Origin of the sequence: Phaeovulum vinaykumarii, from assembly GCF_900156695.1 — a bacterium.
Classification (GTDB): domain Bacteria; phylum Pseudomonadota; class Alphaproteobacteria; order Rhodobacterales; family Rhodobacteraceae; genus Bieblia_A; species Bieblia_A vinaykumarii.
Map to the genome: position 1 here is coordinate 1 of NZ_FTOM01000001.1, position 902,172 is coordinate 902,172.

Here is a 902,172-nt window from a genome sequence, read left to right on the forward strand (position 1 = left end):
CGCCCACAGAACGCCCAAGCCCCGACAAAACCCCCAAAACATCCCCAAAACCAACGCAAATCCCCCTCAGGCGTCGGAATGATACTCTAACGCGCCCTGGCCCGAACCTTGGCCCCTGTTACGCGAGCGCGCCCGCGACGACGAGACCGACGGCAGCGCCCGAGGGCCGCTTTTCCACCATATGTTGCAGCCGCGCCCCACGAGAACCGCCATAAGGGACCACGGGCGGGACATCGGGCGCGCGCCGGCGGAAACCGCAGCCCCTGGGCCGGCGGGGGGGCGTCAGGAGGTGGGCCCATAGGCCTCGTAGGCGCCGTAGGTGCCATATCCGCCATAGCGGCGCTGCGCCGACATGTCGATCTGCGACAGCACCAGCCCCGTCAGCGGAAGGTTGACCGCCCGAAAGAGCGCAAGCGCCTCGTCAAGCTGATGCCGCGTGGTCTTTTCCCAGCGCACCACCAACAGCACCGCATCCGCCACGCGCGCAATGATGCGCGCATCGGGCGCCATCAGCACCGGCGGCGCATCAATGATCACGAAATCATAGCGCTCGCGCATCGCGGCGACGAAACCGGCAAAGGCCTCCGAGGCGAAGAAATCGGCCGGGTTGATATCGGGCTGTTCGCCCACCAGGACATCGGCCCCCAACTGCGGGTCGCGCGCCACAGCCGCGTCGAAATCCATCTCGCGCGCGAGCACCTTGACGAGCGTGCCGGGCGCCTGCGTGGCAAGATATTGGGACAGCACACAACGGCGGATATCGCCTTCGATCAGCAGCACCTTCTTGCCCAGCCGCGCCAGGTTATGCGTCATGGCAACCGAATTCGTCGTCTTGCCCTCGCCCATCAGCGCCGAGGTGTACAAGATGACCTTGGGCGGATTGTCGAGATTGGACAGCAGGATGGAGGTGCGCAGATTGTTCACCGACTCGGCCATCGGCGGGGCGGGCCGCGCGGTCAGATAGCCCGGCAGATCACCGCGCGCATTGACCGGCAACAGCGGGATCTGGCCCAGAACGGTTGCGCCGGCATGCGCCTCGAGCGCGGCCGCGGTGCGAAAGCCCGTGAAGAGCGCCTCGCGCACCAGCACGATCGCGGCGCCGCCCATCAGGCCCAGGACCGTCATCAGCGCCAGAACCAGCCCCTTGCGCGGTTCCGACGCCACCTCGGGCACGACCGCATGCGACAGGATACGGCTGTCGGCCTGCTGGAAGCCCTTCTGCGCCGTCGTCTCCTTGAGCCGCGAGAGGAAATATTCATAGAGCAGCCGGTTGGCCTCGGCCTCGCGTTCAAGCTGTTCCAGCGCGATCAGGTCATTGCCGTCGCGCGCGGTCTCGGCCTGCAATTCGTCGGCGCGCGTCTCGAGGGCGGCGACCTGGGCGCTCTGGCGTTCGGCATCGGTGCGCGCCCGCGCCAGAAGCTGGTCATACCGGCGCGCAAAGGCTGACCCGGCATCGGTCCCGTCCACGGCCAGCGCGGCCAGGCGGGGATCATCGGCCGCGGCGATCTTCTGGGCCAGGCTCTGCGCCGCCGCCAGCCGGTCGGCCTTGGCCCGCAGGACCGCCGCCAAGTCGCGGGCCGCGTCGATCCGGTCGCGGATTTCCTTGAGCTGGACCTCGCGCGCGGCCAGGGTCTCGGCCGAGATCAGCTGCGTGCGCGCGTTGAAGGCCTTGACCTTGGCTTCCGCCGCCTCAAGCTCGGACTTGAGCTCGCTGACCCGCGTCGTCAGCCAGCTGGTGGCCTGTTCGGTGGCCTCGAATTTCACCTCGATCTGGCTTTGCACGTAAAGTTCGATGATCGTGTCGGCGATCCGCGCCGCCTTGAGCGGATCCTCGGATTCGAAGGTCACCTGGAAGACATAGCTCGACGGGACCGAGCCCACCTGCGCATTCTGCAAGACCGCGGTGATCACGTTATCCCGCGTCCGGTCGATGCCTTCGGGCGGCGCGCGCCCCAGAAGGCGCTTGAGCGCGCCGATCGTCGCCCCCTTGAACGTGTCGATCATCGAGACCGGGCGCAATTCGGCGTTGAATTCCGGGTCGGCGGTCAGATCCAGCTCATCCACCACCCGCCCCATAAGCCCGCGCGAACGCAGCACCTCCAGCTCGGTGTTGATCTCGCTGGAATCGCCGCTCAAACCACTGATGACGCTCTCGAAATCGACGACATTCTCCTGGCGCGTCTCCAGCATCCCGACCGCGGTCGCGCGATAGACCGGCGTGGCAAGCGCGTAGATATAGATCAGACCGCCCAGCACCGCGACGGCAAGGGTCAGCGCGATGATGCGCCAGCCTGCGCGAAGCGACGACAGCATGGCCAGAACGTCGATGGTATCTTCCGAAGGGACCGAGGGCCCGGAAAGAAGCGGAGAGGCGTTCTGCGTCATGTGAGAAAGGACCGTGCCTGTAAAAATGCGTGGTGATCAAGGCGCATGGCGAAAGCCCGCCGCAGGGGAAGGCTAAGCCGAGATCACAAGGCATAGCAAGCGCGGCGGGATGTCCTCGTGCCGAATTGATGCCCGCGCAGGCCCACCGGCGCCCCCACCGCAATCAGCGCCGCAATCAGCGCCGCATCCGCAGGCAGGAACAAAACGCTTCCCCCCCCCGGAACGCAGCCCGGAACGCCCCCTGCCCCGCCGCGATCGACACGGCCGGCAACGGGCACACGCAGGCCGCACGGGAACCTTGCACGAATGGGGGGGATCTGGCGCACCCGACAGGTTGTTCATCGCCCGTCACATGCGTCGCCTCATCGTGGCTGGGGAGGGCGACGATCCCCATGCCGTGAAGGGAAGAAGAACCTCGGCCGCGGAAAGGCAACACATCTATCTTCCAAGCCATTGACAGGCCGGGGAATCGAACGGAGCGGGAATGGTCGGGGCAGACATCGGGAAACGGCTTTGGGCGGCGGCGGATCAGACCTGGGCGAACACGGGGTTGAAGCCAAGCCAGTTCTCCACTCCCGTGCCGGGTCTGATCTTCCTGCGCCATGCAGAGAAGCGGTTCGCGGAGGCCGAAACCCGCATCGGCCCGGTGGGATCGGGCAACCGCCGCACGATCAGCAAGGCCGACTACGACGTCGAAGGGGTCATCTTCCTGCGACCTGAGGCTCGGTTCAGCCACCTGCAGCGCCTGACCGAGAGCGACGACATCGGCAAGGCGATCAACGAGGCCATGAAGGCCATCGAGGAGGACAACCCCGACCTCTCCGGCGCTCTGCCGCAGACCTACACCGACCTCGGCAACGAGGTGGCGGTGGAGCTGCTGCGCCTCCTCGCCCCCATCGACCTGTCGGGGGACGCCTTCGGCAAGGTCTACGAGTATTTCTGCACCAGCAGGCGTAGCCACCGCCCGAAGGCGTGCAGCCGGTCGGCAGGCAGGCACAAATAGATCGTGACCTTGCTCGTTTTCAGCTCCTCGAAGCTGAAACCCGAGGCCGAGAGGTTTTCGCGCAGGCGGGCGCTGTCGAGGAAATGCGTTTCCGCCTGAGCCGAGGCCATGACGTTGGAAAGCAGCTTTTCACCCCGTTGCAGGAAGCGCGCGCCCGTGCTGGCCACGACATGGTGCGGGCTTTCCAGCAGGCGCTCGAAGAGCATTTTCAGGTTATCGCCGTCGAGCAGCAACAGATCGCGAACGCGCGGCAGATGCCGTTGACCGGCTTCCCGTTCGTCCGTCGCGACATAGAGGATGACGTCCTGCAACAGCCCCTTGGCTTCTTCCGCCCAGAACCGGTCACCGTGGCTGCCGCATGATCAGCGCATCGGCCAGCAGCATGGCGTTTTCGGTGATGTCCGCATCCTCCGTTGCGGGCCTGTCCGTTCTGACGCTGGTTGCGGTGGTTCGGTTGCGGCTGGGCATGGTCGCAGTGCTGGGCGGCGCGGCGCTTCTGGGCGTTGCGCAGCGTCTGGCGGGGCGTGCCTAAGCGGCGAGGTCGAGTGCAACCGCCACCAGCACGAGATAGCGCCCGGCCTTGGCCAATGTCACGATGACAAGGAAGCGCCAGAGCGGCTCGCGCAGGACACCGGCCACCAAGGTCAGCGGGTCGCCGATGATTGGCACCCAGGACGCCAGCAGGCTCCAATGGCCCCAACGGTGATACCAAAGCGTGGCGCGTTCCAGCTGCCGGGGGGAGGCCGGGAACCAGCGCCGACCCTCGAAGCGCACGATGCCCCGGCCGAGCGTCCAGTTCACCAGCGATCCCAGCACGTTGCCGGTGGTGGCGACGGTCAGCAGCAGCCAGACAGGATGGCCACCGGCCAACACCATGGCGACCAGAACCGCCTCGGATTGCGCGGGCAGCAGCGTGGCCGCCAGCAGCGCGGCGGAGAACAGGCCTAACAGGGCAAGCATGGATCAGGGGCGCAGCGGCCAGTGACGGTGCAGGTCGTCGATCACCAGCGTGTGGCTGTGCTCGGGCCCATGCTCGCGCAGATGCGGGTGATCGGGCGGCAGGTTGTCATGGCGATGCGGCAAGGCCTCGGGCTCCTGCGCCGGCCAGAGGCGCCAGCCCAGCAACAGCCCCAGCGCCGCGAGGGCCGCCATGATGAGGAAGGTCGCCGTCAGCCCGAACCCCGCGCCGAAGCGGCCCGCCAGCGGATAGGCGATCAGCCAGCACGCATGGCTCAACGCGAATTGCGCGGCGAAGAGGGCGGGACGATCCTCGGGCCGGGCCGAGCGGCGCAGAAGGCGACCGGAGGGCGTCAGCACCAGCGAATAGCCGAAGCCGATCACCAGCCAAAGCGCCATCAGTGCCCAGAGGTTCCCCAGCAGCGCGCCAGCCAGCGTGCCCAGCGTCAGGATCGCGGCGCCCAGCATCATCGGCGGGCGGTCCGGCATCCGCTCCAGCACCCGTGGCAGGATCAGCGCCGCCACCATCGAGCCGCCGCCAAAGGCCGCCAGCGCCAGCGCCACCTCGGTCTCGCCCAGTCCGAAGCGGGCCTTCACCAGCACCACGGTGTTGACGATCACCATCGCCCCCGCCGCCGCGACCGAGAGGTTCAGCGCCAGAAGCCCGCGCAGCCGGGGTGTTGCAAGGTAGATCCGCATCCCGCGCGTCGTCCGGTCCCAGATCCCGCGCGGGGCCGAGGGTTGCGGCGAAGGCAGGCTCACGCTGACCACCAGCGCCGCCGAGGCGACAAAGCCGATCACCGTGCCTGAGAACAGCACCGGGAAGCTGACCACGGTCAGCAGCGCCGCCGCCAGCATCGGCGAGAGCAGGCTTTCGAGGTCATAGGCGAGGCGCGAGAGGGACAGGGCGCGGGTATACTCGGCCTCGTCGGGCAGGACATCCGGGATCGTCGCCTGGAACGTGGGCGTGAACCCGGCCGAGGCCGCCTGCAGCAGAAAGATCAGAATGTAGACCTGCCAGACCTCGGTGACGAAGGGCAGCGCCAGCGCCACGACGGCCCGGATCAGGTCGAGCGACACCAGCATCGCCCGGCGCGGGACCCGATCGGCAAAGGCCGAAGCGACAGGCGCCAGCGCGACATAGGCCACCATCTTGATCGCCAGCGCCGTGCCAAGCACCAGCCCGGCATCCTCACCGGCGATCCGCCAGGCGAGCAGCCCCAGTGCCACGGTGGCAAGCCCGGTCCCCACCAGCGCGATCACCTGCGCGGCGAAGAGGTGGCGATAGGTGCGGTTGCGCAGGATGCCCGGCATGATGCCTCAGAGGTAGCGGGTGATGGCCTTCAGTTCGTCGCGGTCGTAGTCAGCATGACCCGACAGGCAATGGTCGACATGATCGTGGATCAGCGCCTGCTTGGCATTGCGGATCGCACTCTCGACCGCCTGCAATTGCTGCGCGACCTCGGGGCAAGGACGCCCGGCCTCGATCATCTCGATCACCGTGCGCAGATGGCCGTCGGCGCGCTTCAGCCGAGCGATAACCTGGGGGTGACTTGCATGCACATGGGGTTTCGTCATAGGGGAGAGCTAACCTCCCCGGGGGGATAGTGCAAGCCACCCTGAGTGAGGACGGAACCGAGGCAATATGAGCGGTATGAGCACAGCGAACAGGATTATGCACGGCGCCCGCCAGAGCGCCACCGTGCTCGCCTGTCTGCGCCTGATCCTCTGGAGCCTCGTTCCTGCCGCAAGCCATGTGCCCGATGTCTCGCTGGTTCTGGCCGAACATGCGGAGATGGTCGAGAAACACGGTCATTCCCACGGCTTGGAAGACGACCTCGCCTGGGCGCTGCGCGGCCACCATAGTCATGACGCCGCCGACCATGACCACAGCCAGGCGGTGCTGCTGCCTATGCCAAATGCCACGCCCTGGACGCAGCATTCCACGCGGGCCCCGGTCGTCCGCCACACGCGCTGGACACCACCGGTTCATCTGTTGGAGCGGCCTCCACGGGTGTGAGGGCTTCCGCTCACACCCTTTGCAGAGACCTATCCAATGGACATCAATCATGAAAACCGCATTCGCGGCGGCAGGCGTCTATCGCACCCCCCTCGCCGTCGCAGCCCTGTGCCTGATGGCCGGTGCCGCCGCCGCTCGCAATGTGACGGAAGGTGACGCAGGCTATATTCAGGAAATCTGGGGCGTTCACATCATCCCCTTCCTCTACCTCGGCGCCAAGCACATGGTGACGGGCCATGACCACATCCTGTTCCTCCTGGGTGTGGTGTTCTTTCTCTACAAGATGAAAGACGTGGGGGCTTTACGTCAGCCTCTTCGCCATCGGCCATTCGACCACGATGCTTCTGGGCGTCTGGTATGGCTGGGGGATCAACGCCTATGTCATCGACGCGATCATCGGCCTGTCGGTGGTCTCTACAAGGCGCTCGACAACCGTCCCGCCACCGCGACCAGTTCGGCCGCGACGGCGCTGTCGAGATCGGAACCCCGAAACTTCGCCGTCCTCTGGAACGAGCCGTCCTTGTTGAGGACCACACCCTCCCCGACCAGCGCCACCCAGGGCAGGTAGTCCGCGAGGCGCGAGGCGCGAGGCGGTGCGGCGGTATTCTGCGAGATTCATCATGGGGGTTCACACCGAGAGATGACCGGGAATGCGCAGATGGCGGCGGGCGACCTCGACGAAGTGCGGATCGCGCCTGGCCGCCCAGACGGCAGCGATGTGGCCAACGGCCCAGATCAGGATCCCGACCAGCCAGAGCTGAAGTCCGAGGCCGACCGCCCCCGCGAGTGTGCCATTCAGAATGACGACCGCGCGTGGGGCTCCACCGAGGAGGATCGGCTCGGTCAGCGCGCGGTGACGGATCATTCGGGATCTCCTTGTTCGTGAGGGATGGCGGGGTCTGAAACGACAGGTGAAATCCGGTAGTCGCCGTCCGGCCCGAGGCCCTCAACGCAGGCAAGTTCGGCCAGACGACGCGCGGACCCTCGACCGGCCAGGACGGCCACGAGATCGATGGTCTCCGCGATCATGGCCGGGGCACGGTAACGACGGCTTCCTGGATGAGCCGTTCGAGACGACGCAGTGCGCCGCTCCCGGAACCGGCATGGATGGTGCCGATGCCGCCGGGATGGCCTGTGCCCCAGGCTTTGAGCAGGTCCAGCGCCTCGGCGCCACGCACCTCACCGATGGGAATACGATCGGGGCGCAGACGCAGCGAGGATCGCACCAGATCGGACAGGCTTGCCACTCCGTCCTTGGTGCGCATCGCCACGAGGTTCGGCGCGGCGCATTGCAGCTCTCGGGTGCGCCGTCGTCGTCCCCCAGGGCTGAACCCAGGGCAGCCCGCCGTCCTCCAGCTCGGCGATGATCTTGTCGGTGATGTCGTCATAAAGGTTCGTGCGCGGACCGCTCTTGCCGGCTGCGCGATGCTCTCTGGTCATCGGGATGATCTCCGCGACGGGCGCCGGAGGCCCCTCCTCCAGCCCTCAACCCGTCACGGAAAACCCGCCCGCACTCTCACTCTCAGGGGGCGTTGCGGGGCCTCCCCGCAGAAGGGGTGTGTCGGCAACGCCAGTGCCGACCAGAGGGAAGGCTTCCCCCATATCTGGCCTCGTTACGTGCGCGGAGCCTCACAAGGGTAGCCTATGGCTGACGTCTTCCTGCAGCTTTCAGTCGAAGATCACACGATGCGCTGGAGGCGTGCAGCCCGGCATCGCGAACGCGCTGGTGGCCAAGGGATTCATCGGAGGTCGAGACGAAGCAGGATCAGACCCAAGATATTGTTATAGCAAGATAAATGAGCCTCTTTGCTGACGTGGATTCGCCGCGCAAGCAACATCTCTCAAAAAGAGAGAATTTATAATATTTTTATTTTCATGAGAAAATGGCGCACCCGACAGGATTCGAACCTGTGGCCTCCGCCTTCGGAGGGCGGCGCTCTATCCAGCTGAGCTACGGGTGCCTGCGACGTTCTATAACCGCCCCCGCGGCGGGCCGCAATGGGGGCAAGGGCCGGTGTGGCGGCCTCAGCCGAAAAATTCGTGGCAGAGTTCCAGCGCCGAAACCAGCGCGTCGACCTCCTCGCGGGTGTTGTACATCGCAAAAGACGCCCGCGCGGTGGCGCTGAGGCCAAGGCTCTGCATCAGCGGCATGGCGCAATGGCTGCCCGCGCGCACCGCGACGCCGCGCTTGTCGAGCACGGTCGAGATGTCATGCGGATGCGCGCCGCCGGCCATGGTGAACGAGAAGATCGCGCCCTTGTCCGGCGCCTGCCCCTGCACGTTCAGCCAGTTGAGCCCGGCCAGCCGCTGGCTGGCGTAGTCGCGCAGCATCGCCTCGTGGGCGGCCACGTTCTCCATGCCCAGCCCCATCAGGTATTCCAGCGCGACCCCCAGCCCGATCTGCTGCACGATGCCGGGCGTGCCGGCCTCGAAACGCAGGGGCGGCGCGGCATAGGTGACGCCCTCGCAGGTCACTTCGCGGATCATGTCGCCGCCGCCCAGGAAGGGGCGCATCTCGGCCTGACGCTCGGGACGGATGTAGATCGCCCCCGACCCCGAGGGGCCATAGAGCTTGTGCCCGGTGATGGCGTAGAAATCGCAGCCGATCTCCTCGACGTTGACGGGGCCATGAACCGCGCCCTGCGAGCCATCGACCAGAACCGGCACGCCGCGGGCGCGGGCGGCGGCGCAGATGCTCTGGACATCGACGCGGGTGCCCAGCACGTTCGACATCTGGGTGATGGCGATCAGCTTCGTGCGCGGGCCGATCGCGTCGATCACGCGTTGCGGGTCAAGGCTGCCGTCGGCCTCGAGCCCGACCCATTTCAGCACCACCCCCTGACGTTCGCGCAGGAAATGCCAGGGCACGATATTGGCGTGATGCTCCATGATCGACAGGATGATCTCGTCGCCGGCCTCGAGCCGCGGTGCCGCCCAGGAATAGGAGACGAGGTTGATCGCCTCGGTCGAGCCGCTGGCAAAGACGATGCTGTCTTCCTGCGCCGCGCCCAGAAAGCGCGCAACCGTGCCGCGCACGGCCTCGTATTTCTCGGTGGCCAGGTTCGACAGATAATGCAGGCCCCGGTGAACATTGGCATATTCCAGGCTGTAGGCCTTGGTCACCGCGTCGATCACGCAGCGCGGCTTCTGCGCCGAGGCCCCGTTGTCGAGATAGACCAGCGGCTTTCCATGCACCTCGCGCGCGAGGATCGGGAAATCGGAACGGACGGCGGCGACATCGAGCATGGCGGACCCTTTCGCGGGAACGGCGTCAGTGCGAGGCAAACCCCAACAGCGCCAGAAGGAAGCTGAGCACCACGGCGACCGCCATCAGCGTGCCGAGGGTGCCCACGAAGACAAGCGCCACGCTGGGAAAGTCGTGCAGTTCGGCGGTGAAATGCGACAGGAGCCAGAAGAACAGCACGAAACCCGCAAGCCCCAGCATCTCGGCAAAGAGCGGAAAGAGCGGCATCAGCGCGACCTGAAGCACCTGAAGGCCCAGAAGCACCGTCTCGAGCCAGACCGTCAGCACCAGCGCGCCGAAAAAGCCGCCCGTCCCCCCGAAGAGACGCCCGACATGGGTCATGCCCAGTGCGGTGACAAGAACCCCCAGCGCCTGCACGATGACCATCAGCAGCGGCGAGCCGGTCAGCACCGACCAGGGCGTCTGCACCGGCGCGGGGAACATCACATTGGCCAGATAGCCCAGGATGGCCGAACAGGCGATGACCGCGCCCATCGCGGTCAGCACCGCATCGTAGCTCAGATCCAGGCGCAGCACGCGCGCGGCGGCCGCGCGCGGCCGCATCACGCTCTCGCGCCCCAGATCCAGAAGCTCGGACAGCTTCAGCTCCATGCTTTCTCCTCGAAGCCCGCAACCCTCAGACAGGCGATCCACAGCGCGACAAAACCCAGCCCCAGCGCCACATCGACCCCGGTCAGAACCCCACCCGGCCCGATCATGCCCGCCACGAGACCGCGCAGCAGCATGAACGGGCTGATGGCCAGAAGGCTCCAGAACAGCGCCATGCGGCAGGCCCAGCCCGGCCCGCGACCGCCAAGGATCCGCACCACCAGCCGCGAGACCCCCGCCACCACATAGGCAAGAAGAGGCAAGATGAAAAGCGACGCCATCAGCGCGCCGGTCAGACGCGCATCCAGCGGCACGCTGGGGTCAAGGTGGGCCGCGCGCGCATGCATCGGCCATTGCCCGACAAAGAGAATGGTGCAGGCCGCGATCAGCGTGGCGATCGCGCGATCCTCGCGCTGGCCCTCGGCCAGGACCGCGCGCATGACCACGCGCGGCCGGCGCCAGCTGGCCACGATCTTGGGCACGATGCCGCGCATCTGCCGCCCGCGCGGGGCGTTTTCCACCTCAGCCATGGTGGCGCGCCAGCCAGCCTTCCAGCCGGTCGGTCACCTCGATGCGCAGCGCCTCATCCTCGATCTCCTCGACCGCATCGGCCATGAAGGACAGCACCAGCATCGAGATCGCGCGATCCTTCGGCACCCCGCGCGAGCGCAGGTAGAACAGCGCGGTCTCGTCGATGGCGCCCGTGGTCGAGCCATGCGAGCATTTCACGTCATCGGCATAGATTTCCAGCTCGGGCTTGGCCAGGAACTGGCTGGCGTCGTCAAGCAAAAGCGCCTGGCTGATCTGATAGCCGTCGGTCTTCTGCGCGCCGGGTTTGACCAGGATCTTGCCCTGAAAGACGCCGGAGGCGCCGTGCTTGAGCACCTTCTTGAACACCTGACGGCTTTCGCAGCGCTCGGCGCCATGGGTGATGAACACGGTGTCGTCATGCAGGAAGTCGCCGTCGTTGCCGTCGCCCAGCGCCGCCCCCGCGACATGCACCACGGCCTCGTCGCCGACGATATCCAGCACGCATTCGTTGCGCGTGAAGGCGCCATTGGCCGAGAGGGTGAAGCTCTTGAACGCCGCCTTCTCGCCCACGCGGGCAAAGCAATGCGTCACGCCGCGCACCGAATGATCGCGCCCCTGAAGGCGGACGTGGTGGAAGGCGCCCTCGACGGCCACGTCCACCTCCATCACGGTGTTGAAGCGCGCGCCTGCGGGACCGGATTCCAGAACCGTCACCTCGGCCCCGGCATCGACCTTGACGCAGTGATGCAAGAACACGTCCGAGGTTTCCGAGCGGTGGCGATAGACCAGGTGGATGGGCTTCTCGGCCTTGTCGGTGACATGGATCAGCAGGCCGTCGCCGGCCACGGCGGTATTCAGCGCCGCCAGCGGGCGCGGCACCGGGCTCTGGCCCGCGGCCTCGCGCTGGCCATAAAGCCCCTGCGCCCAGTGCAGATCGGCCTGATCGGCCTCGGCCAGCCGCGCCACGGTGACACCCGCGGCTTCGGGGCGGTCCGAGGCCTCGGCATCGAAGACACCATCGGTAAAGACCAGCGTCACCCGATCCATGCCGTCAAACGCCAACGTCTCGTCGCGCGTGTCATAAAGCAGCGCGGGCGGGGGCTCGGGGGCGATCAGGCTGGCGGGGTCGGAAAAGCGCCAGTATTCGTCACGCCGCTGCGGCAGCCCCATTTCCTGGAGCCGTTCGAGCGCGGCAGCGCGGGCGGGGCGGGAGAAGCCGCCTTCGGGCCGGGCCGGCAGACGCGCCAGCCGTGCCGAAAGCGCCTCGGCGGCTTTCGGGGTCGCGGCCATCACTCGACCTCCGCCAGCAGATCGGCATAGCCGTTCTTCTCGACCTCGAGCGCCAGCTCGGGCCCGCCCGTCTGGATGATGCGGCCCTTGGCCATGATATGCACCACATCGGGTTTGATATGGTCCAGAAGCCGCTGGTAGTGGGTGATGACCAGGAACGACCGCTTGCCGTCGCGCAGCGCGTTGACGCCATCCGAGACCAGCTTCATCGCGTCCACGTCAAGCCCCGAATCGGTCTCGTCGAGGATGCACATCTTGGGCTCCAGCATCGCCATCTGAAGGATCTCGTTGCGCTTCTTCTCGCCGCCCGAGAAGCCCACGTTGACCGGCCGCTTGAGCATCTCGGCGTCGATCTTGAGGGTCTTGGCCTTCTCGCGCACGACCTTGAGGAAGTCGCCGGCGGACAGTTCCTCCTCGCCGCGGGCCTTGCGCTGGGCGTTCACCGCGGTGCGCAGGAAGGTCATGTTGCCCACGCCGGGGATCTCGACCGGATACTGGAACGCCAGGAACAGGCCCGCCGCGGCGCGCTCCTCGGGGTCCATCGTCAGCAGATCCTGCCCCTCGAGCAGCGCCTCGCCCGCCGTCACCTCATAGCCGTCGCGGCCCGCCAGCACATAGGAGGTGGTGGATTTCCCCGACCCGTTGGGCCCCATGATCGCATGGACCTCGCCCGGGCCAACGGTCAGGTTGACACCCTTCAGGATGACCTTCTCGTCTTCTTCCAGCTTGACGTGCAGGTTCTTGATCTCAAGCATGTTTCTCAATCCTCGGAAAGGGTGACGGCGGTGCCCGAGGCGGACACCATCAGCATGTTGTTGATGACTTCGTAATCCAGATCGACGCCAACGACGGCGCTGCCGCCCAGGGCCAGCGCGCGCGTCTCCATCTCGTCGAGCGCGATCTGGCGCGCGCGGGCCAGCTCGGCCTCATAGGCGCCGGCGCGCCCGCCCACGACGTCGCGGATGGCGCCAAACAGATCCTTGAAGATGTTGGCGCCCAGGATGGCCTCGCCGGTGACGATGCCGTGATAGGCGGTGATCCGGCGCCCCTCGACGCCGGGGGTGGTGGTCACGATCATGACCGATCCTCCGGGTTCGGGCCCGGACGGGTCGCGCCGCGGGCGATCAGAAGGAGAGGCTGCGCCCCAGCAGGACCGCCGTGCGCGGCGCGGTGGTGGCGCGGGCCTGCGCCACCCAGTCGGGCGACAAAAGCTGCGCCATGGGCGCGGGCCACAGATGCGCGGCATTGTGCGAAAGCGCCTGTGCGCCCAGCGCCGCCACGACCGCCAGCACCAGTTGCAAGCGGTGCGACACGCCCGAGACCAGCGCCAGCGCCAGCGCGACCAGCACGCCCGCCAGCGGATCGACGATCGCCGGATCCGCCGTGATCTCGACGGGCAGGCGCAGCTTCACCGCCAGCGCCAGGACCAGCCCCGCAACGCCCAGAACGGGCGCCACCAGCGTGCGCAAAATGCCCGGCCAGGCCCGCGGCCGCTGCGCGGCCTTGATCGCGGCGATGCGCCGGTCGACCTGCGCCTGCGTCATCTTCATCTCGGCCTCGCCCACATGCAGCCGGAACTGGCCGCGCGGCGGACGCGCCGCTTCGATACGCCGGAGGCGCTCGGAAAAATCCGTCTGAGAATTCATCCCCAACCCACACGCAAGCGTGAACCCGGCCCCCACAGACCAGCGCAATGCGGCCGGAACGGGGCCGGATCGGGGCGCCGGCGGGGCAGATCATCCGACCGACCCCTCGAGGCTGATCGCCACCAGGCTCTGGGCCTCGAGCGCGAATTCCATCGGCAGCGCCTGAAGCACCTCGCGGCAGAAGCCGTTGACCACCAGCGCGACCGCCTCTTCCTCGCCCACGCCGCGGGCGCGGCAATAGAACAGCTGGTCGTCATCGACCTTCGAGGTGGTGGCCTCGTGCTCGACCCGGCTCGAGGTGTTCTTGACCTCGATGTAGGGCACGGTATGCGCGCCGCATTTGTCGCCGATCAGCAGGCTGTCGCATTGCGTGTAATTGCGCGAATTTTCCGCCCGCGGGTGCATGGAAACCAGCCCGCGATAGGTGTTCTGCGCCTTGCCCGCCGAGATCCCCTTGGACACGATGCGCGAGCGCGTGTTCTTGCCCAGATGCACCATCTTGGTGCCGGTGTCGGCCTGCTGGGCGTTGTTGGCGATGGCGATCGAATAGAATTCGCCCTGCGAATGATCGCCGCGCAGGATGCACGAGGGGTATTTCCAGGTGATCGCCGAGCCGGTCTCGACCTGCGTCCACATCACCTTGGCGCGGTCGCCGCGGCAATCGGCGCGCTTGGTGACGAAGTTGTAGATGCCGCCGCGGCCTTCCTCGTCGCCCGGATACCAGTTCTGGACGGTGGAATATTTCACCTCGGCATCTTCCAGCACGACGATTTCCACCACCGCGGCATGCAGCTGGTGGGTGTCGCGCTTGGGCGCGGTGCAGCCCTCCAGGTAGCTGACATAGGCGCCCTTGTCGGCAATGATCAGCGTGCGCTCGAACTGGCCGGTGTTCTCGGCGTTGATGCGGAAATAGGTCGACAGCTCCATCGGGCAGCGCGTGCCCGGCGGGATGTAGACGAAGGAGCCATCCGAGAAGACCGCCGAATTCAGCGTGGCAAAGTAATTGTCGGTCTGGGGCACGACGCTGCCCAGATATTTCCGCACCAATTCGGGGTGTTCGCGCACCGCTTCCGAGATCGAGCAGAAGATGACCCCGGCCTTCTTCAGCTCTTCCTTGAAGGTGGTGCCCACCGAAACCGAATCGAAGACCGCATCGACGGCGACGCGGCGGGCATCGGCGGCCACGCCTTCCTCGACCCCGGCCAGGATCATCTGTTCCTTGAGCGGGATGCCCAGCTTTTCATAGGTGGCCAGCAGCTTGGGGTCGACCTCGTCCAGGCTCTTGGGCTTTTCCAGCATGCTCTTGGGCTGGGCGTAGTAATACTGGTCCTGATAGTCGATCTCGGGATAATCCAGCATCGCCCAGCGCGGTTCGGTCATCTCGACCCAGCGGCGATAGGCGGCCAGGCGCCATTCGAGCATCCATTCGGGCTCGTCGTTCTTGCGCGAGATCAGGCGAACGATATCCTCGTTGATCCCCTTGGGCGCATATTCGGTCTCGATCTCGGTATCCCAGCCGTATTTGTAGGATCCCATGTTCTGGACGGTCTCGACCGTTTCGCGGTCCACGCCCTCGCGGATTTCCAGATCGCTCATCTTCCGTCCTTCATCTGCTTGCGGGGCCCCCGCCCCGGCGTTCATTTCCCCGAAAGCTCAAGCACATAACGTGCCATCACCCTCCAATACGTTCCCGGTGGCGCCGGCAGGCGGCGATCCAGGTCTCGGCGAACCGCTCCACCGTCTCGCGCCCGATCCCCGGCCCGAGCGAGATCCGCAGCGCGCAATCGGGCGCCTCGATCCCCATCGCATCCAGAACCCGGCTGGCCCGCAGCTTGCCCGAGGAGCAGGCCGAGCCCGCCGAAACGGCAAACCCCGCCAGATCCATGCGCATCACCTGCGTCTCGCCCTTCCAGCCGGGGGCCACGATGCAGGTGGTGTTGGGAAGCCGCTTCGCGCCTCTTCCCGCATACATAACAGTTTCGGTCGAGAATTCCAGAGCATTTTCTAGAATGCCTCTAAGTTCCGCCACCTCGTCCCAGACACCCGCGTCCAGGTCGGCCTGCGCGGCCCGTGCCGCTGCCGCCATCCCCGCGATGCCGATCAGGTTTTCGGTGCCCGCGCGGCGCCCCATCTCCTGTCCGCCGCCCTTGAGCAGCGCCGCCACCTCGAGCCCCTCGCGCAGGACCAGCGCGCCCACCCCCTTGGGGCCGCCGAACTTGTGTGCCGACAGGATGCCCGCATCCACCCCCAGCCAGTCAAAGCCGAATCCGATCTTGCCGAAAGCCTGCGTCAGGTCGGTGACCGCAAGGCCCCGCGGCAGATCCTGAAGCACGCCGGTCTCGGAATTGGCCATCTGCAACGCGGCGCGGGTCGGATCAGGCACCGTGACCCGGCCCAGATCGTCGCAGGCCAGATAGGGCGTGCACCAGGCCAGAACCGCGTCATGCTCGACGGGCGAGCAGACAAGCCCCCGCCCCCCGCAGGCCAGCGCCGCGGCCTCCGTCGCGCCCGAGGTGAAGACGATCTGCGCCGGGCTCGTGCCCAGCGTCTGCGCCAGATCGGCGCGGGCGCGCTCGATCAGCCCCCTGGCCGCGCGCCCCTCGGCATGGACCGAGGACGGGTTGCCCACCACATCCATCGCCGCGATCATCGCCGCGCGCGCTTCCGCCCGCAGGGGCGTCGTTGCGTTCCAGTCCAGATAGACCCGCTCTGCCGTCACGCATCCACCACCGAAAACAGCGACGGCACCGCCGGACAGGGCTTGAGCGCATTGCCCACCACATCCTGAAGCGTCGTCTGATGCAGGAAGACATAGACCTGTGCCGACAGGCTTTGCCACAGCCGGTTGGTCAGCGATTGCGCGCGCGAGCCCGAGACGCCCCCCGTCGCACCGGCGCCCACATGCAGCGCGCTCACGGTCTCGTCCACGGCCTCGAAGATCTCCGAGACGCGGATGTCGGCGGGATCGCGCGCCAGCTTGTAGCCGCCCCCCGGACCGCGGACCGACGTCACCAGCCCGGCCCGGCGCATGCGCACGAACAGCTGTTCCAGATAGGGCAGCGAGATGTCCTGACGGCGCGAGATCTCGGCCAGCGAGGTCAACGTTCCCGCCGGCACCGTCGCCAGGTCCACCAAGGCCACCATCGCGTATCGACCCCGCGTCGAAAGTTTCATCACCTACTCCTCGCGGGGGCTGCGCCCCGCCTCTTTGGCGTTACTGAGCATTGACGTTACACGGAAGGCCGCTTAACTCAACTGCACCCGAAGACGCGGCAAATGCCGCCTTTTCGACCAGTTTCGAGAGCCAAGAACCCGATCCCGTAGCGCCGAACAGATGAATCGGGCCATGGGGAGGGACGATCAACAGGCGAGGCCCATGCCCGAAGTCATCTTCCCCGGCCCCGAAGGACGCCTCGAGGGGCGTTATCACCCCCAGTCCCAGCCCGACGCACCGATCGCGATCATCCTGCATCCCGACCCTCAATATGGCGGCACGATGAACAATCGCGTCGTCTATAACCTGCATTATGCCTTCCACAACATGGGATTCACCGTGCTGCGGTTCAATTTCCGCGGCGTGGGGCGCAGCCAGGGCGAATACGATCAGGGCGTGGGCGAGCTGAGCGACGCGGCCTCGGCGCTGGATTACCTTCAGGCGATGAACCCCAATTCCAAGCATTGCTGGGTGGCGGGTTTCAGCTTTGGCGCCTGGATCGGCATGCAATTGCTGATGCGCCGCCCCGAGATCACCGGCTTCGTGTCGGTGGCCCCACCCGCCAACATGTATGATTTCTCGTTCCTGGCGCCCTGCCCGTCCTCGGGGTTGATCATCAACGGCACCGCCGACCGCGTGGCCCCGCCCAAGGACACCCAGGCGCTGGTCTCCAAGCTGCGCGACCAGAAGGGGATCACCATCACCCACCACGAGGTCGAGGGCGCGGACCATTTCTTCCGCGACGACGAACAGCACATGAAGCCGATGATCGAGACCGTTCAGGGCTATGTTCGCCGGCGGCTGACCGAAGGCTCGCGCTGATGGCGCTGATCGAGGATCTGGCCGACCAGCTTGCCGCCGACACGATGACGGCGATGCGCGAGATGGGCGACGACCAGCTCTACATGCAGGTGTCCAAGGTGCTGGGGGCGTCCTCGCAGACGTTGCAGGAGGCCTTCCTGACCTCGATCCGCATCCGCCAGGCCGAGGTGCGCGCGCGCCAGTTCCTCGAACAGACCATCGCCGCCGCACGATCCGGCGCAGCGCCCCCCGAGGCGCCCCGCCCCGCCGAGGACGGACATTGAGCGGCCCCGACCCGGAGCCGACCCCGACTGCGACGACGACGGGCGGGGCGGCGGCGCTGGCCCAGGCCACGCCCGGCTTTCCCGCCCCCGATCCGCACACCCCCCAGGATGCGCTTTCGGCGCGCATGGCCTTTCTGGCCGAGGCCGACCGGCTCAAGACCGTCCTGCGCGCCTCGCTGCTCAGCGACGGGTCGCGGCGCGAGAATTCGGGCGAACATTCCTGGCATGTCGCGCTCTATGCGCTGGTGCTGGCCGATCATGCCGGCCCCGAGGTGGACATCGACCGGGTGATCCGCATGTTGCTGATCCACGATCTGGTCGAGATCGACGCGGGCGACCATCCGATCCACGGCCACAACCATGACGCCGCCGCGCAGGAATTGGCCGAACGCGCTGCGGCGACGCGCCTTTTCGGGATGCTGCCGCCGGCGCAAGGCGCGGCGCTGCGCGCGCTCTGGGATGAATTCGAGGCCGCCGAGACCCCTTCGGCGCAATTTGCCAAATCGCTCGACCGGGTGCAGCCGGTGGTCCAGAACCTGGTCGTCGACGGCGGCCCGTGGGAGCGGTTCGGGGTGACCTGGGACAAGCTCGCGCAGCGCGTGGGCCGGCCCATCGCGCGCGGCGCGCCCGCGCTCTGGGATTGGGTCGCGCCGCGGGTGCGGGCCTGGTTCGACCGCAACGGCTGATCCGCCGGCCCCTGCCCCGACGCGCGCCCCAAGAGCCGCGCCCCGAAAGCACCACCCCAAATCCCCCCGGCCCGGACGCGCCCCCAACCGGGGGCACCCGGTCACAGCGGCGGGATATCCCCTGGCGCGCGCATCGCGTGGAAATCGGCCACGAAACTGTCCAGCGTCCCGGCCGCGATCGCGCCCCGCAGCCCCGCCATCAGCTCCTGATAATAATGCAGGTTGTGCCAGGTCAGCAGCATCGACGAGATGATCTCGCCGGCGCGGAAGACATGGTGCAGATAGGCCCGGCTGTAGCCGCGGCAGGCCGGGCAGGTGCAGGCCTCGTCCAGCGGACGCGGATCCTCGGCGTGGCGCGCGTTCTTGATGTTGACGACGCCGTGGCGGGTGAAGGCCTGCCCCGTCCGCCCCGAGCGCGAGGGCAGCACGCAATCCATCATGTCGACGCCGCGCTGGACCGCGCCCACGATGTCGTCGGGCTTGCCCACCCCCATCAGATAGCGCGGCCGGTCCGCGGGCAGAAGCCCCGGCGCATAGTCCAGCACCTCGAACATGGCCGCCTGCCCCTCGCCCACGGCCAGCCCTCCGATGGCATAGCCGTCAAAGCCGATCTCGCGCAGCGTCTCGGCGCTTTGCGCGCGCAGATCGGGGAAGGTGGACCCTTGCATGATCCCGAACAGCGCATGCCCCGGACGGTCGCCGAAGGCGTCGCGCGACCGCCGCGCCCAGCGCATCGACAATTCCATCGAAGCCTGCGCCTGCTCGCGGGTCGCGGGATAGGGCGTGCATTCGTCGAAGGCCATCACGATATCCGAACCCAGAAGCCGCTGGATCTCCATCGAGCGTTCGGGGCTGAGCATGTGGCGGCTGCCGTCGATATGCGAGGCAAAGCGCACGCCCTCCTCGGTCATCTTGCGCAGGCCGGTCAGGCTCATCACCTGAAAGCCCCCCGAATCGGTCAGGATCGGGCCGGACCAGTTCATGAAGCGGTGCAGCCCGCCCAGCGCGGCGACACGTTCGGCGGTGGGGCGCAGCATCAGGTGATAGGTGTTGCCCAGCAAGATGTCGGCGCCCGTGGCCGCCACGCTTTCGGGCAGCATCGCCTTGACGGTGGCGGCGGTGCCCACGGGCATGAAGGCCGGCGTGCGGATCGGCCCGCGGGGGGTGTGGATCGTGCCGGTGCGGGCCGCGCCGCAGGTGGCGGCCAGGTCGAAACGGAAGGCGGGGTCGGACATCGGGGGCTCCTGAAACTGTCCTTCCGATAGGGCCAATGGCGCCGAAAGCCAAGCCTTGCGGGCCATCCCGTGACGGGCGCGCGCGCCCATGCCGACCTGCCCCCCGCCCCGGCACGGGGCCGCCGACGCGCCCCGCAAGGGCGGCGCGCACGGACCTTCGGCAAACCGGCCCTTCTTGCGCGCCCCCCCAAGGGACGGCTAGAAAGGTCGCAAACCGCCCGACAAGGCCCCCGAGGGAGAGCAGGACAATGCGCGCGACCCCCCGCCCGTCAACGCCCGGAGCCATGGCATGAAGGTCATCATCTGCGGGGCGGGCCAGGTCGGCTGGCAGATCGCCCGCCATCTTTCGGGTGAACGCAACGACGTGACGGTCGTCGATTCCAACGCCGAGCTGGTGCGCCGGGCCACCGACACGCTGGATGTGCAGGGGGTGGCGGGCTTTGCCTCGTATCCGGCGGTGCTGGACCGCGCCGGGGCGCGCGATTGCGACCTGATCATCGCCGCGACCCATTCCGACGAGGTCAACATGGTCACCTGCCAGGTGGCCCATTCGATCTTCGGCATCACCCGCAAGATTGCCCGCCTGCGCGCGCAGGAATACATGGAGCCGGTCTATACCGACCTCTATCGCCGCGACCACCTGCCCATCGACGTCGTGATCAGCCCCGAACGCGAGGTGGCCGAGGCCGCGCTCCAGCGTCTGGCCGCCCCCGCCGCCTTCGACACCGAGAGCTTCCTGGGCGGGCAGGCCCAGCTTCTGGGGATCGCGCTGTCGGACGAATGCCCGGTGCTGAACACGCCGCTGCGCCAGCTGACCGACCTGTTCTCGACGCTGCGCGCCATCGTCGTGGGCGTGCGCCGCGAGGGGCGGCTCTTTGCGCCCGAGCCGGGCGATCAGCTTTTCGGCGGCGACCAGATCTATGTCTTCGCCCATCTTCAGGACGTGGGCCGCACCCTCGAGATCTTCGGCAAGACCGCGCTCAAGCAGGAACGCGTGGTGATCGTGGGCGGCGGCAATGTCGGGCTGGCGGTGGCCCGCGCGCTCGAGGCGCGCACCGAGCGCGTGCGCACCAAGATCATCGAGAAATCCCGCGAACAGGCCGAACGTGCCGCCGATGCGCTGGAACGGACCATCGTGCTCAACGGCGACGGGCTGTCGGCCGAACTGCTGGAAGAAGCCGATATCGAACGCGCCGATGCGGTGCTGGCGGTCACCGACGACGACAAGACCAACATCCTGGTCGGCGTGCGCGCCAAGCAGGCGGGCTGCCCGATGGCGGTGGTTCTGGTCAACGACAATTCCATGGTGCAGATGCTGGGGGCGCTGGACATCGACGCCTATATCAACCCGCGCGCCACCACCGTCAGCTCGATCCTGCGCCACATCCGCCACGGCCGCGTGCGCGCGATCTATTCGATCGGTGACGCCGAGGCCGAGGTGATCGAAGCCCAGGTCATGTCCACCTCGCCCATCACCGGGCGGGCCATCCGCGACATCGCCTTCCCCGAGGGCGTGCTGGTCGGCGCGATCATGAAGGGCGGGCAGGTCATCACCCCCTCGGGCGACACCCGCATCGAGGAAGGCGACGTGATCGCGCTGTTTGCGCTGTCGGCCGATATCCCCGAGGTCGAGCGCCTGTTGCAGGTGTCGATCGACTTCTTCTGATGCGCGGGGCCGTCGCCATAGCCCGTCGCCGGACGCGCGTCACCAGGCCGACCCGCAGCGCGGCCCCTGCGCGCGGCGCCGCGTTCCTTTGCACGGCCCGGCCGGGCCAGAGCTGGGCGGGTCCGTCACGCGTCGATGGGACGCCTCCCCGCCCGACGCCTCCCCACCCACTGTATCCCGGAGCGCTTCACCCAGCTCTGGCGCATCCGGTTCCGGCGCATCCGGCTCTGGCGCATCCGGTTCTGGCGCATCCGGTTCCGGCGCATCCGGTTCCGGCGCCGTATCATCCCGCCCAACCCGGCGCGCCCTGCGGGGCGCAGGCCCTGCCCCAGCCCCGCGGAGAGACGTCATGGAGGCCCTGAGCCGCATCCCGCTCTTCGTGATCCTGATGGGGCTGGGCACGGCCGCCATGTTCGTGCCCGCCGCCCATGCCCTGACCCAGGACGCGCATGCGATCGCCCGGCCGTTCTTCTATGCCGGTATCCTGTTTTCGGTGCTGACCACGCTGATCGGGCTGGCCACGGCCTCGGGGCGGATCGGGCATTCGGCGCGCGGACAGCTGATGACGCTTCTGGCCACCTTCACCGCGCTGCCGCTGATGCTGGCCGTGCCCTTCAGCGAGGCGCTGCCCGACACCGGCCTCTACAACGCCTGGTGGGAGATGGTCTCGGCGCTGACCACCACCGGCGCCACGCTCTATCCGCCCGAACGGCTGGCGCCGACGCTGCATCTGTGGCGCGCGCTGGTGGGCTGGATGGGGGGGTTCTTCGTGCTGGTCACGGCGCTGGCGGTGCTGGCACCGATGCGGCTGGGCGGCTTCGAGGTCTTCGTGTCCGGGGGGGCGACGGGCGCCGCGCTCGAGGTGACACGCCCGCGCGCGCCGCGCCATGCGCCACCCTCCGAACGCATCCTGCGCTATGGCATGACGCTGTTTCCCGCCTATGCGGGGCTGACCTTCGCGCTGTGGGTGGCGCTGCTGATCGCGGGCGATCCATCGCTGGTGGCGCTGTGTCATGCGATGGCGACGCTCTCGACCTCGGGGATCTCGCCCATCGCCGGGCCCGCCGAGGCGCCTTCGGGCGTGATCGGCGAGGGGCTGATCTTCGTCATGCTGCTGCCCGCCTTCTCGCGCCGGTTCTGGCCCGGCGGGATCGAGTTCCGGGCCTCGGACCGGCTGGTCAAGGATCCCGAGATCCAGCTGGCGCTGGGGCTGATCCTGATCGTGCCGCTGGTGTTCTTCTTCCGTCACTGGCTGGGCGCGCTCGAGGTCGCACAGGGCGTCGATCTGCACATGGCGGTGACCTCGCTCTGGGGGGGGATGTTCACGGTGGCCTCGTTCCTGGCCTCGGCGGGGTTCGAAAGCTCGGGCTGGATCGAGGCGCGCGACTGGTCGGGGCTGGCCGCACCGGGGCTGATCCTGGCGGGGCTGGCGATCACGGGGGGCGGCATCGCCACCACCGCGGGCGGGGTGAAGCTGCTGCGGGTCTACACGCTGGTGCGCCACGGCGAGCGCGAGCTGGAACGGCTGGTCCACCCCTCCTCGGTGGCCGGCGGCGGCCCCATCGCCCGGCGGCTGCGCCGGCAGGGCGCCTATATCTCGTGGATCTTCTTCATGCTCTTTGCCATGTCGATCGCGGTGGCGACGATGGGGGTGTCGTTCTCGGGGCTGGGGTTCGAACATTCGGTGCTGCTGTCGATCGCGGCGCTGTCGAACACCGGGCCGCTGGCCGGCATCTCGGGGCTGGCGCCACTGCCCTGGTGGGAACTGGGCGGCGACGCCAAGGCGATCCTGGCGGGCGCGATGGTGCTGGGCCGGCTCGAGACGCTGGCGATCATCGCGCTGTTCAACCCCGAACTCTGGCGCCCCTGAGCACAGGCGCCCCCCCTCGCGCGGGAAATCCCGCGCTATGGCCACAAGGCAACGCCCCGCAACCGCACGAAATCAGGGCTGGAAAACCCCGCGACTTCGGGCATACTCGGGCCAAGCGGGGCGATAACCCGCCCACAAGGACGCAACGCGCCGAACTCGCCAAGCGCCGACGGCAAGAATAACAAAGGCAATGGAAATGGCCGCCGACAAACAGAACCTTCAGGATGCCTTCCTCAACCATATCCGCAAGACCAAGGTGCCCGTCACGATCTTCCTGATCAACGGCGTCAAGCTGCAAGGCGTGATCACCTGGTTTGACAATTTCTGCGTGCTCTTGCGCCGCGACGGCCAGAGCCAGCTGGTCTACAAGCACGCCATCTCGACCATCATGCCCGGTCAGCCGATCTCCCTTTATGAAGGTGACGCCTGAGCACGCCGACACCGACCGCCGCGCGTCCCACCCGCGCCTATGTGTTGCATCCCGCGCTGCGCGAGGGGCCGCAGGCACGCGCTGAGGGGGCGGCCGCGCGCAGCCCCGGACATCGTCTCGAGGAGGCCGTCGCGCTGGCCCGCGCGCTGCCCCGCCTGTCGGTCGAAGGGTCCGAGATCGTGCGCCTGGCCCGGCCCCATCCCGGTCATCTCTTCGGCACCGGCAAGCTTGACGAGCTGAAGACGCGCCTTTCGGAGGCCGAGATCGACCTGGTGCTGGTCGATGGCCCGGTGACGCCGGTCCAGCAGCGCAACCTGGAACGGGCATGGGGGGTCAAGCTTCTCGACCGCACCGGGCTGATCCTCGAGATCTTTGCCGACCGCGCCCGCACGCGCGAGGGCGTGCTTCAGGTCGAGCTGGCCGCGCTCAGCTATCAGCGCACGCGGCTGGTGCGGGCCTGGACCCACCTCGAACGCCAGCGCGGCGGGCTTGGCTTCGTGGGCGGCCCCGGCGAGACCCAGATCGAAGCCGACCGCCGCGCCATCGACGAACAGATGGTGCGCCTGCGCCGGCAATTGGCCCGCGTCGTGCGCACCCGCGAATTGCACCGCGCCGCGCGCGCCCGCGTGCCGTTTCCGGTGGTCGCCCTCGTCGGCTATACCAACGCCGGGAAATCCACGCTTTTCAACCGCGTGACCGGCGCCGAGGTGATGGCCAAGGACATGCTCTTTGCCACGCTCGACCCGACGATGCGCGCGCTGGCGCTGCCCGGCGGCGGGCGGGTGATCCTGTCGGATACGGTGGGGTTCATCTCGGATCTGCCGACCGAGCTGGTCGCGGCCTTCCGCGCCACCCTCGAGGAGGTGCTCGAGGCCGATCTGATCGTGCATGTGCGCGACATCGCCCACCCCGAGACCGACGCCCAGGCCGCCGATGTCGAGGCCGTGCTCGAGGCCCTGGGCGTGGACGCCGCGGTGCCACGGCTCGAGGTCTGGAACAAGATCGACGCGCTGGACCCCGAGATGCGCGCGGGCCTTGCCGCGCAGGCCGCGCGCCGCGACGAGGTCTTTGCGCTTTCCGCGCTGACCGGCGAGGGGCTGGCCCCGCTGATGGCCGCGATCGAGGCCGCGACCGGCGCAGACCGCCACCCCGCGCGGCTGACCCTGCCCTTTGAGGCCGGCGACCGGCGCGCAGCCCTGCACCGGATGGGCGTGGTGCGCCACGAGCGCGAGGCCGAGGACGGTTGGGAGATCGACGTTATGTGGTCCGAGGCCGAGAAGGGCCGCTTCAGCGGCGCGTGAGCCCCGCGCGCGCCGGGCATCGCCCAAGCCCGGCCCGCCGAAAAGACGGGCGCATTCCCGATCCCCACCAGCGCACCGGCGCCGACGCGCTCCCGAAGGGATCCAGTCATGGCCATTCCGCCGCGCGCGTCCTCCCGCGCCCGCACGATCCCGAAGGGGCCCGTCATGGCGCCGCGCGGCGCCCCCTCTCCCGAGCCCGGCCGCCGCATGCGAACCACGGGATCGGCGGGCCGGGCATGGCGCGCCGGGGACGGCGCACGGGGAAAACCCCCGGCCTTCGGGACCGGGGGTTTCCTGCCTGCCCGCAGGGGGACGTTGCGGAACAGGGTCTTCAGAGCGCCCCACCGAGCGGGGCCCTCTTTTCAGGCGGCCCGGTTGCCTCGGGCCGCCCGCGTCTGGCTCAGGTCGTCGGGCTCAGGTCATCCGGGCTCAGGTCGTCTGGCCTCAGGCCGCCTTGTTGATGTCCAGCCGGACCAGCGTCTGGTTGAGCAGGATATAGGCGATCTCGCCGAAGGTGACCGGGCCGGTGAAGCTGCCGGTGCGCTTGCCCTCGAGATCGCCGTAAAGATAGTTCAGGATGCAGTTGCACGAATACTGCCCCTCGCCCTTGCCCTCGGCGCCTTCGGCAAAAGCTTCGGCGTAATTGCCCAGCGCACCGGCCAGACGATATTCCACCCCCGCCACGACCGGGGCATAGAACGACACCTCGCCGGTGTCGGGGTTCACGTCGCGGATCGACACATTGACCAGCGCGCCGGCGTAATTGGCCACCAGCGGCAGACGGGTGTCGATGCCGTTCTGCGCGACATAGGCGGCGAAATCGACCTCGGCGCCGTTGACGGTAGCCTTGCGGGTCGAGAAGCCGCTTTCGGGGAAGGTGAAGCTCAGATCGGCATTGTCGCCCTGCGCGAAGATGTTGAGGATGTCGAGATCGACCATCCGCCCTTCGGGCAGCGCCACATGCAGCAGCACCACGCCTTCGTCATGCGCCATGCCGGTCGCGCCGTCAAAGACCTTGGGGGCGCGCGTGCCGATCTCGTCGAGATGGACACCCGTCACCCAGCCGGCCAGCGGCTGATCGAAGAGACCGGGGTATTCCTGGCCCGCGACGGCGAATTCCGAATGCGCCAGCGAGAAGGCCGGGATCATGATCATGGTGAAGCCGCCCGTCACATAGCCATCGGCGATATGCGACAGCGACCCGTGGGGCAGATAGCGCGGCGTGGCGCCCGAGGCTTCGGCGAAAGTGGTCACGAACAGCCGGTCGCGCACCACGGCGCCGCCGGTGTCGGTGACGAAATAGACGGTGGTGCCGCCGATCCAGGCGCCGCGCGGCAGTTGCGCCAGAAGCGTCTCGTCGCCGGCGATGACCATCACCGCGCCTTCGCGGATGCGGGCCGAGACCTCGGGCACGCTGAGCATTTCGTTTTTCATGGCATCATCCTTTCAGACCCGCAGGCCGGGCAAGCGTTCAGAAGCGGGCCATATCGGCCACGGCAAAGGGGTTCTTCATCACGAAATCGCGCAGCTCGGTGATCTTGGCGGCCAGCGTGGCGGGGGCGGCCTTCACGTCGCGGCGCAGGCGCGTCACCAGAATGCGCGTGGCCAGCGCCGCGGAAGACAGATCGCTTTCAGTCGTCAGAACCCGCTTCCAACGGGGATCGCTACCATCCGGAATCATTCCAAACCTCCTTCATATTCGGGTGCGACGATGCGCCCCATGTCTTAATGAAGGGTGGAGAGAATCGATCGAAGGCCCTGCTTTTCGTCACATGGTTGACAAGCTGTAGCGCCCACCGCTGCCCCCGACGGCGCGCGCCGGGGCACCCCCTTGGAAGTGGCGCCCGAAGCTGGCATCGTGGCCGCGATGCTGCGCCGCAGCGCGCCGAAGACAGGCCCCACCCCGAAAGGCCCCCCCCCGAAAGGCCCCCTTGATGCTGCCCATCCTGACCGTCACGCTGAACCCCACGGTGGACCTGTCCACCTCGGCCGAGAATGTCGCCCCCGACCGCAAGCTGCGCTGCACCCGCGCCACCGCCGATCCGGGCGGCGGCGGGCTCAATGTCAGCCGCGCGATCTCGGCGCTGGGGGGGCATTCGACGGCCTTCGTGGCGGTGGGCGGACCCAACGGCGACAAGCTGGTGCATCTGCTGGCCGAGGCCGGGATCGGCCTGTCGCCCTTTCCCGCCCCCGGCGAGACACGCCAGAGCTTCACCGTCAACGACCAGACCAGCGGCGCGCAATACCGCTTCGTGATGCCCGGCCCGCGCTGGCCGGCGGCCTCGGTGACCGAGGCCCTGCGCCGCATCGCCCGCGCCGCCCCCCAGGGCGGTCTGGTGGTGCTGTCGGGCAGCCAGCCCCCCGGCGTGCCCGAGGATTTCCCCGCGCGCCTGGCCTCGCGCATCGCGCGCACGCAGGCGCGGCTGATCCTCGACACCTCGGGGCCGGCGCTGCATGCGCTGCTCGATGCGGGCGCGCGGCCGGCGCATGTGCTGCGCATGGATGACATCGAGGCCGAGGGGCTGGCCGGCGGCCCCCTGCCCGACCGCCGCGACAGCGCCGAATTCGCGCAATCGCTGGTGGCGCGCGGGATCGCCGAGATCGTGATCGTGGCGCGCGGGGCCGAAGGTTCGGTGCTGGCCACCGCGACCGAACGCTTCCACGCCGCGGCGGCCGAGGTGCCCGTGGTCTCGAAGGTGGGGGCGGGCGACAGTTTCGTGGGCGCCTTCACCCTGGCCCTGGCGCAGGAGGCAGACCTTGCGCGCGCGCTGCAACTGGGGGTGGCGGCGGCCAGTGCCGCGGTGATGACCGAGGCGACCGAGCTGTGCCGGCCCGCCGATGTGCGCCGCCTGACCCCGCATTGCAAGGTGACGCGGATCTGAGGCAGCGGCGCTGCGGCGGTGGCGCTGCGGCGGCGGTGGGCGCCTTTCGGCTAGCCGCGCTCGAACCGGCCCAGAAGCTGCGCCAGCCCCAGGGCCGCGCCCGCCACGATCGCGGCCAGCGTCACCGGCCCCGACCAGGCCAGCGTGGCAAAGCCGGTCAGCCCCTGGCCCAGTGAACAGCCCATGGCGATGGTGCCGCCCACGCCCATCAGCGCCGCGCCGCCGACCTGCCGGCCCAGCTCGGAGGCGTCGTCGCAGGCCTCCCAGCGGAAGAGGCCGCGCAGCATCGAGCCGGTGAAGGCCCCGATCAGCACCCCCGCGACCGAGCCCACCGAGAACGACAGCCCCCCGCCGGTCGAGGTCATCAGATAGAGCAGCGTGCGCCCCACCGGCGCGGTGTAGGACGGCCCCTCGACACCCACGGCGCCGAAGCTGGCCTGCGCGGCCCAGCTGGTGCCGGCCAGACACCAGGCGACCGCGAGCCCCGCCGCGACGCCCCAGCCGACATGCCCATGCGCGACCCGGAACGGCGCATGCGCCAGCGCGAAAAGGACAAGCCCCGCCCCCAGCGCCAGCGCCACCAGCCCCGGCGCAAGGCCCAGCGCCGCGCCCAGATCATGGGCCATGTCATGGGGCACCAGCGCGGCCTCCTGCGGGAAAAGCTGCACCCGCAAGGGCGCCAGCGGCCCCGACAGCGCCATGAACCCCACGATCCCCATCACCCCCACGATGACAAGCGAGCGCAGATCCCCCCCGCCAAAGCGCACCAGCGCGCCAAAGCCGCAATTGCCCGCCAGCGCCATGCCATAGCCGAACATCGCCCCGCCCAGGATGCTGGCCATCGGCTGCCAGCGGATCGCGTGATATTGCGTGGCGGCCAGGTCGATCAGCCCGGCCGCGGCCAGCGCCTGCGTGGACAGGATCGCCACGCCCAAGACCAGCGCCCACATGCGCAGCCGCCGCTGGTCATGCGCATAAAGCGCCGTCTCGATCGCGCCCAGCGTGCAGAAATTGCCCAGACGGCCGGCCAGCCCCAGCACGGCGCCCCCGACCAGCCCGACAAGCGCGGCAACCGCGCCCCAGGCCATGTCCTCCATGATGTTCCTCCCTCCGGGCGGGGGCCTCCACTCCCCCGCGCCTGCGGCCCCCCGTGACGGGCGCCGCGCGCAGCTTTCCAAGGATTGCGCCTTCTGGCAAGGGGCTGGCCGCGCCCTTCGTCGTATCGGGGGCGCCGCATCGGGGACGGTGCATCAGGGGCGGTGCGTCACGGAGAGCTTCGGGGGCCGCAGCCCAGGCGCCTCGATCCCGCGGCGGAAGGGAGGGCGCCGGAACGGGAGGGGGCGATCAGTCCTGCGCGCAGAAGAGACGGTTCATCAGCGCGACGGTCTCGGCCACCTTGGGATCGAGGATCGAATAATAGATCACCTGCCCCTCGCGGCGGGTCTGCACCAGCCCCTCGTGGCGCAGCCGGGCCAATTGCTGGCTGACCGCCGACTGGCGCTGATCGAGCAGCGTCTCCAGCTCGGTCACGCTTTTCGGCCCGGTGCTGAGAAAACACAGGATCTGGAGCCGCCCCTCATGGCCCAGCGCCTTGAGGAAATTGGCCACCGTCTCGGCCTGGGCGACCAGCCCGCACATCGGCCCCGCGGCCTGCGCCTGCGCCTTCGGGTCCAGGCCCGCGTCACGCGGCGCCGGCCCTTGCGCCGCGCGCATGCCGAAACGGGAATAGGCGGCTTCAGCCATCGTCGTCCTTTCCTGCGGTCTCAAGGATCTGGTCCAGAAATCCCCAGAAGAAATCCTGGCCCGCATAGCCCTCGATTCTGCCCATCTCGCGGCCGTCTTCAAGCACGACAAACGTCGGTGTGAACACGACCTTGCGTTCCAGTTCCCACTCCGGCGCCAGCGCGGCGGAGATGTCGTGACGCAGGAGGGCAGCCCGCCGCCCCGCGTCCGTCAGCGGATATATGGGCGCGATCTCGTCGTTCCAACGGGCACACCAGCGACAACCGGGCCGTTCGAACATCACCAGCGCCAGATCGGCCCGAGCCGGAAGGGCGGGAATTGCCAGAAGGAGCGCCGCCAGAACCGCCCGCAACACCGGCCCCAACACAGCCCGCAGCGCAGTGCCGCAGCCAAGGCCCGCACCCCCGGCACACTCGCCAGAAGTGTTCCGGCCTGCGACACCCCGCCTCCTGCGCGCAAAAGTCATTGACGCCACCCTCGCCATATCCGCATATTCTAATGTATTCACATCCCGCCGACAACCGCCGGCCAACAGGACCGACGGGGGGGGGGGGGGGGGACGCGATCAGTCCGGCACGCCCGCGGAGGAGGCGGCGCGCCGGCCAGCCGGACAGAAGCCCCTGACCCAAGATGGGGACCGAAGATGGGGACCGCGCGCGCCGTCCGGCCCGACGACCCGTCCCGCAAGGGGCGGCATCATGGAGTTTGCGGGAAGGGAGGCCCGGATGCTCGAGATCAGCTACGGCGGCGCAGCGCTGGCGGGACTTCTGTCCTTCCTGTCGCCCTGCATCCTGCCGATGGTGCCCTTCTACCTCAGCTACATGGCCGGCCTGTCCATGGCCGAATTGCGCGGCGGCGAACGCATCCCGCCCGGCGCCCAGGCCCGCCTGATCGGCGCGGCGCTGGCCTTTGCGCTGGGGGTCACCACCATCTTCGTGTTGCTGGGGCTGGGCGCCACCGCCGCCGGACAGGCCTTTGCCGCGTGGAAGGGCGTGCTGAGCTATGTCGCGGCCGGCGTCCTTTTCGTCTTCGGGCTGCATTTCCTGGGCGTGCTGCGCATCCCGCTTCTTTACCGCGAGGCCCGGATCGAGACCCGGACCGAGCCCACCTCGCTTCTGGGCGCCTATGTCATGGGGCTGGCCTTCGGCTTTGGCTGGACGCCCTGCGTCGGCCCGGCGCTGGCGGCGATCCTGATGGTGGCCTCGGGGATGGGCGATCTGACCCGCGGCGGGCTGCTCTTGCTGACCTATGGCCTGGGAATGACGCTGCCCTTCGTGCTGGCGGCCTTCTTCGCGCGGCCCTTCCTGGCCTTTCTGGCGCGCCACCGCCGCCACCTCGGGCTTGTCGAAAAGGCCATGGGCGTCATGCTCATCGCCTTTGCCCTCTTGATCGCCACCGATTCCGTCAACCGCATCGCCGAGATGATGCTCAACGCCTTTGACTGGACGTCCACGCTCAAATGACACCGGAGGATGCCATGAGCCGACCGAGACCCACCCTTGCCACTGCCCTTGCCACTGCCCTTGCCAAAGGCCTTGCCAAAGGCCTTGCCACGGGCCTGACCGTGCTGGCGCTGTCCCTGCCCGCTGTCGCCGCAGCCCCCCTGGGCGACGATGGCCTGCACAAGCCCGACTGGCTGCGCGCGACCTTCAAGGATCTGCCCGAGGATCTGGCCGAAGCCAATGCCGAGGGCAAGCGCCTGCTGATCCTGTTCGAACAGCGCGGCTGCATCTATTGCGCCAGGATGCACGAGGAGGTGCTCTCGGATCCCAGGATCGAGGCGCTGATCCGCGAGGGCTATTTCGTCGTGCAGATGAACCTGGCCGGCAGCACCGAGGTGACCGATTTCGACGCCACCAGCGCCACCGAAAAGGAAATGGCCCGGCGCTGGGGGATCATGTTCACGCCGACGCTGATCTTCCTGCCCGAGGACGTGCCCGCCGATCAGACGGCCGCGCAGGCGGCGGTGGCCACGATGCCCGGCGCCTTCGGCAAGGTGACCACGCAGGCGCTGCTGACCTGGGTGCGCGCGCATGGATATGCCGAGGGCGAGATGTTCCAGGACTATCTGGCGGCGCAGATCCGGTCCGGCGCGATCCCGATGGAATGAAGCAATTCCAATGCCTTGCGCGCCAATGCGAATGTCGCAGGCGCAGCAATCCCCGGATGCTGCCGCAGAAACATTCGTTTATGAAAATATATCGTTGCACGCGAAGCCAACCACTTGCTAACCTCGTGACAGGGAGAACAGGGAGGAGAGCATGAGACGCATAGCGACGCTTTGCGCCCCGGCTGCGGTGAGCGCGGCAGCCATCACCACGGCGCTGACGATCCTGGCGCCACCGGTCCTGGCCGAGACCGCGCCCGCCGCGATCGCATGGCAGGATGGCGCCATCGCCGCCCCGCTGACCGACAGCCCCGGCGATGCCGGCCGCGGCGCCGAACTGATGGCCACGCGCCCCTTGGGCAATTGCGTGGCCTGCCACGAGATCGCGGCGCTGCCCGCGGCCTCCTTCCAGGGCAATATCGGGCCCGCGCTCGAAGGGGCGGCCACGCGCTATTCCGAAGCCCAGCTGCGCGGGATCATCGTCAACGCCAAGAACACCTTCGACGGCTCGATGATGCCGGCCTTCTACAAGACCGACGGCTTCATCCGCCCTGGCGACGCCTATACCGGCAAGGCCGCGCCTGCCGATCTGCCGCCGATCCTCGATGCCCAGCAGGTCGAGGACGTGCTGGCCTTCCTGATGACGATGAAATAGGCGCGCAGCCGCTGCGCCCTGATGCACGGACCCAGAGGACACCCAGATGCATTTCACCAGACGAGAGGCCCTGGCGCTCGGGCTCGGCGGGATCACCGCCGCCGCGCTGCCGCTGCCGGCCCTGGCCAGCAAGGTCGATGACGCCATCGCCGCCTTTACCGGCGGCGCCACCCCCGCCGAGGGCGGCGTGACCCTGACCGCCCCCGAGATCGCCGAGAACGGCAACACCGTGCCGATCGCGGTCGACGCCCCCGGCGCGGTGGCGGTCGCGGTCTTTGCCACCGGCAACCCAGAAACCGGCGTTGTCACCTTCCGCTTCGGACCCGCCGCGGGCTCGCGCATGGCCTCGACCCGTGTCCGCCTGGCCAAGACCCAGGACGTGATCGCCGTGGCGCAGATGGAAGACGGCAGCTTCGCGCGCACCAGCGCCACCGTGAAGGTGACCATCGGCGGCTGCGGCGGCTGAGCGACAGAGAGGAACAGACCCAATGGCAAGCAACGTCAAACCCCGCGTCAAGGTTCCCAAATCCGCCTCGGCCGGCGAGGTGGTGACCATCAAGACGCTGATCTCGCATCCGATGGAATCGGGCCAACGCAAGGATTCGGCCGGCCAGCCGATCCCGCGCCAGATCATCAACCGCTTCACCTGCGACTTCAACGGCCAGAACGCGCTCGACGTGACGCTGGAACCGGCCGTGTCCACCAACCCCTATTTCGAATTCGATGTCCGCGTCGATGCCGCCGGCGAATTCCACTTCACCTGGTATGACGACGACGGCTCGATCTACGAGGAACGCAAGTCGATCACGCTGGCCTGACTGACGCCGGCGCGTGCCCCCGTCTCACCGGGCGGGGCGCGCGACAGACAAGGCGAACCGATCCGCCGGGGAGGGGCGGCCCGGTTCCGCCCGAATGACGACGGGATCCAGGGAGGAAACAGATCCATGCAAAAGGCCCCCCGAATGGCCCGCGCCCTTGCCGGCGCCCTTGCTGCCGCCGCATTGGCCGGCAGCGCGATCCAGGCCAGCGCCGACCCGGTCGAAGGCGTCGATCTGGTCGTCAACAACGAGATCACGCTGACCACCCGCGCCCCCGCGCCCGCCCATCTGGACGGCGCCCTGCCCGAAGTGATGTCGGGCTGGCTGTTCCGCGAGGACGCGACCCGCGCCATGCAGATGGACGACTTCGACAACCCGGCGATGGTCTTTGCCGACATGGGCCGCGATCTGTGGGGAACCACCGACGGCGCCGAGGGCAAGTCCTGCGCCTCGTGCCATGGCAACATCGAGGAGATGCGCGGCGTGCGCGCCCACATGCCCAGGATCAGCCCCGCCGGCGACGATCTGTGGTCGATGGAGAATTTCGTCAACAATTGCCGCACCACGCGGATGGGCGCCGAGGCCTGGGGCTGGGATTCGAACGAGATGATGAACATGACCGCCGCGCTCTCGCTGCAATCGCGCGGGCTGCCGGTCGATGTGGCCATCGACGGCCCCGCCGCGCCCTGGTGGGAGAAGGGCCGCGAGATCTATTACACCCGTTTCGGGCAGCTGGAACTGGCCTGCTCGAACTGCCATCAGGACCATTTCGGCGACATGATCCGCGCCGACCACCTGAGCCAGGGCCAGATCAACGGCTTCCCCGTCTACCGGCTCAAGACCGCGGGTCTGGTCTCGATCCACAACCGCTTCAAGGGCTGCGTGCGCGACACCCGCGCCGAGACCTTCAAGCCCGGCTCGGCCGAATTCCGCGCGCTCGAACTCTATGTCGCCTCGCGCGGGCAGGGGCTGTCGGTCGAAGGGGTCTCGGTCCGCCCCTGAGCCCGCCGGCCCTGGGCCCCGCACGCGCCCCGCACGCGCCCATCCGCGCCTTTCCCGGTGATCCTTCCGCCCTCTGGATGCGCCCGGCCCCACAGCCGGACGCATCTCCCCCCCGCATGCCGCCGCCACAAGAGGCGCGCGGCCCCCTCAGGACAGGAGTGCACGCCCATGATCTCGCGCCGCGAATTCATTCAGGCAGGTCTGGCCACCTCGGCGATCCTCGGCGCCTCGGGGCTGGGGATGATGCCGCGCATGGCCGCAGCCCAGGGCCTGACCCAGGACCAGCTTCTGCAATTCGACGATTTCGGCAACGTGACGCTGGTCCATGTGACCGACATCCACGCCCAGCTAAAACCGATCTGGTTCCGCGAACCCTCGGTCAACCTGGGCGTGGGCCCCGCGCATGGCCTGCCCCCGCATCTGACCGGGCGCGCCTTCCTCGAGGCCTTCGGCATCGCGCCGGGCGGCCCCGAGGCCTATGCGCTGACCTCCGACGACTTCGTGGCGCTGGCGCGCGCCTATGGCCGGATGGGCGGCATGGACCGCGTGGCCACCGTCATCAAGGCGATCCGCGCCGCCCGCCCCGAGGCCATCATTCTGGACGGCGGCGACACCTGGCACGGCTCGATGACGGCGCTGCGCACCCGCGGGCAGGACATGGTCGAGGTGATGAACGCGCTGGGTGTCGAGGCGATGACCTCGCATTGGGAATGGACCTATGGCGCCGAGCGCGTGAACGAGATCGTCGCCGGCCTGCCCTTCCCCTTCCTGGGCGCCAACATCTTCGACGCCGAATGGGACGAGCCCGCCTTCGACCCCTATGTGATCTTCGAGCGCGGCGGCACCTCGGTCGCGGTGATCGGCCAGGCCTTCCCCTACATGCCCATTGCCAACCCGCGCTGGATGTTCCCCGACTATTCCTTCGGCATCCGCCAGGAACGCATGCAGGACATGGTGGACGAGGTGCGCGCCAAGGGGGCGCAGCTGGTCGTGTGCCTGTCGCACAACGGCTTCGACGTCGACCGCAAGATGGCCGCGCAGGTGCAGGGCATCGACGTGATCCTGACCGGCCACACCCATGACGCCATTCCCGAACCCGTGCTGGTCGGCCAGACGATCCTGATCGCCAGCGGCTCGAACGGCAAATTCGTCTCGCGCGTGGATCTCGACGTGCGCGACGGCCAGATGATGGGCTTTCGCCACAAGCTGATCCCGGTCTTTGCCGATGTCATCGCCCCCGACCCCGACATGGCCGCGCTGATCGACGATCTGCGCGCGCCCTTCGCGGCCGAGCTGGGCGAGACCATCGCCACCACGGAAAGCCTGCTCTACCGCCGGGGCAATTTCAACGGCACCTGGGATGACGTGATCTGCGACGCCATCCGCGCCGAGCGCGACGCCCAGATCGCGCTGTCGCCCGGCGTGCGCTGGGGCACGACGCTGCTGCCCGGCGACCCGATCACCCGCGAGGACATCTTCAACGCCACCGCCATGACCTATGGCCAGTGCTACCGCACCCAGATGACCGGCGCCACGCTGCGCACCATCCTCGAGGATGTGGCCGACAACATCTTCAACACCGACCCCTATTACCAGCAGGGCGGCGACATGGTGCGGCTGGGCGGGCTGGCCTACACGATCGACGTCTCGGCGCCGATGGGCAAGCGCATCTCGGACCTGCGGCTGAGCGACGACGACACCGCCATCGAGCCGGGCGCCAGCTATGTCGTGGCCGGCTGGGCCAGCGTCAACGAAGACACCGAAGGCCCCCAGATCTGGGACGTGATCGAAAGCTATCTGCGCAAGACCGGCACGGTCACGCGCGGCCCGTCGCAAACCGTCACGATCAAGGGCGCCTGAGACGCACGAGGAAGACCATGACCGACAAGAGCGCAAGCCCCCCAAGCCCCGAGCCCAGCTTCCATCCCGATCCCGCCACCGGCCCCGCGCCGGCGGGGGCGCAGACCGGGCCCAGCCGCCGCCGCGTCCTGGGCGCGCTGGCCGCGGGCGCGGCAGGGGCTGCCACCGGGGCCGCCACCGGGACCGCCTCGGGGGCATCCGCGGCGGGCACGCCCGACCCGCTCATCACCGAGAACCAGCCCTGGTCCACCACGCTGGGCGAGGGCGTCGATGTCACCCCCTATGGCCTGCCCATCCATTTCGAATCCGACGTGGTGCGGCGCAACGTGCCCTGGCTGACCGCCGAGACCATCTCGTCGATCAACTTCACCCCGATCCACGCCCTCGAGGGCACGATCACCCCCCAGGGCTGCGCCTTCGAACGCCACCACGCCGGCGCGATCGAGCTGTCCAAGGCCGATTACCGGCTGATGATCAACGGCCTTGTCGACCGGCCGCTGATCTTCACCTTCGAGGATCTGCTCCGCTTCCCGCGCGAGACGCGCGTTTTGTTCATGGAATGCGCCGCCAATTCGGGCATGGAATGGGCCGGCGCCCAGCTCAACGGCTGCCAGTTCACGCAAGGCATGATCCACAACATGGAATATACCGGCGTGCCGCTGCGCCTTCTGCTGGCCGAAGCCGGGGTGCAGCCCGCGGGCAAATGGGTGCTGGTCGAGGGCGCCGATGCCTCGGGGATGTCGCGCTCGCTGCCGCTCGAGAAGGCGCTCGACGATTGCCTCGTGGCCTTCCAGGCCAATGGCGAGGCGCTGCGCAAGGAACATGGCTATCCCGTGCGGCTGTGCGTGCCGGGCTGGGAAGGCAACATGTGGGTGAAATGGCTGCGCCGCATCGAGGTGGGCGACCAGCCCTGGGAACACCGCGAGGAAACCTCGAAATACACCGACACGATGGCCGACGGGCGCTCGCGCAAATGGACCTGGGTGATGGACGCCAAATCGGTCATCACCGCGCCCTCGCCGCAGATGCCCATCGCCCACGGCCCCGGCCCGCTGGTCATCACCGGGCTGGCCTGGTCGGGCCGCGGCAAGATCACCCGCGTCGATGTCTCGAAGGATGGCGGCCGCAGCTGGGAGACCGCGCGCCTTTCAGGGCCCGCCCATGACAAGGCGCTCCAGCGGTTCTATCTCGACACCGTCTGGGACGGCTCGGAGATGCTGCTGCAATCGCGCGCCATCGACGAGACCGGCTATGTCCAGCCCACCAAGGACGCGCTGCGCGCCATCCGGGGCGAAAATTCCATCTACCACATGAACGGCATCCAGACCTGGTTCGTGGCCGCCGACGGGAGGGTCGAGAATGTCGAAGTCTCGTCGTGACAACGCCGGGGGGAACAGGAACAGGCAGGCCCACCCCCGTTTCGCCCGCGCGCGCGCCCTGGCCGCGGGGCTTGCCCTGCCCGCCCTTCTGGCCCTGCCCGCCCTCCTGCCTCTGCCCGCCGCCGCCGAAGGCTTCGGCCTGGGCCGCACCGCCCTGCCCCAGGAGCTGGCCGCCTGGGATATCGACATCCGCCCCGACGGGCTGGGCCTGCCCGAGGGATCGGGCGATGTCCAGACGGGCGAGGCGCTCTTTTCGGAACGCTGCGCCGTCTGCCACGGCGATTTCGGCGAGGGCGTGGACCGCTGGCCGGTGCTGGCCGGTGGTCAGGGCACGCTGGCCGACCGCGACCCGGTCAAGACCGTGGGCTCGTACTGGCCCTATCTCTCGACCCTGTGGGATTACGTCCACCGCGCCATGCCCTTCACCGAGGCCCACAGCCTGAACGTCAACGACACCTATGCGATCGTGGCCTATATCCTTTATTCCAACGACATCGTGGACGACGACTTCACCCTGACGCGCGAGAATTTCGCCACGGTCGAGATGCCCAATGCCGACGGCTTCTTCGTCGATGACCGCGATCAGGTCGAGGTGCCGGCGTTCTCGGCCGCGCCCTGCATGCACGATTGCAAGACCGACGTGCACATCACCCGCCGCGCCACCGTGCTGGACGTGACCCCCGAAACCGAAACCGACACCGAAACCGGGGACGAAACCGCCAGTGCCGAGGCCCCCGCGGCACCGCCCGAGCCCACGGGCCTCGACCCGGTCCTGGTTGCCGCCGGCGAGCAGGTCTTTCGCAAATGCGCCGCCTGCCACCGGATCGGGACAGACGCGCGCAACGCCGTGGGGCCGGTCCTCAATGGCGTGGTGGGCCGGCACGCGGGCGCCATCGACGATTTCCGGTATTCGCCCGCGATGAAGGCCGCAGCCGAGGACGGGCTGGTCTGGACGCCCGAGCTGCTGGACGCCTATCTGACCGACCCCAAGACCATCGTGCCCCGCGGCCGGATGTCCTTTGCCGGTCTGCGCCGCGCCGAGGACCGCGCCGCGGTGATCGCCTATCTCCAGGCGCAGGAGGGCTGAGATGAGGGGGCGAAGATGAGGGGGGGCGGAGATAACGGGGGGCTGCGATGACGGGCGCGGGCCGGCGCCTCGGGCGGCGCGCCGTTCTGCGCGGCGCCGCCGCGGCGCTGCTCGGCCCCTCGCTGCCTGCCCCCTCTCTGGCTGCCCCCTCTCTGGCGCGCGGCGCCCGCCCGCGCGTCGTCATCGTCGGCGGCGGGGCGGGCGGGGCGACGCTGGCCCGCCTGCTGCCCGCGCAGCTGGACGTGACCCTGATCGAAGCCAGCCCGATCTATCAGTCCTGCTTCTTCTCGAACCTCGCGCTGGGCGGCTTTCTGCCCTTCGAGGCGCTGGCCCATGATTACGGCGCCCTCACGGCGCAGGACGTGCGGCTGATCCTGGGCCGCGCCACCGCCATCGACCCCGCCACGCGCGCGGTCCATATCGGCCCCGAGCACATCAGCTATGACCGGCTGGTGCTGGCGCCGGGCATCGACTACCGCCCCGACGCCCTGCCCGGCTGGTCGGAAGATGATCCCCGCCTGCTGCCGCCGATGTGGAAATCGGGCGAACGCCCCGAGCGCCTGCGTCAGGCGCTTCTGGACATGCGCCCCGGCGGCACCTTCTGCCTGATCGCGCCGCCCGCCCCCTATCGCTGCCCCCCCGCCCCCTACGAGCGCGTCTCGATGGCGGCATCCCTGCTCAAGCAGCACAACCCCACGGCGCGCATCCTGATCCTCGATGCCAAACCCAGTTTCGCCAAGCAGGCGCTTTTCGAGGAGGGCTGGCAGACACATTACCCCGGCATGATCGAACGGCTGGGCCCGGACATGGGCGCCGACATCCTGGAGCTGTCGGTGGGCGCCCATCAGGTGATCGTGGACGGCATGGAAGAGGGCTATGACCTTCTGAACGTGATCCCGCCGCAGCAGGCCGGCGCCATCGCCCAGGCCGCGGGGGTGGTCGATGCCTCGGGCTGGGCGCCGGTCGACCCGGCCAGCCTGCGCGCGCGCCTCAACCCCGAGATCTTCGTTCTGGGCGACGCGGGCCAGCCCGGCGCGATCCCCAAATCGGCCTCGGCGGCGGTGTCGGGGGCGGCGATCGCGGCCGCGGCGCTGGCGGGCGACCTTCTGGGCCAGACGGGCCCCGCGGCAGGCCCCCGGCCCGGCTATGACAGCACCTGTTATTCGGCGCTGGCCGAGGCGGATTCGGTCTTCGAGATCAGCGCCTATGCCCCGCGCGACGGCACCCTGACGCGCACCCGCCACGCGCTGAGCCAGATGCACGAGAGCCGCGAGACCCGCGCGCGCAACTGGGCCGAGGCCTTTGCCTGGCACGCCGGGATCGCCGCGCGCATCTTCGGCTGAACCCCTGCCGAAAGCGGCCCCTCAAGGCCCCGCCGCCTCAGGCGCAGGCCACCGCGCCGCGGCGGTCCACCAGCGCATCGGTGATCATCGCGCCCAGCCACATGCACAGAAGCGCCAGCCACGCGGTCGCGGCCAGCACGGCCGTTCCGGTGACGCCCGCCCCGATCGCGCAGCCCCCCGCCAGCATGCCGCCAAAGCCCATCAAGGCCGCCCCCAGCATCGACCGGCGCATCTGGCTTTCGCCGTCGAAGCCCTGGAAATGCAGCTCGCCCGCCAGCCCCGCGGCGACAAAGGCCCCCAGGAACACCCCCGGCACGAGGCCGATATCAAAGCCCCATTCCGGCGCCGGGATCAGAAAGAACATCAACGTGTTGGCCGAAGGCCCGGTGAAGGTGACCGAGGTCACGGGCAAGGGCTCGAAGGCCGATTGCGCCAGGCTCCAGCTCAGCACCCAGCCCAGCGCCACCGAAAATCCCACGCCCGAGGCAAAGACCAGAACCCGCGGCCCGATGGCGTTGCGCCAGGCCGCGACCAGCGCCCCCCCCGCCGCCAGAAGTCCCACCACCAGCCCCGCCGCCTCGGGCAGCCCCGCCAGCACGGCCAGATCCACGTTGCGCCCCTCGGGCGTCACCCAGATCTCGGCGATGCGGTTGCGCACGGGCGCCAGCCAGCCATGCAGGCTCATCTGCGCAACCACCGCAAAGATCAGCCCCGAAACCACCGAGCGCAGGTTGCCCGTGGCCGCCAGCACCAGCAGCCGCCCCGAGCACCCGCGCGCCAGCACCATGCCGATGCCGAACATCAGCCCGCCGACGATCGCCCCCGACCACGAACCCGGCACCGCCATCATCCGCGCATCCTCGGGACGGAAGAGGCCCAGCAGACGCGCGCTCTGCACCCAGACCAGCGCGGTCGAGAAGGTCAGCAGCCACACCGCTACCCGCGGCCCGATCCGTCCGCGGGCGAATTCCACCGTGGCCGCGCGCAGGCAGAACGACGCCCGCTGGGCCGCGACGCCGAAGACGACCCCGGTCAACAGACCAAAGAGCGCCGCCACCGGCCCTTCGCCCAGCGCATCGAGCAGTGAAATCAGATCCAAGGCGCATCTCCTCCCGTGCCGCGGCTGTCCCTGCCGCCACGGCTCCTGCCCGCGCGCTTGCGCGGCCCGTCCTCTCGCGCGCAGGGCAATTCTGACATGAAACCGTTTCACAAGCATTGATTCCCGTCATCGCGCGTGCAACCGGCGGGCGAAAACGGCGCCGGCGTCGCCCCGGCGCGACGCCCGCCCCCAAGGACGCCCCCCCGACGGATGGACGCCGCCCTGCCCGCCCGCTATCGTCGGCCGCATGTGCCCCACGCCCCCCTCCCGCCCCGCGTCCCTCCATGACAAGCCCCCCCACCATGAGCCGCTGCGCAATCGCGCCGACTGGGCGCAGGTGCGCGACTGGGTGTTCGATCTGGACAACACGCTCTATCCGCCGCGGCTGCGGCTCTTCGATCAGATCGAGGCGCGGATGACGGCCTATGTGGCGCGCGAACTCAAGCTGGCGCCGCCCGAGGCCGACCGGCTGCGCCACGAATATTACCGGCTCTACGGCACCACGCTGGCCGGGCTGATGCACGAGCATGACCTGGATCCGCTGCCCTATCTGCACGAGGTCCACGAGATCGACCTGGGCCATGTGCCCCCCGCCCCCGATCTGGCCGCGGCCATCGGCGCGCTGTCGGGGCGGCGCTGGGTCTATACCAACGGCTCGGCGCCCTATGCCCGGCGCGTGCTGACGGCGCGCGGGCTCGACCGGCTGTTCGACGGGGTGTTCGGGGTCGAGGATGCGGGCTTTCACCCCAAGCCCCGCCGCGCCGCCTTCGAGACCGTCTTTGCCCGCGCCGGCATCGCCCCCGCCACGGGGGCCATGTTCGAGGACGACCCGCGCAACCTGAGCGTCCCGCACGAAATGGGGATGCGCACCGTTCTGGTCACGCCCGACCCCTCCGAGCCTGATGCGGCAGGCCCTCATGCGGCAAGCCCTCATGCGGCGGACCCGCACGCAACGGACCCCGATGCGCCCCACATCCACCACCGCACCCACGATCTGGCGGGCTTCCTGCGCCACCTCATCTGATGGCCCCGTCTGGTCGCCCCCGTCTAATGAAATCCGTCCGATGGAAACCGCGCCGCGATGGCACCACCGGGCCCAAGGTAACGAACAGGTGATTGCGCGCTTGACACAAAGCCCCTGCTTTGCGCATATCACTCCTGCGGCAGCTTGACGCAGACCGACCATGAGCCCGCCGCCTCAGTCAGCTTCTTCCGGCCCCTGCCCCGCGCAGGGCCCCGGCGCGAAAGGATCCTTCATGAGCACGGCGACCGACACCGGCCATTCCAAAGACACCCCGCTTTCCGTCACCCTGATGCTCTTTGCCGCGGTCATCGTGCTGGTGGCCGGCGTGACCTTCGCCGTCATGACCTGGGGCCTGGTGGCGCTGATCCTGACCGGCGTCGTGGCCACCTTCGTCATGCTGGGGATCATCGTGCTGATCACCGCGGGCGGCTGAGGCACACGGCCCGGCACGTGCCACGTCAGGCGGGCCCCGGCCCGCCTTTTTCATGCGCGCCCGCAGGCCGCCGCCGCAGACATCCTCACGCAGGCGCCCACACACAGACCCACACACAGGCCCACGCACGGCCCCACGCACGGGCCCGCACTGGACAGGCCCCGCGCCCGTCCTATCTGACAACCAGACCTATCTGAAATGCAGAAACGACCCCGTCTCGCACGGACAGGAGGGGAGAGATGAGCGAACATTCGACCGACATCCTGATTGCGGGCGGCGGCCCCGCCGGCCTGATCGCGGCCGCGGCCTTCGGCGCCGAGGGCTATCGCGTGACCTGCGTCGACCCCGCCCCGCCCGTCACCGACGAAACCGCCAGCGGCGCCGACATGCGCACCAGCGCGCTTTTGCAACCCTCGGTCCGGCTGCTGGAACGCGCCGGCATCTGGGACAGCCTCGCCCCCCATGGCGCCGCGCTCTCGACGATGCGCATTCTCGACGCCGGCAAGGGCTGCGCGCGCGAACGCCCGCACCCGTTGATGCACGATTTCAAGGCCGAGGATATCTCGGACCAGCCCTTCGGCTGGAACTTCCCCAACTGGGCCATCCGCCGCGAGGCCCTGGCCCGGATCGAGCGCCTTCCCAACGTGCGCTTCCTGCCCGGCCGCGCGGTCGAGGGCGTGGTCGCGCGCGACGATACCGCGCTGGCGCGGCTCGACGATGGCACCCGGCTCAGCGCGCAGCTGGTCGTGGGGGCGGACGGGCGCAATTCCCCCCTGCGCGAGGGGCTGGGGATCCGCACGCGCCGCATCTCCTACGGCCAGAAAGCGCTGGCCTTCGCCGTCACCCACCCCAGCCCGCATGAAAACATCTCGACCGAGATCCACGCCTCGGGCGGGCCGTTCACCCTGGTGCCGCTGCCCGACCGGGCGGGGTCGCCCTCCTCGGCGGTGGTGTGGATGGAAAAGGGCCCCGAGGCCGAGCGTCTGGCCGCCCTGCCCCTGCCCGACTTCGAGGCCGCGCTGAACGCCCGCGCCTTCGAGGCGCTGGGGCCGCTGCGCGTGGCCACCCGCATCGCCGTCTGGCCGATCATCAGCCAGATCGCGCTGGGCTTCACCGGCCCGCGCGTGGCGCTGATGGCCGAGGCCGCGCATGTGGTGCCGCCGATCGGGGCGCAGGGGCTGAACATGTCGCTGGCCGATCTGGCCTGCCTGATCGAGCTGGCCAACCGCAACCGCGCCGAGCTGGGCAACCCGGCGATGCTGACGGCCTATCAGCGCCGCCGCTGGCCCGAGGTGGCCGCCCGGATCGCCGCCGTCGATGCGCTCAACCGCACCTCGATGGCCGGCACGCCGCCGGTGCAGATTTTCCGTGCGGGCCTTCTGGACATGATCCATCGCATCCCCACATTGCGCAAAGGTCTGATGCGTGTGGGCCTTGGTGCGGGGGTCTGACCCCGGTTCCGCGCGGCGCCCGACGGGGCGCCGCGCCTGATTCACACCGCCCCGCCGGGCGGGTCCGGCGGCCCCAGGGGGCCGGGGCGGCGTTCCTCGCTCATCATCACGTTGGCCTCGACCTGGCCCACCCCCGGCAAGGTCAGGATGCGCCGGCGCAACACGCGTTCAAAGTCGCCGATGTCGCGCGCCACCACCCGCAGCCGGTAATCGAACAGCCCCAGCACGTGCTGGATCGTCTGCACCTCGGGGATGGCGGCGGCGGCGCGCTCGAAATCGTCCAGGCTGACGCGGCCGCGCGTGGCCAGCTTCACCCCCAGGAACACGGTCACGTCAAAGCCCAGCGCCGGCTGGTCCAGCACCGGGCGCCGCGCCGCAATCACGCCGGCTTCCTCGAGCCGGCGCAGCCGCCGCCAGGCCGCGGGCTGGCTGATCCCCAGCACCCGCCCCAGCGCGCCCGCATTCATCCCCCCATCCGCCGCCAGCAGCCGCAGCATCGCCCGGTCGGTCTCGTCGATCTCGATCCTCACAGCGGCAGCCCCCGCCCGTCCTTGATCGTCGAGACCAGCATCAGCGCCTCGATCTCGGCGATATGCGGCAAGGTCAGGATCGAGCTGCGGTAGATCTCGTGCCAATGGCCCATGTCGCGCGCGATCACGTTGAGCCGCAGATCGACCCGGCCCAGGAAGGTCTGGATCTCGATGACCTCGGGGACGGCGCGCGCGGCGGCGACGAATTCGTCGAAGGCGCGCGGGTTGGCCTTGTCGAGCGTGAAGCGCAGGCTCACCTCGACCTCCCAGCCCAGCGCGCGCCAGTCGATCACCGCCTCCTGCCCGCGCAGGATGCCGCGCGCGCGCAGCCGCTCGATCCGGCGCCAGCAGGTGGCCGCCGACAGCCCCGCGCGCCGCGCCAGCTCGGCCGTGGGCAGGTCGGGCGCGGCCAGCATCTGCCGCAGGATGCGCCGATCCATGTCGTCGATGGGAATGGATTTTTCATTCATTGCGGTTTGACGTATTAAACTCATTCACAAGGCGTGAAAACCGCAAAGATTGAACGCCAATTCCGGCTGCACGCCCCTATGGTCGCCCCATCGAACCGAAAGGAGTGCACCATGCGCGTCTATTATGATCGCGATTGCGACATCAACCTCATCAAGGACAAGAAGGTGGCGATCCTGGGCTATGGCTCCCAGGGCCATGCCCATGCGCTGAACCTGCGCGACTCGGGCGCCAAGAATGTGGTCGTGGCGCTGCGCGAAGGCTCGGCCTCGGCCAAGAAATGCGAAGCCGAGGGCCTGACCGTCATGGGCATCGCCGAAGCCGCCGCCTGGTGCGACCTGATCATGTTCACCATGCCCGACGAGCTTCAGGCCGAGACCTACAAGAAATACGTTCATGACAACCTGCGCGAAGGCGCCGCGATCGCCTTTGCCCACGGCCTGAACGTGCATTTCGGCCTGATCGAGCCCAAACCCGGCGTTGACGTCATCATGATGGCGCCCAAGGGTCCGGGCCACACCGTGCGCGGCGAATATGTCAAGGGCGGCGGCGTGCCCTGCCTGGTCGCGGTGCATAACGACGCCACCGGCAAGGCGATGGATGTCGCGCTGAGCTATTGCTCGGCCATCGGCGGCGGCCGCTCGGGCATCATCGAGACCAACTTCCGTCAGGAATGCGAAACCGACCTCTTCGGCGAACAGGCCGTTCTGTGCGGTGGTCTGGTCGAGCTGATCCGCATGGGCTTCGAAACCCTGGTCGAGGCGGGCTATGAACCCGAGATGGCCTATTTCGAATGCCTGCACGAGGTGAAGCTGATCGTGGACCTGATCTACGAAGGCGGCATCGCCAACATGAACTACTCGATCTCGAACACCGCCGAATACGGTGAATATGTCTCGGGCCCGCGCGTGCTGCCCTACGACGAGACCAAGGCCCGCATGAAAGCCGTGCTGACCGACATCCAGAACGGCAAGTTCGTGCGTGACTTCATGCAGGAAAACGCCGTCGGCCAGCCCTTCTTCAAGGCCACCCGCCGCATCAACGACGAGCACCAGATCGAACAGGTCGGCGCGAAGCTGCGCGCGATGATGCCCTGGATCGCCAAGGGCAAGATGGTGGACAAGGCCCGCAACTGAGCCCTGCCCCAATCAGATCAAGGAAAAGGGCGCCCCCCGCGGGCGCCCTTTTTCGTGGTGCCCTTTTCGTGACCCCCACGCGCCTAGAGACCGTGGCTGCGGTCATAGCCGTTCGGCGCGGGCGGCGCCCAGCCCGCAGGCGGGGCCTCGGGGCGCAGGATCTCGACCACCAGCGGGTGACAGCGCGCCGCGTCCGAGGAATGCTCGGCCCCGCAATCGCCCCCCGGACAGGCCGAAAGCGCACCCAGAAGGTCGATCTCGGCCATGAATTCCAGATAATCGCCCGGCCGCACGGGGCTGGCCTTCATGAAATACTGGCCCGTGTCGCGGGTGAAGCCCGTGCACATGAATACATTGAGAACGTCATGCACATGCGGCTCGGCCTCGGCCAGCGGCAGGCCGGTTGCGGCGGCCAGCGCGCGCGTCAGGTTGGAATGGCAGCAATGGTGATAGCTGCCCCCCGACAGCAGCCGATGCGTATAGGGGTCGCAGCGCGTGCCGATCACGTCATGGACCGCGCCGCCGTAACTGTCGCGGCCATACCAGCCCAGGCTGTCATGGGTAATCGTCGCCATCGGCCGCAGGAAGGGAAAGGCCGACCACAGACGCGCCCCGCGCGTGACATGGCTGCCGTGCAGCGCGCGGGTCTTGCCCGAATAGAAGCGCTCGGACAGATCGGCCGCGTTCCACAGGTTCAGATCGCCCACCTGCGGCCCTTCGGTGCAATGGATGCGGAAGAAATGCCCCGCCGGCACGCGGAACGCGGCCGCCTCGCGCGGCGGCACGGTGACCGTCTCGAGCCGCGTCAGCCGTGCCCGCGCCACGTCGATCGCCGCCATGTCGGGGGCGGGCAGCGTCTCGACCGGATAGCAGATCACGGGCGGGACGGCACGGCGGGCCGCGGCATCGGCGGGGTCGGACATGGGCGGGCTCCTTCTCGGTCAGGATGGGGGCAGCGCGGCGGGATCGGCGATCCAGCCCTCGAGAGGATCGACACCCGAAGGGCCCGCCGCCGTCAAGCCCGCACGCAGGGCCCAGGCCGCCTGCACCGCGCAGATCACCGCATCCAGCAGATCGGCGCGCGGATCGGCCGCCATCTCGGCCGCCAGATCCCCCGGCAGCACCAGATCAAGGCCAAAGCGCGCCCGCCCCGCCGCCCCGCTCAGCGCCGCGATCAGATCGGCGCGTGCGGCCGCGCGCGCGGGGTCGGCGCGCTGGTCGGACTTGTAGGGCCGCCGCCCGATCAGCGCCCGCGCCGCCACCCCCGGATAGGCCTCGAGCGCGACGCGCGCAGGGTCGCCCGCACAAAGCCCCGGCACATGCACCCCCGCCGCAAGGAGCCGCGGCGCGCCTTGCGCAAACATCCGTGCCACGGGCGTGTAATGCAGGGTCTGCGGGCTGGCCGCCCCGGTCGCGCGATCGGCGGCGCGGAAATGCTGCCGGTCACCGGGCGGGCGCGGCGCCTTGTAGGCCTCGAAGGTCTCGACCAGCGCGGGCAGGCCCATCGCCCCCACCTTCCCGACATAGCCCGCCCAATCGCGCGGCCAGCCCAGCCCGTCGATCAGGCGGCGGGACTGGCCGAAGGGAAAGTCGAAGCCCGCAACCCAAGGCCCCGGCTGGGCCAGGAAGCTCTCGAAGCCGGCAAGGGTCTCGATCCGCTCAAGCCGCCGCAGCCGCAGCCGCGCGCCCTCCAGATGACAGATCGCGGCGGTGATCGGCTTGCGCCGCGCGGGCGCGGCGGTAAAGTCGATGCCGCGGATCTCCATCCCCCGGCGGGGCCTCAGATTGCGGCCTCGACCTCGGCGACGATGCCGCCGACGATCTCGGCCAGAAGTGCTTCGTCCTCGCATTCGGCCATGACCCGGATCAGCGGCTCGGTGCCCGACTTGCGGATCAGGAGGCGGCCCTTCCCGACCAGGCGGGCCTCGGCCTCGGCAATCAGATTTCGAACATTCTGATGCTCGAGCGGGGTCTGGCCGGCCGCATATCTGACATTTTGCAACATTTGCGGCACGGGCGCGAATTGGCGGACCAGTTCGGACGCGCGCCGCCCGGTGCGGATCATCTCGGCCAGGAATTGCAGCCCCGCCAGAAGCCCGTCGCCCGTCGTGGCGAAATCGGTCATCACGATATGGCCCGATTGCTCGCCGCCCAGGTTGAAGCCGCCCGCGCGCATCCGCTCGACCACGTAACGGTCGCCCACGGCGGTGCGCTCAAGGCGAAGCCCCCGCCCCGACAGGAACCGTTCAAGCCCGAGGTTCGACATCACCGTCGCCACCAGCGCGCCGCCCCGCAGCCGCTGTTCCTCGGCCCAGCGCGCGGCCAGCAGCGCCATCAGCTGATCGCCATCGGCCACCTGGCCAGTCTCGTCGATCAAGATCACGCGGTCGGCGTCGCCATCAAGACAGATGCCGACATCGGCGCCATGCGCCACCACCGTCTCGGCGGCCACGCGCGGCCGGGTCGAGCCGCATTCAAGATTGATGTTGGTGCCATTCGGGGCCACGCCCACCGGGACCACCTCGGCGCCCAGCTCCCACAGCGCCTCGGGGGCGGCGCGATAGGCGGCCCCATTGGCGCAATCGACCACCACCTTCAGCCCGTCCAGCCGATGCGCGCCCGTGGGCAGCGTGGACTTCACCCGCTCGATATAGCGGAACCGCCCGTCATCGACCCGCCTTGCGCGGCCGATGTTCTGCGCCTGCGCGGGCTCGACCCCGGCTTCGACCAGCCGCTCGATCTCGGCCTCGGCCTCGTCGGACAGCTTGAACCCGTCAGGGCCAAAGAACTTGATCCCGTTATCCTCGGCCGGGTTGTGGCTGGCCGAGATCATCACCCCCAGATCGGCGCGCATCGAGGTGGTCAGCAGCCCCACCGCCGGCGTCGGCACCGGCCCCAGCAGCAGCACGTTCATCCCCGTCGAGGTCAGCCCCGCCGTCAGCGCGTTTTCCAGCATGTAGCCCGACAGCCGCGTGTCCTTGCCAATGACAACCCGGTGCCGGTTGCGCCCGTCGCGGCGGAAGAACCGCCCCGCGGCGGCGCCCAGCCGCATCGCCATTTCCGCGGTCATCGGGTGCTGATTGGCCCGGCCGCGCACCCCGTCGGTGCCGAAAAGCTTGCGTCCCATGGCCTTACCCCTTGTTGTCGGTCACCGCGTCCCAGAGCGCCAGCGCCTGGACATGCGCGGCCACATCATGCACGCGGTGGATCTGCGCGCCCTGCGCCACGCCCGCCAGCGTCACCGCAATGGTGCCCGGATCGCGCGCCGATGCCGTTTCCGCCCCGCCGATCCGGCCGATGAACCGCTTGCGCGAGACCCCCAGAAGGATCGCACAGCCCAGACCGTGAAACAGCGACAGCCCCCGCAGCAGCGCCAGGTTATGCGCCTCGGTCTTGCCGAAGCCGATACCCGGATCGACCGCGATGCGCGCGCGCGAAATGCCCGCGGCCTCGGCCCGCGCCACACGCGCCGCAAGCGCGTCATAGACATCGAGCAGCACATCGTCATAGCGCGGATCGTCCTGCATGGTCTCGGGCAGGCCTTGCGCATGCATCAGACAGAGCGCGGCGCCCCGATCCGCGACCAGCGGCGCCAGATCGGCGTCGAAATCCAGCCCCGAGACATCGTTGACGATCACCGCCCCGGCCTCGAGCGCGGCGGCAGCCACGGCGGCCTTGCGCGTGTCGATCGAGAGAGGCCGCCCCCCCGCCAGCGCCGCGATCACCGGGCGGGTGCGGGCGATCTCGGTCTCGACCGGAACCTCCTGCGCGCCGGGCCGGGTGGATTCGCCCCCAACATCCAGGATATCGGCCCCCGCCAGCGCCGCGGCCTGCGCCAATGCCGCATCCGGGTCGAGATAGCGCCCGCCGTCGGAAAAGCTGTCGGGCGTCACGTTCAGGATGCCCATGACGCGCGGGGCGGACAGGTCCACCCCACCCCAGGGCGCGCGCGGGGCGCACAGCGCCTCGAGGATGTCATCGGGGATATCCGAGGCCGGGGCACGGCGCGGGGCCTGCCCGCGGCGCAACAACTCGACTGCATCGAAGCGCGCCCAGCCGCCCGCAAGCGCGGGGCCGGTCGCATGGGGGGAAACCAAGGGACGGTAGTAGATCTTGCTCATCCGACGAGATGTTGCGCATCCCGCCGCCAAGGGCAAGACCTCAGAGCGGCACCGTCTTCACCGGCACGCGGCTTCCCGCCGGCCCTGTAACCTCTCCGTGAAGCTCGAGCCGCTGGGCGGCGAATTCCTCGGCCAGCCACAGCGCCAGCGCCACGCCATCGCCGGCATGGGCCTTGGGGCCGTCGACCGCATCCAGCACGATCTTCGAGGGCGCCCAGACGATCAGCTGCCCCTGCCGCATGGCCCAGTCGATCTCGGTGCGGGTGGCCACGACCATGCAGCGCGGATCGCGCGCGGCCAGAACCCAGGCGTTCTGCTCGATCGCCAGAAGGTCGATGCGCCGCTGGGTGGGCACATGCTCCGTCATCGGGCGCGGACCTTCGGGCAGGCCCACGCTCAGGATCACCGGCGCGCCGCCCGCGATCAGCGCATCGAGCCGCGCGCCCAGATCGGGCGCGGCGATGGCGGCATTGGTCAGATGCGCCACGACCGGGTGCAGCGCCTCGCCGGTGATTTCGGCGCAGACGGGCTGCGAGGCGCGCGCGCGCACGATCTCGACGCCCAGCGCACCGGGACCGCGGTCCAGCTTCTCGATGCGCACGAAGACCCGCATCGCCTGCGGCTGGGCCAGGATGCGTTCGGCCACGCGCTCGGCCAGCGTCTCGAGCAGGTTCAGCCGCTCGGCCGCCAGTTCGGCCGCGATGGCCTCGGTCAGCCGGTCATAGCTGAGAATGCGGTCCACATCGTCAAGCAGCGGCTCGGGATGCGGGCGCGTCTCGACCACGATGTTGAAGCGCAGACGCTGGCTCTGGCCGCGCTCGGGCTGGAAGGCGCCGATATCGGCGGTCACGACATGATCGCGCAGGGAAATCCGGTCACGCGGATCGGCGCTGGCCGAGGCCTCGGCGCGCGCTTCGGGATGGGCAAAGGCCAGTCCGATATCGGAAAGCGGCTCGGGATGGGTCATGGGGGAGAGATCGCCGGAAAAAGGTCAGGGCATGCGGTGGCACGCGGTTCTTGTCGTGCAACTGCACGCGGGTTCTTGCCGTGCAGCTGCACGCGGGTTCTTGCCGTGCAGCTGCACGCGGGTTCTGATGCGCGGGGAAGGCCGCGCAGTGGCGCAGCTTCACGCGGGGTTCCGGGGGATCATAGACGCGCGCCGCGGCCGGGGCGAGAGCACAAACGCCGCCCCAGGGTCCAAAAGCGGCCGCTCAGCGCATCGCGGTCACAAGGCCGTTGCGGTAGAAGATGTGCTGGCCGATCTTGGCCGTGCGCGTGAACCGGCGCGACCAGCTGGGCCGCACGGCAGGCGTATGGAAATAGGTGGCGCCGTCGGTCAGCGCGCGCGGCGCCCCGTCCAGAAGCGCCCGCGCCACCTTGGCCACGCGGCCATAGGCGGCGGTGTTGCGCACGCGGTCGGCGCGCCCGTCGCAGGTCCACGAGAACTGGCAGCCGCGCGCATTCGACTGATGCACCACGCCGCAGATCGTGTCCGGGAAACGCGGATCATCGACGCGGTTCAGCACGACCTCGCCCACCGCGGCCTGACCGGCCACGCTTTCGCCGCGCGCCTCGAAATACATTGCGCGGGCCAGGCACTGGAACTCGTCCCCGCCGGTTGCCGCCGGGCGGCTGTCGACCCAGGCGCGCGTATAGTCGATGTCCGACCCCGCGCGGGCCTTGCGCGCGCGCTTGGGCGTTCGGGTCAGCACGTCGAAGCGGGCTTCGTTCAGCGACCCCAGCGCCAGTCGTTCCTGCACCAGCAGCGTGGCCACCTCGGCGCCCAGAAGTGCGGCCGGGTCGTTCGACTGGCTCATGGTGACATCGGCCCGCAGGCCGCCGGTCAGTGCAAACAGCACCGCGGCGCTTCCGATCAGGCGTTTCAACATCGACATGGGGTCTTCCCGTGTGGTGGGTCCGAGAACGAAGGGTGCACCTTCGATCGACGTCCCTTAGCCGAGGCGACGGGCAGGGTAAACCAACTGTTGCATTTTTGCAACACAACTTAGGGTGGCACGGCGGGAATCGGCCCAAATCTCGGGAAAGTGACAGGCGGATTTTTGCCTATGAGGATTTCGGCACGCAGTTGCCCCCCGTCCGCGGCACCTGCCGGCAACACTCCGCTAAGAGGTCGGGCGGTCCAGAAGCGCGAAATGGGCCGCGGCGAGTCGCGCCACCGGCACCCGGAAGGGCGAACACGAGACATAATCGAATCCCGCCGCCCGACAGAAGGCAATCGATTCGGGGTTCCCTCCATGTTCCCCGCAGACCGAAAGCGTCACATCCGGGCGCCCCTCGCGGCCGCGCCCCGCCCCGATCAGGAGCAATTCGCCCACCCCCTCGACATCGAGAACGTGGAACGGATCCTCGGCATAGACCTGCTGCATGACATACGAGCCCATGAACCGCCCCGCATCATCGCGCGACAGCCCATAGGCCATCTGCGTCAGGTCGTTGGTGCCAAAGGACAGGAAGGCGGCATGCTGGGCGATCTCGCCGGCGCGCAGGGCGGCCCGCGGGGTCTCGACCATCACCCCCAGCCGATAGGCGAACTGCGCCTTCTGCTCGGTGCGCACGGCCCCGGCCACGGCGTCGATGCGGGTCTTGACCAGCTCGACCTCGCGCGAGGCCGAGACCAGCGGGATCATGATCTCGGGCACCACGGGCGCGCCGCGCCGGCCGGCCTCGACCGTGGCCTCGAAGATGGCGCGGGCCTGCATGTCGTAGATCTCGGGCATGGTGATGCCCAGCCGCACCCCGCGCATGCCCAGCATCGGGTTGAATTCCGACAGCGCCTCGACCCGGCGCGTCACCTCGGACAGCGGCCGGTCCAGCGCCTCGGCCAGCTCGCGCATACCCTCGCGGTCATGGGGCAGGAATTCGTGCAGCGGCGGGTCGAACAGGCGGATGCAGACCGGCTGGCCCGCCATGATGTCGAACAGCGCCAGGAAGTCGGCCCGCTGCATCGGCAACAGCCGTTCCAGCGCGATGCGCCGATCGCGCGAGGTATCGGCGAAGATCATCTCGCGCATGACCGTCAGCCGGTCCTCGTCAAAGAACATGTGCTCGGTGCGGCACAGCCCGATCCCCTCGGCCTCGAACAGCCGCGCGGTGCGCGCGTCGTCGGGGGTGTCGGCATTGGCGCGCACACCGATGTCGCGCACGTTGTCGGCCCAGCGCAGAAGCGTGCGGAACCCGTCGTCGAGCGCCGGCGCCAGCATCTCGGCCGCGCCCAGCAGCACCTCGCCGTTCGAGCCGTCGATGGTGATCGTGTCGCCCTCGCGCAGGAGGCGGCCGTCCTCGGCGCGCAAGGTGCGCTCGCGCTGGTCGAGCACGATCCCCGAGGCGCCGACGATGCAGGGCAGCCCCAGCCCGCGCGCGATCACCGCGGCATGGCTGGTGATGCCGCCGCGCTCGGTCAGCACGCCGTGCGCGGCATGCATGCCGCGGATGTCCTCGGGGCCGGTCTCGCGGCGGACCAGGATGCAGGGCTCGTCGCGCGCGGCGGCGGCCTGGGCGGCGGCGGCGGTGAAGACGATCCGCCCGGTGGCGGCGCCGGGGCTGGCGGCGATGCCGCGCCCGATGCGTTCGCGCGGCGCGCGCGGGTCCACCTGATAATGCAAAAGTTCGCTCAGCGCGCGGGGCTCGACGCGCAGGATCGCGTCTTCGCGGGAAATCACGCCATCCTGGGCCAGCGACACCGCGATGCGCACGCCGGCGCGGGCCGAGCGCGTGACCTTGAGCGCGTCGATCACCCGCAGCTTGCCGCTTTCCACGACGAATTCGATCTGCATTTCCTCGCGCAGGCGGGCCCGGCAGGCGGCACCATGCGCCACAAGTTCGGCAAAGATCTGCGGCGCGGCTTCCTCGAGCGAGGCCCCGCGCGGGTCACGCGTCAGATAGAGCGTCTCGACCGAGGCCGCGCGCCCCTGCGCCTGGCCGCGAAACCGCCCCGTGATGCGCGGGCTGCCGGTCACCCCGTCCACGAACTGGATCGTGCCCGAGCCCGACAGCCCCGGCCCGATGCCGAAGGCCATCTCCTGCACCAGAAGACCCAGCGCGGCGTCGGGCGGCGCGCCCTTGGCCTGACGCAGAAGCCGCGCCGAGGTTCCCTCCCAGGCGCGGGCCATCGAACGCAGCACCTCGGCCAGCTGCCGCGCCGGATCCTGCGGAAAGGGCTCGTCGGTTTCCTCTTGATAGAGGGTCAGCGCATGACCCAGCGCCCCCGGTTCGGGGTCGAGCGCAAAGGCATCCGGGTCGAGCCGCGCGACATGGGTCGCATAGGAATGCACGAACCGCAGATAGAGCGCATCGGCCGCCGCCGCGCCATGGGTCTTGCGGATCTCGGCGTGGCGGGCGGCATTCATGCCGACGTTCAGCACCGAGCCCGGCCCGCCCCATTCGGGATTGACCGGCGAGGGCCGGACCGACACCAGCGCGCCCGTCCGCGCCAGGATGCCGGCCGCGTCGACCGCCTGTCCCGCCGCCAGCGCGCGCACCGTCCCGGCCGGAAGCGCCACCGTGCGCGGCACCGGCAGATCCAGCCGCACCAGCCGTTGCAGGCATTTCGCCCGCCAGCCATGCTGGGCGACCGCCACCGCGGCGGCGGGGGCGATCTCCACGAAATCGGTGGAGACGGGGCGGGGAGGCACGGGCTTTTTCTGCAACGCGGCAATATCCTTCTCGGGGCAGGATATCCGCTTGCGCGCGCCGCGCAAGCGCCCTTCTAGCCTTCGATGCGTCCCAGATCGGCCACCGCAAGACAGGCCGCGCGGATCCGGTGCAACAGGTTCAGCCGGTTGCGCCGCACCACCGCATTGTCGGTGTTGATCTGCACTTCGGTGAAGAAGGCGTCGATCGGGCCGCGCAATTCGGCCATGGCGGCCATGGCGGCGGCGAAATCCTCGGCCGTCATTGCCGGCGCGATCGCGGCCTCGGCCCGGTCCAACGCGGCAAAGAGCGTGCGCTCGGCGTCGCTTTCGGCGAATTTGGGATCGGCACCATAGCTGTATTCCACCCCGTCGCGGGCCTCGGCCTGGGTCAGGATGTTGTTGGCGCGCTTGAAGCCCTGGATCAGGTTCTCGCCGTCGTCGGTCTTGAGGAAGGCCGCCAGCGCCTCGGCGCGCTTGACCACCAGCGTCAGATCGTCGGCGCCGGGCATCCCCAGCACCGCGTCGATCACGTCATGGCGGATGCCCTCGTCGCGCAGGAACACCTTGAGCCGGTCGTGGAAGAAGCTCAGCAGATCGCCCGCATCCGCCCCGGAATTGGCCTTTTCGAACATTTCCAGCAGCGGCAGCCGCAATTTGTTGACCAGAACCAGACGGATCACACCCAGCGCGGCGCGGCGCAGCGCGAAGGGATCCTTCGAGCCGGTGGGTTTCTCGTCGATCGCCCAGAAGCCGGTCAGCGTGTCGATCTTGTCGGCCAGGGCCACCGCCACCGTCACCGGCGCATCGGGCACCGCATCGCCCGGCCCCAGCGGCGAATAATGCCCCTTGCAGGCCTCGGCCACGGCCTCGGGCAGGCCGGCGGCACGGGCGTAATAGCCGCCCATGATGCCCTGAAGCTCGGGGAATTCGCCCACCATTTCCGATTGCAGGTCGGATTTGACCACACGCGCGGCCTCGGCGGCCAGATCGGGCTGCGCCCCGACCCGCGGCGCGATCTCGCGCGCCAGCGCCTCGATCCGGTCGATGCGGGCCTTCTGGCTGCCCAGCTTGTTGTGGAAGGTGACATTGGCCAGGCCCGCCCCCATCCCCTCGAGCCCCTCGGCCTTCACGCGGGCCAGGTCGTTTTCCCAGAAGAAGCGCGCATCCGACAGCCGCGCCGACAGCACCTTGCGGTTGCCCTTGAGGATGGTCTCGCCGCCGTCGGGCGCCTCGATATTGGCAACCGTCACGAAGCCCTCGATACGGGCCGTGCGCGGGTTGCGCAGCGAGAAGAACTTCTGGTGTTCGCGCATCGAGGTCTGGAGCACCTCGGGCGGCAGGCCCAGGAAATCCTCCTCGATCGGGCCGGCCAGCACCACGGGCCATTCGACCAGCCCCGAGACCTCGGCCAGAAGGCCCGCGTCCTCGACCAGTTCGAGATCGCGCGCAAAGGCCATGTTGGTGGCCTCGGCCGCGATGATGTTGGCGCGTTCCTCGGGGTCCAGCACCACCTTGGCGCGGGCCAGTTTCGCGCGGTAATCGTCAAAACCGGTCACGGTGAAGGGCGCGGGCGCCATGAAGCGGTGCCCGCGCGTGGTGTTGCCCGCGACCAGCCCGTCGATCTCGAGCGGCACGACCGCGGCGCCGTGCTCGTCGACCAGAAGGCACAGGATCGCATGCAGCGGGCGCACCCAGCGCAGCGTGCCATTGCCCCAGCGCATGGATTTGGGCCAGGGAAAGTCGCGGATCGTGGTTTCGAGCGCCGCGGCGACGATCTCGGCGGCCGGACGGCCGGGATGTTCGATTTGTGCAAAGAACACCACGCCCTTGGGGGTCTCGCGGCGCTCGAATGTATCACGGGTCATATTCGTGGCGCGCTCGAAACCGGCGATCGCGGCCTCGGGGGCGTCGGCGCGCGGGCCCTTGCGTTCCTCGCGCCGGGTGGGCGAAGCCGCCGACAGCCCCTCGACCGTCAGCACCAGCCGCCGCGGGGTCGAGAAGGCCCCGGCCGAAGCATAGGTCAGACCGGCCACGACCAGCGCATCGGTCATCCGCGTCTTGAGATCCTGCGCGGCGCGGCGCTGCATCCGGGCCGGGATCTCTTCGGAAAAGAGTTCGATCAGCAGATCGGGCATGGCTCACTCCGCCTTGCGAGAATGGGGATCGGGCTGCGCCCAGGCATAGGCGCGGCCATCGGGATAGACGGCAAGGATCCGGCGCAGACCGGGCGCGGGCGCATCGCCCAGAAACGCCACCGCGCGGCCCGCGGCCAGATCGGCAGCCAGACGCGCAGGGTCATAGCAGGGCAGCGCCGCCGGCACCGGGCGGGCCGCATCCTCGAGAACATAGCTTTCGGTCATCAGCGCCAGCGACAGCGGCGTGCGCAGGCATTCGGCCCCGCCCCCCGCGGCCAGCGTCTCGGCCAGGAAGGGCTCGACCTGGCCCGTGGCCACCGACACGAGCGAAACGGGCCCAAACGAGACCGGCCCAAGCGAAACCGGCCCGGCCGCGGCCAGCGCCAGAAGGGCGGCCGCCATGCTCATGCGTCAACCTTGGGCTGGGCGGCCTCGGTCTGCACGAAGGCATCGGCGCAGGCCTTGGCCAGCGCCCGCACCCGCCCGATATAGGATTGCCGCTCGGTCACCGAGATCACGCCGCGCGCATCGAGCAGGTTAAAGAGATGGCTGGCCTTGATGCATTGATCATAGGCGGGATGGGCCATGATGATCGCCCTGCCGGTGCGCGGGTCGATCTCGGGCGCGGCCAGGATGCGGGCGCATTCGGCCTCGGCATGTTCGAAATGTTCAAACAGCGTCGCCGTATCGGCCTGATCGAAGTTGAACCGCGAGTATTCACGTTCGGTTTGTGCAAAGATGTCGCCATAGCTCAGCGCGATGGGCGCCTCGGGGGCGTTGAAGGGCATGTCCATCACATGGTCGATGCCCAGCACATACATCGCCAGCCGTTCAAGCCCATAGGTCAGCTCGCCCGCGACGGGGCGGCAATCATGCCCGCCGACCTGCTGGAAATAGGTGAATTGGCTGACCTCCATGCCGTCGCACCAGACCTCCCAGCCCAGCCCCCAGGCGCCCAGCGTCGGGCTTTCCCAGTCGTCTTCGACAAAGCGGATGTCATGCATCGCCGGGTCGATCCCGATCGCGGCCAGGCTGCCCAGATAGAGATCCTGAAGATCGGGCGGCGAGGGTTTGATGATGACCTGATATTGATAATAATGCTGGAGGCGGTTGGGGTTCTCGCCGTAGCGGCCGTCGGTCGGCCGGCGCGAGGGCTGGACATAGGCCGCCGCCCAGGGCCGCGCGCCCAGGCTGCGCAGCGTGGTGGCCGGGTGGAAGGTGCCCGCCCCCACCTCCATGTCATAGGGTTGCAGCACCGCGCAGCCCTTGCCCGCCCAATAGGCCTGGAGCCTCAGGATCACCTCCTGGAACGAGCGCGGATGGGAAACGGTCTCGGTGTCGGCGGTCATGGCGGCCTCTGTCGGAGAGAAAGGGCATAGCGAGAGAGCGCCCTCTCCCTAATGAACGCCCGCCGGGGGGTCAACGGCTGCGTGTGGAGAAAGCGTCTCGGCCCGGCGCGGACCTGTCCGCGCAGGCCCGCGGGGCGGCGTTTTGGGGGTGACGCGGGCGCGAGGGATGCTAACCTTCGCCCCCGATGGAATGTCGGGAAAACCAGAGGTTCGTGGTAGGCATGGCGAGAATGAGCAGGAAATGGTCGGGGGTTTCGGCGCTGGCGATCTGGGTTGCGGCGGGGGCGGCAGGGGCAGACCCGGCCTGGGTTCAGGTGGAGGCGGTCCCGACCCTGCGCGAGGCCGAGGCGCGCGCGCAGGACTGGGCCGAGCGCCTGCCCGACGTGGGCGGCTTTGCCATGCGCAGCGGCTGGTATGCGATCGCGCTGGGGCCCTTTGCCGATGACGATGCCGCTGATGCGCGGGCCCGGTCGCTGCGCAGCGGCCGCATGATCCCCTCGGACAGCTATGTCACCGACGGCACCGAATATCGCCAGCAATTCTGGCCCGTGGGCGCCGGGCTGACCGGCCCGCGGATCAGCGCGCCGGCGCTGCCCGCCGACCCGATGGCCGCGCCCGCCACCGCGCCCGAACCCACCGCGCCCCGGCCCACAGCGGCGCCCCCCGACGCGGCCCCCGCTCTCGCGGCGCCCGCCATGCCCGTCGAGACCATGGCCGAGGCGCGCGCCTCCGAGGCCCGTCTGGACCGCGACGCGCGGATGGATCTGCAACGCGCGCTGGCCTGGGCGGGCTTCTATTCGGCCGGCATCGACGGCGCCTTCGGGCGCGGCACCCGCGCCTCGATGGCCGCCTGGCAGGAGGCCAACGGCCACGAACCCACGGGCGTTCTGAGCACCGCCCAGCGCGCCGAGGTTCTGGCGGCGATGGCGCGCGAGAAGGCGCAGCTGGGCCTGCGCCGGGTGACCGAGGACGAAGCCGGCATCGAGATCGACCTGCCGATGGGTCTGGTCGCCTTCGACCGCTATGACCCGCCCTTCGTGCATTACAAATCGGCCGACGGCACGGGGATCCGCGTCGTGCTGATCTCGCGGCCGGGCGACCAGGCGGCGCTGCGCGGGCTCTATGAGGCGATGCAGACCCTCGAGATCGTGCCGCTGGACGGCCCCCGCGATCTGGGGCGCACCCGCTTCGACATTTCCGGCCAGAACGCCGAGATCGCCTCGGTGGTTCATGCCGAATTGCGCGACGGCGCGATCAAGGGCTATGCGCTGGTCTGGCCCGTCACGGCGGATGACCGCATGGTCACCCGCGCCCGCGCGGCGATGAAGGACAGCTTCCGCGCCCTCGACGGGCGGGTGCTGGACGACAGCCTGGGCCAGCCGATGTCGGTGTCGCGCGCGGACCTGATGTCGGGGCTCGAGGTGCGCCGCCCGGTGCGCGCGCGCTCGGGCGTCTATGTCGATGAACGCGGCGCGGTGCTGACCACGGCCGAGGCCGTCGCGGACTGCGGCCGGGTGACGGTCGACGGGATCGACGCGCGTCTGGGCGCCACCGACCCGGACCTGGGCCTGGCGCTGCTCGAGCCCGAGGCGCGGCTGGCCCCGCGCGCGGTGGCCGATTGGCATGTGGGGCCGGTCGAGCTGAACGCCGAGGTCGCGGTGGCGGGCTATCCCTATGGCGATGCGGTCTCGGCGCCGGTGCTGACCTTCGGCACGATGGCGGGCCCCGGCGGCCTGACCGGCGAGACGGGGCAGGCACGGCTGGCGCTGGCCGCGCTAGAGGGGGACGCGGGCGGGCCGGTGCTCGATGCCACCGGCGCCGCGATCGGGCTTCTTCTTCCCCATCCCGAAGGCGACCGGCTGCTGCCGGCGGATCTGTCGCTGACGCTGCGGGCCGGGCCGATCACGCAGATGCTGTCGGCGGCCGGGATCACGCCCGCCACCGCCGCCCCCGGCCGCGCTATCATGGCCGCCGAGGATCTGTCGCGCCGCGCCGCGGGCATGACCGTTCTGGTCTCCTGCTGGAACTGAGCCCCGCCCGCAGACCCTCTGCACGCCCATCGCGCCCGCCCCCCGCACCGGGGCGGGCGTCTGCGTTCGGGGGCGAGGGCTAGAAGTGGGCAAAGGCCAGGGGGGACGCGCGCCCGCTACGGGAAGAGAGCCAAGCCGCGGGCGGGCGCTCAGCCGCGCCAGAACCGCGGCAGCACCAGCACCAGCACCGTCATCATCTCCAGCCGGCCGACGAACATGCCCGCGGTCATCATCCATTTGGCGCTGTCGGGAAACTGGTTGATCGCCCCCGAGGGCGCGACCTCGGGGCCCCAGGCCGGCCCGACATTGGCGATGGCCGTCCAGGCCCCGGTCAGCGCCGTCTGCGTGGACAGCCCCGCCAGCGACAGCCCCACGATCAGAAGTCCGAAGCCCAGGATGAAGAACGAGAAGAAGGCGATGACCGAATTGACCACCTCTTCATCGACCGGGCGGCCGCCCAGCTGCACCGAGATCACCCGGTGCGGCGCATAGAGACGGCGGATCTGGGTCTTCACCGCCTCGAACAGGATCAGGTAGCGGAACACCTTGATCGAACAGCCGGTCGAGCCGGTGCAGCCCCCGATCAGCCCGGTGATGATCAGGACGACGAAGCTGAAATGGCCCCATTTGGTCACGTCCTCGGAGGCATAGCCCGTGCCGGTGAAGGTCGAGACGACGTTGAAGGTGACCTCGCGCAGGGTGGGCAGGAAATCGGCCTCGTGGCGGAACATGCGATAGGCGACGATGGCCGCGATCGCATAGGCCAGCCAGCGCAGGAAGGCGCGCACCTGCACGTCGCGCCACAGCGGCGTGCCGTGCCCCTGGGTCAGCTGCACGAAGCGGATGAAGGGCAGCGCCGCCAGGATCATGAACACCGAGGCGACATATTCCGGCGCGCCCGAATAGATCGAGAAGCTCTCGTCGGTCGAGGAAAAGCCGCCCGTGCTCATCGTGGTCAGCGAATGCACGACGGCATCGAAGGGCACCATGCCCACCGCCAGATAGGCCAGCATGCAGGCGATGGTCAGCCCGACATAGATGCGGATCATCGCCATCGAGATGTCGAGCGCGCGCGGCAGCACCTTGCCCAGCGTGTCGAAGCCCTCGGACTTGAAGAATTGCATCCCGCCGACCTTCATCACCGGCAGGAACACCATCGCCACGATGACGATCCCCAGCCCGCCCAGCCATTGCAGGATGCCGCGCCACAGGTTCACCCCGCGCGGCAGGTCGTCCAGATCGGGAAAGGCGGTGGTGCCGGTGGTGGTCAGCCCCGACATGGCCTCGAAATAGGCATCCGTGAAACTGGCATGGGGGGCGCCGATGATGAAGGGCAGCGCCCCGAAGAAGGGCAGCGCCGCCCAGATCAGCGAGGTCAGAAGGAAGCTCTGGCGCAATGTCAGCGGACGCGGCGTGCCGCTCTGGCAGGCCAGCGCGGTCATCAGCCCGGCCGAGACGGTCAGGAAACCGGCCTCGAGAAAGGCGCCCCAATTGGCCGAGCCGTCGGAATAATCGAGCGCCAGCGGCACGGCCATGGCAAGGCCCAGGACCGCGACGAGAAGGCCGGTGACATAGCCGATGGGGCGCAGATCGATCATGCCTCTCTGCTTGCGGCGCGCGCCGGGGCCTGTCAAGCGGTGCAGGCGCCTGCCCGGCCGCCCGGCCTGCGCCCCGCGCTGCGGCGGGGTGCCGCAATAGCCCTTGCACCTGCCGCGCGGCCCCCTATCCTTCGGCGCGGAAATGACAGGGGGCAGGCATGTTCAAGAAGATCCTTGTGGCCAACCGCGGCGAGATCGCCATCCGCGTGATGCGTGCTGCCAACGAACTGGGCAAGAAGACCGTCGCGGTCTATGCCGAGGAAGACAAGCTGGGGCTGCACCGCTTCAAGGCCGACGAGGCCTATCGCATCGGCGAGGGGCTGGGCCCGGTCGCGGCCTATCTCTCGATCCCCGAGATCATCCGCGTGGCCAGGGAATCGGGCGCGGACGCCATCCACCCCGGCTATGGCCTGCTGTCCGAGAACCCCGAATTCGTCGAGGCCTGTACAAATGCCGGGCTGACCTTCATCGGCCCGCGTGCCGAGACCATGCGCGCCCTGGGCGACAAGGCCAGCGCGCGCAAGGTCGCCATCAAGGCCGGGGTGCCGGTCATCCCCGCCACCGAGGTGCTGGGCGATGATTTCGACGCCATCAAGCGCGAGGCCGCCGAGATCGGCTATCCGCTGATGCTCAAGGCCAGCTGGGGCGGCGGCGGGCGCGGCATGCGCCCCATCCTGGGCCCCGACGAGCTGGTCGAGAAGGTCCGCGAGGGCCGGCGCGAGGCCGAGGCCGCCTTCGGCAACGGCGAGGGCTATCTCGAGAAGATGATCACCCGCGCCCGCCATGTCGAGGTGCAGCTTCTGGGCGACAGCCACGGCGGGCTCTATCACCTCTTCGAGCGCGACTGCACCGTCCAGCGCCGCAACCAGAAGGTCGTCGAACGCGCCCCCGCCCCCTATCTGACGGACGACCAGCGCGCCGAGGTCTGCGATCTGGCGCTTCGGATCGGCCGCGCGGTCGGCTATCAGAACGCCGGCACGGTCGAGTTCCTGATGGACATGGACACGGGGCATTTCTACTTCATCGAGGTCAACCCGCGCGTTCAGGTCGAACATACCGTCACCGAGGAGGTGACCGGCATCGACATCGTGCAGGCCCAGATCCGCATCGCCGAGGGCGCCACCCTGGCCCAGGCGACCGGCGTCGCCGCGCAGGACGGCGTCACGCTGTCGGGGCATGCGCTGCAATGCCGGGTGACAACCGAGGATCCGCAGAACAACTTCATCCCCGATTACGGCCGCCTGACCGCCTATCGCAGCGCCACCGGCATGGGCATCCGGCTTGACGGCGGCACCGCCTATGCCGGCGGCGTCATCACCCGCTATTACGATTCGCTTCTGGTCAAGGTCACCGCCTGGGCCCAGACCCCCGATCAGGCCATCACCCGCATGGACCGCGCCCTGCGCGAATTCCGCATCCGCGGGGTGTCGACCAACATCGACTTCGTGATCAACCTGCTCAAGCATCCGACCTTCCTGGACATGAGCTACACGACGAAGTTCATCGACACGACGCCGGGGCTGTTCCACTTCAAGAAGCGGCGCGACCGGGCGACCAAGATCCTGACCTATATCGCCGACATCACCGTCAACGGCCACCCCGAGACCGCCGGCCGACCCCGTCCCCCGGCCGAGGCGCGCCCGCCCCGCCCGCCGCAGCCCGCCCGGCGCGACTTGCGGATGGGCACGCGCAACCTGCTGGATACGAAGGGCCCCGAGGCCGTCGCCGCCTGGATGAAGGCGCAGCAGAAACTGCTGATCACCGACACGACGATGCGCGACGGGCACCAGTCGCTTCTGGCCACGCGGATGCGCTCGATCGACATGATCCACGCCACCCCCGCCTATGCCGCCGACCTGCCCGACCTGTTCTCGGTGGAATGCTGGGGCGGGGCCACCTTCGACGTGGCCTATCGCTTCTTGCAGGAATGCCCCTGGCAGCGGCTGCGCGACATCCGCGCCCGCCTGCCCAACGTGATGACGCAGATGCTGCTGCGCGCCTCGAACGGGGTGGGCTATACCAATTACCCCGACAATGTGGTGCGCTTCTTCGTGCATCAGGCGGCCCGGACCGGGGTCGACGTGTTCCGCGTGTTCGACAGCCTCAACTGGGTCGAGAACATGCGCGTGGCCATGGATGCGGTGATCGAATCCGGCAAGCTCTGCGAGGGGACGATCTGCTACACCGGCGACATCCTCGACCCCGACCGCGCCAAGTATGACCTGAAATACTACATCGGCATGGCGCGCGACCTCGAGGCCGCGGGCGCCCATGTGCTGGGCCTCAAGGATATGGCGGGCCTGCTCAAGCCGGCCTCGGCGCGGGTGCTGATCTCGGCGCTCAAGGCGGAAGTGGGCCTGCCGATCCACTTCCACACCCATGACACTTCGGGGATCGCGGGCGCCACGGTGCTGGCGGCGGCCGATGCGGGGGTGGATGCGGTCGATGCGGCGATGGATGCGTTTTCGGGCGGCACCTCGCAGCCCTGCCTCGGCTCAATCGTCGAGGCGCTGCGCCACACCAGCCGCGACACCGGTCTCGACATCGACGCGATCCGGCGGATGTCGAACTATTGGGAGGCCGTGCGCAGCCAGTATCGCGCCTTCGAGAGCGGCCTCGAGGCGCCGGCCTCCGAGGTCTATCTCCACGAGATGCCCGGCGGCCAGTTCACCAACCTCAAGGCGCAGGCCCGCGCGCTGGGGCTCGAGGAGCGCTGGCACGAGGTCGCCCGCGCCTATGCCGATGCCAACCGCCTGTTCGGCGATATCGTCAAGGTGACGCCCTCGTCCAAGGTGGTGGGCGACATGGCGCTGATGATGGTGGCACAGGGGCTCAGCCCCGAACAGGTGCTCGACCCCGCGGTCGAGGTCGCCTTCCCGGAGTCGGTCGTGGACATGCTGCGCGGCAATCTGGGCCAGCCGCCGGGCGGGTGGCCCGAGCCGATCGTGCGCAAGGTGCTCAAGGACGAGGCCCCCGGGACCGAGCGTCCCGGCGCCAATCTGCCCGAGGTCGATCTCGAGGCGATGCGCGCCAAGCTCTCGGACGAGCTCGAGGGCTTCCGCGTCGACGACGAGGATCTGGCCGGTTATCTCATGTATCCCAAGGTGTTCCTTGATTACATGGGGCGCCACCGCAGCTATGGCCCGGTGCGCACCCTGCCCACGCGCACCTATCTCTACGGGATGGAACCGGGCGAGGAAATCGCCGCCGAGATCGACCCTGGCAAGACGCTCGAGATCCGTCTCCAGGCCGTCGGCGAGACCGGCGAGGACGGCGAGGCCAAGGTGTTCTTCGAGCTGAACGGCCAGCCGCGGGTGATCCGCGTGCCCGACCGCGCGGTCAAGGCCGCGACGGCCGCGCGGCCCAAGGCGGACGCCGGCAACCCCGATCACGTCGGCGCACCGATGCCGGGGGTGGTGGCCTCGGTCGCGGTGAGCGCGGGGGCCAAGGTCAATCCGGGCGATCTGCTGCTGACCATCGAAGCAATGAAGATGGAAACCGGCATCCACGCCGAACGCAAGGCCACCGTGCGCGCGCTCCATGTCCAGCCGGGCCAGCAGATCGACGCCAAGGATCTGCTGATCGAGCTCGAGGGCTGACCCCCCGCGGCGCGACGCCGATCAGGGACGCATCGGGACGCATCGAGGGGGGGGGGCATATCGGGGCGCCCCGCCTCCCGCACGACGCCCCGCCCTGTCCAAGGCGCCGGGGCCCGCACCCGCGGGCCCGCCGGGCGCGGGGTCTCGATGGCCCCGCGCCCGGCCGCCCCCTTCGGCGTCCCGGCCGCCACACGCCGACCCGCTCACGGGCTTTTTCCCTTTTCACATCCCCGCCGCGGGCCTAACTTGCGCCCCATGTTCGGACATCTTCTCGACCTCATTCTCGGCCCGACCGACACCACGGGCCTTGCCCGCCCCGACGCCGAGGTGGCGCTGGCCGCCCTTCTGGTGCGCGTCGCGCGCGCCGACGGCTTTTATGACGACAGCGAGAAGACCCGGATCGAGCGCCTTCTGGCCCGCCGCCAGGGCCTGTCGGCCGAGGATGCGCGGGCCTTGCGCGAAACCGCCGAGGGCGTCGAGGCCGAAGCGCCCGACACCGTGCGCTTCACCCGCGCGCTCAAGGACCGCATCGCCTACGAGGACCGCACGCAGGTGATCGAGGCGCTGTGGGAGATCGCGCTGGCCGATGGCGCGCGTTCGGCCGACGAGGATGCGCTGATCCGGCTGGCGGCCCCGCTTCTGGGGGTGTCGGACCGCGACTCCGGGCTGGCGCGCCAGCGCGTGGCCCGGCGCCTCGCGGAAGGATAGCCGCGCCTCCCCGCGCGCAACTGCACCGCGCATGCCGCCCCGCCACGGCTGCCTCTCGGGCAGGCATCTGCCCGGCCGGGCGCGCTTTTCCCCGCCGCGGCATCACGACCCCGTTGCATTCGCCCCGAAAATCGCGCCCAATGCCGACCGGTTTCCACGATCCGAGCCCACAATCCGAGCCCAGAATCCGAGCCTTGCCTTGACCCATACCGCCCCCCAGACGCGCGCCGACACCGGGACATTCCCCGAAGCCATGCAAACGGAACCGCCCGTCATCGAAATCACCGATCTCCACAAGAGCTTCGGGTCGCTCGAGGTGCTGCGGGGGGTGTCGATCCGGGCCTTGCGCGGGCAGGTGGTCAGCCTGATCGGCTCGTCGGGGTCGGGCAAATCCACCATCCTGCGCTGCGCCAACCTGCTTGAGGACAGCCAGTCGGGCGAGATCCTCTTCGAAGGCGAGCCCGTCGCCTGGCGCGGCCAGGGCATCGCGCGCCAGCCCGCCGACCGCGCGCAGGTCCGGCGGCTGCGCACCAACCTGTCGATGGTGTTCCAGCAATTCAACCTCTGGTCGCACATGACCATCTTGCAAAATGTCATGGAAGCCCCGGTCACCGTGCTGGGCCAGCCCGCCGCCGAGGTCGAGGCCCGCGCCCGCGCGCTGCTCGACAAGGTCGGCATCGGCGCCAAGGCCGAGGCCTGGCCGGCCGAGCTGTCGGGCGGCCAGCAGCAGCGCGCCGCCATCGCCCGCGCGCTGTGCATGGAGCCGCGCGCGCTCCTGCTCGACGAGCCGACCTCCGCGCTCGATCCCGAATTGCAACAGGAGGTGGTCAAGGTCATCAAGGATCTGGCCGCCGAGCACCGCACCATGATCCTTGTCACCCATGACATGCGCCTGGCGGCGGATGTCTCGGACCATGTCGTCTTCCTGCATCAGGGCCGGATCGAGGAACAAGGCCCGCCCGAGCAGGTCTTCGGCGATCCGCGCACCGAACGGCTGCGCGGCTTTTTGTCGGCCACCGTGGCCGCCTGAAACCAAGAAGCAAATCAACCGGGAGCAATCGAATGAAGAAGCTGATCCTGACCACGGCTCTGGCCCTGTCCGTCGCGGGCTGGGCGCAGGCAGGCGACGTGGTGCGTCTGGGCACCGAGGGCGCCTATCCTCCCTACAACTTCATCAACGACGCCGGCGAGGTCGACGGCTACGAGCGCGAGCTGGGCGACGAGATCTGCAAGCGCGCCGGGCTGACCTGTGAATGGGTCGTCAACGACTGGGATACGATCATCCCGAACCTGGTGTCGGGCAATTATGACGCGATCATCGCCGGGATGAGCATCACCGACGAGCGCAAGCAGACGATCGACTTCACCCAGAACTACATCCCGCCGGCGGCAAGCGCCTATATGTCTGTCACCGAAGACGCCGATCTGTCGGGCGTGGTCTCGGCGCAGACCGGCACCATCCAGGCCGAATACGTGGCCCAGTCGGGCGCGACCCTGGCCGAGTTTGCCACGCTCGACGACACCGTGGCCGCGGTCAAGAACGGCGAGGCCGACGCGGCCTTTGCCGACAAGGACGCGCTGGCCCCCTTCGTCGACGAATCGAACGGCGAATTCATGTGGGTCGGCGAGGATATCGCCCTGGGCGGCGGCGTCGGCATGGGCATGCGCAAATCCGACACCGAACTGCGCGCCAAGATCGACGCGGTCATCACCGAGATGAAGGCCGACGGCACGATCAACGCCATGCTGGTCAAGTGGTTCGGCGAAGGCACCGCCACCTACTGAGACCCGACCCGGCCGTTCCCGGCGCACCGCGCGGGGAACGGCAACCGGGCGGCCCCGTGCCGCCCCCGCCTGCCCCGCCGCCGCCCCGCCTGCCTCGCTGTCAGGCCCATGGGCCATGACGGGGCCGGCGCGCCCCGAGGAAGCGCAGATGACACGTCCCAGCCCCGCCCCATCCATCCCGATGGCGTCGCCCGCCCCGATGGCCCGGTTCCGCATGGCCCCCGCCCCCGGCATCACCGCCCCCGACGTCACCACCGAGGCGGGCCGATGACGGCTGGCACCTGCGCCGATCCCGCCACGCTCGAGGGGCTGGCCTGGCTGGGCTGCTACCTGAGCACCGGCAAGCACATGATGTTCTATGCCTCCTTCGGGACGGTGCTGGCGCTTCTGGCGATCACGGCGCCGCTGGCCCTGGCCTTGGGCTTTCTGGGGGCTTTGGCCAGCCGGGCGCGCCTGCTGCCGCTGCGCATCATCGGCAAGACCTACACGGCGATGGTGCGCGGCGTGCCCGACATCGTCTTCTTTCTCTTCGTGCCGATCGCGCTCGATCAGGGGCTTGAATATCTGCGCCACCGCATCAAATGCCCCGACTGGACCGAGCCCGTCCGCCGCGGCGCCGATTTCGTGGTCTGCCCCGCGGCCAAGCTGCCGCTGTCGAGCACGCCGCAGATCTGGCACGAGGCCTATGGCTTTGCGCTGGCGGTCGCGGCCTTTGCCGTGGTCTTCGGCGCCTTTGCCGCCAACGTGCTGGCCGGGGCCATGAACGCGGTCCCGCGCGCCCAGCTCGAGACCGCCGAGGCCTATGGCATGACCCAGCGCCAGATCACCCGGCGCATCCTGATCCCGCAGATGTGGACCTATGCGCTGCCCGGTCTGGGCAATCTGTGGATGATCCTGATCAAGGCCACGCCGCTTCTGTTCCTGCTCGGGGTCGAGGACATCGTCTACTGGGCGCGCGAACTGGGCTCGGCCAAGACCTCGGCCTATTCCTTCCCCCACCCCGACTGGCGGGTGTGGTATTTCCTGGCGCTGCTGCTGTTCTATCTGGGCATGACCAAGCTCTCCGAGGTGCTGATTTCGCGGATGACGGCCAGCCTTGCGCGCGGACAGGCGACGCTGGGCGGCGAGGCCCGCAGGAAGGCGGCGGGCGCATGAGCAGCTGTCTGGAGACCGTCCACGACTACGGCCTGCGCGCGCTGGGGATCGGCGAACGCATCCTGCCCAAGACCGACATCACCTTGTGCGAGCAGGTGACGCTGATCGGATCGGGCATGCTGTGGAACATCTATTTCGGGGTGCTGGCGCTGGCGGCGGGGTTCTTCTTTGCCAATGCGCTGGCCATGGCCAAGGCCGCGCGGTCGCCCTGGCTGCGCCGCCCGGCCGAGCTGTTCATCTTCGTCTTCCGCGGCTCGCCGCTCTTCATCCAGTTCTTCCTGGCCTACGAGGCGCTGGTGCTGCTGCCGCGCTCGGGCATCGAGTTCTGGGGGCTGACGCTCGAGACCTCGTGGCTGACGCGGGCCTGGGCGGGGGCGCTGATCGTTCTGTTTCTCAACACCTCGGCCTATTCGGCCGAGATCTTTCACGGCGCGCTGATGAGCGTGCCGCGCGGCGATATCGAGGCCGCCAAGGCCTATGGCATCACCGGCTGGTCGCGGTTCCGCCGCATCTTGTGGCCGACCATGCTGCGGCTGGCCTGGCCGGCCTATACCAACGAGGCCATCTTCCTGTTCCACGCCACGACGCTGGTGTTCTTTTCCGGCTTTCCGGCCTATCGCCAGAAGGGCGATGCGCTCTATTACGCCTCGTATTTCGCGGAAAAGACCTTCAACCCGTTCATTTCCTATCCGATCGTGGCGGGGTATTTCGTGGTGTTGACGCTGGCCGTCATCGCGCTGTTCGGATGGGTCAACCGGCGCCTGAACCGCCATCTGCCGGGGGCACGGCGTCCCCGGCTGCGGATCAGGCCGCAGATCATCAGGTGAGACATGGACTGGCTCAGAGAGCACCCCGAGGTGCGCACGATCCGCGTGGCGGCGGCCGACCTGAACGGCGTCGCCCGCGGCAAGCGCATCCCGGCGCGCTTTGCCGACAAGATCATCCGTGAGGGGACGCGCTTTCCCTATTCGGTGATGAACCTCGACATCTGGGGCGAGGATATCGAGAACAGCCCGCTGGTCTTCGAGACCGGCGACCCCGACGGCCTGTTGATCCCGACCGAGCGCGGCTTCATGCCGATGCCCTGGCTCGAGGCGCCGACCGCGCTTCTGCCGATCTGGATGTTCCACATGGACGGCCGGCCCTATCTGGGCGATCCGCGACAGGCGCTGGCGCGGGTGCTGATGCGCTTTGGCGAGGCCGGGCTGACGCCGGTGGTGGCGACCGAGCTCGAATTCTTCCTGATCGACGATTCCGGCAAGACGCTGCGGGTGCCGCCCTCGCCGCGCTCGGGCAAGCGGCGCACGGGCGGCGAGGTGCTGTCGCTGCGCGCGCTCGACGCCTTCGACCGCTTCTTCACCGCGCTCTATGACGCCTGCGAGGAAATGGACATCCCCGCCGACACCGCGATCTCGGAAGCCGGGCCGGGCCAGTTCGAGATCAACCTTCTGCACCAGTCCGACGCGCTCAAGGCCGCCGATGACACTTGGCTGTTCAAGATGCTGGTCAAGGGGCTGGCGCGGCGGCACGGCTTTGCCGCCTCGTTCATGGCCAAACCCTACGAGGCCTGGTCGGGCAACGGCATGCACACGCATTTCTCGATCCTGGATCGCGCCGGGCAGAACATCTTCGACGAGCGCCGGCCCGATGGCCGGGAACGGCTGGGCCATGCCGTGGCGGGGTGTCTGGCGGCGCTCAGGGGCTCGACGCTGGTCTTTGCGCCGCATCAGAACAGCTTTGACCGGCTGGTGCCTGATGCCCATGCGCCCACGGGCATCGGCTGGGCGCACGAGAACCGCACCGCCGCGATCCGCATCCCGGCCTCGGGGCCTGCGGCGCGGCGGATCGAGCACCGGGTCGCGGGGGGGGACGTGAACCCCTATCTGATGATCGCCGCGATCCTGGGGGCAGCGCTCCAGGGGCTCGAGGCGGCCGAGGATCCTCCCGCGCCCTTCACCGGCAATGCCTATTCGCAAAACCTCGAGCAATTGCCCGGCACCTGGGCCGAGGCGATCGAGACCTTTGCCAATTGCCCGCGGATGCCGGGGATCTTTCCGGCCGAACTGATCGAGAACTTCCTGATGACCAAACGTCAGGAGCTGCATTACATGGCCGAATTGTCCGAGGCCGAGCAGACCGAGCTTTATCTCGACACGGTCTGAGCGGGCGGCCTGCTCTGAGCGCGCGCGGGGGAGCGTCCCCGCCCCCCATCGAGGGGGGCGGGGACGCCGCGTTCGCGGGGGCTCGATGCCCCCGTGAACGCGCGCCCCCTCCTGCCGTCGTTCCGCCCCACCGAAGCAACCGCAGACAAAACCGCTGGCGGTGAAACGGTTGGCGGTGACACGGTTGACGGGGCCGCCCCTTCATAGGAACCTGCCCGCATCCCCGTTCCTGCCGCAGGTCACCCCATGGGCATTCTGGATTTCCTCACCGGCGAGTTCATCGACGTCATTCACTGGACCGATGACACCCGCGACACGATGGTCTGGCGCTTCGAGCGCGAAGGCCATGCCATCAAATACGGCGCCAAGCTTACCGTGCGCGAGGGCCAGACGGCGGTCTTCGTCCACGAGGGCCAGCTGGCCGACATCTTCCCGCCCGGCCTCTACGAACTCGAGACCAACAACATGCCGGTGCTGACCACGCTCCAGCATTGGGACCACGGCTTCCAGAGCCCCTTCAAATCCGAGATCTATTTCCTCTCGACGGTCCGCTTCAACGATCTGAAATGGGGCACCCGCAACCCGATCATGCTGCGCGACCCCGAATTCGGCCCGGTGCGCCTGCGCGCCTTCGGCACCTATTCCATGCGCATCACCGACCCCGGCCGCTTCATGACCGAAATCGTCGGCACCGACGGCGAATTCACCGCCGACGAGATCAGCTTCCAGATCCGCAACGTGATCGTGCAGGCCTTCGCGCAGGTGATCGCGGGATCGGGGATCGCGGTGCTCGACATGGCGGCCAATACCGCCGATCTCAGCCGCCACATCCTGCGCGCGATCGAGCCTGTCGTCGCCGCCTACGGGCTGAGCCTGCCGGAATTCTACATCGAGAACATCTCGCTGCCCCCCGCGGTCGAGGCCGCGATGGACAAGCGCAGCTCGATGGGGATCGTGGGCGATCTCAACCGCTACACCCAGTTCGCCGCCGCCGAAGCGCTGGCCCAGGGCGACGGTGGCGGGGCGATGGGAACGGCCCTTGGCGCCGGGCTCGGCATGGCGATGGGGGCACAGATGGGCGGGCAGATGATGCAGCCCGGCCCCTGGGGCATGGCCCCGCAGCCCGCAGCTGCCGCACATCCCGGCGCCCAGCCCGTGACGGCACCGCCGCCCCCGCCGCCGCCCGAACCGGCTTGGCATATCGCGCGCAACGGCGCCACGACCGGCCCCTTCCTGCGCACGGAACTGGCGCAGATGGTGGCGCATGGCGCGCTGGACCCCACCACGCTGGTCTGGAGCGCGGGCCTGCCCGGCTGGGCCGCGGCCGGCACGGTGCCGACGCTGGCCGGCCTCTTTGCCCCGCAGATGCCGCCCCCGCCCCCGCCGCCCCCCGGAGGCACGCAGGGCTAGACCATGACCACCCCCGCACCCGCCGCGCCCGAGCGGCATTTCCCCTGCGACGCCTGCGGGGCGGATCTGACCTTTGCACCGGGTCAGGACCATCTGGAATGCAGCTATTGCGGCCATGAACAGGAAATCCCGCCCGCGATCGGGCGCGGCACCGCCGATCTGCGGGAATTGCCGCTGGCCGAAGTTCTGGACCGCGCCCCCGCCGCCGAAATCACCGACGATCTGCGCCTGCTGTCCTGCCCCAATTGCGGCGCCCAGATCGAGATCACCGGCCCCGAGCACGCCAGCACCTGCCCCTTCTGCGCCACGCCCTTCGTCACCGGCACCGGCGCCCAGCGCCAGATCAAGCCGCAGGGCCTGGCGCCCTTCGTGCTGAGCGAGGCCGAGGCACGCGAGGCCGTCACCCGCTGGCTGGGGCGGCTGTGGTTCGCGCCCTCGGGGCTGGTCGATTATGCCCGCAAGGGGCGGCGGATGACCGGCGTCTACACCCCCTTCTGGACCTTCGACGCGCGCACCCGCTCGCGCTATTCGGGGATGCGGGGGGACGCCTATTACGTCACGCGCACGGTGATGACCACGGTCGGCGGCAAGCCCGCCCGCCGCCAGATCCGCGAACGCAAGATCCGCTGGAGCCCGGCCTCGGGGCAGGTCGCGCGGGACTTCGACGATGTGCTGGTGCTGGCCACCACCTCGCTGCCGCGCGCGCATACCGCCGCCCTCCAGCCCTGGGATCTGTCGGCGCTGGTGCCGTTCCAGCCCGAATATCTGGCCGGCTTCAGCGCCGAGGCCTATACGATCGGCCCGCAGGACGGACATGCCGAGGCGCGCGATCAGATGGCCCGCGTCATCCGCTCGGACGTGCGGCGCGCCATCGGCGGTGACGAGCAGCGCATCTCGGCCATCGACACGACCCACCGCGACGAGACCTGCAAGCATGTCCTGCTGCCGGTCTGGACCGCGGCCTATCGCTACCGCGGCAAATCCTACCGCTTCGTGGTCAATGCCCAGAACGGGCGCGTGCGCGGCGAACGGCCCTGGTCGGCGCTCAAGATCGCGCTGGCGGTGCTGGCGGGCGCGGCGCTGGCGGGCGGGGTCTACTGGTGGACGCAGATCCAGCAGCAGGGCGGGTTCTAGCCCATCGCCGCCGCGCCCCATTCCCCTGACGGTGCCGGCGCGCTATTCAGACCGAAAAGAGGGAAGCCCAGAGAATGCAGCACGACCCCCGGATGGAATATCGCGTGATCCCCGCGCCCCGGCAGGGCGAACGCGCGCGCGGCGTGCGCACCGGCGCCGGGCGCTTTGCCCATGCGCTGGAAAGCCTGATGAACGAGATGGCCGCCGAGGGCTGGCATTATCTGCGCGCCGACACGCTGCCCTGCGACGAACGCAGCGGCCTGACCCGGCGCACGACCGTCTTTCACGCGATGCTGGTCTTTGCCCGGCCCCGCAGCGCCGCCGCGGCCCAGCCCGAAGCCGCGGAAGCCCGTAGCGACACCCCCGCCCCGCTTGCGGAAACCGCCGCCGAAGCGCCGGCGCCCGCCGTTTCCAGCCCGGCACCTTCCGCGGTCAAGGCCACCACGCGTCTGCATCCCTTCTCGGCCCGCAGCGCCGGGGACGGCTCGCCGCGCCTCGGCCCGGCCCACCGCGACTGAACGCCCCGATCCGCCACGCACCGGCGCTGAACGCCCGTCCTCTCGCCTCACGCGCAAAAAGATACGCCGCGCGGCTCTCCCTCCGCGCGGCGCGCCGGCGCTCTCCTCGCCGGATGCCCGGAAAGGGCGGCCCCGCGGGACCGCCCCTGGCCCTTCGGCCTCAGTTCAGGGCCTTGTTCAGGTATTCGTCGACCTTCTCGAGGAAGCCCATCGTGGTCAGCCATTTCTGATCGGGGCCGACCAGCAGCGCCAGATCCTTGGTCATGAAGCCGTCTTCCACCGCCTGCACGGTCACCCGCTCCAGCGTCGTGGCAAAATCCATCAGCGCGGTGTTGCCATCCAGCGTGGCGCGATGCTTCAGACCGCCGGTCCAGGCGTAGATCGACGCGATCGAGTTGGTCGAGGTCTCCTTGCCGGCCTGATGCTGGCGATAGTGGCGGGTCACCGTGCCATGCGCGGCCTCGGCCTCGACGGTCTTGCCATCGGGCGTCATCAGCACCGAGGTCATCAGCCCCAGCGAGCCGAAGCCCTGCGCCACGGTATCCGACTGCACGTCGCCGTCATAGTTCTTGCAGGCCCAGACATAGCCGCCCGACCATTTCAGCGCCGAGGCCACCATGTCGTCGATCAGGCGGTGCTCGTAATGGATACCGGCCTTCTTGAACTTCTCCTCGAACTCTTCCTCGTAGACCTTCTGGAACAGATCCTTGAAGCGGCCGTCATAGGCCTTGAGGATGGTGTTCTTGGTCGACAGATAGACCGGCCAGCCCAGGCGAAGACCGTAATTCATCGAGGCGCGGGCGAAGTCGATGATCGACTGGTCGAGGTTATACATCCCCATGGCCACACCGGCGGCGGGCGCGTCGAAGATCTCGTGCTCGATCACGGTGCCGTCCTCGCCGACGAATTTCATCGTCAGCTTGCCCTTGCCGGGGAAGCGGAAGTCGGTCGCGCGATACTGGTCGCCGAAGGCATGACGGCCGACGACGATCGGCTGGGTCCAGCCCGGCACCAGGCGCGGCACGTTCTTGCAGATGATCGGCTGGCGGAAGATCACGCCGCCCAGGATGTTGCGGATCGTCCCGTTGGGCGAGCGCCACATCTTCTTGAGGCCGAATTCCTCGACTCGGGCCTCGTCGGGGGTGATCGTGGCGCATTTGACGCCCACGCCGTATTCCTTGATCGCCAGAGCGGCGTCGACGGTGATCTGGTCCTCGGTGCGGTCGCGCTCCTCGATCCCGAGATCGTAATATTTCAGGTCGATGTCGAGATAGGGCAGGATCAGCTTCTTCTTGATGAAGTCCCAGATGATCCGCGTCATCTCGTCGCCGTCGAGCTCGACGACGGGGTTCTCAACCTTGATCTTGGTCATGCTGCCCTCGTTGCTGGGGTGACTCGGCTGCCCTCTTCTAGCGGGTTTCCACGCCCAAGGGAAGCGTGGTATGCGAATGTATACATCTTGGAGCCGACGCCCGCGCCCCGCGCCCGACCCGGCCCGCGCCCGATCCCCCGGCAACCCCAGTAAAATCAATGTGATGTCAGGGGGGGGGCTTCGGCACGGATCCGGCGCGTAAAGATCGCCGACGCGGCACGAAACATCGCAGGAATGGCGACCCCGCCAGGACTTGAACCCGGAACCTAGCGCTTAGAAGGCGCTTGCTCTATCCAGTTGAGCTACGGGGCCACGGGTTTCTTTTGCGCCAGCCCTGCGCCACGTGCAAGCCCCCCTTGCCGGTGCTGAACTTTACGGTTTGTTCAGCCTCGCGCCGTAGTCTTGAATTGTTCGAGTGCCAGCCGCAGCGGCAGGACCGCGCGCCACGGATAATGATCAGACAAGGGGAAGCGGGCCGCGGGACGGCTCGGGCAAAAAAACATGCGTGCATTGATGAACCTCCTGTCGGCCAGTGCCGCGCTGACGCCCGACCCCGCCGAGACCGACGATCTGCTCGATCCGGACCCAGCCTGCACGCCCGCCTTCGGGATCGGCTACAATATCCCCCTGCTGACCCCGGACGGCCCGCGCCCGGCGGCCAGCATCGCGCCGGGCGATGCGATCCTGACCTTTGACAACGGGTTCCAGAAGGTCAGCTCGGTCGAACGCGTCGGCTATTGCAAGCCGCGCGCGCCGCTACCACCGACACTCTGGCCGCTTCTGGTGCCCGCCGGCACCGTCGGCGACAACGTAGAAACCCTGCTCGCACCCGAACAGGGGGTCATGGTGGAAAGCGACGTGGCCGAGGCCCTCTTCGGCGACCCCTTCGTCGTTGTCCCGGCCGCGGCCCTTGACGGCGAAGCCGGCATTCATCGCGTCCCCCCCTCGGCCCAGGCGCGGTTTATCGTGCTGCATTTCGACCGCGCCGAAGTGGTCGTCACCCAGCATGGCGGGTTGCTGATGTGCCCGCCTCGCAATCCCGGCATGATCTGGGAAACGCCCGAAGACGATGCCCGACCTCTGGAATATACCGTGCTGCCGCTTCTCGATGCGCTCGAGCTGATCGCGGCCGAACGCGGCTCGGAAACCGCGCTTCTGGCGCAATTCGAACGGCGCAGCGGGGACATCTCGGCGGCGTTGATCCACGCCAAGAAGCCCTGAACACCCGGCCACCGCCTTGCCAGCCGCCCCGCTCTGTCGTTAGCTGAACGATGGACCTGCGGCGGGGGGCCGGTTTGGTAACGGGGGGAAGGCGTGATGATCCTGTCATGTGGCGAGGCGCTGATCGACATGCTGGCGGTGGACACGCCCACGGGGCAGGCCTTCGCGCCACATGTGGGCGGGGCCGTCTTCAACACCGCCATCGCTCTGGGCCGGCTCGGGGTGCCGGCGGGGTTCGTATCGGGGATCTCGCGCGATCTCTTCGGCACCCGGATCGAGGCCGCGCTGCACGCCGCACAGGTCGATGCGGGGCTCGCGATCCGCTCGGACCGGCCCACCACATTGGCCTTCGTCACCCTGACGGACGGACAGGCGCGCTATGCCTTCTATGACGAGAACACCGCCGGGCGCATGCTGACACCGGCGGACATGCCCGCGCCACCCACCGACGTGCAGGCCCTCTTCTTCGGGGGGATCTCGCTTGCGGTCGAGCCCTGCGGCGCGGCCTATGAAAGCCTCTGCCACGCGGCGGCGGGCCGACACGTGATCATGCTCGACCCCAACATCCGGCCCGGTTTCATCCGCGACGCGGCGGCCTATCGCGCGCGGCTGGCACGCATGATCGCCGCCGCCGATATCGTGAAACTGTCGAACGAGGATCTCGACTGGCTGGAAGGCCCCGGCGAAATTGCCGCGCGCGCGCAGGCGATCCTGACGCGCGGCCCGGCGCTGGTCCTGGTGACCGAAGGGGCGCAGGGTGCGCAGGGGTTCACCGCACGGGGGCATGTCGTCATGCCCGCCCGGCCCGCGCGCCTGCACGACACGGTTGGCGCGGGCGACACGTTCAACGCCGGCGTCCTGGCGGCGCTCTGGCGCGCCGGGGCGCTGAGGCGGCCCGCGCTGCGCGACCTGCCCGCCCCGGTCCTGACCGCCGCCCTCGATCTGGGCACACGCGCCGCGGCCATCACCGTGTCGCGCGCCGGCGCCAATCCCCCCTGGGCCCACGAACTCTGAAAACGGAGACATGACATGAGAGCAGTGATCCAGCGCGTCACCGAGGCGCGCGTCGACGTCGGATCCCGCACGACCGGCGCCATCGGTCCGGGGCTCCTGATCCTGATCTGCGCCATGCAAGGCGACACCGAGACCGAAGCCGACCGCCTGGCCGGGCGCATCGCCAAGATGCGGATCTTCCGCGACGATCAGGACAAGATGAACCTTTCGGTGCGCGACATCGGCGGCGCGGCGCTGGTGGTCAGCCAGTTCACCCTGGCCGCCGACACCCGGCGCGGCAATCGCCCCGGCTTCTCAAGCGCCGCCGCCCCGGCCGACGGCGAACGGCTCTATGAACATTTCGCCGAGGCGCTGGCGGCGCAGGGCGTGCCGGTCGCGCGCGGCGAATTCGGCGCCGACATGGCGGTGCATCTGGTCAATGACGGCCCCATAACCATCTGGATGGACACCGCCGCCCCCTGAGGCCCCGCCCCCTGAGGCCCCCAAGCCCCCAGCCCTCCCAAGCCTCCAGCGCCCCCGGCATCCAGGTCACACGCGCGGGTCTGCGGCCCCCCTGCGCGCGATAAGACTTGACTTGTGCGGCATTCCCCCGCATTGCGCTTCCACCCCAAGACGCCGCGTCCGCGTGAGACGCAAGGCCCCCCAAGGGCCTGGCGCGGGGACCGCCTCCATCTTCACGCGGGGGGGCAGCGGGCCGCCGGGCCTGCACCCGCCCCGTCCGCCAGGCCCCGCCTGGCGCCCCGTTTCGCGCGCACCCCGCGCGCCATGAAAGACAAACCCTTGAAAGATTTTGAAAACCTCGGCCTCGCGCCGATCCTTCTGGAAAACCTTCGCCGTCTGGGCATGACCAGCCCGACCCCGATCCAGGCCCACGCCATTCCGTCCGTCGTGGCCGGCCGCGACCTTCTGGGGCTGGCGCAGACCGGCACCGGCAAGACCGCCGCCTTCGGCCTGCCGATGCTGACGCGCATCATCGCGCAGAACCGCCGCCCCGAAGCCCGCCAGATCCGCGCGCTGGTGCTGGCCCCCACGCGCGAACTGGCCAACCAGATCTCGGAGAGCCTCAACGCCTATGCCGAAGGCGCGCCCGTGCGGGTCTTCCGCGTCGTCGGCGGCGCCTCGATCAACGTGCAGGCGCAGCGCCTGCAACGCGGCGTCGATGTGCTGATCGCCACCCCCGGCCGGCTGATCGACCTGATGGACCGCCGCGCGATCGACCTGTCGCAGACCGGCTATCTGGTGCTCGACGAGGCCGACCAGATGCTCGACATCGGCTTCATTCACGCGCTCCGCCGCATTGCCCGCGCCCTGCCCCAGGAGGACCGGCAGACGCTGATGTTCTCGGCCACCATGCCCAAGCTGATGAACGACCTCTGCGCCGAATATCTGACCGATCCGGTCCGGGTCGAGGTCGCGCCCCCCGGCCGCGCCGCCGAGCGCATCGACCAGGGCGTCCATTTCGTCAGCCAGGGCGACAAGGCGGCGCTGCTGGCCGAATATCTCTCGGCCCATACCGACGAAAAGGCCGTGGTCTTCGGGCGCACCAAGCACGGTGCGGACAAGCTGGGCAAGCTGCTGGATCGCTGGGGCTTTTCGGTGGCCTCGATCCACGGGAACAAGTCGCAAGGCCAGCGCGAGCGCGCGCTTGCCGCCTTCCGCGACGGCGAGGTCAAGGTGCTCGTGGCGACCGACGTGGCCGCGCGCGGGCTCGACATTCCGCTGGTCGAACATGTCTACAACTACGACCTGCCGAACGTGCCCGAAAACTATGTCCACCGCATCGGCCGCACCGCGCGGGCGGGCCGGTCGGGCCGGGCCGTCGCCTTCTGCGCGCCCGCCGAGGTGGTCGATCTGCGCGCCATTGAAGCGGCGATGAAATCGCGCATTCCCGTCATCGGCGGCGAAGCGCCCTCGGCCGAGGTTGCCGCCGCCGCCACGGCCGCGCTGCGTCAGAGCCGGCGCAACGCGCAGCAGGCGCGCTCGGGCGGCGGGCCGCGCCCGGCCAAGGCCGCCACCCCGTCCGGCCAGAAACCCGCCAAACCCAAGGCGGCGAAACCCGCCCGCAGCGCGGCGAACGCGGGCAATGGCGGCGGCGAGGCCCGTCCCAGCCGCAAGCGTCGCGGCGGGGCCGCCCGCGGCTGACACCCATGAAAAAGGGCGGCCCGCTGCCGCCCTTCTTGCCCCCCGCCGGATCAGCGCCCGCGCGACGGGCTCACTTGTCCTCGTGCAGAAGCTGGTCCATCGCCACCGACGGGCAATCGCACCCCGCCGTGCCCACGATCCGCGCCGGAACCCCCGCCACGGTCTTGCAGCAGGGCACATCGGCCAGCACGACCGAGCCGGCGGCGATGCGCGAATTGGCGCCCACATGGATGTTGCCCAGCACCTTGGCCCCAGCCCCGATCAGCACGCCGTCGCCGATCTTGGGGTGGCGGTCTTCCTCGTCCTTGCCGGTCCCGCCCAGGGTGACCGAATGCAGCATCGACACGTTGTCCCCGACTACGGCGGTTTCCCCGATCACGATCGAATGGGCGTGGTCGATCATCACCCCGCGCCCGATGCGCGCGGCCGGATGGATGTCCACGCCGAACATCTCGGAGGTGCGCATCTGCACGAAATAGGCCATGTCACGCCGCCCCTGCCCCCAGAGCCAATGCGCAATGCGATAGCTCTGCAACGCCTGATAGCCCTTGAAGAACAGGATCGGCTGGATGAAGCGGTGGCAGGCCGGGTCGCGGTCGTGCACCGCCACCAGATCGGCCCGCGCCGCCCGGCCCAGATCGGCATCCGCACCATAGGCCTCGTCGGCGATCTCGCGCAGGATCTGCTCGCTCATCTCGCCCGAGGCCAGCTTGAGCGAGAAGCGATAGGCCAGCGCACGCTCGAAATTGGGATGGTGCAGCAGCCCCGCATGGATGAGCGAGCCCAGAAGCGGTTCGTCGCGCACGGCCGCTTCGGCCTCCTCGCAGATGCGCTGCCAGACCGGATCGACCTCGGCCAGTTTCCTGCGTGCTCCCGCCATGATGCGCCCCTTTCCGACCGTTCGTGTCAGGCTATCACATAGACCGTCACGCCGACAGGAAAAGGGGGCCGCCCTGCCCTGCCCGCGCGCGGCTGCCTCTGCGCGATGCCATGCCAATGCGGCAAGCACAAGGCGCAGGCAGTCCAGATACGCCGCGTCGGCCAGAAACGGCTCGGGCGGGGCGGGACCGGCCGCCGCCATCAGCGCGCCATTGCCCCAATGCGGATGCGCCCGCCCCAACCGTTTGCGATAGCGGTCCGCCGCCTCGGCGCGCGCGATCATGCCCGCCAGCGCGCGGGCCCGCGCGGGTGCCGGCAACCCCGTCAGCACCCGCGCCGCGGCCGAGGCATCACCCAGCGTGAGCGGGCGCATCTCAGACCGAAGGCAACGTGATCTCCACCACATGCACCGCGATGCGCACCGTGCCGGCCGCGAAATCGCCCCCCATCGCGGTCAGGACCAGCGTCTCGGGCGCCCAGAAGGTCATCGGCGCCGACAGCATGCCCCGCGCCCACGACCCCAGCCCCAGCCCCAGCCCCGACCCGAACCGGTCCGGCGCCCCGGCATTGCCCAGCTGCCAGCTCGACAAGGTGCCGGTGATCTCGGCCACCACCCGCGCGCTGACCCCGATCACCATGCCGCCGGCCGGGATCAGCGCCGCCGTGGTCGAGCTGGCCCCCGCGGCGATGACATGATCGGCCTCGATCACCCGCGCGATCAGCCCCGCCCCAAAGGGCGAGAGCGTCAGCGCGCCGGCCACCCAATCGGCGCCCGAATGCACCGCCCCCTGCCCCTCGTCAGCGATCCAGACGCGCCAGCCCGCCTGCGGGGCGGCAAAGACCCAGCCGCCGTTACTGGCGATGGCGATCTCGCCCTCATGCCCGGCCCAGGCGTTGACCGCCCCCAGGGGCACGCCGTAGCAGGCGCCTTCGGCCACCACCACCGGCGGCACGCCCAGGCTGCGCGAGACCAGGACCGGGTTCACCAGCCCGTCCAGACGCACCAGCGCCTCGTTCACGGTGACATGTTTCTGCGCCTGCGCGGCCTCAAGGAACGGCAGGGCAAGACGGGTCGTTTCAGCCATCAATCACAATCCTCGTGTCAGGGCCGGCGCCGAATGCGTCGGAGATTTGCGCCACATGGACCGCAAAGGCCCCGGCAATGCCGTCGGCGGCCCGCATCGCGGCGGAATAGGTGAAGGCGGAGGTGCCGGTCTGGACCTCGCGGCGCAGCGTGCTGCCCGTATAGATGCGCAACCGATAGAGCTCGCGCGCCTCGCCCAGCGGCACCTCGAGGCTTTCCCAGCTGTCGCCGTCGATCCGCGTGCGCCGCACCCAAGACAGATCCCAGTCACTGCCCGCGCGCCGCGCGCGCAGATGCGCCGGCGCATAGGGCCGCAGCCCCACCCCGGAAAAGGCAAGAATCTCGTGGGTATAGGACGGGTCGTCATAGCTGCGCCCGGCCGGCCCCACGCGGTAATGCCGCGCCAGACCACGCGCGGATTCGGCCAGCGGGATCTGTTCGGCCGCGCCATCGAGCAAAACCACCAGGCTGCCCACCGGCCAGACATCGGGCATGATGCCATCGGTGCCGGCCTGCCCGCGCAGCCGCGTCCCGATCTCCCAGACACCCGGCGCCAAGGCCTGGGCTTGCGCGAATTGCAGCACCTCCCAATCGCCATCCGCGCCCGCGCCGATCGCCAGCGCATTCGCCCCCGCAAACAGCGCCGCCGTGGTGACGCTTTCCAGCGCGCCGGTCTTCAGCCGGATTCGCAGCCCCGGCCCACGGTCCCAGACCCCCGGCCGGGCTCGCGGCAGCGGGTCGAGCGTGGCCCCGATCACCGCGCGCTGGCGCAAGGTCGCCCCCAGCGCATAGCCCGCGTCCTGCGGCGCCGACCAGACCGCCACCGCCCCCGGCCAGGGCAGGCCCGTCGCCGCCACATGCGGGGCGGCCGGGTCTTCGTCGCCGCGCAGAAGCGGCAGGTCCATGAACTGCGCCATGACGGGCAGCGGCGGCACGAAATCGGCGGTGCGGATTGCGCCGTCGGCCTCGTCGGCGGGAACATAAAGCCCCGGCTCCACCCGCACTGCCTCCAGCGTCACCGCTTCGGCCTGATCCTGTCGGTCGATCCGGTAAAGCCCCGAAACCCCGTCGCTTTCCAGCGCGATCACATCGCCCGCGCCCAGGTCTGCGCGCGACGGCGGCAGGCTCAGCGTCACCGCGTCCCGCGCCACCCGCGCCTCGGCCAGCCAGCGTTCGGCAATCGCCTGCGCCTCGGAACGCAAAAGCGCCAGCGGCAGCTCGGATCCCGCCGGCGCCGTGCCCGGCTCGTCGGGAAAGATCGCCTCGACCGCACGGGCCTCGAAATCGCCCTCGGCCTCGACATAGCTCAGCCGGATGCGTCCCGTCGTCTCGGCCGCCGGCGCCCGCGCCACGGCCAGCCGCGCGCCCCCCTCGCCCTCGGCCAGATCTTCGGCCCCGATCTGCGCCACCGCGCGGCCCGTGCGGCGCGCAAAGACCAGCTTGCCCGCGCGTTCGGCGGCGTCGAACCCCAGCGCCAGCATCAGCACCTGAAGTGCCGCGCGCCCGGTCTCGCCCTCGCTCAGGCTCATCCCGCGCACCAGCCCCGGCAGCGCGCTGACATCGACCCGCGTGATGCCCGCCGCCGCGCAGATCTCGCCCACGACCGAGCCCAGCGGCTGCGCACTGACCCGCCCGTTCAACCAATGGCCCCGGCGGTAATTCTCGGCGTCGCTCCACAGATCCGCCCGCGCCGGAAAGGCCGGGAAGGGCCGTGCGTCCCAGGCCCAGGCATGGATGCGCTCGGGCGGCACCATCGGGCCGCCATAGACCGGCGAGACCGGCGCATGGCGCGTCCAGTAATCGGTCACCGCGCGCAGATATTGCATCTGGATCAGCTCGTCGCGCCGCCCGTCCGAGAAATGCGGCAGCGCCGATTCCGCGCTTTTCGGGTCCAGGAAAACGTTGGGCTGGTTGGTGCCCTTGTCGACCGCAGGACAGCCGATCTCGGTGAACCAGATCGGCTTGGCGCCCGGCTCCCAGGCCGTGGGTGTCGCCGCGCGCAGCCCGCCCGGCCGGTCGTGATGGGGCTGCGACCACCAGTTGCGAATGTCCTTGTAACGCCAGATCCAGGGCTCGCCATAGGCGTCATCGGTGATCGGCGTGCGGATCTGCGCCGCGCGATGGGCGGCATTGGCGTAATACCAATCGAAGCCCTCGCCGCCCTCGATGTTCGATTGCAGATAGCCCAGATCGTGGATCGCGCCCCAGCCCGCATCCAGGTGGTCCGCCCCCTCGCGCCAATCCGACAGCGGCATGTAATTGTCGATGCCGATGAAGTCGATCTCGGCATCCGCCCAGAGCGGATCGAGATGGAAGAAGACCTCGCCCCCGCCCGGATGATAGCCGAAATATTCCGACCAGTCGGCGGCATAGCCCAGCTTGCACTCCGGGCCCAGGATGGTGCGCACATCGGCCGCCAGCGCGCGCAGTGCCGCCACCATCGGGAAGCTGTTGCCGGGCCCACGGATCTGGGTCAGGCTGCGGAACTCGGAGCCGATGCAAAAGGCGTCCACGCCGCCGGCCTGCGCGCACAATGTTGCATAATGTAAAACGAACCGGCGCAGCGACCAGTCATTCGGGCCGGTATAGACCAGCTCACCGTTCGAAATGGTAAAATCGGCCGGTGTCGCCGTGCCGACGAAAGCGGCCACTTCGGCCACCGCGGCGGCGGTGCCATCGGGGCTTCCGGGCAGACCCGGCGCAAGCGACGTGGTGATCCGCCCGCGCCAGGGCAGCGCCGGCTGACCCGTGGTGCCGGTCCAGGGATCGGGCAGGCTGTTGCCCGCGGTCTGCTCCATCAGCACGAAGGGATAGAACAGCACCGCCTTGCCGGCCGCCTTCAGCGCCGCGATCGCCTCGCGCACCGAAGCATCCGAGGGCGTGCCCCCATAGACCGGCGCCCCGTCCTGCGTGGCCACCAGCCCCGCCTCGGCCCGGCCGATGCCGCCTGCGCGCCAGACCTGGCCCACGCCCTCGAAGGTCTGCGTCTCGACCCGCGGGCGCAGCCGGCATTCCCCCGCGCGCAGGTCGTCGCCGAACCACGACACCACCAGCGACACCGCCTCGCACCGCGGCAATTCCTGCGACAGCGCGTCCAGCGACACGCGGAAATCGGTCTGCCCCCCCGGCGTGTGGAGATTGGCCGAGACCACCTCGCCCAGGCCATAGTCGAAATGCACCGGCGTCGTGGCCAGCGCATATTCGCCCGTGCCGGGGATCATGGCGACGGCGCGGATCGCCCGGCCCAGATCCGGCACGTCCTCGATGCCCGGCCCTTGCGCGGGGCGCACCACCTCGAAGGTCAGCTGCGGCACGCGGTTGCCGAAATCGGCCAGCGGCAGATCCTCGAAGACCACATAGGCAATGCCGCGATAGGCCGGCGCCTGGCCCGCGCCCTCGACCGCCTCGATCTTGGCGTCGGGGATCTGGTCCTCGGTGCCCGGATAGACGCGGAAATTATAGCTGTCGGGCGCAATCTCGACGCCATCGGCCCAGATCCGGCCGACCCTGTCGATCACCCCCTCGCAGAGCGCGACAGCCAGGCTGACCGTATAGCTGTAAGACGTCGAGACCGCCCGCGGCGCGCCCTTGCCCGCGCGCTGGACCTGCGCGGTCTCGATGAAACGGGTGGCCCAGATCACCTGGCCCGCCACCCGCATCCGCCCCCAGACGCGCCCGACCGCGGCCCCCTCCGAGGCGCCCATGATGCGAAACCGCTCGACCCGTCCGGTCTGGACCGCGCGCCCGCCGCCGCCCAGAAGCCGCTGGTCGATCGCTCGGCCCAGCGTCGCCCCCACAGCCCGGCCGATGACCGCGCCCGACAGCCCCAGGACCGATCCGCCCACCCCCGCCCCCAGGGCGGAACCGGCAGCCGAAAGCAGAAGTGTCGCCATCAGGTTTCTCCGTTCCGGATCACAAGCTGCGGGAAATCGAACCGCGCCACGATGCGGCGCGCCCAGGGCGGGGCCAACGGGCTTTCGATGACGCCGTGCCCGGTATAGGCGTGGATGAAGCGCGGCGCGGGCCCGGCCGCGCTCAGCACGCCCAGATGCTTGGCTACCGCGCCCGCGCGCATGCGAAACAGAAGCACCTGCGCGGGCCGCAAGGGCACGGCCTCGGGGATGGGGCGCAGATGCCGCCGCGCCGCCGCCCAGAGCGCCTCCTCATGCGCGGGCTCGGACCAGTCGGCGCTGTAGGCCGGCGGGGTCTCGGGTTCGGGGCCGCAGGTCTCGCGCCAGAGCCCACGGATCAGCCCCAGGCAATCGGCCCCCACGCCGCGGCGCGATTGCTGATGCAGATAGGGCGTGCCGATCCAGGCCCGCGCGGCCTGCACGATGTCGTCGCGGCTCATTTGAACAGGCTCCCGCCGTCGTTGCGCGCCCCTTGCGCGGGATAGGTGGTCAGCCAATCGTCGCCCGGCACATGCGGAAAGCCCCGGAAGTTGGCGAAATTGGCGAATTTGCTGCGGCAGGTCTCGGCGCGGCGGTCGCAACCCGCCTCAAGCCGCAGCCGGGTGCCCGGCGCCAGCTCGGCCCGCACCGCCTGCCACAGCTCGACCCGGCGGGTCTGCCCGTCTTCCCGATCTGTCTTGATCACACCGATCAGCCCCGCCGACGGGCCCTCGAGCACTGTCAATTTGCCCTTTTCGAACCATCCGGGCGAAAAACCGGGTTGGCTGGCGAACACGAAGATCCGCCCCTCGGACACCTCCTCCACCGCCCATTCGGCGCGGTAGCCCGCCCCCGAAAGATCGACCCCGCAGGCCGCATCGCCCAGCACCGCCGCGCAACGCGGATGGAAGATGCGGCCCTGCGTGTCGCCCAAGGGGGCCGCCTGCCCGCGCAATTCGGCGGTGAACCGGCCCTCGGTCCGGCGCACCTCGCCGATGGCGCCGCGAAAGATCTCGGCGCGCATCTCGGGCGCGCGCCAGTTGACCAGCCAGACCGTCACCTCGGCCCCGTCATAGCGCCCCGCGCTGATATCGGCCTCGGTGATCGCGGCGGAACTCAGCGCGCCCACGATCTCGGTATTGTCGACCGACAGCCCCGTCGATTGCTCGAGCGCCAGCGCCGTCATCCCGCTTTCGGGGCGAAAGGCGATCCCGGCAAAGTCAAGCGGGCCGTCATGGTCGGTGAAGCCCAGCACCACGCCATCGGTGCGCGCCACCGCCCAGGCCCGGCACAGCGTCGTGGCGCCCGTGCCAAGATGGTCCTTCAACGCATTGGAAAAGCTCATCTGATCCGCAGCTCCACCACCGGCACCTGGGGCAGATCGCCCGCCTGGAACGACGCCACCGAGACCTGGATCTCGTCGGTATCGAACCGCACCGGCACGTCGAATTCGAACCCCGCCGTCACCTGCGCCCCCCGCGGCGGAGGCGCGTCGAAGACCACCGTTCCGGTGGTGGCATCCACGGTGAAATCGGCGCCCTCGCTGGCGTGATGGCCCTGGAGGCCCACGCGCACGCTGCCCGCCACCGGCTTGGTGATCGGGCGCAGATAGGCATGCCCGCCCGAGGCATAGCGCTTCTGAAGCCGAAATGTCGTGGTCTGCCCGTCACCAATCCCCAACACCTGGTCGTCATAGGCGATCTGGCGCGAGGCGGGCGCGGACCGGTAATCGGCCCAATCCTTCCAGCGAAAGCCGTGCAACTGGCCCTGGCGCGCCTCGAAAAAGGCGATCAGCGCCTCGACATCGTCCAGCGCGCGCAGCCCCAGCCCGGCGTCATAGCGGCGGCGGGAATGCGCCCAGGGCGTGTTGCGCTCCTCAAAGCCCGAGGCCAGCGTGACGATATCGGTGCGCCGCTGCGGCCCGCCGACCGAGCCGAAGCTCAGGCTGGCCGGAAAGCGGATCTCGTGAAATGCCATGTGAGTTCCTCAGCGGTTGCGCTCGCCGCGCGCGATCAGGCGGGCCATCTGCGCCGCGATCTGCCCCTGCGAGCGGGCAAATCCCGCCGCATCCGGGGTCGAGACATTGACGGTGACATTGACCGGGCGCCCGCCCGCGCCCCCTTGCACGCCCAGCCGGCCATCGGCCCCGCGCGCCAGCGGCAAGATCGCCTCGGGGCCGGCCTCGCCCATCAGCCCGCGGCCGTTGCGCAAGGGAAAGCCGGTCGCCTGCGCCACCACGCCCCCCTTGGCGAAAGGCATCACCCGCCCCTGCGAGAAGGCGCCCCCGCGGGCAAAGGGCAAGAGCCCGCTCAGCAGGCTGTTCACCCCCGAAGCCAGCGCCCCGCCGAGGCTCTGCTGGACCGGCCGCATCGCCACGTCATAGGCGCTTTGCGCCATGCTGGCTGCCACCCCCCGCAGCGCGTCCGACAGCTTCATCCCGTCGAAGATCACGCCGTCGAAGGCGCGCCGCAGCCCGCGCCCGATCCCGTTCGACAGAACCCCGACCTCGCGCCCGGTATAGAGCAGGCTTTCCCGCATCCGCCCCAGCTCGTCGCCGAAGGCCGCAGTCATCGCCTCGGCATTGCCCAGGTTGCGCTCCAGCCGCGCGGCCTCCTCGGCCAGGCTGTCGATCCCCTCGATCTCGGTCATTTCTCGTCCTTTCCGGCGCCATCGGGAAAGCGCGCGATCAGATCCTCGAGACCTGCGCGCCCCAGCGCCCCGGGCCCCGCGCCCAGACCCAGCATCACCGCCAGTTCGACCGGCGTCAGCGCCCAGAACACCCGCGGCTCAAGGCCCAGCCCCTGAAGCCCCGCGCGCATCAGCCCCGCCCAATCCAGCGCGCCGGTCATGGCGTGGCCCCCTCGGGCAGCGCGAAGGCCCGCGCCAGAAGCGCGCCCGCCGCGCGCGCCGCCCCGATCGGGCCGCCCTCGATCCGCGCGCCGGCCAGATCGGCCGCCGTCCCCGGCCAGCCGGCCGCGCGCAGCCCCGCCAGCAGAACCGCCAGCACGTCGCGCGTGCTGAAACGCCCCTCCTCGAAGCGCTCGACCAGCGCCACGAGGCTGGGCGCGCCCAGGCTCTCCTCCAGCTCGGCCAGCGCCCCCAGCGTCAGCTTGGCCCGCCAGGCCCGGCCCTCCACCACGACCTCCACCTCACCCGTCCAGGGGTTCGCCATCGCACGGCCCTCCTCAGATCGCGGTGAAGTTCAGCGGCCCGGCCGAAACCATCGTCATCTCGAAGGTGGCCTCGCCGTCGTGGGTGCCCGCATATTCGATGCCCGAGATCATGAACGCCCCCTCGACGATGCCGAAATCGGGGATGATGACCTGGAAATCGGGGGCCTCGGCGTCAAAGAAGATCTGGCGCGCGCGCTCGTCGGTGGCGGCGTCGCGGAACACCCCCGAGCCCGAGATCGCCGCCGAGCGCATCCCCGCACCGGCCAGAAGTTCGCGCCAGCCGCCCTGGCTTTCCAGCGAGGTGACCTCGACCGTCTCGGCGTTGAAGCTCAGCCGCGTGGCCCGCAGCCCCGCCAGGGTCTCGAAGAGACCGGCCCCGTTCGTGTCCAGCTTGATCAGCAGATCCTTGCCGCTTTGCGCTGCCATGTGCTTTTCTCCGAAATTCGATGGAAATCTCCGGCCAGACAGCGGTCCGAGGCGCCGGAATGTTCGATTTGTGCAAGCGGGCTAGAGTTCGACCCGCGCCCGGAAGGTCAGGTCGATGCGCCGCGCGGTGGCGTTTTCCACCCGTCGGGCCCGGGCGCGCAGGAACCACAGCGCCACCAGACGGCCGCGCGTCAGCGGCAGATCCGCCCCCACCAGCAGGTCCGAGACCACCCCCGCCACCTCCTTGGCCAGATGGAAGCCGGCCGCATCCGACACCACGACAACGGTGAAATCGTGCCGCGCGCCGGGCCCGCTCTGGTCAGAGGCGTCGCGCACCTCCTCGGGGCCAAGGCTGACATAGGTGCCGCTGATCGGCCCCGGCGGGGCGGCATCGTGGATCGCCGTGCCGACCAGCGCCTGAAGCGCGGGCGACGCGGAAAGATGCTGATAGACCGCGGTCTGGAGCGCGGATGCACCGGCATAGCTCATGCGACCACCTCCTCCTCGGCATGGATGCGCAGCCAGCGCGCGCGGGTGTCGGCCTCGGCCACCGCCAGGATGTGGAAGATCCGGCTTCCCTCGCGCAGGCGCTGATGGGCGCGCGGGCGCGCGGGGCTGTCAGGCGGCGCGGCGCGGGTGGTGATGATCCAGGCCACCCGCGACAGCGCCAGCTCCTGTGCCGCGCGTTCGCGCCCCGTGCCCGGCCGCATCTCCGCCCAGAGCCGCCCGCGCTCGACCCAGGTCAGATCCGCCCCCCCCGCGCCGTCGTCCACGCGCTGCCCCTCCTCGAGGATCAGCAGATGGTTCAGGACCGGCGCGCTCATGCGCCGCCCCCCAGCACCCGCACCGTGCGCCAGCGTTCGATCAGCGCCAGCACGCCGAAGGGCATCGCCCCGGTCTCGTCCACGCCCTCGTGGCGCAGCTCGTAATATTGCGCCGCCAGCAGCATCACCGCCTGACGCAGATCGACCGGCACCGACGGCCAGTCGGGCCCGAAACCGGCGGTGAATTCGATCACCGCGCGCCCGTCGGCGGGGATCGCCGGCAGCCCCCCCGCCCCGCGCCCGATCAGCCGCGGCCGCGCCAGATCAGCGGCCAGGCGATAGGTCGCGGGATCGACGGTCTGCGTGGTCCCCGCCGCATCCTCAAGGCTGAACGCGCGCACCTCCGAGACCGGCGCAAGGGGCAGCGGCTGGCCCTCCGCCCCCCCGCGCCAGGCGTCCAGCGTCAGCCGAAAGTCCCGCGAAAGCAGCGCCTTGGCCGTGCGCCCCTCGATCGCGCCGATCGCGGCGCGCAAGCAGGCCTCAAGCATCGCATCAAGCGCGCCTATATCGGCAAAGCCCGTGCCCAGCCGCAGATGATCGCGCAACTCGGCCACCGGCAAGGCAGCCGTCGCCACGCTGCCCGTCTCGATCAGCAACATGTTCTGTCTCCGCAAAGGTTCGGCCCCAGGGGCCGGGGGAAAGGCGCGCCACCAGCACGGCGCGCCTTTCCGGACGGGGCTGCGCTCAGGAGGTGGCGAATTTCAGCAGCTTGATCGCCGCGAAGTCGCTCACATCCCCGCCCACGCGCTTGGAGGCATAGAACAGCACATGCGGCTTGGCCGAGAAGGGATCGCGCAGCACCCGCAGGTCGGGACGCTCGGCGATCGTGTAGCCATAGCCGAAATCACCGAACGCCAGCGCATAGGTGCCCGAGGCGATGTCGGGCATGTCCTCGGCCACCAGCACCGGATAGCCCATCAGCCGCGCGGGCTCCCCCGCCGCCAGCCCGTCCGACCACAGGAAGCGCCCGTCGGCGTCCTTCATCTTGCGCACGGCGCCGGCGGTCTTGGAATTCATCACGAAGCTGGCGTTGGCGCGGTATTCGGCCGACAGCGCATAGACCAGATCCACGATCGCATCCGAGGCATTGACGGCGGCGAAATCGCCATCGGCGCCGGTGGCCACATAACCCAGGCTCCCCCAGCTCCAGCTGGCCTCGGCCACCTTGGGATGGGTCAGGAAACCCGTGGGCTTGTCCACCCCGTCCCCCGACACGAAGGCCGCCGCCTCGGCGCGGGCAAAACGGTCGGCGATGCGCGCCGCCAGCCAGCCCTCGATATCAAAGGCGCTGTCGTCCAGCAGCCGCTGGCTGGCCTTGGGCATCGCCGAAAGCTCGTGCAGCGGGATCGAGATGCGGTCGATCTGCGGCGTCGTGGTCTCGGTCAGGGTCGCGGTCTCGGTCGCCCAGCCCGAGCCCATCTCGGTATGATCGACCAGCACGTCGAACGAGCTGGCCTCGACATTGACCACATTGGCGATCTGGCGGATCGAGGCGGTGGCCATCAGCACGCCGCGGATCGTCTCCGAGGTCTGCGGGTCGACCAGATAGCCGCCCTCGGCCGCGACCTGCGTGTTCAGCGCCTTGGCCTCGGGGACGATCCCGCGCAGCCCGTCGTCATCGCCCGAGCGCAGATAGGCGGCAAAGGCCTTGCGGTGGGGCGCCTCCTCGGCGGCGGCGGTGGCCAGCGCGGGGCGGCCGGGGATGTGGCTCTTGCGATCGAGAATGCTCATGCGGTCTTCCTGTTGTTGCAGCCGGGACCGGATATCGGCCTGAAAGCTCTTGACTTCACTGACGAATTCACCCAGCGCGGCCTTCAGCGCGACCGCCTGGTCCTGCGGCCCGCCCTCGTCGGTCCGCGCCTGCGTCTCCTCTTTCATCGTCGTCTCCATGTTGGGAATGAACACGCCTAGCGGCCGGCCAGCGCGCGGGCGGCCGCGCTCAGGGCCTGGGTCAGCCCGGCCAGATCGGGCGCCGCCGGCAGGGCCCCGGCCTTGCCCGCCACCCGCGCCTCGGGCAGCATCGGGAAGGTGACCAGCGACACCTCCCACAGCTCGATCTCGTCGAGACGGCGCCCCTTGGCGGTGCGTTCGGCCACCCGCGTGCGATAGCCGATCGACAGCCCGTCGATCGCGCCGGCCGCGATCAGGGCGGCGGCCTCGCGCGCGCGGGGGATTTCAGGCAGAAGCCGCCCCTTGACCCACAGCCCGCGGGCGTCCTCGCGGATCTCGTCCCAGACGCCGATGGGCTGGCCGGGGTCGTGCTGCCAGAGCATCTTGACCGTCCCGCCGCGTTCGGCCAGCCGCGCCAGCCCCGCCCCATAGGCGCCGGGGCTGACCACATCGCCGCCCTGATCGGCCTGCCCGAAAAGGCTGGCATAGCCCGAGATCACCTTGTCATCGGTCACCCGGACAGACCCCTCCGTCCGGCAGAACTTGCGTTCCAGCCCGTATTCACCCGTCATGCTTGATTTCCCTACCTAGGCGCGAATTCCAGAATGCCCTGCACGGCCTGCGTCAGGATCACCGCCACCACGCCATAGACGGCCATCCACAGCCGCCGCTCCAGCCCGGCGATCATCGCCTCGATCCGCTCGAGCCGCTTTTCCACCTGCGCGAATTGCAAGGCCATGATCCGCTCGGTGGCCTCGAAACGCTGCTCGTGCACCTCGAAGGGCGCCTTGAGAAAGCGCGAGCCGCCCGTCTGCATGCCTCAGCCTTCGTCAAGCGGCGGCAGGCCCAACAGGCTGCGCTTTTCCGCATCCGTCAGGAAGGCGGCCTCCGACACCCGCGCCCAGAGCTGGTCGCGCTCGGACGCCAGCGCCGGGATCTGGTCCAGATCGGGCCGCAGATCGACAATCTGGCCCAGATGCGTGGACAGCCACCACGCCAGCGCCGCCGCCACCCGCGTGGCCAGCGGCAGCACCGTCAGCCGATAGAAGGCGCGGTTGGCCTCCTGGTAATTGGCGTAGGTGGCGTCGCCCGGAATGCCCAGAAGCATCGGCGGCACCCCAAAGGCGGTGGCGATCTCGCGCGCGGCGGCCAGCTTGGTCTCGTGGAATTCCATGTCCGAAGGCGAGAACCCCATCGGTTTCCAGTCCAGCCCCCCCTCAAGCAGCATCGGCCGCCCGGCATTGCGCGCGCCCTGGTGATGCGTCTCCATCTCGAAGACCAGCCGGTCGTATTGCTCGGGGCTCAGCACGCCCTGCCCGTCGGCCCCGCGATAGACGATCGCCCCCGAGGGCCGCGCGGCATTGTCCAGAAGCGCCTTCGACCAGCCGCTGGCAGCATTGTGCACGTCGATCGCCACCGCCGCCGCCTGAAGGGGCGACAGGCCGTAATGGTCGTCCTGCGGGTGAAAGGCACGGATATGGCAGATCGGATCGGGATGCCCGGTCATGTCGAAGCGATGCGTGCGCCCGCCCACGGCATAGTCATAGGCCACCGGCCAGCCGTCCTGCCCCGGCACCACCCGCATCCGGTCCGAGCGCAGCACATGCAGCTCGCGCGGCAGCCCCGGCGCATCGGTCACCGCCTCCAGATAACCGTTCCCCGACAGCAGGATCTGGCCATAGAGCGCCTCGAGCAGCTCGGCCCGCCCCTGCCCCGCATTGGGCCGGCGCAGAAGGTCCAGCACCGGATGCACGTCATAGCGCCGCTCGGCATCGGCGCACAGCAGCGGCAGCGCCGCCGCCGCCTCCGCGATCAGCCGGACCGACCGGAACCCCACCGGATTGCCCGCAAAGCCGTTGCGCATCAGGCTGGCGGTGTCGCGCGGGCTCCAGACCGCGCGCCCCGCCCCCGCCGCCAGCGCCACCACCCGCCCCGTGGCCGAGGCCTTGACCTCGGCCGGGGCGTCCTTGGCCGGCCGCTCGGGGGCGCGCCGCCTTGCCGTGAAGAATTCCATCACCATTCGGATCTCCTTGCCGCGGACATGCCGGCCCGCCGGGCAAACGGCGTCCCCGCCGGCCCGTCCTGAAAATGGGGGCCGCGCGGCGGCCCCGTCGAAGCGAAAGGGAACGGGCGCTCAGAGCGTCCGCATCTGCGGGCGGCGGAACCGCGCCGCGGGCGTCAGGATCAGCTCGGTCAGCGCCCAGACCAGCGCGTCCAGCCGGTCGGGGCTGCCCGATCCGCGATAGCCCTGCGCCGTCATCCGGCACATCTGGTCCTCGAGCGCGCCCAGACCGCGCAGGTGATGCACCCGCCCCTGTTCATAGAGCGCGGCCACCGGCTCGGCGCGCAGCCCCTTGCCGCGCCCGGCCCGCAGCGCGGTAAAGGGCACCAGCGGATCGACCTGTCGCACCACCGCCTCGACCAGATCGCCGCCCTGGTTGACCTCGGCCACCAGCCGCTCGGCGCCATGACGCGCCATCGCCGCCATCGCCGCCTCGGCCCAGGCGGTGGGGCGGCCGCGCACCGAGGCATCCTCAAGCACATAGGCCCGCCAGTCGCGCGGATCGCCCCGCGTCACCGCCCCCGCCACCACGATCCCGCATTCGTCCGACCGCCGCCCGCCGCTGACCGCCGGGTCCAGCGCCACGACGATGCGGTCCAGTTCGGGCACATCGGCAACCCGCGCCGCCTCAAGACCCGCCGTGCTCCACAGCGCGCCCTCCATGTCCTCCAGAAGCACCCCCTCCAGCTCCTGCCGGCCCAGCCGCGTGCCGCCATAGCGCGCCTGCACCTCATCCAGGAAGGACTGCGCCAGATAGGCCCGGTTGGCCTCGGTCGGGGCATGGGTGACCACGGTCGAGGGGTTGTCCAGCATCGCCTTCAGAACCGCCACATTGCGCGGCGTCGTCGTCACCACCTGGCGCGGATGCGTCCCCAGCCGCAGCGCGAATTGCAGCATGTCCCAGGCCTCCTCGGCGCGGCGCCACTTGGCCAGCTCGTCGGCCCAGGCGGCGTCGAACTGAGGCCCGCGCAGGCTTTCGGGATCATGCGCGGAAAAGACCTGCGCCACCGCGCCATTGGGCCAGACCAGCCGGCGCCGCGTCGCCTCCCAGACCGGGCGGCGGTCGGGGGGCGTGCAGGCAATGATCCCGCTTTCGCCGAAGACCATCACCTCGCGCGCCTGGTCAAGCGTCTCGCCCACCAACGCCAGGTGCCGCGCCACCCCCCGATCGCGCGGCCCCGCCCCCTCGACCTGCCGGCGCACCCATTCCGCGCCGGCGCGGGTCTTGCCCGCCCCCCGCCCCCCCATGATGACCCAGGTCCGCCAGGCGCCCTCGGGCGGCAATTGATGCGGCAGCGCCCAGAAATCGAACATCCACGGCAGCGCCAACAGCGCATTGCCGCTCAGCCCCGACAGGAAGGCGTCAACCTCCTCCGGCCCGGCGGAGGCAAGCCAGGCGGCGCCCGATCTCATCGCGGGCGGCGTCAAGGTCAAGCGCCCCGCTTCCGGCGTCCCCGGCGATGTTCTTGCGAAGCTTTTCAACGCGGTTCCTTTCATCCATCACCATCTGCAACGCCGCGCGCAGGTCGCGGACGGCCTGCACCGCCGCCTTTGCATCGGTCGGCGGACCGGCGCGCAGATCGCGCAGCGCCGCCGCCAGTTCGAACGCGGTGTCACGAAAGATTGCCTCGGTCTCGGCGATCAGATCGCCCGAGCCCCCTTCCCCGCCGGAGAATGTCACAGTCATTCAGGTAAATGTCCGCCTTTCAGGCCCGTGACCGTCACGGGAGACATGGACCGGAGGACATGAAAAAAGCGGCTGCGGGGTGCACCCGCGCCGCTTGCCGACCTGTCCTAGCTTGGCATGACTTATACCCAAGGGCGTTCGCAAAGTCAACAGCTAAATTCAGGGTTGTTCGTCCGGGCCACGAAAAAGGCCGCCCGGTCCCCCGCGCGGCCTTCGGCATCGGATCTGTGCGACGGTTCAGCCCATGCGCTCGGAGGCATAGCTGCCCGGACTGGCCGGGAAGACCACCGTCTTGTTTCCATTGAGGAAAACGCGGTGGTGGATATGGGCATGGATGGCCCGCGCCAGAACCTGCGCCTCGACATCGCGGCCCAGGCTCACGTAATCCTCGGCGCTCTGGGCATGGGTGATGCGCACGGTGTCCTGCTCGATGATCGGACCCTCGTCCAGATCGGCGGTCACGTAATGCGCCGTTGCCCCGATCAGCTTCACGCCGCGCTCATAGGCCTGCTTGTAGGGGTTGGCGCCCTTGAAGGACGGCAGGAAGGAATGGTGGATGTTGATGATCCGCCCTTCCATCTTGCGGCAAACCTCGTCCGACAGCACCTGCATGTAGCGCGCCAGCACCACCAGTTCCGCCCCCGTCTCCTCGATCGCGGCCAGAAGGCGCGCCTCGGCCTCGGGCTTGGTGTCCTTGGTCACCTTGATGTGGAAGAAGGGCACGTCATGGTTCACCACGACCTTCTGATAGGTCATGTGGTTCGACACCACGCCCACCAGATCGATCGGCAGCGCGCCGATCAGGTAGCGATAGAGCAGGTCATTGAGACAATGGCCGAAATTCGACACCATCAGCAGGACTTTCATCCGCTTGTCGGCATCGTGGATGGCCCATTCCATGTCGAATTTCGCGGCGATGGGGGCAAAGGCCGTGCGCAGCGTCTCGCCGGCTGCGCCCGTTTCCGACACCACCGAAACGCGCATGAAGAACATGCCCGTGATCGGGTCGTCATATTGCGCACTGTCGGTGATATTGCATCCCTGCTCGCTCAGGAACACCGAAATGGCCGCCACGATCCCGCGGCCCGAGGGGCATTTCACCGTCAGAACGAATGCACTCATGCTGGGTCCTTTCCTGACCTGCGGCCGCCGAGAGGGGGAAGGGGGGATGCGCCGCTTGCAGCGACATTTGCCGCGCGCCCCCACTGCCGCCTGCCCGCGCGCGACCGCCCGCGGGCCAAAGGCGACCTTGCGTCGCAATCGGGGAATTTGCGGGATCAGATCTGCTTTTCGGGGATATGCACGACCAGCCCGTCAATGGCGTCGGTCACCTTGATCTGACAGGTCAGCCGCGAACGCTTGGGGTCGGGCTGATAGGCAAAGTCCAGCATGTCTTCCTCGACCGCCTGCTTCTTGGGAAGACGGTCGACCCAGGCCGGGTCCACATAGACATGGCAGGTCGAGCAGGCACAGGCGCCCCCGCAATCGGCGTCGATGCCGGGAATATTGTTGTCGCGCGCGCCTTCCATGACCGTCAAGCCCGGACGCACGTCCACGACATGTTCGGTTCCATTGTGCTCGATATAGGTGATACGGGCCATTTCCGCGTTCCTTTCCTCCTTGTGCGCAGCCGCCGGGCCGTTGAGGCGCCCCCCTGCGCGATCTCGGCCAAAGGCTTAGGCCAAAGGGGCGCGCTTGACCAGAGCTTCGCACGCGCCCGCCTGTCGCGTCCCCGTGATCGCGGCCCGCGGGCGTCCCTTTCGTCGCGGCCAAGGCCCCTTTCGCCGCCCCCCCTGTGCGGCTAGTCTCGGGCGCATCGCCCCCGGAACCCGCAGGCCCCTGTCCCCCGCATGTCCGCCAGATCTCCCCTTTCCGCCCTGATGACCGGCCTTGCGCTTGCATCGCTGGCCCTGCCCGTCGCGGCCCAGGGAACGCGGCCCGTGGCCCCCAATGCCGCCATCGCGCCCCTGACCAGCCTGGCCGATGTGGCCCGCCCCCGCGCCCCGGCCGAAGGCACGCCAGGATGCTGGGCCGAAGACACATTGCCCGCCCATATCGAGACCGTGACCGAACAGGTCCAGATCACCCCCGAGACGCGCGACCCAAAGACCGGCACCATCACCGCACCGGCCCGCTGGCGCACCGAAACCCATCAGCGCATCGTCTCCGAGCGCACGCGGATGTGGTTCGAGGTGCCCTGCGCCGAAGACATGACCCCCGAGACGCTCACGCTCCTGCAACGCGCGCTGGCGGTGCGCGGGCTGCTGGCGGGCGCGCCCACGGGCACGATGGACGCCGCGACCGCGCGGGCTGTGCGGCTCTATCAACGCCCGCGCGGTCTCGACAGCGCGGTCCTGTCGCTGCGCGCGGCGCGCGAACTGGGCGTTCTGCCCTGGGGCCCGGCGGACAGCGCCGACTGACGCGCGCACCTCCAACGCCCCCCACGAAACCACCCATGAAAAAGGGCGCCCGAAGGCGCCCTTTTCCGCGTTTCGAACGCGCGGACCGCGCGCGGGGGGCATCAGGACACCGACACCGCGACAAAGCGCGGCTCGCCACCGCGGCGGATCAGAAGCAGCATCGAGCGCCGCCCCGCCGCGCGGGTCTCCTCGATGCGCGCTTCCAGATCGCCCAGCGCCGCCACCGGCTGCTGACCGGCCTCGATGATCACATCGCCCGGCCGCAGGCCCTTGTCCCAGGCGTCGGTGCTCTGGTCCACGTCCTTGACCACCAGCCCCTCGGCACCCGCCGACAGCCCCAGCTCGGAGGCCAGCTCCGGCGTCATCGGCGCCAGGCGCATGCCCAGGATATCGGCCTCGGCCTTCTGCGGCGCGCGCACGGCGGCGGGAACCGCCTCGCCCTCGGCCAGCTCGCGCCGGCCCAGCGTCACCAGAAGCGTCTTCGACTTGCCCTCGCGCAGGACCGTCACCCGCACGGCCTCGCCCACCGGCGCATCGGCCACGCGGCGCACCAGATCGCGGGTATCCTTGACCTCGCCGCCATCGAAGGCGGTGATGACATCGCCCGCCTCGACGCCCGCATCGCGCGCCGGCCCCTCGGGCACCTCGGTCACCAGCGCCCCCGCGCCGGCGCTCAGGCCCATGGCCTCGGCCATGTCGGGGCCGATGTCCTGGATCTTGACGCCCAGCCAGCCGCGCCGCGTCTCGCCGTATTTCTTGAGCTGATCGACCACCTTCGAGACGACATTCGACGCCATCGAGAAGCCGATCCCGATCGAGCCGCCATTGGGCGACAGGATCGCGGTGTTCACCCCGATCACCTGCCCGTCCATGTTGAAGAGCGGCCCGCCCGAATTGCCGCGGTTGATGGCGGCATCGGTCTGAAGATAGTCGTCATAGGTGCCCGACAGCTCGCGGTTGCGCGCCGAGACGATCCCGGCGCTGACCGAGAAGCCCTGCCCCAGCGGGTTGCCGACCGCCATCACCCAGTCGCCGACGCGCGCCAGATCGCTGTCGCCGAAGCTGACATGCGACAGCGGCTTGTCGCTCTCGACCTTGAGCACGGCGATATCGGTCTTGGGATCGGTGCCCACCACCTTGGCAGGCAGCGTGTCGCCGCCGAAGAATTCGATCTGGATCTCGTCGGCGCCTTCGATCACGTGGTTATTGGTGACGATGAACCCATCTTCCGAGATCACGAAGCCCGAGCCCAGCGCGTTCGACCGCTGCGGCGTGCCGGGGCGCTGGCCGGGCATGCCGAAGTCGCGGAACAGATCCTCGAAGGGCGAACCGGGCGGGAACACCGGCCCGCGCAGCGTCGGCGCGGCGACCATGGTCGTGGTGGTGATGTTGACGACCGCCGGGCTGACCTGTTCGACCAGCGAGGCAAAGCTCTCGGGGGCGGCGCGGGCAAAGCTCGGCGCGGGCTGGACCAGGGCGACCGACAGCCCCAGGACGACCGCCGCCGCCAACCGCGAGGCGGCACGGGTTCCGGCCCGCGCAAGCCCCGGTCCCGCCCCCGCTGGCGCGCGCGCTTTCCCGATTTCGGCTTTCGTGGAGACCGTCCGGTCCGACTTCCTCATGGCTCAAACCTCCGTTTGCAGCATGCAGCCCAAGCGGCCGCGGGTGCGTCATAAATGACCCTGCCCGGATTTCTGCACAAGGCAACCATCCTTTCGCGGCGCGTCACATGCCCGTGACAGGCAAGTTGTGGCCGATCATGCGCAAATCTCTGCCGAAGCCGTTGAAAACACCGAAGGAATGAAACGCAAGAAGGCGCGCGGGACGCGCGCCTTTCGAAGCGGGGGGCACTCAGGCACCCCCGGTGAGCGGATCAGCCACAGAAGGCCGATGCCGATCGTCATTGCCACAAGGCCAAGATTGCGGCGCATCTCGGGCGACAGCTCGGCCAGCGCCGCCAGCACCCGCTCGATCTGGCGGGGGGCCAGCGCCAGCACCAGCCCCTCGACGATCAGCACCGCCGCCAGCGCGGCCACGATCAGCCCCGGCGACAGCGCGGGCAACCCCGCCCCGCTCATGGCGCGCGCCGGTTCATGCGCGCGCCCGCGCCGGTCCGATCAGCGGGCCGGCGCACCATGCCCCTCGGGCGTCTTCAGATAGTCGAAGAAGACGCTGTCGGGACGCATCACGATCGACGAATTCCCGGCCTGAAGCGCGCGCTCATAAGCGGTCAGCGAGCGGGTGAAGGCAAAGAATTCGGGATCGCGGCCAAAGGCTTCGGCATAGATGCTGTTCCGCGCGGCATCGGCTTCACCGCGGATCACCTCGGCCTGTTTCTTGGCCTCGGAGGTCAGCTCGACCACGGTCCGGTCGGCCGCCGCCCGCACCCGCTGCGCGGCCTCGCCACCCCGCGCCCGCTCGTCGGCGGCCTCGCGTTCGCGCTCGGCGCGCATCCGCGCGAAGGTGGCGGCAAGGTTCTGGTCAGGCAGATCGGTGCGCGTCAGCCGCACGTCGATCACATCGACGCCCAGCGCCGCGGCTTCCTTCTTGGCCAGATCGCGGATGCGGTTCATCAGCACGGTGCGGTCGTTCGACAGCACGTCGGTCGAAGGCACCGCCCCCATCACCTCGCGGATGGCATTGACGATCAGGTTCTGAAGCCGGTCCTGCGCCAGCCGCTCGCCCTGCGCGCCGACCGCCTGACGGAAGCGCACCACGTCGATGATGCGCCAGCGCGCGAAGGCGTCGACCACCAGCCGGCGGTCATCGAGCGGCGTCACCTCGAGCGGCGGGGTCGTCAGGCTCAGGATGCGGTCCTCGTAGCGGACGACCTCCTGCACCACCGGCAGCTTGAACGCCAGGCCGGGGCCTTCCTTGACGGCCTTGACCTCGCCGAACTGGAGGACCAGCGCCTTTTCGCGTTCGTCCACGGTGTAGATCGCGCTCAGCACCAGACCGCCCAGAACGACCACGGCGGGAACCAGGAATTGCGAACGTGCCATCTCAGTTGCCCCCCGCCTTCTGCGCCGTGCCCGTCGGGCGCAGCTGGTCAAGCGGCAGATAGGGCACCACGCCGCCCGTCTCGCCGGTCACATCGTCCAGGATGACCTTGTTCACGTCGCCCAGAACCTTCTCCATCGTTTCCAGATACATCCGTCGCCGCGTCACCTCGGGCGCCTTGACATATTCGTCATAGACCGCCTTGAAGCGGCTGGCCTCACCCTCGGCTTCGTTCACGACGCGCGCGCGATAGGCCTCGGCATTCTCGACCAGCTGCGCGGCGTCCCCGCGCGCCCCGGCCAGAACCCGGTTGGCATAGGCATCGGCTTCCTTCTCGAGCCGGTCACGCTCCTGCTGGGCGGCCTGCACTTCGCGGAAGCTGTCGATCACCTCGCGCGGAGGGTCGGCACGGTCGAAGTTGATCCGGATCACGCTGATCCCGGCATCATAGCTGTCGAGCGTGTTCTGGACGGCTTCCTTCAGCTCCTGACCGATCGTGCCGCGGTCGCGGTTGAGGATCGGCGCCAGCTCCGAACGCGCGATGATGTCGCGCATGGCGCTTTCGGCCACGGCGCGGATCGTGCCTTCGGGATCGGCCAGGTTGAACAGAAACTTGGCCGGGTCGGCCACGTTCCAGACCACCTGGAATTCGATATCCACGATGTTCTGGTCGCGGGTCAGCATCAGGCCGCTGTCCTGCGCGCCCATGCGCCCGGTGCCGATGTCGATGGTCCGTTCGGCCGACAGCTGCACCAGCTCGGCCCTGACCACCGGCCAGGGGGCAAAGTTCAGACCCGGCTCGCCCACACCGACGAAACGGCCGAACATCAGCTCGACCGAGCGTTCCTCGGTGCGCACGGTGTAAAGCGACAGATAGACCCAGCCGGCGACCAGCGCCAGAAGGCCCAGCGCCACCCCCCCGCGCGAGAAGCCGCCGCCCGCGGGCGCCGCCCCCTTGCCGCCGCGACGGCCGCCGCCGCCCGGCCCGGACGGGCCGCCGCGCCCGCCCATCAGGACGCGCAATTGCTCCGAGCCCTTCTTCATGATCTCCTCGATCTCGGGGATCGGCGGCGCCTCGCCCGGCCGCCGCGGGCCGTCGTTGCGGCGCCCGTCGCGCGGGTCCTCGTCGTTGCCTCCCCCCCAGGGGCCACCGTTGCTCATGCCGTCCTCTCGTCTAACTTCGTTCGGGCTCTCACCGGACTTGGGCGCATTGCCCCCGATTTCAAGCCGTTCGCACAGGATTTCTCATGGTGACAAGCTCTTCGGCCATGGTCGGATGGACCGCGCAGGTGCGGTCGAAATCCGCCTTGGTCGCGCCCATGCCAATCGCCACCGCAGCCAGCTGGATCATCTCGCCCGCCTCGGGGGCCACGATGTGACAGCCCAGCACCCGGTCAGTCTGCGCACAGACGACCAGCTTCATCATCACCCGCATCGACCGTCCGGCAAAGCTCTGCCGCATCGGCCGGAAGGCGGCCTGATAGACATGGATCGGCCCCTTCTCGCGCGCGGCTTCCTCGGTCAGGCCCACCGCGCCCAGCTCGCAGGGCTGGGTGAAGACCGCCGCCGCCACCAGCCCGTGATCGACCGTCCGCGGCATGTTGCCAAACAGCGTGTCGGCAAAGGCATGCCCCTCGCGGATCGCCACCGGCGTCAGCGCGATGCGGTCGGTCACGTCGCCCACCGCATGGATCGAAGGCACCACGGTCTGCGACCATTCATCGACCGGCACCTCGCCGCGCCGGCCCGGCGTGATCCCCGCCGCCTCAAGGCCCAGCCCGTCGGTGTTGGGCACCCGCCCCGTGGCATAGAGCACCGCACCGAAGACCCGTTCCGACCCGTCGCGGCCGCGCACCAGATAGCCGCCGTCGCGGGGCTCGATCGCCTCGACATCGCAGCCCACATGCAGCCGGATGCCCGCCTCCTGCATCAGCTCGGCGACATGGCCGCGCGCCTCGTCGTCGAACCCGCGCAGGATCTGCGCGCCGCGGTAATATTGCGTCACCTCGACGCCCAGGCCCTGAAGGATGCAGGCGAATTCGCAGGCGATGAAGCCACCGCCCACGATCAGCACGCTTTCGGGCAGCCGCTCGAGGTTGAAGATATCGTCCGACACCAGCACATGTTCGCGGCCCGGAAAGTCGGGCACGAAGGGCCGCCCGCCGGTGGCGATCAGGATATGGCGCGCGCGCAACTCCGTCCCGTCCGCCAGCCGCACGGTATGCGGGTCAACCAGCGTGGCGCGGCTGTCATGGACGGTGACGCCCGCATTGACCAGCCCCGCGCGATAGAGCCCCTCGAGCCGGTCAAGCTCTGCCCCCAGCCGGGCCCGGAACTGCCCCCAGTCGAAATCGCCGGCCGAAACCTGCCAGCCGTAATGCGCCGCATCCTCGAAGGCGGCGGGATAGCCCGAGGCAAAGACCATCAGCTTCTTGGGCACGCAGCCGCGGATGACGCAGGTGCCGCCCATCCGGCTTTCCTCGGCCAGCGCAACCTTGGCGCCATGGCCCGCAGCGATCCGCGCCGCGCGCACCCCGCCCGAGCCGCCGCCGATGACGAACAGATCCACGTCGAACATGTCTTCTCCTTCGCGTCCCCCCGCAGATCGGCCGGCCAGCGCGGGGCGGCCGGCGCGCGGGGTTCGCGTCAGTCGCCCAGGTCGGTGAACAGGTTCTCGGTCTCGAGAAAATCGATCCGGTCGTGCTGCACCGTGCCCTGGTTGATGTCGCGGATCTCGACGCGCCCGTCGCCCTGCCCCACGATCACCACATCGCAGATATCGATGAACAGCCCGTTTTCAACCACGCCGGGGATCTGGTTCAACACCAGCGCAAGCTGCCGGGCATTGCCGATGCGGTTCAGATGAAGGTCCACGATGTAATTGCCCTCGTCGGTGACGAAAGGCCGCTCGCCGTTCATGCGCAAGGTGGTCTCGCGCCCCAGAACGTCCAGCGACACCAGCGTTTCCTCGATCAGCGCGCGCGAGGTCTGCCAGCCGAAGGGGATCACCTCGACCGGCAGCGGAAAGGCGCCCAGCTGCGCCACTTCCTTGGCCGCATCGGCGATCACGATCATCTGATCCGAGGCCGTGGCCACGATCTTTTCCTGCAAGAGCGCGCCGCCGCCGCCCTTGATCAGGTTCAGCTGCGGGTCGAATTCATCGGCGCCGTCGATGGTCAGATCCAGCCATTTGGCCTCGTCCAGCCCGATGACGGTGATCCCCACCTCGCGCGCCAGATCCGCCGTCCGGGTCGAGGTCGGAACGCCGGTGATGCGCAACCCCTCCTCGCGCACCATCTCGCCCAGAAGCCGCACCATCCAGGCCGCCGTCGACCCGGTGCCCAGCCCCAGCCGCATGCCGTCCTCGACATATTCCACCGCACGGCGCGCGGCAGCGAACTTGGCCTTGTCAATCGGGGAAAGCTCTGCGGGCATGGGGGTGCTCCTGTCCTGGTCCGGGTCGGTTATAGGCAATCGCCTCGCGCAGGGCGAGAGGGGATTCGCACCCCACCCCGACAGGGGACTGCCCCGCCCCGTCCGCGGCGGGCCCGGCCGGCCGGACAAGAGGCGCCCCCACGCGCGGCCGCCGCGCAGCGCGCCTGCGTGCGCGCAGGCGAGCGGCCGGGGCAGCCGCGCGCAGCCCGCGCGCCTGGGCGGCGGTCAACATGTCTGCGGGGACCGCGGGACAGCCGCCGCCCCGCCCCATTCCCGCCGAATCGCAGCCTCGGGCAGGAGCGATCGGGCAGACCAGGGCCGCGGGGCTGACAGGCCCCGGCGGGCGGGCGCCCCTCGATGGGGCGCCCGCCCGCTCCCCCCCTCCCCGCGCCCGACCCGCGGAAGGCCCCGCAGCCGGCACGCTCTGGTGCAGCGCATTCCCCCCGACCGTCCGGCATGCTAAAGCCGCCCGCGAAAGGATCCCTCTGATGGCCACGATCGACGGTTTGCCCCCCCTGCGCGAGGTGATCGCCACCCACGATCTGCGCGCGCGCAAGGCGCTGGGGCAGAACTTCCTGCTCGACCTGAACCTGACGGCCCGCATCGCGCGCGCGGCGGGCGATCTCGGCGGCGCGGATGTGCTCGAGGTCGGCCCCGGCCCCGGCGGCCTCACCCGCGGCCTTCTGGCCGAGGGCGCCCGCCGCGTCCTGGCCATCGAAAAGGACGCCCGCTGCCTGCCCGCACTGGCCGAGATCGCCGCGCGCTATCCCGGCCGCCTCGAGGTGCTGAACGCCGACGCCCTCGAGATCGACCCGCGCGCCCATCTCGACGCCCCGATCCGCGTCGTGGCCAACCTGCCCTACAACGTCGGCACCGAACTGCTGATCCGCTGGCTGACCCCGCCCGACTGGCCGCCCTTCTGGGACAGCCTGACCCTGATGTTCCAGAAGGAGGTCGCCCAGCGCATCACCGCCCGCCCCGGCTCGGGCGCCTATGGCCGGCTGGCGATCCTCTCGCAATGGCGGACCGAGGCGCGCATGGTGATGACCCTGCCGCCCGAAGCCTTCGTGCCCGCCCCCAAGGTCCATTCGGCGGTGGTGCATCTCAAGGCGCTGCCCGCGCCCCGCTTCCCGGCCGACCCCAGGGCGCTCGAAACGGTGGTGGCCGCGGGCTTCAACCAGCGCCGCAAGATGCTGCGCGCGGCCCTCAAGGGCATTTCCCAGCATATCCCCGGCGGCGCCGAGGCGCTTCTGGACAGCGCAGGCCTTGCCCCCACCGCCCGCGCCGAGGAGATCGACCTCGAAGGCTTCTGCGCCCTTGCCCGCGCCTGGGCGGCCACGCGCAGCCCCTGCTGAGGCCCGAAAAGCCACAGGGCCCGCCCCACCAGACCCCCCCCCAAGAACCCGGCACACCGATGACCGGCGCCCAAGAGGCCGGCACCTCCAAGACCCTTCAAAGCACGCCCTAACCGGGCCGGGCGGCGATATCCCCATCCGCAAAACGCAAAACGCAAAACGCAAAAAAGGGGCCTCCGAAGAGACCCCTTTCAACCGGATTGCGATCCCCATCGACGGAGGCGGCCGCCATATCCGAACCCTGGCAGGATCGGACCTTGGCGGGATCTGCGTCCCGAGGGACGCGCCCCTTGCGCGCTCAACCCGCCGCGGCAGAGCCGTCGGACTTGGGCCCGGCCGGCGCGGTCTCGGACTTGGCCTCACCCTCGGCGGGCTTGGGGCTGCGCGGCTTGCGCGGCGCGCGCGGGCGTTTCGCCGGGGCTTCGTCCGCCCCTTCGTCCGCCCGCGGGCTGCGGGTCCGGCGGCTGCGCGTGCTCTCGCGGCGCGCGGGCGCGGTCCCGTCCTCGGCGGCCGCGCCCCCCCCTTCGGACGGGGCGCCCTCGGTCACCGACAGATCGGCCTCAAGCCGGGCTTCCGGCGTCTCGACCAGACCGGGGCCATCATCCTCGCCCGGTTCGACCGACAGGAAGGCGGGCATGAACCGCGCCTCGCCGAATCCCTCGCGGCGAGGGGCCTCCTCGGCCCCGCGGGCACCGGCCGGCCCCGAGGCCGCCCCACCGAATTGCGCCGGGGCGTTCTGAGCGGGGGCATTCTGGGCCTGCGGGTTGTGGGCCTGCGGGTTGTGGGCCTGCGGGTTCTGGGTGGCGGCGCCTGCCCCCTGATTTCCCGAATTCTGGTTCCCGGCATTCTGGCCCTGATTGTGGCCATTGCCGCCCTGGCGGTTTTCCTGCTCGCGGGCCAACTCGCGCTGCGCCTCGCCCAGCATCCGCGTGTAATGCTCGGCGTGCTGAAGGAAATTCTGTTCGGCCACGCGGTCGTTGGACAGCTGCGCATCCCGCGCCAGCGCAAGATACTTGTCGATGATCTGCTGGGGGGTGCCGCGCACCTTGCCCTCGGGCCCCGAGCTGTCAAAAACCCGGTTGACGATGTTACCGATCGAGCGTTGCCGGTTCGATTTCGACCGCGAGCGGGATTTGGATGATCTCATGAGCTTTCGTGTGTTGGATGCCCGAAGGGCTCTGGCGGTCATGGCTCTGGCCGTCACGGGACGCCTCTTGCGTCCACGAAGATCCGAACCTGCGGTGGAATGCTGCCTGTGAGGGGGGAATGCATCTTCGCCACTCACGCGCTTCTCTAAGCATGACACTGCCAGAGTGACAAGCACAAATCCTTAATTTCCGCGCGATCGGGGCCATTATCGGCGCTGTGTCGCACCCTGGGGCCGGCAACGCCCCCAAGGCCCGTGCCCCAACGCCGCCCCACGAAAGCCGATCCGCGAACGCCGATCCGCGAACGCCGCTCCACGAAAGCCTGAGGGGGGGGGAGGTCAGCCCGGCGCCTGCGCCGCCACCACCCGGTCGCGCCCGTCCAGATCGGGCAGGACGCGGACATCGCGCAGCCCCGCCGCCTGCGCCAGCGCCGCGACCGCCGCGCCCTGCTGCCAGCCGATCTCGAGCAAGAGCCGCCCCCCCGGCGCCAGATGCGGCCCCACCCCCGACAGGATCGCGCGATAGGCCGCCAGCCCGTCGCCGCCAGGGCTCAGCGCCAGATGCGGCTCCCAATCGCGCACCTCGGGCGCAAGCGCCGCCATCTCGTCGGCGGCGATATAGGGCGGGTTCGACACGATCAGATCAAAGCGCCCCTCGACCGCGGCGAACCAGTCCGAGCAGCGCAGATCCACCCGCGCCGTCAACCCCAGATCGGCGGCATTGGCGCGCGCCACCGCAAGCGCCTCGGGCGAGAGGTCAACCCCCACCCCCTGCGCCGCGCGCCGTTCGGCCAGACAGCTGAGCAAGATGCAGCCGGTGCCGGTGCCCAGATCGAGAACACGCGCAAAAGGTGCAGCAAGGGCCTGTTCGACAAGGGTTTCCGTCTCGGGGCGCGGGTCGAGCGTGGCGCGGGTGACGCGAAAGCTGCGCCCCCAGAATTCGCGCCGGCCGGTGATCTGGGCCACCGGCTCGTGCGCGGCGCGGCGGGCCAGCAGATCGGCAAATCCCGCGCGCGGCTCGGCGCCCAGCGGATCGGCCAGATGCAGCGTCATCCGATCGGGCGAAAGCCCCAGCACATGCGCCATCAGCCGGCGGGCATCGCGCGCCGCCCCTTCGATGCCCTGCGCCTCGAGAAAGGCCCGCCCCGCCCGCAGCGCGGCATCGACATGAGGCGCCTCGCCCAGCGCCGCGCGCGCGGCGGCCGTCACCCCACCCCCTCCATCTGCGCCAGCTTCGCCGCCTGGTCATGCGCCACCAGCGCGTCGATCACCGCGCCCAGATCGCCCTCCATGATCTGGCCCAGCGCATAGAGCGTCAGATTGATGCGGTGGTCGGTCATCCGGCCTTGCGGGAAATTATAGGTGCGGATGCGTTCCGAGCGATCGCCCGAACCCACCTGCGCGCGCCGGTCGGCGGCGCGTTCGGTCGCGGCGCGGTCGCGCTCGATCTCGTAGAGCCGCGCGCGCAGCACCGCCAGCGCATTGGCGCGGTTCTGGTGCTGGGACTTCTCGGAGCTGGTGACCACGATCCCCGTGGGAAGGTGGGTGATGCGCACCGCCGAATCGGTCGTGTTGACGTGCTGGCCGCCGGCGCCGCTGGCGCGCATCGTGTCGATGCGGATATCCGAGGCGGGGATGTCGATGTCGACCTCGTCGGCCTCGGGCAGGACCGCGACCGTCGCCGCCGAAGTATGGATGCGCCCGCCGGCCTCGGTTTCGGGGACGCGCTGGACGCGATGCACGCCGGATTCGTATTTGAGCCGGGCAAAGACCCCCTCGCCCACGATCCGCACCACCGCCTCGCGCACACCGCCCAATTCCGATTCGGTCAGCGCCATCACCTCGAAGCCCCAGCCCTGGGCCTCGGCATGGCGCTGATACATGCGCAACAGATCGCCCGCGAACAGCGCGGCCTCCTCGCCCCCGGTGCCGGGGCGGATCTCCAGGATCGCGGGGCGCGCATCGGCGGCGTCGCGCGGCAGCAGCGCCAGGCGCAACCCCTCCTCGAGCGCGGGCATCCCCGCCTTGAGCCGCGCGATCTCCTCGGCGGCCAGCGCGCGCATCTCGGGGTCGGCCAGCCAGCCCGCGGCCTCGGCCAGATCCGCCTGCCCCTGCCGCCAGGCCGCAATCTGCGCGACGACAGGCTTCAGCTCGGAATATTCGCGGCTGAAACGGACGATCTGCGCCGGGTCTGCGCCCTGCGCAAGCGCGGCCTCGAGGAATTCGAAGCGCTGAAGGATCTGGTCAAGGCGGTCTTCGGGAAGCATCTCCGCGATGTGGCGCGAGACGGCGCCCCGGTCAAGGGGCGGCCCGTCGCGTGGCGGCGTAAAGACAGGCGATTTCCACCGCGACATGTGCCCCGGCGATGGCGGTGGCGCCGGTGGTGTCATAGGGCGGGGACACCTCGACCACATCGCCGCCCAGAAGGTTGACGCCGCGCAGGTCCTTCAGGATCTGCGCCGCCTGCCACGAGGCGAGCCCCCCCCAGACCGGCGTGCCCGTGCCCGGCGCAAAGGCGGGGTCCAGACAGTCGATGTCAAAGCTCAGGTAGCACGGGCGCGCGCCCACCACCTCGATGATCTCCTGCGCGACGGTCTCGGGCGAGATCCGATGCACGGCCGGGGCATCGACGATGGTCACCCCCATCGTATCGGGATTGTCGGTGCGGATACCCACCGAAACCGTGGCGGCGGGGTCCACGACGCCTTCGCGAATGGCCTTGTAAAGGAAGGTGCCGTGGTCGATCCGGGCGGGGTTGTCGTCGGCCCAGGTGTCGGTGTGGGCGTCGAAATGGATCAGGGCCAGCGGCGCGCCCAGCGCTTCGGCATGCGCGCGCAGGATCGGCAGCGTCACGAAATGATCCCCGCCCAGCACCAGCGTCCCCGCGCCCGCGCGCAGGATCTCGGCCACGCGGGCCTGAAGCGTGCCCGGAAAGGCCCCCAGATCGGCGTAATCGAAGGCCAGATCGCCGGTGTCGACGATCTCCAGCACCTCGGTCGGGTCGAAGCCCCAGCCATAGGGCGCATCGGGCGCCTGAAGGGCGCTGGCCTCGCGGATGGCGCGCGGCCCGAAACGGGTGCCGGGCCGGTTGGTCACCGCCTGATCGAACGGCACACCCAGAACCGCCAGGTCCACCCCGGTCAGATCCTTGCTGTAGCGCCGGCGCAGGAACGAGGTCGCCCCTGCAAAGGTGTTCTCGAAGACCGGGCCGCGATTGCCGCCGGCCTCCGGTCGTGCAAAGGCCATGTCCACCTGATGTCGTGCATCCTCGAGCGCCATGCTCCGCCGTCCTTCCCAGATCCGTCCATTGCTGCGGGGCGTTCCCGCCTGTTGCGCCCCCGCACGCGGTAGACTGCGCGCCGCCGCGCCGGGGTCAAGCGGAACCGAGCGTCGCGGGCAATCATAAGCGAAAGATGAATCTTCGAGTCGCCCTGATCCAGATCAAATCGTCTCACGCAATTGTGAGTTAGAAAGATTCTACAATCTTGCCAACAGGAGCCTCCGATGTCCTCCGCGAAATTCTCCCTTGCCGCTGCCGCGCTGGTCGTGGCGGCGCCCGCGCTGGCCGATGACGCCGCCCTGCGCGAGCAGGCCCGCGAGCTGTTCGAAACCATCCCTCTGGCCGCGCCGACCCTGGAAAACAACGTGATCTCGCGCGATCGCGTCGATCTGGGCGCCATGCTCTTCTTCGATCCGCGCATGTCGCGTTCGGGTCTGTTCTCGTGCCAATCGTGCCACAACATCGGGCTGGGCGGCGTGGACGGTCTGGAAACCTCGATCGGGCACGGCTGGCAGAAGGGGCCGCGCAACGCCCCCACCATGCTGAACGCGGTCTTCAACATCGCCCAGTTCTGGGACGGCCGCGCCCCGGATCTGGCCGCGCAGGCCAAGGGCCCGGTCCAGGCCGGGGTCGAGATGAACAACACCCCCGACCGCGTGGTGGCCACGCTCGAATCCATGCCCGGCTATGTCGAGGCCTTTGACGCCGCCTTCCCCGGCGAGGAAAACCCGATCACCTTCGACAATTTCGCGCTGGCGGTCGAAGCCTTCGAGGCCACGCTGATCACCCCCAACGCCAAGTTCGACCAGTTCCTGATGGGCAATGACGGCGCCATGAGCGATCAGGAGAAACGCGGCCTGGCGCTGTTCATCGACACCGGCTGCGTGGCCTGCCACGCCGGCATCAACGTCGGCGGCCAGGGCTATTACCCCTTCGGCGTGGTCGAGAAACCCGGCGCCGACATCCTGCCCGAAGGCGACAAGGGCCGCTTTGCCGTCACCGAAACGGCCGATGACGATTACGTCTTCCGCGCCGCGCCGCTGCGCAACATCGCGCTGACCGCGCCCTATTTCCACTCGGGCAAGGTCTGGGATCTCAAGCAGGCGGTGGCGATCATGGCCAACTCGCAGCTGGGCGCGGAATTGTCCGAAGAGCAGATCGACGACATCGTGGCCTTCCTGGGCGCGCTGACGGGCGAACAGCCGCAGGTCGTGCATCCGACGCTGCCGCCGCGCACGATGACGACGCCGCTGCCCGAGGAAATGTAAGCCTTCCCTTCGTCTGCGACCGATGGGCCGTCCCCCTTGGGGGCGGCCTTTTTCATGGCCCGCAGTGCGCGCGCGGGGGGACAGGGTGGGCCTAGCGCGGCACCACGAAGACCTGGCCGGGGTAGATCAGGTCGGGGTCGCGGATCTGGGCGCGGTTGGCCTCGAAGATCCGGGTATAGAGAATGCCGCGCCCATAGGCCCGGCGCGAAATCGCCCAGAGCGTCGCCCCCGAGGCGATGGTGACGCGCTGCACCGACACGCCATCCGCCGCGCTGACCGCGATCGGCGCGGGCCGGGCGCCGGTCTGCCCCCCCTCGCCCGGCAGGGCGGACGCCACGGCCGTATCGTCGCCGGCCGGCGCGGGAGCGGAGGAGGCGGCGACGCCCCGCATGTCCCGTTCCGGCATGTCCCGTTCCGGCATGCGCAGATATTCGACCTCGATCCGCGCCAGCACGCGGGCCGCACCGTCTTCGGGGTCGCGCGACAGGCGCAGCCCCTGCGGCGCGCCCTCGAGCCCCTCAAGGCGCAAAAGCGCCCGCCCCGCGGTCACGTTCTCCAGCCGCACGCGGAACCGCCCCTCGCGGCCGGTCGGCACATGCGCGGCATAGGCGCCGTCCAGATAGACGACGACCTGCCCGATCCGCGGCCCCGCCCGGCCCGACAGGATCACGGACTGATCCGCCTGGGTCAGCGTATCCAGCACCAGCATCCCCGCAGGCACCGGCGCGGCGGGCTGCATCAGCCTTGGCCCTTCGGCGCCCAGCACCAGGACGCGCCGCGCCGGGTCCGACGCGAAGAACGCGCGCGGGCGGTCGGCCTCGGCCGCGGCGGGCGGCGTCGGAACGGGCGCGGGATCGGCTTCGGCGGCGCCGGCGGGCGCTGCCGCGATCTCCACCTCGGCCGACGGCGCAGCGGCGGTGTCGCCGTGCTCCGCCACCGCTTCGGGCGTGATCTGACCGGTCGCACCGGGGGACAGCTCTCGCTCGGGGCGGACCGACGGCAGCAGGACCAGCGTTTCACCGGCCGGGCGCAGCGCACCGGCGTCATCCGCAGCCCGCAGCCCGATCACGCGCGGCCGGTCGGCTTCGGGCAGATCCAGCACCAGCGCAAAGGCGCCATCCGCCCCGGCGCGGCTGCGCCCGACGGGCAGGCCGTCCACGACGATCTCGACCTCGGCGGCAGGCGGGGCATGACCGGCCACCACCACCGAAGGGCCTTCGGCGCGCAGAAGGTCAAACCCCGCCGAATCGTCGCCCCACGCATCGGGGGTCCGGCCATCGGCCATGCCGGTCACCGCCGCCGCGTCGGGACCATCCGCGCGTTCTGCAAGCGTGGCCGGGTCCGGCGCCACCGCTTGCGCCGGGGCCGGCGCGGTCTCGGCCGGGCGCGGCGCCTGCGGTGTGGAGGACTCGGAGCGCGCCTCGGGCGGGGTGACTTCAGCGCCCCCTCCCGCCCCCGGCGGCGCTTGCGGCGGGGTCTGCGCTTCGGGCGTGGGCGCGCTGTTCAGGCTCAGGAATGCGGCCAGCCCCGCCAGCAGCATCACCGCCGCCGACGCCCCCAGCGCCATGTTCCCCGCGCGCCGCGCCGCGCCCGGCCCTGCGGGATCTGCCGGCCCTGCGGCCGTGTCGTGATGCGGATCGTCCTGCATCGCCTTCGCGGTCCTCGACATCAATGTCCGCGCCCGTTCGGCGGCGCCCCGGCGATCGTTCCGAAACCGCGTCGGCCCGCATTCCGGGCAATTCCGGCATTGATGCCGCGGCAGACCGGCCTTCGGACCGGCGCCCTTGAGCGAACCTATCAAGCCCGCTATCACCGCTCAAGAGAGCCGCGCGCCCTGGCCCCCGCTCCGTCCGAAAAGGAGACCCCATGCCCCGCCCCACCCGTTCGGTCTGTGTCTACTGCGGCTCGCGCCACGGCGCCCGCCCGGCCTATGCCGAAGCCGCCCGCGCCACCGGCACGATGCTGGCCCGCAAGGGCTGGCGGCTGGTCTATGGCGCCGGCGACGTGGGCCTGATGGGCGAGGTCGCGCGCGCCGCCCAGGAGGCCGGGGCCGAGACCTTCGGCGTCATCCCCACCCATCTCTTCCGCCACGAGGTCGGCAAGCGCGACCTGACCACCTTCGTCGTCACCGAGAACATGCACGAGCGCAAGAAGGTCATGTTCATGAACTCGGACGCGATTGCGGTGCTGCCGGGGGGGGCGGGCTCGCTCGACGAATTGTTCGAGGTGCTGACCTGGCGCCAGCTGGGCCTGCACGAGAAACCGATCTTCCTGCTCGATACGGAAGATTACTGGAAGCCGCTGATGCTGATGATGCAGCAGATGATCGGCGAGGGTTTCGCCGATGCCAGCCTTCTGGATTACCTGATCCGCGTGCCCGATGTCGCGGCGCTGGAGGACGGGCTGGCCGCCGCGCTGGGCTGAGACGGCACAGCCGGCCTGGCGCGCGCACCATTCCCGCGCCAGGCCGCCAGCGTGTAAAGCGCCAGCGCCAGCCAGATCATCCCGAAGGCCAGCGCGTGCCAGGGCGTGAAGGGTTCGACAAAGACCAGCGTCGCCACCAGGAATTGCAGCGTGGGGTTGAGATATTGCACCAGCCCCACGGTGGCCATGCTGACCGCCTGCGTCGCCCGCGAGAAGAGCAGCAGCGGCACCCCCGTGATCGGCCCCGACGCCACGAGCAACAGGCTGAGCCAAAGGTCGTGCCCGAAGATCCCCACCGGCCGCGCCATCGCCCAGAACCCGCCGTGCAGGGCCACCAGCGCCGCCACCGCCAGCGGGGCCAGGATCACCACCTCGGCCAGGACCGACACCACCCCCGGCACCGGCAAGCGCTTCTTGAGAAGACCATAGAGACCAAAGCTCAGGCCCAGCGCCAGCGCGATCCAGGGCGCCGCCCCCAGCCCCCAGGACAGAAGGCCCACCGCCGCCGCCGCCAACCCCACGGCCACGGCCTGAAGCCGCCCCAGCTGCTCGCCCAGAAACAGCCGGCCCAGCGCCACCGCCACCAGCGGAAAGACGAAATACCCCAGCGACGCCTCGGTCGCGCGGTCCATCTGCACCGAAGAGATGAACACCAGCCAGTTGACCGAGATCGCCACCGCCGCCCCCGCGATCAGCCCGAAATGCGCGCGCAACGCCTGCGACAGAAGCCGCCCGCGCCCCGTGGCCAGCACCACCGCGCCCAGAAAGACCAGCGACCACAGCGTGCGATGCGCCAGGATCTCGACCGGGGCCACGGGCGCCAGCGCATGGTAGAACAGCGGCGACAGCCCCCAGATCGTGCAGGCCGCGATCAGGGACAGAAGGCCGGCCTTGGTCTGGGTCATGTTGGCCTCGGAAGCGGAATGGAACGGCGGCGAATGTGCCGCCTTGCGCGCGGCTTGGAAAGGGGCAGCTTCCTGGAAAGGGGCAACGGCGCGCCCGCCGCCCCAAAGGGAAAGGGCCGGACACCCGTCGGCATCCGGCCCTTTCGTTTTCAGGCCCTACAGTTCAGTCGAAAAAGTCAGATCACAGACGCGCGGCGACGGCCTCCCAGTTGACCAGCTTGTCCAGGAAGTTGGCCAGATAGGCCGGCCGCTTGTTGCGGAAGTCGATGTAATAGCTGTGCTCCCAGACGTCGCAGCCCAGAAGCGCGGTCTGCCCGAAGCACAGCGGGTTCACGCCGTTCTCGGTCTTGGTGACCTTGAGCGCGCCATCGGTGTCCTTCACCAGCCAGCACCAGCCCGAGCCGAATTGCGCGGCACCGGCGGCGGCGAAGTCCTCCTTGAATTTCTCGACCGAGCCGAAGCTCTCGATCAGCGCCTTTTCCAGCTCGCCCGGCATGGTCTTGCCGGCCGGACCCATCACCTCCCAGAACAGGTTGTGGTTCCAGTGCTGGCTGGCGTTGTTGAAGATGCCCGATTGGGCGACCGCGCCGGCCTGGTAGGTGCCGCGCACGATATCCTCGAGCGCCTTGCCCTCCCATTCGGTGCCGGCGATCAGCTTGTTGCCGTTGTCGACATAGGCCTTGTGGTGCAGGTCGTGGTGAAATTCCAGCGTCTCTGCGGACATGCCCAGGGGGGCCAGGGCATCGTGGGCATAAGGAAGATCGGGAAGAGTAAACGTCATCTTGCAAGTCCTTTCGCGTCTGTCGCGCGATTGCGCATCGCTTCTTCCCCACACATGGGGTCTTCCAACCGAAAAGGTCAAGAGGTCGCCGGGACATTTTGCCGCAATGCCGCCCGGGATGGCCTGCAAGACGCCAGCGCCCGCCGCCAGGGCCGGCCCCGCGCGCCCCCGCCCCCCATTGGCGCGCTTTCCGGCGCCCCGCACGACGCCCGCACGACGCCCGGCAGGGGCCAGACGGGGGCCGGACGGGGACAGCGGCGGCGGGATGCGGAAACCGGCACGGAACTGCACGCGCCCCCCTTGCAATCCCCGCGCGGCGACGTTAGACGAACGCGCAGTGCCGCCTTAGCTCAGTTGGTTAGAGCACCAGATTGTGGATCTGGGGGTCCCCCGTTCGAGCCGGGGAGGCGGTACCACTCCCCCCCCCGCAGATTTTCGTGGTGCCCTGCCCTTGGGCTGAGCAGAGGGGCCGCTCACAATGGCTTGAGCGCGGCCCTGATCGGCGGGCCCCGCACCGGCGGCGGCCCTCATCGGGACATTTCGGGCCGGGCGCGCGCGGACACGGGCGGTTTCGCCGACCGCAGTCCGCGAATCACACGCCCCCCCAAATGCGCCCTTTCACGGAAAACGGCCCCGCGTTCCAGAAGCCGCGGGGCCGTGCTGGAACGACCGGATCAGAGCAGGGCCGCGCCCGCTTACCAGCCCGAGGCGCGGGCCAGCGGTTCCTCGCGCGTCACGCGGAAGACCGAGCTCAGCTCGCGCAGCGTCTGCGCTTCGGTCAGCAGACCCTGGCTGGCGGCCGAGTTTTCCTCGAACATCGCGGCATTGCGCTGGGTCACCTGATCGAGCTGGTTGACCGCCGTCGTCACCTCGTTGATGCCGACGGATTGCTCCGAGGCCGAGGTCGAGATCGACTTGAGCAACTTGTCGAGATCGCCCACCAGCGCCTCGATCTCGCCCAGCGCGGTGTCGGACTTGCTGGCCAGTTGCACGCCCGCGCCGACCTGTTTCGACGAGGTCTCGATCAGCTCGGCAATCTCCTTGGCCGCCTCCGAGGAGCGCTGCGCCAGTGCGCGCACCTCCGAGGCCACGACCGCAAAGCCGCGCCCGGTCTCGCCGGCCCGCGCCGCCTCGACGCCCGCGTTCAGCGCCAACAGGTTGGTCTGGAAGGCAATGTCGTCGATCACGCTGGTGATCTTCGAGATCATCTCCGAGCTCTTGGCGATGTCGTGCATGGCCTGCACCGTGTCGCGCACCACGTTGCGCCCGGCGCCCGTGGTTGCCAGCGCCATCTCGACCGAACGCGCAGCGTCGCGCGTGCCTTCGACCGACGAGGTGACCGCTGCGGCCATCTGGTTCATGGCGGCGGCCGTTTCCTCAAGCGAAGCGGCCTGGGCTTCGGTGCGCCGGCCCAGCTCCTCGGAGGCATTGCTGAGCACCTGCGCCTCGCCCTCGATGGTGCGCGCGCTTTCCACGATCGAGGTCGCAAGCCCGGCGATCTTGGACACCGCCGCGTTGAAGTCATGGCGCAGCTTTTCATAGGCCGGCGGGAAATCTTCGTCGATCTGCACGGTCAGATCCCCTTCCGAGATCGCGGCCAGCCCCTGGGCCAGCGTGTTCACCAGATGCTCCTGTTCGCGCATCTGAGCCTCGCGCGCGGCCTCCTCGCGGCGGCGCTGGGCCTCTTTCTCGGCGCGCTCGGCCTCCTCGCGTTGCATCGCCGCGCGCTCGGCCTCCAGCTCGCGCGCGCGCAGCGCCGCGTCGCGTTCGCGGGCCTCTTCCTGGGCGCGCTGCAACTCGGCCTCCTTTTCGGCCCGCGCCGCCTCGAGCGCGGTCTTCTCGACCAGCGCCTGGCGGAACACCTCAAGCGCGCGCGCCATCGTGCCCACCTCGCTGCGCGCCGTCGCATGCGGCACGGGGGTTTCGGTGTCACCGTTGGTCATGTCCTCCATGCGCTTGCCGATGGCCGAGATGGGCCCGGTCACGCTGCGCGCAAGGATGGTGGACAGGACCAGCAGCGCCGTCGCCGCCACGCCCAGCAAGATCATGCTGACCTGACGCAGATGCGCCAGCGCCGCCTCGATGTCCGACACATAGGAGCCGGTGCCGATGACCCAGCCCCAGGCCGGGAAGGTCTTGACGAAGCCGATCTTCTCCTCGACCACGTTGGTGCCCGGATTGGCGAAGTAATAGCGCAGCGCGCCCGCCCCGTCGCGGCTGGCGATCTTGAGCATCTCCTGGAAGAAGGCGGTGCCGTAATGGTCCTTGTAGCTCATCTTGTTCTGGCCGACCCAGTCGGGCGACATCGGATGGGCCACCACCACGCCGTCGGAATTGAAGGCGTAGAAATACCCGTTGCCGTCGTAGCGCAGCCCGTCGAGCCGGCGCACCCCCTCGGCCTGGGCTTGCGCGCGCGTCATCTGACCCGCGGCGACCTCCTGCTCAAGCGCGGCCAGCACGCTGATCGCGGTGTCGGTGACATCGCTCAGGTGCCGTTCGCGCATGGCATAGGCATTGGTCATGGAGGTGGAAAGAAGGATCTCGGACAAGATCACGATGGAGAGGGTCGCAATGGCGACAATCCCGTAGATCCGGGCCGGAATACTGAAGAGAAAAACTTTCATGACGTGGTTCCCGAATTTCGCGACACAAATCGTCCACTTGCGATCTGCACGAACCGGTTTAGAAACATCCTCTGAAGAGCCGGTTAATTGCGGCAACGGCAGGGAAATCCGGATTGAATCATGCGCCCATGAAACGCCCAATTTTCCAGCAGTTTTCTTGGCACTCCACTCTGGAGAATTTCATAAAAAACGGCGCGCCACACAAAAACATCACCCCCGAAGAAACCGTATTAACCGCGAAATCAGCCGAAATACGAAATTACAAAATGATTATAATTATGATGCTTAAAGATATGCCCTTCGCAGATGCGCCCCATGTGTTATCAAAATAAGTCGCTCATCAATACATTTTGCACAGCCAATCCACACAGAATTGCGCCTTAAAATACCACCGCCCCGCCATTGCCTCGCTGCGACTGCACAATCATGGATTGAAAATCCTGGGGGCCATTTTCGCCGGACCGGCCTCGCCCGCCCTGCACGGGCGCCTTGGGAAAATCGTGCGAATTCGACAGACTTCCCGCCCGATCCGCAGGCCGCGGGCCGCAGGCCGCGGGCCGCCGCCGGATCAAACCGCCGCGGCGGTCTGGGGCAGCACGAAGACATGGCCGGGCGGCGGCGTCACGTTCACCCGCAGCGCGGTGCCATAGGCGCGCGACAGCGGGCGGTCGGCCAGAACGGCGCCGGGCGGGCCGGCGGCCTCGACCCGGCCGCGGTTCAGCAGCGTGATCTGCGCGGCAAACATTGCCGTCAGGTTCAGATCATGCATGACCGCGATCACGCCGCCGCCGCGGGCGGCATAATCGGCCATCAGCGCCATGACCTGCAACTGGTGGCCGATGTCGAGGCTGGCCACCGGCTCGTCCAGGAAAAGCCAGCGCGGCACCCCGGCCACGACCGGTTCCCAGACCTGCGCCAGCGCCCGTGCCAGATGCCCGCGCGCCTGCTCGCCCCCCGACAATTCCTGGAACAACCGGTCGGCATGGGCGGCCAGATCGACCGCGCGCAGCGCCTGGCCCACCACTTCGGGGCGGGCGGCCGACAGGCCCGCCGACAGGCCCATCTGCACCACCTCGCGCAGGGTGAAGGGAAAGGCCACCGCCCCCGCCTGCGGCAGCACCGCGCGCCGGGCCGCCATCTCGGCGGGGGGCAGGCGCGCGCAATCCTGCCCGTCGAGCGTGATCGCGCCGCGGGGGCGCAATTCGCCCGTCAGCGCGCGCAGAAGCGTGGTCTTGCCCGAGCCGTTCGGCCCGACGATGGCGGTGATCTGGCCCGGCCGGGCGGTGAAATCGACCCCGTTCAGGACCGGGCGCCCGCCCAGCGACAGGTGAATGTCCGTGGCCGTCAGCATGGCTCAGACCTCCAGAAGCGCGCGGCGGCGCAGCAGGATCCACAGGAAGACCGGCGCGCCCAGAACGGCGGTGACGATGCCGATGGGCAATTCCGCCGGCGCCACCAGGATGCGCGCCAGCGTGTCGGCCAGGATCAGCACCGCCGCCCCCAGAAGCGCCGCCGCCGGCAGAAGGCCGCGGTGATCGGGCCCCATCACCAGGCGCAGGAGATGCGGCACCACGATGCCGACAAAGCCGATCCCCCCCGAGACCGCCACCGCCGCCCCCGTAGCCGCCGCCACCAGCAAGATGGTGGCCGATTTCACCCGCTCGACCGGGATGCCCATGTGATGGGCCGCCGCCTCGCCCAGCGCCAGCCCGTTCAGCCCCCGCGCCAGAACCGGCGCCGCCAGCAGCACCGCCAGCATCAGCGGCGCCCCGGCCTGCACCTTGGCCCAGTTCGCCCCGGCCAGCGAGCCCAGGCCCCAGAAGGTCAGGTCGCGCAATTGCCGGTCGTCGGCCAGATAGATCATGACCCCCGTCAGCGCGCCGGCCAGCGCCGCGATGGCGATCCCGGCCAGAAGCATTGTCGCCATCGAGGTGCGCCCGCCCCGCGTGGCGACCCGATAGAGGACCAGCGTGGTGATCCAGCCCCCGGCAAAGGCCGCAAGCGGCACCGTCCAGACCCCGGCCACGGCCAGCACCGCAGGCGGCAAAAGCCCCCCCAGAACGATCGCCAGCACCGCGCCGAGGCCCGCGCCCGCGCCCACGCCCACCAGCCCCGGATCGGCCAGCGGGTTGCGAAAGAGCCCCTGCATCAGCGCCCCCGAAACCGCCAGCGCCGCGCCCACCAGCGCCCCCAGCACCAGCCGCGGCAGGCGGATGTCCCAGACGATCACGTGGTCGCGCAGGCTGGCGCCCTCGCCCCAGAGCGCCGCACGCACCGAGGTTTCGGCCGCGCCCTGAAACAGCCCCACCCCGGCGGCCACGGCCAGAAGAAGCGCCAGCCCCGCCATCACGAGGCCGGGCGCCGGGCGCCCCGGACGACGGGGGGGGGCCTCGCGGTGCGCGATCGCCACCATGGCCTAGCCCTCCGCCGGATAGAGCGCGGCGTTCAGATCGCGGATGGCCTGTCCGATCCGCGGCCCGAAGCCCAGAAGCGCCAGCCCGTCCATCACCACCAGCGCGCGGCTGGCGGCGGCGGGGCTGGCGGCCAGCGCCGGCATGGCAAACAGCGCCTCGGGGGTGGGGGTGCTGTCGCCTGCCATCATCACCACGACCTCGGGGGCGGCAGCGATCAATGCCTCGTCCGAGACCTGCTTGTAGCCCGAAAAGCCCGTCAGCGCGTTGCGCGCACCGGCCAGCTCCAGCATCCGCTCGGCCGAACTGTCCGACCCGGCCGCCATCAGCCGCCCCCCGGCGGTCGACAGCAGGAAGATGGCGCGGCGGGGCCCAATGCCCTCCGATTGCCCCCGCGATTGGCCCGCCGTGACGGCGGCACGCGCAGCGGCGATCTCGGCCTCGACCCGCGCGGACAGCGCAGCCCCCGCCTCCGGCATGTCCAGCGCCGCGGCCACGGCGTCGATCTTGCGCAGGACGCCCGCGGGGCTGGGGTCGTCGGGGATGATGACGAAGGGGGTCGAGGCCGCCTCGATCGCCTCGACCGCCTCGGCGGGGCCTGCACCCTCCTCGGCCAGGATCAGCTCGGGGCCCAGCGACAGCACTCCCTCGGGCGACAGACGCCGGATATAGCCCACATCGGGCAGCGCCGCGGCCTGGGGCGGAAAGACCGAAGTGGTGTCGCGCCCGACCAGCCGATCGCCCGCCCCCAGCGCATAGACGATCTCGGTCACCGCACCGCCGATCGACAGCACGCGCATGGCAGACTCAGAGGCAGGCCCCGAGGCGGGCTCCGAGGCCGCCGCCGTCGCCGTCACGGTCACCGACGCCAGCCCGACCGCCAAAGCCAGCCCGCGCAGAACCGCAGCCCCCCTCACCACAGGCCCCCTCATTCCGCGGCCTCCTTGCCGTCGGAACGGCGCGGGGCCGCGAGGCTGGGTTCGGCGGCGATCAGCGCATCCCAGGCGGAAATGGCGGCCTCGCCCGCGCGGCGCATCCCGAAGATCTGCGCGATCAGCGTGCCGTCGGCCTCGAACGCCTCGAGCGAGACCGCCGGCCCCGCCTTGGTGGGCTTGGTCGCGGCCCAGACCTCGGCCACGCGCGCGCAGTCAAGATCCAGCCACAGATCGGGCGCGCGCATCTTCAGAAGATCGCTCTCGAAATGCGGGGCCGGCAGCGGGCCGCCGTGGATCTCGATGCAGCCGCGATTGCCGACGAAGGCCATCATCGGCACCCCCCCGGCCGCCGCCGCCCCCAGCACGCGCGGCACCGCATCGGGCGAGAGCGCACGTGCCAGCGGCGCGCCCGCCAGACGATAGGCGCCCAGACGGTTCATCTTGAGCCGCGAGACCAGGCGCAGGAACTGATGCGTGTCGGTCAGCTCGGCCCAGCCCTGGCGCAGATCCGCAAGGCGGGCGGGATTGGCGCGCGCGCCTTCGGGGGCGGGCGCCGGCGCAAGCGGGGCGGGCTCTGCCGGACAGGCCAGCGCCGACACCAGCGCGTCCCAGGCCGCGGGATCGGTCGCCTCGGTCGCCAGGATCGCATGGAGCGGCGCGCCGGACGCATCGAAGACATGCAGCGACCGCCGCCCCGCCGCCGAGACCACCGCCCGCGCATGCGCCCAATGCGCCGCAAAGAGCCGCAGGTCGATCTGCGGATCGAGCACCATCGACGCATGCGGCCCCGACTGGAAATTGCGATAGAGGCCGGTCTTGGCGATGCGCGCCGCACCACCACCGCTGGCAGTGACCCCGGTCAGCGGCCCCAGATCCGCCAGCGCCGGGATCAGCCGGTCGGGATGGGCCACCACCGCGGCCCGGTCCAGATCCGCGCGCCCGTCAAGCGACGGCAGATCGGCCAGGGCAAGCGCCATGTCGGCGGAGAGCGGTCGATCGGTGTGGGGCGGTTGGTCGGTGGGGGGCGGGAATTGGGACATCGAGGCCTCCTTCTGGGTCGTCCGGGATCGGGTCGACGGGATCTGGAAACGCCTGTCTGGCCCGCCCCCGAAGATCCGGAAGCGTCTGGATCCGGCGGCGTCTGCTCGATATCGCGCGGGCGCGGCGCGCCCTATTCCGATTCTTTTAATCAAGAATAACTGCGCTGGCAAGTCGCATCCTGCCCCCTTGCCCGCCACCACAAACAAAAGTAAAAGAGTCGGGATTTTGTCCGTCAGGCCCCAGCTTTCGCCCGGCCCCCTGATCCCTTCAGACCGACCGGGGGCCTGCCTGATGACCCAATCCGCGCCGCGTCCCGCATATGCGGGGCCCACATCCACACATGCCACGGCTTCGGGACCACGCGACACACCTCCCGCCACCGCGGGACAGGGCCTTGCGTCGCCCGCGATGGCCGCACGCCGCCCTCCGCAGCCCGAGGCCGCCAACACGCCCCCCACCGCGGCGGGGCACGCGGCGCGCCGGCCCGCGTCGGATTTCTTCGCCCGCATCGGCGGCGACCCGCTGACCGACGCCTTTCCGCCCAAGCGCGGCGCGCATCCGCCCTCGGGCGCGGTGCCGGTGCCGGCCGACCAGATCCCCGACCTCTGGGCCGCGCTTCAGGACCGCCCGCGCCGCGACCCTTCGGTCGCCTATGTCCATATCCCCTTTTGCGAAACGCATTGCCTTTTCTGCGGCTTCTACCAGAACCGCTGGCACCCCGACCGCGGCCCGGCCTATGTCGATGCGGTGCTTGCGCAGGCCCGCCGGGGCGCCGATCACCCCGCGCAACAGGGCGTGCCGCTGCGCGCGCTCTATCTCGGCGGGGGCACGCCCACGGCGCTGGCCACGCCCGATCTGGTGCGCCTGATCGAGGGGCTTCGCGCCCTTCTGCCGCTGGCGCCCGATTGCGAGATCACCCTCGAGGGGCGGCTCCTGTCGCTGGACCGCGACAAGGCCCGCGCGGCCTTCGATGCGGGCGTCAACCGCGTCTCGCTGGGGGTGCAGAGCTTCGACGAACGCCTGCGCCGCCGCCTGGGCCGGCGCACCGGGCGCGCCGAAGCGATCGCGCTCCTGTCGGATCTGGCGGAAATGGACCGCGCCGCGCTGATGATCGACCTGATCTTCGGCCTGCCGGGTCAGGAGATCGACGCCTTTGCCGCGGATGTGACGCTGGCGGCGGGGCTGGGGCTGGACGGGATCGACCTCTATGCGCTGAACCTGATCCCCGGAACGCCGCTTCTGCGCGCGGCCGAAAACGGCAAGCTGACCCCCGCCCCGCGCGAGCGCCTGGGGCTCTATTACCGCGCGGGCGCCGAGGCGATGGCGCAGGCGGGCTGGGCGCCGCTGTCGTGTTCGCATTGGCGCGCCACCCCGCGCGAGCGCAGCCTCTATAATTTCGCGGTGAAATCGGGGGCGGAATGTCTGGCCTTCGGCGCCGGGGCGGGCGGCAATCTGGGCGGGGCGGGGTTCCGCCTGCGGCCCGACCTGGCCGCCTATCACGACGCGATCGCAACCGGCCAGCCGCCGGTGGCGATGATGACGCGCGCAGGCCCGCATGCCGCGGTGCTGGCCGCGATCCGCGCCGGGATGGAGCGCGGGCATCTCGACCCCGCCGCCATCGACCGCGCCCATGCCGAAACCCACCCCGCCACAACCCACTCCGCCGCGCCCCTGGCCTTTGCCGATCTGGCCGCGCCGCTTCTGTCGCAATGGCACGCGGCCGGGCTGATTGCGCCGCAGGCCTCGGGCCATGCGCTGACGCTGGCGGGGCGGTTCTGGTGCGTGACGCTGACCGGCCATCTGCTGGCCTGGACGCTTCAGGAGCTGGCCGCAGCCGGGGCCCCCGGGCCGGCGCAGGCCTGAAGCGCCCCCTCTCATTCATTCCCAACCAGAAGGAACGACCCATGGTCCTGACCCGTCCCGACACCGCCGACCGGATTCTGGCCGCGCTGGCCGCACGGCCCGGCGCCGCCCTCGAGGATCTGGCCGCCGAAACCGGCGCCACACCCCTTGGCGTGCTGGCCTGCCTGCCCGAAGCAGAGGTCCGCGCCCTGCCCGGCACCCGCTTCGTCGAGGTGATGGAGGAGATCACCGGCTGGGGTCCGATCACGCTGGTGGTCAATACCGGCGATGTCGTGCTCGAGGCGCGGGGCCCGCTGCCCCACGGCAAGATGGGGCAAGGCTATTACAACCTGCATGGCACTCCCATCGGCGGGCATCTGCGCGCCGAGGCCTGCGAGGCCATCGCCTTCGTGACGCGCGCGCTCTTCGGCACCCCGTCCCGTTCGGTGCAATTCTATTCGAAATCGGGGGCGTGCATGTTCAAGATCTATCTCGGGCGCGATGCGAACCGGCAGATGCTGCCCGATCAGGTGGCGGCCTTCGAGCGCGCGGCCGAGATCTTTGCCGCCCCGGCCGCCGCCTGAGGCCCCCCACCACGCGCGGCCCCCTTGCCGGGGGGCCGCCGCCCCGGCCTTTCCCCACCCCATCCCCCCGCGGCCCGGAACGCAATCCGGGCCGCGGGCATTTACGTTCGGGCTCAGAACCGGATCTGGCCACCAACCTGGATCGTGCGGCCGCGCCCGCCCAGACCGTCCTCGGCCTCGTTGAACGAGACATTGCCCACCTGATAATACCGGTCGGTCACGTTCTCGATGCTGGCATAGAGATCCATGCGGTCGGACACCTTCCAGGTGGCAAAGACATCGAGCACGGTCGAGGCCTTGACCGGGATCGGCGCGCCCATGCTGAAGGCGGGGGTGGTGTAGATCATCGGATAGGCGGTCGAGGGCCCGGTATAGCGCACCCGCAGACCCGTCCGCAGCGCCCCGTCCCGCCATTTCCGGCCCAGCTCCAGCGTGGCGTAATCATCGGGCAGTTCGGCAGTCGAGGCGGTCATCCCGCCATAGGCCCCGAGCGGCTTCGACGTATCCGCGATGGTCAGCGACAGCCCCCCGAACCATTCGGGCGCATCATAGCGGGCCTCGAGCTCGAGGCCCGACATGCGCGTCGTGCCGTCGGTATTGACCCAGGTGACGGCGGTGTAATTGCCGAAAGTGCCATAGGTGATGTAATTCTCGATATCCGAGCGGAAAAGCGTCGCCGCCAGCGACAGGCTGTCGCCCGAGGCCCAGAGATCGCGCCCCTCCCAGCTGCCGCCGATCTCGAAGGTGTCGGCGGTCTCGGCCTCAAGATCGAGATTGGGCGCCGCCACCCGCGCCCAGGTCGTGTGCGCGGTGCCGGGATAGAACATCTCCTGCGCGGTGGGGGCGCGCATGGTGCGGGCATAGCTGGCAAAGAGCGTGGCCTCGGGGCGGACATTCCAGGTCAGCTTCAGGCTGGGGTTCCATTCGCCGCCCTTGCGCGTGGCCTCGGAAATCACCTGATTGCCGGTTGCGTCATAGGCGGTGGCGCCCTTGACCGTGTAATGGTCATAGCGCAGCCCCGCGGTCAGATCGACATCGCCCAGCGCCAGCGCGGCCTCGGCAAAGGCGCCGGCCTTGCGCAGGGTTCCGTCCGCGTTCGACCCCGCCCCGGCCTTGCCCTCGTAGTCGTCCGAGGTCACCGCAACGCCATAGCTCAGCTGCACCGGCAGACCGCCCAAGCTCAGGTCCGAGCGGTTGGTGATGTCAAAGCCCAGCCCCGTGTTGACCCCGTCGCGCCCGACAAAGGCCGAACTGGTGCTGGCGCTGGCGGGAAAGGCGATCTCGGTCCGGGTCCAGTAGAGATGGGTGGACAGGTTGAGAAGCGCGCCGGTCGAGATCTCGTGCTCGGCCGAGACGGTGCGGCGCGACAGATCCCAGACATAGCCCGAAGATTCCTGCGCGGCAAAGCGGTTGTCATAGCTTTGCGCCGACAGCTTGAGCCGGTGATCGGGGGCAAAGGCGAATTCCCCCTTGAGCAGGAACGACCGCGGATCCTGCCCGCCGGTCGAGTCCGTGCCCTGCCCGTCGCTGTAGGTGCCCTCGCCAAAGCCCGAGATCGCCGCCAGCAGGCCGAAGCTGCGCCCCTGGCCCAGATCGTGCTGCATCGCGCCGGCCAGCGTCGCCGACCAATCCTTGCCGTTCGTGCCGCCGCCAAAGCGCAGAAGGCCGCCCCGGTTCCGGCCGTCCTCCAGCACATCGGCAATGTCGAGCGTGCGGAAATTCGCAGCCCCCCCCAGCGTGCCCATCCCCGCCGCACCCGAGACCGCGCCGCGGGTGATGTCCACCCCCGCCAGAAGGCCCGGATCGACATAGACCAGCGTGTCCAGCGTGCCCGCATGCCCCGAGATGTTGCGGAAGGTCTGCGGCACCCCGTCGATCATGGAATTCACCCGGCCAAAGCTCTGCTGGCCGCGGATGTTGACGGTGACGCCGGGGTTGTCCGAGGCCGCGCGGGTATAGGTGCCGGGCTGGCTGTTGAGCGCGGCCTCGAGGTTGCCGCCCGTGGTGGCGGTCAGCTCCGCGCCGCTGATCTGCGACCGGCCGGGGGTGGCGGGGCCCGTGCCCTCGGCGGCGTCGGGGCGTTCGATCAGGATCGGGTCGAGAACGATCTCCTCGGCCAGAACGGGAGGGGCCAGAACGGGAGAGGCCAGAAGCGCAAGCGCACTGACACCGGCGGCAAGCGGGCGCAGACGGGCGGAGGCGCTCGGGCGGGCGGGTGCGCGGGGGGCGATAGGGGCGCGCGATGGCAGGGGATCGGTGTGGGTCATGCTGCAAGCTCCGGAAGAAGGGGATCCGTTGCTGGCAGGGAGCTGGCGCGGAAGAGACTTCCCGTTGATATTTACATGATTTATTTTGTCAAGTATTGTCGCGCGCAGGGCCGCCCCACTCAATCTTTTGTTGACTTTTTTGGTTGGTTTTTGAAGCGTAAGGCCATGCCCCCGACACCAGGAGCCCGGCCATGCCCCCGATAGACCCCACCCAAGCCCTTGCGAAGATACAGGAATTCGTCCTGATGGGCGGCCCGGCCATGATCGCCATCGCCGCGCTGTCGATTCTGGCGCTGACCACGATCTTGTGGAAACTCTGGCGCCTGTCATGGCTGGGCGCCTGGTCGGGGGGGCGGCACACGGCCCGCGCGCTGGATCTGTGGGCCGCGGGACGGCGCCCCGAGGCCCGCGCCGCGCTTTCGGGGCGGCACCACCTGCGCCCGCGCCTGGTGGCGGCGGCAATGGCGGCGGCCGAGACGCCCGGCCTCACCGAAGCCGGCGCGCGCGAGGAAACGCTGCGCGTGGCGCGCGGCCTGCTGCTCGAGGCGCGCGCGGGGCTGCGGCTGATCGAGCTTTGCGCCACCATCGGCCCGCTTCTGGGGCTTTTCGGCACCGTCACCGGCATGATCGCGGCCTTTCAAGCCTTGCAGGAGGCGGGCGCACAGGCCGACCCCGCAACGCTGGCCGGTGGCATCTGGGAGGCGCTTCTGACCACCGCGGCGGGCATGGCGGTGGCGATCCCCGCGCAGATCGCGTTGACCGGCTTCGAAAGCGTGCTCGACCGGCTGCGCCACGACATGGAGGACGCCGCGACGCGCGTCTTCGTCATCCGCCCCGGCGCCCAGAACAGCCCCGCCGCCCCCGCGCCCACCCCCGGCGCGATCCTGCGCGTGGCCGAATAGGGGGCGCTCATGGCGATCGACACGCCCCCGCCGATGGATCTGGCACCGGACCGCCCGCGCCGGCGCCCCGACCTCACGCCGATGATCGACGTGGTGTTCCTGCTGCTGGTCTTCTTCATGCTGGCCACCCGCTTTGGCACCGAGACGGCGCTTCCGCTCGTGACCGGATCGGGCGGCAGCGGCGCGCAATGGGACGGGCCGCTGCGGCTGATCGACGTGGGGCCGGGGGGGACGGTCGCGCTCAATGGCTCGACCCTGCCGCGCGGGGATCTGGCCGATCAGCTGCGCATGCTGATGCAGGGCCCAGACGACCCCATCTTGCTGCGGGCCCGCGACGCCAGCACGCAAGATCTGGTGTCGGTGATGGAATATCTGCGGGCCGCCGGGCTGGCCCGCCTGGTTCTGGTGAACTGAATGCGCATCCCCGACCCCGCCCCGCCTCGCACGCGCAGCGGCAATCTTCTGCCCATGATCAACGTCGTCTTCCTGCTGCTGATCTTCTTCCTGATCTCGGCCGAGATGACCCCGCCCCAGCCGCTTGAGGTGGCCCCGCCCGAAACCGCCACGGACGCGCCGCGCCCCGAAGCCGCGGGTCTCTTGCGGCTGTTCGTCGATGCCGAGGGCCAGCTCGGCTTTCAGGCCGCGCGCGGCCCCGCGGCGCTTGATGCCCTTGCGCGCGCGCGTGCGGCGCAATGCGCGGAGACCGACTGCACCGAAGCCCCCCCGCAGCTGCGGCTTCACGCCGATGCCGCGCTGGCCGCGGCAACGCTGGCCGATCTGCTGGGAAAACTGGGCGCGATGGGCTTTGCCAAGGTCGATCTGATCACGCGCGAGGCCCGGCCATGAGCGCCCGCCGCACCGCCGAGATCGTGGCCTTCACCGCGCTGGCGCTGGCTTTGCATGGCGCGGCGTTCGGCGTCGTGCCGCGGCCTGACCCGGCGGGGGTGACGGCCGCCGGAAGCGGTGGGCAGGAGGTCATCTCGCTCGAGGCGGTGCCGGCGTCGGTCCAGGCGCGGATCGACTTTCTCGACCGCCCGCGGCTGCCCGCCCCCCAGATGACGCTGCCCGACAGCCCGCCGCGGATCGAGGTGCCGCTGCGCCTGCCCGCTCCGACGCTGACGCTGCCCGCAACCGCACCCGTGATCGACCTGCCCCGGATCGCCCCCCTGCCCGTGCCGCCCGCGGATCTTTCCCCCGCCCCCCCGCAGGAGACGCAGCCCGTGGCGGATCTGCCGCCCGAGGCCCGCATCGCGCCGCCCGAAAAGCCCGCGCGCCCGGACCGGCGCGCCGAGCGCCCCCGGCCCGCGCCCGCGCCCGCCACGGCCCCGCAACAGGCCCAGCGCGCCGCCGGCGCGGGCGGGGGCGCGGCCGCAGGCACCGCCGGTCCGGCCGCAAGCCGCGCCACGCTGTCGCCCGCGCAACAGGCCGAATTGCGCGCCAGCTGGGGGGCGGCGATCCGCGCCCGGATCGAACACCGCAAGAGCTATCCCGCCGCGGCGGGCCGGGCGGCCGGCGTGGTGACGCTGCGGCTGACGGTGGCGCGTTCGGGGGCGTTGGCGGGGGCGCATGTGGCGCGCTCCTCGGGACATGCCGCGCTCGATGCCGCCGCATTGGCCGCCGTGCGCCGCGCGGGCCACTTTCCGGCCGCGCCTCGGGGGCTGTCGGCGCCGCAATACACCTTTTCTCTGGGGGTCCGGTTTGCGCGATGATCGCGCGGGGCGAGGACCGCCCGCCCTGCGCCCGTTTTCAGCCCGTGCCGAAGGCCACATGCCAGCGCAGCACGCCCCGCGGCGCGGCATCCCCGAAGGGATGCGCCAGCACGTAAGGGTCGGGCACCCCCGGCGCATGCAACCCGGAAAAGGCGCGAAAGCCGATCCGGCCATAAAAGCCCGGATCGCCCACCAGCGCCACGCCCGACGCCCCCCGCGCCGCAAGATCGGCCAGGGCCTGACGCATCAAGGCGGTCCCGATCCCGCGGCGCTGATGGTCGGGATGCACCGCCAGCGGCCCGATGACGAACCAACGCCCGCCGCCGCCCTCGATCCGGCCCGCCGAGGCCGCGACATGCCCCACAGGCCCGGCCTCGGTCTCGGCCACCAGCGACAGAGCCAGCGCCCCCGCATCGCGCAGGGCCGCCACGATGGCCGCCTCGGTCCCGCTGGCATGGGGGGCGCCCGCGAAGGCCGCCCCCACCAGATCGGCAATCGCCGCGATATCGTCCGGGGTTTCCGCACGCAGTCTCATGCCATGCCTCCCTGGTTGTCATGTTGCGCCCGCACCATACGCCGTCCGCGCAACGAGATGCGATAGGGCGCGCCATTGCGTGATTCGATCAGCCCCTTGCGGCGCAGGCTCTGAAAGACGCGCAGGTCGCAATCGCTCAGCACCGCGCCTTCGCGGGTGAAACAGGTCACCTCGGACACCTTGCGCCCGCAGGCGCGCTCATGGCGGATCAGCCCGCCCAGCGCCAGAACGTGCAACGCACGTTGTTCGGCTCGTGAGATATTCATGGAAGTCTCGTGAAGATATGAAAAATCGGGGCGCGAACTCCCGGTTCGCACCGCGTCGACCTGATCTTCCCGTCACGCGGGAAGGCCGATCACACAAGCTCCGACATCCACTCTCCATCACGGCGCCGCCCACGGGCGCGGCCGCAAGGTTACGCCCGTGACAGCGCAAAGGCAATGCCGCCCCGGAAGGGCCGCGCGCAGGCGCTCTCGACCGCCCGGTCAGAAAAATACGTGTTTTTCATGCTTCTAAATATTTTTTTCACGCCTTGCCCCCACATTCCGGTGTTCAGTCAGGCATGGAGCACTCATGAAAGCGTTTCTCTTCAGCATCCCCGCGCGGATCTACGCGATCGTTGCCGTGGCGGCACTTTCGCTCCTGATTCTGTCGGAGCTTCTTCTGAATCTCTCGTTCGACAACGCCTACAAGATGCGCGAGCAGCATCTGAACGACGTGACCGACACGGCCATCTCGGTGCTGGTCGATCTCCAGCAGGAGGTCGAGCGCGGCACCATGACCCTGGAGGCTGCGCAGGACGAAGGGCGCCGCCGCCTGACCGCGTTGCGCTTCGACACCTCGGGCTATTTCTACGCCTTCGACGGCAAGGCCGTGATGCAGGTGCACCCGACGATGAAGGACTGGATCGGCAAGAGCCAGCTGGCCTACACCGACTTCTACGGAACCCGCATCTTCGAGGAAATGCTCAAGATCGCCGATGCCTCGGGCGCGGGCGCGCTGCGCTATTACTTCGCCAAGCCCGGCTCCGATGAGGCCGAGGAAAAGATCGGGTTCGTCAAGACCTTCCCGGCCTGGGGTTGGGTCGTCGGCACCGGCTCGTATGTGTCGGACATCAACGCCGCGCTGGCCCATCTGCGCCAGGTCAGCCTGATCCTTCTGGGGGTTGCCGTGGTGGCGCTGGTGGCGCTCTCGACGGTGCTGGCGCGCTCGGTCACCAAGCCGATCGCCGCGATCAGCACGCGCATGGAAGGCATGACCAACGGCGACACCGAAACGCCGGTGCCGCAGACCACCGCGCGCAGCGAGGTGGGCAAGATGGCGCGCGCGCTCGAGGTGTTCCGCCAGGCGCTGGTCGAGAAGAACGCGCTCGAGGCCGCCCGTCTCGAGAAGGAAGCCGAGCTGCGCCGCGCCCAGGATGAGGCCCGCGACCGCGAGGAAGCCCTGCGGCAGCGCGAGGCCGAGGCCGAAGCCGAAGCGCGCCGCCGCGAGGAGGCCGAGCGCGCCGAGAAAGAGGCCCAGCGCCGCCGCGAGGAGGCCGCGCGCGAGGCCCAGATGCGCGAACAGGAGCATCTGGTCGAGACGCTGGCGCAGGGTCTGGCCGCGATCTCGGAAGGGGATCTGACCGTGCAGATCGACGAAGATTTCCCGCCGGCCTATGAAAAGCTGCGCCATGACTTCAACGCGGCGGTGTCCAAGATCGCGGGGCTTGCGACCTCGATCGTGGAAAGCGCGCGCACCATCGAGGGCGAGGCGCAGGTGCTCAGCAATGCCTCCGAGGAGCTGGGCCGGCGCACCGAAACCCAGGCCGCTTCGCTTGAGGAAACGGCCGCCGCCATGAACCAGATGGCCGCAGCGGTCACCTCGTCGGTCGAAGGCACCCGTGACGCCACCCGCGCGGTGGAGCGCACGCGCGCGACCACGAGCGACGGCCGCGGGGTCGTGCGCCAGACCGTGCAGGCGATGAAGGATATCGCGCAAAGCTCCGAAAAGATCTCGAAGATCACAAGCGTGATTGACGACATTGCTTTCCAGACCAACCTGTTGGCGCTGAACGCGGGCGTCGAGGCGGCGCGGGCCGGCGAGACCGGGCGCGGCTTTGCCGTCGTGGCCTCGGAAGTGCGGTCGCTGGCGCAGCGGTCCTCGGAAGCGGCCAAGGAGATCGCCGAGCTGATCGAGACCTCGTCGCGTCAGGTGGGCACGGGGGTCGATCTGGCCTCGAAATCGGACAATGCGCTTGGCCAGATCGAGGGTCTCGTCGCCGAGCTCGACAGCCTGCTCAAATCGATCGAGACCTCGTCCTCGGAGCAATCCGTCGGCATCAACGAGGTGACGACGGCGGTCAACCAGCTCGACCAGGTGACCCAACGCAATGCGGCGATGTTCGAGGAAAACTCGGCCGCCAGCCAGGGCCTTCTGGCCGAGGCGAGATCGCTCAGGAACCTGTCCGCCGTCTTCCGCGTGCCGGGAGAGAGCGGCGGCAGCGGCCTCCAGCAGGCCTCGGGCTGGTAGCCCCCCCCGCGCCGGGATCGCATCCCGGCCGAGCCCCGGCGCGGCAGCCCCGAGAAGGGCCCGAGAAGGGAAGTGTCGCGCACCGGGTGCCGTACCGGCCAGCCGCCTCATTTAGCGAAGCGTCCCAGCAGATGGGGCGCCTCAGCACGCGAGGCACCTCGGAACGCGGTGCGCCTCCGCACGAGGGCGCCTCAGAACCGGGGGGCATCCGCAAAGGGAGCCTGCCCTACCGCGAAAGGCGCAACTGGGCGCACCCCCGCGGCAAGCGCGCATCGCGCCGCGTCGGAGCCAGATCAGGAAACCGCGAAACGTAAGACCGCCCCGGCATGCCGGGGCGGTCTTACGTTTTTTCCCCTTAACCGATCACCGCCTGCCCCATGTGGCAGAACGCCCGAAATCGCAGGGATCTAAGCGGAAGACGGGCCCGCACCGGGAACTCGGCATCGCAGGGCGCGCGCGGCCGGCCGCGTCAGCGGCCCCCGCCCGACACGCGGGGGAGGGCTCAGCGCCAGCCCAGCCCCGGCGCGACATGGGTCAGGATCGACTCGATCAGATGCGCGTTATAGGCAACGCCAAGCTGGTTCGGCACCGTCAGAAACAGCGTATCGGCCTCGGCGATGGCGGTGTCGCCCGCAAGTTCCGCGATCAGCTGATAGGGTTCTCCGACATAGCTGCGCCCAAAGATCGAGCGGGTGGTGCCGTCGATCACCCCCAGCTTGTCGCTGTCCGACCCGCCGCGTCCGAAATAGCTGCGGTCGAGATCGCTGACGATGGGAAAGATCGACCGGCTGACCGAGACGCGCGGGGCCCCCGCATGGCCCGCCTCGGCCCAGGCGGCGCGATAGGCGCGGATCTGCTCGGCCTGCTGGACATGGAAGGGCGCGCCGTTCTCGTCGTCCTTGAGGGTCGAGCTTTGCAGGTTCATCCCCAGCCGCGCCGCCCAGGCCGCCGTCGCGTTCGAGCCCGCGCCCCACCAGATCCGCGCGCGCAAGCCCTCGGACTGCGGCTCGAGCCGCAGAAGCCCCGGCGGGTTGGGAAACATCGGCCGCGGGTTGGGTTGGGCAAAGCCCTCGCCGCGCAGGAGATCCAGAAACACCTCCGTATGGCGGCGCGCCATGTCGGCGGGCGTCTCGCCCGCGCGCGGCGCATGGCCGAAATGGCGCCAGCCGTCGATCACCTGCTCGGGCGAGCCGCGGCTGAGCCCCAGTTGCAGCCGCCCGCCCGAGATCAGGTCGGCCGCGCCGGCCTCTTCGGCCATGTAGAAGGGGTTTTCATACCGCATGTCGATCACGCCGGTGCCGATCTCGATGCGCCGGGTGCGCGCCCCCACCGCCGCCAGCAGCGGGAAGGGCGAGGCCAGCTGGCGCGCGAAATGATGCACGCGGAAAAAGGCGCCATCCGCCCCCAGATCCTCGGCCGCTTCGGCCAGTTCGATGGATTGCAACAGCACATCGGCCGCCGAGCGGGTCTGCGAGTCCGAACCGGGGCTCCAATGGCCAAAGGACAGGAAGGCGATCTTCTTCATGACAATGCTCTTTCGTTCCGTGCATCACGCCGGACGGCCCGCGGACCGCCGTTTGCGGTTACCGACCCAGCTAGCACGCCCGAAGGTCCGGCCAAGGCACAAGGGATGTGAGCAGCCGCACAACGCCACCCCGGCAGAGAAGACGCTGACGCGTGAAACGAAGGCGCGCGGGCCCCGATCAGGCCGGAACGCGGGCGCGCGGCGCGGCGGGGACGCAATCGCCGACCGGGACGCCCAGCGCCGCGGCGATGGCCCGGACCTCGTGGGGGGTCGGCTCGACCGCGCCGCGTTCGATCAACAGATAGCGCTCGAGCGCCAGCCCCGCCGCGGCGGCCAGTTCGCGCTGGCAATGCCCGCAGGCCCGCCGCCAGGCCTCGATCGGGCCGGCCCCGGCGGCCAGCGCAGCGGCGTGTATCCAGAAATCGGGCGCGGCATCCGTTCGGGCGCACCGGACATCGTGCCCCGCACGCAAGGACACCGGCAGGGCATCTTCGGCCCGCAAGGCTCGGTTCGACGGCATCTCCTGCGCCTTCTTCTGCGATCTTTCATCGGGATTTATCGTGCCACGGCGCCGCTTCCGTCGGCGCGGGCGCCCGAGTTGGCGCAACGTCATGCCCCTGTCAACGCAAGCGCGCATGAAAATTGCGGACAACTTGAGGAATGCTTTGCGCCTGACGCCGCAAGATTGTTGCGCTGAGCGCATATCAGCCCACATATCGACAAGACTTCCGCGACATGATCTGACAGTTTTGCACAATTGTCATGGATACGGGCAGTCAGCTGCCCGTAATTGCGGCTGCTCATCGGAGGGGGTGCCGCGCTCAAAGGAGGAGCCTCATGTCCGACGACGACCGTATCCGCAACCCCGAACTGCGTTCCCGCGTGATGTCCGCCCAGGACGCCGCGGCGATGATCCCCTCGGGGGCGGCCATCGGCATGAGCGGCTTCACCGGCTCGGGCTACCCCAAGCTGGTGCCCCAGGCACTGGCCGCGCGCATCGAGGCCGAACATGCCGCCGGCCTGCCCTTCCGGGTCAGCGTCTGGACCGGCGCCTCGACCGGGCCGGAACTGGACGGCGCGCTGTCCAAGGCCAACGGCATCGAATTCCGCCTGCCCTACAATTCGGACCCGATCGCCCGCGAGAAGATCAACCGCGGCGAGATGAACTATTTCGACATGCACCTGAGCCAGGTCGCGCCGATGGCCTGGCAGGGCTTTCTGGGCCCGCTCGACACCGCCGTGATCGAGGTTTCGGGCATCACCCCCGAGGGCGAGTTGATCCCGTCGTCGTCGGTCGGCAACAACAAGACCTGGCTGGAACGCGCGCGTCAGATCATTCTCGAGGTGAACTCGTGGCAATCGCCCGCGCTCGACGGGATGCATGACATCTATTACGGCACCGCGCTGCCCCCCTATCGCCAGCCGATCCCGCTGACCCATCCCAATGACCGCATCGGCCAGCCGCATTTCCGCGTCGACCCCGACAAGATCGTGGCCATCGTCAAGACCGACGTGCCCGACCGCAACGCCCCCTTCTCGGAACCCGACGCGGTTGCCGAGGCCATCGCCGGGCACCTGCTGGAATTCTTCCGCCACGAGGTGACGCGCGGGCGCCTGCCCGGCACGCTGCTGCCGCTGCAATCGGGGGTGGGCAATGTCACCAACGCGGTGCTGGCCGGCCTGATGCATGGGCCCTTCGACCGGCTGACCGCCTTCACCGAGGTGATCCAGGACGGCATGCTGGACATGCTCGAGGACGGCAAGCTGACCATGGCTTCGGCCACGGCCTTCTCGCTGTCGCCCGAAATGGCGCATCGGTTCAACGCCGACGCCGCGCGCTTCCGCGGCAAGCTGGTGCTGCGCCCGCAGGAAATCTCGAACCACCCCGAACTGGTGCGCCGCCTGGGCTGCATCGCCATGAACGGGCTGATCGAGGCCGACATCTACGGCAACGTCAACTCGACCCATATCATGGGCTCGCGCATCCAGAACGGCATCGGCGGCTCGGGCGATTTCGCGCGCAATGCCTATGTGTCGATCTTCATGACCCCCTCGACCGCCAAGGGCGGCAAGATATCGGCCATCGTGCCGCAGGTGGCGCATGTCGACCACATCAGCCAGGACGTGCAGGTCATCGTCACCGAACAGGGGCTGGCCGACCTGCGCGGGCTGTCGCCCAAGCAGCGCGCCAAGGTGATCGTGGAGAACTGCGCCCACCCGGATTTCAAGCCGATGCTCCAGGATTACATGGCCCGCGCGGCGCAGACCTCCTATGGCAAGCACGCCCCGAACATCCTGGCCGAGGCGCTGTCCTGGCACGAGCGTTTCGTCAGCACGGGAACGATGCTCGAGGAGCCGCGCGCCGCTGTCGAGACCGGGCCGGTTCTGGTGTCCTCGAACGGCTGAGGCGCTTTTCGGCGCCCGCCGGGGCGGTTAGAGTGGCGGCAACGAATGGGAGGATACCCGATGCAATGCGTCTTCGTGCAATTCCGCTGCCGCCCCGGCAAGGCCTATCAGGTGGCCGATGCGATCTATGACCGCGAGGTGGTGAGCGAACTCTACTCGACCTCGGGCGAATACGACCTGATGGCCAAGGTCTATGTCCCCCAGGGCGAGGATGTCGGCCGCTGGCTGAACGACACTCTCTTTGACATCCCCGAGATCGACCGGACGCTGACCACCATCACCTTCAAGGCGTTCTGATCGGGGGGGGCCTGATCGCCCCCCCATTTCCCCTCAGGCCGGCGGCGGCGCCCCGGCCAGAAGGGCGGCATTGCCGCCCGCGGCGGTCGTGTCAACGCACAGATGCCGTTCATGGGCAACATGGGCGGCATCGGGCGCCCCCGTGATCAGCGGCACGATCGGCCCCGCGCGCCGCGACAGCGCCTGCGCAAATGCCCGCCCCCGCGCCGCATCGCCCCACCAGATCACCCCGGAAAAGCCCGCAAGCTGTTCCAGCGCCGCGGGGTCCAGTGTCTCGCAGACCGGCACCGCCTGCCCGCCCAGCGCCGTGACCGCCGCGACCTGCGCCGCGCGCGCGGCCGGCCCCGGCCCCAGACACAGAAGCGGCGCGCGGCTCACCAGGCGCAGCCGGTTCGTCTCGCCGGTCGGGCCGGGCAGGTCGGTTTCGGACAGGACGCGCGCGGGCGCCGCCGCGGCCAGCGCGCCCGCCAGATCCGTGCCCGAAAGCGCCGGGCCAGAAAGCGCCAGGACCGACGGGGCCGGATCGTGCAGATCGGGCGCCGGATGCCGGGTCAGCCGGGCCAGGTAATGCGGCCCGCCCGCCTTGGGCCCGGTTCCCGAAAGCCCTTCGCCCCCAAAGGGTTGGCTGCCCACGACCGCGCCGATCTGGTTGCGGTTGACATAGGTGTTGCCCACGGGGGCCGCGTCGAACGCCTGCGCATGGCGCGACGCGATCCGGCTGTGCAGCCCCAAGGTCAGCCCATAGCCCGCCGCCGCCACCTCGGCCAGAACCTGCGCCTCGCCCCCCGCGGGATAGGTCGCCACATGCAGCACCGGGCCGAAGATCTCGCGCTCCAGATCCCCGATCCCCCCCACGCGGATCAGCGCCGGCGCCACGAAATGCCCCGCCGCATGCCCCCCCTCGGGGGCCGACAGCGCATGGATCAGCCGCCCCTCGGCCTGGGCGCGGGCCACATGGTCCGCGATCGTGGCACGCGCCTCGGCGTCGATCACCGGGCCGACATCGGTCGCCAGATGCCACGGATCGCCCAGGGCCAGCACATCCATCGCGCTGCGGATCATCTCGATCAGGCGCGGGGCGATCTCCTCTTGCACATAAAGACAGCGCAGCGCCGAGCAGCGCTGCCCCGCCGAGCGGAAGGCCGAAGCCACGATATCGCGCACCGCCTGTTCCGGCAGCGCGGTCGCGTCGACGATCATCGCGTTCAGCCCGCCGGTCTCGGCCACCAGGGTCGCGCCCGGCGCCAGATGCTCGGCCATCGTTTCCCGGATCCGCCGCGCGGTCTCGGTCGAGCCGGTGAAAAGCACCCCGTCGATACGCGCGTCGCGCGTCAGGCCCGCGCCGATCTCGGGGCCGGTGCCGGGCAGAAGCTGAAGCGCCGTGCGCGGCACCCCCGCGCGGTGCAGAAGCCGCACCGCCATGGCCGCGACCAGCGGCGTCTGTTCGGCGGGCTTGGCCAGCACCGCATTGCCCGCCGCAAGCGCCGCCGCCACCTGCCCGGTGAAGATCGCCAGCGGAAAGTTCCACGGCGAGATTGCCGCAACCCGGCCAAGCGGCGCCGCGGTCCCGCCCGCACCCGCCGCGTAATAGGTCAGGAAATCAACGGCCTCGCGCAATTCGCCCATGGCATCGGGCAGGGTCTTGCCGGCCTCGCGCGCCAGAACCGCCAGAAGCGGGCCGGTGTTTTCCTCGAACAGATCGGCCGCGCGCGCCAGAACCTCGGCGCGGCGGGCGGCGGGCGCGGACCAGGGCGCGGCCAGATCGAGGGCGGCGGCCACATCCTCGGCCCGCGCCTCGTGAACCTGGGCGATGACCGCGCCATCGGCGGGGTTGGTCACGGGGCGCGCCGGACCGGGGGGCCGTTCGCAGGCCAGGATCGGCGCGGCATCGGGAAGCGCGACCGCCCGCGCCGCCTCGAGCCCGGCCAGAACCTCGCGGTCGGTCAGATCCAGACCGCGGGAATTGCGCCGCACCGGCGCGAACAGGTCGGCCGGCGCCACCAGACCGGGCGGAGGCGCCGCCCCCTCCAGCGCGGCAAAGGGACAGGCGGCCACCGTCTCGGGCGCGACGGACGGGTCGGTGACATGATGGACAAAGCTGGAATTGGCGCCGTTTTCCAACAGCCTGCGCACCAGATAAGCCAGCAGGTCGCGGTGTGCGCCCACCGGCGCATAGATCCGGCAGCGCGTGCCGGTTTCGCGGCGCAGGATCTCGTGAAGCGCCGCCCCCATGCCGTGCAGACGCTGGAATTCGAAGGGGCGCCCCTCGGCCATATGCACGATGGCCGCGACCGTATGGGCGTTGTGGGTGGCAAATTGCGGATAGAGCCGGTCGCCCGCGTCGAAAAGCTGCCGCGCCAGCCCCAGATAGGCGACATCGGTCGCGGCCTTCGTGGTGAAGAGCGGGAAATCCGCAAGCCCCTCGACCTGCGCGCGCTTCATCTCGGCGTCCCAATAGGCGCCCTTGACCAGACGCACCGCCAGCCGCCGGTCGAGCCGCCCCGCCAGCGCCTGAAGCCGCGCAATCGCCGCGCCCGCGCGCTTGCCATAAGCCTGCACCACCACGCCGAACCCGTCCCAGCCGGCCAGTTGCGGGTCGGCCAGCACCGCCTCGATCACCCGCAGCGACAGCGCCAGCCGGTCCTGTTCCTCGGCATCGACCGTCAGCCCCAGCCCCGCCGCCGCCGCCGCACGCGCCAGATCGCGCAGCACGGGCACCAGCTCGGCCATGACGCGGGCTTCCTGCGCCACCTCATAGCGCGGATGCAGCGCCGAGAGCTTGACCGAAATGCCGGGGCTGTCGGCGACACCGCCCGCGGGCCGCCCCGCCGCCGCCCCCACGGCCGCAATCGCGCGGGCATAATCGGCCCGATAGCGGGCGGCATCCTTGGCGGTGATCGCGGCCTCGCCCAGCATGTCATAGCTGAAGAGATAACCCTGAGCCTCGCGCGGGCGGGCGCGGTTGAGCGCGGCCTCGATCGTCTCGCCCAGAACGAACTGCCGCCCCATTTCCTTCATCGCGCGCGCCACCGCGGCCCGGATCGCCGGCAGCCCCAGCCGCCGGATCGCGCCGCCCAGAAGCCCGTCGATCTGCGCCCCGCGCAGAAGGCGCCCGCCCACGACCAGCCCGCCCGTCGCCGTGTTGACCAGCGCCGAACGCGCGGCGAAGAGATGCCCCTCCCAGGCCTGCGGCGCGATCTTGTCGGCGATCAGCGCGTCCGCCGTGGCCGGATCGGGCACGCGCAACATGGCCTCGGCCAGCGCCATCAGCGCCACGCCCTCGGCGGTCGACAGGCCATATTCGGACAGGAACGCCTCCATCAGCGCGGGCTTGCCGACGCCGCGGATGGCGCGCACAAGATCCGCCGCGCGGGCGGAAATGGCGGCCCGTGCCGGACCGTCCAGCCGCGCCTGGCGTGCCAGCTGCGCGATCAGCGGACCCTGGGCTTGCGTCTTGGCAGCGCCCTCGAGGGGCGGAAGGGGATCGTCGAACATGGGGGAACCTCTCTGGCTGATCCCATGATAACGCAAGGCGCATGGACCTTTCGGCCATTCAGGGGCATGATGACAGCCGATCCGACCAAAGATGGGCATCCAGACAGGCCATGATCGAAGATCTCGACCCGATCGACAGGCGCATCCTGACCGCGCTGGTGGCCAATGCGCGCCTGCCGGTGGCCGAGCTTGCCCGCAAGGTGGGCCTGTCCAAGACCCCGGTGGCGGCACGTCTGCGCGCGCTCGAGGTGCGGGGCATCATCACCGGCTATCGCGCGGTCCTGTCGCCGCGCAAGCTGGGGCTGTCGCATGTGGCCTTTGTCGAGGTGCGCCTGTCGGACACGCGCGAGGCGGCGCTGGCGCGCTTCAATGCCGCCGTCCGCCAGGTTCCCGAGATCGAGGAATGCCACATGATCGCGGGCGGCTTCGACTATCTGCTCAAGGTGCGCTCGCATGACATTGCCGATTATCGGCGCGTGATGGCCGAGACCATCTCGGCGCTGCCGCATGTCAATTCGACGACCACTTATGTGGCGATGGAGGCCGTGGTGGAGGGCGCGCACCTGGCACTCTAGCCCTCGCGACAGGGTTCATTTGACGACATTGCAGGCAAAAGGTGCGTGGAAATTCCCGCAATAATTGACCTTTTGCAACATTTCGGGCGCAGCCCCCTGCCCCGCCACGGGTCCGATCATGCGTTCTGGTCATAGCGCCGCGCCGCGGGGTGCATGGCTCGGAGCCCCGATCCGGGCCGTTTCACCTTGACAGCGTTTTTGACCCAACGGTTAATCGAAACATTCAAAGACCCGCTCAAGCGGGCGTGCGCGGGCCCCGAACTCCGGGGCCTCGACCAACAGAGAGAGGAAACCTCATGCTTCACAGCCGCCTGCTTGCCTCGGCCGCGCTCGGCGCGTTCCTGCTGGGCGCCACCCCCGCCGCGACCTGGGCCGAGACGCCGCCCGACACGCTGATCCAGGCCTGGTCGATCGACGACATCATCTCGCTCGATCCCGCCGAGATCTTCGAATTCACCGCCTCCGAGATTACCGGCAACAGCTATGAGACGCTGATCGGCTATGACCCGGCGGATGTCTCCGACATCTTCGGCAAGGTCGCCGAAAGCTGGACCGTCTCGGAGGATGGCAAGACCATCTCGTTCAAGATCCGCGAGGGGCGCCAGTTCGCCTCGGGCAACCCGATCACCGCGGAAGACGCGGTCTTCTCGCTGGTGCGCGCGGTCAAGCTGGACAAGTCGCCCGCCTTCATCCTGACCCAGTTCGGTCTGAACGCCGACAATGTCGAGGACATGGTGGTCCAGACCGGCCCCTATTCCTTCGACTTCAAGATGGACAAGGCCTATGCGCCGTCGCTCGTGCTCTATTGCCTGACGGCCACGGTGGCCATGGTGGTGGACAAGAAGCTGGTCATGGAACATGCCCAGAACGGCGATTACGGCTATGAATGGCTCAAGACGAACTACGCCGGTTCGGGGCCCTTCACCATCCGCGACTGGCGCGCCAACGAAGTTATCGTGATGGAGCGCAACGAGAATTACTCGGGCGAGAAACCGGCGATGGCGCGGGCGATCTATCGCCACATCCCCGAGACCGCGACCCAGCGGCTGCTGCTTGAACGGGGCGACATCGACATCGCGCGCAACCTGGCGGCCGAGGATATCGCCGCGCTGGAGGGCAACCCCGACGTCAAGATCGAAAAGGGCGTCAAGGGCTCGATCTATTATCTGGGCCTGAACCAGAAGAACCCCTATCTGTCCAGCCCGCAGGTCCGCCAGGCGATGAAATGGCTGGTCGATTATGACACGATCGCCAACACCATCATGGCCGGCAAGGTCGAGGTGCACCAGGCGTTCCTGCCCAAGGGCTTCCTGGGCGCGCTGAACGACACCCCCTTCAGCCTGAACGTTGAAAAGGCCCGCGAATTGCTGGCCGAGGCGGGCTATCCCGACGGCTTCACCGTCACCATGGACACCCGCAACACCCCCGAGATCACCGCCATGGGCCAGGCGATCCAGCAGACCATGGCCATGGCCGGCATCACGCTCGAGCTGATCCCCGGCGACGGCCAGCAGACGCTGACCAAGTATCGCGCGCGCAACCACGACATCTACATCGGCCGCTGGGGGCCCGATTACCAGGATCCGCACACCAACGCCGACACCTTTGCCCGCAACCCGGACAATTCCGATGACGCGGCCTCGAAGCCGCTGGCCTGGCGCAATGCCTGGGAGATCCCCGAGATGACCGCCCGGACCGATGCGGCGGTGCTGGAAGCCGATCCGGCCAAGCGCGCCGAGATGTATCTCGCGCTTCAGCGCGAGAGTCAGGAGACCTCGCCCTTCGTCATCATGTTCCAGGAGATCGAGGTGTCGGGGATGCGCCAGAATGTCGACGGCTTCATCATCGGCCCGTCGTTCAACGACAACTCCTTTGCGCATCTGACGAAATAAGGCATGCGCACATCGACTTCACGCAGGGGGCGCCCCGGCGCCCTCTGGCTGGGCCGGGGGGCACGGCTGCTGGGCACCGTGGCCGTGACCTTCCTCGGGCTTTTGCTTGTCACCTTCCTGATCGGGCGCATCGTGCCCGTCGACCCGGTGCTGGCGGTCGTGGGCGACCGCGCGCCGCAATCGGTCTATGACCGGGTCTATGTCGAACTGGGTCTCGACCGGCCCTTGTGGGAACAATTCTGGATGTATCTCCAGAAGGTCGCCACGGGGGATTTCGGCACGTCCTTCCTGACCAAGCGCCCGATCGTGGACGACATCGCCCGCGTCTTTCCCGCGACGGTCGAGCTGGCCACGGTGGCCATCGTGATCGGCACCGCGCTGGGGGTGCCGGCGGGCGTCTGGGCGGCGGTGCGCCAGGGGCGGCTGGCCGATCAGGTGGTGCGGGTGCTGGGGCTTGTGGGCTATTCCGCGCCGATCTTCTGGCTGGGGCTGCTGGGGCTTCTGGTCTTCTATGCCCGGCTGCACTGGGTCGCGGGGCCCGGACGGATCGACATCGCCTATGAATATGCCTTCACGCCGCAGACCGGGTTCTATCTGTGGGACACGGCCGTGCAGGGGGAATGGGCGGCCTTTCGCAACGTGCTGTCGCATCTGATGCTGCCGGCCGCGCTACTGGGATATTTCTCGATGGCCTATATCTCGCGGATGACGCGCAGCTTCATGCTGGCCGAGCTGGCGCAGGAATATGTCATCACCGCGCGCGTCAAGGGCGTGCCGGAATGGCGCATCATCTGGGTGCATGCGCTGCGCAATGCCGCGGTGCCGCTGGTGACGGTGATCGCGCTGTCCTATGCCGGGCTCCTGGAAGGTTCGGTGCTGACCGAGACCGTCTTTGCCTGGCCGGGTCTGGGCCAATATCTGACCAACAGCCTCCAGAATGCCGACATGAATGCGGTCCTGGGCGGCACGCTGGTGATCGGAGCGATCTTCGTGGGGCTGAACCTCTTGTCGGACCTGCTCTATACCCTTCTTGACCCGCGCGTGCGGAGGCGGTCATGAGCGCGCAGGACTGGCTTTTGTCCGACAGCCCGACCTCGCGCCGGCAGGCCCGCGCGGGTCAGGCCTATCGCGTCTGGCTGGCCTTTCGCGGCAATTGGCTGGCGATGGTGGGGCTGGCCATCGTGGGCACGCTGATCGGGGTGGCGGCGCTGGCCGATCTGCTGGCGCCCTACAACCCGGTGACGGGGGGCGATCTGAACACCCAGCGCCTGTTGCCGCCGCTGTCGCCGGGGCACCTGCTGGGCACCGACGATCTGGCCCGCGATATCCTTTCGCGGCTGATCCACGGCACCCGGCTGACGCTGATGGTGGTGGTGCTGGTCGCGGTGATCGCCACGCCCATCGGCCTTCTGGTCGGCACCACGGCGGGCTATTTCGGCGGCTGGGTGGACACGGTCCTGATGCGCGCCACCGATATCGTGCTGGCCTTTCCGCGGCTGATCCTGGCGCTGGCCTTCGTGGCCGCACTTGGGCCGGGGATCGAGAACGCGATCATCGCCATCGCCATCACCTCGTGGCCGCCCTATGCGCGGCTGGCGCGCGCCGAGACCCTGACCATCCGCGACAGCGACTTCATCGCCGCGACGCGGTTGCAGGGGGCCTCCTCGGCGCGGATCATCTGGAAACATGTCGTGCCCTTGTGCATGTCCTCGGTGATCGTGCGGGTGACGCTCGACATGGCGGGCATCATCCTGACCGCGGCGGGCCTGGGCTTTCTGGGGCTTGGCGCCCAGCCCCCCAGCCCCGAATGGGGCGCCATGATCGCGGGCGGGCGGCGCTTCCTGATCGACCATTGGTGGGTGGCCACCATGCCCGGCATCGCCATCTTCACCGTGTCGCTGGGCTTCAACCTGCTGGGCGACGGCTTGCGCGACGTGCTTGATCCGAAGGGGCGCAAATGACCCTGCTTTCCGTGGAAAACCTCCGCGTGCGCTTTCCCACCCGGCAGGGCCCGGCCGAGGTGGTGCGCGGCGTCTCCTTCACCCTGGGGCGCGAGCGTCTGGGCATTGTCGGCGAATCCGGGTCGGGCAAGTCGCAGACCGGGCGCGCGCTTCTCGGGCTGACCCCGCCGCCGGGCGAGGCCCGCGCCGACCGGCTGGAGTTCGACGGCATCGACCTGCGCCGCGCCTCGGCCCGGCAATGGCGGGGGCTGCGCGGCCGGCGCCTGTCGATGGTGATGCAGGACCCCAAGTTCTCGCTCAACCCGGTGATGCCGATCGGCCGGCAGCTGATGGAGACCCTGCGCAGTCACGGCACGGCGCGGCGCGACGCGCAGACCCGCGCGCTCGAGATGCTGGAGGCGGTGCAGATCCGCGACCCCGAGCGCGTGTTCCGCGCCTATCCGCACGAGGTCTCGGGCGGCATGGGCCAGCGCGCCATGATCGCCATGATGCTGGTCTCGGAACCCGACCTCCTGATCGCGGACGAGCCGACCTCGGCGCTCGATGTCACGATCCAGATCGAGGTCTTGCGCATCCTTGACCGGCTGGTGCGCGAGCGCGGCATGGGGCTGATCTTCATCAGCCACGACCTGCGGCTGGTGTCGTCGTTCTGCGACCGGGTGCTGGTGATGTATGCCGGCCGCGTGGTCGAGGAACTGGCCGCCGCAGATCTGGCCGCGGCGCGCCATCCCTATACGCGCGGGCTTCTGGAATGCCTGCCGCGCATCGACGGCGACCGCGGCCCCCTTCCCACCCTTGAACGCGACGAGGCCTGGGCCCGCGAATGCTAGAGATCGAGAACCTCGAGGTCACCTTCAGCGCCCGCGGGCAGGATGTGCAGGCGGTGCGCGGCCTGTCGCTGGCCGTGGCGCCGGGCGAAAGCTACGGCATCGTGGGCGAATCCGGGTCGGGCAAATCCACCGTGCTGCGCGCGATCTGCGGGCTGGCGCCGGTCACGGGCGGCCAGATCGTGCTGGGCGGGCGCCCCCTGCCCCGCCGGCGCGACGCGGCCTTCTACCGCCACGTGCAGATGGTGTTCCAGGATCCCTATGCGTCGCTGCATCCGCGTCACACGGTCGATGCCGTGCTGTCCGAGCCGCTGGCGATCCAGGGCTTTGACGACCGCGACGCCCGCATCGCCCGCGCGCTCGACGAGGTGGGCCTGGGCGCGGGTTTCCGCTTTCGCTATCCCCACCAATTGTCGGGCGGCCAGCGTCAGCGCGTGGCGGTGGCGCGCGCGCTGATCCTCGAGCCCGAACTGGTGCTTCTGGACGAGCCGACCTCGGCGCTCGATGCCTCGATCCAGGCCGAGGTGCTGAACCTGCTCGACCGGCTGCGGCACGAACGCGGGCTGACCTATGTGCTGGTGTCGCACGATCTTGCGGTGGTCTCGCACATGTGCGACCGGCTGCTGGTGATGCAGCACGGCCAGGCGGTCGAGGAGCTGACCCGCGCCGATCTGCGCGCCCGCGCCGCCACCACCGATTACACCCGCCGCCTTCTGGAGGCATCCGAAGGCTATCGTCCGGAGACCCAGCCATGACCCCCGTGTTCGACGGTCACAACGACTTCCTGCTGCGCCTTCTGCGCGACCCCGCCCGGCGCGAGGACATCTGGCTGACCGGCGAAGGCAAGGGCCATCTGGACCTGCCGCGCATGCGCAAGGGCGGTTTTGCCGGGGGCTTCTTTGCCGTCTATATCCCCTCGCCCCAGCCCGAGGGCGTCGATCTCGACGATCTGATGGCGCATCCGCCCTATGCGCTGCCGCTGCCCGATCCGGTGCCCCTGCCCGAGGCCCAGCCCGTGGCCGCGGCGATGATCGGCCATCTGATGTGGATGGAGCGCACCGGCACGCTGTCGATCTGCCGCAGCGTGGCCGAGATCCGCGCCGCCATGGCCGCCGGGCGCATCGCCGCCGTTCTGCACATGGAGGGCGCCGAGGCCATCGGCCCCGATCTCGACGCGCTGCATCTGTGGCATGCGGCGGGGCTGCGCTCGCTCGGGCCGGTCTGGTCGCGCCCGACCGCCTTTGGCCACGGCGTGCCCTTCGCCTTTCCCGCAAGCCCCGACACCGGCGACGGGCTGAGTGCCGCGGGCAAGTCCCTGGTGCGCGAATGCAACCGGCTGCGGATCATGCTTGACCTCAGCCACCTGAACGAAAAGGGCTTTGACGACATCGCGCGGCTGTCCACGGCGCCCTTGGTGGCCACCCATTCGAACGCCCATGCCGTCACCCCGTCGGCGCGCAACCTGACCGACCGGCAGCTCGACATCATCCGCGACAGCGGCGGCATGGTGGGGCTGAACTTTGCCACCGTCTTCCTGGCCGCCGATGGCCGGCAGGAGGCCTTCACCGGCTGGGATCCGGTGCTGCGCCATCTCGACCACCTGATCGCGCGGCTGGGCGAAGATCACGTGGGCTTCGGCTCGGACTTCGACGGCGCCACCATCCCCGCCGATCTGGGCGATGTGGCGGGGCTCCCGCGGCTTCTGCGCGCGCTCGAGAAACACGGCTATGACAGCACGCTGATCGAGAAGCTGGCGCATCGCAACTGGCTGGCGGTGCTGGAACGGACCTGGGGGGGCTAGAGGCGGGCCCCCGCTCAGGCGAAACGTTCAAAGGCCACGACCCCGCCCTTCGAGGCGGTGACCGAATAGACGAAGCCTGCGTCCAGAAGCTAGCGAAACATCCGCGCCATGCCCGCCGCGCCGTATCTGTCGGGGTGCAGCTCCAGAATGAGAAGACGCAGATCGTCGGGCAGCGGCCCGGCCAGAAGGTCAAGCTCGGCCCCTTCGATATCGGCCACGATCACGCTGGGCGCATGACGCGCGATCAGCGCCCCGATCCGCAGCGCCGGCACGGTCTCGATCCGCCCGGCGCGCGGTGCCGCCCCCGACACGCCCCCCGACACGCCCCCCTCTGGCGCGATCCCCGAGGCCCAGAAGGCCGGCCGGCACAGGAAGGCCACGGTCTCGGGCGCGAAATCATCGGGCACGACCGCGCCCCACAGGATCTCGGTTCCGACAATTCCATTGGTGGCCAGATTGGCGCGCGCGGCCTCGACCATCTGCGCGCCGGCCTCGACCGCCAGCACCTGCGCCCCGCCCAGGCTGCGCGCCGCCAGCGTGGTGATGAAACCCGCGCCCGCGCCCAGCTCCAGCACCCGGTCGCCGGGGCGCAGATGCGCCTTGAGAAGCTCGGCCTCGCGCGCCTCGTAATAGCCGCCCTCGAGCGCCTTGCGCAGATGCCCCGTCAGCCCGTCGTCCGGCACGTCGAGCGTGACCCCGCGAATGCTGAAACGCGCCACATCGCCCCCCTTTGTCCGCCGCGCCGGTTGCATCGCGCCGGCCCCTCGCCTATCCCTCGCACCGATGCGCGGGGCCTGGCAAGCCCCGCCGCGGCAACGGGGACGGAAACGGGGGCGGCGATGAAACTCTTTGTCGGTCTGGGCAATCCGGGCGCGCAATATGCCGGCAACCGCCACAACATCGGCTTCATGGCGCTGGACCGCATCGCCGAGGATCACGGCTTCACCCCCTGGCGCGCGCGCTTTCAGGGGCTGGTCGCCGAAGGCCGGCTGGGCGTGGAAAAGGTGGTCGCGCTCAAGCCGCAGACCTTCATGAACCTGTCGGGCCAGTCGGTGGGCGAGGCGATGCGCTTCTGGAAGATCGCCCCCGAGGATGTCGTGGTCTTTCACGACGAACTGGACCTGCCCCCCTTCCGCGTGCGCCTCAAGACGGGCGGCGGGCACGCTGGGCACAACGGCCTGCGCTCGATCGCGGAACATGGCGGCGCGGCAGCGCAGCGCGTGCGTCTGGGGATCGGCCATCCGGGCGAGAAGTCCCGCGTGACCGGCCATGTTCTGGGCGATTTCGCCAAGGCCGAGCGCGCCGATCTCGAGGCCCTTCTCGACGCCATCGCCAAGGCCGCGCCCGATCTGGCCGCGGGCCAGGGCGCGCGCTTCATCGCCGCGCTGCCGGGCCACGAGAAGGCCCCGAAGAAACCGAAGCCCGAGAAGGCCGCGCACCCTGCGGCGGAGGCGACGCCCGAGGCCAAGCCTGATGCCCCGCCACAGCCTGACGCCCCGGCCCAGCCCGACGCCAAACCCGAGCCCGAGGCGCTGTCGCCCCTTGCCCGACTGGCCGCGCATTTCTCGAAGACGGGGCGGGAATGATCGCCGAATATCCCCGCATGGACGGGATCGCGCTGGCCGAGGCCGTGGCGCAGGGCGAGGTCACGCCCGACGCGCTTCTTGATGCGGCGCTTCAGCAGGTGGCGCGCTGGAACCCGCATCTGAACGCCGTGGTTCTTATACGCGAGGAGGTCGCCCGCGCCCAGATCCGCGCGGGCCTGGCGCAGGGCCCGCTGTGGGGTGTGCCGACGCTCCTGAAGGATCTGGGCGCCGAGGCGCGCGACCTGCCCGCCCATTGCGGCTCGCGCGCGCTGATGAACACCACCTGGCCCGCCGACAGCGAGATCCTGATCCGCATGAAGGCCGCGGGGCTGGTGCCCTTCGGGCGCACCACCGCCCCCGAGGGCGGGATCGGCGTGACCACCGAGGCCGCCGTCCATGGCGGGCCGACGCGCAACCCCTGGGATCTGACGCGTTCGCCGGGGGGGTCGTCGGGGGGCGCGGCGGCGGCGGTCGCGGCCGGTATCGTGCCGGTGGCGCATGGCTCGGACGGGGGCGGCTCGCTGCGCATTCCGGCGGCGGCCTGCGGGATCTTCGCGCTCAAGCCGACCCGTGCGCGGATGCCCGACGGCCCCTTCGCCGGCGAGGCCTGGGCCGGCATGGCGACCGAAGGGTTCGTGTCGCGCAGCGTGCGCGACACGGCCGCGGCGCTTGATGCCTGCGCCGGCGCGGATCCGGGCGCGCCCTATTGGGCGCCGCCGCTGGGCGCGGGCTTTCGCGCCGCCATTGCCCGCCCGCCGCGGCGGCTGCGCATCGCGCTCTGCGACACCACCTATACCGGCGCGCCGATCGACCCGGCGCTGGCCGAGGCCACCCGCGCCGCGGGCCGCCTGCTTGCCGATCTGGGCCACCATGTGGCGCCCGCCCGGCCCACGGCCGATTTCGACGCCATGCTGCGCGCCTGGACCGACATCGTGGCCTGCGGCACCGCGCAATGGGTCCGCACAAGCCCCGCGCCCGACCGGATCGAGCCGCTGGCGGCCAGTGCGGTGGCCCATGCCGCACGCCTCTCGGGGGCGGATTATCTTGATGCGCTGGATCAGGTGCATGCCTTCGGGCGGCAGATGGCGGCCTTCTTCACCGACTGGGACATTCTCCTGTCCACGACGCTGGCCGAGCCGCCTGCGCTTCTGGGCCGATTTGACCATTCCTGCGCGGATTACCTGCATTACCGGCATGGTCCGGGCATGTGTTTTGACTTTTCGCCATATTGCGCCGCGTTCAATGCCTCGGGGCAGCCGGCGGCTTCGGTGCCGCTCTATCAGGGCGCGGACGGGCTGCCGATCGGCATCCATCTGGGCGCGCGCTTTGGCGCCGACGAGGAATTGATCGCGCTTTGTGCCGAGCTGGAAGCCGCCCTGCCCTGGGCCGACCGGCGTCCGCCCCTCCCCGCCTGAGGCCAAGCGCAATCAGGGGCCCCACCGGATCAGGGGCCCAGCGCATCGGGCGCCACTTCGCGGATCTCGCAATAATGGCGCATCAGCCGGGCCAGCCCGCGCTTGCGCAGCGCGCAGGCGGCGCGGCGGGCCTCGGGATCGAAGCGGCCGTCGCGGATGACATGGGCGGGGCAGATCCCGCAGAGCCGGAACGCCCAGCAGCCGCGGCATTCATCGCCAAGCAGCGCGTGAAAGCGCGTCAGCACCGCCTGCGCGGCCGCGACATCCAGACCGTGTTCGACATCGCCGATGGCGGCGGCGTCCTGGCCATCGAGCTTCTCGCACAGGAAATAGCGCCCCTTCGGGCTGACGAAGGTCTTGTCCACGCCCGGAATGCAGGCGCCCCCCGGCGTGAAGGGGCCGGTGTCGGGGGCCTGCGGGCGGCGGCGATGGATCTTGCGCAAGGCGGGGGCAAACAGCGCCTCGGCCAGCCGCATCTCGGGCGCGCGCCGCCCCAGCCGCCCGGCCCGCGCGCCATTGAGATGGCGCGCCAGCATCGTCTCGACCTGATCCTGCGCGGGCGGGGCGGTGCCCGTCGGTGTCTCGAGCGCATTGGCCGAGAGCCGCGCCACCGGGAATTCGGTGAAAAAGGCATCGAGCGCGGCCAGATCGGTTTCGGGGCCCAGCGTCACCGACAGCTGCACATGCGTGTCGAACCACGCCGGATGGCGGGCCTGAAGCGCGCGCAGGTTCGCCACCACCCGGTCGAACGAGCCCCCGCCGCGGCGCAGTCGGCGCTGGGCGTCGTGGATCCGGGGCGGGCCATCGAGGCTGACCATGACCGCCACGGCATTCCCCGCCAGGATATCGCCCGCCGCCCCGTTCAGAAGCGTGCCATTGGTGGTAAGCGCGGGCAGGATCTCGCGCCCGCCGGCCCGGCTGCGAAAGAGATCGAGCGCGAATTTCATCACCTTGCGGTTGAGAAGCGGCTCGCCACCATAGAAGCCCAGCCCCAGCGGCCCCTCGGTCTGCGTCGCATGGGCGAAGAACTCGGCGATGGCGGCCTCGGCCACCGCGGGGGACATCTGGGTCGTGCCATGCGCGGGCCGGCCGGGATGCGTGCCGGCATAGACGCAATAGCCGCAGCGCAGATTGCAGGCGTCGGTCAGCTGCAACATCAGCGTGCGCCGCCCCCGCGCCAGCGCATCGTGGAGCGCGGCAGGCTCCAGCGCCGGTTCGGGCGCCCCACCCGGCGCAGGCCGAAAGAGGCCCAGCCCCTTGCGCGCCTGAGCGATGGCGGCCTCGGCCGCCGGGTCGGGGTCGGGATAAGGTTCGGGGCCGGACGCGGGGACGGGATCACAGCTTTCGGCCCCCTGCGCCCGCAGCGCCTGCGCGATCCGCGGCCCGACCTCGGCCAGCAGGTTCGAGGCGCCGTCATAGGCGTAATGGCCCCGCGCGGTGCGAAAGGTCAAAACGTTCATCCGCCCCCCACGATTGCACGAAGCCTCAGACCACGCCGCCGCAACCGGATGCGGCCGCGGCGTCAGCGGATGTTGGCAGGCCCGAAGGTCCGGTCAGACCCCGGTCAGAGCGACCCGGCGCCGTAGCCGATCACCCCCGACGCCACACCCAGCGGCGGCACCGGATCGGCCCCGCCGAGAACGGTGCAGTCGCAATCATAGACGCAGCGCGCGCGCAGGCTGTCGGCATCGGCGCCGGCGCGCTGGGTGCGGTTGAGGTTTGAAATCGCAATCTCGAGAAGGCGTTGCGCGTCTTCGTCCTGCAATTCGGCGTCACGCCGGGCACGATCATTCATCGGCTCCCCTCCCCCTGAATCGTCGCTCGCTGGGTGATCATACCCGAATCGCACAACTCTGGGTAGACAAAACCCACCCGGCCACCGCGGCAGGGCAGCAACGCTGGACCCGCGCGCGCTTCTCGGGCAAAAGGAGGCCGCGGCCCCTTCCCCGTCGCGTCCCCTTCTTTCCCGATCCGCCTTCTTCCCCGATCCGATCGAGACGAGCTTCCGCAATGAATGCGACCCCGACCACGCGCGATGCCGATCTTCTGCCGGCCCCCCATACCCTGCTCGAGGACACCCAGGCCCTGACCTTCGGTGGCGTGATGGCTGCCTTCGGGCTGGTGATGCTGACCCATCTGGGCTTTGTCACCGGGCAGACCGCGGGGCTGGCGGTGCTGATTTCCTATGTCACCGGCTGGAGCTTCGGGCCGATCTTCTTTGCGGTGAACCTGCCGTTCTACTGGCTGGGCTACAAGCGCATCGGGCTGGCCTTCACGCTGAAGACCTTTGTCGCGGTGGGGCTGGTGTCGGGCCTGTCGATGGTGATGCCCGCCTATGTCAGCTTCGGCGACATCCACCCCGCGCTGGGGGCGGTGCTGGTCGGGATGATCTCGGGGGCGGCGCTGCTGGCGCTGTTCCGGCACGGGGCCAGCCTGGGCGGGATCGGCATCCTTGGTCTCTATCTTCAGGACAAGACCGGCTTTCGCGCCGGCTGGACCCAGCTGATCTTCGACATCTGCCTGTTCTCGGCGGCCTTTCTGGTGCGCGACCCGATCACCGTGGCCTGGTCGGCGCTGGGGGCGCTGGTGCTGAACCTCGTGATCGCCATCAACCACCGGCGCGACCGCTACATCGCCACCTGAGAGGGCCCATGCTGCGCACCTATCTGTTGCTGACCGTCGCGGTCCTGTTCGAGACCTTCGGCTCGACCTGCCTCCAGGCCAGCCAGCAATTCACGAAGCTCTGGCCGACGCTGGGGGCGGTGGTGGGCTTTGCCGGGGCGTTCTGGTTCTTCGTGCAGGTGCTCAAGGTGCTGCCGCTGGGGATCACCTATGCGCTGTGGTCGGGGCTGGGGATCATCCTGACGGCGATCTCGGGGCGGATCTTCTTTGCCCAGAAGCTTGACGCTGCGGCGCTGGCGGGGCTTGGCCTCATCATCCTGGGGATCGCGGTGATCAACCTCTTCTCGAAGACCGCCACGCATTGATCGCCCCGGCGCGCCCCCCGCGGGGGCGAAAGACGACCGAAACCGCCTGCACCGCTCAAAGCAGACTGGCCAAGAGCGCGGTTTTCCTCTATGCGCTGCGGCGCAGCAGGAAATGGCGGACATCATGGACCTTCGCAATATCGCGATCATCGCACACGTCGACCACGGGAAGACCACCCTGGTCGATCAGCTCCTGAAACAATCGGGGGCCTTCCGGGAAAACCAGGCGGTGGCCGAACGCGCGATGGACAGCAACGACATCGAACGCGAACGCGGCATCACCATTCTGGCCAAGGCGACCTCGGTCGAATGGAAGGGCACGCGGATCAACATCGTCGACACCCCCGGCCACGCCGATTTCGGCGGCGAGGTCGAGCGCATCCTGAGCATGGTGGACGGTGTCTGCCTGCTGGTCGATGCCGCCGAAGGGCCGATGCCGCAGACCAAGTTCGTCACCTCGAAGGCGCTGGCGCTGGGGCTGAAACCCATCGTCGTTCTGAACAAGGTCGACAAGCCCGCCGCCGACCCCGAGAATGCGCTCAACGAGGTCTTCGACCTCTTTGCCAACCTCGGCGCCAGCGACGAACAGCTCGACTTTCCGCATGTCTATGCCTCGGGCATCGGCGGCTGGGCGGATCTGGAGCTGGACGGCCCGCGCAAGGATCTCTCGGCGCTCTTTGACCTGATCCTGAGCCATGTCGAGCCGCCCAAGCAGGAATTCCACGCCGACGAACCCTTCCGCATGCTGGCGACCACGCTGTCGGCCGACCCGTTCATCGGGCGCATCCTGACGGGGCGGGTGGAATCGGGCCGGCTGCGCGTGGGCGAGACGATCAAGGCGCTGTCGCGCACGGGCGAGCGCATCGAGCAATTCCGCTGCACCAAGGTGCTGGCCTTCCGCGGCCTGACCCAGCAGCCCATCGACGTGGCCGAGGCGGGCGATATCGTCACCATCGCCGGCATGACCAAGGCGACCGTGGCCGACACGCTCTGCGCGCTCGAGATCGACACCCCGATCCCGGCCCAGCCGATCGACCCGCCGACGATCTCGGTGACCTTCGGCATCAACGACAGCCCGCTGGCTGGCAAGGACGGCACCAAGGTCCAGAGCCGGGTGATCCGCGAGCGCCTGCTCAAGGAGGCCGAAACCAACGTCGCCATCCGCGTCGAGGACACCCCCGGCGGCGAGGCCTTCGTGGTCTCGGGGCGCGGCGAATTGCAGATGGGCGTTCTGATCGAGAACATGCGCCGCGAGGGGTTCGAGCTGTCGATCTCGCGCCCGCAGGTGATCTTCCGCGAAGAAGACGGCGTGCGCCTCGAGCCGATCGAGGAAGTCATCGTCGATGTGGATGACGAATATTCCGGCGTCGTGATCGAAAAGCTGACCGGCGCGCGCAAGGGCGATCTGGTCGAGATGCGCCCCGCCGGCCACGGCAAGACGCGGATCGTGGCGCATGTGCCCTCGCGCGGGCTGATCGGCTATCAGGGCGAGTTCATGACCGACACGCGCGGCAACGGCGTGCTGAACCGCATCTTCCACGACTGGGCAGCCTACAAGGGCCCGATCCAGGGGCGCCGCCAGGGCGTGCTGATCTCGATGGAGAACGGCGTGTCGGTGGCCTATGCGCTGTGGAACCTTGAAGAACGCGGCAAGCTGTTCATCGGCGCGCAGGAGCAGGTCTATCAGGGCATGATCATCGGCGAGCATTCGCGCGACAACGATCTCGAGGTGAACCCGCTCAAGGGCAAGAAGCTGACCAACATCCGCGCCTCGGGCTCGGACGAGGCGGTGCGCCTGACGCCGCCGGTGCGCATGAGCCTCGAGGAAGCCATCGCCTATATCGACGACGACGAGCTGGTCGAGGTCACGCCCAAGGCGATCCGGCTGCGCAAGCGCCATCTCGACCCGCACGAGCGCAAGCGCGCCGCCCGCGCGGAATAAGGCGCGCCTCCCAGAATTTTCGTCACGGCCGCCGGTGCCCCCGGCGGCCGTTGTCGTGGGAGGCCCCCCGCGCGTGGCGGGCCTTGTCGGTGCTGGCCCCTCCCCCCCCTTGAACCGGGCGCCGATCCCCCCGATCATGGGCGTTCAAGTCCTTGGATCGGGGGGATCATCCATGACGGGCACGGCACGATGGCGGCTGGCGATGGGCGCAGCGCTCTGGGTGGCGCTGGCGGGCGCGGGGCAGGCGCGCGATACGGTCACGCTGGGCATGGTGCTGGAGCCGCCGAACCTCGACCCGACCGCGGGCGCCGCCGCCGCCATCGACGAGGTGGTCTATGCCAATCTCTTCGAGGGGCTGACCCGCTTCGGCCCCGATGGCGCGATCCTGCCGGGCCTGGCCGCCTCGTGGGAGGTCAGCGCCGATGCCCGCATCTGGACCTTTCATCTGCGCGAGGGCGTGACCTTCCACGACGGCACCACCTTCGACGCGGCGGATGTGAAATTCAGCCTGGACCGCGCCCGCGCGGCCGACAGCGTGAACGCGCAAAAGGCGCTCTTTGCCGGGATCGAGACCGTCGAGACGCCCGATCCGGCCACGGTGGTGGTGACGCTGGCCGCGCCCGATGGCGCCTTCGACTTCAAGATGGCCTGGGGCGATGCGGTGATCCTGGCCCCCGAGACCGCCGATCAGGCCGCCACGAAGCCGGTCGGCACCGGGCCCTTTGCCTTTGGCGATTGGGTGCAGGGCGATCACGTCACCCTGACCGCCTATCCCGGCTATTGGGGCACGCCGCCCGCGCTGCGCGCCGCCACCTTCCGCTTCATCGCCGATCCGACCGCGGCTTTCGCGGCGCTGATGTCGGGCGATGTCGATGCCTTTCCCAATTACCCCGCCCCCGAGACCCTGCCCGCGCTGGCCGCCGATCCGCGGTTTCGCGTGATCGAGGGCACGACCGAGGGCGAGACCATCCTGGCCATGAACAACCGCCAGCCGCCGCTGGATGATCCGCGGGTGCGCGCAGCCATTGCCCATGCGCTCGACCGCGCCGAGATCATCGAGGGCGCGATGTTCGGCCATGGCACCCCGATCGGGACGCATTTCGCCCCCCACAACCCCGATTACATCGACCTGACGGATCTGTCCGCGCATGATCCCGACCGCGCCCGCGCGCTGCTGGCCGAGGCCGGGGTCTCGGATCTGACGCTGCGCCTGGCGCTGCCGCCGCCGCCCTATGCCCGCCGCGGCGGCGAGGTGATCGCGGCCGAGCTGGCGCGCGTGGGCATCACCGCGCGGATCACCAATCTGGAATGGGCGCAATGGCTCGAACAGGTGTTCCGCGGCCATGATTTCGACCTGACCATCGTCAGCCACACCGAGCCGATGGATATCGGCATCTATGCCCGGCCCGACTATTACTTCGGCTATGCCCGGCCCGAATTCGTGGCGCTGATGGACCGGCTCGACGCCACCGCCGATCCCGCGGCGCGGCGCGCGCTGCTGCAATCGGCCCAGCGCATGATCGCCCAGGATCACGTCAACGGCTATCTGTTCCAGCTGGCCAAGACCGGCGTCGCGAATGCCCGGCTCGAGGGGCTGTGGCAGAACGCGCCGACGCAGGCCAATGACCTGACCGGCGTGCACTGGCGCGACTGAGCCCCCCAGATCGCGGCCCCGTTCGCTGCGCCCCGCGGTGGGGTGCGGCGAATCTTTCTGCATTTCGCGGCTGTTCTGCGCAAGGCTTGCAACCCATGCGTGCAATCTTGACCCGAAGGACGAACGCGCAGGCCCTGCGTCAGTCCGCCGCACGACCAGCGCGGCGCGCCGCGGCGCAGAGCAATCCCGCGAAACCGGCCAAAAACCTGCCCCAAAATGTATCTTTTCGCGCCATTCCCCCGGTTTTGGCACCATCGCCCCTGCCGCGCCGCAGCGCTGCCGCGCAGCAAAGGTAACGATACGTAAAGAGCTTGGTTGCCGCTTTCGTGAACGCGGCGTTATCCTTGGCTCAGGAACGCCGCCCGAAGGGAGGCGCCTGCGAAGGGACGGCCCGACCGGGCCGCCAGGGGGGAGCGAGACGAACTTCGGGATGCGGTCCGCGCAGGTGGACGCGCGGCATCCTTGCGTTCGAACCTGCCCCAGACAGCAGATGCGCCCCCGACCGGCGGCCGGAGGCCACGGACAGCGAAAGGAAACGCCATGCCTATCTACACCAACGGGTCGACCACGCTGACCGACGGCGCGGGATTTGACTGGACCATCTACAGCTACGGCACCTACATCGACAACGGCACCAACTACAACATCGACACGTTCGGCTATTCCTACGACATCACGGGCCAAGCCTACACGATTGACGAAGCCGGCCGCGAGATCAACACCTTCCCGACCTATTCCGGCGGCCTGGTCAACACGCGCTCGACCTATGTCTCGGCCACCGACGGCTTCGTGCGCTTTCTCGACAGCTTCACCAATGTCACCTCCTCGGCGGTGACGATGAGCTACGACCTCTACTGGGATTACTCGCCCTATGACGCGACGCAGGTGCACGACAGCGCCACCGCGCCCACGCAGGTCATCTTCGACAATGCCGCAAACGCCACGACGGATCTCGACTCGGCGGGCGCCATGTGGACGGATGGCGCGCTCATGCCGGGCAGCAGTTACGACGACGGCAACGACTACCAATCCATTTCCTACACCTTCACGGTGAACCCCGGCGAAACCGTCAGCATCCTGCATTTCGCCGCACAGGGCGCCAGCAACGGCGATGTGCAGGCGCAATTCGCCTCGATGTTCGATACCTCGGGCGTGCTGAGCAGCGACTTCCTGATCGGGCTCGACAACAACGAAATCGGCTCGATCATCAACTTCTCGGGGCTGGTGCCCGCGGTCGCGCCCTCGCTGATCGGCACGAACGGCCCCGACGACCTTCTGGGCACCGCCGATCATGACCTGATGCGCGGCCTGGGCGGCGATGACGTGATCGAGGCCGAAGACGGCGATGACACGATCGAGGGCGGCTCGGGTCACGACACGCTGAACGGCGGCGACGGCAACGACCTGATCCTGGCCGGCACCGGCTCGGACATCATCCTGGGCGGCGCGGGCGACGACACGATCGGCGCCGACGACGTGAACCTGGTCACGACCTCGAACGCGACCACCATCGCCGCCACCGGCGAGGGGCTGTCGATCTCGCTGACCATGCCCGACGCCAACAACGACACGCAAGTGGCGGTAGAAGGCTTCGTCGCGCGCGAGCTGACCTCGTCGAACAACATCAACATCGCCATCATCGTGGACGTGTCGGGTTCGACCTCCTCGAGCTTCAGCGGCGCCACCACGGTGGGCGACCTCAACGGCGACGGGTCGTCGAACACGATCATCGACGCCGAGATCGCGGCGATCAACAGCCTGGTCAACAGCCTCATCAACGATGTGGGCGCGCCCCAGGCGAATGTCACGCTGATCCCGTTCCAGAGCAGCGCCAGCACCGTCTATACCGGCCGCGTCGGCTCGGATGGCAACGTCAACGGCACCCCCGACGTTCTGGATGTGGCCGCCACACTGAACGACAGCGGCGGCACCAGCTTCTATTCCGGCCTGCAAGAGGCGATCAACTTCTTCAACGGCGCCAGCGCCGGCGAAAACTACGTGTTCTTCCTGTCGGACGGCGCAGACGGGTCGGGCGGCTTCTCCGACGAGGTGGCAACCCTGATCGACGATGCCGGCATCGACGCCACGATCCGCTCCTATGGCGTGGGCACGGGCTCGTCGGAATACTACCTCGACCTGGTCGACGACGGCGTCGACAACGACAGCGCCGTCATCGTGGACGACCCCTCGGCGCTCAGCGCGACCATCGTCGCCTCGCCGATCGACCCGACCGATATCGCCCGCGTCGAGCTGCTGGTGGACGGCGTCGTCGTCGAAACCCTCCAGCCCGAGGATCTGATCGTCACGCCCTTCGGCCTGCGCTATCAGGCGACCCTCGACGGGCTGTCGCCGACCGCGGCCGAGACGATCACCGCGCGCGTCATCGCGGCCGATACCGCGGGCACCTCTGTGGGCACCTCGCAGGTGCTGGAAGTGCTGCCGTCCGAGCCCAGCAACGATGTCGTCGTGGCCGATGACGGCAATGACAGCGTGCGCGGCGGGGCGGGCAACGACACGCTTTATGGCGGCAACGGTAACGACACGCTGGACGGCGGGTCGGACAACGACAGCCTGGTCGGCGGTCAGGGGGACGACCATCTGATCGGCAACACCGGCAACGATCTGCTGCGCGGCACCTGGGGCAATGACATCCTGGCGGGCTGGGGCGGCAACGACACGCTCTGGGGCGGGGACAACGACGACAGCCTCTATGGCAGCTGGGGCAACGATTTCCTGGCCGGAGGCTCGGGCGATGACCTGCTGCTGGGCGGGGCCGGCGCAGACACCATCTATGGGGGGCTGGGCGTCGACATGGTGTCCTATGTCGATGTCGGCGGCGTGCTCGTGAACCTGACGGTCGGCCAGGGCTTCCTGGCCGCGGCGGGCGACGTGATCGGCTCGGTCGAGGGGGTCACCGGTTCGAACCAGGCCGATACGCTGGTGGGCAATGCCGACGACAACCTTCTGATCGGCCTCAATGGCAATGACGCGCTCTATGGCAGCAACGGCGATGACACCCTGATCGGCGGTGCGGGCGCCGACACGATAAACGGCGGTGTCGGGACCGATATCGTCGACTACAGCAGCTCGGGCGCGGCTGTCGCGATCAACCTGGCTACCGGCTCGGCAACGGGCGGCGACGCCACGGGCGACAGCTTCACCGCCATGGAAGGCGTGGTCGGCACCGATCACAACGATACGCTTGTCGGCGATACCGGGGACAACATCCTGATCGGCAATGCCGGCAGTGACCGCCTGTACGCCGGCGACGGCAACGACCAGCTGACCGGGGGCGACGGCGACGACATGCTGGTCGGCCATGGCGGCAATGACTACATGAACGGCGGCGCCGGCGCTGATACCTTCTACGGCGGGGCCGGCTGGGACACGGCCGACTATCTGGGCTCGCAAACCGGGGTCAATGTGTCGTTGCGGCTGGGCACCGGGACCGGCGGCGATGCCGACGGCGACGTGCTGAACCTGATCGAGATCGTGCGGGGCTCGAACGCCGGTGATACGGTGGAAGGGTCGATCAACCGCGACAGCGTCTCCGGCATGGGGGGGAATGACTACATCTTCACATGGTCTGGCGATGACACCCTGATGGGTGGGTCGGGCGATGACACGCTGGATGGCGGCTATGGCGCCGACCGCATCGACGGCGGCCAGGGTAACGACACGGTGGTCTATTCGACCTCGGCCTCGGGCGTGCTTGTCAACCTTGCCTCCAACGTCGCAGGCTATGGGGCCGCGACCGGCGATGTCATCTCGAACATCGAGAACGTGATCGGCAGCGCCTATTCCGACCGGTTGACCGGCAATGACCTTGCCAACCTGCTCGATGCCGGTCCGAGCGGCGTCGACTTCCTCGCCGGCGGTGCGGGCAACGACACGCTGCTGGCCGACGCCGGCAACGATACCATGTATGGCGGCGACGACGATGACCTGCTGAGCGCGGGGGCCGGCAACGATGACCTGTTCGGCGGGGACGGCAACGACACGATCACCGCCGGTGCGGGCAACGACATGCTGGACGGCGGCGAGGGCTATGACTCGCTTGATGCCGGCGAAGGTGCCGACAACCTGATCGGGGGCGGCGGCAACGACACCCTGATCGCCGGGGGCGGTGGCAACGACACGCTGAGCGGCGGCGACGGCTATGACACGCTGATCTCCGGCGACGGCAACGACTACCTGGACGGCGGCGCCTCGAACGACCGGCTCGAAGCGCATGAAGGCAACGACGTGCTGATCGGCGGCGACGGCTATGACACGCTCTACGGCGGCACCGGCAACGACACGATGACCGGCGGCACGGGCTGGACGGACTACTTCCGCTTCGAGGACAGCTTTGGCAACGACGTCATCACCGATTTCGAGGACGGCTATGACCGGATCGACCTGAGCTCGGTGACCGGCATCAGCTCGATCTCGGATCTGACCATCACGCAATCGGGCGCGAATACGCTGATCACCTATGGCACGGACACGATCCTGCTGACGGGGATCACCGCGACCGATATCGACTCGGGCAACTTCTACTTCTGAGGCCCGGCGCATCGAGACAGACCGACCGGGCGGGGACATCCCCGCCCGGTCGCATGTGCCCCCGATGACGGCGGGCTTGACCCTTTGCGGGGGCGCGGAATCGCGCTAGAACCGGCTCGGCCCAGGCACCGGGCCGCTTTTCGTGGATCAGCGATGGAAAGGGGGCTGCCCATGGCCTCGCGAATGCGCATTCGCCTGCATTTCGCCGATGGCGCCTTCATCGGGCCGGGCAAGGCCGATCTGATGCGCCTGATCGTCGAGACCGGCTCGATCTCGGCTGCGGGCCGGCGCATGCAGATGAGCTACAAGCGCGCCTGGTCGCTGGTCGACGAGCTCAATTCCATGTTCGCCGAACCGCTGGTGCGGGCCTCGCGCGGGGGGGCGCAGGGCGGCGGCGCGCGGCTCACCCCCACCGGGATCGAGGTTCTGGCCACCTATGAAACCCTGATGGCCGAGGCACGCCGCGGCGCAAGCGGCGCGATCGCCCGCCTCGAGGCGCTGCGCCGCGCCCCGGCCCCGCCGCCCCCGCCCGAGCCCCCAGCCGAACCCCCGTCCGAACCCCCGTCCGAACCCTAGACCCCGCGCCCGTCGGGCGGGTTGATTTCCGGCGCCTTGCCTTGTATCTCGACCTGTCCCATCTAGAATGGACCCGTTGAACTCCGCCCTGCCCGTTGCGGGCCGGGCCCTCACTGCGAAGGCTGTCATGTCCTGGACCGAAGAACGCGTCGAGACGCTCAAACGTATGTGGGCCGAAGGCCAGTCGGCCAGCCAGATCGCCAAGGAACTGGGCGGTGTGACCCGGAACGCGGTGATCGGCAAGGTGCATCGCCTGGGGCTGTCGAACCGTGCCGCGAGCGGCACGAGCGAGCCCACCGCCGACACCAGCGACACCGCCGCCCCGGCCGCCGCCGCCACGCCCGAGGCGCAACCGGCCGCCGCGCCTTCGCCGCGTCCGGCCGCCGCCCAGGGTGATACCGGCCCGGCACGTGCCGAGGCGCGCCCCGCCGCGACCGCGCCGACCGCTGCCGCCGAGAGCTGCGCGACCACCACCGACGCGCCGGCCGTCCCGCAGCCGCGCGCGGTCTCCGAGACGCCGGCGGCGCCGCCCTCGCGCAAACCCGTGCCGGGCCAGCCCCTGCCGCCGCAACCGTCGGCAGGGGAAATCAGCCCCGAGGCGCTGGCCTCGGTCCGCGAGACCGAGAAGCGCGCCCGCCGGCTGAGCCTGATGGAGCTGACCGAACGCACCTGCAAATGGCCGATCGGCGACCCCGCGACCGAGCATTTCTGGTTCTGCGGGCTGCCGGCGGTTCAGGGCAAACCCTATTGCGAAGCCCATGTCGGCGTGGCCTTCCAACCGATGAGCGCGCGCCGCGACCGTCGCCGCTGAGCGCGGGCCCAGAGCGGCCGCCGCCCCTGCGCGCCCCATGAAATTCCGCGCCGATCGTCTTGCCGGACGATCGGCGTTTCGCGTTTTCGCCCCCCTGACCGAGGTTTCCGAACCGATCCGGCCACGAAAAAGGGCCGCCCCACGGGACGGCCCTTCATCCTTGAACGGTGATGGCGCGGGCTCAGCGCGCCGTGCCGCTTTTCTTTTCGGCATCCGCGTGGATCAGAAGCGGCTTGGCTTCGGCGCTTTCGACCGCATCCTCGTTGACCACCACTTCCTCGACGCTTTCCATGCCGGGCAGTTCGAACATCGTGTCGAGCAGGATATCTTCCATGATCGACCGCAGGCCCCGCGCGCCGGTCTTGCGCTTGATCGCGCGTTTGGCGATGGCGTTCAGCGCGTCGGGCGTGAAGGTCAGCTTGACCCCTTCCAGATCGAAGAGCCGCTGGTATTGCTTGACCAGGGCGTTCTTGGGCTCGGTCAGGATGGTGACCAGCGCCTCCTCGTCCAGGTCGGTCAGCGTGGCGATCACCGGCAGACGGCCGACGAATTCCGGGATCAGGCCGAATTTCAGCAGATCCTCGGGTTCGAGCTCGCGGAACAATTCGCCCACGCCGCGCGCATCGGGATCCTTGACGTCGGCGCCGAAGCCGATGGCCGACCCCTTGCCGCGCTGCGCGATGATCCGGTCAAGCCCGGCGAAGGCGCCGCCGCAGATGAACAGGATGTTGGTCGTGTCCACTTGCAGGAATTCCTGCTGCGGATGCTTGCGCCCGCCCTGCGGCGGCACGCTGGCGACCGTGCCTTCCATGATCTTCAGAAGCGCCTGCTGCACCCCCTCGCCCGACACGTCACGGGTGATCGAGGGGTTGTCGGACTTGCGGGTGATCTTGTCGACCTCGTCGATGTAGACGATGCCGCGCTGGGCCCGCTCGACGTTGTATTCCGACGCCTGCAACAGCTTGAGGATGATGTTTTCCACATCCTCGCCGACATAGCCGGCCTCGGTCAGCGTGGTCGCATCGGCCATGGTGAAGGGCACGTCCAGAATGCGCGCCAGCGTCTGCGCCAGCAGCGTCTTGCCGCAGCCCGTAGGGCCGATCAGCAGGATGTTGGACTTGGCCAGCTCGATGTCGGACTTGGAGCCGTGATGCAGGCGCTTGTAATGGTTGTGCACGGCGACCGACAGCACGCGCTTGGCATGCATCTGGCCGATGACGTAATCGTCAAGCACCTTGCAGATATCACGCGGCGACGGCACGCCATCCGCGGATTTGAGCCCCGCGGATTTCGTTTCCTCGCGGATGATTTCCATGCAAAGCTCGACGCATTCGTCGCAGATGAACACGGTCGGGCCCGCGATCAGCTTGCGCACCTCGTGCTGGCTCTTTCCGCAGAACGAGCAGTAGAGCGTATTCTTGCTGTCGCTGCCGGAATTGTTCGACATCATTTACCTCGCGGATCGCCCGGAGGCCCTGCCCCCGGACATTTCTCGTCTGACTGCCCCTCGCCCCGAAGTCTAGGGCAGCCCCCTGTTCATCTCAATGTCAAAATGCCGTTCGCTTGCACGATCAGCAAGACGGGTGCCCCGCCCGTTCATGACGGGCGAGGGTCATCGTCAGGGGCCGTTCGGGCCTCAGCCTTCGGCCTCGGCAGGACGGCGTTCGAGGATCTCGTCGATCAGGCCCCAGGCCTTGGCGTCTTCGGCCGACATGAAATTGTCCCGCTCAAGCGCGGCTTCGACGGTCTCGTAGTCGTTGCCGGTGTGCTTCACGTAGATCTCGTTCAGGCGCCGCTTCAGCTTCTGCGTTTCCTGCGCGTGGATCATGATGTCGGTGGCCTGGCCCTGATAGCCGCCCGAGGGCTGGTGCACCATCACGCGGCTGTTGGGCAGCGCAAAGCGCATGTCCTTCTCGCCCGCGGTCAGCAGGAGCGAGCCCATCGAGGCCGCCTGCCCGATGACCAGCGTCGAGACCTTGGGCTTGATGTATTGCATCGTGTCATAGATCGACAGGCCGCTGGTGACAACGCCACCGGGGCTGTTGATATACATGGCGATTTCCTTCGAGGGATTCTCGGCCTCGAGGAACAGCAGCTGCGCGCAGATCAGCGTGGACATGCCGTCATGCACCGGCCCCGACAGGAAGATGATCCGCTCCTTGAGCAGGCGGGAATAGATGTCATAGGCGCGTTCGCCCCGCGACGTCTGCTCGACCACCATGGGCACGAGCGTATTCATGTAGAGATCGTAGGGGTCTTTCATTTCGGCCTGCCTCTTTGCGTCCTGCCCAAGTCATATCGCGGGATACCTTGTCAGAATCTTAGTGTCGCGCCCCAGCCGCTGCAAGGGCCGCCCGGAAATCTTCCTGAGCGCAGGATTTGCCGCATCTGCGCAAATCCGTCGCAGAAGGCGAATGCCCATTAATCCGGCAGCAAGGCTTGTGTCGTAACCCTAGCTCATCAAGCGGCGCCCGCCGCGGTCTCGTGAGCCGGAGTAACCGATGAAATTCCCTGTTGTCCTTCCTGCCCTCCTGCTGGGCGCCCTGCCGTCACTGGCGCTGGCCGACATGGCCGCTACCGCGCGCGACTACGCGAATGAAAATCTCATGCAGCTGGCGCGCGACCCGGCGATCGTCTCGGCGATCCTGGCCCAGAATGACGCCCATGCCGGCCTCACCCCGGCCCAGATCGACGCGCTTGACAAGACCTGGCGGGCCGAAATCGATTCGGCCCAGCGCCCCATGATCGACGCGCTGCTCGGCAATACCGCGTCCGAGCATCTGCGCGCACAGATCGAGGACACCGGCGGCTTCGTCGTGGAAGCCTTCGTGATGGACAACCTCGGCCTGAACGTGGCCGCCGCTGCGCCCACCTCGGATTACTGGCAGGGCGACGAGGCCAAGTTCAGCGAAACCTATCCCCAAGGCGCCGGCGCCATCCATGTGAGCGATGTCGAATTCGACGAATCCTCGCAGCGCTATCAGGTGCAGGTGTCCTTCACCGTGACCGACCCGCAAACCGACGCGCCGATCGGCGCGATGACCGTCGCGCTCGATGCCGAGATGCTGGAGTAATCGATGAGCACAGCCCCCCGTTCGAATCCGTTCAGCTCGGTCTTTGCCAAGATCACGCTGATGGTGACCCTGTGCGGGTTCATCTTCGGCGGTCTGATGGTCGCCCTGTCCGACAATGCCAGCCAGACCCGCGCCGCGGAAGAAACGCGCGCGCATGCCGCCTCGGTCACGCCGCTGATCGCGCGCCAGGTGATCGGGGCGCTGCGCTTCGACAAGGCCGACCAGGCCGAGAGTGTGCTGACCGACATTCTGAGCGACTCGAACGGGGAAGGCATCGGCATGGCGCTTGTCAATGCCGAGGGTGCTCCCTTCGTCACCGTCGGCGCCAAGACCGATGCGCTCCTGTCGGTGGCGCGCAAGGCGATCCAGACCGGGGCCGAGGCGCGCTCGGAGGACGGGTTCACCTATGCCATGCCGCTGATGGCGGGCGCGCAGCAGAACGTGATCGGCGCCCTGGTGTCCGCCTGGTCGCCCGAACCCGCCATCGTCGCCGCCCGTGCCGACATGCTCAAGACCCTGGGCATCACCGCGGGAACCTTCGTGCTGTGCATCATCGGCGTCGCCTGGGCGATCTATGCCGTGATCGCGCGCCCGCTGAACCGCGTGAACTCTGCGATGAGCCAGGTCGCCGTCGGCCATTACGAGACCGAGATCCCCGCAACGCATCGTCGCGACGAGATCGGCGCGATCGCGCGCTCGCTCGACACCTTCCGCGAGGGGCTCGCCGCCTCCGAAGAAGCCAACAGGACCGCGATCCTGCGCGGTGCGGCGCTCGAGGCCGGATCGGTCGCGGTGATGATCACCGACAATGATAACCGCATCACCTTCCTCAACCCGGCGATGACCGCGCTGTTTCGCAAGAACCTGGCCGCGCTGCGCAAGTTCCGGGCGGATTTCGACCCCGACAACCTGCTCGGGCAGCGCGCCGACCAGATCATTCCGCAGGGCAAGCAGGCCGTGTCCTCGCGAGATCAGGGCCAGAAGGGCGCCATGCGTCTCGAACAGCGCCTGGACGGGGCCTATCTGGTGGTCAGCATCAACACCATCCACGACCCCATGGGCAAGAAGATCGGCCATGTCGCCGAATGGCGGGACGTGACGCGCGCCCAGCACGACGAGGCCGTGGTGTCGGCCATCGACCTGTCGCAGGCCCGCGCCGAGGTCTCGACCGACGGCCGGCTGCAATCGGCCAATGATCGCTTCATGGCCATGATGGGCGACGGCGCCGACCGTCTTGTCGGCACCGATGTGCGCCCCCTGATCTCGATGACCGACGGCAGCCCGGTCTTTGACAGCCTGGCCAAGGGCAAGCCCCTGACCGGAAAGATGGCCTTCACGCGTCCGGCGGGCGGCCAGGCGCTGGTTCTGGGCGCGTTCAGCCCGGTGCTCGACAGCCAGGGCCAGCCGCAGCAATTCGTGCTGCTGGGGACCGATGTGACCGAAGCCGAAGACGCCGTGGCCCGCGCCACCGAGGAACGCGCCCGCACCGAAGCCGCGCAGCAAAAGGTGGTCGACGCGCTGCGCGGGGCCCTGCGCGCCCTTTCGGATGGCGATCTCACCGCGACGATCGACGCGCGCTTCCAGCCCGAATACGAAGAGCTGCGCAACGATTACAACGCCGCGCTCTCGAACCTGCGCACGGCGATGCAGGAGGTGCTCGAGAATGCCTCGACCATCCGCAACGAGAGCGGCGAGATCGCCTCGGCGGCCGAGGATCTGTCGCGGCGCACCGAACAACAGGCCGCCACGCTCGAGGAAACCGCCGCCGCGCTCAACGAGCTGACCGAATCGGTCCGTTCGGCCGCCGAAGTCGCCGCGCAGGCCAACGAAATGGTCGCCAAGGCCAAGGCCAATGCCGAGACTTCCGGCAATGTCGTGCGCGAGGCGATCCATGCCATGGGCGAGATCGAGAAGAGCTCGGGCAACATCTCCCGCATCACCTCGGTGATCGACGAGATCGCGTTCCAGACCAACCTTCTGGCGCTGAACGCCGGGGTGGAAGCCGCCCGCGCGGGCGAGGCTGGCCGCGGGTTCGCGGTCGTGGCCTCGGAGGTGCGCGCCCTGGCGCAACGCTCCTCGGAAGCCGCGCGCGAGATCGCGGGGCTCATCTCGGCCTCGAACGATCAGGTCAAGCGCGGTGTCGGCCTGGTCGGCCAGGCCGGCGAGGCCCTGAGCGGGATCGAATCCTCGGTCGGCGAGGTCTACACCTTCGTGAGCGAAATCGCCGTTTCGGCGCGCGAGCAAAGCTCGGGCCTGGCCGAGATCAACACCGCCGTCACCCAGCTCGATCAGGTGACCCAACAGAACGCCGCCATGTTCGAGGAAACGACGGCCGCCAGCCACGCCCTGACGCGCGAGGCCGAAAGCCTGAACACCACGACCGCGCGGTTCCGCATCTCGGGCCAGGCCGCGCCGGGGCGCGCACCTGTGGCCACCGCGGCCGCGAAACCGGCACCGGCGCCGGCGCGTCCGGCACCGGCCGCAAAGCCCCGGCCCGCGCCCGCCAAGGCCGCGCAAGCCGCGCCGATGTCGAAGCCCGCGCCGAAACCGGCTTCGAAGCCCGCCGCAAAATCGGCCGCCCCGCCCGCGGCCACGGGTGGGGCGCGCCGGGCAACGGCGCTGGCGGTCAAACCCGAGACCGACGATTCGGACTGGGAAGACTTCTGATCTTCTGATCGCATCACGAACAGACCTCTTGCGCCGGGCCCCTGGTCCGGCGCGATGTTTTCGCCATGATGAGATTGAAAACAACGCACGCGCACCCAGACGGCGAAGCGAACGCAACCCGTCGTGCACAGCACCGGATCGCCGCGCGCGCAAAAGCGGCAGGTATCATCGGCGCGCGCCATCTGCGAACCGCATCACGACAGGCGCGCACACCACAAAGTGCTGCAACCCGGGGGGCCTATCCGCCAGCGGTGCAGGCCCCCGACAGCGCATATCTCGAAAGCAGCGCCAACCAGCCGTGCGAAAGCCCGCGACGCTCATCCCCGCGGATCGCACCATCGAAACAACGCATGATAGACGGCGCGCTTCGGCCCGCGCTGCACGTCATCGGATCCGCACCAAAGAGGCCAGGGGCTCCGACCGGAATCCGCACCCCGATGATGCGCGAACGGCTTGCAACAGGCGCAGACGGGGCCTGCACGAGGCGGCAGTTTCGCGTTGCGCGGTGCCTCCCGAGGTTGGGCGCATATCCGACCCGATCTCATGGTCAGACAATGACACCACGACCGCGGCGCAAGATGGCACCGTTTCCGCGCCCCCGCTGCGCCAGGATCGCCCGAAGGGGCCCGCGCCAGCGCTCTGCCCCAGATGACGCAAGGCCCGCGCGGCGACGAGCCCCGCCACGACGCATCGAGCCCCACCGCGCCCCGCGCCTCAACGCCCCGTCCGCGACTTCAACGCTCGGGGGAATGCATGCCAGGGCGGCGGTCCTCCTCAGGTCTGGGCGCCATCAGAAGCCATCCCCTGAGGCGGAAAAGACCGATGGGGAGGGACAGCCCGCACAGCCAGAGAACGACACAGCGCCCCGCCCGGCAGATCAAGGCTTGGAGCCCGCGCCCACGGCGCGAGGCCCGCCGCGGGTCTGGCCACGATCTGCGGCACGGTTCTGGACACGGCACCGCAGAAATGCTCCGGGCACAGCCCCGCGCGAGCGGGGGAAGCACGACACAGCGCCCTTGTCCGGTCATTAGATGCGTGGAGGAGCGCGCGCGCAAGTCAGAGCCAGCCGCGGGGCGGGAGGCCAGTTGCCGCCCTATGCTGACGCCACAAGAGACTGTTGCTCCGGGCACAGCCCCGCGCGGTGAGGACATCACCCGGCCATGTCAACGCATGGGGCAAAGCCCCCAAGGCGCGAGCGCCGCCGCGAGGGCAGCCCCATCTGCCGCCGATCCTGCCGCGGCAAGAGGGCGGTCGCCAGGCGACTGCCCATGCGGGGCGGCAGCGGACGCTGCGCGCAAGGAAGCATCCTGCGGAAGAGGTCACAAAAACCCATCGACATCTGACCGAACCCATTCCCAACGTCGGCCCGGCCCGCAAGGGCAGGAACCGGGCCTGGCTGCCGGCGACGCGGAGGGGCCGCTCGGAGGCCGGTGACGCGGCCTCCGGGCCAGGCGCGCGCCCCGACGGCCACGCCCCCGGACACACTCGCAAACCGGCGCGCGCCTTGGCCACCCCGGCGCGCGACCGATCAGTGCAGGATCGGCGGACGGTCGGGGTCCATGCCGGGGCCCTTGCGCTCGGCCTCCTCGGCCTCGAGCGCCGCCTCAGCTGCGGCCAAAGCCTCGGCGTCCAGCGCAAAACGCCAGCCGGTCTCGGCCAGCGCGGGGCGTGCCGGGTCGTCGTCGGGCAGGAAGACCACGGCGATTTCCTCGCCCTCGAGCCCGGCGAAGATCAGCGCCTCGGAGACCGCCTTGGCCAGCGCGGCCTCGGCCTCGGAGCCGCCCTCGTCCTCGGGGATGGGCTGGAACACCAGGACATGCCCCTGCCGGCCGTCCATCCAGCCGACCCCCGAAAGCCAGGCCTCGCGCCCCTCGGCGCCCGCCGACGCCGCCCAAGAGGCCAGACGCTGCGTCAACCGGTCGAGCAGGCTCTTGGGCAATTGCGGCGGCAGGAAATGGTCGGGCCAGCCCTCGTCTTCCTGGGGGCGTTCGGCCAGCGTGCCGGCCAGCCAGTCGATCGCCTCGGGCGGCAGCAAGAGCGCCTGCGGCACGATCCCGAGATTGACCCCCAGCCCGATGCCCTGCCCGGCCAGCTGGTCCACGACCACGCGCCCCGGCAGCGCGGCATAGGGCGCGGCCTGACCAGTGAAGGCGGCCAGACGATCCTCGCGGTCGAAGGCCAGGATGAAGCGGCCCTCGTCGGTGGCGATGAGCTGCGGCGCGATCACCGGCGCGCTGCCGGGCTCGGCCTCCTCGGGCTCGGCCGCCAGCAGCACGAACAATTCGGCGCCGATCAGGCAATCATACATGGCCAGCCGCGCGGCATCGTCATCGGGGGCGTCCTGCATCGCCTGATGTGCCAGATCGAAGGGCGTGGGCGTCGGGTCGAGCGTGATCTCGGGCTCGTCGGGCGTGTCGGTCATGGGACCTCCTTGCTGGCGGAACGGATGCGCGGCGCGCGGGTTGCGGCGGGGTTTGACCCCCGCGCCTAATCCTGCCACGCCCGAAGGGCAAGCACCACGCCCCGAAAGCGCGCAATTTCAGGGCGACAGCCCCCTTCACGCGGGGGTGATCCTTGCGCCCCGGCCCCCCCCTTGCTTTAACCCCGCCAGCCACGGCCCGAGGCGGCCGGGATCGTCCGCCCGCACGGGGGCCGGCGGGATCAGCAACCGGGGGATGCCATGTATCGGGTCTGGAATTTCATCACCACCTATTCGCTGCTTCTGGTGATGGGCGCGGTGGGAGCGCTGATCTGGGCCAATACCGACCCCGAGAGCTATCACCATCTGGTGCATTTCGTGCTGGTCGAGGATTTCTTCATCGGCCATCTGCACGGCGAGGGCGATCACGCCACCCGCACGCTGACGCTGCATTATCTGGTCAACGACGTCCTGATGGCCTTCTTCTTCGCCATTGCCGCCAAGGAGGTCTGGGAAGGCATCATCCTCAAGAACGGCGAATTGCGCGGGCGCAAGGCGATGACGCCGCTGATCGCCACGGCCGGGGGGATGCTGGGGCCGGTCGTCGTCTATCTGGGACTGGCGGCGACGCTGGGGATCTATGAGACCGTCAGCCGCGGCTGGGCCATTCCCACGGCAACCGATATCGCCTTTTCCTATCTGGTGGGGCGGATCGTCTTCGGCGCAGGTCATCCCGCGATCCGGTTCCTTCTGCTGCTGGCCATTGCCGATGATGCCGCGGGGCTGGTCATCCTGGCGGTGTTCTACCCTTCGGGCACGCTGGCGCCGGAATGGCTGGGCCTGTCCTTCGGCGCGGCGCTGGCGGTCTTCGTGCTGGCCAACTGGCTGCCGCGGCGGCTGGACCGGGGCAACCAGGCGCGGCCGCATTCGACCTGGGTGCGCAAGCGGCTGAGCTTCATCCCCTATGCCGTTGCCGGCGCGCTCAGCTGGTATGGCTTTCAGGAAGCGGGCATCCACCCGGCGCTGGGCCTCTTGCCGATCGTGCCCACGATCCCGCATGCCGACCGCGCCTTTGGCCTGTTCGCCGAGGCCGAGGAGCACCTGACCGACCTTCTCAACTGGATCGAGCACCACCTGAAATACCCGGTCGAATTCATCCTGCTGATGTTCGGCCTGCTCAATGCGGGCGTGGAATTCGGCGCCATCGGCGAGCCCACGCTTCTGGTCGTGGCGGGCCTTCTGATCGGCAAGCCGGTGGGGATCTTCGTGATGGGGGTGTTCGGGGCGCATGTGCTGCGCTTCGGTCTGCCCAAGGGGATGCGCACGGCCGATATCTTCGTGCTGGGCTGCGTGGCGGCCATCGGCTTCACGGTGGCGCTCTTCGTGGCCTCGGTCGCCTTCCCGGCCGGCATGGTGCAGGATGCCGCCAAGATGGGGGCGCTGTTCTCGTTCGGCGCGGCGCTGACCTCGCTTGCCGCGGGCAAGCTGCTGCGGGTCGAGAAGCGGCACGAACAGATCGCCTGACCTGCACCAGGGGCCGCCTTGCGCCCTGCGGGCCGCATCGGACATAATGATGCCCGATTGAACACCTAGGGGTTTTGTTAACCACATGCCCCTAGGGTCGTTCAGACCCGTGATGCAGGAAGCCGGCCGGCCCCGCCATGCTCGAATTCGATAATGTCAGCAAGTCCTTCTGGACCGGAAAGCAGCGCAAGGTGATCCTTGATCGCGCCTCTTTCCGCATCGAGATGGGCAATTCGCTGGGCATCCTGGCGCGCAACGGCACCGGCAAGACCACGATCATCAACATGATGGCCGGCCTCGAGAAACCCGACGAGGGCGAGATCCGCAAATCCTGCCGGGTGTCCTTTCCGCTGGGCTTCATGGGCGGCGTGGTGCCGCGCCATTCGGGCACCGAAAACGTCCGCTTCATCGCCCGGCTCTACGGGCTTGACGCCGATTACGTCGAGGCCTTCTGCCGCTGGCTGGCGGGCCTGGGCGAATATTTCGACATGCCCGTGGGCACCTACAGCCAGGGGATGAAGGCGCGGCTGACCTTCTCGCTGCTGCTGGCGCTCGATTTCGACATCTATCTGATCGACGAGGGGATGCCCTCGACCACGGATGTGGAATTCAACCGCAAGGCCGGCGACATCCTGCGCGACCGTCTGTCCAAATCCACCGTCGTGGTGGTCTCGCACCAGCCCAGGACGCTGGAGAAATTCTGCCGCTCGGCGGCGGTGCTGCGCGATGGCCGGCTCTACATGTTCGACACTCTGGAAGAGGCGAAACAGCTTTATGACTACAGTTCCCAAAGCTAGGCGCTTCCGCATCCGCCAGGCCCAGACGCCGGCCGCAGCGCCCGCCCCCACGCCGGCAGATCCCGCAGCACGCACGGCGCACGCGGCGCCCGCTCCGGTCGAACCGACGGGAACCGAACCGCGGGGGACCGAACCGAAGGCGGCCAAACTGGCGGAGACCACCGCGGAAAGCGCGCCGCCGTCGCTGCGCGCCGGGCGCGGCGCCCGCAAGCCCGACGCGCAGCGGCGGCAGGGCGCCCTGTTCGACAATGACGACGACGGTTTCGGCGATCAGTCCTTTGTCCGCGTGGCCGAGGCCGCCGCCCGCGACAAGGTTCTGGCCCCCGGCGAGGCCACCCCCGAGGAAGAGATCGCCGCCATCCGTGCCGAAGGGCTGACGGGACGGCAATTGCGCATGGCCCGGCGTCTGGCCGCCAAGCACGGGATCGAGGCCACATCGGATTTCGAGGCCGTGTGCCTGCTGCGCCGCCAGGGGATCAACCCGTTCCAGCCCTCGAGCCTGCTCGAGATGATCGCGGCCAACCGCGCCCAAGGCGCCGAACCGGCCACGGCGACGGGGGGCGCGGGCGGTGGCGGCGCAGGGGGCGGCGCAGGGGGCGGCACGGCCCTGGCGCGCATCGACGGGCCCGGCGCCGATCCGCGCGTGCAATTGCCCCAGACCGTGCGCCCCGGCGCCACCCTGCCCTCGGCCGAGGTGATGAGCGAGGAGCGCCGCACCCGCGAGATCATGGAGATGCAGCGCGACATCGCCCGCCGTCGCCGGCGCCGGGTGATGATGCTGTTTGCCCGGCTCAGCTTCTTTGTCTTCCTGCCGACGCTGATCGCGGGGCTCTACTATTTTGTCTGGGCCACGCCGCTTTACGCCACCCGCACCGAATTCGTCATCCAGCAGGCCGAACAGCAGAGCGTGGGCGGCCTCGGCAGCCTGTTCTCGGGCACGCAGCTGGCCACCAACCAGGATTCGGTGACGGTGCAATCCTATCTGCAATCGCGCGACGCGATGCTGCGGCTGGACCGTGACAAGGGCTTCAAGGCGCATTTCTCCACCCCCCGGATCGACCCGTTGAAGCGCCTGCCCGAGAATGCCTCCAACGAACAGGCCTATGCGCTTTACACCGACATGGTGAAGATCGGCTATGACCCCTCCGAAGGCGTCGTCAAGATGGAGGTGATCGCCGCCGACCCGGCCGTGTCCAAGGACTTTTCCGAAGCGCTCATCACCTACGCCGAGGAACAGGTCGACAAGCTGACCCAGCGCCTGCGCGAAGACCAGATGAAGGGCGCGCGCGAAAGCTATCAGGATGCCGAATTCAAGGTGCAGGTCGCCCAGAACCGGGTGCTGGAGCTTCAGGAACAGATGGGCATTCTCGACCCGGTGACCGAAACCGGGGTGGTGATGCAGCAGGTCGGCACCTTCGAGGTCCAGCTTCAGCAGAAGAAGCTGGAACTTCAGGCGCTTCTGGACAACCCGCGGCCCAACCAGGCGCGTGTGGACGGGGTGCGCGCCGATATCAGCCGGCTTCAGAACCTGATTGCCGAGCTGCGCGCGCAACTGACGCAGAGCGACGGGCAGACCTCGTCGCTGGCCTCGGTCACGGGCAAGCTGCGCATCGCCGAGGCCGATCTCCAGACCCGCCAGCTGATGCTGAGCCAGGCCGCCCAGCAGCTCGAGACCGCGCGGATCGAGGCCAACAAGCAGGTACGCTACCTGTCGATGGGCGTGCGCCCCGTCGCCCCGGACGAGCCCACCTATCCGCGGGCCTTCGAAAATACGGTGCTGGCATTCCTGATCTTTGCGGGTATCTACCTGATGCTGTCGCTGACCGCCTCGATCCTGCGCGAGCAGGTCTCGGCCTGACGCGCCCGCAGCCGGAGAGAAGCATGAAGACCGTCGAGATTGGCGCGCTGCGCCTGGGCAACCGTGAACCGCTGGCGCTGATCGCCGGCCCCTGCCAGATCGAAAGCGCCGATCACGCGCTGTCGATCGCGGCCGTGCTGGCGCCGGCCTGTGCCGCGGCGGGGGTGCAGTTCATCTTCAAGGCCAGCTTCGACAAGGCCAACCGCTCCTCGCTCAAGGGGCGGCGGGGCGTGGGGCTCGAGGCCGGGCTGGCCGCGCTGGCCGAGGTCAAGGCCGCGTTCGGCTGCCCGGTGCTGACCGACATCCACACCGAAGCCCAGGCCGAAGCCGCGGCCGGGGTGGTCGACATCCTCCAGATCCCCGCCTTCCTGTGCCGCCAGACCGACCTTCTGCTGGCCGCCGGGCGCACCGGCGCCGTCGTCAACGTCAAGAAGGGCCAGTTCCTGGCGCCCTGGGACATGGAACATGTGGCCGACAAGGTCGCCTCGACCGGCAACGACCGTATCCTTCTGACCGAGCGCGGCGTGTCCTTCGGCTACAACACCCTGGTGGCCGACATGCGCGCCCTGCCGATCATGGCGCGCACCGGCTGGCCGGTGATCATGGACGCCACCCACGCCGTCCAGCAGCCCGGCGGCCTGGGCGGCGCCTCGGGCGGGCAGCGCGAATTTGCCCCCGTCCTGGCGCGCGCGGCCGTGTCGCTGGGGGTCGCCGGCGTCTTCATCGAAACCCACGAGGCGCCCGACACCGCGCCCTCGGACGGGCCGAACATGATCCCGCTGGCGCAGATGCCCGCCCTGATCGAGAGCCTGGCCGCCTTTGACCGGCTGGCCAAGGCCGACCCGCTTCACGTCTGAGCCCTGCCCCCCGGCTCCGGCCGGGGGTGCACCCGTCTTGCATGTAACGCCGTCACGCAATGCGGATATAAGTTGCAGGCGCCGCCCCGGTTGCGACGATATTTAGCATTTGAATGGAATTGCGACATTCCATGACAGCGGTGCTAAGATAAGAGCCACGGCAGACCGAAGATTGAGGGACCGTATGAGCAAGCACTCCGCCGAGCGATTCGTGCTGGACATGCGCCAGAGCGCCCAGATGCTGGAACAATTCTCTCGGTTGTCCGACCCCGCCGCGCGCGCCCGCGCCGCCCGCGATCTGGGCTATGACTTCACCCCCGAGGAACTGGCCGTCGCGCGGCGCGAAGCCGGGCTGGATGCCATCGGCGAAATTCCCTTCGCGGCGCGGTCCGAACGGGTGGGCTGAACCCGCCCCTGCCGGTCACGGCCGAGACGACAAGGACGGGCGCAAGCGGAGGCGGGCGCAATAAGGCGCGCCCGCGGCCCGGCCTCAGCTGTCGAAGACGATCACCTGCCGGATCGCCAGGCCCGCGGCCAGCCGCTCGAAGCCCGCGTTGATCTCCTCGAGCGGCAGGCGGTGGGTCACCAGCTTCTCGATCGGCAACTGGCCCTGCATCATCATCTGGGCAAAGCGCGGGATGTCGCGGATGGGCACGCAAGACCCCATGTAGGAGCCGCGCAACGTGACCTCGTTGGCGGTCAGCGACACCGCCGGGATCACCAGCTTTTCGGTCGGATTGGGCAGGCCCGCGGTCACGCAGGTGCCGCCGCGCCGGGTCAGCCCATAGGCCGTGACCAGTGCCGGCACCGCCCCCGCCAGTTCGACCGCCAGATCGACCCCGCCCCCGGTCAGCGCGCGGATCTCGGCCACGCTCTCGGGGTCGGTCGGGTCGAAGACATGATGCGCGCCCAGATCCAGGGCCGCGGCGCGTTTCTCGGCCGACGGGTCCACCCCGATCAGCACCCGCGCCCCGGCCGCATGCGCCCCCAGAAGCCCGGCCAGCCCCACGCCGCCCAAGCCCACGATGGCGCAGGATTGTCCCATCCGCAGCCCGCCGGTGTTGAGAACCGCCCCCACCCCGGTCAACACCGCACAGCCCAGAAGCGCGGCCCGGTCCAGCGGGATCTCGGGGTCGATCTTCACGCAGGAGCCTTCGGCCACGACCACATGATCGGAAAAGGCCGACACGCCGACATGGTGATTGACCACCGTCCCCTGATGCGAGATCGCCTTCGAGCCCGTCAGAAGCCGCCCCTCGACCGCCGCCCCCGCCGCAGGTTCGCACAAGGCCGGCCGCCCCTCGGCGCAGGGCGCGCAATGCCCGCACGAGGGCGCAAAGACCAGCACGACGTGATCGCCGGGCTGAAAGCGCGCGGGCCCCGGCCCGGTCTCGACCACGACGCCCGCGGCCTCGTGGCCCAAGGCCAGCGGCATCCCCCGCGGCCGGTCGGCATTCACCACCGACAGATCCGAATGACAGATCCCCGCCGCCGCGATCCGCACCAGCAGCTCGCCCGGACCGGGCGGCGCCAGCTCGGCCTCGACGATCTGGATCGGACGGCTGTCGGTATAGGGGCGCGGTGCGCCCATCTCGCGCAAAAGCGCGATGCGTGTCTTCATGCGGTCCTCCCTGTCGGCGGGCATTGCGCGGCCCGCCTCTCTCCCTGAAGGCCGAGTATGACCGCCAAGCGGCGCACCTGACCAGAGGCTTCGGGCGGACAAAGACATGAAAACGCCGCCCCCCGGCAGGGAGCGGCGGCGCAAAAGGCGAAAGGCGCGCGCTCAGACGCGCGAATACATGCCTTCGTAGATCGGGACCAGCGTGTCGGTCTCGAAGAGCGACGACACCGAGGTGCCGTTCCAGATGTTCAGGATCGCCTGGGCGAACATCGGCGCGGTCGGCACGATGCGGATGTTGCGCGCGGCCTTGGCCGGGGGCGCGGCTTCGATGGAATCGGTGATGACAAGCGTCTTCATCACCGAATTCTCGATGCGCTCGACCGCGGGGCCGGACAGCACGCCGTGGGTGATATAGGCATGGACCTCGGTCGCGCCGTTTTCGATCAGCACCGAGGCCGCCTTGCACAGCGTGCCCGCGGTGTCGCAGATGTCGTCCACGATGATGCAGGTCTTGCCGGTCACATCGCCGATCACCGTCATTTCGGCCACTTCACCGGGTTTCTCGCGGCGCTTGTCGACGATGGCCAGCGGCGCGCCGATCCGTTGCGCCAGCTCGCGCGCGCGGCCCACCCCGCCCACATCGGGCGAGACGATCATCAATTCGTCCAGACGGTCGGCGAAATGGTGCTTCACGTCCAGCGCGAAGACCGGCGCGGCATAGAGGTTGTCCACCGGAATATCGAAGAAGCCCTGGATCTGCGTCGCATGCAGATCGAGCGTCAGCACCCGGTCCACGCCCGCCTCGGTCAGCAGGTTCGCCACCAGCTTGGCCGAGATCGGCGTGCGCGCCTTGGCGCGGCGGTCCTGGCGGGCATAGCCGAAATAGGGGATCACGGCGGTGATCCGGTCGGCCGAGGACCGGCGCAGCGCGTCGGTCATGATCAGCAGTTCCATCAGGTTGTCATTGGCCGGGTTCGAGGTCGGCTGGATGATGAACATGTCCTCGCCGCGGACGTTCTCATAGACCTCGACGAAGATTTCCTGGTCGTTGAACCGCTCGACCCGCGCATCGACCAGCCCGACGCTCATCCCCCGATGCATCGACATGCGCCGCGCGATGGAATTGGCAAGCGGGCGATTGGCATTGCCGGCGATCAGCTTGGGTTCGGTCATGGCGGGCATGGGCAGGTCTCTCTGATGCGGGATTCGCAAGATTGCGCCTGCCTTAGCACCGGGCTAGCCTGCCCGCAAACCGTCATGCACCCCGGAGGCGCCGTCATGGCCCGGATCGACTATTTTTTCTCGACACTCTCTCCCTGGACCTATCTGGCCGGCACCCGCGCCGAGGAGATCGCCGCCCGTCATGGCGCCGAGATCCGCTATCACCCGCTGGATCTGATGGCGCTGTTCGACCGCACCGGCGGCACGCGCCCGGCCGAACGTCACCCCAACCGGATGGTCTACCGCGGCCAGGAGCTGGCGCGCTGGTCGCGTCTTCTGGGCATGGCGATCAACGTGGCGCCGCGGCACTGGCCCACCAACCCCGCGCCGTCCTCCTATGCGATCATCGCCGCGCAGGCCGCGCGCGACAAGGGCGCCACGGGCGATCTGGGCGGGCTGTGCCATGCGATCCTGCGCGCCACCTGGGCCGAGGAAAAGGACATCGCCGAGGATGACGTGATCCGCGCCGCCCTCGAGGCCAACGGCTTTGACGGCGGGCTGGTGAGCTCGGGGCTGTTCATCGGCGCCGAGACCTATGCCCGCAATCTGGATCTGGCGGTCGAGCGGGGGGTGTTCGGGTCGCCCTTCTACATCCTGGCCGAGACCGACGAACGTTTCTGGGGCCAGGACCGGCTGGCGCTTCTGGACGCCGCTCTGGCCGGCGCCGCAGCATGACCGCGCTGAAGATGACGACCGAGCTGCGCACGCGCATGGGGCGCGCGATTGCCGCCACCCGCTTCGGCCACGGCGACCGCCCGGCGCTGGGCGTGCATTGCATGCTGGGCCGCGCGGCCGCGTTCCAGCCGATGGCCGCGCATCTGGCCGACACGATCACGCTTCAGGCCTTCGATCTGCCCGGCCATGGCGACAGCGCCCCCTTCCCCGCGCCCGAGGATGGCGCCGAACCGCCCGAATTCCAGCGCCTGTGCACCCAGATCGCGGCCAGTTTCATCGACCGGCCCGTCGATCTGATCGGGCATTCCTTCGGCGCCGGCATCGCGCTGCGGCTGGCCGTGGCCGCGCCCGAGGCGGTCCGCTCGCTGACGCTGATCGAGCCGGTGACCTTTGCCGCCATCGCCGATCAGCCCGAGGGCCGGGCCGAGGCCGCGGCGCTGGCCACGCTCGAGGCGCAGCTGGCCGCGGGCGAGGATCTGGAGCCGGCCGCACAGACCTTCATGGCGACCTGGGGCGCGGGCCAGCCCTGGTCCGAGATGAGCCCCGCGCGCCGCGCCCGCATGGTGGCGCGGATGCCGCTGGTGGCGCAGGCGGGCCGGGCCAACCTGCACGACCCCGGCCGGATCCTGCGCGAGGGGGGCCTTGAGGCGATCGACGCGCCGGTGATGATGGTTCTGGGCGCCGAAAGCCCGGCGGTCGTGCATCGCACCGCCGAGGCGCTGGCCGAACGCATGGCCGATGTCGGCCGTGCCGTGGTGCCGGGGGCGGGGCACATGCTGGTGCTGACCCATCCCCGACAGGTGGCCGATCTGGTGGCGCTGAACCTCGAGCGCAGCTAGCGCGCCCAGCCCCCCGGCGCTTGGCCCCCGGCGCTTGGCCCCTGACGCGCGCGTCAGCCGCGAAAGAGCGCCAGCAGCGCGTCCACGTCCTCGGCGCGCGTCGACCACGAACACAAAAGCCGCGCCGACAGGAGGTCTTCGCCCGGCCCCTCGAGGCTCTGGTCGAACGGCCACATGTAATACTGCGCGCCGCCCTCATGGGCACGGACATGCGCCGCCCGCGGCAGCGCGGCAAAGACGGCATTGGCCTCGGCCGGGTGATCGAGGCGCGCGCCGGCGACGGCCTTGAGGCCCGACGCCAGGCGCGCCGCCATCGCATTGGCCTGCCCCGCCAGCCCCAGCCACAGATCGCCCTCAAGATAGGCCTGCATCTGCGCGGCCAGATAGCGATGCTTGGAGAAGAGATGCCCGCCGCGCTTGCGCCGCAGCTCGAATTCCGCGGCGCGTTCGGGGTCGAACAGGATCACCGCCTCGACCCCGAGACAGCCGTTCTTGGTGGCGCCGAAGGACAGCACATCGACCCCCGCCCGCCAGGTCAGATCGGCCGGGCTGGCCCCCGTCGCCACCACCGCATTGGCAAAGCGCGCGCCGTCCATGTGCACCGGCAGGCCGAAGTCCCGCGCGACATCGCAGATCCGCGCCACCTGGTCGGGGGTATAGACCGCACCCGCCTCGGTGGAATTGCTCAGGCTGACCGCGCCGCGCTGGATGTTGTGCACGCCCGCGCGCGCGGTATGGGCGATGATGGCGCGCAATTCGTCGGGGTCCATGCGCGCGTGATCGCCCCCCACCAGCACCATCTTCGATCCGCCGATGAAGAATTCCGGCGCGCCGCATTCGTCTTCCTCGATATGGGCGTTGCGGTGGCAAAACACCCCCGCCCAGGGCGGCGTCAGACACGCCAGCGACAGCGCATTGGCCGCGGTGCCGGTGCCGACCAGATAGACGCGGGCCTTCGGGGCCTCGAAGATCTCGCGCAGGCGCGCCTCGACCGCCGCGGTCAGCGGGTCGGTGCCATAGGGCATGGCCGGCCCGGAATTGGCGGCCGTCAGCGCCTCGAGCACCTGCGGCGCGACCGGCGCGGTGTTGTCGGATGCGAAATTGAGCGGCATGGGGGGTGTCCTTCATCTTGTCCGATCCTGCGGCGGGGGACAGCGGCGCCGGGACAGGCCGGCCACAGCCCGCGGCATTCAGAGCGGATGGTCGAGGATATGATCTTCCCAATCCTCTTCGGGGATCTCGAATTCGGGCACGGTCCAGCCGCGCACCGATTGCCCGGCGCGATGCACCGCCTCCGGGTCGCCCGAGATCAGCGGGTGCCAGTCCGGCAGCGGCTTGCCCTCGAAGCGCAGCTTATAGGCACAGCTGTCGGGCATCCAATAAGCGATTTCCGCGATCGTGGCCGGGGTGAAGCGCACGCATTCGGGCACGAACTGGTGGCGGATCTCGTATTGCGCGCAACGGCAGGTCTCGCCGTCCAGCAGGCGGCAGGCGACACGGGTGAAGGCCAGTTCGCCCGTATCCTCGTATTCGATCTTGTTCAGACAGCACTTGCCGCAGCCGTCGCAGAGCGCCTCCCATTCGGAAGGGTTCAGCCGGCCCAGCGGCAGCTCCCAGAACCGCGGGCGCAGCGGCTCAGACATCGGCCAGGATCGCCCGTGCGCGGGCACAATCGGCCCCCATCTGCGCCACCAGCGCATCGAGCCCGTCGAATTTCATCTCGGGGCGCAGATAGTCGACCAGCGCAACCGAAAGATGCTGGCCATAAAGATCACCTTCGAAATCAAGAAGATGCACCTCGAGGTTGGGCGCGTTCTCGCCAAACATCGGGCGCACGCCCAGGCTGGCGGCGCCCCAACGCGGCCCCGCCTGCGGGCCGGTCAGGATATCGACCAGCACCGCATAGACGCCCAGCCGCGGCAGATGCAGCCCCTCGACGCCCATATTGGCGGTGGGAAAGCCCAGATCGCGGCCGCGCTTGTCGCCGTGGCGCACCGCGCCCTCGATCCGGTGCCAATGGCCCAGCATGGCGGCGGCATCGCGCGGGCGGCCCTCGGCCAGGGCGGTTCGGATCGCGGTCGAGGACACCTCGACCCCGCCCTCGGTCTCCAGCAGCTCGGCCACCGAAACGCCGAAGCCGTGGCGCGCGCCCAGCGCCTGAAGCAGCGTCACCGTGCCCGCGCGCCCCTTGCCGAAGCGGAAATCGGCGCCGACGGTGACATGCGACACGCCCAGGCCCTCGACCAGGACGGCGCGCACGAAGGTCTCGGGCTCCATCGCGGCCAGCTCGGCATCAAAGGGCAATTCGAACAGCCGTTCGACCCCCAGCTTCTCGAACCGGTGGCCGCGGGCCTCGGCGTTCATCAGGCGAAAGGCGGGGGCATCGGGCGCGAAGAAGGCGCGCGGATGCGGCTCGAAGGTGACGACGCCCAGGGGCCCCTGCGCGCGCGCCGTGTCGATCACGCGGCGGTGGCCCAGATGGACACCGTCGAAGTTGCCCATCGCCACCGACGCCCCGCGCGCGGCAACAGGCACGCCTTGCCAATGGGTGAAAGTCTGCATGTCCCCGCGTCTTTCAAACGGCGGGTCCGCCCCGCCGGATCAGTCGAACTTGCGCGAGGGTGCCAGAACCAGCGCCTCGCCCTTCAGCACGACCGTATCGCCCACCGCGCAGTGGGTTTCAAGGGTCACCCGGCGCCGGTTGTGGTCGATGGCGGTCACCTTGACCTCGGCATAGACCATGTCGCCGGGGCGCACGGGGGCCAGGAACTTCAGCGACTGGCCCAGATAGATCGTGCCATGGCCGGGAAGCTGCTCGCCGATCACCGCCGAGATCAGCCCCGCGGTCAGCATGCCATGGGCGATGCGGCCCTCGAAGACGGTCTCGCGGGCGTAATCGTCATCCAGATGCACCGGATTGTGATCGGTCGAGACCTCCGCGAACATCTCGATGTCGCGGTCGGTGATCTCCTTGCGCAGATACCGGACCATGCCGATTTCCAGATCTTCGATGCAAATGGTTCCGCGCGGCATGTTGTCGAGCATCTCTCCTGACCCCGCTGATTCATGTTGCGGTGCAGCATAGAGATGCGGGCTCATATTGCAAGCCTCCACGAAAGAAATCATCGCCGCACGGCAGGATGGCGCAACAATCTTACCTTTCCGTTTTCGAGACACCCGTCTCCCCAAAGGCGCAGAGCCCCCGAAAGGGGGCTCTGGCGGGCGGCGGCCCCTCGATGGGGGCGCCGTCCGCCCCCCCCCCGTCAGCTCGCTTCCCGGACCCGCCGCACAAGGCTCAGCGCAACCGCCCCATCGCGTAAAGCGGCGCGACCTGGCGCGCGGACAGCCAGGCCTCCAGAAGCGCGGGATCGGGGGTCTCCACATCGGGGCCGAAATGCTCGGCCGCCAAGCCCCCGGTGATGAAGAGCGCGTCCAGATCCTCGCCCATCGCCCCGACCAGATCGGTATTGACCCCGTCGCCGATGGCCAGGATCCGCCCTTCCTCGGCCCCGCCCAGCGCCGCCAGACGCCGCGCGGCCAGATCATAGATCGGCGGATGCGGCTTGCCGAAATAGAGCGCCTGCCCCCCCATCTCCTCATAGAGCGCCGCCAGCGCCCCCGCGCAATAGATCCGCTGATCGCCCACATCGACCACGATATCGGGGTTGGCACACAAAAGCGGCAGGCCGCGCGTCTTGGCCAGCAGGAACCGCGGGCGGTAATCCTCGGGCACCTCGGTCATCTCCTCGAAGGGGCCGGTGCAGACGATGCCCTCGGCCTCCTCCAGGGGCACGCGCTCGATCGCGGGGCTGTCCCGGTGCTCGGGCGGGATGTCGCTGAAGAAGCCGTCGTCCTTCGCCGGGCCCAGATGCCAGACCCGCCGCCCGACCGCGCCCGACAGCATCGCATCCTGCGCCGCATCCCCCGAGGTCACCACCGCATCCCAGGCCGCACGCGGCACGCCCATCGCATCCAGCGTGGCGATGACCGCCGCCGAGGGGCGCGGCGCATTGGTGATCAAGATGACCTTGCCGCCCGCGGCGCGAAACGCGCTCAGCGCCGCCACGGCGCCGTCAAAGGGGCGGATGCCGTTATGCAGCACCCCCCAGATGTCGCAATAAACCGCCTGGTAGCGCGGCGCGAGGTCAGCCAGCGAGGAGAGGATGCGCGTCATGGGAAAGCTCTTTCGGCTCGTGGAAAGTCAGGGCAGACGGCGCATCGGCGCCGCCGCGGGCGGTATATGGCACGCATGTAACGGAAAGGCAAAGCGCGCCCCGCCCCCCGAACTGCCCCCCGCGGGCAGGGCCGCCCCGCCCCTGCCCCCACCAACGCCCCCGCCAACGCAAGCGGGGCGGAGGTTTCCCCCCGCCCCGCAAACCGTCCCGCGCCCGGCCCCCATTCGGAGTCGGCCGCTCCCTGCGCCGCGATCAGACCTTCAGCGCCGGGATGATCTGTTTCTTGCGGCTCATGATGCCCGGCAGGACCACGGTGTCGCCGGCCACGGTGCAGCCGAACGACGCCTCGGCGATCTTCTTGACCAGATCGTTCGGCACCAGAAGCGTGGCTTCCTCGTTGAGGATGTCGACCACGAACAGCAGCACCTGATCGGCACCGTCTTCCCTGGCCACGTCGACCATCGAGGCCATCAGGCTGTCCTTGCGGTCCAGCACCAGCTTGGGCGCGGTGGTTTCCAGAACCGAAACCCGCAGGGCGGTGCCGTCTACGGTGTATTCCTTGCTGTCCATGCGCAGCAGTTCCGCGTCCGAGAAGGCCGAGACATCGGATTTCGCCTCGAACATGGCCGCGGCCAGCTCGCCGATGTCCACGCCCAGATCGGCGGCCAGCTTCTCGCAGACGGCCTTGTCATGCGCGGTGGTGGTGGGGCTGCGGAATTCCAGCGTGTCGGACAGGATGCACGACAGCATCGCGCCCTTGATGCCGCGCGGCGCGCGCGCCAGATCGTCGCCGATCAGGTCGTGCATGATCGTGGCGGTGCAGGCCAGCGGGCGGATGGTGATGTCGATCGGGCCCTTGGTTTCCAGCCCGCCCACCAGCTTGTGGTGGTCGATGATGGCGGTGATGTCGGCCGCGTTGATGCCCTCGGGCAGCTCGGCGGGGTTGTTGGTGTCCACGATCACCACCGGCGCGCCAGCCTCGACGCCCGAGATGATCTCGGGCATGTCCAGCCCCCAATGCGCGACGACAAAGGCGGCCTCGGTGTTGGGCGCACCCAGCAGCACGGGCTGGGCGGGGGTGCCCTTCACCTCGTTCAGATACCAGGCCCAGATGATGGGCGCGCCGGTCGAATCGGTGTCGGGGGCCTTGTGGCCGAAAACCTTGATCATGTGGACCTCGAAAGCAGAAGGGGAATTCTCGCGCGCCTTATAGGGACCGGCGGCGGCTTTGTCACCCGCCGCGCATGCGGGTTTTTCCGCGCTGCGGCATGGTCGGCTGCACCCCTCGCAAGCGCGCCCCTTCTCAGCGTGGCTCTGCTTCGGGCAGCTCCATTTCAACCGGCCCTATCTCAACCGGAAGAGCCAGACGTTCGATGCGGAACCCCTCGGCGGCCAGCCGCGCCAGCACCCCGCCCGGCCCCGGCAGATGCAGCGCCCCCACCGCCACCAGGATCGGCCCCTCTTCGGCCGCTGCCACCATCGGCGCAATCCAGGCCGCGTTGCGCCGGTCCATCAGGATGTCCTGGGTGACGGCGATCTGGGCCTCGGCCCGGTCCCGCGACAGCCCCGAATGGCGCAAGGTGTCGAACTTGCCGAATTCCCAGATCAGCCAGATCTTCTGGGCGAAATAGGCCCGCGCCAGGGTGGCGGTGTAATCGTCGGCGCGTTCGGCCATGCCCAGGCTGGCCAGGATCAGATCCACCTCGTCCTGCGGCGAAAGCTCCCCGAAAAGCTTGAACACCGTGTCAAAGGGCTCGAGCCCCGCGACCGGCACGCCCGCCTCCGCAGCCGCCGCCATCAGCCGTTCGTCCAGCCCCTTGGCGCCGGCGCCCTGTTCGGCCATCGCGCAGGGCGACAGCGCCAGCGTCATCGCCACATACCAGGGCTTGAACTTGGCCGCCAGGATCGCCGGGATGCCCCGCGCCTCGACCGCCGCCGAAAGCCGCGCCCAATCCTGCGCCGACAGCCGTTCGGGCAGCGTCGGCCCGGTCATGGTGAACATCAGCGAGGGATCGCGCGCCAGCGCCGCCTGAAGCGCGGCCTGATCCTCGGGGCTGGCCTCCATCAGCACGCGCCGCGCGCCGCGCAGAACCGGAGCCGCCGCCGCGACAAGGGCATCATGGCGCGGGTCGGCGAAATGATAGGTGCCCAGAAGCGTGATCTGGGCGGTGCCGCGGGTGGCGCGCCACATCAGCCCCTCGGCATAGGGGGCCTGGGCCGCGGCGCGTTCGATCGCGGCGCGGTCGGCCGCCGGCAGTTCGGCCAGCATGTCGGCACCGGCACAGAGCGCGCGCGCAGGCGCGGCCCCCGCCCCCGCGAGCGCCAGCGCCAGCGGGACCAGCAGCGCCCCCGCCCTCAGGGTCTTGAGCACCGCCCCCGCCCCCTGCCACAGCCGGCCCGCAGGCCCCGTCCCTGTCTGCATCACACCCCCTCTCGGCAAGGTCTGCCGCCCGCCCGTTCCGTTCCGCGCGCCGGATCGCCCGATCCCGCGCGCGCGCCGTCCGAAAGCCTGACACAGACCCGCGCCGATGCCCAGCGCCAACAGCCCGGCACCGGCGCACCGACAAATCGCACCCGGGGACGCGAAAACCGGGGGGGCGCGAAAACCGGAGGACGCAAAAAATTTTCACCGGAAATCGTCACCGGGACGTTGACAGGTTCGGTCGCGCTGCCTATCTCGCCGCTGTTGGCACTCACCCCGTGCGAGTGCCAAAAGGTTAAAAACTGGTCTCGAGGAGCATACCAGATGGCTTTCAAACCGCTGCATGACCGTGTCCTGGTCCGTCGCGTCCAGAGCGACGAGAAAACCAAGGGCGGCCTCATCATCCCCGACACCGCCAAGGAAAAACCCGCCGAGGGCGAGATCGTCGCTTGCGGTGAAGGCGCGCGCAAGGACTCGGGCGAACTGATCGCCATGTCGGTCAAGGCCGGCGACCGCGTGCTGTTCGGCAAATGGTCGGGCACCGAAGTCACCATCGAAGGCGAAGAGCTGCTGATCATGAAGGAAAGCGACATTCTCGGCATCATCGCCTGAGATCGCGCCCCTTCCCTGACATCTGAATTCAAAGGACATCCAACATGACGGCGAAAGAAGTCAAATTCTCGACCGACGCGCGCGACCGCATGCTCAAGGGCGTGAACATCCTGGCCGATGCGGTCAAGGTCACGCTGGGCCCCAAAGGCCGCAACGTGGTGATCGAGAAATCGTTCGGCGCCCCGCGCATCACCAAGGACGGCGTCTCGGTGGCCAAGGAAATCGAACTGTCCGACAAGTTCGAGAACATGGGCGCGCAGATGGTGAAGGAAGTCGCCTCGCGCACCAATGACGAGGCCGGCGACGGCACCACCACCGCGACCGTGCTGGCGCAAGCCATCATCAAGGAAGGCCTGAAGGCCGTGGCCGCGGGCATGAACCCGATGGACCTCAAGCGCGGTATCGACCTGGCCACCGACAAGGTTGTCGAGGCCATCAAGGCCGCCGCCCGTCCGGTCAAGGACAGCGATGAAGTCGCCCAGGTCGGCACCATCTCGGCCAACGGCGAGGACTTCATCGGCAAGCAGATCGCCGAAGCCATGCAGAAGGTCGGCAACGAGGGTGTCATCACCGTCGAAGAGAACAAGGGCATGGAGACCGAAGTCGAAGTGGTCGAAGGCATGCAGTTCGACCGCGGCTACCTGTCGCCCTATTTCGTGACCAACCCCGACAAGATGGTCGCCGAACTGGACGATTGCCTCATCCTGCTGCACGAGAAGAAACTCTCGTCGCTGCAACCGATGGTGCCGCTGCTGGAATCGGTCATCCAGTCGCAAAAGCCGCTCCTCATCATCGCCGAGGACGTGGAAGGCGAAGCCCTGGCCACGCTGGTCGTCAACAAGCTGCGTGGCGGCCTGAAGATTGCCGCCGTCAAGGCGCCGGGCTTCGGTGATCGCCGCAAGGCCATGCTCCAGGATATCGCCATCCTGACCGGCGGCCAGGTGATCTCGGACGATCTGGGCATGAAGCTCGAGAACGTCACCATGGACATGCTGGGCACCGCCAAGAAGGTGTCGATCTCGAAAGACGCCACCACCATCGTGGACGGCGCCGGTGACAAGGCCGAGATCGAAGCCCGCGTGGCCCAGATCCGCACCCAGATCGAGGAAACCTCGTCGGATTACGACCGCGAGAAGCTGCAAGAGCGCGTGGCCAAGCTGGCCGGCGGCGTGGCCGTCATCCGCGTGGGCGGCATGACCGAAGTCGAGGTCAAGGAGCGCAAGGACCGTGTGGACGACGCGCTGAACGCGACCCGTGCGGCCGTGCAGGAAGGCATCGTCGTCGGCGGCGGCGTGGCGCTCGTGCAGGCGGGCAAGTCGCTCGAAGGTCTGACCGGCGCCAACGCCGACCAGAACGCCGGGATCGCCATCGTGCGCCGCGCGCTGGAAGCCCCGCTGCGTCAGATCGCCGAGAACGCGGGCGTGGACGGTGCGGTCGTGGCCGGCAAGGTCCGCGAATCGACCGACCTGGCCTTCGGCTTCAACGCCCAGACCGAGGAATACGGCGACCTGTTCAAGTTCGGCGTGATCGACCCGGCCAAGGTGACCCGCACCGCGCTGGAAGACGCGGCTTCGGTGGCCGGCCTGCTGATCACCACCGAAGCGATGGTGGCCGAGAAGCCCGAGCCGAAACCGGCTGCCCCCGGCGGCATGGGCGGCATGGGCGGCATGGACGGCATGATGTAATCCACGCGCCCGCGTCGGACAGACACGAAGGCCGCCGGGAAACCGGCGGCCTTTTTCGTTGGAATATCGTTTCAGAACAACGCCCTACGGGCTGGCCGGGCCGGGCGGGCCGGCGCGTCAACTGTCGTCGCGCCAGCGGTTGACCATGGGATAGCGCCGGTCCAGCCAGAAGGCGCGCGTCGTCAGCCGCGGCCCCGGCGCCGATTGATAGCGTTTCCATTCCGCACCATAGAGCAGCCCCTCGACCCGCTTGACGGTGGCGCGGTCGAACCCCGCCGCCACGATCTCGGCCACCGATTGATCGCCCTCGATCAGCCGCTCGAGGATCGCATCGAGCACCTCATAGGGGGGCAGGCTGTCTTCGTCGCGCTGGTTCTCGCGCAATTCGGCCGAGGGCGGCTTGTCGATCACCCGCGGCGGGATGACCTCGGCCGCAGGGCCCATCATCCAGGGGCGGTGGTGGGCGTTGCGCCAGCGACACGCCGCGAAGACCCGCGTCTTGTAGAGATCCTTCAACGGGTTATAGCCGCCCGACATGTCGCCGTAGATGGTGGCATAGCCCACCGCCATCTCGGATTTGTTGCCGGTGGTCAGCAGCATCTCGCCAAAGCTGTTCGACAGCGCCATCAGCAGAAGGCCGCGCAGGCGCGACTGGATGTTCTCCTCGGTGATGCCCGGCGCACGGCCCGCCAGAAGGGGCGCCAGCGCCTCGGTCACGGCGGCGCGCGGACCCTCGATCCCCACCTCGTCAAGCCGGCAGCCCAGCCGCGCGGCCACCCCTTCGGCATCCGCGCGCGAGGTCGGCGAGGTATAGGCCGAGGGCAGGAGCACGCAGCGCACGGCCTCGGGGCCCAGCGCATCGGCCGCCACCGCCGCCACCAGCGCGGAATCGACCCCGCCCGACAGGCCCAGCAGCACCTTGCCAAAGCCCGACTTGCCCAGATAATCGCGCAGCCCCAGCACCATGGCGTGATAATCCTGCTCGATCGCCTCGGGCTGGGGGGCGCAGGTGCCGGGCACGATCTCCCAGCCGCCCGAGGCCCCGGCGCGCAGATCCAGATGCATCAGCCCTTCCTCGAAGGGCGCCATCTGCGCCACGATCCGCCCTTGCGCATCCAGCGCAAAGCTCGCCCCGTCGAAAAGCTGGTCGTCCTGCCCGCCCACGGCATTGAGATAGATCAGCGGCAGCCCGGTTTCGGCCACGCGCGCGCGCGCCACCTCGAGGCGCAGCGCCAGCTTGTCGCGGCGATAGGGCGAGCCGTTGGGCACCAGCAGAAGCTCGGCCCCCCCATCGCGCAGCACCGCCGCAACGTCCGGGTGCCAGGCATCCTCGCAGACCGGGCTGCCGAAGCGCGGCCCCCCCGCGCTCAGCGCATAGGGGGCGGGCATCGGGCCGGGCGTGAACAGGCGGCATTCGTCGAAGACATCGGAATTGGGCAGGTGATGCTTGCGCAGGACATGGCGGACCTGGCCGCCCTCAAGGATCCACCAGGCGTTGAAAAGCGCGCCCGCCTCGGCCAGCGGACCGCCGATGCCCAGCGCGGGGCCGTCGGCACATTCGGCGGCCAGCGCCGCCATCGCGGCCATGGCGTCGCGCACGAAGGCAGGCTTCATCACCAGATCCTGGGTCTGATAGCCGGTCAGGAACATCTCGGGCAGGGCCACCATGTCGGCCCCGGCGTCCCGCCCCGCGGCCCAGGCGGCGCGCGCCTTGGCGGCATTGGCGGCAAAGGCGCCGACGGTCGGGTTCAGCTGCGCCAGCGTCAGTCGAAAGGTGCGGGGCATCGGGTCCTCGGGGCGGGAAAGACGGTGGGGGGCGGGAAAGACGGTGAGACGGAAAAGACGGTCGCGGATCGGGTCCGGGTGTAGCAAGGCTTGCCGTCAGAGGTAAGCCCTGCCGCGCCCGGCGCAAGCCGATCACGCCAAGCCGCCCCCGGCGCGGGCCTTGGCCGAAGGCGCCCCCGGCCCCGCAGGCATGCGGCATTGTCCAGAAAAACGGCAGGCGGGAAAGGGCGCGACGATCGGCGCGCGCTCCCACCTGCCCTGTCCGTCGCGCGCTATTCCAGCGTGTGGCCGGCAAGGGCGCGCTGGATCTCGCGGCGCACCAGCTTGCGCACGTTGCGCGTGATGCGTTCGCCCAGCGTGCCCTGCAATTCCTCGCGGATGATGTCGGACACCAGGATGCGCAGGGCCTCTTCGTCCAGCAGAGGATCGCTTTCGGCAAAGATCCCCTCCTCGGCCGGATCGGGATCTTCGGCGCGCATCTCCTCATAGCTCGAGCGGCGGCGCGCAACCGGCGCGGCCTCCTGCTGCCGGGCATCGTCGAGATGCAGACGCCGCGGCGCTCCCCCCGCATCCGCCGGCGCGGCAGCCGGAGGCGGGCGCCCCGCATCGGGATTATCTGCGGGCGGGGCGTCATAATGCAGCGTGTCGTCTTCCCACTCGACCGCAGGCGCATCGGCGGCCACCGCGTCGGGCGCCATCTCCGCGGGCGTCATGTCGGCGGGCGTCCTATCGTCCGGCGCCATCGCTGGCGCGGGATCGGCGGCAAACTCCGCCGCGGCCACGGGGGCAGGCACGGCGACCTCCTCGGCCATCTCGGGCGCGCTTGCCGCAAACGACGCCCCCGGATCGGCCCCCAACTCCGCGGCGGGTTCCGCAGGGCTGTCGACGAAGGCGGCGCCCGGATCCACGGGATCGGACGCACCGAGATCGGCATCAAGACCCGCCGCATCAGGAATATCGGCGTCGAATTCCGGCGCACCGGCCAGATCCGCCGCGAAAGACTGGTCCGCCGGCATGTCGGGATCGGGCAGCGGGGCGGCCTCCGCGCCCTCCGGCGTGGCATCGGCGGACAGGACCAACGGCCCCGCTTCGGCCTCCCTCTCGACCTCGGCCTCCATCTCGGGCCGCATCTCGGCCTCCGGCGGCGCGGCGCGATGCGCCATCAGGCTTTCGGGGACGGCGGCGGGGGTCTCCTCGGGCTCGACCATCTCGGCCATGGGGGCTTCGGGGGCCTCCTCGGGCGCCGCGGCCGGACCGAAGGCAGGACGCGCCCCCCCCTCGCGCCGCGCGCCCAGCGACACCAGGAAATCCTCGGCATCGTCAGACCATTGCGGCACATCCGGGCCGTCGCCCGCAAGCGGCGCGCCGCCGTCTTCGGGCTCGAAATCCTGACCGCTGAGCGTCACGGCCGCTTCCATGGCCGCGATCTTGTCTTCCAGCTGGTCAAGCTCGGCATCGAGACATGACGTATCGGGCAGCATCGCTTCGGGCGCGGCATCGGCCAGGAAAGCCTCGACGGCCTCGTCGACAGGAGCATCCAGCCCGTCGGGCGTCGCCGGAGCGGGGTCATCCGCCAATTCGGGGCCCACTTCCGGCGCCATCTGGGGCGCGGCCTCTTCCGCGGCGGTGTCTTCCACGCGCAGCGCCGGGGTCAGGACCAGACGGTCCTCCTCGAGGTCGGTCGCCACATCGGGCGCGTCATCCGCAAAGGAGGGTTCGCCGGCGGGCGGCAATGGATCTTCAAGCAGATGCGGCGCCTCTTCCGGCGGCGCGGGGCGCGCATTGCGCGGCGCAAAGACCGATTGCGGCGCCGGATCGGGCGCCATCGCATCCCGGCCCGCGGCCCCGTCACCGGGCATCGCACCCGCGGGCGGCGGCACATGCGAGGGCGCGGCGGGCGCCGCCGCCTCCGCGACCGGCGTCACCGCAGGCGCACGCTCTTGCGAAATCAGACGTCGGATCGAGGACAGGACATCCTCGATCTCGGCATTGGTATCCGTAGTGGTTCTGGGCTCAGACATTCTGCCCTCCCGCGTCAGCCCGTTTGTGTCGCCCGGCGGCACCCTCTCCACCGCAGCCCCGATCGAGACGACCCCGGCCCTGCGCGACCGGGCACCCTGCCCGGTTCCACACTGCCCGCGGCGTCCCCGCAGAGCAAGCAGAACGCGCCACCCCTGGGGCGGCGCGACTGACATGCATGCGGCAAAGCCACAACCGAAGGTCGATCAGACCGGAATTCCCGTGATGCCTATTTGCGGCCGATGGCGCGCAGGACACGGTCAAGGCTTTCGCCCTGGACCGAGGTCACCGGCGCATTGCGCACGGCATTGTAATAGGCGGCCGGATCATAGGTCGGGATCCCGAGGTTCAGGTGCTCAGCCGTCAGAAGACCCATAGACGACAAGAGTGAATAGATCGCTACCTGAAGATTGGCCTCGGCATCGATCCGCGCGGCGCGGGCATCGAGCAGATCCTGTTCGGCATCCAGCACGTCAAGCGTGGTGCGCGCGCCCAGCGTCGCCTCTTCCTTGACGCCGCGGAAGGCCACCTGCGCGGCCCGGATCTGCTGGTCGGTGGCGCGGATCTGCGCCTGGATCGTGCCGATCTGCGACCACATGTTGGCGACATTCTCGCCCACGCTCACGCCGGCCTGCAAGAGCGAGGCGCGCGCCTTGTCGCGGTTGGCGATGGCCTTGCGATGCGCCGAGGACAGCTTGCCGCCCGCATAGATCGTCTGGCGCAGCTCGAGCCCGACATAGGAGGTGTCGGCCGAGGCATTGTCATGCGACAGCTGCACCGTGCCGGTCAGCTCGGGCCGGCGTTCGGCCGCAGCCGCACCGATGCCCAGCTCGGCCACCGTCACCATGCGCTGCGCCTGAAGGATCGCCGGATGCGAGCGCTGGGCGATGGCGCGCGCCTCGTCGAGCGAGCGCGGCAGTTTCGGCGGCCTGGGAAAGGCAGCCAGGCGGCCCGGATAGGAGCCGGTCGCAGCCTTGTAGGCTTCGCGCGCCGCGGCCAGTTCCCCGCGCGCGGCCGCCAGCGTCGCCCGCGCCGCGGCCAGCCGCGCCTCGGCCAGCGCCACATCGGTGCGCGTCACCTCACCCACATCGAAACGGTCCTGCGCGGCGCGCAATTCCTCGCCGATCACGCGAACCGAGTTCTCGTTGATCGACACGTTCTCGACGGCAGCCCGCACCTGCGTATAGGCCGAGACCGCACCCAGCAGCACCTGCTGTTCGATATCGCGCAGCGCCTCGCGGGTGGCCAGCACGGTTTCCTTGGCGATGTCGATCGACGCCCGCGTCCGGCCGAAATCCCACAAGGTCATCTGCGCGGTCAGCGACAGCTCGGCGCTGGTGGTGCCGCGGTCGATCCCGGTCGAGTTGAAATTGTCGATATAGGTGCGCGACCAATTGGCCGCCCATTGCAGCACCGGGCGCAGATCCGCGACCGCCTGGGCCACGTCCTCGTCGGCGGCGCGCAGCACGGCGCGGTTCTGATCGAGCAGGTTCGAATGCTTGTAGGCCGCCACCAGGGCGTCGGCCAGGCTTTCGGCCGAAGCCGTCGTCGTGCCCAGACCGGCAAGCCCCATCCCCAGGGCCAGCACGAGTTTACGGGAATAGCGCATCATGGCTCGGTTCCTCATGTCTCCGGGCCCCGATCAGGCCCCAAATCGTCCAGTCCCCGGCCCGCGCGCCCCAGCTCATGGGGGCATCCGGACCCTTGTGCCGGCGGGGGTCGGCGGCGCCGGGATCTTGCGCCCGGTCTTGGGGTGGTCAGCGCGGACCCGGAGATCCGGCCCCGGCGCGCTTGGCCTCCCGATAGTCCGGCAGCCGCCCCGCGGAAGGGGCATCGGGCTGCCGATCGCGCGCGCATCCCCGCACGGGCGCGCGCATGACTTCTCCGTCGCGTCTTGCCCCGACGCTGGCAACGCGGCCCTGCGCCGCGCCCCGGCGTCCGCCCGATGTTCACCCCCGGTGCCGCCCCCCCCGGCGCCGGTCAACACGACCGGCACAAACGCGGGCCGCCCCCGCGATCAGAGCGCGAAGACCGGGGCGCGCGCAAACCCGTAGAGCACCGGCGCATGGGCGTGAAAACCCTGCGTCCAGGCGATCTTGCCGGCGCGCCGGATGCCGAAACGCACCTCGCCCAGCGCGCCGTCGCGGAAGAGGCAAGCGATGCGCCCGCCTTCGGCCAGCTGATCGGTCAGCGCGGCGGGAAGCTCCTCGACCGCGCCTTCGATCACGATCACGTCATAAGGCGCCTGCCCCGGCACCCCGGCGGCCAGCGGCCCCGCGATCACGGCCACATTGTCGGCGCCTTCGCCGGCCAGAAGGGTCTGGGCCTGACCGGCCAGCGGTTCGTCCTCCAGCGCGACGACCGCCTCGGCCATCTGCGCGATGACGGCCGCCGAATAGCCCAGCCCGCAGCCCACATCCAGAACCAGATCGCCCGGCGTGATCGCCAGACCGTCCAGCATCTTGGAAAAGGTCCGGGGCTCGAGCAGCACGCGGCCCGGCGCGATCTCGAGGTTCTCGCCCAGATAGGCGGCCTCGCGCCGCGAGGTCGGCACATAGACCTCGCGCGGGACGGCCAGCATGGCGGCAATGACGGGATAGCGCGTCACGTCGCTGGGACGCACCTGGGTATCCACCATGATCGTGCGGCGCGCGGCAAAATCCTGCATTCCTGTGCTCATCCGTCTGGTTAAGTCCTGCGTTGTCTTGCCACAGATGCCGGGGGCGGGCAACACGAACCGCGCCGGTTCGCGCGCACGAAGGGGGCATGGCAACGCGGCCGTGGCGTCGCGGCCCTGCCGCGCAAGCGTCAGGCGGCCATGCCGCGCAAACGTCAGGCGGCCATGCCGCGCAAGAGCCAGGCGGCCCTGCCGCGCGGGGGTCAGGTGGCCATGCCGCGCATTGGTCAGGCGGCCATGCCGCGCGGGGGGCACCGGGCCACACCGGGCAATCGGGCCACGCCGGGCAATGATGCGCCCGCCAACCGACCGGCAGTGGCGCGCGCGGGCCGGGCGCGCTAAGGATCGCGCATGTCGCATGCCCTCTCCCCTCCCGCTTCCGCATCCCCTACGCCGGTGCCGACGTGGCTTCTGGTGGGCGCGACGGGGCGGCTGGGGGGCATGGTCCGCACCGCCTGGGCCGACAGCCCGCCCCCCGCCCGGCTTCTGTGGCAGCGCCGCACGCGGCCATCCCCCCCGCCCTCGGATCCCCTGCCCTCCGATCCCCCGCCTTCCGATCCGCTGGCCGCCGATCCCGCCTGGCTCGACTGGTCCCCCCTGGGCGACATCGCCCCCCTTCTGGAACGGCTGGCGATCGAAGGTCCGGTGCGGGCCATGATCGTCCTGGCCGGCGCCGCCCCGCGCCCCGAGGCGCCGATGCCCGATCACACCGATCTGGCGCTGGCCTGCCTGGAAGCGGCACGTCGGGCCGGGATCGGACGGGTGCTGATCGCCTCCTCGGCGGCGGTCTATGGCGCGCCCTCGCCGCCCGCGGGCTTTGCCGAAACCGCGCCGCTGACCCCCGTCAACGCCTATGGGGCGATGAAGGCGCGCATGGAAGAGGCCCTGCGCCAGGCCGCGCGCAGCCCCGGCGCCCCCGAGCTGTGCCTTCTGCGCATCGGCAATGTCGCGGGTGCCGATGCGCTGCTGGCGCCGCATCTGGCGGCCCTGCGCGCCGGGCGCGCGGCGCGGGCGGGGCTGGACATCTTTGCCGACGGGCGCGGGCCCTTGCGCTCCTACATCGGGCCGCGCACGCTGGCGCAGGTGCTGGCCGCGCTGGCCGCCGCGCCCGCCCCCCTGCCCGACGCGCTCAACATCGCCGCGCCGGCCCCGGTGCACATGGACGCGCTGGCCGCCGCCGCCGGGCTGGAGATCGCCCCCCGCCCGGCCCCGGCCACGGCGCAGGCGCGCATCACGCTGGACACCACCCGGCTGGAGCGGCTTTTTTCGCTTGCCCCAGCGGCATCGCTGCCGCAAAGCATGACGCGCGAACTCGGGATCATTCCAAGGTCCGCCCCGAGACCAGCGGCAAAGAGCACATGACCCCGACCAAACGCCTGTTCGACATCCTGGCCTCGTCCATCCTGATCGTGCTGCTGGCCCCCTTGGGGGCATGGATCGCCTGGCGGATCTGGCGCCGCGAGGGGGGGCCGATCTTCTATCTGTCCGAACGGATGCAGACGCCGACGCGGGGTTTCCTGCTCTACAAGTTCCGCTCGATGACCCCGGACGACGCCGACAGCGGCGTCTCGGGCGGGGACAAGTCGCACCGCATCACCCCCACCGGCGCCTGGCTGCGGCGCACACGGCTGGACGAATTGCCCCAGCTGATCAACGTCTTGCGCGGCGATATCTCGATGGTGGGGCCGCGCCCGCCGCTGCGGATGTATGTCGAGCGCTTTCCCGAGGTCTATGCCGAGGTGCTGCGCTCGCGCCCCGGTCTGACGGGGCTCGCCTCGCTGCATTATCACCGCCACGAGGCGCTTCTGGTCGGGCGGGCCCGTTCGGCCCCGGAAACCGACACGATCTATTGCCGCGCCTGCATTCCGCGCAAGGCCCGGCTGGACCTGATCTACCAGAAACACGCCAATCTCTGCCTTGATCTGGTGATCTTGTTCCGCACCGTCGCGGTGGTGCTGCGCTGATCCCCGCGCGCAGCACCGAACCGGCACCTGATGGGCGCTTGACCGGCGCACGCCGCCGCGCAAGGCTGTCCTGGGGGCCGGAACCGGGCGGTGCCCGCTTTCCCTTTCACGACGTTCCGGGCGCAGCTTCGGAGGGCCAGAGGCGATGGAGTTTCCCTTTCACGACATTTCCGCGGTCACGCACCGCGATCCCCTGCCCCAGGCGGCCGATGTCGTCGTGATCGGCGGCGGCGTCATCGGCGTCTGCACCGCGCTTTACCTGGCGCGCGCGGGCGAACGCGTCGTGCTGGTGGAAAAGGGCCGGATCGCAGCCGAGGAATCGGGGCGCAACTGGGGCTGGGTGCGCGCGCAGGGGCGCGATGCGGCCGAACTTCCGATCATGCTCGAAAGCCGCAGGCTCTGGGCCGATCTGGCCGCCGAGACCGGCAATGCCTTCGGGCTGACGCGGGCGGGCGTGCTCTATCCGGCGGGCTCCGACCGCGAGATGGCCGATTTCGCCCGCTGGACGGCACTGGCGCACACGCATGAGATGGACACCACGCTGCTGGACCGCGCGGCGCTGGCGCGGCTGATGCCGCATCGCGCCGGCTGGATCGGGGGGATGTGGACGGCCTCGGACCTGCGCGCCGAGCCGTTCCTGGCGGTGCCCGCGCTGGCCAGGCTGGCGCGGGCGGCCGGGGTCACGATCCGCGAGCATTGCGCCGCGCGCGGCTTTTCGCGCAAGGCCGGCGCGCTTTCGGCCGTGGTGACCGAGGCGGGAACCATCAGCGCCACCCGCGCGGTTCTGGCCGGGGGCGCCTGGTCTTCGCTGCTTCTTCGCCGCGAGGGGATGTCGATCCCGCAGCTGTCGGTCATCGCCTCGGTCCTGCGCACGGCGCCGATGACGCCCCCCTTCCCCGGCGCCGCGGCCGATCATGATTTCGCGCTGCGCCCGCGCGCCGATGGCGGGCTGACGCTGGCGCCCGGTGGCTGGCACGAATTCCACCTGGGCCCGGACAGCTTTCGCCATCTGCGCGCCTATCTGCCGCAGCTGCGCGCCAACCTCTCGGGGACGCGGCTGCTGGGGCCGGCGCCGGCGGGCTATCCCGATGCCGTCTCGACCCCGCGGCGCTGGTCGCTTGACGGCGAAAGCCCGTTCGAGCGGATGCGCATCCTCAACCCGCGACCCGACCAGAACCGGCTGGGGCGGGTGCTGACCTCCTTTGCCCGCGCCTTCCCCGCGCTGGGCCGGCCGCAGGTGGCCGAGACCTGGGCGGGGATGATCGACGTCATGCCCGATGTGGTGCCGGTGGTCGACTACGCGCCGCTGCCGGGGCTGGTGGTCGCCACCGGGATGAGCGGGCACGGCTTTGGCATCGGCCCCGGCATGGGGCGTGTGGTGGCCGATCTGGTGCGCGGGCGCGCGCCCGGCCACGACCTCAGGCGTTTCCGCTGGGGGCGCTTCAGCGACGGCTCGAAGCTGGACCTGGGGCTGGCGCTCTGATCCTTGCGCAATGGCGCGGTTTCGGGAAACCTGAACGCCCGCCCCAGCCTCCCCGGACCAGGCCGCGCCAAGGAGCCCCGACATGCCCATCCGCAACCGTTTCGCCGAGCTTGCCCCCGAGATCACCGCCTGGCGGCACGATTTCCACCGCCACCCCGAGCTGATGTATGAGCTGCCGCGCACCGCAGGACGCGTGGCCGAACTGCTGCGGGGTTTCGGCTGCGATGAAGTGGTCGAGGGGATCGGGCGGTCGGGCGTCGTGGGCGTGATCCACGGGCGCAAGACCGCCTCGGGGCGCGTGATCGGGCTGCGCGCGGATATGGATGCGCTGCCCATCACCGAGGCGACCGGGGCGCCCCATGCCTCGGAAACGCCCGGAAGGATGCATGCCTGCGGCCATGACGGGCATACCGCGATGCTGCTGGGGGCGGCGAAATACCTGTGCGAGACGCGCCATTTCGACGGCACGGCGGTGGTGATCTTCCAGCCCGCCGAGGAGGGCGGCGGCGGCGGCCGGGCGATGTGTGCCGACGGGCTGATGACGCGGTTCGGCATCGACGAGGTCTATGGGCTGCACAACATGCCCGGCATTCCGGTGGGCCATTTCGGCATTCGGGAAGGCGCGATGATGGCGGCGGCGGATCAGTTCGACATCACCCTGACCGGCAAGGGCGGGCATGCCGCCAAGCCGCACGAGGCCATCGACACCACGCTGGTGGCCGCCCAGATCGTGGTCGCGCTGCAATCCATCGCCGCGCGCAATGTCGATCCGCTGAAGCAGGTGGTGGTTTCGGTCTGCACTTTCCGCACCGAGACCGAGGCCCATAACGTCATCCCCCAGACCGTGCTTCTGCGCGGGACGGTGCGCACGATGGACCGCAAGGTGCAGGATTTCGTCGAGGCGCGCGTGATCGCCCTGGTCGAGGGGCTGGCGGCCAGTTTCGGCGCCCATGCCCGGATCGAGTATTGCCGCGGCTATCCGGTGACGATGAACGCTCCCGAAGGCACGGCCCATGCGGTCGCGGTGGCGCGCGAGGTGGCGGGCGAGAGCGCGGTCGACACCGACACCGCGCCGCTGATGGGGGCCGAGGATTTCAGCTACATGCTGAACGAACGCCCCGGCGCCTATATCTTCCTGGGCAATGGCGACACGGCGATGATCCATCACCCGGCCTATGATTTCAACGATGCCGCCATTCCCTATGGCGCCAGCTGGCTGGCCGGCATGGTCGAGGCGCGCTTGCCACCCGCCTGACAGCCGCGGCTGCGACCGGGACGGGGGGCTCGCCTTGAGCGCCCCATCGAGGGGCGCGCAAGGCGCCTTCCGTGGCCCCCTCGATGGGGGCCTCGGAAGGAGCCCCGCTCGACGGGCTGGACCGGCAGCAGCCGCCTTCAGAGGAAGATCGGCGCGCGCGCGCCCTCGGCAAAGCGCCGCAGCACCGCCGGATAGAGCACATGCTCGCGCGCCAGAACCCGCGCGGCCAGCGCCTCGGGCGTGTCGCCCGGCAGGATCGGCACCCGCGCCTGGCCCAGAAGCGGGCCCGCATCCAGTTCGGCCGTCACCTCATGCACGGTGCAGCCGGCCTCGGCGTCGCCCGCCTCGATCGCGCGGGCATGGGTGTGCAGCCCCGGATAGCGCGGCAGGAGCGAGGGGTGGATGTTCAGCATCCGCCCCTCGAAGCGGCTCACGAACCCAGGCGTCAGCACCCGCATGAACCCCGCCAGGCACAGGATATCGGGTTCAGCCTCGAGGATCGGCTTCAGAAGCTCGGCCTCGAAGGCCGCGCGATCGCGCCCGAAGACCCGGTGATCGACCGCGGCCACCGGCACGCCCAGATCCGCCGCCCGAAAGAGCCCCGCCGCACCGGGATCGTTCGAGGCCACCAGCACCGGCCGTGCCGGGTGATCGCCGGTCATGCTCTCGACCAGGCGGATCATGTTCGACCCCCCCCCCGAGATCAGGATGGCGACGCGTTTCACGAAAGCACGCCCGAATAGCGCACGCCCTGCCCCGCCACTACCTGACCCAGGCGCGCCACGCGCTCGCCCATCTCGGTCAGAAGCGCCGCGGCCGCCTCGGCATCCTCGGGCGCGACCACCAGGATCATGCCGATCCCGGCGTTGAAGGTCTTGAGCAGTTCGGCCTGATCGAGCCCGCCCTCGGCCGCCAGCCAGCCAAAGACCGGCGGCAGCGCCCAGGCGCCCAGATCGACCTCGGCGCCCAGACCCTCGGGCAGGACGCGCGGCAGGTTCTCGGTGATCCCACCGCCGGTGATATGGGCCGCGCCATGCAGCCCGCCACGGCGCATCACCTCAAGCACCGGGCGCACATAGAGCCGCGTCGGCGCCAGCAGCGCGTCGCCCAGAAGGCCGTCGCCGAAGGGCGCGGGATCGTCCCAGGACAGGCCCGTGCGCTCAACGATGCGGCGCACCAGCGAATAGCCGTTCGAATGCACCCCGTCCGAGGCCAGCCCCAGCAGCACGTCGCCCGCGGCCACATTGGCCGGAAGATCCGCGCCGCGCTCCATCGCGCCCACGGCAAAGCCCGCCAGGTCGAAATCGCCGCCGTGATACATGCCCGGCATCTCGGCCGTCTCGCCGCCCACCAGCGCCGCCCCCGAGGCCGCGCAGCCCTGCGCGATCCCCTCGACAATGCGCGCGGCCTGTTCGACCTCAAGCTTGCCGGTGGCGAAATAATCCAGGAAGAACAGCGGCTCGGCGCCCTGGCAGACCAGATCGTTGACGCACATCGCCACCAGGTCGATGCCGATCGTATCCACCCGCCCGGTGTCGATGGCGATGCGCAGCTTGGTGCCCACGCCATCGGTGGCCGCAACCAGGATCGGGTCGGCATAACCCGCCGCCTTGAGGTCGAACAGAGCGCCAAAGCCCCCCAGCCCCGCCATCGTGCCCGGCCGCGCCGTCGCTTTCGCCGCGGGCTTGATCCGCTCGACCAGCGCATTGCCCGCGTCGATGTCGACGCCCGCTTGCGAATAGGTCAGGCCGGGTTTGCGCTCGCTCATGGCTGTCTCCTCGGGGTGTGCGGCAGGGGGTGTGGCGGGGCGGGATTCGTCGCGCGAAGCCCTAGCGCAAAGGCGTCGGCTTGAAAAGCGCCGAGGGGGCCGCGACAGCGCCCACGCTTGCATGGGGCGCGGGCGGGCGGCAGTCTGGCCTTCGGATCGGTGCGGGGGCAGGATGTCCGGTTGGTGGGATTGGATTGCGCAATTTGGCCGCGATCATGGCGGCGCGATCACCGTCCTGGGGCTGGCGGTCGCCGTCCTCGCGATGCTTTTCGCCGGTCTTGCCCTGCGCCCCCGGCGCGGCCTGAGCGAGGCCGAGCGTCTGTGTGACCACCGCGACTGGCCCGCCCGTCTGGCCGCCCTGAGCCCCAACCGGGCCGATGTCTGGTTCGCCGGCATCGCCCGCGCCCGAGGCTTCGCCGACCGGGTTTACGGCGAAAAGCTGATCTCATGGCGGGCCTTCGACCGCGCACTTCTGTTCGCCTTCCTCTACCCGATTACGGCGCTATTGCTGGGCTGGGGGCTGTTCGACGCCGGGCGTCTGGATGGATCCGAATTTCTACCCGAGGGTCTGGCTTGGTGACAAAGGTGGCTGGGGGTTGGGGCAATTGTCTTCAGTTTCGTTGCGCATCGAATGTCGGTGAAATGGGAGGAACGCCAAGTGCCTGCAAAGAGTTTTGCAGGCAGACTGCGCTTTATCGGATGCTGTCCCTGGGCGTGGTGCAGGTTGTGGCTGAGGTGGTCACCGGCGATGTTCCGGTAGGGTCTGGTTGCTGACACCAACCTGGACCGGAGATTCCACCGACATGATGAACCTGCGCGACCTCGTGGAGAAGCCCCCTGATGCGGACCTTCTGCGCGAGATGATTGGCTTTGCCGCCGAACGCTTGATGGAGCTGGAGGTCGGCGCCGTGACGGGCGCTGCTTATGGCGAGAAGGACCCAGCACGGCTCGCACAACGCAACGGTTATCGCGACCGGGACTGGGAGACGCGGGCCGGGACGGTTGAGCCGCGCATCCCAAGCTGCGGAAAGGCAGCTATTTCCCGGGCTTCCTTGAGCCTCGCCGGATGGCTGGGAAGGCGCTGACCGCGGTGATCCAGGAAGCCTATGTTCAAGGCATCTCGACGCGATCCGTCGACGACCTGGTGAAGGCCATGGGCATGACGGGGATCAGCAAGAGCCAGGTTTCGCGCCTGTGCGAGGAGATCGACGGCAAGGTGAAGGCCTTTGTGAACCGCCCGATCGACGGGGATTGGCTCTATCTCTGGATCGACGCCACCTACCTCAAGGTCCGGCGTGGCGGGCGGATCGTTTCCGTCGCCGTCATCATCGCCATCGGGGTGAACAGCCTGCCATCGAGGCGCCATCGGTCCGAGCCCGATGGCAGGCGGCCGTCGTGAGGTTCTGGTTTTGGAAACAGGCACTTCCGAGGCCGAGCCGATCTGGACCGAGTTTCTTCGCAAGCTCACGCGGCGCGGCCTGCGGGGGGGGGTGAAGCTGGTGATCTCGGACGCGCACGAGGGAAACAAGGCCGCCGTCTCCAAGGTTTTGACTGCGACCTGGCAGCGCTGCCGCGTCCACTTCCAGCGTAACGCCCTCGCCCATGCCGGCAAGAGCGGACGCAGGGCCGTCTCGGCCTTCATCGCCACCGCCTTCGCCCAAGGACACCGCCGAGGCCGCGAGCCCCCAGTGGCGCGCCGTCGCTGACCAGATCCGGCCCAAGGTGCCGAAGCTCGCCACGCTGATGGATGAGGCCGAGCATGACGTTCTGGCCTACATGTCCTTCCCGAAGGAACATCGGGCCAAGCTGCATTCCACAACCCCCTTCGAACGGCTGAACGGCGAGATCAAGCGCCGGACCAACGTCCAAACGACGACGCCATCGTCCGGCTCGTCGGCGCGCTGCTCCTCGAACAGAACGATGAATGGGCCGTCCAGCGCGCTCGCGACATGACGCTGGAAACCATCGCGCCGATGGGAGAAGATGCCGTCATCAGTTTGCCCGCCGCGGCATCCTGATCAAGCAGGCCCGCGCCGAACATCACGGTGACGATCAGTGCCAGCTACACCACTCCATGGGGCAGCATCGGTCATGTGATCCTCCGCAAATGCAAAAGCCCCGCACGGGCGGGGCTCGGGTAGGGTAAGGGTGGGGCGCTGCGCCCGGCCGGTTTGACCCGTGCGGGCGCAGCGGCTAGGCCTGAGGCGGTCCCGAGGGCGCGGGGCCGCAGCGGAAGGGACCGACCGATGGACAATCTGGCGCAAGGCGGCTGCCTTTGCGGGGCGGTGCGCTTCCGCATCTCGGGTCGGTTCGAGGGCTTCTTCCTGTGCCATTGTTCGCGCTGCCGAAAGGACAGCGGCTCGGCGCATTCGGCCAATCTCTTTGCCTCGGGCGCGCAGATCCTCTGGCTGTCGGGCCAGGACCGGGTGAAGACCTTCCGCCTTCCCGGCACCCGTCATGTGAAGTGCTTCTGCACCGAATGCGGCTCGGCGCTGCCCTTCGCGCAGGCCGAGGACGGGTTGGTCGTGGTGCCGGCGGGCGCGCTCGAGGGGGCGCTCGGCTTCCGCCCGAGCGCCCATATCTGCCACGCCAGCCGCGCCGATTGGGACGAGGATCTCGGGGCGCTCGAGCAGATCGCCGGGCTGCCCGGCTGACGCGCGGGGATCAGCGCCCGGAAAGGGCGCGGATCAGGCGGTCGAGGAGGGCCTCGGCCCGCGATCACGCCGTTGGTGGTGCCCCGGTCGAGGGCCAGCCCGGCGCCCACGCCCTCGCCGATGATGGCCATGCCGACGGCGATGGGGATCTCCCACCAGAGTTCGCGGCCAAAGAACGGGCGCCGGCCGCTGCGGACCTCGACCAGCCCCTTTGCGTTGTCGGGCATGCGCCCTCCTTTCCGGGCTCAGAGCCCCCAGCCAGCCGACGCTGGGCGTCTGCGGGAAGATGCGCCAGGGGGCGAGCGGGCCGAGATCGGCCCCCCGTCCCAGAGCGCGTTGACGTGAAGGCCGGGGGGCGGCAGCGCGACCTCGACCCATTGCAGCGCGGCGACAGGCCAGCGCGGCGCCTCGCCGTCGTTCAGCGCGGCCAGCATCGTGGCGCGGGCGGGAAAGCACAGATGGACGGGCGTCATGCGGTCTTGGGCTTCTGCGCCCCTTGGCGGTGGCGACCGTGCGCGCGCTGCGGTCAAGGCATATCGAGGCCGACCTCGACAAGCTGCCCCCGGTGGCCGCCAACAAGCGCCTCAAGGCGTGGCGTCGCGTGCTCGGAGGCGCCAAGCGGCGCGGCGAGATCGAGACCGCCCCCTCGCGAGAGGTGAAGCGGGTGGTGATCCGGACCCAGGGCTTCCAGCCCTGGTCGGCCGACGAAATCGCATCTGACCGCCATCGCCGTGGCCGGTGGATCAGCGCATGCGATCATGGCGTGGGGCGGTCACCAGACGCTGGCCGAGGGCGAACGTTACACCCGCGCGGCGGATCGAAAGCGGCTGGTCATGGGGGGTGGAACAGGTCGGGAACGTTGCGTCACCCCCTGCCGGGGATACAGAAACGACAAAAAACTGAGTGTGTTCAGGGCGAATTTGGGGATGTGGTAGGCCCGGAGGGACTCGAACCCCCAACCAAGGCGTTATGAGCGCCCTGCTCTGACCATTGAGCTACAGGCCCCAGAGTGACAAATGTCTAGGCGGGAACGGTGGGTGGGTCAAGCGGGCGCCCGCGGGGCGGACAGGGCCTCGACCGGCGCCAGCGAGCCGTTGCAAAGCGTCTTGGTTGCGGGGGCGGCGATCAGCGTGGCGAAGCCGACCAGAGCCGCCGTCAAGCGCCGCTACAAACGCCGCAACCGCATCAAGATCATGTTCGGCAGACTGAAGGATTGGAGACACGTGCCCACCCGATACGACAGATGCCCAAAGCTCTTCCTCTCGGCAATCGCACTCGCCGCAACTGTCATCTATTGGCTATGAGGCCTGAGCCTCAGCTTTCTCGAATGTCGCGTCGCTGCAGCTGCTCGACTTTAACGGCGATGCTGCGCTCGAGTACCACGGTCACACCTACGCGATCTTTGAAGGTGTTGGCGTGAGCGCCATCGACTCCTCCGATTCGATCTTTTTTTGATAGAATTACTGGCGGAAAGATACTCATCTGCCCACCAGCGCATCGTTTTGAGATCCATTTCTCGATCAAGCTCGTCGAAGAGGCACGGAAATACGCCTTTGACCAGGTGTATTTCGACGCATCCTCGAAGCATGGCCCAGCGGAACAGACTATCCGTTCCGATAGGCTCGGCGCCGCGTTTTGGAATGGGGCCGGTAGTGGGTTGGACTTTTATTAAAAACCTAAAAGCGGCCGTTCATGCGCCTCGCAGAATCGGTGACTCGGGGCTCGAAACGGCCATGCGGCGGCGCGGCGAGCCGCTCCTGAGGGCCAGGCCGCCGCGTCGACCTGTTCGGCCCTCTCCGGACATTCGCCAAGCTGGCTCCGCTGCATCGCAGCTTCCCCAAACCGGCCATCCGTGGCATCGTGCAGCAAGGTCTGGCACGCCAAGGTCGGCAGTGCGGGACGAAGCTGCCGTTCGCTGCAGCTACTTCGTTAGAGCTACGACTGCGCGGGATAGGTGAGAACGAGCCGCTAATCGGCCATTCGCATTGCATCGTTTCGTGGTTTGAAATAGCTTTGTCTGCGATCTCCGCGAGATATTTAGAATTCAACCCCCATTCATCTTTCGTAGCTTGGCATCCCGATGGAAAACTCAATTGCTTTCGTCAATGAAACAGCCCGACAGATGGGGCTTCTCTTCAAATTTGTTCGCCAGATGAACGAACTCGATTTTGCCGGATCGCTCAGTGGAGAGTTTCGAGGCGCACAGGATGCCGGATGGTCCACCACGATTACCGCAGACCAAGTGTACGAGGAGTTGAGAGGGAGGTTGGCTGCGGGCCCGATAGAATCTTTCGCCGACATGAGAATAATTCTACTTCTCTACAGCCAACTTTCAGAAGCGGGTGGCGTGTATGAAAGCCTAAAGAACATGATGGGCATAGTCGAAAGTGCTCCTTACAATCTTTGGCCCTTTCGAGACTTAGTGCGAGTGAAGCAAAATCCCAAGCGCGTCATTGGGCCAAACGCAAATGCCACTTTCCGCGCTTTGGCAACCCATGCTCGGAAGATCGGCATGATAGGACTGTCGTCAGCACTAGAGAACGTCTTCCGTGACGATGTACGCAATGGGATGTACCACTCCGACTATATCCTATGGAATGATGGACTACGCCTGCGCCGTCGGAACGGTGGCCACGTGACGCGCATAGAATACACGGAAGTGCTTGATCTGGTTGGCATCGGTCTGGCGTTCTTCGAAACTCTTCAAATGCTTAGAAAGTCTGCTATGCAGTCATTTGATCCACCGCGAGAGATCATCGGACGCTTTAGCGCAAACCCTCCAATGCCCCATACGGTCGCTTACAACACCGAGACGGGGTCGTTTTCCATTAGCTGCTCTTCTCCCGGAGCAGTAACCTCGCCAGAGTATCTGGTGCAGGAGGCTATCAATAAATATCTTGGTGGACGCGTCATGGTAGTATTCAGAGTGGGTGGCGGCGCCGAGACCCCAAACATTGATTTTCTTGAACACGGCTTTGAGCCTTCTGAAATCGACCTTGAGCAAGGCCAGTTGGTCGAGCTGTTAAAGGATATTGACGCGCGTGGCTTGTGGGATGGACGAGAATCTGAGAGCAAGAGCGAAGGCTTGTTAACCCTTAGCCCTTGGGGCTTTCGCCACCTTGAAAATTCAGGCGCCCTTAAAACTCTAGTTGGTGAGCCAGAGCTCATTATGGAATTTGTGCCCCCTGCGAAAACAAAGAAGTGAAGACGAGATTCGGTTGGGGCTGGAAGCAGGCCTTCAACGCAGGCGACTGAAAGGCAGCTAAGAGCTGGCCTTTCTCGAGAGATTTCGCTGTGGTTGCGCGATGCTGCAACCGCTCACACTGTAACAACGGGCTCGAAGCGGCCATGCGGTAACATAGCAGGCCTTCCTCGATGCCCTCGCGGCCGTATCGACGTGCTCGGCCCATTGGAGGCGGTCGGGCGGCGTCGCCGGGTTGTTCAAACCTGCCATTCTGGCGCGATCCAGCATGTTCACTGGTCCCACAAGTCGCATTTGACCAGTTATGCGTCCGTTGCTTTGAACTTTACGAATGCTCCCACTTTTCCTGCAGCGTCTAGAGTCTCATGCAATTCCTTGTAGCGATCGTAATATGAAGACGGATCATCCCATACTGTAGGCATTCTGGTATCGACGGTCCGCAGGGACAGGAGCGTGTCGTTGAGAACTCGATGAACGGCACCTGGTAGTATAGCGTTCAGATGGTTGTCTTGACGAAAGAAGCGCCGCCTTCCAGCTGCAGTCAGAATTCTGCCGCCTTCATGGTCTGGAAGTAGCAAGAATCTGGACTGCACCTTAGAGTTTATTGCGTGCTCGTAGATCCTAGAGAAATGATCAATAGTTCCGTTGTGTACAGTCTCATCACGAAGAGCAGTCAAAAGTCTCAACTCATCCGTCAAATCACAAAGTGCGGTATCTTTCGCGAGCTTTATCTTTCGCCAACCTCCAAAAGTCACGCTGTACGTATTAAGTCGGCCAGTTATTTTTTTACAGTGCATTTCCGATATTTCTGCGATATACTTGCTGAGGAAGTCAAGAAAGCTTAAGATTTTTTCTATGCAGAAGCTAAATTTCTCCCAAATCCTAAAACATGTTGGCGAGGATAGATTTCTGTAATGTTCACCGCCGCAAGACTGAATATCTAGCGGAATGCTATCGTCTAAGTTATCTCGTGACAGCAATTCGTAGGCATCCCCCAAGCCAATCACAACATGATTGAGCATGTTTTGGGCCGCACGATTGTATCCCCTAACTGAATAGTAGAGAATTAACTTCTGGGCATCATTTGAGGCGGATCTGAAGAAATCGTTGAATTCATCTCGACTTGCACGCGCTTCCGGGTCTAGCCCGGCATGCATAAGATCAAAGTTGAAGGAGGCCAAGCTGTCCCAGAAAATTGAGGGATCAGAAAATAAGCCCTGTAAAACCTTCAGGTTAATATCCTCAAGAGTGGACATTAACTCATCAACGGGCAAGCTCGGGTTTACTAAATGCCATATCCCGCCATGCGCCTTCTCGAAATGCCCCGCAGATGGGCGTTCGGATGTTTTTCTACCGTAAAAATCTATGTACATCTTCTTTTAGGCCAATTTCCGTGGGCAAGTAGTGCTTTCTCTATCACACTATCTCCACATTCATCGGCTGAGAAGTTTTTTCGAAAGAAACCGGACCGAGATCTGGCGGAGAGGCTGGTGCCTGCAACACTTCCATTATTGCGGTCGGAGCGAACGGCCGCTCACTGCCCTTCACGACGGATCCGACTGCGATCTCGCGGCGATTCGCCCGAACGGCCGCGCTGATAAGTTGCTGCGGCAGCCATGCCGCACTGCCGCTAGTCAGCTTTCCGCCCAGATCGTCAGCGCCCCCGGCAAATGCGCTCGCAGGGGACACCGTCCTTGTCCCGATCCAAGTCGCCCGCCCCAGCTGCAGTTGGCAAGCAGCCAGCGGGCTTCCGCGCAGCTCCCGATCCGCGAGCACGTCTTCCTGGAGCTGCCGGAATAGGAAGACGCCACACGAAGAGGCAAGAGCGACTCACGCGCCCCGCCGTCGTCCGCAGCTGCGGGCGCGCTGGTCATGCCAGAACGGCGACCAGAGCGGCTCTCGCCCGGATCACCTTCGCCCCCTGCGCCAATCCCAGGGCATTATGAACTCGCTCGCCCAGATGCCACGCCGCGCCGCTTGAGCGCGTTCCTCGGCGCGGACATAGTCGTTGCCGTAGCGGTGAGAGGCGACCGCCCAGCCGGCCTCAACCATCCAGGCGCCGAGATCCCCGCCGCGCAAGAAGCAACGCGCGATCGAGCGGCCGAAACGATCCAGCCCGCTCACCTCGCGGGACACAGGGGCGCGGCCGATCTTGTCCGCGAGCGCGACCGCTGGGGCGCGAACGCAGACCCATCCTGCCCGAAGCGCGCCCCCCCTATCTTGGCGGCAAGACCCGCCTTATCGTCGGCCGGCTCGTCTGAGCTCCAGCCCCCCGGCTCCGCCGCAAGGGGGCCATGCCCCCAGGAAAAGGCAAAGGCCCGGGTCGCCTCGACACTGCCGAGGCGAAAGGCCTTGCTCAGGCAGCGCGCGCGCCGCTGACCGCTGCGGCGACCTGAAACTGTGCCACCATCTCCTGCAGCCCCTTCGCCTGATCGTTGAGCGCCATGCAGGCCGCCGCGGTTTCCTCGAAGCCGGCGGCATTGGTCTGCTGGGCGCGGTCGAGTTGAAGCATCGCGGTGTTGATCTCGGCAATCCCCGTCGCCTGCTCATCGGCCGAGGCCGCAATGTCGCGCACATGCGAGGAAATCTGGTCGATCGAGCCCACAATCGCCACCAGGGCCTCGCCAGCCCGCCCCACCAGCGTCACGCCTGTGCTGACCTGGGCACCGGAATCAGAGATCAGCGCATTGATCTCGCGCGCGGCTTCCGAGGCGCGCTGAGCGAGCGCGCGGACTTCAGAGGCGACAACGGCAAAGCCGCGCCCGGCCTCGCCCGCTCGCGCCGCCTCAACACCCGCATTCAGCGCGAGCAGGTTGGTCTGGAAGGCAATATCGTCGATCACATTGATGATGCGAGAAATATCCTCCGAAGACTCCTGGATCGCCGCCATCGCCGCCACGGTCTCCTCGACCACCTGGCGTGAGGCCTGCGCTTCCGCAGTGGCATCACGCATCGCCCCGTTGACGCTGCGGGCATTCTCCGCCGCCGCCTGCACCGAAGCGGTAAGTTCGTTGAGCGCTGCCGCCGTCTCCTCAAGCGTCGCCGCCGAGGATTCAGTCTGCCCCGAAAGGCTCGAGGTGGCGCCGGAAATCTCATCCACGCCCGAAACGATGATCTCGGTGGCGGCCCCGATCGCCCCGATCAGCTCCGAAAGGCGTTCCACGGTCTCGTTGAAATCATGGCGCAACTGATCATAGCCCTCGGGGAACTGTCCGCCAATCGTCACATCGAGCCGGCCCGAAGCAAGCCCGCGGAGACCCGCAGCGAGGTTTTCGACCACCGCCGTCTGCTCGGCGGCCCGCGCCGCGCGCACGGCCTCTTCCCGGGCGCGGCGCGCCTCATCTTCGGCGCGCGCGCGCGCCTCGCGTTCCTCATCCTCGGCCTGACGCGCCGCACGTTCGGCCCGCAACGCCTCTTCCTCTGCGGCCCTGCGTTGGCGCTCGGTCTCTGCCTCCGCCTGCAAGCGCCGCTGCTCCGCCTCAAGTGCGCGCCGTTCGATCAGCCGCTGGCGCAGCGTTTCCACCGCGCGCGCCATCGCGCCAATCTCGTCGGAACGCTTCACCCCCTGCACCATCTGATCGTAATCGCCCGTAGCAAGCCCGTCGACGGTGGCGAGCATCCCCGCCAGAGGGCGACGCACCATCAGCATGGAAGCAACGAAAATCGCGGCCAGCGCCATCAGCAGAATCAAAAGCCCGCCCAGCGCGGTGTTGATCACCTCATGCAGAACCGGGGTCGAGAACACCGTTCCCGGCACCTCATAAATCACCGCCCAGGTGACATTGGTGCCCCGAGCGCGGAACGGATAGACGATCCGCCGCGCCCCGCCCTCGAGCCCCTCGATCACGCGCAACTTGCCATCGGCGAGCGCCGCCATCACCTCCTGGGTTCCCGCCCCCTCGTAAGGCCGTGTCAGAAGCGCCGGGTCAGGGTTTGCCACCCATTTGCCGCCGCCATCGACAAGCAGCATCCGGCTGCCCTCGACAGGTTGAAGCGCGCCGAGCATATCGGTCATCGCCTTGAGCGTGATATCGACGCCGACAAGCGCCACCACCTGATCCTTGACCCGCACCGGCACGGAAACCGAGGTGATCATGTAGCCTTCGTTCGCCTGATAGGGCTCGGTGAGCAGGCTCTGGCCGCTTTCGATCGGTCCCTTGAACCACATCTGCGTCGGGTCGATGTCGAAGGTCTGGAAATCGAGCCCGCCGGTATCGGATTTGGTCCAGTAGGGGGTGAACACCCCCGCCGCATTGCGACCGCTCGTGCCGCTCAGGTAGCGGTCGGTCGCGCCATCGGGCAGCCCCGACATCCAGGCCGAAAAGAGCGTATCGTAATGCCCGGGCACCGCTTCCAGCATGGCAATCAGCCGGTCGGTATCGGCCGGGCCTTCCTGTATCATGCCCTCGATCATGCCTGAAAGGGCAAGCCCGGCAGCACCCGCTTCGGTGAGCTGCTGCGAGACCTCGTTGGCGGCGCTGCGCGCCTGCGAGCTGGCAAGCTCGATCACCTGTGTATTGACGCGCTCGGAAGTGCGAAACCCATTATAGGCGGTTGAGCTGAGCACGATCACGGCAATCACGGCCCCTGTGGCAATCACCAGCTTGCCTGACACAGTCTTGAAGGGATTGAGCACGGTCGACCTCGAGGAAGTAAATCTTTGGTGCGACCTTACAGAGAGAACGGAAACATCCCGTAAATGCCGCCCCGCCAACGACCGCGGACACAGGCCCGCCCCCGGAGCGCCGCTTGTCGAGGTTCGGCTTCCCGCAACGCTGTCCCCGACAGCAACGATGGGCAAGCGCGCCTTCGACGCGGTCTGCGCCAGCTGCCATGGTCAGAACGCATCCGGACGCGACGGCATCGCGGCGCATATCCGCGAGATCCAGCGCGCCAACGGTATCGATTGACGTGATCGCGGCCCATTGGCGGCGGGCGCTGTCCAGGCGCCCGTCGCCCTGCCGGTGTTCCGCCTTACGCGCGGCCGGGATCGGTCAGGATCTCGTAGCCGCGGCCGGTCATGCAGCGGTCGACCACGCGGCGGGGCCCATAGGTGACCAGGTCGTGGTCATAATCGCCCGGGGTCGTGGCCCCGATCGCGGCGCCCGCCGCAGCACCTTGGGCGATGAACATCCCCTGATCCCCGGAATTCGTGCCCGCCGCCGCCCCGATCAGCGCACCGAGCAGAAGGCCCGCCACAAGCTGCTGGCCCATCTCCTTCTCCTGGCGGGCCTTGTATTCGGCCTCGACCTGGGTCGCGATGGCCCGGCATTGCGCGAGGTCGGCCTCATATCGAGCCGGGCGCACCTTCGCCGTGTCGACGACGGGGCGATATTCCGCAAGCGTGTGGACGGGTTCACAGGCGCACAGCGCAAGAAAGGCCGCGAGGGCGGCCGGAAGGGACGCAATCCGTTTCATTGAAATGTCTCCGGTTTCCAATGCGGCGATCCTAGCGGGTCGGCGAGGGGATTCGGAAGGCGGTCATTCTGTCGCGCCGTGTCACGGGGGCCTGGCACCTCAAGGAATGACTTGTTCGAAGACCATGATCGGGCGGTGTTGCCGGGATCGGGTTGCTCCGGCGCGGCCCGTAACCAACTTTTTACCCGCTGGCACGATGGTGCTTCTCAAGCTCTCCCTATCTTGACAGTATGTTACTTGGACGCCAGGAGAACGCGGATGAAAAATGCGGCGAAAGAGTCTTTCCGTCGTGGTTTCGCGGCGGGCTTCTCGGCGCCTTATCAGTTGATGTATGGCCGCCGCACAAAGATCGTGACCCATTCTCGTGACCTCGTGTCGCTGGCATGGGAAGGGGTTGGGCGCGCCGTGAGTGGCGCCATGGATCCCGAAGGAGAACGCGTTGGGAAAGCCTCCGGGTCGCCCTCACGCGCCAGGCGCGGAGACTGACGATCGCCAGACCACTTCCGTGGTTCGTATCGAGAACGAGATCGAACGCGTCCTCGAAGGAAAGCTGGCGAAACGTGAGATACCAGAGGTCAAGCGCCGCCTCACCCAGCTTGTGGTGAGTGAGCAGTTCTCGGGACCGATGCCACACCCGAAATACCTCAGGGAATATGACGACATCCTGCCTGGGGCCACCGAGCGCATCCTGGCGATGGCGGAACGCAACTTGGAACATAATATCGATATGGACCAGCAGGTTGTTCGCGCAGAAGTCGCAGACCGCACCTTGGGCATGTATCTCGGGGCGAGCCTCTTCGGGCTTCTGATCGTCGGCGCGTTTGCGGCATTGTTTGTCACGAAGACCCCCGTGATACCCGGCTTGTTCCTTGGCACGGCGGCAATCGGAGGTGTGGTCGCCTTCATCAAGGGCCGAAACGGCAAATAGACACTCTCCACTCAGGGATTGAGCTCCACCCGCCCATGTCGAGCCCTTCGCCGGCATGAGCGGGATGGGTCATGCACGCCCGCCCTCGCCCACCCATCCCGCGGCGCCGGGGGCGGTTCACAACGGCCCCGCCTTCCCCCATATAGGCGCAAGGACAACACCTGGCCCCACGGGAAGGACATAGCGTGCAACGGATCGACTTGCCCGAACGCGCGGATTGGCGCGCCAAGGCCGAAGCGCAGGGCTTCACTTTCGCTGACATGCATGGCGAACCCTATTGGGAGGAAAGCTCGGCCTATGCCTTCACCCTGCGCCAGATCGAGGATGACATCGAAGACCCCTCGACCGAATTGCATGGCATGTGCCTCGAGGCGGTCGAGCATGTGCTGAGCAGCGAGGAGCTGCTCGACCGGCTGGCCATCCCGCCCGCGCACCGCGACCATATCGCCGAAAGCTGGCGGCAGGGCGCGCCTTCGCTCTATGGCCGGTTCGACCTGGCCTATGACGGCACCGGGCCGGCCAAGCTTCTGGAATACAACGCCGACACGCCGACCTCGCTCTATGAGACCGCGGCCTTTCAGTGGCAATGGCTCGAGGATCAGATCGCCGCGGGCGTGCTGCGCGAGAGCGACGATCAGTTCAACAGCCTGCACGAGGCGTTGGTGGCGCGCTTTGCCGAGATGTTTGCCCCCAAGACCGATCTGCATTTCACCGCGCTCTCGGGCCTGCCCGAGGATTACGCCACCGTCGAGGCGCTGGGCTGGGCCGCGCGCGAGGCCGGGATGGGCGCGCATTACACCGACCTCGAGAAGATCGCGCTGAGCGAAGACGGCCAGTTCCTGGACGATCAGGACCGGGTGATCGGGGTGCTGTTCAAGCTCTACCCCTGGGAAGACCTGCTGCGCGACGATTTCGCGGCCCATCTGGCCGGTGCGCATTGCCAGATGATCGAACCGCCGTGGAAGGCGATCCTGTCGAACAAGGGCATCCTGCCGGTGCTGTGGAAGCTGTTCGAGGGCCATCCCAACCTGCTTCCGGCCTTCTTTGCCGAAGACGTGGCCCCGGCTCTGGCGGGCACCGGCCCGGCCGCGCGGGCCGAGATCGCGCGCTTTGAACGCGCGGCCGAAGCGCTGGCGAAGGGTAATGTGACAAAACCCATCTTCTCGCGCGAGGGGGCGTCGGTCACGATCCACGCCGCGGGCGACGCCCCCGAAAGCGCCGCCGACACAAGCTATGACGCCCACCCCCTGATCGTGCAGGCCTATCAGCCACTGCCGGTGATGGGCGGCTTTCGCCCGGTGCTGGGCGCCTGGATCGTGGGCGCGCACTGTGTGGCCCTTGGCATCCGCGAGGACCGCGCCCGCATCACCCAGGATCTGTCGCGCTTCAAGCCCCATTTCATCCGCGACTGAGCGCCCCCTCCCCTACGCCCGGAGATTATCGCCATGCCGAAACGTTCCACCTCCGTCAGCCTGTTCCTGGTCGGGGCCGCCGCCTTTGCGCTGGCCGGTTGCCGCGAGGACAGCGTCGATGCCCAGGCCTTCCCCGACCTGCAAAGCTGTCTGGATGCCGCCGGCGCCGGAAGCCTGTTCTCGACCGAGGATTGCCGCCAGGGCTTTGCCGCGGCCGAAACGCTGAACGCCGAGACCGCACCGCGCTATGACAGCCAGGAAGTCTGCGAGGCCCAATATGGCGAAGGCAATTGCGTGACCGAGGCGCAGGCGACCGGCGGCGGGTCGGGCGGGATCTTCATGCCGCTGCTGGCGGGCTTCCTTCTGGGCAACATGCTGGGCGGCGGGCGCGGGATCGGGGCGCAGCCGCTCCACCGCACCGCCGACGGGCGCTTCACCAACCCCGCAGGCACCGCGACCTATGCCAACAACACCGGCAAGGGCAAGCTGGCCTCGGGCGCCTTTGCCAAGGGGCCGACGACGCTGGGCAAGCCGCCGATGACCAAGGCCAGCGCGATGTCGCGCGGCGGCTTCGGCGCAAGCGCGACCAGCGGCGCGCGCAGCATGGGCGGCTGAGCCGCCGCCGCGGGCCCCTTGCGACGCGTTGGGGGGGCTGACGGCCGCGCGGGGCTGGGCTGCACGGGGCTGGACTGCGCGGGACGGCACGGGGGCTGGCCGCCGAACGCGGCCCCCGCCTGATCGCTCCCCGTCTGAATCGCGCCCAGCCTGCATCTCGTCCCGCCAGCATCACGCCCTACCAGCAGCGCGCCCCGGCATCTTTCGTTGCCTTGGCGCGCGGCCGCCCGCAGCCGGGCACGCATATGCAAAACGCCCCGATCCGCGCGGACCGGGGCGTTCCTGTCGTTCATGCGGGGACGCGAAGCCTCAGGCTTCGTCCGCGCCTTCGTCCTTGCCGGCCGAACCGATATCGTCGAACAGCTCGGCGATCTCGAATTCCGCGGCGGCCTCGGCCTCGGCGGCCAGATCCTGGATCGACTTGCCCGACGCCTGAAGCTCGGCTTCCTCGGTCGAGCGCGCCACGTTCAGCGTGACCGTCACGGTCACTTCCGGGTGCAGCACGACGGCGACGTCATGCAGACCCAGTTCCTTGATCGGACGTTCGATGAAGATCTGGCGGCGTTCGACGGTGAAGCCGGCCTCGGTCGCCACATCGGCCACGTCGCGCGCGGTCACCGAGCCATAGAGCGCGCCGGCGTCGGACGCCGAGCGGATGACCACGAATTGCTGACCTTCGAGCTTTTCGCCCATGGCCTCGGCTTCCTTGCGGGTCTCGAGGTTCTGGGCTTCAAGCTGGGCCTTGCGGGCCTCGAAGCTCTTGATATTGGCTTCCGAGGCGCGCAGCGCCTTGCCTTGCGGCAGCAGGAAGTTGCGGGCGTAACCGTCCTTGACGTTCACGACCTCGCCCATCTGGCCAAGCTTGGCCACGCGTTCGAGAAGAATGACCTGCATACGACCTCTCCTTATTTCACGGCGTAGGGCAGCAGGGCGAGGAAGCGGGCGCGTTTGATGGCACGGGCCAGTTCACGCTGCTTTTTCGCCGAGACGGCGGTGATGCGGGCGGGGACGATCTTGCCACGCTCGGAGATGTAGCGTTGCAGCAGACGGACGTCCTTGTAGTCGATCTTCGGCGCGTTATCGCCCGAGAACGGGCAGACCTTGCGGCGGCGGAAAAACGGTTTGCTAGCCATGTTTGCGGTTCCTTTCCAAGATCAGCGGCGGTCGCGGCGCGGCTCGCGCTCGTCACGCTTCTGCATCTGGACCGAGGGGCCCTCGTCGTGGGCATCGACCTTGACGGTCATGATGCGCATCACGTCGTCATGCAGACGGGCCAGACGCTCCATTTCCTGGACAGCGGCCGAGGGGGCATCCGTGCGCAGGAAGGCGTAATGCCCCTTGCGGTTCTTGTTGATCTTGTAGGCCATGGTCTTCACGCCCCAGTATTCACGGTCGACGACCTTGCCGCCGTTATCCGCGAGAACCGTGGTGAAATGTTCGATGAGGCCTTCGGCCTGCGCGTTGGACAGATCCTGACGCGCGATGAGAACATGCTCGTAAAGCGGCATGTCGGCTCCTTCGTTCTCGGGCGCACTTCAACGGCGGGCGATCCCTTCCGCAACCCGCCACGAGAGGTTGCGCCGGTTTCGTGGATACGGAAGGTCGCGCCCGTCTAGAGGATCGCGCGGCCCTGCGCAAGGAAAATGACGGGAACGGGGGCGGCGGTGCAGATTTCGCGGCAGGGCGGCCGCGGCGGTGGGTCCACCGCGAAGGTTCCGGGCGCTGCGGCAGGGCGCTGCGGCAGGGCGGGGGGGGGCTGCGTCTTTTGCCCCCATCGAGGGGGCGCAAGACGCCGGGGGCGCGGAGGCTCGATGCCTCCGCGACCCCGTCCCCCGGCCCGAAGCGGCACCCCCGCCCCCACCCGCAGCCCCGCCCCCCCCGGCACCCCGGCGCGGACTGCGGCCCTTCTCGCGGTTGCCCCGCGCGCGGGCATTGGCTAGAGCAAGGCCGGCCCGCGAATGGCCGATCGCCAAGGAGGACATCTGATGACGTGCGCTTTCGTTTTCCCCGGCCAGGGGGCCCAGACCATTGGCATGGGCCGCGCGCTGGCCGAGGCCTATCCTGCCGCCCGCGCCGTGTTCGAGACCGTGGACGAGGCGCTGGGCGAAAAGCTCTCGACGCTGATCTGGGAAGGCGAGGCCGCCGATCTGACGCTGACCGCCAATGCCCAGCCCGCGCTGATGGCCACCTCGATGGCCGCGATGGAAGCGCTGGCCGCGGAAGGGATCAGCATTGACCGGGCCGCCTTCGTCGCGGGCCATTCGCTGGGCGAATATTCGGCGCTCTGCGCGGCCGGCGCGCTCAGCCTGGCCGATACCGCGCGCCTGCTGCGCCTGCGCGGTCAGGCGATGCAATCGGCGGTGCCGGTGGGCGTGGGCGCGATGGCCGCCCTCCTTGGCCTCGACTTCGAGACCGCCGCCGCCGTGGCCGCCGAAGCCGCCCAGGGCGAGGTCTGCCAGGCCGCCAATGACAACGACCCCGCCCAGGTCGTGGTCTCGGGCCACAAGGCCGCCGTCGAACGCGCCGTCGAGATCGCCAAGGGCAAGGGCGCCAAACGCGCGGTGATGCTGCCGGTCTCCGCGCCGTTCCATTGCGCGCTGATGCAGCCCGCCGCCGAAGCCATGGCCGCGGCCCTGGCCGAGGTGACGATCACCGCGCCCAAGGTGCCGCTGGTTGCCAACGTGCGCGCCGAGGCCGTGACCGATCCCGAGATGATCCGCGCGCTTCTGGTCGAACAGGTGACGGGCTCGGTGCGCTGGCGTGGCTCGGTGCAATGGATGGCCACGGCCGGGGTCACCGAATTCTGGGAGATCGGCGCCGGCAAGGCGCTGTCGGGCATGATCAAGCGCATCACCCGCGAGGCCACGACCCGCACCATCGGCACCCCCGAGGACGTGACCGCCGCCAAGGGGTGAGCCCCGCGGAAACATGAAAACACCCGCCCCCGCAGATCCGCGTCGGGGGCGGGTGTCCAGTTGGCCATGATAGGCCTGATCGCCCTGTCCCGTCAGATGCCCGGTCTCGTCACGCCGCGCCCAGTGACGCGCCACGAGGCCCTGCCCCGTCCGCGACGCACGCTTCGGGCGCCGAAGCGGCGCTCAGCCCAGCTTCTTCATGTAGGTCCAGGTCGGCACGCGGGCATTGCGCGCCACCGACCAGCTTTCGGCATCGCCCAGATAATCGAAGCCGCAATTGGTCAGCACACGGGCTGAGCCGGGGTTGTCCTGGAACACCTCGGCCATCAGCATCCGCGAGCGGTGCGGATTGGCCGCCACCAGCGCCGACACCGCCTCGGAGGCAAAGCCCGTATTCCAGAAGCCGCGCGCCACCCAGAAGCCCACCTCGGATTCATCCGCCGACAGACGGGCCAGCGAAATCACCCCCAGAACCTCGGCCAGCCCCTGCGCCGAACCGTCCAGCACCCAGACATCCTCGGTCCGGGCCTCGGACATCGCACGGGCCACATAGGCCTCGGTCGCCCCAGGCGGCAGCGGATGCGGGATCGCCCGCGTGCCCTCGGCCAGCTCACGGTCCGACGTATACATCGCCATGAGACCGGCATCCGACTTGCGCACCGGGCGCAGCACGAAACGCTCGGCCCGGATCGTCGGTTGCGACACGATCATTTCTTGATACATCGCGGTCTCCTCCTCTCGAGTCGGGTGCGTCTGTCCCGCTAACACCCGATTTGGGCGGTGAGATGACAGCCCGGCGCGTCCCGCCCGACGCGCGGCCCCCAACGGGAACCGGCCTGCCCGGCCAGATCCCCTCTTCTGGCGACCCCTCTGCCCTCCTCCGGCATCGGATGCCGCCACGGACATCCCGAAACGCGAAGGGGGGACCGGCCGCCGGCCGATCCCCCAATGCGTTGTTCCGGGTGTCGGCTGGCTTACTCGGCCGCCTCCGCCACGGGAAGAACCGAGATATAGGTGCGGCCCTTGAGGCCCTTGCGGAAGGTTACGCAACCTTCGGCCACCGCGAAGATGGTGTGGTCACGGCCCATGCCGACGCCTTCGCCCGGCCACCATTGGGTGCCGCGCTGGCGCACGATGATGTTGCCCGGAATGGCCGCCTGGCCACCGAACAGCTTCACACCCAGACGACGGCCCGCGGAATCGCGGCCGTTGCGCGAGGAACCGCCTGCTTTCTTGTGTGCCATGGGGGATTACTCCTCGGCTTGGGCCGCTTGCGCGGCGGTCTTCGATTGGGCGCCGACCGCAGCCTTGACGCCGGTGGCTTCACCGCCCGAGGCCAGCACCTCGGTCACGCGCAGCAGCGTCAGGGTCTGACGATGGCCACGGGTGCGCTGCGAGCTGTGCTTGCGGCGGCGCTTGTGGAAGGTGATGACCTTGTCGGCCTTGATCTGGTCGATCACTTCGGCCTGCACGGCCGCGCCCGCCACGAGGGGGGCGCCCAGAACCGGGGCGTCACCGCCGACCATCAGAATCTCGTTGAACTGGACGGTTTCGCCAGCTTCGGCCGCAAGCTTCTCGACACGCAGGACATCGCCCGCCTGCACCTTGTATTGCTTGCCGCCCGTCTTGAGGACCGCGAACATGGGTCTTTCCTTCGTTTCTCCGCGCCCTGTGGCCACCCTTGCGGGTCGTTCCGGGGGCCGATGCCCCACCTCGGACTGCGCGCCCCGCAGGGGGCGTCGTTGAAAAAAGAGATGCCCGGCAGAGACCAGAGCCGCTGCCGGGATGACGCCTTATCCCCGATCGCCCCCAAGCTGTCAAGGAAAACCGCCCCCCTCCCCGCACCGGGAGAGCCCCCGCCGCGGGAAGGCGGGATCCGTCAGCGCCGCCCCACGCGCCGCAGATACCGCGCCGAGGCCCAGCCGGTCTGCCCGCTCTCGTGGCGCACCCGGACCCAATCGCCCAGCGTCTCCATGATCTGCACCCGCGCGCCATGCCGCATCCGCAGGATGATGTCCGCGCGCGACGACGGCGCCGTGCGCAGGTTCAAGAAGCCGTCTCCGGGCGCGTTCACCACCAGGAATTCGCCCGGCTGCGGCGGCCCGCCCCGATCACTGCGGCGATCACCGGACCGCCCCCCATTCCCCCGCCCGGGCGGATCGGCCACCAGATAGCGCCCATGCGCCCAGCCCTCGGCCCCGTCGTCGAGACGCACCCGCAGCCAGGGCCCCGATTCCGACAGAACCCGCACGCGCGTGCCATTGGGCATGCCCATCAGGATACGGGCGTTGGTCGTCGGCCGGCTGCGCAGGTTCAGATAGCCGTCGCGCGGCGAATTCACGTAAAGCTGGCGCAGCACAGGCCGCGGCTCGCGGCGCCGCCCGACGGGGCTAAGATAGGCGATGGGGCCCCATCCGCCCAATCCGCCCTCGATCGACACCAGCAGCCAATCGCCCCGACGCTCATGCACGGTCACTTCCGTGCCCGCCCGCACCGAAACCCGCACCCGGCTGTTCGGGTCGGGATCCGCGCGCAGGTTCAGATAGCCCTGCACCTCGTTCAGCACGATCCGCGTCTCGGCAAGAAGCGGGCCCGCGGGAACAAGAGCCGCCGCCGCGGTCATGGACAAGAAGGCCCTGCGTTTCATCATCATCTCTCCCGAAAGCCAGCGCCGCCGAACCCCGGCAACAGCGCCAGCCTATACCCTTTGGCGCCCCGACAACAGCCGCCCCCGGCACGCGGCATTGCGGCCCTCGGGCCCCGCCGAACGCCCCCTTTCGAGCTGGCACAAATATCCCGGGGGCTGGCGAAGCCAGCGGGGCAGAGCCCCTCTTCGGCGAACACGAACGCCTGCGTCCTTACCCCGCGCCCCCGGCCGCCCCCCAGCGCGCAAGCGCTTCTGCCGGCGTCAGCCGGCGCTGCGCCGATCCCGCGCCAATACGACCCGGCGTCGCGGAAAGGCGCGGCGCCGGCGCGGGCTGGGACAGCCCCTCATGTGTCACGAAGGTTCCGCGCGCGGCGTTCTGGGGGTGCAAGGGCGCCTCGGCCAGGCTCAGCACCGGGGCGACACAGGCATCGGTTGCGGCAAAGACCTCGGCCCAATCATCGCGCCGGCGCGTTGCAAAGCCCCCCGCGAGCCGGGCGCGCAAATCGGGCCAGTTGGCGCGCAGCGCCCGATCGGGCAGCGTGGCCGGATCAAGCCCCAACCCGGCCAGAAGCGCTGTCCAGAATTGCGGCTCGATCGCCCCCACCGCGACATGGCCACCACAGGCGCAAGCGTAAAGCGTGTAGAACGGCGCCGCCCCGTCAAGAAGATTGTTCGCCCGCCGGTCCGACCAGGCCCCCTGCCCGGTCATGCCCCAGATCATCGCCATCAGATGCGCCACGCCATCGGTGATCGCGGCATCGACCACCTGCCCCTGCCCAGTGGCGCGGGCATGGAGAAGCGCGGCCAGGAGACCGAAGGCCAGATAGAGCCCGCCGCCGCCGAAATCGCCCAGCAGGTTGAGCGGGATCGCGGGACGATCAGCCGGCCCGATGGCATGAAGCGCGCCGGTCAGCGCCAGATAGGTGATGTCATGGCCCGCGCGTGGCGCCAGCGGCCCGGTCTGTCCCCAGCCGGTCATGCGGCCATAGACCAGCGCGGGATGGTCGGGGAAATCCCCCGGCCCCAGCCCCAGCCGTTCCATCGCGCCCGGACGCATGCCCTCGATCAGCGCATCGGCGCGCAGGATCAGCGCGCGGGCGGCGGCCTTCCCGTCGGGCGACTTGAGGTCGATCTCGACCACGTCGCGGCCGCGGTCAAGCACATCCTGCGCCAGCCCCAGCACATGCGGCCCGCCCCCCGGCCGCGCGATGCGCAGCACATCGGCGCCCATGTCGGCCAGCAGCATCGCCGTGAAGGGGGTGGGGCCGAGCCCCGAGATCTCGATCACCCGCAGCCCCTGCAAGGGGCCGGTCCTGTCGTCCATCCTGTCTTCTCCGCCTCCCTATTTCCTCCCTCAGGCCGGGGAGGGGCTCTGCCCCGCTGGCTGCGCCAGCCCCCGGGATATTTTGGCCAGTTCGAAGAGGAATGCGAGGCCCAGGGTGTGTGACGTCACGACGCGCGCGGGGGAGCGCGGAGAGGAGATGCGCGCGGCACGTGGGGAGTGCGGCGAAAGCCATGTGGAGGCGACACCCTGCGCGCGGCGGGACAGGGTGGGGCGGGGCGCGGCGCATGGGGAGGCGGGGGCGCCCGGCCGGCGCCTGAGGGATGGGCTCAGCCCGCGGCCTTTTCCTCGAGCGTCAGCCATTCGTCCTCGGCCGCGGAAAGTGCGGCCTGGCGCTCGGCCAGCATCTCGGTGGCCTTGGCGAACTTGACCGGCTCGCGGGTGAAGAGATCGGGGTCCGACAGCAGATCGTTGAGACGCGAGATCTCGTGTTCGAGCTTCTCGATCAGGCCGGGCAATTCCTCGAGGCGGTGCTTTTCGGTGAAGGTCAGGCCCGACTTGCGCGCCGGCGGCGCGGAGGGTTGGGGCGCGGTCTTCTGCGCGGGGGCGGCGATCTTGCGGGCGGCCGGCGCGGCCGGTGCCGGATCGGGGTTGGCCTGCGCGGCCTGGGTGCGGTAATCCGACCAGCCGCCGGCATAGACCGTAGCCTTGCCGTCGCCCTCCATGGCGATGGTGGTGGTGGCCACGCGGTCGATGAAGTCGCGGTCGTGGCTGACCAGAAGCACGGTGCCGTCGTATTCGCCCAGGAGATCCTGGAGCAGGTCCAGCGTCTCGACGTCGAGATCGTTGGTCGGCTCGTCCAGCACCAGCAGGTTCGACGTCCGCGCCATGATCCGCGCCAGCAGGAGCCGCGCGCGTTCGCCCCCCGAAAGCGAGCCGATGGGCGCACGCGCCTGCGCCTCGTCGAAGAGGAAATCCTTGAGATAGCCCACCACATGGCGGGGCTGGCCGCGCACCATCACCTGGTCCGAGCGCCCCGAGACGCGCAGGTCCGGATCACCCGTCATCCCGTCCCAGAGCGTCATCCCCAGATCGAGCGTCGCGCGCGCCTGATCGAAGACCGCCATCTCGACATTGGTGCCCAGCCGGACGCTGCCCTGATCGGGGGCGATCTCGCCGGTCAGCATGCGCAGCAGCGTGGTCTTGCCGATCCCGTTCGGGCCGACGAAGGCGATGCGTTCGCCGCGCATCACGCGCAGATCGAAGGGCCGCAGGATCACCCGGTCGCCAAAGCTCTTGGCGATGCCCTTGGCTTCGATCACCCGCCGCCCCGAGGCCGGACCGCTGTCCAGCTCCATCGCCGCCACGCCCTGACGGCGGATCTGCGCGGCGCGGTCCGAGCGCATCGCATGGAGCGCACGCAGCCGGCCCTGGTTGCGCTTGCGCCGCGCCGAGATCCCCTCGACCGCCCAGCGGGCCTCGGCCTTGATCTTGCGATCGAGCTTGTGGCGGGCTTCGTCCTCCTCGGCCCAGATCCGGTCGCGCCAATCCTCGAAGCCGTCAAAGCCATGTTCGGCGCGCCGCACCTGGCCACGGTCCAGCCACAAGATGCCGCGCCCCAGCGCCCGCAGAAGCGCCCGGTCGTGCGAGATCAGCACGAAGGCGGTGCGGGTGTCGGACAATTCGGCCTCGAGCCAGGCGATGGCCTCGATATCGAGATGGTTGGTCGGCTCGTCGAGCAGCATCAATTCGGGCGCCTCGGCCAGAAGACGCGCCAGCGCCGCGCGCCGTCTCTCGCCGCCCGAGGCCTGCGCCACCGGCGTCTGCGGGTCGAACTTCAGCCCTTCGGCCACCATGTCCACGCGGTAGGCGTCTGCCGGGCCCAGCGTGGCGGCGGCAAAGGCGCCCAGCGTGGCGTGGCCGGTGAAGTCGGGCTCTTGCTCCATGTAGCCCACGCGGGTGCCGGGTGCGAGGGTGCGCGCGCCGCTGTCGGGCTCGATCAGCCCCGCCATCAGCTTCATCAGCGTGGACTTGCCCGAGCCGTTGCGCCCGACAAGAACCAGCCGGTCACCGGGCTGGATGACGAGATCGAGCCCCGAAAAGACCGGGTTGCCGCCGAAGGTCAGCGAGACTTGCGAAAGCTGGAGAAGAGGTGCGCGCGCCATGGCCTGCGAGGTATCGCGGCCGGGGCGGCGGCGTCAATTGCCAAACCGCGGCAGGGCCGTCAGCCGGGGCAGAAATGCTTGGCCAGCTTGAGCCCCTGGCCCTGGTAATTCGACGCGATCGAGCTGCCATAGAGGCTGCGCGGGGCTTCCATCATGCGTTCATAGACCAGCCGCCCCACGACCTGCCCGTGTTCCAGAACGAAGGGCACCTCGTGGCAGCGCACCTCGAGCACGCCCCGCGCGCCGGCGCCCCCCGCCGCCCCGTGGCCGAAGCCCGGATCGAAGAAGCCCGCGTAATGGACGCGGAATTCCCCCACCATGGCCAGGAAGGGCGCCATCTCGGCGGCGTGGTCGGGCGGGATCGTCACCGCCTCGCGCGAGACAAGGATATAGAAGGCGCCGGGGTCGAGGATCAGCCGCCCGTCGCGGGTGCGCAGTTCCTCCCAATATTCGGAAGCCGGGTAATGGCCGATGCGGTCAAGGTCGATCACCCCGGCATGCGGCTTGGCGCGAAAGCCGACGAGATCGCTGTCACCGGGGGCCAGATCGACCGAGAAGCCCAGGCCCGCGTCGATGACCGCCGGGCCGTTGACCAGCGGTTCCTCGGCATGCAGGCGCGCAAGCTCTGCATCGTCCAGCACGGCCCGGCCGCGGCGAAAACGGATCTGGGTCAGCCGCATGCCCGGACGCACCAGCACCGAAAAGGACCGCGGGCAGATCTCGGCGAAGAGCGGGCCGTGATAGCCCTCGGGGATGCGGTCGAATTCGGTGCCGTCATCGGTGATGACGCGGGTCAGCAGGTCCAGCCGCCCGGTCGAGGATTTGGCATTGGCCGCCGCCGACAGCCCTTCGGGCAGCGCCAGGCTTTCCATCAGCGGCACGAGATAGACGCAGCCGCGTTCAAGCACCGCGCCGGGCGCAAGATCCATGCGGTGCATCTCGAATTCGGCCAGCCGGTCCAGGATGCGTTGCCCGCGGCCGGGCAGGAACGAGGCGCGCATCCGATAGGCCACCGCGCCCAGACGCAGATCAAGGCTGGCGGGCTGGATCTGGGCGGGATCGACGGGCGTCGCGGCGGCGATGGCGCCCTCGGCGATCAGCCCCGCGATGCGGTGATCGGGCAGAACTCCCTCGGCCATGGCATCCCCTCCCCTGCGCGGGCCAAGGCCCTGAACGACGAAACCGCCCACCCCGGTGGGGGCAGGCGGTTTTCGAGATGGTCGGGCCGGCGAGATTCGAACTCGCGACCTTCCGCCCCCCAGACGGACGCGCTAACCAGACTGCGCCACGGCCCGACGCGGGCCATATAGAGCGAATGGCCCGGCGGGGGCAAGCGCCAAAACGCATTCGGGCGACAGGAATTTTTCGCCCGCCGCGGGGGCGGCGTCAGAGGCGGGACGATCGCGCGCGGGGAAGCCAGGCCCGGCGCCGTGAAGGTGGCTCGCGCGACCAGGCGAGAGGCGCGCGCGGGGCGGCCGGATACCCGCGCCCGCGCCACGGCGGATCAGGGGCCCCGGCCGCGGGGCGCGCGCGCGCGCGCCGTGGACGTGAAGATTGGGGGCATGAACGTTGGGGGGCGGCGGCAGGCAGACAGGGGCCGCTCAGCCCTCGCCCAGCTCGAGGTGACGCGACAGAAGCCGCAGGCGGCGCATGGCGGCCTCGATGCCGGGCCTGTTCGCGGCGGCGATTGGTGGCTCCTGCGCCAGACGCAGGCGAATCCCCAGCGCGCGGCTGGGCGGCGCCGGCAGGGGCGCGCGGCGCCTGGGCCTGTCGTGTGCGTCAGGCGCAGGAGACGGGGCTTCGGGAGACGGGGCGTCGGGGGGGGCCTCGGCCCCTTCCGTTGCGATTGCGTCCGGCGCGGCATCGCCGGCGTCCAGGGCGGCTTCGGACCCGTCTTCCCTCTCCAGCTTTTCCCCGGCCAGGGCATCCCCGGCCAAGTCTTCCTCGGCCAGCGCCCCGTCAGCCACGGTCGCCTCGATACGCGCGGCAGGATCGGGTTCGGCCGCGGCCCCGGCCAGCGCCGGGCTGGGCAGATGGTCCATGCCGGGGACCGCATCGGAGTCGGCGCCGGGGGCCGGGTCTTCCGCGCCGCGGGCGAACACCGCGTCTGCCGGCACCGCGGCGGTGTCGGGGGGGGACGTGTCCTGCACCATGGCCTCCTCTGCCGGCAGATCGCCGACGCCCTCGGCCGGGGCCGCGCTCTCGGCGCGCGCCAGCGCCTGCATCACCGCCGCCGTATCGGGAATATCGAGCCCCGCCACCCCCTGCTCCACCGATCCGGGCGCGAGGGTTCTGGGCCCCATGGTTCCGGGGCCGGCAGGCCATGTCGGCGCCGCCGGGGCCGCCGCCGCATCGCCGAAAAGATCAAGCTGCGCGGGCTCCTCGGCGTCGCCCTCGGCCCCGGACGAAGCGGCGTCTGCGGGCGCGTCAGAGGGGGCGGGGTCACCTTGCGGGGGGGGCGTCGGCTGCGCAGGCGCGCCCGTTTCGGGGGGGGCGCTCTTTGGGGCGCCCGCTGCGGGGCCAGGGGCGTCCGGCGCGGGCGCATCTTCCGAGGGCTCGGGTCGGGCACGGACGGCACGGCGACCGCGCGGCGGCACGGCGGCCCCTCCGTGGGACGGATCGGCGGCCAGGATGTCCTCGCCGGTCAGGCCGGCGGCGTCGATGACCGCCTGTATCCCCTGTTCGCGCAGGATCTTCTGCACGCCGCGGATCGTCAGCCCCTGCTCATGCAAGAGCCGCTTGATCGCCGCCAGAAGCAGGATGTCGCCGGGCCGGTAATAGCGCCGCCCCCCCGCCCGCTTGACCGGGCGCACCTGGGTGAACCTGCTTTCCCAGAACCGCAGCACATGCGCGGGCGTGTTCAACGCCTCGGCGACCTCGCTGATCGTGCGGAACGCATCGGCCGCCTTCGGCATCGGTCAGTCCCTAGTCCTTGTTGCCGGCGGCAACACGGTCCTTCATCAGGTGAGAGGGGCGGAACGACAGCACCCGCCGCGGCGAGATCGGAACCTCTTCGCCGGTCTTGGGATTGCGCCCCATGCGCGAGGATTTCTCGCGCACGCTGAAGGTGCCGAAGGACGAGATCTTGACCGTCTCGCCCCGCACCAGCGCATCAGACATGTGTTGCAGGACCGACTCGACCAGTTGCGCGGATTCGTTGCGCGAAAGTCCGACCTCGCGGAACACCGCTTCGGACAGGTCCATCCGCGTTAACGTTTTGGAACTCATCGCTTTCCCCCCGAGAGCACGCCGCAAGGATGGGGATTTCACGGCATCGAGTCAAGAACGGCTCAAGCCGCGCCGTTGCTTTTTGCAAAGCCCCGGGGGGCGGTGCCTACCAGCGCAGCACCACGGCGCCCCAGGTCAGCCCGCCGCCGATGGCTTCGGTCACCAGAAGGTCGCCCGGCTTGATCTGACCGCGGTCGCGCCCGACCGACAGCGCCAGGGGAATCGACGCCGCCGAAGTGTTGCCGTGGTCCTGCACGGTGACGACGACACGCTCCATCGGCACCTGCATCCGCTGCGCGGTGGCCGAGATGATGCGCAGATTGGCCTGATGCGGCACGATCCAGTCGATGTCGGCGCCCGACAGGCCGATGCTGGCCAGCGCGGCATGCGCGGACTCTGCCAGTTTCTCGACCGCGTGACGGAAGACGGAATTGCCCTGCATGCGCAGATGGCCCGTCGTGCCCGTGGTCGAGGCGCCGCCGTCGACATAGAGAAGCTCGCGGTGGCGGCCGTCGGCATGCAGATCGCAGGCCAGGATGCCACGATCCTCGGGCGTGCCGGTGCCCTCGGCGGCCTCGAGGACCAGCGCGCCCGCGCCGTCGCCGAACAGCACGCAGGTGCCGCGATCGGTCCAGTCCATCAGCCGCGAGAAGGTCTCGGCCCCGATCACCAGGATGCGTTTCGACTGCCCCGAGACGATCAGCGCATTGGCCGTGGTCAGCGCATAGACGAACCCGGCGCAGACCGCCTGCACGTCGAAGGCCAGCGCGCCGGTGGCGCCCAGCTCGCCCTGCACCATCGAGGCGACCGAAGGGAAGGTGTAATCGGGCGTCGAGGTAGCGACCAGCACCGCGTCGATCTGATCCGCCGTCACCCCGGCATCCGCCAGCGCCGCGCGCGCCGCGGCCACCGCCAGCATCGAGGTGGTCTCGCCCTCGGCGGCGATATGGCGCCGTTCGATCCCGGTGCGGCTGCGGATCCATTCGTCGGTGGTGTCGAGCGTGGCCTCGAAGGCGGCGTTCTCGACCACGCGTTCGGGCAGGTAATGGCCGACGCCGGCAACCCTTGCGCGAATTGTCATTTGCCCGTCCCGGCCGCAGCCTTGGCCGCCGCGGCCGCCATGGCATCGGCCGCCCCCGCGACGCGGGCCGCCAGACGCGTGCTGAATTCCGAGCGCGCCAGCTGCACCGCCAGTTCCAGCGCCGCGGCAACGCCGGTTCCGTCCGACGCGCCATGCGATTTGACGACCGTGCCGTTCAGCCCCAGGAACACGCCGCCGTTCACCCGGCGCGGGTCCATGCGCTTGCGCAGCCGGCGAATCACGCCCAGCGACACCAGCGCGGCCAGACGCGACAGCGGCGTGGCCTTGTAGCTGGCGCGCAGCATGTCGGCGACCAGACGCGCCGTGCCCTCGCCGGTCTTGAGCGCGACATTGCCGGTGAAGCCGTCGGTGACGATCACGTCCACGCGGTCGGAGGGCAGGTCCGAGCCCTCGACGAAGCCCACGCAGTCGAACTGGCCGGCCTCGGCCACATCCGAGATCATGTCGAGCGCCTGACGCAGCTCGGCCCGGCCCTTGTGCTCTTCGGTGCCGACATTCATCACGCCCACCCGCGGGCGCGCCACATCCAGACCGTTGCGGGCATAGGAAACGCCCATCAGCGCATATTGCAGCAGGTCGTTGGCCTCGGCCTTCACATCGGCGCCCACGTCCAGCATGACGTTGAAGCCCGCCGGGTTGCGCGACGGCCACAGGCAGGCGATCGCCGGACGGTTGACGCCGGGCAGCCGGCGCAGACGCAGGACCGACAGCGCCATCAGCGCGCCGGTATTGCCGCAGGACACCACCACGGTGGCCTCGCCGCTGCGCACGGCCTCGATGGCCGACCACATCGACGTGCCCTCGCCATGCCGCATCACCTGGCTGGGCCTGTCGTCCATGGTGACGACCCCGTCGCAGGGGCGGATGGTGACGCGATCTTCAAGCTTGTAGCGTTGCACCAGGCGCGTCAGGTCCAGCGACCGGCCATGCAGCAGGAACTGCACGTCGGACATGGACTGGGCCACCTTGGCAACGCCCGCGACAACGGCCGCGGGGCCCAGATCGCCGCCCATCGCATCGACCGACAGGACGACATGGGACGTGGGAGCGGCCGCCGGTGCGTCGACCGCCGCGGTTTCGGATACGGATGTGTCCTGCATGGCGCGGCGCCCTCCCGGGCTTTACGCCGCGTCGTCGTCCAGATCGGCCTCGTCGGCCCGAGCGATCACTTCGCGGTCATCGTAATGGCCGCAGGCGCCGCAGACGTGATGCGGGCGCTTCAGTTCGCCGCAATTGGGGCATTCAGCCGGGTTCGACGCCACCAGCGCATCATGGGCGCGGCGCATGTTACGGCGGGAACGGGTGACTCGGTTCTGCGGAACGGCCATGTTTCAACCTCGGTTGTCTGGGGGCGAAAGCCCGGATTTCGATAGGGGCGAAGGCCCTGATTTCACTGGGGTTTCGGACACTGGACCGCAGGGGGTGCCGGGTGTGAACCCATCATCTCGTAGAGGCCGGGAACATACTTGGATTCTGTCCCCGCGCAAGCCCTTATTTGGGCCTTTTTTCCTGTGCCGGCGGGGCTTCGCGCGCCCTCACTCCTCGGGCGTGTCCGTGCCGCGCCCGCCCAGCAGCTTGTCCAGCCCGGCAAAGGGGCGGATCGTCTCGGCGGTCATCGGCGCGGCACCGGGCGGCGCGGCCTGAAGCGTGCCGATCTCGCTGCCCGGCGCGCGCGGAAAGAGCGGCAGCGCCAGTTCCAGCGCCTCGAGCATCACCGCGCCCAGGTCGATCGTCTCGCCCAGAAGCTCGGCGTCGGTGTCCTCGGGCATCTCGACCTCGCCGCCGGGCAGATCGGGCATCCGCTCGACAAAGCGGCGATGCACGCGCTCGGCCAGCCGCGTGCGCACCGGCACCAGCGTCACCGCACAGGGCTGGACAACCTCGGCCGTCATCTCGGCCGACAGCTCCCAGTCGCCGCGCCCCGCGGGCGAAAGCTGCCCCTTGAGGCGCAGGCCCTTCAGCCCGTCGAGATCAAGCCAGGCGGCAATGGCGGCGCAATCCTCGGCCGAGGGCGCAAGATCAAAGCGCGTGGGCTTGCGCGCGGCCAGCTCGGCGGGGCGCAGCGGATGCGTGAACGGCAGGGGATCGGCGGCATCGGACATGGCACGAGGTCTCCGGGAAACAGAACGGCTGGAATGGCGAACGGGCGCGACGGATCGGGGCCCAAGGCGCCCTGCCCCGCCCCTTCGGGACGATGCGCCGGCCCTTCGGGACGATGCAGCCGGCCCCCGCGCCGCTTCGCGGGCCGCCGCAGGGCGCTGCGAAACCGGAAAAGACGTGGCCTTGCCGCCTTTTGCATCCTTGAGAGCCGGGCAGAGGTGATGTAAGCGGGATACGAGCCCGAGCACGACAACACAAGGGGATTTCGCGTGAGCATCCGGCCCACCCGCCGCAAGGCGTTGATCATGGCACTGGCCCTGATTGCGCAAGCCGGCTGCACCCCGGTCTACCAGAATCACGGCTATGTGCCCTCGGACGAGGATCTGGCCCTTCTGGAAGTGGGACGTGACACGCGCCAGGACGTGGCCTTCCTTGTCGGGCGGCCGTCCTCGGCCGGCCTGCTGGAAGGGTCGGGCTGGTATTACGTGGGCTCGCGCTGGGAACACAAGGGCGCCCGCGCCCCCGTCGAGATCGACCGCCAGGTGGTGGCCATCTCCTTCGACGACGACGGCACGATCGAGAACATCGAACGCTTCGGTCTTCAGGATGGTCAGGTCGTGGCCCTGTCGCGGCGCGTGACCGACAGCAACATCAAGGGCATTGGCCTGTTGCGCCAGATCTTCGGCAGCCTGGGCCGGATCTCGGCCGACCAGCTGTTCTCGGATTGATCGACGGCCAGGGACGGGTCGACCGAGGGGGAAGGCCGCGCGGGATATCCCGCGCGGGCCCTGTTCCGCCGCGAGCCCGCCCCTGCGCGGCCCCGTTCCGCCGCGGCTCAGTCCTCCTGGCCCTCAAGCGCGACCCCGTTGATGCAATAGCGCAGCCCCGTCGGGCGCGGCCCGTCGTTGAAGACATGGCCCAGATGCGCCCCGCAGCCCGAACAGACGACCTCGGTACGGATCATGCCATGGCTCAGGTCGGTGCGCTCGGCCACCGCGCCCTCGGCCGCGGGCGCCGAAAAGGACGGCCAGCCGCAGCCCGATTCGAACTTGTCGGCGCGGGTGAACAGTTCGGTGCCGCAGCAGACGCAGCGAAACCGCCGGGCCGAGGCCGGAAACCCCGGATGCGAGAACGGCGGCTCGGTCGCGGCCTCCTGGGTGACCTTGAGCGCCAGCGGCGACAACCGGGCCTTCAGCTCGGCCGGGTCGGGGCGGCGGGCAAACCGGGGGTTATCCTTTTGTCGCATGGGCGCTGCTTCCCTCCTTCGCGGGGCTGTCATAAAGTCTTGGCAGAAGATGCGCGAAACGCGCGGCGCACCACCATATAGGGGGCCTGCGGCGCGCGGCCAGTCCGGGCGCCGACCCGGCCGGGCAAGGCCATCGGCCGGACCGCTCCGGCCGGTATCGCGCAGACGAGAACGGGAGGCGCCTGAAGATGCTGTCGCTGCTCAAGGGTCGCTATCGTGCCCGCATTGCCGAAACGCCCGGCGATATCCGTGCCGCCCAGCGCCTGCGCTGGCTGGCTTTCGTGGCCCAGCGCCGCGACGCGCCGCTTCCCCCCGACGACGGCCCCGAGATCGACGCCGACGCATTCGACGCGATCTGCCGGCATGTGCTGATCGAGGATGCGCGCGGCACGCTGGTGGCCTGTTTCCGGCTGCTACCGCTGGCCGGCGGGCGCGAGATCGGGCGCAGCTATTCGGCGCAATATTACGAGCTGGGCGCGCTGGCCGATTACCCCGGCCGCATGGTCGAGATGGGCCGGTTCTGCCTGCGGCCGGGCGTGCATGACCCCGACATCCTGCGCGTGGCCTGGGGGGCGATGACCCGCTTCGTCGATGCCGAGAAGGTCGAGATGCTGTTTGGCTGTTCGTCCTTCATGGGCACCGAGCCCGAGACCTATCTCGATGCCTTTGCCATGCTGCGCGAACGCCATCTGGCGCCCAAGCGCTGGCTGCCGCGGGTGAAGGCGCCGCATGTGTTCCGCTTTGCGCGCAAGCTGCGCGACCGCAAGCCCGACGCCAAGCGCGCCATGATCCACATGCCGCCGCTCCTGCGCTCGTATCTGCTGATGGGGGGCTGGGTGTCCGATCATGCGGTCGTGGACCGTCAGCTGGACACGCTGCATGTCTTCACCGGACTCGAGATCGCCGCGATCCCGCCTGCCCGCGCGCGCGCCTTGCGCGAAGTGGCGGGCTGAGCGCCCCCGCGTCCGCCCTCTCCCGTGCCAGCCGCGCCCGGCCCGCGTCTCAGGCCGCGCCCGCGGCCACCTGCGCCTCGACCGCGTGGTTCCGCGCATCCAGCTTGAGCCGGGTCTCGAAGGCCTTGGAGATATGCGCCCGCAGCGCCGTCCCCGCGGCATCGGCGTCGCCCGCGGCAATCGCATCGACAATCGCCTGGTGCTCGGCCAGCGCCGTGCTGCCCCGCCCCTCGGCCGCCAGCGAAGTGGTCGCCAGCAGCGCCATCGAGCGGTGCACCATGTCAAGCTGCTGGACCAGATAGCGGTTGTGCGAGGCCAGATGCAGCTGCTTGTGGAACCGCCGGTTGGCCCGCGCCAGCGTCGAGGGCTGATCGAGGATCGCGTAATCCTCCGCGATCATGTCATTGAGAACCTTGACCTCCTCGGGGGTGGCATGGCGCGCCGCCAGCCGCGCGGCCAGCGCCTCGAGCTCGGCGCGCACGACATAGAGTTCGGCCAGCTGGTTGTGATCGAGCGAGGCCACGATCAGCGAGCGCCCGTCGCGCGCCAGCATCGCCTGCGTCTCGAGCCGCTGGAGCGCCTCGCGCACCGGCGTGCGCGACACGCCGAACCGCTCGGCCAGCTCCGATTCCACCAGCCGGTCGCCGGGGCGATAGATGCCCGCGTCGATGGCCTCGATGATCAAGGTATAGGCGTCTTTCTGCATTCCGGGGCTCCGGGCGGCGATGAGGCGACGGGGAACGGCATGACCTGCGCGCCGACCTCGGCACACAATGGCATACAAAGCCTAAAGGAATGACAGGGCGATGACAAGCGGAACTGCGACATTCCGTCCGCAAGCCCCGATGCCCCCCGGATGCGCCCCCCGATGCGCCGCATTCAAATGCAAGCGGCCCGCCCCCTTCCAGAGACGGACCTTCGAGACAGGGCGGGCCGACCGGGCGGGCCGGGCGCATCCCCCGGCCGCTGGGCGGGCGGCGTTACGCGGCCGCGACGCGGCGCACGCGGATCACGACATCGACGCGCGTGACCTCGGCGCCTTCGGGGGCGCTGGGCAGGCGCGCGATCTCGAGATCCTCGACCGGGGCGTCGGTGATCTCGGAGCTGTCTTCCCAGAAGTAATGCGGGTGGTCGTCCATCCGCGTATCGAAATAGGAGCGCGTCCCGTCGACGGTGATCTCGTGCATGAGGCCGACATCGCAGAAGGCGCGCAACGTGTTGTAGACGGTGGCCAGCGACACCCCCTCGCCCGCGTCACGGGCGGCGGCGTGCAGCATTTCGGCGGTGACATGGCGGTTATGCCCGTCGCCGACCAGAAGGCGCGCCAGCGCGAGCCGCTGCCGGGTCGGACGCAGACCGGCCGAGGCCAGCCATTTGTGCCCGCGTTCCTGTGCAATCGTTTTCATGCCGACATCTCCTTGAACGCGAAGAAGTATAAACTGCGTTGCGCGCCTCGATCAATCGGCACAATGTCGCCCCACGCTCACATGGGCGCAAGCCCTAAGTAAAATGCTCATGATTTCCCTGGCGTGAAAAGCGCATGCCCCTTCGCAATCCCGTGGCGCCCGCGCGGCGCCAGCGACACGCCCCCGTCCCGGATGCGACCGCTGCCGTCAATGGGCCAGCGGCGTCAGGGGCTTGCGCCGCCGCGCCGCGGCCGTTGCCCTTGCGTGGGATCGCGGGCCGGTGCTAGAGGGGGCGGACCATCACATCTGCGGGAGGAACGGGCCAAGATGTCCACATATCCGACGTATTTCGACCGTGACGCGCTGCTGGCCTGTGCGCGCGGAGAGCTGTTCGGACCGGGCAATGCCCAGCTGCCCGCGCCGCCCATGCTGATGATGGACCGCATCACCGAGATCTCGGGCGACGGCGGGCTGCACGGCAAGGGCCATGTGGTCGCCGAATTCGACATCACGCCCGAGCTGTGGTTCTTCGACTGCCACTTCCCCGGCAACCCGATCATGCCGGGCTGCCTGGGGCTCGACGGGCTGTGGCAGCTGACCGGCTTCAATCTGGGCTGGCGTGGCTGGCCGGGCCGGGGCTATGCTCTGGGCGTGGGCGAGGTCAAGCTGACCGGCATGGTGCGCCCCGATCGCAAGATGCTGACCTACAAGGTTGATTTCACCAAGGCCGTGCAGACCCGCCGCCTGACGATGGGTGTTGCCGACGGCATCGTCGAAGCCGACGGCGAGGTCATCTATCAGGTCAAGGACATGAAGGTCGCGCTCTCCGAGAGCTGACCCCCGCACATCAGGGAGGCCAATATGCGCCGCGTCGTCATCACCGGGCTGGGGATCGTCTCGCCCATCGGCAATTCTGCCGCCGAAGTCACCGAAAGCCTGCGGACGGGCCGTTCGGGCATCGTCTTTGCCCCCGAATATGCCGAGCGGGGCTTTCGCAGCCAGGTCAAGGGCGAGCTGAACATCACCCTCGAGGATCACATCGACAAGCGCGACCTGCGCTTCATGGGGCGCGGCGCGGCCTATAACTTCCTGTCGATGCAACAGGCGATCGCCGATTCGGGCCTTGAGCCGGGCGACGTGTCGAACCCGCGCACCGGCCTCATCACCGGCTCGGGCGGGCCCTCGACCTCGAACTTCTTCGAGGCCCACCGCATCGTCGTCGAGAAGGGCAGCCCCAAGCGCATGGGCCCGTTCATGGTCACGCGCTGCATGTCCTCGACCAACTCGGCGTGCCTGGCCACGCCCTTCAAGATCAAGGGCGTGAACTATTCGATCACCTCGGCCTGCTCGACCTCGGCGCATTGCATCGGCAACGCCGCCGAGCTGATCCAGATGGGCAAGCAGGACGTGATCTTCGCCGGCGGCGGCGAAGAACTGGACTGGACGCTGAGCTGCCTGTTCGACGCGATGGGCGCGATGTCGTCGAAATACAACGACACCCCCGGCACCGCGAGCCGCGCCTTCGACGCCACCCGTGACGGCTTTGTCATCGCCGGCGGCGGCGGTGTCGTCGTCCTCGAGGAGCTGGAACACGCCAGGGCGCGCGGCGCCAGGATCTATGCCGAGGTCACCGGCTATGGCGCCACCTCGGACGGCCACGACATGGTGGCGCCGTCGGGCGAAGGCGGCGAACGCTCGATGCGGCTGGCGCTGGACACCCTGCCCGAGGGCCGCAAGATCACCTACATCAACGCGCATGGCACCTCGACCGTGGCCGGCGACGTGACCGAGGTCGAAGCCATCCGCCGCATCTTCGGCGAAGGCAACGTGCCGCCGATCTCGTCAACCAAGTCGCTGACCGGGCACAGCCTGGGCGCCACCGGCGTGCACGAGACGATCTATTCGCTTTTGATGATGCAGCACGGCTTCATCGCGGCTTCGGCCAATATCACCCAGCTCGACCCCGCGATCCGTCCCGACGAGATCGCCACCGAGCTGCGTGAGGGTGTCGAGCACGATACCGTCCTGTCCAACAGCTTCGGCTTCGGCGGCACCAACGCCACGCTGATGCTGAGCAAGTTCCACGAGTAAGGCAAGGGTCATGGCAGATCTGATGAAGGGCAAGCGCGGCCTCGTGATGGGGGTCGCCAACGAACGCTCGATTGCCTGGGGCATCGCCAGGGCGCTGGCCGAGGAAGGCGCGGAACTGGCGTTCTCCTATCAGGGCGAGGCCTTCGGCAAGCGCGTCGAGCCGCTGGCCGCCTCGGTCGGATCGTCCCTGCTGGTCGATGTCGACGTGAACGACGACGCCTCGCTTGATGCGGCCTTCCAGCGTCTGAAGGACGAATGGGGCAGCATGGATTTCCTGATCCATGCCATCGCCTATTCCGACAAGAACGAGCTGTCCGGCCGGTTCATCCACACCACGCGCGAGAATTTCAAGAATTCGCTCTCGATCTCGTGCTTCTCGTTCATCGACGTGGCCCGCCGCGCCAGCGAGATGATGCCCGAGGGCGGCAGCCTGGTCACGCTGACCTATGGCGGCTCGAACCGGGTGACGCCGTTCTACAACGTGATGGGCGTGGCCAAGGCGGCACTGGAAAGTGCGGTGCGCTATCTGGCCAATGACCTGGGCCCGCAGGGCGTGCGCGTCAATGCGATCAGCCCCGGCCCGATGAAGACGCTGGCCGGGGCCGCCATCGGGGGCGCGCGCAAGACCTATCGCCACACCGAGGCCAATGCGCCGCTGCGCCAGAACGCCACGCTCGAGGCCGTGGGCGGCGCGGCGGTGTTCCTGTGCTCGGATCACGGGGCCTGCACCACGGGCGACGTGCTGATGGTCGATTGCGGCTATCATGTGTTGGGCATGCCCCAGCCCGACAACATCTAGGCCCTGGCATCTGAAGCTTGGCCGCCTGGGCCTTCGGAAACGACAAAGGGGACGGCACCTGCGCGAAGGGCCGTCCCTTTTCAATTTCGGCGCCCCCTCAGGACAGCTGCGCCAGCCGGCCCGGCCGCGGGCGGCTGATCTGCCCGCCCCCCACCGCCGCCGACACCCCCGTCGTGCGCGGCCCCGAGGTCGGCAACCCGCGCGCCACGCGCACCGCAAGATGGGCGAAGGCCTGCGCCTCGAGCATGTCGCCATCGAGCCCCAGATCCTCGATCGGGGCCACGGGACAGGGCAGGCGCTGATCCAGCTGCACCATCAGCCCGGCATTGAGCCGCCCGCCGCCGGTCACATGCACCGCCTCGACCGGGCGCGGGAAATGCTCCATCCCGCGGGCGACGGCGGCGGCGGCACAGGCGGCCAGCGTGGCCGCCGCATCGGCATCCCCCAGCCCCGAGACCGCCGCCAACAGGGAATGAAAGTCGTTGCGGTCGAGCGACTTCGGCGGCATCCGCAGGAAATAGGCATGTTCGAGAAAGGCCGCCACGATCGCCTCATCGGGCGTGCCCGACAGCGCCAGCTGGCCGCCGTCGTCGCGCGCGGTGCCCCGGCGCACGCGCATCAGATCGTCGATGGGCGCATTGGCCGGCCCGGTGTCGAATGCCAAGCACGCGCCCGGCCATTCCGCCGCCGGCGCGGCCGCATCGCACCAGGTGATGTTGCCCACGCCGCCCATGTTGAGAAAGGCCACCGGCCCGCGCAGCCCCGCCCAGCGCGCCGCCGCGAAATGGAAGAACGGCGCCAGCGGCGCGCCCTGCCCGCCCAGGCGCACATCGGCGGTGCGGAAATCCCAGACCACCGGGCGTTCCAGAACCTCGGCCAGAACCTCGCCCGAGCCCACCTGATGCGTGCCGCGCTCGCGCGGGTCATGCGCCAGGGTCTGGCCGTGAAAGCCGATCAGCTCGGCTTCGGGGAAATCCGACAGCAGTTCGGCATGGGCGATCTCGACGACCTCGGCGGCCGCCTCGACGCCCTCCTCGCCCGGCCAGCGGCCAAGCGCGGCGCGCAAGGTCCGCCGCTCGGCCTCGGAATAGGGACGATAGCCGGTGCGGCCGAATTCCTCGATCCGTTCGCCATCCGTCAGCACGAGAGCGGCATCCACCCCGTCGAGCGAGGTTCCCGACATGGCCCCCAGGGCCCAGACCGCAGGCTTGTGCATGATGCCCTTTCCCTTGCCGCGCCCCCCCGGTATACGCGAGGGCGCAACAGGGGGACAAGCACGATGACCTATCACCCGAAATCCGAGTTCATGCGCGTGATGATCGAGCGCGGCTATCTGGCCGATTGCACGGATTATCAGGGCCTTGACGAGGCCCTTTCGGCAGGTGTCGTGACCGCCTACATCGGCTATGACGCCACCGCGGCCAGCCTGCACGTGGGTCATCTGCTCAACATCATGATGCTGCGCTGGCTGCAAAAGACCGGGCACCAGCCGATCACGCTGATGGGCGGCGGCACGACCAAGGTGGGCGATCCCTCCTTCCGTTCCGAGGAACGCCCGCTGCTGACGCCCGAACAGATCGACGCCAATATCGCCGGGATGAAGCAGGTCTTTGCCCGCTATCTCGATTATTCGGACGCGCCGAACGGGGCGTTGATGCTCAACAATGCCGAATGGCTGGACGGGCTGAACTACCTCGAGTTCCTGCGCGATATCGGGCGGCATTTCTCGGTCAACCGGATGCTGTCCTTCGAAAGCGTGAAGTCGCGCCTCGACCGCGAGCAATCGCTGTCCTTCCTCGAATTCAACTACATGATCCTTCAGGCCTATGACTTCCTGGAGCTGAACCGCCGCTACGGCTGCGTGCTGCAAATGGGCGGGTCGGATCAATGGGGCAACATCGTCAACGGGATCGACCTGACGCGGCGGGTGCTCGACCGCGAGATCTACGGGCTGACCTCGCCGCTGCTGACCACCTCGGACGGGCGCAAGATGGGCAAATCGGCGGGGGGTGCCGTCTGGCTCAGCGGGGCGATGCTCTCGCCCTATGAATTCTGGCAGTTCTGGCGCAACACGACCGATGCCGACGTGGGGCGGTTCCTCAAGCTCTACACCGAGCTTCCGGTCGCGGAATGCGACCGGCTCGGCGCGCTCGAGGGCTCCGAGATCAACGATGCCAAGATCGTGCTGGCCAATGCGGTGACGACGCTCCTGCATGGCGCCGAGGCCGCGGCCGCGGCCGAAGCCACCGCGCGCGAGGTCTTCGAGAAGGGGGGCTTGGGCGAGGATCTGCCCACGCTGACCCTTGGCGCCAACGACATCGGCGCAGGCATCAGCCTTGCGCAACTTGTCGTGCGTTCGGGGCTGGCCAAGACCGGCAAGGATGGCAAGCGGCTGATTGCCGAGGGCGGGCTGAAGGTCGACGACGAGACCTGCACCGATGCCGGTCGCATGTTCGCCGCGGCCGATCTGGCCGAGCCGGTCAAGCTGAGCGCCGGCAAGAAGCGGCACGCCCGCGTGCAGCTGGGATAAGGACGGGGGGCGCTGCCCCCCGCTTGGCCTGCGGCCAATTCACCCCCCGGGATATTTGGACCAGTTCGAAATCAGGACTGACAAAAAGGGCGCCCGTCGACAGGCGCCCTTTTTTGCTTTTTCGAGCTGGTCCAAATATCCCGGGGGGAGTCTCCGCAGGAGACGGGGGGCAGAGCCCCCCTCCCCGGTTTCTCACTCCACCGTGGCGCGGAGGATGTAATCGGGATCTTCCACCATCCCGTTGCGGCGCGGATCGCCTTTCTTGATCGCGTCCACGACCTCCATGCCTTCGACGACATGGCCCACGATGGTGTATTGGCCATCGAGATGGGGCGCATCGGCGAACATGATGAAGAACTGGCTGTTGGCCGAATTGGGATCGGCCGAACGCGCCATGCCGACCATGCCGCGCGCGAAGGAGCGGTTGGAGAACTCCGCTTTCAGGTCGGGCCGGTCCGAGCCCCCCATCCCCGCCATGCGCAGATCGCCGCCACGCTTGCCGAAGCGCACGTCGCCCGTCTGCGCCATGAAGCCGGTGATGACGCGGTGAAACACCACCCCGTCATAGGCTCCCTCGCGCGCAAGCGCGGTGATCTGGGCGACATGGTTCGGCGCCACATCGGGCAGCATGTCGATGACGACGCGCCCCGAGGAGGCCCCCGCGATCTCGAGCACCAGATCCGGGCCCGGCCCGTTGGCCACGCCCGAGCCGCTTTCGGCCAGAGCGGCCCCCGGCAGCGCAAGCCCGGCCAGCGCCAGGCCCGCGAGAGCCCCCAGGAGGCTGCGCTTACGCATCGGCCGCCACCTTGACCGAGACCATGCGGTCAGGGTTTGCCGGCGGCTCGCCGCGCACGATCTTGTCCACATGTTCCATGCCCGAGATCACGCGGCCATAGACCGTGTATTGACCGTTCAGGAAATGGTTGTCGCGGAAGTTGATGAAGAACTGGCTGTTGGCCGAGTTCGGGTCCATCGCGCGCGCCGCCCCGATCGTGCCGCGGTCATGCGGCAGTTTCGAGAATTCGGCCGGAAGATTCGGCAGATTCGAGCCCCCGGTGCCCGCGCGGCCCGGATCATAGCCCTTTTCCATATTGGCGTGCTTGACGTCGCCCGTCTGCGCCATGAACCCCTCGATCACGCGGTGGAAGGCCACGTTGTCATAGGCGCCCGCGCGCGCCAGTTCCTTCATCCGCTCGCAATGCTTCGGCGCCACGTCGGCCAGAAGCTCGATCACAACCGGGCCGTCCTTGAGCTCGATGATGATCGTGTTTTCGGGGTCCTTGATCTCGGCCATATTGCCCTCCAGAGCCTGTGTCGCCCCGAAACTAGGCGCTCGGCGCGCCCAAGAAAAGGGCAAAGCGCCGCATGGGCGCGCGCCGGCCCAAGGCATTGACGAAGCCCGCCGTCGCGGGGCAAGTTGCAGCGCAATCTGCGAGGGGAGAACGCAATGGGCTGGAAGACGCTCGACGACATGGACATGGCCGGCAAGGTCGTCCTGGTTCGCGTGGACATCAACGTGCCGGTCGAGAACGGCCGCGTGACCGACGCCACCCGGATCGAGAAGATCGTGCCCACCGTGCGCGACATCATGGGCAAGGGCGGCAAGCCGGTGCTGCTGGCGCATTTCGGCCGCCCCAAGGGGCAGGTCGTGCCCGAGATGAGCCTGGCGCCGCTGGCGCCCGAGCTGGAAAAGGCGCTGGGTTGCCCGGTGAAATTCGCCGAGGATTGCATCGGCGGGCCGGCCAAGAAGGCGGTGGCGGCGCTGACCGCGGGCGAGGTGCTGCTGCTCGAGAACACCCGCTTCCACGCCGGCGAGGAAAAGAACGACCCCGAGCTGGCCGCCGGAATGGCTGCGCTGGGGCAGATCTATGTCAATGACGCCTTCTCGGCGGCGCACCGGGCGCATGCTTCGACCGAAGGCCTGGCCCATCGTCTGCCGGCCGCGGCCGGGCGGCTGATGGAGGCCGAGCTGAAGGCGCTCGAGGCGGCGCTGGGCGATCCCGTGCGTCCGGTGGTGGCGGTCGTGGGCGGGGCCAAGGTGTCGACCAAGCTTGACCTGCTGGGCAATCTTGTCGGCAAGGTCGACCATCTGGTGATCGGCGGCGGCATGGCCAACACCTTCCTGGTGGCCCGCGGCATCGAGGTCGGCACGTCGCTGGCCGAACGCGACATGGCCGAGACCGCCCGCGAGATCGAGGAAAAGGCCAAGGCCGCGGGCTGCACCATCCACCTGCCGGTGGATGTGGTCGTGGCGCGCGAATTCAGGGCCAATGCCGCGAACGAGACCGTCCCGGCCGAGAAATGCCCCGCGGATGCGATGATCCTGGATGCCGGCCCCGAAAGCGTGGCCGCCATTGCCCAGGTGTTCGAGGCCAGCAAGACGCTGATCTGGAACGGCCCGCTGGGCGCCTTCGAGATCGCACCCTTTGACGCGGCGACGAATGCCGCGGCGCAGAAGGCGGCCGAGCTGACGCGGGCGGGCACGCTGACCTCGGTGGCGGGGGGCGGCGACACGGTCGCGGCGCTCAACAAGGCCGGCGCGGCCGAGGCGTTCTCGTATATCTCGACCGCGGGCGGCGCCTTCCTCGAATGGATGGAAGGCAAGGAACTGCCCGGCGTCAAGGCGCTGATGGACTGAGGCGCGCGCAGGCGCGTGCCAGGGGGCCGTCCCGCGGGGGCGGCCCTTTTCCTGTGGGTCTTTGCCCCGCCCCCCCTTTTCCCGCCCCCCTTTTCCCGGCCAAACCTGCCCGATAGGGAATTCCCCCGGCGCCGCATTTGTGGCAAGATGCGCGCCATTCGCCCCTCAGAGGCGGCGCCCGAATGCGGCGACAGCAGAACCCGAGCAGTCAATCAGAGGCAGAAAGCCATGCAGCGCAGCCGTCCGGCCTGGGGGCCGGTTCTCGTCATCTCCACCTCGTTTGTCCTGGCGACCTATTTCACCTTTGCCGCGGTGCAGGGCTCCTATGGCGTCTTCCGCCGGGTGCAGATCGAGGCCGAGATCGCCCATCTGGAGGCCGAGCGCGACGCGCTGCAAGCCGAGCAGGCGCGAATGGAGAACCTGACCCGGCGCCTGTCGGATGCCTATCTCGATCTTGACCTGCTGGACGAGCGCGCCCGCGACGTGCTGGGCGCCACCCGCGCCGACGAGATCGTCATTCGCTGACCCTGTTCCCCCGCCGGCCTGCCCCACCCCGACCTTTGCGCAGGCCGGGCCTGTCACCGCTGCACCCGGCCCCGGACCCTGTGCCGGCCCGGCCGCAAGCGCTGCCCCTGGCCCCACCGTCTTCCGCCCCCACCCCCCCACCGTCCGGCTGCGCGCCTTTCCACCGCCGCATGGCAGAATGTCGCAGCCGCCCCTTGCGCCACGCCCGGACCGGGAATAGTTTAGCCTTGAACGATTGCACGCACGGAGGACGGCATGGCGCGCAAGACAACCGGGAGCGGCGCGGAGGCGGGCGCCAATGTCCCCGCCGAGGAGCTGCGCAAGTTCTACCATGACATGTTGCTGATCCGCCGGTTCGAGGAAAAGGCCGGCCAGCTTTACGGCATGGGGCTGATCGGCGGTTTCTGCCATCTCTACATCGGCCAGGAGGCGGTCGTCGTGGGCCTTGAATCCGTGGCCGAGGAGGGCGACAAGCGCATCACCTCCTACCGCGATCACGGCCACATGCTGGCCTGCGGCATGGACCCCGGCGGGGTCATGGCCGAGCTGACCGGCCGTGCGGGCGGGCTGTCCAAGGGCAAGGGCGGCTCGATGCACATGTTCTCGAAGGAAAAGAACTTCTACGGCGGACATGGCATCGTGGGCGCACAGGTGCCGATCGGCGCGGGGCTGGCCTTTGCCGACAAGTATCTGGATAACGGCCGCGTGACCTTTGCCTATTTCGGCGACGGGGCGGCCAACCAGGGCCAGGTCTACGAGACCTACAACATGGCCGAGCTGTGGATGCTGCCGGTCATCTTCGTGATCGAGAACAACCAGTATGCCATGGGCACCTCGGTGGCGCGGGCGACGAAATCGACCACGCTCTTTGGCCGCGGCGAGGCCTTCGGCATCCCCGGCGAACAGGTGGACGGCATGGATGTGCTGGCCGTGCGCGCGGCCGGCGCGCGGGCGGTGGCGCACTGCCGCAAGGGCAAGGGGCCCTATATCCTCGAGGTGATGACCTATCGCTACCGCGGCCATTCGATGTCGGACCCGGCGAAATACCGCACCCGCGAGGAGGTGCAGAAGATGCGCGACGAGCGCGACGCGATCGAACATGTGCGCACCATGCTGCTGTCGGGCGGGCATGCCACCGAAGATGACCTCAAGGCCATCGACCGCGACATCAAGAAACGTGTGGGCGAGGCCGCCGATTTCGCCCGCCAGAGCCCCGAGCCGGATCAATCCGAGCTCTGGACCGACATCATCGCCTGAGGAGGGGCCGAGATGACCGTGGAAATCCTGATGCCCGCGCTCTCTCCGACGATGGAGGAAGGGACGCTGGCCAAATGGCTGGTCAAGCCGGGCGACCAAGTGACGGCGGGCCAGATCATCGCCGAGATCGAGACCGACAAGGCGACGATGGAATTCGAGGCCGTCGATGACGGCGTGGTCGAGGAATTGCTGGTGGCCGAGGGGGCCTCGGGGGTGCGGGTGTCGACCCCGATCGCGCGCCTTGCGGGCGATGGCGCGCCCAGCACCGCCGCCGCCGCCCCCGCGCCGGTCACCGCCCCTGCGCCCGCCCCGGCCCGTGCGGCCGACGCGCCCCCCGTCCCCGCCGCCGACTGGCCCGAGGGCACGCCGACCAGGACCATGACCGTGCGCGAGGCCCTGCGCGAGGCGATGGCCGAGGAAATGGCCCGCGACGAGACCGTCTTCCTGATGGGCGAGGAAGTCGGCGAATATCAGGGCGCCTACAAGATCAGCCAGGGGCTTCTGGACCAGTTCGGATCGCGCCGCGTGATCGACACGCCGATCACCGAACATGGCTTCACCGGACTGGCCGTCGGCGCCGCCTTCGGCGGGCTGCGCCCCATCGTCGAATTCATGACCTTCAACTTCGCCATGCAGGCGATGGACCAGATCGTCAATTCGGCTGCCAAGACGCTCTACATGTCGGGCGGGCAGATGGGCTGCCCCATCGTCTTCCGCGGCCCGAACGGGGCGGCGGCGCGCGTGGGCGCCCAGCACAGCCAGGATTACGCCGCCTGGTATGCGCAGATCCCCGGCATGCGTGTCGTCATGCCGTTCTGCGCCGCCGACGCCAAGGGCCTGCTGAAATCGGCCATCCGCGACCCGAACCCGGTGATCTTCCTGGAAAACGAGATCCTCTATGGCCGCTCGTTCGAAGTGCCGATCATCGAGGATTTCACCATCCCCTTCGGCAAGGCGCGCATCGCCCGCGAAGGCCGGGACGTGACCATCGTGTCCTTTGGCATCGGCATGAGCCACGCGCTCGAGGCTGCCCAGCGCCTCGAGGGCAAGGGCATCTCGGCCGAGGTCATCGACCTGCGCAGCCTGCGCCCGATCGACTATGAGACGGTGCTGGCCTCGGTGCGCAAGACCAACCGCTGCGTGACCGTGGAAGAGGGCTGGCCCGTCGGCTCGATCGGCAACCACCTGGCCGCGGTCATCATGCAGCAGGCCTTCGACTGGCTGGACGCGCCGGTTCTCAATTGCACCGGCAAGGACGTGCCCATGCCCTATGCCGCCAACCTCGAACGCCACGCGCTGATCACCCCCGAGGAGGTGATCGCCGCGGTGCGCCAGGTCTGTTATCGCTGAAGGGGGACACGACGTGGAAATCCTGATGCCCGCGCTCTCGCCCACCATGGAAGAGGGCACGCTGGCGAAATGGCTGGTCAAGGAGGGCGACAGCGTCACCTCGGGCCAGGTCATCGCCGAGATCGAGACCGACAAGGCAACGATGGAATTCGAGGCCGTCGATGAAGGCACGATCACGCGCCTTCTGGTGGCCGAGGGCGCCGCCGGGGTGAAGGTCAATGCGCCCATCGCCGAACTGGCGGTCGAGGGCGAGGAGGAGGCCGCCGCCCCCGCCGCGGCGCCCGCGCCCGAGGCGGCAGCTTCGGCGGCCCCTGCGCCCGAAGCCCCCGCCGTCCCGGCGCCTGCCCCCGCCGCCCCGGCGCCGGCCACGCGCGGCGATGGCACACGCATCTTCGCCACGCCGCTGGCCCGCCGGATCGCGGCCGACAAGGGGCTGGATCTGGCGTCCGTGACCGGCACCGGCCCGCAGGGTCGCATCCGCAAGGCCGATGTCGAGGCCGCAAGCCCCACTCCGGCCGCGACCGCGGCGCCCTCCGCACCTGCGGCCTCGGCACCGCAAGCCGCGCCTGCGTCCCCCCCGGTTTCCTCCGGTGCGGTCGCGCGGCTCTACGAGGGGCGGCGCTACGAGACGCTGCCGCTTGACAACATGCGCCGCACCATCGCCGCGCGGCTGGTCGAGGCCAAGCAGACCATCCCGCATTTCTATCTGCGCCGGACCGCCCGGATCGACGCGCTGCTGGCCTTGCGCGCCGAGATGAACGCGGCGCTGGCGCCCCGCGGGGTCAAGCTGTCGGTCAATGATTTCATCATCAAGGCCTCGGCGCTGGCGCTGCAACAGGTGCCCGCGGCCAATGCTGTCTGGGCGGGCGATGCGGTGTTGAAGATGGCGGCCTCGGATGTCGCGGTCGCGGTCGCGGTCGAGGGCGGGCTCTTCACCCCCGTTCTGCGCGACGCCGAGACCAAGGGGCTGGCCGCGCTCTCGACCGAGATGAAGGATCTGGCCGCGCGCGCCCGCGACCGCAAGCTGGCGCCTGCCGAATACATGGGCGGCAGCTTTGCCATCTCGAACCTGGGGATGATGGGGATCGAAAGCTTCGACGCGGTCATCAACCCGCCGCAGGCCGCGATCCTGGCCGTGGGTGCGGGCGTGAAAAGCCCGGTCGTGGCCGAGGATGGCACCCTTGCGGTGGCGACCACGCTGGCGCTGACGCTGTCGGTCGATCACCGGGTGATCGACGGCGCGCTGGGAGCCGAGCTGCTGGGCGCGATCGTGTGCCATCTGGAAGCGCCGCTGGGCATGCTGGCCTGAGGATCCTGGCCTGAGGCCCAGGACAGGGACTGCGACAGGGCAACGGGCGCGTTCGGGCAACCGGGCGCGCCCGTCTCCGTTTCAGCCCCCCGCCCTTTCAGCCCCCCGGCCCTTTCAGCCCCCGACAGTCAGTCCGGCGCCCGGTCAGCCCCGATCGCGGCTGCGGAAGATGGCGGCGCGGGCCACCTCGTCCAGCACCTCGCGCCCGGCCTCCGAGCCGAAATGCGGCGCATGGGCCAGCCCCGGAAAGCGCGCGCGCAGATCCTGCGCGATCTCCTCGGGCAGAAGCTCGAGCGTCTTTTCCGACACCATCAGGCTTTCGCAGGGGATACCTTCGGCATAGATGATCTCGTGGCGGTCGAACACCAGGCTGTAATAATCGACATAGCCGCCCTCGCGGCGCCAGACATTCTCGCCATCGACCAGATGCTTGGCCTGCACCAGCACCTCGGCCGTGGCGCCCAGCCGCTTTTCGCCGCGCTGATAGAGGAAGATGCGGTGATGCGGGCTGACGATCAGATCGCCCTCGTTGCCCAGCGTGCCCGCCGCAATCACCACCGGCGCGAAACTGCCCAGCGCCTTCAGCCGCGCCTTGCCGATCCAGCGGATGGGCTGGGGGCCGGAATCGCGGGTCAGCACCCGGTCGCCGGGCCCAAGGCTTTCGATCGGGCGCTGGGCGCCGCTGGCCATGGTGATCATCGTGCCGGTGGTGAAGGCCACGCAGACCAGATCGGCCAGGCGCACCTCGCCGGGGTCTTCGAGGCTTTCGATCAGCGTATAATCGACCCGCGGCGCCATCGGCGACAGCGGCAGCGCATAGAGCGTCGATTCCGGCTCGTGCACGATCATCAGCACGTCGATCATGTCGCCGTCGGGCGCCATCAGCACATGGCGCGCGCGCAGGCTGACCGCATCGCCGGGCCGGCCGAATTCGGACCCCGCCGCCAGCCGCGCGCCGCCTTCGGCCGGGGCCAGCATCAGCCGCAAAGGCTCGGCCCCGCGCTCGAGCTGATAGAGATCGCCGGTCTCGCAATCCTCGGGCAGGCCCAGGCCGTCGCCCTGGTTGGCGCCCGTCACGACCCAGATCAGATCGGCCGGAAAGACATGGGCAGCCTGACCGGGAAGGGCATCCGTCATGGTGGTCTCCGTCATCGGCGGCCGGGATCGGCACGCGCGCTCTGGCGTCCGGCGGGGCGAAGGCCCTATGCTGGCGGGCGCTATCCTCGCCTTGGTTAAGGGCAAGGTTGGCCCAAGGTCAAGGGAAGGCCCGTGCCGGGCTGCAACGGAAAGGCTGCACGAGATGGATCTGGGGATTGCGGGACGCCGCGCGCTGGTCTGCGCGGGATCGAAGGGCCTGGGGCGCGGGGCGGCGCTGGCACTGGCCGAGGCCGGCGTGGGGATCGTGCTGAACGCGCGCGGGGCCGAGGCGCTGGAGCGCACCGCCTCCGAGATCCGCGACCGCTTCGGCGTGCCCGTCACCCCGATCGCGGCCGACATCACCACCGACACCGGCCGCGCCGAGGTTCTGGCGCAGGCGGGCGACATAGACATCCTGGTGACGAATGCCGGCGGCCCACCCCCCGGCCACTGGGCCGACTGGGCGCGCGCCGACCTTCAGGCCGCGATCGAGGCCAACATGCTGACCCCCATCTTCCTGATGCAGGCGGTCCTGCCCGGCATGCTCGAACGGCGCTGGGGGCGCGTGGTCAACATCACCTCGCAATCGGTGCGCGCGCCGATCCCGGAACTGGGCCTGTCGAACACCGCGCGCGCGGGGCTGACGGGCTTTGTCGCCGGCGTGGCGCGGCAGGTGGCGGCGCAGGGCGTCACCATCAACAACGTGCTGCCGGGGCTGCATGCGACCGACCGCGCCACCGCGCTGGATACGCGCGTGGCCGCAGCCGAAGGCATCACCATGGCCGAGGTCGCCCGCCGCCGGATGGAGACGATCCCGGCCCGCAGCTATGGCGATCCGCGCGATTTCGGGGCGATCTGCGCCTTCCTGTGCGGCGAGCCTGCGCGCTTCATCGTGGGCCAGAACATCCTGGTCGATGGCGGAACGACGAATATCACGCTCTGAGACATTCCGCGCGCCCTGCGACAGAGTTGCACAGGGGCCGGGGGGCTGTTATCCCTTCACCGACTGAAATGATCGGATAACCCGCGTGCCCGACAGCAGCCCCCTGCCCGCGGCCTCGGCCGCCGCCCGCACCACGGCGCCGCCGCCCCCGCCGCCCCCGCGCCTGACGGTCGAACATCTCGCCCGCATCTTCGACGGGCGGCGCGTGGTCGATGACGTGTCCTTTGACGTCCCCGCGGGCGAGGTCGCCTGTCTGCTGGGCCCGTCGGGCTGCGGCAAGTCCACCACCTTGCGCATCATCGCCGGGGTCGAGATGCAGGACGAGGGGCGCATCCTCGTCGACGGCGCGCTGGTCTGCGACACGGTCTTCCGCATCCCGCCCGAGCGCCGGCGCATCGGGCTGATGTTCCAGGATTTCGCGCTGTTCCCGCATCTGTCGGTCGTGCAAAACGTGGCCTTCGGGCTGACCGGCCCGGCCGCAGCCCGCCGCCGCCGCGCGGCCGAGCTGCTCGAACGCGTGCATCTGGCCCATCACATCGACAGCTATCCCCATGCGCTGTCGGGGGGCGAGCAACAGCGCGTGGCGCTGGCCCGCGCGCTGGCGCCGCGGCCGCGCATCCTGTTGATGGACGAGCCCTTCTCGGGGCTGGACGAGCGGCTGCGCGACGACATCCGCGACGAGACGCTGTCGCTGCTCAAGGACGAGGGGACCGCGGTCCTTCTGGTCACGCACGAACCCGGCGAGGCCATGCGCATGGCCGACCAGATCCTGCTGATGCGCGGCGGGCGGATCGTGCAGCGCGGCGCGCCCTACAACATCTACAACGCGCCGGTGGACCGGGCGGCGGCGGCCTTCTTCTCGGATGTCAACATCCTGACCGGGCGGGTGCGCGGCGCGCTGACCGAAACCGCCTTCGGCACCTTTCTGACCCCCGGCCTGCCCGACGGCACCGAGGTCGAGATCGTCATCCGCCCGCAGCATATCCGCATCGACCTCGACCGCGGCGGGCGCGGCCCCGACCCCACGCCGGAAACCGGCACCGCCGCGCGCGGCGTGGTGGCGCGGGCGCGCTTCATGGGCCGCGAGAGCCTGGTCGAGTTCCGCATGGACCACGACGGCTCGATCCTGAAGGCGGTCGTGCCCAATGTCTTCCTGCCCCGGCCGGGACAGGCGCTGTGGCTGATGATCCGGCGCGATCGCTGCTTCGTCTTTCCGAAGACCGGCTGAGCGGGTGTGCCCCCCCGGTCGCTTGCTCGGCCCCCCAGACCCGGGCTCGGCCCAGGGCGCCTATTCGGCCCCGTCCCCCCTGGCGCGCGCCCGCCGGGCCGCGGCACCGCCGCGACGGCTGCGGGGCTCGGCCACGCGCGCGGGCAATTCCGCCATGATCTTGCGCCGGGCCTCGGGGCTCAGGTCGCGCCAGGCGCCGATTTCCTCGATCGTGCGCTTGCAGCCCAGGCACAGCCGGGTCTCGGGGTGGATGGTGCAGAGCTTGACGCAGGGGCTGTCGACATCCCCCGCCCCAGCCCCCTCCAAGGGGCCGCGCGGGCTCATCGCCCCGCCCCCAGATAGGCCAGCCGGTCCAGAAGCCCCTGAAGGATGAAGCCCGCCGCCACATGGTCGATGACATCGGCCCGCCGCGCGCGCGAGGTATCGGCCTCGAGCAGCGCGCGTTCGGCCGCAACAGTGGACAGCCGTTCGTCCCAGAAGGCCACCGGCAGATCGGTCAGCGGCTGAAGATTGCGCGCAAAGGCCCGCGTCGCCTGACAGCGCGGCCCCTCGCTTCCGTCCATGTTGAAGGGCAGCCCCAGCACCAGCCCGACCGCATCGCGCCCGCGCGCGATCTCCAGCATGGCCGCCGCGTCCAGCCCGAACTTCTTGCGCTTGATCGTGCTGAGCGGGGTTGCGATGCCGCGCAGCCCGTCCGAGACCGCAACGCCAATGGTCTTGGTCCCCAGATCCAGCCCCAGGATCGCGCCCGCGCGAGGCAGTTGGGCGGCGAATTCCTCGATCGTGGCGCAGATCATTGCGCGCCCCCACCCGAGACGGTTCCGCCCGAGGCGCCCCCGGCCGAGGCACCGTCACCCAGTTCGAACCCCGCCGCGGCCCCCGCGGCGCGCAGCTCGGCCAGCGCGGCCGGGTCCAGCGTCTCGGCGGCGCGGGCCAGGGCCGCGCGCGCGCGATCGCCGTCGCCCAGCACCCCCAGCGCCCGCATCAGCCGCGCCCATTCCGCCGGGCTGCCGCCGTCGCGCATCAGCCGCGCTTCCAGCCCCTCGACCATGCCGGCGATCATCGCCTGACGATCGGCCTCGGACATCTCGCCGGCGGCCTCGACCGCGGCGGCATCGGGGCCGGGCAGCGCGCGCGCGCCAAAGGGCGGGGGCACCGCCTCGCCATCCCGCGGGGCCTCGAGACCGCCGCGCAGCGCCTCGGCACGGATGCGCGCCAGATCCTCGGGGCGTTCGGCAAAGACACCCTGCGCCTCGTCCCACATGGCGCGCGCGCGATCCTCCTCGCCCAGGATCAGCATGCCGGCCAGCAGCCGCGCCCAATCCTCGGCGGTGCCGCCGGTATTGGCCAGCTTGGCCCCCAGCGCCTGAAGCGCAGGGCCCAGCGCTTGGCCGCGCGCCTCGGGCGGCAGCGACGCCACGCGGTCCAGATCCGCCCGCGACGGGCCGGTCTGGCGCACCGGCGGCGGGGTATAGTCGGTTTCGCCGGCAAGCCAGGCCAGATCGCGGATACCGGTGCGGATCGAGCGGATCCACGGCGCCTCCTCGGGGCCTTCGTCCAGAAGCCGCGCCCAGACCGGGAAGGCCCGATCGGGACGGCCGTTCTGCACCATCAGCAGGCCCATGAAATAACGCGCGCTCTGGTTTGCGGGGTCACGCTCCAGCGCGTGGCGCAGCTCGGCTTCGGCCTCGGGGGTGACAACGCCGCCCGCCGCCACCACCATCAATTCGGCCATCTGCGCGTAATCCTCGGCCGTCGCCTGATCGCCCTTGATCGCCACCAGACGCCGCATCGCCTGCCAGGCCGCGTGGTAATCGCCCAGGCTCGCCTCGTTGCGCGCCAGAAGGGCAAGCCCCTCGGGGTCGTTGGGCCGCTCGGCCACCGCCGCGCGCAGCCGCTCCATCAGCGCGGCGAATTCCGCGTCGGGCTCGGGCGCGGCGGGCCGCATGGCGGCCGCCTCGGCCTCGGCGGCGGCCTGATCGGGACGGTTGGTATAGAGCATCTCGGCCAGATCCAGCCGCGCCGCCATCGGCTGGTCGGGGAAATCGGGCGCGCCCATGCGCGAATAAAGCGCAAAGACCCCGCCCAGAGCCGCCACGCCCACCACCGCCAGCGCCAGATTGGCGCCCCGCGGTGCCGCACCCAGCCGGGCCGGGCCCCGCCGCGCCGCCTCGAGCAGCCGGCGCGAGACCTCGATACGCGCGCGCTCGGCCTCCTCGGCGCCGATCACGCCGCGCTCGAGATCGCGCGCGATCTCGGCCAGCTGATCGCGGTAGATCTGCTGGTCGGTTCCGTCATCGGCCGAGGCCTCGGCCTCTTCGCCGCGCAGCCCGCGGCGTGCCCCGCGCAGCACCGCCAGCGCCATCGCCAATGTCACGATCGCCGCGCCCGCGGCGGTGAGGATCCAGAAACTCATGCGCCCTCCCCTTCCTGCCTTTCATTTAGGCTGCCAACCCGGCAGGCGAAAGCCCCCGCTGTCATGCACATCCTGCCCATATGCCATGCGATGTCGCATTTTTCCGTGATCTGCCGCTTGTCGCGTGGTTGAGCCTGAAAACGGGGGGCATCAGAAAGGAACAGGCCGGGGAATCGGCGCGCAACAGGAGTGCGGGGCATGAGACGTTATTCGGTTTTCGCCATCGCCCGCGAGGCAATGCGCTATCATGAGGGATGGGAACGGGCCTGGCCCGCCCCCACACCCAAACCGCGTTATGACGTGATCGTGGTAGGTGCCGGCGGTCACGGGCTGGCGACGGCCTATTATCTGGGCAAGAATTTCGGCATCACCAATGTGGCGGTGATCGAGAAGGGTTGGCTGGGCGGCGGCAACACCGGCCGCAACACGACCATCATCCGGTCGAACTATCTCCAGGATCCCTCGTCGGCCATCTACGAGAAGGCCCGCAGCCTTTACGAAGGGCTCAGCCGCGACCTGAACTACAACGTCATGTTCAGCCCCCGCGGCCTGCTGATGCTGGCGCAGACCGAACACGAGGTGCGCGGCTACAAGCGCACCGTCAACGCCAACGACCTGCAAGGCATCGAAACCCGCTGGATCGGTCCACAGGAGGTCAAGGACCTCGTGCCCATGATCAACCTGCACGGGCCGCGCTACCCGGTGCTGGGCGCGCTGTTGCAGGAACGCGGCGGCACCGCGCGCCATGACGCGGTCGCCTGGGGCTATGCCCGCGGCTGCGCGGCCATGGGCATGCACATCCTGCAAAACTGCGAAGTCACCGCGATCCGCTCCGAAAACGGCCAGGTCTCCGAGGTCGAGACCACCCGCGGCACGATCGGCTGCAAGAAACTCGCCATCGTCGTGGCGGGCCATTCCTCGGTCATGGCCGAAAAGGCCGGCTTCCGGCTGCCGGTCGAATCCATGGCGCTCCAGGCGCTGGTCTCCGAACCGATCAAGCCGATGATCGACGTCGTCGTCATGGCCAATACCGTGCACGGCTACCTCAGCCAGTCCGACAAGGGCGAACTGGTCATCGGCGGCGGCACCGACGGTTTCGTCAACTATTCCCAGCGGGGCTCCTGGCAGCATGTCGAGGAAACCATCCGCGCCCTGATCGAAACCTTCCCGCCGATCTCTCGGCTGCGCATGCTGCGCCAATGGGGCGGCATCGTCGACATGACCGGCGACCGCTCGCCGATCCTGTCGAAGACCCCGGTGGGCAACATCTTCATCAACTGCGGCTGGGGCACCGGCGGCTTCAAGGCCATTCCCGGCTCGGGCTGGGCGATGGCCGAACTGGTCGCCAATGGCGAACCCGGCCCGCTGGCGGCCGATTTCGGCCTCGAGCGCTTCCGCGAAGGCCGCTTCATCGACGAATCCGTCGCCGCCGGGGTGGCGCATTGATGCGCACCCGCCCCGCCCGACCCGCTGCCGTCTTCGATCTGGTCCAAATATCCCGGGGGTCCGGGGGCAGAGCCCCCGGCGCCCCACACCCGAAAGGTCCGCAGACATGCTGAGACTGACCTGTCCCCATTGCGGCGTCACCGCCGAGGAAACCGAACTGACGCCGGGCGGCGAAGCCCATCTCCGGCGCGCCGGCCCCGACGCCACGGATGCCGAATTCGAATCCTATCTCTTCGCCCGCAAGAACCCCAAGGGCGTCGTCTTCGAACGCTGGCGCCACGCCCATGGCTGCGGCAAATGGTTCATCGCCGCGCGCCATTCGGTCAGCTGGCAGGTCTTCGGAACCTACCCCGCACAAACCACCGAACCGCCCGCCGATCTGATCGAAACGATCCGCGCGGCCATTCCGACCTGGGAGGGCTGGCAATGACCCGCCGCATCACGCGCCTCGACCGGGGCGGCCGCCTGATCGACCGCGCGCGCGACATCACCTTCTGTTTCGACGGACGCCGCATCCCCGCCCATCCGGGCGACACGCTGGCCTCGGCGCTTCTGGGCGCGGGCCACGTCCTGCAAGGCCGCTCGTTCAAGTATCACCGCCCCCGCGGCCCCGTCGCCGCCGGCGCCGAGGAACCCAACGCCCTCGTCACGCTGGGCGGGCGGGCGCGCATGGAACCCGACCTGCGCACCACCACGACCGAGGCCTTCGACGGCGCCGAGGCGCGCTCGCAGAACCGCTGGCCGGGCCTCGGGCTTGACCTTCTGGCCATCAACGACCGGCTTTCGGCCTTCATGCCGGCGGGCTTCTACTACAAGACCTTCATGGCCGGCCGGTCCTGGGAAAAACTCTTCGAGCCGATCATCCGCCGCTCGGCGGGGCTGGGCCCGGCCCCGACCGAGGCCGACCCCGACAGCTATGAACAAGCCTATGCCTTCGCCGATGTGATCATCGTCGGCGGCGGCGTCGCGGGCCTTGCCGCGGCGCTCGAACATGGCCGTGCCGGCGCCCGCGTCTGGGTGCTGGAACAGACCCCGCATTGGGGCGGGCGCGCGGTGGTCGATGCCGAAGCCGACGGGGCCACCATCGACGGTCTGGCACCCGAGGCCTGGGTCAAGGCGGCCCTGGCCGAGCTGGAGGCCCTGCCCAATGTCACGCTGCGCACGCGTATGCTGGCCGCGGGCCTGCACGATCACGCCCATCTGATCGCGCTCGAAAGCGTGGCCGACACCACCCCCGGCGCCGATCTGCCGCGCCAGCGGCTGTGGCGGATGCGGGCGGGCAAGGTCATCGTGGCCGCCGGCGCGCTGGAACGGCCGCTGTCCTTCCCCGGCAACGACCGCCCCGGCGTCATGCTGGCCAGCGCGGTGCGCGACTATATCGTCAACTGGGCCGTCAGCCCCGGCAAGCGCATCGTGATCCTGACCAACAACGACGACGCCTATCGCACCGCGCTGGTCGCGCTGGATGCCGGGATCGCCATTCCCGCCATTCTCGACCTGCGCAAGACCCCCAACGGCCCGCTGGTCCAGGCCGTGCGCGACCGCGGCGTGCGCATTCTGCCCGGCCATTCCATCGCCAAGGTTCTGGGCAGCAAGCAGGTCAAGGGCATCGCGCTCTGCCGCCACGAAAGCCGCGGCGAAGCCTGGCTCGAGCGCATCCCCTGCGATGCGGTGGCCATGTCGGGCGGCTGGTCGCCGACCGTGCACCTGTGGTCGCATTGCGGCGGCAAGCTGGCCTGGGACACCGAGGCCGCCTTCTTCGCCCCCGATCCCGACAAGCCCCCGCTGGGCGCCGACGGCAAGGCCATGGCGCAATGCGTCGGCGCGGCTGCCGGTGCGCTCAGGCTTGACGCCTGCCTGGCTTCGGCCATGAGCGCGGCCCCGCAGGTCGAGACCCCGGCCGAGGAGCCGATCCAGCCCGTCTGGGTCACCCCCGCCGAGGCCGGCCCGCATCTGCGCGCCAAGATGTGGCTCGACTTCCAGAACGACGTGAAGGTGTCGGACATCCAGCTGGCCGCGCGCGAGGGCTATCAATCGGTCGAACACGCCAAGCGCTATACCACGCTGGGCATGGCCACCGATCAGGGCAAGCTGAGCAACATCAACGGCCTGGCGATCCTGTCGCAGGCCCTCGATCAGCCGATCCCGGCCACGGGCACGACCACCTTCCGCCCGCCCTATACCCCGATCGGTTTCGGCGCCATCGCCGGCGAGGCCCGCGGCGAGATCTTCCAGCCGCTGCGCCGCACCGCGATGGATGCCTGGCACGAGGACCAGGGCGCGCATTGGGAACCCGTCGGCCAGTGGCGGCGGCCCTATTGCTACCCCGGCAAGGCCGAGCCGCATTCCGCGGCGATCGAGCGCGAGGTTCTGGCCGTGCGCAACTCGGTCGGCATGCTCGACGCCTCGACGCTGGGCAAGATCATCGTCAAGGGCCCCGACGCGGGCCGCTTCCTCGACATGATCTACACCAACATGATGTCGACGCTGGCGGTCGGGAAATGCCGTTACGGGCTGATGTGCTCGGAAAACGGCTTCCTGATGGACGACGGCGTGGTCGCCCGCCTGTCCGAGGACACCTGGCTGTGCCACACCACCACCGGCGGCGCCGAGGCGATCCACGCCCACATGGAGGATTGGCTCCAGTGCGAATGGTGGGACTGGAAGGTCTGGACCGCCAATGTCACCGAAGCCTATGCCCAGGTGGCGGTGGCCGGCCCGAACGCCCGCAAGGTGCTCGAGGCGCTGGGCGGCGTCGATGTCTCGCGCGAGGCGCTGCCGCACATGTCCTGGACGGCCGGGCCGCTCGGGGGCTTTGACGCGCGGATCTACCGGATCTCGTTCTCGGGGGAACTGGGCTTCGAGATCGCGGTGCCCACCTCGCAGGGGATGGCGCTGTGGTCGCGGCTCCTCGAGGCCGGCAAGGCCTTCGATATCCGCCCCTATGGCACCGAGGCCCTGCACGTCCTGCGCGCCGAAAAGGGCTTCATCATGATCGGCGACGAAACCGACGGCACCGTGATCCCGCAGGATCTGGGGCTGAACTGGGCGCTGTCGAAGAAGAAGGCCGACTTCCTGGGCAAGCGCGCGCATCAGCGCAGCTTCATGGCCAGCCCCGACCGCTGGAAACTGGTCGGTCTGGAAAGCCTGGACGGGTCGGTCATCCCCGAATGCGCCATCGCGCCGGCCCCGGGCGAGAACGCCAACCGCCAGCGCAACACGCAGGGCCGGATCACCTCCAGCTACTATTCGCCGACGCTCAAGCGCGGCATCGCCATGGGGCTGGTCCATAACGGTCCCGACCGGATGGGCGAGGAGATCATCTTCAATGCCGACGGCAAGGAGGTGACCGCCCGCATCGTCTCGCCGGTGTTCTATGATCCCAAGGGGGAGAAGCTCGATGTCTGACATGGTATCGGCCCTGAACGGCGCCCGTTTCGAAGGCTTTGCCGAGATCACCGAAACCGGCCTGTGCGGCATGGTGCAGATCCGCGCCGATCTCGCCTCGGCGGGGCTGGCGCAGGCGCTGGGGGGCCTTGGCCTTTCGGTGCCCGGCCGCCGCGCGATCCTCAGCGCGGGCGATCTGGAACTGGGCTGGATGTCGCCCGACGAGCTGATGCTGTTCTGCCCGCGCGACCGGGCAGCCGCGATCACGCAACAGCTGGCCCAGGCGCTGGGGGGCGAACATGCGATGGTGCTCGACGTGTCGGATGCGCGCGTGCGCTTCTCGATCCGCGGCGAGAAGGCCGATCAGGTGCTGATGAAGCTCTGCCCGGTCGATCTGCCCACCCTGCCCCAAGGCGAGATCCGCCGCACCCGCGCCGCACAGACGGCGGTGGCGTTCTGGCGGGTCGATGGCGGCCTGGACCTGATCGCCTTCCGTTCGGTGGCGGGCTATGTGATGGGGCTGCTCAAGCATTCCGCACGGCCGGGCGCAGAGCTGTTCTGAGCCCCTCGCCCCGGCGTGAGCCCCCTCCGCCCCCGGCGACCGAGCACAAAAGAAGAAGGCCCGCGCAAGCGGGCCTTTTTGCTGCCGGGGACCGGGGTCCAGATCTGGACGGCGCTCGGGATCGGCGCCCCCGGAACCGGGACCGGACAAAGTCGGGACCGGGCAGGATCGGGGCCGGGTCAGTCGGCCATCAACCGGCTGACGACCACGGTCACCTCGGGTTTCTTGCCGATCTCTTCCATCGTCACCTGCCGCACGATGCGGCGGATCGAATCGTCGAGCTTCTCATCCGAGGCCAGCACCTTGTCGTTGGCGCGGTCAAGGAACTCGGTCAGCTCGGATTCGATCAGCTCGGCCAGATCGGCGCCGGTGCGGCCGCGCTCGGCCAGCCCCATCAGCTCGACCCAGGCCTCGCCCAGCGGCTGGTCGTTCTCGTCGAGGATGGCGGTCACCAGCACATGCCCGCCCATCGCCATGCGCAGACGGTTGCGCACCACCCCGTCCAGCGCACCGACCAGAACGGTGCCGTCCAGATAGGTGCGGCCGGTCTCGATATATTCCACCACCTCGGGGCGCGGGCCCGACAGGTCCAGCATGCTGCCGTTGGTGGCAACTTCGGACACGATGCCCTTGGCCGCGGCCACGCGCGCATGCTGGCGCAGGTGGCGGTGTTCGCCATGCATCGGGATCAGGATCTTGGGCGCCAACAGCTCGTGCACGGCCTCCAGATCGGGACGGTTGGCATGCCCCGACACGTGATAGAGCCCGCCACGGTCGTCCACCACCTCGACGCCCATCTCGGAAAAGGCATTCATGATGCGGATCACGTCGCGTTCGTTGCCGGGGATGGTCTTGGACGAGAACAGGAAGGTGTCGCCCTCCTTCATCTCAAGGCCCAGATAGCGCCCGCGCGACAATTGCGCCGAAGCCGCGCGGCGTTCGCCCTGGCTGCCGGTGACGATCAGCATCAGGTTGTCGCGCGCCACATGGGCGGCATCCTCGGGGGTGATGATCGGCGGGAATTGCGTCAGCACACCGCTTTCGAAGGCGGCGTTCAGCATCTTCTTCATCGCCCGGCCCATCATGCAGACCGACCGGCCCGCGGCATGGCCGGCCTCGGCCAGCGACTTCAGTCGCGCCACGTTCGACGCAAAGGTGGTCGCCACCACCATCCCCGAGGCCCCGGCGATGAATTCCTTGAGCGGGCCGGCCAGCGTCGCTTCCGAGCGGCCGGGCGTCGGGCTGAAGATATTGGTCGAATCGCAGACCAGGATGCGCACGCCGCCCGCCTCCTGCGCGATCTCGTTCCAGGCCAGCGGGTCGAAGGGCTCGCCCACGACCGGGTTGCCATCAAGCTTGAAATCGCCCGTGTGCACGATGCGGCCCGCCGGCGTGTCGATGACCAGCGCCGAGCTTTCGGGGATCGAATGGCTGACGGGGACATATTGCACGTTGAAGGGGCCGGCCTCGATCACCTCGGGGCGGGGGTTCACCTCCTCGACGATGTCGCTGCCGTCATGGCCGGCCTCGTCCAGCTTCATGCGCGCCAGCGCCGCGGTGAAGGGGCGCGCGAAGACCGGCGCCTTGAGGCGCGACCACAGATGCCCCAGCGCGCCCACGTGGTCCTCGTGGCCGTGGGTGATGAAGATCGCCTCCAGCCGGTCGGCATTCTCGGCCAGCCAGGTGATGTCGGGCAGGATCAGATCCACACCGGGCGTCGTGTCCATGTCGGGGAAGGTCACGCCCAGATCCACCAGGATCAGCCGCTCGCGCCCCTCGGGGCCATAGCCGTAGACATAGGCATTCATGCCGATCTCGCCGGCGCCGCCCAAAGGCAGATAGATCAGCCGTGACGTGCTCATTGCGCGTGGCCCCCCTCCTGATTGAACCGATGGATCAGCACCAGCCCGTGCATCGTCAGATCGTCATCGACCGCGTCGAACAGATCGAAGCCCTGGTCGAACAGGGGCGCAAGCCCCCCGGTGGCGATCACCCGCATCGGGCGATCCCGCTCGATCCTTATCTGGCGCACGATACCCTCGACAAGCCCGATATAGCCCCAGAACACCCCCGACTGGATGCAGGCGACGGTATTCGTGCCGATTGCCGCCTGCGGCCGCGTCACATCGACATGCGGCAAGGCCGCGGCCGCCATGTGCAGCGCCTCGAGCGACAGGTTCACGCCCGGCGCGATCACGCCGCCGATATAGGCGCCGTCGGTGTCGATGACGTCGAAGGTGGTGGCGGTGCCGAAATCCACCACGATCAGGTCGCCGCCGTGCCGGTCAAAGCCCGCGACCGTGTTGACCAGCCGGTCCGGGCCGACGGTCGTGCCCTGATCGACGCGCGGGGCCACGGGCAGCGCGCATTCGGGCTTGCCCACGACCAGCGGGCGACAGTCGAAATAGCGGTTGCACAGGACGCGCAGGTTGAACACGACCCGCGGCACGGTCGACGAGATGATCGTGTCGGTGATCGGCAGCACCAGCCCGCGCAGGGTCATCAGCGTGGACAGCCAGACGAAATATTCATCCGCCGTGCGCCGGTGGTCGGTGGCGATGCGCCAGGTGGCGGCGAATTCCTCGCCGTTCCAGACCGAAAAGACGGTGTTGGTATTGCCACAATCGATGCACAGAAGCATGCCGCCCCCTCAGAAGAACACATCCGCCGCGGGGATCGTCCGCGTGCCCTGCGCGGTCTTCAAGACCAGCGCGCCGGTGGCGTCAATGGTTTCGAAGGTGCCCCGCCATTCCTCGCGGGCGGTGCGGGCGCGGATCTCGGCCCCCAGCCGCGCGGCGCGCGCCAGCCAGGCGGTGCGGATCGGGCCGAAGCCGTAATCGTCGAGTTGCGCGCGCCAGCGGGCAAAGGCCGGGGCCAGCCGCGCCAGCAGATCCTCGGGCGGCACCCGAACGCCCGTCGCCGCGGCCAGCGCCACGGGCGGATGCAGCCCCGGCACCAGGTCCGCCGGATCGGGCGCATGCGCCAGGTTCACGCCAAAGCCGATCGACAGGTGATCGCCCGCCCCTTCCAGCAAGATGCCCGCCAGCTTGCCCCCGTCCAGCAGCACGTCATTGGGCCATTTGATCGACAGCCGCGCCGCCGGCACCCCCAGATCGCGCAGCGCATTGTCAAGCGCCAGCGCCGCGACAAAGGAAAAGAGCGCGCGCTCGGGCAGCCCCTGCGCCGGGCGAAAGACATGGGTGGCGGCGAAATTGCCCGGCGGATCGGCCCAGCCACGGCCCTGCCGGCCCCGCCCGGCCTCCTGACGCAGCGCCAGGATCCATTCCGGCCCGGCCAGCGTCGGCAGCCGGCGCGTGGCCTCGGCCATGGTGCTGTCGACCCGCGCCAGAACCGTGCAGCCGGTATCGGCCGGCCAGGGTGCGGCGGGCGGCAGCGCGTCCCCCACGGATGGGGCGCAGGGGGACGCGGCCGCGCCCCCCTTCCCGTCTTCCGTTCCGGGCATCTCCGGCTTACCGGACAAGAGAGGCCGCCGCGGCCTGTGCCGCGCCCTCGATGCCGACCAGGTTCACCACACCCGCCACCATCACCAGCGCCGACGCCATCAGCAGGCCCCATTGCACCGCGGTCATGCGGCGGTCCAGCGGCTCGGTCTCGGTGCCGAAATACATGTAGTAGACGATGCGGATATAGTAGAAGGCGCCCACCACCGACGACAGCACGCCGATGATCGCCAGCCAGTAGAGATGCGCTTCGACCGCGGCCTTCAGAACGCCGAACTTGGCAAAGAAGCCCAGCATCGGCGGCACGCCCGCCAGGCTGAACAGCAGAACCAGCAGCGCCAGCGCCCGCAGCGGCTGGCGCCGCGCATAGAAGTTCAGCGAAGAGATATCGGTCACCGGCTGGCCGTCGCGCTCCATCGACAGGATGAAGGCGAAGGTGCCGATGTTCATGCCGACATAGATCGCCATGTAGAGCAGCATCGCCTGCACGCCGAAGACATTGCCCGCAGCCAGGCCCATCAGCGCAAAGCCCATGTGCCCGATCGAGGAATAGGCCATCAGGCGCTTGATGTTGGTCTGTCCGATGGCGGCAATGGCGCCCAGCACCACCGAGGCCGCCGCCAGGAAGGCGATGACCTGCCCCCATTCGTCGGCCGCGATGCCGAAGCCGTCGAAGGTCAGCCGCGCGATCAGTGCAATGGCCGCAACCTTGGGCGCGGTGGCGAAGAAGGCGGTGACCGGGGTCGGCGCGCCTTCATAGACATCGGGGGTCCACATGTGGAAGGGCACCGCCGAGACCTTGAACGCAAGCCCGGTGATCAGGAACACCAGCCCGAAGAGAAGCCCGATCGGCATCGGACCTTCGTCGAGAACGCTCAGGATGCCCGCAAACGAGGTGGTGCCGGCAAAGCCATAGGTCAGCGACGCGCCATAGAGCAGAAGCCCCGAGGACAGCGCCCCCAGCACGAAATACTTGAGGCCCGCTTCAGAGGATTTCAGGCTGTCGCGGCGCAGCGCGGCCACGACATAGAGCGCCAGCGATTGCAGTTCGAGCCCGAGATAGAGCGACATCAGATCGGCGGCCGAGACCATCATCATCATGCCGACCACGGCCAGCACGATCAGGATCGGATATTCGAAGCGCATCAGGTCGCGCCGCTTGAGGTAATCGACGCTCATCGCCAGAACGGCCGCCGCCGAGAAGAGCACCGTCACCTTGGCAAAGCGGGCGAAACCGTCATCGACGAAAAGACCCCCGAAGGCCATCCGCGGCTCCCAGGAGGTGAAGCCCAGCACCACCCCCAGCGCCACCATCAGCCCGACCGCGCCCCAAAGAAGCGTGGCGGTGGTGCGGTCCTTGCCGGTCCAGACACCGACCAGAAGCCCGACCATCGCGGCCAGCGCCAGCAGAAGTTCCGGCCAGATCACGGAGAAATCGGCAGAAGTCATCGTGTTTCTCCCTTAGAGCTGCGCGCCGGTGGCGGCGGCGTAATCGGCGACAAGCTGCGCCACCGATGGCCCGATGTAATCGGTCACCGCCCGCGGATAGACGCCCAGAAGCAGCGTCATCGCAATGAGCGGCGCGAAGATCGCCTTCTCGCGGCGGTCCATGTCGGTGATGGCCTTGAGGCTTTCCTTGATCAGCTCGCCGAAGACGACGCGGCGATAGAGCCACAGCGCATAGGAGGCCGACAGGATCACCCCGGTGGCGGCGATGGCCGCGATCCAGGTCGACACCTGGAAGACGCCGACGATGGTCAGGAACTCGCCCACGAAGCCCGAGGTGCCCGGCAGGCCCACATTGGCCATGGTGAAGAACATGAACACCAGCGCATAGACCGGCATCCGGTTCACGAGGCCGCCATAGGCCGCGATCTCGCGGGTGTGCATGCGGTCATAGATCACGCCGACGATCAGGAACAGCGCGCCCGACACGAAGCCGTGGCTGAGCATCTGGAAGATGGCGCCGTCGATACCCTGCTGGTTGGCGGCAAAGATGCCCATGGTCACATAGCCCATATGCGCCACCGACGAATAGGCGATCAGCTTCTTCATGTCGGTCTGCGCCAGCGCCACGAGCGAAGTATAGACGATGGCGATGGCGGACAGGGCCAGCACGAAGCCCGACATCTCCTGCGCGCCCAGCGGGAACATCGGCAGGCTGAAGCGCAGGAAGCCATAGCCCCCCATCTTCAGCAGCACCGCCGCCAGCACGACCGAGCCCGCGGTGGGCGCCTGCACGTGGGCGTCGGGCAGCCAGGTGTGGACCGGCCACATCGGCATCTTGACCGCAAAGCTGGCCAGGAAGGCCAGGAACAGCAGCGTCTGCATCCCGCCCGCCAGCGTCAGCCCGCCAAAGCTGATCGGATCGGCCGGGAACTGATGGCCCAGAAGCTGGGCGATATCGGTGGTGCCGGCGTCGAGATACATCGCCACCATGGCCACCAGCATCAGCACCGAGCCAAGGAAGGTATAGAGAAAGAACTTGAAGGCCGCGTAGATGCGCTCCTTGCCGCCCCAGATCCCGATGATCAGGAACATCGGGATCAGGCCCGCCTCGAAGAACAGGTAGAACAGCACCATGTCGAGGGCGACGAAGACGCCGATCATCAGCGTCTCGAGGACCAGGAACGCGATCATGTATTCCTTGACGCGCTCGGTCACGTTCCAGGCCGACCAGATCGTCAGCGGCATCAGCGCCGTGGTCAGCATCACGAACAGGACCGAGATCCCGTCGACGCCCAGCTTGTATTTCAGGCCCAGGATCCAGGTGCCTTCCTCGACGAACTGGAAGCCCGTGTTCGACGGGTCAAAGCCCGCCAGCACGAAAAGCGACGCGAGGAAGGTGGCCGTGGTCGCGGTCAGCGCCAGCCGCTTGGCATTGCGCTGCGCCGCCGGATCGTTGCCGCGCAGCCCGACCGCCAGGATCAGCGCCGCGACCAGCGGCAGGAAGGTGACGATGGAAAGAAGGTTGTCCATGTGCGCCGCCCCCTCACATACGGCCCGAGAGCACGACCCAGCCCATCAGGAAGACGATCCCGATGACCATGGCGAAGGCATAATGATAGACGTAGCCGGACTGGATGCGCCCGGCAAAGCGGGTCAGCCAGGGCACCACCGACAATGACAGCCCGTTGATGAAGCCGTCGATGGTCGCGCGGTCGCCCATCTTCCACAGGAAGGCCCCGACATTGCGCGCCGTGCGCACGAAGACGATGTCGTAGATCTCGTCGAAATACCACTTGTTGAGCAGGAAGCGGTAAGCCCAGGGCAGCGCACGGGCCAGCTGGCCGGGCAGTTGCGGCACCCGGATGTAGAACAGCCAGGCGATGGACAGCCCCGTCAGCATGGCCAGGAACGGCGCCGCCTTGACCCATTGGGGCGCGTGGTGGGCGTCGTCCATGACATGGTTGTCAGGGGCCATGAAGATCGCGCCCTGGGGCGCCTTGGCCACCAGCGCGGCCGCCGCGTGGTGCTCGGGCTCGGCGTGTTCGGCCACCCCGTGCTCGGCCGCGGGCGCCGCATGCGCCATGTCGGCCTCGGCGTGGGTGTCTTCTGCCGGGGTCTCGCCATGGGCGTCGCTGGCCTCGGCGTGGTGCTGGGGCATCCCGAAGAAGCGCGTCACCTTGTCATGATCGCCGAAGAAGCTGCCATACCACAGCATCCCCGAGAACACCGCCCCCAGCGCCAGCACGCCCAGCGGCACCAGCATGTTGAGCGGCGCCTCATGGGCATGCTCATGCGTGCGCTTGTCGCCGCGCGCCTCGCCCCAGAAGGTCATGAACATCAGCCGCCAGGAATAGAACGCGGTCATGCCCGCGGCGATGACCAGCGCCCAGAAGGCGAAACCATTGCCCGCGCCGGCATAGGCGCTCTCGATGATGGCGTCCTTGGACAGGAAGCCGGCAAAGCCGATCGAGGTCAGCGGGATGCCCACGCCGGTGATGGCCAGCGTGCCCAGCAGCATCGCCCAGAAGGTATAGGGGATCTTGTCGCGCAGGTTGCCGTAATTGCGCATGTCCTGTTCGTGGTGCATCGCATGGATGACCGAGCCCGCGCCCAGGAACAGCATCGCCTTGAAGAAGGCGTGCGTCAGCAGGTGGAACATGGCCACCGAATAGACGCCCACGCCCGCGGCCACGAACATGTAGCCCAGCTGCGAACAGGTCGAATAGGCGATCACGCGCTTGATGTCGTTCTGCACCAGACCCACGGTCGCGGCGAAGAAGGCCGTGGCCGCGCCGATATAGACGACAAAGGTCTTGGCCTCGGGGGCGTATTCGAAGACCGGCGACATGCGGCAGACCAGGAAGACGCCGGCGGTGACCATGGTCGCGGCGTGGATCAGCGCCGAGACCGGCGTCGGACCCTCCATCGCGTCGGGAAGCCAGGTGTGCAGGAAGAGCTGCGCCGATTTCCCCATCGCCCCGACAAAGAGCAGGATCGCAATCACGTTGGCCGCGTTCCAGCTTTCGCCCAGGAATTCCAGATGCGTTGCGGCCAGCATGGGGGCTGCGGCGAAGATGTCGTCCATATGCACGGAATCGACCATGAAGAACAGCGCGCCGATCCCCAGAAGGAAGCCGAAGTCGCCCACCCGGTTGACCACGAAGGCCTTGATCGCGGCGGCATTGGCCGAGGCCTTCTTGTAGTAGAAGCCGATCAGCAGATAGGAGGCCACGCCCACGCCTTCCCAGCCGAAGAACATCTGCACCAGGTTGTCGGCGGTCACCAGCGCCAGCATGGCAAAGGTGAAGAACGACAGATAGGCGAAGAAGCGCGCCTTGTAGGCCTCGTGCTGGCCCCAGTTGTGGTCATGGGCCATGTAGCCCCAGGAATAGAGATGGACCAGCGCCGAGACCGTGGTGACCACGATCATCATGATCGCCGTCAGCCGGTCCATGCGGATCGACCAGGCCGCGTCAAGGCTGCCCGAGGAGATGAAGTCCAGCACCGGGATATGCGCCGTGCCCGGATCAAGCGTCAGGAACGCGATCCACGACAGCAGGCACGACAGGAACAAAAGGCCCGTGGTCAGCATCATGGCGGCGCGCTCGCCCATCATGCGCCAGCCAAAGCCCCCCAGAACCGCACCCAGAAGGGGCGCAAACAGGATGATCTTTTCCATCGCCCCTTATCCTTTCATCACGTTCACGTCGTCCACGTCGATACTGCCGCGGTTGCGGTAGAAGACGACGAGGATGGCCAGCCCGATCGCGGCCTCGGCGGCGGCGACGGTCAGCACGAACATGGTGAAGACCTGCCCCACCAGATCGCCCAGATGCGCCGAGAAGGCCACCAGGTTGATGTTCACGGCCAGAAGCATCAGCTCGATCGACATCAGGATGACGATGACGTTCTTGCGGTTCACGAAGATCCCGAAGATCCCGATCACGAACAATGCGGCGGCAACGCCCAGGTAATGTGTCAATCCGATCATCTCATCGTCCCTCCGGGGTGTGCCCCGTCTGTGTCTCGTTGATCCGCGCCGGGGCCCTTCTCCCCTGCTCCGGCGCGGTCAGGGCTCAGAGCCCCTGGCCCGGTTTCACGTCGCGCAGTTCCATCGCCTTGGCGGGATCGCGGTACATCTGTTCCAGCACGTTCTGGCGCTTGACGTCCTTGCGGTGGCGCAGCGTCAGCAGGATGGCCCCGATCATGGCCACCAGCAGCACCAGACCCGACGCCTCGAAGAGATAGAGATACTTGTCATAGAGCAGCATCCCCAGCGCGCCGGTATTGGTCACGCCCTCGGCGATCGGTGCCGCGCGCAGCGCGTCCGCCCCTTCGGCGGACTGCCAGGCGGCAAAGCCGAAGCCCAGCTGGCCCAGCATCACCAGCGCGATGATGCCCCCCAGCGCCTTGTGGCCGGCGAATTCCTCCTTCAGCTCGGCGAAGTCGACGTCGAGCATCATGACGACGAAGAGGAACAGCACCGCGACGGCGCCGACATAGACGATCATCATCAGCATGGCGACGAATTCCGCGCCCATCAGCACGAAGAGCCCCGCCGAGGAGATGAACGCCAGGATCAGCCAGAGCACCGAATGCACCGGGTTGCGCGCCAGAACGACGCCCAGCCCCGCCAGCACCGCCGAAACCGCAAACAGCCAGAAGGCCAGCGCGAAGATCGTCATTGGGTTTCCTCCGCTTCCTCGAAGACCTTGTGCGCGATCTCGAGCGCGCGGGTCATGGCGGGCACCCCGCCGAACATGCTCATCTGCCAGATCACCTCGGCGATCTCGCGCTGCGTCGCGCCCGCTTCCAGCGCGTGGCGAATGGTCAGCCGCATCTGCGGCTCGGCCTGCGCGCCCAGCACCGTCAGCGCGCCCAGGCTGACCAGAAGCCGGGTCTTGGCGTCCAGCCCCTCGCGGTTGAAGGTGCGGCCGAACCACATCTCCATCATGTCGCGGGGCATGGTCGGGAACATCCGCTCGAAGGCCTGCGGCGAGAAGGTCTCGAGCGCCGGGTTGAAGGCGCGCGCCATCTCCTGGGATTGTTCGACCAGCGTCCGGAACAGCTTGGTGAATTCCTGCGTCATCTGTAGGGCGCGTCCATCTCGAGATTGCGGGCGATCTCGGCTTCCCAGCGCGCGCCGTTATCGAGAAGCTTGTCCTTGTCGTAGAACAGTTCCTCGCGGGTTTCGGTGGCGAATTCGAAATTCGGCCCCTCGACGATGGCATCGACCGGGCAGGCCTCCTGGCAGAAGCCGCAGTAGATGCATTTGGTCATGTCGATGTCATAGCGCGTCGTCCGGCGCGAGCCGTCGGCGCGAGGCTCGGCGTCGATGGTGATCGCCTGCGCCGGGCAGATCGCCTCGCACAGCTTGCAGGCGATGCAGCGTTCCTCGCCGTTGGGATAGCGGCGCAGCGCGTGTTCGCCACGGAACCGCGGGCTCAGCGCGCCCTTCTCGTGGGGATAGTTCAGCGTGGCCTTGGGCGCCCAGAAGTAGCGGATGCCCAGCTTGAAGCCCTTGATCATGTCAAAGAGCAGGAAGTATTTCGCCGCGCGGGTGTAATCGAGTGCCATATCTCTGCCCTCCCTCAGCCCAGCAGGCCCCAGCGTGCCCAGAGGCCGCCCAGGACTTCGAATTTCGCCAGGAACGCCACCAGAACGACCCAGGTCAGCGACAGCGGCAGGAACACCTTCCAGCCGATGCGCATCAGTTGGTCGTAGCGGTAACGCGGCACCAGCGCCTTGACCATGGCGAACATGAAGAACATGACCCACATCTTGGCCACCATCCACAGCGCACCGTCGGGCAGGCCGGGAATGGGCGACAGCCAGCCGCCGAAGAACAGCAGGCTCATCAGCGCGCACATCAGGAACATGGCGATATATTCACCGGCCATGAACAGCAGATAGGGCGTCGAGGAATATTCCACCATGAAGCCCGCAACCAGTTCGGATTCCGCCTCCGGCAGGTCGAAGGGCGGCCGGTTGGTCTCGGCCAGCGCCGAGATGAAGAACAGGATCACCATCGGCAGGTGCGGCAGCCAGTACCAGTTGAACAGGCCCAGATTGCCATCCTGCGCCGCGACGATATCGCCGAAATTCATCGAGCCCGTCGAGATGATGATGCCGATGATGATCAGCCCCAGCGACACCTCATAGGAGACCATCTGCGCCGCCGAGCGCAGCCCGCCCAGGAACGGATATTTCGAGTTCGACGCCCAGCCGCCCATGATCACGCCATAGACCTCGAGCGAGGAAATGGCGAAGACGAACAGGAGCGCCACGTTGATGTCGGCCAGAACCCAGGTCGGGTTGAACGGGATCACCGCCCAGGCCAGCATCGCCAGCACCATCGAGATCGTCGGCGCCAGGAAGAACACGAAGCGGTCCGAGCCCGCCGGCACCACGATTTCCTTGACCACGTATTTGAGCGCGTCGGCCACCGTTTGCAGCAGACCGAAGGCGCCGACCACGTTCGGGCCGCGCCGCAGCTGCACCGCCGCCCAGATCTTGCGGTCGCCATAGACCAGGAACAGAAGCGACAGCATCACGAAGGCGATGATGCCCAGCCCCTGCACGGCGATCAGCAGGAAGGTGCCCAGAGGCGTTTGAAGAAAGTCTGCCATTGTCCCTGTCCCCTCAGACCGTCGGTATTCCCCGCTCGGCGCAATCGGCCACCGCCACTTCGGCGTCGATGGTCCGCAGCCCCCGCGGCAGCGCGGGCGAAATCATGTAGACCGCATCCGCCCGCCAGATACCGTCCTCGTTGGTGGTGCGCGTGCGCAGATGGCGCGCGAAACCATAGCCGCGGATCAGCGCATATTGCGCCGCCGCGCACGCCGCATAGGCCGAAGCCGTCTGCCGCGTGGTGTCGTCCTCGACCCGCGCGCCGGGGCGCGGCGACAGGCCGGCGCGGAACTGCACCAGCTCGCCGTCCAGAAGCCGCGTCTCCACCCCGTGAAAGGTGAAGGCCGCCGGTTTCGCCTCGGCCATGCCCGCGACCGGGCCCGGCCCGCAGGCGGCAAGTGCCGCCGCCGCCGTCAGGGGCGCAAGCGCCCGGTATCGGGTCCGCGTGGCCGTCATTGCGCAGCCACCGCTTCGGCTGCGCGCGCGCGCGCCATCGCCGACAGCTCGGCCATCAGCGCCGAGGCCCGGGTGATGGCGTTGGTCAGGTAATGGTCGCGCACCGCATTGCGGAAATCGGCCCGTGCGGGGTCGCGCAGCGGCAAGGGCGCCCAGCCGTTGTCGGCCAGTTGATCGACCGCGCCCAGATGCGGGAAGTCCGCGATCAGCGCCCGGCGCAGCCCGGCCAGGTTGTCCCAGGGCAGCGGGGCGCCCAGCTGCGCCGAAAGCGCACGCAGGATCGCCCAGTTCTCGCGCGCCTCGCCGGGCGCGAACCCCGCGCGCAGCGCCAGCTGCGGCCGCCCTTCGGTATTGACGAACAGACCGTTCTCCTCGGTCCAGGCCGCGCCGGGCAAGATCACGTCGGCGCGATGCGCGCCGCGGTCGCCATGGCTGCCCTGATAGATCACGAAGGGCCCCGGCGCGATCTCGACCTCGTCGGCGCCCAGGTTGAAGATCGCCTCGGCGCCGTCGATGGCCACGGCCAGACCACCCTCGGTCACCGCCCCCACATCCATCGCGCCGACCCGCGCCGCGGCGGTGTGCAGGACCAGCAGTTTGGCGCCCGCGGCCTCGGCCAGACGCATGGCATGGGCCAAGACCGCCTCGCCGTCGGCTTCGTTCAGCGCACCCTGCCCCACGATCACCAGGCCGGGGCTGTCCTCGGCCGGCTGCGCCGCGGCCGCCGCGGCCACCAGCGCCGCGCGGTCGGTGCCCAGATGGGCATAGTCATAGGTCAGATCGACCGGCGCGCCGATCAGCGCAACTTCGGCGCCCTGGATCCACGCCTTGCGGATGCGCGCGTTCAGCACCGGGGCTTCGTCGCGCGGGTTGGTGCCGACCAGCCAGATGCGGCGCGCGGTGTCGATATCTGCCACGGCCGCCGTGCCGACATAGGCCGAGCGGTTGCCGACCGGCAGACGCGCGCCATCGACACGGCATTCGACGCGCCCGCCCAGACCCTCGATCATCCGGCGCAGCGACCAGGCGGCCTCGACCGGGACCAGATCGCCGATCAGCCCGGCCACCTTGCGCCCCTGCATGCCGCGCGCCGCCGCGGCCAGCGCCTCGGGCCAGGTGGCGGGCCGCAGACGCCCGTTCTCGCGCACATAGGGGCGATCCAGCCGCTGCCGGCGCAGCCCGTCCCACACGAAGCGCGCCTTGTCCGACAGCCATTCCTCGTTCACGCCATCATGGTTGCGCGGCAGGATGCGCATGACCTCGCGGCCCTTGGTGTCGATGCGGATATTCGACCCCAGCGCATCCATCACGTCGATGGATTCGGTCTTGCTCAGTTCCCAGGGGCGGGCGGTGAAGGCATAGGGCTTGGAGGTCAGCGCGCCCACCGGGCACAGGTCGATGATGTTGCCCTGAAGGTTCGAGTCGAGCGTCATCCCCAGATACGAGGTGATCTCGGCATCCTCGCCGCGGCCGGTCTGGCCCATCTGCGTGATCCCCGCGACCTCGGTCGTGAAGCGCACGCAGCGCGTGCAGGAGATGCAGCGGGTCATGCAGGTGGCCACCAGCGGCCCCAGATCCAGATCCTCGGAGGCGCGCTTGGCCTCGCGGAAGCGGCTGAAGTCCACGCCATAGGCCATCGCCTGATCTTGCAGGTCGCATTCGCCGCCCTGGTCGCAGATCGGGCAATCCAGCGGGTGGTTGATGAGCAGGAACTCCATCACCCCCTCGCGGGCCTTCTTGACCATGGGCGAATTGGTCTTGACCACCGGGGCCTCGCCGTTGGGGCCGGGGCGCAAGTCCTTGACCTGCATCGCGCACGAGGCCGTGGGCTTGGGCGGGCCGCCCACCACCTCGACCAGACACATCCGGCAATTGCCCGCGATCGACAGCCGCTCGTGGTAGCAGAAGCGCGGCACCTCGATCCCGGCGACCTCGCAGGCCTGGAGGATGGTCATCGCACCGTCAACCTCGAGCTCGTGGCCGTCGATGTTGATCTTCTTGAGGTTCGACATGCTTCTCGTCCCTTCCCGCCCGCGCGATGCGGGCCCGTCTCCCTGTGTGATCCCGCCCTCAGCAGAGGTCCGGGAACCACCATTCATTGCTGCCCGGCACGTAATGCGTGCCCGTCGCCTCGGCGCGCGCGCGGCGGCCCCGCGCCGTGCACCACGCCCGCGCAACCGCCTCGGCGGTGGCGAAATCCGTCGGACCGGCCAGCACCACGCCGGGGCGGCGCTGCCCGCTGTCGGTCTCGACCCAGACCATCGCCGGGTCGCCCGCATCCTGCCCGGCCCTCTCGGCCATCATGTAGACCGGCACCGCGCGGCCATGGCCGACGGCATAGGTCGTGCCCGCATGCGCGAACGGGCGCAGCGTCACGCCATCAAGCGTGGCCGCGCGCGCCCCGGCGCCGCCATCCCCGGCCATGCAGCCGGCCAGCACAACGCAGATCCCCGCAAGCACCCGTCTCATGCGCAGCCCCCCGGAAAGATCCAGGCGCCATCGCGGAAATTGTCATCCACCCCCGAGGCGACCTTGCCGCCGCAGGCCTGATCGGCCACCCGCCGCGCGTCATAGCCGTCGGCATAGGTGAAAGGCACCTGCGCGCGGGTCACGATGACCGCGCCCGCCGGGCCCCATTCGGCGTGATGGCCCTGCACCAGCGCCAGCACCGGGCGGCGCGGATCACCGCCATCGGGGCCGATGGGCCCCGCACAGCCCGCAAGCGCGAGAGGAACCAGAAGAACAGCGGCGGCGCGCATCACATCCCCCTTGCGTCGATGGGCGGACAGGCCGCGGCGATGCGGTAGAGATGCGCCCCGATCACCTCGACACCCGCGGGCGCAGGCACCGGGGCATTGGCCGTGGGGCAGACCGCCAGCACCGCAGCCACGACGCCCTTCTTGAGCTCGATCGCGTCGGTTTCGGTCACGCCCTCGAGCGTCACCTCGAAATACGAGGCCAGCCCGTCCCAATGGAGACAGCCCTCATCGCCGGTGGCGCCGGGCGGGCATTCCATGCCGCCGGTCATGACGTCGTTGAAATAGGCGACCTGCGCGCCGGTCGCGCCCTCGGCCATGCGCAGATGACGGCGCAGCGCCGGGCGATGCCCCTGCGCGGCCAGGCTCTGCGAATGCACGCCCGAGGCCTGGGCCACCGCCCCCCCCGGCAGCGCCCCGAGCGCCAGCAGACCGGCCAGCACGGCACGCCCCGCGGGCGCCGCGATCGCCGCGCGCCCCCCCGTCCCGATGCTGATGCCGTTGCGCGTCATGTCCGTGACCTAATTCCCGAGAAGATAGGCGCCGATGGCGCTGTTGAGGGCAATCTCCTTCCGGCCCGCGGCACAGAAGGTCTGCGGCTCGCCGATGACGATGTGCCGCTTCTCGACATAGGCGAAGATCTCGCGCTGGACGCGGGCCTTGTCGATCCGGGTCTTCCAGTCGTGCAACTGGGCCGCCGTCACACCTTGCGCGCGCGCCTTGTTGGCCAGCGCCGATTTCACCAGCCCTTCGCGGCGGCCGTCATAGCGCAGCTCGCGGCATTCCTTGGCCAGAACCTGCGCCGTGGCGATGGCCATCGCCTGGGCGTAGATGTCATTGCGAACATCGCCCCCCCGCGGGATCGACACGGGCTTGGGCGGCGCGGCCGGCTCCGGCGCGACACAGCCCGCCAGCACCGCCGTGGCCGCCAGGATCAGGGCCAGGGACCGCATGCCGCTCACTCTGCCGCCATGGCGCCGGACCGGCCCGTCTTGCGCGCCTTGATCCGGTCCTCGATCTCGTCGCGGAAATGCCGCACGAGGCCCTGGATCGGCCAGGCCGCGGCATCCCCCAGCGCGCAGATCGTGTGGCCCTCGACCTGCTTGGTCACCGACAGCAACATGTCGATTTCCTCGATCTCGGCCTCGCCGGTCACCAGGCGGTCCATGATCCGCATCATCCAGCCGGTGCCCTCGCGGCAGGGGGTGCATTGCCCGCAGCTCTCGTGCTTGTAGAATTTCGACAGCCGCCAGATCGCCTTGATGACATCGGTCGACTGGTCCATCACGATCACGGCCGCCGTGCCCAGACCCGAGCGCTGCTCGCGCAGCCAGTCGAAGTCCATGATCGCCTCGTCGCATTGCGCGGCGTTGAGCATGGGCACCGACGAGCCGCCGGGGATCACCGCCTTGAGGTTCTGCCAGCCGCCGCGGACACCGCCGCAATGCCGCTCCAGCAGCTCGCGCAGCGGGATCGACATCGCTTCCTCGACCACGCAGGGCGCGTTGACATGCCCCGAGATGGCAAAGAGCTTGGTGCCCGCGTTGTTGGGCCGGCCGATGCCGGCGAACCACGCCCCGCCGCGGCGCAGGATGGTGGGCACGACGGCGATCGATTCGACATTGTTGACCGTGGTCGGGCAGCCATAGAGCCCCGAGCCCGCCGGGAACGGCGGCTTCATCCGCGGCATGCCCTTCTTGCCCTCGAGGCTCTCGATCAGGGCGGTTTCCTCGCCGCAGATATAGGCGCCGGCGCCGTGATGCAGGTAAAGGTCGTAATCATAGCCCGACCCGCAGGCATTGCGCCCCAGAAGGCCCGCGTCATAGGCCTCGTCGATGGCGGCCTGAAGCGCCTCGCGCTCGCGGATGTATTCGCCGCGGATGTAGATATAGCCCGCCACCGCATTCATGGCGAAACCGGCGATCAGCGCCCCCTCGATCAGCGTATGCGGATCGTGGCGCATGATCTCGCGGTCCTTGCAGGTGCCCGGCTCGGATTCGTCGGCATTGATGACCAGATAGGCCGGGCGGCCGTCCGATTGCTTGGGCATGAACGACCATTTGAGCCCGGTCGGGAAACCCGCGCCGCCGCGTCCGCGCAGCCCCGAGGTCTTCATCTCCTCGATGATCCAGTCGCGGCCCTTGGCCAGGATATCGGCCGTCCCGTCCCAGGCGCCGCGGCGGCGCGCGGCGGCAAGGCTGCGCTCACCCATCCCGTAGAGGTTGGTGAAGATGCGATCCTCGTCTTTCAGCATGCGCTTTTCCCTGCTGGCGCCCCCCGAACCCGAACCCGGACCCCGAAGCCACCCGTTGCGGCCGGGCCCGAGGGCCGACCTGTCTCCCGTTCGCGGGCCACCCCCCCTAGGGGGCCCCGCCTTCCCTTTCCGCCGAGGCTTGCCCCGGCGTCCCGCGTCGCACGGCCCGCATGGCGGGCCGCCGTTCCCAGGCCCGCGTCACACGGGCTCCCTCCTGGGGCCGCATGGCGCGGCGAAATCTCTGCCCCGGCCCCGACCGGACCGCACGGGCGCCGCGGGCCCCGGACGAAGGCGAAGCGCAAAGGCCCCGGCCTTTCCGTCCTGCCCCCCGGCTTTCGTCCCTTCCCCGTATCGCCACCGCGCGGGCGGCGCCCGGCGACGCGTCGTCGCGCAGCGCGCCCGCGGCGGGCAATCGGGCCGGTCGCCGGGACCGGTCACGGGACGAGCGACCGGGACGGGACCGATCTCGGCGCGACCGGTCTCGGCGGGACTGGCCGCGGGGCGAAGAGCACAACGAAACGCAGCCCTGCGTTCCGGCTCGATCCGCCCGGGCCCGCCCCGGCGTTCGTCCTGTCCCCACCCCGGCCAGCCCTGGCCGCATCGGCGGGAAACCTCCACCGGGACCGGGCGCGCCGCTTTGCCACATGGTCTTTGCGGGGCCGCCGCGCGAACCAGAAAGTCAAGCTTGCCCCGATCACGGGCGGGCCAGACATCCGGATGCCCGCGCATCCACAAATCTGCCCCTGTCGCCGGCCGCCCTTGCGGACCGGCCCTCCGGCATGAGCTGCACCCAGGCAATGCGATGCAGGAAAGATGCCGGGCAGCGCCCCTCTTTTCCTGCGGTCTCACCTGCACCGGACCCTTCCGGCGCGCCGCGATGCGCGCCCCCTCCGGTTGCGCGCGCGGTGCAGTCACGTCCCCCGTCCGCCGGCCCTCCGGCTTTGGGGAGCACCCTGCCCGAACCCAAGGGGACCGGGCAGAGGGCGAGTTCAAACCCCGAGGCCCTGCCAGCCCGGCGGGAACGACATTGCGGTCGCGCCCGCCGGGCCCCGCATCACGCGAGGCAGGACCGTCGGCCGAAGCACCTTACTTGGTGTCGGCTTTCTTCGGCGCGGGCTTGGCGGCCGGCGCTTCGGTCTTGGCAGCCGGTTTCGACTGGATGAAGCCCAGCGACTCGAGCGACAGCTCGCCGCGGATGCCGACAGCCTTCATCAGATCTTCGTTCTTGATCATCGACTTGGGCTTCAGCATGTCCACCAGGCCGTCCAGTTTGACGGCTTTGATGTCGAAGATGGGGTCGCCCATGGCGACGTCCTTGTTCGACAGCATCTTGGTGGGTTTCATCTTCGCAAGGGTCTTGTCCAGCTGGGTTTGCAGGTCATTGCCACCGAACGCCCAGTCCAGGAACACGCCGAAGAAGATCGCGATGAACAGCGCCGCGGTCACACCGGCGGTGGGCGTGTAGCCCAGGCCGATCATGAACGCCGCACAGACGATCCCGATGCAGACCGCCGCCAGCCAGCTTTTCGCGGTGGCGTCCAGTTCATTCCATTCCTTGGTCATCGATTAGTCCTCCATCAGAGATAGCTCAATAGACATCACCCTGGTCCACCCGCGACGAGAATTCGGTTTCGATCCCCGCCGCAAGAAGACGTGCCTGCGCGATCCAGTCGTCCCGACTGGCCCGCCCCTTGAAGCCCTCAAGATTGTCGTCGATCCAGGCGAGCTCGGCCTCGGTCCACGAGGCCACCTGGTCGAAATGGTAGATGCCGAGGCTGTTGAGCAGAACCTCGATTTTGGGCCCGACTCCCTTGATCTTCTTGAGATCATCCGCGCCCGTGCCGCGCGGGGCGGCCAGAGCTTCGGGTCGGGTGCTATGTCCAGCGGGGGCTTCGGCCGAAGGATCGGCCGCCGCGGTCTTCGCCGCGACCACGGGGGTCTCGGCCGGCGCAGGCTGGGCCTGCGGTGGGGAGTTCCGCACCTTTTTCGGGGGTGCGGCCACCTTTGGCGGGGCATTCTTGCCCAGCCAGGGCGTCAGGTTGGGCACTTCCGTGCCGTCGATCCGCTTCACCGTGTCGCCCTGCGCCAGCGCGCGGGACACCGAAGCGTTATGGGGGTCATGCGGCGTCTCATGCGCCGTCAGCGAGGTCAGCCCGGTCACCGGCTCGGAGGCATAGCGCCCCTTGGCCGACCCCGGCCGGGGCAGCCCGCCCGCGGCCAGCTCATCGAGGATGCGCGCCAGATCCTCGGCGGTCAGGTCTTCGTAGTAATCCTTGCCGATCAGGGCCATCGGCGCATTGGCGCAAGCGCCCAGGCATTCGACCTCTTCCCACGAGAAACGGCCGTCGGGCGACAGCGTGAAGGGGTCATTGGCGATCTTCTCGCGGCAGACCTTCACCAGTTCCTCGCCGCCGCAGATCATGCACGAGGTCGTGCCGCAGATCTGCACATGCGCGAGCGAACCCACCGGGGCCAGCTGGAACATGAAGTAGAAGGTCGCCACCTCGAGCGCGCGAATATAGGGCATGCCCAGAAGGTCGGCCACATATTCGATGGCCGGACGGCTGAGCCAGCCCTCCTGTTCCTGGGCGCGCCACAGAAGCGGGATCACCGCCGAGGCCTGGCGCCCCGCGGGATATTTCGAGATCTGGCCCGCCGCCCATTCCAGGTTGGCGGGGGTGAATTCAAAGCTCTCGGGCTGGGTATGGTGCAAACGGCGCAGCATCAGCGGTCGATCTCCCCGAACACGACATCCATGGTCCCGATGATCGCGGCGACATCGGCAAGCTGGTGCCCCCGCGTAACGTAATCCATGGATTGCAGGTGGAGGAAACCGGGCGCCCGGATCTTGGCCCGATAGGGTTTGTTGGTGCCGTCCGACACCAGATAGACGCCGAATTCGCCCTTGGGCGCCTCGACCGCGGCATAGACCTGCCCCGCGGGGACGTGGAACCCTTCGGTGTAGAGCTTGAAGTGGTGGATCAGCGCTTCCATGTCGCGCTTCATCTCCGACCGCTTCGGCGGCGTCAGCTTGCCGCGCGCGAGCACGTCACCCGTGGTCTCGCGCAGCTTCACCAGCGCCTGGCGGATGATCTTGGTCGACTCGCGCATCTCGGCCATGCGGCACAGGTAGCGGTCGTAGCAATCGCCGTTCTTGCCCACCGGGATCTGGAAGTCGAACTCGTCGTAGCATTCATAGGGCTGGGCGCGACGCAGATCCCAGGCCAGGCCCGAACCGCGCACCATCACGCCCGAATAGCCCCACATCTGGATGTCGTCTTCCGACACGACCCCGATGCAGACATTGCGCTGCTTGAAGATGCGATTCTCGGTCAGCAATTCGTCGATGTCGTCGAGAACCTGCGGGAACGCCTCGGCCCATTCCTCGATGTCATCAAGAAGGGCGGGCGGAAGATCCTGATGGACCCCGCCGGGACGGAAATAGGCGGCGTGAAGCCGCGCTCCGCATGCCCGTTCGTAAAACACCATGAGCTTTTCGCGTTCCTCAAAACCCCACAGCGGAGGCGTCAGCGCACCGACATCCATCGCCTGAGTGGTCACATTCAGGAGATGGTTCAGGATACGCCCTATCTCGGAGTAAAGCACACGGATGAGGCTTGCGCGGCGCGGCACTTCGACGCCGGTCAGCTTTTCGATCGCCAGGCACCAGGCATGTTCCTGGTTCATCGGCGCGACATAGTCGAGCCGGTCGAAATAAGGCAGATTCTGAAGGTAGGTCCGGCTCTCCATCAGCTTCTCGGTGCCGCGGTGAAGCAGCCCGATATGCGGGTCGGCCCGCTCCACGATCTCGCCATCCAGCTCGAGAACGAGTCGCAGCACCCCGTGCGCCGCAGGGTGCTGGGGCCCGAAGTTGATGTTGAAGTTCCGGATCTTCTGCTCGCCGGTGAGCACGTCGTCAAAGCTGGCGTCCATCATGCACCTCTCTTGCGCGCGCGGCGCTAGCTCCGCTTCTCGTCGCCGGGAAGGATGTAATCGGCCCCTTCCCAGGGACTGAGAAAGTCGAACTGGCGGTAGTCCTGCACCAGCTTGACGGGCTCGTAGACGCAGCGCTTGGCGGTCTCGTCATAGCGCAGCTCGATATGGCCGGTGGTCGGGAAATCCTTGCGCAGCGGATAGCCGGTGAAGCCGTAATCGGTCAGGATGCGGCGCAGGTCGGGATGCCCCGAGAAGACCACGCCGAACATGTCGAAGACCTCGCGTTCGAACCAGTCGGCGGCGGGAAAGACCGAGGTGATCGAGGGGATCATCTCATCCTCGCGCACCGCGGCGATCACGCGGATGCGGTGGTTCTGATACATCGACAGGAAGTGATAGACGATATCGAAGCGCGCCGGACGTTCGGGCCAGTCCACCGCGGTCACGTCGACCAGCGTCGAGAACCGACACGACCCGTCCGAACGCAGGAAGTCGACCAGATCCACGATTCGGGACGGCGACACCCGCAGGTTCAGTTCGCCATGCGCGACTTCGGTGTCGATCACCGCATCCGGACGCTTCAGCGCGATATGCGCCGCCAGTTCCTCGAGTGCCTCGATCATCTTCCCCCCTTCCCGCTCAGCGCACCAGCGTGCCCGTGCGGCGGATCTTGCGCTGCAATTGCAAGATTGCATAGAGCAGCGCCTCGGCGGTGGGCGGGCAGCCGGGAACGTAGATGTCCACCGGCACGATGCGGTCGCAGCCGCGCACCACGGAATAGCTGTAGTGATAATAGCCGCCGCCGTTGGCACAGGATCCCATCGAGATCACATAGCGCGGTTCGGGCATCTGGTCGTAGACCTTGCGCAGCGCCGGCGCCATCTTGTTGGTCAGCGTGCCGGCCACGATCATCAGGTCGGACTGGCGCGGGCTGGCGCGCGGGGCGGTGCCGAAGCGCTCAAGGTCATAGCGCGGCATCGAGGTATGCATCATCTCGACGGCGCAGCAGGCAAGGCCGAAGGTCATCCAGTGCAGCGAGCCGTTGCGCGCCCAGTTGATGACATCCTCGGTCGAGGTCAGCAGGAAGCCCTTGTCCTGAAGCTCGGCGTTCAGCGCGGCGGTATGGACATCGGCGTCGCGGCCCGCGGTATTGGCCCCGGTCATCACGCCCATTCCAGCGCCCCCTTCTTCCATTCGTAGGCAAAGCCCACCGTCAGAACGCCCAGGAAGACCATCATCGACCAGAAGGCGGTCATCGACAGATCCCCGAAGGCCACCGCCCAGGGGAACAGGAACGCCACCTCCAGATCGAAGATGATGAACAGGATCGAGACCAGGTAGAAGCGGATGTCAAAGCGCATCCGGGCGTCGTCAAAGGCGTTGAACCCGCATTCATAGGCCGAAACCTTCTCGGGATCGGGGTTCTTCACCGCGATCACCGCGGCCGCCAGGATCAGGAGCAGCGCCAGACCCAGGGCCATTCCCAGAAAGATCAGGATCGGCAGATATTCGCGCAGGGCTGGGTCCATGAAGCTGGCTCCTTCGGCTGGCGGCTCCGGGCCCTTCGGGCCGGGGCGGGTCGACGGGCCGCGCTCAGGCCGCCCTGCAACAGGATGTAGCGATGCCCCCGCCCCCGGTCAACCGAAGGAGGGGGCGAAAAGCGGCGTTTCGGGGGGCTGGGCGGAAAAATGTATACGATTGTGCACCATCTCTCGCGCGGGCGTTGCAGTGCGGACGCCTCCCCCCTCCGCAAGGCGGCCCATCAGGGCGGCGACGGGGGGCTTTGGTGCCGGAAAGAGAGAATCACCCTGCGCGCCGTGCCGGCCCCGGATCGCACCCCGGACCGCCCTGCCACCGCGCCGCGGTGCCGCGCGCCACGATGCCGCAGAGCAGAAAGATTTACCGCGCAATTGCAGCATCTTGGGCCACCCCCGAACCGACCACGCCCGAAGGGGCGCAGCGCACCAACATCCCGCATAGGCATCCGCAGGGGAGGGCAGAGAGAGAGAGAGGGGGGGGGAACCGACTTGGCCGCCCGGCGCCACATCGCCCGCGGGCGCCTGCGTCCCCAGCCCCGCAGGGGCGCCGCGGACGCCGGGGCGCCGGCGGCTCGATGCCGCCGGGGGCCCGCCCCCCTCCGGGCAAGACGCCTCGCCCCCCTTCCCATCAAACGGGCGCGGCCCCTTCGGGCAAATCGCCTCACGACATCGCTCAACGCGGGCCGGGCGCTCGGTCAAAGGGCCCGTCCAGGGGCCGTCAGCGGGCGCTCAATCCGCCGCCGCGGCCAGCGCGCGCGACAGATCGCCCGCCCAGGGCCCGCGCGCCTGCGCCAGAAGCCGGTCGGCCTGCACCTCGCCCGCCGCCGCATCGGCCTCGAGCACGGCAAGATGCCGCTCTTCGCCCAGACCCCGCGCCTCAAGGCCCGCCCGCGCCAACGCCACGACCTCGCGCGCCAGCGCCCCAAGCTTCACGCCCCCGGCCTCGCCCTGAAGCGCATGCTCGGACGCCGCCACCCGCAGCCCCTGCCGCGTCTCGTGGTCCCAGCCCTTGACCAGATCCCAGGCCGCATCCAGCGCCCCCTGGTCATAGAGCAGACCCACCCACAGCGCCGGCAGCGCGCCCAGATGCGCGGTCGAGCCCGCATCGGCACCGCGCATTTCCAGATATTGCTTCAGCCGCGCCTCGGGGAAGACCGTGGTCAGATGGTCGGCCCAATCCGACAGCGTCGGCCGCTCGCCCGGCAGCGCCGGCAGCTTGCCCTCCAGGAAATCGCGGAACGACTGGCCCAGCGCGTCGATGTAGCGCCCGTCGCGGTGCACGAAATACATCGGCACATCCAGCACGTAATCGACATAGGCCTGATAGCCGAAGCCCGGTTCGAAGACGAAGGGCAGCATGCCCGTCCGCGCCGCGTCCAGATCGCGCCAGATCCGCGAGCGCCAGGATTTCAGCCCGGTCTCGCGCCCCTCGAGGAAGGGCGAATTGGCAAAGAGCGCGGTCGCCACCGGTTGCAGCGACAGCGCCACGCGCAGCTTCTTGACCATGTCCGCCTCGGAGGCGAAGTCCAGGTTCACCTGCACCGTGCAGGTCCGGTACATCATCTGCGTGCCAAGCTGGCCCACCTTGCCCATATAGCCCGTCATCAGCCGATAGCGGCCCTTGGGCATCATCGGCATGTCCTCGTGGCGCCAGACCGGCGCCGCGCCCAGGCTGGCAAAGGACACACCCATCGGCGCGGCCACGGCGGCCAGCTCGTCGAGATAATCGCGCGTTTCGGCCACGGCGGCATGGACATCGGGCAGCGGTGCGCCCGACAATTCCACCTGCCCGCCGGGCTCGAGGCTGATGTTGGCGCCATTGCGCTTGAGCCCGATCAGCGCGCCGGCCTCGCGGATCTCGGTCCAGCCGAAGCGGTCGCGCAGCCCCTCGAGCAGCGCGCGCACGCTCGACGGCCCCTCATAGGGCAGCGGCGCGCCGGTGGCGGTCAGATAGCCGAAGCGCTCGTGCTCGGTGCCGATGCGCCAGTCGTCGCGCGGCTTCTCGCCCGCGGCCAGGAATTCGGCAAGTTGCGCTTGATCCTCGATCGGGCCGCCGCCCTCTTGGGGAATGGACATGGAAGGAGGACTCCGCAGATTGGCCGTTCGGGAATGGCACAGGTGGCGCGCGGGCCTGTCCGAGTCAAGGGCGCACCGTGCGTTTTCGACGCAGGCCCGCGCGCGGCAGAAGCGACGCCCGCGAGACGGGCAGAAACGCCCCCCGGAGGCGCCCGGACGAGGCCGTTTCAGACCCCGCCCGCCGCCCCCGGCCCGCGCGGGCGACGCCAGAGCGGGACCGCCCTGCCCGCGGCAGGAAAGGCCACGACGCGGCCGGGCGGCCCGGACACGGGCCCGGCGCCCGCCGCCGCATCTTCCCCATCCCCGGCCCCATCCCCGGCCCCAATGGTCGCACCGGCCGCCGCCCGCGCCAGCGCCGCCATGTCGATCCCCGGCAGGCTGGCAAAGGCATCATAGAGCGCCCCGGCCCCGGCGGCGGCCAGCGGCACCTGCATTCGCCGCCCGTCGGCCAGCCGCAAGTCCCAGGCCGGGCCGTCGGGGCGTTCGACCAGCGCCACCGCGTCGATGTCGCGCAGCGCGGCATAGCCGCCGCCCGCAGGCCCCAGCCAGCCGATCTGGCCCTCGTCGATCTCGACGACGCCCGGCCCCGAAGGCGCGCGCAGGAACGCAAGGCGCCGCAGCGCGATCACCGCCCAGCCGGCCGCAACCGCGGCCAGCGCGCCCCCGACCGCGGCCAGGAACCAGCCGCCGCGCGTGGCCAACCACAGCCCCGCCGCGCCGCAGCCCGCCGCCGCGGCCAGTTCCGCGTGGCGGGCCAGGAACGCCCGCGCCGCCGGGCGGATCATGCGCCCGCCCCCGCGCGAAAGGCGCCACCGGGGCGGCGGCGCCTGTGCACAGCCCCCTCGCGCGCGAAGACCTCGCGCCCCAAGACCTTGCGCCCACGGTGTTCGCACCCTCGGGCCCGCGCGCCCGGCGCGTTCATCCCCAATCCCCCAGATGCGCCTGCCACAGCGTCAGCGCCGCCACCGCGGCGGTATCGGCGCGCAGGATGCGCGGGCCCAGCGCCACCGGCGTCACCGCCGCCATCGCGCCCAGACGCGCGCGCTCGGGTTCCGAGAAACCGCCCTCGGGACCGATCAGGATCGCCCAGGGCCCCCGCGGCAGCCCCGCCAGCGTCTCGACCGGGCCGGCCCGCGATTCGTCGGCCCACAGCAGGCGGCGTTCGGCGGGCCAGTGGTCAAGCAACCGCGACAGCCGTTCGAGGTCCGCAACCTCGGGCACGAAGGTGCCGCCGCATTGCTCTGCGGCCTCGCGGGCATGGGCGGCCAGCCGGTCGCGGCGGATACGCTCGGAATTGGTGAAGTCGGTCTGCACCGGCACGATGCGCGCGGCCCCCATCTCGGTGGCCTTCTCGACGATGAAATCGGTGCGCGCCTTCTTGATCGGCGCAAACAGAAGCCACAGGTCGGGCGGGTTGCGCTGGGGGGCGGTCTGGGCGCGACAGATCGCCTCGCCGCTGCGCTTGGCCGCCCGCGTCACCTCGGCGCGCCATTCCCCCGCCTGTCCGTTGAACACCAGAAACGTGTCCCCTGCGGCCATCCGCATCACCGAAAACAGGTAGTTCGCCGCATCCGCATCAAGCGCGAGCGGTTGCCCCGGCCCAAGCGGTTGCTCTAGATGAAGTCGGATCTTCGTATCAGCCATGAGGGGGAGAATATGAGCGCGCCCGGCCAAACGCCAGAGCCCGAGGACAACCGACCCCAGAGCCCGCAAGGCAGCCCCGACCCCGCGGGGCGCGTGGCCGATGCCTACAGCCGCAACTGGGTGGACAGCTACGCGCCGGAATGGGCGCGCCCCTATCTGCGGCTGGCCCGCGCCGATCGTCCGATCGGCACCTGGCTTTTGCTGTTGCCCTGCTGGTGGGGGCTGGCGCTGGCGGCCTCGACCACGGGGGTGCGCGCCTTCGACATCTGGATCGCGGTGGGCTGTGCCATCGGCGCCTTCCTGATGCGCGGCGCGGGCTGCACCTGGAACGACATCACCGACCGCAACATCGACGGGTCGGTGGCGCGCACGCGCTCGCGGCCGATCCCGTCGGGTCAGGTCACGGTCAAGGGCGCGCTTCTCTTTGCCATCGGGCTGTCGCTGGTGGCCTCGCTGATCCTGTTCTCGTTCAACGTGACCGCCATCCTGCTGGGGATCGCGTCGCTGGGGCTGGTGGCGATCTATCCCTTTGCCAAGCGCTTCACCTGGTGGCCGCAGATCTTCCTGGGGCTGGCCTTCAACTGGGGCGTGCTGGTGGCCTGGGCCGCGCATGGCGCCGAGATGGGGCTGGCGCCGGTGCTGCTCTATGCCTCGGGGATCGCCTGGACGCTGTTCTATGACACGATCTACGCCCATCAGGACAAGGAAGACGACGCGCTGATCGGGGTGAAATCGACCGCGCGCCTCTTTGCCGAGGACACGCCGATCTGGCTGATGCGCTTCATGCTCAGTTCGGTCGTGCTGATGGCCGCGGCGGTGCTGGTGGCGCTGCTGCCGACCGACCCGAGCTGGCCCAAGCTGTTCCTGGCGATCTGCGCGCCCTGGTCGTTTGGCTGGCACATGACCTGGCAGCTGCGCCAGCTCGACACCGAGAACCCCGACACCTGCCTGCGCCTGTTCCGCGCCAGCCGCGACACCGGGCTTCTGCCTGCGCTGTTTCTTGCCGCTGCCGCGGTGCACTGAGCCGGGGGCATTGATCTGACCCCGCCCGGCCCCTAAACCGGGCGGACCCGGCCGCGAGGGTGGCCCTGCATGATCGCAGGCCCGCCCCGGCGCCGAACCGGCCGCCGGCAGCGGCGCGCGCGACCCCGCAGGCAGTCCCGCCCGCGTGTCCCTCCCGCGCCGCCCGCCCGGCCGGCAGGAAGGACCATCCCTTCGGCACCGGCCCCGGCCGGCCGCCGCGGGCCCAAGGAAAGGCCACCGCATGCGCATTGGCCCGCAACCGCTTACCGCCCTGAGCTTCGTGGTCGCCACGGTGCTGTTCTCCGTCGTGGCCGGGGGCAGCGCCACGCTGATCGAACAGGGCTCGGCGCGTGCCGTCCGGGTGGCGCTGGAAACCGCGGGCCAGTCCTGGGCCGATGTCGAGGCCCACGGCCTTCAGGTCGTGCTGCGCGGCACCGCCCCCAGCGAGGCCCGGCGGCTGCGCGCCATCACCGCCGCGGGCCAGGTCATCGACGCCGGCCGCATCGTCGATCTGACCGAGGTGGCCGCCGCCGAAAGCCTGGCGCCGCCGGAATTCGCCCTCGAGATCCTGCGCAATGACGACGGCATCTCGCTGATCGGGCTGGTGCCGGCCTCGACCGACCGCGGCGCGATGGTGGCGCGGCTGCGCGGGCTGGCGGTGGGCGGGCAGATCGCCGACATGCTGGAAAGCGCCGATTATCCGGTGCCCCCCGGCTGGGAACGGGCGGCGGCCTTCGCGCTGGCCGCGCTGAGCGAATTGCCGCGTTCCAAGGTGTCTGTGGCGCCGGGCGAGGTGGCGATCACCGCCATCACCGATTCCCCGCGCGACAAGACCCGCGTCGAGACCGACCTCAAGCGGCGCATTCCCGCAGGCCTTCAGGTGACGCTGGACATCACCGCGCCGCGCCCCGTCATCACCCCCTTCACGCTGCGCTTCGTGATCGACGCCGATGGCGCGCGCTTCGACGCCTGTTCGGCCGATACCGAGCGCGCCCGCGACCGCATCCTTGCCGCCGCGCGCCAGGCCGGGGCCGAGGGCCAGCTGGGCTGCACCATCGGCATGGGCGTGCCCAGCCCGCAATGGGGCGATGCGGTCACCATGGCGGTGCGCGCGCTGGGGGAGATGGGGGCGGGATCGGTCACCTTCTCGGATGCCGATATTTCGCTTCTGGCGCCGGCGCAGGTCTCGCAGGGGGCCTATGACCGCGCCGTGGGGACGCTCGAATCGAACCTGCCCGAGGTCTTCTCGCTGCATGCCACGCGCGCCGAACCGGCCGCCGGCACCGGCGCGCCCGGCCCCGATTTCACCGCGGCGCTGGACGAAAGCGGGCAGATCACGCTGGCCGGCCGGCTGGCCGATGCCGCCCAGCGCGAGGCCATCGAGGCGCTGGCGCGGGCCCATTTCGGCGCCGAGGCGGTCGCGCCCGCGACCCGGCTTGATGCCAGCGTGCCCGCCGGATGGGCGGCACGGGTCATCGCCGGGCTCGAGGCCATGGCGACGCTCAGCGAGGGCCGGCTTGAGGTGACGCCCGATCTGGTGACGCTGGCGGGGGTGTCGGGGCATCCGGCGGCCTCGGATGACGCCGCGCGCATCCTGTCGGCGCGGCTGGGCGAGGGCGCGCAATACGATCTCGACATCCGCTACAACCCGCGGCTGGACCCGGCCCTGGCGCTGCCCAGCGCGCGCGAATGCGTGGACCGGCTGAACGGGGCGCTGACCGCGCACAAGATCACCTTCGAGCCCGGCAAGGCCGAGATCACCGCCGAGACCGTGGACACGGTCGACGAGCTGGCCCGGCTGATGGACAATTGCACCGATTACCGCATGCAGGTGGCCGGTCATACCGACAGCCAGGGCAGCGAGGATCTGAACCTGCAATTGTCGATGGACCGCGCCCAGGCGGTGATCGCGGCCCTTCTGGCGCGCGACGTGTCGGTGGCCAATCTCTCGGCCAAGGGGTTTGGCGAAAGCCAGCCCATTGCCGACAATGACACCGAAGCCGGGCGCGAGGCCAACCGCCGCATCGAATTCCTGCTGCTGAGCGAGGAGCCGGTGGCCGAAACGCTTCTGCCCGCCGATGGCCGCGCGGCGCCCGCGCCCGAAACCGGCGCCGAGGCGGGCGAGGCGGCCGCCCCCCCGGAGGCCAGTGCAGAACCGGGCGCAGAGACGGGCGCAGAGGGCCCCGCCGCCGAGGCGGCCGCGACCGTGACCGACACGCAAGACGCGCCGGGTCTCGATGTGCGCGCCCCCACGCCCGACACGCCCCGGCCGACGCAGCGCCCGGCCACCAGCTCCGAGGCTGCGCCCGCTGCCGCGCCCGAAGACACGACACCCGCAGACGCCGGGCCCGCAGACGCCGAGCCCGCAGACGCCGAGCCCGCAGACCCTGAGGCTGCCGAGGCCGAGGCTGTCGACAACCCAGCGCCCGAAGCCACCGGAACCGACAGCCCCGAGGCCGAAAGCACCGAGGCCGGGTCCACCGTGACCCAAAACACCGGGGCCCAGAACACCGGGGCCCAGAACACCGGGGCCCAAAATACCGGGGCCGAAAGCCCCGAAAGCGCCCTCCCCGAGGGCACCGCCCCCGAGGCCGTCGCGGAAGAGGCCGCCTCTGCAGACACGCCCCCCTCCGAAGCGCCGGGCGCGCCCGAGAGCATGGCCCCCGAACGCCCCGCCGACGTGGCCCCGGAAGAGAAAGCCGACACCGTCCCGTCGGAGCAGACCGCAGACGAGCAAGCCCCCGAAGCGCAGATCACGGAAGCCCCGCTCTCCGACTCACCGCCCGTGACAGAAGAACCCGCCGCCGCCGCTCTCGCGCCCGGTGCGGCCCCCGAGCAGGCGGAAGACGCGCCGCAAGTCGCCCCGGAATCGCCGTCAGAATCGCCGCAAGCTTCGTCCCCCGCGGCGACCACCGATGCGCCCGCGCGCGACGCCCCCACCGCGGCGCCGGACGGCGACGCGGCCCTGGCGCCGGAACCCGGCGCCGTCCAGGCGCAGGACAGCAGCGCTTTTGCAAACGGCACCCCGGCCGCGGAGGCCGCCCCCGCCGAGAGCGGCCGCGCCTCTGCCCTGCCCGCCCCCGCCGCCATCGAGATCCAGAGCCCGGACGCAGACACGCCGCGCCCGCTTCCCAATCCGCGCCGCACCGCAGGCTGAGCCCGAAGGACATCCCATGAACCGCACCGAATTCATCATCGTCACGACGATCGTGCTGCTCATCGCCTTCTCGCTGGGCTGGTTCGCCTCGTGGCTGATCCACCGGCTGACGCGGGTGACGCGCGCCGACATGGGCGAGCTGGAGCAGATGGCCCAGGCGCTGCATGACGCCGAGGAACAGCGCGATCAGGCCATCGCCTATTACGAGGACCACGAGCGCGAGCTGAGCAACCGCCTGGCCCAGGCCGAGGCCGAGGCCCGCGCCGCGATGGACGGGCTGCGCGACGCCCGCCACGAGGCCGAGGAGCTGCGCGCCTATATCGAGCGTATGCATCAGGCGGGCTGAGCCCCCCGCGCGGCCGCCCCTTTCTGCGTCCGGCCCCCTTTCTGCGACCAGCCCCTTTGGCGGCGACAAGCGCGCCGCCACGCGCCCGGACGCGCGCCCCTTTCGCCGCGCGCGAAATGCAGCGCGGGCGCTTGCCCCTTTCGGTGCGGGTGCCTACATCCTCTCGCATGAAACTGTCCCTTCCCTCCCGCAAGCCCTCGGTGGCGGTGATCCGGCTCGAAGGCCCGATCCTGTCAGGCCGGGCCGGCACCCAGCAGGGGCTGTCCGACACCGGCCTTGGCCCGGTGATCGAGCGCGCCTTTGCCCGCAAGCGCCACAAGGCGGTGGCGCTGATCCTCAATTCGCCGGGCGGCTCGCCCGTGCAATCGGCGCTGATCGCGGCGCGCATCCGGCGGCTGGCCGACGAGACCGGCACCCCGGTCCATGCCTTCATCGAGGATGTCGCGGCCTCGGGCGGCTATTGGCTGGCCTGCGCGGCCGATGACATCCACGCCGATGCGCTGTCCATCGTCGGCTCGATCGGGGTGATCTCGGCGGGCTTCGGCTTTCCGGCGCTGATCGAACGCTGGGGGATCGAACGGCGGGTGCATACCGCCGGCAAGTCCAAGAGCTTCATGGACCCGTTCCGCCCCGAAAACCCCGAAGACATCGCGCGGCTGCGCGCCATCCTCGGGCCCATGCACGAGGGCTTCATCGACCATGTGAAGACCCGCCGCGGCGATCGGCTGGCAACCGGGCGCGACCTCTTCACCGGGGATTTCTGGCTGGGCCGCGAGGCGGTCGAGCTGGGCCTGATCGACGGCATCGGCCATGCCGAGCCGCGTCTCAAGGCGCTTTACGGCGACAAGGTGAAATTCGTGCGCTACGGGCAGAAACGCGGGCTGCTGCGCCGCTTCGGCGCCCAGAGCCGCACCGCCGACACCGCGCGCGCGCTGGTCAGCGCGGCCGAAGAACATGCGCTCTGGGCGCGTTACGGACTTTAGACGATGCTCCTGCGGGTCATGATCCTGTTCCTTCTCGGCATGGCGATCCTGGCCATGCTGGGGGGCTTTCGCACCAGGCGTTGCCGGCGCTGCGGCCGGCCCGTCGCACAAGGTCTGGCCGGACGGTTGAACCCGAACCGCTGCCGCTGCGGAGATGACCGATGAACACGCTTATGGCGATCTGGCCCGCGGGGCCGCTGGGCGACTGGCTGGCGGTGATCGCGGGCTTCGTGGGGCTGGCGCTGGCGGGCGAATTCCTGGTGCGCGGGGCGGCGGCGCTGGCGCTGCGGGCGCATGTGCCGGCGCTGATCGTGGGGCTGACGATCGTGGCCTTCGGCACCTCGGCGCCCGAGCTGACGGTGGTGATCGCGGCCGCGCTCGACGGCTCGGCCGGGATCGCCATGGGCTCGGTCGTGGGCTCGAACATCGCCAACCTGCTTCTGGTGCTGGGCCTGCCCGCGCTGATCGCGCCGCTGGCCTGCAACACGCCCGGCACGCGGATCAATTACCTGATGATGCTGGTGGCGACGGTGGGCTTCGTGGCGCTGGCCACGCGCGGAAGCTTTGGCGTGCTGGAAGGGGGGGTCCTGCTTCTCGGGATGGCGCTGATCCTGGGCGATCAGCTGCGCGCAGCACTGGCCCATCGCGCCGGACGGCCCGCCGCCCCCGCCCCCGAGGTCGACGAGGTCGCCACGGAGGCCGAGACGCTGCCGATCTGGCGCTTTCTTCTCTATATCGCGCTGGGGATCGCGGGGCTGCCGCTGGCGGCCGCACTGCTGGTCGACGGGGCGACGGGGATCGCGCATGATGCCGGCATCTCGGATGAGGTGATCGGGCTGACGCTGGTGGCGGTGGGCACCTCGCTGCCGGAACTGGCCACCTCGCTGGCGGCGGCAGCGCGCGGGCGGGGCGATCTGGTCATGGGCAACGTGATCGGGTCCAACATCTTCAACCTGCTGGCCATCATCGGCATCGCCGCGCTGATCACGCCGATCGCGGTGCCGCCGGGGATCGCGCTGCGCGACCTGTGGGTGATGATCGGCGTCACCGTGCTGATCGCGCCCTTCGCCATGACCGGAAAACCGATCGGACGGCTTGCGGGGGTAGCCTTGGTGGCGATTTACGGGCTTTATATCCTGAGCCTTGCCATTGCCGGACCGGAGGGGATGTGAACGTCGTCGTGCCCGTGACCAAAGATGATGCCGAAACCGAGACCCGCGCCGATCCGGACGCGGCCCCGGCCGGGCGCGGCCCGCTGCCGGCGCTGGTGACGGGGGGCGCGCGCCGGCTGGGGCGGGCGATGGTGCTCGAACTGGCGCGCCGCGGGCATGACGTGGCGATCCATTACGCCGGGTCGGCGGTCGAGGCCGAGGAGACCGCCGCCGAGGCCCGCGCGCTGGGGGTGCGGGCGATCACGCTGCACGCCGACCTTCTGGACGAGGGCCAGACCACGGCGCTGATCCCCGCGGCCGCGGCCGAACTGGGCCCGCTGGGCGTGCTGGTCAACAATGCCTCGATCTTCGAATATGACAACTTCCGCACCGCCACGCGCGAAAGCTGGGATCGCCATATCGGGTCGAACCTGCGCGCGCCCTTCGTGCTGACCCAGGGCTTTGCCGCCCAGGCGCCCGCCGCGCAGATCGTGAACGGCGAGCCGATGGCGCGGGCGCTGATCGTCAACATGATCGACCAGCGGGTGCGCAAGCTGACCCCCGAATTCGCCACCTACACCATTGCCAAGATGGGCCTGTGGGCGCTGACGCAGACGGCGGCGCAAGGCCTTGCGCCCGACATCCGCGTCAACGCGATCGGTCCCGGCCCCACCTTGCAGGGCGGGCGCCAGTCGGCCGAGCATTTCGCCCGCCAGCGCGCCGCCACCGTTCTGGGCCGCGGCGCCGATCCGGCCGATATCTGCGCGGCGCTGGGGTATTTCCTGGATGCGCCGGCGGTCACCGGACAGCTTCTGTGCATCGACGGCGGCCAGCATCTGGGCTGGCAGACGCCCGACATCCTGGGTCTGGAATGACGGGCCGGGGCGCGGTTGCGTCTTGACTTGTCCACCTCGGAACCGTTCTCGACAAAGTCGTTACGAATCTGTAAATTTTTTCAGTTACTTGATCGATGGTCAAAAAATTTATATTTTTTTTCAATCACTTGATTTTTTGCCTATTTCTTGGGCAATCACGGGAAGAGGTCAGAAAACAAGGGATTTTTGAGACGCCAGGAATTCTTTCAACAGACTTACCCACAGATTCAGTGGACAGGTTCGCCCTTGATCTTGCGGCGTCATGTTGGCAGCCGGGGCAGGAGAATCGACAATCAACCGAACGTTAGAACCCGCAAACCCAGTGTCCCCCGCCCGCAAGTCCGAGTCCCCCGAAATGGCGCCCAGCGACCCCCCGCCTCCCTGCGATGATGTCCCCGCCCCCGACGATGCGGCAGAGGCGCTGACCGGGCATGCGCTGATCCACAGCCTGCTGCGCAGCCTCGACGGCTCGCCCGGCGTCTACCGGATGCTCAACGCGAAAAGCGAGGTGCTCTATGTCGGCAAGGCGCGCAACCTGCGCGCGCGCGTGTCGAACTATGCCCGGCCCTCGGGGCATTCGCCGCGTATCGCCCGGATGATCTCGGAAACCGCGTCGATGATGTTCCTGACGACGCGCACCGAGACCGAGGCGCTGTTGCTCGAGCAGAACCTCATCAAGCAGCTCAAGCCGCGCTACAACGTGCTGCTGCGCGACGACAAGAGCTTTCCCAACATCCTGATCACCGACCACCGCTTTCCGCGCATCGTCAAGCACCGCGGCAAGCGCGCCGATCGGGGCGATTACTTCGGCCCCTTCGCCTCGGCGGGGGCGGTCAACCGCACGCTCAGCCATCTGCAACGCGCCTTCCTGCTGCGCAATTGCTCGGACCAGATGTTCGAGGGGCGGACCCGGCCCTGCCTGCAATACCAGATCAAGCGCTGCGCGGGGCCCTGCGTGGACCGGATCGACGCGGCGGAATATGCCGCGCTGGTCAGCGATGCCAAGCTGTTTCTCGAGGGGCGCTCGACCCGCATCCAGGAGGAGCTGGCCCGCGAGATGCAGGCCGCCTCGGAGGCGATGGAATTCGAGCGCGCCGCGGCCCTGCGCGACCGCATCCGCGCGCTGACGGCGGTGCAGAGCGCCCAAGGGATCAACCCGCGCAGCGTGGCCGAGGCCGATGTGATCGCGCTCCATGCCGAGGGCGGGCAGGCCTGCGTGCAGGTGTTCTTCATCCGCGGCCACCAGAGCTGGGGCAACCGCGACTTCTACCCCCGCACCGGCGCAGGCGCGGCCGAGGCCGAGGTGCTCGAGGCCTTCCTCGGGCAGTTCTACGACGACAAGCCCCCGCCCCGGCTGATCCTGCTGTCGCATCCGATCGAGGACGCCGACCTGATGGTGCAGCTTCTGTCCGAACGCGCCGGGCGCAAGGTCGAGATCGCCGTGCCGCGCCGGGGCGAGAAGGCCGAGCTGGTCGAGAATGCCGCGCGCAACGCCCGCGAAAGCCTGGCCCGCCGGATGAGCGAGAGCGCCGCGCAGAACCGGCTTCTGGCCGGGCTGGCCGAAGCCTTTGGCCTGGCCGCGCCGCCCGCGCGGATCGAGGTCTATGACAACTCGCATATCCAGGGGGCGCATGCGGTCGGCGGCATGATCGTGGCCGGGCCCGACGGGTTCCTGAAAAGCCAGTATCGCAAGTTCAACATCAAGGGCACCGACCTGACGCCGGGCGACGATTTCGGCATGATGCGCGAGGTGCTGACGCGCCGCTTCACGCGGCTGCTGAAGGAAGACCCCGACCGGCAGACCGACGCCTGGCCGGACCTTCTGCTGATCGACGGCGGCGCGGGGCAGGTGTCGGCCGTGCACGAGATCATGACCGAGCTGGGCGTCGATGACATTGCCATGCTGGGGGTGGCCAAGGGCATCGACCGCGACGCCGGCAAGGAGGAATTCCACCGCCCCGGCGCGCCGCCCTTCGCGCTGCGCATGAACGATCCGGTGCTCTATTTCGTCCAGCGCCTGCGCGACGAGGCCCACCGCTGGGCCATCGGCGCGCATCGCGCGCGGCGGGCGAAATCCATCACCGCCACCCCTTTGGACGAGGTGCCGGGCGTGGGCGCGGCGCGCAAGCGCGCGCTGCTGGCGCATTTCGGCTCGGCCAAGGCGGTGGCGCGCGCAGGGCTGGCCGATCTTCAGGCCGTGCCGGGGATCTCGGAGGCGATGGCCGAGACGATCTGGAACTTCTTCAATGACCGGGCTTGACGGGCCTGCCCGGCCCGCGTAGCGCGCGGACCATGACGGCCTCTGACCCCACCCGCCCCGCGCGCGCCCATCTGCGCCTGCAAGACCTGCTGCGCGACGGCCTTGCGCCGGGGGAAGATGCGGGCCTTCTGGCGCAGGCCGATGCCCGCTTTGCCGTCCGCCTGACGCCCGAAATGCGCGCAGCCCTGGCCCACCCCGGCGACGGGGTGGCCGCGCAATTCGTGCCCCGCGCGGCCGAGCTGATCGCCCATCCCGACGACCTTCCCGACCCGATCGGGGACGCCGCCCATGCCCCCGTGCCGGGGCTGACCCATCGCTACCCCGACCGCGCCATCCTGCATGTGACGCAAACCTGCGATGTGCATTGCCGGTTCTGCTTTCGCCGCGAGACGGTGGGGGGATCAGGCCCCCTGCCCGCCGCCGATCTGGACCGCGCGCTGGGCTATATCGCCGCCACGCCCCAGCTTTCCGAAATCATCCTGACCGGGGGCGATCCGCTGACCCTGTCGCCGCGGCGGCTGGGCGGGATTCTTGCGCGGCTTTCCGAGATCGCCCATGTCGCCACGCTGCGCATCCATTCGCGCGTGCCGGTGGTGGCGCCGGGGCGGATCGACGCGGGGCTGATCGCGGCCCTTCGCGGCGCGCGGCCGGCGCTGTGGCTGGTGGTGCACACCAACCACGCCCAGGAGCTGACCCCGCCCGCACGCGCCGCGCTGGCGCGGCTGTCCGACGCCGGTGTGCCGCTTCTGTCGCAATCGGTGCTGCTGCGCGGGGTCAATGACACGCCCGCGGCGCTGGCCACGCTCTTTCGCACGCTGCTGGCCTGCCGGGTGAAGCCCTATTATCTGCATCATTGTGACCTGGCCCCCGGCACCGCGCATTTCCGCACCACGCTGGCAGAGGGCCGCGCGCTGATGGCCGCCTTGCGCGGCCGGATCAGCGGCACCGCGCTGCCCCGCTATGTGCTCGACATTCCCGGCGGCCACGGCAAGGTGCCGATCACCGCCGATCACGTCGCGCCAGGGGACCGGCCGGGCCTGTGGCGCGTGACCGACTGGCAGGGCCGCGTGCACGATTACGCCGACCCCGATGCCTGATCCGGGGCCCGCGCGCGGCACCGGCCCCACCCCGCGGCGGCATGACGCCGCGCCAGCCCCCGCGACTTGGCCGCACGCCCCCTTCCCTCGGCCGCAGAGGAGGGCTAATCTCCGCGCCATGAGATGGACGCTCCCCAATATCCTGACGGTCCTGCGCCTGCTCGCCGCTCCCGGCGTGGCGGTGATGTTCCTTTACTTCCAGCGCCCCTGGGCCGATTGGTTCGCGCTGGCGCTGTTCATCTCGGCCGCGATCACCGATTGGTTCGACGGCTATCTGGCGCGCGCCTGGGGCCAGGAAAGCCGCTTTGGCGCCATGCTCGACCCCATCGCCGACAAGGCCATGGTGGTGATCGCCATCGTCGTCATCACCGGCTATTCGGGCATGAACCCCTGGCTGATCCTGCCCGCCACGGTGATCCTGTTCCGCGAGGTCTTCGTGTCCGGCCTGCGTGAATTCCTGGGCGCCGAGGCCGGCCGGCTCAAGGTCACGAAACTGGCCAAGTGGAAGACCACGCTCCAGATGGTGGCCATTGCCATCCTGTTCCTGGGGCTGGGGCTCGAATATCTCGAGGGGATCGCCATGCGCGGCATGACCCCCGATGAATATGCCGCCGCGGTCAGCGCCGGGCTGGCCGATCCGGTGCGCAGCTGCGGCACGCGCGATTGCGCCTCGCTGGCGTCGCTGGCCGGGCTGGGGCTGATCTGGGTGGCGGCGCTGCTGACGCTGATCACCGGGCTTGATTATTTCGTGAAGTCGCTGCCCTTCCTGCGCGATCCCGCCCCCGAACCGGCCGCCAAGCCCGCCGCCGACCCTGCCAAGACGGATGCGGGCCGCGGATGATCGAGGTGCTCTATTTCGCCTGGCTGCGCGAGCGGATCGGCACCGGCGCCGAGCAGATCGAGACGACCGCCCCCGATGTCGCCGCGTTGATCGCCGAACTGAAGACCCGCAGCCCCGGCCATGCGCTGGCCTTCGCCGATCCGGGCGCGCTGCGCGTCGCGCTGGATCAGGAGCTGGCCGACAGCCTGGCCGCGCCGCTTGCCGGCGTGCGCGAGGTGGCCTTCTTCCCGCCGATGACGGGCGGCTGATGCTGCGGCTCCAGTCCGAGCCCTTCGCACCGGGCGCCGCGCTGGATGCCTTTGTCACCGCCCATCCCGGCGCCGGCGCCGTGGTCAGCTTCACCGGCCATGTCCGCGACGAGGGCGGCCGGCTGGTCGCGCTGGAGATCGAGCATTACCCCGGCATGGCCCGCCGCGCGATCGAGGCGCAGATGACCGCGGCCCGCGCGCGCTGGGGTCTGTCGGGCGTGCAGGTCATCCACCGCTTCGGCACGATCCCCGCGGGCGGGCCGATCGTGATGGTGGCCACCGCCGCGCCGCATCGCGCCGCCGCCTTCGAGGCCGCCGAATTCCTGATGGATCATCTGAAGTCCCGCGCCCCCTTCTGGAAGCGCGAGATCACCGCCGACGGCCCCGGACCTTGGGTCGAGGCGCGCGCCACGGACGAGGGCGCGCTGGACCGCTGGCGCTGAGCCCCCTTCATTCTTCCGACATTCAGACATGAAAAAGCGGCGGAAACCCCGCCGCTTCCTTTCATTTCACGACATTTCGGGGCCGCACGGGCGTCAGAGGTTGTCCTCGACGCGGAAGCCCGCGGGGATCTCGTCGCGCCCGTCCAGCACCAGATCGGCCATGGCCTCGGCGACCTTCGGCGCCATGCCGAAGCCGATCTTGAAGCCGCCATTGGCCACGAAATGGCCCGCCCGCTCGGGCCAGGGGCCCAGCATCGGCGCCATGGTGCGCGCGCGCGGCCGCACCCCGGCCCAGCGTTCGATCACCCGCGCCTCGGCCAGGTCGGGGCACATCTCGCGGGCGCGTTCGATCAGCGTCTCGAGCTGGCCATCGGTGCTGGTCGGGTCGTCGAAGGCCCGCTCGGAGGTCGAGCCGATCGCCACCGTCCCATTGGCATGGGGCACGATCAAAAGCCCGTCGGCAAAGATCTGCGGCGCGGCCCCGGCGTCATGCTCCAGAAGCGCCGACTGCCCCTTGACGCCATTGCCCACCGTGCGCGCGAAGGCCACCGACAATTCGGCCAGCCCCTGCACGCCGGTCGCATGGATCACGGCGCCTTCCTCGGGGGTGTTCATCGCCGCGTCGCCCTCGACGATCTGGCCGCCCAGCGCGCGGATCGCGGCCGCCAAAGCCAGACCCGCGGCGCGCGGATTGGCGCGCCCCGACAGCGTGTCGTGGATGACCAGCCCGGTGGGCGATTTCGGCACGAGGCCCGAAAATTCCTCGGCCCGCGCGATGCGCCAGGCGAAATCCGTCCCCCAATGTTCCGCCGCACCCAGCGCGCGCGCCTCGGCCAGCGCCACCGCCGCCTGATCGGCCAGGGGTTGCAGACGGCCCACGCGGGCATAGCCGGGGTTTTCGCCGCCCGCCGCGGCCACATCGGCCCAGAAGGCATCGGCCATCGCCAGGGCCTCGAACTGGAACTGCTTCTTGGGGTTCCATTGCTCGGGCACATGCGGGGCCAGCATCCCCACCAGCCCCCCCGAGGAGCCCGCGCCCAGCTCTGCCGTGTCGATCACGCGCACGCGCGCGCCGCGGCGCGCACAGCCATAGGCGCAGGCCAGGCCGAACACGCCCCCCCCACGCACCGTCACGTCAAAACCGCTGCGAATGCCAGTTGCCATTGCCTCGCCCCTTCGTCATGTTCTGCCCATCTTCTCCGGGGGTTTAGACCAGATGAGCCGCGCCGACCAGAGCGCTGAAACGCCGCCCTGTGCGACCGCCGAAAGCCCCCGCGACCCGGCGGTGGCCGATCTGGACTGGCGCGGGGCGCTGCCGGTCTCGACCCGCTTCGAGGATCCGTATTTCAGCCTCGACAACGGGCTGGCCGAAACCCGCCATGTCTTTCTGGCGGGCAACGACCTGCCGGCGCGTCTGGCGCCCGGCTTTCAGGTCGCCGAGCTGGGCTTTGGCACCGGGCTCAACATGCTGGCGCTGGCGCTGGCCACACCCGCCGACGCCCGCCCCGTGCGCTTCACCTCCTTCGAGGCCTTCCCGATGCGCGCGGCCGACATCGCCCGCGCCCTGACCGCCTTTCCCGAGGCCCGCGCCATCGCCGATCCGTTCCTGGCGGCCTGGGACACGCCCCTGCCCGACGACGGCATCCGCCGCTTCGATCTGGGCGCGCTTGCCGTCGAGGTGATCCTGGGCGACGCGCGCGCCACGCTGCCGCGCTGGCCGGGGCGGGCCGATGCCTGGTTCCTGGACGGCTTCGCCCCGGCGAAGAACCCCGAACTCTGGGCGCCCGATCTGATGGCCGAGGTCGCCCGCCACACCGCCCCACGGGGCAGTTTCGCCACCTATACCGCCGCCGGTGCGGTGCGACGCGCGCTGGCCGAGGCGGGCTTTGCCGTCGAACGCATCCCCGGTTTCGGGCGCAAGCGCCACATGAGCCGCGGCCGCCTGACCGCCGCCCCTGCCCACGGGATGCCCCCCGCATGAGCCAGACCGACAGCCGCGCCCCCCTGCGAGGTATCGTGATGATGGCCGGGGCGATGGCGATCTTTGCGCTTCAGGACGGGATCTCGCGGCATCTGGCGGCGGTGGCCAATGTCTACATGGTGGTGATGATCCGCTATTGGGTCTTTGCGCTCTTCGTCGTGATGCTGGCGGCGCGCAGCCCCGGCGGGCTGGGCCGGGCGGTGCGTTCGGGCATGCCGCGAGTGCAGGCCTTGCGCGCGATCGTTCTGGTGGTCGAGGTGCTGGTGATGATCCAGGGCTTCGTGATCCTGGGTCTGGTCGAAAGCCACGCCGTCTTTGCCGCCTATCCGCTGATGATCGCGGCGCTGTCCGGCCCGATCCTGGGCGAGCATGTCGGCTGGCGGCGCTGGAGCGCGATCGGCGTGGGCTTCGCGGGTGTGCTGGTGATCTTGCAACCGGGGGTGCGCGTCTTCGATCCGGCGGCGCTGATCCCGCTGGCGGCGGCGCTTCTCTTTGCGCTCTATGGCCTTCTGACGCGCTATGTCGCGCGCGCCGACGATGCGATGGTGTCCTTTTTCTGGACCGGGACGCTGGGCGCGCTGGCCGCCACCGCCGCGGGCATCTGGTTTCTCGAACCGCTGGCCGCGGTCGATTGGGTCTGGATGGCGCTTTTGTGCGCCACCTCGACCGCCGCGCATTGGATGCTGATCCGCGCCTACGAGATCGCCGAGGCCAGCGCCATCCAGCCCTTTGCCTATCTGCAACTTGTCTTCATTGCCGTGATCGGCACCACGATCTTCGGCGAGACCCTGCGCCCCGAACTGGTGGTCGGCGCCGCGATGGTGGTGGGGGCGGGTCTCTTCACCCTGTGGCGGGCGCGCAAGCGGGCCGAAGGGGGTTGATCCCAATTCGCTTTTCTTTTGCCGGCCATTGGCCTAAACCGATCCAATCTGCGGGATGAGCCCGCGCGAAAGATGTTGAGATGCAGCTGATTGACACGACCGAGGCGCTTGCAGCCTTCTGCGCGGCCGCGAAGGCCGAGCCCTATGTGACGGTGGACACCGAATTCCTGCGCGAGCGCACCTACTGGTCCAAGCTCTGTCTGGTGCAGATGGCCCTTCCGGGCAAGGACGGCGCGGCGGTTCTGGTCGATCCGCTGGCCGAGGGCATCTCGCTGGCGCCGCTCTACGAACTTTTCGCGCATGAAGCCACGGTCAAGGTGTTCCACGCCGCGCGCCAGGATCTCGAGATCTTCTTCGTCGATGCCGGCGTCTTCCCGCGCCCGCTGTTCGACACCCAGATCGCGGCGATGGTCTGCGGCTTCGGCGAACAGGTCGGTTATGAAACCCTGGTGCGCAAGATCGCCAAGGCCAATCTCGACAAGACCTCGCGCTTCACCGATTGGTCGCGCCGCCCGCTCTCCGAGGCGCAGCTGGCCTATGCGCTGGCCGATGTCACCCATCTGCGCGTGATCTATGAATTCCTGTCGCAGGAGCTGCAACGCTCGGGCCGGCAGAAATGGGTCGAGGAAGAGGAAGCGATCCTTCTCGCCCCCGAAACCTACATCACCCGCCCCGAGGACGCCTGGCAGCGGGTCAAGACGCGCTCGTCCTCGTCGCGGTTCCTGGCGATCGTGCGCGAATTGGCGCGCTTCCGCGAAGCCCATGCGCAGGCCCGCAACATCCCGCGCGCGCGCGTCTTCAAGGATGACGCCCTGCTGGAGCTGGCCTCGACCCGGCCGCAGAGCCCCGAGGATCTGAGCCGCCAGCGGCTCCTTCTGCGCGAGGCCCGTCGCGGCGAGATCGCCGAAGGGATCCTGGCTGCCGTGGCCGCGGGGCTGGCGGTCCCGAACGAGGATTGCCCGCGCCTGCCGCAGGCCCGCCAGCTTCAGGTGGATACCGCGCTGGCCGACCTTTTGCGCGTGCTGCTGAAGGCGAAATCCGAGGAAACCGGCGTGGCCGCCAAGCTGATCGCCACCTCATCGGATCTGGATGCGATCGCGGCGGGGCGGCGCGATGTGGCCGCGCTGACCGGCTGGCGCCAGGAGGTCTTCGGCGCCGATGCGCTGCGTCTGGTCAAGGGCGAGATCGCGCTGTCGGCCCGCGGCGGCGCGGTGCGGGTGGTCCAGACCGACTGAGCCCCCCTCCCCCGGCGCGGTGCGGCGGCGGCTCAGCGCCGCGCGCTGCGGGCGTTCTCGGCCCCGGTCACGGTGATCGTGTTCACGCCCGCAAGTTCCTGGTGTGACAGGAAAAGACCCGCGGTGATCTCGCGCGAGGCGTCGGTCGAGACGCGGCGCGCGGCCGGGCTGTCCTTGGGCGGCGGCGCGGCGATGAAGCGGATCACCATCTTGCCCCCCTCGGAGCCGGCCTTGCCGGTCGGCCCCAGGATCTGCGGCAGCAATTCGGGCGCCCACCAGCCTTGCGTCGGCATGACCGCCCGCGCGGTGACCACGGCGCCGCCATGCACCGGCCCGACCTCGAGCGCGGTGATCCGCCCGGCCAGGTCGCGCCCGTTCAGGCGCAGCTCATCGAGCGTGGGTTCGGATTGTTCGACCGGTTCGGCATCTTCCGAACTCCCGAACCAGTTGAACGGGTTGACCTTGCTGCTCCGGATACGGCCACAGCCCGGCACGGCCAGCGCCAGCCCCGCCAGAAGCCCCAGCCCCAGCGCCCGACGGCCCAGCACCGGGCCTGCCGTCTGCGTTTCGATCGCGGACCGGGCCTCGCTGCCGGCGGCCTGTTTCGAACCAGAAATCGCTCGCATCTTCGCCTCTTCGTCCCCGCGATGCCGCCAAGTGCTGCACCTTTCCCATTTGGGTAGCCCAAAGCCGGACAATTGAAAAGCCCGCCTCTGGACCCGGCCCGCCCGCGGGGCTAGCACTGGGGCCAGACCCGGACCCGGAGGAAACGCCATGGCCACGCCCGCATTCGAAGATATCGTCGAAACCTTTGAATTTCTCGACGATTGGGAAGACCGCTACCGCCATGTCATCGAGATCGGCAAGGCGATGCCCCCGCTCGACGAGGCCTTCCGCGTGCCCGCCACCAAGGTCGAGGGCTGCGCCAGCCAGGTCTGGCTGCTGCCGCAGATCGAGGGCACGGGCCCCGCGGCGCGCTTCGATTTCGCCGGGGAAAGCGATGCGATGATCGTGCGCGGGCTGATTGCGGTGCTGCATGCGCTTTATGCGGGGCTGAGCGTGACCGAGGTGCTGGCCGTCGATGCCGGGGCCGAGCTGAAGCGGCTGGGCCTTGACGAACATCTGTCGGCCCAGCGCTCGAACGGCGTGCGCGCCATGATCGAGCGCATCCGTCTTCTGGCGCAGGAGGTGGCCGCCGCGGCCTGAGCCGCGCGCCGCCTCAGAGGTCCAGCTCGACCCAGACCGGCACGTGATCCGAGGGTTTGTCGCGGCCGCGCTGGTCGCGGTCGATCCCGGCGCCGGTCAGACGGTCGGCGGCCTGCGGCGACAGCAACAGATGGTCGATGCGAATGCCGTTGTTGCGCGGCCAGGCGCCGGCCTGATAATCCCAGAAGCTGTAGAGCCCGGCGCTGCCGTCGCGCTCGCGCAGCCCGTCGCGCCAGCCGTCGTTGAGAATGCGCCGGAAGGCGGCGCGGCTTTCGGGGCGGGCCAGCGCGTCCTCGGTCCAGGCTTCGGGGCGGGCGGCGTCATCGTCGGTGGGAATGACGTTGTAATCGCCCGCCATCACCACCGGCATCTCGAGCGCGCGCAGCTCGGCCGCCCGCGCCCGCATCCGTTCCATCCACGCCAGCTTGTAGTCGAACTTGGGCCCCGGCGCGGGGTTGCCGTTGGGCAGATAGAGCCCGGCCAGCCGCACCACGCCCTTCTCGCCCTCGACATCGGCCTCGATCCAGCGGGCCTGCTCGTCGGCGTCATCGCCGGGCAGGCCGCGGCTGATCGCATCGAGCGGCAGCCGCGACAGGAGCGCAACGCCGTTATAGCTTTTCTGGCCGTGGGTCTCGACGCGGTAGCCCAGATCCTCGAAGGGGCCGGCGGGAAAGCCCTCGTCCACGGTCTTGATCTCCTGGAGCGCGACCACATCGGGGCGCGCCTCGGCCAGCCATTCGGCCAGCTGCCCGGCGCGTGCCTTGATGCCGTTGATGTTGAAACTGGCGATCTTCATCGGCATCTCCTTCCGGCGGGCCCCCTGCGCCCCCCGGTTCTAGGCCGCCGCGCTCGCGCTGCCAAGCGCGCGAAGGGGCAAGGGGCGCGCAGGTTGCAAAAGGGAAAGACGCAGCCCTTGCCCGCGGGCGCAGGCTGCGGGGAATGTTGCGAAAGCGCAGGCGGGCTCAGATCGAGAACGAGGTGCCGCAGCCGCAGGAGGCGGTGGCATTGGGGTTCTCGATCACGAACCGCGCGCCGATCAGCGCCTCGGACCAGTCGATGGTGGCATTCGACAGGAAGGGCAGCGAGACCGGGTCGATCAGCACCTTCTGGCCCGCGCCTTCCAGAACCAGATCATCCTCGGCGGGCTCGTCGAGCTTGATGTCATATTGAAAGCCCGAGCAGCCGCCCCCCGACACCGCCACGCGCAGGGCTTGCGGCGCCTCGGCGCTGGCGTTGATCTGGGCAAGGCGGGCAAAGGCGCGTTCGGTCACCTTGGGAGGAAGGGTCAGTTCCATTGTCGCGCTCCTGTTTTCTCCGCGTCGCGGAAACGATATAGGGAGAAGGACACCCCCGGCAATGGCCGGTCCCCTTTCCGACCCGCGCGCCTGCACGCCCGAGGCCCAGATGCTGAAACCCTACGCTTGCCAGCCCGACCAGAGCCGCGGCCGGCTCTTTACCGAGAGCATGTCCACCTTTCGCTCGCCCTTCCAGCGCGACCGCGACCGGATCATCCATTCGTCGGCCTTCCGCCGGCTCAAGCACAAGACGCAGGTCTTCGTCGAGCACGAGGGCGATTATTACCGCACCCGGCTGACCCACACGATCGAGGTGGCGCAGGTCGCGCGCACCATCGCCGGCACGCTGGGGTTGAACACCGACCTCGCCGAGGCCGTGGCGCTGGCGCATGATCTGGGCCATCCGCCCTTCGGCCACACCGGCGAGGATGCGCTGGCCGAGCTGATGGCGCCTTTCGGGGGCTTCGATCACAACGCCCAGGCGCTGCGCATCGTCACCCGGCTGGAACGTCATTATGCCGATTTCGACGGGCTGAACCTGACCTGGGAGACACTCGAGGGCATCGCCAAGCACAACGGCCCCGTGCCCGAGCCCTGGTCCTATGCGCTGGCCGAGGTCAATGCGATGTGGGATCTGGAGCTGGCCACCAATGCCAGCGCCGAGGCTCAGGTGGCGGCCGTGGCCGATGACGTGGCCTATAACCACCACGACCTGCATGACGGGCTGCGCGCGGGCCTCTTCACCGAGGACGATCTGTGCGAATTGCCGGTGCTGGGCGAGTGTTTCGCCGAGGTGGACCGGCGCCACCCGGGCCTTGACCCGATGCGGCGGCGCCACGAGGCGCTGCGGCGCGTCTTCGGCGTGATGGTCGAGGACGTGATCTCGGTGGCGCAGGGGCGGCTGACCAGCCTCAACCCCGCCTCGGTGGACGACATCCGCCACATGGACGGGCCGATCATCCGCTTCTCGAAGCCGCTCTATCAGAACCTCAAGGCGATCAAGCGGTTCCTCTTCGTGCGGATGTATCGCGCGCCCTCGGTGGTCGAGGTGCGCAAGCGCGTCACCGGCATGATCAACGACCTCTTCCCCCATTTCATGGACGACCCCGCGCGCCTGCCCCAGGAATGGCAGGCCGATGTGGCCGCCGCGCGCGACCAGACCGAACTGGCGCGGGTGGTTCTGGATTACGTGGCCGGCATGACCGACCGCTTCGCCATTCAGGAACACGCCCGCCTCTTCGGGCCGTCGGAGTTGACCGACCAGACCTGACGCACGCCGCCGGGGGCGCCCCTCCCATGACCCCATTGCCCCGCACCCGGCCTTCGGATAAAGGGCGCGCATGACCAATCGCGCGCCCCTCCCCCCCGAAATCGCCCGCCGGCGGACCTTTGCGATCATCTCGCACCCCGACGCCGGCAAGACCACGCTGACCGAAAAGTTCCTGCTGTTCGGCGGCGCGATCCAGATGGCCGGCCAGGTCCGCGCCAAGGGCGAGGCGCGGCGCACGCGTTCGGACTTCATGAAGCTGGAACAGGACCGCGGCATCTCGGTTTCGGCCTCGGCGATGAGCTTCGATTTCCGCGACTACCGCTTCAACCTGGTCGACACCCCCGGCCACAGCGACTTCTCGGAAGACACCTACCGCACGCTGACCGCCGTTGACGCCGCGATCATGGTCATCGACGGCGCCAAGGGGGTGGAAAGCCAGACGCGCAAGTTGTTCGAGGTCTGCCGGCTGCGCGATCTGCCGATCCTGACCTTCTGCAACAAGATGGACCGCGAGAGCCGCGACACCTTCGAGATCATCGACGAGATCCAGGAGAACCTGGCCATCGACGTGGCGCCGGCAAGCTGGCCGATCGGGATGGGGCGCGACTTCCTGGGCTGTTATGACATCCTGCATGACCGGCTGGAACTGATGGACCGGGCCGACCGCAACCGCGTGGCCGAGTCGATCAAGATCGAGGGGCTGGACGACCCCAAGCTGGCCGAGCATATCCCCGAGGCCCAGCTGGCGCAGCTGCGCGAGGAGCTGGAGATGGCGCGCGCGCTGCTGCCGCGCTTTGACCGGCAAAGCTTTCTCGAGGGGCATCTGACCCCGATCTGGTTCGGCTCGGCGATCAATTCCTTTGGCGTCAAGGAGTTGATGGACGGGATCGGCGAATTCGGCCCCCCGCCCCAGATCCAGAAATCCGCCGAACGCGAGGTCTGCCCCGAAGAGCGCAAGGTCGCGGGCTTCGTCTTCAAGGTGCAGGCCAACATGGACCCCAAGCACCGCGACCGCGTGGCCTTCGTGCGCATGGCCTCGGGGCATTTCACCCGCGGCATGAAGCTGACCCATGTGCGCAGCAAGAAGCCGATGGCGGTGTCGAACCCGGTGCTGTTCCTGGCCGCCGACCGCGAACTGGCCGAAGAGGCCTGGGCCGGCGACATCATCGGCATTCCCAACCACGGGCAATTGCGCATCGGCGACGCGCTGACCGAGGGCGAGGCGCTGCGCTTCACCGGCATCCCGTCCTTTGCGCCGGAACTGTTGCAATCGGTGCGCTCGACCGACCCGATGAAGGGCAAGCACCTGGAAAAGGCGCTGATGCAATTCGCCGAGGAAGGCGCGGCCAAGGTGTTCAAGCCGGCGATCGGCTCGGGCTTCATCGTGGGCGTTGTCGGCGCGCTGCAATTCGACGTGCTGGCCAGCCGCATCGAGATCGAATACGGCATCCCGGTGCGCTTCGAGCCGTCGCAATTCACCTCGGCGCGCTGGGTGCAGGGCGCGCGCGAGGTGGTCGAAAAGCTGGTCAACGCCAACAAGCAGCATATCGCACATGACCATGACGGCGACGTGGTGTTCCTGACGCGGCTGCAATGGGACATCGACCGCGTGGTGCGCGACTACGAGGGCGTGACCCTCTCGGCGACCAAGGAAATGATGCAATAAGCGCGCGCTCAGCGTTCGGTCAGCTTCAGCTCGATCCGGCGGTTCTGCGCGCGCGCGGTCGCCGAATTGCCTGGCGCCACGGGCCGGTATTCGCCAAACCCCGCCGCCGCCAGCCGTTCGGGCGCAAAGCCCAGATCATTGGTCATGTAGCGCACCACCGACAGCGCGCGGGCCTGCGACAATTGCCAATTGTCGCGGAACTCGCCCTCGCCCGACAGCGGCTGGTTGTCGGTATGCCCGTCCACGCGGATGATCCAGTCGATCTCGGGCGGGATCTCGGCGGACAGATCCTTCAGCATCGCCGTCACCCGCCCGATCTCGGCGCGGCCTTCGTCGGACAGATCGGCCGAACCGGGCGGGAACAGCACCTCCGAGGACAGGACGAAGCGGTCGCCCACCACCTTGACCCCCGCGCGCCCGGCCAGAAGCTCTGACATCCGCCCGAAGAATTCCGAGCGGTAGCGCGCCAGATCGCGGGCCTCGGCGGCCAGGCGTGCGGCCTCGGCGGCTTCGAGATCGGCGCGCTTGCGCTCTTCGGCGGCCACCCGCGCCAGCGCCGCGTTGAGCCGGCTGCCCAGCGCGTCGATCTGCACGCGGGCCTCGCGGTCGCGCGCCTCCGAGGCATCGAGCGCCTCCTGAAGGGCGGCCATCTGCCCGCGAAGCGCCGCGATCTGCTCGTTCAGAAGCGCCAGCTTCTTCTGCCCCTCGGCCGAGACCTCGCGTTCGCGCGCCAGCGCGTCCTCGGCCACGGCGCGCAGGGCGGCAACGCGCTCGGCCTCCGACAGCGCGGCACTTTCGCGGGTTTCCAGATCGCGCTTGGCGGCCTCGGCGGCGGCCAGCAGGGTCAGCGTCTCCTCGGCCTTGCGCCGGCTTTCGTCCAACGCGGTGCGCGCGGCCAGCTCGGCCTCGCGCGTGGTGTCAAGATCGGCCTCCAGATCCGCGATCTGGCCGCGGGCCGCTGACAGATCCTCCGACAGCCCCGCCGCCCGGTCCCGTTCAGCCGCCAGATCCGCCGTCAGCCCCCCGATCCGGTCCTTCGCCGCCCCCAGATCGGCCGACAGCGTCGCCACCAGCGTCTGCGAGGCCGACAGCCGATCGGCCAGATCGCCCGCGCGCGCCTTTTCCAGCGACAGCGCATTGCCCAGTTCGGACAGCCGCGCCGACAGCGCATCCAGCTCGCTGCCCTGCGTGGTGATCGTGTCGCGCAGCATGGATTGCACCAGCATGAAGATCGACAGCACGAACATCAGCACCAACAGCAGCGCGGTCATCGCATCGACGAAGCCGGGCCAGATCGTGGCCGAGAACCGTTCGGTCGAGCGCCGCGCCAGCCGCATGGATCACCCCTCGCGCGAGGCGGACGAACGCGCCAGGATCGCCCGTGTCAACGCCGCGAAATCATTGCGCAATTCGGCCATGCTTTCCTGGCGCCCGGCGGCGATTTCCTCGAGCAGGCGGGCCAGCTGCACGTCGATCGAGCGGATGCGCATGCGCAGTTCGGCGTCTTCGCCGAGGCCCGCCCCGCGCGCCTCGATCACGCGGGCCAGATGCTCCATCGCCTGCGCGCCCTCGCTCTCGGTGCCGGCCTGCGACTCGACGCGGGCGCGCAGATCGACCACCGCGCCCGACAGCTCCTGCATGTGCCAGGCCAGATCCACCAGCACGCGGCGCGTGGCCTCGCTCTGGGCCAGGATCTCGTCGGCCAGCGCCGCCATCACCCCCGCCTCGGGCGTCTCGGCCTCGATGCCGGCGACGCCCAGGCGGGTATTGGCCGACACCCATTCCTCAAGCTCGCGGTAAAAGCGGTTTTGCCCATGCGAGGCGAAGAGATCGAGAAGCCCCACCACGAGCGAGCCCGCAAGCCCCAGCAGCGACGAGGAAAACGCCGTGCCCATGCCGCCCAGCTGGCTTTCGAGCCCGCCCATCAGCTTGCCGAAGACCTCGACCCCGGTCTCGCCCTCGGCCGGGGCCAGCGCGCGGATCGTGTCGACCACCGCCGGCACGGTCGTGGCCAACCCGTAGAAGGTGCCCAGCAGCCCCAGAAAGATCAGAAGGCCGGACAGATAGCGGGTGATGTCGCGGGCCTCGTCGATGCGGGTGGCCACCGATTCGAGGATCGAGCGCGCCGAGCCCGAGGACAGCCCGAAGCCCAGCCGCTGCCCGCGCAGAAGCGCCGCCAGGGGCGCCAGCAGGCGCGGGGCGCGCCGCCGGCCCGCGCCCGCGCCCTCGGTGCCTGCGCCTTGGGTGCCGACATAGCTCTCGATCCAGCTGACCGAGACGACCAGTTGCACCACCTGCCAGAAGCACGCCAGCACCCCCAGCACGAAGACGCCCAGGATCAGCCCGTTGAGCCAGGGATTGGACAGGAAGATGGAATAGATCCGGCCATAGGCAAAATGACCGCCCGCCGCCACCAGGCCCAGCACGATCAGCATCAGCAGCACCTGCCGGACGGGTTGGGAAAACCGCGTCTCGACATGCCGTTGAGGCGCTGCTGCCGCGCCTTCGGGATTGCTCATGCCTGCCCCCTTCGCCACCGACGGGCCCCCCTGCGCGGCCCGCGGCACCTTTCGGTCCCGTGTTTGCGCGGGGTGTTTGCTCGGGGGCCTGCCCCCCGTTTCGCCGCCGACGTTCCCCGCCGGCAGCCCTGATCCGACGCGCGAAGGATAGGCGTGCGGCGGAATGCTGCCAAGGGGCAACCTCGTGTCGCATTTCCCCCGCTGGCCCTTTCCGGATGCCGACGTTAAGGTGCGCGCGCGCCGGCCCGAGGGCCGGTCGCATCCGCCTTCGTGCGCGCGGGCCCCGCCGGGGTTCGGGCGTCGCCGGGGGCGAGGGGCGATCAAGGACGGGGGACCGATGGGACGTCTGATTTGGATCTTGCTGGGGCTGGCCTTGTGCTGGGACGGGGTATGGTTTGCGGCCACGGGGGCGGCACGTTCGGCCGTCCAGGCCGAGATCGACACCACCCCGCAGGTCACGGTTGCCGAGATCACCCGCACCGGCTTTCCGCTGAGCTTCGGGCTGCGTGCGCGCGACATCACCGTGACCAGCCGCGGGGGCGCGGTGGAATGGGCGGCCCCGCAGATCGTGCTGCGCGCGCCCGGCATCGCCCCGCATCAGCCGCGGCTGAAGGGCTATCCCGGCCAGACGCTGCGCCTGGGCGAGCAGACCTATCGGCTGGACTTCGCGGCCATGACCGGGGGCGCGGATGTGGCGCTGTCGGCGGCGATGACGCTGCAAGCGGCCGATCTGCGGCTGGATGCGCCGCAGCTGGTGCCCCAGGACATGCCCGGCGGCCCCGCCGCGGTGTCGGCCGATGCGGTCGCGCTGGAGGTGACGCAGGCCGCGCCCGGCATGGTCGAGATCAAGGGCGGGATCGACGCGCTGGCGCTGCCCGAGACGCTGGCGGCCGAGCTGCGCGCCCGCGCCGAAAGCCTGCCGGCGCCTGGCCTGCCCGAGGTGATCGAGCGCATCGGCCTGCGCCTGCGCGCCACGCTCGACGCGCCGCTGGACCGCGCCGCGCTCGATGCCGCCCCGAAGCTCACCGCGCTCGACATCGACGAGATCGGCCTGCGCTGGGGCGCGCTGGCGCTGGCGGCACAGGGCCGTCTGGACATCGACGCCCAGGGCCGCCCCGAGGGCCGCGTGACGCTGCGCACCACGCGCTGGCGCGAGATGCTGTCGATGGCCGCGGATCTGGGCGTGATCGACCCGCAGATGGAGCCCTCGCTGGCCTCGATGCTGCAAAGCTTTGCCGTGCAGGATGCGGCGGGCGGCGACAGCCTCGATCTGCCGCTGATCTTCCAGAACGGACTGATGAGCCTCGGGCCGCTGCCACTGGGCCCGGCCCCGCGCCTTCTGGCCCGCTGAACATCGCCGACGCGCACGACCATCGGGGCGCGCCGCAGGGCGCGCCCTTTCCCGTTTCCCCCGACGGCATCAGACCGTCGATAGCCTCTGGACAGAGCCCCTTGCCCTGCTAACCTGACTGCGACAAAACGACCGACACCCGGAGCGACCGCCCCGCCTTCGGCGGACCCCCAAAGCCCCCGGACACGGCGCCGATCAATTCCGAAATTTCCACGAAAGACACCCGAGGAACCCATGCCCGACGATTTCGACCCCGAGGCGCTTGCTGACGTCCTGACCCTCATCGACGACAATCTCGAGGATTCCCTCGAACGCCTGGGCTCGCTGCTCGCCATCCCCTCGATCTCGACCGATCCCGCGCATGAGGGCGATTGCGCCCGCGCCGCCGACTGGCTGATGCACGAGCTGCGCGAGCTGGGCTTTCAGGCCAGCATCCGCCCCACCCCCGGTCATCCGATGGTGATCGGCCACCATCCCGGCCCCGGACGCCACATCCTGTTCTACGGCCATTACGACGTGCAGCCGGTCGACCCGCTGGATCTGTGGTCCACCGACCCCTTCACCCCGGTGATCGAGGACGGCCCCAACGGCCGCTGCATCCGTGCGCGCGGCGCCTCGGACGACAAGGGCCAGCTGATGACCTTCCTCGAGGCCTGCCGGGCCTGGCGCGAGGTCACGGGCAGCCTGCCGGGCAATCTGACCGTCTTCTTCGAGGGCGAGGAGGAATCGGGCTCGCCGTCGCTCGTGCCGTTCATGAAGGACAATGCCGACGAATTGCGCGCCGATCTGGCGCTGATCTGCGACACCGGGCTCTTTGCCGATCACACGCCGGGCATCGTGACCCAGCTGCGCGGCCTTCTGGGCGAGGAGATCGTGATCCGCGGCCCGTCCAAGGATCTGCATTCGGGCATGTATGGCGGCGCGGCCATGAACCCCGCGCGGGTGCTGGTGCGCATCCTGGCGGGCCTGCATGACGATCAGGGCCGGGTGACGCTGCCGGGCTTTTATGACGGCGTCGAGGATCTGCCCCCCGAGATCGCCGCGCAATGGGAGGCGCTGTCCTTCGACCCGGCGCGGTTCCTGGGCGGCGTGGGCCTGTCGACCCCGGCGGGCGAGGCCGGGCGTTCGGCGCTCGAGATGATCTGGTCGCGCCCCACCTGCGAGATCAACGGCCTTGTGTCGGGCTATACCGGCGCGGGCTTCAAGACGGTGCTGCCGGCCGAGGCGCGCGCCAAGGTGTCGTTCCGCCTGGTGCCGGGACAGGATCCGCAGGCCATCCGCGCCGCCCTGCGCGCCCATGTCGAAGCCGCGCTGCCGCCCGATTGCACCGCCGAGTTCCACCCCCACGGCGCCAGCCGCGCCGCGCGCATGGCAACCGACGACCCCGCCTTCGAGGCCGCGCGTCAGGCCCTGGGCGCGGAATGGGACCGGCCCGCGGCCTTCGTGGGCTGCGGCGGCTCGATCCCGATCGCGGGGCATTTCAAGACCATCCTCGACATGGATTCGATGCTGATCGGCTTTGGCCGCGACGACGACCAGATCCATTCCCCGAACGAGAAATACGACCTCGAGTGCTTTCACAAGGGCATCCGCTCCTGGGCGCGGGTGCTGGCGCGGATCGCCGGCTGAGGCCCGCCCGATCTGCGGGACAACCAAGAAGGGGCGCCGGTCATCCGGCGCCCCTTTCGCATCCGCCGTGCCCCCTGGCGGGCCCGCGGCGCGGGGGTTGCGGCATGTCGCCCTGCGACAGGCTGTCAAATATGTATTGCGTGAACATATTTGATCACCTAGAGTTGTTCCAGTCAGGCGCGGTCGGGACAGACGCGCCAAGCTGGAGGTTTCGGGCATGCCGCGCATCTCGAACGGACAGGCGCGAACAGCCTGTGCCGATTGGATTTTCATTTCCATTTCAAAGGTCTCGATGGGGCTGGGCGTTGCGGCACTGGCCGCGGCGGCCACCGCAAGCGGGGCGCGCGCCGATGAGGTGCCCGCGGTCCTGGCGGCGCTGACCACCCCCCAGAGCCTGCCGCATTCGACGGCCGATCACGCGAAGTTCAAGGAATTGCAGGGGCCTTTCGCCTCGGGCCCCGAGGTCACGGCCGCCTGTCTGTCGTGCCATACCGAGGCCGGCGATCAGGTCATGCATTCGCTGCACTGGACCTGGGATTACACCCATCCCGTGACCGGGCAGGAGCTGGGCAAGGCCAACGTCATCAACGCCTTTTGCGGTAATGTCGCCTCGAACGAGACCCGCTGCACCTCGTGCCATGCGGGCTATGGCTGGACCGATGTGCGCCAGTCCCCGCCCCCCGATGCCACCCGCGTCGATTGCCTGGCCTGCCACGACAATTCCGGCCAATACGCCAAGCAGGACAACCTGGCCGGCCACCCGCCGCTCGATCCGGTCGCGCCCGGTGCCAAGACCATCACCGGGGCCCTGGCGACGGCGGTCGATCTGGGGCTTGCGGCGCGCTCGGTCGGCATGCCCACGCGCGAGAATTGCGGCTCGTGCCACTTTTACGGCGGCGGCGGCGACAACGTGAAACACGGCGACCTGTCGTCGGTGCTCTATCACCCCAGCGTGGATGTCGATGTGCACATGTCGGCGGACGGGGCGAATTTCACCTGTCAGTCCTGCCACGAGACGATGGATCACCAGGTCGCCGGCTCGCGCTATCATACCGACGTCGATGACCGCGGCGCCGACCGCGCCCCCGGTGCCGCGCGCGGAACCGCAAGCTGCGTGTCGTGCCACGGCGAGCGGCCGCACCCGCAGACCTCGGTCGTGGGGGTCAAGCTCAACGATCACACCGACCGCGTGGCCTGCGAAAGCTGTCACATCCCCAGTTTCGCGCGCGGCGGCGTGGCCACCAAGACCTGGTGGGACTGGTCCGAGGCCGGGCGTCTGGACGCCAACGGCAAGCCCATCCACGAAGACGGCTATGTCCAGGGCGACGGGCGGCATCTGCATACCTATCTGTCGACCAAGGGCGTGTTCCGCTGGGGCGAGAATGTCGTGCCCTATTACACCTGGTTCGACGGCGACATGACCTTCACCCTGGCCGAGGACCAGATCGACCCGACCGCGGTCGTCTCGATCAACACGCCCCAGGGCAGCGCCACCGACCCGCAGTCGCGCATCTTCCCGTTCAAGCGGATGCAGGGCAAGCAGGTCTATGACGCGGGCCTGAACCGGCTGGCGATGTCCCATGTCTACGGGCCCACGACCGACACCGCCTTCTGGACCAACTTCGACTGGGACAAGTCGGTGCCCGTGGCCATGGCCTATGCGGGGCAGGAATTCTCGGGCCAGATCGGCTTTGTCGAGACCGAGATGTTCTGGCCCATCGCCCACCAGGTCGCCCCGGCCAAGGACGCCGTGCAATGCGAGGAATGCCACGCCACGGGTGGCGGGCGCATGGCCTCGGTGCCCGGTGTCTATCTGCCCGGCAAGGGGCCGGGTCCGGCCGGCTGGATCGGCATGGTGCTGGTGGCGCTGGCGGCGATGGCGGTGATCGGACATTCGATCCTGCGGCTCTTCGGCAAGGGCGGCGGCCATCACGACGACGATGACGACGACGCGCCTTGCGCGACCTTTTTTGGAGGACCGAAGAATGGCTAAGCGGTGCGTCAAGGTCTATTCGGGCTTCAACCGGCTCTGGCACTGGTCGCAGGCGGCCTCGATCCTGGCGCTGCTGTTCACCGGCGCGCGGATGATGGGGCTGCACCATCTGATCCCCTTCGGGATGGCGGTCACGATCCACACGCTGACGGCGATCGCGCTTCTGGTGCTGTGGGCCTTTGCCACCTTCTGGCTGTTCACCACCGAGAACTGGCGGCAGTTCATCCCGCGCCAGACCGGGCTGATCCAGGTGATGCGCTTTTATGCCTGGGGCGTCTTCCGCGGCGAGGACCACCCCTACCGCAAGGCCTATCAAAGCCGGCACAACCCGTTGCAGCGTCTGGCCTATCTGGCGCTCAAGGTGGTGCTGTTCCCGGCCATCTGGACCACCGGGCTGCTGTATCTCAGCTATGATTTCTGGGACCACCTGCCCCAGGCGGCGGGCTGGCTGTCGGTGCTGGCGCAGGTGCATATCCTGGCCGCCTTCGCCATTGCCAGCTTCGTGGTGATCCACGTCTATCTGCTGACCATCGGGCATGGCTTCTGGAAACATGTGCGGCCCATGATCACCGGCTTCGAACGTGTCGAGGTCTCGCCCGAGGCCGAGGCCTATTTCGCCGCCGAGCGCCCCGAACGCCTGCGCTGAGCCGCACCCGCACAGAAGCGAAACGCGCGCGCCCAGGGGCGCGCGTTTTCGTTTGGGCAACAGGGGGATGGGCGCGTCAGTCCGCGGGGCGGCGGCGCAGGCGGGCAAGGGCGTGGCGCACGGGCCAGCGCAGGACCGACAGCCCCCCCGCCAGAACCACAAGCCCCACCCAGGGGCCGTTCTGATAGGTGACCCAGCCCAGGATCGGCACCCCCGCCGCGATCAGCGCCCAGGCCGCCGGCCAGTGCATCCGGCGCGGCCCCAGCGCCGCGACATTGGCCACAAGCCCCCACAGACACGCCAGGATCAGCGAGCCCGTCATGCCGCGCCGGCGGTGTCGAATTGCGCGCCCCATTCGGCCAGGGTCTCGGCCAGGCCCTGCGCCCAGGTCGAGATCGTCCCCGCCCCCAGGCAAACGACAATATCGCCCGGCCGCGCCTGTTCGCGCACCAGCCGCGCCAGGTCGGGTTCGTCGATCACCGCGCGGGCATGGCGGTGGCCATGCGCGATCAGCCCGGCCACCAGATCGTCGCGGCTGGCGCCGGGGATCGGATCCTCGCCCGCGGCATAGACCTCGGCGATGCCGACCACGTCGGCCTCGTTGAAACAGGTGCAGAAATCATCGAACAGGTTGGACAGGCGCGAATAGCGGTGCGGCTGGTGGACCGCGATCACCCGCGCGCCCGGACGCCCCGCGATCGCCTGCCGCGCCGCCTTGAGCACCGCGGCGATCTCGACCGGGTGGTGGCCGTAATCGTCGATGATGGCGATGCCCGCGACCTCGCCGACCTTGGTGAAGCGCCGGTTCACACCGCCGAAATTGGCCAGCGCGGCGCGGATCTCGTCCATCTTCATGCCCAGATGGCGCGCCACCGCCACCGCGCCCAGCGCGTTCGACACGTTATGATCGCCCGGCATCGGCAGGGTGCAGCCCTCGATCACGGCGCCGGTGCCTTCGCCCTGAAGGGCAATGTCGAACTGCGCCACGCCGTTTTCATAGCGCAGGTTGATCGCGCGCACATCGGCCTGGGCGTTGAAGCCGAAGGTCACGATGCGCCGGTCGGTGACGCGGCCCACCAGCGCCTGCACCTCGGCGTGGTCGGTGCAGCAGACCGCCAGCCCGTAGAAGGGGATGTTCGAGACGAAATCGAAGAAGCCCTTGCGCAGCGCCTCGAAGCTGCCCCAGTGCTCCATGTGCTCGGGGTCGATATTGGTCACCACGGCGATGGTGGCGGGCAGGCGGTTGAAGCTGCCGTCGCTCTCGTCGGCCTCGACCACCATCCATTCGCCCGCGCCCGCGCGCGCGTTCGAGCCATAGGCATGGATGATGCCGCCGTTGATGACGGTGGGGTCAAAGCCGCCCTTGTCCAGCAGCGTGGCGACCATGGTCGTGGTGGTGGTCTTGCCATGCGTTCCGGCGATGGCGATGTTCGAGCGCAGCCGCATCAGCTCGGCCAGCATCTCGGCGCGGCGCACCACCGGCAGGCCGCGCCGGCGCGCCTCCTCAAGCTCGGGGTTGCCCTTCTTGATCGCCGAGGAAATCACCACCACCGCGGCCTCGCCCAGGTTCTCGGCGCGCTGGCCCTCGAAGACCGAGGCGCCCAGCTCCTCGAGCCGGCGGGTGATCTTCGAGGCCTTGGCGTCCGAGCCCTGCACCCGGAAGCCCTGCGTCATCAGCACCTCGGCAATGCCCGACATGCCGATGCCGCCGATCCCGACGAAATGGATGGGGCCCAGCTCGCCGGGCAGTTTGGTGGCATTCATCGCGCGGCCTCTGCGTGAAGGGACAGGACAAGATCGACAAGACGGTCGGTGGCATCGGGAATGCCGGCGCCGGCCGCGGCCTGGGCCATGCGCAGCGCGCCGTCGGCATCGCCCAGAACCCGCGCCACCTCCTGCGCCAGGGTGTCGGGGGCCAGCCGGCTCTCGGGAATGACGATGGCGCCCCCGGCCTGGGACAGACCGCGGGCATTGGCGCTTTGATGATCGCCCGCGGCGGCGGCATAGGGCACCAGGATCGCCGGCCGCCCGATGACGGAAATATCGGCCACCGAGCTTGCCCCTGCGCGCGAGATGACCAGCTGCGCCTCGGCGATGCGGCGGGCGACATCCGCAAAGAAGGGGGCGACCTCGGCGTCGATCCCGGCCGCGGCATAGGCGGCGGTGGCACGTTCGCCATCCTCGGCGCGGGCCTGATGCGCCACGCGCAGCCGCGCGCGCAGATCGGCCGGCAGCGCGGCCAGCGCGGCGGGCACCACATCCGACAGGATGCGCGCGCCCTGGCTGCCGCCGATGACCAGAAGGCTCATCGGATAATCGCCCGGCGCGATATAGGGGGCACCGGCGCGTTCGGCCACCGCGGCGCGCACGGGGTTGCCGGTGTGCACCCCCGCCACCCCCGCAGGCAGATCGGTCGGCCAGGTGCCGCAGGCCACGCGGCTGACGCGGCGGGCGAAGATGCGGTTGACCCGGCCCATCACGCCATTCTGTTCATGGATCGCGCGCGGCAGGCGCAAAAGCGTGGCCGCCGCCAGCGCCGGGATGCTGGGATAGCCGCCAAAGCCCACCACCACCGCCGGCCGGTCCCGCAACGCCGAAACGGTGGCCGCCATCACCCCCGCCCCCACGCGCAAGGGCGTCAGCGCGCGCGCCACAAGACCGCCCCGCGCGAAGGTCGCCGAGGATACCTCGACGATCTCGACCGCCGGGGGAAATCCGCCCGCATAGCGCGCGCCGCGCACATCGGTCGACAGCCGCACCCGCCAGCCGCGCGCCAACATCGCCTCGGCCAGCGCCTGGGCGGGGAACATGTGCCCGCCCGTGCCCCCGGCCGCGATCAGCAGAAGCGGCGCCTTTCGGGCCCCTGCGCCCGCCATCACGACGCTCTCCGGCCGAGGATCTCGCCGATCTGGCCCTGGGGCCGCGTCCGTGTCAGCGCCAGAAGCGCGCCCACCGCGATGCCCGAGGCAATCACCGACGAGCCGCCATAGCTGACGAAGGGCAGCGTCATGCCCTTGGCCGGCAAAAGCCGCACCGCAACCCCCATGTTGATCAGCGCCTGCACCCCGAAGGCCGCCGCCAGACCCGCGCCGGCCAGCCGCACGAAGGGGTCACGCTCGGCCGTCAGCCGCGCCATCGAGCGCATGACCACGGTGCAATAAAGCACGATGATGACCGCCACCAGAACAAGGCCGTATTCTTCGGCCGCGACGGCGATGATGAAGTCGGTATGGGCATCGGGCAGCGACCATTTCACCGTGCCCTCGCCCACGCCGACACCGAAGAAACCGCCCTCCTGGATGGCGTTGGTGGCATAGCCGATCTGGGTGCGCGGGTCGATGTCGGCGGACAGGAAGCCGTCGATGCGGCGGGCGAAATGCTCCGAGGAATGATAGGCGATCCAGCCGCCCATGGCCGTCAGCCCCGCGATCCCGCCCAGAAGCAGGAAGGGCGCGCCACCGACGAAATACATCACCCCCCAGGAGAACAGCACCAGCGAAGCCTGACCAAAGTCGGGTTGCAGCGCCAGAAGCAGCACCACCACCACCATGGCTCCGAACGAAATCGCGCGCCCCGGAGGGCCCGCGGGCTGCTGGGCGGCCGACATCGCCCAGGCACAGGCGACCACGAAGGCGGGCTTGAGGAATTCCGAGGGCTGCACCGAGGCAAAGCCGAAGCTGAACCAGCGCACCGCGCCCTTGCCGAAGTCGGTGCCGAAGATCGGCAGGAGCAGCAGCGACACGAAGGCCGCGCCGAAGCCGATCACCCCCAGCCTGCGCACCTGCGCCGGGCTGAGCATCGAGATCAGCACCATGACCACGATCGAGACCGCCCCGAAGACCGCCTGCCGGGTGACGTAATAGAACTGCGGCAGGCCGTTCTTCTCGGCCAGCGGCACCGAGGCGGCAAGCCCCAGCAGCAGCCCCACGCCGAACAGCATCATCACCGCCGTCAGCGACCACCGGTCGATCGTCCGCCACCAGCGGGGCAGAATCGGGTCGCCCACGCGCGCAGGCGCTGCGCCAAAGACCATCTCAGTCATGAAAAACCGCCGTTTGCCTCGAGAAATGTCCGTTTGCCGGATCTGTCATCAAGTTTACCTCAAGGTTGAGCATGTTTCCACATAAACCTGCCCCGAGCGGCGGCGCTGGACCCATCGGGCCGCGCGTGCCAGCATCGGGGGAAAGCATCGCGGACAGCGGAAAGGAGAGATCGGCATGAAGGTGGGGATCGTCGGCGCGGGCATGGTGGGATCGGCCGCCGGATATGCGCTGGTTCTGCGCGGGGTGGCCAGCCATGTCGTTCTGGTCGACCGCAACCGCGATCTGGCGCGCGCCCAGGCCGAGGACATCGCCCATGCGGTGCCCTTCGCCTCGGCCGCGTCCCTGGTCGAGGCGGGCGATTACGCAGCCCTTGCCGGCGCGGGCGTGGTCATCCTGGCCGCGGGGGTGGCACAGAAACCCGGCGAGGACCGGCTGTCGCTCCTGTCGCGCAATGTCGCCGTCTTTTCCGAGATCGTCGCCGAGGTCCGCGCCGCCGCCCCCGAGGCAATGCTGGTCGTGGCCTCGAACCCGGTCGATGTGATGACGTTGTTTGCCACCCGCGCCTCGGGGCTGCCGCCGGCGCGGGTGATCGGCTCGGGGACCATCCTCGACACGGCGCGCTTTCGCTGGCTGGTGGGCCAGCATCTGGGGATCGCGCCGCAATCGGTGCATGCCTATGTGCTGGGCGAGCATGGCGACAGCGAGGTGCTGGCCTGGTCGGCGGCACGCGCAGGGGCCACGCCGCTGGCCGGTTTCGCGGCCCAGGTCGGCGCGCCGATCACGGCGGATGTGCGCGCGCGCATCGACGCCGGCGTGCGCGGCGCGGCCGAGACCATCATCCGCGGCAAGGGGGCCACCTGGTATGGCATCGGCGCGGGGCTGGCGCGGCTGGTGCGCGCCATCGCCGCCGACGAACGCGCGGTGCTGTCGGTGTCGATGCGCATGCCCGAGGTCGCGGGCGTCACCGATGTGGCGTTGTCGGTGCCGCGGATCGTGGGCGCGCACGGGGTCGAGGCCGATCTCTTCCCCGATCTGTCGCCCGAGGAAACCGCCGCGCTGGCGCGCTCGGCCATGATCTTGCGCGACACCGCACGCCAGATCGAACAATGAGCCCCCTGCCCGAGATCGCCCGCGCTTTCGGGCGGCTGGGGCTGACCTCCTTCGGCGGGCCGGCGGCGCATATGGGCTATTTCCGGGCCGAATTCGTGACCCGCCGCGGCTGGCTCTCCGAGACCGATTTCGCAGCCCTTCTGGCCTTTTGCCAGTTCCTGCCGGGCCCTGCGTCCAGTCAGCTGGGCTTTGCCATCGGCTGGCAGCGGGGCGGGCCGCTGGGCGCGCTTGTGGCCTTTGCCGCCTTCACCGCGCCCTCGGCTCTGGCGATGGCGCTGCTGGCCGGCGGGATCGGCGCGGCGCCGCCCTGGGCGGGGGCGGCGCTTGCCGGGCTCAAGATCACGGCGGTGGCGGTGGTTGCGCAGGCGGTCTGGTCGATGGCGCGCGGCCTGGTGCCCGATGCCGCGCACGCGGGCATTGCGGCGCTGGCCGCGGGTCTGGTGCTCGCGCTGCCCGGCGCGGGGGGACAGATGGGGGCCATCGCGTTGGGCCTTCTGGCGGGGCTGGCGCTGGCCCGCCCCACGCCCCCGCCCCGGCATGAAGACCGGGGCCGCGTGCCGGCACGGGCCACCGCGCTGGTGGCGGGGCTGGCGCTGGCGGGGCTGGCCATCTGGGTGCTGGCCGCGCCCCAGACATTGGCCGCGCGCATGGCGCAGGCGGGCGCGCTGGTCTTCGGCGGCGGCCATGTGGTGCTGCCGCTTCTTCAGGCCACGACCGCCGATCTGCCGGGGATCACGCCGCCCGATTTCCTGGCGGGCTATGGCGCGGCGCAGGCGCTGCCGGGGCCGCTCTTCACCTTTGCCGCCTATCTGGGCGCGCTGACGCAAGGGGGGTGGGGCGCGCTGGTGGCGCTGGCGGCGATCTTCGCGCCGGGGTTTTTGCTGTTGATCGCGGTCTGGCCGTTCTGGGCGCGGCTGGCCGCCCAGCCTCCGGCGCGCGCCGCGATCGGCGGGGCCAATGCCGCGATGGTGGGCCTTCTGGCCGCGGCGCTGGCCGATCCGCTGATCCCCGCGGCAATCCACGGCCCGGCCACGGCAGCCCTTGCGCTGGCGCTGGCCGCAGCCCTGATCAGCGGGCGTCTCGGCCCCCTCGGCGCGGTGCTGATCGGCTCGGGCGGGGGTCTGGCGCTGGCGGCAGCGGGTCTCAGCTAGCGGCCGCGATTGCCATCTTGCGACGTTCAAGGCTGTCGGCCGGCCATTCCGCGCGGGTGGAATAGTAGTTTTCGAACCTGCGGACCCCTTCGGGGATCACGACCCAGGGCAGCGCGGTCGAGGTGAAGATATGCACATCCGGCGGGCAGGCGCCGGGGGCGTCAAGCGTGCCGACCCGCACGAAGGCCAGCGCCCGTCCCGCGCCGGCGTAATGGCTGAACAGCGCCACCCGGCAGCTGGGGCAGCGCTGCACCTCCTGCCCCTTGCCCGAGGCCGAGGGCAGGCGCACGCTCTCGAGATCCCCCTCGATCCGCAACGCCGCGGTCTCGACAATGGCATTGAGGGCAAAGGCGCTGCCGCTCTCGCGCTGGCACCACGAACAATGGCAGCAATGCGTGAACATCGGCCGCGGCATCGCGTAATGCACCTGCCCGCAGGTGCAGCGCCCCGTCAACATGTCGTCCATTCCGGCTCTCTTCCCGGGCCTGATCGGCGCGCTAGTCCCGCAAGGCAAGCCCCGCCTGCACCAGTTCGGTGAAATGCTCGCCCCGTTTCTCGAAGTTCGGATATTGGTCGAAACTGGCCGCTGCCGGTGCCAGAAGCACCGTCTCGCCGGGCGCGGCCTCGGCCATGGCCGCGGCCACCGCGCGGTCCATGGTTTCGCAGATTTCATGCGGAAGATCGCCCAGTTCCAGCGCGAAATCGCGGGCGGAATGTCCGATAAGGTAAACTTTGCGCACCGCCCCCAGATGCGGTTTCAGGGCGGAAATCCCCCCCTCCTTGCCCAGCCCCCCGGCAATCCAGCGGATCCCCGAAAAGGCCTGAAGCGCCTTGGCCGCGCTGTCGACATTGGTGGCTTTCGAGTCGTTGACATAGCGCACGCCCCCGGCCTCGGCGATCAGCTGGCTGCGGTGCGGAAGGCCCGCAAAACTGCGCAGGCCCGCCTCGATCTCGCGCGGGGCAAGCCCCAGCGCCCGGCAGGCACCCCAGGCGGCACAGGCGTTCTGGTGGTTATGCGCGCCGGGCAGGCCCGCGATCTCGCGCAGATCGACCGAGGCCACCTGACGGCCCTTGCGCCATTCCGACAGGAACCCCTTGCGCGCAAAGACCGACCAGCCCCAGTCGCCCAGCTTGCGCCCCGACGCGATGCGGATCAGCCGGTCGTCGCCCCGCCCCATCGCGGTCTGGTTGGCCAGATAGACGCCCTCGGGCTCATCGACGCCGATCACCGCGCGGTCGGGCCCCCCTTCGGCAAAGAGCCGCCGCTTGGCCGCGAAATAGCCGCCCATGCCGCCGTGACGATCCAGATGATCGGGCGAAAGGTTGGTGAAGACGGAGACGTCCGGCGTCAGCGCACGGGCCAGATCCGTCTGATAGGAGGAAAGCTCCAGCACGACCACGTCGCCGTCGGCGGGGGGATCAAGGTCCAGCACGCCGCGCCCGATATTGCCCGCCATCTGCGCCGGCCGCCCCGCCGCGGTAAGGATATGGTGGATCAGCGCGGTCGTGGTGGATTTGCCGTTCGAGCCCGTCACCGCAACCACGCGCGGCGGTTGGTCGAAATGATCCCAGGCGCCGGTGGCAAGGGACCGAAAGAAAAGCCCGATGTCATTGTCGACCGGGATACCCGCTTCCATGGCCCGCGCCACATGGCGATTGGGCTGGGGATAAAGATGCGGAATCCCGGGCGAGACGATGAGCGCCGCGACCTCCTCCCAGACGTCAGAGCGGCCCAGATCATGGCAGATCCAGCCCTGGGCTTCGGCGCGGATGCGCGCCTCGGGACTGTCATCCCACAAAAGCGGCTCGGCCCCGCCCGCCTTGAGCGCCGCGGCCGTCGCCAGCCCCGAACGCCCGAGCCCCAGAACCGCGATGCGCTGCCCCTCGACACCCTGAACCGGAATCATTCCTGACCTCTGTTGAAGAGCGGGGGCCAGCCCCCGCACCCCCGGGATATTTGAGCCAGTTCGAAGGGGAAAGCAGTTTTCTGCATACAGGTGCGGCGCGGCTGCTGGAAATGTCCCTCTTCGAGCTGGTTCAAATATCCTCGGGGGTGAATTTGCATGAAATGCAAAGAGGGGGCAGACAGCCCCCTCTCTTCGTCCTCAATGAAATGCCTCACCGGATCTTGAGCGTGGCAAGGCCAATGAGCGCCAGGATCAGAGAGATGATCCAGAACCGGATCACGATCTGCGGCTCGGCCCAGCCCTTCTTCTCGAAATGGTGGTGGATCGGCGCCATCAGGAAGACGCGCTTGCCGGTCATCTTGAAATAGCCGACCTGGATGATGACCGAGAGCGCCTCGACCACGAAGAGCCCGCCGATGATGCCCAGAACGATCTCGTGCTTGGTGCAGACCGCGATGGCGCCGATCGCACCGCCCAGCGCCAGGCTGCCGGTGTCGCCCATGAAGACCGCTGCAGGCGGCGCATTATACCACAGGAAGCCCAGGCCGCCGCCGATCAGCGCCGCGGTGAAGATGAAGATCTCGCCGGTGCCGGGCACGAAATGCACGCCCAGATATTCGGTGAAGTCGGCGCGCCCCACGACATAGGCGATCGTGCCCAGCGCCCCGGCCGCGATCATCACCGGCATGATCGCCAGCCCGTCGAGCCCGTCGGTCAGGTTGACCGAATTCGCCGCCCCCACGATGACGAACATGGCGAAGGGGATGAAGCCCAGCCCCAGCGGGATCAGCAGATCCTTGAACACCGGCAAGGCCAGCTGGTTCGACAGCGCCGGCGGATGCGCCCAGGCCGCCAGCACCGAGGCCAGCGCCGCGATCAGCAGGCCCAGGAGCATTCGCACCCGCGAGGACACGCCGCGCGTATTCTGCTTGGAGACCTTGGCGTAATCGTCAGCGAAACCGATGGCGGCAAAGCCCAGCGTCACCCCCAGCACGATCCAGACGAAGGGATTGTCGAGCCGCGCCCAGAGCAGCGTCGAGACCGTCAGCGCCGACAGGATCAGCAAGCCCCCCATCGTCGGCGTGCCGGCCTTGGCCTGATGCGTCGCGGGCCCGTCATCGCGGATGGGCTGGCCCTTGCCCTGCTTGCGCCGCAGCACATTGATCAGCGGCCGGCCGAACATGAAGCCGAAGACCAGCGCGGTCAGGAACGCGCCGCCTGCCCGAAAGCTGATGTATTTGAACAGGTTGAAGATATCGCCCCCGTCCGAAAGGCCGGTCAACCAATAGAGCATTCCTCGCACCCCCTTCGCGGGTCAGACCTTGCCCTGCGCCCGCTTGCGCAGAGCCTCAACGACTATCGAGACTTTCGAGCCCTTGGAGCCCTTGACCAGGATCACGTCGCCCGCATCGGCCAGATGCACGGCACGTTCGGCCATCTTGCGGGCGGTCTCGTGCCATTCGCCGCGCCGGCCGGGGGGCAGCACCTCCCAGAGCGCGCGCATCCGCGGCCCGACGCAATGCACCACGTCGAAGCTCTGCATCGCCGGATGATCGGCCAGCGCGGCATGCAGCGCCATCTCGTCGGGGCCCAGTTCCAGCATGTCGCCCAGGATCGCCACCCGGCGGCCATGGCGCACGCGGCCCAGCCCGTCTTGCGGCGCGGCCGCGGCCAGCACCTCGAAGGCGGCCTCCATCGAGGCGGGATTGGCGTTGAAGGCATCGTCATAGAGATCGAAGGACAGCCCGTCGTCGAGCGTGTCGATCTGCACCCGGAAGCAGCGCCCGCGGCCGGCGGGGGGCTCCCATTGGCCCAGATCGCACGCCACGACCGCCGGATCGAGCCCCAGCCCCTCGGCCAGCGCCAGGACGCCCAGCGCATTCATGGCGAAATGCCGCCCCGGCGTGGCGATCTTGAAGAGAACCGGCGCGCCGGCGCGTTCGGCCTCGACCACGGTGGCGTCCTCGGCGATGCGCGACGAGACCAGCCGCCAATCGGCCCCGGCCTCGGCCCCGAAACCCAGAACCCGCGCGGCATGCCGATGCGCCGCCGCGAAAAGGATCGGCGACACCGGCAGGCCCGCCGGCACGATGGCCACGCCACCCGGCGCAAGCCCCTGAAAGATATCGGCCTTTTCCGCGGCAATCCCCTCAAGACCGTCGAAGGCCTCGAGATGCGCGGCCGCGATCGTGGTGATCAGCGCCGCATCGGGCCGGGTCAGGCGCGCCAGCGGCGCGATCTCGCCGGGGTGGTTCATCCCGATCTCGACCACGGCGAAATCGGCGCGCGGATCCAGCCGCGCCAGCGTGACCGGCACGCCCCAGTGGTTGTTGAAGCTGGCCTCGGCGGCATGGACCTTGCCATGGGGCGCCAGGACCGCGCGCAGCATCTCCTTGGTCGAGGTCTTGCCGACCGAGCCCGTCACCGCGATCACCCGCGCGGCCGCGCGCGCCCGCCCGGCAGCCCCCAGCGCCGTCAGCCCCGCCAGAACGTCCGGCACGATGACCAGCGGCGCATCGGGGGCCACGCCTTCGGGCACGCGTGACACCAGCGCACCGCCCGCCCCCGCCGCCAGCGCCTGAGCCACGAAATCATGCCCGTCGCGCACGTCCGTCAGGGCCACGAACAGATCGCCGGGCTTCAGGCTGCGCGTGTCGATCGAGACGCCCGAGGCGGTGAAGGGCCGGCACAGCCGCCCGCCCGTGGCCCCTTCGATCTCGGAGCCTGTCCAGAGCACGGCCATCAGATCGTTCCGTCCAGCGCCGCCACCGCGACCGAGGCCTGTTCGGCGTCGTCGAAGGGATAGATGTCGGTCCCGATCACCTGGCCCGTCTCGTGGCCCTTGCCGCAGATCAGCGCCGCATCCCCCGGCCCCAGCGCATCGACCGCGCGCAGGATCGCCTCGGCGCGGTCGCCGACCTCGGTTGCCTCGGGGCAGCCCGCCATGACCGCGGCGCGGATCGCGGCGGGGTCTTCGGTGCGCGGATTGTCATCGGTGACGAAGACCACATCGGCCGTCTCGGCCGCGGCGCGCCCCATCAGCACGCGCTTGGTGGTATCGCGGTCGCCCCCCGCCCCGATCACCGCAACGATACGGCCCATCACATGCGGGCGCAGCGCCTTGACGGCGGTGGAAATCGCTTCGGGCGTGTGGGCGTAATCGACGAAGACCGTCGCGCCATTGGCCCGCGTCGCGGCCAGCTGCATGCGCCCGCGCACGGTCTCGAGCTTGGGCAGCGCGTCGAAGACCGCCTCGGCCTCGGCGCCACAGGCGATGGCCAGCCCCGCCGCCGTCAGCACGTTGCCGGCCTGGAAACCGCCGATCAGGTTCAGCCGTTTCAGATGGACCTGCCCGCGCCAGTAGAAGCGCAGATCCTGGCCGGTGGCGTCATAGCGCTGGTGCGAGATGCGCATCTCGGCGCGGTCGGAATAGCCGACACCAAAGACCTGCTGGCCGCGCCCGCGCGCCGCCAGCGCCAGTTCCATGCCGAAATCGTCGTCGAAATTGACCACGGCCACGCCATCCTCGGGCAGCACGCGCGTGAAGAGACCCGCCTTGGCGTCGAAATAGGCGTCGAGGCTGGGGTGATAATCCAGATGATCCTGCGACAGGTTGGTGAAGGCCGCCGCCGAGAGCCGCACCCCGTCCAGCCGGCATTGCGCCAGCCCGTGCGAGGACGCCTCCATTGCCGCATGCGTCACCCCCGCCTGCGCCATCTGCGCCAGCAGGTGATGCAGCGTGATCGGTTCGGGCGTGGTGTGCCCGGTGGGGGCGGAAAAGGCGCCCTCGACCCCGGTGGTGCCGATATTGGCGGCCTCGAAGCCCAGCGCCTGCCAGATCTGGCGGGTGAAGCTGGCCACCGAAGTCTTGCCGTTGGTGCCGGTGACGGCGACCATGGTCTGGGGCTGGGCGCCGAACCACAGCGCCGCGGCCATGGCCAGCGTCTGGCGCGGATCCTCGGCCACCACGATCGCCACGCGGCCCGCCGCGCCGCCCGCGCGCAGGATCTCGGCGCCGCGGCGGTCGGTCAGCACGGCGGCTGCGCCCTTCTCGATGGCAGCAGGGGCGAAATCGGCGCCATGCGCACGAGTGCCGGGCAGCGCCGCGAAAAGCACGCCGGGCCGGGCCAGACGGCTGTCGACACAAAGCCCCGTGACCGCCAGCCCCGAGTCGGGCCCGGTCAGCCCCAGTTCACCCAGGGTTTTCGTCGTCTCGGCCATATGTTGTGCCCTCCGCCGCGGATAGCCCCGTCAATTGCGGACGAGTGTTACCCCATCCAGCACTTCGGGTTCAACGCCAACCTCCGGGCGCAGCCCCAGAAGCGGCGCCGTTCGGCGGATCACCTCCGCCGCGACGGGCACCGCGGTCCAACCGGCGGTGCGGCGCGGCTCGGGGCCCGAGGTCTCGACCGGCTCGTCGAGGGTCAGGACCAGAACATATTGCGGATCATCGACCGGGAAGACCGACGCGAAGGTGGCGATCACCTTGTCGTCGTAATAGCCGCCCGTGGGCCTGGGCTTGTCGGCGGTGCCGGTCTTGCCGGCCACGCGGTAGCCGCGCACCTCGCCGAAGGAGGCGGTGCCGCGCGTCACCACCGCGCGCATCATCGCCAGCGTCTGCGCCGCGGCCTCGGGGGACACCACCTGTTCACCCGCCCCCTTCGGCTGCGCCCCATGCACCAGCGTGGGCGTGACCCGCCGCCCGCCATTGGCCAGCGTGGCATAGGCCGCGGCCAGATGCAGCGGGCTGGCCGACAGACCGTGCCCATAGGAGATGGTCAGCGACGAGATGTCGGACCATTTGGCCGGCAGCAGCGGGCGGCCCGTGGGCGCCTCGGTCAGTTCGACCTGCGTCGGTTCGGTGAAGCCCAGCCGGGTCAGGAAGTCGCGCTGACGTTCGGGGCCGATCATCGTGGCAATGCGCGCTGTGCCGACATTCGAGGATTTGACCAGAATGTCGGTCACCGAATTCTGCGCGCCGTAACTGTGGAAGTCGTTGATCTTGAAGCGCCCCCAGACCAGCGGCCCCTTGGTCGGGATCATCGTGTCGGCCGCCACGAGGCCCAGATCCAGCGCCTGGGCGATGGCAAAGACCTTGAAGGTCGAGCCCAGCTCATAGACCCCCTGAACCGCACGGTTGAACAGCGGGCTGTCAGAGGCATCGCCCTTGAGCAGCGGTGCAGGCCGGTCGTTGGGGTCAAAGTCGGGCAAGCTGGCCATGGCCACGATCTCGCCGGTGCGGACCTCCATCAGAACGGCGGTCGCGCCCTTGGCGTTCATCATCTTCATGCCCGAATCGAGCAGATCCTCGACCGCCGATTGCACCGACAGATCGAGCGACAGCACCAGCGGCGCGCCACCATTGGCGGGATCGCGCAGCCAGCCGTCGAAGGCGCGCTCGACGCCGGCGACGCCGATCACCTCGGCCGAATGCACGCCCTCGGTGCCGAAGCGCGCGCCGCCCAGCACATGCGCGGCCAGCGGGCCGTTGGGGTAAAGACGCATCTCGCGCGGGCCGAACAGCAGGCCCGGTTCGCCGATGTCATGGACGGCCTGCATCTGCTCGGGGCTGATGCGGCGCTTGATCCACATGAACGACCGCCCGTCGGTCAGCTGCCGGGTCAGCCGGTCGGGATCGAGATCGGGAAAGATCTTCGCCAGCTCCTGCGCCGCGCGCGCCGGGTCCACCATGTCGCGGGTCTGGGCATAAAGCGAATGGGTCAGCAGGTTGGTGGCCAGAACCCGCCCGCGCCGGTCGGTGATGTCGGCGCGCTGCGCCACGATCGCGGGCCCCGAGGAGGCCAGCCGCGGCTCGACCGGCTCGGAGGCGGCCAGCGCGCCCATCTGCACCCCCACCGCCAGAAAGCCCAGACCGAAGAACCCGGCCATGACATAGAGCCGGCGCTCGGCGGATCTGCGCAGCCGCTCGGCCGAACGTTCGGCGCGCAGGCGGATGTTCTCGCGTTCGATGGCGTCGGGGTTCTCGCCGCGTTCGCGGGCGCTCAGGATGCGGGCAAGCGGGCGCAGGGGGGTGCGGATCATGGCGAGACCTCCGATTGACCGGCCCCGGAAAGGGCAATGGCGTCGACCGGCACGCCCACGCCGCCCAGGCCCGGATCGGGATAGGGCAATTGCGCCAGCGCGCCCATCTGCTCGGGCTGCATCGGCAAAAGCGCGAGACGGTCGAAATTCAGGTTCACCAGCTCGCGCAGCCGGTCGGGACGGTTGAGATAGGCCCATTCGGCATTCAGCACGCCCAATTCCTCGCGCAAGACGATGATCTCGCGTTGCAGATCCTCCAGATCGTCCTGGGCGGCCTGGGTGCGGTAATTCTCGCGGTAGGCCCAGAAGGCCAGTCCCATCACCGAAAGCGCGGCGGTCAGATAGAGCAGATTGCGCATGCGTCCCGTCTCCTCCTCGTCATCTCATCCCACCCGGTTCATTTCAGCGCCGGCGCCGGCAGGCCCAACGCGCGCCGATCCTCGCGCGAGAGCGGCCGTGCGGGGGCCGCGAGCCGCTGCGCCAGCCGCAGCCGCGCCGAGCGCGACCGCGGGTTCTCGGCCAGCTCCTGCGCGTCGGGACCGATGTCGCGGCGCGGCTTGGCGAAGGTGGGCGCGGGCCGGTCCAGCACCGGCGCATAGCGATTGCCCTGCCCGCCCATGCCCGCCCGGTCGGCGAAAAAGCGTTTCACCACGCGATCTTCCAGCGAATGGAAGCTGACCACCGCCAGCCAGCCGCCCGGCGCCAGCGCACGTTCGGCGGCCTCGAGCCCGGCGATCAGCTGACCGAATTCGTCGTTGACCCAGATGCGCAGCGCCTGAAAGCTGCGCGTGGCGGGATGGCTCTGACCCGGCTTGGGCCGCGGCAGGCAGCCGGCCACCACCTCGGCCAGCGCGGCCGTCGTGGCCAGCGGACGCGCCGCCAGGATCGCCCGCGCGATCCGGCGCGAGGCGCGTTCCTCGCCGTAATGATAGAGGATATCGGCCAGCTCGGCCTCGTCCACGCTGTCGATCAGCTCGGCCGCGGTCGGGCCCGTGCCGGACATCCGCATGTCAAGCGGGCCGTCGCGCAGGAAGGAAAAGCCGCGCTCGGCCTGATCGAGCTGCATCGAGGACACGCCCAGATCCAGCACCACGCCCGAGACCCCCTCGACGCCCGCCTCCGCGGCGATGCGGTCCAGTTCGGAAAAGGTGCCCTCGACCAGCGTCAGCCGGTCGCCATGCGCGCCCGCCCAAGGTGCGGCCATCTCGAAGACGCTGGGGTCGCGGTCGATGCCGATGACACGTTCGGCCCCCGCCGCCAGCAGGCCGCGCGCATAGCCGCCCGCGCCGAAGGTGCCGTCGATCCAGACCCCGGAAACGGGCGCGACCGCCCCGAGAAGCGGCCGCAGCAGGACGGGAACATGGGGGGAGGCTGCGCTATCCATCTGATTTCTTGGCGGGAATGAGGCTGAGCGGATCGAAGTCCTCGCCCAGCTCCTCCATCCATTGCTCGACCTTGCTCGCGTCTTCGGCGTGATAGGTGTCGGGTTTCCAGATCTCGAAGGTCTCGCCCACGCCCGAGAAATAGGCCTCGGATTCAAGGCCGATCTTCTCGCGCAGCGCGGCGGGCAGGACCAGACGCCCGTCGGGGTCGATCTCGATCGGCTGGGATTTGGACAGGACCGCGCGCTGGAGAATGGCGCGTTCCTTCGACCCGCGCGGCATGGCGGCGATGTCGCGCGCCAGATCCTCGAAGGCGGCCTGGGTATAGACCTGAAGCATCTTCTGTTGGGGGGGGCCGTAGACGACGACCATGCGGGGGCGGTCCTTGTTGGGGCGCTGGGGGTCGCCCTCCTCAAGTTCACGACGAAACAGCGCAGGGATCGACATGCGTCCCTTGCTGTCCACCTTGAAGGTGTATTCGCCTATGAACATGCCCGCCAAAGCGTGCCTCGCTGCCTGCACAAGGGGCCGCCGCCCCGCCCACCGGACCCGTCGGACCGGATCGAAAACCCACCTCTTTCCAGGCACTTGGGCCTAGAATGAGAAACGGCGGATCGGGCTGCTGCCACTGCCCGATCCGCCGCCCTCTTCCCATTTCTGGGCCCCCGGATTTCGGGGGATATGTCCGACTACGCGCGCCACCTGGGGGGATGTCTGCTCGCCCGCGCGCCGGATCTCTGTCGTTCGAAGAAAGCGGACTGCCTGTATGAAGCCTGCCGTTTTTTTGTGTGTGAGCTTTGCGCTCTTGTCTGCTCTCTCGATGGCTTAGGGATGCCACGGGAATTCACGGGAAGCAACATAAATCTGCGCCCCAAGAACGGCACATCTGGTCCGGGAGGCCTGTGGAAAACTAAGTGTAGTAGAAATGCGACACCAAGCTTCGGCGCTATCTTGGCGACAAAAATGGCAAAAGCACAAAATGTTGACGTTCGGACAAGAGGGAACCACTACAAAGTGCTTCCCATCAAATCCCACGGACTGTCGAAATTTGTCCCCGAAACCCCTGCGACACAGCTGCACGAAGCAGCGAAAACCCCATCCACACGCCTACGGTTGCATAATAATGACAGTTTTTCCAGAAAAACTGATTCGGATCGTTAAATCTTTCCCGTGAGATTCCATGGCCGGGACCGATTCCATCCCGCGACCCATGATTTCCCGTGCCGACCCAGCCACAGCACGACCACCACACGGCCGCCGCACGCGCCACGCCCGCCCGGAGCCACATATGAAAAGAACCCCGCACAGGGCGGGGTTCGCACGGGATCGCACGGGACGATCGCAGGAAAAGGAGCGCGAGGAAAGAGACGCGGGAGAAGGGACGCAGCCTAGGCCATGCCGCCCGCGATCAGACCGCGGGCCAGGGCGGCATAGGCCTCGGCGATGGGCCCCTCATCCGCGGCGATGGGGCGGCCGGCATCGCCCGCCGTGCGCACCTCGAGCGCCAGCGGCACCTCGGCCAGAAGCGGCACGCCCATCTTCTGCGCCTCGGCCGCCACCCCGCCATGGCCGAAGGGATGGCTCTCGCCGCCGCAATGGGGACAGACAAAGACAGACATGTTCTCGATCAGCCCCAGCACCGGCACGCGCAGCCGCGCGAACATGTCGATGGCCCGGCGCGCGTCGATCAGCGCCACGTCCTGGGGCGTCGAGACCACCAGCGCCCCGTCCACCCGCGTCTTCTGCGCCATCGACAGCTGCACATCGCCCGTGCCCGGCGGCAGGTCGATGATCATCACGTCGCGTTCGCCCCAGTTCACCTGGAACATCATCTGCTGCATGGCGCCCATCAGCATCGGCCCGCGCCAGATCACCGCCGCATCGGGGTCGAGCATCAACCCCAGCGACATCATCGCCACGCCATGCGCCTCGACCGGTTCGAGCGTCTCGCCATCGGGCGAGGCCGGGCGGCGGTTCACCCCCATCATCATCGGCTGCGACGGGCCGTGGATATCGGCATCCAGAAGCGCGACCCGCCGCCCCTGCCGCGCCAGCGCCACCGCCAGGTTGGCCGAAACCGTGGACTTGCCCACGCCGCCCTTGCCCGAGGCCACCGCCAGAATGCGCGCCACCCCCGGCACCGGCTGCGCGGGCGCGGGCTTGGGATGCCCGCCGATCCGCGGCCCCGCGGCCTTGCCCGCGGGGGCGGCGGCGGCGGCGGGAGCGGCGGGCGCGGCGGCGGTGGTCACGACCGACACCCGCGTCACCCCCGGCACCTGCGCCAGCGCCGCCTCGATCTCGGGGCGCAGCGCCTCGAGCGCGCGCCCCTCGGCGGCATCAGCGGCCTCGAGCACGAAGGACACCACCCCTCCTTCGGTGATCCCGAGCGCGCGCACGAGATCGCGCGAGACCGGATCGCCGCCGGCCGGCAGCGCAATGCGGGAGAGAGCGGCAAGGATATCGGAACGCGAGGCGGACATGGGCGGGCTCCTGGTCTGATCGGCGCCGGGGCGGCGTCTGGGCAGCGGGCGTGTCGGCGGACGGATCGGCGGATCGGGACGCCGGCGGCGGGCAGAGGGACGGGCAGCGGGACGGGCCGCCGGCGCCACGCAAGCCCCGCCCCGCCAAGACGGGACCGGTCGGCCCGGTCGCGCCGCGGGCACGGCCGCTGACGTTCGGGGGGCAACATGGCGCGCCGGCCCCGGATCGACAAGGGCGCTCACGCGCCCGTGGCCGCCGGAACGTCGCCGGAGCGGCCCGGGAGCGCCCCCGACTCGGCCCCAGCCGCGCCGTGCCGCGCCATGCCGCCGAAGGGGCAGACATGCGCCAGCCGCATGCCGCGCCCGCCCCATCTTCCGCCATTGCCGCCGGATCGGGCAGAAATCGCGGCATGCCTGCGGCCCGATGTCTCGATCCCGCGCTGCAGACGCCGGAACCGGCCCTCCGCGACCATAGCGCGCTTGCCCCGCCCCCGCGCGGGGCGTTGGGTGGAAGGTTACCCCCGAAATAGGTCAGCATGGGTTATGCATTTGCTGCATGGCAGAAATGCCGACCCGAGGGATTGTGCGCGTGCAGCATAAAGGGCATTTTGACATCAACACCGCAGCCGCGGAGCGTGTCGAGGGGCGATTTCGTCCTAAGCGCGGACAGACCCGGCACGGCAGGACCGACAAACGACCAGGGGCGCCCATGGCTCTCGCTCAGAACATCAACGACGCTGCCGATCACGGCCTTGGCCACCGCATCGCGGGCCTGTTTGCCGCGTTCGAGGATGCGCGTCAACGCCGCCGCGTCTATCGCCAGACGCTGCGCGAGCTGAATGGTCTGACGACCCGCGAGCTGGCCGATCTGGGCCTGCACCGTTCGATGATCACCCGCGTGGCCTTCGAGGCCGCCTACGGGAAATAAGTTTCAGACTTTCCGAAGGCCCCTCCTCCTCCCTGGGCCTTGGAAACTTGGGCGGCACCCTCTCCTCCTCCTCCCTTGGGGGTGCCGCCGACCTTCTCCGGGGCCAGACCCCGAAACGGCACCGCGGTCCCTCCTCCTCCCTTGGGGTCGCGCACGACGCGGCGGCTCCATCCTCCTCCCCGGAGCCGCCGCCTCTTTCCCCCCGGCGGGAAATGCCGTATCTGGCCCCCGCGCTGCGGCGCATGGATTGACGCACGGCCCCTCCTCCTCCCTGGGCCGGACGTTCATGGCGGCGGTCCCCCTCCTCCTCCCTGGGGCCGCCGCCTTTTTCTTTTCCGCCCTCCCCTTTCACCGCATCCGCGCATGAAAAAGGCCCCGCGCGCTATCACGCGCGCATGGAAAAGGCCCCGCGCGCGGGGCCCTCATCCCGGATCGGGGCACGGATCAGGCCGACAGAACGCGGTCGGTCACGCCCTGGACGCGGCGCGAATCCTCCAGCCCCCAGGGGAAGGGCGCGCGCCCCTCGACCGCGGCGTCGAAGGCCTCGACCTGACGGACATATTGATTGACGCCGGGATAGCGCAGCACCGACACCGGCGCATCGGGGCGGTGCAATTCGATCTCGGCCTCGGCGAAGACGCCGGGATTGAACGGCGCGCGCAGCCGGATCAACCCGCCCGCGCCCTGAAACACCACCTCCTGACGCCCGAAAAGCCGCATCGAGATCAGTGCGTGATAGCTGAAGGCGGCCGCGGGCCCTTCGGGGCCGACGAAGCCCGCGCGCATGAAGGTGGTGGCGTCGATCCCGGCTTCCATCTCGCATTCGGCGGCCAACGGCGCCGGCAGCGCGCCCGTGGCCCAGATCACCGCGCCCCAGGCATAGATGCCGATGTCGCGCGCCGCACCGCCGCCGGTCTCGGGGCGATTGCGGATATTGGCGGGGTCGGGATTGTCGAAGGTGAAATGCACATCGACATGGCGCAGCCGCCCGATCTCGCCCGCCGCGATCCAGTCGCGGACCTGGCGCCATTGCGGATGGTGCACGATCATGAAGGCCTCGGCCAGTTCCAGCCCCGAGGCCTGGCGCGCCGCGATCAGCCGGTCGATCTGGCCGGCATGCATGGCCAGGGGCTTTTCGCACAGCACATGCTTGCCGGCGGCATTGGCCCGCAGCGCCCAGTCGACATGATCGGCATTGGCCAGCGGAATATAGACCGCGTCGACCCCCGGATCGGCCAGAAGCGCGTCGTAATCACCATGCACCGCAACCCCCGGCGCCAGCGCGGCGAAGGGCGCTGCACGTTCGGCCGCCTGCGAGGCCACCGCCGCCAGCCGCGCCCCGCGCGCCAGCTGGATTGCGGGCGCCATGTGCTTGAGCGCGAAATTCGACCCGCCCAGAATACCCCAGTTCAGCATGTCAGCCCCCCTCTTGCGCCGACCGCGCCCGATGCGCCTGCGCCGACAGATCCGCACAAGCGCGCCCGCGTTCGGCCCCCCGGATCCACTCCGCGGCGCGCGGCCCATCCTGCGCCCGGCCTGCGCCCGGCACAATCCCCCGCCAGGGCCGGCGCCATCACAATCGGCCGACGCGGGCGGCCATGCGGGCTTGGCCTTCCCCCGGCCACGCGCTAGGAACAAGGCGATATGCGCCCCGCGCCGGGGGCCATGCCGTGCCCCCGAGGCCGCGCATCCGCATCCTGGCCGCGCCGAACTGGGATGACGACCGACATGCCGATGGAAAAGACCTTCTCGCCCGCCGAGGCCGAAGCCCGCATCATTCGCAAATGGGCCGACGCCAATGCCTTCGCCGCCGGCGCCAATGCCTCGCGCGAGGACACGTTCTGCATCATGATCCCGCCGCCCAACGTCACGGGCAGCCTGCACATGGGGCATGCGTTCAACAACACGCTTCAGGACATTCTGGTCCGCTGGCACCGGATGCGCGGCTTTGACACGCTGTGGCAGCCCGGCCAGGACCATGCCGGCATCGCCACGCAAATGGTGGTCGAGCGCGAGCTGGCCCGCACCCAGCAGCCCTCGCGCCGCGAGATGGGCCGCGAGGCCTTTCTCGAGAAGGTCTGGGAATGGAAGGAAAAATCCGGCGGCACCATCATCGAGCAGCTCAAGCGGCTGGGGGCCTCGTGCGATTGGACGCGCAACGCCTTCACGATGGATGCGCATTTCCAGCGCGCCGTCATCAAGGTCTTTGTCGAGATGTATGACAAGGGCCTGATCTACCGCGGCAAGCGGCTGGTCAACTGGGACCCCCATTTCGAGACCGCGATTTCCGACCTCGAGGTCGAGAACATCGAGGTCCAGGGCCACATGTGGCACTTCAAGTATCCGCTGGCCGGCGGCGAGACCTATACCTATGTCGAGCGCGACGAACACGGCAAGATCGTGTTCCAGGAAGAGCGCGACTATATCTCGATCGCCACCACCCGCCCCGAGACCATGCTGGGCGACGGCGCGGTCGCGGTGCACCCCTCGGACGAACGCTATGCGCCCATCGTCGGCAAGCTCTGCGAGATCCCGGTCGGGCCGCGCGAACACCGCCGCCTGATCCCGATCATCACCGACGAATATCCCGACCCGACCTTCGGCTCGGGCGCGGTCAAGATCACCGGCGCGCATGACTTCAACGACTATGGCGTGGCCAGCCGCAACGGTATCCCCATGTACCGGCTGATGGACACCAAGGCGCAGATGCGCGCCGACGGCCTGCCCTATGCCGATTGCGCCGCGCGCGCCCAGGAAATCGCCAATGGCGTGCCCTTCACCGCCGCCGAGGTGGACGGGCTGAACCTCGTGCCCGACGATCTGCGCGGGCTCGACCGTTTCGAGGCGCGCAAGCGCGTGGTCGAACAGATCACCGCCGAGGGCCTGGCGGTGATGACCCTCGACGACGAGGGCAATTCCGTGCCGCTGGTCGAATCGAAGCCGATCATGCAGCCCTTCGGCGACCGCTCGAAAGTGGTCATCGAGCCGATGCTGACCGACCAGTGGTTCGTCGACACCGCCCGCATCGTCGGCCCGGCGCTTGACGCGGTGCGCAGCGGGCGCACCCAGATCCTGCCCGAACGCGACGCCAAGGTCTATTTCCACTGGCTCGAGAACATCGAACCCTGGTGCATCTCGCGGCAATTGTGGTGGGGCCACCAGATCCCGGTCTGGTATGGGCTCGACCTTGGCAAGCATGCGGCCGAAGGCGGCAGCGGCGATCTGGATCTGGTCGATCTGCTGCGCCTTCTCAACGAAGGCGGCATGCTCCACGCCGGCGAGGTGCAGCATTGCGCCCCCGATTTCGACGCCGTGGCCGATGCCTTCCGCGACGAGATCGCCGACACGCCCGCGCCGATCAGCCATGCCCGCATCGTCGAGGTGGCCGACAAGCATGCCGCCATCGAGATGCTGGCCCAGAGCCTGGCGGACTATACCGTTTCGGAAGATCCGACCCAGCTGGTCTATCCCGTCTGGCGCGACCCGGACGTTCTGGACACCTGGTTCTCGTCGGGGCTGTGGCCGATCGGCACGCTGGGCTGGCCCGCGCCCACGCCGGAATTGCAGAAATACTTCCCCACCGATGTGCTGATCACCGGCTTCGACATCATCTTCTTCTGGGTCGCCCGGATGATGATGATGCAACTGGCGCTGGTCGATGAGGTGCCCTTCCGCACGGTCTACGTGCATGCGCTGGTGCGCGACGAGAAGGGCAAGAAGATGTCCAAGTCGCTGGGCAACGTGCTCGACCCGCTGGAATTGATCGACGAATACGGCGCCGATGCGGTGCGCTTCACGCTGACCGCGATGGCGGCGATGGGGCGCGACCTGAAGCTGTCGACCTCGCGCATCGCGGGCTATCGCAACTTTGGCACCAAGCTGTGGAACGCCACCCGCTTTGCCGAGATGAACGGCGTCTTCGAGATGCGCCCCGAGACCCGGCCCACGCCCGGTCATGCCGTCAACCGCTGGATCATCGGCGAGACCGCCCGCGTGCGCGAGACCGTGGACGAGGCGCTGGCCGCCTATCGCTTCAACGATGCCGCCAATGCGCTCTATGCCTTTGTCTGGGGCAAGGTCTGCGACTGGTATGTCGAATTCGCCAAGCCGCTGTTTGATGGCGACGACGCGGCCGAAACCCGCGCCACCATGGCCTGGGTGCTGGACCAGTGCTACGTGATGCTGCATCCCTTCATGCCCTTCATCACCGAAGAGCTGTGGGATCTGACAGGCAATCGCGGCAAGCTTCTGGCCCATGCCGACTGGCCGCACTACGGCGCCGAGCTGATCGACGCCGACGCCGACCGCGAGATCAACTGGGTCATCGCCCTGATCGAGGAAATCCGGTCGGTGCGCGCCCAGATGGGGGTGCCGGTGGCCGCCAAGCTGGAGATGATCGTGACCGAGGCCGATGCCGACGCCCAGGCGGCGCTGGCGCGCAACGAGGCGATGATCTTCCGCCTGGCCCGGATCGAGACGCGCAGCGAAGGCGTGGCGCCCAAGGGGGCGGTGACGCTGGCCCTGCCCGGCGCCACGGTTGCGCTGCCGCTTCAGGGCGTGATCGACGTGGCCGCCGAGAAGGCGCGCCTGGAAAAGGCGCTGGCCAAGCTGCAAAAGGATCTGGCCGGCATCCACGGGCGCCTGTCGAACCCGAAATTCATCGAAAGCGCCCCCGAGGACGTGGTCGAGGAAGCCCGCGAACGCCAGGCCGCGCTGGGCGAGGAGGGCGACAAGCTTGCCGCCGCGCTGGCGCGTCTGGCCGAGATGGCCTGAGCCGCACCCGCCGGACCAGCACGGAAAACGCCGCGCGTCCCTTCGCGCGGCGTTTCGCGTTGCGGCGCTCCGCTGTCAGGCGGCTGCTTGCCGTTCGGGGGGATTTGCGGTTTGCTGTCCCCGTCTTCCGCCCGCATTCGTCGATCCCGATCCAAGGAGTGTCCATCTTGACGCAAGCCGCCCCGACGCCCGCCCCCGGCCCCCGCTACACGCGGCTTGTGGCCGAGCTGCCCGCCTCGGTGCCCTTCGTCGGCCCCGAGGCCCAGGAGCGCGCCGCGGGCCGGCCCTTCCGGGCGCGTCTGGGGGCCAATGAAAACGGCTTTGGTCCCAGCCCGCGCGCCATTGCCGCCATGGCCGAAGCCGCGGCGGGCGCCTGGATGTATGGCGATTCGCTCAGCCACGACCTGCGCAACGCGCTGGCCGCCCATCACGGCTGCGCGCCCGAAAACGTCATCGTCGGCGAAGGCATCGACGGGCTTCTGGGCAATCTGGTGCGGCTGGTGGTGGCGCCCGGCGACCGGGTGGTGACCTCGGCCGGGGCCTATCCGACCTTCAATTATCATGTCGCGGGCTTTGGCGGCGAACTGGTCTGCGTGCCCTACCGCGGCGACGCCGAAGATCCGCAAGCCCTGATCGCGCGCGCCGCCGCAGCGGATGCCAAGCTGGTCTATATCTCGAACCCCGACAACCCGATGGCCAGCCATCACGGCCCCCAGGTGATCCTCGACATGCTGGCCGCGGTGCCGCCCGGCTGCGTCATGGTCCTGGACGAGGCCTATATCGAATTCGCCCCCGACGGCACCGCCCCCGCGATCGACCCCGACGATCCGCGCGTGATCCGGATGCGCACCTTTTCAAAGGGATACGGGCTTGCCGGCGCGCGCGTCGGCTATGCGCTGGGCGCACCCGGCCTGATCGCGGCCTTCGACAAGATCCGCAACCATTTCGGCATGTCGCGGGTCAGCCAGGCCGGGGCGCTGGCCGCGCTGCACGATCAGGACTGGCTGGCTGCGACCTGCGCCAAGGTCGCCCGCGCCCGCGCGCGCATAGAGGCGATCGCCGCCGAAAACGGGCTTGGCGCCCTGCCCTCGGCCACCAATTTCGTGGCCATCGACTGCGGCGGCGACGGGGCGCTGGCCACGCGCGTGCTGCACGAGCTGGCCGCGCGCGCGATCTTCGTGCGCAAGCCGTCGGTGGCGCCGCAAGATCGCTGCATCCGCGTCAGCTGCGGCCCCGATGCCGAGCTGGACGCCCTGGCCGAGGCCCTGCCCGACGCGCTGGCCGCCGCCCGCGGCTGACGCCCTCTTGCCCGGCGCCCTTTTGGCCGGACACGCTTTCGTGTGTGCCGGGTTCTTGACGGGCAGGCTCAAATTCATACATTCATGATACATGATTTGAGCCGGAGACAGCCGTGAAACAAAGCCTTCTGATGGAAAAATACCCGGTTTTCGAACTGGAACTGCCGAAATCGGAAACCTCGCTGGGTGATGTCGACGCGGTGATCGCGGCGCTGAAAGCCCGGATCGACGCCCATCCCAAGGTCGCCTTCATCGCCACCTTCGACCATCACGCCCACACCACCGCCATCGGCGGCGAGATCGCCCCCACGATCGCGGCGGCCAAGAACATCGTCTTCTGCTTCGGGATCAAGCTGCCCAATCCGCATGTGCTGGCGGTGCGTCCGCGCTCGATCGGCGTGGCGGACATGGGCGATCACTTCCACATCAGCTTCCTCGAGCCGCCGATGGAGCTGGCGACGACCGAGATGGAAGCCTGGTGCAAGGCCCTGGCCGACCGCGCCGCAAGCTGACCGATCGGCCCCGTCTCCGGCCCGAGGGGCGGGCCGGGGCCAGCCGGCGGCCCGAAGGCCCAAGCTCGGGCCGCCGGACCTTTCCCCTGCGCCCGGACCGGGATCCGGCGCGCGGGGGGCGAGGCTTCGTCGGGGCGTCCACAGCCGCCCCGCGACACGAGATGACGATTACGCAAGATGACGGGGCGGGGCGCTTTCACGTGGCAGGCTCAGGGTCACGCAAGATGAAAGGCCCGACGCGTCGTCTTCACGGCGGTGGTGCATGCCCTCCGGTGCACCACCGCCTTTTTTTGTGAATGACGTGGCAGGGCGCGCGGGACGATGCCCCCCCGAACGAGGCGGGCGCGCGCCCTGCGCGGGCGTCTATTCCGCCGCCTGCCCCCCGCCCGCCTGCCCGCCCGCCTGACCGCCCACCTGCCCGCCGCGCGCGATTTCGGCGGCGGCCGCGGCCAGCCCCCCCGCCCCATGGGTGATGCCCAGCGCCTGAAGCCCTGCCTCCATCACCGACAGAACGCCCAGCGTCATATGCGCGCTGACATGGCCCATATGCGCCACGCGCAGGAAATCCCCGAAGGCGGGGCTGCGGGGCTCGGCCATGCCCAGACCGATGCCCAGCGTCACGCCGGCCTCGGCCTCGCACCAGGCGCGCAGCCGCTCGGCGCCGCCGCCCCCGATCCGCGCCGCGGTGACCGAAGCCGCCCGATAACGCCGGTCGGCCACGTTCAGCGCGATGTCGCAGCCCGCCCCCGCCCCGGCGATGCCCCAGGTCTCGAAGGCGGCCCAGACGGCGGCGGACAGGCGCGCATGGCGGGCCCAGACGGCCTCGATCCCCTCTTCGTCCAGGATCATCGTCAGCGATTCGCGCAGGCCGAACAGGTGGTGCGTCGGCGCCGTGCCGCAGAAGTTCTGCCAGAATTCGGCGGCGCCCACGCGCCGCTCCCAATCCCAATAGGGCGTGCGCAGATCCGACCCGTGACAGGCCGCCAGCGCCCGGTCCGAGATCCACAGAAAGCCCAGCCCCGGCGGCACCATCAGCCCTTTCTGGCTGGCCGAGACCAGCACGTCGACGCCCCAGAGATCCATCTCCATCACGTCGCAACCCAGCGAGGCAATCGCATCGACCGCCAGAAGCGCGGGGTGGCCCGCCGCATCCATCGCCGCGCGCAGGGCGGGAATGTCGTTGCGGATCGAGGTCGCGGTGTCGACATGGCTGACCAGGACCGCGCGGATGCGCCGGTCGGTGTCGGCGCGCAAGGCGGCCTCAAGGCGGGCGGGGTCGGCGGGGTGCGACAGGCCGAAGTCGATCACCTCGACATCCACCCCCATCGCACGGGCCGATTCGGCCCAGCCGAGCCCGAAGCGCCCCGTCGCCAGAACCAGCGCCCGATCCCCGCGCGAGAAGAGGTTGGCATTCGCCGCCTCCCAGGTGCCGTGGCCGTTGGCGATATAGATCGCCACGTTCTGCGTGGTGCGCGCCACCCGCCGCAGGTCGGGCTTGATCCCGGCCAGCATGTCCACGATCTCGCCGGCATAGATGTTGGGCGCGGGGCGGTGCATCGCCGCCAGCACCCGGTCGGGCATGGTCGAGGGGCCGGGGATGGCAAGATAGGGGCGTCCGTAGGCAAGGCTCATCGGGGGGACTCCATCAAACTATGGTTCTGGCTAAGCCCCGCGCGCGGGCGGGTCAACGCCGCGTGCAAGGGGCCGCGTGCACGGGGCCGCGTGCAAGGGGCCCGCCGCATGGCCCGGATGCCGCGCGCGCAAGAAGGCCCGCCGCGGCACGCTTGCACGCGAAGGGGCAAGCCGCTATCCCCGACGCCACCCGCAAGGCCGCGCCCCTTCCGCGCGCGGCGCGACATGAGGGCCCCTTCCCCGTGACCGACCCGACGCCGCCCAAAGCCACCGACGCCCCCGCCGACAAGAACCGGGGCACGCCCCCCGAGCCCGTGCTGAGCATCCCCGGAACGGGCCGCGCGGCGGATTACGACTCGTGGCCGCTTCTGCGCCGTCTGTGGCGCGACTATCTGCATGCACAGCTGGGCTGGATGATCCTGGCCGGGCTGTTCATGGCGATCGAGGGCTCGACGCTGGGCGCGCTGAGCTATCTGCTCCAGCCGCTCTTCGACAAGGTCTTCGCGGGCGGCAACCATGGCTTCGTCTGGCTGGTGGGCGGCGCGATCCTGATGCTGTTCGTCATCCGCGCGGGCACCTCGATCGGCTATCAGACGCTGCTGACGCGGATCTCGCTGGGGTCTTCGACGGCGATGCAGGTGGATCTGTTCCGCCACCTGCTGACGCTCGATGCGGCCTTTTTCCTGCGCAACCCGCCCGGCGCGCTGATCGAACGCGTGCAGGGCGACACGATGGCGGTTCAGGGCGTGTGGCGGGTGTTCATCACCGGCGCCGGGCGCGACACGATCTCGCTGGTGGCGCTGGCCTCGGTCGCGGTCAGCATCGACCCGGTCTGGACGCTGACCGCGGTGGTGGGGGCGCCGGCGCTGATCGTGCCCACGGCGCTGGTGCAACGCTATATCCGGCGCAAGACCTCGGCCATGCGCGAGCAATCGGGCCAGCGCGCCACCCGCCTGGACGAGGTGCTGCACGGCATCGCCTCGGTGCGGCTGAACCGGATGGAAGCCTATCAGACCGACCGCTTCGCTCGCATCGTCGATGCGATCCGCGTCACCCAGATCAAGACCGCCGCTTCGGCCGCGGCGATCCCGGCGCTGATCGACGTGGTGACGGGGCTGGGCTTCTTCGGGGTGCTGATGCTGGCCTCGGGCGACATCATCGCGGGCACGCGCTCGGTGGGGGAATTCATGTCCTTCTTCGCGGCGATGGCGCTGGCCTTCCAGCCGCTGCGCCGCCTGGGCGGGCTGTCGGGCACCTGGCAGACCGCCGCGGCCAGCCTCGAGCGGATCTATCGCCTTCTCGACACCGCGCCCACGATCCGCGACCCGGCCCAGCCGCGCACGCCCCCCGCCGGCGCCCCCGAGATCCGGCTGTCGGGCGTGCATCTGGCCTATGACGGCACGCCGGTCCTGCGCGGGCTGGATTTCACCGCCGCACCGGGCCAGACCACCGCCATCGTCGGGCCTTCGGGTGCGGGCAAGAGCACGGTCTTCAACCTGCTGACGCGCATGGTCGATCCCGATCAGGGCGCGGTCACGGTGGGCGGCGTCGATGTGCGTGCGCTGCGCCTGGCCGATCTGCGCGGGCTGTTCGCGCTGGTCGCGCAGGAAACCGCGCTCTTTGACGAGACCATCGCCGAGAACATCCTTCTGGGGCGCCAGGACGTGCCCCCCGAAAAGCTGGCCCGCGCGCTCGAGGCCGCGCATGTCACGGGCTTCCTGCCGATGCTGCCGCGCGGCATCGAGACCCCGGCCGGGCCGCGCGGTGCGGCCCTTTCGGGCGGGCAGCGCCAGCGCGTGGCGATCGCGCGCGCGATCCTGCGCGACGCGCCGGTCCTGCTGCTCGACGAGGCGACCTCGGCGCTCGATGCCGCCTCCGAGGCCGAGGTTCAGGCCGCGCTCGAGACCGCCGCGCGCGGACGCACCACGCTGGTGATCGCGCATCGTCTGGCCACGGTGCGCGGCGCCGACAAGATCATCGTGCTCGATCACGGCCGGGTGGTCGAGGAAGGCACGCATGACGACCTGATGCGCCGCGACGGCACCTATGCCGCGCTCTGCCGGATGCAGTTCACCGACTGACGCGATGCGCAGCACCGGCGGCCCCCCGGCCGCATCCCTGCCGCATCGGGGAAATGCCGGGGCGAGAGGCGGTTTTTTCGGCGCGCCCCCTTTCCCAAGGGGGCGTCCCGCCCCATCATCACCCTGAAACGGAGGGCCTGAGCATGACCGAGCCTCGCAGCATCCTGAGCCTGACCGGCGCCGACGTGATCCCCTTCCTCCAGGGGCTGGTCAGCAATGACCTGCGCCACCTCGACCGCAGCGCCGTCCACACCGCGCTGCTGACCCCGCAGGGCAAGTATCTGGCCGATTTCTTCGTGATCGGCCGCCCGGACGGGGCGCTGATCGACGTGGATGCGCGGCTGGAACAGGATCTGGTGCGGCGGCTGTCGATGTACAAGCTGCGCGCCGATGTCACCATCGCCCCCAGCCCCGAAGGCGTGATCTGCGGCACCGGCCCCGCCCCGGACGGCGCGCTGAGCGATCCGCGCCACCCCGGCATGGGCTGGCGGCTCTATGGCACCGACCTGCCGCCGCAGCCGGACGGCATCGACTGGGACGCGCTGCGGGTGGCCCATGTCGTGCCCGCGACGCTGGTCGAGCTGATCCCGAACGAGAGCTATATCCTCGAGGCCGGGTTCGAACGCCTGCACGGCGTCGATTTCCGCAAGGGCTGCTATGTCGGCCAGGAGGTCACCGCGCGGATGAAGCACAAGACCGAACTGAAGCGCGGGCTGGTGCGGGTTGCGATCGCGGGCACGCCCCCCGCCCCCGGCACCGCCATCGAGACGGGCGCGGGCCGCGAGGTCGGGCGGCTGACCACCGTTTCGGGCCAGGCGGGGCTGGCGATGCTGCGCCTGGACCACGCCGCCGAGGATCTGCACGCAGGCGGCGCCCGCATCACGCTTGGCCCCGATCCGGCCTGACCCCCAAGGCCCCCGCCCGCGTGGCAGAGCGTCGCACGGGCCCCACGGCAAAGGGGCCAGCAATGGGGGCCAGCGCGCCGCAGCGCGGCAAGACCGGGCCCCGCGGCGGGCAATCCGCGCCGGCCGGCGTCCGGCCCCCGGCGCCGCAGTGCAGCGCCGCCCCTGCCCGGACAGCGCCGCGCCCAAACGGTAAATTTTTTGTGCAGACGCCCCGATTTCCGCATGTTAGCGTTTTCATGCCGAGATCATGATCGCTTCTGCCGTGACAATGACCGTTTCGCATACGCCCCCGCCGGCCTGGCTGGCCATCGCCGTCAAGACGTGGTTCCGCGTCAGGCACGGCGGCGCCTGGCCGCCCCCGTCCGACGGGCCCGTGGTCTTCGTGGCCAACCATCTCAGCCTGATCGACGCGCCCCTGATCGCGCTTCTGGCCGGGCGGCGCTGTCTGGTGGCGATGCATGCCCACCCGCCCCAGCACGGGATCGCCGGCTGGCTGTGGCGCCGCGCCGGGGTCGAGCGGCTGGACGTGAACGACCCCCATCAGCTGCGCGACTTCCTGCACCGCGTGCGCGCCGGCGAAAGCGCCATCGTCTTTCCCGAGGCCCGCATGTCGCGCCACGGCGCGCTGATGAAGGTCTATCCCGAGGCCGCCAAGCTGGTGCGTTCGACCCGCGCGCCGGTGGTGCCCGTCCATCTCGAGGGGACCGAACTGTCGGTCTGGTCGCCCGAAAAGGCGGGCCAGCCCCGGCGCTGGCGCCCGCGGGTGCATGTCGAGATCGGCGCCCCCCGGCCACTGGCTGCCGAGGGCGAGAGCCAGGGCGCCACCGGCAACGTGCTGGGCGACCTGCTCGAGGAGACGCGCTTCCGCGCGCTCAGCCGCTGGTCGAGCGTGCCGGCGGTGCTGGCGGAAACCGCGCGGCGACTGGGCGGGGGGCTGCGGGTCATCGAAGACCCGCTGGGCAACGCGCTGACCTTCCGGCGCATCTTCATCGCCGCCGCGGCGCTGGGCGAACGGCTGCGCCGGCGCACCGACCCCGCCGAGATCGTGGGCGTGCTGCTGCCGGGCGTGGCCACCGTTCCGGCCGTGCTCTGCGCGCTCTGGCGCGAGGGGCGGGTGCCGGCGCTTCTCAATCCCACGCTGGGGCCGGGACCGGCGCGCGGGGCGCTGGGCGTGGCCGGTATCCGCCGGGTTCTGAGCAGCCGCGCCTTCGTCGAACAGGCCGATCTGGGGCCGATGATCCGCCGCTTCGAGGAAGACGGGATCGAGCTGATCTGGACCGAGGATCTGCGCGCCGAGATCGGCACCGGGCGCCGCCTTCTGGCCGCCCTTGCGTCGCTGCGCCAGCGCCGGATCCCGCGCGAAACCCCGGCGGTGGTGCTGTTCACCTCGGGCACGGAAGGCGCGCCCAAGGCGGTGCTGCTCAGCCACGCCAACCTTCTGGCCAATGTGGCGCAGCTGCGCGCGCGCACCGATGTCGCGCCCGCCGACCGGGTGCTGACGGCGCTGCCGCTCTTTCATGCGCTGGGGCTGACGGGGGGCCTTCTCTTCCCGCTGGTCTGCGGAGCGCGCACGCTGATCTACCCCACGCCGCTGCATTACAAGGTCATTCCCGAACTGGCCTATGCGCATCAGGCCACGATCATCTTCGGCACCGACACCTTTCTTGCCGGTTGGGGCCGGCGCGCCGATCCGCATGATTTCGCCTCGGTGCGCGCGGCCATCGCCGGGGCCGAGCCGGTCAAGCCCTCGACCCGGACACTGTGGATCGACCGCTTCGGCGTGCGCATCATCGAAGGCTATGGCGCCACCGAAGCCGCGCCGGTGCTGGCGCTCAACACCCCCACCTGCGACCGTTTCGGCACCGTGGGGCAGTTCCTGCCCGGCATCGAGACGCGGCTCGAACAGGTGCCCGGCATCCCCGGCGCGCGGCTCTGGGTGCGCGGCCCCAACGTGATGCTGGGCTACATGCGCGCCGATCGTCCCGGCGTGCTCGAGCCCCTGACCGACGGCTGGTATGACACCGGCGACGCGGTCTCGATCACGCCCGACGGCTTTGTCACGCTGGAAGGGCGGATCAAGCGGTTCGCCAAGATCGGCGGCGAGATGGTGTCGCTGGCGGCGGTCGAACGGCTGGCCGCACAGACCTGGCCCGAGGCCTCGGTCGCGGCGATCGCGCTGCCCGATGCCCGCAAGGGCGAGCGGATCGTTCTGGCCGTGGTGGGCACGCAGCCCCGGCGCGCCGCCCTTCAGGAGCGCGCGCGCGCCGAGGGCCTGGGCGAATTGCTGCTGCCCGCCGAGATCGTGGCGCTGGACGAGATCCCGCTTCTGGCCTCGGGCAAGACGAATTACCCCGAACTCACCCGCCGCCTGACCGAGGTCGCGCAGGCGCAGGCGTCCTGACGCGCCGGAGGGAGAGGCCAGACGGGGGGGGCCAGACGGGAGGCCCAGACGGGGAGGGGGGAGGCCAGACGCCGCAGGGTCGTGCCAACGACATCTCGGGGCCCTAGATTGACGAGAACCGCCCCCAATCGCCCCGGACCCCAGGCACGACACCATGCAAAGCCCCGATCCCGGACCCTCAGATCCCGGCACCTCTGGCCCCGGCTCCTCTGGCCCCGCGACGCCCCCCCCGACCGCCCCCCAGACCGCCCCGCCGGCTTCGCCGCGCCGGACCGATCCGCCGCGGCGCACCTCCAGCCTGTCGCGGCGGCGGATCGGGCTGGTTCTCGGGGCGGCGCTCTTTGCGGGCATGCTCTGGATCGGCCCGCCCGCGGGGATGGAGCGCACCGCCTGGCAGGTCGCGGCGCTGACCGGGCTCATGGCGCTGTGGTGGGTGACCGAAGCCCTGCCCATCGCGGCCACGGCGCTTTTGCCGGTGGCCCTCTTGCCGGTGATGGGGGCAGCCAGCCTGCACGAGGCCGCGGCCCCCTATGCCAATCCGCTGATCTTCCTGTTCCTGGGCGGCTTCCTGATCGCCGAGGCGATCCAGCGCTGGAACCTGCACCAGAGGATCGCGCTGGTGATCCTGGGGCTGGCCGGGCAGCGTCCCGACCGGCTGGTGGGCGGGTTCATGCTGGCCGCGGCGGGGCTGAGCATGTGGGTGTCGAACACCGCAACCGCCGCGCTGATGCTGCCGATCGGGCTGTCGGTGCTGCGCATGGTCGAAAGCGACCGCGATGCCCCCTCCGATCACAGCGGCACCAACTCGGGCCATCACACCGGGGCGGCGCTGATGCTGGGGATCGCCTTCGGCGCCAATATCGGCGGCATGGCCACGCTGATCGGCAGCCCGCCCAACGCGCTGCTGGCGGCCTTCATGGCCGACCGCTGGGGCCTTGAGGTGGGCTTTCTCGACTGGATGGCGGTGGCCTTGCCGGTGGCGCTGGTGCTTCTGGTTGCGGCGTGGTGGGTGCTCTGCCGTGCCGCCTTCCGGGTGCCGCGGCAAGGCGTGGCGGGCATCGGCGCGCTGATCGCGTCGCGCCGCGCCGCCCTGGGGCCGATGCGACAGGCCGAAGCGGGCGTGGCGGTGGTGTTCGTCGCGGTGGCGCTGGCCTGGGTGTTCCGCCCCGCGCTTGACGCAGCCCTGCCGGGGATCGCGCTGTCGGACCCGGCCATTGCCATGATCGGGGCGCTGGTGCTGTTCCTTCTGCCCGCGGGCGGGGGCAGCGGACGCGCGCTCCTGACCTGGGAAGACACCGCGCGCCTGCCCTGGGGGGTGCTGGTCCTGGTCGGCGGCGGGCTGTCGCTGGGCGAGGCGATCGGCACCAGCGGCCTGGCCGCCGATCTGTCGGGGGCGATGGCGGGGCTGGCGGCCTGGCCCGGCTGGCTTCTGGTGGTGGCGGTGGCGGCGGGCGCGATGACGCTGAGCCATGTCACCTCGAACACCGCCACGGCGGCGACGCTGATCCCGCTGGCCAGCGCGCTGGCGGTCACGCTGGACATGGCACCGCTGATGCTGACGTTGCCGGTGGCGCTGGCGGCCTCGTGCGCATTCATGCTGCCGGTGGCGACACCGCCCAATGCCATCGTCTTTGCCAGCGGCCATCTGAGCGTGCCCGAGATGGCGCGCGCGGGCTGGCGGCTGAGCGCGGTGGCGCTGGTGCTGATCGCGGCGGCGGTGGTCGGGATGGGCGCCTGGGGACTCCTGCCGGCCGGCGGCTGAGACCGCGCCCGCCCCGACCTGCGCGCCTCAGTCCGAGACGGAGCTGGGCACGACAGAAGGGGGCGCCGCGGGTGCCAGCGTGCGCAGGCAGGGCGCGCCAAAGGCCGCCGCCGCGGCCAGCCCGATCTCGGAATCCTCGAAGATCAGGCATTGCGCGGGGCGCACCCCCAGCCGCGCCGCGGCCAGATGATAGGCCTCGGGGTCGGGCTTGTGGCGGGTGACATCATTGCCCGACACCACCAAATCGAACAGATCGGCCAGCCCGTGATGGCCGAGGATCCGCTCGATATTGGCGCGCGAGGCGGTCGAGACCAGCGCCACCTTGCCCGCGCCATCGGCCCGGAAATGCCCGATCAGCCGGATCAGCGCCGCATTGGGCACGGTCAGCCCCATATAGGCGCCATAAAGGGCCGCCTTGCGCGCCGCGACATCGGGGGCGCGGGCGGCCTTGGCGCCCAGAAGCGCGGGCAGGAACTGGCGCCAGTTGCGCCCCGCGGCCACCGCGTCGAAATCCGCGCGCGCGACCTGCACCCCCTCTTCGGCCAGCGCCTGGGCATAGGCCGCGTGATTGGCCGCGGCGGTCTCGACCAGCGTGCCGTCAAGATCGACCAGAAGCGCCTGAAGGGGGCTCAGTTCGTGTCCCATCGTTCCAGATATTCATCAAGGATCATCATCGTGCAGGCGAAAAAGCCCAGCCCGCGCAGCCGGTCCTGCCGGATCTTGTAGGTGGTCAGGCGCAGGTAATTGACGATCTCGTGGAAATAAAGCTCGCGCAGGGTCTCGGGGCCGTGGCGGGTGGTGAATTCCTCCACCAGCGTGTCATGCAGGCGCGAATAGGCATGCGAGCGCGTGGCATGCACCCGGATCGCCCCCGCCCCGTCCAGCGTGCAATCCAGCCCGCGGTTGAGCGTCTCATAGCCCAGATGCAGCGATTGCATCAGCTTGGCCCAGTCGATCAGGGGCGTGTTGAAGATGTTGTCGGGATTGGGGTCGATGACATAGAGGCCCGCGTCCTCCTGCGGGGCGATGATGATGTTCTCGATCGTCAGATCGCCATGGATCACGGCGGTGCGGCGCGAGCGGATCTGGGCGCGCAGCCAGCCCCGGTCGGTCAGCGTCTCGAACCGCGCCAGATCGAACCTCCGGCCGTTGATCTCGAGGCTCTCGCCGCGGATCTCGGTGCGGACAAAGGCCAGGATCGTCTGCGCATTGGCCCGGGCCTTGGCGTCCAGATAGGCCTCGATCACGCGATCCTCGGCCGGCGGGCCGGGATGGGCGGCGTGGAAGGCCTCGATCCCGTCGATCACCTGGCGCAGGAGCGCGGCGGAATGGGCGTGGTCGCGGGTGTGGATCACGTCGAAGAAGTCGTTGGCTGGCACGACAAAGGGCATGTCATAGCATTGGACATCGCCCGACTGGCGCGCACCGGCCACGCGCACCAGCGGCAGCGGCCCGCCTTCATGCGCGCGCAGCCAATCGGCCTGGGCGCGCAGCTTCTCGCCCGCGGGGCCGATGGCGAACTTGCGGATGGCCAGGCGTTCGTCCACCTCGACCAGCGCGGTGATCGCATCCGAACCGCCGTTGAAGAACCGGTGCATGACGCAATCGCCCAGCGCCTCGCGCCAGAAGCGGGTGGCCAGCGGATCGGCGCCGCGGAAGAGGTCGCTCAGGAAGCGGTTATAGACATCGGGCGTCATGAAGCGGTCGCGGCCGGCGGGGCCGATCTCGCCGGTGCGCCCGGCATGGCGGATCACCTCCAGAAGCCGCCGCGCCCCGCGCCGGTCCAGAAGCAGGCCGATCGCCTGGATCACGGCCAGCGGGCCGGCGGTATAGATGACATAGTTCATTGCCAGCCACAGGCCCCGCCCCTCGAGGCCGCCGCCGCCAAAGCTGTCGATCTGCGATCCCATCGGATCGCTGAGGATCGCCACCGTGGCATTGACCGAGCCCAGCCCGATCGCCGCGGCAAAGAGGTTGTAGGACAGGATATAGGCCGCCCACATCACCGCGCTCATGGCCAGATAGGGCAGCCGCAGCACCACCCGGCTGGCGATCAGTTCGGAGAACACCCAGAAGAGATCGGCCAGGCCAAGGCTGATGCGGGTGTTGAACAGCCCCGCCAGCGACCACAAAAGCCGCCGCACCCGCATCACCCGCGGGATCGCCAGCGCCAGCGCCACGCCCGCCGCGGCCAGCCCGATCAGCGCCGCCGGCCCCCCCCATCCTGGCGCGCCGGCGCCCCCCAGAAGGGCGATGGCCGCAAAGATCGCCGCCACCGCGACCAGATCGGTGATGCGTTCGACGACCACGGTCGCGCCGACCAGCGCCAGCCGGTGGCCCGAACGTTGGCTGACCACGGCAATGCGCAGCAATTCGCCCAGGCGCAGCGGCACGAAGGTGTTGACCAGATAGCCCGCCGACAGCCCCAGCAGATAGCTGAACCGCGGCACCAGGCTGCCGTCGGGAAACAGCAGCGACCAGCGCGCCGCACGCAAGGCATGGGCACAGACCAGCACCAGCGAGGCCAGCGCCAGAAGCGTCAGATCGGTGACCGCGGGGGGGACGACAGCGGGATCGCTCATGCGGGCGGCGCCTTTCGCGGCGCGGGGCCGAAATCGGCGGCAAAGCGCACCGGATCAAGGCGCGCGCATTCCTCGGGCGTGCCAAAGGAGACATGGCGCCGGGCCTCGATCCGCCCGATCCGCGCGCCTTCGGCCAGCATCTGGTTATAAAGCCCCGACATGAACAATTCCGGATAGGAGCAGCTTGCGCGATAGGCGGCGTATCGGCCCCGCATCTCGTCGGGGCTGGCAAACCAGTAGCAGCCGGCGATGGCGTGCGGGCTGACCACCTGTTTTTCGACCGTGCCGCAGACCGCGCCTTGCGCATCAAGGCGCATGTAGGAATAGGCCGGGTCTTGCGAGGCAAAGCCCAGAAGCGCGCCCGCGATCCGGCCTGCGCGCATCTCCTCGACCGCCCGCCCCATGTGGGGCGCGCGAAAGGCGTGGTCGCAATCGTTGATCGCCAGGGGCGCGCGGCTGCGCAGGGCCTTCACGCCCAGCATCGCGGTTTCGGCCGCGCCCGCCGTCACCTCGGGCAGGGCCACGATCCGCGCCTGCGGGTAATGGAAAAGGATCGCCCGGTCGATCCCATGATCGCGGCAATGCTCGGCCAGGACGACAAAGACCATCTCCTCGACCGGGACCGCGCGGCGCAGACTTTCGCAGGCCCACCAGAAGAAGGGCGCGCCAGCGAGCTCGATCAGCGGCTTGGGGCGGGTCTCACCCGCCCTGGCAAAGCGCGAGCCGCGCCCCGCCATCGGCATGACCAGAGAGACCCCGCCGCTCATGCGCCCGCCCCCTTCCCTGCCCCGTGTCCTGCCCCCTGTCCTGCCGCCGGCGTGATGTCGTGGAGCACGTCGAAGACATAGCCGTCAGGCACCTCTGCGCGGTGATCGGCGCGCCGGAAATGGCCCCGCCGGGCGACGTGATCGAACAGGATCCGCAGCGTGCCCCAGGCCTGCGAGACAAGACGCACGTTCGAGATCTGGTCATCCTCGCGCCAGGTGATGGGGAAATAGATGAAGTCCCGGCGCTGGTCGATCAGACCCAGGAGCAGGAAGATGTTGAAGCGCAGATCGTCGGCCGCGCGGGTCAGGTCCATGTCGGCAAAGACCGGCCGGGCAAAGATGTTGAGCCCCGAGCCCAGGTCGCGCACGCGCCGCCCCGCCCCCAGCGAGAAGAGCGCGTTCATCCCCAGATTGCCCAGGATGCGGACGCGCGAATAGCCCTGAAGCCGCGCGCCGGGCGCAAAGCGCGCGCCAAGACATGCGTCATGGCGGCGGTGTCGGCCCGCCGCAAGAACCGGGATCAGATCGGCGATGGCGCCCTGATCGTCGCCGTGCAGCACCGCGACATGGCTGAAGCCGTGGGCTGCGGCATACGCAAAGGCCGCCTTGTGCGAGCCGCCCAGGTTGACGTTGGTGCGATTGCGCGCAATGCGCACCCGCGGCACGCAGGCGTCGGGGGCGGCGGCGCGCGCGGCGGCAAGCGTGCCGTCGCGGCTGCCGTTGTCCAGAACCAGGATCTCGGCAAACCAGCGCCCCTGCTCGGGCGTGAACTGCGCCAGCACCCGCCCGATCTGGGGGGCGCAATTGTAGCAGGGAACGAAGACCAGGATCTTGTCGGACGACGCCGTCTCGGGTGGGGCGCTCTCGGGCGGGATCTGGTCGGGTTGGGGCATGTCGGTCATCGGACGCCTTTCAGGGGCCATTGGGCCATGATGCGGGCGACAAGGAAATTCAGCAGCAATTGCGGCGGGGTTATGACCACCTTGGCCAATGCCGCCAGGGCTCCGGGCGACAGATCGACGCCCAGCCCGCCCGCCGCCGCGCCCAGCGCTGCCATCACCGGCCCGATGGCCAGCGAGGCCGCGGTGATGACCCCGGCCGTATAGAGCAGATAGGCCAGAAGGCGCCACGCCAGCCCGCCATGTTCTGCGGCAAAGACCAGATGGCGCGAGAGCACGAAGACCCCCGCCGCAGCCGTGGCCGAGCTGACGAAATTGGCCGCAACCGGCGCCACCCCCGCCCGCACGAGAACGATCAGCAAGGTGAAATCGACCAGCCAGCCCGCGCCCGACAGCCCGCCGAAGCGCAGGAAGCTGCGCAGGAACGTGCGCGCACCCGTCATTCGCCCATCTCCCCCGCGGCGGGGCGGCGGATCGGCGCATAATGGGCGCGCAGATCGTCATGGCCAAAGCCCTGCGGCGCCAGAAGGCGGGCGCGCGCGGCGATGTCGTCCAGCTCGGCCGGGCGGAGCGGGATCGCGTGGAACAGGTTGACCTGGCGCGACCAGATCGCGCGCTCGGGCCGGGTCGAGGGCGGCGGGTCAAAGGGATTGCCCAGAAGGTTCGCCCGGCTGGGCGCAAGATCGACCCGCTGGCGCCGCGTCTCGGGATGCGTGGCGACCACCCCGGCAAAGATCCCCGAGGGCGGCGCGCCATTCGGCATCCGGTCGGGACGGCCCATCATGGTCAGGAAGAGACGGTCGGCCGCGCGCAGATCCGGGCAGGTCAGCGCCATGTTCACGAAGAAGGCCGCGGTTTCCTCGCCCCCCAGCGGCAGGCGGCGATACTGGTTCTCGCTCAGGATCACGGCGACACGGGCCGCGCCCTTCTCGAAGACCAGAACGCCCGAGCGCGCACAATCGGGCAGCGCCTGCGCCGTGGGGCGCATCCGATAGCCCGCCTCGAGAAGCGCCAGCCGCAGATAGGCAACATCGTCGAAATGCGACACCAGAACCGTGCTGGAGGGCACGCCCGCAAGGCCGTCCACGAAATCCTGCGCGCCGGCAAGGGCCCGGTTCTGCGCGCCCTGCCAGCGATACCACAGAAGCGGCATCCACAGCCGCCCCGTATGCACGCTGCGCGGCCCGTCCATCAGCCGATAGCCGTCGCGGATCGTGCCGGTGCCAAGGGGCGGCAGCACCGCCAGAAGCGCCAGCACCGCCAGAAGCCCGCCCCAGATCGCGCGCGGTGCCCCGCGCTCGGCCAGCCGCGCGGCCACGAAGACCAGCGCCCGAGCGACATGGAGCGCCGCGACCGCGATCATCAGCGGGTAGAAATGGCGCACCTGCCCCGAATGCGAGGCCGCAAACCCCAGGGTCGCTGCCAGCGGATAGAGGATGAAGGTCAGCCGGAAGGGCCAGCCGGTCTCGCGCCAGAAGAGCGTGGCGCCCATCGCCGCGAAAATGCAGCCCGGCAACCCCAGGAAGGCCAGGATCAGATAGGGCTGAAGCGCGCGCTTGGCCTCGGGGGCGGGAAAGTCGAGCGCGGACCCGACCCGCACCGCGTCGAGCGGCGTGACCCCGGTCCACAGGAAGAAGAGCCCCAGCACCGCCAGAAGCCCCGCCGCCGACACCCCCGCCCGCAGCGCGATCGCGCCGGGGCGTTCCAGCGTGATCCAGGCCATCCCGGCCAGAAGCGGCAGCACCAGCACCGCATCGGTGCGGCAGAGGATGGCATAGCCCAGAAGCGCCCCGGCCAGCGCATAGGCCGCAGGCCCGCGCGCCCAGGCCACCAGCGCCACCGCCCCCGTCGCCAGCGCCGCCGAGAAGAGGTTGTCGTTGAAGAAGAACGCGGTCTCGAGCGCGCCGGGGATCAAGAGGACCGCCAGAACGGCCGTGGTCCAGCCGGCCGAGGTGAAGCGCCGCACGATGGCAAGCGACGCCGCCACCACCCCGATCAGCGCCGCAAGCATCACCGCGTGAAAGAGCGCGCCCCCCGACGCCCCGGTCAGCCGCCCGAGCACATGAAAAAGCGCGATCAGCCCGATCCGGGTGTCGTGGATATATTCACCCACAAGCGTCAGATCGGGAAAGAGCCGCGCGGGTGCATCGGGGCCGAACTGCATCGCCAGCGACAGGATATTGGCGGTGTAGCCCTCGAGCTGCGAGACAAACAGGATCGGGCTGACCAGCCAGAGGCCACAGAGCACAAGGACGATCCGGCCAAGATCACGGGGGGTCATCGGGGGGCTCCGCCTTCTGCGCCTGTGCACGCGATCCGAGGGCGCGCGCGCACCCGTCCCTCTGTAGAGCGCCCGCCCCCCGCCGAGGTCAAGCCCGGCAGGGCCGAAATGCCCCGACCGTCGCGCCAGGCCCACAACCCGCGGGCGTGGTGTCTGCCGTGGGCGTCAATCGGCCGATTTCACCGCGCTCAGGAATTGCTGCGTGCGCTCCTTCTGCGGGTTCGAGAACAGATCCGCGGGCGCGCCCTCTTCCTCGATCCGGCCGTCGTAGAAGAAACACACCCGGTCCGAGATATCGGCGGCAAAGCCCATCTGGTGGGTCACCATCATGATCGTCAGCCGGTATTTCTGCACCAGTTTCCTGATGACCTCGGTCACCTCGCCGATCACCTCGGGGTCGAGCGCCGAGGTCACCTCGTCCAGAAGCAGCACCTTGGGGCGCATCGCCAGCGCCCGCGCGATCGCCACGCGCTGCTGCTGACCGCCCGACAGCCGCGCGGGATGTTCGTCGCGCTTGTCGATCATGCCGACCATTTCCAGCAGATCCTCGGCGCGTTCGCGCGCGGCCTGTTTCGACAGGCCCAGCACCTGCACCGGCCCTTCCATGCAATTGCCCAGCGCCGTCATGTGCGGAAACAGGTTGAAATGCTGAAAGCACATGCCGATCTGTTCGCGCCCGGCGCGCAGATGGCGGGAATTGGCGGGCACCAGCTTGCCGCCGCGCTCCATGTGGCTGAGCGGGGCGCCGTCGACATAGATCACGCCACCCTGAATGCGTTCGAGCATCAGCATCCGCAGCACCGTGGTCTTGCCCGAGCCCGACGGGCCGATGATCGACACCATCTCGCCTTCGGCCACGTCAAGGTTCAGCCCGTCCAGAACCACCAGATCGCCATAGCGCTTGGTGACATTGCGAAACGACACCATCGGCCGGTCGGGGCCCTCAAGCCGCAGCGGATAGCGCGACAGGTCATGCAGGTCTTTCATCGGATCATCCCCAGTTTGCGCCGCACCCAGGTTTCAAACAGCCGCACCAGCGCCGCCGCCGGCAGCGAGATCATCAGGAAGATCACGCCCACCATCGTGATCGGTTCCAGGAAGCGGTAATGTTCGGAGCCGATGGCATTGGCGGTGTGCATCAATTCGGCCACCCCGATCACCGACAGCATCGGCGTGTCCTTGAAGATGCCGACAAGATAATTGCCCATCCCCGCCAGCGCGGGCGGCAGCGCCTGGGGAATGATGATGCGCGTATAGGTGTCGCGGGTCGACAGGCTGAGCGCGGTGCAGGCCTCCCACTGGCCCTTGGGCACGGCCTCGATGCCGCCGCGATAGACCTCGGACAGATAGGCCGCGTAATGCAGCCCGATGGCGATCATCCCCGCCGTCCACGGGCTGAGCCGAAGGCCGAATTGCGGGCCGACATAGAAGACGAAGAAGATTTGCAGCACCAGGGGCGTCGAGCGGATGAACTCCACCCCCTCGCGCACCACCGCCGTCAGCAGCCGGACCGGCGTGCGCTGCGCCAGCGCCAGGACAAGACCCAGCACCAACGCGATGGCATAGCCCGCCCCCGCCGCCATCAGCGTGTTGAGCGTGGCCCCCAGAAGCCGCGGCAGGATCTCGAAGGCGAAATCCCATTTCCAGTCGAACATCTCACGCCCTCCCGATGCGGCGCGCCATCACCCGTTCGAGCCAGCGCATGAACGGCGTCACCAGCGCGCGGGCGAACAGGTAATAGAGGATCAGCGCAGTGCCGAAGGCCTGGGCCGACAGGAAGGTCGAGCCGTTGATCTGCTTGGCCTCGAACATCAGATCCGCGACCGAGATCAGCGACACAAGCGCCGTGCCCTTGAGCAGCTCGATCAACAGGTTCCCCCAGGGCGGCAGCATGTTGACCAGCGCCTGGGGCAGGATGATGCGCCACATCCGCTTCGCGGGCGACATCGACAGCGCATAGGCGGCCTCCCATTGACCGCGCGGCACCGACTGGATGCCGCCGCGCACCAGTTCCGCCCCATAGGCGCCAAGGTTCATCCCCACGGCCACGAAACCGGCGGTGAACTTCTCCAGCGTGATCCCGAAAAGCGGCAGCACGAAGAAGATCCAGTAGAGCTGGACCAGAAGCGAGGTGCCGCGGAAGATCTCGATATAGACCACGGCGGGAATGCGGATCAGCGCGTTGGGGGCAAGCTTCATCAGCCCGGCCACCAGCGCGATGAGGATCGCCAGCGCGCTGGCACAGACGAACTGCGCGGCGGTCATCAGCGTGCCGTCGATCAGGCGCGGACCATAGTCGCGCAGGAATTCAAGATAGGACATGCGGGTTTGCCGCTCCGATCAGGGCCAGGGAACCGCCCCCGCCGGCATGCGGCAGGGGCGGCCCCGGAACAGGGGTCCGCTCAGCGGTTGGCGCAGACCCATTCGGTGGTCCGGTCGTCGGGCAGCGCGCCTTCGCCATAGCCATAGGGCGCCACGGCTTCCATCATCGCCTCCGAGCCCAGATATTCCGTCTGCGCGGCGTTGAAGGCGGCCAGGAAGTCGGCGTCCTCCTCGCGGAAGCCGATGCCGACCCAGTTCGCGCCGTCCTCGGGCTGCTTGGTCACATCCGAGATATCGACCGCGCCGCCGGCCTCGTTGACCAGGTTCTGCGCGGTGAAATAGGTCACGGCGCCCGCATCGGCGCGCCCGGCCTTGACCGCGGCCAGGATCTCGGTCGGGCCGGGAACCTCCATGATGTGATCGTCGGGGACGCCCGCGGCCTTGGCGACCTTGATCGCGTTATAGCCCGCGCCGGTCACGACGATCGCGCCCGTGGCGGCGATGTCCTCCATGTTGTGCAGGCCCTTGGGGTTGCCCGGCGCCACGATCAGCGCGTCGTTGACCTTGGCCATGGGTTCCGAGAAGGCGACGTTCTCGCAGCGCTCCTTGAGGATATACATGCCGCCGGTGATGATATCGAACCGCCCCGCCTTGAGGCCGGGGATCAGCCCGCCCCATTCGGTGACCACGGGTTCGATCCGGTCATGGCCCATCTCGTGCAGCACGCCCGTGACATAGGCGTTCACGAAGCCCAGGGGCTCCTTGTCCTCGCCCGGATAGGCCCAGGGCACCTCATTGGCAAAGCCGATGCGGACCGGCTTGCCGGCCTCGATGCGGTCCATCAGCGGGCCCGCGGCGGCGGCAACCGCCCCCAGAGCCAGCGCCGCGGCGCTCCCCATCAGCGTTTTCAGGAATTTCGTTGTCATGCGTCATCTCCCGGTTTCTAGTCCGTTGTGACGAAAGCCTCCGACCTCCGACAATGCGGGCGCATCCAAACATCGCCCCCCCGGAGGGTCAACCGCAGCGGGTCACGTTTCCGTGAATTTTCATGCAAAAACAATGATTTATATGAAAATTCGCGCATGCCGGAAGACGCGGACGCGGGTCGCCCCCCGTCCGGGTCCATCGCCGGTCGACCGCCGTCCCGCGCGAAGGGATCGGTGCCCGGCGGAAAAGACAGGCGCGCCAAGGCCGCGGGCCCGGTGACAGGCCCGTGCCTGCGCGCCTGTGGGCGCGCACGGCGTCGCGGGTGCGCAAGTTCGGGGGGCCTTTCGGCACCGCAAGACGCATCCGTCGCTTCATTCTGTTTTCGACCGCCACCTCGTCGGGCCTCCATGCGCCCGAAGATCCGCCCCAAGGCGGAAAGGTCATGCCGGCGCGGCTTGCGCACCGGCGGCGCGGGCACCGCAGCCCCCGCAAGGCAGTCACAGGCCCGCCGGAGCAGGCCCCCACCGCAGTGGGTGATCCAAACATGCGGGCAATCGGCGCGGCATTCAACCCCGCAAGGGGGAATTCCGCAACGAAAGGGGGCAGCCTCCCGCCGCGCGGCGCCGGCGGAGATCAGACCGCGGCGGCCACCGACACGGCGGCGAAATGCAGCCCCGCCGCCACCGCCACGAACAGATGCCACAGCGCATTGTGGAAATGCAGGCTGTGCCAGCGATAGAAGAAGACCCCCGCGACATAGGTCAGCCCGCCCAGACCGACCAGGATCAGGCTGGGCGACGGCAGCGCATGCATTGCCGGCCCGATCGCGGCCAGCCCCACCGCCCCCAGCGCGATATAGGCCAGGATCGACAGCCGGTCGAACTTGCCCGGCAGGGCGATCTTGACCGCAGCCCCCAGCGCCGCGCCGCTCCAGACGATGGCCAGCAGCACCAGCACCCAGACCCGGCTTTCGAAATGCACGACCAGCGCGGTATAGGTGCCCGCGATCATCACGAAGATCGAGGAATGATCGAAGCGCCGCACCACCCATTTCAGCGGCGAGGGCGGGATCATGTTATAGGCCAGCGAAAAGCCGAACATCAGGAAATAGCCCGCCGCATAGATCACCAGCGCGACGAAGAGATCGGTTTCCTGACGCCACAGCACCTGCGCCAGCAGGATCGAGAAGGCCAGAAGCCCCGCGATCAGCGCCACGGCATGCACGATGCCGTCGGCCAGAAGCTCGGGCGCGGTGAAGGGGCGCTTCTTGAGGCGGGGATGGTCTGCCGGAAGGCTCATCGGGGCGTCCTGTCTTTCGGGGTCGGCGGAGTCTGAAGAAGAATCGCACCGCATCAAAGCAGGACGCTGCGTCACCTGCCCCACAATCCACATGAAAGGGCCCGCCCCACCCCCCGCATGGCGCGGGGCTCTTGACAGGCGGGGCACTTGGCGCGCACCAAGGTCACGCGACAGGGGCGTCCGGGCGACCGGGCTGAGAAGCACCCTTTGAACCTGAACCAGATCATGCTGGCGTAGGGAGTCCGCGGCGGGCGCAGGCCGGACCGGATCGGGGAAGATCCGGGGGCGGTGTCTCTCCTTCGGTCTTTCCGCGCGGCCGGAGGACATGGATGGAAGACACCCGACACGACCCAGCCGGGCCCTATCTTGCGCAGATGCGCGCGCAGGCGCCGCTGGTGCACAACATCACCAATTTCGTGGCCATGAACACCATGGCCAATGTGCTGCTGGCGGCGGGCGCCTCGCCGGCGATGGTGCATGCCCGCGAGGAAGTCGCCGAATTCGCGGCCCTGGCCCAGGCGCTGACGGTCAATGTCGGCACGATCGACCCGATCTGGGCCGAGGCGATGGAACAGGCCGCACAGGCGATCCGGGCGGCCGGGCGGCCCTGGGTGCTGGACCCCGTGGGCGTGGGGGCCACGCGCTTTCGCCGCGCGGTCTGCGACCGGCTGTTGCGCCTGCGGCCCGACGTCATCCGCGGGAATGCCTCCGAGATCCTGGCGCTGGCCGGCGGCGGGGCGACGGGCCGCGGGGCCGACAGCGCCGACCCGGTCGAGGCCGCGCTGGAGGCCGCGCGCGATCTGGCGCGGCGGACCGGCGGGGTCGTGGCGGTCTCGGGGCCGGTGGATCACGTCACCGACGGCACGCAGGTCTTTCGCGTCGCCAACGGCCATCCGCTGATGACGCGCGTCACCGCCTTGGGATGCGCACTGAACGGGGTGATCGCGGCCTTCGTGGCGGATGATCGGCCCGCCCTGCCCGCCACCCTGGCCGCGCTGGCCTACTATGGCGCCGCAGGCGAGCACGCCGCACGGCACGCCAGCGGCCCCGGCGGGTTCCAGATCGCCTTTCTGGATGCGCTTCATGCCATGACGCCGGACCAGCTGTCCGCCGCCGCACGGATCAGCGCCGCATGATGGGGCCTGTCTATGTGATCACCGATCCCGGCGCCCCGCGCCCGGTCCCCGACCAGGCACGCGCGGCGCTGCGCGGCGGCGCCCGTTGCGTGCAGATCCGCGACAAGCACGCCTCGGACGCCGATCTTGCCGCGCTGGTGACGCGGCTTTTGCCCGAGGTGAGCGCCCACGGCGCCCGGCTGATCGTGAATGACCGCGTCGAGGTGGCGCTGGCCACCGGCGCGCATGGGCTGCATGTCGGTCAGGGCGACGGCGATCCCGCCGCGATCCGCGCCCGACTGCCTGCCGGCATGATCCTGGGGCTGTCGATCGAAACCCTGGCCCAGGCCCGGCGCATCCCGCCGGGGGTCGACTACATCGGCGCAGGTCCGATCCGCGCCACCACGACCAAACCGGACCATGCCGCGCCGATCGGGCTGGCCGGTCTGGCGCGGATCGTGGCCGCCGCGGGCCTGCCCACCTATGCCATCGGCGGGCTGGGCCCGGAGGACGCCGCCGCGATCCGCGCCACCGGCGCCATCGGCATGGCCGTGGTCAGCGCGGTGACCCGCGCACCTGACATGGAAGCCGCCACCCGCAGACTTGTTGCCCACTGGAGCCCCCAATGATCCCCAATATCCTGTCCATCGCCGGGTCCGACCCCTCGGGCGGCGCCGGTATCCAGGCCGATATCAAGGCCATTTCCGCCACCGGCGGCTATGCGATGGCCGTTCTGGCCGCGCTGACGGCGCAGAACACCCAAGGCGTGCAGGGCGTTCACGCGGTGCCGCCCGATTTCGTGGCCGCCCAGATTGCCGCCCTGCGCGCCGATATCCGCATTGATGCCGTCAAGATCGGGATGCTGGGCAGCGCCGAGGTGATCGCCGCGGTGGCCGGCGCGCTCGAGGGGCTGGCGGCGCCGGTCGTGCTCGATCCGGTCATGGTCGCCAAGAGCGGGGACCGCCTGCTGGAAGCCCGCGCCGTGGCCGCGCTGCGCGCGCTGCTGCCCCGGGCCACCGTCATCACCCCGAACCTGCCCGAGGCCGCCGATCTGCTGGGCCGGCCCGAAGCCACCGACACCGCCGCGATGGAGGCGCAGGCCCGCGCGCTTCTGGACCTGGGGCCGGGGGCGGTGATGCTCAAGGGCGGGCATCTGCCGGCCTCCGATTGCGCCGATCTGCTGGCCGATCGGCAAGGGCTGCACTGGCTGTCCGGCCCGCGCATCCAGACGACCCGGACACATGGCACGGGCTGCACGCTGTCCTCGGCGCTGGCCACGTTCCTCGGGCACGGTCTGCCCCTTCCCGAGGCGGCACGGCGCGCCAAGCTCTACATCGCCGGCGCGATCGCCGCGGCCGGCGCGCTCGAGGTCGGGCAGGGCCACGGCCCGACCCACCATTTCCACGCCCGCGCCCCGGTCGAGCCCGACCGCCCCTGATCCAGCCGCCCCCTGCCCCCCCTTCCCAGGATCCCCACACGCGCCAGATCCAGAAGAAACAGGAGCGCGGAGCCCCCAAAGGCCACTCCGCGCCCCTGGGTGGGGGCGACCCCCCTCCCGCCGTGGCGCCCGTAGTGCTTGACGTGGTTTCGATCCGCGCCCCTGGGTGGGGGCGACCATCCCGGCCAGACCATACCGCGAGCGGATCGAGGTTTCGATCCGCGCCCCTGGGTGGGGGCGACGGGGCCCGGTGGGCGAAGACGGACGGCCGATTAAAGTTTCGATCCGCGCCCCTGGGTGGGGGCGACATGCGCCAGCCTGATCGTCCCCCCGTCGAGACCTATGTTTCGATCCGCGCCCCTGGGTGGGGGCGACCGGCCCTCCTTGTCAATGTTGGCGTGGATCACGTCGTTTCGATCCGCGCCCCTGGGTGGGGGCGACGATCTACCCCCGTGTAGGTGGTGGCACTCGGGATCGTTTCGATCCGCGCCCCTGGGTGGGGGCGACGTCGGTGGAATCACCCTGCAGTTGACGGGATCGTATGTTTCGATCCGCGCCCCTGGGTGGGGGCGACGGTGCGCGAGATCTCCAGCGCCTCGGGCAGATCGTTTCGATCCGCGCCCCTGGGTGGGGGCGACGCGGGCCTGGTCCTGAAGGCTCGACCACATCGAGGCGTTTCGATCCGCGCCCCTGGGTGGGGGCGACAGGGCGTGCCCATCCGAGCGCAGCCAACGCGACAAGTTTCGATCCGCGCCCCTGGGTGGGGGCGACATCTGCTTGACGCGCAACGGCAGCGAGCTGCGCGAGTTTCGATCCGCGCCCCTGGGTGGGGGCGACAGGCTCATTTCTTGGCCGCCATGCTCCAGACGTTGTTTCGATCCGCGCCCCTGGGTGGGGGCGACCACGCGGCTGACCGAGCGCGTCGGCCGCTTTGCGCTGTTTCGATCCGCGCCCCTGGGTGGGGGCGACGGATCAGATCGCACGCGGCGCAGTCTCTGACCGGCGTTTCGATCCGCGCCCCTGGGTGGGGGCGACGGTTTCGACAGCACAGCCGCCGATCTGGTCAAGGTTTCGATCCGCGCCCCTGGGTGGGGGCGACATCTCGCGCTCAAGACGCGAGGCAGACGTGGGCTTGTTTCGATCCGCGCCCCTGGGTGGGGGCGACGCGAGCTGGCCGACGAGGTGGAGTTCGAGGAGGAGGTTTCGATCCGCGCCCCTGGGTGGGGGCGACAGCAGCTCGACGAACCGCTCCCCCGCGGACCCGCCGTTTCGATCCGCGCCCCTGGGTGGGGGCGACAATATTTCGCCCCGTGAATTTCCAGATCGGATTCGTTTCGATCCGCGCCCCTGGGTGGGGGCGACCCCGCGGTTTGCTCTGACCACGAGACATAACCAGGTGTTTCGATCCGCGCCCCTGGGTGGGGGCGACAGTCACGATTAGCATTCCTTCCCATAGGTGACGCGTTTCGATCCGCGCCCCTGGGTGGGGGCGACCCAGACGTCAGCAAGATACGGATGGGGCTGCGACGTTTCGATCCGCGCCCCTGGGTGGGGGCGACCCGCCTACAGGATTGTTATTCTCACGGCTTCCAGGCGACGTTTCGATCCGCGCCCCTGGGTGGGGGCGACCTGTAATTCGGCTTCGCCGTCGCGCCCCGCCTAACGTTTCGATCCGCGCCCCTGGGTGGGGGCGACCGGCGGCATAGGGCCGGTCGCCCAGGTGTTCGCGCTGTTTCGATCCGCGCCCCTGGGTGGGGGCGACCACCGAGCCGCTTGATGATTTCCAGCATCAACTCGGTTTCGATCCGCGCCCCTGGGTGGGGGCGACCGCAATGCAGCCGCTGCAGCACCAGCGATATCCAGTTTCGATCCGCGCCCCTGGGTGGGGGCGACCCGTATTCACGGTTGACGGTATCGTCGCGGCCTGGTTTCGATCCGCGCCCCTGGGTGGGGGCGACGTCCGGTTCGGGAAAGTCTGCCCATCGGACACGCGGTTTCGATCCGCGCCCCTGGGTGGGGGCGACTTGCGGTCCCTGGTCTTCTGCCACTCGAGCTTTTGGTTTCGATCCGCGCCCCTGGGTGGGGGCGACTGGCGCGGTGACGTATTGGCGTCCCATCGCCGCCCGGTTTCGATCCGCGCCCCTGGGTGGGGGCGACCTGCACAGCCGCATCGTTATTGCCCATATCCTCGAGTTTCGATCCGCGCCCCTGGGTGGGGGCGACGGCGGCATAGGGCCGGTCGCCCAGGTGTTCGCGCTGTTTCGATCCGCGCCCCTGGGTGGGGGCGACAACCCTCGTAGGCCGTGCCGCGACCATCGGCCCAGTTTCGATCCGCGCCCCTGGGTGGGGGCGACGGTGGTGTTGCCGATGTTGACCGCCTCACGGTTTGCGTTTCGATCCGCGCCCCTGGGTGGGGGCGACGCACGTTGAGCGTCTCGACCCCCAGGATCTGGGTGTTTCGATCCGCGCCCCTGGGTGGGGGCGACCTTCTTGAGGTCGTCGCCAGACAGGCCAAGGCGCGCGTTTCGATCCGCGCCCCTGGGTGGGGGCGACGACGGCAGGCCGGAATAGACCTTCCGGTCATACTTGTTTCGATCCGCGCCCCTGGGTGGGGGCGACGTGCCGAGACCGAGGTGTTCGAGACGCTCTGCGGGCTGTTTCGATCCGCGCCCCTGGGTGGGGGCGACACGGCGGGCGGGGATCATGCGCCGCCCCCCACCGGTTTCGATCCGCGCCCCTGGGTGGGGGCGACGAGTGCCGGGCCTCCGGGTCGCGCAGCATCAGCATGTTTCGATCCGCGCCCCTGGGTGGGGGCGACTTCTTCCCCAGCTCGTGCAGCTCGTCGATGATGGTGTTTCGATCCGCGCCCCTGGGTGGGGGCGACCTGAGGCGCTCATGTGACCGGCTCCATCTCGTAAAGTTTCGATCCGCGCCCCTGGGTGGGGGCGACGGGCGAGAGGATCGTGGATTACGTCGCGGTGAAAACGTTTCGATCCGCGCCCCTGGGTGGGGGCGACGCTTCCACCAGCAACCGCCCGGCGTCCTGGAAGTGTTTCGATCCGCGCCCCTGGGTGGGGGCGACATAAATCGCATTTACTACCTACGGTTGCACCACGGTTTCGATCCGCGCCCCTGGGTGGGGGCGACGACCTGCCGGGCTAACTCACACATGCGGAGACGTGGTTTCGATCCGCGCCCCTGGGTGGGGGCGACCGGCGCCCTTCCATGTGAATTTCCTCGACGAGGATGTTTCGATCCGCGCCCCTGGGTGGGGGCGACCCTTCGTCGCGCGCAGGCCGCGATCACCGCGATGGTTTCGATCCGCGCCCCTGGGTGGGGGCGACAAGTTTGTGCGGTCAACATGTCTACGCCGAAGGTGTTTCGATCCGCGCCCCTGGGTGGGGGCGACGCAGCGCGATCAGCGCCACGGACCATTGATGCTGCGTTTCGATCCGCGCCCCTGGGTGGGGGCGACTGGCTCAGGCTAACCTCCTCTCTTCATTATGAAAAATAGCGCATTTCCGCGCATGGGGACGGCAGAATGCCGCGGGCGCGCCGGTTGCGCCCGGTTGTCATTTCCTGATCAACGATTTCAAGGAGTTCGCACGATGCGAACACCGGCGGGACCGCCGGCACGCTTGTGGTTCGCAGCCTAGAGGATCAGCGGCCCTCCGAGATCGAGGGCGGGCTTGGCGCCGACATGCTCGACCCGCCGTTTCCAGTTCGCCCCGAGATAATAGAACCGCAGGCTGTCATGCTCGGGGTGGATGATGTCCTCGAGGCGCGCCTTCAGCTTGACCCATTGCGCGGGCTCGACCTCGATCTCGAAGACCGAGAACTGGACGCGCTGACCGTAATCTTCGCAGGCGCGGGCGACGCGGCGCAAGCGCTTCTTGCCGCCCTCTTCCAGCGTGTTGACGTCATAGGTGACCAGAACCAGCATGCCTCAGCTCCAGAACCAGGGGGGATAGGCGTCGATGTCACCGCGCAGATGGCGCGCCAGAAGCTGCGCCTGAAGGAACGGCACCAGGCCGAAGGGCGCCTTTTCCTGAAGGAAGGGGTGGAGCCGTTCCTCGCGCTTGCGCTCCTGCCAGGCGGTCAGGACGGTGCGGCGCGCCTCGTCGCCCAGAAGCACCGCGCCCCCGTCCATGGCGCGGAAATCGCCCGCACGCAGCTGGCGGCGGTTGACCAGCGACAAGGCCAGACGGTCGGCCAGGGGGGCGCGCAATTCCTCCATGAGGTCGAGCGCAAGGCTGGGCCGGCCGGGGCGGTCGCGGTGCAGGAACCCCACCGCCGGGTCAAGCCCCACCGTCTCGCAGGCCGAGGCACACTCATGGGTGAGCAGCGTATAGAGAAAGGACAGCAGCGCATTCATCGCATCGCGCGGGGGGCGGCGGCTGCGCCCGGTCCAGCGCAATTCCGGGTCGGGGGACCGGATCAGATGGTCGAAGACCGCGAAATAGAGCTGCGCGGCCTCGCCTTCGGCGCCGCGCATCGCCGCCACATCCGTTTCCGTCAGCTGGACGCGGCGCAGGATGCGGGCCATGCGGTCCGCGGCGGCCTCGAGCGCGTCGCGGGCGGGGGGCGCCATCTCGGTGCCATGGTCGCGCAAGGCCCGGCGCAGCACGGCGCGCTGGTTCGACACCTTGCCCAGCACGATCGAGCGGACGATCTCCTCGGGGGTCTCGGCGCGGCGGTATTGTTCGCGGCGCAAGAGCACATTGCCCGAAACGGGGCCCTCGACGCGGGCCTCGAAGCGGCCCTGGCGGCTCATCAGGGCAATCGAGATGCCGCGGGTGGCGCAGGCGCCGATCAAGGCGGGGGTCAGCAGGACCGGGCCGAACACCACCAGCCCCGAGAGCATGTGCAGCGGCACGCGGGTCTTTTCGGCGCCGTCGATCTCGGCGATCAGGGTCTCGCCGTCCTTGCGCAGGGCCGCGCCTTCGGTGGTGACATAGACGGTGTTGAGCAGCTTTCTCATGGCGCCTCCAGAAGGCGCGCAAGGGTCTGGTCGCGCCAGCGCTTCACCGGACGGGCCACGCTGTCGGGGCGGCACAGATCATGCAGCGAACAGGCCCGGCAGCGCGCCTTGTGCGGCGTGGGCGGCGGCGTGACGCCCGCGCGCAGGACCGCCGCCAGATCGGCCACCGCGGCTTCGGTCAGCGCCCGCAGATCGGCATCGAAGGGCACGATGACGCGCCGTCTGGTCTGTGCGTAAAACAGCGCGCCTTCGGGCACGTCCTGGCCGGTCATCTCCTCGAGGCAGAGCGCCTGGGCGCAGAGCTGGGCCTCGTCGGCGCGGTGCAGCTTGGGCTTGCCGCGCTTGTATTCGACGGGAAAGGGGCGCGCGCCCCCGTCAGGGCCGGGCGTGAATTCGACCAGATCTGCCACGCCCGACAGGTTGAGACGCGTCGAGCCCAGAGGCAGCGACAGCACCCGCCGCACCCCCCTGCCCTTGCGCCGCCCGCCCTTGTCGGCGACCGCGTGCAACACGTCCCCTTCGGCGGTGAAGCGGTTGTCCTGCCACAGGCGTTCAAGATGGATCAGCGCCGCCTGACGCAGGCAATAGACCGCATGCTGCACCGCCGAAAGGGGGATCGGATCGCCCCCGTCCGGCGCGGCAGACATCAGAGGATCTCGCGGATCTCGACCCCTGCCGGCAGCCCCTCGCGGTCGATCTCGACGCGGTAATCGGAAAACTTGCGCGCCGGGGCCAGATTGCCCAGCCCGCGGTCGTCCAGCTCGCGGAAGGCGCCGTCGACATCGCGGCCGATGCGCACCCGGTCGAACAGAGCATGCGCCGGCGCATTGCCCAGCGGGTTTTCATGCGCAAAGACGATCAGCTTGCGCGTCGTCATCTCGCCGCGCGCGGCCGAGCGGTCATGTTCGAACATGCTGGCAAGCGCCTCGAGCAGAAGATCCAGATCGGCCTCCGAAAAGCCCGTGCGTTCGGCGAACTTGGCCGAGATGAAGCCATGCGCGACATAAAGGCCATAGGGCACGATATGCTTGCGGCCCATGGTGCGGTTGTCGGTGCGGCTGTCGCTGTCATCGGCGGCGTCGCGCTTCTTCTTCTCGGCCTCGTTGGTGGCCGCCATGCGGGTGATCGACACCTCGACCGGGAAGATCGGCTCGACCGAGCGGGCGAAGGTCATCTGGACCGGGCCCTTGACCTGGCCGCAATTGATGCCGGTCGACATGACCGCGCCGAAGGTGCGCACATCGAAGAAATTGGCGCACATCCAGGCGCGCAGCTCATCGGCCTCGGCATCGGTCTTGGGATTGAGCTTGGCATCCTTCTTCGATTTCTCGTCGCCGCGCACCGCCACATAGGCCTGACGGTGCTTTTCATTCAGGATCGCGCCTTCCTGAACGTAGATATGATGCCCCTCGACACCGGCGCGCGCCAATTCGACGTAATTGCGGATCTTGCGCTTGAGGCTGACATCGGACACCAGACCATGGTTCGTTTCCGGGTCCATCCGCGGCAGATTGCCGGCGTCAGGGTCGCCATTCGGATTGCCGTTCGTCACGTCGAAGATCAGCACGAAATCGTGGCGGCGGGAAAGCGGGGTCATTGGTCAGCCTCCGTGATGGGCGTATCGTCGGTGGACGTCTCGTCGTGCTTGCGGAAGAAATCGCTGCGCTGGTGGTAATAGCCGATGCCGAACATCGCCTGTTCCTGGGTGCTCAGCGTATTGGGAATGGGGTCGTTGGTCGGCTCCATCAGATCGACGATCCCGCCGATCAGCTTTTCAAGGTTCACCGCCCGGCCCGGACTTTGCTTGCGCAGCTTGGCAAAGTGGTTCTGCGCCCCGGCATCGAGCGTGCGAAACACCTTTTGCGGCGACGCCGAGGCCGCGCCGTAGAACTTGTCCTTGATCGTGGCATTGACATGACCGCCCAGAGCGGCGCGCTGCACCTCCTCGTAGACGGCAAAGAGGCGACCGAGAACATAGCCCTTGTTGGTAGTGCCGGGATCGAGCGCCACGGGAACCTCCTTGGCGAAATTGCGGATCAGGACGGATTTGAGAAGCGCGGCGCGCCGGGCGTTGATCTCGCCGTCGGCGCGGATGCGCATCAATACGGTCGACAGCAGCGTCATCGGATAGGGTGTGCCAGTCAGGATCGCGCGCATCCATTCGCCCGCGACCAGGGGCGGCACATTCTCGCGCTTGCCCTGCGCTGCCAATTCGACAAGGAACCGCCAGAGCGGCGGCCAACCCTCGCGCGGGGGCGGTTCAAGGCGCATGTCCTCGACATGACGCTGGTAATGGCGGGTCAGCGCGGCGAAATCATCCGCGCACCAGAAGCGCACCGACAGCCGCGCGGCATTGGGGGCCAGCCCCAGCACGAAGAACCGCACCCCGCGGGACAATTGCGGCGCGATCTCGGCCAGCGGCAGCCCCTGCCGGAGACGTTCGAGCCGGGCCTCGACCTCGCGCGCGGCCCGGGTCTCGGCGGCCCCCGCATCGAAGAAGGCGGCAAACAGGTCTTCGGCCTGCGCCGCCTCGTCCGCACCGGCCCCCTCCGCTCCGGCCTCGGCCCAGAACACCGTCGAGGCATCGCCGATCTGGATGAAATGGCCGCTGTCGCGTTCCAGAAAGCGGTTCAGGACCGTCGTATAGGCAAAGGCCGCAGCTTCGGAGACGGGCGCATTGTCGCCCTGGCTGTGGCCATAGGACGAAAAGGCATCAAGGTTGAACGACACGAGGCTTGCGCCCGAAGATTGCGCGCCCCACACGCCCTTGATCGACGGGTGCAGCCGGGCAACCGGCGCGGGCAGACCGGTGACCAGACAGCGCTGCGGATCGGCCGCCGCCTGCGCGCCCAGCTGCGCCCAGAGCGCCTGCGCCGCGGGCCGGTCATGCACGAAGAGCGCATCGCCCTCGAGCCGGAAGACCAGATTCTGGTCCAGCGCGTCGTCGGGCCAGAGCGGCGGCGCAAAGGCCTCGGGGCGCCAGTCGCGCAGGAACCGCGCCAGCGCAAGCAGCCCCGCATCCTCGGCCCCCTCCAGCGCCGCCAGATGCCGTTCCCGGAATTTCGCATGTTCCTCGGCGGTGCGCTTGCCGGTGCCGGCCGTCACCCCCAGCACATAGGAACTCTTGTCCCACAGGAAGTTGGGCGCGATGCCCGCCGTGCGCTTGACCGCCTGCGGCACCTGAAGCAGCCGCGGGCTGCGTTTCCTGTCGGGGCTGCGCAGGTCGATCACCTCGGCGGGGGCGCCATCGGGCGTCAGCACCACGCAAAAGCCGATCTTCTCGGACGAATACCCGAAGGGCGGCGCGTCGGGCAGGCGATCATAGGCGCGCACCAGCGCGGCCAGCATGCTCATCGCAGCACCTCGGCGCTGCCCGGCGCGGGCACCTCCATCACCCCGTCGACCAGGCGCGCGCGAAAGAACATCGACGGCCGGCCCGGCGCGGCATGGTCGATGTCCCACAGCATCAGCCCCAGATCGCGCGGCGTGCCGAACCCCAGATCGGCGGTCTCGGCCTGCGGATTGCGCGCCGGCAAGGGCGCATCGGGCGGCACCAGCGCGAAATCGGCGGCGAATTCGCGCGCGCCCAGACAGGGCTGGTGAAAACATTGCCCGCGGGCGGCGCGGCGGTTGAAGATATCAAGATGCTTGCCCGCGTTCTCATCGGCGCCGGCGCGGGCGGACAGGGTGAAATGCGCCTCGATCACATAGGCGGGATTGACCAGAACCGTTGCGGCGCGCTGCTGACGATCCTCGTCGACCAGAAGCTGGACCCCGGCCAGATCCCCGCGCTTCATGGCCGACTTGATCGCGCCCGCCGGGGCCTTGTGCCCCACCTCGTTGCGGCGGATCGACTGAAAGCGGATCGGTTCGAGAACATGAATGCGGTCGATCACCCAGGAAATCGCGGGCTTCCAGTGAATGGCCTCAAGGATGCCGCGCGCCGCCGAGGGCGTCATCACGTCATAGCTGACGCGTTCGACCTTCAATTCCGGCCGGGTGAACAGCGCATTGCGCCCCCGGACATGCAAACGAATTCCAAAAGCCATGGGCCACCTCGAAATTCCGGTCAGCTTACTCCTTGGGCTGCGTCGCGCAATGGGAAGATTGCTCGGGCACACTTCGGAACACTGGACGACGGTTATAGCCGATGCTCGGGTCATTCGCGCGCAGTTCCACAATCAGCCGCCGCTCCAGCGCCAGAACCTCAGCCTTGGTTGCCGTAGTGGACTCCCAGAGGATCTCTCGGGTCACAGTTATCTTTTGACGCGTCTCCCGGTTGGGAAAATCTTGCTCGATCAACTGGTCATCCGGGCTGCCAAAGTAACTGATTGAATCCGTCAAATCGCTGCCAACATAGATTTTTCCGTTTGGCCATGTAACCTTGTAGATCACCGAATAACCTGAGCGGCGGGCAGGAGTGGCCATCACAACACCTCCTGATCCGCGCTCAGATAGTCCGCCTGCTCCCACCACAGGCCGAAATCGTCGTGATAGAGGCTGTCGTCGCTCAGCACGAAGAACTGATCGCCGCGCAGGTCGCGGGCGACGAAATCGCCCTTGCCGTTGGCGCGCAGGGTCTCGCGGGCAGGGGCCGGGATCTGCACGGTGAAGGGTTGCAGCGCCCGCGCGATCGGCCCCGATCTCTCCCACGCATGGCCCAGCCGCGCCACGGCCGCTTGCGCGGCGGCATCGCGCCTCACGATCACCGGCACCATCGGGCTGTCGATCAGCCGATAGGCCTCGGCCACCGTGCGAAAGGCGAAATCGGTGCCCCGGCCGTCGAAGGCGAAGGCCCGCAAGATCCCGGCCGTATCCAGTGCCCTGGGCCCGGCGCGCCAATAGACCTCCTCGAACCAGTCGCGGATCGCCTCGGGGGCCAGCAGGGCCTCGACGCCGCGCTTGCGCGCCACCGCCTGCATCGCCCGCGCCAGCGCCGCGACATCGCCGGGCGGGGGATCGTCGGGCGCCGAAAAGACGGTCAGGGTCGCGGTCGGGACCGGCCGGCAACCTTCGCGGTTCACCCGTCCCGCCGCCTGGATGACGCTGTCAAGGCCGGCCTCGGCGCGCCAGCCGCAGGGAAAGTCCAGATCGACCCCCGCCTCGATCAGGCTGGTGGCGATCAGACGGCAGGGCTGGCCGTCCTTGAGCCGCGCCCGCACCGTTTCGATCCGCGCGCGGCGATGCGCGGGATATTGGCGCGTGCTCAGGTGCACCACCCCCTCCAGCCCCGCCTCCTGCGCGGCCCGGAACAGCGTCAGCGCGTGACGGCGGCTGTTGACGATGACAAAGCCCTGCGCGGTCTTCCCCAACGCCGCGATCAGCGCATCATCCGCCATCACGCCGCCCGACACGATGCGGGCCCGTTCCAGATCGCGCGCCAGCGCCGCGGGATCGGGTGCCAGCTCGCGCCCGGCCAGGTCCAGCCCGCCGGGCGCAAGCTGGCGGCTGTCGAAGGCGGGCTGGGTGGCGGTGCACAGCACGACCGAACAGCCGTAATGGGTGCACAGCGTGTCGATCATGGCCAAGGTGGGCAGCAGCAGCCCCCGCGGCAGGCATTGTGCCTCGTCGAGCACGATCACCGAACCGGCGATATTGTGCAGCTTGCGCGCCCGCGCGGGACGCGCCGAGAACAGGCTTTCGAACAGCTGCACATTCGTGCTCACCACCACCGGCGCCGCCCAATCCTCCATCGCCTGGCGGATCTTGTCGCGCCCCGCCACGGGGGCGCCCTCCATCTCGATGGCGCCGTGATGGGCCAGGACATGCGCCTCGCCCAGCACCTCGGCAAAGACCGCCACGGTCTGGTCGATGATCGAGGTATAGGGAATGGCGTAGATGATCCGCCGATGGCCGTGCAGCGCCGCATGATCGAGCGCAAAGCCCAGCGAGGCCAGCGTCTTGCCCCCGCCCGTGGGCACCGACAGCGTGAACGCCCCCGGCGCCATCCGGGCCCCGGCGCGCACCTGCGCCAGGATCTGCGCGCGCAGCCGGTTGACGTCGGTCGCGGCCTTGAACCCGGCCATGTGGCTGTCAAAGCGCTTTCGCAGATCGGGCAGGATCTGTTGAAGCGAGGGCCAGTCGCGGTCGCGCGCGCGGTTCTCGAGCCGGTCATAGAAGCTCTCGGTATCGCGGAAATCGGCATCGACCAGGCACGAAAAGATCATCCGCACCGCCACCGAAAGGTCAAAGCCCTGCGTCACGGCGCCGGGCCGGACATGGGCCACAAGCTCGGTGGTCGCGGGGCGGAAATCGCCGGGCAGATGGGTTTTCCATTCGGGATCGAGCGCCGCGCCCGGCTTCTCGATCCGCCGGTCGAGACAGGACGCATCAGCCTTCGTGCTCTTGTCGGGCAGCCCGGCGTGGTGGCCCAGGATCGCATGCGCCAGCGCCTCGGCCAGGGGGCGGGGACAGCCCGAACCGGGGTCGAGCAAGACCCGCCCCCCGGCCGTCGAATGATCGACGCGCCGCCCCTCGCCGCGCAGGACCGCATCGAAGGCGGGGTCGTATTTGCCCAGGTCATGCAGCCGCCCGGCAATCGCCGCCGCCTCGGCCAGCCCCAGCGGCGCGCCGCGCGCGCGGGCCAGCCGCTCGACCGCCTCCAGATGCGCGGCCAGCCCCTGCCAGTCCGAGCGATCGGCCGCCTGGCCGGAATGCGCGTAACAGCTCATGCCGTCCCCTCCCCTCTCATGCCGTCCCCTTGCCCGGCAGGGGACGGTGTTCCCCGTCCCGCGCGAAAGTGTCCCCCAAGACCGCCACCGCTGTCGAGGCCCCAGAGATCTGCGGTCCGGATCCGGCGTCGATATGGAGCGCGACACGGCAGGTTCCGCCGATCGCCTTCGCGGTTCAGGCTTCGCGCGGAGCCCTGCAAGATTGACAGCCGAACTGCGCAGCCAATCCTTACAGCTTTACTGCACAGGTTCATCTTGGCGGCATGGATGACACGCCCGACCTCTCGATCCCCGACACCCGGGCGCGCGAGCTGCGCAGCCTCTTCGGCGCCGATCGCCGGCGTCTGTGGCAACATTCCGATACCGCCGATCTGACGCCCTCGCAGATCGCGACAAATGCCGCGCCTGGCTGCGCGAGGGACGCGCGCGGCGTCCGGACTGGCTGGCAGAGCGCATCGAGATGCGTCTCGACGCCGATGGAACAGGCGCAACTGGCCGCCATCCTGCCCGCGCTGCGCCGGATCAGGGAGAGCTGACGCCCCCTTTTCCGAAACACTGACGCCCTGCACCCCCTGAAGTCACGAAGGGACCGCGCGATGCCGCGCCTGTCTCCGCGCCTGTCTCAAAGCCTGCTGATCGCCGCGTTCACCTTCACCGGGGGGGGGGGATCGGCGCCGGGCTCGTCTTTCCGATCATGCCGGCGCTGGGGCTGGAACCGGGGACCTCGGGGGCGATGATCGGGATGATCCTTTCGGCCAACCGGATCTTGCGGCTGATCTTCAGCTTCGTGGCCGGGGGGGGCTTTATGCCCGGCTGGGGCCGCGCCGGACGATGGCCGCGGCGCTGGCGATCGAGACGGCGGGCATGCTGATGTTCAGCGTGGCGCTGATGTCGGCCTGGCTGCTGGCGGGGCGCTTCGTCAACGGCATCGGCATGGCCTTTCTGCTGATCGGGGCGCAGGTGGCGGTTCTGGCGGGCTCGGACCATGCCAACCGCGGCACGCACACGGCGGCCTTCCGCACCGCGCCGAACGCCTCGATCCCCGGCGGGCTGGTGCTGGGCGGGGCGCTGGCCGACACCTGTTCCGACAACGTGGCCTTTCTGGTCGGGGCCGGGGTCAGCCTGGCGGGCTTCCTGATGGCCGTCCTGCTGGCGCCCGGCCCGGCCGAAAACACGCCGCCTCGGCGCGAGAAGACGGGCCTTGCCGCTTATCGCGCGCTCTGTCAGGCGCCGGGGCGCGTGGCGCTGATCGCAAGCTGGATCTACAACTTCTTCATCTTCCTGACGGTGCAGGGGGCGCTGCTGGCGACGGTGGTCCTGCTGGTGCAGGAGCGCGGGATGTCGGTCCTGGGACCGGATGCGCAGGGCACCTCGAGCATCGCCATGACCTTCATGGTCGGCTCGGCGGCGGGCCTTGCCTGCCTGGCCCAGACGCGGGGGCTGGACTTCTGCTCCCGGGCCCGGTGTTGACGGGGCTGGGGGCGGCGCGGATCATTATGCATGACGCCGCGCACCTGATGATCCACGCCCCGGCAAGCCTGTCGATCGGCCCCGCCGAGGCGCACCGTAAGGCAGCCGACACGCTCGAGAAAGTCGCCGCGACTTACGCTCGAGCCTATGCGCGCGCCACTGGGCACCCGGTTGAGCGCATGGCGGAGTGGATGAAGGCAGAAACGTGGCTGACCGCCGAGGAGGCCGTTGCGCTTCACTTTGCCGATGAAATTGCCGGGGGCGCTGTGCGCGCCTGCGCCTTGCCCCCGGGCTTTGACCTAAACGCCTTCAAGCACACCCCCGAGGCAGTTCGGGGACGCTTCACAGGTGCCACGCGCGCGGCGTGACCGCGATCTTCGGAAAGGAAAGATGATGCCGAACGATATGACACAAATTCCGGCGCGCTTCATGGCGCAAATGCGCGGCCTTGCCAGCCGCAAAAAACCTGCCCGTTTGGGCCGGAGACGTTATGGCCGAAGCGGGCTTGACGATGAACGCGGCTGAAACGCTCGCCCCGTCGCTTGAGCAAATCGCCAATATGGCCGAGCAAGCGAAGGTCAGTGCAGAGCAGATTAAGGAAATCACCGCCTCGCTTCTTTCGGAGATGGGCGAAGCTGATCCGACGAAAAAAGACGGCGAAGGCATGGTGCAGGCCGTGCTTGGTAAGATCCTCGAAATGCGGGTTCAGGAAGATCTCGAAATGAGTGGTTCCCGCCATTCTGGGCACTTGCCCGCCGACTACTACCGGGCCGATCGCCAACAGGTCTCGCTTTCTGCTCGCTTGGGCGATGCGATGGCCGCGCAGATGGCCGACCGCCTCGGGCTTTCGTTTGAGCCGACGACCGGGCGCGAATTCGCCGCCATGTCGCGCGCTGATATGGCGCGCATGGTCGCGCGTGATGCGCGCGCGCAGGTGAGCGGCGATGCGGATGCAATGCGGTTTTGGATGGCGGTGCCCATACCTCTTCGGACTACTACCACGCGACCACGGCGGGCTTGAATGCGGTTCTTGCCCGGGCGATCGAGGTGCACCCCCCTGCGATTCTGGCTGCCACGCACGAAATGAGCGCCGAAGACTTCCGCGAACACCGCTTGGTTGGTTTGTCGGCTTCGGGCAAGCTGAAAAAGACGCCCGAAGGTGACAGCATTAAAAATGTGACGATTGACGAGTCGGGCGAGGCGAGCCCGGTTCTGTCGCACTATGCTGCGAATTTCCATGTCACGCGGGAAGCGGTCATCAATTCCGCGAATTCGATCAATCTGGAAACGCAAGTCGCGCGCAAGATGATCGACGGGGCAATGGGGACTCTGCGCGATGTGATCCTTGAACCGATTTTGGCGAACGATGGCGCAGGCCAAACGCTTCTTGATGGCAAGGAGACGTTCCATAGCGACCGAGGCAACCTTGCCGAAACCGGTGCCATGATCAATGTAACCTCGCTGACCGCTGCGCGCGCGGCGCTGATGCTTCAGAAAGACACGCAAGGGGCGCCCTTGTCGATCACGCCGGCGCTCTTGGTTGTGCCGCCCGATCTTCTGACCCAAGCCGAACAAGTGGTGGCAGGTCGCCGACTACCTTGCGCCGATCAATGACACGCCCGTTGCGGCGATCGACACGCCCCTGATTGCCAAGATCCACGACAAGGCCTCGGAAAAGATGGGATGGCGTCAAGCAAATATGCTGCGCACCTTCCTTTTCGAGGTGTTCAAATACTGCATTCCGCTGGGGCTGGTCTCCGCCAACTTCGCGGAAAAGGTCATCCCGAAGCCGCGCCCGAAGAACCTCAAGCGGGCGAATCGCGCCTGGGAAATCGAGGAACTGGCCTTTGTTCTGGAACATGCACCGCCCCATGTCGCGGCGGCGTTGTCGGTCATGGCCTACACCGGCCTTGATCCTTCGGACGCTCTGGGGCTGCGCCGCGATGCGATTGACGGCGGCGTGATCTGGGCAACGCGCGGCAAGACCGGCGAGCCTGTGGCCGTCCCAATCATCGGCTTGTTGCGGGCCGCGCTCGAGCGCGCCCCGAAGCATGATGCAATTACGATCCTCGCAAGCTCAAAAGGCACCCCTTGGACCTATGACGGGTTTTCGACCGTCTGGCACAGGTGGCGCGCAAAGCAAGTTGAAGCCGGACTGCTCGAAAAAGATCTGACGCTGAAAGGGCTGCGGCATACCGTGGCAACGCTACTGCGCGAGGAAGGCAGGACTAAGGGCGAGATTGCCGACTTTCTGGGGCAGAAGACAGAGCGCATGGCACACCACTATTCGCGCGATGCTGACCTTGCAGAGAAGAACAAAGCGACGGCTGCGACTCTGCAAGACGTGATCGAAAAGAGAACGGCTGTTGTCAAACCGTTCGGAAAAAGTGTCAAACCCGAGGCGAAAGGGAAGTGAACCCGATGGCATTTCATAGTGAAATCAATGGGTTGAACTGGTGCCCAGAGCCGGAATCGAACCAGCGACACGCGGATTTTCAATCGCATTACTTGCCATATTTTACAACATGTTACACTATTTTGTAGAACATTGTGTATAACACGCGAAAATCCCCTTTGCCAAGTGGGCCGATGAGGGCTGCGTGTCCTCTAAGAGGAAAAATCGTGATGAAGCGCGAGGTCAAGTCGCGGAGGAGGGAAGCACTGCATTGATCACTCCCTTGCAGAAAGATGACCCGACACACTTTTTTTGCTTGCCTGCACACACGGTCCTTGCTTGATCCAGTCGTCAGATAGTATGAAGGTTGTCTCAGAGCTCCTCCCAAGCCGGGGACAGCACATCTTACAGAAAGGGATCGCGATGCAGTTTCGGTCACACCTTGCCACACTCTCCACCCTAGCCTTGATTGGCCTGTCCAGCCCAGGCTACGCGTTCGAGATTGGTTTTGATTGGTCGGGGTTGAAATCGTGCACCTCTGGCAATCCGGGCACAGTTGGCAGCCCCGCCTTCACCCTCAGCGACATCCCAGAGGGAACGAAGTTTATTCGCTTCAAATTGGTGGATCGGGACGTCCCGGGCTTTAACCATGGCGGTGGCGTCGTAGAGTGGAATGGATCGAAGACCGTTCCAGCGGGTTCATTCAAATACAAGCAACCTTGCCCTCCTAACGGAAGCCACACCTACGAGTGGCAGGCAACGGCGCAGACCAAGAAGAACGGTGGAAAGCTGGAAACTGCCAAGGCGCAGCGCAAATACCCGGAATAACGAGCCGGTCACTACGGAAATCTAGTGATCCACATGGAAGCGTCCGTCGGACCTGAAATCTCAGGGGACGGTTTCAGCAAGAAGTTCGGCTCTGTTGCACAAATCCCTTGAGGGATTCATCTCGTGAATCCAGCGTGGTAGCTGGGCTGCATGAGCAGACCGACACCCCCGACCTACAAGACCCGGAACTGGCGCAGCTACAACCAAGCGCTGAAGCGCCGTGGCTCGCTGACGATCTGGTTCGATCCCGCCATGATGTGGGGAGCCGCGTCGACCGGCAAGCGCGGGCGCCAGCCTGCCTACAGTGACGCCGCGATCCAGACGTGCCTGACCATGAAGGTGCTGTTCGGGATGGCGCTCCGCCAGACCACTGGGTTCGTCGAGAGCATGCTTCGGCTGATCGGCCTGGACTGGGCGGTGCCTGACTTCAGCACGCTGTCGCGCCGCCAGAAGACCCTGAAGGTCAACATCCCCTACCGCGGCTCGGAGGGTCCGTTACACCTCTTGGTCGACAGCACCGGCATCAAGGTGGAAGGCGAAGGGGAGTGGAACGCCCGCAAGCACGGGGGCACCAAACGCAGGGTCTGGCGCAAGATCCACATCGGGATTGACGAGAAATCTCTGGAAATCCGGGCGGCCGAGTTCACCACCAGCGACGTGGGCGATGCGCCCATGCTGCCCGAGCTGCTCGACCAGATCCCGCCCGACCAGGAGATCGCGACCGTCACCGCCGATGGTGCCTTCGACACCCGCAAATGCCATGACGCCATCGCAGCCCGAGGTGCCGCCGCTATCATTCCGCCCCGCAAGAATGCCAAGCCCTGGAAGCCCGACACCCCGGGTGCTGTGGCGCGTAACGAGATCTTGCGCACATCGAAGCGCGTCGGTCGAACCATCTGGCGACGATGGAGCGGGTATCACCGCCGAAGTCGCGCAGAGACCAAGATGCACTGCGTCAAGCTGCTGGGGCAGCGCCTGTCCGCGCGGGACTTCGACCGTCAGGTTGCAGAGTTCCAGGTTCGCGTCGCTGTCCTGAACGGCTTCACAGCGCTCGGCATCCCTGTCACGGAAGCCGTGGGATGAGTCTGTCCGGGGAAAGGGGAACCCTGTCCGTCACCCGATTTGTGCAACAGAGCCCAAGAAGTTCGATAACTCGTGCATCGATCAAAAAGTGCTCCATCGCCACGGGTGGCGATGGAGGCTTCGCCTCTTCCCTGATGGAAGAGAATTCCCTGAGAAGGTGATTTGAAAACAGAATTGCGAAGGGTGCCGAGGCCCGAAGCCTATAGAAAATCGGGGCGCATCGCAAAAAATGGTAAATGTTATATATGGGTGTAGAGTGTCGAAATTTACCATTTTTATATTATATATCAACATTTTAACTCGATATTGACGATTTGTCAATCCCCAGAAAAAACCCCCTTCAATATTCACTGGCGAGCATCACCGTCAGCACCCGGATCGTCGCCTCAGGATCAGTGGGGTCCTCTGACCCAGCCGTCAGCGTCCGATCATAATAGTCGATCTTCCAGAAGATGGTCTCGCCGTTGTGGACGAACGACCCGAAGTCGTGTTCGCCGTAGGGGTCGTTATCCCCGTCGAAGGCGTCGAACGTCCTTACGCGCTCCAAGACTGCCCCGACATCATCCAACGCCTGAACCCCTTGGGTGATCATCACCCGACACCCGAGAAACGTTGATCGTGCCAAGTCGTTCAGTGAACGAATTGCGGTGGTTCTGTCATTCATCGGGCGCTCCAATCAGAAGAAAACTCTGATCGCCCCGATCCCCCCTCAACTCCCCTCAATCAACACACCCCAGGACTGGGGCGAAGCCCCGTCGCGAAGCGACCCACGATCATTAAAAAAACAATATTTTCCAGAGCCTTACCTCTACACCTATCCTCTTGCGCCTCTCTCGCTTCATCCTTCAGGCTCGGCCTTTGCCAAACAGCCTCATCACCGTCTTGTCGTTCTACTACCGCGTGGCTTGCGCGCCGTTTCATGGTCGTGAATAGTGACGCAGCCGATGCGCCGTAACCTTTCCAAACGGTTACGAGGAACCGTGCTTCGCCCTTGTGACTTTTTTTTTGGAGCCAGTCGCCCTAATGCAACTGCAAGACCTTTTGAACGCCTATCGCGAATCCTCCCGCAGCGAACGGGAGAAGGGCGATTATTTCGAACGCCTGATCCGGGTTTTCCTCGAGAACGACGATATCCAGAAGCAATACTACTCGAAGGTCGTCCCTTTCGGTGAATGGGCAGCTGAACAACGTTGGAGGGGGAGTGACACCGGGATCGACCTCGTCGCAACGATGGCCGATGGGTCTGGATACGCGGCGATCCAGTGCAAATTCTATGCCCCCAACTACAGTATCCAGAAGCCGGACATCGACAGCTTTATCTCGGCAGCCTCAAACGACCTGTTTACGCGACTGATCATCGCTGACACGACCCGTAAGGAACTTGGCAAGAACGCCCAAGAGACGCTCAATAACGTCTCTAAAGACTGGAACCGGATCAGTATCAACGACCTCGAGGCCAGCCGGATCGACTGGTCGCAGTTCATCCGCACCGGAAACATCAGCCTCGCTCCGAAAAAACAGCTTCGCGACGATCAAAGGGAAGCTTTGGAGACTATCTCCGAGGGCCTTTCATCTGCCGACCGGGGCAAGATGATCATGGCTTGCGGGACGGGTAAGACCTTTACCAGCCTAAGGATCGCCGAACACCTCGCCGGAAAGGGCAAGCTCGTCCTCTTCATGGTACCCTCGCTCGCCCTGATGTCGCAGACCGTGCGTGAATGGAAAAATGACTGCCACGAGGACTTCACGGCCTTTTCCGCCTGCTCCGATAAGAAGGTGGGGCGGAATGAGGATGCCGACAGCCTCGACCTCAACGTTCACGATCTGGCCTTCCCGGCGACCACGGACCCTGACCGTTTGGCCCGTCAGGTTCAGGATGCTCCGCCCGACCAAATGACGGTCGTATTCTCGACCTATCACTCCATCGACGTCCTTACCCGCGCCCAGAAGCACTACGGCCTTCCCGAATTCGATTTGGTCATCTGCGACGAGGCGCATCGCACAACCGGCGTCACTTTGAAAGACGAGGACGACAGCAACTTCGTCCGCATCCATAGCAACGATTATGTAACCGCGAAGAAGCGCCTCTACATGACCGCGACACCGCGCATCTTCGGCGATGGCGCCAAACGCAAGGCCGATGATCACGACGCCGAACTCGCCTCTATGGATGATGAAACCAAGTTCGGCAAAGACCTGTTCCATCGTGGTTTTGGCTGGGCAGTCGAGAATGAACTTCTGACCGATTACAAGGTCGTCGTGCTGGCCGTCGATGAGGGGCTAGTTTCCACTACGATCCAGAACCGCTTGAAGGAAAGCTCCGAACTCAAGCTGGACGATGCGACCAAGATCATCGGCTGTTACAAGGCCCTTACCAAGGCCGATCTCGCCAGCGATCTGGAATTTGATCCGCAACCGATGCGCCGCGCGCTGGCCTTTTGTCAGAGCATCGCCAAATCGCGGGTGATCGAGGCTGAATTCACGCAGGTCGTCGACGCTTACCTCGGCAGCGAACTGCTCGAAGACCCCCGTTATCTGACGACCGAGGTTCGCCATGTCGATGGCAGCTTCAACGCCAGTGCCCGTGAAGAACTGCTTGGCTGGCTCAAGGCCGAGTCCGGTGACAACACCTGTCGTATCCTGACCAACGCCAAGGTTCTGTCCGAGGGTGTGGACGTTCCCGCGCTGGACGCGATCATGTTCATGCACCCACGCAAGAGCCAGATCGACGTGGTGCAATCCGTTGGTCGGGTCATGCGCAAGGCCAAGGACAAGAAGCTTGGCTACGTCATCCTGCCCGTTGCCATTCCGCCCGACACCACCCCTGAGGCAGCTCTGAATGACAACGAGCGGTATCAGGTCGTCTGGCAAATCCTGAACGCCCTGCGCGCCCACGACGAACGCCTTGATGCCCGTCTGAACCAGATCAAGATCGGTGAGGATATCCGCGACAAGGTCGAAATCGTCCGGATTTCATCCGAGTCCGAGTTGAAGAAACTGACCGCTGTGGTGGACACATTCGCCACCTCCAAGAGCAAGCCGTCCAAGCCGAAAGCGGGCATCGGCTCTGACAGCCCCGAACCGCGTCAACCCGAACTTCCCGCACAAGGCGAACTGGTTTTTGACGAGTTCACCCGCGCCATCATGGCCAAGATCGTCGAGAAGTGTGGCACCCGAGAATACTGGGATACCTGGGCCAAAGACATTGCCAAGATCGCCCAGACCCATATCACCCGCATCACGACCATCGTCGCGCAGCCCGGTGCGGAACGCACCGCCTTCCTCGCCTTCCTTGACGAACTACACGACGACTTGAACCCCGAAATCACCGAGGCCGAGGCGATTGAGATGCTGGCACAGCACCTCATCACCAAACCCGTCTTTGACGCCCTGTTCAAAGGCAACCGCTTCACCAAGGAAAACCCCGTTTCGAAGGCGATGGAAATCGTCCTGGGCCAGCTTCATGAACACAACCTCGCCAAAGAATCCGAAAGCCTCGCCAAGTTCTACGCCAGCGTGGAACGCCGCGCCGAGGGCGTGAAAACCGCCCAAGGCCGCCAAACCCTGATCACCGAACTTTACGACAAATTCTTCCGCGCCGCCTTCCCCGTGCTGACCGCCCGCCTTGGCATCGTCTACACCCCTGTTGAGGTGGTGGATTTCATCATCCACTCGGTCAATGACGTGCTCAAGGCGCAGTTCGGCCAAACCCTTGGGTCAGAGGGCGTGCATATACTTGACCCCTTCACCGGCACAGGCACCTTCATCACCCGCCTGCTGCAATCGGGCCTGATCGCGCCCGACCAGCTAGAACACAAATACAAACACGAAATTCACGCGAATGAGCTGGTGCTGCTGGCCTATTACATCGCCGCCGTGAACATCGAAACCGTCTATCACGAACTGCGCTATGGCAGCCTGTCCACCAACGCGCCCTATGAACCCTTTGAAGGCATCCTGCTGACCGATACCTTCCAAATGTATGAACAAGAGCGCGACATGGTCGCCAACCTCTTGCCCGACAACTCGGAACGGCGCACCAAGCAAAAGGCGCTGGATATTCGCGTGATCATCGGCAACCCGCCCTATTCGGCGGGGCAAAAGAGCGCGAACGACAACGCAGCGAACATCGAATACCCGACCTTGGATGCAGCCATCAGCGCCACCTATGCGGCAAGCTCCAAGGCGTCCAACCTTCAAAACCTCTATGACAGCTACATTCGCGCCTTCCGTTGGGCTAGTGAGCGGATCGGCGATGCAGGCGTCATGGGCTTTGTGTCGGGCAGCGCATGGATTGAACGCTCCTTTGCCGACGGGATGCGCAAGTGCTTGGCCGAAGAGTTTAGCGACCTTTACGTCTTTCATCTGCGCGGTGACATACGCAAGAACATGTTGTCCAAAGGGGCAGCGCGCGAAGGGCAAAATGTATTTGCCTCGGGCAGCATGACGGGCATTTCCATTGCTGTCCTGGTGAAAAAACCTAACGCGGCCAAGGCAGGCAGTATCTATTTTCACGACATTGGCCCAGACCTTACGACCAAGCAGAAGTTGGGCATGATCCAGAAGTTTGGTTCTATCGACGGCATTGCCAAGGCAGGCGGCTGGGTGGCAATCACGCCCGATACGAAAAATGATTGGCTGGATCAGGTTGACCAGAGCTTTGACACCTTCATGCTCATTGGGACTGGTGAGCGGGGTGGTGCTGGAGAACCCACCGTCTTTGAATTGGCAAGCCTTGGCATCAACTCCAATCGCGATCAATGGGTTTACAATTCATCGCCATCGGCGCTTGCGACTAGTGTTGGTAAGCTAATTAATGCCTATAACGCTGAACTCGATGCCGGAAAGCCGTTGGCGGAAGCGACAACTGATCCCAAGCAAATAAAATGGTCCAGCAGCCTCACTGCGCGATATGAACAGGGAGTCCGCGGCGATTATTCGACAGAATGGCTCAAAATATCACACTATCGACCCTTCACGATCCAACACCTGTATGGTGAGCCGCTGTTGATCCATCGTTATGGTAAGATGCGCCGAATTTTCCCGAACAACATGGCAAACTTGGTTATTCAAGTCTCTGGTGTGGGGGCAAGAGCGGGATTTTCAGCGTTGATGAGCAATCGCATCTCTGATCTGCACACTATCGACTCAGGCCAGTGTTTTCCCCTCTACCTCTACGAAGAAACACAACTCGAAGAGGGCCTCTTCGCCACCGAGGGCGCGCAGGCTGGTCTCACCCGCCGCGATGCCATCACCGATGCGGGCCTTGCCCATTTCCAAGCCGCCTATCCGGGGCAGGTGATCAGCAAGGAAGACCTGTTCTACTACATCTATGGCTTGCTGCATTCGCCTGAATACCGCACCCGCTTTGCGAACAACCTCGCCAAACAACTGCCCCGCATCCCTGCGGTCAAACGATACGAGGATTTTGCGGCTTTCACCGAGGCTGGCCGCAAGCTTGGCCACCTGCATGTGAACTTCGAAACTGTCGACCCCTACATGGTCACCTTCAAGGAGGGCAACCACGCACTGATCAACGAGGCGCAAGCGAACCCCAAGAAGTTCTACCGCGTCACCAAGATGAAGTTCGGCGGCAAGGGCAAGGAAAAGGACCGCACGACCGTCATCTACAACGACAACATCACAATGCAAAACATCCCCCTCGCCGCCTATGACTATGTGGTCAACGGCAAGCCCGCGCTGGAATGGGTGATGGAACGCCAGGTCGTTAAGACTGACAAGGACAGCGGCATCGTCAATGACGCCAACGACTACGCCAACGAGACGGTCGGCAACCCCCGCTATCCGCTGGAACTGTTCCAGCGTGTAATCACGGTCAGCCTTGAAACGATGAAGATCGTGAACAGCTTGCCACCCTTGGACATCGACTGAACCGAGGACAGTATGGCGACGACCCCCAACAAGCCAAAGCCCGAGAACCTCAAGTCGGCACTGGTCCTTGATGCGGCGTTGTTCAAAGCGCCGCCGCGACGGGGTGTTCAGGCGGACTCGATCTTCCTGATCGGGTTCGACACCGAATACGAGAAATCGGACAGTACCGACGAGGAAGAGGCCAAATCAAACCGCGTCTTGTCCTATCAGTACTGCGGCCTGATGGTCGATGAAGACAGCGACCAAGCGGATCGCAAATGGTCGGGCATCATCTACCCCAAGGGGCCAACGGTTGAAGGTCGCCTCACCATCCCCGAGTTCTTGCACCATGTTATTCAAGACGGGTTGAAGCAGCATCCCGCACTGCGCTTCCCTTCACGGGTTTATCTTGTGGCCCATTTTACCCGGGCAGACGTTCCGGGGTTTCGCGAGTTCAAGGACAAGACCCTGCGAGATCGGCTGCTGCTTCAGAATATCCGAAGCCTTTTCATGAACCTCGAAAGCCCCTTCGTCGTGGAGTTCCAGTCCGAGACGGAAGGCAAGCCCGTTGAACTGAAGGCTTCATTCCGGGACACGATGACCTTGGCCCCAACAGGGTTGCGAAGCCTCGATGACCTTGGGAAACTGGTCGGCGTTCCGAAGCTGAAGCTATCTGATGATCCGAAACAGGAGTATTACTACAAGACCCATATGGGGCGCTTGCTTGAAGATGACCGCTCGCTGTTCGAGCGGTACGCGATCCGTGACGCTGAGGTTTGCGCGGCCTATGCGGCGCAGATGATCCGGGCATCGGATGACAACTTGGGCGCGTTCGCCTTGCCAACGACCCTGTCAGCGAAGGGTCTCAAGCTTCTCAAGAAGTTCTGGGATGACAACAGAGCTAACGGGCTTGCCTTGGTCGGCAAAGAAGAGGTCGATGAACTGATCTGGAGCACCAAGTTCAACCGCCACGTCAAAAGGAAGAGCCTTGTCAATATGCCGTTCCTTCACTGGAACGAACAGTTCCTGACCGAGGCATATCATGGCGGGCGCAATGAGCAGTTCTGGTTTGGTCCCGCACCGGAAGGGGTCTGGTACGACTACGATCTGGCTAGTGCTTACCCATCAGCTATGTCGCTAATCGGCACGCCGGACTGGACCAAGTTTTACAACATCCCCGACACCGACACCCTGTTGAGTGAACGGTTCTCCTCGTCCGATTTGGCCTTCGCCAATGTGGACTTCGAGTTTCCCGACGATGTCCTATATCCAGTCCTCCCTGTCAGAACGACCTACGGCCTGATTTTTCCGCGAAAGGGTAACAGCACCACGCATATCAGCGAGATCAGGCTGGCGCATCGCCTTGGTTGCAAGATCAAGCTGATTGAAGGGCGATACGTCGAGTCCTCTGGCAGTGGCGATCCGGGTATGCCCGCCAAATCGATCCGGCCTTTTGCCGATTTCGCCAAGTTCTGCATCGACAATCGGAACGAATTTCCAAAGGGAACCCTTCAGAACCTGATGTGGAAGGAGATCGTCAACTCGACCTATGGCAAGACGGGGCAAGGCTTGCGGGAGCGACGTGTCTATGACCTGCGCGATGCAGATACGAAACTGCTTCCCCCTTCTGACATCACCAATCCCGCCTACGCCTCGTTCATCACGGCTTTCTGCCGCGGTGTCCTGGGCGAAATCATGAACACCCTTCCCAAGGATGTTTCGATTTTCAGCGTCACAACTGACGGGTTTCTGACGACGGCAAGCCCCGATCAGATGCAGGCCGCGACGAAGGGGGAGTTGTGCCAGTTCTATCAAAAGGCGCGGGCCTACCTGAGTGGCAAAAGCGATATCTATGAGGTGAAGCACATCATTCGGCGTCCCTTGGGCTGGCGGACACGCGGTCAGGCCACGCTCGTTCCGTCTCAACCGGACGACTGGCAAGGAGCAGGTATAAGCCATTCGGACGATGGTAGCATTGTTCTCGCCAAGGGCGGCATCAAGTTGAATGGTCGGCTGTCCAAAGCCGAGCAAAATCAAGAAATCCTGACAAAGTTCGCGGGCAGAAAGCCTGATGACATCCTCGTCTATAGCATCGGCTCTGGCCCAAAGTTCCAGTATGTGGAGGGCAGCGACTTCATCGATATAGAAGTGGTGAAAAAGCTGTCGATGGAGTTCGACTGGAAGCGAAGGCCATCCGAACCAGAGGACTCGGACGTGTCAGGCACGATCATGCCCGGAGATCGGCATCTGTCCTTCAAAACCATTCCATGGGACGATGTTCGCCTTTTCAATATGGTTAGGGAAAACTGGGGTGTGTTCCGTCAGTCCAGCCCGCGTTGCCTGAAATCCGTTCACGACCTGAAGGCGTTTTCAGCGTTCCATGAAAACACGTCATCGCTTGAAGGTGAGGCTGGCAAGTACCTTCGCCGTGAAAACGGGACCATGAAACGACTTCGCCAACAAATAGCAGTCGCCCAGAATCACCGAGCGGCTGGAACACATAGACATAATCCGATTTGGCACGATGACTTGATCATCCTTCAAGATGGAAAGCTGACGGCAAAGCTTCTGGCCCGTTTTCTTGACGAGGTCATCGGCATTCCATGCAAACAAGAGGACATCGAGAACGACAGGAAGAAGAAGGTATTCACGCCGGGACAGGTTCCCAACACGACAGAGGTGCGGGAAAAGCTAATGCTGCTGAAGGAGAAGCTGTTCCCCGACCTGAAGCTTGAGGAGTTCCTTGCATCGAACAAAGCCGTTTCGCTGATAGGCTGAAACAACCGATGCCGGACTAGGGTCAATGGATATCCGGAGGAAGCTTCACGTCCGGGATATGGAACCGAGAGAACGCTTTACTCACAGGGTCAGCGGATTGCTGAAGAGCGGTCAACCGCCGCAGATGATAGAAGGTTGATGCCGCCCGTTCATCTAGTTCAAACGGCGCTCCGACGGTGCCTCCGGACTCGATTTGATAGGCACCATATCCGTCCCTCACGAACTTGACGTCGAAATACCCTTTTGATCTGAGGCCGATCACTTCAAGCAGTCCGTTTGCATCTGCCAGTCGAAGGAATTGGCGACGTAGCAGGTCAACCGTCTCCGACCGTTTTGCGCTCCAAACCCAGTTCAATGCTCGTTGGGCTTGTTCCATGTAGCCCGGTTCAAGCCGTTCTTTCCCATTTTTGAGAAGCTTATTCTCAACAAGGTAACCCTGCGCGATCGCGGCGATGAAGTCGAAATCCGTGAAACTGTAAGTGACGTTTCCGTCCTCGTTCTCGTCGTCAATTTCGATCAATATGACGCCGCCGCCACGGCCGCCCTCGACTGGCGCTTTGCAGTAGAATTTAGCCACCTCTGGCCTTGGGCGAAACAGGTCGACACTTATCGGCCAATAATTTTTGTCAGCACTGGCCAAAACAGCCTTCAGCTGAAGGTATCGGGTCGTCTCGCCGTCCTCCACGATGATGTCGAATCCATCCCGATCCACATCAGGTTCGTACAGGTGCATGTGATAGCCGACACGGGCTGCGGCGATTTTTAGGTCAAAGGCAAGGCGGTTGAAGAAAATCCGCTCACGGGTCGTTTGGTTGAGCGATTTGGACAGGAACCCCCTCAGAGCAGTTTGGGGCTTCGGAGGTCGGTTCTTCTTCTTGGTCGTGGTCGATCCGTCGGTCTGGTCGTTCGTGCTGCTCAATTCGTCTTCACCGATCCGTTGCCCTATCCCGCCTGATCCCTGACGCCCGTCCACGACAGACCAACGTTTGTCGTGGATGGAGGATGCCGATGACGGACTATGTTGTCTACTACCGTGTGTCGACCGAGCGTCAGGGAAGGTCAGGACTTGGCCTTGAGGCGCAACGGGCGATGGTCGAAGCGTTTCTTCAGCCCGGCGATACCGTGATCGATGAGTTCACCGAAATCCAATCGGGGAAGAAGGATGATCGCATCAAGCTGTGGAAGGCGATCAACCTCGTCAAGAAAACCCGCTCGAAGCTGCTGATCCCCAAGCTGGACCGATTTTCGAGGAAGGTCTCGTTCATCTCGGGGATCATCGATCAGGGCGTTGAGCTGGTTGTCTGCGAGCATCCGAACGTCAATACCTTCTTCCTCCACCTGCTCGCCTGCTTCGCCGAGGAAGAGAGACGACAGATTTCAGAACGCACCAAAGCCGCGCTGACAGCGGCCAAGAACCGGGGGACAGCGCTTGGCCTGAATGCCAGCCAGCTCGCTGCGACAAGGCGTCTGGAACGCCGGAAATTTGCACTGGATAACGCCGATAACTTGATGATGGCCGTGGCCGAGGCTGGATCGATTTCTGCGGCGGCCAGATGGCTAAACGATAGGAAGGTGCCAACTGCCACTGGTGGTCGATGGCACCCTCAGACCGTCAAGAACTATATCGATGTGATCCAGATCGATCCCGCGTCACGATTGATGGCGGGATCCAGCCATGACGGCTGCTGATTGCCGTTTGATCGCTTCGAGAAGCTGAAGCCGCTTGCTGTTCAGCTTCGCCTTCTTCGGCCCCTCTTCCATCAAGCCGAGAACGCCTTCGATGGAGGAAAGCTGCGCTTTCAAATCCGATGGCTCCCTCTGGACCAATGCGTCGATGGAACGTTCTGATACAAATTCCTTGAAACCCATCACAGCGACCATCCTCCATCAAAACGGTCATAGCTGACCATGAAGGGCACCAACGGCATATCGTCATTGGCGGGATGTTGACGACGGGGAAGCGGTTCGGATGCAATGCGTTCCAGTTCTGTTCGGCAATAGGTCTCCAGAAGCTGATTGATGATTGCGGTTCGGCTGAGCCGCTTTGCTTTCGCGATTTCGTCCAAAGAGTCCTTCAGGCTCGTTGGGATGTTGAAGTTGATTAGTTGATGCGTCATTTTATTCCTTTCTTGTTTATGGGTGGCATTGACTTCGCCAATGTCGAGTTCCTCGAGGATCAGGTTTTGTGGGGATGTTTTTGGTGCCCGGTGGGTTCTGGGCTTCCCCAATCTTCACCGGGACATTCAGGGCTTATTGGTGGCTTATTTTGATAAGGTTCCTTTGGAGTATAATAAGGATTAAAGAGCCGACGCCTCGTCGCTCCTTTCCCTTGTCGGTCAGGTCTTGATTGGGGGTGCGAAGGAGACTTTGCTCAGCGACGCTCAAAGCAGGTGGAATTGGCCCAATCAATCGAGGACGCGAAGTCGCCTTTCGTCCTCTTTTTAAAACAATAATTAATCCAGCCTGTTTCCCGATCCTTGTCGGCAGGCTCTTCAAAATGGTATTCACGGTATCCGAAGCGGGTCTTGCACCAGCACTCCATGACGAGGGCGATGAATTCCTCAGTCGTCAGGGAGGCCGGTTTTTCGATGATGGCGTGTAGGTGATGGCGATGCCATGCCCCATCTTCACGGACCACCAACATTGCCAACTGGCGGCCATGCCGCTTATAGGCGTTCCCGAACAGGCGTCGATTCAGCAGGTTTCGGAAATGCCGGAAGTTCACCGAGGAAATCTCGTCATCAATTCGTTGTCCATCAACAACCTGCTTCTGGGTCAGGGTGATGTTGATCGGGTTGGGAACCGGATTGGCGAGGTAAAATTGCTTGATGGAAGATTGGATCATCGAATACCCTTATGATTTATATAGGGTATTTATCTGATCTTTATCTGCTATTTATTGACCCTGCAGAAGATTTTTCATTTGATCTTATTTTTGGTCGCGAAGCAAAGAAAGCGCCTCAAGCACTGCAGGAGAGTCCGACCGAATAGCGATTTCTACGCCGTCTGAGAACTTGATGCCAATCACATAGCTGTTTCTCTGGTCATCCATGTAAAGATTGGATCCTGCAGCAATGCTCTTTGAAAGCATGTGATTGAAGATCATTCTCCAGATACTTTTCTTCTTCTTCACGCCAACAAACTTTACCGAAACTACGTCAAGCGCAGTATACGCCTTTTCCGAATTTGTCCCAGCGATTTTGAAGTGCAAAAGACCATCTGCAATATTGAGCTGCACTGACGACGCGTTGCAATTGGACGATATAAGTTTTGTCATGATCACTCCTAGTACTTTTCAGGTTATGCGATTGCCTATCGGCGTCAAGGCTCTCTGGCGTGGGCCAGCTGTATCGTTAGAGCAATGGCGGCAACTTAAGTTTGATCGCGGCGTCCGGATCGATGGTGGTCACCGCCCCAAGGTCAAATAACAATTTGGAACACAAGTTGCCGCAGTGTCGCCTTTGCCGCAATGTGTCAATCGGCTTTGAACTTGGCCCGAAGGGTGTTGCTGGCCTTCTGAAGCGCCACGTCCAGCTTGCCCTTCAGCACCATGGAACGGACTTCGGCCAGTGCCTCATCCAGCCCGGCGATGTCGGCGCATTCAACGGAATACATCCCCTTCGCCAGTTCGATCTCGGTCCGCCCGTAACGGATCGACAGGAAGTAGCGGCCATCGTCGCCACGCCAGAACCACGCGTTCTTGACAGGCTGGCCTTGGCGATGCTGGTCGAGCAGCGCAATCTGCTGATCGATGCCGGTGACGATCTTCTGGCGGCGCTGCGAAACACGATCCAGCGTGCGGGGCTTCTTGTGGGCGGCAAATGTCAGGGCCATCGGGCTGTCCTCCTGTTGATGGGAGGGGCGTCCAGCCAAACCCGCATCAGGTCCACGGGTATCAGCCCTCGTCGCGCCAGTGCAGGTTCTCGATCATCTCTTTCGTCGGGGCCATGTTCTTCAGGTAAAACCGTTCCAGCTGATCCACCGAGGTTCCGGCGTTCTTGGCCAGCGTGTAGATGTTCACTTTGCCGTTCGAGGCGCGCAGCCGCGATTGCAGGGCGTAGTGGCGGAGCGAATAGGGCGAAAGCTTCCGCTCATCATCCAACAGAGCGGCCTTGTCGAGGATGTGGTTGAAGATGCGCCGTGCGGTATCAATCGCGGTCGTCCGGTTGGTGTATTCCGGCATCCAGACAAAGGCGTTCCTGTCGGGGCCAGCCTCATCAAACGGGTTCAGCATCCCCCTATAGAGCGGCACGCAGATCGGCATCGTCACGCTGACCCGCTTTCCAGTCTTGCCGCCCGTCACAGCCATTTCGAGATGGGGCGGCTTGGTTCCGATCTTGATGTCCTTATGCCGCAGCCCGAACAGCTCGCCCTTCGTGGGCCTCAGGAAGCTATGGACGAGGAACTTGAACATCCTCACATGATGGCCTGTGACCTTGACGCCCCGCACCTCGTCGCCACGGGTGACGCATTCGGCACCCGCCTTCATGAACTTCTTATACTCGTCATCGGTGAAGGTGTGACGCGGCGTATCGGTCGTCTTCTGCTTCGGCATGACCGGGATCGTCTTCATCAGACCATCCTCGACCGCCAGCGACAGAACCTTGCGGATCACGATCACATGCTTTGCCCGCGTTGAATCCGCCAGCGGTTTGCCGCGCGTCTTGTCGAGCTGGACGAGGTATTCACGGATCATCCGCGTGGTGATCTTGGTGACGTCATGATCGCCAAAGTGGCGGATGATGCCGTCCTTCTGGCGATAGAGCAGTTTTCGGTCGCTGTCGTGGGTCTTTGCAGACGGTTTCTGCATCCCGAGCATCTGATTGGCGTAATACTCGAAACTGGTCTTCGCGGTTCGAGCGAGGTCGCCACCCGCCCGCTTGAAGAACGAGTCGGCAAATTCGTTAGCCGCGGCCATCGCCTCGATACGGGATTCCTCCTTGGTCGATCTGACGATGTAGCGTCCATCGAACGGATCACGCAGCCGAAGCATCCAGAACGGGCTGCGTCCGGTCTTGTAGATCGCCAGACCCTTTCGGATCGGGCGCAGCGAAGTCATCCGGTTCGGAGATTCGACGTTCATGATGCCAAGGATTTATTAAGCCGATGTGTATAACTTAATCCGATGGTCCAGTTCGATCAACGCCGCTCTGGCAGGCTGCTCTGCCTTGCTGAGAGCCTGCTCGTGCCTGCTCGTGCCTGCCCATTACTGCCGTTGGATCAGGCTTTCGGCTTCATCCAGCGCTCTTGTTCTCGGCGTGCTATTTCGCCGATGCGCGTTGCCAACGACTGCAACCGCCAGATCAGAAAGGCCGCAAGCCCGACATGGTAGGGGATCGTCAACAGCAGTATCCAGCCCATCGTGGCCCAGCCGCCGAAGATGCCCGCGATCAGGGCAACGACCAGTGATCCGAGGAACGAGACGATCAGCGCCACCAGAATCGGCATACCGTTGGCGCCGTTGATGCGCGCTCTGACCGCTGACCGATCTGCCCAGAAGCCCAACAGGATCAACGAAAGCGAAAGTCCGAAGGCGATGGCGAGAAACGTGGTCATAGCGGATCAAAGCTCCTCGATAGCGACACTCTAAGCCGGTTCGTGGATTCGACAGGAACCATGCCGAGAATTGAGTGTATAGCTGTGTATAACTTTATCAGAAGCCAAAATCCACTTGATGCGAACCTAGAAAATATAGCAATATCAAGGATTTAAGTGGTGCCCAGAGCCGGAATCGAACCAGCGACACGCGGATTTTCAATCCGCTGCTCTACCAACTGAGCTATCTGGGCATGCCATCCGAAAGACGGCGCCGGGTTTCCGGCGGCGGGCTTGGTGGGCCGCGCTTGGGGGCCTTATTGCCTGTCGGGGAAACGGTGTCAAGCAGGTTCCATGCGGAAATCTCACGCCGCGTTTCGGGGCCCTGCGACGCGGCCTGGGGGCGCCTGACGTGCCTGAAACGCGCATCTTGCAGGCGTTTGCGCCCCAGCTTGCCGAAAAGTGCGGCAGATCCCCCAGCCGCCCGATTTGCCGTAACGCCCCGCTTGGACAATGCGCCGCACCGCGCCACGGTCTGGCCAAGACCAACAACCCAGACAGGAAGGTGTCCGATGTTCAGACCCACGATGGCCGGCCTTGCCGCCGCGCTCATGCTGTCCACCGCCGTCTCGGCCGAAACCGCGATGCCCTTCGCGCTGGACTGGAAATTCGAAGGCCCCGCCGCGCCCTATTTCGTGGCCGTGGACAAGGGCTATTTCGCCGCCGAGGATCTGGCGGTCGAGATCTCGGAAGGGGCCGGCTCGCTCGATGCGATCCCGAAGGTGGCCACGGGTGCCTTCCCGGTGGGATTTGCCGACATCAACAGCCTGATGAAATTCCTCGACCAGAACCCCGGCGCGCCGGTCACCGCGGTGATGATGGTCTATGACAAGCCGCCCTTCGCCATGGTCGGGCGCAAGTCGCTGGGCGTCGCGGCCCCGGCCGACATCATGGGCAAGGTGCTGGGCGCACCGCCCCCGGACGGCGCCTGGGCGCAATTCCCCATCTTCGCCGCCGAGAACGGCATCGACATGAGCCAGGTGACGGTCGAGCCGGTGGGCTTTCCGGTGCGCGAGCCGATGCTGGCCGAGGGCAAGGTGGCCGCGGTGACGGGCTTCTCGTTCTCGTCCACGCTGAACCTGATCCGCCTGGGCGTGCCCGAGGACGACATCTCGGTCATCCTGATGGCCGATCATGGCGTGGCGCTCTATGGCAATGCGGTGATCGTGAACACCGATTTCGCCAAGGAAAACCCCGAGAAGGTGACCGGCTTCATCCGCGCCGTGGCCCGCGGCTGGAAGGACGCCGTGGCCGATCCGGCCGCCGCGATCGACAGCCTGGTGGCGCGCAACCCCGCCGCCGATCCCGCGCTGGAAACGCGCCGGCTGGAAATGGCGATCGCGGCCGACGTGCTGACCGACACGGTCCGCGCCAACGGCATGGGCAGCGTCGATCCCGCGCGCATGGAAAAGGCCATCGCGCAGACCGCCACGGTCTATGAATTCACCCAGACCCCCGATGCCAGCCTCTATTTCGACCCGAGCTATCTGCCGACCGACGGCAGCCTCATGATCGACTGAGACGGCCTCGGGCCGAGACGCGACACCAACCGGCGGGGGCCCGATGCGGCCCCTGCCCCGACCGGGGACGGCATGGAACACCTCATCGAGATCAAGGGCGTCAGCCACGCCTATACGACCAAATCCGGCCCGCTGCCCGTCCTTGACGGTCTGGAGATCGCCGTCCCCGAGGGCGAATTCTGCGCCGTCGTGGGCCCGTCGGGGTGCGGGAAATCGACGCTGACGCGGCTGATCGCGGGGCTGATGCGCCCCGACCGGGGCGAGGTCTGGCTGCATGGCGCGCGCGTCACCTCGCCGCGCAAGACCGTGGGCATGGCCTTCCAGAACCCGGTCATGCTGGAATGGCGCACGATCCTGGAAAACGTCATCCTGCCGCTCGAGATCGTGGCGCCCAAGATGCCGCGCGCCGAACGGGTGGCGCGCGCCGAGCACCTGCTGGAGATGGTCGGCCTCAAGGGTTTCGAGGGCAAGCGGCCGTCCGAGCTGTCGGGGGGGATGCGCCAGCGCGCCTCGCTCTGCCGGGCCATCGTGCACAAGCCCGACGTGCTGATCATGGACGAACCTTTCGGCGCGCTCGATGCCTTCACCCGCGAGGATCTGTGGCAGACCATGCGCGACCTGCGCGCGGCCGAGCCCTTCACCTGCGTGCTCATCACCCACGACCTGCGCGAGGCGGTGTTCCTGGGCGATCAGGTGGTGGTGTTGTCGGGCCGCCCCGCCCGCACCCAGCGCGTGATCGACGTGGACCTGCCCGCCGACCGCACGCTGGACATCCTGTTCGAGCCCAGGGCCCAGGACATGCTGCACGCCTTGCGCGACGAGATCCGCATCGCCCAGGGGCGCGTGCCGGCCGCGCCCGCCCATTGACGGCCCAATGACGGCCCAATGACGGCCCAATGACGGCCCAATGACGGCCCAATGACGGCCCAATGAAGGAAACACCCCCGATGGAACATCTGCGCAAGATCGGCGTGCCGCTTTTGTCGATCGTCGTCTTCCTGGGCCTGTGGGAAGGGCTGGTCTGGGTCAACGGCTGGCCCAATTACAAGATGGCCTCGCCCTCGGACCTGCCGCCGGCCTTCTGGAAATACCACATGCTGTTTCTGGAAATGGGCTGGCAGACGCTGTGGCGCACGGTGCTGGGCCTGTGCATCGCGGTGGTCGCCGGCACCGGGCTGGGCATGATCATGGGCTTCTCGCGCATCGCGCGCGATGCGCTCTATCCGCTGCTGGTGGGCTTCAACGCCATCCCCAAGGCCACGCTGGTGCCGGTGATCGCGCTGATCTTCATCGGCCAGCACGATTTCAACACCGTGCTCATGGCCTTCCTGATCTCGTTCTTCCCGATCGCGGTGTCGGTCAGCATCGGGCTTTCGACGCTGGAACCCGAATACCGCGACATCCTGCGCGCGCTGGGGGCCTCGCGGCTGACGATCTTCCGCAAGATCGCGCTGCCGAAGACCCTGCCGGAATTCTTCGGCGCGCTGAAGGTGTCGGTGACGCTGGCCTTCATCGGCACCAACCTCGTCGAGATCGTCTCGCCGCACGGGCGGGGCCTTGGCGCGCTGTTCAAGTCGGGCGAGACCAACGGGGATTATCCGCTGATGTTCGCCGTTCTGATCGCGCTCGCCTTCCTCGGCATCGTTCTCTACTACGCGGTCGTCGCGCTCGAGAAGATCTTTGCCGGATGGGCCGAACGCCCGCACGCCTGACGGCGCCACGGCGCGGGGAAAACGGGGGGAAAGAAAAAGTGCAATTTCCCCCTTGCACCCCCCCGCGCCGGGCGATAGATACGCCTCCACAGCGCACCCGTAGCTCAGCTGGATAGAGCACCAGACTACGAATCTGGGGGTCAGGAGTTCGAATCTCTTCGGGTGCGCCATTTCCCTCCCACCTGCCAGAAACGCCGCCCATAAGGCGGTTTTTTCATGTCCGGGATCGGGTTCGGGTTTCGCGCGAAGGGGCCACCCGCGCGCCCGGTTTGCCCGCGCGCCCCAGTTTGCCCCGCGCATGGCGTTACAGCCAGATGCGCCGGCGCGCGCTCAGCCGCCCAGGATCTTGCGGAACCGCCCCAGCACGATCGCCACGGCCACCGCCGCCATGGCTGCCATCATCGCCATCTCGCCCCAGACCAGCGCCAGCCCCGCCCCGCGATAGAGCACCGCCTGGGCGAAGATCACGAAATGCGTCGCCGGCGAGATCGCGCGCAGCACCCATTGCAGCCATTCGGGCATCGATTCGAGCGGCGTCATCCCCCCCGACAACAGGATCATGATGACCATGACCGGGATCACCAGCAGCCCGAACTGCCCCATGTTGCGCGTAAACGACGCCATCAGCAGCCCGAGGCTGGCCACCGCCACGACATAGATCGCCGCCCCCGCCGCATAGAGCGCCACCGACCCCGCCACCGGCACCCCCATCACCCCCTGCACCACGACGATCAGGCTGAGAAGCGAGGCCCCCAGGATCACCGCCCCCGAGGCCAGGATCTTCGAGAAGACGATCTCGTGCGGGCGCACGGGCATCACCAGCACATGTTCGATCGTGCCGTGCTCGCGCTCGCGGATCAGCGAGGCACCCGACAGGATCAGCATCAGGATGGTGACGTTGTTCATCAGCTGCATGACCGCCGAGAACCAGCGCGAGGTCAGGTTGGGGTTGAAGCGGTTGCGGAAGACCACATCGACAAGGGCGGTGCCGTCCGCGCCCGGCGCGCGCCAGCGGGCCAGCTCCTGCGCCAGCACCTGCCGCAGGAAGGTCGCGCCATTGCCCGCCTGCGCGACCGCCGTCGCATCGACCAGCACCATCAGCTCGGCGTCATGACCGGCCCTCAGGTCGCGTTCGAAATCGGGCGGGATGGCCAGGACCAGCACCTCGCGGCCGTCGCGCTGGGCGGCTTCGGCCTCGGCCGGGCCGAGAAGCGCCGGCGTGGCAAAAAGCGGCGGCTGGATCGCGTCGATCAGGCGGGCCGACAGCTGGGAATGGTCCTCGTCGATGACGGCGACGGACAGGTGGTCGATCTCGGTGCTGGCGGCATCCGAGACCAGCCAGACCGCCAGCGTGAAGACATAGGCGATCAGCACCAGCATCACCCGGTCACCGCGGATCGCGCGCAGCTCCTTGCCGGTCAGCCACAGGATGTTCTTGAGGCTTCGCATGTCACGCCTCCTGCTTGCGCAAGGCCAGGATCGACAGGATCAGATAGGCCCCGGCAAAGCCCGCCAGCGCCAGGATGCCGGTCGCGGCCTCGCTCCAGCCGAAGCCCTTGACGAAGGTGCCCACCGACACCGGCTGGAACCACGCCCCCGGAAAGGCCTGCCCCAGCGCCCGCCCGGACGGTGCCAGCGACGACACCGGCACGATCAGCCCCGAGAAGTTGACCGTGGGAATGACCGACACCACCGCCGTGGCAAAGACCGCCGCCACCTGCGAGGAGGTGAACGAGGAGACGAATTGCCCAAAGCCCGTCGTCGCCGTCACATAGAGAAGTGCAGCCAGCCCCAGCGCCGCCAGATTGCCCGTCAGCGGCACGCCAAAGATCCACAGCCCGATCCCCACCAGCATCCAGAAGGCCACCCAGGCCAGCACCAGATAGGGGATCTGCTTGCCGATCAGGAATTCGATCCGCCGCACCGGCGCCGAGCGGAAATTGGCGATGGTGCCGGTTTCCTTCTCGCGCACCACGCTGACGGCCGACATGATCGCCGGGATCAGCATCAGGATCAGCATCAGGACCGAGGGCACCATCGCATGGGCGCTCTTGAAGGCCTGGTTGAACAGATAGCGCGTCTCGATCGTGACCGGATCGGCGGTGCCCAGCCCCTCTTCGGTCGCGGCCTTGTCGGCGAAATCCTCCAGAACCCCCAGCGCATAGCCGCGCGCTGTCTCGGCGCGGAAGGGCATCGCCCCATCGACCCAGAGCGAGATCTCCGGCACGTCGCCGCGGTGCAGGTCGCGCCCGAACCCGTCGGGGATCTCGAGCGCCAGCGTCAGCCCGCCCAGCCCCATGCGCGCGTCGATGTCGGCGGGGCCGGTCAGGTCGGGCTTCTGCTCGAACTGACGGATCGCGGTGAAGGCATCGACCAGACGGCGGCTTTCGGCGCTGCGGTCAAGATCGTTGACCGCAAGGCTCAGCCGGTCGACGTCGAAGGAAATGCCGAAGCCCATCGCCAGCAACAGCACCACCGGCCCCACCAGCGCAAAGAACAGCCGGATCGGGTCGCGCGTCAATTCCAGCGTCTCGCGCCAGCTATAGGCCATGAGCCGGCGCAGCCCCGCCGGCAGACCCGCGCGCCGCCGCGTCTCGGGGCCCTGGGGAATGAGGGCCGCCGTTGCAGCCGTTTCGGGGGCCGTCTCGGAAGGCGTCTGGGGGGGCGTCTGGGGGTGCGGCGCGTCGCCCGCGCCCTCGGCCTCGAGCACGTCGATGAAGGCGGCCTCCAGGCTCTCGGCCCCGCGCCGCGCCACGATCTCGGCGGGCGGGCCCACCTCGAGAACACGCCCCGCATGCATCAGCGAGATGCGGTCGCAGCGCTCGGCCTCGTTCATGAAATGGGTCGAGATGAAGATGGTCACGCCGCGGTCGCGCGACAGCGACATCAGGCGCACCCAGAATTCGTCCCGCGCGATCGGATCGACGCCCGAGGTCGGCTCGTCGAGGATCAGCACCTTGGGTTCGTGGATCATCGCCACGGCCAGTTGCAAGCGCTGGCGCAGCCCCAGCGGCAGGCTGTCGGGCATGGCGCCGGCCACCTCGGCCAGGGCGAATTCCTCCAGCACCTCGGCGATCCGCGCGGCCCGCCGTTCGGGCGCCACGCCGTAAAGGCGCGCGTGCAGGACCAGGTTCTGGCGCACCGTGAGTTCGGAATAGAGCGAGAAGTTCTGCGACATGTAGCCGATGCGCAGCCGCGCTTCGACATCGGCCGCCCCCAGCGGCGCCCCGAAGAGACGCGTCGTGCCCGCGCTGGGGTCCAGAAGGCCGGTCAGCATCTTCATTGTCGTGGTCTTGCCGCAGCCGTTCGAGCCCAGAAAGCCGAAGATCTCGCCCTCGGGGATGCGGAAGCTCACGTTGTCGACGGCGGTGAAATCGCCGAACCTGCGGGTCAGCCCCTCGGCCTCGATGGCGATGCGCGCGCCGGCATGATCGCGCGGGCGCAGTTCGACCTTGCCGCCGCGGGCGCGCCGGGTCGGCGGCAGAAGCGCCACGAAGGCCGCCTCGAGCGTGGCTTCGCCGGTGCGCGCGCGCAAATCGTCCGGCGTGCCGGTGGCGATCACCTGCCCGTCGTCCAGCGCCGCGATCCAGTCGAAGCGGTCGGCCTCTTCCATATAGGCGGTGGCGGTCAGCACGCTCATGCCCGGCCGCTCGGCGCGGATCGTGTCGATCAGCTCCCAGAACTGGCGGCGCGACAGCGGGTCGACCCCGGTCGTGGGCTCGTCAAGGATCAGAAGGTCAGGGTCATGCAGAAGCGCCGCGCACAGCCCCAGCTTCTGTTTCATACCCCCCGACAGCTTGCCCGCCGGCCGGTCGGGAAAGGGCGCAAGGCCGGTGGCCGCCAGCAGCCGGTCGATGCGGTGCGCGCGCTCCTGCGGCGCCTGTCCGAACAGCCGGCTGAAGAATTCAAGGTTCTCGCGCACGCTGAGCGTGGGGTAGAGATTGCGCCCCAGCCCCTGGGGCATGTAGGCGATGCGCGCCGCCGAGGCCGCGCGGTGGCGCCGGTCGGCCATGTCGCCACCCAGAACCTGCACGCGCCCCGTTTGCAGCCGGCGCACCCCCGCGACCAGCGCCAGCAGCGTGGACTTGCCCACGCCGTCGGGCCCGATCAGCCCGGCCATGACGCCGGCGGGAATATCCAGATCCACCCCTCCCGCGTCGCCGCCCAGCGCTTGCGTCGCACCATAAAGATGGCGCACGCCGGCCAGACGCGCGACGGCTTCGCCCGGATCCGGGCGGGCAAGAACCTCCATCACCTCACCCCGGAACGTTGACGGCCAGATCGGCGGGCCAGTCGGCCTCGGGGGTGGCGCGCACGAAGCCGAGGCCGCGCACCCCCACCTTCACCTGATCGGCATAGCGCACCAGCAGATCGCGCGGCACCGACAGCTTGACGCGGAACACCAGATCCTCGCGTTCCTCGGCGGTCTCGACCGCCTTGGGCGTGAACTGCGCCTGGGGCGCGATGAAGGTCACATGCGCGGGCACCACGATCTGCGGGATCGGGTCCAGCACCATCCGGGCCTCGTCGCCCATCGCCAGGATGCCCACCACCGAAGCCGGCAGATAGATGTTCATGTAGACATCGGTCAGATCGAGCAGCGTGACCACCGGCGTTCCGGCCGCGATCACCTCGCCGGGTTCGTGCAGCCGATAGAGCACCCGACCCCGGATCGGCGCGCGGATGGTCAGATCGTCCAGCGCGATCTCGGCCTGTTTCAGCTGGGCCTCGGCGGCCGCGATCAGCGCGGTGCCATTCTCGACCTGTGCGCGCGCCGCCGCCAGCGCGGCCTCGGCCGCGGTCAGCGCATTGGTGGCGTCATCCAGCTGGGCCTGCGCGGCATGACCATCGGCATGAAGCTTGCGCACCCGCGCAAGCGTGGTGCGCGCCACATCGCGCGCGCTCTCGGCCTGCATCACGGCGGCCTCGGCCTGGGCACGGGCCGCGCGCGCCTGAAGCACCGACGCCTTGGCCGCCAGAACCCGGGCCTGCGCGTCGCGGTCGTCGATCCGCGCCAGAACGTCGCCGGCCTCGACCATCGTGCCCTCGGCGGCGGTGACCTCGGTCAGCCGGCCCCCGAACTTGCCCGCCACGTCGATGCTCTGCGCCTCGATCCGCCCGTTCGAACGCGCGATCCCCACGGCCTCGTCCACCCCCGAGAACCGCGCGATCAGCGCATCGAAGGCGCCCTCGGCCCGAAGCGGCGCCGGCAGGACCAGCCCGCAGACCAGGGCCAGACCAAGAAAACGGGAAATGCGGGATCGGGTCACGACAGCCTCCTTGCTGGGACGGGCGCCGGATCGCGGCGCGGCGGGAAGACCGGACGGGCGGGGGCCGGTTCGGGGCGATCAAACGCCCGCTTGCGGGAAATGTCGAGTCCCGCCCCGCACCTTTATGTTGACAATATCGTCACAATGATGGAATCGTCATGCTAAAGCCGAAACCGGCCTTCGACAGGAGAAAACCGATGAAGACGACCCCCCTTCTTGCCCTTGCCGCGCTGGGCGTCCTGGCGGCCGGCTGTGCCGAAACGGGCAAATACCCGCTGACCGGCTGCGACCCGAACAGCCAATATCCGCTGAGCTGTGCCCCCATGACCCCGGCCGACCCGGTGGTTCCGGACAAGCCCAACGCCCATCTGCCCTGAGGCGCCCGCCCCGGAACGCGCAGCCCCCCCCCGGCCGGACCGCCCATGCGCCGCGCGCGGCGGGGGGGGTGCGCACCCCCGTCCGCGCCCCGTCCGTCCCCGGCGACCGCCTGGACCCTTGGAGGCCCCGCCCCGCCTGATATGGTTGCGCCCATGTGTCCGATGGATTCGCCCAGCCCCAAGCCGCCCCTGTCGGCCGTGCCCCCGCCGCAGGTCGTGGACCACCGTGTCCGCACCGCCGCCCGGCGCCGGGCAAACATGCGCAACCGGCTGATCGAAAGCGCGCTGATCGTCTTTGCCGAGAAGGGGCTGGACGGCACCGTGATCGACGACGTGATCCGCGCCGCGGGGGTGTCGCGCGGCACCTTCTACAAGTATTTCGTCTCGGTCCGCGAGGTGATGGTGGCGCTGAGCGCCGAGCTTTGCGACGAATTGCTGGGCTTTGTCGATGAGAGCCTGACCGGGATCGAGGCGCCCGATGCGCGCCTGGCGCTGGGCACCAGGCTCATCATCAACGCGGCCGGGGATTTCCCGCTGTTTGCCCGCTTCACCCAGGCCGCGGGCCTCGAGGCGGCGGGGCCCAACACCTTGATCTACACCTATCTTCCAAGCCATCTCGAAGACGGGATGCGCCAGGGCGCCTTTGCCCGGATGCCGTTGGCGGTGGCGCTCGATTTCATCACCGGGGCAGTGATCATCGCCATCACCCGCGCCGGCGGCCATGACGCCGCGGCCGCCTATCCGCGCGACATGGTGCGCAATCTGCTGCGCGGGCTGGGGGTGCCGGCGGCACGCGTCGAGACGCTCTGCGCGCTCGAGCCGCCCGATATGCACCTGCCGCCCGAAAGCCTGCTGGCCCGCGCCGAGATCCGCGCCCGCGATCTGGGGCGCTGAGCGCCCGCCGCTTTCACCCCCCCCGCGCGACCTACGCAACGAAAGACACCACCCCGGCGGGTTTTTCGGTGATTTTCCGCCATGCCCCCCTAGACTGGGGACCATGACCGCCCCCAAGCCCCCATCCCACAAGCCCCCGTCCCGGAGCGCCCGATGACCCCACGCCGCCTTGCCCCTGTCCTGCTCTGCCTTGCGCTGGCCCTTCCGGCCGCCGCCGACAGCCCGCTGGCGGTGCGTCTGGTCCGCGCCGCCGCTGCGCCCGACACGGTGACAATCGCGCTGAGCGGCGTGATCGAGGCCGCGCAATCGGTGCCCGTGGGCTTTCGCAGCGGCGGCCGGATCGTCGAGATCGCCGTCGATGTGGGCGCCAGCGTCACCGAAGGCCAGCTGCTGGCCCGCCTGGACGAAACCCAGGCGCGCGCCACCCTCGAGGCCGCGCGCGCCCAGCTTGCCGCCGCGCGCGCGCAGGCCGAACAGGAGCGCCAGGCGCGCGACCGTCTGGCCGGGCTGACGGCGCGGGGGGCGGCGACGCAGGCCGCGCTCGATGCCGCGACCCAGGATCTTCTGACCGCCCGCGCCGCGCGCGATCAGGCCGAGGCCGCCTTCGACAAGGCCCGGCAGGGGCTGGCCGACACCCGGCTGACCGCGCCCGTCGCCGGCATCGTGACCGACCGCCGCGCCGAAGCCGGCCAGATCGTCGGGGCGGCGCAGAACGTGCTGACGCTGGCGCAGGACGGGCTGCGCGAGGCGGTGTTCCATGCCCCCAATGCCGCCACGCTCGACAGCCTGACCGGGCGCGACGTGGTCCTGCGCACGCTGAACGGCCCGCCCTTGCAGGTCGCGGCCGTCATCTCCGAGGTCGCGCCGATGGTCACCCCGCAGACCGGCACCGTGGCCGTCAAGGCGCGGCTGCGGCCGGGGCAGACACCGCCGGGCCTGGGCGCCGCGATTGCCGCACAGGTGGATCTGCCGCAGCCCGCGGGCGTGGCGCTGCCCGCATCGGCGCTGGTGACGGCGAAAGGTGCCCCCGCCGTCTGGACGGTGGACGAAACCAGCCTGCGCGCGCGTCTCAGCCCGGTCGAGATCGCCCGGTTCTCGGAAACCGAGGTGCATCTGTCGGCAGGCGTGCTGCCCGGCGCGCTGGTCGTGGCGGTGGGGGCGCAGCTTCTTTATCCGGACCGCAAGGTGGCGCCGGTGGGAGCGCCGCAATGACCCGCCCCACCCCGCTTCCCCCGCCCGTTGGCGCCCGCACGCCGTGGGGCCGCGCCCTGTCGGGGCTGGCGATGGTTCTGCCGGTGCTGATGCTGCTGGCCGCGCCCCCGCTGCGGGCCGAGGCCCCGGCGGACACCGCCCTGCCGGCGCCCGCGGCCACCGCCGCGCCGCGGCCCGTCGTCTCCGAGATCCTCAGCCCCGAGGGCACGCGCCGGCGCAGCTTTCCGGGCGTGATCGCGGCGGCGGTGGAAACGCCGCTGGGGTTCCAGACGGCGGGGCGGATCGCCACGCGTCCGGCGGGTCTGGGCGACCGCGTTGCATCGGGCGCGGTCCTGGCCACGCTGGACCAGATCACGCTGGCCCAGGACGTGGCCGCCGCCCGCGCGGCCCTTTCGGCCGCCGAGGCCCGCGCCGATCTGGCTGAACAGACGCGGACGCGCGTGCGCGAGCTGCACCGCCGCGGCGTCAGCCCCGAGGCCCAGCTCGAGGCCGCCGAAGCCGGCGCCGACAGCGCCACCGCCAGCCTGCGCGCCGCCCGCGCCGATCTGGCCCGCGCCGAGGATGCCGCCCGCTTCGGCACGCTGCGCGCGCCCGCCGACGGGATCATCACCGCCGTGCTGGCCGAACCGGGCACCAATGTCACCCCCGGAACGCCGGTCCTGCAACTGGCCACCGATGCCGGCCGCGAAGCCGTCATCGACGTCCCCGAGGACGTCCTGACCCTGCTGGCCCCCGACGCCCGCTTTCGCATCATTCCCCGCGCCTTCGGCATGACTGCGCTGACCGGCCGGCTGCGCCTGATCGAGCCCGAGGCCGACAGCGGCACCCGCAGCCACCGTCTGCGCATCGCGCTGGACCCCGCCGGACACGCACCGCCGCGGCTGGGCACGCTGGTCACCGCGCGGCTTGAACGGCCCGACACGCCGGTGCTGACGCTGCCCGCCGCCGCGATCCTGCCCACGCCCGACGGCCCCGCGGTCTGGCGCGTGGACCCCGACCGGCGCGCCACGCGCACCGCGGTCACGCTGGGCGCGCCCATCGCCGGACCCGGCGCCGACCGGGTTGTCGTATCCGGGGGCCTGGCCGAAGGCGACGAGATCGTGATCCGCGGCATCCATTCCATCTCCGAGGGCCAGCCGCTCGGACCACGCCAGACGGCGGGAGAGGACAGACCATGACCGCGCGTTTCAACCTGTCGGAATGGGCGCTTCGGCACCGCTCGATGGTCTGGTTCATGATCATCGTGTCGCTGGTGGCGGGCGTTCTGTCCTATTTCAGCCTCGGGCGCGAGGAAGACCCCTCGTTCACCATCAAGATCATGACGATCTCGGCCGCCCTGCCCGGCGCCACCGCGGAAGAAACCCGCGAACAGGTCACCGACCGGATCGAGAAGAAGCTCCAGGAGCTGCCCAACCTCAAGTTTACCCGCTCGGAAACCTTCCCCGGCCGCACGCTGGTCTATCTGGAGCTGCGCCCCGAGACCCGCGGCCGCGCCGTTGCCGACACCTGGCAGAAGGTGCGCAACATGATGGGCGACATCCGCGGCGACTTCCCCGCAGAATTCGCGGGCTTTTCCTTCAACGACAGTTTCGGCGATGTCTATGGCACGATCTATGCCTTCACCGCCGACGGCTTTTCCCCGCAGGAGCTGAAGGACCATGTCGAGGCCGCGCGCTCGGCGGTGCTGACGCTGAAGGACGCCGGCAAGGTCGAGCTGATCGGCACGCGCGACCCGGTGGTTCATGTCGAATTCTCGGCGCGCAAGCTGGCGGCGATGGGGCTGGATCAGGGGGCGGTTCTCGACACGCTGGCCGCACAGAACGCCATCCTGCCCTCGGGGGTGATCCGCACCCGGACCGAGATGATCGCGGTGCGGCTCTCGGGGCGCTTTGCCTCGGCGGCCGAGCTGGCCTCGGCGCCCCTCAGGGTGGGCGATCGCTTCTTCACCCTTTCGGATGTGGCCGAGGTCCGCGACGGCTATGACGACCCGCCCGGCGCGCTGTTTCGCTATAACGGCCAGGACGCCATCGCGCTGATCATCGGCATGCGCCAGGGCGCCAATATCCTGAAGTTCGGCGAAGACCTGTCGGCGCTGATGGCGCGGGTCGAAGCGGGCCTTCCCCTGGGCATCGAGATCCACAAGGTGGCCGACCAGCCAAAGGTGGTCGAGACCTCGGTCGATCACTTCCTCAAGGCGCTGGTCGAGGCCATCGCCATCGTGCTGGCGGTCAGCTTCGTATCGCTGGGCTGGCGCGCGGGGCTGGTGGTGTCGATGTCGATCCCGCTGGTGCTGGCGCTGACCTTCGTCATTCTCGACATGATGGGGGTGACGTTGCAGCGCATCTCGCTGGGGGCGCTTATCATCGCGCTGGGGCTTCTGGTCGATGACGCGATGATCGCCATCGAGACGATGGTGGCGCGGCTCGAGGCGGGCGACGATCTGGGCAAGGCGGCCTCGTATGCCTGGACCTCGATCGCCTTCCCGATGCTGACCGGCACGCTGGCCACGGTGGCAGGCTTCATTCCCATCGGCTTCAACGCCAGCCAGGCGGGCGAATATACCCAGTCGCTGTTCTACGTTCTGTCGATCTCGCTTCTGCTGTCGTGGATCGTGGCGGTGCTGTTCGCGCCGCTTCTGGGCGCGACCTTCCTGCCCGCGCGCCTGCCCCATCACGACCCCCGCCCCGGCCGGCTGCGCCGCGTCTTTCACCGCGCGCTGAAGGGGGCGATGCGGGCGCGCTGGCTGACCATCGGGCTGACGCTGGTGATGTTTGCCACCGCGCTCTGGGGGATGCGCTTCGTTGAACGCCAGTTCTTCCCGGCCTCGGACCGCCCCGAGCTGCTGATCGACGTGAACCTGCGCCAGAACAGCGCCCTGGCCGCGACCGATGCCGCCATCGCCGATCTGGAACGCTGGCTGCTCGCGCGCCCCGAGGTCGACTTCCTGACCGGCTATGTCGGCCGGTCGGCGCCGCGCTTCCTGCTGTCGCTCGATGCGCCGACGCCCGCGCCCTTCATGGGCCAGATCGTGGTGATGACCCACGACCTGGAAGCACGCAACCGGCTGCGCGCGGCGCTGGACGCACACGGCGGCCAGACGCCGGGGGTGGATCTCTTCGTGCGCACGCTGGAACTGGGCCCGCCCGTCGGCAAGCCCGTGCAATACCGTCTGTCGGGCCCCGACCGCGCGGTTCTTCTGGACGAGGCGCGGGCGCTGGCCGCAAGGCTGGCCGATGACGCGCGGCTGGCCGATATCACGCTGGACGAGGGCGAGCCCGTGCGCGTGGCGCGCGTGATCCTGGATCAGGCGCAGCTGCGCCAGCTGGGGCTGACCCAGCGCGACGTGGCGCTGGCGCTGCGCACCCTCTATGACGGGACCACGATCACCGAATTGCGCCGCGGGCGCGACCTGATCGACGTGATCGCGCGCGGCCAGTCCCAGGATCGCAGCTCTATCGCGGCGCTCCAGTCGCTCCAGATCCCCGGCCCGGCGGGGGTGGCGGTGCCGCTCCTGAGCTTTGCGCGCATCGAATGGACGCTCGAGCCGCCGGTCCTGCACCAGCGCGACCGCGTGCCCACGATCACCGTGCGCGCCAGCGTCAAGGGCGCCGACCAGCCCGCCACGATCACCGCCGAACTGGCCCCCGAGATCGCGCGCATCGCCGAAACCCTGCCGGCGGGCTATGCCATCACCGCCGGCGGCGTCGCGGAATCGAGCGCCGAGAGCCAGGCCCCCATCATCGCCGTGGTTCCGGTGATGCTGCTGGTGCTGCTCAGCATCGTCATGATCCAGATGCAGAGCTTCCGGCTGATGTTCATCGTGCTGGCGGTGGCGCCGCTGGGGCTGATCGGGGTGGTGGCGGCGCTGGCGCCGACCGGGGCGCCGCTGGGCTTCGTGGCGATCCTGGGCGTGCTGGCGCTGGCCGGCATCTTGATCCGCAATTCGATCATCCTGATCCACGAGGTCGAAACGCTGGTCCGCGCCGGCAAGACGCGCTGGGAGGCGGTCTTCGAAGCCTCGGACAGCCGCGCCCGCCCGATCCTGCTGACGGCGGCCGCAGCCAGCCTGGCGCTGATCCCGATCTCGCGCGAGGTGTTCTGGACACCGATGGCCTTTGCCATGATGGGGGGCATCGTGGTCGGCACGCTGATCACGCTGCTGTTTGCGCCGGCGCTTTACTGTGCGGTCTTCCGGGTGCGCCCGCCGGCGCCGGACGCGGGGGGCTGAGCCTCAACGCGCCAGCGCCGCCGCAAGCGCGCGGTCGGGAAAGCAGGTCGGCGCGAGACCCTCGCCCTCCTGCCAGCGCCCGATCGCGCGGCGCGTCTTGAAGCCGGGCAGCCCGTCGACGCCCCCCACGTCATGGCCCCGCGCCACCAGCCCGCGCTGGAGCGCGGCGATCTGGCCCCGGCTGATCCGGTCAAGGGGCGCCCAGGGCGCGCGGAACGCGCCTGCGCCAAAGGCGATGCGGTCGCCGACATGGCCCACGAACAGCGCATAGAGATCGCTGGTGTTGTAGTCCTTGAGCACGAAGAAATTGGGCGTGACCAGAAAGGCCGGGCCCCGCCGACCGGCGGGCAGCATCAGGAACATCGGCCCGCGGCGCTCGGCGGCGGGGAAGGGCCGGCCCGAGACGCGGGCGATCCCCATCGCCTCCCATGCGGCCAGCGGCCGGCCCTGATCGGGCCCCTCGAGCGTGCACGACACCCCCGCGGGCAGGGTGACCTCATAGCCCCAGTCGCGCCCGGCCACCCAACCGTGATCGGCCAGATAGCGCGCGATCGAGGCGATGGTGTCGGCCGCCGAGGTCCAGATATCGGCGCGCCCGTCGCCGTCGCCATCGGCGGCATGGGCCAGATAGCTCGAGGGCATGAATTGCGGCTGGCCCATCGCGCCGGCCCAGCTGCTCTTCATCGCCGCGCGCGGCACCGGCCCGCGGGCCAGAACCTTGAGCGCGGCAATCAACTCGCCCCGGTAATAGGCCGCGCGCGGGTCCAGAAAGGCGCGCGTGGCCAGCACCCGGAACAGGTCATGCGGGATCGCGGCGGCGCCATAGGCGCTTTCGCGGCCCCAGATGGCCAGGACGATGTGCCCCGGAACGCCCGTGCGCCGCTCGGCTGCGGCAAGCGCAACCGCGTGCCGCGCCGCCATGCGCCGGCCCGTGGCCGCTGCCCCCTCGACCGCGGCGCGCCGGAAATAGGCCGCCGGGGCGCTGAATTCGGCCTGATGCTGGCGCGCGGGGCCCGGCGTTCCGGGCAGGGCCAGCCCCGGCAGATCAAGGTCCGGACGTGCGCCCGCAAGGGCTGCCTCGAAGATCGCGCGCGGCACGCCTTCGGCGCGCGCCTGCGGCCAGATCTCGGACGCCAGAAAACCCTGGAACTGGCGCGCAAGCGCAGCACGGTCCTGCGCCGCCACCGGCGCGCCCCAAAGCGCAAGGACCACAAGAACCAGCAGGGCACGCAGCATGGGCTTTCTCCGACGGGGCAGGACAGGGCAGAGGGGACCGGGCAGACAGGATCGGGCAGACGGGATCGGGGCCAGCCTAGCACCCGAAGGGCGCCGCCCGGCAAGCCTTTTGCCCCGCCCCCTGGACGCCCCCCCCTCAGAGACCGCGCAGCGCCCGCCCCAGCTCGCGGTCGAGCACCTGGAGAAACCGCGCCCGGTCGGCACGGGTAAAGCCCCCACCGCCGCCGCGCAGGAACGGATCGGCCGCGCGCAGATCCTGCATCAGGTCGCGCGTGGCCAGCCGCGCGCCGATATTGGCCGCGCTCAGCACCTCGCCGTCATGGCCCAGCACCCGCGCCCCGGCCTTGAGGCAGCGATCCGCCAGCGGCAGATCCGCCGTCACCACCATATCGCCCGGCCCGCAATGTTCGGCGATCCAGCGGTCGGCGGCGTCAAGCCCCTCGTCCACGATCACCAGCGACACCAGCGGGTTGGCCGACGGCCGCAGCCCACCGTTGCACACCAGCACCATCGGCACGCGCAGCCGCGTGGCCACGCGCTCGGCCTCGGCCTTGACCGGGCAGGCATCGGCGTCGATGAAAAGCGTGCTCATGTGTCCTCTCCGTCCGCGGCCAGGCCCGCGTCAAGCCCCCGCGCCGCAAGATACTGGCGCACCGCCTGCTGGACATGGCGAAAACGGTCGCCGCCCAGATGCTTGCCGCCATACCAGCGCACGACCACCACGACATGATCGTGCAGCCCCGCGCGTTCGAGCATGCGCAGGATCACCATTCCCGCGCCGCTTTCGCCGTCGTCATCCTTGATCGGGCCTTCCGCGGTGCTGAGCAGACCCCAGCTGCGATGCGTGGCCCGCGCGATCTTCTTGCGCCGGCGGAGCGCGGCCAGATGGGCGCGCGCCGCGGCCTGATCGCGCGCCGGCGCCCCGGCCACCGCATAGCGCGAGCCGCGGTCGCTGAGCACGTTCTCGATCACCAGAAGGCCGTCGGGGTCGGTGTCGGGACCGCTCATGCCGGCCCCGCGTCGTCTTCGGGCAGGCCCAGGCTGGCGGCCACCGCGCCCAGAAACAGCGCCGCGCCGGGGGCGATCAGCGCATCGGGAAAGTCGTAATCGGGGTTGTGGAGCTGCGGGTGGGTCTCGCCCGCGCCCAGGATGGCCAGCGCCGCGGGCGCGACCGCGCCGAACCGGCCGAAATCCTCGGACCAGCGCATGGGGCCCAGGCCTTCGATCACCGGCAGGCCGGCCTTGGCGCAAGGCGCGCGCCATTCGGCGATCAGGCCGGGATCATTGGTGCAGGCGGCGAAATCGTCGTGCCAGGACAGCGTGGGACACAGGCCGTCAGCGGCGGCCTCGGCGCGGATCAGGGCCTCGGCCTCGGCGCACAGGCGCGCCATCCCGGCATCCTCGAGGCTGCGCAGCGTCACCATCAGCCGCGCCGTGCCGGGGCTGATGCCAAAGCTCGGCACGCCCAGCGCGGCATGGGTGATCGTGGCCAGCCGAAAGCCCGGCGCCAGGGCGCCGCCCGCCGGATGGCCCGTGCCCAGCGCCGTCAGCGCCGGGATCAGCCGCGCCAGCGCGCCCGCGGGCGAACGCCCCGTCTCGGGCATCGAGGCATGCGCCGTGCGCCCCGCAAGCGTGATCTCGAGCCCGCGCGAGGCACAGCACATCGGCCCCGCGACCAACCCGACATGGCCCAGCGGCAGCCCCGGCAGGTTATGGAGCGCCAGCACCCGGTCGGGCGCCAACGCCGCAAAGCGCGGGTCCGCCAGCACCGCCGCCGCGCCCTGCCCGGTTTCCTCGGCCGGCTGGAACAGCAAGACCACACGCCCGCGCAGGGGCGGCCTGCGCGCCAGAACGCGCGCCACGGCGCACAGGATCGCCATATGCCCATCGTGGCCGCACAGATGCCCCCGGCCCGGCACGCGGCTCGCATGGGGGACATCGTTCGTCTCGGGGATCGGCAGGGCGTCGAGTTCGGCGCGCAGCATCAGCGTGGGGCCGGGGGCCGCGCCCTCGAAAACCGCCGCAAGCCCCGTGCCCCCCAGCCCCTCGATCAGCTGCGCGGGGCCAAGCGGCGCCAGAAAGGCCCCAAGACGCGCCGCGGTCGGACCTTCATCGCCCGAAAGATCAGGGGCGGCATGAAGTGCGTGGCGCAGCGCGGTCAGATCGTGAAGATCGTCGGGGCCAAGCATGTCCGTCTTCCTTTCTTCTGTGCGCGGCCAAAACGGGGGGACCTCAGCGGGGGGACAAGCTGGCTGCGATCAGCGCGGCGGTCGCGGCCAGCGGGTCGGTCTCGGCGGCCAGCACCGCGCGCGCCTGCGCCACCATCTGCGCGCGCGCCGCCCCATCGGCGCCCAGATCGGCCACGGCGGCGGCCAGCGCGGCGGGGCTATCGACGCAGCGCGCGCCGCCTGCGGCGTCCAGCCGGGCATAGAGATCGGCGAAATTCGACACCATCGGGCCATGCAGGATGGCCGCGCCATGGAGCGCGGGTTCATAGGCATTATGCCCGCCCACCGCCACCAGCGAGCCGCCGATGAACGCCACCGGCGACAGATCGAACCACAGCCCCATCTCGCCCAGCGTGTCGGCCAGATAGATATCGGTGTCGGGGCCCGGATCCTGTCCCAGGGCGCGTTGCGCCACGCGCAGGCCGCGCGCAGACAGCTCGGCGCGCAGGGCCGGGCCGCGTTCGGGGTGGCGCGGCGCCAGGATCAGAAGCGGGCCGGGGCGGGACGACCGCGCGCCCATCGACTGCGCGCCCGCGGCAAGCGCCTCTGCGATCAGGGCTTCCTCGCCGGGGTGGGTCGAGGCCGCAAGCCAGCAGGGGCGCCCCCCCAGACAGGCCGCCAGCCGCGCCTTCTCGGTTTCATCGACCGGCAACCGACCCGCCGCGCTCTTGAGCGCGCCCACGACATGGAGCCGGTCCGCAGGCACCCCAAGCGCCCCCAGCCGCGCCGCGGTGGCCGCATCGGGCACGGTGATCGCGCGGAACCGGCCCAGCAGCGCGCGCGCCGTCGCCGGCACCCGCGCCCAGGCCCGCGCCGAACGGTCCGAGATGCGCGCATTGACCAGAAGAAGCGGGATGCCGCGCGCCGCGACCGCCCGCAGAAGCCGCGGCCAGAATTCGCTTTCGACCATCACCGCCACATCCGGGCGCCAATGATCGAGAAACCGCGCCAGCGCCCCCGGCAGATCAAGCGGCGCGAACTGGTGGATCACGCCTTCGGGCGCGCGCGCCGCCAGAAGACGCGCCGAAGTCAGCGTGCCCGTGGTCAGGAGAACCTGCGCGCGCCCCTCCGCGCCGCCCGGCGCCACCAGACGTTCGAGCAGCGGCAGCACCGACAGGCTTTCGCCCACGCTGACGGCATGGACCCAGATCAGCCGCCCCCGCGGGCGCGGGTGCGAGGCCTGCCCCAGCTTCTCGGGCCAGCGGTCGGGGTCTTCCTTGCCCGCCGCCAGACGCCGGCGCAGCAGCAGCGGCGCGAACGGCGCCAGCGCCCGGCTGAGCAGATCATAGCCGGCAAGAAGGGCGGTCGAACGGGTGTCGGTCATGCGTGTCCTGACTGCGGCGCGGCGGTTGTTCTGCGCGACGGGGCCATGGCGGGGCTCAGAGCGCGGCCATCGTGGCCTCGATCGCGTCGCAGGCCTTCTCGATATTGGCGGCGACATCGCCGTAATGGGCCTGAACGCCTGCGATATCGGCGCGTTCGGGGGCGGCGAAGAAGGTCTCGAGCGCGTCCATCCCGTCGATATTGGGCAGGTTGCGGAACACCGGCTGGTCGTTTTCATAGATCGCCGTGGGCCGGTTCATGTAGACGCTGTCCAGCACCGCGGTCGAGGCGGTCGAGACGCACATGTCGGCCAGCCCCAGCACATCGGTGATCGACATGCCGCGCAAAGGCCCCTTGTAGGCATGCGAGAAGACGACATTGCCCACATCGGCCAGCGCGCGGTCGTGGTGTTCGTAAAGCGCACGCACCTTGCCGCGGTGGCTGCGGATGATGATGCGGTCGCTCGGATGGGCGGCGGCAAAGCGCGCCACGAGGTCGTAGAAGCGGGCCACGTCCTCTTCGCCGTAGCGGCCCGCCCAGCGGAAGGAATGGCAAAAGAGGATCGTGCGCGCGCCCTGGAACAGCGCCCCCTTCGGCGGGCGCGGCGCAAAGAGAAGCGGCTTGATGAAGCCCACCGGCACGGTCCTGGCGCGCGTCTCGGGCGACAGGATCTCGGGAATGATCAGGTCTTCGAAGGTCAGCAGCAGCCGCGAGCGATAGTCGATGCCGCGCGGGTCCGTGGCCAGGTTCAGCTTGCCCTGCATCACCCCGTGCTGGACGAAGATCGTGGGCAGGTCGAGATCCAGCATGGCCAGGCTGCGCGGCCGGGTCGAGCTGTTGTCCATGGTGGGATCGACCATGGTGATGGCGCAATCGCCGCGCCGCAGCCAGGATTTCGGGAACAGCTTCAGCCAGCGGCTGGGGCGCACGGTGAGGTCAAGCCCCGAGGCCGCCACCAGCGGGCGCAGGCGCGGTTCGCGGCGCAGCACCTCGGAGGGCGAGAAGCAGACCGGCGTGACCCGCCCGCGCGCCTGCAACCGGCAGGCGATGGTGAACAGCGCCTCGTATTCCGGCAGCCCGTTGAAGAAGAACAGAAGACGCGGCTTTGCCATGTGATCCGGCCCCGCTCAGCCCTTGCGGCGGGCGCAGAAGACATGCCAGTGATAGGCCAGCCCGAACCATTCCATGTCCAGATCGGCATGGCAGAAGGTGTCGAATTCGCCGGCGAAGGCGGCTTCGAGATCGGCGCGGTCTTCCATGCAACGCATGATCTCGCCGTTGCGGCCGCCGTCGAAGTAATCGTCCATGATGACGCGATAGCCGGGGCGGGCCTCGACGGGCACGCTGTTGCGGAAGATGAAGCTGGTCTTCTTGGGGATCGAGGCCACGATCCAGCCGCCGGGCCGGAGCACGCGGGCCATCTCGGAGACGTGGTCGTCGAAGGTCATGCCGCCCAGCGACATGTAATAGCAGCTGTTCCAGGTCATCAGGCGGTCGAAGCTGGCCGTGTCGAAGGGCAGCGCGCCGGCATGGCCCGTGCGGATGTCGGCCGGCACGCCATAGCCCGCCATGCGCGTGCGCAGCACCTCGCAGATCGCGTCGGTGATCTCGACCGCCGAGACGGAAAAGCCCAGCCCGTGGAAGAACGGCAGGTGGCGCCCGTCGCCGCAGCCCACGTCCAGGATCGACAGCCCCGCATGCGCGCGCGGCATCTGCAATTCGGGAAAGCGGCCCTTGAAGATGCGGATGACGCCCTCGGCGGGATAGGCCATCTCGGCCTGCGCAAGGTAGAGCTTGTCCCAGGCCTTGTCCGATTGATACGCCATTGCTGCCCCTCCGCTATGGACCCTGCCCCGATCCTTACGGCGCTTTGGGCAACCAGCACAAGACTTGCCGCCCTTCGGCGCGGGCTCTGGCGCCCTTCGGCGCGGGGCTGGCCGCCGCGCCCGCGGCCCCGCGTGCAATTGCGCCGCGGGGCAAATATGCCTATGTGTCGGGGCGTCCCCCGGCCGCCGCGCGGCGGGCAGAGGACAGGCCGGAACGGGGCCGGCGGGGCCTTTGGGGCCGGGCAAGAACGGGGGGACGGGCATGAAGATACTCGACACGACGCTGCGCGACGGCTCCTATGTCATCAATTTCGGCTTCACCGCCGCACAGACCGCCGATATCGCGGGCGAGCTCGACCGCGCCGGGATCGACCTGATCGAGGTCGGCCACGGCGTCGGGCTGAACGCCGGCCCGCATGGGCAGGGCATGGCCGCCGAAACCGACGAAGGCTACATGGCCGCCACCGCCGGCGCGGTGCAGAACGCGCTGTGGGGGATGTTCGCCATTCCCGGCATCTGCGATCTGTCGCATCTGGATGCCTGCATCGACCACGGCATGGGCTTCCTGCGCTTCGGCGTGTCGATCGACGCCTATCAGAAGGTCCATCCCTTCATCGAGAAGGCCAAATCCGCGGACATGATGGTCTGCGTCAACTTCATGAAATCCTATGCGCGCGAGCCCCTCCTCTTCGAACAGGCCGCCCGCGACGTGGTCAGGACCGGCGCCGATTACGTCTATGTGGTCGACTCGGCCGGCAACATGACGCCCCGCCGCGTGCGCCAGTATTGCGAGCGCATCGGCGATCTGGCCTTCGGCTTTCACGCCCACAACAACCTCGGCCTGGCCATGGCCAATGCGCTGGCCGCCGAGGAATGCGGCGCGCAGATCATCGACTGTTCGCTTCAGGGGATGGGGCGGTGCACCGGCAACACCATGACCGAACATTTCGTGGCGCTGATGCAGCGCGAGGGCAAGCTGGGCCATATCGACCTGATCGCGCTGCTGGATGCGGCCGAGGAAAAGGTCCGCCCGCTGCTGTCGCAGGTGGGCCATGACAGCGTGGACCTGATCTGCGGCTATGCGGGGTTCCATTCGTCCTACATGGACGTGATCCGGCGCAATGCCATCGACTTTGACGTCGATCCGCGGCTTCTGATCATCGAGGTCTGCAAGGACAACCAGTCCGAGGCCCCCGAGGCCCTGGTGCGCGCCAAGGCCGAGGCCCTGCGCGACGCCAGCGCGGCACGCGGCTTCCGCCACCGCTTCCCGCTGACCCAGTATTTCGGCAACGAACAGGAAGACCTCTGAGGGGGACCGGGCGATGTCGGAGCTGATCGCGCGCTATTTCGACCGTCTCGCCGGGCGCGAGGACGCGGTTCTGACCGACCTGTCGGGGGGCCTGCGGCGCAGCGTCACCGGGCGCGATCTGCCCGACCTCACGGACCGGGTGGCGGGCTGGCTCGCGGCGCAGGGCGTGCAGCGCGGCGACCGCGTGGTCGCGGTCTTCGACAACCGGCTCGAGGCGGCGCTTCTGTTGCTGGCGGCCTTGCGCCACGGGATCACGCTCTGCCTGCAACCGGCCAATGCCGAAGCGCAGGCGCTTGCCGATCTGGCCGCGGGGCTGGGCGCACGCGCCATCATCAGCGCCGCCACCCCCTGCCCCGAAGGCGCCACGCCCCTGACCCTGGAGGCGGCCGCGGCCAGCCCCGCGCACCCCGCCCCCGATCTGGCACCGCAGACGCCCTTCACGCTGACCTTCACCAGCGGCTCGACCGGGGCGCCCAAGGGCATTCTGCATGCCGCGGAAAGCTTCCTGGGATGCGCCGCGGCCTTCAACCGCCAGACCGGGATCGGCGCGGGCGACCGCTTCCTGAACGTCATGCCGATGTATTACATGGCCGGCATCTTCAATGGCCTTCTGGCGCCGCTTGCGGCCGGGGCGTCGGTGGTCATCGACGCGGCCTTCGGCACCCCCACCGCGCTGCGCTTCTGGCCGCGCGTGGCCGAGGAGGGGATCACCGCGCTCTGGCTCTCGCCGACGATGCTGTCGCTGGTGATGCGGCTCGATCGCGGCGACAAGGTGCTGCCCGCGGGCTTTCGGCGGCTGTTCGTGGGAACCGGGGCGATGGCCGCGCGCGACGCACAGGCGTTTCTGGACAGCTACGGGATGGCGCCGCTGCAATCCTACGGGCTGTCCGAGCTGCTCTATATCTCGGTCGACGATCCGGGCCAGCCCCATTTCGGCAGTGTCGGCCGCCCGCTCGACGGCGTGAGGGTCCATCTCGATGCCGACGGGCGGCTGGGCTTTTCCACCCCGCATGCCTTCCTGGGTTATCTGGTCGAGGGCGCGCTGATCCCGCCCGAGCCGGTCTTTGCCACCAGCGATCTGGGCGCGCTCGAGGACGGGATCCTGTCGATCCTGGGCCGCAGCGACGACATCATCCTGCGCGGCGGCGTCAACGTGAATCCCATCGAGATCGAACGCGCGCTGGCGCCGCTGTTCAAGGGGCGGGGCTTCTGCGTCACCGGCCTGCCCGATGCCACGCTGGGCCAGAAGGTGGTTCTGGTCTTCGAGGGCGCGACCGCGCGCCCCGAGGATGACGAGATCTGGGCCCGCGCCCGCCAGATCGTGGCGCAGGGCCCCGGACGCGCGCAGCTGGACGCGCGCGCGCAGATCGCGGCGCTGCCGCTGGGGCCAACGGGCAAGATCCGCCGCGCGGCCCTGCGCGAAACGCTGGCCGCGGCGGAGGGGGCGGCGTGATCCTGGGGCTGAGCCATATCGCGCTGGGCACCGACGACATTGCGGGGGCCAGCGCGCGCCTGGAACGGCTGGGCTATGGCCTGCGCTTCGACGAACCCGCGCTGGAGAACCACCCCGACAAGGCCGATTTTCTTGACCATTACCAGCCGCGCCACCATATCCGCGCGCTGGCGGCCGAGGGCGCGATGGCGATCGAGCTGCTCGATCACGGCGCGCTGGGCACCGAGCAGAGCGCGGCCCTGATCCCGGTCTTGCGCGGGCCCGCCCCGCTGGCCGACTGGACCCCGGTCGCGGCGGCGGAGCTGCCGCTGGCCCCCGAGGCCTGGCCGGCGCTGGAACGGGCGCTTGATGCGCGCCCGCGCGCCTTTCATGACCCGGTGTTGAAGCTGACCTTCCTGTGGCTCGACAGCACGCAGGCCCCCGGCCTGCACGCCTGCGTGCTGCCCCATGATGCCGACGCCGCCCCCGCGGATCTGCTGGCGGCGCTGCGCTTTCGCGCCGATCCCGCGCGCGGGCTCTGGTCGCTGCTGACGCCCCTGCCCGCGCTTCAGGCCCGGCTGATCCCGCTGCCGCGCCGCCCGGCACCGGGCTGGGCCGTGGTGCCGCGCCTCGATCAGCGCGGCTGCGCCTGCCTGGCGCTGATGGCGCGCGGCACCGGCGCCGCCCTACCCCCCGCCGCCCTACCCCCGGCCCTGGCCACCGCCTTGCGCGGCTCCAGCCGATCCTTTAGCCTGACCGTCGCCCACAAGCCCTGCCGCATCACGATGGCCTTGCCCGGCCAGGGGCCCTTTGTCGAATTGGTGGAACCCCAGACATGATCATCGACCTGACCATGACGCTCCGCGAGGGGCTGATGACCTTTCCCGTCCATTGGCACCCGGTGGTGGAAATCACCCAGCTGGGCCGCTTCGAGGTCGAGGGCCGCGAGACCCGCAAGATCGTGCTGGGCACGCATACCGGCACCCATGTCGATGCGCCCCGCCATTTCGTGAAGGCCGGCACCACGATCGAGAAGACCGACCTCGACCTTTACCACGGGCCGGCGCGGGTGCTCGATTTCACGGACCTGCCCGACAAGACCGAGATCACGCTGGAGATGCTTCAGGCGCGCATCGGCGCCGATTTCCCGCCGCGTATCCTGTTCCGCTATGACTGGGAGCGCCGGCTCGACAATCTCGAATATTATTCCCACCACCCCTATCTGTCCGAGGACGCCTGCCGCTGGCTGGTGGCGCAGGGGGTGAAGCTGGTGGGCTTCGATGCCCCCATGCCCGACGATCCGCGCAACGGCCGCGGCGCCGAGAAGGACTCGCCCAACCACACCATCTTGCTGGGCGGCGGCACGGCGATCCTGGAATATCTGGTCAATCTGGCGCAGATCCCGCCGGGCGATTTCATCCTGTCGGCCCTGCCGATCAAGATCGCCGAGGGCGATGGCGCGCCGGTGCGCGCGGTGGCGATCGTGGCGGATTGAGCGGGGGAGACGGGCGATGAACGCAGTCGAGAGCTGGGCGTCGGACTATGTGGCGCGCATTGATCCGGGCTTTGCCGCGCTGACGCCCGAGGCGCAGCGGCAGGAAAACCTGTTCACCTCGGGGCGTCTCGATTCCATGGCGCTGATGAACCTGCTGCTGGACGCCGAAGGCCAGTTCGGCTTTTCCTTCACGCCCGAGGCGTTTCAGGACCGGCGGCTTCAGACCATCGCCGGGCTGGCCGAGGTGGTGGCCGAGCTGACAGGCGCGGCATGATCACCCGCGCCGAGATCGTCGCCGCGCTGGCCGAGGCCGGGCTGGAACCGGGCATGACCGTCTTCAGCCATGCCAACATCGCCTTCTTCGGCCGGGTCGAGGGCGCGGCCACGATGGAGGATCTGATCGCGGTCATGCTGGGCGCCTTTGCCGAGGTGCTGGGCCCCGACGGCACGCTGGTCCTGCCCGCCTTCACCTATTCCTTCGGCTCGGACAAGGCCGAGAAGCTGTTTGATGTGCAAAACAGCCTCTCGACCACCTCGGGGATGGGCAATGCCCTCATCACGCAGGGAACCGGCGTGCGCTCGGTCGATCCGATGCTGTCGGTCGTGGCCACGGGTGGACAGGCCGCGGCGCTCTGCGCGGATGTGGGGCCGGTCTGCTTTGGCCCCGACAGCATCTGGGCGCGGCTGCACGCGGCCGATGCGATGATCTGCAATCTCAACTTCGACAGCGGCTCGACCTATCTGCATTGGGTCGAACGCGAATTGGGCGTGCCCTACCGCAGCGACATCCCGATGGCGGGCACCATCGTCGATCGGGGCGTGGCGCGCCCGGCGCAGGTGGTCTATTCGGGCCGCGCGCTGGACGACCCGCAGGCGGTGCCGAAATTCGAGGCCTGGCACGACGCCTGCCTTGCCGCCGGGATCAGCCGCCGGGTGAACCTGGGCCGCGGGCAGATCGTGGCCCAGCGCGCCCGCGCCGCGCGCGACTTCCTGGCCGGGCAACTGGCCGATCATCCGCGCCTTCTGACCGCGGGACATGCGCCATGAGCGCGCCGCTTCAGGCCGAACCGGCCGGCATCGGCGCCACCATGCACGGCTGGGTGCGCGATCTCTTCCCGATCCGGCGCAGCCTGTCGGGCCCCGGCGTGCGCCAGACCCTGGACTATCTGGCCGAACTGATGCCGGGCCTCGACATCCACGAGATCGCCTCGGGGACCGAGGCGCTGGACTGGACCGTGCCCGACGAATGGACGCTGCGCGCCGCCCATGTCGAGACCGAGACCGGCGCGCGGGTCATCGACCTCGACGATCACGGGCTGCATGTGCTGGGCTATTCCGAGCCGGTCGATGCCTGGATGGATCTCGAGACGCTGCAAGAGCATCTCTATTCCCTGCCCGACCAGCCCGAGGCCATTCCCTATGTGACCTCGTATTACAAGCGGCGCTGGGGCTTCTGTCTCAGCCAGCGCCAGCGCGACGCGCTGCGCCCCGGCCGCTATCGCGCGGTGATCGACGCCGATCTGAAGCCGGGCGTGCTGAACTATGCCGATCTTGTGTTGCCGGGCGAAAGCGACCGCGAGATCTTGATCTCGACCTACATCTGCCACCCGATGATGGCCAACAACGAATTGTCAGGCCCGGCGGTGGCCACGGCGCTGGCGCGCTGGCTGGCGGACCGGCCGCGGCGCTTCACCTACCGCTTCGTCTTCGTCCCCGAAACCATCGGCGCGATCATCTATCTCAGCCGCCACATGGACGAGATGAAGGCCCGCACCCATGCCGGTTTCGTGCTGACCTGCCTGGGCGATGACCGCGCCTGGTCGTTCATGCCCTCGCGCCGGGGGGGCACCGTCGCCGACCGCGCCGCGCGGCATGTGCTGGAGCGGTTCGCGCCGGGCTACACGGCCTATTCCTTCCTCGAGCGCGGCAGCGACGAGCGCCAGTATTGCAGCCCGCGGGTCGATCTGCCGGTGGTGTCGATCATGCGCTCGAAATACGCCACCTACCCGGAATACCACACCTCGCTCGACGATCTCGATCTGGTCACGCCCACGGGGCTTGAGGGCGGGCTGGCGATGATGCAGGCCGCGATCCGCGCGCTCGAGGCCAACCGGACCTATCGCGCCACCCTGCCGGGCGAGCCGCAGCTGGGCAAGCGCGGGCTTTATCCCACGCTGAGCACGCGCGAATCGGGCATTCAGGTGCGGGTGATGATGAACATCCTGGCCTATGCCGACGGGCAGATGGACCTGCTGGAGATGGCCGAGCTGATCGGCGCGGACATTTTCCACTGCGCCGAGATCGCCGAGCGTCTGTGCGCGCATGGTCTGCTGGAGATCGTCCCCGCCCCCGAAAGGGGCTGACGACAGAGCGGCCCCGCCCCGCCGATCCGACGGGCCGGGGCGCGCGTGCCGCGCAGACGTTTCAGGCGCCTCAGGCGGGCTGGGACAGCCGGTCGAGCAGCGCGGCCAGCGGCGCGTCGATCCGGGTGATGCCCAGTTCCTCGAGGAAGCGCTCCTCCATCCGGGTCAGCGCGCCCTCGATCAGCGCGAAATGCGGCCCGCCCGAGCGTTTCATGATCTGGCGCGCGAAGATCCGCAGGGTCTGGTCATCGAAGCGCGTGCCCATGAAGACGAAGCCGCGGCCGGTGCGCAGGGTCTGCACCGCCTCGGGGATGGGGGTCTGGATGTCGATCTCGGTCAGGACCTCGACGTAATCGCTGTCCGACAGCAGGAAGGAATATCCCGGCGCGACAAGGCCATGCGGTTTGTAGAGCAGAACCTCCCAGGACGGATCGGCGCCCTTGCAGGGCTGGCCTGCGCTGTCATAGGCGCGCCACCAATCGGTGCTGCCCTGTTCCTGGCGCGCGGTGCCCTGCACCCAGCCCCAGTTGACCCCGGCCTGGCGCAGCGCGGCAATCGCGGCGCCGTCATACCAGGCATCGACGATCATCGGCGGGCGCAGCGCAACCAGACGGTCCCAGAGCGGGTTCGGCCCCGGCGCGCCGGCAAAGGCGCGCTGCACGATCTCCTCGAGCTTGGCGCGGAAACGGCGGCTCTCGACGAATTGCGCCACCGCCCAGAGATTGCCGGCCGCGCGCTTCGGCGGGCGCACCTCGGCCTCGATCGCGGCGCAGAGCGCGGCCGGATCGGCCGGCCCGCCGCCGGGCGTCAGGGCCGCGGCCCCCGCGCCCACATAGGGGATCAGCCGGCCCGCAGAGAGCCCGGCGACCACCTCGTCCAGCGCATCGGCCATGGTCATTCCTCCGCGCGCTTGCGCGCCTCGACGGTGATCGGCAGCTTGGGCGGCGTGTCGAAGGCGGGCATGTCGAACACCCAGCCGTTGCTCAGCTTGGCCCAGCCGCCCCAGAGTTCGGGCTTTTCCTGCTCGACGATCATTTCCTCGAGGTCTTTCTTGGCGACATAGGCCTCGAGGCCCTTGGGGGTTTCGCGGATCATCACTTTCATGTCGGGCTCCTGTTCAGGGGTCGGTCGTGCAACGGCAGATCGAGAGGCGTCTTTTTCAGGGGGGCGGATCAGTCCTGCGGCACCGCCGCGGCGCTGGCATGCGCGCGCGAGGCCTCGCGGGTCAGGGGCGCGCCGTCCGGCACCAGCTCCTTGGCGCGCATGCCGACGATGGTGCCACGGTCGATGAAGTCGATGGCGTAGATGTAATAGCGTTGCAGGAAGGTGCCGATGTCGCGGACATAGCCCACGTCGCCCTTGTGCACGACCATCTCGCCGATATCGACCCCCCAGACGGTGCCGTCGTTGCGCACGCTGATGCGCGCCTGCACCTTGTCGCCGGGCTGATAGGCCGGGGGATCATAGACCTCGATCGCATCTTCGGGACGATCGGCGGCGGGGGCCACGGGGTCAGTCATTCTCGCTCTCCTCTGATCGAGCCTCGGATCGGGCGGGAACCGCGGCGGCCGGCGGCGTCGGCGCGGGGGCAGCAGCAGTGGGGATGGACGTTGTGGGGATGGGCGTTGTGGGGATGGGCGTTGCAGGGGTTTCCTCGGCGGGGGCGAACCCCTGCGGCAGGCCCAGTTCGGCCAGACGGGCACGGGCGGCCTCGCGCACCGGGGGTTCGGGGTCGAGCGCCAGCGTCAGCGCCACCTCGGCACCGGCGCATTCGGCCACGGCATGGCGCACGCGCAGATCGGGGTCGGTGGCCAGACGCGCCTGGCCCGCCGCCCCCAGCCGCGGCGCCAGAAGACGGCGCACCAGCGGGTCGGGGTCGTTCATCATGTGGACCAGCCAGTCGGCGCCGATCCGACGCGCCACGACCTTGCGCACGCCGGCATCGGGGTCGCGCACCATCGTCGGCAGAAGGCCGGTGTCGCAACGGCTGACCGCGACCTGGCGGACATAGGCGTCCTCGTCATCCATCAGCGGCCCCAGCGCATCGGGCGGCAGACGGTGGGCCACGGCCACGCGCACGGTGCGGTCGGGATCCTTGATCCGGGTGCGGGCCTGGGTCGCGGGCAGCCGCAAAAGCGCGACCGCCCGCACGCCCGGGTCGGGATCGTCCAGAAGCGCCGGCAGCCGGAACAGGGTGGCCCGGCGCGCAGCCTGCGCGCGGACCTCGAAATAGGGATGGCTCAGCATCCCGTCGGCCAGATCGGGGTTGAGCAGGAAGAACCGCTCGATCCGCTTGGTGTAGCGGTCGTTCAGGCAGGCCCAGCCCTGCCCGCACAGCCCCAGCCCCCGGAGCGACTCGTGCGCGCAGCTGCCGCAGTCGATCGCGGCGCCCTGCCAGTCGAGGGGCTCGGGGCCATCGGTCATGGTCAGGCCGCCGGCACGCAGGTATCGGCCACCGGACAGACCGCGGCGCAGCGTGGCTTGTCACCGTCGCATTCGGTGCACAGTTTCGGGTCGATCACATAGGCCCCCTTCTTGAACCGGATCGCCGCATTGGGGCATTCGAACTCGCAGGCGCCGCAGACGGTGCAGGTCTCGGTGACGATCTTGTAAGCCATGGGGTCACTCCTTTGGCTTGCCGGGGATCTCAGGCGCGGCGCGAGGCCTGCGCCTGGGCACGATCGCGCGCCGCCGCGGCCACGGCGGTCTCGATGTAGTCCTGCGCATAAGCGTCCACGACGTCGATCCCCGCGGCGGCCAGCTTCTCGCGCGGGGCGTCCCCGATGCGCGAGCACAACACCACCGGCACACCGTCGAGCACGCGAATGATCTCGTCCAGACGGTCGCTGTCGCCATGCCCGCCCAGGCAGTAATTGTCGACCCGGCGGTGGCCGACGAAACGCACCGCGCCGGCTTCGGCGGCATAGACCTGGAATTCGGTGACATGGCCGAAATGGGCGTTGACGCGCCCGCCGCCCTTGGTGGCCACCGCGATCAGGACGGGGGCCTCCTGCGGGGCCAGGCTTTCCTCGGCGGCGCGGGCGGCGGCGCGGCGATCCTCGCGCTCGGAGGCGACCCATTCCCGATAGAGCTGACGGGTCTCGGGGTCGTCCTCGATCACCTCGGGCAGCTTGTCGAGGGTGAATTCCTGACCGCGGTCCTCGCCCAGCAGGCCCACCGCATCGGCGCGGCACTGGCGGCAATGGCGCATCAGGTTCGCGCCGTCCGAACAGGCATCCTGAAGCGCGTTCAGCTCGGCCGTGGTCGGGCCGCGCTGGCCGGTCAGGCCGAAATGCGTGCCATGCGCCGGGTCCGAGATCAGCGGCATGATGTTGTGCAAAAAGGCGCCCTTGGCCTTCACCACCTTGTTGACCTCGCGCAGGTGCGCGTCGTTGATGCCGGGGATCATGACCGAGTTCACCTTGACCAGGATGCCGCGCGCGACCAGCCCCTCGAGCGCCTCCATCTGCCGCTCGAGCAGGATGCGCGCGCCGGCGATGCCGGTGTGACGGCGGCCCTTGAAATAGACCCAGGGATAGATCTTGGCGGCGATCTCGGGATCAAGCGCGTTGATCGTCAGCGTGACGTGATCGACGCGCATGTCGACCAGCTCGTCGAGATGGTCCGGGATCGACAGCCCGTTCGAGGACAGGCACAGCTTGATGTCGGGCAGGCTTTTCGAGACCAGATCGAAGGTCGCGCGGGTCTTCTTCCAGTCGAAGGCCGCATCCCCCGGCCCGGCGATGCCCAGAACGGAAAGCTGCGGCACCTCGCGCGCGACGGCCAGCACCTTGCGCGCGGCGTCTTCCGGGCTCAGCCGTTCCGAGACCACGCCGGGGCGGCTTTCGTTCGAGCAATCATATTTGCGGTTGCAGTAATTGCACTGGATGTTGCAGGCCGGCGCCACGGCGACATGCATCCGCGCAAAGTAATGGTGCGCCTCTTCCGAATAGCAGGGGTGATCCTTCACCTTGGCCCAGGTTTCGGGGTCCATGCCCTCGGGCCCGGCCGAAGATCCGCAGGAGGACGCGCCGCATCCGCTTTTCGACATGGCCTTGTCGAGCGCCTCTTGCGGGGCAGAGCGGGCCGTGTCGAGCGCCACGATATTGTCGGCAGAGGGGGGGAGTTCACCCATGGCTGTCGTCCTTCCTGTCGTTCAGGATGGGTTAAGCACGCGCCATGCCAAGCCCGCCCGCCCCTTGTGACAAAGGCCGGACGGGCGCGCGGCAGGCGGGCCACCCCCCGCACGGGGCGTCGATTGTGTCACAGCCACGACAGGCGGTCGGGAATCCGACATGTCGGGAACCGGCGCACCGGAGGGGGCGCTGGCCAGGCTGGGGCTTGGCCTTCGGGCGCGCCCGGCGCATAGTCCGGGGCAAAGGTCACGCACGAAGGAGCCCCAGGATGAGCGGCTGGCTCAGCACCCATGTTCTGGACACGACGCGCGGGCGCCCCGCGCAAGGCCTGCTGATCGAGCTGTTCCGGCTTGACGGCGGGCGGCGGCCGCTGCACAGCGCGCGCACCAATGCCGACGGGCGCACCGACATGGCGATCCTGCCTGCGGGCGAGTTTCACACCGGGATCTACGAGCTGGTGTTCCACGCCGGCCCCTGGTTCGAACATGCCGGCTACATGGCCGAGATGCGCGATTTCCTGGACGAGATCCCGATCCGCTTCCGCGTCACCGACGCCAGCGCGCATTATCACGTGCCGCTGCTGCTGTCGCCGCACGGCTATTCGACCTATCGCGGCAGCTAAGCCTCAGCCGCCGGTGTGGCTCATCGGGCGGGGCATGGTGCCGGCGACCTTGCCGTCGGAATAGTCGAACCCATGCGCGGCGGGCTTGCGCGCGATGGCCGCGCGGATCGCGCTGCGCAGCCCCTCGGGGCCGCCCGTGCGCAAGGCGCCGCGCAGATCGGCCTGTTCCTCGCGGCCCAGGCACAGGTGAAGCTGGCCGCGGCAATCGACCCGCACGCGGTTGCAGCCTTCGCAGAAATTGCCGGTCAGCGGGGTGATGAAGCCGATGCGCTGGCCGGTCTCGCGCAGCCGGACATAGCGCGCAGGCCCGCCGGTGCGGTGGTGTTCGTCCTCGGTCACGGTATAGCGCCCGGCCAGACGCGCGCGCAGATCCCCCAGCGGCCAGAAGCGATCGAGCCGCGCCGCAGGCGGCATGTCGCCCATGGGCATGACCTCGATGAAGGTCAGATCCATCCCTTCCGCGGCGCAATATTCGACCAGCGGAAAGAGATCGCCCTCGTTCAGGCCGCGCAAGGCCACGACATTGAGCTTGACCGCAATGCCCGCCGCCCGCGCCGCCGCGATCCCGGCCAGCACCGCCGGCAGCACATCCGCCCCCGTGATCGCGGCAAAGCGCGCGGGGTCCAGCGTGTCGAGCGAGACATTGATCCGCCGCACCCCGTTGTCGGCCAGCATGGCGGCATGGCGCGCAAGCTGCGTGGCATTGGTGGTCAGCGTCAGTTCCTGGAGCGCGCCCGAGACCACATGCCGCGACAGCGCCCCGAACAGCCCCTCGATCCCGCGCCGGACAAGCGGTTCGCCCCCGGTGATGCGCAGCTTGCGCACCCCCAGTTCCACGAAGCCGCTGGCCAGAATGTCCAGTTCCTCGAGGCTCAGCAGTTCGGCGCGCGGCACGAAACGGACATCGGGCAGCAGGCAATAGGAACAGCGCAGGTCGCAGCGATCGGTGACCGACAGGCGCAGATAGCGGATCTCGCGGCCGAAGGGGTCGCGCAGGACCGGCCCGGCGCCCGCATCATCGGCAAGGGCCGCTGCGGCAGCGGCACCATCAGGATCGGACACGGGGGCGGCAGGGGCTTTCATGTCCGGAAGGTAGGCTGCCCCGCCCCGCCCGGCAAGCGCCACAAGGGCCAAGGGCGGTAAGCGCCAAGGGCGGGCCGTCGCGCTGGACCGCGGCCGGGGGCTGGGCTAGCCTCGGGAAGTGTCGATCACCAGCCGCGCGGGGAAATCATGCCGCTTCCGATCCGTTCCATCCCGGGTTCCGCGCGTCTGATCCCCACACTTCTGATCCCCGCATTTCTGGGCGCTGCGCTGCTGGCGGGCTGCGCGGGGCTCGACCTGCGCGGCACCCCGCCGCCGGGCCCCGCCACGACGCCCGAGAGCGCGCCCCCCGAGACCGCGCCCCTGGTTGCCGCGCCCCCGCCCCCGGCCGCGGCCCGCAGCGCCGAGGAGTATGACACCACCACCGCCGCCCAGCGCGCAGCCGCCGCCCGCGCCCCGCAGGCCGCCCAGGCCCGGCTGGGCACCACGCTGGCCAGCCTGGGCGACCCCACCGATCCGGGCTTCTGGCTGGCCACGACGCTGGTCTCGGCCCCGCGGCCCGGCCTGATCGTGGACCCGGCCACGGGCGCCCGCGCGCAGGTCGAATTGCGCCCCCTGCCCGGCGGCGATGGCGACGGCGGGCAGATCTCGCTGCCGGCGATGCGGCTTCTGGGGCTGGGGCTGACCGACCTGCCGGAACTTGAGGTCTGGGTGCAGTGACGCGCGCGCAGGCTCTCAGATCTGCCGTGTCATGAAGACCGAATTGGGGTCGGGGCGATAGCCCTCGAAGGGGCCGCATTCCGTAAAACCCGCCGCCAGATAGAGCGCGCGTGCAGCAGAAAAGCTGGGCTGGGCGCCGGTCTCGAGGCTGAGCCGCCCGATCCCCGCCGCCCGCGCCTCGGCGACCAGATGATCGAGAAGCCGCCGCGCCAGACCGCGCCCGCGCATCTCGGACAGCACATGCATCGACTTGATCTCGGCGTGATCCGGCCCGATCCGCTTGAACGCGCCCATCCCGACCGGACGATCCCCCTCGCGCATGACGAAGAAATCAATGCCCGGCGCCGCCAGCGCCGAGGCCGGCAGCATGTGGATGGATTCGGGCGGCGTGTCGACATGCATCGCCCAGGTGTGGCGCTCATGCAAAAGCGCCAACTCATCCTGAACGGGCGATTCCCGCGCGATCCGGATCATCAACCTGCCCCCTGCGTCCATGCCCCGCGGCCCGCCGGACGGCGCCGCCTCTCCCGAGCGACGTCGCACAGCCGGCATCCGTGGTCAATGCGTCCAGGGCATCCGGCGCGAATGCGCGAAATTGTCGCCATAGCCCATCGGGCGGATGGTCGGCGCGCGCTCATGCGCGGGCAGAACGTCGACCTCGTAGCCGTGGCTGCGGGCATAGGCCTCGGCTTCCTCGCGGGTGCGGAACCGAAGCCGCACCTGCGCCGGCGTGTCGCCCGAACCGACCCAGCCCATCAACGGATCCAGTTCGCGGGCCTCGGCGGGTTCGACCTCGAGAAGCCAGCGATGGGTGCGGGCGGTGCCGGATTGGGTGGCGGTGCGGGCCGGTTTGTAGATACGCGCGCGCATTGACTTCTCCCTGTCCTCCCGTTTGCCGGCTCAATATGGGGAGGATGCGGGGCCCGCGCAAGGCTTCGGAATACCATTGCATGCAGAAAACGCGTGCGCCGCGTCAAATGTGCGTGCCGTTGCATACAATGGGAAGACATGGGTGCGCGCAGCCCCCACGCAGAGGCCTGCCGCAACGGGACGGGCCGCGGATCCAGCCCTTGGACGGAAGGTGAAACGACTCACCCCGCGGGCTGTCTGCCACAGGATCATTCCCGCGCGCCCCCTGCAAAGCGACAGCGCAGCGCAGGCCCCCCGGCGGGCGCACGCCCCCACGTGACAGCAATGCAGCCCGCGACAGCAACGCCCCCCACCACATCGCCCCCCTTTCGCCCGGCGGCCAAAGGAGACAGGGCCGCCCCAAACCGTAGCAGGCAACGAAAAAAGCCCGCCGGTTGCGGCGGGCCTTCAGGGGGTTTTTGCAAGGTGCTGCCGACCGGCTGGGGGAGCGAGGGGTGGGGGTGATGCGCCGGTCGGCAGCGAACTGCTGCTTGCAAGAACAACATACGAACATTTACCACGAGTCGCAAGCAGAATTTACCACAAGCCATTGTTATCGCGTCTAAAAGTGGACATACTTCTTAACCCCGCGTTCACACTTCCGCTAAGCCGTTGCGCTGGAACAAAAACGGACCATACTGTTCCGGCCCAACCAGCCCCGAGTCCCATGCCGCACAACAACACCAACGCCCCCGGACCGCGCCCCGACGTGCTGACCCGCCCCAAGCTCGAGGGCGGCAAGCGATTCGTCATGCATTCGGAATTCTCGCCCGCCGGCGATCAGCCCACCGCCATCGCCGAACTGGCCGCGGGGGTCGATGCGGGGGAGCGCGCGCAGGTGCTTCTGGGCGCCACCGGCACCGGCAAGACCTTCACCATGGCCAAGGTGATCGAGGCCACCCAGCGCCCCGCCATCATCCTGGCGCCCAACAAGACGCTGGCCGCCCAGCTTTACGGCGAATTCAAGGGCTTCTTCCCCGAGAACGCGGTCGAGTATTTCGTCAGCTACTACGATTACTACCAGCCCGAGGCCTATGTGCCGCGCTCGGACACCTATATCGAGAAGGAAAGCCAGATCAACGAACAGATCGACCGGATGCGCCATTCGGCGACCCGGGCGCTTCTGGAACGCGACGACGTGATCATCGTGGCCTCGGTCAGCTGCATCTACGGCATCGGGAGCGTCGAGACCTATTCGGCGATGACCCAGGATCTGAAGGTCGGCGACCTGTTCGAGCAGCGCAAGTTCCTGGCCGATCTGGTGGCCCAGCAATACAAGCGCCTGGATGCGGCCTTCCAGCGCGGGGCCTTCCGGGTCAAGGGCGACACGGTGGACCTGTGGCCGGCCCACCTCGAGGATCGCGCCTGGCGGTTTTCCTTCTTCGGCGAGGAGCTGGAAGCGATCACCGAATTCGACCCGCTGACGGGGCAGAAGACCGACACGTTCGAGCAGATCCGCATCTATGCCAACAGCCACTATGTCACCCCGCGCCCCACGCTTCAGCAGGCGGTCAAGGGCATCCGGGCGGAGCTGGCGCAGCGGCTGCGGCAACTGACCGACGAGGGCAAGCTTCTCGAGGCCCAGCGGCTGGAACAGCGCACGCATTTCGACCTCGAGATGCTCGAGGCCACGGGCGTGTGCAACGGCATCGAGAATTACTCGCGCTATCTGACCGGGCGCGCGCCGGGCGAGCCGCCGCCGACGCTGTTCGAGTTCATCCCCGACAATGCCATCGTCTTTGCCGATGAATCCCACGTCACCGTGCCCCAGATCGGCGGCATGTATCGCGGCGACTACCGGCGCAAGTTCACCCTGGCCGAGCATGGCTTCCGGCTGCCCTCCTGCATGGACAACCGCCCCCTGAAGTTCGAGGAATGGGACGCGATGCGCCCGCAATCGGTCTTCGTCTCGGCCACCCCCGCCGCCTGGGAGCTGGAACAGGCCGGCGGTGTCTTCACCGAACAGGTGATCCGCCCGACCGGCCTTCTGGACCCCGAGGTCGAGATCCGCCCCGTCGAGACGCAGGTCGACGACCTTCTCGACGAGATCCGCAAGGTCGCCGCGAAGGGGCTGCGGGTGCTGTGCACCACGCTGACCAAGCGCATGGCCGAGGATCTGACCGAATACCTGCACGAACAGGGCATCCGCGTGCGCTACATGCATTCCGACATCGACACGATCGAGCGGATCGAGATCCTGCGCGATCTGCGGCTGGGCGCCTTTGACGTGCTGGTGGGGATCAACCTCTTGCGCGAGGGGCTCGATATTCCCGAATGCGGGCTGGTGGCGATCCTCGATGCCGACAAGGAAGGGTTCCTGCGCTCGGAGACCTCGCTGATCCAGACGATCGGGCGGGCTGCGCGCAACGCCGATGGCCGGGTGATCATGTATGCCGACAAGATCACCGGCTCGATGAGCCGCGCGATCGAGGAAACCAACCGCCGCCGCGCCAAGCAGATCGCCTACAACACCGAACATGGCATCACGCCGCAGACCGTGCGCAAGAATGTCGAGGACGTTCTGGCCGGGCTCTATCAGGGCGACACCGACATGGCGCGCGTCACCGCCAAGGTGGACAAGCCGATGGTCGGGGCCAATCTGGCCGCCCATCTCGAGGGGCTGCGCGGCCAGATGCGCAAGGCCGCCGAGAACCTGGAATTCGAGGAAGCCGCGCGCCTGCGCGACGAGATCAAGCGTCTCGAGGCGGTGGAGCTGGCCGTGTCCGACGACCCGCTGGCCCGTCAATCCGCCGTCGACGACGCGGTCGAGGCCGCAACCCAGGCCAAAGGCCGCTCGACCGCCGGCCGCCCCGGCCAGCGCGGGGGCGTGAAACGCCGCCGCAAGGGCTGAGCCGCGCGGGTCCGACCCGCCACCGCGCGGGGCGCCCCAAGGCGCGGGGGGCCCCAGGCCCCAGGGCGCGCGCCGGTCCAGCCCCCCCTGTCCGTTGCGCCCCGCACTTGGCTCCCCCCGCCCGCGGCCCCTATCCGCGCACCCTGCCCGCGGCCCTGCCGGACCGGCGCGGAACCGCCGGTTCCCTGGGCTTTGCGCTTGGCGCTGCGGGTCGGGGCGCTAGAGTGCGGGCGATCCCTTTTGTCCGCCCCCCCAGTCCGTCCCCCCCCTGTCCGGGCCCCTTCTCCGGCCCCGCCCCGTCTTCGCAACCCGAGCCCCGAGACCCGCCACCATGCCCGCCCGTTCCTCCCGTCTTGCCCTGGCCTCGCTCCTTACGGTGGCGCTGTTTTTCCTCTTCGAATATGTCGCGCGGATCTCGCCCAGCCTGGCCAGCACCGCGATGATCGCCGATCTGGGCCTCAGCCGCGCGGAATTCGGGCTGTTCTCCAGCCTGTTCTTCTGGGTCTATGCGCCGATGCAGATCGTGGTGGGGCTGGCGCTGGACCGCTGGGGCGCGCGGCGCTTCGTGCTGCCGGCGATCCTGTCCTGTTCGGGCGGCATGATGATCGTGGGGGCGGCACCCTCGGCGCTCTGGGCCGATCTGGGGCGGCTTCTGACCGGCTTCGGGGCCTCCTTTGCCTTCGTCAGCGCGCTTTATGTCGTCAACCACTGGTTCGCGCCGCAAAGATTCGCGCTGCTGTCGGGGGCGGTGAATGCCATCGGCATGCTGGGCACGGCCATGGGCGCGATCTGGCTGACCGCGCTGATCGAGGCGATGGGCTGGCGCGCGGTCTTCACCGGCACCGGGATCGCGGGGCTGGCGGTGCTGGCGCTGGCAGTGGTGGGGTTGCGCGACGCGCCCGGCGCGGGCGACCGGGTCACGCATCGTTCGGTGCGGGGTTCGGTTCTGGGGCCGCTGGCGGTGATCTTGCGCGACGCGCAGGTCTGGCGCGTGGCGATCGTGGGCGCGCTCGGCTACATGCCGGTGACGGTCTATGGCGCGCTGTGGGGCAATGGCGAGCTGATGGCCGATCACGCGCTTTCGGCCGTGCGCGCCGAGACGGCGGTGTCGATGGTGTTCTGGGGCACGGCAGCCGGTTCGGTGCTGTGGGGGGCGGTCTCGGACCGGCTGGGGCATCGCAAGTGGATCCTGGCGGGCGGCACCCTTGCCGCCGCGCTGGCCTGGTCGGGGGTGCTGTTCACCGCGATCGGCTCGGTCTGGGCGATCTCGGCGCTTCTGTTCGTGGCGGGGCTTGCCGGCGGGGTGCAGATGCTCAGCTTCGCCATGGCCAAGGAAGGCCAGGACCGCGCCCGCGCCGGCACCGTGACCGCCTTTGTCAATGCCATCGCCATTGCCGCGGCGCTGATCTTCCAGCCGCTGGTGGGCGCGATCCTCGATGCCACGGGCGGCGATTATGCGGCCGCGCTGGCGGCGGTGCCGATCTGCCTTGCGCTCGGCGCGCTGCTGACGCTGACCCTGCGCGAACCCGACACGCCGCATTTCCGCGCCCACCGCGCCGCCCGAGCCGATCGACGTGCCCATCGGCGCGCCCAACGCCACGCCCGCCGTAACGCCCGCCACCACGCGCACCGCAAGGGCTGAGCCCCGCAGGCGCCCGCGCCTCTCGACCGGGCCGGCGATCCGTGCTGATCTGGGCACGACAGCGGAAGGACACCCCATGGCGCATGGATATGAAAGCGGGCGGCTCAACCTGCCCTTCGTCGGCATCCCCACCTTTGCCAAATCGCCCCTGGTCACCGACTGGGGCGCCATCGCGGCCGATGTCGCCGTGCTGGGCGCACCCTATGATTGCGGCACTCAGTTCCGCGCCGGCGCGCGCTTTGGCCCGCGCGGCATCCGCGAGGCCTCGACCCTGTTCTGCTTCGGCCATGCCGGCGCCTATGACCACGAGGACGACACCACCTATCTGGAAAACGTGCAGATCGTCGACATCGGCGACGCCGACATCGTGCATACCGACACGATCCGCAGCCATGCCGCCATCGAGGAAGGCGTGCGCGCGATCCTGGCCGCGGGCGCGCTACCGGTCGTTCTGGGGGGCGATCATTCGATCAACATCCCCTGCATCGAGGCCTTTTCCGACCAGCCACCGATCCACATCGTGCAGATCGACGCGCATCTGGATTTCGTGGACGAGCGCCACGGCGTGACCCGCGGCCATGGCAACCCGATGCGCCGGGCGGCCGAGAAACCCTGGGTGAGCGGGCTGACGCAGCTGGGCATCCGCAACGTGTCCTCGACCGCGCGCGAGGGCTTCGTGGCCGCGCGCGAGATGGGCGCGGACATCCTGTCGGTGCGCCAGCTCCGCGCGCTGGGGATCGAGGCCGTGCTAGCGCGCATCCCGGCCGGGGCGCGCTACTACCTGACCATCGACATCGACGGCTTCGACCCCTCGATCGCGCCGGGGACAGGCACGCCCAGCCACGGCGGCTTTCTCTATTACGAGGGGCTCGAGCTGATCGCGGGGCTGGCGCGGCGGGGGCAGATCGTGGGCATCGACCTGGTCGAGGTGGCGCCCGATCACGACCACGCCGGCGTCACCTCGATCCTGGCCGCGCAGCTTCTGCTGAACACGCTGGGGCGGATCTTCGCCGCGCCCGCGGCGGGCTGAGCGCGGGACCGCGGCCAGCGCGACGCCGGGCGCGCAGGCGTCCAACTGGACGCCCCCGCCGAAAGTCCGTAACCATATGCCCAACAACGCGGCGTCACGCCGCCGCAGGACACCCCGGAAGGCGGCAGCAGGCCGCCGCGGGACAGCAGAGGAGCACGCGGATGCGCAAGGTTCAAACGGGGCTGGTCGCCCTTCTTCTGGCGGGCACCGCCTCGGCGGCGCTGGCCGATACGGTCAAGCTGGGCCTGCAACCCTGGCTGGGCTATGGCCCGCTGTGGATTGCCGAGGAAAAGGGCTTCTTCGCCGATCACGGCGTCGATGTGGCGCTGTCGAACTTCAACTGGGACGCCGACATGACCGCGGCGCTGGCGGCCGGCAATCTGGACGTGATCGCCGCCGGCACCAATGCCATGATCGCGGCGCAGAATGCCGGCGTCGACCAGACCGCCTTCCTGGTCATGGACCTGTCCTTCGAGGCCGATGCGATCATCGCCCCCGACAGCATGTCCTCGATCAAGGATCTGGCCGGGCACAAGGTCGCCTTCGAGACCGGGGCGACCTCGGATCTGCTGATGAATTACGCGCTCAAGGTCAACGGCATGCGCCTTGCCGACATCGAGCATGTGCCGATGGGCGCCTCGGAGGCGGGGCTTGCGCTGCTGTCGGGCAATGTCGAGGCCGCGGTGACCTACGAGCCCTATATCTCGGCCGCGCTGAACAAGTCCGAAGGGTTCAAGGTGCTCTACACGGCGGCCGAGAAGCCCGGCCTGATCTCGGACGTGCTGACCGCGCGCGGCGACTGGCTGGCCGCGCACCCGGCCGAAGCCGCGGGGATCGTGGCCGCCTGGGACGATGCGGTGAAGTTCATCCGCAACAACCCCGAGGAAGGCGGCGCCCTGATCGCGCGCGCCGTGGGCAGCCCGATGGAAGAATTCGCCCCCGCCTTCGCGGGTGTCCGGCTTTATGATGCGGCCGAGAACATGGCCTTCCTGAGCGGGGATTTCCAGCAGACCCTGACCGAGATCGGCGCCATCATGATGGAGACGAACCCCGACGAGATCACCCGCATACCCACCGAGGACGAGCTTCTGGACCTGGGCGCGCTCAAGGCCGTGACGGGTCAATGACGGCGGTTCTGTGACGCCGGTCCCGTGACCCCGATCCTGTGAAAGGGGGGGCGGTGAGCGCCGCCCCTTCCGAATGGCCCCGCCCCCGCCGCAACCGAAGGGGACGGGCGCCCGCGCCCCAAAGCCCCTGCCCCCAGACGGCCCCCCCGGCCGCCCCGTTTCCGCACCACACGCAACGCCAAGGCCCCGCCACGCCCCATGTCCAGACGCCGCCTCCTGTCCCTGCGCCGGGACATCCCCGCCCCGATCTTCGCCGCTGCCGGCGTCCTGGTGCCGCTGGTCCTTCTGGGCCTGTGGTGGGGGGTGACCGCGCTCGGGCTCGTGCGCCCGCTGTTCCTGCCCGGTCCGGGCGACGTTCTGGCCGAAGGGCTGCGCCAGGCGCGCGAGGGCATCTTGTGGGCCGATGCGTCGGTGTCGATCTATCGCATCACCGTGGGCTGGCTGGCGGCCACGGTGCTGGCGCTGCCGATCGGCATCCTGATGGGCAATTTCCGCCTGATCGAGGGCGCGCTCGAGCCGCTGATCTCGACGGTGCGCTACATGCCGGTGGTGGCGCTGATCCCGCTGTCGATCCTCTGGGCGGGGATCGGCGACGGCCAGAAGATCCTGATCCTGTTCCTGGGCACCTTCTTCCAGCAGGTGCTGATGGTCATGGACAACGTCAAGACCATCGACATGAACCTGATCCGCGCGGGCCAGACGCTGGGCTTTTCCAACCGCGAGATCCTGACCCGCATCATCCTGCCCGCCGCCGGCCCCGGCATCTGGGACACGCTGCGCATCACCATCGGCTGGACCTGGACCTATCTGGTCGTGGCCGAGCTGGTCGCGGCCAACACCGGGCTGGGCCGGCGCATCATGGATGCGCAACGCTACCTGGCCACCGACACGATCCTGTTCGGGACGCTGTTCATCGGCTTCCTGGGCCTTCTGACCGATGCCGCCTTCAAGCGCACCGGCCGCCTCCTGTTCCGCTGGACCCGCCGCTGATGCTGGAAATCGACGCCATCTCCAAGACCTTCACCGTAGACCGCAAGGCCGTGCCGGTGCTCGACCGCGTGTCGCTTTCGGTCGCCGAAAACGAATTCCTGTCGATCGTGGGCACCTCGGGCTGCGGGAAATCCACGCTGCTGAACATCCTGGCCGGGCTCGAGGACGCCAGCGACGGCACGGTGCGCATCGACGGCCGCCCGATCCGCGGGCCGGGGCGCGACCGCGGCGTGGTCTTTCAGGGCTATTCGCTGTTCGAATGGATGACGGTCGAGGGCAACATCCGCTTCGCGCTGGAGAAATCCGACCTGCCCGCGGCCGAGAAATCCGAGCGCGTGGCCCATTTCATCGCCGCGGTGGGCCTGCGCGGCTTCGAACGCGCCTATCCCGCGCAATTGTCGGGCGGCATGCGCCAGCGCGTGGCCATCGCCCGCGCGCTGGTCTATCGGCCGCGCATCCTGCTGATGGACGAACCCTTCGGCGCGCTCGATGCCCAGACCCGCGGCATGATGCAGGAGCTGCTGCTCCAGGTCTGGGAGGACCACAAGGTCACCGTGATCTTCATCACCCATGACGTCGACGAGGCGCTGTTCCTGTCGGACCGGGTGGTGGTTCTGGCCGCGCGCCCCGGCCGCATCCGGCGCGAGATCGACGTGCCCCTGCCGCGCCCGCGCGCCTTCGACATCGTGACCGAAGCCCCGTTCATGGCGCTCAAGCGCGAGATCCTGACCGAGATCCGCGCCGAGACGCTCAGGGCGATGGGCCAGGAGGCAGGCGCCTGACACGGAAACGGGCAACGGAAGGGGGGGAAAGGCCATGAAGATCGTGATCCTGACCGGGGCGGGCATTTCCGCGGAAAGCGGCATCGCCACCTTCCGCGACAGCGGCGGTCTGTGGGAGGGGCATTCGATCGAGGCCGTGGCCACGCCCGCAGGCTATGCCGCCAACCCCGCGCGGGTGCTCGACTTCTACAACCAACGCCGCGCCGCGGCCCGTGCGGCCCGGCCCAACCCCGCCCATCTGGCGCTGGCCGCGCTTCAGAAGGCGCCGCAGCACCAGGTCACGCTGGTCACGCAGAACGTGGACGACCTGCATGAACGCGCGGGCTCGGATCCGGTGATCCACATGCATGGCGCGCTGTCGGGGGCGCTCTGCGCGGCCTGCGGGGTGCGCGCCCCGGCGCCGCAGGTAATGCAGCCCCACGACCCCTGCCCCGATTGCGCCCGCCCCGCGATGCGCCCCGATATCGTCTGGTTCGGCGAGATCCCCTTGCATATGGACGCGATCGAGGCGGCGTTGCGCAGCGCCGATCTGTTCGTGGCGATCGGCACCTCGGGCAATGTCTATCCGGCGGCGGGATTTGCGCAGATGGCGCGCTGGTCGGGGGCGCGCACGCTCGAGCTGAACCTGGCCAGCTCGGCCAATGCCGATGATTTCGACGAACGCCGCGAAGGCCCGGCCAGCGTTCTGGTGCCGCAATGGGTGGCGCAGATGCAGGCGCTGCCGGGCTGAGCCCGCCACCTGCCCCCTCAGACGCCTCCCCCTTCAGCCGGGAACCCCGCGATCCCCAGCCCCGCCAGAACCGCGCCCAGCGCGTCGCGCGGGACCAGCACGATGCAGGGGCCCATCAGGCGCAAGCACACCGGCCCCTCGGCCCGGTTCGATGTGCCGATCCGCCCCGCCGGCGCCAGCGACAGCCCCGCGATGGGCCAATGCAGCCCCTCCGAAACGCCCGAAACCGGCCCCATCGGATAGAGCGAGACGCGCGTGCCGGGCGCCAGATCCAGCCGCAGCTCGGGCGGGGCCAGGAAGGCCACGTCCTCGGGGCCGATCAGCACGACCTTGCGTTCGGGGAAAGAGGTCAGCCCCGACAGGACCGACAGCGTGTGATCGACGCGCCCGCCCAGAAACCCCAGCGCCAGGAAGAAGGGCGCGGCGACATGCATCAGGCATTTGCCGAAATCGGTGCTGTCCTGTTCGGCGATGCGGTGCAGGCGCGCAGGCGGGATGCGCGCGCGCGCGCCTGCGCTGAGCGAGTCGAAATCCCCGATCACCGCCTCGGGCATCCGCCCCTGCGCCAGCGCGTGATCGGCGCCCCCGTCCGCGGCCACGAGGCAGGGCGCGATTGTCAACGCTTCGGCGACATCGGACACCGGGGCGCCGACCCCGCCCAGGAGCGTCACGCCCGCAGTTGATTGGACAATCGATGGAATCATTCACATATTGATGAGGATTGCGGCCTGCGAGCACAATCCCGGCCCGTAAAAATCCTTACAATTGCCAATATTCGTTCATGGTAAAGAACCAGTTGGTATCGAGGCTGGAGGCCAAGTGACCATAGGAGAAAGAGAGCAGGTCCATGGTTGGTGCGAGCAAGATCCTTACCGTCTCCTATGGGACATTCTCCTGCACGCTGGAAGGCTTTGACGAGCCTTTCAACACGATGAAGGCCATCGCGGAATATTTCCGCGATCTGGCGGCCGAGGATCGCTATTTCGGCGCCGAACCGCCCCAGCCCGACGCCGAGATGTTGCACCGGATCGCCGAGCGCGAGATCCGCCGCCGGGTGGATGCCAAGATCAACGCGCATGGGATCGTGCTGCGCCCCTCGGAGGATGCGACCGGCGCGGCCGCCCCCGAAGCCGAAACCGAAGCTGCCGCGCCCGCACAGGCCCCGAAGATCGAGGCGCCCGCTGCGCCGGACACCGCACCTCAGAACGCCGCGGCCGAAACGCCCCAGCCCGAACCGGCCGCCACCGAACCCCCCTCCAGTGACGCCGCACCCGCAGAACCGGCCGTCGCCCCCGCCGATGACAGCGTGGCTGCCAAGCTGGCGCGGATCCGGGCCGCCGTGGCGCAGGCCCGCCGCGCCTCGGCCGCGGCCTATTACAGCGAAGACCAGAACGACGACAATATCGCCACCGCAGGCCCGGCGCCGGCCGCGCCCGACGCGGGCTTCGGCTTCGATCTCGACCTGTCCGGCCCGCTTCTGGGCGAGGGCGAGGAGGACGCGACCGAAAGCGGCGAAGACACCGCCGCCGAAGCCGACACGCCGGCGCAGGCAGACGCGGCCCCGGCGCCGATGGCGCTGATCGGCACGCCCGTCCTGGTGCGCCGCGACGCCCCCGCCATCACCCCGGTCATTGAGGACACCGCCCCCGAGACGGCGGAAACGGCCGCGGAAGAAGCCGCCGCCGAAGCCGCGCCCGCCGAAGCCGCCGCATCCGAGACGCCGCTCATTCTCGAACCCAGCGCGCGCGACGCAGGCCCTGACCTTGGGTCCGAGACCGAGACCGAGACCGAGACCGAGACCGAGACGGGGCTGGCACGGCAAGAGGGGCCCGACAAGGAACGCGTGCGCCGCCGCGCTGCGCGCACCGCCGCGATGCTCTCCGAGCTGATCCAGAGCGCCGGCGCCACGGCCGAAGACCGCACGGCCCAAGACGACACCGAAACGGCCGCCGAAGGCGCGGCGCTGGCCGGGGAAACCCCCGATCTTGTGGCGGGCGATATCGCCCCCGAAGACGAAGACGCCGCCCCCGAGACCATCGCCGACACCGCCGCCGCGGCCGATCCCTGGCAGGTCAAGGACATGCCGCAGGGCGTGGCCGAGATGGACGCGATCTCGGCGCCGGATGCGGCCGAGGTTGCACAGATCGACGATCCCGTGCCCCTGACCGAGGCGCCGCAAGAGGACGCGGAGGAGACCGGCCTGACGCCCACCGGCGGCGATGATGCCGCGATCCTGGCCGCGATCACCGGGGCGCTGGCCGAACCCGCCGCAGCGGAGGCCGCCCCCGCGGAGGCCGATCCCGCGCCCGCCCCTGCGCCGGCGGCGCCAGCCCAAGACGAGGAGATGGACCCGATCGCGGCGCTTCTGGCCGACAGCGGTCATTCCGTGGCGCCCCCGACAGAACCTGTGTCCGAGCCGGTCTCCGAGCCGGTGGCCGAAGGGGCTGAGGCGCCCCCCCGCGACATGCCGGAAGAGGCCGCCGCGCCGGAACCCGACGCCAACGCCGCCCCCGCGCCCGCCGATGCAGCAACTGCCGAGCCCACGCCCGAAGCAGATGCGCCGGACGCCGTGCCCCCGCGGCCGCGGGCGCGCGTGATCAAGGTGCGCCGGATCAGCCCCGCCGATCTGGCCGCGCGGCGCGCGGCGCGCCCGGACGACGCGCCCCTGACCGACGACATCGCCGAAGATGGCACCCGGACGCGCTATATCCTCCAGAGCGCGCCGCAAGAGGCGCCCGCAGCCGAAGCCCCAGAAGCGGAGGCGCCCGAAGTGGCGGCACCTGAAGCGGAAGCGCCCGCGGCGGCCACGGCCGAGGATCGTGCGCCCGACGCCCCCGTGCTTGCCGAAGCCGCGGTCGCGGGGATGGCCGAGGCCCCCCCCGCCTCGCCCGAGGCCGACGCCGAAGTCGCGGAGACGGCCGCCCAATTCGACACCGACGCACCCGAGGCTGACCCTGAGCCCGTCGAGGACATCGACACGGGCGCCGCCGACCAACCTGTCGCCCAGCCCGACGACACGGCCGAAGCCGCGGATATGGCGGATGCCCCCCCTGCGGTGGCCAGCAGCCTGTCGCCCGAGGAAGAGGCCGAGCTGATGGCCGAGCTGGCCGCGCTCGAGGATCAGCAGCCCGAGGCCGACAGCCCGAGCACCGCAGCCCCCGAGGAGCACGCCGAAACGCCGGAACCCGAAGCTGTGGCCCCCGAAACGGCCGCAACGCCGCGGGCGCTTCATCGCCATCGCGGCACCCCCGAGGAGGCCGAGGACGTCAGCGTTCCCGCCGCGGGGTCGGGCGTCGATATCACCGACGCCCCGCGCGAGGCAGACCTGTCGCGCCTGCTGTCGGAAACCAATTCCATGCTGGAAGGCGCCGAAAGCAAGCGCCGGCTGTCGGCGATTGCGCATCTCAAGGCCGCCGTCGTGGCCACGCTGGCCGATCGCAAGCTTCAGAAGGACAAGCGCGCGGAAGCCGCCGAGGAAGAGGCCCGCCCCTTCCGCGAAGACCTGACCCGCGCCGTGCGCCCGCGCCGCCCCATCCTGTCGGGCGACAGCGGCGCCCATCGCCCCGAGGCGCCACGCCCCGCGCCGCTGGTCCTGGTCTCCGAGCAGCGCGTCGACCGCCCCGCCGAGGAGGTCGCCGCGCACAGCCATGTGGTGCGTCCGCGCCGGGTCAGCCTGGACCGGATCGCCGCTGCGCAGGCCGCCGAGGAAGAGAGCGCCCGGATGACCGCGCCCCAGACGGTTACGGCCCAGACAGCCGCGCCCGACACTGCGGCCCCGGATCTTGCCGCGCCGCGCCCGGCCCCGTCCGAGGCGCGCAGCTTTGCCGAATTCGCCGAGCAACTGGGCGCGCGCGGGCTGGGCGACCTGCTGGAGGCCGCCGCCGCCTATACCGCCTGCGTCGAAGGCCGGCCGCATTTCTCGCGCCCGCAGATCCTGCGCAAGGTGGTCGATGCCGCCGACGCCCAGGGCTTCACCCGCGAGGAGGGGCTGCGCTCCTTCGGGGTGCTGCTGCGCCAGGGCAAGATCGCCAAGGTCAAGCGCGGGCAATTCGCCATCACCGAGGCCTCGCGCTTCTACGAGGAAGCCCGCCGCGCCTGATCGCGCCCGCCACCATGCAAGAAAGCCGCCGCGCCAGAAAGCCACCACGCAAGAAAAACGCCGGGTCATGGGCCCGGCGTTCACCGTTCATGTTGGCCCTGCCGGAGGGAAGGCGGGCTCAGGATTTCTGCCGCGCGGCGCGCTCTTCTTCTGGTTCGGGCTTGCCGATACCGCGGAAGACACCACGGAAAGGCAGCACCCACAGCACCCCGAGAACCAGATAGACCGTGCCTTCGGCCCAGATCGGCATCCGGCCGAAGCGCGCGTCGAGCACGTTCATCAGCGTCACCATCGCCACGATGTAAAGCGGCATCCACACCAGCAGCACCACCAGCGACCAGCGGCGGCGCGCGCGCCAACTCAGAGCCATTCGTCTTCTCCTTTCACGGTCCCCGTGTCTCGGTCCGTTGTCACGATCCCTTGCCGTCTCGATCCCCTGCCAGTGTCACGCTCCGGGCGGCATGACCCTGGGCTTGCGCCGAAGCGCCCCGATCCCGGCGGCCGCCGTCTTCAGCCGCCGGCGCCAGCGGGGCAGCGCGCGTTCGGCCGCGCCCTTGCGCACAGGCCCCAGCCGGTGCACCCGCGCCGGCGCGATGCCGACAAAGCCCAGCACCTGGATCTTCATCCGCCGGCCCAGGGGGTCGCCCCAGCCCCACCGCAGAAGCCAGGGCGGCGTGTCCATCGTCACGATCACATCGGCCGACCGCCCAGCCAGCAGCCGATCCCAGCCGTGGCCCTTGTCATGGTCACGGAACGCCCGGCCTGGCAGCAGGAGCCGCGTGAACAGGCCCGAAACCAGCGCAGGCTCGGCCCCCCACCACATCGGATAGGCCAGCACCAGATGATCGCAGGCCACCAGTTCCGCCCAGACCCGTTCGAGATCGGGCTCGAGCGGCTGGGTGCCGTCATAGCCGCGATGCAAGACCGGATCGAAGGTCAGATCGGCCAGCGCCATCCGCGTGACCTGCGTATCCGGCGGCAGCCCTTCGGCATAGGCATCAAGCAGATGCGCCGAAAGCCGCCCGCGGTCGGGATGGCCGTCGATCATCAGAACGCGCATGTCTGGCCTCCGGGGGTTGCCCCTTCGCGGCTCAGTCGGCGAAGGGGTCGGTCACCAGGATGGTATCGTCGCGCTCGGGGCTGGTCGAGAGCATGGCGACCGGGCAGCCGATCAATTCCTCGATCCGGCGGACATATTTGATCGCCGCGGCCGGCAGATCGGCCCAGGAGCGCGCGCCCTCGGTGCTTTCGTTCCAGCCGGCCATTTCCTCGTAGATCGGGGTGACGCGCGCCTGAAGTGCGGCCGCGGTGGGCAGGTAATCATACCGCACGCCGTCGATTTCGTAGCCCACGCAGATCTTCAGCGTCTCGAAACCGTCCAGCACATCAAGCTTGGTCAGCGCGATGCCGTTGACGCCCGAGATCTGGCAGGTCTGGCGCACCAGAACCGCGTCGAACCAGCCACAGCGGCGCTTGCGCCCGGTGACGGTGCCGAATTCGTGGCCGCGCTCGCCCAGGCGCTGGCCGTCGTCATCGTCCAGCTCGGTCGGGAACGGGCCTTCGCCCACGCGGGTGGTATAGGCCTTCACGATCCCCAGCACGAAGTCGATCGAGGACGGGCCCATGCCGGTGCCGGTGGCCGCCATCCCCGACATGGTGGTCGATGAGGTCACATAGGGATAGGTGCCGAAGTCGATGTCGAGAAGCGAGCCCTGCGCGCCCTCGAACAGGATGCGTTTGCCGGCGCGGCGCATCTCGCCCATGATCTTCCAGACCGGGGCGGCAAAGGGCAGAAGCTTGGGCGCGATCTCGGCCAGGCGCGCCTCGAGATCGGCGCGGTCGATGGGCGCAGCGCCCAGGCCCACCCGCAGGGCGTCGTGATGCGCCAGAAGCCGGTCGATGCGCGCGCTCAGCGTCTCGGGATCGGCCAGATCGGCCACGCGGATCGTGCGCCGGCCCACCTTGTCCTCGTAGGCCGGGCCGATGCCGCGGCCGGTGGTGCCGATCTTGGCGGTGCCGGCGGCGTCCTCGCGCAGGCGATCCAGATCCTGGTGGAGCGGCAGGATCAGCGGCGTGTTCTCGGCGATCATCAGGTTGGCGGTGCCGATCTCGACGCCCTGCGCCGAGAGCTTGTCGATCTCGGAAAACAGCGCCCAAGGGTCCAGCACGACGCCGTTGCCGATGACGGCCAGCTTGTCCTTGCGCACGATCCCCGAGGGCAGCAGCGACAGCTTGAACACCGTGTTGCCGATGACCAGCGTATGGCCCGCGTTATGGCCGCCCTGGAAGCGCGCGATCACATCGGCGCGCTCGGACAGCCAGTCAACGATCTTGCCCTTCCCCTCGTCGCCCCATTGGGCGCCGACGACGACGACATTGGCCATGGACACACACTCCTCGGATTTCCAGCCGCGGCCGCTCTGGGCCGACGGCCTCTATAATGGCGCGGCCGCGCGGGGAAAACCGAATTCTGACGGCAGCCGCGGTATTGCCGGCCTCAGACCAGCAGGCTGACTTCCTTGGCCGCCTTGACGAAGGAGGCAAAGAGCGGATGCGGCGCGAAGGGCTTGGATTTCAGCTCGGGGTGGAACTGCACGCCAATGAACCACGGATGGCCCTTGTGCTCGACGATCTCGGGCAGGCGGCCATCGGGCGAAACGCCCGAGAACAGCAGCCCGCAGGCCTCGAGCTGGTCGCGCCATTTCATGTCCACCTCGTAGCGGTGGCGGTGGCGTTCCTCGATCCGGGTGGTGCCGTAGATCTCGGCCACGCGCGAGCCCTCAGTGAGATGCGCGCTATAGGCGCCCAGACGCATGGTGCCGCCCTTGTCGTCCGAGACCTTGCGTTCGACCTTGTGCGTGCCCTGCACCCATTCCTTGAGGTGATAGACGACCGGGGTGAAGCGCTTCTTGCCGGCCTCGTGGTCGAATTCCTCGGACCCCGCATCGGCAATGCCGGCCAGATTGCGCGCGGCCTCGATCACCGCCATCTGCATGCCGAGACAGATCCCCAGATAGGGGATGCCGCGTTCGCGCGCGAACTGGGCGGCGCGGATCTTGCCTTCGGTGCCGCGTTCGCCAAAGCCGCCGGGGACCAGAATCGCATGAAAGCCCTGGAGATGGGCGCCCGGATCTTCGGTCTCGAAGATCTCGGCGTCGATCCATTCGGCGCGCACCTTCACCCGGTTGGCCATGCCGCCGTGGGTCAGGGCCTCGGCAATCGACTTGTAGGCATCCTCGAGCTGGACATATTTGCCCACGATCGCCACGCGCACCTCGCCTTCGGGGCGGGTGATGCGGTCCATCACGTCTTCCCAGCGGCTCATGTCGGGGCGCGGCGCGGGGCTGATCTGGAAGGCATCCAGCACCGCCCGGTCCAGACCCGCGCGGTGATAGGCCAGCGGCGCCTCGTAGATGGTGGACAGGTCATAGGCCGGGATCACCGCATCAGGGCGCACGTTGCAGAAAAGCGCGATCTTGGCGCGTTCCTTTTCCGGGATCGGCTGTTCCGAGCGGCAGACCAGCACGTCGGGCGCAATGCCGATGGCGCGCAATTCCTTGACCGAGTGCTGGGTGGGCTTGGTCTTCAGCTCGCCGCTGGCCGCCAGATAGGGCAACAGCGTCAGATGCATGAAGATGCATTGCCCGCGCGGGCGGTCCTGGGCGAACTGGCGGATGGCCTCGAAGAAGGGCAGGCCCTCGATGTCGCCCACCGTGCCGCCGATCTCGCAGAGCTGGAAGTCGACCTCGTCCTCGCCCACGGCAAGGAAGTCCTTGATCTCGTTGGTGACGTGCGGGATCACCTGGATGGTCTTGCCCAGATAGGCGCCCTTGCGCTCCTTTTCCAGCACGTTGGAATAGATCCGCCCCGAGGACACGCTGTCGGTCTTGCGCGCGCTGACCCCGGTGAAACGTTCGTAATGCCCCAGATCCAGATCGGTCTCCGCGCCGTCATCGGTCACGAAGACCTCGCCGTGTTCGAACGGGCTCATCGTGCCCGGATCGACGTTGAGATAGGGGTCAAGCTTGCGCAGCCGCACCGAGAAGCCGCGCGCCTGCAAGAGCGCGCCCAGTGCCGCCGAGGCCAGCCCCTTGCCCAGCGAAGACACCACGCCCCCGGTGATGAAGACATAACGCGCCATGAACGAAGCTCCCCGTGCGAACGGCTTTCAACCGCAAAACAAAGTTCAGGCCGGAACGCGAATGCGCCGGCATCACGGGATTTGAAAAATAACAGATTCGCGCTCGCCCCGCAACGAGCCGCTACACATAGTTCAGGATACCCTTGAAACCCCAAAGGATTGTGGCGGCCAAGGTGGGGCCGCCACGGGGCAGGTCACGCGTGCGCCGACCTTATTCGATCGGCGGGGGCGTCAGCGGCGCGTCCAGCGTCAGCGGCGCACCGCCGGTCTGGCCGTCCATGCCCGCGGGCGGCGGCGGCAGGTCCGGCACCGGCAGAACCGGCGTTTCCGCCCCCGTCTCCGTGCCCGGGGCCATCGCGCCCAGCTGATCGACCACCGACACCGAGGCCGCGTCGCGCGCTGCCAGCACCGTCAGCGCCAGCGAGGTGCCCAGGAAGGCGACCGCGAAGAACCACGTCAGCCGAGTCATCGCATTGCCAGCCTGACGTCCGGCCATGGCGCCACCGCTTCCGCCCATGCCCAGGCCACCGCCTTCGGAGCGCTGCAACAGCACCACCCCGATCAGCAGGAGCGCAAGGATGAGATGCACGGTAAGGATGATATTCTGCATGTAGTCCCGGCCTCCGGTCGATCCGACGCGCCTATCTAGGACCATGAGGCGGAGCGTGCAAGGCCGGATTGCCCCGCGCACCGGCTTCGGCGCGATCTCCCCCCTTCCCCGCGGCCGACGGGCGGCCGCCCCTGCCTCTTCCATCTCGCCCCGGGCGGGACGCCGGACGGGAAAATTCGATCCTGACGGATTTTTCCTCTTGCAGGCCCCGGCGCAGATTTGTAAATCCCCGCTCACCGCTCGGGCAGACGCTTCGGGCGGTTCCGAGGTCGGATGCCTTGCGCATCAGCATTGGGAAACATGGGCGGGCGTAGCTCAGGGGTAGAGCATTACCTTGCCAAGGTAAGGGTCGTGAGTTCGAATCTCATCGCCCGCTCCAGTTTCTCGATACCGGCCCGGACGGAGCGCGGGCGTAGCTCAGGGGTAGAGCATTACCTTGCCAAGGTAAGGGTCGTGAGTTCGAATCTCATCGCCCGCTCCAGATCTTCGAAAAGGGCACCGGCAACGGTGCCCTTTCGCATTTCCGCCTCCCCACCGGCGCCCCCCGAACGCATGACGGGCGGGCTTTCCTCGCCGCCGCGTCGCCCCTATAACCGGCGCGACACGAAAGGGGAGACGCCCATGCGCACCGCAACCCTGACCCGCAAGACAGCCGAGACCGAGATCACCGTCAGCGTCGATCTGGACGGCACCGGGGCCTATCGGAATTCCACCGGCGTGGGGTTCTTCGATCACATGCTGGACCAGCTGGCCCGGCATTCGCTGATCGACATCACCGTCACGGCCACGGGCGATCTGCATATCGACGACCATCACACGGTCGAGGATACCGGGATCACGCTGGGCCAGGCGCTGGTGCAGGCGCTGGGCGACAAGCGCGGCATCCGCCGCTATGGCCATTTCGACCTGGCGATGGACGATTCGCTGGTGCGCGCGGCGCTGGATCTGTCGGGGCGGCCCTATCTGGTCTGCAACCTGCCCTTCCCGACGCAGAAGATCGGCAGCTTCGACACCGAACTGGTGCGCGAATTCTTCCAGGCGCTGTCCACCCATTCGGGCATGACGCTGCATGTCGACCTGATCCACGGGATCAACAGCCACCACATCGCCGAGGCCGCCTTCAAGGCGGTGGCACGCGCGCTGCGCATGGCGGTCGAACCCGACCCGCGCATGGCGGGCGTGCTGCCCTCGACCAAGGGGGCGCTGTGATGCTGACAGCGCTGGTCGATTACGATTCGGGCAACCTGCATTCGGCCGAAAAGGCGTTTCAGCGCATGGCCGCGGAAACCGGCGCGGGCGAGATCCGCGTGACCTCGGACCCCGAGGTGGTGGCGCGCGCCGACCGCATCGTGCTGCCGGGCGACGGCGCCTTTCCGGCCTGCCGGCAGGCGCTCGACGGTTTCGGCGGGCTCTTCGAAGCCATCGAGGAAGGCGTGCGCGTCAAGGGCAAGCCCTTCCTCGGCATCTGCGTCGGCATGCAGATGCTGACCAGCTGGGGCCGCGAGTTCCGCGACACCGCCGGCTTCGACTGGATCGGCGGCGAGGTCGTGGCCATCCCGCCGGCGCCGGGCCTCAAGGTGCCGCATATGGGCTGGAACGATCTGGTGATCGACCGCGCGCATCCGGTTCTGGATGGGCTGGCGACGGGCGATCACGCCTATTTCGTCCATTCCTATCACTTCCGCGTGGACGATCCGGCGCATCTGCTGGCGCATGTGGACTATGGCGGGCCGATCACCGCCATCGTGGGGCGCGACAATATCGTGGGCACCCAGTTCCACCCCGAAAAGAGCCAGGCTCTGGGGCTGCGGCTGATCGCCAATTTCCTGCGCTGGAAACCCTGACACGCGCCCAAAAGACGCCCCCAAAACACGCCCCGGCGGGGTCATTGCCCGGCCGGAGCGCATCGCGGATGTTCAGCGCCCCTGCGCCCAGGTGGCGCCTCAGCGCCCAGGTGGCGCCTCAGCGCACCCGCGCCCAGGTGCCGCCATTGCGACAGATGCCCAGCACGCAGCCCGACACCGACAGGCTGTTGCCGTTGATCTGCATCTTGGCGTTATAGGTCTTGTTGCGGTCGGGCGACCAGACCTTGCCGCCGCCATAGGCGCCGCCCCCCTGGGGCTTCATGTCCCAGACGATGCGCTTGCCGACATTGTCCGACTTCACCGGCTTGCCCTTGGCATCGAAAGCCTGGATCAGCGTGCCGCAATAGGCCGGCCCGCATGGCTGGATGCGGATATGCCCGATCTTGCCGTTATCGTCGGGCCGCGTCTGCCAGATCCCCTCCACCGGATCGGCCGCCGCCGCCCCCGCAAGACCCGCCATCACAAGACCCATGCTCACAAGCGCCGCCACCGCGGCCCGTCTTGAATTCCTCATGCTCTCTCCTCCCCGAAAGACAGGCGGGATTGGGCCATGCCGCCCGCCCTCCTGGCAAGCATGACGTGACGGCGCGGCCCCCTTGGCAGCGCCGCCCCGCCATGCCAAAAGCCCCCAACCGACAAGGGAGCCCCGCCATGATCCTCTACCCCGCGATCGACCTCAAGGACGGCCAATGCGTGCGCCTCCTGCACGGCGAGATGGACAAGGCCACCGTCTTCGGCGACGACCCCGCCGCCCAGGCCGCGAAATTCCAGGCCGCGGGCTGCGAATGGGTGCATCTGGTCGACCTCAACGGCGCCTTCGCCGGCGAACCCGTCAACGCCGCCGCGGTCGAGGCGATCCTCGAACGCCTCACCGTGCCGGCACAGCTCGGCGGCGGCATCCGCGACATGGCCACGATCGAACGCTGGCTCTCGCGGGGCCTTGCGCGCGTGATCCTCGGCACCGTGGCGGTGGAAGATCCCGATCTCGTGCGCAAGGCCGCCCGCGCCTTCCCCGGTCAGGTCGCCGTGGGGATCGACGCGCGCGGCGGCAAGGTCGCCACCAAGGGCTGGGCCCAGGAAACCGACGTGATGGTGACCGATCTCGCCCGCAGCTTCGAGGACGCCGGCGTCGCCGCGATCATCTATACCGACATCCTGCGCGACGGCGCCATGACCGGCCCCAACATCGACGCGACCGAGGCCCTCGCCCGCGCCGTCTCGATCCCGGTCATCGCCTCGGGCGGCGTCTCCCGCCTCGAAGACCTGATCGCGCTGCGCGACACCGGCGTGATCGCCGGCGCCATCTCGGGCCGCGCGATCTACGACGGCGCGCTCGACCTCACCGCCGCCCTCGCCGCCCTCAAGGCCTGACGGCGCGCGCGCCCCAAACGCGGCCGCCAAGGCCCCCGACACGGCCCGCATGCCCCCTTTCGAGCTGGCCCAAATATCCCGGGGGCGCGGGGGCAGCGCCCCCGCATCACCGCCCCCCGCCGCGTCCCCCCTCACCACCTCCCCTTCCCCCGCGCCCCCAAGGGGTCTAAGAAGACCCCGCGCAAAGGAGAGGTCCCATGCTGAAGACCCGCATCATTCCCTGCCTCGACGTGGCCGACGGGCGCGTGGTCAAGGGCGTCAACTTCGTCAACCTCATCGACGCCGGCGACCCGGTCGCGGCCGCCCGCGCCTATGACGCTGCCGGCGCCGACGAATTGTGCTTCCTCGACATCCACGCCACCCATGAAAACCGCGGCACGATGTTCGACCTGGTGACCCGCACCGCCGAGCAATGCTTCATGCCGCTCACCGTCGGCGGCGGCGTGCGCAGCCATCACGACGTGCGCGCGCTCCTGCTGGCCGGCGCCGACAAGGTCAGCTTCAACTCCGCCGCCGTCGCCAACCCCGATGTCGTTGCCGAAGCCGCCGACCGCTTCGGCAGCCAATGCATCGTCGTGGCCATCGACGCCAAGACCGTCGCCCCCGGCCGCTGGGAGATCTTCACCCATGGCGGGCGCAAGCCCACCGGCATCGACGCGGTCGACTTCGCCCGCACCGTCACCGCGAAAGGCGCCGGCGAGATCCTGCTGACCTCGATGGACCGCGACGGCACCAAGGCCGGCTTCAACCTCCCCCTCACCCGCGCCATCGCCGATGCCGTGGACATCCCCGTCATCGCCTCGGGCGGCGTCGGCACGCTCGACCACCTCGTCGAGGGCGTGACCGAGGGCCATGCCTCGGCGGTGCTCGCCGCCTCGATCTTCCATTTCGGCACCCACACCATCGGCGAGGCCAAGGCCCATATGGCCGCCGCCGGCATTCCCATGAGGATGACATGACCGCGCTCGACCGCCTCGCCGCCACCATCGAAAGCCGCCGCGGCGCCGATCCCGAGACCAGCTGGACCGCCAAGCTGCTGGCCAAGGGACCCGAGAAATGCGCCGAGAAATTCGGCGAGGAAGCCGTCGAAGCCATCATCGAGGCCGTGCGCAACGACCGCGCCCGCCTGACCGCCGAGGCCGCCGACGTGCTCTATCACCTCCTTGTCATGCTGGCCGCGCGCGACGTGCGCCTGGCCGATGTGCTGGCCGAACTCGAACGGCGCGAAGGCACCTCGGGCATCGCGGAAAAAGCCGCCCGCTGACCCGCGCGCCCTTTGGCCCGCGCGCCCCCGTGGCCGATGCGCCAGCGCGGCCCAGGGGCGCGCGCGGCGGGCGCCCCCTCGATGGGGGCAACCGCCGCTCGCCCCACCATCCGCCCCCCGCGGGCCGATCGTCTCACCGCCCGCCTTGCGGGCCGATTTCCGGCGCGCTAGCCTGCGCCGCAGCTGCACCACGGAGTTCAAGATGGCCGACACCGCCCCCAATTCCTGGGAATCGCGCGCCGATACCTATTCGCTCTACGGCTTCACCGACCTGCCCTCGGTCCATGCCCGCGGCGCCGTCGTCGTCACCCACGGCAAGGGCCCCTATATCTACGACACCCACGGGCGCGAATATCTCGACGCCAATTCGGGCCTCTGGAACATGGTCGCGGGCTTCGATCACCCCGGCCTGACCGAAACCGCCAAGGCCCAATACGACCGCCTGCCCGGCTATCACGCCTTCTTCGGGCGCATGTCCGATCAGACCGTGATGCTGTCGGAGAAGCTGGTCGAGGTCTCGCCCTTCGAGAAGGGGCGCGTCTTCTACACCAACTCGGGCTCCGAGGCCAACGACACCATGGTCAAGATCCTGTGGTTCCTGCATGCCGCCGAGGGCAAGCCCCAGCGCCGCAAGATCCTGACCCGCTGGAACGGCTATCACGGCGTCACCGCGGTCTCGGCCTCGATGACCGGCAAGCCCTACAATTCCGTCTTCGGCCTGCCGCTGCCGGGCTTCATCCATCTGGGCTGCCCGCATTACTGGCGCTTTGGCCAGCCCGGCGAGACCGAGGCCCAGTTCACCGCCCGTCTTGCCGCCGAACTCGAGGCCACGATCATCAAGGAAGGCCCCGACACGATCGCGGGCTTCTTTGCCGAACCCGTCATGGGCGCGGGCGGCGTGATCCCGCCGTCCTCGGGCTATTTCCACGCCGTCGTGCCGATCCTGCGCAAATACGGCATTCCGATCATCTCGGACGAGGTCATCTGCGGCTTCGGGCGCACCGGCAACACCTGGGGCTGCGAGACCTATGACTTCGTCCCCGATGCGATCATCTCCTCGAAGAACCTCACCGCGGGCTATTTCCCGATGGGTGCGGTGATCCTGGGCGACGAGCTGGCCCGCCGGGTGCAGGCCGCGGCCGAGGCGATCGAGGAATTCCCGCATGGCTTCACCGCCTCGGGGCATCCGGTCGGCTGCGCCATCGCGCTCAAGGCCATCGACGTGGTGATGAACGAGGGCCTGGCGCAGAACGTGCGCGAGCTGACCCCGCATTTCGAAGCCGGCCTTGCCCGGCTGGCCGAACATCCCAACATCGGCGAATGGCGCGGCAAGGGCTTCATGGGGGCGCTGGAAGCGGTGCGCGACAAGGCGACCAGGACACCCTTCGACGGCTCGCTCTCGGTGTCCGAACGCATCGCCAATGCCTGCACCGACACCGGGCTGATCTGCCGCCCGCTGGGGCAGTCGATCGTGCTCTGCCCGCCCTTCATCATCACCCGCGAACAGATGGACGAGATGTTCGAGAAGCTCGAGACCGCGCTCAAGCGCGTCTTCGACGAGGTGGCCTGACCCGGAACCCCTGGCGCGGAGCGACCCGGAAACCCTGGCGCGGAGCCCGGATCCCCTGGCGCGGAACATCGCTTCCGCGCCAGCCCGCCCACAACCCACGCGGTCACAGGCGACACGCACGCCGCGGCCGGCCGTCAGCGCCGCGGCCGCGTCACAGCTTGGACAGCTTGGACTGCAATTCGGCCAGCTGCTTCTTGATCGAGGCCAGATCCTCGCGGTCGCGGGCGCGGCTTTCGGCCGTGGCCGGTGCGGCCTCGGCGCCGTCGTCACTCTCGGGTCCGGTGCTCTGCCAGCCTGCCATCATCGAGCGCAGGAAGGCTTCCTGCTGTCGGTGCAGCGCCTCGAAACCGGGCATCGAGGCCATCGGGTTCGGGAACTTGGACCAATTGTCCATCATCTGCGACTGCCCCTCGCGCAGCATCTCGAACGACGCGGCCAGGAATTGCGGCACCACGCTTTGCGCCGATGTGGTATAGGAGCGGACCAGATCGGTCAGCACATCCACCGGCAGCACGTTTTCCCCGCGGCTTTCATGTTCGGCGATGATCTGGAGCAGATATTGCCGGGTCAGATCGTCCCCGGACTTGAGGTCGACGATCTGCACCTCGCGGCCGGCGCGGATGAAGGCGGCAATATCCTCGAGCGTGACGTAATCCGACGTCTCGGTATTGTAGAGCCGGCGGCTCGCATAGCGTTTGATGAGCAGGGGCTTTGCGTCGTCTGCCATCTTGTCCTCTCTCGCGCGTTGGTGGGGGACCGTCGCGCAAGTCTATCTGTCTGATTGATAAAAGCAACAAATGAAAGGGCCGCGCCGGACGGGCGCGACCCTTCGCATCAGAGGCCGTCATCGGGACGGCTGCGATCACTTCGCCGCGGCGGTGGTCACCTTCTTGGCGGCCGAGGTCACCTCGGAGGTGGCCTTCTTGACGGCGGCGGTGGTTTCCTCGGCCATGTCCTTGCCGGTCGACAGCATCAGCTCGACCGTTTCCATTTGCAGCTTCTTGGCCACTTCGGCAAAGGCGGCCAGGTTCTCGGCGGTCATCTCGGCATTGGCCGAGGCGAAATCGGTCAGCGCCTTGGCGTAATCGGCCGGGTCTTCCTGGCTCTTGGTCAGGTCGCCCATCTTGACCAGCGTGGCCTTGGTCCAGGCGGCCGAGATCTCGGTGGATTTCTCGGCGGCCTCCAGGGTCATCTGGGCCATCTTCTCGCTCAGCGCCATCTGGGTCTTCATGGCGTCCTGCATGGCGGTCATGTCCATCGGGAACGCCGACATCATGTCTTTCATCATCTTGGTGAAGTCCTGGTTCTTGGCCATGAGAGGTCTCCTTCGGGGTGGGGCTGCGCGGCCCGGTTGCGGGGGCCTGCCCGATCCGGCAGGCCGTCATTACCCCGTAACGGTATATGCTGCGCCGCAGAAAATCAAGATTTTTATCGCTGCGTCGCAGAATATCTACACGCATGACGCGAGTTGACATAGGCGCCGCACAAGAGGCGCGTCACCCCGCGGCCGGCACACGCCCCCATGCAGCCCGTGCCCACCCTAGACGGTGACGGGCTCGCGCACATAGGTGCCCGGCGCCGGCGCCAGAACCGCGCGCCCCCCGGCCCCCGGCACCCGCGCCGGCACCCGCCCGCCGGAATGCCGCGCCAGCCAGTGCGACCAGGTCGGCCACCAGGTGTGACGGTGGAAGCTGGCCTTCTCGCGCCAGGCGTCGGGGTCGCCGAAGGCCGCCTCGGAGGTGTAATGGCCATATTTGTCCTTGGACGGCGGGTTGATGATCCCCGCGATATGGCCCGATTGCGCCAGCACGAAGGTCCGGTCGTCCGAGCCCATCTGCGACACCCCGGCAAAGGACGCCTTCCACGGCGCGATATGGTCGGCCTCGCAGGCCACGGCGAACAGCGGCACCTTCACGTCCGAGATGCGCACCGTTTCCCCGCAGATGGTGAAGCCCTTGCCGGCGAAGCGGTCCTCCTGGCAGAGCCCGCGCAGATATTCGACCGCCATGCGCGCCGGCAGGTTCGTGCCGTCGCCGTTCCAGTAGAGCAAGTCAAAGGCCGGCGGCGCCTCGCCCATCATGTAGGCGCGCACCGCAGGTTGATAGATCAGATCGGCCGAGCGCAGGAACGAGAAGGTCCGCGCCATGTAGTAATGCGACAGCACCCCGTCACGCTGGCACTGGGCCTCGATCCCGTCGACGAAATCATTCTGAAGGAAGGCGGTGAATTCCCCCTGATCGGAAAAGTCGGTCAGCGTGGTGAAGAAGGTGGCGGTCTTGACCGGGCTCTGGCCGCGCTTTGCCAGAAGCGACAGCGTCAACGACAGCGTGGTCCCGGCGATGCAATAGCCGACCGCGTTGATCTGGTCCTCGCCGGTGATGGCGCGCACCTCGTCGATGGCGGTCAGGTAGCCGCGGGCCACGTAATCGTCCATGCCCATCTCGGCATAGGAGGGGTCGGGGTTCTTCCACGACACCACGAACAGCGTGAAGCCCTGTTCCACGATCCAGCGGATCAGCGAATTGTTGGCCCGCAGGTCGAGAATGTAGAATTTGTTGATCCAGGGCGGAAAGATCAGCAGCGGCGTGCGATGCACCGTCTCCGAACGCGGCGCATACTGGATCAGCTCGAACAATTCGTTGCGAAAGACCACCGCCCCTTCGGTGGTGGCGATGTTCTCGCCCACCCGAAAGGCCGAGCGATCCGCCAGCGACACGATCAGATCGCCCGCATTGGCCTCGATGTCGCGCACCAGGTTTTCAAGGCCCTTCACCAGGCTCTCGCCCTCGGTCTCGACCGCGCGTTGCAGCGCGTCGGGATTGGTCAGCAGGAAATTGGTCGGCGCCAGCATTTCCACGATCTGACGGGTGAAATAGGTCACCCGGCGGCGGTCGATCTCGTCCAGCCCCTCGAGCCCCGCGACCGCCTCGTCGATCGAGCGCGCCGCGATCAGATATTGCTGCTTGACGAAGTTGAACCAGGGATGGTTGTCCCACAGCGGGTTGGAAAAGCGCCGGTCGTGCGGGCCGGGATCCTCGGGCGGGGCCAGCTTGCCCTGCGCCAGCGCCTGCGTGGCCTCCAGATAATGCGTCATCGCGCGGGTCCAGTAGCCGACCTGCGTCTCGAAGACATGGGCGGGGTTCTTCATCCATTCCTGCATGAAGCCCAGGCCCGCCTTCATCCACAGATCCGCACCCGGCCCTTCCAGCGCGGGGTTGATCGGGCGCTTGTGGGTCAGCGCCGCGGCCAGACGGCGCGACAGTTCCTCGATCTTCTCGATGTTCTCCTGCATCCGCTCGGACAGCTGATGCGCCAGCTCTGCACCTTCCTCGGTGACCGAGGGCAGCTGCGCGCCGTCGATCGCGGGCAGATGGCGGGCCAGGATCTCGGCGGTGCGCATCTCGAAGGCGGGGCGCGCGGCGGTCGGCGGGGGCTTGGGCGTTTCGGCCTCGGGCGCATCCGCCGCCTTGGCGACCGCGACATCAGGGGCCGACACCCGGGATTCGGGGCCGGAGCTTTCGGCGACCGGGGATTCGACACCAGAAGATTCGGGCACGCGCCCATCGGCCGGGGCCTTGCCGCCCTTGCCATTTTGCTTGCGCGGCATCTTTTTCGCACTTGCAGCATCATGAGCCTTGGCAACGGCTTTACGACGCTTTAACCTTTTTTTCGAAGAGTGAGGGGAGATGTCTTCCCGCACATCCGACGGGGTCTCGTCTACAGGAACCTTGTCCATGCGCGCGGCGTCGTCGGTTGTCATAACAATGATACCTCCCTATCCTCCGAAACGAAACATAACGTCGCCGGCGCGCAGGGGTAAAGCGCCGAAACGCGGTCCCGCTGCGCCCGAGGAGACGCGATGAAAGGCATGATGAGCTATGACCTGATGGAAACCATCAGGAACACGAACGAATGGATGGGCGCTTCGGCGCGCGCCATGGCGTCCTATCCGATCTGGGGAATGGCGCCGCATCCGATGTTCAAGCTCATGTCCGCCTGGGGCCATGTGACCGAACGCAGCTTCGCGCGCATGGTGATCAAGCCCGACTGGGGCATCCGCTCGATCCCCGCCGAAGACGGGCGCGACCATCTGGTTCATGTCGACACGCTGGTGCCGCGCCCCTTCGGCGATCTGGTGCAATTCCGGGTGGCCGGCCGGGCGCCGATGGCGCGCCGCGTGCTGCTGGTTGCCCCGATGTCCGGGCATTATGCCACTCTCCTGCGCTCGACGGTGGCCAGTCTGCTGCCCGACTGCGACGTCTTCGTGACGGATTGGCACAACGCCCGCGACATCCCCGTATCGGACGGCAAGTTCGACATCGAGGATTACACCCTCTATCTGGTCGATTTCATGCGCCATCTCGGCCCGGATCTGAACGTGATCGCGGTCTGTCAGCCGGCGCCGCTGACGCTGGCCGCGACCGCCTATCTGGCCGAGGAAGACCCCGACGCCCAGCCGCGCACGCTGACCCTGATCGGCGGGCCGATCGACCCCGATGCCGCCCCGACCGAAGTCACCGATTTCGGCCGCCGCGTGACCATGGGCCAGCTTGAGCACATGGTGATCCAGCGCGTGGGCTTCAAATACAAGGGCGTGGGCCGGCTGGTCTATCCCGGCCTGATGCAGCTGGCCTCGTTCATCTCGATGAATGCCGACAAGCATTCCGCCGCCTTCTTCGAGAAGATCATGCTCGACGCCAAGGGCGAAGGGTCAGAACACGACCATCACAACCGCTTCTATGACGAATATCTGGCGGTGATGGACATGACGGCCGAATTCTACCTGTCGACGGTCGAGCGCATCTTCAAGGGCCGCGAGGTGGCCGACAACGCCTTTGTCGTGGAGGGCAAGCGCGTCGATATCGGCAAGATCACGCGGGTGGCGGTCAAGACGGTCGAGGGCTCCAAGGACGACATCTCGGCGCCGGGCCAATGCATTGCCGCGCTGGATCTGTGCACCGGGCTGCCCGCATCGAAGAAGGCCAGCCATGTCGAGCCGGGCGCGGGCCATTACGGCATCTTCGCCGGGTCGAGCTGGCGCAACAACATCCGCCCGCTGGTGCTGGATTTCATCGACCAGAACGCGGGCAAGGCCGAACCCAAGGCCCCGATGCGCGCCGTCTGAGCCGCCCCCCGAACGTCAACACGCGATGCGTCGTCCGGGTTCCCGCCGGACGGCGCATCGCATTCCCGCTTGGCGGCGCACACCGGCGCCGGCGTCAGACCCGCGTCTTCAGGCGGTCGACCAGCTCGGTCGTCTGCGCCTCGACCAGCGCCAGGCAATCGGGCGTCGAGAATCGGTGATCGGCCCCCTTGACCAGCATCAGACGCAGATCCGGGCCCTGGGCGTGCTGGAACAGCCGATAGGCATGCGCCACCGGCACTTCGGTATCGGCCGTGCCCTGAAGAAACCGCGCCGGCATCGGCAGGCGCAATTCGTCGCGCAACAGCAGGTGGCGGCGGCCATCCTCGATCAGGCGACGGGTGATGACATAGGGCTGCGGATCATAGGCATTGGCGCGTTCGATCTGCCCTTCCGAGACCAGCCTGGCGCGTTCCTCGCGGGTGAATTCGCGCAGCATCAGGTCTTCGGTGAAATCCGGCGCCGCGGCGATGGTGACGATCCCGCCCACCCGTTCGGGCATCGAGCGCGCGATCAGCAGCGCGATCCAGCCGCCCATCGACGAGCCCACGATCACCTGCGGGCCGCGCGTGCAGGCTGCGATCACCGCGCGCGCATCGGCAAACCAGTCGCCCACCGCACCGTCGACAAAGCGCCCGCTGCTCTGGCCGTGCCCGGAATAATCCAGCCGCAGGAAGGGCCGCCCCTTGGCAATGGCGCGGTTGCGCATGGTCAGCGCCTTGGTCCCCTCCATGTCGGAGCGAAAGCCCCCCAGAAACACCACCCCCGGCCCGGTTCCGGGCAAGGCTTCATAGGCGATTTCGCGCCCCTCGGGCGTGGTCATGCGCTCGATCATCTCTGCCCCCATGCGCCCCCTCCCGTCATTTTCGGGACAATCTAGACGCCCGGCCCGAGGCTGCAAAGCCTCGCATGCCCGCGAATTTCCCGCCGCGAACGTCGGGCCGTTGACACTCCGGTCCGAAAAGCAGATACGCGACCCGACACATACCCGCAACCGGGCGTTCCGTGGGCGCCAAACCGACGAGGAGAGCCATATGGCCGACATTTCCCTGACATTTCCCGATGGCGCCTGCCGCAGCTACCCCGCCGGGGTGACCGCCGCCGAGGTTGCGGCCTCGATCGCGCCGTCGCTGGCCAAGAACGCCATCTCGGCGCGGCTCGATGATGCGCATTGGGATCTGGCCTGGCCGATCACGCGCGACGCCCGCATCGCCATCAACACGATGAAGGACGACGCCCCCGCGCTGGAGCTGATCCGCCACGACCTGGCCCATATCATGGCGCGCGCCGTGCAGGAGATCTGGCCCGACGTGAAGGTCACGATCGGCCCGGTGCGCGACAACGGCTGGTTCTATGACTTCGACCGCGCCGAGCCCTTCACCCCCGAGGATCTGGGCCAGATCGAGGCGCGCATGCGCGAGATCATCAACGCCCGCGAGCCCGTGCGCACCGAGGTCTGGTCGCGCGACGCGGCGCTTCGCCATTACGAAGCCGCGGGCGAGCCCTTCAAGGTCGAGCTGGTCAACCGCATCCCCGCGGGCGAGGACATCCGCATGTACTGGCACGGCAACTGGCAGGATCTGTGCCGCGGCCCGCACCTGCAACATACCGGCCAGGTGCCGGCCGATGCCTTCAAGCTGACCCACGTCGCCGGCGCCTATTGGCTGGGCGACAACACCCGCCCGATGCTGCAACGCATCTACGGCGTGGCCTTCAAGACCCGCAAGGATCTCAAGGCCTGGGAAACGCTGATGGAAGAGGCCGCCAAGCGCGACCACCGCAAGCTGGGCCGCGAGATGGACCTGTTCCACATGCAGGAAGAGGCCCCCGGCCAGGTGTTCTGGCACGCCAACGGCTGGAAGATCTACACCACGCTCCAGGATTACATGCGCCGTCAGCAGGAGCGCGACGGCTATGTCGAGGTCAACACCCCGCAGGTGGTCAACCGCAAGCTCTGGGAGGCCTCGGGCCACTGGGCGAACTACCAGGAAAACATGTTCATCGTCGAGGTCGACGAGGACCACGCCCGCGAGAAGACGATCAACGCGCTCAAACCGATGAACTGCCCCTGCCACGTGCAGGTGTTCAACGTCGGGCTGAAATCCTATCGGGATCTGCCGCTGCGCATGGCCGAATTCGGCTCATGCAACCGCTATGAACCCTCGGGCGCGCTGCACGGCATCATGCGCGTGCGCGGCTTCACCCAGGACGACGCGCATATCTTCTGCACCGACGCCCAGATCGAGGCGGAAACCCGCAAGTTCATCGAATTCCTGGCCCGGATCTATGCCGATCTCGGCTTCGAGAACTGGACCATCAAGCTGTCGACCCGCCCCGAAAAGCGCATCGGCTCGGACGAAAGCTGGGACCGGGTGGAACAGGCGCTGGGCGATGCCTGCCGCGCGGCCGGGTATGAATATACCCTCCAGGAGGGCGAGGGCGCCTTCTACGGGCCCAAGCTCGAATTCACGCTGACCGATGCCATCGGGCGCGAATGGCAATGCGGCACGCTTCAGGTGGACCCGAACCTGCCCGAGCGGCTGGGCGCCACCTATATCGGCCAGGACGGCGCCAAGCACACGCCGATCATGCTGCACCGCGCGGTTCTGGGCAGCTTCGAGCGCTTCATCGGCATCTTGATCGAGAACCACGCCGGCAAGCTGCCCTTCTGGCTGGCGCCGCGGCAGGTGGTCGTGGCCTCGATCGTGTCCGAGGCCGACGCCTATGTCGCCGAGGTGGTGGCCGCGCTCCGGGCCGCCGGGGTGCGGGCCGAGGCCGACACCCGCAACGAGAAGATCAACTACAAGGTGCGCGAACACAGCCTGGCCAAGGTGCCGGTGATCCTGGCCGTCGGCATGAAGGAGGTCGAGGAACGCACCGTCTCGGTCCGCCGCCTGGGCGACACGCGCACCTCTGCCGCCGCCTTGGGCGATCTGGTCACGGAACTGGCAGCCGAAGCCACGCCGCCCGATCAGCGCGGCTGACCCCTTCGCAAGCGGGCCGGGCCTTTCGCCCGGCCCTTTTCGTTTCCGGTTCAGATATTTGCAGGCCCGATGCCGTTGCGGCCCCGTCGCGGCGTTGCGCCCCTGCGGCCAAGAGCCGCGCACAAATCCCGGTTGATTTTGCCTTCTTGTCCTTCATTCTGACGATCGCGTGAACTCAGACTTTTCGACCGCTCCCTTCTTCGGGGCAGCCGGAAGATTGGAAAGACCTGGCTGCACGACCCCGCGGCAATGGCGCCGCCGGGGAACTACTTGAGGAGGACGGGATGGCCACCGGCACCGTTAAATGGTTCAACGCCACCAAGGGCTATGGCTTCATCGCCCCTGACGAAGGCGGCAAGGATGTGTTCGTGCACATCTCTGCGGTCGAACGTGCGGGGCTCAAAGGTCTGAGCGACAACCAGAAAATCGCCTATGAGCTGCAATCGGGCCGCGACGGGCGTGCCTCGGCAAGCGATCTGAAGCTTCTGTGAGCCACGGGCGCGCGCCGATCACGCGGCGCGCGCACCCCCCTTTCCATGGGCCCGCGCCCGGAGCCCGGCGCGTCGCGCGCCCATTGGCCGGCCGATTGATCTGCGCGGGCCGCGCAAGGTGCCACCGGCAACCCAAGGGCGAATCGCTGCACCGTGATCCCTTTTCGCCCCCCTCTGCCCCGCAACGCGCCGCACCCCGACATGCCTCGGTTCCCGCCAGATTGCGGCGCGGGCCGGGCTCAGTCGGGCCGGGCTCAGTCGACGCCCAGCGCCGCGCGCGTCTCGGCGCTCCAGCCCAGAAACAGCCCTTCGGGCGCCCGGATCAGCGGACGTTTCATCAAGGTCGGATGTTCGGCCAGAAGTTCCGCCGGCGGGCGCGCGCGCTGATCGGCGTCAAGCCCGCGCCAGGTGGCCGAGGCGCGGTTGACCAGCTTGTCCCCGAACCGCTCCAGAAGTGCGGGCCAATGGTCGGGCGCCAGCGGCTCGGCGCGCAGATCGTGCAGCCGCACCTTGCGGCCGGCGGCCTTGAGCGCGGCCATCGCCTTGCGGCAGGTGTCGCAGGTGGGAATGCCGTAAAGGGTGATCTCGGGGCTGTCCCCGTCGGGTGCGGAATGTGCCATGCGCCGATCTTGCGCGCCTGCCGGGCAAGGTCAAGCCGCCCCGCCGCCGGAACCGGCAAAGACCCGCATATGCAGCGTTGGCCACGGTCGACATGTCCTGCCGGTTGTCGTAACACTTTGACGGACGGCCATTTGCGCGCGTGCGCTTGCGCGGGGACAGATGGCCCGTGACGCGTGCATCTTGCGCCCCGTCCAGCAAGGTGGTGCGCGACAGGCGGACGTTCCGCGGCCGGGCAGGCCCCCCGACGGGGCCGGTCTTGACCGTCGCGCCGCGCCCTTGGGGGGGGGGGAGACAGACGCTTGGCCCATCCTGTCGTCGACTGGTTCACGACCCGGCCCCGCAGGCTCAAGCGCCTGATGCAGGGGGGCACGGATGCGGCCTTTCTGGTCCTGTCCTTCGTGCTGGCGGCGCTTTTGCGTCTCGAAAGCCCGGCCGTGCTCGATCATCCGGCACTGTGGACGACCCTGGCGGTGGTGGTGCCGCTGGCGCTGTCGGTCTTCTATTCGCTGGGGCTCTATCGGTCGCTGGTGCGCTTTGTCGGGCCCGCGGCCTTCAAGGCGGTGATCGGCGGGATCGGCCTGTCAAGCGCGGTGGCCTTTGCGCTGAACCTGCGCATGGCCGACGGTCTGCCGCCCTCCTCGGCGCTGATCTTCGCGGCGACCGCGCTGCCGCTGGTGGGCGGCTGGCGCTTCTGGCTGCGCCAGCTTCTGGGCCTGCGCGCGCGCGATCCGTCGCCACGGGTGCTGATCTACGGGGCGGGCGTGGCCGGACGGCAGCTGAAATTCCTGCTCGATCAGGGGCGCGAGCTGAGCCCCGTGGGCTTTGTCGACGACAAGACCAGCCTTCAGGGCAACGTGATCTCGGACACGCGGGTCTATGCGCCCCAGGACATCCCCCACCTGATCCGCAAGCATGGGGTGACGCGCATCCTGCTGGCGATCCCCTCGGCTTCGGCCGAAGGGCGCGCGCGCGTGCTGGCGCGGCTGTCCACCCTGCCCGTCCAGGTCATGTCGATCCCCGATCTGGGCGATCTGGTCACCGGCCGCGCGCCGCTTGACGATTTCCGCGAGGTCGCCTTCGAACATCTTCTGGGCCGCGATCCCGTTCCCGCCGATGATGCGCTGCTGCATGCCGATATCGCCGGCAAGGTGGTTCTGGTCAGCGGCGCCGGCGGCTCGATCGGGTCGGAATTGTGCCGCCAGGTGATCGCGCAGGCCCCGCGCCTGCTGCTGATGCTCGATCATTCGGAATATGCGCTCTACACGATCGACCAGGAGCTTCAGGAACGCGCCCGCCGGCGCAGCGCCGAAACGCGCGTGCCCACCTGCGCGATCCTGGGATCGGTGCGCGACGGCGAGCGTATCCGCACGATCCTGACCCAGTATCACGTCGACACGATCTATCACGCCGCCGCCTACAAGCATGTGCCCATGGTCGAGCACAACATCGCCGAGGGCGTGCGCAACAATGTCTTCGGCACGCTGACACTGGCGCGCGCGGCCATCGACGCGGGCGTGTCGGCCTTCACGCTGATCTCGACCGACAAGGCGGTGCGCCCGACCAATGTCATGGGCGCCTCGAAGCGGCTGGCCGAGATGATCTGCCAGGCGCTGGGACGCCAGCAGGTGGCCACGCGGTTCTCGATGGTGCGCTTTGGCAATGTGCTGGGATCGTCGGGCTCGGTCATCCCCAAGTTCCGCAGCCAGATCGCGGCGGGCGGCCCCGTCACGGTGACCCATCCCGATATCACCCGCTATTTCATGACCGAGACCGAGGCCGCGCAGCTGGTCATCCAGGCCGGGGCAATGGCGCGGGGCGGCGATGTCTTCGTGCTGGACATGGGCCAGCCGGTGCGCATCCTCGACCTGGCCGAGCGGATGATCCGGCTGTCGGGGCGCAAGCCCTGGCACCGCCAGAGCATGGGGGCGCCGCCCTGCAACGGCGACAGCATCGAGGTCGTCTTCACCGGCCTGCGCCCCGGCGAAAAGCTCTATGAGGAATTGCTGATCGGCACCAATGCCTCGGGAACCGAGCATCCCCGCATCCTGACGGCCACGGAAACGACGCTGGGCTGGGCCGAGCTGGGGCCGCTGCTGGCCCAGCTGGCCGACGCCTGCGATGCCGGCGACATCCGGCGGGTGCGCACGCTGCTGATGCAGGCGCCGACCGCCTATTGCCCCGACAGCGATCTGGTCGATTATCTGTTGCTGCACCCCGAAGACATGCGCGCGGCGGAAGACATGCGCGCCGCGGATCTGGCGGCCACCGGGCCGCGGCCGCGCACGCCCAGCCTCAAGCTGGTGCAGCAAGATCCCCCCGGCACCCAGGATCCCACTGGCACCCAGGAAGCGATCTGACGCCAGCCGATCGGGCCGGCGCAGGCCAGACGGACAGACGCCCCGACCGGGGATTTACGATATCGGGGAAAAGCGGCGCAGGCCCTGTTCGGTGACGATCAGATCAAGCGGCAGATCATGCGGGCCAAGCGGAAGGACGCCGGGATGTTCCTGCGCCGCATAGGCCAACCCCACCGCCAACGGCCGCGCGCCCCCATCGGCGCGCAATTGCGCCAGCGTCCGGTCGTAGAACCCGCCGCCATAGCCCAGCCGATAGCCCGCCGCATCGAAGGCCAGAAGCGGCACGACCAGAAGCGCGGGCCGGATCTCGGGGGCTTCTGGGGCGGGCTCACGGGTGCCGAAGGCGCCGGGCACCAGCGGATCGTCGGGGTGCCAGCGGCGAAACACCAGCGGACGCGCGGGCCCCGGCACCACCGGCAGGCAGAGCGGGCCGCCCCAATCGGTCAGCGCCGGCACCGGGTCGGCCTCGGAATGAATGGCCAGATAGCCCGCGACCGGCCCAGAAGCCGCCCCTGACGCCGCACCGGGGACCGTCGGCGCCAGCGTGCGCAGCGCCGCCAGAAGCTCGGCGCGCAGGGCCCGCGCCGCATGCGGATCGCGCGCGGCCTCGGCGCGCCGCGCGCGGGCACTGCGGCGGGCCTCGGCCTTGGCGGCGTCGGCCTCGGCGGCCCGCGCAGCGGCGGCGGGAAGATCCGGCGCGCTCATAGCAGCACCATCCCGGCCAGCCCCAGGAAGGCGAAGAAGCCCACCACATCGGTCACCGTGGTCACGAAGGTGCCCGAGGCCAGCGCCGGGTCCGCGCCCAGCTTCTCGAGCGCCAGCGGCACCGCAATCCCCGACACCGCCGCCACGAACAGGTTGATGATCATGGCCACCCCGATCACCACCCCCAGCACGGGCTGTCCGAACCAGGCCCAGGCGACCGCGCCCATGACCAGGGCAAAGCACAGGCCGTTGACCGCGCCCACCACGGCCTCGCGCCGGATCACCCGCCAGACGTTCGATTCCGTCAGATTGCGCGTGGCCAGCGCCCGCACCGCCACCGTCAGCGTCTGCGTGCCGGCGTTCCCCCCCATCGAGGCCACGATGGGCATCAGCACCGCCAGCGCCACGACCTGCGCGATCGTGGCCTCGAACTGCGCGATCACGACCGAGGCCAGGATCGCCGTCAGCAGGTTGACCCCCAGCCAGGGCAGACGCTGGCGCACGGTTTCCAGCACGCTGTCCGAAATGGCCGAGTCCTCGCTGACACCGGCCAGGCGCAGGATGTCTTCCTCGTGTTCCTCATCCAGGACCGACATGGCGTCGTCGATGGTGATGACACCGACAAGGCGGTCGTCCTCGTCCACCACCGGCGCCGAGATCAGGTGATACTGGTTGAAGGCATAGGCCACGTCGCCCTCTTCCTGAAGCACGAAGACGGTGCGGAAGCTGTCCTCGACGATGTCGAGCATCGGCACGTCGCGCCGCGAGGCCAGCACCTTGCCCAGCGTGACATAGCCCACCGGATGCATCCGCGGATCGACCAGGATGACGTGATAGAACTGGTCGGGCAGCCAATCGACCGTGCGCAGATAGTCGATGGTCTCGCCCACGGTCCAATGCTCGGGCGCGGTCACCACCTCGCGCTGCATCAGACGGCCGGCGGAATATTCGGGATAGGTCAGCGATTGCTCGACCGCGGCCCGGTCGGCATCCTCGAGCGCCTCGAGGATGGCGCCCTGCTGGGGTTTCTCGAGATCCTCGATCAGGTCGACCACATCGTCCGAATCAAGCTCGCGCACCGCTTCCGCCAGCACCTCGGCCGGCATCGCGTCGATGACTTCCTCGCGAATCGATTCGTCGACCTCGGTCAGGATCTCGCCGTCGATCTCGCGGCCCCAGAGCGCCAGGAACGCGCGCCGGTCGGCCGGGTCGATCTGTTCGAGAAGGTCGGCGATATCGGCCGCGTGCAACGGCTCGAGAAGGGCGCTCAGCTGTTCGGTATCCGACGCCTCGACCGCGTCCAGAATGGCATCGACCAGATCCCCGTCCAGCCGGTAATCCTCGTCGGCACGTTCCTCGATGTCGGCGCGATCATCCAGCATGAAGACCCCTTTTCCCGTATCTTGACCAATCTAGCGCGTCGGCACGCAGGGCAACAGGGGCGATGACCGATTTACGCCGCGCGCGCGCCCGCCTACCATGCAAGCGCGACAGATCGACAAAGGGGACAGGCGGTGCAAGAGCTTCTGACGGGACAGGTTCTGACCTTCGACGCCGATCCCTTCGTGGCCGGTCCGGCGGCGGCGCGCCACCTCAGCCACGGCGGGGTGCTGATCGAGAACGGGCGCATCGCTGCGGTCGACGACGCCGACAGCCTGCGCGCGCGCCATCCCCATGCACGCGTGCATGCCTATGGCCGCGGGCTGATCTCGGCGGGCTTCGTTGATGCGCATGTGCATTATCCCCAGACCGCGATCATTGCCAGCTGGGGCAAGCGGCTGCGCGACTGGCTTGCGACCTATACCTTCCCCGAAGAGGCCCGCTTCCACGACCCCGATCATGCCGCGCGCGTCGCCGAGACCTATCTCGATCTTGCGCTGGCGCATGGCACGACCTCGTTCCTGAGCTATGGCACGATCCATCCCGCCAGCGTCGAGGCGATCTTCACCGCCGCCCAGGCGCGCGGGCTGCGCGCCGCCGCCGGGCGCACCTGCATGGACCGCAACGCCCCCGACAACCTGCGCGACACGGCCGAGGCCGCGCATGACGAAAGTGCCGCGCTGATCGCGCGCTGGCACGGGCGCGGGCGGCTGTCCTATGCGATCACGCCGCGGTTCGCGCCGACCTCGAGCCCCGCCCAGCTCGAGGCGCTGGGGGCGCTCTGGGCGCAGAACCCCACCTGTCTGATGCAGACCCACCTGAGCGAGCAGACCGAGGAAATCGACTGGGTGCTGGGGCTTTACCCGCAGGCGCGCGATTATCTCGACATCTACGAAGGCTTCGGGCTGATCGGGCGCGGCGCGGTCTTCGGCCATGCGATCCACCTGACCGAGCGCGAACGCGCCCGCCTGCTGGAAACCGGGGCGGCGATCGCGCATTGCCCGACCTCGAACCTGTTCATCGGCTCGGGGCTGTTCGATCCCGCGCTTTTGCGCACGGGTGCACGGGTGGGTCTTGGCACCGACACCGGGGGCGGGTCGTCCTTTTCGATGCTGCGCACGATGGCCACCGCCTATGAGGTGGCGCAATTGCGCGGCACGGCGCTGCATCCGGCGGAATTGTGGTGGCTGGGAACCGGGGCCGCGGCCGATGCCTTGGGCTGGGGCGGGAAAGTCGGCAATCTGGTGCCCGGCGCCGAGGCCGACCTGATCGTGGTGGACCTGCAATCGACCCCGGCCATCGCGCAACGCGCCGCGCGGGCAAACGACCTGTGGGAGGCGCTCTTTCCCACCATCATGATGGGCGATGATCGCGCCATTCGCGCAACCTGGGTTGCCGGCCAGCGCATGCACCGGCACGCCCCGCCCGGCTGAGACGCGCGGCCGTGACGTGCGGCGGATGACGCGGGAGGTCAGGCGTTCAGAAGCGCCAGCGCCTCGGCGTGGATCTCGGGGTTGGCGGCGGCGATGACCTGCCCGCCCTGATGCGCAGGCCCGCCCTGCCAGTCGGTGACGAGACCGCCCGCGGCCTCGACCACGGCGATGGGGGCGGCCACGTCATAGGGCTGAAGCCCCGCCTCGATCACCAGATCGACCTGCCCCGCCGCGACCAGCGCATAGCCATAGCAATCGGTGCCATAGCGCGTCAGCCGCGCGGCCTGCGACACGCGGCGGAAGGCCGCGCCCTCGGCCGGCGTGCCCACCTCGGGGAAGGTCGACAGGATCAGCGCCTGCGCCAGCGGCCGCGGCGCGCGCGTGCGCAAGGGGCGCGGCCCCAGCGGGCCGGTCACGCAGGCCTCGCCGAACCCGCCCAGGAACCGCTCGCCGATATAGGGCTGGTCGATCACGCCCAGAAGCGGGCCGTCGGCGTCACTGAGCCCGATCAGCACCCCCCAGGTCGGCGTCCCCGAGATGAACGACCGCGTGCCGTCGATCGGGTCCAGCACCCAGGTCAGCCCGCTGTCGCCCGCCTGGGGCCCGTATTCCTCGCCCAGGATCGCATCTTGCGGCCGCGCCCGCGCCAGCACCGCGCGCATGGCGCGTTCGGCGGCGCGGTCGGCCTCGGTCACCGGGTCGAAATCGGCGGGGCGCTTGTTGTCGGCGAAAAGCCCCTCGGAGCGGAAGAGCGGCAGGATCGCGGCACGGGCGGCCTCGGCCAGCTCATGCGCAAGCGCGATCAGCGCCGCGCGCTCGGCGGGCGGGATCTGCGCGGCACGCCGCAGGGCGTCGGGGTCGGAGAGGGGCGCGAGGGGGCGTGTCATCCCCTTTCGCTAGCGCCGGCGGGCCTGCCGGTCAAGCGACGCGGCAACCGGCACGGACCAGGCCGTGCCACACGCAGGATGCGGGTCCGGACGTTCTGTCCGGGGCCGACGCCACTCAGGCGGCGTCGGAAAGAACCTTGGCCAGGTCGAACAGACGCCGACGCTGGGCTTCGGGAATCGCATAATAGGAGCGGATCAGAAGCAGCGCTTCCTTGTCCGAGAAGATATCGCCCTCGATCTGCTGATCGGCATCATTGCGCGAGTCGAGCCCCTCGAAGAAGAACGACACCGGCACGTCCATCGCATCGGCGATATCCCAAAGCCGGGAGGCCGAGACGCGGTTCATGCCCGTTTCATACTTCTGGATCTGCTGGAACTTGATGCCGACGTGATCCGCCAGTTGCTGCTGGGTCATGCCGATCATCCAGCGGCGGTGGCGAATGCGTTTTCCGACATGCACATCTACAGGATGTTTCATGATATTACAGTCTCCTCATCTGCCGGAGGGTCCGACAAAATGCGTCTCTTCCAGTTAACGCCTGAGGGCTGGGAGAAAAGCTGCCGAAAAGGACAGGTCAGGGTTGTATGGCCCTTCTCGCGCCGCCAAAGGTGCAAACCGTCATGCAGATTACACGAATTCTGGTCATGCGTGGGAGGGTCGATCTGGAATTGCTCCAATCACCCCGTGCGTGTTTCGCGGTTTGGATTGCATTTTGCAAATTTTGATGCAATTTGCGAAAAATTTTGGAGATTTCGTTCCGGGTTCCAACGCCGTGAAACGCCCGTTATCGTCGCCCGCATCCCCCCTGAGCGAAGGAATCAAGAATCACATGCAGGCCCTGCGCGTCACCCGGATCGGCACCGCCCCGCAGCTTGCAAGCCTGGACCTGCCCGCGCCCGAACGCGGCGAGGTGCAGGTCGGCATTGCGGCCTGCGCGCTGAATTTCGCGGATCTGCTGATGATCGAGGGGCGTTATCAGGACACGCCGCCCGTGCCCTTCACGCTGGGGCTGGAGCTTTCGGGCCATGTCATCGGCTGCGGCGCGGGCGTCGAGGGTCTTTCCCCCGGCCAAAAGGTGGCGGTCTATGGCGGACAGGGGGGGCTGGCCGAGGCCGGCAACTTTCCCGCGGCCCGCGTGATCGCGCTGCCCGAAGGGCTGGATCTCAAGGCGGCGGCGGCGCTTCAGGTCGCGCATGGCACGGCGCATCTGGCGCTGGCCTGCCGGGCCGGGCTGCGCCCCGGCGAGACGGTGGTGATCCTGGGCGCGGTCGGGGGCGCGGGTCTGGCCGCGGTCGAGGTGGCACATCTGCTGGGCGCGCGGGTGATCGCGGTGGCGCGCGGCAGCGACCGGCTGAACCTGGCGCGCGCGGCCGGGGCCGACATGGTGATGGACGCCGAAACCCCGGACCTGCGCCAGGCGCTCAAGGCGGCCGGGCCCATCGACGTGATCTATGACGCGGTGGGCGGGGCCACGGGCGCGGCGGCCTTCCGGGCGCTGAGGCCGGGCGGGCGGTTCCTGGTGATCGGCTTTGCCGGGGGGGGCATTCCCGAACTGCCGCTGAACCATGCGCTGGTCAAGAACATCTCGATCCTGGGTGTGAACTGGGGGGGCTATCTGCGGCTTGATCCGACGCTCTGGGCGCGGTCGCTGGCGGCGGTCTTCGACTGGGCCGCCGAGGGCCGGTTGCGCCCCCATATCGGCGCCGAGCTGCCCCTGGCCGAGGCGCCGCGCGCGCTCGAGATGCTGCGCGCGCGCGCCGTGGGGGGCAAGATCCTGGTCCTGCCCGACGCCCCCGCCGGATCGAGCATCGCCTGATCCCGCATCGCCCGCGCGCCACTCAGCGGCAAAGCCCGGCCCGCCATGGCGCGCCCTACGTCGCCCCCTGCCTGGCCGCCTTTCCCGGCCCCGAGGTCAGGCCCCGACACCGCCCCAACACCGGCCCCGACACCGGCGCGTGATCGCGGTGTGACCCCATGTGACCGGGAAACGCTTGAAATGCGGCGGGGGCGTTCCGATATTGGCCGCGACGGGTCCATCAGGGCCCCGCAGGGATTGCCCCGCAGGCGCGGGGTCTCGACATGAAACCGGAGGGAGACATGCCTGAATTCAATACGATGCGCGCCGGACACGCCGGCGTGCGCAGCGCGCAGATCGACGCGGGCCTGCGCGCCCACATGAACAAGGTCTACGGCCTGATGTCCGTGGGGATGCTGGTGACCGGCCTCGTGGCCTGGCTCGTCGGCTCGAACCCCGTGCTTCTGGCGCAGATCTTCGGCACGCCGCTGAAATGGGTGGTGATGTTCGCGCCGCTGATCGTGGTCTTCGCCTTCAGCGCAATGATTCACAAGATGTCGGCCGCGACCGCGCAGATCGTGTTCTTCGGCTATTCGGCGCTGATGGGCCTGTCGATCAGCTTCATCTTCGCCGTCTATACCGGCTTCTCGATCACCCAGACCTTCCTGATCACCGCGATCGCCTTCGCCGGCCTGTCGCTGGTGGGCTACACCACCAAGAAGGATCTGTCGGGGATGGGATCGTTCCTGGTCATGGGCCTGATCGGCCTGATCGTGGCCTCGATCGTCAACATCTTCCTGGGCTCGCCCGCGGTGCAATTCGCCATCTCGGCGATCGGCGTGCTGATCTTCGCCGGTCTGACCGCCTGGGACACCCAGAACATCAAGAACACCTACCTGGAACTGGCCGGGTCGGACGAGGAATTCCTGGGCAAGGCCGCCATCATGGGCGCGCTGCAGCTCTACCTCGACTTCCTGAACCTGTTCATGTTCCTGCTGCAATTCCTCGGCAACCGCGAGTGATCGCACAGACCTGAGCCACGCCTGTCACGCCCCGCCGGACCCCCGTCCGGCGGGGCTTTTCAATGCCTGCTCGCAAGGGAGCCGAAGGGGGCGCCGCTTCGAACGGGGATCGGAAAAGGGGGGGCATCGAGCCCCCCCTTTTCCGGCCTTTCAGGGCCCCCTCGATGGGGGCCTGAAAGGCGCGCCCGGCCCGATCGTGGGCAAAAGACGGGCCCCCGCGCGCGCCATCACGACCGTGCGCGCCCCGTTCAGCACCATCAGCGCCGCCCAAAGGCCATGATTGCCGAAGACCGGCACCAGCACCGCCAGCGCCGCCACATAGATCAGCACCGATTGCAGCATCGCCTGGCGCATCTCGCGCGACCAAGTGGCGCCGATGAAGACGCCATCGAGCATCCACGCCCCGATCCCGATCAGGGGCGCGGCCACCAGCCAGGGCAGATAATCCCGCGCCTCGGCCCGGATCTCGGGCGCGGGCGTCATCACGTCGATCAACGCCCCACCCCCCAGCCCGAAGGCCAGCGCCAGCACCGCCGCCCCGCCCAGCCCCCAGAGCCCCGCGCGCAGACCCGCACGCACCACGAAACCGCGGTCGCGCGCGCCCACGCCCGCGCCCACCAGCGCCTCGGCGGCAAAGGCGAACCCGTCCAGCGCATAGGCCGTGATCTCGAGAAACTGGAGCAGCACCTGATTGGCCGCAAGCCGCAGATCCCCCTGCCCCGCCCCCAGAAACAGGAAGGTCGTGAACGACAGCTGCAACAGCACCGAGCGGATCATGATATCGACATTGACCCGCAAGAGCCGCCCCCAGGCCGCCCGCGCGAATAGCCGCCCCCCCGCCGCCCATCCGGGCGCGGCAAAGGCATCGCGCGCCAGCCACAGCGCCAGCGCCAGCCCCCCGATCTCGGCGATCAGGGTCGCCGCGGCCACACCCGTCACCCCCCAGCCGAGGCCCAGCACGAACAGCAGGTCCAGCCCCGCATTCGCGCCGTTCATCGCCAGCTGCAACACCAGCACCGCCCGCGTCCGCTCGAGCGCGATCAGCCAGCCCGTCAGCGCATAAAGCGCAATCGTCGCCGGCGCCCCCCAGATGCGCAGCCCCAGATAGGCGCGCGCCAGCGTCTCGACCTCGGCCGAGGCGGGCGCCAGCGCGAAGGCCGCATCGAAAAGCGCCCCCCGTGCCGCAATCAGGCACAGCCCCGCCGCCGCCGCGATCAGGAGCGCGCGCGCCAGACCCGCGCCCAGTTCGGCCGCATCGCCCGCGCCGCGCGCCTGCGCCACAAGCCCGGTCGTGCCCATGCGCAGGAAGCCGAACACCCAATAGAGCGTCGCCAGGATCACCGCGCCGAGCCCCACCGCCCCGATGGGCGCCGCCGCCCCCATCTGGCCCACGACGGCCGTATCCACCGCGCCCAGGATCGGCACGGTGGCGTTCGAGGCCACGATGGGCAGCGCAATGCCCAGGATCCGCCCATGCCCCGGCCCGCGCAGGTCGTGCCCCCGCGCCGCAGCCGCCCCGGCTGGTTCCGTCATTTCCCGCCCGGTTCGGGAACCGTTTCGGGGCCCGAAACGTCAGGGCCCGGCATCAGGAAATGCCCCGTCGCCTGCGCGAAGAGACGCGCGCGATTGTCCTGCCAGGCTTCGACATGCACACTGGCATAGCGCCGCCCCGAGCGGTTGATCCGCGCCCGCGCATAGGCATCGCGCGGCAACCCCGAACGCAGGTAATCCACGGTGAAGTCAATCGTCTTGGGCAGCCGCGGCAGATGCCCCGCCGCCAGCGCATCGGGCGTCAGACGCCCCTTCTCGAGATCCTCCCAGAGCGAGGCCCAGGCCAGTTCGACAATCGCCGTCACCTCGAGAAACGCCGCCGTCACCCCGCCATGCAGCGCCGGCAGCATCGGATTGCCGATCAGCTTGGCGTCATAGGGCAGCACCGCGGTCAGCTCGTCGCCGCGGCGTTCGAATTCGATGCCCAGAAAGCCGATATAGGGCACCCCGGCGACCAGCGCGCGCAACGCCCCGTCTCGCCGGGCCTTGACCACCTGAACGGGCTCGGGCTTGGGACGGGTCATGCCGGGATCTCCAGATTGGCGGGCAGGGTCTCGAGGGTGAAGGCCCCGGTCGCGGCGGCCACGGGGCGGTCGTCGTCATCGTCATGCGCCCAGGCCCGCACGAAGGCGACCGTGCGCGTGACATGATAGCATTCGGCCCGCGCGCGGATGCGCTGGCCGGGCACGGCGGGGCGCATGTAGTCGATGCGCAGATCCAGCGTGGCCGTCCCCCCCGGCGTCGCCGGATGGCAGATCACCGCCGCCCCGCAGCAGGTGTCCATCAGCGCCGAGACCGCGCCGCCATGGATCACCCCGGTGTGGGGGTCGCCGACCAGACGCTCGTCCCAGGGCATGGAAATCTCGGCGCGGCCCGCGGCCATCGTGCCCAGCTGCATGCCCAGCGCCTGCGCATGCGGGATCGCGGAGATGAAGGCCCGCGCCATCTCGAGCCGGGCCTCGGGCGTGAGCCGTGCAGCCATGTCAGAACCGGAACCGGTGGGTTCGCTCATCCGTGCCTCTTCTTGTTCTCGGGCGGTCGCCGCGGGACGGCCTCGGGACGGCCTCCGGGCCTCGGATAGCATCTCGGCGGCCGATCCTCCATGCTTCAAACCGTCGGGGCTTCAAGCCATCGGGCTTTGTATCCGCCGGGGGCCCCGACTATCCGCCCTCGGGCGTCCTCCGGCAAGAGCGTTTGCCGCCCTCCCCCAACCGCCATGCGCACTCCGCCTTGAGATGGCCCGCCGCCCGCGCTAGCCTTGCCGCCGGGAGGACGCCACATGGCCGATCGGCTCAATTTCAAGGAGATGTGCGCCCGTTTCGAGGTCACGCCCCGGACGCTGCGCTATTACGAATATATCGAACTTCTCCGCCCCGAGAAGGAGGGCCGCGCGCGCTTCTATGGCCCGCGCGAGATCGCGCGGATGAAGCTGATCCTGCGCGGACGGCGGTTCGGCTTCAGCCTGGAAGAGATCCGCCAATGGCTTGAACTCTATGACAAGAAGGGCACGCGCGAGCAGTATCAGGTCTGGATCGAGATGGCCGACCGGCAACTGGCCGAACTGGCCCGGCAGCGCGACGAGCTGGACAGCGCCATTGCCGATCTCAAGAGCCTGCGCGACGAGACCACCGAGATCCTGGCACGCGCGGAGGTGGACGCGGACTGACCGCGCGCCGGCCCGGCGGACAACATGCGACCGGGGATCATGAGTCTCCGGGCGGATGCGTGTTGGCGACGAAAACCTGGCGCCGAGTGCGCGCCGGGCATGGGGCGACCGCCCCCCCTTCCGCCCGCTTCCGGCGCGCCCCGGCGACGGCGTTTTTCCCTGACATGACGTCACCGGATCCGTGACGCCACGTTACAGTGACACATGCGTCAACTTTACCCCTATGTTCAGATCATGCGACGGAAAGGCCGCGTCCCTGCGTTAGCTTCGGACAACCCAAGGACACGGCTTCTCCCGAGGACACATGATGATCAACGACGAGGTGATGACCATCCGCGAAATGTGCGACGCCTTCGAGGTGACCCCGCGCACGCTTCGCTTCTACGAGGCCAAGGAATTGCTGGCCCCGATCCGTCTGGGGCAGAGACGGCTTTACACGCGCCGCGACCGGGCCCGTCTGAAGCTGATCCTCCGGGGGCGGCATTTCGGTTTCAGTCTCGAGGATATCCGCCAGCTTCTCGACCTTCACGACAGCGAGACCCTGCGCCCGACGCAGCTGCCCCGCACCATCGAGAAGGCCCGCGAACGGCTGGCGGAGATGCAGGCCCAGCGCGACATGCTGGCCCAGCTGATCCACGAGTTGATCGCAGAGATCGAGTGGGGCGAGGCCCAGGTGGCCCGCACCCGAAGCAAGACCGGCTGAGGCGCGCGGCATCAGGGCAGGAGGGCCCTTTCCGCGTTTCGGCCAAACGAGGGAGGAAGACCCATGCCGTCCTACAAGGCGCCGCTGCGCGACCTGGATTTCGTGCTGCACGACGTGCTGCATGCCGATGCCGAGCCCGCCGCCGAAGCGGCCGGGATCGACCGCGAGACCGCGCAGGCGGTGATGGAAGCGGCCGGCAAGCTCTGCGAGGAGGTGCTGGCCCCGCTCAACCGTGCCGGCGACACCGAAGGCTGCCGGCTGGAAGACGGCCAGGTGCGCACGCCCGCAGGCTTCCGCGCGGCCTTCGAGACGGTGCGCGAGGGCGGCTGGACCGCGCTGGACTGCGACCCCGAATGGGGCGGCCAGGGCATGCCCTATGCGCTGTTCTCGGCGGTGGGCGAGATGCTCGTGTCGTCGAACATGGCCTTCAACATGTATCAGGGGCTGACGCATGGCGCCTATTCGGCCATTGCCGCGCATGGCACGCCCGAACAGAAGGCGCTCTATCTGCCGCGGCTGACCTCGTGCGAATGGACCGGCACCATGAACCTGACCGAGCCCCATTGCGGCACGGATCTGGGCATGATGCGCACCCGCGCCGAACCGCAGGACGACGGCAGCTATCGCATCACCGGGCAGAAGATCTTCATCTCGGCGGGCGATCACGACCTGGCCGAGAACATCATCCACCTGGTGCTGGCGCGCGCGCCGGGCGGCGGCGCGGGCACGCGCGGCGTGTCGCTGTTCATCGTGCCCAAGTTCCTGCCCGATGCGGACGGAAACCCTGGCGCGCGCAATGCCGTGTCGGTGGGCAAGCTCGAGCACAAGATGGGCATCCACGGCTCGGCCACCTGCGTGATGGATTACGACGGCGCCACGGGCTTCCTGCTGGGCGATCTGCACAAGGGCATGCGCGCCATGTTCACCATGATGAACGACGCGCGACTGGGCGTGGGCCTTCAGGGCTATGCCGTGGCCGAAGTGGCCGCGCAGAACGCCGTTCTCTATGCCCACGAGCGCCTTCAGGGCCGCGCGGTGGGCACGCCGGCCAATCCCGACGGGCCGGCCGATCCGCTGATCGTGCATCCCGACATCCGCCGCACGCTGATGGATCTGCGCGCCTTCACCGAAGGGGCGCGGGCGCTGACGCTGTGGGGCGCGACGATGATCGACCGCGCCCGCAGCGGCGAGGAGACCGCCGCCGACGAGATGATCGGCCTGCTGACCCCGGTCATCAAGGGCTTCCTGACCGACCGCGGCTTCGACGCGGCCGTGGCCGCCCAGCAGGTCTGGGGCGGGCATGGCTACATCGAGGAAAACGGGATGTCGCAATTCGTCCGCGACGCCCGCATCGCCATGATCTACGAGGGCGCCAACGGCGTGCAGGCGCTCGACCTGGTGGGGCGCAAGCTGGGCGCGGGCTCGGGCCGCGCGATCATGGCCTTCTTCGAGGAGATCAAGACCTTCCTCAAGGAGAATGCCGACAATGCCGATCTGGCCGATGTCCTGGGCGCGCTCAAGGCCGGCTCGAAGGATCTCCAGACCGCGGCGATGGCCTTCCTCGAGGGCGCGCAGAAAGACCCCGAGGGCGTGCTGTCGGGGGCCACGGATTTCCTGCATCTCTTCGGCCATGTCTGTCTGGGCTACATGTGGGCGCGCATGGCGCTGGTGGCGCAGGCGCAGCTGGCCGCGGGGACGGGCGACGCCGCCTTCCTGAACGCCAAGATCGTGACCGCGCGGCACTGGGCCACCCGTCACATGCCGATGACCGCCGTCCATCTGGCGCGCATCCGCACCGCCGGGCAGACCGTCATGGCGCTGCCGCCCGAGGCGTTCTAACCTTCGGGCCGACAACGACCCGAGACGGAGAGACGAATGCCCAAGCGCCTGCGCCTGACCCGCCGCTTCCCGGTGGCTCTGACCAATGATGCCTATCGGCGGCTTCATGCCTTTGCCGCCGAGGCCGGTCTGAGCGTGGACGAGGCCTTGAGCTTCCTGTTCGAGCATTTCGGCTCGGTCACGGACAGCGACAACCTGACCCACAGGCTGCGTCTGTTCCGGGCCGAGCTCGAGGACCGCAAACGCTGACCGCCCCCAAGGCGCGGTCGGAAAGACACCTTCAGGGGGGACATGATGACCCAAGCCTTCATCTATGACGCGATCCGCAGCCCGCGCGCCAAGGGCCGGCCCGACGGCGGCCTGCACGAGGTGACGTCGCTGGCGATCTCGGCGCGCATTCTCGATGCGCTGGCCGACCGCAACGGCCTGTCCGGCCCGGTGATCGAGGACGTGATCTGGGGCAATGCCACGCAGGTGGCCGAACAGGGCGGGTGCCTGGCGCGGTCGGCGGTGCTGGCCTCGGGGCTTGACGAACGCATCCCCGGCCTGTCGATCAACCGCTTCTGCGCCTCGGGCCTCGAGGCGGTGATGCTGGCCTCGGCGCAGGTGCAGGGCGGCCTGGGCGAAGGCTATATCGCCGGCGGCGTCGAGATGATGTCGCGCGTGGCGATGGGCTCGGACGGGGCGGCGATCGCGGTCGATCCGATGCTGGCGATGAAGCGCCATTTCGTGCCGCAGGGCATCTCGGCCGACCTGATCGCCACGCTCTACGGCATCACCCGCGAAGACGCCGACGCGCTGGCCGTCGAAAGCCAGCGCCGCGCCGCGCAGGCCATCGCCGAGGGCCGCTTTGCCCGCTCGATCGTGCCGATCCGCGACCAGAACGGGCTGGTGATCTGCGCGCGCGACGAACACCCCCGCCCCGAGACCACCACCGAGACGCTGGCCGCGCTGCGCCCCAGCTTCAAGGACATGGGCGAGCAGATGCCCGGCTTCGACAAGGTGGCGCTGCTGCGCTATCCGCAGCTCGAGCGGATCGAACACATCCACCACGCCGGCAATTCCTCGGGCATCGTCGATGGCGCGGCCGCGGTCCTTGTCGGCTCGGAAGGGTTCGGCTCCGCCCGGGGGCTGAAGCCGCGCGCGCGCATCCGGGCGATGGCGCGGGTGGGCACCGAACCCACCGTCATGCTGACCGGCCCCGTCCCCGCGACCGAGCGCGTCCTGGCCGCCGCCGGCATGCAGATCGGCGACATCGACCATTTCGAGGTCAACGAGGCCTTCGCCTCGGTGGTGCTGCGCTTCATCCAGGCCTTCGACGTGGACCCCGCGCGCGTCAACCCCTGCGGCGGCGCCATCGCGCTGGGCCACCCGCTGGGCGCAACCGGCGCCATGCTGATCGGCACCGCGCTCGACGAGCTGGAACGCACCGGCAAGGAAACCGCGCTGGTCACGCTGTGCGTCGCCTCGGGGATGGGGGCGGCCGTCGTCCTCGAACGGGTGTGACGGCCCGCCCCGCCCGCCGCCTTCCGGCCCCCGGCGCCCCCCTGCCGGCCCGGACGGCCTTCATCATCCATTCCGGTTCCGGCCCGCAGGCCGGGACCACGGCCCGAGGGGCCGCATTCACGCACAAGGACGGCCGCCGCCCCCGCGCGGCCGAGGGAGAGGAAAATGGCTGAGTTCACCTGCACCACCGACGCCCGCGGCGTGGCCACGATCACCTGGGACGTGCCGGGCAAATCCATGAACGTGCTGTCTCTGACCGGTCTGGCCGAGCTGGACGCGCATGTCGACGCCTGCCTGGCCGATCCGGCCGTCAAGGGCATCGTCATCACCTCGGGCAAGCCCGATTTCGCCGGCGGCATGGACCTGAACGTCATCGCCCGGATGAAGGCCGATGCCGGCGACGACCCGGCGCGCGGGCTCTTCGAGGGGATCATGAAGATGCATGGCGTGCTGCGCAAGATCGAGCGCGCCGGCATCGACCCCAAGAGCCTGACCGGCGGCAAGCCCATCGCCGCCGCCCTGCCCGGCACCGCGCTGGGGATCGGCTATGAGCTGCCGCTGGCCTGCCACCGGATCTTCGCGGCCCCGAACCCCAAGGCCAAGATCGGCCTGCCCGAGATCAAGGTGGGCATCTTCCCCGGCGCCGGCGGCACCACGCGGCTGTCGCGCAAGCTGGGGCCGCTTCAGGCCGCGCCCTTCCTGCTGGAGGGCAAGCTTCTCGATCCGAAATCGGCGGTGTCCGCGCAGCTGATCGACGAGCTGGCCGACGACCCGGTGGCCGCGGCCGCCGAATGGGTGCTTTCGAACCCCGATATCGTCAAGCCCTGGGACCGCAAGGGCTGGAAGCTGCCCGGCGGCGCGCCCTATACCCCCGGCGGCTTCATGACCTTCGTCGGCGCCTCGGCGATGGTGTCGGGCAAGACCGCGGGCGTCTATCCGGCGGCCAAGGCGCTGCTGGGCGCGGTCTACGAAGGCGCGCTGGTGCCCTTTGACACCGCTCTGCGCATCGAGGCGCGGGCCTTCGTGTCGGTGCTGATGGAGCCCTCCTCGGCGGCGATGATCCGCACGCTCTTCATCAACAAGGAGGCGCTCGAGAAGGGCGCGCGCCGGCCCGACGTGCCCCCCTCGACGCTGACGCGGCTCGGCGTGCTGGGCGCGGGCATGATGGGCGCGGGCATCGCGCAGGTGGCCGCGCAGGCGGGCCTGGACGTGGTGCTGATCGACGCGACCGCGGAAGCCGCCGAACGCGGCAAGGCCGGTATCGCCAAGGCCTTTGACAAGTCGGTCTCGCGCGGGAAGATGACGCCCGAGAAGCGCGACGCGATCCTGGCGCGCATCACCGCCACCGCCGATTACGCGGCCCTTGCGGGGGCCGAGCTGGTGGTCGAGGCGGTCTTCGAAGACCCCGCCGTCAAGGCCGATGTCACCGCCCGCGCCGAGGCCGTGCTGGCCCCCGACGCGATCTTCGCCACCAATACCTCGACCCTGCCGATCTCGGATCTGGCGCGGGCCTCGGCGCGCCCCGAACGCTTCATCGGCATCCACTTCTTCAGCCCGGTGGACAAGATGCTGCTGGTCGAGATCATCAAGGGCCGCGAGACGGGCGACGCCGCCGTGGCGATGGCGCTCGATTTCGTGCGCCGCATCCGCAAGACCCCGATCGTGGTCGAGGATGCGCGCTTCTTCTACGCCAACCGCTGCATCATCCCCTATATCAACGAGGGCATCCGCATGATCGGCGAGGGCGTGGCCCCGGCGCTGATCGAGAATGCCGCGCGCATGCTGGGGATGCCGGTCGGGCCGCTGCAACTGGTCGACGAGACCTCGCTGGAGCTGGGCGTGAAGATCGCGCGCGCCACCCGCGCCGCCTTGGGCGCGGCTTATCCCGACGATGCGGTCGATGCGGTGATCTTCCCCATGGCCGAGGCCGGGCGTCTGGGCCGCAAGGCCGGCGCGGGGTTCTATGAGTACACCGACGGCAAGCGCACCGGCCTGTGGGAAGGCGTGTCCGACGACTGGCCGCGCGCGCCCGAACAGCCTGACGTGCACGAGGTGATGGACCGGCTGCTGTATATTCAGGTGCTCGAGGCCTTGCGGGCGCTGGAACAGGGCGTGCTGCGCGACATCCGCGAAGGCGATGTGGCCGCGATCCTGGGCTGGGGCTTCGCGCCCTGGTCGGGCGGCCCCTTCTCCTGGGTGGACCGGATCGGCGCCAAGGCGGCGCTGGCGCGCTGCGCGGCGCTGGCCGCGCGCCACGGGCCGCGCTTTGCCCCGCCCGCGCTTCTGGCCGAGAAGGCCGCGCAATCGGAAAGCTTCTACGCCGCCTGAGCGCCCGCCCTTTCGCAACCGCAAGCGGCCGCCCCCTGTCGGGGCGGCCGTTCGTCGTTCGGGGGCGGTGATGGCACGCTGATTCTGGCCGCCCGCGCCCGGACGCGCGCCCCCGCATGCCCCCGGATTTCGGCCCCGCAGCCACGGAAATGGGGAAAATTCGTCGCATCTGCGGGAACGTCACACAACTTTCGCGCAGCTTTGGCAAGACAGCCCCGAGGAACGGCATACGCACCTTTACCCCTAGATCTGGTGATGATGGCCCCGCCACATACCAGAAACAGGGAAGTTTTGTTCGGGAGATCCCGCAATGACCACCCTGCCCACCTTCCCCTGGCCGCTGCCCGTCGACGCGCGCCCCCGCCCTCAGGCGCATCCCGAGACGCCGCGGCGCAAGCTGCGCGCGCTGTTCATCTCGGACCTGCATCTGGGCTCGCGCGGGTGCCAGGTGGACCGCATTCTCGACTTCCTGGCCCGCCACGAAGCGCAGACGATCTATCTGGTGGGCGATATCTTCGACAATTGGCATCCGATCTTCCATCACTGGTCCGACGAACATGACCGCGTGGTGCAGGAGATCCTGGGCCGCGCCCGCGAAGGGGTCCGGCTGGTCTATCTGCCGGGCAACCACGACGAGGTGTTCCGCCGCCATTTCGGCACCTATTTCGGCTGCCTCGAGGTGGTTGACCGCGTGGTCCACGAAGCCGCCGATGGGCACCGCTATCTGGTGCTGCATGGCGATCAATACGACGCCTCCTATCTGCGCGCGCGCTGGCTGAACCGGCTGGGCACGCGCGTCGATACCGCGCTGCGGGCGATGGATGCGGGGCTGAATGCGCTGCGCCGCACGCTGGGCCTGTCCGAGGGGCGGGTGATCGAGGCGCTGATCGACTGGGGCAATTCGGCGATGCATTTCGGCAATGATTTCGAACGCCGCCTGACCGCCGCGGCGCGGGATGCGGGGCTGGATGGCGTGATCTGCGGGCATTTCCACAAGGCCGCCCTGCACGAGCGCGACGGGCTGACCTATGGCAATTGCGGCGACTGGATGGACAGCTTCACTGCGCTGGGCGAAGATTTCTCGGGCACGCTGCGCCTGATCGAGGCGCCCGCGCCCCTGCCCGCCCGCCGGCCGGATCTGGGCGGCACGATGCCGGGGGCCGAAGCCCCGGCAATGGGCTGAGGGGGCATGATGGCACCTGGCCTGCTGACTGCCGCGGGGATCGGCTTTGCCGGTCTGTCGATCGCAACCCATGTGACCGCCGCGGCGCTTGTCGCCCGGCGTCTGGACGGTGACGGCCCGGCGCACCGGCTGCCGCTGGACCGGCTGCGGCCGTCCCGGCGCACCAACGTCCCGCCCGCGGCGCCCATGCCCGATGCGGGGCCGCGCATCACGCTGCTGCGCCCGGCCTGCGGGATCGACGCGCTGGACCCGATCACGCTGGGTTCGAGCTTCGGGCTGACCCACCCCGACCACGAGGTGATCTTCTGCGTCGCCCATGAAAACGACCCCGCCGCGGGGCTGCTGCGCCGCCTGATCGCGGCCCATCCCGACGCCCCGGCGCGGCTGATGGTGGGCGAAACCCATATCTCGGCCAACCCCAAGCTGAACAACCTTGAAAAGGGGCTTCAGGCCGCGCGGGGCCGGTTCGTGGTGATGGCCGATGCCAATCTGATGCTGCCGCCCGATTATCTCGAGACGCTCGAGGCCGAATGGCACGCCGCCGAGAACCGGGTTCCGGGGGTGGGGCTTGTCACCTCGCCGCCCGCGGCGGTGGCGCCCGAGGGGTTCTGGGCGCTGGTCGAATGCGCCTTTCTCAACGGCTATCAGGGCAGCTGGCAGTTGGCTGCCGATCAGCTGGGGCTGGGCTATGCGCAGGGCAAGACGCTGATGTGGCGCCGCGATCTGCTGCTGGCCTGGGGCGGGCTGGCGGTTCTGGGGCGCGATCTGGCCGAAGACGTGGGCGCCACGAAGATGGTGCGCCGCGCGGGGCTGGCGGTGCGTCTGACGCGCGCGCCCTTCGCGCAACTTGTGGGCCGGCGCAGTCTCAAGGCGATCTGGACGCGGCAATTGCGCTGGGCGCGGGTGCGCCGGGCGGGTTTTCCCGCGCTTTTCTATCCCGAGATCCTGACCGGCGCGCTGCCGCCCCTGGCCACGCTGGCCGCGCTGGCCGCAAGCGGGGCGATCGGCTGGATCTGGCCGCTTCTGGCGGCCGCGCTCTGGTATGGCGTCGAAGGGGCGCTGGCGCGGCGCGCGGGCTGGCCTGCGGGGCCGAAGGCGCTTCTCGCGGCGGTGCTGCGCGACCTGATGATCCCCGCGCTCTGGGCCTGGAGCCTGACCGCGCGCGGCTTCGAATGGCGCGGAACGGCGATGGACGCGGCCGAGGACGGCCCGCGCATCGCCCGCCCGGCGCATCCGGTGGCGGCCGAGTGAGATGATCGGACTGGAAACGCTGGCGGGGCTGGTGCAGGCGCACGGGGCCTCGGTGCTGGCGCCGCTTGCGGTGATCGAAGGCCCGATCGTGACGGTGATCGCGGCGCATATGGCCGCGCTGGGGCATATCGAGCTGTGGGTCGTGGTCGTCGTCGTCGTGCTGGCCGATCTGGTGGGGGATGCGGGGCTCTATGCGCTGGGGCGCGGCGGGCCCGGCCTTCTGCACGGGCGCTGGCGCGAACGCATCATCGGCGCCAATGCCCAGCGCCTCGAGACGCTGACCGCGCATTTCAGCGAACGCGGCGGGCGCACGCTGGTTATGGGCAAGCTGACCCATTCGGCGGGCGCGCTGGTGCTGCTGGCGGCGGGGGCCGCGCGCATGCCCTTCCTGCCGTTCCTGTGGTTCAACTTCCTCGGCACCCTGCCCAAGAGCCTGTTCTTCGCCGGGGTCGGCTACACGCTGGGCCAGGCCTATTCCCGCATCGACGACTGGCTGTTCGTCGTCTCGACCGGGTTTCTGGTGCTCATCGCCGTGGCCGTGCTGTCGCTCTGGCTGCGCCGCAAGGGATTTCGCACATGACCGGTCTTGCCTGTCTCATCCCCGCCTATAACGAGGGCGCGCGTATCGGCGCGGTGCTGCGCGTCGCGGTCAGCCATCCCGATATCACCGAGGTGATCGTGGTCGACGACGGCTCGCGCGATGACACCGCCGCGGTGGTGGCCGAAGTCGCCGGCCGTCACCCCCAGCTGCGGCTGATCCGCCAGCCCAACCGCGGCAAGAGCGCCGCACTCGCCACCGCGCTGCGCGCGACCGACGCGCCGGTGGTGATGTTTCTCGATGCCGATCTCGAGGGGCTGGACACCGAAGCGCTCGAGTCCCTGATCGCCCCGGTCCGCGACGGCCGCGCCCAGGTCGCCATCTCGCTGCGCGCCAATGCCCCGCGGCTGTGGCAGGCGATCGGGCTCGACTATATCTCGGGCGAACGCGTGGTCCGCCGCGCCCTGATCGCGCCCCCCGAGGCGCTGGAACGGCTGACCCGATTCGGGGTCGAGGTCGACATGAACGCCCGCCTCGTGGCCGCGGGGGCGCGCATCGCCGTGGTGCCCTGGCCGGGGGTCAAGAGCCCGTGGAAAAAGGACAAATACGGGCTCTGGCAAGGTCTGCGCGCCGATTTCGGCATGATCCGCGATATCTTGCGCACCATTCCCGCGCCGCGGCTGGCCCGGCAGATCGCGCGCATGCGCGCCCACCGCGTCTAAGGCCACCCCCCCCCCGCCCGCGCCCGGCAGGGCCTGCGGGCGGGGCTCGATGCCCCGGCCGCAGGCTCCCTCCCCCCCACACGTCCCGAACCCGCACGTCCCAACCCGCATGGGCCCTGCCCGAAAACCGGGCACACGCGGCCGCGCCGGCCCCGCGGGGACCGACAAGCCTTGCACTTGCCCGGCCCGCGGGCTTAGACTCGTGTCATTCAAACAGACGAGCCCTTCATGCTCATTGGCATTCTGCAAACCGGCCAGTCGCCCGAGACCCTGCGGGCGGACATGGGCGATTACCCCGACATGTTCGTGCAGCTCCTCGCACCCTGGGGGTTCACGTTCCGCACCTATCGCGTCGAGACGGGCCAGTTCCCCGAGGACGTCCATTCCTGCGAGGGCTGGCTCATCACCGGCTCGCGCCACGGCGTCTACGAGGATCACGCCTTCCTCCCCCCGCTCGAGGCCTTCATCCGCCGCGCCATGGCCGCGGGCGTGCCGATGGTGGGCGTCTGCTTCGGCCATCAGATCATGGCCCAGGCCCTGGGCGGCCGGGTCGAGCGTTTCTCCGGCGGCTGGGCCGTCGGGGCCCAGACCTATGAATTCGACGGCCGGCCCGTGCGGCTCAATGCCTGGCACCGCGACCAGGTGACCACGCCGCCCCCCGGCGCCGAAACGGTGGCAACCCATCCCTTCTGCGCCCATGCCGCGCTGCGCTATCCGGCCGGCTTCTCGGTTCAGGCCCATCCCGAATTCCGGGACGCCTTCGTCGCGGGGCTGCTCGAAACCCGCGCCCCCGGCGTCGTGCCCGCCCCCCTGATCGACCAGGCCCGCGCCGCGCTGGGGCAGCCCAACGACGCCGCCTTCGTTGCCGGCGAAATCGCCCGCGTCTTCCTCGGGGGCCGCGCGCCCGCGGACACGGGCCCCCTGCAACAGCCCCCCTTGCCTCAGGATTGACCCACAGGATCCCCGATCATGGCCCATTGGACCGACCGCCTTCCGCAGGCCGCGCGCGACTACATCGACGGCCGCCGCATCGACGAGGTCGAATGCATCGTCTCGGACCTGGCCGGTGTCGCCCGCGGCAAGGCCATGCCAGCCTCGAAATTCGCCCGCCAGGACAGCTTCTTCCTGCCCAATTCGATCTTCTTGCAGACGATCACGGGCGATTGGGCCGACAACCCGATGGGCGCCTTCACCGAACCCGACATGTCGCTGATCCCGGATTATTCCACCGCGACCGCCGCGCCCTGGACCGCCGACATCACGCTTCAGGTGATCCATGACGTGCAGACCCCCTCGGGCACGCCGATCCCGATCGCGCCGCGCAACGTGCTCAAGCGCGTCGTCGCCCTCTACGAGGCCGAGGGCTGGCGCCCGATCGTGGCCCCGGAAATGGAATTCTTCCTGGTCGCGCGCAACCCCGACCCCAACATCCCGATCCAGCCGCCGCTGGGCCGCTCGGGGCGCCGCGCCGCCGCCAAACAGGCCTATTCGCTTTCGGCGGTGGACGAATACGGCAAGGTGATCGACGACATCTACGATTTCGCCGAGGCCCAGGGCTTCGAGATCGACGGCATCTTGCAGGAGGGCGGCGCCGGCCAGGTCGAGATCAACCTCGCCCATGGCGACCCGATCGAGCTGGCCGACCAGATCTTCTACTTCAAGCGCCTGATCCGCGAAGCCGCGCTGCGCCACGATTGCTTTGCCACCTTCATGGCCAAGCCGATCGAGGGCGAGCCGGGCTCGGCCATGCATATCCATCAATCGGTGGTCGACATCGCCTCGGGCGGCAACATCTTCTCGGCGCCCGACGGGACCGAAACCCCCGCCTTCCTGCATTTCATCGCCGGGATGCAGAAGCACCTGCCCGCGGTCGTGGCGCTGCTGGCGCCCTATGTGAACAGCTACCGCCGCTACATCCCGGACTTTGCCGCCCCGATCAACCTGGAATGGGGCCGCGACAACCGCACCACGGGCCTGCGCGTGCCGATCTCGGACCCCGCGGGACGGCGGCTTGAAAACCGGCTGGCGGGGATGGATTGCAACCCATATCTGGGCCTCGCGGCCAGCCTCGCCTGCGGCTATCTGGGGCTGAAGGAAGCGCAGATGCCGCAGCCCGAATGCACGGGCGATGCCTACATGAACGACACCGACCTGCCCTATACGCTGGGCGATGCGCTGGACCTCATGGCCGAGAGCGACCCCGTCCGCGACGTGCTGGGGCTGGAGTTCTGCACCGTCTACGAAGCCGTGAAGCGCAACGAATACAAGGAGTTCCTTCAGGTCATCAGCCCGTGGGAACGCGAACACCTCCTGCTCAACGTCTGACCGCACGAGATCAGGTGCCGATCATGCAGCTTCTTCATGCCAACGACCGGCGGGGGGAATATCCGCCCAGCCTCTATGCCGCCGCCCTGACCGACATGCCGGCACCGCGCCCGGCGCTGCGGGGGCTCGTGCGCGCCGATGTCTGCGTGGTGGGCGCGGGCTACACCGGGCTTTCGGCGGCGCTGCATCTGGCGCGCCAGGGCCGGCGCGTCGTCGTGCTCGAGGCGCATCGGGCGGGCTTTGGCGCCTCGGGGCGCAACGGCGGGCAGATCGGCTCGGGGCAGCGCCTCGAGGTGACCGAGCTTGCGCCCCTGGTCGGCGCCACCCGCACCCGCGCGCTGTGGGATCTGGCCGAGGACGCAAAGGCGCTGACCTTCGCGCTGGCCGCCGAAGCGGGCGTGCCCACCCGCCGCGGTATCGCCCATTGCGCGCGCCACCCCGCCGAGGTCCGCCACGCCCATCAGATGGCCGAACATCTGGCGCGCCATTACGATTACGACCAGATCACACCGCTGGACCGCGACGGGCTGCACGCGCTGATCCCCGCGCCGCGCTATCTGGGCGGCGACATCGACGAGGGCGCGGGCCATGCCGACCCGCTGGCGCTGTGTCTGGGGATCGCGCGGCTGGCCGAAGCGGCGGGCGCCACGCTGCACGAGATGTCCGAGGTCACCGCCATCCGCCACGGCACGCGCGCGGGCCAGACCAGCCGCATCGAGACCGCCGCGGGCCATGTCGAGGCCGATCACGTGATCCTGGCGGCCAACGGCTATCTTGACGGGCTTGAACCCGCGGTCGCGGCGCGGGTGATGCCGATCAACAATTTCATTCTGGCGACGGCGCCGCTGGGCCCGCGCGTGGCCGAGGTGCTGACCCGTCCCATCGCCGCGCATGACACCAAGTTCGTGGTCAATTACTGGCGACTGTCCGAGGACGGCCGTCTGGTCTTTGGCGGCGGCGAGAATGTCAGCTACCGCTTTCCCGCCGATATCCGCGGCAAGGTGCGCCGCGCGATGCTGGAGGTCTATCCGCATCTGCATGATGTCGAGGTGACCCATGCCTGGGGCGGCACGCTGGCGATCACCCGCAACCGGCTGCCCTGTTTCACCCGCCCTGCGCCCAATGCGCTGTCCGCCAGCGGGTTTTCGGGGCATGGCGTGGCGATCGCGTGTCTGGCCGGCAAGCTGATGGCCGAGGCCGTGGCGACCACCTCGGAGCGTTTCGACCTGATGGCCAGCCTGCCGGTCCCGGCCTTCCCCGGCGGCGCGGCGCTGCGCTGGCCGCTTCTGGTCGCGGGGATGAGCTGGTTTGCCCTGCGCGACCGGCTGGGGATCTGAGGGCGCGCCCAGCCCCCCCTTTTGCCGATCTTCCGGGGAGTGTCATATAACTTTTGCTGGCCCTTAACCCTTGCGGGACGCTAGGGAAAAGAAACACCTCAGGATAAGGAAAAGGCGATCATGGCCCCCGACGGACTGCGCCCCACCGCCCCCGAGACACTTGACGCCGAGCCCCTGGACGCAGCGTCCCCCGGACCCGCGGCCCCTGCGCCCGCCGCGCCTGCCCCCGCCGCACCTGCTCCCAATGTCTATGATGCCGAAGCCATCCCCCAGGCCGCCTGGGCCGAGGTCGAGCGGCTGCTGCGCTCGGGCGATCTGTTCCGCTACACCGCGCCCCGCGATGCGCCGGTGTCGCTGCTTGAGGCCGATTTCGCCGCCGAGATGGGGATGGATTATGCGCTGGCGGTGTCGTCGTGTTCGTCGGCGCTGTTCCTGGCGCTGAAGGCGCTGGACCTGCCGGCGGGCGCGCGCGTGGTCATTCCGGCCTTCACCTTTGCCGCCGTGCCCTCGGCGGTGGTTCATGCCGGCTGCGTGCCGGTCCTGGCCGAGGTGGACCGGTCGCTGCGTCTCGATATTGCCGATTTCACCGACAAGCTCGAGGGGGCCGCGGCGGTCATCATCAGCCACATGCGCGGGCATACCTCGGACATGGATGCGATCCTGGCCGCCTGCGACGCGCGCGGCCTGCCGGTGATCGAAGATGCGGCGCATTCGCTGGGCACGACCTGGGGCGGGCGCAAGATCGGCACGCTGGGGCGGATCGGCTGTTTCTCGTTCCAGAGCTACAAGATGGTCAACGCCGGCGAAGGCGGGATGCTGGTGACCAACGACCCCGAGATCGCGGCGCGCGCGGTCATCATGTCGGGCGCCTACGAGCACAACTGGAAGAAGCATCCGGGTCTTCAGAATTCCTATCTGCACTGGCAGAACCGCCTGCCGCTCTACAACATGCGGATGCAGAACCTGTCGGCGGCGATCGTGCGCGCGCAGCTGCCCGAGATCGGGCGGCGCGTGGCGGCGGGGCGGGCCAATCACGACCATGTGGCCGCGCAGCTGAATGGCTCGGCCTGGATGCGGGTGCCGCCGGCCCTGCCGCAGGAGGAACGCGCGCCGGATTCGCTCCAGTTCATCCTGGAAGGGCCCTGGACCGACGAGGGCGCGCGCCGCTTTCAGGAGGAGGCCAAGGCGCGCGAGGTCTCGGTGCAGGTCTTCGGGCTGTCGCAGGACAATGCGCGGGCCTTCTGGAACTGGCAATTCCTGGGCGAGACGCCTGATTTGCCCAAGACGCGCGACATGCTGATGCGGGCCTGTGACGTGCGGCTGCCGGCGCGGCTGTCGCGGGCCGAGCTGGATTTCATCGCCGCGGGGCTGATCGCGGCCGCTGCGGCCGTGATGGGCTGAGCGCGGGCGGCAGCGCCCCTTGGCCCCATCGAGGGGCCGCGGGCCGCGGCGGGGGACGCCCCCCGCACCTCCGGCGGTGAGACATCACGCCATTGCCGGCCGCGCTATGGCCGACCGCGGGGGAGCTGAATCCGTCGGGCCCGGAAAGGCCTGTGCCCGGCGTGGCACGGGCCAGATCTCACGCAATCGTGATTTCATCCCCACACGTTCCGGTTGACCCCCGGAGACCGAAACCCCGCCATCGCCCAGCGGCATGCGTCATGGGCTGCAAAAGGCTTGATCGGTGAGGCCCCGGCGCTATATATCGCAGTCTGCTCGGGGGCAATACGACTAGATACGGTGGTGCAAGGGGTGAGCTATGCAAGATTCGCATGGCTGCAATGCCCTTGAGGGGATATCGAATCGTGCCTGAACGGTCATATTCGGCTGCACGCCCGATCGCTGCAAGCGCGAAATCATTTCGCCGCTGTGTCCCGAGAGCGACAACAAGAGCAATAAGAAGGACGGAAAGATGCGCGACTTCGTTGATGGCTCCGCGTTCAACTACGAACAGGGGCAGCGCGCGCGCAAACTCTTTGCGGCTGTCGTTCTGGCCGCACTGGACGATGCGATTGCTGATGACAAGAAATACGGCAACGGTCCCGAACAGATTGCCCGCTGGGCCCGGTCGCGCGACGGCCGTGAGGTTCTGTCCTGCGCCGGGATCGACCCCAACGAGCGCGTCGTGAAGGGGCTGATGGAATTCGTCGCCAAGGGCGTGCGCACTTCGGTCGCGCTGTCGCGCGAGGAAAGCGAACGCCGTGCCGCCGCGGATTCGGATGCCGAAGCCGCCTGAGCCCTGACGCGCCCCCGCGGGGGCCCCTCACATGCAGAGCGCCGCCCCGGTCACCCTGGGGCGGCGCTCTTCGTTGGGGCGCCCCCTCTCGGGGAATTGCCTTGTCCGCGGGGCCATGCTCTGGCACCCAGAAGCGACTGCCGAGAGGTTCGCCATGCCCCGCCCCGACACCCCCGACACGCCTGCGCAACAGCCCATCCCCCTGCCGGTTCTGGGGCCGGGGGGCAGTCACCGCGGGGCGCCTCGCGGGGGGGGACAGACCGGGGGGGGACAGCTCCGGGGAGGGCCGATCGGGATCGGCGGGCCGGGGGCCTTGCGCGGAAAGCCGCCGGCGCGGCGGGGCTTCTGGGCGGCGCCGCACCGGCCGCTGTTCACCGCGGCCGCGCTCTGGGCGATCCTGGCGCTGGTCTGGTGGCGCTGGGGCCCGGTGGCGGGGCTGACCCAGCCCGCCTTTGCCACGCCGGGCGAATGGCATGCGCATGAGATGTATCTGGGTATCGGCGGGGCGGCGATGGGGGGCTATTTCCTGACCGCGCTGACCAGCTGGACTGGCCGGGCGCCGCTGGCCGGGCCGGGGCTGATGGCGCTGGCGGGGCTGTGGCTGCTGGCACGGGCGGCAGCGGCGGCGGCAGGTGTCGGGCTGGTGCCTGCGCTCTGGATCGCGCCGGTGGCGCCGCTCTATTTCGTGGCGCTGGCCGGGGTTCTGCTGTGGCACATCACCGCCGCGCGGGCCTGGCACCGGCTGGGATTTCCGGCGGCGGTGGCGGGACTTGCGCTGGCGCAGGGGCTGTTTCTGGCCGCCACCGACGGGATCGGCCCCTGGGACAGCGCCACGCTGATCCGCGTCTTCGTGATGTTCTACGCGATCAAGGTCTCGATCATCGCGGGCGGCATGATCCCGGCCTTCGGCGGCAACTGGCTGGCGCAGAACCGCCCCGACGTGCCCCCCCCGCACGACCCGCCGGGGCGCAAATGGGCGGGGCTTGCGGTGCTGTTTTCCGCGCTGGGGCTGACGCTTGCGGGGCAGGAGGGCGCCTCGGCGCTGGCGCTGATCGCGGCGGCGGCGATCCTGGCCTGGCGCCTGAGCGGCTGGCGGCTGGGCGCGATGCGGGCCAGCGCGCTGATGCTGATGCTTCAGGCGGCCTTCCTGTGGCTGGTGGCGGGCCTTTGCGGGGTGGGGCTGGCGCGGCTGTTCCCCGGCCTCTGGACCGAGGCCGATGCGCTCCACGCGCTGGCCATGGGCGCGATGGCGGGGCTGGTGATGGCGCTGGGGGCGCGCGCTTCGGCCCGGCGCGACGGCGGCGCGCTGCGGGCCACGCCCTGGCTGGTGGCGGCCGTGCTGGCGCTGGCGGCAGCCGCGGCCCTGCGCATTGCGGCACCCGTCCTTGCGCGCGAACCGATGCTCGAGGCCGCGACGGGGATCTGGGTGCTGGGCTGGGCCGCCTTTCTGGTGACCTGGCTGCCCAGCCTGCGCGGCATCCCGCCCCGCCCCGTCTTCTCGGGCCCGCGCGCCTGAACGGGACATGCGCCGGAGCGGGCCCCGTCTTCCAGGCCCCGTCTTGCAGAGCCCGCGCCCGGTCACGGCGCCACGGATTTGCGCACCATGTCCCAATAGATCGCCTCGACCCGATCGCGCGACAGCCGCCCCCCCTCGCGGAACCAGGTGTTGACCCCGGTCAGCATGGCGATGATGGCCATCGTCGCCAGCTTGGTGTCGGGCACCGCAAAGACACCCGCCGCCTGCCCCTGGCGCAAGATCGCCTCGAGCGCATCCTCGTAGCGTTTGCGCAAGCTCTCGATACGGGCGAAATTCTCCGGCGAGAGGTTGCGCAATTCCATATAGGACAGGAACACCGCCTCGGCGCGTTCGAGGTTGAAGCGGATGTGAAAGCGCACGAAGCATTCCAGCCGGGCGGCGGGATCCTCGGCCCTGGGCTCGGCCTCCCAGGCGGCCAGAAGCTCGTCCATATGGGTCTTGAGCAGGTCGAAGAGCAGGCTCTCCTTGTCGGGCGTATAGAGATAGAGCGCGCCCGCCTGCACCCCCACCGCCCGCGCGATGGCGCGCATGGACACCGCCGCGAAGCCGTGCCGCGAGAAGAGACGCGCGGCCTCGGCGCGGATGCGCGGGCCGGTGATTTCGGAATGCGAGCCGGTCTTGCGTGCCATGCGCGCCAGATTAGCGATTGCCCGGCAGGGGACAAGATCGGGCGCGGCGCGGCCTGCCCCAAAGCCGCCCTGAAGGGGCCCCCTTGCCCGCATCCCCCCGGCGCGCCTATACCGAAGGCGCCCCGACCGCATAAGGTGCCCGCCATGTCCCCCCGCCCTGCCCCTATGACCGCTGCCCCGCGGATGCGCGCGCTTCTGGCCGGCGGGCTGATCGGGGCGGCGCTGATGGGCTGTGCGGGGCCGGAAAAGGGGCCCTGGCCGGTGCTGGTGCCGCTTGATGACGTGCTCAGCGCCCCCGAGGCCGAGCCTGTCGATCCCGCGCCCGCGCTCGATGCACGCGGGGCGGCACTGCGCGCGCGCGCCGACCGGCTGCGCCGGCTGGACCCCTGAGGCCGCCCCAAGCCCCCCCAGGGCGCCCATCGCGCGTTGCACAAGGCCCCTTTCGGCGCTAAGCCTCGGGCAAGATCACCCGCCAAGGAGCCCCCCATGCCGAGCCCCACCTCCCCCGCCGTGCGCCCGCCGCTGCGCCTTGGTATCGCGGGCCTCGGCACCGTGGGCATCGGCGCGGTCAAGATCGTGCAGCGCCACGCCGATCTTCTGGCGGCACGCAGCGGGCGGGCGGTGACGATCACCGCCGTCTCGGCGCGCGACCGCACCCGCAACCGCGACGCGGATCTGTCGGGCTATGAATGGGAAACCGACCCCGTGGCGCTGGCCGTGCGTGAGGACGTGGATGTCTTCGTCGAGCTGATGGGCGGCCACGAGGGCCCCGCGCGCGACTCTGTCATGGCCGCCATTGCCGCGGGCAAGGATGTGGTCACCGCCAACAAGGCGCTTCTGGCGCACCACGGCCAGGAAATCGCCGAAGCCGCCGAGGCCCGCGGCGTCTCGGTGCGCTACGAGGCCGCGGTGGCCGGCGGCATCCCCGTCATCAAGGCGCTGACCGAAGGGCTGGCCGCCAACGGGCTGCGCCGGGTCATGGGGGTGATGAACGGCACCTGCAACTATATCCTGACGCGGATGGAAAGCGCGGGCCTGCCCTACGAGACCGTCTTCGAGGAAGCCCGCCAGCTGGGGTACCTCGAGGCCGATCCGAACCTTGACGTCGGCGGCATCGACGCCGGCCACAAGCTGTCGATCCTGGCCGCCATCGCCTTTGGCACGCGGGTGTCCTTCGATGCGGTCGCGCTGGAGGGGATCGGGCAGATCTCGATCGACGACATCCGCCGCGCGGGCGACATGGGCTATCGCATCAAGCTGCTGGGCGTGGCGCAGATGACCGGGCGCGGGCTGGAACAGCGGATGACGCCGTGCCTGGTGCCGGCCTCCTCGCCGCTGGGACAGCTGGAAGGCGGCACCAACATGGTGGTGCTGGAAGGCGACAGCGTCGGGCAGATCGTGCTGCGCGGCCCCGGCGCGGGCGAAGGGCCCACCGCGTCCGCGGTGATGGCCGATGTGGTCGATCTGGCGCGCGGGCTGCGCCTGCCCACCTTCGGCATTCCGGCCGCCGAACTGGCCACGCCGATCCCCGCCCAGGCGGCGGCGCCGGCCTCCTATTACCTGCGCATGGTGCTGCTGGACAAGCCCGGCGCGCTGGCCAAGGTGGCCACCGTCCTGGGCGAAGCCGGGATCTCGATCTCGCGGATGCGCCAATATGGGCATGCCAGCTCGGAAGCGCCGGTGCTGATCGTCACCCACAAGACCACGCGCGACGCGATCCTGTTTGCCATCGCGCAGCTTCCGGCGACCGGCGTCGTGGCGGGCGAGCCCGTCGCCCTGCGCATCGAGGAAGTCTGAGCGCGCCGTCTTCCGGGCGCGCGCCCGATGCGGGACGGGCGGCCAATGCGGCGCGAACCGGCCGATTGTCGCCTCTGCGTCCCTTTGAAACCAAAGCGTTAGCGCAACCGGCGTTGAGCTTCCCGCCGCGACGGGGCTAGATGCCCTCAACCGCGATCCGGAGGAACAACCATGTCGCAACCGATTGATTTCAACGACCGCATGCTGTCGCTGGGCCTGGCCCGCGTGTCCGAAGCCGCCGCCCATGCCTCGGCGCGGCTGATCGGGCGCGGCGACGAGAAGGCCGCCGACCAGGCCGCGGTCAACGCCATGCGCGAACAGCTCAACATGCTCGACATCAAGGGCGTGGTCGTGATCGGCGAGGGCGAGCGCGACGAGGCGCCCATGCTCTATATCGGCGAGGAAGTCGGCTCAGGCGAAGGTCCGGCGGTGGATATCGCGCTCGACCCGCTCGAGGGGACGACGCTGACCGCCAAGGACATGCCCAACGCGCTGACCGTCATCGCCATGGCGCCGCGCGGCACGCTCCTGCACGCGCCCGACGTCTACATGGACAAGCTGGCCATCGGGCCGGGCTATCCCAAGGACATCGTGAGCCTGGACATGGACCCGGCGACGCGGGTGCGCGAACTGGCCAAGGCCGGCAAGGTGTCCCCCGAGGACATCACCGTCTGCATTCTCGAACGTCCCCGCCACGAATCCCTGATCGAGGAAGTGCGCTCGACCGGCGCCTCGATCCGGCTGATCACCGATGGCGACGTGGCCGGCGTGATCCATTGCGCCGAGGCCGAGATCACCGGCATCGACATGTACATGGGGTCCGGCGGCGCCCCCGAGGGCGTTCTGGCGGCCTCGGCGCTCAAGTGCATGGGCGGGCAGATGTGGGGCAGGCTGCTGTTTCGCAACGATGACGAACGCGGCCGCGCGGCCAAGGCCGGGATCACCGATCTCGACCGGATCTATGCGCGCGACGACATGGTCACCCGCGACGTGATCTTCGCCGCGACCGGCGTCACCAACGGCTCGATCGTCAAGGGCGTCAAGCGCGAGCCCAACTTCATCGAGACCGAGACGCTGCTGATGCGTTCGAAAACGGGCTCGGTGCGGCGCATGATCTACCGCAACCCGGTCTCGCGCCGCTGAGCGACCGGCGGGCGGGCCGCTCTTTCGCCCCGCCCTGAACCACAGGATATGGAGGTGGCCGCCCTGGCCGCCCCCATGGCTTGCGCCCCACCCCCGGACGCGCCCTCTGGAAGGGCGGGCCGGTTTGGTCCATGAAGGGGCCATGCGCCAATCCCCCCTTTCCCCCGATTCCACCCCGGCCTTCCTCGGGGTCGATTGCTCGCTCGGCGGGCGCCGCTGGATCGGCCCCGGCCTCGAGACCGAACGCCAGGCCGAAGCCATCGCCCAGCGCGCGCGCCTGGCCTTGCCGCTGGCGCGGGTGCTGGCGCGCTCGGGCGTCCTGCCCGAAACCGCCGAAAGCTATCTCGAACCCCGTCTGCGCGACCTGATGCCCGACCCGCGCAGCCTGCGCGACATGCAGACCACGGCCGAACGATTTCTGCGCGCGGTGACGCGGCGCGAACGGATCGCCATCTTCGCCGATTACGACGTGGACGGGGGCGCCTCGGCGGCGCTGCTCCTGGTCTGGCTGCGCGCGATGGGGCGGCCGGCCACGCTCTACATTCCCGACCGCATCGACGAAGGCTATGGTCCCAACGAACCCGCCATGCAGGCGCTGGCGCGCGATCACGACCTGATCCTGTGCGTCGATTGCGGCACGCTCAGCCACGGCCCCATCGCCGCCGCGCAAGGGGCCGATGTGCTGGTGCTCGACCACCACCAGGCGGCCGAGACGCTGCCCCCCGCGCTGGCCGTGGTGAACCCCAACCGCCAGGACGAGAGCGGCGATCTGGGCTATCTGTGCGCCGCCGCGGTGGTCTTCCTGATGCTGGTCGAGGCCAACCGGCAGATGCGCGCACAAGGTCAGACCGGCCCCGACCTGATGGCGATGCTCGACCTCGTGGCGCTGGCGACGGTGGCGGATGTGGCGCCGCTGGTCGGGCTCAACCGGGCGCTGGTGCGCCAGGGGCTGAAGGTGATGGCGCGGCGCGAACGGCCCGGTCTGGTCGCGCTGGCCGATGTGGGCCGGCTGACCGAAGCGCCCTCGGCCTATCATCTGGGCTATGTGCTGGGTCCGCGCGTCAATGCCGGCGGGCGCATCGGCACGCCCGATCTGGGCGCGCGGCTTCTGGCCACCGACGACCCGCACGAGGCCGCCGCCCTGGCCGAGCGGCTGGATGCGCTGAACACCGAACGCCGCGAGATCGAGACCCGTGTGCGCGAGGCCGCCCTGGCCCAGGCCGAGGCCCGCGGGCTGGACGCGCCGCTGGTCTGGGCGGCCGCACCCGACTGGCATCCGGGCGTCGTGGGGATCGTCGCCGCGCGCCTCAAGGAGGCCACCCACCGCCCCGCGATCGTGATGGGGATCGACGGCGACATGGCCAAGGGCTCGGGTCGTTCGGTGCCCGGCGTCGATCTGGGCCGCGCGATCCAGCGGCTGGCCGCCGAGGGGCTGATCGAGAAGGGCGGGGGCCATGCGATGGCGGCCGGGCTGACGGTCGCGCCCGCGCAGATCGAGGCCGCCATGACCCGGCTGGCCGAGCTGCTGGCGCGCCAGGGTGCGGGCGCCGGCGGGCCGCGCGATCTGCGTCTGGACGGGATGCTGATGCCCGGCGCCGTCACGCCCGAGCTGATCGAGGATCTCGAGCGCGCCGGCCCCTTCGGCCAGGCCGCCCCTGCCCCGCGCTTTGCCTTCCCCGCCATGCGCATCACCAACGCCCGGCGCATCGGCGCGCAGCATCTGCGATTCTCCTTCGGCGAGATCACCGGCCCCCGCCTTGACGCCGTGGCCTTTGGCGCCTTCGACGGCCCGCTGGGCCCGGCGCTGAGCCAGCCCGGCGCGGGGCTGTTTCATCTGGCCGGCAAGCTGGAAATCAACAGCTGGGGCGGACGCAACCGCGTGCAACTGCGCCTCGACGACGCCGCAAGCGCCTGAAATCGCGCCTCATTTGACCCGCCCGGCGGGGTGTCGAAGAAAGTTGCCGCGGGGCTGAAATTTTCCCTTGCACAGCCCCGCGCGCTGTCCTAAACACCGCCTCACGCCAGAGACGGAAACGCTCTGGACGCCAGCGAAAGCGCCCCGCCCGCCGGATCGCCGACGCAAACAAGTGAAGTGGCCCGTTCGTCTATCGGTTAGGACGCCAGGTTTTCAACCTGGAAAGAGGGGTTCGATTCCCCTACGGGCTGCCATTTCCTCGATCTCCCTTTGTTCATTGATTTCCTGGGGACATCTCCTCATATCTCAGGACAAGACTAGGTACACCTGACGCGCGGGAAGGTGTCAAACTATCTCATCAAGCAAGACAACGCGTGGTCCGTGAAGGTCTCGATCCCCGCTGATGTGCAGCATATATTTGGCAAGCGGGCCTTCAAGAAGGCGCTCAAGACAACCGACAAGACCATCGCCATCGCCCGTAGCGGCCCGCTGATCGCGGAATTCAAAGCCGCCATCGAAGAAGCGCGGGGCAATCCGACGCAACACCTGGATGAGTTCCCCGCCAAGACGCGGGCACATATTCTGAAGGCCAAGAAGGATCCCGACACCGATCCCGAAGCCATTCTGTGCATGGAGGAGATCGTTCTGGATCGCCTGTTGGCGGCTCATCGGGTACCACACCCGGAGCTTTTGCCCGAGAATGCAGAACCCGAGGTCGCCAAGGCGTACAAGGTCGCGACCGGGCGGCTCACCCCTTTCGATGAAGCGCTGGAAAACTATATCGAGAGCCGGAAAGTCGAACCGAAGACCGCCGACAAGGACCGGCATGCGATCAAGAAATTCGCCGCGAGGGTGCACGCCGTCGAGGACGTGAACCGGCAGGCGGTCAAGGCCGCAACTTCGATCCCTCGAAGATCCTCGAAAGCCCGGCGGCGATGCGCGGCCTGCTGCTGACCTACACCGAAAAGGTAATCGCCCTGGAAGCCGAAGTCGATGACATGCGCGAGGATGTCGAGGCGCACGAACGGCTGACGAAGGCGGACGGATCGCTGTCGATCACCGAGACGGCGAAAACGCTGTCGCTGCGCCCGAAAAACCTGTTTCAGTGGTTGTCGCAGAACGGCTGGATCTACAAGCGCCCGAACGGCGGCACGTGGCTGGGCTACCAGACGAAGTGCAATCAGGGCCTGCTGGAACACAAGACGACGACGGTGCTGCGCGCGGACGGATCGGAGAAGATCACCGAGCAAGTGCGTGTCACGCCGAAGGGGCTGTCGAAGCTGGCGAAGATCATTCATCCGACTGCCAGCCTCATCGCCTGGCCGAACCGCCGCCAGCCCCGTCCCTACGGCCCTTCTTGAGGAGAGCGGCCGGGGCTGGCTCATCTCATCAACCCCAAACGCCGCAGCGGAAATGAGGCCGATCAGTCAGCCATCAACCCCGTATGCCGGCGAACCTCTATTCCAAGGGGCTCGATCTGGCCGATCCGGCAGCGGTCACGCCGATCGGGGCGGGATGCAAGGTGTGCCCGCGCGAGGGCTGTTCGCAGCGCGCCTTTCCGATGCTGGGGCGGCCTCTGACGGTCGCCCCAAGTCGCGCGCAGTTCGCTCCCTACGCGCAGGCCGCGGCGCAGAGATCGTGATCGGCGCAGCCTTCCGCGCGGAAAGGTTGACGGCGCGAGGGCGTCAGGCCGAGCGCCGCCAGCTCTGCATCCATGCGCGCCAGGTCGACGGCGCCTAACAGCGCGGGGTGCACGGTGGTCCGCAGGTCGAACGCCACACCGCTGTCGCGCAGCAGGATCAGGCTCTCGCGCGCCTTCGCCCCGCTGCCGCGGGCGCCGGTGATCCGGTCATAGGCATCGAAGGGCGCCTTGACGTCGAACCCCACCCAGTCGAGCAGCGGCAAGGCCTGCGCCAGCCGGGCCGGGTAAGGCCCGCCGGTGTGCAGCCCGGTGCGGAACCCCATCGCCCGGATGTTGCTGAGCGCCTCCGTCAGACCCTTTTGCAGCGTCGGCTCGCCGCCCGAGATCACGACCCCGTCCAGCAGGCCCCTGCGGCGGATTAGCAGCGCTGCCACCTCATCCCAGGGTATCGTGCCCGGTCCGGCGGGGATCAGCGTGGTGTTGTGGCAGTACCGACAGGCCCAGGGGCAACCCTGACAGAACAGCACCGCCACCAGTTCGCCGGGCCAGTCGACGCTGGAATGAGGCTCGAGCCCCGCGACCGCGATCTCAGCCAAGTCGCGCCTCGGCCTCGTCGAAATAGACGCGTTCGGCCGCCTCGCCCTTCTTGCCGGTGTTGAAGGAGGCGACGGGGCGGTGATAGCCCATCACGCGGGTCCAGACCTCGCAGCGGGTGCGTTCCTCGTCGTTGATCTCGATCTCGTCGGCCAGATCGGATTCCAGATCGGACATGGTCAGGGGCTTGTTCATCAGGGGGTCTCCTTCAGCTTGCTTTGAGTTGGGCGCGTTTCGCCGCCCGCAGTTCGGCGTCGCAGATCGGGCAGAACTCGTGCTCGCCCGCGATGTAGCCGTGTTTCGGGCAGATCGAGAATGTGGGCGTCACGGTGATGTAGGGCAGGCGGAAATTCTCCAGCGCCCGGCGGACCAGCTTCTTGCAGGCCTCGGCCGAAGATACGCGTTCGCCCATGTAAAGGTGCAGGACGGTGCCGCCGGTGTATTTCGCCTGAAGCGGCTCCTGGTGTTCCAGCGCGGCAAAGGGATCGGCGGTCCAGCCCACCGGCAACTGGGTGGAGTTGGTGTAATAGGGCTGATCCTCGGGCCCTGCCTGCAGGATGCCGGGGAAGCGCTTGCGGTCCTCACGTGCGAAGCGGTAGGTCGTGCCCTCGGCCGGTGTGGCCTCGAGATTGTACATGTGCCCGGTCTCTTCCTGATAGGCCACCATTCGGGCGCGCAGATGGTCCATGAATCGCAGGGCGAAGGTCTGGCCCCACTTTGTCGAGATATCCTCCGCATCGCCGGTGAAATTGCGGATCATCTCGTTCACGCCGTTCACGCCGAGCGTCGAGAAATGGTTCCTGAGCGTGCCGAGATAGCGCTTGGTGTAGGGAAACAGGCCCAGGTCGATATGACGCTGGATCACCTTGCGCTTGATCTCCAGGCTCGTGCGCGCGATCCCGGCCAGCCGGTCCAGTGCGGCCAGCAGCGCCGCCTCGTCGCCCTTGTGCAGATGCCCCAGCCGGGCGCAGTTGATGGTGACGACACCCAAGCTGCCGGTCTGCTCGGCCGATCCGAACAGCCCGTTGCCGCGTTTCAGAAGCTCGGTCAGGTCGAGTTGCAGCCGGCAGCACATCGAGCGGACCATGTGCGGCTCCAGCTCGGAATTTACGAAGTTCTGGAAATAGGGCAGCCCGTATTTCGCTGTCATCTCGAAGAGATACCCGGCGTTTTCGCTGTCCCAGGGGAAGTCGGAGGTGATGTTGTAGGTCGGGATCGGGAAGGTGAAGACCCGCCCCTTGGCGTCACCGGCAGTCATCACCTCCATATAGGCGCGGTTGATCATGTCCATTTCGGACTGCAACTCGCCATAGGTGAAATCAACCTCGCGCCCGGCGACAATCGGCACTTGTTCGCGCAGATCCTCGGGACAGGTCCAGTCGAAGGTGAGGTTGGTAAAGGGCGTCTGCGTGCCCCAGCGCGAGGGCACGTTCAGGTTGTAGATGAATTCCTGCATCGCCTGCCGGACCTGATCGTAGGTCAGGCGATCGCGCCGGACGTAAGGCGCCAGATAGGTGTCAAAGGAACTGAACGCCTGCGCGCCGGCCCATTCGTTCTGCAAGGTGCCCAGGAAATTGACGATCTGGCCAAGGGCGCTGGACAGATGGGCGGGCGGGCCAGATTCGATGGTGCCGGGAACGCCGTTCAGCCCCTCGCGCAGCAGCGTGCGCAAAGACCAGCCCGCGCAATAACCCGCGAACATGTCCAGATCGTGGATATGGATGTCGCCCTCGCGATGGGCCTGGCCGACCTCGGGCGGATAGATATGCGACAGCCAGTAATTCGCCGTAACCTTGCCGGAGGTGTTCAGGATCATCCCGCCCAGCGAATAGCCCTGGTTGGCGTTCGCGTTCACCCGCCAATCCGACCGGTCGAGATATTCGTTGATCGAGCGTTCCACATCGACCAGCGTGCGCCGGTCCTCGCGCAGGCGCGCGTGCTGTTCGCGGTAGACGGCATAGGCGCGCACCGTGGCGATGCAATTGGCCCCGATCAGCGCCTGTTCGACGGCATCCTGAATGTCCTCGATCCCGGGCGCGCCGCCCGCGTGGCGGTAGGACAGCACGCGCACCACCTGATCGGTCAGACGTTGCGCCTCGGCGGTGTCGAACTCGCCCGTGGACTCGGCCGCACGGGCGATGGCGCGCGCGATCCGGCCGGCGTCGAAGGGAACCGTCTGCCCGTCGCGGGTGATCACGGATTTGGGGGAAAGCGCGGTCATCTTGTCTCCAGACATGATCAGAAATCCCAATCCTCGTCCTCGGTCGCTACAGCCTTGCCGATGACGTAGGAGGAGCCGCTGCCCGAGAAGAAATCGTGGTTCTCGCTGTCAGGGCTGAGCGCGGCGAGGATCGCGGGGTTCACCTCGCAGGCGGCGTGCGGAAACAGCGCCTCGTAGCCGAGGTTCTGCAGCGCCTTGTTGGCGTTGTAGTGGAGGAACGCCTTGACGTCCTCGGTCAGGCCGATGCCGTCATACAGCCCTTCGGTATAGCGTGCCTCGATCTCGTAGAGGTCGAAGATCAGCGCGAAGGCGAAGTCCTTGATCGTGGCACGCTCGGCCGCGGACAGACGGTCCTGCGCGCGCTGGAACTTGTAGCCGATGTAATAGCCGTGGATCGCCTCGTCTCGGATGATCAGGCGGATCAGATCGGCGGTGTTGGTCAGTTTGGCCCGGCTGGACCAGTACATCGGCAGGTAGAAGCCCGAATAGAACAGAAAGCTCTCCAGAAAAACGCTGGCGATCTTGCGGCGCAGGGGATCGGCATCAGCGTCGTATTCGTCGAGGATCAGTCGCGCCTTGGCCTGCAGATGCGGGTTTTCCTCGGACCAGCGGAACGCCTCGTCGACCTCGCGGGTCTGGCAGAGCGTCGAGAAGACCGACGAATAGCTGCGCGCGTGCACCGCCTCCATGAAGGCGATGTTGGTCAGCACCGCCTCTTCGTGCGGGGTCTGCGCGTCGGGCAGCATCGCCGGTGCGCCGACCGCGTTCTGGATCGTGTCGAGCAGCGTCAGGCCGGTGAAGACGCGGATCGTCAGCTCGCGCTCTTCGGGGCGGAGCGTCGCCCAGCTTTGGACATCGTTGGACAAAGGCACCTTTTCGGGCAGCCAGAAATTGACCGTCAGGCGGTTCCAGACCTCGAGGTCCTTGTCGTCCTGCAGCCGGTTCCAGTTGATCGCGCGGGGAATGGGACGGGTTTCGATTGTGTCTTTCACGTCGGGCCTCACAGCGAGCAGGAAACGCAGCCCTGCACCTCGGTCCCGCTCAGGGGGGGCTGGCGCAGGCGAACGTAGTAGATGGTCTTGATCCCCTTCTTCCAGGCGAGGATCTGGGCGCGATTGATATCGCGCGTCGTGGCCTCGGCCGGGAAGAACAGGGTCAGCGACAGGCCCTGGTCGACATGCTCGGTCGCGGCGGCATAGGTGTCGATGATCGCCTCCGGTCCGATCTCGTAGGCGTCGCGGTAGTAGTCGAGGTTGTCGTTGGTCATGAACGGCGCGGGATAGTAGACGCGGCCGATCTTGCCCTCCTTGCGGATCTCGATTTTCGAAACGATCGGGTGGATCGAAGAGGTGGAATTATTGATGTAGCTGATCGAGCCGGTGGGTGGCACCGCCTGCAGGTTCCGGTTGTAAAGCCCGTCCTGCATCACGGCATCGCGCAGCGCCGCCCAATGCCCCCGCGTCGGCAATTCGACCCCGAACCGCTCGAAAAGAGCGCGTACGGCGTCGGTCTCGGGCAGCCAGTCGCGGGTGACGTATTTCTCGAAGAACGTGCCATCGGCGTATTTCGAGCGCTCGAAACCGACGAAGCTCTGCCCCTTTTCTCGCGCCAGCGCGTTCGAGGCGCGCAGCGCGTGATAGGCCACGGCCGCGAAATAGACCCGGGTGAAGTCGATGCCTTGCGCGCTGCCGTAGTGGATGCGCTCGCGGGCCAGGAACCCGTGCAGGTTCATCTGACCCAGGCCAACGGCATGTGCCTCGTCATTGCCGCGGCGGATCGAGGGGACGCTGTCGATGGCGGACATTTCCGATACCGCGGTCAGGGCCCGGATCGCGGTTTCAACCGTCGCCCCGAAATCCGGCCCGTCCATCGTGGCCGCGATGTTCAGCGAGCCGAGGTTACAGGAAATATCGGTGCCGAGGTGGCGATAGCTCAGGTCATCCTCGAAGTCCGACGCCTCGTTCACCTGCAGGATTTCCGAACACAGGTTCGACATGGCGATCCGCCCCGCCACCGGGTTCGCACGGTTCACCGTGTCCTCGAACATGATATAGGGATAGCCGCTTTCGAACTGGATCTCGGCCAGCGTCTGGAAGAAGTCGCGCGCGTTGATTTTGCTTTTCCTGATGCGCTTGTCGTCGACCATCTCGTCGTATTTCTCGCTCACCGAGATGTCCGAGAACGGGACGCCATAGACGCGCTCGACGTCATGGGGCGAAAAGAGGTACATCTCCTCGTTGCGTTTCGCCAGTTCGAAGGTGATGTCGGGAATAACGACACCCAGCGACAGCGTCTTGATCCGGATCTTCTCGTCGGCATTCTCGCGCTTGGTGTCGAGGAAACGCAGGATATCGGGGTGGTGGGCGTTCAGATAGACCGCCCCCGCCCCCTGCCGTGCGCCCAACTGGTTGGCGTAACTGAACGAGTCCTCCAAGAGTTTCATCACCGGGATCACGCCCGAGGACTGGTTCTCGATCCCCTTGATGGGGGCGCCATGCTCGCGGATGTTGGTCAGCATCAGGGCCACCCCGCCGCCGCGTTTGGACAGTTGCAGCGCGGAATTGATCGCCCGGCCGATTGACTCCATGTTGTCCTCGACACGCAGCAGGAAGCACGAGATCAATTCGCCCCGGCTTTTCTTGCCGGCGTTCAGGAAGGTCGGCGTCGCGGGCTGGAAGCGGCCCGAGATGATCTCTTCCATCAACCGCATCGCCAGCGCCTCGTCGCCACGTGCCAGCGCAAGGGCCACCATCACCACGCGGTCTTCGTAGCGTTCCAGATAGCGCTGCCCGTCGCGGGTCTTGAGCGTGTAGGAGGTGTAATATTTGAACGCGCCGAGGAAGGTGGGGAAGCGGAACTTCCGCGCATAGGCCGCATCCCAGATCGCCGCGAGAAAGGTCTTCGAATACTGGTCGAGAAGCCCGGACTCGTAATAGCCTTCGTCCACCAGATAGCCGAGCTTTTCGTCGAGGCTGTGGAAGAACACCGTGTTCTGGTTGACGTGTTGCAGGAAATACTGCCGCGCGGCCATGCGGTCGGCGTCGAAACGGATGCGCCCGTCCTCGTCATAGAGGTTCAGCATCGCGTTCAGCGCGTGGTAGTCGAGCGTCGGCGCGTCCTTCAGGCCGTGGTCGAGCATTCCGTCCTCCAGAACTCTGCAAGCCCCGCGCGGACGCGGGCGATGTCGGCCTCGGTGCCGGCCAGTTCGAACCGGTAGAGCACCGGAACGGCGCATTTGCGGGCGATGACCTCGCCCGAGGCCGCGAAGAATGCGCCGAAATTGCGGTTGCCGCTGGCGATCACGCCCTTCAGGCGGCCGCGGGTGCCGGGATCGTTGAGAAACCGGATCACCTGTTTCGGCACGGCGCCCCGGCCCGTCCCATCGGCATAGGTCGGGCAGATCAGCACGAAGAGGCCGTCCGGGCGGGGCATCGCATACTCGGCGCGGATCGGAATGCGCGCCGCCGACAGGCCGAGGGCTGCGACGAAGCGCGCGGTATTGCCTGACGCGGAGGAATAGAAGACGAGCCCGCCCATCGCCGTCAGGCCAGCCGGCCGATCAGGTCGGGGCGGAACCCCGCCCAGTGATCCTCGCCCGCGATGACGACCGGCGCCTGGCGATAGCCGAGCTCGGTCACGTGGCTCATCGCCGCGTCGTCCTCGGTCAGGTCGATCACCTCAAAGCTCAGCCCACGCGCCTCAAGCGCGCGTGTCGTGGCCGTGCACTGCACGCAGGCCGGTTTGGAATAGACGGTGATGGTCATCTCTCGCCCCATTGTCTGCCGTTTCCGGTCGGGCCTGGGGACACGAGAGCCATGGCGGCGGGTCAGCCCGCCGCGGATCGCACACGCACCCCGAGGCCCTCCGCCTCTGGTTGTCGTCGTCCGTCACGGCAGGTCTCCTGACTTGCGGGTCTTTGCTTGGCTGGCCTTCCCGGGACGTGTCCCAGTGGCGTATTCAGCGTCGCTCGCCGCTCACAGTTGCGGGGGCAGCGCCGGATTTGGACCTGACGGGTCCGCACCGGCTTCCCTCTTTCGTTTCCGAGTCGCCCCGGAAAACCATGACGCAACCAATAGGCATCGAATCGCGCCACCTGTCAATATGTGGTATTCTTGGACGGCCACTTCACGAGGTGTTGCGCCCGGGACGTAGTTCAGCACCGGGGCTAGCCAGCGCTCGGCCTCGTCCACCTCCATGCCCTTGCGGGGCGCGTAATCCTCGACCTGGTCGCGCTCGACCTTGCCGACGCCGAAAAAATGCTGTCGCGATGACCGATACAGAGACCGGAGACCGAGGAACCGGGCCACATCGCCATGCTTTCGGTCAGGCTCACCCCGGCCGCCGCCGTCGATCTGCTTCTTTTCGGTTCCGATCCTGTTCGGGCCGGAATGGCGCGCGCCCCCCAACAGCTTGGGTTCCGGCAATCCGGGCTGAAAGAGACGGCCTGAGGCCAACCAAGGCGCAGGGCCGAAAGGCGACGAGTCCCGCGCTGCGGACCACCATCAGGGAGCGTATCTCTCTCGTATACGGCGAATGGCAGGTCTGGCGAAAACTGCACAGCGGCGACGCGCACAATGGCGAATACCATCTCTGGCCGACATCGCTCTTCATCCCTCACGGCGGCACCCAGTTTGCGCCGATCGCTATCTGCGCATTCCCGCCGCTCGGGCATAGCACAGCGAATCTCTGATGAAAGATCGAGGCGACGGCCGCCCGTGAGCGCTGCGAATGGCAGCGCTTCCAGATCTTGGCGAGCTGCTTCGCCTCTGCAGCGAACGGCAGCTATCCGCCCAGATCGTCAGCGCCCCCGACAAATGCTCTCGCAGGGGACACCGTCCTTGTCCCGATCCAGCCGTCCGCCCCAGCTGCAGTTAGCCAGCAGCCACCGAGCTTCCGCGCAGCTCCCGATCTGCGAGCCCATCTTCCTGGGGCTACAGGAATAGGAAGACGCCACACGAAGAGGCAAGAGCGGCTCACGCGCGCTGGCGTCGTCCGCAAATGCGTGCACGCGGGTCATGCCCAGCACGGCGACTAGAGCGGCGCTCGTCCGGATCACCTTCGCCCCCTGCGCCAATCCCAAGGCATCACGAAATCGCTCGCCCAGATGCCGCGCCGCTCGCGCGCGCGATCAAGCGCGCGTAGCGATCCTGCGTGCGCTCTGCAAGCTCGCGCAGGCGGATGCTGCCATGGTGCCCGCACTGTCGGCAGGTGAGGTAGAGGCGCAGGGTTGAGACGGCGGTGACCCTAGCAGGACGGGCGAACTAAAGCGAATGCTGAACGAAATGAGCGAACGCTACGGCGAACAAGTCGTGCCGCAAGAAAAAAGCAGCCCCCGTAGGGACGGTAGTTGCCCTTGGCACTTAAGGGAACTTGCGTCAGGCGGCGACGGCGTAGGTGCTGCGGCAAACTTCAAAAGCGCGGGCACGACCCGACGCGGTGACGCGTGTAAAGCGGCACGACAGCGGCCCGCCGTTGTCTCATTCAACCAGATCGAAACCGGCCAGAAGCGGCGGAGAGCTTACATCATCCCGGAAACGGTCCAGGAGATGGGGAACAGCTCAGAGCGCACCGGGCCGGGGATCGCGCCCCGCCCGGTGCGCCTTGATCAGAACGACCAGACGCGGGTGCCGCTTTCCAGCAGCACTTCGGCCATGGCCGGGGGTTGGGCGACGGTGACGCCGTCCATCAGCGCCTGGGGCGCAAGGCCCTTGCCCGGCAGATAGAGCGCGCAGACCTCGGCTTTCGCGCCCTTTTCGATCGCGGTTTGCAAGAGCCCCCGCGGACTGGCGCCTTTCGGCGGCTGGGGCGCGGTGGCGGACTCGGGGGCGTCCCTGAGCGCGATATCGGCCGCCGCACCGCACAGAAGGATGCGGGTCTCGACCCCGCGATCGAGCGCCTGATGCGTCAGGATCATGCTCATCAGCTGGGTCTGCGGATCGGCGTCGGTAACCACGGTGGCCAGCTTCCACACATCCTTGGCCAAGGCCGGCGTGCCCGCCAGCATCAGCGCAAGGGGGATGATCTTGAGGGTCTTGAACATGGGCTCTCCCTTTTCGATGCGAATTTCGAACAGGGAAAATATAATGTATATCTTTAATATATGAATATGAAATGCGCCCTTTCGGAGCCCCTGACGCGAATGTGAGCGCCCCCCCCCTCGCAAGCGCGCCGCGCAAGGCCCCTCGCCCGCGCGGCGCCGGGGCTCAGCCGTGATCGCAGCCGTCCCCGTGGTCATGCCCATGCGTATGGTCGTGCTCGTGCGGGGCGCCGGGCGGCAGGCGGCCTTCCACGAAGGCCTGGGCGGCCGCCACCGGATCGGGCTCGGACGTGGCCGCGGCCGCGATCCCGCGCATCGACATGCGCCGGGCAAAGCCCTCGCCCACGCTGGCGGCGATGACCGCATCGACCTCGTAGAGCGGGTGCGGGCCGTCCCCCTTGTAATCGTGCAGCGCCATGCCCTTGGGCAGGTCAAGGCGGCCCACCTCGCGGACGGGCGCGCCCGGCTCGGCTTCGAAAAGGAAGAACCGGCGCGTGCGCCCGACATGCGAGGTCACGGTCCGGAAGTTCTGGCTGGCGACAGCAATGCGCATCTGGGTCTTTCCTGGTTCAACGGTGATAATTGGCGCCGCGTTCAAGCAGCAGCGTCTGGCCGGCGGTCTGTTGCAACATGCAATCGGCCACGACGACCATGCGCCGGGGCTCGCCGCGCAGCAGCATCGAATCGAAGGTGCAGCGCCACTCGGTCCAGTCCTTCCAGGCGTCCTGGATCTCGACCAGATCGTCGGTCAGGCGCGGCGCGCCGCGCGCGATCATGTCCAGGTGCCGGGCATCCAGCGTCGCGGCATGTTTCATCATCCGGTCATAGGCCAAGGCAAGCTGGTCCTGCCACCATTCGGTTTCGGCATTGATGCACAGGGCCTTGTCCAGCGGATTGGGGTTGGGCAGCGCCGCCCGACAGGCCTTGGCGGACACGCCGATACAGGCGCGCCGCGCGCTGTCCGACCGCGCCGCCTTCAGGCAGCTTTCGGTGTCGGGAAAGTCCGCCGGCTCTTCGGCCTGGGCGGCACCGGCCCCGCCCAGAAGCAGGGCGGAAAGCAATAACGTCCGGAACATGTCGGCATCCTTCGCACATCAGCTGGGCGATCGGCCTGCCGCGGCGGCCACGGGGCGCGCGCGCGAGACAAGGGCGCGACATAGGCGCCGTCCCCGCATGCCGGGACAGGACACGACCGCTGTATAGAGGCGAACATAGGGCGCCTTGCCAAAATAACAAACATCTTGGATGTATATTTTGAAATACCTGAGTGCTTCGGTCGCAGGGCCCGTGCATCAGCCCGTGCACCAGCCCCTGCCCAGCCCCCTGCCCGCGCGCCGTCAGTCCGCCTGAACCATCAGCCGCGCCACATGCGCAGGCCCCGTCGGCACGATGCCGGTCGGGTTGAGCGCCTTGATCGCGTAATAGCCGCGGGTGATGTGGTCCATGTCCACCGTCTCGCGCAGACCCGGCACCGCCAGCATCCGCGCCAGATAGGCCGAAAGGCGCGGGTAATCGGCAATCTGGCGGCGGTTGGTCTTGAACAGCCCGTGATAGGCCGCGTCGAACCGGATCAGCGTGACGAACAGCCGGATGTCGGTCTCGGTCAGCCGGTCGCCGAAGACGAAGGGCCCCGCCAGCCGCGTCTCGAGCGCATCGAGCGTGGCAAAGACGCCCGCGACCGCCTCGTCATAGGCGGCCTGGGTGCTGGCGAAGCCGGCCTTGTAGACGCCGTTGTTGAGGCTGTCATAGATCTCGGCGTTCAGCGCGTCGATCTCGGCGGCAAGGTCTTGCGGATAAAGACGCAGATCCGACGGCACCAGCCCTTCGAAGGCGGTGTCGAACATGCGCAGGATGTCGGCGCTTTCGTTGTTGACCATCACGCCCTGCTTCATGTCCCACAGCACCGGCACCGTGGCGCGGCCGGTGAAATGCGGGTCGGCGCGGGTGTAGATCTGGTGCAGATATTCCGCGCCGAACAGCGGGTCGGCATCGGCCCCCGGTGCACCCCCGAAACGCCAGCCCTGATCGGACATGACCGGATCGACCACCGTCACCGGGATCAGATCGGCAAGGCCCTTGAGCTTGCGCGCGATCAGCGCCCGCGAGGCCCAGGGGCAGATCAGCGCGACATAGAGCCGATAGCGCCCGGCCTCGGCTGCAAAGCCCCCCGTGCCGGTGGGACCGGGGCGGCCGTCGGGCGTGATCCAGTTGCGAAAGCTCGACACCTGGCGCACGAAGCGGCCCTTGTCGTCGGCCTTCTGCACGGGTTTCCAGGCGTCCTGCCACTTTCCGTCAACAAGCATGGGATCTCTCTCTTTTCTCAGCGGGCGTGGAAGACGAAGGACCGCATCGAGATCGAGCCCAGGTCGATCGCATCGGTCATGAAGGTCAGATCGTCGCCCGCATCGGCGGCACCGGCGACGGTCAGCGCGGGCAGGTAATGATCGACCGAGGGGTGCGCCATGTCCAGAAGCGGGCCCAGACGGGCGCGGTCGGTCAGGGCGGCAAGATCGCGGTCACTCAGCCGGTCCGCGAACATCCGGTCGAACTCCAGCGCGAAATCATGGGGTTTCTCCTTCGCCCCCCAACTGACCGCGCGCAGGTTATGCACCACATTGCCCGACCCCAGGATCAGGACGCCGCGGTCGCGCAGCCCGGCCAGAACCCGCCCGATCTCGAGCTGATGCGCAAGCCCGCGCGACATGTCCACCGACACCTGAAACACCGGCACATCGGCGTCGGGATAGAGATATTTCAGCACCGTCCAGGCGCCGTGATCAAGGCCCCATTCGTCATCGGTCTGCGCGTGATGGCGGGCCAGCAGCGCGCCGATCTCGCGCGCCAGATCGGGGGCGCCGGGGGCGGGATAGCGCTGCGCGAACAGCGCCTCGGGAAAGCCGTAGAAGTCGTGGATGGTGCGCGGATGGCGCGAGATATCCACCAGCGTGGTGCCCCGGCTCATCCAATGCGCCGAGACGACCAGGATCGCCTGCGGCCGCGGCAGGGCCTGACCCAGCGCGCTCCAGGCGCGGCTGTAGGCATTGTCCTCGATGGCGTTCATCGGGCTGCCGTGCCCCAGAAAGACCAGCGGCATCCGGTCCGAGGGGGAGAGCCTGTCGCGCAGGGCGTCAAGGGTCCGGGGGGAAGTCATGTCACGCTCCTTTCGGCGAAGGCGGAGCGCAGGCCGCAAGGGGCGCGGCCTGCGCGAGGGGATCTGCGCGGATCAGGCGAACTGGCCCAGCACCCGGTTCAGCGCGGGAATGCGCAAGGCAGCCCTGCCGCTGCCCAGAAGCGCGATGGCGATCTGAACCACCGTCCAGAAGACCGGGAATTCCCAGCCGCCGCCCGCACCCGAGAACAGCCAGCCATTGCCGGCATGCACCCAGGTCGCGCCCAGAAGGACCGGCACCAGCGCCAGCGCCACCAGACGCGTGGCCACGCCCAGGATCAGCGCCAGCCCGCCCAGCAGCTCGGCCAGGATGATCAGATAGGCCAGGAAGCCCGGCAGCCCGAGGCTTTCGAAGAAGCTGACCGTTCCGGCGATGGTGAAGACATTCACCTTCAGAAGGCCGTGGGCCAGAAACAGCGCGCCGCTCGAGACGCGCAGGAGGGTGGCGGCATGATCGGCAGGGGTCGTGGTGGTCATGTCATGTTCCTTTCGAGAGAGGGGATCGGTCGGGACGGGCTCAGGCGGCGATCTGCCAGTGCGGCGCGATGCCAGTGCCCAGGCCCAGCGCATAGCCAAGCTGGATGTTCAGAAAGCCCAGCGGCTCGAGCGCGCGGGCATTGCGCAGCGGCCCGGCATCGACCGCGACCAGCCCGATCCCCTCGGCCAGCGCCTTGACCCTGGCGCGCACGCCCGCGTCATCGGCCGCCACGAAGGTCTGGAGCGGCTGGCCGTCGATCCGCAGGCCGGTGGCGTAATGGCCCGCGAAGATGGTGTTGAAGGCCTTGGCGACCTTAGCGCCGGGCAGAAGGGCCGCGATCTCCTCGGCGGCCGAGCTGTCATGGCCGACGACAAGGCCCGCGAAATCGGCGCTGATCGGGTTCGACACGTCGATCACCAGCTTGCCGGTGAAATCGGCGCGCCCGGCCAGATCGGCGGCGGCACCATAGGGGGTGGCCAGAATGACGATCTCGGCCGCGGCGACCGCCGGGGCCAGGTCGTCGCCATGGCCCAGCGGCTGGACCTCGTGCCCGGCGGCGGCCAGCGCCCCGGCCAGCCCCGTGCCCACATTGCCCGTTCCGATGATGGCGATCTTCATGTGCGTAATCCTTCTGTGTTCGTTCGGCGGCACCCGCGCCGCCTGTCCTGCAACAGGGATACGGCCTGCACATATTCAACAAAATGGCGAATTATCGGATTGACTATCGTCAATATGTTCTCAATCTGGCGCGATGGATCTTGTCGATGAACTCCGCGCCTTCGTGGCCACCGCGCAGACGGGCTCGTTCACGGCCGCGGCCGACCAGCTGGGCGTGTCGAACCGGCTGACCTCGAAATACGTGGCCGATCTGGAAGGCCGGCTGGGCGTGCGGCTGCTCCAGCGCACCACGCGGCGCGTCGGGCTGACACCGGCGGGGGCGGATCTGCTGGCCCGTGCACCCGCCCTTCTGGATGATCTCGACGACCTGCTGGCCGAGGTCTCGGAAGATGCGCGCGGGCTGTCGGGCATGCTGCGGATCTCGGCGCCGGTGACCTTCGGCGAGATCTATGTCGGCGCCATGCTGGGCCGCTTTGCCGAGGCCCATCCCGGCCTGAAGTTCGATCTGCGCCTGGGCGACGGCTTCGTCGATCTGGCACGTGAGGGGATCGACCTGGCCTTCCGCATCGGGCGGTCCGAGATGCTCTCGCTCAAGGCGCGCAAGCTGGGCGACATCCGCTCGATCGCGGTGGCAAGCCCCGCCTATCTGGCCGCGCATGGCACCCCGCAGACGCCCCAGGATCTGACACGGCACCTGTGCATCGTGGACACCAACCGCCGCCAGCCGCGGCGCTGGCGCTTTGCGACCGATACCGCCGAACATGTGGTCGAGGTCGAGGGCCGCTTCCACGTCAATTCGGCACGCGCGGCGGCGGCGCTGGCCATCGCGGGGCATGGCATCGCGCATGCCCCGCGCTTTGCGCTGACGGGGGCGCTGGCGCAGGGCCAGCTGGTGCCGGTCCTTGAACGATTCGGCGGGCAATCCAGCCCGATCAGCGCGGTCTATCTGGAAGGCCGCGTCCTGCCGCGCAAGGTCCGCGCGTTGATCGACTTTGCGCTGGCCGATATCGGCCGGGCCGACCTTCTCTGAGCCCCCCGCAGGCCGAATCCCCCCCCCCGCAAAACGGGGTGAACAAATCGTTCACCGCGCGCGAAACTTGCATGACGAATGCCCGCGACTTTTCGCAAGAAATCCCCCCGATGCACGTCTTGCGCGCCGGACAGCCGCCACGTTTCAGACCCCGTTCACCCTTTTTCGGGCATCAAGATACCCACGGCCGACACGCGTTTCATGCTGCCGCGGCCGGGGCGGCGATGACGAATGCACTTTCGCTTCGGGGGAGATTGGCAATGACCTGGGCACATGAGATCTGGGCATCGGTGGCGCTGCGGATCGGGGCCTGCATCCTGGCGCTGGGGCTCATGCTGGGGCTGGGCGGCGGCCTGTCGTGGCAGGATTTCGCAGGCTTCCGCGACCATATGCAGGATCTGCGCCAGACCCAGATCCCCGCCTTGCGCGACAATTCGGCGGTGGTCGCGCGGGTGGCGTCGCTGCCGCAGGCCTTTGCCGAGATGCTGGGCGCCGATCAGCCCGAAGGACTTGAGACCGCGCGCCTGGCCGCCGAAGAAAAGGTGGCCGTCTTTGCCGGGCTGAGCGCCAACATGACCGGCCCGCGCGCCCCCGAGATCGGCGCCCGCCTCGAGGGGCTGTCGGACGATATCGCCGAACTGGCCGCGCTTCGCCGCAAGGAGATGGTCGCCCAGGACATTCTGAACGCCGCCCTTCAGGATATCGACGCCGCCGTGGCCACGGTCACGATGGGGTTCAACGATTACAACCCCAAGGACGTGATGCGGCTGCGTTCGGAAATGATCCGCACGCTGGCGGAAACCGACCTGACCGCCTTCGAGCACCGCGCCAATAAGCTGTCGCAGGCGGGCCAGCGGCTGGCGCAATCGGTTCCACGCAAAAGCCCGCAGCACCGCGACCGCCTGCTGGCGTTGACCAGCCCCGCACAGGGGCTGGCCGCGATGCGCCGCGGGCAGCTGGCACTGGCGCTGCAAACGCGTGAGCTGTCCACCCGCGCCCTGCGCAATGTCGAGGCGCTGGCCAGCCTGTCGGCGGCGGCGGGGGATGCCGCGCTCGATCAACTGTCGGGCAAGGCCGAGGGCATGGCCGCCCATATCGCCCGCGCGATGGTCTGGCTGCAACGGATCATGGCGGTCGGCCTGGTCGTGGTGGTGCTGTCCGTCCTTCTGGTGCGCCGCGGCGTCGTGGTGCCGCTGCGCAACCTGGCGGCGCGCACCCACCGGCTGGCCGAGGGCGACACCTCGGCGCTTGACGACATGCCCCGCCGCCGCGGCGAGATCGGCGCGGTTCTCGAGGCGCTGGTGATCTTTCGTGACAACATCCTGGAAAACCGCCGCATGGCCGAGGAAAGCCGCACCGCCGCCGAGACGCGGGCACGCGAACGCGCCGCCGCCGAAGCTCAGCGCCAGGCCGCCGAGCGTGCCGAGATGGCGCGCGAGGCCGAACGCCAGCGCGCGGCGCTGGAGCGCGAGCGCGCCGAGGATGCCGAACGCCGCCGCCTGGCCGAAGCCGCCGAGGCCGAGCGCGCCGCCCGCACCGCCGAGCAGGAGGCCGTGGTCGGGGCGCTGGCCGAGGCGCTGCGTCGGCTGGCGGCGGGGGATCTTTCGGGCCGCATCGAGACGCAATTCCCCGAAGGCTATGAGCGGCTGCGCCACGACTTCAACAACACCATGTCGGTGCTGTGCGACCTCATCACCTCGATCCAGGGCACGACCGGCAGCATCCGCCGCGAGACCGAGACGCTCAATTCGGCCACCGACGAGCTGGCCCGGCGCACCGAACAGAATGCCGCGACGCTGGAGCAAACCGCCGCGGCCATCGCCCAATTGTCCGAAAGCGCCCACGCCGGCGCCGCCCGCGCCCAGGACACCGCCGCCATCGCGCACAAGGTGCACGACCACGCCCGGTCTTCGCAGAAGATCGTGGGCGAAAGCATGCGCGCGATGGAGCGGATCTCGTCCTCGTCCGAGGCGATCACGCGGATCGTGTCGGTGATCGACGATATCTCCTTCCAGACCAACCTCCTGGCGCTGAACGCAGGCGTCGAGGCCGCGCGCGCGGGCGAGGCCGGGCGCGGCTTTGCCGTCGTCGCCTCCGAGGTGCGGGCGCTGGCCCAGCGCGCCTCCGACGCCGCCAGCGAGATCGGCGCGCTGATCTCCGAAAGCCGCGACAATGTCCGCAGCGGGGCCGATCTGGTGACCCGCGCGGGCGAGGCCCTGACCAGCATCCTGAGCGAGATCGACCTGATCTCGCAGAACGTCGCGGCGCTGGCCACGGCCTCGAAGGAGCAATCGAGCGGGATTGCCGAGATCGCCACCGCCACCGCGCAGCTGGACCAGACCACCCAGGCCAATGCCGCGATGTTCATCGAGACCGCAGGCACCGGCGCACGCCTGGCCGAAGAGGCCGAGGCCCTGGCCGCCGCCAGCGCGCATTTCTGCAACGGCGCAGGCGACCCCGGCCGCGCAGCCGCCTGACACGGGCCTGCCCTGCCCGCCCATCGCCCGTGCCACCCGTCGCCCGTGCCACCCGTCGCCCGCGCGGCCCGCAGCCCGCAGCCAGAAACGGCAGCACGGGCGCCCGGAAGATGGGCAGTCCGCAGCCCCCGCCGCCGCGCATTGCTGCACCTGCATCCTTTTCACCGAACCGTCGCGGGACTGAAACCTGATCGGGGCAAGACTGGGCACAACAGGAGGTGTGCGCATGTTCTCACTCGCAGGTCAGAAGGCCCTTGTCGTCGGGATTGCCAATGAACATTCCATCGCCTGGGGCTGCGCGCGGGCGCTGCGGGCCCAGGGCGCGGATCTGGCGGTCACCTGGCTGAACGACAAGGCCGAACCCCATGTCCGCCCGCTGGCCGAAGCCCTGGGGGCCGAGATCGTGGGCCCGCTCGACGTGACGCAGCCCGGCGCGGCCGAAAGCTTCTTTGCCGATCTGGCCGGTCGCTGGGGGCGGCTCGACACGCTGGTCCATTCCATTGCCTTCGCCCCGCGCGCCGATCTGCACGGCCGCGTGGTCGATTGCTCGGCCGAGGGGTTCGCGCTGGCGATGGATATCTCGGTGCATTCCTTCCTGCGTCTGATCCGGCTGTCCGAACCGCTGATGACGGGCGGCGGCACCTGCCTGTCGGTGTCGTTCTTCGGCGCCTCGCGGGTCGTGGCGCATTACAACATGATGGGGCCGGTCAAGGCGGCGCTGGAAAGCGTGGTGCGTTATGCCGCGGCCGAACTGGGCCCCGCGGGGATCCGGGTGCATGCGCTCTCGCCCGGCCCCCTGGCCACGCGCGCGGCCTCGGGGATCGACCATTTCGACGAATTGCTCGAAGATGCGGCCCAGCGCGCGCCCACCCATCACCTTTCCACGATCGACGACGTGGGGGCGATGGCGGCCTTTCTTGCCGCCCCCGAGGCGCGTAACCTGACCGGCGGTATCCACGATATCGACGGCGGCTATTCCATCACCGCCTGAGGAGGCCCCGCCATGCCCGACGCGTTCGAGATCTTCGACCCCGCCCGCCAGCCCGCGCTGCCCGCCCCCGCACTTGACGCGATGGCCGCGGGGACGCGCGCCTTCGAGGCCGCCCAGCACGAGATGACCGCGACCGGCGCGACCGCGCGCATCCTGATGCAGGCCGCCGCGCGCCACGGCGAGCGCATCGCCCGCACCCATTCGGCGCGCACGCAAGCCGGGCTTGGCGCGGCGCGCGATCTCGGCACGGCGATGGGCGCGGCACTGAGCGCGGGACAATTGGGCCTGTTCTGGGCCGATTACCTGCGCGACGCGGCCGAACGCGCGGTGCTGACAGCCGATGTTCTGCGCCAGCGCGGCGATGTCTTTCTGGAACACGAGGCCGCGGGCTGCCCGCCGGTGCTGGTCTATGACACCGAAGTGGTGATGGACGGCGCCGACCTGCCGCATCCGGCCAATTACGTGCTGTTGCGCATCCTGCCGCCCGAGGGCGTTGTCGTGAACCCGTGCCGCCGGCCCTATGTGGTGATCGACCCGCGCGCCGGCCACGGCCCCGGCATCGGCGGCTTCAAGACCGACAGCCAGGTCGGCGTGGCGCTCCGGGCCGGCCACCCGGTCTATTTCGTGGCCTTCCGGCGCGAACCCGAACCGGGGCAATACCTGTCCTACGTGACCCGCGCCGAAGCCGCCTTCGTGCGCGAGGTGATGCGCCGCCACCCCGAGGCCTCGAAACCCGTGGTCATCGGCAATTGCCAGGGCGGCTGGGCGGCGCTCTTGCTGGCGGCCACCAACCCCGACCTGACCGGCCCGGTCGTGGTCAACGGCGCCCCCGTCGCCCCCTGGGCCGGCATCGTGGGCGAAAACCCGATGCGCTATAACGCGGGCGTTCTGGGCGGAACCTGGATCCCGATGTTCCTGTCGGATCTGGGCGGCGGGCTCTTCGACGGCGCGCATCTGGTCCAGAACTTCGAGATGATGAACCCCGCGCGCACGCTCTATCGCAAATACACCGACCTCTTCCGCGATATCGACACCGCCGGCCCGGGCTTTCTGGAATTCGAGCGCTGGTGGGGCGGGTATTTCCTGCTGGCCGAGCCCGAAATCCGCTGGATCGTCGAACAACTGTTCGTCGGCAACCGCCTGGTCAAGAACGAGGCCCGGATCGAGCCGGGCCGGCCGGTCGATCTCAAGGCGATCCGCGCGCCGATCATCGTCTTTGCCAGCCACGGCGACAACATCACCCCTCCGCAGCAGGCGCTGAACTGGATCGTCGAGACCTATGCCGATGTCTCGGAAATCCGCATCCGCGGCCAGCGCATCCTCTACATGGTGCACGACCGGGTGGGGCACCTGGGCATCTTCGTGTCCTCGCGCATCGCGCGCAAGGAACACACCGAGATGGCCTCGACCCTCAAGACCATCGAGGCGCTGGCGCCGGGCCTTTACGAGATGCGCATCGAGGATGTCGAGGAACGCGACGGGCACACCCATTTCACCGTGGGCTTCGCCGAGCGCAGCTTCGACGATATCCGCGCGCTTGACGACGGGCATGACGACGAACGCCCCTTTGCCGCCGTGGCCCGCGCCTCCGAGGTGCAGGCGCAGGTCTATGACGCGATGGTGCGCCCGGTCCTGCGCAGCCTGGTCACCGACAGCGTCGCCGAGATGGGGCGGGCGCTGCATCCCCAGCGGCTGAGCCGGGCGCTGATGTCCTCGCGCAATCCGGCGACGGGGCCGCTGGCCTCGGCTGCGGAGAAGCTGCGCGAGACCCGCCGCCCCGCCGCCCCCGACAACCCCTTCCTGGCGGCCGAGGCGCTCTGGGTCGAGACCACCGAACAGGCCATCGACCTCTGGCGCGACCTGCGCGACATGAGCTTCGAGATCGGCTTTCACATGATGTGGGGCAACCCCTGGGCGCGCGCCTTCGGCCGCTCGCACGAGGCGCGGCGCACGCTCAAGGACGGGGCCGAGCTGCGCGCCCTGCCCGAGGTGACGGCGGCGCTGTTCAACATCGACCGCGGCGGCTTTGCCGAGGCCGTGATCCGCATGCTGATCCTGCTGGCCGACAGCCGCGGCACCGTGCGCCGCGACCGGCTGGAACGGTCAAGCCGGGTGCTGACCCGCGATGACCCCTTCCGGTCGCTGGGCGCGGCGCATCGCGCGATGGTCATCAACGAACAGACGTTGATCGCCAGCTACGAGCCCGAGCGCGCCATCGAGACCTTGCCGCTGCTGCTGAACACCCCCGAGGAACGCCGTCTGGCCGCAGCGGTGGTGCAGTTCATCCCCGGCGCGATCGAGGAAATGTCGCCGCGCACGCTCGAGCTTTTGCAACGGTTCCGCGCGGTGCTGGATCTGGGCCCGATCACCGAGGACGTGACCGAAGACCCGCTGGTCGGGGGCTTCGAGGCCGCGCTTGCAGCCTGGGCCGATCCCGCGCCGGAAATGGAGGCCGAGACGGCCCCTGAGACGGGGCCTGAGACGGGGCCGCACACCGCCGAAACGGCCGCGTCGAACGGCGCCGCCCCCACCACGCCCGCACCCGCGGCCCCCGAGCCCGCCACGCCCATCCCGCCCGCGCCCATCCCGCCCGTGTCCCGCAGCCCGCGCAGACCCGCCGCGCGCAAGCCGCGCCCCAGCTCGGAGGACAGCTGAGATGCATATGGTCAACCGGATCTTCGCCGAACTCCAGCCCGGCGAGCGCGCCGAACTGCGCCGTCTCGTGACCGCCGACGACCTCTATGTCTTTGCCGCGGCGTCGGGAAACCACAATCCGCTGCATCTGCCCGCCCATGACGGTTCGGGCGAAAGCCCGCGGGTCGCGCCCTCGATGTTCGTGGCCTCGCTGATCTCGGCGGTGCTGGGCACGCGCCTGCCAGGGCCCGGCACGCTCTATCGCCACCAGACGCTCGAGATGCTGGGCCGCGCCCATGCCGGCGAGGAACTTCTGGCGTCGGTCGAGGTGCTCGAGAAAAATCCCGACGGCACCGTGCGCATGGCCACCGAGGTGACGCGGGTCGGGGACGGGGCGCCGATCCTGCGCGGCGAGGCCGTGGTCGAGGCGCCCCAGACCCGCTTTGAATGCGCCGACGTGGAACTGCCCGGCCTCATCGTCGAGCGCCACCGCCATTTCGAGGCGCTGCTGGCCCGCGCCCGGCCGCTGCCGCACATGCCAACCGCCGTCGTCTGCCCCGATGACACCAATTCGCTGGAAGGCGCGCTTCTGGCCGCGCGCGAGGGGCTGATCACGCCGATCCTGATCGGGCGGGCGGCGGCGATCCGGGCCGCGGCCGAGACCTGCGGGGCCGATCTGTCGGGCGCCGAAATCCTGGACGTTCCGGGCCCCGACGATGCCGCGGCCGCGCGGGCCTGCGCGCTGGTCCACGAAGGGCGCGCCGCGGCGGTGATGAAGGGCCATCTGCACACCGACGACCTGCTGCACCCGATGCTCGACCGCAACGGCGGGCTGCGGATGGGCCGCCGCTTCACCCATGTCTTCGTGATGGATGTGCCGGGCCTGCCCGAATTGCTGATGGTCACCGATGCCGCGATCAACATCGCGCCCGATCTGTCGACCAAGGTCGACATCGTGCAGAACGCCATCGACCTGGCCCAGGCGCTGGGGATCGAACCGCGGGTGGGCGTTCTGTCGGCGGTCGAGACGGTCAACCCCGCGATCCAGTCCTCGGTCGATGCGGCGCTTCTGTCGAAGATGGCCGAGCGCGGACAGATCCGCGGCGGGCTGGTCGAGGGGCCGCTGGCCATGGACAATGCCGTCGATCTGGCCGCGGCGCGCACCAAGGGCCTCAAGGGCGCGGTGGCGGGGCATGCCAATATCCTGGTCGTGCCGGGGATCGACGCGGGCAACATGCTGGCCAAGCAATTGTCCTTCATCAGCCATGCCGAGGGCGCGGGCCTGTTGCTGGGCGCCAGCGTTCCGGTCATCCTGAATTCGCGCTCGGACAGCGCGATGTCGCGGCTGGCCTCCTGCGCCGTCGCGGCGCTGCATCACGCCGCGCGCACCACCGCCTGAGAAGGGAAACCGCGATGCCCGACGACACCCTGCCGCCGCCGCCCCGCCCCGCAGCGCGCACCGAAAACGGCGACGACCCCCGCGCCTTCCTGACGCTGAACGCGGGATCGTCCTCGCTCAAGGTCGCGCTTTATGGCGCGCGCGACGATCACCCGCTGGTCACCGGCCAGGCCGACCGCATCGGCCCCGAGGGCACGCTGACGCTGCGTGACGGCACCGGCCGGGCGCTCGAGATCGCGCCGGGGGATCTGGGCAGCCACGAAGGCGCGCTGGCCTGCGCCATCGCTTCGATCCGCGCCGATCTGCCGGGGCTGGAGCTGGCCGCCATCGGCCACCGCGTCGTGCATGGCGGGGCCGATTACACCGCGCCGGTGGTCCTGAGCGCGCCGATCCTGGACGACCTGGCCAAACTTGCGCCCTTTGCGCCGCTGCATCAGCCCCATAACATCGCCGGGGTGCGTGCCGCCATGGCCGCCTTTCCCGGCGTGCCGCAGGTGGCCTGTTTCGACACCGCCTTCCACCGCGGCCAGCCCTTCGTCAACGACACCTTCGCCCTGCCACACCGCTATTACGAGAAGGGCGTGCGCCGCTATGGCTTCCACGGGCTGAGCTATGAATACGTCACCGGCGAGGTGGCGCGCATCGCACCGCATCTGATGGCGGGGCGCATGGTGGTGGCGCATCTGGGCAACGGCGCCTCGATGTGCGCGATCCACCGCGGGCGCTCGGTGGCCTCGTCGATGGGGTTCTCGGCGCTCGACGGGCTGCCGATGGGCACGCGCTGCGGCCAGCTCGACCCCGGCGTGCTGCTCTACATGTTCGACCAGGAGCACCTGACCACCGCCCAGATGCGCCAGATCCTCTATAACGAAAGCGGGCTTCTGGGCCTGTCGGGGGGGCTGTCGAACGACATGCGCACCCTCGAGGCCGCCGACACCCCGGAATCCCATCGCGCCATCGACTATTTCGTCTTCCGCGTGCAGCGCGAGCTGGGCGCCATGGCGGCGGTGATGGGCGGCATCGACGCGCTGGTCTTCTGCGGCGGGATCGGCGAGAATTCCCGCGTCGTGCGCCGGCGCATCTGCGAACGGCTGGGCTGGATGGGGATCGAGATCGACCACGGGCGCAACGCGCAGGGCGCCACGATCATCTCGTCGGAATTCGCGCGCACCACGGTGATGATCGTGCCCACGCACGAGGATCTGGTGATCGCGCGGGCCGCGCGCGCGGCCGTCGGGATCGCGGAAGTCGGGATCACGGCGCCGGAGGACGCCGCCCCGACGCAAGCCTGAGCCCCGGCGCGCGCTTTGCGAGGGCAGGGCCGCGTTCCGCATGAGGGGGGAGAGGAATGCAGCATTTCCACGCCACCGACGGCGCCCGCCTGGCCTTCCGCGACGAGGGCCAGGGACAGCCCCTTCTGGCGCTGGCCGGGCTGACCCGCGACGGGCGCGACTTCGACTATCTGGCCCATCACCTGTCGGGCGTGCGGCTGATCCGGCTGGACAGCCGCGGGCGCGGCGGTTCGGACTGGACCGGGGCGGACAGCTACACCGTCCCCGTCGAGGCCGCCGACGTGCTGGCGCTTCTCGATCATCTGGGGTTGGCGCGCGCGGCGATCCTGGGGGTGTCGCGCGGCGGGCTTCTGGGGATGGTGCTGGCCGCGACCGCGCCCCGGCGGGTGTCGGGGCTGTGCCTGATCGACGTGGGGCCCGCGCTCGAACGCAAGGGCCTCGAGCGCATCGGCAGCTATATCGGCGTGCGCCCGCAGGTCGGATCGCTGGACGAGATCGCGGACCGGCTGCCCGCGGCGATGCCGGGGTTTCGCCATGTCCCGCCCTTTCGCTGGGCCGAAGAGGCCGTGCGCCATTACGTCGAGACCGATCACGGGATCGACCTGCCCTATGACCCAGCGCTGCGGCAGGCCTTTGACGCGGCGATGGCGGCGCCGGCGGTGGACATGTGGCCGCTGTTCGACGCTTGCGCGGACACGCCGCTGGCGCTGGTGCGCGCGGCCGGGTCGGATGTGCTGTCCGCGGCCACCGCCGACGAGATGCAGCGCCGCCGCCCCGACATGATCCGCGCCGAGGTGCCCGACCGCGGCCATGTGCCCTTTCTCGACGAGCCCGAATCGCTGGCCGCGATCCGGGCGTGGCTGGCCGCGCTTGATAGTGCCGGAGATCAGGCCGGAGACGGAAACGCCGAACGCGCGGGCTGAGCCCGCGCGCGCCGTCAGCTGTCCATCTTGAGCGCCGAGATGAACGCCGTCTGCGGGATCTCGACCTTGCCGAACTGGCGCATCTTCTTCTTGCCGGCCTTCTGCTTGTCCAGCAGCTTGCGCTTGCGCGTGGCGTCGCCGCCATAGCATTTGGCGGTCACGTCCTTGCGCAGCGCGGCAATGGTCTCGCGGGCGATCACGCGACCGCCGATGGCGGCCTGGATCGGGATCTTGAACATGTGCCGCGGGATCAGATCCTTGAGCTTTTCGCACATGACGCGGCCGCGGGCCTCGGCGCGGTCGCGGTGGACCATGATCGCCAGCGCATCCACCGGCTCGTCGTTGACCAGGATCGACATCTTCACCAGGTTGTCCTGGCGGTATTCGCTGATCTGGTAGTCGAAGCTGGCATAGCCCTTGGTGACCGATTTGAGCCGGTCGTAGAAGTCGAAGACCACCTCGGCCAGCGGCAGGTCATAGACCACCATCGCGCGCGAGCCGGCATAGGTCAGATCCACCTGGAGACCGCGGCGGTCCTGGCAGAGCTTGAGCACGTCGCCCAGGAAATCGTCGGGCACCATGATCGTGGCCTTGATCCGCGGTTCCTCGATGTGATCGACCAGCGTCAGGTCGGGCATGTCGGCGGGGTTGTGCAATTCGCGCACCTCGCCGTCGCGCATGAAGAGCTTGAACACCACCGACGGCGCCGTGGTGATGAGGTCCAGATCGTATTCGCGTTCGAGCCGGTCGCGGACCACCTCGAGGTGAAGAAGCCCCAGGAAGCCGCAGCGGAAACCGAAGCCCAGCGCGGCCGAGGTCTCCATCTCGTAGCTGAAGCTGGCGTCGTTGAGCGCCAGCTTCTCGATCGCGTCGCGCAGGGCGTCGAAATCGTTGGCATCGACGGGGAAGAGCCCGCAGAACACCACCGGCTGGGCGGGCTTGAAGCCCGGCAGGGGCGTGTCACAGCCCTTCTTCTCATGCGTGATCGTGTCGCCGACGCGGGTGTCGCGCACCTGCTTGATCGAGGCGGTGAAGACGCCGATCTCGCCCGGCCCCAGTTCGGCGATATCGACCATCTGCGGCTTCAGGACCGCCAGCTTGTCGATACCGTAGAGCGCGCCGGTCTGCATCATCTTGATGCGGTCGCCCTTGCGGATCACCCCATCCATGACACGGATCATGACCACGACGCCCAGATAGATGTCATACCAGCTGTCCACCAGCATCGCCTTGAGCGGCGCGTCGCGCCGGCCCTTGGGCGCCGGCAGGCGCTGGACGATGGCCTCGAGCACGTCGGGGATACCAAGGCCGGTCTTGGCCGAGATCGGGATCGCGTCCTGGGCGTCGATGCCGATCACGTCCTCGATCTGTTCCTTGATCCGGTCGGGCTCGGCCGCGGGCAGGTCGATCTTGTTCAGGACCGGCACGATCTCGTGGCCGGCGTCGATCGCCTGATAGACATTGGCCAGCGTCTGCGCCTCGACGCCCTGGGTGGCATCGACCACCAGAAGCGAACCCTCGACGGCGCGCATCGAGCGGCTGACCTCATAGGCGAAGTCGACGTGGCCGGGCGTGTCGATCAGGTTCAGCACGTAGGTATGGCCATCCTTCGCCGGATACTCGATCCGCACGGTGTTGGCCTTGATGGTGATGCCGCGCTCGCGCTCGATGTCCATGCTGTCGAGCAGCTGGGCCTTCATGTCGCGTTCGGCCACGGTGCCGGTCAGCTGGATCAGCCGGTCGGCAAGCGTGGATTTGCCGTGGTCGATATGGGCCACGATGGAGAAGTTGCGGATGCGATCAAGCTCGGTCATGGGCGCGCGTATAGCCGTTTGCCGAACGTCCGGGAAGAGGGATTGCGCGGGACGCGGTGCGCCAGATGCCGGCAAGCGGGGTTTCACGCCGGGGTGATGCCGAAAGGCCGCGGCACCGCTTGCGCTGGGCGGCAAGGGGCGGTTTAGGCTGGGGCGCGACACCAACCCGCTGCCCGGAGGCAATTCCCATGATCCTGTCCGTTCCCAACATGACCTGCGGCCATTGCAAGGCCGCCGTCGAAGCCGCCATCGAGGAAGTGGGCGGCAAGGCCGAGGTCAATCTCGAGGACCGCGAGGTCGAGATCTCGGGCCTGCCCGAAGCCACCGTGCTGGCGGCGCTGAAATCGGCCGGCTATGCGGCCGAAGTCATCGACTGAGCCGGGCCGCGCCGCCGTTCCGGGCCGGCCCGGACATTTCAGCCGCGCGCCCGTCGCGCCGAGCACCAAGGGGCGCGGGATGCGCGGGATCGGTCTTGCCGGGGCATCGAGCCCCGGCAAGACCGGCCTTTCGCGGCCCCCTCGATGGGGGCGCGAAAGGCTCTCCCCCCCTCGGGGAGCCGCTCCGCCATTCACAGGCGTCGCATGTCGCTTTCCCACCCTCAAAGGTCGGCTCGACATGTCCCGACCCGCCGCCCTCTGGCACAACCGAAGGGCAAATGAATTTCATCCAGCGGGGAATCGGCCGATGAAAACCCATGTCAGAGCCCTTGTCGTCGGCGGCGGCGCCGTCGGCTGCGCCATTGCCTATCACCTGGCGAAGGCCGGCTGGGACACCATGCTTCTGGAACGCGACGAGCTGACCTCGGGTTCGACATGGCATGCGGCGGGCCTGCTGCCGCTGTTCAACATGAACTATGCCACCACGCATATCCACAAATACTCGGTCGATTTCTACAAGACGCTCGAGGCCGAGACCGGCCTCAACGCCGGCTTCTCGATCTGCGGCAACCTGCGCATGGCGCAGACGCAGGAGCGGATGGACGAATACATGCTCTATTCGTCGGTCGCCGAGACCGCCGGCGTCTACCACGAATTCCTGACCCCCGCCCAGATCGCCGAGCGCTGGCCGCTGGTGCGCACCGACGACCTCAAGGGCGCGCTGTTCCACCCGCAGGACGGCTACATCAACCCCGCCGATGTCACCCAGGCCATGGCCAAGGGCGCCCGCCAGCACGGCGCCACCATCGTGCGCAAGGCGCAGGTGGACAGCTACCGCTGGACCGGCTCGGAATGGATCGTCTCGGGCCGCATGATGGTCGATCGCGGCGGCATGCTTCTGGCGGGCGAGGAAACCTTCGAGATCCACGCCGAACATGTCGTCACCGCCACCGGCAACCACGCCCAGCGCACCGCGCGCCTGCTGGGCATCAAGATCCCCGCCATCCCGGTCGAGCACCAATATATCGTCACCGAATCCGACCCCGCGCTGGTCGAATGGCGCAAGGCCGGCAACCCCGAACACCCCGTGCTGCGCGACGCCGACGCCAAATGGTACGTGCGCGAGGAACGCGGCGGCTGGATCCTGGGCCCCTACGAGCGCAATGCCCCCGCGCGCTTCCTCTATGACGTGCCCGAAAGCTTCCGCGCCGACCTCTTCCAGCTCGACCTCGAGCGGATCGAGGAAGAATACATGTCCATGATCCACCGGATCCCGACCTCGGAAACCGTGGGCATGAAGGACGATTTCAACGGCCCGATCTGCTACACCCCCGACGGCAACCCGCTGGTGGGCCCGGCGCCGGGGCTGCGCAACATGTGGCTGGCCGAGGGCTTCAGCTTCGGCATCACCGCCGCCGGCGGCACCGGCCATTACCTGGCGCAGCTGATGACCGCGGGCGAGGCCGAGATCGACATGGCCAGCCTCGATCCCAAGCGCTACGGCAGCTGGATGACCACCGAATATGCCGCGCGCAAGAACGAGGAATGCTACGAGCACGTCTTCATCCTGCACCACCCCGACGAGGAACGCACCGCCTGCCGGCCGCTGCGCACCGCCCCCGCCTATGATCGCCAGATCGCGCTGGGCGCGCAGATGGGTCAGGTCAACGGCTGGGAACGCCCGAACTATTACGGCCCCGTCGATGCGCCCGCCGATTTCGACCACAGCGCGCGCAGCTTCCGCCGCGGTGCGTGGTGGCAATATGCCAGGGCCGAGGCCGAGGCCGTGCGCGAGACCTGCGGCATCATCGATGCGTCGGCCTTCACCAAGCATCTGCTGCGCGGCCCCGGCGCGACCGCCTTCCTTGACCATTTCACCTGCAACAAGCTGCCCAAGGTCGGGCGCATCAACCTGACCTATGCACTGACGGATGCCGGCACCACCCGCACCGAATACACGATCGTGCGGCTGGCCGAGAACGAATATTACCTGATCTCGGCCGGGGCCTGGACCGACTATGACGCGGATTTCCTGATGAAATCGGCCGAAGACTTCATGGCCGCGGGCGGCGGCTATCTCGACATCCACGACGTGACCACGCAATGGGGCGTCTATGCGCTGGCCGGGCCCAACGCCCGCGCCCTTCTCAACGAGATCGTCAAGGACGGCGTGCCGGAGACGGTGCTGTCGAACAAGCGCTTCCCCTGGCTCAGCTGGCGCAACATCGAACTGGGCATGTGCCCGGTGCGCGCGGTCCGCGTGGCCTATACCGGCGAACTGGGCTGGGAGCTGCATTTCCCGATCGAATTCGGCCGCTACCTGTGGGATCTGATCTTCTCGGTCGGCGCGAAACACGGGCTGAAGCCGGTGGGCGCGCGGGCGCAGAACTGGCTGCGTCAGGAAAAATCCTATCGCGCCTTCGGCAACGAACTGGGCCGCGACGCCACGCCCATGGAGGCCGGCCTCGACCGCTTCATCGACCTGAGCAAGGACTTCCGCGGTAAGCAGGCGATGATCGACACCGGCATCCGCTCGAAATGCGTCACGCTGCTCATCGACGGCCCCGAGGATGCCGATCCCTGGGGCAAGGAGGCGCTGGTGCTGGACGGCGAGAAGATCGGCCGTCTGACCTCGGGCGGCTGGTCGGCAGCCTTCGACAAGCAGATCGGCATGGGCTATGTGCGCCCCGATCTGGCCGAGCCGGGCACGAAGCTGAAGGTGCGGATGCTGCGCCAGCTGTTTGACGCCGAAGTGGCCATCGACAGCCCGCATGACCCCGAGAACCTGCGCATCCGCAAGGACGGCTGAGGCCGCCTTCGGCACCGCGCAACACGAGCGGGGCGGCCCGGAAGGGTCGCCCCGCTTGCATGTAGCCCGTTTGTGTGTCGGCGCCCCGGCATGTCGGCCCGCGCTCAGTTACTGGCTGCGGCGAGCCAGCCAGGCCTGCCATTCCTCGGCCGAGCCGGCAAAGGCATTGAGATCGACATTGCCCGCCACGCCGGGCACGACGCCCGTGCCGCTATATTGCCAGAAGGTCCAGCGCGTGCCCGGATAGCGTTCGGCCGGATCCCCCGCGACCGAGCGCAGCCACATCTCGTAGCCGTCGAAATGCTGCAAGTCATTGTCGCGGAAGAAATCTATCGTCGTATAGATCACCGGGCGCGTGCCGTAATGATCGCCCACGATCGCCAGGAACCGGCGCATTCTGGCGCGGGTCTCGACGGCGGGCGGGCGCAGGCGACAGCTGGGCGAGGTGTGATTCCATTCGATGTCCAGAACCGGCGGCAGATCGCCCGCCTTGCGCGGGACATTGCGCAGGAACCAGCGCGCCTGGTCTTCGGGGCTGCGGCAGAAGTAATAGAAATGATAGGCCCCCACCGGCACCCCGGCGCGGCGCGCGGCCCGGGCGTTCATCTCGAAGCCGGGGTCCACCCGGTCGCCGCCCTCGGTCGCCTTGAGCCAGGCAAAGGCCACCCCCGCCGCGCGCGCCCGGCCAAAGTCGATCGGCCCCTGATAGCGCGCCGCGTCGATCCCGTGCACCGGATAGAGATCGGGGCGGTGGCCCTGCCATTCATGCGGGTCGGTGTCGCCGAACCGCGCGGGGATCCCCGGCGCGCGGTGATCGGCCGCCTGAAGCATCCGCGGATGCATCAGCCCCGGCGGCCCGCCCCGCCCGCCGCCCGCGCCCCCGCAGCCCGCGACAAGCCCCGCCGCCATCAGCCCGCCCAGCGCCCTGCGCCGCGATAGCTTCATGCCTGTTCCCCCTTCCGTCCCCTGGCCTGCCCCACTTGGGCTTTCGCCGGCCTGCCCCCCCCCTTGGGCTTTCGCCGGCCTGCCCCCCCCCCAGCGTCGGGCAGAATCGCTGCCATGTCACCCCGGCGGGGGCTGCGGCCGCGAAATCCCGCGCAGCCCCCGAGACCCTATGCCGCAGGAAAAGCCGTGCTATTGTCTCGAATATCGAAACACCATCACATTGCTGCCCAAGTTCTCGTCTAGATTGGACCTGATGGACCGGAAGCCTCGCCCCTCCCGCGCCCGCAAGGCGCCCGCGCGCGCCCCCCGCGCCCCCCGTTCGCGCCCGCGCGAGCTGGGGTTGATGGCGTTGATGATCAGCGCGGTTCTGGCCGGTCTTGCGGGGCTGGCGGCGGCCACCGGCTGGGACGAGACCTGGGCCGCGCTCGAACGGGTGCCGGCGCAGCTGGTCGCGGTGCTGCTGGCGCTGTCGGGGCTCAATTACCTGCTGCGCGGGCTGCGCTGGCATCTGACCGCCGAGCGGCTGGGCCTGCCCACGCCGATGAAGGCCAACCTGCGCCATTTCATCGGCGGCTTTGCGCTGTCGGTCACGCCGGGGCGGCTGGGCGAGCTGGTGCGTCTGCGCTGGATCGCGCGCGAGACCGGATGGCGGGCCGAACGCGCAGCGCCCCTGGTCATCATGGACCGCGCGGGCGATCTGGCGGCGCTGGCGCTTCTGCTGGCGCTGGCGGCGGGCACGACGGCGGGGGGCGACGCGCGCTCGGCCGAGGCCTTGACCGCGGCGGGCGGCGCGCTGGTCGCGGCAATTCTCGCCACCCATCCGCGGCTGATTGCCGGCGGGATCGGCGCGACGCATGCCACCTTGCGCCAGATCGCGCCGCCGCTGGCACGCCGCCTTTTGCGCCCCTTTGCGCGGGCGCGGGCGGCCGCGGCTTCGCTTGCGCGCTTCACCCACGGGCCCACACTCCTGGCGGCGCTGGCGCTGGGGATGCTGGGGTGGCTGGCCGAATCGCTGTCGTTCCACCTGCTGCTGGGCGCGCTGGGCGCCGATCTCGGTCTGGCGCGTGCCACGGCGATCTTCGTCTTTGCCACGCTGGTGGGGGGCGCGACCGGGGCGCCGGGGGGCCTTGGCGGCGCCGAGGCCACGATGGTCGCCCTGCTCACGCTCGACGGCGTCGACATGCCCACCGCGCTGGCCGCCACCGCCCTGATCCGACTGACCACGCTCTGGTTTGCGATCCTGCTGGGACTGCTTGTCTTTCCCACCGCCGAGCGCATCTCGAAAGGCAACTGAATGCGTTGGAAGACCACGGAATATTCCGGCTGGGGCCGGGCCCTGCGCGCCACGGGCGATCTGGCCCGCCCCGAGCGCCACGCCGAGCTGGACGCGATCCTGACGGACGGGCTCTGCCCGGCGCTGGGGGCGCGGCGCTCCTATGGCGATGCGGCGCAGAATTCGGGCGGCCGCGCGGTCGAGATGACGCGCCTTGACAGGCTGATCGACTTCGACCCCGCCACCGGCATCCTGACCGCCGAGGCCGGGATCGCGCTGGCCGAGATCCTGCGCCTGTTCGCGCCCCGCGGCTTCATCCCCGCGGTCCTGCCCGGCACCGGCCACGCCACGCTGGGCGGCGCCATCGCCATGGATGTGCACGGCAAGAACCACCATCACGCCGGCAGCTTCGGCCAGCATGTCGCGGAAATCACCCTGCGGCAGGCGGGCGGCACCGTGACCACCCGCGCAGGCGACGACCTCTTTGCCGCGACCCTGGGCGGGCTGGGCCAGACCGGCATCATCGAAAGCGCCCGGCTGCGCCTGACGCCTGTGCAGGGCGCCATGATGGAGGTGCACGAGACCCGCGCCCCCCATCTCGACGCCCATCTCGACGCGCTCGAGTCCTCGGGCGCGGAATATGTCGTGGGCTGGCTCGACGCGACCGCGCGCGGCAAGCGGCTGGGCCGCGGCATCCTCGAGGAAGCGCGCATCGTGCCGCTGCCCGCCGCCTATCGGCCGACGCCCGCCGCCGTGCCCTTCGAGGCGCCGCGCGCGGCGCTGTCGCGGCCCGTCGTGCGCGCCTTCAACGCCGCCTATTACGCCCGCGTGCCCCGCGCCGGGCGCACGCGGCTGCGCGCGATGCATGATTTCTTCTTCCCGCTCGACCGGATCGCGGGCTGGAACCGGCTCTATGGCCGCGCGGGCTTTCACCAGTTCCAATGCGTCCTGCCGCTGGCCGCGCGGGGCGATCTGCGCGCGCTGCTGACCGAGATCGGCGCCTCGGGGCTGGCCTCGCCGCTTGCGGTGCTCAAGCGGCTGGGACCGGGGCGCGCGGGGATGCTGGGCTTTCCGATGGCGGGCTGGACGCTGGCCGTCGATTTCCGCGACAGCGCCGCGGCGCGAGCGCTGATCGGCCGGCTGATCGCGCGCACCCGCGCAGCCGGGGGGCGGATCTACCTGGCCAAGGATTCGCTGGCCCAACCACAGGACATCGCCGCCATGTATCCCGATCTGCCCCGCTGGCAGGCCATTGCCGCGGCCGCCGACCCGCAGGGCCTTCTGGCCACGGATCTGGTGCGCCGGCTCGAGATGAGGAGCCTTGCATGACCCTCGCTGCCACTGACACCCCCACGAACGGCGCCGATGCCCCCGCCGAGACCTGGATCATCCTGGGCGCCAGCTCGGCCATGGCGCGGGCCTTCGCGCGGGCACTGGCCGAACGCGGCGCGGGGCTGATCCTGGCCGGGCGCGATCCGGCCGATCTGGGCGATCTGGCGCGTGATTGCCGCGTGCGGGGCGCGCGCCTGGCCGAAACCCATCCCTTCGACACCCGCGACCCGGCCACCTTCGCACCGCTGATCGCCCGCGCCAAAGCCGAAAGCGGCACGCTTTCGGCCGCGGTCTTTGCCGGCTCGATGCCGGCACAGAGCGCCCTCGACGCCGATCCCACCCTGATCGCGGGCGTTGTCACCGACAATTTCACCGGGCCGGCCACGCTCCTTGCCCATCTCGTCCCCGAGATCGAGACCCGCGGCGCCGGGCGCGTCGTCGGCGTGGGCTCGGTGGCGGGCGACCGCGGGCGGCTGGGCAATTACACCTATGGCGCGGCCAAGGCGGGCTTTCACACCTATCTGTCGGGGCTGCGCAACCGGCTGGGGCGCGCCGGCGCCCAGGTGCTGACGGTCAAGCCCGGCTTCGTCGATACCGCCATGACCTGGGGCCTGCCCGGCCTATTCCTGGTCGCGCCGCCCGAACGGGTGGCCGCGGACATCCTGACGGGCCTCGAACGCGGGCGCAACGTGATCTACACGCCGGGTTTCTGGGGCGCGATCATGGCCATCATCCGCGCCATCCCCGAGCCGATCTTCAAGACGCTCAAGATCTGACGCCCCGACGCCCCGCTCCCCTGCCCGGCATCGGCGGCCCTCAGCCGCCGAACCATTCCGCCCAGAGACCGGCGGCCCAGAACATCAGGCTCAGCGACACCATCAGCAGCGCCAGCCCCAGCCGGTCGCGCAGGGCAAAGACGATCGGGTCATAATCCTGCTTGCCGAACCAGCCCAGCGCCACCATGCGGATCATCCACCAGCCCATCGGCACCATCGCCACCCACATCAGCCAGGTGTCGGGATAGAGATGCCGCCCCTGCGCCGAGATCGTGTAGAGAAAGAAGATCACCAGCGCCCCGGCCACGCCCAAGCCCGCCACGTTCAGAAGATCGCCACGGTCGGCCCGCCCGTAGCCGCGCCCCGGCAGCCGCGCATCCGACGTGGCCAGCGTCAGCTCGGTCAGCCGCTTGACGCAACCCAGCGCAATGAAGACCGGAAAGACGAAGATCAGCGTATAGATCGACACCGCGATCCCCGCAGCCGCCGCCCCCGCCACCACGCGTTCGGTGTAAAGCGCGGCCAGCGTGGCCACATCGACCCAGCGCGCGCGCTTGAGGCGCAGCGAATAGGCCAGCGACGTGCCCATGTAGAGCACCACCACCCACAGGAAATTCGCCCCCAGCGTGGCGCCCACCGCCAGCGCCAGCCCGACAAGGCCCGCCGTCGCCGCCATGCCGTGATCCAGCCGCGCCGTCCCCGCCGCAAAGGGGCGGGTGCATTTCTTCGGGTGGCGCCGGTCGGCCTCGAGATCCAGCAGATCGTTGACCAGATAGATCGCCGAGGCCGCCGCCGAAAAGGCGACCATCCCCCAGATCACCGAGGCCAGCGCCGCGATGTCGAAGCGATGCGCCGCGATCAGGGGCAGGAACAGGAGCACGTTCTTGACCCATTGATGCGGCCGGATCGCCGTCCACAGCCCCCTGGGCGCGGCCTTCGCCGGCAGCGCGATGACCTCGCCGCCCGGCGGCACCGGAATGTCGGCCGCGCGCAGATCGCCCACGACATAGGCGCGCCGCGCCTGCGCCCAGACCGCCCGGTCGGCCCGCGAATCGCCGGCATAATCGAAGCCGCCCACCCCGAAGGCCGCCACCAGCGCCGCGGCCTTGGCCTCGGCCTTCAGGTTGTGGCCGTCCTCGCTGGCAAAGACGCGTTCGGAAAAACCGTGCAGGCGCGCCAGTTCCGCCACCAGCCGCCGGTCCGAGGCCGAAGCCAGGATCACCTCGCGTCCCTCGGCCAGGGCCGCGCGCGCCAGCTCCATCACCGCCGGGTTCACCGGCACGAGGTCCAGCCGCAGCCCCGCAGGCGCGACCAGCGCCGCCTTGAGCCGCGCCGGGCGGGCCAGATGGCGCAGCGCGGCCAGCGTCGCCCCCGGCGCCCGCGCCAGCCCCGCCCAGAAACATTCGAACAGCAGATCCGACGCCAGCAGCGTTCCGTCCACGTCCAGGACCAGCGGTACCTTGTCCTCGGCCATCCCCCCTCCCCCTAGCCTTTCAGCGCAAAGACGCAGCCGTCCGACATCAGCTCGGGCGGGGTCAGGCACAGCCCCCGCGCCACCGACCAGGCCGCCAGCACCTTGGGCACATAGCCCCGCGTCTCGGCATAGGGCGGCACGCCCCCGGCCGATTTCACCGCGTTCTCGCCCGCGTTATAGGCCGCGATCACCATCAGCGGCTCGTGCTCGAATTCGCCCATCAGCCAATCCAGATAGGCCACGCCGCCGCGGATGTTCTGCGCCGGATCGGTGGCGTCGGTCACGCCGAATCGCGCGGCCGTGGCCGGGATCAGCTGCATCAGCCCCACCGCCCCGGCCGACGAGACCACATCCACCCGCCCCGAGCTTTCGACCCCGATCATCGCCAGCACCAGCGCCGGCGACACCCGCGTGCCGACCGTGGCGGCCAGGATCTCGCGCCCATGAAGCGCCGCGATCGCCTGCAAATCGGCCAGCCGCGGGGCCGGCACGGCGCGCCCGCCGGGGCCCATGGCCAGCGCCGCCAGCGCCTCGGACAACCGGCCCTTCTGCGCCCCGCGCGTGGGCGACACGCGCTCCCAATACCAATCGAAGGGCAAGGGCCCCGGCGCTGCGGCCACGGCGGCGGGCGGCGGCGCCTGACTGCCCGCCTCGGGCGGCAGGCCTGCGCCCACCCGCGGGTGGACGGCCAGCGCACGCGCCTGTTCGGCGGGGTCGATCTGGATGGTGAGTCGCTTCTCGCCGGGCTTCGGAACGCCCACGCGCTTGATCTCGGCCATGCCCGGCAGGGCCTGCCCCAGCAGGGCGGCAAGGCACAGCGCAAGCGTCACAGCACGGCCCGGCACACCGGAACCGCGCAGGCGGCGAGGAAAGGGGGTCATCTGCTCGGACATCGGTTCTCGGGACCGTTTTGCACATCATGACGCAGAAAGCCCCGAAAAACCAGAAGCCTGCGCCGGGGCGCCCCTGTCGGCGGCCAAAAGGGCGGCCTTTGCGCAACAGGGCCAGTGGCACCCGGCGCGGTCCGGGGCGTTAAGCATTTGTTTAAAATGATCGCCAAAAAGCGCCGAGACTGCCCAATTCGAGCCACGATTGAGGGGCCTTATGGCCTCATGCCGCAGCGGTCGGACCAGCCAGCCACACGGACCGCGGCGGAGCGATCGGCAACCGAAAGCCGCACCATCACAGGAGAGACACCGATGCAAATGTTCAAGATCGTCAAGAAATTCAACGCCGAAGAAGAAGGCGCCGTGACCGTTGACTGGGTCGTGCTGACCGCCGCCGTCGTCGGCCTGGGCCTGGCCGCGCTGAACGTCGTGCGCACCGGCACCAGCACCGCGTCGAACACGATTTCGGGCGAACTGGCCAAGACCTCGATCAAGAGCACGTTCTGATCTCTCCTCACGGAATTCACGCAACGGCCGCGCCTTCTGGCGCGGCCGTTTTCGTCTGTAATCACCTGTTTCAATTAACCAATTCATCGCGTTCAGATCCGCCCCCGCATTGCCTGCGGTGCGGATATCCGCCCCACGATCCCACCCGCAATGGTTGCATTAACGGAAACACAATGTTTCCGGGATTGACTGGAAAGGACGGAAATCAGGCCAATCCTGCCCCATTCGGGTCACGTTTCGGGAGCGTTATGTCCCCATGCCGAGACGGAGGGACGAGCCATCCCGAAGGACCGGCGCGGACCAACCCGGATCTCAGGATCCACAGATACAGATCACCAGGAGCAACTCCGATGCAAATGTTCAAGATCGTCAAGAAATTCAACACCGAAGAAGACGGCGCCGTGACCGTTGACTGGGTCGTGCTGACCGCCGCCGTCGTCGGCCTGGGCCTGGCTGCGCTGAACGTCGTGCGCACCGGCACCAGCTCCGCGTCGAACACGATTTCGGGCGAACTGGCCACGACCTCGATCAAGACCACGTTCTGATCCCGCGCCAGAGACCTTCGCAAAGGCCGCGTCCCCAAGGGGCGCGGCCTTTCGAACATCTGGCGCCCCCTGCCCCCCTCTCCCCCGCAAACGCGGGGCCCGGCCGGCCGCCTTCTGCGCGCCGCTCTTGTCCGCCCGCCCGATCCGCGCGACAAATTCAACCGGGAGCGAGGAGGACATTCCCTTGGACAGCTATGACTACATCATCGTCGGCGCCGGCAGCGCCGGCTGCGTTCTGGCAAACCGGCTTTCGCAGGACGCCCGCCACCGCGTGCTGCTGATCGAGGCCGGGGGCCGCGACACTTACCACTGGATCCACATCCCGGTGGGCTATCTCTATTGCATCGGCAACCCGCGCGCCGATTGGTGCTTTTCCACCGCGCCCGAGGCCGGGCTGAACGGCCGGTCGCTGCGCTATCCGCGCGGCCGCGTGCTGGGGGGCTGTTCGTCGATCAACGGCATGATCTACATGCGCGGGCAGGCCGCCGATTACGACGGCTGGGCGCAGAAGGGCTGCACCGGCTGGGGCTGGGACGACCTGCTGCCGCTGTTCAAGGCCCAGGAAGACCACTACCGCGGTGCCTCGGACCTGCACGGGGCGGGCGGCGAATGGCGGGTCGAGCGCGCGCGCGTGCGCTGGGACGTGCTCGACGCCTATCTCGAGGCCGCCGCCGAGGCCGGCATCCCCCGCACCGAGGATTTCAACCGCGGCACCAACGAAGGCGCGGGCTATTTCGAGGTGACCCAGAAATCGGGCGTGCGCTGGAGCACGGCCAAGGCCTTCCTGCGCCCGGCGATGAACCGGCCCAACCTGCATGTGGTGACCGGCGCCGTCGTCGACCGGCTGGTGATCGAGGAAGGCGAGGCCCGCGGCGTGATCTGGGCGCGCAACGGCCAGCGCGAAGAGGCCCGCGCCACGGCGCAAGTGATCCTGAGCGCGGGCGCGATCGGCACGGTGCAGATCCTCGAACGCTCCGGCGTGGGCCGGCCCGAGGTGCTGCGCGCGGCCGGGATCCCCCCCCAGATCGAGATCCCCGAACTGGGCGAGAACCTCCAGGACCACCTGCAATTGCGTCTGGTCTTCAAGGTGCAGGGCGTCCCCACCCTGAACGAGATGTCCGCAACCCTCTGGGGCAAGGCCCGCATCGCGGCGGAATACGCGCTCCGGCGGTCGGGGCCGATGGCGATGGCGCCCTCGCAGGCGGGGATCTTCACCCGCTCGGGCCCCGAGAAGGCGACCCCCGACCTCGAATTCCACATCCAGCCGGTCTCGCTCGACACGTTCGGCGCGCCGCCGCACCGCTTCCCGGCCATGACCGCCAGCGTGTGCAACCTGCGCCCCAGCTCGCGCGGGCGGGTGCATGTGACCTCGGCCGATCCCGAGGCGCACCCCGAGATTGCGCCGAATTACCTGTCGACCGAGGCCGACCGCGATGTCGCCGTCCGCGCGATCGAGCTGGCGCGCCACATCGCTCGCCAGCCCGCCTTTGCGCGCCTCTCGCCCGAGGAATATCTGCCCGGCGCCCAGCTCACCAGCCACGCGGATCTGGTGAAGGCCGCGGGCGAGATCGGCACCACGATCTTTCATCCGGTCGGCACCGCGCGCATGGGCGCCGACCCCGATGCGGTGGTCGATCCGCAATTGCGCGTGCGCCGGATCGGGCGGCTTCGGATCGCGGATGCCTCGATCATGCCCACGATCACCTCGGGCAATACCGCGGCGCCCTCGATGGTGATCGGGGAAAAGGCCGCGCGGCTGATCCGCGCCGACACGCGGGTCTGAGACCGCGCCCGCAGGCGAAAGGGGCGCCCCGCGAAGGGCGCCCCTTTGTCGTTGGCGGGTTCGATGTCGTTGGCGGGTTCGGCGGGCCTCAGCCGGCGGCGGCGCGGTGTTCCTCGCGCCTGGCCCAGGCCGCGTCCGACAGCGAGATCAGCGTATAGAACATCGGCACCACGAACAGGGTGAACATCGTCCCCATCGTCAGACCCGAGAACATGACGATCCCCATCGCCCGGCGCGCCGCGGCCCCCGCCCCTTCGGCCAGGATCAGCGGCACCACCGCCAGCACCATGGCCGCCGTGGTCATCAGGATCGGCCGCAGGCGCACCTTTGCGGCGGCCACGATCGCCTCGCGCCGGGTCAGCCCGTTCTGATGGCGCTGCTGGTTGGCGAATTCCACCATCAAGATGCCGTGCTTGGTGATCAGGCCGACCAGCGTGATCAGACCCACCTGCGAATAGATGTTGAGCGTGCCCAGCCCCACGTTCAGCGGCAGCACCGCCCCGAACATGGTCAGCGGCACCGCCATCAGGATGATGAACGGGTCGCGGAAGCTCTCGAACTGGGCGGCCAGCACCAGATAGATGACCAGCACGGCCGCGCCGAAGACGATCAGGATCGTGTTGCCCTGTGCCACCTCCAGCCGCGACTGGCCCGAATAATCGATGAAGAACCCGTCGGGCAGCAGCTCGCGCGCGATCTTCTCGATCTCGGCCAGGCCTTCCCCGGTCGAGGTGCCGGGAATGGGAAGCGCCGTGATCGTGGCCGAGTTCAGCTGGTTGAACTGCTCGATCGAGGCCGCCGCCACCCCGGTCTCGATCTTGACCAGCGACGACAGCGGCACCATTTCGCCGCTGGCCGCGCGCACGAAGAACTTGCCCAGTTCCTCGGGGTTGGCGCGGTCGCGCCGCTCGACCTGCGGGATGATGTCATAGCTGTTCGAATCGCGGTCGAACTGCGCCACGCTGGCGCCGCCGACCAGAAGGCCCAGCGTCGCCCCGATCTGCGAGACCGGCACATTGAGCGCCGCGGCCCGGTCGCGGTCGATGGTCACGCGCACCTCGGGGGCGTCGAAGGCCAGCGAGTTCTGGACCACGATGAACTTGCCCGACGCCTGGGCGCGGCGCTTGATCTCGTCGGCCAGCTCGACCACGCGCTCGGAATCGTGGATCGACTGCACCACCAGCGAGATCGGCAGCCCGCCGCCCGTGCCCGGCAGCGTCGGCGGCGCGAAGACAAAGCCCTGCACCCCGGCCACGCCGTCAAGCCGCGCCTGGATGTCGCCCTGGATCTCCTTCTGGCTGCGCTCGCGCAGCGCCCAGTCCTTGAGCGCCCAGATATAGATCCCGGTATTGTCCTGCCCGCCGAAGCCCGCCACCGAGAATTCGGTGCGCACTTCCTCGATGCCCTTGGTCCGCTGCGAGATCGTGTCGGTGTAAAGCGCGGTATATTCCTTGGTCGCGTAGCGCGGCCCGTTGAGGAAGGCAAAGAGCGCGCCCTGGTCTTCCTCGGGGGCCAGTTCGGTCGACGTCTTGGTCAGCATGAAGCCCGTCGCCGCGACCAGCACCACCACCACGAAAGCGGTCGTGCCGCGCATGTCGAGCGAGCCCTCGACGCGCCGGCCATACCAGGCCGACAGCCGGTCCGAGATGCGGTCGATCCGGCGCTGGAAGCCGCTGGCCTGCCCGTGGCTGAGAAGCCGCGCCGCCATCATCGGCGTGATCGTCAGCGCGATGATCCCCGACAGCACCACCGAACCCGCCAGCGTGAAGGCGAATTCCCGAAACAGCGCCCCCGTCAGACCGCCGGTGAAGCCCAGCGGCGACAGCACCGCCGCCAGCGTGATGGTCATGGCAATGACCGGGCCGGTGATCTCCTTCATGCCGCGGATGGCCGCCGCCATGGGCCGCATGCCGTCCTCGATATGGCGGTGGATGTTCTCGACCACGACGATGGCGTCATCGACGACAAGGCCGATGGCCAGCACCATGGCCAGAAGGGTCAGCAGGTTGATCGAATAGCCCAGCGCCAGCAGCACCGCCATCACCCCGATCAGCGACAGCGGGATGGTGACGACCGGCATCACCACCGACCGGACCGAGCCCAGGAACAGCAAGATGACCACGACCACGATGGCCACGGCCTCGGCGATGGTCTTGAACACCTCGCGGATCGAGGCCGAGATCGTCTCGGTGGAATCGTAGACCAGTTCGATCGACATGCCCTCGGGCAGGGCCTCGTTGATCGCGGGCAGTTCCGCCACCACCGCGGCCGCGGTATCCAGCGGGTTGGCCGAGGGCGTCGGGAAGACGCCGATGAAGGTGCCCGGCTGGCCGTTGAAGGTGACGATCTCGCCCTCGCCGTCATTGGCCAGCTCGACCCGCGCCACGTCGCGCAGCCGCACCACCGCATCGCCATTGGCCCGGAGCGGCAGCGCGCCAAAGGCTTCGGGCGTCTGCAAGGTGGACTTGAGCGTGATCGAATGGGCGTAGAATTCGTTTTCGGTCTTGCCCGGCGCTGACAGGAAGTTCGACGCCTGGATCGCGGTCATCACCTCGGACGCCGTGACCCCGCGCGCGGCCAGCTTGACCGGGTCGATCCAGACCCGCATCGCATAATTCGACGCACCGATCACGTTGATCTCGGCCACGCCGGGAATGGTGGACATGCGCGGCCGGATCACCCGTTCCAGATATTCGGTCAGCTGCTCGGGCGTCATGTTGGGGTTCAGCGCCGCCAGATACATCAGCGCGAATTGCCGGCCGGTGCCTTTCACGATCACCGGATCCTCGGCGTCGTCGGGCAATTGGCCGCGCACCTGCTGGACCTTGGACAGCACGTCCGTCAGCGCCACATCGGGGTCGGCGCCCAGCTTCATCTGCACCGACACCACCGAGGCCGAGGGCCGCGACTGCGAGGTCACGTAATCGATGTTCTCGGTCGTGGCGACCGCCGCGGCAATGGGCGCGGTGATGAAGCCCTGGATCAGCTCGGGGGCGGCTCCGGGATAGACGGTGGTGATGGTCACCACGGTCTCGTCGACCTCGGGATATTGGCGCACGGGCAGGTTGAAGATGGCCTGCGTGCCCAGCAGCAGCATGAAGGCCCCCAGCACGGTGGCCAGCACCGGGCGCCGGATGAAGATTTCCGAAAGGCTCATCGCGTGTCCCTTACTGACCGTTGGCGGGCGCGTCCGCGCCGTCCTGCGGCGCCGCGTCCTCGCTGGCAGGCGTTTCCCCCGAGGCGGGGTCGGGGCTGACGCTGTTGTCGATCTTGACCACGGCGCCGGGGTTGAGCTTGTTCTGGCCGGCGTTGACCACGCGGTCGCCCGGCGCCACGCCTTCGATGATCTCGACCAGATCACCCGAGCGCCGGCCCAGTTTCACGAACACCTGCGCGACCTTGAGGACGGGGCCGTCCTCGCCCTGTTCCTCGCGGACCAGATAGACGGAATCGCCGTAGAGGTTCGAGGCCACCACCGTCTGCGGCAGCGCGATCACGCCGGTTTCCTCGGGCAGTTGCACACGCACGCTCAGGAACTGGCCGGGCGTGATGCGCCCGCCGGCGTTGTCGACCTCGGCGCGGATGGTGACCAGCCGCGAATTGGGATCGACCTTGGGCTCGATGCCGACGATGCGCCCCGAGGCGGTGATATCGCCCACCTCCGAGGTGACAACGACCTTCTGCCCGCGCGAGATCAGCCCCTTGTCCTGTTCGGGCAGGGTGAAATCGACCCGCATCCGGTCAAGATCCTGAAGCGTGGCATAGACGGTGCCGGCGGTGACATACTGGCCGCGCTCGACCTGCGGGATACCGATCACGCCGGCAAAGGGCGCATCCAGCCGCTTGGTGTCGAGAACCGCATGCAGCTTGGCCACCGTGGCCACCGCCTGATCATAGGCGGCCTGGGCACTGTCGAGCGTGTCGCGGCTCTGCGCGCCCCGGCTCGACAATTGCCGCGCGCGTTCCAGTTCGGTGCGCGCCAGCACCAGGGCGGCCTCGGCGGCGGTCAGATCGGCGCGTTCGCTGCGGTCGTCGATCTGGACCAGAAGCTGCCCCTCGGACACCTTGTCATTGGCCTCGAAGGCAATCTCGGAGACGGTGCCGGCGGCTTCGATGGACAGATCGACACCGGCGGCGGCGTTGGCCGTCCCGATCGCCTCGAGCCCCGGCGTCCAGTCGATGGGCACGACCGTCGAGGTCGAGACCGTGACCGGCTTGGGCTTCATGTTGGCGAAGATCTGGGTGATCATCTGGTCGCGGAACAGGTTGAAGCCGACGACCCCCCCGGCAACGACCAGGACAAGAACGATGACAATAATGCGCTTGAGCATGATAAACCTCTGACGGGCCGCGTGGCTCGAACCCGCAGCATCGACTTTTCTGAACCGTGAAGTGTTGTCTTCGGTAAGGAAAGTCAACTCTGCGTGCCCGCCCGGCCCGGATCGGGGCCAAGCCGCGGCGAATGGGGCGCAGTTTGTGACCTGATTGCCCCCCCCGGCGGCACCCCGGCCCCAACCGCGCGCGGCCGCCTCACCCCCGCCGGGATGCCCAGCGCGGCGGCAGCCGCTGGCGCTGCGCACGAAACCGGGCGTTAATCCTGCGCTTTCGTCTTGACAGAGGGGCATCCTGGGCACACCTGAAAGCCGGGGGGAGAGGCAACGAACGCCACCCTGCCCCCGTGCGCGGCGTGATTTCGCCGCGCGCATGGGGCCATTCCGGCCCGCTTCCCGCGGCCCCGGCGGTCGCGCAACGAACGGACCGAGCGAGCACGAGATGACTTCACGTCCCCCGCGACCCGCCCCGATCCGCGCTGCCCGAGGGCCGCGCGCATGAGCCTTGGCCTGATCGTCCTGCTTCCCTTCTTCGGCGCGCTCCTGCCGGGGCTTCTGGTGCGCGCGGGGCGCGATACCGCCGCCATCGGCGCCGGCGCCGTGACCCTTCTGGCCGCCATCGGCGTGGCGCTGAACGCCCCCGAGGTGCTGCGCGGCGGGGTCGTGTCGCAATCGCTGCCCTGGCTGCCGCAGGCGGGGCTGATGGCCTCGTTCCGGATGGACGGGCTGGGGCTGATGTTTGCCGGGCTGATCCTGGGGATCGGCCTTCTGATCATCCTCTATGCCCGCCATTACCTGACCAAGCAGGATCCCTTCGGCAAGTTCCTCAGCTTCCTGATGGCCTTCCAGGGCGCCATGCTGGGCATCGTGCTTTCGGGCAACGTCTTGATGCTGCTGGTCTTCTGGGAGCTGACCTCGCTCACCTCCTTCCTGCTGATCGGCTATTGGCGGCACCTGCCCGAAGGCCGGCAGGGCGCGCGCATGGCGCTGGGCGTCACCGCGTCGGGGGGGCTGGCGATGCTGGCGGGCCTGCTGATCCTGGGCCATGTCGCCGGCAGCTATGAAATCGCCGACATCCTGGCCGCGGGCCCGGCGATCCGGTCGTCGGAGCTTTACCTTCCCGCGCTGATCCTGATCTGCATCGGCGCCTTTGCCAAATCGGCGCAATTCCCGTTCCACTTCTGGCTGCCGCAGGCGATGGCCGCGCCGACGCCGGTCTCGGCCTATCTGCATTCGGCCACGATGGTGAAGGCCGGGCTCTATCTGCTGGCGCGGCTCTGGCCGGTCCTGTCGGGGCGCGAGGAATGGGTCTGGCTGGTGGCGGGCACGGGCCTTCTGACCATGTGCATCGGCGCGGTGGTCGCGCTTTTCAAGGACGACCTGAAGGGCCTCCTGGCCTATTCCACCGTCTCGCATCTGGGGCTGATCACCTTCCTCTTCGGTCTGGGCACCAAGGCCGCGGCCTTTGCGGGGGTGTTTCACATTCTCAACCACGCGCTGTTCAAGGCCGCGCTCTTTCTGGTGGCGGGGATCATCGACCACGCCGCGCATACCCGCGACCTGAAACGGCTGGGCGGGCTGATGCGGCTGATGCCGCTGACGTTCCTGCTGGCGGGGATCGGCACGCTGTCGATGGCGGGCGTGCCCCCCTTCAACGGCTTTCTCAGCAAGGAGCTGATGCTCGAAGCCGCGCTCGAGGCCGGCCATGCCTTCGGCCCGCTGATCCCGGTGGCCGCGGGTCTGGCGGCGGCCTTCTCGGTGGCCTATGCCGGGCGCTTCCTGATCCACGGCTTCTTCGGCCCGGTGCGCCACGACTACCCCGAATATCCCCATGACCCCGGTCCGGGGCTGGCGATCTCGCCGCTGGTGCTGGCGGGGCTGGCGGTGGCGGTGGGGCTGATGCCCGAACCGATCGCGGGCGGGCTGGTCCGTCTGGCCTCGGGCGCGGTGACGGGCGCCGAAATCGACACCCATATCGCGCTCTGGCACGGGCTGACACCGGCGCTGGGCGTGTCGATGGCCGCGCTGCTGGGCGGGGCGGTGATCCTGGCCGCCTATCGCCCGCTGGCGCGCGGCTGGGCCGCCACCCCCCGCCCCGAGGCCCGGCTGATCTATGGCCAGATCGAAACCGGCCTGCGCCGCGGCGCGCGCGCGCTGACGGCGTGGCTGCTGAACGGCGCGCTGTCGCGTTATCTGGGCGTGTTCCTGGTGGTCACGCTGGCCGCCGGCGTCTGGGCGCTGGGCGGTGCCCCCGGCCCCGAGACCCGCCCCATGCTGGCCGTGCCGCCGGGCGTTGCCGTCTTCTGGGCGCTTCTGGTGCTGGGCTCGGCCTGCGTCGTGGCCTTTCACCGCACCCGCGTCCTGGCGCTGGTGGCGGTGGGGATCGTGGGGCTGATGGTGTCGATGGCATTCGTCTATCTGTCCGCACCCGACCTTGCGCTGACCCAGATCTCGGTCGAGGTGGTCACCGTCATCCTGATGTTGCTGGCGCTGAACTTCCTGCCCAAGCGCACCCCCGCCCCCGAGGGCGCGGGCCCCCGCGCCTGGCAGATGGGCGCGGGCGTCATCGCCACGCTGACCGGGCTTGGGGCGGGCGCGCTCTCCTATGCGCTGATGCGGCGCGACTTCGCCTTTGAGCCGATCTCGGATTATCACCTGGCCAATTCGGTGCCGGGCGGCGGCGGCGCCAATGTCGTCAACGTCATCCTGGTGGACTTCCGCGGCTATGATACCTTCGGCGAGATCACCGTTCTGGGGATCGCGGCGCTGGTCATCTATGCGCTGACCGAATCGCTGCTGGGCGGGCCGGCCTCGCGGCGGCTGATCGCCTGGACCCCCGATCAGGCCCGCGCCGGCGACCGCCACCCGCTGATGATGGTCGTGGCCTCGCGGGTGATGATGCCGATCGCGGTGCTGGTGGGCGTCTACATCTTCCTGCGCGGGCACAACACGCCCGGCGGCGGCTTCATCGCCGGGCTGGTGATGGCGATCGCGCTTCTGATGCAATACATGGCCTCGGGCTTTGCCTGGGCGCAGGCCCGCCAGAAGATCTATTACCACGTGCTGATCGGGCTGGGCGTGCTGATCGCGGGCTTCACCGGCATCGCCTCCTGGGCGTTCGACCGGCCGTTCCTGACCTCGGCCTTCGGGCATGTGCATATCCCGCTTCTGGGCGATGCCGAGATCGCCTCGGCCATGGCCTTTGACCTGGGCGTCCTGCTGACGGTGGTCGGCTCGGTCATGCTGGCGCTGGCGTCGCTGTCGCGGATCGCGCGGCGCGCCGGCGGCGAGGTGCTGAGCGGCCTGCCCGCCCCCCATGACGATGACGCGGAGGACCGCCGCTGATGGAAGTGCTTGTCGCCACCGCCATTGCCGCCATGACCGGCGCGGGCGCCTATCTTGTGCTGCAACGGGAAAGCTTTCCGGTCGTGCTGGGGCTGGCCATGCTGTCCTATGCGGTCAACCTGTTCCTGTTCTCGACCGGACGTCTGGTCGTGGGCCAGGCGCCGGTGATCTCGGCCCAGGCCACGGGCTATACCGACCCGCTGCCCCAGGCGCTGGTGCTGACCGCGATCGTGATCTCGTTTGCGATGACCGCGCTCGTGGTGATGCTGGCGCTTGGCGCCTTTCTCGAGCGCGGGCGTGACACCATCGACCTCGAGGACGACCCGGAGGCCCGGCCATGAACCACTGGATCATTGCGCCCGTCATCCTGCCGGCCGTGCTGGGCCCGCTGATCGTGCTCTGGGGGCGGTTCGACATGCTGCTCCAGCGCGTCTTCTCGGGCTTTGCGGTGGGCGCGCTTCTCGTGCTGTCGGTGGTGCTGTTCGTGTCCACGCTGGACGGCCAGACGCAGCATTACGCGCTGGGCAACTGGCCTGCGCCCTTCGGCATCGAGCTGGTGCTTGACCGGCTGTCGGCGCTGATGCTGGTGATCGTGGCGGCGCTGGGGGTGCTGGTGCTGTGGCATGCCATCGCCACCGGCTGGGACCGCAAGGGTTGGCATTTCCATTCGCTGTTCCAGTTCCAGCTGATGGGGCTGAACGGCGCCTTCCTGACCGCCGATGCCTTCAACCTGTTCGTCTTCTTCGAGATCCTGCTGATCGCCTCCTACGGGCTGATGATCCACGCAGGCGGCAAGGCGCGGCTGGCGGCCGGTCTGCAATATGTGGTGATGAACCTGGCGGGATCGACGCTGTTCCTGTTCGCGCTGGGCACGATCTATGCCACGACCGGCACGCTCAACATGGCCGATCTGGGCGCCCGGATCGCGGCGCTGCCGCCCGGTGACGCGGGCCTTGTCCGGGTGGGGGCCGTTCTCCTGATCCTGGTCTTCGCGCTCAAGGCTGCGCTGGTGCCGCTCCATTTCTGGCTGCCCGACACCTATGCCGGCGCGCCAGGCCCGGTGGCGGCGCTCTTTGCGGTGATGACCAAGGTCGGCGCCTATTCCATCCTGCGGCTGTCCTCGATCGCCTTCGGGGCGGGGCCGGCCACCGATGGCCTGATGGAGGATCTGCTCTGGCCCGCAGCCCTGGTCACGCTGGCCATCGGCGCTGTGGGGGTGCTGGGCGCGCGCGATCTGGGCCGCCTGGCCGCCTGGAGCGCGGTGGCCTCGATGGGCAACCTCATGGCGGCGCTGGCGCTGCCGGGGGGCGCGGGCGTGGCGCCTGCGCTCTATTACATGGTCCATTCCACCTTTGCCGGGGCGGCGATGTTCCTGATCGCCGATCTGGTGGCCAGCCGCCGGTCCGAAGGGCTGGGCCTGCATCCGGCCGCGGCAATGGCAGGAGGCGGGCTTCTGGGGCTGATGTTCATGGCCGCGGCGGTGGCGGCGGCGGGGCTGCCGCCGCTCTCGGGCTTCACCGGCAAGCTGATGATCCTCGAGGCGCTGACCTCGCGGCCCGAATGGCCGCTGGCCTGGGCGGTGATGCTGGGGGGATCGCTCCTGATGGTGGTGGGCTTTGCCCGCGCGGGCTCGGTCCTGTTCTGGAAGGAACGCGACCCCAAGGCCGCCCCCGCCGGCGGCAAGACCAGTGCCGACATTCCCGCCGACCCCGACGCGCTGCCCGCCGAAGCCGAGGAACCGCGCGTCCAGACCTCGCTGCCCGCGCCGCGCGCGCTCAGCCTGACCGCCGCGCCCACGGTTGCCGCGCTCCTGCTGCTGGCGGCGCTGAGCGCGCTGGCCGGCCCGGCGCTGACCTGGGCCGAGGGCACGGCCGCGCAACTGACCGAGGACACCCGGCGCGAGGCCCATCAGCCGGTGCCGCGCGGCATGGGCGCCCCGCTCGAGATCCCGACCGGGCATGGCGAGGGAGGGCACTGACATGCGCCGCAAGCTGATCCCGCATCCGCATCTGAGCCTTCTGCTGCTGGTCGTCTGGGTCATGCTGCAAAACCGGGTCACACCGGGCAGCGTGGCCATGGGGCTGGTGCTGGGCCTCGTCATTCCGGTGATGACCGCGCCCTATTGGCCCGACCGGCCGTCGCTGCGCGGCTGGGGACGGATGATCGCCTATGCGCTTCTGGTCATGGGCGATATCGTGCGCGCCAATGTCATCGTGGCGGGCATCGTTCTGTTCAAGCGCAACGCCGATCTGCGCCCCGCCTGGGTTGCGGTGCCGCTCGATCTGACCTCGGCCGAGGCGATCACCACGCTGGCGGGCACCGTGACCATGACCCCCGGCACCGTCTCGGCGGATCTGTCGGCTGACGGGCGCACGCTGCTGGTCCATTGCCTGCACGCCCCCGACCCGCAATCCGTGATCGACGAGATCAAGGACCGCTACGAACGCCGCCTGATGGAGATTTTCGAATGATCGACCTGGCTCTCGACTTTGCCTATGTCTGCTTCGGGCTGGGCCTTGCCTTCACCGCCTGGCGGGTGGTGCGCGCGCCGGGCATCGTGGACCGGATCCTGGCGCTTGACACGATGGTCATCAACGCCATCGGCCTGCTGATCCTGCTGGGCATCTCGGAAGACACCGGCGTCTATTTCGAGGCCGCGATCCTGATCGCCATGGTGGGGTTCGTCTCGACCGTGGCCTTTGCCAAATTCGTCCTGCGCGGCGACGTGATCGAATAGGGGGGCGGCATGGAACTGATCTGGGAAATCGCGGTTTCGGCCTTCCTGGTGCTGGCGGGTATCTTCGCGCTGGTGGGGGCCTGGGGTCTGGTCAAGCTGCCCTCGCCGATGACGCGGCTGCATGCGCCGACCAAGGCCACCACGCTGGGCGTCGGCGGCGTGCTCATCGCCTCGATGATCTGGAGCATCGGCAGCCACGGCGTGCTGTCCTTCCACGAATTGCTGATCACGCTCTTCCTGTTCCTGACCGCCCCCATCACGGCGAATTTCATCGCCAAGGCCAACCTGCATCGCGCCGCCCCGCCCGAAGACCTGCCGACCCTGCCCGAGGGCCAGCTCTGGGCGCATCAAAGCCCCGGCACCGACACGTCGGAGGCCGCCTTCGAGGACAAGGAAACCCACCGCGGCGGCTGATCGCCCCCCCTCCTGCCCCCTGCCCGGTCCGCTCGGGGCCGCCGGTGTCAGGTGCCGAAGCTTGCGCCCACCATCAGGTATTCCGAGGCGATGGGCAGGAACGCCCCCCCGATCGAGCGCGCCTGCGCCCCCACCGCGCCTTCGCGCAAGACCGGACGGGCAATGCCCTGGGTCTCGATCCCCTCGAGATGACGGCGGGCGGCCTCGATCAGACGCGCGCGCACATCGGTCGGAAAGCCCCCGTCGATCACCACCGCCTCGAAGTCGATCACCGAACAGACCGCGACCGCCGCCACCGCCAGATGCCGCGCGGTGGCCTCGATCCAGTCGTCGACCGGACGGCCCAGCCCCTCCCAACCTTCGGTGCCGCGCCAGATCCGCATCGGATCCTCGCCCGCCTCGAGAAGCCGGCGTTCGAGCAGGTAAAGCGAGGCCTTGTGCAGAAGCTGGTGACCCGGCCGCGCGGTATCGCCCACCGGCAGCGTGCCAAAGGCGCCGGCATTGCCCGTGCGCCCGGCATGGACCGCGCCGTTCAGAACCACGCCGCCACCGCAGAAATAGCCAATGAAGACATAGGCGTAATCCGACAGCCCCCGGCCCTGGCCAAAGGCGTGCTCGGCCGCGCAGGCAGCGGTGGCGTCGTTGCTCAGGAACACCTTGTGATCGGAAATCTCGCCGATGGCGGCGGCAAAGTCGAAATCACGCCAGGCCTCCATCTCGTGCGGGGAGGCGCGCACCGTGTCGAGCCAGTTCCACAGCTCGAAGGGCACGGCCACGCCGATCCCGGCGATGCGGGCGCGTTCCTCGGCGCTCAGCGTCGCCTCGATCCGCGGAAGACCGGCGCGCAGGAACCCCATCACCTTGTCGGGCGTGGGAAAGGCATAGGTCGCCGCCAGCCGGGCCCGCATCTTCCCCGCCAGATCCACCAGAACCAGGTCGGTCGTGCGCCGCCCGATCTTGAAGCCCAGCGACAGCACGCCCCCCGGCGCCAGCGCCACCGGCGTCTGCGGCTTGCCGAACTTGCCGCGCTGGGGCGTGCCGCGCGTGATCAGCCCCTCGGCCTCGAGCCGGCGCAGGATCACCGAAACCGTCTGCGCCGACAGCCGCGTGCGCCGCGCGATCTCGACCGAGGCGATCGCGCCGTGGCGCTGGATCACCGACATCACCACGCGTTCGTTGTAGTCGCGCAGGCCGACATGGTTGGCGCCCCCCGTCGGGTCTCTGATCTCGGCTCCCGGCATGCGCTCTTCTCCCCGACGGCCCCCCTTGCTGTCGCTCCCTGTCTGGGCCGCTATCTGGACCTCAGTCTGGGCGCGCCCGGTTTTTAAATCAATAATAATTATTTATTGACAGATAGGACCGAGTCGGCCTTTCATGAACTGACAAGCGCGGCCCGCGGGGGAGGACCGCAGCGCTTGGCCGGGCAATGCCGCGCCGCCCAGGGCCGGCCCCACTGCCACGCGACCGACAGCGGCCCGAACCGGAGGGAGATAACGGGAGGAGAGTTCGTGAAGACGCGCGTTGCCGTTCCGGTGGCGCTAGTCCTTGCCCTGGCGGCGCAGTCCGCAGGGGCCGAGGTCTCGGCCTGCCTGATCACCAAGACCGACACCAACCCCTTCTTCGTCAAGATGAAGGAGGGCGCAACCGCCAGGGCCGCGGCGCTGGGTATCACGCTGAAATCCTATGCCGGCAAGATCGACGGCGACAGCGAAAGCCAGATTGCCGCCATCGAGACCTGCATCGCCGATGGCGCCAAGGGCATCTTGCTGACGCCCTCGGACACCAAGGGGATCGTGCCGGCGGTGCAGAAGGCGCGCGACGCCGGCCTCCTGGTCATCGCGCTCGACACGCCGCTTGATCCGGTCGAGGCCGCCGTCATGACCTTTGCCACCGACAATTTCCGCGCCGGCGAATTGATCGGGCAATGGGCCGCGGCGGCGCTGGGCGCGAAGGCGGCAGAGGCGCGCATCGCCCTGCTGGATCTGAACGTCAGCCAACCCTCGGTCGATGTGCTGCGCGATCAGGGCTTCCTGAGCGGCTTTGGCATCGATCTGGGCGACCCCGGCAAATGGGGCGACGAGACCGACCCGCGCATCGTCGGCCATGACGTCACCAACGGCAACGAGGAAGGCGGCCGCATGGCGATGGAAAGCCTGCTGGCGTGCGACCCGTTCATCAACGTGGTCTACACGATCAACGAACCCGCCGCCGCCGGCGCCCATGAGGCGCTCAAGGCCATCGGCCGCGAGAACGACGTGCTGATCGTGTCGGTCGACGGCGGCTGCCCCGGCGTGGCCAATGTGGCCGCAGGGGTGATCGGGGCGACGGCCCAGCAATATCCGTTGCGGATGGCCGCCAAGGGGGTCGAGGCGATCGCCGCCTGGGCGGCCGACGGCACCAGGCCCGCCGCCACCGAAGGCAAGACCTTCTTCGACACCGGCGTGACGCTGATCACCGACCAGCCGGTTCCGGGCATCGACTCGATCGACGCGAAAGCCGGCGCCGATCTGTGCTGGGGCTGAGCCCCCGCGTCGAAACGCCCCGCGGGGCACAGGGAAAGGCGGGGCCGGGGAAAGCGGGGCGCGGATCGCGGGGGACAGGCCATGACGACCCAGAACAGCCACGGACCGCCAGGCGATGCGCAGGCTCGGGCCGCCCCGGCACCCCAGATCGCCCGTTTCGCCCCCGAACGCAGCCTGGCGGCACGCCTTCACCGGCTCCTGCACCAGACCCCCGCCATGGTGCCGCTGATCGTTCTGGTCTCGGCCCTGGCCGTCTTTGCCGCCCTTCTGGGACAGAAGTTCCTGTCGCCCTTCACGCTGACCTTGATCCTGCAACAGGTGGCCATTGTCGGCATTGTCGGGGCGGCGCAGACGCTGGTGATCCTGACCGCGGGGATCGACCTGTCGGTGGGGGCGGTGATGGTGCTCAGCTCGGTGGTCATGGGCCAGGTCACCTTCCGCTACGGGATGCCGCCCGTGCTGGGCGTGGGGGCGGGCCTGGCCACCGGCGCGCTGATGGGGCTGATCAGCGGGCTTCTGGTCGCGCGCATGAAGCTGCCGCCCTTCATCGTGACGCTGGGCATGTGGCAGATCGTGCTGGCGACGAATTTCCTCTATTCCGCCAACGAGACGATCCGCGCCCAGGACATCGCGCGCGCGGCGCCGCTTCTGCAAGTCTTCGGCCAGTCGTTCCGTCCGGGCGGGGCGGTCTTCACCCATGGCGTGGTGGCGATGGTGGCGCTGGTGCTGGGGCTGGCCTATGTGCTGCGCCACACCGCCTGGGGGCGCCATGTCTATGCCGTGTCTATGCCGTGGGCGACGACCCCGACGCCGCCGAGCTGGCCGGCGTGCAGGTCGCCCGCGTTCTGGTCGCGGTCTACGTCCTCTCGGGGCTGATCTGCGCGCTGGCGGGCTGGGTGCTGATCGGGCGGCTGGGCTCGGTCTCGCCCACCGCCGGGCAATTCGCCAATATCGAAAGCATCACCGCCGTGGTGATCGGGGGGATCTCGCTCTTTGGCGGGCGCGGCTCGATCCTGGGCATGCTGTTCGGGGCGCTGATCGTGGGGGTGTTCTCGCTGGGCCTCAAGATGCTGGGCACCGATCCGCAATGGACCTATCTGCTGATCGGCGGCCTGATCATCGCGGCGGTGGCCGTCGATCAGTGGATCCGAAAGGTGGCCGGCTGATGGACCCGATCCTCAAGACCCGCGGCCTGGTCAAGCGCTATGGCCGGGTGACCGCGCTCGATCATTGCGACTTCGACCTGATGCCGGGCGAGATCCTGGCCGTGATCGGCGACAATGGCACGGGCAAGTCCACCCTGATCAAGGCGATCTCGGGGGCGATCCGGCCCGATGCCGGCACGATCACGCTGGAGGGGCGCGAGATGCGCTTCACCTCGCCGCTTGATGCGCGCGCGGCCGGGATCGAGACCGTCTATCAGAACCTTGCGCTCTCGCCCGCGCTCTCGATCGCCGACAACATGTTCCTGGGCCGCGAGATCCGCAAGCCGGGCTTTCTGGGCACGGTCCTGCGCATGCTCGACCGCCCCGAGATGGAGCGCCGCGCCCGCGCGAAGCTGACCGAACTGGGGCTGATGACGATCCAGAACATCGCCCAGCCGGTCGAGACCCTCTCGGGCGGGCAGCGACAGGGCGTGGCGGTGGCGCGCGCGGCGGCCTTCGGCTCGAAGGTGGTGATCATGGACGAACCCACCGCGGCGCTGGGGGTCAAGGAAAGCCGCCGGGTGCTCGAGCTGATCCTCGACGTGAAGGCGCGCGGCCTGCCGATCGTGCTGATCAGCCACAACATGCCGCATGTCTTCGAGGTGGCCGACCGCATCCATGTGCACCGGCTGGGGCGGCGGCTGTGCGTGATCGACCCGCGCAATTACACCATGTCGGACGCGGTGGCCTTCATGACCGGCGCGCGCAAACCCCCGGCGGAGGGCGGCGCGCCCTGAGCGCGCCCCCTCAGGGCGCGCGCAGCACGCCTGCGGGCCGCGCCGCCAGCGGGCGCAGCGCAAAGACCAGCCCGGCGGCCAGATTGGCGCCCGCGCCCCCCGCAACGACCCACAGCGCCGGCCCCAGCGCCGGGCGGAATTCGGCCTCCATCAGCCGGTCGATGACGACCCAGCCCGCCAGCAGGCCCAGCGCCACCGCCACAACGCCCGCCGCCGCCCCCATCAGCGCCGCACGCAGCGCAAACGACGCCAGGATGGTCCGCCGCGAGGCCCCCAGCACCTTGAGAAGCGCCGCCTCGCGGGCGCGCTGGGCCTCGCCGGCCGCGGCCGCCCCGATCAGCACCACCAGCCCCGAGGCCAGCGTGACCCCGGCCGCAAGGCTGCTGGCCTGCGCCACCTGCCCCAGCGCGCGCGCCACCTGGCCGATGGCCTCGCGCACGCCGATCAGGGTGATGTTGGGGAAGGCGCGGGTCAGATCGCGCAGAAGGCCCGCCTCGGCCTCGGGGGGGGCATAGATCGTGGCGATGGCGCTGTGGGGCGCGCCGCGCAAGGCCGCCTCGTTCAGGATCAGCACGAAGCCCAGCCCCGCCGAGGAGAAATCGACCTCGCGCAGCGAGGTGATCGTGGCCTCGATCTCGCGGCCCAGGATATTGACCGAAAGCGTGTCACCCAGGGCAAGGCCCAGTTCCTCGGCCTGGGCGGCGGCGAAACTGGCCTGGGCGGGGCCGGTGTAATCCTCGGGCCACCATTCGCCGGCCACGATGCGGGTGTCGGGCGGGGGCGCGGCCGCATAGCTCACGCCGCGATCGCCGCGGACCACCCAGTGATCGCCCGCCACCTCGCGCGCGGGGCGGCCCTTGAGGCGCGTGACGACCCCGCGCAGCATCGGCGCGGTCTGCACCTTCTCGACCAGCGGATCGCCGGCCAGCCGTTCGGAAAAGGGCGCCAACTGATCGGGCTGGATGTCCAGCACGAAATAGGCCGGCGCGCGGGCAGGCAGATCGGTCGCCACGGCGCGGCGCAAGCCCCCGTCGATCTGGCCGATCGCGGCCAGCACCGTCAGCCCCAGCCCCAGCGCCATGACCACCGCGCGCGCCTCCGAGCGCGGGCCGCCCACCGCCGCGAGCGCCGTGCGCAGGACCGGCCGGCCATCGGCCAGCCCGCCGCGCGCGGCCCGGCGCGCCAGCACCGCAAGCCCCGCCCCCACGGCCCAGAGAAGCGCCAGCGCCACGCCGACCCCGGCCACCGTGCCCAGCGCCAGCATCGGACGCGCCGAGAAGAAGGCCGCAGCCCCCGCCAGCGCGCCCAGCAGACCACCCGCCGCTATCACGCTGCCCGCACCGGGCCAGGCCCGCGCCCCCGGCCCGATATCGCGCAAAAGCGCCGCCGCCGGCACGCCCAGACGCCGCGCCAACGGCCAGAGCGCAAAGAGCGCGGCCACCAGCGCGCCATAGACCGCCCCCTCGGCCAGCGCCCTCGGATCGAGCGCGAAATCCAGATCGAACGGCAGGACCGGCGCCAGGAGCGGCGCCGCCAGAAGCGGCAGCCCCGCCCCCAGCGCCAGCCCCAGCGTCACGCCCAGCGCCGTCATCGCCGCGATCTGGAGGCCGAAGACCGCCCGCACCAGCCCGGCCGAGGCCCCGAGGCTGCGCAGGATGGCAATGGTGGCGGTCTTGCGCTCCATCCAGGCGCGCACCGCCGCCGAGATGCCCACGCCGCCCACGCCCAGCCCCGCCAGCCCGACCAGCACGAGGAACGTCGCCATGCGGTCGAGGAACCGCTCCGAGCCCGGCGAGGCCCGGCGCGCATCGCGCCAGCGCATCCCGGCGTCGTGAAAGCGCGTCTCGGCAGCGGATTTCTCGGCGGCAAGGTCGGCGCCCGGCAGCAGCAGCCGATAGGCCACCTCGTAGAGCGCGCCGGGCCCGATCAGCCCCGCCTCGGCCAGCGCCGCCTCGCGCACCAGAAGCCGCGGCCCGAAGCCCGAGCCAAAGCCCCCCACACCGGCGCTGTCGGGCTCGCGCAGCAGAACCGCGCGGAATTCGAATTCGGTATCGCCCAGAAGGAAGCGGTCGCCGGGGGCCAGCTCCAGCCGCTCGGCCAGCACGCGCTCCATCGCGGCGCCGGGGACGCCGTCGCGCGCCGAAAGCGCCGCCTCGACCGTCATCGGCGGGTCGAATTGCGCCTCCCCCACCAGCGGCCAGGCGGCATCGACCGCCTTGACCCGCGCCAGCGCCGCATCGCCCGAGGGCAGCCGCGCCATCGAGCGGAAGGCCGTCACCTGCGAAACCGCGGCGGCGCGGTCCTCCATCCAGGCGCGCTCCTGCGCGTCGGCGTGACGATAGGTGAATTCCAGCTCGGCATCGCCGCCCAGGATCACGCGCCCCTCGCGCGCAAGCCCGTCCTGAAGCGCGGCGCGCACCTGCCCCACGGCGACGATGGCGCCCACGCCCAGGATCAGGCACAGCAGGAACACGCGAAACCCGGCCAGCCCGCCGCGCAATTCGCGCGCGGCCAGCCGCAGCGCCAGCGCGCTCATTGATCCGCCCCCGTTGCGGCTTCGGCCGGGGCCTCCTCGGGCGCAAGCTGCCCGTCGGCCATGCGCACCACCCGGTCGCAGCGCGCGGCCAGTTCGGGCGCATGGGTCACCAGAACCAGCGTCGCCCCGTGCCGGTCGCGCAGCGCAAAGATCAGGTCCATGATCGCCGCGCCATTGGCGGCGTCGAGATTTCCGGTGGGTTCGTCGGCCAGAAGGATCGCCGGGCGCGGCGCCATCGCGCGGGCCAGCGCCACGCGCTGCTGCTCGCCGCCCGACATCTCGGCGGGGTAGTGATGCGTCCGCGCGCCCAGCCCCACGGCGTCAAGCTCGGCGCGCGCGCGCGCCATCGCATCCCCCGCCCCGGCCAGCTCCAGCGGCAGCGCCACGTTTTCCAGCGCCGTCAGCGTGGGGATCAGGTGGAAGGATTGGAACACAATGCCCATATTGTCCCTGCGAAAGCGGGCCAGCGCGTCTTCGTCCATCGCGGCCAGATCCCGGCCCAGAACCGAGATGCGCCCGCCGGTGGGCCGTTCGAGCCCGCCCATCAGCATGAGGAGAGACGACTTGCCCGACCCCGACGGCCCCACCAGCCCGACCGATTGCCCCCGGCCCACCTGCATGGAAATCCCGCGCAGCACCTCGACCGGACCGGCGCCCCCCGCCAGCGTGAGGCGCAGATCGTCAAGGGCAAGAACGGGGTCGGTCATGGCAAGGCTCCTGAAACGGGGGGACAGGGTTCGATATGGCCCGCGCCGGCGCCAGAACAAGACCGCAGCGGTTGCGCTGGTGCTGGCGGGGCTCTGGGCGGGCCTGGGCGCGGGGATGGCGGCGGCCGATCCGCTGCGGCTGCTGGCGCTGGGCGACAGCCTGACCCAGGGCTACGGGCTGCCCGCGGGCGAGGGCCTCGTGCCCCAGCTTCAGGCCTGGCTGCGGGGGCAGGGCCTGGACGTGCACGTCATCAACGCGGGCGTGTCGGGCGACACCACCGCGGGCGGGCGCGCGCGGATCGACTGGGCGCTGGCCGAAGACCCCGATGCGGTGATGGTCGCGCTGGGGGGCAACGACCTTCTGCGCGGACTGCCCCCGGCCGAGGCGCGCGCCAATCTGGAGGCAATCCTGGCCACGATCGACGCGCGCGGGCTGCCCGCGCTGATCGCGGGGCTTCCCGCTCCGCCCAATTACGGCGCGGGTTACAAGGCCGATTTCGACGCGATCTGGCCCGAACTGGCGGCCGCCCATGACGCGGTTCTGGTCGAGAACCTGCTGGGCCCCATCGCGGCCCTTCCCCCCGAGACGCGCGCGGAACGCGGGCTGATGCAGGCCGACGGCATCCACCCGTCGGCGCGCGGGGTCGAGAAGGTGGTCGAAGCGCTGGGCCCGCGCGTTGCCGAGCTGCTGGCGCGGGTGCCGCAGAGACCCTGAGCGCCACAAACCCCGCACGCGCCCGCCACCGCCCCTTGCAGCCCCTCGCCGGGCGCTCTACCTTGCGTGTCAAAGCGCCGCAGGTTTGACAGGGAAACAGCAATGCCGATCGAAGCCCAGGACATCGAACATCTGATCCGAAAGGCGTTTCCGGACGCGCAGATCACCATCACCGACCTTGCCGGAGACGGCAATCACTGGGCCGCCGAGGTCATCGACGAAAGCTTCCGCGGCAAGAACCGCGTGCAGCAGCAGCGCGCCGTCTATGCCGCGCTCAAGGACCAGATGGAGGGCTCGAACGGCGCCCTTCACGCGCTGGCGCTGACCACCAAGGCCCCGGCCTGACGTCGCCCGCGCATCGCCCCCCCGTTTTCGAACACCCTCTTGCGCGGCCCGCGCATCGCCCCTGAAAGGAGCATCCCCATGACCGATATCGCCGACACGATCCGCGAGACGATCACGCAGAACGCCGTCGTGCTCTACATGAAAGGCAACCGCGAGATGCCGCGCTGTGGCTTCTCCAGCCGCGTGGCCGGCATCCTGAACTACATGGGCGTGCCCTATGTCGACATCGACGTGCTGGCCGACGAGGACCTGCGCCAGGGCATCAAGGATTTCGCCGACTGGCCGACGATCCCGCAGCTCTACGTCAAGGGCGAATTCGTCGGCGGCTGCGATATCGTGACCGAGATGACGATGTCGGGCGAGCTGGACGCGCTGTTCGAGGCCGAGGGCATCGAATTCGACAAGGCCGCCGCCGACAAGATCCGGGCCGCCAACGCCTGATCGCCCGGCCGGACCCTTTTCACGCGGCGCCGCGGCTCGGGCTGCGGCGCCGTTTTCATGGGGTCAGCCCAGATGGAGGGGTCAGCCCAGATGGATCAGGCGCCGGCGCCGAGCATGAGCGGCCAGCGCCGCCAGGGCCTCGGGCGTTGCGCGCCAGTCCGCCGCCCCGATCCGCAGGACCGGCAGCGGGCCCGGCGTGGCTGCCAGCGCCCCGGCCCAGAGCGCGGCCGTCCCCTCGGGCGCAGCACAGACCCAAAGCGCATCCAGCCCGTCCTGCGCGCCCAGTCCCGGCGCCTGTTCCGCCGGCAGATGGGTCAGCGCGCCGGGGCCAAGCCGCGCCGTGACCGCCACCGCAAAGCCCTCGGGCAAGGGCCCCGCCGCCACGACGCGGTTGCCCGCCGCCAGCGCCGTCAGCACCAGCGCCGCGCCATCGGTCCCGTTCCGGGGCAGCGCCAGCCCCAGCACCCCGACCGGCGCCGGCAGGTCCAGACAGAACGCCCCGCTGCCTGCATCGACGCGCCCCTCGGACGCCCCCACCGTCACACCGGGGGCGAATTGCGCGCCCAGCGCCGCAAGCGCCCGGCCCAGCGCCCGCCCCTGGGGCAGACGCGCGGCACGAGCGCGCGCGATCGCCGCAGCCAGCGCCGGATCGCCCATGCGCGGGGCGGCGGCCTCGGGCAGGGCGGGCATCGGTGCCAGCGGCCCCGTTGCCACCAGGCCGCCCATGGCCTCGCCCGGCTGGGGCAGCACGCGGTTCACCCGCACCACCGGCGCCGCAAGCCCGCGCACCAGCGTCTCGATATCGGCCCAGGCGGTGGCAAAGACGGCAGCCGCATGCGGCCAGGGCGTGGCATTGGCCAGTGTCAGCGCCTCGGGCAGGGTGCGAAAGCTCTCGACCGTGACCAGGGGCCCGCTCAGCGCGCGTTCAAGCCCCGGCACCCCGAGCGAGGCCCCGAGGATCAGCGCCGCCCCGCCCGGCCCCTCGGCGATCCCAAGGCCGCTTTCGCCGCGCAGCGCCTCGAGCAGGGGCGCGGGCGTCCCCGGTCCCAGGTCCACATTCAGATCGCGCGGATTGCCCGCCCGCAGCCGCGCAAGCCGCGCGCGCAACCGCCGCTCGAGCGTCGAAAGCAGCGCCTCGGCGACCAGCACCCGCAGCCCATCCCCCGCGGCACCGGACCAGGCGGCCTCGGCCACGGCATCGGCTGCGGCATCGGGATCGGCATCGGGCGCGACGATCATGACCGGCGTGCCGCGCCCGGCCAGCCAGACCGGGCAGGCCCCGCGGGTGTCGCGCAGCGCCGCGCGCGGATCGGCCCCCAGAAGCCACATCGCGGTCAGATTCTCCGGTGCGGTGGCCTCGGGTGCGGAGGTGCCGGATGTCGGAGTGTCGGATGAGGGGGCCAGCGCAAGCCCGGCCAGCCCCGCCATCTGCGCCTGCGCCACCAGAACCGACGCCGTGGCGCCGCCATCCGCGATCATCACCCCACGATGGGCAAGCAGCGCGCGCGCCACGGCCTCGGCCAGATCGGCGAACCCGGCCCCGCCCGCCACGATCAGCCCCACACCCTGGGCCGGGGCAACCCCGGCGGCGAAGCCCCCGTCGGCGCAGGCCCCCGCGGCCTCGGCCAGGGCGGCGGCCGCGCGCGGCAGATCATGGGCCAGAACCGCCCCCGCGGGCCGCCCTGCCGCCAGCGCCAACGCCGCAGCACAGGTCTCGGCCTCGGCGCGCAGCCGCGCGGCCAGTGCGGCCAACTGCGCCCCGCGGCCCGTGCAATCGGTCTGCCCCAGCACCGCGGGCGCGACCCCGGCCGGCGGCGCCCTGTCGAGAAGCGCGCGCGCGGGGGCCTCGGGCAGAAGCGCGGGCAGGTAATCGGGGGGCGGCAGGGACATGGGCTTTCCTCTTGTCATTCCGGGCCGGTCTTCTGAACCGGTCTTCTGGGTCAGACGGTCACGCGGGCATGAGCGGCGTGCCCGCCCGCCCCGTCACGATCTGGGCCAGCCGCGTCTCGATCGCGCCCAGCAGCGACGAGGCCCCGATGCGAAACAGCCCCGGACGCAGCCAGTCGGGGCCGGCTTCCTCGCGCATCAGGATCTGCCAGGCAATCGCGTCGGCAGCGCTGCGCAGCCCGCCGGCGGGCTTGAACCCCACCCGCGCCCCCGTGCGCGCGCCATGTTCGACCAGCGCCCGCACCATGACCAGCGACACCGGCAGCGTGGCGTTCACGCCTTCCTTGCCGGTCGAGGTCTTGATGAAATCCGCCCCCGCCTGCATCGCCACCACCGAGGCCGCATGCACATTGGCCAGGCTGACCAGATCGCCGGTGGCCAGGATCACCTTCAGATGCGCCGGGCCCGCAGCCGCGCGCATGGCGGCGATCTCGTCGTGAAGCGCCGCCCATTCACCGCGCAGCACATGGGCGCGGGTGATGACCACGTCGATCTCGCAGGCCCCCTCGCCCACCGCGGCGCGGATCTCGGCCAGCCGCAGATCGAGCGGCATCAGCCCCGCCGGAAAGCCCGTGGCGACCGAGGCCACGGGAATGCCCGTCCCCGCAAGCGCGCGCACTGCCGGGGCGACCATCGTCGGATAGACGCAGACGGCGCCGGTGTGCAGATCCGCGACGCCCAGCGCCTCGGTCAGCGCCGGGGGCAGCGGGTGACGCGCCCGCGCGCAGAGCCTGCGCACGCGTTCGGGGGTGTCGTCGCCCGCCAGCGTCGTCAGGTCCATGCAGGCGATGGCGTTGAGCAGGAAGGCCACCTCGGCCGGCCCGTCAACACGGCGGCGCTGCGCCAATGCCGCCACCCGCCGCGCAACGGCGCGCGCATCGGGCTGGCGCCCCTCGAACACGCGCGGATCAAGCGGCTGGGGCAGGTTGGGCAAGCTGGGTTCGGCGGGCATCTGGGATCTTGGGACGGGTCATGGGACAAGGTCGCGCCGAGGCTAGCGGCTTGCCCCGCGCGCATCAACGACAACCTCCCCTCACCACGCGCCTTCGCAGCGGGCGGCCCCGACCCGACCGCGCGGCATTTCCGCCCGACCCGGCCGCCCCAACCCGTCCGGAAGACAGGCTTTGCCCGCCCCCGCGAAAGCGCCACTCATGTCCGGGACAGCTGCGTCCGCCGGCGTCGTGCCCGGCACAAGGCGCGCGTTTCCCTGCGCCTAAGGTCGCCATGTCGAGCCCCCTTGCCCCGCCGCCCCTGCCCGCCGAGACCGATCCGAGCAGCGACCCGATGGTGGCCTTTGCGCTCGAGAGGCTTCTGGCCGAGACCGGAACCGGGGCCCCGCTGCTGCCGCAGATGGTGGCGCGCTGGCCCGAGGCCGCCGCGATCGAGGCGATGCTGACACCCGAGGCGCCGGGCACGGGCGCGGCGGCCTGCGGCTATCGGCTGGCCGCATTGCTGGCCGCGGACCTGCATGCGATGCAGGCGCTGCACCTGTCCCGCACGCCGCGCCGCCGATCTGGCCGCCTGGTGGCAGATCGAACATGGGCTGGGCAGCAGCGGCGCCGCGGCGGCCACGCCGGCGCTGAGCCCCGGCGCCTGAACCGCCCCTGAACCCGCCTATGACACGCAGAAAAAGGGGGGCGCGGCCGGAACCGCGCCCCCTTGCAATGTGCAGTCCTGTCCGCGTCGGGCGGGGATCAGCGGCCGATCAGCCGCGAGAAGAAGCCCCGCGCGCGACGGGCGGCTTCCTCGCCGCTTTCGCTGACATCCTCGAGCGCGTCGTTCACATCGTCGATCATCGGGGCGATGGTGCGCAGGCGGAACTGCATCCACATCCGCCGCGCCAGAAGCACGCAAAGCGCAAGGAAGGTCAGGAAGATGATGTTGAACCACGGCACCACGGTGACGTCGGGGCTGTCCACGGCACGCAAGGACACGGCGTTGGGATAGACCGACAGGAACGGGATGCGCCAGCCGTAATAGGTGATGACGACCCATTGCGGCGCGTCCCGCGTCGAGGCCAGGTTGGCGGCCTCGGCCTGGAGGTTCGAGCTGTCGAGCTTGAAATAGGGCGGCCAGATCCAGCCGGTGTCCTCGTTGCGATAGACCTTCACCTTCTCGTCGGGAAAGACGCCGCGGATGAAGTAGATGTCGCGCTGTTCGGGGCCGGTTTCGGTACGGTCCGAACTGGCATAGAACATGGCGTTCGAGCTGGAGATGGTGGTCAGGCGGTTATAGGTTTCCTGCACCCGGACCACGTCGTGGCTGGGCAGCGTATAGCTCAGGAGCCCCCCGAACACGACGACGACGATCCCGACCAGGGTCCATTTGATGGCGGTCCACACGGGAGAATGTCCTCCTATTGATGGTTCATGACCCAGACGGTGACCACCGCGAAGGCCAGAGGAACGGCATAGATAAGCCACAACAGCCGATACGCCAGGCTCTTGCGGAAGGCGCGCATCCCGCGCGCGATGAATTCGGCCCGGCCCTCGGGGTTCTCGCCCGGGCGATAGGCCACGTCCCAGTCCTGTTCCAGTTTCTGCCGGCGCAGCGACCGGACATAGGCGCTGACCGCCAGATAGACGAGCGTGGAGACAAGGAGCGCAAGCGCCGCGCCACGCAACAACCCGAAAAGCATTTCTGGCCTCCTTTCCGAGGCAGCCGGGGTGACAGGGTGCCGGGACATGCACGCCCGACGGCTCGGGTCTCATGTTGAACGAATTAGAGAGCCGTGCCCAGCTTTGCCAGTGCCGCGCGCCGTCGCAGGGGCGAAATCCTGTCGCATGCCGGCCCCATCCCTGCTTTCGCCCCCCGCTTTCATACCGCCCGCACGGGCGCGCTTGCGCCGCCCCGATCCCGCGCCTAACCTTTCGGCCATGCCCGACAGCGCCCCGCCCCCTTCCCCGCCTATCGCGCCCGGCCCGGACCGCACCGGCGCCCTTGACGCGCGCATCGCCCGCCTTGTCGGCGACCGGCGCGGCGATCTGATCGCGCTGACGCAGGCGCTGATCGCCATTCCCACGCTGAACCCGCCCGGCCGCGACTATCTGCGCATCTGCGAATATCTGGGCGGCGTCCTCGAGGCGCAGGGCTTCACCGTCGAGCTGATGCGCGCCCACGGCAGCCCCGGCGATTGCGCCGCCTATCCGCGCTGGAACATGCTGGCGCGCAGGGCCGGTGCGCGCCCCGGACCTTGCGTGCATTTCAACAGCCACCATGACGTGGTCGAGGTCGGCCAGGGCTGGACCCGCGACCCCTTCGGCGGCGCGCTCGAGGACGGGCGCATCTATGGCCGCGGCGCCTGTGACATGAAGGGGGGGCTGGCGGCCTCGGTCATCGCGGCGCTGGCCTTCATCGACGCCTGCCCCGATTTCGCCGGCGCGATCGAGATCTCGGCCACCGCGGACGAGGAATCGGGCGGCTATGGCGGGGTGGCCTTCATGGCCGAACGCGGCCTCTTTGCGCCCGAGCGCGTGCAGCATGTGCTGATCCCAGAACCGCTGGGCAAGGATTGCATCTGCCTGGGCCATCGCGGCGTCTGGTGGGCCGAGATCGAGACGCGCGGGCGCATCGCGCACGGCTCGATGCCGTTCCTGGGCGACAGCGCCATCCGCCACATGGGCGCGCTGATGGCCGAGATCGAGGCGCGGCTCCTGCCCGAACTGGCCGGCCGGCGCACCGCCATGCCGGTCATCCCCGATGGCGCGCGGGCCTCGACGCTGAACATCAACTCGATCCACGGCGGCGAGGCCGAACCCGAGCCCGGATCGACCGCGCTGCCCGCGCCCTGCGTGGCCGACAGCTGCCGCATGGTGATCGACCGGCGCTTCCTGATCGAGGAAGACCTCGGGGCGGTCAAGGCCGAGATGGTGGCGCTGCTGGAGCGTCTGGCGCGCGACCGCCCCGGCTTCCGCTACGAGATCCGCGACCTGTTCGAGGTCCAGCCCAGCATGACCGACGAAGCCGCGCCGGTGGTGCGCACGACCGAAGCCGCCATCGCCCGCGTGCTGGGGCGGCAGGCGCGCCATGTGGTCTCGCCCGGCACATACGACCAGAAGCACATCGACCGGATCGGCAAGCTGGGCAATTGCATCGCCTATGGGCCGGGGCGGCTGGAGCTGGCGCATCAGCCCGACGAATGGGTGGGCGTCGAAGACATGGAAGACAGCGCCCGCGTCATGGCGCTGGTGCTGGCCGATCTGCTGGGCTGAGGCGACACGGGAAGGCACCGCCTCAACGCCGCCGCGCCCCAAAGCCCGCCGCGTCTCAGAGCCGGATGTTGTCGATCAGGCGCACGCCCCCGATCCATGCCGCCGCCAGAAGCCGCGCGGGCCGGTCTGCCTGCTCGAGGGGCGCAAGCCCGTCCTCGGCGCGCAGTTCCAGATATTCGACCTCCGCATAGCCCCCCGCCAGGATCGCGGCGCGCGCGGCGGCCAGCGTCGGGGCGACCGGCGCGCCCGCCACCAGCGCCTCGGAGGCGTCCTGAAGCGCGCGATAGAGCGCCGGGGCCGCAGCCCGCGCCGCCGTATCAAGGCGGGCATTGCGCGAGGACAGCGCCAGCCCGTCGGCCTCGCGCACGGTGGGACAGCCGATGATCTCGACATCGAGATCGAGATCGGCCACCAGCCGCCGGACCACCTGCAATTGCTGGAAATCCTTTTCGCCGAAATAGGCGCGCTCGGCCCCGGTCATGCCGAAAAGCTTGCTGACCACCGTCGCCACGCCGTCGAAATGGCCCGGCCGATGCGCCCCGCACAGCCCCTCGGAGACGCCCGAGACCGAGACATTGGTGGCAAAGCCCGCCGGATAGACCTGATCGGGGTCGGGCACGAAGATCGCGTCCACCTCGAAGGGCGCCAGAAGGGCGGCGTCACGGGTCTCGGTGCGCGGGTAATTGGCCAGATCCTCGGGGCTGTTGAACTGGCGCGGGTTGACGAAGATGGTCACGATCACGCGGTCGCATGCGGCGCGCGCGGCATCGACCAGGCTCAGGTGCCCGGCATGGAGCGCCCCCATCGTGGGCACGACGCCCACGCTCTGGCCCGCGCGTTTCCAGGCCCGCACCTTCTGGCGCAGCGGCCCCACCTGACGAACGATCATCGCGCACCCCCGGTTTCGGCAAAAACATGTTCGGCCGCCGGAAAGCGGCGCGCGCGCACATCGGCGGCATAGGCGGCCACGGCCTCCTCCGCAGCGGCGCCCAGTTCGGCATAGCGGCGCACGAAGCGCGGCCGGAAATCGGTGAACATGCCCAGCATGTCGTCGATCACCAGCACCTGCCCGTCGCAGGCCGCCGAGGCCCCGATCCCGATGGTGGGAATGGCCAGTTCCGCCGTCAGCGCCGCGGCCAGCGGCTCGGACACCTTTTCCAGAACCACCGCAAAGGCGCCCGCCTCGGCCACGGCGCGGGCATCCGCGCGCACCCGGTCGGCATCGGCGCCGCGCCCCTGCACCCGGTATCCGCCCAGCGTGTTGACCGCCTGCGGCGTCAGCCCGACATGGGCCATGACCGGGATGCCGCGCGCCACCAGGAAGGCGATCGTCGGCGCCATGGCCACGCCCCCCTCCAGCTTGACCGCGCCGGCGCCGGTCTCGCGCATGATCCGCGCGGCCGCGGCAAAGGCCTGTTCGGGCCCGGCCTCATAGCTGCCGAAGGGCATGTCGACGACCATCAGCGCGCGGTCCAGACCGCGGTTCACCGCCGCCCCGTGCATCACCATCATCTCGACCGACACGCCCAGCGTGGAGGGCAGGCCGTGCAGCACCATCCCCACCGAATCCCCCACCAGCACCAGATCGCAGTGACGATCGGCGATCCGGGCCACGGGCGTGGTATAGGCGGTCAGACAGACGATGGGATCGCCCCCCTTGCGGGCGGCAAGATCGGACGGCATCAGCCGACGCGCAGGCGCAGGCGCAGGCGTGGCGCTCATGGCGGTAATCCCCCCTCCTTGGCTCCTCGGAGGCGCTTTCTATCGCCTGCGGGCCGGGGGGGAAAGCCTTTCGGCCGCACTGCGGCACCAACGCCGCGGCCCGGACGCCTTCCGCTGCGCACCTGCCAGTGGACGATGGGAAAAGACGGCAAGGCCCGAAGACAGCAAGGCCCGGTGCCCCCGGCGCGCGGGCCGCGGAAGGCCCGTCCGCACCGAACCGATCTTTGGGCCGATCTTTGGCCCGATCTGCGCCCCGATCCACCGCCGCAAGCGCCGCCACCGCGTGCGGCACGGGACCCGATCCCGGCACCGTTGTTCCCCGTCAGCCCCCGGAAAGGGGCCCGAAAGGTTCAACCCGGACACGTGCGGACAAACCGCAACAATCTGATGCGGACAAAAAAAAGGCCGAGACAAAGCTCGGCCGTAGTCCAACAGGGAGGTAGAAGATGCCGCGAGATCGCTCGCGCAACACCCTCACCGCCCGAGATATGTGCACAACGCGCATGGCTCAAGGGAAAAATGCTGCATATGCAACATGGCCGACATGCGTTGCGGTAATGCCGCAGATCAACCCTGGATTGTCAGACCATATCCCCGCCGGCCGGCGCCCCGGCCTGAAGCCGGCGATAGGCCATGATCTCTTCCTGGACGAAATCGCGGAAGGCGGTCACGCGGCGCGACTGGCGCAATTCCTCGGGATAGGCCAGGAACACCGGCACCTCGCCCGATTCGACCGAGGGCAGGACGCGCACCAGATCGGGGAAATCGGCGGTCAGGTAATCGGGCAGGATGCCCACGCCGATATCGTTCAAAACGCCCTGGAGCACGCCGAAGTAATTGTTCACGGTCAGCGTGGAATGGATTTCCTGGGCCAGGATGCGCTGGGCCAGCTCGGCGCCCGCGGTGACCTGCGGCGTGACCGGGTTCTGGCAGATCAGCCGATGGCCCGCCATGTCCTCGACGCGCTGGGGGCTGCCCGCGCGTGCCAGATAGCGCGGGGAGGCATAGAGGCACATGCGGATGTTCAGCAGCCGCTTGCGGATCAGATCGGCCTGGCTGGGCTCCTTCATGCGGATGGCGACATCGGCCTCGCGCATGGGCAGGTCAAGGACGCGCTCCTCGAGCATGAGGTCGATCTTGAGCTCGGGATAGCGTTCATAGAGCTTGACCAGCCGCGGCGCCAGCCACAAGGTGCCAAAGCCGGTGGTGGTGGTCACCTTGAGTTCGCCGAAGACCTCCTCCTCGCTGTCGCGGATGCGCGCAGCGGCGGTGTCGAGCTTCTTGGCCATGGTCGAGGTGGCCTCGAACAGCAATTCGCCCTGTTCGGTCAGGATCAGCCCGCGGGCATGGCGGTGGAACAGCGTGGTGCCCAGGCTGTCTTCCAGCGCCCGGATCTGTCGGCTGACGGCCGATTGCGACAGGTGCAGGACATCGCCCGCATGGGTCAGGCTGCCGGCGTCGGCAACGGCGTGAAAGATTCTCAGCTTGTCCCAGTCCATCGCGCCGCTTTCGTTCGATACTGCAAGGTTGCTATGCCACATTTTCATAGCCCTTGCGCAGTAAACAAGTAGGTTACAACAAAAAATCTTCTTTATTGGTCAGCATTTTTGACCTAAACTTGTCCGTATGCTCTTTCAGCAAGAGGAGGTGCCAGATGAGCAGACAGGAGGTTTCGTTGTCGGATCGGTTCGATCTGACGAAAAGCCCGGTGCTGTTGAACGGCACGCAGGCGCTGGTCCGGCTGATGCTGGCGCAGGCGGCGCGTGACCGGGCGGCGGGCTGGAACACGGCCGGTTACGTCTGCGGCTATCGCGGCAGCCCGCTGGGGGCGGTGGATCTGCAAATGATGCGGGCCGAGCGCGAATTGAGCGCGGCGCAGATCCGTTTCCAGCCCGGCCTGAACGAGGATCTGGCGGCAACCGCGCTCTGGGGCACGCAACAGGCCGAATTGCGCGGCGAGGGGCGCTTCGACGGGGTCTTCGGCCTGTGGTACGGCAAGGGGCCGGGGGTGGACCGCTCGGGCGACGTGATGCGCCACGCCAACATGGCCGGAACGTCACCGCGCGGCGGCGTGCTGATGGCGATGGGCGACGACCACACCGGCGAATCCTCGACCGTGCTGCATCAATCCGACTGGGCGATGGTGGATGCCTATATCCCCGTGCTGTCCCCCGCCGGCGTGCAGGAGATCCTGGATTACGGACATTACGGCTATGCGCTGAGCCGCTTTGCCGGGGTCTGGGTCGGCCTCAAGACCATGAAGGACACGGTCGAGGCCACCGCCGTCGTCGATGGCGACCCGATGCGGATGCGCTTTGTCACCCCCGATTTCCCGATGCCGCCCGGCGGGCTGAACATCCGGCTGGGCGACACGCCGGTCGCGCAGGAAGCGCGGATGATCGACCACAAGCGTTTCGCCGCCGAGGCCTTTGCCCGCGCCAACCGCATCGACCGACGCGTGCACGGCAAGCCCGGTGCGCGCATCGGCTTCGTGGCGGCCGGAAAGAACTGGCTCGACCTGGTGCATGCCTTCGCGCTGCTGGGGCTCGATGACGCGCGGCTCGAGGCGCTGGGCATCACCACCTGGAAGATCGGCCAGACCTTCCCGATGGATGTCGCGTCCTTCACCGAATGGGCCGAGGGGCTGGAACTGATCGTCGTGGTCGAGGAAAAGCGCAAGCTGATCGAGGTGCAGGTCAAGGAGGCCATCTTCGACAACCGCCGCGGCCGGCGCGTCCATGGCTGGAAACATTCCGGCACCGGCGCGGAATTGTTCCCCACGCGCATGGCGCTCGACCCGGTGATGATCGCCGAGAAGATCGGACAGGTGCTGATCGAGGAGGGCCGCGGCTCCGAGGAGCTGGAAGCCCGCCTGGCCCGGCTGACCGAGGCCCGGCGCGCCGACAACGCCCCCGAGATCGCCGCGCGCGTGCCGTGGTTCTGCTCGGGCTGCCCGCACAACACCTCGACCCGCGTCCCCGAAGGCAGCCGCGCCTATGCCGGGATCGGCTGTCACTACATGGTGCAGTGGATGGACCGCGACACGCAGGGCTTCACCCAGATGGGCGGCGAGGGCGCGAACTGGGTCGGCGAGGCCCCCTTCTCGACCCGGCCGCATGTCTTCCAGAACCTGGGCGACGGCACCTATAACCATTCCGGTGTGCAGGCGATCCGCTTCGCGCTCGCGGCAGGGACCAACATCACCTACAAGATCCTCTATAACGACGCCGTGGCCATGACCGGCGGGCAACCCAACGACGGCGGGCTGTCGGCGCCGCAGATCGCGGCCGAACTGCTGGCGATGGGCGTCAAGCCCGTGGTCCTGGTCCATGACCCCAAGGAAGGCGTCGATCTGGCCACCTTCCCGCGCGGCATCGAGACCGCGACGCGCGACCGGCTGATGCAGGTGCAGGAACGCCTGGCGCGCGAAAGGGGCGTGTCGGCCATCCTCTACGTGCAGACCTGCGCCGCCGAGAAACGCCGCCGGCGCAAGCGCGGCGCCTTCCCCGACCCCGACCGCCGCGTCTTCATCAACACCGACATCTGCGAGGGCTGCGGCGATTGCGGGGTGCAGTCGAATTGCGTCTCGCTGGTGCCGGTCGAAACCGAATTCGGCACCAAGCGGGCGGTCGATCAATCCAGCTGCAACAAGGACTTCTCGTGCCTTCAGGGGTTCTGCCCGTCCTTCGTGACGCTGGAGGGCGCGCGCGTGAAGAAGGCCGCCCCCGCCGCGATCACGCTGCCGGCGATGCCCGAACCGGACCTGCCCGCCCTGACGGAGGGCACGCATAACATCGTCATCACCGGCGTCGGCGGCACCGGCGTCGTGACCGTGGGCGCGGTGCTGGCGCAGGCCGCCCATATCGACGGCAAGGGTGCGGGCATGATGGAGATGGCGGGCCTGGCGCAGAAGGGGGGCGCGGTCCATATCCACCTGCGGCTGGCCGCGCGCCCCGAGGGGATATCCGCGATCCGCGTCGCCGTGGGCGAGGCCGATTGCGTCATCGGCGGCGATCTGGTGGTGACGGCGGGCGCCAAGACGCTGGGGCTGATGGCCACGGGGCGCACCGGCGCCGTGGTCAATTCCCACGAGATCGTCACCGGCGAATTCACCCGCAACCGTGACTTCCGCCTGCCTGCCGAACAGCTGCGGCTGGCGCTTCAGGCGCGGCTGGGTGACCGGCTCGCGCTGTTCGATGCCTCGGAGCTGGCGCGGCGGGTGCTGGGCGATTCGATCTTCTCGAACATGGTGGTGCTGGGCGCGGCCTGGCAAAAGGGGCTGGTGCCGCTGAGCTGGGCCGCGATCCACCGCGCGATCACGCTCAACGGGGCGGCGGTCAAGGCCAATCTGGCCGCCTTCGAGCTGGGCCGCTATGCCGCCCACGACCCCGCCGGCGCGGCGGGGCTGATCGCCCCCGCGGTCGCGCCCGCCACCCCCGACCCGATCGCGGCGCGCGCCGCGCATCTGGCCGAATACCAGGACGAAGCCCTTGCGCAGCGGTTCCGCGAGATGGTCGCCCGCGCGCCCGAGGAACTGCGCGTCGCGGTGGCGAAGGGCTATCACAAGGTGCTGGCGATCAAGGACGAATACGAGGTCGCCCGGCTGCATCTGCAAACCGCCGCCAAGGCCGCAGAGGAATTCGAGGGCGATTTCGAGATCACCTTCCACCTGGCCCCGCCCTTCCTGGCCGGCACGGGCCCCGATGGCCGCCCGCGCAAGCGCGCCTTCGGCCCCTGGGTGATGCCGATCCTCGAACGTCTGGCGCGGATGAAGCATCTGCGCGGCGGGCCGCGGGACATCTTCGCGCTGAACCCCGACCGCCGCGCCGAACGCGCCCTGATCGCGCGCTACGAGGCCGACATGGCCGCGGTGCTGCCCAAGGTCACGCCCGAAAACCTCGAGCTGGTGCGCGAATTGTGCGAGCTGCCGCTGACCATCCGCGGCTTCGGTCCGGTCAAGGACAAGGCCATGGAAACGGCCGCGCTGCGCCGGGCAGAGTTGCTTTCCGCCCTCACTGCGCCACCCAGACCGATGGCCGCCGAATGAAGAGTTGACGCGCGGCCCGCGCAAGGTCAGGGAATTCGGAACGTTCACCGGAGTTGGCCATGATCCCGCAGGTCGCGCGCGACGTCACCTATGCCTTTTCCGCCCGCACACCGGCCGGGCGCAATGTCATCCGCCTGATGGAGAACGCCACCGGCCGGCTGGGGCTGATCCGGCGCGCGCAGGGTTACGACGCCGAGGTCGCCGCGGGGGCGGATTTCTGGAAGGTGATCGCCACGCGCTATGGCATCGCGCCCCAGGTGATCGGCGGATCGCTGTCGAACATCCCCGCCACCGGCCCGGTGGTGGTGATCGCCAACCATCCCTTCGGCGTGCTGGACGGGCTGATGATGGGCCATATCCTGTCCCAGCGCCGCGGCCCTGATGGGTTTCGCATCCTGGCCCATCAGGTGTTCTCGCGCGCGCCCGATCTGGCCCGCGTGATCCTGCCGGTCAGCTTCGACACCACCCCCGCCGCCCGGGAGATCAACCTGACCACCCGCGCCGCCGCGACCGCGCATCTGAAGGCAGGCGGAGCGGTCGGCATCTTTCCCGGCGGCACCGTCTCGACCGCGGCGCGGCCCTTCGGGGCACCGATGGACCCGGTCTGGCGCGGCTTTTCGGCACGGATGATCGCGCGTTCGGGGGCGGCGGTGGTGCCGATCTGGTTCGAAGGCGCCAATTCGCGCCTGTTCCAGGTCGCCTCGCATGTCCATCCGACGCTGCGCATGGGCCTTCTGCTGCGCGAATTCCGCGCGCGCATCAACCGCCCCGTGCGCCTTGTCGTGGGCGCGCCGATCGCGCCCGAGGTGCTGTCCGAATACGCCCGCGACACGCGCAAGATGATGGATTTCCTGCGCAACGCGACGTATGAATTGTCTCCAAGACCCCTGAGAACCCATGCCTACGGATTTGAATTCGAGACACGCTACAGGGGCCGCGAACAACAACGGGCATAAAGGGCACGAACATGGCAGTGGGCGTCTTCGACAGCGGTCTTGGCGGGTTGACGGTCTATGAGGCGCTGGCCGAGCGCCTGCCCGACGTGCCCTTCGTCTATCTGGGTGACAACGCCCATGCCCCCTATGGCGTGCGCGATGCCGACGACATCTACCGGCTGACCTGCGCCGGGGTCGAACGGCTGTGGGCCGAGGGCTGCGATCTGGTGATCCTGGCGTGCAACACGGCCTCGGCCGCCGCGCTCAAGCGCATGCAGGAACGCTGGATCCCCAAGGACAAGCGCGTGCTGGGCGTCTTCGTGCCGCTGATCGAGGCGCTGACCGAACGGCAATGGGGCGACAATTCCCCCCCGCGCGAGGTGGCGGTGAAACATGTCGCGCTGTTTGCCACGCCCGCCACCGTCTCCAGCCGCGCCTTCCAGCGTGAACTGGCCTTCCGCGCCATCGGCGTCGATGTCGAGGCCCAGCCCTGCGGCGGGGTCGTCGATGCCATCGAGCAGGGCGACGAGATCCTGGCCGAAGCGCTGGTGAAAAGCCACGTCGAGGCGCTCAAGCGGCGCATGCCCCACCCCGAGGCCGCGATCCTGGGCTGCACCCATTATCCCCTGATGGAAGCCGCCTTCCAGGAGGCGCTGGGCCCGCAGGTCAAGGTCTTCTCGCAGCCGCGGCTGGTGGCGGCGAGCCTGGCCGATTACCTCGACCGCCGCCCCGAGATGCGCGGCCCCGGCCAGGTGTCGCGCTTCCTGACCACGGGCGACCCGTCCTCGGTCTCGGCCAAGGCCACGCAATTCCTGCGCCACGGCATCCGCTTCGAGGCCGCCTGAGGGCCCCCGCCCCGCCGCCCCCGTCCCCTTGTGGACAGGGCTTCGGGGTTCTGCGCCGGCAGGCGCTCGGGGCCCTTGGGGCCTTGCGCGCGCTTGACCCGCGCCGGGCGAAGGTCTAGGCCGCTTGCGTCCCATTCTGGCGCGGAGGAAACCATGTCGAACCCCACCCTTCTGATCCTGCCCGGCGACGGCATCGGCCCCGAGGTCATGGCCGAGGTGCAGCGCGTCATCGACTGGTTCGGTGCCCGGCGCGGGCTGAAGTTCGACGTGAGCGAGGATCTGGTGGGCGGCGCGGCCTATGACGTGCATGGCGTGCCGCTGGCCGATGCCACGATGGCCAGGGCGCAAGAGGTGGACGCGGTGCTGCTGGGCGCCGTGGGCGGGCCGAAATACGACGTGCTCGACTTTTCGGTGAAGCCCGAGCGCGGGCTTTTGCGCCTGCGCAAGGAGATGGATCTCTATGCCAACCTGCGCCCGGCGCAATGCTTCGACGCGCTGGCCGATTTCTCGTCGCTGAAGAAGGACGTGGTGGCCGGGCTCGATATCATGATCGTGCGCGAGCTGACCTCGGGCGTCTATTTCGGCCAGCCGCGCGGGATCACCACGCAGGCGGACGGCAGCCGCGTGGGGATCAACACGCAGCATTACACCACCGAGGAAATCCGCCGCGTCGCGCGCTCGGCCTTCGAGCTGGCGAAACGCCGGAACAACAAGGTCTGCTCGATGGAGAAGGCCAATGTGATGGAATCGGGCATCCTGTGGCGCGAGGAAGTGCAATGGGTGCATGACAACGAATACCCCGAAGTCGAGCTGAGCCACATGTATGCCGACAACGGCGCCATGCAGCTGGTGCGCTGGCCCAAGCAGTTCGACGTGATCGTGACCGACAACCTGTTCGGCGACATCCTGTCGGATTGCGCGGCGATGCTGACCGGCAGCCTCGGGATGCTGCCCTCGGCCAGCCTGGGCGCGCCAATGGAGAACGGCCGTCCGAAGGCGATGTATGAGCCCGTGCATGGCTCGGCGCCCGATATCGCGGGCCAGGGCAAGGCCAACCCGATCGCCTGCATCCTGAGCTTTGCCATGGCGCTGCGCTACAGCTTCGATCAGGGCGACGAGGCGATGCGGCTGGAAAAGGCGATCGAGAAGGTGCTGGCCGATGGCGTGCGCACCGCCGATCTGATGGGCCCCGAAGGCGGCACGCCGGTCTCGACCTCGGGCATGGGCGACGCGATCCTGGCAGCGCTGGACGCCAGCCTCTGAGCGCGCCCGGGCCTCGGGCAGGAACGACGCGAGGGGCGCGCACCGGAACGGGCGCGCCCCTTTGCGTTGCGCGGGACGGCCATGTCGGGGCGGGCCGTGTCGGGGCGGGCCATGTCGGGGCGGGCGGAGCCGGCGCCGGGGGCATCGAGCCCCCGCCCCCGGCGCTGCCGGGGCCAGACGGCAGGCGCACCGCCCCGGACCGGGGCCGCGTTCAGATCATGCCGGCGGCCCGCGCTGCGGCCGGAAGCCCGGCGCGATCCGCAGCGCCGGTCTTGCGCAGGAGCGTGCGCAGATGCACCCGCACCGTCGGTTCGCGCAGCCCCATGATCGCGGCAATCTCGGCATCCGAGGCGCCTCGGGCGACCTCCTGGAGAACCTGCACTTCGCGCGCGCTGAGCGTTTCGGCAGGATCGATCACGCGGGCGTCGGTCGCGGCCAGATCATCGGGAATGAAGCGCCCCCCCGCCGCCATCAGCCGCACTGCGCTGACCAATTGGCGCGCGGGCAGCGATTTGGCCAGAAACCCCGCCGCCCCCATGCCCAGCGCCGCCTCGGCCACGGGCCGCGCCGCCGTGCCCGACATCAGCGCCACGCGCGGGCCGCGCAGATCGAGCACCCGGCGCAGCCCCTCGAGGCCGTTCATCCCCGGCATCGAATAATCGAGCAGCACCAGCGCGAAGACCGGGTCGCTGACCAGCACATCCATGGCCGAGGGGAAATCGGCCACCGCCACGGCGTTGATCCCGTTTTCCTGCGCGAAGAACAGCATCAGCGTGTCGCGCAGCAGGTCATGATCGTCGGCAATCAGAATGCGCATCCTGCCCCTCCTAGCCGCCGATCTCGGTCCCCGGCTCGCAGCCCAGCGCGGCAAGCGTCGATTCGATCAGGCTCTGGCGCGTCAGCGGCTTGCCCAGAACGCCGATGAACTGGCGTGCCGCCGCCCCGGTGCGCCCGCGCCAATCCGGCAGGGCAGTGACCAGCAGCACCGGCAGGCGCGGCGCATATTCATGCGCGCGCGTGGCCAGCTCGCCGCCGTTGAGATGCGGCATGTCGAAATCGGTGATGAGCAGATCCCACCCCTCGGGGTCGTCCTCGATCGCGGCCAGCGCGTCGCGCGGGTCGGCGCAGGGGGCGACCTCGGCCCCGGCCTGTTCGAGAAACGCGGTCAGCACCCGCAGCACGGGTTCGCTGTCCTCGACCACCAGGATCAGCCGCCCGCGCAGCGAACAGCAGAGCCCGGGCAGGGCCCGGATACCGCCCATGCGCGGTTCGGCATCCGCCCCCGGCGCCGCCGCGGGCGCCGGATCGGGCGCGGGCCGCGCCGCGGGCGGATCCGCGCGCCCCGTGACCAGAGGCGCCGGGCCTGCGGAGGCCGGATCAGGGGACGCCGGGTCAGACGGCGCCGGGCCGGCGGGCCCCGTTTCGGAAGAGCCAGGACCGGAAGGCGCCGGATCAGAAAGCGTCACGGCCGGCGCTTGGCCTGACGCGCCCGCGCCCCCGCGCGGCCCGCTCTGCGCCACGCCGCCATCCTCGGCATGGACCGGCCAGAACACCTCGAAGGTGGTGCCGGTGCCCGGCGTGCTGCTCAGGGCGACGGCGCCGCCATTGTCGGCAACCACGCTCGACACGATGGCCAGCCCCAGCCCGGTGCCGGCCGCCCCCTTGGTCGAATAATAGGGCTGGAAGATGCGGGCCAGGGCCGCCTCTTCCATACCGGGACCGGTGTCGGTGACGACATAGCGCAGATAGCGGCGGGCGGGGTCGAGCGTGCCCCGCGCCAGCGTGCGCCCGGACAGCTGGTCGGGCGTGGCCTCGGCCAGCGCCAGACGGATCTCGCGGCGGGGCAGATCGCGCGCCATGGCGATCGCGTCGCGCGCGTTGATCGCCAGGTTCAAAACCACCTGCAAGACGTCGGTCGGGTCCGCCTCGGCTTCGAGCGGCCTCTCGGGCAGATCGAGATCCAGCGCGATGCGCCCACGCTGGCCGGCGCGCACCAGCTCGGCCGCCTCGCGCAGCGGCACGCGCATGTCGATGCGCGAGCGCCGCGAGCGCCGCGCGCCCAGATCCATCAGCCGGCGCACCAGAACCGCCGCCTGTTCGGTGGCCGAGACGATGCGACGCGCCAGATCCGGCGCCTCGTCGGGGGGCGTTTCCAGGATCAGAGAGGCCGAACCCGAGATCGCCGCCAGCAGGTTGTTGAAGTCATGCGCCAGCCCCGCGGCCAGCTGGCCGATGATCTCGCGGCGCTGGGCGACCTGCAATTCCTCGCGCAGACGCAGCTGCTCGCGCTCCTCGCGCAGGCGTTCGGTGATGTCTCGGGTGATGCAGATCAGGCCGCCATCCTCGCGCAGCGTCAGCGACACCTCCTGCGGGAATTCGGTGCCATCGAAGCGCCGCCCCACGGTCTCGCCCTGCCAGGCGCCGTCCCGCGCCAGCACGTCGAAGACCTTGGCGCGTATCTGTTCGGCCTGTTCGGGCATGTAGAGAACCGTCCAGGGCTTGCCCAGGATCTCGGCCTCGGAGGGGATGGCGAACATCTCGAGATGGGCCCGGTTCATGTAGAGATAGCAGCCCTCGGCATCGGTCAGCGCGATGCCGTCAAGGGTGCTGTCCATCGCCGCGGCGCGATCGGCCAGCGCCCGTTCGGCGGCCTGTTTCATCGAGGTGATATCGACCTCGAGGATCACACGGCCCCCGTCGGGGATGGCCTTCTCGATGATCCGCAGCCAGCGCCCGTCGGCCAGGGGCTGCTCGCGCTCGCATTCGGGGCGGGCCTGCTCGAGGGCGCGCTGCGCCATCCATTCCCCCTCCCGTCCGATCGCATCGGGATATTCGCCCGCTTCGATCAGCGCGCGCAGGATATCGGCACGCGCACATCCTTCGGCGATCAGCGCGGCCGCCGAGCGGTGGTTTTCGTGGAAACGGGAATTGGCCAGCACCAGCCGGTTCTCGGCGTCGAAACAGGCAAAGGCATCGGGCATCGCCTCGACGGCGGCAAAGAGACGGGCACGCGCGGCCTCGGCATCGGCGGCGGCCAGTTGCAGCGCGGCCTGCTGTTCCTTGAGCGGCGTGATATCGGTCTGCACCGCCATGAACCCCTGCAAGGTGCCGGCCTCGTCGATCAGCGGCTCGATCTTGACGTCGAGCCAGTAATCGACGCCATCCTTCGCGCGGTTCAGGATCTCGGCCTGCACCGGCTGCCCTTCGTCGAGCGCGCGGCGCAGCTTGTCGATGGTGGCGGGGTCGGTCTGCGGGCATTGCAGGAAACTGCCGGGACGCTGGCCCCGCACCTCGTCTAGCGAATAGCCGGTGCGGTCCACGAAGGCGTTGTTCACCCATTCGATGCGGCGCTCGGCATCGGTCACGACGACAAGGTTGGTGGTGTTGCGCGCGATCCGCGACAGCCGCTCCAGCTCCTGGCGGCGTGCGTAATCCTCGGTGATGTCGCGGGCGACCAGCAGATAGCCGGGCGCGCCCCCCACGCCCTCGCCCCGCCGGGCCGCGGCCGACACCGAGAAGATGCGGGCCTTGCCCTCGATGGTCAGCCGGCACTGGCGGCCGGTGGAAAAGCCGTTGGCGTCGACCTCGCGCACCACCTCGCGCACGAAACGCGCCATGGCGGGGCCGAAGACCTCGGCGGGACGGCGGCAGAGCAATTGCTCGGCCGGCACGTCGAGCGTCTGGCCCAGCCCCGCATGCACGCTGGAAAAGCGCCCGTCGGGGCCCAGTTCCAGCACCAGATCCGGCATCGCGTCGAGCGTGGCCCGAAGACGCTGGCGTTCGGCAACCAGCGCCACCTGCGCGCGCGCGATCTCGGCCTCGGCGGCGGCGCGCGACAGGATCGTGCCGATCACGTTGGCGACCGATTTCAGAAGATGCACCTCGCCGGGCAGGAAGACGTGATGCCGGCGCACCATGTCATAGCCGACAAAGCCCGCGAAACGCCCCTGCTCGCGCATCGGCACCGCCAGAAGCGACCGGATCCCCTGCATTTGCAGGATCTCCTTTTCGGGGGCGTCATCGGGCATGGCCGAGACGTCGGTGATCTGGACGGGATCCTCGCGCGCGAAGGCAGCCATCCAGCTGGCCGTCAGATCGGACGGCACGCCCTGCAATTCGTCGATCATGGGCGCGATGCCTTCGGCCACCCATTCATGCGAATTGTCCAGCAGCGGCGCGTCGGGACGCTGGCGGAAGACATAGGCGCGATCGGCCTCGCAATAGCGGCCCAGCCGCGCCAGCGCGCGGTCGATGGCGGCATCGGCCTGATCGAGCGGGGCGCGCAGCAATTCGTCGATGATCTCGACCACGACTTCCTGGGCGCGGGTCAGCCGGTCATAGGCGCGGTTGAGCGCGACGAAGGGCTGGTCCAGCCCCGGCACATCCGGCAGATCATCCCCCGGCGGGGGCAGGTTGCCGCGCACCAGCCGCGCCAGCGCCGTGTTGCGCCGTGCCAGCGTACGGGCGGCCAGAACCTGGGTGGCCAGACGCGCCACGCTTTGCAGGGTCCGGGCGTCTTCGGCGTCGAAATGCGCCACATTGCGCGACAGGCAGATCAGCGCGAAGGGGCGCGCCCCGGCGGTGCCCACCGGCGCCGCGATCATCGCATGATACCCCGCAAGTGGCGTCGGCGGCGGCGCCGGCCAGCGCCGCGCGCGCAGGTCGTCGACCCGCTGGGGGTCGGCGGCCAGGAAGGACACCTCGCGCCAGACCATGCCGCGCAGCCGCGGATCGGTCGTTTCCTGCACGATCAGGCCTTCCGCCCGCGGCCGCATGCAGGCGAAGACCACCGCGTCGGCCTCGAGCGCGCGGGCCACCGCCGCGATCAGCGTCTCGACCGCGCTTTCGGGGCTGGGCGCGTCGGCCATGGCATCGAGCAGATCAAAGAGCAGCCCGCGCTCGCGCCGGGCCAGACGTGCCTCCTGGCGCAATCCGGCCATATCGAGAGCGCCCAGCGTCTCTGTGCCCAGCGTCTTCTCTGCGGCACCGTCCCCCGCCACGCCCGGACCGTGATCGTCACCCGGCGGCGGCACGGCAAGGCCCTGACGTGTCCCGTCCCGGTCATCTCGGGGGTCTGAGGTCTTCATGCCCGTCTCCCCTTCTGCGCGACTGATCTCATTCTCTGGCACCCTCTCGGCCGCGAACGTCCCCGAACGCCCGCATGCACGACCCTTGATACGCGGCCCACGTCCTGTTCGGCCCAAATCCGATCCCTACCGGACGCCCCCGCCCGGATCAGCGGGCAGGACCGCTGTCCTTGATAACGCAGGAGGTTAAACACCCGGTTACCGGCCCCCGGTGACTGGCGGCACCGAAGGGGGCTGCGGGGCTGGACCGGCCGCCCCCCGCGCCCCACACCACATCGAGCCAAATCGTCGCACTTCGCGCGAAACGGCACAACTTTTTGTTGTTGGCTTTTGAGATCGGCCGGAGGCATTCCTATCTAAGGCACTCATCTTTAGCCTGACCAAGGAGCCAACTGATGAAGAAGTCCATTCTGGCCGCGCTGGCCGCCTGCACGCTTGCCCTGCCGCTGGCCGCCCAGGCCAACGAGGCCGAAAACATCGCCGCTGCCCGTCAGGGCTACTACAAGCTCATGGGGCTCGACATGGGCGCGCTGGCCGCCATGGCCAAGGGCGACGTCGAATACAACGCCGAGGCCGCCAAGCTGCACGCCGCCAACCTGGTGGCGCTGACCGGCTATTCGCCCAAGGGTCTCTATGCCCCCGGCACCTCGAACGCCGACATCCCCGGCAAGACCCGCGCCCTGCCCGCGATCTGGGAAGACATGGCCGGCGTGTCGGCCAAGGGCAAAGCCTATCATGAGGCGCTGATGGAGCTGGCCGCGGTGGCCGGCGACGGCCGTGCGGCCCTGGCCCCGGCCGTGGGCAAGCTGGGCGGCACCTGCAAATCGTGCCACGACGACTATCGCGCCAAGGATTTCTGAGCGCGATGAGTGTCACCGACACCAAGGCCGCGGCGGATGCCGCGGCCGATCCATCCCTCGAACTCGAGACCGTGAAGCTCTGGGATCCGCTCCTGCGGATCTTCCACTGGGCGCTGGCGGCCTGCGTGCTGGGGGCCTGGGGGCTGGGGCATTTCGGCCCGTCCGAAATGAACCTGCATTTCCTTCTGGGCTATATCACGCTGGGGCTTCTGGCCTTCCGGCTGGTCTGGGGCTTTGTCGGGCCCGAACATGCGCGGTTTTCCTCGTTCCTCTACGGGCCGGGGGCGTTCCTGCGCTATGCGCTGCACATGTTCAGCCGCAAGCCCAGCTATTGGCGCGGGCACAATCCGATGGGCGGGACGTTCGTCTTCGTCCTGCTGGCGGTGCTGACCGTCCAGATCATCTGCGGGATGCTGGCCGACCCCGAGGATTACCTGAACGTGGGGCCGCTGGCGAAATATGTCTCGATGGAGACCTCGCGCGCGGCGCTGGGGCTGCATGACCTGCTGGGCAATATCCTGGCCGGGCTGATCGTGCTGCATGTCGCGGTCGTCGTCTTCTACCGCCGGTGGAAGAACGAGGATCTGATCCGCCCCATGCTGACCGGGCGCAAGACCGTCCGCAAGGGTTGAGCGGCCCTTTCGGCCCCCGATCCGGTCGCTCTCCTTTTCGTGACCCGCAAAGAACGGGCCCGGCCTCTGGCGCAGGCCGGGCCCATGGGTCATATCAGGGACATGCGCGATTCCGCCCCCGACCCTGCCTCTGACGCGGCCCCGCCTCTCGACCCTGGCACCACCGGGCCCGTATCCGGTCCCGTTCCCGTCTCCGGTCCCGTCGTTCCCGACATCGGGGCGGGCACCAGCTCTGCCGAAGCCGCCGCCCTGCACCGGCCCCAGGCGCTGTCGCCGTCCGGCGCCCTGTCCGGGCCCGATCCCCGGCCCGCCCCCGAGACCGATCCCGCCGGCGCGGCGGCAGGCTGCGGCGCCAGGGGACGGCGCACGCCCGACCCCGGCAAGGCCGCGCTGGCGGCGCTGTCCGCACCCGAGCGGCGCCACCTCAAGCGCGCCGAGATGCTGTCGGTCGTGGCCGCATTGGGCTGGATCGCGCAGGCCGCGCTTCTGGCCCATGCGCTGACGCTGATGCTGGCGCCGCCCGCCGATCTGACGCTGATCCTGGCCGAGGCCGCGGGCTTTGCCGCCATCGGCCTTTTGCGCACCGCACTGACGACCCGGTCCGAGGCAATGGCCTTTGCCGCCGCGCAATCGGTGGTGTCGGCCGCACGCGCCCGCCTGATCGAAACCGAAAGCCTGCGCCGCCCCGCGCGCCACGGATCGGCCGCGATCGCGGCGCTGGCGGTGGACAAGCTCGACCTGATCGAACCCACGCTGACCCGCTTCGGCCCGGCCATGGCGCGCACGCGCATCGTGCCGCTGGTCATGCTGGCGGCCACGCTGCCCTTCTCGTGGGCGGCGACGCTGATCCTGGCGGTGGCGGGCCCGCTGATCCCGCTGTTCATGGCGCTGATCGGCATGGCCGCGCGCGAGGCCTCGGAACGCCAGCTGGTGCGCATGGGCACGCTGTCGGACATGCTGGCCGAACGCCTGTCGGCCCTGATCGACATCCGCGCGCTGAACGCCGGCCCGGCCGTCGCCGCCGATCTGGAAGCCCAGAGCCACGATCTGCGCAGCCGCACGATGAAGGTGCTGCGGATCGCCTTCCTGTCCTCGGGGGTGCTTGAACTCTTTGCCGCGCTGGGCGTGGCGATGGTGGCGGTCCATTCGGGCTTTGCCGTCCTGGGCATCGTCACCTTCGGCGGCTGGGGCGGGCCGGTCACGCCCTTCGGCGCGATTTTCGTGCTGCTGCTGGCGCCGGAATTCTTCATGCCGCTGCGCGAGATGGCCGCCGCCTGGCACGACCGCGCCGCCGCCCTGGCCGCGGCCGGGGAATATGCCGAATGGGAGGCGCGCGCGACGCCCGCGATCCTGGGCAGCGGCCAGGAGGCCCCGCCCCTGCCCGGTCCGGCCAGCGTGGCCTGGCGCGGGCTGGTGCTGGATCTGGGCGACCGGCATCTGCATGTGCCCGATGTGGCGCTGGCACCGGGCCAGAGCCTGGCGCTGACCGGGGCGTCGGGGGCGGGCAAGTCCAGCCTGATCGCGGCGCTGGCGGGGCTTGTGCGTCCCGTGGCCGGCGTGATCGAGGTGGCGGGCCGCCCGCTTGACGATACCACCGCCGACGGCTGGCGCGCGCGGCTGGCGCATGTGCCGCAGACCCCGCATTTCCTGCCCGAGACGCTGGGCGCCAACCTGCGGCTGGGCTGCGGCACGCAGGATCTGGGGCCCGCACTGCGCGCGGCCGCCGCCGATCAGGTGGTGGCGCGGCTGCCGCGGGGCCTTCTGACGCGGCTGGGTGAGCGCGGCGCGGGCCTGTCGGGCGGCGAGGCGCGGCGCATGCTGGTGGCGCGCGCCCATGCCTGCGCCCCCGAGGTGGTTCTGGCCGACGAGCCCACCGCCGATCTGGACGCCGAGACCGCGCGCGCCGTGGCCGAAGGGCTGATGGCGCTGGCCAATCGCGGCGCCACCTTGATCGTGGCCACGCATGACGCGGGCCTTGCGGCGCGCATGAATCATCAGGTGGAGATCGGCTGATGGGCGATATCTGGCGCGTCTTCCGGGCAATGGGGGCGGCACGCGGGCTGGCGCTGGGCGGGCTTCTGGGGCTGTCGGTGCTGGCGATGGGGGCCGCGCTCCTGGGCCTGTCGGGGTGGTTCATCACCGCGGCCTCGGCGGCGGGGATGGCCGGCATCGGCATCGCCTTCGACTTCTTCCGGCCCTCGGCCGCGGTGCGCGCGCTGGCGATGGGCCGCACCGCCAGCCGCTATGGCGAACGTCTGGTCACCCATGATGCCACGCTCAAGGCGCTGGTGGCGCTGCGGCTCAAGCTGTTCCAGGGCCTGCTGCGCGCCCCCTTCGAGCGGCTGGAGCGTCTGCGCGGCGCCCAGGCGCTGAACCGCCTGATGGCCGATGTCGATGCGCTGGACGGCGTGCCGCTGCGGCTGATCCTGCCGGTGGCGACCGGGCTTGCGGTGCTGGCGGGCAGCTTCTTCGTGCTCTGGGGGCTGACCGATCTCTGGCTGGCGGCCTGGATCTCGGGCGGCTGGCTGGTGCTGGGGCTGGTGTCGGGGGCGCTGGGCATCCGCGCCTCGCTGGGCGAGAGCCGCCGCGCCGAGGCCGCCCGTCAGGCCACCTCGGAACGCATCATCGGGCTGTTGCGCGCGCGCGCCGATCTGGCCGTGACCGGAGCGCTGGGCGACCGGCGGCTGCGCGCCATCGCCGCCGACGCGCGCCGTCAGAGCGCACGCGACCGGCTGGAACGGCGCGGGCGCGCGCTGGGCGCGGCACTGTCGGGGGGCGGCACGCTGCTGTTGACCGGCACGCTGATCCTGTCGGCGCTGCGCGTCGATGCCGGCACGCTCGATGCCCCGCGCGCGGCGCTGGCGCTGCTGGTGACGCTGGCGCTGGCCGAGGCGCTGACCCCGCTGCGCCGGTTGGTGACCGATCTGGGGCGCATGCGCATCGCCGCGCGCCGCGTGGTTGGCGCCCTCCCCGAAGCCGAGGCGCCCGCCGGCCCCGCCCCCGAACCGCGCCCGGACGCCCCGCTGCTGGAGGCCCGCGCGCTGGGCGTGGCGCGCGCGGGGCGCGTTCTGGTGCGCGACTTCGACCTGTCGCTGCACCCCGGCGAGGTGGTGGCGCTGTCCGGCCCCTCGGGCGCGGGCAAGACCACGGTCCTGGCCGCATTGGCGCGGCTGACCCGCCCCGCCGGCGGCACGCTGCATCTGATGGGCCATACCTATGACGCCTGGCCCAAGGACGCCTTCCGCGACCGGCTGGGCTATGTTGCGCAGCGGCCAGGCCTGATCGCGGGCACGCTGCATGCGGCGCTGGCACTGGGCCAACCCGATCTCGACGTGGCGCGCGCGCAGGCCGCGCTTGAGGCCGTGGGCCTGTGGGAGCGTCTCGAGGGCCGCGGTCTGGAGGCCGAGCTGGGCGAGGGCGGCGCGGGCCTGTCGGGCGGCGAGGCGCGCCGCTTTGCCATTGCCCGCGCCATCGTGCGCAACCCCGACGTGCTGATTCTCGACGAACCGACCGAGGGGCTCGACGCGGTCTCGGCGGCGCGGCTGCGCGACGGTCTGCGGCGCATGTTGCCGCGCGCGGGGCTGATCATTGCCTCGCATCAGGCGGCCGATCTGGACTGGGCCGACCGCGTCCTTGATCTGGCTTAATCCGCACGACCCGCTTTTATGCGAATTTTGTCGCGCGGCAGCGGGTCGCATCAACTTGGATTGATTCAAATCAAAGTGACGCGCCCGCCGTGCGGCTAATTGTAACATGCATCCGCAATACACAATTAAGGGAGACGCGCCATGGAACTCGACCTCGTCGAGTTGTCGCGACTGCAATTCGCGATGACGGCGATGTACCACTTCCTCTTCGTGCCGCTGACGCTTGGTCTGTCGATCATCGTCGCGATCATGGAGACGGTCTATGTCCTCACCGGGCGCCCCATCTGGCGCCAGATGACCAAGTTCTGGGCAACGCTGTTCGGGATCAACTTCGTCCTGGGCGTGTCGACCGGCATCACCATGGAATTCCAGTTCGGCATGAACTGGAGCTATTACAGCCATTACGTGGGCGACATCTTCGGTGCACCGCTGGCGATCGAGGGGCTGATGGCCTTCTTCCTCGAGGCGACCTTCGTCGGTCTGATGTTCTTCGGCTGGGACAAGCTCTCGCGCGTGCAGCACATGGTGGTGACCTGGCTGGTGGCCATCGGCTCGAACTTCTCGGCGCTCTGGATCCTGATCGCCAACGGCTGGATGCAGAACCCTGTGGGTGCGGAATTCAACCCGATGACGATGCGCATGGAGATGACGTCGTTCTTCGAGGTGATGTTCAACGAGGTGGCGCAGGCGAAATTCGTGCACACCGTCTCGGCGGGCTATGTCACGGCCTCGGTCTTCGTGCTGGGCGTCTCGGCGTGGTATCTGCTCAAGGGCCGGCACACCGATCTTGCCCGCCGCTCGATCGCGGTGGCCGCGGCCTTTGGCCTGGCCTCGTCGCTGTCGGTGGTGATCCTGGGCGACGAATCCGGCTATTCGGCCACGCATAGCCAGAAGATGAAGCTGGCCGCGATCGAGGGCATGTGGGAAACCCAAGACGCCCCGGCCGATTTCACGTTGATCGGCTTCCCCGATCAGGAGGCGCGTGAAACCCACTTTGCCGTGCATATTCCCATTGCGATGGGCCTTCTGGGCACGCGCTCGCTGACGCAGGAAATCCCCGGCATCCGCGAGCTGGAACAGCAATCGGTGGCGCGCATCCGCTCGGGCCTGATCGCCTATGACGACCTGATGGCGATCCGCGAGGCCCGCGGCGAGGTGGACGAGACCCGCCGTCTGTCCTTCGAGAACCACTCGCGCGACCTGGGCTTTGCCTTCCTGCTCAAGCGCTATGTCGATGACCCGCGCGACGCGACCGAGGCGCAGATCCTGCAAGCCGCCGAGGACACCATCCCCACGGTCTGGCCGCTGTTCTGGTCGTTCCGCATCATGGTGGGCCTGGGCTTCATGTTCGTCGGCGTGCTGGCCTATTTCTTCGTGGTCGCCAACTGGAAGGGGATGCAATTCCCGCGTCCGGCGCTGCGCCTGGCCGTGGCGATCATTCCCGCCCCCTGGATCGCGGCCGAGATGGGCTGGTTCACCGCCGAATTCGGGCGTCAGCCCTGGACGGTGGACGGCATCCTGCCCACCGCCATGTCGGCCAGCCATCTGTCGGTGGCCGATCTGGCGATCACGCTTGCGGGCTTCGTCACCTTCTACACGGTGCTGTTCATCATCGAGATGGGCCTGATGATCAAATACATCCGCAAGGGCCCCTACATGGATGTGGCGGAAACCGATGCCTGGATGTCGCGTCACAAGAACCGGCTGTCGGGTGCCGACAGCGTGACCATGCCTGCGGAGTAAAACGATGATCCTGCATGAATTTCTGAGCTACGAATTCCTCCGCGTGGTCTGGTGGCTGCTGCTGGGGGTGCTGCTGATCGGTTTCGCGCTGACCGACGGCTTCGACCTCGGGGTCGGTGCGCTCATTCCCTTCGTCGGGCGCACCGACACCGAGCGCCGCGTGGCGATCAATACCGTGGGCCCGATCTGGGAAGGCAACCAGGTCTGGTTCATCCTGGGCGGCGGCGCGATCTTCGCCGCCTGGCCCCCGCTCTATGCAGTCAGCTTCTCGGGCTTCTATCTGGCGATGTTCGCGGTTCTTGCCGCGCTGATCCTGCGGCCCGTGGGCTTCAAGTATCGCTCCAAGCGCGACAGCGCGGCCTGGCGGTCGGCCTGGGACTGGGCGCTGTTCGTCGGCGGTGCGGTGCCGGCGCTGATCTTCGGCGTGGCCATGGGCAATGTGCTGCAAGGCGTGCCGTTCGATCTGAACCCCGACCTGCTGCCGCTCTATCCGGGCGTGTTCTGGGCCAAGTTCCTGGGCCTTCTGAACCCGTTCGCCCTCCTGGCAGGCGTCGTGTCGCTGGCCATGCTGGTGATGCACGGCGCGGCCTGGCTGTCGTTCAAGGCCGAGGGCCCGGTGGCCTTCCGCGCCCAGGACATCGGCTTCTATGCCGGGATCGTGGCGATCGTGGCCTATGCCGGCGCCGGCGTCTGGCTGAACTTCATCCCCGGCTATGCCTTCGTGGGGGATGTGCCCACGGACGGCCCGTCGAACCCGCTCATGTCGGAGGTGGTGCGCTCGGACAGCTGGCTTGCGGCCTATGGCACCCGTCCCTGGATCGCCATCGCGCCGATCCTGGGTCTCTTCGGCATGGTGATGGCGGCGCGTGGCCTGCGTGCCGGGCGTCAGGGCTCGACGCTGCTCTTCTCGAAGCTGGGCATCTTTGGCGTGATCTCCTCGGTCGGGCTGACGATGTTCCCGTTCATCCTGCCGTCGTCGCTGAACCCCGATGCCTCGCTGACGGTCTGGGACAGCTCGTCCTCGCATCTGACGCTGTTCGTGATGCTGGTCAGCGCCATCATCTTCATGCCGATGATCCTTGCCTACACGGCCTGGGTCTACAAGGTGCTGTGGGGCAAGGTCACCGAAGACGACGTCCGCAGCCATTCCGATAGCGTCTACTGAGCAAGGAGAACCCGAGATGTGGTATTTTGCCTGGATTCTGGGTCTGCCTCTGGCGGCGCTGATCGCGGTGGTCAACGCCATGTGGCTGGAGATGCAGGAGGACCGGCGCCTCGCCAAGATTGACGAGGACGACTGAGCGTCCCCCCCATCGCATGCGAAACCGGCGCCGTCCCCCGAATGGGGGGCGACGCTTTTCATTGGCACGGGCGCCGGGGCGCGGCTATGGAAGGGCCATGCAACGCCCCGCCCCACGCCATGACTGACAGCACGCCCACCGAAGCCCCCTCCGACGGGCCCACCGACGACCCCACCGTCGCGCCCGCCCCGGCGCTCCAGTTCTCGCCCGATCAGGCCGAGGCCTGGGACCGGGTGGCGGGGGCGCTCGAGGCGGCGGGGATCGACATTCTCGACGGCACCCTCCTGCCCGAAGGGGGCACGGCGCGGGTTCTGGCCATCACCGGCAAGGCGGGCTCGGGCAAGACCATGCTTCTGGCGCAGCTGGCGCGCGCGCTGACCGAGGCCGGGGTCGAGGTCGTCTCGGGCGACTGGGAGGGCAAGCGTCGCAAGGACCGCCGGACGCTCGCGATCCTGGCGCCCACCAACAAGGCCGCCTCGGTGCTGCGCGGACGCGGGGTGCCGGCCACCACGATCCACCGCATTCTCTATACCCCGATCTACGACCCCCAATACGAGGCCATTGCCGAATGGCTGGCCGGTCAGGGCGAACGCCCCCGTCTCGAGACGCTGGGCGTCAAGGATCTGACCGAGGAGGCGCTGGACCGCGCCAAGGCGTTCCACGATCAGGTCAAGTCGATCCCCGGTGCGCTGGCGGCGGCGGGGCTGCGCGGGTCGGATTTCATCCGCGGCTGGAAGCGGCGCGAGGATCCGCTGGACGTGGGCTTCGTCGACGAGGCCTCGATGCTGGACGAGCGCCAGTTCGACGACCTGCGCGAGATCTTCCCGACGCTGATCCTGTTCGGCGACCCCGCGCAGCTGGCGCCGGTGGGGGCCTCGGGCGAGATGGTCTTCGAGAAGCTGGCCGCGCCCCAGCGCGTGCATCTGGCGCGCATTCACCGGCAGGCCGACGACAATCCGATCCTGGATCTGGCCCATGCGCTGGCCGATCCCGACCTGCGCTTCGAGGATTTCGAGCGCATGATCGAAACCGCGGCCGCGCGCGATCCCCGCGTGATCTGGGCCGAGCGCGTGGACGCCGATCTGATGGCGCGCTCGCCGGTCCTGGTCTGGCGCAATGCCACGCGGGTGCGCCTGATCGCGGCCTTCCGCACCGCACATGGCGCCACCACCGAAGAGCTGCTGCCCGGCGAGCCGCTGATCTGCGACGGGATCGAGCTGCCCCTCAAGCACCGCAAGAAGCGCATCGACCTCGAGGCGCGCGGCCTCATCAAGGGGGCGCAGGTGATCTATCTGGGGCCGGGGCGCAAGCCGGGCTTTTCACGGCTGCATGTGCTGGGCGCCGAGGATCCGCGGCTCTCGGCGGCCTCGATCGTCAAGATCGAGAGCCCCGACGAGGAAGACCCCTTCATTCCCTTCGCCGCGCGCATGGGGGCGGTGTTCCTGCATGGCGCCGCCGTCACCATCCACAAGGCGCAGGGCAGCCAGTGGCCGTCGGTGCAGGTCTTTGCCCCCGACATCTATGCCGCCGCGCGGGCCGGCCGGTCCGAGGCCGGGTTGCCGCTGTGGAAACGGCTGGCCTATGTGGCGATCACCCGCGCCGAGGAGCGCCTGATCTGGGTCGTGCGCAACCGCCTGGCGCGCCCGACGCGGCCCCTGGGCATCACCGATCTGGCGGCACCGGCGCCGGCGCTCGATCTGGCGGCCGAGGACGAGGCGGGCTGAAAGACCCGCCGGGGCCGCCCCCGTCCGGCGGCCGGTCTCAGCTCCACGGCCCCTTGTTGCGCCCCACCCGCGGGATACGCGTCTGCGCTGGACGCTGCGGGGTGGGCTGCGTTCGGGGCCGCGCCGTGTCCATCCGCCGCGGCTGCTGATCCGCGGCCAGCGCCGCCAGCGCCGCCACACGGTTTTCGGTGGCCGGGTGGGTGGCGAACAGATTGTCCGCCCCGCGTCCCGACAGCGGGTTCGAGATGAACACATGCGCCGAGGCCGGGTTGCGTTCGGCCGAGGCCATCACCTGCCCGCGCGCCAGCGCCTCGATCCGCTTGAGCGCCGAGGCCAGCGCCATCGGCGCGCCGGTCATCTCGGCGGCGGCGCGGTCGGCCTCGTATTCCCGCGCGCGCGAGATCGCCATCTGCACCAGCATCGCCCCCATCGGCGCCAGGATCATCAGCGCGATCGCCCCGATCGGGCCCAGCGGGCGGTCCTCGTCATCGCCACCGCCGAAGAACAGCGCGAAATTGGCCAGCATCGAGATGGCACCGGCCAGCGTCGCGGTGATGGTCATGGTCAGCGTGTCGCGCGCCTTGATATGGCCCAGCTCGTGGGCGATCACGCCTTCGATCTCGTCGCGGCCCAGCGTCGCCAGAAGCCCGCGCGTCACCGCCACGGCGGCATGGTCGGGGTCGCGCCCGGTGGCAAAGGCGTTGGGCTGGTCGGTCTCGATCAGATAGAGCGCAGGCACCGGCAGGCCCGCGCGCGCGCAAAGCCGCGTCAGCATGGCATGCAGATCGGGCGCGGCCTCGGGCGGCAGCGGCCGGGCATTGTGCATCCGCAGGACCATCTGGTCCGAATTCCACCAGGCCCAGATATTGGTGACCCCGCCAAAGACCAGCGCAATCGCCATGCCGGTCGTGCCGCCCACCAGATAGCCCAGGCCCATGAACAGCGCCGTCATCGCGGCCATGAGCAATGCGGTCCGGAACATCTCTTGACACTCTCCCTAGCTACGCGAGGGCGGGCCGCCCCCGTTGCGTCGGATATGGGCAGGGGCCCGCGGCCCGGCAAGGGGACGAAGCGTCCCGCCCCTTCCGTTCACCCCCCTTCCGCGCCTCAGCCCTTGGGCGCCAGCAGCCGCAGCGCCGCGCGGATCAGCGCGCCGGTCTCGGCCTCGCCCCCTCCACCCGCCTCAGCCACCGCCGAGGCCGCCTCCGAGCGCCCATAGCCCAGGTTCACCAGCGCCGAGAGCGCGTCGGCCTGCGCCGCAGCGGCCCCCGAAGGCGCAGCGGCGGCCGCAGCCGCCTTGCCGCGGCGCGGGGCGGGCGGATCGGGATCCTCGGCGGCGGGGGTGACATCGACGCTGAGCGTCGCGCCCATCGCCATGACATTGGGCGCCTTGTCCTTCAGCTCCATCACCACGCGCTGCGCCAGCTTCGGCCCGACACCGGGCGCGGCCCGCACCGCCCCCCAATCCCCCAGCGCCACCGCGCGCGAGACCCCCTCGGCCCCCAGCGTGCCCAGAATGGCCAGCGACGCCTTGGCGCCGATCCCCTGCACCGAGGTCAGCAGGCGGTGCCATTCCTTCTCGATCAGGCTGGTAAAGCCGAAAAGCTGGAGCAGATCCTCGCGCACCAGAAGGTCGGTGTAGAGAATGCAGGCCTCGCCCACCGGCGGCAGGCTGGCGGCCGTGCGCGCCGAGACATGGACGATATAGCCCACCCCGCGCACGTCGATCATCACATGGTCCATCGCCCGGTGGACGATCACGCCCGACAGCCGCCCGATCATGCCACGCCCCCGGCCCGCGCCACACCCCGGCCCGCCTGCCCCAGCGCGCGCGCCATGCGGCCCGCCCCTTGCAGGTGGTGGGCATGGCAGATCGCCACCGCCAGCGCATCGGCCGCGTCGGGCCCGGCCAGATCCACCCCCGGCAGCTGGAAACGCACCATATGCTCGACCTGGCGCTTCTCGGCATGGCCCACGCCCACCACGGCCTTCTTGACCGCATTGGGGGCATATTCCCCGACCTCAAGCCCCGCCTGCGCCGGCACCAGAAGCGCGATGCCCCGCGCCTGACCCAGCTTGAGCGTGGCCACGGCGTCCTTGTTGACGAAGGTCTGTTCGACCGCGGCGGTGTCGGGGGCGTGTTCGCGCAGCACCTCGGTCAGGCCCGCATGCAGCGCCACGAGACGCCGGGCCAGATCGTCGCCCGCCGAATGGATGATGCCGTTGGCGACATGGCGCAGCCGCGGCCCGTCCACCTCGATCACGCCCCAGCCGAGGTTGCGCAACCCCGGATCGATTCCCAAAACCCGCATGCCGGTCCCCTGCCCCTGCCGCCTCTGCGCCGCCGGACCCCGCGAAAAGCCGCCGCGGCGCCTGTGGCCTTTTGTCCCTGACTAGCACGAAAAGCGAACATCCGAAAGAGCGGCACAATCACGCGACATGCACGAGGTCGCTGACGCGATGTCGGTTTTCGACATTCGCCCGACCGAAAGCGACCGGTTTTCGGCCCTGACATTCACGAAGCGCAACACTGCCGTAGCAGCTGCTTAACACACCGAAAACCCATGCAGAAATCGCATCTCGGGGCTGAATTTCCACCCCTTGCCTTTGTTGATTGTCCGATCAATCTAGCACCCAAGGGGCACCGATGCCCGCAAGACACGCAGTTTGTGAACACGGAAAGGAGGGCCAAGATGTCCGTTTTCGACATCGCCCATGGCACGCGACGGCACAGTCTGGCCGGTTTTCTCCAGCCGCTGGTGACGGCCTTCGAGGCGTGGAATGACGCCCGCCATACCCGCGCCGCCTTGCAGATGCTTTCGGACCGCGAGCTTGACGACATCGGCCTGACCCGCGCCGAGATCGAGACCGTCGCACGGCGCCGCTGACGCCGCCCCCTGAATTCCCGCGTTCCTGTCTGCGCATCGCGCAGTGTCGGAAACACTGGCCACATCCCGTTGGTGGCCGTTCTGCCCGTGACACGGCGCCCCTTTGCGGGACCGGTCACGGGCCTTTTTCATTTTGGGCGTCGCGCGGCGCCACTGTCCTTCGGGCAGGGGGCGCTGTCTCGGGCGCGCCCCGGCCCTGTCATCCGCGCCCCGAAACCACGCGTGCGGTGGCGGCAATGTCGCCGGCGGTCAGGCCGGCTTCGGCATACATCTCGGCCGGGCTGGCCTGGTCGATGAAGCGATCGGGCAGCATCATCGTGCGCACGCGCAGGCCGCCGTCCAGCCGCCCCGAGGCCGCCAGATGGTGCAGCACATGCGCGCCGAAACCGCCCGAGGCGCCCTGCTCCACCGTCACCAGCCCGCCGTGATGCGCCACCAGCCGGTCGATCAGATCGGTGTCGAGCGGGCGGGCAAAGCGTGCATCGGCCACGGTGGCCGAGATGCCCTGCCCCGCCAGCGCCTCGGCCGCGGCCAGGCATTCGCCCAGATGCGCGCCATAGGACAGGATCGCCACATCGGTCCCCTCGCGCAGGATACGGCCCCGGCCGATCTCGAGAACCTCGCCGCGTTCGGGGATCGGCACGCCCCGGCCCGCGCCGCGCGGATAGCGAAACGCGATGGGCCCGTCGTCATGGGCCACGGCGGTCTCGACCATATGGACCAGCTCGGCCTCGTCGGCGGCGGCCATCACCACCATGTTCGGCAGGTTCGCCAGGAAGGCGATGTCGAAGCTGCCGGCATGGGTGGCGCCGTCCTGCCCCACCAGCCCCGCGCGGTCGATGGCAAAGCGCACCGGCAGACCCTGAAGCGCCACGTCATGCACCACCTGGTCGTAGCCGCGTTGCAGGAAGGTCGAATAGATCGCGCAGAAGGGCCGCAGCCCCGCCGCCGCCAGCGCCGCGGCAAAGGTCACGCCATGCTGTTCGGCAATGCCCACGTCGAAGACCCGGCGCGGGAATTGGCGCGCCATGATGTCGAGCCCCGTCCCCGAGGGCATGGCCGCGGTGATCCCGATGATCGAGGGGTCGCGCCCGGCGGCCGCGGTCAGCGCCTGCCCGAAGACCGAGGTATAGGAGGGCGCATTCGCGGGCTTGGATTTCGCCACCCCCGTCGCCGGGTCGAACGTGCCGACCCCGTGATAGGTGTCGGGCGCGGCCTCGGCGGGGGCATAGCCCTTGCCCTTGACCGTCTGGACATGGATCAGCACCGGCCCGTCGGCCCGCGCCCGCGCCGCGCGCAGGCAGGCCAGCAGCTCGGGCAGGTCATGGCCGTCGACCGGACCGATATAGGTGAAGCCCAGCTCCTCGAAGAGCGTGGCGCCCCCCTGAAGCCCTGTCACCAGACGCCGCGCGCGCCGCGCCCCCTCGCGCCAGGGGCCGGGCAGCGCCGATTCCACACCGTCAGCCACCTGCTTGAGCGCAGCCAGCGGCAGGGTCTCGCCCAGCCGGGTCAGATATTGCGACATCGCCCCCACCGGCGGCGCGATCGACATGTCGTTGTCGTTCAGGATCACGAACAGCCGCGTGCCCAGATCGCCGGCATGGTTCATCGCCTCGTAGGCCATGCCCGCGGTGATCGAGCCATCCCCGATGACCGCGATCGCATCGCCCGTGGGCGCGCCCAGCTCGCGGCCCTGCGCAAACCCCAGCGCCGCCGAGATCGAGGTCGAGGAATGCGCCGCCCCGAAGGGGTCATAGGGGCTTTCGGCGCGCTTGGTGAAGCCCGAGATCCCGTCCTTCTGGCGCAGCCCCGCCATCGCCGCGCGCCGCCCGGTCAGGATCTTGTGCGGGTAGCATTGGTGGCCCACGTCCCAGACCAGCTTGTCGGCGGGCGTGTTGAACACCGCATGCAGCGCGACGGTCAGCTCGACCACCCCCAGCGACGAGGCCAGATGCCCGCCCGTGCGCGCCACATCGGCCACCACCTCGCGGCGCAGCTCATCGGCCAGCGCGACCAGCTCGGCATCGCTCAGCCCGCGCAGATCGGCCGGCCCGCTGATCCGGTCCAGAAGCGGCGTGCCCAGCGTGTCGGGCAGGGCCGGGGCTGTGGCCTGTGCGCCGGATGCTGGTGCGTCGGGGTGCGGCGTGTCGGATTGGGCGGCGGGGTGGTCTTCGGGGATCATGGCGGGCTCGGCTTTGGGCTGCAATCTGGAACGAAGCTAAAGTGTCAGGCGCGCTTGTCCAGACATGATCTGGGCTGCGGCCCCGCCCGCGCCGCCGGATCGCCGCGCAGCCGCGGCCCGGACCGCCGCGGGCGGGAGGCCCGAAATGCGAAAATCGGGGCAGCCCGGAAGGACTGCCCCGATTGGTTCGGCCTGGCGCCCGGGGGCGCCTGCCGGCGTCTTATTTACCGTCCATCACGTTCACGGGGAAGATGGTGTTCGGATAGGGCGCCTCGCGGGTGCGCTCGCTCATGAACGAACCGAAGAAGGTGAAGAACAGGACGAAGAAGGTCACACCGACGAAGACGATCGCCGAATAGCCCATGCCCTTGCCCATCTCCGTGGCGGCGAGTTTCGCCATGTCCGCCTTGGTGGCGCCTTCGAGATAGTGTTTCTCAGCCATTGTACCGGTCCTCCTGGATCACAGCGGAGCTTTGAAGCCGTGGATCTCGGCCCAGAGCGCCCAGTTTTCGACGACCGTGCCCGAGAGCAGGATGCCGATACCACCGGTCAGCGGGGTGAGAACCGCAAACCACCAGGCCCAGCGGTGGATGCCTTCCATGGTGGCGTTGAAGCCCATGGTCCAGCGCCAGAACAGAGCCGCACGTTCCGCCGCGGTGCCGCGATCGACGATCTGCTCCAGCTCGCGCTCGCCGCCCAGACGCGACACCGCAAGGATGGTGGCGCCGTGCATGGCGAAGAGCATGGTCGAACCGTAGAGGAAGGCGATCGAAAGCGCGTGGAAGGGGTTGTAGAACAGGTTCCCGTGAATGAGCGAGAAGTTGTTCGTCCAATCCAGGTGCGGGAAGATGCCGTAGGGCACGGCTTCCGACCACGATCCCATCAGGATCGGACGGAAGAAGCTCAGGCAGAACATCAGCCACAGCGCCGCGGCAAAGGCCCAGGCGGTGTGCTTGCCCATGCCCAGGTCAGCCGCACGTTTGTAGGTGCGGGCCCACCACAGCAGGACCGAGAGCATCAGGAAGAACGACGCGATGATCCACAGACCACCGTCCCACAGGGGCGCAAAGCCCAGGCCATATTCCTCGGGCGGCGGGAACATGCCAGCGCGGAACAGCTCGCGGATGAAGATCACGGGCGACCAATCGGCCTGACGCAGGAAGTCGATGCCAACGAGGAGGAACCACATGGCGCCGAACATGATCGAGGCGATGCCCAGCGAACCCAGGTAGATCGGGCCGATCTGCGCGTTGCCGAAGTAACCCGCCAGCGTCGAGCTGGTGGTGCCGGTCGTGCGGCTCGAGAGGTCGACCTCTTCGGTCAGACCCATCTCGGGTTTGCCGGCGACCTGAACCTGCGTGAAGATGTTTTGATATTCCATTTCAGGTTCCTCCGCTTACAGGTCGGCCCAGAACGGCAGGTCGTACCACCAGTTCCACCAGTCGACCCACGGATCGAACCAGACCGTACCGGAAACGATGATACAGGCAGCCGACCAGAAGGCAGCATTGAGAGCCAGCAGAAGGCCCAGACGGTGAATACCCAGCGTGCCGATCGAATAGCCCACGAGGTCACGGAAGAAGGTGTCTTCGTGATCGGGGGTGCGCATTTCCTTGCCCGGCTCGGGGTTGGCGGCCGAAAGGACAAGCGCGCCATGCAGACCGAGCGCCAGCGTGGTCGTGAAGAACAGGCTGATGCCGAGCATGTGCAGCGGGTTGTAGTGGAAGTTACCGTATTGGTAGCCGGTGTTGCTCACCCACTCGAGGTGCGTGAACACGCCATACTGGAAGCCGTAGCCCCAGGCCCCCATCAGCGCCGGACGGATCACCACGATCGAGACATAAGCCAGGATCGCGAAAGCGAAGGCGAAGGGGATGTGCAGGCCAATGCCCAGTTTGCGGCAGATTTCGACTTCGCGCAGAGCCCAGGACACGAAGGCCCCGATCGCGCAGATCGTCACGATCTGCCAGATGCCACCCTCGCGGAGCGGAGCTCCATGAAGGCCATATTCAAGGGGGGGCGGGTTGATGGAGATCAACAGCGGGTTCCAGGTGTCACCCAACGATGCTCCAAAGAGGATCATCAGCGTGCCCAGAGCCGCGAAGAAGATCGCGGTGACCCCAAAGAAGCCGACGTAGAAAGGGCCGACCCAGAAGTCAAACAGGTTCCCGCCGATCAGCGTGCCGCCCGGCACGCGGTATTTTCGTTCGAAGCTGAGCAATGCCATGCTTCACTCTCCGCTTTCTGTCGGCCCGAAGCTTTCAGCTTTGGGACCTCGATGCCGATTGTTCTGGTGTCGCGGGCGACCGGGACCGCCCGCGACAACGGGTTTTCCCGATTATTCGGCGGCGACGCGCTCGTACTTCGCGTTCGAGAGGTCGAGCCAGTTGAAGCCCGGGTTGCTCAGCAGCATCAGGTGGATCATCACCGCGAGCAGGAACAGGAAGACGCCTTGCGCGACGAAAACGCGACGGGGGTCGAAGATCATCCAGATCTTGTAGAAGTTCGCCATGTCTTAGTCCTCCTCAGAACCACGGATTCCAGATGAACACGGCCAGGTGCGCGACGATCGCAACCGCAACGAACAGCCACAGGCCATTCAGGTACACGGAATGCAGTTCTTGCGCCTGCTGGTCGGTGAGCCCCGTGAAGCTCAGGTCTTTATCAGCCATATTATCCTCCGGATCGTCAGACTGAAGCCGCGCACCCCGCGGCCGGGTTTACGGGTCGGGCGGGCTGCCCCCCCGAATTTCCACCGCCCACCATGGGCGGCGAAAGCGGTATCCCGCCCTTTCAGGCGAGGAAAATCATCGGCGTGATCGCGCCCGCTTCCTCAAGCGCGCGTGCCACGGGCCCCTGGACCGGGGCTCGACCGCCGAGAACCGGCGAGAGCGCCCACCCCAGAAGGGTGAAGGGCAATGTGATCATGAAGATCAGAACGAAGAACACCTTGTATTCGAGCCGCTGCGCACGGTGGGCCTTGGCTCTGGGTGCACCGAGTTGATCGGTCATCGTTTCATCCCCCTTGTCAGATCGAAACCTTGCCACGCAAGGCCTCGACGGTCTCTTTGACGACCCTTTCAGCACCCGCTTCGAGCGCCGCCTTCTCAGCTGCATCGCGCAAGGCGCGCGCGGCGCTGATCCGGGTCAGGATCGGGTGTTCGGCCACGATGCGGTCCAGTTCGGCCTGGGCATCGGCGTCCCACGGAAAATCCCTGCGCAGTGTTGCCGGGGTCGCTTCGGCGCTGTCGAGGTCACTTCCCAGAGGCAAGATCTGGAACAGAGCATCGAACAAACCGTTACAAACTTCCTGCACCAACCACACTGCTCCTGCATAGCCCATGTAGGGGGTGCCCGTCGCGCGGCGGATCGCCGCGCCGGGGAAGGAAGCTGGGATGAAAACCGGCGCCGGACCATGCCCAGAGCGCAGTTCTGCAAGGTAAATTTTCTCGTTGATCGACCCGAAGACGATCAGCGGACGATGCTGTCGCAGGGCTGCACGCACGGATTCGTTATTGGTCTTTTCCCCCCGCTTGCGCGAAACGGAAAAGCTGCACGGAAATCCGAGATCGTTTTCGAGAAAGGACCGAATGCCGCGGGCATAGGTGTCCGAGGCCACGATCCCGAAATTCGCCGTCGCAAAGAAGTCCTGCGTGACGGATCGCCACAGATCCCACAGCGGCTTCAGCGTCGAATGCTTCTCGCGGGCGATGAAGGGCTCGGGGTCCAGATCCAGAAGCTCGCCCAGCTTGCGCAGGAACTTCGTGGTCGAATCAAGCCCGATCGGCGCTTGCAGGTAGGGCTTGCCCAGAACCTCGGCCAGACCGCGCCCGAATTCGCGATACATGACGATGTTGACGTCGGCATTCACCAGGTTGCGCATCTCGGCGACATGGGCGCCCAGCGGCATCACCATGTTCACCTCGGCCCCGATTCCCTCGACCAGGCGCCGGATCTCGTGCAGGTCCGAGGCCATGTTGAAAACCCCGTACATCGGCCCCAGGATGTTGACCCGTGGCTTGGCGCCCGGTTCGCGCTTGGCCTCGCGCGGCATGCGCCCCTTGGTCATCCCGAATTCCGAGAAGATCCAGGTCATCGCCCGGTCGGCGGCTTCCCATTGGTCCTCGTCGATGGTGCGGGGCAGGAAGCGCTGGATGTTGGTGCCCATGGGCGTGACGCCGCCGCCGATCATCTCGGCGATCGAGCCGGTCACCACCACGGCGGGCAAGGCCGGGTCGAGCGTCTTCCAGGCGCGCCACATGGCGCCCTCGGTGCCCTCGCGGCCCAGCTCCTCCTCGCCGAGGCCGGTCACCACGATGGGCAGCTCGTGCGGGGGCAGGCCGTCGGTGTAATGCAGCACCGAGGTCACGGGCAGGTTCTCGCAGCCCACGGGGCCGTCGATCACCACCTGAAGGCCCTTCACGGCGCAGAAGGCATAGACCGCGCCCCAGTAGCCGCCCGCGCGATCATGGTCGAGGATCAGCGTCATCTCAGATCATCTCCTCTGCCTTGGCGGCGCGTTGGGCCTTTTCCAGCTTCTTCTGGTGCAGCGCGCGGAAATCGGGGCGGAGATTGGGCTCTCCCTCCCAGATGCCGGCGGTATCGCCCTCGCCCACGCCGGCGAAGAATTCCTTCATGGTTTCCATGCGTTCCTTGCCGGCGATGGCGGTATTGACCACCTGCCCCAGGCTGCCGGCCCCGGCCGGCCCCATCAGCGGACGCGCCGAGATCAGGTTGGTGAAATACAGCCCCGGGATCGACATCGCCTTGGCCTTCTGCACGACCGGCGTGGTGCCGATGGCCAGATCCGGGCGGATCGCCTCCATCGCGGCGGTGTCATCCTCGAGCGAGGCGCGGAACTTCACCGTCACGCCGCGCGATTCGAGCCATTCGCGGTCCGGGTCGGACCAGGGCGTGCGCCCGACGGCGGTGCCGACATAGGGGACATGGGCGCCGCTCTCGATCAGCAGGCGCGCGACCAGCAGCTCCGAGCCCTCATAGCCCGACAGCGTGATCGTGCCCTTGATCGGGGCCTGCGCCAGCGCACCGCGGATCGCGGGCAGGAAGGCGTTCTGCGCCGCCTCGACCTGGGCTGCGGGCACGCCGAAGGCGTCGCCCACCGCGGCCAGCCAGTCATGGGTGCCGTCGACACCGACCGGCGCCGAGCCCACGACCTTGCGGCCGGCGGTCTGAAACTCGCGGATGGCCGAGGTGTAGAACGGGTGGATCGCCGCCACCGCGCCGCAATCGAGCGCGGCATAAAGCTCGCGCCATTCGCGGGCGGGCACGGTCGGCCCCGCGGCCAGCCCCAGCGGCGCCAAAAGCGCCCCGATCATCACCGGATCGGCCGGGAACATCTCGCCCAGAAGGGTCAGCGTCGGACGGTCGGCGCGCCCCGAGGCGGGCGCCGGCACCGGGCCGGCCTCGGCCTCGCGGCGGGCATAGGACAACATCGCGCCGGCCAGCACGTCCTTGGCCTCGGCATGGGTCGGCACGCCAAAGCCCGGCACGTCGATCGCCACGACGCGCACGCCGTTGATCTCGGAGGGCAAAAGCTTCAGCGGCACCCCCGAGGCGGTGGGCACGCACAGGTTGGTCACCACCACCGCGTCATAGCGTTCGGGATCGGCCAGCTGGTGCACCGCGTCGCGGATGTCCTCGAACAGCTTGCCCGTCACCAGCGTCTCGGAACTGAACGGCACATAGCCGATCGAGCGCCGCGCGCCGTAGAAATGGCTGACGAAGGACAGCCCGTAGGTGCAGCAGGCCGAGCCCGAGATGACGCTGGCCACGCGGCGCATCCGCAGCCCCGTGCGCAGCGACCCGAAGGCCGGGCACATGCTCTGGGGCCTGTCATGCGGGCCCATCGGGTAATCCGCCCGGAACCGCGCCAGCAGTTCGGAATTCCCCGCCGCCTCGGCGGCTGCGGTCAGTTCATCCTTCGAGGCACAGCCCAAGGATTCGATCGGGGCGCCTTCGCTCATGCCGCCCTCCCCCTTTCAAGGCCGCTCTCAGACATCGTCGTAGACCACTTCGAGCGATTTCTTGGGCGCGGTGTTCTTGCCGCGCATGTCTTCGTCGGTGGCGGGCTCCAGCTCGAAATCCGCCCCGGTTTCCGAGGCCGAGAACAGCCCCAGCAGCTCGTCCTGGCTCAGCGGACGCGGACGCAGCGGCGGCGCTTCGGCCACGTTGCGCGCCAGCGCCTCGAACATGTCGCCCCAGGGGCCGGCCTTGGTGCCCACGATCTGATAGGCGGCCGACTTGCGGCGCAGTTCCTCGTCCATCGGGATCGCGGCCAGGATCGGGATATTGGCCTCGCGCGCGAAGGCCTGCGCCTCGCCGGTGCCGTCGTCCTTGTTGATGACGATGCCCGCCACGCCGACATTGCCGCCCAGCTTGCGGAAATATTCCACCGCCGAGCAGACGTTGTTGGCCACATAGAGCGATTGCAGGTCGTTCGAGCCGACGATGATGACCTTCTGCGCCATGTCGCGCGCGATCGGCAGGCCGAAGCCGCCGCAGACCACGTCACCCAGGAAGTCGAGCAGCACGTAGTCGAAATCCCAGTCATGAAAGCCCAGCTTCTCGAGCAGTTCGAAGCCGTGGATGATGCCGCGCCCCCCGCAGCCGCGGCCGACCTCGGGCCCGCCCAGCTCCATCGCGTAGACCCCGCCCCGCTTGAAGCAGACGTCGCCGATCTTGACCTCTTCGCCGGCCAGCTTCTTCTTGGTCGAGGTTTCGATGATCGTTGGCGTTGCGCGGCCCCCGAACAGCAGCGACGTGGTGTCCGATTTCGGGTCGCAGCCGATCAGCAGCACGCGCAGCCCCATTTCGGCCATCATGTGCGAAAGGTTGGCCAGCGTGAAGGATTTGCCGATCCCGCCCTTGCCATAGATCGCAATGATCTGCGTCTTCTTGGTGGGTTCGCTCTCGGGAAGCTCGAGCGAGGGGTCTTCGGCCGCCTCGTCCCGCAGATTCCGGTCGATATCGGCAATGGTGGTGTCGCCTTGGCTCATGGGGTGGCCTTCCAGTCGAGGATCATCTTCAGGCAGTCCGGGTCGGTGAAGGCGGTCTCGTAGGCCGAGGGCGCCTCGCTGGCCGGGCTGGTGTGGGTGACAAGGCCCGCAAGGGACAGCGCCCCGGCCTCGATCAGGGCCCGCGTGGCGAGCAGGTCTTCGGGCGCCCACTCGGCCGCCACGCGGAGCCGGGCCTCCTTGAGGAAGGCCGGCGTGAAGGTGAATTGGATCGGCGCGGTGTAGAAGCCCGCCAGCACGACCTCGCCGCCCTTGGCGATGCGCCCGATCAGCGTGTCGACAAGACCGGCATCGCCCGAGACGTCATAGACCGCCTTGTAGTCGCGGCGCGGGTCGTTGTCGGGGTGCAGCACCTCATAGCCGGTGGCACCGCCCTGCCGCGCGGGGTTGATCTCCCAGACGGTGGGGGCGGGCGCGCCCGCGGCCAGCGTCAGCCGCGCCAGAAGCCGGCCCAGAACGCCATGCCCCACGATCAGGTCGGGCAGCGCGCGGTCAAAGCCGGTGATGGCGTGCCGCGCCGTGGCCGCCAGCGCCAGAAGCGCGCCTTCGGGGCCCATGCCCGCGTCGATGCGGGTGACGCGGCCGGCGGCGGTGACAAGGTGGTTCGAGGCGCCGCCGAACAGCCCGAAGACCGGGCCCGATTCGCGCGGCTTGAAGCAATTGGCGCCCGGCACGAAGACCCGTTCGCCGACCTTGAAGCCGCTTTCGGGGCCGGCCTCCAGGATCACGCCTTCGGCCTCGTAGCCCGGCACCAGCGGGTAGCCCATGCCCGGAAAGGGGGGCATCGTGCCCGACCAGAACAGCTTTTCGGTGCCGGTCGAGATGCCGGAATGCGCGATCTCCACGACCAGATCGCCGGGACCGGGATCGACCAGCGAAATCGGTTCGAGCCCCAGCTCCTTCGGTCCGGACAGAACGACGGCTCTCGTCTCCACGGCACATCTCCTTCGGATTGACCGGACGGCCGCCGCGACCCGCAATCACGAGTCGGATCCCTGCCCCCGGAACAGGTGTCACTTTAGGCTTACAGTCAAAGGTGTCAATCCAAATTGACATGTAAGGCGGCTGTTACGGGCGCCCGCGGCGGGCACCCGTTGTCGCAGGTCAGGCGGCCGGCAGATTGCCCGGTTTGCGCGCCGTGACGATCGAGGCGACATAGGGCCGGAAGCCGCGCCGGGGCTTCACCTCGACGAAGCCCGCGCGCGACAGATGCCCCGCGATCTCGGCGCCCGAACGCACCCGGCCGGTCTGCATCGCCGCGCAATAGAAGGCGAAATAGACATCGGTCGCGGGGATCGGCCGGTCACCGCCGCCCATCGCCTCGGAGACGATCACGCGTCCGCCGGGCGGCAGCGCGGCAAAGACCCGCGCCAGCAGCGCCTCGACCGTTGCGTCGGCGTGATCGAACAGCACCCGCACCAGGCTGATCGCATCGGGCCCCTCGGGCAGGGCGTCGTCGCGGAACGACCCCGGCACGATGGTCACGCGGTCCATCAGCCCGGCTTCGGTGAAGCGCGCCGTCGCGCCCTCGACCACCACCGGCAAATCGAAGAGCGTCATCTTCAGATGCGGATGCTTCCGCCCGACCGCGGTCAGGAACGCCCCGGTGCCGCCGCCCACGTCCATGAGGTGGCGCACCGGGCGCAGGTCCACCATCGCCAGCGTGTCGTCGGCCACGATCGCCTGACTGTCGGCCATGAGGTTGGAATAGGCCTCCACCACCTCGGGGTCGGCCGCCCCTTCGGCACCGAAGACATAGGGCCAGAACTTTGCCAGCCCCGGCTCGGTCTCGCCGCGCAGGAAGGCCACCGGATCGGTCAGGTCGCGGTAGAGCACCGAATGATGGCGGACCATCGCCTCGAGGCCCGGCACCCCCAGAAAGGCCGCGCCGCGCGGCGACAGGCCATAGCGGCCGTCACGGCGCCGGCGCAGAAGGCCCATCCCCGCGCCCGCCTGCATCAGAAGCGCCATGCGGTTCTCGGACAGGCCGCAGTCCTGGGCGATCTGCGCCGGGGCCACCGGCGCCTCCACCATCTTGTGCAGAACCCGCAGCTCGACCAGCGCCAACAGCGCCTGGCTCTGCACGAATCCCTGGACCAGGCCGAACATGGCCTCGCCCTCGGCGCGGGTCATGCGGCTGAACACCGGCAGACGCGCCATCACCGCCTGAAAGCGGGGCGAGGCGATGAGCCGATTGATCCGGCCCGTCCAGGTGGACGCGCCGGGCACGGGTGCCGGCTGGGCCATGGTTCAGGCCCCGGCCTTGTCGGCGGGGGCGGCGGGCACCATCCGCTGGGCGGTGCGGCGCACCATCTCGGCCAGCTGGGCCTCGCCCGGACAGGACGGGATCGAGGCAATCGCCCCCGACAGGATGTCGCGCAGGTGCTGGATCGCGCCCTCGACGCCCATCTCGGTCACCGCCGAGGGGCGTTCGTGGACCACGTCCTGCCCCGCCGGCTTGCCCAGCGTCTCGGCGTCGCACAGCGCGTCGCGCAGGTCGTCGGCCACCTGGAACGCCTCGCCGATGCGCGCACCCAGCTCGGTCCAGGGCTCGGGTTCCTGACCCGCGGCAATGGCGCCCATCTGGGTGGCGGCGATGAACAGCGCGCCGGTCTTGGCCCGGTGATAGGCCGCCAGGTTCACGCTCTCCTCGCTTTCCCAGCCCTGCCCCGCGCAGATGCCCTGCGGCATCCCCGTGCGCGCGGCCAGCGACCGGATCAGCGCCAGCGCGCGGCGCGGATCCTCGTCGGCGGCCCGCGCCAGGATGTCGAAGGCCAGCACGATCAGGCTGTCGCCGCACAGCACCGCCAGCGGTTCGTTGTAGGCGATGTGGATCGTGGGCTTGCCGCGCCGCATGTCGGCGTCGTCGAAGGCGGGCAGATCGTCATGCACGAGGCTGGCGCAATGGATCAGCTCCAGCGCCGCGGCCGCCGTGTCGGACAGCACCGGCTTGTCGTCCCCGCAGGCCATCGCCACGCTCAGCAGGATGGTCGGGCGGATGCGCGCCCCCCCCGGCGTCACGGCATATTCGAGCGCCGAAGCCAGCCGCGGCGGAGCGACGCACCCCACGTCCGAGCAGTTCGTCTGCCCGATGGCGATGGCCTTCGCGATCGCCGATTCAATCCTTGTCTCCAGTGCCATGGCGCCCCTTTCACGGGATTTCCTGCGGAAAAGGTGTAATTCCAGACTTACACCTGAACTGTAAATCATACTGGACAGTCCTGCGGGGCGAGTCAACAATCCGCCCCCGTGACAAAGCAGGCAGGGGGCTCATGAGACAGCGACAAAGCGGCGCTCCGGCGCAGAGGATCGTGGTCATCGGCGCGGGCATGGGCGGGCTGTCCTCGGCGCTCAGACTGGCACATGCGGGCCATCATGTCACCCTGCTCGAGGCGCGTTCGACGCCCGGCGGACGCATGCGCACCCTGCCGTCGGAGGCCGGGCCGGTCGATGCCGGGCCGACGGTGCTGACCTTGCGCGATGTCTTCGACGGGCTCTTTTCCCTGGTGGGCGAGCGGCTCGAGGATCACCTGCGGCTGATCCCGCAGAAGGTGCTGGCGCGGCATTGGTGGACGGATGGCTCGCAGCTCGACCTGACCGGCGACGTGGACGAGAGCGCGGCCTTCATCCGCGACTGGGGCGGGGCGCAGGCCGAGGCGGACTTCCGCCGCTTCGACCGACTGTCGGGCGAGCTCTACACCGCCTTCGACGTGCCGATGATGCGCCGGGGCGACCCCAATTCCATCGAGATCGCGCGCGCGGCGATGGAACGCTCGGCGATCTGGCCGATGCTCTTGCCCGGCGTGACGCTGGCGCGCGCGGCCGACCGGATCTTCCGCGACCCGCGCCTGCGCCAGCTCTTCGGGCGCTATGCGACCTATGTCGGGGGCACGCCCTATGGCTCGCCGGCGGTTCTGGCGCTGGTCTGGAAGGCCGAGGCCCGCGGCGTCTGGGCGGTCGAGGGCGGCATGCACCGGCTGGCGCAGACGCTGGCCAGGCTGTGCGAGAAGAAGGGCGCCGAGATCCGCTATGACACGCCCGCCCGCCAGATCGAGACCCGCAACGGCAAGGTGACGGGCGTCGTCACCGATGCCGGCACGCTGCCGGCCGACATCGTGGTCTTCAACGGCGACCCGGCGGCGCTTCATACCGGGCTTCTGGGCGGTGACGTGCGGCGCGCGGTCACGCGCGGCAACGTGCAGCCGCGCAGCCTGTCGGCCTGGGTCTGGGCCTATGCGGCCGAACCCAGGGGGCTGCCGCTTGTCCATCACAACCTGTTCTTCTGCGCCGATCCCAAGACCGAGTTCCTGCCCATCCACCGCGGCTTGCCCCCTGCCGACCCCACGCTCTATCTCTGCGCGCAGGACCGCCGCGACACCATTCCCGATGGCGGCGCCGAGCGTTTCGAGATCATCATGAACGGACCGCCCGTCCCCGCGGGCGTGACCGACCCCGAACCCGGAGAAAAAGAACGATGCCTGAAGGAAACCTTCGACCGGATGGAGCGCTTCGGCCTGAGCTTCAGCCCGCGCCCGGAGCTGCGGACGCTGACGACACCGGCGGAATTCGCGGGGCTGTTCCCGGCGTCGCAAGGTTCCCTCTACGGGCGATCCCCACACGGGCTGCTGGCGTCGATGGCGCGGCCGCGGGCGCGCAGCCGGGTGCAGGGGCTCTATCTGGCGGGGGGCGGGGCCCATCCGGGGGCGGGGGTGCCGATGGCAACCCTCTCCGGCCGGCATGCGGCCGAGGCGATCTTGAACGACCTTGCTTCAACCTAGAGGTTCCGCCCGACGGCTATGCCTGGTGGTATCTCGACGGCGTGTCCGAGGAGGGCGACCGCGCGGTCTCGGTGATCGGCTTCATCGGCTCGGTCTTCTCGCCGTGGTATCGCTGGTCGGGCCGCAAGAACCCCGAGGATCACTGCTGCATCAACGTGGCCACCTATGGCCGCAACGGCCGCTTCACGATGACCGACCGCGGCCGCGCGGCGCTGCGCCAGTCCGAAGACGAGCTGCGCGTGGGCCCGTCGCGGATGTATTGGACCGGCCGGCAGCTGATCGTCGAGGTCGAGGAAATCTCGGCCATGCCGCATGTCAGCCGGGTGCGCGGCACGATCACGCTGACGCCCAGCGCGCTGACCAATGTGGAACTGGCGCTGACGCCCTCGGGCAGCCATGTCTGGCGCCCCTTCGCCCCCACCGCCGAGATCGAGGTGAACCTGACGCAGGGCCATGTCTGGAAGGGGCACGGCTATTTCGACGCCAATTTCGGCACTGCCGCGCTCGAGGATGACTTCCACTTCTGGACCTGGGGCCGCTTTCCCACCGCGCGCGGCGCCACGGTCTATTACGACGGCGTGCGCGCGGACGATTCGACCTTCGCCCTGGGCATCGAGGTCGACCGCGACGGCAGCGTGCGCATGATCGACGAATTGCCGCCCCAGGCGCATTTCGCGCGCTCGGGCTGGTTCGTGCGCCGCGACACCCGCGCCGATGGCGGCTTCCGGCCGCGCCAGGTGCTGTCGATGCTGGACGCGCCCTTCTATTCGCGCGCGCTGGTCGAGACGCAGATCGGCACCGAACGCACCGTCGGCGTGCACGAGGCCCTGGACCTGCGCCGCTTCGCCTCGCCGTTGCTCAAGCCGATGATCGCGGTGCGGGTGCCCCGCCGCCCCGGCTGGCGCTGGCCCGACGATCAGGGCTGACGCCTTCCTTTGCGCCCTGTCCCGAAAGGCCCGCCCCCTCCGGCGGGCCTTTTTCCGTGCCGCCCCGCCCCCCGCGCTGGCGATTTCGTGATCTCGGGTCCGCGGATTCTGGGGCTTTACATGCCCGACCTTTTTAGTCAGAATTCAGATACGCGCACCGACAGGAGGGTTCAAAGGAGGTTCCCATGCCCGATCCGCAGTCCCCAGACCCGTTCCGGCCGCCCCGTCCCGCCGAAGGCCAGCCCTTCACCTTGCGGGATCTGGTGCAGGTCGTGGCCGAAACCATCGACTGCCGTCCCGCCAATCTTGACCATCTCCTTGACAAGATCGAGAACGCCCGATGAACGTCCAGACCGCTTTCACCGACGCGCTGCCCGCCCATGACGCCACCGACCTGACCCAGGGCGGCAATCTGGCCAATATCACGCTGAACGGCCAGACCTACACCTTGCGCATCACCCGCGCGGGCAAGCTGATCCTGACCAAATAGGCTTGCCTTCGCGCCCGCGCCGCCCCAGATCGCGCGGATGACCCCCACCCTGCCTTCGCCCGGCCCCACGCCCCCGCTTCCCGCCCGGATCGCCGACTGGCTGGCCGGGCGCGGCTGGCAGCTTCTGCCGCATCAGGCGGCGATGCTGGCGGTCTCCGGGCCAGGCTCGGGTGGGGCGGCCCCAGATGGCGCGGCGTCAACGCTTCTGATCGCGCCGACCGGGGCGGGCAAGACGCTGGCGGGGTTCCTGCCCAGCCTGATCGATCTGTGCGAGACGCCGCGCGCGGGGCTTCATACGCTTTACATTTCGCCGCTGCGGGCGCTGGCGGCGGACATGGCGCGCAACCTCGACCAGCCGGTGGCCCAGATGGGCCTGCCCATCCGCATCGAGGCGCGCACCGGCGACACCCCGCAATCGCGCCGCCGGCGCCAGCGCATCGACCCGCCCCATATCCTGCTCAGCACGCCCGAAAGCCTGGCGGTGATGCTGAGCCAGCCCGAGGCCGCGCAGACCTTCGCCCCCCTCAAGCGCGTGATCGTCGACGAGGTGCATGCGCTGGCGGGCACGCTGCGCGGCGATCAGCTGGCGCTGTGCCTGGCGCGGCTGCGGCGGCTGGCGCCGGGGCTGCGGGTGGTGGGCCTGTCGGCCAGCGTCGGCGCGCCCCAGGCCATCGCGGATTACCTCGACCCGGCCGGCACGCAGATCCTGCGCGCAGAGGCGGCCCCGCCCCCCGATCTGGGCATCCTGCCCGCCCCGCCCGCGCCTTGGGCCGGGGGCGGCGGGCGCCATGCCGTGGCGGCCGTGCTGGCCGCGATCCGGGCGCATCGGCAGGTGATCGTCTTTCACAACACCCGCGCGCAGGCGGAACTGTTCTTCCATGCGCTGTGGCTGGCCAATGACGACAACCTGCCCATTGCGCTTCATCATGGCAGCCTCGACCGCGCCACCCGCGAGAAGGTCGAAGCCGCGATGGCCGCGGGTCGTCTGCGCGCGGTGGTGGCGACGGGCAGCCTCGATCTGGGGCTCGACTGGGGCGCGGTGGATCTGGTGATCCAGATCGGCGCGCCAAAAAACGTCAAGCGCCTGGTGCAGCGGATCGGCCGTGCCGGTCACCGCCCCGACCATGTCCCCAAGGCGCGCCTGGTGCCCGCCAACCGCTTCGAGGCCATCGAATGCCATGCCGCGCTGCGGGCGGTGGCGGCGGGCCTGCTGGAGCCCGAGCCCCCCCGCCCCGGCGCGCGCGAGGTGCTGTGCCAGCACATCCTGATGACCGCCTGCGCCGGGCCCTTCGACGCCGACGCCCTGCTCGCCGAAGCCCGCGCCGCGGGGCCCTATGTCGACCTCAGCCGCGCCGAATTCGACGATTGCCTGAGCTTCTGCGCCACCGGCGGCTATGCCCTGCGCGCCTATGACCGCTGGCAACGGCTGGTCTGCCGCGACGGGCTGTGGCGCCTGCGCGACCCGCGCAGCGCCCGCGACATCCGCATGAACCTGGGCACGATCACCGGGCGCGAGATGACCCGCGTGCGCGCCCGCCGCGGCCCCGATCTGGGCGAGATCGAGGAAGCCTTTGCCGCCACCCTGCGCCCCGGCGAGCATTTCCTGATCGGCGGGCAGGTCGTGCGCTTCGACGCCCTGCGCGAGACCGTGGCCGAGGTCACCCCCGCGCCCGGCCGCATCCCGCGAATCGCGGTCTATTCGGGGGGCAAGTTCTCGACCTCGGCCACCTTGTGCGCCGAGGTGGCGGCCCTTCTGGCCGATCCCGCCCCGCTTGACCCCGACAGCCGCGACTGGATCGCGCTGCAAGGGGCGCGCTCGGGGCTGCCGGGGATGGGGCGGCTGCTGATCGAGACCTTCCCGCTGGACGGGCGCCCGCATCTGGCGGTCTGGGGCCTGGCCGGGCGCAATGCGCAACAGACGCTGGGCCTGCTGCTGACCCAGCGCATGGAAGAGGCGGGGCTGGGCCCCTTGGGCTTCGTCGCCTCGGATCACGCCACGCTGGTCTGGTCGGTCGATCCCGCGCCCGATCCGGCCGCCCTTCTGTCGGCGCAGGGGCTGCGCGCGGGGCTTGAGGGTTGGCTTCGCGGCAATGCGCTGATGAAGCGCACCTTCCGCGATGTGGCGACGGTGGCGGGCCTTCTGGCCCCGAACCGGCCCGGCGCGCGCAAGAGCGGGCGGCAGGCGACCTTCTCGTCGGACATCCTCTATGACACGCTGGCCCGCCACGAGCCCGACCACCTGATGCTGCGCCTGACCCGCGTGGCCGCGATGCGCGGGCTGATCGACTTCGAGCGGCTCGAGGAGATGCTGGCGCGCGTCGCCGGCCGGATCGAGCACCGCGCGCTGGACCGGCTGCCGCCCCTGATCGCGCCGCTCCTGCTCGAGGCGGGGCGGGTGCCGATCGAAGGGGCGGGCCGCGCGCGCCTCGAGGCCGCCGAGGCCGCGCGGCTGATGGCCGAGGCCGGCCTGGAAGAAAACGGGCTGGGCGAAGGCGGGCTGGGCGATAGGGTTCCGGGCAAGACGGGGCAGGCTTGACAGCGTCCCCCGCGCAGGTCACGCCCCGGGCCATGTCGTTTCGCTTCACCCTCTGCGGCCTGGCGCTCGAGGCGCGCGCGGCGGGCACGCTGTTCGTGCCCGATCTGGCCACGCTGATCGTGGCCGATCTGCACCTGGGCAAGGCGGCGCGCATGGCCCGGCAGGGCGGCGCGCTGCTGCCCCCCTACGAGACCGCGCAGACGCTCGAACGCCTGGGCGCCGAGATCGCCGCCACCCGGCCCGCGCGGGTGATCGCGCTGGGCGATTCCTTCGACGATGATGCCGCCCGCGCCCTGCCCCCCCCCGAGGCCGCGCAGCTGGCCACCCTGTGCGCGGGGCGCGACTGGATCTGGATCGCGGGCAACCACGACCCCGCCGGCGCCCCCGAGGCGATGACCCTGGGCCCGTTGGTCCTGCGCCATATCGCCCGCCCCGGCGCGCGGGCCGAGATCTCGGGACATTTCCACCCCAAGGCCCGGATCGGCGCGGGCCGCGCGCGCCCGGCCTTCCTGATCGACCGCGACCGGGTGATCCTGCCGGCCTTTGGCACCTATACCGGCGGGCTGAGCGCCGACGATCCGGCACTTGCGGGGCTGATGCGCGCCGATGCGCTGGCGGTGCTGACGGGGGATCGCGCGCTGGCCGTGCCGCTGGCCGGGCTCAGCCCTGCGCGCGGCCGACGGAACGGGGCGCGGCAGGGGGCGCGTCGCTGAGCAACCCCGCGGCGCGCACCTGCGGCAGGAACCAACGCGAGACCGGCACGGTCGATCCATCGGCCAGATGCAGCGTCGCGCGGCCGCCATCGCGCTGCCCGCCGGTGACAAAGCCCCGCGCCACCCAATGCGAGCGGTGCACCCTCAAGACCCTCGGTCCCGTCCAGCTCGGCCAGCGCATCGGAAAAGCGCAGGAGCAGCCGCGCCGTTTCCGCCGTGGTCGTCGCCTCGACGTAATGGTCGCGCCCCGAGATCCGCAGCACCGGCCGGCGCTGCGCCGGCGCGAGCCGTGCCAGAAGCCGCGGCCCGGTGGCCGGCGCCGACCCGCTGTCCCCGGCCGGCCGCGCCATCAGCCCGCGCAAGGCCGACACACCCAGCGACGACACCGCCACCAGCGCCATCACCGTCAGCGCATGCGGCAGATGCGCAGGACTGTCCACAATCATATGCCCGGTCAGAAGATGCAGCGGCAGCCACAGCACCAGCGCGCACAGCCCCGCCAGCCACAGCGCCTGCGCCATCTCGCCCGGCACATGCCGTTCGACCCAAAGGCGCAGCCCCGACCCCACCGCGATGCAGACCGCGATGACCACGGGCCAGATCGCCAGGCGCTCCAGAAAGCCGAGCGCCTCGAACGACCCCAGCGGGCCGGCCAGCACCGCCACCGCCGAGACGACGCCCCAGCCGAGAGGCGCGCCGGGGGCGGTGACAAGCCTCTGGCAGACCTCATAGAGGCCGCGGCGGCGATGATGCGCCAGATCGTCCACGACAGCTTGCTATCGCCCTGCGCAGGAATGCACAATCCGGTGCGAGCTTGGCGACCTTTGCCCCCGGCCTGCCGGCGCGGCGGGGCCGGCGGGGAGCACGGGAAGGTGGGGAGCACGGAAAACGTGGGGCCACGGGAAACGGGGACAGGACGCAAGGGGGAACCTGCCATGAGCGACACGGCGCAAGATCTGCTCGGGACCGATATCGGCCGGGTCGTGCAGGCGTCCTTTGACCGGCAAGGGCTGATGCGCAGCTTCGGGGCGCGGCTTGCGCGGCTGTCGCCGGGCCTGTGCGAGATCGCGGCCCCGATCACCCCCGAGACCAGCCAGCAGCACGGCGCGGCCCATGCCGGGCTGACCTTTGCACTGGGCGATTCGGCGGCCGGCTATGCGGCGCTGACGATGATGGAACCGGACGCCGAGGTGATGACCGCCGAGATGAAGATCAACCTGCTGTCGCCCGCCACCGGCCGCGCGCTGATCGCCCGCGGGCGCGTGGCCCGTGCCGGCAAGCGTCTGGTCGTGGTGACCGCCGAGGTGGCCGCGCAGGCCGAGGACGGCAGCCTGCGGGTCGTCGCGCTGATGCAGGGCACGATGGTCCCGGTTTCCGCCCCTTCCGCCCCGCCCGAGCCGACACCCCCCGCCGACCCGGCCTGAGCGGGCGCCCCGGCCCGCGCAGCGACGTCAGGGCGTCAGGCCCTCGGGGTCGGGCAGGCCCGCCGCGCGGCAGGCCGCGGTCAGCGTGTTGGCCAGAAGACAGGCGATGGTCATCGGCCCCACCCCGCCCGGAACCGGGGTGATGGCGCCCGCGACCTGCACCGCCGAGGCGAAATCGACGTCGCCCACCAGAACGTTGCGCCCGTCGCGTTCGATACGGTTGATGCCCACGTCGATCACGGTGGCGCCGGGCTTGATCCAGTCGCCCGGGATCATCTCGGGGCGGCCCACCGCCGCGACCAGGATATCGGCACCCCGGCAGACCGCGGCCAGATCGCGGGTGCGCGAATGGGCGATGGTGACGGTGCAGCTTTCGGCCAGCAGCAGCTGCGCCATCGGCTTGCCGACGATATTCGAGCGCCCCACGACCACGGCGTTCAGCCCCGAGAGCGACCCCAGATGGTCGCGCAGCATCATCAGGCAGCCCAGCGGCGTGCAGGGCACCATTGCCTTTTGCCCCGTGCCCAGCCGGCCGACATTGAGGATATGGAACCCGTCCACGTCCTTGGCCGGGTCGATCGCATTGATCACCGCCTCGGCGTCAAGACCGCCGGGCAGCGGCAATTGCACCAGAATGCCATGCACCGACGGATCGGCATTCAGCCGCGCGATCAGCGCCATCAGTTCGTCCTGGCTGGTGGTCTCGGGCAGGCGGTGTTCATAGGAATTCATCCCCACCTCGACCGTCTGCTTGCCCTTCGAGCGGACATAGACCTGGCTGGCGGGATCCTCGCCCACCAGCACGACGGCCAGACCGGGCGTCAGGCCGTGCGCGTCCTTGAGCGCTGCCACCTTCTCGGCGATCTGGGCCCGCAGGCCCGCCGCGAATGCCTTGCCGTCGATGATTTCTGCCGTGCCGCCCATGCGCGCCCCCATCTGTCGCCCGATCGCCTCTATGCCTGCGGATTAGCGCGGTTCCGCCTGCCTTCACAAGGGCCGCGCCCTCAGAACAGCCCCACGATGTTGCCGTCGCCGTCCAGGCCGATGCTCTCGGCCGCGGGATGGCGCGGCAGGCCCGGCATGGTCAGGATCTCGCCGCAGATCGCCACCACGAAGCCCGCCCCGGCCGCCAGCCGCACCTCGCGCACGGGGACGACGTGGTCCGAGGGCGCCCCAAGCCGCGCGGGATCGGCCGAGAAGCTGGCCTGGGTCTTGGCCATGCAGACCGGAAGATGCCCGAACGCGTCCTGCCATTCGGCAAGCTGGCGTTCCACGGCGGGCGCCATCTCGACCCGCGCCGCCCCATAGATACGGGTAGCGATGGTCTCGATCTTCTCCCGAAGCGGCATCTCGTCGGGGTAAAGCGGCGCGAAGTCCGACGGCCCGTCGCACAGGCCCGCCACCGCATGCGCCAGCGCCTCGGCGCCCGCGGCCCCCTCGGCCCAGTGCCGGCAGGAAATGGCCTCGACCCCCTCGGCGCGGGCCGCGTCGATCAGTGCGGCCGTCTCGGTCTCGGTGTCGGCGTCGAAATGGTTGACCGCCACCACCACCGGCAGGCCAAAGCCGCGCAGGTTGCGGATGTGGCGCGCCATGTTGGCCGCCCCGCGCCGCAGCGCGGCCACGTCCTCGCGCCCCAGATCGGCACGGTCCACGCCGCCATGCATCTTGAGCGCGCGCACCGTGGCCACCAGAACCACCGCCGCCGGCGTCAGCCCGCCGATCCGCGCCTTGATATCCAGGAATTTCTCGGCCCCCAGATCGGCGCCAAAGCCCGCTTCGGTCACCACGTAATCGGCCAGCCGCAGCGCCGCGCGCGTCGCCACCAGCGAATTGCAGCCATGCGCGATATTGGCGAAGGGGCCGCCGTGGACGAAGGCGGGGGTGTGCTCGATCGTCTGCACGAGGTTGGGCAGGATCGCGTCACGCAAGAGCACCGTCATCGCGCCCTGCGCCTTGAGATCGCGCGCAAGCACCGGGCGGCGGTCGAAGGTCTCGGCCACGACGATGCGCCCCAGCCGCGCCTGAAGGTCGGCCAGATCGCGCGCCAGGCACAGGCAGGCCATGACCTCGGAGGCGACGGTGATGTCAAAGCCCGTCTGGCGCGGCTGGCCGTTGCCGGGCCCGCCCAGCCCCGCCACGATGTCGCGCAAGGCGCGGTCGTTCATGTCCAGCACCCGCCGCCAGGTCACCCGGCGCGGGTCGATCCCCAGCGCGTTGCCCCAGTGGATGTGATTGTCGATCATCGCCGCCAGCAGGTTATGCGCCGCGCCGATGGCGTGGAAGTCGCCGGTGAAATGGAGGTTCATGTCCTCCATCGGCACGACCTGCGCCCGCCCGCCGCCGGCCGCCCCGCCCTTGAGCCCGAAATTCGGCCCGAGCGAGGCCTCGCGCAGGCAGATCGCGGTGCGCTTGCCGATCCGCGCCAGCGCGTCGCCCAGACCCACGGTGGTGGTGGTCTTGCCCTCGCCCGCGGGGGTGGGGTTGATCGCCGTGACCAGGATCAGCCGCCCGTCGCTGCGCGCCGGATCGTCGGCAAGCCCATGCAGGAAATCGGCCGCGATCTTGGCCTTGTCATGGCCATAGGGGATCAGCGCCGCGCCGGGGATCCCCAGCTTGGCGGCAATCTCGGGCAGGGGGCGCTTTTCGGCGCGGCGGGCGATCTCGATATCGGTCAGGTGCGGCATCGTGCTTCCGGCAAGGGGGTGACAGGCATGAGTTGACTGGGCGCCCGGACGCGCGCCCTGCCTGCCCCGCGGCAGGCAGGCCGTCAGCCCGGGACCGTCAGCGTAAAGAAGACCCGCCGGAAGGGGAAGAGGACCGATCCGTCCTCGGCCAGCGGATAGGCCGCCGCCAGCGCCGCGTCATAGCGCGCGATATAGGCCCCCGCCTCGTCCTCGGTCAGCTGCTCGAGGAAGGGGCGCATCGCCGTCGGCTCGGTGAAGCGGCGCACGGGATGGCCGTGCTTCACCTTGCCCAGGCGCTGGACGTAATCGGTCTGCCAGACATCGGGCAGGCCCAGCGGCGCCAGCATCCGGTGATATTCGGCCGGGGCGGCGACGGGCGGCTCCCAATCGGTGAAATCGAAGCGGTCGGGGAACATCTCGGCGGCGAAATCGCGCAGGAACCGATGCGAGGGCGCCCCGTGCTGGCGCGGCATCTGCACCGCCAGGATGCCCCCCGGCGCCAGGAAGCCCGCCAGCCGGCGCAGGAGCGTCTCGTGATCGTCCAGCCAATGCACCAGCGCATTCGAGAAGATCATCGCCGGCGGGCGTTCGGGCATCCAGGCGCGCGCATCGGCCTGCACCAGGCGCGAATAGGCCGCCGTCCCGGAGGCGGCCTTGAGCATCGCCGGCGAGGTATCCACCCCGATCAGCCGCCGCCCCTGCGCGCGCGCGCGCAACGCGCCCGCAACCAGGCCGTTGCCGCAGCCCAGGTCGATCACGTCGCCCTGCGCGGTCAGATGCACCTGCGCCAGAAGATCCAGCGCCGGCCGCAGCCGCAGGCCACCAAAGCGCGCATAACTTTCCGGGTTCCAATCCGCCATCCTGCCCTCCGCCTCCCGCGGGATATTGCGTTCCGGCGCCCACAGCGGAGGCGCGCCGGACCCTGTCCTTGGCTGCCATTCCGCCGCGGACGCGCGGCAAAGGCAAGGGGGCGTCGTGTCCCGCCCCGGAGGCCGCGCCGAAACGTGCCCAAACTGCCGCAGGCGCGCCGGCCAAACCCCCGCCGCCAAAGACAAAGGCCGGCCCCGAAGGACCGGCCCCTGGCCGTTCTGCGCCCGTCCCGGAGGGGCCGCTCAGGCCTGCGGTTCGGGGGTGCTGTCACCGGCCCCGCGCGCCGGCCGCGTGCGCGGGATCGAGGCCACCGAGGGCAACGCCGATTTCGGCGTGTCGCCGTCGTCGTCGCCATCGAGCGGCTCGCCCTTCATCACGCGCTTGATCTCGTCGCCGGTCAGGGTCTCGTATTCCAGAAGCCCCTGCGCCAGACGGTCCCATTCCTCGCGGCGCTCGGTGATGATGCGCACGGCCTCGCGGTAGCCTTCGTCGATCAGGTCGCGGACCTCCTGTTCGATCAGCTCCTTGGTATGCGCCGAAACCGAGAAACCCGCGGTATTGCCGGAATAGCCCTCGTGGGCCTCGGCATAATCGACGCTGCCGACCTTGTCGGACATGCCCCAGCGCATGACCATGGCGCGCGCCAGGCTGGACGCCTGCTGGATATCGCCCGCCGGGCCGTTCGACACCGAGTCCTCGCCATATTTGATGATCTCGGCGGCCTTGCCGGCCATGGTCATGGCGATGCGCTGCTTGGCCTCGTCCTTGTGCATGTTGAGCCGGTCCATCTCGGGCAGGCTGACGACCATGCCCAGCGCGCCGCCGCGCGGGATGATCGTGGCCTTGTAGACCGGGTCACATTTGGGCAGCGACAACCCGACGATGGCGTGGCCGGCCTCGTGATAGGCGGTCTTTTCCTTCTGCTCGGGCGTCAGCACCATCGACCGGCGCTCGACCCCCAGCATCACCTTGTCCTTGGCGTTCTCGAAGTCTTCCATCGTCACGAAGCGGCGACCGACGCGCGCGGCCATCAGCGCCGCCTCGTTGACCAGGTTGGCCAGATCCGCCCCGGAAAAGCCCGGCGTGCCGCGCGCGATCACGCGCAGGTCGACATCGGGGCCGGTCGGCACCTTGCCGGCATGCACGCCCAGGATCTTCTCGCGGCCCTTGATGTCGGGGTTGGGAACATGGATCTGGCGGTCGAAGCGGCCCGGACGCAGCAGCGCAGGGTCCAGCACGTCGCGGCGGTTGGTGGCGGCCACGATGATGATGCCCTCGTTGGCCTCGAACCCGTCCATCTCGACCAGAAGCTGGTTCAGCGTCTGTTCGCGTTCGTCATTGCCGCCGCCGATGCCGACACCGCGCGACCGGCCCACGGCGTCGATCTCGTCGATGAAGACGATGCACGGCGCGTTCTTCTTGGCCTGCTCGAACATGTCGCGCACGCGCGACGCGCCGACGCCCACGAACATCTCGACGAAATCCGACCCCGAGATGGTGAAGAAGGGCACGCCCGCCTCGCCCGCGATGGCGCGCGCCAGAAGGGTTTTCCCGGTGCCGGGCGGGCCGACCAGCAGCGCGCCCTTGGGGATCTTGCCGCCCAGACGGCTGAACTTCTGCGGGTTGCGCAGGAATTCGACGATCTCTTCCAGCTCTTCCTTGGCCTCGTCGATGCCGGCCACATCGTCGAAGGTGACGCGGCCGTGCTTCTCGGTCAGAAGCTTGGCGCGCGACTTGCCAAAGCCCATGGCCCCGCCCTTGCCGCCGCCCTGCATGCGGTTCATGAAGAAGATCCAGATGCCGATCAGCACCAGGAAGGGCATCCACACGCCCAGAAGCGACATGATCCCGGATTGCTCCTGGCGCTCGACGCGGACCTCGACATTGTGGTCGATCAGACGCCCGGTGATATCGTCGTTCTCGGGCTTGACGGTGGTGAAGCGCGAACCGTCCTGGCCGATGAAGATCACGTCCTCGCCGTCCAGAGTGACCGCGCTCACGTTTCCGTTATCGACGCGTTCGAGAAAGTCCGAGTAGCTGACGCTTTGCGCGTTCATCGTGGCCTGGCCGCCGCTGAACAGATTGAACAGCGCCAGAATCAGCAGGAACAGCACCACCCAGAAGGCGACATTGCGTGCGTTGCCCAAGGGAAACCCTCCAAAGTCAGAATTGCACACCCCGCACCGGGCGGGGCGGGCTTGTCGCAGAAAATAGGCAATCGGCGGGCGGGTTCAATGCGGGAATAGAAAATGCGCCGGATCGGGGTGAAGAAGTTCGGCCCGCCAGGGACCGCCGGGGGCCAGAAGCGGCGCGGCCAGAAGCCGGTCGGCCTGCCAGATGCCGGGGCTGGCCAGCGCCGAGGGCCGCGGCAGCCCCCCCACCCGCCAGTCGGGCAGGCGCGCCAGGCCCGCAGGCCCCAGCGCCCTGATCGTGGCGCCGGGCGGCAGGGGGGCCCCGGCGATGCGCCAGCGGTCCCAGACCGGCCCCGGCGCCACCAGATCCGCCACCGCGCGAAATTCGCGCGCCACCCGCAGCCGGCCCCCGGCCCGGCGAATGCGGCACCCCGCCAATGTCCGGTCGAATTCCGCCGGCGCCAGAAGTGCGGCCAGCGCCCGCGCGCGCGGCGGATAACCGGGGCCAGCCGCATGCGCCGCGCCCACGAAGGCCAGGGCCGCGCGCATCAGGCGGCGGCGGATCTCCATCGGCTGGGCGTCGAAGCCGGCCGCGTCAAACACCAGATCGCCCGCCGCCACCTGCGCCAGTGCCGCCATCGCCCCGCGCGCGGCGGCGCGCACGACCTCCTCGGCCTCGGAAAGATGCGCGACCACCGCGGCCAGCCCTTCGGCGCGCAGGCCCAGGGGCGCCAGATCGCGCAGGGCCCGACGCGCGCGGGCCCGCAGGTAAGCGGGGTTGTCGTTGGTCGGATCCTCGGCCCAGGCGATCCCTTGGGCGCGCGCCCAGATCCGCAGATCGGCACGCGTCACGCCCAGGAAGGGCCGGTGCCAGCGCACGCCCGCCTCGTGCCAGGACGGGCGCATCCCGGCAAGGCCCGCCAGCCCCGCCTCGCGGCCCAGCCGCATCAGGAAGGTCTCGGCCTGATCGTCGGCGGTATGGGCCAGCACCACATCCGTCACCCCCTCGGCGCACGCCCAGGCCCCGATCAGCCGCAGCCGGGCCCGGCGCGCGGCATCCATCAGGTTGCCGCCCGCGGGCCTGTCGGTCCAGCGCAGAACCGTGTGGGGCACGCCGAGGTCCGCGCAGGCGCGCGCGACCTGCGCGGCCTCGGCGGCGGCTTCGGGGCGCAGGCCGTGGTCCAGCGTGACCGCCCGAACAGGATGGCGCGCGGCCAGCAGATGCAGCGCCGCCATCGAATCGCCCCCGCCCGAGACCGCGACCGCCAGCCGGCGCCCGCCCGCCCCCTCGGGCAGGGAAAAGGCCGCGTCCGCCGCGGCCTCGACCCGGTCCAGCGCCCCGGCGTGCGGATCTGTGGCGCTCGCGCTCACGAACAGCCGATGACCTGCATCGCGCGGGCGGCCTCGGCGGCGGCGGGGGCCTCGGGAAAGCGCGCGCCCACCTGTCCCAGCGTCGTGCAGGCCTCGGCCTTCTGACCCAGCGCGTTCAGCGACTGACCCAGCCCCAGCAGGTTGTCGGGCGCCCGCGGCCCTTCGGGCGCGGCCGAAAAGGCATCGAGCCAGGCCCGCGCCGCCCCGGTTGCATCGCCGTCCCGCGACAGCGCCAGCCCGCGCAGATACATCGCCTCGGCGGTCAGGGGGCTGCCCGTGTAGGTTTGGGCAAAGGTCGCAAGGAGCTCGGCGGCGCGGCGAAAGTCACCCTGACCGAGCACCTCCCGCGCCCGGTCGAAATCGGCCTGTTCGTTGATCGCCATCGAGCCCTGATCGGCGTCGCCTTCCGGCGTTTCGGGCGGGGGCGCCGGCGTCACCGCCGCGGCCCCGCCCAAAGGCGCGGTGGCCCCGATCGCGTTGATATCGCAGGCGGGTTCCAGTTCGCAGACCCGGAATTCCAGATCCCCCAACCGGTTGGTGCCATCCGCCACGATGCGGTTGATGCGGTTCTCCAGATCCTCGGACCGCGCGGTCAGCCGCGTCAGCGCGGCCTCCATCGCGTCCATCCGCTCAAGCGCGGTGACCCCGCCCGCCGCCGCGATCCCCGAGGGCCCCGAGGCCACCAGCTCCCCGCGCAAGGCCTGGATCTGGGCGCCCAGGCTGCCCAGTTCGGCACGGATGTCCGCCAGCGTCGCGGCCCGGTCCTGCGCCAGCGCGGGACCGGTGAGCGGGCCGGACAGGATCAGCGCAAGGGTCAGGACAAGACGTCTGCGCATGTCCCGGCCCTCAGCTGCCCGCGCCGAGCGAGATCACCGTCACCGCACGGCGGTTCTGGGCATAGCAATCCTCGCTCGAGCAGACCGCCAGCGGGCGCTCCTTGCCATAGGAGACGGTGCGCAGCCGGTTCGACGCCACCCCCTGCGAGATCAGGAATTCCTGCACCGCATTGGCGCGGCGCGCCCCCAGGGCAAGGTTGTATTCGCGCGTGCCCTGCTCGTCGGCATGGCCTTCGACGATGGCGGAATATTGCGTGTTGGCGCCCAGCCATTGCGCCTGGCCGGTCAGGGTCTGGCGCGCCTGCGGCGACAGCGTGGATTGATCGACGGCGAACAGGACCTTGTCGCCGATGGTCTGGTTGAAATAGGCCGGGCTGCGCGGATCATTCGCGCCGCCGAGGCTGGACTGGTCGATGCCGCCCATGCCGCCCGCACCGCCGCCCGCCCCGAAGCGGTCGGGGTTGGAGCACGCGGCCAGGGCCAGCGCCGAACAGATCATCATCACTTTGGGAAACAGGGTCATTTCTTGCGCTTTCCATTTGGGCCCGCAGAGCGTGGCCAAGTTTAGCATGTCGGCCCGATGCTGCAAACGCAGCATCGGGGATTTGGCATCAAGGGCCGGGGCCTTCGGGCGCGGCTCAGGGCAGGAGCGGCGACCACGCCGGGTCGGACGCCGGCCCCGCGGTGGGCACCTGGCGCAGGTTGCGCCCCGAGATGTCCACGGAATAGAGACGCGGCTCGCCGCCCACCCCGGCGCTTTCACGGGTGAACATGATGACGCGGCCGTTGGGCGACCAGGTCGGCCCCTCGTCCAGGAAGGAATTGGTCAGCAGGCGTTCCTCGGTGCCGTCGGTGCGCATCACGCCGATGTGGAAGCGGCCGGCATCCTGCTTGGTGAAGGCGATCATGTCGCCGCGCGGCGACCAGACCGGCGTGCCATAGCGCCCCGAGCCGAACGAGATCCGCCGCGCCTCGCCGCCCGAGGCGGGCATGATGTAAAGCTGCTGGCTGCCCGAGCGGTCGCTCTCGAACACGATCTGGCTGCCATCGGGCGAGAAGGACGGCGCGGTCTCGATGGCGGGGGTGTTGGTCAGGCGCATCGGCGCCCCGCCATTCACGCCCACCATCCAGATGTCGGTGTTGCCGCCCTGCTCGAGCGAATAGACCACGCGGCTGCCATCGGGCGAGAACCGCGGCGCAAAGGTCATGGTGCCGGGCTGCTCGGGCAGGAACGACCCCGCGCTCGAGGAGACGTCAAGCATCTTCACCCGCGGAAAGCCGGTCTCGAAGGTGGTGTAGAGGATGCGATCCCCCGAAGGCGAGAAGCGCGGCGCCAGCACGATGGTCGAGGCATCGGTCAGGAACTGCACGTTGGCGCCGTCATAATCCATGATCGCCAGCCGCTTCTGGCGGGCGTTCTTGGGCCCGGCCTCGGCCACGAAGACCACACGGCTGTCGAAATAGGCGCCCTCGCCGGTGATACGGGCATAGACCTGATCGGCGACCTTGTGCGCCAGCCGCCGCCAGCTGCCCTCCGAGGCGGCCAGTTGCAGCCCCTCGCCCAGCTCGGCGCCGGAATAGACGTCGAACAGCCGGAAGCGCACCGTGATCCGCCCGCCCCCCGAAGACACCGACCCCACGATCAGCGCCTGGGCGTTGATGGCCTTCCAGTCGGCATAGGCGACGGGCGCGTCAAAGCGGTCCACCCGCGCGATATGCGCCGAGGGCGGGATCTCGCGGAAAAGGCCGGTGTTCGACAGATCCGCCGCGATCACCTGCGACAGCTCGGCGGCATAGCGGGCAGCACCGGCATCCTCGGCCACGAAGGTGGGCAGCGCGAAGGGCAGTGGCTCGATCACGCCCTCGGTGATCTCGATGCGCAGCGGGCCGGTCTGGGCGGCGGCGGGCGTGCCCTGCCCGGCCAGCGCCGCCAGCCCGATCAGAAGCCCCGCCAGCGGCAGCCGGAACCGGCAAAGCGCGCCGCGCAGGACGGGCGAACAGGCGGGCGTGGGGGTGGATTTCGGGGGGGTGGATTTCGGGGAACGGGCCGGGACAGGGCGGGACGAAACGAAACGGGACAGCATGGCGGGCAAGGCTTGCATCCTCTGGACAGGGGCGGCGCGGGCGGGCGCACGGACATCGGCGGCAAGGCAACCCGGACCGGCAGCACCGGCACCGGGAAGAACCGGGTCGCGGCGGACCCCGGAAGCGGGGGCGGTGACGGGAGCGAAGCGGGGGCCGGGCATCACTTCATCCTCATCTTTTCGGGGTTGAAGACAATCTCGATCCGCTGCCATTGGTCGTATTTCTCGGGCGGAAGCGGGAAACCGCTCGCGCCGCAACGGATGATGGCGCGGCGCCCGGCCTCGAAGGCCTGCGCGGCGGCGGCCTCCGAACCGCCCGTATAGCTCAGCTGCGCGATCGAGCCGTTCACCGGCCGGCCGTCGGGGGTCATGTCGAAGCCCACGGTCACGACCGTGCGCAACGCCTCGGACGACAGCGCCCCCACGTTCCAGCAGGCCTTGACCGCAACGACCAGCGCCTCGCGTTCGCCCGCGGTCAGCGGCGGCCCCGAGGCCGCACGGCCCACGCCGCCGGTGCTGTCGTCGCTGCCCGCAAGCGCCTCGGCCAGGGCGTCGGCCACCGCGTCGCGGGTGTCGCGCGCGGGGGGCGTGGCCGCGGGGGGTGTGGCCGCGGGGGCCGCGGTGCGGGTCTCGGGGGCGGGATCCGGTCGGGCCGGACGCCCCGGCGGTCGCGGCGAAGACCGCGGCGCCGAGGATTGCGGCCGGTCGTCGGTCTCCACGTCCTCGGTCACGATCTGCGTCGTGGCCTCGGGCGGGGCGGCCTCGGGGCGGGGCGGCTCGGGGTCGGGCGCCGGGCTTTCCTCGGGGCGGGTCTCGCGCACCGCGGTCTCGGCGGTCTGCGCATCGGGCGCCGGCGTCTCCGAGGGCACCGGCGCCACGCGATCGGCGGGCCGGGGCCGCGGGCGGGCGCTGATGTCGGGGGCCAGCATCGGCGCGGGTTCCGCAACCGGCGGCAGCACGGGCATCGGCGCGGGCTCGGCCTCGGGTTCGGGTTCGGGCGCGGCGACCTGCGGGTCAGGCAAGGGCTCCGGGGCCGGTTCGGGGTCGGGCTGCGGCGCGGGTTCGGGTTCGGGCTCGGGCGCGGCGGCAACCGGCGCCGGGGTCTCGGGCTCGGCGGGGGTCTCGGCAGCGCGGGGGGCGGCCGCCACGATCTGCTGGAAGGCGGCCTCGGAGATCACCGACACCTCGGCGATCTCGATCGGTTCGGGCGGCGTCGGGTCGAACAGCCAATCGCCCAGCGCGACCCAGATGATGAGCCCGCCGTGCAGCGCCGCCGAGACGCCGATGCCGATCTTTTCAGCCCGTTCCATAGGCATGATGCCCCTGGTCCGCCCCGCTTGCCTGTCCCCGGGGGCTGCGCCCCCGGCCGCGGCCCATTCGCCGCATCCCCTGCCCCGCCGCGCAGGCCGCCCGTGGCCCGCCCGACACCTGCGCGCCGCGCCCCACCGGGGCGGACGCCTGCCGATCCTAGTTGCCGCCCGCCATCGCCGGCCCGCCCGTGTCGGTCACCAGAACGATGTTGGTAAAGCCGCCCGCGTTCATCGCGCCCATGACCTGCACCACCTCCTCGTAGGGAAGGCTTCCGTCGGCGCGCAGATAGATCTTGTCGCTCTCGCGCTCGGCGGCGACGGCGCGCAGCCGGTCGATCAGCTCCTCGGGCGGGATCTCGCTGTTCATCAGCGCCAGCCCCCCCTCGGCGGTCAGCGACACCACCAGCGGCTCCTCGGTCTCGGCCGGGACGGGCTGCGCCGCGCTCTTGGGCAGATCGAGCGGCACCCCCACCGTCATAAGCGGCGCGGCCACCATGAAGATGATCAGAAGCACCAGCATCACGTCCACGAAGGGGGTGACGTTGATCTCGCTCATCGCGGCGTGACGGGTGCGCGCGCCGCGCCTGCGCCCGCCCCGCGTGGATTTCAGAACCCCGGCGCCCATGGCTCAGGCGTCCAGCTGGCGCGAGATGATGGTGGCGAATTCGTCGGCAAAGGCGTCATAGCCCGCCGCGATCCGGTCGGCATCCGAGGAGAGCTTGTTGTAGAAGATCACCGCCGGGATCGCCGCCAGAAGCCCCAGCCCGGTGGCCAGAAGCGCCTCGGCGATGCCGGGCGCCACCACCGCAAGCGAGGTGTTCTGCGAGATGGCGATTTCCTCGAAGGCGGCCTTGATGCCCCAGACGGTGCCGAACAGGCCCACGAAGGGCGCGGTCGAGCCCACCGTGGCCAGGAAGGGCAGACCGGCGTTCAGAACCTCGGTCTCCTTGGCGATGGCCACGTTCATCGAACGGTCGATGCGGGCCTGGGCGCCGGCGATCAGCTCGCCGTCCTGCCGGTGGCTGCGGCGCCATTCCGACATGCCGGCGGCGAAGATGCGCTGCGAGGCCCCCGCGGGCGTGGGGCCGATGGCGTCGAACAATTCGTCCAGCGGCTCGCCCGACCAGAAGGCGCGGTCGAAGATGGCGGCCTCGCGCCGGGCCAGGCGATAGGTCAGGAACTTGCGGATGATGATCGCCCAGGACCAGAAGCTGGCGCCGATGAGCATGAGCATCACCAGCTTCACCGTCAGCGTGGCCCGCGCAAAGAGCGCGATCAGCGAAAAGTCGATCTCTTGCGCGGCGGCAAGGGTCTGGGGGTCCATGATATCACTGCTCGTCGTTGACTGTGCCGCCCTTGCGCGGCGGGGCTGTGCCGCCTTTTCGCGGCGGATCTTGGGCGCGATTCTACACGGCCCCCCTCTGCTTTCCAAGGGAGATGCCGCGCCAGGACGCACAGCTTGACGTGATCAGCCCGCGTCTGCCGCCAATTGCTGGCGAATTTCCGCCGACAACCGTGCCGGCGCGCCGTCGGGGCGCAGCGCCGCCATCGTCACCCGCGCCCGGAACAGGGTTTCGGCGCCGCGGCGGACCTCCTGGTCCATAACGATGCGCGCCCCGCTCAGCTGCACCAGCCGCGTGACGACCTCGAGCAGGTCGTCGAAGCGGGCCGGCGACAGATAATCGGCCTCGACCCGGCGAACGGCGAAGACGACGCCGGTCCGGGCCTTCAGCGCCGCCTGGTCAAGCCCGCGCGCGCGGACATATTCGGTGCGCCCGCGTTCGATGAAGCGCAGGTAATTGGCGTAATAGACGATGCCGGCAAGGTCGGTGTCCTCATAATAGACCCGCACCGGGATCCGGTCGCCGCCGGTTGCATCCACTGCGCCCAGCTCTTTCATCATGCCGCCCCCGCCGCGGCGACACGGGCGAAGAGACGCAGCGCATGGGCCGGATCGGCGCTGGCCGCCGGCAGCACCGGATCATAGGCCGCCCGGATCAGCGAGGCCAGATCGGGCGGCACCACCATGCGGTCGCCCGCCAGCCCCAGCACCGGCGGGCGCGCCCAGTCGAGGATCGCGGTGACGCCCAGTTCCAGCGCCAGATCCTCGGCCGCCATCGGCGCGGCCTCGTCCACGCGCACGAACAGGAAGACGGCGCGAATCGCGCCCTCGGCCTCGAAACGGACCTGCGCATAGCGGCTGGCCCCGCGCGCGGCCAGGATCTGCGCGGTCTGCCCGATCCCCTCGATCAGCCCGCCCAGCTCGGGCACGCCGTCCAGTTCGGCCCAGTCGCGGATCAGGAACACCCACAGGTTGGCGCCCATCTCGGCGTCGGTCTCGGCCATGCGGTGACCGGCCAGCGTCACCACCGCCTCGATCCCGCCCTTGATCGCCGCCAGCGTCGCGTCATCGGCGCCAAAGACGCAAGGCACGATGGGCCGCGTCCAGCGGGCAAAGCGATAGCTGTCGTCGCGGGTGAACAGCGCCGCGATCGTCTCGGGCGTCAGGGTCATCTCGGCCTCCTGTCTCGGGGCTTGTGCGGGGCTGGTGTGGGCGCGCTCAGGTGGGCGGCGCGATCTCGTGGCGCCCCGCCAGATCGGTGAAGAACTGCCAGGCCACGCGCCCCGACCGCGCCCCGCGCGTGATCTGCCATTCGAGCGCCTCGGCGCGCAGCACCTCGGGGTCGATCTCGAGACCGGCGGCCCGGCAATAGCCGTCGATCATGGCCAGATATTCGTCCTGCGAGCAGGGATGAAAGCCCAGCCACAGCCCGAAGCGATCCGACAGGGACACCTTCTCCTCGACCGCCTCCGAGGGGTTGATCGCCGAGGACCGCTCGTTCTCGATCATGTCGCGCGGCATCAGATGGCGGCGGTTCGAGGTGGCATAGAAGACCACATTGGCCGGCCGGCCCTCGATGCCGCCGTCGAGCACGGCCTTCAGGCTCTTGTAATGCTGGTCGTCATGGCTGAACGACAGGTCGTCGCAGAACAGGATGAACCGGCGCGGCGCGCCCCGGCGCAGATGCGCCAGAAGCCGCCCGACCGAGGGCAGATCCTCGCGCGACAATTCCACCAGAAGGGGGCCCGGCTGCCCCTCGGCGCGCCGCTCGGCCGAAACGCGGGCATGAACGGCCTTGACCAGCGACGACTTGCCCATCCCGCGCGCGCCCCACAACAGCGCGTTGTTGGCGCCAAAGCCGCGGGCAAAGCGGCGGGTGTTGTCCAGAAGCGTATCCCGCGCCCGGTCGATCCCCTGCAAAAGCGCCAGATCCACGCGCGAGACCTGCGCCACGGGTTCCAGCCGGTCGGGCTCGGTCTGCCAGACAAAGGCCTCGGCGCCCGACAGCTTGGGCATCGGCCCCGGCGGCGGCGCCAGACGTTCCAGCGCGGCGGCGATACGCTCCAGCGGGTCGGTCATTTCCGGTCCTCCGCGGCAAGATCGGCCTCGTCCTCGTCTTCGTCCTCGAACCACAGACCCTCGGCGCGCAGGCGTTCCTCGCGCTTGCGCTCGATGCGGCGGACCAGCTGGATCGAGACCTCGTAGAGACCATAGACCACCGTGAACAGCACCACCTGCGACACCACATCGGGCGGCGTCGCCAGCGCGGCCAGCATCAGGATGCCCACCACCGCATATTTGCGCATGTTGGCCAGCCCCGCGGCCGAGACCAGCCCCGCCTTGCCCATCAGCGTCAGCAGCACGGGCAATTGGAAGCACAGCCCGAAGGCCATCACGAATTTGGTCGTCAGCGACAGGTATTCCTGGACCGAACCCTGGAAGACGATCCCCGCCGCCGCGATCTGGGCGCGGGCATCGGTGGGATCGGCCGCCTCGGGCACCGGCGCCTCAAGGCCCACCGGGCCCTGCTGGAAGCCCAGGAAGAAATTGAACGCCAGGGGTAGCACCGCGTAATAGGCGAAGGCCGCCCCCAGGAAGAACATCGCGGGCGAGGCCAGCAGGAACGGCAGGAAGGCGTTCTTCTCGGACTTGTAGAGGCCCGGCGCCACGAACCGCCACAGCTGATAGCCGATCACCGGGAAGGACAGCGCAAAGCCCCCCAGGAACGAGATGTTGATGGCAACGAAGAAGCCTTCCTGAAGCTTGATCAGGATCAGCCCGCAATCCTGGCCGCGATCGGCCAGCGCGGTGCAGATCGGCTGGGTCAGGAAGTTGAAGATCGGGTTCCAGACGCTGAAACACAGCAGCATCGCCGCGACAAAGGCCAGGATCGACCAGATCAGGCGCTGGCGCAGCTCGGCCAGATGCTCGATCAGCGGCGCGTGGGTGTCCTCGATGTCATCTTCGGGGGTGGCGGGACCGCTCATGCCTGATCTCCGGGTTCACGCGTGGCCGGTCGGGACGCGGGCTGGGGGGACGCGGGCTGGGGCGGCACAGGTTGTGCGGCGGCAGAGGGCGGGGGCGCCTCGGGGTCGGGCACGGCCACGGGGGCCTCTGCGCCCCCTGCGGCGGGACGCTTGGCCGCGCCGGGCTCCCAGCGTTCGAACCGGTCGGCGGCGGTTTCCAGCGCGTCGAGCCCCAGCGACTTCTTCGAGGTCAGCCCCTTGAGCGCGCGCAGATCGTCGGCGGCGTCCTTCAGGCCGCTGTCGTCGGCGGCCTCCTCCATCGCGCGCGAGAATTCGCGGCCCATGGCGCGGGCCTTGGCGGTGAACCGCCCCAGGGTGCGGAACATGCCGGGCAGGTCCTTGGGCCCCACCACGATCAGCGCCACGATGCCGATCAGCAGCAATTCGCTCCAGCCGATGTCAAACATGATCGCTCCGGCCTTGCCCGGCACCGGGCCGGGGTGGAAAGACGACGAAGGCGCGGGCTGCACGCAGGCAGGCCCCGCGCCGCGGGATCATCCTGATGACGGGACCGCGCCTGCCCGCCGGTCGGGGCGGGGGCCCGGCCGGGCCCTCAGGCCTTGTCCTTTTCGGCGGGGGTGACATCGCGCGCGGCATCCGAGGACGCGCTCTCGATCTCCTCGGTGCCGTCCTTGACGCCCTTCTTGAAGGCGGTGATGCCCTTGCCGACCTCGCCCATCAGCGAGGAAATCTTGCCGCGCCCGAAGAGCACCAGCACGACGACGGCAATCAAGAGAAGGCCGGGAAGGCCGATGTTGTTGAGCATGTCACTCTCTCCCTGAGGGCCGCGCCGGGGGCCGCGCGTCGCGCGCCGGGCGGCTTCGTTCTCTCCAATTAAGCCCTCGGATGGGGCAATCAAAGCCCCATTCCGTCGCGGGGCGCGGATTTTTGCCCGGTTTCGCGGCCGATCCGGCGCCCCGGCACGCCCTGCCCCTTGCCGTGATGCCCCGGCGGACGCATCTCTTCCGGGGAGGGCCGCACACTGGCTGCACGCGGGTCGCAACGGGTCGCAGGGGCGGGGCGCAGGGATGGGGCGCAGGGAAGGAACGGAACGATGACGTCGGACATGCTGGGGCAATTGGGGTATCTGACGCTCCTCTTCCTGATGATCGGCGGCTATGTGCTGATCGAGCTGCGCGCCCGGCCCGGCAAGGCGCTGCGCCAGGCGATGGCCTGGGCGCTGATCTTCGTGGGGGTAGTCGCGGCGGTCGGGCTCTGGGGCGATATCCGCCGCGCCAGCCTGCCCGAGACCGCCACAATCCTGTCCGACGGCGAACGCCTTGAGGTGCCCAAGGGCCGCGACGGGCATTTCCACCTGCGCGCCGGCGTCAACGGCGTGCCGGTCAGCTTTGTCGTGGACACCGGCGCCTCGGATATCGTGCTGACCCAGCGCGACGCCGAACGGGCGGGGATCGCGCTGGGGGATCTGGCCTTCTTCGGGCAGGCGCGCACGGCAAACGGCGTGGTGTCGACTGCGCCGGTGCGGCTGGACACGCTGGCGCTGGGGCAGCTGCAACTGCGGGACGTGCGCGCGGTGGTCAATGGCGGCGAGATGCGCCAGTCGCTGCTGGGCATGTCGCTGCTGAGCCGCTTCCAGAGCGTCGAGATGCGCCCCGACCGGCTGATCCTGACGCCCTGAGGCGGGGGGCGTTGCCCCCCCGGCGGCGCATCACTCCCGCGGCGCGCTCTCGTGGCGCAGGGCCCAGCGCCCGCCGTCCTCGTTCCAGTATTGCGCGCCCAGCCCCGCCCCGGTCAGCGCCCGCCATTGCCCGCGCGCGGTCTCGACCGCCTGCGGATCATCGCCGTCAAAGAGCACCCAGACCCGTTCGAGCGCCTCCGCCTCGGCCGGATCGACGGCCGCGCCCCCCACCGTCATCAGCGCGCGCGGGGCATTGGCCGCGGCCTCTCCCGGCAGGGTCAGAAGCACCGGCTGGCGCGCATCATGCGGCCCGCCGGCGGGACCGTGGGGCAGGAAGTCTTCCTCGGGGCCCTGCCACAGACGGCTGTCGAGATCGGCGCGCGCGGCCGCGTCGGGGCAGCGCAGTTCCACCCGCCATCCGGCCGCCAGCGCACGCGGCAGAAGCCGCCCCGCCGTGGCCGCCGCGCTCGAGCGCGTCAGGTGATAGAACAGCACCGCCCCCACGGGGTCACTTCGCCTCGTAGCGGTCGCGGATCAGCCGGTCGAGCGTCATCACCCCCCAGCCGGTCGCGCCCTTGGGCGAAAGCGTGCGATCCGAGGACGCCAGCGCCACCCCGGCGATATCAAGATGCGCCCAGGCCGTGCCCTCGGCGATGAAGCGCGCCAGGAACCGCGCCGCGGTGATCGAGCCCGCCGGACGGCCGCCGACGTTCTTCACATCGGCGATGCGCGACTTCAGCGCCTTGTCGTGGACCGGATCGCAGGGCATGCGCCAGAGGCCCTCGCCCTCGGCCGCGGCGGCGGCGGCAATCGCGCCGGCCAGCGCGTCGTCATTGTCGAACATGCCCGCATGTTCATGGCCCAGCGCGATGATGATCGCCCCGGTCAGCGTGGCCAGGTCGATCACCGCGGCGGGCTTGAAACGTTCCTGTGCATACCACAGCACATCGGCCAGCACGAGGCGCCCCTCGGCGTCGGTGTTGATGACCTCGATCGTGTCGCCCTTCATCGAGCGCACCACATCGCCCGGCCGCTGCGCGCGCCCGTCGGGCATGTTCTCGACCAGGCCGACCAGCCCCACCACATTGGCGCGCGCGCGCCGCATGGCCAGGGTGCGCATGACCCCCGAGACAACCGCGGCGCCGCCCATGTCCATGGTCATCTCTTCCATGCCGGCGGCGGGCTTGATCGAGATGCCGCCGGTGTCGAAGACGACGCCCTTGCCGACCAGCGCCAGCGGCGCCTCGTCCGCAGGCCCGCCGTTCCAGCGCATGACCACCACCTTCGAGGGCGTCTCCGAGCCAAGGCCCACGCCCAGAAGCGCGCCCATGCCCAGTTCAGCCAGCCGGTCCTCCTCGAGGATCTCGACATCAAGGCCCAGCTCCTGCATCGCGGCCAGCCGGGCGGCGAAATCGTCGGTGCCCAGGATGTTGGCGGGTTCGTTGACCAGATCGCGGGTGAAGAACACGCCCTCGGCCAGCGCCGCCAGCGGCGCGGCCTGCGCGGCCACCGACTCGGGGTCGCGCACCCGCATGCAGACGGGCCCGCGCGGGGTCGGCGCCTCGGATTTATGGGCCGAGAAATCATAGGCCCGCAGCGCCAGCCCGAAGGCGATCTGGGCGGCCATCGGATGGGCATCGGCGATCACCGTCGCACCGGCCTTGCCCAGTTTCGCCCCCACCGCGGCCCCGGCCTTGCGCGCGGCCTCGACATCGCATTTGCGCGGAAGATGCACGATCTGGAGCGCCTCGGCCGCCAGCCCCGCGGGAAAGGCCAGATCAAGCGTCTCGCCCGGTTTCAGGCCGGTCGCGGCCTCGTCGGCCAGCGCCCGCGCCAGCCCGCCCCGCATCAGCCGGTCGATCCGCCGCCCCGCCGCCGAAAGCTTGGAGGTGACATCAAGCACGAGCGCAAGGCGTCCGGTCGCGGGGGCGATCGCTTCCGCGTCGAGCGGCTGGAAATCAATGGATACGGGATGGGTCATGAGAAGGTCTCCGCAGGAAAGGCACGCACGCCAGGGGCAAGGGGCGCCCCCGACTGGCCGTGTTCGGCGCCGAACCTAGCCAAGCCGCGCCCGGTTGGGAAGCGCGCGCGGCCCGTCGCGGCGTTCAAGAGATTGCGTCCGGTGGGGCCGCACCCCGACCCCCACATGGGCAGGGCGCACCGAGGGGGCGGCGCGGAGGTGATGCGAAAGTGGCGGGGCCTTTCCCCCCGGCCCGCATCGGGCTAGAGAAAGACAAAGCTTCAACGTCGGATCTGGAATCCCCTCTTGTCCCGGATAGATCGATATCTGATCGCCCAGCTTCTGGCGCTGTTCGGCTTCTTCGCGCTGGTGCTGGTGTCGGTCTATTGGGTCAACACCACCGCGCGCCTGTTCGACCGGATGATCGCGGATGGCCAGTCGGCCATGGTGGTGCTGGAATTCACCGCCATGATGCTGCCCGGCGTGATCTTGCTGGTGCTGCCGGTCGCGGTCTTCGCGGCCACGCTCTATGGCGTCAACCGACTGATGGGCGACAGCGAGCTGGTGGTGATGCAGGCCACCGGGATCTCGCCCTGGCGGATGGCGCGCGGGGTGGCGGGATTCGGTCTGATCGTGGCGCTGGCGATGGGCATGCTGGCGCATGAGCTGGTGCCGATCTCGCGCGCGCGGCTGGCCGAGCGTCAGGCGCAGGTGTCGCAGAACATCTCGGCGCGCATCCTGGTCGAGGGGCGCTTCATCCATCCCGCATCGGGGGTGACGCTCTATATCGGGCAGATCTCGCCGCTGGGGGAATTGCTCGAGGTCTTCATCTCGGACAATCGCGCGCCGGACACCGAAACCACCTATACCGCGCAGAAGGCCGTGGTCGTGAAGACCGAGACCGGCCCGCGGCTGGTGATGTTCGAAGGCATGGTGCAGGATCTCGCCGCCCAGACCGGCCGACTTCAGGTGACCCGCTTCGACACGCTGACCTATGACATCGGCGCGCTGATGGGCGCGATCGCGCCGCGCCGGCCGCGGATCGAGGAATTCACCACGCCCCAGCTGATCGCCCACGGCACGGCGGTCGCCCATGCCTCGGGGGCGGGGGCGGATCTCGTGCGCACGATCCTGCACGAACGCATCGCCCAGCCGCTGCTGGCGCCGGTGGGCGCGCTTCTGGGGCTGGCGGCGCTGCTGACGGGGGGCTTCTCGCGCTTCGGCATCTGGCGCCAGATCGGCTTTGCCATCCTGCTGGCGATCGGGGTGCAATTCCTGGTCAACCTGACCTCGGACATGGCGCGGGGGCTGTCGGGCGGCTGGCCGCTGGTCTATGCCCCGGCGGTCGCGGGGCTTCTGGCTGCGGCCGCGCTTCTGGGCTGGGGCGCGCGACGCCGGCGGGTGCCGCCCCCGGCGCGCAGCGCCGCCGACGGGTCGGAGGCGGGCGCATGACCCTGGCGCTTTACGTCGCGCGGCGGTTCCTCAAGGTCTTCGGGCTTCTCTTCGGGGTGTTCTTCGCCGTTCTCTTCCTGATCGACATGGTCGAGCAGATCCGCCGCTTCGACGGGCTGTCGCTGGGGCTGCGGCAGCTGGCCTTCCTGTCGGTGCTGCACACGCCGGCCTCGTTCTACCCGATCCTGCCGCTGGTGACGGTGCTGGCGGGGGTGGCGCTGTTCCTGGGCCTTGCGCGGTCCTCGGAACTGGTGGTGATCCGCGCGGCCGGGCGCTCGGCGCTGCGGCTTCTGGTGGGGCCGGTGCTGGTGGCCTTCGTGCTGGGGGCGCTGGTGGTGGCGCTGTTCAACCCGGTCGTGGCGGCCACCTCGAAACGCTACGAGACCCAGGCCACGCAGCTGCGCCGCGGCGTGGAACAGGTGGTCTCGATCGGCGCGGAAGGCGTCTGGCTGCGTCAGGGCGCGCGCGGCCCCGAGGGCGAGGCCCGCCAGACCGTGATCCACGCCGCCCGCGCCAACACCGACGCGACGGTCCTCTATGACGTGTCCTTCCTGATCTTTGCCCCCGGCAAGGGGCCGGTGCGGCGAATCGACGCCGCGCGCGCCGATCTGGAAACCGGGCGCTGGGTGCTGCGCGCGGCGCGCGACTGGCCCTTCGAGGCCACCCCCAACCCCGAGGCCGCGATGACCCGCCACGACCGGCTGGTGCTGGGCTCGGAGCTGACCCCCGAGCGCATCCGCGACAGTTTCGGCACCCCCAGCACCATCGCCATCTGGGACCTGCCCGATTTCATCACCGGGCTCGAGAGGGCCGGATTCTCGACCCGCCGCCATGCGGTCTGGTTGCAGATGGAACTGGCGCTGCCGCTGGTCTTTTCGGTCATGGTGCTGATCGCGGCGGGCTTTTCGATGCGCCATGCGCGGCTGGGCGGCACCGGACGGTCCGTCCTGCTGGCGCTGGTCGCCGGGCTGGGGGTGTTCTTTCTGCGCGACTTCGCGCAGGTTCTGGGCGAAAATGGGCAGATCCCCGTGATGCTCGCGGCCTGGGCCCCGCCGGTCGCGGGGCTGATGCTGGCCCTGGGGCTGATCCTGCATCTCGAGGACGGATGAAACGACGCGCGCCCATATCCCCCCGGCCTGGTGCCGGCGCCCCACGGACGGCCCGGCCGGCCGGGCGCGGCCTTGCCGCGGCGCTGACGCTGGCGGCCGGGCTGCATCTGGGCGCGGGTCCGGGCCTGGCCCCGACCGCGGCGCAGGCCGAGACCCTGACCGGGCGGCCCATGGCCACCGCCACCGCCACGGAAACCCGCGAGGACGCCGCGACCCTGGTCGCCGACAGCATCCGTCTGGCGCCGGGCGACGTGCTTCTGGCCGAGGGCGCGGTCGAGGTCTTCTACCGCGGCAACCACCTGACCGCCGAAAGCATCCGCTACGACGGCAAGACCGACCGCATCTTCGTCACCGGCCCGCTGCGGCTGACCGAACCGGGCGCCGAGGGCGCGGTGATCCTGGCCGATCAGGCCGAGATGAGCACCGACCTGCGCGACGGGCTGCTGACCGGCGCGCGCATGGTGCTGGCGCGCGAGATGCAGCTGGCCGCGGCCACGATCAGCCGCGTGTCGGGCCGCTATACCGATCTCAACCGCGTCGTGGCCTCCTCGTGCCGGATCTGTGCCGACAACCCCACGCCGCTATGGGAGATCCGCGCCGACCGGCTGCGCCACGACACCGAAAAACGCCAACTGCTGTTCGACGGGGCCGAATTCCGCGCCCTGGGCCTGCCGATCGCGCGCATTCCGCATCTGCGCATGCCCGACCCCACGGTCAAGCGGATGACCGGGTTCCTGACCCCCAGCTTTCGCACCACCTCGGGGCTGGGGACCGGGGTCAAGCTGCCCTATTTCATCGTGCTGGGCGATCACCGCGACCTGACGCTGACGCCCTATGTGTCCAGCGACGGCATGACCACGATGGGCTTTCGCTATCGGGCCGCCACCCACAGCGGGCTCTATGCCATCGAGGGCGCCCTCTCGCGCGATGACCTGATCGCCGACACCACGCGCGGCTATCTCTTCGCGCAGGGCCGCTTTGCCCTGCCCGACGGCTTTTCGCTGGGCCTGGACCTGCAACTGGCCTCGGACCGGTCGTACCTGCTGGATTACGGCATCTCGGACGCCGACCGGCTGTGGAGCGGGATCACCCTCGAACGGGTCCGCCGCACCGAGCTGACCTGGGCGCGGCTGGGGCAGGTCTACACCATGCGCGAGGGCGAATCGAACGACCTCGAGCCGGTGCAGGCGGTCGACGCGCACAAGATCCGCGTCTTCCGCCCCGCACTGATCGGGGGCGAGCTGGAATTCGACCTCTCGGCCCATGCCCACCGCCGGCCCTCGGATCTGGACGTGGCCGGGCGTGACATGGCGCGGCTGGGCTTCTCGGCGCAATGGCGGCGCAACGCGCTCCTGCCGGGGGGGATCCTGGCGGCGGGCCTTTTCGACGTGACGGGCAACATCTACCGCATCGGCCAGGACAGCCGCTACGACGAGACGGTGTCGCAGACCGTGCCCGCGGCAGGGGTGGAACTGCGCTGGCCCTGGGTGCGCCAGGCCGGATCGGCAGCGCTGGTGATCGAGCCGGTGGCGCAGCTTCTTTGGTCGGACACCACCCGCCCGCGCGTCCCCAACGAGGACAGCCTGCTGGTCGAATTCGACGAGGGCGACCTGTTCTCGTTCTCGCGCTTTCCCGGCGAGGATGCCCGCGAAGGCGGCACCCGCGCCAACCTGGGCATCAGCTTCACCCGCTTCGACGCGGCCGGCTGGTCGCTGGGGATGACCGCCGGGCGGGTGGTCCGGGCGCGCGCGCAGGCGGGCTTTGGCACGGGCTCGGGGCTGTCGGGGGTGCAATCGGACTGGCTGCTGGCGGCGCATTTCGCCTCGGCCGGGGGGCTGGCGGTGTCGAACCGGGCGCTGATCTCGGGCGATTTCGGCGATGTCACGCGCAACGAATTGCGTGTGGCCTGGAGCCCCGGCGACGACCGCAGCCTGTCGGCGGGCTATCTGTGGATGAAGCCCGACCTGAGCGAGGGCCGGCCCAGCGCCACCTCCGAATTGACGCTCGACACCACCTGGCGGCTGAGCGCGGGCTGGTCGGGTCGCTTCGCCAGCCGCTATGACTTCGACGCCGGCCGCGCCGCCCGCGCCGGGCTGGGGCTGCGCTACGAGAACGAATGCGTCACGCTCGACCTTTCCCTCTCGCGTCGCTACACATCCTCGACTAGTGTGAGGCCCGAAACCGACTTCGGCGTCTCGGTCGCATTGGCGGGCTTCGGCGCGGGCGAGAACCGGGCCCGGCGGGTCTGCACGCGATGACCGGCCAGGCCCCAAGCGGATATCCGCGACGGCCCGAAACATGGCCCCCGGTCGGCGGGAACGACGGCCGCAGGCGGCCCCAAGACAGGCAGAGCAAGGCAGAGACATGCGCGCATTCCTGACCTCCACTTCGTTGATCGTGGCGCTTCTGGCGGGCGCCGTGCCGATCGCGGCGCAATCGCCCTTCGCGCCGGTGATCCAGGTCAACGACCGCGGCGTGACCGGCTTCGAGATCGACCAGCGTGCGCGCTTCCTGGCGCTTCTGGGCGCGCAGGGCGACCTTCTGGAGATGGCCGAGACCGCCCTGATCGAGGACCGGTTGCGGATGCAGGCGGCGCAGGAAATGGGGATCAGCGTCTCGCCCGAGCAGGTCAAGGCCGGGATGGAGGAATTCGCCGGGCGCGCCAATCTCAGCGCCGAGGAATTCCTCAAGGCGATCGCCCCCGCCGGGGTCCAGCCCGAGACCTTCCGTGATTTCGTCGAGGCCGGCTTCGTCTGGCGCGAAACCGTGCGCAAGCGGTTCGCCGACAGCGTCCGCATCTCCGAGGCCGAGGTCGACCGCATCCTCGAACAATCCGGCAGCGCCGAACGCAGCCCGCGCCTTCTGGTCACCGAATTCGTCGTGCCGCTGCGCGAGGGCCGCGAGGCCGAGGCCCGCGCCCGCATCCGCGAGGCCGCCGCCGCCCCCGACGAGGACAGCTTCTCGCGCATGGCGCGGACCTATTCGATCGCGCCCACCCGCACCGATGGCGGGCGGCTGGGCTGGCTGCCGCTCGACGCGCTGCCCGAGGACGTGCAAGGCCCGCTTTCGCGGCTGAAACCGGGGCAGCACACGGCGCCGATCCAGATGAACGACACGCTGGTCGTGCTGTGGCTGCGCGAGCTTGAGCCCGCGCGGCGCGAAGGGGCGGGGCTGGTCGATTATGCGCTGGTCAATCTGGTCGGCAGCGTCGATCCCGCCCAGGCGGCGGGGGCGCTGCGTCAGCGCGCCGACGCCTGCGACACGCTCTATACCGCCGCGGCGGCGCTTCCGTCGGGGCAGGTCGTGCGCGAGAAACTGCCCCGCGCGGCGATCCCCGCCGACATCCGCGGCGCACTTGATGCGATGGACGCGGGCGAATCGCAGGTGGTGCAGCGCGCGCAGGGCCCCGCCTTCGTGATGCTGTGCTCGCGCTTTGCGGTCGAGAAGGACGGCGCCGACACCCCCGACCGCAACCGCGTGCGCGCCGGTCTGACCAATGCCCGGCTGGGGGCGCTGGCCGCAGCCTGGCTGGCCGACCTCAAGGCCCAGGCGATCATCCGCCGCAACTGATCCCCCGCCGGCCCGCACCAGAGCGCCCACATCAGACGGTCCGCACCAGAGGGCCCGCGCCTGGCGAAACGCATCCGCCGCGGGCCGTCCCCCGCCCGGGTGCCCGCCCGGAGGGACCGGACGGGGAAACTCCGGACACGCGCTCCTTGCCCGGCCCGCCCTCCCGCGCGGGGCTGCGCCGGGCGCCGTCGCCCTTTGCGCCGCCGCAATGCACCCCTTGCCCGGCGCGCCGCATCCGATACCTTGTGCGCGCTCACGTTCCCGGAAGGTTGCCATGTCCCGAGTTTCGCTTTCCCCCGATGCCGCCCCCGGCTGGGCGCCCGACCGATCGAACGGCGTCGTGCTGGTCTCCTGTGGCGAGCCTGCCGGCGTCGGCCCCGAGATCGCCGCCAAGGCCTGGGCCGCGCGCGGCGCCGATCTGCCCTTCGTCTATCTGGGCGACCCTGCGCATCTGCCCGCCGGCACGCCCTTCGTGCGCGTGTCCGAGCCCGCCGAGGCGCCGCAGGCCGCGCGCCACGGGCTGCCGGTCCTGCCCCATCCCTTCCCCGATCCCGCCGAGCCGGGCCGCCCCTCGGCCGCCAATGCCACCGAGGTGATCGCCGTCATCGCCCGCGCGGTCGATCTGATCCGGCAGGGCGCGGCGGGGGCGCTGTGCACGGCGCCCATCCACAAGCATGCGCTGCAATCGGGTGCGGGTTTCGCCTTTCCGGGCCATACCGAATATCTGGCGCATCTGGCCGGCGATGTGCCGGTGGTGATGATGCTGGCCTCGTCATGCGTGGCGCCGGGGCTGCGGGTGGTGCCCGCCACGATCCATATCGCGCTGTCCGAGGTGCCCCGCGCGCTGACGCCTGCGCTGCTGGAACAGGTGATCCGCATCACCCATGCCGGGCTGCGGCGCGACTTTGCGCTGGCCGCCCCGCGCCTGGCGCTGGCCGGGCTGAACCCGCATGCGGGCGAGGATGGCGCCATGGGCCCCGAGGAAATCGCCTGGATCGCGCCGCTGGCGGGCAAGCTGCGCGCCGAGGGCATGGATCTGGCCGGGCCGCTGCCGCCCGACACGATGTTCCACCCCGCCGCGCGCGCGCGCTATGACGCGGCGATCTGCGCCTATCACGATCAGGCGCTGATCCCGATCAAGACGCTGGATTTCGCGGGCGGGGTCAATCTGACGCTGGGGCTGCCCTTCGTGCGCACCTCGCCCGATCACGGCACCGCCTTCAACATTGCCGGCAGGGGGATCGCCGATCCCGCCTCGATGCTGGCCGCGCTCGAGATGGCGCGGGATCTGGCGCGGCGCCGGGCCACGGGCCGCGCCGCCTGACGGCCCTGCCCCGCGCCCCCCCCGCGCACGCCCGCGCACGGGCCCGCATCTCACACGAGCCCGCGACAGGACGCTCTCCGACGCCATTCCGTCGCTTTCGGCTTCGCAGGATGGCGGGGCTCGGTCATGGTGGCACCATGTTCCTCAGCGTCTTCGACATCTTCAAGATCGGGGTCGGCCCGTCCTCGTCGCATACCATGGGCCCCATGGTGGCGGGCGGGCGCTTTCTCGACCATCTGCGCGGCCTGCCCTTCCACGTGCACGGGCTGCGCGCCTCGCTGCATGGATCGCTGGCCTTCACCGGCAAGGGCCACGCCACCGACCGCGCCACCATCCTGGGGCTGGCCGGGTTCCTGCCCGACAGCTATGACCACGCCCGCGCCGAAGAGGCCCTGGAAACCAACCGACGCACGCGGCAGCTTGCGCCGCCGGGGCTGGGGCCGCTGGTCTTCGACCCCGAGCGCGATCTGATCTTCGACTATGACCAGCCGCTGCCGGGCCACCCCAACGCCATGATCCTGATGGCAACCGACGCCCAGGGCGACGTCATCGCGCGCGAGGTCTATTATTCCATCGGCGGCGGCTTCGTGCAGACCGAGGCCGAGGCCCAGGCCATCGACGATCACGCGCTGCGCGACCCCTCGCCCGTGCCCTACCCCTTCCGCAGCGCCGCCGAGATGCTGGAAATGGCCACCACCTCGGGGCGCAGCATCGCGCAGATGAAACGCCTCAACGAGGCCCGCTTTCGCACCCCCGCCGAGATCGAGGCCGGGCTCGACCGGATCTGGGCGGTGATGTCGGGCTGTCTGGACCGCGGGCTGGGCGCAAGCGGCACCCTTCCCGGCGGGCTGAGCATCCCGCGTCGGGCAGGCGCCATTCACGCCGCCCTCAAGGCCGAGGCCGGCATGAACCTGACCGCGCCGCATGTCATCAACGACTGGATTTCCACCTATGCCATGGCGGTGAACGAGGAAAACGCCGCCGGCGGACAGGTGGTGACCGCCCCCACCAACGGCGCCGCGGGCGTGGTGCCGGCGGTGCTGCGCTATTGGCTGGACCATGTGCCGGGCGCCAGCACCGCGCGGGTGGGCGAATTCCTTCTGACCGCCGCGGCGATCGGCGGGCTGATCAAGCGCAATGCCTCGATCTCGGGGGCGGAATGCGGCTGCCAGGCCGAGGTGGGCTCGGCCGCGGCGATGGCGGCGGCGGGGCTGGCGGCGGTGCTGGGCGCCACGCCTGCGCAGATCGAGAATGCCGCCGAGATCGCGCTGGAGCATCATCTGGGCATGACCTGCGACCCGGTGAAGGGGTTGGTGCAAGTGCCCTGCATTGAACGCAACGGGCTGGGCGCGATCAAGGCGGTGGCCGCGGCGTCGCTGGCGCTGCGCGGCGACGGGCGCCATTTCGTGCCGCTCGATGCCGCGATCGAGACCATGCGCCAGACCGGCCGCGACATGCATTCCAATTACAAGGAAACTTCGCTGGGCGGGCTGGCGGTCAACGTGCCGAATTGCTGAAATCGCTCGCCTTTCGCGTGTAAAACGCCCGTTTTTCTATCACATCTGCGGCAATCGGCTTGGCGGCGGCAGGTCAAGCGGCTAAGGCATCCGCGCCATGAGCCCGGAGAGCCCCGCATGATCGACGTTCGCACGATGACCCTCAGCGACCTCGAGATGGTCCTGGACTGGGCCGCCGACGAAGGCTGGAACCCCGGCCGCGAGGATGCCCGCGCCTTCCTGGCCGCCGACCCCGAGGGCTTCTTCATCGCGCTGAAGGGCGGCGCGCCCGTAGCCGCGATCTCGGTCGTCAACCACTGCGATCTCTATGCCTTTCTGGGGCTCTATCTCTGCCGACCGGACTGGCGCGGCAAGGGGATCGGGCTGCATCTGTGGAAGCTGGCGCTGAAACATGCCGAAGCCCGCAGCGTGGGCCTGGATGCCGTGCCGGCGCAGACCGCGAATTACGCGCGCTCGGGCTTTCTGGCGGCGGGCACCAACCAGCGCTGGACCGGCACGCTTGAGGGGCGCGACAACCCCGCCGTGCGCGACGTCACCCCCGAGGACGTGCCCCAGCTGATCCTGCGCGACGCCCAGGCCGGCGGCTTTGCCCGGCCCGGCCTGATGCGCGCCTGGCTGGCGCCGACCGACACGCGCCGGTCGGTGGTGCTGGGCCCGGTCGACAAGCCGCTGGGCTTTGCCACCATCCGCCTGGCCCGCGAGGGCGCCAAGATCGGCCCGGTGGTGGCGCCGGGCGCCGAACCCGCGCTGCGCCTGATCCGCGCCGCTGCGGCGCGCTTTCCCGGCGAACGGATCATCCTGGACGTCCCGACCTCGAATGCAGCGCTGTCGAATGCGCTGGCCGGCGCGGGCTTCGAGGCCGGTTTCGAGACCACGCGCATGTTCCGCGGCCAGCCGCCGATGTCCACGCTGATGGCCCAGGCGCTGGGCACGCTGGAGCTGGGCTGAGACGCAAGCGGCGGCCCCCTCTGAGGCGATAGGGCTGCGAGCACATAACGGGCAAATGCCCGTGATTTGATCGTGATCCGGGCGCACCCCTGGACACCCCCACCGTCAATCTGCGCGCCACACAGGCATGCGCCCGATTTTTGCGCACATATTTCATGCGCCCCGGCCGATCCCGCATTTTCCCGCGCCCGATTTGACGCTTTGCAATTCTCTGCGCCGCAGCGGGGAGCTTTGCTAGGCCTGCGCCGGGCGAGGGGCCCGGCACGGACCATCGCGCCCGCCCCGCGCGGACAGGGCGCCAGCAGAGGGGAAAACCATGACCGGACTGAAAGCGCGCGCCTGCGCCACGGCCCTTGGGCTCTTGTTCGCCACCGGCGCGCTGGCCGAAGGCGACACGATCAAGATCGGCGTCCTGCATTCGCTTTCGGGCACGATGGCCATTTCGGAAACCACGCTGAAGGACACCGTGCTGATGCTGGTCGACCAGCAGAACGCCAAGGGCGGCGTGCTGGGCAAGCAGCTGGAAGCGGTGGTCGTGGACCCGGCCTCGGACTGGCCGCTCTTTGCCGAGAAGGCGCGCGAGCTGATCACCGTGGACGATGTGGACGTGATCTTCGGTTGCTGGACCAGCGTCAGCCGCAAATCGGTCCTGCCGGTCATCGAGGAACTGAACGGCCTGCTGTTCTATCCGGTGCAATACGAGGGCGAGGAAAGCTCGAAGAACGTCTTCTACACCGGCGCCGCGCCGAACCAGCAGGCAATCCCGGCGGTGGATTACTTCCTCGAGGAGCTGGGCGTCGAGAAATTCGCGCTTCTGGGCACCGATTACGTCTATCCGCGCACCACGAACAACATCCTGGAAAGCTATCTCCAGCAGAAGGGGATCGCGGCCGAGGACATCTTCGTCAACTACACCCCCTTCGGCCATTCCGACTGGTCCAAGATCGTGGCCGACGTGGTCGCGCTGGGCGCCGACGGCAAGAAGGTCGGCGTGATCTCGACCATCAACGGCGATGCCAACATCGGCTTCTACAAGGAGCTGGCCGCGGCCGGCGTCTCGGCTGACGACATTCCGGTCGTGGCCTTCTCGGTCGGCGAGGAAGAACTCTCGGGTCTCGATACCTCGAACCTGGTCGGCCATCTCGCGGCCTGGAACTACTTCCAATCCGCCGAAAGCCCCGCCAACGAGGAATTCGTGGCCGCCTGGAAAGCCCGCATGGGCGAAGAGCGCGTGACCAACGACCCGATGGAAGCCACCTATATCGGCTTCAACATGTGGGTGAACGCGGTCGAGGCCGCCGGGTCGACCGATGTCGATGCCGTGGAACAGGCGATGATCGGGCAGACCTTCCCGAACCTGACTGGCTCGACTGCCGAGATGCTCCCGAACCACCACCTGACCAAGCCGGTCCTGATCGGCGAGATCCGCGCGGATGGCCAGTTCGATATCGTCAGCCAGACCGAGCCGGTGCCGGGCGACGCCTGGACCGACTTCCTGCCCGAATCGGCGGTTCTGGAAGCCGATTGGAAGACGCTGGGCTGCGGCATGTACAACACCGAAACCCAGACCTGCGTGCAGATGACCTCGAACTACTGAGGTCCGGCGCGGCGCGGGCGGTCCTCCCCCGTCTGCGCCGCGCGCGTCCCTTCGGACCACCGTCCGGACGCCGCCGCGGCCATTTTGCCAGGCGCGCGCCCCCCGGACTTTGCCTCCTGCCCTTGCGGCCCCGTTTCGGAACCCCGAAGCCATGACAGATTTCCTGACTTTCCTTCGTGCCGCCCTTCTGGGCGTGCTGGTCCTGATGGCGGCGCAGATGGCCGCGGCGCAGGATCCGGCCGCCCCCGGCACGCCCGCCCCCACCGCGCAGCCCGCCCCCGAGACCGCCCCCGAGCCCCCCGGGACCACCGCCGAGATGGCGCCGCTGGCCGCGCTGATCGCAGAGAACGCGCGCCAGATCGCCAAGCCCTCGCGCAAGACCATCGGCCCGGTGATCGACGCCATCGCCGCCGCCCCGGGGCCGCAGACGCAAGCCTTCCTCGAGGCCTGGGCCGACAAGCGGCTGGGTCGGCGCAAGGCCGACGGCGCGCTTTTCGTGCTGGAAAAGGCCGGGCCCGACTGGAGGCTGATCGACCCGGCGACGGGGGCAACCGCGGGCACCGCGCCGAAAGACGACATTGCCCAGCTGCGTCCCAATTCCGGCGTGCGCGGGCTGATCGCCTCGGCGCTGGTGCGGTTCCAGCTGTCCGACCCCGACCCCGCGCGGCGGGGGGCCGCGCTCGACGCGCTGGCGCGGACCGCGAGCGCCGAGAACCTGGGCCCGCTGCGCGCCTCCCTTCCCGGCGAGACCGACCCGGAACTGGCCGCCCGCAAGGCGCGGCTGGAACGGATGCTGACGCTGCGCTTTGACCCCGACCCGGCCGCGCGCGTCGCCGCGATCGAAAGCTTCTCGGGCGATCTGGGGCTGGACGTGCGCGCCGCGCTGAACCCGCTGGTCGCCACGACCCGCATCGCCGCGACCGCGCCGCCTGCGGGCGCCAACATCGCCGCCGAGCTGGTGCCGGGGCGCGATATCGACAAGGCCGCGGCCTATGCGCTGCTGGTCGAGGCGGGGCTCGCCCCGCCACGGCTGAGCGCCGCCGACCGCCGCGCCGCCCTTGAAGCCCATGTCGAGAACGGCGCCGTCGGTGGCGTGCCGCTGGCCGATCTGGACGACGAGGACGCGCGCGAACGCGCCTATGCCGGGCTCGTCTCCGCGGGTCTGGCCCGCCCCGCCGCCACCGCCGCCGAGGTCGACGCCCGTCTGGCCGCCTATCGGTTCTTCGACATCCACGCCGAAGCAGACCCCGCCGTGACCGATGCCGCCCGCGCGACCCTCGATCACATCGAGATGAAGGTGGGCGCGATGCAGGGGCTCGATCTGGGGCTTGATGCGCTGTCGCTGGCCTCGATCTATTTCCTGGCCGCCATCGGGCTGGCCATCACCTTCGGCGTGATGGGCGTCATCAACATGGCGCATGGCGAATTCATCATGATGGGCGCCTATACCGGCTATGTGGTCCAGCAATTCGTGACCGATTACACGCTGTCGATCCTGATCGCGCTGCCGCTGGCCTTTGGCGTCACCTTCGCCGCCGGCGTGGCGATGGAGCGGCTGGTGATCCGCCATCTCTACAACCGCCCGCTGGAGACGCTGCTGGCCACCTTCGGGATCTCGATCGCGCTCCAGCAGGTTGCCAAGAACGTCTTTGGCACCCAGGCCCGCCCGCTGACCGCGCCGGGCTGGCTGGACGGCGCCTGGGTGATGAACGACGTGGTGTCGATCAGCTACATCCGCATTGCCATCTTCGTGCTGGCGCTGATCTTCCTGGGCTTCTTCCTGTGGCTGATGAAACGCACGCGGCTGGGCCTTGAGGTGCGCGCCGTGACCCAGAACCCGGCCATGGCCGCCTCGATGGGGATCAAACCAGACCGCATCAACATGCTGACCTTCGGGCTGGGCTCGGGGATCGCGGGGATCGCGGGCGTGGCGATCGGCCTCTTTGCCAAGGTGACCTCGGAGCTGGGCCAGGACTACATCGTGCAGAGCTTCATGACCGTGGTCGTGGGCGGCGTGGGCAACATCTGGGGCACGCTGGCCGGGGCCGCCATGATCGGCGGGCTGCAAAAGGGCATCGAGTGGTTCAACCCCTCGAACACGCTGGCCGCGCAGACCTACATGATCGTCTTCATCATCATCTTCATCCAGTTCCGGCCGCGGGGGATCATTGCCCTGCGGGGTCGCGCGGCGGGGGATTGAACCATGAACCTGTTTCGCAAGCACCCCTCGCTTCCGGTCTTCCTGGGGCTTCTGGCGGCCTTCGTGCTGGCCGTGACGCTGATGTCCGAGGCCGCGGGCGCCGGGCTGGTCTCGACCTCCTTCGTCAAGACGCTGGGCAAGACGCTGTGCCTGTGCCTGATCGCGCTGGCGATGGATCTGGTCTGGGGCTACACCGGCATCCTGAGCCTGGGGCATTTCGCCTTCTTCGGGCTGGGCGGCTACATGATCGGCATGTGGCTGATGTATGCGCGCACCGAAACCATCGTCGAGGCCTCGCTGGCCTCGGGGGCGCTGCCGCCGACCCCGCAGGAGGTCCAGGACGCCATCGCCACGCAGATCTTCGGCGTGGTCGGCGCCTCGGATCTGCCCGCGATCTGGAGCCTGGCGGGATCGCTGCCCGCACAGCTTGCGCTGGTGGTGCTGGTGCCGGCGGCGCTGGCGGCGGTCTTCGGCTGGCTGGCGTTCCGGGCGCGGGTGACGGGGGTCTATCTGTCCATCCTGACCCAGGCGATGACGCTGGCGCTGGCGCTGTGGCTGTTTCAGAACGACAGCGGGTTGCGCGGCAACAACGGGCTGTCGGGGCTGCAGAACATCCCCGGCCTTGAACAGCACGGACAGGATCTGGTGTCGCTGTGGTTCTTCTGGGCCTCGGCGCTGGCGCTGGGTCTGGGCTATCTGGGCGCGCAATGGCTGGTGTCGGGCAAGTTCGGCTCCGTCATCCGCGCGATCCGCGACGACGAGGCCCGCGTGCGCTTTCTCGGCTATCCGGTCGAGGGCTTCAAGCTGTTCGTCTTCGTGCTGACGGCGGTGGTCGCGGGGCTGGCCGGGGCGCTCTATTACCCCCAGGCGGGGATCGTGAACCCCGCCGAGCTGGCGCCCATCGCCTCCATCTATCTGGCGGTCTGGGTGGCGATCGGCGGGCGCGGGCGGCTTTACGGCGCGGTGATCGGGGCGGCCTTCGTCAGCCTGGTGTCGACCTGGTTCACCGGCGGCAATGCGCCCGACATTCCGCTGGGCGGCTATACGCTGCATTGGGTGGATTGGTGGCAGGTGCTGCTGGGCCTGTCCTTCGTGGCGGTCACGCTCTATGCGCCGCGCGGGATCGGGGGGCTGTTTGACCTGCTGGCGGGGCTGCGTGCCCCCAACCGCCGCGGCGCGCCGCTGGGCCCCGATCAGGGCGCCCTGCAGGAAAAGGAGGCCGACGCATGAGCACGCTTCTCGAGGTTTCGGGCGTTTCGGTCACCTTCGACGGCTTCCGCGCCATCAACAACCTGTCCTTTTCCATCGCCGAGGGCGAGTTGCGCGCGGTGATCGGGCCGAACGGGGCGGGCAAGACCACCTTCATGGACATCGTGACCGGCAAGACACGGCCCGACAGCGGGCGGGTGCTCTTCGGCGAGAAATCGGTCGATCTTCTGCGCCTGTCCGAGGCGCGTATCGCGCGGGCGGGGGTGGGGCGCAAGTTCCAGCGCCCGACCGTCTTCGAAGATCAGACCGTGGCCGAGAACCTGATGCTGGCGCTGCGCGCCCATCGCGCGCCCTGGCGGGTGCTGTTCTGGCGCCCGAAACCGGCCGACCACGCCCGCATCGCGGAACTGGCCGCCGAGGTCGGCCTGTCGGATCAGTTGCCGCGCAAGGCGGGCGAGCTGAGCCACGGGCAGAAGCAATGGCTCGAGATCGGGATGCTTCTGGCGCAGGAGCCGCGGCTCTTGCTGGTCGACGAGCCCGCCGCCGGCATGACCGGCCCCGAGCGCGAACATACCACCGACCTTCTGGTGTCGCTGGCGCGCAGCCGCGCCGTGGTGGTGGTGGAACATGACATGGAATTCGTGCGCCGGCTGGCCTGCAAGGTCACGGTCCTGCACGAGGGCTCGGTCCTGGCCGAGGGCTCGCTGGACCATGTGACCGCCAACCCGGCGGTGATCGACGTCTATCTGGGGCGCGGATGATGCTGAGAACCGAGAACCTGACCCTTCATTACGGCGGCAGCCAGATCCTGCATGGCATCGACCTTGCGGCCGAGGCCGGACAGGTGACCTGCGTCATGGGCACCAACGGCGTGGGCAAGACCTCGCTTCTCAAGGCGCTGGCGGGCACGCATCCGCGCTCGGGCGGCGAGATCGAGCTGGACGGCGAGCGGCTGGGCCGGCTGCCGGCGCAGGCGATGGCGCGCAAGGGGCTGGCCGTCGTGCCGCAGGGGCGGATGATCTTTCCGCTGCTGAGCGTGCGCGAGAACCTCGAGACCGGCTTTGCCTGCCTGCCGCGTTCCGAACACCGCATCCCCGACGAGATCTTCGAGCTGTTCCCGGTGCTGGCCGAGATGTCCCACCGCCGCGGGGGCGACCTGTCGGGCGGCCAGCAACAGCAACTGGCGATCGCGCGCGCCATGATCACCCGGCCCAAGGTGCTGCTTCTGGACGAACCGACCGAAGGCATCCAGCCCAACATCATCCAGCAGATCGGGCGGGTGATCCGGCATCTGCGCGACCGCGGCGACATGGCCATCATCCTGGTCGAGCAATATTTCGACTTTGCCTGGGATCTGGCCGACCGCTTCTATGTCCTGCGCCGCGGCGAGGTGGCCCTGTCGGGGGCGCGCGCCGAGACCACGCGCGAGGCCCTGCGCCAGGCGGTTTCCGTCTGATGCAGGCCCGCCTGCCGCCGGGCGGGCAGTGCTGATCCCTTGAAGCGGGCCGAAAAACCCCGTAACCAAGGCCGAATTCACATCCAACACGAGACGCTGCCCATGTCCGCGCCAAAGAAAGTCGTGCTCGCCTATTCCGGCGGCCTCGATACCTCGATCATCCTGAAGTGGCTACAAACCGAATACGGCTGCGAGGTCATCACCTTCACCGCCGACCTCGGCCAGGGCGAGGAACTGGAGCCCGCGCGCCAGAAGGCCGAGATGCTGGGCATCAAGCCCGAGAACATCCACATCACCGACGTGCGCGAGGAATTCGTGCGCGACTTCGTGTTCCCGATGTTCCGCGCCAATGCGCTCTATGAGGGGCTCTATCTGCTGGGCACCTCGATCGCGCGGCCGCTGATCTCGAAGCATCTGGTCGATCTGGCGCATCTGCACGGCGCCGATGCCATCGCCCACGGCGCCACCGGCAAGGGCAACGATCAGGTGCGGTTCGAGCTGTCGGCCTATGCGCTTGACCCGGCGATCAAGGTGATCGCGCCCTGGCGGGAATGGGATCTGACCTCGCGCACCAAGCTGCTGGAATTCGCCGAGGCCAACCAGATCCCGATCGCCAAGGACAAGCGCGGCGAAGCGCCCTTCTCGGTGGACGCGAACCTGCTGCACACCTCCTCGGAGGGCAAGGCGCTGGAGGATCCGGCGGTCGAGGCGGGCGATTACGTCTATCAGCGCACGGTGAACCCCGAAGATGCGCCCGACACCCCCGAATACATCGAGGTGACCTTCGAGACGGGCGACGCCGTGGCCATCGACGGCAAGGCGATGAGCCCGGCCACGATCCTGACCACGCTGAACGAATACGGCCGCAAGCACGGCATCGGGCGTCTGGATTTCGTGGAAAACCGCTTTGTCGGCATGAAGTCGCGCGGCATCTACGAAACCCCCGGCGGCACCATCTTGCTGGAGGCCCACCGCGGCATCGAGCAGATCACGCTGGACGCCGGCGCGGGCCACCTGAAAGACAGCATCATGCCGCGCTATGCCGAGCTGATCTATAACGGCTTCTGGTTCAGCCCCGAACGCGAGATGCTTCAGGCGCTGATCGACAAGAGCCAGGAACACGTCACCGGCACCGTGCGGCTCAAGCTCTACAAGGGTTCGGTCCATTGCGTCGGCCGCTGGTCGGATCATTCGCTCTATTCCGAGAAGCACGTGACCTTCGAGGAAGACGCCGGCGCCTATGACCAGAAGGACGCCGCGGGCTTCATCCACCTGAACGCGCTGCGCCTGAAGCTGATCGCCACGCGCAACGCCAAGGTCAAGTGACGCGGCCCGAATGACCGCACGGGCCGCCATCCTCACCGTATCCGACCGCGCCAGCCGCGGCGAATATGCCGACAAGGGCGGCCCGGCGGCCGAAGACTGGCTGCGGGCGGTGGTGACATCGCCCCTGGCCATCACCCGCCAGATCATCCCCGACGGGCGCGACGTCGTGGCCAGCGCCCTGCGCGCGCAGGTCGCGGACGGGGTGGACCTGATCCTGGTCACGGGCGGCACCGGCCCCGCCCCGCGCGACGAGACCCCCGAGGGTCTGTTTGCCGTGATCGACAAGGAACTGCCCGGCTTCGGCGAGGAAATGCGCCGCGCGTCCCTGGCCGAGGTGCCGACCGCGATCCTGTCGCGTCAGACCGCCGGCATCGCCGGGAAAAGCCTCATCATCCTGATCCCGGGCAAGCCCGCGGCCATCGACACCTGCCTGAGCGCGGTCTTTGCCGCCGTGCCCTATTGCCTGGACCTGATCGGCGCGGCGCGGATCGAGACCGACCCCGCGCGGATCACGGCCTTCCGGCCCAAGGGCGCCTGAGCCCCCGAAAGAGGTCAAATGGGCTGGCTCAACGCGGCGGGCGGATCGTATCGCCGCGGCTGAAGCTGGGGGTCAGTTCGATCACCTGGCCGCCGTCCTCGTGCCCCGAGATGATCGCCGCCGCGCGCCGGCCGATCTCCTTGCGGCAGGCATCCATCGACGCCAGCCGCCGCGGCAACCCCTCGATCAGCTCGACCCCGTTGAACCCGGCAAGGCCCAACGAGCCGGGCACGTCCATCCCCTGCTCAAGGCACCACAAAAGCCCACCCGCCCCGATCATGTCGTTGGAGTAATAAAGAAAATCCAGATCGGGCGAGCGGGCCAGCATGGTCTTGGTCATCTCGCGGCCCTTGGCCAGCGCCGAGCCGCCCGAATAGAATTCGCGGTCTTCAAGCACCAGCCCCGCCTCGGCCAGCCCCGCCTCGAACCCCTCGAGACGTTTGCGCGCGCGGTGATCCTCGGGCATCTTGGTGCCCATGAAGCCCACCCGGCGATAGCCCGCCTCGACGATGGCGCGCGCCATCTCGAGACCCGCGCGCCGATGCGAGATCCCCACGACCGAATCGATCCCCGCGCCGTCCACGTCCATGATCTCGACCACCGGCGCGCCGGCATTGGCCAGCATGGCGCGCGCGGCATCGGAATGTTCCAGCCCGGCCAGGATCACCCCGGTCGGCCGCCAGCTCAGCATCTCGTAGAGAACGGCCTCCTCGCGCTCGGGGCGGTAATTGGTGACGCCCACGACCGGGGTCAGCCCGGTGCCCTCCAGCTCGGCCGAGATGCCACCCAGGACATCGGGAAAGACCAGGTTCGACAGCGACGGGATCACCACCGCGACCAGGTTGACCCGCTGGCTGGCCAGCGCGCCGGCGATGCGGTTGGGCACATAGCCCAGCGTCCGGGCGGCCTCGAGCACGCGCTTGCGGGTGGCCTCGGAGACATCGCCGCGGTTGCGCAGCACCCGGCTGACCGTCATCTCCGACACGCCCGAGGCCTCGGAGACATCGCGCAGGGTCAGGGTTCGGCGGCGCTCGGTCGGCGGACGGGTCACGCGGCGTTCCTTCGTGGGTATCGTGGGGCTGAATGCCCTCTGTTAGCGCCAAACAAGACCCGCACGCAAGCAGATCGGAGCGGCGCGCCCCCTCAGAGCCGGATGCGCAGGCGCAAGAATCCCTGAGGCGTCAGGCCCAGCGGCTCGGCCTCCAGATCGGTCAGCTCATGCAGATGCGCCGCGGCGCCGGGGCCGGTGTCGAAGACGGCGGTGGTGCCGGGCATCGGCCGGATCGACCAGCCGCGCGGCATCTGCGGATCGACCGCGCGCGCGCCCTGCGCGGCCAGATAGGCCAGGACGATCTCGCGGATGGGCGCCGCCCCCTCAAGCACCACCTCCATCTCGGCCAGGCCGGGAAAATGCCCGCCGCCATGCGCGCGATAGCTGTTGGTGGCGATGACGAACATGTCGCCCGGCCCCACCGGGCGGCCCTGATGGCGCAACGCCCCGATGCGCCGCGCGCCGGGGTTGACCAGCAGGCCGGCCAGGTCATAGCGGGCCGGCTGGCTGAGGTCGATCTCGCAAGTGATGCCGTCGATCACGTCGAAATTGTAGCTGGGAAAGTCGGGCGCGATCAGCGGCTGATCCGCCCCGCCCGGCCGCAGTTGGAAAAACACCCCCGCCGAGCGTTCCAGCCATTCCGTCAGAACCGCCCCCGACACGCGCAACGCCCGGATCACATTGGGAAAGAGGTAAAGATCGGCGACATTGCGCAGGACCAGTTCGCCGGCGGGAATATCGGTGAAGAATTCGGCCCCGCCCCGGCCGCCGTTCTTGTAGGGCGCGGTCGCCGACAAGATGGGCAGACCGGCATGCGGCCCGCCGGCCAGGCCTTGCGCGACATGCCAGCGCTGGGCCTCGGCCACCAGCCGCAGACAGGCCGAGGGTGCGACCAGCGAGAAATAGCTGTGCAGCGGCCGCGCGCTGACGCCGACGGGGCGGCGCACGAACCCCAGCGCGGCCTGATGCGCCGCGGCGGCGGCGGCGACCACCTCGGGGGCGTCGGCGGCCAGCGGGACCACCGCGCCCCCCTCGGGGCGGCGCCGGAAGATCGGGCGCAACTCGGACCGCGCGGTCTCGATGCGCCAGCCCTGCGCATCACGCGACAGTTCGAGATCCACCACCCCCAGATGCGAACCCCAGAACCCCGCCATCACCGCAGGCTTGCCGTGGATCGTGCCGCGCTCGGCGTCGACACAGGCCGGAAACGGCGGCGGCGCGGAGGGGGCCGGGCGCGGGGGGGCGGTCTCGGGCGGCCGCGGCAGCAGAAGATGCGCATGCCCCAGAAGCAAGACGTCGATGCCTTCGACCGCGGCAAGCGGCAGCGCCGCGTTCTCCTGCCCGGCCACGTGATCTGGCGCACCGATCCCGGTATGGGCCAGCGCCACCACGATATCGGCCCCCGCCGCGCGCAGCAGCGGAACCGCCACGCGCGCCGTTTCCGTGATGTCCAGCGCCTTGACCCGGCCGTTCAGATGGTCGTGGTCCCAGTCCACCACCTGCGGCGGCACCAGCCCGATCACCCCGATCCCGATCTCGGCGCTCCGACCTTCGGCATCGGTCAGCCGGCGCCGCAGCACCTTCCACGGCGGCAGGATCGGAAGACCGCTCTCGCGCGCGATCAGATTGGCCAGGACGAACGGGAATTGCGCGCCCCGCAGCGAGGTCAGCAGATACTCCAGCCCGAAGTTGAAGTCGTGGTTGCCCACGGTCGCGGCGTCATAACCCAGCGCATTCATCGCCGAGATGACCGGATGCGGGCGGCTGTCGGACACGCCGTATTCCTGCGCCACGTAATCGCCGAAGGGGTTGCCCTGAAGCAGATCGCCATCATCGAAGAGAAGCGCGTCGGGGACTTCGGCGCGGGCTTCGGCGATCAGCTGGGCCACGCGCGACAGCCCCACCGTGTCCGAGGGCTGGTCGCCATAGTAATCATAGGCCAGCACATGCGCGTGCAGGTCCGTCGTCTCGAGGATGCGCAGGCGAAACCCCGAAGACGCATCCGGTGCGGAAAGCTCTGATCGTCCGGTCAACACGGTCCCTTTGCAGGTCTTCTCGAGGACATGGAGGCCCGCCGCGGGCCGGCGGCGGTGGTCTGTGGGGAAAGGTTAACGCCTCACGTATCCGGCTTCTACCCTGATAATGGCTCTCGGGGTGAACACTCCACCTTCGATTGCGACACCCCGGCCCCTTGGGGGCGCGTGGTTGCACTGGCGTCACGCGGGCGGCTCTGGCATGACCGGGGCGGCGCAAGACCCCGCGTGCCCGCGCCGGAGGCGCAACATCCCTGCGTGCCCGATCCCTGCGTGCCGGCGCCCGGAGGCGCGCGCCGCGCCTGAAAGGAGCCCCCATGCCCCCCGCCGATCCCGTCACCGATCTCGCAGCCGCCGCCCCCCTGCCCCGCCCCGAACCGGGGCACGAGGGGTATTTTGCCGCAGGCGGGGGCATCGACCGGGCCGCGGCGCGGCGTGCGGATCCGGCGGCGCTGGCGCGGATGCGCGCCGCCCCCGACGCCGGGGCCCTGGTGTTCGAGGCCGGGCGCATTGCCTGCGGTCCGTCGGGGCGGCCGGTCTGGCAGCGCCCCGACCCCGAGGCGCTGTTTCTGGGCCTGGTGCGGGGCGCGCCGCGGTTTGCCCAGACCGCCAGCGCACCCCCCGAAGGCACGGAATTCATCGACGCCCGCGCCGCCTTTCCGAACCTTGACCCCGCCGAGGCCGAGCTTCTGGCCACGGCGCGCGCGCTTCTCAACTGGCACCGCACGCATGGGTTTTGTGCCGCCTGCGGGGCGCGCTCGCAGATGACGGCGGCGGGCTGGGAACGACTCTGTCCGGCCTGTGACACAAGGCATTTTCCGCGCACCGACCCGGTGGTGATCATGCTGATCACGCGCGGCAACGACACGCTTCTGGGCCGGTCGCCGCATTTCCCGCCGGGGATGTATTCCTGCCTTGCGGGCTTTGTCGAACCGGGCGAGACGCTCGAGGCGGCCGTCGCCCGCGAGGTGGCCGAGGAAACCGGCATCAAGGTCGGCGCGGTCCGCTATCTGGCCTCGCAGCCCTGGCCCTTTCCCAATTCGCTGATGCTGGCGGCGGTGGGCCTGGCGCAACCGGGGCCGATCCGGCTGGACCCGGCCGAGCTTGAGGATGCTCTGTGGCTCAGCCGCGAGGAAACGGTGACCCTTCTGGCCGGGCGCCACGCCACCATGACCGCCCCCCGGCCTGGCGCGATTGCGCGTCATCTTCTGGAACTCTGGCTTGCGGACCGGGTGCGATCTGGACAAGATCGACGCCGCACGCGCTGACAGGAACCCCGCCAGGGAGACAGGACATGAAGTTTTCCAGCCGCGAAGACATCGACGCCCCGATCGAGTTCGTCTTCGACACGCTCACTGACTTCCCCGCCATCGAACTGGCCGCCATGCGCCGCCGCATCGAGGCCCGGCGGCTGGACACGATGACGACGACCGGAACCGGCATGTCCTGGGACATCCGCTTCAAGCTGCGCGGCAAGATGCGCGAGGTGGTCGCCACCCTCGACGAGATGGCCCGCCCCGAGAAGCTGGTGTTCAAGGGCGAGTCGGACCATTTCCGCATGACCAGCGCCGCGACCCTGGTCGCGCTGACCCCCACCCGCACCCGCGTGATCGCGGAACTGGACCTGCGCCCGCGCACGCTGGGCGCGCGGCTGATGGTGCAATCGGCCAAGCTGGGCAAGTCGTCGCTGACGCGCCGCTTCAACGAGCGTATCGCCCAATTCGCGCGCGGGATCGAGACGCGCCACGCGCGCTCCGAATCCGTCTGACGCCCTGTCGGCTGTGCGGGGGGCCGCCTGTCCGGGCCGCGCCCGCCTTCAGAGGCGGCGCGCGTCGGCGGGATAAACCCCCAGGATCTCGAGCTTCGAGGTGAAGAACGCCAGCTCATCCAGCGCCCGGCGCACGCCCGGATCGTCGGGGTGGCCTTCGATATCGGCATAGAACTGGGTCGCGGTGAAGCTGCCATTGACCATGTAGCTTTCCAGCTTGGTCATGTTGACGCCATTGGTGGCAAAGCCCCCCATCGCCTTGTAGAGCGCGGCGGGAATGTTGCGCACGCGGAAGACGAAGGTGGTCATCATCCGCTCGGCGCGGCGGCGCCCGTCGGGTTCGCGCGACATGATCAGGAAGCGGGTGGTGTTGTTCGACTTGTCCTCGATGTGGCGCGCCAGGATGTCCAGCCCGTAGATCTCGCCGGCCAGTTCCGTGGCCAGCGCCGCCACCTTGGGGTCGCCCTGTTCGGCCACCAGCCGCGCCGACCCGGCCGTGTCCGCCCCGGTGACCGGACGCAGCCCGTGATCCCGCAGGAATGTCCGGCATTGACCCAGAAGGACGGTGTGACTCATTGCCGCTTCCACCTTGTCGAGCGGCGTTCCCGGAAGGGCCAGAAGGTTGATGTGAACCCGCACGAAGGCTTCATCGACGATGTGCAGGCCACTTTCGGGTAACAGATGGTGAATGTCGGCAACCCGGCCATATGTTGAGTTTTCGACCGGAAGCATCGCAAGATCAGCATCCTTGCGGCGCACGGCATCGATCGCATCCTCGAAGGTGCGGCAAGGCAGGGCCTCCATCTCGGGCCGTGCCTCGCGGCATGCCTGATGCGAATAGGCGCCGGGTTCGCCCTGAAAGGCGATGCGGCCGATCGTCTTGGCGCTCATGCTACCGTCTCCGTCGCTGGGAAAACCGCCGTTTTCCGGTGGTCCTGCGGCTAACTATACCTTGATCCTGCCGAGTTGAAGTGGATACATCCCTAGCAGCAACAGCCAATTCCATTGGCTTCACTCAGCATTCAGCGAAAAGTCGGGGTAGCCACATGTCACTCTTCGAGGTCTTCAAGAAAGCGGACGTCTTCACCAAGGTGGTGATCGGTCTCATCCCCCCCGTCTTTGCGTTCATCTTCATCTATTGGGTCTCGGACTCGGTCTACAACCCGCCGCTGCGGGGCAAGGCGCTGAAGGAGGCCCAGGAGGCCGCCGCCCAGGCCGAAGCCGAAGCCGCGGCCGCCGCGGCTGAGGAAGCCGCCGCCGCTGCCGCCGAGGAAGCTGCTGCCGCCGAGGAAGAAGCCGCCGCTGCCGCCGCTGCGGAAGCCGAGGCCGCCGCGGCCGCCGAAGAAGCCGTGACCGAGGAAGCCCCGGCCGCGGAAGAGCCCGCCGCCGAGGAAGCCGTGACCGAGGAAGCTCCGGCCGAAGAACCCGTCGCGGAAGAAGCCGTGACCGAAGAAGTCCCGGCCGCCGAAGAACCCGCCGCCGAGGAAGCCGTCACCGAGGAAGCCCCGGTCGCCGAAGAGCCCGCCGCCGAAGAGGCCGTGACCGAGGAAGCCCCGGTCGCCGAAGAGCCCGCCGCCGAGGAAGCCGTGACCGAAGAAGCCCCGGCCGCCGAAGAGCCCGCCGCCGAAGAGGCCGTCACCGAGGAAGCCCCGGCGCCGAAGAGCCCGCCGCAGAAGAAGCCGTCACCGAGGAAGCCCCGGTCGCCGAAGAGCCCGCCGCAGAAGAAGCCGTCACCGAAGAAGCCCCGGCTGCTGAAGAACCCGCCGCGGAAGAAGCCGTCACCGAGGAAGCTCCGGCCGAAGAGCCCGCCGCAGAAGAAGCCGTCACCGAGGAAGCCCCGGTCGCCGAAGAACCCGCCGCGGAAGAAGCCGTCACCGAGGAAGCTCCGGCCGAAGAGCCCGCCGCCCCGGAAGAAGCCGTGACCGAGGAAGCCCCGGCCGCCGAAGAACCCGCCGCGGAAGAAGCTGTGACCGAAGAGGCCCCGGCCGCCGAAGAGCCCGCCGCCGAGGAAGCCGTGACCGAAGAGGCCCCGGCCGCCGAAGAGCCCGCCACCGAGGAAGCCGTCACCGAAGAAGCCCCGGCCGCCGAAGAACCCGCCGCCGAGGAAGCCGTCACCGAAGAAGCCCCGGCCGCCGAGTGACAGGCCCCGACAAGACATGAGGAAAAAGGCGCCTTGGGGCGCCTTTTTTCATGCCGGGATGACCCGCACGGATTAGAGCTCGAACGGCGTGCCCGGCGCGGGTTCGGCGTCGGGCGCGGGCAGATCGCGCTTGCGGCGCAGGATGATGTCGCCGTTGGGCAGACGCTCGGGCGGTTCGTAATTGCGCAGATCACCGATCATCTCGGCCAGCTCGCGCAAGGCCGGCTCGATATCGGCCATCGCCTCGTCCAGCCCGCGACCGATCTCGCCCAGCTTGGGCTCGATCTTGTCGGCCAGCCCCTGCATCAGCAGACGCGCGCCCTCCTCCATCAGGCTGAAGCCGCGTTCGGTGCTGCCGTCCTCGTGGCTCGGGGGCGCATCCTGGGGGGCGGCCTCCTCGGCGGCAAGCGGGGCCGCCAGCAGCGCGGCAATCAGGGCGGGGGAAAGAAGCGCGTGTTTCATGGCGCCAATCTAGCGCGGGACGGACGCGCGCGCATCCCCCCCACGCGCACCCACCCGCAGGCCGCTCAGATCTCGAGGTCGAGCGTTACCGGGAAATGGTCCGAAGCCTGCAACAGGGCATCGCGCAGCTCGGGCGTGGCATGGCAGGCTGGATCGTCGAAGGGATGCCAGATACGCCAGCGCGGCCGATGCGCCATCAGATCGGGCGAAATCAGGATGAAGTCGAGCAGCGCCGAGAAATAATGCGCCTGTTCCCCGCGATAGAAGCGTGCCGTGCTGGGCGCCGCCTGAAGCGGTGTGCCCGCCAGCGGGACGGCATGCGGATCGAAGAGACGCCGCTCGGGCGGCACCCCCTCGCCGATCACGATCTCGAGGCCGGACCGCCCGAAGAGCTTTTCATATTCGTCGAGCCCCGGCCCGTCGTTGAAGTCGCCCAGCACGATCAGGCTGTCGCCGCGGTCGAGATGCGCATCGACCCGGCCGCGCAGCCAGATGCATTGCGCCAGCTGCTTGCGGCGATTCTCGATGGCGATGCGCACCGCGGCATCCTCGGAGGTGGCGCCATGCGGGGCCTTGGACTTCACATGCACCCCGATCAGACGCAGGGCCGTGCCCGCCGCCGTGCGCAGCGCCAGTTCGAGCGGCGGCTTGGAGAATTGCACCGAATCGAGACGCGCGTCGATGTCGAGATCAATGCGGAAGGTGCCGTCGAAACGCGGCACGCTTTCGCCCGCGCCCGCACCCGTCAGCGGGTCGGGGCCCAGCGGATCATGACGCGCCGACAGCCGGTCGGGGTCATAGAGAAGCGCGATCTCCTGCTGGGTGTGATTGACAAAGCCGATCACGGCGCGCCGCGTGCGCAGCCCGTAATGGCGTGCGAACCGCTCCAGCATGGGCACGGTATGGCGGCGGCGGTTATGTTCGGGGGCCTCGACGACCAGCACGGCATCGGCATCGAGCGCGGTGAAGACGATGCCCAGCGCGGTCAGCTGCTCGGCGCGGGTGACATTGTAGCGCGCCGACCATTCGTCATCCTCGAGAAGATGGCCGCGCCGGTCGAAGAGGCCCGCAAACCATTCGACGTTATAGGTGGCCAGACGCATCCGATCAGCCGGCGGGCGCGGGCTGGCGTTGGGGGTGATGGGTCTGGATCTCCTCCCAGGCGCGGTTGAGCGCCTTGACCCGGTCTTCGGCCAGGCGCACGGCCTCTTCGGGCAGGCCGCGGGCGACGGCGCGGTCGGGATGGGCCTCGCGCACCGCGGCACGCCAGACGGCGCGGATCTCGGTCAGGGGGGTGCCGGGCGCCACGCCCAGGACGGCATAGGGGTCGGGGTGCTCGGGGTGGGCGAAACGCGCGCGCAGGCGGGCGAAATGGTCCTCGGGGATCGAGAAGATGCGCGCCACCTCGGCCAGGAAGGCGTCCTCGCCGGGGTGGTAATGCCCGTCGGCCATGGCAATGGCGAAGAGGCTTTCGATCAGATCCTCGAGCACGGGGGCGCCGGGGCCGAACATGCGTGCGATGCGCGCGGCCCAGACCTCGAAGCCGGCCACATCCTGGCGGGCCAGATCGAAGACGCGGGCGGCGTTGGCTTCCTCCTCGGGGGGGATGGTGAAGATGGCGCGGAAGGCGCGCACCTCATCGCGGGTGACCAGGCCGTCGGCCTTGGCCATCTTGGCGCCGAGCGCGATCACGGCGATGGTGAAGGCAACCGAGGTTTCGGGCGCGCGCCGTTCGAACAGCGCCGAGAGCCCTTCGCCACGGGCGAGAGCGGCAAGCGCGGCAGAAAGGCGGTCCCAGATCGACATGGGCCGATCATAGCGCGCGGGGGCGCCCGTGTCAGGGGGCGCGGCGGAGCGACGCGGGCATCCCGCGAGGGGCGGCGCCATCACAGGACCTTCTGCATCAGCACCAGGTCGAGCCAGCGGTCGAACTTGCGCCCGACCTGGGGCATGCGCCCGGTCTCGACATAGCCAAGTGCCGCGTGAAAGGCGCAGGCCGGGGCATTCTCGGCCGAGATGCCGGCCACCATGACATGCACCCCGCCCGCGCGCGCATGGGATTCGAGCGCGTCCATCAGCGCGCGCCCCAGCCCCTGGCCGCGGGTGTCGGGCGCCAGGATGATCGTATGTTCGGCGGCGTGACGATAGCCGTTGCCGCCGCGAAACTGGGCATAGCTGGCCAGCCCCACCGCCCCCTGCCCGGCATCGGCCACCAGGAAGACCGGGCGTTCGGCCAGAAGGACGGCAAGGCCTTCGGGGGTCTTTTCCTCGGAAGAGAAGGTGATCGTGGTGTCGCGGATCACCGGGTTCCAGAAGCCGAGAAGGGCGGGAATGTCATCAAGGCTGGCGGCGCGGATCATGAAGAGCCCTCGTGCGATCTGTCGCGCCACCCTGCCATGCCGCCCCGCGCCGCGACAGGGGGGCCGGAGGGATGGCCGCCATGCGTCATGTGAGGAGCCCGCGGAAGGCCGGAGTGGGGAAGGCCCAAGTGCGGAAGGTTGGGTTGCAGAAGGTTGGGCGGCCCTGCCGGAGGCGGGAAGAGCGCGGGCCGCCCCCATCGAGGGGGCGGCCCGCGCCGGGGGCTGACGCCCCCGAACCCCGGCCCGACGGGCGGGCGGACAGACGGAAGGTCAGCCCTTGCGAGCCTCGTCGATCAGGTCGAGGATCTCGCGGGCGGCCAGCGGGATATTGGTGCCCGGCCCGAAGATCGCCTTGACGCCCGCGGCCTTGAGGAAGTCGTAGTCCTGCTGCGGGATGACGCCGCCGCAGATGACCAGGATGTCCTCGGCGCCCTTGGCGCGCAGTTCCTCGATCAGCTTGGGCGCCAGCGTCTTGTGGCCCGCGGCCAGCGACGAGATCCCCACGACATGCACGTCGTTGTCGATGGCATCCTGCGCGGCTTCCTCGGGGGTCTGGAACAGCGTGCCCACATCGACGTCAAAGCCGATATCGGCAAAGGCCGTGGCGATCACCTTGGCGCCGCGGTCGTGACCGTCCTGGCCCATCTTGACCACCAGCAGACGCGGGCGGCGGCCTTCGCGCACGGCGAAATCCTCGACGTCCTGCTGGATCTTGGCAAAGCCCTCGTCGCCCTCGTAGGCGGCGCCATAGACCCCCGACAGCGTGCGCACCTCGGCACGGTGCCGACCGAAGACTTTTTCCATCGCCATGCTGATCTCTCCCACACTGGCCCGCGCCCGCGCGGCGACGACCGCCGCTTCGAGAAGGTTTCCGCCCTCGGAGGCGCGCCGGGTCAGCTCGTCCAGCGCCGCCTGGCAGGCCGCCTCGTCGCGCGAGGCCCGGATGGCGTTCAGCCGCGCGATCTGCGATTCGCGGACCTTGACGTTGTCGATGTCGAGAATGTCGAGCGGATCTTCCTTGGCCAGGCGATATTTGTTCACCCCGACGATGACTTCCTCGCCGCGGTCGATCATCGCCTGACGCCGCGCCGCCGTTTCCTCGATCCGCAGCTTGGGCATGCCCGAGGCGACCGCCTGCGTCATGCCGCCCATTTCCTCGACTTCCTCGATCAGCGCCCAGGCTTTCTCGGCCAGCTCATGCGTCAGGCTCTCGACGTAATAGCTGCCCGCCAGCGGATCGACGACATTGGTGATGCCGGTCTCTTCTTGCAAGATCAGCTGGGTGTTGCGCGCGATCCGGGCGCTGAATTCGGTGGGCAGCGCAATCGCCTCATCCAGCGCGTTGGTGTGCAGCGATTGCGTGCCGCCCAAAGCCGCGGCCATCGCCTCGTAGGCGGTGCGCACGACGTTGTTGTAGGGGTCTTGCTCCTGCAAGCTCACGCCCGAGGTCTGGCAGTGCGTGCGCAGCATCAGCGAGCCGGGTTTCTTCGGGTTGAACTCGGACATGATGCGGTGCCACAGCAGACGCGCGGCGCGCAGCTTGGCGGCCTCCATGAAGAAGTTCATGCCGATGGCGAAGAAGAAGCTCAGACGCCCGGCGAAGGCATCGACATCCATGCCGCGGGCCAGGGCGGCGCGGACGTATTCGCGCCCGTCGGCCAGCGTATAGGCCAGCTCCTGCACGAGGTTCGCGCCGGCCTCCTGCATGTGATAGCCCGAGATCGAGATGCTGTTGAACTTGGGCATCTCCTTCGAGGTGTATTCGATGATGTCGGCGATGATGCGCATCGAGGGTTCGGGCGGATAGATATAGGTGTTCCGCACCATGAATTCCTTGAGGATGTCGTTCTGGATCGTGCCCGACAGAAGGCTGCGATCGACGCCCTGTTCCTCGCCGGTGACGATGAAATTGGCCAGGATCGGGATCACCGCGCCGTTCATCGTCATCGACACCGAGACCTTCTCGAGCGGGATGCCGTCGAACAGGATCTTCATGTCCTCGACGCTGTCGATGGCCACGCCCGCCTTGCCGACATCGCCCACCACGCGCGGGTGGTCGCTGTCATAGCCGCGGTGGGTGGCCAGGTCGAAGGCGACCGACACCCCCTGCTGCCCCGCGGCCAGCGCCTTGCGGTAGAAGGCGTTCGATTCCTCGGCCGTCGAGAAGCCCGCATATTGGCGGATCGTCCAGGGGCGGCCGGCATACATCGTGGCGCGCGGGCCGCGGGTGAAGGGCGCAAGGCCCGGAACGCTGCCCATATGCGGCAGGTTCGCGGTGTCGGCCTCGGTGTAGAGCGGCTTGACCGCAATCCCCTCGAGCGTGTTCCACGTCAGATCCTCGAGCGGGCGGCCGCGCAGTTCCTTTTCTGCGAGCTTGGCCCAATCGTCCAGTTTGTCGGTCATGGCTTCTTCCCTCTTGCTCTGCCGTCGGGCGCGGATGTTGCCCCCGTCGCTTCGACGAAACGTTCCCCGGCCGCGCAGGGACGCGGACGGGACATGATGTGATGATCCTGGGCCGCGGCCGGACGGGGCGGCGCCAGGCGGTGCCGCACGCGCCCGATCCGAGGCGCGGACAAAGCGGAAAAACCTGCACTCCCACCATGGAGGCGCGCGCCTTCGCGGCCTATATCGGGGGTCGGAGGATCGCAGATGAGACGAGACATGGTGGCGATGCTGGCGGGGGCGGCGCTCTGGACGAGCGCGGCGCTGCCCGTCGCGGCACAGGAGGCAGAGGCCTCCATCCCGGCCCCCCTCACGGAGGCCCCCCTCACGGAGACGCCCGCGCCCACACCGACCGCGGCACCGGACACCTTTGCGCCGATCTCGGCGGCGGGCGTCAGCCTGTCGGATTTCCTGTGGCAGGCGCGGCCCGTGGTGGTCTTTGCCAACACCCCCGCCGATCCGGCCTTTGCCGAGCAGATGGCGGCGCTGGCGGCGCGCTGGCCCGATCTGGCCGAACGCGACGTGGTGATCGTGACCGACACCGACCCGGCCGATGCTTCGGCGCTGCGGCGCAAGCTGCGCCCGCGGGGCTTTTCGCTGGTGCTGATCGACAAGGACGGCACGGTGGCGCTGCGCAAGCCCTTCCCCTGGGACGGGCGCGAGATCATGCGCGCCATCGACAAGATGCCGATCCGGCGCGAGGAAATGCGGCGCAAGGACTGAGGCGCGCTCATCGGCCGGCCTCCGCCTGCGGAAAAGTCCCCTGCCCCGCCCCCTGCCCTTCGGGCACGAAGACCGCATCGCGCGGCAGATCCGCCGCCCATTCGGCCAGGGCGGCACGGGCGCGCGCCGCGGCTTCCGGGGTGGCGTGGAAGGCCACCTCATAGGCGCCCAGCGCGCCGCGCGGTTGGATCATGCGCAAATCGCCCAGGCGCACCCAGCCCGGCCCCAGATCGGCACCGAACCAGGCGTCATAGATCGCCACCAGCCCGACCCCATGCGCGCGCGCCAGATCGCCCGCCCAGCCGGCAGGCGGCCCGCCCGGCTGCATCCGCAGCGCCAGCGCGTCGGGCGCGCCCAGACCATAGAGATCGAGCACCGGCGCGGGGTTGCCCCAGGCCACGCGCCCCAGATCGTTGACCGCAACCGGCGCGCGCCAATGCGCCTGCACCAGCCGCGCGGTCTGGGCCTGTTGCAGATGGATCGCGCGCGGCCCCCAGACATAGGTGGTGACCAGCTTGGGCCAGAAGGCCAGCGCCGCCAGCCCCAGAAAGACCGGCAGCGCGACACGGCCCACGCGGGCGGGGGTGCCGCGCAGCGCACCGGCCAGAAGCGCCAACCCCGCCATCTGCGCCACGATCGCGTAATGTTCATAGCGGTGCATCCAGCCGATCTGGCCTGCCGCCAGATGCGCAAGCCCCGCCAGCGCCAGCACGCCCGCCACCGCGGCCCGGCGCGCATCGCCCTGCCGCCAAAGAAGCGCCCCGCCCAGCAGAAGTGCGCCCGACAGCCAGGCCATCAGCCGCCCCGCGGGCGTGGCCAGGTTCAGCGCAAGCCCTCGTGCCAGATGGGCGATCCCGCCCGCGGCCTCGGGCCCGGTCAGCGTCAGCTTGGCCAGGACGGAACCGGGCAGCGGCGGCAGGCCCAGCGCCATCAGTAAGGCGGCAAAGCCCGCCACCGGCGCCAGCACCGCCAGCGCCAGCAAACCGCCCGCCCGCGCCCGGCCGCACAAGGCCAGCATCCCCGCCGCCAGCAGCGAAAGCGCCAGCCCCTCGAGGCGCAGGAGCGGCGCGATCACGGCCGCGGCCACCAGCGCCCCGCCGATGCGCCCGCTCTCGGCAAAGCGCCACAGCGCCAGCACCAGCGCCAGGGCCGCCACCGCATGCAGGCTGTTTTCCATGCCGGTGAAGCCCACGCCGGGAATGTTGAGCGCCAGCGCCCCCAGCCCCGCGACCCAGACACCCGCCCGGCCCAGCCCCGCACGCGCCACCGCCGCCCCCCAGAGCGCGCCCGCCCCCAGCACCGCCAGCGCATTCAAGGCCAGCGGCGCCCAGATCTGCCCCGACAAGGGCGCCAGAAGCAGCGGATAGAGCGCCGAGGACGAGGCCGCGACCAGGGTGCCGGGCGTCACGCCATAGCTGCCGCGCGCGATGCCTTCGGCCATGGCCATGTGGATATAGACGTCATCGAGCGGATATTCGAAGACCCCGCCCGCCAGGACGAAGGCCCAGATCTGGAGCCCGAGAAACCCGAGCCCCGCCCCCGTCAGACCCGCCCCGATCAGACCCGCCCCGATCAGACTTGGCGGCGCCGGCGCGCCCGCAGGATGCGGGCCACCGGGACGTGCAAGGTCGTGGGCCGCCGCAGCGGCGCCGCCGGGATGCCCCGGATGCGCATGCAACGGCCCGTGCATGTCACTCGAACTCCATGATGATGTCGTCAACCTTCAGGCTGGCGCCCGGTTCCGCGTTGATCTTGCTCACGATCGCCCTCTTCTCGGCGCGCAGGATGTTTTCCATCTTCATGGCCTCGACGGTGCACAGCGCCTGACCTTCCTGCACCTCCTCGCCCTCGGCCACGTTGATCTTCACGATCAGGCCGGGCATCGGGCAGAGCAGGAATTTCGAGGTATCGGGGGGCAGTTTCTCGGGCATCAGCTTGGCCAGTTCCGCCTGACGCGGGGTGCGCACATGCACCTTGAGATCGGCGCCGCGGACGCGGATGCGGAAGCCCATGGGGATCTTGCCGACCTTGAGCACCAGCGGCGCGCCGCCCACCTCGAGCCGCGCAAGGCTTTGCCCCGGCGTCCAGTCCGAGGTCACGCGCAGCTCCTGCCCGTCCTCGAAGCGGATCGTCGCGCCGGCCTTGTCGGCGCCCACATGCACGCGGAATTCGGCGCCCTGGAGGGTGACGACCCAATCCTCGCCCACGCGGCGTTCGTGGTTGCCGAGCGTGCCCGAGATGCGGGTGCGCCGGATCTCGGCCACGCGGTTCATCGCGGCGGTGGCGGCGGCCACGCGGCGCAGAAGCTCGTCATCGAGCACCGCACCCTGGAAGCCGTCGGGGTATTCCTCGGCGATGAAGGCCGTGGTGATCGCGCCCGAGACGAAGCGGGAATGGTCCATCACCGCCGACAGGAACGGCAGGTTGTGCCCGATGCCCTCGACCTCGAACGTGTCGAGCGCCAGACGCATTTCCTCGATTGCGGCCTCGCGGGTGGGGGCCCAGGTGCAGAGCTTGGCGATCATCGGGTCGTAGAACATCGAGATCTCGCCGCCCTCGTAGACGCCGGTGTCATTGCGCACGATGCCACCGCGTTCGGTCTTGCCCTCGACCGGCGGGCGGTAGCGGGTCAGACGGCCGATCGACGGCAGGAAGTTGCGATAGGGATCTTCGGCATAGAGCCGGCTTTCCATCGCCCAGCCGTTGATCTTCAGGTCGTCCTGCGCGAAGGGCAGCGTCTCGCCGTCGGCCACGCGGATCATCTGTTCGACCAGATCGATGCCGGTGATGAGTTCGGTCACCGGGTGTTCCACCTGAAGGCGGGTGTTCATTTCAAGGAAGTAGAAGTTCTTGTCCCCGTCGACGATGAATTCCACCGTCCCGGCCGAGCAGTAATCCACCGCCTTGGCCAGGGCCACGGCCTGCTCGCCCATGGCGCGGCGCGTCTCGGGGTCGAGGAAGGGCGAGGGCGCCTCTTCGATGACCTTCTGGTTGCGGCGCTGGATCGAGCATTCGCGCTCGTGCAGATAGACGCAATTGCCGTGCTTGTCGGCCAGCACCTGGATCTCGATGTGGCGCGGCTGGGTGACGAATTTCTCGATGAAGATGCGGTCGTCACCGAAGCTCGAGGCGGCCTCGTTCTTCGAGGACTGGAAGCCCTCGCGCGCTTCCTCGTCGTTCCAGGCGATGCGCATGCCCTTGCCGCCGCCGCCGGCGCTGGCCTTGATCATCACCGGATAGCCGATCTCGCGGCTGATCTTGACCGCCTCGTCGGCGTCCTCGATCAGGCCCATGTAGCCCGGAACGGTGGACACGCCCGCCTCGGCGGCCAGTTTCTTCGAGGTGATCTTGTCGCCCATGGCCTCGATCGCGCCCGAGGGCGGCCCGATGAAGGCCACGCCCTCGGCCTCGAGGGCCTCGGCGAATTTCATGTTCTCGGACAGGAAGCCATAGCCCGGATGCACCGCCTGCGCGCCGGTCTGGCGGATCGCCTCCATGATCTTGTCGATCACGATATAGGATTGCGCCGCGGGCGAGGCGCCGATGTGCAAGGCCTCGTCGGCCATCTGCACGTGCAGAGCGTTCTTGTCGGCGTCGGAATAGACGGCCACCGTCTTGATGCCCATCTTCCGCGCCGACTTGATCACGCGGCAGGCGATCTCGCCGCGGTTGGCGATCAGGATCTTGTCGAACATGTCAGTCCCTTCTCTCCCCCGGCTTGTGCGGGAACCTTTCCCGCTCCGGTGTGGTCGTTGAAAACGAAAAGACGCCACCGGCCCGCGAAGGGCCGATGGCGCCGTTCATCCGCGAAACTGCGGAATGCGAATGCGGATCAGTAGCGCGGCCGGCAGCCGGGCACGTTGAGATCGTCGCAATAGGTGCCCGCCAGCGCGCCGATCGCGGCGCCGGCGACGACATTGGTGTCGGTCGCGTCAGCGATGAGAGCCCCGGCCGCCGCGCCGCCCAGCGCGCGTTCGCCGTCGGTTTCCATGCAGCCCGCCAGCGACAAAGCCGCGGCCGAGCCCAGGAGAAGGGGTTTGAATTGCATGTCGAACTGCCTCCGAAGGGTTGTGCTTGCGAAGATGATTCTAGCGCAATCGGGAGCGCAGACAAACGGCCTTCGCGCGCGGACGCGCGCAAGGGGCGGCCTTGGGCGGCAGACCGCCCAAGGCGGGCCGGACCCACGCAAAAACGCGCCCTTTCGGCAGCGTCCCCGGCCGTGGTCACCGCCCCATCGACAGCAGCGGCGGCAAAAAGGGGTCCGACCCACGCGGGGCCGGACCCGTCACAGGGGGAAGGGATCAGTTCCGGACGGGCGGACGCACCGCCCACGCCGCCCGAGGGCCGCGCAGGATCATCCTGCGCGCCGGCGCCCGGCCCGGCAAATCCCGAATGCGTGCGCGACGGCGCGCCGGCAAAAGCCCGCGCAAGCCCCGCCCCGCAGGACGCGAAAATCGGCCGGAACATGTCCATCAGCGCCGCCCTCGCGGGCCCGGCGCATCCGCGTCGTCCCAATCGTCATCCGCGGCGTCGTCGTCTTCGTCGTCGTCCCAATCGCCCGCATCGCCCGCTTCGAACAATTGCGGAAAGGACGCCTGCGCGCGCGCCAGATCGACCCGCAGCAGGGCATCATAGCTTTCGGGGTCGAAGGGCTCCTCGGCGGGCAGAACCTCGCGGCCGAACAGCCACGACAACCGCCCGGCATCGAGATTGCCGCGTTCGAAGGGTTCCTCGCCGAAATGCTCGATCAGCGCGGCCAGGAAGGCCTCGTCGGCGCGCCGGTCCAGCGCGGCGCGGTCACGGTAGCGTTCCCGCCGGATCAGCTTGGTGACCCCGCGCGGATTGGCCCGCCGGATGGTGAACTGGAAATCGGTGCCGGTCAGGCGACCGGGGAAGCCGCGGTGCTTCAGCATGGCGCGCCCCTCCGGCCCGTCAGATCCGCGGGCACGCGGGCCGCGCGGCAATCCTGCGGCCGCGGCAGAAAGGGAGCGGGCCGACCGGCCCGCCCCGAAACCGGATCTCCGGTTCTCTTACTTGTATTTGCCGGTGTAGACGGGTTCGACAGACACGGGCGCGGGAGCGGGCTCGGGCGCCGGGGCGCACGCAGCCACGACACCGACGAGCGCGAGAGCAAAAACGACTTTCGACATGAGCGTCTCCTGACATTGCTGACCGCATGGCACCCGCCATCGGCCAGATTCAAACATTCGCGGGCACGGAAGACAATCTCTGCCGTCCCGGCCCCGAGCATATACCGAGGCATGCGGCGCGCCCAGCCCCCTTGCACAGGCAGAAGGCTGCAAAGCGCGCGCGCTTCGGCAAAAATGGAAGACATCTCCGGTCTCGACAGCTGCGAACGGCTCGACATCAGTAGAATTCCCACACGCATCGCCCGTTTTCGGGACGGAAAGCTTCAAAAACCTGCACCGCTTCGGGATTCGGCGCACCGAACGGCACGGGCCGATCGGCGACCGAGATGATGATCTGCGCCGGCTGCGGACCGCCCCCCGCCAGCGCCGGCAACGCCTGCGTGTCGCACAGCCAGGTCAGGTCGGCCAGAAGCGGGTCGGCCCCGGCCATTCCCGCAGCATCAGGCCCGGCGGCATCGGCCCCGGCAGCATCGGGGTCAAAGGCATCGCCCGAGAGGTCGTCCTCGAAGGCCGGCACATCGACCGGATCCGGCGCCGTCTCCGCGCCCCCCGCCCCTGCCTGCGCGGCAGCCGTGGCGGCCAGATGCGCGGCCAGATCGGGCGCAACAAAGCGCATCCGCAGCGCCAGCCCTTCGGGCCCCGGAACCCCCTGCACCGTGTCGAGCGCGCGCACCGCCCACCCCGAGGGCAGGATGATGTCCGCCGGATCGGCCGCCAAGGCCGGCGCGACCGGAAGCGCCAGCAGGAAAAGCGCCAGACCGGGCGCAGGGAAACCGCCGCCGCGCAGGATCATTGCACGCCCCCCGGACGGGTGACCAGAACGCGGCGCGCCTTGGGCGGCGCCGGCAGGTCGCGGATCGAGCCCAGCGGCGCCAGATCGCCGATCTGGTCCTCGGCGCGCGCGCCGCGCTCGCCGCCGCGCAGCCGCAGGTCCAGCATGATGCGCCCGCCCGGCGCGACATTGCGCGCAAAGAAGGCGGTGTAGGTCGAGACCGGATAATGGAACCCGCAGGACAGGAACGACACCACCAGATCCACCGGCCCGATCCCGATCACCGATTCGCGGCCCGGATTGAGCACGCTGATCCGTTCCGGGGCGATGCCGTTCGATTCGAGAAACCCCCGCGCCACCGAAAGCGACGCATAGGCCGCGCCTTCGGCCGCGAAGGAAAAATGCCGCCGCGCGTTAGATTCGAGGTCGATCAGCACCGGGTCGCAGCCCAGCGCCCGCGCGGCAAACAGATCGAAGATCGCATAGCCGCAACCGATATCGGCCAGCCGGATCACCGGGCGTTCGGACAGCACCGGCAGCAGCGCGGTGAATTCCTCCCAGATCACACCGGCGGCGCGCCGGGCGATTTCCGGGCCGAGGCGGTCGACCTCGGCCTCGAGCGGGCCGGGGTCGCCCCCCTCCCACAGGCGGATCAGCTGACCCGCCCGCGGCACGTCATAAAGCACTTCGGAGCGTTGCAGAATCAGATTGAACAGGTCGTCGCGGCCAAAGGCGCCGACATCAAGCGCCCTGATCTCGGGGCGCGCGGCCAGGGCCGCGATATCCCTGTTCAAGCTGGTCATCTGTGCTCACAGCGGAATGTTGTCGTGCTTTTTCCAGGGGTTCGACAGCTTCTTCGAGCGCAGCGCGGCAAAGGCGCGGGCCACCCGGCGGCGCGTCGACCGCGGCTGGATCACCTCGTCGATGAAGCCCTTTTCGGCCGCCACGAACGGGTTGGCGAAGCGGTCCTCGTAATCCGCGGTGCGCTGCGCGATCTTCTCGGGGTCGCCCAGTTCGCTGCGATAGAGGATCTCGACCGCGCCCTTGGCGCCCATCACCGCGATCTCGGCGGTGGGCCAGGCATAGTTGAAGTCGCCCCGCAGGTGCTTCGAGGACATGACGTCATAGGCGCCGCCATAGGCCTTGCGGGTGATGACGGTCACCTTCGGCACCGTGGCCTCCCCATAGGCAAACAGAAGCTTCGCGCCGTGCTTGATGACGCCGCCATATTCCTGGCCGGTGCCGGGCAGGAAGCCGGGCACGTCGACCAGCGTCAGGATCGGGATCTCGAAGGCGTCACAGAAGCGCACGAACCGCGCCGCCTTGCGCGAGCTGTCGATGTCCAGACAGCCGGCCAGAACCATCGGCTGGTTGGCCACCACGCCGACCGTCTGACCTTCGATCCGCACGAAGCCAGTGATGATGTTGCCCGCGAAATCGCGCTGGATCTCGAAGAAATCGCCCTCGTCGGCGATCTTCACGATCAGCTCCTTCATGTCGTAGGGCTGGTTCGGGTTCTCGGGGATCAGCGTGTCGAGGCTGTCCTCGACACGGGCCGGATCGTCGAAGAAGGGCCGCACGGGCGCCTTCTCGCGGTTCGACAGCGGCAGGAAATCGACGAGACGGCGCACTTCGGCCAGGGCCTCGACGTCGTTTTCATAGGCCCCGTCGGCGACCGAGGATTTCTTGGTGTGGGTCGAGGCGCCGCCCAGCTGCTCGGCGGTGACGATCTCGTTGGTGACCGTCTTCACCACGTCGGGCCCGGTGACGAACATGTAGGAACTGTCCTGCACCATGAAGATGAAGTCGGTCATGGCCGGCGAATAGACCGCGCCACCCGCGCAGGGGCCCATGATGACCGAGATCTGCGGGATCACGCCCGAGGCCATGATGTTGCGCTGGAAGACATCGGCATAGCCGGCCAGCGAGGCCACGCCTTCCTGGATGCGCGCCCCGCCCGAATCGTTCAGCCCGATCACCGGCGCGCCGTTCTGCATCGCCATATCCATGATCTTGGCGATCTTCTGGGCGTGGGTTTCCGACAGCGAGCCGCCGAAGACGGTGAAGTCCTGGCTGAACACATAGACCATGCGGCCGTTGATCGTGCCCCAGCCGGTGACCACGCCGTCGCCCGCCGGGCGTTCGGCCTGCATCCCGAATTCGGTGCAGCGATGCGCGACGAACATGTCGAATTCCTCGAACGATCCCTCGTCGAGAAGCAGGTCGATCCGCTCGCGCGCGGTCAGCTTGCCCTTCTTGTGCTGGGCGTCGATGCGGCGCTGACCGCCCCCCATCCGCGCTTCGGCACGCCGATTTTCCAGCTCTAGCAGAATGTCCTTCATGGCTCCCCCAAAGAGAATCCTGCGGCGCCGAGGCGCCTCGTGTACGATTGTTGCGCACCCTATGCGCCGAGCGGGGTGGGGGAAAGCGAAATCCCGTAAATTTGCAAATTATTGGCATCTATGCTTCTGCTAATTGCAACATTGCAAATTGCGCCCGCAAAGCCCCGCCGGCCCACACCCTTCCCCACCGCACGACAGCGACGGATTTACATTCCCCCCGACCGGGCCTAGCGAACCTGCATGACGCCGCATTTCCTTGACCGCCAGAGCCCGCCCCACATCGCCACGCTGATCCTTCTGGCAGGACTGGCGGCACTGTCGATGAACATCTTCCTGCCGTCCCTGCCCGGCATGGCGCGCCACTTCGGGGTGGATTACGCGGTCATGCAGCTGTCGGTGTCGGCCTATCTGGGGGTGTCGGCGGCGCTGCAACTGGTGATCGGGCCGATCTCGGACCGCTACGGGCGGCGCGTGGTGATCCTGGGCGCGCTGATCCTGTTCCTTCTGGCCACGGCCGGCACGCTGCTGGCCCCTTCGGCCGAGATCTTCCTGATCGCGCGGATGGCCCAGGCGATCATCGCCACCGGCATGGCGCTCAGCCGGGCGGTCGTGCGCGACATGGTGCCCGGCCCCGAGGCCGCCTCGATGATCGGCTATGTGACCATGGGAATGTCGGTCGTGCCGATGATCGGCCCGGTTCTGGGCGGCATCCTCGACGAGGCCTTCGGCTGGCAGGCCAGCTTCTCGCTGCTGCTGGCGCTGGGGCTGGCGGTGACGGCGCTGGTCTGGGCCGATCTGGGCGAGACCGCGGCACCGGGCGGCGGCGGCTTCGCGGCACAGGTCCGCAGCTATCCCGCGCTGTTCGCCTCGCGCCGGTTCTGGGGCTATTGCCTGGCGGCGACGCTGTCGTCGGGGTCGTTCTTCGCCTATCTGGGCGGAGCCCCCTTCGTCGGCGCACATGTCTTCGGCATCAGCCCGGCCACCTTGGGCTATTTCTTCACCGCGCCGGCGGTGGGCTATTCGCTGGGCAATTTCCTGTCGGGGCGGTTCTCGGTGCGGCTGGGCACCGACCGGATGATCTGGCTGGGCACGCTGGTGGCGACGGGCGCGCTGGGGCTGGCCACGGCGCTGGCGGTGGCGGGGATCTCGCATCCGCTGATCTTCTTCCCGGCGGTGGGGGTGATGGCGCTGGGCAACGGCATGACACTGCCCAATGCCAATGCCGGGATGATGTCGGTGCGCCCCGAACTGGCCGGCACGGCCTCGGGGCTGGGGGGCGCCATGACCATCGGCGGCGGCGCGGCATTGGCGGCGGTGGCCGGAGCATTGCTGCGTCCGGGCGGCACCGAGACGCCGCTTCTGGCGCTGATGACAGCGTCATCCATCGCCTCGATCGCCGCAATCATGTGGGTCCGCGCCCGCCGCGCCGCGCTGGGCGTGTGACGGCTGGGGCTCACGCCCGGACCGTGCCACTGTACGCGATCACGTCGAAACACCGCGCCAAAGTGCGAAAGGTTTGCCGAAATACCTACGCCGTAGCGGCGCAACCCGTGTTCCTTCTGAAAGTGCCAACTAGCCCCGCTTAGGCAGGGTTCTTCTTCCCCGGTTCATTCTGCTAACATCGCCGTAGATATGTGAAGTTAGGGGGGGGGCGATGCTTGTAGCGGATTGTGAGGGCAAGCGTATCGACGCTTTCACGGCCCAAAAAGGACCAACGTATTCTTGTCCAGAGTGCCGGGGCGAGGTTGTGCTAAAGAAGGGCCGGAAGGTGGTACACCATTTCGCGCACAAGCCCCCAACAACGTGCACATGGGCCACGGGCGAGACGCGTGCCCACATGGAAGCGAAAGCAATCGTGGCCGACGCGCTCAAAACAAGGGGCCTGCGGGTGGAACTTGAATATGTCGTGAATACGCTACCCGGCGATAGGCGAGCGGATGTTATGGCATGGTCCCCGAACGGGCAGCTTATCGCATTTGAACTGCAACACACTCCAATAGGTATAGATGAGATTGAGCGGCGCGCATCTTCATACGCCAGCGCCAATATCGCTCAAATTTGGATACCCTTCCTTAGCCCGAAGGTTTGGGATGAAGGATACCCGCACAACGGCGGGTGGTTCGTTCAGCGGTACACGCCGCGCAGCTTTGAGCGTTGGGTTCATGGCTTAAATGGTAAGAACGGCATGTGGATGTATGACCCGAAGGAGCAAGAGTTCTGGCTAGGTCGCCTTGCGAGTCATCAACAATATATCAACGAGACTAGTTGGTTCTCGGAAGGGGGAGAGGAAAACTTTGCCGGTGGCTACTACAAATACTCCAAGCGCTTCCGCGAACTTACGTTGAACGGCCCCCACAAGGCCACTGACTTGCGGATAGCGGTGTCAACCCGGAAGGCATTCAGCACAGCTGGCTACAACTGGCCCGCAGCCCGTATCGCCAACCTGACTCTTGCGTGATCCGCCCAGCATCACGCTTTCGTAAGCGAAACGTACAAATCTGCCGCTCAAGCATAAATTGCAGGCTGTGAGTGGCTTGCTTCCTTACTAGATTTCTCAATGAAATCAAAGGCAAGTGGAGGAGAGACAGTCCGTATTTCGTTCTGGATCTACTAACTAAGATATTGATTTTAAATGAATTCCTATTTCCGCGTGTCGCAGAATGTATAGCATTATGTATAGCAAATTTGCTTGACCCCAACTGGCCGCAAGTGGTATTCTCTATGCCATAACGAGTGCCCTTTGTTTCAGTTGCGATGTTTCAGAAGTTCATTTCTGCATTTCACCGGAAGGCGGTAGGTGTTTCGACACCTGCCGCCCTTCCCCTTTTCGGACTCACCCCCACCCTCACCGGAACGACCGTCACCACGCAAGGCGCGATGCGCGTTCCTGCGGTGGCCTGTGCGGTGGCCCTGATCGCCGAGACCGTGGGGGCTCTGCCCGCGAAGCTCTTCGAGAGAGACGGCCGGGAAAGCGTCACCGATCACCCGGCCTATCGGCTGATCCATGACGAGGCGAACCCCTGGACCTCGGCCGAGGCGCTGCGGGTGGAATTGACCACCGACGCCCTGTTGCACGGCCACGGCTACGCGGTTGTCACCCGCAACACCTCGGGCGAGCCGGTCGAGCTGCACCGGATCGACCCGCATCAGGTGCAGGTTGAAACCGACGATTTCGGCGAACCCTCCTATCTGGTGCAACTCACCGACGGCCCGCACCGCTATCCCTTCACCGACATCCTGCATGTGAGCGCCTTCGCGGGCGCCTCGCCGATCACGCTCGGACGCGAGGCCATCGGCCTTGCGCTCGCTTTCGAAGAACATATCGCCAAACTCTTCGCGAACGGCGGCAAGCCCGGTGGCATCCTCAAGACCGAGAAGACCCTCGGCGATGAGGCCAAGGCCAAACTTGCGGTGAGTTGGACGGCTGCGCATGGTGCGGGCCGATCCGGGGGCACTGCCATCCTGGACGAGGGCATGAGCTATGAAGCGGTGACGATGACGCTCGCCGACACGCAATTCGCCGAGAACCGCCTTGAACAGATCCGCGAGATCGCCCGTGCCTTCCGGGTGCCGCCCACGATGCTCTTCGAGCTCACCCGCGGCACATGGTCCAACACCGAAGAAATGGCCCGGCAATTCCTGCAAGTGACGCTCAAACCGTGGCTCGCCTCGTGGAGCTGGGCCTATGCGCGCTGCCTGCTGACCCCCGAGGAACGCCGGGCGCTCTATGTCGAGTTCGTCACCGACGATCTGACCACCACCGACACGGCCGCCCGCGCGGCCGCCTATGGGCAATACCGCAGCATGGGCGCGATGACGGCCAATGAGGTGCGCGCCGGTCTGAACCTGCCGCCCCGCGCCGATGGGGACACGCTGCAAAACCCCTACACCACCACCGGCGCCCCGCCTGCCGCCAGAAAGACCCCCGAAGATGGCTGACCGGATCACGCATCGCGCCTTCTTCGGTGAAACCGAGCGCCCCTTCACCCTGACCGACCCCATGCTTGCCGAGCTTGAGCGCCTGACCGGACAGGGCACCGGGGCGATCTATGCTCAGATTGTCGGCATGACATGCCCCGCCAGGACGCTGACCGAGATCATCCGTCTCGGGCTGATCGGTGCGGGAATGGCGCCCGAAGAGGCCATGCGCCTTTGCACGACCTATGCCCATAACCGCCCGCTGACCGAGATTCTGCCGCTTGCCTTCGGGATCATGGATGCCCGGTGGAGCGGTGTGGAGGCCACGACATGACCGACCGGCTTGAGATCAAGGCACAGCTTGCCGCGAGCGAGGCAGGCGAGATCACCGGCCTGGCCTGGCCTTTCGGGTCTGCCGACCGGGTGGGCGACGTGATCGTGAAGGGCGCTTTCTCGGCGCCTTCTGCACTGCCGATGCTCTTTGCCCATGATCAGGCGCAGGTGATTGGCGTCTGGGATGAGATCGCCGAGACCGAGGCCGGTCTGACGGTGAAAGGCCGTCTTCTGATCGAAGACGTGGAACGCGCCCGCGAGGTGCGCGCGATGGTGAAGGCGGGCGCCGTCTCGGGCCTTTCCATCGGCTTTGTGACCAAGGACGCCAGGCGCGCGGGTCGCGGCCGTCGCATCACGGCGCTTGAGCTGCACGAAATCAGCATTGTTGCGGTCCCGGCCCATCCGGGCGCGCAGATCACCTCTTTGAAATCGACCCATTTGCAAAAGGAACATTCAGCGATGGAACAAGAAGACACCGCGGTGCCCGCGCCGCAGATCGACACCAAGGCGTTTGACGAGATCAAATCCCGCCTCGACAAGCTCGAAGCGAAATCGAACCGCCCGAGCCTGGCCGTCACCGGCGTTCAAAGCCCGGTCATGGCGGCTGACGAGGTGAAGGGCTTCGTGCATTACCTGCGCACGGGCGACAAGTCCGAGACCAAGAGCCTTGCCTATGGCGCGCCCTCGACCGGCGGCATCCTGGCGCCGGAAACCGTCTCGACCTCGATCATCTCGAAGATTGCCGAACAATCCCCGGTGCGGGGGCTGGCCTCGGTGATCGCGATGAGCGGCCCGCTTCTGCAACTGCCCCGCCTCGTGACCGAGGTGGCGCCCCAGCATGTGACCGAGACCGAAACCCGGCCGGAATCCGAACCGACCTTTGAACAGATCGACCTCAAGCCGCATGAAATGGCCGTCATCGTGCCGGTGACGCGGGTTCTTCTCGAAGATGCCCAGGTGGATCTGAACAGCTACCTCAGCGCCCATATCGCCCGCAGCTTTGGCCAGCTCGAAGCCAGATGGTTCGTCACCGGCAACGGCACGACCGCCGCCGAGGGCGTGATGACCTCGGCCGAGGTGCAGGAATGCGAAGTGACGGGCCTGACGGCCGATGAGCTGATCGACCTCTATTATGCGCTCAAGACGCCCTATGCCCAGAATGGCGCCTGGCTGATGAACCGCAAGACAATGGCGGCGGTGCGCAAGCTCAAGGACGGCAACGGCGATTTCCTGTGGCAACCCGCGCTGGCCGGCGGTCAGCCCGGCACGCTTCTGGGCCGTCCGGTCTATGAGGCCCCCGACATGGAAGATGCCGCCGCGGGCAAGACGCCCATCGTCTTCGGGGACTTCGCCTCGGGCTACACGATTGCCGATCACACCGGGTTCAGCATCATGCGGGACGACTACACCGGCGCGGCGAATGGCATCATCAAGTTGCATGCGCGCCGTCGCGTGGGCGGGCGCGTGACGCTGGGTGAAGCGCTGGCGAAGCTCAAGCTCGCCGCCTGAGCCATGACCCCGCTTGCGCGCTGCGAAGAGGTGACGGTGTATCACGGCGGCCTGGCCGTGGTTCTGCGCCCTTCGCTGCGCGCGGCGATGACCCTTGAGCGCCTGCGTGACGGCTGGCCGGGCCTCCTTCTCAAGCTCGACCAGTTTGACGTTCGAACCGTGCGGGCAATCCTCCGGGCTTCGGCGGTTGATCGCAACGCCGTCGAGGCTCTTCTGGCCTCTTTCGCTGTCACTCCCATCGCGGCGGTGAAGGAGGCCACCCTGGCGCCCCTGAGCGCGCTTCTGGCGCTCTTTCTCGCGCCGATGCAGGAAGAGACCGCCTGCGAGGCAAAGCCTTCCAGAGGCCGCGTGACGCCCTGGGTGGATGCCTATGCCGAGTTCTATCACTTCGGCACGGGATGGCTCGGGTGGAGCCCGGCCGAGACATGGGTCGCAACACCCACCGAGATCGCACAGGCAATCGAAGGCAAGCTTGCCCATCTGATTGCGATGAACGGCGGTGACAGCGGCGCCGGTCCCAGCGGTCCCGCCGGTCCCAGCCCCGCCGACTATACACCCGAGCGGCTGCGCGAGATCGAAGAGCTTGGCTTCGACCCGGCCTTTGACCGCGAGGCGCTGCACCGACTGAAAGCGAAAGGCTGACCATGCCGAGACCACCCCACATCTGCGCCTGTGGTCGCCTTGTGCCGCATGGAGGGCGCTGCACCTGTCAAAGAGAGTCCGACCGCGCCCGCAAACGCCGCCATGACGCGCGGCGCCCTTCGGCCCGCGCGCGCGGCTATACCTCGGAATGGGAAAAGGCGCGTCTGGTCTTCCTGGCCGCGCATCCATGCTGCGCGATGTGCGGGGCGGTGGCGACCGTGGTCGATCACATCACCCCGCACCGGGGCGACAAGGCGCTCTTCTGGGACCGGGCCAACTGGCAAGCGCTCTGCAAACCCTGCCATGACCGGGTGAAGCAGAGGGAAGAGCGGGCGGGCGATGTTTGACGCGCCCTCGCGCTGGAACCCCGAGCGGAACCTGTGGCTTGAGGTGCTTTATCGCACAGTGGAAGATGCGACGAAGGGACCACGCCACACGCCAACGGCGCATGACAAGGTGCGGATCAAGGAATCTGCCCGCGACTACCTGACCCGGCCGAGTCGTGACCTTGCGATGGTCTGTGCGCTGGCCGGGGTGGATATGGGAGCGGTGATTGAGGCGATGCGATGACAATTCATCGTTGATCGGTGCAGGCAGCCCATTAGAAACTCAAAAATTTCAGCCTTCTTCATAAGAATAGGTTGCATTAGGTTGTCTGAAAATAGATCCGAATGCGGACAATGTTTCCGCCACATCGTAGCCTCTCAAGGCTTGATCCAGATCTCTAAATCACCCAAGAAACTTGTCTCCTTGCAGAGATATGCGTGCCCAATCGCCTTTCCCGTCAGGGACAGCCTCGTGACGCCAACCCTGCTTTCGTCGTAACGCGAACAAAGCAAAGAAAAATCCGGGAAGACTTTTGAAACCTCCGCAACGAAGGAAGCATTATCAACCAAGCGCCCTTGGCACGCGGCTTTATATTTCGCCCCAAAACCTTCAAGACCCGGCAACGCACCCGCCATATTGTCGAGACCCTTTTCGTTAACTCGGACATATACTTTTTGCGGATCGAAGGGGCTAATGGCAATCGAGTTCGTCAATCTAAGTAAGGCTGTATTTGGGTGCAGCGCATTAAGCTCTTCAGGGTCAAATCCAGTATTAAATGCCTCCGGATACTTTGACTTCAGAACATGCGCTAATGGCCTCGGGGTTAGCGCCGCATTGCCGGGGCCACTCAACAATAAGCCGTTGCTCTCAAGGTATTCGAGCGCATCCATAGAAAAATCAAGCGAATCCGTTATTGGCGAGAGGTGTGAATGGAAGCGTTCGGACACAAATTCAGTTGCCGAATTCCCTATCAATCCAACATCCATAACGTAAAATATGAAAGCAAGGTTTGCGAAATCAACCTTCGTCAGATTAGCTGACTTGCGAATGGCGTCATTTAGTGCAAGTGAAGTCCTCGAAGTCAGCCGCCTGCTGGCACGTTGATAAATCAGATCAGTTAGCACTCCGTGCAAAGATTCCGAGTCACTTCTAACGTAAGCCTTCTGCGCATCTAAAAGCGCCCCCTGCATATCTGGATCGGCGAACACCTCCAGTGCCGCAGTGTCGCCGCGTGCTATTTTTTCCTCGAGGCGCTTTTCAAATTCATTCAGCCGCTCATTAACCAGCGATTTCGCAGCTTCAGTGTAAAATTGAATGCTTTGCGAAACAATGGTCATAACTTCAGAGAGAGATGGCCCAACTATAATATCTCTCGCCGCCTGCATCGCGGTTGAATTTTCTGCAACTTTTTGCTCCTGACCCTTACCGATCATTGATATTTACGTCTCTTCCCGCTTGAATACCAAAGGATCTGCCAATTATTCTTTGCTTCTGATTTCTACTTTTGTTAATCCTCTTCACCGCAAGGAAAGCCAAAGCAACAGAAATTAGAACCCCAACTGCCCAAAGGACAACTTCTTCAACGTCCACCTTGCCATCCCCCCCATTGCGAGTTGATAATACTTTTAAAGATGTTTTATCTTGGCGGCCATTTCAAGGCTCATTGTGATTTCCAACGTCATCCGGGGCACCTCCCGACTTCCACCCCATCCCCGGACCGGCGGGGGGAGGTCCGCACAGGATGGGCGCTAAATAACTTTTTCTCGACTCTTCAAGTCCTTGGCGGAATGTGCTATGTGATAACGTGTGTTTTTCTTGACGAGTTTTCGAGTATGCCTTTCGTGTCCCTGCCCGAGCTGAAAGCCCAGCTCAACCTTGACCACGATCTTGACGACGCGATTCTGTCGCATCAGATCGACGCCGCCGAAGCCTATGCCGCCAGCTTCATCGGCGCAGCCCTTCCCGATCCTCTCCCGGCCACGATCCGACAAGCCGTGCTCATGCTGGCCGCGTTCTGGTATGAGACCCGCGAGGCGGCGCAGAGCGGCACGTCGCCCGCCTCGGTGCCCTTCGGGGTGCATGACCTCTTGCAGGCGCATCGGGCGTGGGTGGTCTGACATGGCGGGTCGTGATCTGAATGCGCAAGCCGCCCGGCTTGCCAAACGTCTTGAGTCGATCCCCGATGCGGTGCTCGAAGCGGTGCGCCCGGCCGTGGTGCAATCCGCCGAAGACCTCGCCAATACCGCGCGCAGCCTCGCACCCGAAGCCGAGGGCGATCTGAAAGCCTCTATCGTGGTGACGCCGCCAGGTGCCCAGAGCCCGGCCTATGCCGAAGGCGGTGGCCGTCGCATCGCAGGCGAGAACCAGGCGCTTGTCACGGTGGGCAATCCCGAACAACGCCACGGCCATCTTGTCGAGTTCGGCACGAAACCGCATGTCAACGGCGGCCAGTTCGCAGGCACCGAGCACCCCGGCACCACGGCGCAGCCCTTCCTTCTGCCCGCGGCACGTCTGACGGATGCGCGCGCCCGGCGCCGGATCGGGCGGGCAATCGGGCGAGCCGTGCGCCAGATCGCACAAGGGGGCGGCCATGATTGACCCCGCACTTGCGTTTCAAACCGCCGTGCGCGGCACGCTGATCGGCGCGCCCGCGGTGGTGGCACACGTCCTTCCTGACAACATCCGCGCGGGTATGGTGCGCCCGGATCGCCTGCCCTGCGTGGTGCTGGGCGATGCCCGCACCGATTTCCTGGGATGCGCGGCCGGTTCGCAGCGTCTCGCGCGGGTGTTTCTCACCCTGCATGTCTGGGCGCAGGAAGATGGCGCCGACACCGCCCGCGAGATCGGCGCCGCGATCCAGGATGCCCTTGCGTTCGGGCCGAAGGACACCGCCGAGATTGCCGTGGATGACTGGCAACAGCCGCGCCTCGTGTGGCTGCGCGACCCGCAACCCGAGCTCACGCTGACACATGGTGCGATGGCGCTTGAAGCCGTGGTCCGGTGGAGGGTGTGACGATGCAGGCCGGAAAGCTTCAACGCCGGATCACCCTGCAACGGCTGAGCGAGACCGTCGCGCCTTCCGGCGCGGTGACACGCACCTGGGCCACCTATGCCGAGGGTCGAGCCGAACTGCGGCAGGCGGGCATATCCGAGTTCCTGACCGCCACGACCGAGGCCAGCGCGCAAAACGCGGTGTTCCTGATCCGCTGGGTGCCGGGTGTCTCGCTGGCAGACCGCATCCTGCATGACGGCCAGGCGTGGAACATCGTCGCCCTTGCCGAGATCGGGCGCAGACGCGGCCTTGAACTGCGGGCGGTGGCGGCATGAAACCCGTGGCGATTTTCCTCTATGAGCTCTCGGGCAAATCCGCAGACACCTTCGCGGCTGCGGGTTGGGACTGCTTCTGCATCGACATTCAGCATCCCGGAAACCGCACCGAAGGCAATATCCACTTCGTTCGGGCCGACGCCCGGCGCTGGAAGCCGACCCGCGACATGGTGGAACGCTGCCGGTTCTTCTCGGCCTTCCCGCCCTGCGATGATCTGGCGACCTCGGGGGCGCGTTGGTTCAAGGGCAAGGGGCTGCACGCGCTCGCCGATGCAATCGAGCTCTTCGCCATCGCCGCGGAATGGGCCGAGTTCTTCGAGGTGCCCTATCTGATCGAGAACCCGCGCAGCACGATCAGCACCTATTGGCGCAAGCCGGATCATTGCTTCGACCCCTGCGACTATTCCCAGCTTGCGCCGTCCGAGCATTACACGAAGAAAACGTGTCTCTGGACGGGCGGCGGCTTCGTGATGCCACCGAAGGCACCTCTTCCCGGTCCTGCCCAGGAAAACGTGATCCGCGACATGCAAGGCAAGGGCCGGGCGCGTGCCAATGCGCGCAGCGTCACCCCCATCGGCTTCATGCGCGCGACCTTCGAGGCAAACTTCGGCCAGATGACCAAGGCGGTAGCAGCATGAGCGCGACCAGTCTTCGCGGGCTCAAACCCGCCCTCAGGCCCGATGCCGAGGCGCTGACGAAGGCGCCGCCCGCGCCGTTCTGGCTTTCGACCCACGCGAAGGCCGAATGGAAACGGATCATGCCGCAACTGATCGCGCGCCGGATCATCACCCGCGCCGATCTTGCGGGCGTCGAAGCCTATTGCTCGGCGGCGGGTATCTGCCGCCAGCTCGAAGAGGAACGGCGCGCCGCCGGAGGCATGATCGACAAGACCGCCTTCGGCATCTGGAACCGCGCAGCCCAGACCGCCCGGCAACTTGCCTCGGAATATGGCCTCACGCCCACCTCGCGCGCGCGCATCGGCTCGGCAGAACCCGAGGATGCCGACGCCGACGATCCGCTTGCGGTGTGACATGGCGGGCAGCACCTATCCGGCCTGGGTTCTTGATGGCTCTCCCATCGAAGACCCGCTTGGGCATGGCGCCCGCGCGGTGAAGATGGTCTTCCTGATGATCCCGCGCGGCAACCGGAAGACCTCGCTCGCTGCGGCGCTCGCGCTGTTGCACCTGCTCGGGCCGGAACGGGTGCCCGCCGGGCAGATCATCTTTGCCGCCTCGGATCGGGAACAGGCGGGCATCGGCTTTCGTGAGGCCGCCGAGATCGTGCGGTGCGACAAGCGTCTGGAAGCCGTGACGCGCCTCTATGACGCCCACAACGCGCCCAAGGCGATCAAGAGCACCCGAGATGGCTCGGTGCTCAAGGCGGTGTCCTCGGATGGCCGCGCGCAGCACGGCACCACGCCGACCTTCGTTCTTGCCGACGAAATCCACGTCTGGCAGGGGCGCGAGCTCTGGGAGGCGCTGCAATCGGGCATGGCGAAACGCGCGGGCGGGCTGACGGTGATCGCCACCACCGCGGGCCGAGGCAACGAGGGCTTGGCTGCCGAGCTTTATGCCTATGCGCGCGGCGTGGCGCTCGGGCAGATCGTGAACCCGGAGTTCCTGCCGATCCTCTTCGAGCCCGAGCCGGGAGACGATTGGGAAGACGAAACGCTGTGGCATCGGGTGAACCCCGGTCTCGCACATGGCTTCCCAGACCTTGAAGGGCTGCGTTCACTGGCACGGAAGGCCAAGGACAGTCCCGGCGAACGCTACAGTTTCGAGCAATTCAACCTGAACCGATGGCTCGGCAACTCGCGCGACCCGCTCTTTGATTTCGACACCTACGATGCCCGCGTGTTCGAGGATGACGAGGCAGACCTTGAGCAATTGCCCTGCTGGCTGGGCGTGGACCTCTCGCGCTCGGGCGATCTGACGGCGGTGGTCGCGGCCTTCCGTCACCCTGACGGGCAAGTGACCCTGCGCCCGAGCTTCTTCGTGCCGGGTGAAGACCTGAAAGCCCGCGCCGACCGTGACGGGGTGCCCTATGAGCGTTGGCGCGATGCCGGGTTGATCCGCGCGTGCCCCGGTCCGATCATCGACGAAGGCATGGTTGAAGACGAGATCCGCGACCTCTGCGCCCGTTACGATGTGCAGGAAATCGCCTTCGACCCGCACCTGGCCACCCGCATGATGCAGCGCCTCTATGATGACGGACTGCCGGTGGTGGAGGTCAGGCAAGCTCCGCTGACGATGGGTGCGGCCGGTGCCGACCTTGAGCGCATCGTGAACGGCAGGCTCGTGCGGCATGACGGCCATCCGATCTTGCGCCAGCACTTTGCCTCGGTGGTCGCCGTGCGCACCGAAACCGGGCTTGTGAAGATGCACAAGGCCCACAAGCGCGACCGGATTGACGGGGCGATTGCAAGCGCGATGGCGGTCTATCGCCTGCGCCTCGGGCAGAGCAATTCGAGCGCCTATAACGCGCCCGAAGCGGGCGGACTCTTTGTGTTCTGAATGAGTGATGAGTGATGAATGACGTTACCCTTCCCGGCCTGATCGTTCCCGTCGAGGCGCGGATCGACAAGCTTGAAAAGGCCCTCAAGCGGGCCAGCGGGGCCCAGGCCCGCACCGCACGCGACATGGAAACCCGTGCCCGGCAATCGGTGGACCGCATGGCAAGGAGCTATGACGGGCTCGGCGCGCGTATGGCGGGCGCCTTCAAGAGCGTGCCGATCCCCGGCCTCGGTGTGGGCATGGCCGGACTGGCCGGCGCGGGCTTCGGCGCGGGGTTCGGGCTGGCCGCCGGGCAGGTGCGCGCAACCGTGCGCAGCATTGCCGAGATCGGCAACGAAGCCCGGCGCGCCGGTGTGGCTGTCGAAGACTTCCAGCGCTGGCAATATGTGGCCGAACAGAACCGGGTGAGCCTTGAGGCGCTGACCGATGGCTTCAAGGAGCTTTCGCTTCGCGCCGATGAATTCGTGATCACCGGCAAGGGGGCGGGCGCCGAAGCCTTCCAGCGCCTCGGGTTCAGCGCGGACGTGCTTGCCGCGCACCTGAAAGACCCCAGCGCGCTCATGCTCGAGATCGTCAAGCGTCTCGAACGCCTCGACACGGCCGCGCAGATCCGGGTGGCCGATGAGATCTTCGGCGGCACGGGCGGCGAACGTTTCGTGGAGATGCTGGCGCGGGGCGAGGCCGGTATCTCGGCGATGATGGGACGTGCCTCGGTGCTCACCGAGGAACAGATCGAGCGGGCCGACGACCTCGACCGACGCTATAGCGCGCTCACGGCAAGCCTTCACCGCGGCTGGCAACATGCGGCACTCGGCGCCGCCGACTTCGTGGCTCAGGTGCTCAATATCCAGACCGAGACCGGCAAGCTTGCCGCCTCTGACCTCTTCCGCAACCGGATGCAGGCACCCCAGATCCTCGGACCGGAGGTGGATGACGCACTCAAGGACAACGGGCAGGCGGTGGCCGACAATGCACAGGCAATCGCCGATCTTCTGACGCTTTATGAGCGGTTCGGGGCGCAGGCGGATGCGCTTGCCCCGATCCTGAGCCGTTTCGGGGGCGAATTGACCCGGATGGGCGAGACCGAGGCCGGGCACAGCTTGCAGGATGCGGCCCTGTCCATGCAAACGCTGACCGGCAAGCTGGATGCGGGAGAGATCAGCGCGCAGGACTTCGAACGCCAGATGGGTCAGCTCATCGAAAAGGCTCAGGCGGCATTCGGCGCGCTGGGAGACCTTGACGATGTGCGCTTTGCCAGGGTCATCGAGCGCCTGGGCGATCTATGGAGCGCGCTTGAGGCGCTGCGTTCGAAGGCGGCACAGGCGCGTGCGACCTTGCCGGGCGGGGTGGCATCACGCGAAGACACGCGCGGGGCGGCCATCGCCGAGGCCCGTTCGGGCAGTTATGCCAACAGCAGCCCCTATGCGCCGATGACCTCGCCGCCGCCGAAACCGGCGCCGCCGCTCGTGGATGAGACCGGACACGCGACCCGGCGCGGTGGCGGCGGGACAAGCACGGACGTCTTCGCACGCGCCGTTGCCGATCTTGCGCGCGAGAAGGCCGCCCTTGATGCCGAGGCGGCCGCGCTCGTCGCTGCCGCCGCTGCCGGGCGCGATTATACCGACGCGGTGGATTTCGCCCGCACGCGGGCCGAGCTTCTGACCGCGGCCGAGCGCGAAGGCAAGACGATCACCCCGGAACTGAGCGCCCAGGTTGACCAACTTGCGCAAAGCTATGTGGAGGCGGGCAATCGCGCGGAGGCGGCCGCGAACAAGCTCAAGCGGATCGACGCAGCAGGCCAGCGCGGCGCCGAAACCCTGACGGACCTCTTCACCGGCGTTCTCGAAGGCAGCATGAGCGCCGAGGAAGCGCTTGAACAGCTCGTCTTGAAACTCGCCGAGGTGCAGTTCCAGCAGGCGCTGACGGGGCTCTTTTCCGGCCCGCTGGGCGGCTTCGGCGCCGGGCTGGGCGGATTGCTCGGGTTCGCGGCGGGCGGCTACACCGGCGACGGCGGCAAGTTCGAACCGGCGGGCATCGTCCACCGGGGCGAATTCGTCATGTCGAAGGCCGCGACGGCCCGTCTGGGCGCGGGCAACCTCGAAGCGCTGCACCAGGCCGCCCTTCGGGGTTACAGCGGAGGCGGGCTTGTCGGGGCGCGCGCACCGGGCGCGACCCGCGAACGAGGGTCGGCGTCGGCTGCGCCGGGGATCACGATCAACGCGCCCGTGACCGTGAACGCGACCGGCGGCACCCCCGAAGCCAACGCGGATCTTGCCCGGCAAGTGGCCGATCAGACCGAACGGGCGATGCGCGCCATTGTGACCGAAGAACTTCTTCGGCAGATGCGACCCGGCGGGGTGATGCGCTGAGACTCGTCAGGAGCGCCGTGGACGGCCTCTTGTGCCGGAGGCGGGTTCCCTACCGCAGCGGAGCGCGCGTTTCTGGGTGATGTTCTTCCTGCTGGTGCGCGCCGAACGATCCCGCTTTGCTGCCGTTCCCCGGATGTGTATCGGTCATGCCGATCCACAAGGCAGGTGCATGGAATTCTACGGTCCGGGTCTCGCCTGCCGTAGAATTCTACAGTGACAATCAGACAAGAACACCACCATGAAGCAGAAGCGAGACAACAGGTATTTCCTCGAGCGCCTGCGCCTCGAGCATCCGCATATCCATGCCGATTACCAGGCCGGGAAGTTCAGGAATGCCACGGAGGCATTTCGGGCCGCGGGGCTGGTCAAGACCCGGTCGGCACTCGAAAGGCTCGAGAAGGCGTGGAACGAGGCCTCCGCAGCAGAGCGCGACGCGTTCAAGATGCGCATCGGCTGCACGGCCTCCACGGGCGCGCCTGGCGCCATTCTCGCCTCAGGTGGCGGGGGTGTAGCCGGGGCTCCAACAACGCCGCCAGTGACTCGCTCCGTGAGTCTCGTGACGCATCCTGTGCCGGGGCGACACCCCAGCACCTCCAGCGCGCACGTCTCGATGCCGAACCAGCCGAAACCGGGTCGGGGTCAACTCACCGATGACGAGCGCACCGCGGTGCGAGAGATCATGGACCGGCGCGGGATGCGGGTCGGAGATGTCATGCGCGAACTGGGTCGCAAGCCGCTTGATGCGTCGCTGGGCATGGCCTTGCATCGAGGAACAACGCTCACAGCGGATCTTCTCGATCTGCTGCGTTCCTGGATCGAAACGCACCGGAAGTCATGACCGCCATGCGATGCCGCGCGCGGTTCCACCTGGCGGCGTAGAATTCTACGGCCACTGACATGTCGGTGGATCGCCGGAAGGTTCTGACCTGAGGTTCGGCACCTCGTCACATCTTGCGACCGGGTTCGTCTGGTGGCCGATCAGATCGGCGGGGTGATGCGCTGAGACTCGTCAGGAGGGCCGTGGGCGGCCTCTTGTGTCGGAGGCGGGCCTCCCTACCGCGGCGGGTGAGACGTGACTCAGAGGCGCCTCTCCGGGGCTCTGACGCGGGCTCCGGGGCGGGACCGCGGAGAAGGTGAGAGGGGGCCGGAAGAGAGGCTTGAATGACCGGGCGGGAGCGGGCGCAGCCCGTGGACGGCCGGGGTAAGGATCTGCGTTTCCTCTCATGAACCCGAGCGTTCCCTTCGGACCGGAACAGTTCGTATCCTCTTTCCTTCCTTCCTCGTTCTCTCTCTTTCTGTATCTTCTTACTTATAGGATATATACTTATAGTGATGAGTAGGCGGAGAAAGCTTTTCCTTTCCGACAATCTGTTCCTTCCGGTCTACCCCTGCTTCACCCTCAGTCTCTCTTCCAGCCACCGCGGTCCCGCGACCGGCAGAAGTGTGGCGGAGGGCAGGCCCGAAGGGCCTGGCCGAATGTCACACTTCTGCCCGTCTTAAGATAACCTTCTAAGAAGTATATTTACTAAAGGTTACCTATATACGGGCAGAAGCGTGACACCGGCTCCGGCCCACCCTGCTTCACCCTCACGCCGCTTGTGTCCCTCTAGGGATGCGGGATGACAGGGGCCACTCTCAGTCTCCCTTCAAGCTCCTGCGGTCCCGTGTGACTAGCGGCATGATCCCCCTCCCGAGCTCCACGTTTCATCTCCCGAAAAGTTCGCTCCCGGTCACATTATTTCCCTGCGGTGGGTTTACCTACCTTTGCGCGCCTGGTATAGTGGGTTTACCTACCATGGAGAAAAGGAGACACCAATGGTATTCATGATCAAGCTTTCCGATGAGCGCGGAGAACAGTTGCGCCAGATCGCGCAAGCCAAGAAGCTGGCGGTCGCCGACCTTATTGCCGAGTTCATCCGATCCGAGGTTGCGGCAGGCACCATCGCCCCCACCGTCCCCGGCGTCGATGTGCAGAAGGCTGAAACCGCGATCGTCATCACGGCGAACGGTTTTAAAGCCTCGGTGCCTATGAACGAGGGTCCGACGCTCGCCGATGTGCTGAAAGGAACTGCCACACTCTCGAACGACCCTGAACGCAAGAAGCAATGGCTCGAAGGGGCCGCGGCCTTGTCGGGCGTGAAGGTCAAGCTCACCGGACGGCACAGTCTGAAACTTACCTCGCCACTGACCGGGCGAGAATACTCCTTGCCGCTGAGCGTTGCGGCCGATCTTGGCGACCAGATTCAGAAGGTGGTGGAATGATCGCCCGCGATGAAGACCAAGGCATGCCCGGTGCACTTGATGACGCGGAGGCAGAAGCCCTCCTCGCGTTGCTGGACGGGATCGACACCGACGACGAAGCTCATCGGTCCCGCACGCGCGCATCAAATGCCTGGCGCATGAAGACGCACTACGAGCGCGAGCTTGCAGAGCGCATCGCCGCATACGTCCCGCGCACCCGGACTCTCGGCGGGCGGGTTTGGGATTTGCTGGCGCCCGGCACCGAGCCTCACGCGGGCGATGAGGTCGAAGATGAAGGCGTGTGGCGCCCTCGGCGGGTCATCGCTGACTGCAAGACCAGATATGACCGGGCGGTATTCTTGGCATGCGAGGCGCAGCGCCAATACGACGCAAACCCAAGTGAGGTGACGAAACAGCTCCTGGATGAAGCGTTGCAGCGTCGAGCCCGTGCCTTGCGAGAATCTGAAACTGAGACAGTGCGGACGCGCGACCGGATCAACGAATGGCGTGCCGGAGAGGGGCGCGAAGTTTACAACGCACGACGCAGATCCGTGCGCGCCACGCCGAACGCCGACCTTTCAGCCATGACCGACGAGGAGAAGGCTGCGCACAAGCGAGAACAGGCGAGACTTCGGAAGCAGCGCAGTCGGGCGAAAGCTCACGCTCGCAATTGCCTCGCGCGATGACTGGCGTGACGAGATCCGGGCCGCGCACTCTTCTGGCTGCGGGCCGCGTGTCGGTTCGCAACCTGACCAGCGCAGCACCCTCAACGCGGCCAAAGCGGCCGAGATCGCCGCTGAGAGCGATGAAGTAGCGGAGAATAGCTACGCAGACAAATAGCTAAGTAGCTGATTTAATTGCAAAATTTGTATTGACGCTGGATTCCGGCGCGGCCTAGACTCCGCCTATCGCCACCCCCTCTGCGGAGCATCATCAATGCCGACCTTCATCGACGACGAAGCCTATACCCGCCTTCTGATCGACCTGCGCGAAGCCGCCAGAGCCGGTGACTGGGAAAGCGCCCTTGCCGAGGTTCTCGGCGGTGTGAACGTTCTGCCCGCCGCCTGTCGGAACGACTTCGTTGATCAGCTTTGAGGGGCAGCGCCACCTAGCCCAGATCGTTTTGCAGCCGATTGCGCAAATCCTAGCCCAGGAAGCCACGGCCAAGCTGGGCGGCGCCACCCTGCAAGACGCGCCGCCCTTCATCGACTGGGCCGACGAATAGGGGGAGAACGCCCCCGGCGCGCTCATGTTCGCGCCAAACCGTTCCCGTTACTCGGTGAGTGGGAAAACCCCGAGAGAGCGCGGCCCGTTGTCTCTTTCCGGGCGCGGCGCTCAACTACCCGTCAGGCACCCAAGGCAACTTTCCCATCCGACAGATTCCAGACACGAGCCTATAGAATGAGGGTAACAACCCGAGCGCCCACATGCCTGCCCCCGTCACCCTGTCCGAGCTCCAGAAAATGCACGAGATGGCCGCCGCCCTCGTGGTGGCCGATCCGGTCTATCTGCCGATCTTCGAGCGGATCGAGCTTGAGCTCGCCGCCTGGAACGCCAAGGATGATGCGATCAGCCGTGCGCGCGCAATCGCGGCCTGTCACAAGGCGGTTGCCTGAAGAAGTTCGTGCATATGTTCGAGCGTGGCCCCGTCGCCGTAACGCTCACGCGACAAGCGGTGGCCGAGAATGTCGCGTCTGATCCGGTCATCAATGCCCGCTGCAAGCATCCGATCTTCGAAGGAATGACGCAGCGAATACAGCGTGTGATCGTTGCTTTCCATCAGGTCGTTCTCACGCAGGAACTTGTTGATGGTGGCGGACAGGCTGGCACTGCTGTCGCGGTAGCGCGGAAACCCCTCGGGAAAGGCACGCAGAGCCTCCAGCGACACGCCCAGCAAGGGAACGACGCGCCGAGCGTGTTTCGTCTTCACCTGCCGACCTTCCGGCTCAATCGAAATGTGCGGGACATTGTGATTGAGCTTGATCGTGTTCACTGTCAGCGCCGCAAGCTCCGAGGGGCGACAGCCGGTGTTGATCATCGCAAGCAGGATCGCGCGCGCTTCGGGGTTCAACCCGTCCAGAGCGCCGGGCGCGAGCAGTTTCTCCCTGATCCACCGCACCGAGAACGGCGGGCGCTTGCGGGCGTCACCTTCCTTGAAGGAAAGATCGGTGAGTGGCAGCACGAGGCCGAGCCGCTTCATCCTGTTGACCGTCTTCAACACGTCGCCGAGGTGGATCAGATCCTTGTTGGCGCTGTTGGAGGTCAGGTCTTCCTCTTCAAGCCGTTCCATCCACCAGTTGCGGAAATCGAGCATGTCGTCGCCGGTAATGTCCTTGATCGGCTTGTCGCCCACCACCGCGATGAAGTTCCTCACGGCCTTGATCCGCGGGTTCTTCCAGCGACGAAGCTGATCCTCCGACTTGCCAAGGGTCCGGTCCTTCGCAAGCGTCCAGTAGAGATCAAGCGCCGTGCTCACCGTGATGGCCGGGGGCTGTTCAGCACCAAGCAGCGCGGCCGCATCGCGCATGTCCGGCGTCGCGGGCGTGTCCTTGAAGCCGCCCACCTGGGCAAAGCGGTCGCGCAGCTCCTCAAGCGGCAGTCTGGCCACCTGATCGGCGCGCATGTAGCGAAAGCCGCGCGCCTCGGCCAGTTCTCGGGCGGCTGCGAACCGTTGCTCGGCATCTGTCGTGTCGCCGGCGAGCTTGGCTTCCCAAGCGGCCACGAGCTGATCCCAGGTCGCAGCCTCCTTGGATCTGGCGACCGACAGGGAATCGGTGTGCAGGCTGACCCAGACGAACTTGCGCGGCTCCACCGGGGCATAGCGCTTGGGCACGCGCTTGTAGAGATAAAGCGTGCCGTTGACCGAACCCTTGCGTGTCGTGATCGCCATGCGATGCCCCCTCGGCTTCCCGGCCGAAGTGTAGCACAGATTGTAATGCAAAATGTATGGCAAAATTCGCCGCCAAGAGGGCGTAGCGGGGACATAACACTGTTATATCAAGGGGTTACGCGATTTTACCTTGAGGTATATGGCGGAGAGACAGGGATTCGAACCCTGGGACCCCGTGAAGGGTCAACGGTTTTCGAGACCGCCCCGTTCGACCACTCCGGCACCTCTCCGCATCGGGGGTCGTTTCTGCGGCGGGGTTTAGCTTGGGCCGTGGGCGCTTGCAACAGGTTTTTGACGTGATGACGAGATGAGGCCTCCGGGGCGCGGTTTGGCGCCGGACACGGGCCTTGGGAACGAGCATGCGGGATGGACGTCGCGCATGCGGGGCCTTGGCAAAGCGCGGGGGCCAAGGCAAGCTGGTGCAACGGCGGTCAGGCAGGGGGCGCGAGCGGGCATCATGGGGCGCATTCGACATCAGGACACAACCTGGGCGCGATATCTGACGCTTGCCGTCACGTCGATGTTGCTGTCGGTTCTTCTGGCGCTGCCGCTCCGGGCCGATCCGGCGCGGCTGGAACAGCTTTTGCGGATGGGCGAGCTGCTGGTGATCTTGCAGGAGGAAGGCGCCGCCTATGGTGCCGATCTCGACGCCGAGATGCTGGACGGCCGCGGCGGCGCCACCTGGCTTGCGCAAGCCCGCGCGATCCATGCCCCGGCGCGGCTGCACGATACCTTCTCGCAGGCCTTCGCACGGGCGCTCGACGGGCAGGACACCGCAGCGATGGAGGCATTCCTCGACTCGGATCTGGGCCACCGCGTGACCGGGCTCGAGCTGGAGACCCGTCGGGCGATGCTGGACCCCGACGTCGCGGCCGCCGCCGATGCCACCGCCGAAGCCGCGCAGGCCGCCCATCTGCCGCGCCTTGCCGCGGTCGAGGATTTCATCCGCCGCGCCGATCTTCTGGACCCCAATGTCACCAGCGGTCTGAACGCCAACCTGGCCTTCTATCGCGCGCTGGTCGCGGGCGGGGGCTTTCCCTATGACATCTCGGAAACCGAGATGCTGAACGAGGTCTGGGCCCAGGCGCCGGACATGCGCAGCGAATTGCAGGGCTGGCTGCGGTCCTATCTGTTTGCCGCTTACGGCCCGCTCAGCGATGACGAATTGCGCCGCTACACCGCGTTCTGCGAATCCCGCCCCGGTCAGGAGCTGTCGCGCGCGCTCTTTGCCGGTTTCGAGGCGATGTTCGTGCAGGTCTCCGCCGATCTGGGCCGCGCGCTGGGCCAGCGGCTGACCGGCCAGAGCCTCTGAGACCCCCTGCGACAATCGGTGCATTTTTCGGGCCGATATTGACGCGGGTCAAGGCGCGACGCGCGCGACCGGCGCAAACTGAACCCAAGACAACAGCGAGAAGGAGAGTTCATGACGAATACGCCGCATGACGTTCACGAGGACTTTCCCGGCTCGCAGGACAAGATCCATGCATTGAAGGCGGGCAACGCGCATTTCGCGCGGATTCTCGAGGAGTATGAACAGGTTAACCGCTCGGTGTATCGCGCTGAGGCAAACCTGGAGCCGGTCGAGCAATTGACCGAGGTCGAATTGCGCAAGCAGCGCGCCGCGTTGAAGGACGAGATCGCGCGCATGCTGGCGCAAGCCTGACGGGGCTTTGGGAAGGCCCCGCCCCTTGGGAAAGCCATCGGAACATGAAGGGCCCCGGCACAGGAACGCCGGGGCCCTTTCATATGCGCGGGTGTATCGCACCAGAGGGCGCACCGTCCCCCCGTGCGGGGCGTGGTCAGGCGATCTCGTAGGGCAGGATGCCGCGGCGCGCAGGCGCCAGGCTGAGCCGGCGTTCGAGCGGCGGAACCGACCGCTGGTGGCATTCGCGCCGTTCGCAGATGCGGCAGGAAATCCCGATGGGCGCATAGGCGCGCGGATTGCCGATCTCCATGTCGTCGGCATAGACCAGACCGCGGGCGTGGCTGACCTCGCAGCCCAGACCGATGGCATAGCGCTGGATCGGGGCGTGGAAGGCACCGCCCGGCTTTGACACCTCGCGCGCGATGCACAGATAGCGCACCCCGTCGGGCGTTTCGGCCAGCTGGCGCAGGAAACGCCCCGGCGTCTCGAAGGCCTGATGGACGTTCCACAGCGGACAGGCGCCGCCAAAGCGGGCAAATTGCAGCCGCGCGGCGGAATGGCGTTTGGTGATGGTCCCGGCCTGATCGACGCGCACGAAATAGAAGGGAATGCCCTTGGCGCCGGGGCGTTGCAGGGTCGAGAGCCGGTGCGCCACCTGCTCGATCGAGGCGCCAAAGAGATCGGCCAGACGTTCAAGGTCGTGCCGGGTCTCTCGCGCGCGTTCGAGAAACAGCCGATAGGGCAGCAGCGCCGCGCCGGCAAAGTAATTGGCCAGCCCCAGCTTGGCGATGGCGCGCGCGGTCTCGGACTGGAAGCGCGCCAGATCCAGCGTGGCCTCGATCAGTTCGTGATGCGTCAGAAGCGCCACCTGCGTCAGCAACTGGAAGGCGCGGGTCGCGGGGGCCGCGCGCGCCGAAATCAGGATGCGATGATCCTCGAGCCGGCGCAAATCGTCGATCTCGGCCAGCTGCACCTCATAGCCGCGGGCCGCCAGCGCCCGCACCGCGCGCTCGAAGGGCGGCAGCGGCTCGCCCGCGGTGGCGAAACGCTCGGCCGCGCGGTCCACCGCGTCGATGTAATTGTCGCAGTAATGGAAGAAGTCGCGCACCTCCTCCCAGGGCGAGACCAGGATCTGCCCCTCGCGGCCCAGCGCCTCGTCGAGGCCCGCCAGCCGTTCGTGGACCTGGCGATAGGCGCGGTGCAATTCCAGAAAGGCCCGCGCCAGCGCCGGCGCATTCGAGGCCGCCAGCCGCAGATCGGCCACCGGCGGCGGGTCGGAAAAGACCGGATCGGCCACCGCCTCGCGCATGTCCGACACCAGACGCTCGGATTCGCCGGCCGACAATTCGGTCACGTCGAGCCCGAATTCGCTGGCCAGCCGCAACACCACCGCCGCCGAAACCGGGCGGTGGTTGTTCTCCATCTGGTTGGCATAGGGCAGGCTGACGCCAAGGCGTTCTGAGAACTCTCTCTGGGTGAGCTTGAGCCTTTGCCTCACCTCGCGGATTTTCGCGCCGGCATAGAGCTTCTGTGGGCCTTGGGACATGGTTACCGTCGTTCGTTCGTGTCACGGGATCACACAAGGGACGCATCGTGACACATGCTGTGTCGCCCGCGATCTTTTCCTCAGTTCAGCTTGCGGTCAACGTCCCTCTCCGCTGCGGGAACTGCGCGGACGGACGCGCCCTTGCCCCCCGCGCCCTTGCCCCCCCCCGCGCCCTTTCCCCTGCGTCCCCGCAGGCCGCCGCGGCGCGCTTTGCCACGAATTCAGACTTGAGATGCCAACACGGGCTTACAAGAACGCGACGCCCCACGATCTGCGCATGGGGCCTGGGCAGCATGGCAAGCAACGTCATCGTTGGCTACAGATACGCCGATTTCGTCGGCGATGTCCCCGCACCCGGCGCCAAGATCCGGCGGGCCCCGGATTTCTCGACCTCGACCTCGACCTCGGCCTATACCTACACGATCACCGACGATGACAGCGCCTTTGACGGCAGCGTCGCAGGCCCGCTGGACGCCAGCCAGACCGTTGTCGTGACGGATGCGCTGGGGGCGACGGTGGCCTCGGGCGACGTGCGCCTGGGCTACAAGGTGCTTCTGACCGAACCGGGCGGAACCTCGATCATCGCCCATGAAGTCCACGTGAACGGCGTGCCCGCGGACGTGGTCGCGGAAACGTCGCTGGAGCCGGGCAAGACCTGCGAGATCACCTCATGGGTCAGCACCACCTCGGGGCTGGAGCCCGCCTATACCAGCCTGACCGCCCCTCCCTATGAGCAGACCGCCCCCAACCTTCTGGTCGGGGGTGAATATGGCGATGACCTGCGCGGCGGCGACGGGGCCGATACGCTGGTGGTCAACGGCGGCAACGACACCCTCTCTGGCGAGGCCGGTGACGATTACCTGATCGGCGTTTCGGGCAAAGACCCTCTCTATGGCGGGATCGGCAACGACACGCTGGAGGCCTCCTCCGGCTCGGACGTGAGGGATGGCGGGGACGGCGACGATTCCATCATCGGCTCGACCACGAATGGCGGCGATACGATCCAGGGCGGGGCCGGCAACGACACGATTGCCGCGGGCATCGGCGCCAACCTGATCGAGGGCGGGGCGGATGACGACCTGATCACCTCGGGCGCGGGCGCCGACGCGCTGGTCTTCTCGGACGGGCCGGGCGCCGACACGATCACCGATTTCGACAGGACGGATGATGGCGGCGGCCGCACCGTCGATCAGTTCGATGTCTCACGAATGACCGATCTGGGCGGCAACCCGGTCAACGCCTGGGATGTCGATGTCACCTGTGACGGTGCGGGCAATGCGCTGCTGCCCCCCAACGGCGAGACGATCGTCCTGCTGGGGCTCGGCCCGCTGGCGCGGAAGACCGCGCCGAAATTGTTCGCCGCGGGCATTCCCTGCCTTGTCGCGGGCGCGGGCGCCGACACGCCACGGGGCCCGCGCGCCGTCGGGACGCTGCGCCCCGGCGATCTGGTCCATATCCGCAACGCCCCCCCAGCCCGTCGTCTGGGCCGGACGGCGACGGCTTACTCGCGACGAGATCCAGGCCGATGCGCGCCTCTGCCCCGTCGAAATCCGGGCCGGGGCGTTCGGCAATGCCCGGCCCCTGCGGCTCTCGGCACAGCATTGCCTATGGGTGCCCGAAGGCGCCGGCGGCGCGCTGGAGCCGGCCTCGCGCCGGGCGCTGCTGGCCACGGCGCCGCGGCTTCTGCCGGCGCTTCTGGGGGGCCTGCCGCCCGAACAGGTCTATTCCCCGCGCGTCCGCCCCGTCTTGCGCCGCAAGCAGGTCAGCGCGGCCGCCTTCACCCGCTGGCGCGACCGGCCCCCTGCCGCCAATGCCGCCCGCACGACCAGCCCCTGCAACCACCCTGCCCGCGTCCGATCCGGCCGGGACAGCGCCGCCGCATCCGCACGGCCCCTGAACGGCCCCAGAACGGCTCAGGCCCGGCGCATGTCTCAGGACGGCGCGCCCGGCGCGGGCCAGCCCCCCTGGGCCTCGGCGCGCCCATAGAGCATGCGATCATGTTCGGCCTGTTCCTCGGGCGTGAAGCGCTGTCGCACCACCCGCGCGGGCACGCCATGCACCACGGAATAAGGCGGCACATCCCGCGTCACCAGCGCGCCGGACCCGATCACCGATCCCCGTCCGATCCGCACGCCCTCGATGATCGTCACGCGGCTTCCGACCCAGCATTCGGCCTCGATCACGGTCACGGGGCGGGGCTTGTCGGCAAAGTCGAGCCGCATCGGGCGGGTCGGCGTGCGCATGCCGTGATCGTTCCCGATCACCTGCACGCCCGAGGACAGCATGGTCAGATCGCCCACCACCACCGGACCGTTGAATTCGGCCGAATGACCGAACGAGGCGTAATGCCCGAACCGCGCCCCGCGCACACGGGCCTTGCGGGCCCAATGCCCCCCCCGGCCCATGACCGCGATCCTCAGCCGGCGCTGTATCAGCGGCAGGATCAGACGGCGCAGGATCGCCTTCGGGGGGGACTCGATCTCCTGGGCGCAGCGCGCAAGGATTTCGGGGCGCACCCGCATCGGCGCTTCAACGTCATCGGTCCACCGCCTGCGATTGGCGCTCGGACGCCACATCAAGCCAGAAATGAGAACTACTCCCCAGCTGTCAGCCGGTCATGTTGGCATGAAGCGCGTTTCGTTAACATTTAGCGCGAAACCGCCGCGAAAGGGCAAGACATGAACGGCCGGAAAGGGCGATCGCCCCCGCCCTGATGCCGATATCGCCCAAGGTGCGGGCGCCCAAGCGCCCGAAATCCGGCCGACGGGTCAGAAATCGTCGTCGAGATCGGCAATCTCGGGCATCGGGCGCAGGAAATCGGGCAGCAGCGCCGGCGGCGCCGCCCCGCCGACCGGATCGGCCAGCAGTGCCGAGACCATCTCGCGCGCGGCCGCCGGATCGTCGACGATCGCCCACAGGCAGCGCATGTCGGCTTCGAACAGATCGGGGTCGATCCCGCCGGCATCGCGCAGCTTTTCCAGTTCGCGCATGACCTCGATCGCATAGCCGCGCAATTCGGCCGCGGCCGGCGTCTCGTCGGCATGCGCGTCATGTTGCAGGGCATGGGCGAAGGTGAAGACGACCAGCTGCGACAGCGCATCGCCCGGCCGCGCGCCGCGGCTGATGCGGTCGGCGATCAGCCCCTCGCCCGCATGCGTCAGCTCAAGCCCCAGCGTCTCGAGCACCTCGCGCAGATCGGCCATCACCGCCGGGTCGAGCCCGACGCTGTCGGCATCGACCGGAACGCCGCCCAGCTCCTCGGTAAAGGCCCACAGATCGGCGCGGCGCGGGGCGGCGGGACGTGCAGACGGGGTGGGCGCGGGCCGGGGTGCGACCTCGGGGGCAGGCGCGACCGGCGCATCCTCGATCGGGGTGGCGGGGGCAATTGCTTCAGCTTCGGGCGCTTCGGGTTGGGGGGCTTCAAACTGGGGCGCCGGGGCATCAGCCGTATCGGATGCGGGCGTCTCGGATGCGGGCGCGTCGGGAACAAGCGTCTCAGGCCCCGGCTCTGCAACCACCGGCTCCGCGACCACCGTTTCGGGCGCGGGAAGGTCGGCCACCGGCGGCTCCGAGGCTTCCGCAGCAACCGACGCCATCGCGTCCGGCACCAGCGCTTCCGGCGCCGCCTCGTCCGCTTCAACCTCGGGAATGTCGGGCTCTGGGGCTTCGGCTTCAGGGGCTTCAACCTCGGGAATTTCGGGCTCGGGCGCAACCAGCGCCAGCCCCGCCGCGGTCGGCTGCACCAGCGTCACCGCCTGCGCGCCGAAGACCCGCCGCAGGAAGGACGGCTTCTGCGTGATCTCCTCGGCCAGGCCAAGCGTCTTCAGCCGCCCCAGCGGCCGCGCCAGCTCGAGCCCGCGCCCGCGCACCTCGACCGACAGCGCATTGCGCTCGATCGGTCCACGGTCGGCGTGCAGGGCACACAGCATGTCCAGAAGGTCGCGTTCGATGCGATCGAGGGGTTTATCCTGCATGGGCGCGCTCCCGAGTTTCGAGGAAGGGCGGAATCGCAGATCGACCCTGCCCCGTCAATCATTTCAAGCGCCCCCGCGCCGCGGCGATCAAGCGCGGCCGCCCCCGGTTTCCCTGGCCGAGGCCGGCTCAGCGCGCGCCGGGCGGCGGCTTCTTCGGGCTGCGCGGCTTGCGCGGCTTGGCACCGGGATCGGCGCTGGCGGCCGCGCGCGGCTTGGGCGCACCGGGCTTTGCGGCGCGCGGCTTGCGCGCGGGGGCGTCATCATCGACCCAGGGCGCACGGCCGGCTTTGGGCGCGGGCTTCTTCCAATGCGGCTTGCCCTCCTTGCGCAGGCCTTCGTTGCGGGGGCCTTCGTTGCGCGGGGCACGCGGCGCGGCGGTCTCCTCGGCCTCCGACCGGCGCGGGCGCGGGCCGGCGGGCGGGCCTGCGCGGCGCGGCGCAGATCCAGGCGCCGCCTTGCGCGCGGGCGCGAGATCGGGCGCACCGTCCATGGGGCGGATGTCGATCCCCTCCTCGAGGGTGCGCGCGGCCCCGATGCGCGCCGCAAGCCCCGCCGCGGCCCCTTCGGCGATCTGCACATAGGTCTCGGAGGGCTGCACCCGGATCGCGCCGATATCGGACTTGTCGAGATTGGCGCCTCGGCACAGAAGCGGCAGGATCCAGCGCGGCTCGGCATTCTCGCGCCGCCCGACCGACAGCGCGAACCAGCGCGACGGCCCGAAATCCGCCCGCGCCGGCCGGGGGCCGGGTTTCTCGTCGGGGGGGCTCAGCTCCTCGGGGGCCGAAAGGCCGGCACGGAAGAGACGCAGGCACGCGGTGGCGATCTCCTCGGGGCTGCGCTGGGCCAGAAGACGCGCGGCAAAGGCGGCTTCGTCGGCCTCGGCGGCCTTGCTCCACAGCGGGTCTTCCAGAAGCCGGGCCTCGTCGCGGGCGCGGATCGCCTCGGCGCTGGGCGGCTGGGTCCATTCGGCCTCGATCTTGGCGAACTTGAGCAGCCGCTCGGCCTTCTTGGTCAGCTTGGTCGGCACGATCAGCGCCGAGATCCCCTTGCGCCCGGCCCGCCCCGTGCGCCCCGAACGGTGAAGCAGCGCCTCGGTGTTGAGCGGCAGCTCGGCATGCACCACCAGATCCAGCCCCGGCAGGTCGATCCCGCGCGCCGCGACATCGGTCGCCACGCAGACCCGCGCGCGCCCGTCGCGCATGGCCTGAAGCGCATGGCTGCGCGCGGCCTGGTTCAGCTCGCCCGACAGCGCCACGACCGACAGCCCGCGGTTGGCCAGACGCGCCGCAAGATGGGTGACCGACGCGCGCGTATTGGCAAAGACGATGGCGTTCTCGGCGTCGTGATAGCGCAGAAGGTTGATGATGGCATGTTCGCTGTCATGCGGCGCAACCCACAGCACCTGATAGGAAATATCCGTGTGCTGACGGGCCGAGCCCTTGGTCGACACGCGCAGCGCATCGCGCTGGAACTGTTCGGCCAGCCGCGCGATGACCGGCGACACCGTGGCCGAGAACAAAAGCGTGCGGCGTTCCGCGGGCGCAGCCGAAAGGATCATCTCGAGATCCTCGCGGAAGCCCAGGTCCAGCATCTCGTCGGCCTCGTCCAGAACCACCGCGCGCAGGGCGTCGGTCTCGAGCGAGCCGCGCCGCAGGTGGTCGCACAGCCGCCCCGGCGTGCCCACGACGATATGCGCGCCCCGCTCCAGCGCGCGGCGTTCGTCGCGCATGTCCATGCCGCCGACGCAGGTGACGACACGCCCCCCCGCCTGACCATAGAGCCAGCCCAGCTCGCGCGCGACCTGAAGCGCCAGCTCGCGCGTCGGCGCCACGACCAGCGCCAGCGGCGCCGCCGCCAGCCCGAGGCGCTCGGCCTCGCCCAGCAGATCGGGCGCGATCGCCAGCCCGAAGCCCACCGTCTTGCCCGATCCCGTCTGCGCCGAAACCAGAAGATCCCGCCCCTGCACCTCGGGCGCGGTCACGGCCTCCTGCACCTCGGTCAAAGTATCATAGCCACGCTCGGACAGAGCGGCGGAAAGCGTCGGGTTCATATGGGGGTATCCGGGTGTCAGGTCTGGCGCCACACGCGCCCTGCGCGGCCCGAGACTCGGGGCCGCGGGTCCACGTAACGCGCATTGGCTGCAAAGTATACGAATTTTCGCGCAAAGGGAAATGCCCCCCTCTCCCGTCCCCGTCAAGCCCCTCGCGGATCGCGCTTGCCCTGGGCCGGGCTCCGCCCCATGTCATGGGCTGCGAATTTTCAGCGCTGCGAGAGGGCCGATGCCCCGAATGACCCGGAAATCAGATCTGCCGGTGAAGACCTGTGCCCGCTGCGGGCGCCCCTTCACCTGGCGGCGCAAATGGGCCCGCGTCTGGGACGAGGTGCGGTATTGTTCCGACCGCTGTCGCGGGGCGCGCAACGGCGTCACGAAACACGGAAATTACCGTAATGACGGAAGTGCTGGAATTGGCGAATTTTCGGGAAAATGAAATGCCGCGCCTTATCCTGGTGCTGGGCGATCAGCTGTCCGAGCATCTTTCCGCCCTGCGCCAGGCCGAAAAGGGGCGCGATATCATCGTGATGGCCGAAGTCATGGCCGAGGCGACGCATGTCCCCCACCACCCGCAGAAGATCGCGCTGTTCCTGACCGCGATGCGCAAATTCGCCGCCCGGCTGCGCGCGCAAGGTCACCGTGTCGCCTATGGCCGGCTGGACGATCCCGAAACCGCGCCGTCGATCCCCGCCGAATTGCTGCGCCGCGCGGCCGAGACCGGCGCGACCCGGATCGTCGCCACCACGCCCGGCGACTGGCGCCTGATCGCCGCGCTCGAGGCGCTGCCCCTGCCCGTCGAGATGCGGCCCGACGACCGCTTCCTGTGCAGCGCGGAGGATTTCGCGCGCTGGGCCGAGGGGCGAAAGCAGCTGCGGATGGAATGGTTCTACCGCGAGATGCGCCGCCGCACCGGCCTTCTTATGCAGGACGGACAGCCCCTGGGCGGGCGCTGGAACTTCGACGCCGAGAACCGCAAGCCGGCAGCCCCCGACCTTCTGCGCCCGCGCCCGAAGCGCTTCCCCCCCGACCCCGAAACCGAGGCCGTTCTGGATCTGGTCGAGACGCGCTTTGCGGGCCATTTCGGGCGCCTGCGCCCCTTTCACTGGCCGACCGACCGCCCCCAGGCCCTTGAAGCGCTTGAGCATTTCATCACCCACGCCCTGCCGCGCTTTGGCGACGAACAGGATGCGATGCTGACCGATGAGCCGTTCCTGAGCCATTCGCTGCTGTCCTCGAGCCTCAATCTGGGGCTGCTTGACCCGCGCGAGGTCTGCCGCGCCGCCGAGGCCGCCTATCACCGCGGCGCGGCGCCCCTGAACGCGGTCGAGGGTTTCATCCGCCAGATCCTGGGCTGGCGCGAATTCGTCCGCGGGATCTGGGCGCTGGGGGGCCCCGCGGCGCTCGGGGACAACGCGCTGGGCCATGACGCGCCGCTGCCCGCGCTTTTCTGGGGCGGCCCCACGCGGATGGCCTGCCTGTCGGCCGCGGTCAGACAGACGCGCGATCTGGCCTATGCCCATCACATCCAGCGGCTGATGCTGACCGGGAATTTCGCGCTGCTGGCCGGGGTGGCCCCGGCGCGCGTGCATGAATGGTATCTGGCCATCTACATCGACGCGATCGAATGGGTCGAGGCGCCGAACACGCTGGGCATGAGCCAGTTCGCCGACGGCGGGCGGCTGGGCTCGAAACCCTATGTGTCCTCGGGGGCTTACATCGACCGGATGTCGGATTATTGCCGCGGCTGCGCCTATCGGGTCCGCGACCGCACCGGCCCGCGCGCCTGCCCGTTCAACCTGCTCTACTGGCATTTCCTCGACCGCCACCGCGACCGCCTGGCCGGGAACCCGCGCATGGCGCAGATGTATCGGACCTGGGACAGGATGGCGCCCGATCACCGCGCACAGGTGCTGTCCGAGGCCACGGCGCTTCTGGCGCGGCTGCACGGCGGCGCCGAGGTCTGAGCGGGTTCAGCCCTTGCCCGCGCAGAGCGAGCAGATCCGCCGCGTCGCCAGTTCGTAGCCCTCGACCCCCAGCCCCGCCAGCACCCCGTCGGCGCGCAGCGAGACATAGGAATGATGGCGGAAGGCCTCGCGCTTGTGCACGTTCGAGATGTGGCATTCGATCACCGGCCCCTCGAAGGTGTGGAGCGCGTCGAGAATGGCCACCGAGGTATGGGTGAAGGCGCCGGGATTGATGACGATGCCGCAGGCCTCGTGCCGGGCCTGGTGGATCGTGTCGATGATGACGCCCTCGTGGTTGGACTGGAACAGCCGCACCGCAAAGCCGCGCTCGGCGGCGACGGCGGCGCAATTGCGTTCCACGTCGGCCAGGGTGTCATGGCCATAGATCTCGGGTTGGCGCTGGCCCAGAAGGTTCAGGTTCGGTCCGTTCAGGATGAAGATCGTCTTGCTCATCGGCCCCTCGCTGCTGTCGCGCGCATCATCGCAGGTTCGCCGCCGTGCGCCAGCCCCCGCAACGCCAGGAGGCGCGCAGATCCCCGCTGGACCCGCGCAGGCCAAGCCGCCATCCTGTGCGCCAGCCGTCCGCGCGCAAAAGGATCCGCGATGCCCCCCGCCCCGACGATGCCCCCTCCACCGTCGATATCCCCGGCCCCGACCGACCGCAGCTTCCGCCTTGGCCTGATCGGCGGCAACATCACCGCGACACGTTCGCCCGCGCTTCATATCGCCTGCGGCCGGTCGCTGGGGCGCAATGTCACCTATGACCTGATCATCCCGGCCGAGCGCGACCGCGATCTGGGTGCGATCCTGGCGCGATGTGCCGCCCAGGGCTTTGATGGCGTCAACGTCACCTATCCCCACAAGGAAGAGGTGACCGCCCCTGTCGCCCCCGGCGCGCCGGTCGTGGCGGCGATGGGCGCGGCCAATACGGTGACCTTCGGCGCCGGGGGCCTGCGCGCCTTCAACACCGATCATGCGGGCTTCGTGGCCGCCTGGCGTGCGCGGTTCGGCACCGCCGCGCCCGGACGGGTGCTGATCCTGGGCGCGGGCGGCGTGGGCCGGGCGCTGGCCTTCGGGCTGGCCGATCTGGGCGCGGCCGAGATCGGCCAGCACGCCCCCGAAACCGCCCGGATCACCGGGCTGGCGGGGGCACTGGCCCTTCACGCCCCGGTCCCGGTGCGCACGGCTGATCCTGCGGAACTGCACGATCTGGCCGGGTTTGACGGCGTGGTCAATTGCACGCCGCTGGGGATGGAGGGGCGCCCCGGCTCGCCGCTCTCAGGCCCGCTCTCGGGGCGGCCAGGCTGGGCGTTCGATGCGGTCCCCCCCCGCCGACACGCCCTTTCGCCGCCAGCTCGTGTCGCAGGGCGCCGCCTTCCTGTCGGGGTTCGAGCTCTTCTTCCACCAGGGGCTGGCCGCGTTCGAGATCTTCACCGGGCTGCGGGTCGAGGACCGCGACTGGGTGCGCGCCTTTCTCACCCACAGCCCCAGCGGATCCCCGCCCTAGGGCCGGAACCAGGGTTTCTCGATGCGCGTCACGCCGGTGGGCTGGCCCTGTTCCAGCACGCGGTGGACATTCGTCTGCGGCGTGATCGTGGCGTCGCGGCCCAGACGGAAGCTCTGGGCGCGCACGATCTCGCGGTAGGCGGCATCAAGGCGCAGCGCGCGTTCGGGCGAGGGCAGGAGCAGCGTCGAGATATCTTCGGCCAGCGCCTCGGCCCGCCCCGGCTTCAGCCGCGCCGGGCTGTCGGGCGCCGCCGGGGCCGTGTCTCCGTCGATCCAGGCCCGGATGATCTCGGCATTGCCGCGCAATTCGTCGCCCGCGCCGTTGACCCGCAGGTAATGCGCATATTCGCCGGTCCCGTCGGCGCGCGGCCGTTCGGGGGTGCCGGCCAGCCCCTTCTGCGTCCAGTGATACCAGCCGCCGCGGAACGCATCCGCGCCCAGCTTGCGCGGAAAGGCAAAGGTGTCGTCATCGGTCACGCCTACGCCGCCATGACAGCCGATGCAGAAGGCGGTTTCCTCGAAATCCTGCGGGCGCAGATCGCCCGCCGCATCCTCGATGAAGCCCTGAAGGCGCCAGCCATAGCCGTTCGGGATGCCGCGCTCGGCGTCGCCCAGCAGATGGCGGATGCGATCGGGGAAATCGGCGCGCTCCTTGGCCTCGGCCAGGGCGGCGGTCTCGCGGTCGTAATAGCTCTGCCAGCGCGTCTTCTGCATGTAGCGCAGTTCCTTCATCCGCGCAGCCATGCCGACGCCCGTCTCGGTCACGTCGAGATAGCGCACCGAATGCAGGAATTCGGTCCCTTGCGGATAAAGCCCCGCGGCAAGCGCCCGATCCTCGGCGCCCGCACGGCCGACATAATGCATCGTCTCGCCCCGCAGCGGCGCGAAGGCAAAGCGCACCACATCGGCACGCCCCAGCACCCCGTCGCGGTCCAGATCGACGCCCAGCGCGGCCTCGTCCAGCCCCGGAACGGGCACGTCCGTGCGGGTGATCAGCGCCTCGACGATGGCCAGATTGGCCTTGTAGATGCCCAGGTCGAACCGCCCCGCGGCATCTTCGCGGAAAGCGGCGGGCAGGCGGATCAGCACGTCGTCGGCCGAGCCGTTGGCCGGCCAGAAGGCGCCGGGAAGCGGCTGATAGGCAAAGGCGCGCCAGCCGGTATAGCCGCCCTCAGGGCTGCGGTCGAAGCCTTCGTCGTCAAAGGCGAACCACGCGTCGGGGACATAGCCCGACCATTCCCCGTCGCCGTCGGCATCCCATTCGGGCGGCAGATCGGCCAGCCTTTCGGCCAGCGCGATGCGCCCCCCCACGCGGTAATTGTCGCGCCGGACCCAGGCCAGGATATCGTCATCCGTCACCGCATCCACGGCGGCGCTGCGGTCCACGAAAAGGTTGGTCCAGGGGTTTTCCAGCGCCGGGCCGGGCAGCGAATATTCGGTCTGGAGATCGGCATCGTTGAGATAATGCGGCGCGCGCGGGCGGACGTGACAGGTGAAGCAGGGGTTGTGCACGCGCCCCGTCCCGTTCGCCCCGGCCTCTTCGGTCACGGTATAGCATTGCGAGGGGATATAGGCGGTGGGGTTGGCCAGATACCCCCCGGACATCTCGAGCGCCACGGCCGGTGCGGCGGACAGCATCAGGGCAAGGAAAAGGGGCGCGCGCATGGAAACCTCGGGTCGGGGTGGGGGAAGAAAAGAGGCGCCCGGAACAGATCCGGGCGCCGCAGGTGGCATCGTTTCAGCGGACGATCACTTGTCCATGGCCGGGAACGGCCCGATGTAGCCCACATAGGCGCGGGCGTCAGCCGGATCGGCCAGCTTGTCCTCGTCCGATTCGCCATAGGGGTGCTGGATCACGGCGACCAGATAGCCGTGGCCGTCGAGGTTCGGATACCAGTAGGGCGAGGTGGTCTCGGAGCCATAGGGCGTCGAGAAGATGCGGGTCAGATCGCCGCTGTCGAGGTTCATCGCCCAGATCACGTCGTTCTGGTGGCCGGTGCCGGTGTCCTCGCCGATGATCAGCGTGTTCTGGCCGGTGATGTAGGTCAGGTTGTCGGGGTTGGCGATGCCGTCGATATCGCAGGTGTTGCCGGCGTATTCGCTGCCCTCGGGGTATTCGGTCGGCGTGCCGGCCACCAGCGTGCGCGCGGCGGTGGCGCGGAAGTCGTCGCCCAGGCTCAGCTCGTAGACCGCGCCGCAGGAGTTCTTGGCCAAGCGGATGTCATTCGCCCCGCCCTTGTCCTGCTTGGCACCGTCTTCCATGCCCTTGGCCACTTCCGACATGGCCAGATAGACCACGTTGGCATCGGCGTTGTAGGCGATGCCTTCCATCTTGCGGAATTCGGTTGTGGCACCCATCATCGAGGCATAGCGACGCGTCTCGAGACGCGAGGCCGCCATTTCCATGCCCGGCTTGACCATCAGGCATTCGGCGTTGCCTTCCGCGTTCGACGGCGCAAAGCCCTCGGCGCAGCCGCCGTCCGCGTTCAGATCGGCCACCTCGAAGATGTCGTGGAAGCCCACGCCGCCCTCGATCAGCGCCTGCACCGACGCGTCGTCGGCATGGCCCAGATCCACCCATTCAAGATCCGCGGCGCCCGCGCTCTCGTCCGAGGTCTGCACCCATTTCGCGGCATAGAGCTGGCCGGCCGACAGATCGCCCGCGGTATCGGCCACGAACATGAACAGGCCCACGTTGGTGCCGTCGTCCGAGATGTAGACGGTCTTCTGGTCGGGCATGACCTTGGCCAGTTCGACCGCCACGCGGCCCATGGCGAAATGCTTGGCCGGGGTGCCGGTGCCGTCTTCCGACACGGTGATCTCGGTCGGATAGCCATAGCGATAGGGCTTGTAGGCGGCGCGGAACTGCGCAAGCGTCATGTTCGCCGGGTCAAGGCCCTCATAGCGCACCATCGGGAAGGCGTAATCGTCGACATCCTCGAGGCTTTCGGCATCCGCGATCTCGCGGGCGTTGCTCGGGTATTCCTCCGAGCCCAGATGCGTGTTCCAGGGCGTGACCGACCCCGCGCAGGGCACCCACAGCCCGCCATAGGCCGAGAAATCGACCGGCTTGGTGGACACCGCCGACAGCGTGCCGTCCTCGGCGCGCTCCAGTTCGGTGACATACATCGCGCCGGGACGCGATTCGAAATGGGTCACCGAGAAGATCTTGTCCCCCACCTTGAGCAGCGAGTTGAAGTCGGCGTCGACCGAGATGTGCTCGGAGCCGTCGGCCGATTTCACCACATTGCCTTCGCGGTCGATCAGCGCGCCGAAGACGCCTTCGCCCAGCTTGTCGCCCGAGCGTTCCAGCACGGTGTAGCCGATCGGGTATTCCTTGCCGTCGACGGTGACGCTCGAGGAGGCCAGGACCGCGCGCTTGGCGGCGTCATCGGCGGCGAAGGGCACCGGCGCGAACGAGATTTCGGCCGCGGCGGCCAGCGGCAGACCGCCAAGGGCGGTGGCCAGCAGCAGGGTCTTGCGAAGGGACATGGGTGTTACCTTTCCTGTCAGGGATGGGTGGCTTTCGCCTTCGCTAACCGGCGGCGCTGACACTTTCACAACGCTTGCGTGACACTTGCGTGACGCCGACATGGCGCCGTTTCCGCCCCGCGCTTGCCCGCAAGGCCCCGCTTCGGTATCAGACCGCTTGAAATCCGCCGTTCCATGGCCCCCGTTCCATGCCTCCTGCCCCGAAAGGCCCGCCGATGATCCCGCGTTATTCCCGCCCCGAAATGGTCGCCATCTGGTCGCCCGAAACGAAGTTCCGCATCTGGTTCGAGATCGAGGCCCATGCCTGCGACGCCCAGGCCGCGCTGGGCGTGATCCCCAAGGCCAATGCCGAAGCCGTGTGGAAGGCGAAGGACGTGGAATTCGACGTCGCCCGCATCGACGAGATCGAATCCGTCACCAAGCATGACGTGATCGCCTTCCTGACCCATCTGGCCGAGCATATCGGCTCGGAGGAGGCGCGCTTCGTGCACCAGGGGATGACCTCCTCGGATGTGCTCGACACCACGCTGAACGTGCAGCTGGTGCGCGCCGCCGACATCCTTCTGGCCGATATGGACCGCGTGCTGGCGGCGCTGAAGAAACGCGCCCACGAGCACAAGGACACCGTGCGCATCGGGCGCAGCCACGGCATCCATGCCGAACCCACCACCATGGGCCTGACCTTCGCGCGCTTCTACGCCGAGATGGACCGGAACCGCGCGCGTCTGGCCCAGGCCCGCGCCGAGGTGGCCACCGGCGCGATCTCGGGCGCGGTCGGCACCTTTGCCAACATCGACCCGGCGGTCGAGGAACATGTCTGCGCGCAGATGGGCCTTGTGCCCGAGCCGATCTCGACCCAGGTGATCCCGCGCGACCGCCATGCGATGTTCTTCGCCACGCTGGGGGTCATCGCCTCCTCGATCGAGAATATCGCCATCGAGATCCGCCACATGCAGCGCACCGAGGTGCTGGAGGCCGAGGAATTCTTCTCCAAGGGGCAGAAGGGCTCCTCGGCGATGCCGCACAAAAGGAACCCCGTGCTGACCGAGAACCTGACCGGGCTTTCGCGTCTGGTGCGCATGTGCGTGGTGCCGGCGATGGAGAACGTGGCGCTCTGGCACGAGCGCGACATCTCGCACAGCTCGGTCGAACGCGGCATCGGCCCGGATGCGACGATCACGCTGGATTTCGCGCTGAACCGTCTGGCCGGCGTGATCGAGAACCTGGTGATCTACCCCGAGAACATGTTGAAGAACATGAACAAGTTCAAGGGCCTGGTGATGAGCCAGCGGGTTCTTCTGGCGCTGACGCAGGCCGGCGTGTCGCGCGAGGATGCCTATCGGCTGGTGCAGCGCAACGCGATGAAGGTCTGGGAACAGGGCGCCGATTTCAAGGAAGAGCTGCTCAAGGACGCCGAGGTGACCGCGGCGCTGTCGCCCGCCGAGATCGAGGAGAAGTTCGATCTCGGCTATCACACCAAGCACGTCGACACGATCTTCGCCCGCGTCTTCGGGAATTCGTGAATGCCGCAGCGCGGCGCGTAACGACACCTTAACCCTGGCCTGCGAGGCTGTCCTCCGACGTCTCGCTGGTCAGAATCAAGAGGTGACACCGTGATCGCTATCGCGCCCATGCAGGGGATGGGCCTTGGTGCGGACCTGGGCCGCCCCGTGCTGTCACAGCCGCAAAAGGCCGCCATCATCGTGCGTCTGCTGGTGGCCGAAGGGGCCAATATCCCCATCGCCAGCCTTCCCGAAGAGGTGCAGACCGCGCTGACCGAACAGATCGCGCAGCTGCGCATGATCGACCGCGACACCCTGGCCGCCGTGGTCGAGGAATTCTGCGATTCGCTCGAGGCGGTGGGCCTGTCCTTCCCCGATGGGCTGGATGGCGCGCTTTCCATGCTCGAGGCGCATCTGTCGCCGCCCGCGGCCTCGCGGCTGCGGCGGATGGCGGCATCGAGCTCGCGCGCGGACCCGTGGGAACGGATCTCGGGCCTGGCGGTCGAACAGATCCTGCCCGTGATCGAAGAAGAGAGCATCGAGGTCGCCGCCGTGGTGCTGTCCAAGCTGTCGGTGTCGAAGGCGGCCGAACTGCTGTCCAAGCTGCCGGGCGAACGCGCCCGCCGCATCGCCTATGCCGTGTCGCTGACCGGCAACGTGGCGCCCGACACCGTGCGCCGCATCGGGCAGGCGCTGTTCCTCCAGCTCGATTCCGTGCCGGCCAAGGAATTCGATTCCGGCCCCGTCGAACGCGTCGGCGCCATCCTCAACTTCTCCCCCGCCAACACCCGCGACGAGGTTCTCAAGGGCCTCGAGGAAGATGACGCCACCTTTGCCGAACAGGTGCGCAAGGCGATCTTCACCTTCACCAACATCCCCGCCCGCATCGACGCGCGCGACATCCCCAAGGTGCTGCGCTCGGTCGATCAGGCGGTGCTGGTCAAGGCGCTGGCCGGGGCCACCGGCGCGAATGCGAAATCCGCCGAATTCATCCTGTCCAACATCTCGCAGCGTCTGGCCACCTCGATCCGGGACGAGATCGCGGGCCTGGGCAAGGTCAAGGAAAAGGACGCCGAGGAAGCCATGTCCACCATTGTCGCCGCCATCCGCGAGATGGAAGCCAACGGCGAGATCTTCCTGGTCGCCAACGACGAAGAGGGATGACCCCGACGGGCCGCGCTGAGCCCCGGCGCGGTCGGGGCAAGGCGCAGGCGCTCCCCGCCGGGACAGGGCGACAGGCCGCCGCCGCCCCGGCGCCCGCGGCGAAGTCCCGCTCCGGCGCGCGGCCCCTTCGTCCGAAGACGGGGCAAAACTCCGCACCGCACCCGGTCGCAGCCGGCCTTTTCCTTGCCGACGCGCCTTCCTATGATCGGCGCGCCGCCGCGGGGCGCGCAAGGGGCGAAAAAGGAAGCGCCATGACGAATACCATCGCCATTGTCCTGGGCCTGCTGATCCTGGCCGGTGTCGCCGGCGACATCGCGTTCAACCAGGCGCAGGCACTGGTGTTTCTGGGGCGCGAGTTCACCGCCCTGGTCGGCCATGTCGCCTTCTGGCGTTAGCCCCCGCCCGCGCCCGGCCTGCGCGCGCCCCACCTCCGTGCGCTCAGCCCGCGTTCAGCCGCTCCTTCAGCGCCGCGCAGACCGCAGGCGTGACGAACTGGGACACGTCGCCCCCCAGCCGCGCGATTTCCTTGACCAGCTTCGACGCGATCGCCTGGCGGCGCGCATCGGCCATCAGGAAGACCGTCTCGACCGATGCATCAAGCGCGCGGTTCATTCCCACCATCTGGAATTCGTATTCGAAATCGGCCACCGCGCGCAGCCCGCGGATGATGACCCCCGCCCCCACGTCGCGGGCACAATCGATCAGCAGGTTCTCGAAGGGATGCACCACGATCTTGCCGCCCGTCCGCGCGGTGATCGCCCTGCATTCGGTCTCGAGCATCGCCACCCGCTCATCCAGCGAGAACAACGGCCCCTTGTCGCGGTTGATCGCCACCCCGATGACCAGCCGGTCAACCAGGGCCATCGCCCGTCCGATGATGTCCAGATGCCCCAGCGTCACGGGATCGAACGTCCCGGGATAAAGGCCGATACGCATGGCGCGTCCCCCCCAATTGTGCGCGTCAGCGCCGAAGCAAGCATTGCCGCGCGACGAATGCAAGCGCCGCAGCGCCGCAACGCGGCGTCGCCTGCCCCGCCGCGACCTGTCCGCAAGGCGCCTGTGGACCGCAAGGTCCACGCGCGCCGCGGCCCCTCGATGGGGCCAAGGCGCGCCCCCCCGGCCCCGCCGTCATCGTTTCGCAAGCCCTCCCCAAACGCGCATTTTCCCCGCCATTGTCCCCGCGGGGCCGTAATTGCGCCCGAATTGGCGCCGATCAATGACCCAACGAAGGGTTGTTGTTGCCGAAGGATTCACAATGGATCGCCTGACCGAAATGGAAGCTTTCGCCACCGTCGTGGACCAGGGGGGCTTCACCGACGCGGCCAAGAAGATGGGCATCTCCAAATCGGCGGTCTCGAAACACGTCTCGGCGCTGGAGGCCCGCCTCGGCGCACGCCTTCTCAACCGCACCACCCGGCGCGTCAGCCCGACCGAGATCGGCCTGGCCTATTACGACCGCGCCCGCCGCGTGCTGACCGACGCAGGCGAGGCCGACGCGCTGGTCACCTCGATGCAGGTGGCACCCTCGGGCCTCCTGCGCATCTCGGTCGCAACCGACTTCGGCGTCAACCTGCTCTCGCCCGTGCTGGGCGATTTCCTGCGCGAATACCCCGATATCAACGTCAACATGGTGCTGAACAACCGCTATGTCGAACTGATCTCGGAAGGCTTCGACATGGCCATCCGCGTCGGCGACCTCGAAGACAGCACGCTGCGCGCGCGCAAGCTGACCGAGACCGGGCGGCGCATGATCGGCGCGCCCGCCTATTTCGAGAAATACGGCCGCCCGCAGAAGATCGACGACCTGAACGAACACAAGCTCCTGCATTATTCGAACCAGTCGAACGGCAATGTCTGGAAGATCACCGCCCCGTCGGGCGAACGCCGTCAGGTGCGCTCGGCGGGCTGGCTCACCGTCAATGACGGCCAGTCGCTCCTGCATGCCGCGATCGCCGGGCTCGGCATCGCCTATCTTCCGTCCTTCCTCTATGCCGATGCTATGAAGCGCGGCGAGGTCGAGGAAGCCATGCCCGACCTGCCGATGGAGACGATGGGCATCTATGCCGTCTACCCGCCGGGCCGCTTCACCCAGCCCAAGGTGCGCGCCTTCATCGACTTCCTGGCCCGGACCTTTGCCGAAAAGGGCCCCGACAACTGGTGAGGCCGGACCGGCCGCTCCGCTGCATTTCCCTCGGGGCCCTTCTCCGTCAGGGCCCACCAACTCGGGTCGAGGTGAGCACCACCTCGACCCGTCTGTTTCTTGCACGTCCCTCGGGCGTGGCATTGCTGGCCCGCGGCGCCAGCCAGCCCGCCCCTTCGGCACCGATCCGCGCCTCGGGGGCGCCGTGACGCGCGATCAGACGCGCCCGCACCGCCTCGGCGCGCCGCTTCGACAGCGCCACATTGGCCGCCAGGCTGCCGGTTGTATCGGTATGGCCCACCACGACCACCTGCGCCCAGTCATTCTGCTTCAGCCAGCCCGCCAGCGCCGCCAGATCCGCATCGGGCCCCGCATCCAGACGATCCGCCCCCGAGGCAAAGACCAGCCCCTCGAGCACCACGCGCCCCTCGGCGACAAGCCGCGCCCCGATCGCGGCTCCGTCTGCCCCCTCCGGCGTGGCCGCGGGGGTGCCCGGCTTGGCGGCGGGGCGGGCCTGCCCTTCGGCGGGCGTCTGCCCCGGCGCAACCGCTGCGGCGGAATCGGGCACCGCAGGATCGGGGGCCGCCTGGCGCGCGACCTCGGTCAGATGCACCCAGCCCGCGCGCGGCGACCGCGACACGACCATCGCCAGAAAGCGCCCCTCCTGGGGCTGCTCGGCCGCCAGATAGCGGAAATCGCCCAGATCGACATGCATCTCGGGTTCGGGGATCAGATCCATGGCAAAGCGGAAGTCAAAGCCCCCGCAGGTGTCGGTCTCGCATTCGAAAAGCACCCGAAACCCGGCCTTCGCAAGCTGGTCGCGCAGATCCGCCAGAAGCGCCAGCGTGCCCTGTTCATAGCCCGGCAGATGCCAGGCGCTCTGGTCGATCCGCCCCTCGAGCCGCCGCGTCTGCTGCCCCGTGGGCCGCCACGGCCCCAGCGCCAGGACATAGCTGTCAAAGGCGGCCTCGTGGCGCGCCGTCACCTCGGCCGGGCCGGGCATCAGCGGCAGGAATTCGGCCCGCGCGGGGCCTGCCGCCGCAAGGCCCAGCGCCAGAAGACCGGCCGCGGCTTTCATCCCGCCGCCCCCTCCGCGCGCAGACGATAATGATAGGCATCCGCCTCGTGCAGACCCGTCGCCCTGTAAAGCGCCAGCGCCCCGGTATTGGCCCGCGTCACCAGAACCCCCATCTGCCGCGCGCCATTTTCCGCAGCCCAATGCGCCGCCTCGCCCAGCATCGCCCGCGCCAGCCCCTTGCGCCGGTATTCGGGCGAGACATGCACCGCATGCAAAAGCGCGATCCCGCTGTCCGGGGCCAGCCCCACGAAGGCCACCCCCGCCGCCCGGTCCGCCGTGCGCCCCAGAATGGCGGCATGCGGCCCCGTCACCCGCGCCATGACCGCGCGCCGGGCCGGGCCGATCTGGCCCTCGTCCCAGATGGCGCGAGCAATCGCCAGCGGCGGCCAATGCGCGAATGCGGTGATCGGCGGCGGACGATGGCAGAGCAGATCCGCGACATCGGCCACCAGCACCTGAACCGGGTCCACCACCGCATAACCCCGCGCGGCCAGCTCGGCGTCCAACCGGTCCTCGCCCGCGCGCACCATCACCAGCGGCGGCTGGCCCAGCGCGGCCTGCGCGGCCTCCATCGCGGCAATGTCGGCGTCGGTGAAGCCGGGCGCGGCCAGCGTCGCGGCGCTGACCCGCTTGCCGCCGCCCTGCCCGTCGCGCACCGCAAAGGCGCCGGCGCTCACCACCGCGGCGGCGGGCCAGGTGGCGTCGATGGCTTCGAGAAGCGGGGTCATGCCTCCTCCGCGTAAAGCGCGCAGAGCTTCGTCATGGCCGCGTCGATCCGCGCCGCATCGGTGCCGCGCACGACCAGGTTCGTGCCATAGGCGCCATCCTTGACGAAGGGATAGGACCCCATGCTCAGATCCGGGAATTCGGCCGCCAGCACGCCGAAACTGTCGGCGATCGAGGCTTCCGCCTGCATCACCGTCAACGATTGCGACATCAGCGGCGCGCCCCCCGTCAGCTGCGGCAGCACCGAGGCCACCATCGCCTGAAAGATGTTGGGCACCCCGGCCATGACATGGCAATTGCCGATGCTGAAACCCGGCGCGGCCGAAACCGGGTTCTCGATCAGCCGCGCGCCTTCGGGAATGCGGGCCATGCGCAACCGGGCCTCGTTGAACTCGAGCCCGCGCGCGGCGTAATGGCGCGCCAGGATCTCGCGGGCGTCGTCGCGCACGCCGATCGGGGCGCCGAAGGCGGCCGCCACGGCGTCTGCGGTAATGTCGTCATGCGTGGGGCCGATACCGCCCGAGGTGAACAGATGGTCATGGCCCGCCGACAGGGTCTTCACCGCCGCCACGATGGTCTCGTGCACATCGCCCACCACGCGGATCTCGCGCAGGTCGATGCCCGCGCGCACCAATTCCCCGGCCAGATAATGGGCGTTTCCCTCGCGCGTGCGGCCCGAGAGGATCTCGTCGCCGATGATGAGGATCGCGGCTGTGGGGTTGGACATGGCGGGCACCTTCGGATGGCGGCTGGATCGGTTCAGGTATAGGCGCCGGGACCGCGCGGGGGAAGCCCGCTCTGGTCAAGGGGGCGCGGAGGGATTATCTGGGGGGCAAAGCGACAGGAGAAGCCCCGTGCAGAACCCCCGCGGACACGTGACCAAAGACGGCATTCGCATTCACGAAGAGGGCGATTTCGCCGGCATGCATGCCGCCGGCAAGATTGCGGCCCAGATCCTTGACGAGGTGGCCCCTCTCGTCGAACCCGGCGCCACCACCGCCACGCTCGACGATTTCATCCGCACCCGCATCGAGGAGCTGGGCGTGACCTCGGCCACGATCGGCTACCGCGGCTATCAGCATGCCTCGTGCATCTCGGTCAACCATGTGGTCTGCCACGGCATTCCCGGCACCAAGGTGCTGCGCGACGGCGATATCCTGAACATCGACGTGACCGTGATCCTGGACGGCTGGTATGGCGACACCAGCCGCATGTATGTGGCCGGCAACCTGTCGCGCAAGGCCGAGCGGCTGATCCAGGTCACCCATGACGCGCTGATGCTGGGGATCGCGGCGGTGCGCCCGGGCAATACTTTCGGCGACATCGGCCATGCCATCCAGACCTATGTCGAGGGCCAGCGCATGTCGGTGGTGCGCGACTTCTGCGGCCATGGGCTGGGGCGCGTGTTCCATGCGCCGCCCAATGTGCTGCATTACGGCCGCCCCGGAGCGGGTCCGGTGCTCGAGGAAGGGATGTTCTTCACCATCGAGCCCATGGTGAACCTGGGCCGCCCCGACACCAAGGTTCTGGCCGATGACTGGACCGCCGTCACCCGCGACAAGTCGCTTTCGGCGCAGTTCGAGCATTCGATCGGGGTCACCGCCGACGGCTGCGAGATCTTCACCCTGTCGCCCGCGGGCAAGTTCCACCCGACCTGGGGCTAAAAGCCCCCGACCCGGGGCGCGCGGTGGCCTCAGCCCGCCGCAGGGGCGCGGGCGGTGGCCTCAGCCCGCCGCCGCGGCCTCGGCGCCGACCTCAAGGATCGTGACCAGCGTGCCGCCATAGCTGCGCTGGTCAAGACGCCGCGCCCAGCCGGGCAGGACCGGGGGGGCGCCCTCCTCCCAGACGATGGTGGCACCGGGTGCCAGCCAGCCGCCTGCGCGCGCGCTCTCCAGCGCGGCCTCGCCCAAGGCCTGGCCATAGGGCGGGTCCAGGAACACCAGCCCGTAGCCCGCGCCCCGGTTCGGCCCCAGCCGCGTGGCATCGCGCCGCCAGACATCGGTTTCGCCCATGGCGCGCATCTTCTCGATGTTGGTGCGCAAAAGCGCACGCGCCGCGGCCCCGTCATCGACGAAGGCGACGCGCTGGGCGCCCCGCGACAGCGCTTCGAGGCCCAGCGCCCCGGTCCCGGCGAAAAGATCCAGCACCCGCGCCCCCGGCACCGGGTCGGGCCGGTTGGCGTTGCACAAAAGGTTGAAGACGGCCTCGCGCACGCGGTCGGTCGTGGGCCGCAGATGGGCGGCGGCATCGCCCGCGCCCACCTCGGCCAGCTTCAGCCCCCGCGCCCGCCCCGAGATGATGCGCATCAGGCCAGAAGCTCCTTGAGGTCGGTGGCCGTGTCGGCAATGGCCGCGGGGGCGGGATGGCGGCCCGCCTCGATCAGGCGGCGCCCGATCATGTAGGCGCGCGGATCGTTGAGCGCCTCGACCGCCAGCAATTCGCGGCCGCGGAAACACCAGACCGACTGCCCCGAGGGCCCCGGCCGCAGCACATGGGTGTCGGCCCCCTGCCCCAGCCCCGCGATCTGCAACTTGGCGTCATATTGGTCCGACCAGAACCAGGGCTTGGGCATATAGGGCTGGCCCGCGCCCAGGATGTTGGCCGCCACCAGATCGCCCATGTCGACCGCATTGCCCACGCTTTCCAGCCGGATGCGGCGCTCGCCCAGCGGGAAGGCGGCGCAATCGCCCGCCGCCCAGATCGCCGGATCCGAGGTGCCGCCGTATTCGTCGACCACGATGCCGTTCGACACGCTCAGCCCGGCGGCCTCGGCCAGTGCCGTCACGGGTTCCGCCCCGATCCCGGCGATCACGAAATCGCACGGCAGAAGGCGGCCGTCGGCCAGGCGCACCGCCGAGACGCGGCCGTCCGCACCTTCCAGACGTTCAAGCCCCATTCCCTCGATCAGCTGCACGCCCTGACCCTGGTGCAGCATCCTGAGCGCATCGGCCGTGGCCTCCGAGGCCACGCGCCCCAGGATGCGCGGCGCTGCCTCGACCAGCACGACATGCAGCCCCAGCTTGCGCGCCACCGCCGCCGCCTCAAGGCCGACATAGCCGCCGCCCACCACCACCAGCCGCGCACCGGGCCGGAATTCGGGCGTCATCGCCGTCACATCGGCCAGCCGGCGCACCGTGTAGACGCCCGCCAGATCGCCGTTCTTTTCCGCGGGGATGCGGCGCGGCGCGGCGCCCGTGGCCAGGATCAGCGTGCGATAGGGGATGGTCTCGCCGTCGGCCAGCCGCAGGCGGCGCTGGTCGCGGTCGATCGCCGCCGCAGGCGTCCCCAGCCGCAGCCGCACGCCCGCTTCGGCCCAGAAGGCCTCAGGGCGCAGAAGCATCCGCTCGAGGCTCATCTCGCCCAGAAGATAGCCCTTGGACAGCGGCGGGCGCTGATAGGGGGGCACGGGCTCGTCGCCGACCAGCGTGATCGGACCGTCGAAACCGCCCGTGCGCAGCCGCGCCGCCGCCGAGGCCGCCGCCTGTCCCGCCCCCACGATCACGATGCCGCTCATGCGTCCCTCCTCTGGCCGGTTGACTGCGCCACCCTATATCGAGGCCGGTTGAGGATGGCAAAGGAGGAAGGCCATGAGCATTCGCAAGGGCGACCGTCTGCCCGCGGCGACGCTACTGAAACTGGGGGCCGAAGGGCCGGCGCCCGTCGATCTGTCCACCCTGACGGCGGGGCGCAAGGTGGTGATCCTGGCCGTGCCGGGCGCCTATACCGGCGTGTGCACCACCGCCCATGTCCCCAGCTTCATCCGCGTGATGGCCGATCTGCGCGCCAAGGGCGTGGACGCGGTGATCTGCATTTCCGTCAACGACCCCTTCGTGATGGAGGCCTGGGGCCGCGACACCGGCGCAACCGAAGCCGGGATCGTGATGCTGGCCGATGCCGAAGGCCAGTTCACCCGCGCCATGGGCATGGATTTCACCGCGCCCCCGGTGGGGCTGATCGGACGCTCGCAGCGTTATGCGATGGCGGTCGAGGATGGCGTCATCCGTGTCCTTCACGCCGAGGACAACCCCGGCCAATGCGACATCTCGGCCGGTCCGGCAATGGTCGCGGCGCTCTAATCCGGCGCCAGGTGCCGCGCGCCTTCGGCTAGTCGCGCTCCTCGGGGGGCGTGACGGCCGGGCCACGCCGGAACGGGCCCCAGGCCGTCAGGATCTCGATCTCGTCGGCCAGGGCGCGGCGCTCGGCGTGCAGATATTGGTCCACCGCACGCTGGAAGCCCGGATCGCGCAGCCAATGCACCGAATGCACCGCCACCGGCATGTAGCCGCGCGCCAGCTTGTGTTCGCCCTGCGCGCCCGCCTCGACCCGTTGAAGGCCCTGCGCGATGGCCCAGTCGATGGCCTGGTGATAGCACAGCTCGAAATGCAGGAAGGGGTGGTCCTCGAGCGCGCCCCAATAGCGCCCGTAAAGCGTGTCACGGCCAATGAAATTCAGCGCACCCGCAACCCAGCGACCGTCACGCCGGGCCAGCACCATCAGCGCGTCATCCGCAAGCTGGTCCGCGGCCAGGTCGAAGAAGGCCCGCGTCAGATAGGGCCGGCCCCATTTGCGCGCGCCGGTCTCGCAGTAAAAGGTCCACATCGCCGCCCAATGCTCGGGCGCCAGATCCGCCCCCGTCAGCGCCACGATCTCGCCGCCGAAATCCTGCGCGCGGGCGCGTTCCTTGCGCAAGGCCTTGCGCTTGCGCGAGGACAGATCGGCCAGGAAATCGTCATGGCTGGCATAGCCGCGGTTTTCCCAATGGAATTGCTGCCCATGGCGCGCCAGATAACCCGCGGCCTCGGCAAGGCTGGCCTCGGCCTCGGTGCAGAAGGTGGCATGCACGCCCGACAGCGCGTTCTGCCGGGCCAGCTCCTGCATTCCCTCAAGAAGCGCGGCGCGGCCCGTCTCCTCGTGGCCCGGACGGGTCAGGAAGCGCCGCCCCGTGGCCGGGGTGAAGGGCACCGCACATTGCAGCTTGGGATAATAGCGCCCGCCCGCGCGCATATAGGCATCGGCCCAGGCGTGGTCGAAGATGTATTCGCCCTGCGAATGGTCCTTGAGATAGGTGGGCGCGACCGCGATCACCTCGGATCCGGCACGCGCGACCAGCGGGCGCGGCCACCAGCCCGACCCCGGCCCGACCGAACCCGACCGCTCCAGCGCCGACAGGAAGCGATGCGTGGTGAACGGATCAAGCGGGCGGCCCGCCCCTGATTCAGCTTCGGGGCAAGCACAGGCATCCCAGATCTCGGGGGAAATCTCCGAGACGCTTTCATGAACGGTAATCTCGATGGTCATCCGGCCCTCCGCGCCCCTTCCAGATGGCGCGCAGGGCCGGGCCGTCAAGTCAAAGGCGGCGCTCAGGTCAGAGCGGCGTTGTAGCCCTCGAAGATCACGTTGTGACCATAGGCGCGGGCCTTGCGCTCGTCGGCGATGCTGCGGCAGGTCCAGCACAGGATCTTGGCCCCGCGCGAGCGCAGCTCGGACATCCGCGGACGCAGGAGGTCGTTGTGGTCATGGGCCACGAAGCCGGCCGCGATCAGGTCGGTGTCCCAGCCCGGCACGGCGCGCAATTCGTCCAGCCGTTCGGCCGGCACGCCCGGCCAATCCTCGGGGGCGAAGGAACAGGTCACCAGCCCCAGCGGCAGCCCGCGCGCCGCGCGCCGCAGCGCCATCAGCGAATCCGGGTTGAAGGACATGCCCGCGACATTGCCGCCGTAATTGGTCAGCACCTTGCCGATGGCGTCTTCAAAGGGGCCGACGTTCTTGCCCAGCGCGCCGTCCTGATCCTTGACCTCGATCAGCAGCGGCACGCGCCGCACCACGGTGCGCAGCACCTCGGCCAGGGTGGGGATGGGCTCGTCGGTGCCGATCAGCCGCAGCTTGGCCAGATCCTCGGCGGTGTGATCCTTGATCCGGCCCTTCTGGCCGGTCATCCGCTCGAGATCCTCGTCGTGAAACACCATCGGCACATTGTCGGCCGAGGGCTGCACGTCGATCTCGATGCCATAGCCCACGGTGATCGCGGCGCGGATCGCGGCCAGGCTGTTCTCGGGGCGGCCCTTGGCGGCATCGTGGAAGCCGCGATGGGCCAGCGGCCGCGACAGGAAGTCCGACGGCAACGGAATGCGCATCACTTCACCTCCAGGATGGCTTCGACCTCGACCGCGACGCCGCGCGGCAGGCTGGCGGCCGAGACGGCCGAACGGGCATGGCGTCCGGCATCGCCGAAGACCTCGACCATCAGATCCGAGCAGCCGTTGACGACCTCGGGCTGGTCGGTGAATTCGGGCGTGGAATTGACAAAGCCCGTCAGCTTGACCACGCGCGCCACACGGTCCAGATCGCCCAGCGCCGCGCGCGCCTGCGCCAGGATCGCCAGACCGCAGATCCGCGCGATCTGGGCGCCATCCTCGGCCTCGAGGCTGTCGCCCAGCCGGCCGCCGATAGGGCCGTTCTTGCCCAGCGGGATCTGCCCCGAGATGTAAAGCATGTTGCCCGACAGCACATAGGGCACGTAATTGGCCGCCGGCGCCGGGGCGTCGGGCAGGGTGATACCCAGGTCTTCAAGACGTTTTTCGATATTTCCGCTCATCCGAGCCTCCCGATTCTATGACGGAAGGCTAGGGCGCGGCGCCGACATTGCCAACCGCCGCCCGACAGGCGCGGCGCAATTCCTGGCCCTGCCCCTGCCCGCGCCCGGATCCGGGTCTGCGCCCCGTTCCTCAGGCCACCAGCTCCTCGGCCCGCTTGAGGTCGACCGACACCAGCTGGCTGACGCCCTGTTCCTGCATGGTCACGCCGAACAGCCGGTCCATCCGGCTCATGGTCACGGCATGGTGGGTGATGATCAGGAACCGCGTGTCGGTGCGTCGCGTCATCTCGTCGAGAAGGTCGCAAAAGCGCGTGACATTGGCGTCGTCAAGCGGCGCGTCCACCTCGTCGAGCACGCAGATCGGCGCGGGATTGGTCAGGAACACGCCAAAGATCAGCGACAGCGCCGTCAGCGTCTGTTCCCCCCCGGACAGAAGCGACAGCGTGGACAGCTTCTTGCCCGGCGGCTGGCACATGATCTCGAGCCCCGCCTCCAGCGGATCGTCGCTTTCCACCAGCACCAGATTGGCCTCGCCGCCGCCGAAGAGATGGGTGAACAGCGTGCGGAAATTGCCGTTGACCTGCTCGAAGGCGGTCAGCAGGCGTTCGCGCCCCTCGCGGTTCAGCCCGGCGATCCCGGCGCGCAGCTTGGCAATGGCGGCTTCCAGATCGGCCTTCTCGGCGATCAGGGTGCCGTGTTCCTCGGCCACGGCGCGGGCGTCTTCCTCGGCGCGCAGATTGACCGCGCCCAGGGCCTCGCGCTGGCGGCGCAGGCGGGCGATCTCGGTCTCCAGTTCCGCGAGCGGGGGCAGATCGCCGATCTCCATCTCGCGCACCAGAACCGACGGCTCCATCTCCATTTCCTCGCGGATGCGGTCGGCGGCCATGATCTGGGCCTTCCGGGCGGCCTCGAGACGCGCCTCGGCGCGGGCGCGGATCTCGCGGGCCTCGCCGGCCAGACGCTCGGCCTCGCGCTCGGAAACGGCGGCGGCGCGGGCTGCGGCCTCGGCGGCCACCAGCGCGTCCGTTGCCACCGCCCGCCGTGCCTCGGCGGCCGTGATCGCCTCATCCAGCTCGGCACGGCGCTCGGCCAGTTCCTCGGGGGCGGCGGCGGCCTCGGCCAGCTCGTCCTCGGCCTCGGCGCGGCGTTCGGCCAGCTCGGCCATGCGCTTGCCCGCCGTTTCAAGACGCAGCCGCCAGCCCGAGACCTCGCGGGTGATCTCCTGGCGGCGCTTGAGGCGGGCCTCGCCCTCGCGGCGGATCTCGTCATGGGCCGAGCGGCGCGCCAGCATCGCCGCGCGCGCGGCCTCGACCGCCGAACGATGCGCCTCGGCCTCGGCCCGGGCGTCGTCAAGATCGGGCAGATCCTCAAGCGCCGCGAGCGCCTCCTCGGCGGCAGCCTGCGCGGCCTCGGCATCGGCGCGGTGGCGGGCTTCGGCGGCCTGCGCGGCGGCGCGCTTGCCCCCCGCGACCGAGCCCTCGGCCTCGGCGCGCGACAGCGCCCGCCCGGCCTCGGCCAATGCGCGGTCGGCCGCGCGGCGGGCCTCGCGGGCGGCGCTTTCGGCCGCGCCGGCGGCGGCGGCCTCGCGGGTCAGCATCTCGTGGGCCTGCCGCGCGCCCTCGGCCCGCGCGCCCGCTTCCTCGAGATCCTGCTTCAGCTCGACCAGCCGGTTGAGCTGCTTGAGCCGCAGCGCCGCGGCGGTGGGGGCATCGGCGGCAGCGGCCACGAACCCGTCCCAGCGCCACAGATCGCCCTCGGCGCTGACCAGACGCTGGCCGGGACGCAGCGCCGCCTGCGCCGCCTCGCCCGCGGCGCGGTCGGCCACCACCCCGGTCAGCGCAAGACGGCGCGCCAGCACCGGCGGCGCGGACACGAAATCCGACAGCGGCTGCACGCCTTCGGGCAGGGGCGGCACCGCGTCATAGCCCGGCAGGTCGCGCCAGCCCGAGCCCGTCGCCGCCGCGGGCGCGCGCAGATCCTCGCCCAGCGCGGCCCCGAAGGCCGCCTCGTGGCCGGGGCGAACCTGCACCTGATCCAGAAGCTGGTGGCCGGCCTGCGATTCGCGCTCGACCAGCCGCACCAGCGCCCCCGCCTCGGCCTTGAGCGCGCCCAGCTCGCCCTCGGCCGCCGACCGGGCCGAGCGCGCCTCGGCCTCGCGCGATTGCATCTCGGCGCGACGCTCCTCGGCCGCGGCCAGCGCGTCCTCGGCACCGGCCAGCGCCGCCTGCGCGGCCTCGCGCGCCTGCGCAAGCTGCGTCACATCCGCCGCGGCGCGGGCCTCGGCCTCGGCGGCGGCTTCGGCGGCCTCGGCGGCGCGGTCGGCCTCGGCCTCGGCGCGGCCCAAGGTCGCGCGGGCATCGGCCAGAAGGCGCTGGCCCGACTGGTGGCGGGCGGCCAGCCGCGCGACATCCTCGGCCAGCTGCGACAGCGCCGCCTCCTCGGCCGAGAGCGCCGCGGCGGCCTCCTCGGCGGCCAGAGCGGCGGCGGCCAGACGGTCCTCGTGGCCCGCGCCCGCCTTGGCGATCTGCGCGGCCTCCCAGTCCAGCCGGGCGATCATCTCGTCGGCGTCACGGTTCAGGCCCGCCTCGCGCTCGGCGTCGCGGTCCAGCTGGACGATGCGCGCGCTCAGCGTTGCGATGCGGTCGCGCGCGCGGGCGTCTTCCTCGTCCAGCTGATCGCGCTGCACGCTCAGCCGTTGCAGGATGGCCCCGGCGATGGCCTCTTCCTCGCGGCGGGGGGGAAGGGCGTCCTCGGCCTCGGCGCGCGCCTGCGCGGCCGCCCGCGCCGCCGCCTCGGCCTGACCCGCGCCACGCAGCGCCGTGTTCAGCTCGGCCTGCGCCTCCTCGGCCACGGCGCCCGCCTCGCGCCAGCGCGCCACCATCGCCCCCGCCTCGACCCGGCGCAGCGCCGCGGCAATTTCGCGGTAACGCGCCGCGGCGCGGGCCTGGCGTTGCAGCGCGGCCAGCTGCGTGGCCAGGTTCTCGACCACATCCTCGACCCGCGTCAGGTTCTGTTCGGTCGCGCTCAGGCGCAATTCGGCCTCATGGCGGCGCTGATAGAGCCCCGAGATCCCCGCCGCTTCCTCGAGGATGCGCCGACGCGCCCGCGGCTTGGCATTGATGAGTTCCGAGATCTGCCCCTGACGCACCAGCGCCGGCGAATGCGCCCCGGTCGAGGCATCGGCAAACAGCATCTGCACATCGCGCGCGCGCACCTCGCGGCCGTTGACCCGATAGGCCGAGCCCGCATCGCGGGTGATCCGGCGCACGACCTCAAGCTGGTCGGCCTCATTGAAGCCCGAGGGCGCCAGGCGTTCGGAATTGTCGATCGACAGCGCCACCTCGGCGAAGGCGCGCGCGCCGCGGCCCCCCGAGCCGGCGAAGATCACGTCCTCCATACCGGCCCCGCGCATCGCGGTGGGGCGGTTCTCGCCCATCACCCAGCGCAGCGCCTCAAGCAGGTTCGACTTGCCGCAGCCGTTCGGCCCGACAACCCCCGTCAGCCCGTCATGGATGACAAGATCGGTCGGATCGACAAAGCTCTTGAAGCCGTTGAGACGCAGCCGCGCAAACCGCAAATGTCCAGACCCCGCAGTTCGGATGATCGGCCGAGTCTGATCAGTGCCCCCCGGCCTGTCAACCAAGGCACGCAGGATATGCCCGCCCGGCGCAGGTTATCCACAAGATATGCGTTAACGCCCGGCATCACGGCCCCGACGTCGCAGGCGGAGGGGGCGACAATCGTGAAGAATTGCAATTTGCCCCCTTGCAGCTTATTTCGGGGCCAAGCGACCCGCGTGCGAAAGGCCCCGGCCAGATGAACTGGATCTCGAACTACGTCCGCCCCAAGATCAATTCGCTGTTCTCGCGCCGCGAGATGCCCGAGAATCTGTGGACGAAATGCCCCGAATGCGGGACCATGCTGTTTCACCGCGAGCTGTCGGACAATCTGAACGTCTGCACCAGCTGCGACCATCACCTGCCGATCAGCCCGCGTGATCGCTTTGCCACCTTCTTCGATGGCGGCATCTACACCGAAGTGCCGGTGCCCGAGCCGCTGGCCGATCCGCTGGCCTTCCGCGACCAGAAGAAATACCCCGACCGGCTGCGCAGCGCCCAGAAGGCCACCGCCGAAAAGGAAGCGATGCTGGTCGCCGAGGGCGAGATCGGGCGCACGCCCATCGTCGCCGCCTGCCAGGATTTCGGCTTCATGGCCGGGTCCATGGGCATGTATGTCGGCAATGCCATCATTGCCGCCGCCGAACGCGCGGTGGAACGGCGCCGGCCGCTGGTGCTGTTCTCGGCCGCGGGCGGCGCGCGCATGCAGGAGGGCATCCTGTCGCTGATGCAGATGCCGCGCACCACCGTCGCGGTGCAGATGCTGCGCGAGGCGGGGCTTCCCTATATCGTCGTGCTGACCCATCCCACGACCGGGGGGGTGACGGCCTCCTATGCCATGCTTGGCGACGTGCAGATCGCCGAGCCCAATGCCCTGATCTGCTTTGCCGGGCCGCGGGTGATCGAACAGACCATCCGCGAGAAGCTGCCCGAGGGTTTCCAGCGCGCGGAATACCTGCTGGACCACGGCATGCTGGACCGGGTGACACATCGCCAGAAGCTGCGCGAGGAAATCATCATCATCCTGCGCATGCTGCTGCGGATGCCGCCGCCCGTGGCCGCCGATCTGCCCGCGCCCAAGCCCGTGCATCACGAGCCCGTCGCCCCGGCCAGCGCCGAGACCACCCCTGAGGCGCCCGCACCGGCCGAGGCCGCGCCCGAGGCCCCGCAGACGCCCGAGCCGAAATAAGTGACCGACAGTTCGGACGCGATCCTGACCCGCCTGCTGTCGCTGCACCCCAAGGTCATCGACCTGGGCCTGGAGCGGGTGCTTGATCTGCTGCACCGGCTGGGCGACCCGCAGGAAGCCCTGCCCCCGGTGATCCATATCGCCGGCACCAACGGCAAGGGCTCGACCCAGGCGATGCTGCGCGCGGGTCTCGAGGCCGCGGGGGCGCGCGTCCACGCCTATACCTCGCCGCATCTGGTGCGCTTTCACGAGCGCATCCGCCTGGCCGGTGATCTGATCCCCGAGGCCGATCTGGCCGCGCTTCTGGCCGAATGCGAGGCCGCCAACGGCGCCGATCCCATCACCTTCTTCGAAATCACCACCTGCGCGGCCTTCCTGGCCTTTGCGCGGGTGCCGGCGGACTGGACGCTGCTCGAGGTGGGGCTGGGCGGGCGGCTCGACGCCACCAATGTCGTCGATCACCCGCGGCTGACGATCATCACCCCGGTCTCGATCGACCATCAGCAATTCCTGGGCGAGACCCTGCCCGAGATCGCCGGCGAGAAGGCGGGCATCCTCAAGCGCGGCGTGCCCTGCGTGGTCGGCCCTCAGCCCGAGGCCGCGCTCGAGGTCATCGAGGCCCGCGCCGCGCGGCTGGGCGCGCCGCTTCTGGTGCATGGCCAGCATTGGCAGGTCGAGGCTCAGGCCGGGCGGCTGATCTTTCACGACGAGACCGGCGTTCTGGATCTGCCCGCGCCGCGGCTGGCCGGCCCGCACCAGATCCAGAACGCCGGAATGGCGGTGGCGGCGCTGCGTGCCCTGGGCTTCGGCGAAAGCGCATGCGAGGCCGCGCTGACCCGCACCGAATGGCCCGCCCGGATGCAGCCCCTGCGCCAGGGCCCGCTGGTCGAGGCCGCGCCCGGCTGCGAGCTGTGGCTGGACGGCGGGCACAACCCGGCGGGCGGCGCGGCCGTGGCCGCCACCCTGCGCACGCTGCCGCCCCGGCCCACGCATCTGGTGGCGGGGATGCTCAACACCAAGGACGTGGGCGGCTACATGCGCCCGCTGGCCCGCGTGGCCGAAAGTCTGACCGCGGTCGAGATCCCCGGCGAGCCGAACACCCTGCCCGCCGAGACCACCGCCGCCGCCGCCCGCGACGCAGGCCTGCCCGCGCGCGTGGCCGACAGCGTTCTAGCCGCGGTGACGGATCTGGCCGCCGAACACCCCGGCGCGCGCATCCTGATCTGCGGCTCGCTCTATCTGGCGGGGCGAGTTCTGGCCGAGAACGGCTGACCTCCCCCGATCACACCCCGAGCCACGATCACGCCCCAGCCACGAAGAAGGCCCCCGCCGCGCGGCAGGGGCCCTTTTCATGAATCCACCGGGTGAGAGGTCTCAGGCCGCCTGAACGCCGCCCTGCGCCTCGGTCAGCACCGCATGCAGCGTGGCCGGGTCGGCATTGGCGCGCAGCTTGGCGCAGACCTCGGCGCTGCGCATCGTGCGCGAGACCAGCGCCAGCGCCTTGAGATGCTCGACCCCGGAATCCTTGGGCGCGAACAGCGCAAAGACCAGATCCACGGGCTGGCGGTCCACCGCGTCGAAATCCAGCGGCCGTTCAAGCCGCAGGAAGACACCGACCACCGTGTCGAGCCCGTGCAGCCGTGCATGCGGCAGCGCCACGCCATGTCCGACGCCGGTCGGGCCCAGGCTTTCACGTTCCTGAAGCGCATCGACCGTCTGGGCCGCATCCAGCCCATAGGCTGAATGCGCGATCTCACCCAGATCCTGGAACAGGCGTTTCTTCGAGGTGACGTTCGCCAACACCTTGACGGCGCCGGGCTGAAGCAGGTTCGAAAGTTGCATTCGTCCTTACATTTCCGCACCCCGTCGCGGGCGCCTTACTTGATGTTGCGCGGGTCGATCCAGCCGACGTTGCCGTCGTCGCGGCGATGAACGACGTTCACGCCCCCGTGCTTTTCGTTGCGGAACACCAGAAGCGGCGCTCCGGCAAGCTCCATCTGCATCACCGCCTCGCCGACGGACAGGGTGGGAACCTTGGTTTCCATCTCGGCCACGATGATCGGCGAAAGGCTCTCGGGCTCGGTCTCCTGATCCGCATCGCCCGCGGCGAGCACATACATCCCCGCCGCATCAAATTCAACAGGCTCGGACCGGTCGCGGTGATGGTCTTTCAGCCGGCGCTTGTAGCGGCGCAGCTGCTTGTCCATCTTTTCGCGGCACGATTCGAACGCGGCATAGATCTCGGTGGCATGGCCCGTGGCCGCCGCCGTCAGCCCGGTGGACAGATGCACCGTGGCCTCGCACAGGAACTGATGCGCATTGCGCGAGAACACGACGGTCGCATCGGTCGGACGTTGCGAGTATTTCTCGACCGTCTCGCCCAGTTCGGATTTGACGTGGGTTTGCAGCGCGTCACCAACGTCGATCTGTTTACCGCTGATCTGGTACCGCATGGTCTCTCCTTCAGGTGTCTGGACCGATGGGCACAGCCGCCGGCTTGCCCCCTGTCGGCCCCGTTAAAGCCGTTGATGAATGGAATATCGCAAACGCTTCGCCCCGGTGCGGCGAGCACGCCATAAGGCAGGAAAGGGGCGGGTTTCGCGTGGCTGTCATTGGCTTCATTTGGCGCCACTTGAACGGGCAATGTCAACGGCCCTGTGACGCTTCTTTGACTGACGTGGGAACGATCGCGGGCCGGCGCAAGGGGGCCGATCACGAAATCGAGAAGCCCTGCCCCAGATAGACGCGGCGCACGTTCTCGTCGCGCACGACCTCGGCGGTGGTCCCGCTCATCAGCACCCGTCCTTCGTTCAGGATATAGGCGCGTTCGACGATCTCCAGCGTCTCGCGCACGTTGTGATCGGTGATCAGAACGCCGATCCCGCGCGCCTTGAGGTCATGGACCAGCGTGCGGATCTCGCCCACGGCGATGGGGTCCACCCCGGCGAAGGGCTCGTCGAGCAGAAGGTATTTCGGGTCGGCCGCCAGGCAGCGCGCGATCTCGGCGCGCCGCCGCTCGCCCCCCGACAGCGCCAGTGCGGGCGCGGCACGAAGATGCGCGATCGAGAATTCGCCCAGCAGCTCCTCGAGCCGCTCGCGCCGGCGATGGGGGTCACGCTCGACGATCTCGAGCACCGCCAGGATGTTGTCCTCGACCGACAGGCCGCGGAAGATCGACGCCTCCTGCGGCAGATAGCCGATCCCCAGCCGCGCGCGGCGATACATCGGCAGGCCGGTGACGTCGCGCCCGTCGATGGTCACCCGCCCCGCATCGGGCGCGATCAGCCCGGCGATGTTGTAAAAGCAGGTGGTCTTGCCCGAACCGTTGGGCCCCAGCAGCGCGACGACCTCGCCGCGGGCCAGATCCAGCGACACGTCGCGCAGCACCGGGCGCTTGCGATAGCTCTTGCGCAGGCCGCGCACGCTCAGCCCCGAGCCCAGCGGCGCCGCATCCGGACTTGTGACGCCGTCCTTCACTCCGGCGCCCCCGACGGCGCGATCACGGTGCGCACGCGCCCGCCCATCCGGCCGGTGCCGGTGGTCAGATCCACGTCCAGCCGCTGGCCCGACATCACGCTGGGCCCCTGGGTCAGCACCACATCGCCCGTCATCACCACCTGTCCGGTGGCCGGCGCATAGGTCGCCTCGCGCGATTCGGCGGCATCGGCGGCATTGACCAGCGTGACGCCGCCGGTGGCGTGAAGGCGGCGGATGCGACGGCGGTCGGTGCCGTCCTCATATTCGACCTCGAGACGGGCGGCGGCCATGCGCATGGCGCCCTGCACCACCACCACATTGCCCGAGAAGACCGCCATGCCGGTGGCTTCGTCCACGTTCAGACGGTCGGCGGTGATCTCGACGGGCAGCGAGGCATCGGCGCGGATCCCGCCGAAGCTGATGCCTTGCGCATCTGCCGGCAGACCCGGTCCGGTCACGAGAGCGGCGCCAAGCGCGGCACAAAGGGCAATCGGTCGAAGGCGCATCGGGGTCATGTCGTCAATCCTTCGGGCGATATATCAGCTTAACGCCGCCATTGAAAACCAGAACATGCGTCCCCTCGGGGTCATCGGGGCGCGGCGAAAGCTCCATCGCGCCGGCGTTGATGCGCCCCAGCGGGCCGGTGCCCGAGACCGGACCGGGGCTTTTGAGCCACGACGCATCGGTGCGCCCCTCGACCCGGTCCGAGGACAGCCGGTAGCCGTCCGAGGTGTTGATCTCGACCGCGCCGACCAGTTCGATCTCGCCCCGCGCGGTGTCGATCGCGCCCCCGCGGGCCGCAAGCCGCGCCACCAGCCCCGAGGCGGTCTCGAGGCGGGCGGTCATCGCCTCGACCTGGCCGCGGCCGGGGGTGTCGGGATCGGGGCGGGCCTGGCGCGCCCAGACGGTCAGCGCCGCGCCATCCTGGGTCAGGCCCGAATATTCGGCGCCGCCCATCTGCGGCTCGCGGGCCAGTTGCTCGACGTCGACATCCGAATAGGGCACGGCGTCCGAGGGGTCGATCCGGTCGGAAAACAGGAACATCGTCGACAGCAGGATCAGCGCCGTCAGCGGCAGCACGATCTTGAGCCACGCCACGATGCGGGAATGGATGTTGTCAGACCCGTGCCGCATCGCGCCGCCGCCCCCCGTTTGCCGCGTCAGGCCACGCCTGCGCGCAGGCAGTCGTGGATATGCAAGATGCCCGCGGGGCGGCCGTCGCCGTCGGGGTCCAGAACGAACAGACAGGTGATCTTGCGCCCGTTCATCAGCCCCAGCGCCTCGGCGGCCAGCGCATCGGGGGCGATGGTCTGGGGATCGGCGGTCATCACCTCGCCGGCCGTGCGCGCCAGAAGGCCGTCCATGTGGCGGCGCAGGTCGCCGTCGGTGACGATGCCGCGCAGCCGGCCCTGGGCGTCGGTCACGCCCACCACGCCGAACCCCGCGCGCGAGATGACCAGCAGCGCCTCGGGCATGGGCGTCGTGTCGGGCACCAGCGGCAGGGTCGCGGCGCCGTGCATCAGGTCGCGCACCCGCGCCAGACGTGCGCCCAGCTTGCCGCCGGGATGAAAGGCGCGGAAATCCTCGGGGGTGAAGCGGCGATGCTCCATCAGCGCGACGGCCAGCGCGTCGCCCAAGGCCAGCGTCATCGTGGTCGAGGTGGTCGGCACGATCCCCGTGGCACAGGCCTCGGGCGCCTGCGGCAGCACGATCGCCACGTCGGACTGGCGCAGAAGGGTCGACTCGGCCCGACTGGCCACCCCGATCAGCGGAATGCCGAAGCGCCGCGTATGGGCGACGATATCCGACAATTCGGGCGTCTCGCCGGAATTCGACAGCACCAGCACCACATCGGCCGGCGTCACCATGCCCAGATCGCCGTGGCTGGCCTCGGCGGGGTGGACGAATTGCGCCGGCGTGCCGGTCGAGGCCAACGTCGCCGTGATCTTGCAGCCGACATGGCCCGACTTGCCCATGCCCGACACGATCACGCGGCCCTTCGCGGCCAGGATCAGTTCGACCGCGCGGGTGAAGGCGCCGTCCAGGCTGGCCGCCAGCGCCGACAGGCCGCCGGCCTCCATCTCGATGACGCGCCGCCCGGTGGCGACGAAGGCGCCGGGCGCGTTGAGGGTCTCAGTGGTGGAAGATGTCATGGGGCTCCTCCCATCCCAGCAGGTCAAGCTGCGCCCGCGCGGGCAGGAAATCGAAACAGGCCTGCGCCAGCGCCGCGCGCCCCTCGCGCGCAAGGCGGCGCTCCAGCTCGTCCTTGAGGCGGTGCAGATAGAGAACGTCCGCGGCAGCATATTCCATCTGCGCCTGCGTCAGATTGGGCGCGCCCCAGTCCGAGGTCTGCTGCTGCTTGGAAATATCGACCCCCGCCAGTTCCGCCAGCAGGTATTTCAGCCCGTGCCGGTCGGTGAAGGTGCGCACCATCTTCGAGGCGATCTTGGTGCACCAGACCGGCGCCGTCACCACCCCGAAAGCATTGTAGAGCGCGGCAATGTCGAAGCGCGCGAAATGGAACAGCTTGATCGTCTCGGGGTCGGCCAGCAGCGCGCACAGACGCGGGGCGCTGGTCTGGCCGCGGTCGATCTGGACCAGATGCGCATGGCCGTCGCCCGAGGACAGCTGCACCAGGCACAGCCGGTCCCGGCGCGGATCGAGACCCATCGTCTCGGTGTCGATGGCGACCACGGCCCCGAGGTCCAGCCCCTCGGGCAGATCGTTGCGGTGCAGGTGAATGGTCAACTCGCGGCTCCTTCTCGGGTCGGACGCAGGCGCCGTCCGGCGGGTTCTGTCTCAATAGGCCCGGTCGCGCGGCGGTGCAATCCGGGGCCAAAAGCGAAACAGGGGGCCGAAGCCCCCTGTCCGGTTTCCCCTGCGTGCGCAGATCAGGTGAGCGTGCGCTCGACCTCCTCGCGCTCGAAGATCTCGATGACATCGTTCGGGCGGATGTCGTCGTAATTTTCAAAGGCCATGCCGCATTCCTGGCCGGACTGGACTTCCTTGACCTCGTCCTTGAAGCGCTTGAGCGTCTTCAGCGTGCCCTCGTGGATCACCACGTTGTCGCGCAACAGACGCACGCCGGCCGAACGCCGCGCCACGCCTTCGGTGACCAGACAGCCGGCCACCTTGCCCACGCCCGAGACCTTGAAGACCTCCTTGATCGTGGCATAGCCGATGAAGTTCTCGCGCACCTCGGCCTTCAGCAGGCCCGAGGCCGCCGCCTTGATGTCATCCACCAGGTCGTAGATGATCGAGTAATAGCGGATCTCGACGCCCTTCTGGTTGGCCGCGGCGCGCGCCGGCGCATTGGCCCGCACGTTGAAGCCGATGACCGGCGCCCCCGACGCTTCGGCCAGGCCGATATCGGATTCGGTGATCGCGCCCACGCCCGAATGCAGCACGCGCACGCGGACCTCGTCGTTGCCCACCTTTTCCAGCGCCTGCACGATGGCTTCGGCCGAACCTTGCACATCGGCCTTCACCAGAACCGGCAGCTCGGAGACATTCTCGTCGGCCTTGGCCTTGGCCAGAAGCTGCTCGAGCGTGGCCGCAGCCCCGGCGGCGGCGCGTTTGTCCTTGGCCACCTGCACGCGGTAATCGGCGATCTCGCGGGCCTGCGCCTCGGTCTCGACGACGTTCAGCACGTCGCCCGCCTCGGGCGTGCCGTTGAGGCCCAGCACCTCGACCGGAACCGACGGCGCGGCTTCCTTGACGCGCTCGCCCTTGTCGTTGACCAGCGCGCGGACCTTGCCCCACTGCTCGCCCACGACGAAGATATCGCCCTGCTTGAGCGTGCCGTGCTGGACCAGGACCGTGGCGACCGGGCCACGGCCGACGTCGAGCTTGGCCTCGATGACAGCACCTTGCGCGGCGCGGTCAGGGTTGGCCTTGAGTTCCAGGATCTCGGCCTGAAGCGCGATCGCCTCGAGCAGGTTATCAAGCCCGGCACCGGTCTTGGCCGAGACTTCCACGTCCTGCACGTCGCCCGACATGGCCTCGACCACGACTTCGTAGTTCAGCAGCTCGGTGCGCACCTTCTGCGCATCGGCATCGGGCTTGTCGCATTTGTTGATCGCCACGATCATCGGCACACCGGCGGCCTTGGCGTGGTTGATGGCCTCGATCGTCTGCGGCATGACCGAATCGTCGGCCGCGACCACCAGCACCACGATGTCGGTGACCTGCGCCCCACGCGCCCGCATCGAGGTGAAGGCGGCGTGGCCGGGCGTGTCGAGGAAGGTCAGGACCGCACCCGATTCGGTGCGCACCTGATAGGCGCCGATATGCTGGGTGATGCCGCCGGCCTCGCCCGAGACGACATTGGCATTGCGGATCGCATCCAGCAGCGACGTCTTGCCGTGGTCGACGTGGCCCATGATCGTGATGATCGGCGGGCGCGATTCCATGTCCTCGGGACGGTCGTCGACGGTGTCGATGACCTGTTCCACATCGGCATCGGACACGCGCACGGCGCGGTGGCCGAATTCCTCGATCACCAGCTCGGCGGTGTCGGCGTCGATGGTCTGGTTGGCCGTGACCATCATGCCCATCTTCATCAGCGACTTGACCACATCGGCGGCGCGTTCGGCCATGCGGTTGGCCAGCTCCGAGACGACGATCGTCTCGGGCAGCTGCACGTCGCGCACCATCTTCTCGGCGCGCGCACCCGACCCCATGGCCTTCTGACGCGCGCGTTCCTGCTTGCGCTTCATCGCCGCCAGCGAGCGCTGACGCCCGCCCTCGCCGTCCAGGGCATCGGACAGCGACAGCTTGCCAGTGCGGCGGTTGCCCGCGTCCCCCTTGACCTTGGCGTTGCGGGTGTCGCGGGTGTCGCCGCGTTCGTTGCGGTCGCGGTCGGTCTTGCGCGGGCCGGTGGCCGACACGCCCTTGGTCGCGGCGCGCGCGGCGGCGGCTTCGGCGGCAGCCGGATCGGCCGGGGCCGGGGCCGCATCGGCCTTGCGCGGCGCGGCCGCGGCTTCCTCGCGTTTCTGGGCGCGGCGTTCGGCCTCGCGGGCCTTGCGTTCCTCTTCCTCGGCCTTCAGGCGCGCGGCTTCGGTGCGTTCACGCTCCTCGCGCTCCTTGGCCTCGATCTCGGCCCGGCGGCGCTCGCGTTCTATCTCGCGCTCGCGCTCCTCGCGGGCACGTTGCTCGGCTTCCTCGGCTTCGCGGGCCTTGGCGGCCTGGAGCGCGCGCAGACGGCGCTCCATCTCGGCATCGGAAATCCCGGCCGGACGCCGCGACGGATCCCCGCCGACCGCGTTCCCCGACCCCTTGGACGAACCCGCCCCGGGCTTCGGCACAACGACGCGCTTGCGCTTGGTTTCCACGACCACACTCTTGGTGCGCCCGTGCGAGAAACTCTGTTTCACCGAGCCCGAGCGGCCGCCGCCAAGACCGAGGGGTTTTTTGCCGTCTGTATCGCTCATGCCGTCTTTTTGTCCTTTCCGGCAGTCCTGCTGCCGTCCAGCCCGCGCAGCCCCGAAAGCCGCGTCGCTTCGCGTATCACACCCGTTCCGAGTCCGCCGCCCGCGAGCGCGCCGTGTATGGCACGATCACGACCAAAAGCCAAACCCAATTCCTGCGCACTCAGACAGCCGAACCAACGCCCACCGGGGGGCGTGAACAGCTTGCCCTTGCCGCGATCAGACCCGTCGTGGGCCTGAAGCAAAATCTTTGCCCGCCCGCCGGCGAGCCAGTCCTTCACCTTCTCGAAGCCGCAGACCGCGGCCCCGGACTTGCGCGCCAGCGACACCAGCTCGACCACCCGCGCCGCAAGCCCCGCCTCGACCAACCCCACAAGGTCGTCGGGCAGGCTGACCTGGGCCCGCGCCGCGCGCGCAAAGGCGTTCTTCGAGACTGCCTTTTCCAACACCGCGCGGTCGGCTGCAACCCAGATGCCGCGACCGGGCAGCTTTTCGGCCAGGTCGGGGACCACCACCCCTTCGGGCGAAATGACAAAGCGCACAAGGCCCGTACGGGGTTGCACCTCGCCGGTGACGATGCAGCGCCGCTGCACTTCGTCGCGCGTCCTGTCGGCGCCGCCGCGGGTCATGACCGGTCGCCGGAGGCTTACGCCTCCGCCTCCGCGTCATTGGCGGCCGCTTCGGCGTCGTCATCCTCGGCGTCGGCGTCGGCCTCAAGCTCGGAGGGGTCGACCCAGCCCAGATGGATGCGCGCCGTCATCACCAGATTCTGCGCCTCCTCGAGGCTGACGTCGAATTTCTCGAGCAGCCCCTCGTCCTTGACGCGCTGGCCGTTGACCGTGGTCCAGCCGCCGGCCAGTTCCCAATCGGCGCAGGTGGCGAAATCTTCCAGCGTCTTGATGCCGTCCCTGGCCAGTGCCTCGATCATCTGGGGGGTCAGCCCCTCGAATTCAACCAGGCTGTCCTCGACCCCCAGTTCGCGGGCGGCTGCCATCGCCTTGCGGTTGGTTTCCTCGATATGGTCGCGGGCGCGGGCCTGAAGCTCCTGGGCGGTGTCCTCGTCCACGCCCTCGATCGACAGCAGCTCGTCGACGTCGACATAGGCCACTTCCTCGAGGTTGGTGAAGCCCTCGGCCACCAGAAGCTGGGCGAAGAATTCGTCCAGATCCAGCGCATCGACGAAGAGCTGGGTGCGTTCGGCGAATTCGGCCTGACGGCGGCTCGATTCCTCGGCCTCGGTCAGGATGTCGATATCCAGCCCGGTCAGCTGGCTGGCCAGACGCACGTTCTGGCCACGCCGGCCGATGGCCAGCGACAGCTGCTCGTCGGGAACCACGACCTCGATCTTGCCGGCTTCCTCGTCGATGACCACCTTGGCCACTTCCGCCGGTTGCAGCGCGTTGACAAGGAAGGTCGCCTGATCCTCGTTCCACGGGATGATGTCGATCTTCTCGCCCTGAAGCTCGCCCACCACGGCCTGCACCCGCGAGCCGCGCATGCCGACGCAAGCGCCGACCGGGTCGATCGAGCTGTCGTGGCTGATGACGGCGATCTTGGCGCGCGAGCCGGGGTCACGGGCCACGGCCTTGATCTCGATGATGCCGTCATAGATCTCGGGCACTTCCATCTTGAACAGCTCGGCCATGAACTGCGGGTCGGTGCGCGACAGGAACACCTGCGGGCCACGGGCCTCGCGGCGGACGTCCTTGATGAAGGCGCGGATGCGGTCGTTGGGGCGATAGCTCTCGCGGCCGATCTTCTCGTTGCGGCGCAGGATTGCCTCGCCGCGGCCGATGTCCACGATCAGGTTGCCGTATTCCTCGCGCTTGACCATGCCGTTGATGATCGTGCCCTTGCGGTCCTTGAATTCCTCGAACTGGCGGTCGCGTTCGGCGTCGCGGACCCTCTGCAAGATCACCTGCTTGGCCGATTGCGCCGCGATCCGCCCCAGATCGACGGGCGGCACCTCGTCCACGATCTCGTCGCCCACCTGCGGGTCGGCCAGATACTGGCGCGCCTGCGCCACGGTCAGCTCGGCCTGGTAATTCTCGACCGCGTCCTCCTCGACCACGGTGCGCACGCGGGTGAAGGTGGCGCGGCCCGTCTTGCGGTCGATCTTGACGCGGATGTCCATTTCCGAGCCGTAGCGGGACTTGGCCGCGCGCGCGAGGCTGTCTTCCATCGCCTCGATCACCAGATCCGGGTCGATCATCTTCTCGCGGGCGACGGCCTCGGCGGTCTGCAACAGCTCAAGCTGGTTTGCGGATGTGATAGCCATGGATCAGGCCTCCTCCTCGGTCTCGGGGGTATCGGTTTCGATCTCGTCGAATTGGGTTTCATCAAGCGCGCCGGCATCCTTGCGCGCCTTCAGCATCTCGGCGATCAGCTCGTCGGTCAGCACCAGCTTGGCATCCGACAGCCAGTCGAAGTCCAGCCCGATCGTCTGCACCCCTTCGGGCGTCTCGATATTGATCAGGACATCCTGCCCCTCGACCCCGGCCAGCACGCCCTTGAAGCGGCGGCGCCCGTCGATCAGCTCGGTCGTCTCGATCCGCACCTCGTAGCCCTCGAACAGATCGAAATCCTTCAGCCGCGTCAGCGGCCGGTCGATCCCCGGCGAGGACACTTCCAGCGTATAGGCATCCTCGATCGGATCTTCCACATCGAGATGCGCCGACAGCGCGGTGGAGATGCGCGCGCAATCCTCCACGTCGATGCCGCCCTCGGGACGGTCGGCCATGATCTGGAGCGTCTTGGACAGCCCGCCCATCAGCCGCAGGCGGACAAGTTCGTAGCCCATGCCTTCGATGACGGGACCGACGATCCCGGCCAGGCGGCGGTCGATGGCGGTCTTGGCGATCAGGTCGCTCATCGGCGATCCTTTCGGGGTTCAGAAAACAAAAAACGGGCCCTTGCGCGGCCCGTTCACACTCTTCCGGTGGGCTGCGGGTTTGGACCCCGCAGCGCCGCTGTTGAACTGTGCTATAGGCCCTTCGCCGCCAAAAGGCAAGCGGAACTCAGACGAAGCGGTTCCACAGGTTTTCCAGCCGCTCCTGCCGCCCCGAACGCGGTTCGGGATTGATCCCTTCGGCGATCACGCGGGCGTGGATGGCGTCAAGATCCGAGGTCAGCATGGCGCGGTTCTCGGGCGCGTCCCAGCCGGCATAGCGCGCGGCGCGGGCCACCTCGAGCCGGCCATCCTCGAGAAGTGCCGCCGCCGCCTTGAGCGCACGGGCACAAACGTCCATCGCCCCCACATGCGCCAGCACCAGGTCTTCGGGATCAAGGCTCTGGCGCCGCAGCTTGGCGTCGAAATTGGTGCCGCCCGTGGTGAAGCCGCCGGCGCGCAGGATCTCGTAATAGGCGCGCGCGATCTCGGGGACCGAATCGGGGAACTGGTCGGTGTCCCAGCCCGACTGGTAATCGTTGCGGTTCATGTCGATCGACCCCAGAATGCCCAGGCTGGCGGCCAGCGCCAGCTCGTGCTCGAAGCTGTGGCCGGCCAGGATCGCGTGGCCCTGTTCGATGTTGACCTTGACCTCGTTTTCCAGCCCGAACCGCTTCAGGAAGCCATAGACCGTGGCCACGTCGTAATCATATTGGTGCTTGCTGGGCTCCTGCGGCTTGGGCTCGATCAGGATCGCGCCCTTGAAGCCGATCTTGTGCTTGTATTCGACCACCATCGACAGGAAGCGTCCGGCCTGCTCGGCCTCGCGCGAGAGGTCGGTGTTCAGAAGCGTCTCGTAGCCCTCGCGCCCGCCCCACAGGACATAGTTCTGCCCGCCCAGCCGGGCCGTGGCGTCCATGCAGCTTTTCACCGTGGCGGCCGACCAGGCAAAGACCTCCGGGTCGGGGTTGGTGGCCGCGCCCGCCATGAAGCGGCGGTGCGAAAACAGGTTCGCCGTCCCCCAAAGAAGCTTCGTGCGCGAGGTCTCCATCTTCTGGCCGATGTAATCGACGATGGCCATCAGATTGGCCTCGGTCTCGGCGAAACTGGCGCCTTCGGGGCGGATGTCGGCATCGTGGAAACAGAAGAAGGGCTGGCCCAAAATCTCGAACAGCTCGAACGCCACATCCGCCTTCATCCGCGCGTCCGCGAGCGTGTCGCCGAACCAGGGGCGCTGGAATGTCTGCCCGCCGAAGGGGTCGGTGCCCGGCCAGGCGAAGGAATGCCACCAGGCCACGGCAAAACGCAGATGGTCCTCCATGCGCTTGCCCAGGACCATCTCGTCGGGGTCGTAATGACGATAGGCGAATTCCGAGGTCGCCTCGGGGCCCTCGTGGCGGATGGGGGCAATCCCCCGGAAGAAGTCGGTCATGACAATCCTTTCATGGCGTCGCGGGCGGCGCGGTAACGGACATGGCCTTCGGCGAAGGCCGCGCGCAGGGCGGGATCGGGGGCGATCTCGCGGGCGATGGGGGGGGGCGTGGCGATCTCGGCGCCGCTGCCGGTCGCGGCCATCAGACCCAGCCGCGCCGCGCCGAAGGCCGCGCCGAAATCGCCCGCCTGGGGCACCAGAAGCGGCAGGTCCAGCGTGGTGGCCAGAACCTTCAGCCAATAGTCCGAGCGCGCGCCCCCGCCCAGCGCGATCAGATGATCCAGCCGGGTGCCCGTGGCGGCCAGCGCATCGCGGCAATCGGCCAGGGCGAAGGCCACGCCTTCGAGAACGGCGCGGGTGGCGGCCTCGGCGCCGGTCTCGTGCTCGAGGCCGAGGAACGCGCCCCGGATCGCGGCATCGTTGAGCGGCGTGCGCTCGCCGCCCAGATAGGGCAGGAACAGCCCCCGCCCCGGCGGGCGCAGCGCGCCCCCCAGCGCCACCGTCAGATCGGCGGGCGGGCGGCCCAGAAGCCCCGCCAGCCAGTTCAGCGCATCGGTCGCGGCCAGGATCACGCCCATCTGGTGCCAGCGCCCCGGCAGCGCGTGACAGAAGGAATGCACCGCCGTTTCCGGCGAGGGGCGACAGCCCTCGTCGGCGGCAAAGAGCACCCCCGAGGTGCCCAGCGACACGAAGCCCTGCCCCGGCGCGACCACGCCTGCCCCCACCGCCGAGGCCGCGTTGTCGCCACCGCCCCCCGCGACCGGCACGCCCGCGGGCAGCCCGAAGCGGTCGGCCAGTTCGCGCCGCAGCAGCCCCGAGACGGCCGAGCCCTCGACCAGCGCGGGCATCTGCGCGCGCGTCATGCCGCCCGCCGCCAGCAGCGCCTCCGACCAGTCACGCGCGCCGGTGTCGAACCAGCTGGTCCCGGCGGCATCGGACATGTCGCAGACATGCGCGCCCGTCATCCACAGCCGCAGGTAATCCTTGGGCAAAAGCACATGATCGGTGCGCGCGAAGATCTCGGGCTCGTGGCGCGCCACCCAGGCCAGCTTGGGCGCGGTGAAGCCCGGAAAGACGATATTGCCGCTGATCGCGCGAAAGCGCGGGTCGGCGTCCATCGCGGCGGCCTCGGCATGGGCGCGGGTGTCGTTCCACAGGATGCAGGGCCGCAGCACGTCGCAGGCCGCATCCAGAAGCACCGCCCCATGCATCTGCCCCGACAGCCCGATCCCGCGCACCTGTCCCAGCCCGTGACGCGCCAGCACGCCCAGCACCGCCTCGGCCGCGCCGATCCAGGCAGCGGGGGATTGCTCGGACCAGCCCTCGTGCGGGCGCGACACCTTGAGCGGCGCATGGGCCTCGGCCAGGACGCGCTGGTCGGCGTCGATCAGCACCCCCTTGAGCCCCGATGTGCCCAGATCAAGCCCCAGATACATCAGGCGCCCTCCATCTTGGGCGCTCCAGTCTCGGGCATCTTGCCCAGGATGATCATGCCCAGGATGTCCTCGTCGGTGACCGCGTTCACGTTGACCGTGCCGACAAGCTGGCCGTTCTTCATCACGCTGGCACGGTCGCACAGCTTCATGACGTTGTGGATGTCGTGCTCGATCAGGAAGATGCCCAGCCCCTGCGCCTTCAGCTCCTGGATCAGCTCGGCCACCATCTGCGTTTCCTGCGGGCCCAGCGCCGCGGTCGGCTCGTCCATGATCAGGATGCGGGCGTTGAAATAGACCGCCCGCGCAATGGCCACCGATTGCCGCTGCCCGCCCGAAAGCGCCTTCACCGGCGCCTTGAACTTGGCGAAATTGGGGTTCAGCCGGCCCATGATCCTGCGGGTCTCGGCCTCCATCGCGGCATCATCGACAAAGCCCAGCGGCGTGGTCAGCTCGCGCCCCAGAAAGAGGTTCGAGGCCGCGTCCAGATTGTCGGCCAGCGCCAGCGTCTGATAGATCGTCTCGATGTTATGGGCGCGCGCGTCGCGCGGGTTGCGGATCTCGACCCGGTCGCCGTTGATGAAGATCTGGCCGCTGTCCATCTGATAGGCGCCCGACAGGCACTTGATCAGCGTGGACTTGCCCGCGCCGTTATGGCCCAGAAGGCCCACCACCTCGCCGGGGAACAGATCCACGGTGACATGATCCACGGCCTTGACGCCGCCGAAGGCGATGGAGATGTCGCGCATCTCGACCAGGGGGGTCATGACTTTTCTCCGGTGCGCTTGCGATACTGGATGTCGATCCAGACCGCGAGAACCAGGACAAGGCCGACGACGATGTTCTGGAAGGGCGCATCGACCCCCACCATCGCCATGCCCGATTGCAGCGATTGCATGATGACCGCGCCCAGGATGGCACCATAGATCGTGCCCACCCCGCCCGACAGCGCGGTGCCGCCGATGACGGCTGCGGCGATCACGCGCAATTCGTCCAGCGTGCCGATGTCATTGGTGTGGTTCTGAAGCCGCGCCTGCGCGACGATGGCCGACAGCCCGCACAGGAACCCCATCAAGGCGAAGACCTTGACCGTCAGCATCCGCGTGTTGATGCCCGACAGCTCGGCCGCGTCGGGGTTGCCGCCGGCGGCAAAGATATAGCGCCCCAGCCGCGTGCGCCGCGCCAGGATGGTCATGGCCACCGCCACGACGATCAGCATCAGCACCGAGATCGGCAGGCCGAAGACCTCGGAATAGCCCTCGGGCATGGTCTCGCCGCGCAGCCGGAATTCACGCCGCAGCCGCGCCGCCGGCACCGCATAGGAATTGAGGATGGCGACAAACCCCAGGATCGTGCCGACGCCCAGCGTGGCGATCAGCGCCTCGGCCCAAAGCGGCTTGACGGGGAAGTCATGGCGGATGCGGTCGGCACGCGCGCGCCAGATCGCCCAGAGAACGCCCAGACAGGCCAGCCCCCCCACTGCCCAGGACAGCGTGTCGCCCAGGGTGCCCTCGATCCCGCCGAACAGCACGAAGGTCTTGTCCAGCGGGCCCAGGGTCTGGCCGTCGGACAGATACCACGCCACGTTGCGCCAGATCAGCAGCCCCCCCAGCGTGACGATGAAGGCCGGGATGCGCTGATAGCCGATCAGCCAGCCGTTGAAAGCCCCGATCACCGTGCCCGCCAGCAGCCCCGAGGCCATGGCCAGCGGCGCGATGGCCGGATGGCCGATGCCCAGCCCCATCGACTGCGGCAGAACCCAGACCTGCATCACCCCCATGACCGCCGAACAGGTGGCCAGAAGCGCCCCCACCGACAGGTCGATGTGGCGCGTCACGATCACGAAGACCATGCCGGTGGCCATGATCGCCACGCTGACGGTCTGGATCGACAGGTTGAAGATGTTGCGCGGGGTCAGGAAGCGGCCATCGGTGATGACGTCGAAGACAAGACACAGCACCACGAAGGCGCCGATCATCCCCAGAAGGCGGCTGTCGACACCCAGCGCCTGCCACAGCGAACGGCGCGGGGCGGCGGCCTGGACGGGCTCGGACATGAAACGATCCCTGAATGAAGCGCGGCCCCGGTCGGGCCGGACAGAGGCGGGAAAGGATGCGCGGGGGCAGGCCACACGGGGCCCGCCCCCGGCGGCCGGGCTCAGTTGCAGGGCGCCGGGCCGTTGCTCACGCCCTGGCAGAGCGTCTCGAGCGGGATCCACCCGGCATCGACCACCACCGGCAGGTTGTCACGCGTGATCGGGATCGGCGGCAGGAACTTGGCGGTCATCACCGTGCCCGAAGGCGAGGTCCATTCCACCGCGCCCTCGACCGACGCCTTCTCGGTGCCGCCGGCCATGGCCAGGGCGATCTCGGCCGCGGCGCGCCCCAGTTCGCGCGAATCCTTCCAGACGCTGACGGTCTGCGTGCCCAGCGCGATGCGGTTCAGCGCGGCATGGTCGCCGTCCTGCCCCGAAACCGGAATGCCGGCCATGCCCTGCGCGGTCAGCGCCGCCACCGCACCGCCCGCGGTGCCGTCATTCGAGGCCACCACCGCATCGACGTTGTTGTCGTTGGCGGTCAGGATCTGCTCCATGTTGCGCTGCGCGTTGGCGGGCAGCCAGCCGTCGGTATAGGCCTCGCCGACGATGGTGATCTTGCCCGCGTCGATCGCGGGTTGCAGCACCTCCTGCTGACCGCCGCGCAGGAAGTCGGCGTTCGGATCGGTGGGCGAGCCCTTGATCATCACGTAATTGCCCTCGGGCGCCTGGGCCAGAACGGCGCGCGCCTGCATCCGGCCCACCTCGACGTTGTCGAAGGTCAGGTAGAAGGCGCGCGGATCCTCGATCAGCCGGTCATAGGCCACGACCGGCACGCCCTCGTCGGCGGCCGCCGAGACCGCCGGCACGATGGCCTGCGTATCCTGCGCCAGGATGATCAGCGCATCGACCCCCTGGGCCATCAGGCTCTCGACGTCCGAAAGCTGCTTGGCCGAAGACGATTGCGCATCGGCCGAGACATATTTCGCCCCCGCCGCCTCAAGCGCGGCCTTGATCGCGGCCTCGTCGGTCTTCCAGCGTTCTTCCTGGAAGTTCGACCAGGACACGCCCACGGTCATCTCGGCCCAGGCCGAGGTCGTCGCAAGGCCCGCCGTCAGCGCGACCGCGGCCAGAAGAATCTTGTTCATGACACCCTCCCATATCCGAGCCGCTGCCGGGCCCGCCCGACGCTGTTCGCCAGGGTGCGACAAACCTGCGCCCATTAAATTTGGTTGTCAAAAAAATTTTAGCTGCCAGACTTTCACAAGAGCAAAATCCCGCATCATATGGCGCCGCATCGCGGCGAAACGAGGGGCAATTCGATGCTGCAACCGCAGAATATATTTCACCCTGTGAACAAATGAGAGCCGCCGCGCCCCCCAAACCGCGCGAAATGGGCACCAGCCCCGGCTGCGGGCCGCTGATTCCCCCGCTGTCGGACACCGCGCGCCCGCTGCGCCAGCAGATCTTCGAGCGCGTCCGCGCCGCGGGTCAGACCGCGCGGGCCAGCCTGGCGCGCGACCTGGCGGTGTCGCCGGCATCGGTGACCACGCTGACCTCCGAGCTGATCGAGGCCGGCCTTCTCGAGGAAATCGCCACCCCGCGCGAGGCCGACAGTGGCCGCGGCCGGCCGGCGGTGGCTCTGGGGGTGCGGGCCGGGGCGCATCTGGTCGCCGGGATCAAGCTGTCGGACCGCGAACATACCGCCGTGGTGGTGGATTTCGCTGGCAACCGGCTGGCCGGCGAGGCCATCCCCCGCCAGCCCGGCCCGATGACCCTGCCCGAACTTCTGGACGCCGCGGACGCGCTTCTGACGCGTGTCTGCGCCAGCGCCGGCATTGCGCGCGACGCGCTGACCGCGGTGGGGCTGGGCGTGCCGGGCTTTGTCGATGCCGCCTCGGGCACCGTGCATTGGTCGCCCGTCATCACCGAACGCCACCTGCCGCTGGTCCCGCATCTGACCGACCATCTGGGCCTGCCGGTCCATGTCGACAACGACGCCAACCTGGTCACCCTGGCCGAATTGTGGTTCGGCGCCGGGCGCACGCTGTCGGATTTCGCGGTGGTGACGATCGAGCACGGGCTGGGCATGGGCTTCGTGCTCAACCACCGGCTCTATCGCGGGGCGCGCGGCATCGGCATGGAGCTGGGCCATACCAAGGTGCAGATGGACGGCGCGCTTTGCCGCTGCGGCCAGCGCGGCTGTCTCGAGGCCTATGTCGCCGATTACGCGCTGGTGCGCGAGGCGCAGACCGCGCTGAACCTGCCCAACCGCGACACGCTGGCGGTGGGGGCGCTGCTCGAGAGCCTCTATGACCACGCCAAGGCCGGCAATGCCGCGGCGCGCTCGATCTTCCACCGGGCGGGGCGCTATCTGGCGCTGGGGCTGGCCAATGTGGTCAACCTGTTCGATCCGGGGCTCATCATCCTGTCGGGCGACCGGATGCGCTATGATTACCTCTATGCCCAGGAAACCCTGTCCGAGATGGGGGCGATGATGCTCGACACCGGCCGGCCGGCGCCGCGCATCGAGATCCACGCCTGGGGCGACCTGCTCTGGGCGCATGGCGCCGCGGCACTGGCGCTTCAGGAGGTGACCGAGGCCGCGCTGGACGCCGCGCGGGCGGTGCCATGAGGGGGCGGCGCGCCGGCCTCCTGGCGGTCTGCCTGGCCGCGGCCCTGCCCGCGCGGGCGGCCGCCGACCCCGCCTTGCCGCCGGTGGCGCCCAGCTTCGTCGATGATGCGGCCCTGTCGCCCGGCCATGTCTACGACGGCGGCTGGGAGCATTTCGTGGGCGGCGGCGTCGCGGTGCTGGATTGCGACGCCGACGGGCGCCCCGATCTGTTCGCCGCCGGCGGTGCGGCGCCCTCGCATCTGCTGCGGAACGTCTCCGACCCGGGCGGCCCGATCCGCTTCGAGGCGCGGCCCCTCGATATGGCCGCCGACCAGACCGCCGATCTGCCGGGCGCCGTCACCGGGGCCTATCCGCTCGACATCGACAGCGACGGCCAGCTTGATCTGGTGCTGCTGCGCGTCGGGCCCAACCTTGTGCTGCGGGGCCTGGGCGCGTGCCGCTTCGCAGACGCGACCGAAGCCCTGGGCCTGAGCTTCCGCGACGCCTGGACCACCGCCTTCGCCGCGACATGGGAGCCGGGCCAGCGCCTGCCCACGCTGTTCTTCGGCAATTACGTCGACCGCACCGACCCCGACGGCCCCTTCATGGCCTGCGACACGAACGACGTCTTCCGCCCCCAAGGCGCGCGGTATCGCCCCGCCCTGCCGCTGGCGCCGGGCCATTGCGCGCTGTCGATGCTGGTCTCGGACTGGACGCGGACCGGCCGGCCCGCGCTGCGCATCGCCAATGACCGCCATTACTACGTGCGCGGCGGCTACGAGCAGATGTTCACCCTGCCCGCGCTGACCGAGCCCGCGAACTGGCCCAGGGTCTCGCTCTGGGGGATGGGGATCGCCAGCCGCGACCTGACCGGCGACGGCCTGCCCGAGGTGATGACCACCTCGATGGGCGACCAGCTTCTCCAGATCAACCGCGGCACCGGCTTCGAGGCCGCGCCCTATGACATCGGCACCTATGCCCAGCGCCCCTTCATCGGCGGCGACGGGCGGCCCGCGACCGGCTGGCATGCCGAATTCGGCGATCTGGACAATGACGGGCGGGTGGATCTGTTCATCGCCAAGGGCAATGTGGACCAGATGCCCTCGAACGCCATGCACGACCCCAACAACCTGCTGATGCAGGGCGCGGACGGCCGCTTTCACGAACGCGCCGCCGAAGCCGGGGTGGCGTCGATGGCGCGCGGGCGCGGCGCGGCGCTGGTCGATCTGAACGGGGATGGCTGGCTTGACATCGTGGTGGTGAACCGCCGCGCGCCGATGGAGATCTGGCGCAACCGCGGCACCGGCGCGGCGCCTCACCGGGTCGAGATCCGGCCGCGGCAGGGCGGAACCAACCCCGATGCCGTGGGCGCCTGGGTCGAGCTGCGCAGCGCCACGGCGGGCCTTCAGGCGGCCGAGATCACCGTGGGCGGCGGGCATGCCGGCGGACAGGCGTGGGGGCTCCATTTCGGGCTGGGCGCCGACACCACGGCCGAAGCCCGCGTGATCTGGCCCGACGGAGAGACGGGCGCCTGGGCCCCGGTGCCGGTGGATGGGCGGGCCGAGATCACCCGCTAGCGTTCGACCGGCAGGCCCGAGGGCACCGCATCGGGCACGCCCAGCCGCCCCCGCAGCGCGACCGGATCGCTCAGGCTGTCCAGAAAGTCCACGATCAGGGTGATCTCGTCTTCCGACAAGGGGCGCACCGCGACCGCGGCATCGGCCAACGCCGCCCGTTCGGCGGGGCTGTCAAGGATCGCCCAATCAGGCTTGGTGTCGGGCAGCGCGGGCAGCACCGCCTGCGCGCGGTCGTATTCGGCCAGCCCGCGGCGCGGGTCGGAATGCGCCCGCAAAAAGGCGCGCAGGTCGGAATGCGCCCCGGCGTGCCCCCAGGGGCCCGTCTGCGTGACATTGCGCAGCGACGGCGTGCGAAAGGCGAAGAGATCGGCGGGGTCGCCCGTCACGCGAAACCGCCCCTCGTCGCGGGAATGGCTCTCGAAACGTTCGGTCTTGCCCGGCCCGATCTGCGGCGCGCCCATCGCGTGAAAGGCGTGATCGGTCTGGAACGGCCCGGAATGGCAGCCGCCGCAACCGGCCGCGCCATAGAAGAAGGCCGCCCCGCGCGGCAACGGCCCGCCCGCGCGCAAGATAGCGTCAAGGGGGCTGGTGTCCGAGCGCCATTCCTGCGCGACAAAGGCCGCGATGGCGTTCGAGATATCGGTGAAGGCCAGGGGCCGCCCCGCCGCGATTTCGGGCGAAAGCGCACGGAAGGCCGCGTCATAGGCCGGGATCGCGGCCACCCGGCGCGCGATCAGATCCCAGGCCCCGTCCGGCCCGGTAATCCGCCCCGAGCGCACCGCCTTCGAGATCTCGTTCTCGGCGTAATGGCCGGCCATCTCGTCGGGCGACAGCACCGGGAACATCGTCTGCGCCGACAGCACCGAGGCAAAGCCGCTCACCATGTCCTCGTCGAGCGGGGTGCGCAGCCCCGAGGGCCGCGCCGGATCGGCCGCAATCCGCCCGTCGTGAAAGAGAACGGTGAACTCCCGCGCGCCCAGATTGAAGAGCGCGGGCGCGTTGCGGGGGATGCGCTGCTCGGGGGTGTTCTCGGGCGTGACGTGGCGCGCCGGGCCCAGACCCACCGCCCCCTCGCCCAGACCCAGCGACAGCCCGTCCGAGGTGGCAAAGCGCGGATGATGACAGCTCGCACAGGAGATATTGCGATTGCCCGACAGGATCGGGTCATAGAAGAGAAGCCAGCCCAGCCGCGCCTCGTCGGGGTCCACGGGGGCATAATCGGCGTCGCTCAGCGCACCGAACCCCGCCACAAGCGCCGCGGCGATCAGACCGCCCATGCGCCTGCCCCCCGGTCGATACCCGCCACCGCGGCGCCGGGCGGGGCGGCGATATCCCGCGGGGGCCCGCCCCCACCGGCACAGGCGCGCGCGGTGCGGCAGATCGCCGACTTCACCTGATGGGGTCTGTCGTGGCCAAACTCGGGCCAAGGCGCCGCGGGGCGGGCCGCGGGCACCGACCCATGGCCCCCGTCACGGCGCCGGCCGCCGCGTCGCCCCGGCTGCCGCGCAGGACGCGCGGGATCGGGTGTCCAGTCCATGCGCGTTTCTCCCCCCTCGTCGTCCTTGCGAGGTCAGCAGAAACGCGCCGCGCAAGCAAGGGAGAGTTCGATGATCCGGGCCTGGCATTTCACCCGCGGATTGGCCGACAGGATGGGCGCGGCCCATCTGGGGCTGATCGCGGCCGGCGTCGCCTTCTATGCGATGCTGGGGATCTTTCCCGGTCTGGCGGCGGTGATCGCCATCTGGGGGCTGGTCGCCGATCCGCATGTGATCGCCAGCTATCTGGACGTCGCGCGCGAGTTCATCCCCCCCGAGGCCTTCGCCATCCTGACCGCGCAGATCGACACCTTGCTCGAGGCGCCGCGTCAGGGGCTGGGCTGGGCCACGGCGGTCTCGGTCGCAATCGCGCTCTATTCGGCGCGGGCGGGCGTGGCCGGTCTGGTCGAAGGCATCGACATCTTGCACGACACCCGCCCCCGCCACGGCATCGCGGCCTTCATCCTGGGACAGGTGCTGACGCTGGCGCTGGTGGGGGTGATGCTGGTGGCGCTGGCGGTGGTGGTCGTGGTGCCGCTGGTGCTGGCCTTCCTGCCGATGGCGGGGGTGCAGGCGCTGATGCTCAAGGCGCTGCCCTGGGTGGCGATGCTGGCGCTGATGCTGACGGCGCTGGGGATCCTTTACCGCTATGGCCCCAACACCCCCGACCGGACCGAGCGCTGGTTCTCGACCGGCGCGGTGGTCGCGTGCCTGGGCTGGGCGGGGGCATCGCTGGCCTTTTCCTATTACCTGGGCAATTTCGGCGCCTATAACCGGATCTATGGTTCGCTGGGGGCGGTGATCGCGCTGCTGATGTGGCTTTATCTGTCGGTCTGGGTGGTGCTGGCGGGGGCGGCGGTCAACGCCCAGATCGCCGCGCGCGCCCGCGCGCCGGACCGGGACCAGCCCCCCGCACCGCCGCAGCCCCGCGCCGGCATCACGCCCTGAGCGCCGGACATCGGGCGTGGGGCGTCAATAGTCGCGTTCGTAATAGATGCCGACGCCGGTGCCGCCGTCCTGGCCCATCGCCCCGCGCACCGTCAGATTGGGCGAGACATCGAGGTTGATCGTCACCTCGCTCTGGCCCTGGCTGTCCACGGTCACATCGGTATAGAGGTTCTCGCCCAGATACTTGCCAAAGCGCAGCTCGGTTTCGCCATCGGCGCCGCTGGTCACGTCGAAATCGTCCAGCCCCAGATTGGCGCGCAGCCGGCCCACCATCCCCTCGCCGCCCTTGCCGGCCAGGCTGGCGACCGCGCTGGCCATCTGCGCGGCCTGGAAGGGCGAGAGCGTCGCCGCCGCCCGGCCGAACAGGATGCGCGCCAGGATCTCGTCCTCGGGGAGTTCGGGGCTTGAGGTGAAGCTCAGCTCGGGCGCATCGGCAGGCCCCTCGAGGCCGATGGTCACGCTCACCTCGTCCTCGGTGGTGGTGGCGGCAAAGCGCAGCCAGGGCACCAGCGCGCCTTGCAGCCGGATCAGCCCTTCGGTCAGGTCGAACCGCTTGGCCAGGATGTCGAGCCGGCCGCGGATCAGCCGAAACTCGCCCGCCGGGGCCACCGCGGCCGAGGTGCCGCCCAGACGCAGCGCGCCGCCCAGTTCGGCATCGACGCCGCGGCCACGCACGAAGATGCGCCGCGGGGCGGACAACCCGATATCGAGCGGATAGGCCCGCCCCGGCGCCGCGGCCTCGGCCTGCGCCAGAAGGCCCGCGCGGGCGCGGGTGGCGCGCACGGCGGCCGGCTCGGCGCGGTGGATCAGATCGGGGATGGGCGCGGCCGTGGCCAGCCCCGCGGGAATGCGCAATTCGGTCTGGCCCAGCTCCAGATTGCCCGCGATCCGCGCGCCCCCCGTCAGCGGCCCGTCGATCGAAAGATCCCCGCTGACCGAGGTGTCGAACAATTCCGGGTCGCGCAGATGCGCCTGCGCAAGCGTCGCGCGCAGCGCCGCGTCAAAACCGCCCGACAGGCCGATCCGGCCGCGCAGGTCCATCCGCCCGCCCTCGCGCAGGCGCGCACCGGCGCTCACCTGGGCCGCCCCGCCCGCCAGATCGGCGCGCGCCTGCATGTCCTCGAGCACAAGGCCCAGCGCCGGGTCGGCCAGCCGCAGACCCGCGCCCGTCACCCGCCCCGACAGCGCCGAAAGCCCCGGCGCCCCGTTCAACCGCAGATCGAAATCAAGCGGCCCGGACAGCGCGCGGTCGCCCAGGAAGGGCGCGGCCAGATCGGCGCCGGTGCGCCCCGCAAGGTTCAGATCGGCGCGGGCCAGATCGGCCGCCACCTGGCCTTCGATGCGGGCATCCGTGGCGCCGGGGCCGCGCAGATCGGCGGCCACGCGCCAGCCGCCCTGCGCGCCCGCGATCTGGGTGACATCGGCCGACAGCGCGATGCTCTGGCCCAGGATCTGGTCCAGCGTGCCCAGCCCCAGCCCCAGGGCGCGGCTGGTCCCCGACAGCGCCAGCGCGCGCCCGCCCGCAGGCCCGGTCAGCGCGGCCTGCGCCGTCAGGCTGCCGCGGGCCAGGGGCGCAAGGCTCGGCGCCGCGATCTGCGCATTCAGATCGGCCGCCTCCGAGGAGAGCCGCCCCCCGGCCTCGGCCCGGATCTGACCGGCGGTGAACCGCGCCCGGCGCAGCTCGAGGCCGTCGGCATCGCGGCGCGCCGACACCACCAGATCGGAGGTTCCGCCCCAGAGCCCGTCCGCCGCACCGAAGCCCGCCGAAAGCCCGGTGGCCTGCGCACTCAATTCGCCGTCGAAGGCGCCCGACAGAAGCTCGGCCCGGCCCTCGAGACGCGCCTCGGCCGCGCCCGAGAGCGCCCGCCCCGCCAGCGCGGAATAGCGCGCCAGATCCGGCAGATCGAGGTCCAGCGCCCCTTCCAGATCGGCCTTGGCGCCGGTGATATCGAGCCGCAGGTTCCCGCCCGCGCGCGCGCCCGCAGCCGCAAGCTCCAGCCGCGACAGGCGCAGCGCCTCGGCCGCGCTCCAGGTGAAGATCGTGCGCGCCTGCGCCTGCGGGCCCAGCGCGCGCGCCAGGCGGGCATCACGCGGCGCCAGCCCCGAGGCGGTCATCTCCACCGTGCCGCCAAGGACCAGCGGCCGATCGCGCCGCTCCTGCACCCGGCCCGAGCCGCGCAGATCCAGCGCCGCCATCCGCCCCGCGGGCAGCACGACATCGCGCAGCTGGCCCTGAAGCCGCCAGGCCTCGCCCCGGCTGCGGTCGAACCCCAGATCCAGCTGGCCGCCCTCAGCCGTGCCCCCGCCCGGCAGCGGCACGGCCATGTCCTCGGCCCCCAGCCGCACGGCCAGGCTCAGGTGGTCGGGCCGCCCCGAGGCCAGCAGCGCGCCCGTCCCCGTGGCCTGCACCCCGCCCGCGGCGATCTCGAAGGCGGGCAGCCGTAGCCGCCCGTTGGCCGCGCGCATCAGCTGCGCCGTCACCCGCACATCGGGGCCCAGGAAAGCGGCCTGATCGGCGGGCAGGAACGGCCCCGGATCGCCCGAAAGCGCCAGATCCAGGATCTGCGCGCCGTCCTTGTCGGCGCGGGTCTCGACATGGCCCGACAGTTGCGGGCGGTTGTCCACCGACAGCCGCATGTCGGCCGAAAAGCCGCGCAAGGGCCCGTTCCCGGCCAGCGCCAGTTGCAGCGCCGGCGCCTCGGGCAGGCCCAGAAGCCCCGCCGCGATCCCGCCCGCGCCCTCCTGCGCCAGAAGGTCGATCGCCGCCTCGGAGGTTGTTCCATCATAGCGCGCATTGAGCGAGAAGCGCCCCTCGGGGCCTTCGTCGAGCCGCTTTGCGCTGAGCTGCGCGCTGGCGCCGCCATCGGCCAGCGTCAGCGCGCCGCTGGCCGACAGCTCGGCCGCCTGACCCAGCACCGGCGCGCCCAGGACGATGCGTTCGGCCTCGATCCGGCCGATCTGCACGCCCACCGGCAGTTCGGGCAGCGCAAAGGGCGTGGCCTCGGCGGCGGGGGCTTGATCGGGGGCGGGCGTGGGCAGGCGCGGCAGCTCGATGCGCGCGGCCTTCAGCGTGTCCACCTCGATCCGGCCGGACAGGAGCGCGCCGCGGTTCCACGCGATCACCCCGTCCGAGATGGTCAGCCAGACGCCCGCGTCATCGGCGATGGTCAGGCTGTCGAAGCGCGCCTCGGACGACAGCGCGCCGCGAAACCCCTCAAGCCGCAGGGTCCGCCCCGTCCCCGAGAGGTTGTCCTCGATCAGCCCGGTCAGGAAGTCGCGGTCGGCGCGCGTGGTCTCGGGGTCGGCGGCGGGCAAGACGCTGGGCGGCAGGGCGGGCGGGGCCTCGATGTCCTGCGCCGCAACCGGGCCGGCCAGCGCCGCCGTCAGAGCCAGAAGGGGGACGATCCGTGCCATCAGAATGCCTGCCCGATCCCGATATAGACCTGTGCGCCGGTGCCGGTGCCCCCCGAGACGGGGCCGGCCACGTCCAGCCGGATCGGCCCGATCCCGGTGTCGTAGCGCAGCCCGAGCCCCGCACCCGAATGCCAGCTGGCGCCATCACCGGGCAGGGAATTGGTCCCCACGCCCGCCGCGTCATAAAAGGCCACGACGCCGATCTTGTCGGTAACGCGGGTGCGCGCCTCGAGCGACACCCCCACGAAGCCGCGCCCGCCCAGATCCAGCGTGGTGCCGCCCTGCGTGACCGAAACGCCCAGCGACTGATAGGGCTGGCCGCGCACGGTGCCGCCCCCGCCCGAATAGAACAGATAGTCGCGCGGGGTTTCCAGCAGCCCCGATCCGGTGACCGAGCCCAGCTGCACCCGCCCTGCCATCGTCACCCGGCCAAGGGTGCGATAGCCGCGCAGATCGGCCTTGATCTGCGCCCCGGTGCCAGTGGTCCCGAACCCCAGAAAGGGCCGTGCCGCGGCGGTGGCATAGATGCCGTTGCGCGGGTCGATGGGCGTGTCGCGGTTTTCCCAGGTGATCGCCATCGGCAGTTCCAGCCGCCGGTAATGCGTGGTGCCCAGCGCATCCTCGACCCGGCTGACGGCATAGCCCAGGCCCGCCTCGGCGGTCAGCTTTTCGCTGAACCAATGGCTGAAGCCCAGTTCGATCGCGCCGGTGGTCTCGGTATAGTCTTCCTCGTCCAGCCGCTCGAGCCGCGTCTCCAGATAGGCGCTGGTGTCGGGCCCCGGCGTCGCCGGCCGCTCGAGCCGCAGCCCCAGCGTGTAATCCGTCCCCCCGGTCTGCGCGCCGATCCCCTCGATCTCGGCCTCGACGCGCAGCCGCTCGGCCCCGCGCCAGAGATTGCGGTGCAGCCAGTAGCCCGACAGCGACACCCCGTCGAGGCTGGACACTTCCGCCCCGAAGCCCAGCCGCCGCGGCTTCTGGTCGACCACGCCCAGCGTCACGTCAAGGCTGTCGTCGGGGCCCAGCCGTTCGGCCTCGGTCAGCGCGACGGACGCAAAGACCCCGGTGCGCAGGAGACGCGCGCGCACCCGGTCAAGCTCGGCCGGGGCGAAGACCTCGCCTTGCGGGAACCCGGCGATCTTGGCCAGACGCGCGGGGCGGGTGCGGCCGGTTTCGGCCAGGCGCAACTGACCGAAGCGGACGCGCGGGCCGGGCTGGAAGGCCAGGCTGGCCGCCAGCGTGGCGCTGCGATGATCGGCGATCAGACGCTGATCCGACAGGCGCGCCTTGGCGTGGCCCGCCGCGCGCCAGGCGGTCACACCGTCGCGCGCGGCGCTGGCAATCACGCCAGAACGGGCAACGGCGCCGGGGCGATAGCCCTCGGGCAGATCGGCGCCGGGGGGCAGCGGCGCGGCCTTGGCCTGCGCAAAGCTGAAACGCGGCCCCGGCGTCACGCTCACCTCGACCCGGCCGATCCGCGCGGGCGCATCCAGCGGGCCGATCGTCGCCGCCTCGCGCCCGTCAAGGCGCAGATGGATCTGGCCGCCGTAATGGCCCGCATCATAGAGCGCGGCCAGAAGGCGGGCGTAATCGCCGCGCGCCGCGGCCAGAACCTCGGCCGGATCGACGCCTGCATCGGTGTCGAGCCCCGCCACCAGCGCGGCCCCGCGCAAGGCGTCCGCAAGATCGTCGTCCCCGCCGGTGACCCGGAAATCGACAGAATATGCCCCGGCGCCGGCCGCGCCCAGAAGGCCCGCCGCCCCGAAGATGACCCCACGCAAGAAGACCCCGAACCGCATGCGCCCAACGTCGCAGGAAACGCGCCCGGATACCAGAGGCGCCCGCGCGTCAACCGCGCCGGAACGGCCCGTCCGCGCGATCGTGATCGCCGATCGCGCAGGCGCGCGGTCCCCGCCACCGTCAGCTGCGCAGCAGCGCCGAGAAGATGCGGTCCATGTGCTCTTCGAGATAGATCTGCAACCAGATCGTGTAGCGGTCCGGGTGCCGGGTGATATCGGCCGCCAGATCATAGAGCCCCACCCATTTCGTCTCGACGATCTCGACCGGATCGGGCGCGAGCGCCATCCCCACCCGCCCATAGGCCAGGTAGATGTCCACCACCTCGTGCTCGGTCAGACCGTCGCCCACCTCGGCGCGGTATTCGATGCGGTCGGCAAAGGCGGGATAAAGCCCGCGGATGCCCAATTCCTCGCGCAGGCGGCGAATGGCGCAATCCTCGGGGGCCTCGTTCCAATGGGGATGGGTGCTGACGGAATTCGACCACAGACCGGCGGAATGGAACTTCCCCGGCGCCCGACGCTGGATCAGCGTCTTCTCCCCGTCCATGACGAAAACCGACACGGCGCGATGGCGCAGGCCTTCGGTATGGACTTCCAGTTTTTCTACAGGGGCCAGCCTTCCGCCGACCCACGCCGGAACCAGATCCGTCATAATGCTGCCCAAGCCGGATGATGCCCCAACCCCATTGGGCGCCGGGGAAATCTTCGCGTCACTTGGGCAGCTTGCCGCTGGGGCGGCTTGCCGCAGGAGTTGCGTCATTCACTCGGAAACCGGAAATACGCGTCAGGACAGGGGCTTGTCCGCCGGCGGCGTGTTCTCGGCCCGGCGCGCCAACTCGGCGCGGTACAGCGCGACAAAGTCCACCATGTCCAGGTTGAAGGGCGGGAAGCCGCCGTCGCGGGTCACGTCCGACACGATCCGGCGCACGAAGGGGAACAGGATGCGCGGGCATTCGATCATGAGGAACATGTGCAATTGCTCCTCGGGGATGCCCTCGACGTGGAAGATGCCGGCATAATCCACCTCGAGCAGATAGAGCGGCGCATCATCGGTCTTGTTCTTGGCGGTCACCTTGAACCGGGTGATGACCTCATATTGATGCTCGGCCGGGCGCTTGCGCGCATCCAGGCTGACCTGCACCTGCATCTCGGGCTGGACCTCGGCCGAGCTGAGCCCCTTCTGCGCGACCACGTTCTCGAAGGACATGTCGCGGACGTATTGCGCCAGGACGCTCATCTTGAGCTGCGGCGCCTGCGGCGCGGGTTGCTCGGACATTAGGTCTTCTCCTCGGAATTCTGTTCGCCGAAAGTCTTAGCAGCCCGTTTCCGGCCTCTCAATGGCGTGTCCACCCCGAAGACCCGTCCGAGGGGCGTTTTGCATCCCCGTCGGGGTCGATCTCGGTGAAATCGCCCTCGATCACGTCGCCTTGCGCGCGATTGCGCGGGGTGTCGGGCCCCGCTCCGGGCGCCCCCGGCCCCATACCCGGCCCCGGCCGCGCCGAGCCATAGGTGGCAAAGACGATCCCCCCCGACTCGATGCGCCGGGCGATCGACTTCATCAGCGCCGCGCGCACGCCGGGGATCAGCAGCAGAAGGCCCACCGTGTCGGTGAAGAACCCCGGCGTCAGCAGCAGCGCGCCGGCAAACAGGATCATCGCCCCATGCGCCAGCGGTGCCGTCGGGTCGCGCAGCTCGGCCATGGAACGGTTCAGATCCGCCAGCGCCTGCGCGCCCTGGCTGCGCATCAACACGGTGCCGGCCAATGCGGTCAGGATGACGATGCCGATCGTGGGCCACAGGCCGATCAGGCCGCCCACCTGGATGAAAAGCGCGATCTCGATGACCGGAACCGCGACGAAGGCAGCAAAAAGCCACATGCGGCGTCTCCCTCCCCTGCGCAAGCGCCCTTTGTCGGGCGGTGGACTTGATCCTGCCCTTATCCTACATAAGTCGGGTCGAGCCAAGCCGCCCCGCCCCGCGCGCGTCGGGTTGCCGCGCATCGCAACGCACAGGACCATGCCCCATGTCGAACGCTCTCATTCAGCTCATCGTGCTGGCCGCCGTGGCGATCTTCCTGATCCTGCGGCTGAAAAGCGTGCTGGGCACGCGCGACGGCTTCGAACGCCCGGCCAAGCCGATGCCGATGCCCACCGACCGCGCCCCGGCCCGCGACTTCGAGGTGATCGAGGGCGGCCCCGATCCCGACATCATCGACCATGTGGACGAGAACAGCCCCGCCGCCGAGGCGCTGGCCGCGATGAAACGCACCGAGCCCGGCTTTTCGGTGGGCGACTTCCTCAAGGGGGCGCGCGGCGCTTATGAAATGATCCTGATGGCCTTCGAGAAGGGCGAGCTGGACGGCGTGCGCCGGTTCCTGGGCCCCGAGGTTCTGGAGGCCTTCGAACAGGTGGTCAACGCCCGCGCCGAGCAGGGGCTCAAGGTCGACTCCGAATTCCTGGGCCTGCGCGAGCTGACCCTCGAGGATGCAAGCTTCACCCCCGCCGACGGCCTGGCCGAGATCACCGTGCGCTTCCAGGGCGAGCTGGTGTCGGTGGTGCGCGACGCCGAAGGCAACGTGGTCGAGGGCGACCCCAAGGCGGTGCGCAAGCAGCGCGACATCTGGACCTTTGCCCGCCGCATGGGCGCTTCGGACCCGAACTGGCAACTGGTCGCCACCGGCGGCTGACCTTGGGGGATGGACGCCGCCCTTCCCCTTGCGTCGGCACGGGTCCGGCCGATCGCCCCAGCCGCGTGGCCGGGACGGGCGATCGCGCCGCCTGACGTCGGGCGGCACGCGGCCTTGCGCGGCACCCACGCCGGGGATCGCGTCGGGGATCGCACCAGGGGTCGCACCGGCCCGCAGGTGCCGTGATGAGCGGGCAAGGGCGCAAGAAGCGCAAGCTGTCTTCGGCGGAACGCGATCTCTGGGCGCGGGTTGCGGCTTCGGCCACGGCGCTGCCGGCAGATGCGCGCAACGCCGGCGATCTGCGCCCGTCCGAGGATCTGCCCGATCCGCCCCTTCCCGCATCCCCGCCCGCCGGAGCCGCCCGTCCGCCCGCCGCGCGCGTGCCGGAAAAGGATCCGCCCCGCCTGGCCGCCTTTTCCCAGCGCATCCCCGCCCCCGAGCCGCGCCCCGAACCACGGTTGCGCGTCGATCTGGCCGGTGCACCGGCCGAATGGCTGGCCGAGGCGCCCGTGCGCATGGACCGCAAGACGCATCAGAAGATGGCGCGCGGGCGGTTGGCGCCCGAGGCCCGGATCGACCTGCACGGCATGAGCGTGGCGCAGGCCCATCCGGCGCTGATCCGCTTTGTCTCGGGGGCGCATGCGCGCGGGCAGCGGCTGGTTCTGGTCATCACCGGCAAGGGCCGGCGCGACGGCGACCCCGGCCCCTTGCCCACGCGGCCGGGCGTGCTGCGCGAACAGGTGCCGCATTGGCTGCATCTGCCGCCGCTTTCGGGGTTGGTGCTCCAGGTCAGCTCGGCCCATGCCCGCCACGGCGGCAGCGGCGCCTATTACGTCTATCTGCGCCGCCCCGGAACGCGCTGAACCGGCACGCGCTGAAGACAGGCACGCACGGAACGGGGCCGATCAGGGCGTCAGCCCCACCATGCCCCCCACCGGCGACAGCACGATCCGGGTCGCGTCGCGCACCGTCAGCACCACGCCCGGCACCAGCCCCGTCCGCCCCGAGGCCTCGGTCGCCAGCGCCGCATTCAGCTCGCCCCCATGCTTGAGCAGCGCCAGCAGCGCCGGCGAATTGCCCGGCGTGAAATGCCCGTCGCCCGAGGAATAGGCCCCCACCTCGACCACCGTCACCGGCAGATCGGCCACGCGCTCGACATCGCTGAGGTTGCCCAGACGCTCGCCCTCGCCCGACAGCCGCGAGGCCAGCTGCAACGCCCGGTCACGCTGCGAGGTGAAGATGACGAAGGGCCTGGGCAGCCAGCCCGCCCGCAGCGACTGCGACCGGAACAGGTCGACATCGAGATCGGGCGAGATCAGCACTACCCCCGAGATCCGCCGCAAAAGCGCGTCATCCCCCTGGAGCGAGATCTGGCGCAGCACCTCCATCGTCAGCGCCGAGCCCATCGAATGCGCCAGGATCACCACCCGCCGCGCGCCCGCAGCCCGCAATTCGCGCAACAGCCCCTCGAAGCCATCGCGCGAGACCATCATCGAATCGCGGTCATAGGCATAGCCCATCACATGCGCGCGCGAGGGCCAGGCGTAATGCACGAAGACGCCGGGCAATTGCAGGTCATGGGCCAGCTGCGCCATGCGATAGACGCCCTCGGCCATGGTGTTGTTGAAACCGTGGACATAGATCACCGCCTCGCCGCCGCGCGCGGCCAGCGCCTTTGAAAGGCTGGCGCGGAAGGCGGGCGCGGCCGGATAGACCTGCGCGTCGCCCAGAACGAAATGGCGTTCGGGATCGGCCGGACGGCCGCGCGCAGGCACCGGGATCTCGCCGGGGGCGCGGTCGCGCGGCACCTCGACGTCAAAGCGCGCATAGCGCAGCCGCGGCGCCCGCTTCCACGAGAAGGGCTCGCCCGTCTCGGGATCGGGGGCGCGGGTCGTGCCCACGAAAACCGGCACCTCCGCGCTTTCGGGCGCCCCGTTCTGCCCCCCGTCTTGCCCCGCGTCACGCGCGGCCTCGGGGACCATGCGAAACTCGGCCCGCGGCGAACAGGCCGCCGCCAGGACCACGATCAGAACCACCAGAATGCTGCGCCGCATGCCCCCTCCGCGCCGGGATGACCCGCGCGAAAGGTTAGCCGCCCCCGCCCCCCCTGACCAGTGGCCGATCAGAGCACGTAGCGCGAAAGATCGGTCGAGCGGGACAGATCGCCCAGATGCTTCTCGACAAAGGCCGCATCGACCGTCACCCCTTCGCCGGTGCGGTCGGGCGCGGTGAAGGACAATTCCTCGAAGACGCGTTCCATCACCGTATAAAGCCGCCGCGCGCCGATATTCTCGACGCTCTGGTTGACCTCGGCGGCGATCCGCGCCAGCGCCGCGATGCCCTCGTCGGTGAAGGTCACGGTCACCTCCTCGGTGGCCATCAGCGCCGTATACTGGCGGGTAAGCGCATTGTCGGTCTCGGTCAGGATGCGGACGAAATCCCCCTCGGTCAGCGGCTTCAGCTCGACCCGGATCGGCAGCCGGCCCTGAAGTTCGGGCAGAAGGTCCGAAGGCTTGGCGATATGGAACGCCCCCGAGGCGATGAACAGGATATGGTCGGTCTTGACCGGCCCGTGCTTGGTCGAGACGGTCGTGCCCTCGATCAGCGGCAGCAGGTCGCGCTGCACCCCCTCGCGCGAGACATCGGCGCCGCGGGTCTCGGCGCGGGCGCAGACCTTGTCGATCTCGTCGATGAAGACGATCCCCGATTGCTCGACCGCCTCCATCGCCGCGGCGCGCACGGCCTCGTCATCCAGCAGCTTGTCGGCCTCCTCCGACACCAGAACCTCGTGGCTTTCGGCCACGGTCAGCTTGCGCCGCACCCGGCGCCCGCCGAAGGCCTTGAACAGATCCCCGAGGTTCATCATCCCCGCGCCCCCGGCGCCCGGCGGCTGGCCGGGAATGTCCATCATCGGGAAATTGGGCGCGGGCTCGGCGACCTCAAGCTCGATCACGGTGTCGTCCAGATCGCCCTGGCGCAGCTTCTTGCGGAACATCTCGCGCGTGCCCTCGCGCGCATCCGTGCCCGCCAGCACCTCGATCACGCGATCCTCGGCGGCCTTTTGCGCACGGGCGCGGACCTCCTCGCGCATGCGGGCGCGGGTCTCGACCATCGCCGCTTCGGCCAGGTCGCGGATGATCTGCTCGACATCGCGGCCGACATAGCCGACCTCGGTGAACTTGGTGGCCTCGACCTTGAGGAAGGGCGCGCGCGCCAGCTTGGCCAGGCGGCGCGAGATCTCGGTCTTGCCGACGCCGGTCGGGCCGATCATCAGGATGTTCTTGGGATAGACCTCCTCGCGCAGGTCATCGGGCAGTTGCTTGCGCCGCCAGCGGTTGCGCAGGGCCACGGCGACGGCGCGCTTGGCCTCGGCCTGGCCGATGATGAAACGGTCGAGTTCCGAGACGATCTCGCGCGGGGTGAGGTTGGTCATGGATCACTCCGGATAGGGCGGCAGGCGGTGCTTGCCGGGAAAATCGGGAAGCGCGCGCATCAGACGCGCGCGCAGGTCGGTCCAGAAGGTGCCGGTGGCGGTGAGAACGGCGCCCAGCGCGATCAGGATGGCGGCCCATTGCCCGGTCGAGCCGGAGCCGTCGCCCATCACCACCCAGACGACCAGCGCCCCCACCCACAGGATGCCCGCGGTCAGGAAGGACCGCCGGTCGATCACCAACGCCAGAAGCGTCATCACCGCCAGCACCGCGGCCAGCGCCGCCATGCCCGCGCCGGTGCCCATGTTGTAGAAGGTCACCGCGCCGGTGTTGACCAGCGCCGGCGCCGCCAGCAGATGCAGCCAGAAGGCGGTGGCCGAATGCCGGCCCAGCCGGTGCGGGTCTTTCATGTCAAAGCGCATCCCCGCGGCAAGGGCCGCCAGCCCGAAGCCCAGCGTGGCCAGGCCGAAGGCCGGGTTGGCGCGCAGGTCGAACAGGGCGCCGGTGCCATTGAGCCCGATCGCCATGATCGACTGCGCCGAGGCCGTCAGCGTATAGGTCAGCGCCAGCGCCACCGCGCCCAGAACGAACATGGTGAAGGGCAGCCGAAAGCGCTGAAACCACGCCCACAGCCCCGCGATCGTGGCGATCTCGGCTGCGGCCAGGACGGCGCGTTCGGGCAGGTCGAACAGGGTGGCCAGCGTGCCCCCCATCAGGAAGACCGAGGCCGCGAAGGCCCCCACCAGCAGCATCGAGGGCAGGTTCATCCGCCGCTTCAGCGTGAAATAGCCCCCCATCCACCAGGCCAGGGCAGCGGTGACGCCCGGCACCGTCACCAGCGCGCCGGCGCCGGTGAACAGGGTCATCATCACCCCCACCCCGGAAAACAGGATCGCCAGCCCGACCGAGATGAAGATCTCGGCAAAGCCGCGGAAGAACTCGAAGGGTTCGTCGTCGGGGCCCATGGCGGCGCGTTGGCCGGCGCGGGCCTCGGACAGCGCCTGGGTCGAGGCCGCCTGGGCCTCGGTCAGGATGCCGGCGGCAACGGCGGCGCGCAGATCCTCGCGGGTCAGCTCAGCCACCGATCACCTCCACGGTCAGGTTGCCGTTGGTGTAGACGCAGATGTCGGCGGCAATGGCCATGGCCTTGCGGGCCACGGTCTCGGCGTCGAGATCGGTCTCCATCAGGCCCCGCGCCGCGGCCAGCGCGTAATTCCCGCCCGAGCCGATGGCGGCCACGTCATGTTCGGGTTCCAGCACGTCGCCCGCGCCGGTGATGACGAAAAGATCCGCGCCGTCGGTCACGATCAGCATGGCCTCGAGGTTGCGCAGATACTTGTCCAGCCGCCAATCCTTGGCCAGTTCCACGCAGGCGCGGGCCAGCTGCCCCGGCGCGGCCTCGAGCTTGCGCTCAAGCCGGTCGAGCAGCGCGAAGGCATCTGCGGTGGACCCGGCGAACCCCGCCACGATCTCGTGGCCGCCGGGCGCAAGGCGGCGCACCTTCCGGGCGGTGCCCTTGATGACGGTCTGGCCCAGGCTGACCTGTCCGTCGCCCGCCACCACGACCCGTCCGCCCTTGCGCACGCCGATGATGGTGGTGCCATGCCAGCCGGGGAATTTGTCGTCGGCCATCTTAACCCTCCCGTGTTCGTGTCCATATTGGGGCCGGACGGGCAAGGTGCAAGGCGGCGATCCGCCCCGGCGCGGCGCGGGCCCAACGCAAGACGCCCCCGCAAGGGGGGCGTCGGCGGTCTTCGTGCTGCGGGGAACGGCGCTCAGATCGAGGCGTCGATCCAGCTTTTCAGCGCGGCTTTCGGCGCGGCGCCGACCTTGTTGGCCACCACTTCGCCGCCCTTGAACAGGAACAGCGCCGGGATGCCGCGCACGCCCAGCATCGCCGGGCTGTCGGGGTTTTCGTCGACGTTGATCTTCACGATCTTGACCTTGCCGGCATATTCCCCGGACAGCTCCTCGAGCGCGGGGCCGATCTGACGGCAGGGGCCGCACCATTCGGCCCAGAAATCGACGACGACGGGAATATCGGACTGGCGGACCTCGGCGTCGAAGGTCGCGTCGGTGACGGCTTGGGTGGCCATGACTTTCTCCTGCGGGAAACGGGTTGGCGGCAACGTAGGTCCGCCCCCCGCCTGCGTCAAGGCGAAGCGGCCCGCGCCAGCGCCGCCTGCATCAGCGCGCCCGGCAGCTCCATCAGCCGCGGCCCCGCTGTCCACAGCACGAAGCCCCGCACCACGCGCCCCGGATGCAGCCGGCCCAGCGCGGCGTGATAGGCCCCCATCTGGCGCAGGATGCCTTCGGGCACCGCCTCGGGCGTCGCGGAGAGTGCGGCATTGGTCTTGTAGTCCAGAAACAGCACCTCTGCCCCGGTCACGACCAGCCGGTCGATGGCGCCATGGATCGGCCCCAGCCCCGGCAGATCGGCCTGGATCGTGGCCTCGGCGATGGCCTCGGGCGCCAGAAAGGGCGCCATCTCCGGCAGGTCCAGCACCGCCTGCGCGGCCGGAAGGGCCGCTTCGGCGCCCAGCGCGCGCGCCAGCGCCGGCCACTCGGCAGGCGGGCAATCGGGCAGATGTTCAAGAAGTGCATGCACCCGGCTGCCGTGTTCCAGCGCCGCGTCCAGATCGCGCGCGCCCTGCGTGATACCGGGCAGGATCTTGGCGCCGCCCAGATCCGACGGCGACCGCACCACGGGCGGCGCCGGCGCGGGATCGGGGCGTGCGGCCACCCAGCCGGGCAGATCGACGGGCGGGGCGGACGGGGCGGCCTCGGCGGACATCGGCTCGGGCCAGTCCCCTTCGGCCAGCCGCAAGACCGGCCCCATGTCGGCCATCACATGATCGGGTTCGGACGCGGGCGTGGCCCCGGCCTGCGCCATGGCGCCTTCCACCGCGGCATACCAGCTGCCCGGACCGGTGTCGCGCGCGCCGGCCACGATCAGCCAGCTTTCGGCCCGCGTCATCGCCACGTAGAGAAGACGCTGATCCTCTTCCGCGCGCAACGCGATCTCGGCGGCCTTGCGGGCCAGGATCTCGGGCGGGCTGTCGGGGTTGGGCAGGCTCCAGAGCGGGGCGGGATCGCCGGGAACAGGCCCCAGCACCGGCCCCGGCGCATGCGCCCGGCGCAACCGCGTGTCGGGCAAAATGACCACCGGCGCCTCAAGGCCCTTGGCGCCATGCACCGTCATCACCCGGATGGCGCGGCCCGCACCCTCGGGGCGGCGCTTGACCTCGACATCCTCGGCTGCAAGCCAGCCCAGGAAGCCCGTCAGGCTGGGCACCTCGGCGCTCTCGAAGGCCAGCGCCTGCGCGACCAGCTCGTCGATGCCATCCTCGGCTTCGGGGCCCAGCCGCCCCAGAAGCCGCGCCCGCCCGCCATGCCGGGTCAGAAGGCGCTCGATCAGCTCGTAGGGGCGCAGGAAATCGGCTGCGTCGCGCAGATCGTGCAGGATCTCCAGCGCCGGGGCCGGGCCGCGGCGGCGCATCTCCTGCCACAGATAGCCGGCCCGGGCCTCGGAAAAGGGCGGATCGGCATCGGGGCGGCGCGCAAGCGTGAAGAGATCGCTCTCCGACAGCCCGAAGAGCGGCGCGCGCAAGGCCTCGGCCAGCGACAGGTCATCCTCGGGCGTGGCCAGGAATTTCAGCGTCGAGGTGATGTCGCGCACCGCAAGTTCGGCGCCCAGCTTGAGCCGGTCGGCCCCGGCGATGGCCAGCCCCTGCTGCTTGCAGGCGCGGATCAGTTCGGCAAAGAGCACCCCCTTGCGCCCCCGCACCAGGATCAGCACGTCGCCCTCGTGCAGGGGCCGCGGCCCGTCGCGGGTGGGAATGGCGGTGCCTGCGTCGATCATGCGCCGGATCTCGCGCGCGACGGACTGGGCCAGGACGACCTCGGGGTGGTCGCTCTCGGGGCGGTCGATCGGGGTGGTCCAGTCGTCGGTGTCCTCGGCGGCGGCGGCGGCCGGGATCGCGGGCCACAGATCCACCCGGCCGGGGCTGGCGTCGAAGAACGCCCGGTGGCGCGTGGGCCCGCCCAGGCCCGCCTCGGCGCCGGGGCCGAAGGTCAGGTCGACCACGCGCAGGACCGCGGGCGCCGAGCGGAAGGAATATTCCAGTTCCAGCCCCTGCATCGGCCGCGCGGCCTGCGCGAAGCGGTCGGCGAAATGCGCCCGCATCGCCTCGAAGGCGCGCAGATCCGCCCCCTGGAAGGAATAGATCGACTGCTTGCGATCCCCCACCACGAACAGCGTGCGCTCCCCCCCACGCGCGCCTTCGCCGGCGGTGAATTCCGCCGCCAGCCGTTCGATCACATGCCATTGCGCGGGGCTGGTGTCCTGGGCCTCGTCGACCAGGATATGGTCGATCCCCCCATCCAGCCGGAACAGCACCCATTGCGCCATCGAGGAGTGCGACAGAAGCCGCCCCGCGCATTCGATCAGGTCATCGAAATCCAGCCATCCGCGCGCGGCCTTGTGCGCGGCCACCCGCGCCAGATATTCCCCGGCCAGGGCATGGAGCGCATGGGCACGGGTCGCCGCCAGAAGCGCCAGCCGGCGCGGACGCGCGGCCTCGGTGCGCAGCATCAGCCCCTCAAGCGCGTCCATCAGCGGCGCCGCGGCGCCATTGGCTGTGGCCTTGGTCGGGAATTTCCCGATCTTGGCCGTGAAGGGCGCCTTGGACTTCTCGCCGTAGAGCAGGACATTTTCCAGCACCGCCTGCGTCTCGGGCGCGGGGATCGCAAGACCGCGCAGGCGCGCCGCGGCCTTGGTGTCGCTGGCCCCGCCCGTGTCGAGCGCGGCGCAGAGCTTGTCCAGAAGATCGGCCTCATTGCCCAGGAACACCTCGGCCAGAAGCGCCGGCATGTCAAAGCCCGGCGGCAGACCGAATTGCGCCAGCGCCGCATCGCGCGACAGCGGCGCGGCAAAGGCGGCGCGGTGGGCTTCGATCCCGGCCAGCAGCGCCGAGAAATCATCCCCCCCCAGAAAGGCCGCGACGCCGGCGATCAGATCGGGGCGGTCCTCGGCGATCTCCTCGAGGATCTGCGCGCGCAAAAGCGCCGCCGACCGCTCGTCGAGTTCGACGAAATCATGCGACACACCGGCCTCGAGCGGAAAGCGCCGCAAAAGCGCGCCGCAAAAGGAATGGATCGTCTGGATGCGCAGCCCGCCCGGCGCCTCGATCGCCTGGGCAAAGAGCCTGCGCGCCTGGGCCAGTTGCGCGGGCACCACGACCTCGCCCAGCCGGTCAAGCTGCGCGGCCAGCGCGTCGTCGGGCAGCATCGCCCATTCCCCCAGCCGCGCCAAGAGCCGGTTCTGCATCTCGGCGGCGGCGGCCTTGGTATAGGTCAGGCACAAGATCTTCTGCGGCTCGGTCCCGCCCAGGAGAAGCCGCGCCACCCGGTCGGTCAGCACCTTGGTCTTGCCCGAGCCGGCATTGGCCGCCACCCAGGTGGAAAGGCCCGGAGCGGCGGCCTGGCGCTGGCGCTCGGAGGCGGGATCGGGGGCGGGCCGGGGCGTGGAACGGAGCGGGGAACGGGGCGGGCTCATCCCACATCCTCCTGCCGGGGCAGGTCGCTCGGCTCCCATTCGCCCAGCCGCGAGAGGTGGTCATAATCCGACACATCGGTGTCCTTCATCAGCGCGCGGCGGGCGGTGAAGCCCTGATCGGGCGCCAGATAACGCGCGATCAGGCGCGACAGCCCCTCCCAGGTTTCCCGCAGCTCCTCGGGGGTCAGGGTGTGGCAGGTCTCGCCGCCCGCGCCGCCCAGCGCGACATGGCTCACCGCCGCCACCTCGGTCACGCCCAGCGCGCCGAAAGCCCCGCGTTCGACCAGCCCCGCGGTTAGCGGCAATTGCTTGTCATAGGTGTCGATCTGCTTGCGGCTGGGCACGCGGCCGCTCTTGTAGTCGAAGACATGTGCGCGCCCATCGTTCAGAAGGTCGATGCGGTCGGGCCGCGCGGTCAGCCGAAAGCCAAGCCCCGGCAGATCGAGCCCCCCGCCCTGCTCGATCACGACGGGGCGCCCACGGGCGGCGCGCGCGGCCTCGTCGGCGGCGAACCCGGCCGACAGGCGTTCCAGACGCGCCAGCCACAGCCGCCGCGGCAGCGCCCAGGCGACGTCGGTCTCCAGCACCTCTTCAGCGGTCGCCATCAGCCGCGCGGCGGCGGTCTCGGCGGTCTCGGTCTCGGGGCGGGCGCGCAGGAACATCTCGACGATGCGGTGCAGCACCTCGCCGCGCAGCCCCGCGTCCGGCTCGGGGCGCAAGGGGTCGAGCGGGCGCAGACGCAGAACCTCGCGCGCATAGACGGCATAGGGGTCGCGGATCAGCCGCGCGATGGTGGTGACGGGCAATTCGCGCGGGCGCGCGGCCAGCGGCGGACAGGGCTTGGGTCGCGGCGCCAGTTGCCGGGCCGCGGGCGGAAGCGCCGCGATCTCGGCCGCCTCCAGCGCGCGGGCCCGCGCCAGCCATGTCTGACCGCGCGCGCGCATGGCCTCCAAGGCCGCCGCGCCCCCCTGATCGGGCAGCCCCTGCATGAGGTTCGTCAGCCGGTTGAGCCAGCGTGCCGGCACGCATTCGCTGTCGCCATCGCGCAGCGCCCGCGACAGGATCACCTGCGGCGCGGCCACGGCCTGCTGGAAGTCATGCGCGGCCAGGCCCACCTGCCGTTCGGGCAGGGTCAGCCCCAGATCGAGCCGCATCTTCCGGCTGAGCCAGGGATCGGGGGCGGGCGGCGCGGGCCAGCTGCCTTCGTTGAGCGCGCCCAGCACCACCAGATCGGCCGAGAGCGCCCGCGCCTCGAGCGTGCCGCGGATGACGATGCGCGGATCGACCTCGGCCACCGCCGAGATGCGCCCCTCGGCCAGCAGCCCGCCCAGAAGATCGCCGTATTGGCGCGGTGCAAGCACGCCCGCCGCATCGGCCTCGGCGGCCAGCGCATCGAGAACGGCGCGCGTCTCGGCCCCGCCCTCGCGCGCCCAGAGCCCCGAGGCCGCGACATCCCCGCCGGGGCCCGCGGCCAGCGCCTCGGTCACGCGCAGATGCAGGCCGATGTGGTCGGCCAGCGACGCCTCGGCCGCCGTCTCCAGCTCGGCCAGCGCGTCCAGGAACCACGCCGCCCAAGGCGCGCGCACCTCGGGGTCGCGCGCGATCCAGGGCGCAAGCGTCGCCGGCGCGGGAAAGGCCACGCCACGGCGGCGCATCCACAATTCCAGCTCGCGCGTCAGCCGCAGATGCGGGCCGCGCATGTCCGCCCCCGTCGCCGTCAGCGGATGCTTGAGCAGGATCAGGAGGGGCTCGGGCTCGAGCGGGCGGCCCATCAGCCCGGCGACATGGCGCAGAAGCCGGCCCGGCGGCGACAGATCGAGCGGCAGGCCCGCGCTGTCGTCGGGCCGCAGCCCCCAACGATCCAGCGCCGCCGTCACCCGCCGCGCCAGCACCCGGTCGGGCGTGACCAGCGCCGCGCGCCGCCCCTCGGCCAGCGCACCGCGCAGCGCCAGCGCGATCGCCAGCGCCTCGTGGCGGGGGTCAGGCGCCTCGATCAGGCTCAGCCCCGCAGCGCCTTCGGGCAGATCGTGCAGCCCCGCCCCTTCGGCGCGCCAGCGGTCGGTGACGGGCGCGGGCCGCAGCGCCAGCGACACCAGGCGGTTGCGCGCGCGGCTGACCTCGGGCGCGGGTGCCCAGGGGCGCACCGCCTCGGGGCCAAGCCCCATCTCCGACAACAGCGCCGCGGCGCGGTATTGCGGGTGATCCTCGGCCGGAACCGGGCCCGCGGCCAGATCCGCCCAGAGCGCGGCGGGCATCTCGAAATCGAAGCCCGGCAGGACCACCGCCCCCTGCGGCAGCCCCGCGACCAGCCGCAAGAAGCCCGCCGTCGTCCCGCGCGAGCCGGTCGAGCCCACCACGATCATCGGGCCCTGCGGCGGCGCCTGCGTCCAGCGCGCGCGCAAGGCATCCAGCACGGCGCGGGCGCGCGCGGCCGGAACGGGCGCGGCCTCGGGATCGAAGAAGCGCGCCACCAGCCGCACGAAAGCCAGGCTGCGCTGCCAGTGGATCGCGTGGCTCTCGGCGATCTCGAGGCGCTCGAAGGCTTCGGGGGGGACGCCCTCGTCATGCATCTCGGCCATGAGCCGCGCCAGCGACCGCGCCAGCGCGAAAAGCCCGCTTCCGGGCGCGAAATCGGGCAGGCGGCGGTCCATGTCGGCGATCAGCGCGGCCAGCTCCAGCTCGCGCCGCAGCGCGGGCACCGCCGGCACGATGCCCGGCAGCGGCCAGTCGGCCAGATCCGTCACCAGCCCCAGCCGCGGCAGATATCCGTCACCCAGGCGGGCCGACAGTGCGGCCGCGATCTCGCGACGCATCCGCCCGGCATTGGCAAAGATGCGCACGCGGGCCATGGCCTCGGGGGGCTGGCCGGCCATGCGCGCGATCAGCCCATCGGCGAAGCGGGCGGCAAAATCGGCCCCCGGCGGCAGCGCAAAGAGACCGTTATCCATCGCCCGCCCCTTCGTGAAGCCCCGCCCCTTCCCGAAGCCCCGATCCTTCCCGAAGCCCCGGTCCTTCCCGAAGCACCGCCTCGGCCAGGGGGATCGCCTCGGGATAGCCCACGTCGCACCAGCCGCAGGGCAGGACCAGCCCGCGCGCCCGCCCTTGCGCGATCAGCCGATCCCAGTGGCGGTTGAGCGAGAAGGCCGCCTCGGGGATGTCCTCAAGGCCCGCCGGGTCCACGATCTGCGCGCCGGTATAGACGAAGGGGCCGCCGCGGATCAGCCGCCCCTGCCCGTCCAGCCCGAAATCCCCCGCGCCGCGATAGCCGCGCGCCTGCGCCGCCGGCACCAGCCCCAGAAGCGCGCCCGTTCCCTGCATCCAGGCGGCGTCGAGGCAGGTCAGCGGGTTGGGCCCGGTCCAGACAGCATCGGTGTTGAGCGTGAAGACCGGCCCCGCGCCCAGAAGGGGCCGCGCCGCGCGCAGCCCGCCGCCGGTCTCGAGGATCACCTCCTCGTGCCGGATGTGCAGATCACGCCCCGCCAGATGCGCCGCGATCTGCGCGCCCCGGTAATGCGTGTTGACCACGATCGGCGCCGCACCGGCCCCCGCCGCCAGATCCAGCGCATGATCGAGAAGCGCGCGGCCCGCGACCTCGATCAGGGGTTTGGGGCGATCGGCGGTCAGATGACGCATCCGCGTCCCGAAGCCTGCGGCGAACAGCATCAGCGGGCGGGGCATCGGGCCTTGATCCTTTCGCACAGATCGGGCGTGGGGGCGGGCAGCGCGGCCACCACCACGGCACGCAGATCCGCCAGCGCGGGATGGTCGAGATTGCGCATCAGCTGCGCCCAGACCCGCGGCATCAGATCGACATAGCGGGGCTTGCCCGCCTCGCGGCAGAGCCGCGCAAAGACCCCCAGGATGCGCAACGCCCGCTGCGCGCCCAGCGCGGCATAGGCGCGGTCGAACGCCACCCCGTCGAGCCCGCGCGCGGTCACGTATTGCGCCCGCACTGCGGCCTCGATGGCGGCGGGCACATCGCGGCGCGCGTCTTGCAGGACCGAGACCAGATCATAGGCCGGATGCGCGGCAACCGCGTCCTGGAAATCGAGCAAGCCCAGCCGCGCCGCGCCTTTCCGCGCAGGCAGCCAGATCAGGTTTTCGGCGTGGAAATCGCGCAAGGCACAGACCGACGGCAGGCCATCATCGGCGCAGGCCTCGGCCACGCGGGCCGCCAGTTCGGGCACACGGGCGGGGGCGCCGGCCGCGGGCAGGTAATGGCTTTCGATCAGCCCCACCAGATCGGCCAGCGCCGGGGCATCGAGCCGCGGCAGGAAGGCGGGCGCGGGGCGGGCGTGCAACTCGAGCAGGAAAACACCGATCGCGTGATAGAGATCGCCCTCGCGCGCGGGATCGGCCGCCACCAGCCGCGCGATCAGATCGTCGCCCAGATCCTCGAGCAGGAGAAGCCCGTCCCCGGGCGCGCGCGCCAGCACCCGCGGCGCGGAAAACCCCTGCGCCAGAAGCCAGTCGCCCACGCGCAGGAAACGCGCCACCTGATCGGTGTCGCCCGGCGGCACATCCATCAGCACGGCGCGCTGGCCGGCGAGGTCCAGCCGCTCATACCGGCGCGCCGAGGCATCGCCCGCAAGCGGGCTGCGCCGCGCCCCCCCCCAGCCGGCCTTCGCCAGAAAGGCCGCGATGGTCGCCGCCCGGCTCATGGCGTGCCCCCGTCCAGACGCGCCGCCCAGCGCGGATCGTCCGAGGACAGGCGGGCGGTGCGGCTGTCATCGGGGGCGGCGGACAAGGCGATGGACAGCGCCCCCGCGGGCGCCAGATCGCCCAGCCGGTCGGGCCATTCGATCAGGCAGATCGCGCTGGCAAAGGCATCTTCGAGGCCCAGCTCGACCAGCTCGTCGGAATGGGTCAGCCGGTAGAGATCGGCGTGCCAGATCTCGCAGCCCGCGACCTCGTAGACCTGCACCAGGGTGAAGGTGGGCGAGGGGATATCCTCGACCCGGCCCTCGACTTCCAGACGCGCGGCGATGCAGGCGCGCGCCAGGTGGCTCTTGCCGGCGCCGATCGGCCCGGACAGAAGCACCACGTCCCCCGGCGCCAGAAGGCTCGCCAGACGGCGCCCGAAGGCGGCGGTGGCCTCGGCATCGGGGAAATGAAGCGCGGTCTCGAAACGGGGCATGGGCAATCACGGGGGGCGGATGTCGGCCCGGATTGTGACCGCTTGGCCGCGCCATCGCAAGGCCTGCCCCGAACGCGCCCCCAGAACCGGCCCCCCGAACGCCCCCAGAACCGAAAACGCCCGCCGGGAGAAACCGGCGGGCGGGCAATCTAAGGCGCAGAGGGCCGGATCAGGCGCGCATCTCGGCCAGCATCTGCGGCGGGCGCGGCGGCACGATGGCCAGCGCCGCATCGGGCAGGGTGAAGCTGGCCAGCGTAGCCCCCCCCGACAGCGGCACGAAGCGGCACAGAAGACGGCGGCCGTCGCGCAGATGGGTCTCGGCGCTCCAGCCCTGACGCTCGCCCATGCGGTGGGCGAAGTCGCGCACATCCGACCAGATCCCGGAGCGTTCGCATTTCTCCGACCAGGTGCGGGTGGCATCGAACACCGTCACCTGTCCCAGCGCGGTGCCGGGGTCCGACCCCCACAGCCGGGCATAGGCGGCGTTCGAATTGACCAGCTCGCCCGAGGGCAGGAACACCGCCACCGCCTGATCGAGCGCATCGAGAACCTCCTGGCCCATCTCGATCTCGGCGTGGAACCGCTGGGTCAGCGACACCTCGGCGGTGATGTCCTCGAACAGGAAGGCCACGGCCCCGTCGGGGTGCGGACGCCCGGTCACGCGGTAGGTCTGCCCCCCCGGCAGCGACCAGGTCTCGACGTGGTGGCCCGCCGCGGCGGCCTGTTCGAGCACGGTCATCTGCTGGCGCCAGCTGCGGTAATCCTTGGGTTCGGGCATCATCCGCGCCTCGCGCAGACGGTCGAGAAAGGCATAGAGCGTGGGCCGCGCCGACAGGAAATCCGCCCCCAGCTGCATCAGATCGACCAGCGCGGGGTTGAACAGCTGAAGCTGGCGCTGACGGTCGAAGATGGCCAGGCCGATCGGCAGGTCGGCAAAGGTCTTGGTCAGCGTCTGGACGAATTCGCGCAGCGCCCGTTCGGCCCGGACCGTGGCGTCGGCCGGCAGCGCGAAATAGAGCCGCGCGCCCTCGGGCAGGTCGTAGCTGTGGCATTCGAACCACGAGGGTTTGTCGTCGATGCCCGGAATGGTGGTGCGGCGCGGCCCGTTGCCCTTGGCGGGCGGCAGGTCGAACAGCTTGGGCAGCGGCCAGGTCACCACATCATCGGGATTGTCGAGCGCATTGGTGCGCAGGATATAGGCGCGGTTGGCCCAGACCACGACACCTTCGGCATTCTCGCGCCAGGCCAGCACCGGCAGGCGGTCAATGGTGCCGCGCAGCTGCGACAGCTCGTCCTCCATCGCGCGGTGGCTGAGGCTGTCGACCAGCACGCCATGCCCTTCGGCGTCGGGATCGACCAGGGTGATGCGGGCCAGCCCGTTCATGTCCTCGGCGCGCAGTTGCAGCGGCGCACCACCATGCGGGCCGGGCAGACCGATCATGTCGATGCGCCCGCGATCGGCCAGCGTGGACATGGTGGCGACGAAATCGGCAAAGCGCGGCACCAGAAAGGCCGACAGGCGCGACCAGTCGGTCGGCCCCATCGGCGCGGCATCCAGAAGCGCGCGGGCCGGTGCGGTGGCATCGACCAGCATCTCGTCGTCGAAGAGAAAGACGATCTCGTCGAGCGGGGGCCGTTCGGCGGTGGAAACGCCCCGCTTCCCGCTGCCCATGCGCAAGGCCACCAGCATCAGCGCCAGAAGCGCCGAGCCGACGGAACTACCCACAACGACGAGTGCCAGTGTCCAGGTTTCAAACATCACCGATCGCTCCCCTGATCCTGAGATCAGCATCGGTGATATTGGTTAATCCGCCGTTAAACCCCGTTACGAAAAGCGAAAGGCCGGTATACCGAAGCCGGCGCGGCCCGCCCTGACGCGGTCAGGACAGGATCGGGACGTTCTCGCCCAGCGCGCCCTCGGGGGCGATCAGACGGTCGGCGGGCCAGACCACCGCGACCACCGCGCCCTTGCGCACCGGCCCCGTATCATCCGGCCCGCGCCAGCCTTTTCCGTTGGAAAAACTGATACTTGCCCCCGTCCGCTCCAGCAGGGTCTTGGCGATGAACAGGCCCAGCCCCATGCCTTCGTATTCCGGCCGCTTGCCGCGTTCGGTCTCGGGCCGGCGCGCGGACAGGAAGGGGTCGCCAATGCGGTTGATGACCTGCGGCGCATAGCCCGCGCCATCGTCGCAGACGCGCACCAGAAGGTGTTCCGAGGTCCACTCGGCTTCAACCCAGACGGTCGAATCGGCAAAGTCGACGGCGTTCTGGATAAAGTTCCTTAACGCGTGGATAATCTCGGGGAAGCGATAGATCACGGGCTGCCGCTCGGGGCCGCCCGGCGCGGGGCAGGCGTCGAACAGGATGTCCTTGCCGCGGTCCAGATGCGGCTCGGCGGCCTCGCGCAGGACCGCCATGACGGGGGCGGTGCGCAGATGCAGGTCGTCCTTGCCCGCCCGCCCCATCGACCGCAGGATGTCGCGGCAACGGTCGGCCTGATCGCGGATCAACTCTGCATCGGCGCAAAGTTCGGGCCGGTCCTCAAGCTCGTCGGCCAGCTCGGCCGAGACCAGCTTGATCGTGGCCAGCGGCGTGCCCAGCTCGTGCGCGGCGGCCGCGACCACGCCCCCCAGATCGGTCAGCTTCTGCTCGCGCGACAGCGCCATCTGCGCGGCCAGCAACGCATCCGACATCGAATGGATCTCGGAGGAGACGCGGCGCGCATAAAGGCCCAGAAACAGCACCCCGATGACGATGGCCAGCCAGAAGCCGAATGCGAAAATCTCTGGCACTTCAATCGCTTCGCCGGATCGCGTCAGAATCGGGCTGTCGGTGAAACCCAGAACCGAGACCATGGTGATCGTGGCCAGCCCCACCGCAATGGCCGAGCGCGTCTGCAAGGCCGCCGCGGCGATGGTCGCGGGCGCCAGGATCAGCAGCGCAAAGGGGTTGTTGAGGCCCCCCGTCAGCGCCAGAAGCAGGGCCAGCTGCGCGGTGTCGAACAGCAGCATCCCCATCGCCTCGGTCTCGGTCAGGCGGCGGTTCTCGGGAAACAGCGACGAGGCCGCGATGTTGACCGCGATCGCCGCCCCCACGACCACCAGACACAGGTCGAGCCGCAGCGCGATGTCATAGAACAGATAGGCCACGATGATCGCCGCGATCTGCCCGGTGATCGCCCCCCAGCGCAACAGGATCAGCGTGCGCAGACGAACCCAGTCGGAATGGGTCTCGCGCTGCGGGGAAAGCGTAGGTGTCATGGCAATGTCTCTTTTCTGCGCACTTGGCATTGATAGTCCCTGCCAATTGCGCAATCAATTCACCGATGCCGCGCATGGGCGGCAGATCCGCGTAGGAGGGGCAGAGGTGCCTATCCCCGCCAGACAGGCCGCCATCGCGGCCGCCGTTGTTGCGATCGCGGGCCTCGGGGTTGCCGGTTACGCCGTGATGCGTCCCGCACCGGACATGTTCGCGCAATGCCGCGTGGACGGGCGGCCGGCACCGATCGGGGGGCCGTTCACGCTGACCGACGAGACCGGACGCAAGGTCACCGACCGCGATGTCATCACCGGGCCGACGCTGCTTTATTTCGGCTATACCTTCTGCCCGGATGTCTGCCCCATGGACAACATGCGCAATGCGCTGGCGGTGATGGCGCTGGAAGACAGCGGGCGCATGGTGACGCCGGTGTTCATCTCGGTCGATTCGGGGCGCGACACGCCCGAGACCCTGCGCCAGTTCACCGATGTGATGCATCCGCGGATGATCGGGCTGACCGGCACGCCCGAACAGGTGAAGGCGGCCTCGAAGGCCTATCGCACCTTCTACCAGATCCGCGACCCGGAGGACGAGTATTACCTGATCGACCATTCCACCCAGACCTATCTGGTGTTCCCCGAGCTTGGGTTCGTGGAGAATTTCGATCGGGATGTCGAAGCCGAGGACATGGCGGCGCGCGTGGCCTGTTTCGTGGATGCCTGGACGGCATCGCAAGCGGCAAAGACCGCACCGGCGGGGCAATAGGCACCATAGCGCGCGGTTATGTCACAGGAAAAATTGACCAGGGCCGCCCGACGGCCTAGAAGCAAGGATAAACGCAATGCGAGGGGTGGAGATGGCTGAGGAAGATTTCGCGGAACTGGGTCCCGACCGTTCCCTTCTGCTGGTCGATGACGACGTTCCCTTTCTGACCCGGCTGGGACGCGCGATGGAAAAGCGCGGCTTCATCACCCAGACGGCGGAAACCGTGGCCGCGGGCAAGGCGGCCGTTCAGGCCAACCCGCCGGCCTATGCGGTGATCGACCTGCGGCTCGAGGATGGCAACGGGCTCGACGTGGTGGAGCTGCTGCGCGAGAAGCGCCCGGATGCGCGCATCGTCGTGCTGACCGGCTATGGCGCGATCGCCACCGCCGTGGCCGCGGTCAAGATCGGCGCGACGGATTACCTGTCGAAACCCGCCGACGCCAATGACATCACCAATGCGCTGCTGGCGCGGGGCGAGACCCTGCCGCCCCCGCCCGAGAACCCGATGTCGGCCGACCGCGTCCGCTGGGAGCATATCCAGCGCGTCTACGAGCTGTGCGACCGCAACGTGTCGGAAACCGCGCGCCGGCTCAACATGCACCGGCGCACGCTGCAACGCATCCTGGCCAAGCGCAGCCCGAAATGAGGCGCGCGCCCGCGGGCGCATGACGGAACGCAGAAATGCAAGGGGCCCCGCCACGCCGGCAGGGGCCCCTTTTTCATGCGCCGGTCCGCTCGGGCCGTCTCGGGCCGTCAGACGCCGGTCGGGCGGATGACGAATTCCACGCGGCGGTTCTGGGCCCGGCCTTCCTCGGTCAGGTTCGAGGCGATGGGCTGATCCTCGCCGCGGCCATAGGCGACCACACGGCCCGCGTTCACGCCCCCGTCGATCAGCACCCGCGCCACCGAATTCGCGCGCGCCTGCGACAGGTTCTGGTTGTAGCTGGCCGAGCCGGTGTTGTCGGTATGGCCGATCACCTCGACCCGCGTGTCGGGATAGCGGTTGAGGCTGCCGGCCAGCGTATAGATGTCGCGCGTCAGATCGGGCCGCAGCGTCGCGGAATCGGTGGCGAACAGCACGTCCTGGGGCATGGTCACGACCAGCTCCGAGCCGGTGTTGACCACGCGCACCCCGTCGGTGCCGATATCGCGGCGCAGCTCCGCGGCCTGGCGGTCGAGATCGGCGCCGATGGCGCCGCCGATCAGCCCGCCCACCGCCGCGCCGGCGATGCCCTTGGTCAGCCGGTCGTCGCCGGGACGCGTGGCGCCGAACAGGCCGCCCAGAAGCGCCCCCGCAACCGCCCCCGATTGCGCGTTCGACGGTCCGGTGCCGCTGGGCGTGCCCGAACCGTAAGGATCGGTGCAGGCGGCAAGGGTCAGGCTGGCAAGCGCCAGCGCAAGGGGAAATTTCGGGTTCATCAATGCCTCTTCGCAGCTTGCCTCGTCACGGCGCGCTCTGGTGGCGCGCGCATCGGGGGCAATATAGCGCGTTCGCGGGCAGATGCCGCATCCCGCGTGCATCACGCGCGGATTTCTGCCCAAGGGCGGGCGAATGGGCGGGTGGGGGCTCAGGCCGTGGGGGCCTCGGCGCGCGCGCCCTCCCAGGCCAGAAGCGCGCGCTTGACCCCCAACCCCCAGTGATAGCCGCCCAGCGCCCCGGTGCCGCGCAAAACACGGTGGCAGGGAATGAGAAAGCTGACCGGATTGCGCCCGACCGCGGTGCCGACGGCGCGCGCCGCGCCCTTGCGGCCGATGGCCTCGGCCAGGGCGGCATAGCTGGTCGCCCCGCCCGCGGGGACGCGCAAGAGCGCCTCCCAGACCTTGATCTGGAACGGCGCGCCAAGGACATGGAGCGGGGCCGGACCGCCGCGGGCCCCCATCGCCGGGCCCAGCGCCGCCTTGACCCAGGGTGCGATCTCGGCCGGTGCCTCGCGCAGCCGCGCGGCGGGCCAGCGCCCGGCCAGATCGGCAAAGGCGGCCTCGGGGCCGGTTTCGGCCGCGAAGGCCAGCCCCGAGATCCCGAGATCGCTGGCCATGACCAGCGCCGGGCCGAAAGCGGTGTCGAACCAGCCCCAGCGCAAGCACAGCCCGGCGCCCGCGCGCGCGGCCTGGCCGGGCGACATCGCCTCCCAGCGCAGGAAGAGATCATGCAGCCGCCCCGGCCCCGACAGCCCCGCCCCCTGCGCCACCTCGACCAAGGGCACCCCCGCCGAGGCCAGCGCACGGGCATGCCCAAGCGCCAGATATTCCTGATATTTCTTGGGCGACACACCGGCCCAGGCCGAAAAGACACGCTGGAAGTGCGCAGGGCTCATGCCCAGATCAGCGGCCAGACGCGCCAGCGGCACCGGCGCGCCTTCGTGGGCATCCAGCGCGCGGATGGCACGGGCAATCACCTGGTAATGATAGCCGTCCTCGGCGGGGGCGGGGGGCGCGTCGGGCATCGGGGGGGGCGTCGGCATCGGCGGGTCCGGTCTTCTGATGGGATGGTCGTGTCGCGGGGTGATCTTGTCGCGGGGGTGGGCAGGCTCAGGCTAGCCCAGCCGCCGCGCCCGCGCGACCCGATCCTTGCGCATTCGCCCCAAACCGCGACACGCGCCCCCGCCCCCGATCAAGGGGCCAGCCATCCGTCATCGTGGTGGCGCGCGCGGACACGGCTCAGCTCGATGGCGCCGTGCTCACGGGTGTGTGCCCACGGGTGCCGTGCTCATGGGCGCCCACCTTCGTGCCGTGCGCGCAAAAGCCCGCTCAGGCCGCGACCAGCTGGGCGCGGCGCGCGGCTTCGATGGTGAACATCCGCAATTCCCAATCCGCCAGCTCGGCCCGCGCCGAAAGCGCATGCGCAGCGCCCAGCTGGGCGGCAAGCGCCCCGGCCTGATCGGGCGGCAGATGGGCCAGCACCTCGGGGTGGGCCTGCAAGGTCTCGACCCACAGCCCTTCGGCCAGGATCACCTCGTGCCGAGGCAGCGCCATCACGAAAAAGCGTTCCTCGCGCGCGGGGGGGACGCCCGCATGCGTCTCGACCTGCGTGGTGCGCTGCGCCTGAACCGGCCGGGCCGCGGCCAGCATCTGATCGGCGCGGGCGAACATCTCGGCCTCGCCGAACCACAATTGCAGCTCGGGCGCGCCGAGAAGAAGCCGCAGCCCGGCCGAGACCACCAGTTCGCGCTGCGGCTGATCGGCGCCGAAGATCCGCGCCTCGAGCGCCAGCCGATGCGCCCCGATCCGCTCCGCATCCGCGCGGCACGAGAGCTGCGCGATCCACTGGATCGGCCGATAGCCGTTGTCGCGCGTCAGCACCCGGTCGCCGGGGCGCAGCCAGTCCACGGGTTGCTCGCCCTCGTCGGTGGCGATCATCGTGCCGGCGCCCAGCGCGGGCAATGCGGCCAGATCGGCGGCCTCGAGGGCCAGGACCGGCTGGGCCTCCTGCCGCGCGGCGGGATAGACCTGCCCCGGTTCCAGCGGTTCGGAGGCAAGAAGCACCTCGGCCCGGCCATCGACGGCGATGCGGTCGACCCGGATCATGCCGCCGCCGGGGCCGTGCAGGAACAGCGGCGGGCCGGCAATGGCCAGCCCCTCGGCCAGAAGAGCGCCCCGCGCATCGAACAGGCGTGCCGCATCGGGCGCGCGCGGATCGGGCGACGGCGCGCGCGCGTCCGGCCCCTGCGGGTCGCCCCGCCCCGAAGGGCCCAGCGCCCATTCCCAGACGGCATCCGCCTCGGCCTCGGCCGCCGCGGCCGCGGTTTCCAGCCGCAGCCCCCGGCGCGCGGGATCATAGCCCGGAACCAGTTCCCAGGCCGCGCCGTCCTGAACCGGACGCAACGCCTCGGGCGGATATCCGCGATCCATGAGCCGAACCCCTTGCCACGTTACATTCCTTCCAAATCTTGACCCCGGCGCTGCCAACAGCCGGTTAACACGCTGCCCATTTTGCGCGCAATTCGCCACAATTCCGACGGGATGCTTGCCCCTTGCCCCCGCGCGCGGCATAGCTGTCGGCCATGAGCGCATCGCCCCCCCTGCCCCATGCCCGCATCCGCGAGGTCTTTGCCCGGTTCCAGGCCGCCAATCCCGAACCCAAGGGCGAGCTGGAGCACACCAGCGCCTTCACCCTGCTGGTTGCGGTCGCGCTGTCGGCCCAGGCCACCGATGCGGGCGTGAACAAGGCCACGCGCGGGCTGTTCGCCGTGGCCGACACGCCCGAGAAGATGCTGGCCCTGGGCGAGGAGGGCCTGATCGCGCATATCCGCACGATCGGGCTCTTCCGCAACAAGGCCAGGAATGTCATCGCCCTGTCGCGCCGCCTGATCGAGGATTTCGACGGCCAGGTCCCCTCAAGCCGCGCCGCGCTGGAATCGCTGCCCGGCGTCGGGCGCAAGACCGCCAACGTGGTGCTGAACATGTGGTTCCACCATCCCGCGCAGGCCGTGGACACCCATGTCTTCCGCGTCGCCAACCGCACCGGCATCGCGCCGGGCCGCGACGTGCTGGCCGTGGAGCGCGCGCTCGAGGACCGCATTCCGGTCGAATTCCAGCGCCATGCCCATCACTGGCTGATCCTGCATGGGCGCTACATCTGCACCGCACGGGCACCGCGTTGCGCGGCCTGCCCGATCGCCGACATCTGTCAATCCGAGGAGAAAACCGCGTGAAACGCTATCAGGTCGTGGGGATCGGCAACGCCATCGTCGATGTGCTGAGCCAGACGGACGACGCCTTTCTGGATGCCGCCGGCATCGGCAAGGGCATCATGCAGCTGATCGAGCGCGACCGCGCCGAGACGCTCTATGACGCCATGTCCAACCGCACCGAGGCCCCCGGCGGCTCGGTCGCCAACACCATCGCCGGGCTGGGCAATCTGGGTCTGAGCACCGGCTTCATCGGCCGCGTGCGCGACGATGCGCTGGGGCGGTTCTATGCCGCCTCGATGGCTGCCGAGGGCACCGATTTCGTCAACCCGCCGGTGGCGGATGCCGATCTGCCGACCTCGCGCAGCATGATCTTCGTCACCCCCGACGGCGAGCGTTCGATGAACACCTATCTGGGGATCTCGGCCGATCTGGGCACCGAAGATGTGCCCCTCGATGTCGCCGAGAATGCCGAAGCGCTGTTTCTCGAGGGCTATCTCTTCGACAAGGACCACGGCAAGGCCGCCTTCCTGAAGGCCGCGCAGGCCATTCACCGCGGCAAGGGCCGCGCGGGCATCGCGCTGTCCGATCCCTTCTGCGTGGACCGTCACCGCGACAGCTTCCGCCGGCTGGTCAAGGACGAGATGGATTTCGTCATCGGCAACCAGCACGAATGGGAATCGCTCTACCAGACCGACCTCGATGAGGCGCTGGCGCAGGCCGCGGCGGAATGCGAACTGGTCGTGTGCACCCGCTCGGGCGCCGATGTGGTGCTGATCCGCGGCGACGAGCGCGTCGAGGTGCCGGTGCACAGCGTGACCCCGGTCGATGCCACCGGCGCGGGCGACCAGTTCGCCGCGGGCTTCATCTACGGCTATGTGACCGGCCGCCCGCTCGAGGTTGCGGGCAAGATGGGCTGCGTCGCCGCGGCCGAGGTCATCAGCCATTTCGGCGCCCGCCCCGAAGTCGACGTGCTGGAATTGTTCAAGGCCAAGGGGCTGGTCTGACGCCGCCCTGACGCCGGGCGGGGGGCGGCGCGCCGCCCCTTGCCGCGCCCATTTTCAGACTTCGCGCACCATCGCCAGCGCCGCACCGAAGGCAAAGAGCACCCGCGCCAGCGGCACCTGCATCCGGTGGGTGACGGTAAAGCCCATGCGTTCGTAGAGCGCGCGGGCGCGGGTGTTTTCCTCGATCACGTCCAGACGCAGCGCGCGATGCCCGCGCAACTGCGCCTCGAGGCAGAGCGCCTCGAGAAGCGCGGTGCCGATGCCCCGGCCACGGTGGGCTTCGGCCACGACAAGACCATCGACCATGAAGCCCTGTTGCGAGACATCGCGCGCCAGCACGCTCAGGCAGCTCTTGCGCCAGAGCGCGCCCAGCCGGCCATAGACCGCGACCAGATCGCCGAACCCGCCGCCCACGAAGGCGCCCGTGCGGGTGCGAAACCCCGCGATGCCCAGCACCTGCCCGCGATCGTCCACCGCCGCCAGCACGTGATCGGCCGCCATCACCCGTTCGATGAAGCGCAGCGCCCTGGGGGCCGGCCCCATCACCCGGCCGAGCTTGTCGCCGAAGGCCTCCCAGTAGAGTGCGGCCGCCGCGGCGCGCTGATCGGGCGTGATCCCGCAGCGGATCGACCAGCTTCCGGGGGGCGCGGGCGTCTCGGCGCCGCGCGCAAGATCAAGCGCAAGCGCGCTTGCGGCCTCGAGCGCGGCAAGCCCCGCAAGAGGCACCCCCGCATCCCCGTCCCCGTCCCGCATCATCCGATCCTGTTCCAGCGTCACGCCGTCTCTCCCGAAGGTGCCCGGCCCCAAGTGAGTTGGCCCCAAGTGATTGGCCCCAGACGGATTGGCCCGAAGCCAACGGGCCTTGCGCCGCCCGGTCACGCGACTACAACTGGCCCATCCCACAGCCCTGGACAAGCGATGACCGACCGGACCCCCGACACCGCCCCCGCGCGTGACATTCGCGCCGCCTATATTCTGGGCCTTCTGCGGGGCATTCCCTTCCTGCTGGTGATCGTGCCCTTTGGCCTGCTGTTCGGGGTGTCGGCCGCGGAATCGGGCCTGCCGCTGAGCCAGATCATGGGCTTCTCGATCCTGGTCATCGCCGGGGCGGCGCAATTCACCGCGCTGCAGATGATGAACGACAACGCGCCGATGATCGCGGTGCTGGCCACGTCGCTGGCGGTCAACCTGCGCATGGCGATGTATTCGGCCTCGCTCGCGCCGCATGTCGGGCGCGCGCCCACCTGGAAGAAGGCCCTGCTGGCCTATTTCATGGCCGACCAGCCCTATGCCGTGGCGCACGAGGATTACGAGGCCAACCCGGCCCGGCCGCTGGGGGGCAAGCTGGCGATCTTCTTCGGCGCGGCCACCCCGATCTGCGGCAGCTGGTATGTGGCAACCCTGGCAGGCGCGGTGCTGGGCCAGGCGATCCCGCCCGAATTCGCGCTGGATTTCGCGGTGCCGATCACCTTCCTGGCGATCGTGGCGCCGCTGATGCGCAGCCTGCCGCATCTGGTGGCGGCGGGCGTGTCGGTCGCCGGCACGCTGGCGCTGTCGTTCGTGCCCAACGGCATGGGTCTTCTGATCGCGGCGCTGGCGGCCATGGCGGCGGGTGCACAGACCGAAACCTGGCTGGCCCGGCGCCGGGCGCGGCAGTCCTGAAAACGCGGGAGGCATGACCATGACCAGCTATACCCCCACCGACATCTGGACGGTGATCGTGCTTCTGGGGCTGGGCACCTTCGGGCTGCGCTTCTCGTTCCTGGGCGCGCTGGGGCGGCGGCCGCTGCCCGACTGGGCGCTGCGGCATCTGCGCTACACGGCGGTGGCGATCATGCCGGGGCTGGTGGCGCCGCTGGTGCTGTGGCCCGCGGCCACGGGCGGGCAGACCGACCCCGCGCGCCTGCTGGCGGCGCTGGCCGCCATTGTCTGCGGCATGGCCACGCGCAACACGCTGGTAGCGATCCTGGGCGGGCTGGCCGCGCTCTATCTGGGGCTGTTCAGCTTCGGCTGACCGCCCGCGCGCACAGGTGGCTTGCGGGCGGGGCCGCTCAATGCCCCGCCCGCAAGCCCCCCGCCGCTCAATGCCCCGCCGGACGCTCGATCCCCAGCTCGCGGGCGCGTTCGGCCTCGATCATCAGCACGCCCGAATTGTTGGCCGGGTCGCCGTCGTAATGGTCATGCGTGACCACGCCCGGCAGCGCACCGAAGGCCGCCGACAGGCGCACCGGCGAAAAGCCCCCCGGCAGATCCTTGAATTCGGGGATCGTGCGCAGCACCTGGGCCACCGAATTGGCGCAGAAGGCCTTGGGCGCGGCGCCATGCGCCTCGACCGCGGCGCGCAGACGCTCGGCGGTTTCCAGGCTGACGGCCAGCTTCTGGTCGCGCACGAAATAGGTCTCGCGGGCGTGGTAGTCGATGTAGAACTTCCGCATCTGCTCGGTGATGCCATAGAGCACGTCGTTCCGCTCGGGCACCCAGGGGTGATAGAAGGTGCCCGCCGGATCGAACAGGACGCGCTGCGTGCCGTCGATCAGCAGCGACGAATGCCCCCCCGCCCCGGTATTGGTCGAGATGACCGTATAAAGCGTGATCGAGGGCGGCGCGCCGGTGACATGGGCCGCGCGGGCGACCTCTTCGTCGGGGGCCCAGACCGTCGAGGCTCCACAGGCCGCAAGAACAAGCGGCAGCAACAGGGTCAGAAGCAGGCGGAGGGGGCGGAGCGGGGTCATCGGAACCTCGGGCGCTGGGGGAGGGCACGCCCCCCAAAGCATCAAACGCCCCGGCGATCAACCGATCCCGCCGCGCTGAGGCATCTGCGCCGCGCGGCGGGGCTTTCGGGGCACAGGCGTTCGGGGCGCGCACAGGCTTCAGGGCAAACGCCAGACCCAGGCGCCCGTGTCGCTGCGCGTGCGCGTCACCTCGCCCCGGCGCAGGAGGTGGTTGAGATGCGCCACCGCCTCGACCAGCGCCAGGTTGGTCTCGGCTGGCCCGATCTCGCGCGCGAACAGCGGTGGGAAACATTCGATCGCGGTGCGCGGGGTTTCCAGATGGCTGCGCAGCCGCGCCAAAGCGCCGATGTGGTTGTCGGCCATCTGCCGCAGGCGCACCGGCAGGCCGGTGAAGGGCGTCTTGTGCCCCGGCAGAACCAGATGCCGGTCCTCGGCATGATTGGCCAGCCGCGCACAGGCGTCCAGCCAGTCGGCCAGCGGATCGGCGTCGGGTTCCGAGGCATAGACCCCGATATTGGCGGAAATCGACGGCAACAATTGATCGCCCCCGATCACCAGATCGTCGTCGCGGCTCCACAGGGTGACATGCTCGGGCGCGTGACCATCGCCCATGCGCACGTCCCACGTCCGCCCGCCGGCGTGGAAGATGTCGCCCTCGCTCAGCCGGGTGAAGCCATAGGGCAGGGGATGCACGCAATCGGCAAAGTTGAAGGGCCGTTCGGTCGCGCGCCGCGCCAGCTCGTCTTCCGGCAGGCCCGCGTCACGCCAGAAGTCCAGCGTCTGCGCCGTGGGCAGCGGCTGCACGTCGAGCGTCAGCATCCGCGCCCAGAGCCACGACAGCCGCGAGGTGACCAGTTCCGCGCCGCGCGCCATGAACCAGCCCGCAAGGCCCACGTGGTCGGGGTGGTAATGCGTGACCAGGACGCGCCGCACCGGCCGCCCGCCCAGCGGCCCGGTCAGAAGCCCCTCCCAGATCGCGCGCGACCGGCGGCTGTCAAAGCCGGTATCGACCAGCGTCCAGCCGTCGCCATCGTCGAGCGCCAGGCAATTGACATGATCGAGCGCCATCGGCAGAGGCAGCCGCAGCCACAGCACGCCCGGCGCCACCTCAAGCGCCGCGCCGGGCTCGGGCGGGGCCGTCCAGGGGTATCGGATCGGCGCGTTCACAAGCCCAGATCCGCATCCGACAGCGCCGAAAGATCGCCCAAGCCCGCGCGCGCCTCGACCAGATGCGCGGCATAATGGGGCAGAAGCCGCAAGATATAGACGCGCGCCAGCTTTTCGCGCGTGGGGTCGGCCAGGGCCGCGCGCAGGTGGTAATGTGCCCCCAGCACGCGGGCAAAGGCCATCAGATAGGCCACCGCCCCGGCCGAGCGGTCGGGCATGTCCTGCGCCAGAAGCGTCTCGGTCGCCTCGCGCAGGGTCTCGGCCGCGGCCCAGACCTTGCCGGCCAGATCGGGCAGGCGGGCGCGGGCATCCTCGGCGCCGTCCTCGATCTCCTGCAACAGGCGGAAGGCTGCCTCGCCGCCATCGGCCATCTTGCGCCCGACCAGATCCAGCGCCTGAATGCCGTTGGTGCCCTCGTAGATCGCGGTCACGCGCACGTCGCGGCAGAATTGCGCGGCGCCGGTTTCCTCGACATAGCCCATGCCGCCATGCACCTGCACGCCGGTTTCGGACACGCGGATGCCCACCTCGGTGCCAAAGGCCTTTGCGATGGGCGTCAGGAACGCCGCCCGCGCCGCCCAATCCGCCCCGCCCGCGGCCCGCGCCATGTCGAGCGCCACCGCACAGGCCAGCGCGATCGACCGCGCGGCAAAGACATCGGCGCGCATCGTGGCCAGCATCCGCCGCACGTCGGGATGGCCCGCGATCACGCCCATCTGCGCGCGTTCGGCGGCATAGGCGGTGGCTTTCTGAAGCGCGGCCTCGGCCACGCCGATGCCCTGCACCCCCACCGCCAGCCGGGCGTTGTTCATCATCGTGAACATGGCCGCCATGCCGCGGTTTTCCGCCCCGACCAGGAAGCCCGTCGCCCCCTCGAAGGCCATGACGCAGGTGGGCGAGCCATGCAGCCCCATCTTGTGCTCGAGGCTGACCACCTTGAGGCTGTTGGCCGCGCCGGGGTTGCCGTCGGCGTCGGGCAGATACTTGGGCACCATGAACAGGCTGATCCCGCGGGTGCCCGCCGCCGCCCCCGGCAACCGCGCCAGCACCAGGTGGCAGACATTCGCGGTGATGTCGCTGTCGCCCCACGAGATGAAGATCTTCTGGCCCGTGATCGCATAGGTGCCGTCGCCGCGCGGTTCGGCCTTGCTGCGCAGCGCGCCCACATCCGATCCCGCCTGCGGTTCGGTCAGGTTCATCGTGCCCGACCATTCCCCCGAGATCAGCCTGGGCAGATAGAGCGCCTGCATCTCGGGGCTGGCGTGGTGCTCCAGCGCCTCGATCTGGCCCTGGCTCAGCAGCGGGTTGAGCTGGAGCGCAAGGCACGCCCCCGACATCATGTCATTGACCGCCATGTTCAGCGCCTGCGGCAGGCCCATGCCGCCGTGTTCGGGCCCCGCGGCCAGGCCGATCCAGCCGCCCTCGGCGATGGTGCGATAGGCGTCGGCGAAACCGGGCGTGGCGCGCACGACCCCGTTTTCCAGCCGCGCCGGATGCAGGTCGCCCGCCCGGTTCAGCGGCGCCAGGGCGGTATCGCACATGCGCCCGGCCTCGGTCAGGATCGCCTCGACGGTCTCGGGCGTGGCCTCGGCAAAGCGCGCCTCGGCGGCCACGGGCGCCAGCGGCACCACCTCGTCCAGGATGAAACGGAATTCGCCAACCGGCGCGCGATAGCTCATGACACTCCCCCCCCGACAGGCGCCTTGGCTTTCGCCGCGGGGGCGCCTATGTCCGTCCTAGTCAGGGGTCAAGGTTACCGCAAGGTCAGACCCCATCAACCCGCAACGCTGCGTCATGCCGGGGGGCCTCACGCAATGTCAAGCCAGACGCGGATCCTGTCGCCCGACACTGCCGGGATCGCCGCCGCTGCGGCGCTGCTGCGCGCAGGCGGTCTGGTCGCCTTCCCGACCGAGACCGTCTATGGCCTGGGCGGGGATGCGACCGACCCGGCCGCGGTGGCGGGGATCTATGCCGCCAAGGGCCGGCCCGCGTTCAACCCGCTGATCGTGCATGTCCCCGATCTGGCCGCGGCGCAGGTGATCGCCCGCATCGAGGGCCAGGCGCTGGCGCTGGCGCGCGCCTTCTGGCCGGGGCCGCTGACGCTGGTGGTGCCGCTGCGCGCGGGCGCGGTCTGTGATCTGGTGACCGCGGGGCTTTCGACGGTGGCGCTGCGGGTGCCGGCGCATCCGCTGGCGCAGGCGCTCCTGCGGGAAACGGACCGGCCGCTGGCGGCGCCTTCGGCCAATCCCTCGGGGCGGATCAGCCCCACCGCTGCGGCGCATGTCGCCGAAGGGCTCTCGGGGCGGATCGCGGGCATTCTGGACGGCGGGCCCTGCACCGTCGGCGTGGAATCGACGATCATCGCCCCCGATCCGCTGCGTCTGCTGCGCCCCGGTGGCCTCGCGCTCGAGGAGATCGAGACCGTTGCGGGCACCCGCGCGGGCCAGGAGATGACGCCCGCCCGGCCCGCCGCGCCGGGGCAGCTGGCCTCGCATTACGCCCCCGAGGCGGCGGTGCGGCTGAACGCGACCGCAGCGCTGGGGGACGAGGTGCTGATCGGCTTCGGGTCGGTCGCGGGCGATCTGAACCTGTCGCCCGCGGGCGACACGACCGAGGCCGCGAGCCGGCTCTTTGCGCTCCTGCGCGCGGCCGATGCGCTGGCCGCAGGGCGCGGCGGTAGCGGCATCGCGGTCGCGCCGATCCCCGAGACGGGCCTCGGCCGCGCCATCAACGACCGGCTGCGCCGGGCCGCCGCGCCGCGCGGCTAAGGCCCGCTTGCAGACCGGCGGCTGGCCCAAACCAGACCGCCCCGTCCGGCGCAAGGGCCGCAGCCCCATCCATCCCGCGCGCCTCGCTTGATCCCGCGCCCCTTCGGGGCCGCAGGGCCCCGGCGCCCGCGCGCCCCTCGATGGGGCAAGCGGGCGCTCCCACCAGCGCGCCGCTTCCCCATGCCGCAAAACCGCCGTCAGGCGTGCCCGGCGGCCGCCGACAGCGTCACCGGGTCGATCCCCAGCGCCCGCAGCGCCGCATCCCACTTGCCGTCGGTGCCCGGCTGGAACACCAGCTCGGTATCGGCATCCGCGGTCAACCAGCCGTTTTCCAGGATCTCGGCCTCGAGCTGGCCCGGCCCCCAGCCGGCATAGCCCAGCGCCAGAAGCGCGCGCGAAGGCCCCTGCCCCTGCCCCAGATCCACCAGGATATCGCGCGTGCTGGTCATCGCCAGATCCGCCCCCAGCCACATCGTCCCCTCGCGGTGGAACCATTCGCCCGAATGCAGCACGAAGCCCCGCCCCGGCTCGACCGGCCCGCCATATTGCACCGGCACCCGCTGCACGCCGGGCCCGGCCGGGATATCCAGTTGCTCCAGCAGTTCGGCAAAGCCCTCGGGGCCGTCATGCACCAGCCCCGGCTTGTTGACGATCACCCCCATCGCGCCCGCCTCGGAATGCGCGCAGATCAGCACCACGCTATGGGCGAACCGCGGATCGCCCATCCCCGGCATTGCGATCAGGAATTTCCCGCTCAGATCCATCTTCGGCCCCGATGCTCGACACGCAGGACCGGTGCGCACCACCCGCCCTGCCCGTCCGATATGTCGTCCTGCGCCCCGCGCGGCCCGCCCCTGCGGCACCGGCTGCGCCGTCTGACATAGTTGCGCGCGCAGGCGCCGCAGGCAAGCGCCCGCCGCCCGGCCCGCCCCCGGCGGCCCCGCCGATGAAGTACTTGTGACTTTGCTTGCCCGAGGTCGCGTCGTAAGTCCTGAAACATGAGCAGAACCACCTCCGAGTCGCGCCGCTTGCCCGTGTTTCCTCCGGCCGGGCGTCGGGTCCGGTGCATCGCATCCGGATCGCGGTCGCGTCTCGGGGTCCTGCTCGGGGTTCTCCGTCAGCCTGTCCTCGCCCTCGCCCTGCTTGCGCCGCTTGCCCCGGCCGCGGGCGCGGGCGAGCTGGCCCCCGGCCTTGACGGCGCCGGGCTGCGCCCCGGCTGGCAGACCCCCGACGGCGCACATATGGCAGCGCTGGATTTGCGGCTCGAACCCGGCTGGAAGACCTATTGGCGGGCACCGGGGGACGCCGGCGTGCCGCCGCGCTTTGACTTCTCGGGCTCGCGCAACCTGGGCGCGGTGCGCTTTCACTGGCCCACGCCGCAGGTCTTCGACCTGAACGGGATGCGCTCGATCGGCTACAAGGACGCGCTGGTCCTGCCGCTCGAGATCACGCCCCGCGACCCCGCCCGCCCGGTCCATCTGTCGGCAAAGATCGAGATCGGCCTGTGCAATCACATCTGCATGCCCGTGGCGCTGACGCTCTCGGGCGATCTGGACGGCAAGGGCACCCCCGATCCCGCGATCCGCGCCGCCCTGGGCGCGACGCCGCGCCCGGCGCCGGGCGCCGCCCGCTGTGACGTCAGCCCGATCCGCGACGGGCTGCGCCTGCGCGCCGAGATCACCGCCCCCAATCTGGGCGGCAACGAGGTGACGCTGGTCGAATTGCCCGGCGCCGATATCTGGGTGTCCGAAACCCGGACCCGGCGCGAGAAGGGGCATCTGGTCTCCGAGGCCGATCTGGTCCCGCCCGAGGCCCAGCCCTTCGCGCTGGACCGCTCGCGCGTGGTGCTGACCGTTCTGGGCCGCACCGGCGCGGTCGAGATCGCCGGCTGCAAGGGCTGAGGCCCCTCTTTCCCCCATCCCCCGAAAACACCAGCCGGGCCCTACGCAAACGGCAGGGCCCGCCGATCACTCGGCGGGCAACGTCGCCCCCGTTCGCGCGCGCCGCCGCAGGACCGGGGCGGCCAGCCCCGCCAGCGCCACGATGACCACGACCAGCCCGGCATAGGTGGCCAGCGCCGGCAGCAGCTCCGCCCCGGTCGCCATCGCCCGGCCCAGCGTCAGCGCAAAGGCCCCCGCCAGCGCCAGCGCCGCCGTGCCGAAGGCCAGCCGCAGCCCCGGCACCCGCAGCCCGCGCTGGAAGGCGCGGATCTGCCGCCCGGCATCCATCTGCACCGCCAGGATCGCCGGCACGATACACAGCACGATGATCAGCCCGAAGCCCAGCCCGTAGACCAGCGTGATGACCGTGGGCTTGAGGAAGGTGGCCGCGTTCGAGCGTTCATAGAGGATCGGCGCCAGCCCCAGCACCGTGGTCGCCGTGGTCAGGAACACCGGCCGCAGCCGTTCGGACACCGCCTCGACGATCGCCTGATGCAGCCCGTGGCGACGCGCATGCTGATCGACCGTCGTCACCAGAACGATGGAATCGTTGATGATGATCCCCGACATCCCGATCAGCCCGACCACGGCGAACATCGACAGCGGCAGATCCCAGAACCAATGCCCCCAGATCGCGCCGACCAGCCCGAAGGGAATGACCGACATCACCACCATGGGCCGCGTCCAGCTGGCGAAGATCCACGACAGCACGATGTAGATCCCCAGAAGACACAGCACGAGGCCCAGGAGCGCGTCGGACATGAAGTCACGCTCCTGCTCGGCCATGCCTGTCATGGTCCAGGCAATGCCGTTCTGTTCGGCGATGCGGGGCAGGATTTCCTCGCGCAGGCTGCGCATGATCTCGGTGGCGCGGCGGGCATTGTCCTCGGACAATTCCGCCGTCACCTGCACCACGCGCAAGCCGTCCTCGCGCCGGATCGAGGAAAAGCCGTCCTGCATGCGCACCGACACGATATCCGACAGCGGCACCCAGTTCCCCGAGGGGCTGCGCAGATAGAGCCGTTCGGTGAAATCGGCGCGCAGATCCTCGGGCGGCAGTTCGACCCGGATCGAGGCCGAGCGCGGCCCGTCGGGGAAGGTGGCGGCCTCGATCCCGGCCATGCGCGCGCGCAGATCGCGGGCCAGCGCCTCGAGGGTGAAGCCCAGGGCCTCGCCCTGCGCGGTCAGGTCCAGCACCATCTCAGCCTTGTCGAAGGCCAGGTTGTCCTCGATCGCCGAGACCTCGGGGTAGCGGGCCAGTTCCGCCTTCAGCGCCTCGGCCGCCGATTTCAGTTCGCGCGCCTCGGCGCCCGACAGATCGACCGAGATCGCGGCATCGGTGCCGCCCGAGCGATAGGCGCGCATCGAGATTTCCTCGAGCAGCGGATGGCGCGGGGCCGCCGCCTGCAACCGGCCGGCGAATTCCATCGACGAATAGGGGCGCAGGTCGGCGTCGATCAGCTCGATCGAGACCGAGCCCAGAAGATCCTGATCCTTGGTATCGGCGCCGGCCAGACCGCGGCCGGAATTGCCGCCCACCTGCCCGATCATGAACAGGATCGGATTGACGCCGTGCTTGTCCTCCATCTCCTGGCCCAGCGTCTCGACCGAGGCCTGAAGCGCGCGCATCATCTCGAAGGTATCCTCGCGCGAGGCGCCGGGCAGCATCGAGAAATTGGCCGACATGGACCCCTGTTCGGGCGGGTTGAAGAAGCGCCATTGCACCTTGCCCGAGATCACCCAGCTGACCTGCCAGGCCAGGATGCAGCCCGCCATCGCCAGCACCGGATAGCGCGCGCGGATCACGAAGCGGGTGAAAGGCCGCATCACCTTGACGCGCAGCCACTCGAAGCCTTCGTTGACCTTCTGCGAGGGCAGGTCATACCAGGCGCCATGCCCCACCTTGCCCAGCGCATGCACCATGTGATTGGGCAGGATCAGGAAGCATTCGACCAGCGACGCCGCCAGCACCGCGATCACCGTCAGCGGGATATCGCGGATCATGTCGCCCATGCGCCCGCCGATGATGACCAGCCCGGCAAAGGCGATGATCGTGGTCAGCGTCGAGGCAAAGACCGGCGCCAGCATCCGCAGCGCGCCGTTCTCGGCGGCCAGAAGCGGTGGCTCGCGCAGATGACGGGCACGGAAATCGGCGTGTTCGCCCACCACGATGGCATCGTCGACCACGATCCCCAGCGTGATGATCAGCGCAAAGATCGAGATGACGTTGAGGGTCAGCCCGCCCATGTACATCATGGCAATGGCGGCCATCATCGCCACCGGGATACCCATCGCCACCCAGAAGGCCGTGCGCGCGTTCAGGAACAGGAACAGCAGCACCAGGACAAGGCCCAGCCCCATCGCGCCGTTTTCCAGAAGAAGGCTCAGCCGCTGGCCGATCATCTCGGCGCGGGTGCGTGTCAGCTCGATCGTGACCGAGGCCGGCAGGGTGGCCTGCATCTCGGCCACGACCTTCTCGACCTTTTGCTGAAGCCCGATCGCATCGCCCTGCGCCGAGCGCGAGACATTGATCGACACGGCCGGATCGTCGCCCACGAAATAGGCGCGATTGCGGTCGGCCCCCTCGCGGCGGATCTGCGCCACATCGCCCAATGTCAGAAGGCTGCCGTCGGGTTCGGCGCGCAACACCAGCCCGGCGATCTCGGCGACCTTGCGCCGCTCCTCGCCGGTGCGCACGCGCGCGCCCCCCGAAGCCACGTCGCCCGCCGGCGCGGTGGCGGCCTCGGCGCCGATCACCGCCGCGATCTCGCGCAGCGTCAGATCATGGCGCACGAGGTTCTCGGAGGGCACCTCGACCACCACCTGCGGCGCGGCAAAGCCCTGGATCGTGGTGCGCGTCACCCCTTCGGCATAGAGCCGCGCCACCAGTTCGTCGGCCAATTGCCCCAGCTGATCCAGCGCCATGGGCCCGGTCAGGACCAGATCGGTGACCGTGTCGCGCCAGGCGCCGCGGGTGACCTCGGGATCCTCGGCCTCCTCGGGGAGATCCTCGGCCTGGGCCACGGCGGTCTCGACCTCGTCGACCGCGCGGCCCATGTCCCATCCTGGCTCGAATTCAAGCGAGATGACCGCCCGCCCCTCCGACGCGCGCGAGGACGAGCTTTCCACCCCCTCGACCACCAGCAGCGAGGGTTCGAGCACCTGCACGATGGCGCGATCCACATCCTCGGGTGAGGCGCCTTCCCAGATCACGGAAACCGAGATCTCGTCGACGGCCATGTCGGGGAAGAACTGCGCGCGCAGCCGCGGCATGGCGGCCAGCCCGGCGACAAGGATCACCACGAGAAGGATATTGGCCAGCGTCTTGTGACGGGTGAAGAGCGACACGAGACCCGCGGTCCGGCCCGGCTCGGGGGCGCGGGTGTAATCGGCGGGGCTGTCGGCCGCCTGCGCGGCGGGCCGGTCGGCCAGGCGCGGCAGATCCTCGGGGCGGCGCGCGGGCAGGTTGGGCGTGGCGCCGTTATTTTCGGGGCCGTTATTCTCGCGGCCGGTGTTCTCGGGATCGGGGGTCGGGGGGGTGTCGGTCACGGGCTCAGCCTCCCATCCGCGATTCGATCCGCGCGATCATCTGTTCGGGGACCAGATCCTGTTCCAGCGCCGCCTGCGCGCGCGCCCGCATCGCCTCGGGCAGATCGCGCGCGCTTTCGAGATAGGCCAGAAGCCGCGCGCGCCGCTCGGGGTCCAGCCGGATCATGCCGGTGGTGTCCTCGGCGGGGGGCTGGCCGTCGCGGATCGGGCGCAGCTTGAGGCCTGCGCCCAGAAGCGGCGTGCGTTCCTGCACCACCTCGCGGCCGGCCAGCGGCGCCTCGACGATCACGTCGTCGCCCTGGCGGCGGATGATGCGGACGGAGGCGGATTCGAGCCGATCCTCGGGGCCCAGCACCAGAACGGTGCCGGTGCGCCCGCCGGGATCGGGCACCACCGCCACCGCCGGCAGCCGCGCGACATCGGGCAATTCGGGTTCGTGCAGGCGGACGGTGACGAAATCGCCCGGTTGCAGGCCCATCGGCCGGTCCAGCCGCGCATAGAGAAGCCGCCCGGTCTGGCCGTCGGCCACCGCCGGATCGACCCGTTCCAGCCGCGCCGGAACGTCGGGTCCGCCCGGCAGGTTCACGGTCAGCTCCAGCCGCGGCAATTGCCCGCCCGGCCCGGCCAGCCGCGCGAATTGCGCCGTCGAGACGCGGAAGGCCACCTCGAGCGCGCGCGGGTCGATCAGTTCGCCCAGCCGTTCGTTGCGCTGCACCAGGTTGCCGGCGACCACATCCACCCCCGACAGCCGGCCGGCAAAGGGGGCGCGGATCTCGGTGTCGGCCAGGGTGCGCTCGGCCTCGCGCAGCGCAATGGCGGCGCGATCGGCGGCCGCGGCGCTGCGGGTGCGCGTGGCCTCGGCCTGCGACAGCGCGGCGCGGCGGTTCAGCACCGCCTGTTCGGCCGCCGACAGCGCCAGCTGCGCGGTTTCGACATCGGCGGTGCGGCCGATCCCGCGCGCGTCGAGCGTCTGCGCCCGTTCCAGCGCAGCGCGACGAAGTTCGACCTGGGCGCGCGCGGCGGTCAGATCGTCGGCGGCGATGGTCAGGGCGCGCTCGGCCTCGGCGGCGGCGGCGCGGGCCTCGATCAGGGCGGCGGCGGCAGTGTCGCGCGCGGCGCGGGCCTCGGCGGGGTCGACCTGCGCCAGAAGCGTGCCCTCCTCGACGCGGCCGCCATCGACGAACCCTTCCGCGGTCTCGACGATCCGGCCGGCGGCGGCGGCGCGCAGCTCGAGCCGGCGCCAGGCGCGCATTTCGCCATGGGTGACGATCTCGGGGGCCAAGAGGCCGGGTTGATAGAGGGCCACCGGCGCGGCCAGCAGGCGCTCGCGCGCGACGGGCGGGGCCGTTTTCGCCGCCGAGCGCGCCTGCAACGCCGAGACGACCTGCCAGCCCGCGATTGCCAGGAACGCAAGCGTCATCGCAAGGCCGAAGAGCCCCATCAAACCGCGGCCGAGAAATCGCATGAGATGATCCTTGGTTGCCGGAACGCCGGGCCGTCGCGCATGCCCGCATTCCATCTAGTGCATATGTCCCACCCTGCCAAATGCCAATGCCGTGGGTGGCGTTGGGTCACCCCGGCGGCAGGCCCAGCCGATGGGCGATCTCCAGCAGGTCGGCCCAGGCCTCGCGCCGGGCCAGCGGCTGGCGCAGGAGATAGGCCGGATGCGTCATCGGCAACGCCGGGCGGCCGAAGGCTTCGGTCCAGGTGCCGCGCAGGCGCAGGATGCCGCGCCGGCCCAGCGCCGCGGCGCAGGGCGTGTTGCCCATCAAGACGACGATCTCGGGGGCGACCAGCTCGACATGGCGCTGCACGAAGGGCAACAGCATCTCGATTTCCTCGGACGTGGGGTCGCGGTTGAGCGGGGGCCGCCAGGGCAGGACATTGGTGATGTAGAGCGCGCGGGCAGGGTCTTCGGCCCGACGCTCAAGGCCGATGGCGGCGAACATCCGATCAAGGAGCTGGCCTGCGCGGCCCACGAAGGGGCGGCCTTCGCGGTCCTCGTCGCGGCCCGGCGCCTCGCCCAGGATCAGAAGGCGCGCGCCGGGATGGCCGTCGGCAAAGACGCACGAGCGCGCGCCCTGGCGCAATTCGCAATGGGGAAAGGCCGCAAGCGCCGCACGCAGGGCGTCAAGGTCGCGGGCGGCGGTGGCGGCGGCGCGGGCCTCGGCCACCGCGCGGTCGAGACGGGCGCGGGCGTCCTGGGCCTCGCGGCGGGCGGGGGCTGCGGGCGCGGGGCGCAGGAGATGCGCACCCGGCATGGCTTCGGCGCGCGGATCCCGCCCATGGCCGGGGGGATCGGCTTCGGGGGCATCGAGCCCCCGCGCGCCGAGGGCCCCGGCTGCGCCGGCGCCCGGCCCCACCCCGGCGGCGGGTTCCGGCGCAGGCGCCGCGACCGTGCGGTCGAGCGGCGCATCGCAGATGGCCTCATCCGCGCCCAGTTCGCGCAGCCATTCATAAAGCGCCGCGGCGAGCGCCGGGTCGGCGGGCGCCTGCGGCAGCGCGCGGGGGGACAGATGCGAATCCATGCGCCCAGATTGGCCGCCCGCGCCGCCAGCGCAAGCCCCCTGCGCCGACCCGTCCCACCGCACCGCCCGCCTCCGGCCGTCGCGTGAGAGCGGCAGGCCGCGGCCGCGGGATCACAGGACGCCCGTCACCTCGTACATGACCGGCTCGAAGCTGGTGCAGAGCGTGGCGATATGGCGGTTGCGCTCGCGCATCTCGGGGGTGCGCAGCATCGCCTGGAAATCCTCGCGGCGTTCCCATTGGCTGTAATTGGCGATCCGGGTCTGGGCGTCGTTCATGTGCAGCCCAGCGGCCACGAAGCCCGGCTGATGGCGAATGAACTTGTGATAGGCGTCTTGCAGCGCCTCCATCAGGTCGGCGGCGGTGCCCGGCGTCATCTCGAAGGTGGTGATGACCGTCTGGCCCTTGAAATCACGGGAAACTTGCATGGTGATGCCTCTCCTTCTCCTGGGTCCATGCTGACACAGATGCCGGGATTTGGAAGGGGGCTTGCGCCGATCAGAGCAGGAAAAGCGTCACCGCCGGCACCGCCACCAGAAGCGCCACGCGCGCCATGTCGGCGGCCACGAACCACAGGACCGCGCCATAGGTCGCCGAGATCGGCACCGTGCGGTCCAGAGCCTGGATGACAAAGAGGTTCATCCCCACCGGCGGCGTGATCAGCCCCACCTCGACCACGATCAGGACAAGGATGCCGAACCAGATCGCCACATGATCGGGCGCAAGGCCGAAGTCGAGGCCCATGACCAGCGGAAAGAAGATCGGGATCGTCAGCAGGATCATCGACAGGCTGTCCATCAGGCAGCCCAGCACGAGGTAGAGCAGCAAGATCAGCCCCAGCACCGCCCAGGGCCCCAGCCCCGAGGCCGCGACCAGCGAAGACAGCTCCTGGGGCACCTGCGCACGCGCCAGGAAGCTGTTGTAGAGCGCCGCGCCCAGCAGGATGAAGAAGATCATCGCCGAGGTCCGCGCCGTCTCGAGCAGCGCCGCGCCCAGCCGGGCAAGCGTGATCCCGCCGCCGGCAAGGGCGATGACGAAAGCGCCGGCCGCGCCGACGGCGGCGCCCTCGACCGGGGTGAACCAGCCGCCATAGATCCCGCCCACGACCAGCGCGAAAAGCCCCGCCACCGGCCAGATGCGGACCAGCGCAAGAAGCCGCGCGCGCCAGGGCAGCGCCGGGGTGGGCTGACCCTCATCGGGGTGGGCACGGACATAGAGCGCCACCGCCCCGGCATAGAAGAGCGCCGCCAGAAGCCCCGGCACCATGGCCGCCAGGAACAACTGAGCGATGTTCTGCTGGGTCAGGATCGCATAGACGACCAGAACGACCGAAGGCGGGATCAGCACACCCAGCGTGCCGCCCGCCGCCAGCGTCGCCGCCGCGAAGCCGCCCGAATGGCCGGCGCGGCGCAATTCGGGCAGCGCCACCTGCCCCATCGTCGCCGCCGTGGCCAGCGACGAGCCGCAGATCGCCCCGAAGCCCGCACAGGCACCGATGGCGGCCATCGCCATGCCGCCGCGCCGATGCCCGATCACCGCACGCGCCGCGGCAAAGAGCGCCGCACTCATCCCCCCCAGCGCGGCCAGGTTCCCCATCAGCAGGAACATCGGGATCGCCGCGAGGTTATACGAGGCAAAGGTCGAGAAGCTCTGGCTCTTGAGCATGGCCAGCACCGTGGCCGGCCCGCCGGTCAGCACCATCAGCCCACCCGCGCCCACCGCCAGCATCGCCAGCCCGATCGGCGCGCGCAGGAAGATCAGCACCAGAAGGAGCGGAAAGGACACAAAGCCCAGCGTCAGATCGCTCATGCCGGCTCCTCGCGCGGGGCAAGTGCCGAAAGCGCGGCCACGAGCGCCGCCCCCCAGGCCCCGGCCAGCGCCAGCGCATAGCCCCACCAGACCGGAATGCGCAGAAGAAAGGTGGTTTCGCCGCTGTCCATCTGTGCCAGCATCCCCGCCCCCAGCCGCCAGGCAATCATCGCCAGCGCCAGCGTCATCGCAATATCCCAAAGCCGGTCCAACGCGGCCAGTGCGCGCGCCGGCAGCCAATGGGTCAGCGCCTCGACGCGGGCATGTCCGGCGCTGGCCTGCGCCCAGGGCAGGAAGGCGAAGATGACAAAGCCCGCGCCCAGCTCGATCACCTCATAGGTGGCGCGGATCGGGCCGATCCCCGAGCCGCGGATCGCGGCCGCCCAGTCGGGCGCGGTCGCCGCCAGCCAGGGCGAAAGCCCGATCTTGGCCACGGCATTGCCCGCCACCGACAGGCAGACCAGCCCCACCCCGGCCAGAAGCCCCGCGCCACCCGCCAGGGCCAGCCCCTGCGCCAGGCGCGCACCCAGCCGGGCGGCGGATCGACGGGCGTCGTGCATCGTCCCTCTCAGCCGCCGTGGCGGGCGATGGCCGCGCGCACCCGCGCCAGCAGATCCGTGCCGTCGATGCCGGCCTCGGCCATCTCGGACAGCCAGCGCTCGATCACCGGGCCACCCGCGGCTTCCCAGCGCGCGGCCTCGGCGGCATCGAGCATGGTGATCTGGTTGCCCAAGTCCCGGGCCACCTCGCGCGCGGGGGCGTCCGCGCCCTGCTGGAGCGCGCCGGCCTGCGCCGAGAAGGCCGCGCCCGACTGCGCCTCGATCACCGCTTGCAGATCGGCGGGCAGGCGGTCGAAGGCGGTGCGGTTCATCGCCAGGATGAAGCTGGCCACATAGATCCCGCGGTCGGGGAATTCGGTGTGGTAATGCACCAGCTCCGGCGCCTTGATCGAGGAGGTGACCTCCCACGGCAGAAGCGCGCCGTCGATCACCCCGCGCGCCAGCGCCTCGGGGACGGCGGGCACGGGCATGCCCAGCGCCTGCGCGCCCATCCCCTCGAGCATCAGCGCCGTCGCGCGCGAGGGGGCGCGCAACCGCAGCCCGGCCATGTCCTCGAGCCGCGCGACGGGCCGCGCGACATGCAGCACGCCCGGCCCGTGCACCCAGGTTCCCAGAAGCTTCATCGCCCGGAATTCGGTTGCGGAAAGGTCGCTCTCGGCGATCTCCCACAAGGCGGCCGAGGCGCCGCGGGCATCGCGCACCTGGAAGGGCAGCTCGAAGGCCTCGATGCGGGGGAACCGCCCCGGCGTATAGCCCGGCAAGGTCCAGATGATGTCGACGATCCCGTCGGTGATCTGATCGATCAGCTCGGGAGGCTTGCCGCCCAGTTGCATCGAGGGAAAGCGCTGGATCCTGAGCCGGCCCTCGGAGGCAGTCTCGATCGCATCGGCCCAGGGGTCGAGGATCTGCGCCGGAACAAAGCTCTGTGCCGGCAGGAACTGATGCAGGCGCAGGACGTGCACATCGGCCGCGCGCAAGACCCCCGGCGCGGCCAGGGCCGCCGCGGCGCCCAGCGCCCCCAGCGTCAGGCGGCGGCGCCCCCGATCGACACCCCCGTCATGGCTCTGGCGATGAGACATGGTCTTCCCCCCCTTGCGGTCTTGGGCACGAGCGGCCGCCCGGATGCGGCGCCGGCCCGGTCCCGGACGGCGGGCACTATGACGACAGGGGGGCGGGACTGTCCAGCCCGCCCCCCGCATTCCGGTGCCCGATTCGGGCCGGCCGCGCGATCACGCTTTCAGGAGCATCCGCCCCAGCGGCCGGCCGGCCAGGATATGCAGGTGGTAATGCGGCACCTCCTGCACCCCGTCGCCGCCGGCGTTGGTGATGGCGCGGAAGCCCGCGCCGTCTTCGCCCGGCATCACCTTGAGCCGGGCGCAGACCTCGGCCACCAGACGGGTGAAGCCCAGGATCTCGGCGTCCGAGGCATCGCGCGCGAAATGGGCGGCATCGACATAGGCGCCCTTGGGAATGACCAGCACATGATGCGGGGCCTGCGGCTGGATATCGTTGAAGGCCAGGGCGTGCTCGTTCTCGGCCACCTTGTTGCAGGGGATCTCGCCGGTCAGGATTCGGGCAAAGATGTTGGTCGTGTCATAGGCATAGGGCATCGTCGGTCCTTTCGAGGATGGGCGATCAATCGACAAACAGATAATCTGTCTCGGCGATCTGACGGGCGGGATCGGCCTCGATCCCGAGGAAATTCATCAGCGCGCGCGCGTTCTCGGCAACGTCGGCACCCTGCCGCATCCGCGCCAGATGCGCAAAGCCTGCGTCAAGGATCCGGTCGGTTTCGAAGCGCATGTCGTAACGTATCGTGGGCAGGAGGCGGGCGATCACCTCAGGCGGGGTGCTCTCGCCGGCCAGACCGACCCGGCGGGCATGACCGACCAGATACTCCTCGGAGAAGTCGCATTCGACCTCGAGAATGCGGACCTCGGCCTTGTCGGCGGCGAAATCCTCGAGCAGCTCGAACGAACCGGGATCGAGACAGATCACCAGCCGTTCGGTCCCGCTCAGGTCGAACAGCATCCGCATCAGCGCCCGGCGGTGGCGGTGGCGCTTGTCCATGCGGGTCTGGATGCCGCCCAGATCGGGCAGCGGGCAGCTGTCCTCGTTGAACAGATATTCGACGCCGGGAATGCCGGTCACCTGGTGGATGCGCTCGACCAGCCGCTTGGCGACATGCCATTTCTTGCACACCACGATCAGCAATTCGCGCTCGCGGCCCAAGCTTGATTCGGTCTCCCAGAAGCGCGGCGCGAACCGCCGGCCGATCCGGCCCCGCCCGGTCAGGAAGGTGAAGAGGTTGCGCCCCTCGTTCGAGATCGGGAAATCCTCGGTGTCGGCGGCCCAGAGCGCGCCCAGCCGGTCCTTGAGCGCGCGCGCCTCGGGGCTGATCTTGCGGGCGAACAGGTAATCCTGGGCCAGCAGCAGGTCGTAATGATCGTTGTAGAAGGTCAGCGGCATCCCGTAGTCGGTGAACATCAGGAAGGTCAGCGTGCGCGCGCGGATCTCGACCTCGGGGACCAGATGGAAGACCAGCGTCTGGAAGAAGGTCTCGTCGGGGATCCAGGTGGTCGAGAAGAACCGGACGATGTCGCGGCGCTGGCGGATGAAGTCGAGAAGCTTCTCGACCGTCTCGCGGCGCAGGCACCACCACTGGCTGCCGATGCGCATCTCGATGTCGGCGGGCACGGCGCGCGTCAGGCCCAGCCGGCGCTGGACCTCGTAGCTGAAATAGAACAGGCCCTTGCGCTTGCGCTCGTTGAACCAGTGCCGATAGATCAGCCGCTCTTCCTTGAAGCCGGTCTTGATCCAGTCGGACTCGAAGAAGTCGAAGCTCTCGATGTAGTCGACGCTCTCGCGGTCCAGGAAGGCATGGGCAAAGCGCGCCGACTTGATCTGCATGCAATCGCCCGAAAGCATGTAGAAATGCGTGGCCGCGGGAAAGGCCTCGCAGGCGGCGCGCAGGGCGTTGAGGGTGGCCGCCACCAGCGACCATTCCCCCCAGCCGCAGCGGACACGCCGGCGCGCGAAGGTCACGCGCGGGTTCGGGTCCAGCGCGTCGCGGATGCGGCGGTAATCCTCGGGGCGGGCGCGGCGGTCGAAATGGATCGAGATGAAATCACCCGTCGCGGTCAGCCGTTCGGCCTGCGCGATGATCCCTTCGGGATCCTTGTGGCACAGCAGGATGAAGGCAATCCTGGCCATTCAACGCAGCCCGCGCGTGTCATGTTGCGGCATAACGGACACACCCTTCCTGAGACACGTTGAAAAGAAACGCCTTCTTTGCTTTCTAGGGGCTAGTATATCCCGAACGCGCGGGCAAGCGCAGCGGGCCGCACAAAGGACGACGAAGATGGGTTTTCCCGGCACATGGATGACGGAAAGCGAAAGCATGGTCTATCGCGTGGTGCCGAAATGCGCCTGCTCGACCATCGGCCAGATCATGTTCTATTCCGATCATGGCCGCTTTTACGACGGCGACATCCATGATTCGACCGCCGGGCTGCACAAATGGTCCCAGCCCGACAGCCAGAACCCCATCGAAAACAACGTCCATGCGCACAAGTCGCTGGCCTTCACCTGCGTGCGCAACCCCTATGCGCGCATCCTGTCGTCGTTCTTCGACAAGATCGCGGGCATCCAGCGCAACGGCAAGCGCTACCGCGGCAACCTGGTCCCGCAGCTGGTCCAGCGCTACGGGATCGAGGTCGGCAGCCCCGAAGACGGGTTCGAGTTCGACCAGATCAAGTCCTTCCGCCGATTCCTGCTGTTTGCGCGTGACACCATCCGCTGGCGCCGCCCGATGGAACCCGACATCCACTGGTCGGCCATGTCGGGGCATATCTCGACCTTCATCGTGAACGGCGGGCGCTATGACCAGATCTTCTTCACCGAGAAATTCAACGAGGGCATGCAGAAGGTTCTGGACGCGGTCGAGACGCCGGTGCCGGTCGATCTGTCCGCGATCCCGCGCTTCAACGAATCCGAAGGCCACGGCCCCAAGCGCGCCCACAAGGTCAGCGATTACTTCGACGACCTGTCGCGCCACCTGATCTGGGAGATCTACAAGAAGGACTTCCAGCTCTTCCGCTACGATTTCGACAACCCCGACAACAAGATGCCGCTGGGCGAGGTCGATATCGACGAAGTGCACGCGAAGCTGGGCCGCTGAGGCGCCGCCGCGCCACAGGGCGCGGGCCTCAGGCGTTCAGATCCTTGAGCAGACGACCATGCTTGCGCACCTCCTCGAGGACGGCGCCGAAGGTGGTCAGCCCGCGCGCCTTCAGCGCCGGCAACAGCTTGAGGAACGCATCCGCCGTCGCCAGCGTGTCGCCGATGGCGGTGTGGCGGGCCTCCTCGGGGATGGTGATGCCCAGCCGATGCGTCAGCGCATCGAGCGAATGGCTCTCGGACTGGCCGAAGACCACCGCCGACAGCAGCACCGTGTCCAGCACCGGATTGTCGAAGACCTTGCCGATCCCGGCCTCGTGGCGGCGCAGGAATTCCATGTCGAAGGGCGCGTTATGCGCCACCAGCACCGCGCCTTCGGCGAATTTGTGAAAGCGCCGGCCCACTTCGGCAATGTCGGGCGCGTCGGCCACCATCGCCTCGGTGATGCCGTGGACCTCGGTCGCGCCGGGCGGAATGGGCCGGCCCGGATTGACCAGCGTGTCAAAGACCTCGGTCTCGACGCGGCGGCCGTTGACGATGCGCACCGCGGCGATCTGGACGATCTCGTCCCCGTCCGAAGGCAAAAGGCCCGTCGTCTCGGTGTCGAAGACGACATAGGTCAGATCCTCGAGCCGCGAGGCCACCACCTCGGCGGTCGGCGCCTTGGACAACAGTTCGAAATCATAGACCACCGCGCGCGGCACTGCGGGCGGACGCGCGGTATCGCGGCGCGCCTCGCGCAGCGGCAGGCAGATGCGCGGCGCGGGACCGCCCTCGGGCCAGCATTCGGTGGCATGGACCGACAGCACGCGATGGCCGGTCACATCGGCCATGCCCACCTCGAGCGGCGCGGCCAGCCAGCGTTCCAGATCGGCCAGCGCGACCGGAGCCCCCCGCCAGCCGATCGAGATCAGCGCGCCCGCCCCGTCGGCCTCGACGCGCAGGGTGAAGCCGTCGCGCCCGCCTTCCTCGGCGCGCAGGATCAGCGCCGCGATCAGCGCCACGATCTCGAAGCCGTCGCAGCGCAGGATCAGATCCTCGGTCTCGGCCTCGACGCGCAGCTCGACCGCCGCCAGCCGCGCCTGCACCGCCGCGCTCAGGTCGGCGGCGCGGATCAGCGACAGCGGCCACCAATCGGCGCGGGTGGCGTCATGGCGTTCGGACATGTCCTTGATGGCCGTGCCCAGCGCCGCAGCCTCGGTGCGCATGGCGGTGCACATCCCCTCGGGCAGAAGGCCGCCGGGCAGCGTGTCGCCGGTTTCCGCCACCACCCCGATCAGGCTTTGCAGATTGGCCGCCGGATGGCGCAGCCGTTCGAAGAATTCGTCCATCAGGCGTTCGCGCGCGGCATGGGCGGCCAGATCGCCGGTCACGTCGCGCAGGGTCAGCACATAGCCCGGCGCGCCCGCCCCCGGCGTCTGCGACGGGCACAAAAGCCGCATCCGCGCCGCCAGAACCCGCCCCGAATCCGTGGTGGCGCACAGAAGGTCGGTCGCCACATCCGGATCCGCGGTGGCGATCAGGCGCGAATAGGCGTGCCGGATCGGCGCCTCGTGCAGGTAATCGAAGACGCGCCGGTCAAGCCCGGGCGCATGGGCGGCATCGAAATGCCCCAGCAGGTCCACCGCCTGCCCGTTGTAGAACACCAGCTTGTGGCGCGGCGTGCACAGAAGCACCCCCACCGGCACATCGGCCAGCAGCGTCTCGAGCCAGTCCTTCTCGCCGGCCAGACGGGTGGTCTCGCGCGCGACGGCCTCGGCCAGGGCGTTGCGGGTCTGCGACAGGTTTTCCGTCACCGCGGCCGCGGCCGGGGCCAGATCGCCCAGATACCGCGCCGGGGCATGGTCGATCTCGGAGCCGACATCGGCATGCGCACGCGCGCGCATCCCCCCCGCCAGCCGCTCGATCGGGCGTGCGACGTTTTCGTCGAAGAGATACCAGACCCAGGTGATCAGGCCGATGATGGCAAAGCCTGCCGTGGCCCCGCCGATGATGAAGCCGTTGAGAACCGACGGATCGCCCAGCCGGTGATAGCCGAAATAGAGCCCCGCCCCCAGCGCCGCGACATTGCCTGCCGCGAGCGCCGCGAAGAACAGGAAGACGCGCAGCCGCAGGCTGAGGCGGGCGATCACGGGGCGGCCCCGCCGTCGGGCGCCAGCGCCGGCGCATCAAGGATACGGTGCACCTCGGCGCGCAATTCGCCCAGCTCGAAGGGTTTCGAGATGAACCCGTCCGCGCCCAGCGCCAGACCCTTGCGCCGCTCCATCGCCGAGCCGCGCGCGGTCATCATCAGGATGCGCACATCCGCCAGCGCCGGATCCATGCGCACGTCCTGGCAGATCTCATAGCCCGAGACGCCGGGCAGCATCACGTCCAGCAACACCAGATCGGGGCGCGTGGCACGGATGCGGTCGACGGCGCCGGCGCCGGTGTCCAGCCGGGCATGGTCATAGCCCTCGCGGCTGAGCAGATAATCCAGCGCGATGGCGATGTTGTCCTCGTCCTCGACGACAAGGACACGCGGTTTCCGGCCTGCCTCACCCATTCTCACCCCCTGTCACACGCAGCGCGCAGCATCGGGTCGCCGTCTGGCAGCGGGCGCCATTGCGCGCCGCCCTTGAGGTTCCCCTCGCGGTCGATGCCGCCCCCCCCGATCAGGTCGGCGCGCGCAGAGGCGGCACAGTCAAAGGCGGTGGGCACGGCCTGCATGGATTGCCAGCGCCCGATCAGCAGCACCTTGGCCAGCGCGATATCGGGGGCGGCGGCCAGACGCTCGACCCGGTCGCGGTCGATGGCCATGAAGCGCGTGGTGATCGGCGCGAGATAGGTCCAGGGCCGCCAGGGCGCGCTTTCCTCGACCGGGTTGAACACCACAAGGCTTTCGGGAAGGGCGGCGCGCAGGCGCGGATACCACGAATATTCCGACCAGATCGTCGACACCAGCATCGACACGCCGACCGCGGCCGGCATGATCCACTTGGGCAGGCGCATCCCCATCCGGCGCGCCACATGCCCGAAGGCGAAGATCACACAGAACGCCAGCGCGCCCGATGCAAGCATGGTGATGAGATCATTGGTCATTCTTCGTGGTCCTTCAACTCAGCGGGCCCTTGCCGTGACCGGCCGAGCTTTGCATCGTGCGCACCACGACGAAGGCATCGCGCAGGTGGCTGCGCTCGAAATCCGACAGGTCCGAGGGCGCAAGGTAATTGTCCGGCTTGCGCCCCGAGCGCACCAGATGCGCCTGGTTCTCGAGCCGCATGGTGGCGATCAGGTCATAGGCCTCGATCAGGTCGCGCGCCCCCGAGGCCGAGATGATGCCCGCATCCTCGGCGCCTTGCAGGCGGGCGCGGGTGTTGACTTCGGGCAGGCGCCCCTGAAGCGCATAGATGCGCGCCAGATCGGTGACCGGCACGACGCCGTTATGCTTGAGGTCGATATGGTTGCGGTGCTCGCCCGAGCGGATGGTGGCAAAGCCCCGGATCAGCCCCAGCGGCGGCGTATGCTTGAGGCTGTTGGACACCATATGCGCCACGAAGATCGAATTCTTGGCGGCGCTCTCGAGCGTCTCGGCCTGAAGGTCGTGATAGAGGCTGGCAGTGCCACCGATCGGGCGCAGGTCGAACATCACCGAGGCCAGCATCTGCGCCTCGGGGCTGGGCTTGGCGATCCAGCCGCGGAAATGCTCGCGCCAGACGGATTGGCGCGCCCGCCAGCGCGGCGCCGTCGCCATCATGTCGCCGGGGCAATAGACATAGCCGCAGGCGTCGAGCCCGTCGCAGACGAAACGCGCCATCGCCTCGAACCAGGCCATGTCCGCCTCGGTGGCGCGGTCGTCGATGATCAGGCAATTGTCCTGATCGGACACGCCGGTCTGTTCCTGCCGGCCCTGGCTGCCGCAGGCCGCCCAGACAAAGGGCACGGGTGCGGCCCCCAGTTCGGCCTCGGCCATGGCGATCAGGCGGCGCGTCACCGTATCGGCGATATCGGTGATGAGCCGCGTCACCACCTCGTGGGACAGATGCCCCGCGACCAGTTGCACCAGAAGCTGCGGAATGCGCGCCGTGACCGAGGCCATCTCGGCCACGCTGGTGGCCAGGGCCACATCGCGGATCAGCACCGCCGAGGACACCGCCATGAAGCGCGTCAGGTCGGTCTGGGTGATCATGCCGACGAAGCGGCCGTGATCGACGATGGGAAGATGCCCGATCCGGCGTTCCAGCATGATATGCAGGATGTCCGAGCCCAGCGCATTGGGCGGCAGCGCGATCGGATCGGCGGTCATCACCTGGCCCACGGGGGTCAGCGGATCGCGCCCCTCGGCCAGGATCTTGTTGGACAGGTCGCGCTGGGTGATGATGCCCAGGAGACGCGCGCCGCCCTCCATGGGCTCGGTCACCCCCAGCGAGGAGGCATGCGCCTCGCGCATCATCCGCGCGGCCTCGGCCACGGTGTCGGCGGGCGAACAGGACAGCGGCGCCCGCGCGACCAGATCGGCCACCTTCTGCGTGGTCAGATCCGACCCGCCGGGCCGCGCCTCGGCCGGGCGCGAGCGGTTGAAGAAGCGCTGGAACTGGGGATACGCCTCGGTCAGGCGGGTGAATTCGGCCTTGGGCAGCATCAGCACGACGCTGTCGTCGCGGGCGCGCGCCGTGGTGGCGGCTATCCCGTCGCGCATCAGCCCGCGTTCGCCAAAGGTGTTGCGGGGCGACAGAAGCGAGACCATGGCGCCGTTGCGGTCGGTGATCTCGACGCCGCCGGCCTTGATCAGGAAGATGCCGCCCAGGGGCTCGTCGATCTCGTAGATCAGATCGCCCGGCGCATAGAGCCTGGGCATCATCGCCTGGGCCACGCGGGTCAGCTCGTCACGCGGCAGGCTGTCATAGGGATGCACGGATTCCAGAAACACCTGGATCGCCGGAACCGAGGTCTCCATGTCGCACTCTCCCCCCAGAACGCCTTGCAACGCGCGCAAACACCGCGGAAACACTCTGGCCGATGACGGGCGCCAGACCCCGGCCCGCAGCTTCGGGCGATGACGGGCGGGCGACAACTCGCCCGGCCCGGATCTTGCCACCGCCCGCAGGGGACGGAAAGCGCCGGACCCGAAAAGGCCCGGCGCAAAGGGTCAGCCTCAGTGGCCGGTGGCCGAGCCCGCACCGCGCGGGATGCGGATCGATTCCACCAGCTCCTGAACCTCGACCGGCGGTTCCTTGGTCGCCGAGGAGACCGCGAAGGCCACCGCGAAGTTGACCAGCGCGCCGATCGCCCCGAACGAGGTCGACTTGATCGACAGCAGCAGCGGGTCGGCATCCGAGAAGGACGCGGTGCCGGCGATGAAGAACCAGCCCTTGTGCAGGAAGATGTAGATGATCGTCACGACCAGACCGGCAACCATGCCCGCAACCGCGCCGACATTGTTGATGCGCTTCGAGAAGATGCCCATCATCAGCGCCGGGAAGATCGAGGCCGCCGCCAGGCCGAAGGCCAGGGCCACCGTCTGGGCCGCAAAGCCCGGCGGGTTCAGACCCAGATAGGTGGCCACGGCGATCGCCACCGCCATCGCGATCCGGGCGGCCAGAAGTTCGCCCTTCTCCGAGATGTTGGGGTTGAGCTGCCCCTTGATGAGGTCGTGCGACACCGCCGAGGAAATGGCCATCAAGAGGCCCGCCGCCGTCGAGAGCGCCGCCGCAAGACCGCCCGCAGCGATCAGTGCAATGACCCAGCCCGGCAGGTTGGCGATTTCCGGGTTGGCCAGAACCATGATGTCACGGTTCACGGTCAGCTCGTTCTCGTCCTCGCTGGCGGTGTAGTTGATCAGGCCGTCGCCGTTCTTGTCCTCGAACTTCAGCAGGCCGGTCTTTTCCCAGTTCGCCACCCAGTCGGGACGGGCGTCATAGGCGATCGGGGCCTCGGTCGTGCCGTTCGGATAGACGGTCGAGATCAGGTTCATGCGGGCCATCGCCCCCACCGCCGGAGCGGTCAGGTAGAGCAGCGCAATGAAGACCAGCGCCCAGCCGGCCGACGACCGCGCATCGGCCACCTTCGGCACGGTGAAGAAGCGCACGATGACATGCGGCAGACCCGCGGTGCCGATCATCAGCGACACGGTGAACAGGAACATGTTCAGCGTGGTGTCATGCTGTTCGGTATAGGTCTTGAACCCCAGATCCTTGAGCATGCCCTCGAGCGTGGTCAGCAGCGGCTGGCCGGTCGAGGTGGCATCCGAGAACAGGCCCAGACCCGGGATCGGGTTGCCGGTCAGTTGCAGCGAGATGAAGACCGCCGGGATCGTGTAGGCGATGATCAGCACGACATATTGCGCCACCTGGGTGTAGGTGATGCCCTTCATGCCGCCCAGAACCGCATAGAGGAACACGATCGCCGCGCCGATATAAAGACCGGTGGCCACGTCCACCTCGAGGAAGCGCGAGAAGGCGACGCCCACGCCGGTCATCTGGCCGATCACATAGGTGATCGAGGCGACGATCAGGCAGACAACGGCCACCATGCGCGCGGAGCTCGAATAGAAGCGGTCACCGATGAATTCCGGCACGGTGAACTTGCCGAACTTGCGCAGATAGGGCGCCAGCAGCATCGCCAGCAGCACATAGCCGCCGGTCCAGCCCATCAGATAGGCCGAGGTGTCATAGCCCCCGAAGGAGATGATCCCCGCCATCGAGATGAACGAGGCCGCCGACATCCAGTCGGCCCCGGTGGCCATGCCGTTCATGACCGGGTTGACGCCGCGGCCGGCGGCGTAGAATTCCGCGGTCGAGCCCGCGCGGGCCCAGATCGCGATGCCGATGTAGAGCGCGAAGGTCGCGCCCACCACCAGCAGGTTGAGCGTAAACTGATCCATTCCTCTTCCCCTCCCTTATTCGTCGACGCCGTGCTCGCGGTCGAGCTTGTTCATGCGCGCCGCGTAGGTGAAGATCAGGACCAGGAACACGAGGATCGACCCTTGCTGGGCGAACCAGAAGCCCAGGTCGGTCCCCCCGATCTCGATGCCTTTCAGCATCGGCCGGAACAGGATGCCCATGCCGAAGGATGCGATGAACCAGATGACCAGGAAGACCCGGATCATCGAGACATTCGCCTTCCAATAGGCATTGGACGAAGATTTGTCCGCCATTGACGTTACTCCCTTTGGTTTCCTCCAGAGACCGGTTGCGGGCGTCGGGCGCCCGCACCAGCCTTCCCCCTTCAATGTGCCGAAAGCGCCGAGACGAGCTGCCCCAGAGCCCCTGCAACCTCCTCGATCGACGCCATGGCATCGACCCGTTGCAGCACACCCATGCTTTCGTAATGGGCGATCAGCGGTGCCGTCTGGTCGTGATAGGCCTTGAGCCTCTCGCGCGCCGTCTCGGCATTGTCGTCGGCCCGGCGCTTGAACTCCGTGCCGCCGCATTTGTCGCAGACCCCCTCCTGCCGGGTCTGCTTGAACTGGTCGTGATAGCCCTCGCCGCAGCGGCCGCAGGTAAAGCGGCCGGCGACGCGGGCGATCATGGCCTCGTCGTCCACCTCGAGGCTGATCGCGGCGCCGACGCATTGACCGGCCGCAGCCAGCATGTCGTCAAGCGCCGCCGCCTGCCCCGCGGTGCGCGGAAAGCCGTCGAGGATCACCCCCGCGGCCACGTCGGGCTGGGCCATGCGATCGGACAGAATCGCCAGCACGATCTCGTCGGAGACAAGGCCGCCGGCCTCCATCACCGATTTCGCCGCCAGGCCCGCGGGCGTGCCCGCGGCCACCGCCGCGCGCAGCATGTCGCCCGTGGACAGCTGGACCAGGCCGTGGCCCTCCTCCAGCCGCCGCGCCTGGGTGCCCTTGCCCGCGCCCGGAGGCCCGAGCAGGATCACCACGGGCGCGCCGGTGCCGGCATCGACGCAGGTGTCGGTCTGTTCCCCCACGATCTCAGCCCCGGTTCATCCGGTTGTCGATCAGGTTCTGGACCACCGACGGATCGGCCAGCGTGGTGATGTCGCCCAGCGAGCCAAAGTCGTTCTCGGCGATCTTGCGCAGGATGCGGCGCATGATCTTGCCCGAGCGCGTCTTGGGCAGGCCCGGCGCCCATTGGATGAGGTCGGGCGTGGCGATCGGGCCGATCTCGGTGCGGACCCATTTCACCAGCTCCTTGCGCAGCTCGTCGCTGGGCTCGACGTCGTTCATCAAGGTGACATAGGCGTAGATGCCCTGCCCCTTGAGGTCGTGCGGATAGCCCACGACCGCCGCTTCGGCGACCTTCTGGTGGGCGACCAGCGCGCTTTCGACTTCGGCGGTGCCCATGCGGTGCCCCGAGACGTTGATGACGTCATCGACGCGGCCGGTGATCCAGTAATAGCCGTCCTCGTCGCGGCGGCAACCGTCGCCGGTGAAGTAATAGCCCTTGTATTGCTGGAAATAGGTCTCCTGGAAGCGCTCGTGGTCGCCCCAGACAGTGCGCATCTGTCCCGGCCAGCTGTCGGCGATGCAGAGCACGCCCTCGGCCTCGGTCTCGCCGATGCGGCGGCCCGTGGTCGGGTCAAGAACCACCGGCTTCACCCCGAAGAACGGCGTCGTGGCCGAGCCGGGCTTGGTCGCCGTGGCGCCGGGCAGCGGCGTCAGCATGTGGCCGCCGGTCTCGGTCTGCCAGAAGGTGTCGACGATGGGGCATTTGCCCTTGCCGACGTGCTTGTCATACCAGACCCAGGCTTCGGGGTTGATGGGTTCGCCCACCGAACCCAGCACCTTGAGGCTGGACAGGTCGTATTTCTCGACCCATTCCGGCCCCTGCCCCATCAGCGCGCGGATCGCGGTGGGCGCGGTGTAGAACTGGTTGACCTTGTGCTTTTCGCACACCGCCCAGAACCGGCCCGGATCGGGATAGGTCGGCACGCCCTCGAACATGACGGTGGTGGCGCCATTGGCCAGCGGACCATAGACGATGTAGCTGTGGCCGGTGACCCAGCCCACGTCCGCGGTGCACCAGAACACGTCGCCGTCGTGATAGTCGAAGGTGTATTGATGCGTCATCGCGGCATAGACGAGATAGCCGCCCGAGGTATGCACGACGCCCTTCGGCTTGCCGGTCGAGCCCGAGGTATAGAGGATGAACAGCGGGTCTTCGGCGTTCATCGGGCGCGGCGGGCATTCGGGGCTGGCGTGCTCCATCTGCGCCAGCAGGTCCACGTCACGGCCCTGGATCCAGTGGATCTGGTCGCCGGTGTGCTTGACCACAAGGCAGCGCACGCGGTCCGAGCAGTGCAGAAGTGCCGCATCGGTGTTCGACTTCAGCGGCGTGCGGCGACCACCGCGCGGGGCGGTGTCGGCGGTGATGACCAGCTTGGCGCCGCAATCGTTGATCCGGTTGGCCAGCGCATCGGGCGAGAAGCCGGCGAAGACGATCGAATGGATGGCGCCGATGCGCGCGCAGGCCAGCATGGCATAGGCGGCCTCGGGGATCATCGGCAGATAGATCACGACGCGGTCGCCGCGCATCACGCCCTGGCTGAGCAGGACGTTGGCCATGCGGTTCACCTTCTCGTGCAGCTGACGATAGGTGATGTGCTGGGCCGGGGTTTCGGGATCATCGGGTTCGAAGATGATCGCGGTCTGATCGCCGCGGGTCGCCAGGTGACGGTCGACGCAGTTATAGGCCACGTTCAGGACGCCGTCCTCGAACCACTTGATCGACACCTGGCCAAAGGTGAAGTCGGTGTTCTTGACGCGGGTATAGGGCTTGATCCAGTCCAGACGCTTGCCCTCACGGCCCCAGAACGCATCGGGGTCGCTGATCGATTCATTGTACATCTCGCGGTATTTGGCGATGTCGCAATGGGCCTTCTCGAACCCTGCCGGCACCGGCTTGAGCTTCGGATGGTCCTCGATCTGTTCCATGGTTGCCGTCATGGCGTCCTCCCTTGAGTGCAGCGGGCCTCGAGACCCCGCCAGGCCGCCCAGACCGGCAGCCGAAATATTTTCCACCTTAACTGTAAACCGGTTTCCCTTTTTAACGTAAGCCCCTTTGTGAATTGAATTTTTTTGTAAATTCATTCACACGAATGTGGCTGTATTTGTAAATTGTTAGCGCATTGACAAGGAATTTTGACCGCGTTTCAAGATCTTGCCTGTTGACGCGCACAATGCGAACGGCCCGCTCCCGCAAAGGCGGGAACGGGCCGTGCTGATCTGTCGCCATGACGGGAAAGGGTCAGCGATTCGGATCGGGCGGGCGGGTCTGGTGCCGGTCATCCCTGGCAAAGACCGTGGCCACATCGGGCAGGAAGATCGCCTCGGGCGCGCGCAGACCCTGGGCACGCAGGACGCGCCGGGCCTCGGGGCGGGCGCCGGTGATATAGAGCTGCCCGCCGCGGCGCGCCATCTTGCGGGCCAGCGCATGCAGCATCCGCGCCCCGCTGGTGTCGACGAAAGGCACGTCGGTCAGATCGACGACAAAGCCGCGCGGCCGGCTGGCGATCCGCTCGAGCGCCACCCCCAGCCGGGCCGCCGCTCCGAAGAAGATCACCCCCCGCAACCGATAGATGACGATATCGCGGGCGCGCGCATCCTCGTCCTGGGCGGCAACGGCGGCGGCGGGCACCTCCTCGGCCTCGAGCGCAACCGCCTCGGACATCCGCCGGATGAAGACCAGCCCGCCCAGCGCGAACCCCACCACGATCCCTTCGGACAGATCGCGCAGCACCACGACGGCAAAGGTCACCGCCAGCACCAGCGCCTCGGCCCGCGAGGCCCGCACAAGCGCCGCGATTTCCTCGCGCTCGATCATGTTCCACGCCACGATCGCCAGAAGCCCGGCCAGCGCCGGCAGCGGGATATAGGCGGCAAGCGGCGCCGCCACCACCATGAAGCCCAGCACGAACAGCGCATGCAGCATCCCCGACACCGGCCCGCGCGAGCCCGCCCGCACATTGGTCGCGGTGCGCGCGATGGTGCCGGTCACGCAAAAGCCACCCACCAGCGCCGCGCCCATGTTGGCAATGCCCTGCCCCACCAGCTCGGCGTTCGAGCGGTGCTGGGTGCCGGCCATGCCATCGGCGACCATGGCCGACAGAAGCGATTCGATCGCCCCCAGCAGGGTGAAGCTGGCCGCCCAGGGCAGCGCCGCCCAGATCAGGTCGGGGGAAAGATCCGGCAGCGCCGGCACCGGCAGCGAGCGCGGCAATTCCCCGAAGCGCGACCCGATCGTCTCGACCGGAAGGCCGGTCATGGCCACCACGACCGCGGCTGTCACGATCCCCAGCAGCAGGCTGGGCAGGCGCGGGGCATAGCGCTTGGTCAGCTCGATCACCGCGATCGTGCCCAGCGCCACGGCCAGCGCGGCCAGGCTGAAGCTGTCGCGCGCGTCCCAGAGCGCGGGCAGCTTCTCCAGCAGCGGTCCGGGTTCGGGGCCCGTCAGCTGCAGGCCCAGCAGATCCTTGATCTGACTGGAAAAGATGATGACGCCGATCCCCGCGGTGAAGCCCAGCGTAACCGGAAAGGGGATGAAGCGGATATAGCTGCCCAGCCGCGCCAGCCCCAGCCCCATCAGCATCAGCCCCGACAGGAAGGTGGCCAGCACCAGCCCCGCCACCCCGATCTGGGTCACGCAGGCCGCCACCAGAACGATGAAGGCCCCCGCCGGCCCGCCGATCTGATAGCGCGAACCGCCGAAGGCCGAGACGAGAAAGCCGCCGACAATGGCGGTATAGAGCCCGCGCTCGGGCCCCACCCCCGAGGCGATGGCGATCGCCGTCGACAGCGGCAACGCCACGATGGCCACCGTCAACCCGGCAATCACATCGGCGCGGAAGGCGCCCAGATCATAGCCTTCGGTCAGGGTGGTCAGCGTCTTGGGCAAAAGGTCGCTGCCCCCGCCGTCGGGGGCCTCGGGCTTGGTGGTCATCGGTCATGTCCCTGGAATCTGCGCACATGAACGACCCCCGTCCCCGACTTGTCAAGGGCACCCCGCCCCGCACATGGCGGGATGCCCCGAAACACATGGCGGACAGCTCAGTTCAGATTGTCCATCCGCAGCTTGACCTGCACCGTCCCGCGCGCGGCGGTGGACCATTTGACATGCACTTCGCGGTTGTCGGTGCCCTGTTCGACCAGGACATAGGGCATTTCGGACACCCGCCCGCCCGAGGCATTGAGGATCGCGCCCTCGGCCACCAGCCCCTCGACATTGCGCGCCCAGCCATTGAGCGGCAACAGCGGCTCGGCATCCACCACCCAGGTCGCGGCCGCGCTGGACTGGGTGAATTCCACCGTCGCGGGGTTCGACACGAACTGGGTGACACCGGAATAATTGTTCCCCTCGACCACGATGTTGCGCATCCGGGTATAGTTGAAATCGGCGAAGGTCGTGTCGACCGTGTCGATGCGGTCGATGGTGCAGGCAAAGGTCCGGAAGGCATTGTTCGAGATGGTCAGCCCGTGGATGAAATGGCCGGTGCCATAGGGCTTGAAGACGAACCAGGCAAAGGACGACAGCGCGCTCGAGGCGACGAAGGTATTGCCCGTCACCGTCAGCCCGCCAAAGGAATATTGCACCCCCAGATCGGGGTCGGGGGCATATTCGTTGGTCCATTCCAGGCTGGCGTTGTCGATGTAATTCGCGGTCACGGTGGTCTGCACGTTGGGCGTGGTCAGCACCAGACCGGGGCCGCGCACGCCGGCGGTCTCGTCGTCGCCCTGAAACCAGTGATTGCCGGTGAACATGTGCCCGGTGCCGGCGGCAATGCAGGTCAGCCCGAAACGCACGAACCGGCTTTCGCGGATCTTCAGATCGTTGGCGTTGACGTTCACCGCGACCGTGGTGCGGTCCTGCACCCGCGTTTCGGTCTCGTTCGACATGAAATGGCAGCGGTCGATCGACAGCCCCTGACAGCCCCGCCCGATCGAGGTCACGCCGCGGTCGCGCGGTTTCATCATCCAGCAGTCGCGCATCTGGAAGATCTCGCCCGCGGGGGGCAGCAGGATGCCGCTGGCCCGGCCGTTCAGAAGGAACTCGATATCGGCAAAGTTGAAGCGGTCCAGCCGCGCCATCCCCGAGAAGTCGAACAGATAGCGGTCGCGGGTGAAGCTGTAGCTGCGCGTCCCCGACCCGCCGTAAAGCGGCTGCGACAGCGTCACCGTGCCCGCGCCCACATTGACCGCGCGCACATAGACCTCGCGGCCGACGCCCGCCCCGCTGACCCGCGCACCGACGGGAATGTTGGCGACATTGGCCACCCCGGTCAGGACCGTGGGCTGGCTGACCGCATAGCTGGCCACCGACGTGACGGTGCTGCTGGCCCAGGCGGTGCTGTCGGTCACGTTGAACTGGCCGTTGCAGACCACGCGGCGGTTCGAGAAGCTGGAGATATCGGGCAGAAGATCGCTCAGCACGATGGGCGCGTCGATGTGCACCTGGCGCCCGCCCAGATCCAGAACGTTGTGGTCGGTGTAATAGAACAGCGCCTGGAAGGCCTTGCGAAAGCCCTCGACCTCGTCGCCGAAGGCCGCGGCATAGGTGGGAAAGTCATAGTTCGACAGCAGGAGCAGACGCGCCGCCACCGGCATGACCAGATGCCCGACAAAGCGCACCGGCGCCGACAGCGACAGATTCGCGCCGATCCGATAGGTGCCCTCGGGGACCAGGATCGCGCGGCCGTCGGCATCGGCATCGGCGGCCACGAAGGCGGCGTGATCGTCGCTGAGCCCGTCGCCCCGCGCGCCATAGTCACGCACATCGACCCAATCCATCAGGTCGCGCAGATAGGCCTCGGTGATGTCCTCGATCACGATATCCTCGATGCGCACCACACCGCCGCTGGCGCCGATCAGGTCCAGCCCGAAATGCCCGTAGATCGGCGTCAGCCCCCAGGGCATGTCGACGCCGCCGCGCCCGCCGGTGCCGACGATGGCCGAGATCTCGGCCACGGCGCCATAGCCCGAAAGCGCCGTGGCCGGGCCGGTTTCGGTCAGGCCGCTGACATGCACATCGCCCGCACCGCCGGCCCAGCCCGCCACCCGCACCGACGGCAGGTTGCCCGTCATCGCCTTCACCCGCGCGCGGATACGCAGATAGCAGCCGGGCAGGATCGGGGTCTGGCCCATGTAGCGCAGCTTCTGCACGACGTCGGTCTTCTGCATCTCGAGGCAGGTGCCGAAATCCTGGTCCCCGGTCACGATGGCCGCATTGGCCGCGCCCTGATAGGTGGCCGATCCTGTGGTGCCGTCCTCGCTCGACCAGACATCGAGCCCCGCGCCAAACGCCGTGGGCATGAAGACCAGCCCGTCCGTGATCGCCTTGTTCATCCGTCAACCCCTTCGCCAGTTCCGGGCCGCCCAGCCTGGCCTGCCCGGAACACACAGCCTCGGGGCGCGCGTGCGGCGCGGTTGCGCCTTGGGCTCGGGCTGGGGGCCGCCGGACCCATGCATCCGGCGCAACGATTGCTAGGGTGAAATGCTGAAGAAGGTCTCAGACCAGCGTGCGCTGCCCGCCGCGGACCGGGCACGCACCCGGCCCATGGTCTGTGTGTGGGGGGGGGCGGGCAGGATCGCACCGGCAGGTCGGCTGCCGCGCGAGAGGCGCGACGCGCCCCGCTGCGGGGGCCGGCTTTGGACCGGGGGTTCCCGGCAGCATGGCCCCTTGGCGCAAAGGCTGCGTAGGGTCCAGCGCACTGCGACCCGGCGCGGGCCAGGCCGGGTCAGCCGATCACTCGGTCGGGAAATCCGCGATCAGGGATTGCAGGGCCGCGCGGGTAGCCTCGCTCTGGGCCAGCAATTCACGACCTTGCGTGATCGGGCCCGGAAGCGGGGTCAGCGGACTGTCCGCCACGGGCGGCGACACGTTGCCCGACGGGGTCAGCGCCACCAGCTGATCGTCAGAGGCAATGTCCTCAAGCGCGCTCCAATCCCCCGAGCGCCAGCCCTGAAGCGCCGCTTCGCGCTGATCGCCCGCGGCAGAGAAGGCTGCACGCGCCGCCAGGTGATCGCCCTTCATGGCGAAGGCCTCGGCCCGCATGCGCGCCGCATCTTCGCCCGTCAGACCCAGCAATTGGTTGAGCGCGCGATCGGGCGCGCGGTTTGCAAGCTCGACACGCGCCTGAAGAAAGCGGGCAGCCTCGCTGCGGGGGCGGACCGTATCGGCATAGCTGCGCGCCAGCTCGGGCAGGCCCAGATCCAGCATGCGCGTCACCAACGCCTGATGCACCGGCCAGTCGACCCGCGTGTCGGCATATTGCGATTGATGCAAAAGCGCCTGTTCCAGGAACACGCGGTCATCCGGCACCTCGGCCAGGAGGCCGAACAGGTCGCGGCGGGTCTTCGCGCGCATCTCCTCGGCCTTGCGCGGGATCGTCTCGAGCGTGTCGAAGGCGCGGCCCATCTGCCCCGTGGCCGCCGTGGCAAGCGCCAGCGCACGTGCCAGTTCCGGCCCGTCTTCGGACTTGCGATGCTCGAAGGCCAGCGCGGCGACATATTCCACCGTGGCCTCATCGGGGGCGCGCCCCTCGCCGACCATGGTCTCGATCATCAGGACGGTGGCTTCGGGGGCGGCCGGGCCATCTTCGGACAGAATCGGCGCAAGCGACTTCTCGGCCTCGAGCGGCTCACCCTCGGCGATGCTGATCCGGGCCTCGACCATATCAAGCGCGGCACCATGATCGCCCGGCGCCCGTGCGATGGCATCGCGGATTTCCGACGCGGCCTTCGGGCGCTCGACCTCGATCATCCGTCGCGCGAGATCCGGCCCCAGGATACGCCGGATCGGCAACGGCAGCGCCGAGAAGCTGCGCAGGACGGCGGCGGTTTCAACGGTCGAATTGCGCCCAAGATCCTCGTTTGCCAGCACGGCCCACATGGCCGCGGCGGTGTCACAGGACGCCATCTCGCGCACGCGATTTCCGGGCGGCACCGGCTTGCCCTCGAAGATCGCCTCCATCGCCTTGAAGGCGTCATCCTCGGCGGTCTCGAGGCCGAACGCCTCGCGCACGGCGCGCGCCTCGGTGCCGAAGCCGACCGACAGATAAAGCCTTTGCAGACCCAGGATCTGATCGGGATCGGGGCGATCGAACTCGCCGACAAGGGCGCGCTGACGGTCGCCCAATTGCTGATCGAACGGACGATCCTCAAGCCAGCCCGACAGGTTGAACGCCTGATCGGGATAGCAGCCCTGGGTGATGTTGTTGAGCGCCTCCGTCACGGTGGAAAAGCCCGCGTCACGGTCGAAAACCGTTTCCGCCCGCAGCGGCAGCCCCGTCTCGGCATGCACGGCCTGGGCCTGCTCGGGCGGCGGGTCGGTGTCGGAGGGCGCGGCCGCCTCCTGCGGTTCGGTCTCGACGTTTTCATCATTCACGAACATCCGGTCGGGCCGGCGTTCGAGGGTCACGATCCCCTGACTTGCCGCCCGGCTGAGTTGCATCAGCAAGGCCTGTTCGGCCTCGCGGACGCGCGCATTGCCAACCCCTTCAGCGGCCTGCGCCGCCGAGGGTTCGATGGCGCGGGCGGCCACCTGGCCTGCGGCGCGCGTCTCTTCTGTCGGGCGCGGAACCGGCGCGTCGCGCTGCATCGTCTTGCGCCAGTAGAAATCGGTCAGCGGGTCGAGCCCGCCCAGCGGACGCTCTGCCGGCACGATTCGGATCGGCGGAATTTGCGCCACCGACGGGCGCGGGCGCGGGACGGGCGCGGGCACAGGCACTGCGGCCTCGACGCGCTGCTCGAAAGGCGAGCCGGCCGGGGCAGCCCCGGATTTGATATCCAGAACGACCAATCCGGGCCGAAGCTCGAACGCATCGGCATGGGTGTCATCGGCGACCGACACCGCCAAGGTGCCCGCTGCCCCCGGCGCGACCTCGACGATGCGGGTCCGGGGGATCAGCCGAAACACCCCGCCGGTATCGAAGGACACGTCGGCGCGATCAAAGGCCAGCCGGTAGCCGCCATCGGTGCGGCGCAGGGTCCAGGGCGTCGGCCTGTCCAGCTGGAAGACCAGCCGCGAAAACGTATCGTGCTCGCCCGAACGCACGGCGACGGTCTCGGCCGAGGCCGGGACCGCAAGAGCCAGCGCAAGGGTCAGCGCAATCCGGATCATGCCGCCTCCTGTTTGACCGCCTTGAGAGCTTCCTCGAGCTCGGAGAAGCTGGGCCGGATGTGGTGCGGCGTGTTCTGGCGCCCCACCTCGATGCAGATATTGGTCGCGTGGTTGTGCAGGTTGGCGACCAGCACCTCGCGGATGAGCTTGTAGAAATGACTGTCTTCCTCGACCACGGCCTTGACCTTGACCGCGAAGGGCCCGACGAAGCCATAGGCTAGGAACACGCCCAGGAAGGTGCCCACGAGCGCGCCACCGATCATCTTTCCCAGGATCTCGGGCGGCTGGTCGATGGAAGCCATGGTCTTGATCACGCCCAGCACGGCGGCCACGATCCCCAGCGCGGGCAGACCGTCCGCCATCGACTGGAGCGCATGGCTCGAATGCAGCGAATGATGCAGGTTGGCCTCGAGCTGCTTTTCCAGCACCTCTTCCACCTGATGGGGGTCGTCATAGTTCATCGAGGCAGCCCGCATCGTATCGCAGATCAGGTCCACCGCGGAATGATCGGCCATGATCTTGGGATATTTGCCGAAGATCGTGGAATTCTCGGGGTCTTCGATATGCTCCTCGATGGCGACGGGGTTCTGGCGCGCCAGGCGGATCAGCTCGAACAGAAGGCACAGCAGGTCGCGGTAATCGTCGGGCTTCCATTTCGGGCCCTTGAACACCTTGCCCACGTCCTTGAGCGTGTGCTTGACCGTCGCGCCGTCGTTCGAGAGCACGAAGGCCCCCGCCGCGGCGCCGCCGATCATCATCAGCTCGAACGGGAGCGCCTTGATGATGATGCCCAGCTTCCCACCGGCTGCGATATAGCCGCCGAAAACCATCGCAAAGATGATGACGATGCCGATGATACCGATCATGTTCCTACCTCGTCTGCTCGCTCCGAGGATGGACCGGCAGGGTTAACAAAGCATCTGCGGCGGTAAGGTTTACCGCTCAGTTTTTCGGAGCATTCGCATTACGTCCCGCCATCAGGACACTGATCGCATAGCCGTTCTGCGGAGAAACCTTCGACAGGATCGCAGCGGCGGCATCCGGCCGCATGCGCGACAGGAACCCGGCGGCGAATTCGGGCGCCATTTCTTCAAACAGCTGCGCCGCTTCCTTGGGTTTCATGTTCTCGTAGAGCGTGACCAGCCGGTCCACGTCCTTCTCGGCGGCCTTGTCGGCCATCTGGATGGTGGCGGCCAGGTTCTGCTCAGCCTCGACCAGCGAGGCGATTCGCTCCTCGACCTGGGTCTCGGCCAGCTTGATCGACTGGGCCCGGTCCTGAAGCTCGGCCTCGCGCGCGTCGAGCTTCTTCTCACGTGCGCGCAGCGCCTCGAGCAGCGCCTGCGTGCCCGGATCATCACAGCTTGCCGCGGCTTCGTCATGCGCGCCGGGCTCGGAGGCAAGCGCGAAGGCCTTGCTGACCCCGTCGCCCAGACGAATCAGCCCGGAACTGCCCATCAGCACGACAATAACCCAGATCACGCCGCGGGCAGGTTTGCGCCCCCCCGCGCGAGGGGCTTCAGACTTGGGGGGCGGTGCGGCCGACGCCTTGGCGTTCCGGGCCGCGGGGGCCTCCCGCGTGGCGCGCAGCTTGCTCATTCCGCAGCCTCCATGCTGTCATGCCCCTCGTGGCGGGCGCGACGGCGCACGACGCGCGGACGGCGGGCGCCATCCTCGGGGCCCGGGCTTTCGGGAAGATCGTGCAGCGAAGCCAGCAGCAGCTCCAGCCGCTCGGTCGCCTTCTCGGCACGATCGGTCAGCGCCTGGAGCGTGGCCGCCGAAGAGGCCGAGGTGCTCTGCGCCTTCTGAAGCGCCTTGGTCATGTCGTCGACCTGCGCCGACAGCACGGCGATCGCACCGCCCATGCCGTTTTCAAGCTGATTGAACCGTTTGAGCCGCTTGGCCAGAACGATGCAATAGACGGCCGCGCCCAGGGCGCCGGCACCGAGTAGAATATCCGAAATGAGTTCCATTCTGGCCTCCTGTCAATTGATGACGAATTCCGTCACCAGAAGATCGCGGACCCGGCCTTCACCGGTCACGATCTGCACACGGCGCAAGAGCTGCGCGCGCAGTTTGATCAGCGCGTTCCGCGCCTCGAGTTCATCCACGTCCACCGCCTGGAGGTAGCCGTTGATCACGTCCAGGACGCGCGGCAGGATCCGGGCGACCTCGGCCTCGTGGGGGCCGGCCACTTCCAGCTGGGCGTTGAACCGCAGGTGCCGGCCACCGTTTCCGCCGAGCGCCACGACCAGCGGCTCGAGCGGCACGAAAGCGATATCCGGCAGCGGTTCGACGGGAACCGCGTCCTCTGCCTCGGCATGAGCGGCGTCTTCGCCCTGTCCGAGAATCATCCCCGAATAGACGGCGAAAAAGCCGCCGCCGCCGAGGCCCAGCATCAGCACAACCCCCAGAATCAACGGGAGTTTCGACTTCTTCTCGGGAGCGGCTTCGCCCTCTGCGTTCTCTTCGGCCATGACAACCCCGCGTTCTTTCACTCAGGCCGATATAAACCTGATCTCACTAACCGATTGTTAAGGGCGATCTGGGAAGCATGGCTCCATAACCAGGGCAGAAGCCCGTATGGAGGTGCGTCTTGCAGCAGCTGATCACCGTATGGCAGGCACTCGATACCCGCCGACGACTCATCGTGGCCGGAGCCACCGCCGCCGTCTTCGCGGCCATCCTGATGCTTTCGAGCATGGCGTCGAATCCGACCCTGTCCCTTCTCTATGCGCAACTCGACGGCACGCAGGCCGCCGATGTCATCACCGCGCTCGAACAGCGCGGCGTGAAATACGAGGTGCGCGGCGATGCGATCTACGTCGAGGCCGCCAAGCGCGACGAGCTGCGCATGAGCCTGGCCGGCGAGGGCCTGCCCCAGACCGGGGGCGCAGGCTACGAGCTGCTTGATTCGCTGTCGGGCTTCGGCACCACGTCGCAGATGTTCGACGCCGCCTATTGGCGCGCCAAGGAAGGCGAGCTGGCGCGCACCATCGTGTCGAGCCCCTCGATCCGCTCGGCGCGGGTGCATATCGCCAATCCCTCGGGGCAGCCCTTCCGCCGCGACCTGCGCGCGACGGCTTCGGTCACCGTCGCCTCGACCGGGAACGGGATCACGCCCGCACAGGCCAAGGCGCTGCAATTCATGGTGTCCTCGGCCGTCGCCGGCCTGAGTCCCGAAGATGTGTCGATCATCGACACCCAGGTGGGCCTGGTCGCCACCGGCGAAGATCAGCCCGGCATCGCCGCGCGCGGCGACATGGCGGCCGAACTGAAACATAACGTCGAACGCCTGCTCGAGGCGCGCGTGGGCTATGGCAAGGCCGTGGTCGAGGTTTCGGTCGACACCGTGACCGAACGCGAAGCCATCACCGAGCACCGCTTCGACCCCGAGACCCGCGTCGCCATCTCGACCGATACCGAGGAACGCACCAACAGCGCGAACAACGTCAATCCCGGCGCGGTCACCGTCGCCTCGAACCTGCCGTCGGGCAACGCCCAGAACGGCGGCGAATCGAAGAGCTCGGGCACCGAGACGCGCGAACGCATCAACTACGAGGTCTCGGAAACCCGCCGCGAGATCGTGCGCGCACCGGGGTCGGTCAAGCGCCTGACCGTGGCGGTGCTGATCGACGGCGCGCAGACCACCAACGAAGCCGGCGAAACCGTCTGGGCCCCCCGCCCCGACGACGAGCTGAGCGCGCTGCGCGATCTGGTGGCCTCGGCCGTGGGCTTCGACGAGACGCGCGGCGACGTCATCACCATCAAGTCGATGCCCTTCGAACCCCTGACCGACGCCGGCACCCTGGCCCAGAGCGGCTTTCTGGCGAATATCGCACTCGACACGATGAGCCTGATCCAGCTGGGCGTGCTGTCGCTGGTGGCCCTGATCCTGGGGATCTTCGTGCTGCGCCCGATCCTGATGCGTCCGGCCCCGGTCGTCAGCGCCGGCGAGCTGCCCGCGCCCGTGTCGGCCACCAACCCCGACGCGCTGAACGGCGAGATCCAGGAGGGCGATTTCTCCGGCGATCTGCCGATGCTGGACATGGGCGGGATGAACATGCCGATGGCCATGGGCGATTTCGGCGAAGGCGGCGGGGATGACAGCGATCCCGTGGCGCGGCTCAAGCGCCTGATCGCCGAGCGTCAGACCGAATCGGTCGAGATCCTGCGCAACTGGATGGAAGAACGTGAGGAGAAAGCCTGATGGCCCTTCCGTTCCAGCTCGAGACCTTCGAGGTCGCCGATCCCCGAACCTCTGCGCAAGAGGTTCGCATGACGCCGATCGAACTCGACGAAGTCAAGGCCGCCTCCTATGAGCAGGGCTATGCCGCCGGCTGGGACGATGCGCTGGCCGCCCAGGAGGCCGAGACCGCGCGCCTGCATGCCGAGCTTGCACGCAGCCTCCAGGAGCTTAGCTTCACCTACGCCGAGGCCCGCGGGCATATCCTGCAAAGCCTCGAGCCGCTCTTGCGGGACATGGTCGATGCCGTGCTCCCCACCCTCGCGCGCGAGACCCTCGCCGCGCATGTTCTCGAACAGATCCGGCCCGAGGCAGAACGCCTGGCCGACATGCCGATCAGCGTTGCCGTCAGCCCCCTCAGCCGCGCCGCGGTGGAAGGGTTCCTGACCGAACGCTGCAACCTGCCCCTGAGCTTCGTCGAGGAGGCCTCGCTCAGCGAGGGGCAGGTCTATCTGCGCATGGGCGATGCGGGAACCCGCATCGATCTGGACAGCGTCCTGAAGTCGATCTCGGGCGCGGTCACCACCTTCTTTGGCCCCGACAGAAAGGAGGCAGCCAATGACTGACAAACCCGAGGTCTCGAGCTCCAACCCCTTCACCCAGGTTCCGATCGAGATCACCATCTCGGTGGGCAAGGCCCGCCCGCTGGTGCGCGACCTGCTGCGCATGAAGCATGATTCGATCCTGCCGCTGGACCGGCGGGTCGAGGATCCGGTCGAGCTCTACGTCGGTGACAAGCTCATCGCGCGGGGCGAGCTGACCGAGCTTGACGGCGATCAGGCCGGCCAGCTGGCGGTGCGCCTGACCGAAGTGGCAGACCTTCAGAACGGCCTGTGAGATGCGCCTCGCATTCGGGCTGGCGCTGGCCCTGATCTGCCTTGCGCTGCCGGCAGGCGCGCAGGAGATCTCGATCTCGATGGGCGACGGCGAATCCCTGGCCGGTCGCTCGATGCTGCTGATCGCGCTGATCACGCTGCTCAGCCTCGCGCCGGGGCTGGCGATCATGATCACCTGCTTCCCGTTCATCGTGACGGTGCTGTCGATCCTGCGCCAGGCGATCGGGTTGCAGCAATCGCCGCCGAACATGCTGATCGTGACGCTGGCGCTGTTCCTGACCTGGTTCGTGATGGAACCGGTGTTCATGGAGGCCTGGCGCGTGGCCGGCGAGCCGCTTCTGGCCGGCACGATGGATGTGAAATCCGCCGTCATGGCGGGGATCGAACCCTTCCGCGGCTTCATGGCCAACCGGATCGACCCGGACACCTTCACGTCGCTGGTGGCGCTGCGCCCCGGCCCGCCCCCCACCGGCCCGATCGCCGAGGCGCCCTTGCCGGTGCTGGTGCCCTCGTTCCTGCTGTCCGAGATCTCGCGTGCCTTCGAGATCGGCTTCCTGATCTATCTGCCCTTCCTGATCATCGACCTCGTGGTTTCGGCGGTGCTGATGTCGATGGGGATGATGATGGTGCCGCCCGCGGTGGTGTCGCTGCCCTTCAAGCTGGCCTTCTTCGTGGTGGCCGATGGCTGGACGCTGATCTCCGGGGCGCTGGTGCGCAGCTACTTCTGACCGCGCGCACCCGGTGCGCAAACATGCAAACGGCCGCCCGGCGCTCATGCCACGGGCGGCCGTTTCCGTTCGAGACCTGCGCGCGGTCAGATCACGCGCGCAAGCAGCAGGTAAAGCCCGCCCGACAGGAGCGCCGAGGCCGGCACGGTGATGACCCAGGCCGCCGCCACGGTGGTGAAATGCGCCCGGCGCACCAGCTTGCGGCGCGCGCGCTCCTCGGGGGGGACGGACTTGCCGCGCATCAGGCCCTGGGCGCGGGCGCGCCGTTCGGAATGCCATTCGCGGAAGAAGCCGACCCCGAAGACCGCCCCCACCGCGATATGGGTCGAGCTGACCGGCAGCCCCAGCCACGACGCCACGATCACCGTCAGCGCCGCCGAGAGCGCCACGCAGAAGGCCCGCATCTGGTTGAGCTTGGTGATCTCGGACCCCACCATGCGGATCAGCTTGGGCCCGAACAGGACCAGCCCCACCGAAATGCCCGCCGCCCCGATCAGCATCACCCACAACGGAATGCCGATCGCGGCCGCCTCGGGGCCCCCGGTTTCATCGAAGGCATGCACGATGGCGGCCAGCGGCCCCACGGCATTGGCCACGTCATTGGCGCCATGCGCAAAGGACAACAGCGCCGCCGAGATCACCAGCGGAATGGAAAACAGTTTCTTGAGCGATTTCTTGCGGTTCTCGAGACCCTCGGACTGGCGCCGGACCAGCGGCACCGACACCGCCCAGACCAGAAGCCCCGCACAGATCCCCACGCCCAGCGCCGTCAGCGGATCGACCGTGACGATGCGCTTGAGCCCCTTGATCGCCAGATAGGTGGCGAAACTGCCGGCCATGATGCCGTTGAGCGCAGGCACCCAGACCCGCGCCGCGGCCAGCTTGTCCTCGACATAGATCACCCGCGCCTTGAGAAGCGCCAGAAAGCCTGCCGCGATCACCCCGCCCAGAAGCGGCGAGATCACCCAGCTGGCCGCAATCGTGCCGATGGCCACCCAATTCACCGCGGACAGCCCCGCCGCCGCAACCCCCGCACCGACGACGCCGCCGACGATGGAATGGGTGGTGGAGACGGGCGCCCCCAGCGCCGTGGCCAGGTTGAGCCAGAGCGCCGCGGCCAGCAGCGCCCCCATCATCGCGCGCACGAATTCCGCGCCGCCGCCGATGGTGCCGGGCGCGACGATGCCGGTCGAGATCGTCTTGACGACATCCCCGCCCGCGATCAGCGCGCCCGCCGTCTCGAAGAAGGCCGCAATCGCCAGCGCGCCCATCATGCTCAGCGCATTGGCGCCCACCGCCGGGCCCATGTTGTTGGCCACATCGTTGGCGCCGATATTGAGCGCCATATAGGCCCCGATCGCCGCCGCCGCGATCATCAGGACAGCGCCGGTCTGCGCCCCCATGACAACCGCCGCCACCAGCCCCGCCAGCACGATGAAGGCCAGCGCAATGCCTGGCGCGACCAGCGGACGCGACACGAAAAGGGCCGCCTCCTCGAGACGGCCGATCCGCCCGAGATCCTTGTCGAGCGTCTTCCACGCGTCGATCGGTTCCTTTGCCATGATCCCGTCCCGCCGTCATGTGATCGTCATGTCGGGCGGCTCGATAGCCCGGATCGGCCATCGCGGCAACCTTGGAAAGCCTCGAAGCCCCGCGATCAGCGCGGCGCGAGCCCCTCCAGAAGCGCGGCCAGCCCCGGCTCGTCGACCAGACCCGCGGCCTCGCGCGGGTGCATCCAGTGGCGCTTGCGTCGCCCGGCCTCGGGGTGGTCGTCGTCCAGATGATCGACATCGACGCGAAAGACGCGCACCTCGCAACGCAGGGGCAGCCCGCCCGCGCGTTCCTTGTCATAATGATAGCGCCCGATCGGGCGGGACGAGACCTTGCCGTGCACCCCGGCTTCCTCCCAGGCCTCGCGCAGCGCCGCGCCCGCCAGCGAACGCCCCTTCATCGGCCAGCCCTTGGGGATGATCCAGCGCCCGCGCCGCAGCGACGAGATCATCAGCACCTCGAGATCCTGCGCGCGATTGCGGCGCAGGCACAGCGCACCCACCTGTAGATAGGGCGGACGGCGGCCCAGAAGCGTGGCCAGGAAGCCGGCGATCTTGCAGGCCGGCGTGTCGCAGGCGCGCGGTGCGGTCATCTCGGATCCTCCCAGGGCAGACACCCGTCCAGATAGGCCCGCGCCAGCCGCTCGGCCCGCCCGGCATAAAGCGCCACGCGCGCATCATCGGCCCCGGCCCGGCTGAGAACCCAACCCGCCGAGGCAAAGGCCCGCAGCATCACAAACAGCGCCAGTTCGGAAACCGGCGGCGCCGCCCTTCCGCCGGCAGCATAGCCCGCCAGCAGCGCCATGGCCAATTCCGGCAGGGCGGGTTCCTCGAGGCTCTGGATCAGCGCGGTGGCCAGATCGTGGCTGCGCCAGCCGAAACCGGCGTCGTCGAAGTCGATCAGAACCAGCCCCTCGGGGCCGCGCAAGACGTTCTCGCGCAGGATGTCGGCATGGATCAGGCCCCAGTCGCGCTCGCCTTCGGCCAGTGCGGTGCGCGCGCGCGTGGCGGCCTCCAGAACGCAGGCACGGCCTTGCGCGCCCAGCGCGGGGTTTTCCCAGAACCGCCCCCAGCGCGGCGCGGGGCCCAGAAGCGCCGCCGCATCCCAGGCAGGACGAACAAAGCCCGGCGGCGGCACCCAAACATCCGACAGCGCGTGAAGACGGGCGATAGCGGCGCCCAGATCGTGCATGAGGGCCACCTGTTCGGCACGATCACCCGGCAGCGGCCGGTCCCCGCGCCCGATGGCCGCCCCGGCCCGCCATTCCACGCAAGACGCCCAGCGCTCGGCACCGGGCACAGGCGCGGTGAAGCCCCCCGCGCAGGTCGGCACCGGTCGCGGCACCGGCGCGCCGGCCTCGGCCAGGGCCGCGCACCAGGTCAGTTCGGACGTGATCGCGGCGCAATCCTGATAGCCCGGCCGATGCAGGCGCAAGGCCACCTCGGCGCCCGAGGTCAGACGCGCGGCCAGAACGACATTCTCGCGCATGGTGATCAGGCGCGGGGGCTCAAGCGCGCCGCCCCAGGCCGCCAGAACCGCATCCGCCGCCGCCAGAAGCGGATCGGAGACGGGCGCGGTCATTCCAGCCCCCCGAGCACGCCCTCGAGCGTCTCGACAAGCTGTGCGGCATTCCCGCGCGAAAACGGCATCGGCGGGCGGATCTTCAGGATATGCTGGGCGCGCCCGACCCGGCCGGTCAACACGCCGCGGCGCGCCAGCCCCTCGACCGCCGCGGCACAGGTGGCCGCGTGGTCGGGGTGAAACTCGAGCGCCGCGAAAAGGCCCATCCCGCGGATGTCGGCCAGCGCCGGATGCGACAACCCGCGCAAAAGCCCCAACAGATGGTCGCCCACCACACGGGCGTTTTCCTGAAGCCCCTCGTCCTCGATCACGCGCAAGGTCGCCATCGCCGCCGCGCAGGAGACCGGGTTGCCGCCGAAGGTGTTGAAATAGCCGAAGGCCTCGCGGAAGGCGGCCATCACCTGCGGGCGCGCAACGACCGCGCCGACGGGGTGGCCGTTGGCCATGGGCTTGCCCAGGGTGACGACATCGGGGGCAAAGCCCAGCGCCTCGTGGCCCCAGAAATGGGTGCCCAGCCGGCCGAAACCGGGCTGCACCTCGTCGGCCAGGATCAGGCCGCCGGCGCCGCGCACCACCGCGACCGTGTCATCCAGAAACCCCGGCCCCGGATCGGGCAGGCCCTCGTTGGCGAAGGCCGGGCACAGCATCAGCCCCGCAAAGCCGTGCCCGGCCGCCTTCAGATCCGCGATCGCGGCGGCGACATGGGCGGCAAAGGCGGCCCCCTGCGCATCCCGGCTGCCCCCCAGCGGCGCCAACGCATCGGGCGCGGGCACCAGCCGCACATGGTCCGGCCGCCCCCCGATCGGCGGGCGCCGCGTCGACAGCGCCGCCACCGCCGTGGTGTTGCCGTGATAGGTGTTGTCGGTCGCCACGATCCCCCGCGCGCCGGTCACGGCCTCGGCCATGCGCAGCGCGATGTCATTGGCCTCGGAGCCGGTGCAGACCATGATGACCTGCGACAGATCGTGGCCCAGACGCGCGGTCAGCGCCTCGGCATAGTCCAGAATGACCTCGTGCAGATAACGCGTATGGGTGTTCAGCTGCGCCGCCTGACGGGCGATGGCCTCGACCACGCGCGGGTGGCAATGGCCCACATGCGGGACGTTGTTGTAGGCGTCCAGATAGCGCCGCCCCGCCGCGTCCCACAGCCACACACCCTCGCCCCGCACGATATGCAGCGGCGGGTCATAGAAGGTGGGCACATTGGGCCCCAGAAGCCGCGCGCGGCGGGTCACCAGATCCGGGTCACTCGTCATCGCTCACCTTTCCGCGCAGCGCCTTCACTTCACCGCGCTGGCTCTTGGCGGCCAGACGGCGGCGCTTGCTGCCCAGCGTCGGCCGCGTGGCAATGCGCCGGCGCGGCGCAACCAGCGCGGCGCGGATCAGCTCGGCCAGCCGCGCGCGCGCGATCTCGCGGTTGCGGGCCTGGCTGCGCGTTTCCTCGGCGCGGATCACCAGCGCGCCCTCGGCCGTCCAGCGCCGCCCCGCCAGCCGCTTCAGCCGCGCCTTCACCGCCGGATCCAGATGCGGGCTGCGCGCGGCCTCGAAGCGCAATTCCACCGCCGTCTCGACCTTGTTGACGTTCTGCCCGCCCGGCCCCTGCGCGCGGGTGAAGCTTTCGCTCAGCTCCCATTCGGCAATCGAGATGGCATCGGTGATGTGCAGCATATCCGGCCTGTTCGAATCCTGCATGACATGTGGTGCGTGCCCGGCCACAAAACACCAGAACGCGCAAAACCAAAAGGGCCGCCGTTGCCGGCGGCCCCCCGAGATCCACGGAGATGGGCCAGTTAGGGATAACCGAGCTGGTCCCAGTCAGCGAGGGGTGCACCCTCGGGGCTGCCCTCAGGCGCCGCTCCTCGTGACTGTCCCGACACCTCTCTCCAATATCACTCTCGACACTGGACCACCTCCTTTCGCTGGGTTGCCGTATGGGCCCAGCGTGCCACAGATCTGGTGCGTGTCAAAGACTTTCACGCAAGGCGTGGACGATATTGCCGCACAATGAGGCGAAACGGGATCAGCGCGACCACGGCCAGGGCAAGTTTGACACTCCAGTCCGCCACCGCCAGCGACACCCACAGCGGCGCGCCCGGCCCCTGCCCCAGCAGCGGCACGGTTTCCGCCGCCCAGAGGGTGTCGACCGCCGGCTCCAGCGGGATCAGCGCGGCCGAGAAGGCGACGAAGAAGAAGATCGCGGTATCGAGCGAGGCGCCCAGCAGCGTGGACACCATCGGCGCGCGCCACCAACTGCCCGCGCGCAGCCGGTCAAAGACCGCCACGTCCAGCATCTGCGCCGACAGGAACGCCAGCCCCGAGGCCAGCGCGATGCGCAAGGTGGTCTTGTCGAGACCCGCCGCAGCAAAGGAGCACAGCACCCCCACGACAAAGCCCGCCACCACGACGCGCCGCGCCGCTGCGGGGCCGTGAAAGCGGTTGGTCAGGTCGGTGACAAGGAAGGCGACGGGATAGGTGAAGGCCCCCCAGGTCAGCCAGTCGCCCAGCAGGAACTGGACCAGGATGTTCGAGGCCACGACCACCATGGCCATGGCCACAATGGCAGGAAGCAGCGCGCCCAGGCGCGGCATTTCGGAAGAACGGGTCATGTCATGTCCGTTTTGGCAAGGTTGCGGAGACTTGGCCCGCCGACCGGCAGGCGCGCCCCTCTAGCGCCCGGCGGGGGCGGCTGTCAATCTCGGCGATGACGGGACGGTGGCGGCGGGCTCAGTCGGGCAGGCGGTATTCGACCAGCTGCGCACGCTGGAACGACCGGAAATTGTCGTCCGAGACCATGCTGGCGCGCAGCCGCCCCGCGCCGTCACGCCAGACCGCCAGCCCCTCGAGGTTGTCGTATTGCCCCAGGACCGAGGTCATCAGAACCTGCCCCATCTGCGGCGCCCCCCCGGCCAGATCGGCAGGCGCAAAGCGGCGCAGGCGCGACACGAAGCCCAAGGGCCCCCAGAAGGCGCGCTCAAGCAGGTAGAGCCGCCCGTCGGGGCCGAAATCCGCCCCCACCGCCATGAAGGCGCCGTCGCGGGCAATGGCGCCCGCGCGCGTCCAGCGCCCGGCGGCATGGCGCCAGATCACGAAAACGCTCTGATGCGGGGTTTCCGACATCGTCCAGAGCGCGCCATCGGGCGCCAGGGCCAGCGCCTCCATGCCGGAGTTCTCGCCGAATTCGGTGACCTGTGGGGGCGGCGGAACCTCGGCGCGGGCGGAAAGGGCCGTGCCGCGCGCCAGATCATAGCGCGCGATGCGGTGCTTGCCCTCGAAGCTGATCCAGATCGCGCCGCGCCGGCCCAGCGCCAGCCCCTCGGAATCGCCCTGCATCTTGTAAAGGGTCTGCCCCTGCATCCCGCGCAGCGCGACCCGCGCCACCGGGCCCAGGCGGCGCGGCACGCCGCGGCTGTCGCGCCGGATCTCGCCGACAAACAGCGCCGCATGATCGGACAGCGCCAGGAAGCGTGCGCCCCCCGACAGGATCGCCACCCCCGAAATGCCCTGAAGCGTGGCGCCATCCTCGGCCACAAGCGGGATGGAGGCCAGGAATTCGGCCTGCGCCCCGGCGTCTGGGCGATCGGCCGCCCAGACGCCAGCCGCCCAGACGCCGATCCCCAGCGCCCCGATCCCGACCAGCGCGGCCAGCGCGCGCAGACGCCGGCTCACCGTGACCGCAAGACCTGCGCGCATTGCGGCGGCAGATCAGCCATGGTGTAGGTCTTGGCGTTGCGCGGCGGCGGCCCCGTGCGCCTGGGCCGCGGCGGCGGATTGCGCAGCTCCTCAAGATAGGTCGTCACCCACCACATCAGGCTGTCGTCGCAGCCATCCCCCCCGTTCGACAATTGCGCGACGGTGGGTTTCTGACGTTCGCACAACGGGTTGCCGGGCGGACATTTCAGGCGCACGTGGAAATGGGTGTTGTGCCCGTAAAGCGGCCGGATCTTCTGAAGCCACTTGCGGTCGGCACGCGTGGCGGTCCGGCACATCTCGATCTTGACCGCGGCTGCCACGAAGATGCGGTCCACCCGCGGGTCCGACGCCGCCGCGCGCAAAAGCGCATGGTGCACCGGCGTCCAGTTGCCGTTGACGCGGGTCTGGTCATTGGTGCGCACCGAAATCGACGAGATATTCTCTCGCGCGCGCCGCGACAGGTCCAGCCGCTTGGGCGGCAACATCCAGATATCGGCATCCAGCCCGATCTGGTGGCTGGCATGCCCCCCGGTCATCGGCCCGCCGCGCGGCTGGCTCAGGTCGCCGATATAAAGCCCCGGCCAGCCCAGTTGCCGCGCCGTGGCCGACAGGTCGATCAGATATTGCACCAGTTCCGGCTGGCCCCAGTTGCGGTTGCGCGACAGCCGCATCGCCTGCCAGGTCGGCCCGCTTTCGGGCAGCGCCACCAGCCCCGAGGCACAGCCCCGCGAATAGAAGCCGATCGCCTGCGAGGGCTGGCGCGACGGCACGGTCTGCGCCCCGAAAAGCTGCCGCGCCAGAGGCTCGGCCCCGGCGGGCAGCGCCAGCCCCGCGGCAAGGCCAAGGGCAAGGGCGGCAGCGGTCAGGGACAGGGATCGCACGCGCGGACCTCCGGGGTTGGAACGGCGGGACTTATCGAGGGCGCGCCCCCTCGGGCTTGACCCAGACTAGCAGCACGAGACCCGCAAGGAAAAGCACGAACAGGGGAACGATGCCGGCCTGCTGCGAGCCCGTGACCTGCGTCGCCACGCCCACCGACAGCGGCGCGATGAACGCGGTCGCCTTGCCCGCCAGCGCATAGAGCCCGAAGCTCTCGGTCGATTTCGCGGGGTCGGACTGGCGCACCATCATCGTCCGCGAGGCCGATTGCAGCGCCCCCGCCGCCGCCCCGATCAGCCCGCCCAGCGCAAGGAAGACGACATCGGGCAGATGGCTTTCGGGCGGAACCGGCATGCCGAAGACGGCCTCGCGCGAGACCTGGATCACCGCCAGCGTCACCAGCGCCAGCACGATCACCGTCACCACGATAACGGGCTTGGGCCCCCAGCGGCTGTCGGCGCGCCCGCCCACCCAGGCGAAGATCGCGCCCGCGGTGGCGCCCAGGATGCCGAACTCGCCCACCTGCACGATCGACCAGCCCAGCACCCCCGCGGCATAGATCCCGCCGAAGAAGAAGATGCCGTTCAGCGCATCGCGGTAAAGCATCGACGACGCGAGATAGGCCGCCAGCGAGGGATTGCGCGGCAGGCCCTTCAGCGTGGATTTCAGCTCGGGCCAGGCCTCGCGCGCGGCCTGCCCCACGCTGACCCGGTCGGGGCGGGCGCGGTCGCGCACGAACAGGAAGAAGGGGATCATGAAGACCACATACCACAGCGCGGTCAGCGGCCCGACAGCGCGCGTCCCCTCGCGCGCGGCGGCATCAAGGCCAAAGATCGGCGCGCTTCCGATCAGCGTCACGCCTTGGGCATTCTCGGCCAGGAAGGCCAGCGTGAAGATCAGCGACACGAGGCCCCCGACATAGCCGAAGGCCCAGCCCGACCCCGAGATCCGGCCGATCTCGTCGCGGGTGCCCAGATCGGGCAGCAGCGCGTTGGTGAAGATGGTGGCGAATTCCATCCCGATCAGCCCCAGCGCAAAGGCGCCCATCACGAACCACAGGTTGAAATCCCCCGGCACGGCCCACCACAGCCCCCAGGCCCCCAGCACATACATCACCGAAAACAGCGCGACAAAGGCGATCCGTCCCCCCGCCCGGTCGGCCACCGCCCCCAGCAGCGGCGCCAGCACCGCGATCAGCAGGCCCGCGGCCCCGATCCCGTAGCCCCAGACCGTCTGCGCGCGCGAGCCGTCGCCCAGAAGCTCCTTCATGTAGGGGGCAAAGACGAAGTTCAGCAGCAGCGTGTTGTAAGGCTGGCTGGCCCAGTCGAAGAAGAACCACCCCCAGATGCGCCGCCGCGCGCCAGGGGGGCGGGCGGGGCTTGCGGTCTCGGACATGTCGGGCCTCTCGCTCTGCGGCGCAGGAACGCCCGCGCGCTGTCCCGATCAAGCCCGAAATCGTGCCGCGGGGCAAGCAAGCCCGCCGCGGCGGGCTGCCGCGCGGGGGCGAGTGTGGGGGGGCGGCCCTCAGAATTCGGGCGGCCAGGGGCGCCGGGCCTCGGCCGCGATCCAGGCCGAGACCCATTCGGGCAGCACCGGGCTTTCGGGGGCGACCTTCATCGCGCGGGCGACCTCGGCGGGCGGCACGATCCCCGCCTTCGAGGTGATGGCCGTGCGCAACAGCATGTGCGAGGTGCATTCGCCCTGCTTCCACATCGCCTGTTCGATGTAGAAGAAGCGCGCATCCCACCCCAGGCAGCGCGAGCGCATCTCGATCCGGTCCCACATCCTGACCCGGCGGCGATAGCGCGTGGTGTTGCCCGCGACCGTGATGCCCCAGCCATTGGGCCGCAACACCCCGATCAGGCCGGTGCGCATGGCAAAGGGGATGCGCCCCAGATCATAGAGCGTCAGCGTGCGGCCGTTGTTGAGTTCGATCCACGGGTCGAGATCCCAGGGCCAGCAGATATGATGCGAGACATGCACGCCGTCGATCGGCAGGGGCGGGGCATTGCGGGTGGTCCACCATTCCTTGGCCAGACGCAGAAAGGGATACATCGCAAAAGGTCTCCTGAACGCTGCCCCAGCCGTCGCCCGCCGGCGCGCGCAGGTCAACCCCGACGCCGCGTCGCGGCGAGCCGCCGCGAACAGTATTCCGGCGCGCCGCGCAAACAGCATCCCGGCACGCCGCGCGATCAGATGGGCAGCATGGTTCCGGCGCCACCGCGCCCCGGCTCTTTCGGGCAAATCCGCGCCATCAGGTTGCAAGGCGGGCCTTGGTGGCTTACCTCATGGCGCACACATCCGACGGAGGCGCCGATGGGCACGCTGTTTGAAGCTCTCATGCTGATCCTGAACGTGGTCTGGTTCATCATGATCGCGCATATCGTCCTGAGCTGGCTGATCAGCTTCCAGGTTCTCAACGTCCGCCAGCCGACCGTCGGGCAGATCTGGTATGGCCTGAACCGCCTGCTTGAACCGGTCTACGGCCCGGTGCGGCGGATGCTGCCCAACACCGGCGGGCTGGATCTGGCGCCGCTGGTGGTGTTCATCGTCGTCATCATCGCCCAGCGCGCGCTGATGAACAACGCAGGCTTCTTCTACGGCTATTGATCCGCAAGGGGGCGGCGGCATGACAGCGGCCGAGACCGCCGCCGCGGACCCCCGTGGCCTTCTGTCCCGGATCTGGGGCTTTCACGATTTCCGTCCCGGCCAGGAGGAGATCGTCCAGGCCGTCATCGCCGGGCATGACACGCTGGCGATCATGCCCACGGGCGGCGGCAAGTCGCTGTGCTATCAACTTCCCGCGCTCTGCCGCCCCGGCCTGACGCTGGTCATCTCGCCACTGATCGCGCTCATGCGCGACCAGGTGCGCGCGCTGCGGGCCGCGGGGGTCGAGGCCGGGTCGCTGTCCTCGGGCAACACCGAGGAGGAAACCGCCGAGGTGCAGGCCGCCCTGCGCGAGGGGCGGCTTCGCCTTCTCTACATGGCACCCGAGCGGCTGGCGGCATCCGGCACGACGGCCTTCCTGTCGCGCGCGGGCGTCGGCCTGATCGCCGTCGACGAGGCCCATTGCGTCAGCCAATGGGGCCACGACTTCCGCCCCGATTATCTGCGCATCGGCGCGCTCCGGCGTGAACTGGGCGTGCCGCTGGCCGCCTTCACCGCCACCGCAGACCCCGAGACCCGCACCGAGATCGCCCGCCGCCTGTTCGGCGAAGCGCCCCCCCGCACCTTCCTGCGCGGCTTCGACCGGCCCAATATCCACCTGGCCTTCCAGCCCAAGAACGGCCCCCGCGCCCAGATCCTGAGCTTTGCCGCCGCGCGCCGGGGCCGGTCGGGCATCGTCTATTGCGCCACCCGCGCCAAGACCGAAAGCCTGGCCGCCGCGCTCTGCGCCGAAGGGCACCCGGCGGTGGCCTATCACGGCGGCATGGAGGCCGAGGCCCGCCGCGCGGTCGAGGCCCGCTTCCAGCGCGAGGATGGGCTGATCGTCGTGGCCACGGTGGCCTTCGGCATGGGCATCGACAAGCCCGACATCCGCTGGGTGGCCCATGCCGACCTGCCCAAGTCGATCGAGGCCTATTATCAGGAGATCGGCCGCGCCGGCCGCGACGGCGCCCCGGCCGAGACGCTGACCCTCTATGGCGCCGAGGACATCCGCCTGCGCCGCGCCCAGATCGACGAGAGCCCCGCGCCGCCCGAACGCAAGGAGGCCGACCACCAGCGGCTGAACGCGCTGCTGGGGCTGGCCGAGGCCACCGGCTGCCGGCGCGTGCGGCTGCTGGCCTATTTCGGCGAGGACGCCGGGCCCTGCGGCGCCTGTGACCTGTGCGACAGCCCGCCCGATCTCTTCGACGCGACCGAGGCCACGCGCAAGGCGCTCTCGGCGATCCTGCGCAGCGACCAGTCCTTCGGCGCCAATCACGTCATCGACATCCTGACCGGCACCACGACCGACCGCATCCGCGCCCGCCGCCACGACGAATTGCCCACCTTCGGCGTGGGCCGCGACCTGACGCGCCACGAATGGCAGGCGATCCTGCGCCAGATGCAGGGCCATGACCTGATCCGCCCCGACCCTTCCCGCCACGGCGCGCTGGTGCTGACCGAGACCGCCCGGCCGATCCTGCGCGGGGAACGCTCGATCACGCTGCGCCGCGATCTGGTGCGGCGCGCGCCCTCGGGGCCGGTCCTGCGCCGGCAGGTCTCCGAGGATGACGCGCCGCTCCTGTCGGCGCTCAAGGCAAAGCGGCGCGCGCTTGCCGAAGCGCAGGGCGTGCCGGCCTATGTGGTCTTTGCCGACCGCACCCTGATCGAGATGGCCGAGACCCGGCCCGGCACGCTGGACGAGATGGCGCGGATCTCGGGCGTCGGGGCCAAGAAGCTGGAAAGCTATGGCCAGGCCTTTCTCGAGGTGATCGCCGGCGCCATCGCCGAGACCCACCCCGCGCGGCGCAAGCTGGCCGGGCGCGCGGCCGGATCGCTCTATGACCGGCTGGCGGAAACGGCGGTGGCGCTGCGCCACGGCGCCGATGGCACCGGCCGGCCGATGGACCTGCCGGCGGCCACGCTGGCGCGCATCGCCGAGACGCGGCCGCGCGACCGCACCGCCCTGGCGCGCATTGCCGGCATGACCGAGGCGCGTCTGGACCGCTTTGCCGAACCATTCCTGGCGCTTCTGTCCGAGGAAACCTGACCCCCGCGCCCGCGGCAGGGGATTGTTTCCGTTGCAATTCCTCCTCTTGCGCTGATCCGGCCGGGCGGGCACTCTGCGCGCTCGGCCCCCAGGGGGAACGGGCCGCGAGCAAGGGAGGAACATCATGCGCGCAGGTCTCGTGTTTCTGGTGCTGGGCTATGTGCTGAGCCAGTTCTACCGCTCGTTCCTGGCCGTGCTGTCGCCCACGCTGAAGGCCGAGATCGGCGCCGATGCGGGCGATCTGGCGACCTCGCTGGGGCTTTGGTACATCGCCTTCGCCGCGATGCAGATCCCGGTGGGCGCGGCGCTCGACCGGATCGGACCGCGCCGGGTGGTCAGCCTGCTGCTGGCGCTGGGCGGGGGCGGCGGCGCGATCCTCTTTGCGCTGGCCCAGGGGCCCTGGGCCATTCACGCCGCCATGATCGCCATCGGAATCGGCTGCTCGCCGGTGCTGATGGGCTCCTATTTCATCATCGCGCGGACCTATCCGCTGGCGGCGTTCGGCGCGCTGGCGGGCGCGGTGATCGGCATCGGCTCGCTGGGCAACATCGCCGGGGCGACGCCGCTTGTCTGGGTGATCGAGGCGCTGGGCTGGCGCCCGACGCTCTGGGCGCTGGCGGCGGTGACGCTGGCGGTGGCGGCGGCGGTGGCCGTCTTCACCCGCGACCCCGAGGTGGTGGCCCACAAGGACGGCGAGGCCGCCGGCCTGGGCGACCTGCTGCGCCTGCCCGGCATGTGGGCGATCCTGGCGCTGGTCTTTGTCAATTACACCGCCGCAGCCGGCATTCGCGGGGTCTGGGCCGGGCCCTATCTGGCGCAGGTCCATGGCGCCGACCCCGTGACCATCGGCAATGTGACGCTGATCATGGGGCTGGCGATGGTGGCGGGCAATTTCGCCTATGGCGCGGGCGAAAAGGTGCTGGGCTCGGTCCGGCGGGTCAACATCCTGGGCAACGGGCTTCTGGTGGCCAGCCTTGCGGCGCTGTGGCTGATGCCGGGGGCGGGGCTTGCGTCGGTCACGCTGCTTCTGGCCGCGGTCGGGTTCTTCGGGTCGTCCTATCCGGCGCTGATGGCGCATGGCCGGGCCTTCCTGCCGCCGCATCTGGTGGGGCGTGGGGTGACGCTTCTGAACCTCTTTTCCATCGTCGGCGTGGGGCTGGCGCAATTCGGCTCGCGCCCGGTCTTCGCCCAGGCCTCGGAGGCGGGCGACCCGGCCGCGGCTTTCTCGGCGCTCTTCCTGTTCTTCCTGGCGCCGCTGGCCCTGGGGCTCGTGCTCTATCTCTTCTCGCGCACGCCCGATCCCGCGTGACCCCTTTCTTTTCCGGCCCACGCAGGTTATGACACCGCCCGTCGTTTGAAAGGAGACCTCGATGGGCTACAAGGTCGTCGTCGCGGGGGCCACGGGTAACGTGGGCCGCGAAATGCTCAACATTCTGGCCGAGCGCCAGTTCCCGGTGGACGAGATCGTCGCGCTTGCGTCGCGCCGCTCGCTCGGCACCGAGGTCAGCTTTGGCGACAAGACCCTCAAGACCAAGGACATCGAAGGGTTCGATTTCACCGGCTATGATATCGCGCTCTTTGCCATCGGCTCGGAGCCCACGAAGAAATACGCTCCCCTGGCCGCCAGCCAGGGCTGCGTGGTGATCGACAATTCCTCGCTCTATCGCTACGACCCCGAGATCCCGCTGGTGGTGCCGGAAGTGAACCCCGAGGCGGTCGAGGGCTACAGCCGCAAGAACATCATCGCCAACCCCAACTGCTCGACCGCGCAGATGGTGGTGGCGCTGAAGCCCCTGCACGACCGCGCCCGCATCAAGCGCGTCGTGGTGTCCACCTATCAATCGGTGTCGGGCGCGGGCAAGGACGGCATGGACGAGCTGTGGGACCAGACCAAGGCGGTCTACAACCCCACCTCGGAGGTGCCGCCCCAAAAGTTCCCCAAGCAGATCGCCTTCAACGTGATCCCGCATATCGACGTCTTCATGGAAGACGGCGCGACCAAGGAAGAATGGAAGATGGTCGCCGAGACCAAGAAGATCGTCGACACGTCGATCAAGGTCACCGCGACCTGCGTGCGCGTTCCGGTCTTCGTGGGCCATTCCGAGGCGATCAACATCGAATTCGCGGATTTCCTGGACGAGGACGAGGCCCGCGATATCCTGCGCGAGGCGCCGGGCGTCATGGTCATCGACAAGCGTGAGCCCGGCGGCTACGTGACCCCGGTCGAATGCGTGGGCGATTACGCCACCTTCGTCAGCCGCATCCGCCAGGATTCGACCATCGAGAACGGCCTGAACCTGTGGTGCGTGTCCGACAACCTGCGCAAGGGCGCCGCGCTGAACGCCGTGCAGATCGCCGAGACGCTGGGCAACCGCTGCCTCAAGAAGGGCTGAGCCCGCCCGATTTCCCGAACCGGACGGCCCGTGCGGGATGCCGCGCGGGCCGTTTTCGCATGCCGGCGGGCTTTCGCGCGTGGGCGCCACCCCCTCTTGGCTTTTGGCGCCGGCGGGGGGATGCTCGGGCCATCCAAAGGGAGGCCCGCCGATGATCCGTTCGCGTTCCACATTCTCCGCCCGCCCCACGACCGGGCTGCTGGCATTGCTGCTGTGCACTGCCGCCATGCCCGCGCTGGCCGACACGCTGTCGCGGCCCTCGCAGGTGACAGCGGTGACGCTCTACCCCTGGGGGGCCAGCGTCACCCGCGAGGTCAGGATCGACGCCGCGCCGGGGCAGCACGAGATCATCGTGCCCGACCTGCCCGCCACGACCGACGGCCAGAGCCTGCGCGTGACCGCCGAAGGCGCGACGGTGGGCGCGGTGACCCTGATCGACGACCGCCAGCCCGTGACCGATCTGCCCCCCGCCCCCGCGATCGCCGCCGCCCGCGCCGAGGTGAAGCGGCTGGCAGCGGTCGTGCGCGAGGGCAAGGATGCCGTGAAGACGATCCGGCTGCGCGCCCTAGCCGCGCGCGACGAGCTGGCCTTTCTGAAGAAGATCGCCGCCCCCGAGGCCGATCCCGCCGCACTGGCCGAAATGGCACGCCAGATGGGGGCCGCCACGCTGGATGCGCGCACCCGCGCCCAACAGGCCGAGATCGAGGCGCGCGCCGCCGAAGCCGCGCTCAAGCCCCAGGAAAAGGCGCTCAAGGCCGCCCGGAAGACACTGGCCGCGCTTGAAAACGCCGACACCGACCATGCCGCGCTGTCGCTGGCGCTGGAAACGGCCGGGGCGCCCGCGACGCTGCGCATCACCACCTTCACCGATGCCGCCAGCTGGCAGCCCGTCTATGACCTGCGGCTGGATCGCGCCGCGGGCCGGCTGGTGGTGGACCGCGGCGTGCTGGTCTCGCAATCCTCGGGCGAGGATTGGCGTCAGGCGCTGCTGACGCTGTCGACGGCGCGGCCCGCGGATCGGTCGCAGCCTTCGCAGGTGTCGTCCTGGCTGCGGCGGATCGGGCCGAAGGACGCGCCCCGCCCGCTGATGGCGACGCGCGCCAAGGGGGACGATGCGATGATGGCCCCCGAGGCCATGGCCGAGCCCGCGCCGATCGCCGAGACCGCGGCGCTGGAGATGATGGGCGCCACCGTCACCTGGGTCTATCCGACCCCGGTCGATGTGCGCGACGGGGTCGAGGCGCTGCGGCTGAAGCTGGCGCCGCTGGACCTGCCCGCCGAGATCCGCGCCGAGGCCGCCCCCCTTCACGACGCGACCGCCTATGTGATGGCCGACACCCGCAACGACAGCGCGCAGGTGATCCTGCCGGGGCCGGCGGCGCTCTATCTTGACGGGGCGATGGTGGGGACGGCCGATCTGCCGCTGACCGCGGCCGGCGATACGCTGGACATGGGCTTTGGCCCCATCGACGGGCTCAAGATCACGCGCCGCATCCCCGAGGCCAACGAGGGCGACCGCGGCCTGATCGCGCGCAGCAACGAAATGACCGAAACCGTCGAGATCACCGCCGAGAACCTGACTGGAACGGACTGGCCGCTGCGCATCGTCGACCGCGTGCCCTACGCGACGCAGGAGGATCTGCGCATCGACTGGACCGCGACGCCCCGGCCCGACGTCACCGATCTGGAGGGGCGGCGCGGGGTCATGGCCTGGGACAGCACGCTGGCCGCCGGGGCCAGCACCACGATCCGGCTGGAGACGAAACTGACCTGGCCCGCGGACCAGGTGCTGCGCTAGGCCCGGCGCGCGCCCGCGGAAAGGGCCGCCCGCGCGGGGCCGCGCCACGGCCCCCGCGGGCGGGCTCAGTCGAGCCAGCCGCGCAGGTTCTCGGACACCGCCTCCATCAGCGCGGTGATATGGGCGTCGTCGTCGTTGAGGCAGGGGATATAGGTGAAGCTCTCGCCGCCGGCCTCCTCGAAGGCTTCGCGGATCTCGCCGTTGATTTCCTCGAGGGTCTCGATGCAATCGGCCGAGAAGGCGGGCGAGATGACGGCGATGTTCTTCTTGCCGGCGCGGGCCAGTTCCGCGACATGCTCGACCGTATAGGGCTTGAGCCAGACCTCCGAGCCGAAGACCGACTGGAAGGTGGTGTCGATGGCGCCCTCGGGCCAGCCCAGCCTCTCGCGCAGAAGCCGCGAGGTCGCCTGGCACTGGCAATGGTAGGGGTCGCCCTCGAGCATGTAGCGCCGCGGCATCCCGTGATACGAGGCGACCAGCACGTCGGGCTTGCGCTCGAGCGTGGCATAGACCCGTTCGACCGAACCGGCCAGCGCCTCGATGTAGCTGGGGCGCTTGTAATATTCGGGCACGATGCGCACCGCGGGCTGGCGGCGGATCTCGGTCAGGACGCGGAAGAACTGGTCGTTGGCCGTGGCCGAGGTGGCGCCGGCATATTGCGGATAGAGCGGGAAGAACAGGATCTTCTCGCAGCCGGCCCCGACCATTCGGTTCACCACCTCGCGGGTCGAGGGATTGCCGTAGCGCATGCAGAATTCGACCTCGACATCCGTGCCCCAGCGGTCGCGCGCGGCGGCGCGGATCTTGTCGGTCTGGGCGCGGGTGATGGTCATCAGCGGGCTTTCGCCCAGCTCGTGGTTCCAGATCTCGCGGTAATTGGCGCCCGAGGTGAAGGGCCGCTTGGTCAGGATGATCAGCTGCAAGAGCGGCTGCCAGCGCCAGGCGGGATAGTCGATCACCCGGCGGTCCGACAGGAATTCGTTCAGATAGCGCCGCATCGACCAATAGTCGTAATTATCCGGCGTGCCGAGGTTGGCCAGCAGGATCCCCACCTTTGCGCGCGCCACGGCCGGGTGGTCGGCGGGCGCATGGGCCAGCCGGCCCGCACCGGGAAGGATGGTCTGCTTGTTCATTGTCGGTCTCTTGCCTGTTCCGATCTGGGAGATAGTCACTCGGCGCCGCAGGTCAATCTTGCGGCGCGTTTTCGGAACCGGGAACCCCCGGCGCGTCTGGGTTCGACGCGGCCTCGGGCAAGGATCCCGGCCCGGTTCCGCGCCATCTTCCGCCCCCCGGAGGCAGCGGTTTCTGTTGGCTTTCATGCGGCGCCCATCCGGTCAGGAACACCAGGTCGAAACTCGCACGAACACGGCCGTCATCATCTCCGAAACTCAATGAATAAAGTCTTGACGCCTCGTCGAAAAGGGCACGCGGAGGGATGGTGCGGCGGCGCGCGGCCAGGGCGTTGGTCTCGCCCATCGCGCGCAGATCCCGCATGAGATGCCAGGCATCACGGTAACTTGCGGTCAGATTGACCACATCGGCCACCGGCAGCGCCAGCCCTGCCCGCGGCAATACGCCGCCCAGGTCGCGGATCTCGCCCATCGGCACGACCCGCGGCGACAGCCCCCCCGTCAGCCGGCTTTCCGCCGCCGCCAGACACGACCGCAGCTCGGCCAGGGTCTGCCCGCCCGGCACCACGGCGATGAACAGCCCGTCGGGGCGCAGCGCGCGGGCGCATTGCACGACCTGCCCCACCGGATCATCGGCCCAATGCAGCGCCAGCGCATGCACGATCAGATCAAGGCTGGCCGGGGCAAGATCCAGCACCGGATCGTCGGCCAGCTGCCGGGCCTGCGGGAAGCGCGCCCCCCAGAATTCGGGGAAACCGCTGACCACGGCCATGTCCGTAAAGGTTCTGTTAACCTCGTTCAGCCTCTCCTTGATCTCGACGGCTGCCGAGTCGTGCAGGAAATCGGCCAGGCCTTTGGCCTTGGCGCGGGATCGGGCACGCAAGAGGGCGGCGCGGTCGGTCAGAACAGGGGGCTTCGTCATGGCGCGCGACCTTAGAGCGGTTCGCAGCGGGATTCTAGATGCCGTGCATCTGCTGTTCCCGCCCCGCTGCCTGTGTTGCGGCGAGGCCGTGGCCTCGGATTTCGGGCTCTGCCCCGCCTGCTGGCACGAGGCCGACTTCATCACCGACCCCTGTTGCGAGCGCTGCGGCGCCCCCCTGCCCGGCGCCGCCGAGGACGCGGATGCGGGCGCGCCCCTCCACTGCGACGAATGTCTGGCCGCGCCGCCCCCCTGGGATCACGGCCGCGCGGCGCTGCGCTATGCCGGGACCGGGCGGCGGCTGGTGCTGGCGCTCAAGCATGGCGACCGGCTGGATCTGGTGAAACCCCTGGCCGCGTGGATGATCCGCGCCGCCCGCCCGCTGGTAAGCCCGGAAACGATCGTGGCACCGGTGCCGCTGCACCGGCTGCGGCTGGTGACGCGGCGCTACAACCAGTCGGCACTTCTGGCGCGGGCGCTGGCGCGCGGGCTGGGCCTTGCGCATGCGCCCGACCTGTTGCAGCGGACCCGCGCCACCCCCAGCCAGGAGGGCCGCGACCGCGACGCCCGCCACGCCAATCTGGCCGGCGCCATCGCCCCCCATCCCCGCCGGGGCGCCCTGATGCAAGGCCGGCCCGTGCTGCTGGTCGATGACGTGATGACCTCGGGCGCGACGCTGAGGGCGGCAACGCGCGCCTGTCTCGACGCCGGGGCGGTCTCGGTGTCGGTGGTGGTGCTGGCGCGCGTGGCGCGGGACTGACGCCCCCCCTGCGGGCGCCGCCACGTTGCACCGGGGGGCGGTTTGCGCGATATCTGGCAGAACCGCAGGAGAGCCCGGAGCCCATGCCGCAGATCGAGATCTACACCACCCCCACCTGTCCCTATTGCATCGCCGCCAAGCGGCTGCTGGATGCCAAGGGCGCGTCCTATACCGAGATCGACGTGACCGACCCGGCCGATCGCGCGCAGATGCGCGCGCGCGCCGGGCGCAATTCGGTGCCCCAGATCTGGATCGGCGCGCGCCATGTGGGCGGCTGCGACGAGCTGCACGCGCTGGAATATGCCGGCGACCTCGATCCGCTGCTGAAGGGCTAGGCCGATGCGCGCGGGACTGATCCAGCTGTCGGTGAGCGACGACCCCGACGCCAACCTGCCCGTCACGCAGGATCTGATCCGCCAGGCCGCGGCGGGGGGCGCCGATTTCGTGCTGACCCCGGAATGCACCAATTGCCTGTCCTCGGACCGCGCCTGGCAACGCAAGGTGCTGCACCCCGAAGCCCGCGATCCCACGCTGGCGGCGCTGTGCGCACAGGCGCGGGATCTGGGGATCTGGCTGCTGATCGGCTCGCTCGGGCTCAGGACCGACGACCCCGACGGCCGCTTTGCCAACCGCTCGTTCCTGATCGCGCCCGACGGGGCGATCGCGGCGCGCTATGACAAGATCCACATGTTCGACGTGGATGTCTCGGCCACCGAACGCTACCGCGAATCCGAAGGCTACCGCCCCGGCACGCGCGCCGTGACCGCCGATCTGGGGGCCGCGCGCATCGGCATGGCGATCTGTTATGACCTGCGCTTTGCCTATCTGTTCCGGGCCCTGGCCAAGGCCGGCGCGCAGATCCTGACCGTGCCGGCCGCCTTCAACGACACCACCGGCGCTGCCCATTGGGAGGTGCTCCTGCGCGCCCGCGCCATCGAGACGGGTTGCTTCGTGCTGGCCCCGGCGCAATGCGGCTTTCACCCCGCGCAGGCGGGCAAGCCGCGCCGCACCCACGGCCATTCGCTGGCCGTTGCCCCCTGGGGCGAGGTTCTGGCCGATGGCGGCACCGAGCCCGGCGTGACGCTGGTCGATCTGGATCTGGACGCGGTGGCACAGGCGCGCGCGCGCGTCCCCGCCATCACCCACGACCGCCCCTTCGACGGGCCCTGAGGGGGGACGCGGCGGTGTCAGAGGCCGATGAAAAGCTGGCCGCGGCGCTTTTCGCCGAGGTCTTCATGGCCGACCAGCTGGCGCGCAACCGCATCTCGCGGACCTTGCCGCGCGGCATGGAGATCTCGCATTTCTCGGTGCTGAACCACCTGGCCCATATCGGCGAGGAACGCACGCCCGCGCAGCTGGCCGCGGCCTTTCACGTCACCCGCGGCGCCATGACCAACACGCTGAGCAAGCTGGACTGGGCCGGCCATGTCCATATCCGCCCCGACTGGGACGATGCGCGGCGCAAGTTCGTGTCGATCAGCCCCTCGGGGCGGGCGGCGCGCGATGCCGCGCTGGCCGCCTTCATGCCGGTCATCACCGATGTGGTGCGCGCGATCGGCGCCGAGAAGGTGCGCGCCGCACTGCCGGTCCTGCGTGAATTGCGCGCGCGGCTGGGCGCGGATGCCCCCGCCCCGCCCGCGCCGCCGCCCGTCAGCGGCGGACCGAAGCCGTGACGTAATTGACCGACAGATCGCGCGGCGACAGGCTCCAGCCCCAGGTGATCGGGTTGAAGACCATGCCGCGGCGGTCCACCGGCTCGAGCCCGGCCTTGCGGATCAGGTCATAAAGCTCGTCGGGGGTGATGAACTTCTGCCATTCATGCGTGCCCTTGGGCAGCCAGCGCATCACGTATTCGGCGCCCACGATGGCCATGGCAAAGCTCTTGGGGTTGCGGTTGAGCGTCGAGCACAGCATCAGCCCGCCCGTGCGCAGCAGGCCGTGGCAGGTGGTCAGGAAGGCCTGCGGGTCGGCCACATGCTCGATCACCTCCATGTTCAGCACCACGTCGAAGACCTCGCCGTCGGCGGCCAGCGCCTCGGCGGTGGTGTTGCGATAGTCGATCGGCAGGCCCTGCTGTTCGGCGTGGATGCGCGCCACGGGGATGTTGCGCGCCGCGGCATCGGCGCCCACGACAATGGCCCCCAGCCGCGCCATCGGTTCGGACAGAAGGCCGCCGCCGCAGCCGATGTCGAGCAGCCGCAGCCCCTCGAACGGGCGCTCGGCCTTCAGGTCACGGCCGAAATGCGCGGCGATCTGGGTGGTGATGTATTCCAGCCGGCAGGGGTTCATCATGTGCAGCGGGCGGAACTTGCCGTTGGGATCCCACCATTCGGCGGCCATCGCCTCGAATTTCGCCACTTCGGCGGGATCGACGGTGTTGGTCGGCTGTTCACCCGGCATCTTGAAACCCCTTCGTCAGTCTTTGCGTCCATTCTGCCCGCGCGCCCGTGGCAACGGCGGCTTTCGCGTTATATAGTGCGCCCATGGACAGAACCGCAGGCCAAAAGCGCGCATCGGGCACATTTCTTTATCCGCAGGTCGAACCCTTCGACCGGCGCATGCTGGATGTGGGCGACGGGCACCGAATCTACATGGAACAATCGGGCAATCCCGCGGGGCTGCCGGTCGTGGTGCTGCACGGGGGGCCGGGCGGCGGCTCGAACCCGGCCATGCGGCGCTATTTCGACCCGATGATCTATCGCGTGATCCTGTTCGACCAGCGCGGCTGCGGGCTGTCGCGGCCGCATGCCGCGGTCATTGCCAACACCACCGCGCATCTTCTGCGCGACATCGAGCAGATCCGCACCCTTCTCGAGATCGACAGCTGGTTCGTCTTCGGCGGCTCGTGGGGGGCGACGCTGGCCCTTCTCTATGCCGAGGCCTTCCCCGAGCGGGTGCGCCATCTGATCCTGCGCGGGGTGTTCCTGGCCACGCGCGCCGAGCTGGACTGGTTCTACGGCGGCGGTGCGGCCAGTTTCTTTCCCGATCTGTGGCAGACCTTCTGCGCGCCCATCCCCGAGGACGAGCGCTCCGACATGATCGCGGCCTATCACAAGCGGCTGTTCTCGGGGCATCTGACCTCGGAAATCCGCCACGCGCGGATCTGGGCGCAATGGGAAAACGCGCTGGCCAGCGTGGACAGCGACGGCCGCACGGGCGAGGCGCCGGGCGAATATGCGCGCGCCTTCTCGCGGCTCGAGAACCATTATTTCGCCAATGGCGCCTTCCTGGAATGCGACGGCCAGATCCTGCGCGACCGCCACCGGATCGAGCATATCCCCGCCACCATCGTGCAGGGCCGTCAGGACATGATCTGTCCGCCGGTCTCGGCGTGGAAGCTGGCACAGGGCTGGGCGGCCTGCGAGCTACGCATGGTGCCCTGCGCGGGCCATGCCTTGTCCGAGCCCGCCATCGGGCACGAATTGGTGCGGGTGATGGACGGCCTGCGCAGCTGGCCGCGGAACTGAGCGGCCCGGCCCGTCGCCGGGGGGCCTCGTGCCGGGGGCTCAGTCGTCGCGCAGCTGCGGCAGGCGGCGGCGGTTGAGAAGCCACACCACCCCCAGCAGATCGACCGCCCCCACCAGCGCGCGGCCAAGATTGGTGTATTTCGACGCGCCGCCCTGCCGTTCGGCATGGGTCACGTCGACCACCTCGATGCGGTAGCCCTCGCGCCGGACCATCGCCGGCATGAAGCGGTGGATATGGTCGAAATAGGCCAGCCGCAGATAGACCGCGCGCGGAAAGGCCTTCATCCCGCAGCCCGAATCGCGCACCCCGTCCTTGAGAAGCCGCCCGCGCAGCGCATTGGCCGCGCGCGAGGCCAGGCGCTTGGCCAGCGTGTCCTGGCGCTTCATGCGCTGGCCCTGCACCAGACCCAGCGTCGGATCGCCCGCCGCAAAGGGCGCGATCAGCCGCGGCAGGTTCTCGGGCGGGTTCTGCCCATCGGCATCGAGCGTGACGATCAGCGCCCCGCGCGCGGCCTCGACCCCGCTGCGCAGCGCCGCCGATTGGCCGCAGGCGTGCCGATGGCGCAAAAGCCGGATCTGGGCCAGATCGGCCGCCAGAGCGCGCACCACCGCCGCCGTGTCATCCGACGAGCCGTCATCGACCACGACGATCTCGTGCGGGGTGTCCGACAGAACCTCCGCGATCGCGGGCAGCAGCGTGCCCAGCGCGACGGCCTCGTCCTTGGCGGGCAGGACAACGGAAACGGCGGGCGCGTCGGTCATGTCTTGTCCCCGTCCGTGGCGGCGTCCTCGCGGGGGGTGCGGCCCTTGCGGTGGATCAGGATCAGGTTGCGGGCATAGACCAGCAGGCCAAAGCCCTGCCCGGCAATGAACACCGGATCCTTGCGCCAGATGGCATAGGTCAGAAGCGTCGCGCCCCCGGCCAGCGACAGATACCAGAACGCCACCGGGATGACGCTTTCGCGGCGCATCTCGCTGGTCAGCCACTGGACAAGGAACCGGGCAGAGAACAGCGCCTGGCCCAGAAAGCCGATGCCGATCCAGATGAATTGCGCAGACATGAGAACCCCGTCGTCGCAGGCGGCACGCGGCGGCCGCCCGCTTTCGGCCTCATTCGGCAAGGCGCGGCCCAAAGTCAAGCGCGCCCCCACGTCGGGGTGGCGAAAGCTTGCCTAGGCGCGGCGAATGGGATCGAAAAGCAACCGCAACCCGTTCAACACCACCAGCACCGTGCCGCCCTCGTGGCCCACCACCGCCAGCGGCAGCGGCAGCTTGCCCCAGAGCGCGCCGACCACCAGCACCAGCATCGCCCCCGTGGCCAGGATCAGGTTCTGGCGAATCACGCGCGCGGTGCGGCGGGCCAGCCGATGCGCGGCGGCCAGCTGGCCCAGATCCTCGGACAGAAGCGCGACATCGGCGGCCTGAAGCGCCACCTCGCTGCCCGCCGCGCCCATGGCGATGCCCACATCCGCCCGCGCCAGCGCCGCGGCATCGTTGACCCCGTCGCCGACAAAGGCCACCCGGCCCGTCGTGCCCAGCCGCGCGACATGGGCGACCTTGTCCTCGGGCAAAAGCGCCGCGGCCACCTCGGCGCGGTCCATCCCCAGATCGGCAGCCACGGCATGGGCGACCTCGGGGCGGTCGCCGGTCAGCATCGCCAGCCGGCCGATCCCGGCGTCGCGCAGCGCGGCCAGCGCCGCCGGCGCATTGGCGCGCGCCCGGTCGGCCAGCGCCACCACGCCCAGCACCCGCGGCCCCTCGCCCAGCCAGATCAGCGTATGCGCGCCATCGGCCAGCGCGGCCATCTCCGGGGCCTCGGGACAGGCGGGATCGGCGCCCATGTCCCGCGCCATCCGCCGGTTCCCCGCCCAGAGCCTGCGGCCACCGACCACCCCCGCGATACCCGCCGCGGGCACGGCCGCGATCCCCTCGGCGGGGCTGGGGGCGATGCCGCGGGCCTCGGCCGCGCGCCGGATCGCGGCGGCCAGCGGGTGCTCGGAATGGGCCTCGAGCCCGGCCAGATCGGCCAGCACCGCGCGCGGATCGCACCCCGGCGCCACCGCCAGATCGGTGACCTCGGCCCGCCCTGTCGTCAGCGTGCCGGTCTTGTCGAAGGCAAAGGCGCGCACCGCGGCAAAGGTCTCGAGCGCGGCGCCGCCCTTGAAGAGAACGCCCCCGCGCGCCGCCGCCGACAGCGCCGACAGGATGGCCGCGGGAACCGAGATGACGATGGCGCAGGGGCTGGCCGCCACCAGCAGAACCGCGGCGCGATAGGTCGCCTCGTGCCAGCCGTGGCCCAGCGCCAGCAGCACCGCCAGCGACACGAGCGCGCCGCCCAGCACCGCCCAGGTGTAGCGTTGCCCGAACCAGTCCGAGAAGCGTTCCGAGGGCGCGCGTTCGGCCTGCGCCTGCGTCACCAGCGCGATCATCCGCGCCACGGTGCTGTCGGCGGCGCCGCGCGTCACGCGCAGACGCAAGACGCTGTGCAGGTTGACCGTGGCCTCGAAGACCTGCGCGCCGGGGCCGCGCGCCACGGGCAGGGATTCGCCGGTGACGCTCGATTCGTCGATCTCGCCCTCGCCGGTCTCGATCTCGGCATCGACGGGGATGCGCGCGCCGGGGCGCACCATCACCCGATCGCCGGGCACGAGAGCGCTGACCGGCACCTCCTGCGTGCTGCCATCGGGCTGGAGAAGATGCGCGCGGTCGGGTCGGAGCGCCATCAGCGCCTCGACCTCGCGGCGCGCGCGGCCCATCGCCAGCGTCTCGAGCGTGCCGGCCACGGAAAAGAGAACCAGCAGCACCGCCCCTTCGACCGGCGCGCCCACGCCCGCCGCCGCCAGCGCGGCAATCACCATCAGAAGCTCGATGTCGAGGCGGTGTTCGTGGCGCAGCTCGTGCAGCGCCCTAACCGCGGCCGGCACACCCCCGGCCAGATAGACAAGGCCCAGCCCCGCCGCACGCAGGCCCGAACCGGGATCAAGCGGCAGACCCGCGGGCCAGCCGCCAGGCAGCCCCGCCCCAAGCCCTGCCGCAAGACGCGGCCCCAGCCAGCCGCCCGTCAGCCCGATCACCAGCCCCGCCACGGCAAGAATGCTCAGCGCGATGGCGCGCCCTTCGTGACCGGGGCGGGACGTCTGGTCGGGATTATGCATGGGTCGCCTCGTACGCGGGGCTGCCTTGGGCCTGGAAAAGACTAGCGCGCGCGGCCGCCCCGAAACAGGGGCGCCGGCGCCGCAGAGGTCTCTAACACGGCCAAGCTGACCGGAAGCTGACGGCCCCCGGTCAGCGGCGCCGGCACGGGCGGGCGTGTCAGGGGCCGGGTCTCAGGCCGTGACCCAGGCGGCCAGCGCCAGCCAGCCGGCGATCTCGCCGACCTGTTGCATGCCGCCCAGAACATCGCCCGTCTGCCCACCGATCTGGCGGATCGCCAGCGCCGCCATCGCCGCCTGCGCCAGCGCGATCGCCACCAGGACGACCGGCGCCGCGGCGCCCAGCGTGGCCAGGCCCAGCGCCCCCAGCGCCAGCGCCACGCCCACGCGCCAGCCGCCGGCCCCCGAGGCCATGTGGCCCAGCCCGTCGCTGCGCGCGGGCTTCAGCCGCGCCATTCCGACCGCGATCCCCGCGCGCGAGGCCATGGCCAGCGCCGCAAGCCCCAGCACCGCCATCAGCGGCGCCACCGCGGCGATGGCCGCCAGCGAGGTCCAGCGCAGCCCCAGCGACAGCATCGCCGCCAGCCCGCCATAGCTGCCGATACGGCTGTCGCGCATGATCTCGAGCTTGCGCGCCCGGTCATGGCCGCCGCCAAAGCCGTCGGCGCAATCGGCCAGGCCGTCCTCGTGGATGCCGCCGGTGGCCAGCACCCCGGCCGCCAGCGCCACCCCCGCCGCGGGGGCCGCCGGCACGCCCAGCGCCAGCGCCAGCGCAAGCGCCGCCCCCGACACCGCGGCCATGGCCAGCCCCGCCAGCGGAAAGGCCCAGGCCGCATCGGCAAAACGCGGCGCCGGGCTGCCGATATGCCCGGCCGGCAGGCGCGTCAGCAGCATCATCGCCACCTGCGCCTCGGCCCGCCGGTCGGACAGGCGGCTCATGCCTCGGTCACTCCGGCCTCGGCAAAGGTCGCCATGCCGTTGTGGCATTCGAGCGCCGCGCGCACCAGCAGCAGCGCCACCGCCGCGCCCGAGGCCTCGCCCAGACGCATGCCGATCTGGATCATCGGCGTCTTGCCCAGCTTGTCGAGCAGCTTGACGTGGCCCGGCTCGGCCGAGGCATGACCGACAAGGCAATGGTCCAGCAGCCGCGGATCGGCCCCGAAGAGCGGCGCCACCGCCGCACAGCAGACAAAGCCATCGAGGATCACCGGCACGCCCTTGGCCCGCGCGCCCAGAACGGCGCCGGCCATCGCGGCTTCCTCGCGCCCGCCCAGCGCAGCCATCACGCCCAGCGCATCCAGATGGCCATGCAGCGCAACACCCTTGTCCACGGCGCCCGCCTTGCGGATCAGGCCCTCGGCGTTCAGGCCGGTGCCCGGCCCCACCCAATCGGCGCCGGTGCCGCCAAAGACCCCCGCGGCCAGCGCCGCGGCAATGGTGGTGTTACCGATGCCCATCTCGCCGACCAGAAGGACGTCCGCCTCCGGGTCCACGGCCGCCGCCCCGGTGTTGAGCGCAGCGAGGCATTCCTCGGGCGTCATCGCCGGTTCAACGGTGAAATCCCTGGTGGGGTTCAGCCCGTCGATCTCGATCACCTCGAGATCGGCGCCCGCCGCGCGGCACAGCTGGTTGATCGCGGCGCCGCCGGTGCGGAAATTGGCCACCATCTGCACGGTGACTTCCTGCGGAAAGGGGCTGATGCCCTGGGCCACGACGCCGTGGTTGCCGGCAAAGACCAGCGCCTGGGCGCGCTTGATCTCGGGGTTGATACGGCCCTGCCAGGCGGCGAAATGGCAGGCGGTCTCCTCGAGGATCCCGAGCGAACCGACCGGCTTGGTCAGCTGCGCCTGACGCGCGATGGCGCCTTCGCGGGCGGTCTCGTCGGCACCCGGCAGACGGTCGGCAAGGCTGCGCAGTTCCTCGAGAGAGGACAGCGGAAAGGGATTCTGGCTCATGCTCACTTCACCTTCATTGGCAGGCCCGCGACGGTAAACCAGACCTCGTCCGAGGCCGCCGCGACCCATTGGTTGATCGTTCCCGCCGCGTCCCGGAAGGCCCGCGCGAGCGCATTGTCGGGCACGATGCCGAGCCCGACCTCATTGGTGACAAAGACGACCGGAGAGGTCTGTTCGGGCAGCGCCGCGCACAGCGCCTGCCCCGCGGCCCGCCAGTCATGTTCACCCAGCATCAGGTTGGTCAGCCACAGCGTCAGGCAATCGACCAGCCGCGGGCCCTGCCCGTCGCTGGCCGCCAGCGCCCCGACCAGGTCCAGCGGCTCCTGCACCGTGTGCCATTCGGGACCGCGCCGGGCCTTGTGCTCGGCCACGCGGGCGGCCATCTCGTCGTCCCAGATCGTGGCCGTGGCGATATAGACCGCGGGCCGGCCCAGCCCCAGCGTCATGCTCTCGGCCAATGCGCTCTTGCCCGAACGCGCGCCACCTGTGACCAGTATCGTCTTGCTCATGGCCGCGTGACAAAGCAGAAACGGCCCGGCAGCGAAAGGGGGGAAAAGGATGGCATCCGACCGCACGACCGAGATCGTCGTGATCCGCCATGCCCCGGCGCTGACCGGGGGGCGGCTGGCCGGCCGGCGCGACGTGCCCGCCGATTGCACCGACAGCGCCGCGTTTCGGGCGCAGGCGGCGGCGCTGGGGGCGTTTGACCGGGTGCTGACCAGCCCCGCGCTGCGCTGCCGGCAGACAGCCGCCCATCTGTGGCCAGATGCCGCGGAATTCCCCACCGATCCGCGGCTGTGGGAACAGGATTACGGCGCCTGGGAGGGCCAGCCCTATGCCGACCTGCCCGATTGGGGCGCGATCAGCGCGCAGGAGCTGGCCCGCCACGCGCCGCCGGGCGGCGAAAGCTTTGCCGCGCAATGCGCCCGCACCCATGCCGCGCTGGAAGATCTTTGCACCGATCCGCGGACGCGCGGGGCCCGCATCGCCCTTGTCGCCCATGCCGGAACCGCGCGCGCGGCGCTGTCCCTGGCGCTGGGGCGCGTCGAGGCGGGGCTCGCGTTCCGCATCGACCCGCTGGCCTCGACCCAGATCCTGGCATTGCCCGATGGCTGGGCCGTCGGCTGGGTCAACCGGGCACCACGATGACCGCAAGCCTGCGCGTTTCGGGCCATTTCGGCGAATTGCTCCAGGGGCGGATCGGTCCCGACGGGCCGGTCGCGCTGGTCACGCTGCCCTGCCCGGTGCTGGGGGTATCGGGGCGATGGCTGGGGGGCTCGGGGCTGGGGGGCACGGGGCTTGCGCTCCACGGCGCGGGCCAGCGCCTGACGACGCCCCAGCGCGCCCGCCGCATGGCCCGCGCGCTGGGGCTGTCGCTGCGCGGCCGCTTTGCCCTGCGCGCCGAGATGGAGGCCGGGGGCGGGGCCGGGGTGTCGACCGCGGCGCTGGCGGTGCTGGCGCGGCTGGCGGGCTTTGACGGCCCCCCGCTTGATCTGGCGCGGGCCTGCATCGCCGCCGAGGGCGCGTCGGACCCGCTGATGTTCCCCCGCCCCGAGCGGTTGCTCTGGGCCTCGCGCGCGGGGCGGGTGCTGGCCGAACTGCCGCCGCTGCCGCGTCTCGAGATCCTGGGCGGCTTTTTCGGGCCGCCCCGGCGGACCGATCCCGCCGACATGCGCTTTCCCGACATTTCCGACCTGATCGCCCCCTGGCACGCGGCGTCACGTTTTCGTGACATTGCGGCGATCGGCGGCCTTGCATCTGCCTCGGCGGCCCGCACTGTGGCCCTGCGCGGACTGTCGGGCGACCCGACGCCCGGTCTTGCGCGCGAGACGGGTGCGCTGGGGTGGTGCATCGGGCATACTGGGGCCGCGCGGGGGTTGATCTTCGCGCCCGGCACGATGCCGCGCGATGCCGCCCTTGCCCTGCGGCGCGCGGGCTTTCGCAACGTGGTGAACTTTCGGGCGGGAGAAACGAGATGAGCGGAGAAATGGCGCTGGCCATGGCGGTGGCCCTTGGCCTTGATGCGGCCATCGGCTGGCCGAAGCAGCTTGAGGCCCGGATCGGGCATCCGGTCATGTGGATGGGCACCTGGATCGACCGTCTCGACCGGCGCATGAACCGCGAGAGGGACGCGCCGCGCAAGCGCCGTATCCGCGGGGTCATGGCGGTGGCGATCGCCGTCCTTGGGGTGATGCTGGCGGCCGCGATCGTGCAGCTGATCTTGCCGAACAACTGGATCGGCGGGCTGATCGCGGGCGTGCTGGCCTGGCCGCTGATCGCGGTGAAATCGCTGCATGCCCATGTCAAGGCGGTGGTGGCGCCGCTGGTGTCGGGCAATCTCGACGCCGCCCGCACCGAGGTCGCCAAGATCGTCGGCCGCGACCCGGCCAGCCTCGACAAGCCCGGCCTCACCCGTGCCGCGCTCGAATCGCTGGGCGAGAATTCCTCGGACGGGGTGCTGGCGCCGGTGTTCTGGGGCGTGGTGCTGGGGCTGCCCGGCATCGTCGGCTACAAGATGATCAACACGCTCGATTCGATGATCGGGCACCGCACGCCGCGCCACGAATCCTTCGGCTGGGCGGCCGCGCGCCTTGATGACGTGGCCAATTTCATTCCCGCCCGGATCACGGCACTGCTGCTCTGCCTGACCTCGGGGCAGGCGACGCGCAGCCTCATCACCGTGGCGGCGGATGCCTCCTCGCATCGCTCGCCCAATGCCGGCTGGCCCGAAGCCGCCCTTGCCGGCGCGCTGGACGTGCGCCTGTCGGGGCCGCGCATCTACGACGGCAAGACCGTGGACGAACCTTGGATCAATGGCACCGCGCCCGATCCCACGCCCACGCATCTGATCTCGGGGCTCAAGATCTATCGGCGCGCGATGATTGCGCTGGGGGTGGTGCTGTTGCTATTCGCCGCGCTGTAACAGCACGGGGACCACACCCAAGATGACCGACACGACCCTGCCCCCGCGCCGCCCGCGCGAGCACGGGGGCAATCTCGACGCGGCGCGCAGCCGGTTCGGGGGCGAGGACTGGATCGACCTGTCGACCGGGATCAACCGCCAGCCCTATCCGCTGCCGCCGCTTTCGCCCGCCGCCTGGACCGATCTGCCGACCCGCGCCGCGCAGGAGCGCCTGACCGCGGTGGCGGCTTCGGCCTTCGCCACCCCGGCCGCGATCCTGGCGCTGAACGGCGCGCAGGGCGCGATCCAGTTGATCCCGCGGGTGGGCCGCCCCGGACGCGCGCGCGTTCTGGGCCCCACCTACAACGAACATGCCGGGGCCCTGCGCGCGGCCGGCTGGGCGGTGACCGAGGTCGCCACGCTCGACGCGCTGGCCGGCGCGGATCTGGCGGTGGTGGTCAATCCCAACAACCCCGACGGCCAGAGCCACGACCCGCAGGCCCTTCTGCGCCTGTCGCGGCAGGTCGGGCGGCTGGTGGTCGATGAAAGCTTTGCCGACCCTGTGCCGGGCCTGTCGCTGGCCCCGCAGGCCGGGGTGCGCGGGCTGTTCGTGCTGCGCTCGTTCGGCAAGTTCTGGGGGCTGGCCGGGGTGCGGCTGGGGTTCGTTCTGGGCCATCCCGACGACATCGCCGCGCTATCGGATCTGGCCGGGCCCTGGCCGGTCTCGGGCGCCGCGATCGAGATCGGCTGCGCCGCGCTGGCCGACCGCGCCTGGACCGCGGCCAGCACCGCGCGCCTTGTCGCCGAGACCGCGCGTCTCGATGCGCTGGCGGCGGGCGCGGGCTGGACCCTGGTCGGCGGCACCGCGCTCTTTCGCACCTATCAGACCGGCGACGGGCTGGCCGCGCAGGAGCGTCTGGCCCGCGCCCGGATCTGGACGCGCGCCTTTTCCGCCCGCCCCGGCTGGCTGCGGCTGGGCCTGCCCGGCACCGAAACCGAATGGACGCGGCTTGCTGCCGCTCTCGAAGGAACCGACTGAATGGAATTTTCCCCCGAACAATCCGCCACGTTGCTCGAGATCCTGCGCTGGCGGCGCGACGTGCGCCATTTCCACCCCGACCCGATCCCCGAGCCGGTGGTCGAGCGGCTGCGTCAGGCCATGGAGATGGCGCCTTCGGTCGGCAATGCCCGGCCCTGGCGCGTCCTGCGCGTCAAGAGCCCCGATCTGCGCGCCCGCGTCGGTGCCGAATTCGAACGTTGCCGCGCCGCGGCAGGGGCGGGTTATACCGGCGCGCAGGCCAGCGCCTATGGCGAACTGAAGCTGGCCGGGATCGACCGCGCGCCCGAACAATTGGCGGTCTTCACCGTCAAGGATCCGGCCGAGGGCGCGGGTCTGGGCCGTCAGACCATGCCCGAGACCCTGCGCCAGTCCACCGCGATGGCGGTCTATACGCTCTGGCTGGCCGCGCGGGCCGAAAACCTGGGTCTTGGCATGGTGTCGATCGTCGATCCGGCGGAAATGGAACGCATTTTCGAGGTTCCCGAAGATTGGGAATTCTCGGCCTATCTGTGCCTGGGCCGCCCGGAATTCGAAGATGACCTGCCGCTTCTGCACCGCAAGGGCTGGCAGGAGAACATCCCCACCACCTGGGAGCTGCGCTAACGCGCCAGCGCGAAGATCGCGTCCAGATCGAGGTGGCGCGCCATATGCGCCGACAGCGCATCGAGCGTCGCCTCGACCCCTTGCCCATAGCGCGCGGTGCCCACCTGCGCACCCAGCCCGTTCAGGAAGGCGGTGCGAAAGGCGTCGTCGGCGAACATCCCGTGCAGATAGCTGCCCATCACCCGCCCATCCGCCGAGATCGCCCCTTCCGGCGCCCCCGCGACATGGGCGAAGGGCCGCGCGCAATCGGCCCCTTCGGAGCGGCCGATATGGATCTCGTAGCCCGCGAAGGGTCGCCCCGCGGGATCGGTGGCGCTGACGCGTGTCAGCTTTTTCTGTTCTGTCATTATTGTCTGGATATCCAGAAAACCCAGACCATCATCTGTGCCGGGCGGACCCTCGATCCCCTGCGGGTCGGAAATGCTGCGCCCCAGCATCTGATAGCCGCCGCAGATCCCCAGGATATGCCCGCCGCGCCGCAGATGCGCGCGCAGGTCCACGTCCCAGCCCTGTTCACGCAGGAAGGCCAGATCCCCGCGCGTCGATTTCGAGCCCGGCAGGATCACCAGATCGACGTCGCCCGGCAGCGCCTGCCCCGCCTGCACCATGCTGAGCCGCACGCCCGGATGCTGCGCCAACGGGTCGAGATCGTCGAAATTGGCGATCCGCGAGAACACCAGACAGGCGATGTGAAAGCCGCCCGTCCCGCCGCCCGAGCGCAGATCCAGCGCGTCCTCGGCCGGCAGCTTGACCGCATCGGCAAACCACGGCAGGACGCCCAGGCCCTGCCAGCCCGTGCGCGCCGCGATCATCTGATAGCCGTCGTCGAAAAGCCGCGGGTCGCCGCGGAACTTGTTGATGAGAAACCCCTTTATCAGGGCCGCATCGGCGGGGTCCAGCACCGCTTGCGTGCCGATCATCTGCGCGATGACGCCGCCGCGGTCGATGTCGCCGGCCAGGATCACGGGCACGTCAGCCGCGCGCGCAAAGCCCATGTTGGCAATGTCATTGCGGCGCAGATTGACCTCGGCCGGGCTGCCCGCGCCTTCCACGATCACCAGATCGTGCCCTGCGCTCAGCCGGGCGAAGCTGTCCAGAACCGCCCCCATCAGCCGCGGCTTGATCGCGGCATAATCAGCCGCGCGCGTGGTGGTCAGGCGCTTGCCCTGCACCACGACCTGCGCGCCGGTCTCGCTTTCGGGCTTGAGCAGGACCGGGTTCATGTCATTCTGCGGCTCGATCCCGGCCGCCAGCGCCTGCAACGCCTGCGCCCGCCCGATCTCGCCGCCATCGGCGGTCACGGCGGCATTGTTGGACATGTTCTGCGGCTTGAACGGCGCCACCGACAGCCCGCGCGCCCGCGCCGCCCGGCACAGCCCCGCCACCAGCAATGATTTCCCCACGTTCGAGCCCGCGCCCTGCACCATCAGGGCAGGCATCAGAATTCGACCCCCGGCTGGCCCTTCACGCCCGAGCGGAACGGATGCTTGACCAGCGTCATCTCGGTCACCAGATCGGCCGCGGCGATCAAATCCTCGTGCGCGTTGCGGCCAGTCAGGACAACATGGGTCAGCGGCGGCTTCTCGTTCGCCAGAAAATCCAGGACTTCCGCAATATCCAGATATTCGTAACGGATTGCCACGTTGATCTCGTCCAGAAGGATCATGTGCAGATCGGGGTCGCGGATCAGCTCCTTGGCGCGTTCCCAGCCCGCCTGCGCGGCGGCAATATCGCGCGCGCGGTCCTGGGTTTCCCAGGTGAAGCCCTCGCCCATCGCATGAAACTGGCACAGATCGCCGAAATTCGCCGTCAGCAGGCGCCGTTCTCCGGTGTCCCAGGCGCCCTTGATGAATTGCACCACCGCGCAGGGCATCCCATGGGCGATGCAGCGCAGGATCATCCCGAAGGCGGCCGAGCTCTTGCCCTTGCCGGTGCCGGTGTGGACGATGATCAGCCCCTTCTCGCCGGCCTTGCCCGCCATGATCTTGTCGCGCGCGGCCTTCTTCTTGGCCATCTTGGCGGCGTGGCGGGTCTCGGTGTCCTCGGGCGGGGTCATCAGGGGCGTCTCCGGATGGCTTGACAAGGGGGGGCGCTTTGCATCAGGTGGCGCCGCGCTGGCCCTGCACCATAGGACAGGCCAAGAGGGAATGCGAGTGGGCCCCGGCCCGAAACGCAGCCGCCCCCGCGACCGTGACCGGAAAGGTCGCCCATTGCCACTGGCCCCCACGGGCCGGGAAGGCCGGGCGAGCGTTGGGCGCCCCGCAAGCGCGCCCTGGATCCGCAAGCCGGGAGACCTGCCAGCGCAGGACGTGAACGGGCGGACGGGGTGTTCCGCGACCGACTGGACCCCGCCGCCTGCGCGCGGGCCCGTTCGGCCTCATCCCCCCGCCAGAACCGAAGGAAGGGGCCGCAGATGACGGTCATCACGGTCTGCACGACCTGCCGGCGCACCGATGCCGATCCCGCCGGCCCGCGCCCCGGCGCCCAGCTTCACGCCGCGCTGTCCAAAGCCCCCCTGCCCGAGGGCGTCAGCCTGCGCGCGGTGGAATGCCTGTCGGCCTGCGGGCGCGGCTGCGCGGTCTCGATCGGGGCGCCGGGCAAGTGGAGCTATGTCTACGGCGACATTCACCCCGAAACCCATGTCGACCAGCTTCTGGACGGCGCCGCGCGGTATCATGCCACCGAAGACGGTCAGATCCCCTGGCGCGAACGCCCCGAGATCCTGCGCAAGCAGGTGATCGCGCGCATTCCGCCCCTGCCGCAGAAATCCCGGCCCCAAGACACCCAGGCCCAAGACCCGCAGGCCCAAGACCTTCAGCCCCCTCAGCCCCAGAAATCGGAGCGCACATGACCTCTCTGGCGAAGATCCCCGTCACCGTGATCACCGGCTTTCTGGGCTCGGGCAAGACCACGCTGATCCGGCACCTGATGGCCAATCCCGGCGGCCGCCGGCTGGCCGTTCTGGTCAATGAATTCGGCACGATGGGCGTGGATGGCGCCATCCTGAAGGGCTGTTCGGATGCCAATTGCCCCGAAAGCGCCATTCTCGAACTGGCCAATGGCTGCATCTGCTGCACCGTGGCCGACGATTTCATCCCCGCCATCGAGACGCTGATGGCCCTGCCCCAGCCGCCCGAGCATATCCTGATCGAGACCTCGGGGCTGGCGCTGCCGAAACCGCTGCTCAAGGCCTTCGACTGGCCGGCGATCCGCTCGCGCATCACCGTCGACGGGGTGATCGCGCTGGCCGATGCCGAGGCCGTGGCCGCGGGCCGCTTCGCCCCCGATGTCGCCGCCGTCGAGGCCCAGCGCACCGCCGACGAAGGGCTGGACCACGAGACGCCCCTGTCCGAGGTCTTCGAGGACCAGATCGCCTGCGCCGATATCGTGCTGCTGACCAAGGCCGATCTGGCCGGCCCCGACGGCGTGGCCGCCGCGCGCAAGGCCATCGAGGCCGAGATGCCGCGCCCGGTGCCCATTCTCGAATGCGTGGACGGGGGCATTGATGCGCGCGTGATCCTGGGACTCGAGGCGGCGGCCGAATCCGATCTGGAGGCGCGCCCCTCGCATCATGACGGCGCCGACGACCATGAACACGACGACTTCGCCTCGATCGTCGTCGACCTGCCCGAAATCACCGAGGTCTATGCCCTGGAAGAAGCCATCCAGAAGCTGGCGCGCGAACACCGCATCCTGCGGGTGAAGGGCCATGTGGCGGTGGCGGGCAAGCCCATGCGCCTTCTGGTGCAGGCGGTGGGCGCGCGCGTGCGCGTGCAATACGACCGTCCCTGGGAAGAAGGCGCGCGCCAGGGCCAACTGGTCGTGATCGCCGAAACGGGCGATCTGGACCCCGGCGCCGTGCGCCACGCACTCTGGATCTGAGGCGCCGATGCACGTCGTCTTCCGCGAAAGCCACGGCCTCGAGGAGACCGAGACCCCCACCGATCTGGGGCAGGATCCCGCAGATCTGGTGGTGCTGTCCTTCTCCGACAGCGATCTGGGGGCGTTTGCGGCGGGCTGGCACCGGGCGGCGGGGGCGCTGCCCAGCGCACGGCTGGCCAATCTGGTGGCGCTGCGCCATCCCCTGTCGGTCGACACCTATATCGAGCGCACGCTGTCGGGCGCGCGCGGCATCCTGATCCGGCTGATCGGGGGGGAAAGCTACTGGCCCTATGGGCTGGCCTCGGTGCAGGATCTGGCGCGGCGCAAGGGCATCGCGCTGGCGATCCTGCCCGGCGACGGGCGCGAAGACCCCCGGCTGGACGAATTGTCCACGCTGCCGGTGTCGACCCTGCGCCGGCTTTCCGCGCTGTGCGATGCGGGCGGCGCGGTCGCGGCCCAGGCGGCGCTGGCGCAGCTGGCACTGGCGGCGGGGCTTTATGCCGGCCCGGTCGTGGGCGAGAAGACCGTGCCCGATTGCGGCCATTACCTGCCCGGCCGCGGCGTGGTGTCTGCGCCTGCGCCCGACGGCCGCCCCGTTGCGGCGGTCACCTTCTACCGCGCCTATCTGACCGCGGCCGACACCGACCCGATCGACGCCATGATCGCCGAGCTGGAGGCCCGCGGCTTTCAGGCGGTGGGGGTCTTTGCGCCCTCGCTCAAGGCGCCCGAGGCCGCCGGCTGGATGACCGCGGCGCTGACGGCGCTGGCGCCCGCGGCGCTGGTCAACATGACCGCCTTTTCGGGGCGCGACGAAACCGGTGTCTCGCCGCTCGATGCGCCGGGCTGCCCGGTCTTCCAGGTCGCGCTCTCGACCGCGCGGCGGCGCGACTGGGCGGGGGCCGAGCGCGGCCTGTCGCCGGCCGATCTGGCCATGCATGTCGTCCTGCCCGAGGTCGACGGGCGCATCTTCGCGGGCGTCGCCAGCTTCAAGTCGCCGGGCCGGCGCGACCCCGACCTGCAATATGCCCGTTTCGCCCACCGCGCCGACCCCGAGCGCATCCGTGCCATCGGCGCGCGGGTGGCCGGCTGGCACCGACTGGGGCAGGTGGCGCCCGCCGACCGGCGCGTGGCGGTGATCCTGTCGACCTATCCCGGCAAGGACTGGCAACTGGGCCATGCCGTGGGCCTTGATGCGCTGGCCTCGACCGGCGCGGTTCTGCGGGCGCTGGCCGACGCCGGCCACGCCATCGACACCGGAGCCGATCTGGGCGCGGATCTGGACAAGGATCTGGGCCCCGCGCTGCGCACATCGCGCCTGGACTGGCCGGTTTCGGCCTATCGCCAGGCGCTGGCCGCCCTGCCCGAGAGCCTGCGCGCCGCCTTGCATGACGCCTGGGGCGCCCCCGAGGACGACCCCGCCGTGACCGATGGCGCCTTCCGCTTTGCCGCCGTTCACCGCGGCGCGGCGCTGGTCGCACTGCAACCCGAACGCGGCGATCTGGCCGACCGCGACGACAGCTATCACGATCTGGCGCGGGTGCCACGGCACGGCTATGTGGCCTTCTATCTGTGGCTGGCCAGCCAGGAGCTGCACGCGCTGATCCACATGGGGGCGCATGGCACGCTGGAGTGGCTGCCGGGAAAGTCGGTGGCGCTCTCGGGTCTGTGCTGGCCCGAGGCGCTGATCGGCCCCCTGCCCGTGATCTATCCCTTCATCGTCAACGACCCGGGCGAGGCCGCGCAGGCGCGCCGCCGCATCGGGGCGGTGACGCTGGGGCACATGCCGCCGCCGCTGGGCCAGACGCGCCTGCCGGACAACCTGCACGGTCTTGAGCGGCTTCTTGACGAATATTCCACCGCCGAGGGGCTGGACCCCGCCCGCCGCGACCGGCTGATCGCCGACATCCGCACCGAGGCCCGCGCCGCCGGTGTCGAAAGCGATCTGGGCATCCCCGCCGCGGCCGGCGCAGCCGAGGCCATCACCCGGATCGACCGCTTCGTCTGCGACATCAAGGAAAGCCAGTATGGCGAGGGGCTGCATGTCTACGGCCAGGCCCCGAACGAGACCGCGGGCCTTCTGACCGCGCTGGCGGGGCGGCGCGTGGCATCGGGGCCGTCGGGCTCGCCCTATCGGGGGCGCTCGGACGTGCTGCCGACGGGGCGCAACCTCTTCTCGGTCGATCCGCGTGCGGTGCCGACGCAGGCCGCCCATGCCCAGGGCGTGAAGCTGGCCGAGGAGCTTCTGCGCCGCCATCTTCAGGACAACGGCGACTGGCCGCGCGGGCTGGTGATCGACCTCTGGGGTTCGGCCTCGATGCGCACCGCGGGCGAGGAATTCGCCATGGCGCTGCATCTGGCGGGACTGGCGCCGCGCTGGGACGCGACCTCGGGGCGGCTGGCGGGCTTCGAGGTGATCCCCCCCGCGCTTCTGGGCCGGCCGCGAATCGACGTGACGCTCCGGGTCTCGGGGCTGTTCCGCGACATCTTTCCGGGGCTGGCGCAGATGTTCGAGGCCGGCTGCGCGGCGCTGGCCGAACGCGACGAGCCCGCCGCCGAGAACCCCTATACCCTGCGCGTGCCGCGGGTCTTCGGGCCGCGGCCGGGGCTTTACGGCATCGGCATGACCGCCGCGCTCGAGGATTATTCCGACGCGGGCCGCGCCGCGGCGGGCGAAGCCTGGCTGCGCGGGTCGGAATGGGCGATCGACGCGGCCGGGCAATCGGTGCCCGCACGCGCCGCCCTCGAAGACCGCCTGCGCGGCTCGGATGCCTTTGCCCATGTGCAGGATCTGGCGGAAACCGACCTTCTGCTGGCGTCCGATTATGCCGCCCACGAGGGGGGGCTTGCCGCCGCCATGGCGCATCTGGGGGCGCAAGCGCCGCAGCTCTATCACCTGGACGCCACCCGCCCCGAAGCGCCGCGCGCGCGCCTGCTGACCGAGGAGATCGCCCGCGTGGTCCGCGCCCGGCTGGCCAACCCCGACTGGGCCGACGGCCTGCGCCCGCACGGCTTTCGCGGCGCCGCCGAGATTGCCGCCACGCTTGACCATCTGGCCGCTTTCGCGCATCTGACCCGCGCCGTGCCCGATCACCTGTTCGACCTTGCCTATGAGGCGACGCTGGGGCGCGACGAGATCGTGGCCTTCATGGCCGCGGCGAACCCCGAGGCGCTGGCCGCGCTGCGCGAGAGGTTCGCCGCGCTGCGGGCCGCGGGATTGTGGACGACCCGCCGCAACGCGATCGCGGCGGATCTCGAGGAAACCGGAAGGACAAAGGCGCAAGATGCCCCATAGCTATGAAAAGGACGGCGCCGCGATCTATCGCCAATCCTTCGCCACGATCCGCGCCGAGGCCGATCTGGCGCGTTTCACCCCCGAGGAAGAGGTCGTGGTCGTGCGCATGATCCATGCCGCGGGGATGGTGGGGCTGGAAGCTTCGGTCCGCTTCACCCCCGGCATGGCCATCGCGGCGCGCGCGGCGCTGGAGGGCGGCGCGCCGATCCTGTGCGATGCGCGCATGGTCTCGGAAGGCATCACCCGCAAGCGCCTGCCCGCCGACAACCCGATCCTGTGCACGCTGAACGATCCGCGCGTGCCCGAGATGGCGCGCGAGATGGGCAACACCCGCTCGGCCGCGGCGCTGGAATTGTGGCGCCCGCATCTGGAGGGCGCGGTCGTGGCCATCGGCAATGCGCCGACCGCGCTCTTTCATCTGCTGAACATGCTCGAAGACCCCGCTTGCCCGCGCCCCGCGGCGATCATCGGCTGTCCGGTGGGCTTTGTCGGCGCTGCCGAATCGAAGGACGCGCTGATGGCGGACCCGCCGGTGCCGTCGATGATCGTGCAGGGGCGGCTGGGCGGCTCGGCCATCACCGTGGCGGCGATCAACGCCCTTGCCTGCCGGGTGGAATAACGCATGGCCGGACGGATCATCTGCGCGGGCCTGGGCCCCGGCGGCGCCGATCTGATGTCGGTGCGCGCCCATCGCGCCATCACCTCGGCGCGCCACATCGCCTATTTCCGCAAGGCGGGCCGGGCCGGACAGGCGCGCCGCATCGTCGAGGGGCTGATCCCCGAAGGCGCAACCGAACATGCGATGGAATATCCGGTCACGACCGAGATCCCCTTCGACAGCCCCGACTACAACCGCATCCTGGCCGCCTTCTACGACGATTGGGCCGACAGGCTGCGCCGCCTGACCGAGACCGAGGATGTCGTGGTCCTGGCCGAGGGCGACCCCTTTCTCTATGGCTCGTTCATGCATCTGCATTCGCGCCTGCGCGACACGCGCGAGATCGAGGTGATCCCCGGCATCATGGGCATGGCCGGCGCCTGGGCGGCGACGGGCCAGCCCATCACCTGGGGCGATGACGTGCTGTCGGTGGTCATGGGCACGCTGCCCGAGGCCGAGCTGACCCGCCATATCGCCGCCGCCGATGCGGTGGTGGTGATGAAGATCGGCCAGCACCTGCCCAAGCTGCGCCGCGCGCTGGCCGCCGCCGGCAAGGCCGACGCCGCCTGGGTGGTCGAGCGCGCCACCATGCCGGGACAGCGCGTTGCCCTGCTGCGGGATGTGCCCGACGCGACATTGCCCTATTTCTCCATCGTGCTGGTGCATGGTCACGGCCGCCGCCCCGAAGTGGACGGGACCGAAGTGGACGGGACCGAAGCAGAGGTGAACGCATGAACGCGCAAGGCTGGATCGCCGTTGCCGGCCTGGGTCCGGGCAACGAGGCGCTGATCACCCCCGAGGTTTCCGCCACCCTGGCCGAGGCCACGGATATCCTGGGCTATATTCCCTATGTGGCGCGGATCGCGCCGCGTCCGGGGCTGCGGCTGCACCCCTCCGACAACCGCGAGGAAATCGACCGCGCGCGCCATGCGCTGGACCTGGCTGCGGCGGGCGGGCGCGTGGTCGTGGTGTCCTCGGGCGATCCGGGTGTCTTTGCCATGGCCGCCGCCATCTTCGAGGCGCTCGAGGGCCGGGCCGATGCCGAAACGCTCGACATCCGCATCCTGCCCGGCATCACCGCGATGCTGGCCGCCGCCGCCCGCGCCGGCGCCCCGCTGGGGCATGATTTCTGCGCCATCAACCTGTCGGACAACCTCAAGCCCTGGGAGATCATCGAAACCCGCCTGCGCGCCGCCGCGCATGCCGATTTCGCCATGGCCTTCTACAACCCGCGCAGCCGCGCCCGCCCCGAGGGCTTCGGCCGCGTGCTCGAGATCCTGCGCGAATGCTGCGAGCCGGGCCGCCTCATCACCTTTGCCCGCGCCGTCAGCACCCCCGACGAGGAGCTGCGCACCGTCACCCTGGCCGAGGCCCGCCCCGAGATGGCGGACATGCGCACCATGGTGATCGTGGGCAATTCGCTGACCCGGCGCGTGGGCCCCTGGGTCTACACCCCGAGGCGGGCATGACCCAGCCAGGCCAGCACCTCCTCGAGCCGGTCGGTCACGGGCCGGTCGGGCACGGCGGGCCGGTCGATCAGGATGACCGGCAGGCCCAGGGCCCGCGCGGCCTCGAGCTTGGCGCGCGCGCCCGCACCGCCGGCATTCTTGGCCACGATCAGCGCGATCCGGTGGCCGCGCATCAGCGCCAGATCGCCGGCCACATCGAAGGGGCCGCGCGCGATCACCGCCTCGGCCCGCGGCAGCGGCAGCGCGTCCTGCGGCGGATCGACCAGCCGCAGCAGGTAATGATGTTCGGGACGCGCGGCAAAGACCTCGAGGTTCTGCCGCCCGATGGCCAGGAAGACACGCGTGGGCTGCACGGGCAGCGCCGCGGCGGCCGCGGCCAGATCGGGCACGCGGCGCCAGTCGTCGCCCGGCCCCGGCGCCCAGGGCGCGCGCTCATGGGCCAGAAGCGGCACGCCCGCCTCGGCGCAGGCCAGGACCGCGTTGCGGCTCATCTGCGCGGCAAAGGGATGGGTGGCGTCGATCACATGGGTGATGGCTTCGGCGCGCAGGAACTCCACCAGCCCCGCCACCCCGCCAAAACCGCCCACCCGCGTGGGCAGCGGCTGGGCAACCGGCCGGTCGGTGCGCCCGGCATAGGAAAAGACACCCGCGATGCCGGCCTCGGCCATCGCGCGGGCCAGCCGGCTGGCTTCGGTGGTGCCGCCCAGCAGAAGGGCCTTGGGGGTGGGCATGGCTGATCCCTGGCTCACGATCATCGGTCTGGGCGAAGATGGCCCGGAGGGGCTGGGCTGCGCAAGCCGCGCCGCGCTGGAGGCCGCGCAGATCGTCTTCGGCGGGCCGCGGCATCTTGCCCTTGCCGGGGTGGGCGACCGCGGGCGGCCCTGGCCGGTGCCCTTCTCGCTCGATCCGCTGCTGGCCTGCCGCGGCCAGCGCGTGGTGGCGCTGGTCTCGGGCGATCCGTTCTGGCTGGGCGCGGGCACGGGGATCGCCCGCCGCCTGCCGCGCGACGAATGGATCGCGCATCCCGCGCCGGGGGTGTTCTCGCTGGCGGCGGCCCGGCTGGGCTGGCCGCTCGAGGACACGCTCTGCCTGGGCCTGCACGCCGCCCCCTTCGCGCGGGCGCGCCCGCTCCTGACCCGCGGCGCGCGGCTGATCGTGACCTTGCGCGACGGCGCGGCCCCGGCGGATCTTGCGCGCTGGCTGACCGAGCAGGGGTTCGGGCCGTCGCGGCTCCATGTCCTCGAAGCACTGGGCGGGCCGCGCGCACGCCAGCGCGAAACCACCGCCCAGGGCTTCGATCTGGACGGGATCGCCGCGCCCGTCGCCGTGGCGATCGAGGTCGCAGGCGCCGCCGGCCTGCCGCGCAGCCCCGGCCTGCCCGAGGATCTCTTTGCCCATGACGGGCAGATCACCAAGCGCGCGGTGCGGGCGCTGACGCTGGCCGTTCTAGCGCCGCGACCGGGCGAGCGTCTGTGGGACATCGGCGCGGGCTCGGGCTCGGTGTCGGTGGAATGGTGCCTTTCGGGCGGCTGCGCCGAGGCGCTGGAACCCCGCGAGAGCCGGCGCGCCAACATCGCCGCCAATGCCGAAAGCTTCGGGCTGGGCCACTGGCTGCGGGTCCATGCCGGCCGCGCCCCCGAGGCACTTTCGGCCCTGCCCCGGCCCGATGCGGTCTTTCTGGGCGGCGGCGTCACGGCGGCCGTTCTGGATGCGCTGTGGGATCTGGTGCCGCCCGGCACGCGCATCGTGGGCAATGCGGTCACGCTGGACACCGAGGCGCTCTATCTTGCGCAGCCGCCCCTGCGCGGCGGCAGCCTGACCCGGATCGAGATCGCCCAGGAGGCCCCCCTCGGCCCCGTCCGCGGCTGGGACCGCGCCCGCCCCATCGTGCAATGGAGCGTGACACGATGAAGGTGGCCGGGATCGGATTTCGCGCCGGCACGCCGGCCGAAGCGGTGCGCGCCGCGCTGGGCGGCCTTGAGGGGGTGGACGCGCTGGTCACCCTCGAGGCCCGCGCCGCGGCGCTGACCGCGATGCGGCTGGGACCGCCCGTGCGCGCCCTGCCCGAAGCCGCGATCCGCGGCATCGAAACCCCCACGCAATCGCCGCGCCTGCTGTCGCGCTTCGGCACCGGATCGGTGGCCGAGGCGCTGGCGCTGGCCGCCCTTGGCCCCGGCGCCCGGCTTCTGGGGCCGCGCCGGGTCTCGCCCTGCGGCCGCGCCACCGCGGCCCTTGCCCTTCACGAGGAAACCCCATGACCGTTCATTTCATCGGCGCAGGCCCCGGCGCGGCCGATCTGATCACCGTGCGCGGGCGCGACCTGATCGCGGCCTGCCCGGTCTGTCTCTATGCCGGGTCGCTGGTGCCCGAGGCGCTGCTGGCGCATTGCCCGCCCGGCGCGCGGATCGTCAACACCGCGCCGCTGTCGCTTGACCAGATCATCGCCGAGATCGAGACCGCCCATGCCGCAGGTCAGGACGTGGCGCGGCTGCATTCGGGCGATCTGTCGGTGTGGTCGGCCATGGGCGAGCAATTGCGCCGCCTGCGCGCCCTGGGCATTCCCTATGACGTGACGCCGGGGGTGCCCTCCTTTGCCGCCGCCGCGGCCCTTCTGGGCGCCGAACTCACCCTGCCGGGCGTTGCGCAATCGGTGGTGCTGACCCGCACCTCGGGGCGCGCAAGCCCCATGCCCGCGGGCGAGACGCTGGAGAATTTCGCCCGCACCGGCGCGGTTCTGGCCATCCATCTGTCGATCCATGTCCTGGACCGCGTGCTGGCCGAGCTGACCCCCCATTACGGGCCCGACTGTCCGGTGGCCGTGGTCTGGCGCGCCTCCTGGCCCGATCAGCGGGTGGTGCGCGCGACGCTGGGCACGCTGGCGGCAAGCCTCGGCCCCGAGCTTGAGCGCACCGCGCTGATCCTGGTGGGCCACAGTCTCGGCGCCGAGGAGTTTGACGAAAGCCGCCTTTATGCGGGCGATTACGACCGCCGCTATCGCCCCGTCGGCACCGCCCCGAGGTTCCCCGAGGAATGAGCCGGCCGCTTCCCCCCGGTCTGGTGATCGCGGCCACCCATTCGGGCGCGGGCAAGACCACGCTGACGCTGGGCATCCTGGCGGCGCTGCGCGCGCGGGGCGTGAACGTGGCGCCGTTCAAATGCGGGCCCGATTACATCGACCCGGCCTTCCATGCCGCCGCCGCGGGGCGGGCGTCGTTCAACCTCGACAGCTGGGCGATGACGGAACCGCGCCTTGCCGCGCAACTGGCGCAGGCGGCGGGCGCCGATCTGGCGCTGGCCGAAGGCGTGATGGGCCTTTTCGACGGGGTGGCGCAGCCGGGCGCCACCGGCACCGGCGCCAGCGCCGACATTGCCGCGCTGACCGGCTGGCCGGTGGTGCTGGTCCTGGATGTCTCGGGGCAGGCGCAGACCGCCGCGGCGCTGGCCCGCGGGATGGCGGCGCATCGGCCCGGCGTGCATCTGGCCGGCGTGGTGCTGAACCGCGTCGCCGGGGCCAGGCACGAGGCCCTGGTGCGCAGCGCGATGGACGAGGCCGAAATCCCGGTGCTGGGGGTCATGCCGCGCGAGAAAAGCCTGGGCCTGCCCGAACGTCACCTGGGCCTGGTGCAGGCCGGCGAACATGCCACGCTGGATGCGCATCTCGAACGGCTGGGCGCCTTTGCCGCGCAGCATCTGGACCTGGACGCGCTTCTGGCCGCGGCCCGGCCCACCCTGGCGCCACCACAGACCCCGCCGCACACACCGCCCCGCCCGCAGGCGCCGGGCGGACGCATCGCGCTGGCCCGCGACACGGCCTTTTCCTTCATCTACCCGCATCTTCTGGCCGAATGGCGCGCCGCGGGCGCCGAGATCCTGCCCTTCTCGCCGCTGGCCGACGAGGCCCCCGACCCCGATGCCGATCTGGTGTGGCTTCCGGGCGGCTATCCCGAATTGCACGCCGGCCGGCTGGCCGCGGCCGAGACCTTCCGCGCCGGCATGACCGAGATCGCCCGCACCCGCCCCGTGCATGGCGAATGCGGCGGCTACATGGTGCTGGGCGCGGGGCTGATCGACAAGGACGGCACGCGCCACCGGATGCTGGGGCTCCTGGGGCTCGAGACCTCGTTCGCGCAGCGCCGCCTGCATCTGGGCTATCGGCGCGCCGAACTGCACGCCCCGCTTCCCGGCCATGCCGCGGGGCGCGCCCTGCTGGGCCACGAGTTTCACTATGCCACCATCCTGTCCCAGCCCGATCCGGCGCTGGCACGGGTGACCGATGCCAATGGCGCCGAGACCCCCGAGACGGGCTCGCGGCGCGGACAGGTCACCGGATCGTTCTTCCATCTGATCGCGGAGGCTCCATGAGCGAACCCGCCAAAGGCTTCGTGTCTTTCGTGTCCTCGGGTCCGGGCGACCCCGACCTTCTGACCCTGCGCGCCGCGCGCCGTCTGGCCGAGGCCGACGCCATCCTGTTCGACGACCTCTCGGCCGGGCCGATCCTGGAACATGCCCGCCCCGGCGCCGACCTGGTGGGCGTGGGCAAACGCGCCGGGCGCGCCTCGCCGCGGCAGGATCACGTCAGCCGCCTGCTGGTCGATTACGCCGCCACCGGCGCGCGCGTGGTGCGGCTGAAGTCGGGGGATGCGGGCATCTTCGGCCGGCTCGAGGAGGAGATCACCGCGCTGCGCGCCGCCGGCATCGGCTACGAGATCGTGCCCGGCGTCACCGCGGCCTCGGCGGCGGCGGCGGCGGCCGAGATCCCGCTGACCCGGCGGCTGACGGCGCGGCGGCTCCAGTTCGTGACCGGCCATGACGTGACCGGCGCCCTGCCCGAGGAGCTGAACCTGGCCGCGCTGGCCGATCCGCAGGCGACCACGGTCGTCTACATGGCACGCCGCACCTTCGCCGAACTGGCCGCGCGGGTGATCGCGGCAGGGCTGCCGCCCGACACGCCCGCGCTGATGGCCGAGGGCGTGTCGACGCCCGAGCAGCGCCTGACCCGCGCGCCGCTGGCCGATCTGGCCGCACAGCTGCGCGACACCCCCGCGGGGCCCGCCGCGCCCGCGATCGTGCTTTATGGCGCGCTGGCCGACGGCCCGGCCACGGAGGGCGAAACTTGACTTGCGCCGCGCCCGGTGGCCCCGCTCGGCGCGGCCCCGTCCGGCGCCACCTCGCGTTCATGGAGAGCACATGCAGAACCTTCTTCTGATCGGCATCGGGACCGGGAACCCCGCGCATGTGACCGCCCAGGCCGCGCGCGCGCTGAACCGCGCCGACGTGATCTTGATCCCGCGCAAGGGCGCGGAGAAATCCGACCTGGCCGCGCTGCGCCGGGCGATCTGCGCCGAGCTGGTCACCAATCCCGCCACCCGAATCGTGGAATTCGACCTGCCGGTGCGCGACCCCGCCATCGCCGACTATCGCGCCCGCGTCGAGGCCTGGCACGATGCCATCGCGCGCTGCTGGGCCGAAGCCTGCGCCCCGCATGCCCCGCAGACGGTGGCGCTTCTGGTCTGGGGCGATCCCTCTCTCTATGACAGCACCTTGCGCATTGCCGGGCGGCTGTCGCCGGCGCCGCAGCTGACGGTGGTGCCGGGGATCACCTCGCTTCAGGCGCTGACCGCGGCGCATCGCATCCCGCTCAACGACATCGGCGCGCCGGTCGTCATCACCACCGGGCGCCAGCTCCGCGACCACGGCTGGCCGCCCGCGGCCGACACGGTGGCGGTGATGCTGGACGGCGAGATGAGCTTTGCCACGCTGGACCCCGCGGGCATCCAGATCTGGTGGACGGCCTATGCCGGGATGAGCGAGGAAATCTCGGTCGCGGGCCCGCTGGCCGAGGTGGCCGAGGAGATCCGCACGAAAAGAGCCGCGGCGCGCGAACGCCACGGCTGGATCATGGACATCTATCTGATGCGGCGGGGCTGAGCCCCCGAAGCCCTTCTCAGACCTGCTCCAGCTCGATCAGGCAGCCGTTGAAGTCCTTGGGGTGCAGGAACAGGACCGGCTTGCCATGCGCGCCGATCTTGGGATCGCCCGTGCCCAGCACGCGCGCGCCGCTGGCCTTGAGATGGTCGCGCGCGGCCAGGATATCCTCGACCTCGTAGCAGACATGGTGGATGCCGCCCGAGGGGTTCTTGTCCAGAAAGCCCTGGATCGGGGAATTCTCGCCCAGCGGATAGAGCAGCTCGATCTTGGTGTTGGGCAGTTCGATGAACACCACCGTGACGCCGTGATCGGGTTCGTCCTGAGGCGCGCCGACCTTGGCGCCCAGGGTGCTGCGGTATTGCTCGGCGGCGGCGGTCAGGTCCGGCACGGCAATGGCGACATGGTTCAGACGTCCGATCATCGGCTCCTCCTTGTGGTTGTCCGGGGTCTAGCGGGCAGGCGCCGGCCGGGCAAGACCGGGCGCGTTTACTCCGCATTATCCTTTCCCGGTCTTTACTGGATGAAAGCGATTCTGCTTGTTCCGATGTTCATGGTGCGACGATGGGCGACGATCCTATTCTTGCTGGCGCATATCCTGTTCCGTCGAACCGCCCTCTGGTGGGGCTGACGGTTCTCGTGGTGGAGGACAGTCGCTTCGCCTGTGAGGCGATGCGACTGCTCTGCCTCCGATCGGGCGCGCGCATCCGCCGCGCCGATTGCCTGCGCTCGGCCCGGCGCCATCTTCAGGTCTATCGCCCCGGCGTGGTGATCGTGGATCTGGGCCTGCCGGACGGGTCGGGCGTCGATCTGATCGACGAACTGACCCATGCCCCGGTGCGGGTGCCGGTGATCCTGGGCGCCTCGGGCGACCCCGACGGGCGCGAGGCCGCTCTGGCCGCCGGGGCCGACGGGTTCCTGGCCAAGCCCGTCGAAAGCCTGATGGCCTTCCAGAAGGCCATCATCTCGGCCCTTCCGACCGAACAGACGCCCCTGCGCGCGGTCGCCACCCCGGCCGAAGATGCGATCTCGCCCGATCCGCTGGCCCTGCGTGACGATCTCAGCCATGTGGCCGACGTGCTGTCGGGGGCGCCTGACGGTTCGGTTCTGGATTACGTGGCGCAATTCCTGGGCGGCGTGGCCCGTTCCGCCCGCGACGAGGATCTGGCCGCCGCCGCCGCGCATCTGGCCCGCTCGCGCCAGACCGGCAATACCCATGCCCAGGAGGTCGAGCGCCTGCGCGGTCTGGTGGACCAGCGGCTGTCCACCGGCGCCGTGATCTAGAAACGCGCCTTCCGCCCGGTTCCGGGCCCCGCGCACAGCCCATCTCATCTGCCGCATGGGCCGCCTGCCGCATGGGCCGCCTGCCGCACGGGCCGCCTGCCGCACCGCCGTCATGCCTGCATTTCCTCCCTGCGGCCCTGCGGTGCCTGGTGTCATGCCTGCGCCCCCTCAGCCTCAAGGCCCCGCCCGCGCGGGCATGCCGGGCGCCGACACCCCACCGTTCGGGGCACGGCATCCCTTGCAGCCTGCCTTCCCTGCCCCCCGCTTTTTGCCGCGCTTCGCCCGACGGGCCCGCCCGTGCACATGCGCGATGCCCCCCGACCCCGGCATGCCCGGCCAGATGTTCCGGCCCAGCCCCCGCGCGAAGCAGGATCCGACGAGAACGCCCCCTCCCGGCGCCCCCAGCCGCGCCCCGGTTGCGCCCCATTGCCGCATGCCGGCTGGACATGTTTGTATCGCCGCGTCATCATATGACCGCGTTCGCCTGCATGATTGTCCCCCATGGCGCGCGGCCCCGCCCCGCGCGCGCATTTGAAAACCAGAGAGGCCCCATGTGCCAGATGTGTCAGGTCGCTTCCGTCGGGGATGACGGCTGCGCGTTCGAACCCCTTTACGCGGGGGCCGTCATCATTGAGGTCGGAGACGCGGCCGCCAACGTCACCACCAGTGTCGCGATCGGCCTGGGGGATACCTTCAGCGGCAACCTGTCCTATGCGGGCGACGTCGACTGGGTGGCCGTCACGCTGACCGCCGGAACGCGCTATGACATCAGCCTTTACGGGGACGGGGCATCGCCGCTCTCGGACCCCTATCTGCGCGTCATGGATGCTTCGGGCACGCAGGTCGGCTATAACGACGACGGCGGCTCGGGCCTCAATTCCTACATGAGCTTCGTGGCCTCGAGCACGGGCACCTATTACCTGGCCGCCGACAGCTATGACTCCCGGGATACCGGGACCTATGCGCTCTCGATCGCCGAAGCCGCGCCGATCGTGCCCTATACGCTCGACCAGATCGCCGAGCAGCTCTACAGCGGCTATTGGGGCGGGTTCGAGCGGCATTTCGACATCGCGCCGGGCGACACGCTCAATGTCGATATCTCGGGGCTGACGGCGGCGGGCCAGCAACTGGCGATCTGGGCGCTTCAGGGCTGGACCGACGCGACCGGCATCCTGTTCGACACCGCGCCGGCCTCGGGGGCCACGGTCCATATCACCATGGATGACTGGGACAGCGGCGCCTATACCTCCACCCAGATCTCGGGGGGCTTGATCACCTCGGCCTTCGTGAACGTGTCCACCGCCTGGCTGACCACCTCGGGGACCACGCTCGACAGCTACTCCTACCAGACCTACCTGCACGAGCTGGGCCACGCCCTGGGTCTGGGGCATGCGGGCAATTACAACGGCTCGGCCACCTATGGCGTCGACAACTACTATGCCAACGACAGCTGGCAGGCGACGACGATGTCGTATTTCTCGCAGACCGAGAATACCTACATCAACGACCCCGCCGCCTATACCATGACGGCGATGCCGGCTGACCTGATCGCGCTGCATCACCTTTACGGCACGCCCACGGGCATCCGCAGCGGCAACACCGTCTATGGCGAGAACACCAATGCCGGCGGGATCTATGCCGAACTCGAGACCCTGCGCGCCGCGGGCAACATCAACCACGCGGTCGCGGTGACGATCTTCGACCAGGGCGGCTATGACACGCTTGACCTGCGCTCGGACACCGATGCGCAGTTGATCAGCCTGATCCCGGAATCGATCAACACGATCTATGGCGTCGAGGGGATGCTCCAGATCGCGCGCGGCACGATCATCGAACGTCTCTATGCGGGCTCGGGCAACGACACGATCACCGGCAATGACGTCGACAACCGCCTTTACGGCTTCGACGGGGCCGATTCGATCTATGGCGGCGGCGGCCACGACACCCTTTATGGCGGCGCGGGCAATGACCGGCTGAACGGCAGCTATGGCGCCGACACCATTGAGGGCGGCGACGGGACGGACATGCTGTGGGGGGGCACCTGGTCGGACCTTCTCGATGGCGGCGCGGATGCCGACACCCTGTCGGGCAATGATGGCAACGACACCCTTCTGGGCGGCACCGGAAACGACATTCTCTACGGTGGCGCGCATAACGACGTTCTGAACGGCGGCGATGACGACGACACCCTTTATGGGCACACCGGCAACGACACCCTCTATGGCGGGGGCGGCCACGACACCCTTTATGGCGGCGCGGGCAATGACCGGCTGAACGGCAGCTATGGCGCCGACACCATTGAGGGCGGCGACGGGACGGACATGCTGTGGGGGGGCACCTGGTCGGACCGACTGGATGGCGGCGCGGATGCCGACACCCTGTCGGGCAATGACGGCAACGACACGCTACTGGGCGACACCGGAAACGACATTCTCTATGGGGGCGCGCATAACGACCTGCTGAACGGCGGCGATGACGACGACACCCTTTATGGCAATACCGGTAACGACACCCTCTATGGCGGCGGCGGCCACGACACCCTTTATGGCGGCGCGGGCAACGACCGGCTGAGCGGCAGCTATGGCGCCGACACCATTGAGGGCGGCGACGGGACGGACATGCTGTGGGGGGGCACCTGGTCGGACCTTCTCGATGGCGGCGCGGATGCCGACACCCTGTCGGGCAATGACGGCAACGACACGCTACTGGGCGACACCGGCGATGACGTTCTCTATGGGGGCGCGCATAACGACGTGCTGAACGGCGGCGCTGGCGTCGATCAACTGGTGGGCGGCACCGGCGCTGATACTTTCGTCTTTGGGGCCACATCCGAAAGCACGGTGGGCGCCGCGGATGTGATCCGCGATTTCGTGCGCGGGGTTGACCGCATCAGCCTGACCGGCATCGACGCCAATACCACCGTGGCGGGCGATCAGGCCTTCACGATGATCGGCGCGGCCGCCTTCAGCGCCGCGGGACAGTTGCGCAGCTATATTTCCGGGTCCAACACCATCGTCCTGGGCGATGTGGACGGCGACGGAACGGCCGATTTCTCGGTCATCCTGACGGGAAGCCTGTCGCTTGCGGCAAGCGATTTCCTGCTCTGAGACGTGCCTGGCGCGGGGGAGGCGGCCAAAAGACCGGCCGCTTCCCTTGCAATGCCCCGTCCGGATTGGCAAAAGGAGGCGCGCGCCCCCCCCGCGCGCGAACGGCCAGCAGAGCAGGAATTCAGGTCATGCACGCACCCGCGAAGCCGTCGATCCTGTCGATCAGGACGCATATCGACCCGCGCGGATCGCTGGGCGTTCTGGAAGGCGACGACCTGCCCTTTCCCATTGCCCGCGTCTATTACCTGTTCGACGTGCCGATCGGCGCGGTGCGGGGGGAACACGGGCACAAGCAGCTCGAGCAGGTGATGATCTGCATGAGCGGGCGCGTCGAGATCACGCTCAATGACGGCACCGGGCAATACCACTTCACGCTGGACACGCCGGCCAGCGCGCTGCACGTCCCGCCGGGCTATTGGCGGCGGCTGAAGTTCCTGGACCCCGGCACCTCGGTCTGCGTCCTTGCGTCACGGCGCTACGAGCCCGAAGATTATCTCTATTCCTTCGAAGATTACCTGGCCTGGGTCCGCGGGGGCGATGCGCCGCCCGCCCCTGCCGTCACCTGAACGCCGCGCCGGCGGCGCGCGCGCCCCGTGCCGGCCGGTGTGGACCCGTCTGCCCTGCGGCCCGCCCGCCGCCTCTGAGGAGAGCCTGTCGATCATGGCCGCCGCCGCCCCCTTGCGTTTTTCCTTCCTGGACGTGCGCTTCACCTATGACAGCCTGCGCGCCGAAACCGATGCCGCCATCGCGCGGGTGATGGACAGCGGCTGGTATATCGGCGGCCCCGAGGTCACCGCCTTCGAGGACGCCTTTGCCGAATATTGCGGGGCGCGGCATTGCGTGGGCACCGGCAACGGGCTTGACGCGCTGGTGCTGTTGCTGCGCGCCGCCGGGATCGGACCCGGCGACGAGGTGATCGTGCCCGCCCATACCTTCATCGCCACCTGGCTTGCGGTGTCGCAGGCCGGAGCGACGCCGGTGCCGGTCGATGTCGATCCCGCGACGATGAACCTGGACCCCGCCACGGTCGAGGCCGCCATCACGCCGGCCACGCGCGCGGTCATCGCCGTCCATCTCTATGGCACGCCGGTGCCCTGCGCCGATCTGCGCGCGCTCTGCGCCCGCCGCGGGCTGCGGCTGTTCGAGGATGCCGCCCAGGCCCAGGGTGCCGCGATCGACGGCCGGCGCGCCGGGGCGATGGGCGACGGGGCGGGCTTCAGCTTCTATCCCGGCAAGAACCTGGGCGCCTTTGGCGATGCCGGCTGCGTGGTCACCAATGACGCCGATCTGGCCGAGGCGGTGCGCATGATCGGCAATTACGGCGCGCGGGTGAAATACGATCACGAGATCGCGGGCGTGAATTCGCGGCTCGATCCGGTGCAGGCGGCGGTCCTGGGCGTCAAGCTGCGCCATCTCGACGCCTGGACCGAACGCCGTCGCCAGATCGCCGACATCTACATGAAAACCCTGGCCGGCGTGCCCAGCCTGCGCCTGCCGGCCCTGCCCGAGGGCGCCGCGCCCGTCTGGCACCTGTTCGTGGTCCGCCATCCCCGCCGCGATGCGCTTGCCGCCGCGCTGGCCGACCGCGGCGTGCCCACGGCGCTGCATTACCCGATTGCCAATCACCACAGCGGCGCCTATCGCGCCGATTTCGAGGGCCGGTCCTTCCCCGTTGCCGAGGACATCTGCGCCACCTGCCTGAGCCTGCCCATCGGCCCGCATCTCGATCTGGCCGCCGCGCAGGAGATCGCCGAGATCGTCGCCGAAACCGCCGACCGCCAGACCTGAACCGGACCGCCATGACCCTGCATTCCGACGGCCCCGCCCATCCCGAAACGTCGCCCGCCCCTGCACGCGGGGGCCCCGGCGGGGATGCCGGACCGGCGCCGTCGATCGCGGCCCTTCTCGAGGGGGGGCTGTCGCAGGCGCGCACGGCGACGCGTCACGCGCTTGACACCGCCCGGATCACCGAGATCGAGACCCGGATCGCCCCGCGGATCGAGACCGAATGCCCCCTGCCGCGGATCGCGCCGCGCGGCTTCGACCGTCCCGCGACGCTCTATCTGCTGAGCGGGCTGCATGCCTTCGACGGCGCGCATCGGCAGGTCGCGCAAATGATCGCGGCGCGCCCGCATGAGCGCCATCTGGCCATTCTCGACGGGCACCGGCGCGAGACGCTGGATTGGGCGCGCGGGCATCTGACGCGGGCGGGGGCGCTGCCGCTGTCGCCGGCGCGGGCGATGATCGGGCTCGATCGGCTGCAATGGCTGCGCGCCAAGCTGGCGGCGCTGGCCGTTCAGCGCATCGTGGCGATGATCGACGCCGACGACCTGATCGCGCGGCTGGCGCTGGCCGAGGTGGCGCCGGTGCTGGGCGACCGGCTCTATCTGATCCACCGCGGGACAAGCCCGGCCGATTTCGGGCCCGCGCTGGCCGGGGCCACCCATGTGACCAGCGCCGCACTTGCCCGCGCGGCGGATACCGGGGCGCCCACGCTGCCCGAGGTCTATACCCCCATCCGCCGCATGGCGCCCCCCGATCTGCCGCCACCGCCCCAGCCGCAGGGTCCGGGCCGACGCGCGGCGGTGCGCTTTCATCTTGAACGCGTGCGCCGGGTGAAGCCGCTGGCCCGCGCGATGCTCCTGCGCTCGATCGCCGACAGCCCGGCCTCGACGCTGGCCTGGCGCGCCCAGACCGGCCGCGCCCGGATGCGCGCCGCCCGTCTGGCGCCCGCGATCACCACCGCCACCGGCGGCAATGCGCATGACTTTCCCGGCAGCGGCCCGCTCGATTGGGTCACGCTGATCGTGGCGGTGCTGCACCACACCAACGGGCGGCATGTCCATGTGGGCTATGTCGAACCGGGGCTGCGCCGGCGCATGGAACGGGCGCTGCGCCGTGCCGGTCTCGACATCGGTCAGGTCGAGATCGTCGACGGCGCGCGCGACATCTACAACGGCGTCTCGGCGCGCCCCATAGACCTGTTCGTGGCCGCCTATCCGCATGCCGATCCGGGCGGTGTCGCCGAAGCCGCGGCCGCCGGCGCGCCTGTTGCGCTGTTTGCTCCGGCCGACAGCGCCCCCCTGGGCAAGGGCGCCAACCCCGCCCTTTTCGGGCTGTGGCATGACGCGGAAAGCCTGGCGCAACTGGCGCGCAAGGCCGCCGCACATCGCAGCACCGCGCGGGGGGGCGGGGCGCGCGCAAAACCCGCCGCCGCCCCCGGCGCGGCGGGCACCGAGGCCCTGCATCAGGCCTGGAACCGGCTGATCGCGGCGACCGAAGGCGCGCTTGCGCAGAGCCCCGACGAAACGGCCCGTGCGCGGCTGCGCCCGCTGGGCCTCTTCGATGCCGACTTCTATCGCGGGCAATTCCCCAAGGGGGCCAAGCTTCCGCAAGACGAGGCGGCCGCCTTCACGCATTACCTCGAGACCGGCGCCGCGGCGGGCAAGTCGCCCCATCCGCTGTTCGATCCGGCCCATTACCTGGCGCTTTTGCCCGAAGCGGCGCGCGCCGCCGCCCGCCCCGACCCCGCTGCGCATTACCTGGCCTTTGGCGAAGCGCTGGGCCAGCCGCCGCATCCGCTGTTCGATCCGGTGCTCTGCGCCCGCCAGCTTCAGGTGCCCCAGCCCGACATCCTGGCGCGCTATCTGCACACCGATCTCGGACCCGACGGCCAGGCGCCGGTGCCCCATACCTTCTTCGACCCCGACCATTACCGCGCGCAGCTGCCCTTCCCCCCGCGCGAAGGCACGCTGCTTGAGGATTTCCTGACCCGCGGCCTGTCGGAACGGCTGGACCCGCATCCGCTTGTCGAGGCCGCGCGCCTCTGCGACCCGGACGCCGATTACGCCGCGACCCTGTGGGAGTGGCTCGGCCACGAGGGGCACGCGCTCTCGCCCGAGCTGGCCGACCGGGCGACGACGCCGCTCTTTGCGCCGGCGCATTTCCGCGCGCATGCCCCCGACGCCTATGCGCGGGGCGCGCCCTCGGCGCTCTGGACTCATCTGATCGAAGGCAACAGCCCCGATGTCGGGCCGCATCCGCTGGTCTGGCCGCATCATGTCGAACGCAACCACCCCGGCACGCTGACCAGCGCCGAAACGGTGATCGAACGGCTGATGCGCGACACCGGCGCCGATCTCGATTCCCATCCGCTGATCGACAGCGCTCATATACGCGCCCAGGCTCCCTGGATCACGCAAAGCCGCATCCCGCCGCTGACGGCATTCGTGGAACACGGCGTCTGGCACAATCTGGACCCGCATCCCTGGTTCTCGACGCAATATTACCTGCATTCGAACCCCGATGTGGCTGCCGTGGGGATGAACCCGCTCTATCACTATCTGTCGGGGGGCGAACAGCAGGGCCGCTGGCCGCATGTGTTCTTCAACGCCCCGAATTACTACCACCGCTATCTGGGCGCGGGCGCGACCGTCTCGCCGCTGATCGACTATGTGACGCGGGGCGCGGGCTATTTCTGGAACACGCTGCCGGTGGATGACACCTTCCAGCGATCGCGGATGGACACGGTGCGCGCCCTCTTCGCGCAAGATCCCGACGGCGGCAAGCGCTCGGCCAAGCTGCTTGAACAGATCATGATGCCCGAAACGGGCGGACGTCACCCGTCGCTGACAACCGAAAGCCGCAAGCTGGCGCGCGCCCTGCCGCCCGAAGACGACACGCAGACGGCTGGCGAAACGCTCGGCATCGTCGAACGTCAGATGCAGATGCCGCCGGTCCCGGTTCAGGTGCTGCGCCCGCCGGTCGTGGCCGCCAGCCATATCGCGCCCCCCTCGGGCGATTACGACAGCCCATCGGGTGAGGCGGCGCAGTTCCGTCAGGCCATCGTGGTGGCCGGCAACGACGGCTTCATCACCGCCGATGGCACCTGGCTCGACCATGGTTTCGAAGGGTTCGACCCCGATCACATGGAGCTGCGCGCCAATGGCGCCGTCGTGGCCGAGGCGGGCGACCGCGTTCTGCTGCGCCGCTTCACCAACGGGCGCGACATCGACGCGGGCCTCTTCGCCTGCGGCACCTACAGCCGGAATTACTGCCATTTCCTGCTTGAGGTGCTGCCGCGCGCGCTTCTGGCCGATGCCATCGCGCCCGCGGGCGTGCCAGTCCTGACCGACGACGACATGCCCGCCCAGCATTATCAGGCGCTGCGCATCGCGCTGCCCGACCGGCCGATCCTGCGGCTGTCGCGCCAGCGCAGCCATCGCGTGCGCGCGCTCTATGCCGCCTCGATGCCGATCGTCTTCCACGATGCCTTCGGGCAGAGCGACGTGCCCGCCGATGCGGTGCGGATGCACCCCGAGATGCTGCGCCGCCTGGCCCGGATCGGCGCGGCCATCGGCACCGACCCCAAGGCGCCCGAGCGTCTGTTCCTGCACCGCGAAGCCTCGGTGCGCCGCCTTCTGAACGCGGGCGAATTGCACCATGCGCTGGGCGCGCGCGGCTTCGTCACCGCCAATTTCGCCAATCTGGGCTTTGCCGAACAGGTCCAGATGATCGCCGGCGCGCACGACATCGTGGGCCAGAGCGGGGCGCATCTGGCCAATATCGTCTTTGCCCGTCCGGGCACGCGGATCTTTGCGCTGTTCTCGAACGCGCCGGGCACCAATTACACGATGTGGAGCCAGATCGGCGCCGCGCTCGACCTCGAGGTGGTGAATGTCGCGGGGCCCCGGCTGATCGGATCGTCGGGGGCGGGGCCGGCCGCGCATGAACATTTCAGCGTGCCCGCCAGCCAGCTGATCCCGTTCTTCCCCGAGGAGACGGAGACGCGCAGCCCCGCCGAGACCTCCGCGGCCTTTGACCGGCTGCATGCGATGGCCGCCGAAGCCGACACGCTGACCTCGGCCTGGGCGATCCGCGCCACCGCCACGCCCGAGGGGTTCGAGCACCGCCTGGCCGAGGCCCGCGACGCGGCGCTGAGCGCGCTTGACGCGGCCTCGGCCAGCCAGCTCAAGACGCTGGTCACGCATCCCTTCTATGCCGATCCCTGGAACAAGCTGCGTTCGGGGCTGGCCGTTGCGCCGCCCGAGACCGCGGCCGAGAAGACCGCCGTCGCCGAGCTGGAACAGGTCTTCGCGCGCCTGGCCGACCCCGATGCGGCCGCGCAGGACGACACCGCCGCCGCCCTGCCCGAAAGCGCGCGCGACTGGCGCCGGCTGATCCTGCGGGCGATGCTGCTCTGCTCGGGCTGGCAATTGCCACCCATTGCCAATCTGCGGGCGCTGCCCTCGGATCTGGTGGCGCCCTATCTGCGCTGGCTCTCGATGCAGACCTTCACCTTCCGCCCCGGCGAGGACGACGCCTATGTCGAACACGCCCGCCGCTTGCTCGACTGGATCGAACGGCAGATGAGCGCGGATCTGCCGCTGGGGCTGCGCAACCGCATCTCGCGCATGGCGGCCGAGCTGGACCTGGGCGCGCTTCTGCTGATCGAGCGCCCGATGCGCGACGTCTACGCGGCGCGCAACCGCGTGCTGCAACATGTGGCGCTGTCGAACGGCAGCCCGCGCAGCTATCCGCGCGCGGCCGACGGATCAGAGGGGCGGCGGCGCATCGGCATCCTGTGCCGCACCTTCGACAAGGGCCCCGATTCCGAGGCCGTCGTGTCGATGTTCCGGCAGTTCGACCGCTCGAAATACGAGATCTTCGCCTATTCGGTCGGCTTCAAGGACCGCGTGGTCAGCGCCGATCCGAAATTCGCCGCCGAATTCGACGCGGTGATCGAACACCGCCGGTCCCTGCCCGACGACCCCGCCGGCATCCGCGCCAAGCTGACGGCGGACCGGCTGGACCTGTTCCTTTATGCCAATGCCACGACCTATGGTCTGCGGGCGCTGGATCTGGCGCTGTTCCACCGCATCGCGCCGGTGCAGGCGGTGATGAATTCGCATGTGCCGCTGGCGCTGGGCTATCCGGCCTTCGACGCCTTCATCACCGGCCAGAGCGACCACCCCGAGCACGAGATCGACGCCGCCGACATGCCCGAGACGGTGATCCGGCGGCCCGGTTCGGTGATCTGCTATCTGACCTCGTTCCTGCGCCGCAAGAACCCGCCGCTCGACCGCGCCGCGCTGGGCATCGCCCCGGACGAGGTGGTGATGATGAACGCGGGATCCTATCAGAAGCTGCGCCACGACTGCCTGACCACGATGATGCGTGCCGTGGCCCGCACGCCCAATGCCGTGCTGCTGCTGGCGCCCTACAACCCCGGCTGGGCAGCGCGCTCGCAGGCCTTCTGCTTCAACCGGCAGCTGGCCGAGGCCGCCGCCGAGGTGGGCCTTGATCCCGCGCGCATCCGCATCACCAGCGAACTGACCGTGGCCGAGGCCGAGGCCGCGCTGTCCTGCGCGGATGTCTATCTCAACCCGTTCCCGCATGGCGGCGCCACGATGACCCATCTGGCGCTGATCTACGGGGTGCCGCCGGTGACGCTGCGCCGGCGCTCGACGCGTTCGATCGACCAGTTCCTGATCGGCAGCCTGGGCGCGACCGAACTTCTGGCCGACACGCCCGCGGATTATGTCGAGCTGGCGCATGTGCTGGCCACCGATCCCGCGCGCCGCGCGGCGCTGTCGGCGCGCCTGCGCGAGGCCGCGCGCCAGCCGGTCTTTGTCGACAACCCGGAGTATTCGCGCGACCTTCAGGCCACGTTCACGGCCCTTCTCGACCGCGCCAGCCACTGACCGCCCCTTCCCCCCCCCCGCCGCGCCGGGGGAGAGGCGCCGCGGATCGCTCGAATTGTCGGTATTGTCCTTGCTTCAGGGACAATACCGGTGATCGCGCATTAATCGTTCGCCCCTAGCCTCGATCCACGTATCCGGTGTGACCGAGTGTTGGTGCGATGTTGACCTTTGAGTGGGTGGGCCTTCTGGGGACGGGGCGCGAATGGCTCGTGACCGCCGTCACCGATCTCGAGATCGTCGAGGCGCCGGGCGGCACCCGGCTGTTTTCGGTGACGCGGCCGGGCATGGGCGGCGGCTTTGCCACCTTTGCGGTGCCCGATGCGGGGCTGGCCAGCCTGCATGACCTGCAATCCTTCGTCCGCCGTGTCGATTATGGCGGCACGCCGCAATTGTCCGTGGTGATGGGCGACGCAGGGGGCATGATCCTGGCCTCGGACCTGTCCTATTCGGGGCTTGTGGCCTATGCGCTGTCGACCACGGGCGCGATCGGCGCCGCGCTCAGCTTTGCCGATGGCGCCGCCCCGGACGGGGATCTGGGCGCCACGACGGTGGTCGATCTCGACGGTGCGCGCTATCTGCTGGCCGCACAGCCCGGCCTCTCCACGCCCGAGGTGTTCCGCGTCAGCCAGACGGGGGGGATCACGCGGCTGACGCCGGAACCGGCGGGCTTGGGCGGCGGCGGCGACATCGGCGCGATGACGCTGGCCGCGGCGGGGGGCGCGCAATTCGTGGTCTCGGCGCTGCCCGCGGCCGACCGGATCGCGGTGCACCGGCTGGCCGCCGACGGCACGCTCAGCGCGGGCGGCGCGCTCGACCTCTCCAGCGGCGTCGGCTTCGACGCCCCCGTCGCGCTGGAGACGCAGCGCCTCATGGGCACCGATTTCGTGATCGCCGCCGGCAACCAGAGCAATTCGCTCTCGGTCCTCCAGGTGCTGGCCGATGGCAGCCTGATCGCGCGCGACCATGTGGTCGACGGGCTGGCCACGCGCTTTGCCCGCGTCACCGCGCTGGAAACCTTCCGTTACGGCGACATGGCCTTTGTCCTGGCCGGCGGCGGCGATGACGGCATCGCGCTGTTCACGCTGTTGCCCGACGGGCGCCTGATCCACCGCCTCTCGCGCGGGGACGATGCACAAACCACGCTGGTCAATGTCACCGCCATCGCCGCCCATGTCTCGGGCAGCGACGTGCAGATCTTCGCCGCCGGCGAGGGCGAAGTGGGCATCTCGCAGTTCCGGCTGGCGCTGGGTCCGGCGGGCGTGACCCGCTGGCAGGAGGCGGGCGATATCGCGGGCACCGCCGGCGCCGATGTGCTGGGCGCGGGCGCGGGCACGACGGCGCTGCGCGGCGGCACGGGCGACGACATCATCGTGGGCGGCGGCACCGGGGGCGCGGCGCGTCTGTGGGGCGGGGCGGGGGCCGATCTCTTCGTGCTCTCGCCCAGTTCGGACACCATCGTCATCGCCGATTTCGAGGCGGGCGTCGACCGGCTGGACCTGACCACGTTCCCGCTTCTGCATTCGGTGGCGGGCCTTGGCATCCTGCGCACCGCCGAGGGCGCGCAGATCACCATCGGCACCACCACGATCCGGCTGATCTCGGCCAGCGGCAACGGCATCGCCCCCAGCCTGTTCCGCGATGCCGATCTCTTTCCCCTGTCGCGCTATCAGCCGGTGAACACGCGCCTGCTCCAATCCGCGACCGAGGGCCCCGACACGATCGCGGCCGCAACCGGCCAGATCGCCAGCCTGTCAGGCCTGGGCGGCGATGACGACCTGCGCGGCGCCGACGGCGATGACACGCTGTCGGGCGGGGACGGAAACGACCTTCTCTCCGGGGGCGGGGGGAACGACAGCCTGATGGGCGACGGCGGCGATGACACGCTCTGGGGCGGCGACGGGGCCGACCAGATCGGCGGCGGCGCAGACAACGACAGCCTGTCGGGCGGCCCCGGCAACGACCGGATGTGGGGCGGGCCGGGGGCCGACACGCTGTGGGGCGGGGCGGGCCATGACGTGATCCGCGGCGGAGCGGGCGCCGATGTGATCGGCGGCGGCGACTGGAACGACTGGCTTTCGGGCGAGGGCGACGACGATCGCCTCTCGGGCGGGGACGGGCATGACACGCTGGCGGGCGACGACGGCGACGACACGCTCTGGGGCGGCGACGGCGGCGATCTGATGACCGGCGGCACCGGCAATGACAGCCTGTCGGGCGAGGCCGGGAATGACACCCTTCAGGGTGGGGCGGGACAGGACATCCTGTTGGGCGGCGCAGATAATGACAGCCTTGCGGGCGAGGACGGCGATGACCGGCTCGAGGGTGAGGACGGCGCCGATACCCTTGATGGCGGGACCGGCGACGACCTTCTTCTGGGGGGCTCGGGCAGTGACCGGCTGACCGGCGGCGAGGGCGCCGACCGGCTCTATGGCGGGACCGGGGCGGACCGGCTCTGGGGACAGGCGGGGGCGGATCTGATGTCGGGCGGGGTCGGGGCGGACATGCTCTGGGGCGGGGACGACGACGACACCCTGGACGGCGACGAGGACGACGACCGCCTCGAGGGCGAGAACGGCGCCGACATGTTGCGCGGCGGCACGGGCGCCGACACGCTGAACGGCGGGGCCGACGACGACACCCTTGACGGCGGCGACGGCAACGACGCGCTGATCGGCGGCACCGGCGACGACAGCCTTGCGGGGGGCAGCGAAAACGACAGCCTCTGGGGGGGCGACGGGGCCGATACGCTGAACGGCGGGGCGGGCCATGACCTGCTGGACGGCGGCAGCGGCGATGACCTGCTCCTCGGCGACAGCTGGCACGACCGGCTGGACGGCGGCACCGGCAATGACCGGCTGTTCGGCGGCACCGGCAATGACAGCCTGACCGGCGGCGACGGCGACGACAGCCTGGACGGGGGCGAGGGCGACGACCATCTCCACGGCGGGGCCGATGCCGACAGCTTGCACGGCGGGGCGGGCAACGACCATCTGTCGGGCGACGATGGAAACGACAGCCTTGTCGGCGATGACGGCCGCGACCGGCTGTTCGGCGGCCAGGGTCACGACACCCTCGACGGCGGCGAAGGGGATGACATCCTGGACGGCGGCGACGGCAATGACATCCTGACCGGCGGCGCTGGGCGGGATTTCATCCTGGGCGGGACCGGCCATGACCGTCTGGTGGGCGGCGACGGCGCCGATATCCTAACCGGCGGCGACGGCGACGACAGGCTGTCCGGGGACGCCGATGCCGACATCCTGACCGGCGATGCCGGCAACGACCGCATGGCCGGCGGCGATGGCGCCGACTGGCTGTGGGGCGGGACGGGCGATGACCTCTTGTGGGGCGGCAACGACGCCGATCAGCTTGCAGGCGAGGACGGGAACGACCGGATCTGGGGCGGGAATGGCAACGACCGGCTTGACGGGGGCACGGGCGACGATCAGCTCGCGGGCGAGGCCGGCAATGACCGGCTGGAGGGCCAGGGGGGCAACGACACGCTTGCGGGCGGGGACGGGAATGACACGCTCGAAGGCGGCTGGGGCGCGGACAACCTGGACGGCGGCGCGGGCAACGACCTGCTGAACGCGGGCAGCTGGAGCGATACGCTGACCGGCGGCACCGGCAATGACACGCTGAACGGCGATGACGGCAACGACAGCCTGTCCGGGGACGACGGCGCCGACCTTCTGAACGGGGGCGAGGGCAGTGACACGCTGGCCGGCGGCGCCGGCGATGACCGCCTGTTCGGGGCCGAGGGGGCCGACCTTCTGTGGGGCGGCGACGGGGCGGATCATCTCGACGGGGGGAACTGGCATGACACGCTGAATGGCGCGGCCGATGACGACCGGCTTCTGGGCGGCTGGGGCAACGACCTTCTGGACGGCGGGACGGGCGACGACTGGCTGGACGGTCAGGGCGACGCCGACACCTTGCGCGGCGGCGACGGGCGCGATGTCCTGCTGGGCGGGACGGGCGACGACCGGCTGGTCGGAGGCGCCGGGGCGGACACGCTCTACGGCGGCCTGGGGGCGGATGTCTTCGTGTTGACCGCCGCCAGCGACAGCGACGCCGCGGGCGGTCAGGACGTGATCCTGGACTTCCTGTCGGGCACCGACCGGCTGGATGTCTCGGGGCTGGGCCTTGGCTTCATCGGCCAGGCGGCTTTCTCGGCAAGCGGCGCGGCCGAGCTGCGGGTCGCGTCGCAATTCCTCCGCCTGACCGTGCAGGGCGACATGAACGGCGATGGCCGCGCCGATTTCGCGCTGACCCTCGAGGGCAGCTTCCAGCTTCTGGCCTCGGATCTGCTGCTGTGAACCGGCCGCCCGACACGAAGGCCCAGCGCCTTGGTCCCCCGCGCGCACGCCTCAGGCCACGCCCATGTTGCGTTCATGCGCGGCGATGGCGTCCTCGACATTGTCGAACATGGTCAGCTTGCCGTCTTCAAGCACCGCGCCCATCGTGCACAGCCGCCGGATCATGCCCATGGAATGGCTGACCACCACCGCGCCCGAGGTCTTCATCCGCTCGAAGAAAACCGCATCGCTCTTGCGGCGGAACTGGGCATCGCCGACCGAGGTCACCTCGTCCACCAGATAGGTGTCGAAGGGAATGCCCATCGACACGCCGAAGGCCAGCCGCGAGCGCATCCCCGAGGAATAGGTGCCGAAGGGCAGGTGGAAATGCGGCCCCAGCTCGGCGAAATCCTCGACGAAATCGCTCAGCTGCTGGCTGTTCACGCCATAGACCCGCGCCACGAAGCGCGCGTTCTGCGCCCCGGTCAGATCGGGGTGGAACGACCCCGCAAACCCCACCGGCCACGACACCGCGCCGTCGGTCACCACCCGCCCCGAGGTCGGGTCCATCGTGCCCGCGATCATCCGCATCAGGCTGGATTTGCCGGCCCCGTTGCGCCCCAGAAGCGCCACCGAAACCCCGGTGGGAAAGGTCGCGCAGATATCGTCGGCCACCACCTTTTGATGGCCCTTGATCACGTAGACCTTGCGCAGATGCTCGAGCCGGATCATCCCTAGCGGCGGTCCCGGATGCTGTAATAGACCAGCGCGCCCACCGCCCAGGTCAGCAGCGCAAAGAGCCCGGTCAGCCCCAGCAGCATCCAGCGGCGCGGAAATTCCGATTTCTCGGCATGGGTGGGGCGGATATGCGCGGCCAGATAGCGCGACTGGCGCTGGGCCTCGGCCACGGCGGAATCATGCGCGGCCAGCGCGGTGCGATAGGCTTCCTCGGCGAATTGCAGGTCGACCGAAAGGCGCTCGAACTCGGCCATCAAGGTGGCATAGTTCTCGGCGGCGGGATCATTGGCGTTCTCGGTGAACTTGTTGCGCTCGTCCTCGATCCGGCGGCGGATCGCGTCGATGCGGCGCTCGGCCTGGGTCACGCGCGGGTCGTTCTCGCGCACGCTTTCACGCAGGAGATCCAGCTCGACCAATGTCTCGGCCAGTTGCGCCTGAAGCGTGTTGAGAACCCCCATCTGCCCCTGAAGATCGGCCTGCGGGTCCACGATCCGGCTGCGCAGACGGAAGGCGGTCAGATCCTGGCGCGCCTGCTTGAGACGCTCGACCGCGCGGTCCAGTTCCTCGCGGGTATAGCGGGTCATGTCCTCGCGCGCGATCGAGGAGATGTCGTTGACCAGCTTGCTCGAGCGGTCGAAGACGGCGGTGGCGATGGCGGTCGCGTCCTCGGGGGTGAAGGCCTGGACGCGCACGGTGATGATGCCGGTGCCGGTGTCGTAGAGCACGCGCACCTGGTCTTCCCATTGATCGACCAGATCCTCGATCGTGCCCGACGGGTCGAAGGCGAAGACCGGGTCGCCCGGCCAGGCCTTGCCGAACATGGCCTTCAGATCGAGATCGCGGTCGATGTTCTGCACCAGATCCTGGGACTGGATGTATTCATAAAGGACATCGGTGTCCGAGGTCGACGAGCCCGACAGTTTCGAGATCCCGCCCAGAAGGTCGAGCGAGCTGTCCATCTCCTCCTTGCGGACCGAGAAGGCGACCGTCGAGGCATATTGGTCCTCGGCGATGATCCACAGATAGGCCGCCGCCAGCAGGACGGGCAGGATGACGACGCCGAAGAAGGCGCCGATCAGCCAGCGGTGGCGGGTTTCGATCTGCGCCGGTTCGGCCATGGGCAACATGGTGATGACCTGCGGCGCGGGGGCAGGTTGCGCCCGGCCCGGCTGGCCTTGCCCCGGTTGTCCGGGGCGCGCCTGCCCCGGTCCCTGTCCTGCTTGCCCCTGCCCTGCTTGTCCCGGTCGCGCCTGGCCTTGTCCCGCGGCTGCGGGGCGGGGCTGGCCCTGTCCGGCCGCCCCGCCGGCACCCTGCCCGACCCCGGCGCGCTGGCCCGCCGCCGCTTGTCCCGCAGCACCCTGTCCGACACCCTGTCCCTGTCGCGCCCCTTGTCCGGGCGCTTGCCCCTGACCGGGCCCGCGGCCCGCGGCCGCAGCCGGGGGGCGCGCGGCGGATGCGGGGGCTCCGTCCTGGGGCGCAGGTCGGGGCGACGGCTCGGCGGCCTTGGGCGGCTGCGGTTTCTCTTCGGGCACGGGGCCAACCTGCTGGTCTGATTGCGTATCTGCGGGCATTCATACATAATGCCTTCCCGAGGCGCCAGATTTTTGCTGGCCGCCCGCGCGGCCCCGCCCGCACCCGACAGGCTTCCAGCGAATGGACCGAAGGCATGGAACGGCTTTTCTCCAAGGGCCAGCGGATGCGCCGCGCCGCCACCCCGCGCACCGTCGTGGCCCTGATGCTGCGCGAGATGGCGACAAGCTATGGCCGCTCGCCGGGCGGGTATCTCTGGGCGGTGGCCGAACCCGTCGCGGCGCTGGCGCTGATCAGCGCGATCTTCGCGCTGGTCTTGCACGCACCTTCGCTGGGCACCTCCTTTCCGCTGTTCTATGCCACGGGCTATCTGCCCTTCATGATGTTCAACGAGGTCGCCAACAAGATGGCGACCGCGATCCGCTTCTCGAAGCCGCTGCTGGCCTATCCGGCGGTGACCTATGTCGATGCGCTGCTGGCTCGGCTGCTGCTGGTATCGCTGACCCATCTGATGGTCGGCTATATCATCTTCATCGCCATCCTGGGCCTGTTCGAGACCCGCGCGATCCTCGATCATGCCACGATCCTGCGCGCCTATCTGGTCACCGCACTGCTGGCCGCCGGGGTGGGGACGTTCAACTGCTACCTGATGACGGCCTTTCCCGCCTGGGAAAGGATCTGGCAGATCGTGACCCGCCCGCTGTTCATCGTCTCGTGCATCTTCTTCATCTTCGAGGACGTGCCGCGCGTGGGCCGCGACTGGCTGTGGTTCAATCCGCTGGTGCATGTGGTGGGCGAGATGCGGCGCGGCTTCTACGCCAATTACCGGGGCGACTATATCTCGCTGACCTATGTCTGCGCGGTGTCGATGGTGCTTTTGCTGGTGGGGCTCTTGCTGCTTTACCGCCACCACCGCGCGCTGACCGATTACTAGGTCGCCCGCATCCACTGAACGCCCGCATCGCTGGACAGGGGCACAGCGCTGACCTATTCCAAAGCCCATCGCCGGACAGCCATGCGAGGTCGATGCCGATGATCCCCAGACTGCAAGGCCTGTTCGCGCGGTACCTGGCCCAGAACCTGCACCTGTCCTGCCCCGGCCCGGCGCTGGGCGATCGCGGGCAGGTGGCTGCGGTCGCGCTGCGCGGCAGCCGGCTGTGGATCTCGGGGTGGCTGATGCCGGGCAACTGGCAGCTGTGCGACGCCGACGGCCCGGTCCTGCCCATCCCGCTTGACATGGCTGCGCCTGACGGCACCCCCGCGGGCGCACGCGGCTTCTCGGTGTCGGTGCCCGATGGAACCGGCCCCCTTGTCCTGACGGATGGCGTGGTGCGCGCGCCCATCGCCGGGCCTTCGGAAAAGCTGCGCCGCCGCGCGCGCCGGGCGCTGATGCCGCGTTTCGCGCTGTGCCTTGCGCGCGCAACGCCCCTGGTCCTGCGCTTCCTGAAAAGCCATGACCCCAGCCTGCGCCCGCGCATCCGCAAGGCGCTGGGGCTCTGGGTCGAGCCGCCCGCGGGCCGGCTGGACCCCGCGCTGTGGGACGGGCCGCGCCCCACCCCGCCCGCGGCCGCCCGCGTCACGCTGGTGGTGCCGGTCTTCAACGCCTTTGACCTTCTGCCCGAGACGCTGGAGCGGGTGGTGCGCCACACCGACCTTGATTGGCGCGCGATCGTGGTCGAGGATTGCTCGACCGATGCGCGGGTGCGGCCCTGGCTGCGCGACTGGGCGGCGGCGCGGAATGCCGCGCATCCGGGGCGCGTGCGGCTCCTGGAAAACGCCGCCAATCTGGGCTTCATCGGGTCGGTCAACCGCGCGCTGGCCGAGGCGCTGGCCTGGGACGATCCGGTCATCTTGCTGAATTCCGACGCGCTGGTGCCGCCGAACTGGGCCAGCCGGCTGATCGCGCCGCTGGGCGATCCGCAGGTGGCCTCGGTCACGCCGATGTCGAACGACGCCGAGAATACCTCGGTGCCGCTGGTCAGCCGCGCCCGCCCGCTGGCGCCCGGACAGGGCGACGCCATCGACACCGTGGCGGCGGGGTTTCACCCGCTGGCGGGGCTGGCCGATCTGCCCTGCGGGGTGGGGTTCTGCATGGCGATCGCGCCCGACTGGCTGCGCAAGGCGCCGGGCTTCGACCCCGCCTTCGGCCGCGGCTACGGCGAAGAAGTGGACTGGTCGTGCCGGCTGCGCGCAATGGGCGCGCGCCATGTGGCCCAGCCCGCCCTCTTTGTCGAACATCGCGGCGGGGCCTCCTTCGGCAGCGCCGAGAAGCGCCGCCTGATCGAGACCAACAACCGCATCCTCCAGCGCCGCTATCCCGACTTCGGCCTCGAGGTGCAGCGCTTCATCGCCGCCGATCCGCTGGCCACGCCGCGGCTGGCGCTGGCCATCGCCTGGGCCGCGACCGGCGCCGATCCCGCCCCCGCCCCGCGCCCAGCCCTGCCGATCTATCTGGCGCATGCGCTGGGGGGCGGCGCCGATCACTGGCTGGCGCGCCGCCTTGCCGAAGATTGCCGCCCCGAAGGTGCGGGCGCCGCGATCGTGCTGCGCGTGGGCGGGCCGCGGCGCTGGCGGGTCGAGCTGCACCTGCCCGATCTGCCCCCGATCTCGGGCGAGACCGAGGATCTGGATCTGGTGATGCGCCTTCTGGCGCCGGTCGCGCGGCGCAAGCTGGTCTATTCCTGCGGCGTGGGCGACCCCGACCCGGCCGGCCTGCCCGCGGTGCTGGGCGCGCTGCACCGGCCCGGCGACGGGCTCGAGATCCTGTTTCACGATTACTTCCCGCTTTCGCCCGCCTTCACGCTGCTGGACGCCGACGGGCGCTGGCGCGGCGTGCCGGCCGCAGATTGCGCCGATCCCGCCCATCGCGCGCCCGGCCCGCAGGGGCAGGGCCTGTCGCTGGCCGACTGGCGCGCGCGCTGGCACGATCTGGCCGCGCGGCCCGAGGCGCGGCTGGTGGTCTTCTCGCAGGCCAGCCGCGCCATCGTGGCCGGGGTCTGGCCCGATCTGGCCGGGCGGATCGAGACGCGCCCCCACCGCCTTCTGGCCGATCTGCCCCGGCTGAGCCCGCCGGCCACGCCCCGGCCCGCGCTGGGGGTGCTGGGCAACATCAACCAGGCCAAGGGCCTCGAAGTGCTGGCGCATCTGGCGCGCCTGCCGGGGGCGCCGCGGCTGGTGGTGATCGGCAACACCGACCCGCGGCACCCGCTGCCGGCCTCGGTCACGGTGCAGGGCGATTACGCGCGCCCCGACATCCCCGCGCTGGCGCGGCGCCACGGGATCGGGGCCTGGACGATCCCCTCGGTCTGGCCCGAGACCTTTTCCTTCACCACCCACGAGGCCCTGGCCACCGGCCTGCCGGTTCTGACCTTCGATCTGGGCGCCCAGGCCGAGGCCGCGGCCCGCGCGCCCAATGGCCATGTCATCGCCCTGCCCCCCGAGGCCGACCCCGCACAGGCCGCGGCGGCGCTGGCCCGGCAATTCGACGCGCTGTTCCCCCCACCCGACGCCCCAGGATGAGCCGCACGCCATGACCCAAGCCAGCACCCATGTCAGCCTGTCGCCGCGCCGCCTGCGCGCCGCCGGCATCGAGATCCGCGCCCGCCTGCCACTGATCGGCAAGGTCCGCCTGCCGCGCGCCAGCGTGATCGAGGCGCCCGCCGGCCTGAAGGCCACGCGCTATGACCATTCGCTGGAGATGGGGGCGTTTTCCTATCAGGCCTCGGGCTATTGCTTTGCCGCGCGGATCGGGCGCTATTGCTCGTTCGGCGAGGATGTGCAGATCGGCCGGCACAACCACCCGATGCACTGGATCTCGACCAGCCCGGCCTTCTTCGATGCCGGAATGCTGGCGGTGGGACAGGACTTTCCCGGCGGGCCGGAACTGGCTGCATGGGCGCCCGTGCCGCCCAGCGCCCCCGAGACGCTGCGGCCCACCCATATCGGCCATGATGTCTGGATCGGGCATGGCGCCTTCGTGCGCGCGGGCGTCAGCATCGGCAATGGCGCGGTGGTGGCGGCGGGATCGGTTGTGGTGCACGACGTGCCCGCCTACGGGATCGTGGCCGGCAATCCCGCGCGGCTGAAACGGCACCGCTTCGCGCCCGAGCTGATCGCGCGCTTTCAGGCCGCGCGCTGGTGGCGGTTCGCGCCCTGGCAGATGGCGCATCTGGACCCGACCCGGCCCGACGCCTTCCTGGACGGGATCGAGGCCATGCAGGGCACGCCGGAGTTCGCCCCGCGCGTGATCGACCTGCGCCACGGGCACCCCTGAGCCACGGCCCCCCCTGAGCGCACGGCAAGGCCCCCGGCCGCGCGTCAGCGCCGCCGCGTGCGCCGGACCTTGCGCGCCACCCCGCGTTCGCGCGCCTTGAGCGCGGCCAGCTTGCGCCCGCGCGGCTTCTTGCCGTTCGGGCCCGCACCGCCCGGCATCGGCCCGCCCTCGATCTCGAGCAGCTCGAGCATCAGCCCGCCGGTCATCGGCACCGCCTCGGACAGCCGCACCGTCACCCGCTGGCCGATGCCGATGGTCAGCCCGGTCTCCGAGCCGATCAGCTCCTGGCGGTCGCGGTCGTAATGAAAGAACTCGCGCCCGATCCCGCGGATCGGCACCAGCCCGTCGGCGCCGGTCTCGTCCAGCTTCACGAAGGCGCCGAATTTCTGCACGCCGCTGATCCGCCCGGTGAATTCATTGCCCACGCGGTCGGCCAGATAGGCCGCCAGATAGCGGTCGGTGGTGTCGCGCTCGGCGGCCATCGACCGCCGCTCGGTCTCGGAGATATGCTCGGCCGTCTCCGACAGCGTCTCGATCTCCTCGGGCGACAGCCCGTCCTTGCCCCAGCGATGCCCCGAGATCAGCGCGCGATGCACGATCAGGTCGGAATAGCGCCGGATGGGCGAGGTGAAATGCGCATAGGACCGCAGCGCCAGCCCGAAATGGCCCAGGTTCTGCGGCGCGTAATAGGCCTGGGTCATCGAACGCAGGGTCGAGATGTTCATCAGCTCGTCGAACTCGGTGCCCTCGGCCTGCGACAGGAGCCGGTTGAGATGGGCCGTGCGCAGCACCTGCCCCTTGGCCAGAACGAAGCCCGAGGCCTGGGCGACCTCGCGCAGGGCGTCGAGCTTCTCGGGGCTGGGTTCCTCGTGGACGCGATAGAGAAGCGGGCGGCGCAGACGCTCCAGCTCCTCGGCGGCGGCGACATTGGCCAGCACCATGAATTCCTCGATCAGCCGATGCGCATCGAGCCGATCCTTGAACCGCACCGAGCTGACCGCGCCCGTCTCCGACAGCACGATCTGGCGTTCGGGCAGGTCAAGATCCAGCGGCTGGCGCGCGCGCCGCGCCATCACCAGCGCGTCATAGGCAGCATAGAGCGGCGCGATCACCGGCGCGCAGAGGGGTTCGAGCGCGGGCGCGGGCCGGCCGTCCTGCGCGGCCTGCACCTCCTCGTAGGCCAGCCCCGCGCGCGAGCGGATGATCGCGCGGGCGAAGCGGTGGCCGATCTTGTTGCCGGTGGCGTCGATCTTCATGCGCACCGCGATCACCGCGCGCGGCACGCCGGGATGCAGCGAACACAGGTCGTTCGACAGCCGCTCGGGCAGCATCGGCACCACCCGGTCGGGGAAGTAGGTGGAATTGCCGCGCTTGCGGGCCTCGCGGTCCAGCGCCGAGCCGGGGGTGACGTAATGGGCCACATCGGCGATGGCGACCCAGATGACATGGCCGCCGTCATTGGCGGGGTCATCGTCGGGGGCGGCGAAACAGGCGTCGTCGCGGTCGCGCGCATCGGCGGGGTCGATGGTCACGAAGGGCAGATCGGTCAGATCCTCGCGGCCCTCGGGGCCGGCGGGATGGGCACGGTCGGCCTCGGCGATGACGGCATCGGGAAAGTCGTCGGGGATGGCATGCTGATGGATGGCGATCAGCGAGATCGCGCGCGGCGCCGACGGATCGCCCAGCCGTTCGAGCACCCGCGCCCGCGGCAGGCCCATGCGCCCGCGCGGGCCGGTTTGCTCGCCCTCGACCAATTCGCCGTCGCGCGCGTCAAGCGTGGCGCCCGCGGGCACGATCCATTCCTTGTCCGCGCCCTTGTCGATGGGGGTGATGCGGCCGCCCTCGGCGCCCTTGCGGAAGATGCCCACGACGCGGTGGCTGGCCACGCCGATGCGGCGGATGGGCCGGGCCTCATAGCCGCCCTCGACCTCGGTCATGCGCGCAAGGATGCGGTCGCCGCGGCCCAGCGCCGGCCCCTCGGGACGGTCGATCACGCGCACGCGCGGGGCCGCGCCCTGCCCGGTCCATTCCAGCGGCCGGGCCAGCAGATCGCCCGCCTCATCGGGGCCTGTCACCTCCAGAACGGCGACGGGCGGCAGGCGGTCGGGATCGGTGAAGCGCTTGCGGTGACGCTCGATCTGGCCAGCCTCGGCCATCTCCTTGAGCAGGCGTTTCAGTTCGATCTTGGCCGCGCCCTTGATGCCGAAGGCGCGTGCGATGTCCCGCCGCGAGTTGTCCTCGGGGTGGTCCTTGATCCAGGCCAGGATCTCTTCCTTGGTGGGCAGGTCGCTCATGTCTCCCGAGCTATCACGCGCGCGGGAACTCGTCACCGGCAATCGCGCAGGTTCAGGCGAAATACTGCGCCAGAATCCGCCCGTAGATCGCCTTCAGCGTCTCGATCTGCGCGGTCGGCACGCGCTCGTCGACCTGATGCATGGTCTGGCCCACCAGACCGAATTCCACCACCGGGCACAGATCCTTGATGAAGCGCGCATCCGACGTGCCCCCCGAGGTCGAGGCCTCGGGGCGAAGCCCGGTCTCGGCCTCGACGGCGGCGGCGACCAGCTCGGTGAAATCGCCCGGCGCGGTCAGGAAGCTCTCGCCCGAGATCTCGGTGCGAAGGCTCAGCCGGATGCCGGTTTCCTCCTCGACGGCCGCGGCATGGCTGCGCAGCCATTCCGACAGGCTGGTGCCGGTATGGGCGTCGTTGAAGCGGATATTGAGCGTGGCGCGCGCCTCGGCGGGAATGACGTTATTGGCCGGGTTGCCGCAGTCGATCGTGGTGATCTGGAGCGAGGAGGGGTCGAAATGCGCGGTGCCCGCATCCAGCGGCCAGGTGACCAGCCGCCCCAGAAGCGCGGTCAGCCCGTGCAGCGGATTGCGCGCGCGATGCGGATAGGCAACGTGCCCCTGCACGCCCTGCGCGGTGATATAGGCGGTGATCGAGCCGCGCCGGCCCACCTTCATCATCTGGCCCAGGGCCTCGGGGCAGGTGGGCTCGCCGACCAGGCAGACGTCCATCCCCTCGCCCTGCGCCGCCATCCAGTCGAGGATCGCGCGGGTGCCGTCACGGGCGGGGCCTTCCTCGTCGCCGGTCAGGGTGACGACCACGGCGCCATCGGCGGGGGGCGTCCGGCGCACGAAATCGACCGCCGCCGCCAGAAAGGCCGCCACCCCCGATTTCATGTCCGTGGCCCCGCGCCCCCACAGAACACCATCGACGATTTCACCCCCGAACGGGTCGCGCTGCCAGGCCGCGCCGTCGCCCACCGGGACCACATCGGTATGGCCGTTGAAGCCAAAGCGCCGCGTGGCGTCCCGCGCCCCCCAGCGCGCAAAGAGATTGGGAACGCCGTTGCGCGGGATCCGTGTCACGGCAAAGCCCGCCTCCTCCAGCAGCGCCGCGGCAAGATCCAGCGCGCCCGCATCGGCCGGGGTCACCGACGGACAGCGGATCAGCCGCGCGGTCAGGTCCACGGGATCGACGGGGGAAAACGGGGCGGCGGACATGGGGCAGGCCTCCTTGCGGCGCGGGTTGGGATCGGCGGCAGTGTTGCCCCAGCGCCACCCGCGGGGCAAGGGCCGGCAGACCGCGCGCAAAAGCGGTTAACAGCCCCGTGACCGCATGGCAGGCTGTCGCAAGACAAGAGGGCCCGCGGCAGGCACCGGCGCAAAAGACGTGCGGGCCGCGCGGGCAAGAGACGAGCAGATGACCCAAGACATGTTGTCCGCGCCGCTTGCGGCGCCGGATGCGGGCGCCACCATTCCCTGTTTCGTGGCCGGCACCCCGATCCTGACCCCTTCCGGGCCGCGCCCGGTCGAGACCCTGCGCCCCGGCGACCGGGTGCTGACCCGCGATGCCGGCGCGCAGCCCCTGGTGTGGGTGGGCGCGCGCCAGGTCGCAGCCCAGGGCGCACAGGCCCCGATCGAGATCGCCGCGGAGACCTTCGGTCCGCATGCGTGCCTGCGCGTCTCGGCCCAGCACCGCATCCTGATCCGCGACCCGCTGGCGGAATTGCTGTTCGGCACGCCCGAGGTGCTGATCGCCGCGCGCGACCTGATCGACGGCCAAAGCGTGCGCCGGATCGCGGGGGGAACCGCAACCTATGTCCATCTTGCCTTTCGCACCCACCACATCGTGATGTCGGCCGGGCTGGCCAGCGAAAGCTTCCGCCCCGGCCCGGCGGTGCTGGCGGGCATGGCGGCAGCGG

Annotated in this window: 822 protein-coding genes, 11 tRNA genes, 13 pseudogenes, 1 CRISPR repeat array and 3 riboswitches (1 of these 850 only partly in view); of the genes and pseudogenes, 389 read left to right on the forward strand and 457 right to left on the reverse strand. The window is 69.0% G+C overall.

Translation table 11 applies throughout. The features are described from left to right. Positions 1–282: 282 nt before the first annotated feature. Positions 283–2,385 carry a GumC family protein gene (locus BW949_RS00005; protein WP_076362903.1) on the reverse strand — a complete coding sequence of 701 codons (2,103 nt, stop codon included), beginning with the start codon at positions 2,383–2,385 and terminating at the stop codon, positions 283–285. A gap of 484 nt (positions 2,386–2,869) precedes the next feature. Here BW949_RS00005 and BW949_RS00010 point away from each other — a divergent pair, with 484 nt between their 5' ends. Further along, entirely contained in the window at positions 2,870–3,388 is a 519-nt protein-coding gene (locus tag BW949_RS00010) for a type I restriction-modification system subunit M N-terminal domain-containing protein (protein WP_083947489.1), read from the forward strand. On the opposite strand, the gene BW949_RS00015 is transcribed toward BW949_RS00010, so the two are convergent. Further along, positions 3,313–3,699 (reverse strand): type IV secretory system conjugative DNA transfer family protein, encoded by a 387-nt coding sequence (locus tag BW949_RS00015; protein WP_076362904.1) that lies wholly within the window; start codon positions 3,697–3,699, stop codon positions 3,313–3,315. The genes BW949_RS00010 and BW949_RS00015 overlap by 76 nt on opposite strands. 86 nt (positions 3,700–3,785) lie before the next feature. Between BW949_RS00015 and BW949_RS17520 the strand changes: the two genes are divergently transcribed. Further along, positions 3,786–3,920 carry a hypothetical protein gene (locus tag BW949_RS17520; RefSeq protein ID WP_268875778.1) on the forward strand — a complete coding sequence of 45 codons (135 nt, stop codon included), beginning with the start codon at positions 3,786–3,788 and terminating at the stop codon, positions 3,918–3,920. Here the strand turns inward: BW949_RS17520 and BW949_RS00020 are convergent. Genes BW949_RS00020 through BW949_RS00030 form a run of 3 tightly spaced genes read right to left on the reverse strand, consistent with a single transcriptional unit; the run spans position 3,917 to position 5,923 of the window. Continuing rightward, the gene (locus BW949_RS00020; protein WP_076362905.1) at positions 3,917–4,348 is read right to left on the reverse strand and encodes a YqaA family protein; all 432 of its coding nucleotides are present in this window, start codon (positions 4,346–4,348) and stop codon (positions 3,917–3,919) included. The genes BW949_RS17520 and BW949_RS00020 overlap by 4 nt on opposite strands. A gap of 3 nt (positions 4,349–4,351) precedes the next feature. Beyond that, positions 4,352–5,659, reverse strand: a complete 1,308-nt coding sequence (locus BW949_RS00025) for an MFS transporter (RefSeq protein ID WP_076362906.1) — start codon at positions 5,657–5,659, stop codon at positions 4,352–4,354. 6 nt (positions 5,660–5,665) lie between these two features. Further along, positions 5,666–5,923 (reverse strand): metal-sensing transcriptional repressor, encoded by a 258-nt coding sequence (locus BW949_RS00030; protein ID WP_076362907.1) that lies wholly within the window; start codon positions 5,921–5,923, stop codon positions 5,666–5,668. 76 nt (positions 5,924–5,999) lie between these two features. Here BW949_RS00030 and BW949_RS00035 point away from each other — a divergent pair, with 76 nt between their 5' ends. Both BW949_RS00035 and BW949_RS00040 read left to right on the forward strand, forming a co-directional pair. Then, positions 6,000–6,365: a hypothetical protein gene (locus BW949_RS00035; protein WP_143538934.1), complete on the forward strand. Its 366-nt coding sequence runs from the start codon at positions 6,000–6,002 to the stop codon at positions 6,363–6,365. Between the two features lie 115 nt (positions 6,366–6,480). Then, a pseudogene (locus tag BW949_RS00040) lies at positions 6,481–6,798 on the forward strand (HupE/UreJ family protein); the annotation flags it as partial. Here the strand turns inward: BW949_RS00040 and BW949_RS17270 are convergent. The 15 genes and pseudogenes from BW949_RS17270 to iscR form a co-directional block, all read right to left on the reverse strand. Then, positions 6,786–6,987, reverse strand: a pseudogene (locus BW949_RS17270) (hypothetical protein); the annotation flags it as partial. The pseudogenes BW949_RS00040 and BW949_RS17270 sit on opposite strands and share 13 nt — an antisense overlap. A gap of 6 nt (positions 6,988–6,993) precedes the next feature. Continuing rightward, positions 6,994–7,230: a VirB3 family type IV secretion system protein gene (locus BW949_RS00050; protein ID WP_076362909.1), complete on the reverse strand. Its 237-nt coding sequence runs from the start codon at positions 7,228–7,230 to the stop codon at positions 6,994–6,996. After that, positions 7,227–7,669: pseudogene (locus tag BW949_RS00055) on the reverse strand (ATPase, T2SS/T4P/T4SS family); the annotation flags it as partial. The pseudogene BW949_RS00055 and the gene BW949_RS00050, both read right to left, overlap by 4 nt. A 40-nt stretch (positions 7,670–7,709) precedes the next feature. Continuing rightward, positions 7,710–7,805, reverse strand: a pseudogene (locus BW949_RS00060) (antirestriction protein ArdC); the annotation flags it as partial. Positions 7,806–8,249: 444 nt separating this feature from the next. Further along, positions 8,250–8,326: transfer RNA gene (locus BW949_RS00065), tRNA-Arg, on the reverse strand. Between the two features lie 64 nt (positions 8,327–8,390). After that, entirely contained in the window at positions 8,391–9,611 is a 1,221-nt protein-coding gene (locus BW949_RS00070; protein ID WP_076362910.1) for a cysteine desulfurase, read from the reverse strand. A 25-nt stretch (positions 9,612–9,636) separates the two neighbouring features. After that, entirely contained in the window at positions 9,637–10,221 is a 585-nt protein-coding gene (locus BW949_RS00075; RefSeq protein WP_076362911.1) for a YIP1 family protein, read from the reverse strand. After that, complete coding sequence (locus BW949_RS00080; protein ID WP_235816168.1) at positions 10,212–10,748, reverse strand: YIP1 family protein; 537 nt, start codon at positions 10,746–10,748, stop codon at positions 10,212–10,214. Before BW949_RS00080 ends, BW949_RS00075 begins: the two co-directional genes overlap by 10 nt. After that, positions 10,741–12,039 carry a SufB/SufD family protein gene (locus tag BW949_RS00085; protein ID WP_076362912.1) on the reverse strand — a complete coding sequence of 433 codons (1,299 nt, stop codon included), beginning with the start codon at positions 12,037–12,039 and terminating at the stop codon, positions 10,741–10,743. Before BW949_RS00085 ends, BW949_RS00080 begins: the two co-directional genes overlap by 8 nt. After that, a complete protein-coding gene (gene sufC / locus BW949_RS00090; RefSeq protein ID WP_076362913.1) occupies positions 12,039–12,794 on the reverse strand; it encodes a Fe-S cluster assembly ATPase SufC in 756 nt (251 codons plus the stop codon). The genes BW949_RS00085 and sufC overlap by 1 nt, the downstream gene beginning before the upstream one ends. A 5-nt stretch (positions 12,795–12,799) precedes the next feature. Further along, positions 12,800–13,117 carry a heavy metal-binding domain-containing protein gene (locus tag BW949_RS00095; RefSeq protein ID WP_076362914.1) on the reverse strand — a complete coding sequence of 106 codons (318 nt, stop codon included), beginning with the start codon at positions 13,115–13,117 and terminating at the stop codon, positions 12,800–12,802. A 46-nt stretch (positions 13,118–13,163) separates the two neighbouring features. Continuing rightward, the gene (locus BW949_RS00100) at positions 13,164–13,685 is read right to left on the reverse strand and encodes a hypothetical protein (protein WP_076362915.1); all 522 of its coding nucleotides are present in this window, start codon (positions 13,683–13,685) and stop codon (positions 13,164–13,166) included. A 90-nt stretch (positions 13,686–13,775) separates the two neighbouring features. Beyond that, on the reverse strand, positions 13,776–15,281 hold the full coding sequence (gene sufB, locus BW949_RS00105; RefSeq protein WP_076362916.1) for a Fe-S cluster assembly protein SufB: 1,506 nt from the start codon (positions 15,279–15,281) through the stop codon (positions 13,776–13,778). A gap of 76 nt (positions 15,282–15,357) precedes the next feature. Beyond that, the gene (locus BW949_RS00110; protein ID WP_076362917.1) at positions 15,358–16,404 is read right to left on the reverse strand and encodes a cysteine desulfurase family protein; all 1,047 of its coding nucleotides are present in this window, start codon (positions 16,402–16,404) and stop codon (positions 15,358–15,360) included. Beyond that, entirely contained in the window at positions 16,401–16,859 is a 459-nt protein-coding gene (gene iscR, locus BW949_RS00115) for a Fe-S cluster assembly transcriptional regulator IscR (RefSeq protein ID WP_076362918.1), read from the reverse strand. The genes BW949_RS00110 and iscR overlap by 4 nt, the downstream gene beginning before the upstream one ends. A 202-nt stretch (positions 16,860–17,061) precedes the next feature. On the opposite strand from iscR, the gene BW949_RS00120 reads away from it, so the two are divergent. The 3 genes from BW949_RS00120 (at position 17,062) to BW949_RS00130 (ending at position 18,670) form a co-directional block, all read left to right on the forward strand. After that, positions 17,062–17,721 (forward strand): alpha/beta hydrolase, encoded by a 660-nt coding sequence (locus tag BW949_RS00120; protein WP_076362919.1) that lies wholly within the window; start codon positions 17,062–17,064, stop codon positions 17,719–17,721. Beyond that, positions 17,721–17,984, forward strand: coding sequence for a hypothetical protein (locus BW949_RS00125; protein WP_076362920.1), 264 nt, complete (start codon positions 17,721–17,723; stop codon positions 17,982–17,984). Before BW949_RS00120 ends, BW949_RS00125 begins: the two co-directional genes overlap by 1 nt. A 125-nt stretch (positions 17,985–18,109) precedes the next feature. Further along, on the forward strand, positions 18,110–18,670 hold the full coding sequence (locus BW949_RS00130) for an HD domain-containing protein (protein ID WP_076363641.1): 561 nt from the start codon (positions 18,110–18,112) through the stop codon (positions 18,668–18,670). A gap of 101 nt (positions 18,671–18,771) precedes the next feature. Here BW949_RS00130 and tgt read toward each other — a convergent pair whose 3' ends face one another. After that, positions 18,772–19,905 carry a tRNA guanosine(34) transglycosylase Tgt gene (tgt, locus tag BW949_RS00135; protein ID WP_076362921.1) on the reverse strand — a complete coding sequence of 378 codons (1,134 nt, stop codon included), beginning with the start codon at positions 19,903–19,905 and terminating at the stop codon, positions 18,772–18,774. Between the two features lie 289 nt (positions 19,906–20,194). On the opposite strand from tgt, the gene trkA reads away from it, so the two are divergent. The 4 genes from trkA (at position 20,195) to hflX (ending at position 25,172) form a co-directional block, all read left to right on the forward strand. After that, positions 20,195–21,571, forward strand: coding sequence for a Trk system potassium transporter TrkA (gene trkA / locus BW949_RS00140; RefSeq protein WP_076362922.1), 1,377 nt, complete (start codon positions 20,195–20,197; stop codon positions 21,569–21,571). A 349-nt stretch (positions 21,572–21,920) separates the two neighbouring features. Next, a complete protein-coding gene (locus BW949_RS00150; protein ID WP_076362924.1) occupies positions 21,921–23,441 on the forward strand; it encodes a TrkH family potassium uptake protein in 1,521 nt (506 codons plus the stop codon). A 196-nt stretch (positions 23,442–23,637) separates the two neighbouring features. Continuing rightward, positions 23,638–23,871: an RNA chaperone Hfq gene (hfq, locus tag BW949_RS00155; protein WP_076363642.1), complete on the forward strand. Its 234-nt coding sequence runs from the start codon at positions 23,638–23,640 to the stop codon at positions 23,869–23,871. Continuing rightward, positions 23,868–25,172 carry a GTPase HflX gene (gene hflX, locus BW949_RS00160; protein WP_076362925.1) on the forward strand — a complete coding sequence of 435 codons (1,305 nt, stop codon included), beginning with the start codon at positions 23,868–23,870 and terminating at the stop codon, positions 25,170–25,172. The genes hfq and hflX overlap by 4 nt, the downstream gene beginning before the upstream one ends. Before the next feature lie 444 nt (positions 25,173–25,616). On the opposite strand, the gene BW949_RS00165 is transcribed toward hflX, so the two are convergent. Both BW949_RS00165 and BW949_RS00170 read right to left on the reverse strand, forming a co-directional pair. Then, the gene (locus BW949_RS00165; RefSeq protein WP_076362926.1) at positions 25,617–26,606 is read right to left on the reverse strand and encodes a DUF6976 family protein; all 990 of its coding nucleotides are present in this window, start codon (positions 26,604–26,606) and stop codon (positions 25,617–25,619) included. A gap of 37 nt (positions 26,607–26,643) precedes the next feature. Next, on the reverse strand, positions 26,644–26,853 hold the full coding sequence (locus BW949_RS00170; RefSeq protein ID WP_076362927.1) for a hypothetical protein: 210 nt from the start codon (positions 26,851–26,853) through the stop codon (positions 26,644–26,646). 253 nt (positions 26,854–27,106) lie between these two features. Here BW949_RS00170 and BW949_RS00175 point away from each other — a divergent pair, with 253 nt between their 5' ends. Then, entirely contained in the window at positions 27,107–28,054 is a 948-nt protein-coding gene (locus BW949_RS00175; protein ID WP_076362928.1) for a 1-phosphofructokinase family hexose kinase, read from the forward strand. 50 nt (positions 28,055–28,104) lie between these two features. Here the strand turns inward: BW949_RS00175 and BW949_RS00180 are convergent, their stop codons facing one another. From BW949_RS00180 to BW949_RS00190, 3 genes are all read right to left on the reverse strand, one after another. Next, positions 28,105–29,151 carry a YeeE/YedE family protein gene (locus tag BW949_RS00180; protein ID WP_083947491.1) on the reverse strand — a complete coding sequence of 349 codons (1,047 nt, stop codon included), beginning with the start codon at positions 29,149–29,151 and terminating at the stop codon, positions 28,105–28,107. Between the two features lie 247 nt (positions 29,152–29,398). Continuing rightward, positions 29,399–29,692, reverse strand: coding sequence for an ArsR/SmtB family transcription factor (locus BW949_RS00185; RefSeq protein ID WP_097176964.1), 294 nt, complete (start codon positions 29,690–29,692; stop codon positions 29,399–29,401). 97 nt (positions 29,693–29,789) lie between these two features. Beyond that, on the reverse strand, positions 29,790–30,077 hold the full coding sequence (locus BW949_RS00190; RefSeq protein WP_328585806.1) for a hypothetical protein: 288 nt from the start codon (positions 30,075–30,077) through the stop codon (positions 29,790–29,792). A gap of 445 nt (positions 30,078–30,522) precedes the next feature. Between BW949_RS00190 and BW949_RS00195 the strand changes: the two genes are divergently transcribed. The 10 genes from BW949_RS00195 (at position 30,523) to BW949_RS00240 (ending at position 40,048) form a co-directional block, all read left to right on the forward strand. Further along, the gene (locus BW949_RS00195; RefSeq protein ID WP_076362930.1) at positions 30,523–31,260 is read left to right on the forward strand and encodes a cytochrome c biogenesis CcdA family protein; all 738 of its coding nucleotides are present in this window, start codon (positions 30,523–30,525) and stop codon (positions 31,258–31,260) included. A 14-nt stretch (positions 31,261–31,274) separates the two neighbouring features. Beyond that, the gene (locus tag BW949_RS00200; RefSeq protein WP_083947492.1) at positions 31,275–31,907 is read left to right on the forward strand and encodes a SoxW family protein; all 633 of its coding nucleotides are present in this window, start codon (positions 31,275–31,277) and stop codon (positions 31,905–31,907) included. A gap of 151 nt (positions 31,908–32,058) precedes the next feature. Next, complete coding sequence (soxX, locus tag BW949_RS00205) at positions 32,059–32,559, forward strand: sulfur oxidation c-type cytochrome SoxX (protein WP_083947493.1); 501 nt, start codon at positions 32,059–32,061, stop codon at positions 32,557–32,559. A 46-nt stretch (positions 32,560–32,605) separates the two neighbouring features. Further along, positions 32,606–33,025: a thiosulfate oxidation carrier protein SoxY gene (soxY, locus tag BW949_RS00210; RefSeq protein WP_076362932.1), complete on the forward strand. Its 420-nt coding sequence runs from the start codon at positions 32,606–32,608 to the stop codon at positions 33,023–33,025. Between the two features lie 22 nt (positions 33,026–33,047). Continuing rightward, a complete protein-coding gene (soxZ, locus tag BW949_RS00215; RefSeq protein WP_076362933.1) occupies positions 33,048–33,377 on the forward strand; it encodes a thiosulfate oxidation carrier complex protein SoxZ in 330 nt (109 codons plus the stop codon). Between the two features lie 126 nt (positions 33,378–33,503). Further along, a complete protein-coding gene (soxA, locus tag BW949_RS00220; RefSeq protein ID WP_235816169.1) occupies positions 33,504–34,379 on the forward strand; it encodes a sulfur oxidation c-type cytochrome SoxA in 876 nt (291 codons plus the stop codon). Between the two features lie 168 nt (positions 34,380–34,547). Next, positions 34,548–36,239: a thiosulfohydrolase SoxB gene (gene soxB, locus BW949_RS00225; RefSeq protein ID WP_076362935.1), complete on the forward strand. Its 1,692-nt coding sequence runs from the start codon at positions 34,548–34,550 to the stop codon at positions 36,237–36,239. Positions 36,240–36,256: 17 nt separating this feature from the next. Beyond that, the gene (soxC, locus tag BW949_RS00230; protein WP_083947494.1) at positions 36,257–37,618 is read left to right on the forward strand and encodes a sulfite dehydrogenase; all 1,362 of its coding nucleotides are present in this window, start codon (positions 36,257–36,259) and stop codon (positions 37,616–37,618) included. Next, the gene (locus BW949_RS00235) at positions 37,599–38,705 is read left to right on the forward strand and encodes a c-type cytochrome (RefSeq protein WP_083947495.1); all 1,107 of its coding nucleotides are present in this window, start codon (positions 37,599–37,601) and stop codon (positions 38,703–38,705) included. The genes soxC and BW949_RS00235 overlap by 20 nt, the downstream gene beginning before the upstream one ends. 47 nt (positions 38,706–38,752) lie before the next feature. Next, positions 38,753–40,048 (forward strand): FAD-dependent oxidoreductase, encoded by a 1,296-nt coding sequence (locus BW949_RS00240; RefSeq protein ID WP_083947496.1) that lies wholly within the window; start codon positions 38,753–38,755, stop codon positions 40,046–40,048. Positions 40,049–40,085: 37 nt separating this feature from the next. Here the strand turns inward: BW949_RS00240 and BW949_RS00245 are convergent, their stop codons facing one another. Beyond that, complete coding sequence (locus BW949_RS00245; protein ID WP_076362936.1) at positions 40,086–41,147, reverse strand: YeeE/YedE family protein; 1,062 nt, start codon at positions 41,145–41,147, stop codon at positions 40,086–40,088. A gap of 247 nt (positions 41,148–41,394) precedes the next feature. Between BW949_RS00245 and BW949_RS00250 the strand changes: the two genes are divergently transcribed. From BW949_RS00250 to BW949_RS00260, 3 genes are all read left to right on the forward strand, one after another. After that, positions 41,395–42,171 (forward strand): pyrimidine 5'-nucleotidase, encoded by a 777-nt coding sequence (locus BW949_RS00250; RefSeq protein WP_083947497.1) that lies wholly within the window; start codon positions 41,395–41,397, stop codon positions 42,169–42,171. Positions 42,172–42,403: 232 nt separating this feature from the next. Then, entirely contained in the window at positions 42,404–42,604 is a 201-nt protein-coding gene (locus tag BW949_RS00255; RefSeq protein ID WP_076362937.1) for a hypothetical protein, read from the forward strand. 239 nt (positions 42,605–42,843) lie between these two features. Then, a complete protein-coding gene (locus tag BW949_RS00260) occupies positions 42,844–44,055 on the forward strand; it encodes a UbiH/UbiF family hydroxylase (protein ID WP_076362938.1) in 1,212 nt (403 codons plus the stop codon). A gap of 41 nt (positions 44,056–44,096) precedes the next feature. Here the strand turns inward: BW949_RS00260 and BW949_RS00265 are convergent, their stop codons facing one another. Together BW949_RS00265 and BW949_RS00270 are read right to left on the reverse strand one after the other, a co-directional pair. Next, positions 44,097–44,585 (reverse strand): Lrp/AsnC family transcriptional regulator, encoded by a 489-nt coding sequence (locus BW949_RS00265; RefSeq protein WP_268875779.1) that lies wholly within the window; start codon positions 44,583–44,585, stop codon positions 44,097–44,099. Continuing rightward, positions 44,582–45,055, reverse strand: a complete 474-nt coding sequence (locus BW949_RS00270) for an Lrp/AsnC family transcriptional regulator (protein ID WP_097176939.1) — start codon at positions 45,053–45,055, stop codon at positions 44,582–44,584. The genes BW949_RS00265 and BW949_RS00270 overlap by 4 nt, the downstream gene beginning before the upstream one ends. Before the next feature lie 111 nt (positions 45,056–45,166). Between BW949_RS00270 and ilvC the strand changes: the two genes are divergently transcribed. After that, a complete protein-coding gene (gene ilvC / locus BW949_RS00275) occupies positions 45,167–46,189 on the forward strand; it encodes a ketol-acid reductoisomerase (protein WP_076362939.1) in 1,023 nt (340 codons plus the stop codon). Between the two features lie 83 nt (positions 46,190–46,272). Here the strand turns inward: ilvC and BW949_RS00280 are convergent, their stop codons facing one another. The 10 genes from BW949_RS00280 to BW949_RS00325 all read right to left on the reverse strand — a co-directional run bounded on the left by BW949_RS00280 (position 46,273) and on the right by BW949_RS00325 (position 58,446). Beyond that, entirely contained in the window at positions 46,273–47,112 is an 840-nt protein-coding gene (locus tag BW949_RS00280; RefSeq protein WP_076362940.1) for an urea carboxylase-associated family protein, read from the reverse strand. An 18-nt stretch (positions 47,113–47,130) separates the two neighbouring features. Then, positions 47,131–47,955 carry a DUF429 domain-containing protein gene (locus BW949_RS00285; protein WP_076362941.1) on the reverse strand — a complete coding sequence of 275 codons (825 nt, stop codon included), beginning with the start codon at positions 47,953–47,955 and terminating at the stop codon, positions 47,131–47,133. 14 nt (positions 47,956–47,969) lie between these two features. Continuing rightward, entirely contained in the window at positions 47,970–49,316 is a 1,347-nt protein-coding gene (gene glmM, locus BW949_RS00290) for a phosphoglucosamine mutase (RefSeq protein ID WP_076362942.1), read from the reverse strand. A 4-nt stretch (positions 49,317–49,320) separates the two neighbouring features. Next, positions 49,321–50,310 carry a dihydropteroate synthase gene (gene folP, locus BW949_RS00295; RefSeq protein WP_076362943.1) on the reverse strand — a complete coding sequence of 330 codons (990 nt, stop codon included), beginning with the start codon at positions 50,308–50,310 and terminating at the stop codon, positions 49,321–49,323. 40 nt (positions 50,311–50,350) lie between these two features. Continuing rightward, positions 50,351–51,277 (reverse strand): dihydroneopterin aldolase, encoded by a 927-nt coding sequence (locus tag BW949_RS00300; RefSeq protein WP_076362944.1) that lies wholly within the window; start codon positions 51,275–51,277, stop codon positions 50,351–50,353. A 244-nt stretch (positions 51,278–51,521) separates the two neighbouring features. Next, the gene (locus BW949_RS00305) at positions 51,522–52,205 is read right to left on the reverse strand and encodes a cell wall hydrolase (protein ID WP_076362945.1); all 684 of its coding nucleotides are present in this window, start codon (positions 52,203–52,205) and stop codon (positions 51,522–51,524) included. A gap of 228 nt (positions 52,206–52,433) precedes the next feature. After that, positions 52,434–54,962, reverse strand: coding sequence for a putative PEP-binding protein (locus BW949_RS00310; protein ID WP_076363652.1), 2,529 nt, complete (start codon positions 54,960–54,962; stop codon positions 52,434–52,436). Between the two features lie 74 nt (positions 54,963–55,036). Beyond that, positions 55,037–57,097 carry a glycine--tRNA ligase subunit beta gene (glyS, locus tag BW949_RS00315; protein ID WP_076362946.1) on the reverse strand — a complete coding sequence of 687 codons (2,061 nt, stop codon included), beginning with the start codon at positions 57,095–57,097 and terminating at the stop codon, positions 55,037–55,039. A gap of 3 nt (positions 57,098–57,100) precedes the next feature. Next, positions 57,101–57,505, reverse strand: coding sequence for a DUF6446 family protein (locus BW949_RS00320; RefSeq protein ID WP_143524379.1), 405 nt, complete (start codon positions 57,503–57,505; stop codon positions 57,101–57,103). Continuing rightward, positions 57,502–58,446: a glycine--tRNA ligase subunit alpha gene (locus BW949_RS00325; RefSeq protein ID WP_076362948.1), complete on the reverse strand. Its 945-nt coding sequence runs from the start codon at positions 58,444–58,446 to the stop codon at positions 57,502–57,504. The genes BW949_RS00320 and BW949_RS00325 overlap by 4 nt, the downstream gene beginning before the upstream one ends. 230 nt (positions 58,447–58,676) lie before the next feature. Here BW949_RS00325 and BW949_RS00330 point away from each other — a divergent pair, with 230 nt between their 5' ends. Continuing rightward, a complete protein-coding gene (locus tag BW949_RS00330; RefSeq protein ID WP_076362949.1) occupies positions 58,677–60,476 on the forward strand; it encodes a serine protease in 1,800 nt (599 codons plus the stop codon). A gap of 149 nt (positions 60,477–60,625) precedes the next feature. Here BW949_RS00330 and BW949_RS00335 read toward each other — a convergent pair whose 3' ends face one another. Beyond that, positions 60,626–62,074 (reverse strand): TrkH family potassium uptake protein, encoded by a 1,449-nt coding sequence (locus BW949_RS00335; protein WP_076362950.1) that lies wholly within the window; start codon positions 62,072–62,074, stop codon positions 60,626–60,628. A 158-nt stretch (positions 62,075–62,232) separates the two neighbouring features. Between BW949_RS00335 and BW949_RS00340 the strand changes: the two genes are divergently transcribed. The 11 genes from BW949_RS00340 (at position 62,233) to BW949_RS00385 (ending at position 74,545) form a co-directional block, all read left to right on the forward strand. Beyond that, positions 62,233–65,673 (forward strand): pyruvate carboxylase, encoded by a 3,441-nt coding sequence (locus BW949_RS00340; RefSeq protein ID WP_076362951.1) that lies wholly within the window; start codon positions 62,233–62,235, stop codon positions 65,671–65,673. 255 nt (positions 65,674–65,928) lie between these two features. Next, positions 65,929–66,381: a tellurite resistance TerB family protein gene (locus BW949_RS00345; protein ID WP_076362952.1), complete on the forward strand. Its 453-nt coding sequence runs from the start codon at positions 65,929–65,931 to the stop codon at positions 66,379–66,381. Positions 66,382–66,634: 253 nt separating this feature from the next. Further along, the gene (locus BW949_RS00350; protein WP_076363653.1) at positions 66,635–67,411 is read left to right on the forward strand and encodes an ABC transporter ATP-binding protein; all 777 of its coding nucleotides are present in this window, start codon (positions 66,635–66,637) and stop codon (positions 67,409–67,411) included. Between the two features lie 32 nt (positions 67,412–67,443). Further along, positions 67,444–68,166, forward strand: coding sequence for a transporter substrate-binding domain-containing protein (locus BW949_RS00355; protein ID WP_076362953.1), 723 nt, complete (start codon positions 67,444–67,446; stop codon positions 68,164–68,166). A 148-nt stretch (positions 68,167–68,314) separates the two neighbouring features. Beyond that, the gene (locus tag BW949_RS17525; protein WP_268875780.1) at positions 68,315–68,437 is read left to right on the forward strand and encodes a hypothetical protein; all 123 of its coding nucleotides are present in this window, start codon (positions 68,315–68,317) and stop codon (positions 68,435–68,437) included. Beyond that, positions 68,434–69,321, forward strand: coding sequence for an ABC transporter permease subunit (locus tag BW949_RS00360; protein WP_076362954.1), 888 nt, complete (start codon positions 68,434–68,436; stop codon positions 69,319–69,321). The genes BW949_RS17525 and BW949_RS00360 overlap by 4 nt, the downstream gene beginning before the upstream one ends. Further along, positions 69,318–70,148, forward strand: coding sequence for an ABC transporter permease (locus BW949_RS00365; RefSeq protein WP_076362955.1), 831 nt, complete (start codon positions 69,318–69,320; stop codon positions 70,146–70,148). Before BW949_RS00360 ends, BW949_RS00365 begins: the two co-directional genes overlap by 4 nt. A 3-nt stretch (positions 70,149–70,151) precedes the next feature. Beyond that, positions 70,152–71,483 carry a glutamine synthetase family protein gene (locus tag BW949_RS00370; protein WP_076362956.1) on the forward strand — a complete coding sequence of 444 codons (1,332 nt, stop codon included), beginning with the start codon at positions 70,152–70,154 and terminating at the stop codon, positions 71,481–71,483. Positions 71,484–71,729: 246 nt separating this feature from the next. Then, complete coding sequence (locus BW949_RS00375) at positions 71,730–72,893, forward strand: SPFH domain-containing protein (RefSeq protein ID WP_076362957.1); 1,164 nt, start codon at positions 71,730–71,732, stop codon at positions 72,891–72,893. A gap of 3 nt (positions 72,894–72,896) precedes the next feature. Continuing rightward, positions 72,897–74,027: a TFIIB-type zinc ribbon-containing protein gene (locus tag BW949_RS00380; protein ID WP_076362958.1), complete on the forward strand. Its 1,131-nt coding sequence runs from the start codon at positions 72,897–72,899 to the stop codon at positions 74,025–74,027. A 74-nt stretch (positions 74,028–74,101) separates the two neighbouring features. Continuing rightward, a complete protein-coding gene (locus BW949_RS00385; protein ID WP_076362959.1) occupies positions 74,102–74,545 on the forward strand; it encodes a hypothetical protein in 444 nt (147 codons plus the stop codon). Between the two features lie 160 nt (positions 74,546–74,705). Here BW949_RS00385 and BW949_RS00390 read toward each other — a convergent pair whose 3' ends face one another. Further along, positions 74,706–75,917, reverse strand: a complete 1,212-nt coding sequence (locus tag BW949_RS00390; protein WP_076362960.1) for an NADP-dependent isocitrate dehydrogenase — start codon at positions 75,915–75,917, stop codon at positions 74,706–74,708. A 235-nt stretch (positions 75,918–76,152) separates the two neighbouring features. Continuing rightward, positions 76,153–76,229 (reverse strand) — tRNA-Arg (locus BW949_RS00395). A 201-nt stretch (positions 76,230–76,430) separates the two neighbouring features. Here BW949_RS00395 and BW949_RS00400 point away from each other — a divergent pair. The 4 genes from BW949_RS00400 to BW949_RS00415 all read left to right on the forward strand — a co-directional run bounded on the left by BW949_RS00400 (position 76,431) and on the right by BW949_RS00415 (position 80,294). Next, the gene (locus BW949_RS00400) at positions 76,431–77,138 is read left to right on the forward strand and encodes a Hint domain-containing protein (RefSeq protein WP_076362961.1); all 708 of its coding nucleotides are present in this window, start codon (positions 76,431–76,433) and stop codon (positions 77,136–77,138) included. A gap of 96 nt (positions 77,139–77,234) precedes the next feature. Continuing rightward, positions 77,235–78,152, forward strand: coding sequence for a carbohydrate kinase family protein (locus BW949_RS00405; RefSeq protein ID WP_076362962.1), 918 nt, complete (start codon positions 77,235–77,237; stop codon positions 78,150–78,152). A 15-nt stretch (positions 78,153–78,167) separates the two neighbouring features. Continuing rightward, positions 78,168–78,614 carry a D-aminoacyl-tRNA deacylase gene (gene dtd, locus BW949_RS00410; protein ID WP_076362963.1) on the forward strand — a complete coding sequence of 149 codons (447 nt, stop codon included), beginning with the start codon at positions 78,168–78,170 and terminating at the stop codon, positions 78,612–78,614. 318 nt (positions 78,615–78,932) lie between these two features. Further along, the gene (locus BW949_RS00415) at positions 78,933–80,294 is read left to right on the forward strand and encodes a DEAD/DEAH box helicase (RefSeq protein ID WP_076362964.1); all 1,362 of its coding nucleotides are present in this window, start codon (positions 78,933–78,935) and stop codon (positions 80,292–80,294) included. A 70-nt stretch (positions 80,295–80,364) separates the two neighbouring features. Here BW949_RS00415 and cysE read toward each other — a convergent pair whose 3' ends face one another. The 22 genes and pseudogenes from cysE to BW949_RS00520 form a co-directional block, all read right to left on the reverse strand. Continuing rightward, positions 80,365–81,174, reverse strand: coding sequence for a serine O-acetyltransferase (cysE, locus tag BW949_RS00420; protein WP_076363654.1), 810 nt, complete (start codon positions 81,172–81,174; stop codon positions 80,365–80,367). 126 nt (positions 81,175–81,300) lie between these two features. Continuing rightward, a pseudogene (locus BW949_RS17785) lies at positions 81,301–81,579 on the reverse strand (DUF7742 family protein); the annotation flags it as partial. After that, positions 81,548–82,258, reverse strand: coding sequence for a DUF2793 domain-containing protein (locus tag BW949_RS00425; protein WP_076362965.1), 711 nt, complete (start codon positions 82,256–82,258; stop codon positions 81,548–81,550). The pseudogene BW949_RS17785 and the gene BW949_RS00425, both read right to left, overlap by 32 nt. Further along, positions 82,251–86,150 carry a baseplate multidomain protein megatron gene (locus tag BW949_RS00430; protein ID WP_076362966.1) on the reverse strand — a complete coding sequence of 1,300 codons (3,900 nt, stop codon included), beginning with the start codon at positions 86,148–86,150 and terminating at the stop codon, positions 82,251–82,253. The genes BW949_RS00425 and BW949_RS00430 overlap by 8 nt, the downstream gene beginning before the upstream one ends. Further along, on the reverse strand, positions 86,150–86,608 hold the full coding sequence (locus BW949_RS00435; protein ID WP_076362967.1) for a C40 family peptidase: 459 nt from the start codon (positions 86,606–86,608) through the stop codon (positions 86,150–86,152). The genes BW949_RS00430 and BW949_RS00435 overlap by 1 nt, the downstream gene beginning before the upstream one ends. Continuing rightward, positions 86,605–87,492, reverse strand: a complete 888-nt coding sequence (locus BW949_RS00440) for a DUF2163 domain-containing protein (RefSeq protein ID WP_076362968.1) — start codon at positions 87,490–87,492, stop codon at positions 86,605–86,607. The genes BW949_RS00435 and BW949_RS00440 overlap by 4 nt, the downstream gene beginning before the upstream one ends. After that, positions 87,489–88,124: a DUF2460 domain-containing protein gene (locus tag BW949_RS00445; RefSeq protein WP_076362969.1), complete on the reverse strand. Its 636-nt coding sequence runs from the start codon at positions 88,122–88,124 to the stop codon at positions 87,489–87,491. The genes BW949_RS00440 and BW949_RS00445 overlap by 4 nt, the downstream gene beginning before the upstream one ends. A 9-nt stretch (positions 88,125–88,133) precedes the next feature. Continuing rightward, positions 88,134–88,787, reverse strand: coding sequence for a phage tail tape measure protein (locus BW949_RS00450; RefSeq protein WP_179747527.1), 654 nt, complete (start codon positions 88,785–88,787; stop codon positions 88,134–88,136). 5 nt (positions 88,788–88,792) lie between these two features. Further along, positions 88,793–88,996 carry a rcc01693 family protein gene (locus BW949_RS00455; protein ID WP_076362971.1) on the reverse strand — a complete coding sequence of 68 codons (204 nt, stop codon included), beginning with the start codon at positions 88,994–88,996 and terminating at the stop codon, positions 88,793–88,795. Beyond that, a complete protein-coding gene (locus tag BW949_RS00460; RefSeq protein WP_076362972.1) occupies positions 88,993–89,319 on the reverse strand; it encodes a gene transfer agent family protein in 327 nt (108 codons plus the stop codon). The genes BW949_RS00455 and BW949_RS00460 overlap by 4 nt, the downstream gene beginning before the upstream one ends. Positions 89,320–89,332: 13 nt before the next feature. Then, a complete protein-coding gene (locus BW949_RS00465) occupies positions 89,333–89,746 on the reverse strand; it encodes a phage major tail protein, TP901-1 family (RefSeq protein WP_076362973.1) in 414 nt (137 codons plus the stop codon). 81 nt (positions 89,747–89,827) lie between these two features. Then, positions 89,828–90,235, reverse strand: coding sequence for a DUF3168 domain-containing protein (locus BW949_RS00470; protein WP_076362974.1), 408 nt, complete (start codon positions 90,233–90,235; stop codon positions 89,828–89,830). Continuing rightward, positions 90,232–90,570 (reverse strand): head-tail adaptor protein, encoded by a 339-nt coding sequence (locus BW949_RS00475; RefSeq protein ID WP_076362975.1) that lies wholly within the window; start codon positions 90,568–90,570, stop codon positions 90,232–90,234. The genes BW949_RS00470 and BW949_RS00475 overlap by 4 nt, the downstream gene beginning before the upstream one ends. Continuing rightward, positions 90,567–91,169, reverse strand: a complete 603-nt coding sequence (locus BW949_RS00480; protein WP_076362976.1) for a head-tail connector protein — start codon at positions 91,167–91,169, stop codon at positions 90,567–90,569. The genes BW949_RS00475 and BW949_RS00480 overlap by 4 nt, the downstream gene beginning before the upstream one ends. 85 nt (positions 91,170–91,254) lie before the next feature. Next, positions 91,255–92,448, reverse strand: coding sequence for a phage major capsid protein (locus tag BW949_RS00485; protein ID WP_076362977.1), 1,194 nt, complete (start codon positions 92,446–92,448; stop codon positions 91,255–91,257). A gap of 29 nt (positions 92,449–92,477) precedes the next feature. Then, entirely contained in the window at positions 92,478–93,032 is a 555-nt protein-coding gene (locus tag BW949_RS00490; protein WP_076362978.1) for an HK97 family phage prohead protease, read from the reverse strand. A gap of 11 nt (positions 93,033–93,043) precedes the next feature. Next, positions 93,044–93,277, reverse strand: coding sequence for a GTA head formation protein, RCAP_rcc01685 family (locus BW949_RS00495; protein WP_076362979.1), 234 nt, complete (start codon positions 93,275–93,277; stop codon positions 93,044–93,046). 3 nt (positions 93,278–93,280) lie between these two features. Then, positions 93,281–94,474 (reverse strand): phage portal protein, encoded by a 1,194-nt coding sequence (locus BW949_RS00500; RefSeq protein ID WP_407947229.1) that lies wholly within the window; start codon positions 94,472–94,474, stop codon positions 93,281–93,283. Positions 94,475–94,594: 120 nt separating this feature from the next. Continuing rightward, positions 94,595–95,935: a DNA-packaging protein gene (locus BW949_RS00505; RefSeq protein WP_076362981.1), complete on the reverse strand. Its 1,341-nt coding sequence runs from the start codon at positions 95,933–95,935 to the stop codon at positions 94,595–94,597. After that, the gene (locus tag BW949_RS00510; RefSeq protein ID WP_076362982.1) at positions 95,886–96,209 is read right to left on the reverse strand and encodes a hypothetical protein; all 324 of its coding nucleotides are present in this window, start codon (positions 96,207–96,209) and stop codon (positions 95,886–95,888) included. Before BW949_RS00510 ends, BW949_RS00505 begins: the two co-directional genes overlap by 50 nt. Positions 96,210–96,446: 237 nt before the next feature. Continuing rightward, positions 96,447–97,331: a formyltetrahydrofolate deformylase gene (gene purU, locus BW949_RS00515; protein ID WP_076362983.1), complete on the reverse strand. Its 885-nt coding sequence runs from the start codon at positions 97,329–97,331 to the stop codon at positions 96,447–96,449. Between the two features lie 155 nt (positions 97,332–97,486). Continuing rightward, complete coding sequence (locus BW949_RS00520; RefSeq protein WP_076362984.1) at positions 97,487–97,810, reverse strand: 2Fe-2S iron-sulfur cluster-binding protein; 324 nt, start codon at positions 97,808–97,810, stop codon at positions 97,487–97,489. Between the two features lie 279 nt (positions 97,811–98,089). Between BW949_RS00520 and BW949_RS00525 the strand changes: the two genes are divergently transcribed. After that, a complete protein-coding gene (locus BW949_RS00525; RefSeq protein WP_076362985.1) occupies positions 98,090–98,629 on the forward strand; it encodes a peptidoglycan-binding domain-containing protein in 540 nt (179 codons plus the stop codon). Positions 98,630–98,730: 101 nt separating this feature from the next. Here BW949_RS00525 and BW949_RS00530 read toward each other — a convergent pair whose 3' ends face one another. From BW949_RS00530 to rpiA, 6 genes are all read right to left on the reverse strand, one after another. Continuing rightward, complete coding sequence (locus BW949_RS00530; RefSeq protein WP_083947501.1) at positions 98,731–100,251, reverse strand: DegQ family serine endoprotease; 1,521 nt, start codon at positions 100,249–100,251, stop codon at positions 98,731–98,733. A gap of 135 nt (positions 100,252–100,386) precedes the next feature. Next, complete coding sequence (locus BW949_RS00535) at positions 100,387–100,707, reverse strand: DUF2065 domain-containing protein (protein WP_076362986.1); 321 nt, start codon at positions 100,705–100,707, stop codon at positions 100,387–100,389. Between the two features lie 39 nt (positions 100,708–100,746). After that, positions 100,747–101,631, reverse strand: a complete 885-nt coding sequence (gene hflC / locus BW949_RS00540; protein ID WP_076362987.1) for a protease modulator HflC — start codon at positions 101,629–101,631, stop codon at positions 100,747–100,749. Position 101,632: 1 nt separating this feature from the next. After that, positions 101,633–102,790 carry an FtsH protease activity modulator HflK gene (hflK, locus tag BW949_RS00545; protein ID WP_076362988.1) on the reverse strand — a complete coding sequence of 386 codons (1,158 nt, stop codon included), beginning with the start codon at positions 102,788–102,790 and terminating at the stop codon, positions 101,633–101,635. A gap of 61 nt (positions 102,791–102,851) precedes the next feature. Continuing rightward, complete coding sequence (gorA, locus tag BW949_RS00550; protein WP_076362989.1) at positions 102,852–104,207, reverse strand: glutathione-disulfide reductase; 1,356 nt, start codon at positions 104,205–104,207, stop codon at positions 102,852–102,854. A 68-nt stretch (positions 104,208–104,275) separates the two neighbouring features. Continuing rightward, positions 104,276–105,064, reverse strand: a complete 789-nt coding sequence (gene rpiA / locus BW949_RS00555) for a ribose-5-phosphate isomerase RpiA (protein WP_076362990.1) — start codon at positions 105,062–105,064, stop codon at positions 104,276–104,278. A gap of 488 nt (positions 105,065–105,552) precedes the next feature. Here rpiA and rsmA point away from each other — a divergent pair, with 488 nt between their 5' ends. Beyond that, complete coding sequence (rsmA, locus tag BW949_RS00560) at positions 105,553–106,419, forward strand: 16S rRNA (adenine(1518)-N(6)/adenine(1519)-N(6))-dimethyltransferase RsmA (protein WP_076362991.1); 867 nt, start codon at positions 105,553–105,555, stop codon at positions 106,417–106,419. Positions 106,420–106,717: 298 nt separating this feature from the next. Here the strand turns inward: rsmA and BW949_RS00565 are convergent, their stop codons facing one another. The 4 genes from BW949_RS00565 to speB (BW949_RS00580) all read right to left on the reverse strand — a co-directional run bounded on the left by BW949_RS00565 (position 106,718) and on the right by speB (BW949_RS00580) (position 110,845). Then, a complete protein-coding gene (locus tag BW949_RS00565; protein ID WP_076362992.1) occupies positions 106,718–107,566 on the reverse strand; it encodes a DUF4167 domain-containing protein in 849 nt (282 codons plus the stop codon). 339 nt (positions 107,567–107,905) lie between these two features. Continuing rightward, on the reverse strand, positions 107,906–108,775 hold the full coding sequence (prmC, locus tag BW949_RS00570) for a peptide chain release factor N(5)-glutamine methyltransferase (protein WP_235816170.1): 870 nt from the start codon (positions 108,773–108,775) through the stop codon (positions 107,906–107,908). After that, positions 108,772–109,833, reverse strand: coding sequence for a peptide chain release factor 1 (prfA, locus tag BW949_RS00575; RefSeq protein WP_076362993.1), 1,062 nt, complete (start codon positions 109,831–109,833; stop codon positions 108,772–108,774). Before prfA ends, prmC begins: the two co-directional genes overlap by 4 nt. Positions 109,834–109,864: 31 nt before the next feature. Beyond that, positions 109,865–110,845, reverse strand: a complete 981-nt coding sequence (speB, locus tag BW949_RS00580; RefSeq protein ID WP_076362994.1) for an agmatinase — start codon at positions 110,843–110,845, stop codon at positions 109,865–109,867. Between the two features lie 225 nt (positions 110,846–111,070). On the opposite strand from speB (BW949_RS00580), the gene BW949_RS00585 reads away from it, so the two are divergent. Continuing rightward, positions 111,071–112,114 carry a cytochrome-c peroxidase gene (locus BW949_RS00585; protein WP_076362995.1) on the forward strand — a complete coding sequence of 348 codons (1,044 nt, stop codon included), beginning with the start codon at positions 111,071–111,073 and terminating at the stop codon, positions 112,112–112,114. 91 nt (positions 112,115–112,205) lie between these two features. On the opposite strand, the gene BW949_RS00590 is transcribed toward BW949_RS00585, so the two are convergent. Continuing rightward, complete coding sequence (locus BW949_RS00590; protein WP_143524380.1) at positions 112,206–113,783, reverse strand: LysM peptidoglycan-binding domain-containing protein; 1,578 nt, start codon at positions 113,781–113,783, stop codon at positions 112,206–112,208. Between the two features lie 197 nt (positions 113,784–113,980). Between BW949_RS00590 and BW949_RS00595 the strand changes: the two genes are divergently transcribed. Beyond that, on the forward strand, positions 113,981–114,538 hold the full coding sequence (locus BW949_RS00595; RefSeq protein WP_076362997.1) for an LOG family protein: 558 nt from the start codon (positions 113,981–113,983) through the stop codon (positions 114,536–114,538). Here the strand turns inward: BW949_RS00595 and rarD are convergent. Both rarD and BW949_RS00605 read right to left on the reverse strand, forming a co-directional pair. After that, complete coding sequence (gene rarD, locus BW949_RS00600; RefSeq protein ID WP_076362998.1) at positions 114,475–115,443, reverse strand: EamA family transporter RarD; 969 nt, start codon at positions 115,441–115,443, stop codon at positions 114,475–114,477. The genes BW949_RS00595 and rarD overlap by 64 nt on opposite strands. 181 nt (positions 115,444–115,624) lie before the next feature. Next, the gene (locus tag BW949_RS00605; protein WP_076362999.1) at positions 115,625–116,224 is read right to left on the reverse strand and encodes a superoxide dismutase; all 600 of its coding nucleotides are present in this window, start codon (positions 116,222–116,224) and stop codon (positions 115,625–115,627) included. 339 nt (positions 116,225–116,563) lie between these two features. On the opposite strand from BW949_RS00605, the gene BW949_RS00610 reads away from it, so the two are divergent. Continuing rightward, positions 116,564–116,640 (forward strand) — tRNA-His (locus tag BW949_RS00610). Positions 116,641–116,919: 279 nt separating this feature from the next. Here BW949_RS00610 and BW949_RS00615 read toward each other — a convergent pair. Further along, complete coding sequence (locus BW949_RS00615) at positions 116,920–118,848, reverse strand: methyl-accepting chemotaxis protein (protein WP_076363000.1); 1,929 nt, start codon at positions 118,846–118,848, stop codon at positions 116,920–116,922. A gap of 128 nt (positions 118,849–118,976) precedes the next feature. On the opposite strand from BW949_RS00615, the gene BW949_RS17240 reads away from it, so the two are divergent. Beyond that, positions 118,977–119,180 carry a hypothetical protein gene (locus BW949_RS17240; RefSeq protein ID WP_210187209.1) on the forward strand — a complete coding sequence of 68 codons (204 nt, stop codon included), beginning with the start codon at positions 118,977–118,979 and terminating at the stop codon, positions 119,178–119,180. A 236-nt stretch (positions 119,181–119,416) separates the two neighbouring features. Here BW949_RS17240 and BW949_RS00620 read toward each other — a convergent pair whose 3' ends face one another. From BW949_RS00620 to BW949_RS16415, 4 genes are read right to left on the reverse strand one after another with little or no spacing between them, the layout of a single operon-like run. After that, positions 119,417–120,199, reverse strand: a complete 783-nt coding sequence (locus BW949_RS00620) for a heme ABC transporter ATP-binding protein (RefSeq protein WP_076363001.1) — start codon at positions 120,197–120,199, stop codon at positions 119,417–119,419. A 3-nt stretch (positions 120,200–120,202) separates the two neighbouring features. Next, a complete protein-coding gene (locus BW949_RS00625) occupies positions 120,203–121,261 on the reverse strand; it encodes a FecCD family ABC transporter permease (protein ID WP_076363002.1) in 1,059 nt (352 codons plus the stop codon). A 3-nt stretch (positions 121,262–121,264) separates the two neighbouring features. Next, positions 121,265–122,191 (reverse strand): heme/hemin ABC transporter substrate-binding protein, encoded by a 927-nt coding sequence (locus BW949_RS00630; protein WP_076363003.1) that lies wholly within the window; start codon positions 122,189–122,191, stop codon positions 121,265–121,267. After that, positions 122,188–123,234 (reverse strand): ChuX/HutX family heme-like substrate-binding protein, encoded by a 1,047-nt coding sequence (locus BW949_RS16415; protein ID WP_159440026.1) that lies wholly within the window; start codon positions 123,232–123,234, stop codon positions 122,188–122,190. The genes BW949_RS00630 and BW949_RS16415 overlap by 4 nt, the downstream gene beginning before the upstream one ends. 409 nt (positions 123,235–123,643) lie before the next feature. Here BW949_RS16415 and hutW point away from each other — a divergent pair, with 409 nt between their 5' ends. After that, a complete protein-coding gene (hutW, locus tag BW949_RS00640; RefSeq protein ID WP_083947570.1) occupies positions 123,644–125,098 on the forward strand; it encodes a heme anaerobic degradation radical SAM methyltransferase ChuW/HutW in 1,455 nt (484 codons plus the stop codon). 41 nt (positions 125,099–125,139) lie between these two features. Beyond that, a complete protein-coding gene (gene hutX / locus BW949_RS00645) occupies positions 125,140–125,661 on the forward strand; it encodes a heme utilization cystosolic carrier protein HutX (protein ID WP_076363004.1) in 522 nt (173 codons plus the stop codon). A gap of 113 nt (positions 125,662–125,774) precedes the next feature. Here the strand turns inward: hutX and BW949_RS00650 are convergent, their stop codons facing one another. Continuing rightward, positions 125,775–127,928, reverse strand: a complete 2,154-nt coding sequence (locus BW949_RS00650; RefSeq protein WP_083947503.1) for a TonB-dependent receptor domain-containing protein — start codon at positions 127,926–127,928, stop codon at positions 125,775–125,777. A gap of 191 nt (positions 127,929–128,119) precedes the next feature. On the opposite strand from BW949_RS00650, the gene BW949_RS00655 reads away from it, so the two are divergent. Genes BW949_RS00655 through BW949_RS00670 form a run of 4 tightly spaced genes read left to right on the forward strand, consistent with a single transcriptional unit; the run spans position 128,120 to position 130,539 of the window. Further along, the gene (locus BW949_RS00655; protein WP_083947504.1) at positions 128,120–128,830 is read left to right on the forward strand and encodes a MotA/TolQ/ExbB proton channel family protein; all 711 of its coding nucleotides are present in this window, start codon (positions 128,120–128,122) and stop codon (positions 128,828–128,830) included. A gap of 9 nt (positions 128,831–128,839) precedes the next feature. Further along, positions 128,840–129,244: an ExbD/TolR family protein gene (locus BW949_RS00660; RefSeq protein WP_235816171.1), complete on the forward strand. Its 405-nt coding sequence runs from the start codon at positions 128,840–128,842 to the stop codon at positions 129,242–129,244. Continuing rightward, positions 129,245–129,676, forward strand: coding sequence for an ExbD/TolR family protein (locus tag BW949_RS00665; protein WP_076363006.1), 432 nt, complete (start codon positions 129,245–129,247; stop codon positions 129,674–129,676). Continuing rightward, the gene (locus BW949_RS00670; protein ID WP_076363007.1) at positions 129,673–130,539 is read left to right on the forward strand and encodes a TonB family protein; all 867 of its coding nucleotides are present in this window, start codon (positions 129,673–129,675) and stop codon (positions 130,537–130,539) included. The genes BW949_RS00665 and BW949_RS00670 overlap by 4 nt, the downstream gene beginning before the upstream one ends. A 37-nt stretch (positions 130,540–130,576) precedes the next feature. On the opposite strand, the gene BW949_RS00675 is transcribed toward BW949_RS00670, so the two are convergent. Both BW949_RS00675 and BW949_RS00680 read right to left on the reverse strand, forming a co-directional pair. Beyond that, complete coding sequence (locus BW949_RS00675; protein WP_076363008.1) at positions 130,577–131,074, reverse strand: GNAT family N-acetyltransferase; 498 nt, start codon at positions 131,072–131,074, stop codon at positions 130,577–130,579. Beyond that, on the reverse strand, positions 131,071–131,340 hold the full coding sequence (locus tag BW949_RS00680) for a YjhX family toxin (RefSeq protein WP_076363009.1): 270 nt from the start codon (positions 131,338–131,340) through the stop codon (positions 131,071–131,073). Before BW949_RS00680 ends, BW949_RS00675 begins: the two co-directional genes overlap by 4 nt. A 307-nt stretch (positions 131,341–131,647) precedes the next feature. On the opposite strand from BW949_RS00680, the gene BW949_RS00685 reads away from it, so the two are divergent. Next, the gene (locus tag BW949_RS00685) at positions 131,648–133,585 is read left to right on the forward strand and encodes a methyl-accepting chemotaxis protein (RefSeq protein WP_076363010.1); all 1,938 of its coding nucleotides are present in this window, start codon (positions 131,648–131,650) and stop codon (positions 133,583–133,585) included. A gap of 502 nt (positions 133,586–134,087) precedes the next feature. Here BW949_RS00685 and BW949_RS00690 read toward each other — a convergent pair. Together BW949_RS00690 and BW949_RS16980 are read right to left on the reverse strand one after the other, a co-directional pair. Then, positions 134,088–135,110 carry an LLM class flavin-dependent oxidoreductase gene (locus tag BW949_RS00690; RefSeq protein WP_076363011.1) on the reverse strand — a complete coding sequence of 341 codons (1,023 nt, stop codon included), beginning with the start codon at positions 135,108–135,110 and terminating at the stop codon, positions 134,088–134,090. 178 nt (positions 135,111–135,288) lie between these two features. Next, positions 135,289–135,630, reverse strand: a complete 342-nt coding sequence (locus BW949_RS16980; RefSeq protein ID WP_159440027.1) for a helix-turn-helix domain-containing protein — start codon at positions 135,628–135,630, stop codon at positions 135,289–135,291. Between the two features lie 317 nt (positions 135,631–135,947). Here BW949_RS16980 and BW949_RS00700 point away from each other — a divergent pair, with 317 nt between their 5' ends. Together BW949_RS00700 and BW949_RS00705 are read left to right on the forward strand one after the other, a co-directional pair. Further along, positions 135,948–137,516 carry an acetyl-CoA hydrolase/transferase family protein gene (locus BW949_RS00700; RefSeq protein WP_076363013.1) on the forward strand — a complete coding sequence of 523 codons (1,569 nt, stop codon included), beginning with the start codon at positions 135,948–135,950 and terminating at the stop codon, positions 137,514–137,516. A 60-nt stretch (positions 137,517–137,576) separates the two neighbouring features. Next, positions 137,577–137,813 carry an Lrp/AsnC family transcriptional regulator gene (locus BW949_RS00705; RefSeq protein WP_076363014.1) on the forward strand — a complete coding sequence of 79 codons (237 nt, stop codon included), beginning with the start codon at positions 137,577–137,579 and terminating at the stop codon, positions 137,811–137,813. Positions 137,814–137,846: 33 nt separating this feature from the next. Here BW949_RS00705 and putA read toward each other — a convergent pair whose 3' ends face one another. Next, on the reverse strand, positions 137,847–141,308 hold the full coding sequence (gene putA, locus BW949_RS00710) for a bifunctional proline dehydrogenase/L-glutamate gamma-semialdehyde dehydrogenase PutA (protein ID WP_076363015.1): 3,462 nt from the start codon (positions 141,306–141,308) through the stop codon (positions 137,847–137,849). 110 nt (positions 141,309–141,418) lie between these two features. Between putA and BW949_RS00715 the strand changes: the two genes are divergently transcribed. The 7 genes from BW949_RS00715 (at position 141,419) to BW949_RS00745 (ending at position 148,364) form a co-directional block, all read left to right on the forward strand. After that, positions 141,419–141,883 (forward strand): Lrp/AsnC family transcriptional regulator, encoded by a 465-nt coding sequence (locus BW949_RS00715; protein ID WP_076363016.1) that lies wholly within the window; start codon positions 141,419–141,421, stop codon positions 141,881–141,883. 296 nt (positions 141,884–142,179) lie between these two features. Next, the gene (locus BW949_RS00720) at positions 142,180–143,775 is read left to right on the forward strand and encodes an ABC transporter substrate-binding protein (protein WP_076363017.1); all 1,596 of its coding nucleotides are present in this window, start codon (positions 142,180–142,182) and stop codon (positions 143,773–143,775) included. A gap of 3 nt (positions 143,776–143,778) precedes the next feature. Then, the gene (locus BW949_RS00725) at positions 143,779–144,834 is read left to right on the forward strand and encodes an ABC transporter permease (protein WP_076363018.1); all 1,056 of its coding nucleotides are present in this window, start codon (positions 143,779–143,781) and stop codon (positions 144,832–144,834) included. Continuing rightward, complete coding sequence (locus BW949_RS00730) at positions 144,831–145,736, forward strand: ABC transporter permease (RefSeq protein WP_076363019.1); 906 nt, start codon at positions 144,831–144,833, stop codon at positions 145,734–145,736. Before BW949_RS00725 ends, BW949_RS00730 begins: the two co-directional genes overlap by 4 nt. Then, entirely contained in the window at positions 145,733–146,566 is an 834-nt protein-coding gene (locus BW949_RS00735) for an ABC transporter ATP-binding protein (protein WP_076363020.1), read from the forward strand. Before BW949_RS00730 ends, BW949_RS00735 begins: the two co-directional genes overlap by 4 nt. Then, positions 146,560–147,318, forward strand: coding sequence for an ABC transporter ATP-binding protein (locus BW949_RS00740; protein WP_076363021.1), 759 nt, complete (start codon positions 146,560–146,562; stop codon positions 147,316–147,318). Before BW949_RS00735 ends, BW949_RS00740 begins: the two co-directional genes overlap by 7 nt. Next, positions 147,315–148,364 (forward strand): dipeptidase, encoded by a 1,050-nt coding sequence (locus tag BW949_RS00745; protein WP_076363022.1) that lies wholly within the window; start codon positions 147,315–147,317, stop codon positions 148,362–148,364. Before BW949_RS00740 ends, BW949_RS00745 begins: the two co-directional genes overlap by 4 nt. Before the next feature lie 89 nt (positions 148,365–148,453). On the opposite strand, the gene BW949_RS00750 is transcribed toward BW949_RS00745, so the two are convergent. Further along, on the reverse strand, positions 148,454–149,083 hold the full coding sequence (locus BW949_RS00750; RefSeq protein ID WP_159440028.1) for an FkbM family methyltransferase: 630 nt from the start codon (positions 149,081–149,083) through the stop codon (positions 148,454–148,456). A 120-nt stretch (positions 149,084–149,203) separates the two neighbouring features. Between BW949_RS00750 and pth the strand changes: the two genes are divergently transcribed. Then, complete coding sequence (pth, locus tag BW949_RS00755; RefSeq protein ID WP_076363024.1) at positions 149,204–149,950, forward strand: aminoacyl-tRNA hydrolase; 747 nt, start codon at positions 149,204–149,206, stop codon at positions 149,948–149,950. After that, entirely contained in the window at positions 149,947–151,365 is a 1,419-nt protein-coding gene (locus BW949_RS00760) for an amidase (RefSeq protein ID WP_076363025.1), read from the forward strand. The genes pth and BW949_RS00760 overlap by 4 nt, the downstream gene beginning before the upstream one ends. Before the next feature lie 29 nt (positions 151,366–151,394). Here the strand turns inward: BW949_RS00760 and BW949_RS00765 are convergent, their stop codons facing one another. Beyond that, positions 151,395–152,825, reverse strand: coding sequence for a radical SAM/SPASM domain-containing protein (locus BW949_RS00765; RefSeq protein ID WP_083947506.1), 1,431 nt, complete (start codon positions 152,823–152,825; stop codon positions 151,395–151,397). 104 nt (positions 152,826–152,929) lie between these two features. Next, complete coding sequence (locus BW949_RS00770) at positions 152,930–153,160, reverse strand: hypothetical protein (protein WP_076363027.1); 231 nt, start codon at positions 153,158–153,160, stop codon at positions 152,930–152,932. A 215-nt stretch (positions 153,161–153,375) separates the two neighbouring features. Between BW949_RS00770 and BW949_RS00775 the strand changes: the two genes are divergently transcribed. The 7 genes from BW949_RS00775 (at position 153,376) to BW949_RS00805 (ending at position 163,883) form a co-directional block, all read left to right on the forward strand. After that, complete coding sequence (locus BW949_RS00775; protein WP_076363028.1) at positions 153,376–154,008, forward strand: YitT family protein; 633 nt, start codon at positions 153,376–153,378, stop codon at positions 154,006–154,008. 8 nt (positions 154,009–154,016) lie between these two features. Then, entirely contained in the window at positions 154,017–154,352 is a 336-nt protein-coding gene (locus BW949_RS00780; RefSeq protein ID WP_076363029.1) for a DMT family transporter, read from the forward strand. A 124-nt stretch (positions 154,353–154,476) separates the two neighbouring features. Then, positions 154,477–156,294 carry a translational GTPase TypA gene (gene typA, locus BW949_RS00785; protein WP_076363661.1) on the forward strand — a complete coding sequence of 606 codons (1,818 nt, stop codon included), beginning with the start codon at positions 154,477–154,479 and terminating at the stop codon, positions 156,292–156,294. A 172-nt stretch (positions 156,295–156,466) separates the two neighbouring features. Continuing rightward, on the forward strand, positions 156,467–157,948 hold the full coding sequence (locus BW949_RS00790; protein ID WP_076363030.1) for an ABC transporter substrate-binding protein: 1,482 nt from the start codon (positions 156,467–156,469) through the stop codon (positions 157,946–157,948). A gap of 540 nt (positions 157,949–158,488) precedes the next feature. Further along, on the forward strand, positions 158,489–162,496 hold the full coding sequence (locus BW949_RS00795) for a beta strand repeat-containing protein (RefSeq protein ID WP_076363031.1): 4,008 nt from the start codon (positions 158,489–158,491) through the stop codon (positions 162,494–162,496). A 171-nt stretch (positions 162,497–162,667) separates the two neighbouring features. Then, positions 162,668–163,072: a winged helix-turn-helix domain-containing protein gene (locus tag BW949_RS00800; RefSeq protein ID WP_097176943.1), complete on the forward strand. Its 405-nt coding sequence runs from the start codon at positions 162,668–162,670 to the stop codon at positions 163,070–163,072. A 127-nt stretch (positions 163,073–163,199) separates the two neighbouring features. Beyond that, the gene (locus tag BW949_RS00805) at positions 163,200–163,883 is read left to right on the forward strand and encodes a GcrA family cell cycle regulator (RefSeq protein ID WP_076363033.1); all 684 of its coding nucleotides are present in this window, start codon (positions 163,200–163,202) and stop codon (positions 163,881–163,883) included. Between the two features lie 181 nt (positions 163,884–164,064). On the opposite strand, the gene clpX is transcribed toward BW949_RS00805, so the two are convergent. Further along, positions 164,065–165,330: an ATP-dependent Clp protease ATP-binding subunit ClpX gene (gene clpX, locus BW949_RS00810; RefSeq protein ID WP_076363662.1), complete on the reverse strand. Its 1,266-nt coding sequence runs from the start codon at positions 165,328–165,330 to the stop codon at positions 164,065–164,067. A 189-nt stretch (positions 165,331–165,519) separates the two neighbouring features. After that, positions 165,520–166,146, reverse strand: coding sequence for an ATP-dependent Clp protease proteolytic subunit (locus BW949_RS00815; RefSeq protein ID WP_076363034.1), 627 nt, complete (start codon positions 166,144–166,146; stop codon positions 165,520–165,522). 238 nt (positions 166,147–166,384) lie between these two features. Here BW949_RS00815 and BW949_RS00820 point away from each other — a divergent pair, with 238 nt between their 5' ends. Next, the gene (locus BW949_RS00820; protein WP_076363035.1) at positions 166,385–166,957 is read left to right on the forward strand and encodes a hypothetical protein; all 573 of its coding nucleotides are present in this window, start codon (positions 166,385–166,387) and stop codon (positions 166,955–166,957) included. 3 nt (positions 166,958–166,960) lie between these two features. Beyond that, entirely contained in the window at positions 166,961–169,624 is a 2,664-nt protein-coding gene (locus tag BW949_RS00825; protein WP_076363036.1) for a methyl-accepting chemotaxis protein, read from the forward strand. A 1,528-nt stretch (positions 169,625–171,152) separates the two neighbouring features. Here the strand turns inward: BW949_RS00825 and BW949_RS00830 are convergent. After that, positions 171,153–172,046: an SseB family protein gene (locus tag BW949_RS00830; RefSeq protein ID WP_076363037.1), complete on the reverse strand. Its 894-nt coding sequence runs from the start codon at positions 172,044–172,046 to the stop codon at positions 171,153–171,155. 258 nt (positions 172,047–172,304) lie between these two features. Here BW949_RS00830 and BW949_RS00835 point away from each other — a divergent pair, with 258 nt between their 5' ends. From BW949_RS00835 to BW949_RS00855, 5 genes are all read left to right on the forward strand, one after another. Continuing rightward, positions 172,305–173,567, forward strand: a complete 1,263-nt coding sequence (locus tag BW949_RS00835) for a Na+/H+ antiporter NhaA (protein ID WP_076363038.1) — start codon at positions 172,305–172,307, stop codon at positions 173,565–173,567. Positions 173,568–173,704: 137 nt separating this feature from the next. After that, entirely contained in the window at positions 173,705–174,364 is a 660-nt protein-coding gene (locus BW949_RS00840; RefSeq protein WP_076363039.1) for an ABC transporter ATP-binding protein, read from the forward strand. Then, complete coding sequence (locus tag BW949_RS00845; protein WP_076363040.1) at positions 174,342–176,222, forward strand: KpsE/RkpR family capsule polysaccharide export protein; 1,881 nt, start codon at positions 174,342–174,344, stop codon at positions 176,220–176,222. The genes BW949_RS00840 and BW949_RS00845 overlap by 23 nt, the downstream gene beginning before the upstream one ends. 23 nt (positions 176,223–176,245) lie before the next feature. Then, a complete protein-coding gene (kdsA, locus tag BW949_RS00850) occupies positions 176,246–177,079 on the forward strand; it encodes a 3-deoxy-8-phosphooctulonate synthase (protein WP_076363041.1) in 834 nt (277 codons plus the stop codon). A gap of 184 nt (positions 177,080–177,263) precedes the next feature. Next, complete coding sequence (locus BW949_RS00855) at positions 177,264–177,485, forward strand: Nif11-like leader peptide family natural product precursor (RefSeq protein ID WP_076363042.1); 222 nt, start codon at positions 177,264–177,266, stop codon at positions 177,483–177,485. 84 nt (positions 177,486–177,569) lie between these two features. Here the strand turns inward: BW949_RS00855 and BW949_RS00860 are convergent, their stop codons facing one another. Both BW949_RS00860 and BW949_RS00865 read right to left on the reverse strand, forming a co-directional pair. Continuing rightward, positions 177,570–178,700, reverse strand: coding sequence for a zinc-binding dehydrogenase (locus tag BW949_RS00860; RefSeq protein ID WP_076363043.1), 1,131 nt, complete (start codon positions 178,698–178,700; stop codon positions 177,570–177,572). Positions 178,701–178,862: 162 nt separating this feature from the next. After that, entirely contained in the window at positions 178,863–179,882 is a 1,020-nt protein-coding gene (locus BW949_RS00865; RefSeq protein ID WP_076363044.1) for a ribose-phosphate pyrophosphokinase, read from the reverse strand. A 96-nt stretch (positions 179,883–179,978) separates the two neighbouring features. On the opposite strand from BW949_RS00865, the gene BW949_RS00870 reads away from it, so the two are divergent. Both BW949_RS00870 and BW949_RS00875 read left to right on the forward strand, forming a co-directional pair. Further along, positions 179,979–180,596 (forward strand): 2-hydroxychromene-2-carboxylate isomerase, encoded by a 618-nt coding sequence (locus tag BW949_RS00870; protein ID WP_076363045.1) that lies wholly within the window; start codon positions 179,979–179,981, stop codon positions 180,594–180,596. Then, positions 180,593–181,435 (forward strand): alpha/beta fold hydrolase, encoded by an 843-nt coding sequence (locus BW949_RS00875; protein WP_235816173.1) that lies wholly within the window; start codon positions 180,593–180,595, stop codon positions 181,433–181,435. Before BW949_RS00870 ends, BW949_RS00875 begins: the two co-directional genes overlap by 4 nt. Before the next feature lie 53 nt (positions 181,436–181,488). Here BW949_RS00875 and BW949_RS00880 read toward each other — a convergent pair whose 3' ends face one another. The 7 genes from BW949_RS00880 to BW949_RS00910 form a co-directional block, all read right to left on the reverse strand. Then, positions 181,489–182,547 (reverse strand): threonine aldolase family protein, encoded by a 1,059-nt coding sequence (locus BW949_RS00880; RefSeq protein WP_076363046.1) that lies wholly within the window; start codon positions 182,545–182,547, stop codon positions 181,489–181,491. A gap of 78 nt (positions 182,548–182,625) precedes the next feature. Further along, the gene (locus BW949_RS00885) at positions 182,626–183,078 is read right to left on the reverse strand and encodes a YcgN family cysteine cluster protein (protein ID WP_076363047.1); all 453 of its coding nucleotides are present in this window, start codon (positions 183,076–183,078) and stop codon (positions 182,626–182,628) included. Further along, entirely contained in the window at positions 183,071–183,997 is a 927-nt protein-coding gene (locus BW949_RS00890) for a bifunctional riboflavin kinase/FAD synthetase (protein ID WP_076363048.1), read from the reverse strand. Before BW949_RS00890 ends, BW949_RS00885 begins: the two co-directional genes overlap by 8 nt. Before the next feature lie 39 nt (positions 183,998–184,036). Next, a complete protein-coding gene (locus BW949_RS00895; protein ID WP_076363049.1) occupies positions 184,037–184,480 on the reverse strand; it encodes a MaoC family dehydratase in 444 nt (147 codons plus the stop codon). Positions 184,481–184,730: 250 nt separating this feature from the next. Beyond that, entirely contained in the window at positions 184,731–185,609 is an 879-nt protein-coding gene (locus BW949_RS00900; RefSeq protein ID WP_076363050.1) for a TIGR01459 family HAD-type hydrolase, read from the reverse strand. 253 nt (positions 185,610–185,862) lie between these two features. Further along, positions 185,863–186,780, reverse strand: a complete 918-nt coding sequence (locus tag BW949_RS00905; protein WP_076363051.1) for a manganese-dependent inorganic pyrophosphatase — start codon at positions 186,778–186,780, stop codon at positions 185,863–185,865. A gap of 133 nt (positions 186,781–186,913) precedes the next feature. Beyond that, entirely contained in the window at positions 186,914–188,032 is a 1,119-nt protein-coding gene (locus BW949_RS00910; RefSeq protein WP_083947508.1) for a TraB/GumN family protein, read from the reverse strand. Between the two features lie 324 nt (positions 188,033–188,356). Here BW949_RS00910 and groES point away from each other — a divergent pair, with 324 nt between their 5' ends. Beyond that, on the forward strand, positions 188,357–188,644 hold the full coding sequence (gene groES / locus BW949_RS00915; RefSeq protein WP_076363052.1) for a co-chaperone GroES: 288 nt from the start codon (positions 188,357–188,359) through the stop codon (positions 188,642–188,644). Between the two features lie 44 nt (positions 188,645–188,688). Beyond that, the gene (groL, locus tag BW949_RS00920; protein ID WP_076363053.1) at positions 188,689–190,329 is read left to right on the forward strand and encodes a chaperonin GroEL; all 1,641 of its coding nucleotides are present in this window, start codon (positions 188,689–188,691) and stop codon (positions 190,327–190,329) included. 117 nt (positions 190,330–190,446) lie between these two features. Here the strand turns inward: groL and BW949_RS00925 are convergent, their stop codons facing one another. The 4 genes from BW949_RS00925 to BW949_RS00940 all read right to left on the reverse strand — a co-directional run bounded on the left by BW949_RS00925 (position 190,447) and on the right by BW949_RS00940 (position 196,801). Next, on the reverse strand, positions 190,447–192,114 hold the full coding sequence (locus BW949_RS00925; RefSeq protein ID WP_076363054.1) for an NAD+ synthase: 1,668 nt from the start codon (positions 192,112–192,114) through the stop codon (positions 190,447–190,449). A 272-nt stretch (positions 192,115–192,386) separates the two neighbouring features. Continuing rightward, positions 192,387–194,135, reverse strand: coding sequence for a hypothetical protein (locus tag BW949_RS00930; RefSeq protein WP_097176944.1), 1,749 nt, complete (start codon positions 194,133–194,135; stop codon positions 192,387–192,389). Positions 194,136–194,362: 227 nt separating this feature from the next. Then, on the reverse strand, positions 194,363–195,742 hold the full coding sequence (locus BW949_RS00935; protein WP_076363665.1) for a TolC family outer membrane protein: 1,380 nt from the start codon (positions 195,740–195,742) through the stop codon (positions 194,363–194,365). A gap of 408 nt (positions 195,743–196,150) precedes the next feature. After that, a complete protein-coding gene (locus BW949_RS00940; RefSeq protein WP_076363056.1) occupies positions 196,151–196,801 on the reverse strand; it encodes a protein-L-isoaspartate O-methyltransferase family protein in 651 nt (216 codons plus the stop codon). Between the two features lie 405 nt (positions 196,802–197,206). On the opposite strand from BW949_RS00940, the gene BW949_RS00950 reads away from it, so the two are divergent. From BW949_RS00950 to BW949_RS00965, 4 genes are all read left to right on the forward strand, one after another. Next, positions 197,207–198,172 carry an NAD-dependent epimerase/dehydratase family protein gene (locus BW949_RS00950; RefSeq protein ID WP_083947510.1) on the forward strand — a complete coding sequence of 322 codons (966 nt, stop codon included), beginning with the start codon at positions 197,207–197,209 and terminating at the stop codon, positions 198,170–198,172. Further along, positions 198,169–198,774: a sugar transferase gene (locus tag BW949_RS00955; protein ID WP_076363059.1), complete on the forward strand. Its 606-nt coding sequence runs from the start codon at positions 198,169–198,171 to the stop codon at positions 198,772–198,774. Before BW949_RS00950 ends, BW949_RS00955 begins: the two co-directional genes overlap by 4 nt. Before the next feature lie 145 nt (positions 198,775–198,919). Continuing rightward, positions 198,920–200,257 carry an NAD(P)/FAD-dependent oxidoreductase gene (locus BW949_RS00960; RefSeq protein ID WP_076363060.1) on the forward strand — a complete coding sequence of 446 codons (1,338 nt, stop codon included), beginning with the start codon at positions 198,920–198,922 and terminating at the stop codon, positions 200,255–200,257. Positions 200,258–200,339: 82 nt separating this feature from the next. Beyond that, positions 200,340–201,512 (forward strand): M20 aminoacylase family protein, encoded by a 1,173-nt coding sequence (locus BW949_RS00965; RefSeq protein WP_076363061.1) that lies wholly within the window; start codon positions 200,340–200,342, stop codon positions 201,510–201,512. Positions 201,513–201,649: 137 nt separating this feature from the next. On the opposite strand, the gene purN is transcribed toward BW949_RS00965, so the two are convergent. Both purN and purM read right to left on the reverse strand, forming a co-directional pair. Next, the gene (purN, locus tag BW949_RS00970; RefSeq protein WP_076363062.1) at positions 201,650–202,237 is read right to left on the reverse strand and encodes a phosphoribosylglycinamide formyltransferase; all 588 of its coding nucleotides are present in this window, start codon (positions 202,235–202,237) and stop codon (positions 201,650–201,652) included. After that, the gene (gene purM, locus BW949_RS00975) at positions 202,234–203,280 is read right to left on the reverse strand and encodes a phosphoribosylformylglycinamidine cyclo-ligase (protein WP_076363063.1); all 1,047 of its coding nucleotides are present in this window, start codon (positions 203,278–203,280) and stop codon (positions 202,234–202,236) included. Before purM ends, purN begins: the two co-directional genes overlap by 4 nt. A 172-nt stretch (positions 203,281–203,452) precedes the next feature. Between purM and BW949_RS00980 the strand changes: the two genes are divergently transcribed. The 3 genes and pseudogenes from BW949_RS00980 (at position 203,453) to BW949_RS00990 (ending at position 205,934) form a co-directional block, all read left to right on the forward strand. Further along, positions 203,453–203,860: a hypothetical protein gene (locus BW949_RS00980; RefSeq protein WP_076363064.1), complete on the forward strand. Its 408-nt coding sequence runs from the start codon at positions 203,453–203,455 to the stop codon at positions 203,858–203,860. Between the two features lie 223 nt (positions 203,861–204,083). After that, positions 204,084–205,298 (forward strand): annotated as a pseudogene (locus tag BW949_RS00985) (IS256 family transposase). A 228-nt stretch (positions 205,299–205,526) separates the two neighbouring features. Then, a complete protein-coding gene (locus BW949_RS00990; RefSeq protein WP_076363065.1) occupies positions 205,527–205,934 on the forward strand; it encodes a GFA family protein in 408 nt (135 codons plus the stop codon). 245 nt (positions 205,935–206,179) lie between these two features. Here the strand turns inward: BW949_RS00990 and BW949_RS00995 are convergent, their stop codons facing one another. Both BW949_RS00995 and BW949_RS01005 read right to left on the reverse strand, forming a co-directional pair. Further along, positions 206,180–206,407, reverse strand: a complete 228-nt coding sequence (locus tag BW949_RS00995; protein WP_076363066.1) for a hypothetical protein — start codon at positions 206,405–206,407, stop codon at positions 206,180–206,182. Positions 206,408–206,863: 456 nt separating this feature from the next. Then, positions 206,864–206,939 (reverse strand) — tRNA-Ile (locus BW949_RS01005). A gap of 152 nt (positions 206,940–207,091) precedes the next feature. On the opposite strand from BW949_RS01005, the pseudogene BW949_RS01010 reads away from it, so the two are divergent. Beyond that, a pseudogene (locus BW949_RS01010) lies at positions 207,092–207,238 on the forward strand (transposase); the annotation flags it as partial. A 10-nt stretch (positions 207,239–207,248) separates the two neighbouring features. On the opposite strand, the gene BW949_RS16630 reads toward BW949_RS01010, so the two are convergent. Beyond that, positions 207,249–207,458: a hypothetical protein gene (locus tag BW949_RS16630; protein WP_143524383.1), complete on the reverse strand. Its 210-nt coding sequence runs from the start codon at positions 207,456–207,458 to the stop codon at positions 207,249–207,251. Between the two features lie 556 nt (positions 207,459–208,014). On the opposite strand from BW949_RS16630, the gene BW949_RS16635 reads away from it, so the two are divergent. Further along, positions 208,015–209,139 (forward strand): hypothetical protein, encoded by a 1,125-nt coding sequence (locus BW949_RS16635; protein ID WP_143524384.1) that lies wholly within the window; start codon positions 208,015–208,017, stop codon positions 209,137–209,139. A gap of 299 nt (positions 209,140–209,438) precedes the next feature. Here BW949_RS16635 and BW949_RS16640 read toward each other — a convergent pair whose 3' ends face one another. The 3 genes from BW949_RS16640 to BW949_RS01020 all read right to left on the reverse strand — a co-directional run bounded on the left by BW949_RS16640 (position 209,439) and on the right by BW949_RS01020 (position 213,772). Next, positions 209,439–210,509 (reverse strand): hypothetical protein, encoded by a 1,071-nt coding sequence (locus BW949_RS16640; RefSeq protein ID WP_143524385.1) that lies wholly within the window; start codon positions 210,507–210,509, stop codon positions 209,439–209,441. Positions 210,510–211,044: 535 nt separating this feature from the next. Then, complete coding sequence (locus BW949_RS17695; protein WP_083947511.1) at positions 211,045–211,287, reverse strand: thermonuclease family protein; 243 nt, start codon at positions 211,285–211,287, stop codon at positions 211,045–211,047. A gap of 205 nt (positions 211,288–211,492) precedes the next feature. Further along, on the reverse strand, positions 211,493–213,772 hold the full coding sequence (locus tag BW949_RS01020) for a methyl-accepting chemotaxis protein (protein ID WP_076363069.1): 2,280 nt from the start codon (positions 213,770–213,772) through the stop codon (positions 211,493–211,495). A gap of 157 nt (positions 213,773–213,929) precedes the next feature. On the opposite strand from BW949_RS01020, the gene BW949_RS17095 reads away from it, so the two are divergent. Next, complete coding sequence (locus BW949_RS17095; protein ID WP_179747520.1) at positions 213,930–214,046, forward strand: c-type cytochrome; 117 nt, start codon at positions 213,930–213,932, stop codon at positions 214,044–214,046. A gap of 64 nt (positions 214,047–214,110) precedes the next feature. Here the strand turns inward: BW949_RS17095 and BW949_RS01030 are convergent, their stop codons facing one another. Further along, the gene (locus tag BW949_RS01030) at positions 214,111–214,554 is read right to left on the reverse strand and encodes a glycine zipper family protein (protein ID WP_076363070.1); all 444 of its coding nucleotides are present in this window, start codon (positions 214,552–214,554) and stop codon (positions 214,111–214,113) included. 258 nt (positions 214,555–214,812) lie between these two features. Between BW949_RS01030 and BW949_RS16645 the strand changes: the two genes are divergently transcribed. The 4 genes from BW949_RS16645 (at position 214,813) to BW949_RS01045 (ending at position 217,509) form a co-directional block, all read left to right on the forward strand. Then, positions 214,813–215,040, forward strand: coding sequence for a hypothetical protein (locus BW949_RS16645; RefSeq protein ID WP_143524386.1), 228 nt, complete (start codon positions 214,813–214,815; stop codon positions 215,038–215,040). 19 nt (positions 215,041–215,059) lie between these two features. Beyond that, positions 215,060–215,482 carry a DUF2335 domain-containing protein gene (locus tag BW949_RS01035; protein WP_076363071.1) on the forward strand — a complete coding sequence of 141 codons (423 nt, stop codon included), beginning with the start codon at positions 215,060–215,062 and terminating at the stop codon, positions 215,480–215,482. A gap of 185 nt (positions 215,483–215,667) precedes the next feature. Next, positions 215,668–216,894 carry a glutathionylspermidine synthase family protein gene (locus tag BW949_RS01040; RefSeq protein ID WP_076363072.1) on the forward strand — a complete coding sequence of 409 codons (1,227 nt, stop codon included), beginning with the start codon at positions 215,668–215,670 and terminating at the stop codon, positions 216,892–216,894. Positions 216,895–216,927: 33 nt separating this feature from the next. Next, the gene (locus tag BW949_RS01045; protein ID WP_076363073.1) at positions 216,928–217,509 is read left to right on the forward strand and encodes a DUF1190 domain-containing protein; all 582 of its coding nucleotides are present in this window, start codon (positions 216,928–216,930) and stop codon (positions 217,507–217,509) included. 309 nt (positions 217,510–217,818) lie between these two features. On the opposite strand, the gene rplI is transcribed toward BW949_RS01045, so the two are convergent. The 3 genes from rplI to rpsF are packed head-to-tail and all read right to left on the reverse strand — an operon-like array spanning position 217,819 to position 219,017. Next, positions 217,819–218,403: a 50S ribosomal protein L9 gene (gene rplI / locus BW949_RS01050; RefSeq protein WP_076363074.1), complete on the reverse strand. Its 585-nt coding sequence runs from the start codon at positions 218,401–218,403 to the stop codon at positions 217,819–217,821. Positions 218,404–218,414: 11 nt separating this feature from the next. Continuing rightward, positions 218,415–218,642 (reverse strand): 30S ribosomal protein S18, encoded by a 228-nt coding sequence (rpsR, locus tag BW949_RS01055; protein WP_076363075.1) that lies wholly within the window; start codon positions 218,640–218,642, stop codon positions 218,415–218,417. Positions 218,643–218,663: 21 nt separating this feature from the next. After that, positions 218,664–219,017 (reverse strand): 30S ribosomal protein S6, encoded by a 354-nt coding sequence (rpsF, locus tag BW949_RS01060; RefSeq protein WP_076363076.1) that lies wholly within the window; start codon positions 219,015–219,017, stop codon positions 218,664–218,666. Between the two features lie 477 nt (positions 219,018–219,494). Between rpsF and fabD the strand changes: the two genes are divergently transcribed. Further along, entirely contained in the window at positions 219,495–220,424 is a 930-nt protein-coding gene (gene fabD / locus BW949_RS01065; protein ID WP_076363077.1) for an ACP S-malonyltransferase, read from the forward strand. Positions 220,425–220,607: 183 nt separating this feature from the next. On the opposite strand, the gene BW949_RS01070 is transcribed toward fabD, so the two are convergent. The 14 genes and pseudogenes from BW949_RS01070 to BW949_RS01135 form a co-directional block, all read right to left on the reverse strand. After that, positions 220,608–221,147, reverse strand: a complete 540-nt coding sequence (locus tag BW949_RS01070; protein ID WP_076363078.1) for a GNAT family N-acetyltransferase — start codon at positions 221,145–221,147, stop codon at positions 220,608–220,610. Between the two features lie 251 nt (positions 221,148–221,398). Further along, on the reverse strand, positions 221,399–221,668 hold the full coding sequence (gene rpmA, locus BW949_RS01075) for a 50S ribosomal protein L27 (protein ID WP_076363079.1): 270 nt from the start codon (positions 221,666–221,668) through the stop codon (positions 221,399–221,401). Positions 221,669–221,683: 15 nt separating this feature from the next. Continuing rightward, positions 221,684–222,067: pseudogene (gene rplU / locus BW949_RS01080) on the reverse strand (50S ribosomal protein L21); the annotation flags it as partial. A gap of 236 nt (positions 222,068–222,303) precedes the next feature. Continuing rightward, positions 222,304–223,071 carry an SH3 domain-containing protein gene (locus BW949_RS01085; protein ID WP_159440030.1) on the reverse strand — a complete coding sequence of 256 codons (768 nt, stop codon included), beginning with the start codon at positions 223,069–223,071 and terminating at the stop codon, positions 222,304–222,306. Positions 223,072–223,282: 211 nt separating this feature from the next. Continuing rightward, positions 223,283–224,395 (reverse strand): CaiB/BaiF CoA transferase family protein, encoded by a 1,113-nt coding sequence (locus BW949_RS01090; RefSeq protein WP_076363082.1) that lies wholly within the window; start codon positions 224,393–224,395, stop codon positions 223,283–223,285. A 287-nt stretch (positions 224,396–224,682) separates the two neighbouring features. Further along, positions 224,683–226,518, reverse strand: coding sequence for an ABC-F family ATP-binding cassette domain-containing protein (locus BW949_RS01095; RefSeq protein WP_076363083.1), 1,836 nt, complete (start codon positions 226,516–226,518; stop codon positions 224,683–224,685). Between the two features lie 59 nt (positions 226,519–226,577). Next, positions 226,578–227,657: a 2'-deoxycytidine 5'-triphosphate deaminase gene (locus tag BW949_RS01100; protein WP_076363084.1), complete on the reverse strand. Its 1,080-nt coding sequence runs from the start codon at positions 227,655–227,657 to the stop codon at positions 226,578–226,580. A gap of 78 nt (positions 227,658–227,735) precedes the next feature. Further along, a tRNA-Pro gene (locus BW949_RS01105) sits at positions 227,736–227,813 on the reverse strand. Between the two features lie 306 nt (positions 227,814–228,119). After that, positions 228,120–229,433, reverse strand: coding sequence for a MerR family transcriptional regulator (locus BW949_RS17275; protein WP_076363085.1), 1,314 nt, complete (start codon positions 229,431–229,433; stop codon positions 228,120–228,122). A gap of 10 nt (positions 229,434–229,443) precedes the next feature. After that, positions 229,444–229,746 (reverse strand): integration host factor subunit alpha, encoded by a 303-nt coding sequence (gene ihfA, locus BW949_RS01115; RefSeq protein WP_076363086.1) that lies wholly within the window; start codon positions 229,744–229,746, stop codon positions 229,444–229,446. A gap of 106 nt (positions 229,747–229,852) precedes the next feature. After that, complete coding sequence (locus tag BW949_RS01120) at positions 229,853–230,827, reverse strand: beta-ketoacyl-ACP synthase III (RefSeq protein ID WP_076363087.1); 975 nt, start codon at positions 230,825–230,827, stop codon at positions 229,853–229,855. Next, positions 230,824–231,948: a phosphate acyltransferase PlsX gene (gene plsX, locus BW949_RS01125; protein ID WP_076363088.1), complete on the reverse strand. Its 1,125-nt coding sequence runs from the start codon at positions 231,946–231,948 to the stop codon at positions 230,824–230,826. Before plsX ends, BW949_RS01120 begins: the two co-directional genes overlap by 4 nt. Before the next feature lie 21 nt (positions 231,949–231,969). Further along, positions 231,970–232,176, reverse strand: a complete 207-nt coding sequence (gene rpmF / locus BW949_RS01130; protein WP_076363089.1) for a 50S ribosomal protein L32 — start codon at positions 232,174–232,176, stop codon at positions 231,970–231,972. Between the two features lie 207 nt (positions 232,177–232,383). Then, entirely contained in the window at positions 232,384–232,950 is a 567-nt protein-coding gene (locus BW949_RS01135) for a YceD family protein (protein ID WP_076363090.1), read from the reverse strand. A gap of 303 nt (positions 232,951–233,253) precedes the next feature. Between BW949_RS01135 and BW949_RS01140 the strand changes: the two genes are divergently transcribed. Next, positions 233,254–233,676 (forward strand): outer membrane protein assembly factor BamE, encoded by a 423-nt coding sequence (locus tag BW949_RS01140; protein WP_083947571.1) that lies wholly within the window; start codon positions 233,254–233,256, stop codon positions 233,674–233,676. Positions 233,677–233,783: 107 nt separating this feature from the next. On the opposite strand, the gene msrB is transcribed toward BW949_RS01140, so the two are convergent. Further along, positions 233,784–234,194 (reverse strand): peptide-methionine (R)-S-oxide reductase MsrB, encoded by a 411-nt coding sequence (gene msrB / locus BW949_RS01145; protein WP_076363091.1) that lies wholly within the window; start codon positions 234,192–234,194, stop codon positions 233,784–233,786. Between the two features lie 188 nt (positions 234,195–234,382). Between msrB and BW949_RS01150 the strand changes: the two genes are divergently transcribed. Then, positions 234,383–235,147, forward strand: coding sequence for a GNAT family N-acetyltransferase (locus BW949_RS01150; protein WP_076363092.1), 765 nt, complete (start codon positions 234,383–234,385; stop codon positions 235,145–235,147). 49 nt (positions 235,148–235,196) lie between these two features. On the opposite strand, the gene BW949_RS01155 is transcribed toward BW949_RS01150, so the two are convergent. Together BW949_RS01155 and irr are read right to left on the reverse strand one after the other, a co-directional pair. Next, positions 235,197–235,853 carry a GntR family transcriptional regulator gene (locus BW949_RS01155; RefSeq protein WP_076363093.1) on the reverse strand — a complete coding sequence of 219 codons (657 nt, stop codon included), beginning with the start codon at positions 235,851–235,853 and terminating at the stop codon, positions 235,197–235,199. A gap of 274 nt (positions 235,854–236,127) precedes the next feature. Beyond that, the gene (gene irr / locus BW949_RS01160) at positions 236,128–236,553 is read right to left on the reverse strand and encodes a Fur family transcriptional regulator Irr (protein WP_076363094.1); all 426 of its coding nucleotides are present in this window, start codon (positions 236,551–236,553) and stop codon (positions 236,128–236,130) included. 327 nt (positions 236,554–236,880) lie between these two features. Here irr and fabA point away from each other — a divergent pair, with 327 nt between their 5' ends. From fabA to BW949_RS01175, 3 genes are read left to right on the forward strand one after another with little or no spacing between them, the layout of a single operon-like run. After that, positions 236,881–237,390, forward strand: a complete 510-nt coding sequence (fabA, locus tag BW949_RS01165) for a bifunctional 3-hydroxydecanoyl-ACP dehydratase/trans-2-decenoyl-ACP isomerase (RefSeq protein ID WP_076363095.1) — start codon at positions 236,881–236,883, stop codon at positions 237,388–237,390. A gap of 24 nt (positions 237,391–237,414) precedes the next feature. Then, positions 237,415–238,644, forward strand: coding sequence for a beta-ketoacyl-ACP synthase I (gene fabB, locus BW949_RS01170; RefSeq protein ID WP_076363096.1), 1,230 nt, complete (start codon positions 237,415–237,417; stop codon positions 238,642–238,644). A gap of 10 nt (positions 238,645–238,654) precedes the next feature. Continuing rightward, positions 238,655–239,443 (forward strand): enoyl-ACP reductase FabI, encoded by a 789-nt coding sequence (locus BW949_RS01175; RefSeq protein ID WP_076363097.1) that lies wholly within the window; start codon positions 238,655–238,657, stop codon positions 239,441–239,443. Positions 239,444–239,540: 97 nt separating this feature from the next. Here the strand turns inward: BW949_RS01175 and BW949_RS01180 are convergent, their stop codons facing one another. Beyond that, positions 239,541–240,659: an anhydro-N-acetylmuramic acid kinase gene (locus tag BW949_RS01180; RefSeq protein WP_407947217.1), complete on the reverse strand. Its 1,119-nt coding sequence runs from the start codon at positions 240,657–240,659 to the stop codon at positions 239,541–239,543. A 63-nt stretch (positions 240,660–240,722) separates the two neighbouring features. Between BW949_RS01180 and tyrS the strand changes: the two genes are divergently transcribed. Continuing rightward, positions 240,723–241,973: a tyrosine--tRNA ligase gene (tyrS, locus tag BW949_RS01185; protein ID WP_076363098.1), complete on the forward strand. Its 1,251-nt coding sequence runs from the start codon at positions 240,723–240,725 to the stop codon at positions 241,971–241,973. A 192-nt stretch (positions 241,974–242,165) separates the two neighbouring features. On the opposite strand, the gene BW949_RS01190 is transcribed toward tyrS, so the two are convergent. Together BW949_RS01190 and BW949_RS01195 are read right to left on the reverse strand one after the other, a co-directional pair. After that, entirely contained in the window at positions 242,166–242,768 is a 603-nt protein-coding gene (locus tag BW949_RS01190; protein ID WP_076363099.1) for a peptidylprolyl isomerase, read from the reverse strand. Then, on the reverse strand, positions 242,761–243,267 hold the full coding sequence (locus BW949_RS01195; protein ID WP_076363100.1) for a peptidylprolyl isomerase: 507 nt from the start codon (positions 243,265–243,267) through the stop codon (positions 242,761–242,763). The genes BW949_RS01190 and BW949_RS01195 overlap by 8 nt, the downstream gene beginning before the upstream one ends. 153 nt (positions 243,268–243,420) lie before the next feature. On the opposite strand from BW949_RS01195, the gene BW949_RS01200 reads away from it, so the two are divergent. The 5 genes from BW949_RS01200 to BW949_RS01220 all read left to right on the forward strand — a co-directional run bounded on the left by BW949_RS01200 (position 243,421) and on the right by BW949_RS01220 (position 249,052). Then, on the forward strand, positions 243,421–244,611 hold the full coding sequence (locus tag BW949_RS01200) for a phosphoglycerate kinase (protein WP_076363101.1): 1,191 nt from the start codon (positions 243,421–243,423) through the stop codon (positions 244,609–244,611). 228 nt (positions 244,612–244,839) lie between these two features. Further along, positions 244,840–245,136, forward strand: a complete 297-nt coding sequence (locus BW949_RS01205; protein ID WP_076363102.1) for an FtsB family cell division protein — start codon at positions 244,840–244,842, stop codon at positions 245,134–245,136. Between the two features lie 255 nt (positions 245,137–245,391). Beyond that, positions 245,392–246,393: a pyruvate dehydrogenase (acetyl-transferring) E1 component subunit alpha gene (pdhA, locus tag BW949_RS01210; protein ID WP_076363103.1), complete on the forward strand. Its 1,002-nt coding sequence runs from the start codon at positions 245,392–245,394 to the stop codon at positions 246,391–246,393. A gap of 12 nt (positions 246,394–246,405) precedes the next feature. Continuing rightward, the gene (locus tag BW949_RS01215; protein WP_076363104.1) at positions 246,406–247,743 is read left to right on the forward strand and encodes a pyruvate dehydrogenase complex E1 component subunit beta; all 1,338 of its coding nucleotides are present in this window, start codon (positions 246,406–246,408) and stop codon (positions 247,741–247,743) included. Between the two features lie 25 nt (positions 247,744–247,768). Continuing rightward, positions 247,769–249,052 carry a pyruvate dehydrogenase complex dihydrolipoamide acetyltransferase gene (locus BW949_RS01220; protein ID WP_076363668.1) on the forward strand — a complete coding sequence of 428 codons (1,284 nt, stop codon included), beginning with the start codon at positions 247,769–247,771 and terminating at the stop codon, positions 249,050–249,052. A gap of 144 nt (positions 249,053–249,196) precedes the next feature. Here the strand turns inward: BW949_RS01220 and BW949_RS01225 are convergent, their stop codons facing one another. Continuing rightward, the gene (locus BW949_RS01225) at positions 249,197–250,189 is read right to left on the reverse strand and encodes a Hint domain-containing protein (protein ID WP_076363669.1); all 993 of its coding nucleotides are present in this window, start codon (positions 250,187–250,189) and stop codon (positions 249,197–249,199) included. 163 nt (positions 250,190–250,352) lie between these two features. Between BW949_RS01225 and BW949_RS01230 the strand changes: the two genes are divergently transcribed. After that, entirely contained in the window at positions 250,353–251,132 is a 780-nt protein-coding gene (locus BW949_RS01230; RefSeq protein ID WP_076363105.1) for an SDR family oxidoreductase, read from the forward strand. 103 nt (positions 251,133–251,235) lie between these two features. After that, the gene (locus BW949_RS01235) at positions 251,236–252,360 is read left to right on the forward strand and encodes an ABC transporter ATP-binding protein (RefSeq protein WP_235816194.1); all 1,125 of its coding nucleotides are present in this window, start codon (positions 251,236–251,238) and stop codon (positions 252,358–252,360) included. A 60-nt stretch (positions 252,361–252,420) separates the two neighbouring features. Here BW949_RS01235 and BW949_RS01240 read toward each other — a convergent pair whose 3' ends face one another. Genes BW949_RS01240 through ccmI form a run of 3 tightly spaced genes read right to left on the reverse strand, consistent with a single transcriptional unit; the run spans position 252,421 to position 254,776 of the window. Beyond that, on the reverse strand, positions 252,421–252,684 hold the full coding sequence (locus BW949_RS01240) for a DUF1289 domain-containing protein (RefSeq protein ID WP_076363106.1): 264 nt from the start codon (positions 252,682–252,684) through the stop codon (positions 252,421–252,423). After that, positions 252,681–253,157: a Holliday junction resolvase RuvX gene (gene ruvX / locus BW949_RS01245; protein ID WP_076363107.1), complete on the reverse strand. Its 477-nt coding sequence runs from the start codon at positions 253,155–253,157 to the stop codon at positions 252,681–252,683. The genes BW949_RS01240 and ruvX overlap by 4 nt, the downstream gene beginning before the upstream one ends. Further along, a complete protein-coding gene (ccmI, locus tag BW949_RS01250; RefSeq protein WP_076363108.1) occupies positions 253,154–254,776 on the reverse strand; it encodes a c-type cytochrome biogenesis protein CcmI in 1,623 nt (540 codons plus the stop codon). The genes ruvX and ccmI overlap by 4 nt, the downstream gene beginning before the upstream one ends. 198 nt (positions 254,777–254,974) lie before the next feature. On the opposite strand from ccmI, the gene BW949_RS01255 reads away from it, so the two are divergent. The 4 genes from BW949_RS01255 to BW949_RS01270 all read left to right on the forward strand — a co-directional run bounded on the left by BW949_RS01255 (position 254,975) and on the right by BW949_RS01270 (position 260,171). Further along, on the forward strand, positions 254,975–256,222 hold the full coding sequence (locus BW949_RS01255; protein ID WP_076363109.1) for a sarcosine oxidase subunit beta family protein: 1,248 nt from the start codon (positions 254,975–254,977) through the stop codon (positions 256,220–256,222). A gap of 106 nt (positions 256,223–256,328) precedes the next feature. Next, positions 256,329–256,652, forward strand: a complete 324-nt coding sequence (locus BW949_RS01260; protein WP_076363110.1) for a sarcosine oxidase subunit delta — start codon at positions 256,329–256,331, stop codon at positions 256,650–256,652. Further along, positions 256,649–259,630: a sarcosine oxidase subunit alpha family protein gene (locus tag BW949_RS01265; protein ID WP_076363111.1), complete on the forward strand. Its 2,982-nt coding sequence runs from the start codon at positions 256,649–256,651 to the stop codon at positions 259,628–259,630. Before BW949_RS01260 ends, BW949_RS01265 begins: the two co-directional genes overlap by 4 nt. Continuing rightward, positions 259,623–260,171 (forward strand): sarcosine oxidase subunit gamma, encoded by a 549-nt coding sequence (locus BW949_RS01270; protein WP_076363112.1) that lies wholly within the window; start codon positions 259,623–259,625, stop codon positions 260,169–260,171. Before BW949_RS01265 ends, BW949_RS01270 begins: the two co-directional genes overlap by 8 nt. A 179-nt stretch (positions 260,172–260,350) precedes the next feature. On the opposite strand, the gene BW949_RS01275 is transcribed toward BW949_RS01270, so the two are convergent. The 27 genes from BW949_RS01275 to BW949_RS01405 all read right to left on the reverse strand — a co-directional run bounded on the left by BW949_RS01275 (position 260,351) and on the right by BW949_RS01405 (position 286,371). Continuing rightward, entirely contained in the window at positions 260,351–262,033 is a 1,683-nt protein-coding gene (locus BW949_RS01275) for a ribonuclease J (RefSeq protein WP_076363113.1), read from the reverse strand. Next, positions 262,030–262,812, reverse strand: coding sequence for a type III pantothenate kinase (locus BW949_RS01280; protein ID WP_076363114.1), 783 nt, complete (start codon positions 262,810–262,812; stop codon positions 262,030–262,032). The genes BW949_RS01275 and BW949_RS01280 overlap by 4 nt, the downstream gene beginning before the upstream one ends. A 9-nt stretch (positions 262,813–262,821) precedes the next feature. Continuing rightward, positions 262,822–263,577, reverse strand: coding sequence for a biotin--[acetyl-CoA-carboxylase] ligase (locus BW949_RS01285; protein ID WP_268875790.1), 756 nt, complete (start codon positions 263,575–263,577; stop codon positions 262,822–262,824). Between the two features lie 64 nt (positions 263,578–263,641). Next, complete coding sequence (gene nuoN, locus BW949_RS01290; RefSeq protein WP_076363115.1) at positions 263,642–265,081, reverse strand: NADH-quinone oxidoreductase subunit NuoN; 1,440 nt, start codon at positions 265,079–265,081, stop codon at positions 263,642–263,644. A gap of 12 nt (positions 265,082–265,093) precedes the next feature. After that, on the reverse strand, positions 265,094–266,611 hold the full coding sequence (locus BW949_RS01295; protein ID WP_076363116.1) for an NADH-quinone oxidoreductase subunit M: 1,518 nt from the start codon (positions 266,609–266,611) through the stop codon (positions 265,094–265,096). A gap of 13 nt (positions 266,612–266,624) precedes the next feature. Beyond that, complete coding sequence (nuoL, locus tag BW949_RS01300) at positions 266,625–268,760, reverse strand: NADH-quinone oxidoreductase subunit L (protein ID WP_076363117.1); 2,136 nt, start codon at positions 268,758–268,760, stop codon at positions 266,625–266,627. A gap of 6 nt (positions 268,761–268,766) precedes the next feature. Then, on the reverse strand, positions 268,767–269,072 hold the full coding sequence (nuoK, locus tag BW949_RS01305; RefSeq protein ID WP_076363118.1) for an NADH-quinone oxidoreductase subunit NuoK: 306 nt from the start codon (positions 269,070–269,072) through the stop codon (positions 268,767–268,769). 85 nt (positions 269,073–269,157) lie between these two features. Further along, on the reverse strand, positions 269,158–269,766 hold the full coding sequence (locus BW949_RS01310; protein WP_076363119.1) for an NADH-quinone oxidoreductase subunit J: 609 nt from the start codon (positions 269,764–269,766) through the stop codon (positions 269,158–269,160). Further along, on the reverse strand, positions 269,763–270,170 hold the full coding sequence (locus BW949_RS01315) for a carboxymuconolactone decarboxylase family protein (RefSeq protein ID WP_076363120.1): 408 nt from the start codon (positions 270,168–270,170) through the stop codon (positions 269,763–269,765). The genes BW949_RS01310 and BW949_RS01315 overlap by 4 nt, the downstream gene beginning before the upstream one ends. Next, on the reverse strand, positions 270,167–270,658 hold the full coding sequence (gene nuoI, locus BW949_RS01320; protein WP_076363121.1) for an NADH-quinone oxidoreductase subunit NuoI: 492 nt from the start codon (positions 270,656–270,658) through the stop codon (positions 270,167–270,169). The genes BW949_RS01315 and nuoI overlap by 4 nt, the downstream gene beginning before the upstream one ends. A gap of 14 nt (positions 270,659–270,672) precedes the next feature. Then, on the reverse strand, positions 270,673–271,710 hold the full coding sequence (nuoH, locus tag BW949_RS01325) for an NADH-quinone oxidoreductase subunit NuoH (RefSeq protein ID WP_076363122.1): 1,038 nt from the start codon (positions 271,708–271,710) through the stop codon (positions 270,673–270,675). 13 nt (positions 271,711–271,723) lie between these two features. Continuing rightward, complete coding sequence (locus BW949_RS01330) at positions 271,724–272,167, reverse strand: hypothetical protein (protein ID WP_076363123.1); 444 nt, start codon at positions 272,165–272,167, stop codon at positions 271,724–271,726. Then, a complete protein-coding gene (nuoG, locus tag BW949_RS01335; protein WP_076363124.1) occupies positions 272,164–274,179 on the reverse strand; it encodes an NADH-quinone oxidoreductase subunit NuoG in 2,016 nt (671 codons plus the stop codon). Before nuoG ends, BW949_RS01330 begins: the two co-directional genes overlap by 4 nt. A gap of 58 nt (positions 274,180–274,237) precedes the next feature. Next, positions 274,238–274,636, reverse strand: a complete 399-nt coding sequence (locus tag BW949_RS01340) for a hypothetical protein (protein WP_143524387.1) — start codon at positions 274,634–274,636, stop codon at positions 274,238–274,240. After that, positions 274,633–274,926 (reverse strand): hypothetical protein, encoded by a 294-nt coding sequence (locus BW949_RS01345; RefSeq protein ID WP_076363126.1) that lies wholly within the window; start codon positions 274,924–274,926, stop codon positions 274,633–274,635. Before BW949_RS01345 ends, BW949_RS01340 begins: the two co-directional genes overlap by 4 nt. Further along, positions 274,926–275,435 (reverse strand): hypothetical protein, encoded by a 510-nt coding sequence (locus BW949_RS01350; protein ID WP_076363127.1) that lies wholly within the window; start codon positions 275,433–275,435, stop codon positions 274,926–274,928. Before BW949_RS01350 ends, BW949_RS01345 begins: the two co-directional genes overlap by 1 nt. A 9-nt stretch (positions 275,436–275,444) precedes the next feature. Further along, positions 275,445–275,876, reverse strand: coding sequence for a DUF5333 family protein (locus BW949_RS01355; protein WP_143524388.1), 432 nt, complete (start codon positions 275,874–275,876; stop codon positions 275,445–275,447). A 5-nt stretch (positions 275,877–275,881) separates the two neighbouring features. Further along, positions 275,882–277,177, reverse strand: a complete 1,296-nt coding sequence (nuoF, locus tag BW949_RS01360) for an NADH-quinone oxidoreductase subunit NuoF (protein ID WP_076363129.1) — start codon at positions 277,175–277,177, stop codon at positions 275,882–275,884. 1,086 nt (positions 277,178–278,263) lie between these two features. After that, positions 278,264–278,740: a hypothetical protein gene (locus BW949_RS01365; protein ID WP_076363130.1), complete on the reverse strand. Its 477-nt coding sequence runs from the start codon at positions 278,738–278,740 to the stop codon at positions 278,264–278,266. 25 nt (positions 278,741–278,765) lie between these two features. Then, a complete protein-coding gene (locus BW949_RS01370; protein ID WP_076363131.1) occupies positions 278,766–279,902 on the reverse strand; it encodes an NADH-quinone oxidoreductase subunit E in 1,137 nt (378 codons plus the stop codon). Continuing rightward, on the reverse strand, positions 279,902–281,110 hold the full coding sequence (locus BW949_RS01375) for an NADH-quinone oxidoreductase subunit D (RefSeq protein WP_097176966.1): 1,209 nt from the start codon (positions 281,108–281,110) through the stop codon (positions 279,902–279,904). The genes BW949_RS01370 and BW949_RS01375 overlap by 1 nt, the downstream gene beginning before the upstream one ends. 26 nt (positions 281,111–281,136) lie before the next feature. Then, positions 281,137–281,736, reverse strand: a complete 600-nt coding sequence (locus tag BW949_RS01380) for an NADH-quinone oxidoreductase subunit C (protein ID WP_076363133.1) — start codon at positions 281,734–281,736, stop codon at positions 281,137–281,139. Between the two features lie 16 nt (positions 281,737–281,752). Beyond that, positions 281,753–282,286, reverse strand: a complete 534-nt coding sequence (locus BW949_RS01385; protein ID WP_076363134.1) for a NuoB/complex I 20 kDa subunit family protein — start codon at positions 282,284–282,286, stop codon at positions 281,753–281,755. Further along, entirely contained in the window at positions 282,277–282,642 is a 366-nt protein-coding gene (locus BW949_RS01390; RefSeq protein ID WP_076363135.1) for an NADH-quinone oxidoreductase subunit A, read from the reverse strand. The genes BW949_RS01385 and BW949_RS01390 overlap by 10 nt, the downstream gene beginning before the upstream one ends. Before the next feature lie 738 nt (positions 282,643–283,380). Further along, positions 283,381–284,727 carry a glutamate--cysteine ligase gene (locus BW949_RS01395; protein ID WP_076363136.1) on the reverse strand — a complete coding sequence of 449 codons (1,347 nt, stop codon included), beginning with the start codon at positions 284,725–284,727 and terminating at the stop codon, positions 283,381–283,383. Positions 284,728–284,894: 167 nt separating this feature from the next. Beyond that, positions 284,895–285,512: a hypothetical protein gene (locus tag BW949_RS01400; RefSeq protein WP_076363137.1), complete on the reverse strand. Its 618-nt coding sequence runs from the start codon at positions 285,510–285,512 to the stop codon at positions 284,895–284,897. Positions 285,513–285,645: 133 nt separating this feature from the next. After that, positions 285,646–286,371 carry a 16S rRNA (uracil(1498)-N(3))-methyltransferase gene (locus tag BW949_RS01405; protein ID WP_076363138.1) on the reverse strand — a complete coding sequence of 242 codons (726 nt, stop codon included), beginning with the start codon at positions 286,369–286,371 and terminating at the stop codon, positions 285,646–285,648. A 12-nt stretch (positions 286,372–286,383) separates the two neighbouring features. Between BW949_RS01405 and ubiA the strand changes: the two genes are divergently transcribed. The 11 genes from ubiA to BW949_RS01460 all read left to right on the forward strand — a co-directional run bounded on the left by ubiA (position 286,384) and on the right by BW949_RS01460 (position 298,795). Continuing rightward, positions 286,384–287,394, forward strand: a complete 1,011-nt coding sequence (gene ubiA, locus BW949_RS01410; RefSeq protein ID WP_076363139.1) for a 4-hydroxybenzoate octaprenyltransferase — start codon at positions 286,384–286,386, stop codon at positions 287,392–287,394. A gap of 241 nt (positions 287,395–287,635) precedes the next feature. After that, positions 287,636–290,551, forward strand: coding sequence for an OmpA family protein (locus BW949_RS01415; RefSeq protein WP_076363140.1), 2,916 nt, complete (start codon positions 287,636–287,638; stop codon positions 290,549–290,551). Positions 290,552–290,567: 16 nt separating this feature from the next. After that, on the forward strand, positions 290,568–290,897 hold the full coding sequence (locus BW949_RS01420) for a hypothetical protein (RefSeq protein ID WP_076363141.1): 330 nt from the start codon (positions 290,568–290,570) through the stop codon (positions 290,895–290,897). 167 nt (positions 290,898–291,064) lie between these two features. Continuing rightward, complete coding sequence (locus BW949_RS01425; protein ID WP_076363142.1) at positions 291,065–291,880, forward strand: S49 family peptidase; 816 nt, start codon at positions 291,065–291,067, stop codon at positions 291,878–291,880. Between the two features lie 161 nt (positions 291,881–292,041). Continuing rightward, entirely contained in the window at positions 292,042–293,052 is a 1,011-nt protein-coding gene (locus BW949_RS01430) for a calcium/sodium antiporter (protein WP_235816174.1), read from the forward strand. Positions 293,053–293,135: 83 nt separating this feature from the next. Beyond that, a complete protein-coding gene (locus BW949_RS01435; RefSeq protein ID WP_076363673.1) occupies positions 293,136–293,906 on the forward strand; it encodes an SDR family oxidoreductase in 771 nt (256 codons plus the stop codon). Positions 293,907–294,261: 355 nt separating this feature from the next. Then, positions 294,262–296,166 carry an excinuclease ABC subunit UvrC gene (gene uvrC, locus BW949_RS01440; protein WP_083947515.1) on the forward strand — a complete coding sequence of 635 codons (1,905 nt, stop codon included), beginning with the start codon at positions 294,262–294,264 and terminating at the stop codon, positions 296,164–296,166. Between the two features lie 32 nt (positions 296,167–296,198). Continuing rightward, positions 296,199–297,263, forward strand: a complete 1,065-nt coding sequence (locus BW949_RS01445; RefSeq protein WP_076363143.1) for a lysine-2,3-aminomutase-like protein — start codon at positions 296,199–296,201, stop codon at positions 297,261–297,263. A gap of 118 nt (positions 297,264–297,381) precedes the next feature. Continuing rightward, positions 297,382–298,104, forward strand: coding sequence for a CDP-diacylglycerol--glycerol-3-phosphate 3-phosphatidyltransferase (pgsA, locus tag BW949_RS01450; RefSeq protein ID WP_076363144.1), 723 nt, complete (start codon positions 297,382–297,384; stop codon positions 298,102–298,104). Beyond that, positions 298,104–298,352 carry a molybdopterin converting factor subunit 1 gene (gene moaD, locus BW949_RS01455; RefSeq protein ID WP_076363675.1) on the forward strand — a complete coding sequence of 83 codons (249 nt, stop codon included), beginning with the start codon at positions 298,104–298,106 and terminating at the stop codon, positions 298,350–298,352. The genes pgsA and moaD overlap by 1 nt, the downstream gene beginning before the upstream one ends. Continuing rightward, complete coding sequence (locus BW949_RS01460) at positions 298,349–298,795, forward strand: molybdenum cofactor biosynthesis protein MoaE (RefSeq protein ID WP_076363676.1); 447 nt, start codon at positions 298,349–298,351, stop codon at positions 298,793–298,795. The genes moaD and BW949_RS01460 overlap by 4 nt, the downstream gene beginning before the upstream one ends. Positions 298,796–298,888: 93 nt before the next feature. Here the strand turns inward: BW949_RS01460 and BW949_RS01465 are convergent, their stop codons facing one another. Next, a complete protein-coding gene (locus BW949_RS01465; RefSeq protein WP_076363145.1) occupies positions 298,889–299,959 on the reverse strand; it encodes an NAD(P)/FAD-dependent oxidoreductase in 1,071 nt (356 codons plus the stop codon). A 52-nt stretch (positions 299,960–300,011) separates the two neighbouring features. Between BW949_RS01465 and mnmC2 the strand changes: the two genes are divergently transcribed. The 3 genes from mnmC2 (at position 300,012) to rnd (ending at position 302,892) form a co-directional block, all read left to right on the forward strand. Next, entirely contained in the window at positions 300,012–300,776 is a 765-nt protein-coding gene (gene mnmC2, locus BW949_RS01470) for a tRNA (5-methylaminomethyl-2-thiouridine)(34)-methyltransferase MnmC2 (protein WP_076363146.1), read from the forward strand. Next, complete coding sequence (locus BW949_RS01475; protein WP_076363147.1) at positions 300,773–301,657, forward strand: DMT family transporter; 885 nt, start codon at positions 300,773–300,775, stop codon at positions 301,655–301,657. Before mnmC2 ends, BW949_RS01475 begins: the two co-directional genes overlap by 4 nt. A gap of 80 nt (positions 301,658–301,737) precedes the next feature. Then, complete coding sequence (rnd, locus tag BW949_RS01480) at positions 301,738–302,892, forward strand: ribonuclease D (protein ID WP_076363148.1); 1,155 nt, start codon at positions 301,738–301,740, stop codon at positions 302,890–302,892. A 32-nt stretch (positions 302,893–302,924) separates the two neighbouring features. On the opposite strand, the gene BW949_RS01485 is transcribed toward rnd, so the two are convergent. Continuing rightward, complete coding sequence (locus BW949_RS01485) at positions 302,925–303,518, reverse strand: hypothetical protein (RefSeq protein ID WP_083947516.1); 594 nt, start codon at positions 303,516–303,518, stop codon at positions 302,925–302,927. Between the two features lie 148 nt (positions 303,519–303,666). Here BW949_RS01485 and BW949_RS01490 point away from each other — a divergent pair, with 148 nt between their 5' ends. After that, on the forward strand, positions 303,667–304,098 hold the full coding sequence (locus BW949_RS01490) for a SufE family protein (protein ID WP_076363149.1): 432 nt from the start codon (positions 303,667–303,669) through the stop codon (positions 304,096–304,098). 13 nt (positions 304,099–304,111) lie between these two features. Here the strand turns inward: BW949_RS01490 and xth are convergent, their stop codons facing one another. Both xth and BW949_RS01500 read right to left on the reverse strand, forming a co-directional pair. Beyond that, positions 304,112–304,894 (reverse strand): exodeoxyribonuclease III, encoded by a 783-nt coding sequence (xth, locus tag BW949_RS01495; RefSeq protein ID WP_076363150.1) that lies wholly within the window; start codon positions 304,892–304,894, stop codon positions 304,112–304,114. Between the two features lie 166 nt (positions 304,895–305,060). Beyond that, positions 305,061–305,393 (reverse strand): HesB/IscA family protein, encoded by a 333-nt coding sequence (locus BW949_RS01500; RefSeq protein ID WP_076363151.1) that lies wholly within the window; start codon positions 305,391–305,393, stop codon positions 305,061–305,063. 109 nt (positions 305,394–305,502) lie between these two features. On the opposite strand from BW949_RS01500, the gene BW949_RS01505 reads away from it, so the two are divergent. Together BW949_RS01505 and BW949_RS01510 are read left to right on the forward strand one after the other, a co-directional pair. Beyond that, on the forward strand, positions 305,503–306,663 hold the full coding sequence (locus BW949_RS01505) for a deoxyguanosinetriphosphate triphosphohydrolase (RefSeq protein ID WP_076363678.1): 1,161 nt from the start codon (positions 305,503–305,505) through the stop codon (positions 306,661–306,663). 70 nt (positions 306,664–306,733) lie between these two features. After that, positions 306,734–308,329: a peptide chain release factor 3 gene (locus BW949_RS01510; RefSeq protein WP_076363152.1), complete on the forward strand. Its 1,596-nt coding sequence runs from the start codon at positions 306,734–306,736 to the stop codon at positions 308,327–308,329. Positions 308,330–308,337: 8 nt separating this feature from the next. Here the strand turns inward: BW949_RS01510 and BW949_RS01515 are convergent, their stop codons facing one another. Both BW949_RS01515 and BW949_RS01520 read right to left on the reverse strand, forming a co-directional pair. Continuing rightward, complete coding sequence (locus BW949_RS01515) at positions 308,338–309,666, reverse strand: peptidoglycan -binding protein (RefSeq protein ID WP_076363153.1); 1,329 nt, start codon at positions 309,664–309,666, stop codon at positions 308,338–308,340. A gap of 3 nt (positions 309,667–309,669) precedes the next feature. Next, entirely contained in the window at positions 309,670–310,848 is a 1,179-nt protein-coding gene (locus BW949_RS01520; RefSeq protein ID WP_076363154.1) for a biopolymer transporter ExbB, read from the reverse strand. A 337-nt stretch (positions 310,849–311,185) separates the two neighbouring features. Here BW949_RS01520 and BW949_RS01525 point away from each other — a divergent pair, with 337 nt between their 5' ends. The 4 genes from BW949_RS01525 to BW949_RS01540 all read left to right on the forward strand — a co-directional run bounded on the left by BW949_RS01525 (position 311,186) and on the right by BW949_RS01540 (position 316,467). Beyond that, the gene (locus BW949_RS01525; protein WP_076363155.1) at positions 311,186–312,199 is read left to right on the forward strand and encodes a DUF2125 domain-containing protein; all 1,014 of its coding nucleotides are present in this window, start codon (positions 311,186–311,188) and stop codon (positions 312,197–312,199) included. A 234-nt stretch (positions 312,200–312,433) separates the two neighbouring features. Next, complete coding sequence (locus BW949_RS01530; protein ID WP_076363156.1) at positions 312,434–313,828, forward strand: M20/M25/M40 family metallo-hydrolase; 1,395 nt, start codon at positions 312,434–312,436, stop codon at positions 313,826–313,828. A gap of 217 nt (positions 313,829–314,045) precedes the next feature. Further along, complete coding sequence (locus BW949_RS01535; RefSeq protein ID WP_083947518.1) at positions 314,046–315,821, forward strand: tetrathionate reductase family octaheme c-type cytochrome; 1,776 nt, start codon at positions 314,046–314,048, stop codon at positions 315,819–315,821. Continuing rightward, the gene (locus tag BW949_RS01540; RefSeq protein WP_076363158.1) at positions 315,814–316,467 is read left to right on the forward strand and encodes a cytochrome b/b6 domain-containing protein; all 654 of its coding nucleotides are present in this window, start codon (positions 315,814–315,816) and stop codon (positions 316,465–316,467) included. Before BW949_RS01535 ends, BW949_RS01540 begins: the two co-directional genes overlap by 8 nt. A gap of 76 nt (positions 316,468–316,543) precedes the next feature. Here BW949_RS01540 and BW949_RS01545 read toward each other — a convergent pair whose 3' ends face one another. Genes BW949_RS01545 through BW949_RS01560 form a run of 4 tightly spaced genes read right to left on the reverse strand, consistent with a single transcriptional unit; the run spans position 316,544 to position 320,509 of the window. Continuing rightward, positions 316,544–316,789, reverse strand: a complete 246-nt coding sequence (locus BW949_RS01545) for a DUF2484 family protein (RefSeq protein WP_076363159.1) — start codon at positions 316,787–316,789, stop codon at positions 316,544–316,546. After that, positions 316,786–318,231, reverse strand: coding sequence for a UDP-N-acetylmuramate--L-alanine ligase (gene murC / locus BW949_RS01550; RefSeq protein WP_076363160.1), 1,446 nt, complete (start codon positions 318,229–318,231; stop codon positions 316,786–316,788). The genes BW949_RS01545 and murC overlap by 4 nt, the downstream gene beginning before the upstream one ends. Beyond that, positions 318,228–319,343 (reverse strand): UDP-N-acetylglucosamine--N-acetylmuramyl-(pentapeptide) pyrophosphoryl-undecaprenol N-acetylglucosamine transferase, encoded by a 1,116-nt coding sequence (locus BW949_RS01555; protein WP_076363161.1) that lies wholly within the window; start codon positions 319,341–319,343, stop codon positions 318,228–318,230. The genes murC and BW949_RS01555 overlap by 4 nt, the downstream gene beginning before the upstream one ends. Beyond that, positions 319,343–320,509 (reverse strand): peptidoglycan glycosyltransferase FtsW, encoded by a 1,167-nt coding sequence (locus BW949_RS01560; protein WP_076363162.1) that lies wholly within the window; start codon positions 320,507–320,509, stop codon positions 319,343–319,345. The genes BW949_RS01555 and BW949_RS01560 overlap by 1 nt, the downstream gene beginning before the upstream one ends. Positions 320,510–320,684: 175 nt before the next feature. Here BW949_RS01560 and BW949_RS01565 point away from each other — a divergent pair, with 175 nt between their 5' ends. Next, a complete protein-coding gene (locus BW949_RS01565; RefSeq protein ID WP_076363163.1) occupies positions 320,685–321,620 on the forward strand; it encodes an L-lactate dehydrogenase in 936 nt (311 codons plus the stop codon). Beyond that, positions 321,617–322,771, forward strand: coding sequence for a chromate efflux transporter (chrA, locus tag BW949_RS01570; protein WP_076363164.1), 1,155 nt, complete (start codon positions 321,617–321,619; stop codon positions 322,769–322,771). Before BW949_RS01565 ends, chrA begins: the two co-directional genes overlap by 4 nt. On the opposite strand, the gene BW949_RS01575 is transcribed toward chrA, so the two are convergent. The 10 genes from BW949_RS01575 to BW949_RS01620 form a co-directional block, all read right to left on the reverse strand. Continuing rightward, positions 322,764–323,225 (reverse strand): GFA family protein, encoded by a 462-nt coding sequence (locus BW949_RS01575; RefSeq protein WP_076363679.1) that lies wholly within the window; start codon positions 323,223–323,225, stop codon positions 322,764–322,766. The genes chrA and BW949_RS01575 overlap by 8 nt on opposite strands. A gap of 43 nt (positions 323,226–323,268) precedes the next feature. After that, a complete protein-coding gene (gene murD / locus BW949_RS01580; RefSeq protein ID WP_076363165.1) occupies positions 323,269–324,678 on the reverse strand; it encodes a UDP-N-acetylmuramoyl-L-alanine--D-glutamate ligase in 1,410 nt (469 codons plus the stop codon). Positions 324,679–324,889: 211 nt separating this feature from the next. Then, complete coding sequence (gene mraY / locus BW949_RS01585) at positions 324,890–325,972, reverse strand: phospho-N-acetylmuramoyl-pentapeptide-transferase (RefSeq protein ID WP_076363166.1); 1,083 nt, start codon at positions 325,970–325,972, stop codon at positions 324,890–324,892. A gap of 21 nt (positions 325,973–325,993) precedes the next feature. Continuing rightward, on the reverse strand, positions 325,994–327,421 hold the full coding sequence (locus tag BW949_RS01590; protein ID WP_076363167.1) for a UDP-N-acetylmuramoyl-tripeptide--D-alanyl-D-alanine ligase: 1,428 nt from the start codon (positions 327,419–327,421) through the stop codon (positions 325,994–325,996). After that, complete coding sequence (locus BW949_RS01595; RefSeq protein ID WP_076363168.1) at positions 327,421–328,899, reverse strand: UDP-N-acetylmuramoyl-L-alanyl-D-glutamate--2,6-diaminopimelate ligase; 1,479 nt, start codon at positions 328,897–328,899, stop codon at positions 327,421–327,423. The genes BW949_RS01590 and BW949_RS01595 overlap by 1 nt, the downstream gene beginning before the upstream one ends. 30 nt (positions 328,900–328,929) lie before the next feature. After that, positions 328,930–330,720, reverse strand: a complete 1,791-nt coding sequence (locus BW949_RS01600) for a peptidoglycan D,D-transpeptidase FtsI family protein (protein ID WP_076363169.1) — start codon at positions 330,718–330,720, stop codon at positions 328,930–328,932. Continuing rightward, complete coding sequence (gene ftsL, locus BW949_RS01605; RefSeq protein ID WP_076363170.1) at positions 330,717–331,079, reverse strand: cell division protein FtsL; 363 nt, start codon at positions 331,077–331,079, stop codon at positions 330,717–330,719. The genes BW949_RS01600 and ftsL overlap by 4 nt, the downstream gene beginning before the upstream one ends. A 38-nt stretch (positions 331,080–331,117) precedes the next feature. Beyond that, the gene (gene rsmH / locus BW949_RS01610) at positions 331,118–332,104 is read right to left on the reverse strand and encodes a 16S rRNA (cytosine(1402)-N(4))-methyltransferase RsmH (protein ID WP_076363171.1); all 987 of its coding nucleotides are present in this window, start codon (positions 332,102–332,104) and stop codon (positions 331,118–331,120) included. Beyond that, positions 332,097–332,594, reverse strand: coding sequence for a division/cell wall cluster transcriptional repressor MraZ (gene mraZ / locus BW949_RS01615; RefSeq protein WP_179747522.1), 498 nt, complete (start codon positions 332,592–332,594; stop codon positions 332,097–332,099). The genes rsmH and mraZ overlap by 8 nt, the downstream gene beginning before the upstream one ends. An 896-nt stretch (positions 332,595–333,490) precedes the next feature. Then, positions 333,491–334,582 (reverse strand): Mrp/NBP35 family ATP-binding protein, encoded by a 1,092-nt coding sequence (locus BW949_RS01620; protein WP_076363173.1) that lies wholly within the window; start codon positions 334,580–334,582, stop codon positions 333,491–333,493. Between the two features lie 709 nt (positions 334,583–335,291). On the opposite strand from BW949_RS01620, the gene BW949_RS01625 reads away from it, so the two are divergent. Then, positions 335,292–335,510: a DUF1127 domain-containing protein gene (locus BW949_RS01625; protein ID WP_076363174.1), complete on the forward strand. Its 219-nt coding sequence runs from the start codon at positions 335,292–335,294 to the stop codon at positions 335,508–335,510. Positions 335,511–335,954: 444 nt separating this feature from the next. Here BW949_RS01625 and BW949_RS01630 read toward each other — a convergent pair whose 3' ends face one another. Further along, complete coding sequence (locus BW949_RS01630) at positions 335,955–336,926, reverse strand: Gfo/Idh/MocA family protein (protein WP_076363175.1); 972 nt, start codon at positions 336,924–336,926, stop codon at positions 335,955–335,957. A gap of 312 nt (positions 336,927–337,238) precedes the next feature. Between BW949_RS01630 and BW949_RS01635 the strand changes: the two genes are divergently transcribed. The 3 genes from BW949_RS01635 to BW949_RS01645 all read left to right on the forward strand — a co-directional run bounded on the left by BW949_RS01635 (position 337,239) and on the right by BW949_RS01645 (position 342,093). Further along, positions 337,239–340,283 (forward strand): valine--tRNA ligase, encoded by a 3,045-nt coding sequence (locus BW949_RS01635; protein ID WP_076363176.1) that lies wholly within the window; start codon positions 337,239–337,241, stop codon positions 340,281–340,283. Positions 340,284–340,450: 167 nt separating this feature from the next. Next, positions 340,451–341,581, forward strand: a complete 1,131-nt coding sequence (locus tag BW949_RS01640; RefSeq protein ID WP_076363177.1) for a pyridoxal phosphate-dependent aminotransferase — start codon at positions 340,451–340,453, stop codon at positions 341,579–341,581. Positions 341,582–341,694: 113 nt separating this feature from the next. After that, positions 341,695–342,093: a DUF6858 family protein gene (locus BW949_RS01645; protein ID WP_076363178.1), complete on the forward strand. Its 399-nt coding sequence runs from the start codon at positions 341,695–341,697 to the stop codon at positions 342,091–342,093. Positions 342,094–342,456: 363 nt separating this feature from the next. Here BW949_RS01645 and BW949_RS01650 read toward each other — a convergent pair whose 3' ends face one another. Beyond that, a complete protein-coding gene (locus BW949_RS01650) occupies positions 342,457–343,725 on the reverse strand; it encodes a pyridoxal-phosphate-dependent aminotransferase family protein (protein WP_076363179.1) in 1,269 nt (422 codons plus the stop codon). A 323-nt stretch (positions 343,726–344,048) separates the two neighbouring features. On the opposite strand from BW949_RS01650, the gene BW949_RS01655 reads away from it, so the two are divergent. From BW949_RS01655 to BW949_RS01670, 4 genes are all read left to right on the forward strand, one after another. After that, complete coding sequence (locus BW949_RS01655) at positions 344,049–345,806, forward strand: ABC transporter ATP-binding protein (RefSeq protein ID WP_076363680.1); 1,758 nt, start codon at positions 344,049–344,051, stop codon at positions 345,804–345,806. A 143-nt stretch (positions 345,807–345,949) separates the two neighbouring features. After that, the gene (gene ygfZ, locus BW949_RS01660; RefSeq protein ID WP_076363180.1) at positions 345,950–346,711 is read left to right on the forward strand and encodes a CAF17-like 4Fe-4S cluster assembly/insertion protein YgfZ; all 762 of its coding nucleotides are present in this window, start codon (positions 345,950–345,952) and stop codon (positions 346,709–346,711) included. A gap of 247 nt (positions 346,712–346,958) precedes the next feature. Then, positions 346,959–349,112 carry an AMP-binding protein gene (locus tag BW949_RS01665; RefSeq protein WP_083947519.1) on the forward strand — a complete coding sequence of 718 codons (2,154 nt, stop codon included), beginning with the start codon at positions 346,959–346,961 and terminating at the stop codon, positions 349,110–349,112. A 154-nt stretch (positions 349,113–349,266) separates the two neighbouring features. Next, positions 349,267–350,874: an SLC13 family permease gene (locus tag BW949_RS01670; protein WP_083947520.1), complete on the forward strand. Its 1,608-nt coding sequence runs from the start codon at positions 349,267–349,269 to the stop codon at positions 350,872–350,874. A gap of 27 nt (positions 350,875–350,901) precedes the next feature. Here BW949_RS01670 and BW949_RS01675 read toward each other — a convergent pair whose 3' ends face one another. From BW949_RS01675 to trhA, 11 genes are all read right to left on the reverse strand, one after another. Beyond that, a complete protein-coding gene (locus tag BW949_RS01675; RefSeq protein ID WP_076363182.1) occupies positions 350,902–351,519 on the reverse strand; it encodes an HAD family hydrolase in 618 nt (205 codons plus the stop codon). Next, positions 351,504–353,456 carry a lysylphosphatidylglycerol synthase domain-containing protein gene (locus BW949_RS01680; protein WP_076363183.1) on the reverse strand — a complete coding sequence of 651 codons (1,953 nt, stop codon included), beginning with the start codon at positions 353,454–353,456 and terminating at the stop codon, positions 351,504–351,506. Before BW949_RS01680 ends, BW949_RS01675 begins: the two co-directional genes overlap by 16 nt. Beyond that, entirely contained in the window at positions 353,453–354,223 is a 771-nt protein-coding gene (locus BW949_RS01685) for an NTP transferase domain-containing protein (RefSeq protein WP_076363184.1), read from the reverse strand. Before BW949_RS01685 ends, BW949_RS01680 begins: the two co-directional genes overlap by 4 nt. Continuing rightward, positions 354,220–355,125, reverse strand: coding sequence for a glycosyltransferase family 2 protein (locus tag BW949_RS01690; protein WP_159440031.1), 906 nt, complete (start codon positions 355,123–355,125; stop codon positions 354,220–354,222). Before BW949_RS01690 ends, BW949_RS01685 begins: the two co-directional genes overlap by 4 nt. After that, positions 355,122–355,565 (reverse strand): GtrA family protein, encoded by a 444-nt coding sequence (locus BW949_RS01695; protein WP_076363185.1) that lies wholly within the window; start codon positions 355,563–355,565, stop codon positions 355,122–355,124. The genes BW949_RS01690 and BW949_RS01695 overlap by 4 nt, the downstream gene beginning before the upstream one ends. Beyond that, positions 355,562–357,403 (reverse strand): hypothetical protein, encoded by a 1,842-nt coding sequence (locus BW949_RS01700; protein WP_076363186.1) that lies wholly within the window; start codon positions 357,401–357,403, stop codon positions 355,562–355,564. Before BW949_RS01700 ends, BW949_RS01695 begins: the two co-directional genes overlap by 4 nt. A 165-nt stretch (positions 357,404–357,568) precedes the next feature. After that, positions 357,569–358,390, reverse strand: a complete 822-nt coding sequence (gene ehuA / locus BW949_RS01705; protein ID WP_179747523.1) for an ectoine/hydroxyectoine ABC transporter ATP-binding protein EhuA — start codon at positions 358,388–358,390, stop codon at positions 357,569–357,571. Continuing rightward, a complete protein-coding gene (gene ehuD / locus BW949_RS01710) occupies positions 358,387–359,058 on the reverse strand; it encodes an ectoine/hydroxyectoine ABC transporter permease subunit EhuD (protein WP_076363187.1) in 672 nt (223 codons plus the stop codon). Before ehuD ends, ehuA begins: the two co-directional genes overlap by 4 nt. Before the next feature lies 1 nt (position 359,059). Continuing rightward, positions 359,060–359,725 carry an ectoine/hydroxyectoine ABC transporter permease subunit EhuC gene (ehuC, locus tag BW949_RS01715; protein WP_076363188.1) on the reverse strand — a complete coding sequence of 222 codons (666 nt, stop codon included), beginning with the start codon at positions 359,723–359,725 and terminating at the stop codon, positions 359,060–359,062. Between the two features lie 80 nt (positions 359,726–359,805). Beyond that, positions 359,806–360,651 (reverse strand): ectoine/hydroxyectoine ABC transporter substrate-binding protein EhuB, encoded by an 846-nt coding sequence (gene ehuB / locus BW949_RS01720; protein WP_076363189.1) that lies wholly within the window; start codon positions 360,649–360,651, stop codon positions 359,806–359,808. Between the two features lie 634 nt (positions 360,652–361,285). Beyond that, positions 361,286–361,951: a PAQR family membrane homeostasis protein TrhA gene (gene trhA, locus BW949_RS01725; protein ID WP_076363190.1), complete on the reverse strand. Its 666-nt coding sequence runs from the start codon at positions 361,949–361,951 to the stop codon at positions 361,286–361,288. A 162-nt stretch (positions 361,952–362,113) separates the two neighbouring features. Next, a riboswitch (TPP riboswitch) is annotated at positions 362,114–362,209 on the forward strand. A gap of 71 nt (positions 362,210–362,280) precedes the next feature. On the opposite strand from trhA, the gene thiM reads away from it, so the two are divergent. From thiM to thiD, 3 genes are read left to right on the forward strand one after another with little or no spacing between them, the layout of a single operon-like run. Beyond that, on the forward strand, positions 362,281–363,087 hold the full coding sequence (gene thiM / locus BW949_RS01730; RefSeq protein ID WP_076363191.1) for a hydroxyethylthiazole kinase: 807 nt from the start codon (positions 362,281–362,283) through the stop codon (positions 363,085–363,087). Beyond that, a complete protein-coding gene (gene thiE / locus BW949_RS01735; RefSeq protein ID WP_097176967.1) occupies positions 363,087–363,695 on the forward strand; it encodes a thiamine phosphate synthase in 609 nt (202 codons plus the stop codon). Before thiM ends, thiE begins: the two co-directional genes overlap by 1 nt. Beyond that, positions 363,692–364,504, forward strand: coding sequence for a bifunctional hydroxymethylpyrimidine kinase/phosphomethylpyrimidine kinase (gene thiD / locus BW949_RS01740; protein ID WP_076363193.1), 813 nt, complete (start codon positions 363,692–363,694; stop codon positions 364,502–364,504). Before thiE ends, thiD begins: the two co-directional genes overlap by 4 nt. A 79-nt stretch (positions 364,505–364,583) precedes the next feature. Beyond that, positions 364,584–367,979: a CRISPR direct-repeat array (repeat unit 31 nt; unit sequence GTTTCGATCCGCGCCCCTGGGTGGGGGCGAC). Positions 367,980–368,156: 177 nt separating this feature from the next. On the opposite strand, the gene cas2 is transcribed toward thiD, so the two are convergent. The 8 genes from cas2 to BW949_RS01780 are packed head-to-tail and all read right to left on the reverse strand — an operon-like array spanning position 368,157 to position 376,156. Then, a complete protein-coding gene (gene cas2 / locus BW949_RS01745; protein ID WP_076363194.1) occupies positions 368,157–368,447 on the reverse strand; it encodes a CRISPR-associated endonuclease Cas2 in 291 nt (96 codons plus the stop codon). A 3-nt stretch (positions 368,448–368,450) separates the two neighbouring features. After that, positions 368,451–369,485, reverse strand: a complete 1,035-nt coding sequence (cas1c, locus tag BW949_RS01750; protein WP_076363195.1) for a type I-C CRISPR-associated endonuclease Cas1c — start codon at positions 369,483–369,485, stop codon at positions 368,451–368,453. Then, positions 369,482–370,132 carry a CRISPR-associated protein Cas4 gene (cas4, locus tag BW949_RS01755; protein ID WP_076363196.1) on the reverse strand — a complete coding sequence of 217 codons (651 nt, stop codon included), beginning with the start codon at positions 370,130–370,132 and terminating at the stop codon, positions 369,482–369,484. Before cas4 ends, cas1c begins: the two co-directional genes overlap by 4 nt. Continuing rightward, positions 370,132–371,082: a type I-C CRISPR-associated protein Cas7/Csd2 gene (gene cas7c, locus BW949_RS01760; RefSeq protein ID WP_076363197.1), complete on the reverse strand. Its 951-nt coding sequence runs from the start codon at positions 371,080–371,082 to the stop codon at positions 370,132–370,134. The genes cas4 and cas7c overlap by 1 nt, the downstream gene beginning before the upstream one ends. Beyond that, a complete protein-coding gene (gene cas8c, locus BW949_RS01765) occupies positions 371,079–372,839 on the reverse strand; it encodes a type I-C CRISPR-associated protein Cas8c/Csd1 (protein ID WP_076363198.1) in 1,761 nt (586 codons plus the stop codon). Before cas8c ends, cas7c begins: the two co-directional genes overlap by 4 nt. Beyond that, positions 372,836–373,534: a type I-C CRISPR-associated protein Cas5c gene (cas5c, locus tag BW949_RS01770; RefSeq protein WP_076363199.1), complete on the reverse strand. Its 699-nt coding sequence runs from the start codon at positions 373,532–373,534 to the stop codon at positions 372,836–372,838. Before cas5c ends, cas8c begins: the two co-directional genes overlap by 4 nt. A gap of 25 nt (positions 373,535–373,559) precedes the next feature. Further along, positions 373,560–373,913, reverse strand: coding sequence for a GIY-YIG nuclease family protein (locus BW949_RS01775; RefSeq protein WP_076363200.1), 354 nt, complete (start codon positions 373,911–373,913; stop codon positions 373,560–373,562). Beyond that, positions 373,913–376,156, reverse strand: a complete 2,244-nt coding sequence (locus BW949_RS01780; RefSeq protein WP_076363201.1) for a CRISPR-associated endonuclease Cas3'' — start codon at positions 376,154–376,156, stop codon at positions 373,913–373,915. Before BW949_RS01780 ends, BW949_RS01775 begins: the two co-directional genes overlap by 1 nt. Before the next feature lie 263 nt (positions 376,157–376,419). Between BW949_RS01780 and BW949_RS01785 the strand changes: the two genes are divergently transcribed. The 9 genes and pseudogenes from BW949_RS01785 (at position 376,420) to BW949_RS01820 (ending at position 381,932) form a co-directional block, all read left to right on the forward strand. Next, positions 376,420–376,692 carry a hypothetical protein gene (locus BW949_RS01785; RefSeq protein WP_076363202.1) on the forward strand — a complete coding sequence of 91 codons (273 nt, stop codon included), beginning with the start codon at positions 376,420–376,422 and terminating at the stop codon, positions 376,690–376,692. Positions 376,693–376,966: 274 nt separating this feature from the next. Continuing rightward, positions 376,967–377,626, forward strand: a pseudogene (locus BW949_RS01790) (MFS transporter); the annotation flags it as partial. Between the two features lie 26 nt (positions 377,627–377,652). After that, on the forward strand, positions 377,653–377,994 hold the full coding sequence (locus tag BW949_RS01795; protein ID WP_143524389.1) for an ATP-dependent Clp protease proteolytic subunit: 342 nt from the start codon (positions 377,653–377,655) through the stop codon (positions 377,992–377,994). A gap of 22 nt (positions 377,995–378,016) precedes the next feature. After that, on the forward strand, positions 378,017–378,151 hold the full coding sequence (locus BW949_RS17530; RefSeq protein ID WP_268875796.1) for a hypothetical protein: 135 nt from the start codon (positions 378,017–378,019) through the stop codon (positions 378,149–378,151). Further along, positions 378,117–378,647, forward strand: a complete 531-nt coding sequence (locus BW949_RS01800; RefSeq protein ID WP_076363205.1) for a hypothetical protein — start codon at positions 378,117–378,119, stop codon at positions 378,645–378,647. Before BW949_RS17530 ends, BW949_RS01800 begins: the two co-directional genes overlap by 35 nt. A gap of 62 nt (positions 378,648–378,709) precedes the next feature. Next, a complete protein-coding gene (locus tag BW949_RS01805) occupies positions 378,710–379,240 on the forward strand; it encodes a phage major capsid protein (RefSeq protein WP_076363206.1) in 531 nt (176 codons plus the stop codon). Between the two features lie 85 nt (positions 379,241–379,325). Further along, positions 379,326–380,042 (forward strand): tyrosine-type recombinase/integrase, encoded by a 717-nt coding sequence (locus tag BW949_RS01810; protein WP_076363207.1) that lies wholly within the window; start codon positions 379,326–379,328, stop codon positions 380,040–380,042. A gap of 402 nt (positions 380,043–380,444) precedes the next feature. Beyond that, the gene (locus tag BW949_RS01815) at positions 380,445–380,849 is read left to right on the forward strand and encodes a YbhB/YbcL family Raf kinase inhibitor-like protein (protein WP_159440032.1); all 405 of its coding nucleotides are present in this window, start codon (positions 380,445–380,447) and stop codon (positions 380,847–380,849) included. A gap of 150 nt (positions 380,850–380,999) precedes the next feature. Next, positions 381,000–381,932 carry an IS5 family transposase gene (locus tag BW949_RS01820; protein ID WP_083947525.1) on the forward strand — a complete coding sequence of 311 codons (933 nt, stop codon included), beginning with the start codon at positions 381,000–381,002 and terminating at the stop codon, positions 381,930–381,932. 340 nt (positions 381,933–382,272) lie between these two features. Here the strand turns inward: BW949_RS01820 and BW949_RS01825 are convergent, their stop codons facing one another. Then, entirely contained in the window at positions 382,273–382,596 is a 324-nt protein-coding gene (locus tag BW949_RS01825; RefSeq protein ID WP_076363685.1) for a DUF3768 domain-containing protein, read from the reverse strand. Between the two features lie 359 nt (positions 382,597–382,955). Between BW949_RS01825 and BW949_RS01830 the strand changes: the two genes are divergently transcribed. Then, entirely contained in the window at positions 382,956–387,824 is a 4,869-nt protein-coding gene (locus BW949_RS01830) for a DEAD/DEAH box helicase (RefSeq protein WP_076363208.1), read from the forward strand. A gap of 12 nt (positions 387,825–387,836) precedes the next feature. After that, entirely contained in the window at positions 387,837–390,581 is a 2,745-nt protein-coding gene (locus BW949_RS01835) for a DNA polymerase (RefSeq protein WP_076363209.1), read from the forward strand. A gap of 22 nt (positions 390,582–390,603) precedes the next feature. On the opposite strand, the gene BW949_RS01840 is transcribed toward BW949_RS01835, so the two are convergent. Beyond that, the gene (locus BW949_RS01840) at positions 390,604–391,554 is read right to left on the reverse strand and encodes a hypothetical protein (RefSeq protein ID WP_210187210.1); all 951 of its coding nucleotides are present in this window, start codon (positions 391,552–391,554) and stop codon (positions 390,604–390,606) included. A gap of 35 nt (positions 391,555–391,589) precedes the next feature. On the opposite strand from BW949_RS01840, the gene BW949_RS01845 reads away from it, so the two are divergent. Continuing rightward, positions 391,590–392,270 carry a recombinase family protein gene (locus BW949_RS01845; protein ID WP_076363211.1) on the forward strand — a complete coding sequence of 227 codons (681 nt, stop codon included), beginning with the start codon at positions 391,590–391,592 and terminating at the stop codon, positions 392,268–392,270. On the opposite strand, the gene BW949_RS16665 is transcribed toward BW949_RS01845, so the two are convergent. From BW949_RS16665 to BW949_RS01870, 8 genes are all read right to left on the reverse strand, one after another. Continuing rightward, complete coding sequence (locus tag BW949_RS16665; RefSeq protein ID WP_143524391.1) at positions 392,232–392,450, reverse strand: hypothetical protein; 219 nt, start codon at positions 392,448–392,450, stop codon at positions 392,232–392,234. The genes BW949_RS01845 and BW949_RS16665 overlap by 39 nt on opposite strands. Beyond that, complete coding sequence (locus BW949_RS16670; RefSeq protein ID WP_143524392.1) at positions 392,450–392,809, reverse strand: ribbon-helix-helix domain-containing protein; 360 nt, start codon at positions 392,807–392,809, stop codon at positions 392,450–392,452. Before BW949_RS16670 ends, BW949_RS16665 begins: the two co-directional genes overlap by 1 nt. 143 nt (positions 392,810–392,952) lie before the next feature. Next, on the reverse strand, positions 392,953–393,426 hold the full coding sequence (locus tag BW949_RS01850; RefSeq protein ID WP_076363212.1) for a hypothetical protein: 474 nt from the start codon (positions 393,424–393,426) through the stop codon (positions 392,953–392,955). A gap of 84 nt (positions 393,427–393,510) precedes the next feature. Beyond that, the gene (locus tag BW949_RS16675) at positions 393,511–393,858 is read right to left on the reverse strand and encodes a hypothetical protein (protein ID WP_143524393.1); all 348 of its coding nucleotides are present in this window, start codon (positions 393,856–393,858) and stop codon (positions 393,511–393,513) included. A 197-nt stretch (positions 393,859–394,055) separates the two neighbouring features. Then, the gene (locus BW949_RS01855; protein ID WP_076363213.1) at positions 394,056–394,415 is read right to left on the reverse strand and encodes a hypothetical protein; all 360 of its coding nucleotides are present in this window, start codon (positions 394,413–394,415) and stop codon (positions 394,056–394,058) included. A 61-nt stretch (positions 394,416–394,476) separates the two neighbouring features. Beyond that, a complete protein-coding gene (locus tag BW949_RS01860) occupies positions 394,477–395,664 on the reverse strand; it encodes a tyrosine-type recombinase/integrase (protein ID WP_159440033.1) in 1,188 nt (395 codons plus the stop codon). Positions 395,665–395,801: 137 nt separating this feature from the next. Beyond that, entirely contained in the window at positions 395,802–396,137 is a 336-nt protein-coding gene (locus BW949_RS01865; RefSeq protein ID WP_076363214.1) for a hypothetical protein, read from the reverse strand. Between the two features lie 157 nt (positions 396,138–396,294). Continuing rightward, positions 396,295–396,370, reverse strand: a tRNA-Phe gene (locus BW949_RS01870). 318 nt (positions 396,371–396,688) lie between these two features. Between BW949_RS01870 and BW949_RS01875 the strand changes: the two genes are divergently transcribed. From BW949_RS01875 to BW949_RS01890, 4 genes are all read left to right on the forward strand, one after another. Continuing rightward, on the forward strand, positions 396,689–397,696 hold the full coding sequence (locus BW949_RS01875) for an ABC transporter substrate-binding protein (RefSeq protein ID WP_076363215.1): 1,008 nt from the start codon (positions 396,689–396,691) through the stop codon (positions 397,694–397,696). A gap of 72 nt (positions 397,697–397,768) precedes the next feature. Next, the gene (locus tag BW949_RS01880) at positions 397,769–398,563 is read left to right on the forward strand and encodes an ABC transporter ATP-binding protein (RefSeq protein WP_076363216.1); all 795 of its coding nucleotides are present in this window, start codon (positions 397,769–397,771) and stop codon (positions 398,561–398,563) included. Positions 398,564–398,643: 80 nt separating this feature from the next. Then, positions 398,644–399,408: an ABC transporter permease gene (locus BW949_RS01885; protein ID WP_076363217.1), complete on the forward strand. Its 765-nt coding sequence runs from the start codon at positions 398,644–398,646 to the stop codon at positions 399,406–399,408. A 93-nt stretch (positions 399,409–399,501) separates the two neighbouring features. Next, a tRNA-Arg gene (locus tag BW949_RS01890) sits at positions 399,502–399,578 on the forward strand. A 160-nt stretch (positions 399,579–399,738) separates the two neighbouring features. On the opposite strand, the gene BW949_RS01895 is transcribed toward BW949_RS01890, so the two are convergent. Genes BW949_RS01895 through BW949_RS01905 form a run of 3 tightly spaced genes read right to left on the reverse strand, consistent with a single transcriptional unit; the run spans position 399,739 to position 404,678 of the window. Next, entirely contained in the window at positions 399,739–400,857 is a 1,119-nt protein-coding gene (locus BW949_RS01895; protein ID WP_076363218.1) for an ABC transporter permease, read from the reverse strand. 1 nt (position 400,858) lies between these two features. Beyond that, positions 400,859–403,660: a ribosome-associated ATPase/putative transporter RbbA gene (gene rbbA / locus BW949_RS01900; protein ID WP_076363219.1), complete on the reverse strand. Its 2,802-nt coding sequence runs from the start codon at positions 403,658–403,660 to the stop codon at positions 400,859–400,861. Between the two features lie 4 nt (positions 403,661–403,664). Beyond that, positions 403,665–404,678 carry an HlyD family secretion protein gene (locus tag BW949_RS01905; protein ID WP_235816175.1) on the reverse strand — a complete coding sequence of 338 codons (1,014 nt, stop codon included), beginning with the start codon at positions 404,676–404,678 and terminating at the stop codon, positions 403,665–403,667. A 197-nt stretch (positions 404,679–404,875) separates the two neighbouring features. Between BW949_RS01905 and BW949_RS01910 the strand changes: the two genes are divergently transcribed. The 5 genes from BW949_RS01910 to BW949_RS01930 all read left to right on the forward strand — a co-directional run bounded on the left by BW949_RS01910 (position 404,876) and on the right by BW949_RS01930 (position 411,389). Continuing rightward, complete coding sequence (locus BW949_RS01910) at positions 404,876–405,055, forward strand: hypothetical protein (RefSeq protein WP_076363220.1); 180 nt, start codon at positions 404,876–404,878, stop codon at positions 405,053–405,055. A gap of 162 nt (positions 405,056–405,217) precedes the next feature. Further along, the gene (locus BW949_RS01915) at positions 405,218–405,949 is read left to right on the forward strand and encodes a TetR/AcrR family transcriptional regulator (protein WP_159440034.1); all 732 of its coding nucleotides are present in this window, start codon (positions 405,218–405,220) and stop codon (positions 405,947–405,949) included. Between the two features lie 153 nt (positions 405,950–406,102). Continuing rightward, the gene (locus BW949_RS01920) at positions 406,103–407,161 is read left to right on the forward strand and encodes an efflux RND transporter periplasmic adaptor subunit (RefSeq protein ID WP_076363221.1); all 1,059 of its coding nucleotides are present in this window, start codon (positions 406,103–406,105) and stop codon (positions 407,159–407,161) included. After that, positions 407,158–408,339 carry an efflux RND transporter periplasmic adaptor subunit gene (locus tag BW949_RS01925; protein WP_083947528.1) on the forward strand — a complete coding sequence of 394 codons (1,182 nt, stop codon included), beginning with the start codon at positions 407,158–407,160 and terminating at the stop codon, positions 408,337–408,339. Before BW949_RS01920 ends, BW949_RS01925 begins: the two co-directional genes overlap by 4 nt. Beyond that, positions 408,336–411,389, forward strand: coding sequence for an efflux RND transporter permease subunit (locus tag BW949_RS01930; RefSeq protein WP_076363222.1), 3,054 nt, complete (start codon positions 408,336–408,338; stop codon positions 411,387–411,389). The genes BW949_RS01925 and BW949_RS01930 overlap by 4 nt, the downstream gene beginning before the upstream one ends. 3 nt (positions 411,390–411,392) lie before the next feature. Here the strand turns inward: BW949_RS01930 and BW949_RS01935 are convergent, their stop codons facing one another. The 7 genes from BW949_RS01935 to BW949_RS01965 form a co-directional block, all read right to left on the reverse strand. Continuing rightward, positions 411,393–412,625, reverse strand: a complete 1,233-nt coding sequence (locus BW949_RS01935; RefSeq protein WP_076363223.1) for a lytic murein transglycosylase — start codon at positions 412,623–412,625, stop codon at positions 411,393–411,395. Positions 412,626–412,761: 136 nt separating this feature from the next. Next, complete coding sequence (locus BW949_RS01940; protein ID WP_076363224.1) at positions 412,762–413,217, reverse strand: YaiI/YqxD family protein; 456 nt, start codon at positions 413,215–413,217, stop codon at positions 412,762–412,764. Continuing rightward, positions 413,214–413,633 (reverse strand): YigZ family protein, encoded by a 420-nt coding sequence (locus tag BW949_RS01945; RefSeq protein WP_076363225.1) that lies wholly within the window; start codon positions 413,631–413,633, stop codon positions 413,214–413,216. Before BW949_RS01945 ends, BW949_RS01940 begins: the two co-directional genes overlap by 4 nt. After that, positions 413,630–414,814 (reverse strand): amidohydrolase, encoded by a 1,185-nt coding sequence (locus tag BW949_RS01950; RefSeq protein ID WP_076363226.1) that lies wholly within the window; start codon positions 414,812–414,814, stop codon positions 413,630–413,632. The genes BW949_RS01945 and BW949_RS01950 overlap by 4 nt, the downstream gene beginning before the upstream one ends. Positions 414,815–414,857: 43 nt before the next feature. Further along, on the reverse strand, positions 414,858–416,177 hold the full coding sequence (locus BW949_RS01955; RefSeq protein ID WP_076363227.1) for a 3-deoxy-D-manno-octulosonic acid transferase: 1,320 nt from the start codon (positions 416,175–416,177) through the stop codon (positions 414,858–414,860). Positions 416,178–416,232: 55 nt separating this feature from the next. Continuing rightward, the gene (locus BW949_RS16985; protein ID WP_076363228.1) at positions 416,233–417,288 is read right to left on the reverse strand and encodes a hypothetical protein; all 1,056 of its coding nucleotides are present in this window, start codon (positions 417,286–417,288) and stop codon (positions 416,233–416,235) included. 15 nt (positions 417,289–417,303) lie between these two features. Continuing rightward, complete coding sequence (locus BW949_RS01965; protein ID WP_076363229.1) at positions 417,304–418,002, reverse strand: class I SAM-dependent methyltransferase; 699 nt, start codon at positions 418,000–418,002, stop codon at positions 417,304–417,306. A 262-nt stretch (positions 418,003–418,264) separates the two neighbouring features. Here BW949_RS01965 and BW949_RS01970 point away from each other — a divergent pair, with 262 nt between their 5' ends. The 7 genes from BW949_RS01970 to BW949_RS02000 are packed head-to-tail and all read left to right on the forward strand — an operon-like array spanning position 418,265 to position 424,601. Continuing rightward, positions 418,265–419,311, forward strand: coding sequence for a beta/alpha barrel domain-containing protein (locus BW949_RS01970; protein WP_076363230.1), 1,047 nt, complete (start codon positions 418,265–418,267; stop codon positions 419,309–419,311). 13 nt (positions 419,312–419,324) lie between these two features. Next, positions 419,325–420,764, forward strand: a complete 1,440-nt coding sequence (locus BW949_RS01975; protein WP_076363231.1) for a class I adenylate-forming enzyme family protein — start codon at positions 419,325–419,327, stop codon at positions 420,762–420,764. Next, positions 420,761–421,582: a hypothetical protein gene (locus tag BW949_RS01980; RefSeq protein ID WP_076363232.1), complete on the forward strand. Its 822-nt coding sequence runs from the start codon at positions 420,761–420,763 to the stop codon at positions 421,580–421,582. Before BW949_RS01975 ends, BW949_RS01980 begins: the two co-directional genes overlap by 4 nt. Beyond that, the gene (locus BW949_RS01985) at positions 421,579–422,238 is read left to right on the forward strand and encodes a cyclase family protein (protein WP_076363233.1); all 660 of its coding nucleotides are present in this window, start codon (positions 421,579–421,581) and stop codon (positions 422,236–422,238) included. The genes BW949_RS01980 and BW949_RS01985 overlap by 4 nt, the downstream gene beginning before the upstream one ends. A gap of 16 nt (positions 422,239–422,254) precedes the next feature. Further along, positions 422,255–422,512, forward strand: a complete 258-nt coding sequence (locus BW949_RS01990) for an acyl carrier protein (RefSeq protein WP_076363234.1) — start codon at positions 422,255–422,257, stop codon at positions 422,510–422,512. After that, positions 422,509–423,285, forward strand: coding sequence for an AAC(3) family N-acetyltransferase (locus BW949_RS01995; protein ID WP_076363235.1), 777 nt, complete (start codon positions 422,509–422,511; stop codon positions 423,283–423,285). Before BW949_RS01990 ends, BW949_RS01995 begins: the two co-directional genes overlap by 4 nt. Then, complete coding sequence (locus tag BW949_RS02000; RefSeq protein WP_076363236.1) at positions 423,282–424,601, forward strand: DUF4910 domain-containing protein; 1,320 nt, start codon at positions 423,282–423,284, stop codon at positions 424,599–424,601. The genes BW949_RS01995 and BW949_RS02000 overlap by 4 nt, the downstream gene beginning before the upstream one ends. 70 nt (positions 424,602–424,671) lie before the next feature. On the opposite strand, the gene BW949_RS02005 is transcribed toward BW949_RS02000, so the two are convergent. The 6 genes from BW949_RS02005 to nifB all read right to left on the reverse strand — a co-directional run bounded on the left by BW949_RS02005 (position 424,672) and on the right by nifB (position 428,736). Then, on the reverse strand, positions 424,672–425,499 hold the full coding sequence (locus BW949_RS02005) for an SIR2 family NAD-dependent protein deacylase (protein ID WP_083947530.1): 828 nt from the start codon (positions 425,497–425,499) through the stop codon (positions 424,672–424,674). Beyond that, positions 425,496–425,705, reverse strand: coding sequence for a putative nitrogen fixation protein NifT (gene nifT / locus BW949_RS02010; protein WP_076363238.1), 210 nt, complete (start codon positions 425,703–425,705; stop codon positions 425,496–425,498). The genes BW949_RS02005 and nifT overlap by 4 nt, the downstream gene beginning before the upstream one ends. A 68-nt stretch (positions 425,706–425,773) precedes the next feature. Further along, on the reverse strand, positions 425,774–426,121 hold the full coding sequence (locus BW949_RS02015) for a nitrogen fixation protein NifZ (protein WP_076363239.1): 348 nt from the start codon (positions 426,119–426,121) through the stop codon (positions 425,774–425,776). Further along, a complete protein-coding gene (locus BW949_RS02020) occupies positions 426,114–427,025 on the reverse strand; it encodes a 4Fe4S-binding leucine-rich repeat protein (protein ID WP_076363240.1) in 912 nt (303 codons plus the stop codon). Before BW949_RS02020 ends, BW949_RS02015 begins: the two co-directional genes overlap by 8 nt. Before the next feature lie 2 nt (positions 427,026–427,027). Continuing rightward, positions 427,028–427,219 (reverse strand): 4Fe-4S dicluster domain-containing protein, encoded by a 192-nt coding sequence (locus tag BW949_RS02025; RefSeq protein ID WP_076363241.1) that lies wholly within the window; start codon positions 427,217–427,219, stop codon positions 427,028–427,030. Positions 427,220–427,248: 29 nt separating this feature from the next. Then, positions 427,249–428,736 (reverse strand): nitrogenase cofactor biosynthesis protein NifB, encoded by a 1,488-nt coding sequence (gene nifB, locus BW949_RS02030; RefSeq protein ID WP_076363242.1) that lies wholly within the window; start codon positions 428,734–428,736, stop codon positions 427,249–427,251. 269 nt (positions 428,737–429,005) lie between these two features. On the opposite strand from nifB, the gene uraH reads away from it, so the two are divergent. Beyond that, positions 429,006–429,359: a hydroxyisourate hydrolase gene (uraH, locus tag BW949_RS02035; protein ID WP_076363243.1), complete on the forward strand. Its 354-nt coding sequence runs from the start codon at positions 429,006–429,008 to the stop codon at positions 429,357–429,359. A 3-nt stretch (positions 429,360–429,362) separates the two neighbouring features. Here uraH and moaA read toward each other — a convergent pair whose 3' ends face one another. Beyond that, the gene (gene moaA, locus BW949_RS02040; protein ID WP_083947531.1) at positions 429,363–430,442 is read right to left on the reverse strand and encodes a GTP 3',8-cyclase MoaA; all 1,080 of its coding nucleotides are present in this window, start codon (positions 430,440–430,442) and stop codon (positions 429,363–429,365) included. Between the two features lie 147 nt (positions 430,443–430,589). On the opposite strand from moaA, the gene BW949_RS02045 reads away from it, so the two are divergent. Continuing rightward, positions 430,590–431,120, forward strand: a complete 531-nt coding sequence (locus tag BW949_RS02045) for a hypothetical protein (RefSeq protein WP_235816176.1) — start codon at positions 430,590–430,592, stop codon at positions 431,118–431,120. A gap of 15 nt (positions 431,121–431,135) precedes the next feature. On the opposite strand, the gene BW949_RS02050 is transcribed toward BW949_RS02045, so the two are convergent. Together BW949_RS02050 and BW949_RS02055 are read right to left on the reverse strand one after the other, a co-directional pair. Continuing rightward, on the reverse strand, positions 431,136–431,594 hold the full coding sequence (locus BW949_RS02050; protein ID WP_097176951.1) for a GNAT family N-acetyltransferase: 459 nt from the start codon (positions 431,592–431,594) through the stop codon (positions 431,136–431,138). Positions 431,595–431,678: 84 nt separating this feature from the next. Continuing rightward, positions 431,679–431,990, reverse strand: coding sequence for an ETC complex I subunit (locus BW949_RS02055; protein WP_076363245.1), 312 nt, complete (start codon positions 431,988–431,990; stop codon positions 431,679–431,681). Positions 431,991–432,696: 706 nt separating this feature from the next. Between BW949_RS02055 and uvrB the strand changes: the two genes are divergently transcribed. The 7 genes from uvrB to BW949_RS02090 all read left to right on the forward strand — a co-directional run bounded on the left by uvrB (position 432,697) and on the right by BW949_RS02090 (position 441,181). After that, a complete protein-coding gene (uvrB, locus tag BW949_RS02060; RefSeq protein WP_076363246.1) occupies positions 432,697–434,880 on the forward strand; it encodes an excinuclease ABC subunit UvrB in 2,184 nt (727 codons plus the stop codon). A 331-nt stretch (positions 434,881–435,211) separates the two neighbouring features. Beyond that, positions 435,212–436,522, forward strand: a complete 1,311-nt coding sequence (locus tag BW949_RS02065) for an MFS transporter (protein ID WP_076363247.1) — start codon at positions 435,212–435,214, stop codon at positions 436,520–436,522. Between the two features lie 76 nt (positions 436,523–436,598). Further along, the gene (gene speB / locus BW949_RS02070; protein ID WP_076363248.1) at positions 436,599–437,552 is read left to right on the forward strand and encodes an agmatinase; all 954 of its coding nucleotides are present in this window, start codon (positions 436,599–436,601) and stop codon (positions 437,550–437,552) included. A 161-nt stretch (positions 437,553–437,713) separates the two neighbouring features. After that, entirely contained in the window at positions 437,714–438,679 is a 966-nt protein-coding gene (locus tag BW949_RS02075) for an ABC transporter substrate-binding protein (RefSeq protein ID WP_076363249.1), read from the forward strand. Between the two features lie 198 nt (positions 438,680–438,877). Beyond that, positions 438,878–439,669 (forward strand): ABC transporter permease, encoded by a 792-nt coding sequence (locus BW949_RS02080; protein ID WP_083947532.1) that lies wholly within the window; start codon positions 438,878–438,880, stop codon positions 439,667–439,669. Beyond that, positions 439,669–440,451 (forward strand): ABC transporter ATP-binding protein, encoded by a 783-nt coding sequence (locus tag BW949_RS02085; protein ID WP_076363250.1) that lies wholly within the window; start codon positions 439,669–439,671, stop codon positions 440,449–440,451. The genes BW949_RS02080 and BW949_RS02085 overlap by 1 nt, the downstream gene beginning before the upstream one ends. 34 nt (positions 440,452–440,485) lie before the next feature. Further along, a complete protein-coding gene (locus tag BW949_RS02090; protein ID WP_076363251.1) occupies positions 440,486–441,181 on the forward strand; it encodes an NAD-dependent deacylase in 696 nt (231 codons plus the stop codon). A 17-nt stretch (positions 441,182–441,198) separates the two neighbouring features. On the opposite strand, the gene BW949_RS02095 is transcribed toward BW949_RS02090, so the two are convergent. Next, entirely contained in the window at positions 441,199–441,885 is a 687-nt protein-coding gene (locus tag BW949_RS02095) for a thiamine diphosphokinase (RefSeq protein ID WP_076363252.1), read from the reverse strand. 143 nt (positions 441,886–442,028) lie between these two features. Here BW949_RS02095 and BW949_RS02100 point away from each other — a divergent pair, with 143 nt between their 5' ends. Beyond that, complete coding sequence (locus BW949_RS02100; RefSeq protein WP_076363253.1) at positions 442,029–445,280, forward strand: hypothetical protein; 3,252 nt, start codon at positions 442,029–442,031, stop codon at positions 445,278–445,280. A gap of 118 nt (positions 445,281–445,398) precedes the next feature. Here the strand turns inward: BW949_RS02100 and BW949_RS02105 are convergent, their stop codons facing one another. The 5 genes from BW949_RS02105 to secG form a co-directional block, all read right to left on the reverse strand. Continuing rightward, positions 445,399–445,650, reverse strand: a complete 252-nt coding sequence (locus BW949_RS02105; RefSeq protein WP_076363254.1) for a DUF2842 domain-containing protein — start codon at positions 445,648–445,650, stop codon at positions 445,399–445,401. Between the two features lie 75 nt (positions 445,651–445,725). Then, entirely contained in the window at positions 445,726–446,340 is a 615-nt protein-coding gene (locus BW949_RS02110; RefSeq protein ID WP_076363255.1) for an NAD(P)H-dependent oxidoreductase, read from the reverse strand. 31 nt (positions 446,341–446,371) lie between these two features. Continuing rightward, positions 446,372–447,664, reverse strand: coding sequence for an adenylosuccinate synthase (locus BW949_RS02115; protein WP_076363256.1), 1,293 nt, complete (start codon positions 447,662–447,664; stop codon positions 446,372–446,374). A 113-nt stretch (positions 447,665–447,777) separates the two neighbouring features. Further along, a complete protein-coding gene (locus BW949_RS02120) occupies positions 447,778–449,421 on the reverse strand; it encodes a CTP synthase (RefSeq protein ID WP_076363257.1) in 1,644 nt (547 codons plus the stop codon). A gap of 211 nt (positions 449,422–449,632) precedes the next feature. Beyond that, positions 449,633–450,031, reverse strand: coding sequence for a preprotein translocase subunit SecG (gene secG / locus BW949_RS02125; RefSeq protein WP_076363258.1), 399 nt, complete (start codon positions 450,029–450,031; stop codon positions 449,633–449,635). Positions 450,032–450,335: 304 nt separating this feature from the next. Here secG and BW949_RS02130 point away from each other — a divergent pair. The 4 genes from BW949_RS02130 (at position 450,336) to hisH (ending at position 451,875) form a co-directional block, all read left to right on the forward strand. Beyond that, positions 450,336–450,410, forward strand: a tRNA-Gly gene (locus BW949_RS02130). Between the two features lie 27 nt (positions 450,411–450,437). Then, positions 450,438–450,512, forward strand: a tRNA-Gly gene (locus BW949_RS02135). Positions 450,513–450,652: 140 nt separating this feature from the next. Beyond that, positions 450,653–451,240, forward strand: a complete 588-nt coding sequence (gene hisB, locus BW949_RS02140) for an imidazoleglycerol-phosphate dehydratase HisB (RefSeq protein ID WP_076363259.1) — start codon at positions 450,653–450,655, stop codon at positions 451,238–451,240. Continuing rightward, positions 451,240–451,875, forward strand: a complete 636-nt coding sequence (gene hisH, locus BW949_RS02145; RefSeq protein ID WP_076363260.1) for an imidazole glycerol phosphate synthase subunit HisH — start codon at positions 451,240–451,242, stop codon at positions 451,873–451,875. The genes hisB and hisH overlap by 1 nt, the downstream gene beginning before the upstream one ends. A gap of 118 nt (positions 451,876–451,993) precedes the next feature. Here the strand turns inward: hisH and BW949_RS02150 are convergent, their stop codons facing one another. Beyond that, positions 451,994–452,410 carry a DUF2147 domain-containing protein gene (locus tag BW949_RS02150; protein ID WP_076363261.1) on the reverse strand — a complete coding sequence of 139 codons (417 nt, stop codon included), beginning with the start codon at positions 452,408–452,410 and terminating at the stop codon, positions 451,994–451,996. A gap of 137 nt (positions 452,411–452,547) precedes the next feature. Between BW949_RS02150 and hisA the strand changes: the two genes are divergently transcribed. From hisA to BW949_RS02170, 4 genes are all read left to right on the forward strand, one after another. Beyond that, the gene (gene hisA, locus BW949_RS02155) at positions 452,548–453,267 is read left to right on the forward strand and encodes a 1-(5-phosphoribosyl)-5-[(5-phosphoribosylamino)methylideneamino]imidazole-4-carboxamide isomerase (protein WP_076363262.1); all 720 of its coding nucleotides are present in this window, start codon (positions 452,548–452,550) and stop codon (positions 453,265–453,267) included. Between the two features lie 197 nt (positions 453,268–453,464). Beyond that, complete coding sequence (gene hisF / locus BW949_RS02160; protein ID WP_076363263.1) at positions 453,465–454,226, forward strand: imidazole glycerol phosphate synthase subunit HisF; 762 nt, start codon at positions 453,465–453,467, stop codon at positions 454,224–454,226. Next, complete coding sequence (locus tag BW949_RS02165) at positions 454,223–454,531, forward strand: phosphoribosyl-ATP diphosphatase (protein WP_076363264.1); 309 nt, start codon at positions 454,223–454,225, stop codon at positions 454,529–454,531. The genes hisF and BW949_RS02165 overlap by 4 nt, the downstream gene beginning before the upstream one ends. A gap of 202 nt (positions 454,532–454,733) precedes the next feature. Beyond that, positions 454,734–456,101 carry an aminotransferase gene (locus BW949_RS02170; protein WP_076363265.1) on the forward strand — a complete coding sequence of 456 codons (1,368 nt, stop codon included), beginning with the start codon at positions 454,734–454,736 and terminating at the stop codon, positions 456,099–456,101. A gap of 151 nt (positions 456,102–456,252) precedes the next feature. On the opposite strand, the gene phaR is transcribed toward BW949_RS02170, so the two are convergent. From phaR to phaC, 3 genes are all read right to left on the reverse strand, one after another. Then, positions 456,253–456,828 (reverse strand): polyhydroxyalkanoate synthesis repressor PhaR, encoded by a 576-nt coding sequence (phaR, locus tag BW949_RS02175; protein WP_076363266.1) that lies wholly within the window; start codon positions 456,826–456,828, stop codon positions 456,253–456,255. 135 nt (positions 456,829–456,963) lie between these two features. Next, complete coding sequence (locus BW949_RS02180) at positions 456,964–457,416, reverse strand: Phasin (protein WP_076363267.1); 453 nt, start codon at positions 457,414–457,416, stop codon at positions 456,964–456,966. Positions 457,417–457,641: 225 nt separating this feature from the next. Then, positions 457,642–459,393, reverse strand: coding sequence for a class I poly(R)-hydroxyalkanoic acid synthase (gene phaC / locus BW949_RS02185; RefSeq protein ID WP_076363693.1), 1,752 nt, complete (start codon positions 459,391–459,393; stop codon positions 457,642–457,644). Positions 459,394–459,960: 567 nt separating this feature from the next. Between phaC and phaZ the strand changes: the two genes are divergently transcribed. Continuing rightward, positions 459,961–461,226 (forward strand): polyhydroxyalkanoate depolymerase, encoded by a 1,266-nt coding sequence (phaZ, locus tag BW949_RS02190; protein WP_076363268.1) that lies wholly within the window; start codon positions 459,961–459,963, stop codon positions 461,224–461,226. 94 nt (positions 461,227–461,320) lie between these two features. Here phaZ and BW949_RS02195 read toward each other — a convergent pair whose 3' ends face one another. After that, a complete protein-coding gene (locus BW949_RS02195) occupies positions 461,321–462,091 on the reverse strand; it encodes an alpha/beta hydrolase (protein ID WP_235816177.1) in 771 nt (256 codons plus the stop codon). 187 nt (positions 462,092–462,278) lie between these two features. Here BW949_RS02195 and thrS point away from each other — a divergent pair, with 187 nt between their 5' ends. After that, the gene (gene thrS, locus BW949_RS02200) at positions 462,279–464,228 is read left to right on the forward strand and encodes a threonine--tRNA ligase (RefSeq protein WP_076363269.1); all 1,950 of its coding nucleotides are present in this window, start codon (positions 462,279–462,281) and stop codon (positions 464,226–464,228) included. 284 nt (positions 464,229–464,512) lie between these two features. Next, a complete protein-coding gene (locus BW949_RS02205; RefSeq protein ID WP_076363270.1) occupies positions 464,513–464,719 on the forward strand; it encodes a cold-shock protein in 207 nt (68 codons plus the stop codon). A 254-nt stretch (positions 464,720–464,973) separates the two neighbouring features. Here BW949_RS02205 and BW949_RS02210 read toward each other — a convergent pair whose 3' ends face one another. After that, a complete protein-coding gene (locus tag BW949_RS02210) occupies positions 464,974–465,339 on the reverse strand; it encodes an arsenate reductase family protein (RefSeq protein WP_407947218.1) in 366 nt (121 codons plus the stop codon). Positions 465,340–465,639: 300 nt separating this feature from the next. Between BW949_RS02210 and BW949_RS02215 the strand changes: the two genes are divergently transcribed. Next, positions 465,640–467,697, forward strand: a complete 2,058-nt coding sequence (locus tag BW949_RS02215; RefSeq protein WP_235816178.1) for a polysaccharide biosynthesis protein — start codon at positions 465,640–465,642, stop codon at positions 467,695–467,697. A 54-nt stretch (positions 467,698–467,751) separates the two neighbouring features. Here the strand turns inward: BW949_RS02215 and BW949_RS02220 are convergent, their stop codons facing one another. Next, positions 467,752–468,402, reverse strand: coding sequence for a 5-formyltetrahydrofolate cyclo-ligase (locus tag BW949_RS02220; protein ID WP_076363272.1), 651 nt, complete (start codon positions 468,400–468,402; stop codon positions 467,752–467,754). Further along, positions 468,399–469,784: a magnesium transporter gene (gene mgtE / locus BW949_RS02225; protein ID WP_076363273.1), complete on the reverse strand. Its 1,386-nt coding sequence runs from the start codon at positions 469,782–469,784 to the stop codon at positions 468,399–468,401. The genes BW949_RS02220 and mgtE overlap by 4 nt, the downstream gene beginning before the upstream one ends. Positions 469,785–469,916: 132 nt before the next feature. Between mgtE and guaD the strand changes: the two genes are divergently transcribed. Further along, positions 469,917–471,215: a guanine deaminase gene (gene guaD, locus BW949_RS02230; RefSeq protein ID WP_076363274.1), complete on the forward strand. Its 1,299-nt coding sequence runs from the start codon at positions 469,917–469,919 to the stop codon at positions 471,213–471,215. Between the two features lie 38 nt (positions 471,216–471,253). Here the strand turns inward: guaD and hisN are convergent, their stop codons facing one another. Both hisN and BW949_RS02240 read right to left on the reverse strand, forming a co-directional pair. After that, on the reverse strand, positions 471,254–472,102 hold the full coding sequence (gene hisN, locus BW949_RS02235) for a histidinol-phosphatase (protein WP_083947533.1): 849 nt from the start codon (positions 472,100–472,102) through the stop codon (positions 471,254–471,256). Positions 472,103–472,217: 115 nt separating this feature from the next. Next, the gene (locus BW949_RS02240; RefSeq protein WP_076363275.1) at positions 472,218–472,580 is read right to left on the reverse strand and encodes a helix-turn-helix domain-containing protein; all 363 of its coding nucleotides are present in this window, start codon (positions 472,578–472,580) and stop codon (positions 472,218–472,220) included. Positions 472,581–472,932: 352 nt separating this feature from the next. On the opposite strand from BW949_RS02240, the gene BW949_RS02245 reads away from it, so the two are divergent. Both BW949_RS02245 and BW949_RS02250 read left to right on the forward strand, forming a co-directional pair. Further along, complete coding sequence (locus BW949_RS02245) at positions 472,933–473,919, forward strand: NADPH:quinone oxidoreductase family protein (protein ID WP_076363276.1); 987 nt, start codon at positions 472,933–472,935, stop codon at positions 473,917–473,919. Between the two features lie 281 nt (positions 473,920–474,200). Then, positions 474,201–474,920, forward strand: coding sequence for a Bax inhibitor-1/YccA family protein (locus tag BW949_RS02250; protein ID WP_076363277.1), 720 nt, complete (start codon positions 474,201–474,203; stop codon positions 474,918–474,920). 150 nt (positions 474,921–475,070) lie between these two features. Here the strand turns inward: BW949_RS02250 and BW949_RS02255 are convergent, their stop codons facing one another. Genes BW949_RS02255 through BW949_RS02265 form a run of 3 tightly spaced genes read right to left on the reverse strand, consistent with a single transcriptional unit; the run spans position 475,071 to position 477,453 of the window. After that, entirely contained in the window at positions 475,071–476,453 is a 1,383-nt protein-coding gene (locus BW949_RS02255) for an MATE family efflux transporter (protein ID WP_076363278.1), read from the reverse strand. Next, complete coding sequence (locus BW949_RS02260) at positions 476,450–476,995, reverse strand: PaaI family thioesterase (RefSeq protein ID WP_076363279.1); 546 nt, start codon at positions 476,993–476,995, stop codon at positions 476,450–476,452. The genes BW949_RS02255 and BW949_RS02260 overlap by 4 nt, the downstream gene beginning before the upstream one ends. Further along, the gene (locus BW949_RS02265; RefSeq protein ID WP_076363697.1) at positions 476,992–477,453 is read right to left on the reverse strand and encodes a PaaI family thioesterase; all 462 of its coding nucleotides are present in this window, start codon (positions 477,451–477,453) and stop codon (positions 476,992–476,994) included. The genes BW949_RS02260 and BW949_RS02265 overlap by 4 nt, the downstream gene beginning before the upstream one ends. Positions 477,454–477,750: 297 nt before the next feature. Here BW949_RS02265 and BW949_RS02270 point away from each other — a divergent pair, with 297 nt between their 5' ends. From BW949_RS02270 to BW949_RS02345, 16 genes are all read left to right on the forward strand, one after another. Next, positions 477,751–478,137, forward strand: coding sequence for a MerR family transcriptional regulator (locus BW949_RS02270; protein ID WP_076363280.1), 387 nt, complete (start codon positions 477,751–477,753; stop codon positions 478,135–478,137). 310 nt (positions 478,138–478,447) lie between these two features. Next, a complete protein-coding gene (locus BW949_RS02275) occupies positions 478,448–478,840 on the forward strand; it encodes a MerR family transcriptional regulator (protein WP_097176970.1) in 393 nt (130 codons plus the stop codon). 63 nt (positions 478,841–478,903) lie between these two features. Continuing rightward, positions 478,904–480,679 carry an acyl-CoA dehydrogenase C-terminal domain-containing protein gene (locus tag BW949_RS02280; protein WP_076363281.1) on the forward strand — a complete coding sequence of 592 codons (1,776 nt, stop codon included), beginning with the start codon at positions 478,904–478,906 and terminating at the stop codon, positions 480,677–480,679. A 36-nt stretch (positions 480,680–480,715) separates the two neighbouring features. Further along, the gene (locus BW949_RS02285; protein WP_076363282.1) at positions 480,716–480,928 is read left to right on the forward strand and encodes a hypothetical protein; all 213 of its coding nucleotides are present in this window, start codon (positions 480,716–480,718) and stop codon (positions 480,926–480,928) included. 45 nt (positions 480,929–480,973) lie between these two features. Beyond that, positions 480,974–482,185 (forward strand): acetyl-CoA C-acetyltransferase, encoded by a 1,212-nt coding sequence (locus BW949_RS02290; RefSeq protein WP_076363699.1) that lies wholly within the window; start codon positions 480,974–480,976, stop codon positions 482,183–482,185. Positions 482,186–482,350: 165 nt separating this feature from the next. Further along, a complete protein-coding gene (locus tag BW949_RS02295; protein WP_076363283.1) occupies positions 482,351–484,513 on the forward strand; it encodes a 3-hydroxyacyl-CoA dehydrogenase NAD-binding domain-containing protein in 2,163 nt (720 codons plus the stop codon). Positions 484,514–484,823: 310 nt separating this feature from the next. After that, positions 484,824–485,696: a UDP-2,3-diacylglucosamine diphosphatase gene (locus tag BW949_RS02300; protein ID WP_083947534.1), complete on the forward strand. Its 873-nt coding sequence runs from the start codon at positions 484,824–484,826 to the stop codon at positions 485,694–485,696. A gap of 6 nt (positions 485,697–485,702) precedes the next feature. Beyond that, on the forward strand, positions 485,703–486,947 hold the full coding sequence (locus BW949_RS02305) for a glycosyltransferase (RefSeq protein ID WP_235816179.1): 1,245 nt from the start codon (positions 485,703–485,705) through the stop codon (positions 486,945–486,947). 1 nt (position 486,948) lies between these two features. Further along, complete coding sequence (locus tag BW949_RS02310; RefSeq protein ID WP_076363284.1) at positions 486,949–487,527, forward strand: DedA family protein; 579 nt, start codon at positions 486,949–486,951, stop codon at positions 487,525–487,527. Beyond that, a complete protein-coding gene (locus BW949_RS02315; RefSeq protein ID WP_076363285.1) occupies positions 487,524–488,207 on the forward strand; it encodes a glycosyltransferase family 2 protein in 684 nt (227 codons plus the stop codon). Before BW949_RS02310 ends, BW949_RS02315 begins: the two co-directional genes overlap by 4 nt. Before the next feature lie 228 nt (positions 488,208–488,435). Next, positions 488,436–489,158: a type 1 glutamine amidotransferase gene (locus tag BW949_RS02320; protein ID WP_076363286.1), complete on the forward strand. Its 723-nt coding sequence runs from the start codon at positions 488,436–488,438 to the stop codon at positions 489,156–489,158. Positions 489,159–489,176: 18 nt separating this feature from the next. Next, the gene (locus tag BW949_RS02325) at positions 489,177–490,532 is read left to right on the forward strand and encodes a glutamine synthetase family protein (RefSeq protein WP_076363287.1); all 1,356 of its coding nucleotides are present in this window, start codon (positions 489,177–489,179) and stop codon (positions 490,530–490,532) included. A gap of 23 nt (positions 490,533–490,555) precedes the next feature. Beyond that, the gene (locus BW949_RS02330) at positions 490,556–491,869 is read left to right on the forward strand and encodes an NAD(P)/FAD-dependent oxidoreductase (RefSeq protein WP_076363702.1); all 1,314 of its coding nucleotides are present in this window, start codon (positions 490,556–490,558) and stop codon (positions 491,867–491,869) included. 120 nt (positions 491,870–491,989) lie between these two features. Then, a complete protein-coding gene (locus tag BW949_RS02335; RefSeq protein WP_083947535.1) occupies positions 491,990–493,270 on the forward strand; it encodes a DegT/DnrJ/EryC1/StrS family aminotransferase in 1,281 nt (426 codons plus the stop codon). Between the two features lie 511 nt (positions 493,271–493,781). Next, positions 493,782–494,105: a DUF6280 family protein gene (locus BW949_RS02340; protein WP_076363288.1), complete on the forward strand. Its 324-nt coding sequence runs from the start codon at positions 493,782–493,784 to the stop codon at positions 494,103–494,105. 313 nt (positions 494,106–494,418) lie between these two features. Next, a complete protein-coding gene (locus BW949_RS02345) occupies positions 494,419–495,621 on the forward strand; it encodes an NnrS family protein (RefSeq protein WP_076363289.1) in 1,203 nt (400 codons plus the stop codon). 62 nt (positions 495,622–495,683) lie between these two features. Here the strand turns inward: BW949_RS02345 and BW949_RS02350 are convergent, their stop codons facing one another. Beyond that, a complete protein-coding gene (locus BW949_RS02350; RefSeq protein ID WP_076363290.1) occupies positions 495,684–496,271 on the reverse strand; it encodes a TetR/AcrR family transcriptional regulator in 588 nt (195 codons plus the stop codon). 165 nt (positions 496,272–496,436) lie between these two features. On the opposite strand from BW949_RS02350, the gene BW949_RS02355 reads away from it, so the two are divergent. The 8 genes from BW949_RS02355 to BW949_RS17700 all read left to right on the forward strand — a co-directional run bounded on the left by BW949_RS02355 (position 496,437) and on the right by BW949_RS17700 (position 502,768). Continuing rightward, the gene (locus tag BW949_RS02355; protein ID WP_076363291.1) at positions 496,437–496,661 is read left to right on the forward strand and encodes a hypothetical protein; all 225 of its coding nucleotides are present in this window, start codon (positions 496,437–496,439) and stop codon (positions 496,659–496,661) included. Positions 496,662–496,781: 120 nt separating this feature from the next. Continuing rightward, positions 496,782–498,068 carry a homoserine dehydrogenase gene (locus tag BW949_RS02360; RefSeq protein WP_097176971.1) on the forward strand — a complete coding sequence of 429 codons (1,287 nt, stop codon included), beginning with the start codon at positions 496,782–496,784 and terminating at the stop codon, positions 498,066–498,068. Positions 498,069–498,239: 171 nt separating this feature from the next. Beyond that, positions 498,240–499,211: a class II fructose-bisphosphatase gene (gene glpX, locus BW949_RS02365; protein ID WP_076363293.1), complete on the forward strand. Its 972-nt coding sequence runs from the start codon at positions 498,240–498,242 to the stop codon at positions 499,209–499,211. Between the two features lie 142 nt (positions 499,212–499,353). Further along, on the forward strand, positions 499,354–501,126 hold the full coding sequence (recJ, locus tag BW949_RS02370) for a single-stranded-DNA-specific exonuclease RecJ (RefSeq protein ID WP_076363294.1): 1,773 nt from the start codon (positions 499,354–499,356) through the stop codon (positions 501,124–501,126). Positions 501,127–501,305: 179 nt separating this feature from the next. Beyond that, positions 501,306–501,380, forward strand: a tRNA-Glu gene (locus BW949_RS02375). 88 nt (positions 501,381–501,468) lie between these two features. Next, positions 501,469–502,080 (forward strand): DUF6538 domain-containing protein, encoded by a 612-nt coding sequence (locus BW949_RS02380; RefSeq protein ID WP_143524395.1) that lies wholly within the window; start codon positions 501,469–501,471, stop codon positions 502,078–502,080. Beyond that, the gene (locus BW949_RS02385; RefSeq protein ID WP_076363296.1) at positions 502,062–502,487 is read left to right on the forward strand and encodes a phage antirepressor KilAC domain-containing protein; all 426 of its coding nucleotides are present in this window, start codon (positions 502,062–502,064) and stop codon (positions 502,485–502,487) included. Before BW949_RS02380 ends, BW949_RS02385 begins: the two co-directional genes overlap by 19 nt. An 83-nt stretch (positions 502,488–502,570) precedes the next feature. Next, entirely contained in the window at positions 502,571–502,768 is a 198-nt protein-coding gene (locus BW949_RS17700) for a short-chain fatty acyl-CoA regulator family protein (RefSeq protein WP_076363297.1), read from the forward strand. Here the strand turns inward: BW949_RS17700 and BW949_RS02395 are convergent. The 15 genes and pseudogenes from BW949_RS02395 to BW949_RS02465 form a co-directional block, all read right to left on the reverse strand. Then, positions 502,738–503,364: an anaerobic ribonucleoside-triphosphate reductase activating protein gene (locus BW949_RS02395; protein WP_076363298.1), complete on the reverse strand. Its 627-nt coding sequence runs from the start codon at positions 503,362–503,364 to the stop codon at positions 502,738–502,740. The genes BW949_RS17700 and BW949_RS02395 overlap by 31 nt on opposite strands. Next, entirely contained in the window at positions 503,357–503,557 is a 201-nt protein-coding gene (gene nrdD, locus BW949_RS02400) for an anaerobic ribonucleoside-triphosphate reductase (RefSeq protein ID WP_132546389.1), read from the reverse strand. Before nrdD ends, BW949_RS02395 begins: the two co-directional genes overlap by 8 nt. 13 nt (positions 503,558–503,570) lie before the next feature. Continuing rightward, positions 503,571–505,583, reverse strand: coding sequence for a ribonucleoside triphosphate reductase (locus BW949_RS02405; protein ID WP_235816180.1), 2,013 nt, complete (start codon positions 505,581–505,583; stop codon positions 503,571–503,573). Between the two features lie 17 nt (positions 505,584–505,600). Continuing rightward, on the reverse strand, positions 505,601–506,575 hold the full coding sequence (gene nrdF, locus BW949_RS02410) for a class 1b ribonucleoside-diphosphate reductase subunit beta (protein WP_076363300.1): 975 nt from the start codon (positions 506,573–506,575) through the stop codon (positions 505,601–505,603). A gap of 8 nt (positions 506,576–506,583) precedes the next feature. Continuing rightward, a complete protein-coding gene (gene nrdE, locus BW949_RS02415; protein ID WP_076363301.1) occupies positions 506,584–508,722 on the reverse strand; it encodes a class 1b ribonucleoside-diphosphate reductase subunit alpha in 2,139 nt (712 codons plus the stop codon). Further along, positions 508,704–509,120: a class Ib ribonucleoside-diphosphate reductase assembly flavoprotein NrdI gene (nrdI, locus tag BW949_RS02420; RefSeq protein WP_076363302.1), complete on the reverse strand. Its 417-nt coding sequence runs from the start codon at positions 509,118–509,120 to the stop codon at positions 508,704–508,706. Before nrdI ends, nrdE begins: the two co-directional genes overlap by 19 nt. 5 nt (positions 509,121–509,125) lie before the next feature. After that, the gene (nrdH, locus tag BW949_RS02425; protein ID WP_076363303.1) at positions 509,126–509,347 is read right to left on the reverse strand and encodes a glutaredoxin-like protein NrdH; all 222 of its coding nucleotides are present in this window, start codon (positions 509,345–509,347) and stop codon (positions 509,126–509,128) included. Positions 509,348–509,457: 110 nt separating this feature from the next. Then, a riboswitch (cobalamin riboswitch) is annotated at positions 509,458–509,661 on the reverse strand. Positions 509,662–509,725: 64 nt separating this feature from the next. After that, a pseudogene (locus BW949_RS17280) lies at positions 509,726–509,928 on the reverse strand (vitamin B12 dependent-methionine synthase activation domain-containing protein); the annotation flags it as partial. Positions 509,929–511,188: 1,260 nt separating this feature from the next. After that, positions 511,189–511,623: a DsrE family protein gene (locus tag BW949_RS02435; RefSeq protein ID WP_076363304.1), complete on the reverse strand. Its 435-nt coding sequence runs from the start codon at positions 511,621–511,623 to the stop codon at positions 511,189–511,191. Positions 511,624–511,786: 163 nt separating this feature from the next. Continuing rightward, entirely contained in the window at positions 511,787–512,173 is a 387-nt protein-coding gene (locus BW949_RS02440) for a NifB/NifX family molybdenum-iron cluster-binding protein (RefSeq protein ID WP_076363305.1), read from the reverse strand. 16 nt (positions 512,174–512,189) lie between these two features. Then, positions 512,190–512,696, reverse strand: a complete 507-nt coding sequence (locus BW949_RS02445) for a lysozyme inhibitor LprI family protein (protein ID WP_076363306.1) — start codon at positions 512,694–512,696, stop codon at positions 512,190–512,192. Positions 512,697–512,957: 261 nt separating this feature from the next. After that, on the reverse strand, positions 512,958–513,923 hold the full coding sequence (locus BW949_RS02450) for a glutathione S-transferase family protein (protein ID WP_076363307.1): 966 nt from the start codon (positions 513,921–513,923) through the stop codon (positions 512,958–512,960). 17 nt (positions 513,924–513,940) lie between these two features. Next, complete coding sequence (gene ygiD / locus BW949_RS02455; protein WP_076363308.1) at positions 513,941–514,771, reverse strand: 4,5-DOPA-extradiol-dioxygenase; 831 nt, start codon at positions 514,769–514,771, stop codon at positions 513,941–513,943. 72 nt (positions 514,772–514,843) lie between these two features. Beyond that, positions 514,844–515,266 (reverse strand): DoxX family protein, encoded by a 423-nt coding sequence (locus BW949_RS02460; protein WP_076363309.1) that lies wholly within the window; start codon positions 515,264–515,266, stop codon positions 514,844–514,846. A gap of 40 nt (positions 515,267–515,306) precedes the next feature. Continuing rightward, positions 515,307–515,885 (reverse strand): NADPH-dependent F420 reductase, encoded by a 579-nt coding sequence (locus BW949_RS02465; protein WP_076363310.1) that lies wholly within the window; start codon positions 515,883–515,885, stop codon positions 515,307–515,309. A gap of 133 nt (positions 515,886–516,018) precedes the next feature. On the opposite strand from BW949_RS02465, the gene BW949_RS02470 reads away from it, so the two are divergent. The 7 genes from BW949_RS02470 (at position 516,019) to BW949_RS02500 (ending at position 526,631) form a co-directional block, all read left to right on the forward strand. After that, positions 516,019–516,915 (forward strand): LysR family transcriptional regulator, encoded by an 897-nt coding sequence (locus BW949_RS02470; RefSeq protein ID WP_076363311.1) that lies wholly within the window; start codon positions 516,019–516,021, stop codon positions 516,913–516,915. 260 nt (positions 516,916–517,175) lie between these two features. Further along, complete coding sequence (locus tag BW949_RS02475; RefSeq protein WP_076363312.1) at positions 517,176–519,392, forward strand: methyl-accepting chemotaxis protein; 2,217 nt, start codon at positions 517,176–517,178, stop codon at positions 519,390–519,392. Positions 519,393–519,618: 226 nt separating this feature from the next. Beyond that, positions 519,619–520,383 (forward strand): enoyl-ACP reductase FabI, encoded by a 765-nt coding sequence (fabI, locus tag BW949_RS02480; RefSeq protein WP_076363313.1) that lies wholly within the window; start codon positions 519,619–519,621, stop codon positions 520,381–520,383. Between the two features lie 12 nt (positions 520,384–520,395). Further along, positions 520,396–523,038: a DUF3141 domain-containing protein gene (locus tag BW949_RS02485; protein WP_076363314.1), complete on the forward strand. Its 2,643-nt coding sequence runs from the start codon at positions 520,396–520,398 to the stop codon at positions 523,036–523,038. Position 523,039: 1 nt separating this feature from the next. Beyond that, on the forward strand, positions 523,040–524,416 hold the full coding sequence (locus BW949_RS02490) for a bifunctional enoyl-CoA hydratase/phosphate acetyltransferase (RefSeq protein ID WP_076363315.1): 1,377 nt from the start codon (positions 523,040–523,042) through the stop codon (positions 524,414–524,416). Positions 524,417–524,430: 14 nt separating this feature from the next. Next, on the forward strand, positions 524,431–525,708 hold the full coding sequence (locus BW949_RS02495) for an acetate/propionate family kinase (RefSeq protein ID WP_076363316.1): 1,278 nt from the start codon (positions 524,431–524,433) through the stop codon (positions 525,706–525,708). 56 nt (positions 525,709–525,764) lie between these two features. Continuing rightward, positions 525,765–526,631 (forward strand): alpha/beta fold hydrolase, encoded by an 867-nt coding sequence (locus tag BW949_RS02500; protein ID WP_076363317.1) that lies wholly within the window; start codon positions 525,765–525,767, stop codon positions 526,629–526,631. Positions 526,632–526,645: 14 nt separating this feature from the next. Here the strand turns inward: BW949_RS02500 and lepA are convergent, their stop codons facing one another. Beyond that, entirely contained in the window at positions 526,646–528,445 is a 1,800-nt protein-coding gene (gene lepA / locus BW949_RS02505) for a translation elongation factor 4 (protein ID WP_076363318.1), read from the reverse strand. A gap of 188 nt (positions 528,446–528,633) precedes the next feature. Here lepA and BW949_RS16990 point away from each other — a divergent pair, with 188 nt between their 5' ends. After that, the gene (locus BW949_RS16990; RefSeq protein ID WP_076363319.1) at positions 528,634–528,822 is read left to right on the forward strand and encodes a heavy-metal-associated domain-containing protein; all 189 of its coding nucleotides are present in this window, start codon (positions 528,634–528,636) and stop codon (positions 528,820–528,822) included. 307 nt (positions 528,823–529,129) lie between these two features. After that, positions 529,130–531,631: a GcvT family protein gene (locus BW949_RS02515; RefSeq protein WP_076363320.1), complete on the forward strand. Its 2,502-nt coding sequence runs from the start codon at positions 529,130–529,132 to the stop codon at positions 531,629–531,631. Between the two features lie 108 nt (positions 531,632–531,739). Here BW949_RS02515 and BW949_RS02520 read toward each other — a convergent pair whose 3' ends face one another. After that, positions 531,740–532,576: a glycoside hydrolase family 25 protein gene (locus BW949_RS02520; RefSeq protein ID WP_076363321.1), complete on the reverse strand. Its 837-nt coding sequence runs from the start codon at positions 532,574–532,576 to the stop codon at positions 531,740–531,742. A gap of 343 nt (positions 532,577–532,919) precedes the next feature. Here BW949_RS02520 and BW949_RS02525 point away from each other — a divergent pair, with 343 nt between their 5' ends. From BW949_RS02525 to BW949_RS02535, 3 genes are read left to right on the forward strand one after another with little or no spacing between them, the layout of a single operon-like run. After that, a complete protein-coding gene (locus BW949_RS02525; protein ID WP_235816181.1) occupies positions 532,920–533,870 on the forward strand; it encodes a lysylphosphatidylglycerol synthase transmembrane domain-containing protein in 951 nt (316 codons plus the stop codon). Next, positions 533,871–535,178 carry an FAD-binding oxidoreductase gene (locus tag BW949_RS02530; RefSeq protein WP_076363323.1) on the forward strand — a complete coding sequence of 436 codons (1,308 nt, stop codon included), beginning with the start codon at positions 533,871–533,873 and terminating at the stop codon, positions 535,176–535,178. Next, a complete protein-coding gene (locus BW949_RS02535) occupies positions 535,175–535,957 on the forward strand; it encodes an SDR family NAD(P)-dependent oxidoreductase (RefSeq protein ID WP_076363324.1) in 783 nt (260 codons plus the stop codon). Before BW949_RS02530 ends, BW949_RS02535 begins: the two co-directional genes overlap by 4 nt. 40 nt (positions 535,958–535,997) lie before the next feature. On the opposite strand, the gene BW949_RS02540 is transcribed toward BW949_RS02535, so the two are convergent. Both BW949_RS02540 and BW949_RS02545 read right to left on the reverse strand, forming a co-directional pair. Beyond that, positions 535,998–537,431 (reverse strand): UbiA family prenyltransferase, encoded by a 1,434-nt coding sequence (locus BW949_RS02540; protein ID WP_076363325.1) that lies wholly within the window; start codon positions 537,429–537,431, stop codon positions 535,998–536,000. Positions 537,432–537,442: 11 nt separating this feature from the next. Continuing rightward, entirely contained in the window at positions 537,443–538,312 is an 870-nt protein-coding gene (locus BW949_RS02545; RefSeq protein WP_076363705.1) for a lytic transglycosylase domain-containing protein, read from the reverse strand. A gap of 324 nt (positions 538,313–538,636) precedes the next feature. Here BW949_RS02545 and BW949_RS02550 point away from each other — a divergent pair, with 324 nt between their 5' ends. From BW949_RS02550 to BW949_RS02560, 3 genes are all read left to right on the forward strand, one after another. Beyond that, positions 538,637–538,825 (forward strand): hypothetical protein, encoded by a 189-nt coding sequence (locus BW949_RS02550; RefSeq protein WP_076363706.1) that lies wholly within the window; start codon positions 538,637–538,639, stop codon positions 538,823–538,825. Between the two features lie 350 nt (positions 538,826–539,175). Further along, entirely contained in the window at positions 539,176–539,370 is a 195-nt protein-coding gene (locus BW949_RS02555) for a hypothetical protein (protein ID WP_076363326.1), read from the forward strand. A 184-nt stretch (positions 539,371–539,554) separates the two neighbouring features. Next, the gene (locus BW949_RS02560; RefSeq protein WP_076363327.1) at positions 539,555–541,153 is read left to right on the forward strand and encodes a GMC family oxidoreductase; all 1,599 of its coding nucleotides are present in this window, start codon (positions 539,555–539,557) and stop codon (positions 541,151–541,153) included. An 88-nt stretch (positions 541,154–541,241) separates the two neighbouring features. Here BW949_RS02560 and BW949_RS02565 read toward each other — a convergent pair whose 3' ends face one another. Further along, positions 541,242–544,310 carry an efflux RND transporter permease subunit gene (locus BW949_RS02565; RefSeq protein ID WP_076363328.1) on the reverse strand — a complete coding sequence of 1,023 codons (3,069 nt, stop codon included), beginning with the start codon at positions 544,308–544,310 and terminating at the stop codon, positions 541,242–541,244. A 10-nt stretch (positions 544,311–544,320) separates the two neighbouring features. Continuing rightward, positions 544,321–545,484, reverse strand: a complete 1,164-nt coding sequence (locus BW949_RS02570; protein WP_076363329.1) for an efflux RND transporter periplasmic adaptor subunit — start codon at positions 545,482–545,484, stop codon at positions 544,321–544,323. Positions 545,485–545,982: 498 nt separating this feature from the next. Between BW949_RS02570 and BW949_RS02575 the strand changes: the two genes are divergently transcribed. Genes BW949_RS02575 through BW949_RS02600 form a run of 6 tightly spaced genes read left to right on the forward strand, consistent with a single transcriptional unit; the run spans position 545,983 to position 551,980 of the window. Further along, positions 545,983–548,829 (forward strand): monovalent cation/H+ antiporter subunit A, encoded by a 2,847-nt coding sequence (locus BW949_RS02575; protein ID WP_076363330.1) that lies wholly within the window; start codon positions 545,983–545,985, stop codon positions 548,827–548,829. Then, a complete protein-coding gene (locus tag BW949_RS02580) occupies positions 548,829–549,170 on the forward strand; it encodes a Na+/H+ antiporter subunit C (protein WP_076363331.1) in 342 nt (113 codons plus the stop codon). The genes BW949_RS02575 and BW949_RS02580 overlap by 1 nt, the downstream gene beginning before the upstream one ends. Next, entirely contained in the window at positions 549,167–550,807 is a 1,641-nt protein-coding gene (locus tag BW949_RS02585) for a monovalent cation/H+ antiporter subunit D (protein WP_076363332.1), read from the forward strand. The genes BW949_RS02580 and BW949_RS02585 overlap by 4 nt, the downstream gene beginning before the upstream one ends. Before the next feature lies 1 nt (position 550,808). Next, positions 550,809–551,300: a Na+/H+ antiporter subunit E gene (locus tag BW949_RS02590; RefSeq protein ID WP_076363333.1), complete on the forward strand. Its 492-nt coding sequence runs from the start codon at positions 550,809–550,811 to the stop codon at positions 551,298–551,300. Next, a complete protein-coding gene (locus BW949_RS02595) occupies positions 551,297–551,566 on the forward strand; it encodes a K+/H+ antiporter subunit F (protein ID WP_076363334.1) in 270 nt (89 codons plus the stop codon). Before BW949_RS02590 ends, BW949_RS02595 begins: the two co-directional genes overlap by 4 nt. 9 nt (positions 551,567–551,575) lie before the next feature. Further along, positions 551,576–551,980: a Na+/H+ antiporter subunit G gene (locus BW949_RS02600; RefSeq protein ID WP_076363335.1), complete on the forward strand. Its 405-nt coding sequence runs from the start codon at positions 551,576–551,578 to the stop codon at positions 551,978–551,980. Positions 551,981–552,027: 47 nt separating this feature from the next. Here the strand turns inward: BW949_RS02600 and BW949_RS02605 are convergent, their stop codons facing one another. After that, on the reverse strand, positions 552,028–553,221 hold the full coding sequence (locus tag BW949_RS02605; RefSeq protein WP_076363336.1) for an ROK family transcriptional regulator: 1,194 nt from the start codon (positions 553,219–553,221) through the stop codon (positions 552,028–552,030). 267 nt (positions 553,222–553,488) lie between these two features. Here BW949_RS02605 and BW949_RS02610 point away from each other — a divergent pair, with 267 nt between their 5' ends. The 3 genes and pseudogenes from BW949_RS02610 (at position 553,489) to BW949_RS02620 (ending at position 556,444) form a co-directional block, all read left to right on the forward strand. Then, positions 553,489–554,502 (forward strand): sugar ABC transporter substrate-binding protein, encoded by a 1,014-nt coding sequence (locus BW949_RS02610; RefSeq protein WP_083947539.1) that lies wholly within the window; start codon positions 553,489–553,491, stop codon positions 554,500–554,502. A gap of 81 nt (positions 554,503–554,583) precedes the next feature. Continuing rightward, a pseudogene (locus BW949_RS02615) lies at positions 554,584–555,668 on the forward strand (ABC transporter permease). Further along, positions 555,668–556,444, forward strand: a complete 777-nt coding sequence (locus BW949_RS02620; RefSeq protein ID WP_076363337.1) for an ATP-binding cassette domain-containing protein — start codon at positions 555,668–555,670, stop codon at positions 556,442–556,444. Before BW949_RS02615 ends, BW949_RS02620 begins: the two are co-directional and overlap by 1 nt. 10 nt (positions 556,445–556,454) lie before the next feature. Here BW949_RS02620 and BW949_RS02625 read toward each other — a convergent pair whose 3' ends face one another. Together BW949_RS02625 and BW949_RS02630 are read right to left on the reverse strand one after the other, a co-directional pair. Further along, on the reverse strand, positions 556,455–558,980 hold the full coding sequence (locus BW949_RS02625) for an ABC transporter permease (protein ID WP_076363338.1): 2,526 nt from the start codon (positions 558,978–558,980) through the stop codon (positions 556,455–556,457). Continuing rightward, a complete protein-coding gene (locus tag BW949_RS02630) occupies positions 558,977–559,687 on the reverse strand; it encodes an ABC transporter ATP-binding protein (RefSeq protein ID WP_076363339.1) in 711 nt (236 codons plus the stop codon). Before BW949_RS02630 ends, BW949_RS02625 begins: the two co-directional genes overlap by 4 nt. Here BW949_RS02630 and BW949_RS02635 point away from each other — a divergent pair. From BW949_RS02635 to grxD, 3 genes are all read left to right on the forward strand, one after another. Then, the gene (locus BW949_RS02635; RefSeq protein WP_083947540.1) at positions 559,686–560,402 is read left to right on the forward strand and encodes an arylesterase; all 717 of its coding nucleotides are present in this window, start codon (positions 559,686–559,688) and stop codon (positions 560,400–560,402) included. The two genes, BW949_RS02630 and BW949_RS02635, sit on opposite strands and share 2 nt — an antisense overlap. Positions 560,403–560,504: 102 nt before the next feature. Beyond that, positions 560,505–560,747: a BolA/IbaG family iron-sulfur metabolism protein gene (locus BW949_RS02640; protein ID WP_076363340.1), complete on the forward strand. Its 243-nt coding sequence runs from the start codon at positions 560,505–560,507 to the stop codon at positions 560,745–560,747. 78 nt (positions 560,748–560,825) lie between these two features. Further along, positions 560,826–561,188, forward strand: coding sequence for a Grx4 family monothiol glutaredoxin (gene grxD / locus BW949_RS02645; protein WP_076363341.1), 363 nt, complete (start codon positions 560,826–560,828; stop codon positions 561,186–561,188). A gap of 81 nt (positions 561,189–561,269) precedes the next feature. Here the strand turns inward: grxD and BW949_RS02650 are convergent, their stop codons facing one another. Next, on the reverse strand, positions 561,270–563,078 hold the full coding sequence (locus BW949_RS02650; protein ID WP_076363342.1) for an aldehyde dehydrogenase family protein: 1,809 nt from the start codon (positions 563,076–563,078) through the stop codon (positions 561,270–561,272). A gap of 58 nt (positions 563,079–563,136) precedes the next feature. Continuing rightward, positions 563,137–564,087 carry a deoxyribose-phosphate aldolase gene (deoC, locus tag BW949_RS02655; RefSeq protein ID WP_076363343.1) on the reverse strand — a complete coding sequence of 317 codons (951 nt, stop codon included), beginning with the start codon at positions 564,085–564,087 and terminating at the stop codon, positions 563,137–563,139. Positions 564,088–564,359: 272 nt separating this feature from the next. On the opposite strand from deoC, the gene BW949_RS02660 reads away from it, so the two are divergent. Further along, the gene (locus BW949_RS02660; RefSeq protein WP_076363344.1) at positions 564,360–564,743 is read left to right on the forward strand and encodes a hypothetical protein; all 384 of its coding nucleotides are present in this window, start codon (positions 564,360–564,362) and stop codon (positions 564,741–564,743) included. A gap of 86 nt (positions 564,744–564,829) precedes the next feature. Here the strand turns inward: BW949_RS02660 and BW949_RS16685 are convergent, their stop codons facing one another. Next, the gene (locus tag BW949_RS16685; protein ID WP_235816182.1) at positions 564,830–565,477 is read right to left on the reverse strand and encodes a DUF1523 family protein; all 648 of its coding nucleotides are present in this window, start codon (positions 565,475–565,477) and stop codon (positions 564,830–564,832) included. A gap of 14 nt (positions 565,478–565,491) precedes the next feature. After that, the gene (locus tag BW949_RS16690; protein ID WP_076363345.1) at positions 565,492–565,773 is read right to left on the reverse strand and encodes a hypothetical protein; all 282 of its coding nucleotides are present in this window, start codon (positions 565,771–565,773) and stop codon (positions 565,492–565,494) included. A 238-nt stretch (positions 565,774–566,011) separates the two neighbouring features. Between BW949_RS16690 and BW949_RS02675 the strand changes: the two genes are divergently transcribed. Then, positions 566,012–567,346 (forward strand): acetylornithine deacetylase/succinyl-diaminopimelate desuccinylase family protein, encoded by a 1,335-nt coding sequence (locus tag BW949_RS02675; RefSeq protein ID WP_083947542.1) that lies wholly within the window; start codon positions 566,012–566,014, stop codon positions 567,344–567,346. Positions 567,347–567,401: 55 nt separating this feature from the next. On the opposite strand, the gene panC is transcribed toward BW949_RS02675, so the two are convergent. From panC to BW949_RS02690, 3 genes are all read right to left on the reverse strand, one after another. After that, a complete protein-coding gene (gene panC / locus BW949_RS02680) occupies positions 567,402–568,235 on the reverse strand; it encodes a pantoate--beta-alanine ligase (RefSeq protein ID WP_076363346.1) in 834 nt (277 codons plus the stop codon). Beyond that, entirely contained in the window at positions 568,232–569,068 is an 837-nt protein-coding gene (gene panB / locus BW949_RS02685) for a 3-methyl-2-oxobutanoate hydroxymethyltransferase (RefSeq protein ID WP_076363347.1), read from the reverse strand. Before panB ends, panC begins: the two co-directional genes overlap by 4 nt. A gap of 581 nt (positions 569,069–569,649) precedes the next feature. Further along, on the reverse strand, positions 569,650–570,567 hold the full coding sequence (locus BW949_RS02690) for a LysR family transcriptional regulator (protein ID WP_076363348.1): 918 nt from the start codon (positions 570,565–570,567) through the stop codon (positions 569,650–569,652). Positions 570,568–570,722: 155 nt separating this feature from the next. On the opposite strand from BW949_RS02690, the gene BW949_RS02695 reads away from it, so the two are divergent. The 4 genes from BW949_RS02695 (at position 570,723) to leuB (ending at position 577,158) form a co-directional block, all read left to right on the forward strand. Next, entirely contained in the window at positions 570,723–574,115 is a 3,393-nt protein-coding gene (locus BW949_RS02695; protein ID WP_076363349.1) for an indolepyruvate ferredoxin oxidoreductase family protein, read from the forward strand. A gap of 59 nt (positions 574,116–574,174) precedes the next feature. Beyond that, positions 574,175–575,071 (forward strand): lysophospholipid acyltransferase family protein, encoded by an 897-nt coding sequence (locus BW949_RS02700; protein ID WP_076363350.1) that lies wholly within the window; start codon positions 574,175–574,177, stop codon positions 575,069–575,071. An 11-nt stretch (positions 575,072–575,082) separates the two neighbouring features. Beyond that, the gene (locus tag BW949_RS02705) at positions 575,083–575,895 is read left to right on the forward strand and encodes a glutamate racemase (protein WP_076363351.1); all 813 of its coding nucleotides are present in this window, start codon (positions 575,083–575,085) and stop codon (positions 575,893–575,895) included. 153 nt (positions 575,896–576,048) lie between these two features. Then, positions 576,049–577,158 carry a 3-isopropylmalate dehydrogenase gene (leuB, locus tag BW949_RS02710; protein ID WP_076363352.1) on the forward strand — a complete coding sequence of 370 codons (1,110 nt, stop codon included), beginning with the start codon at positions 576,049–576,051 and terminating at the stop codon, positions 577,156–577,158. Positions 577,159–577,369: 211 nt separating this feature from the next. Here the strand turns inward: leuB and BW949_RS02715 are convergent, their stop codons facing one another. Then, positions 577,370–577,975, reverse strand: coding sequence for a response regulator transcription factor (locus tag BW949_RS02715; RefSeq protein ID WP_076363353.1), 606 nt, complete (start codon positions 577,973–577,975; stop codon positions 577,370–577,372). Positions 577,976–577,985: 10 nt separating this feature from the next. Then, the gene (locus BW949_RS02720) at positions 577,986–582,245 is read right to left on the reverse strand and encodes a PAS domain S-box protein (protein WP_235816183.1); all 4,260 of its coding nucleotides are present in this window, start codon (positions 582,243–582,245) and stop codon (positions 577,986–577,988) included. 395 nt (positions 582,246–582,640) lie between these two features. Here BW949_RS02720 and BW949_RS02725 point away from each other — a divergent pair, with 395 nt between their 5' ends. The 8 genes from BW949_RS02725 (at position 582,641) to BW949_RS02760 (ending at position 592,152) form a co-directional block, all read left to right on the forward strand. Continuing rightward, positions 582,641–583,105, forward strand: coding sequence for a c-type cytochrome (locus BW949_RS02725; RefSeq protein WP_076363354.1), 465 nt, complete (start codon positions 582,641–582,643; stop codon positions 583,103–583,105). Between the two features lie 5 nt (positions 583,106–583,110). Further along, complete coding sequence (locus BW949_RS02730; protein WP_076363355.1) at positions 583,111–583,737, forward strand: cytochrome b/b6 domain-containing protein; 627 nt, start codon at positions 583,111–583,113, stop codon at positions 583,735–583,737. A 102-nt stretch (positions 583,738–583,839) separates the two neighbouring features. After that, positions 583,840–585,750 carry a thiol reductant ABC exporter subunit CydD gene (gene cydD / locus BW949_RS02735; RefSeq protein WP_200805127.1) on the forward strand — a complete coding sequence of 637 codons (1,911 nt, stop codon included), beginning with the start codon at positions 583,840–583,842 and terminating at the stop codon, positions 585,748–585,750. Beyond that, a complete protein-coding gene (locus BW949_RS02740; protein ID WP_076363356.1) occupies positions 585,750–587,384 on the forward strand; it encodes an amino acid ABC transporter ATP-binding/permease protein in 1,635 nt (544 codons plus the stop codon). The genes cydD and BW949_RS02740 overlap by 1 nt, the downstream gene beginning before the upstream one ends. Positions 587,385–587,525: 141 nt before the next feature. Next, positions 587,526–589,127 (forward strand): cytochrome ubiquinol oxidase subunit I, encoded by a 1,602-nt coding sequence (locus BW949_RS02745; RefSeq protein ID WP_076363357.1) that lies wholly within the window; start codon positions 587,526–587,528, stop codon positions 589,125–589,127. A gap of 4 nt (positions 589,128–589,131) precedes the next feature. Beyond that, positions 589,132–590,292 carry a cytochrome d ubiquinol oxidase subunit II gene (gene cydB / locus BW949_RS02750; protein ID WP_076363358.1) on the forward strand — a complete coding sequence of 387 codons (1,161 nt, stop codon included), beginning with the start codon at positions 589,132–589,134 and terminating at the stop codon, positions 590,290–590,292. Positions 590,293–590,308: 16 nt separating this feature from the next. Beyond that, the gene (gene cydX, locus BW949_RS02755; protein WP_076363359.1) at positions 590,309–590,428 is read left to right on the forward strand and encodes a cytochrome bd-I oxidase subunit CydX; all 120 of its coding nucleotides are present in this window, start codon (positions 590,309–590,311) and stop codon (positions 590,426–590,428) included. Between the two features lie 119 nt (positions 590,429–590,547). After that, positions 590,548–592,152 (forward strand): ATP-dependent DNA helicase, encoded by a 1,605-nt coding sequence (locus tag BW949_RS02760; RefSeq protein ID WP_076363360.1) that lies wholly within the window; start codon positions 590,548–590,550, stop codon positions 592,150–592,152. 37 nt (positions 592,153–592,189) lie between these two features. On the opposite strand, the gene htpX is transcribed toward BW949_RS02760, so the two are convergent. The 3 genes from htpX to ruvC all read right to left on the reverse strand — a co-directional run bounded on the left by htpX (position 592,190) and on the right by ruvC (position 594,464). Further along, on the reverse strand, positions 592,190–593,134 hold the full coding sequence (gene htpX / locus BW949_RS02765) for a zinc metalloprotease HtpX (protein WP_076363361.1): 945 nt from the start codon (positions 593,132–593,134) through the stop codon (positions 592,190–592,192). Positions 593,135–593,259: 125 nt separating this feature from the next. Next, positions 593,260–593,934 carry a Holliday junction branch migration protein RuvA gene (gene ruvA / locus BW949_RS02770; RefSeq protein ID WP_076363362.1) on the reverse strand — a complete coding sequence of 225 codons (675 nt, stop codon included), beginning with the start codon at positions 593,932–593,934 and terminating at the stop codon, positions 593,260–593,262. Then, complete coding sequence (ruvC, locus tag BW949_RS02775) at positions 593,931–594,464, reverse strand: crossover junction endodeoxyribonuclease RuvC (protein ID WP_076363363.1); 534 nt, start codon at positions 594,462–594,464, stop codon at positions 593,931–593,933. The genes ruvA and ruvC overlap by 4 nt, the downstream gene beginning before the upstream one ends. Before the next feature lie 381 nt (positions 594,465–594,845). Between ruvC and BW949_RS02780 the strand changes: the two genes are divergently transcribed. After that, entirely contained in the window at positions 594,846–595,040 is a 195-nt protein-coding gene (locus BW949_RS02780; protein WP_083947543.1) for a DUF1127 domain-containing protein, read from the forward strand. Between the two features lie 199 nt (positions 595,041–595,239). Here BW949_RS02780 and dxs read toward each other — a convergent pair whose 3' ends face one another. The 13 genes from dxs to BW949_RS02845 all read right to left on the reverse strand — a co-directional run bounded on the left by dxs (position 595,240) and on the right by BW949_RS02845 (position 607,397). After that, positions 595,240–597,222, reverse strand: coding sequence for a 1-deoxy-D-xylulose-5-phosphate synthase (dxs, locus tag BW949_RS02785; protein ID WP_083947544.1), 1,983 nt, complete (start codon positions 597,220–597,222; stop codon positions 595,240–595,242). A gap of 220 nt (positions 597,223–597,442) precedes the next feature. Then, positions 597,443–597,664, reverse strand: a complete 222-nt coding sequence (gene pufX, locus BW949_RS02790; protein ID WP_076363364.1) for an RC-LH1 core complex protein PufX — start codon at positions 597,662–597,664, stop codon at positions 597,443–597,445. A gap of 18 nt (positions 597,665–597,682) precedes the next feature. After that, on the reverse strand, positions 597,683–598,603 hold the full coding sequence (pufM, locus tag BW949_RS02795) for a photosynthetic reaction center subunit M (RefSeq protein WP_076363365.1): 921 nt from the start codon (positions 598,601–598,603) through the stop codon (positions 597,683–597,685). 15 nt (positions 598,604–598,618) lie between these two features. Beyond that, on the reverse strand, positions 598,619–599,449 hold the full coding sequence (pufL, locus tag BW949_RS02800; RefSeq protein WP_076363366.1) for a photosynthetic reaction center subunit L: 831 nt from the start codon (positions 599,447–599,449) through the stop codon (positions 598,619–598,621). A 111-nt stretch (positions 599,450–599,560) separates the two neighbouring features. Beyond that, positions 599,561–599,734 (reverse strand): light-harvesting antenna LH1, alpha subunit, encoded by a 174-nt coding sequence (gene pufA, locus BW949_RS02805; RefSeq protein WP_076363367.1) that lies wholly within the window; start codon positions 599,732–599,734, stop codon positions 599,561–599,563. A 13-nt stretch (positions 599,735–599,747) separates the two neighbouring features. Continuing rightward, complete coding sequence (gene pufB / locus BW949_RS02810; protein WP_076363368.1) at positions 599,748–599,894, reverse strand: light-harvesting antenna LH1, beta subunit; 147 nt, start codon at positions 599,892–599,894, stop codon at positions 599,748–599,750. A 121-nt stretch (positions 599,895–600,015) separates the two neighbouring features. Then, positions 600,016–600,234, reverse strand: coding sequence for a cytochrome PufQ (gene pufQ, locus BW949_RS02815; RefSeq protein ID WP_076363369.1), 219 nt, complete (start codon positions 600,232–600,234; stop codon positions 600,016–600,018). Positions 600,235–600,250: 16 nt separating this feature from the next. Further along, positions 600,251–601,711 carry a chlorophyllide a reductase subunit Z gene (gene bchZ / locus BW949_RS02820; RefSeq protein WP_076363370.1) on the reverse strand — a complete coding sequence of 487 codons (1,461 nt, stop codon included), beginning with the start codon at positions 601,709–601,711 and terminating at the stop codon, positions 600,251–600,253. 1 nt (position 601,712) lies between these two features. After that, entirely contained in the window at positions 601,713–603,206 is a 1,494-nt protein-coding gene (gene bchY, locus BW949_RS02825; RefSeq protein WP_076363371.1) for a chlorophyllide a reductase subunit Y, read from the reverse strand. 27 nt (positions 603,207–603,233) lie between these two features. Next, complete coding sequence (locus BW949_RS02830) at positions 603,234–604,238, reverse strand: chlorophyllide a reductase iron protein subunit X (protein ID WP_076363372.1); 1,005 nt, start codon at positions 604,236–604,238, stop codon at positions 603,234–603,236. Beyond that, complete coding sequence (gene bchC / locus BW949_RS02835) at positions 604,235–605,191, reverse strand: chlorophyll synthesis pathway protein BchC (RefSeq protein WP_076363373.1); 957 nt, start codon at positions 605,189–605,191, stop codon at positions 604,235–604,237. The genes BW949_RS02830 and bchC overlap by 4 nt, the downstream gene beginning before the upstream one ends. Before the next feature lie 169 nt (positions 605,192–605,360). Then, positions 605,361–606,503 (reverse strand): methyltransferase, encoded by a 1,143-nt coding sequence (locus tag BW949_RS02840; RefSeq protein ID WP_076363374.1) that lies wholly within the window; start codon positions 606,501–606,503, stop codon positions 605,361–605,363. A 3-nt stretch (positions 606,504–606,506) separates the two neighbouring features. Then, positions 606,507–607,397 carry a polyprenyl synthetase family protein gene (locus BW949_RS02845; protein WP_076363375.1) on the reverse strand — a complete coding sequence of 297 codons (891 nt, stop codon included), beginning with the start codon at positions 607,395–607,397 and terminating at the stop codon, positions 606,507–606,509. Between the two features lie 131 nt (positions 607,398–607,528). Between BW949_RS02845 and crtD the strand changes: the two genes are divergently transcribed. The 6 genes from crtD (at position 607,529) to pdeM (ending at position 613,699) form a co-directional block, all read left to right on the forward strand. Then, positions 607,529–609,034, forward strand: coding sequence for a 1-hydroxycarotenoid 3,4-desaturase CrtD (gene crtD / locus BW949_RS02850; protein WP_076363376.1), 1,506 nt, complete (start codon positions 607,529–607,531; stop codon positions 609,032–609,034). Positions 609,035–609,075: 41 nt separating this feature from the next. Next, positions 609,076–609,960 carry a carotenoid 1,2-hydratase gene (gene crtC / locus BW949_RS02855; RefSeq protein ID WP_076363377.1) on the forward strand — a complete coding sequence of 295 codons (885 nt, stop codon included), beginning with the start codon at positions 609,076–609,078 and terminating at the stop codon, positions 609,958–609,960. Between the two features lie 185 nt (positions 609,961–610,145). Then, positions 610,146–610,304 carry a hypothetical protein gene (locus BW949_RS16995; protein WP_159440035.1) on the forward strand — a complete coding sequence of 53 codons (159 nt, stop codon included), beginning with the start codon at positions 610,146–610,148 and terminating at the stop codon, positions 610,302–610,304. Next, a complete protein-coding gene (hemP, locus tag BW949_RS02860; protein WP_076363378.1) occupies positions 610,301–610,450 on the forward strand; it encodes a hemin uptake protein HemP in 150 nt (49 codons plus the stop codon). Before BW949_RS16995 ends, hemP begins: the two co-directional genes overlap by 4 nt. Before the next feature lie 37 nt (positions 610,451–610,487). Continuing rightward, complete coding sequence (locus BW949_RS02865) at positions 610,488–612,986, forward strand: ligase-associated DNA damage response DEXH box helicase (RefSeq protein ID WP_076363379.1); 2,499 nt, start codon at positions 610,488–610,490, stop codon at positions 612,984–612,986. 32 nt (positions 612,987–613,018) lie between these two features. Beyond that, positions 613,019–613,699: a ligase-associated DNA damage response endonuclease PdeM gene (gene pdeM / locus BW949_RS02870; protein WP_076363380.1), complete on the forward strand. Its 681-nt coding sequence runs from the start codon at positions 613,019–613,021 to the stop codon at positions 613,697–613,699. Here pdeM and BW949_RS17705 read toward each other — a convergent pair. After that, complete coding sequence (locus BW949_RS17705) at positions 613,647–613,880, reverse strand: LytTR family DNA-binding domain-containing protein (RefSeq protein ID WP_083947546.1); 234 nt, start codon at positions 613,878–613,880, stop codon at positions 613,647–613,649. The genes pdeM and BW949_RS17705 overlap by 53 nt on opposite strands. Before the next feature lie 754 nt (positions 613,881–614,634). Here BW949_RS17705 and BW949_RS02880 point away from each other — a divergent pair. Beyond that, positions 614,635–615,123 (forward strand): PaaI family thioesterase, encoded by a 489-nt coding sequence (locus tag BW949_RS02880; protein WP_076363382.1) that lies wholly within the window; start codon positions 614,635–614,637, stop codon positions 615,121–615,123. 27 nt (positions 615,124–615,150) lie between these two features. On the opposite strand, the gene folD is transcribed toward BW949_RS02880, so the two are convergent. From folD to BW949_RS02965, 17 genes are all read right to left on the reverse strand, one after another. Next, the gene (gene folD, locus BW949_RS02885; protein WP_076363383.1) at positions 615,151–616,047 is read right to left on the reverse strand and encodes a bifunctional methylenetetrahydrofolate dehydrogenase/methenyltetrahydrofolate cyclohydrolase FolD; all 897 of its coding nucleotides are present in this window, start codon (positions 616,045–616,047) and stop codon (positions 615,151–615,153) included. Between the two features lie 80 nt (positions 616,048–616,127). Further along, positions 616,128–617,807, reverse strand: a complete 1,680-nt coding sequence (locus tag BW949_RS02890; RefSeq protein ID WP_076363384.1) for a formate--tetrahydrofolate ligase — start codon at positions 617,805–617,807, stop codon at positions 616,128–616,130. 83 nt (positions 617,808–617,890) lie between these two features. After that, the gene (locus BW949_RS02895; protein WP_076363385.1) at positions 617,891–618,667 is read right to left on the reverse strand and encodes a methyltransferase domain-containing protein; all 777 of its coding nucleotides are present in this window, start codon (positions 618,665–618,667) and stop codon (positions 617,891–617,893) included. 252 nt (positions 618,668–618,919) lie between these two features. After that, positions 618,920–620,824, reverse strand: a complete 1,905-nt coding sequence (gene ftsH, locus BW949_RS02900) for an ATP-dependent zinc metalloprotease FtsH (protein ID WP_076363386.1) — start codon at positions 620,822–620,824, stop codon at positions 618,920–618,922. An 84-nt stretch (positions 620,825–620,908) separates the two neighbouring features. Then, positions 620,909–622,180 carry a tRNA lysidine(34) synthetase TilS gene (gene tilS / locus BW949_RS02905; RefSeq protein WP_083947547.1) on the reverse strand — a complete coding sequence of 424 codons (1,272 nt, stop codon included), beginning with the start codon at positions 622,178–622,180 and terminating at the stop codon, positions 620,909–620,911. Then, complete coding sequence (ybgF, locus tag BW949_RS02910) at positions 622,177–623,016, reverse strand: tol-pal system protein YbgF (RefSeq protein ID WP_076363387.1); 840 nt, start codon at positions 623,014–623,016, stop codon at positions 622,177–622,179. The genes tilS and ybgF overlap by 4 nt, the downstream gene beginning before the upstream one ends. A gap of 10 nt (positions 623,017–623,026) precedes the next feature. Beyond that, on the reverse strand, positions 623,027–623,539 hold the full coding sequence (gene pal, locus BW949_RS02915; protein WP_076363388.1) for a peptidoglycan-associated lipoprotein Pal: 513 nt from the start codon (positions 623,537–623,539) through the stop codon (positions 623,027–623,029). 115 nt (positions 623,540–623,654) lie between these two features. Then, positions 623,655–625,100, reverse strand: coding sequence for a Tol-Pal system beta propeller repeat protein TolB (tolB, locus tag BW949_RS02920; RefSeq protein ID WP_083947548.1), 1,446 nt, complete (start codon positions 625,098–625,100; stop codon positions 623,655–623,657). 161 nt (positions 625,101–625,261) lie between these two features. Next, entirely contained in the window at positions 625,262–626,410 is a 1,149-nt protein-coding gene (locus BW949_RS02925; RefSeq protein WP_076363389.1) for a hypothetical protein, read from the reverse strand. 157 nt (positions 626,411–626,567) lie between these two features. Next, positions 626,568–627,035: an ExbD/TolR family protein gene (locus BW949_RS02930; protein ID WP_076363390.1), complete on the reverse strand. Its 468-nt coding sequence runs from the start codon at positions 627,033–627,035 to the stop codon at positions 626,568–626,570. Between the two features lie 3 nt (positions 627,036–627,038). Next, positions 627,039–627,734 carry a protein TolQ gene (gene tolQ / locus BW949_RS02935; protein WP_076363391.1) on the reverse strand — a complete coding sequence of 232 codons (696 nt, stop codon included), beginning with the start codon at positions 627,732–627,734 and terminating at the stop codon, positions 627,039–627,041. 144 nt (positions 627,735–627,878) lie between these two features. Next, the gene (gene ybgC / locus BW949_RS02940) at positions 627,879–628,313 is read right to left on the reverse strand and encodes a tol-pal system-associated acyl-CoA thioesterase (RefSeq protein ID WP_235816184.1); all 435 of its coding nucleotides are present in this window, start codon (positions 628,311–628,313) and stop codon (positions 627,879–627,881) included. Continuing rightward, on the reverse strand, positions 628,310–628,924 hold the full coding sequence (locus BW949_RS02945) for a hypothetical protein (RefSeq protein WP_076363393.1): 615 nt from the start codon (positions 628,922–628,924) through the stop codon (positions 628,310–628,312). The genes ybgC and BW949_RS02945 overlap by 4 nt, the downstream gene beginning before the upstream one ends. A gap of 46 nt (positions 628,925–628,970) precedes the next feature. Continuing rightward, the gene (locus tag BW949_RS02950; protein ID WP_076363394.1) at positions 628,971–629,831 is read right to left on the reverse strand and encodes an ATP-binding protein; all 861 of its coding nucleotides are present in this window, start codon (positions 629,829–629,831) and stop codon (positions 628,971–628,973) included. After that, complete coding sequence (gene tatC / locus BW949_RS02955) at positions 629,828–630,739, reverse strand: twin-arginine translocase subunit TatC (RefSeq protein WP_076363395.1); 912 nt, start codon at positions 630,737–630,739, stop codon at positions 629,828–629,830. The genes BW949_RS02950 and tatC overlap by 4 nt, the downstream gene beginning before the upstream one ends. Further along, positions 630,736–631,185 carry a Sec-independent protein translocase protein TatB gene (gene tatB, locus BW949_RS02960; protein ID WP_076363396.1) on the reverse strand — a complete coding sequence of 150 codons (450 nt, stop codon included), beginning with the start codon at positions 631,183–631,185 and terminating at the stop codon, positions 630,736–630,738. Before tatB ends, tatC begins: the two co-directional genes overlap by 4 nt. A gap of 146 nt (positions 631,186–631,331) precedes the next feature. Continuing rightward, positions 631,332–631,544: a twin-arginine translocase TatA/TatE family subunit gene (locus BW949_RS02965; RefSeq protein ID WP_076363397.1), complete on the reverse strand. Its 213-nt coding sequence runs from the start codon at positions 631,542–631,544 to the stop codon at positions 631,332–631,334. 288 nt (positions 631,545–631,832) lie between these two features. On the opposite strand from BW949_RS02965, the gene BW949_RS02970 reads away from it, so the two are divergent. Continuing rightward, positions 631,833–632,417, forward strand: coding sequence for a retropepsin-like aspartic protease family protein (locus BW949_RS02970; RefSeq protein WP_076363398.1), 585 nt, complete (start codon positions 631,833–631,835; stop codon positions 632,415–632,417). A gap of 30 nt (positions 632,418–632,447) precedes the next feature. On the opposite strand, the gene BW949_RS02975 is transcribed toward BW949_RS02970, so the two are convergent. Further along, positions 632,448–632,921 (reverse strand): DNA polymerase III subunit chi, encoded by a 474-nt coding sequence (locus tag BW949_RS02975; protein ID WP_076363399.1) that lies wholly within the window; start codon positions 632,919–632,921, stop codon positions 632,448–632,450. Positions 632,922–632,925: 4 nt separating this feature from the next. Further along, positions 632,926–634,398: a leucyl aminopeptidase gene (locus BW949_RS02980; RefSeq protein ID WP_076363400.1), complete on the reverse strand. Its 1,473-nt coding sequence runs from the start codon at positions 634,396–634,398 to the stop codon at positions 632,926–632,928. A gap of 285 nt (positions 634,399–634,683) precedes the next feature. Between BW949_RS02980 and lptF the strand changes: the two genes are divergently transcribed. The 14 genes from lptF to mog all read left to right on the forward strand — a co-directional run bounded on the left by lptF (position 634,684) and on the right by mog (position 652,623). Next, positions 634,684–635,829, forward strand: a complete 1,146-nt coding sequence (gene lptF / locus BW949_RS02985) for an LPS export ABC transporter permease LptF (protein WP_076363401.1) — start codon at positions 634,684–634,686, stop codon at positions 635,827–635,829. Next, complete coding sequence (gene lptG / locus BW949_RS02990) at positions 635,826–636,938, forward strand: LPS export ABC transporter permease LptG (protein ID WP_076363402.1); 1,113 nt, start codon at positions 635,826–635,828, stop codon at positions 636,936–636,938. Before lptF ends, lptG begins: the two co-directional genes overlap by 4 nt. Further along, positions 636,935–639,196 carry an LPS-assembly protein LptD gene (locus tag BW949_RS02995; RefSeq protein WP_083947549.1) on the forward strand — a complete coding sequence of 754 codons (2,262 nt, stop codon included), beginning with the start codon at positions 636,935–636,937 and terminating at the stop codon, positions 639,194–639,196. Before lptG ends, BW949_RS02995 begins: the two co-directional genes overlap by 4 nt. Positions 639,197–639,302: 106 nt before the next feature. Further along, entirely contained in the window at positions 639,303–640,508 is a 1,206-nt protein-coding gene (locus BW949_RS03000; RefSeq protein WP_076363403.1) for a peptidyl-prolyl cis-trans isomerase, read from the forward strand. A gap of 274 nt (positions 640,509–640,782) precedes the next feature. Continuing rightward, positions 640,783–641,832 carry a 4-hydroxythreonine-4-phosphate dehydrogenase PdxA gene (pdxA, locus tag BW949_RS03005; protein ID WP_083947551.1) on the forward strand — a complete coding sequence of 350 codons (1,050 nt, stop codon included), beginning with the start codon at positions 640,783–640,785 and terminating at the stop codon, positions 641,830–641,832. 137 nt (positions 641,833–641,969) lie between these two features. Continuing rightward, on the forward strand, positions 641,970–643,349 hold the full coding sequence (locus BW949_RS03010) for an L-serine ammonia-lyase (RefSeq protein WP_076363404.1): 1,380 nt from the start codon (positions 641,970–641,972) through the stop codon (positions 643,347–643,349). Between the two features lie 117 nt (positions 643,350–643,466). Then, complete coding sequence (locus BW949_RS03015; protein WP_076363405.1) at positions 643,467–644,297, forward strand: GNAT family N-acetyltransferase; 831 nt, start codon at positions 643,467–643,469, stop codon at positions 644,295–644,297. A 316-nt stretch (positions 644,298–644,613) separates the two neighbouring features. Then, complete coding sequence (gene urtA / locus BW949_RS03020) at positions 644,614–645,894, forward strand: urea ABC transporter substrate-binding protein (RefSeq protein ID WP_076363406.1); 1,281 nt, start codon at positions 644,614–644,616, stop codon at positions 645,892–645,894. 316 nt (positions 645,895–646,210) lie between these two features. Further along, positions 646,211–648,094, forward strand: coding sequence for an urea ABC transporter permease subunit UrtB (gene urtB, locus BW949_RS03025; protein ID WP_407947230.1), 1,884 nt, complete (start codon positions 646,211–646,213; stop codon positions 648,092–648,094). Between the two features lie 3 nt (positions 648,095–648,097). Next, positions 648,098–649,324 carry an urea ABC transporter permease subunit UrtC gene (urtC, locus tag BW949_RS03030; RefSeq protein ID WP_076363407.1) on the forward strand — a complete coding sequence of 409 codons (1,227 nt, stop codon included), beginning with the start codon at positions 648,098–648,100 and terminating at the stop codon, positions 649,322–649,324. After that, complete coding sequence (urtD, locus tag BW949_RS03035) at positions 649,321–650,064, forward strand: urea ABC transporter ATP-binding protein UrtD (protein ID WP_076363408.1); 744 nt, start codon at positions 649,321–649,323, stop codon at positions 650,062–650,064. Before urtC ends, urtD begins: the two co-directional genes overlap by 4 nt. Next, the gene (urtE, locus tag BW949_RS03040; RefSeq protein WP_076363409.1) at positions 650,061–650,759 is read left to right on the forward strand and encodes an urea ABC transporter ATP-binding subunit UrtE; all 699 of its coding nucleotides are present in this window, start codon (positions 650,061–650,063) and stop codon (positions 650,757–650,759) included. Before urtD ends, urtE begins: the two co-directional genes overlap by 4 nt. A 102-nt stretch (positions 650,760–650,861) precedes the next feature. After that, positions 650,862–652,085, forward strand: a complete 1,224-nt coding sequence (locus BW949_RS03045; RefSeq protein WP_076363410.1) for an argininosuccinate synthase — start codon at positions 650,862–650,864, stop codon at positions 652,083–652,085. A gap of 10 nt (positions 652,086–652,095) precedes the next feature. Beyond that, a complete protein-coding gene (mog, locus tag BW949_RS03050) occupies positions 652,096–652,623 on the forward strand; it encodes a molybdopterin adenylyltransferase (RefSeq protein WP_076363411.1) in 528 nt (175 codons plus the stop codon). A 28-nt stretch (positions 652,624–652,651) separates the two neighbouring features. Here the strand turns inward: mog and BW949_RS03055 are convergent, their stop codons facing one another. Both BW949_RS03055 and BW949_RS03060 read right to left on the reverse strand, forming a co-directional pair. Further along, positions 652,652–653,674, reverse strand: coding sequence for a LacI family DNA-binding transcriptional regulator (locus BW949_RS03055; protein ID WP_076363412.1), 1,023 nt, complete (start codon positions 653,672–653,674; stop codon positions 652,652–652,654). Positions 653,675–653,766: 92 nt separating this feature from the next. After that, positions 653,767–655,710 carry a bifunctional 2',3'-cyclic-nucleotide 2'-phosphodiesterase/3'-nucleotidase gene (locus BW949_RS03060; protein ID WP_097176954.1) on the reverse strand — a complete coding sequence of 648 codons (1,944 nt, stop codon included), beginning with the start codon at positions 655,708–655,710 and terminating at the stop codon, positions 653,767–653,769. A gap of 314 nt (positions 655,711–656,024) precedes the next feature. Here BW949_RS03060 and nudC point away from each other — a divergent pair, with 314 nt between their 5' ends. Then, entirely contained in the window at positions 656,025–656,975 is a 951-nt protein-coding gene (nudC, locus tag BW949_RS03065; protein WP_083947552.1) for an NAD(+) diphosphatase, read from the forward strand. A gap of 26 nt (positions 656,976–657,001) precedes the next feature. Next, positions 657,002–657,475 (forward strand): SRPBCC family protein, encoded by a 474-nt coding sequence (locus BW949_RS03070; protein ID WP_076363414.1) that lies wholly within the window; start codon positions 657,002–657,004, stop codon positions 657,473–657,475. A 48-nt stretch (positions 657,476–657,523) separates the two neighbouring features. Here BW949_RS03070 and BW949_RS03075 read toward each other — a convergent pair whose 3' ends face one another. After that, entirely contained in the window at positions 657,524–658,366 is an 843-nt protein-coding gene (locus BW949_RS03075) for a prephenate dehydratase (protein ID WP_076363415.1), read from the reverse strand. A gap of 155 nt (positions 658,367–658,521) precedes the next feature. Here BW949_RS03075 and BW949_RS03080 point away from each other — a divergent pair, with 155 nt between their 5' ends. Together BW949_RS03080 and BW949_RS17000 are read left to right on the forward strand one after the other, a co-directional pair. Beyond that, positions 658,522–659,397 (forward strand): hypothetical protein, encoded by an 876-nt coding sequence (locus tag BW949_RS03080; RefSeq protein ID WP_076363416.1) that lies wholly within the window; start codon positions 658,522–658,524, stop codon positions 659,395–659,397. Continuing rightward, positions 659,394–659,615, forward strand: coding sequence for a hypothetical protein (locus BW949_RS17000; protein WP_076363417.1), 222 nt, complete (start codon positions 659,394–659,396; stop codon positions 659,613–659,615). Before BW949_RS03080 ends, BW949_RS17000 begins: the two co-directional genes overlap by 4 nt. Before the next feature lie 72 nt (positions 659,616–659,687). On the opposite strand, the gene BW949_RS03090 is transcribed toward BW949_RS17000, so the two are convergent. The 5 genes from BW949_RS03090 to scpA all read right to left on the reverse strand — a co-directional run bounded on the left by BW949_RS03090 (position 659,688) and on the right by scpA (position 664,840). Next, positions 659,688–660,077 (reverse strand): hypothetical protein, encoded by a 390-nt coding sequence (locus tag BW949_RS03090; RefSeq protein WP_076363418.1) that lies wholly within the window; start codon positions 660,075–660,077, stop codon positions 659,688–659,690. A gap of 65 nt (positions 660,078–660,142) precedes the next feature. After that, complete coding sequence (locus BW949_RS03095) at positions 660,143–661,180, reverse strand: endonuclease/exonuclease/phosphatase family protein (RefSeq protein ID WP_076363419.1); 1,038 nt, start codon at positions 661,178–661,180, stop codon at positions 660,143–660,145. Between the two features lie 4 nt (positions 661,181–661,184). Continuing rightward, entirely contained in the window at positions 661,185–661,883 is a 699-nt protein-coding gene (locus BW949_RS03100) for a molecular chaperone DjiA (protein ID WP_076363721.1), read from the reverse strand. 80 nt (positions 661,884–661,963) lie between these two features. Beyond that, positions 661,964–662,437, reverse strand: a complete 474-nt coding sequence (locus BW949_RS03105) for a GNAT family N-acetyltransferase (RefSeq protein ID WP_076363420.1) — start codon at positions 662,435–662,437, stop codon at positions 661,964–661,966. Positions 662,438–662,707: 270 nt separating this feature from the next. Then, positions 662,708–664,840, reverse strand: coding sequence for a methylmalonyl-CoA mutase (gene scpA, locus BW949_RS03110; RefSeq protein WP_076363421.1), 2,133 nt, complete (start codon positions 664,838–664,840; stop codon positions 662,708–662,710). A 246-nt stretch (positions 664,841–665,086) separates the two neighbouring features. On the opposite strand from scpA, the gene BW949_RS03115 reads away from it, so the two are divergent. Next, complete coding sequence (locus tag BW949_RS03115) at positions 665,087–665,602, forward strand: DUF4174 domain-containing protein (protein ID WP_076363422.1); 516 nt, start codon at positions 665,087–665,089, stop codon at positions 665,600–665,602. 7 nt (positions 665,603–665,609) lie between these two features. On the opposite strand, the gene BW949_RS03120 is transcribed toward BW949_RS03115, so the two are convergent. The 7 genes from BW949_RS03120 to BW949_RS03150 all read right to left on the reverse strand — a co-directional run bounded on the left by BW949_RS03120 (position 665,610) and on the right by BW949_RS03150 (position 673,866). Further along, positions 665,610–667,292: a hypothetical protein gene (locus tag BW949_RS03120; protein ID WP_076363423.1), complete on the reverse strand. Its 1,683-nt coding sequence runs from the start codon at positions 667,290–667,292 to the stop codon at positions 665,610–665,612. A gap of 1 nt (position 667,293) precedes the next feature. Beyond that, a complete protein-coding gene (locus tag BW949_RS03125; RefSeq protein WP_076363424.1) occupies positions 667,294–669,297 on the reverse strand; it encodes an acetyl-CoA carboxylase biotin carboxylase subunit in 2,004 nt (667 codons plus the stop codon). A 137-nt stretch (positions 669,298–669,434) separates the two neighbouring features. After that, positions 669,435–669,650 carry a hypothetical protein gene (locus BW949_RS03130; protein ID WP_076363425.1) on the reverse strand — a complete coding sequence of 72 codons (216 nt, stop codon included), beginning with the start codon at positions 669,648–669,650 and terminating at the stop codon, positions 669,435–669,437. Between the two features lie 424 nt (positions 669,651–670,074). After that, positions 670,075–670,515 (reverse strand): hypothetical protein, encoded by a 441-nt coding sequence (locus BW949_RS03135; RefSeq protein ID WP_076363426.1) that lies wholly within the window; start codon positions 670,513–670,515, stop codon positions 670,075–670,077. Between the two features lie 454 nt (positions 670,516–670,969). Continuing rightward, on the reverse strand, positions 670,970–671,545 hold the full coding sequence (locus BW949_RS03140) for a DUF6497 family protein (RefSeq protein ID WP_076363427.1): 576 nt from the start codon (positions 671,543–671,545) through the stop codon (positions 670,970–670,972). Beyond that, positions 671,542–672,327 carry a class I SAM-dependent methyltransferase gene (locus BW949_RS03145; protein ID WP_076363428.1) on the reverse strand — a complete coding sequence of 262 codons (786 nt, stop codon included), beginning with the start codon at positions 672,325–672,327 and terminating at the stop codon, positions 671,542–671,544. Before BW949_RS03145 ends, BW949_RS03140 begins: the two co-directional genes overlap by 4 nt. 6 nt (positions 672,328–672,333) lie before the next feature. Continuing rightward, positions 672,334–673,866 carry an acyl-CoA carboxylase subunit beta gene (locus tag BW949_RS03150; RefSeq protein WP_076363429.1) on the reverse strand — a complete coding sequence of 511 codons (1,533 nt, stop codon included), beginning with the start codon at positions 673,864–673,866 and terminating at the stop codon, positions 672,334–672,336. A 240-nt stretch (positions 673,867–674,106) separates the two neighbouring features. Between BW949_RS03150 and BW949_RS03155 the strand changes: the two genes are divergently transcribed. The 8 genes from BW949_RS03155 to BW949_RS03190 all read left to right on the forward strand — a co-directional run bounded on the left by BW949_RS03155 (position 674,107) and on the right by BW949_RS03190 (position 680,838). Beyond that, positions 674,107–675,309, forward strand: a complete 1,203-nt coding sequence (locus tag BW949_RS03155; RefSeq protein ID WP_076363430.1) for a multidrug effflux MFS transporter — start codon at positions 674,107–674,109, stop codon at positions 675,307–675,309. Between the two features lie 211 nt (positions 675,310–675,520). After that, a complete protein-coding gene (locus BW949_RS03160) occupies positions 675,521–676,324 on the forward strand; it encodes a competence protein CoiA (RefSeq protein WP_076363431.1) in 804 nt (267 codons plus the stop codon). Positions 676,325–676,620: 296 nt separating this feature from the next. Then, positions 676,621–677,805, forward strand: coding sequence for a phage portal protein (locus tag BW949_RS03165; RefSeq protein ID WP_076363432.1), 1,185 nt, complete (start codon positions 676,621–676,623; stop codon positions 677,803–677,805). Further along, positions 677,798–678,118 (forward strand): gene transfer agent family protein, encoded by a 321-nt coding sequence (locus BW949_RS03170; protein ID WP_076363433.1) that lies wholly within the window; start codon positions 677,798–677,800, stop codon positions 678,116–678,118. The genes BW949_RS03165 and BW949_RS03170 overlap by 8 nt, the downstream gene beginning before the upstream one ends. After that, positions 678,115–679,626, forward strand: a complete 1,512-nt coding sequence (locus BW949_RS03175) for a phage major capsid protein (protein WP_076363434.1) — start codon at positions 678,115–678,117, stop codon at positions 679,624–679,626. The genes BW949_RS03170 and BW949_RS03175 overlap by 4 nt, the downstream gene beginning before the upstream one ends. Positions 679,627–679,629: 3 nt before the next feature. Further along, positions 679,630–680,268: a phage tail assembly chaperone gene (locus BW949_RS03180; protein WP_076363435.1), complete on the forward strand. Its 639-nt coding sequence runs from the start codon at positions 679,630–679,632 to the stop codon at positions 680,266–680,268. Positions 680,269–680,270: 2 nt separating this feature from the next. Continuing rightward, complete coding sequence (locus BW949_RS03185; protein ID WP_076363436.1) at positions 680,271–680,615, forward strand: HNH endonuclease signature motif containing protein; 345 nt, start codon at positions 680,271–680,273, stop codon at positions 680,613–680,615. Next, positions 680,608–680,838 carry a hypothetical protein gene (locus BW949_RS03190; protein WP_076363437.1) on the forward strand — a complete coding sequence of 77 codons (231 nt, stop codon included), beginning with the start codon at positions 680,608–680,610 and terminating at the stop codon, positions 680,836–680,838. Before BW949_RS03185 ends, BW949_RS03190 begins: the two co-directional genes overlap by 8 nt. Positions 680,839–680,972: 134 nt before the next feature. Here BW949_RS03190 and BW949_RS16705 read toward each other — a convergent pair whose 3' ends face one another. Next, positions 680,973–682,028 carry an LPO_1073/Vpar_1526 family protein gene (locus tag BW949_RS16705; protein WP_143524398.1) on the reverse strand — a complete coding sequence of 352 codons (1,056 nt, stop codon included), beginning with the start codon at positions 682,026–682,028 and terminating at the stop codon, positions 680,973–680,975. Positions 682,029–682,427: 399 nt separating this feature from the next. On the opposite strand from BW949_RS16705, the gene BW949_RS03195 reads away from it, so the two are divergent. The 14 genes from BW949_RS03195 (at position 682,428) to BW949_RS03245 (ending at position 692,661) form a co-directional block, all read left to right on the forward strand. Then, a complete protein-coding gene (locus BW949_RS03195; RefSeq protein ID WP_076363438.1) occupies positions 682,428–682,712 on the forward strand; it encodes a head-tail connector protein in 285 nt (94 codons plus the stop codon). A gap of 1 nt (position 682,713) precedes the next feature. Further along, on the forward strand, positions 682,714–683,193 hold the full coding sequence (locus BW949_RS03200; protein ID WP_076363439.1) for an HK97 gp10 family phage protein: 480 nt from the start codon (positions 682,714–682,716) through the stop codon (positions 683,191–683,193). Continuing rightward, complete coding sequence (locus BW949_RS03205; RefSeq protein ID WP_076363440.1) at positions 683,186–683,608, forward strand: DUF3168 domain-containing protein; 423 nt, start codon at positions 683,186–683,188, stop codon at positions 683,606–683,608. Before BW949_RS03200 ends, BW949_RS03205 begins: the two co-directional genes overlap by 8 nt. Before the next feature lie 2 nt (positions 683,609–683,610). Beyond that, positions 683,611–683,922: a phage head closure protein gene (locus tag BW949_RS03210; RefSeq protein ID WP_076363441.1), complete on the forward strand. Its 312-nt coding sequence runs from the start codon at positions 683,611–683,613 to the stop codon at positions 683,920–683,922. Next, positions 683,919–684,560, forward strand: coding sequence for a hypothetical protein (locus BW949_RS03215; RefSeq protein WP_076363442.1), 642 nt, complete (start codon positions 683,919–683,921; stop codon positions 684,558–684,560). Before BW949_RS03210 ends, BW949_RS03215 begins: the two co-directional genes overlap by 4 nt. Then, positions 684,557–684,952, forward strand: coding sequence for a phage terminase small subunit P27 family (locus BW949_RS03220; RefSeq protein ID WP_076363443.1), 396 nt, complete (start codon positions 684,557–684,559; stop codon positions 684,950–684,952). Before BW949_RS03215 ends, BW949_RS03220 begins: the two co-directional genes overlap by 4 nt. A 1-nt stretch (position 684,953) precedes the next feature. Then, positions 684,954–686,435, forward strand: a complete 1,482-nt coding sequence (locus BW949_RS03225; RefSeq protein WP_076363444.1) for a terminase large subunit — start codon at positions 684,954–684,956, stop codon at positions 686,433–686,435. Positions 686,436–686,449: 14 nt separating this feature from the next. Next, positions 686,450–688,804, forward strand: a complete 2,355-nt coding sequence (locus BW949_RS03230; RefSeq protein ID WP_076363445.1) for a phage tail tape measure protein — start codon at positions 686,450–686,452, stop codon at positions 688,802–688,804. A gap of 238 nt (positions 688,805–689,042) precedes the next feature. Next, positions 689,043–689,642, forward strand: coding sequence for a hypothetical protein (locus tag BW949_RS03235; RefSeq protein WP_076363446.1), 600 nt, complete (start codon positions 689,043–689,045; stop codon positions 689,640–689,642). Between the two features lie 977 nt (positions 689,643–690,619). After that, entirely contained in the window at positions 690,620–691,066 is a 447-nt protein-coding gene (locus BW949_RS03240) for a hypothetical protein (protein WP_076363447.1), read from the forward strand. After that, positions 691,063–691,731, forward strand: coding sequence for a hypothetical protein (locus BW949_RS16710; RefSeq protein ID WP_143524399.1), 669 nt, complete (start codon positions 691,063–691,065; stop codon positions 691,729–691,731). The genes BW949_RS03240 and BW949_RS16710 overlap by 4 nt, the downstream gene beginning before the upstream one ends. A gap of 250 nt (positions 691,732–691,981) precedes the next feature. Continuing rightward, positions 691,982–692,140 (forward strand): hypothetical protein, encoded by a 159-nt coding sequence (locus tag BW949_RS17005; RefSeq protein ID WP_159440037.1) that lies wholly within the window; start codon positions 691,982–691,984, stop codon positions 692,138–692,140. After that, positions 692,127–692,270 (forward strand): hypothetical protein, encoded by a 144-nt coding sequence (locus tag BW949_RS17010; RefSeq protein WP_159440038.1) that lies wholly within the window; start codon positions 692,127–692,129, stop codon positions 692,268–692,270. The genes BW949_RS17005 and BW949_RS17010 overlap by 14 nt, the downstream gene beginning before the upstream one ends. Positions 692,271–692,472: 202 nt before the next feature. Then, positions 692,473–692,661, forward strand: a complete 189-nt coding sequence (locus tag BW949_RS03245; protein WP_076363448.1) for a hypothetical protein — start codon at positions 692,473–692,475, stop codon at positions 692,659–692,661. Here the strand turns inward: BW949_RS03245 and BW949_RS03250 are convergent. Both BW949_RS03250 and BW949_RS03255 read right to left on the reverse strand, forming a co-directional pair. Further along, positions 692,643–693,935 carry a tyrosine-type recombinase/integrase gene (locus BW949_RS03250; RefSeq protein WP_076363449.1) on the reverse strand — a complete coding sequence of 431 codons (1,293 nt, stop codon included), beginning with the start codon at positions 693,933–693,935 and terminating at the stop codon, positions 692,643–692,645. The two genes, BW949_RS03245 and BW949_RS03250, sit on opposite strands and share 19 nt — an antisense overlap. Before the next feature lie 140 nt (positions 693,936–694,075). Next, positions 694,076–694,165 (reverse strand) — tRNA-Ser (locus tag BW949_RS03255). Positions 694,166–694,392: 227 nt separating this feature from the next. On the opposite strand from BW949_RS03255, the gene BW949_RS03260 reads away from it, so the two are divergent. Together BW949_RS03260 and BW949_RS03265 are read left to right on the forward strand one after the other, a co-directional pair. Further along, the gene (locus tag BW949_RS03260; RefSeq protein ID WP_076363450.1) at positions 694,393–695,247 is read left to right on the forward strand and encodes a DUF2059 domain-containing protein; all 855 of its coding nucleotides are present in this window, start codon (positions 694,393–694,395) and stop codon (positions 695,245–695,247) included. 111 nt (positions 695,248–695,358) lie between these two features. Next, complete coding sequence (locus tag BW949_RS03265) at positions 695,359–695,598, forward strand: HP1242/YdcH family protein (protein ID WP_076363451.1); 240 nt, start codon at positions 695,359–695,361, stop codon at positions 695,596–695,598. Between the two features lie 136 nt (positions 695,599–695,734). Here the strand turns inward: BW949_RS03265 and BW949_RS03270 are convergent, their stop codons facing one another. Then, positions 695,735–697,126 (reverse strand): helix-turn-helix domain-containing protein, encoded by a 1,392-nt coding sequence (locus BW949_RS03270; RefSeq protein ID WP_076363452.1) that lies wholly within the window; start codon positions 697,124–697,126, stop codon positions 695,735–695,737. A 293-nt stretch (positions 697,127–697,419) separates the two neighbouring features. On the opposite strand from BW949_RS03270, the pseudogene BW949_RS16715 reads away from it, so the two are divergent. Together BW949_RS16715 and BW949_RS17710 are read left to right on the forward strand one after the other, a co-directional pair. After that, positions 697,420–698,220, forward strand: a pseudogene (locus tag BW949_RS16715) (calcium-binding protein); the annotation flags it as partial. Positions 698,221–698,401: 181 nt separating this feature from the next. Continuing rightward, a complete protein-coding gene (locus BW949_RS17710) occupies positions 698,402–699,112 on the forward strand; it encodes a Hint domain-containing protein (protein ID WP_407947231.1) in 711 nt (236 codons plus the stop codon). On the opposite strand, the gene BW949_RS17635 is transcribed toward BW949_RS17710, so the two are convergent. The 3 genes from BW949_RS17635 to BW949_RS03290 form a co-directional block, all read right to left on the reverse strand. Continuing rightward, complete coding sequence (locus BW949_RS17635; RefSeq protein WP_083947555.1) at positions 699,058–699,702, reverse strand: acyltransferase; 645 nt, start codon at positions 699,700–699,702, stop codon at positions 699,058–699,060. The two genes, BW949_RS17710 and BW949_RS17635, sit on opposite strands and share 55 nt — an antisense overlap. Positions 699,703–699,894: 192 nt before the next feature. Then, positions 699,895–701,100, reverse strand: coding sequence for a hypothetical protein (locus tag BW949_RS03285; protein ID WP_076363455.1), 1,206 nt, complete (start codon positions 701,098–701,100; stop codon positions 699,895–699,897). 127 nt (positions 701,101–701,227) lie between these two features. Further along, the gene (locus BW949_RS03290) at positions 701,228–703,150 is read right to left on the reverse strand and encodes a DEAD/DEAH box helicase (RefSeq protein ID WP_076363456.1); all 1,923 of its coding nucleotides are present in this window, start codon (positions 703,148–703,150) and stop codon (positions 701,228–701,230) included. A 238-nt stretch (positions 703,151–703,388) separates the two neighbouring features. On the opposite strand from BW949_RS03290, the gene BW949_RS17290 reads away from it, so the two are divergent. Both BW949_RS17290 and BW949_RS03300 read left to right on the forward strand, forming a co-directional pair. Next, positions 703,389–703,589 carry a DUF2256 domain-containing protein gene (locus tag BW949_RS17290; protein ID WP_235816187.1) on the forward strand — a complete coding sequence of 67 codons (201 nt, stop codon included), beginning with the start codon at positions 703,389–703,391 and terminating at the stop codon, positions 703,587–703,589. A gap of 1 nt (position 703,590) precedes the next feature. Next, positions 703,591–705,117, forward strand: a complete 1,527-nt coding sequence (locus BW949_RS03300) for a cryptochrome/photolyase family protein (protein ID WP_076363457.1) — start codon at positions 703,591–703,593, stop codon at positions 705,115–705,117. Between the two features lie 6 nt (positions 705,118–705,123). Here BW949_RS03300 and aroQ read toward each other — a convergent pair whose 3' ends face one another. Further along, positions 705,124–705,570, reverse strand: a complete 447-nt coding sequence (aroQ, locus tag BW949_RS03305) for a type II 3-dehydroquinate dehydratase (RefSeq protein ID WP_076363458.1) — start codon at positions 705,568–705,570, stop codon at positions 705,124–705,126. Between the two features lie 168 nt (positions 705,571–705,738). Between aroQ and BW949_RS17715 the strand changes: the two are divergent. Together BW949_RS17715 and BW949_RS16450 are read left to right on the forward strand one after the other, a co-directional pair. After that, positions 705,739–706,038: pseudogene (locus tag BW949_RS17715) on the forward strand (shikimate dehydrogenase); the annotation flags it as partial. Between the two features lie 394 nt (positions 706,039–706,432). After that, on the forward strand, positions 706,433–706,624 hold the full coding sequence (locus tag BW949_RS16450; RefSeq protein WP_083947556.1) for a hypothetical protein: 192 nt from the start codon (positions 706,433–706,435) through the stop codon (positions 706,622–706,624). Here the strand turns inward: BW949_RS16450 and BW949_RS03315 are convergent. Continuing rightward, complete coding sequence (locus BW949_RS03315) at positions 706,621–708,288, reverse strand: hypothetical protein (protein ID WP_076363459.1); 1,668 nt, start codon at positions 708,286–708,288, stop codon at positions 706,621–706,623. The two genes, BW949_RS16450 and BW949_RS03315, sit on opposite strands and share 4 nt — an antisense overlap. Before the next feature lie 84 nt (positions 708,289–708,372). Continuing rightward, positions 708,373–710,115 carry a PhoX family protein gene (locus tag BW949_RS03320; protein WP_076363460.1) on the reverse strand — a complete coding sequence of 581 codons (1,743 nt, stop codon included), beginning with the start codon at positions 710,113–710,115 and terminating at the stop codon, positions 708,373–708,375. Between the two features lie 215 nt (positions 710,116–710,330). On the opposite strand from BW949_RS03320, the gene purB reads away from it, so the two are divergent. The 3 genes from purB (at position 710,331) to BW949_RS17115 (ending at position 713,176) form a co-directional block, all read left to right on the forward strand. After that, positions 710,331–711,638 (forward strand): adenylosuccinate lyase, encoded by a 1,308-nt coding sequence (gene purB / locus BW949_RS03325; RefSeq protein WP_076363461.1) that lies wholly within the window; start codon positions 710,331–710,333, stop codon positions 711,636–711,638. A 108-nt stretch (positions 711,639–711,746) separates the two neighbouring features. Then, a complete protein-coding gene (locus BW949_RS03330) occupies positions 711,747–712,781 on the forward strand; it encodes a flagellar motor switch protein FliG (RefSeq protein WP_407947232.1) in 1,035 nt (344 codons plus the stop codon). A 251-nt stretch (positions 712,782–713,032) separates the two neighbouring features. Next, positions 713,033–713,176, forward strand: a complete 144-nt coding sequence (locus BW949_RS17115; protein WP_097176956.1) for a hypothetical protein — start codon at positions 713,033–713,035, stop codon at positions 713,174–713,176. Positions 713,177–713,219: 43 nt separating this feature from the next. Here BW949_RS17115 and coaD read toward each other — a convergent pair whose 3' ends face one another. Then, entirely contained in the window at positions 713,220–713,717 is a 498-nt protein-coding gene (gene coaD, locus BW949_RS03335; protein WP_076363462.1) for a pantetheine-phosphate adenylyltransferase, read from the reverse strand. 319 nt (positions 713,718–714,036) lie between these two features. Between coaD and BW949_RS03340 the strand changes: the two genes are divergently transcribed. Next, positions 714,037–714,942, forward strand: a complete 906-nt coding sequence (locus BW949_RS03340; protein WP_076363463.1) for a LysR family transcriptional regulator — start codon at positions 714,037–714,039, stop codon at positions 714,940–714,942. Positions 714,943–714,988: 46 nt separating this feature from the next. Here BW949_RS03340 and BW949_RS03345 read toward each other — a convergent pair whose 3' ends face one another. Genes BW949_RS03345 through BW949_RS03355 form a run of 3 tightly spaced genes read right to left on the reverse strand, consistent with a single transcriptional unit; the run spans position 714,989 to position 717,452 of the window. After that, positions 714,989–715,999, reverse strand: a complete 1,011-nt coding sequence (locus BW949_RS03345; RefSeq protein ID WP_076363464.1) for an OmpA family protein — start codon at positions 715,997–715,999, stop codon at positions 714,989–714,991. Beyond that, positions 715,996–716,727: a GNAT family N-acetyltransferase gene (locus tag BW949_RS03350; RefSeq protein ID WP_076363465.1), complete on the reverse strand. Its 732-nt coding sequence runs from the start codon at positions 716,725–716,727 to the stop codon at positions 715,996–715,998. Before BW949_RS03350 ends, BW949_RS03345 begins: the two co-directional genes overlap by 4 nt. Then, positions 716,724–717,452 (reverse strand): competence/damage-inducible protein A, encoded by a 729-nt coding sequence (locus tag BW949_RS03355; protein WP_076363466.1) that lies wholly within the window; start codon positions 717,450–717,452, stop codon positions 716,724–716,726. Before BW949_RS03355 ends, BW949_RS03350 begins: the two co-directional genes overlap by 4 nt. A 127-nt stretch (positions 717,453–717,579) precedes the next feature. On the opposite strand from BW949_RS03355, the gene map reads away from it, so the two are divergent. Then, positions 717,580–718,389 carry a type I methionyl aminopeptidase gene (map, locus tag BW949_RS03360; RefSeq protein WP_076363467.1) on the forward strand — a complete coding sequence of 270 codons (810 nt, stop codon included), beginning with the start codon at positions 717,580–717,582 and terminating at the stop codon, positions 718,387–718,389. A gap of 60 nt (positions 718,390–718,449) precedes the next feature. Here map and rsmD read toward each other — a convergent pair whose 3' ends face one another. Next, a complete protein-coding gene (rsmD, locus tag BW949_RS03365) occupies positions 718,450–719,031 on the reverse strand; it encodes a 16S rRNA (guanine(966)-N(2))-methyltransferase RsmD (RefSeq protein ID WP_076363468.1) in 582 nt (193 codons plus the stop codon). After that, positions 719,031–720,239 (reverse strand): NAD(P)/FAD-dependent oxidoreductase, encoded by a 1,209-nt coding sequence (locus BW949_RS03370; RefSeq protein WP_076363469.1) that lies wholly within the window; start codon positions 720,237–720,239, stop codon positions 719,031–719,033. Before BW949_RS03370 ends, rsmD begins: the two co-directional genes overlap by 1 nt. Positions 720,240–720,312: 73 nt before the next feature. On the opposite strand from BW949_RS03370, the gene BW949_RS03375 reads away from it, so the two are divergent. Then, positions 720,313–720,801, forward strand: coding sequence for a peroxiredoxin (locus BW949_RS03375; protein ID WP_076363470.1), 489 nt, complete (start codon positions 720,313–720,315; stop codon positions 720,799–720,801). A gap of 28 nt (positions 720,802–720,829) precedes the next feature. Here BW949_RS03375 and BW949_RS03380 read toward each other — a convergent pair whose 3' ends face one another. The 4 genes from BW949_RS03380 to BW949_RS03395 form a co-directional block, all read right to left on the reverse strand. After that, on the reverse strand, positions 720,830–722,023 hold the full coding sequence (locus BW949_RS03380) for a GNAT family N-acetyltransferase (RefSeq protein WP_076363471.1): 1,194 nt from the start codon (positions 722,021–722,023) through the stop codon (positions 720,830–720,832). Positions 722,024–722,085: 62 nt separating this feature from the next. Then, positions 722,086–722,859 carry a glycerophosphodiester phosphodiesterase family protein gene (locus BW949_RS03385; RefSeq protein WP_076363472.1) on the reverse strand — a complete coding sequence of 258 codons (774 nt, stop codon included), beginning with the start codon at positions 722,857–722,859 and terminating at the stop codon, positions 722,086–722,088. Beyond that, positions 722,859–723,320 (reverse strand): RidA family protein, encoded by a 462-nt coding sequence (locus tag BW949_RS03390; RefSeq protein ID WP_076363473.1) that lies wholly within the window; start codon positions 723,318–723,320, stop codon positions 722,859–722,861. The genes BW949_RS03385 and BW949_RS03390 overlap by 1 nt, the downstream gene beginning before the upstream one ends. Positions 723,321–723,450: 130 nt before the next feature. Beyond that, complete coding sequence (locus BW949_RS03395) at positions 723,451–726,897, reverse strand: chromosome segregation SMC family protein (protein WP_076363474.1); 3,447 nt, start codon at positions 726,895–726,897, stop codon at positions 723,451–723,453. Positions 726,898–727,136: 239 nt separating this feature from the next. Here BW949_RS03395 and accD point away from each other — a divergent pair, with 239 nt between their 5' ends. Further along, on the forward strand, positions 727,137–728,126 hold the full coding sequence (accD, locus tag BW949_RS03400) for an acetyl-CoA carboxylase, carboxyltransferase subunit beta (RefSeq protein WP_076363475.1): 990 nt from the start codon (positions 727,137–727,139) through the stop codon (positions 728,124–728,126). Next, complete coding sequence (locus tag BW949_RS03405) at positions 728,127–729,398, forward strand: bifunctional folylpolyglutamate synthase/dihydrofolate synthase (RefSeq protein ID WP_076363476.1); 1,272 nt, start codon at positions 728,127–728,129, stop codon at positions 729,396–729,398. A 102-nt stretch (positions 729,399–729,500) separates the two neighbouring features. Here BW949_RS03405 and BW949_RS03410 read toward each other — a convergent pair whose 3' ends face one another. The 16 genes from BW949_RS03410 to xylF form a co-directional block, all read right to left on the reverse strand. Further along, on the reverse strand, positions 729,501–729,968 hold the full coding sequence (locus BW949_RS03410) for a PTS sugar transporter subunit IIA (RefSeq protein ID WP_076363477.1): 468 nt from the start codon (positions 729,966–729,968) through the stop codon (positions 729,501–729,503). 35 nt (positions 729,969–730,003) lie between these two features. Beyond that, positions 730,004–730,579 (reverse strand): ribosome hibernation-promoting factor, HPF/YfiA family, encoded by a 576-nt coding sequence (gene hpf / locus BW949_RS03415; protein ID WP_076363478.1) that lies wholly within the window; start codon positions 730,577–730,579, stop codon positions 730,004–730,006. A gap of 259 nt (positions 730,580–730,838) precedes the next feature. Continuing rightward, positions 730,839–731,603: an LPS export ABC transporter ATP-binding protein gene (gene lptB / locus BW949_RS03420; RefSeq protein ID WP_076363479.1), complete on the reverse strand. Its 765-nt coding sequence runs from the start codon at positions 731,601–731,603 to the stop codon at positions 730,839–730,841. Beyond that, a complete protein-coding gene (locus BW949_RS03425) occupies positions 731,600–732,118 on the reverse strand; it encodes an LptA/OstA family protein (protein ID WP_076363480.1) in 519 nt (172 codons plus the stop codon). Before BW949_RS03425 ends, lptB begins: the two co-directional genes overlap by 4 nt. A 4-nt stretch (positions 732,119–732,122) precedes the next feature. After that, entirely contained in the window at positions 732,123–732,737 is a 615-nt protein-coding gene (locus BW949_RS03430) for a hypothetical protein (protein WP_076363481.1), read from the reverse strand. Positions 732,738–732,763: 26 nt separating this feature from the next. Then, on the reverse strand, positions 732,764–733,756 hold the full coding sequence (locus BW949_RS03435; protein ID WP_076363482.1) for a KpsF/GutQ family sugar-phosphate isomerase: 993 nt from the start codon (positions 733,754–733,756) through the stop codon (positions 732,764–732,766). After that, a complete protein-coding gene (locus BW949_RS03440; RefSeq protein ID WP_076363483.1) occupies positions 733,737–734,351 on the reverse strand; it encodes a ribonuclease D in 615 nt (204 codons plus the stop codon). Before BW949_RS03440 ends, BW949_RS03435 begins: the two co-directional genes overlap by 20 nt. Positions 734,352–734,494: 143 nt before the next feature. After that, on the reverse strand, positions 734,495–737,035 hold the full coding sequence (gene infB / locus BW949_RS03445) for a translation initiation factor IF-2 (RefSeq protein WP_076363484.1): 2,541 nt from the start codon (positions 737,033–737,035) through the stop codon (positions 734,495–734,497). Further along, the gene (locus tag BW949_RS03450; RefSeq protein ID WP_076363485.1) at positions 737,032–737,661 is read right to left on the reverse strand and encodes an RNA-binding protein; all 630 of its coding nucleotides are present in this window, start codon (positions 737,659–737,661) and stop codon (positions 737,032–737,034) included. The genes infB and BW949_RS03450 overlap by 4 nt, the downstream gene beginning before the upstream one ends. 17 nt (positions 737,662–737,678) lie before the next feature. Next, positions 737,679–739,310 (reverse strand): transcription termination factor NusA, encoded by a 1,632-nt coding sequence (gene nusA, locus BW949_RS03455; RefSeq protein ID WP_076363486.1) that lies wholly within the window; start codon positions 739,308–739,310, stop codon positions 737,679–737,681. Between the two features lie 3 nt (positions 739,311–739,313). After that, positions 739,314–739,904: a ribosome maturation factor RimP gene (rimP, locus tag BW949_RS03460; RefSeq protein ID WP_076363487.1), complete on the reverse strand. Its 591-nt coding sequence runs from the start codon at positions 739,902–739,904 to the stop codon at positions 739,314–739,316. 145 nt (positions 739,905–740,049) lie between these two features. Next, the gene (gene xylA, locus BW949_RS03465) at positions 740,050–741,351 is read right to left on the reverse strand and encodes a xylose isomerase (RefSeq protein ID WP_076363488.1); all 1,302 of its coding nucleotides are present in this window, start codon (positions 741,349–741,351) and stop codon (positions 740,050–740,052) included. Further along, a complete protein-coding gene (gene xylB / locus BW949_RS03470) occupies positions 741,348–742,787 on the reverse strand; it encodes a xylulokinase (RefSeq protein ID WP_076363489.1) in 1,440 nt (479 codons plus the stop codon). The genes xylA and xylB overlap by 4 nt, the downstream gene beginning before the upstream one ends. Beyond that, on the reverse strand, positions 742,787–743,551 hold the full coding sequence (locus tag BW949_RS03475) for an ATP-binding cassette domain-containing protein (protein WP_076363490.1): 765 nt from the start codon (positions 743,549–743,551) through the stop codon (positions 742,787–742,789). Before BW949_RS03475 ends, xylB begins: the two co-directional genes overlap by 1 nt. Further along, positions 743,548–744,840 carry a sugar ABC transporter permease gene (locus BW949_RS03480; protein WP_076363491.1) on the reverse strand — a complete coding sequence of 431 codons (1,293 nt, stop codon included), beginning with the start codon at positions 744,838–744,840 and terminating at the stop codon, positions 743,548–743,550. Before BW949_RS03480 ends, BW949_RS03475 begins: the two co-directional genes overlap by 4 nt. Before the next feature lie 101 nt (positions 744,841–744,941). Then, positions 744,942–745,967, reverse strand: a complete 1,026-nt coding sequence (gene xylF / locus BW949_RS03485; protein WP_076363492.1) for a D-xylose ABC transporter substrate-binding protein — start codon at positions 745,965–745,967, stop codon at positions 744,942–744,944. Positions 745,968–746,212: 245 nt separating this feature from the next. Here xylF and BW949_RS03490 point away from each other — a divergent pair, with 245 nt between their 5' ends. Further along, positions 746,213–747,454, forward strand: a complete 1,242-nt coding sequence (locus BW949_RS03490) for an ROK family transcriptional regulator (protein WP_097176957.1) — start codon at positions 746,213–746,215, stop codon at positions 747,452–747,454. Beyond that, positions 747,451–749,010: a CRTAC1 family protein gene (locus BW949_RS03495; RefSeq protein ID WP_076363494.1), complete on the forward strand. Its 1,560-nt coding sequence runs from the start codon at positions 747,451–747,453 to the stop codon at positions 749,008–749,010. The genes BW949_RS03490 and BW949_RS03495 overlap by 4 nt, the downstream gene beginning before the upstream one ends. On the opposite strand, the gene BW949_RS03500 is transcribed toward BW949_RS03495, so the two are convergent. Continuing rightward, positions 749,007–750,287 (reverse strand): cytochrome-c peroxidase, encoded by a 1,281-nt coding sequence (locus BW949_RS03500; protein ID WP_076363495.1) that lies wholly within the window; start codon positions 750,285–750,287, stop codon positions 749,007–749,009. The genes BW949_RS03495 and BW949_RS03500 overlap by 4 nt on opposite strands. Positions 750,288–750,617: 330 nt before the next feature. Between BW949_RS03500 and BW949_RS03505 the strand changes: the two genes are divergently transcribed. Then, positions 750,618–751,493, forward strand: coding sequence for a YihY/virulence factor BrkB family protein (locus BW949_RS03505; RefSeq protein ID WP_076363496.1), 876 nt, complete (start codon positions 750,618–750,620; stop codon positions 751,491–751,493). Positions 751,494–751,517: 24 nt separating this feature from the next. Here BW949_RS03505 and BW949_RS03510 read toward each other — a convergent pair whose 3' ends face one another. The 5 genes from BW949_RS03510 to BW949_RS03530 form a co-directional block, all read right to left on the reverse strand. Beyond that, positions 751,518–754,907, reverse strand: coding sequence for a translocation/assembly module TamB domain-containing protein (locus BW949_RS03510; RefSeq protein ID WP_076363497.1), 3,390 nt, complete (start codon positions 754,905–754,907; stop codon positions 751,518–751,520). Further along, positions 754,907–756,703: an autotransporter assembly complex protein TamA gene (locus BW949_RS03515; RefSeq protein WP_076363498.1), complete on the reverse strand. Its 1,797-nt coding sequence runs from the start codon at positions 756,701–756,703 to the stop codon at positions 754,907–754,909. Before BW949_RS03515 ends, BW949_RS03510 begins: the two co-directional genes overlap by 1 nt. A gap of 121 nt (positions 756,704–756,824) precedes the next feature. Further along, complete coding sequence (locus BW949_RS03520) at positions 756,825–757,355, reverse strand: isopentenyl-diphosphate Delta-isomerase (protein WP_076363499.1); 531 nt, start codon at positions 757,353–757,355, stop codon at positions 756,825–756,827. 132 nt (positions 757,356–757,487) lie between these two features. Continuing rightward, positions 757,488–757,979 carry a protein-export chaperone SecB gene (gene secB / locus BW949_RS03525; protein WP_076363500.1) on the reverse strand — a complete coding sequence of 164 codons (492 nt, stop codon included), beginning with the start codon at positions 757,977–757,979 and terminating at the stop codon, positions 757,488–757,490. Positions 757,980–758,037: 58 nt separating this feature from the next. Then, complete coding sequence (locus BW949_RS03530; protein ID WP_076363501.1) at positions 758,038–758,580, reverse strand: FxsA family protein; 543 nt, start codon at positions 758,578–758,580, stop codon at positions 758,038–758,040. 146 nt (positions 758,581–758,726) lie between these two features. Here BW949_RS03530 and BW949_RS03535 point away from each other — a divergent pair, with 146 nt between their 5' ends. Beyond that, positions 758,727–759,389 (forward strand): Tim44/TimA family putative adaptor protein, encoded by a 663-nt coding sequence (locus tag BW949_RS03535; protein WP_076363502.1) that lies wholly within the window; start codon positions 758,727–758,729, stop codon positions 759,387–759,389. A 185-nt stretch (positions 759,390–759,574) separates the two neighbouring features. After that, a complete protein-coding gene (locus BW949_RS03540; protein WP_076363503.1) occupies positions 759,575–760,252 on the forward strand; it encodes a Smr/MutS family protein in 678 nt (225 codons plus the stop codon). 42 nt (positions 760,253–760,294) lie between these two features. On the opposite strand, the gene BW949_RS03545 is transcribed toward BW949_RS03540, so the two are convergent. The 12 genes from BW949_RS03545 to regB all read right to left on the reverse strand — a co-directional run bounded on the left by BW949_RS03545 (position 760,295) and on the right by regB (position 776,774). Continuing rightward, positions 760,295–761,443, reverse strand: coding sequence for an alpha/beta hydrolase (locus tag BW949_RS03545; RefSeq protein WP_076363504.1), 1,149 nt, complete (start codon positions 761,441–761,443; stop codon positions 760,295–760,297). A gap of 68 nt (positions 761,444–761,511) precedes the next feature. Continuing rightward, positions 761,512–762,822: an ATP-dependent protease ATPase subunit HslU gene (gene hslU / locus BW949_RS03550; protein WP_076363505.1), complete on the reverse strand. Its 1,311-nt coding sequence runs from the start codon at positions 762,820–762,822 to the stop codon at positions 761,512–761,514. 3 nt (positions 762,823–762,825) lie between these two features. Then, positions 762,826–763,902, reverse strand: coding sequence for a hypothetical protein (locus BW949_RS03555; protein ID WP_097176958.1), 1,077 nt, complete (start codon positions 763,900–763,902; stop codon positions 762,826–762,828). Further along, positions 763,895–764,452: an ATP-dependent protease subunit HslV gene (gene hslV / locus BW949_RS03560; RefSeq protein ID WP_076363506.1), complete on the reverse strand. Its 558-nt coding sequence runs from the start codon at positions 764,450–764,452 to the stop codon at positions 763,895–763,897. Before hslV ends, BW949_RS03555 begins: the two co-directional genes overlap by 8 nt. A gap of 143 nt (positions 764,453–764,595) precedes the next feature. Next, a complete protein-coding gene (gene trxA / locus BW949_RS03565) occupies positions 764,596–764,916 on the reverse strand; it encodes a thioredoxin (protein ID WP_076363507.1) in 321 nt (106 codons plus the stop codon). Positions 764,917–764,972: 56 nt separating this feature from the next. Then, on the reverse strand, positions 764,973–768,377 hold the full coding sequence (gene addA / locus BW949_RS03570; RefSeq protein ID WP_076363508.1) for a double-strand break repair helicase AddA: 3,405 nt from the start codon (positions 768,375–768,377) through the stop codon (positions 764,973–764,975). Then, the gene (gene addB / locus BW949_RS03575; RefSeq protein WP_076363509.1) at positions 768,374–771,325 is read right to left on the reverse strand and encodes a double-strand break repair protein AddB; all 2,952 of its coding nucleotides are present in this window, start codon (positions 771,323–771,325) and stop codon (positions 768,374–768,376) included. Before addB ends, addA begins: the two co-directional genes overlap by 4 nt. Next, complete coding sequence (locus BW949_RS03580; protein ID WP_076363510.1) at positions 771,318–772,055, reverse strand: nucleotidyltransferase family protein; 738 nt, start codon at positions 772,053–772,055, stop codon at positions 771,318–771,320. Before BW949_RS03580 ends, addB begins: the two co-directional genes overlap by 8 nt. After that, positions 772,040–773,038 carry an aminoglycoside phosphotransferase family protein gene (locus tag BW949_RS03585; protein WP_076363511.1) on the reverse strand — a complete coding sequence of 333 codons (999 nt, stop codon included), beginning with the start codon at positions 773,036–773,038 and terminating at the stop codon, positions 772,040–772,042. Before BW949_RS03585 ends, BW949_RS03580 begins: the two co-directional genes overlap by 16 nt. Further along, positions 773,035–773,514, reverse strand: coding sequence for a tRNA (adenosine(37)-N6)-threonylcarbamoyltransferase complex ATPase subunit type 1 TsaE (gene tsaE, locus BW949_RS03590; RefSeq protein ID WP_076363512.1), 480 nt, complete (start codon positions 773,512–773,514; stop codon positions 773,035–773,037). Before tsaE ends, BW949_RS03585 begins: the two co-directional genes overlap by 4 nt. A 169-nt stretch (positions 773,515–773,683) precedes the next feature. Continuing rightward, positions 773,684–775,273 carry a PAS-domain containing protein gene (locus BW949_RS03595; RefSeq protein WP_076363513.1) on the reverse strand — a complete coding sequence of 530 codons (1,590 nt, stop codon included), beginning with the start codon at positions 775,271–775,273 and terminating at the stop codon, positions 773,684–773,686. Positions 775,274–775,394: 121 nt separating this feature from the next. After that, complete coding sequence (gene regB / locus BW949_RS03600) at positions 775,395–776,774, reverse strand: sensor histidine kinase RegB (protein WP_076363514.1); 1,380 nt, start codon at positions 776,772–776,774, stop codon at positions 775,395–775,397. Between the two features lie 106 nt (positions 776,775–776,880). Between regB and BW949_RS03605 the strand changes: the two genes are divergently transcribed. Both BW949_RS03605 and BW949_RS03610 read left to right on the forward strand, forming a co-directional pair. Then, positions 776,881–777,537 (forward strand): SCO family protein, encoded by a 657-nt coding sequence (locus BW949_RS03605; protein ID WP_076363515.1) that lies wholly within the window; start codon positions 776,881–776,883, stop codon positions 777,535–777,537. A gap of 91 nt (positions 777,538–777,628) precedes the next feature. Then, entirely contained in the window at positions 777,629–778,183 is a 555-nt protein-coding gene (locus BW949_RS03610; protein WP_076363724.1) for an ActR/PrrA/RegA family redox response regulator transcription factor, read from the forward strand. A gap of 107 nt (positions 778,184–778,290) precedes the next feature. Here the strand turns inward: BW949_RS03610 and BW949_RS03615 are convergent, their stop codons facing one another. From BW949_RS03615 to BW949_RS03625, 3 genes are all read right to left on the reverse strand, one after another. Further along, the gene (locus BW949_RS03615; protein ID WP_407947233.1) at positions 778,291–778,959 is read right to left on the reverse strand and encodes a YiaD family glycine zipper/OmpA-like lipoprotein; all 669 of its coding nucleotides are present in this window, start codon (positions 778,957–778,959) and stop codon (positions 778,291–778,293) included. Between the two features lie 146 nt (positions 778,960–779,105). Further along, entirely contained in the window at positions 779,106–779,981 is an 876-nt protein-coding gene (locus BW949_RS03620; protein WP_076363517.1) for a methylated-DNA--[protein]-cysteine S-methyltransferase, read from the reverse strand. Between the two features lie 304 nt (positions 779,982–780,285). Continuing rightward, complete coding sequence (locus BW949_RS03625) at positions 780,286–781,386, reverse strand: Hint domain-containing protein (RefSeq protein ID WP_076363518.1); 1,101 nt, start codon at positions 781,384–781,386, stop codon at positions 780,286–780,288. A gap of 152 nt (positions 781,387–781,538) precedes the next feature. Here BW949_RS03625 and nth point away from each other — a divergent pair, with 152 nt between their 5' ends. Together nth and BW949_RS03635 are read left to right on the forward strand one after the other, a co-directional pair. Continuing rightward, the gene (gene nth / locus BW949_RS03630; RefSeq protein ID WP_076363519.1) at positions 781,539–782,189 is read left to right on the forward strand and encodes an endonuclease III; all 651 of its coding nucleotides are present in this window, start codon (positions 781,539–781,541) and stop codon (positions 782,187–782,189) included. Beyond that, a complete protein-coding gene (locus BW949_RS03635; RefSeq protein ID WP_076363520.1) occupies positions 782,186–783,172 on the forward strand; it encodes an adenosine kinase in 987 nt (328 codons plus the stop codon). Before nth ends, BW949_RS03635 begins: the two co-directional genes overlap by 4 nt. Positions 783,173–783,226: 54 nt before the next feature. On the opposite strand, the gene BW949_RS03640 is transcribed toward BW949_RS03635, so the two are convergent. Further along, positions 783,227–783,949 (reverse strand): GNAT family N-acetyltransferase, encoded by a 723-nt coding sequence (locus BW949_RS03640; protein ID WP_235816188.1) that lies wholly within the window; start codon positions 783,947–783,949, stop codon positions 783,227–783,229. Positions 783,950–784,090: 141 nt separating this feature from the next. On the opposite strand from BW949_RS03640, the gene BW949_RS03645 reads away from it, so the two are divergent. Together BW949_RS03645 and BW949_RS03650 are read left to right on the forward strand one after the other, a co-directional pair. Beyond that, a complete protein-coding gene (locus BW949_RS03645) occupies positions 784,091–784,834 on the forward strand; it encodes an AzlC family ABC transporter permease (protein ID WP_076363521.1) in 744 nt (247 codons plus the stop codon). A gap of 19 nt (positions 784,835–784,853) precedes the next feature. After that, on the forward strand, positions 784,854–785,186 hold the full coding sequence (locus BW949_RS03650) for an AzlD domain-containing protein (protein WP_076363726.1): 333 nt from the start codon (positions 784,854–784,856) through the stop codon (positions 785,184–785,186). A gap of 67 nt (positions 785,187–785,253) precedes the next feature. Here the strand turns inward: BW949_RS03650 and BW949_RS03655 are convergent, their stop codons facing one another. The 3 genes from BW949_RS03655 to BW949_RS03665 form a co-directional block, all read right to left on the reverse strand. Then, the gene (locus BW949_RS03655) at positions 785,254–785,904 is read right to left on the reverse strand and encodes a hypothetical protein (RefSeq protein WP_076363522.1); all 651 of its coding nucleotides are present in this window, start codon (positions 785,902–785,904) and stop codon (positions 785,254–785,256) included. 138 nt (positions 785,905–786,042) lie between these two features. Then, positions 786,043–787,071, reverse strand: a complete 1,029-nt coding sequence (locus BW949_RS03660) for an MBL fold metallo-hydrolase (protein ID WP_076363523.1) — start codon at positions 787,069–787,071, stop codon at positions 786,043–786,045. Beyond that, positions 787,068–788,750, reverse strand: a complete 1,683-nt coding sequence (locus tag BW949_RS03665; protein WP_076363524.1) for an acyl-CoA dehydrogenase — start codon at positions 788,748–788,750, stop codon at positions 787,068–787,070. The genes BW949_RS03660 and BW949_RS03665 overlap by 4 nt, the downstream gene beginning before the upstream one ends. Positions 788,751–788,885: 135 nt before the next feature. Here BW949_RS03665 and BW949_RS03670 point away from each other — a divergent pair, with 135 nt between their 5' ends. Then, complete coding sequence (locus BW949_RS03670) at positions 788,886–789,839, forward strand: L-threonylcarbamoyladenylate synthase (protein ID WP_076363525.1); 954 nt, start codon at positions 788,886–788,888, stop codon at positions 789,837–789,839. A 197-nt stretch (positions 789,840–790,036) separates the two neighbouring features. On the opposite strand, the gene BW949_RS03675 is transcribed toward BW949_RS03670, so the two are convergent. After that, on the reverse strand, positions 790,037–790,603 hold the full coding sequence (locus BW949_RS03675) for a YqgE/AlgH family protein (protein ID WP_076363526.1): 567 nt from the start codon (positions 790,601–790,603) through the stop codon (positions 790,037–790,039). A gap of 414 nt (positions 790,604–791,017) precedes the next feature. On the opposite strand from BW949_RS03675, the gene BW949_RS03680 reads away from it, so the two are divergent. Continuing rightward, positions 791,018–791,740, forward strand: a complete 723-nt coding sequence (locus BW949_RS03680) for a protein-disulfide reductase DsbD domain-containing protein (protein ID WP_407947234.1) — start codon at positions 791,018–791,020, stop codon at positions 791,738–791,740. 66 nt (positions 791,741–791,806) lie between these two features. Here the strand turns inward: BW949_RS03680 and BW949_RS03685 are convergent, their stop codons facing one another. From BW949_RS03685 to BW949_RS03725, 9 genes are all read right to left on the reverse strand, one after another. Further along, positions 791,807–795,127, reverse strand: a complete 3,321-nt coding sequence (locus tag BW949_RS03685) for an efflux RND transporter permease subunit (RefSeq protein ID WP_076363728.1) — start codon at positions 795,125–795,127, stop codon at positions 791,807–791,809. A gap of 205 nt (positions 795,128–795,332) precedes the next feature. Continuing rightward, positions 795,333–796,793 (reverse strand): efflux RND transporter periplasmic adaptor subunit, encoded by a 1,461-nt coding sequence (locus BW949_RS03690; RefSeq protein WP_076363527.1) that lies wholly within the window; start codon positions 796,791–796,793, stop codon positions 795,333–795,335. Between the two features lie 106 nt (positions 796,794–796,899). Continuing rightward, on the reverse strand, positions 796,900–797,856 hold the full coding sequence (locus BW949_RS16455) for a uracil-DNA glycosylase (RefSeq protein WP_083947562.1): 957 nt from the start codon (positions 797,854–797,856) through the stop codon (positions 796,900–796,902). A gap of 111 nt (positions 797,857–797,967) precedes the next feature. Then, the gene (locus BW949_RS03700) at positions 797,968–798,282 is read right to left on the reverse strand and encodes an antibiotic biosynthesis monooxygenase family protein (RefSeq protein ID WP_076363528.1); all 315 of its coding nucleotides are present in this window, start codon (positions 798,280–798,282) and stop codon (positions 797,968–797,970) included. 70 nt (positions 798,283–798,352) lie between these two features. Continuing rightward, a complete protein-coding gene (locus BW949_RS03705) occupies positions 798,353–799,663 on the reverse strand; it encodes a TRAP transporter large permease (RefSeq protein ID WP_076363529.1) in 1,311 nt (436 codons plus the stop codon). Then, positions 799,660–800,223 (reverse strand): TRAP transporter small permease, encoded by a 564-nt coding sequence (locus BW949_RS03710; RefSeq protein ID WP_076363530.1) that lies wholly within the window; start codon positions 800,221–800,223, stop codon positions 799,660–799,662. Before BW949_RS03710 ends, BW949_RS03705 begins: the two co-directional genes overlap by 4 nt. Before the next feature lie 8 nt (positions 800,224–800,231). Continuing rightward, entirely contained in the window at positions 800,232–801,302 is a 1,071-nt protein-coding gene (locus BW949_RS03715) for a TRAP transporter substrate-binding protein (protein ID WP_076363531.1), read from the reverse strand. Positions 801,303–801,452: 150 nt separating this feature from the next. Further along, positions 801,453–801,833 carry an HIT domain-containing protein gene (locus BW949_RS03720; protein WP_076363532.1) on the reverse strand — a complete coding sequence of 127 codons (381 nt, stop codon included), beginning with the start codon at positions 801,831–801,833 and terminating at the stop codon, positions 801,453–801,455. Positions 801,834–801,858: 25 nt separating this feature from the next. Then, positions 801,859–803,436, reverse strand: a complete 1,578-nt coding sequence (locus tag BW949_RS03725) for a DUF5928 domain-containing protein (protein WP_076363533.1) — start codon at positions 803,434–803,436, stop codon at positions 801,859–801,861. 148 nt (positions 803,437–803,584) lie between these two features. On the opposite strand from BW949_RS03725, the gene BW949_RS03730 reads away from it, so the two are divergent. Further along, positions 803,585–804,403 carry a sulfotransferase family protein gene (locus tag BW949_RS03730; RefSeq protein ID WP_076363534.1) on the forward strand — a complete coding sequence of 273 codons (819 nt, stop codon included), beginning with the start codon at positions 803,585–803,587 and terminating at the stop codon, positions 804,401–804,403. Between the two features lie 28 nt (positions 804,404–804,431). Here BW949_RS03730 and BW949_RS03735 read toward each other — a convergent pair whose 3' ends face one another. The 15 genes from BW949_RS03735 to BW949_RS03805 all read right to left on the reverse strand — a co-directional run bounded on the left by BW949_RS03735 (position 804,432) and on the right by BW949_RS03805 (position 823,933). Then, the gene (locus BW949_RS03735; RefSeq protein WP_076363535.1) at positions 804,432–806,534 is read right to left on the reverse strand and encodes a 3'-5' exonuclease; all 2,103 of its coding nucleotides are present in this window, start codon (positions 806,532–806,534) and stop codon (positions 804,432–804,434) included. After that, positions 806,531–806,947: a response regulator transcription factor gene (locus BW949_RS03740; protein ID WP_076363536.1), complete on the reverse strand. Its 417-nt coding sequence runs from the start codon at positions 806,945–806,947 to the stop codon at positions 806,531–806,533. Before BW949_RS03740 ends, BW949_RS03735 begins: the two co-directional genes overlap by 4 nt. A 2-nt stretch (positions 806,948–806,949) precedes the next feature. Next, positions 806,950–807,483 carry a hypothetical protein gene (locus BW949_RS03745; protein WP_076363537.1) on the reverse strand — a complete coding sequence of 178 codons (534 nt, stop codon included), beginning with the start codon at positions 807,481–807,483 and terminating at the stop codon, positions 806,950–806,952. A gap of 13 nt (positions 807,484–807,496) precedes the next feature. Further along, positions 807,497–809,338: a DUF294 nucleotidyltransferase-like domain-containing protein gene (locus BW949_RS03750; RefSeq protein ID WP_076363538.1), complete on the reverse strand. Its 1,842-nt coding sequence runs from the start codon at positions 809,336–809,338 to the stop codon at positions 807,497–807,499. A 198-nt stretch (positions 809,339–809,536) separates the two neighbouring features. Then, positions 809,537–811,264, reverse strand: coding sequence for a sodium:solute symporter family protein (locus BW949_RS03755; RefSeq protein ID WP_076363539.1), 1,728 nt, complete (start codon positions 811,262–811,264; stop codon positions 809,537–809,539). A 15-nt stretch (positions 811,265–811,279) separates the two neighbouring features. Continuing rightward, entirely contained in the window at positions 811,280–811,537 is a 258-nt protein-coding gene (locus BW949_RS03760; protein WP_076363540.1) for a DUF4212 domain-containing protein, read from the reverse strand. Positions 811,538–811,608: 71 nt separating this feature from the next. Further along, positions 811,609–812,316: an adenylate kinase gene (locus BW949_RS03765; RefSeq protein WP_407947235.1), complete on the reverse strand. Its 708-nt coding sequence runs from the start codon at positions 812,314–812,316 to the stop codon at positions 811,609–811,611. Between the two features lies 1 nt (position 812,317). After that, positions 812,318–814,279, reverse strand: coding sequence for an acetate--CoA ligase (gene acs, locus BW949_RS03770; RefSeq protein ID WP_076363542.1), 1,962 nt, complete (start codon positions 814,277–814,279; stop codon positions 812,318–812,320). A gap of 313 nt (positions 814,280–814,592) precedes the next feature. Next, positions 814,593–816,284 (reverse strand): SulP family inorganic anion transporter, encoded by a 1,692-nt coding sequence (locus BW949_RS03775; RefSeq protein WP_076363543.1) that lies wholly within the window; start codon positions 816,282–816,284, stop codon positions 814,593–814,595. A gap of 107 nt (positions 816,285–816,391) precedes the next feature. Further along, on the reverse strand, positions 816,392–818,683 hold the full coding sequence (locus tag BW949_RS03780) for a glycosyl hydrolase family 28-related protein (protein ID WP_076363544.1): 2,292 nt from the start codon (positions 818,681–818,683) through the stop codon (positions 816,392–816,394). Positions 818,684–819,083: 400 nt separating this feature from the next. Next, the gene (locus BW949_RS03785; RefSeq protein WP_076363545.1) at positions 819,084–821,459 is read right to left on the reverse strand and encodes a hypothetical protein; all 2,376 of its coding nucleotides are present in this window, start codon (positions 821,457–821,459) and stop codon (positions 819,084–819,086) included. Beyond that, the gene (motA, locus tag BW949_RS03790) at positions 821,456–822,325 is read right to left on the reverse strand and encodes a flagellar motor stator protein MotA (RefSeq protein ID WP_076363546.1); all 870 of its coding nucleotides are present in this window, start codon (positions 822,323–822,325) and stop codon (positions 821,456–821,458) included. The genes BW949_RS03785 and motA overlap by 4 nt, the downstream gene beginning before the upstream one ends. A gap of 76 nt (positions 822,326–822,401) precedes the next feature. Then, positions 822,402–823,055, reverse strand: a complete 654-nt coding sequence (locus tag BW949_RS03795) for a MotE family protein (RefSeq protein WP_076363547.1) — start codon at positions 823,053–823,055, stop codon at positions 822,402–822,404. After that, entirely contained in the window at positions 823,052–823,429 is a 378-nt protein-coding gene (locus BW949_RS03800; RefSeq protein WP_076363548.1) for a phage tail length tape measure family protein, read from the reverse strand. The genes BW949_RS03795 and BW949_RS03800 overlap by 4 nt, the downstream gene beginning before the upstream one ends. A 12-nt stretch (positions 823,430–823,441) precedes the next feature. Beyond that, a complete protein-coding gene (locus BW949_RS03805) occupies positions 823,442–823,933 on the reverse strand; it encodes a flagellar basal body-associated FliL family protein (RefSeq protein WP_076363549.1) in 492 nt (163 codons plus the stop codon). A gap of 119 nt (positions 823,934–824,052) precedes the next feature. On the opposite strand from BW949_RS03805, the gene fliF reads away from it, so the two are divergent. From fliF to fliP, 4 genes are read left to right on the forward strand one after another with little or no spacing between them, the layout of a single operon-like run. Beyond that, positions 824,053–825,666, forward strand: a complete 1,614-nt coding sequence (gene fliF / locus BW949_RS03810; protein ID WP_076363550.1) for a flagellar basal-body MS-ring/collar protein FliF — start codon at positions 824,053–824,055, stop codon at positions 825,664–825,666. After that, positions 825,666–826,268, forward strand: a complete 603-nt coding sequence (locus tag BW949_RS03815; RefSeq protein WP_076363551.1) for a FliH/SctL family protein — start codon at positions 825,666–825,668, stop codon at positions 826,266–826,268. Before fliF ends, BW949_RS03815 begins: the two co-directional genes overlap by 1 nt. Then, on the forward strand, positions 826,261–826,539 hold the full coding sequence (locus BW949_RS03820; protein WP_076363552.1) for a FliM/FliN family flagellar motor switch protein: 279 nt from the start codon (positions 826,261–826,263) through the stop codon (positions 826,537–826,539). The genes BW949_RS03815 and BW949_RS03820 overlap by 8 nt, the downstream gene beginning before the upstream one ends. Position 826,540: 1 nt before the next feature. Then, complete coding sequence (fliP, locus tag BW949_RS03825) at positions 826,541–827,266, forward strand: flagellar type III secretion system pore protein FliP (protein ID WP_076363553.1); 726 nt, start codon at positions 826,541–826,543, stop codon at positions 827,264–827,266. 86 nt (positions 827,267–827,352) lie between these two features. On the opposite strand, the gene BW949_RS03830 is transcribed toward fliP, so the two are convergent. The 10 genes from BW949_RS03830 to BW949_RS03875 form a co-directional block, all read right to left on the reverse strand. Next, positions 827,353–828,828: an inorganic phosphate transporter gene (locus BW949_RS03830; protein ID WP_076363554.1), complete on the reverse strand. Its 1,476-nt coding sequence runs from the start codon at positions 828,826–828,828 to the stop codon at positions 827,353–827,355. Between the two features lie 95 nt (positions 828,829–828,923). Continuing rightward, complete coding sequence (locus tag BW949_RS03835; RefSeq protein ID WP_076363555.1) at positions 828,924–829,409, reverse strand: NUDIX hydrolase; 486 nt, start codon at positions 829,407–829,409, stop codon at positions 828,924–828,926. Next, positions 829,406–830,398, reverse strand: a complete 993-nt coding sequence (locus BW949_RS03840; protein WP_076363556.1) for a phosphotransferase enzyme family protein — start codon at positions 830,396–830,398, stop codon at positions 829,406–829,408. Before BW949_RS03840 ends, BW949_RS03835 begins: the two co-directional genes overlap by 4 nt. After that, positions 830,395–831,654, reverse strand: a complete 1,260-nt coding sequence (locus BW949_RS03845) for an aspartate aminotransferase family protein (RefSeq protein WP_076363557.1) — start codon at positions 831,652–831,654, stop codon at positions 830,395–830,397. Before BW949_RS03845 ends, BW949_RS03840 begins: the two co-directional genes overlap by 4 nt. Continuing rightward, entirely contained in the window at positions 831,644–832,066 is a 423-nt protein-coding gene (gene arfB / locus BW949_RS03850; RefSeq protein ID WP_076363558.1) for an alternative ribosome rescue aminoacyl-tRNA hydrolase ArfB, read from the reverse strand. Before arfB ends, BW949_RS03845 begins: the two co-directional genes overlap by 11 nt. Before the next feature lie 305 nt (positions 832,067–832,371). Beyond that, positions 832,372–833,004, reverse strand: coding sequence for a VUT family protein (locus tag BW949_RS03855; RefSeq protein WP_076363559.1), 633 nt, complete (start codon positions 833,002–833,004; stop codon positions 832,372–832,374). Positions 833,005–833,122: 118 nt separating this feature from the next. After that, on the reverse strand, positions 833,123–834,088 hold the full coding sequence (locus tag BW949_RS03860; RefSeq protein ID WP_076363560.1) for an esterase-like activity of phytase family protein: 966 nt from the start codon (positions 834,086–834,088) through the stop codon (positions 833,123–833,125). Beyond that, on the reverse strand, positions 834,061–834,969 hold the full coding sequence (mepA, locus tag BW949_RS03865) for a penicillin-insensitive murein endopeptidase (RefSeq protein WP_076363561.1): 909 nt from the start codon (positions 834,967–834,969) through the stop codon (positions 834,061–834,063). Before mepA ends, BW949_RS03860 begins: the two co-directional genes overlap by 28 nt. A 31-nt stretch (positions 834,970–835,000) precedes the next feature. Further along, a complete protein-coding gene (locus BW949_RS03870) occupies positions 835,001–836,362 on the reverse strand; it encodes an MFS transporter (RefSeq protein WP_076363562.1) in 1,362 nt (453 codons plus the stop codon). Positions 836,363–836,491: 129 nt separating this feature from the next. Then, positions 836,492–837,022, reverse strand: coding sequence for an acyl-CoA thioesterase (locus BW949_RS03875; protein WP_076363563.1), 531 nt, complete (start codon positions 837,020–837,022; stop codon positions 836,492–836,494). A gap of 261 nt (positions 837,023–837,283) precedes the next feature. Between BW949_RS03875 and BW949_RS03880 the strand changes: the two genes are divergently transcribed. From BW949_RS03880 to BW949_RS03900, 5 genes are all read left to right on the forward strand, one after another. Then, positions 837,284–837,577: a YggT family protein gene (locus BW949_RS03880; RefSeq protein WP_076363564.1), complete on the forward strand. Its 294-nt coding sequence runs from the start codon at positions 837,284–837,286 to the stop codon at positions 837,575–837,577. A 19-nt stretch (positions 837,578–837,596) separates the two neighbouring features. Then, positions 837,597–839,663, forward strand: a complete 2,067-nt coding sequence (gene recQ, locus BW949_RS03885; RefSeq protein WP_076363565.1) for a DNA helicase RecQ — start codon at positions 837,597–837,599, stop codon at positions 839,661–839,663. A gap of 124 nt (positions 839,664–839,787) precedes the next feature. Further along, complete coding sequence (locus BW949_RS03890) at positions 839,788–840,972, forward strand: MFS transporter (RefSeq protein ID WP_076363566.1); 1,185 nt, start codon at positions 839,788–839,790, stop codon at positions 840,970–840,972. A gap of 61 nt (positions 840,973–841,033) precedes the next feature. After that, positions 841,034–842,056, forward strand: a complete 1,023-nt coding sequence (locus tag BW949_RS03895; protein ID WP_076363567.1) for an aspartate-semialdehyde dehydrogenase — start codon at positions 841,034–841,036, stop codon at positions 842,054–842,056. 151 nt (positions 842,057–842,207) lie between these two features. Continuing rightward, positions 842,208–843,854: a DUF4139 domain-containing protein gene (locus BW949_RS03900; RefSeq protein WP_076363568.1), complete on the forward strand. Its 1,647-nt coding sequence runs from the start codon at positions 842,208–842,210 to the stop codon at positions 843,852–843,854. 65 nt (positions 843,855–843,919) lie between these two features. On the opposite strand, the gene hemH is transcribed toward BW949_RS03900, so the two are convergent. Together hemH and BW949_RS03910 are read right to left on the reverse strand one after the other, a co-directional pair. Then, positions 843,920–844,987 carry a ferrochelatase gene (gene hemH / locus BW949_RS03905; protein WP_076363569.1) on the reverse strand — a complete coding sequence of 356 codons (1,068 nt, stop codon included), beginning with the start codon at positions 844,985–844,987 and terminating at the stop codon, positions 843,920–843,922. A gap of 52 nt (positions 844,988–845,039) precedes the next feature. Continuing rightward, the gene (locus tag BW949_RS03910) at positions 845,040–845,906 is read right to left on the reverse strand and encodes a methyltransferase domain-containing protein (protein WP_076363570.1); all 867 of its coding nucleotides are present in this window, start codon (positions 845,904–845,906) and stop codon (positions 845,040–845,042) included. Here BW949_RS03910 and BW949_RS03915 point away from each other — a divergent pair. From BW949_RS03915 to BW949_RS03930, 4 genes are all read left to right on the forward strand, one after another. Beyond that, positions 845,905–846,663, forward strand: coding sequence for a ComF family protein (locus BW949_RS03915; protein WP_076363571.1), 759 nt, complete (start codon positions 845,905–845,907; stop codon positions 846,661–846,663). The genes BW949_RS03910 and BW949_RS03915 overlap by 2 nt on opposite strands. Before the next feature lie 83 nt (positions 846,664–846,746). Next, positions 846,747–846,998: a glutaredoxin 3 gene (grxC, locus tag BW949_RS03920; protein ID WP_076363572.1), complete on the forward strand. Its 252-nt coding sequence runs from the start codon at positions 846,747–846,749 to the stop codon at positions 846,996–846,998. A 4-nt stretch (positions 846,999–847,002) separates the two neighbouring features. After that, positions 847,003–847,833 carry a carbon-nitrogen hydrolase family protein gene (locus BW949_RS03925; protein WP_076363573.1) on the forward strand — a complete coding sequence of 277 codons (831 nt, stop codon included), beginning with the start codon at positions 847,003–847,005 and terminating at the stop codon, positions 847,831–847,833. Positions 847,834–847,898: 65 nt separating this feature from the next. After that, a complete protein-coding gene (locus BW949_RS03930) occupies positions 847,899–848,336 on the forward strand; it encodes a MarR family winged helix-turn-helix transcriptional regulator (RefSeq protein ID WP_407947236.1) in 438 nt (145 codons plus the stop codon). On the opposite strand, the gene ubiG is transcribed toward BW949_RS03930, so the two are convergent. After that, the gene (gene ubiG / locus BW949_RS03935) at positions 848,314–849,063 is read right to left on the reverse strand and encodes a bifunctional 2-polyprenyl-6-hydroxyphenol methylase/3-demethylubiquinol 3-O-methyltransferase UbiG (protein WP_076363575.1); all 750 of its coding nucleotides are present in this window, start codon (positions 849,061–849,063) and stop codon (positions 848,314–848,316) included. The two genes, BW949_RS03930 and ubiG, sit on opposite strands and share 23 nt — an antisense overlap. Before the next feature lie 83 nt (positions 849,064–849,146). Here ubiG and pip point away from each other — a divergent pair, with 83 nt between their 5' ends. Further along, a complete protein-coding gene (pip, locus tag BW949_RS03940; RefSeq protein WP_076363576.1) occupies positions 849,147–850,130 on the forward strand; it encodes a prolyl aminopeptidase in 984 nt (327 codons plus the stop codon). 39 nt (positions 850,131–850,169) lie between these two features. Here pip and BW949_RS03945 read toward each other — a convergent pair whose 3' ends face one another. From BW949_RS03945 to cobU, 6 genes are all read right to left on the reverse strand, one after another. Beyond that, positions 850,170–850,892 (reverse strand): glycosyltransferase family 2 protein, encoded by a 723-nt coding sequence (locus tag BW949_RS03945; protein WP_076363577.1) that lies wholly within the window; start codon positions 850,890–850,892, stop codon positions 850,170–850,172. Continuing rightward, positions 850,889–851,191, reverse strand: coding sequence for a lipid-A-disaccharide synthase N-terminal domain-containing protein (locus BW949_RS03950; RefSeq protein ID WP_076363729.1), 303 nt, complete (start codon positions 851,189–851,191; stop codon positions 850,889–850,891). The genes BW949_RS03945 and BW949_RS03950 overlap by 4 nt, the downstream gene beginning before the upstream one ends. Before the next feature lie 111 nt (positions 851,192–851,302). After that, positions 851,303–853,285: a heavy metal translocating P-type ATPase gene (locus BW949_RS03955; RefSeq protein ID WP_083947564.1), complete on the reverse strand. Its 1,983-nt coding sequence runs from the start codon at positions 853,283–853,285 to the stop codon at positions 851,303–851,305. A gap of 171 nt (positions 853,286–853,456) precedes the next feature. Beyond that, the gene (locus BW949_RS03960) at positions 853,457–854,221 is read right to left on the reverse strand and encodes an adenosylcobinamide-GDP ribazoletransferase (protein ID WP_076363578.1); all 765 of its coding nucleotides are present in this window, start codon (positions 854,219–854,221) and stop codon (positions 853,457–853,459) included. Next, positions 854,218–855,237, reverse strand: coding sequence for a nicotinate-nucleotide--dimethylbenzimidazole phosphoribosyltransferase (gene cobT, locus BW949_RS03965; protein ID WP_076363579.1), 1,020 nt, complete (start codon positions 855,235–855,237; stop codon positions 854,218–854,220). Before cobT ends, BW949_RS03960 begins: the two co-directional genes overlap by 4 nt. 2 nt (positions 855,238–855,239) lie before the next feature. Further along, a complete protein-coding gene (gene cobU, locus BW949_RS03970) occupies positions 855,240–855,746 on the reverse strand; it encodes a bifunctional adenosylcobinamide kinase/adenosylcobinamide-phosphate guanylyltransferase (RefSeq protein ID WP_076363580.1) in 507 nt (168 codons plus the stop codon). A gap of 49 nt (positions 855,747–855,795) precedes the next feature. Here cobU and BW949_RS03975 point away from each other — a divergent pair, with 49 nt between their 5' ends. The 5 genes from BW949_RS03975 to bluB are packed head-to-tail and all read left to right on the forward strand — an operon-like array spanning position 855,796 to position 859,802. Next, positions 855,796–856,386 (forward strand): histidine phosphatase family protein, encoded by a 591-nt coding sequence (locus tag BW949_RS03975; protein WP_076363581.1) that lies wholly within the window; start codon positions 855,796–855,798, stop codon positions 856,384–856,386. Then, positions 856,383–857,216, forward strand: a complete 834-nt coding sequence (locus BW949_RS03980) for a hypothetical protein (RefSeq protein WP_076363582.1) — start codon at positions 856,383–856,385, stop codon at positions 857,214–857,216. The genes BW949_RS03975 and BW949_RS03980 overlap by 4 nt, the downstream gene beginning before the upstream one ends. Continuing rightward, positions 857,213–858,160, forward strand: coding sequence for an adenosylcobinamide-phosphate synthase CbiB (gene cbiB / locus BW949_RS03985; protein ID WP_407947222.1), 948 nt, complete (start codon positions 857,213–857,215; stop codon positions 858,158–858,160). Before BW949_RS03980 ends, cbiB begins: the two co-directional genes overlap by 4 nt. Positions 858,161–858,182: 22 nt before the next feature. Continuing rightward, the gene (gene cobD / locus BW949_RS17120) at positions 858,183–859,178 is read left to right on the forward strand and encodes a threonine-phosphate decarboxylase CobD (protein WP_076363584.1); all 996 of its coding nucleotides are present in this window, start codon (positions 858,183–858,185) and stop codon (positions 859,176–859,178) included. Beyond that, a complete protein-coding gene (gene bluB, locus BW949_RS17125; RefSeq protein WP_076363585.1) occupies positions 859,179–859,802 on the forward strand; it encodes a 5,6-dimethylbenzimidazole synthase in 624 nt (207 codons plus the stop codon). Here bluB and BW949_RS04000 read toward each other — a convergent pair. Together BW949_RS04000 and cobO are read right to left on the reverse strand one after the other, a co-directional pair. Continuing rightward, positions 859,799–861,241, reverse strand: a complete 1,443-nt coding sequence (locus tag BW949_RS04000) for a cobyric acid synthase (RefSeq protein WP_076363586.1) — start codon at positions 861,239–861,241, stop codon at positions 859,799–859,801. The genes bluB and BW949_RS04000 overlap by 4 nt on opposite strands. After that, entirely contained in the window at positions 861,241–861,858 is a 618-nt protein-coding gene (cobO, locus tag BW949_RS04005; protein ID WP_076363587.1) for a cob(I)yrinic acid a,c-diamide adenosyltransferase, read from the reverse strand. The genes BW949_RS04000 and cobO overlap by 1 nt, the downstream gene beginning before the upstream one ends. Before the next feature lie 42 nt (positions 861,859–861,900). Next, positions 861,901–862,118: riboswitch (cobalamin riboswitch) on the forward strand. Between the two features lie 97 nt (positions 862,119–862,215). Between cobO and BW949_RS04010 the strand changes: the two genes are divergently transcribed. The 6 genes from BW949_RS04010 to cobJ are packed head-to-tail and all read left to right on the forward strand — an operon-like array spanning position 862,216 to position 869,103. Continuing rightward, entirely contained in the window at positions 862,216–862,653 is a 438-nt protein-coding gene (locus BW949_RS04010) for a DUF1636 family protein (RefSeq protein WP_076363588.1), read from the forward strand. Next, entirely contained in the window at positions 862,650–863,684 is a 1,035-nt protein-coding gene (gene cobW, locus BW949_RS04015) for a cobalamin biosynthesis protein CobW (protein WP_076363589.1), read from the forward strand. Before BW949_RS04010 ends, cobW begins: the two co-directional genes overlap by 4 nt. A 7-nt stretch (positions 863,685–863,691) precedes the next feature. Further along, positions 863,692–866,976, forward strand: a complete 3,285-nt coding sequence (gene cobN / locus BW949_RS04020; protein WP_076363590.1) for a cobaltochelatase subunit CobN — start codon at positions 863,692–863,694, stop codon at positions 866,974–866,976. Beyond that, positions 866,966–867,595, forward strand: a complete 630-nt coding sequence (locus BW949_RS04025) for a precorrin-8X methylmutase (RefSeq protein WP_076363591.1) — start codon at positions 866,966–866,968, stop codon at positions 867,593–867,595. Before cobN ends, BW949_RS04025 begins: the two co-directional genes overlap by 11 nt. 3 nt (positions 867,596–867,598) lie before the next feature. Next, positions 867,599–868,369: a precorrin-2 C(20)-methyltransferase gene (gene cobI, locus BW949_RS04030; protein WP_076363592.1), complete on the forward strand. Its 771-nt coding sequence runs from the start codon at positions 867,599–867,601 to the stop codon at positions 868,367–868,369. Beyond that, complete coding sequence (gene cobJ, locus BW949_RS04035) at positions 868,366–869,103, forward strand: precorrin-3B C(17)-methyltransferase (protein WP_076363593.1); 738 nt, start codon at positions 868,366–868,368, stop codon at positions 869,101–869,103. Before cobI ends, cobJ begins: the two co-directional genes overlap by 4 nt. Here cobJ and BW949_RS04040 read toward each other — a convergent pair. Next, on the reverse strand, positions 869,082–869,834 hold the full coding sequence (locus BW949_RS04040; RefSeq protein WP_076363594.1) for a cobalt-precorrin-6A reductase: 753 nt from the start codon (positions 869,832–869,834) through the stop codon (positions 869,082–869,084). The genes cobJ and BW949_RS04040 overlap by 22 nt on opposite strands. On the opposite strand from BW949_RS04040, the gene cbiE reads away from it, so the two are divergent. The 6 genes from cbiE to cobF all read left to right on the forward strand — a co-directional run bounded on the left by cbiE (position 869,833) and on the right by cobF (position 875,031). Beyond that, positions 869,833–871,014 carry a precorrin-6y C5,15-methyltransferase (decarboxylating) subunit CbiE gene (gene cbiE / locus BW949_RS04045; protein WP_076363595.1) on the forward strand — a complete coding sequence of 394 codons (1,182 nt, stop codon included), beginning with the start codon at positions 869,833–869,835 and terminating at the stop codon, positions 871,012–871,014. The genes BW949_RS04040 and cbiE overlap by 2 nt on opposite strands. Then, the gene (locus BW949_RS04050) at positions 871,011–871,361 is read left to right on the forward strand and encodes a cobalamin biosynthesis protein (protein WP_076363596.1); all 351 of its coding nucleotides are present in this window, start codon (positions 871,011–871,013) and stop codon (positions 871,359–871,361) included. Before cbiE ends, BW949_RS04050 begins: the two co-directional genes overlap by 4 nt. Further along, on the forward strand, positions 871,358–872,137 hold the full coding sequence (gene cobM / locus BW949_RS04055; protein ID WP_076363597.1) for a precorrin-4 C(11)-methyltransferase: 780 nt from the start codon (positions 871,358–871,360) through the stop codon (positions 872,135–872,137). Before BW949_RS04050 ends, cobM begins: the two co-directional genes overlap by 4 nt. Beyond that, positions 872,134–873,465, forward strand: a complete 1,332-nt coding sequence (locus BW949_RS04060) for a cobyrinic acid a,c-diamide synthase CobB (RefSeq protein ID WP_076363598.1) — start codon at positions 872,134–872,136, stop codon at positions 873,463–873,465. The genes cobM and BW949_RS04060 overlap by 4 nt, the downstream gene beginning before the upstream one ends. Further along, positions 873,462–874,220, forward strand: coding sequence for a uroporphyrinogen-III C-methyltransferase (gene cobA / locus BW949_RS04065; RefSeq protein ID WP_076363599.1), 759 nt, complete (start codon positions 873,462–873,464; stop codon positions 874,218–874,220). The genes BW949_RS04060 and cobA overlap by 4 nt, the downstream gene beginning before the upstream one ends. A 70-nt stretch (positions 874,221–874,290) precedes the next feature. Next, a complete protein-coding gene (gene cobF, locus BW949_RS04070) occupies positions 874,291–875,031 on the forward strand; it encodes a precorrin-6A synthase (deacetylating) (protein WP_076363600.1) in 741 nt (246 codons plus the stop codon). A gap of 16 nt (positions 875,032–875,047) precedes the next feature. On the opposite strand, the gene mce is transcribed toward cobF, so the two are convergent. Further along, positions 875,048–875,452, reverse strand: a complete 405-nt coding sequence (gene mce / locus BW949_RS04075) for a methylmalonyl-CoA epimerase (RefSeq protein WP_076363601.1) — start codon at positions 875,450–875,452, stop codon at positions 875,048–875,050. A gap of 140 nt (positions 875,453–875,592) precedes the next feature. Here mce and BW949_RS04080 point away from each other — a divergent pair, with 140 nt between their 5' ends. The 6 genes from BW949_RS04080 to BW949_RS17295 all read left to right on the forward strand — a co-directional run bounded on the left by BW949_RS04080 (position 875,593) and on the right by BW949_RS17295 (position 891,441). Then, on the forward strand, positions 875,593–876,312 hold the full coding sequence (locus BW949_RS04080) for a response regulator (RefSeq protein ID WP_076363602.1): 720 nt from the start codon (positions 875,593–875,595) through the stop codon (positions 876,310–876,312). A gap of 551 nt (positions 876,313–876,863) precedes the next feature. Next, a complete protein-coding gene (locus BW949_RS16460; protein WP_159440040.1) occupies positions 876,864–879,419 on the forward strand; it encodes a M10 family metallopeptidase in 2,556 nt (851 codons plus the stop codon). Between the two features lie 128 nt (positions 879,420–879,547). Beyond that, positions 879,548–879,985: a sugar 3,4-ketoisomerase gene (locus tag BW949_RS04095; protein WP_076363603.1), complete on the forward strand. Its 438-nt coding sequence runs from the start codon at positions 879,548–879,550 to the stop codon at positions 879,983–879,985. Positions 879,986–880,079: 94 nt separating this feature from the next. After that, positions 880,080–881,207: a DegT/DnrJ/EryC1/StrS family aminotransferase gene (locus BW949_RS04100; RefSeq protein ID WP_076363732.1), complete on the forward strand. Its 1,128-nt coding sequence runs from the start codon at positions 880,080–880,082 to the stop codon at positions 881,205–881,207. Positions 881,208–881,218: 11 nt separating this feature from the next. Further along, positions 881,219–887,122 carry a glycosyltransferase 61 family protein gene (locus BW949_RS04105; protein WP_076363604.1) on the forward strand — a complete coding sequence of 1,968 codons (5,904 nt, stop codon included), beginning with the start codon at positions 881,219–881,221 and terminating at the stop codon, positions 887,120–887,122. 158 nt (positions 887,123–887,280) lie between these two features. Then, positions 887,281–891,441, forward strand: a complete 4,161-nt coding sequence (locus BW949_RS17295) for a calcium-binding protein (RefSeq protein WP_076363605.1) — start codon at positions 887,281–887,283, stop codon at positions 891,439–891,441. Between the two features lie 51 nt (positions 891,442–891,492). On the opposite strand, the gene BW949_RS04115 is transcribed toward BW949_RS17295, so the two are convergent. Both BW949_RS04115 and BW949_RS04120 read right to left on the reverse strand, forming a co-directional pair. Then, entirely contained in the window at positions 891,493–892,152 is a 660-nt protein-coding gene (locus tag BW949_RS04115; protein ID WP_076363606.1) for an ABC transporter ATP-binding protein, read from the reverse strand. 2 nt (positions 892,153–892,154) lie between these two features. Then, entirely contained in the window at positions 892,155–893,276 is a 1,122-nt protein-coding gene (locus tag BW949_RS04120) for a KpsE/RkpR family capsule polysaccharide export protein (protein WP_235816190.1), read from the reverse strand. A gap of 548 nt (positions 893,277–893,824) precedes the next feature. Between BW949_RS04120 and BW949_RS04130 the strand changes: the two genes are divergently transcribed. From BW949_RS04130 to BW949_RS04140, 3 genes are all read left to right on the forward strand, one after another. Further along, positions 893,825–894,622 carry an ABC transporter permease gene (locus BW949_RS04130; protein WP_076363608.1) on the forward strand — a complete coding sequence of 266 codons (798 nt, stop codon included), beginning with the start codon at positions 893,825–893,827 and terminating at the stop codon, positions 894,620–894,622. Positions 894,623–894,720: 98 nt separating this feature from the next. Next, positions 894,721–897,207, forward strand: a complete 2,487-nt coding sequence (locus BW949_RS04135; RefSeq protein ID WP_159440041.1) for a glycosyltransferase — start codon at positions 894,721–894,723, stop codon at positions 897,205–897,207. A gap of 10 nt (positions 897,208–897,217) precedes the next feature. Then, entirely contained in the window at positions 897,218–897,961 is a 744-nt protein-coding gene (locus tag BW949_RS04140) for a CatB-related O-acetyltransferase (RefSeq protein ID WP_076363610.1), read from the forward strand. Positions 897,962–898,005: 44 nt separating this feature from the next. Here the strand turns inward: BW949_RS04140 and rnr are convergent, their stop codons facing one another. Beyond that, the gene (gene rnr / locus BW949_RS04145; RefSeq protein ID WP_076363611.1) at positions 898,006–900,255 is read right to left on the reverse strand and encodes a ribonuclease R; all 2,250 of its coding nucleotides are present in this window, start codon (positions 900,253–900,255) and stop codon (positions 898,006–898,008) included. A 52-nt stretch (positions 900,256–900,307) separates the two neighbouring features. Then, complete coding sequence (dapE, locus tag BW949_RS04150; protein WP_076363612.1) at positions 900,308–901,471, reverse strand: succinyl-diaminopimelate desuccinylase; 1,164 nt, start codon at positions 901,469–901,471, stop codon at positions 900,308–900,310. 199 nt (positions 901,472–901,670) lie between these two features. Here dapE and BW949_RS04155 point away from each other — a divergent pair, with 199 nt between their 5' ends. After that, positions 901,671–902,172: the 5' portion of a Hint domain-containing protein gene (locus BW949_RS04155; protein ID WP_076363613.1), read on the forward strand. 179 nt of this gene lie beyond the right edge of the window; only the first 502 of its 681 coding nucleotides appear in the window; its start codon is at positions 901,671–901,673; the stop codon falls past the right edge of the window.

What these genes read in the sequence shown, in the direction of transcription:
- BW949_RS04100 (WP_076363732.1), top strand. Translation starts at nt 880,080, where the DNA reads ATGGCCGCCGCCGCCCCCTTGCGTTTTTCCTTCCTGGACGTGCGCTTC.
- BW949_RS00880 (WP_076363046.1), bottom strand. Translation starts at nt 182,547, where the DNA reads ATGCCGCTCAATTTCGCATCCGACAACACCGCGCCGGTCGCGCCGCAG.
- BW949_RS02325 (WP_076363287.1), top strand. Translation starts at nt 489,177, where the DNA reads ATGGCCCATTGGACCGACCGCCTTCCGCAGGCCGCGCGCGACTACATC.
- BW949_RS02280 (WP_076363281.1), top strand. Translation starts at nt 478,904, where the DNA reads ATGCCGTCCTACAAGGCGCCGCTGCGCGACCTGGATTTCGTGCTGCAC.
- BW949_RS03880 (WP_076363564.1), top strand. Translation starts at nt 837,284, where the DNA reads ATGGGCACGCTGTTTGAAGCTCTCATGCTGATCCTGAACGTGGTCTGG.
- ehuB (WP_076363189.1), bottom strand. Translation starts at nt 360,651, where the DNA reads ATGACAACGAAATTCCTGAAAACGCTGATGGGGAGCGCCGCGGCGCTG.
- BW949_RS00625 (WP_076363002.1), bottom strand. Translation starts at nt 121,261, where the DNA reads ATGGTGGCGATCGCGCACCGCGAGGCCCCCCCCCGTCGTCCGGGGCGC.
- rsmH (WP_076363171.1), bottom strand. Translation starts at nt 332,104, where the DNA reads ATGGATAGCGCAGCCTCCCCCCATGTTCCCGTCCTGCTGCGGCCGCTT.
- cobA (WP_076363599.1), top strand. Translation starts at nt 873,462, where the DNA reads ATGAGCGAACCCGCCAAAGGCTTCGTGTCTTTCGTGTCCTCGGGTCCG.
- pth (WP_076363024.1), top strand. Translation starts at nt 149,204, where the DNA reads ATGAAACTCTTTGTCGGTCTGGGCAATCCGGGCGCGCAATATGCCGGC.
- BW949_RS00745 (WP_076363022.1), top strand. Translation starts at nt 147,315, where the DNA reads ATGACCCCCGTGTTCGACGGTCACAACGACTTCCTGCTGCGCCTTCTG.
- cydB (WP_076363358.1), top strand. Translation starts at nt 589,132, where the DNA reads ATGATCCTGCATGAATTTCTGAGCTACGAATTCCTCCGCGTGGTCTGG.
- BW949_RS02245 (WP_076363276.1), top strand. Translation starts at nt 472,933, where the DNA reads ATGCAGGCCCTGCGCGTCACCCGGATCGGCACCGCCCCGCAGCTTGCA.
- tatC (WP_076363395.1), bottom strand. Translation starts at nt 630,739, where the DNA reads ATGAGCGGTCCCGCCACCCCCGAAGATGACATCGAGGACACCCACGCG.
- BW949_RS01530 (WP_076363156.1), top strand. Translation starts at nt 312,434, where the DNA reads ATGCCCGACGATTTCGACCCCGAGGCGCTTGCTGACGTCCTGACCCTC.
- trhA (WP_076363190.1), bottom strand. Translation starts at nt 361,951, where the DNA reads ATGAGCCTTCCGGCAGACCATCCCCGCCTCAAGAAGCGCCCCTTCACC.
- mgtE (WP_076363273.1), bottom strand. Translation starts at nt 469,784, where the DNA reads ATGCTGGATGATCGCGCCGACATCGAGGAACGTGCCGACGAGGATTAC.
- BW949_RS00175 (WP_076362928.1), top strand. Translation starts at nt 27,107, where the DNA reads ATGCTGCCCATCCTGACCGTCACGCTGAACCCCACGGTGGACCTGTCC.
- BW949_RS17520 (WP_268875778.1), top strand. Translation starts at nt 3,786, where the DNA reads ATGTCCGCATCCTCCGTTGCGGGCCTGTCCGTTCTGACGCTGGTTGCG.
- cobW (WP_076363589.1), top strand. Translation starts at nt 862,650, where the DNA reads ATGACCTCTCTGGCGAAGATCCCCGTCACCGTGATCACCGGCTTTCTG.
- grxD (WP_076363341.1), top strand. Translation starts at nt 560,826, where the DNA reads ATGACCGATATCGCCGACACGATCCGCGAGACGATCACGCAGAACGCC.
- BW949_RS02295 (WP_076363283.1), top strand. Translation starts at nt 482,351, where the DNA reads ATGGCTGAGTTCACCTGCACCACCGACGCCCGCGGCGTGGCCACGATC.
- BW949_RS00255 (WP_076362937.1), top strand. Translation starts at nt 42,404, where the DNA reads ATGAGCACGGCGACCGACACCGGCCATTCCAAAGACACCCCGCTTTCC.
- purB (WP_076363461.1), top strand. Translation starts at nt 710,331, where the DNA reads ATGATCCCGCGTTATTCCCGCCCCGAAATGGTCGCCATCTGGTCGCCC.
- ybgC (WP_235816184.1), bottom strand. Translation starts at nt 628,313, where the DNA reads ATGATGAAAGAGCTGGGCGCAGTGGATGCAACCGGCGGCGACCGGATC.
- BW949_RS03520 (WP_076363499.1), bottom strand. Translation starts at nt 757,355, where the DNA reads ATGACGGATCTGGTTCCGGCGTGGGTCGGCGGAAGGCTGGCCCCTGTA.
- cas5c (WP_076363199.1), bottom strand. Translation starts at nt 373,534, where the DNA reads ATGGCTTTTGGAATTCGTTTGCATGTCCGGGGGCGCAATGCGCTGTTC.
- soxA (WP_235816169.1), top strand. Translation starts at nt 33,504, where the DNA reads ATGCAAAAGGCCCCCCGAATGGCCCGCGCCCTTGCCGGCGCCCTTGCT.
- BW949_RS02555 (WP_076363326.1), top strand. Translation starts at nt 539,176, where the DNA reads ATGCAAATGTTCAAGATCGTCAAGAAATTCAACACCGAAGAAGACGGC.
- BW949_RS00775 (WP_076363028.1), top strand. Translation starts at nt 153,376, where the DNA reads ATGAATGCGACCCCGACCACGCGCGATGCCGATCTTCTGCCGGCCCCC.
- BW949_RS03215 (WP_076363442.1), top strand. Translation starts at nt 683,919, where the DNA reads ATGAAACCCGTGGCGATTTTCCTCTATGAGCTCTCGGGCAAATCCGCA.
- BW949_RS00895 (WP_076363049.1), bottom strand. Translation starts at nt 184,480, where the DNA reads ATGCTCGACAACATGCCGCGCGGAACCATTTGCATCGAAGATCTGGAA.
- BW949_RS01700 (WP_076363186.1), bottom strand. Translation starts at nt 357,403, where the DNA reads ATGACCCCCCGTGATCTTGGCCGGATCGTCCTTGTGCTCTGTGGCCTC.
- BW949_RS03095 (WP_076363419.1), bottom strand. Translation starts at nt 661,180, where the DNA reads ATGCGTCTGGCCACCTATAACGTCGAATGGTTTGCGGGCCTCTTCGAC.
- folP (WP_076362943.1), bottom strand. Translation starts at nt 50,310, where the DNA reads ATGAGCAAGATCTACTACCGTCCCTTGGTTTCCCCCCATGCGACCGGC.
- BW949_RS03015 (WP_076363405.1), top strand. Translation starts at nt 643,467, where the DNA reads ATGATCGACGTTCGCACGATGACCCTCAGCGACCTCGAGATGGTCCTG.
- addA (WP_076363508.1), bottom strand. Translation starts at nt 768,377, where the DNA reads ATGAGCCCGCCCCGTTCCCCGCTCCGTTCCACGCCCCGGCCCGCCCCC.
- BW949_RS02970 (WP_076363398.1), top strand. Translation starts at nt 631,833, where the DNA reads ATGACGTCGGACATGCTGGGGCAATTGGGGTATCTGACGCTCCTCTTC.
- BW949_RS02350 (WP_076363290.1), bottom strand. Translation starts at nt 496,271, where the DNA reads ATGGCACGCAAGACCGGCTCGCATTCCGAAATCACCGGCCCGCGCATC.
- BW949_RS00120 (WP_076362919.1), top strand. Translation starts at nt 17,062, where the DNA reads ATGCCCGAAGTCATCTTCCCCGGCCCCGAAGGACGCCTCGAGGGGCGT.
- BW949_RS17275 (WP_076363085.1), bottom strand. Translation starts at nt 229,433, where the DNA reads ATGCCGAAGGCGGCCGATGCGTTCCGCACGATCAGCGAGGTCGCCGAG.
- ehuA (WP_179747523.1), bottom strand. Translation starts at nt 358,390, where the DNA reads ATGAAAGACCTGCATGACCTGTCGCGCTATCCGCTGCGGCTTGAGGGC.
- nuoF (WP_076363129.1), bottom strand. Translation starts at nt 277,177, where the DNA reads ATGCTGAAAGACGAGGATCGCATCTTCACCAACCTCTACGGGATGGGT.
- BW949_RS00765 (WP_083947506.1), bottom strand. Translation starts at nt 152,825, where the DNA reads ATGAACGTTTTGACCTTTCGCACCGCGCGGGGCCATTACGCCTATGAC.
- BW949_RS01220 (WP_076363668.1), top strand. Translation starts at nt 247,769, where the DNA reads ATGCCCGCGCTCTCGCCCACCATGGAAGAGGGCACGCTGGCGAAATGG.
- BW949_RS03505 (WP_076363496.1), top strand. Translation starts at nt 750,618, where the DNA reads ATGATCCGGGCCTGGCATTTCACCCGCGGATTGGCCGACAGGATGGGC.
- BW949_RS01525 (WP_076363155.1), top strand. Translation starts at nt 311,186, where the DNA reads ATGGGACGTCTGATTTGGATCTTGCTGGGGCTGGCCTTGTGCTGGGAC.
- BW949_RS03955 (WP_083947564.1), bottom strand. Translation starts at nt 853,285, where the DNA reads ATGCATAATCCCGACCAGACGTCCCGCCCCGGTCACGAAGGGCGCGCC.
- BW949_RS01915 (WP_159440034.1), top strand. Translation starts at nt 405,218, where the DNA reads ATGGATTCGCCCAGCCCCAAGCCGCCCCTGTCGGCCGTGCCCCCGCCG.
- BW949_RS02620 (WP_076363337.1), top strand. Translation starts at nt 555,668, where the DNA reads ATGGACCCGATCCTCAAGACCCGCGGCCTGGTCAAGCGCTATGGCCGG.
- BW949_RS00595 (WP_076362997.1), top strand. Translation starts at nt 113,981, where the DNA reads ATGCCCCGCCCCACCCGTTCGGTCTGTGTCTACTGCGGCTCGCGCCAC.
- BW949_RS03300 (WP_076363457.1), top strand. Translation starts at nt 703,591, where the DNA reads ATGCCGCGCCTTATCCTGGTGCTGGGCGATCAGCTGTCCGAGCATCTT.
- BW949_RS00375 (WP_076362957.1), top strand. Translation starts at nt 71,730, where the DNA reads ATGGGCATTCTGGATTTCCTCACCGGCGAGTTCATCGACGTCATTCAC.
- BW949_RS04000 (WP_076363586.1), bottom strand. Translation starts at nt 861,241, where the DNA reads ATGCCTGCCCTGATGGTGCAGGGCGCGGGCTCGAACGTGGGGAAATCA.
- ygiD (WP_076363308.1), bottom strand. Translation starts at nt 514,771, where the DNA reads ATGACTTCCCCCCGGACCCTTGACGCCCTGCGCGACAGGCTCTCCCCC.
- BW949_RS02595 (WP_076363334.1), top strand. Translation starts at nt 551,297, where the DNA reads ATGATCGACCTGGCTCTCGACTTTGCCTATGTCTGCTTCGGGCTGGGC.
- BW949_RS00720 (WP_076363017.1), top strand. Translation starts at nt 142,180, where the DNA reads ATGCTTCACAGCCGCCTGCTTGCCTCGGCCGCGCTCGGCGCGTTCCTG.
- rbbA (WP_076363219.1), bottom strand. Translation starts at nt 403,660, where the DNA reads ATGGAGGTTCTTGCCCGCCCGGATCCGGGCGAAGCCGTCGCGCGTCTG.
- BW949_RS00430 (WP_076362966.1), bottom strand. Translation starts at nt 86,150, where the DNA reads ATGGCGACACTTCTGCTTTCGGCTGCCGGTTCCGCCCTGGGGGCGGGG.
- BW949_RS01310 (WP_076363119.1), bottom strand. Translation starts at nt 269,766, where the DNA reads ATGACGATCTTCGCGCTGGCCTTCTGGCTGTTTGCGGTTTCGGCGGTG.
- BW949_RS00510 (WP_076362982.1), bottom strand. Translation starts at nt 96,209, where the DNA reads ATGACTGTGACATTCTCCGGCGGGGAAGGGGGCTCGGGCGATCTGATC.
- BW949_RS03535 (WP_076363502.1), top strand. Translation starts at nt 758,727, where the DNA reads ATGTCGAACGCTCTCATTCAGCTCATCGTGCTGGCCGCCGTGGCGATC.
- BW949_RS03350 (WP_076363465.1), bottom strand. Translation starts at nt 716,727, where the DNA reads ATGACCCCGCTTCTCGAAGCCATCGACGCCACCTGGCCCGCCGCCGCG.
- BW949_RS03785 (WP_076363545.1), bottom strand. Translation starts at nt 821,459, where the DNA reads ATGATCCGGATTGCGCTGACCCTTGCGCTGGCTCTTGCGGTCCCGGCC.
- BW949_RS01315 (WP_076363120.1), bottom strand. Translation starts at nt 270,170, where the DNA reads ATGACGCAGGAATTCACCAAGCTGTTCCGGACGCTGGTCGAACAATCC.
- BW949_RS04105 (WP_076363604.1), top strand. Translation starts at nt 881,219, where the DNA reads ATGACCCTGCATTCCGACGGCCCCGCCCATCCCGAAACGTCGCCCGCC.
- accD (WP_076363475.1), top strand. Translation starts at nt 727,137, where the DNA reads ATGAACTGGATCTCGAACTACGTCCGCCCCAAGATCAATTCGCTGTTC.
- BW949_RS01830 (WP_076363208.1), top strand. Translation starts at nt 382,956, where the DNA reads ATGCAACTGCAAGACCTTTTGAACGCCTATCGCGAATCCTCCCGCAGC.
- BW949_RS03160 (WP_076363431.1), top strand. Translation starts at nt 675,521, where the DNA reads ATGCTTGTAGCGGATTGTGAGGGCAAGCGTATCGACGCTTTCACGGCC.
- BW949_RS03140 (WP_076363427.1), bottom strand. Translation starts at nt 671,545, where the DNA reads ATGATCCTGCGCGGCGGCGGTTTCCCTGCGCCCGGTCTGGCGCTTTTC.
- hfq (WP_076363642.1), top strand. Translation starts at nt 23,638, where the DNA reads ATGGCCGCCGACAAACAGAACCTTCAGGATGCCTTCCTCAACCATATC.
- BW949_RS03450 (WP_076363485.1), bottom strand. Translation starts at nt 737,661, where the DNA reads ATGACCCGCGGCGGCGCCGACAGGACGCGCGACGAAGTGCAGCGGCGC.
- urtB (WP_407947230.1), top strand. Translation starts at nt 646,211, where the DNA reads ATGGCGCCGCTGGCCGCGCTGATCGCAGAGAACGCGCGCCAGATCGCC.
- BW949_RS04130 (WP_076363608.1), top strand. Translation starts at nt 893,825, where the DNA reads ATGGAACGGCTTTTCTCCAAGGGCCAGCGGATGCGCCGCGCCGCCACC.
- tatB (WP_076363396.1), bottom strand. Translation starts at nt 631,185, where the DNA reads ATGTTTGACATCGGCTGGAGCGAATTGCTGCTGATCGGCATCGTGGCG.
- cas8c (WP_076363198.1), bottom strand. Translation starts at nt 372,839, where the DNA reads ATGAGCATGCTGGCCGCGCTGGTGCGCGCCTATGATCGCCTGCCCGAC.
- BW949_RS03075 (WP_076363415.1), bottom strand. Translation starts at nt 658,366, where the DNA reads ATGAGCGCCAAGACGATCGGCCGCATCGCCTTTCAGGGCGAACCCGGC.
- BW949_RS03860 (WP_076363560.1), bottom strand. Translation starts at nt 834,088, where the DNA reads ATGCGCGCAGGTCTTGCGGTCACGGTGAGCCGGCGTCTGCGCGCGCTG.
- mce (WP_076363601.1), bottom strand. Translation starts at nt 875,452, where the DNA reads ATGATCGGACGTCTGAACCATGTCGCCATTGCCGTGCCGGACCTGACC.
- BW949_RS03125 (WP_076363424.1), bottom strand. Translation starts at nt 669,297, where the DNA reads ATGTTCGACAAGATCCTGATCGCCAACCGCGGCGAGATCGCCTGCCGC.
- ehuD (WP_076363187.1), bottom strand. Translation starts at nt 359,058, where the DNA reads ATGTTCGACTGGAAATGGGATTTCGCCTTCGAGATCCTGCCGCGGCTT.
- hemP (WP_076363378.1), top strand. Translation starts at nt 610,301, where the DNA reads ATGAACGTCCAGACCGCTTTCACCGACGCGCTGCCCGCCCATGACGCC.
- BW949_RS03180 (WP_076363435.1), top strand. Translation starts at nt 679,630, where the DNA reads ATGACCCCGCTTGCGCGCTGCGAAGAGGTGACGGTGTATCACGGCGGC.
- BW949_RS02105 (WP_076363254.1), bottom strand. Translation starts at nt 445,650, where the DNA reads ATGGCTCTGAGTTGGCGCGCGCGCCGCCGCTGGTCGCTGGTGGTGCTG.
- BW949_RS01275 (WP_076363113.1), bottom strand. Translation starts at nt 262,033, where the DNA reads ATGAGCACGTCACGGCTGATCTATCTGCCTTTGGGCGGCGCCGGCGAG.
- tsaE (WP_076363512.1), bottom strand. Translation starts at nt 773,514, where the DNA reads ATGCCCCGTTTCGAGACCGCGCTTCATTTCCCCGATGCCGAGGCCACC.
- BW949_RS03115 (WP_076363422.1), top strand. Translation starts at nt 665,087, where the DNA reads ATGAGACGAGACATGGTGGCGATGCTGGCGGGGGCGGCGCTCTGGACG.
- BW949_RS01195 (WP_076363100.1), bottom strand. Translation starts at nt 243,267, where the DNA reads ATGGCCGAGATCAAGGACCCCGAAAACACGATCATCATCGAGCTCAAG.
- BW949_RS04140 (WP_076363610.1), top strand. Translation starts at nt 897,218, where the DNA reads ATGACCCAAGCCAGCACCCATGTCAGCCTGTCGCCGCGCCGCCTGCGC.
- BW949_RS00700 (WP_076363013.1), top strand. Translation starts at nt 135,948, where the DNA reads ATGTCCGACGACGACCGTATCCGCAACCCCGAACTGCGTTCCCGCGTG.
- BW949_RS00845 (WP_076363040.1), top strand. Translation starts at nt 174,342, where the DNA reads ATGACTACAGTTCCCAAAGCTAGGCGCTTCCGCATCCGCCAGGCCCAG.
- BW949_RS00620 (WP_076363001.1), bottom strand. Translation starts at nt 120,199, where the DNA reads ATGCTGACGGCCACGGACATTCACCTGTCGCTGGGCGGGCGCCCGGTC.
- uraH (WP_076363243.1), top strand. Translation starts at nt 429,006, where the DNA reads ATGAGCGGCTGGCTCAGCACCCATGTTCTGGACACGACGCGCGGGCGC.
- BW949_RS02330 (WP_076363702.1), top strand. Translation starts at nt 490,556, where the DNA reads ATGCAGCTTCTTCATGCCAACGACCGGCGGGGGGAATATCCGCCCAGC.
- cobI (WP_076363592.1), top strand. Translation starts at nt 867,599, where the DNA reads ATGGCCGGACGGATCATCTGCGCGGGCCTGGGCCCCGGCGGCGCCGAT.
- BW949_RS01590 (WP_076363167.1), bottom strand. Translation starts at nt 327,421, where the DNA reads ATGGCCGTGCTCTGGACAGGCTCCGAGATCGAAGGGGCCACGGGCGGG.
- BW949_RS00910 (WP_083947508.1), bottom strand. Translation starts at nt 188,032, where the DNA reads ATGCAGACAGGGACGGGGCCTGCGGGCCGGCTGTGGCAGGGGGCGGGG.
- BW949_RS02315 (WP_076363285.1), top strand. Translation starts at nt 487,524, where the DNA reads ATGACCGGTCTTGCCTGTCTCATCCCCGCCTATAACGAGGGCGCGCGT.
- BW949_RS02865 (WP_076363379.1), top strand. Translation starts at nt 610,488, where the DNA reads ATGACCCCCACCCTGCCTTCGCCCGGCCCCACGCCCCCGCTTCCCGCC.
- BW949_RS01695 (WP_076363185.1), bottom strand. Translation starts at nt 355,565, where the DNA reads ATGACGGGTGCGCGCACGTTCCTGCGCAGCTTCCTGCGCTTCGGCGGG.
- nth (WP_076363519.1), top strand. Translation starts at nt 781,539, where the DNA reads ATGAGCGCATCGCCCCCCCTGCCCCATGCCCGCATCCGCGAGGTCTTT.
- ehuC (WP_076363188.1), bottom strand. Translation starts at nt 359,725, where the DNA reads ATGTCCTATCTTGAATTCCTGCGCGACTATGGTCCGCGCCTGATCGAC.
- BW949_RS00960 (WP_076363060.1), top strand. Translation starts at nt 198,920, where the DNA reads ATGGAGTTTCCCTTTCACGACATTTCCGCGGTCACGCACCGCGATCCC.
- BW949_RS01855 (WP_076363213.1), bottom strand. Translation starts at nt 394,415, where the DNA reads ATGGCCCTGACATTTGCCGCCCACAAGAAGCCCCGCACGCTGGATCGT.
- rpmF (WP_076363089.1), bottom strand. Translation starts at nt 232,176, where the DNA reads ATGGCCGTTCCGCAGAACCGAGTCACCCGTTCCCGCCGTAACATGCGC.
- BW949_RS00815 (WP_076363034.1), bottom strand. Translation starts at nt 166,146, where the DNA reads ATGAAAGACCCCTACGATCTCTACATGAATACGCTCGTGCCCATGGTG.
- BW949_RS01540 (WP_076363158.1), top strand. Translation starts at nt 315,814, where the DNA reads ATGGCTAAGCGGTGCGTCAAGGTCTATTCGGGCTTCAACCGGCTCTGG.
- BW949_RS02355 (WP_076363291.1), top strand. Translation starts at nt 496,437, where the DNA reads ATGACCGCTGCCCCGCGGATGCGCGCGCTTCTGGCCGGCGGGCTGATC.
- BW949_RS00820 (WP_076363035.1), top strand. Translation starts at nt 166,385, where the DNA reads ATGAAATTCCCTGTTGTCCTTCCTGCCCTCCTGCTGGGCGCCCTGCCG.
- BW949_RS01230 (WP_076363105.1), top strand. Translation starts at nt 250,353, where the DNA reads ATGGATCTGGGGATTGCGGGACGCCGCGCGCTGGTCTGCGCGGGATCG.
- BW949_RS03950 (WP_076363729.1), bottom strand. Translation starts at nt 851,191, where the DNA reads ATGTCTGCGCAATTCATCTGGATCGGCATCGGCTTTCTGGGCCAGGCG.
- BW949_RS00385 (WP_076362959.1), top strand. Translation starts at nt 74,102, where the DNA reads ATGCAGCACGACCCCCGGATGGAATATCGCGTGATCCCCGCGCCCCGG.
- BW949_RS01945 (WP_076363225.1), bottom strand. Translation starts at nt 413,633, where the DNA reads ATGAGCGGTCCCGACACCGACCCCGACGGCCTTCTGGTGATCGAGAAC.
- BW949_RS00330 (WP_076362949.1), top strand. Translation starts at nt 58,677, where the DNA reads ATGAGCAGGAAATGGTCGGGGGTTTCGGCGCTGGCGATCTGGGTTGCG.
- lepA (WP_076363318.1), bottom strand. Translation starts at nt 528,445, where the DNA reads ATGACCGAGCTTGATCGCATCCGCAACTTCTCCATCGTGGCCCATATC.
- BW949_RS00855 (WP_076363042.1), top strand. Translation starts at nt 177,264, where the DNA reads ATGAGCAAGCACTCCGCCGAGCGATTCGTGCTGGACATGCGCCAGAGC.
- BW949_RS00125 (WP_076362920.1), top strand. Translation starts at nt 17,721, where the DNA reads ATGGCGCTGATCGAGGATCTGGCCGACCAGCTTGCCGCCGACACGATG.
- hisN (WP_083947533.1), bottom strand. Translation starts at nt 472,102, where the DNA reads ATGACACGCCCCCTCGCGCCCCTCTCCGACCCCGACGCCCTGCGGCGT.
- fliP (WP_076363553.1), top strand. Translation starts at nt 826,541, where the DNA reads ATGCGCCTCGCATTCGGGCTGGCGCTGGCCCTGATCTGCCTTGCGCTG.
- ruvC (WP_076363363.1), bottom strand. Translation starts at nt 594,464, where the DNA reads ATGCGGGTTTTGGGAATCGATCCGGGGTTGCGCAACCTCGGCTGGGGC.
- thiE (WP_097176967.1), top strand. Translation starts at nt 363,087, where the DNA reads ATGGGGCCTGTCTATGTGATCACCGATCCCGGCGCCCCGCGCCCGGTC.
- BW949_RS02725 (WP_076363354.1), top strand. Translation starts at nt 582,641, where the DNA reads ATGAAGAAGTCCATTCTGGCCGCGCTGGCCGCCTGCACGCTTGCCCTG.
- scpA (WP_076363421.1), bottom strand. Translation starts at nt 664,840, where the DNA reads ATGACCGACAAACTGGACGATTGGGCCAAGCTCGCAGAAAAGGAACTG.
- bchZ (WP_076363370.1), bottom strand. Translation starts at nt 601,711, where the DNA reads ATGACGCTGATCCTCGACCATGATCGCGCGGGCGGCTACTGGGGCGCG.
- BW949_RS00940 (WP_076363056.1), bottom strand. Translation starts at nt 196,801, where the DNA reads ATGCAGGATTTTGCCGCGCGCCGCACGATCATGGTGGATACCCAGGTG.
- nrdH (WP_076363303.1), bottom strand. Translation starts at nt 509,347, where the DNA reads ATGACCATCACCGTCTATTCCAAACCGGCCTGCGTGCAGTGCACGGCC.
- BW949_RS16980 (WP_159440027.1), bottom strand. Translation starts at nt 135,630, where the DNA reads ATGCCGTCGAACCGAGCCTTGCGGGCCGAAGATGCCCTGCCGGTGTCC.
- BW949_RS00770 (WP_076363027.1), bottom strand. Translation starts at nt 153,160, where the DNA reads ATGAATGATCGTGCCCGGCGTGACGCCGAATTGCAGGACGAAGACGCG.
- BW949_RS02635 (WP_083947540.1), top strand. Translation starts at nt 559,686, where the DNA reads ATGGCAAGGCTCCTGAAACGGGGGGACAGGGTTCGATATGGCCCGCGC.
- BW949_RS03720 (WP_076363532.1), bottom strand. Translation starts at nt 801,833, where the DNA reads ATGCCCTATGCCTATGACACGACCAACATCTTTGCCCGAATCCTGACC.
- BW949_RS02065 (WP_076363247.1), top strand. Translation starts at nt 435,212, where the DNA reads ATGCCCGCCCGTTCCTCCCGTCTTGCCCTGGCCTCGCTCCTTACGGTG.
- BW949_RS01875 (WP_076363215.1), top strand. Translation starts at nt 396,689, where the DNA reads ATGTTCAGACCCACGATGGCCGGCCTTGCCGCCGCGCTCATGCTGTCC.
- BW949_RS03755 (WP_076363539.1), bottom strand. Translation starts at nt 811,264, where the DNA reads ATGGATCAGTTTACGCTCAACCTGCTGGTGGTGGGCGCGACCTTCGCG.
- pal (WP_076363388.1), bottom strand. Translation starts at nt 623,539, where the DNA reads ATGACCCTGTTTCCCAAAGTGATGATGATCTGTTCGGCGCTGGCCCTG.
- speB (WP_076362994.1), bottom strand. Translation starts at nt 110,845, where the DNA reads ATGGCGCTCGAGGATGCACGACATCAGGTGGACATGGCCTTTGCACGA.
- BW949_RS00660 (WP_235816171.1), top strand. Translation starts at nt 128,840, where the DNA reads ATGGCGATCGACACGCCCCCGCCGATGGATCTGGCACCGGACCGCCCG.
- purM (WP_076363063.1), bottom strand. Translation starts at nt 203,280, where the DNA reads ATGAGCGAGCGCAAACCCGGCCTGACCTATTCGCAAGCGGGCGTCGAC.
- BW949_RS03620 (WP_076363517.1), bottom strand. Translation starts at nt 779,981, where the DNA reads ATGCCCGACGCGCCCCCCGCCCCCGCCGAGGACGGCTATCATTACCAG.
- glpX (WP_076363293.1), top strand. Translation starts at nt 498,240, where the DNA reads ATGTCGCAACCGATTGATTTCAACGACCGCATGCTGTCGCTGGGCCTG.
- bluB (WP_076363585.1), top strand. Translation starts at nt 859,179, where the DNA reads ATGGAATTTTCCCCCGAACAATCCGCCACGTTGCTCGAGATCCTGCGC.
- infB (WP_076363484.1), bottom strand. Translation starts at nt 737,035, where the DNA reads ATGAGCGATACAGACGGCAAAAAACCCCTCGGTCTTGGCGGCGGCCGC.
- BW949_RS00380 (WP_076362958.1), top strand. Translation starts at nt 72,897, where the DNA reads ATGACCACCCCCGCACCCGCCGCGCCCGAGCGGCATTTCCCCTGCGAC.
- BW949_RS03840 (WP_076363556.1), bottom strand. Translation starts at nt 830,398, where the DNA reads ATGACCGCGCCCGTCTCCGATCCGCTTCTGGCGGCGGCGGATGCGGTT.
- soxZ (WP_076362933.1), top strand. Translation starts at nt 33,048, where the DNA reads ATGGCAAGCAACGTCAAACCCCGCGTCAAGGTTCCCAAATCCGCCTCG.
- BW949_RS01140 (WP_083947571.1), top strand. Translation starts at nt 233,254, where the DNA reads ATGGCACTGGCCCTGATTGCGCAAGCCGGCTGCACCCCGGTCTACCAG.
- BW949_RS01465 (WP_076363145.1), bottom strand. Translation starts at nt 299,959, where the DNA reads ATGGCAACTGGCATTCGCAGCGGTTTTGACGTGACGGTGCGTGGGGGG.
- cbiE (WP_076363595.1), top strand. Translation starts at nt 869,833, where the DNA reads ATGGCTGATCCCTGGCTCACGATCATCGGTCTGGGCGAAGATGGCCCG.
- BW949_RS01950 (WP_076363226.1), bottom strand. Translation starts at nt 414,814, where the DNA reads ATGCTTGGCCCCGACGATCTTCACGATCTGACCGCGCTGCGCCACGCA.
- BW949_RS03540 (WP_076363503.1), top strand. Translation starts at nt 759,575, where the DNA reads ATGAGCGGGCAAGGGCGCAAGAAGCGCAAGCTGTCTTCGGCGGAACGC.
- BW949_RS00400 (WP_076362961.1), top strand. Translation starts at nt 76,431, where the DNA reads ATGAACCTCCTGTCGGCCAGTGCCGCGCTGACGCCCGACCCCGCCGAG.
- BW949_RS01445 (WP_076363143.1), top strand. Translation starts at nt 296,199, where the DNA reads ATGACGGCCTCTGACCCCACCCGCCCCGCGCGCGCCCATCTGCGCCTG.
- BW949_RS03315 (WP_076363459.1), bottom strand. Translation starts at nt 708,288, where the DNA reads ATGCGCGCGCCCCTTTTCCTTGCCCTGATGCTGTCCGCCGCACCGGCC.
- BW949_RS00130 (WP_076363641.1), top strand. Translation starts at nt 18,110, where the DNA reads ATGGCCTTTCTGGCCGAGGCCGACCGGCTCAAGACCGTCCTGCGCGCC.
- phaZ (WP_076363268.1), top strand. Translation starts at nt 459,961, where the DNA reads ATGAAAGGCATGATGAGCTATGACCTGATGGAAACCATCAGGAACACG.
- pdeM (WP_076363380.1), top strand. Translation starts at nt 613,019, where the DNA reads ATGTCGTTTCGCTTCACCCTCTGCGGCCTGGCGCTCGAGGCGCGCGCG.
- BW949_RS02490 (WP_076363315.1), top strand. Translation starts at nt 523,040, where the DNA reads ATGCATATGGTCAACCGGATCTTCGCCGAACTCCAGCCCGGCGAGCGC.
- cobM (WP_076363597.1), top strand. Translation starts at nt 871,358, where the DNA reads ATGACCGTTCATTTCATCGGCGCAGGCCCCGGCGCGGCCGATCTGATC.
- BW949_RS04010 (WP_076363588.1), top strand. Translation starts at nt 862,216, where the DNA reads ATGACGGTCATCACGGTCTGCACGACCTGCCGGCGCACCGATGCCGAT.
- BW949_RS03225 (WP_076363444.1), top strand. Translation starts at nt 684,954, where the DNA reads ATGGCGGGCAGCACCTATCCGGCCTGGGTTCTTGATGGCTCTCCCATC.
- BW949_RS01215 (WP_076363104.1), top strand. Translation starts at nt 246,406, where the DNA reads ATGACCGTGGAAATCCTGATGCCCGCGCTCTCTCCGACGATGGAGGAA.
- BW949_RS02530 (WP_076363323.1), top strand. Translation starts at nt 533,871, where the DNA reads ATGCGTTGGAAGACCACGGAATATTCCGGCTGGGGCCGGGCCCTGCGC.
- BW949_RS00150 (WP_076362924.1), top strand. Translation starts at nt 21,921, where the DNA reads ATGGAGGCCCTGAGCCGCATCCCGCTCTTCGTGATCCTGATGGGGCTG.
- BW949_RS00440 (WP_076362968.1), bottom strand. Translation starts at nt 87,492, where the DNA reads ATGAGCTTTTCCAATGCGTTGAAGGACCATCTTGGCACGGGCGCCACG.
- BW949_RS01600 (WP_076363169.1), bottom strand. Translation starts at nt 330,720, where the DNA reads ATGATCCGCACCCCCCTGCGCCCGCTTGCCCGCATCCTGAGCGCCCGC.
- BW949_RS03195 (WP_076363438.1), top strand. Translation starts at nt 682,428, where the DNA reads ATGCCTTTCGTGTCCCTGCCCGAGCTGAAAGCCCAGCTCAACCTTGAC.
- BW949_RS02005 (WP_083947530.1), bottom strand. Translation starts at nt 425,499, where the DNA reads ATGACCATGGCCGATGCGCTGGACGAGGTGGTCGCCGGGCTCTCTGCG.
- BW949_RS00460 (WP_076362972.1), bottom strand. Translation starts at nt 89,319, where the DNA reads ATGGCGAACCCCTGGACGGGTGAGGTGGAGGTCGTGGTGGAGGGCCGG.
- BW949_RS01850 (WP_076363212.1), bottom strand. Translation starts at nt 393,426, where the DNA reads ATGATCCAATCTTCCATCAAGCAATTTTACCTCGCCAATCCGGTTCCC.
- ruvA (WP_076363362.1), bottom strand. Translation starts at nt 593,934, where the DNA reads ATGATCGGGCGGCTGTCGGGCGTGATCGTCCACCGGGCGATGGACCAT.
- BW949_RS03435 (WP_076363482.1), bottom strand. Translation starts at nt 733,756, where the DNA reads ATGACATCTTCCACCACTGAGACCCTCAACGCGCCCGGCGCCTTCGTC.
- nuoK (WP_076363118.1), bottom strand. Translation starts at nt 269,072, where the DNA reads ATGATCGGATTGACACATTACCTGGGCGTTGCCGCCGCATTGTTCGTG.
- BW949_RS02575 (WP_076363330.1), top strand. Translation starts at nt 545,983, where the DNA reads ATGAGCCTTGGCCTGATCGTCCTGCTTCCCTTCTTCGGCGCGCTCCTG.
- BW949_RS01690 (WP_159440031.1), bottom strand. Translation starts at nt 355,125, where the DNA reads ATGACCGACATGCCCCAACCCGACCAGATCCCGCCCGAGAGCGCCCCA.
- BW949_RS03155 (WP_076363430.1), top strand. Translation starts at nt 674,107, where the DNA reads ATGACGCCGCATTTCCTTGACCGCCAGAGCCCGCCCCACATCGCCACG.
- BW949_RS16705 (WP_143524398.1), bottom strand. Translation starts at nt 682,028, where the DNA reads ATGATCGGTAAGGGTCAGGAGCAAAAAGTTGCAGAAAATTCAACCGCG.
- BW949_RS01930 (WP_076363222.1), top strand. Translation starts at nt 408,336, where the DNA reads ATGACCGCGCGTTTCAACCTGTCGGAATGGGCGCTTCGGCACCGCTCG.
- pufA (WP_076363367.1), bottom strand. Translation starts at nt 599,734, where the DNA reads ATGGCGAACTTCTACAAGATCTGGATGATCTTCGACCCCCGTCGCGTT.
- BW949_RS04095 (WP_076363603.1), top strand. Translation starts at nt 879,548, where the DNA reads ATGCACGCACCCGCGAAGCCGTCGATCCTGTCGATCAGGACGCATATC.
- BW949_RS03390 (WP_076363473.1), bottom strand. Translation starts at nt 723,320, where the DNA reads ATGAGCGGAAATATCGAAAAACGTCTTGAAGACCTGGGTATCACCCTG.
- BW949_RS00185 (WP_097176964.1), bottom strand. Translation starts at nt 29,692, where the DNA reads ATGTGCGGGCTGGTCGCCCAGGCCGAGACGGTGGCCAATTTCCTCAAG.
- pufQ (WP_076363369.1), bottom strand. Translation starts at nt 600,234, where the DNA reads ATGACCGATCAACTCGGTGCACCCAGAGCCAAGGCCCACCGTGCGCAG.
- BW949_RS01150 (WP_076363092.1), top strand. Translation starts at nt 234,383, where the DNA reads ATGCTGTCGCTGCTCAAGGGTCGCTATCGTGCCCGCATTGCCGAAACG.
- BW949_RS00780 (WP_076363029.1), top strand. Translation starts at nt 154,017, where the DNA reads ATGCTGCGCACCTATCTGTTGCTGACCGTCGCGGTCCTGTTCGAGACC.
- BW949_RS01430 (WP_235816174.1), top strand. Translation starts at nt 292,042, where the DNA reads ATGAACACGCTTATGGCGATCTGGCCCGCGGGGCCGCTGGGCGACTGG.
- BW949_RS03135 (WP_076363426.1), bottom strand. Translation starts at nt 670,515, where the DNA reads ATGCTGAAGCACCGCGGCTTCCCCGGTCGCCTGACCGGCACCGATTTC.
- BW949_RS00990 (WP_076363065.1), top strand. Translation starts at nt 205,527, where the DNA reads ATGGACAATCTGGCGCAAGGCGGCTGCCTTTGCGGGGCGGTGCGCTTC.
- BW949_RS00365 (WP_076362955.1), top strand. Translation starts at nt 69,318, where the DNA reads ATGAGCAGCTGTCTGGAGACCGTCCACGACTACGGCCTGCGCGCGCTG.
- rsmD (WP_076363468.1), bottom strand. Translation starts at nt 719,031, where the DNA reads ATGCGCATCATCTCGGGGCGGGCGCGGGGGCTGAAGCTGGCCGAGGTG.
- BW949_RS00030 (WP_076362907.1), bottom strand. Translation starts at nt 5,923, where the DNA reads ATGACGAAACCCCATGTGCATGCAAGTCACCCCCAGGTTATCGCTCGG.
- BW949_RS01375 (WP_097176966.1), bottom strand. Translation starts at nt 281,110, where the DNA reads ATGGACGCCAGCTTTGACGACGTGCTCACCGGCGAGCAGAAGATCCGG.
- iscR (WP_076362918.1), bottom strand. Translation starts at nt 16,859, where the DNA reads ATGAAACTTTCGACGCGGGGTCGATACGCGATGGTGGCCTTGGTGGAC.
- BW949_RS00875 (WP_235816173.1), top strand. Translation starts at nt 180,593, where the DNA reads ATGACCGCGCTGAAGATGACGACCGAGCTGCGCACGCGCATGGGGCGC.
- BW949_RS03740 (WP_076363536.1), bottom strand. Translation starts at nt 806,947, where the DNA reads ATGGGTGAGGCAGGCCGGAAACCGCGTGTCCTTGTCGTCGAGGACGAG.
- BW949_RS00930 (WP_097176944.1), bottom strand. Translation starts at nt 194,135, where the DNA reads ATGTCTGAGCCCAGAACCACTACGGATACCAATGCCGAGATCGAGGAT.
- BW949_RS00605 (WP_076362999.1), bottom strand. Translation starts at nt 116,224, where the DNA reads ATGACGTTTACTCTTCCCGATCTTCCTTATGCCCACGATGCCCTGGCC.
- BW949_RS03815 (WP_076363551.1), top strand. Translation starts at nt 825,666, where the DNA reads ATGGCCCTTCCGTTCCAGCTCGAGACCTTCGAGGTCGCCGATCCCCGA.
- BW949_RS02100 (WP_076363253.1), top strand. Translation starts at nt 442,029, where the DNA reads ATGGTTGGTGCGAGCAAGATCCTTACCGTCTCCTATGGGACATTCTCC.
- BW949_RS02250 (WP_076363277.1), top strand. Translation starts at nt 474,201, where the DNA reads ATGCCTGAATTCAATACGATGCGCGCCGGACACGCCGGCGTGCGCAGC.
- BW949_RS00195 (WP_076362930.1), top strand. Translation starts at nt 30,523, where the DNA reads ATGCTCGAGATCAGCTACGGCGGCGCAGCGCTGGCGGGACTTCTGTCC.
- clpX (WP_076363662.1), bottom strand. Translation starts at nt 165,330, where the DNA reads ATGTCGAACAATTCCGGCAGCGACAGCAAGAATACGCTCTACTGCTCG.
- BW949_RS01425 (WP_076363142.1), top strand. Translation starts at nt 291,065, where the DNA reads ATGAAACTGTCCCTTCCCTCCCGCAAGCCCTCGGTGGCGGTGATCCGG.
- mraZ (WP_179747522.1), bottom strand. Translation starts at nt 332,594, where the DNA reads ATGTTCATAGGCGAATACACCTTCAAGGTGGACAGCAAGGGACGCATG.
- BW949_RS03960 (WP_076363578.1), bottom strand. Translation starts at nt 854,221, where the DNA reads ATGAGCCGCCTGTCCGACCGGCGGGCCGAGGCGCAGGTGGCGATGATG.
- BW949_RS00300 (WP_076362944.1), bottom strand. Translation starts at nt 51,277, where the DNA reads ATGACCCATCCCGAGCCGCTTTCCGATATCGGACTGGCCTTTGCCCAT.
- htpX (WP_076363361.1), bottom strand. Translation starts at nt 593,134, where the DNA reads ATGTTCCGGACCGCATTGCTCATGGCCGCGATGACGGCGCTGTTCATG.
- BW949_RS03780 (WP_076363544.1), bottom strand. Translation starts at nt 818,683, where the DNA reads ATGAACAAGGCGATCACGGACGGGCTGGTCTTCATGCCCACGGCGTTT.
- mog (WP_076363411.1), top strand. Translation starts at nt 652,096, where the DNA reads ATGACCGCACGGGCCGCCATCCTCACCGTATCCGACCGCGCCAGCCGC.
- BW949_RS17115 (WP_097176956.1), top strand. Translation starts at nt 713,033, where the DNA reads ATGACGAATACCATCGCCATTGTCCTGGGCCTGCTGATCCTGGCCGGT.
- BW949_RS16455 (WP_083947562.1), bottom strand. Translation starts at nt 797,856, where the DNA reads ATGGATTCGCATCTGTCCCCCCGCGCGCTGCCGCAGGCGCCCGCCGAC.
- BW949_RS00835 (WP_076363038.1), top strand. Translation starts at nt 172,305, where the DNA reads ATGTATCGGGTCTGGAATTTCATCACCACCTATTCGCTGCTTCTGGTG.
- BW949_RS17295 (WP_076363605.1), top strand. Translation starts at nt 887,281, where the DNA reads ATGTTGACCTTTGAGTGGGTGGGCCTTCTGGGGACGGGGCGCGAATGG.
- BW949_RS00705 (WP_076363014.1), top strand. Translation starts at nt 137,577, where the DNA reads ATGCAATGCGTCTTCGTGCAATTCCGCTGCCGCCCCGGCAAGGCCTAT.
- BW949_RS00435 (WP_076362967.1), bottom strand. Translation starts at nt 86,608, where the DNA reads ATGAGCCGCGACGACATCGTGCAGGCCGCGCGGGCCTGGATCGGCACG.
- BW949_RS02700 (WP_076363350.1), top strand. Translation starts at nt 574,175, where the DNA reads ATGATCCCGCAGGTCGCGCGCGACGTCACCTATGCCTTTTCCGCCCGC.
- BW949_RS04135 (WP_159440041.1), top strand. Translation starts at nt 894,721, where the DNA reads ATGATCCCCAGACTGCAAGGCCTGTTCGCGCGGTACCTGGCCCAGAAC.
- BW949_RS01400 (WP_076363137.1), bottom strand. Translation starts at nt 285,512, where the DNA reads ATGATCCGCCCGGCGGCGCGGGCGTTCCTGGCCCGCCACGCGGAACTG.
- BW949_RS01835 (WP_076363209.1), top strand. Translation starts at nt 387,837, where the DNA reads ATGGCGACGACCCCCAACAAGCCAAAGCCCGAGAACCTCAAGTCGGCA.
- BW949_RS16710 (WP_143524399.1), top strand. Translation starts at nt 691,063, where the DNA reads ATGATCGCCCGCGATGAAGACCAAGGCATGCCCGGTGCACTTGATGAC.
- BW949_RS03610 (WP_076363724.1), top strand. Translation starts at nt 777,629, where the DNA reads ATGGCTGAGGAAGATTTCGCGGAACTGGGTCCCGACCGTTCCCTTCTG.
- soxX (WP_083947493.1), top strand. Translation starts at nt 32,059, where the DNA reads ATGAGACGCATAGCGACGCTTTGCGCCCCGGCTGCGGTGAGCGCGGCA.
- BW949_RS00665 (WP_076363006.1), top strand. Translation starts at nt 129,245, where the DNA reads ATGCGCATCCCCGACCCCGCCCCGCCTCGCACGCGCAGCGGCAATCTT.
- BW949_RS02270 (WP_076363280.1), top strand. Translation starts at nt 477,751, where the DNA reads ATGGCCGATCGGCTCAATTTCAAGGAGATGTGCGCCCGTTTCGAGGTC.
- BW949_RS03980 (WP_076363582.1), top strand. Translation starts at nt 856,383, where the DNA reads ATGACCGCAAGCCTGCGCGTTTCGGGCCATTTCGGCGAATTGCTCCAG.
- BW949_RS16460 (WP_159440040.1), top strand. Translation starts at nt 876,864, where the DNA reads ATGTGCCAGATGTGTCAGGTCGCTTCCGTCGGGGATGACGGCTGCGCG.
- BW949_RS01405 (WP_076363138.1), bottom strand. Translation starts at nt 286,371, where the DNA reads ATGGCTGATACGAAGATCCGACTTCATCTAGAGCAACCGCTTGGGCCG.
- BW949_RS03700 (WP_076363528.1), bottom strand. Translation starts at nt 798,282, where the DNA reads ATGCAAGTTTCCCGTGATTTCAAGGGCCAGACGGTCATCACCACCTTC.
- BW949_RS02660 (WP_076363344.1), top strand. Translation starts at nt 564,360, where the DNA reads ATGTCGAGCCCCCTTGCCCCGCCGCCCCTGCCCGCCGAGACCGATCCG.
- BW949_RS00840 (WP_076363039.1), top strand. Translation starts at nt 173,705, where the DNA reads ATGCTCGAATTCGATAATGTCAGCAAGTCCTTCTGGACCGGAAAGCAG.
- BW949_RS01635 (WP_076363176.1), top strand. Translation starts at nt 337,239, where the DNA reads ATGCCGATGGAAAAGACCTTCTCGCCCGCCGAGGCCGAAGCCCGCATC.
- BW949_RS01675 (WP_076363182.1), bottom strand. Translation starts at nt 351,519, where the DNA reads ATGGGACACGAACTGAGCCCCCTTCAGGCGCTTCTGGTCGATCTTGAC.
- BW949_RS03235 (WP_076363446.1), top strand. Translation starts at nt 689,043, where the DNA reads ATGAAGCAGAAGCGAGACAACAGGTATTTCCTCGAGCGCCTGCGCCTC.
- BW949_RS03330 (WP_407947232.1), top strand. Translation starts at nt 711,747, where the DNA reads ATGCAGGGGATGGGCCTTGGTGCGGACCTGGGCCGCCCCGTGCTGTCA.
- rpsF (WP_076363076.1), bottom strand. Translation starts at nt 219,017, where the DNA reads ATGCCGCTTTACGAGCATGTTCTCATCGCGCGTCAGGATCTGTCCAAC.
- BW949_RS02150 (WP_076363261.1), bottom strand. Translation starts at nt 452,410, where the DNA reads ATGAGGAATTCAAGACGGGCCGCGGTGGCGGCGCTTGTGAGCATGGGT.
- BW949_RS01225 (WP_076363669.1), bottom strand. Translation starts at nt 250,189, where the DNA reads ATGACGGATGCCCTTCCCGGTCAGGCTGCCCATGTCTTTCCGGCCGAT.
- BW949_RS02745 (WP_076363357.1), top strand. Translation starts at nt 587,526, where the DNA reads ATGGAACTCGACCTCGTCGAGTTGTCGCGACTGCAATTCGCGATGACG.
- BW949_RS02470 (WP_076363311.1), top strand. Translation starts at nt 516,019, where the DNA reads ATGGATCTTGTCGATGAACTCCGCGCCTTCGTGGCCACCGCGCAGACG.
- rsmA (WP_076362991.1), top strand. Translation starts at nt 105,553, where the DNA reads ATGGCCACGATCGACGGTTTGCCCCCCCTGCGCGAGGTGATCGCCACC.
- BW949_RS00470 (WP_076362974.1), bottom strand. Translation starts at nt 90,235, where the DNA reads ATGAGCTATGCCGGTGCATCCGCGCTCCAGACCGCGGTCTATCAGCAT.
- BW949_RS01795 (WP_143524389.1), top strand. Translation starts at nt 377,653, where the DNA reads ATGCATGACGCCGCGCACCTGATGATCCACGCCCCGGCAAGCCTGTCG.
- lptG (WP_076363402.1), top strand. Translation starts at nt 635,826, where the DNA reads ATGACCCTGGCGCTTTACGTCGCGCGGCGGTTCCTCAAGGTCTTCGGG.
- BW949_RS02475 (WP_076363312.1), top strand. Translation starts at nt 517,176, where the DNA reads ATGACCTGGGCACATGAGATCTGGGCATCGGTGGCGCTGCGGATCGGG.
- BW949_RS02115 (WP_076363256.1), bottom strand. Translation starts at nt 447,664, where the DNA reads ATGGCCAATGTCGTCGTCGTCGGCGCCCAATGGGGCGACGAGGGGAAG.
- moaA (WP_083947531.1), bottom strand. Translation starts at nt 430,442, where the DNA reads ATGAAAGCCCCTGCCGCCCCCGTGTCCGATCCTGATGGTGCCGCTGCC.
- BW949_RS02170 (WP_076363265.1), top strand. Translation starts at nt 454,734, where the DNA reads ATGGCCGACACCGCCCCCAATTCCTGGGAATCGCGCGCCGATACCTAT.
- cysE (WP_076363654.1), bottom strand. Translation starts at nt 81,174, where the DNA reads ATGGCGGGAGCACGCAGGAAACTGGCCGAGGTCGATCCGGTCTGGCAG.
- BW949_RS01265 (WP_076363111.1), top strand. Translation starts at nt 256,649, where the DNA reads ATGACCCGCCGCATCACGCGCCTCGACCGGGGCGGCCGCCTGATCGAC.
- BW949_RS03855 (WP_076363559.1), bottom strand. Translation starts at nt 833,004, where the DNA reads ATGACCCGTTCTTCCGAAATGCCGCGCCTGGGCGCGCTGCTTCCTGCC.
- BW949_RS02545 (WP_076363705.1), bottom strand. Translation starts at nt 538,312, where the DNA reads ATGACCCCCTTTCCTCGCCGCCTGCGCGGTTCCGGTGTGCCGGGCCGT.
- BW949_RS01365 (WP_076363130.1), bottom strand. Translation starts at nt 278,740, where the DNA reads ATGACCAAGGAATGGAATGAACTGGACGCCACCGCGAAAAGCTGGCTG.
- trxA (WP_076363507.1), bottom strand. Translation starts at nt 764,916, where the DNA reads ATGGCCACCCAAGCCGTCACCGACGCGACCTTCGACGCCGAGGTCCGC.
- rpsR (WP_076363075.1), bottom strand. Translation starts at nt 218,642, where the DNA reads ATGGCTAGCAAACCGTTTTTCCGCCGCCGCAAGGTCTGCCCGTTCTCG.
- BW949_RS03010 (WP_076363404.1), top strand. Translation starts at nt 641,970, where the DNA reads ATGTTCCTCAGCGTCTTCGACATCTTCAAGATCGGGGTCGGCCCGTCC.
- BW949_RS02585 (WP_076363332.1), top strand. Translation starts at nt 549,167, where the DNA reads ATGAACCACTGGATCATTGCGCCCGTCATCCTGCCGGCCGTGCTGGGC.
- BW949_RS00795 (WP_076363031.1), top strand. Translation starts at nt 158,489, where the DNA reads ATGCCTATCTACACCAACGGGTCGACCACGCTGACCGACGGCGCGGGA.
- BW949_RS00455 (WP_076362971.1), bottom strand. Translation starts at nt 88,996, where the DNA reads ATGACCGGCGCGCTGGATTGGGCGGGGCTGATGCGCGCGGGGCTTCAG.
- BW949_RS03345 (WP_076363464.1), bottom strand. Translation starts at nt 715,999, where the DNA reads ATGAAAGCCGCGGCCGGTCTTCTGGCGCTGGGCCTTGCGGCGGCAGGC.
- BW949_RS02080 (WP_083947532.1), top strand. Translation starts at nt 438,878, where the DNA reads ATGTCCAGACGCCGCCTCCTGTCCCTGCGCCGGGACATCCCCGCCCCG.
- BW949_RS00630 (WP_076363003.1), bottom strand. Translation starts at nt 122,191, where the DNA reads ATGAGGGGGCCTGTGGTGAGGGGGGCTGCGGTTCTGCGCGGGCTGGCT.
- BW949_RS00490 (WP_076362978.1), bottom strand. Translation starts at nt 93,032, where the DNA reads ATGACGGGTGAATACGGGCTGGAACGCAAGTTCTGCCGGACGGAGGGG.
- thiM (WP_076363191.1), top strand. Translation starts at nt 362,281, where the DNA reads ATGGAAGACACCCGACACGACCCAGCCGGGCCCTATCTTGCGCAGATG.
- BW949_RS17095 (WP_179747520.1), top strand. Translation starts at nt 213,930, where the DNA reads ATGGGCAAGCGCGCCTTCGACGCGGTCTGCGCCAGCTGCCATGGTCAG.
- BW949_RS01805 (WP_076363206.1), top strand. Translation starts at nt 378,710, where the DNA reads ATGAGCGCCGAAGACTTCCGCGAACACCGCTTGGTTGGTTTGTCGGCT.
- ilvC (WP_076362939.1), top strand. Translation starts at nt 45,167, where the DNA reads ATGCGCGTCTATTATGATCGCGATTGCGACATCAACCTCATCAAGGAC.
- BW949_RS02120 (WP_076363257.1), bottom strand. Translation starts at nt 449,421, where the DNA reads ATGGCGCGTTATGTCTTCATCACCGGGGGCGTGGTGTCTTCGCTGGGC.
- BW949_RS03175 (WP_076363434.1), top strand. Translation starts at nt 678,115, where the DNA reads ATGACCGACCGGCTTGAGATCAAGGCACAGCTTGCCGCGAGCGAGGCA.
- groL (WP_076363053.1), top strand. Translation starts at nt 188,689, where the DNA reads ATGACGGCGAAAGAAGTCAAATTCTCGACCGACGCGCGCGACCGCATG.
- rnr (WP_076363611.1), bottom strand. Translation starts at nt 900,255, where the DNA reads ATGAGCGACCTGCCCACCAAGGAAGAGATCCTGGCCTGGATCAAGGAC.
- BW949_RS02305 (WP_235816179.1), top strand. Translation starts at nt 485,703, where the DNA reads ATGATGGCACCTGGCCTGCTGACTGCCGCGGGGATCGGCTTTGCCGGT.
- BW949_RS00085 (WP_076362912.1), bottom strand. Translation starts at nt 12,039, where the DNA reads ATGGCCGCGACCCCGAAAGCCGCCGAGGCGCTTTCGGCACGGCTGGCG.
- hflK (WP_076362988.1), bottom strand. Translation starts at nt 102,790, where the DNA reads ATGAGCAACGGTGGCCCCTGGGGGGGAGGCAACGACGAGGACCCGCGC.
- BW949_RS01240 (WP_076363106.1), bottom strand. Translation starts at nt 252,684, where the DNA reads ATGAGCCCGCGCGGCCCCTTGGAGGGGGCTGGGGCGGGGGATGTCGAC.
- BW949_RS01155 (WP_076363093.1), bottom strand. Translation starts at nt 235,853, where the DNA reads ATGCAGAAAGACGCCTATACCTTGATCATCGAGGCCATCGACGCGGGC.
- BW949_RS03580 (WP_076363510.1), bottom strand. Translation starts at nt 772,055, where the DNA reads ATGCCCCGCCCGCTGATGCTGTTCGCCGCAGGCTTCGGGACGCGGATG.
- BW949_RS03080 (WP_076363416.1), top strand. Translation starts at nt 658,522, where the DNA reads ATGTCACTCTTCGAGGTCTTCAAGAAAGCGGACGTCTTCACCAAGGTG.
- BW949_RS01825 (WP_076363685.1), bottom strand. Translation starts at nt 382,596, where the DNA reads ATGAATGACAGAACCACCGCAATTCGTTCACTGAACGACTTGGCACGA.
- BW949_RS02075 (WP_076363249.1), top strand. Translation starts at nt 437,714, where the DNA reads ATGCGCAAGGTTCAAACGGGGCTGGTCGCCCTTCTTCTGGCGGGCACC.
- BW949_RS01340 (WP_143524387.1), bottom strand. Translation starts at nt 274,636, where the DNA reads ATGAGACGGGTGCTTGCGGGGATCTGCGTTGTGCTGGCCGGCTGCATG.
- uvrC (WP_083947515.1), top strand. Translation starts at nt 294,262, where the DNA reads ATGGCGCCCAGCGACCCCCCGCCTCCCTGCGATGATGTCCCCGCCCCC.
- urtA (WP_076363406.1), top strand. Translation starts at nt 644,614, where the DNA reads ATGACCGGACTGAAAGCGCGCGCCTGCGCCACGGCCCTTGGGCTCTTG.
- BW949_RS03285 (WP_076363455.1), bottom strand. Translation starts at nt 701,100, where the DNA reads ATGCAGGATAAACCCCTCGATCGCATCGAACGCGACCTTCTGGACATG.
- BW949_RS03425 (WP_076363480.1), bottom strand. Translation starts at nt 732,118, where the DNA reads ATGACCCCGATGCGCCTTCGACCGATTGCCCTTTGTGCCGCGCTTGGC.
- BW949_RS02045 (WP_235816176.1), top strand. Translation starts at nt 430,590, where the DNA reads ATGCCGCTTCCGATCCGTTCCATCCCGGGTTCCGCGCGTCTGATCCCC.
- BW949_RS00390 (WP_076362960.1), bottom strand. Translation starts at nt 75,917, where the DNA reads ATGACCAAGATCAAGGTTGAGAACCCCGTCGTCGAGCTCGACGGCGAC.
- tgt (WP_076362921.1), bottom strand. Translation starts at nt 19,905, where the DNA reads ATGTCCGACCCCGCCTTCCGTTTCGACCTGGCCGCCACCTGCGGCGCG.
- bchY (WP_076363371.1), bottom strand. Translation starts at nt 603,206, where the DNA reads ATGAGCGAAGGCGCCCCGATCGAATCCTTGGGCTGTGCCTCGAAGGAT.
- BW949_RS02110 (WP_076363255.1), bottom strand. Translation starts at nt 446,340, where the DNA reads ATGCGCGTTCTGATGATCGACGGCCATCCCGACCGCGGGCGGCTTTCG.
- BW949_RS03690 (WP_076363527.1), bottom strand. Translation starts at nt 796,793, where the DNA reads ATGCGATTTCTCGGCCGCGGTTTGATGGGGCTCTTCGGCCTTGCGATG.
- BW949_RS03945 (WP_076363577.1), bottom strand. Translation starts at nt 850,892, where the DNA reads ATGACCGACGCGCCCGCCGTTTCCGTTGTCCTGCCCGCCAAGGACGAG.
- dxs (WP_083947544.1), bottom strand. Translation starts at nt 597,222, where the DNA reads ATGATCCCCGAAGACCACCCCGCCGCCCAATCCGACACGCCGCACCCC.
- BW949_RS03250 (WP_076363449.1), bottom strand. Translation starts at nt 693,935, where the DNA reads ATGGCGATCACGACACGCAAGGGTTCGGTCAACGGCACGCTTTATCTC.
- BW949_RS03260 (WP_076363450.1), top strand. Translation starts at nt 694,393, where the DNA reads ATGGGGCGCATTCGACATCAGGACACAACCTGGGCGCGATATCTGACG.
- BW949_RS02520 (WP_076363321.1), bottom strand. Translation starts at nt 532,576, where the DNA reads ATGAAGCTATCGCGGCGCAGGGCGCTGGGCGGGCTGATGGCGGCGGGG.
- BW949_RS00070 (WP_076362910.1), bottom strand. Translation starts at nt 9,611, where the DNA reads ATGCTCGATGTCGCCGCCGTCCGTTCCGATTTCCCGATCCTCGCGCGC.
- BW949_RS00585 (WP_076362995.1), top strand. Translation starts at nt 111,071, where the DNA reads ATGTCCTCCGCGAAATTCTCCCTTGCCGCTGCCGCGCTGGTCGTGGCG.
- panB (WP_076363347.1), bottom strand. Translation starts at nt 569,068, where the DNA reads ATGAGCGCCACGCCTGCGCCTGCGCCTGCGCGTCGGCTGATGCCGTCC.
- BW949_RS01390 (WP_076363135.1), bottom strand. Translation starts at nt 282,642, where the DNA reads ATGGACCCAGCCCTGCGCGAATATCTGCCGATCCTGATCTTTCTGGGA.
- BW949_RS02385 (WP_076363296.1), top strand. Translation starts at nt 502,062, where the DNA reads ATGCGCGGCCTGCTGCTGACCTACACCGAAAAGGTAATCGCCCTGGAA.
- BW949_RS01885 (WP_076363217.1), top strand. Translation starts at nt 398,644, where the DNA reads ATGGAACATCTGCGCAAGATCGGCGTGCCGCTTTTGTCGATCGTCGTC.
- pufL (WP_076363366.1), bottom strand. Translation starts at nt 599,449, where the DNA reads ATGGCATTGCTCAGCTTCGAACGAAAATACCGCGTGCCGGGCGGCACG.
- purU (WP_076362983.1), bottom strand. Translation starts at nt 97,331, where the DNA reads ATGAGTGCATTCGTTCTGACGGTGAAATGCCCCTCGGGCCGCGGGATC.
- BW949_RS01190 (WP_076363099.1), bottom strand. Translation starts at nt 242,768, where the DNA reads ATGCGTAAGCGCAGCCTCCTGGGGGCTCTCGCGGGCCTGGCGCTGGCC.
- BW949_RS02180 (WP_076363267.1), bottom strand. Translation starts at nt 457,416, where the DNA reads ATGGCCAAGAACCAGGACTTCACCAAGATGATGAAAGACATGATGTCG.
- BW949_RS01920 (WP_076363221.1), top strand. Translation starts at nt 406,103, where the DNA reads ATGACCCCACGCCGCCTTGCCCCTGTCCTGCTCTGCCTTGCGCTGGCC.
- BW949_RS01295 (WP_076363116.1), bottom strand. Translation starts at nt 266,611, where the DNA reads ATGGACAACCTTCTTTCCATCGTCACCTTCCTGCCGCTGGTCGCGGCG.
- BW949_RS03715 (WP_076363531.1), bottom strand. Translation starts at nt 801,302, where the DNA reads ATGTCTCATCGCCAGAGCCATGACGGGGGTGTCGATCGGGGGCGCCGC.
- BW949_RS00200 (WP_083947492.1), top strand. Translation starts at nt 31,275, where the DNA reads ATGAGCCGACCGAGACCCACCCTTGCCACTGCCCTTGCCACTGCCCTT.
- crtD (WP_076363376.1), top strand. Translation starts at nt 607,529, where the DNA reads ATGAGACAGCGACAAAGCGGCGCTCCGGCGCAGAGGATCGTGGTCATC.
- BW949_RS04115 (WP_076363606.1), bottom strand. Translation starts at nt 892,152, where the DNA reads ATGATCCGGCTCGAGCATCTGCGCAAGGTCTACGTGATCAAGGGCCAT.
- BW949_RS01120 (WP_076363087.1), bottom strand. Translation starts at nt 230,827, where the DNA reads ATGACAATTCGCGCAAGGGTTGCCGGCGTCGGCCATTACCTGCCCGAA.
- BW949_RS00010 (WP_083947489.1), top strand. Translation starts at nt 2,870, where the DNA reads ATGGTCGGGGCAGACATCGGGAAACGGCTTTGGGCGGCGGCGGATCAG.
- BW949_RS03375 (WP_076363470.1), top strand. Translation starts at nt 720,313, where the DNA reads ATGAGCATTCGCAAGGGCGACCGTCTGCCCGCGGCGACGCTACTGAAA.
- speB (WP_076363248.1), top strand. Translation starts at nt 436,599, where the DNA reads ATGGCGCATGGATATGAAAGCGGGCGGCTCAACCTGCCCTTCGTCGGC.
- BW949_RS01620 (WP_076363173.1), bottom strand. Translation starts at nt 334,582, where the DNA reads ATGTCCGCCTCGCGTTCCGATATCCTTGCCGCTCTCTCCCGCATTGCG.
- ccmI (WP_076363108.1), bottom strand. Translation starts at nt 254,776, where the DNA reads ATGAGTTTCTGGATCCTCACCGCCGCGGGCGCGGCGATCGTGACATTG.
- BW949_RS00735 (WP_076363020.1), top strand. Translation starts at nt 145,733, where the DNA reads ATGACCCTGCTTTCCGTGGAAAACCTCCGCGTGCGCTTTCCCACCCGG.
- BW949_RS01045 (WP_076363073.1), top strand. Translation starts at nt 216,928, where the DNA reads ATGCCGAAACGTTCCACCTCCGTCAGCCTGTTCCTGGTCGGGGCCGCC.
- BW949_RS00480 (WP_076362976.1), bottom strand. Translation starts at nt 91,169, where the DNA reads ATGTTGCTGATCGAGACGGGCAGCGTGGCGACGGCTGCCTTGCCGGTG.
- BW949_RS03710 (WP_076363530.1), bottom strand. Translation starts at nt 800,223, where the DNA reads ATGCACGACGCCCGTCGATCCGCCGCCCGGCTGGGTGCGCGCCTGGCG.
- prfA (WP_076362993.1), bottom strand. Translation starts at nt 109,833, where the DNA reads ATGCTTCCCGAAGACCGCCTTGACCAGATCCTTCAGCGCTTCGAATTC.
- BW949_RS01910 (WP_076363220.1), top strand. Translation starts at nt 404,876, where the DNA reads ATGAAGACGACCCCCCTTCTTGCCCTTGCCGCGCTGGGCGTCCTGGCG.
- BW949_RS01625 (WP_076363174.1), top strand. Translation starts at nt 335,292, where the DNA reads ATGGCTCTCGCTCAGAACATCAACGACGCTGCCGATCACGGCCTTGGC.
- BW949_RS03185 (WP_076363436.1), top strand. Translation starts at nt 680,271, where the DNA reads ATGCCGAGACCACCCCACATCTGCGCCTGTGGTCGCCTTGTGCCGCAT.
- BW949_RS00740 (WP_076363021.1), top strand. Translation starts at nt 146,560, where the DNA reads ATGCTAGAGATCGAGAACCTCGAGGTCACCTTCAGCGCCCGCGGGCAG.
- BW949_RS02995 (WP_083947549.1), top strand. Translation starts at nt 636,935, where the DNA reads ATGAAACGACGCGCGCCCATATCCCCCCGGCCTGGTGCCGGCGCCCCA.
- BW949_RS01895 (WP_076363218.1), bottom strand. Translation starts at nt 400,857, where the DNA reads ATGCGAAGCCTCAAGAACATCCTGTGGCTGACCGGCAAGGAGCTGCGC.
- BW949_RS16690 (WP_076363345.1), bottom strand. Translation starts at nt 565,773, where the DNA reads ATGCTTTTCGGGTTGTTGCGTGGCGCGGCGCTTGCGCTCCTTGTCTCC.
- ubiA (WP_076363139.1), top strand. Translation starts at nt 286,384, where the DNA reads ATGAGCGCGCCCGGCCAAACGCCAGAGCCCGAGGACAACCGACCCCAG.
- BW949_RS00650 (WP_083947503.1), bottom strand. Translation starts at nt 127,928, where the DNA reads ATGACCCACACCGATCCCCTGCCATCGCGCGCCCCTATCGCCCCCCGC.
- BW949_RS00535 (WP_076362986.1), bottom strand. Translation starts at nt 100,707, where the DNA reads ATGAGCGGGGCGGGGTTGCCCGCGCTGTCGCCGGGGCTGATCGTGGCC.
- BW949_RS00995 (WP_076363066.1), bottom strand. Translation starts at nt 206,407, where the DNA reads ATGACGCCCGTCCATCTGTGCTTTCCCGCCCGCGCCACGATGCTGGCC.
- BW949_RS00590 (WP_143524380.1), bottom strand. Translation starts at nt 113,783, where the DNA reads ATGTCGAGGACCGCGAAGGCGATGCAGGACGATCCGCATCACGACACG.
- BW949_RS00485 (WP_076362977.1), bottom strand. Translation starts at nt 92,448, where the DNA reads ATGAAAGAGGAGACGCAGGCGCGGACCGACGAGGGCGGGCCGCAGGAC.
- deoC (WP_076363343.1), bottom strand. Translation starts at nt 564,087, where the DNA reads ATGCCCGCCGAACCCAGCTTGCCCAACCTGCCCCAGCCGCTTGATCCG.
- BW949_RS03845 (WP_076363557.1), bottom strand. Translation starts at nt 831,654, where the DNA reads ATGACGAGTGACCCGGATCTGGTGACCCGCCGCGCGCGGCTTCTGGGG.
- BW949_RS03210 (WP_076363441.1), top strand. Translation starts at nt 683,611, where the DNA reads ATGCAGGCCGGAAAGCTTCAACGCCGGATCACCCTGCAACGGCTGAGC.
- grxC (WP_076363572.1), top strand. Translation starts at nt 846,747, where the DNA reads ATGCCGCAGATCGAGATCTACACCACCCCCACCTGTCCCTATTGCATC.
- BW949_RS03130 (WP_076363425.1), bottom strand. Translation starts at nt 669,650, where the DNA reads ATGCAATTCAAACCCCTTCTCCTGGGCTCGGCCGCGGCTTTGTCGCTG.
- BW949_RS00675 (WP_076363008.1), bottom strand. Translation starts at nt 131,074, where the DNA reads ATGAGACTGCGTGCGGAAACCCCGGACGATATCGCGGCGATTGCCGAT.
- BW949_RS02025 (WP_076363241.1), bottom strand. Translation starts at nt 427,219, where the DNA reads ATGGCTTACAAGATCGTCACCGAGACCTGCACCGTCTGCGGCGCCTGC.
- uvrB (WP_076363246.1), top strand. Translation starts at nt 432,697, where the DNA reads ATGCCGCACAACAACACCAACGCCCCCGGACCGCGCCCCGACGTGCTG.
- BW949_RS02650 (WP_076363342.1), bottom strand. Translation starts at nt 563,078, where the DNA reads ATGTCCCTGCCGCCCCCCGATTACCTGCCCGCGCTTCTGCCCGAGGCC.
- BW949_RS03230 (WP_076363445.1), top strand. Translation starts at nt 686,450, where the DNA reads ATGAATGACGTTACCCTTCCCGGCCTGATCGTTCCCGTCGAGGCGCGG.
- BW949_RS03410 (WP_076363477.1), bottom strand. Translation starts at nt 729,968, where the DNA reads ATGCAACTTTCGAACCTGCTTCAGCCCGGCGCCGTCAAGGTGTTGGCG.
- trkA (WP_076362922.1), top strand. Translation starts at nt 20,195, where the DNA reads ATGAAGGTCATCATCTGCGGGGCGGGCCAGGTCGGCTGGCAGATCGCC.
- BW949_RS01475 (WP_076363147.1), top strand. Translation starts at nt 300,773, where the DNA reads ATGAGCCAGACCGACAGCCGCGCCCCCCTGCGAGGTATCGTGATGATG.
- BW949_RS16665 (WP_143524391.1), bottom strand. Translation starts at nt 392,450, where the DNA reads ATGGGTTTCAAGGAATTTGTATCAGAACGTTCCATCGACGCATTGGTC.
- BW949_RS00270 (WP_097176939.1), bottom strand. Translation starts at nt 45,055, where the DNA reads ATGAATGAAAAATCCATTCCCATCGACGACATGGATCGGCGCATCCTG.
- BW949_RS01680 (WP_076363183.1), bottom strand. Translation starts at nt 353,456, where the DNA reads ATGAGCGATCCCGCTGTCGTCCCCCCCGCGGTCACCGATCTGACGCTT.
- BW949_RS00760 (WP_076363025.1), top strand. Translation starts at nt 149,947, where the DNA reads ATGATCGCCGAATATCCCCGCATGGACGGGATCGCGCTGGCCGAGGCC.
- BW949_RS00345 (WP_076362952.1), top strand. Translation starts at nt 65,929, where the DNA reads ATGTTCGGACATCTTCTCGACCTCATTCTCGGCCCGACCGACACCACG.
- BW949_RS03835 (WP_076363555.1), bottom strand. Translation starts at nt 829,409, where the DNA reads ATGACCGCACCGCGCGCCTGCGACACGCCGGCCTGCAAGATCGCCGGC.
- BW949_RS00935 (WP_076363665.1), bottom strand. Translation starts at nt 195,742, where the DNA reads ATGCGCTATTCCCGTAAACTCGTGCTGGCCCTGGGGATGGGGCTTGCC.
- rpiA (WP_076362990.1), bottom strand. Translation starts at nt 105,064, where the DNA reads ATGCCCGCAGAGCTTTCCCCGATTGACAAGGCCAAGTTCGCTGCCGCG.
- BW949_RS00355 (WP_076362953.1), top strand. Translation starts at nt 67,444, where the DNA reads ATGAAGAAGCTGATCCTGACCACGGCTCTGGCCCTGTCCGTCGCGGGC.
- BW949_RS01665 (WP_083947519.1), top strand. Translation starts at nt 346,959, where the DNA reads ATGATCGCTTCTGCCGTGACAATGACCGTTTCGCATACGCCCCCGCCG.
- nuoN (WP_076363115.1), bottom strand. Translation starts at nt 265,081, where the DNA reads ATGACTTCTGCCGATTTCTCCGTGATCTGGCCGGAACTTCTGCTGGCG.
- BW949_RS02840 (WP_076363374.1), bottom strand. Translation starts at nt 606,503, where the DNA reads ATGGCCCAGCCGGCACCCGTGCCCGGCGCGTCCACCTGGACGGGCCGG.
- BW949_RS03530 (WP_076363501.1), bottom strand. Translation starts at nt 758,580, where the DNA reads ATGTGGCTTTTTGCTGCCTTCGTCGCGGTTCCGGTCATCGAGATCGCG.
- BW949_RS03725 (WP_076363533.1), bottom strand. Translation starts at nt 803,436, where the DNA reads ATGGCCAGGATTGCCTTCATCCTGCTGTGCCACAAGGATCCCGAAGGG.
- hisH (WP_076363260.1), top strand. Translation starts at nt 451,240, where the DNA reads ATGCTGACAGCGCTGGTCGATTACGATTCGGGCAACCTGCATTCGGCC.
- BW949_RS03805 (WP_076363549.1), bottom strand. Translation starts at nt 823,933, where the DNA reads ATGGCCGAAGAGAACGCAGAGGGCGAAGCCGCTCCCGAGAAGAAGTCG.
- panC (WP_076363346.1), bottom strand. Translation starts at nt 568,235, where the DNA reads ATGATCGTTCGTCAGGTGGGGCCGCTGCGCCAGAAGGTGCGGGCCTGG.
- BW949_RS01095 (WP_076363083.1), bottom strand. Translation starts at nt 226,518, where the DNA reads ATGGCGCGCGCACCTCTTCTCCAGCTTTCGCAAGTCTCGCTGACCTTC.
- typA (WP_076363661.1), top strand. Translation starts at nt 154,477, where the DNA reads ATGGACCTTCGCAATATCGCGATCATCGCACACGTCGACCACGGGAAG.
- BW949_RS04040 (WP_076363594.1), bottom strand. Translation starts at nt 869,834, where the DNA reads ATGCCCACCCCCAAGGCCCTTCTGCTGGGCGGCACCACCGAAGCCAGC.
- BW949_RS02705 (WP_076363351.1), top strand. Translation starts at nt 575,083, where the DNA reads ATGGCAGTGGGCGTCTTCGACAGCGGTCTTGGCGGGTTGACGGTCTAT.
- groES (WP_076363052.1), top strand. Translation starts at nt 188,357, where the DNA reads ATGGCTTTCAAACCGCTGCATGACCGTGTCCTGGTCCGTCGCGTCCAG.
- BW949_RS00170 (WP_076362927.1), bottom strand. Translation starts at nt 26,853, where the DNA reads ATGATTCCGGATGGTAGCGATCCCCGTTGGAAGCGGGTTCTGACGACT.
- BW949_RS01595 (WP_076363168.1), bottom strand. Translation starts at nt 328,899, where the DNA reads ATGGCCGAGACGACGAAAACCCTGGGTGAACTGGGGCTGACCGGGCCC.
- BW949_RS02605 (WP_076363336.1), bottom strand. Translation starts at nt 553,221, where the DNA reads ATGCCGGGAGCCGAGATCAGAGACCCGACGGGGGGCGCCAACCATGTC.
- BW949_RS17635 (WP_083947555.1), bottom strand. Translation starts at nt 699,702, where the DNA reads ATGTGGCGTCCGAGCGCCAATCGCAGGCGGTGGACCGATGACGTTGAA.
- BW949_RS02570 (WP_076363329.1), bottom strand. Translation starts at nt 545,484, where the DNA reads ATGCTCAAGCGCATTATTGTCATCGTTCTTGTCCTGGTCGTTGCCGGG.
- hutX (WP_076363004.1), top strand. Translation starts at nt 125,140, where the DNA reads ATGGTCCTGACCCGTCCCGACACCGCCGACCGGATTCTGGCCGCGCTG.
- addB (WP_076363509.1), bottom strand. Translation starts at nt 771,325, where the DNA reads ATGGATAACGGTCTCTTTGCGCTGCCGCCGGGGGCCGATTTTGCCGCC.
- BW949_RS00350 (WP_076363653.1), top strand. Translation starts at nt 66,635, where the DNA reads ATGCAAACGGAACCGCCCGTCATCGAAATCACCGATCTCCACAAGAGC.
- cas2 (WP_076363194.1), bottom strand. Translation starts at nt 368,447, where the DNA reads ATGCTGGTTCTGGTCACCTATGACGTCAACACGCTGGAAGAGGGCGGC.
- cbiB (WP_407947222.1), top strand. Translation starts at nt 857,213, where the DNA reads ATGAGCGGAGAAATGGCGCTGGCCATGGCGGTGGCCCTTGGCCTTGAT.
- BW949_RS03220 (WP_076363443.1), top strand. Translation starts at nt 684,557, where the DNA reads ATGAGCGCGACCAGTCTTCGCGGGCTCAAACCCGCCCTCAGGCCCGAT.
- BW949_RS00335 (WP_076362950.1), bottom strand. Translation starts at nt 62,074, where the DNA reads ATGATCGATCTGCGCCCCATCGGCTATGTCACCGGCCTTCTCGTCGCG.
- phaC (WP_076363693.1), bottom strand. Translation starts at nt 459,393, where the DNA reads ATGCAGGAGAACATCGAGAAGATCGAGGAACTGTCGCGCCGTCTGGCC.
- BW949_RS00100 (WP_076362915.1), bottom strand. Translation starts at nt 13,685, where the DNA reads ATGAATTCTCAGACGGATTTTTCCGAGCGCCTCCGGCGTATCGAAGCG.
- xylF (WP_076363492.1), bottom strand. Translation starts at nt 745,967, where the DNA reads ATGAACAAGATTCTTCTGGCCGCGGTCGCGCTGACGGCGGGCCTTGCG.
- BW949_RS03730 (WP_076363534.1), top strand. Translation starts at nt 803,585, where the DNA reads ATGGGTTTTCCCGGCACATGGATGACGGAAAGCGAAAGCATGGTCTAT.
- BW949_RS00885 (WP_076363047.1), bottom strand. Translation starts at nt 183,078, where the DNA reads ATGTCTGAGCCGCTGCGCCCGCGGTTCTGGGAGCTGCCGCTGGGCCGG.
- BW949_RS01330 (WP_076363123.1), bottom strand. Translation starts at nt 272,167, where the DNA reads ATGACGGCCACGCGGACCCGATACCGGGCGCTTGCGCCCCTGACGGCG.
- BW949_RS02050 (WP_097176951.1), bottom strand. Translation starts at nt 431,594, where the DNA reads ATGATCCGGATCGCGCGGGAATCGCCCGTTCAGGATGAGTTGGCGCTT.
- rimP (WP_076363487.1), bottom strand. Translation starts at nt 739,904, where the DNA reads ATGAGCGACCTGATCGCCAAGACCGCCATCGACCGCCGCCTGGCCGGG.
- BW949_RS00615 (WP_076363000.1), bottom strand. Translation starts at nt 118,848, where the DNA reads ATGAAAGTTTTTCTCTTCAGTATTCCGGCCCGGATCTACGGGATTGTC.
- BW949_RS03820 (WP_076363552.1), top strand. Translation starts at nt 826,261, where the DNA reads ATGACTGACAAACCCGAGGTCTCGAGCTCCAACCCCTTCACCCAGGTT.
- BW949_RS00800 (WP_097176943.1), top strand. Translation starts at nt 162,668, where the DNA reads ATGGCCTCGCGAATGCGCATTCGCCTGCATTTCGCCGATGGCGCCTTC.
- BW949_RS02495 (WP_076363316.1), top strand. Translation starts at nt 524,431, where the DNA reads ATGCCCGACGACACCCTGCCGCCGCCGCCCCGCCCCGCAGCGCGCACC.
- BW949_RS00830 (WP_076363037.1), bottom strand. Translation starts at nt 172,046, where the DNA reads ATGACCGACACGCCCGACGAGCCCGAGATCACGCTCGACCCGACGCCC.
- mraY (WP_076363166.1), bottom strand. Translation starts at nt 325,972, where the DNA reads ATGCTCTATTGGTTGACCGGCCTTTCGGACGGGGGCGATATCTTCAAC.
- BW949_RS16640 (WP_143524385.1), bottom strand. Translation starts at nt 210,509, where the DNA reads ATGTACATAGATTTTTACGGTAGAAAAACATCCGAACGCCCATCTGCG.
- BW949_RS02925 (WP_076363389.1), bottom strand. Translation starts at nt 626,410, where the DNA reads ATGGAACGGGCTGAAAAGATCGGCATCGGCGTCTCGGCGGCGCTGCAC.
- BW949_RS01175 (WP_076363097.1), top strand. Translation starts at nt 238,655, where the DNA reads ATGGCAGATCTGATGAAGGGCAAGCGCGGCCTCGTGATGGGGGTCGCC.
- BW949_RS02340 (WP_076363288.1), top strand. Translation starts at nt 493,782, where the DNA reads ATGCGCGACTTCGTTGATGGCTCCGCGTTCAACTACGAACAGGGGCAG.
- BW949_RS03100 (WP_076363721.1), bottom strand. Translation starts at nt 661,883, where the DNA reads ATGTCGATCTGGGACCGCCTTTCTGCCGCGCTTGCCGCTCTCGCCCGT.
- pip (WP_076363576.1), top strand. Translation starts at nt 849,147, where the DNA reads ATGGACAGAACCGCAGGCCAAAAGCGCGCATCGGGCACATTTCTTTAT.
- recJ (WP_076363294.1), top strand. Translation starts at nt 499,354, where the DNA reads ATGCGCCAATCCCCCCTTTCCCCCGATTCCACCCCGGCCTTCCTCGGG.
- cas4 (WP_076363196.1), bottom strand. Translation starts at nt 370,132, where the DNA reads ATGTCTGCCGCGCCGGACGGGGGCGATCCGATCCCCCTTTCGGCGGTG.
- BW949_RS03585 (WP_076363511.1), bottom strand. Translation starts at nt 773,038, where the DNA reads ATGAGCCGGGCGGCGACCATCGCGGCCTTTCTGGCGAAGGCCGGCTGG.
- BW949_RS00530 (WP_083947501.1), bottom strand. Translation starts at nt 100,251, where the DNA reads ATGAGGAAGTCGGACCGGACGGTCTCCACGAAAGCCGAAATCGGGAAA.
- BW949_RS02550 (WP_076363706.1), top strand. Translation starts at nt 538,637, where the DNA reads ATGTTCAAGATCGTCAAGAAATTCAACGCCGAAGAAGAAGGCGCCGTG.
- BW949_RS01395 (WP_076363136.1), bottom strand. Translation starts at nt 284,727, where the DNA reads ATGTCCATTCCCCAAGAGGGCGGCGGCCCGATCGAGGATCAAGCGCAA.
- murC (WP_076363160.1), bottom strand. Translation starts at nt 318,231, where the DNA reads ATGAATGCCACCAAACTGCCCGGCGAGCTGGGCCCCATCCATTTCGTC.
- BW949_RS03190 (WP_076363437.1), top strand. Translation starts at nt 680,608, where the DNA reads ATGTTTGACGCGCCCTCGCGCTGGAACCCCGAGCGGAACCTGTGGCTT.
- chrA (WP_076363164.1), top strand. Translation starts at nt 321,617, where the DNA reads ATGAGCCCCCTGCCCGAGATCGCCCGCGCTTTCGGGCGGCTGGGGCTG.
- BW949_RS02630 (WP_076363339.1), bottom strand. Translation starts at nt 559,687, where the DNA reads ATGACCGACCCCGTTCTTGCCCTTGACGATCTGCGCCTCACGCTGGCG.
- BW949_RS01650 (WP_076363179.1), bottom strand. Translation starts at nt 343,725, where the DNA reads ATGAGCCTTGCCTACGGACGCCCCTATCTTGCCATCCCCGGCCCCTCG.
- plsX (WP_076363088.1), bottom strand. Translation starts at nt 231,948, where the DNA reads ATGCAGGACACATCCGTATCCGAAACCGCGGCGGTCGACGCACCGGCG.
- fabA (WP_076363095.1), top strand. Translation starts at nt 236,881, where the DNA reads ATGTCCACATATCCGACGTATTTCGACCGTGACGCGCTGCTGGCCTGT.
- BW949_RS02020 (WP_076363240.1), bottom strand. Translation starts at nt 427,025, where the DNA reads ATGACCGATGGCCCCGAGCCCCTCGACTGGCAGGGCGCCGCGATCGAC.
- BW949_RS04120 (WP_235816190.1), bottom strand. Translation starts at nt 893,276, where the DNA reads ATGGCCGAACCGGCGCAGATCGAAACCCGCCACCGCTGGCTGATCGGC.
- BW949_RS00075 (WP_076362911.1), bottom strand. Translation starts at nt 10,221, where the DNA reads ATGGAGCTGAAGCTGTCCGAGCTTCTGGATCTGGGGCGCGAGAGCGTG.
- BW949_RS02715 (WP_076363353.1), bottom strand. Translation starts at nt 577,975, where the DNA reads ATGCGCATTCTGATTGCCGACGATCATGACCTGCTGCGCGACACGCTG.
- secB (WP_076363500.1), bottom strand. Translation starts at nt 757,979, where the DNA reads ATGTCCGAGCAACCCGCGCCGCAGGCGCCGCAGCTCAAGATGAGCGTC.
- BW949_RS02945 (WP_076363393.1), bottom strand. Translation starts at nt 628,924, where the DNA reads ATGACCCTGACGCCCGAGACGATCGCGGCGCTGTTCACCCGCGACGAC.
- BW949_RS02580 (WP_076363331.1), top strand. Translation starts at nt 548,829, where the DNA reads ATGGAAGTGCTTGTCGCCACCGCCATTGCCGCCATGACCGGCGCGGGC.
- BW949_RS03650 (WP_076363726.1), top strand. Translation starts at nt 784,854, where the DNA reads ATGACCAGCTATACCCCCACCGACATCTGGACGGTGATCGTGCTTCTG.
- BW949_RS02000 (WP_076363236.1), top strand. Translation starts at nt 423,282, where the DNA reads ATGAGCGCGCCGCTTCAGGCCGAACCGGCCGGCATCGGCGCCACCATG.
- hslU (WP_076363505.1), bottom strand. Translation starts at nt 762,822, where the DNA reads ATGACCAACCTCACCCCGCGCGAGATCGTCTCGGAACTCGACCGTTTC.
- BW949_RS01800 (WP_076363205.1), top strand. Translation starts at nt 378,117, where the DNA reads ATGGCCGAAGCGGGCTTGACGATGAACGCGGCTGAAACGCTCGCCCCG.
- fabB (WP_076363096.1), top strand. Translation starts at nt 237,415, where the DNA reads ATGCGCCGCGTCGTCATCACCGGGCTGGGGATCGTCTCGCCCATCGGC.
- BW949_RS02465 (WP_076363310.1), bottom strand. Translation starts at nt 515,885, where the DNA reads ATGAAGATCGCCATCATCGGAACGGGCAATGTGGGCACGGGGCTGGCC.
- regB (WP_076363514.1), bottom strand. Translation starts at nt 776,774, where the DNA reads ATGACACCTACGCTTTCCCCGCAGCGCGAGACCCATTCCGACTGGGTT.
- BW949_RS01385 (WP_076363134.1), bottom strand. Translation starts at nt 282,286, where the DNA reads ATGGGCGTGATGACCGGGGCCAATACCGCGGGCCGCGACGCCGATGTC.
- BW949_RS02405 (WP_235816180.1), bottom strand. Translation starts at nt 505,583, where the DNA reads ATGACCGCGCTTTCCCCCAAATCCGTGATCACCCGCGACGGGCAGACG.
- BW949_RS16415 (WP_159440026.1), bottom strand. Translation starts at nt 123,234, where the DNA reads ATGTCCCAATTCCCGCCCCCCACCGACCAACCGCCCCACACCGATCGA.
- fabD (WP_076363077.1), top strand. Translation starts at nt 219,495, where the DNA reads ATGACGTGCGCTTTCGTTTTCCCCGGCCAGGGGGCCCAGACCATTGGC.
- dtd (WP_076362963.1), top strand. Translation starts at nt 78,168, where the DNA reads ATGAGAGCAGTGATCCAGCGCGTCACCGAGGCGCGCGTCGACGTCGGA.
- BW949_RS03355 (WP_076363466.1), bottom strand. Translation starts at nt 717,452, where the DNA reads ATGTCCAACCCCACAGCCGCGATCCTCATCATCGGCGACGAGATCCTC.
- BW949_RS01785 (WP_076363202.1), top strand. Translation starts at nt 376,420, where the DNA reads ATGGATGACACGCCCGACCTCTCGATCCCCGACACCCGGGCGCGCGAG.
- BW949_RS03000 (WP_076363403.1), top strand. Translation starts at nt 639,303, where the DNA reads ATGCGCGCATTCCTGACCTCCACTTCGTTGATCGTGGCGCTTCTGGCG.
- BW949_RS01490 (WP_076363149.1), top strand. Translation starts at nt 303,667, where the DNA reads ATGGCCACGCCCGCATTCGAAGATATCGTCGAAACCTTTGAATTTCTC.
- BW949_RS00190 (WP_328585806.1), bottom strand. Translation starts at nt 30,077, where the DNA reads ATGTTCGAACGGCCCGGTTGTCGCTGGTGTGCCCGTTGGAACGACGAG.
- BW949_RS03070 (WP_076363414.1), top strand. Translation starts at nt 657,002, where the DNA reads ATGAAGTTTTCCAGCCGCGAAGACATCGACGCCCCGATCGAGTTCGTC.
- BW949_RS01670 (WP_083947520.1), top strand. Translation starts at nt 349,267, where the DNA reads ATGCAAAGCCCCGATCCCGGACCCTCAGATCCCGGCACCTCTGGCCCC.
- BW949_RS00260 (WP_076362938.1), top strand. Translation starts at nt 42,844, where the DNA reads ATGAGCGAACATTCGACCGACATCCTGATTGCGGGCGGCGGCCCCGCC.
- cydX (WP_076363359.1), top strand. Translation starts at nt 590,309, where the DNA reads ATGTGGTATTTTGCCTGGATTCTGGGTCTGCCTCTGGCGGCGCTGATC.
- BW949_RS02720 (WP_235816183.1), bottom strand. Translation starts at nt 582,245, where the DNA reads ATGAAGACCTCAGACCCCCGAGATGACCGGGACGGGACACGTCAGGGC.
- pufX (WP_076363364.1), bottom strand. Translation starts at nt 597,664, where the DNA reads ATGGCTGAGAAACACTATCTCGAAGGCGCCACCAAGGCGGACATGGCG.
- pdhA (WP_076363103.1), top strand. Translation starts at nt 245,392, where the DNA reads ATGGCGCGCAAGACAACCGGGAGCGGCGCGGAGGCGGGCGCCAATGTC.
- BW949_RS03500 (WP_076363495.1), bottom strand. Translation starts at nt 750,287, where the DNA reads ATGGGCGGTCTGATCGCCGCGGCGCTTGTGGCGGGGTTCGGTGCGCTG.
- ftsL (WP_076363170.1), bottom strand. Translation starts at nt 331,079, where the DNA reads ATGCGCAATCTGCTCTATCTGACCGCCGCGCTTTCGGTGATGGGACTG.
- nuoH (WP_076363122.1), bottom strand. Translation starts at nt 271,710, where the DNA reads ATGGCAGACTTTCTTCAAACGCCTCTGGGCACCTTCCTGCTGATCGCC.
- motA (WP_076363546.1), bottom strand. Translation starts at nt 822,325, where the DNA reads ATGATCGGTATCATCGGCATCGTCATCATCTTTGCGATGGTTTTCGGC.
- BW949_RS00305 (WP_076362945.1), bottom strand. Translation starts at nt 52,205, where the DNA reads ATGTCGATGTTGAAACGCCTGATCGGAAGCGCCGCGGTGCTGTTTGCA.
- BW949_RS03895 (WP_076363567.1), top strand. Translation starts at nt 841,034, where the DNA reads ATGGGCTACAAGGTCGTCGTCGCGGGGGCCACGGGTAACGTGGGCCGC.
- BW949_RS02690 (WP_076363348.1), bottom strand. Translation starts at nt 570,567, where the DNA reads ATGGACTGGGACAAGCTGAGAATCTTTCACGCCGTTGCCGACGCCGGC.
- BW949_RS01995 (WP_076363235.1), top strand. Translation starts at nt 422,509, where the DNA reads ATGATCACCCGCGCCGAGATCGTCGCCGCGCTGGCCGAGGCCGGGCTG.
- BW949_RS00655 (WP_083947504.1), top strand. Translation starts at nt 128,120, where the DNA reads ATGCCCCCGATAGACCCCACCCAAGCCCTTGCGAAGATACAGGAATTC.
- BW949_RS17530 (WP_268875796.1), top strand. Translation starts at nt 378,017, where the DNA reads ATGATGCCGAACGATATGACACAAATTCCGGCGCGCTTCATGGCGCAA.
- pdxA (WP_083947551.1), top strand. Translation starts at nt 640,783, where the DNA reads ATGTCCCGAGTTTCGCTTTCCCCCGATGCCGCCCCCGGCTGGGCGCCC.
- BW949_RS01345 (WP_076363126.1), bottom strand. Translation starts at nt 274,926, where the DNA reads ATGCGCGCCGCCGCTGTTCTTCTGGTTCCTCTCGCGCTTGCGGGCTGT.
- BW949_RS02255 (WP_076363278.1), bottom strand. Translation starts at nt 476,453, where the DNA reads ATGACGGAACCAGCCGGGGCGGCTGCGGCGCGGGGGCACGACCTGCGC.
- BW949_RS03105 (WP_076363420.1), bottom strand. Translation starts at nt 662,437, where the DNA reads ATGATCCGCGCCGCCAGCCTTGATGACATTCCCGCCCTTCTCGGCTTC.
- BW949_RS02525 (WP_235816181.1), top strand. Translation starts at nt 532,920, where the DNA reads ATGGCGTTGATGATCAGCGCGGTTCTGGCCGGTCTTGCGGGGCTGGCG.
- mnmC2 (WP_076363146.1), top strand. Translation starts at nt 300,012, where the DNA reads ATGAGCCGCGCCGACCAGAGCGCTGAAACGCCGCCCTGTGCGACCGCC.
- BW949_RS03265 (WP_076363451.1), top strand. Translation starts at nt 695,359, where the DNA reads ATGACGAATACGCCGCATGACGTTCACGAGGACTTTCCCGGCTCGCAG.
- nifB (WP_076363242.1), bottom strand. Translation starts at nt 428,736, where the DNA reads ATGGGTGAACTCCCCCCCTCTGCCGACAATATCGTGGCGCTCGACACG.
- cobF (WP_076363600.1), top strand. Translation starts at nt 874,291, where the DNA reads ATGCAGAACCTTCTTCTGATCGGCATCGGGACCGGGAACCCCGCGCAT.
- BW949_RS00505 (WP_076362981.1), bottom strand. Translation starts at nt 95,935, where the DNA reads ATGAGATCGGGCGCCGCCTGGCTTGCCTCCGCCGGGCCGGAGGAGGTT.
- BW949_RS00325 (WP_076362948.1), bottom strand. Translation starts at nt 58,446, where the DNA reads ATGACCGCCGACACCGAGACCGTTTCCCATCCGCGCTCGTTCCAGGAG.
- BW949_RS00050 (WP_076362909.1), bottom strand. Translation starts at nt 7,230, where the DNA reads ATGATCCGTCACCGCGCGCTGACCGAGCCGATCCTCCTCGGTGGAGCC.
- BW949_RS01975 (WP_076363231.1), top strand. Translation starts at nt 419,325, where the DNA reads ATGTCGGAGCTGATCGCGCGCTATTTCGACCGTCTCGCCGGGCGCGAG.
- rpmA (WP_076363079.1), bottom strand. Translation starts at nt 221,668, where the DNA reads ATGGCACACAAGAAAGCAGGCGGTTCCTCGCGCAACGGCCGCGATTCC.
- BW949_RS03430 (WP_076363481.1), bottom strand. Translation starts at nt 732,737, where the DNA reads ATGCGGCACGGGTCTGACAACATCCATTCCCGCATCGTGGCGTGGCTC.
- dapE (WP_076363612.1), bottom strand. Translation starts at nt 901,471, where the DNA reads ATGTCCGCCGCCCCGTTTTCCCCCGTCGATCCCGTGGACCTGACCGCG.
- nuoL (WP_076363117.1), bottom strand. Translation starts at nt 268,760, where the DNA reads ATGGAAAAGATCATCCTGTTTGCGCCCCTTCTGGGTGCGGTTCTGGGG.
- BW949_RS01555 (WP_076363161.1), bottom strand. Translation starts at nt 319,343, where the DNA reads ATGGCGGGCGCAGGGGCCCGAAAGGCGCCGCTTCTGCTGATCGCGGCC.
- BW949_RS00925 (WP_076363054.1), bottom strand. Translation starts at nt 192,114, where the DNA reads ATGCCCCGCACCTTTCGACTGACGCTGGCGCAGCTGAACCCGACCGTC.
- BW949_RS02285 (WP_076363282.1), top strand. Translation starts at nt 480,716, where the DNA reads ATGCCCAAGCGCCTGCGCCTGACCCGCCGCTTCCCGGTGGCTCTGACC.
- BW949_RS02740 (WP_076363356.1), top strand. Translation starts at nt 585,750, where the DNA reads ATGGGCGATATCTGGCGCGTCTTCCGGGCAATGGGGGCGGCACGCGGG.
- BW949_RS02880 (WP_076363382.1), top strand. Translation starts at nt 614,635, where the DNA reads ATGAGCGACACGGCGCAAGATCTGCTCGGGACCGATATCGGCCGGGTC.
- soxC (WP_083947494.1), top strand. Translation starts at nt 36,257, where the DNA reads ATGACCGACAAGAGCGCAAGCCCCCCAAGCCCCGAGCCCAGCTTCCAT.
- BW949_RS02600 (WP_076363335.1), top strand. Translation starts at nt 551,576, where the DNA reads ATGGAACTGATCTGGGAAATCGCGGTTTCGGCCTTCCTGGTGCTGGCG.
- BW949_RS00005 (WP_076362903.1), bottom strand. Translation starts at nt 2,385, where the DNA reads ATGACGCAGAACGCCTCTCCGCTTCTTTCCGGGCCCTCGGTCCCTTCG.
- BW949_RS02845 (WP_076363375.1), bottom strand. Translation starts at nt 607,397, where the DNA reads ATGGCACTGGAGACAAGGATTGAATCGGCGATCGCGAAGGCCATCGCC.
- BW949_RS02625 (WP_076363338.1), bottom strand. Translation starts at nt 558,980, where the DNA reads ATGAGCGCGCTGGCGCTGCGGCTGGCCGCGCGCGAATTGCGCGGCGGG.
- BW949_RS00725 (WP_076363018.1), top strand. Translation starts at nt 143,779, where the DNA reads ATGCGCACATCGACTTCACGCAGGGGGCGCCCCGGCGCCCTCTGGCTG.
- BW949_RS02895 (WP_076363385.1), bottom strand. Translation starts at nt 618,667, where the DNA reads ATGGCGGATTGGAACCCGGAAAGTTATGCGCGCTTTGGTGGCCTGCGG.
- BW949_RS01485 (WP_083947516.1), bottom strand. Translation starts at nt 303,518, where the DNA reads ATGCGAGCGATTTCTGGTTCGAAACAGGCCGCCGGCAGCGAGGCCCGG.
- BW949_RS01935 (WP_076363223.1), bottom strand. Translation starts at nt 412,625, where the DNA reads ATGCTGCGTGCCCTGCTGGTTCTTGTGGTCCTTGCGCTTTGGGGCGCG.
- BW949_RS01970 (WP_076363230.1), top strand. Translation starts at nt 418,265, where the DNA reads ATGAAGATACTCGACACGACGCTGCGCGACGGCTCCTATGTCATCAAT.
- BW949_RS02090 (WP_076363251.1), top strand. Translation starts at nt 440,486, where the DNA reads ATGAAGATCGTGATCCTGACCGGGGCGGGCATTTCCGCGGAAAGCGGC.
- BW949_RS00565 (WP_076362992.1), bottom strand. Translation starts at nt 107,566, where the DNA reads ATGAGATCATCCAAATCCCGCTCGCGGTCGAAATCGAACCGGCAACGC.
- BW949_RS03370 (WP_076363469.1), bottom strand. Translation starts at nt 720,239, where the DNA reads ATGAGCGGCATCGTGATCGTGGGGGCGGGACAGGCGGCGGCCTCGGCG.
- BW949_RS04080 (WP_076363602.1), top strand. Translation starts at nt 875,593, where the DNA reads ATGGGCGACGATCCTATTCTTGCTGGCGCATATCCTGTTCCGTCGAAC.
- BW949_RS00465 (WP_076362973.1), bottom strand. Translation starts at nt 89,746, where the DNA reads ATGGCAGCGCAAAGCGGCAAGGATCTGCTGATCAAGCTGGACACGAAC.
- BW949_RS03480 (WP_076363491.1), bottom strand. Translation starts at nt 744,840, where the DNA reads ATGTCCGAGCCCGTCCAGGCCGCCGCCCCGCGCCGTTCGCTGTGGCAG.
- BW949_RS02335 (WP_083947535.1), top strand. Translation starts at nt 491,990, where the DNA reads ATGGCCCCCGACGGACTGCGCCCCACCGCCCCCGAGACACTTGACGCC.
- BW949_RS01820 (WP_083947525.1), top strand. Translation starts at nt 381,000, where the DNA reads ATGAGCAGACCGACACCCCCGACCTACAAGACCCGGAACTGGCGCAGC.
- aroQ (WP_076363458.1), bottom strand. Translation starts at nt 705,570, where the DNA reads ATGAGCAAGACGATCTTCATCCTGAACGGACCGAACCTGAACCTTCTG.
- BW949_RS03475 (WP_076363490.1), bottom strand. Translation starts at nt 743,551, where the DNA reads ATGACCCCCCTGGTCGAGATGCGCGACATCTCCATCGCCTTCGGCGGC.
- BW949_RS17710 (WP_407947231.1), top strand. Translation starts at nt 698,402, where the DNA reads ATGCGCTGCTGCCCCCCAACGGCGAGACGATCGTCCTGCTGGGGCTCG.
- BW949_RS03270 (WP_076363452.1), bottom strand. Translation starts at nt 697,126, where the DNA reads ATGTCCCAAGGCCCACAGAAGCTCTATGCCGGCGCGAAAATCCGCGAG.
- BW949_RS02565 (WP_076363328.1), bottom strand. Translation starts at nt 544,310, where the DNA reads ATGAGCCTTTCGGAAATCTTCATCCGGCGCCCGGTGCTGGCCACCGTG.
- BW949_RS03915 (WP_076363571.1), top strand. Translation starts at nt 845,905, where the DNA reads ATGGCGCGCGACCTTAGAGCGGTTCGCAGCGGGATTCTAGATGCCGTG.
- BW949_RS01515 (WP_076363153.1), bottom strand. Translation starts at nt 309,666, where the DNA reads ATGCGGCTGGCGCGGCGCTCGACCGAACGGTTCTCGGCCACGATCTGG.
- nifT (WP_076363238.1), bottom strand. Translation starts at nt 425,705, where the DNA reads ATGAAAGTGATGATCCGCGAAACCCCCAAGGGCCTCGAGGCCTATGTC.
- BW949_RS01500 (WP_076363151.1), bottom strand. Translation starts at nt 305,393, where the DNA reads ATGGAACTGACCCTTCCTCCCAAGGTGACCGAACGCGCCTTTGCCCGC.
- BW949_RS00035 (WP_143538934.1), top strand. Translation starts at nt 6,000, where the DNA reads ATGAGCACAGCGAACAGGATTATGCACGGCGCCCGCCAGAGCGCCACC.
- urtE (WP_076363409.1), top strand. Translation starts at nt 650,061, where the DNA reads ATGATGCTGAGAACCGAGAACCTGACCCTTCATTACGGCGGCAGCCAG.
- BW949_RS00240 (WP_083947496.1), top strand. Translation starts at nt 38,753, where the DNA reads ATGACGGGCGCGGGCCGGCGCCTCGGGCGGCGCGCCGTTCTGCGCGGC.
- BW949_RS00340 (WP_076362951.1), top strand. Translation starts at nt 62,233, where the DNA reads ATGTTCAAGAAGATCCTTGTGGCCAACCGCGGCGAGATCGCCATCCGC.
- BW949_RS02730 (WP_076363355.1), top strand. Translation starts at nt 583,111, where the DNA reads ATGAGTGTCACCGACACCAAGGCCGCGGCGGATGCCGCGGCCGATCCA.
- BW949_RS02950 (WP_076363394.1), bottom strand. Translation starts at nt 629,831, where the DNA reads ATGACCGACCCGCTGGAGCGTATCGCCGCCGCGCTGGAACGTCTGGCG.
- tyrS (WP_076363098.1), top strand. Translation starts at nt 240,723, where the DNA reads ATGACCTATCACCCGAAATCCGAGTTCATGCGCGTGATGATCGAGCGC.
- BW949_RS02460 (WP_076363309.1), bottom strand. Translation starts at nt 515,266, where the DNA reads ATGACCACCACGACCCCTGCCGATCATGCCGCCACCCTCCTGCGCGTC.
- BW949_RS16995 (WP_159440035.1), top strand. Translation starts at nt 610,146, where the DNA reads ATGCCCGATCCGCAGTCCCCAGACCCGTTCCGGCCGCCCCGTCCCGCC.
- BW949_RS03515 (WP_076363498.1), bottom strand. Translation starts at nt 756,703, where the DNA reads ATGCGGTTCGGGGTCTTCTTGCGTGGGGTCATCTTCGGGGCGGCGGGC.
- arfB (WP_076363558.1), bottom strand. Translation starts at nt 832,066, where the DNA reads ATGCTGCACATCACCGATGCCATCTCGATTGCCGAATGGGAGCTGAGC.
- BW949_RS03750 (WP_076363538.1), bottom strand. Translation starts at nt 809,338, where the DNA reads ATGGAGACCTCGGTTCCGGCGATCCAGGTGTTTCTGGAATCCGTGCAT.
- BW949_RS03340 (WP_076363463.1), top strand. Translation starts at nt 714,037, where the DNA reads ATGGATCGCCTGACCGAAATGGAAGCTTTCGCCACCGTCGTGGACCAG.
- BW949_RS01100 (WP_076363084.1), bottom strand. Translation starts at nt 227,657, where the DNA reads ATGGCCGAGGGAGTTCTGCCCGATCACCGCATCGCGGGGCTGATCGCC.
- BW949_RS01860 (WP_159440033.1), bottom strand. Translation starts at nt 395,664, where the DNA reads ATGAACGTCGAATCTCCGAACCGGATGACTTCGCTGCGCCCGATCCGA.
- rplI (WP_076363074.1), bottom strand. Translation starts at nt 218,403, where the DNA reads ATGCAGGTCATTCTTCTCGAACGCGTGGCCAAGCTTGGCCAGATGGGC.
- BW949_RS02640 (WP_076363340.1), top strand. Translation starts at nt 560,505, where the DNA reads ATGCCGATCGAAGCCCAGGACATCGAACATCTGATCCGAAAGGCGTTT.
- BW949_RS03165 (WP_076363432.1), top strand. Translation starts at nt 676,621, where the DNA reads ATGTTTCAGAAGTTCATTTCTGCATTTCACCGGAAGGCGGTAGGTGTT.
- sufC (WP_076362913.1), bottom strand. Translation starts at nt 12,794, where the DNA reads ATGCTTGAGATCAAGAACCTGCACGTCAAGCTGGAAGAAGACGAGAAG.
- BW949_RS01510 (WP_076363152.1), top strand. Translation starts at nt 306,734, where the DNA reads ATGACCAATCGCGCGCCCCTCCCCCCCGAAATCGCCCGCCGGCGGACC.
- BW949_RS00790 (WP_076363030.1), top strand. Translation starts at nt 156,467, where the DNA reads ATGACGGGCACGGCACGATGGCGGCTGGCGATGGGCGCAGCGCTCTGG.
- nrdD (WP_132546389.1), bottom strand. Translation starts at nt 503,557, where the DNA reads ATGAACAAGCCCCTGACCATGTCCGATCTGGAATCCGATCTGGCCGAC.
- BW949_RS03670 (WP_076363525.1), top strand. Translation starts at nt 788,886, where the DNA reads ATGTCAAGCCAGACGCGGATCCTGTCGCCCGACACTGCCGGGATCGCC.
- BW949_RS01420 (WP_076363141.1), top strand. Translation starts at nt 290,568, where the DNA reads ATGAACCGCACCGAATTCATCATCGTCACGACGATCGTGCTGCTCATC.
- BW949_RS02780 (WP_083947543.1), top strand. Translation starts at nt 594,846, where the DNA reads ATGTCCGTTTTCGACATCGCCCATGGCACGCGACGGCACAGTCTGGCC.
- BW949_RS00250 (WP_083947497.1), top strand. Translation starts at nt 41,395, where the DNA reads ATGTGCCCCACGCCCCCCTCCCGCCCCGCGTCCCTCCATGACAAGCCC.
- BW949_RS01280 (WP_076363114.1), bottom strand. Translation starts at nt 262,812, where the DNA reads ATGCTTCTGTGCATCGATTGTGGCAATACCAACACCGTCTTTTCGGTC.
- BW949_RS03745 (WP_076363537.1), bottom strand. Translation starts at nt 807,483, where the DNA reads ATGACCAATGATCTCATCACCATGCTTGCATCGGGCGCGCTGGCGTTC.
- BW949_RS01845 (WP_076363211.1), top strand. Translation starts at nt 391,590, where the DNA reads ATGACGGACTATGTTGTCTACTACCGTGTGTCGACCGAGCGTCAGGGA.
- BW949_RS02220 (WP_076363272.1), bottom strand. Translation starts at nt 468,402, where the DNA reads ATGAGCGCGCCGGATCTTCCCGCCGCCGCTGCGCGGGCCGCCGAGGCC.
- BW949_RS02760 (WP_076363360.1), top strand. Translation starts at nt 590,548, where the DNA reads ATGACTGACAGCACGCCCACCGAAGCCCCCTCCGACGGGCCCACCGAC.
- pufB (WP_076363368.1), bottom strand. Translation starts at nt 599,894, where the DNA reads ATGGCTGATAAAGACCTGAGCTTCACGGGGCTCACCGACCAGCAGGCG.
- BW949_RS00965 (WP_076363061.1), top strand. Translation starts at nt 200,340, where the DNA reads ATGCCCATCCGCAACCGTTTCGCCGAGCTTGCCCCCGAGATCACCGCC.
- BW949_RS00495 (WP_076362979.1), bottom strand. Translation starts at nt 93,277, where the DNA reads ATGCAGACGGGCGGCTCGCGCTTTCTCAAGGCGCCCTTCGAGGTGCAC.
- BW949_RS03380 (WP_076363471.1), bottom strand. Translation starts at nt 722,023, where the DNA reads ATGACCATCGAGATTACCGTTCATGAAAGCGTCTCGGAGATTTCCCCC.
- BW949_RS01180 (WP_407947217.1), bottom strand. Translation starts at nt 240,659, where the DNA reads ATGCACAAGCCTGCGGTCTGGGCCCTGGGGGCCATGTCGGGAACCTCG.
- hpf (WP_076363478.1), bottom strand. Translation starts at nt 730,579, where the DNA reads ATGCGGTACCAGATCAGCGGTAAACAGATCGACGTTGGTGACGCGCTG.
- BW949_RS02540 (WP_076363325.1), bottom strand. Translation starts at nt 537,431, where the DNA reads ATGGCCGAGGACAAGGTACCGCTGGTCCTGGACGTGGACGGAACGCTG.
- BW949_RS02695 (WP_076363349.1), top strand. Translation starts at nt 570,723, where the DNA reads ATGAGCAGACAGGAGGTTTCGTTGTCGGATCGGTTCGATCTGACGAAA.
- BW949_RS02055 (WP_076363245.1), bottom strand. Translation starts at nt 431,990, where the DNA reads ATGCGCGCGCGTATCTACAAACCGGCCCGCACCGCCACCCAATCCGGC.
- BW949_RS00805 (WP_076363033.1), top strand. Translation starts at nt 163,200, where the DNA reads ATGTCCTGGACCGAAGAACGCGTCGAGACGCTCAAACGTATGTGGGCC.
- BW949_RS03200 (WP_076363439.1), top strand. Translation starts at nt 682,714, where the DNA reads ATGGCGGGTCGTGATCTGAATGCGCAAGCCGCCCGGCTTGCCAAACGT.
- cobT (WP_076363579.1), bottom strand. Translation starts at nt 855,237, where the DNA reads ATGAGCCAGAATCCCTTTCCGCTGTCCTCTCTCGAGGAACTGCGCAGC.
- hutW (WP_083947570.1), top strand. Translation starts at nt 123,644, where the DNA reads ATGGCCGCACGCCGCCCTCCGCAGCCCGAGGCCGCCAACACGCCCCCC.
- BW949_RS01880 (WP_076363216.1), top strand. Translation starts at nt 397,769, where the DNA reads ATGGAACACCTCATCGAGATCAAGGGCGTCAGCCACGCCTATACGACC.
- BW949_RS00825 (WP_076363036.1), top strand. Translation starts at nt 166,961, where the DNA reads ATGAGCACAGCCCCCCGTTCGAATCCGTTCAGCTCGGTCTTTGCCAAG.
- BW949_RS02675 (WP_083947542.1), top strand. Translation starts at nt 566,012, where the DNA reads ATGCCCGACAGCGCCCCGCCCCCTTCCCCGCCTATCGCGCCCGGCCCG.
- BW949_RS03625 (WP_076363518.1), bottom strand. Translation starts at nt 781,386, where the DNA reads ATGGATCGCGGATATCCGCCCGAGGCGTTGCGTCCGGTTCAGGACGGC.
- hslV (WP_076363506.1), bottom strand. Translation starts at nt 764,452, where the DNA reads ATGGCCGACGACAAATTCCCCGGCTGGCATGGCACCACCATCATCGGC.
- ygfZ (WP_076363180.1), top strand. Translation starts at nt 345,950, where the DNA reads ATGACCGAGCCTCGCAGCATCCTGAGCCTGACCGGCGCCGACGTGATC.
- BW949_RS01865 (WP_076363214.1), bottom strand. Translation starts at nt 396,137, where the DNA reads ATGACCACGTTTCTCGCCATCGCCTTCGGACTTTCGCTTTCGTTGATC.
- BW949_RS00730 (WP_076363019.1), top strand. Translation starts at nt 144,831, where the DNA reads ATGAGCGCGCAGGACTGGCTTTTGTCCGACAGCCCGACCTCGCGCCGG.
- BW949_RS01200 (WP_076363101.1), top strand. Translation starts at nt 243,421, where the DNA reads ATGGGCTGGAAGACGCTCGACGACATGGACATGGCCGGCAAGGTCGTC.
- BW949_RS16985 (WP_076363228.1), bottom strand. Translation starts at nt 417,288, where the DNA reads ATGGCAAAGCCGCGTCTTCTGTTCTTCTTCAACGGGCTGCCGGAATAC.
- BW949_RS01355 (WP_143524388.1), bottom strand. Translation starts at nt 275,876, where the DNA reads ATGCGGTCCCTGGCCCTGATCCTGGCGGCCACGGCGGTGCTGGCGGGC.
- BW949_RS16990 (WP_076363319.1), top strand. Translation starts at nt 528,634, where the DNA reads ATGATCCTGTCCGTTCCCAACATGACCTGCGGCCATTGCAAGGCCGCC.
- BW949_RS04060 (WP_076363598.1), top strand. Translation starts at nt 872,134, where the DNA reads ATGAGCCGGCCGCTTCCCCCCGGTCTGGTGATCGCGGCCACCCATTCG.
- BW949_RS00405 (WP_076362962.1), top strand. Translation starts at nt 77,235, where the DNA reads ATGATCCTGTCATGTGGCGAGGCGCTGATCGACATGCTGGCGGTGGAC.
- BW949_RS00980 (WP_076363064.1), top strand. Translation starts at nt 203,453, where the DNA reads ATGTCCGGTTGGTGGGATTGGATTGCGCAATTTGGCCGCGATCATGGC.
- BW949_RS00445 (WP_076362969.1), bottom strand. Translation starts at nt 88,124, where the DNA reads ATGGCATTTCACGAGATCCGCTTTCCGGCCAGCCTGAGCTTCGGCTCG.
- BW949_RS17705 (WP_083947546.1), bottom strand. Translation starts at nt 613,880, where the DNA reads ATGCGCTGGCCGAGCTGGACGGGACCGAGGGTCTTGAGGGTGCACCGC.
- kdsA (WP_076363041.1), top strand. Translation starts at nt 176,246, where the DNA reads ATGAAGACCGTCGAGATTGGCGCGCTGCGCCTGGGCAACCGTGAACCG.
- nrdE (WP_076363301.1), bottom strand. Translation starts at nt 508,722, where the DNA reads ATGCTCGACCACGGCCTGAAGGACGCGCCGACGCTCGACTACCACGCG.
- tolQ (WP_076363391.1), bottom strand. Translation starts at nt 627,734, where the DNA reads ATGGACCCCCAGACCCTTGCCGCCGCGCAAGAGATCGACTTTTCGCTG.
- BW949_RS01685 (WP_076363184.1), bottom strand. Translation starts at nt 354,223, where the DNA reads ATGAGCGGCGGGGTCTCTCTGGTCATGCCGATGGCGGGGCGCGGCTCG.
- BW949_RS01350 (WP_076363127.1), bottom strand. Translation starts at nt 275,435, where the DNA reads ATGACGCGCAACGGCATCAGCATCGGGACGGGGGGGCGCGCGGCGATC.
- BW949_RS17700 (WP_076363297.1), top strand. Translation starts at nt 502,571, where the DNA reads ATGCCGGCGAACCTCTATTCCAAGGGGCTCGATCTGGCCGATCCGGCA.
- BW949_RS02435 (WP_076363304.1), bottom strand. Translation starts at nt 511,623, where the DNA reads ATGTTCAAGACCCTCAAGATCATCCCCCTTGCGCTGATGCTGGCGGGC.
- BW949_RS01205 (WP_076363102.1), top strand. Translation starts at nt 244,840, where the DNA reads ATGCAGCGCAGCCGTCCGGCCTGGGGGCCGGTTCTCGTCATCTCCACC.
- BW949_RS00020 (WP_076362905.1), bottom strand. Translation starts at nt 4,348, where the DNA reads ATGCTTGCCCTGTTAGGCCTGTTCTCCGCCGCGCTGCTGGCGGCCACG.
- BW949_RS03145 (WP_076363428.1), bottom strand. Translation starts at nt 672,327, where the DNA reads ATGACCAGCTTGAACAGGGATATCGCGGCCCTGGCCGCGCGCCCCGAG.
- BW949_RS01270 (WP_076363112.1), top strand. Translation starts at nt 259,623, where the DNA reads ATGTCTGACATGGTATCGGCCCTGAACGGCGCCCGTTTCGAAGGCTTT.
- hisF (WP_076363263.1), top strand. Translation starts at nt 453,465, where the DNA reads ATGCTGAAGACCCGCATCATTCCCTGCCTCGACGTGGCCGACGGGCGC.
- BW949_RS03875 (WP_076363563.1), bottom strand. Translation starts at nt 837,022, where the DNA reads ATGTATCCCTTTCTGCGTCTGGCCAAGGAATGGTGGACCACCCGCAAT.
- BW949_RS03240 (WP_076363447.1), top strand. Translation starts at nt 690,620, where the DNA reads ATGGTATTCATGATCAAGCTTTCCGATGAGCGCGGAGAACAGTTGCGC.
- ybgF (WP_076363387.1), bottom strand. Translation starts at nt 623,016, where the DNA reads ATGCGCAGACGTCTTGTCCTGACCCTTGCGCTGATCCTGTCCGGCCCG.
- BW949_RS03510 (WP_076363497.1), bottom strand. Translation starts at nt 754,907, where the DNA reads ATGGCACGGATCGTCCCCCTTCTGGCTCTGACGGCGGCGCTGGCCGGC.
- BW949_RS04050 (WP_076363596.1), top strand. Translation starts at nt 871,011, where the DNA reads ATGAAGGTGGCCGGGATCGGATTTCGCGCCGGCACGCCGGCCGAAGCG.
- BW949_RS02590 (WP_076363333.1), top strand. Translation starts at nt 550,809, where the DNA reads ATGCGCCGCAAGCTGATCCCGCATCCGCATCTGAGCCTTCTGCTGCTG.
- BW949_RS03645 (WP_076363521.1), top strand. Translation starts at nt 784,091, where the DNA reads ATGACCGACCGGACCCCCGACACCGCCCCCGCGCGTGACATTCGCGCC.
- BW949_RS02205 (WP_076363270.1), top strand. Translation starts at nt 464,513, where the DNA reads ATGGCCACCGGCACCGTTAAATGGTTCAACGCCACCAAGGGCTATGGC.
- BW949_RS00235 (WP_083947495.1), top strand. Translation starts at nt 37,599, where the DNA reads ATGTCGAAGTCTCGTCGTGACAACGCCGGGGGGAACAGGAACAGGCAG.
- xylA (WP_076363488.1), bottom strand. Translation starts at nt 741,351, where the DNA reads ATGACCGACTTCTTCCGGGGGATTGCCCCCATCCGCCACGAGGGCCCC.
- BW949_RS03045 (WP_076363410.1), top strand. Translation starts at nt 650,862, where the DNA reads ATGTCCGCGCCAAAGAAAGTCGTGCTCGCCTATTCCGGCGGCCTCGAT.
- irr (WP_076363094.1), bottom strand. Translation starts at nt 236,553, where the DNA reads ATGAAAACGATTGCACAGGAACGCGGGCACAAATGGCTGGCCTCGGCC.
- BW949_RS00520 (WP_076362984.1), bottom strand. Translation starts at nt 97,810, where the DNA reads ATGGCCCGTATCACCTATATCGAGCACAATGGAACCGAACATGTCGTG.
- BW949_RS02085 (WP_076363250.1), top strand. Translation starts at nt 439,669, where the DNA reads ATGCTGGAAATCGACGCCATCTCCAAGACCTTCACCGTAGACCGCAAG.
- BW949_RS01370 (WP_076363131.1), bottom strand. Translation starts at nt 279,902, where the DNA reads ATGCTGCGCCGTTTGCACCATACCCAGCCCGAGAGCTTTGAATTCACC.
- BW949_RS03150 (WP_076363429.1), bottom strand. Translation starts at nt 673,866, where the DNA reads ATGAAGGACATTCTGCTAGAGCTGGAAAATCGGCGTGCCGAAGCGCGG.
- rarD (WP_076362998.1), bottom strand. Translation starts at nt 115,443, where the DNA reads ATGACCCAGACCAAGGCCGGCCTTCTGTCCCTGATCGCGGCCTGCACG.
- phaR (WP_076363266.1), bottom strand. Translation starts at nt 456,828, where the DNA reads ATGGCAGACGACGCAAAGCCCCTGCTCATCAAACGCTATGCGAGCCGC.
- BW949_RS00870 (WP_076363045.1), top strand. Translation starts at nt 179,979, where the DNA reads ATGGCCCGGATCGACTATTTTTTCTCGACACTCTCTCCCTGGACCTAT.
- cobU (WP_076363580.1), bottom strand. Translation starts at nt 855,746, where the DNA reads ATGAGCAAGACGATACTGGTCACAGGTGGCGCGCGTTCGGGCAAGAGC.
- pgsA (WP_076363144.1), top strand. Translation starts at nt 297,382, where the DNA reads ATGAGATGGACGCTCCCCAATATCCTGACGGTCCTGCGCCTGCTCGCC.
- BW949_RS01520 (WP_076363154.1), bottom strand. Translation starts at nt 310,848, where the DNA reads ATGAGCAATCCCGAAGGCGCGGCAGCAGCGCCTCAACGGCATGTCGAG.
- BW949_RS00525 (WP_076362985.1), top strand. Translation starts at nt 98,090, where the DNA reads ATGACCGGCCTTGCGCTTGCATCGCTGGCCCTGCCCGTCGCGGCCCAG.
- BW949_RS01560 (WP_076363162.1), bottom strand. Translation starts at nt 320,509, where the DNA reads ATGACTGAGATGGTCTTTGGCGCAGCGCCTGCGCGCGTGGGCGACCCG.
- BW949_RS02195 (WP_235816177.1), bottom strand. Translation starts at nt 462,091, where the DNA reads ATGGGGGCAGAGATGATCGAGCGCATGACCACGCCCGAGGGGCGCGAA.
- BW949_RS00280 (WP_076362940.1), bottom strand. Translation starts at nt 47,112, where the DNA reads ATGTCCGACCCCGCCGATGCCGCGGCCCGCCGTGCCGTCCCGCCCGTG.
- BW949_RS03655 (WP_076363522.1), bottom strand. Translation starts at nt 785,904, where the DNA reads ATGACCCCGCTCCGCCCCCTCCGCCTGCTTCTGACCCTGTTGCTGCCG.
- BW949_RS01085 (WP_159440030.1), bottom strand. Translation starts at nt 223,071, where the DNA reads ATGAAACGCAGGGCCTTCTTGTCCATGACCGCGGCGGCGGCTCTTGTT.
- pufM (WP_076363365.1), bottom strand. Translation starts at nt 598,603, where the DNA reads ATGGAATATCAAAACATCTTCACGCAGGTTCAGGTCGCCGGCAAACCC.
- nudC (WP_083947552.1), top strand. Translation starts at nt 656,025, where the DNA reads ATGCCCCCCGCCGATCCCGTCACCGATCTCGCAGCCGCCGCCCCCCTG.
- BW949_RS03245 (WP_076363448.1), top strand. Translation starts at nt 692,473, where the DNA reads ATGCCTGCCCCCGTCACCCTGTCCGAGCTCCAGAAAATGCACGAGATG.
- BW949_RS01780 (WP_076363201.1), bottom strand. Translation starts at nt 376,156, where the DNA reads ATGAGCTGTTACGCGCATTCCGGCCAGGCGGCCGATCGCTCGGACTGG.
- nusA (WP_076363486.1), bottom strand. Translation starts at nt 739,310, where the DNA reads ATGGCTATCACATCCGCAAACCAGCTTGAGCTGTTGCAGACCGCCGAG.
- BW949_RS17525 (WP_268875780.1), top strand. Translation starts at nt 68,315, where the DNA reads ATGACACGTCCCAGCCCCGCCCCATCCATCCCGATGGCGTCGCCCGCC.
- BW949_RS03675 (WP_076363526.1), bottom strand. Translation starts at nt 790,603, where the DNA reads ATGGATCTGAGCGGGAAATTCCTGATCGCAATGCCGGGGATGGGCGAT.
- sufB (WP_076362916.1), bottom strand. Translation starts at nt 15,281, where the DNA reads ATGAGCGATCTGGAAATCCGCGAGGGCGTGGACCGCGAAACGGTCGAG.
- BW949_RS00715 (WP_076363016.1), top strand. Translation starts at nt 141,419, where the DNA reads ATGATCGAAGATCTCGACCCGATCGACAGGCGCATCCTGACCGCGCTG.
- recQ (WP_076363565.1), top strand. Translation starts at nt 837,597, where the DNA reads ATGACAGCGGCCGAGACCGCCGCCGCGGACCCCCGTGGCCTTCTGTCC.
- BW949_RS01090 (WP_076363082.1), bottom strand. Translation starts at nt 224,395, where the DNA reads ATGGACGACAGGACCGGCCCCTTGCAGGGGCTGCGGGTGATCGAGATC.
- BW949_RS03870 (WP_076363562.1), bottom strand. Translation starts at nt 836,362, where the DNA reads ATGTCCGAGACCGCAAGCCCCGCCCGCCCCCCTGGCGCGCGGCGGCGC.
- folD (WP_076363383.1), bottom strand. Translation starts at nt 616,047, where the DNA reads ATGGGCGGCACGGCAGAAATCATCGACGGCAAGGCATTCGCGGCGGGC.
- ruvX (WP_076363107.1), bottom strand. Translation starts at nt 253,157, where the DNA reads ATGATCTGCGCCACGATCGAGGAATTCGCCGCCCAACTGCCTCGCGCG.
- BW949_RS01965 (WP_076363229.1), bottom strand. Translation starts at nt 418,002, where the DNA reads ATGGCGTATCAATCGGACAAGGCCTGGGACAAGCTCTACCTTGCGCAG.
- BW949_RS01815 (WP_159440032.1), top strand. Translation starts at nt 380,445, where the DNA reads ATGCAGTTTCGGTCACACCTTGCCACACTCTCCACCCTAGCCTTGATT.
- BW949_RS02830 (WP_076363372.1), bottom strand. Translation starts at nt 604,238, where the DNA reads ATGAGCCAAGGCGACACCACCATTGCCGATATCGACCGGAATCTGCGG.
- ihfA (WP_076363086.1), bottom strand. Translation starts at nt 229,746, where the DNA reads ATGAGTTCCAAAACGTTAACGCGGATGGACCTGTCCGAAGCGGTGTTC.
- BW949_RS01990 (WP_076363234.1), top strand. Translation starts at nt 422,255, where the DNA reads ATGAACGCAGTCGAGAGCTGGGCGTCGGACTATGTGGCGCGCATTGAT.
- BW949_RS02980 (WP_076363400.1), bottom strand. Translation starts at nt 634,398, where the DNA reads ATGACCCATCCCGTATCCATTGATTTCCAGCCGCTCGACGCGGAAGCG.
- BW949_RS02095 (WP_076363252.1), bottom strand. Translation starts at nt 441,885, where the DNA reads ATGATTCCATCGATTGTCCAATCAACTGCGGGCGTGACGCTCCTGGGC.
- nrdI (WP_076363302.1), bottom strand. Translation starts at nt 509,120, where the DNA reads ATGGGCGGGCTCGTCTTCTATTCCTCCGCGTCAGGCAATACCGCGCGC.
- BW949_RS02265 (WP_076363697.1), bottom strand. Translation starts at nt 477,453, where the DNA reads ATGGCTGCACGGCTCACGCCCGAGGCCCGGCTCGAGATGGCGCGGGCC.
- BW949_RS02320 (WP_076363286.1), top strand. Translation starts at nt 488,436, where the DNA reads ATGCTCATTGGCATTCTGCAAACCGGCCAGTCGCCCGAGACCCTGCGG.
- BW949_RS00180 (WP_083947491.1), bottom strand. Translation starts at nt 29,151, where the DNA reads ATGGAGGACATGGCCTGGGGCGCGGTTGCCGCGCTTGTCGGGCTGGTC.
- gorA (WP_076362989.1), bottom strand. Translation starts at nt 104,207, where the DNA reads ATGTTCGACGTGGATCTGTTCGTCATCGGCGGCGGCTCGGGCGGGGTG.
- thrS (WP_076363269.1), top strand. Translation starts at nt 462,279, where the DNA reads ATGGCCGACATTTCCCTGACATTTCCCGATGGCGCCTGCCGCAGCTAC.
- BW949_RS03320 (WP_076363460.1), bottom strand. Translation starts at nt 710,115, where the DNA reads ATGTCCCTTCGCAAGACCCTGCTGCTGGCCACCGCCCTTGGCGGTCTG.
- BW949_RS03290 (WP_076363456.1), bottom strand. Translation starts at nt 703,150, where the DNA reads ATGAACCCGACGCTTTCCGCCGCTCTGTCCGAGCGTGGCTATGATACT.
- BW949_RS04025 (WP_076363591.1), top strand. Translation starts at nt 866,966, where the DNA reads ATGCCCCATAGCTATGAAAAGGACGGCGCCGCGATCTATCGCCAATCC.
- BW949_RS01985 (WP_076363233.1), top strand. Translation starts at nt 421,579, where the DNA reads ATGATCATCGACCTGACCATGACGCTCCGCGAGGGGCTGATGACCTTT.
- BW949_RS16450 (WP_083947556.1), top strand. Translation starts at nt 706,433, where the DNA reads ATGCGGTCCCCCCCCGCCGACACGCCCTTTCGCCGCCAGCTCGTGTCG.
- BW949_RS01630 (WP_076363175.1), bottom strand. Translation starts at nt 336,926, where the DNA reads ATGCTGAACTGGGGTATTCTGGGCGGGTCGAATTTCGCGCTCAAGCAC.
- BW949_RS02440 (WP_076363305.1), bottom strand. Translation starts at nt 512,173, where the DNA reads ATGCGCATTGCTGTCGCCAGCCAGAACTTCCGGACCGTGACCTCGCAT.
- BW949_RS03490 (WP_097176957.1), top strand. Translation starts at nt 746,213, where the DNA reads ATGGGCACCAGCCCCGGCTGCGGGCCGCTGATTCCCCCGCTGTCGGAC.
- BW949_RS03545 (WP_076363504.1), bottom strand. Translation starts at nt 761,443, where the DNA reads ATGCGGCGCAGCATTCTGGTGGTTCTGATCGTGGTCCTGGCGGCGGCC.
- BW949_RS02260 (WP_076363279.1), bottom strand. Translation starts at nt 476,995, where the DNA reads ATGACCCGTCCCAAGCCCGAGCCCGTTCAGGTGGTCAAGGCCCGGCGA.
- BW949_RS00285 (WP_076362941.1), bottom strand. Translation starts at nt 47,955, where the DNA reads ATGGAGATCCGCGGCATCGACTTTACCGCCGCGCCCGCGCGGCGCAAG.
- BW949_RS02015 (WP_076363239.1), bottom strand. Translation starts at nt 426,121, where the DNA reads ATGACTGACCCCGTGGCCCCCGCCGCCGATCGTCCCGAAGATGCGATC.
- BW949_RS01925 (WP_083947528.1), top strand. Translation starts at nt 407,158, where the DNA reads ATGACCCGCCCCACCCCGCTTCCCCCGCCCGTTGGCGCCCGCACGCCG.
- secG (WP_076363258.1), bottom strand. Translation starts at nt 450,031, where the DNA reads ATGCAGAATATCATCCTTACCGTGCATCTCATCCTTGCGCTCCTGCTG.
- BW949_RS02310 (WP_076363284.1), top strand. Translation starts at nt 486,949, where the DNA reads ATGATCGGACTGGAAACGCTGGCGGGGCTGGTGCAGGCGCACGGGGCC.
- BW949_RS00900 (WP_076363050.1), bottom strand. Translation starts at nt 185,609, where the DNA reads ATGACGCGCATCCTCTCCTCGCTGGCTGACCTCGCGCCGCGCTACCAG.
- cobO (WP_076363587.1), bottom strand. Translation starts at nt 861,858, where the DNA reads ATGACCCCGCCCGAGGACACCGAGACCCGCCACGCCGCCAAGATGGCC.
- hisB (WP_076363259.1), top strand. Translation starts at nt 450,653, where the DNA reads ATGCGCACCGCAACCCTGACCCGCAAGACAGCCGAGACCGAGATCACC.
- BW949_RS01955 (WP_076363227.1), bottom strand. Translation starts at nt 416,177, where the DNA reads ATGACCGACACCCGTTCGACCGCCCTTCTTGCCGGCTATGATCTGCTC.
- BW949_RS01030 (WP_076363070.1), bottom strand. Translation starts at nt 214,554, where the DNA reads ATGAAACGGATTGCGTCCCTTCCGGCCGCCCTCGCGGCCTTTCTTGCG.
- BW949_RS00500 (WP_407947229.1), bottom strand. Translation starts at nt 94,474, where the DNA reads ATGGAATTCTTCACGGCAAGGCGGCGCGCCCCCGAGCGGCCGGCCAAG.
- cas1c (WP_076363195.1), bottom strand. Translation starts at nt 369,485, where the DNA reads ATGAGAAAGCTGCTCAACACCGTCTATGTCACCACCGAAGGCGCGGCC.
- BW949_RS03830 (WP_076363554.1), bottom strand. Translation starts at nt 828,828, where the DNA reads ATGGCAAAGGAACCGATCGACGCGTGGAAGACGCTCGACAAGGATCTC.
- BW949_RS03385 (WP_076363472.1), bottom strand. Translation starts at nt 722,859, where the DNA reads ATGCGCATTCCGTTGCCGTCGGACTTCCTGTCGCGGCCGCTGGCCCAT.
- BW949_RS00320 (WP_143524379.1), bottom strand. Translation starts at nt 57,505, where the DNA reads ATGAGCATGGCGGCCGCCCTTCTGGCGCTGGCCGCGGCCGGGCCGGTT.
- BW949_RS02300 (WP_083947534.1), top strand. Translation starts at nt 484,824, where the DNA reads ATGACCACCCTGCCCACCTTCCCCTGGCCGCTGCCCGTCGACGCGCGC.
- hflC (WP_076362987.1), bottom strand. Translation starts at nt 101,631, where the DNA reads ATGGCACGTTCGCAATTCCTGGTTCCCGCCGTGGTCGTTCTGGGCGGT.
- BW949_RS00425 (WP_076362965.1), bottom strand. Translation starts at nt 82,258, where the DNA reads ATGGCTGAAACGACCCGTCTTGCCCTGCCGTTCCTTGAGGCCGCGCAG.
- xth (WP_076363150.1), bottom strand. Translation starts at nt 304,894, where the DNA reads ATGAAGATCGCCAGTTTCAACATCAACGGCATCAAGGCACGCGCCGGG.
- BW949_RS00860 (WP_076363043.1), bottom strand. Translation starts at nt 178,700, where the DNA reads ATGAAGACACGCATCGCGCTTTTGCGCGAGATGGGCGCACCGCGCCCC.
- BW949_RS00095 (WP_076362914.1), bottom strand. Translation starts at nt 13,117, where the DNA reads ATGATCGTGACCACCACCCCCGGCGTCGAGGGGCGCCGGATCACCGCC.
- BW949_RS01135 (WP_076363090.1), bottom strand. Translation starts at nt 232,950, where the DNA reads ATGTCCGATGCCGCCGATCCCCTGCCGTTCACGCATCCGCTGCGCCCC.
- BW949_RS00360 (WP_076362954.1), top strand. Translation starts at nt 68,434, where the DNA reads ATGACGGCTGGCACCTGCGCCGATCCCGCCACGCTCGAGGGGCTGGCC.
- BW949_RS00025 (WP_076362906.1), bottom strand. Translation starts at nt 5,659, where the DNA reads ATGCCGGGCATCCTGCGCAACCGCACCTATCGCCACCTCTTCGCCGCG.
- BW949_RS01545 (WP_076363159.1), bottom strand. Translation starts at nt 316,789, where the DNA reads ATGACGGGCTCGCTGATCCTGGCGTGTCTGTGGGGGCTTGTGGCCAAT.
- BW949_RS00680 (WP_076363009.1), bottom strand. Translation starts at nt 131,340, where the DNA reads ATGAATATCTCACGAGCCGAACAACGTGCGTTGCACGTTCTGGCGCTG.
- urtC (WP_076363407.1), top strand. Translation starts at nt 648,098, where the DNA reads ATGAACCTGTTTCGCAAGCACCCCTCGCTTCCGGTCTTCCTGGGGCTT.
- acs (WP_076363542.1), bottom strand. Translation starts at nt 814,279, where the DNA reads ATGGAACAGATCGAGGACCATCCGAAGCTCAAGCCGGTGCCGGCAGGG.
- glyS (WP_076362946.1), bottom strand. Translation starts at nt 57,097, where the DNA reads ATGCCCGATCTGCTGATCGAACTCTTTTCCGAAGAGATCCCGGCCCGG.
- BW949_RS02965 (WP_076363397.1), bottom strand. Translation starts at nt 631,544, where the DNA reads ATGCTCAACAACATCGGCCTTCCCGGCCTTCTCTTGATTGCCGTCGTC.
- cobJ (WP_076363593.1), top strand. Translation starts at nt 868,366, where the DNA reads ATGAACGCGCAAGGCTGGATCGCCGTTGCCGGCCTGGGTCCGGGCAAC.
- BW949_RS16675 (WP_143524393.1), bottom strand. Translation starts at nt 393,858, where the DNA reads ATGACAAAACTTATATCGTCCAATTGCAACGCGTCGTCAGTGCAGCTC.
- BW949_RS02165 (WP_076363264.1), top strand. Translation starts at nt 454,223, where the DNA reads ATGACCGCGCTCGACCGCCTCGCCGCCACCATCGAAAGCCGCCGCGGC.
- BW949_RS00685 (WP_076363010.1), top strand. Translation starts at nt 131,648, where the DNA reads ATGAAAGCGTTTCTCTTCAGCATCCCCGCGCGGATCTACGCGATCGTT.
- BW949_RS00690 (WP_076363011.1), bottom strand. Translation starts at nt 135,110, where the DNA reads ATGAAGAAGATCGCCTTCCTGTCCTTTGGCCATTGGAGCCCCGGTTCG.
- BW949_RS16645 (WP_143524386.1), top strand. Translation starts at nt 214,813, where the DNA reads ATGAAAAATGCGGCGAAAGAGTCTTTCCGTCGTGGTTTCGCGGCGGGC.
- BW949_RS01535 (WP_083947518.1), top strand. Translation starts at nt 314,046, where the DNA reads ATGCCGCGCATCTCGAACGGACAGGCGCGAACAGCCTGTGCCGATTGG.
- BW949_RS03930 (WP_407947236.1), top strand. Translation starts at nt 847,899, where the DNA reads ATGGCCGACCAGCTGGCGCGCAACCGCATCTCGCGGACCTTGCCGCGC.
- BW949_RS01415 (WP_076363140.1), top strand. Translation starts at nt 287,636, where the DNA reads ATGCGCATTGGCCCGCAACCGCTTACCGCCCTGAGCTTCGTGGTCGCC.
- BW949_RS03890 (WP_076363566.1), top strand. Translation starts at nt 839,788, where the DNA reads ATGCGCGCAGGTCTCGTGTTTCTGGTGCTGGGCTATGTGCTGAGCCAG.
- BW949_RS02210 (WP_407947218.1), bottom strand. Translation starts at nt 465,339, where the DNA reads ATGGCACATTCCGCACCCGACGGGGACAGCCCCGAGATCACCCTTTAC.
- cas7c (WP_076363197.1), bottom strand. Translation starts at nt 371,082, where the DNA reads ATGACCCCGCTTTCCCGCCGCCACGATTTCGTGCTGATCTTCGACGTG.
- rnd (WP_076363148.1), top strand. Translation starts at nt 301,738, where the DNA reads ATGCAGCTGATTGACACGACCGAGGCGCTTGCAGCCTTCTGCGCGGCC.
- BW949_RS03800 (WP_076363548.1), bottom strand. Translation starts at nt 823,429, where the DNA reads ATGGAACTCATTTCGGATATTCTACTCGGTGCCGGCGCCCTGGGCGCG.
- BW949_RS02515 (WP_076363320.1), top strand. Translation starts at nt 529,130, where the DNA reads ATGAAAACCCATGTCAGAGCCCTTGTCGTCGGCGGCGGCGCCGTCGGC.
- BW949_RS03900 (WP_076363568.1), top strand. Translation starts at nt 842,208, where the DNA reads ATGATCCGTTCGCGTTCCACATTCTCCGCCCGCCCCACGACCGGGCTG.
- BW949_RS00670 (WP_076363007.1), top strand. Translation starts at nt 129,673, where the DNA reads ATGAGCGCCCGCCGCACCGCCGAGATCGTGGCCTTCACCGCGCTGGCG.
- BW949_RS00905 (WP_076363051.1), bottom strand. Translation starts at nt 186,780, where the DNA reads ATGATCAAGGTTTTCGGCCACAAGGCCCCCGACACCGATTCGACCGGC.
- BW949_RS02445 (WP_076363306.1), bottom strand. Translation starts at nt 512,696, where the DNA reads ATGTTCCGGACGTTATTGCTTTCCGCCCTGCTTCTGGGCGGGGCCGGT.
- BW949_RS01380 (WP_076363133.1), bottom strand. Translation starts at nt 281,736, where the DNA reads ATGATCGAGGCACTCGAGGAACTGGCGGCGCATATCGCGCTGAAGCGT.
- BW949_RS00080 (WP_235816168.1), bottom strand. Translation starts at nt 10,748, where the DNA reads ATGGCTGAGGTGGAAAACGCCCCGCGCGGGCGGCAGATGCGCGGCATC.
- BW949_RS02240 (WP_076363275.1), bottom strand. Translation starts at nt 472,580, where the DNA reads ATGAAACATCCTGTAGATGTGCATGTCGGAAAACGCATTCGCCACCGC.
- BW949_RS03595 (WP_076363513.1), bottom strand. Translation starts at nt 775,273, where the DNA reads ATGTTTGAAACCTGGACACTGGCACTCGTCGTTGTGGGTAGTTCCGTC.
- BW949_RS03705 (WP_076363529.1), bottom strand. Translation starts at nt 799,663, where the DNA reads ATGAGCGATCTGACGCTGGGCTTTGTGTCCTTTCCGCTCCTTCTGGTG.
- msrB (WP_076363091.1), bottom strand. Translation starts at nt 234,194, where the DNA reads ATGCGACAAAAGGATAACCCCCGGTTTGCCCGCCGCCCCGACCCGGCC.
- BW949_RS00865 (WP_076363044.1), bottom strand. Translation starts at nt 179,882, where the DNA reads ATGCCCGCCATGACCGAACCCAAGCTGATCGCCGGCAATGCCAATCGC.
- leuB (WP_076363352.1), top strand. Translation starts at nt 576,049, where the DNA reads ATGTCGAACCCCACCCTTCTGATCCTGCCCGGCGACGGCATCGGCCCC.
- nuoI (WP_076363121.1), bottom strand. Translation starts at nt 270,658, where the DNA reads ATGGCACTCGATTACACCCGCGCGGCGAAATACTTCCTGCTCTTTGAC.
- BW949_RS16635 (WP_143524384.1), top strand. Translation starts at nt 208,015, where the DNA reads ATGGAAAACTCAATTGCTTTCGTCAATGAAACAGCCCGACAGATGGGG.
- BW949_RS02450 (WP_076363307.1), bottom strand. Translation starts at nt 513,923, where the DNA reads ATGCTTGTTGACGGAAAGTGGCAGGACGCCTGGAAACCCGTGCAGAAG.
- BW949_RS17240 (WP_210187209.1), top strand. Translation starts at nt 118,977, where the DNA reads ATGAAACGCCCAATTTTCCAGCAGTTTTCTTGGCACTCCACTCTGGAG.
- xylB (WP_076363489.1), bottom strand. Translation starts at nt 742,787, where the DNA reads ATGTATCTGGGGCTTGATCTGGGCACATCGGGGCTCAAGGGGGTGCTG.
- BW949_RS03795 (WP_076363547.1), bottom strand. Translation starts at nt 823,055, where the DNA reads ATGAGCAAGCTGCGCGCCACGCGGGAGGCCCCCGCGGCCCGGAACGCC.
- cydD (WP_200805127.1), top strand. Translation starts at nt 583,840, where the DNA reads ATGCGCGATTCCGCCCCCGACCCTGCCTCTGACGCGGCCCCGCCTCTC.
- BW949_RS01505 (WP_076363678.1), top strand. Translation starts at nt 305,503, where the DNA reads ATGCTGAAACCCTACGCTTGCCAGCCCGACCAGAGCCGCGGCCGGCTC.
- nuoG (WP_076363124.1), bottom strand. Translation starts at nt 274,179, where the DNA reads ATGTCGAACCTCAAGAAGATCAACATCGACGGCCACGAGCTCGAGGTT.
- BW949_RS01940 (WP_076363224.1), bottom strand. Translation starts at nt 413,217, where the DNA reads ATGAGCACGCTTTTCATCGACGCCGATGCCTGCCCGGTCAAGGCCGAG.
- BW949_RS03170 (WP_076363433.1), top strand. Translation starts at nt 677,798, where the DNA reads ATGGCTGACCGGATCACGCATCGCGCCTTCTTCGGTGAAACCGAGCGC.
- ubiG (WP_076363575.1), bottom strand. Translation starts at nt 849,063, where the DNA reads ATGCCGGGTGAACAGCCGACCAACACCGTCGATCCCGCCGAAGTGGCG.
- BW949_RS03925 (WP_076363573.1), top strand. Translation starts at nt 847,003, where the DNA reads ATGCGCGCGGGACTGATCCAGCTGTCGGTGAGCGACGACCCCGACGCC.
- BW949_RS03775 (WP_076363543.1), bottom strand. Translation starts at nt 816,284, where the DNA reads ATGACCACCAAGCCCGAGGCCCCCGACGGCGGGGGCAGCGACCTTTTG.
- BW949_RS17290 (WP_235816187.1), top strand. Translation starts at nt 703,389, where the DNA reads ATGACCCGGAAATCAGATCTGCCGGTGAAGACCTGTGCCCGCTGCGGG.
- BW949_RS00890 (WP_076363048.1), bottom strand. Translation starts at nt 183,997, where the DNA reads ATGCAGACTTTCACCCATTGGCAAGGCGTGCCTGTTGCCGCGCGCGGG.
- BW949_RS03665 (WP_076363524.1), bottom strand. Translation starts at nt 788,750, where the DNA reads ATGAGCTATCGCGCGCCGGTTGGCGAATTCCGTTTCATCCTGGACGAG.
- BW949_RS03760 (WP_076363540.1), bottom strand. Translation starts at nt 811,537, where the DNA reads ATGGCGGACAAATCTTCGTCCAATGCCTATTGGAAGGCGAATGTCTCG.
- BW949_RS03090 (WP_076363418.1), bottom strand. Translation starts at nt 660,077, where the DNA reads ATGAAACACGCGCTTCTTTCCCCCGCCCTGATTGCCGCGCTGCTGGCG.
- hisA (WP_076363262.1), top strand. Translation starts at nt 452,548, where the DNA reads ATGATCCTCTACCCCGCGATCGACCTCAAGGACGGCCAATGCGTGCGC.
- tolB (WP_083947548.1), bottom strand. Translation starts at nt 625,100, where the DNA reads ATGCTGTCCCGTTTCGTTTCGTCCCGCCCTGTCCCGGCCCGTTCCCCG.
- coaD (WP_076363462.1), bottom strand. Translation starts at nt 713,717, where the DNA reads ATGCGTATCGGCCTTTATCCCGGGACGTTCGATCCCGTGACGCTGGGG.
- cobN (WP_076363590.1), top strand. Translation starts at nt 863,692, where the DNA reads ATGCACGTCGTCTTCCGCGAAAGCCACGGCCTCGAGGAGACCGAGACC.
- BW949_RS02500 (WP_076363317.1), top strand. Translation starts at nt 525,765, where the DNA reads ATGCAGCATTTCCACGCCACCGACGGCGCCCGCCTGGCCTTCCGCGAC.
- BW949_RS03205 (WP_076363440.1), top strand. Translation starts at nt 683,186, where the DNA reads ATGATTGACCCCGCACTTGCGTTTCAAACCGCCGTGCGCGGCACGCTG.
- BW949_RS01260 (WP_076363110.1), top strand. Translation starts at nt 256,329, where the DNA reads ATGCTGAGACTGACCTGTCCCCATTGCGGCGTCACCGCCGAGGAAACC.
- BW949_RS01565 (WP_076363163.1), top strand. Translation starts at nt 320,685, where the DNA reads ATGAAGGTGGGGATCGTCGGCGCGGGCATGGTGGGATCGGCCGCCGGA.
- BW949_RS01070 (WP_076363078.1), bottom strand. Translation starts at nt 221,147, where the DNA reads ATGTATCAAGAAATGATCGTGTCGCAACCGACGATCCGGGCCGAGCGT.
- BW949_RS17005 (WP_159440037.1), top strand. Translation starts at nt 691,982, where the DNA reads ATGCCGACCTTCATCGACGACGAAGCCTATACCCGCCTTCTGATCGAC.
- BW949_RS01775 (WP_076363200.1), bottom strand. Translation starts at nt 373,913, where the DNA reads ATGGCCACTCCTGCCCGCCGCTCAGGTTATTCGGTGATCTACAAGGTT.
- BW949_RS00955 (WP_076363059.1), top strand. Translation starts at nt 198,169, where the DNA reads ATGACCCCGACCAAACGCCTGTTCGACATCCTGGCCTCGTCCATCCTG.
- BW949_RS03495 (WP_076363494.1), top strand. Translation starts at nt 747,451, where the DNA reads ATGAGGGGGCGGCGCGCCGGCCTCCTGGCGGTCTGCCTGGCCGCGGCC.
- BW949_RS00370 (WP_076362956.1), top strand. Translation starts at nt 70,152, where the DNA reads ATGGACTGGCTCAGAGAGCACCCCGAGGTGCGCACGATCCGCGTGGCG.
- BW949_RS03910 (WP_076363570.1), bottom strand. Translation starts at nt 845,906, where the DNA reads ATGACGAAGCCCCCTGTTCTGACCGACCGCGCCGCCCTCTTGCGTGCC.
- soxY (WP_076362932.1), top strand. Translation starts at nt 32,606, where the DNA reads ATGCATTTCACCAGACGAGAGGCCCTGGCGCTCGGGCTCGGCGGGATC.
- hemH (WP_076363569.1), bottom strand. Translation starts at nt 844,987, where the DNA reads ATGAACAAGCAGACCATCCTTCCCGGTGCGGGCCGGCTGGCCCATGCG.
- BW949_RS01810 (WP_076363207.1), top strand. Translation starts at nt 379,326, where the DNA reads ATGCTGCGCACCTTCCTTTTCGAGGTGTTCAAATACTGCATTCCGCTG.
- BW949_RS02485 (WP_076363314.1), top strand. Translation starts at nt 520,396, where the DNA reads ATGCCCGACGCGTTCGAGATCTTCGACCCCGCCCGCCAGCCCGCGCTG.
- urtD (WP_076363408.1), top strand. Translation starts at nt 649,321, where the DNA reads ATGAGCACGCTTCTCGAGGTTTCGGGCGTTTCGGTCACCTTCGACGGC.
- putA (WP_076363015.1), bottom strand. Translation starts at nt 141,308, where the DNA reads ATGTTCGACGATCCCCTTCCGCCCCTCGAGGGCGCTGCCAAGACGCAA.
- BW949_RS00165 (WP_076362926.1), bottom strand. Translation starts at nt 26,606, where the DNA reads ATGAAAAACGAAATGCTCAGCGTGCCCGAGGTCTCGGCCCGCATCCGC.
- murD (WP_076363165.1), bottom strand. Translation starts at nt 324,678, where the DNA reads ATGATTCCGGTTCAGGGTGTCGAGGGGCAGCGCATCGCGGTTCTGGGG.
- BW949_RS02290 (WP_076363699.1), top strand. Translation starts at nt 480,974, where the DNA reads ATGACCCAAGCCTTCATCTATGACGCGATCCGCAGCCCGCGCGCCAAG.
- fabI (WP_076363313.1), top strand. Translation starts at nt 519,619, where the DNA reads ATGTTCTCACTCGCAGGTCAGAAGGCCCTTGTCGTCGGGATTGCCAAT.
- BW949_RS00475 (WP_076362975.1), bottom strand. Translation starts at nt 90,570, where the DNA reads ATGAGCGCGCCGGTCCTGAACCATCTGCTGATCCTCGAGGAGGGGCAG.
- soxB (WP_076362935.1), top strand. Translation starts at nt 34,548, where the DNA reads ATGATCTCGCGCCGCGAATTCATTCAGGCAGGTCTGGCCACCTCGGCG.
- BW949_RS02930 (WP_076363390.1), bottom strand. Translation starts at nt 627,035, where the DNA reads ATGGGCGCCGGGGTTCTGAAATCCACGCGGGGCGGGCGCAGGCGCGGC.
- BW949_RS03975 (WP_076363581.1), top strand. Translation starts at nt 855,796, where the DNA reads ATGGCATCCGACCGCACGACCGAGATCGTCGTGATCCGCCATGCCCCG.
- BW949_RS02535 (WP_076363324.1), top strand. Translation starts at nt 535,175, where the DNA reads ATGACCCTCGCTGCCACTGACACCCCCACGAACGGCGCCGATGCCCCC.
- cobD (WP_076363584.1), top strand. Translation starts at nt 858,183, where the DNA reads ATGACCGACACGACCCTGCCCCCGCGCCGCCCGCGCGAGCACGGGGGC.
- thiD (WP_076363193.1), top strand. Translation starts at nt 363,692, where the DNA reads ATGATCCCCAATATCCTGTCCATCGCCGGGTCCGACCCCTCGGGCGGC.
- glmM (WP_076362942.1), bottom strand. Translation starts at nt 49,316, where the DNA reads ATGGGACGCAAGCTTTTCGGCACCGACGGGGTGCGCGGCCGGGCCAAT.
- BW949_RS03120 (WP_076363423.1), bottom strand. Translation starts at nt 667,292, where the DNA reads ATGCACGGGCCGTTGCATGCGCATCCGGGGCATCCCGGCGGCGCCGCT.
- BW949_RS02890 (WP_076363384.1), bottom strand. Translation starts at nt 617,807, where the DNA reads ATGCCGCACCTGACCGATATCGAGATCGCCCGCCGCGCCGAAAAGCGC.
- BW949_RS01255 (WP_076363109.1), top strand. Translation starts at nt 254,975, where the DNA reads ATGAGACGTTATTCGGTTTTCGCCATCGCCCGCGAGGCAATGCGCTAT.